Annotated in this window: 756 protein-coding genes, 6 tRNA genes, 10 rRNA genes, 14 pseudogenes and 3 riboswitches (2 of these 789 running past the window's edge); of the genes and pseudogenes, 396 read left to right on the top strand and 390 right to left on the bottom strand. The window is 41.5% G+C overall.

What is annotated here, in order from left to right; genetic code table 11:
• Nucleotides 1-345: the 5' end (the start) of a BamA/TamA family outer membrane protein gene (locus AC0L4E_RS18275; protein WP_473680837.1), read on the bottom strand. 867 nt of this gene lie to the left of the window's left edge; the window shows 345 of its 1,212 coding nt (coding positions 1-345); the start codon lies at nt 343-345; its stop codon lies off the left edge, out of view.
• A gap of 555 nt (nt 346-900) precedes the next feature.
• Between AC0L4E_RS18275 and AC0L4E_RS18270 the strand changes: the two genes are divergently transcribed.
• The 3 genes and pseudogenes from AC0L4E_RS18270 (at nt 901) to AC0L4E_RS18260 (ending at nt 4,826) form a co-directional block, all read left to right on the top strand.
• Nucleotides 901-1,755, top strand: a complete 855-nt coding sequence (locus AC0L4E_RS18270) for an HAD-IIB family hydrolase (RefSeq protein WP_473680835.1) — start codon at nt 901-903, stop codon at nt 1,753-1,755.
• A gap of 1 nt (nt 1,756) precedes the next feature.
• Nucleotides 1,757-2,976, top strand: a pseudogene (locus AC0L4E_RS18265) (glycosyltransferase family protein).
• A 107-nt stretch (nt 2,977-3,083) separates the two neighbouring features.
• Nucleotides 3,084-4,826, top strand: coding sequence for a sugar phosphorylase (locus tag AC0L4E_RS18260; protein ID WP_473680833.1), 1,743 nt, complete (start codon nt 3,084-3,086; stop codon nt 4,824-4,826).
• Nucleotides 4,827-4,904: 78 nt separating this feature from the next.
• Here the strand turns inward: AC0L4E_RS18260 and AC0L4E_RS18255 are convergent, their stop codons facing one another.
• Both AC0L4E_RS18255 and AC0L4E_RS18250 read right to left on the bottom strand, forming a co-directional pair.
• Nucleotides 4,905-6,359: a methyl-accepting chemotaxis protein gene (locus AC0L4E_RS18255; protein WP_473680831.1), complete on the bottom strand. Its 1,455-nt coding sequence runs from the start codon at nt 6,357-6,359 to the stop codon at nt 4,905-4,907.
• A 424-nt stretch (nt 6,360-6,783) separates the two neighbouring features.
• Nucleotides 6,784-8,751, bottom strand: coding sequence for a sensor domain-containing diguanylate cyclase (locus tag AC0L4E_RS18250; RefSeq protein ID WP_473680829.1), 1,968 nt, complete (start codon nt 8,749-8,751; stop codon nt 6,784-6,786).
• Between the two features lie 496 nt (nt 8,752-9,247).
• Between AC0L4E_RS18250 and AC0L4E_RS18245 the strand changes: the two genes are divergently transcribed.
• The 3 genes from AC0L4E_RS18245 to AC0L4E_RS18235 all read left to right on the top strand — a co-directional run bounded on the left by AC0L4E_RS18245 (nt 9,248) and on the right by AC0L4E_RS18235 (nt 10,985).
• On the top strand, nt 9,248-9,598 hold the full coding sequence (locus AC0L4E_RS18245; RefSeq protein WP_473680827.1) for a DUF4870 domain-containing protein: 351 nt from the start codon (nt 9,248-9,250) through the stop codon (nt 9,596-9,598).
• Nucleotides 9,599-9,697: 99 nt separating this feature from the next.
• Nucleotides 9,698-10,354, top strand: coding sequence for a Bax inhibitor-1 family protein (locus AC0L4E_RS18240; protein ID WP_473680825.1), 657 nt, complete (start codon nt 9,698-9,700; stop codon nt 10,352-10,354).
• Nucleotides 10,355-10,442: 88 nt separating this feature from the next.
• Nucleotides 10,443-10,985, top strand: a complete 543-nt coding sequence (locus AC0L4E_RS18235; protein WP_473680823.1) for a GNAT family N-acetyltransferase — start codon at nt 10,443-10,445, stop codon at nt 10,983-10,985.
• 28 nt (nt 10,986-11,013) lie between these two features.
• Here AC0L4E_RS18235 and AC0L4E_RS18230 read toward each other — a convergent pair whose 3' ends face one another.
• Both AC0L4E_RS18230 and AC0L4E_RS18225 read right to left on the bottom strand, forming a co-directional pair.
• On the bottom strand, nt 11,014-11,553 hold the full coding sequence (locus AC0L4E_RS18230; protein ID WP_473680821.1) for an NADPH-dependent FMN reductase: 540 nt from the start codon (nt 11,551-11,553) through the stop codon (nt 11,014-11,016).
• A gap of 107 nt (nt 11,554-11,660) precedes the next feature.
• On the bottom strand, nt 11,661-12,065 hold the full coding sequence (locus tag AC0L4E_RS18225; protein ID WP_473680819.1) for a VOC family protein: 405 nt from the start codon (nt 12,063-12,065) through the stop codon (nt 11,661-11,663).
• Nucleotides 12,066-12,315: 250 nt separating this feature from the next.
• Here AC0L4E_RS18225 and AC0L4E_RS18220 point away from each other — a divergent pair, with 250 nt between their 5' ends.
• Nucleotides 12,316-13,245, top strand: coding sequence for a LysR family transcriptional regulator (locus tag AC0L4E_RS18220; protein WP_473680817.1), 930 nt, complete (start codon nt 12,316-12,318; stop codon nt 13,243-13,245).
• Between the two features lie 78 nt (nt 13,246-13,323).
• Here the strand turns inward: AC0L4E_RS18220 and hutW are convergent, their stop codons facing one another.
• From hutW to AC0L4E_RS18175, 9 genes are all read right to left on the bottom strand, one after another.
• Nucleotides 13,324-14,712 (bottom strand): heme anaerobic degradation radical SAM methyltransferase ChuW/HutW, encoded by a 1,389-nt coding sequence (hutW, locus tag AC0L4E_RS18215; RefSeq protein WP_473680815.1) that lies wholly within the window; start codon nt 14,710-14,712, stop codon nt 13,324-13,326.
• A gap of 248 nt (nt 14,713-14,960) precedes the next feature.
• The gene (locus AC0L4E_RS18210; protein WP_473680812.1) at nt 14,961-16,832 is read right to left on the bottom strand and encodes a methyl-accepting chemotaxis protein; all 1,872 of its coding nucleotides are present in this window, start codon (nt 16,830-16,832) and stop codon (nt 14,961-14,963) included.
• Nucleotides 16,833-17,220: 388 nt separating this feature from the next.
• Complete coding sequence (locus tag AC0L4E_RS18205; RefSeq protein ID WP_473680810.1) at nt 17,221-19,080, bottom strand: ABC transporter ATP-binding protein; 1,860 nt, start codon at nt 19,078-19,080, stop codon at nt 17,221-17,223.
• Nucleotides 19,081-19,206: 126 nt separating this feature from the next.
• Nucleotides 19,207-20,133, bottom strand: a complete 927-nt coding sequence (locus AC0L4E_RS18200) for a heme ABC transporter ATP-binding protein (RefSeq protein WP_473680808.1) — start codon at nt 20,131-20,133, stop codon at nt 19,207-19,209.
• 28 nt (nt 20,134-20,161) lie between these two features.
• Nucleotides 20,162-21,178 (bottom strand): FecCD family ABC transporter permease, encoded by a 1,017-nt coding sequence (locus AC0L4E_RS18195; protein WP_473680806.1) that lies wholly within the window; start codon nt 21,176-21,178, stop codon nt 20,162-20,164.
• A gap of 48 nt (nt 21,179-21,226) precedes the next feature.
• A complete protein-coding gene (locus AC0L4E_RS18190) occupies nt 21,227-22,129 on the bottom strand; it encodes a heme/hemin ABC transporter substrate-binding protein (RefSeq protein ID WP_473680804.1) in 903 nt (300 codons plus the stop codon).
• A 108-nt stretch (nt 22,130-22,237) separates the two neighbouring features.
• A complete protein-coding gene (locus tag AC0L4E_RS18185; protein ID WP_473680802.1) occupies nt 22,238-22,660 on the bottom strand; it encodes an ExbD/TolR family protein in 423 nt (140 codons plus the stop codon).
• Nucleotides 22,660-23,433 (bottom strand): MotA/TolQ/ExbB proton channel family protein, encoded by a 774-nt coding sequence (locus tag AC0L4E_RS18180; RefSeq protein ID WP_473680800.1) that lies wholly within the window; start codon nt 23,431-23,433, stop codon nt 22,660-22,662. Before AC0L4E_RS18180 ends, AC0L4E_RS18185 begins: the two co-directional genes overlap by 1 nt.
• Nucleotides 23,434-23,453: 20 nt before the next feature.
• Nucleotides 23,454-24,227 (bottom strand): energy transducer TonB, encoded by a 774-nt coding sequence (locus tag AC0L4E_RS18175; protein ID WP_473680798.1) that lies wholly within the window; start codon nt 24,225-24,227, stop codon nt 23,454-23,456.
• Between the two features lie 356 nt (nt 24,228-24,583).
• On the opposite strand from AC0L4E_RS18175, the gene AC0L4E_RS18170 reads away from it, so the two are divergent.
• From AC0L4E_RS18170 to AC0L4E_RS18155, 4 genes are all read left to right on the top strand, one after another.
• Nucleotides 24,584-26,620, top strand: a complete 2,037-nt coding sequence (locus AC0L4E_RS18170) for a TonB-dependent hemoglobin/transferrin/lactoferrin family receptor (RefSeq protein ID WP_473680796.1) — start codon at nt 24,584-24,586, stop codon at nt 26,618-26,620.
• 175 nt (nt 26,621-26,795) lie between these two features.
• Nucleotides 26,796-27,305, top strand: a complete 510-nt coding sequence (gene hutX / locus AC0L4E_RS18165; protein WP_473680794.1) for a heme utilization cystosolic carrier protein HutX — start codon at nt 26,796-26,798, stop codon at nt 27,303-27,305.
• A 71-nt stretch (nt 27,306-27,376) separates the two neighbouring features.
• Nucleotides 27,377-27,919 carry a heme utilization protein HutZ gene (gene hutZ, locus AC0L4E_RS18160; RefSeq protein WP_473680792.1) on the top strand — a complete coding sequence of 181 codons (543 nt, stop codon included), beginning with the start codon at nt 27,377-27,379 and terminating at the stop codon, nt 27,917-27,919.
• 183 nt (nt 27,920-28,102) lie between these two features.
• Complete coding sequence (locus AC0L4E_RS18155) at nt 28,103-28,642, top strand: dihydrofolate reductase family protein (protein ID WP_473680790.1); 540 nt, start codon at nt 28,103-28,105, stop codon at nt 28,640-28,642.
• A gap of 15 nt (nt 28,643-28,657) precedes the next feature.
• On the opposite strand, the gene AC0L4E_RS18150 is transcribed toward AC0L4E_RS18155, so the two are convergent.
• Both AC0L4E_RS18150 and AC0L4E_RS18145 read right to left on the bottom strand, forming a co-directional pair.
• On the bottom strand, nt 28,658-29,524 hold the full coding sequence (locus tag AC0L4E_RS18150; protein ID WP_473680788.1) for a helix-turn-helix domain-containing protein: 867 nt from the start codon (nt 29,522-29,524) through the stop codon (nt 28,658-28,660).
• The gene (locus AC0L4E_RS18145; RefSeq protein WP_473680786.1) at nt 29,521-29,832 is read right to left on the bottom strand and encodes an ArsR/SmtB family transcription factor; all 312 of its coding nucleotides are present in this window, start codon (nt 29,830-29,832) and stop codon (nt 29,521-29,523) included. Before AC0L4E_RS18145 ends, AC0L4E_RS18150 begins: the two co-directional genes overlap by 4 nt.
• A 113-nt stretch (nt 29,833-29,945) precedes the next feature.
• Here AC0L4E_RS18145 and AC0L4E_RS18140 point away from each other — a divergent pair, with 113 nt between their 5' ends.
• Nucleotides 29,946-30,872 carry a permease gene (locus tag AC0L4E_RS18140; protein WP_285163704.1) on the top strand — a complete coding sequence of 309 codons (927 nt, stop codon included), beginning with the start codon at nt 29,946-29,948 and terminating at the stop codon, nt 30,870-30,872.
• A gap of 64 nt (nt 30,873-30,936) precedes the next feature.
• Here AC0L4E_RS18140 and AC0L4E_RS18135 read toward each other — a convergent pair whose 3' ends face one another.
• Nucleotides 30,937-31,272: a hypothetical protein gene (locus tag AC0L4E_RS18135; RefSeq protein WP_473680784.1), complete on the bottom strand. Its 336-nt coding sequence runs from the start codon at nt 31,270-31,272 to the stop codon at nt 30,937-30,939.
• 157 nt (nt 31,273-31,429) lie between these two features.
• Here AC0L4E_RS18135 and AC0L4E_RS18130 point away from each other — a divergent pair, with 157 nt between their 5' ends.
• A complete protein-coding gene (locus tag AC0L4E_RS18130; protein WP_473680782.1) occupies nt 31,430-31,969 on the top strand; it encodes a DUF2937 family protein in 540 nt (179 codons plus the stop codon).
• Between the two features lie 155 nt (nt 31,970-32,124).
• Nucleotides 32,125-32,598, top strand: a complete 474-nt coding sequence (locus AC0L4E_RS18125; RefSeq protein WP_473680780.1) for a redoxin family protein — start codon at nt 32,125-32,127, stop codon at nt 32,596-32,598.
• 109 nt (nt 32,599-32,707) lie between these two features.
• Here the strand turns inward: AC0L4E_RS18125 and AC0L4E_RS18120 are convergent, their stop codons facing one another.
• Entirely contained in the window at nt 32,708-34,696 is a 1,989-nt protein-coding gene (locus AC0L4E_RS18120; RefSeq protein ID WP_473680778.1) for a methyl-accepting chemotaxis protein, read from the bottom strand.
• A 378-nt stretch (nt 34,697-35,074) separates the two neighbouring features.
• Here AC0L4E_RS18120 and hmpA point away from each other — a divergent pair, with 378 nt between their 5' ends.
• Entirely contained in the window at nt 35,075-36,268 is a 1,194-nt protein-coding gene (gene hmpA, locus AC0L4E_RS18115; protein ID WP_473680776.1) for an NO-inducible flavohemoprotein, read from the top strand.
• An 88-nt stretch (nt 36,269-36,356) separates the two neighbouring features.
• Here the strand turns inward: hmpA and envZ are convergent, their stop codons facing one another.
• The 10 genes from envZ to AC0L4E_RS18065 form a co-directional block, all read right to left on the bottom strand.
• Entirely contained in the window at nt 36,357-37,679 is a 1,323-nt protein-coding gene (envZ, locus tag AC0L4E_RS18110) for a two-component system sensor histidine kinase EnvZ (protein ID WP_473681746.1), read from the bottom strand.
• 24 nt (nt 37,680-37,703) lie between these two features.
• Nucleotides 37,704-38,429 carry an osmolarity response regulator transcription factor OmpR gene (gene ompR, locus AC0L4E_RS18105; RefSeq protein WP_220752501.1) on the bottom strand — a complete coding sequence of 242 codons (726 nt, stop codon included), beginning with the start codon at nt 38,427-38,429 and terminating at the stop codon, nt 37,704-37,706.
• Nucleotides 38,430-38,625: 196 nt separating this feature from the next.
• Nucleotides 38,626-39,411, bottom strand: a complete 786-nt coding sequence (locus tag AC0L4E_RS18100) for a hypothetical protein (protein ID WP_473680774.1) — start codon at nt 39,409-39,411, stop codon at nt 38,626-38,628.
• Nucleotides 39,412-39,578: 167 nt separating this feature from the next.
• Nucleotides 39,579-40,058 carry a transcription elongation factor GreB gene (gene greB, locus AC0L4E_RS18095; protein WP_473680772.1) on the bottom strand — a complete coding sequence of 160 codons (480 nt, stop codon included), beginning with the start codon at nt 40,056-40,058 and terminating at the stop codon, nt 39,579-39,581.
• A 179-nt stretch (nt 40,059-40,237) separates the two neighbouring features.
• The gene (locus AC0L4E_RS18090; protein ID WP_473680770.1) at nt 40,238-40,717 is read right to left on the bottom strand and encodes a hypothetical protein; all 480 of its coding nucleotides are present in this window, start codon (nt 40,715-40,717) and stop codon (nt 40,238-40,240) included.
• A 162-nt stretch (nt 40,718-40,879) separates the two neighbouring features.
• Complete coding sequence (locus AC0L4E_RS18085) at nt 40,880-41,566, bottom strand: TorD/DmsD family molecular chaperone (RefSeq protein ID WP_473680768.1); 687 nt, start codon at nt 41,564-41,566, stop codon at nt 40,880-40,882.
• A gap of 47 nt (nt 41,567-41,613) precedes the next feature.
• Nucleotides 41,614-42,294 (bottom strand): DMSO/selenate family reductase complex B subunit, encoded by a 681-nt coding sequence (locus AC0L4E_RS18080; protein WP_473680766.1) that lies wholly within the window; start codon nt 42,292-42,294, stop codon nt 41,614-41,616.
• Nucleotides 42,295-42,306: 12 nt separating this feature from the next.
• Nucleotides 42,307-44,820, bottom strand: coding sequence for a DMSO/selenate family reductase complex A subunit (locus AC0L4E_RS18075; RefSeq protein WP_473680764.1), 2,514 nt, complete (start codon nt 44,818-44,820; stop codon nt 42,307-42,309).
• Between the two features lie 46 nt (nt 44,821-44,866).
• Nucleotides 44,867-46,855, bottom strand: coding sequence for an MtrB/PioB family decaheme-associated outer membrane protein (locus AC0L4E_RS18070; protein WP_473680762.1), 1,989 nt, complete (start codon nt 46,853-46,855; stop codon nt 44,867-44,869).
• Nucleotides 46,856-46,869: 14 nt separating this feature from the next.
• Nucleotides 46,870-47,820, bottom strand: coding sequence for a DmsE family decaheme c-type cytochrome (locus AC0L4E_RS18065; RefSeq protein WP_473680760.1), 951 nt, complete (start codon nt 47,818-47,820; stop codon nt 46,870-46,872).
• Nucleotides 47,821-48,013: 193 nt separating this feature from the next.
• Here AC0L4E_RS18065 and AC0L4E_RS18060 point away from each other — a divergent pair, with 193 nt between their 5' ends.
• Together AC0L4E_RS18060 and AC0L4E_RS18055 are read left to right on the top strand one after the other, a co-directional pair.
• Nucleotides 48,014-48,952, top strand: a complete 939-nt coding sequence (locus AC0L4E_RS18060) for a helix-turn-helix domain-containing protein (protein WP_473680758.1) — start codon at nt 48,014-48,016, stop codon at nt 48,950-48,952.
• Between the two features lie 316 nt (nt 48,953-49,268).
• Nucleotides 49,269-51,614, top strand: coding sequence for a Tex family protein (locus tag AC0L4E_RS18055; RefSeq protein WP_473680756.1), 2,346 nt, complete (start codon nt 49,269-49,271; stop codon nt 51,612-51,614).
• Between the two features lie 143 nt (nt 51,615-51,757).
• Here AC0L4E_RS18055 and AC0L4E_RS18050 read toward each other — a convergent pair whose 3' ends face one another.
• The 5 genes and pseudogenes from AC0L4E_RS18050 to bioH all read right to left on the bottom strand — a co-directional run bounded on the left by AC0L4E_RS18050 (nt 51,758) and on the right by bioH (nt 55,525).
• Complete coding sequence (locus AC0L4E_RS18050; RefSeq protein WP_473680754.1) at nt 51,758-52,684, bottom strand: hypothetical protein; 927 nt, start codon at nt 52,682-52,684, stop codon at nt 51,758-51,760.
• Nucleotides 52,685-52,832: 148 nt separating this feature from the next.
• Nucleotides 52,833-53,123, bottom strand: a complete 291-nt coding sequence (locus AC0L4E_RS18045) for a putative quinol monooxygenase (protein WP_473680752.1) — start codon at nt 53,121-53,123, stop codon at nt 52,833-52,835.
• Nucleotides 53,124-53,390: 267 nt separating this feature from the next.
• On the bottom strand, nt 53,391-53,834 hold the full coding sequence (locus AC0L4E_RS18040; protein ID WP_473680750.1) for a PaaI family thioesterase: 444 nt from the start codon (nt 53,832-53,834) through the stop codon (nt 53,391-53,393).
• A 294-nt stretch (nt 53,835-54,128) separates the two neighbouring features.
• The gene (locus AC0L4E_RS18035; protein WP_473680748.1) at nt 54,129-54,659 is read right to left on the bottom strand and encodes a hypothetical protein; all 531 of its coding nucleotides are present in this window, start codon (nt 54,657-54,659) and stop codon (nt 54,129-54,131) included.
• Nucleotides 54,660-54,725: 66 nt separating this feature from the next.
• A pseudogene (bioH, locus tag AC0L4E_RS18030) lies at nt 54,726-55,525 on the bottom strand (pimeloyl-ACP methyl ester esterase BioH).
• 56 nt (nt 55,526-55,581) lie between these two features.
• On the opposite strand from bioH, the gene AC0L4E_RS18025 reads away from it, so the two are divergent.
• Complete coding sequence (locus AC0L4E_RS18025) at nt 55,582-56,376, top strand: ComF family protein (protein ID WP_473680746.1); 795 nt, start codon at nt 55,582-55,584, stop codon at nt 56,374-56,376.
• A gap of 45 nt (nt 56,377-56,421) precedes the next feature.
• On the opposite strand, the gene AC0L4E_RS18020 is transcribed toward AC0L4E_RS18025, so the two are convergent.
• Entirely contained in the window at nt 56,422-58,998 is a 2,577-nt protein-coding gene (locus AC0L4E_RS18020) for a M14 family metallopeptidase (RefSeq protein ID WP_473680744.1), read from the bottom strand.
• Nucleotides 58,999-59,301: 303 nt separating this feature from the next.
• On the opposite strand from AC0L4E_RS18020, the gene nfuA reads away from it, so the two are divergent.
• Nucleotides 59,302-59,880, top strand: coding sequence for a Fe-S biogenesis protein NfuA (nfuA, locus tag AC0L4E_RS18015; RefSeq protein WP_473680742.1), 579 nt, complete (start codon nt 59,302-59,304; stop codon nt 59,878-59,880).
• A 207-nt stretch (nt 59,881-60,087) separates the two neighbouring features.
• Nucleotides 60,088-60,678: a prepilin-type N-terminal cleavage/methylation domain-containing protein gene (locus AC0L4E_RS18010; protein WP_473680740.1), complete on the top strand. Its 591-nt coding sequence runs from the start codon at nt 60,088-60,090 to the stop codon at nt 60,676-60,678.
• 109 nt (nt 60,679-60,787) lie between these two features.
• On the opposite strand, the gene AC0L4E_RS18005 is transcribed toward AC0L4E_RS18010, so the two are convergent.
• Entirely contained in the window at nt 60,788-61,912 is a 1,125-nt protein-coding gene (locus tag AC0L4E_RS18005; RefSeq protein ID WP_473680738.1) for a PepSY-associated TM helix domain-containing protein, read from the bottom strand.
• A 531-nt stretch (nt 61,913-62,443) separates the two neighbouring features.
• Here AC0L4E_RS18005 and AC0L4E_RS18000 point away from each other — a divergent pair.
• Nucleotides 62,444-64,582: a TonB-dependent siderophore receptor gene (locus tag AC0L4E_RS18000; RefSeq protein ID WP_473680736.1), complete on the top strand. Its 2,139-nt coding sequence runs from the start codon at nt 62,444-62,446 to the stop codon at nt 64,580-64,582.
• Between the two features lie 154 nt (nt 64,583-64,736).
• Here AC0L4E_RS18000 and AC0L4E_RS17995 read toward each other — a convergent pair whose 3' ends face one another.
• Entirely contained in the window at nt 64,737-66,671 is a 1,935-nt protein-coding gene (locus tag AC0L4E_RS17995) for an alpha/beta hydrolase family protein (protein WP_473680734.1), read from the bottom strand.
• Nucleotides 66,672-66,767: 96 nt separating this feature from the next.
• Entirely contained in the window at nt 66,768-68,105 is a 1,338-nt protein-coding gene (locus tag AC0L4E_RS17990; protein WP_473680732.1) for an MATE family efflux transporter, read from the bottom strand.
• Between the two features lie 9 nt (nt 68,106-68,114).
• Here AC0L4E_RS17990 and AC0L4E_RS17985 point away from each other — a divergent pair, with 9 nt between their 5' ends.
• From AC0L4E_RS17985 to AC0L4E_RS17975, 3 genes are all read left to right on the top strand, one after another.
• On the top strand, nt 68,115-69,161 hold the full coding sequence (locus AC0L4E_RS17985; protein WP_473680730.1) for a polysaccharide deacetylase family protein: 1,047 nt from the start codon (nt 68,115-68,117) through the stop codon (nt 69,159-69,161).
• Nucleotides 69,162-70,154: 993 nt separating this feature from the next.
• The gene (locus AC0L4E_RS17980) at nt 70,155-70,547 is read left to right on the top strand and encodes a hypothetical protein (protein WP_473680728.1); all 393 of its coding nucleotides are present in this window, start codon (nt 70,155-70,157) and stop codon (nt 70,545-70,547) included.
• A 30-nt stretch (nt 70,548-70,577) separates the two neighbouring features.
• Nucleotides 70,578-71,060: a hypothetical protein gene (locus AC0L4E_RS17975; protein ID WP_473680726.1), complete on the top strand. Its 483-nt coding sequence runs from the start codon at nt 70,578-70,580 to the stop codon at nt 71,058-71,060.
• Between the two features lie 153 nt (nt 71,061-71,213).
• Here AC0L4E_RS17975 and AC0L4E_RS17970 read toward each other — a convergent pair whose 3' ends face one another.
• The 6 genes from AC0L4E_RS17970 to AC0L4E_RS17945 form a co-directional block, all read right to left on the bottom strand.
• Nucleotides 71,214-71,732, bottom strand: coding sequence for an SCO family protein (locus tag AC0L4E_RS17970; protein ID WP_473680724.1), 519 nt, complete (start codon nt 71,730-71,732; stop codon nt 71,214-71,216).
• Between the two features lie 179 nt (nt 71,733-71,911).
• A complete protein-coding gene (locus AC0L4E_RS17965) occupies nt 71,912-72,505 on the bottom strand; it encodes an SCO family protein (RefSeq protein ID WP_473681744.1) in 594 nt (197 codons plus the stop codon).
• A 97-nt stretch (nt 72,506-72,602) separates the two neighbouring features.
• Entirely contained in the window at nt 72,603-73,547 is a 945-nt protein-coding gene (gene cyoE, locus AC0L4E_RS17960) for a heme o synthase (protein ID WP_473680722.1), read from the bottom strand.
• A 14-nt stretch (nt 73,548-73,561) separates the two neighbouring features.
• A complete protein-coding gene (locus AC0L4E_RS17955; protein ID WP_473680720.1) occupies nt 73,562-74,542 on the bottom strand; it encodes a COX15/CtaA family protein in 981 nt (326 codons plus the stop codon).
• Nucleotides 74,542-75,096 carry a hypothetical protein gene (locus AC0L4E_RS17950; RefSeq protein ID WP_473680718.1) on the bottom strand — a complete coding sequence of 185 codons (555 nt, stop codon included), beginning with the start codon at nt 75,094-75,096 and terminating at the stop codon, nt 74,542-74,544. Before AC0L4E_RS17950 ends, AC0L4E_RS17955 begins: the two co-directional genes overlap by 1 nt.
• Nucleotides 75,097-75,136: 40 nt before the next feature.
• Complete coding sequence (locus AC0L4E_RS17945) at nt 75,137-75,958, bottom strand: SURF1 family protein (RefSeq protein WP_473680716.1); 822 nt, start codon at nt 75,956-75,958, stop codon at nt 75,137-75,139.
• Between AC0L4E_RS17945 and AC0L4E_RS17940 the strand changes: the two genes are divergently transcribed.
• Nucleotides 75,957-76,175 (top strand): DUF2909 family protein, encoded by a 219-nt coding sequence (locus AC0L4E_RS17940; RefSeq protein WP_102526718.1) that lies wholly within the window; start codon nt 75,957-75,959, stop codon nt 76,173-76,175. The genes AC0L4E_RS17945 and AC0L4E_RS17940 overlap by 2 nt on opposite strands.
• A gap of 10 nt (nt 76,176-76,185) precedes the next feature.
• Here AC0L4E_RS17940 and AC0L4E_RS17935 read toward each other — a convergent pair whose 3' ends face one another.
• From AC0L4E_RS17935 to lexA, 6 genes are all read right to left on the bottom strand, one after another.
• Nucleotides 76,186-77,061 carry a cytochrome c oxidase subunit 3 gene (locus AC0L4E_RS17935; RefSeq protein ID WP_153913047.1) on the bottom strand — a complete coding sequence of 292 codons (876 nt, stop codon included), beginning with the start codon at nt 77,059-77,061 and terminating at the stop codon, nt 76,186-76,188.
• A complete protein-coding gene (locus AC0L4E_RS17930; RefSeq protein WP_473680713.1) occupies nt 77,058-77,621 on the bottom strand; it encodes a cytochrome c oxidase assembly protein in 564 nt (187 codons plus the stop codon). The genes AC0L4E_RS17935 and AC0L4E_RS17930 overlap by 4 nt, the downstream gene beginning before the upstream one ends.
• 1 nt (nt 77,622) lies before the next feature.
• The gene (gene ctaD / locus AC0L4E_RS17925; protein WP_473680711.1) at nt 77,623-79,245 is read right to left on the bottom strand and encodes a cytochrome c oxidase subunit I; all 1,623 of its coding nucleotides are present in this window, start codon (nt 79,243-79,245) and stop codon (nt 77,623-77,625) included.
• Nucleotides 79,246-79,254: 9 nt separating this feature from the next.
• Entirely contained in the window at nt 79,255-80,835 is a 1,581-nt protein-coding gene (gene coxB / locus AC0L4E_RS17920) for a cytochrome c oxidase subunit II (protein WP_473680709.1), read from the bottom strand.
• A gap of 442 nt (nt 80,836-81,277) precedes the next feature.
• Entirely contained in the window at nt 81,278-81,784 is a 507-nt protein-coding gene (locus tag AC0L4E_RS17915; protein WP_473680707.1) for a cell division inhibitor SulA, read from the bottom strand.
• Nucleotides 81,781-82,398 (bottom strand): transcriptional repressor LexA, encoded by a 618-nt coding sequence (gene lexA / locus AC0L4E_RS17910; RefSeq protein ID WP_220753247.1) that lies wholly within the window; start codon nt 82,396-82,398, stop codon nt 81,781-81,783. The genes AC0L4E_RS17915 and lexA overlap by 4 nt, the downstream gene beginning before the upstream one ends.
• 417 nt (nt 82,399-82,815) lie before the next feature.
• Between lexA and plsB the strand changes: the two genes are divergently transcribed.
• Together plsB and mtr are read left to right on the top strand one after the other, a co-directional pair.
• Nucleotides 82,816-85,236, top strand: coding sequence for a glycerol-3-phosphate 1-O-acyltransferase PlsB (gene plsB, locus AC0L4E_RS17905; RefSeq protein ID WP_473680704.1), 2,421 nt, complete (start codon nt 82,816-82,818; stop codon nt 85,234-85,236).
• An 11-nt stretch (nt 85,237-85,247) separates the two neighbouring features.
• Entirely contained in the window at nt 85,248-86,492 is a 1,245-nt protein-coding gene (gene mtr, locus AC0L4E_RS17900) for a tryptophan permease (RefSeq protein ID WP_473680703.1), read from the top strand.
• A gap of 24 nt (nt 86,493-86,516) precedes the next feature.
• Here the strand turns inward: mtr and AC0L4E_RS17895 are convergent, their stop codons facing one another.
• Nucleotides 86,517-87,569 carry a helix-turn-helix domain-containing protein gene (locus tag AC0L4E_RS17895; protein WP_473680701.1) on the bottom strand — a complete coding sequence of 351 codons (1,053 nt, stop codon included), beginning with the start codon at nt 87,567-87,569 and terminating at the stop codon, nt 86,517-86,519.
• 158 nt (nt 87,570-87,727) lie between these two features.
• Between AC0L4E_RS17895 and AC0L4E_RS17890 the strand changes: the two genes are divergently transcribed.
• The 4 genes from AC0L4E_RS17890 (at nt 87,728) to AC0L4E_RS17875 (ending at nt 90,736) form a co-directional block, all read left to right on the top strand.
• Nucleotides 87,728-88,072 carry an MFS transporter gene (locus AC0L4E_RS17890; protein WP_473680699.1) on the top strand — a complete coding sequence of 115 codons (345 nt, stop codon included), beginning with the start codon at nt 87,728-87,730 and terminating at the stop codon, nt 88,070-88,072.
• On the top strand, nt 88,069-89,292 hold the full coding sequence (locus AC0L4E_RS17885; protein WP_473680697.1) for an HlyD family secretion protein: 1,224 nt from the start codon (nt 88,069-88,071) through the stop codon (nt 89,290-89,292). Before AC0L4E_RS17890 ends, AC0L4E_RS17885 begins: the two co-directional genes overlap by 4 nt.
• Before the next feature lie 255 nt (nt 89,293-89,547).
• Nucleotides 89,548-90,336, top strand: coding sequence for a VOC family protein (locus tag AC0L4E_RS17880; RefSeq protein ID WP_473680695.1), 789 nt, complete (start codon nt 89,548-89,550; stop codon nt 90,334-90,336).
• Nucleotides 90,337-90,469: 133 nt separating this feature from the next.
• Nucleotides 90,470-90,736, top strand: a complete 267-nt coding sequence (locus AC0L4E_RS17875; protein WP_473680693.1) for a hypothetical protein — start codon at nt 90,470-90,472, stop codon at nt 90,734-90,736.
• Between the two features lie 113 nt (nt 90,737-90,849).
• On the opposite strand, the gene AC0L4E_RS17870 is transcribed toward AC0L4E_RS17875, so the two are convergent.
• The 4 genes from AC0L4E_RS17870 to AC0L4E_RS17855 all read right to left on the bottom strand — a co-directional run bounded on the left by AC0L4E_RS17870 (nt 90,850) and on the right by AC0L4E_RS17855 (nt 96,901).
• Complete coding sequence (locus AC0L4E_RS17870; RefSeq protein ID WP_473680691.1) at nt 90,850-93,993, bottom strand: efflux RND transporter permease subunit; 3,144 nt, start codon at nt 93,991-93,993, stop codon at nt 90,850-90,852.
• A gap of 12 nt (nt 93,994-94,005) precedes the next feature.
• Entirely contained in the window at nt 94,006-95,847 is a 1,842-nt protein-coding gene (locus tag AC0L4E_RS17865; protein WP_473680689.1) for an efflux RND transporter periplasmic adaptor subunit, read from the bottom strand.
• A 23-nt stretch (nt 95,848-95,870) separates the two neighbouring features.
• Nucleotides 95,871-96,461: a heavy metal-binding domain-containing protein gene (locus AC0L4E_RS17860; protein ID WP_473680687.1), complete on the bottom strand. Its 591-nt coding sequence runs from the start codon at nt 96,459-96,461 to the stop codon at nt 95,871-95,873.
• 113 nt (nt 96,462-96,574) lie between these two features.
• A complete protein-coding gene (locus tag AC0L4E_RS17855) occupies nt 96,575-96,901 on the bottom strand; it encodes a hypothetical protein (RefSeq protein ID WP_473680685.1) in 327 nt (108 codons plus the stop codon).
• Nucleotides 96,902-97,510: 609 nt separating this feature from the next.
• Here AC0L4E_RS17855 and AC0L4E_RS17850 point away from each other — a divergent pair.
• The 3 genes and pseudogenes from AC0L4E_RS17850 to AC0L4E_RS17840 all read left to right on the top strand — a co-directional run.
• Complete coding sequence (locus AC0L4E_RS17850) at nt 97,511-98,074, top strand: NapC/NirT family cytochrome c (RefSeq protein WP_473680683.1); 564 nt, start codon at nt 97,511-97,513, stop codon at nt 98,072-98,074.
• Between the two features lie 98 nt (nt 98,075-98,172).
• Nucleotides 98,173-98,271: a NapC/NirT family cytochrome c gene (locus AC0L4E_RS17845; protein WP_473681742.1), complete on the top strand. Its 99-nt coding sequence runs from the start codon at nt 98,173-98,175 to the stop codon at nt 98,269-98,271.
• A gap of 124 nt (nt 98,272-98,395) precedes the next feature.
• A pseudogene (locus AC0L4E_RS17840) lies at nt 98,396-98,467 on the top strand (NapC/NirT family cytochrome c); the annotation flags it as partial.
• Nucleotides 98,468-98,698: 231 nt separating this feature from the next.
• On the opposite strand, the gene AC0L4E_RS17835 reads toward AC0L4E_RS17840, so the two are convergent.
• Together AC0L4E_RS17835 and rsmD are read right to left on the bottom strand one after the other, a co-directional pair.
• The gene (locus tag AC0L4E_RS17835; protein WP_473680681.1) at nt 98,699-98,992 is read right to left on the bottom strand and encodes a DUF1145 domain-containing protein; all 294 of its coding nucleotides are present in this window, start codon (nt 98,990-98,992) and stop codon (nt 98,699-98,701) included.
• Between the two features lie 9 nt (nt 98,993-99,001).
• A complete protein-coding gene (gene rsmD / locus AC0L4E_RS17830; protein ID WP_473680679.1) occupies nt 99,002-99,583 on the bottom strand; it encodes a 16S rRNA (guanine(966)-N(2))-methyltransferase RsmD in 582 nt (193 codons plus the stop codon).
• A gap of 178 nt (nt 99,584-99,761) precedes the next feature.
• Here rsmD and ftsY point away from each other — a divergent pair, with 178 nt between their 5' ends.
• The 4 genes from ftsY to rpoH all read left to right on the top strand — a co-directional run bounded on the left by ftsY (nt 99,762) and on the right by rpoH (nt 104,248).
• Nucleotides 99,762-101,480 carry a signal recognition particle-docking protein FtsY gene (ftsY, locus tag AC0L4E_RS17825; protein ID WP_473680677.1) on the top strand — a complete coding sequence of 573 codons (1,719 nt, stop codon included), beginning with the start codon at nt 99,762-99,764 and terminating at the stop codon, nt 101,478-101,480.
• Nucleotides 101,481-101,486: 6 nt separating this feature from the next.
• Complete coding sequence (ftsE, locus tag AC0L4E_RS17820; protein ID WP_473680675.1) at nt 101,487-102,179, top strand: cell division ATP-binding protein FtsE; 693 nt, start codon at nt 101,487-101,489, stop codon at nt 102,177-102,179.
• Entirely contained in the window at nt 102,179-103,144 is a 966-nt protein-coding gene (gene ftsX / locus AC0L4E_RS17815) for a permease-like cell division protein FtsX (protein WP_473680673.1), read from the top strand. The genes ftsE and ftsX overlap by 1 nt, the downstream gene beginning before the upstream one ends.
• Before the next feature lie 240 nt (nt 103,145-103,384).
• On the top strand, nt 103,385-104,248 hold the full coding sequence (gene rpoH, locus AC0L4E_RS17810) for an RNA polymerase sigma factor RpoH (RefSeq protein ID WP_220753268.1): 864 nt from the start codon (nt 103,385-103,387) through the stop codon (nt 104,246-104,248).
• 169 nt (nt 104,249-104,417) lie between these two features.
• Here rpoH and AC0L4E_RS17805 read toward each other — a convergent pair whose 3' ends face one another.
• The 5 genes from AC0L4E_RS17805 to AC0L4E_RS17785 form a co-directional block, all read right to left on the bottom strand.
• Nucleotides 104,418-105,926 (bottom strand): AMP-binding protein, encoded by a 1,509-nt coding sequence (locus tag AC0L4E_RS17805; RefSeq protein WP_473680671.1) that lies wholly within the window; start codon nt 105,924-105,926, stop codon nt 104,418-104,420.
• A gap of 34 nt (nt 105,927-105,960) precedes the next feature.
• Nucleotides 105,961-107,094, bottom strand: a complete 1,134-nt coding sequence (menC, locus tag AC0L4E_RS17800; protein WP_473680669.1) for an o-succinylbenzoate synthase — start codon at nt 107,092-107,094, stop codon at nt 105,961-105,963.
• A 52-nt stretch (nt 107,095-107,146) separates the two neighbouring features.
• On the bottom strand, nt 107,147-107,917 hold the full coding sequence (menH, locus tag AC0L4E_RS17795; protein WP_473680667.1) for a 2-succinyl-6-hydroxy-2,4-cyclohexadiene-1-carboxylate synthase: 771 nt from the start codon (nt 107,915-107,917) through the stop codon (nt 107,147-107,149).
• Entirely contained in the window at nt 107,917-109,647 is a 1,731-nt protein-coding gene (gene menD, locus AC0L4E_RS17790; protein WP_473680665.1) for a 2-succinyl-5-enolpyruvyl-6-hydroxy-3-cyclohexene-1-carboxylic-acid synthase, read from the bottom strand. The genes menH and menD overlap by 1 nt, the downstream gene beginning before the upstream one ends.
• Nucleotides 109,648-109,799: 152 nt before the next feature.
• Nucleotides 109,800-110,228: an Lrp/AsnC family transcriptional regulator gene (locus AC0L4E_RS17785; RefSeq protein WP_473680663.1), complete on the bottom strand. Its 429-nt coding sequence runs from the start codon at nt 110,226-110,228 to the stop codon at nt 109,800-109,802.
• 250 nt (nt 110,229-110,478) lie between these two features.
• Between AC0L4E_RS17785 and yjeH the strand changes: the two genes are divergently transcribed.
• Entirely contained in the window at nt 110,479-111,747 is a 1,269-nt protein-coding gene (gene yjeH, locus AC0L4E_RS17780) for an L-methionine/branched-chain amino acid transporter (RefSeq protein ID WP_473680661.1), read from the top strand.
• An 88-nt stretch (nt 111,748-111,835) separates the two neighbouring features.
• On the opposite strand, the gene AC0L4E_RS17775 is transcribed toward yjeH, so the two are convergent.
• Nucleotides 111,836-112,285 carry a tellurite resistance TerB family protein gene (locus AC0L4E_RS17775; protein WP_473680659.1) on the bottom strand — a complete coding sequence of 150 codons (450 nt, stop codon included), beginning with the start codon at nt 112,283-112,285 and terminating at the stop codon, nt 111,836-111,838.
• A 139-nt stretch (nt 112,286-112,424) separates the two neighbouring features.
• Nucleotides 112,425-112,955 (bottom strand): DUF2780 domain-containing protein, encoded by a 531-nt coding sequence (locus AC0L4E_RS17770; protein WP_473680657.1) that lies wholly within the window; start codon nt 112,953-112,955, stop codon nt 112,425-112,427.
• A 194-nt stretch (nt 112,956-113,149) separates the two neighbouring features.
• On the opposite strand from AC0L4E_RS17770, the gene AC0L4E_RS17765 reads away from it, so the two are divergent.
• The 3 genes from AC0L4E_RS17765 (at nt 113,150) to AC0L4E_RS17755 (ending at nt 116,856) form a co-directional block, all read left to right on the top strand.
• The gene (locus AC0L4E_RS17765) at nt 113,150-113,881 is read left to right on the top strand and encodes a hypothetical protein (protein ID WP_473680655.1); all 732 of its coding nucleotides are present in this window, start codon (nt 113,150-113,152) and stop codon (nt 113,879-113,881) included.
• Nucleotides 113,882-113,916: 35 nt separating this feature from the next.
• The gene (locus AC0L4E_RS17760) at nt 113,917-115,320 is read left to right on the top strand and encodes a tetratricopeptide repeat protein (RefSeq protein ID WP_473680653.1); all 1,404 of its coding nucleotides are present in this window, start codon (nt 113,917-113,919) and stop codon (nt 115,318-115,320) included.
• A 783-nt stretch (nt 115,321-116,103) separates the two neighbouring features.
• Entirely contained in the window at nt 116,104-116,856 is a 753-nt protein-coding gene (locus tag AC0L4E_RS17755) for a helix-hairpin-helix domain-containing protein (protein WP_473680651.1), read from the top strand.
• Nucleotides 116,857-117,055: 199 nt separating this feature from the next.
• Here the strand turns inward: AC0L4E_RS17755 and AC0L4E_RS17750 are convergent, their stop codons facing one another.
• Together AC0L4E_RS17750 and AC0L4E_RS17745 are read right to left on the bottom strand one after the other, a co-directional pair.
• Complete coding sequence (locus AC0L4E_RS17750) at nt 117,056-117,400, bottom strand: hypothetical protein (RefSeq protein ID WP_473680649.1); 345 nt, start codon at nt 117,398-117,400, stop codon at nt 117,056-117,058.
• A 215-nt stretch (nt 117,401-117,615) separates the two neighbouring features.
• The gene (locus tag AC0L4E_RS17745; RefSeq protein ID WP_473680647.1) at nt 117,616-118,596 is read right to left on the bottom strand and encodes a LysR family transcriptional regulator; all 981 of its coding nucleotides are present in this window, start codon (nt 118,594-118,596) and stop codon (nt 117,616-117,618) included.
• A 129-nt stretch (nt 118,597-118,725) separates the two neighbouring features.
• Between AC0L4E_RS17745 and AC0L4E_RS17740 the strand changes: the two genes are divergently transcribed.
• From AC0L4E_RS17740 to AC0L4E_RS17730, 3 genes are all read left to right on the top strand, one after another.
• A complete protein-coding gene (locus AC0L4E_RS17740) occupies nt 118,726-119,934 on the top strand; it encodes a multidrug effflux MFS transporter (protein WP_473680645.1) in 1,209 nt (402 codons plus the stop codon).
• A 158-nt stretch (nt 119,935-120,092) separates the two neighbouring features.
• On the top strand, nt 120,093-120,692 hold the full coding sequence (locus tag AC0L4E_RS17735; RefSeq protein ID WP_473681740.1) for a tRNA-uridine aminocarboxypropyltransferase: 600 nt from the start codon (nt 120,093-120,095) through the stop codon (nt 120,690-120,692).
• Nucleotides 120,693-120,720: 28 nt separating this feature from the next.
• Nucleotides 120,721-121,083: a hypothetical protein gene (locus AC0L4E_RS17730; protein ID WP_473681738.1), complete on the top strand. Its 363-nt coding sequence runs from the start codon at nt 120,721-120,723 to the stop codon at nt 121,081-121,083.
• Nucleotides 121,084-121,143: 60 nt separating this feature from the next.
• On the opposite strand, the gene AC0L4E_RS17725 is transcribed toward AC0L4E_RS17730, so the two are convergent.
• A complete protein-coding gene (locus tag AC0L4E_RS17725; protein ID WP_473680643.1) occupies nt 121,144-122,613 on the bottom strand; it encodes an ATP-binding cassette domain-containing protein in 1,470 nt (489 codons plus the stop codon).
• Nucleotides 122,614-122,929: 316 nt separating this feature from the next.
• On the opposite strand from AC0L4E_RS17725, the gene AC0L4E_RS17720 reads away from it, so the two are divergent.
• The 4 genes from AC0L4E_RS17720 to AC0L4E_RS17705 all read left to right on the top strand — a co-directional run bounded on the left by AC0L4E_RS17720 (nt 122,930) and on the right by AC0L4E_RS17705 (nt 127,773).
• Nucleotides 122,930-124,168, top strand: a complete 1,239-nt coding sequence (locus tag AC0L4E_RS17720; RefSeq protein WP_473681736.1) for an amidohydrolase — start codon at nt 122,930-122,932, stop codon at nt 124,166-124,168.
• A gap of 55 nt (nt 124,169-124,223) precedes the next feature.
• Complete coding sequence (locus AC0L4E_RS17715; RefSeq protein ID WP_473680641.1) at nt 124,224-125,552, top strand: M16 family metallopeptidase; 1,329 nt, start codon at nt 124,224-124,226, stop codon at nt 125,550-125,552.
• Nucleotides 125,549-126,991, top strand: coding sequence for a M16 family metallopeptidase (locus AC0L4E_RS17710; RefSeq protein WP_473680639.1), 1,443 nt, complete (start codon nt 125,549-125,551; stop codon nt 126,989-126,991). The genes AC0L4E_RS17715 and AC0L4E_RS17710 overlap by 4 nt, the downstream gene beginning before the upstream one ends.
• A 191-nt stretch (nt 126,992-127,182) precedes the next feature.
• Nucleotides 127,183-127,773 (top strand): hypothetical protein, encoded by a 591-nt coding sequence (locus AC0L4E_RS17705; RefSeq protein WP_473680637.1) that lies wholly within the window; start codon nt 127,183-127,185, stop codon nt 127,771-127,773.
• A gap of 3 nt (nt 127,774-127,776) precedes the next feature.
• On the opposite strand, the gene trmL is transcribed toward AC0L4E_RS17705, so the two are convergent.
• From trmL to AC0L4E_RS17690, 3 genes are all read right to left on the bottom strand, one after another.
• Nucleotides 127,777-128,241 carry a tRNA (uridine(34)/cytosine(34)/5-carboxymethylaminomethyluridine(34)-2'-O)-methyltransferase TrmL gene (gene trmL / locus AC0L4E_RS17700; RefSeq protein ID WP_473680635.1) on the bottom strand — a complete coding sequence of 155 codons (465 nt, stop codon included), beginning with the start codon at nt 128,239-128,241 and terminating at the stop codon, nt 127,777-127,779.
• Between the two features lie 130 nt (nt 128,242-128,371).
• Nucleotides 128,372-129,751, bottom strand: a complete 1,380-nt coding sequence (locus AC0L4E_RS17695) for an ATP-binding protein (RefSeq protein ID WP_473680633.1) — start codon at nt 129,749-129,751, stop codon at nt 128,372-128,374.
• Complete coding sequence (locus tag AC0L4E_RS17690; protein WP_473680631.1) at nt 129,751-130,437, bottom strand: response regulator; 687 nt, start codon at nt 130,435-130,437, stop codon at nt 129,751-129,753. Before AC0L4E_RS17690 ends, AC0L4E_RS17695 begins: the two co-directional genes overlap by 1 nt.
• 281 nt (nt 130,438-130,718) lie before the next feature.
• On the opposite strand from AC0L4E_RS17690, the gene AC0L4E_RS17685 reads away from it, so the two are divergent.
• Nucleotides 130,719-131,228: a lactoylglutathione lyase family protein gene (locus AC0L4E_RS17685; RefSeq protein WP_473680629.1), complete on the top strand. Its 510-nt coding sequence runs from the start codon at nt 130,719-130,721 to the stop codon at nt 131,226-131,228.
• 253 nt (nt 131,229-131,481) lie between these two features.
• Entirely contained in the window at nt 131,482-131,979 is a 498-nt protein-coding gene (locus AC0L4E_RS17680; RefSeq protein ID WP_473681734.1) for a lactoylglutathione lyase family protein, read from the top strand.
• 123 nt (nt 131,980-132,102) lie between these two features.
• Here AC0L4E_RS17680 and AC0L4E_RS17675 read toward each other — a convergent pair whose 3' ends face one another.
• Both AC0L4E_RS17675 and AC0L4E_RS17670 read right to left on the bottom strand, forming a co-directional pair.
• On the bottom strand, nt 132,103-132,966 hold the full coding sequence (locus tag AC0L4E_RS17675) for a DUF4437 domain-containing protein (RefSeq protein ID WP_473680627.1): 864 nt from the start codon (nt 132,964-132,966) through the stop codon (nt 132,103-132,105).
• A 200-nt stretch (nt 132,967-133,166) separates the two neighbouring features.
• A complete protein-coding gene (locus AC0L4E_RS17670; RefSeq protein WP_473680625.1) occupies nt 133,167-134,582 on the bottom strand; it encodes a cytochrome C biosynthesis protein in 1,416 nt (471 codons plus the stop codon).
• Between the two features lie 408 nt (nt 134,583-134,990).
• Between AC0L4E_RS17670 and AC0L4E_RS17665 the strand changes: the two genes are divergently transcribed.
• Both AC0L4E_RS17665 and fieF read left to right on the top strand, forming a co-directional pair.
• Complete coding sequence (locus tag AC0L4E_RS17665; RefSeq protein ID WP_473680623.1) at nt 134,991-135,497, top strand: Spy/CpxP family protein refolding chaperone; 507 nt, start codon at nt 134,991-134,993, stop codon at nt 135,495-135,497.
• Between the two features lie 66 nt (nt 135,498-135,563).
• Nucleotides 135,564-136,436 carry a cation efflux pump FieF gene (gene fieF, locus AC0L4E_RS17660; protein ID WP_473680621.1) on the top strand — a complete coding sequence of 291 codons (873 nt, stop codon included), beginning with the start codon at nt 135,564-135,566 and terminating at the stop codon, nt 136,434-136,436.
• Between the two features lie 167 nt (nt 136,437-136,603).
• Here the strand turns inward: fieF and AC0L4E_RS17655 are convergent, their stop codons facing one another.
• Nucleotides 136,604-137,116: a gluconokinase gene (locus AC0L4E_RS17655; protein WP_473680619.1), complete on the bottom strand. Its 513-nt coding sequence runs from the start codon at nt 137,114-137,116 to the stop codon at nt 136,604-136,606.
• 144 nt (nt 137,117-137,260) lie between these two features.
• On the opposite strand from AC0L4E_RS17655, the pseudogene AC0L4E_RS17650 reads away from it, so the two are divergent.
• A pseudogene (locus tag AC0L4E_RS17650) lies at nt 137,261-138,648 on the top strand (GntP family permease).
• Nucleotides 138,649-138,840: 192 nt separating this feature from the next.
• The gene (locus tag AC0L4E_RS17645; RefSeq protein ID WP_473680617.1) at nt 138,841-139,419 is read left to right on the top strand and encodes a porin family protein; all 579 of its coding nucleotides are present in this window, start codon (nt 138,841-138,843) and stop codon (nt 139,417-139,419) included.
• Nucleotides 139,420-139,526: 107 nt separating this feature from the next.
• Here the strand turns inward: AC0L4E_RS17645 and glnG are convergent, their stop codons facing one another.
• The 5 genes from glnG to typA form a co-directional block, all read right to left on the bottom strand.
• A complete protein-coding gene (glnG, locus tag AC0L4E_RS17640; RefSeq protein WP_473680615.1) occupies nt 139,527-140,942 on the bottom strand; it encodes a nitrogen regulation protein NR(I) in 1,416 nt (471 codons plus the stop codon).
• A gap of 30 nt (nt 140,943-140,972) precedes the next feature.
• A complete protein-coding gene (gene glnL, locus AC0L4E_RS17635) occupies nt 140,973-142,010 on the bottom strand; it encodes a nitrogen regulation protein NR(II) (RefSeq protein ID WP_473680613.1) in 1,038 nt (345 codons plus the stop codon).
• A 126-nt stretch (nt 142,011-142,136) separates the two neighbouring features.
• Entirely contained in the window at nt 142,137-142,709 is a 573-nt protein-coding gene (locus AC0L4E_RS17630; protein WP_473680611.1) for a DUF4124 domain-containing protein, read from the bottom strand.
• Between the two features lie 114 nt (nt 142,710-142,823).
• Entirely contained in the window at nt 142,824-143,135 is a 312-nt protein-coding gene (ppnP, locus tag AC0L4E_RS17625; protein ID WP_473680609.1) for a pyrimidine/purine nucleoside phosphorylase, read from the bottom strand.
• Nucleotides 143,136-143,354: 219 nt separating this feature from the next.
• Entirely contained in the window at nt 143,355-145,169 is a 1,815-nt protein-coding gene (gene typA / locus AC0L4E_RS17620) for a translational GTPase TypA (RefSeq protein ID WP_473680607.1), read from the bottom strand.
• 468 nt (nt 145,170-145,637) lie between these two features.
• Here typA and glnA point away from each other — a divergent pair, with 468 nt between their 5' ends.
• The 3 genes from glnA (at nt 145,638) to AC0L4E_RS17605 (ending at nt 149,348) form a co-directional block, all read left to right on the top strand.
• A complete protein-coding gene (gene glnA, locus AC0L4E_RS17615; RefSeq protein WP_473680605.1) occupies nt 145,638-147,047 on the top strand; it encodes a glutamate--ammonia ligase in 1,410 nt (469 codons plus the stop codon).
• A 296-nt stretch (nt 147,048-147,343) separates the two neighbouring features.
• Complete coding sequence (locus AC0L4E_RS17610; RefSeq protein WP_473680603.1) at nt 147,344-148,612, top strand: hypothetical protein; 1,269 nt, start codon at nt 147,344-147,346, stop codon at nt 148,610-148,612.
• A 58-nt stretch (nt 148,613-148,670) separates the two neighbouring features.
• The gene (locus AC0L4E_RS17605) at nt 148,671-149,348 is read left to right on the top strand and encodes a hypothetical protein (protein ID WP_473680601.1); all 678 of its coding nucleotides are present in this window, start codon (nt 148,671-148,673) and stop codon (nt 149,346-149,348) included.
• Nucleotides 149,349-149,414: 66 nt separating this feature from the next.
• Here the strand turns inward: AC0L4E_RS17605 and AC0L4E_RS17600 are convergent, their stop codons facing one another.
• Nucleotides 149,415-150,359 (bottom strand): LysR substrate-binding domain-containing protein, encoded by a 945-nt coding sequence (locus AC0L4E_RS17600; RefSeq protein ID WP_473680599.1) that lies wholly within the window; start codon nt 150,357-150,359, stop codon nt 149,415-149,417.
• Between the two features lie 220 nt (nt 150,360-150,579).
• Between AC0L4E_RS17600 and AC0L4E_RS17595 the strand changes: the two genes are divergently transcribed.
• The 4 genes from AC0L4E_RS17595 (at nt 150,580) to AC0L4E_RS17580 (ending at nt 157,100) form a co-directional block, all read left to right on the top strand.
• Entirely contained in the window at nt 150,580-152,850 is a 2,271-nt protein-coding gene (locus AC0L4E_RS17595; protein WP_473680597.1) for a carbohydrate-binding family V/XII, read from the top strand.
• A gap of 111 nt (nt 152,851-152,961) precedes the next feature.
• Complete coding sequence (locus AC0L4E_RS17590; protein ID WP_473680595.1) at nt 152,962-154,179, top strand: dicarboxylate/amino acid:cation symporter; 1,218 nt, start codon at nt 152,962-152,964, stop codon at nt 154,177-154,179.
• Nucleotides 154,180-154,508: 329 nt separating this feature from the next.
• Nucleotides 154,509-156,104 (top strand): PDC sensor domain-containing protein, encoded by a 1,596-nt coding sequence (locus tag AC0L4E_RS17585; protein WP_473680593.1) that lies wholly within the window; start codon nt 154,509-154,511, stop codon nt 156,102-156,104.
• Nucleotides 156,105-156,203: 99 nt separating this feature from the next.
• Nucleotides 156,204-157,100, top strand: a complete 897-nt coding sequence (locus AC0L4E_RS17580) for a hypothetical protein (RefSeq protein WP_473680591.1) — start codon at nt 156,204-156,206, stop codon at nt 157,098-157,100.
• A 52-nt stretch (nt 157,101-157,152) separates the two neighbouring features.
• Here the strand turns inward: AC0L4E_RS17580 and AC0L4E_RS17575 are convergent, their stop codons facing one another.
• From AC0L4E_RS17575 to AC0L4E_RS17450, 26 genes are all read right to left on the bottom strand, one after another.
• Nucleotides 157,153-157,434, bottom strand: a complete 282-nt coding sequence (locus AC0L4E_RS17575; RefSeq protein ID WP_220753306.1) for a hypothetical protein — start codon at nt 157,432-157,434, stop codon at nt 157,153-157,155.
• A 79-nt stretch (nt 157,435-157,513) separates the two neighbouring features.
• Nucleotides 157,514-157,912 carry a hypothetical protein gene (locus tag AC0L4E_RS17570; RefSeq protein WP_473680589.1) on the bottom strand — a complete coding sequence of 133 codons (399 nt, stop codon included), beginning with the start codon at nt 157,910-157,912 and terminating at the stop codon, nt 157,514-157,516.
• Nucleotides 157,912-158,913, bottom strand: coding sequence for a flagellar motor protein MotB (locus AC0L4E_RS17565; protein WP_473680587.1), 1,002 nt, complete (start codon nt 158,911-158,913; stop codon nt 157,912-157,914). Before AC0L4E_RS17565 ends, AC0L4E_RS17570 begins: the two co-directional genes overlap by 1 nt.
• Nucleotides 158,913-159,770, bottom strand: coding sequence for a flagellar motor stator protein MotA (motA, locus tag AC0L4E_RS17560; RefSeq protein WP_473680585.1), 858 nt, complete (start codon nt 159,768-159,770; stop codon nt 158,913-158,915). Before motA ends, AC0L4E_RS17565 begins: the two co-directional genes overlap by 1 nt.
• Nucleotides 159,771-159,785: 15 nt before the next feature.
• Nucleotides 159,786-160,508, bottom strand: coding sequence for an RNA polymerase sigma factor FliA (locus AC0L4E_RS17555; protein WP_473680583.1), 723 nt, complete (start codon nt 160,506-160,508; stop codon nt 159,786-159,788).
• A 14-nt stretch (nt 160,509-160,522) separates the two neighbouring features.
• Nucleotides 160,523-160,981 (bottom strand): flagellar basal body-associated FliL family protein, encoded by a 459-nt coding sequence (locus AC0L4E_RS17550; protein WP_473680581.1) that lies wholly within the window; start codon nt 160,979-160,981, stop codon nt 160,523-160,525.
• A gap of 13 nt (nt 160,982-160,994) precedes the next feature.
• Nucleotides 160,995-162,116: a flagellar hook-length control protein FliK gene (locus AC0L4E_RS17545; RefSeq protein ID WP_473680579.1), complete on the bottom strand. Its 1,122-nt coding sequence runs from the start codon at nt 162,114-162,116 to the stop codon at nt 160,995-160,997.
• Nucleotides 162,109-162,432, bottom strand: coding sequence for a hypothetical protein (locus AC0L4E_RS17540; RefSeq protein WP_473680577.1), 324 nt, complete (start codon nt 162,430-162,432; stop codon nt 162,109-162,111). Before AC0L4E_RS17540 ends, AC0L4E_RS17545 begins: the two co-directional genes overlap by 8 nt.
• On the bottom strand, nt 162,401-162,781 hold the full coding sequence (fliS, locus tag AC0L4E_RS17535) for a flagellar export chaperone FliS (RefSeq protein WP_473680575.1): 381 nt from the start codon (nt 162,779-162,781) through the stop codon (nt 162,401-162,403). Before fliS ends, AC0L4E_RS17540 begins: the two co-directional genes overlap by 32 nt.
• Before the next feature lie 17 nt (nt 162,782-162,798).
• Nucleotides 162,799-164,157 carry a flagellar filament capping protein FliD gene (fliD, locus tag AC0L4E_RS17530; RefSeq protein WP_473680573.1) on the bottom strand — a complete coding sequence of 453 codons (1,359 nt, stop codon included), beginning with the start codon at nt 164,155-164,157 and terminating at the stop codon, nt 162,799-162,801.
• 368 nt (nt 164,158-164,525) lie between these two features.
• A complete protein-coding gene (locus AC0L4E_RS17525; RefSeq protein WP_473680571.1) occupies nt 164,526-165,332 on the bottom strand; it encodes a flagellin N-terminal helical domain-containing protein in 807 nt (268 codons plus the stop codon).
• 398 nt (nt 165,333-165,730) lie between these two features.
• Nucleotides 165,731-166,423, bottom strand: a complete 693-nt coding sequence (locus AC0L4E_RS17520; protein ID WP_473680569.1) for a hypothetical protein — start codon at nt 166,421-166,423, stop codon at nt 165,731-165,733.
• A gap of 50 nt (nt 166,424-166,473) precedes the next feature.
• Nucleotides 166,474-168,141 (bottom strand): alkaline phosphatase, encoded by a 1,668-nt coding sequence (locus tag AC0L4E_RS17515; RefSeq protein ID WP_473680567.1) that lies wholly within the window; start codon nt 168,139-168,141, stop codon nt 166,474-166,476.
• Nucleotides 168,141-169,715 (bottom strand): alkaline phosphatase, encoded by a 1,575-nt coding sequence (locus tag AC0L4E_RS17510; RefSeq protein ID WP_473680565.1) that lies wholly within the window; start codon nt 169,713-169,715, stop codon nt 168,141-168,143. Before AC0L4E_RS17510 ends, AC0L4E_RS17515 begins: the two co-directional genes overlap by 1 nt.
• Before the next feature lie 433 nt (nt 169,716-170,148).
• A complete protein-coding gene (locus AC0L4E_RS17505) occupies nt 170,149-171,174 on the bottom strand; it encodes a hypothetical protein (protein WP_473680563.1) in 1,026 nt (341 codons plus the stop codon).
• Nucleotides 171,175-171,191: 17 nt separating this feature from the next.
• The gene (gene flgL / locus AC0L4E_RS17500) at nt 171,192-172,109 is read right to left on the bottom strand and encodes a flagellar hook-associated protein FlgL (protein WP_473680561.1); all 918 of its coding nucleotides are present in this window, start codon (nt 172,107-172,109) and stop codon (nt 171,192-171,194) included.
• Nucleotides 172,110-172,125: 16 nt separating this feature from the next.
• The gene (flgK, locus tag AC0L4E_RS17495) at nt 172,126-173,493 is read right to left on the bottom strand and encodes a flagellar hook-associated protein FlgK (protein WP_473680559.1); all 1,368 of its coding nucleotides are present in this window, start codon (nt 173,491-173,493) and stop codon (nt 172,126-172,128) included.
• Between the two features lie 39 nt (nt 173,494-173,532).
• On the bottom strand, nt 173,533-174,009 hold the full coding sequence (locus AC0L4E_RS17490) for a rod-binding protein (RefSeq protein ID WP_473680557.1): 477 nt from the start codon (nt 174,007-174,009) through the stop codon (nt 173,533-173,535).
• Nucleotides 174,009-175,118 carry a flagellar basal body P-ring protein FlgI gene (locus tag AC0L4E_RS17485; RefSeq protein WP_473681732.1) on the bottom strand — a complete coding sequence of 370 codons (1,110 nt, stop codon included), beginning with the start codon at nt 175,116-175,118 and terminating at the stop codon, nt 174,009-174,011. Before AC0L4E_RS17485 ends, AC0L4E_RS17490 begins: the two co-directional genes overlap by 1 nt.
• A gap of 115 nt (nt 175,119-175,233) precedes the next feature.
• On the bottom strand, nt 175,234-175,917 hold the full coding sequence (flgH, locus tag AC0L4E_RS17480; RefSeq protein WP_473681730.1) for a flagellar basal body L-ring protein FlgH: 684 nt from the start codon (nt 175,915-175,917) through the stop codon (nt 175,234-175,236).
• A gap of 121 nt (nt 175,918-176,038) precedes the next feature.
• Nucleotides 176,039-176,824, bottom strand: coding sequence for a flagellar basal-body rod protein FlgG (gene flgG / locus AC0L4E_RS17475; protein WP_473680556.1), 786 nt, complete (start codon nt 176,822-176,824; stop codon nt 176,039-176,041).
• Between the two features lie 112 nt (nt 176,825-176,936).
• Entirely contained in the window at nt 176,937-177,671 is a 735-nt protein-coding gene (locus tag AC0L4E_RS17470) for a flagellar basal body rod protein FlgF (RefSeq protein ID WP_473680554.1), read from the bottom strand.
• A 9-nt stretch (nt 177,672-177,680) separates the two neighbouring features.
• Nucleotides 177,681-178,886, bottom strand: a complete 1,206-nt coding sequence (gene flgE / locus AC0L4E_RS17465; RefSeq protein ID WP_473680552.1) for a flagellar hook protein FlgE — start codon at nt 178,884-178,886, stop codon at nt 177,681-177,683.
• Between the two features lie 22 nt (nt 178,887-178,908).
• Nucleotides 178,909-179,577: a flagellar hook capping FlgD N-terminal domain-containing protein gene (locus AC0L4E_RS17460; RefSeq protein WP_220753324.1), complete on the bottom strand. Its 669-nt coding sequence runs from the start codon at nt 179,575-179,577 to the stop codon at nt 178,909-178,911.
• On the bottom strand, nt 179,577-179,996 hold the full coding sequence (gene flgC / locus AC0L4E_RS17455) for a flagellar basal body rod protein FlgC (protein ID WP_285163610.1): 420 nt from the start codon (nt 179,994-179,996) through the stop codon (nt 179,577-179,579). The genes AC0L4E_RS17460 and flgC overlap by 1 nt, the downstream gene beginning before the upstream one ends.
• A 37-nt stretch (nt 179,997-180,033) precedes the next feature.
• Nucleotides 180,034-180,384, bottom strand: coding sequence for a flagellar basal body rod protein FlgB (locus AC0L4E_RS17450; RefSeq protein WP_220753326.1), 351 nt, complete (start codon nt 180,382-180,384; stop codon nt 180,034-180,036).
• A gap of 155 nt (nt 180,385-180,539) precedes the next feature.
• Here AC0L4E_RS17450 and flgA point away from each other — a divergent pair, with 155 nt between their 5' ends.
• The 3 genes from flgA to flgN all read left to right on the top strand — a co-directional run bounded on the left by flgA (nt 180,540) and on the right by flgN (nt 182,132).
• Nucleotides 180,540-181,217 (top strand): flagellar basal body P-ring formation chaperone FlgA, encoded by a 678-nt coding sequence (gene flgA, locus AC0L4E_RS17445; protein ID WP_473680549.1) that lies wholly within the window; start codon nt 180,540-180,542, stop codon nt 181,215-181,217.
• 143 nt (nt 181,218-181,360) lie between these two features.
• Entirely contained in the window at nt 181,361-181,651 is a 291-nt protein-coding gene (gene flgM / locus AC0L4E_RS17440) for a flagellar biosynthesis anti-sigma factor FlgM (protein WP_473680547.1), read from the top strand.
• Nucleotides 181,644-182,132: a flagellar export chaperone FlgN gene (gene flgN, locus AC0L4E_RS17435; protein ID WP_473680545.1), complete on the top strand. Its 489-nt coding sequence runs from the start codon at nt 181,644-181,646 to the stop codon at nt 182,130-182,132. Before flgM ends, flgN begins: the two co-directional genes overlap by 8 nt.
• An 87-nt stretch (nt 182,133-182,219) precedes the next feature.
• On the opposite strand, the gene AC0L4E_RS17430 is transcribed toward flgN, so the two are convergent.
• The 10 genes from AC0L4E_RS17430 to AC0L4E_RS17385 all read right to left on the bottom strand — a co-directional run bounded on the left by AC0L4E_RS17430 (nt 182,220) and on the right by AC0L4E_RS17385 (nt 191,930).
• On the bottom strand, nt 182,220-182,402 hold the full coding sequence (locus AC0L4E_RS17430) for a hypothetical protein (RefSeq protein ID WP_473680543.1): 183 nt from the start codon (nt 182,400-182,402) through the stop codon (nt 182,220-182,222).
• A gap of 27 nt (nt 182,403-182,429) precedes the next feature.
• On the bottom strand, nt 182,430-182,804 hold the full coding sequence (locus tag AC0L4E_RS17425) for a hypothetical protein (RefSeq protein WP_473680542.1): 375 nt from the start codon (nt 182,802-182,804) through the stop codon (nt 182,430-182,432).
• 1,121 nt (nt 182,805-183,925) lie between these two features.
• Entirely contained in the window at nt 183,926-184,339 is a 414-nt protein-coding gene (locus AC0L4E_RS17420) for a hypothetical protein (protein WP_473680540.1), read from the bottom strand.
• A 78-nt stretch (nt 184,340-184,417) separates the two neighbouring features.
• Nucleotides 184,418-185,818, bottom strand: a complete 1,401-nt coding sequence (locus AC0L4E_RS17415; protein ID WP_473680538.1) for a FliI/YscN family ATPase — start codon at nt 185,816-185,818, stop codon at nt 184,418-184,420.
• Nucleotides 185,763-186,569 carry a flagellar assembly protein FliH gene (gene fliH, locus AC0L4E_RS17410; protein ID WP_473680536.1) on the bottom strand — a complete coding sequence of 269 codons (807 nt, stop codon included), beginning with the start codon at nt 186,567-186,569 and terminating at the stop codon, nt 185,763-185,765. The genes AC0L4E_RS17415 and fliH overlap by 56 nt, the downstream gene beginning before the upstream one ends.
• 35 nt (nt 186,570-186,604) lie before the next feature.
• Nucleotides 186,605-187,615, bottom strand: a complete 1,011-nt coding sequence (locus AC0L4E_RS17405; protein WP_473680534.1) for a flagellar motor switch protein FliG — start codon at nt 187,613-187,615, stop codon at nt 186,605-186,607.
• A gap of 22 nt (nt 187,616-187,637) precedes the next feature.
• Complete coding sequence (gene fliF, locus AC0L4E_RS17400) at nt 187,638-189,353, bottom strand: flagellar basal-body MS-ring/collar protein FliF (protein WP_473680532.1); 1,716 nt, start codon at nt 189,351-189,353, stop codon at nt 187,638-187,640.
• A 79-nt stretch (nt 189,354-189,432) separates the two neighbouring features.
• Nucleotides 189,433-189,771 carry a flagellar hook-basal body complex protein FliE gene (gene fliE / locus AC0L4E_RS17395; protein ID WP_473681728.1) on the bottom strand — a complete coding sequence of 113 codons (339 nt, stop codon included), beginning with the start codon at nt 189,769-189,771 and terminating at the stop codon, nt 189,433-189,435.
• A 60-nt stretch (nt 189,772-189,831) separates the two neighbouring features.
• Nucleotides 189,832-191,127, bottom strand: a complete 1,296-nt coding sequence (locus AC0L4E_RS17390) for a sigma-54 interaction domain-containing protein (RefSeq protein ID WP_473680530.1) — start codon at nt 191,125-191,127, stop codon at nt 189,832-189,834.
• A complete protein-coding gene (locus AC0L4E_RS17385) occupies nt 191,124-191,930 on the bottom strand; it encodes an OmpA family protein (protein WP_473680528.1) in 807 nt (268 codons plus the stop codon). The genes AC0L4E_RS17390 and AC0L4E_RS17385 overlap by 4 nt, the downstream gene beginning before the upstream one ends.
• A 701-nt stretch (nt 191,931-192,631) precedes the next feature.
• Between AC0L4E_RS17385 and AC0L4E_RS17380 the strand changes: the two genes are divergently transcribed.
• The 7 genes from AC0L4E_RS17380 to flhA all read left to right on the top strand — a co-directional run bounded on the left by AC0L4E_RS17380 (nt 192,632) and on the right by flhA (nt 199,035).
• A complete protein-coding gene (locus AC0L4E_RS17380) occupies nt 192,632-193,513 on the top strand; it encodes a FliM/FliN family flagellar motor switch protein (protein ID WP_473680526.1) in 882 nt (293 codons plus the stop codon).
• A complete protein-coding gene (fliN, locus tag AC0L4E_RS17375; RefSeq protein WP_220753697.1) occupies nt 193,506-193,868 on the top strand; it encodes a flagellar motor switch protein FliN in 363 nt (120 codons plus the stop codon). The genes AC0L4E_RS17380 and fliN overlap by 8 nt, the downstream gene beginning before the upstream one ends.
• A 1-nt stretch (nt 193,869) precedes the next feature.
• Entirely contained in the window at nt 193,870-194,601 is a 732-nt protein-coding gene (fliP, locus tag AC0L4E_RS17370; RefSeq protein WP_220753696.1) for a flagellar type III secretion system pore protein FliP, read from the top strand.
• 90 nt (nt 194,602-194,691) lie between these two features.
• The gene (locus AC0L4E_RS17365; RefSeq protein ID WP_473680524.1) at nt 194,692-194,961 is read left to right on the top strand and encodes a flagellar biosynthetic protein FliQ; all 270 of its coding nucleotides are present in this window, start codon (nt 194,692-194,694) and stop codon (nt 194,959-194,961) included.
• Nucleotides 194,962-195,027: 66 nt separating this feature from the next.
• Nucleotides 195,028-195,801 carry a flagellar biosynthetic protein FliR gene (fliR, locus tag AC0L4E_RS17360; protein ID WP_473680522.1) on the top strand — a complete coding sequence of 258 codons (774 nt, stop codon included), beginning with the start codon at nt 195,028-195,030 and terminating at the stop codon, nt 195,799-195,801.
• Nucleotides 195,802-195,804: 3 nt separating this feature from the next.
• Nucleotides 195,805-196,938, top strand: a complete 1,134-nt coding sequence (flhB, locus tag AC0L4E_RS17355; RefSeq protein WP_473680520.1) for a flagellar biosynthesis protein FlhB — start codon at nt 195,805-195,807, stop codon at nt 196,936-196,938.
• A 15-nt stretch (nt 196,939-196,953) separates the two neighbouring features.
• The gene (gene flhA / locus AC0L4E_RS17350; protein ID WP_473680518.1) at nt 196,954-199,035 is read left to right on the top strand and encodes a flagellar biosynthesis protein FlhA; all 2,082 of its coding nucleotides are present in this window, start codon (nt 196,954-196,956) and stop codon (nt 199,033-199,035) included.
• A gap of 212 nt (nt 199,036-199,247) precedes the next feature.
• Here flhA and AC0L4E_RS17345 read toward each other — a convergent pair whose 3' ends face one another.
• The 3 genes from AC0L4E_RS17345 to AC0L4E_RS17335 form a co-directional block, all read right to left on the bottom strand.
• Complete coding sequence (locus AC0L4E_RS17345) at nt 199,248-200,438, bottom strand: GGDEF domain-containing protein (protein ID WP_473680516.1); 1,191 nt, start codon at nt 200,436-200,438, stop codon at nt 199,248-199,250.
• A gap of 308 nt (nt 200,439-200,746) precedes the next feature.
• Nucleotides 200,747-201,394, bottom strand: coding sequence for a DUF2959 domain-containing protein (locus AC0L4E_RS17340; RefSeq protein ID WP_473680515.1), 648 nt, complete (start codon nt 201,392-201,394; stop codon nt 200,747-200,749).
• Between the two features lie 29 nt (nt 201,395-201,423).
• A complete protein-coding gene (locus tag AC0L4E_RS17335) occupies nt 201,424-201,645 on the bottom strand; it encodes a hypothetical protein (RefSeq protein WP_153912424.1) in 222 nt (73 codons plus the stop codon).
• 87 nt (nt 201,646-201,732) lie between these two features.
• Between AC0L4E_RS17335 and AC0L4E_RS17330 the strand changes: the two genes are divergently transcribed.
• The 4 genes from AC0L4E_RS17330 to AC0L4E_RS17315 all read left to right on the top strand — a co-directional run bounded on the left by AC0L4E_RS17330 (nt 201,733) and on the right by AC0L4E_RS17315 (nt 204,451).
• On the top strand, nt 201,733-202,677 hold the full coding sequence (locus tag AC0L4E_RS17330) for a virulence factor BrkB family protein (RefSeq protein ID WP_473680513.1): 945 nt from the start codon (nt 201,733-201,735) through the stop codon (nt 202,675-202,677).
• 190 nt (nt 202,678-202,867) lie between these two features.
• Entirely contained in the window at nt 202,868-203,437 is a 570-nt protein-coding gene (locus AC0L4E_RS17325) for a hypothetical protein (RefSeq protein WP_473680511.1), read from the top strand.
• 65 nt (nt 203,438-203,502) lie between these two features.
• A complete protein-coding gene (gene dtd, locus AC0L4E_RS17320) occupies nt 203,503-203,952 on the top strand; it encodes a D-aminoacyl-tRNA deacylase (protein ID WP_473680509.1) in 450 nt (149 codons plus the stop codon).
• 10 nt (nt 203,953-203,962) lie between these two features.
• On the top strand, nt 203,963-204,451 hold the full coding sequence (locus AC0L4E_RS17315; protein WP_473680507.1) for a thioesterase domain-containing protein: 489 nt from the start codon (nt 203,963-203,965) through the stop codon (nt 204,449-204,451).
• 31 nt (nt 204,452-204,482) lie between these two features.
• On the opposite strand, the gene AC0L4E_RS17310 is transcribed toward AC0L4E_RS17315, so the two are convergent.
• On the bottom strand, nt 204,483-204,848 hold the full coding sequence (locus AC0L4E_RS17310) for a rhodanese-like domain-containing protein (protein ID WP_473680505.1): 366 nt from the start codon (nt 204,846-204,848) through the stop codon (nt 204,483-204,485).
• A gap of 438 nt (nt 204,849-205,286) precedes the next feature.
• On the opposite strand from AC0L4E_RS17310, the gene AC0L4E_RS17305 reads away from it, so the two are divergent.
• A complete protein-coding gene (locus AC0L4E_RS17305; RefSeq protein ID WP_473680503.1) occupies nt 205,287-206,408 on the top strand; it encodes a 2OG-Fe(II) oxygenase in 1,122 nt (373 codons plus the stop codon).
• Nucleotides 206,409-206,460: 52 nt separating this feature from the next.
• On the opposite strand, the gene AC0L4E_RS17300 is transcribed toward AC0L4E_RS17305, so the two are convergent.
• The 29 genes and pseudogenes from AC0L4E_RS17300 to gmk form a co-directional block, all read right to left on the bottom strand.
• Complete coding sequence (locus AC0L4E_RS17300) at nt 206,461-207,693, bottom strand: beta-ketoacyl-ACP synthase (protein WP_473680501.1); 1,233 nt, start codon at nt 207,691-207,693, stop codon at nt 206,461-206,463.
• Nucleotides 207,690-208,421 (bottom strand): 3-ketoacyl-ACP reductase FabG2, encoded by a 732-nt coding sequence (locus AC0L4E_RS17295; protein WP_473680499.1) that lies wholly within the window; start codon nt 208,419-208,421, stop codon nt 207,690-207,692. Before AC0L4E_RS17295 ends, AC0L4E_RS17300 begins: the two co-directional genes overlap by 4 nt.
• A gap of 72 nt (nt 208,422-208,493) precedes the next feature.
• Nucleotides 208,494-208,979 carry a hotdog family protein gene (locus AC0L4E_RS17290; RefSeq protein ID WP_473680497.1) on the bottom strand — a complete coding sequence of 162 codons (486 nt, stop codon included), beginning with the start codon at nt 208,977-208,979 and terminating at the stop codon, nt 208,494-208,496.
• Nucleotides 208,972-210,249, bottom strand: coding sequence for a beta-ketoacyl-[acyl-carrier-protein] synthase family protein (locus AC0L4E_RS17285; RefSeq protein WP_473680496.1), 1,278 nt, complete (start codon nt 210,247-210,249; stop codon nt 208,972-208,974). The genes AC0L4E_RS17290 and AC0L4E_RS17285 overlap by 8 nt, the downstream gene beginning before the upstream one ends.
• A 110-nt stretch (nt 210,250-210,359) precedes the next feature.
• Complete coding sequence (locus AC0L4E_RS17280) at nt 210,360-210,944, bottom strand: DUF3261 domain-containing protein (protein WP_473680494.1); 585 nt, start codon at nt 210,942-210,944, stop codon at nt 210,360-210,362.
• Entirely contained in the window at nt 210,944-212,302 is a 1,359-nt protein-coding gene (locus AC0L4E_RS17275; protein WP_473680492.1) for an NAD(P)/FAD-dependent oxidoreductase, read from the bottom strand. Before AC0L4E_RS17275 ends, AC0L4E_RS17280 begins: the two co-directional genes overlap by 1 nt.
• Nucleotides 212,292-214,787: an MMPL family transporter gene (locus AC0L4E_RS17270; protein WP_473680490.1), complete on the bottom strand. Its 2,496-nt coding sequence runs from the start codon at nt 214,785-214,787 to the stop codon at nt 212,292-212,294. The genes AC0L4E_RS17275 and AC0L4E_RS17270 overlap by 11 nt, the downstream gene beginning before the upstream one ends.
• Complete coding sequence (locus tag AC0L4E_RS17265; RefSeq protein ID WP_473680488.1) at nt 214,787-215,716, bottom strand: outer membrane lipoprotein carrier protein LolA; 930 nt, start codon at nt 215,714-215,716, stop codon at nt 214,787-214,789. The genes AC0L4E_RS17270 and AC0L4E_RS17265 overlap by 1 nt, the downstream gene beginning before the upstream one ends.
• Complete coding sequence (locus AC0L4E_RS17260) at nt 215,713-216,177, bottom strand: acyl-CoA thioesterase (protein WP_473680486.1); 465 nt, start codon at nt 216,175-216,177, stop codon at nt 215,713-215,715. Before AC0L4E_RS17260 ends, AC0L4E_RS17265 begins: the two co-directional genes overlap by 4 nt.
• Nucleotide 216,178: 1 nt before the next feature.
• The gene (locus AC0L4E_RS17255; protein WP_473680484.1) at nt 216,179-217,744 is read right to left on the bottom strand and encodes an HAL/PAL/TAL family ammonia-lyase; all 1,566 of its coding nucleotides are present in this window, start codon (nt 217,742-217,744) and stop codon (nt 216,179-216,181) included.
• Between the two features lie 4 nt (nt 217,745-217,748).
• Nucleotides 217,749-219,532: pseudogene (locus AC0L4E_RS17250) on the bottom strand (glycosyltransferase family 2 protein).
• Nucleotides 219,529-219,903: an ApeI family dehydratase gene (locus AC0L4E_RS17245; protein WP_220753714.1), complete on the bottom strand. Its 375-nt coding sequence runs from the start codon at nt 219,901-219,903 to the stop codon at nt 219,529-219,531. The pseudogene AC0L4E_RS17250 and the gene AC0L4E_RS17245 overlap by 4 nt, the downstream one beginning before the upstream one ends.
• Nucleotides 219,896-221,263, bottom strand: a complete 1,368-nt coding sequence (locus tag AC0L4E_RS17240; protein ID WP_473680482.1) for an AMP-binding protein — start codon at nt 221,261-221,263, stop codon at nt 219,896-219,898. Before AC0L4E_RS17240 ends, AC0L4E_RS17245 begins: the two co-directional genes overlap by 8 nt.
• A complete protein-coding gene (locus AC0L4E_RS17235) occupies nt 221,256-221,807 on the bottom strand; it encodes a COG4648 family protein (RefSeq protein ID WP_473680480.1) in 552 nt (183 codons plus the stop codon). Before AC0L4E_RS17235 ends, AC0L4E_RS17240 begins: the two co-directional genes overlap by 8 nt.
• On the bottom strand, nt 221,807-222,055 hold the full coding sequence (locus AC0L4E_RS17230) for an acyl carrier protein (RefSeq protein ID WP_220753672.1): 249 nt from the start codon (nt 222,053-222,055) through the stop codon (nt 221,807-221,809). Before AC0L4E_RS17230 ends, AC0L4E_RS17235 begins: the two co-directional genes overlap by 1 nt.
• A gap of 8 nt (nt 222,056-222,063) precedes the next feature.
• Nucleotides 222,064-222,318: a phosphopantetheine-binding protein gene (locus AC0L4E_RS17225; RefSeq protein WP_153912387.1), complete on the bottom strand. Its 255-nt coding sequence runs from the start codon at nt 222,316-222,318 to the stop codon at nt 222,064-222,066.
• Nucleotides 222,319-222,346: 28 nt separating this feature from the next.
• Complete coding sequence (locus tag AC0L4E_RS17220; protein ID WP_473680478.1) at nt 222,347-223,192, bottom strand: lysophospholipid acyltransferase family protein; 846 nt, start codon at nt 223,190-223,192, stop codon at nt 222,347-222,349.
• A 3-nt stretch (nt 223,193-223,195) separates the two neighbouring features.
• A complete protein-coding gene (locus AC0L4E_RS17215) occupies nt 223,196-223,987 on the bottom strand; it encodes a beta-ketoacyl synthase chain length factor (protein ID WP_473680476.1) in 792 nt (263 codons plus the stop codon).
• A 248-nt stretch (nt 223,988-224,235) separates the two neighbouring features.
• Nucleotides 224,236-225,099 carry a DUF3014 domain-containing protein gene (locus AC0L4E_RS17210; protein WP_473680474.1) on the bottom strand — a complete coding sequence of 288 codons (864 nt, stop codon included), beginning with the start codon at nt 225,097-225,099 and terminating at the stop codon, nt 224,236-224,238.
• Between the two features lie 132 nt (nt 225,100-225,231).
• Nucleotides 225,232-227,307 carry an ATP-dependent DNA helicase RecG gene (gene recG / locus AC0L4E_RS17205; protein ID WP_473680472.1) on the bottom strand — a complete coding sequence of 692 codons (2,076 nt, stop codon included), beginning with the start codon at nt 227,305-227,307 and terminating at the stop codon, nt 225,232-225,234.
• Between the two features lie 222 nt (nt 227,308-227,529).
• Nucleotides 227,530-228,153: a response regulator transcription factor gene (locus tag AC0L4E_RS17200; protein WP_473680470.1), complete on the bottom strand. Its 624-nt coding sequence runs from the start codon at nt 228,151-228,153 to the stop codon at nt 227,530-227,532.
• Nucleotides 228,153-229,337, bottom strand: a complete 1,185-nt coding sequence (locus tag AC0L4E_RS17195; protein WP_473680468.1) for a sensor histidine kinase — start codon at nt 229,335-229,337, stop codon at nt 228,153-228,155. Before AC0L4E_RS17195 ends, AC0L4E_RS17200 begins: the two co-directional genes overlap by 1 nt.
• Before the next feature lie 131 nt (nt 229,338-229,468).
• A complete protein-coding gene (locus tag AC0L4E_RS17190; RefSeq protein WP_473680466.1) occupies nt 229,469-230,158 on the bottom strand; it encodes a tetratricopeptide repeat protein in 690 nt (229 codons plus the stop codon).
• 214 nt (nt 230,159-230,372) lie between these two features.
• On the bottom strand, nt 230,373-231,299 hold the full coding sequence (locus AC0L4E_RS17185; protein WP_473680464.1) for a calcium/sodium antiporter: 927 nt from the start codon (nt 231,297-231,299) through the stop codon (nt 230,373-230,375).
• Nucleotides 231,300-231,544: 245 nt separating this feature from the next.
• On the bottom strand, nt 231,545-233,200 hold the full coding sequence (locus AC0L4E_RS17180; protein ID WP_473680462.1) for an AMP-binding protein: 1,656 nt from the start codon (nt 233,198-233,200) through the stop codon (nt 231,545-231,547).
• A 397-nt stretch (nt 233,201-233,597) separates the two neighbouring features.
• Nucleotides 233,598-233,981, bottom strand: a complete 384-nt coding sequence (locus AC0L4E_RS17175) for a RidA family protein (protein WP_473680460.1) — start codon at nt 233,979-233,981, stop codon at nt 233,598-233,600.
• A gap of 119 nt (nt 233,982-234,100) precedes the next feature.
• Nucleotides 234,101-236,215, bottom strand: a complete 2,115-nt coding sequence (gene spoT / locus AC0L4E_RS17170) for a bifunctional GTP diphosphokinase/guanosine-3',5'-bis pyrophosphate 3'-pyrophosphohydrolase (RefSeq protein ID WP_473680458.1) — start codon at nt 236,213-236,215, stop codon at nt 234,101-234,103.
• 13 nt (nt 236,216-236,228) lie between these two features.
• Nucleotides 236,229-236,507, bottom strand: a complete 279-nt coding sequence (rpoZ, locus tag AC0L4E_RS17165) for a DNA-directed RNA polymerase subunit omega (protein ID WP_102531199.1) — start codon at nt 236,505-236,507, stop codon at nt 236,229-236,231.
• A 60-nt stretch (nt 236,508-236,567) separates the two neighbouring features.
• On the bottom strand, nt 236,568-237,191 hold the full coding sequence (gene gmk, locus AC0L4E_RS17160) for a guanylate kinase (RefSeq protein WP_473680456.1): 624 nt from the start codon (nt 237,189-237,191) through the stop codon (nt 236,568-236,570).
• 342 nt (nt 237,192-237,533) lie between these two features.
• Here gmk and AC0L4E_RS17155 point away from each other — a divergent pair, with 342 nt between their 5' ends.
• The 3 genes from AC0L4E_RS17155 to yjjG all read left to right on the top strand — a co-directional run bounded on the left by AC0L4E_RS17155 (nt 237,534) and on the right by yjjG (nt 240,686).
• Nucleotides 237,534-238,775 carry a hypothetical protein gene (locus AC0L4E_RS17155; RefSeq protein WP_473680454.1) on the top strand — a complete coding sequence of 414 codons (1,242 nt, stop codon included), beginning with the start codon at nt 237,534-237,536 and terminating at the stop codon, nt 238,773-238,775.
• Between the two features lie 122 nt (nt 238,776-238,897).
• Nucleotides 238,898-239,965, top strand: coding sequence for a phosphotransferase enzyme family protein (locus tag AC0L4E_RS17150; RefSeq protein ID WP_473680452.1), 1,068 nt, complete (start codon nt 238,898-238,900; stop codon nt 239,963-239,965).
• A 40-nt stretch (nt 239,966-240,005) separates the two neighbouring features.
• A complete protein-coding gene (gene yjjG / locus AC0L4E_RS17145) occupies nt 240,006-240,686 on the top strand; it encodes a pyrimidine 5'-nucleotidase (protein ID WP_473680450.1) in 681 nt (226 codons plus the stop codon).
• Between the two features lie 109 nt (nt 240,687-240,795).
• Here yjjG and AC0L4E_RS17140 read toward each other — a convergent pair whose 3' ends face one another.
• On the bottom strand, nt 240,796-241,644 hold the full coding sequence (locus AC0L4E_RS17140) for a mechanosensitive ion channel family protein (RefSeq protein WP_473680448.1): 849 nt from the start codon (nt 241,642-241,644) through the stop codon (nt 240,796-240,798).
• A 335-nt stretch (nt 241,645-241,979) separates the two neighbouring features.
• Between AC0L4E_RS17140 and AC0L4E_RS17135 the strand changes: the two genes are divergently transcribed.
• The 6 genes from AC0L4E_RS17135 to AC0L4E_RS17110 all read left to right on the top strand — a co-directional run bounded on the left by AC0L4E_RS17135 (nt 241,980) and on the right by AC0L4E_RS17110 (nt 250,037).
• The gene (locus tag AC0L4E_RS17135) at nt 241,980-242,183 is read left to right on the top strand and encodes a helix-turn-helix domain-containing protein (RefSeq protein ID WP_473680446.1); all 204 of its coding nucleotides are present in this window, start codon (nt 241,980-241,982) and stop codon (nt 242,181-242,183) included.
• Nucleotides 242,184-242,631: 448 nt separating this feature from the next.
• The gene (locus AC0L4E_RS17130; RefSeq protein WP_473680444.1) at nt 242,632-243,177 is read left to right on the top strand and encodes an HNH endonuclease; all 546 of its coding nucleotides are present in this window, start codon (nt 242,632-242,634) and stop codon (nt 243,175-243,177) included.
• 83 nt (nt 243,178-243,260) lie between these two features.
• Nucleotides 243,261-243,761, top strand: a complete 501-nt coding sequence (locus tag AC0L4E_RS17125) for a hypothetical protein (RefSeq protein ID WP_473680442.1) — start codon at nt 243,261-243,263, stop codon at nt 243,759-243,761.
• 96 nt (nt 243,762-243,857) lie between these two features.
• Nucleotides 243,858-245,030, top strand: a complete 1,173-nt coding sequence (locus AC0L4E_RS17120; protein ID WP_473680440.1) for a DNA cytosine methyltransferase — start codon at nt 243,858-243,860, stop codon at nt 245,028-245,030.
• A gap of 49 nt (nt 245,031-245,079) precedes the next feature.
• Nucleotides 245,080-248,097: an ATP-binding protein gene (locus tag AC0L4E_RS17115; protein WP_473680438.1), complete on the top strand. Its 3,018-nt coding sequence runs from the start codon at nt 245,080-245,082 to the stop codon at nt 248,095-248,097.
• Nucleotides 248,097-250,037 carry a response regulator receiver domain gene (locus AC0L4E_RS17110; RefSeq protein WP_473680436.1) on the top strand — a complete coding sequence of 647 codons (1,941 nt, stop codon included), beginning with the start codon at nt 248,097-248,099 and terminating at the stop codon, nt 250,035-250,037. The genes AC0L4E_RS17115 and AC0L4E_RS17110 overlap by 1 nt, the downstream gene beginning before the upstream one ends.
• A gap of 147 nt (nt 250,038-250,184) precedes the next feature.
• Here AC0L4E_RS17110 and AC0L4E_RS17105 read toward each other — a convergent pair whose 3' ends face one another.
• A complete protein-coding gene (locus AC0L4E_RS17105; RefSeq protein ID WP_473680434.1) occupies nt 250,185-251,048 on the bottom strand; it encodes a YicC/YloC family endoribonuclease in 864 nt (287 codons plus the stop codon).
• Nucleotides 251,049-251,333: 285 nt separating this feature from the next.
• On the opposite strand from AC0L4E_RS17105, the gene lgt reads away from it, so the two are divergent.
• Nucleotides 251,334-252,116, top strand: a complete 783-nt coding sequence (gene lgt / locus AC0L4E_RS17100) for a prolipoprotein diacylglyceryl transferase (protein ID WP_473680432.1) — start codon at nt 251,334-251,336, stop codon at nt 252,114-252,116.
• A 77-nt stretch (nt 252,117-252,193) separates the two neighbouring features.
• On the opposite strand, the gene AC0L4E_RS17095 is transcribed toward lgt, so the two are convergent.
• Nucleotides 252,194-253,198 carry a 2-dehydropantoate 2-reductase gene (locus AC0L4E_RS17095; RefSeq protein ID WP_473680430.1) on the bottom strand — a complete coding sequence of 335 codons (1,005 nt, stop codon included), beginning with the start codon at nt 253,196-253,198 and terminating at the stop codon, nt 252,194-252,196.
• A gap of 246 nt (nt 253,199-253,444) precedes the next feature.
• Here AC0L4E_RS17095 and rph point away from each other — a divergent pair, with 246 nt between their 5' ends.
• Nucleotides 253,445-254,158, top strand: coding sequence for a ribonuclease PH (gene rph / locus AC0L4E_RS17090; protein ID WP_055025233.1), 714 nt, complete (start codon nt 253,445-253,447; stop codon nt 254,156-254,158).
• Nucleotides 254,159-254,265: 107 nt separating this feature from the next.
• Nucleotides 254,266-254,907 carry an orotate phosphoribosyltransferase gene (gene pyrE / locus AC0L4E_RS17085; protein ID WP_248983747.1) on the top strand — a complete coding sequence of 214 codons (642 nt, stop codon included), beginning with the start codon at nt 254,266-254,268 and terminating at the stop codon, nt 254,905-254,907.
• Nucleotides 254,908-255,027: 120 nt separating this feature from the next.
• Here pyrE and folE read toward each other — a convergent pair whose 3' ends face one another.
• The 4 genes from folE to coaBC form a co-directional block, all read right to left on the bottom strand.
• Nucleotides 255,028-255,681: a GTP cyclohydrolase I FolE gene (folE, locus tag AC0L4E_RS17080; protein ID WP_473680427.1), complete on the bottom strand. Its 654-nt coding sequence runs from the start codon at nt 255,679-255,681 to the stop codon at nt 255,028-255,030.
• 292 nt (nt 255,682-255,973) lie between these two features.
• Nucleotides 255,974-256,567 carry a nucleoid occlusion factor SlmA gene (gene slmA / locus AC0L4E_RS17075; RefSeq protein WP_153914492.1) on the bottom strand — a complete coding sequence of 198 codons (594 nt, stop codon included), beginning with the start codon at nt 256,565-256,567 and terminating at the stop codon, nt 255,974-255,976.
• Between the two features lie 34 nt (nt 256,568-256,601).
• Nucleotides 256,602-257,060 carry a dUTP diphosphatase gene (gene dut / locus AC0L4E_RS17070; protein ID WP_220753643.1) on the bottom strand — a complete coding sequence of 153 codons (459 nt, stop codon included), beginning with the start codon at nt 257,058-257,060 and terminating at the stop codon, nt 256,602-256,604.
• On the bottom strand, nt 257,057-258,250 hold the full coding sequence (coaBC, locus tag AC0L4E_RS17065) for a bifunctional phosphopantothenoylcysteine decarboxylase/phosphopantothenate--cysteine ligase CoaBC (RefSeq protein WP_473680424.1): 1,194 nt from the start codon (nt 258,248-258,250) through the stop codon (nt 257,057-257,059). The genes dut and coaBC overlap by 4 nt, the downstream gene beginning before the upstream one ends.
• Nucleotides 258,251-258,422: 172 nt before the next feature.
• On the opposite strand from coaBC, the pseudogene radC reads away from it, so the two are divergent.
• The 5 genes and pseudogenes from radC (at nt 258,423) to AC0L4E_RS17040 (ending at nt 262,176) form a co-directional block, all read left to right on the top strand.
• Nucleotides 258,423-259,099 (top strand): annotated as a pseudogene (gene radC, locus AC0L4E_RS17060) (RadC family protein).
• 122 nt (nt 259,100-259,221) lie between these two features.
• Nucleotides 259,222-259,458, top strand: coding sequence for a 50S ribosomal protein L28 (gene rpmB, locus AC0L4E_RS17055; RefSeq protein WP_055025225.1), 237 nt, complete (start codon nt 259,222-259,224; stop codon nt 259,456-259,458).
• 6 nt (nt 259,459-259,464) lie between these two features.
• Complete coding sequence (rpmG, locus tag AC0L4E_RS17050) at nt 259,465-259,638, top strand: 50S ribosomal protein L33 (RefSeq protein ID WP_011494790.1); 174 nt, start codon at nt 259,465-259,467, stop codon at nt 259,636-259,638.
• A gap of 574 nt (nt 259,639-260,212) precedes the next feature.
• Nucleotides 260,213-261,538, top strand: coding sequence for an amino-acid N-acetyltransferase (gene argA, locus AC0L4E_RS17045; RefSeq protein WP_473680420.1), 1,326 nt, complete (start codon nt 260,213-260,215; stop codon nt 261,536-261,538).
• Between the two features lie 116 nt (nt 261,539-261,654).
• Nucleotides 261,655-262,176 carry a PH domain-containing protein gene (locus tag AC0L4E_RS17040; RefSeq protein ID WP_473680418.1) on the top strand — a complete coding sequence of 174 codons (522 nt, stop codon included), beginning with the start codon at nt 261,655-261,657 and terminating at the stop codon, nt 262,174-262,176.
• Nucleotides 262,177-262,194: 18 nt separating this feature from the next.
• Here AC0L4E_RS17040 and rarD read toward each other — a convergent pair whose 3' ends face one another.
• Both rarD and AC0L4E_RS17030 read right to left on the bottom strand, forming a co-directional pair.
• Entirely contained in the window at nt 262,195-263,091 is an 897-nt protein-coding gene (gene rarD, locus AC0L4E_RS17035) for an EamA family transporter RarD (RefSeq protein ID WP_473680416.1), read from the bottom strand.
• Between the two features lie 180 nt (nt 263,092-263,271).
• The gene (locus AC0L4E_RS17030; RefSeq protein WP_473680414.1) at nt 263,272-263,736 is read right to left on the bottom strand and encodes a thioesterase family protein; all 465 of its coding nucleotides are present in this window, start codon (nt 263,734-263,736) and stop codon (nt 263,272-263,274) included.
• Between the two features lie 191 nt (nt 263,737-263,927).
• Here AC0L4E_RS17030 and recQ point away from each other — a divergent pair, with 191 nt between their 5' ends.
• The 7 genes from recQ (at nt 263,928) to glpK (ending at nt 275,110) form a co-directional block, all read left to right on the top strand.
• Nucleotides 263,928-265,808: a DNA helicase RecQ gene (recQ, locus tag AC0L4E_RS17025; protein ID WP_473680413.1), complete on the top strand. Its 1,881-nt coding sequence runs from the start codon at nt 263,928-263,930 to the stop codon at nt 265,806-265,808.
• Nucleotides 265,809-266,777: 969 nt separating this feature from the next.
• Complete coding sequence (leuA, locus tag AC0L4E_RS17020; RefSeq protein WP_473680411.1) at nt 266,778-268,346, top strand: 2-isopropylmalate synthase; 1,569 nt, start codon at nt 266,778-266,780, stop codon at nt 268,344-268,346.
• Nucleotides 268,343-269,437 carry a 3-isopropylmalate dehydrogenase gene (leuB, locus tag AC0L4E_RS17015; protein WP_473680409.1) on the top strand — a complete coding sequence of 365 codons (1,095 nt, stop codon included), beginning with the start codon at nt 268,343-268,345 and terminating at the stop codon, nt 269,435-269,437. Before leuA ends, leuB begins: the two co-directional genes overlap by 4 nt.
• The gene (gene leuC, locus AC0L4E_RS17010; protein WP_473680407.1) at nt 269,437-270,855 is read left to right on the top strand and encodes a 3-isopropylmalate dehydratase large subunit; all 1,419 of its coding nucleotides are present in this window, start codon (nt 269,437-269,439) and stop codon (nt 270,853-270,855) included. The genes leuB and leuC overlap by 1 nt, the downstream gene beginning before the upstream one ends.
• Nucleotides 270,856-270,879: 24 nt before the next feature.
• Complete coding sequence (gene leuD, locus AC0L4E_RS17005) at nt 270,880-271,485, top strand: 3-isopropylmalate dehydratase small subunit (RefSeq protein ID WP_473680405.1); 606 nt, start codon at nt 270,880-270,882, stop codon at nt 271,483-271,485.
• 591 nt (nt 271,486-272,076) lie between these two features.
• Complete coding sequence (locus AC0L4E_RS17000; protein ID WP_473680403.1) at nt 272,077-273,420, top strand: outer membrane protein transport protein; 1,344 nt, start codon at nt 272,077-272,079, stop codon at nt 273,418-273,420.
• Nucleotides 273,421-273,625: 205 nt separating this feature from the next.
• Nucleotides 273,626-275,110, top strand: a complete 1,485-nt coding sequence (gene glpK / locus AC0L4E_RS16995) for a glycerol kinase GlpK (protein ID WP_473680401.1) — start codon at nt 273,626-273,628, stop codon at nt 275,108-275,110.
• Nucleotides 275,111-275,224: 114 nt separating this feature from the next.
• Here glpK and AC0L4E_RS16990 read toward each other — a convergent pair whose 3' ends face one another.
• Nucleotides 275,225-275,461: a hypothetical protein gene (locus tag AC0L4E_RS16990; protein WP_473680399.1), complete on the bottom strand. Its 237-nt coding sequence runs from the start codon at nt 275,459-275,461 to the stop codon at nt 275,225-275,227.
• Between the two features lie 633 nt (nt 275,462-276,094).
• On the opposite strand from AC0L4E_RS16990, the gene mraZ reads away from it, so the two are divergent.
• The 15 genes from mraZ (at nt 276,095) to lpxC (ending at nt 293,270) form a co-directional block, all read left to right on the top strand.
• Entirely contained in the window at nt 276,095-276,553 is a 459-nt protein-coding gene (mraZ, locus tag AC0L4E_RS16985; protein ID WP_473680397.1) for a division/cell wall cluster transcriptional repressor MraZ, read from the top strand.
• 22 nt (nt 276,554-276,575) lie between these two features.
• Nucleotides 276,576-277,517: a 16S rRNA (cytosine(1402)-N(4))-methyltransferase RsmH gene (rsmH, locus tag AC0L4E_RS16980; RefSeq protein ID WP_473680395.1), complete on the top strand. Its 942-nt coding sequence runs from the start codon at nt 276,576-276,578 to the stop codon at nt 277,515-277,517.
• A 68-nt stretch (nt 277,518-277,585) separates the two neighbouring features.
• The gene (gene ftsL / locus AC0L4E_RS16975) at nt 277,586-277,900 is read left to right on the top strand and encodes a cell division protein FtsL (protein ID WP_473680394.1); all 315 of its coding nucleotides are present in this window, start codon (nt 277,586-277,588) and stop codon (nt 277,898-277,900) included.
• Between the two features lie 58 nt (nt 277,901-277,958).
• Complete coding sequence (locus AC0L4E_RS16970) at nt 277,959-279,695, top strand: peptidoglycan D,D-transpeptidase FtsI family protein (RefSeq protein WP_473680392.1); 1,737 nt, start codon at nt 277,959-277,961, stop codon at nt 279,693-279,695.
• Nucleotides 279,692-281,254 (top strand): UDP-N-acetylmuramoyl-L-alanyl-D-glutamate--2,6-diaminopimelate ligase, encoded by a 1,563-nt coding sequence (gene murE / locus AC0L4E_RS16965; protein ID WP_473681726.1) that lies wholly within the window; start codon nt 279,692-279,694, stop codon nt 281,252-281,254. The genes AC0L4E_RS16970 and murE overlap by 4 nt, the downstream gene beginning before the upstream one ends.
• The gene (locus AC0L4E_RS16960) at nt 281,254-282,627 is read left to right on the top strand and encodes a UDP-N-acetylmuramoyl-tripeptide--D-alanyl-D-alanine ligase (protein ID WP_473680390.1); all 1,374 of its coding nucleotides are present in this window, start codon (nt 281,254-281,256) and stop codon (nt 282,625-282,627) included. Before murE ends, AC0L4E_RS16960 begins: the two co-directional genes overlap by 1 nt.
• The gene (mraY, locus tag AC0L4E_RS16955; protein WP_220753625.1) at nt 282,628-283,710 is read left to right on the top strand and encodes a phospho-N-acetylmuramoyl-pentapeptide-transferase; all 1,083 of its coding nucleotides are present in this window, start codon (nt 282,628-282,630) and stop codon (nt 283,708-283,710) included. It abuts the gene before it with no gap.
• Nucleotides 283,711-283,716: 6 nt separating this feature from the next.
• Entirely contained in the window at nt 283,717-285,042 is a 1,326-nt protein-coding gene (gene murD / locus AC0L4E_RS16950) for a UDP-N-acetylmuramoyl-L-alanine--D-glutamate ligase (protein WP_473680388.1), read from the top strand.
• Complete coding sequence (gene ftsW, locus AC0L4E_RS16945; RefSeq protein ID WP_473681724.1) at nt 285,029-286,243, top strand: cell division protein FtsW; 1,215 nt, start codon at nt 285,029-285,031, stop codon at nt 286,241-286,243. Before murD ends, ftsW begins: the two co-directional genes overlap by 14 nt.
• A gap of 8 nt (nt 286,244-286,251) precedes the next feature.
• The gene (murG, locus tag AC0L4E_RS16940) at nt 286,252-287,340 is read left to right on the top strand and encodes an undecaprenyldiphospho-muramoylpentapeptide beta-N-acetylglucosaminyltransferase (RefSeq protein ID WP_473681722.1); all 1,089 of its coding nucleotides are present in this window, start codon (nt 286,252-286,254) and stop codon (nt 287,338-287,340) included.
• A 1-nt stretch (nt 287,341) separates the two neighbouring features.
• Entirely contained in the window at nt 287,342-288,784 is a 1,443-nt protein-coding gene (gene murC / locus AC0L4E_RS16935) for a UDP-N-acetylmuramate--L-alanine ligase (protein WP_473680386.1), read from the top strand.
• A 103-nt stretch (nt 288,785-288,887) separates the two neighbouring features.
• Nucleotides 288,888-289,700: a cell division protein FtsQ/DivIB gene (locus tag AC0L4E_RS16930; RefSeq protein ID WP_473680384.1), complete on the top strand. Its 813-nt coding sequence runs from the start codon at nt 288,888-288,890 to the stop codon at nt 289,698-289,700.
• Nucleotides 289,701-290,936, top strand: coding sequence for a cell division protein FtsA (ftsA, locus tag AC0L4E_RS16925; RefSeq protein ID WP_473680382.1), 1,236 nt, complete (start codon nt 289,701-289,703; stop codon nt 290,934-290,936).
• Between the two features lie 26 nt (nt 290,937-290,962).
• Nucleotides 290,963-292,144: a cell division protein FtsZ gene (gene ftsZ, locus AC0L4E_RS16920; RefSeq protein ID WP_473680380.1), complete on the top strand. Its 1,182-nt coding sequence runs from the start codon at nt 290,963-290,965 to the stop codon at nt 292,142-292,144.
• A 205-nt stretch (nt 292,145-292,349) separates the two neighbouring features.
• The gene (gene lpxC / locus AC0L4E_RS16915) at nt 292,350-293,270 is read left to right on the top strand and encodes a UDP-3-O-acyl-N-acetylglucosamine deacetylase (RefSeq protein WP_473680378.1); all 921 of its coding nucleotides are present in this window, start codon (nt 292,350-292,352) and stop codon (nt 293,268-293,270) included.
• Between the two features lie 5 nt (nt 293,271-293,275).
• On the opposite strand, the gene AC0L4E_RS16910 is transcribed toward lpxC, so the two are convergent.
• Complete coding sequence (locus AC0L4E_RS16910; RefSeq protein ID WP_220753620.1) at nt 293,276-293,728, bottom strand: DUF721 domain-containing protein; 453 nt, start codon at nt 293,726-293,728, stop codon at nt 293,276-293,278.
• 27 nt (nt 293,729-293,755) lie between these two features.
• Here AC0L4E_RS16910 and AC0L4E_RS16905 point away from each other — a divergent pair, with 27 nt between their 5' ends.
• The 12 genes from AC0L4E_RS16905 (at nt 293,756) to rrf (AC0L4E_RS16850) (ending at nt 310,240) form a co-directional block, all read left to right on the top strand.
• Nucleotides 293,756-294,655 carry a M23 family metallopeptidase gene (locus tag AC0L4E_RS16905; protein WP_220753619.1) on the top strand — a complete coding sequence of 300 codons (900 nt, stop codon included), beginning with the start codon at nt 293,756-293,758 and terminating at the stop codon, nt 294,653-294,655.
• A 58-nt stretch (nt 294,656-294,713) separates the two neighbouring features.
• On the top strand, nt 294,714-297,434 hold the full coding sequence (gene secA / locus AC0L4E_RS16900; RefSeq protein ID WP_473680375.1) for a preprotein translocase subunit SecA: 2,721 nt from the start codon (nt 294,714-294,716) through the stop codon (nt 297,432-297,434).
• Between the two features lie 604 nt (nt 297,435-298,038).
• A 16S ribosomal RNA gene (locus AC0L4E_RS16895) occupies nt 298,039-299,580 on the top strand.
• A gap of 74 nt (nt 299,581-299,654) precedes the next feature.
• Nucleotides 299,655-299,731 (top strand) — tRNA-Ile (locus AC0L4E_RS16890).
• Nucleotides 299,732-299,796: 65 nt separating this feature from the next.
• Nucleotides 299,797-299,872, top strand: a tRNA-Ala gene (locus AC0L4E_RS16885).
• Between the two features lie 370 nt (nt 299,873-300,242).
• Nucleotides 300,243-303,134 (top strand): 23S ribosomal RNA (locus tag AC0L4E_RS16880).
• Between the two features lie 207 nt (nt 303,135-303,341).
• Nucleotides 303,342-303,457 (top strand): 5S ribosomal RNA (gene rrf, locus AC0L4E_RS16875).
• A gap of 49 nt (nt 303,458-303,506) precedes the next feature.
• A tRNA-Thr gene (locus tag AC0L4E_RS16870) sits at nt 303,507-303,582 on the top strand.
• 18 nt (nt 303,583-303,600) lie between these two features.
• Nucleotides 303,601-303,716 (top strand): 5S ribosomal RNA (gene rrf / locus AC0L4E_RS16865).
• A gap of 1,413 nt (nt 303,717-305,129) precedes the next feature.
• A 16S ribosomal RNA gene (locus AC0L4E_RS16860) occupies nt 305,130-306,673 on the top strand.
• A gap of 352 nt (nt 306,674-307,025) precedes the next feature.
• Nucleotides 307,026-309,917, top strand: a 23S ribosomal RNA gene (locus tag AC0L4E_RS16855).
• Between the two features lie 207 nt (nt 309,918-310,124).
• Nucleotides 310,125-310,240, top strand: a 5S ribosomal RNA gene (gene rrf / locus AC0L4E_RS16850).
• The 16S, 23S and 5S rRNA genes sit together here with 3 tRNA genes alongside, the layout of an rRNA operon.
• Here the strand turns inward: rrf (AC0L4E_RS16850) and AC0L4E_RS16845 are convergent.
• The 8 genes from AC0L4E_RS16845 to pilB form a co-directional block, all read right to left on the bottom strand.
• Nucleotides 310,229-310,351, bottom strand: a complete 123-nt coding sequence (locus AC0L4E_RS16845) for a hypothetical protein (RefSeq protein ID WP_473680373.1) — start codon at nt 310,349-310,351, stop codon at nt 310,229-310,231. The two genes, rrf (AC0L4E_RS16850) and AC0L4E_RS16845, sit on opposite strands and share 12 nt — an antisense overlap.
• Nucleotides 310,352-310,793: 442 nt before the next feature.
• Nucleotides 310,794-311,189 (bottom strand): 8-oxo-dGTP diphosphatase MutT, encoded by a 396-nt coding sequence (mutT, locus tag AC0L4E_RS16840; RefSeq protein WP_473680371.1) that lies wholly within the window; start codon nt 311,187-311,189, stop codon nt 310,794-310,796.
• A gap of 14 nt (nt 311,190-311,203) precedes the next feature.
• Entirely contained in the window at nt 311,204-311,413 is a 210-nt protein-coding gene (gene yacG / locus AC0L4E_RS16835) for a DNA gyrase inhibitor YacG (protein WP_473680369.1), read from the bottom strand.
• A gap of 40 nt (nt 311,414-311,453) precedes the next feature.
• On the bottom strand, nt 311,454-312,191 hold the full coding sequence (zapD, locus tag AC0L4E_RS16830) for a cell division protein ZapD (RefSeq protein WP_473680367.1): 738 nt from the start codon (nt 312,189-312,191) through the stop codon (nt 311,454-311,456).
• Between the two features lie 9 nt (nt 312,192-312,200).
• The gene (gene coaE / locus AC0L4E_RS16825; RefSeq protein ID WP_473680365.1) at nt 312,201-312,806 is read right to left on the bottom strand and encodes a dephospho-CoA kinase; all 606 of its coding nucleotides are present in this window, start codon (nt 312,804-312,806) and stop codon (nt 312,201-312,203) included.
• Nucleotide 312,807: 1 nt separating this feature from the next.
• A complete protein-coding gene (locus AC0L4E_RS16820; protein ID WP_473680363.1) occupies nt 312,808-313,737 on the bottom strand; it encodes a prepilin peptidase in 930 nt (309 codons plus the stop codon).
• Between the two features lie 36 nt (nt 313,738-313,773).
• A complete protein-coding gene (locus tag AC0L4E_RS16815; RefSeq protein WP_473680361.1) occupies nt 313,774-315,051 on the bottom strand; it encodes a type II secretion system F family protein in 1,278 nt (425 codons plus the stop codon).
• A 76-nt stretch (nt 315,052-315,127) separates the two neighbouring features.
• On the bottom strand, nt 315,128-316,837 hold the full coding sequence (gene pilB / locus AC0L4E_RS16810) for a type IV-A pilus assembly ATPase PilB (RefSeq protein ID WP_473680359.1): 1,710 nt from the start codon (nt 316,835-316,837) through the stop codon (nt 315,128-315,130).
• Nucleotides 316,838-317,747: 910 nt separating this feature from the next.
• Between pilB and AC0L4E_RS16805 the strand changes: the two genes are divergently transcribed.
• On the top strand, nt 317,748-318,899 hold the full coding sequence (locus AC0L4E_RS16805; protein WP_473680357.1) for an O-antigen ligase family protein: 1,152 nt from the start codon (nt 317,748-317,750) through the stop codon (nt 318,897-318,899).
• Between the two features lie 128 nt (nt 318,900-319,027).
• Here AC0L4E_RS16805 and AC0L4E_RS16800 read toward each other — a convergent pair whose 3' ends face one another.
• Both AC0L4E_RS16800 and nadC read right to left on the bottom strand, forming a co-directional pair.
• On the bottom strand, nt 319,028-319,396 hold the full coding sequence (locus AC0L4E_RS16800) for a prepilin-type N-terminal cleavage/methylation domain-containing protein (protein ID WP_473680355.1): 369 nt from the start codon (nt 319,394-319,396) through the stop codon (nt 319,028-319,030).
• Nucleotides 319,397-320,432: 1,036 nt separating this feature from the next.
• The gene (nadC, locus tag AC0L4E_RS16795) at nt 320,433-321,311 is read right to left on the bottom strand and encodes a carboxylating nicotinate-nucleotide diphosphorylase (RefSeq protein WP_473680353.1); all 879 of its coding nucleotides are present in this window, start codon (nt 321,309-321,311) and stop codon (nt 320,433-320,435) included.
• Nucleotides 321,312-321,568: 257 nt separating this feature from the next.
• Between nadC and ampD the strand changes: the two genes are divergently transcribed.
• The 8 genes and pseudogenes from ampD to AC0L4E_RS16755 all read left to right on the top strand — a co-directional run bounded on the left by ampD (nt 321,569) and on the right by AC0L4E_RS16755 (nt 337,601).
• A complete protein-coding gene (ampD, locus tag AC0L4E_RS16790; protein WP_473681720.1) occupies nt 321,569-322,108 on the top strand; it encodes a 1,6-anhydro-N-acetylmuramyl-L-alanine amidase AmpD in 540 nt (179 codons plus the stop codon).
• A 150-nt stretch (nt 322,109-322,258) separates the two neighbouring features.
• Nucleotides 322,259-323,110, top strand: a complete 852-nt coding sequence (gene ampE / locus AC0L4E_RS16785; protein WP_473680351.1) for a beta-lactamase regulator AmpE — start codon at nt 322,259-322,261, stop codon at nt 323,108-323,110.
• 462 nt (nt 323,111-323,572) lie between these two features.
• Complete coding sequence (gene pdhR, locus AC0L4E_RS16780) at nt 323,573-324,325, top strand: pyruvate dehydrogenase complex transcriptional repressor PdhR (protein ID WP_102527414.1); 753 nt, start codon at nt 323,573-323,575, stop codon at nt 324,323-324,325.
• A gap of 75 nt (nt 324,326-324,400) precedes the next feature.
• Complete coding sequence (aceE, locus tag AC0L4E_RS16775) at nt 324,401-327,064, top strand: pyruvate dehydrogenase (acetyl-transferring), homodimeric type (protein WP_220755050.1); 2,664 nt, start codon at nt 324,401-324,403, stop codon at nt 327,062-327,064.
• A gap of 11 nt (nt 327,065-327,075) precedes the next feature.
• The gene (aceF, locus tag AC0L4E_RS16770; protein WP_473680349.1) at nt 327,076-329,049 is read left to right on the top strand and encodes a dihydrolipoyllysine-residue acetyltransferase; all 1,974 of its coding nucleotides are present in this window, start codon (nt 327,076-327,078) and stop codon (nt 329,047-329,049) included.
• A 156-nt stretch (nt 329,050-329,205) separates the two neighbouring features.
• Nucleotides 329,206-330,633: a dihydrolipoyl dehydrogenase gene (gene lpdA / locus AC0L4E_RS16765; protein ID WP_153913826.1), complete on the top strand. Its 1,428-nt coding sequence runs from the start codon at nt 329,206-329,208 to the stop codon at nt 330,631-330,633.
• Between the two features lie 288 nt (nt 330,634-330,921).
• A complete protein-coding gene (locus AC0L4E_RS16760) occupies nt 330,922-335,286 on the top strand; it encodes an EAL domain-containing protein (protein ID WP_473680347.1) in 4,365 nt (1,454 codons plus the stop codon).
• Between the two features lie 102 nt (nt 335,287-335,388).
• Nucleotides 335,389-337,601, top strand: a pseudogene (locus AC0L4E_RS16755) (patatin-like phospholipase family protein).
• Between the two features lie 94 nt (nt 337,602-337,695).
• On the opposite strand, the gene hxpB reads toward AC0L4E_RS16755, so the two are convergent.
• Nucleotides 337,696-338,355, bottom strand: a complete 660-nt coding sequence (gene hxpB, locus AC0L4E_RS16750) for a hexitol phosphatase HxpB (RefSeq protein WP_473680345.1) — start codon at nt 338,353-338,355, stop codon at nt 337,696-337,698.
• Nucleotides 338,356-338,812: 457 nt separating this feature from the next.
• Here hxpB and acnB point away from each other — a divergent pair, with 457 nt between their 5' ends.
• A complete protein-coding gene (acnB, locus tag AC0L4E_RS16745) occupies nt 338,813-341,410 on the top strand; it encodes a bifunctional aconitate hydratase 2/2-methylisocitrate dehydratase (RefSeq protein WP_473680343.1) in 2,598 nt (865 codons plus the stop codon).
• A 168-nt stretch (nt 341,411-341,578) separates the two neighbouring features.
• Here acnB and AC0L4E_RS16740 read toward each other — a convergent pair whose 3' ends face one another.
• The 8 genes from AC0L4E_RS16740 to priA all read right to left on the bottom strand — a co-directional run bounded on the left by AC0L4E_RS16740 (nt 341,579) and on the right by priA (nt 351,888).
• Nucleotides 341,579-341,968 (bottom strand): MerC domain-containing protein, encoded by a 390-nt coding sequence (locus AC0L4E_RS16740; protein WP_473680341.1) that lies wholly within the window; start codon nt 341,966-341,968, stop codon nt 341,579-341,581.
• A 385-nt stretch (nt 341,969-342,353) separates the two neighbouring features.
• Nucleotides 342,354-343,982 carry a gamma-glutamyltransferase gene (ggt, locus tag AC0L4E_RS16735; RefSeq protein ID WP_473680339.1) on the bottom strand — a complete coding sequence of 543 codons (1,629 nt, stop codon included), beginning with the start codon at nt 343,980-343,982 and terminating at the stop codon, nt 342,354-342,356.
• 548 nt (nt 343,983-344,530) lie between these two features.
• Nucleotides 344,531-344,911 (bottom strand): gamma-butyrobetaine hydroxylase family protein, encoded by a 381-nt coding sequence (locus AC0L4E_RS16730; protein ID WP_473680337.1) that lies wholly within the window; start codon nt 344,909-344,911, stop codon nt 344,531-344,533.
• 259 nt (nt 344,912-345,170) lie between these two features.
• Nucleotides 345,171-346,496, bottom strand: a complete 1,326-nt coding sequence (hslU, locus tag AC0L4E_RS16725; RefSeq protein ID WP_220755041.1) for an ATP-dependent protease ATPase subunit HslU — start codon at nt 346,494-346,496, stop codon at nt 345,171-345,173.
• A gap of 22 nt (nt 346,497-346,518) precedes the next feature.
• Nucleotides 346,519-347,043: an ATP-dependent protease subunit HslV gene (hslV, locus tag AC0L4E_RS16720; protein WP_220755040.1), complete on the bottom strand. Its 525-nt coding sequence runs from the start codon at nt 347,041-347,043 to the stop codon at nt 346,519-346,521.
• A 166-nt stretch (nt 347,044-347,209) separates the two neighbouring features.
• A complete protein-coding gene (locus AC0L4E_RS16715) occupies nt 347,210-347,791 on the bottom strand; it encodes an SPOR domain-containing protein (RefSeq protein WP_473680335.1) in 582 nt (193 codons plus the stop codon).
• Nucleotide 347,792: 1 nt separating this feature from the next.
• Nucleotides 347,793-349,538, bottom strand: coding sequence for an arginine--tRNA ligase (gene argS, locus AC0L4E_RS16710; protein WP_473680333.1), 1,746 nt, complete (start codon nt 349,536-349,538; stop codon nt 347,793-347,795).
• A 154-nt stretch (nt 349,539-349,692) separates the two neighbouring features.
• Complete coding sequence (priA, locus tag AC0L4E_RS16705; RefSeq protein ID WP_473680331.1) at nt 349,693-351,888, bottom strand: primosomal protein N'; 2,196 nt, start codon at nt 351,886-351,888, stop codon at nt 349,693-349,695.
• Between the two features lie 77 nt (nt 351,889-351,965).
• On the opposite strand from priA, the gene AC0L4E_RS16700 reads away from it, so the two are divergent.
• From AC0L4E_RS16700 to AC0L4E_RS16530, 35 genes and pseudogenes are all read left to right on the top strand, one after another.
• Nucleotides 351,966-352,793 carry a FimV/HubP family polar landmark protein gene (locus AC0L4E_RS16700; RefSeq protein WP_473680329.1) on the top strand — a complete coding sequence of 276 codons (828 nt, stop codon included), beginning with the start codon at nt 351,966-351,968 and terminating at the stop codon, nt 352,791-352,793.
• 125 nt (nt 352,794-352,918) lie between these two features.
• Nucleotides 352,919-353,131, top strand: coding sequence for a 50S ribosomal protein L31 (rpmE, locus tag AC0L4E_RS16695; protein ID WP_102527427.1), 213 nt, complete (start codon nt 352,919-352,921; stop codon nt 353,129-353,131).
• A gap of 430 nt (nt 353,132-353,561) precedes the next feature.
• Entirely contained in the window at nt 353,562-354,809 is a 1,248-nt protein-coding gene (locus tag AC0L4E_RS16690) for a malic enzyme-like NAD(P)-binding protein (RefSeq protein WP_473680327.1), read from the top strand.
• Between the two features lie 201 nt (nt 354,810-355,010).
• Nucleotides 355,011-356,897 carry an RNase E specificity factor CsrD gene (gene csrD / locus AC0L4E_RS16685; protein WP_473680325.1) on the top strand — a complete coding sequence of 629 codons (1,887 nt, stop codon included), beginning with the start codon at nt 355,011-355,013 and terminating at the stop codon, nt 356,895-356,897.
• 410 nt (nt 356,898-357,307) lie between these two features.
• Nucleotides 357,308-358,236: pseudogene (locus AC0L4E_RS16680) on the top strand (biogenesis protein MshI).
• Complete coding sequence (locus AC0L4E_RS16675; protein WP_473680323.1) at nt 358,233-358,835, top strand: fimbrial assembly protein; 603 nt, start codon at nt 358,233-358,235, stop codon at nt 358,833-358,835. The pseudogene AC0L4E_RS16680 and the gene AC0L4E_RS16675 overlap by 4 nt, the downstream one beginning before the upstream one ends.
• A complete protein-coding gene (locus AC0L4E_RS16670) occupies nt 358,832-359,482 on the top strand; it encodes an MSHA biogenesis protein MshJ (protein ID WP_473680321.1) in 651 nt (216 codons plus the stop codon). The genes AC0L4E_RS16675 and AC0L4E_RS16670 overlap by 4 nt, the downstream gene beginning before the upstream one ends.
• A complete protein-coding gene (locus AC0L4E_RS16665; RefSeq protein ID WP_473680319.1) occupies nt 359,469-359,789 on the top strand; it encodes an MSHA biogenesis protein MshK in 321 nt (106 codons plus the stop codon). Before AC0L4E_RS16670 ends, AC0L4E_RS16665 begins: the two co-directional genes overlap by 14 nt.
• Before the next feature lie 13 nt (nt 359,790-359,802).
• Nucleotides 359,803-361,478: pseudogene (mshL, locus tag AC0L4E_RS16660) on the top strand (pilus (MSHA type) biogenesis protein MshL).
• Nucleotides 361,479-361,502: 24 nt separating this feature from the next.
• Nucleotides 361,503-362,435, top strand: a complete 933-nt coding sequence (locus AC0L4E_RS16655) for an ExeA family protein (protein WP_473680317.1) — start codon at nt 361,503-361,505, stop codon at nt 362,433-362,435.
• On the top strand, nt 362,432-363,868 hold the full coding sequence (locus tag AC0L4E_RS16650; protein ID WP_473680315.1) for a tetratricopeptide repeat protein: 1,437 nt from the start codon (nt 362,432-362,434) through the stop codon (nt 363,866-363,868). The genes AC0L4E_RS16655 and AC0L4E_RS16650 overlap by 4 nt, the downstream gene beginning before the upstream one ends.
• Entirely contained in the window at nt 363,865-365,619 is a 1,755-nt protein-coding gene (locus AC0L4E_RS16645; protein WP_473680313.1) for a GspE/PulE family protein, read from the top strand. The genes AC0L4E_RS16650 and AC0L4E_RS16645 overlap by 4 nt, the downstream gene beginning before the upstream one ends.
• Before the next feature lie 2 nt (nt 365,620-365,621).
• On the top strand, nt 365,622-366,836 hold the full coding sequence (locus AC0L4E_RS16640; protein ID WP_473680311.1) for a type II secretion system F family protein: 1,215 nt from the start codon (nt 365,622-365,624) through the stop codon (nt 366,834-366,836).
• A 78-nt stretch (nt 366,837-366,914) separates the two neighbouring features.
• The gene (locus AC0L4E_RS16635; protein WP_473680309.1) at nt 366,915-367,439 is read left to right on the top strand and encodes an MSHA biogenesis protein MshF; all 525 of its coding nucleotides are present in this window, start codon (nt 366,915-366,917) and stop codon (nt 367,437-367,439) included.
• A 136-nt stretch (nt 367,440-367,575) separates the two neighbouring features.
• The gene (locus tag AC0L4E_RS16630) at nt 367,576-368,181 is read left to right on the top strand and encodes a pilin (protein WP_473680308.1); all 606 of its coding nucleotides are present in this window, start codon (nt 367,576-367,578) and stop codon (nt 368,179-368,181) included.
• Nucleotides 368,182-368,337: 156 nt separating this feature from the next.
• On the top strand, nt 368,338-368,835 hold the full coding sequence (locus tag AC0L4E_RS16625) for a type II secretion system protein (protein ID WP_473680306.1): 498 nt from the start codon (nt 368,338-368,340) through the stop codon (nt 368,833-368,835).
• A 191-nt stretch (nt 368,836-369,026) separates the two neighbouring features.
• Nucleotides 369,027-369,515: a prepilin-type N-terminal cleavage/methylation domain-containing protein gene (locus tag AC0L4E_RS16620; protein WP_473680304.1), complete on the top strand. Its 489-nt coding sequence runs from the start codon at nt 369,027-369,029 to the stop codon at nt 369,513-369,515.
• A 193-nt stretch (nt 369,516-369,708) separates the two neighbouring features.
• Nucleotides 369,709-370,206, top strand: coding sequence for a type II secretion system protein (locus AC0L4E_RS16615; protein ID WP_473680302.1), 498 nt, complete (start codon nt 369,709-369,711; stop codon nt 370,204-370,206).
• Nucleotides 370,196-370,753 carry a type IV pilus modification PilV family protein gene (locus AC0L4E_RS16610; RefSeq protein WP_473680300.1) on the top strand — a complete coding sequence of 186 codons (558 nt, stop codon included), beginning with the start codon at nt 370,196-370,198 and terminating at the stop codon, nt 370,751-370,753. Before AC0L4E_RS16615 ends, AC0L4E_RS16610 begins: the two co-directional genes overlap by 11 nt.
• Entirely contained in the window at nt 370,753-371,619 is an 867-nt protein-coding gene (locus AC0L4E_RS16605) for a PilW family protein (protein WP_473680298.1), read from the top strand. The genes AC0L4E_RS16610 and AC0L4E_RS16605 overlap by 1 nt, the downstream gene beginning before the upstream one ends.
• Nucleotides 371,609-372,085, top strand: coding sequence for a tumor necrosis factor receptor family protein (locus AC0L4E_RS16600; RefSeq protein ID WP_473680297.1), 477 nt, complete (start codon nt 371,609-371,611; stop codon nt 372,083-372,085). Before AC0L4E_RS16605 ends, AC0L4E_RS16600 begins: the two co-directional genes overlap by 11 nt.
• Nucleotides 372,075-376,247, top strand: coding sequence for a DUF6701 domain-containing protein (locus AC0L4E_RS16595; protein ID WP_473680295.1), 4,173 nt, complete (start codon nt 372,075-372,077; stop codon nt 376,245-376,247). The genes AC0L4E_RS16600 and AC0L4E_RS16595 overlap by 11 nt, the downstream gene beginning before the upstream one ends.
• On the top strand, nt 376,247-376,699 hold the full coding sequence (locus tag AC0L4E_RS16590) for a DUF6701 domain-containing protein (RefSeq protein WP_473680293.1): 453 nt from the start codon (nt 376,247-376,249) through the stop codon (nt 376,697-376,699). The genes AC0L4E_RS16595 and AC0L4E_RS16590 overlap by 1 nt, the downstream gene beginning before the upstream one ends.
• A gap of 289 nt (nt 376,700-376,988) precedes the next feature.
• Entirely contained in the window at nt 376,989-378,038 is a 1,050-nt protein-coding gene (locus AC0L4E_RS16585) for a rod shape-determining protein (RefSeq protein ID WP_055022908.1), read from the top strand.
• An 81-nt stretch (nt 378,039-378,119) separates the two neighbouring features.
• Nucleotides 378,120-379,028, top strand: a complete 909-nt coding sequence (gene mreC / locus AC0L4E_RS16580; protein ID WP_473680291.1) for a rod shape-determining protein MreC — start codon at nt 378,120-378,122, stop codon at nt 379,026-379,028.
• Nucleotides 379,025-379,513: a rod shape-determining protein MreD gene (mreD, locus tag AC0L4E_RS16575; protein ID WP_473680289.1), complete on the top strand. Its 489-nt coding sequence runs from the start codon at nt 379,025-379,027 to the stop codon at nt 379,511-379,513. Before mreC ends, mreD begins: the two co-directional genes overlap by 4 nt.
• Nucleotides 379,514-379,515: 2 nt before the next feature.
• Nucleotides 379,516-380,109 (top strand): Maf family protein, encoded by a 594-nt coding sequence (locus tag AC0L4E_RS16570; protein WP_473680287.1) that lies wholly within the window; start codon nt 379,516-379,518, stop codon nt 380,107-380,109.
• A 99-nt stretch (nt 380,110-380,208) separates the two neighbouring features.
• On the top strand, nt 380,209-381,699 hold the full coding sequence (gene rng, locus AC0L4E_RS16565) for a ribonuclease G (RefSeq protein WP_473680285.1): 1,491 nt from the start codon (nt 380,209-380,211) through the stop codon (nt 381,697-381,699).
• Nucleotides 381,699-386,333, top strand: a complete 4,635-nt coding sequence (locus tag AC0L4E_RS16560; protein ID WP_473680283.1) for a YhdP family protein — start codon at nt 381,699-381,701, stop codon at nt 386,331-386,333. Before rng ends, AC0L4E_RS16560 begins: the two co-directional genes overlap by 1 nt.
• Nucleotides 386,257-387,090 carry a carbon-nitrogen hydrolase family protein gene (locus tag AC0L4E_RS16555; RefSeq protein ID WP_473680281.1) on the top strand — a complete coding sequence of 278 codons (834 nt, stop codon included), beginning with the start codon at nt 386,257-386,259 and terminating at the stop codon, nt 387,088-387,090. The genes AC0L4E_RS16560 and AC0L4E_RS16555 overlap by 77 nt, the downstream gene beginning before the upstream one ends.
• 138 nt (nt 387,091-387,228) lie before the next feature.
• Complete coding sequence (gene tldD / locus AC0L4E_RS16550; RefSeq protein WP_473680279.1) at nt 387,229-388,677, top strand: metalloprotease TldD; 1,449 nt, start codon at nt 387,229-387,231, stop codon at nt 388,675-388,677.
• A gap of 143 nt (nt 388,678-388,820) precedes the next feature.
• Nucleotides 388,821-390,320, top strand: a complete 1,500-nt coding sequence (locus AC0L4E_RS16545) for a TolC family protein (protein ID WP_473680277.1) — start codon at nt 388,821-388,823, stop codon at nt 390,318-390,320.
• The gene (locus AC0L4E_RS16540) at nt 390,310-391,284 is read left to right on the top strand and encodes an HlyD family secretion protein (protein WP_473680275.1); all 975 of its coding nucleotides are present in this window, start codon (nt 390,310-390,312) and stop codon (nt 391,282-391,284) included. The genes AC0L4E_RS16545 and AC0L4E_RS16540 overlap by 11 nt, the downstream gene beginning before the upstream one ends.
• 34 nt (nt 391,285-391,318) lie before the next feature.
• The gene (locus AC0L4E_RS16535) at nt 391,319-392,536 is read left to right on the top strand and encodes an ABC transporter permease (protein WP_473680273.1); all 1,218 of its coding nucleotides are present in this window, start codon (nt 391,319-391,321) and stop codon (nt 392,534-392,536) included.
• The gene (locus AC0L4E_RS16530; RefSeq protein ID WP_473680272.1) at nt 392,533-393,669 is read left to right on the top strand and encodes an ABC transporter permease; all 1,137 of its coding nucleotides are present in this window, start codon (nt 392,533-392,535) and stop codon (nt 393,667-393,669) included. The genes AC0L4E_RS16535 and AC0L4E_RS16530 overlap by 4 nt, the downstream gene beginning before the upstream one ends.
• Nucleotides 393,670-393,844: 175 nt before the next feature.
• Here AC0L4E_RS16530 and AC0L4E_RS16525 read toward each other — a convergent pair whose 3' ends face one another.
• Nucleotides 393,845-396,373, bottom strand: a complete 2,529-nt coding sequence (locus tag AC0L4E_RS16525; protein ID WP_473680270.1) for an Ig-like domain-containing protein — start codon at nt 396,371-396,373, stop codon at nt 393,845-393,847.
• A 25-nt stretch (nt 396,374-396,398) separates the two neighbouring features.
• Entirely contained in the window at nt 396,399-396,932 is a 534-nt protein-coding gene (yjgA, locus tag AC0L4E_RS16520) for a ribosome biogenesis factor YjgA (protein ID WP_473680268.1), read from the bottom strand.
• Nucleotides 396,933-397,180: 248 nt separating this feature from the next.
• On the opposite strand from yjgA, the gene pmbA reads away from it, so the two are divergent.
• Entirely contained in the window at nt 397,181-398,524 is a 1,344-nt protein-coding gene (gene pmbA, locus AC0L4E_RS16515; protein WP_473680266.1) for a metalloprotease PmbA, read from the top strand.
• A 176-nt stretch (nt 398,525-398,700) separates the two neighbouring features.
• Nucleotides 398,701-400,065: a hypothetical protein gene (locus tag AC0L4E_RS16510; protein ID WP_473680264.1), complete on the top strand. Its 1,365-nt coding sequence runs from the start codon at nt 398,701-398,703 to the stop codon at nt 400,063-400,065.
• 126 nt (nt 400,066-400,191) lie between these two features.
• On the opposite strand, the gene AC0L4E_RS16505 is transcribed toward AC0L4E_RS16510, so the two are convergent.
• The 3 genes from AC0L4E_RS16505 to AC0L4E_RS16495 all read right to left on the bottom strand — a co-directional run bounded on the left by AC0L4E_RS16505 (nt 400,192) and on the right by AC0L4E_RS16495 (nt 402,840).
• Nucleotides 400,192-401,631: a methyl-accepting chemotaxis protein gene (locus tag AC0L4E_RS16505; RefSeq protein ID WP_473680262.1), complete on the bottom strand. Its 1,440-nt coding sequence runs from the start codon at nt 401,629-401,631 to the stop codon at nt 400,192-400,194.
• Between the two features lie 190 nt (nt 401,632-401,821).
• A complete protein-coding gene (locus tag AC0L4E_RS16500) occupies nt 401,822-402,058 on the bottom strand; it encodes a hypothetical protein (RefSeq protein WP_473680260.1) in 237 nt (78 codons plus the stop codon).
• Nucleotides 402,055-402,840, bottom strand: a complete 786-nt coding sequence (locus AC0L4E_RS16495) for a hypothetical protein (RefSeq protein ID WP_473680258.1) — start codon at nt 402,838-402,840, stop codon at nt 402,055-402,057. Before AC0L4E_RS16495 ends, AC0L4E_RS16500 begins: the two co-directional genes overlap by 4 nt.
• Nucleotides 402,841-403,081: 241 nt before the next feature.
• Here AC0L4E_RS16495 and AC0L4E_RS16490 point away from each other — a divergent pair, with 241 nt between their 5' ends.
• Together AC0L4E_RS16490 and AC0L4E_RS16485 are read left to right on the top strand one after the other, a co-directional pair.
• Nucleotides 403,082-404,641: a S10 family peptidase gene (locus AC0L4E_RS16490; RefSeq protein WP_473680256.1), complete on the top strand. Its 1,560-nt coding sequence runs from the start codon at nt 403,082-403,084 to the stop codon at nt 404,639-404,641.
• A 233-nt stretch (nt 404,642-404,874) separates the two neighbouring features.
• Entirely contained in the window at nt 404,875-406,965 is a 2,091-nt protein-coding gene (locus AC0L4E_RS16485) for an ExeM/NucH family extracellular endonuclease (protein WP_473681718.1), read from the top strand.
• 119 nt (nt 406,966-407,084) lie between these two features.
• Here the strand turns inward: AC0L4E_RS16485 and AC0L4E_RS16480 are convergent, their stop codons facing one another.
• Together AC0L4E_RS16480 and AC0L4E_RS16475 are read right to left on the bottom strand one after the other, a co-directional pair.
• Nucleotides 407,085-408,203, bottom strand: a complete 1,119-nt coding sequence (locus tag AC0L4E_RS16480) for a PepSY-associated TM helix domain-containing protein (protein ID WP_473680254.1) — start codon at nt 408,201-408,203, stop codon at nt 407,085-407,087.
• A 61-nt stretch (nt 408,204-408,264) separates the two neighbouring features.
• A complete protein-coding gene (locus AC0L4E_RS16475) occupies nt 408,265-410,412 on the bottom strand; it encodes a TonB-dependent siderophore receptor (protein ID WP_473680253.1) in 2,148 nt (715 codons plus the stop codon).
• Between the two features lie 301 nt (nt 410,413-410,713).
• On the opposite strand from AC0L4E_RS16475, the gene AC0L4E_RS16470 reads away from it, so the two are divergent.
• Nucleotides 410,714-411,868 carry an acetyltransferase domain-containing protein gene (locus tag AC0L4E_RS16470; RefSeq protein WP_473680251.1) on the top strand — a complete coding sequence of 385 codons (1,155 nt, stop codon included), beginning with the start codon at nt 410,714-410,716 and terminating at the stop codon, nt 411,866-411,868.
• Nucleotides 411,869-411,976: 108 nt separating this feature from the next.
• On the opposite strand, the gene AC0L4E_RS16465 is transcribed toward AC0L4E_RS16470, so the two are convergent.
• Nucleotides 411,977-413,080, bottom strand: coding sequence for a phosphoribosylaminoimidazolesuccinocarboxamide synthase (locus AC0L4E_RS16465; protein WP_473680249.1), 1,104 nt, complete (start codon nt 413,078-413,080; stop codon nt 411,977-411,979).
• Between the two features lie 245 nt (nt 413,081-413,325).
• Between AC0L4E_RS16465 and AC0L4E_RS16460 the strand changes: the two genes are divergently transcribed.
• Entirely contained in the window at nt 413,326-414,276 is a 951-nt protein-coding gene (locus tag AC0L4E_RS16460) for a DMT family transporter (protein WP_473680247.1), read from the top strand.
• Here the strand turns inward: AC0L4E_RS16460 and AC0L4E_RS16455 are convergent.
• The 4 genes from AC0L4E_RS16455 to uvrA form a co-directional block, all read right to left on the bottom strand.
• On the bottom strand, nt 414,273-415,361 hold the full coding sequence (locus tag AC0L4E_RS16455) for a lipid A deacylase LpxR family protein (protein ID WP_473680245.1): 1,089 nt from the start codon (nt 415,359-415,361) through the stop codon (nt 414,273-414,275). The two genes, AC0L4E_RS16460 and AC0L4E_RS16455, sit on opposite strands and share 4 nt — an antisense overlap.
• 127 nt (nt 415,362-415,488) lie before the next feature.
• Complete coding sequence (locus tag AC0L4E_RS16450) at nt 415,489-417,324, bottom strand: DEAD/DEAH box helicase (protein ID WP_473680243.1); 1,836 nt, start codon at nt 417,322-417,324, stop codon at nt 415,489-415,491.
• Between the two features lie 166 nt (nt 417,325-417,490).
• Nucleotides 417,491-418,624, bottom strand: coding sequence for a M20/M25/M40 family metallo-hydrolase (locus AC0L4E_RS16445; protein ID WP_473680241.1), 1,134 nt, complete (start codon nt 418,622-418,624; stop codon nt 417,491-417,493).
• Nucleotides 418,625-418,688: 64 nt separating this feature from the next.
• The gene (gene uvrA / locus AC0L4E_RS16440; RefSeq protein WP_473680239.1) at nt 418,689-421,610 is read right to left on the bottom strand and encodes an excinuclease ABC subunit UvrA; all 2,922 of its coding nucleotides are present in this window, start codon (nt 421,608-421,610) and stop codon (nt 418,689-418,691) included.
• 371 nt (nt 421,611-421,981) lie between these two features.
• Between uvrA and AC0L4E_RS16435 the strand changes: the two genes are divergently transcribed.
• From AC0L4E_RS16435 to rfaD, 4 genes are all read left to right on the top strand, one after another.
• Nucleotides 421,982-423,349: an MFS transporter gene (locus AC0L4E_RS16435; RefSeq protein WP_473680237.1), complete on the top strand. Its 1,368-nt coding sequence runs from the start codon at nt 421,982-421,984 to the stop codon at nt 423,347-423,349.
• A 121-nt stretch (nt 423,350-423,470) separates the two neighbouring features.
• Nucleotides 423,471-424,217 carry a single-stranded DNA-binding protein gene (locus AC0L4E_RS16430; protein WP_473680235.1) on the top strand — a complete coding sequence of 249 codons (747 nt, stop codon included), beginning with the start codon at nt 423,471-423,473 and terminating at the stop codon, nt 424,215-424,217.
• A gap of 184 nt (nt 424,218-424,401) precedes the next feature.
• A complete protein-coding gene (locus AC0L4E_RS16425) occupies nt 424,402-425,427 on the top strand; it encodes a glycosyltransferase family 9 protein (RefSeq protein ID WP_473680233.1) in 1,026 nt (341 codons plus the stop codon).
• Between the two features lie 84 nt (nt 425,428-425,511).
• Nucleotides 425,512-426,465 (top strand): ADP-glyceromanno-heptose 6-epimerase, encoded by a 954-nt coding sequence (gene rfaD, locus AC0L4E_RS16420; protein ID WP_473680231.1) that lies wholly within the window; start codon nt 425,512-425,514, stop codon nt 426,463-426,465.
• 122 nt (nt 426,466-426,587) lie between these two features.
• On the opposite strand, the gene AC0L4E_RS16415 is transcribed toward rfaD, so the two are convergent.
• The 7 genes from AC0L4E_RS16415 to AC0L4E_RS16385 all read right to left on the bottom strand — a co-directional run bounded on the left by AC0L4E_RS16415 (nt 426,588) and on the right by AC0L4E_RS16385 (nt 433,551).
• Nucleotides 426,588-426,989 (bottom strand): CBS domain-containing protein, encoded by a 402-nt coding sequence (locus tag AC0L4E_RS16415; RefSeq protein WP_220754113.1) that lies wholly within the window; start codon nt 426,987-426,989, stop codon nt 426,588-426,590.
• Nucleotides 426,986-427,336, bottom strand: a complete 351-nt coding sequence (locus tag AC0L4E_RS16410; RefSeq protein WP_473680228.1) for a P-II family nitrogen regulator — start codon at nt 427,334-427,336, stop codon at nt 426,986-426,988. The genes AC0L4E_RS16415 and AC0L4E_RS16410 overlap by 4 nt, the downstream gene beginning before the upstream one ends.
• A gap of 22 nt (nt 427,337-427,358) precedes the next feature.
• Nucleotides 427,359-428,216 carry a DUF1538 domain-containing protein gene (locus AC0L4E_RS16405; protein ID WP_473680226.1) on the bottom strand — a complete coding sequence of 286 codons (858 nt, stop codon included), beginning with the start codon at nt 428,214-428,216 and terminating at the stop codon, nt 427,359-427,361.
• 93 nt (nt 428,217-428,309) lie between these two features.
• Complete coding sequence (locus AC0L4E_RS16400; protein ID WP_473680224.1) at nt 428,310-429,041, bottom strand: DUF1538 family protein; 732 nt, start codon at nt 429,039-429,041, stop codon at nt 428,310-428,312.
• Nucleotides 429,042-429,374: 333 nt separating this feature from the next.
• Nucleotides 429,375-429,890 carry a DUF6702 family protein gene (locus AC0L4E_RS16395; protein ID WP_473680222.1) on the bottom strand — a complete coding sequence of 172 codons (516 nt, stop codon included), beginning with the start codon at nt 429,888-429,890 and terminating at the stop codon, nt 429,375-429,377.
• Nucleotides 429,890-432,346 (bottom strand): M1 family metallopeptidase, encoded by a 2,457-nt coding sequence (locus tag AC0L4E_RS16390; protein ID WP_473680220.1) that lies wholly within the window; start codon nt 432,344-432,346, stop codon nt 429,890-429,892. Before AC0L4E_RS16390 ends, AC0L4E_RS16395 begins: the two co-directional genes overlap by 1 nt.
• A 419-nt stretch (nt 432,347-432,765) precedes the next feature.
• The gene (locus AC0L4E_RS16385; RefSeq protein WP_473681716.1) at nt 432,766-433,551 is read right to left on the bottom strand and encodes a substrate-binding periplasmic protein; all 786 of its coding nucleotides are present in this window, start codon (nt 433,549-433,551) and stop codon (nt 432,766-432,768) included.
• 344 nt (nt 433,552-433,895) lie between these two features.
• On the opposite strand from AC0L4E_RS16385, the gene AC0L4E_RS16380 reads away from it, so the two are divergent.
• Nucleotides 433,896-434,876 carry an NAD(P)H-quinone oxidoreductase gene (locus AC0L4E_RS16380; RefSeq protein WP_473680218.1) on the top strand — a complete coding sequence of 327 codons (981 nt, stop codon included), beginning with the start codon at nt 433,896-433,898 and terminating at the stop codon, nt 434,874-434,876.
• Nucleotides 434,877-435,430: 554 nt separating this feature from the next.
• The gene (locus AC0L4E_RS16375) at nt 435,431-435,865 is read left to right on the top strand and encodes a hypothetical protein (protein WP_473680216.1); all 435 of its coding nucleotides are present in this window, start codon (nt 435,431-435,433) and stop codon (nt 435,863-435,865) included.
• Nucleotides 435,866-436,043: 178 nt separating this feature from the next.
• On the opposite strand, the gene AC0L4E_RS16370 is transcribed toward AC0L4E_RS16375, so the two are convergent.
• The 4 genes from AC0L4E_RS16370 to AC0L4E_RS16355 all read right to left on the bottom strand — a co-directional run bounded on the left by AC0L4E_RS16370 (nt 436,044) and on the right by AC0L4E_RS16355 (nt 442,047).
• A complete protein-coding gene (locus AC0L4E_RS16370; RefSeq protein ID WP_473680214.1) occupies nt 436,044-437,078 on the bottom strand; it encodes an aldose epimerase family protein in 1,035 nt (344 codons plus the stop codon).
• Nucleotides 437,079-437,142: 64 nt separating this feature from the next.
• Nucleotides 437,143-438,285: a galactokinase gene (gene galK, locus AC0L4E_RS16365; protein WP_473680212.1), complete on the bottom strand. Its 1,143-nt coding sequence runs from the start codon at nt 438,283-438,285 to the stop codon at nt 437,143-437,145.
• 388 nt (nt 438,286-438,673) lie between these two features.
• Nucleotides 438,674-440,047: a sigma-54-dependent transcriptional regulator gene (locus AC0L4E_RS16360; RefSeq protein WP_473680210.1), complete on the bottom strand. Its 1,374-nt coding sequence runs from the start codon at nt 440,045-440,047 to the stop codon at nt 438,674-438,676.
• Between the two features lie 14 nt (nt 440,048-440,061).
• The gene (locus tag AC0L4E_RS16355) at nt 440,062-442,047 is read right to left on the bottom strand and encodes an ATP-binding protein (RefSeq protein WP_473680208.1); all 1,986 of its coding nucleotides are present in this window, start codon (nt 442,045-442,047) and stop codon (nt 440,062-440,064) included.
• Between the two features lie 405 nt (nt 442,048-442,452).
• Here AC0L4E_RS16355 and AC0L4E_RS16350 point away from each other — a divergent pair, with 405 nt between their 5' ends.
• On the top strand, nt 442,453-444,240 hold the full coding sequence (locus AC0L4E_RS16350; RefSeq protein ID WP_473680207.1) for a flavocytochrome c: 1,788 nt from the start codon (nt 442,453-442,455) through the stop codon (nt 444,238-444,240).
• Between the two features lie 124 nt (nt 444,241-444,364).
• On the opposite strand, the gene AC0L4E_RS16345 is transcribed toward AC0L4E_RS16350, so the two are convergent.
• From AC0L4E_RS16345 to cutA, 4 genes are all read right to left on the bottom strand, one after another.
• Nucleotides 444,365-445,144, bottom strand: a complete 780-nt coding sequence (locus tag AC0L4E_RS16345) for an ABC transporter permease (RefSeq protein ID WP_473680205.1) — start codon at nt 445,142-445,144, stop codon at nt 444,365-444,367.
• Nucleotides 445,145-445,257: 113 nt separating this feature from the next.
• Nucleotides 445,258-446,910 (bottom strand): cation:proton antiporter domain-containing protein, encoded by a 1,653-nt coding sequence (locus tag AC0L4E_RS16340; protein WP_473680203.1) that lies wholly within the window; start codon nt 446,908-446,910, stop codon nt 445,258-445,260.
• Between the two features lie 152 nt (nt 446,911-447,062).
• On the bottom strand, nt 447,063-448,937 hold the full coding sequence (locus tag AC0L4E_RS16335) for a protein-disulfide reductase DsbD (protein WP_473680201.1): 1,875 nt from the start codon (nt 448,935-448,937) through the stop codon (nt 447,063-447,065).
• Nucleotides 448,934-449,257, bottom strand: coding sequence for a divalent-cation tolerance protein CutA (cutA, locus tag AC0L4E_RS16330; protein ID WP_473680199.1), 324 nt, complete (start codon nt 449,255-449,257; stop codon nt 448,934-448,936). Before cutA ends, AC0L4E_RS16335 begins: the two co-directional genes overlap by 4 nt.
• Before the next feature lie 254 nt (nt 449,258-449,511).
• Between cutA and AC0L4E_RS16325 the strand changes: the two genes are divergently transcribed.
• Nucleotides 449,512-450,162 (top strand): FxsA family protein, encoded by a 651-nt coding sequence (locus AC0L4E_RS16325; RefSeq protein WP_473680197.1) that lies wholly within the window; start codon nt 449,512-449,514, stop codon nt 450,160-450,162.
• A 115-nt stretch (nt 450,163-450,277) separates the two neighbouring features.
• Here AC0L4E_RS16325 and AC0L4E_RS16320 read toward each other — a convergent pair whose 3' ends face one another.
• Both AC0L4E_RS16320 and AC0L4E_RS16315 read right to left on the bottom strand, forming a co-directional pair.
• A complete protein-coding gene (locus tag AC0L4E_RS16320) occupies nt 450,278-450,631 on the bottom strand; it encodes a hypothetical protein (RefSeq protein WP_473680195.1) in 354 nt (117 codons plus the stop codon).
• A gap of 210 nt (nt 450,632-450,841) precedes the next feature.
• Nucleotides 450,842-452,233, bottom strand: a complete 1,392-nt coding sequence (locus AC0L4E_RS16315) for an MATE family efflux transporter (protein ID WP_473680193.1) — start codon at nt 452,231-452,233, stop codon at nt 450,842-450,844.
• Between the two features lie 223 nt (nt 452,234-452,456).
• On the opposite strand from AC0L4E_RS16315, the gene AC0L4E_RS16310 reads away from it, so the two are divergent.
• From AC0L4E_RS16310 to AC0L4E_RS16300, 3 genes are all read left to right on the top strand, one after another.
• Entirely contained in the window at nt 452,457-452,747 is a 291-nt protein-coding gene (locus AC0L4E_RS16310; protein ID WP_220754134.1) for a co-chaperone GroES, read from the top strand.
• Nucleotides 452,748-452,799: 52 nt separating this feature from the next.
• Nucleotides 452,800-454,443 carry a chaperonin GroEL gene (gene groL / locus AC0L4E_RS16305; RefSeq protein ID WP_473680191.1) on the top strand — a complete coding sequence of 548 codons (1,644 nt, stop codon included), beginning with the start codon at nt 452,800-452,802 and terminating at the stop codon, nt 454,441-454,443.
• Between the two features lie 361 nt (nt 454,444-454,804).
• Nucleotides 454,805-456,160: a biosynthetic peptidoglycan transglycosylase gene (locus tag AC0L4E_RS16300; protein WP_473680189.1), complete on the top strand. Its 1,356-nt coding sequence runs from the start codon at nt 454,805-454,807 to the stop codon at nt 456,158-456,160.
• Between the two features lie 108 nt (nt 456,161-456,268).
• On the opposite strand, the gene AC0L4E_RS16295 is transcribed toward AC0L4E_RS16300, so the two are convergent.
• Complete coding sequence (locus tag AC0L4E_RS16295) at nt 456,269-457,192, bottom strand: hypothetical protein (protein WP_473680187.1); 924 nt, start codon at nt 457,190-457,192, stop codon at nt 456,269-456,271.
• 8 nt (nt 457,193-457,200) lie between these two features.
• Complete coding sequence (locus AC0L4E_RS16290; protein ID WP_473680185.1) at nt 457,201-457,767, bottom strand: recombinase family protein; 567 nt, start codon at nt 457,765-457,767, stop codon at nt 457,201-457,203.
• Nucleotides 457,768-458,020: 253 nt separating this feature from the next.
• On the opposite strand from AC0L4E_RS16290, the gene AC0L4E_RS16285 reads away from it, so the two are divergent.
• Nucleotides 458,021-458,212 carry a YodC family protein gene (locus AC0L4E_RS16285; RefSeq protein WP_473680183.1) on the top strand — a complete coding sequence of 64 codons (192 nt, stop codon included), beginning with the start codon at nt 458,021-458,023 and terminating at the stop codon, nt 458,210-458,212.
• Nucleotides 458,213-458,247: 35 nt separating this feature from the next.
• On the opposite strand, the gene AC0L4E_RS16280 is transcribed toward AC0L4E_RS16285, so the two are convergent.
• Both AC0L4E_RS16280 and AC0L4E_RS16275 read right to left on the bottom strand, forming a co-directional pair.
• Nucleotides 458,248-459,057, bottom strand: coding sequence for a hypothetical protein (locus AC0L4E_RS16280; protein ID WP_473680181.1), 810 nt, complete (start codon nt 459,055-459,057; stop codon nt 458,248-458,250).
• Nucleotides 459,058-459,090: 33 nt separating this feature from the next.
• Nucleotides 459,091-460,371, bottom strand: coding sequence for a tyrosine-type recombinase/integrase (locus AC0L4E_RS16275; RefSeq protein WP_473681714.1), 1,281 nt, complete (start codon nt 460,369-460,371; stop codon nt 459,091-459,093).
• 407 nt (nt 460,372-460,778) lie between these two features.
• Here AC0L4E_RS16275 and AC0L4E_RS16270 point away from each other — a divergent pair, with 407 nt between their 5' ends.
• Nucleotides 460,779-461,168: a hypothetical protein gene (locus AC0L4E_RS16270; RefSeq protein WP_473680179.1), complete on the top strand. Its 390-nt coding sequence runs from the start codon at nt 460,779-460,781 to the stop codon at nt 461,166-461,168.
• Between the two features lie 313 nt (nt 461,169-461,481).
• On the opposite strand, the gene AC0L4E_RS16265 is transcribed toward AC0L4E_RS16270, so the two are convergent.
• The 3 genes from AC0L4E_RS16265 to AC0L4E_RS16255 all read right to left on the bottom strand — a co-directional run bounded on the left by AC0L4E_RS16265 (nt 461,482) and on the right by AC0L4E_RS16255 (nt 464,625).
• Nucleotides 461,482-462,966, bottom strand: a complete 1,485-nt coding sequence (locus AC0L4E_RS16265; RefSeq protein WP_473680177.1) for a hypothetical protein — start codon at nt 462,964-462,966, stop codon at nt 461,482-461,484.
• Between the two features lie 86 nt (nt 462,967-463,052).
• The gene (locus tag AC0L4E_RS16260; protein WP_473681712.1) at nt 463,053-463,628 is read right to left on the bottom strand and encodes an excalibur calcium-binding domain-containing protein; all 576 of its coding nucleotides are present in this window, start codon (nt 463,626-463,628) and stop codon (nt 463,053-463,055) included.
• Between the two features lie 19 nt (nt 463,629-463,647).
• Nucleotides 463,648-464,625, bottom strand: coding sequence for a nuclease-related domain-containing protein (locus tag AC0L4E_RS16255; RefSeq protein WP_473680175.1), 978 nt, complete (start codon nt 464,623-464,625; stop codon nt 463,648-463,650).
• A 609-nt stretch (nt 464,626-465,234) separates the two neighbouring features.
• On the opposite strand from AC0L4E_RS16255, the gene AC0L4E_RS16250 reads away from it, so the two are divergent.
• The 4 genes from AC0L4E_RS16250 to AC0L4E_RS16235 all read left to right on the top strand — a co-directional run bounded on the left by AC0L4E_RS16250 (nt 465,235) and on the right by AC0L4E_RS16235 (nt 471,699).
• Nucleotides 465,235-465,975 (top strand): zinc metallopeptidase, encoded by a 741-nt coding sequence (locus AC0L4E_RS16250; RefSeq protein ID WP_473680173.1) that lies wholly within the window; start codon nt 465,235-465,237, stop codon nt 465,973-465,975.
• A 331-nt stretch (nt 465,976-466,306) separates the two neighbouring features.
• A complete protein-coding gene (locus AC0L4E_RS16245; RefSeq protein ID WP_473680171.1) occupies nt 466,307-467,467 on the top strand; it encodes an efflux RND transporter periplasmic adaptor subunit in 1,161 nt (386 codons plus the stop codon).
• Between the two features lie 9 nt (nt 467,468-467,476).
• Nucleotides 467,477-470,599 (top strand): efflux RND transporter permease subunit, encoded by a 3,123-nt coding sequence (locus tag AC0L4E_RS16240; RefSeq protein WP_473680169.1) that lies wholly within the window; start codon nt 467,477-467,479, stop codon nt 470,597-470,599.
• Nucleotides 470,600-470,868: 269 nt separating this feature from the next.
• Complete coding sequence (locus AC0L4E_RS16235) at nt 470,869-471,699, top strand: sulfite exporter TauE/SafE family protein (protein WP_473680167.1); 831 nt, start codon at nt 470,869-470,871, stop codon at nt 471,697-471,699.
• A gap of 220 nt (nt 471,700-471,919) precedes the next feature.
• Here AC0L4E_RS16235 and AC0L4E_RS16230 read toward each other — a convergent pair whose 3' ends face one another.
• Both AC0L4E_RS16230 and AC0L4E_RS16225 read right to left on the bottom strand, forming a co-directional pair.
• Nucleotides 471,920-472,963: a methionine synthase gene (locus tag AC0L4E_RS16230; RefSeq protein WP_473681710.1), complete on the bottom strand. Its 1,044-nt coding sequence runs from the start codon at nt 472,961-472,963 to the stop codon at nt 471,920-471,922.
• 109 nt (nt 472,964-473,072) lie between these two features.
• Nucleotides 473,073-474,050 (bottom strand): DUF1852 domain-containing protein, encoded by a 978-nt coding sequence (locus AC0L4E_RS16225; RefSeq protein WP_473680165.1) that lies wholly within the window; start codon nt 474,048-474,050, stop codon nt 473,073-473,075.
• A 581-nt stretch (nt 474,051-474,631) separates the two neighbouring features.
• Here AC0L4E_RS16225 and AC0L4E_RS16220 point away from each other — a divergent pair.
• From AC0L4E_RS16220 to AC0L4E_RS16205, 4 genes are all read left to right on the top strand, one after another.
• Entirely contained in the window at nt 474,632-475,078 is a 447-nt protein-coding gene (locus tag AC0L4E_RS16220) for a MerR family transcriptional regulator (protein ID WP_473680163.1), read from the top strand.
• 466 nt (nt 475,079-475,544) lie between these two features.
• Complete coding sequence (locus AC0L4E_RS16215) at nt 475,545-477,836, top strand: heavy metal translocating P-type ATPase (RefSeq protein ID WP_473681708.1); 2,292 nt, start codon at nt 475,545-475,547, stop codon at nt 477,834-477,836.
• Nucleotides 477,837-478,063: 227 nt separating this feature from the next.
• On the top strand, nt 478,064-480,424 hold the full coding sequence (locus AC0L4E_RS16210; protein ID WP_473680161.1) for an Ig-like domain-containing protein: 2,361 nt from the start codon (nt 478,064-478,066) through the stop codon (nt 480,422-480,424).
• Between the two features lie 122 nt (nt 480,425-480,546).
• Entirely contained in the window at nt 480,547-480,993 is a 447-nt protein-coding gene (locus AC0L4E_RS16205) for a hypothetical protein (protein ID WP_473680159.1), read from the top strand.
• A gap of 226 nt (nt 480,994-481,219) precedes the next feature.
• On the opposite strand, the gene AC0L4E_RS16200 is transcribed toward AC0L4E_RS16205, so the two are convergent.
• Both AC0L4E_RS16200 and nhaD read right to left on the bottom strand, forming a co-directional pair.
• The gene (locus AC0L4E_RS16200; RefSeq protein WP_473680157.1) at nt 481,220-481,669 is read right to left on the bottom strand and encodes a YHS domain-containing (seleno)protein; all 450 of its coding nucleotides are present in this window, start codon (nt 481,667-481,669) and stop codon (nt 481,220-481,222) included.
• A 235-nt stretch (nt 481,670-481,904) separates the two neighbouring features.
• Nucleotides 481,905-483,152 (bottom strand): sodium:proton antiporter NhaD, encoded by a 1,248-nt coding sequence (gene nhaD, locus AC0L4E_RS16195; protein ID WP_473680155.1) that lies wholly within the window; start codon nt 483,150-483,152, stop codon nt 481,905-481,907.
• 506 nt (nt 483,153-483,658) lie between these two features.
• Between nhaD and AC0L4E_RS16190 the strand changes: the two genes are divergently transcribed.
• From AC0L4E_RS16190 to AC0L4E_RS16175, 4 genes are all read left to right on the top strand, one after another.
• Nucleotides 483,659-485,365: a sensor domain-containing diguanylate cyclase gene (locus AC0L4E_RS16190; RefSeq protein WP_473680153.1), complete on the top strand. Its 1,707-nt coding sequence runs from the start codon at nt 483,659-483,661 to the stop codon at nt 485,363-485,365.
• Between the two features lie 187 nt (nt 485,366-485,552).
• Nucleotides 485,553-486,719, top strand: a complete 1,167-nt coding sequence (locus tag AC0L4E_RS16185) for a BamA/TamA family outer membrane protein (protein WP_473680151.1) — start codon at nt 485,553-485,555, stop codon at nt 486,717-486,719.
• Between the two features lie 59 nt (nt 486,720-486,778).
• Nucleotides 486,779-487,588, top strand: coding sequence for a hypothetical protein (locus AC0L4E_RS16180; protein ID WP_473680149.1), 810 nt, complete (start codon nt 486,779-486,781; stop codon nt 487,586-487,588).
• 424 nt (nt 487,589-488,012) lie between these two features.
• Entirely contained in the window at nt 488,013-489,182 is a 1,170-nt protein-coding gene (locus AC0L4E_RS16175) for an MFS transporter (protein WP_473680147.1), read from the top strand.
• A gap of 95 nt (nt 489,183-489,277) precedes the next feature.
• Here the strand turns inward: AC0L4E_RS16175 and AC0L4E_RS16170 are convergent, their stop codons facing one another.
• The 6 genes from AC0L4E_RS16170 to AC0L4E_RS16145 form a co-directional block, all read right to left on the bottom strand.
• Nucleotides 489,278-491,101, bottom strand: a complete 1,824-nt coding sequence (locus tag AC0L4E_RS16170; protein WP_473680145.1) for a S8 family serine peptidase — start codon at nt 491,099-491,101, stop codon at nt 489,278-489,280.
• A 412-nt stretch (nt 491,102-491,513) separates the two neighbouring features.
• Nucleotides 491,514-492,554, bottom strand: coding sequence for a polysaccharide lyase family 7 protein (locus AC0L4E_RS16165; RefSeq protein ID WP_473680143.1), 1,041 nt, complete (start codon nt 492,552-492,554; stop codon nt 491,514-491,516).
• A gap of 323 nt (nt 492,555-492,877) precedes the next feature.
• Nucleotides 492,878-493,954, bottom strand: coding sequence for an alpha/beta hydrolase (locus AC0L4E_RS16160; protein ID WP_473680141.1), 1,077 nt, complete (start codon nt 493,952-493,954; stop codon nt 492,878-492,880).
• A gap of 41 nt (nt 493,955-493,995) precedes the next feature.
• A complete protein-coding gene (locus AC0L4E_RS16155) occupies nt 493,996-494,205 on the bottom strand; it encodes a hypothetical protein (RefSeq protein ID WP_473680139.1) in 210 nt (69 codons plus the stop codon).
• The gene (locus AC0L4E_RS16150; RefSeq protein WP_473680137.1) at nt 494,169-494,765 is read right to left on the bottom strand and encodes an SDR family NAD(P)-dependent oxidoreductase; all 597 of its coding nucleotides are present in this window, start codon (nt 494,763-494,765) and stop codon (nt 494,169-494,171) included. Before AC0L4E_RS16150 ends, AC0L4E_RS16155 begins: the two co-directional genes overlap by 37 nt.
• A gap of 21 nt (nt 494,766-494,786) precedes the next feature.
• Entirely contained in the window at nt 494,787-496,328 is a 1,542-nt protein-coding gene (locus tag AC0L4E_RS16145) for a flavin-containing monooxygenase (RefSeq protein ID WP_473680135.1), read from the bottom strand.
• Between the two features lie 278 nt (nt 496,329-496,606).
• Between AC0L4E_RS16145 and AC0L4E_RS16140 the strand changes: the two genes are divergently transcribed.
• Nucleotides 496,607-497,626, top strand: coding sequence for an AraC family transcriptional regulator (locus AC0L4E_RS16140; protein ID WP_473680133.1), 1,020 nt, complete (start codon nt 496,607-496,609; stop codon nt 497,624-497,626).
• 6 nt (nt 497,627-497,632) lie between these two features.
• Here the strand turns inward: AC0L4E_RS16140 and AC0L4E_RS16135 are convergent, their stop codons facing one another.
• Nucleotides 497,633-498,541, bottom strand: a complete 909-nt coding sequence (locus AC0L4E_RS16135; RefSeq protein ID WP_473680131.1) for an AraC family transcriptional regulator — start codon at nt 498,539-498,541, stop codon at nt 497,633-497,635.
• Nucleotides 498,542-498,725: 184 nt separating this feature from the next.
• Here AC0L4E_RS16135 and exaC point away from each other — a divergent pair, with 184 nt between their 5' ends.
• On the top strand, nt 498,726-500,246 hold the full coding sequence (gene exaC / locus AC0L4E_RS16130; RefSeq protein WP_473680129.1) for an acetaldehyde dehydrogenase ExaC: 1,521 nt from the start codon (nt 498,726-498,728) through the stop codon (nt 500,244-500,246).
• Between the two features lie 142 nt (nt 500,247-500,388).
• On the opposite strand, the gene AC0L4E_RS16125 is transcribed toward exaC, so the two are convergent.
• The 6 genes from AC0L4E_RS16125 to AC0L4E_RS16100 form a co-directional block, all read right to left on the bottom strand.
• Nucleotides 500,389-500,640 carry a DUF2999 family protein gene (locus AC0L4E_RS16125; protein WP_220753014.1) on the bottom strand — a complete coding sequence of 84 codons (252 nt, stop codon included), beginning with the start codon at nt 500,638-500,640 and terminating at the stop codon, nt 500,389-500,391.
• 100 nt (nt 500,641-500,740) lie between these two features.
• A complete protein-coding gene (locus AC0L4E_RS16120; protein WP_473680127.1) occupies nt 500,741-501,754 on the bottom strand; it encodes a permease in 1,014 nt (337 codons plus the stop codon).
• A 3-nt stretch (nt 501,755-501,757) separates the two neighbouring features.
• Entirely contained in the window at nt 501,758-502,450 is a 693-nt protein-coding gene (locus tag AC0L4E_RS16115; protein ID WP_473680125.1) for an aromatic aminobenezylarsenical efflux permease ArsG family transporter, read from the bottom strand.
• Nucleotides 502,443-502,967, bottom strand: a complete 525-nt coding sequence (locus tag AC0L4E_RS16110; protein WP_473680123.1) for a nitrophenyl compound nitroreductase subunit ArsF family protein — start codon at nt 502,965-502,967, stop codon at nt 502,443-502,445. The genes AC0L4E_RS16115 and AC0L4E_RS16110 overlap by 8 nt, the downstream gene beginning before the upstream one ends.
• An 18-nt stretch (nt 502,968-502,985) precedes the next feature.
• Nucleotides 502,986-503,225 carry a thioredoxin family protein gene (locus tag AC0L4E_RS16105; protein ID WP_473680121.1) on the bottom strand — a complete coding sequence of 80 codons (240 nt, stop codon included), beginning with the start codon at nt 503,223-503,225 and terminating at the stop codon, nt 502,986-502,988.
• A gap of 185 nt (nt 503,226-503,410) precedes the next feature.
• Nucleotides 503,411-503,662, bottom strand: a complete 252-nt coding sequence (locus AC0L4E_RS16100; RefSeq protein ID WP_473680119.1) for an ArsR/SmtB family transcription factor — start codon at nt 503,660-503,662, stop codon at nt 503,411-503,413.
• A 377-nt stretch (nt 503,663-504,039) separates the two neighbouring features.
• Between AC0L4E_RS16100 and AC0L4E_RS16095 the strand changes: the two genes are divergently transcribed.
• Nucleotides 504,040-506,109 (top strand): S9 family peptidase, encoded by a 2,070-nt coding sequence (locus tag AC0L4E_RS16095; protein ID WP_473680117.1) that lies wholly within the window; start codon nt 504,040-504,042, stop codon nt 506,107-506,109.
• Between the two features lie 100 nt (nt 506,110-506,209).
• Here AC0L4E_RS16095 and AC0L4E_RS16090 read toward each other — a convergent pair whose 3' ends face one another.
• Entirely contained in the window at nt 506,210-506,575 is a 366-nt protein-coding gene (locus AC0L4E_RS16090) for a response regulator (RefSeq protein WP_473680115.1), read from the bottom strand.
• Nucleotides 506,576-506,779: 204 nt separating this feature from the next.
• Nucleotides 506,780-507,079 (bottom strand): hypothetical protein, encoded by a 300-nt coding sequence (locus AC0L4E_RS16085; RefSeq protein ID WP_473680113.1) that lies wholly within the window; start codon nt 507,077-507,079, stop codon nt 506,780-506,782.
• 642 nt (nt 507,080-507,721) lie between these two features.
• Between AC0L4E_RS16085 and AC0L4E_RS16080 the strand changes: the two genes are divergently transcribed.
• Both AC0L4E_RS16080 and AC0L4E_RS16075 read left to right on the top strand, forming a co-directional pair.
• Complete coding sequence (locus AC0L4E_RS16080) at nt 507,722-508,600, top strand: LysR family transcriptional regulator (protein WP_473680111.1); 879 nt, start codon at nt 507,722-507,724, stop codon at nt 508,598-508,600.
• A 189-nt stretch (nt 508,601-508,789) separates the two neighbouring features.
• Nucleotides 508,790-509,692: a cation efflux transmembrane domain-containing protein gene (locus AC0L4E_RS16075; protein ID WP_473680109.1), complete on the top strand. Its 903-nt coding sequence runs from the start codon at nt 508,790-508,792 to the stop codon at nt 509,690-509,692.
• Nucleotides 509,693-509,767: 75 nt separating this feature from the next.
• Here AC0L4E_RS16075 and AC0L4E_RS16070 read toward each other — a convergent pair whose 3' ends face one another.
• Entirely contained in the window at nt 509,768-511,279 is a 1,512-nt protein-coding gene (locus AC0L4E_RS16070) for a BCCT family transporter (protein WP_473680107.1), read from the bottom strand.
• Between the two features lie 350 nt (nt 511,280-511,629).
• On the opposite strand from AC0L4E_RS16070, the gene AC0L4E_RS16065 reads away from it, so the two are divergent.
• A complete protein-coding gene (locus AC0L4E_RS16065; protein ID WP_473681706.1) occupies nt 511,630-512,334 on the top strand; it encodes a substrate-binding periplasmic protein in 705 nt (234 codons plus the stop codon).
• Between the two features lie 123 nt (nt 512,335-512,457).
• Here the strand turns inward: AC0L4E_RS16065 and AC0L4E_RS16060 are convergent, their stop codons facing one another.
• Both AC0L4E_RS16060 and AC0L4E_RS16055 read right to left on the bottom strand, forming a co-directional pair.
• Complete coding sequence (locus AC0L4E_RS16060; protein WP_473680105.1) at nt 512,458-513,837, bottom strand: alanine/glycine:cation symporter family protein; 1,380 nt, start codon at nt 513,835-513,837, stop codon at nt 512,458-512,460.
• Nucleotides 513,838-514,005: 168 nt separating this feature from the next.
• Nucleotides 514,006-514,134, bottom strand: a riboswitch (glycine riboswitch).
• Between the two features lie 374 nt (nt 514,135-514,508).
• Entirely contained in the window at nt 514,509-514,886 is a 378-nt protein-coding gene (locus AC0L4E_RS16055) for a DUF805 domain-containing protein (RefSeq protein ID WP_473680103.1), read from the bottom strand.
• A gap of 225 nt (nt 514,887-515,111) precedes the next feature.
• On the opposite strand from AC0L4E_RS16055, the gene AC0L4E_RS16050 reads away from it, so the two are divergent.
• The gene (locus AC0L4E_RS16050; protein ID WP_473680101.1) at nt 515,112-515,381 is read left to right on the top strand and encodes a DUF6482 family protein; all 270 of its coding nucleotides are present in this window, start codon (nt 515,112-515,114) and stop codon (nt 515,379-515,381) included.
• A 114-nt stretch (nt 515,382-515,495) separates the two neighbouring features.
• Here the strand turns inward: AC0L4E_RS16050 and AC0L4E_RS16045 are convergent, their stop codons facing one another.
• The 4 genes from AC0L4E_RS16045 to AC0L4E_RS16030 form a co-directional block, all read right to left on the bottom strand.
• Nucleotides 515,496-516,698, bottom strand: a complete 1,203-nt coding sequence (locus AC0L4E_RS16045; protein ID WP_473680100.1) for a GGDEF domain-containing protein — start codon at nt 516,696-516,698, stop codon at nt 515,496-515,498.
• 142 nt (nt 516,699-516,840) lie between these two features.
• Nucleotides 516,841-517,221, bottom strand: a complete 381-nt coding sequence (locus tag AC0L4E_RS16040; RefSeq protein WP_473680098.1) for a DP-EP family protein — start codon at nt 517,219-517,221, stop codon at nt 516,841-516,843.
• Nucleotides 517,222-517,236: 15 nt separating this feature from the next.
• Nucleotides 517,237-520,395 (bottom strand): nSTAND1 domain-containing NTPase, encoded by a 3,159-nt coding sequence (locus tag AC0L4E_RS16035; protein WP_473680096.1) that lies wholly within the window; start codon nt 520,393-520,395, stop codon nt 517,237-517,239.
• Nucleotides 520,396-520,720: 325 nt separating this feature from the next.
• Nucleotides 520,721-521,869, bottom strand: a complete 1,149-nt coding sequence (locus AC0L4E_RS16030) for an aminoglycoside phosphotransferase family protein (protein WP_473680094.1) — start codon at nt 521,867-521,869, stop codon at nt 520,721-520,723.
• A gap of 449 nt (nt 521,870-522,318) precedes the next feature.
• On the opposite strand from AC0L4E_RS16030, the gene AC0L4E_RS16025 reads away from it, so the two are divergent.
• Nucleotides 522,319-522,579 carry a DUF5062 family protein gene (locus AC0L4E_RS16025; protein ID WP_299568956.1) on the top strand — a complete coding sequence of 87 codons (261 nt, stop codon included), beginning with the start codon at nt 522,319-522,321 and terminating at the stop codon, nt 522,577-522,579.
• A gap of 88 nt (nt 522,580-522,667) precedes the next feature.
• Here AC0L4E_RS16025 and AC0L4E_RS16020 read toward each other — a convergent pair whose 3' ends face one another.
• Complete coding sequence (locus tag AC0L4E_RS16020; protein WP_473680092.1) at nt 522,668-524,497, bottom strand: mechanosensitive ion channel family protein; 1,830 nt, start codon at nt 524,495-524,497, stop codon at nt 522,668-522,670.
• 405 nt (nt 524,498-524,902) lie between these two features.
• Between AC0L4E_RS16020 and AC0L4E_RS16015 the strand changes: the two genes are divergently transcribed.
• Nucleotides 524,903-525,715, top strand: coding sequence for a hypothetical protein (locus AC0L4E_RS16015; RefSeq protein ID WP_473680090.1), 813 nt, complete (start codon nt 524,903-524,905; stop codon nt 525,713-525,715).
• A 114-nt stretch (nt 525,716-525,829) separates the two neighbouring features.
• Here AC0L4E_RS16015 and AC0L4E_RS16010 read toward each other — a convergent pair whose 3' ends face one another.
• The gene (locus AC0L4E_RS16010) at nt 525,830-526,360 is read right to left on the bottom strand and encodes a GNAT family N-acetyltransferase (RefSeq protein ID WP_473680088.1); all 531 of its coding nucleotides are present in this window, start codon (nt 526,358-526,360) and stop codon (nt 525,830-525,832) included.
• A 75-nt stretch (nt 526,361-526,435) separates the two neighbouring features.
• Nucleotides 526,436-526,882, bottom strand: coding sequence for a cold shock domain-containing protein (locus AC0L4E_RS16005; RefSeq protein ID WP_473681704.1), 447 nt, complete (start codon nt 526,880-526,882; stop codon nt 526,436-526,438).
• Between the two features lie 152 nt (nt 526,883-527,034).
• Here AC0L4E_RS16005 and AC0L4E_RS16000 point away from each other — a divergent pair, with 152 nt between their 5' ends.
• The 6 genes from AC0L4E_RS16000 to AC0L4E_RS15975 all read left to right on the top strand — a co-directional run bounded on the left by AC0L4E_RS16000 (nt 527,035) and on the right by AC0L4E_RS15975 (nt 535,162).
• The gene (locus AC0L4E_RS16000) at nt 527,035-528,381 is read left to right on the top strand and encodes a M20 metallopeptidase family protein (RefSeq protein ID WP_473680086.1); all 1,347 of its coding nucleotides are present in this window, start codon (nt 527,035-527,037) and stop codon (nt 528,379-528,381) included.
• Nucleotides 528,382-528,513: 132 nt separating this feature from the next.
• Nucleotides 528,514-529,005, top strand: coding sequence for a peptidylprolyl isomerase (locus tag AC0L4E_RS15995; protein ID WP_473680084.1), 492 nt, complete (start codon nt 528,514-528,516; stop codon nt 529,003-529,005).
• 64 nt (nt 529,006-529,069) lie between these two features.
• Nucleotides 529,070-529,861 (top strand): EcsC family protein, encoded by a 792-nt coding sequence (locus tag AC0L4E_RS15990; protein WP_473680082.1) that lies wholly within the window; start codon nt 529,070-529,072, stop codon nt 529,859-529,861.
• Between the two features lie 208 nt (nt 529,862-530,069).
• Nucleotides 530,070-531,722 carry an FG-GAP repeat domain-containing protein gene (locus AC0L4E_RS15985; RefSeq protein WP_473680080.1) on the top strand — a complete coding sequence of 551 codons (1,653 nt, stop codon included), beginning with the start codon at nt 530,070-530,072 and terminating at the stop codon, nt 531,720-531,722.
• 314 nt (nt 531,723-532,036) lie between these two features.
• Entirely contained in the window at nt 532,037-533,695 is a 1,659-nt protein-coding gene (gene hcp, locus AC0L4E_RS15980) for a hydroxylamine reductase (RefSeq protein WP_473680078.1), read from the top strand.
• 99 nt (nt 533,696-533,794) lie between these two features.
• Nucleotides 533,795-535,162: a hybrid-cluster NAD(P)-dependent oxidoreductase gene (locus AC0L4E_RS15975; RefSeq protein ID WP_473680076.1), complete on the top strand. Its 1,368-nt coding sequence runs from the start codon at nt 533,795-533,797 to the stop codon at nt 535,160-535,162.
• Nucleotides 535,163-535,254: 92 nt separating this feature from the next.
• On the opposite strand, the gene AC0L4E_RS15970 is transcribed toward AC0L4E_RS15975, so the two are convergent.
• Nucleotides 535,255-535,581 carry a DUF2956 domain-containing protein gene (locus AC0L4E_RS15970; RefSeq protein WP_473680074.1) on the bottom strand — a complete coding sequence of 109 codons (327 nt, stop codon included), beginning with the start codon at nt 535,579-535,581 and terminating at the stop codon, nt 535,255-535,257.
• Nucleotides 535,582-535,739: 158 nt separating this feature from the next.
• Here AC0L4E_RS15970 and AC0L4E_RS15965 point away from each other — a divergent pair, with 158 nt between their 5' ends.
• On the top strand, nt 535,740-536,015 hold the full coding sequence (locus AC0L4E_RS15965) for a YecH family metal-binding protein (protein ID WP_473680072.1): 276 nt from the start codon (nt 535,740-535,742) through the stop codon (nt 536,013-536,015).
• Between the two features lie 127 nt (nt 536,016-536,142).
• On the opposite strand, the gene gltS is transcribed toward AC0L4E_RS15965, so the two are convergent.
• Nucleotides 536,143-537,366 (bottom strand): sodium/glutamate symporter, encoded by a 1,224-nt coding sequence (gltS, locus tag AC0L4E_RS15960; RefSeq protein WP_473680070.1) that lies wholly within the window; start codon nt 537,364-537,366, stop codon nt 536,143-536,145.
• Nucleotides 537,367-537,859: 493 nt separating this feature from the next.
• Nucleotides 537,860-538,069 (bottom strand): TOBE domain-containing protein, encoded by a 210-nt coding sequence (locus tag AC0L4E_RS15955; RefSeq protein ID WP_102528454.1) that lies wholly within the window; start codon nt 538,067-538,069, stop codon nt 537,860-537,862.
• 540 nt (nt 538,070-538,609) lie between these two features.
• Between AC0L4E_RS15955 and AC0L4E_RS15950 the strand changes: the two genes are divergently transcribed.
• Together AC0L4E_RS15950 and AC0L4E_RS15945 are read left to right on the top strand one after the other, a co-directional pair.
• Complete coding sequence (locus AC0L4E_RS15950) at nt 538,610-539,818, top strand: tetratricopeptide repeat protein (protein WP_473680068.1); 1,209 nt, start codon at nt 538,610-538,612, stop codon at nt 539,816-539,818.
• An 81-nt stretch (nt 539,819-539,899) separates the two neighbouring features.
• Nucleotides 539,900-540,067: a hypothetical protein gene (locus tag AC0L4E_RS15945; RefSeq protein WP_473680066.1), complete on the top strand. Its 168-nt coding sequence runs from the start codon at nt 539,900-539,902 to the stop codon at nt 540,065-540,067.
• A 105-nt stretch (nt 540,068-540,172) separates the two neighbouring features.
• Here the strand turns inward: AC0L4E_RS15945 and AC0L4E_RS15940 are convergent, their stop codons facing one another.
• From AC0L4E_RS15940 to arfB, 4 genes are all read right to left on the bottom strand, one after another.
• Nucleotides 540,173-541,180, bottom strand: a complete 1,008-nt coding sequence (locus AC0L4E_RS15940; protein ID WP_473680064.1) for a class I SAM-dependent rRNA methyltransferase — start codon at nt 541,178-541,180, stop codon at nt 540,173-540,175.
• 206 nt (nt 541,181-541,386) lie between these two features.
• A complete protein-coding gene (locus AC0L4E_RS15935; protein WP_473680062.1) occupies nt 541,387-541,776 on the bottom strand; it encodes a DUF3859 domain-containing protein in 390 nt (129 codons plus the stop codon).
• 35 nt (nt 541,777-541,811) lie between these two features.
• Nucleotides 541,812-542,258, bottom strand: coding sequence for a type II 3-dehydroquinate dehydratase (aroQ, locus tag AC0L4E_RS15930; RefSeq protein ID WP_473680060.1), 447 nt, complete (start codon nt 542,256-542,258; stop codon nt 541,812-541,814).
• A gap of 215 nt (nt 542,259-542,473) precedes the next feature.
• Complete coding sequence (gene arfB / locus AC0L4E_RS15925) at nt 542,474-542,890, bottom strand: alternative ribosome rescue aminoacyl-tRNA hydrolase ArfB (RefSeq protein ID WP_473680058.1); 417 nt, start codon at nt 542,888-542,890, stop codon at nt 542,474-542,476.
• 156 nt (nt 542,891-543,046) lie between these two features.
• Here arfB and AC0L4E_RS15920 point away from each other — a divergent pair, with 156 nt between their 5' ends.
• From AC0L4E_RS15920 to AC0L4E_RS15885, 8 genes are all read left to right on the top strand, one after another.
• Nucleotides 543,047-543,400 carry a SpoIIAA family protein gene (locus AC0L4E_RS15920; protein ID WP_220752980.1) on the top strand — a complete coding sequence of 118 codons (354 nt, stop codon included), beginning with the start codon at nt 543,047-543,049 and terminating at the stop codon, nt 543,398-543,400.
• A gap of 46 nt (nt 543,401-543,446) precedes the next feature.
• A complete protein-coding gene (locus AC0L4E_RS15915) occupies nt 543,447-543,644 on the top strand; it encodes a DUF3012 domain-containing protein (RefSeq protein ID WP_473680056.1) in 198 nt (65 codons plus the stop codon).
• Nucleotides 543,645-543,819: 175 nt separating this feature from the next.
• Nucleotides 543,820-544,248 (top strand): hypothetical protein, encoded by a 429-nt coding sequence (locus AC0L4E_RS15910; protein WP_473680054.1) that lies wholly within the window; start codon nt 543,820-543,822, stop codon nt 544,246-544,248.
• Nucleotides 544,249-544,521: 273 nt separating this feature from the next.
• On the top strand, nt 544,522-545,922 hold the full coding sequence (locus AC0L4E_RS15905) for a TolC family protein (protein ID WP_473680052.1): 1,401 nt from the start codon (nt 544,522-544,524) through the stop codon (nt 545,920-545,922).
• A gap of 90 nt (nt 545,923-546,012) precedes the next feature.
• A complete protein-coding gene (locus tag AC0L4E_RS15900) occupies nt 546,013-547,203 on the top strand; it encodes an efflux RND transporter periplasmic adaptor subunit (RefSeq protein ID WP_473681702.1) in 1,191 nt (396 codons plus the stop codon).
• Between the two features lie 9 nt (nt 547,204-547,212).
• Entirely contained in the window at nt 547,213-550,371 is a 3,159-nt protein-coding gene (locus AC0L4E_RS15895; RefSeq protein ID WP_473680050.1) for an efflux RND transporter permease subunit, read from the top strand.
• 531 nt (nt 550,372-550,902) lie between these two features.
• The gene (locus AC0L4E_RS15890) at nt 550,903-551,841 is read left to right on the top strand and encodes a TAXI family TRAP transporter solute-binding subunit (RefSeq protein ID WP_473680048.1); all 939 of its coding nucleotides are present in this window, start codon (nt 550,903-550,905) and stop codon (nt 551,839-551,841) included.
• A gap of 135 nt (nt 551,842-551,976) precedes the next feature.
• Nucleotides 551,977-553,917: a TRAP transporter permease gene (locus tag AC0L4E_RS15885; protein WP_473680046.1), complete on the top strand. Its 1,941-nt coding sequence runs from the start codon at nt 551,977-551,979 to the stop codon at nt 553,915-553,917.
• A gap of 75 nt (nt 553,918-553,992) precedes the next feature.
• On the opposite strand, the gene AC0L4E_RS15880 is transcribed toward AC0L4E_RS15885, so the two are convergent.
• Entirely contained in the window at nt 553,993-554,538 is a 546-nt protein-coding gene (locus AC0L4E_RS15880; RefSeq protein ID WP_473680044.1) for a prepilin-type N-terminal cleavage/methylation domain-containing protein, read from the bottom strand.
• Nucleotides 554,539-555,104: 566 nt separating this feature from the next.
• On the opposite strand from AC0L4E_RS15880, the gene AC0L4E_RS15875 reads away from it, so the two are divergent.
• Nucleotides 555,105-557,936, top strand: coding sequence for a hypothetical protein (locus AC0L4E_RS15875; protein WP_473680042.1), 2,832 nt, complete (start codon nt 555,105-555,107; stop codon nt 557,934-557,936).
• A 209-nt stretch (nt 557,937-558,145) separates the two neighbouring features.
• Nucleotides 558,146-560,818, top strand: coding sequence for a TonB-dependent receptor domain-containing protein (locus tag AC0L4E_RS15870; protein WP_473680040.1), 2,673 nt, complete (start codon nt 558,146-558,148; stop codon nt 560,816-560,818).
• Between the two features lie 713 nt (nt 560,819-561,531).
• Here AC0L4E_RS15870 and AC0L4E_RS15865 read toward each other — a convergent pair.
• From AC0L4E_RS15865 to AC0L4E_RS15845, 5 genes are all read right to left on the bottom strand, one after another.
• On the bottom strand, nt 561,532-562,272 hold the full coding sequence (locus tag AC0L4E_RS15865; protein ID WP_473680038.1) for a cupin domain-containing protein: 741 nt from the start codon (nt 562,270-562,272) through the stop codon (nt 561,532-561,534).
• A 292-nt stretch (nt 562,273-562,564) separates the two neighbouring features.
• On the bottom strand, nt 562,565-563,665 hold the full coding sequence (locus AC0L4E_RS15860; protein ID WP_473680036.1) for a hypothetical protein: 1,101 nt from the start codon (nt 563,663-563,665) through the stop codon (nt 562,565-562,567).
• 222 nt (nt 563,666-563,887) lie between these two features.
• Nucleotides 563,888-565,018: a porin family protein gene (locus AC0L4E_RS15855; protein ID WP_473680034.1), complete on the bottom strand. Its 1,131-nt coding sequence runs from the start codon at nt 565,016-565,018 to the stop codon at nt 563,888-563,890.
• A gap of 44 nt (nt 565,019-565,062) precedes the next feature.
• Nucleotides 565,063-565,431, bottom strand: coding sequence for a cytochrome c3 family protein (locus tag AC0L4E_RS15850; protein WP_473680032.1), 369 nt, complete (start codon nt 565,429-565,431; stop codon nt 565,063-565,065).
• A gap of 11 nt (nt 565,432-565,442) precedes the next feature.
• The gene (locus AC0L4E_RS15845) at nt 565,443-566,954 is read right to left on the bottom strand and encodes a flavocytochrome c (RefSeq protein ID WP_473680030.1); all 1,512 of its coding nucleotides are present in this window, start codon (nt 566,952-566,954) and stop codon (nt 565,443-565,445) included.
• 314 nt (nt 566,955-567,268) lie between these two features.
• Between AC0L4E_RS15845 and AC0L4E_RS15840 the strand changes: the two genes are divergently transcribed.
• Nucleotides 567,269-568,057 (top strand): TetR/AcrR family transcriptional regulator, encoded by a 789-nt coding sequence (locus tag AC0L4E_RS15840; protein WP_473680028.1) that lies wholly within the window; start codon nt 567,269-567,271, stop codon nt 568,055-568,057.
• Between the two features lie 44 nt (nt 568,058-568,101).
• Here AC0L4E_RS15840 and AC0L4E_RS15835 read toward each other — a convergent pair whose 3' ends face one another.
• From AC0L4E_RS15835 to AC0L4E_RS15825, 3 genes are read right to left on the bottom strand one after another with little or no spacing between them, the layout of a single operon-like run.
• On the bottom strand, nt 568,102-568,722 hold the full coding sequence (locus tag AC0L4E_RS15835) for a protein tyrosine phosphatase family protein (protein WP_473680026.1): 621 nt from the start codon (nt 568,720-568,722) through the stop codon (nt 568,102-568,104).
• 10 nt (nt 568,723-568,732) lie between these two features.
• Nucleotides 568,733-569,749 (bottom strand): L-glyceraldehyde 3-phosphate reductase, encoded by a 1,017-nt coding sequence (gene mgrA, locus AC0L4E_RS15830; protein WP_473680024.1) that lies wholly within the window; start codon nt 569,747-569,749, stop codon nt 568,733-568,735.
• A gap of 59 nt (nt 569,750-569,808) precedes the next feature.
• Nucleotides 569,809-570,153 carry a DUF4156 domain-containing protein gene (locus AC0L4E_RS15825; protein ID WP_473680022.1) on the bottom strand — a complete coding sequence of 115 codons (345 nt, stop codon included), beginning with the start codon at nt 570,151-570,153 and terminating at the stop codon, nt 569,809-569,811.
• Nucleotides 570,154-570,415: 262 nt separating this feature from the next.
• On the opposite strand from AC0L4E_RS15825, the gene AC0L4E_RS15820 reads away from it, so the two are divergent.
• Entirely contained in the window at nt 570,416-570,736 is a 321-nt protein-coding gene (locus tag AC0L4E_RS15820) for a GRAM domain-containing protein (protein ID WP_473680020.1), read from the top strand.
• 131 nt (nt 570,737-570,867) lie between these two features.
• Here the strand turns inward: AC0L4E_RS15820 and AC0L4E_RS15815 are convergent, their stop codons facing one another.
• Nucleotides 570,868-571,788 (bottom strand): manganese-dependent inorganic pyrophosphatase, encoded by a 921-nt coding sequence (locus AC0L4E_RS15815; protein WP_473680018.1) that lies wholly within the window; start codon nt 571,786-571,788, stop codon nt 570,868-570,870.
• 221 nt (nt 571,789-572,009) lie between these two features.
• The gene (locus AC0L4E_RS15810; protein ID WP_473680016.1) at nt 572,010-573,185 is read right to left on the bottom strand and encodes an MFS transporter; all 1,176 of its coding nucleotides are present in this window, start codon (nt 573,183-573,185) and stop codon (nt 572,010-572,012) included.
• Nucleotides 573,186-573,279: 94 nt separating this feature from the next.
• Between AC0L4E_RS15810 and AC0L4E_RS15805 the strand changes: the two genes are divergently transcribed.
• Nucleotides 573,280-574,152: a LysR family transcriptional regulator gene (locus AC0L4E_RS15805; protein WP_473680014.1), complete on the top strand. Its 873-nt coding sequence runs from the start codon at nt 573,280-573,282 to the stop codon at nt 574,150-574,152.
• 663 nt (nt 574,153-574,815) lie between these two features.
• Here AC0L4E_RS15805 and AC0L4E_RS15800 read toward each other — a convergent pair.
• The gene (locus tag AC0L4E_RS15800) at nt 574,816-575,994 is read right to left on the bottom strand and encodes a BamA/TamA family outer membrane protein (protein ID WP_473680012.1); all 1,179 of its coding nucleotides are present in this window, start codon (nt 575,992-575,994) and stop codon (nt 574,816-574,818) included.
• 139 nt (nt 575,995-576,133) lie between these two features.
• Nucleotides 576,134-577,243, bottom strand: coding sequence for a PQQ-dependent sugar dehydrogenase (locus AC0L4E_RS15795; RefSeq protein WP_473681700.1), 1,110 nt, complete (start codon nt 577,241-577,243; stop codon nt 576,134-576,136).
• Nucleotides 577,244-577,555: 312 nt separating this feature from the next.
• On the opposite strand from AC0L4E_RS15795, the gene pyrC reads away from it, so the two are divergent.
• The 3 genes from pyrC (at nt 577,556) to AC0L4E_RS15780 (ending at nt 580,540) form a co-directional block, all read left to right on the top strand.
• On the top strand, nt 577,556-578,593 hold the full coding sequence (pyrC, locus tag AC0L4E_RS15790; protein WP_473680010.1) for a dihydroorotase: 1,038 nt from the start codon (nt 577,556-577,558) through the stop codon (nt 578,591-578,593).
• 199 nt (nt 578,594-578,792) lie between these two features.
• Nucleotides 578,793-579,302, top strand: a complete 510-nt coding sequence (locus AC0L4E_RS15785) for a hypothetical protein (protein WP_473680008.1) — start codon at nt 578,793-578,795, stop codon at nt 579,300-579,302.
• Between the two features lie 194 nt (nt 579,303-579,496).
• The gene (locus tag AC0L4E_RS15780; RefSeq protein WP_473680006.1) at nt 579,497-580,540 is read left to right on the top strand and encodes an alpha/beta hydrolase; all 1,044 of its coding nucleotides are present in this window, start codon (nt 579,497-579,499) and stop codon (nt 580,538-580,540) included.
• A 76-nt stretch (nt 580,541-580,616) separates the two neighbouring features.
• Here AC0L4E_RS15780 and rluF read toward each other — a convergent pair whose 3' ends face one another.
• Together rluF and AC0L4E_RS15770 are read right to left on the bottom strand one after the other, a co-directional pair.
• The gene (gene rluF, locus AC0L4E_RS15775; protein ID WP_473680004.1) at nt 580,617-581,567 is read right to left on the bottom strand and encodes a 23S rRNA pseudouridine(2604) synthase RluF; all 951 of its coding nucleotides are present in this window, start codon (nt 581,565-581,567) and stop codon (nt 580,617-580,619) included.
• Between the two features lie 102 nt (nt 581,568-581,669).
• Nucleotides 581,670-582,212, bottom strand: coding sequence for a DUF4287 domain-containing protein (locus AC0L4E_RS15770; RefSeq protein WP_473680002.1), 543 nt, complete (start codon nt 582,210-582,212; stop codon nt 581,670-581,672).
• A 303-nt stretch (nt 582,213-582,515) separates the two neighbouring features.
• Here AC0L4E_RS15770 and AC0L4E_RS15765 point away from each other — a divergent pair, with 303 nt between their 5' ends.
• From AC0L4E_RS15765 to gloA2, 4 genes are all read left to right on the top strand, one after another.
• Nucleotides 582,516-583,031: a GNAT family N-acetyltransferase gene (locus tag AC0L4E_RS15765; protein ID WP_473680000.1), complete on the top strand. Its 516-nt coding sequence runs from the start codon at nt 582,516-582,518 to the stop codon at nt 583,029-583,031.
• Between the two features lie 80 nt (nt 583,032-583,111).
• The gene (locus tag AC0L4E_RS15760) at nt 583,112-584,404 is read left to right on the top strand and encodes a DEAD/DEAH box helicase (RefSeq protein ID WP_473679998.1); all 1,293 of its coding nucleotides are present in this window, start codon (nt 583,112-583,114) and stop codon (nt 584,402-584,404) included.
• Nucleotides 584,405-584,651: 247 nt separating this feature from the next.
• On the top strand, nt 584,652-586,715 hold the full coding sequence (locus AC0L4E_RS15755; protein WP_473679996.1) for a PhoX family protein: 2,064 nt from the start codon (nt 584,652-584,654) through the stop codon (nt 586,713-586,715).
• 204 nt (nt 586,716-586,919) lie between these two features.
• Complete coding sequence (gloA2, locus tag AC0L4E_RS15750) at nt 586,920-587,309, top strand: SMU1112c/YaeR family gloxylase I-like metalloprotein (RefSeq protein WP_473679994.1); 390 nt, start codon at nt 586,920-586,922, stop codon at nt 587,307-587,309.
• Here gloA2 and AC0L4E_RS15745 read toward each other — a convergent pair.
• Entirely contained in the window at nt 587,306-587,719 is a 414-nt protein-coding gene (locus AC0L4E_RS15745; RefSeq protein ID WP_473679992.1) for a MarR family winged helix-turn-helix transcriptional regulator, read from the bottom strand. The genes gloA2 and AC0L4E_RS15745 overlap by 4 nt on opposite strands.
• A 243-nt stretch (nt 587,720-587,962) precedes the next feature.
• Here AC0L4E_RS15745 and AC0L4E_RS15740 point away from each other — a divergent pair, with 243 nt between their 5' ends.
• The 3 genes from AC0L4E_RS15740 to AC0L4E_RS15730 all read left to right on the top strand — a co-directional run bounded on the left by AC0L4E_RS15740 (nt 587,963) and on the right by AC0L4E_RS15730 (nt 591,454).
• Nucleotides 587,963-589,084: a helix-turn-helix transcriptional regulator gene (locus tag AC0L4E_RS15740; protein ID WP_473679990.1), complete on the top strand. Its 1,122-nt coding sequence runs from the start codon at nt 587,963-587,965 to the stop codon at nt 589,082-589,084.
• A 31-nt stretch (nt 589,085-589,115) separates the two neighbouring features.
• Complete coding sequence (gene ftsZ / locus AC0L4E_RS15735; protein WP_473679988.1) at nt 589,116-590,357, top strand: cell division protein FtsZ; 1,242 nt, start codon at nt 589,116-589,118, stop codon at nt 590,355-590,357.
• Between the two features lie 263 nt (nt 590,358-590,620).
• Nucleotides 590,621-591,454 carry an ion transporter gene (locus AC0L4E_RS15730; protein WP_473679986.1) on the top strand — a complete coding sequence of 278 codons (834 nt, stop codon included), beginning with the start codon at nt 590,621-590,623 and terminating at the stop codon, nt 591,452-591,454.
• A 59-nt stretch (nt 591,455-591,513) separates the two neighbouring features.
• Here the strand turns inward: AC0L4E_RS15730 and AC0L4E_RS15725 are convergent, their stop codons facing one another.
• The gene (locus AC0L4E_RS15725; RefSeq protein WP_473679984.1) at nt 591,514-593,376 is read right to left on the bottom strand and encodes a hypothetical protein; all 1,863 of its coding nucleotides are present in this window, start codon (nt 593,374-593,376) and stop codon (nt 591,514-591,516) included.
• A 179-nt stretch (nt 593,377-593,555) separates the two neighbouring features.
• Between AC0L4E_RS15725 and AC0L4E_RS15720 the strand changes: the two genes are divergently transcribed.
• From AC0L4E_RS15720 to AC0L4E_RS15710, 3 genes are all read left to right on the top strand, one after another.
• A complete protein-coding gene (locus AC0L4E_RS15720) occupies nt 593,556-594,014 on the top strand; it encodes a hypothetical protein (protein WP_473679982.1) in 459 nt (152 codons plus the stop codon).
• Between the two features lie 277 nt (nt 594,015-594,291).
• Complete coding sequence (locus tag AC0L4E_RS15715) at nt 594,292-595,194, top strand: AzlC family ABC transporter permease (protein WP_473679980.1); 903 nt, start codon at nt 594,292-594,294, stop codon at nt 595,192-595,194.
• Nucleotides 595,191-595,493: an AzlD domain-containing protein gene (locus AC0L4E_RS15710; RefSeq protein WP_220752946.1), complete on the top strand. Its 303-nt coding sequence runs from the start codon at nt 595,191-595,193 to the stop codon at nt 595,491-595,493. Before AC0L4E_RS15715 ends, AC0L4E_RS15710 begins: the two co-directional genes overlap by 4 nt.
• A gap of 56 nt (nt 595,494-595,549) precedes the next feature.
• Here the strand turns inward: AC0L4E_RS15710 and AC0L4E_RS15705 are convergent, their stop codons facing one another.
• Nucleotides 595,550-597,355, bottom strand: coding sequence for a glycoside hydrolase family 9 protein (locus tag AC0L4E_RS15705; protein WP_473679978.1), 1,806 nt, complete (start codon nt 597,353-597,355; stop codon nt 595,550-595,552).
• Nucleotides 597,356-597,641: 286 nt separating this feature from the next.
• Here AC0L4E_RS15705 and mpl point away from each other — a divergent pair, with 286 nt between their 5' ends.
• The 7 genes from mpl (at nt 597,642) to dbpA (ending at nt 604,792) form a co-directional block, all read left to right on the top strand.
• Complete coding sequence (gene mpl / locus AC0L4E_RS15700; RefSeq protein WP_473679976.1) at nt 597,642-599,042, top strand: UDP-N-acetylmuramate:L-alanyl-gamma-D-glutamyl-meso-diaminopimelate ligase; 1,401 nt, start codon at nt 597,642-597,644, stop codon at nt 599,040-599,042.
• Between the two features lie 91 nt (nt 599,043-599,133).
• The gene (locus AC0L4E_RS15695; RefSeq protein WP_473679974.1) at nt 599,134-599,805 is read left to right on the top strand and encodes a flavin prenyltransferase UbiX; all 672 of its coding nucleotides are present in this window, start codon (nt 599,134-599,136) and stop codon (nt 599,803-599,805) included.
• 39 nt (nt 599,806-599,844) lie between these two features.
• A complete protein-coding gene (hpt, locus tag AC0L4E_RS15690; RefSeq protein ID WP_102526467.1) occupies nt 599,845-600,375 on the top strand; it encodes a hypoxanthine phosphoribosyltransferase in 531 nt (176 codons plus the stop codon).
• A 69-nt stretch (nt 600,376-600,444) separates the two neighbouring features.
• Nucleotides 600,445-601,383 (top strand): ABC transporter ATP-binding protein, encoded by a 939-nt coding sequence (locus AC0L4E_RS15685; RefSeq protein ID WP_299570078.1) that lies wholly within the window; start codon nt 600,445-600,447, stop codon nt 601,381-601,383.
• Complete coding sequence (locus AC0L4E_RS15680; protein ID WP_473679972.1) at nt 601,380-602,150, top strand: ABC transporter permease; 771 nt, start codon at nt 601,380-601,382, stop codon at nt 602,148-602,150. The genes AC0L4E_RS15685 and AC0L4E_RS15680 overlap by 4 nt, the downstream gene beginning before the upstream one ends.
• 209 nt (nt 602,151-602,359) lie before the next feature.
• The gene (locus AC0L4E_RS15675) at nt 602,360-603,226 is read left to right on the top strand and encodes a pirin family protein (protein WP_473679970.1); all 867 of its coding nucleotides are present in this window, start codon (nt 602,360-602,362) and stop codon (nt 603,224-603,226) included.
• Nucleotides 603,227-603,388: 162 nt separating this feature from the next.
• A complete protein-coding gene (gene dbpA, locus AC0L4E_RS15670) occupies nt 603,389-604,792 on the top strand; it encodes an ATP-dependent RNA helicase DbpA (protein ID WP_473679968.1) in 1,404 nt (467 codons plus the stop codon).
• 73 nt (nt 604,793-604,865) lie between these two features.
• Here the strand turns inward: dbpA and AC0L4E_RS15665 are convergent, their stop codons facing one another.
• The 3 genes from AC0L4E_RS15665 to AC0L4E_RS15655 all read right to left on the bottom strand — a co-directional run bounded on the left by AC0L4E_RS15665 (nt 604,866) and on the right by AC0L4E_RS15655 (nt 608,421).
• A complete protein-coding gene (locus AC0L4E_RS15665) occupies nt 604,866-605,591 on the bottom strand; it encodes a DUF6445 family protein (RefSeq protein WP_473679966.1) in 726 nt (241 codons plus the stop codon).
• A gap of 329 nt (nt 605,592-605,920) precedes the next feature.
• A complete protein-coding gene (locus tag AC0L4E_RS15660; protein ID WP_473679964.1) occupies nt 605,921-606,706 on the bottom strand; it encodes a hypothetical protein in 786 nt (261 codons plus the stop codon).
• 266 nt (nt 606,707-606,972) lie between these two features.
• The gene (locus AC0L4E_RS15655; protein WP_473679962.1) at nt 606,973-608,421 is read right to left on the bottom strand and encodes a DEAD/DEAH box helicase; all 1,449 of its coding nucleotides are present in this window, start codon (nt 608,419-608,421) and stop codon (nt 606,973-606,975) included.
• 458 nt (nt 608,422-608,879) lie between these two features.
• Between AC0L4E_RS15655 and AC0L4E_RS15650 the strand changes: the two genes are divergently transcribed.
• Nucleotides 608,880-609,932, top strand: a complete 1,053-nt coding sequence (locus tag AC0L4E_RS15650) for a DUF3626 domain-containing protein (RefSeq protein ID WP_473681698.1) — start codon at nt 608,880-608,882, stop codon at nt 609,930-609,932.
• Nucleotides 609,933-609,971: 39 nt separating this feature from the next.
• On the opposite strand, the gene AC0L4E_RS15645 is transcribed toward AC0L4E_RS15650, so the two are convergent.
• Nucleotides 609,972-610,853 carry a diguanylate cyclase domain-containing protein gene (locus AC0L4E_RS15645; protein ID WP_473679960.1) on the bottom strand — a complete coding sequence of 294 codons (882 nt, stop codon included), beginning with the start codon at nt 610,851-610,853 and terminating at the stop codon, nt 609,972-609,974.
• A 405-nt stretch (nt 610,854-611,258) separates the two neighbouring features.
• Between AC0L4E_RS15645 and cydD the strand changes: the two genes are divergently transcribed.
• Together cydD and cydC are read left to right on the top strand one after the other, a co-directional pair.
• Nucleotides 611,259-613,112 carry a heme ABC transporter permease/ATP-binding protein CydD gene (cydD, locus tag AC0L4E_RS15640; RefSeq protein WP_473679958.1) on the top strand — a complete coding sequence of 618 codons (1,854 nt, stop codon included), beginning with the start codon at nt 611,259-611,261 and terminating at the stop codon, nt 613,110-613,112.
• Entirely contained in the window at nt 613,112-614,890 is a 1,779-nt protein-coding gene (gene cydC, locus AC0L4E_RS15635; protein WP_473679956.1) for a heme ABC transporter ATP-binding protein/permease CydC, read from the top strand. Before cydD ends, cydC begins: the two co-directional genes overlap by 1 nt.
• Nucleotides 614,891-615,087: 197 nt before the next feature.
• Here the strand turns inward: cydC and AC0L4E_RS15630 are convergent, their stop codons facing one another.
• The 3 genes from AC0L4E_RS15630 to AC0L4E_RS15620 form a co-directional block, all read right to left on the bottom strand.
• Complete coding sequence (locus tag AC0L4E_RS15630; RefSeq protein WP_473679955.1) at nt 615,088-615,855, bottom strand: hypothetical protein; 768 nt, start codon at nt 615,853-615,855, stop codon at nt 615,088-615,090.
• A 581-nt stretch (nt 615,856-616,436) separates the two neighbouring features.
• A complete protein-coding gene (locus tag AC0L4E_RS15625; RefSeq protein ID WP_473679954.1) occupies nt 616,437-616,628 on the bottom strand; it encodes a hypothetical protein in 192 nt (63 codons plus the stop codon).
• Between the two features lie 1,212 nt (nt 616,629-617,840).
• Nucleotides 617,841-618,551, bottom strand: coding sequence for a Rossmann-fold NAD(P)-binding domain-containing protein (locus AC0L4E_RS15620; protein ID WP_473679953.1), 711 nt, complete (start codon nt 618,549-618,551; stop codon nt 617,841-617,843).
• A 138-nt stretch (nt 618,552-618,689) separates the two neighbouring features.
• Here AC0L4E_RS15620 and AC0L4E_RS15615 point away from each other — a divergent pair, with 138 nt between their 5' ends.
• The 5 genes from AC0L4E_RS15615 to AC0L4E_RS15595 all read left to right on the top strand — a co-directional run bounded on the left by AC0L4E_RS15615 (nt 618,690) and on the right by AC0L4E_RS15595 (nt 621,523).
• The gene (locus AC0L4E_RS15615) at nt 618,690-619,064 is read left to right on the top strand and encodes a PH domain-containing protein (RefSeq protein WP_248983520.1); all 375 of its coding nucleotides are present in this window, start codon (nt 618,690-618,692) and stop codon (nt 619,062-619,064) included.
• A gap of 66 nt (nt 619,065-619,130) precedes the next feature.
• Nucleotides 619,131-619,301, top strand: coding sequence for a YbaM family protein (locus AC0L4E_RS15610; protein WP_473679952.1), 171 nt, complete (start codon nt 619,131-619,133; stop codon nt 619,299-619,301).
• A 31-nt stretch (nt 619,302-619,332) separates the two neighbouring features.
• On the top strand, nt 619,333-620,004 hold the full coding sequence (locus AC0L4E_RS15605) for a nitroreductase family protein (RefSeq protein ID WP_473679951.1): 672 nt from the start codon (nt 619,333-619,335) through the stop codon (nt 620,002-620,004).
• Between the two features lie 54 nt (nt 620,005-620,058).
• The gene (locus AC0L4E_RS15600) at nt 620,059-620,361 is read left to right on the top strand and encodes a DUF1330 domain-containing protein (RefSeq protein ID WP_473679950.1); all 303 of its coding nucleotides are present in this window, start codon (nt 620,059-620,061) and stop codon (nt 620,359-620,361) included.
• Between the two features lie 292 nt (nt 620,362-620,653).
• The gene (locus AC0L4E_RS15595; protein ID WP_473679949.1) at nt 620,654-621,523 is read left to right on the top strand and encodes a DnaJ domain-containing protein; all 870 of its coding nucleotides are present in this window, start codon (nt 620,654-620,656) and stop codon (nt 621,521-621,523) included.
• Nucleotides 621,524-621,620: 97 nt separating this feature from the next.
• On the opposite strand, the gene AC0L4E_RS15590 is transcribed toward AC0L4E_RS15595, so the two are convergent.
• The 4 genes from AC0L4E_RS15590 to AC0L4E_RS15575 all read right to left on the bottom strand — a co-directional run bounded on the left by AC0L4E_RS15590 (nt 621,621) and on the right by AC0L4E_RS15575 (nt 624,964).
• Nucleotides 621,621-621,836: a TIGR02450 family Trp-rich protein gene (locus tag AC0L4E_RS15590; protein WP_473679948.1), complete on the bottom strand. Its 216-nt coding sequence runs from the start codon at nt 621,834-621,836 to the stop codon at nt 621,621-621,623.
• 231 nt (nt 621,837-622,067) lie between these two features.
• Nucleotides 622,068-622,670, bottom strand: a complete 603-nt coding sequence (locus AC0L4E_RS15585; RefSeq protein ID WP_473679947.1) for an HAD family hydrolase — start codon at nt 622,668-622,670, stop codon at nt 622,068-622,070.
• A gap of 37 nt (nt 622,671-622,707) precedes the next feature.
• The gene (locus AC0L4E_RS15580) at nt 622,708-623,382 is read right to left on the bottom strand and encodes a CIA30 family protein (protein ID WP_473679946.1); all 675 of its coding nucleotides are present in this window, start codon (nt 623,380-623,382) and stop codon (nt 622,708-622,710) included.
• Between the two features lie 202 nt (nt 623,383-623,584).
• Nucleotides 623,585-624,964 carry a DUF4397 domain-containing protein gene (locus tag AC0L4E_RS15575; protein WP_473679945.1) on the bottom strand — a complete coding sequence of 460 codons (1,380 nt, stop codon included), beginning with the start codon at nt 624,962-624,964 and terminating at the stop codon, nt 623,585-623,587.
• A 239-nt stretch (nt 624,965-625,203) separates the two neighbouring features.
• Here AC0L4E_RS15575 and AC0L4E_RS15570 point away from each other — a divergent pair, with 239 nt between their 5' ends.
• Nucleotides 625,204-626,388 (top strand): endonuclease/exonuclease/phosphatase family protein, encoded by a 1,185-nt coding sequence (locus AC0L4E_RS15570; RefSeq protein WP_473679944.1) that lies wholly within the window; start codon nt 625,204-625,206, stop codon nt 626,386-626,388.
• Between the two features lie 115 nt (nt 626,389-626,503).
• Here the strand turns inward: AC0L4E_RS15570 and AC0L4E_RS15565 are convergent, their stop codons facing one another.
• The 8 genes and pseudogenes from AC0L4E_RS15565 to AC0L4E_RS15530 all read right to left on the bottom strand — a co-directional run bounded on the left by AC0L4E_RS15565 (nt 626,504) and on the right by AC0L4E_RS15530 (nt 635,626).
• A complete protein-coding gene (locus AC0L4E_RS15565) occupies nt 626,504-627,310 on the bottom strand; it encodes a hypothetical protein (protein WP_473679943.1) in 807 nt (268 codons plus the stop codon).
• Between the two features lie 242 nt (nt 627,311-627,552).
• On the bottom strand, nt 627,553-628,785 hold the full coding sequence (locus AC0L4E_RS15560; RefSeq protein ID WP_473679942.1) for a MalY/PatB family protein: 1,233 nt from the start codon (nt 628,783-628,785) through the stop codon (nt 627,553-627,555).
• Between the two features lie 199 nt (nt 628,786-628,984).
• Complete coding sequence (pepN, locus tag AC0L4E_RS15555; RefSeq protein WP_473679941.1) at nt 628,985-631,621, bottom strand: aminopeptidase N; 2,637 nt, start codon at nt 631,619-631,621, stop codon at nt 628,985-628,987.
• Between the two features lie 116 nt (nt 631,622-631,737).
• The gene (gene lpoB, locus AC0L4E_RS15550) at nt 631,738-632,331 is read right to left on the bottom strand and encodes a penicillin-binding protein activator LpoB (RefSeq protein WP_473679940.1); all 594 of its coding nucleotides are present in this window, start codon (nt 632,329-632,331) and stop codon (nt 631,738-631,740) included.
• A 39-nt stretch (nt 632,332-632,370) separates the two neighbouring features.
• Complete coding sequence (locus AC0L4E_RS15545) at nt 632,371-633,738, bottom strand: COG3014 family protein (protein WP_473681696.1); 1,368 nt, start codon at nt 633,736-633,738, stop codon at nt 632,371-632,373.
• 87 nt (nt 633,739-633,825) lie between these two features.
• Nucleotides 633,826-634,323, bottom strand: a pseudogene (gene def / locus AC0L4E_RS15540) (peptide deformylase); the annotation flags it as partial.
• Nucleotides 634,324-634,411: 88 nt separating this feature from the next.
• Nucleotides 634,412-634,624 (bottom strand): SlyX family protein, encoded by a 213-nt coding sequence (locus AC0L4E_RS15535; RefSeq protein WP_153915038.1) that lies wholly within the window; start codon nt 634,622-634,624, stop codon nt 634,412-634,414.
• A gap of 36 nt (nt 634,625-634,660) precedes the next feature.
• Complete coding sequence (locus AC0L4E_RS15530) at nt 634,661-635,626, bottom strand: WD40 repeat domain-containing protein (RefSeq protein WP_473679939.1); 966 nt, start codon at nt 635,624-635,626, stop codon at nt 634,661-634,663.
• Nucleotides 635,627-635,775: 149 nt separating this feature from the next.
• Here AC0L4E_RS15530 and fkpA point away from each other — a divergent pair, with 149 nt between their 5' ends.
• The gene (gene fkpA, locus AC0L4E_RS15525) at nt 635,776-636,534 is read left to right on the top strand and encodes an FKBP-type peptidyl-prolyl cis-trans isomerase (RefSeq protein WP_473679938.1); all 759 of its coding nucleotides are present in this window, start codon (nt 635,776-635,778) and stop codon (nt 636,532-636,534) included.
• 132 nt (nt 636,535-636,666) lie between these two features.
• On the opposite strand, the gene AC0L4E_RS15520 is transcribed toward fkpA, so the two are convergent.
• A complete protein-coding gene (locus tag AC0L4E_RS15520; protein WP_473679937.1) occupies nt 636,667-637,635 on the bottom strand; it encodes a zinc transporter ZntB in 969 nt (322 codons plus the stop codon).
• A gap of 269 nt (nt 637,636-637,904) precedes the next feature.
• Here AC0L4E_RS15520 and AC0L4E_RS15515 point away from each other — a divergent pair, with 269 nt between their 5' ends.
• Nucleotides 637,905-638,276, top strand: a complete 372-nt coding sequence (locus tag AC0L4E_RS15515) for a YacL family protein (protein ID WP_473681694.1) — start codon at nt 637,905-637,907, stop codon at nt 638,274-638,276.
• A 159-nt stretch (nt 638,277-638,435) separates the two neighbouring features.
• On the opposite strand, the gene AC0L4E_RS15510 is transcribed toward AC0L4E_RS15515, so the two are convergent.
• Together AC0L4E_RS15510 and narQ are read right to left on the bottom strand one after the other, a co-directional pair.
• Nucleotides 638,436-639,065, bottom strand: a complete 630-nt coding sequence (locus AC0L4E_RS15510; RefSeq protein WP_473679936.1) for a response regulator — start codon at nt 639,063-639,065, stop codon at nt 638,436-638,438.
• Complete coding sequence (gene narQ / locus AC0L4E_RS15505; protein WP_473679935.1) at nt 639,058-640,797, bottom strand: nitrate/nitrite two-component system sensor histidine kinase NarQ; 1,740 nt, start codon at nt 640,795-640,797, stop codon at nt 639,058-639,060. Before narQ ends, AC0L4E_RS15510 begins: the two co-directional genes overlap by 8 nt.
• A gap of 243 nt (nt 640,798-641,040) precedes the next feature.
• Here narQ and nrfA point away from each other — a divergent pair, with 243 nt between their 5' ends.
• Together nrfA and AC0L4E_RS15495 are read left to right on the top strand one after the other, a co-directional pair.
• Nucleotides 641,041-642,441 carry an ammonia-forming nitrite reductase cytochrome c552 subunit gene (gene nrfA / locus AC0L4E_RS15500; RefSeq protein ID WP_473679934.1) on the top strand — a complete coding sequence of 467 codons (1,401 nt, stop codon included), beginning with the start codon at nt 641,041-641,043 and terminating at the stop codon, nt 642,439-642,441.
• A gap of 119 nt (nt 642,442-642,560) precedes the next feature.
• A complete protein-coding gene (locus AC0L4E_RS15495; RefSeq protein ID WP_473679933.1) occupies nt 642,561-642,992 on the top strand; it encodes a GFA family protein in 432 nt (143 codons plus the stop codon).
• Nucleotides 642,993-643,086: 94 nt separating this feature from the next.
• Here AC0L4E_RS15495 and AC0L4E_RS15490 read toward each other — a convergent pair whose 3' ends face one another.
• The 4 genes from AC0L4E_RS15490 to lpxL all read right to left on the bottom strand — a co-directional run bounded on the left by AC0L4E_RS15490 (nt 643,087) and on the right by lpxL (nt 648,781).
• Nucleotides 643,087-644,787 (bottom strand): M16 family metallopeptidase, encoded by a 1,701-nt coding sequence (locus AC0L4E_RS15490; RefSeq protein WP_473679932.1) that lies wholly within the window; start codon nt 644,785-644,787, stop codon nt 643,087-643,089.
• Nucleotides 644,787-646,262 carry a M16 family metallopeptidase gene (locus tag AC0L4E_RS15485; RefSeq protein ID WP_473679931.1) on the bottom strand — a complete coding sequence of 492 codons (1,476 nt, stop codon included), beginning with the start codon at nt 646,260-646,262 and terminating at the stop codon, nt 644,787-644,789. The genes AC0L4E_RS15490 and AC0L4E_RS15485 overlap by 1 nt, the downstream gene beginning before the upstream one ends.
• A gap of 168 nt (nt 646,263-646,430) precedes the next feature.
• On the bottom strand, nt 646,431-647,396 hold the full coding sequence (locus tag AC0L4E_RS15480) for a L,D-transpeptidase family protein (protein WP_473679930.1): 966 nt from the start codon (nt 647,394-647,396) through the stop codon (nt 646,431-646,433).
• Between the two features lie 458 nt (nt 647,397-647,854).
• Nucleotides 647,855-648,781, bottom strand: coding sequence for an LpxL/LpxP family Kdo(2)-lipid IV(A) lauroyl/palmitoleoyl acyltransferase (lpxL, locus tag AC0L4E_RS15475; RefSeq protein ID WP_473679929.1), 927 nt, complete (start codon nt 648,779-648,781; stop codon nt 647,855-647,857).
• Between the two features lie 103 nt (nt 648,782-648,884).
• Between lpxL and hldE the strand changes: the two genes are divergently transcribed.
• Nucleotides 648,885-650,315: a bifunctional D-glycero-beta-D-manno-heptose-7-phosphate kinase/D-glycero-beta-D-manno-heptose 1-phosphate adenylyltransferase HldE gene (hldE, locus tag AC0L4E_RS15470; RefSeq protein WP_473679928.1), complete on the top strand. Its 1,431-nt coding sequence runs from the start codon at nt 648,885-648,887 to the stop codon at nt 650,313-650,315.
• Nucleotides 650,315-651,451 (top strand): hypothetical protein, encoded by a 1,137-nt coding sequence (locus tag AC0L4E_RS15465; protein WP_473679927.1) that lies wholly within the window; start codon nt 650,315-650,317, stop codon nt 651,449-651,451. The genes hldE and AC0L4E_RS15465 overlap by 1 nt, the downstream gene beginning before the upstream one ends.
• A 110-nt stretch (nt 651,452-651,561) precedes the next feature.
• Here the strand turns inward: AC0L4E_RS15465 and AC0L4E_RS15460 are convergent, their stop codons facing one another.
• The 3 genes from AC0L4E_RS15460 to arcA all read right to left on the bottom strand — a co-directional run bounded on the left by AC0L4E_RS15460 (nt 651,562) and on the right by arcA (nt 655,078).
• Complete coding sequence (locus tag AC0L4E_RS15460; protein ID WP_473679926.1) at nt 651,562-652,932, bottom strand: MipA/OmpV family protein; 1,371 nt, start codon at nt 652,930-652,932, stop codon at nt 651,562-651,564.
• Nucleotides 652,933-653,114: 182 nt separating this feature from the next.
• The gene (locus tag AC0L4E_RS15455) at nt 653,115-654,128 is read right to left on the bottom strand and encodes a sensor domain-containing diguanylate cyclase (protein WP_473679925.1); all 1,014 of its coding nucleotides are present in this window, start codon (nt 654,126-654,128) and stop codon (nt 653,115-653,117) included.
• A 233-nt stretch (nt 654,129-654,361) separates the two neighbouring features.
• A complete protein-coding gene (gene arcA / locus AC0L4E_RS15450) occupies nt 654,362-655,078 on the bottom strand; it encodes a two-component system response regulator ArcA (RefSeq protein ID WP_102526580.1) in 717 nt (238 codons plus the stop codon).
• A 684-nt stretch (nt 655,079-655,762) separates the two neighbouring features.
• Between arcA and AC0L4E_RS15445 the strand changes: the two genes are divergently transcribed.
• From AC0L4E_RS15445 to AC0L4E_RS15435, 3 genes are all read left to right on the top strand, one after another.
• Nucleotides 655,763-656,197, top strand: coding sequence for a DUF3293 domain-containing protein (locus tag AC0L4E_RS15445; RefSeq protein ID WP_473681692.1), 435 nt, complete (start codon nt 655,763-655,765; stop codon nt 656,195-656,197).
• Between the two features lie 433 nt (nt 656,198-656,630).
• Nucleotides 656,631-656,807: riboswitch (Lysine riboswitch) on the top strand.
• Between the two features lie 140 nt (nt 656,808-656,947).
• A complete protein-coding gene (lysC, locus tag AC0L4E_RS15440) occupies nt 656,948-658,297 on the top strand; it encodes a lysine-sensitive aspartokinase 3 (protein WP_473679924.1) in 1,350 nt (449 codons plus the stop codon).
• A gap of 40 nt (nt 658,298-658,337) precedes the next feature.
• Entirely contained in the window at nt 658,338-659,474 is a 1,137-nt protein-coding gene (locus AC0L4E_RS15435; protein WP_473681690.1) for a succinylglutamate desuccinylase/aspartoacylase family protein, read from the top strand.
• 119 nt (nt 659,475-659,593) lie between these two features.
• Here AC0L4E_RS15435 and AC0L4E_RS15430 read toward each other — a convergent pair whose 3' ends face one another.
• From AC0L4E_RS15430 to AC0L4E_RS15380, 11 genes and pseudogenes are all read right to left on the bottom strand, one after another.
• The gene (locus tag AC0L4E_RS15430; RefSeq protein ID WP_473679923.1) at nt 659,594-660,724 is read right to left on the bottom strand and encodes a site-2 protease family protein; all 1,131 of its coding nucleotides are present in this window, start codon (nt 660,722-660,724) and stop codon (nt 659,594-659,596) included.
• 169 nt (nt 660,725-660,893) lie between these two features.
• A complete protein-coding gene (locus tag AC0L4E_RS15425; RefSeq protein WP_473679922.1) occupies nt 660,894-661,271 on the bottom strand; it encodes a DUF4144 family protein in 378 nt (125 codons plus the stop codon).
• 53 nt (nt 661,272-661,324) lie between these two features.
• Nucleotides 661,325-662,991 (bottom strand): annotated as a pseudogene (locus AC0L4E_RS15420) (DUF342 domain-containing protein).
• Nucleotides 662,992-663,166: 175 nt separating this feature from the next.
• Nucleotides 663,167-664,201 (bottom strand): methyltransferase, encoded by a 1,035-nt coding sequence (locus tag AC0L4E_RS15415; protein ID WP_473679921.1) that lies wholly within the window; start codon nt 664,199-664,201, stop codon nt 663,167-663,169.
• 189 nt (nt 664,202-664,390) lie between these two features.
• Nucleotides 664,391-665,926, bottom strand: a complete 1,536-nt coding sequence (locus AC0L4E_RS15410) for an alkaline phosphatase (RefSeq protein ID WP_473679920.1) — start codon at nt 665,924-665,926, stop codon at nt 664,391-664,393.
• A 79-nt stretch (nt 665,927-666,005) separates the two neighbouring features.
• Nucleotides 666,006-666,959: a glutathione synthase gene (gene gshB / locus AC0L4E_RS15405; RefSeq protein ID WP_473679919.1), complete on the bottom strand. Its 954-nt coding sequence runs from the start codon at nt 666,957-666,959 to the stop codon at nt 666,006-666,008.
• 37 nt (nt 666,960-666,996) lie between these two features.
• Complete coding sequence (gene rsmE / locus AC0L4E_RS15400) at nt 666,997-667,731, bottom strand: 16S rRNA (uracil(1498)-N(3))-methyltransferase (protein WP_473679918.1); 735 nt, start codon at nt 667,729-667,731, stop codon at nt 666,997-666,999.
• A 9-nt stretch (nt 667,732-667,740) separates the two neighbouring features.
• Complete coding sequence (locus tag AC0L4E_RS15395) at nt 667,741-668,442, bottom strand: endonuclease (protein ID WP_473681688.1); 702 nt, start codon at nt 668,440-668,442, stop codon at nt 667,741-667,743.
• Between the two features lie 242 nt (nt 668,443-668,684).
• Entirely contained in the window at nt 668,685-669,272 is a 588-nt protein-coding gene (locus AC0L4E_RS15390; protein ID WP_473679917.1) for a SprT family zinc-dependent metalloprotease, read from the bottom strand.
• Nucleotides 669,273-669,426: 154 nt separating this feature from the next.
• Nucleotides 669,427-670,596 carry a pyroglutamyl-peptidase I family protein gene (locus AC0L4E_RS15385; protein WP_473679916.1) on the bottom strand — a complete coding sequence of 390 codons (1,170 nt, stop codon included), beginning with the start codon at nt 670,594-670,596 and terminating at the stop codon, nt 669,427-669,429.
• 58 nt (nt 670,597-670,654) lie between these two features.
• Nucleotides 670,655-671,566 carry a LysR family transcriptional regulator gene (locus AC0L4E_RS15380; RefSeq protein ID WP_220753889.1) on the bottom strand — a complete coding sequence of 304 codons (912 nt, stop codon included), beginning with the start codon at nt 671,564-671,566 and terminating at the stop codon, nt 670,655-670,657.
• A 124-nt stretch (nt 671,567-671,690) separates the two neighbouring features.
• Here AC0L4E_RS15380 and AC0L4E_RS15375 point away from each other — a divergent pair, with 124 nt between their 5' ends.
• From AC0L4E_RS15375 to AC0L4E_RS15365, 3 genes are all read left to right on the top strand, one after another.
• A complete protein-coding gene (locus AC0L4E_RS15375; RefSeq protein ID WP_473679915.1) occupies nt 671,691-676,247 on the top strand; it encodes an ATP-binding protein in 4,557 nt (1,518 codons plus the stop codon).
• Nucleotides 676,248-676,701: 454 nt separating this feature from the next.
• The gene (fusA, locus tag AC0L4E_RS15370; protein WP_473679914.1) at nt 676,702-678,786 is read left to right on the top strand and encodes an elongation factor G; all 2,085 of its coding nucleotides are present in this window, start codon (nt 676,702-676,704) and stop codon (nt 678,784-678,786) included.
• A 201-nt stretch (nt 678,787-678,987) separates the two neighbouring features.
• Nucleotides 678,988-679,452, top strand: a complete 465-nt coding sequence (locus tag AC0L4E_RS15365) for a GNAT family N-acetyltransferase (RefSeq protein ID WP_473679913.1) — start codon at nt 678,988-678,990, stop codon at nt 679,450-679,452.
• Nucleotides 679,453-679,563: 111 nt separating this feature from the next.
• Here the strand turns inward: AC0L4E_RS15365 and AC0L4E_RS15360 are convergent, their stop codons facing one another.
• The 5 genes from AC0L4E_RS15360 to AC0L4E_RS15340 form a co-directional block, all read right to left on the bottom strand.
• On the bottom strand, nt 679,564-679,989 hold the full coding sequence (locus AC0L4E_RS15360; RefSeq protein ID WP_285163287.1) for a nitrate reductase cytochrome c-type subunit: 426 nt from the start codon (nt 679,987-679,989) through the stop codon (nt 679,564-679,566).
• 101 nt (nt 679,990-680,090) lie between these two features.
• Nucleotides 680,091-682,574: a nitrate reductase catalytic subunit NapA gene (gene napA, locus AC0L4E_RS15355; protein ID WP_473679912.1), complete on the bottom strand. Its 2,484-nt coding sequence runs from the start codon at nt 682,572-682,574 to the stop codon at nt 680,091-680,093.
• A 430-nt stretch (nt 682,575-683,004) separates the two neighbouring features.
• A complete protein-coding gene (locus tag AC0L4E_RS15350) occupies nt 683,005-684,168 on the bottom strand; it encodes a lipocalin-like domain-containing protein (protein ID WP_473679911.1) in 1,164 nt (387 codons plus the stop codon).
• Nucleotides 684,165-686,801 carry an ABC transporter permease gene (locus AC0L4E_RS15345; protein ID WP_473679910.1) on the bottom strand — a complete coding sequence of 879 codons (2,637 nt, stop codon included), beginning with the start codon at nt 686,799-686,801 and terminating at the stop codon, nt 684,165-684,167. The genes AC0L4E_RS15350 and AC0L4E_RS15345 overlap by 4 nt, the downstream gene beginning before the upstream one ends.
• Nucleotides 686,794-687,474 carry an ABC transporter ATP-binding protein gene (locus tag AC0L4E_RS15340; RefSeq protein ID WP_473679909.1) on the bottom strand — a complete coding sequence of 227 codons (681 nt, stop codon included), beginning with the start codon at nt 687,472-687,474 and terminating at the stop codon, nt 686,794-686,796. Before AC0L4E_RS15340 ends, AC0L4E_RS15345 begins: the two co-directional genes overlap by 8 nt.
• Before the next feature lie 390 nt (nt 687,475-687,864).
• Here AC0L4E_RS15340 and AC0L4E_RS15335 point away from each other — a divergent pair, with 390 nt between their 5' ends.
• Entirely contained in the window at nt 687,865-693,156 is a 5,292-nt protein-coding gene (locus AC0L4E_RS15335; RefSeq protein WP_473679908.1) for a PAS domain S-box protein, read from the top strand.
• 27 nt (nt 693,157-693,183) lie between these two features.
• Entirely contained in the window at nt 693,184-694,203 is a 1,020-nt protein-coding gene (locus tag AC0L4E_RS15330; protein ID WP_473679907.1) for a response regulator, read from the top strand.
• Nucleotides 694,204-694,325: 122 nt separating this feature from the next.
• Here AC0L4E_RS15330 and ygfZ read toward each other — a convergent pair whose 3' ends face one another.
• Together ygfZ and serA are read right to left on the bottom strand one after the other, a co-directional pair.
• Entirely contained in the window at nt 694,326-695,285 is a 960-nt protein-coding gene (gene ygfZ, locus AC0L4E_RS15325; protein ID WP_473679906.1) for a tRNA-modifying protein YgfZ, read from the bottom strand.
• A 152-nt stretch (nt 695,286-695,437) separates the two neighbouring features.
• The gene (gene serA / locus AC0L4E_RS15320; protein ID WP_473679905.1) at nt 695,438-696,667 is read right to left on the bottom strand and encodes a phosphoglycerate dehydrogenase; all 1,230 of its coding nucleotides are present in this window, start codon (nt 696,665-696,667) and stop codon (nt 695,438-695,440) included.
• A 151-nt stretch (nt 696,668-696,818) separates the two neighbouring features.
• Between serA and AC0L4E_RS15315 the strand changes: the two genes are divergently transcribed.
• Together AC0L4E_RS15315 and AC0L4E_RS15310 are read left to right on the top strand one after the other, a co-directional pair.
• Nucleotides 696,819-697,424 (top strand): DUF2238 domain-containing protein, encoded by a 606-nt coding sequence (locus AC0L4E_RS15315; protein WP_473679904.1) that lies wholly within the window; start codon nt 696,819-696,821, stop codon nt 697,422-697,424.
• A 228-nt stretch (nt 697,425-697,652) separates the two neighbouring features.
• Nucleotides 697,653-698,318 (top strand): helix-turn-helix transcriptional regulator, encoded by a 666-nt coding sequence (locus AC0L4E_RS15310; RefSeq protein WP_473679903.1) that lies wholly within the window; start codon nt 697,653-697,655, stop codon nt 698,316-698,318.
• An 88-nt stretch (nt 698,319-698,406) separates the two neighbouring features.
• Here AC0L4E_RS15310 and AC0L4E_RS15305 read toward each other — a convergent pair whose 3' ends face one another.
• Nucleotides 698,407-699,945: a curlin gene (locus AC0L4E_RS15305; protein WP_473679902.1), complete on the bottom strand. Its 1,539-nt coding sequence runs from the start codon at nt 699,943-699,945 to the stop codon at nt 698,407-698,409.
• A 661-nt stretch (nt 699,946-700,606) separates the two neighbouring features.
• Here AC0L4E_RS15305 and AC0L4E_RS15300 point away from each other — a divergent pair.
• The 4 genes from AC0L4E_RS15300 to katB all read left to right on the top strand — a co-directional run bounded on the left by AC0L4E_RS15300 (nt 700,607) and on the right by katB (nt 705,874).
• The gene (locus tag AC0L4E_RS15300) at nt 700,607-703,108 is read left to right on the top strand and encodes a S8 family serine peptidase (RefSeq protein ID WP_473679901.1); all 2,502 of its coding nucleotides are present in this window, start codon (nt 700,607-700,609) and stop codon (nt 703,106-703,108) included.
• 137 nt (nt 703,109-703,245) lie between these two features.
• Nucleotides 703,246-703,695: a PaaI family thioesterase gene (locus AC0L4E_RS15295; RefSeq protein WP_473679900.1), complete on the top strand. Its 450-nt coding sequence runs from the start codon at nt 703,246-703,248 to the stop codon at nt 703,693-703,695.
• Nucleotides 703,696-703,780: 85 nt separating this feature from the next.
• On the top strand, nt 703,781-704,023 hold the full coding sequence (locus tag AC0L4E_RS15290; protein WP_473679899.1) for a YgjV family protein: 243 nt from the start codon (nt 703,781-703,783) through the stop codon (nt 704,021-704,023).
• Between the two features lie 387 nt (nt 704,024-704,410).
• Nucleotides 704,411-705,874: a catalase KatB gene (katB, locus tag AC0L4E_RS15285; protein WP_473679898.1), complete on the top strand. Its 1,464-nt coding sequence runs from the start codon at nt 704,411-704,413 to the stop codon at nt 705,872-705,874.
• A gap of 151 nt (nt 705,875-706,025) precedes the next feature.
• On the opposite strand, the gene AC0L4E_RS15280 is transcribed toward katB, so the two are convergent.
• The 7 genes from AC0L4E_RS15280 to yjjX all read right to left on the bottom strand — a co-directional run bounded on the left by AC0L4E_RS15280 (nt 706,026) and on the right by yjjX (nt 713,911).
• Nucleotides 706,026-707,216: a hypothetical protein gene (locus AC0L4E_RS15280; RefSeq protein WP_473679897.1), complete on the bottom strand. Its 1,191-nt coding sequence runs from the start codon at nt 707,214-707,216 to the stop codon at nt 706,026-706,028.
• Between the two features lie 30 nt (nt 707,217-707,246).
• Entirely contained in the window at nt 707,247-708,164 is a 918-nt protein-coding gene (locus AC0L4E_RS15275; RefSeq protein WP_473679896.1) for an FAD:protein FMN transferase, read from the bottom strand.
• 832 nt (nt 708,165-708,996) lie between these two features.
• Nucleotides 708,997-710,187, bottom strand: a complete 1,191-nt coding sequence (locus AC0L4E_RS15270) for a membrane dipeptidase (RefSeq protein ID WP_473679895.1) — start codon at nt 710,185-710,187, stop codon at nt 708,997-708,999.
• A gap of 40 nt (nt 710,188-710,227) precedes the next feature.
• Nucleotides 710,228-710,692, bottom strand: a complete 465-nt coding sequence (locus AC0L4E_RS15265) for a SufE family protein (RefSeq protein WP_473679894.1) — start codon at nt 710,690-710,692, stop codon at nt 710,228-710,230.
• A gap of 159 nt (nt 710,693-710,851) precedes the next feature.
• The gene (locus AC0L4E_RS15260) at nt 710,852-712,075 is read right to left on the bottom strand and encodes a cysteine desulfurase (RefSeq protein WP_473679893.1); all 1,224 of its coding nucleotides are present in this window, start codon (nt 712,073-712,075) and stop codon (nt 710,852-710,854) included.
• A 163-nt stretch (nt 712,076-712,238) separates the two neighbouring features.
• Nucleotides 712,239-713,279: an NADP(H)-dependent aldo-keto reductase gene (locus AC0L4E_RS15255; RefSeq protein WP_473679892.1), complete on the bottom strand. Its 1,041-nt coding sequence runs from the start codon at nt 713,277-713,279 to the stop codon at nt 712,239-712,241.
• A gap of 80 nt (nt 713,280-713,359) precedes the next feature.
• The gene (yjjX, locus tag AC0L4E_RS15250) at nt 713,360-713,911 is read right to left on the bottom strand and encodes an inosine/xanthosine triphosphatase (protein WP_473679891.1); all 552 of its coding nucleotides are present in this window, start codon (nt 713,909-713,911) and stop codon (nt 713,360-713,362) included.
• 139 nt (nt 713,912-714,050) lie between these two features.
• Between yjjX and AC0L4E_RS15245 the strand changes: the two genes are divergently transcribed.
• From AC0L4E_RS15245 to AC0L4E_RS15235, 3 genes are all read left to right on the top strand, one after another.
• Entirely contained in the window at nt 714,051-714,839 is a 789-nt protein-coding gene (locus AC0L4E_RS15245) for a ribonuclease H1 domain-containing protein (RefSeq protein WP_473679890.1), read from the top strand.
• Between the two features lie 323 nt (nt 714,840-715,162).
• Complete coding sequence (locus AC0L4E_RS15240) at nt 715,163-716,455, top strand: serine/threonine transporter (protein ID WP_473679889.1); 1,293 nt, start codon at nt 715,163-715,165, stop codon at nt 716,453-716,455.
• Between the two features lie 130 nt (nt 716,456-716,585).
• Nucleotides 716,586-717,953 (top strand): L-serine ammonia-lyase, encoded by a 1,368-nt coding sequence (locus AC0L4E_RS15235; protein ID WP_473679888.1) that lies wholly within the window; start codon nt 716,586-716,588, stop codon nt 717,951-717,953.
• Between the two features lie 100 nt (nt 717,954-718,053).
• Here the strand turns inward: AC0L4E_RS15235 and AC0L4E_RS15230 are convergent, their stop codons facing one another.
• Complete coding sequence (locus tag AC0L4E_RS15230) at nt 718,054-718,515, bottom strand: GNAT family N-acetyltransferase (protein WP_473679887.1); 462 nt, start codon at nt 718,513-718,515, stop codon at nt 718,054-718,056.
• A gap of 107 nt (nt 718,516-718,622) precedes the next feature.
• Between AC0L4E_RS15230 and AC0L4E_RS15225 the strand changes: the two genes are divergently transcribed.
• Together AC0L4E_RS15225 and AC0L4E_RS15220 are read left to right on the top strand one after the other, a co-directional pair.
• Nucleotides 718,623-718,973: a hypothetical protein gene (locus tag AC0L4E_RS15225; protein ID WP_473679886.1), complete on the top strand. Its 351-nt coding sequence runs from the start codon at nt 718,623-718,625 to the stop codon at nt 718,971-718,973.
• Nucleotides 718,974-719,147: 174 nt separating this feature from the next.
• Entirely contained in the window at nt 719,148-720,488 is a 1,341-nt protein-coding gene (locus tag AC0L4E_RS15220) for a dicarboxylate/amino acid:cation symporter (RefSeq protein WP_473679885.1), read from the top strand.
• 104 nt (nt 720,489-720,592) lie between these two features.
• Here the strand turns inward: AC0L4E_RS15220 and AC0L4E_RS15215 are convergent, their stop codons facing one another.
• Nucleotides 720,593-721,012, bottom strand: coding sequence for an META domain-containing protein (locus AC0L4E_RS15215; RefSeq protein WP_473679884.1), 420 nt, complete (start codon nt 721,010-721,012; stop codon nt 720,593-720,595).
• 193 nt (nt 721,013-721,205) lie between these two features.
• On the opposite strand from AC0L4E_RS15215, the gene AC0L4E_RS15210 reads away from it, so the two are divergent.
• The 3 genes from AC0L4E_RS15210 to AC0L4E_RS15200 are packed head-to-tail and all read left to right on the top strand — an operon-like array spanning nt 721,206 to nt 722,467.
• Nucleotides 721,206-721,457, top strand: a complete 252-nt coding sequence (locus AC0L4E_RS15210; RefSeq protein ID WP_473679883.1) for a hypothetical protein — start codon at nt 721,206-721,208, stop codon at nt 721,455-721,457.
• Nucleotides 721,454-722,026 (top strand): GNAT family N-acetyltransferase, encoded by a 573-nt coding sequence (locus AC0L4E_RS15205; RefSeq protein WP_473679882.1) that lies wholly within the window; start codon nt 721,454-721,456, stop codon nt 722,024-722,026. The genes AC0L4E_RS15210 and AC0L4E_RS15205 overlap by 4 nt, the downstream gene beginning before the upstream one ends.
• Before the next feature lie 48 nt (nt 722,027-722,074).
• The gene (locus AC0L4E_RS15200) at nt 722,075-722,467 is read left to right on the top strand and encodes a hypothetical protein (RefSeq protein WP_473679881.1); all 393 of its coding nucleotides are present in this window, start codon (nt 722,075-722,077) and stop codon (nt 722,465-722,467) included.
• A gap of 1 nt (nt 722,468) precedes the next feature.
• Here AC0L4E_RS15200 and AC0L4E_RS15195 read toward each other — a convergent pair whose 3' ends face one another.
• Complete coding sequence (locus AC0L4E_RS15195; RefSeq protein WP_473679880.1) at nt 722,469-723,071, bottom strand: GNAT family N-acetyltransferase; 603 nt, start codon at nt 723,069-723,071, stop codon at nt 722,469-722,471.
• A 266-nt stretch (nt 723,072-723,337) separates the two neighbouring features.
• Here AC0L4E_RS15195 and AC0L4E_RS15190 point away from each other — a divergent pair, with 266 nt between their 5' ends.
• The 3 genes from AC0L4E_RS15190 (at nt 723,338) to AC0L4E_RS15180 (ending at nt 724,738) form a co-directional block, all read left to right on the top strand.
• Complete coding sequence (locus AC0L4E_RS15190; RefSeq protein ID WP_473679879.1) at nt 723,338-723,637, top strand: hypothetical protein; 300 nt, start codon at nt 723,338-723,340, stop codon at nt 723,635-723,637.
• Entirely contained in the window at nt 723,634-724,053 is a 420-nt protein-coding gene (locus AC0L4E_RS15185) for a flavin reductase family protein (protein WP_473679878.1), read from the top strand. Before AC0L4E_RS15190 ends, AC0L4E_RS15185 begins: the two co-directional genes overlap by 4 nt.
• 115 nt (nt 724,054-724,168) lie before the next feature.
• Complete coding sequence (locus AC0L4E_RS15180) at nt 724,169-724,738, top strand: MAPEG family protein (RefSeq protein ID WP_473679877.1); 570 nt, start codon at nt 724,169-724,171, stop codon at nt 724,736-724,738.
• Between the two features lie 103 nt (nt 724,739-724,841).
• Here the strand turns inward: AC0L4E_RS15180 and metK are convergent, their stop codons facing one another.
• Nucleotides 724,842-725,993 carry a methionine adenosyltransferase gene (metK, locus tag AC0L4E_RS15175; protein WP_473679876.1) on the bottom strand — a complete coding sequence of 384 codons (1,152 nt, stop codon included), beginning with the start codon at nt 725,991-725,993 and terminating at the stop codon, nt 724,842-724,844.
• 574 nt (nt 725,994-726,567) lie between these two features.
• On the opposite strand from metK, the gene tkt reads away from it, so the two are divergent.
• The 9 genes from tkt (at nt 726,568) to AC0L4E_RS15130 (ending at nt 737,995) form a co-directional block, all read left to right on the top strand.
• Nucleotides 726,568-728,562 carry a transketolase gene (gene tkt, locus AC0L4E_RS15170; RefSeq protein ID WP_473679875.1) on the top strand — a complete coding sequence of 665 codons (1,995 nt, stop codon included), beginning with the start codon at nt 726,568-726,570 and terminating at the stop codon, nt 728,560-728,562.
• 131 nt (nt 728,563-728,693) lie between these two features.
• Nucleotides 728,694-729,716, top strand: a complete 1,023-nt coding sequence (epd, locus tag AC0L4E_RS15165; RefSeq protein ID WP_473679874.1) for an erythrose-4-phosphate dehydrogenase — start codon at nt 728,694-728,696, stop codon at nt 729,714-729,716.
• 87 nt (nt 729,717-729,803) lie between these two features.
• Entirely contained in the window at nt 729,804-730,979 is a 1,176-nt protein-coding gene (locus AC0L4E_RS15160) for a phosphoglycerate kinase (protein ID WP_473679873.1), read from the top strand.
• A gap of 260 nt (nt 730,980-731,239) precedes the next feature.
• Nucleotides 731,240-732,304, top strand: coding sequence for a class II fructose-bisphosphate aldolase (fba, locus tag AC0L4E_RS15155; RefSeq protein WP_220753927.1), 1,065 nt, complete (start codon nt 731,240-731,242; stop codon nt 732,302-732,304).
• Between the two features lie 274 nt (nt 732,305-732,578).
• Nucleotides 732,579-733,922, top strand: a complete 1,344-nt coding sequence (locus tag AC0L4E_RS15150; protein WP_473679872.1) for an MATE family efflux transporter — start codon at nt 732,579-732,581, stop codon at nt 733,920-733,922.
• A 127-nt stretch (nt 733,923-734,049) separates the two neighbouring features.
• Nucleotides 734,050-734,790, top strand: coding sequence for a DUF481 domain-containing protein (locus AC0L4E_RS15145; RefSeq protein WP_473679871.1), 741 nt, complete (start codon nt 734,050-734,052; stop codon nt 734,788-734,790).
• A gap of 438 nt (nt 734,791-735,228) precedes the next feature.
• Nucleotides 735,229-735,987 (top strand): hypothetical protein, encoded by a 759-nt coding sequence (locus AC0L4E_RS15140; RefSeq protein ID WP_473679870.1) that lies wholly within the window; start codon nt 735,229-735,231, stop codon nt 735,985-735,987.
• Nucleotides 735,977-736,531 carry a hypothetical protein gene (locus AC0L4E_RS15135; protein ID WP_473679869.1) on the top strand — a complete coding sequence of 185 codons (555 nt, stop codon included), beginning with the start codon at nt 735,977-735,979 and terminating at the stop codon, nt 736,529-736,531. The genes AC0L4E_RS15140 and AC0L4E_RS15135 overlap by 11 nt, the downstream gene beginning before the upstream one ends.
• A gap of 72 nt (nt 736,532-736,603) precedes the next feature.
• The gene (locus tag AC0L4E_RS15130) at nt 736,604-737,995 is read left to right on the top strand and encodes a hypothetical protein (protein WP_473679868.1); all 1,392 of its coding nucleotides are present in this window, start codon (nt 736,604-736,606) and stop codon (nt 737,993-737,995) included.
• Between the two features lie 28 nt (nt 737,996-738,023).
• Here the strand turns inward: AC0L4E_RS15130 and AC0L4E_RS15125 are convergent, their stop codons facing one another.
• The 6 genes from AC0L4E_RS15125 to AC0L4E_RS15100 form a co-directional block, all read right to left on the bottom strand.
• Complete coding sequence (locus AC0L4E_RS15125) at nt 738,024-740,255, bottom strand: PAS domain-containing protein (RefSeq protein ID WP_473679867.1); 2,232 nt, start codon at nt 740,253-740,255, stop codon at nt 738,024-738,026.
• Nucleotides 740,256-740,365: 110 nt separating this feature from the next.
• A complete protein-coding gene (locus AC0L4E_RS15120; protein WP_473679866.1) occupies nt 740,366-741,031 on the bottom strand; it encodes a TatD family nuclease-associated radical SAM protein in 666 nt (221 codons plus the stop codon).
• Nucleotides 741,032-741,239: 208 nt separating this feature from the next.
• Complete coding sequence (locus AC0L4E_RS15115; RefSeq protein ID WP_473679865.1) at nt 741,240-744,380, bottom strand: efflux RND transporter permease subunit; 3,141 nt, start codon at nt 744,378-744,380, stop codon at nt 741,240-741,242.
• The gene (locus tag AC0L4E_RS15110; RefSeq protein ID WP_473679864.1) at nt 744,380-745,585 is read right to left on the bottom strand and encodes an efflux RND transporter periplasmic adaptor subunit; all 1,206 of its coding nucleotides are present in this window, start codon (nt 745,583-745,585) and stop codon (nt 744,380-744,382) included. The genes AC0L4E_RS15115 and AC0L4E_RS15110 overlap by 1 nt, the downstream gene beginning before the upstream one ends.
• Nucleotides 745,586-745,876: 291 nt before the next feature.
• On the bottom strand, nt 745,877-747,100 hold the full coding sequence (srmB, locus tag AC0L4E_RS15105; protein ID WP_220753940.1) for an ATP-dependent RNA helicase SrmB: 1,224 nt from the start codon (nt 747,098-747,100) through the stop codon (nt 745,877-745,879).
• Nucleotides 747,101-747,191: 91 nt separating this feature from the next.
• Nucleotides 747,192-747,956, bottom strand: a complete 765-nt coding sequence (locus AC0L4E_RS15100; RefSeq protein WP_473681686.1) for a tRNA1(Val) (adenine(37)-N6)-methyltransferase — start codon at nt 747,954-747,956, stop codon at nt 747,192-747,194.
• A 450-nt stretch (nt 747,957-748,406) separates the two neighbouring features.
• Between AC0L4E_RS15100 and brnQ the strand changes: the two genes are divergently transcribed.
• The 4 genes from brnQ (at nt 748,407) to recJ (ending at nt 753,509) form a co-directional block, all read left to right on the top strand.
• The gene (gene brnQ / locus AC0L4E_RS15095; RefSeq protein WP_473679863.1) at nt 748,407-749,750 is read left to right on the top strand and encodes a branched-chain amino acid transport system II carrier protein; all 1,344 of its coding nucleotides are present in this window, start codon (nt 748,407-748,409) and stop codon (nt 749,748-749,750) included.
• Nucleotides 749,751-749,851: 101 nt separating this feature from the next.
• Complete coding sequence (gene xerD, locus AC0L4E_RS15090; RefSeq protein WP_473679862.1) at nt 749,852-750,754, top strand: site-specific tyrosine recombinase XerD; 903 nt, start codon at nt 749,852-749,854, stop codon at nt 750,752-750,754.
• A 165-nt stretch (nt 750,755-750,919) separates the two neighbouring features.
• Nucleotides 750,920-751,648 (top strand): bifunctional protein-disulfide isomerase/oxidoreductase DsbC, encoded by a 729-nt coding sequence (gene dsbC, locus AC0L4E_RS15085; RefSeq protein ID WP_473679861.1) that lies wholly within the window; start codon nt 750,920-750,922, stop codon nt 751,646-751,648.
• 136 nt (nt 751,649-751,784) lie between these two features.
• Nucleotides 751,785-753,509, top strand: a complete 1,725-nt coding sequence (gene recJ, locus AC0L4E_RS15080; protein ID WP_473679860.1) for a single-stranded-DNA-specific exonuclease RecJ — start codon at nt 751,785-751,787, stop codon at nt 753,507-753,509.
• A gap of 151 nt (nt 753,510-753,660) precedes the next feature.
• Here the strand turns inward: recJ and AC0L4E_RS15075 are convergent.
• Nucleotides 753,661-753,736: transfer RNA gene (locus tag AC0L4E_RS15075), tRNA-Phe, on the bottom strand.
• Between the two features lie 273 nt (nt 753,737-754,009).
• Here AC0L4E_RS15075 and AC0L4E_RS15070 point away from each other — a divergent pair.
• Genes AC0L4E_RS15070 through AC0L4E_RS15060 form a run of 3 tightly spaced genes read left to right on the top strand, consistent with a single transcriptional unit; the run spans nt 754,010 to nt 758,125 of the window.
• A complete protein-coding gene (locus AC0L4E_RS15070) occupies nt 754,010-756,340 on the top strand; it encodes an efflux RND transporter permease subunit (protein ID WP_473679859.1) in 2,331 nt (776 codons plus the stop codon).
• A complete protein-coding gene (locus tag AC0L4E_RS15065) occupies nt 756,327-757,076 on the top strand; it encodes a hypothetical protein (protein ID WP_473679858.1) in 750 nt (249 codons plus the stop codon). Before AC0L4E_RS15070 ends, AC0L4E_RS15065 begins: the two co-directional genes overlap by 14 nt.
• On the top strand, nt 757,067-758,125 hold the full coding sequence (locus AC0L4E_RS15060; RefSeq protein ID WP_473679857.1) for a 3-oxoacyl-ACP synthase III family protein: 1,059 nt from the start codon (nt 757,067-757,069) through the stop codon (nt 758,123-758,125). The genes AC0L4E_RS15065 and AC0L4E_RS15060 overlap by 10 nt, the downstream gene beginning before the upstream one ends.
• 125 nt (nt 758,126-758,250) lie before the next feature.
• On the opposite strand, the gene AC0L4E_RS15055 is transcribed toward AC0L4E_RS15060, so the two are convergent.
• Complete coding sequence (locus tag AC0L4E_RS15055) at nt 758,251-759,015, bottom strand: outer membrane protein assembly factor BamD (protein ID WP_473679856.1); 765 nt, start codon at nt 759,013-759,015, stop codon at nt 758,251-758,253.
• 125 nt (nt 759,016-759,140) lie between these two features.
• On the opposite strand from AC0L4E_RS15055, the gene rluD reads away from it, so the two are divergent.
• The 4 genes from rluD to AC0L4E_RS15035 all read left to right on the top strand — a co-directional run bounded on the left by rluD (nt 759,141) and on the right by AC0L4E_RS15035 (nt 764,139).
• Complete coding sequence (gene rluD, locus AC0L4E_RS15050) at nt 759,141-760,115, top strand: 23S rRNA pseudouridine(1911/1915/1917) synthase RluD (RefSeq protein ID WP_473679855.1); 975 nt, start codon at nt 759,141-759,143, stop codon at nt 760,113-760,115.
• Nucleotides 760,116-760,139: 24 nt separating this feature from the next.
• Nucleotides 760,140-760,904 carry a peptidoglycan editing factor PgeF gene (gene pgeF / locus AC0L4E_RS15045; RefSeq protein ID WP_473679854.1) on the top strand — a complete coding sequence of 255 codons (765 nt, stop codon included), beginning with the start codon at nt 760,140-760,142 and terminating at the stop codon, nt 760,902-760,904.
• Nucleotides 760,905-761,045: 141 nt separating this feature from the next.
• Nucleotides 761,046-763,619: an ATP-dependent chaperone ClpB gene (clpB, locus tag AC0L4E_RS15040; RefSeq protein ID WP_473679853.1), complete on the top strand. Its 2,574-nt coding sequence runs from the start codon at nt 761,046-761,048 to the stop codon at nt 763,617-763,619.
• A gap of 205 nt (nt 763,620-763,824) precedes the next feature.
• Nucleotides 763,825-764,139 (top strand): hypothetical protein, encoded by a 315-nt coding sequence (locus tag AC0L4E_RS15035; protein ID WP_473679852.1) that lies wholly within the window; start codon nt 763,825-763,827, stop codon nt 764,137-764,139.
• 132 nt (nt 764,140-764,271) lie between these two features.
• Here the strand turns inward: AC0L4E_RS15035 and AC0L4E_RS15030 are convergent, their stop codons facing one another.
• Nucleotides 764,272-764,721, bottom strand: coding sequence for a DUF4124 domain-containing protein (locus AC0L4E_RS15030; RefSeq protein WP_473679851.1), 450 nt, complete (start codon nt 764,719-764,721; stop codon nt 764,272-764,274).
• A 671-nt stretch (nt 764,722-765,392) separates the two neighbouring features.
• Between AC0L4E_RS15030 and AC0L4E_RS15025 the strand changes: the two genes are divergently transcribed.
• From AC0L4E_RS15025 to AC0L4E_RS14995, 7 genes are all read left to right on the top strand, one after another.
• Nucleotides 765,393-766,937 (top strand): 16S ribosomal RNA (locus AC0L4E_RS15025).
• A 375-nt stretch (nt 766,938-767,312) separates the two neighbouring features.
• A 23S ribosomal RNA gene (locus AC0L4E_RS15020) occupies nt 767,313-770,204 on the top strand.
• Nucleotides 770,205-770,410: 206 nt separating this feature from the next.
• A 5S ribosomal RNA gene (gene rrf, locus AC0L4E_RS15015) occupies nt 770,411-770,526 on the top strand.
• Nucleotides 770,527-770,635: 109 nt separating this feature from the next.
• A tRNA-Asp gene (locus AC0L4E_RS15010) sits at nt 770,636-770,712 on the top strand.
• Nucleotides 770,713-771,432: 720 nt separating this feature from the next.
• Nucleotides 771,433-772,368, top strand: a complete 936-nt coding sequence (locus AC0L4E_RS15005; protein ID WP_473679850.1) for a glycoside hydrolase family 16 protein — start codon at nt 771,433-771,435, stop codon at nt 772,366-772,368.
• A gap of 144 nt (nt 772,369-772,512) precedes the next feature.
• Nucleotides 772,513-772,589, top strand: a tRNA-Trp gene (locus AC0L4E_RS15000).
• A 168-nt stretch (nt 772,590-772,757) separates the two neighbouring features.
• Nucleotides 772,758-773,282 (top strand): DUF3087 domain-containing protein, encoded by a 525-nt coding sequence (locus AC0L4E_RS14995; RefSeq protein WP_473679849.1) that lies wholly within the window; start codon nt 772,758-772,760, stop codon nt 773,280-773,282.
• 117 nt (nt 773,283-773,399) lie between these two features.
• On the opposite strand, the gene AC0L4E_RS14990 is transcribed toward AC0L4E_RS14995, so the two are convergent.
• Nucleotides 773,400-773,822 (bottom strand): organic hydroperoxide resistance protein, encoded by a 423-nt coding sequence (locus AC0L4E_RS14990; protein WP_473679848.1) that lies wholly within the window; start codon nt 773,820-773,822, stop codon nt 773,400-773,402.
• Nucleotides 773,823-774,292: 470 nt separating this feature from the next.
• Between AC0L4E_RS14990 and AC0L4E_RS14985 the strand changes: the two genes are divergently transcribed.
• Complete coding sequence (locus AC0L4E_RS14985) at nt 774,293-774,946, top strand: hypothetical protein (protein WP_473679847.1); 654 nt, start codon at nt 774,293-774,295, stop codon at nt 774,944-774,946.
• A gap of 207 nt (nt 774,947-775,153) precedes the next feature.
• Here AC0L4E_RS14985 and AC0L4E_RS14980 read toward each other — a convergent pair whose 3' ends face one another.
• Complete coding sequence (locus tag AC0L4E_RS14980; RefSeq protein ID WP_473679846.1) at nt 775,154-775,987, bottom strand: TIGR03899 family protein; 834 nt, start codon at nt 775,985-775,987, stop codon at nt 775,154-775,156.
• A 39-nt stretch (nt 775,988-776,026) separates the two neighbouring features.
• Nucleotides 776,027-777,223, bottom strand: coding sequence for an MFS transporter (locus AC0L4E_RS14975; RefSeq protein WP_473679845.1), 1,197 nt, complete (start codon nt 777,221-777,223; stop codon nt 776,027-776,029).
• A gap of 183 nt (nt 777,224-777,406) precedes the next feature.
• On the opposite strand from AC0L4E_RS14975, the gene AC0L4E_RS14970 reads away from it, so the two are divergent.
• From AC0L4E_RS14970 to AC0L4E_RS14950, 5 genes are all read left to right on the top strand, one after another.
• Nucleotides 777,407-778,831 (top strand): porin family protein, encoded by a 1,425-nt coding sequence (locus tag AC0L4E_RS14970; protein ID WP_473679844.1) that lies wholly within the window; start codon nt 777,407-777,409, stop codon nt 778,829-778,831.
• A gap of 81 nt (nt 778,832-778,912) precedes the next feature.
• Nucleotides 778,913-780,082, top strand: a complete 1,170-nt coding sequence (locus tag AC0L4E_RS14965) for an imelysin family protein (RefSeq protein WP_473679843.1) — start codon at nt 778,913-778,915, stop codon at nt 780,080-780,082.
• A gap of 255 nt (nt 780,083-780,337) precedes the next feature.
• A complete protein-coding gene (locus AC0L4E_RS14960) occupies nt 780,338-781,999 on the top strand; it encodes a di-heme oxidoredictase family protein (RefSeq protein WP_473679842.1) in 1,662 nt (553 codons plus the stop codon).
• Between the two features lie 318 nt (nt 782,000-782,317).
• On the top strand, nt 782,318-782,839 hold the full coding sequence (gene hemG / locus AC0L4E_RS14955; protein WP_473679841.1) for a menaquinone-dependent protoporphyrinogen IX dehydrogenase: 522 nt from the start codon (nt 782,318-782,320) through the stop codon (nt 782,837-782,839).
• A gap of 95 nt (nt 782,840-782,934) precedes the next feature.
• Complete coding sequence (locus AC0L4E_RS14950; protein WP_473679840.1) at nt 782,935-783,465, top strand: cytochrome b/b6 domain-containing protein; 531 nt, start codon at nt 782,935-782,937, stop codon at nt 783,463-783,465.
• A 176-nt stretch (nt 783,466-783,641) separates the two neighbouring features.
• On the opposite strand, the gene AC0L4E_RS14945 is transcribed toward AC0L4E_RS14950, so the two are convergent.
• Nucleotides 783,642-784,388, bottom strand: a complete 747-nt coding sequence (locus tag AC0L4E_RS14945) for a thiol:disulfide interchange protein DsbA/DsbL (protein ID WP_473679839.1) — start codon at nt 784,386-784,388, stop codon at nt 783,642-783,644.
• A gap of 190 nt (nt 784,389-784,578) precedes the next feature.
• Nucleotides 784,579-785,226 (bottom strand): DNA-J related domain-containing protein, encoded by a 648-nt coding sequence (locus tag AC0L4E_RS14940; protein WP_473681684.1) that lies wholly within the window; start codon nt 785,224-785,226, stop codon nt 784,579-784,581.
• Nucleotides 785,227-785,431: 205 nt separating this feature from the next.
• Between AC0L4E_RS14940 and AC0L4E_RS14935 the strand changes: the two genes are divergently transcribed.
• The 6 genes from AC0L4E_RS14935 to AC0L4E_RS14910 all read left to right on the top strand — a co-directional run bounded on the left by AC0L4E_RS14935 (nt 785,432) and on the right by AC0L4E_RS14910 (nt 792,758).
• Nucleotides 785,432-785,998 (top strand): phosphoribosyltransferase, encoded by a 567-nt coding sequence (locus AC0L4E_RS14935; protein ID WP_473679838.1) that lies wholly within the window; start codon nt 785,432-785,434, stop codon nt 785,996-785,998.
• A gap of 141 nt (nt 785,999-786,139) precedes the next feature.
• The gene (locus AC0L4E_RS14930) at nt 786,140-788,068 is read left to right on the top strand and encodes a peptidase U32 family protein (protein ID WP_473679837.1); all 1,929 of its coding nucleotides are present in this window, start codon (nt 786,140-786,142) and stop codon (nt 788,066-788,068) included.
• A 108-nt stretch (nt 788,069-788,176) separates the two neighbouring features.
• Nucleotides 788,177-788,494, top strand: coding sequence for a DUF3622 domain-containing protein (locus AC0L4E_RS14925; protein ID WP_473679836.1), 318 nt, complete (start codon nt 788,177-788,179; stop codon nt 788,492-788,494).
• A gap of 108 nt (nt 788,495-788,602) precedes the next feature.
• Nucleotides 788,603-789,259 carry a hypothetical protein gene (locus tag AC0L4E_RS14920; RefSeq protein ID WP_473679835.1) on the top strand — a complete coding sequence of 219 codons (657 nt, stop codon included), beginning with the start codon at nt 788,603-788,605 and terminating at the stop codon, nt 789,257-789,259.
• Nucleotides 789,260-789,436: 177 nt separating this feature from the next.
• Nucleotides 789,437-789,691, top strand: a riboswitch (cobalamin riboswitch).
• 147 nt (nt 789,692-789,838) lie between these two features.
• Nucleotides 789,839-791,833 carry a TonB-dependent receptor gene (locus AC0L4E_RS14915; RefSeq protein WP_473679834.1) on the top strand — a complete coding sequence of 665 codons (1,995 nt, stop codon included), beginning with the start codon at nt 789,839-789,841 and terminating at the stop codon, nt 791,831-791,833.
• Between the two features lie 181 nt (nt 791,834-792,014).
• Nucleotides 792,015-792,758, top strand: a complete 744-nt coding sequence (locus AC0L4E_RS14910) for an HDOD domain-containing protein (protein ID WP_473679833.1) — start codon at nt 792,015-792,017, stop codon at nt 792,756-792,758.
• A gap of 135 nt (nt 792,759-792,893) precedes the next feature.
• Here the strand turns inward: AC0L4E_RS14910 and AC0L4E_RS14905 are convergent, their stop codons facing one another.
• Entirely contained in the window at nt 792,894-793,805 is a 912-nt protein-coding gene (locus tag AC0L4E_RS14905) for a LysR family transcriptional regulator (protein WP_473679832.1), read from the bottom strand.
• A 685-nt stretch (nt 793,806-794,490) separates the two neighbouring features.
• Between AC0L4E_RS14905 and AC0L4E_RS14900 the strand changes: the two genes are divergently transcribed.
• On the top strand, nt 794,491-794,700 hold the full coding sequence (locus AC0L4E_RS14900) for a dodecin (RefSeq protein WP_473679831.1): 210 nt from the start codon (nt 794,491-794,493) through the stop codon (nt 794,698-794,700).
• A gap of 103 nt (nt 794,701-794,803) precedes the next feature.
• On the opposite strand, the gene queG is transcribed toward AC0L4E_RS14900, so the two are convergent.
• The gene (gene queG, locus AC0L4E_RS14895) at nt 794,804-795,952 is read right to left on the bottom strand and encodes a tRNA epoxyqueuosine(34) reductase QueG (RefSeq protein ID WP_473681682.1); all 1,149 of its coding nucleotides are present in this window, start codon (nt 795,950-795,952) and stop codon (nt 794,804-794,806) included.
• A gap of 115 nt (nt 795,953-796,067) precedes the next feature.
• Nucleotides 796,068-796,319: a GGDEF domain-containing protein gene (locus AC0L4E_RS14890; RefSeq protein WP_473679830.1), complete on the bottom strand. Its 252-nt coding sequence runs from the start codon at nt 796,317-796,319 to the stop codon at nt 796,068-796,070.
• Between AC0L4E_RS14890 and AC0L4E_RS14885 the strand changes: the two genes are divergently transcribed.
• Nucleotides 796,318-797,181, top strand: a complete 864-nt coding sequence (locus AC0L4E_RS14885) for an Ig-like domain-containing protein (protein WP_473679829.1) — start codon at nt 796,318-796,320, stop codon at nt 797,179-797,181. The two genes, AC0L4E_RS14890 and AC0L4E_RS14885, sit on opposite strands and share 2 nt — an antisense overlap.
• A gap of 543 nt (nt 797,182-797,724) precedes the next feature.
• Here the strand turns inward: AC0L4E_RS14885 and AC0L4E_RS14880 are convergent.
• From AC0L4E_RS14880 to AC0L4E_RS14870, 3 genes are read right to left on the bottom strand one after another with little or no spacing between them, the layout of a single operon-like run.
• A complete protein-coding gene (locus tag AC0L4E_RS14880) occupies nt 797,725-799,668 on the bottom strand; it encodes a tetratricopeptide repeat-containing diguanylate cyclase (RefSeq protein ID WP_473679828.1) in 1,944 nt (647 codons plus the stop codon).
• On the bottom strand, nt 799,665-801,623 hold the full coding sequence (locus AC0L4E_RS14875; protein WP_473679827.1) for a diguanylate cyclase: 1,959 nt from the start codon (nt 801,621-801,623) through the stop codon (nt 799,665-799,667). The genes AC0L4E_RS14880 and AC0L4E_RS14875 overlap by 4 nt, the downstream gene beginning before the upstream one ends.
• A 6-nt stretch (nt 801,624-801,629) precedes the next feature.
• Nucleotides 801,630-803,486, bottom strand: a complete 1,857-nt coding sequence (locus tag AC0L4E_RS14870; RefSeq protein WP_473679826.1) for a tetratricopeptide repeat-containing diguanylate cyclase — start codon at nt 803,484-803,486, stop codon at nt 801,630-801,632.
• Nucleotides 803,487-804,122: 636 nt separating this feature from the next.
• Here AC0L4E_RS14870 and AC0L4E_RS14865 point away from each other — a divergent pair.
• Entirely contained in the window at nt 804,123-804,557 is a 435-nt protein-coding gene (locus AC0L4E_RS14865) for a DUF3069 domain-containing protein (protein WP_473679825.1), read from the top strand.
• A 28-nt stretch (nt 804,558-804,585) separates the two neighbouring features.
• Entirely contained in the window at nt 804,586-805,269 is a 684-nt protein-coding gene (locus tag AC0L4E_RS14860) for a Crp/Fnr family transcriptional regulator (RefSeq protein ID WP_473679824.1), read from the top strand.
• A gap of 133 nt (nt 805,270-805,402) precedes the next feature.
• On the opposite strand, the gene AC0L4E_RS14855 is transcribed toward AC0L4E_RS14860, so the two are convergent.
• The 3 genes and pseudogenes from AC0L4E_RS14855 to AC0L4E_RS14845 form a co-directional block, all read right to left on the bottom strand.
• The gene (locus AC0L4E_RS14855) at nt 805,403-807,091 is read right to left on the bottom strand and encodes an NAD-dependent malic enzyme (RefSeq protein ID WP_473679823.1); all 1,689 of its coding nucleotides are present in this window, start codon (nt 807,089-807,091) and stop codon (nt 805,403-805,405) included.
• Nucleotides 807,092-807,377: 286 nt separating this feature from the next.
• A complete protein-coding gene (locus AC0L4E_RS14850; protein WP_473679822.1) occupies nt 807,378-807,848 on the bottom strand; it encodes a YehS family protein in 471 nt (156 codons plus the stop codon).
• 164 nt (nt 807,849-808,012) lie between these two features.
• A pseudogene (locus tag AC0L4E_RS14845) lies at nt 808,013-809,274 on the bottom strand (NRAMP family divalent metal transporter).
• A gap of 314 nt (nt 809,275-809,588) precedes the next feature.
• Between AC0L4E_RS14845 and AC0L4E_RS14840 the strand changes: the two are divergent.
• Both AC0L4E_RS14840 and AC0L4E_RS14835 read left to right on the top strand, forming a co-directional pair.
• Nucleotides 809,589-812,183 carry a TonB-dependent receptor plug domain-containing protein gene (locus tag AC0L4E_RS14840; RefSeq protein ID WP_473679821.1) on the top strand — a complete coding sequence of 865 codons (2,595 nt, stop codon included), beginning with the start codon at nt 809,589-809,591 and terminating at the stop codon, nt 812,181-812,183.
• A gap of 157 nt (nt 812,184-812,340) precedes the next feature.
• Nucleotides 812,341-813,000, top strand: a complete 660-nt coding sequence (locus AC0L4E_RS14835; RefSeq protein WP_473679820.1) for a glutathione S-transferase family protein — start codon at nt 812,341-812,343, stop codon at nt 812,998-813,000.
• Between the two features lie 71 nt (nt 813,001-813,071).
• Here the strand turns inward: AC0L4E_RS14835 and AC0L4E_RS14830 are convergent, their stop codons facing one another.
• The 4 genes from AC0L4E_RS14830 to AC0L4E_RS14815 all read right to left on the bottom strand — a co-directional run bounded on the left by AC0L4E_RS14830 (nt 813,072) and on the right by AC0L4E_RS14815 (nt 817,370).
• Nucleotides 813,072-813,572, bottom strand: a complete 501-nt coding sequence (locus tag AC0L4E_RS14830) for a DUF4447 family protein (RefSeq protein WP_473679819.1) — start codon at nt 813,570-813,572, stop codon at nt 813,072-813,074.
• 89 nt (nt 813,573-813,661) lie between these two features.
• A complete protein-coding gene (locus AC0L4E_RS14825) occupies nt 813,662-814,066 on the bottom strand; it encodes an SMI1/KNR4 family protein (RefSeq protein ID WP_473679818.1) in 405 nt (134 codons plus the stop codon).
• A 152-nt stretch (nt 814,067-814,218) separates the two neighbouring features.
• Nucleotides 814,219-815,013 carry a RelA/SpoT domain-containing protein gene (locus AC0L4E_RS14820; protein WP_473679817.1) on the bottom strand — a complete coding sequence of 265 codons (795 nt, stop codon included), beginning with the start codon at nt 815,011-815,013 and terminating at the stop codon, nt 814,219-814,221.
• Nucleotides 815,014-815,297: 284 nt separating this feature from the next.
• Nucleotides 815,298-817,370: a M13 family metallopeptidase gene (locus AC0L4E_RS14815; protein WP_473679816.1), complete on the bottom strand. Its 2,073-nt coding sequence runs from the start codon at nt 817,368-817,370 to the stop codon at nt 815,298-815,300.
• 322 nt (nt 817,371-817,692) lie between these two features.
• On the opposite strand from AC0L4E_RS14815, the gene rsuA reads away from it, so the two are divergent.
• Nucleotides 817,693-818,382: a 16S rRNA pseudouridine(516) synthase RsuA gene (gene rsuA, locus AC0L4E_RS14810; RefSeq protein WP_473679815.1), complete on the top strand. Its 690-nt coding sequence runs from the start codon at nt 817,693-817,695 to the stop codon at nt 818,380-818,382.
• 118 nt (nt 818,383-818,500) lie between these two features.
• Here the strand turns inward: rsuA and AC0L4E_RS14805 are convergent, their stop codons facing one another.
• Nucleotides 818,501-823,477 carry a S8 family serine peptidase gene (locus AC0L4E_RS14805; protein WP_473679814.1) on the bottom strand — a complete coding sequence of 1,659 codons (4,977 nt, stop codon included), beginning with the start codon at nt 823,475-823,477 and terminating at the stop codon, nt 818,501-818,503.
• Nucleotides 823,478-823,919: 442 nt separating this feature from the next.
• Between AC0L4E_RS14805 and AC0L4E_RS14800 the strand changes: the two genes are divergently transcribed.
• Together AC0L4E_RS14800 and AC0L4E_RS14795 are read left to right on the top strand one after the other, a co-directional pair.
• The gene (locus tag AC0L4E_RS14800) at nt 823,920-824,426 is read left to right on the top strand and encodes a LysR family transcriptional regulator (protein ID WP_473679813.1); all 507 of its coding nucleotides are present in this window, start codon (nt 823,920-823,922) and stop codon (nt 824,424-824,426) included.
• 44 nt (nt 824,427-824,470) lie between these two features.
• Nucleotides 824,471-824,875, top strand: a complete 405-nt coding sequence (locus AC0L4E_RS14795; protein WP_473679812.1) for a LysR substrate-binding domain-containing protein — start codon at nt 824,471-824,473, stop codon at nt 824,873-824,875.
• 111 nt (nt 824,876-824,986) lie between these two features.
• Here the strand turns inward: AC0L4E_RS14795 and AC0L4E_RS14790 are convergent, their stop codons facing one another.
• A complete protein-coding gene (locus tag AC0L4E_RS14790; RefSeq protein ID WP_473679811.1) occupies nt 824,987-829,990 on the bottom strand; it encodes a S8 family serine peptidase in 5,004 nt (1,667 codons plus the stop codon).
• Nucleotides 829,991-830,441: 451 nt separating this feature from the next.
• On the opposite strand from AC0L4E_RS14790, the gene AC0L4E_RS14785 reads away from it, so the two are divergent.
• On the top strand, nt 830,442-831,338 hold the full coding sequence (locus AC0L4E_RS14785; protein WP_473679810.1) for a LysR family transcriptional regulator: 897 nt from the start codon (nt 830,442-830,444) through the stop codon (nt 831,336-831,338).
• On the opposite strand, the gene AC0L4E_RS14780 is transcribed toward AC0L4E_RS14785, so the two are convergent.
• The 4 genes from AC0L4E_RS14780 to AC0L4E_RS14765 all read right to left on the bottom strand — a co-directional run bounded on the left by AC0L4E_RS14780 (nt 831,325) and on the right by AC0L4E_RS14765 (nt 834,560).
• Nucleotides 831,325-832,251 (bottom strand): LysR family transcriptional regulator, encoded by a 927-nt coding sequence (locus tag AC0L4E_RS14780; protein ID WP_473679809.1) that lies wholly within the window; start codon nt 832,249-832,251, stop codon nt 831,325-831,327. The genes AC0L4E_RS14785 and AC0L4E_RS14780 overlap by 14 nt on opposite strands.
• A gap of 220 nt (nt 832,252-832,471) precedes the next feature.
• Nucleotides 832,472-833,431, bottom strand: a complete 960-nt coding sequence (locus tag AC0L4E_RS14775; RefSeq protein ID WP_473679808.1) for a DUF4097 family beta strand repeat-containing protein — start codon at nt 833,429-833,431, stop codon at nt 832,472-832,474.
• Complete coding sequence (locus AC0L4E_RS14770) at nt 833,428-834,048, bottom strand: hypothetical protein (protein ID WP_473679807.1); 621 nt, start codon at nt 834,046-834,048, stop codon at nt 833,428-833,430. Before AC0L4E_RS14770 ends, AC0L4E_RS14775 begins: the two co-directional genes overlap by 4 nt.
• On the bottom strand, nt 834,045-834,560 hold the full coding sequence (locus AC0L4E_RS14765; protein ID WP_473681680.1) for an RNA polymerase sigma factor: 516 nt from the start codon (nt 834,558-834,560) through the stop codon (nt 834,045-834,047). The genes AC0L4E_RS14770 and AC0L4E_RS14765 overlap by 4 nt, the downstream gene beginning before the upstream one ends.
• 337 nt (nt 834,561-834,897) lie before the next feature.
• Here AC0L4E_RS14765 and AC0L4E_RS14760 point away from each other — a divergent pair, with 337 nt between their 5' ends.
• The gene (locus AC0L4E_RS14760) at nt 834,898-836,763 is read left to right on the top strand and encodes a methyl-accepting chemotaxis protein (protein WP_473679806.1); all 1,866 of its coding nucleotides are present in this window, start codon (nt 834,898-834,900) and stop codon (nt 836,761-836,763) included.
• 98 nt (nt 836,764-836,861) lie between these two features.
• Here AC0L4E_RS14760 and rpiA read toward each other — a convergent pair whose 3' ends face one another.
• The 3 genes from rpiA to AC0L4E_RS14745 form a co-directional block, all read right to left on the bottom strand.
• Complete coding sequence (rpiA, locus tag AC0L4E_RS14755; RefSeq protein WP_220751898.1) at nt 836,862-837,524, bottom strand: ribose-5-phosphate isomerase RpiA; 663 nt, start codon at nt 837,522-837,524, stop codon at nt 836,862-836,864.
• Nucleotides 837,525-837,616: 92 nt separating this feature from the next.
• Nucleotides 837,617-838,441, bottom strand: coding sequence for a mechanosensitive ion channel family protein (locus AC0L4E_RS14750; protein ID WP_473679805.1), 825 nt, complete (start codon nt 838,439-838,441; stop codon nt 837,617-837,619).
• Between the two features lie 12 nt (nt 838,442-838,453).
• Nucleotides 838,454-839,848, bottom strand: coding sequence for a hypothetical protein (locus tag AC0L4E_RS14745; protein WP_473679804.1), 1,395 nt, complete (start codon nt 839,846-839,848; stop codon nt 838,454-838,456).
• A 491-nt stretch (nt 839,849-840,339) separates the two neighbouring features.
• Here AC0L4E_RS14745 and AC0L4E_RS14740 point away from each other — a divergent pair, with 491 nt between their 5' ends.
• The 3 genes from AC0L4E_RS14740 (at nt 840,340) to AC0L4E_RS14730 (ending at nt 842,765) form a co-directional block, all read left to right on the top strand.
• The gene (locus AC0L4E_RS14740; RefSeq protein ID WP_473679803.1) at nt 840,340-841,329 is read left to right on the top strand and encodes a cytochrome-c peroxidase; all 990 of its coding nucleotides are present in this window, start codon (nt 840,340-840,342) and stop codon (nt 841,327-841,329) included.
• A 271-nt stretch (nt 841,330-841,600) separates the two neighbouring features.
• Nucleotides 841,601-842,263 carry a cupin domain-containing protein gene (locus AC0L4E_RS14735; protein ID WP_473679802.1) on the top strand — a complete coding sequence of 221 codons (663 nt, stop codon included), beginning with the start codon at nt 841,601-841,603 and terminating at the stop codon, nt 842,261-842,263.
• Nucleotides 842,264-842,414: 151 nt separating this feature from the next.
• Nucleotides 842,415-842,765: a HopJ type III effector protein gene (locus tag AC0L4E_RS14730; protein WP_473679801.1), complete on the top strand. Its 351-nt coding sequence runs from the start codon at nt 842,415-842,417 to the stop codon at nt 842,763-842,765.
• 60 nt (nt 842,766-842,825) lie between these two features.
• On the opposite strand, the gene AC0L4E_RS14725 is transcribed toward AC0L4E_RS14730, so the two are convergent.
• Nucleotides 842,826-843,413, bottom strand: coding sequence for a NapC/NirT family cytochrome c (locus AC0L4E_RS14725; protein WP_473679800.1), 588 nt, complete (start codon nt 843,411-843,413; stop codon nt 842,826-842,828).
• Between the two features lie 380 nt (nt 843,414-843,793).
• Nucleotides 843,794-844,690, bottom strand: coding sequence for a TolB family protein (locus tag AC0L4E_RS14720; protein ID WP_473679799.1), 897 nt, complete (start codon nt 844,688-844,690; stop codon nt 843,794-843,796).
• Between the two features lie 544 nt (nt 844,691-845,234).
• Between AC0L4E_RS14720 and AC0L4E_RS14715 the strand changes: the two genes are divergently transcribed.
• From AC0L4E_RS14715 to AC0L4E_RS14705, 3 genes are all read left to right on the top strand, one after another.
• Nucleotides 845,235-846,044, top strand: a complete 810-nt coding sequence (locus AC0L4E_RS14715) for a helix-turn-helix domain-containing protein (RefSeq protein ID WP_473679798.1) — start codon at nt 845,235-845,237, stop codon at nt 846,042-846,044.
• Nucleotides 846,045-846,114: 70 nt separating this feature from the next.
• Nucleotides 846,115-846,576: a DUF1090 domain-containing protein gene (locus AC0L4E_RS14710; RefSeq protein ID WP_473679797.1), complete on the top strand. Its 462-nt coding sequence runs from the start codon at nt 846,115-846,117 to the stop codon at nt 846,574-846,576.
• Between the two features lie 498 nt (nt 846,577-847,074).
• Nucleotides 847,075-847,845: a DUF5020 family protein gene (locus tag AC0L4E_RS14705; RefSeq protein WP_473679796.1), complete on the top strand. Its 771-nt coding sequence runs from the start codon at nt 847,075-847,077 to the stop codon at nt 847,843-847,845.
• Between the two features lie 148 nt (nt 847,846-847,993).
• On the opposite strand, the gene AC0L4E_RS14700 is transcribed toward AC0L4E_RS14705, so the two are convergent.
• From AC0L4E_RS14700 to metH, 4 genes are all read right to left on the bottom strand, one after another.
• On the bottom strand, nt 847,994-848,422 hold the full coding sequence (locus tag AC0L4E_RS14700) for a hypothetical protein (RefSeq protein WP_473679795.1): 429 nt from the start codon (nt 848,420-848,422) through the stop codon (nt 847,994-847,996).
• A 189-nt stretch (nt 848,423-848,611) separates the two neighbouring features.
• Nucleotides 848,612-849,013: a hypothetical protein gene (locus AC0L4E_RS14695; protein WP_473679794.1), complete on the bottom strand. Its 402-nt coding sequence runs from the start codon at nt 849,011-849,013 to the stop codon at nt 848,612-848,614.
• A 92-nt stretch (nt 849,014-849,105) separates the two neighbouring features.
• Complete coding sequence (locus AC0L4E_RS14690; protein ID WP_473679793.1) at nt 849,106-849,633, bottom strand: hypothetical protein; 528 nt, start codon at nt 849,631-849,633, stop codon at nt 849,106-849,108.
• 848 nt (nt 849,634-850,481) lie between these two features.
• Nucleotides 850,482-854,198 (bottom strand): methionine synthase, encoded by a 3,717-nt coding sequence (gene metH, locus AC0L4E_RS14685; RefSeq protein WP_473679792.1) that lies wholly within the window; start codon nt 854,196-854,198, stop codon nt 850,482-850,484.
• Nucleotides 854,199-854,857: 659 nt separating this feature from the next.
• Here metH and AC0L4E_RS14680 point away from each other — a divergent pair.
• From AC0L4E_RS14680 to AC0L4E_RS14625, 12 genes and pseudogenes are all read left to right on the top strand, one after another.
• Nucleotides 854,858-855,670 carry a histidine phosphatase family protein gene (locus AC0L4E_RS14680; protein ID WP_473679791.1) on the top strand — a complete coding sequence of 271 codons (813 nt, stop codon included), beginning with the start codon at nt 854,858-854,860 and terminating at the stop codon, nt 855,668-855,670.
• A 396-nt stretch (nt 855,671-856,066) separates the two neighbouring features.
• A pseudogene (locus AC0L4E_RS14675) lies at nt 856,067-856,887 on the top strand (ABC transporter ATP-binding protein).
• Entirely contained in the window at nt 856,884-858,005 is a 1,122-nt protein-coding gene (locus AC0L4E_RS14670) for a FecCD family ABC transporter permease (RefSeq protein ID WP_473679790.1), read from the top strand. Before AC0L4E_RS14675 ends, AC0L4E_RS14670 begins: the two are co-directional and overlap by 4 nt.
• A pseudogene (cobT, locus tag AC0L4E_RS14665) lies at nt 857,899-859,076 on the top strand (nicotinate-nucleotide--dimethylbenzimidazole phosphoribosyltransferase). Before AC0L4E_RS14670 ends, cobT begins: the two are co-directional and overlap by 107 nt.
• Before the next feature lie 57 nt (nt 859,077-859,133).
• The gene (locus AC0L4E_RS14660) at nt 859,134-859,946 is read left to right on the top strand and encodes an adenosylcobinamide-GDP ribazoletransferase (protein WP_473679789.1); all 813 of its coding nucleotides are present in this window, start codon (nt 859,134-859,136) and stop codon (nt 859,944-859,946) included.
• Nucleotides 859,946-860,497: a bifunctional adenosylcobinamide kinase/adenosylcobinamide-phosphate guanylyltransferase gene (cobU, locus tag AC0L4E_RS14655; RefSeq protein ID WP_473679788.1), complete on the top strand. Its 552-nt coding sequence runs from the start codon at nt 859,946-859,948 to the stop codon at nt 860,495-860,497. The genes AC0L4E_RS14660 and cobU overlap by 1 nt, the downstream gene beginning before the upstream one ends.
• 178 nt (nt 860,498-860,675) lie before the next feature.
• Nucleotides 860,676-862,253: a cobyric acid synthase gene (locus AC0L4E_RS14650; protein WP_473681678.1), complete on the top strand. Its 1,578-nt coding sequence runs from the start codon at nt 860,676-860,678 to the stop codon at nt 862,251-862,253.
• The gene (gene cobO / locus AC0L4E_RS14645; protein WP_473679787.1) at nt 862,250-862,867 is read left to right on the top strand and encodes a cob(I)yrinic acid a,c-diamide adenosyltransferase; all 618 of its coding nucleotides are present in this window, start codon (nt 862,250-862,252) and stop codon (nt 862,865-862,867) included. The genes AC0L4E_RS14650 and cobO overlap by 4 nt, the downstream gene beginning before the upstream one ends.
• A gap of 1,026 nt (nt 862,868-863,893) precedes the next feature.
• Nucleotides 863,894-864,619, top strand: a complete 726-nt coding sequence (locus tag AC0L4E_RS14640; protein WP_473679786.1) for a helix-turn-helix domain-containing protein — start codon at nt 863,894-863,896, stop codon at nt 864,617-864,619.
• A 76-nt stretch (nt 864,620-864,695) separates the two neighbouring features.
• Nucleotides 864,696-865,151, top strand: a complete 456-nt coding sequence (locus tag AC0L4E_RS14635) for a GNAT family N-acetyltransferase (protein ID WP_473679785.1) — start codon at nt 864,696-864,698, stop codon at nt 865,149-865,151.
• Nucleotides 865,152-865,297: 146 nt separating this feature from the next.
• Nucleotides 865,298-865,534 (top strand): hypothetical protein, encoded by a 237-nt coding sequence (locus tag AC0L4E_RS14630; RefSeq protein ID WP_473679784.1) that lies wholly within the window; start codon nt 865,298-865,300, stop codon nt 865,532-865,534.
• 36 nt (nt 865,535-865,570) lie between these two features.
• Entirely contained in the window at nt 865,571-866,218 is a 648-nt protein-coding gene (locus tag AC0L4E_RS14625; protein WP_473679783.1) for a Type 1 glutamine amidotransferase-like domain-containing protein, read from the top strand.
• Between the two features lie 216 nt (nt 866,219-866,434).
• On the opposite strand, the gene AC0L4E_RS14620 is transcribed toward AC0L4E_RS14625, so the two are convergent.
• Together AC0L4E_RS14620 and AC0L4E_RS14615 are read right to left on the bottom strand one after the other, a co-directional pair.
• Nucleotides 866,435-867,004, bottom strand: coding sequence for a LemA family protein (locus tag AC0L4E_RS14620; RefSeq protein WP_473679782.1), 570 nt, complete (start codon nt 867,002-867,004; stop codon nt 866,435-866,437).
• Between the two features lie 58 nt (nt 867,005-867,062).
• A complete protein-coding gene (locus tag AC0L4E_RS14615; protein WP_473679781.1) occupies nt 867,063-868,124 on the bottom strand; it encodes a hypothetical protein in 1,062 nt (353 codons plus the stop codon).
• A 173-nt stretch (nt 868,125-868,297) separates the two neighbouring features.
• Between AC0L4E_RS14615 and AC0L4E_RS14610 the strand changes: the two genes are divergently transcribed.
• From AC0L4E_RS14610 to AC0L4E_RS14600, 3 genes are all read left to right on the top strand, one after another.
• Entirely contained in the window at nt 868,298-868,696 is a 399-nt protein-coding gene (locus AC0L4E_RS14610; RefSeq protein ID WP_473679780.1) for a VOC family protein, read from the top strand.
• A gap of 41 nt (nt 868,697-868,737) precedes the next feature.
• Nucleotides 868,738-869,205 (top strand): Cys-tRNA(Pro) deacylase, encoded by a 468-nt coding sequence (gene ybaK, locus AC0L4E_RS14605; protein WP_473679779.1) that lies wholly within the window; start codon nt 868,738-868,740, stop codon nt 869,203-869,205.
• Nucleotides 869,206-869,468: 263 nt separating this feature from the next.
• On the top strand, nt 869,469-869,750 hold the full coding sequence (locus AC0L4E_RS14600; protein ID WP_473679778.1) for a hypothetical protein: 282 nt from the start codon (nt 869,469-869,471) through the stop codon (nt 869,748-869,750).
• A gap of 205 nt (nt 869,751-869,955) precedes the next feature.
• Here AC0L4E_RS14600 and AC0L4E_RS14595 read toward each other — a convergent pair whose 3' ends face one another.
• From AC0L4E_RS14595 to AC0L4E_RS14545, 11 genes are all read right to left on the bottom strand, one after another.
• A complete protein-coding gene (locus tag AC0L4E_RS14595) occupies nt 869,956-871,002 on the bottom strand; it encodes a DUF4339 domain-containing protein (protein WP_473679777.1) in 1,047 nt (348 codons plus the stop codon).
• A gap of 81 nt (nt 871,003-871,083) precedes the next feature.
• A complete protein-coding gene (locus tag AC0L4E_RS14590) occupies nt 871,084-871,503 on the bottom strand; it encodes a GYF domain-containing protein (protein ID WP_473679776.1) in 420 nt (139 codons plus the stop codon).
• 262 nt (nt 871,504-871,765) lie between these two features.
• On the bottom strand, nt 871,766-873,472 hold the full coding sequence (locus AC0L4E_RS14585) for an RluA family pseudouridine synthase (RefSeq protein ID WP_473679775.1): 1,707 nt from the start codon (nt 873,470-873,472) through the stop codon (nt 871,766-871,768).
• A 267-nt stretch (nt 873,473-873,739) separates the two neighbouring features.
• Nucleotides 873,740-874,120, bottom strand: a complete 381-nt coding sequence (locus tag AC0L4E_RS14580; protein ID WP_473679774.1) for a VOC family protein — start codon at nt 874,118-874,120, stop codon at nt 873,740-873,742.
• A gap of 132 nt (nt 874,121-874,252) precedes the next feature.
• Complete coding sequence (bla, locus tag AC0L4E_RS14575; protein WP_473679773.1) at nt 874,253-875,074, bottom strand: subclass B1 metallo-beta-lactamase; 822 nt, start codon at nt 875,072-875,074, stop codon at nt 874,253-874,255.
• A 152-nt stretch (nt 875,075-875,226) separates the two neighbouring features.
• Complete coding sequence (locus AC0L4E_RS14570) at nt 875,227-876,534, bottom strand: ABC1 kinase family protein (protein WP_473679772.1); 1,308 nt, start codon at nt 876,532-876,534, stop codon at nt 875,227-875,229.
• 243 nt (nt 876,535-876,777) lie between these two features.
• Nucleotides 876,778-877,677: a cold adaptation protein AtcC gene (atcC, locus tag AC0L4E_RS14565; RefSeq protein WP_473679771.1), complete on the bottom strand. Its 900-nt coding sequence runs from the start codon at nt 877,675-877,677 to the stop codon at nt 876,778-876,780.
• A gap of 12 nt (nt 877,678-877,689) precedes the next feature.
• Nucleotides 877,690-878,448 carry a cold adaptation protein AtcB gene (gene atcB / locus AC0L4E_RS14560; protein ID WP_473679770.1) on the bottom strand — a complete coding sequence of 253 codons (759 nt, stop codon included), beginning with the start codon at nt 878,446-878,448 and terminating at the stop codon, nt 877,690-877,692.
• Nucleotides 878,448-878,981, bottom strand: coding sequence for a cold adaptation protein AtcA (gene atcA / locus AC0L4E_RS14555; protein ID WP_473679769.1), 534 nt, complete (start codon nt 878,979-878,981; stop codon nt 878,448-878,450). Before atcA ends, atcB begins: the two co-directional genes overlap by 1 nt.
• Nucleotides 878,982-878,988: 7 nt before the next feature.
• Entirely contained in the window at nt 878,989-879,273 is a 285-nt protein-coding gene (gene atcJ / locus AC0L4E_RS14550; protein WP_220751824.1) for a cold adaptation protein ActJcold adaptation protein ActJ, read from the bottom strand.
• Nucleotides 879,274-879,625: 352 nt separating this feature from the next.
• On the bottom strand, nt 879,626-880,168 hold the full coding sequence (locus AC0L4E_RS14545; protein ID WP_473679768.1) for a hydrolase: 543 nt from the start codon (nt 880,166-880,168) through the stop codon (nt 879,626-879,628).
• Between the two features lie 204 nt (nt 880,169-880,372).
• Between AC0L4E_RS14545 and AC0L4E_RS14540 the strand changes: the two genes are divergently transcribed.
• The 10 genes from AC0L4E_RS14540 (at nt 880,373) to AC0L4E_RS14495 (ending at nt 891,219) form a co-directional block, all read left to right on the top strand.
• Nucleotides 880,373-881,410, top strand: a complete 1,038-nt coding sequence (locus tag AC0L4E_RS14540) for a DUF2235 domain-containing protein (RefSeq protein WP_473679767.1) — start codon at nt 880,373-880,375, stop codon at nt 881,408-881,410.
• Nucleotides 881,411-881,528: 118 nt separating this feature from the next.
• The gene (locus tag AC0L4E_RS14535) at nt 881,529-882,341 is read left to right on the top strand and encodes a cobalamin-binding protein (RefSeq protein WP_473681676.1); all 813 of its coding nucleotides are present in this window, start codon (nt 881,529-881,531) and stop codon (nt 882,339-882,341) included.
• 425 nt (nt 882,342-882,766) lie between these two features.
• Nucleotides 882,767-884,026: an efflux RND transporter periplasmic adaptor subunit gene (locus AC0L4E_RS14530; protein ID WP_473679766.1), complete on the top strand. Its 1,260-nt coding sequence runs from the start codon at nt 882,767-882,769 to the stop codon at nt 884,024-884,026.
• 45 nt (nt 884,027-884,071) lie between these two features.
• Nucleotides 884,072-884,305, top strand: coding sequence for a hypothetical protein (locus tag AC0L4E_RS14525; protein WP_473679765.1), 234 nt, complete (start codon nt 884,072-884,074; stop codon nt 884,303-884,305).
• Between the two features lie 101 nt (nt 884,306-884,406).
• Nucleotides 884,407-885,156 (top strand): ABC transporter ATP-binding protein, encoded by a 750-nt coding sequence (locus AC0L4E_RS14520; RefSeq protein ID WP_473679764.1) that lies wholly within the window; start codon nt 884,407-884,409, stop codon nt 885,154-885,156.
• A gap of 20 nt (nt 885,157-885,176) precedes the next feature.
• Nucleotides 885,177-886,490 carry an ABC transporter permease gene (locus tag AC0L4E_RS14515; RefSeq protein ID WP_473679763.1) on the top strand — a complete coding sequence of 438 codons (1,314 nt, stop codon included), beginning with the start codon at nt 885,177-885,179 and terminating at the stop codon, nt 886,488-886,490.
• 22 nt (nt 886,491-886,512) lie between these two features.
• On the top strand, nt 886,513-887,721 hold the full coding sequence (locus tag AC0L4E_RS14510) for an FtsX-like permease family protein (protein ID WP_473679762.1): 1,209 nt from the start codon (nt 886,513-886,515) through the stop codon (nt 887,719-887,721).
• A gap of 210 nt (nt 887,722-887,931) precedes the next feature.
• The gene (locus AC0L4E_RS14505) at nt 887,932-889,350 is read left to right on the top strand and encodes a sigma-54-dependent transcriptional regulator (RefSeq protein WP_473679761.1); all 1,419 of its coding nucleotides are present in this window, start codon (nt 887,932-887,934) and stop codon (nt 889,348-889,350) included.
• A gap of 49 nt (nt 889,351-889,399) precedes the next feature.
• Nucleotides 889,400-890,764, top strand: coding sequence for a sensor histidine kinase (locus tag AC0L4E_RS14500; RefSeq protein ID WP_473679760.1), 1,365 nt, complete (start codon nt 889,400-889,402; stop codon nt 890,762-890,764).
• A gap of 8 nt (nt 890,765-890,772) precedes the next feature.
• Complete coding sequence (locus tag AC0L4E_RS14495) at nt 890,773-891,219, top strand: DUF3291 domain-containing protein (RefSeq protein WP_473679759.1); 447 nt, start codon at nt 890,773-890,775, stop codon at nt 891,217-891,219.
• A gap of 122 nt (nt 891,220-891,341) precedes the next feature.
• Here the strand turns inward: AC0L4E_RS14495 and AC0L4E_RS14490 are convergent, their stop codons facing one another.
• The 3 genes from AC0L4E_RS14490 to bufA2 form a co-directional block, all read right to left on the bottom strand.
• Complete coding sequence (locus AC0L4E_RS14490; RefSeq protein ID WP_473679758.1) at nt 891,342-892,193, bottom strand: HvfC/BufC family peptide modification chaperone; 852 nt, start codon at nt 892,191-892,193, stop codon at nt 891,342-891,344.
• The gene (gene bufB, locus AC0L4E_RS14485) at nt 892,190-893,218 is read right to left on the bottom strand and encodes an MNIO family bufferin maturase (protein WP_473679757.1); all 1,029 of its coding nucleotides are present in this window, start codon (nt 893,216-893,218) and stop codon (nt 892,190-892,192) included. Before bufB ends, AC0L4E_RS14490 begins: the two co-directional genes overlap by 4 nt.
• 231 nt (nt 893,219-893,449) lie before the next feature.
• Complete coding sequence (gene bufA2, locus AC0L4E_RS14480; protein WP_473679756.1) at nt 893,450-893,908, bottom strand: BufA2 family periplasmic bufferin-type metallophore; 459 nt, start codon at nt 893,906-893,908, stop codon at nt 893,450-893,452.
• A 520-nt stretch (nt 893,909-894,428) separates the two neighbouring features.
• On the opposite strand from bufA2, the gene AC0L4E_RS14475 reads away from it, so the two are divergent.
• Nucleotides 894,429-894,812, top strand: coding sequence for an MAPEG family protein (locus tag AC0L4E_RS14475; RefSeq protein ID WP_473679755.1), 384 nt, complete (start codon nt 894,429-894,431; stop codon nt 894,810-894,812).
• A 100-nt stretch (nt 894,813-894,912) separates the two neighbouring features.
• On the opposite strand, the gene AC0L4E_RS14470 is transcribed toward AC0L4E_RS14475, so the two are convergent.
• The gene (locus AC0L4E_RS14470) at nt 894,913-895,605 is read right to left on the bottom strand and encodes a TetR/AcrR family transcriptional regulator (RefSeq protein ID WP_473679754.1); all 693 of its coding nucleotides are present in this window, start codon (nt 895,603-895,605) and stop codon (nt 894,913-894,915) included.
• 188 nt (nt 895,606-895,793) lie between these two features.
• Nucleotides 895,794-897,218 carry a coniferyl aldehyde dehydrogenase gene (locus tag AC0L4E_RS14465; protein ID WP_473679753.1) on the bottom strand — a complete coding sequence of 475 codons (1,425 nt, stop codon included), beginning with the start codon at nt 897,216-897,218 and terminating at the stop codon, nt 895,794-895,796.
• Between the two features lie 581 nt (nt 897,219-897,799).
• Here AC0L4E_RS14465 and AC0L4E_RS14460 point away from each other — a divergent pair.
• The gene (locus AC0L4E_RS14460) at nt 897,800-898,231 is read left to right on the top strand and encodes a universal stress protein (RefSeq protein ID WP_473679752.1); all 432 of its coding nucleotides are present in this window, start codon (nt 897,800-897,802) and stop codon (nt 898,229-898,231) included.
• A gap of 351 nt (nt 898,232-898,582) precedes the next feature.
• Here AC0L4E_RS14460 and AC0L4E_RS14455 read toward each other — a convergent pair whose 3' ends face one another.
• Together AC0L4E_RS14455 and AC0L4E_RS14450 are read right to left on the bottom strand one after the other, a co-directional pair.
• The gene (locus AC0L4E_RS14455) at nt 898,583-900,190 is read right to left on the bottom strand and encodes a PH domain-containing protein (protein ID WP_473679751.1); all 1,608 of its coding nucleotides are present in this window, start codon (nt 900,188-900,190) and stop codon (nt 898,583-898,585) included.
• Complete coding sequence (locus AC0L4E_RS14450) at nt 900,183-900,875, bottom strand: PH domain-containing protein (RefSeq protein WP_473679750.1); 693 nt, start codon at nt 900,873-900,875, stop codon at nt 900,183-900,185. Before AC0L4E_RS14450 ends, AC0L4E_RS14455 begins: the two co-directional genes overlap by 8 nt.
• Nucleotides 900,876-901,058: 183 nt before the next feature.
• On the opposite strand from AC0L4E_RS14450, the gene AC0L4E_RS14445 reads away from it, so the two are divergent.
• The gene (locus AC0L4E_RS14445; RefSeq protein ID WP_473679749.1) at nt 901,059-901,400 is read left to right on the top strand and encodes a helix-turn-helix domain-containing protein; all 342 of its coding nucleotides are present in this window, start codon (nt 901,059-901,061) and stop codon (nt 901,398-901,400) included.
• 10 nt (nt 901,401-901,410) lie between these two features.
• Here the strand turns inward: AC0L4E_RS14445 and AC0L4E_RS14440 are convergent, their stop codons facing one another.
• Nucleotides 901,411-903,126: a sensor domain-containing diguanylate cyclase gene (locus AC0L4E_RS14440; protein WP_473679748.1), complete on the bottom strand. Its 1,716-nt coding sequence runs from the start codon at nt 903,124-903,126 to the stop codon at nt 901,411-901,413.
• Nucleotides 903,127-903,386: 260 nt separating this feature from the next.
• Between AC0L4E_RS14440 and AC0L4E_RS14435 the strand changes: the two genes are divergently transcribed.
• The 15 genes from AC0L4E_RS14435 (at nt 903,387) to dinB (ending at nt 918,121) form a co-directional block, all read left to right on the top strand.
• Nucleotides 903,387-904,025, top strand: a complete 639-nt coding sequence (locus tag AC0L4E_RS14435) for an alpha-ketoglutarate-dependent dioxygenase AlkB family protein (protein ID WP_473679747.1) — start codon at nt 903,387-903,389, stop codon at nt 904,023-904,025.
• Nucleotides 904,026-904,177: 152 nt separating this feature from the next.
• The gene (locus AC0L4E_RS14430; protein WP_473679746.1) at nt 904,178-904,477 is read left to right on the top strand and encodes a BolA family protein; all 300 of its coding nucleotides are present in this window, start codon (nt 904,178-904,180) and stop codon (nt 904,475-904,477) included.
• Nucleotides 904,478-904,782: 305 nt separating this feature from the next.
• The gene (luxS, locus tag AC0L4E_RS14425; protein WP_473679745.1) at nt 904,783-905,292 is read left to right on the top strand and encodes an S-ribosylhomocysteine lyase; all 510 of its coding nucleotides are present in this window, start codon (nt 904,783-904,785) and stop codon (nt 905,290-905,292) included.
• Between the two features lie 219 nt (nt 905,293-905,511).
• Nucleotides 905,512-907,587, top strand: coding sequence for a TonB-dependent receptor domain-containing protein (locus AC0L4E_RS14420; protein ID WP_473679744.1), 2,076 nt, complete (start codon nt 905,512-905,514; stop codon nt 907,585-907,587).
• A gap of 430 nt (nt 907,588-908,017) precedes the next feature.
• Complete coding sequence (locus AC0L4E_RS14415; RefSeq protein WP_473679743.1) at nt 908,018-909,352, top strand: Na(+)-translocating NADH-quinone reductase subunit A; 1,335 nt, start codon at nt 908,018-908,020, stop codon at nt 909,350-909,352.
• Entirely contained in the window at nt 909,352-910,554 is a 1,203-nt protein-coding gene (locus tag AC0L4E_RS14410; RefSeq protein ID WP_473679742.1) for an NADH:ubiquinone reductase (Na(+)-transporting) subunit B, read from the top strand. Before AC0L4E_RS14415 ends, AC0L4E_RS14410 begins: the two co-directional genes overlap by 1 nt.
• Entirely contained in the window at nt 910,544-911,338 is a 795-nt protein-coding gene (locus AC0L4E_RS14405; RefSeq protein ID WP_473679741.1) for a Na(+)-translocating NADH-quinone reductase subunit C, read from the top strand. Before AC0L4E_RS14410 ends, AC0L4E_RS14405 begins: the two co-directional genes overlap by 11 nt.
• Nucleotides 911,338-911,970, top strand: a complete 633-nt coding sequence (locus AC0L4E_RS14400) for an NADH:ubiquinone reductase (Na(+)-transporting) subunit D (RefSeq protein ID WP_055023682.1) — start codon at nt 911,338-911,340, stop codon at nt 911,968-911,970. Before AC0L4E_RS14405 ends, AC0L4E_RS14400 begins: the two co-directional genes overlap by 1 nt.
• 5 nt (nt 911,971-911,975) lie before the next feature.
• Complete coding sequence (nqrE, locus tag AC0L4E_RS14395) at nt 911,976-912,584, top strand: NADH:ubiquinone reductase (Na(+)-transporting) subunit E (RefSeq protein WP_153916808.1); 609 nt, start codon at nt 911,976-911,978, stop codon at nt 912,582-912,584.
• A gap of 46 nt (nt 912,585-912,630) precedes the next feature.
• Entirely contained in the window at nt 912,631-913,878 is a 1,248-nt protein-coding gene (gene nqrF / locus AC0L4E_RS14390; protein WP_220751764.1) for an NADH:ubiquinone reductase (Na(+)-transporting) subunit F, read from the top strand.
• Nucleotides 913,879-914,012: 134 nt separating this feature from the next.
• A complete protein-coding gene (locus AC0L4E_RS14385; protein ID WP_473679740.1) occupies nt 914,013-915,026 on the top strand; it encodes an FAD:protein FMN transferase in 1,014 nt (337 codons plus the stop codon).
• Nucleotides 915,027-915,098: 72 nt separating this feature from the next.
• On the top strand, nt 915,099-915,320 hold the full coding sequence (gene nqrM, locus AC0L4E_RS14380; protein ID WP_055023787.1) for a (Na+)-NQR maturation NqrM: 222 nt from the start codon (nt 915,099-915,101) through the stop codon (nt 915,318-915,320).
• A gap of 426 nt (nt 915,321-915,746) precedes the next feature.
• Complete coding sequence (bfr, locus tag AC0L4E_RS14375) at nt 915,747-916,217, top strand: bacterioferritin (RefSeq protein WP_220751761.1); 471 nt, start codon at nt 915,747-915,749, stop codon at nt 916,215-916,217.
• Nucleotides 916,218-916,229: 12 nt separating this feature from the next.
• On the top strand, nt 916,230-916,697 hold the full coding sequence (gene bfr / locus AC0L4E_RS14370) for a bacterioferritin (protein ID WP_473679739.1): 468 nt from the start codon (nt 916,230-916,232) through the stop codon (nt 916,695-916,697).
• A 347-nt stretch (nt 916,698-917,044) separates the two neighbouring features.
• Nucleotides 917,045-918,121 (top strand): DNA polymerase IV, encoded by a 1,077-nt coding sequence (gene dinB / locus AC0L4E_RS14365; protein ID WP_473679738.1) that lies wholly within the window; start codon nt 917,045-917,047, stop codon nt 918,119-918,121.
• Nucleotides 918,122-918,196: 75 nt separating this feature from the next.
• On the opposite strand, the gene AC0L4E_RS14360 is transcribed toward dinB, so the two are convergent.
• The gene (locus AC0L4E_RS14360; RefSeq protein WP_473679737.1) at nt 918,197-919,657 is read right to left on the bottom strand and encodes an aminoacyl-histidine dipeptidase; all 1,461 of its coding nucleotides are present in this window, start codon (nt 919,655-919,657) and stop codon (nt 918,197-918,199) included.
• Between the two features lie 239 nt (nt 919,658-919,896).
• Here AC0L4E_RS14360 and AC0L4E_RS14355 point away from each other — a divergent pair, with 239 nt between their 5' ends.
• Both AC0L4E_RS14355 and AC0L4E_RS14350 read left to right on the top strand, forming a co-directional pair.
• Nucleotides 919,897-921,429, top strand: a complete 1,533-nt coding sequence (locus AC0L4E_RS14355) for a M17 family metallopeptidase (protein WP_473679736.1) — start codon at nt 919,897-919,899, stop codon at nt 921,427-921,429.
• Between the two features lie 843 nt (nt 921,430-922,272).
• Nucleotides 922,273-922,746, top strand: the start of a protein-coding gene (locus tag AC0L4E_RS14350; protein ID WP_473679735.1) for an NCS2 family permease. Its footprint extends 816 nt past the window's final position; the window shows 474 of its 1,290 coding nt (coding positions 1-474); it begins with the start codon at nt 922,273-922,275; its stop codon lies off the right edge, out of view.

Below are 922,746 nucleotides of genomic sequence, written 5' to 3'. Positions count from 1 at the left end.
AAAAGCAAACCAAGATCCATTTTCAGTGGCTAATGCGCCTACTGCGGTCATGGCTGGAGGGATTAATTGCGCCCCACCGTCTAATGAGGCCATGGCCTTTTCTTGTCTAAGGGCCTTTTCTTCCTCAGATTCATGCAAAAATAATCCGGCAATACCGCCACCGAAACCGACAGCTGGCTCGGTAATAATTACCGGTACAGGTAGAAAACCATGCGCATTTTCAGCTAGGTAATTACCCATATCAAATTTGCCATCAATAGGATCATAGAAACTGCTATTGGCGTCTGCATCTGCAAAGGCTGAACTACTCAGCATCAATGATGATAAGACTATTTTTTTGAACATGAATGAGTACCTGAAAGCGATGAGTTGTCAGAGCTGTGAGCAATATAAATGACGAAGTCTCTCACAATAAAAAAGCGGCAACGGGAACCCTTGGAGTGGTGAAGTGTACTTATATTGGCGATAAGTACTCCCGTTGCCGACTAATGCCCTAAGGCGAGATAGAATTTACTCGATGAATGTTATTTAGCTAACTCACTTTTGAAGGATCAAACCCTCTAACTCGATCAAAGCAGTGAAAATCGAGCAGTGTTGTATTGGTTTCTATTACAGTTATTCAATCGGGGTAGGGAAAGCAATTCAGTTTATTTTAACAACATGTTTTGCTGTTTTTTGCACCTAATTGGTGCGGGTTATGAGTTAAAAGTCAGCAGGTCAGTGTTTGAATTGCTATTTCAAGTATACAAAAAACGCCATCGGTATAATTATTTTAGTATTTAAAATCAATACCTAACATTAAGTATTGAACCATTGTAGTGCAAGCTTAGTTAAGCTGGCATGTTCCCTGTAACGTTTAAGTTCATCAGCAAGTGATGCGTGAAACGGAAGGGAAAGCTCATGATGACAAAACCGCTTATTTTTACCGATATGGATGGCACTTTACTGGACCATTATGATTACAGTTTCTCCAGTGCGATTGGCGTGATTGAAGCGCTAACAGAAAAGCAAATTCCCATTATTCCTAATACCAGTAAAACCTTTGCTGAAATGGAGAAAATTCAACAAACCATTGGTTTTAATTCACCGTTTATTTCTGAAAATGGGGCAGTGGTATATATCCCTATCGGCTATTTTGACAGCCAACCTGCAGATACTTTTACGCAAGGTTACTACTGGGTGAAAGAGTTTTGCGAACCCCGCGAGCACTGGTTACAGCTACTCGAAGCCAAAGCTGATGATTTTGCCAGCGACTATATTGGTTTTTCGACACTCACAGCCCAAGAGTTATGTGAGTTGACTGATTTATCGGAAGAGAAAGCCACTTTAGCGCTCGTGAGACATTACTCAGAACCATTGTTGTGGACGGCAGGTATCGACCGTAAGCAAGCCTTCATTAAACATATGAACAGCCTCGGTGCCAATATGTTGCAAGGCGGGCGCTTTTTACATGTTGGTGGCCATACCGATAAAGGTCGCGCTATGGATTGGCTTGCACAAGTTTATGCCGACAAATACCAAACGCGAGTGCAAACCATTGCTTTAGGTGACAGTGGTAATGATAGCGCCATGCTAGAAGCTGCTGATGTGGCAATTCAAATCAAATCTCCTACGCATACATTCCCGAAAATCATCACAGACAATAAAACCATGCAAAGTCAGCATTATGGCCCTAGAGGCTGGGCTGAATGTCTGCAAGCACTGTTATTAGAGTCATCAACACCAACACCATCATTTACGCTTGAGGAGGCATAACATGGCTGATTTCTATCAAAATGGCATTGTTACTACGCTACATAATTTAACTCAACGCACCCATGATGAAATGGAAAAGGACTTGTTGAAGTTCTCTAAAACGCGTCCTTTAGGCTTGATTTTACCTTCATTATTTTCAGAATTAGAAGGCGAAGCGCTGCCGAACATTGTCGATAAGCTGAAACAAGTGCCTTACCTTAATGAGATTGTGATTGGTCTTGATAGAGCCGATAAAGCGCAATATCAACAAGCATTAGGCTTCTTTAACCAATTGCCACAGCATCACCGTGTATTGTGGAATGATGGCCCAAGATTACAGGCATTAGATGCCAAATTAAGCAAGCTAGGTCTTGCACCAAAAGAGCTCGGTAAAGGACGAAATGTTTGGTATTGCATGGGTTATACCTTAGCGTCAGGTAAAACAGAATCTGTGGCGTTGCATGATTGCGATATTGTCACTTACGAAAAGTCTTTATTAGCCCGTTTACTCTACCCAGTGGCGAATCCACAGTTTAACTACGAATTTAGCAAAGGCTTTTATGCGCGAATGTCTGATGGAAAAATCAATGGCCGCGTTTCTCGTTTGCTGGTTACTCCGTTAATTAAAGCCTTGCAAAGAGTGTTAGGGCATAACGAATATTTAGAATATATGGATAGTTTTCGCTATCCATTAGCTGGTGAATTTTCGTTTCGCCGTGACGTACTAAATGACTTACGTATACCAAGTGACTGGGGCCTTGAAATTGGGGTACTCAGCGAAATGCACCGTAACTATGCCCATAATCGTATTTGTCAGGTTGATATTGCAGATAATTATGACCACAAGCATCAAGACTTGTCGCTTGATAATGCCGAAGAAGGCTTATCAAAAATGTCGATTGATATCACCAAAGCATTTTTAGGAAGTTGGCAACTCAAGGGGAAACCTTCAACACTGAAGCCTTTAGAACATTAAAAGCGACCTATTACCGCATCGCGCTCGATTACGTTGAAACCTACCACAATGACGCCTTAATGAATGGGTTAACCACTGACATCCATACTGAAGAAAAAGCCGTTGAAATGTTTACCCAAAACATTGTCACCGCAGGGCAACGATTTTTAGATAATCCAATGGAAACACCATTTATGCCGACATGGAGCAGAGTGATAAGCGCCATGCCTGATGTGCTTGAGCAGTTAAAAGCCGCGGTCGAAGCGGATAATGCCGAGTTTATGTAAAGCGAAGGAATGGGGTTTTCAGATCTATCGTTTTGCTGTGAGGGCTTAAACCAAGTCGGTTCAAGCAATTTACAGATTAAACAAGACTAACGTTAGAAGAAAGACTTATGACAGAAATAGAAAGTTTAAAGCACAAGCTTATACAGCAACTTAATTGCATCTATAAAGACGTTGAACTAGCGCTTAATAGTGATGAACTTGCAGATACCTTAATCGATGCTATGCGCATTGAGCAAGGCGGCTACACGCCCAAACCATATACTAACCATTGGTCTGAACAGGATGTGGTGATGATTACGTATGGTGACAGCATCATGAGCCCAGCTCAAAAGCCATTAGCCACTTTGGCGGAATTTATGGATACGCACCTTGAGTGCATTAACTCGGTGCATATTTTGCCATTTTTTCCGTTCAGTTCAGATGATGGTTTTGCGGTGATTGATTACTCCAGTGTCAATGACGGTTTAGGGGATTGGTCAGATATTAAAGAGATTGCCAACAAGCGACGGTTAATGTCTGATTTAGTCATTAACCACTGCTCTAGTCGTAGCGCATGGTTTCAAAACTTTATTAAAGGTGAAGGTGTCGGTCACGACTACTTTTTTACTGCCGATATCGATGACGATTTATCTCAAGTGGTTCGCCCAAGAACCTCTGATTTATTAAAACCGACCCACACCAGTAAAGGTTGGCAGCACGTATGGTGCACCTTTAGTCATGATCAAGTAGATTTCGACTTCCGAAACCCGCAAGTCATGCTGGAGTTTGTACGAATTATTCGTCAATACCTCGATGCTGGGGTGAATATTTTCCGTTTAGATGCGGTGGCTTTTTTGTGGAAAGTGATCGGCACTAAATCGATCAACTTACCGCAAACCCATGAAGTAATTCGTTTGCTGCGTACGCTGATTGAACATGCGCAGCATGACGCGGTGGTGATAACAGAAACCAATATTCCTAATACCCAAAACTTGACCTATTTTGGTAATGCCAATGAAGCTCATTGTATCTACAACTTTTCATTGCCTCCGTTACTGATCAACACCTTAATCACAGGCAGTTGTTTGTATTTGAAACGTTGGCAAATGAGCATGCCGCCAGCCCAAGACGGCACCACATACTTTAACTTTATCGCATCCCATGATGGGGTGGGCTTAAGACCTGTCGAAGGCATATTGGAAGATGAGGAAATCAATACGCTAGTCGACACCATGGCTTTATTTGGTGGACAGATTTCCAGTCGAACCAGCGAAGATGGTCAGAAAAAGCCTTATGAAATGAATATTGCCCTTATTGATGCTTTGCAAGGCACCACTAAGGGTAAAGATCAGTTTGGATTAGCAAGATTTACTTGTGCCCACGCCATTATGCTGGGTCTTGAAGGCATTCCTGGGATTTATATTCATAGTCTATTAGGCACTGAAAATGATTATGAAAAGCTGGCAAATACTTCCCATAACCGATCGATTAATCGCCACCGCTGGGATTACCAAGCGCTCAACGGTTTGTTAGCTGATGAGCGAAATACTCACAGTAAGGTGTTAGCTGCATTAACCAAACTTATTAGTATTCGTACGAATCAAAAGGCATTTAATCCTAATGCTACCCAATTTACCTTGCATTTAGGTTTGCAGTTGTTTGGATTTTGGCGTCAAAGTCGTGACCGCAGACAAAGCATATTTTGCATCAGTAATATTTCCGACCAACCGATGGACTTACCTTTAGCTGAGCTAAATTTGATTGGTACTGAAACCTGGTTTGACTTAATCGATGGTGAAGTGATTAGCGATATTACTGCGGTGCAGTTACTAGAGCCTTATCAAACCGTATGGATAAGCAATGTGGCTTAAGGTCAATTTAAAAATAAAAAAACCAGCATTTATGCTGGTTTTTTTATGACTTTCAGCCGAGATTATTTAGCTTAAAGGTTATTTTTCTGCAAGAGTATATTGCTTCAAAATATCTTCAAGATCTGCTGATGATTGTGATAGATTTGCCGCGAGAGATACCGAGCGGTGGGCTGTTTCTCGAATGGTTTCTGCCTGACCACGAATATCGTTTAACTGTCCCGCAATATCACGTGAAGCTGCGCTTTGTTCTTCTGATGAGGCGGCAATTTGCGAACTCATATCAAATACATGGCTAATTGAATCCACCATGTTATCTACATCTTGGCCTACAGATTCAATGGCGGTTCTGCCTTGATCGGCTTGAGAAACAATATCAGTCGTAATGTGCGATAAGGTATTGGTGTCTTTCTGCAATCCTTCAATCATGGTTTGAATTTCTACCGTGGCTTGCTGAGTGCGACTCGCAAGGGTGCGAACTTCATCGGCAACGACCGCAAAACCTCGACCTTGTTCACCAGCGCGGGCAGCCTCAATGGCGGCATTTAACGCCAGTAAGTTTGTCTGCTCAGAAATACTATTAATTGTCGTTACAACCGCACCAATATTGGCTGCAGCTTGGGATAATTCGCCTACTGAGGTTGAAGCTTCTGAAATACGGCTAGTGAGAGTGCCAATGCGGTTTATCGCTTCGACAATTTGCGCTTGACTGTTATTGGCTTGAGCTGAGTTTTGTTGACTTTGTTCTGAGGTGCCGCTGGCATTATGAGAGACTTCTTCGATAGCTGCGGTCATTTGCGTCATTGCGACCGACACAGTATCTAAAAACTCATGTTGGTACTGAGTCAGCTCTTCGCTTTGATTGGCTTGTTGATTAAATTCATTGGCGGCTTCTGACAAGGTGTGTGCATTGGCGGCAATGGCTGTGACCATTTCACTCATGTTATCAGCACTGCGATCAATCTCGCGGGCGATTAAACTGAAATCATCGGTACCAAAAAAGTTAAGTCTACATGTAAGGTCGCCATCAGCTAGACGTTTAATCGCCACATACATATCCCATAAACCGCCACCTAATGAGGTAGAAGTCCAATAGCAGACTAAATACAAGGGTAGCAGACTGAGAAAAGCGTATATTAATAAGTTATTTGCACTTGAAAGTGGTACATCTTCCATCTTGGCGACATTAATAGTGCTGACGAGGTGTTGGTTACCGAGAGGATAACTAACAGTAACGTTATGGCCACTACGACTGTTTTCAGCGGCTGTGGAGAGGCGAGCCCCGATTTGCTGAGCAAACTCATTTAAATCTTGGCCGGATAGGTTTTGAGCCTTTGCGCTTTGAGCAAAAGCATCAATACGAGTTTGAGCAAATTGCTGAGAAGATTGCTCAATTTGTGCAGTGGTATTTAGGTAGTTGGAGGTGGCGATAATCGCGGTTAGCGCAGTGACAAGCGAACAAATCACCCAGAATTTGCCGTTTAAACTGAGCTTGATGAGTATGGCGTCTACTTTGCGAAAATTAATCTGTTTCATTTCAGTAATTCCTTGGCCACAGCTGAATGCTTGGTTGCATGTCAGTTTGTTGTGCTTTGCCGTATTGATATATGAGTATATGTTTATTCGGGTTAAATACTTTTAAAAGCCGTAATTTTAGCGCTGATATTTAATTTAAAGTCGAATACATCCCATTAGAATCGCATGGTAACGAGAATTCAGAGCGATTAATTGGAGACAGATCGCAGTCTGAGTTTTCATGATTTTTTTTATATTTTTTGGACTTTTTGACCTAATAAGTTATCGGCGTGAAGTAAGATAAGTTTAATCTAGGGCATCTCTTGTTCTAGGTACTTTTCTATTAATTTAATAAAGCTCAGTTTCATTTTTGTCGCCTCTTCCATGAGGCAAAGATTCATCAATCTGAAGTAAACCCACATAACAGTAAGAAATATAGTCTTGGTTATTGGCCTTGGCTAATCACCATATCATCGTTCGCATGCTGATAACTCTGATGGCTAACTATAGTTAATTTAGCTTTATGTTCAGAGGCGTTTGTATCAAATAGCTTAATCAAGTTACGACCCGATTTTTTGGCGTCATAAAGCGCGATATCTGCATGCTTATAAGCCAGTGCGGCATCATCTGTGATTTTAGCTATGCCACCACTAATGGTGAATGGCAATGCATCACTAGCCTCAATGACACCTTTAATCCTCTTAAGTACCGCTTGCGCTTGCTCTATGTTGGTTTGCGGCATCAATATGGCAAACTCTTCGCCGCCAACTCTGGCAATTAAGTCTGTCTCACGACATTGAACAGTTAATAGTTCGGCTAAGTTCGTAAGGGTTAAGTCACCAGTATCATGGCCCAAAGTGTCGTTTATGTTTTTGAAGTGATCAATATCGATGATCCCTAAACAGGCTTGAGAATTCGGGTATCGCTTAGCAAAGGCGCTAAGATTGTTCAGTTCACTATCAAACTTTCTGCGATTCCATAAGCCGGTTAGTGGATCTGACTCGCTTTGATTTCTTAGCTTTTCTTCAAGTTGTTTACGGTGGGTGATATCGGTAAAGGTAATCACGTACTGTTTAACAGCGCCTAGACCACTTCGCAAAACTTGAATACGAGCCATTAGCGCATAGTCATCGCCCAATTTGTTTTGCCCCATTATTTCACCTTGCCAACAGCCTTGATGTAAATGATCTTTAATTTGGGTCATTTCAGCCTGTGAAAGCTGGAAGTTAAGCTTATTGAGTGGTTCACCCATTAACTCATTTTGAGAAAAACCTGAAATCCGCACAAATTGCTGGTTAGTTTTGATTAATTTGTAGTGCTTGTCAGCAATAATAACGCCTGCTACACCATTAAAAGCCGCTTCCATTAGCTGTTCACTCATCAGGTTATTTTCATGATTGTTATACAGTTTAAAAATGTAGCCACTGACGCCTAAAAGTAATAAAAGAAGTAAACTGGCGATGGTGAGTAGATGGTTTTTTTGCTCGGCCACATAGGCTGAACTGGTTGGCGTGGTAATAACAACGTATTTGCCTATATGGGCATAAACATCATTTAAGCCTAATTCAGTATATGAAAAGGTTATATCATCAGTGGTTAATCGACCTTCATCCGATGACAAAATTTGTTGCCATAGAATTGGAAACGTATTCGCAAGATTATATTGATCAGCTCCTGTGATTAAATGACCTAATACTTCAGATGGATTGTCACTGGCGAGTATATTGCCATTTTCATCAATAACTCGCGTAATAAAGTTATCACTTTGCATTTCATCAAAGGCGTTAAGAATATTGGTAACGCTAAGGTTAATCACGATATAACCTTGACGCACAGATTGATGATAGACAGGCGTCATGATTCTTAAACTGGTTTGAATAGGCTTAGTGATTTGACCATTTTTAACGTCAATATCTACAGGCCAAGTGCCAATTTCACCTTTTTCAAGCTGCTGCGCATATAAAAAATATGGACGTTTTGATTTGTTTTCTAACTGAGTTAATGCTACTCGCTCAATGCTATGTTGGGTGTTATTAACCCTTATTTGCTCAATTCCTTCCGCATTCAAGTAGCGCATTTGTGAGTAGACATTTTCATTCTTCATAATGAAATAAAACATATTTTCTAAAGCAGTACGATTACGCGAATTAATCGTTTCGGTGAATAGCTCGACCTGTGGGCTGGTGGATATTTTTTTAATGATGTCATCGACTTCTTCAACCTCTCTTGATAATTGCTCTGAGGCAAAAGCAAGACGCTGATTATGACTATCATTAATGCGAGTTAATTGATCAGCCTCGATCCGCTGGTATTGATTAAAAACATACAGACCTAAGCTGACCCCAAAGATCAGTACGATGCTAAAAATAAGTTTGAATACACGGATATTCTTATTTCGCAGGGTATTATGCATAGGTTTTTATTACTCACTTAAACGGAAATGAGATTAATGGAGTCAATCTCTTCAGCAGCTACTGTAAATGAGTGGATTAATTGATAGTTACCTTTGTGTGCCAATCTTCATGAGTAAGTGCTAATTAATAAATTATTGAGTTAGGGAGTTTGTGCTAGCGTTAGACGTTTAAAACTAAACTGACTAACTATTCGACTAATAAAAGACTTCTAAACTAATGTTTTTAAATGTTTAATATAAAATCGTGAAATTCAAATTAAAGCGTAAAAACTATTGCGCAACTTAAATCAGCTGGTTAATCTATCAGCAGAAACATATTGCGTGTCGAATAGTGAAGGATTGCTATTGAGTAAGTGAAAAGGAGCTTTCGAGTTATTGATATTTCTCTCTTTCTTTGCATTTTCCTGTAACAAACTATCCCTAATATGCCTTCAGTAACAATTAGTTATTAATGTTTAATAATGCCTACTAGATAGTGGGTTTAATGAGGTTAACAATGAGCGAAGAAACAAGTTTACAAGTAGAAGAGATCAATCAAGACTCAAAAAATCTGGCGTTATTATGCTGGATAGGCACCATCTTTTTTGGTTTTATCCCTGGATTGATTTTATACCTGGTTAAAACTGACGATAGTTATGTTCGTGAGCAAGCAAAAGAAGCCTTAAATTTTTCGATCACGGTTTTTATTGGTTATTTTATTTCAAGCATTTTAATGTTTATCGCGATAGGTATATTGATGGTGTTTGTTGTTTGGGTTGTCAGCTTAGTATTTTGCATCATGGGCGCTATTGCGACTGCAAAAGGCGACAATTTCAAAGTGCCATTTACCTTACGTTTAATTAAGTAAGCGATTTGGTGGGATTCAGCAAGGCGATGCCGATTAGTCGGCGATATTTATTGACTGATCGTCTTGCTGGGTCAGCGAAAAGCTTAAAAGGAATATTAAGTGGAATCGAACGTTTTTGATCGTAGGCACACCACAGATAACATTATCAGTGGCCCTTTATATAATTTAGTCATTGGCCTAACCCTATGTTGGGGCTTTGGCGTTAATTGGTGGATGGTCACAAACATCTCCCCAGAAGCCATTGCTTCTGTTAATTCATGGGTTTTCTTTATTGGCTACTTTGCCTCATGTTTTTTGGGTGTTTACCTATTTTCATCATCAGATAAACCCATTGTCAGTTTTATTGGCTATAACTTTGTCGTGGTGCCATTTGGCTTCATTATTAATTTAGTGGTGAGTCAATACGATGCGGCGTTGGTGTCAGAGGCAATTCGAATAACTGGCTTGGTCACTATTGGGATGATGTGTTTAGGCACTTTATTTCCAGCCTTTTTCAGTAAAATTGCCGGCGCGCTAACCATTGCTTTAGTGTTGGTGATCATTGTTGAATTGATTGAAATATTTGTATTTGGTATTCATCACGGCATATTAGATTGGATAGTGGTGCTGATATTTTGTGGTTACATTGGTTACGACTGGGGCCGTGCTAATCAAATCCCTAAAACCGTTGATAATGCGATTGACAGTGCAGCAGCACTTTACATGGATATTATTAATCTATTCCTCAGGATTTTACGTATTCTGGGTCGTAAATAGATATCAAGCTGGCTGTAAACGAAAGAGCCGCAAGGCTCTTTTTTGTTTTATAAAATTGTTCATGTAACGCGATTCCTAGGGAGTTTTAATGCAATTAGTTAAGCCAAGTTTGCAATACCGCCAAAGCTATTTGCATTACATTGCAGAGCTGGGCGATGAAGAGCGTTACCCCTTTCCACTTGATTTTGACTGCGAAGATTTTGAAGCCATGCTGCAAAAAAATCAGGACTTTGCTGACGGGATAAATTTGCCTCAAGGCTATGTGGCTAGCGAAACCTATTGGTTTGTATCAGGCAAAGAACTTGTTGGTGTATCTAATTTGCGCTTGAGTTTAAATGACACTATTCGCCATTGTGGCGGCCACATAGGTTTAGGTATTCGTCCAAGCTATAGAGGTAAAGGTTTAGGCGCTGAACTGATGGCACAAACCATCGCTATGGCAAAACGTAAAGGTATCAACGAGCTGCATATTCATTGTTATAAGCAAAACGTCGCATCTGCCAAAATGATTATGGTTAACGGTGGGGTGTTACATTCTGAAATCGAATTAGTTGATCAAGATAAGGCTGACAACAAAAATCAACACGATAACGCTGCGGCAATAATACAACGTTACCGTGTCAGTTTATAAGCAGGATTAGTTCCTGGCTGGCAACTCCTTAACCGACTAGCAGGGCGGCAACTTGGGCAAGTTGAGCTGCAAGTTCTGGATTATTAATTTCACCTGTTTCAGCATCAAAGTTTTGATAAAAACTAGGTACAGATATTGAGCCTTTTACATCAGCGGCAAAGTAAGGCGCAGAACCTGTTGCAGCTGCTAAAACGCTAGCCGCACCGCCAGGGCCAGGTGATGTAGCCAGTAATAATGTTGGCTTGCCTTGAAACACTTTTTGATCAATACGCGATGTCCAATCAAACAAGTTTTTATAAGCTGCAGTGTATGAACCATTGTGCTCCGCAAATGAAATCACTATGGCATCAGCGCTGCCAATTTTGTCGAAAAATGCTGTAGCTAAAGCAGGCTTACCGAGTTCTTTTTCACGGTCTTCGCTGAATAATGGAATTTCGTAATCGTTGATATCAAGTAGTTCAACCTCTGCATTTTCAACTAATTTGGCTGCCTGATTAGCCGCATAGTTTGCTAGTTGCTTGTTAATTGATTGACGACTGCTGCTTGCTGCGAATGCTAAAATTTTCATATTATTGCCTTAGGTTCTATTAACCGTTTTAAGATGGTTCTATTAACCGTTTTAAGATGATTCTATTAACCGTTTTAAGATGATTCTGTAATAAGAACTAAATTGCTTTATAGCTGATTTAATCCCTTATATTCAATAAATTCAACCACATTTCTATCGGGGTCTCTGATAAAAAATGAGGTTCCTGTTACATGGGTCATTGGCTCGCCACTGAGTGGAATATTCAATTCAGCCAATGTTGCCATGACAGCCTTTGCATCAGTTACTTCCAGTGCTACATGGGTGTATCCCGTATGTTTAGTTGGAATATCCATTAACACATTGGTATCTGCGTCTGCAGCATTCAAAATGAAATTGATATTAATTCCACTTGGATGTTCAACAATGGCTACGGGTTCGGGCCCTATTGGGCCTGCGATATATTTAAATCCCAATTGAGCATAAAACGCTTTTGATATTTCAAAATTTTTCACACGTAATCCGTAATGATTGATGCGAGTGATATGTTCCATGTTCTAGCTCCTTTGTTAAGACTGCTGCTAACCGATGAAGCTACTTTACTGAAATATGATCGGCTGATTAAGTGACTAAAAGGGAAATTATTGTTTCCATATGACTTGGAATTAAATTGATATTTGTTTATTTGGTTATAATTGGAATATATTAGTTGAGGTATCAATTAGGCTAGATATTCACCTGATGAGCCATTGGGATGGACGATAAAGCTGCTCAGAGTATTAAAGAAAATGAAAGGGATGACATATGAATTTGGATACTAAGTTGTTTGATGGGGTGGTTATCTTTACTCAGGTAATCGAGTTAGGCAGTTTTTCTGAAGCGGCAGATAAAACCGGTCATTCAACGTCCTACATCAGTAAAGCAATCACCAAATTAGAGCAAAGGTTAAATACCCGCTTACTGCATCGCACCACTCGTTCATTAAGCTTAACCCCAGAAGGAAAGTTGTTTCATCAACAATGCGTGCAAATGGTCACCGATGCTGAGCAAGCGGTAGGCATGTTAGATAGCAACCTGCAAACACCATCAGGAACATTAAAAATAAGCTGCCCTGTGACTTTTGGTTTGCAGTATTTGCAGCCTATTTTGTCTTTGTATATGCGTTTATACCCTCAAGTTAAACTGGATATTGATTTTAGCGATCGCCGTGTTGATTTAGTGCAAGATGGTTATGATTTAGCGATACGTGCGACTCATCAACTTGAAGATTCCAGTTTGATTTGTAAGCGTATTGGCCAGTTCCATGCCTACACAATTGCCACGCCAACATATTTAGCCAAGCATGGTATACCGCAATCCCCAGAAGATTTGATTACTCACCAATGCATTTGCTACAGCAATTTGAAGCAGCCTAACCGTTGGGTGTTCGAGCATCCGCAGCAGGACACGGTCACGATTGATGTGCCACAAGTGATTAGTTGCAATAATTCAGACATGGAGTTAGCGATGGTATTAGATCACCACGGTATTTGCCGTTTACCGTCTTTTTATCTCACTCAGGCATTAGCTGATAATACGATCACTGTGTTGTTTGAGGATTATCATCAACCTGAAGTCGATATTTATGCGATTTATCCGAGCCGTAAACACCTTACGCCTAAAGTAAGGTGCTTGATTGATTTGCTGGTGGAGCACATGCCGTCGCAAACACCGTATGCTCCGCTTAATAACTAGATAAATTTCTAGCAGGAACCTAGCTAGATTCCTCGCTAAATTCCTAGTGAAACTCCTAGTGAAACGGTGAGTTAACTTTTAACTCGCCAGTCGAGTTTGATCTACTGGCGTGGTCGACTTATTGAGTGGGTTTTTAGATAAATACTCAAATAAGCCCGTTTGCATATTCACATTCCAGAATCGACCAGCAAGAGTAAGACTAAGCGCATTATCGTCTACAGTGGCAAGCCCATTTTGTTGCCAAGCTTGAAATAATGGCTGCAAATGAGCGAGTACCGTTGCTTCTATATTGCCGAATGCCAGCTTTCCAGAGTCTAAGCCACGTTTAAATACAGCATCAAATGCTGCAGATGGATTAGGACTTAATGCCATTCCTGGTACTTGTGCAGGTGCTAGCTCTGACAGCTTTTCAGGTGTTTGTGCTTGATGCCATTCTTTTAAATCTCGGGCATTCATGATGCCATGACCATGGATACTGCCACCGCCTCCAGCGCCAAAGGGTAAAATTTCGATGCCACTTTTGGCGAGGGAGTTATAAATGCTGCGCTCACGATCATCACGACGCCAATGGCAGCTAGATAAACGTTGCCATTGCTGGGCTTCTAACTGGTTAGCGCCATAGGCATACATATTGGCGCGGGTTTGACTGTCGGCTTGAAATTCGCTGGTGTCAGTACCCAGAACTTTGCCTTTTTCACTGGCTTTATCTATTCGATTACCCGCCAAACCAATGAGTTGGTATAAGTCGACGCCGTGGGCACCGCTTTCCATTGCCGCTTGAATATCTTGTTGCCAAATCTCCATGGTTTGACCCGGTAAACCAAAGATTAAATCGATAACAATGCTAGCCGTAGGATGTTTGCTTAAATGCTGCAGCCTCTCAATTAAAGTTTGCTTATCATCAAATCGACCTGCAGCTTTACGCACTTCGGTATCAAAACTTTGTACCCCAAATGAAAATCGATTGAAGCCATTATCAAGGGCGCTATGCCACTTATCGTCATCAAATCCGTTAAGGCGCCCTTCAAGGGTTATTTCGGTATCTGCCCTTAAAGGAAATTGCTGAATAGCCTTACCCAGTGCGGCGATTTCTTCAGCTTTAATATCGGTTGGTGTACCACCGCCAACATACACGGTATCAAAAGGCTGACTCTGCGCTAGTGGTGTTTTTGCTGCAATGGTCAGTTGTTGACACAAGTTAGTCATGTAATCGCTGATACGTTCAGGTTTAGCACCATTTTCAAAGAAGTTACAAAAACTGCAGCGTTTACGACAAAAGGGAATATGGATATACAAAGCTCTTTTATCAGCCCCTGTCGGTTGCTGCCACCACTGAACCCACAAGTCACTGCTGACCTGTAGTGGTCTACTGCCGCTACGACCCGCATGGGGTGCGCTTTTTACTTTAAAGGCATGTTGTAATGGATCAGGGCTAGCAATACCCGTCATGGTCGGAGTTAGTATCATGATGACTCTCAGCAAATTGAAAAACTATTACTGTAATGATAATCGTTATCATTTGATCTTTTGTAGGGATAGATCAAGTTTGCTGGCTTTGCATTGTAAATCTTGTCATTGAAAGGCATAAAAAAGCCCAATAACATCAGTAATTGTTATTGGGCGTTTTATTAATAACTTAAGCTGTCTTCAGTACTTACTATTGCGCTCGCTATGATACAGCTCAGTTCAGCCGTCATATGTGCAGAATAAATTCACTACAGAATAAACGTCGCCACTAAATCGTTTAATGATTTGGCCTGCACTTTTAAGTCTTTTGCCTTTTGAACGCTTACTTCAGCCCCTTTGGTAATGTCATCTGTGACATCTTTAATGGCCACAGTGTTTTGAGTGATCTCACTGGTCACTTGGGTCTGCTCTTCTGCTGCGGTAGCAATTTGACTGGCCATATCTGAAATCAAAGCAACCGCTTGGGTTATTTCTTCAATGGCGACAGTCGCTTCATTGGCATCATTAACACTGTTGCCAGCTAAAGCTTGGCTGCTTTGCATTAATGTGACAGCACTCGATGTGGTTTGTTGCAAGGTTTCAATGGTTTCATAGATTTCTTGAGCAGAATCTTGCGTGCGTCGAGATAACACCCGCACTTCATCTGCTACCACGGCAAATCCACGACCTTGTTCACCAGCACGAGCCGCTTCAATTGCAGCGTTCAATGCCAGTAGGTTGGTTTGTTCTGCAATGCCTTGAATGGTTGAAAGGATGCTAGAAATTGCATTGGCATGTCGGCTTAATTCACCAATGACATCAGTTGCCTGAGTCACTTCATCGGCTAATAAGTTGATTGATTGACGGGTATTATCCACCAGACTTTGACCTTGAATACTGCTATTACTCGATTGCTGCGCAGCAGTAGCAGTGCTTTCTGCATTGGCTGCAATTTCTTGAGTAGCACTGGCCATTTCGGTTACCGCAGTAGCAACCATGGTGACTTCTTGCTGCTGAATTTGCAGCTCTTTCTCAGCCAAATGAGTATTGTTTAGGCTTTCATCCGCTTCTTTATCCAGCTTGCTGGCTAATTCTCTAATTTGAGTGATCAGTTGATGCTGGCTGCCCACAAAGCGATTAAAGCTAGCAGCTAAGGTGCCCACTTCATCTTGAGAGTCGACTTCAATACGCTGGGTTAAATCACCATTACCGTCGGCGATACGAGCTAGCGCTTGTGATACTCGTGCTAGCGGCGCTAAAAGTTGGCCAATTAACCATGAAATAACAGCCATACTCACTAACAAGACCAGTATTGAGATAGCTAGTTGAGTAAATAATAAAGAGCTTAATGGTGCTTCTAGAGTCTGTTGATCGAGTACTAATACTAATTCCCAATCTGTGTGAGGAATATCTTCTGCCCAGACTAATTTGTCACGACCTTCAGGGTCGAAGTGAATTGGGATCAGTTGGTTAGATTGACGGTTTTTATTTAGTAAGCTGTAATCTAGATCTGAATCAATTGCACTAATGTGTCCCATTGCTTTGTTAGCATCTTTATAGGCGATAACAGTGCCGTCTTTATGCATCATGATAGCGAAACCATTTGAAGGTAACTTCATTCTATTGACGTCATCTACCAGTGCATCAATTGATAGATCACCGCCTACCACGCCATTTTGTGTTTGCTGAGCGATGGTAACCACTAAGATATTGTAAGCAACATCAAGATAGGGCTTAGTTAAAATTAACTCTCTTTCGCTAGTGGCTTGCTGATACCAAGGGCGTGAACGAGGGTCGTATCCTGTACGGTCAATGCTTGGATCTGAATCAATCATCTCACCAGAGGCTTTACCAAAATAAGTCAGTTCAAACCGACCTGAAGCTTGAGCTTGTTGCAAGGCGTCTAAGGTATTGTTGTTAGCCTTAGTCCCTAAAGCGTTGATGACATCCTTACGGGTTGCAAGCCATTCGCTAATCCGTTCAGCCTGTTGGGTACTCAAACGTTGAACCTGTTCAAGGTTCGATTGAATGAGCATGTCCTTTTGATTCGAATAGCTCTGCCAAGAAAGCAAAGCAATAACCATTGAAAGCGCAACCAGTACAGGAACAAGAATTTTTTGCTTTAACGAATAGGATTTCATAGCAACCGGTAATGTTAGTAAATAGTGGAATCGGAGTCATGAAGCCGTTCTATGGAATCACAACTGCGTTAATTGGGGCGGCGGATAATGGCATAGTTCCGTATGTTTTAATAGCAAGCAGGCTATTAAATGAGCCAATAAAACAACTTGATAACCAATGCTCTACGAGAAGGATACAAGTGGGATTTTTTGCATAAAGCTATGGGTAAAATCATTATCCGATTTAAGACTTATAGCGACTTGGATGGGGGGATTCTTTAATTCTTCGTGAAATATGGGCTTGGCAGTAGGGAGCCGCAGTAGAGAGTTAGCTTTAGTGCTTAACAAAAAGCTATCAGCGACTGGTTATGTCACTGACAGCTTATTGTTGTTTGAAAAAGAGGATTAGCTAGTTCGCATCCACATAAAGTTGCTTAAACAGTCCGGGTTGAGCTTGCAGACTTTGCTCAGTTCCTGATTGACTGATTTTACCGTCATCAAGCACCAAAATACGGTCAGCCAAGCGCAGGTTATTCAGTCTATGAGCAATAATTATAGACGTACGCTGCTGTAAAAACTCGCTAAGATTAGCAAGCACTTTAGCTTCGGTTACCGCATCTAATGCCGAGGTGGCTTCATCTAATATCACTACTTGGGGCTGGCTTATCCACATTCTGGCAATCGCCAAGCGTTGCATTTGACCACCTGAAAGCCGAGTGGTTGAGCGGCCTAAATCGGTATCAAGCTTATCCTGCCATTGGGAAACCGTGTCACTCAGTTCTGCATGGGCTAACGCTTGCCACAATTTGTCATCATCAACCTCAACTCCAAAGGTTAGGTTATCGCGTAAAGTGCCTGCAATTAACTTGGGGTGCTGAGGTACATAGCCCACTTGTTGACGGAATCGATTGATACCATATTCCGTCATGCTTTGGCCGTTAATACAAATACTGCCCGATTGCGGCGAATAAAACCCTAACAACAAATTGATTAACGTCGACTTTCCGCCGCCGCTCATAGCCAGCAATGCGACAGACTCTTTTGGCGCCAGTTGCAGGGATAATTGTTTGAATAAATGCGGCTCTTGCTCAAATCCAAAGCTGACATTATTAAAGTCTATGCTGATTTCCGATGTGGCCGAACCTTGCGGTGCCGTTTTGGTTAAATCTGCACTTTCCTCAGCTGCTTCAATGTCTAAATCCAGTAAATTATTGAGCCTTTTCATCGATGCCTGAGCGCCAAAACGTGCGTATTGAATATTCAGCAGTTCTTGTATCGGCCCCATTAAATACCAAAGGTAACTGAATACAGCGAATATCTGTCCGACGGTTAAGTCTGATACCAACACCATGAATATCGCCATGGCGCGAAAGCATTCAAACCCAAGCAAGAAGGTAGTGAAACTGAGCTTGTTTAATGCATCTGTTTTCCATTGGTTAGCAATAGCGTGGTGACTAAGGCTAGACGCGAGTCCAAATACCCTTTGATAGTAGTGTTTTTCTTGTTGAGCTAAACGTAACTCTCGAGTGGCATCGACTGTATCAACAAGGGCTTGCTGAAAAGCTTCTGTGGCGGCATTTTCTTTACGGCGCAACGTTTTTACATGCTCTGCAAAACGTGATGAAAAATAAATAACCAATGGATTAAGCAAGATGATCATTAAACCGAGTTGCCAATTTAGCCATAGTAAAACGCTGGCAATGGCGACGATGGTGAGAACGCTGATGATTAATCGTGACAGGGTGTCACTGACAAACCGCTCGACAGTGTCGACATCGGTAATGCATCTTGAGGCTAATCCTGCACTGCCATATTTGTCGAAGGCGCTAATTTGCATCTTAGGTAATTGCATCAACATTCGTTGACGCACATCTAAACTGATCCGTTTAGCTATTTTGGTAAACTCGCGCGCCTGAACCACTTGAGTCACCATGGTTAGTAAGCGCAGCAGAATAACGGCGACTAATACGGTGGCAATGTAAACGCTAGGTTTATGCCAAGCTTCGGGCAATATTGGCTGTAAATTATTGAGTAACCAACCTGTTTGCCCCAATAAGACTTCATCCACCAATAAGGGCATTAGCATTGGGATAGGTAAGCTTAATAAGGTTGCTAATACAGCAATGAGGTTGGCTTGTATCAGTTGGCGTTTATGGGCAATGATTTTTTGTTTTAGCCACGCCCAATTGAGCCTGGAGTGATCTTGTAAGCTTGTTTGAGCGGGTTGTCTGCCTGCTTGAGGGTTTTGCTGAGGAATATGTTGAGCCAAAACTAATGTCCTTAATCGGAACGTTACTGCACAAATGCTTGAGCTAGCAAGTGCTAGCTCAATATCTAAGGAATATATCTCAGTTGAAATGAGTGGTTATTTGAATGCATACACCAGTGATAATCGTTAAAAAATCAGTGGAACATTGCTTTTAGGGTCGACAACCAAAGTCGGTTTGTAATGCCACACCTTCTCGATAATGTCTGCTGTCAGCGCTTCGTGCGGCTCGCCATCGCTGACGACTTCACCTTGCTCTAACACCACTAATCTATCGGCATAGCGACAAGCTTGGTTTAAGTCGTGTAACACCACAACTACACAGTAGTTATGCTCGTGAGCCAAGGTGTGTGCTAACTCGAGCACTCTATGTTGCTGGGCTAAATCTAGTGCTGAAGTGGGTTCATCTAACAGCAGTACAGGGCTAGTTTCAGCTTGGGCGAGTTGAGTCAGGACTCGGGCTAATTGCACCCGCTGTTTTTCGCCGCCAGATAAAGTAGGGTAGCTGCGATATTTAAGAGCCGATAAGGCCACTTGTTCCAGTTGTTTATCCACTAACTCCTTGCCTTGCTGCTGGCCAATGGTTAATGGATAGAGCCCCATTTGTACCACTTCGTGGACTTTAAATGGAAAGGTCAGTGACGCATGTTGTGGCAATACAGCTAACGACTTAGCTAACTCAGCTCTGTTCCATTCAAGCAACGGCTTGCCGAACATGGAGATATCACCAGAAGATAGTTCGGTTTCTTGGCATAAGCTTTTGAGTAAGGTTGATTTACCTGCACCATTAGGACCTAACAAAGCCGTGACTTGCCCTGGCATTATTTCAAGGTTAATGTCGTTTAAGACTGGCTTTTTACCTATGTGAACCGACAAGTTGTTGATGCTGACAACAGACTTTCTAAGTGTGCTGGCAGATTCAGCTTGCTGATCTGATTGTAAATGATGAGGGGTGAATATCACGCTGTTTTGACTGGTGCGCGGCACACTGGAGCGCTCTAACCCTGCCTGTTCTAAACCGGATAGCTCGGGAGCTGATTTGTGTGTTTTTAGCATTGATTTCAATTCTAGATTTCTCAACATATTACACCAACTTATTGCGCTGCTTGAGTAATAAAATAATGAAGAAAGGCGCACCTAATAAAGCTGTCACTAAGCCAACAGGTAATTCAGACGGCGCAACAATTGAGCGCGCGCCAATATCTGCAACCACCAATATTGCCGCACCTAACATGGCGCTTAATGGCAGTAATAAACGATGATCGGGTCCAATCATCATTCTGACCAAGTGCGGTACCACTAAGCCGATAAAGCCAATAATGCCAGTTGCCGCAACAGCGATACCAACGCCAATGGCGCAAAGCACAATGAGTTTAAGTTTTAGCTTGTCGACATCAAGGCCGAGGTGACGGGCTTCTGATTCACCCAATAACAGGGCGTTTAATGCTTTGGCACTTTGATTAAACTGCCAACTAATAACCGCAAGCGCCACTAAACTGAGTACAACATAATGCCATTGTGCACCTGCTACTGAGCCCATTTGCCATAGGGTCAAATCCCTTAGTGCCATGTCATCAGCCATATAGGTGAGTACACCGATACCTGCACCAGCAAGGGCAGCAACAGCAACACCAGAAAGCAGTAACAACACCACAGAAGTACCTGTAGGGCTCGCAGCTAATCGGTATACGATTAACGTGGTTGCAAGGCCTGCGACAAAGGCACTAAACGCCACTAAATATTCGCCACCAAAAGGGAATAATACGATACAGATTGCAGCCCCTAATGCCGCGCCAGATGATACCCCGATAATGCCAGGATCAGCTAAAGGGTTACGGAATAACCCCTGCATCACAGCACCACATTGTGCCAGCGTTGCACCTACCGCCAGCGCTAATAAAGTGCGAGGTAAGCGAACATTGTTAATGACCAATTGCTCATGGGGAGCAACCGATGCCAGCTCTTGGCCTGTGGCCCAATTCACCATGGCATTAAAGCTGGTGGTCGGGCTAATTTGTAATGGTCCGATGCTGACAGACAACAGGCTTGTAATCACCAAAGCGGTGAGTAAACAAGGCCAAAGCCAACGTTGATTTTCCATAATGTGTCCTAGTAAGACTGATTAATTCTGTAAAAGAAACCTATATCACTACAGCTTTTTGATACTGATAAAGTCGCTGGCTAAGTCATCTGCAGCGGCAACAGCACTTAAACCGAGGCCACCGATTAATGCTTGAGACGGTAAGCTTTTAATGTGTTTGTGCTCACCTGCTGGTGTGTGCTCAAGTAATGGCATTGCTTTCAGTAACTCGCTTATTGGATCGATAGAGTCAACTTCGCTGCGGTTTGAAATCAAAATTACATCAGGCTGTAGGGCTAAAATACCCTCTTGAGAGACACTTTTGTAACCATCAAACCCAGCGATGTTTTGGCCGCCAGCAAGATTGATAATGATGTCTGCTGCTGTGTTATTACCGCCGACGCGGGCAGGTCTATCTTGTTGAAGTAACAGGAACAACACTTTTGGTGCATCACCATGTTGGCTGATTTTTTGTTGCTTAGTTGCTAGCTGGTTAAATGATAAATCGAGTTTCTGTTTAAGTTCATTGGCTTGTGATTCGCGGTTGAGCAATTTACCCATTTGCTCCACATTACTGACAAGTTCATCTTTGGTATTTGCGCTTGGGAATGTGACCACTTCAACATTGGCATTAGATAAAATGTCTAAAGTGTTTTTTGGCCCCATAGCTTCAGAACCTAATAATATGCTCGGTGAAAGGGCTAAAATGCCTTCTGCTGATAACATGCGGTGATAGCCAAGTTTAGCGACCGAATCTAACTCATCAGGGATCAGACTGGTCGAGTCAACACCCACTAATTCATCGCTTGCATCGAGAGCTAATACTAATTCTGTGATGCCAGCGCCAGCACTAACAACACGATTTTCAGCGGTTGCCATTTGGCTAAACAAGGCTGCAGAAAGTAGCATGGTTGCTGTCATCATGCTGGTGAGTGATACATTGTTAAGCTTGAAATTTTGTAGCTTGAGCATAATTTATTAAACTCCGAATAAATAAAATAAGTTGGATATTTCCTAATGAAAAGCGCTGACAACTATCTCTAAAAGACAAGCATCTTTAATAGATAAGTGACCGCAGCATTAGGGCTCCATTAAAATTTGGGTATTAGTAATTTGCTGTCGTTGCAGTAATGCCAGCACAGTCATCAGTGGCTGCACAGGTGCATTTTTATCTGCGGCGACAACAACATTGATATCAGGTGTCTCAGTGAACGCCTGAATAAAGGCTGCTTCAAATTGATCGAAATCTTCAAATTGCTGACTATCTAAAGCCCAGTGCGGCGCTTCAGTCAGAATATTGATTGAGATATGTTGTTCCTGAGACAAGCCAACGAGTTCAGAGTCGGCTTCCGTTGGAACATCCACAGGCAATGTCAGCAGCTGGGTATTAGCGGTCAGCAGCAAGAACACCAACACAATAAAAATAATGTCGATGAGTGGGGTTAAATCAATCCCGACATTGGCTTGAGCTGAAGAGCCAGCGCTAGGGTCTGCGCTGATCATCAGTTTGACTCCGATAGCGTTGAATTCATTGGTGCAGTCATACCGGCAGCTGAAGACTGTTGTTGATTGGTGTTGCTATTACCCGCTTTAAGGCAAGGCGCATTGGCTCCGCATGGTGCTTCACAACCAATGTTTAATGCTTGATCAAAACCTTCTAACCATAGGTTTAGTTGATTTAAAGCATGAGCTATTTTATTGCAGCGTTTTTCAGCCCATAGACTCAGTAAGTGAGACATGGTGATGGCTGGTACCGCAATAATTAACCCCGCAGCAGTGGTATTCATCGCAAGTCCAAGACCCGTTGCGAGTTGCGATGGAGTGACTGGACCGTCAGAAATCCCCAGCTGACTGAACATTTCAATCAAACCTAATACTGTGCCCAATAGGCCAAGTAAAGGAGTAATCACGCCGATAATCTGCAGGACTTTTAAGCCTGATTGCAGCTTTTCTTTTTGCTTTATTAGCCAAAGGTTTAAAATTTCTTCTCGCATGGCGCGTGGATGATCGCCATGGGATAACAACAGGCCTGTTCCCTTAGCCAACATAGTGCGGCCTTTACTTAATTGGGTTAGCAGTTGTTGTCTTTGTTCTGGAGTCGCACTTCGAGTTTGTTTTCTCAATTCGGTGAGCCATGCATCTCGCTTTAAAAGCTCGTTGGCCATTAACGCTACGCGCTCTAATATGATGAGAATGGCTAAGAATGCACAAATAAATAACGGCCAAGTTAAGTAGCCTAATTGTTCAGACAGTTGCAAATATAATGGTTGAGACATGTTGGTTTCCTATCTTCAGATTAATTTAGCGCAAACTTCACCGGTACTCTTACTGTGTAAGCAAAAGCGGTTTGTGGTGATGGTGCGGCAAATTGCCACTTTTCAACGGCATCGATAGCTGCTGCATCAAGTAGGCTATAACCTGAACTATTAACTAAAGTGAGCGAGAGTTGCTCACCAATTTGATTAAACATGACTTCCACTGTCGCGGTGCCCTCAAAGCCTCTTTTACGGGCTTTTCTTGGGTAATTAGGTTGAGATGGTGGTGCTGAAAATGTCGGTTGTTGCAGTGCAACGGTGTCTTGGGTTATCCCTTGCTTAGCGTCAACTTGCTGTTGATTGTGAGCTGCACTTGCATCTGTGCTCGCTAGCTCTGTTATTTCTGCTGGTGGCTGCTCAGTTGTTTCTGGCTCAACAACTTTAGCTTCAACTATTTCTGTCTTAGGAGCTTCAGGTTTAGCTGTTTCAGGTTTAGTAAGCGGAGGCTTAACCTCTTCAACCTTGGCGATGACTTTTTCTGGAGCTGGCTTTTTAGGATCGGTTTTAATTTCTGGCTTAGGCTTAACTACTGGCTCAGTAACGGGCTTTGGTTGTTTCACTTCTGCCACAGTGTTTTCAATACTTGATGCCTGTGCGCTGGCTTGCATTGCAATCATGACGCTGACAGCTTGATTTGATCCCATTGCTGCGCCTTCAGATAACTGAATAGTAGGCTCATTATTTTGAGAGGCCAGTACCCCTCCTTGGATTAAAATCGTTAAACATCCGAAAGCAAAATATCGTTTAGGTGTCATCTGCAATATTCTTCTACAACATCAATATGGTTAAAGGTTGAACAATTTCAATTGAAGTAATTAGTTAGCTTATAATCTTTACATTCTTTACAAAGCTTTTAATAACAACAGTTTATATTCAGTCATTGTCAGTATTTAATTGAATGTACATTAAACGTAATGAGATCGCAAATGATAATGATTTTCATTTGATCTATGTTTTGTTCTCAGGTAAAGTGCGGCAATTAGTCAGGCAGTAATAATACTTTGTGATTAGTTTTTCTGAGTGATTCATTAACTTTTTCATGAGCACAAAGTTGTTATTTCTGCGTGTTAACTAAGCCGAATTTCGTATTTTATACTTTGAGGATAAAACAATGACCAAGAAGCCACTCGTTGTAGCAATGGCAATGGTTTTCAGTACCACCGCATATGCACAAGAAAGCAAAACCGTTACTGAATTTGATGAAGTACTGGTTACTGCCACTCGAATTAGCGAAAAAGTGTCAGACACTAGTCGCAGCGTGACTGTAATTAGCGAAGAAAAAATGCAAGAATCACAGCCATCTTCTGTTGCAGACGCACTAAAAAATGAAGCCAATATCAGTGTGACAAACGGCCCACGTGCTTCTTCTCAAGGCGTTGAAATTCGTGGTTTAAGTGGTCAACGAGTATTACAAACCATTGATGGTGCTCGCCAGAATACTAATTCAGGTCATCGTGGTACTTACTTCATGGATCCTGAACTACTTAGCTCAATCGAAGTCGTTCGTGGCCCTGCAAGTAGCTTATGGGGTAGTGGTGCAATTGGTGGTGTTGTCGCGCAAAACACTAAATCGGCCCAAGACTTCCTAGATGAAGGCGATACCTTTGGTGGTTATATCAAGCAAGGTTTTGAAACTAATGGCGATAAAATCAAAACCAGCGGTACGCTATATGGCTTAGCTGACAATATTGATTGGTTATTAAGTGGTAGCTATCACGATAGCAATAATATCAAGATTGGTAATGAGCAAACCCTTGAAAACAGTGCTTCTGAAGCAACTAGCGGTTTAGCAAAAATTGGTTGGGAACCTACTGATGACCAACGTTTACAGTTATCTGCGCGATTTTCTGATACCGATGAATTAGTGCCAAGCAACCCATCAACCCACGTTGGTAGTTCAGTACCGTTAGTACAACGTAATACTGAAGATCAGAATGTGACGTTAGATTACAGCTTAAACCCAACTGATAACCCATTATTGGATTTAAATGCGACCGTATATTGGAACAGCACCAATTACGACGAAGATCGTGTCACTAAAGACCAATTCGATAGCACTGAATTTGAAACCATTGGTTTTAGCATTAATAACAGCTCAACTTTCGGCAATACTGTGCTGACTTATGGTGTTGATGGTTATAAAGACACGATTAACACAGTACGTGACGATAATGGTCAAGTAGGTGAGCGACCAGAAGATATTGATGGTGAAACCACAGTTTGGGGCGCATTCACTAAAGCCGATATTAAGTTAACTGAAACAGTCGCTTTAGACGTTGGTGTACGTTACGACACGTTCGAAAACGAGAGTAATAACTTAGACTTGTCATCTGATGATAACGCCTTTACACCTTCAGTGGGCTTAGTGTGGAACACCACTGAATGGTTAACCTTAAGTGCTCGATATGATGAAGCTTTCCGTGCTCCAAGCATGGAAGAAATGTATTCAACAGGTACTCATTACTGTATTCCTTCAATTCCTGGTTTCTTACCAGATGGCCTGTGTAATACCTTCGAAATCAACCCAGATTTAGAAGCTGAAAAAGCGCAAAACAAAGAAATTAAAGCTGACATGCGCTTTGCTGATTTAGCTGGTGACGATGAATTAGCGATTACCCTAAGCGTATTCAGAAATGATGTTGATGACTTCATCGAACAGTCTGTATCTAATCCACTTTATGGCATTCCAGGACTTGAGCAAACAACGTCTTGGGATAATGTTGATGAAGCCAAATTAACAGGTTTTGAATTCAATACTCGTTACCGTTACAAGCAGACCCGTGTGACATTTAACTACGGTCAGACCGAAGGTAAAGACAAGAATACCAATGAGTATTTATCAAATATCCCAGCTAAGAAAATGGGCATAGATTTATCGCAGTCAATTATGGAAGGCGATATGAAGTTTGGTACACGTTTCACTTACGTCGCTGAGCAAGACGATTTACCAACAGATAACCTTGAGCAATATGACTCATACAAATTGTGGGATGTATACGTAGCTTGGGAACCAGCAATGGGAACGTTTGAAGGGTTACGTGTTGATTTTGCAGTAGAAAATATCGGTGATGAGGAATATCGCCAAGCGTGGCAAACCTTGTACGAACAAGGCAGGAATTTCAAATTGTCAGCGCGTTACTCGTTTTAATCTTTTATCCACAAGCGGATATAAATCATAAGTCAGCATTATGCGGTGAAATATTCGTTTAATGCTGACTGAAATAAGCTTCTCAAGCACTCAAGCTTGAGCGGCTTTTTCAAGATTTTAGTTTTGTAAAAATTAGCATCCGCGAAGTGGCTTTATAAATAATTGGAGATATTCCATGGCTGTATCAGTAGAACAAATTAAGCAGTATTTAGCAGATAACCCAGCAGCAATGCCTGGACAAGTTGCTGCTGAATTAGCAATTACAGAACTTGAAGTGGTTAACGCTTTACCAGCCGAGCAGCTGGCATTACTGCCGTTATCTGAAAAAGATAACTTACTGGCATCGCTACCTGAGTGGGGCAACATGACCACAATCGTATCGGCCTCAGGCAGTATCTTTGAATTTAAAGGGTCTTTTCCTAAAGGCAAATATGCCCATGGTTATTACAACTTAATCACCAAAGGTGAAGGATTACATGGTCATTTAAAATTAGATGATATTAGTGCTATTGCTTTGATCAGTAAGCCGTTTAGAGGCACAGAAAGCCACTCAATTAACTTCTTTGGCGCACAGGGCGAAGTCGTCTTTAAAGTGTATTTAGGTCGCGATAAAAAACGCGTGCTATTAAGCGATCAAGTTGAGCGCTTCCAAGCCTTGAAAGACAGTGTGCTCGCAGCGGCTTGATGATCGCAGCAACCAACTAATGCTTAATAAAATAGAGCGCTAAATAGAATATATAGAAAGAGGAAATCGTGATGTCGACAGAAAAAGAGCAACGTTTACGAGAAAAGCTACTCCCAGAAATTGAAGAATTTAAAGCCCAGCGTTCAACATTACAGCTTGCTACCCAAGATGCTAACGGCATACCTAATGCCAGTTACGCGCCTTTTGCTCTTGCTGATGACGGCTTTTATATTCTAGTGAGTGAGCTGGCTCGCCATGGCACCAACTTAAAAGCCTCTGACAAGCTATCTGTTATGTTAGTTGAAGATGAGTCTGAGTCGAAAAGCGTGTTTGCCCGTAAACGATTAACTTTTGATGCGACAGCCGAAATAGTTGCAAGAGATACCGATACATTTACCAAAGGCGTAGCGGCATTATCAACTCGTTTTGGTGAAATGATTGATAACTTAGCAGCGTTAAAAGACTTCAATCTATTTAAACTTAATCCACATCACGGTTTATACGTTAAAGGCTTCGGACAAGCATTTAGTTTATCTGGCGCAGAGTTGTTAGATGTTGATTGGAAGCGCGATGGCCACCACGGCACCCCTAAGCAAGTGGCAGTCGAAGCGTAACGACTTAGTGAAAAGTTAACCCCATTATCTAGATCTAAATAGTTAAAAGCCCACTGAATTCAGTGGGCTTTTTTATGCCCAGTTAATAGAGCATGATTCAAATTAACTCCCACTTTTTACCTAAGCTGTTAAAATAAAATCTTGGCTTCCTATCCCAAATAAACACTAAAAGGCGTTAATCTTATGAGTAATATTGTGTTCATTGCTACTAGTCTTGATGGCTATATCGCGGACAAAAACAATAACATTGATTGGCTTCACGAAACGCCAAACCCAGAAGGTTCTGATATGGGGTTCAGCGCTTTTATGAGCCGAATCGATGCATTAGTTATGGGTCGAAACACCTATGAAAAGGTGATGAGTTTTGACTGTGACTGGCCCTATAACAAACCTGTATTCGTACTTAGCAATACCTTGACAGCAGTAGCTCCAGAAGTGGCGGATAAAGTGTTTATTGTAAACGGTGAGCTTGAGCAAGTAGTGAACGAGCTTAATCAAAAAGGGTTTAACGAACTCTATATTGATGGCGGCGCGACGATTCAAAACTTTTTAAAGCAAGATATGATTGATGAGCTCATTATCACTACCATTCCGACTTTACTCGGTGGCGGTATTTCTTTGTTTGGTGAGTTAGCTGCACCGTTAAAATTTAAACATATCAGCAGTCAGCAGCATCTAGGTTGTTTAGTGACAAATAGCTTTATTCGAGTACGCGAAGACTAAACTGACGGCAACGAGTTACTCAAAATTGCCATATATATCAATCACGAACTCTCTTGATTTGGCGTACTCTCTAGGAGTATTGCCAATGGCATTTTTTAAATAGCGAATTAAATGCGGCTGATCGCTAAAACCAAATTGCAGCGCAACATCGCTCCAATCAATATCATTATTTTCATGTTTTGATAAGTAGGTCAGTAGATTATCGAGCTTATTGATTGACTGGCATTGCTTTAATGTCATCCCTGTCACCCGTAAAAAGCTGCGCTCTAAGGTTCGCTGGGAGCAATGTAAATGCTGTCCCATTTGCGAAATGACCACTTCAGGTGGAAGCGCGATGGCTTTTCTGACTAATTCACTGTGTTTATCTTCTTTTGCGGTGCTCAACCAAGGCTGGAGTAATTGGTCGAGCAGTGCTACGCAGACCGTTTGATCCTGTTGGCCAGCTTGTAGCAATGATTCTAAAGATAGGTTTAATTGCGCTGCTAAATTGCTATCTAGCTTTGGAGGAAATTGCTGTAATAGTTGCTCCACATCAACTTGAACGATGCGGTTTACCTCAACAGTATTGGGTTCAAGATTTAATGAGTACAGTGCACCAGTATGGAATTTTATTCCAAGTAAAGTCATAGGTTCACTATGATCCATAGTGTAGGTTTTATTATAAGGAAATAACCAATGACTGCCTTTCCCTTGAGTGGAGTTGACCTCAGATTGATAGTCATAAGCTTGAGACTTAGGCGTGAGAATTAAATGTCCGCAAGTATCAGGGTTAAGCTTGGGGTGATCGATTCCATCGTCATCTTTGACTGTATTAATAAACCAATAGCATTCGACATAACGAGCTACAAGGCTATTAATTGGCGGGATCACCCAGCCTTTCATGATGCAGCCTTTGGAGTACATTCCTCGTCGGCGCAGCATTCATTCTGTAAAAAGCCAATCACAGATTCAAGTTGTTCAAACTCAGCTACGCAATATAAGGTGCGGCCTTCACGACGCTGAGAAATAAGCCCAGCAGACGCCAAACTTGATATGTGATGAGATAACGTCGAACCAGGAATCGCTAAACTTTCTTGTAGACCACCGACCGCCACTCCCTGATAACCAGCACGTACCACTTTATTATAAATGGTTAATCTAGTCGGATGTCCGAGTTCTTTCAATGCCTTAGCGATAGTTTCAATTTCCATGACGATTCCTCTTTAAAATTATATTTCGATAATACTAGAAATATCTTGATCTATCCAGTTTAAAGGTTTATATTTCGATCATTCTAGAAATATGGTTAAATTAGGTAATAATTATGTTTGATTCCAACTTCATTAATATGGATATGCTCAAAGAAACCCTCGACATGTTTATGTTCTTAGCAGTTGAGCTGACCATCTTATTTTTGGCGATTAGTTATTTTGTGGGAGTATTACAGCTATACATTCCACCGGCAAAAATTCAAAGTATTTTGAGCAGTAAAGGTGGCCGTGGTTACATTGTTGCTGGTTTCTTAGGCGCAATAACCCCATTCTGTTCTTGCTCGACCATCCCTTTTTTAAAAGGGCTATTAAGAGCAAAAGCAGGCTTTGGCACCATGATGGTGTTCTTGTTTGCGAGTCCTTTGCTAAACCCAATCATCATTGGTTTATTTGCAGTGACATTCGGTCTTAAAGTGACATTATTTTATTTTGTCATGGCAATGGGCGTATCAGTTATTGCTGGCTACACTCTTGAAAAACTTGGCTTTGAAAAATATGTAAAACCTGAAGCCTATATCGCCCCTGAGTCAAAAGGTTGTGGTAGTGGCTGTGGCGGTAAAGCTAAAGAAGTCAGCAAATGGCGCAAAGTGTGGAACAGCACATGGGCTGATTTTAAAACGGTTTTACCTTACTTATTAGGCGGTATTGCGATTGGTTCATTAATTTACGGCTTTATGCCAACAGAGTTTGTGGCCAGTTTTGCTAGCGAAGATAACCCATTAGCTATTCCAGTTGCTGCGGTTATTGGTATTCCTTTGTATATCCGAGCTGAAGCGGTGATCCCATTAAGCGCGGCATTAGCAGCAAAAGGGATGGGACTAGGTGCGGTAATGGCGCTGATTATTGGTAGTGCAGGAGCCAGTTTAACTGAAGTCATCTTGCTTAAATCGATATTTAAAAATCAAATGATTGCGGCGTTTTTAGTGGTCATTATATCAATGGCAATTGCTGCAGGTTTCTTATACCAATTTATTTTCTAACGGTATAAGAACCAAAGATTAAGCACTCATCACTTGTGGTGAGTGCTTTTTGTTTGCTGATTCGCTAACTTTCTTCAGTGCAAGCGGTAAATGTCTCTGCTGAAATCCCCAATTTATCCGAAAAGTTAGATACTAAACAGGCTGTGGTTTTCTCATCATTTTCATCTAGCATGTGTCTCTCAACACAAGTGCGCATAACGGTGCGAAACACCGACTCAACTTTGGCTTCAGATTGATTGGTACAGGTGGCCATCTTGGCAAACTCGCCTTCAGTTTTCATTTGATTGACCGACATTTGAATCACCATATCCAATTGTTCTGGGGTGAGTTCTTCAGCATAGGCTGATGTTGTCATGACAAATGATGACAGCAGTAATGGTAAAATAATCGCAGCTTTCATGTATTAATCCTTTAATGTAATGTCCATATTGATGGTGAACTTGTCGCGCTATCCAGCGGTTTAATTGCATCATCAGGTTTAAGATAGCAGTATTCGAACTGTGAATGAATACCACCAAATAATGGAACGCCTAAGGGACTAGTATCTAAGGAGCAACATGAAGTCGATAGTGGATTACCTAAGATTAATACTCTTTGTTAGTGGCGTATTGCTGGGTGTACAAGTGCCTGCATTTGTAGATCAATACGGTCAGCGACTTCAAGCGCACACTCAAGAAGCCAAACTCAGTTTAGCTGAATTTCAACGTGACGCTGACCGCTTCTTTGGTGGTGATATTCAACAGTTAATTGCCCATTATCAGCAAAACCCTGATCAAGTTATTAATGCTGGCGGTGACAGTATTCAAGCTATTCACCAACGTTATCAATTACTCAGTGGTGCGCTGACGCAGTTTAATCAAACTGATCTTAGTGGTTTTGAGCAAGTGGCATTTGAGCCCATGGAAGATATTCGCCAAGAGGTTTGGCACAACTTTAGTCATACCATCATGCTTGATACGCGGGCGATCACCATAGGGTTAATATTGGGCTTTTTATTGTCACTCGTGTGCGAACTGTGCCTGGTTGGCTGCGGCAAAAGCTGCAAGCACGCTTATCGAGCCATTAAACCTAAAGCGAATCCAGAATCTAAAGCCTAAAGCCCAAAGCCTCAAATTGAAGGCTAAAGACGAGTCAATAAATTAACCATACAAAGCATCGGTGTTTGTGAAGATGATTTCGTTTTATGCTTAGCTTACTTGACTTCAATTTAGTCTAGCTAATTCTAGCTAACTTCAAATAATAAGGACTTACCATGATTCAACAAGGACAAACCTTACCAGCTGGCACACTATCTGAACTCACGCCTGACGGCATGCTAAATCACGATGTGAGTGAATTATTTGCCACTAAGAAGGTGGTGTTATTTGCAGTACCGGGCGCCTTTACGCCAACTTGTTCAGAGTCGCATTTACCGGGCTTTGTGGTATTCGCTGATCAACTTAAAGCCAAAGGTGTGGATTTAATTGCCTGTGTTTCAGTCAATGATGCCTTTGTCATGAAAGCATGGGGCGCGGCGCAAAATGCATCTGAGCTGACTATGCTTGCTGATGGCGATGCGAGTTTCACTAAGGCATTAGGCTTAGATATGGATACCGCTGGGTTTGGCGGCGTTCGCTCGCAACGTTATGCCATGGTTGTTGATAACGGCGTAGTGACTACGCTCAATGTTGAAGCGCCAAAATCTTTTGAAGTCAGTACTGCTGAAGCGATCTTAGCAGTGTTATAAAGCACTGGCTGGATTAACTCTTGAAAAAGCGACTAACCAAAGTCGCTTTTTTGTTGGTGTTTAATCGACTAACCAAAGTCGCTTTTTTGTTGGTGTTTAATCGACTTACTTAACAAGCACTTTTGCTTGCTGTTATAGAAACAGCGGAATCAGTTTCTATCCCTAAGCTTTGTTCAATTGAATTAACAGATTCAGCCACTTCAGATGCAATATGATGGCTTTGATCTGATGCATTTTGGGCATGGTGTTTTAAGCTGTCCATGGCGGCGCCAAATTCATCGAGGTAGTTCACTTGTTGATTAGCAAAGTCAGTTCCTTGTTTGGCGGTGCTGACCATCTCTTGCGCTTGATCTTGCACTGTTTTCGCCACTTCTAACAAATTGGTTGCCCGCGCTTGCTGGCTTTGGGTGGCTTCACCAATACCTTGGACACTGTCGGTTAAGGCTTTATTTGAGATAGTTAACTGCTCCAAAATATTGAGAATGTCTTTTAGCGAACTTTGAGTGCGATGGGATAAATTACGCACTTCATCTGCAACAACCGCAAAGCCTCGCCCTTGCTCACCTGCACGGGCAGCTTCAATGGCTGCGTTTAATGCTAACAAGTTCGTTTGCTCAGCAATGTTGCCAATGACATCAATAATTTGTGATACGTCAGTCACCGAAGTGGATAGTTGATCTAAGGATTGATTACAGTGGCTCACTGCTTGATGCGAGATTTTGGTGGCATCTAATACTGCCTCAGCTTGTTTCTGGCTTGCTTGCATATGTTCCATTGTCAGTGTCGCTTTTTGCTCAACCACTGATGAGTTTTGTTTTACCTGATCGGCAAGTTCACGTATTTGCCCAGTTTGCGTTTGGGCAATATCTACCACTTGTTGAGTTTGCTCAGTACCATTGGATAACTGTTTAATACGCTCAATCAATAAACTCAATGATTGCGAAACTTTACTGACCTGCTGTCGCTGTTGTTCATCTTCTTGCTCGAACTGATGCAATAACTGATTAAAATGACCTGCAATTTGACCTGTTTCGCAGCGGCTATCTATGCGTAATTGCTCACGGTGATTTGTTTCACTTAGCTGCAAAAAAGCGGCATTAAGTTGCTTTAGCGGTTTAACCACTCGGCGTTGTTGAAGCCATAAATAGATCACAGCAAATAATCCAATAACGATCACCATCGAATACAGAATAGTTTGTAACTGTTTTTTCAAATTTTGGTCGTATTTACTGTGGACGTCACCTAAGCGTAATAGTTGCAGCTCTACCTGATTAGTATCTGCGGTGAGTTGCGACTGAACAGCTAAGTTATCAGTCAACATTTGGTAAGTATTGGCCACTTCTTTATCGTAGCGTAGGCTTAAACTTAATAGTTCGTTACGGTAAGTTTCACCAATTTCAAATTGTTCTGGCTCATCGGCCCCTAGGGCAAACTCATCGACTTCTTCGAGCTCATAAATACCAATAAGCGCTAGTTTTTTTAGTTGCTTATGCCATTGATTGAGCTCATCAATGGTGCGCTGCAAACTGGCTTCTAAGCGGGTGTCTTTGTTAATTAAATAGCCATCGGTGAGCTGCGATAACCTAAATACCAGTGGCGGTAGTTCGCGGCTTAAATGTAAAAAGTTTTGGGCTAAATCAGCATTGATGGCTAAACCTTGTTCTGCATATGCCGCTAGCCGCATATTGTTGTCGAGCATTTCAGATTCGGAATGTGCGAGTAACTGTCTTGGGTTGCCTGCAAGCTTTCCTGCTGCGCGGTAGCGATTATCTAGGTTATCAACAAAATTATGCAGAAATTGCTGTAGGGACTGAATGTCATTTGTCGCTGAAGATAAGTTAATTCGATCAATGCTCACTGAAATGTCAGTGAGTTGCTGTCTTGCTTGATTTAATGTGCCACTGTCACCGCCTTGAAGGTAAGCGTTAATATTGGGACGGACTTCTAGCAAGAAGGTTTGCTGGATTTGTTGTAGTTCAGAGGCTTGTAATTCCAGTTGCTGACGTTTGTCAGTGCTCCAAAGTACGGTGGCCGCTAATAGGGCTGCGAGCAGCAACAAAATCGCTGAAGCTGTTAGGGAAAGAGTGGAAATCTTCATTGATATGTTAATTTTTTGCAGATTAAGTGTTGAGCATTTTATGAATTAAATATGACAGTAAGATTACACCATTTGTATTAACTTGTATCCAAAAGTGTGGGTAAACCCTTGTTTTATTTGTGGTTAAACTTTTAAGAGGCTAGGCTAGTTATATAGAATTTGAGGGTTAACACCTTATGCCTAATCAAAGTAGAGTTATTACTCTATCCTTGATTAGATATCAGGCGTTAGTCGCTTATGAACGAGCTAATTTATTAGATTAATTGTTAAATGAGCACGAGATGAGATGAAATTAATTTAAAATATATTGATCTAAATCAAATGCATGTTTATTATCTTGTCAAAACATGCATTTAAAATACATATTAGAGGTTGTTTATGTTAGATCAACATACTAAAGACGTTGTTAAGAGCACTATTCCATTATTAGAAGCGGCAGGTCCTGCGCTTACCACTCACTTTTATCAACGTATGTTCGAACATAACCCTGAGTTAAAAGATGTATTTAACTTGGCCCATCAACATACTGGCGGCCAGCCAGTTGCGTTATTTAATGCCGTAGCCGCTTACGCAAAAAACATTGATAACTTAGAAGCCCTTGGTGCTGCCGTTGAGCGTATTGCCCATAAACACACTGGCTTTTTAATTAAACCTGAGCAGTATGCCATCGTTGGTGGCCACCTATTAGCGACATTAAAAGAGCTTGGTGGCGACGCGGTGACCGAAGAAGTCCTGACCGCTTGGGGCAATGCTTATGGCTTTTTAGCCGACATCTTTATTAATCGCGAAGCGCAGTTATATCAACAAACAGCGGCTAAAACGGGTGGCTGGGAAGGCACTCGTCGTTTTGTGGTTAAAGCTAAAACTGCCGAGTCTTCAGTGATCACTTCGTTCTTATTAGTGCCAGAAGATGGTGGTTCAGTTGTCGACTTTACTCCAGGGCAGTACTTAAGCGTGTCGCTTGAGCATGAACAATTAGAGTTTAAAGAAATTCGCCAGTACTCATTATCGGATGCGCCAAATAGCAGCAGTTACCGCATTAGTGTTAAACGTGAACAGGGCGGTAAGGTCTCTAATCTTTTGCATGATCATTACCAAGAGGGCGACGTGATTGAAGTCATTGCTCCTGCAGGTGACTTTGTTTTAGACACCAAAGCAGAAACACCAGTGGTGTTATTGTCGGCAGGTGTTGGCCTTACGCCAATGAAGAGCATGCTAAACCAATTATTGTCGCAGCAGCATACTGGCAGTATTACTTGGGTACATGCTTGTGAAGACGGCGCACAACATGGTTTTAAAGACGCAGTTAAAGCCAAGCGAAACGCCAATACTCATTTAGAAAGCTACGTGTGGTATCGCAAACCTTTAGCCACTGATTTACCTGCTGAAGACTTTGATTTTGAAGGGACAGTTGAGCTAGTAAATATTGCTGAGCGAATTGTGCCAAACGCACAATATTACTTCTGCGGCCCTATCGGCTTTATGAAAGCCATTAAGCAGCAATTACTTGCGCTTAATGTGCCAGAGTCGCAAATAAACTACGAAGTCTTTGGCCCACATTCAGATTTATAATTTCGATTTAAATTGATTGTGACGATTAAAAAAGCGACTCAACTATATACGCTATAGCAGTCGCTTTTTTATTGGAGAAAAATGCCTCTTAGTTGTTATCTATTGGCAACCAAACTTGAGCTCGTAGTCCGCCTTCAGGGCGATTACTCAGCTCAATTTTTCCGTGGTGACGGTCAATAATCCGTTTCACAATGGCTAAGCCAAGGCCTGAGCCTACTGAGCCACGGGCACTATCGCCTTGGGTGAAAGGTTGGAATAACTCATCTATCTTAGCTTCGTTAATGCCTGGGCCATTGTCTTCAACGATAAAACTGACGTATTTCGGCTTATGTTTCGAACTGATTTTTATCCAGCCACCACCATATCTAAATCCATTTTCAACTAAGTTACTCAATACCCGTTTAATCGCCACACTTTGAAAAGGCACTAAGGGGCATTCTTGTAAATCCAGTTCAATTTCACCTGCGCGGTTACTTTCTTGTTGGCTAATCTCTTGAATTAATCGATTGATTTGATTCGGTTCGCGCACGCTTTCTTGGTCGTGACGTACATAGGCAATAAATTGCTTAATAATGTCATCCATATCTTCAATATCATTAATAATGCCTTCTTGAAGATATTTGTCTTCATCAACCATCATTTCAGATGCCAAGCGAATACGGGTCAGCGGGGTGCGAAGATCGTGAGAAATCCCCGCCATTAATAGGGCGCGGTCTTGCTCAAGCTGTTTCATGCTATGGGACATTTGATTAAAAGCATGGGTTACTTCGACAATCTCAGACGAACCACTCAATGGCAATGGCTTAGGAAATTCGCCTTTTGAAACAGTCACAGCTGCACGCTGTAAACGTTTAAGCGGTCTGTTGAGTCTGCGAGCAAACCACCATCCACCGGCAACACTGAGCGCGCCAATGACTAATAGGTAAAGTGTCAGCGGCGATAAGTCATTTTCATTTAAGCCAGTAAGCGGGACTTTTATCCATAATGTTGGCGCTTGGGGAGGTCTTATCCAAACTTGTAACTGGGTGCCTTGGGAAAAGCGCACTTCAGCTTCACCGCCAAGATATTCTGACATTTGCTCTGACAAAAAGCCGTAATAGGTGGCCGATTCAAGTCCTGCTGCAACGGCATTTTGCTGATTATAGACTTTCATCTCATCGTCACGCACTTTAGCGTTTAGCGCATCAACAATGGTGAGGTGATCTCGGGAGAGCTCAACCCCATCAATAAACAACAGGTTTATTTGACGGGCAATGAGTTGGTTTATTTGTTCGTAGCTAGGTTTAATAAAATAAACCGTCACTGAAAGATAAGAAACCAGTTGGTTAATCAGCAACAAACTACCAATGAGTAATACGGTTTGACTGAAAGAATTGCGTGGCAGAAAACGCTGCCACCACTTCAGTTTGATTGCTTTTGACTGGCTGATAGGAAATTAACCTCGAGCAGTGCCATCTGGCACAAACACATAACCTAAACCCCATACTGTTTGGATATAGCGAGGGTTGGCGGCGTCCACTTCTATTAAACGGCGTAAGCGAGAGACTTGTACGTCAATAGAACGCTCCAGCGCTGAGTAGTCACGACCACGAGCAAGGTTCATCAGTTTATCGCGCGATAATGGCTCTCTTGGATGAGACACCAATACTTTAAGCACCGCAAATTCACCTGAGGTAAGGGCAATGCTCTTATCTTCATGGAACATTTCACGGGTGGCCAAATTAAGTGAAAAATCACCAAAGCTGATGACTTCTTCTTGCTGGGCTGGTGCACCTGGTACTTCCGTGGTTTGACGACGCATAACCGCTTTAATTCGTGCCAATAGCTCACGTGGATTAAATGGTTTTGGTAAATAATCATCAGCACCTAACTCTAAACCAATAATGCGGTCGACTTCATCGCCTTTGGCTGTCAACATCACAATCGGGATTGGGTTTTCTTGTTGGCGTAAGCGGCGACAAATAGACAAACCATCTTCACCTGGCAGCATTAAGTCTAATACCAATAAATGAAAGTTTTCGCGCTCTAATAAGCGATCCATTTGTTCAGCATTGGCAGCACTGCGGACTTGATAACCTTGTTCAAGTAAGTAGCGTTCCAATAATGATCTGAGTCGCATGTCATCATCGACAACGAGAATTTTAGATGTTTCCTGGCCCATGAAATATCCTTTTGTCTAAATTTCGGCGCTAAATACAGTTATTAAGCTAAATATAGCGACTTTATTAGAGTGCAAACAAGAGGTGTAACAGTTGTTTATGACTGTGCAGGAACAATATGACGAAGTTATGTCATTAAGTCTATGAAATTAATTGAATTTAATGAGGTTGATTAGAATATTAGAAATTGTAACTAAATCAGTTTTTTCGCATCAGTCGAGAAAAAGTATCTATTACGCCATCTTCATTGTTATCTAGCAGAAAGATCAACTGATCATCATGAAGTTTGACATTAAATGCTGCAGAGGCAATTTCACCATAGCGGCTGAATCCTGTTTGATTATTGTCGTCAAATTGCGCTTGAAAATACACTTCATCGGATTCTGATTGATGCTGGTATTGTCCCCATTCCATGCCCGTTAACTCATCGTCATGTTCAAAGTTTATTTGCAGCTGCACGTATAAGCCATTGTCGAGCATCAATACAGCGTATAGATCATCAAATTCTTGGCTGTACCAATAACCTTCAATATCCTGCGAGCGCAACTGCTCATATTCGACAACGTTGTCGATGGAATTATCGCCCATCCTATCCATGTTTAATTGTAGCCGTGAGGCATCATTATTGAGATATACGTTACTGCGATTGCGCTCGGTGAGCAGGGTAATAAACCCTTTAGCAGGATTGTTACTAAAGGTGGGATTGAAGGAAATGGATAAAGGCATATCGGTAAATGTATCGGTAGCGGATAAAGCAAAACTGCCCCATTCAGCAAAACTATTACTGGGCTCTTTTAAGTCTAAGCCAATTTGTAGGTAGCTTTTATCTTCATTGATTTGTAGCAGTTCAATATGGCCAGTTTGCTGACTTAACCAGTTACCTATGATGTGCGCGGGTAGGTGGCTACTTGGCATCGCCTTGAAGCTGACTAGCAATAATATTACTGCACCAATTAACACCATCCAGAACACTCTACTGCACATAAAAGTTCCTTTTTTATGTTATTTACGCAAAACAAGGAAAATAAAAATGGGATCTCAAGTTTAGTAAAGAAACATCATAGGGCAAGAATCTTCAGAATAAATCGCCATAAAGTTGACGTTTAATCGACGTATGCACTTTTATTGGGCGGTTGATAGGTTTTTTGTACCTATAAAGCAGTATAGGAAATTTTGTTGATATACCAATCTTGTGGGCCATTGGGTGTAGGAACAACCGCATCGTCGTCGACTTCTTTTTTTAGTAAGGCCCGCGCCATTGGAGAGTCGATAGAGATATAACCTTTGGCATCGCCATAAATCTCATCAGGACCTACGATGCGAAACTGTAAAATATCTCCTGCATCGTTCTCGATTTCAACCCAAGCGCCAAAGAAGATTTTGCCTTCTTGCTCAGTGGCATATTCGACCACTTTTAGGTTTTCGATACGCTTTCTTAGAAAGCGGACTCGGCCGTCGATTTGACGTAATAAACGTTTATTTTCTTTGTAGTCAGCATTTTCTGATCGATCGCCAAGACTCGCCGCCCAAGTCACTTTTTTAGTGATTTCAGGTCGGTATTCGCGCCATAGATAATTTAACTCAGTTTTTAGTTTGGTCATCCCTTCCGGGGTGATGAGATTGGTCTTCACTTGGGTTTCTACTCAATGCTGATGATGGTGTGGAGCTTAAGAGAGAAATTACCTAAAAGGAGTGGGATTGTCGATGAATTTAAGGTGTAGGTGCCAATATTTCGGCTCTTGTTACCTCTACAGCGTTGCTTGATTTTAAATTGGCGTTTGGATTTAGTGTTTTGATTTAGTGTTTTAATTTAGCTGCCCATATTTCGGCTTTGGCTACGGCGTTGTTGGCGTAATTGTGCCAGTTGATTCATGGCTGTAATGACTTTCTGACTTTGATTACAAATAACGGCTTGGCGAGCCTCAGTGCCTTGCTCGATATCAGTTTGTTCATCGACTTGCTTTAAACATTGTTTGGCATAGTGCTCAGTCATTTGCACGATTAATGCTTCGGCTTGGCTGAGATCATTACTGTTGATCTCTTTAACGAATAACAGCAAAAAGCAGTCGAATAATGCGCTAAACACATCGGCATTATCAAATTCAGACAATATACAAGCTTGGCGTTTAGATTCATCAATCAGTGCTGCAACTAAATTGGCTGTAGTTGTAGCATTGGTTGCACCAGAAAAAAGGCTGTTTACGTAGGTGTCTTGCTGCCAAAATGATACCAACTGGTGAGACCATTCGGCCTTATCCCATTGCTCGCCTACGGCATGTATCACTGACATAACAACTCCTACGAAAACAACTTAATTAACCAGAAACTCTTTTCACTAGGAACACTGTTCACTAGAAACTTTTTTCACAAGAAAGTATGGCTTATGGTTAATGAGTATAAAACGGCTTTAAGTGACTTATTATAAGAAACTCATATGAGTCTCTTTAATAACTTATCTAAACAACTTTCTTGGCATTGGCAATACGTTAAACGCATCTGCTAGCTCAGTTAAGTAATCGTTAGCCAGTAATGAAATACCGAGATAAAAATCAGTTTCAGCATTCACTTTTGCAAGCTCTAAACAACGACCAGCCCAAGGCAGCATATGCTGTTGCAGTAATACCTGAATAAACTGGGTTAACTGCTGTGCATCTGTATCTGAGTCTGGATTTGTTGTGGCTTCTTGCAACTTGGCAAAGCTTGAATCAAGTACACTGAAAAACAAGCCAATATGATCTACTGGTTGCGGCATTTCGAGCTCAAAGCTCACACCATGCTGCTTATAAAAATCAATTAAGGCAATGGTTGATGCATCGAAATGCACTTGATCTTCACCTAGGTAAGCTGATCCTTGCGGAATTGCTTTAGGCTCGCCAGGGCCAAAAAATAGCTGGCCATAATCAACTTTTAAATCCATTAACTGTTCAGCTTCATCCCAATGCTTGAGATAGGCCGTTAGAGCGTCACGTCCTTGTTGATTATCACTGCGACTTGCAAATGTTGGCCAAGTAGCAGCAACGTCATTTTCTTTAAAGCTGGCGATAAGCTCGGCTTCTGGATAATGACAAAATAGGTTATGCAGAATACGCGCTATTGCTTGGTATTCGCCTAATTGTTCAACTGACTGTTTAGTACTCATTTCTTTTCCTCAAAAAGGGCAGTGGTTAAACCCACTGCCAGATCTGATTATACTTCGTTCGGGTTCAAGATATTGCCCGCACCGCCACCTGCTGGTTGACCATTGCGATTTGCTTTAATGATCAAGTTAGGGCTAGTGATTGATGGGTTTGGTAATGGCGCAATATGTCCGTCACCTGTGCCATATTTCTTTTCAATGTTCTCAGTGGTATCAAAGTCTAGTGCACGCATTGGGCAAGACTCAACACAAATTGGCTTACGACCTTCTGCCAATCTGTCATAACAACCATCACATTTGGTCATTACTTTACGTTCTTGATCCAATTGCGGTGCATCATATGGACATGCACGTGAACAGCTTTCACAGGCAATACATAACTCTTCAGCCACTAAGACTAAACCATCTTCACGACGTTTGTGCATTGCGCCTGTTGGACAAGCTTTAACACAAACAGGCTCGCTACAGTGGTTACAACCTACAGACATGTAGTAAGCAAAAACGTCTTGCTCAAAAGTACCTGTTGCTGGGTCCACTGCCCATGTTCCGCCACCGTACTCATATACACGACGCCAGTTAACGCCGTTTAAGCTCGGTACACCGTTTTCAACTGGCTTAGTTGCGTTACGGATTTGTTCGCCTTGTCTGTCTTTACAAGAGATATGGCAGGCTTTACAGCCAGTACATTTAGTCGAATCGACATAAAAACTATATTGGATAGCATCGCTCATTGTAGCGCTCCCTTATAAAACTTTACGAATTTGAACACGGTTAGTGTGTTGTGGATTACCTTTAGCCACTGGGCTAGGCATGTATTTCGTCAGCGAGTTAATTGCGCCGCCAATATCAACCACTTTACCTGTTGCGCCAGTACGGCCATTTGGATCTGCTAAGAACCAAGCGCCTTGACCTAGGGCTACAACACCCGGAACAACGCGTGGGGTGATACGCACAACGACTTCAATCGAACCACGGTCGTTATACATTTCAACCGTGTCACCAGAGGCAACACCGTATTGCTGTGCATCAATTGCGTTAATCCATACTGCATCTTCAACTGCTTCACGTAACCAAGGTACGTTGTGGTAGCTAGAGTGAGTACGACCTTTAGTGTGATAGCCCGCTAATTGCAGTGGGTAATCTTCTTTAGTGTCTTCATCTTCGTAGCCGTCCCAAGTTACTGTGTACTGTGGGATTGCTGTGATAGTGTCGCCTTTAACTTTGTTTTGTTTCCAGTTAGCGGCGCGCCATGCAAGCTCTGCTGAATGGATTTCAATTTTTCCTGAAGGTGTTGCTAGTGCATCACCGCCATTCACAAAGCCTTGAAGTGCAACGTTGCGGTTTTCCATGTTTTTACGGAAGAAACCAATTTCTTGTGCTTCTTTGTAAGTTGAAGGGAATGCAGGTGTTACACCTAAGTTTTTGCTGTTATCACGCGTTTTCTGGTACAACTCTTCAAGCCATTCTTCTTCAGTTTTACCTTCCGTGAATGCAGCGCCTACGCCCATTGCTTCAGCAATCATTGCTGATACTTGGTACATAGACTTACAGTCCCAGATAGGGTCTACAGCAGCTTTCATAGCAGTGATGTAACCCATAGCGCCAGAAGCGTAAGAGTCATCTACTAAGTCGTTAGACTCTAACCAAGAAGTATCTGGAATGATGATATCGGCAAATTTAGCGCCTGGAGTCATCCAACAATCACACGATACGATTAGCTCAACACCGCTTTCATCTTTTAAGATTTCAGCTGTGCCGTTAATGTCAGCATGTTGGTTCAGTAGTGAACTATCTGAAGCTGAAATGATCACTTTGATGTTAGTGCCAAGTGGCGTGTCTAAATCATCAGTACCTGTAATACCATGGGTACGAGCCGTCATGGTTTCGCCGTGGTGAATCGCTTCTGACCAAGTGAAGAAAGAGATTTTTTCTTTCACTGGGTTAGTCCCTGTAGGGATTGAAGCACGGTACATGTTAGTCATGTTTGGCAGCTCACCGTTAGATGAACCTTCACGACCTAACTTACCTGCTAATACACCTAGCATGTAAATAGCACGGACGGTTTGCTCGCCGTTTGCTTGGCGGTTAACACCTGCGCCAGCAATGATGTAAGGCTTTTCAGATGCCATTAAGTCATCAGCAACTTTCTGGATATTAGTTTCTGAAATACCAGTGATCTTAGCAGCCCACTCTGGAGTGCGTGCTTCACGGTCTGAGTATTTACCTTGGCCCATGATGTAATCATGGTAGTTTTCAGCAGGATCCATTGCTGCAGCGTATTCGATTTTCTTGGCGTCGCCGCTTGCTTCAAATTCAGCAATTTGTGCTTCAATAGAAGCCGCGTCATAACCAACACTGTTTTGATTGATGAAACCGATAGAGTTCGCGTCAACCCAACCTGAGCTGATCATCAAGTATGCGATGGCTTCTGCTAAAGCTGCATCAGTACCAGGACGGATTGGTAACCAAGACGATTCTTTACCTGTCATAGAGTCAGTGTAACGAGGGTCAATCATGGTCACTTTAAGGCCGTTAGCGCGTTGCAGAGCCTGTAAGTAATCGTAACCTTCGCCAGAACCTGACTGACGGATTTCGCTTGGGTTGTAAGCAAAACCTAATAAGAAGTCACTGCTTTCTAAGGTCACAGTTGCAGAACCAGAAGTACTGCCAGTACCGAAGGTATGCTTAGCAGCTTCAGTTTGTTGTGCCCAAGAGTAGTTACCGAAGTATTGTAAGCAACCGCCAACTAAGTTGAATAAACGGTTGAAACAGCCGTTAGATGCGAAACCATAGTAAGCACCAGAACCGTAACTTCTGAAAATAGCTTTGTTGCCATGTTCAGCGATAACTGAAGTCAGCTTGCCACCAATAGTGTTAGCAGCTTCTTCCCAAGTGATAGGGACAAATTTGCCTTCACCACGCTCACCAACTCGTTTCATTGGTGATTTTAAACGGTCAAACGCGTAAGTGCGTTGACGTAATGAACGACCACGAGCACAAGCTCGAACTTGGTGCATACCATACTCATCTTGCACGTCATGGTGTGTCTCAACGCGGGTAATCATCCCGTCGCGGCTGTAAACTTTAACTGGGCAGTTAGAGCCACAGTTTACAAGACATGCCGACCAAGTTAGCGCTTCATCAACTGGTGGTTGTGGCTCTACTGGCTCAGCATCTTTTGAACTGGTGTTACAACCAGTGACTGTAGCAGCACAACCCAATGCAGCACTCATTTTTAAGAAACTTCTGCGTTCCATTATTATTTCCTCTTACTAAAATAAATTCAGCGCGTTTGTTAAACGACTACAGCACATAGCTGAAATTCAGCATGATTTGATGGGCGTTATAATTGTGATTTAGCTCGCCCAGGGTAACCATGCCTGGCACTTGGTCAGGGGTCATTTGAGCGTCATCGGTGTCGTAATAGCGTTCGTAGCGGTAAGTGAGCTTCAATGCCATGTCATCACTCAAGGCATAGTTAGCGTATAGGCTAGCGCTATGGTTATAGGAGAAGTAATCTCCGTATGGACTCGTACCATCAGCAGTCACATAAGTGTCACTGCTTGAATTACTGAATAAGTAATCTGCACCTAAGGTCAGCTTGTCTTCCATTAGACCGCCGTAGCTTACGCCTGCGCCAAGGTTGATAAACTCATCTTCAATATCAGCGTACCAATCAGGGCTACTGTATGTTTGGCTGCCAGCTTGAGCAGAGTTAATCCACTGCTGACCTGCAAAACCGTAAGCAGAGAACTGCTTAGTCAGTTGCATGTTGACGTTCACGTCGTAGCTGTAATCTTCTGACTCAGTTAAGCCAATCACAGTGTCGTCGTAATCGTCTTTGGCATAACGACCAGTGAAGTCGATGCTTAACCAATCTAGCGGCGTGTGGCTCACACGTAGCTCAACTTCGTTACGCTCTCTGTCGGCTAAGTAGTACTTGCGCATCAGCGAGTTGTCTTCGCTAGAGGTTAACTCTGTTGCTTGATACTCAGAGCCGCCACGGTTGCTGTGACCCGCTTTAACGTCGATGGTGAAATTGTCGATGGCGCGAATAGACAGTTTTGCCCATAAGCTATCTTCGTTGGTTTCTTCACGTTCGCTGTAGCTGCGTTCGATATCTTTACGGTCATATCCCGCTTGTAAGCGATAACCACTAGCAATGCGGTAGCTGGCGTTCACTTTGAAAGTTGAGCGTTCAATATCAGTAGCAACGTTTTCTTTGAAAGTGCCGCTGACGCTATTGAAGTTGTACTGTTGGAATTCATACACTGAGCTGTTGTTTTCACGGTTGCTGTAGTCGTAACTACCGCCAACGCGTAAACGGTTGCTGAGCATTGAAGTGATGCGGAAGTTCGCATCTGTGGTGTCGACTTCGCCATCCCAGTTTTGAATTGGGTTGCCAGCCACTTGGATTAAGTCATCATCTTGAATCATGCGACCTAAAATGAAGCGACCTGACATCACGGTGCGGTCAAGCTGGTATTGACCAGACAACGACACTTGATGTGCTTCATTATCAGGTGTGGCTGAGTACACATCGTAATAGGTTGGCAGGCTTAAGTTTTCAGTGTTGTTTTTGTACTGACTGCCAAAGTAGCTCAGTTCAGTTAACCAGTTGTCACCGGTTAATGCTGCGCCTGCTGAAAATGAGTCAGTGGTTGAATCAACACGTTGGCCAAAGTTAGTTGGACTTGGGCTGACTAAGCTACTGCTTTTATATCCGGTTTTGTCTTCACTATCGAAGCGCACATAACCTTGGTAAAAGTCTTGTTTGAAATCTGCGCCAATGCCGACTTTTTCACGTTGCTGTGACAGCTCGAAAACATAGGTTTCGCCAGAGGTCATCATGCCATCGTCGTAATACAGATTACTTTGTGCATCACCGGACTGGTATGTGGTTAATAATGAATAATCAGCATCGACATTAAATAAGCCTTTTTGGCCTACACTAATGCTAGCGCTGCTGTTTTCAAATCCCAGTTGATGGGCTTGAGCACGTGCTTGGTAACCGTTTTCATCTTGGTATTCAATATCGCCGCTCAGTGCGGTAACAAAACCATCTTGGTCTGTTCCGAATGCATTGGCAGCATGGACATCATCACTGTCGATGTAGCCTGCAGAAATATCGACACTACCGCTATAACCCATTGAGCTAGTACAACGCTTACACTCATACTTTTCTTGATTAAGATTTTCAGTATTGGCATTACCGACGGCAAAGTTTGCCGCCATTGCAGGTGCTGAAGCGACTAATAAAGAAGCAGTAATTAAATTTAGTTTAAAGTTCATGTTATGGCTCCTAATTAGCGCTGCAGTAAGCTGCCGGCTGGGTGGTTAGAACCATGGATTTGGCTATGACAGTTCAAACAGCTTTTTCCGCCGCCAAAGGCATCCATTCCAGGTTGAAGTACAACGCGACTTGCGTGACCGTCGTCAGCGTGACATTGCTGACATAACTGAGGGGCACGGTTATTTAGCATGCCTTCGTTAACACTTCCGTGTGGGTTATGACATGTAACGCAGTTTTCAGTCACAGGTGCATGTTCCCATAGCATTGGGCCACGTTTTTCAGCATGACAGCTATAACAGGTGTCATTAATAGTCGGTTTGTTCAGTGCGCTTTCAGACATAGAGCCATGTGGCGAGTGACAATCAATACAGGTCATCTGGTCCCATTTCATTGGGTGAGCAGAACGTTTGTTCATGTCCGCTTTTTCACGGGTGTGACAGCTAGTACAAGTGTCATTGACGGTGAGTTTGTCTAAGGCTGGATCTTTAGCAGCGTGCACCACGTGACAATCAGCACAGGCAATCTCTTCTAGATTGTGGGTGCTGCTATGCCATGCCATTTGTTCTGGGTCGTTATGACAGCCTTGGCAAACGGTATTTTGGGTTGGTGCATCTAGCTTGCTGTTTTTGCCAAATTGAATCATTGGCTCTTTGCCGCCACGATTGTGACTGCCTTGAGGGCCATGACAGGCTTCACATTGCAGACCCGCCATTGGCGAATCTTTACTGGTTAAGTCACCATGTGCGCCTTTAAAGATGTCAGCAACACCTTCAGTGCGTTGGTGACACATTAAGCAGCTGTCTGCTCCTTTAGGGGAATACTTACCTTCAGCGAACTTCTCAACCAGTTTTTGAGAAAGCTCTTCACCTGTCATGTCATCCCATGGCGCTGCTGCGGCATTAAATGAGCATAAGTAAAGGATTACACTGATAGAAGCTATGAAGTTTCGACACCAGTTCATCATGTCACCTGACCTTATTAAATCAATTTATAAAAAAGAATAATCAATAAGAGGTATTTTAAAGGTGTGTGAATTTCAAATCTAAGAATTGCGATTGTCATATAACGACATTTGTGATCTGGATCTATATCATAGGTAGCAAAAAAAATTAAAATACTTTCCGTCAAGACATTTGTCTAAATATAAAGTTCCCAAAATGATCAAATATAAATGCAGGCCAGCAATTCATACTAAAATAGTATGTGAATATTGCGAAAAAATTAATTTTCTACTTCCAAGTGAATATTCTCATTTTAAATATTTGGACGATAATGATTTAATTAGTTTTAATACAATTACTAACTTATTAAATTTTATTGAAAAGAATACAACTAACCCTTTTTTCTTTGTTGATTTGGTTGAGTTCTTTACTTTAAGGCTTGAAGCTTTTACTAAAATTGACCTATCAGATGACGTCAGCAACGCCAGAAAACTGCTGGCTTTTACCAAATTCTATAACCAAGTGTCAGATCTTAACTGGAGCAGTATAGAGACTGAGGATAGTGTAGGCTTGGTCGCCAATAGAGCTAAACAATCGTTAGCATCAAAATACGATGATTTATTTGTATATGCATCTGTAATGCATGTTTTAAAATTTAAAAATGAAACAAAATCCAATGTAATTATAGAGTTACCTTTTGAGCGCGCTTTCTACGGCAGTAATGTCGATTTGCTTGATAATGTGAAGTTTAACTGTGAAAAACTATCCGTGTTTGTCAAAAAAGACGAGCGAGATATGGGGAGTTCCTCCTCACTACAGCAACAAAATATCTCTAAATTAGAAAGGATTAGCGCAGCTGCAAACAGTATTTCACCAGCGCAATTAAGTCTGCCTGCTTTAGCAAATATGTTGGGTATGTCGACAAGAAGTTTACAGCGTGAAGTCAAGACTGAAGAATGCTGTGTTAAAGATATTATTAAAAAAACCAAAGCAAATTCTATTATTTCAATATTGAATAAGAATAATAGAAATATAAAGGTAACTGCATATGAATGTGGTTTTGATAATTTGGCAACGTTTAGTCGTCACTTCTCAAATACAATTGGTTGCTGTCCAACACAATATGTTAATAACCTAAAAATTAATTCCATTTAAATATTAAGTGGTTAATATTAATTAAATGTATCAATTGTTACATGTGAGAATAGTTATTAATTAGGATTGGGTTTATATTGATATTTATCACATTTAACTATATTTAAACTTATGCCTATATCTCAAATTGAGTATCAATTTGATTGTTGAACTCTAAATCAAGGCCATTCAAGCCTATTTCTGAATAATTTTTTGCTCTATTCCTGCCGTTTAAAACCACAAAAAACGATGAAAAACTGCATTCTCAATAAACGTTTTTAGCTGATTATGCTATCTTTGGGCGATATTTGTTATTCAACGCCGAATAAGACCTTTTATGCTTAGTATTGCTCAAATTATCGCTCAGGAGCTAAATGTTCGTGAGCAACAGGTATCTGCGACTATCGCACTACTTGATGATGGTTCAACCGTTCCTTTTGTTGCTCGTTACCGTAAAGAAGCAACGGGGGGCTTGGATGATGCACAGTTACGTACCTTAGATAGCCGTTTAGGTTATTTACGTGAACTGGCTGAAAGAAGACAAGTGATTCTTTCTAGCATTGATACCCAAGGTAAACTGACCCCAGAATTACAGCGGGCGATTAATAGCGCCGACAGTAAAACCCGTCTTGAAGATCTTTACCTCCCTTACAAGCCAAAGCGTCGCACTAAAGGCCAAATTGCTATTGAAGCGGGCTTATTGGCCTTAGCAGACTTTTTATTAGTTAATCGCCAAGCAGCTCTAGACGCTAAAGCAAGCGAGTTTATTAATGTAGAAGCAGGTTTTGCTGACACCAAAGCAGTGTTAGACGGCGCACGTTTCATCTTAATGGAACGATTTGCTGAAAATGCCGACCTTTTGCAAAAGGTACGTAAGCATCTTAGCCAACAAGCTGTGCTTGAAAGTCGTATGGTAAAAGGAAAAGAAAAAGAAGGCGCTAAATTCCGCGACTACTTTGAGCACACTGAAGCGATCACTAAAGTGCCATCTCATCGTGCTTTAGCCATGCTCCGCGGTCGTAACGAAGGCGTATTGAGTTTATCAATGAACGCCGATCCAAAAGCGGAAGTGGCGCAAAGCAGTTATTGCGTAGTGATTATTGCTGATCACTTTAATCTTAAATTGACCGATTCAGGTGTCGATCAATGGTTAAAAACCGTTGTGACTGCAACATGGCGTATTAAAATTGCGCTGCAAATGGAAACTGAATTTATTAGCCAAATGCGTGAACGCGCTGAAGCTGAGGCAATTAACGTGTTTGCCCGCAACTTAGGCGACTTGTTAATGGCAGCCCCTGCAGGTGCTAAAGCCACCATGGGACTCGACCCTGGTTTGCGCACCGGCGTGAAAGTGGCGATTGTGGATAACACAGGTAAATTTGTCACTCATACCACTATCTTCCCTCATGCACCGCAAAATGTGTGGGACAAATCGATTCGGACCTTATCTAATCTAGTGAAAATGCATAAGGTGGAATTGATTGCGATTGGTAATGGTACCGCTTCTCGTGAAACCGATAAGTTGGCTGCTGAAGTTATTAGCTTTATGAAAGAAACTCATCCAAGTTTGACTAAGATTATGGTCAGCGAAGCGGGTGCGTCGGTTTACTCAGCATCAGAACTGGCTTCAGACGAGTTTCCAAATCTTGATGTATCTATTCGTGGTGCGGTTTCAATTGCACGTCGTTTACAAGATCCGCTAGCAGAGCTTGTGAAGATTGAGCCTAAATCAATTGGTGTCGGACAATATCAGCATGATGTTAGTCAAAGCCAGTTATCAAGCTCACTTGAAGCTGTGGTTGAAGACTGTGTAAACGGTGTTGGTGTCGATTTGAACATGGCGTCTGCGCCATTACTGGCACAAGTCGCTGGTTTGAATAAAACCTTGGCCAAAAACGTGGTCAGTTACCGTGATGAAAACGGTCAGTTCGAATCACGTAAACAGCTACTTAAAGTGGCCCGTTTAGGCCCTAAAGCCTATGAACAGGCAGCAGGTTTCTTGCGTATTCACCAAGCTAAGAATCCGTTAGATGGATCATCTGTTCACCCTGAAGCTTATAAGTTAGTTGAGTCGATTGCTAAAGCGAAACAACAAACAGTTGAGCAGCTCATGGGTAATAGCGATCTGTTAACCCAGCTTAATGCTGCTGAGTTTGTGACAGAAGAATTTGGTCTACCGACGATTACCGATATTTTGGCTGAGCTTGATAAACCCGGACGCGACCCTCGTGGTGAGTTTAAAACCGCCAGCTTTAAAGAGGGCGTTGAAGAGCTAAAAGACCTTAAGCTTGAAATGATCCTCGAAGGCGTAGTGACTAATGTGACTAACTTTGGTGCCTTCGTTGATGTTGGTGTTCACCAAGACGGTTTAGTTCATATTTCTTCACTGACTGACAAGTTTGTTAGCGATCCGCACACGATTGTGAAAGCTGGTGATGTGGTTAAAGTAAAAGTCATGGAAGTGGATGTTGAACGCCGCCGTATTGCATTAAGCATGCGTTTAGATGAGCCATTGCAAGCTAAATCGAGCAGTAACAAGCCTGTTTCATCAAAAGGCCAGTCGAGTAAGTCAGCAGGTAATAAGCCAGTAGCTAAGAGCGGTCAACGTAAACAAACTAAAGCCCCTGCCAATGCGGCAATGGGTGATGCGTTTGCTAATGCGTTCGCCAAGCTTAAGAAGTAACGCGTGAATTGCAGCAAGTAACTGCAAAGTCTGCAAAATAAAAAGCCCAGCAACTGAGTCGCTGGGCTTTTTATTTAATTTAGAAACAATGACCTAGGTTAATGGGTCATAACTTAAATAGCTCATAAATTATGGGCTGTGAATTATTGGCTGTGAATTTGGCAAACTTCATCAAAATTCATCTTTGGCGACAGCAATAAGCCTTGTTGTTGCATCTGAATAAATTCTTCTTTTCCCATCAATGGATTATCGATATTAAAAATAATTCGCGAGTCTAAATTGATGTTTTCAAGCGCATGGCAATATTGCTGATAAAAAGCATGATCGAATTGACCATTGGCGATTATCCTTTCCATGCCGATTTGAATTCGCTCAGCTAATTTAGGGTTATTGGGCGAAACATAAAAAATGGTGATCAGCGGAATATGCAGCAGTACATTATCGTCTAACACGAGCTCAGGAAACGACTGAGAATAGATAGCAAGTTCATCTGACACTTCATTAATACCGCGGCCAAAACTAGTGAACCTGCCTCGTTCAAGCATATGAAATAAGCCTTCATAACTTGAACCAACAATAACGTCAAAGCCAGCTTGTTCTAAGGCATTTCTTGTCGACCAAAAAATACCAGAACCAGTGGGGTGACTTTTCAGTTGAGCTAAGGTTTGAATCTGTTGAAATGCTTCATAGTTTTCTTGTTTTATGATGAAAACTCTAAAGCCTTGAATACCTTTGCGAAGGGGGAGCTTGATTGGAATAAGTGACTCATTCCAACCCACTTTCGGTGCTTCGGCCATTACGTTGATTAATGTACCGCTGATTAATTCGTTTAGCACTCTATCGCGGGTCATAAACACTTCCGAATGCGATATTTCCCAGTCGCCGAAGTCATTCTCTGTTTGCTCTAAAATGAGCTTCATTAATTCAAAGCTATATTGGTATCGAGAGTCTTGGCTTGATGCGGGTTGGTTGAAAATAACGACATCTTTAGCAAATGTTGTTTTTATCAAGAATAGGTTACTGCAGAAAAAACAGATAATGGTGGCAAGGATATACTTGTTGAGTGTCATCTTCGCCTCCACTTAATGTCATAGTTAATTTACGGTTCCAATATAATTAATTAGTTCTTAATACTCAATAACATTAGCGTGATAAAAAAAGCGCTAATCCAATAATGGCTTAGCGCATAAATTACAACTGGGGATGATGAAGCCGAACTTAAGCGATTTGGGTCATTTCATTTAAAATGAATTGCTCAACAGCGCCTTCGGTTGCTGCCATGTATTCAGCTAAGTGAGTGTTACCCATATGTGTTTGCCATAATTCACGAGTATTCCAGTTTTCGTAAAACATGAAGTGCGCTGGATTTTCGTTGTCTTGATGTAAGTCGTAGTTGATACAGCCTGCTTCCGCACGAGTGACTTCAATCAGTTTAAGCAGCTCTGCTTTAACGAGTTCTACTTTGTCGGCTTTAGCAATAATGTTGGCTACGATAGTTAATTTAGTCATGTTGGATGTCCTATAGCTTGTGAGTTTAAAACAGAAACGGCTTATTAATGTGAGCGTGTTTCCGTTTGATGTAGCTATATTAGGCTTTTCAATAGCCCCAATAAACAGGGTAAATTTTGAAATATTATCAAATTAAAATTGATAATTAAGAAGGCTACCGAATCAAGCGCACAAGCTAGAGTGTAGCTTTAGCTAGCCACTAAGTGATGAGCTAGCTAGTAAAAATTACCAGTGGCTAGCTGAATGATTATATTTCTAAGTGAATCATCAACTGACTTTCGGATAAATAAGGCTACAGGTTGCTGTGCCATGGGCAAAGATTTTTCCGTTAGCGTCCTTGATCGTGCCTTCAGAAATACCAAAATTTTTCGATATATTAATCACTTTTCCTTCAGCGATAAGCTCAACACCTAAAGGAATAGGGCGGATCATTTTGACATTCAAATCGACAGTGCCATAACCCACGCCAGCCTCAAGCATCGTATGTACCGCGCAACCAGTAATGGAGTCGATAACTGTGGCGGCAAAACCACCGTGTACGCCACCAAGCGGATTTAAATGGCGCTTATCAGCTTCAACCTTAAACACAATTGAGCCTTTCGTTAAACTGCCAAGTCGCATTGGCATTGTGTCGGCAATAGAAGGGTGAGGTAATTTTCCTTCAGCCATTGCCGATAGCAACTCAAAGCCAGTCATTTTAAATGGGTTCATATGTTTGCCTTTTAATATCGTATTTACAGCTAACTTATTGTTAATGATGACTAACCTATCATTAAGCCTGAGTGAGTTATATGGTTTTTATGAGGCAAAACTAGTGAAAGTGTCAGTTAAATGAGCAAGGTTCGCTACGCTATTAATATAGTTAATAAAAAGACACCGATTTAAACGATGATTGGCTAACTCTTTTTATGTGTAATAGAAGTGAAAAGGTTCAAGTACGCTAAATGAGAAAAATCTAGCTTTGCTGAACTGCAATGAGGTGTGCTTGAGTATTTAGCTTAATGGCTAAACGAGGGCAAATAATTGGTTTTGATCTGAAGGGGTAGTTTGTTGCTGATAAAACTGGCCAACACGCTCGCCAAGCTGCTGATAAAACGCTTCTGACTGTTCTGCAGAGGCTTCATTTAACAATAAGCTTTGAATCGCTCGGTTATTATTGTTGCTTGCTGTTTTTTCAGCTTCAACATTGTTTGAATTAGCTTTTTGCTGAATTTCTCGACGTTGAATCGTTGGATTACTGTTAGCCGCAACTCGCAATAACTGGGGGAATATGCCTTTTGGACCCAAAGCTTGTTGCTGAGTTTGTTGTTGGGTTAACTGTTGTTCGTTCGATTGCTTTTGCTGCTGTTTTTGCTCGATCAACTCATGACGGGTTAGTCGCTCATTTTGTTGATTGTAAGCACGCTCTTGATGCGCTTTAGACAATTCTTGTGGCGGCAATATCGGTTTAGCTTGCTGGTTATCCGCGCGCGCAAGATCGGTTGCAACATTACTTGTCGCAATCGGTACTTGGGGATAATTGGTGACAACCAGCATAAAACTCACTTAAGCAATGACTAATAACGTTTAAATTATAGTCAATTAGCAAGTGGTTTTATAGGGTTAAGTTGCTTGTTTTTTGATCCATGGTAGTAATTCATCCAAAAACGCTTGAGGGTGTGAAATGAACGGTGCGTGGGATGCTTTATTGTGAATAACGTCTTTTATACTTGTTGCTTTAGGTAAAAGAGTTGGGATCTTTTTTGGTACTAAACTGTCACATTTACCCCAAATTCTTAACCATGGCTGCTGAATATTATTTAGTTGAGTGCGTAAATCAACGTTCCGTAGCATACCTAACCCTTGGTCGAGTACTGTCTGACTCGGTAATGGTTTGGCTAACACTAACTTTTTAATCGCGACAATATCAGCTTTAGCTGAATCACTGCCCATAGCTTGTATTGCTAAAAATCGCTCGACCGTTTTGGCTAGGTTCACATTAAGTTGATCGGAAAACTGGGCTAAAACTTTGGGAGCGATACCTGGCCAGGTCACATGCTCTGAGCCTGTTTGCGCCTCTTGTGCCATAAAGCATGGCGATGATGCGACAGTGATTAATGCTTTGACAGATTCTGGATGATTAATGGCAATTTGGCTGGCAACCAATCCGCCTAATGACCAACCGAGCCAAATAGCATTTTTAGGTAATTGTTCGGCAAGTTGTGCAGCCCAAGCACTAATATCTCCGCTATTTTCTTCGCTGCCACCAAATCCCGGCAGATCCACATAATGCACTCTATACTCACTAAGCGCCGTTTGTAATGGATGAAAAACGGCAGAATTTACCCCCAACCATGCAGCAGAATAAGGTCTTGGCCTTCACCAATAGTATGAACATCTAGCTTTGGTAAATTGGACTGCACAGGATTCTCTTTGGGTTGATTAATGGGGTAATTGCCATACAGGATAAGGATATTATATGGATTGGCAACTCCCACAAGCCTGCTATGCAGGCTTACGCGCCATTAAATACACTATTTTACGCAACCTGCCGAACCGCTGTTTGTTGTGTCGCCAAGATATTCCTCATTACAGGTCGCTTCAAAACAATCTGCAACGATTTGAGCAACCAAAGCCGCAAACAGGTATCTGCCAATATTGTCTTATCGCTGGCTTATATCAGCATGAAGTGTGCTTAGGTTGCGGTAAAGGTATTCAAATACTGCAGCGATATTGCGGTCAATGTCAGCGGCGTGAGCCGATAATGGTGATCGCCCCTTGCAGTTATCATCAAGGCTTAGGTGAGTTAATCTCAGCGATAAAGTATCAGCAACAGTGCGCCCCATTGCATGCGTTAGTGCAGGTGTTGGCTATTCGGGTGATGGATTTGGTTGCAAGGGATATTATCCAATTACCACAGGTGATCATTCCTGTGCCATTACATGTTAATCGTTTAAAATCCCGCGGATTTAATCAAGCATGGTTGATTGCTAATGCGCTGAGTCAACAATTAGGAATTAAGCTGGATGATACTTTACTCAGACGACATCTTGATACCCAAGCGCAAGCGGGTTTAGATGGTAAAGCAAGGCGCTTAAACTGCGCAGATGCCTTTAAGTTAACCCAGAAAATACCTTATCAGCGAGTCGCGTTAATTGATGACGTTGTAACTACAGGCACCACGATTAATGAAATCAGTAAACTGTTTGCTGCTGAATATGTACATGTTCAATGCTGGTGCTTAGCCAGAGCAGAAGCACCAGGACTGTTATAATCATTAGGACTGTTATAAGCATTAGTCTTAATCATTAAGTATGGCTTAGATCGTTGGTACAAAGTACAGTGCGTTAGCGTAGACCTTTTCTGAACCCAGCCAAATATTTCTAAATAACAAATTGTCAGTTAACGCGACGATTTTGCCTTTGCCTTTAGATTCAACAATCATAGCTGGCGTATTAGCAAACGAGCGTTGGTATTCTTTAGCAAGGAAGCCACTCACTAACAGATCATTCTCGTATTCAGCTGCCACAATAAATGGCGTCGAAGTGAGGTTAAAACTAATTTCGCGATTTTTCATTACCTGCAGCGGGTTTGGTAAACCAAAGGCCACAGGGTGAGTAGTATCAAGTTTTAACGATACAATTGCCCCGCCGATTGATTGACGTGCTTTCAGTTTTGATTGGTCGCCAAAATCCATTCCCGTAGTGCTAAACAGTTTAGCTAACTCACGTTTTGTTTTCGGTTCAGAATTTAAAATATTACGCTTATTAAGCCAAATTAATGCCCTTTTTTGCGCCACGATGGTGCCGCCTTCAGTGACATATTTGCCTAACTTTCTTGAGGTCGCATCACTGATCAAATGATAAGGGCCATCTGCCATAAAAATATGGCTATAAGCGGATAAATCTAGCGAGACTAAACGCTCTGTATTAACCATGGTTGTGGGAATACCCAAGGTTTTATCAAGGTAGTACCAGATTTGACCGGTTTCTGAGGCATTGGTGTCAGCACCGGTTATCACCAATGGGGTGACGGGGTTAATCTTGATAAAATCATCGCTGCCTAAGTCCATCCCTGTTGCGGTATGTGAGCTTGCAGAAGCGATGACATTAACTTGGTGTTTTTGTGCGGCGTTAGCAACAATATCAGCAAGTTCAGTCGCGCTAAAGTTTTGTTGTTTTAACGGAATTTGTAAGCTGCCTGCCACAAGTTTAGTCGGCTGTTTTTTATTATCTATTTTATTCGAGGCTGCAGTTTTATGAGGATAAAGGCTAAACGGCTTTTGAGCGTATTTTACCAGTACACCTTGGTTTAATAGCTGTTGTAGCATTGGTCCTGCTGCAGCTTGCTGCCAATCGATTATCAACGCGACACTGTCTGCTGGGTAAGCTGATTTAGCGACGCTAAATGTGGGCTTGTCAGATAAAGACTTGGCACTAGGCTTGGCTTTGTTGACGACGCTCAATCCTAATGCTGATTCAAAATTCCATGTGGAAATGTCATAAAAGGTTTCATCTTTAAATTCTGTACGTTTATCAAATAAAGCTTGCAGTAAATCATGCTGTGGCTGGCTGTTAGGAATAAATAAGCTGTCTTGAGGAGTAAAATTAATGCCATCATCTTCAATTAATTTACTGACATATTTAAAACTAATCTTATGTTGCTCAAGAATACTGACAAGCTCATTAATGTGTGCTGAACCATTATGGGCTTTTACTAGTCGACCAGACTGTTTGCCATCACGGAATCGCTTAACATTGCTAGAGAAAAAGTTAGTTTGATAAGCCATTAACTTTTTACGCAGTGCGTGAGCGCCTTTGAGGCTAGACAGTGAAGTCGCAAATTGATTATCAATACTGTCTGCTAAAGTCACCACTCCGTTTGGAGAATCCTGTGCTTGACCGCGAGAACTGGCTTGTTCAAACAAAATTCCGATAGCACCGTTAATATCGGGATAAGTTGATCCTTTGCCATAGAAGAAATCATCAAACATTTGGCCGCTGAAATAGACTTGTTTGACTTCATCTAATGCCTTGCGATGAAAGTCTGCCAATTCATTAGATAAATGCTGATTTTCAGGCTGGGTTAACGGGTTGACTCTGTCTGGTACACCGGGCTGGAAGAAGTAAGATTGTTGATGCCACATTTCGTGGAAATCGCCCACATAGTGGGGCTGCCATTTATGGAAAAAAGCAACGCGGCCTTGTGATGCTGGATGACGCAAGAATAGCCAGTCGCGATTTAAATCTGCTAAATAATGATTAAAACGTCCACCTGGCCAATCTTGGTTGTGCTCGCGATGGTTATTGTCAGTGACAATAACTTTGCCTTTATTATTGTTAGCCCAGTTTGAAAAGCGATCAAAACCATCAGGATTTTGAGTCGGTGTGAGTAAAATTACGGTATTGTCGAGTAACTCTTTTACCCAAGGCTCATTGGCTGCGGCAAGGTAATGGCTTAATGCAATGGCGGCGTGAGCGCCACTGGCCTCATCACCATGGATTGAATAAGCGAGCCACACCACTAATGGATTGCTATTGGTGCGTTTGGTTTGCATGGTGCCATATTTGATGTTGCTGCGGTATTCGATTATTTCAGCAAGGTTTCGTTGGTTTTCTTCTGACGTTATTACTGCAGTTAATTGCTCTCGGCGCTCTTCACTGAATCCTGCAGAATCCAAGGATACACGACTACTTTCGCTCGCGAGCTGTTGTAAATAATGGTTAATTTGATCATGTCGCAAATGCCACTCGCCTAAAGGATAGCCGAGGTATTGGGCGGGCTGAGTCAAGCTGGCATCAATATCTTCAGCTTGTAAACGTTGTTCAATACGTGTTTCTAGGCGTGAAAAATCGCTAGCAGAGGCCAAAGCAGGCATACAGATAAAAAAAGTCATCAGTGTTCTAACTGACAAACGAGCAAGTAAGGCATGTAAGCTAATCATATGAGAAACAAGATCATAAAAAGAAAACCGTGCAATAACAATAAAGTGATTAGCTTTAAATCTCCATTAAAAACCGTCCTAAATAGACTATTTTTTGTCACAGTTGCTTCATGCAGGACTATAAAGCCGAGGCAACTAAGAGTATCATGTCGCTAAACCTACTAAATTACTCAAGTACTCAAGTACTAGCTTAATTTAAGGTAATTCTTAATTAAGTTGGTCCTTACTCAAGTACTACCCAACGGAGCAGTTTTTATGATCAACATTACTGATACGGCTCAGGCTCATTTTGTAAAATTACTGGCCGATCAACCTGAAGGCACTCATATCCGTGTGTTTGTCATCAGTCCAGGTACCGCTCAGGCTGAATGTGGTGTGTCTTACTGTCCACCTGATGCTGTTGAAGCTGATGATACTGAATTACCATTCACTGGTTTCAGTGCCATGGTTGACGAAAAGAGCGCACCATTTTTAGAAGAAGCCAGCATTGATTTTGTTACCGATCAACTTGGCTCACAGTTAACACTGAAAGCACCTAACGCTAAAATGCGTAAAGTCGCTGCCGATGCGCCGTTAAAAGAGCGCATTGAGTACGTGATTCAATCAGAAATCAACCCACAGCTTGCAAGCCACGGTGGTAACATCATGCTAGTTGAAATCACTGAAGAAGGTATTGCGGTACTTCAGTTTGGTGGTGGTTGTAATGGCTGTTCTCAAGTTGATATCACATTAAAAGATGGTATCGAGAAGCAATTATTAGACATGTTCCCTGGTGAACTATCTGGCGTTAAAGACGTGACAGATCATCAACATGGTTCTCACTCTTACCAGTAATCACTAAGGTGATTTCTAATTACTAAGATTGGGAATAAAAACGTAGCTCATAAGCTGCGTTTTTTTATGCCTAGAGGAAATAGAATGGGCCGCATAATAGTCAGAAATCATTCCATTTAGATAATAAATATAGCACTTTGGGTTGAGAGAATTGCTCGTCAGTGTCAAGCTTGTGTTAAATCTAAAGAGATAACACAGGAGTGATATGTGGTTATTTCAATAAAAAATAACAATGTATTGGCACGTTCAGCAGGCTTTACCTTAATTGAGCTGGTAGTCGTCATTATCGTACTCGCTATTTTGGCTGTGGTGGCTGTTAGTAAGTTTATTGATCTTAAACGAGATGCCGAAATCAGTCGGGTACAGGCAATCGCGGCATCATTTCAGCAATCAGTGACTTTTTCCCATACTCGTTGGCAAGTGATTGGTGCAAATGGCGCCATGAATGATTTACCTGATTTTGCTGATGATGACTTAGACATGAATGCCTTCGGTTATCCATTAGGAACCGGGAAAGGCAACCCAATGGGTAATCCTGTTAATATCGGGCAAGGCCAGGCAGGTTGCGTTGATTTGTGGAATGCATTGATTGAAGACCCACCCTCAGTTGCTATCAGAAATACAGCAGATAATGTGGATTTCGAGTCATATCGCCATAGTGCTGATGGCGGCACTGGTGCGACGCAATGTACATATGTATTGCGTACTTTGGGAGATACTCGGGGTAGAAACCGAGCAGAAATAAAAATTGTTTATGACTCAGTAGCAGGCACTGTCAACGAATTCATTGACGATTGATATGATCGTAAATAAGGCGTAAACAAATAAAAACGGCTTACTGATTCAGTAAGCCGCTTTTTTACGTTTACATATTAGCCCCAATTAAAGGGAGTAGCCCAACAGTTGGTTACTTACGTTTCTTTTTAAAGATTCGGCGATAAAAAGTCACGGCGCTGAATAATAGAATCGCAGTACCAATAAACGCGATGGCAGTAATAAATGCGACATACTTAAATGGCATGTTGAGTGCGTCGTGAAGCGGTCTAACAAACGTCGCGACTTTTCCAGCAAATGATCTGTCACTATGTAATAAGGCTGACTGAATCTTACCTTGCTCATAATTCATTGTGATGCTGTCAGCTTGGCGTAACCAAACATCGCTATGGGTATCAAAACGAATACTGTAGTTCAGCTCTTGTGGTCCTTTAGGTTTTTCAGCGCCTGGCTCAGGTTTTCTCTGTCTAGGTTTGCTTATTGCAACTAATAAAGACTCAGGCCACATATCTTGGGCAGTTTGCAGTTGGCTTTGCCAATCACTTTTTTGGCTGACAGGGTATTGTATTTCAGCTACTGGCGTATGCTTTAATGCGCCTGTCCACAAACCTTTATAAGTGATTAAAAAGCCTGTGATACACAGTAGGAATAATGGCACAGATATAAATAGACCTAACTGAATATGGCTTTTTACTAAACTACTAGAACGAGTATCAGTCGGGATACTGTGTTTAAGTCTGAAGCTTTTACGTACACGCCACCATAAGTAAATTCCCACTAAGGTAACCAGGCCGCCGAGCATAGAGGCCCATGCATTGAGGTATTTCCCAAAATCCCCCAGTAAAAAGTTTCTGTGTAGCCAAAACATAGTGGTCCAAAGTGGGATTTCTGAGACCTTGTGATGATGAATTTCATTGAAGTCATTATCAAAAGCGATAGATTCTCCTCGGGTTGCCGCTTCAAGGTAAGGGGTGTGTTCTGTTGGAAAGCGCACGCTGCCCATCTTAGGGTAGTTTTCAAAAATATATTCAGTTGCCTTGGCTTTTTGCTCAATGGTTAACGGAACATATTGCTGCCCTTTGTCATCCATTCTTTTCAGCATATCCATACCACCAAGATAAACGCCTGTGGTAAGCACAATCAGCATCGAAATACTGATCACGAAACCAACCCAGTTATGAAACCATTTTAAAGCAGGGACTACATTCATGTTGATGTTCTCAGGTGTACCTTGGCTAATGCCAATAGATGTGTGCAATCGTCAGCACTGTTTATTGACAAAATTGACGATGGCTTAAAATTTCGCAAATGATAATCAATCTCATTTCTTTGTTCAATTAAAGAAGTGTAAAGACAGGAGGTAATCGAAGTTATTGCTATTGATGTCACAATTTATGATGTTAATGAGTAAAGGTAGGAATTAACAAGTGAATAATTATTCATCACTTTTTAGTTTGCTAACTAGTTTTTCGAAGGAAAAAGACAGCTTGGTGAGCTTGGATTGTAAAGTCAGGTTCTTGTTATTCAGTTGTTAAATAGTGTTTTTTAATCATACAGCGAAATGTGACAGATCTTTGTTAGCCTTGCTATTAAGCCTGATGCTAAAAATGATTAACATTAATTTGAGTTAATATGCAATATTTATTCAACATGCGTAATGAGATTTACTCTCATTAGTGCGTTTGTTCACACTTCTATACTCTTGTTAAATAAATTGCTTCACAAACACCTGAACGCAAATGATAATCCATCTCATTAACGATTACTGCCAAATTAAGGGCTACTTTGTATGAGAATTTCACCAATTGCGTTTGCTGTCGTAGCAGGCTTAGCATCAGCTTCATTAGCGGCTGAAGAAGCACAAAATGACACTGAAACGAGTCAGGGCTTTGTTGCAAATATTGAACGCATTCAGGTTACTGGGATGAACTTCAACAACTATAAAGTCGGTTCTTCGTCTGGCGCGATGCGTGGTGATATTGACCTAATGGATACACCACAGTCAGTGAATGTTATTCCTGACTTTGTTACTGACGAGCAATTAGCGACCAACCTTTCTGAAGTATTAGTCAATGATTCGAGTGTGACTGGCGGTAGTGAAAAGTGGAATCGTCAAGTGTTCAACATCCGTGGTTTTGAACTGGATTCTGGTAGCGGCTTCTTGATTAATGGTCAGCAGCAGTGGTCTCACTATGTACAACCAATTGAAACGCTGCAACAAGTTGAAGTATTAAAGGGCCCATCAAGCATGCTTTATGGACAATCAGGTCCTGGCGGTTTGATTAACATGGTCACTAAAAAGCCAACTTATGACACTATGTTTGATTTTGCATTCGACACTGATGAGAACGGTTCAACTCGTTTCCAGTTAGATGCTGGTGGTGCACTGAACGAAGCTGAAAGCATTCGTTACCGCACTGTGCTGGTTAAGCAAGACACAAAATACTGGCGTGAATATCAAGACGGTAATGGTGATGAAAACCAAGAACGTGATCGCTTTTTAGGCTATTTGAACCTTGAGTTTGACTTACATGAAGACGTTATGTTGTCGGTTAAATACGACTACACCGATGATAAAACTGGCATCGATAGAGGTGGTTGGTTAGATGATAGCGGTGAGTTAGTAGGTGATCGCGAAGATATCTGGGATATGTCTTGGGCATTTACTGATAATAACGTTGAAAACTTAGGTGCTGATTTAACTTGGTACATTTCTGATGATTGGAAATTAACCACAGGTTATAACCATCAATCATTTACTCGTCAGCGTTTAGATTCATCGCCGACTATGGTGTCGGGTATGGACCCAACCACTGATGGCTACCAAATTAAAGCGTTCGATCGTTATGATGATTGGCAGCATAAAACTGGTTACATGGACTTCACTGGTATCGTGAATGCCTTTGGTATGGAGCACCAAGTATTAATTGGCGCCAATATTCTTGATTATTACTATGGTCAATATAAAGACAGCGGAGATGCACAGATAGTAAAACCAGGCGACAACGTACCTCGCCCTGATTTAGATTACAACAATGATACAACTAAGTATGAGTCAAGCTATAAGCATTATGGTTTCTATGTTCAGGACTTAATGACCATCAATGATGAATGGCAAGTTCTAGCTGGCGTTCGTTATGATGAACAGAAAAAAGATGGTGAAGGCGAAAATAGCTATGCAGTATCACCTAAACTTGGTGTGATTTACTCGCCAAGCCATAACGGTAGTATTTATGCTAACTACTCGAAAAGCTTTACACCTCAGTCAATCGTTAACAGTGATAATGATGTAAATGACGGTATGGATTTAGACCCTGAATACGGTGAATTGTACGAAATCGGTACTAAATGGGAGCTTTTTGACGGTGGTTTATTACTAACGGGTGCCGTGTTCGATACAACAGTGACTAACGTGACAGTGCGTGAACAACTTGACCAACCAATTGGTGACCATGAATATATTACCACTCAAAGTGGTAAGCAACATCACCGCGGTTTTGAAATGGGCGCACAAGGTCAAGTCAGTGATAATGTATTCGTGACCAGCTCAATGATGTACTTAGATGCGCAATACAAAACAAGCGCAGAAGACACAGAACAACTTGATGGTAAAACGCCAGTTGATGCGCCTGAATGGTCAGCAAACATTTGGACTCGTTACGAAGTAAACGATGACATAGCGTTAAACTTTGGTGCAATCTATGTGGGCGAGCGTTTTGCTAATACTCAAAACACCATCGTAAAAGATGATTATGTTCGTTTTGATTTTGGTGCAGCATATAAGTTTGCAGTTATGAGTACCGACATGAGTGTTCGTTTCAACATTAAGAACTTATTCGACACTGAATACTTAGGTGGCGGTACAAACACTGATGTGACCGTAGGTGATGGCAGACATTTCAGCTTAGCATTTGAAACTAAATTCTAATCGCTAACCCTATGATTAATAGATAACTGGTTAATAGATGATTGGTTACACCCTAGTGGATTAAGCACTAGGGAATACAGAGTTATAGTGAAAGGCCCTAGCGTATTGTGATTACGTTAGGGCCTTTTTTATTGTTTAACGTATCACTGGAGGGTTATAAATTTTTAGATAAAAACGCCTCAATGGCCATAAAGGTTTTTATTCGATGATCATTGTTACTAAGGTAGTGGTCGCCATTTTCAAGCTCGATATATTCAACTGGTTTTTTAAGATCTTCGAGTTCTTCAAACATATCTTCACTGTGTTGAACCCTAACAACCCGGTCTTTATCGCCATGAATAAGCAACACTGGCACATTGATATCTTTGGCCTTGCTTAAAGGAGACCGTTCGTAAAGCGCATCATAGTCATCGCCAACCTGTTTTTTTACGATATCGAAATTGCTATAACGTCGAGATGATTTAACCAGATACTCCACATCGGTGACACCAGCCACGCTGATCGCGCATTGATATAAATCTTTAGTCGTGGCGACTCCCATTAGGGCGGCATAACCGCCATAACTGGCGCCAACAATGCATACTTTATCGGGATCGGCGATGCCTTCCTCGATTAACCATCGAGTGCCATCTTCAACATCATTTTGCATATCAAGGCCCCAATTTTGTAAGCCTGCTTTCATGAAGTCGTAACCATATCCTGCAGAGCCTCGAAAGTTCATTCTAAGGACTGCATAGCCTCTATTGGCTAAAAACTGAGTCCAGTAGTCAAAGCTATTGGAGTCATAGCTAATAGGACCACCATGGGGGAAGATAATGGTTGGTAGCTTTTTAGCTTCTTTATCTAACGGTGTGGTTAAGAAAGCTTGGATTTCTAAACCATCTCTAGCTTTGTACGATAAAGTTTGGGTGTTAGCCAATAAATCAGGTGTTAGATTTTTATATCGATAAGCAATCGGAAATAGCTCTCCAGCATCACGGTCACCAAATAAATAAGTGCCTGCTTCTTTTGAGTTGGTTGAATACACAATGTATCGACGCTCATTATCACTAAACTGGGTTATATAATTGCGGTATTCAGGCAGAGCTTTGTTTAGGCCATTAACGAGGCCGATATATTCTTCATCCCAAAAGGTATATTCAGACTCATTGCCATCATCAATACCAATAACCTTTTGCTTGAGTTTTGAATAAATTAGTGAGCCTTCGACATCATTAAACTCTTTACTGAATACTAATTCTTTAGCAAGCTCAGGGTCGCGTAAATCAACCTTGAAGATTGCTTCAAAACCTTCGTGATAAGCTTGAACATAGAGGATATTTTTATCCTGAGCAAAGCCCATTGGCCAAACCTGATCTTCCTCGAAAGCTTCAAACTCCCATAAAATCCTTCTATCTTTGTGGGCATCTTCTTGCTCATAAATGCGGTATTTGGTTTCTTTACGGTATATGCCGATTCGAATTCTATTTTGCCTATCCGTTATCCAGTCAGTAACGTTTGCTTCAGCAGGTTGCTCAAAACGAATATTACCGTTATTTAAATTAACTTGGATGACCGATTCAAATTGAGCTTTATTACCAATGCCATTCGTACCCAGTAACAAGTATTTGTCGTCATCGGGAAGGTAATCGATAATATTTGATTGGATTTGTGGCATCCATTTAAACTTTTTAAGTCCAAAACGACTTAGTAAGTTAGAAGTCTTTTTCTTACTCAAAGAATACTTAATGATGCGAGTTTCTGTGGTTGGAGTGCCGAAACGAACAGCGGGAAACTTAGCTTTTATGAGTAGTAAATCATCATTTGCCCAGCTCATGGATAAAATAACAAATTTTTCATTGTCCGTTTGAATGGGGTAAGAAGATTCACGAGTATCAATATCTAGAATATTGACTAATGTGCCTTCCATTCCTTTAGCTTCAGAACGGACTAAAGAGGCAATTTTAGTCCCATTAGGAGACATAGTGACATGACTGACATCAGGAATACTGGCAAACGCTTCAATGGGGAGTTGCTGATTTTCTGCAAATGATGTCAGTGAAGATAACAGCAAGATTGATGCTGTTAGTATAAGTAAAATCCTTTTCATTCAAACTTTCCGTGTTGAACATAAATATGTTACACACATGTTATCAGTAAAAAGATGGACAAAGCCAGTTTTACTCACCCTAAACCTATGTAATGATTATATTTGCTTAAAAGCCTGACTGTACTTGTAATGGAGTCCAAGTGAGGCGCTGCGGCACAGCATAAAGGCGCTCATCGCGGCCCATAAACCGTGGTTGCCATAATCTTGTAGTAGATACCAGCAAGGGAAAAACACCACGAAAGTGGCGATAATCATGCTGTTTCGCATCGCTCGGCCTTGGGCTGCACCAATGTAAACCCCATCAAATAAGTAAGATCCAAATGCCAGTAGTGGCATGAACACCAACCAAATGAGATAAATATTGGCTTGCTGCTGCACAATCTCAATACTGGTGAGTAGGCTGATAATGCCACTGCCGCCGAAGTAGAATAGTAAACAAAACCCAAACGAGAACAGTGCTGACCAGTAGCCTGCAAGTAATACGGAATCATGCAGTAAAGGCAGGTTTTTTTGACCTACAGCTCGGCCAACTTCCGCTTCAGCGTAATAGGCAATGCCATCTAACGCATAGGAAATCAGCATTAAAAGATTTAAAAGCACAGCATTGGCAGCAATGATGTCATCACCTAAGCCTGCGCCGTAAAAGGTCATAAAGGTAAAGCTGGCTTGCAGACATAAACTGCGGATAAAAATATCTCGATTAAGCTTGAGTAATTGCGAGTAACCTTTAAAGCTTAGGTGGACGAATAGCTTGCCTAAATTGAAATCACTTTGTTTATACAGAGCGCGTTTAACAATGACCGCAGCAACAGTAAAAGCACAAATATCAGCGATGACCGATGCTAATGCCGCGCCTTTTACGTTCCATTCGAAACCGATAACAAACACCACATCGAGCACGATATTAACGATGTTGGCGATAATGAGTTGCCACATGGCGGCTTTGGGCGCTTGTCTGCCTAATAGCCAGCCGAGTAAAACTAAGTTCAATAGTGCGAAAGGGATCGACCAAATACGAATATTGACGTATTCACTGCAGAAGTGCTTTACCTCTTCACTGGCTTGGCTTAGCGACATGGCAAACTCAAGCAAGGGTTGCTGCAAAATGATCGCACTCAAACCAAATATCAGTGCTAGGCTACAACCTTGTACCAGCAATTTTTGCTGAGTTACGTTATCATTAGCACCATATGCTTGGGCGACTAGACCCGTTGTCGACATCCTTAAAAAGCCCAATAGCCAGACAATTAAGGTAATAATTGTACTGCCTAGTGCCACACCGCCTAAATAATAGGCTTCAGATAAATGACCAATGACAGCTGTATCGACTAAACCTAACAGAGGAATAGTGATATTGGATAAAATCATCGGCAATGCTAATGCAAAGAGCTGACGGTTTTTTTGGCTGTTAAATAATAATTTTTTTATGGACATAGGAATCTTATGTTAAAACAAAGTCTCTTGGGATTAATGTGGTTATTCTCATTTAATGCCAGCGCAGTGGTGATTTTGCAATATCATCATGTATCAGAAACTACGCCAGCAAGTACTAGTGTGACGCCGGCGCAATTTGAAGAGCAAATGCAGTACCTTGCAGATAATGAGTTTACCATCATTAGTCTGACAGAGGCGGTAGATGCCATAAAACAAAATAAGCCCATTGCTGAAAAAAGCATTGTGATTACCTTTGATGACGGTTATGACAGTATTGCTAAAGCTGCTGCGCCGATTCTAGCCAAGCATGATTTCTCCTATACCTTATTTGTCTCGGTAGAGCCGATTGAAAAAGGCTATGCAGGGATGATGAGCTGGGATGATATCAATCAACTTGCGCAAAACGGCGCGACGATTGCTAACCACACTTGGGCCCACGAACATTTAAACCGCAAGCTTGATGGTGAAGGTCATCAGCAATGGTTAGACCGCATCGAAAAGAATTTATTAGACACCGAAGCTGAAATTAAAAAGCATACCGGCCAAAGCGTTAGAATGCTGGCTTACCCGTATGGTGAGTACAACGCTGACGTTGAAAACATTCTTAAGAAAAATGACTTTATTGGCTTAGGTCAACAATCAGGTGCGGCAGGTAAATACTCGATTTTAACCGCGTTACCTCGTTTTCCTGTAGCTGGGCCTTACGCTGACCTTGATAGCTTAAAGGTTAAATTCACTAGCTTGAATATGCCTGTGGTTAAGCAAAATGTCACAGACCCATTATTAACCTCTGGTAACTGGCGACCTGAGTTAAAAGTTGAGTTAGATATCACTGATATTTACCCACATCAGGTGATGTGTTTTGTTCAAGGGCAAGGTGCTAAAAAGCCAACATGGTTGACTGAAACTGAGTTTAGTATTCAAGCACCAGCGAATTTACCAGCTGGACGCAGTCGTTATAACTGCACTGCACCGAGTAAAACCCAAAAAGGCTATTATTGGTTTTCCCAAGCTTGGGTGAGACCCAATAATGATGGAAGTTGGCCAAAAGAATAGCCTTTTGGTTTGATGTTTGATGTTTGATGTTTGATGTTTGATGTTTGATGTTTGATGTTTGATGTTTGATGTTTGATTAGTCTAATTATGTGTTGATTTGTTTTACTCTCTGGAAAGTAAAACAAATCAAGGTCGTGTCGCTTCGCCCCTTCTTTTACAAAGAGTGACGAAAGGGAAACATCAGCATTTCCCTTTTCGTTGATTTTTATAAAAATTTTGCTGCTGCGGCTATGTTTTATTCATCATTTGAAATCCAAATCCAAATCCAAATCCAAATCCAAATCAAGGTCGTGGCGCTTCGCCCACACCAGAGCAAGAGGGGAAACAACAGCAATCCCCCTCTTGCATCACCCTTGCCGCTCCCACGAAATAATCTGAAAAACGATTATTTCAATGGAGAACCATCCAGCTTTAAACTTTTTATTTAGCCAGCTTCGGCAAGCTACAAAAATCACTAACGCTTCCGATGGGGCGTCCCTTCCCCTCGAAAGCTAGCCAGACATCCATGTCTGGACTCACGTAATTTTCTTGCTTGCCTCAATTCAAATTTAACATTCAAAACCTTCAAAGATTTTTATTCGTGCTTAACTAGGTCAAACGAACCTGCGGATACAACAATTCCCCATTGAAATTGCTGAAATGCGTTGAAGAAAATGGCGTAAGCCTGACAGGACGTCAGGCTAGCTTTAGTTGGCCAAGGATGGCCTATCTAAAGCGTTAGCTATTTTCGAATAAGCATGAGGCTTGCTCGCTTTTAAGAGCAATTTCGTAGGGGCGGCAAGGGATATCGAAAAGGGAAATGCTGTTGTTTCCCTTTCGTCTGGTGTGGGCGAAGCGCCACGACCTTGATTCAAAAGAAGTATGGCAATAACAACCAACTTTCAGCATAAAAAATGCCAGATTTCCTGCACTCGTTTATTGCAGATAACTCTGATAGAGTGCTTAATAATCAATATCTTTGCTTATGCGATGTATTAATAATAGGTTCAGTAAATGAATAAGATCGATCTTTTTAATATTATTTGTTTTGATATTTTTAATCGAGCAACGGAGTCCTTTCCGTTGGAAGCAACATTTGGATTTAAAGATGTTACCGAATCAATAGATGTATTCTTTGATGAAAATGAACTTCAAAATATACAGGTAGATGAAGTAATTTGGAGTAGTATTGATTGGTTAAGTCGTGAAGGTTTTCTTAGAAAAGAAGTTGATGATTCTCAGATTTCAATAGTTTTAACTAGTAAAGGTTTGAATGCCACCAATACTACTTTATCGATTTTAGGTGAAAATAAGCCATTTAAAGAATTGATAAAAGAAAAAGTATTAATCGCTTCAATTAATAGTGTGTGTATTTTAATGACTGACTTTTTTAAATCCAATAGCTAACTAGCTGTTGAAGAGGGAGTTAGATAGTCAATGGATTTAAAGGTATCGTTTCTAGATTCACTCGATAGTGAAGATGAACTAGGGGTAGTAATAAGGTCACATATCCATGTTGAGCAATATCTCAACAAATTGATCGTGGAACTTAATGTTAGTGCAACCTATTTAGATAAAATGAAGCTTACATATCATCAGACAGTGCAGCTTGCTGTTGGCTTAGGATTAGATCCACGATTTGAAAGTGCACTTTATAAATTAGGAAAACTTAGGAATGATTTTGCTCATAACATTCGTGGAAATCTAAACGAAAACGATGCTAAAAGTTTATATCAGTGCTTATCTGGTTCTGAAAAGAGTATGCTACAAAGCTTAGTTAAGAAAACTCATAAAGAGTTAGATCACGATTTTAAAGATTACAATCGAAGCGAAGCAAAATATAAATATATCTACGCTGTAACGATGTTATGTGCAGCATTAGAAACTGCCTGTAAAGAAGCTACTGAAAAACAAGTTTAATAAGTGGAACCTTTCAAATTAGCAATGACATTTAAACAAAATTATTCTAACTTATTGAGCTTTAAACCTTGTAACTTCTAGCCTTCACCCAACAAAAAGCCTCAATATTTTCATATTGAGGCTTTGTTATATTTCCAATACCTATATAAAAACTTAAGCACTTTCAATAATTTGTTTCAGATCCGCAACCAGCTCTTTATTCAAAATCTGTGGAATCTTCCCTGGTTGTTGTTTGGGTTTAAACACCGCGTATTTTTCCCCTTGGGGTGACACTAAAACATAGCTGGCGCTGTGGTCTACTTGATAATCCGCACCATCTCCAACCATGGCGTAGGCAAAGCCTAAGTCTCGGGTGAACGGAAATAACTGTGCATGTTCAGCGGTCACTGCCTTAAAGTCTTTATTAAAAAAGTTAATGTAATCTAAGCGCTTTGTTTGCGAGTCCCGATCTGGGTCTACCGACACAAACACCACCTGAATATCTTCTGATACCGATTGCAGTTCAGTATAAGCAGCGTTGAGCTTATTTAACGTTGTTGGGCACACGTCTGGGCAAGAGGTAAACCCAACAAATACCAAGCTCCATTTGCCGAGTAATTGTTGATTAGTGAACTCATTGCCCAGTTGGTCATGCAAAGTAAATGGTGCTAATGCTCTTGGTTGGTCAAACATATAAAACAAGTGGGGTCAGAGTAAACTTAATTATTTCTATCAAATGGCTCATGAGCCAAGGCTAATTACAAACTGATTTCTGTCCAAATATAAGTTAGTTCTCAGTATCAACCTTCTAAAAAAGCCTCAATACTTTCATATTGAGGCTTTGTTATATTTCCAATACTTATATAAAAAACTTAAGCACTTTCAATAATCTGTTTCAGATCCGCTACTAGCTCTTTATTCAAAATCTGTGGAATCTTCCCTGGTTGTTGTTTGGGTTTAAACACTGCGTATTTTTCCCCTTGGGGTGACACTAAAACATAGCTGGCACTGTGGTCTACTTGATAATCCGCTCCGTCCCCAACCATGGCGTAGGCAAAGCCTAAGTCTCGGGTGAACGGAAATAACTGTGCATGTTCAGCGGTCACTGCCTTAAAGTCTTTATTAAAAAAGTTAATGTAATCTAAGCGCTTTGTTTGCGAGTCTCTGTCCGGGTCTACCGACACAAACACCACCTGAATATCTTCTGATACCGATTGCAGTTCAGCATAAGCGGCGTTGAGCTTATTTAACGTTGTTGGGCACACATCGGGACACGAAGTAAACCCAACAAACACCAAGCTCCATTTGCCCAGTAATTGTTGATTAGTGAACTCATTGCCCAGTTGGTCATGCAAAGTAAATGGCGCTAATGCTCTTGGTTGGTCGAACATATAACTGCTAGCGAGTTCGAGTGGCTTAGGCTGTGAAAAATTAACAGCCACCGCCACGCCTAAACCTAACATCATCACAGCCAGTGCGATTATCTTTTTCAAATTGCTTCCTCTCTACTGCTGACTTGCTCTTTATTGCTGATTTGCCCTTAATTGTTGATAGGCAGAGGCATTAATTAACCCAAATGTAGTGGTCGACGAGTAATACCAGAAACAAAATCATTAAGTGGTAGATAGAGAACTTGAATACATCCATTGCCAGACCTTGCTTGTCATGAAACTTAAGCTGCCATGCTTTGTAGATAAAGCCGCAACTTAGAATAGTTGAACCCACTAAGTAAACTGGGCCGCACATGCCAACAAGCACTGGTAAAATACAGGCGACAGCTAACAAGAAAGTGTAAAGCAAGATACAGGTTTTGGTAAATTCAACGCCGTGGGTTACAGGCAGCATTGGAATATCGACCTTGGCATATTCTTTTTTACGATGAATCGCTAATGCCCAAAAGTGTGGCGGCGTCCAAGCGAAAATAATAATAACCAATAACAGCGCATTACCATGAAACTCATTGGTAACTGCAGTCCAACCCAGTAATGGCGGCATGGCCCCTGCTAAACCACCAATAACGATATTCTGCGGTGTGGCACGTTTTAAATAAGCGGTATACACCACGGCATAACCAATTAAGCTGGCAAAGGTAAGCCAAGCGGTGAGTGGGTTGACTAGAGCATACAAAATAACAAAGCCTGCTAAGCCTAATGTGGTGGCAAAGGTGACAGCTTTAACTGCAGATAATTTGCCTTTCGGAAGCGGGCGGTTATAAGTTCGTGCCATTAAGCCATCGATGCGGCGATCGATTAAATGGTTATAGGCTGCGGCAGAACCTGCCATCATCCCAATACCTATCATGCCGAAAATCAGTGGTTGTAGTGGAACTGCGCCTGGTAGCGCCAAGCACATGCCCACTAATACTGTAAGTAACATTAAGGCGACGACTTTAGGTTTGGTCATCTCAAAGTAAGCACGCCACTGTAGAGTGTCACTGTTAGCGCTAGACATTGAACTGGTGTCAGCCGTCTTGGTTGCATTTGCGGGTAAAGATAGTGATTTAGCCATAATTGAATCCTTGCTTATGCTTTACGCCACAGCGCATAGTTAATAAAAATAACGGTTAACAACAGTAACGCTGCGCCGCCGTTGTGTGAGACTGCAATACCAAGAGGTAGGTGCATTACAATATTGCTAATACCTAAACCCACTTGTAACACCACAAGGGCAAATAAAACCCATGCACTTTGTCGCATGATTGACGATTGAGCTTTTAGTAATTTAAACGCTAACCAACATAAACTTATGGCGGTAATCACGCCCCAAATTCGGTGGGTAACATGTATGGTCATTCGAGCAGGGTATTCAAGGACACCATATTCAAAGCTCGGATGATCGCCTTGAAATGGCGAGAAGGCTTTAGCAAACTGCAAATTATCCATCCAGTTGCCCTCACATATTGGCAAGGTGGTACAAGCCAGCGCTGCGTAGTTTGATGATGTCCAGCCGCCTAAAATAATCTGTATGACTAACACCACTAAACTCACCATAGCCAATGGCCCTAACTTTCTGGCGTAGTGATCGCCACCCGGGATCCGTAATGGTTTGGTGCGCAGATAAAGTAACAGCAGTAAAGCAAACAAGCTAAAGCCGCCAATTAAATGCCCCATCACCACAATGGGCATCAGTTTCATGGTGACCGTCCACATGCCTAATGCCGCTTGAAATAAGATCAGTGCGGAAATAAATATAGGCAGTTTTTTCGGTGCATCAGCACGCTTTAAGCAAATGATTAAAATCGTTAATACCAATAAGCCTAATGTGCCAGCGATATAACGGTGGATCATTTCAAGCCAAGCTTTTTCTGGCTCGACGGTGAGATCTGGAAAGTTTGTTTCTACTTTGGCTAAATCGGCTGCGTCACTGGGTACACCAATATGGCCATAACAACCCGGCCAATCAGGACAGCCTAAACCTGCATCAGACAGGCGGGTATAAGCACCCATCAATATCACTGCAAAGGTAAATACTAAGGTAAATTTGAGGAGGTTTTTTATATCCATTAACCAACCCTCGATAGCTTAAGTAGCTTTCTTAGATCCGCAATCATCGATTTACCTTGAGCCATATTTTCTTGCTCGCCGATGATGCCAGGATATTCCATTACCAAGCTGCCGAGTGGATCGACAATAATCATTTGCTGTTCAGTCATCATTGCAATGATGGCTTGGCTCGCATTGGCGGTTTCAAATGGCACTTGGAGCTTTTCAAGAATTGCGATGTCACTGTCTGGTTGCAGCATAATAATCGGGCTGACGCGATCTTGATGTTTCCCTAAAGCAACATGACTTTGATGCAGTACGTATAAGCGTTGCTGACATTGTTCTAAGCATTGTTCTGGTAATAGGTATAACAGTTGCCAAGATTGTGGATGCGGGTTTTCCATTGATAAGCTTTGATAGCTCACCTCTGGTGGAATGAGTTGGCCTTTATTGGTTGCAGCGCCATTATATAAGTCCATGCTTAATACCAGCTTTGCGACGGCCACTGGTAAGATAAATACCAGTACTAGGGCAAACAGTGCCTTGTTATTTTTAGGTTTTGCTGGGGAGTTCATACTTGCTCCTCTTGTTACGGCTTAATTTATTAGTTTGGTTTTATTCGTTTTCAGTTCTTGTTTCATTTTCTAGGGTGTTACTAGTGTCAATTGCGTTGCTAGTGGTGCTTTCAGGTGTTGTTTTAATCAAATATTTCCATCCAATCCATAGCATTAACGATAAAAATACCGCCGCCATAGTGAACCACTGCAGTGCGTAGCCTTGGTGCTTTTGGGCAGACAATGGAATGGGTGTCCAAGGCTTAGGTAATGCAATATTAGGGATTGAATCTGGCTGCAGTACGACAGGTGCCAGTGGGTGGCCTATTTTCTCAGCTAAGGCCGGTAAATTAAGGTTTTGAAAACGCATCACATTGCCGTCTTCTGCATGGAGCTGGTGGCTTAAAGGGTTAATCTGTTTTTGATAAACACGGCCATTTAAGTCAACGGCTGATAACGGCGCGGGTGTGAGTTCAGGTAAAATTCGTCGTTCGATATTGGCTGCAACAAACCCTAACTCAACCAATAACCATGGTAGGTCTTGCGTATTAGAGCTTGAAACTTGAAATACTTGATAGGCTAGGTAACCCACTCGACCCTCAAACACTTGGTTATCCAGTAGCAATATTTGCTGGTTAACAGGCGTAGCGTTGACGTTTAGACGGTATCCACTGAGTTTGTCATCTGCGCCAAAAGCCAGTAGTTCATCAAAGCTTAATTCACTGGCGGCTTGTCTTGCTGATAACGTCGCTTGCCAAGTGGTTTTTTGCTCCGCTCTATCAAGCTGCCAAACTCCTAACTTGACCAAAATACAAAACACACTCACAGTAACAAGCAGCAATAACCCAGTAGATAGTCGCCAGACTCGCGAAGGAGAGCCCATGGATACCTTAGTTATTTTCAAGCTTGTATTAGTACTGCTGCTTGTATTCATATTATTTAATCTAGCTAGAGCCCTGTTTATTATGGTGAAAGCTGAAAATAAACAACCAATGAGTCAATTTTTAGGACGTAGAGTTATCTTTTCTGCCTTAGTCATGGTGCTGTTATTACTGGCCTTAGGGCTAGGTTGGGTAACCCCCAACCCTAGGCCGTACTAGTTAGGTTTATTTAAATCACGTAGACAAAAATAAACAAACATAGCCAAACCACATCGACAAAATGCCAATACCAACTACCCGATTGGAAAGCAAAATGACTTTCTGGGGTGAAGTGGCCTTTGAGTACCCTAAAAAATAGGATAATCAGAAAAACCGTACCCAGTGTCACGTGCATGCCGTGAAAACCAGTAAGCAAAAAGAAGGTATTACCGTAAATGCCTGATGATAGGGTTAAGCCCATTTCTTGGTATGCATGAACATATTCTTCTACCTGCAAGAATAAGAACCCAATACCTAATAAAATGGTAAGTCCTAACCACACCTTTAATGCGCCGCGTTTTGATTTCTCTAAAGACACATGAGCAAAGTGTAATGTGACCGAAGAAGCTAAAAGGATTAGGGTGTTATAAAGCGGTAACCCTGTCCAAGGCATAGCTTCTGTAGTGGTGCCATCAGGCGTTTTGATTAGTGGCCACATGGCTTCAAAGGTTGGCCATAATACTTCGTGAGTCATGGCGTTGTTTGAGCTACCACCAAGCCAAGGGATTGCGACCATTCTGGCGTAGAACAAGGCGCCAAAAAATGCGCCGAAGAACATAATTTCAGAGAAAATAAACCAGCTCATTCCTTGACGAAATGAACGATCCATTTGCGCTGAATATAAGCCTGACATTGATTCATCAATGACATTTTTAAACCAGCCAAACAGCATAAAGATAATGACTGCAATACCAGCCACTAAGATATAACCACCTGAAGTATCTTCAGTGGCTAATTGTTGAACGTAAGAACCTGCGCCAAAAGCAATGAGGAATAATCCAATTGCGCCGGTAATGGGCCAAACGCTTTGCGCTGGCACGTAGTAGTTTTCATGTTTTGTTGTCATCTTGCTGCTCCTTGCTCTATGGCCGCAGTTTGTTTGTCTGTGATGTCATAGAGGGTATAAGAGAGAGTCAAAGTTTTAATGGAATCTGGTAAGTCTGGATCCACATAAAAGATTAATGGCAGTTCAGCATCAGCCTTTGCAGCTAGAGGTTGTTGATTAAAACAAAAGCACTCGGTTTTATTGAAATATGCCGCGCCTTGGCCAGGTGATACCGAAGGTATAGCTTGGCCAACAAGAGGATTAGCAGATAAGTTTTTTGCTAAAAAGGCAGTACGAGTGAGTTCGCCTGGGTGAACCTGCATAGTGTTCACCTTAGGGCCAAATTCCCACGGCATGCTGCCTTGTACTTGGGCAATAAATTCAATGGTAATGGTGCGATCTTTATCAACCACGACCGCTTCATATTGGCTGGCAGTACCTTGGGGTTTTCCGTTAATCCCCAAGGTATCGCACAGCACGTCATAAAGCGGCACTAGCGCAAAACCAAAGCCGAACATACCGATAGAACCCAGTACGAGACCTATTAATAATTTACGGTTTGATTTTGTTGGCTGGCTCATATCACTTTACCTCTGGTGGTGTAGTGAATGAGTGATAAGGTGCTGGACTTGGGATGGTCCATTCTAGTCCTTCGGCGCCTTCCCAAGGTTTATCCGCAGCTTTCTCTCCACCTCGAACACACTTAATGACTACAGCAAGGAAGATTAGTTGTGATAAACCAAATGCAAACCCACCAATTGAGACAATTTGGTTAACATCAGCAAATTGAATCGCATAATCAGGAATACGACGCGGCATACCCGCAAGACCTAAGAAGTGCATTGGGAAAAACAGCACGTTGACTGAAATGGTGCTACACCAGAAATGCCAGCGACCTAAGGTTTCGCTATACATGTGACCAGTCCACTTCGGCAGCCAGTAATAAGCCGCAGCCATAATGGAGTACACTGCACCCGTTACGAGTACGTAGTGGAAATGCGCCACAACAAAGTAAGTATCATGGTATTGGAAATCCGCAGGTGTAATCGCCAGCATCAATCCAGAAAACCCACCAATCGTGAATAGAATAATAAAGGCCACTGCAAACAACATTGGGGTTTCAAAGGTAATTGAACCACGCCACATGGTTGCAACCCAGTTAAACACTTTCACCCCTGTGGGCACCGCAATCAGCATGGTGCAATACATGAAGAATAGCTCAGCGAATACTGGCATACCCGTAGTAAACATGTGATGCGCCCAAACCAAGAAAGACAGAATCGCAATACTTGAGGTGGCGTAAACCATCGAGGAGTAACCGAATAGCTTTTTACGGCTAAAGGTTGGCACAATGGCGGAGATAATACCGAATGAGGGTAAAATCATAATGTAAACTTCAGGGTGACCGAAGAACCAGAAAATGTGCTGGAACATGACTGGGTCACCACCACCTGCAGCATCGAAGAAGCTGGTACCAAAGTATTTATCAGTTAAGACCATGGTGACCGCACCTGCGAGTACGGGCATCACCGCAATCAACAGGAATGCAGTAATTAACCAAGTCCATACGAACAGTGGCAACTTCATCCAAGTCATACCTGGTGCACGCATATTCACAATTGTCACGACCACGTTGATCGCGCCCATAATTGAGCTTATTCCCATAATGTGTACTGAAAATACAAATAGTGCAGTGGTATCAGGGCTGTAGGTAGTTGATAGTGGTGCGTAGAATGTCCAACCAAAGTTGGGGCCACCGCCTTCCATAAATAACGAACTTAATAGAATGGCAAACGCGAATGGTAGGATCCAAAAACTCCAGTTATTCATCCGAGGTAGTGCCATATCCGGCGCACCAATCATCATAGGAATAAGCCAGTTAGCCAAGCCGGTAAAGGCTGGCATAACGGCACCAAATACCATGATAAGTCCGTGAACTGTGGTCATTTGGTTGAAAAAGTTTGGATCAACTAATTGTAAACCTGGTTGGAACAATTCGGCGCGGATAACCATCGCCATTGCACCGCCAGTGAGAAACATTAAAAAACTAAACCACAAATATAATGAACCAATGTCTTTATGGTTAGTGGTTAAAATCCAGCGCATGATGCCTTTCGGCGCGCCATGATGGTGATCATCATGGCCATGGTCATCGTGAGACTGACCATCATGAGCTTCGGTTGTATCTTGTGTAATAGTGCTCATTTTAATCCCTTACTTTCCATGACCATCAACGTCAGAAGCCTGTACAGCATCTCCGGAGTCATTACCCCAAGCGTTACGCTCATAAGTAATTACTGCTGCGAGTTGTTGCGGTGTGAGTAGAGAACCAAATGCCTGCATTGCAGTACCAGCCTTACCATTGACGACAACTTCAATGTGTCCTTCAACTGGCCCTGTAATGGCTGGGCTACCGATTAGTGAAGGGAAAGCACCCGGTAATCCAGTGCCTGCAGCTTGATGACATGCGGCGCAATTGGTCATATAGACTTGCTCGCCCATGGTCATAAGTTCATCCATGGTCAGATCATCTAGTACGACTTCTGCTTTAACTTCTTCCACAACTTCTGCAGCGGCTTCGGTTACGGCTTGTTCAACATTTGCCGGATTAATTTCAGCAGGTAAGGTTACAGGCGTTGCGGTTTGGTCAGTTGCGGAATCCGCTGAACTTGCCGCAGAACCGCCACCATTGATATCAGCGGCTTGCACTACATCGCCAGAGTTATTACCCCAAGCATTTCGCTCGTAAGTCACAACAGCAGCAATTTCAGTCGCAGTAAGCTGTTTAGCAAATGCTTGCATCGCAGTACCTGCTTTACCGTTAACCACAATATCAACATGATCGCTAACAGGACCTTTAATCAAAGGGCTACCAATAAGAGATGGGAATACACCAGGAAGACCAGCACCATTAGGTTGGTGACATGCGGCACAAACGCCCATATAGACTTTCTCACCTTGAGTCATTAACTCATCATATGTGAGTGTTTGCGTAAGCGAGGCTTCTGCTGCAGCTTTAGCATCAACAGCTAGCTGCTTTTGGTCAATTAACCACTGGTCATAATCGGCTTCAGAAAGTGCTTCAACCACGATAGGCATAAAGCCGTGATCTTTTCCGCACAATTCAGCACATTGGCCGCGATAGGTGCCGACTTTATCGATTTTTGTCCATGCTTCATTAATGAAGCCTGGATTAGCGTCTTTTTTAACCGCGAATGCAGGTACCCACCATGAGTGAATAACATCATCACTGGTCATCAAGAAACGCACTTTACGATTAATAGGTAATACGAGTGGCTTATCGACTTCCAGTAAGTATGTTTCAGTTTTTTCAGCTGAACCTTGGATTTGCTCTGCTGGCGTTGAAAGTAAACTGAAGAACTCGACATCTTCGTTGAAATAGCTGTAATGCCATTTCCACTGAGAGCCGGTAACTTTAATGGTTAAATCTGCATCACTAGGGTCTTCCATAGCTATCAGAGTTTTAGTGGCAGGAATTGCCATACCAATAAGGATGATAAATGGCACGACAGTCCATGCTATTTCAACCTTGGTACTGTCATGAAAATCGGCAGGTTTAGCGCCTTTAGATTTTCTGTGATAGATCATCGAGTAAATCATGATCCCAAAGACCACAACACCAATCGCACAACAGATATATAGAATAATCATATGGAGGTCATAAACCTTACCACTGATTTCTGTCACACCTTGTGTCATGTTAAGCGGCATATCAGCCGCAGCAAGCGGTACTGCAAATAACAGCACCATTAATCCATACAACAATCGCTTCACAAGACCACTCCTCTGCCAATTGCGATTTGCAATAACAACAAGGAAAAGTCACACAGTAATACTCTGCTCTATGCAAACTTCTCTAATTCCCGAAAAAGTTTGATCACTTCAAAGTACACGGTGGCTGCGAGTATCAATACTCGATTATTTTATTGGGTTATGGTGGCCACACTTGTACCTAATACTGAACTTTTCAATTCTTAAATTGACGCTTTTTATTCAAGGCTTTCTATACCGCATGGTACCAGCACAATTTTTACAGCGTTTTGTAGCTTCTTATCGTTTTATTAACTCAAGAGTGATAACAATTTGTTAGCCTCTTGTTAACTACATTACTTGGAGATTAAATATTGATCAAGATCACTTTATCATCTAATTTGCTGAAAAAAGGCGTAAAAAAAGCCCTTCACAGTAATGAAGGGCTTTTTCAAGAGAGATTCGGTTAGTGGAAAGCAGATAAATTTAACCTTGATGGTGCTGCTGAAGTATTGTCACTCATATGTTCATCATGTAAGTGAGTATTTACATCTTCAATGATCACACCTTGTGCCAAAGCGCTTTTAGCGACTAACTGAATGCGACGATTATCACGAGCATCTAATGGTGTTGTCCATGTAATAACCGCACTGGAAGTACCACTTGTTAATGCTTTTTCCATTGCCCAAAGCGTTTCAACTTCATCTTTGGTATGAACAAGTAATACTCGATCCATACGAACATTGGCATTGGCCAATATTTGCTTATAGCCAATATGTGGTGGATTAATCAATACAATCCAACGGCCTTGTTGACTTAATACTGCTAACTGGCTGCATAACTGGGTTAGCTCAGTGATGCCTTGATTAGCACTTTGTTTGGTTTCAATACCTTGCTTAACAGGCGCTGTGGCTGAGGTCATATCTACCCATAAACCTGGGTGACGCGGAGCATTACCTAATAATGTGTTCATAACCAACCTCCATTTCGGATAACGCCAACAGCAAGTCCTTCAATGGTGAGACTCTGGCATGTTAAATCAACTTTTATCGGCGAATATTGTTCATTTTCTGCGTGCAGATAAACAACATTGCCTTTCTTTTCAAAACGTTTAACGGTGACATCATCATCAACACGGGCAACGACAACTTGGCCGTTTTTGGCTTGTTGCATCTTGTGCACAGCCAGTAAGTCACCTTCGATAATGCCAATATCTTTCATACTGTCGCCACGAACGCGTAGTAAGAAATTAGCATTAGGTTTGAACATTTCAGGATCAACTTGGAAGTATTGCTCAACATGCTCCATTGCGAGGATAGGTTCACCAGCGGCAACTTGACCGATTAGTGGTAAGCCTTCTTCGACTTCCTCTTCTTCCTGAATCATGCGGATACCGCGTGAAGTACCAGGAATAATTTCGATACAACCTTTTTTAGCAAGTGCTTTTAAATGCTCTTCAGCAGCATTAGCACTTTTAAAGCCTAATCTAGTGGCAATTTCTGCACGAGTAGGCGGCATACCTGTCTCGGCAATATTACATTTAATTAGTTCTAGAATTTCAGCTTGTCGTGGCGTTAAAGGTCTCATGTTGATTCCTGTTTTTTTATACAGTGACTGTCATTATATACAGTATCCTTGGTCGCGCAAGTATTAACCAATGAATTTTAAGAATGAGGCCGATTAAAATTCATCTATAACTGGTTGGTTTAACTTAAATATATTTAAAATCAATAGTTTAAGTTATTTTGGTTGAAAAGGTTTTTATTTTGATTAAATTATCATTGATGTACAAATGATGCGGTTTTTAGTCGATACAGTATATTTATACAGTACTGTGGTTTATTTTTGATAAGCATAAATAAGCGAGTTATTTGCTTATCTAATTAGCCGTAAGGGGATTCAGTTTGATGCTTAATTGTTAACTACATATAAGCAGGTTAGTGAATCCCACCAAGATTCTGGTATCCTATGCGCAATAAATCGTTGTTGATAATGCGAATACTCATGTTAAAACCAGATTCTATCATTGCTAAATCGTTGCGTTGGATTCAGAAACTAATGGTGCACAGTGTTGTTGTACCTGAAGATCCGTTCGCTGACTTAAACCTAGATCCTGAAAAACCAGTGGTCTATGTCATGAAGACAGAGTCGCTGAGTGATATCGCGGCGCTAAATGAAATTACTGCAAAGTACAATCTACCTAGTCCTTATGAGCGTTTGGATATTGATGGGCTGAACACACCAAGAATTGTGTGTGTTGAAGGCCGTAAACCTTTATTTGGCAAACGCCATAGTGGCGAGAAGTTTGTTGCCAACTTCACCAAATTACTCGACTTACACCAAAAGAATAAACAGTTAGATATTCAATTGGTGCCAGTTAGCCTTTATTGGGGACGTATTCCTGGTAAAGAAGATGACACCATGACCGCTGCCGTATTCGAGCGTGAAAACCCGACTTGGCTTCGCAAGTGGCTAATGATTTTATTCTTAGGTCGTCATAACTTTATTCAATTCTCAAACGCGATGTCTTTGCGTTATATGGCTGATGAGCACGGCACTGATGTCAGCATTGCTCACAAGTTAATTCGTGTTGCACGAGTGCATTTCCGACGTCAGCGGAAAGTGATGACGGGGCCACAATTGCCAAACCGTCAAGCGATGTTTAATTCGTTACTTAAATCTGAGTCGATCACTAAAGCGATTCAAGAGGAAGCGGCGAACAAGAAGATTTCTGAAGAAAAGGCGCGTGAAAAGGCCATTGAATATCTAGATGAAATTGCTGCCGATTACTCTGATAACCTGATTCGTATTGCAGAGCGCTTTTTAACTTGGCTATGGAACAAGTTATACAGCGGCATTAGCATTAAGAGTGCTGAGCAAGTTCGTAAGCTGCATCATGATGGTCACGAAATTGTTTATGTACCATGTCATCGTAGCCACATGGATTACTTATTACTCTCTTATATTCTCTATTATCAAGGTATGGTTCCACCGCACATTGCTGCTGGAATTAACTTGAACTTCTGGCCAGCAGGACCGATGTTCCGCCGTGGTGGCGCCTTCTTTATTCGTCGTAGCTTTAACGGTAATAAGCTTTACACCGCAGTATTCAGAGAATATTTAGACCAATTATTTGCTAAAGGCTATTCAGTTGAGTACTTCACTGAAGGTGGACGTTCACGTACAGGTCGTTTACTCGCGCCAAAAACTGGCATGTTAGCAATGACAGTGAACAGTGTGCTGCGCGGTATCGAGCGTCCAGTAACACTAGTGCCAGTGTACTTAGGCTACGATCACGTGATGGAAGTATCGACTTACCACAAAGAATTAAGCGGTAAGAAAAAGCAAAAAGAATCGGTATGGCAGGTATTTGGTGCGTTACGTAAATTAGGTAACTTCGGCCAAGGCTATGTGAACTTTGGTGAGCCAATTAACGTGCAGCAATTCTTAAACCAACAAGCACCTGATTGGCGCGAAGAAATTGCACAAGATCCTGAGCAAAAACCAACTTGGTTAACCCCAGCGGTAAATACACTTGCCAATAAAGTGATGACTAACATTAATAGCGCCGCAGCGGCCAGCTCAGTCACATTAACCAGTATGGTGTTATTGGCTTCTGAGCAAAATGCGCTAGAGCGCGGCGAGCTTGAAAGACAGTTAGATTTATATCTTAAGCTATTAAAAGAGGTGCCTTATACCGGCTATACCTCAGTAGCGGAAGGTAATCCTACTGAAGTGGTTGAGCAATGTTTGTCACTTAAAAAGTTCACTTCAACTAGCGATAAGCTTGGTGAAATTATTGCGATTGAAGAGCATGCTGTTATTGCAATGAGCTACTACCGAAATAACATTATTCACTTGATGGCTGTACCTTCGTTAATTGCTAGTTGTTTAGTGCAATACGAAGAACATAGCCGTGAGAAGATCCATAGCATCGTCAATGATTTCTACCCATTACTAAAAGCAGAATTGTTTATGGGGATTGAAGACTTACCTGCATATGTCGACCATGTCTTGGACTTGTTTGTTGAGCAAGGTTTGATTACTGGTACAACTGAGTTTGAAGTCAATCAAGGTAATATTACCCAGTTAATGCTATTGTCTGAAACTGTCAGTGAGACATTACAACGTTACGCGATTATCTTTAATTTACTGGCTTACAAACCGGATATTGAACGTTCAGATCTAGAAAGCGCGAGCCACATGCTAGCTCAGCGTTTAGGTGCTTTACACGGAATTACTGCGCCAGAGTTTTACGATAAAAAACTCTACAATAATTTGAGTGTAAAATTAAAAGAATTAGGGCACTTATCGGGTAGTGACAATCAATTTGCTGTCATCCGAATCCGCGATCATGCCAATGGTATGTTGCGACTATCTGTTCGTAAAACCATAGTCGACAGTGTGACTATGGAACATGGGTAACGAATAACTTTATGAGTTCAACACAAACGCAGCCGAAAAATAAATCTTTGTTAGGCGGCGCAATGATTATTGCTGGTACCACTGTTGGTGCTGGCATGTTCTCCCTTCCAGTTGTTAGTGCTGGCATGTGGTTTGGCTATTCAATCGCAATGTTAGTCGGCATTTGGTTTTGTATGTTGGTGTCAGGCTTAATGCTGCTAGAGACTAACTTGCACTTTAAACCAGGTGACAGTTTTGACACCTTAACCAAAGTCACTTTAGGCCAGTTCTGGCGTATTGTTAACGGCCTATCGATTACCTTCGTATTATATATTCTGACTTACGCATACATTAGTGGCGGTGGATCCATCGTGAACCACACTTTGTCGGGGATGGGGATCCATTTACCGCAAAGCATTGCAGGCTTAGTGTTCGCTCTTGTACTTGCTGCTATTGTGATGATCAGTACTAAAGTAGTTGATCGTATAACCACAGTGATGCTGGGCGGAATGATCATTACCTTCTTTTTAGCAGTCGGTAATCTCCTCATTGATGTTGATAGCGTTAAGCTATTAGTGCCAGATGGTGAAGCAAGTTTTGCGCCTTATATTTTAGCTGCCATTCCATTTGGTTTAACCAGTTTTGGTTACCATGGCAATGTGCCAAGTTTAGTGAAATATTACGGCAAGCAGCCTAGCTTAATTATTAAAGCCATCTGTATTGGTACTTTCATCGCGTTAGTGATTTACAGCTGCTGGTTAGTGGCAACCATGGGTAATATTCCTCGCAGCCAGTTCAACGATATTATTGCTCAAGGCGGTAATATGGGCGTATTGGTGGGTGCATTATCGGATGTCATGTCTAATGCTTGGCTAAACACCATGCTGACTCTATTTGCTAATTTGGCTGTCGCTTCTTCATTCTTAGGTGTCACCTTAGGTTTATTCGATTACCTTGCTGATCTGTTTGGCTTTGATGAGTCGGTTAATGGACGAATTAAAACAGCGGCTGTAACCTTTATTCCTCCTACGGTTTTAGGCTTGTTATTCCCAAATGGCTTTTTGATTGCCATTGGTTTTGCAGCATTAGCGGCAACCATTTGGGCTGCTATTGTGCCTGCAATGATGGCCTACAAGTCGCGTAAAATGTTCCCTGACGAGAATAGCTTCCGAGTACCGGGCGGCACGCCTTTAGTTGTGGTTGTTATCTTGTTTGGTGTATTAACTGCAGCATGCCATTTATTAGCAATGGCTGATTTGTTGCCTGTATATCGATAATTAGTCTGTAATATTATCGCTTTATTAAGCCCTCTTGTGAGGGCTTTTTTGATGCAGTTTTTCAATGTATTGGGTCGGTGTTTGGCGGTGTAATCGCTGAAAGCTTTTACTGAAACTGCGAACACTGGCATAACCCAATAATGCTGAAATCTCATTAACCTCCTTGCCTTCCAGCATGTATTTGATGGATAAGCTGCCTAAGATGTAGCGCATCAGTTCGGTAAAGCTAAAGCCATTTTTTTGCAATCGCCTTTGCAATTGTTGCCTTGAAAATCCACATAAATCTGCCAATGAATCCACCGTTGGTAAGCCATAAAAACGAATATAGTTTACTAATTCATAGAGCACTTTGGGCGTGTCATGAGGCTGCGGCATATTTAAATACGAGTCGAGTTGATTGAGCGAAATACTACTGCTGTTATTCTTTTTGATTTGATCTGTGGTTGAAAGCGAAGATAAGAAGCTTTCTTCAGAACTTATTAATGAATCAATATCTAACCAAATTTCCGTTAACGGAGCATTCCAAGTGACTTGGCAGCCGAAAGCTTGTTCAACCCCCAATTGCCCTAATGAAGGCCCACTTAGCATCACTTTTTTAGGTTGATAATCTTTACCAAGGAAGTGTTTACAGGTGTTTAATAACGTTAGCGCTACTCGCAGCGAGTCATGAGACTTTGCCTTCTTACTCAAGTAATCGTTGCGATAACACCATTTAATAATTCTGTTTGATTGAGCGCCATAATAACTAGCACCTGAATGAAAACAGGCCATGGCGTAGTTAATGCGCCTAAAGGTAATCGCTAGATCTGGCGTGGCGAGAAACCAATTATTGGGCATATTAAATCGGCTAATATCCAAATAGTTTTGGATTTTGAGCATGTAATCACTATCACCGGTTAACAATTCAATTTTGTTTAACCACATAGCCACTTCAGAGAAAGGGATCAGGGTCATTGGCTCTTTGATCAAGTTATCGGGAATAGAAAGGTCAGAGTGAGTGATCTGATAATGTTTCTCAATCCCTTGAAGTACGGGGATGACACAACAAACTCGGATAAAAGAAACGTTAAAAGCCATCGCTATTTCTCATAAGTCATTTGAGCAGAATGATTATATTAAAGTATCTGATTGAGTCAAAAAGTGATGTTAATTGATACGAATGGATACTTCTTGTTGTGATTTTAAGTGGTAGAGGCACACTACGCAACATCTAAGTTTACCGAGGTGAGATCAATATGAGTTTATTCAGTATGCCATTCGTCGATACAGGTGTTGATGCTGCACTTCACGGGGTAGCCTTGGTGGTATTGGTGGGTGTAGTTGCCGCCGCAGGCATTGGCTTTTGGAAAGTTCACGAACTGCCAATTGATAAGGCGCACAAAGAAAACCATCAGCAAATAGGATTAATTACAGCGCTCACCTGGATAGGGTTTCTCTGGCACTGGGTGTGGGTTTTAGCTGTGATGGTTGCCTTCATTGATAGCGGGAAAGCGCTAAGACGTATAAGAGATATTTGGCGAGAGAATGAACGGGATATCCCTGTTACCGCCACTCCCGAAAAAGAGGAGACTAGCTCATGATTGAAGGTTTAGCCGTTTGGGCACTGTTTATTTATATTCTGCGAATGATTGGCATGCCGTGGAATAAAGGTACCAAAGCGTTTGCCTATTTAGGTGGAACGGGTTGGTTGATGTTTGTTTGGGTTGGCTTATTAAATTATGCACCTATGGATATAACAGGTGGCTCGGTGGTGCAATCGCCCCATATTCAGTTACGTCCAGCATCAACAAAAATCAAAGGAAATGTAACCGGTATTTATGTTGAGCCTAATGAAAGAGTCGTAGCAGGGCAGTTGATATATGAACTGGATGACGAGCCGTACCAAATAGCGCTAAATAAGGCTGTTGTTGGTAAGCAAACCGCGACAGTGGCCTTATCTTTAGCGAAAGAAGATATCAATATCGCAGAGAAAGAACTGCAAGCAGCGGACTCTGACGAAGCGATCAGTAAAAATCAGTTACATGCAGCCAAGAAAGATTTAGCGTGGAAACAAACAACCCTTGCTCGTTACGTAGAGCAAAATAGTAAAGTGCCAGACACTATTACTGAAAGTCAGTTGGATGAGCAACAAACCAGTGTGGATTTAGCTCAAGCCAAAGTGGACTCATACATCACTCAGATAGCCAAGGCTATAACTGAAGTACAAAAAGCTAAGCTTGATATTCAAAAGGCGCACTTAACAGTTGAAAGCCGTCAATCGGACTTAGAAAGTGAAATTGAAAATGTAGCTCAAGCGCAGTGGAATCTTGATAATACTAAGGTTTACGCACCCGCTGATGGTTATTTGACTAACTTCATTATGCGCGAAGGCCAGTATGTTGGTGTGGCACCGCGGATTCAAATGTATACCGATGAAAAGTATGTGTTGATGCGAGTGAATCATCAAGCCATTCGTAATGTCGAAGTAGGGCAAATGGCCGAGTTTGCTTCGGCGGTTTACCCAAGCAAGATTTTCAACGCTGAAGTTGAAGGTATTATTGAAGCGACAGGTGAAGCACAAGGCAGTTTATTAGCCCGTGATGACAATGTTAGGCAAACGACCGGGCAGAACATTAACAATAAGCATCACTTTGTCCGCCTTAAACTGCAAGAGTCAGACAATTATGATATCCCTGTAGGCTCGGTAGGTTTAGCTTGGGTATCAGGTACTAAACCTGCTGAGTTCATGAGCTTTTTAGATGTGATACGCGGCATTATTATTCGAATGAAATCTCAGATTTACTATATCTGGTCTATCTAGTTAAGGCTGCAGATATTAATTAATCATCGTTAGTTAGGTGAGAGTTTGTTTAGCATTGAGATTTAGCGCTTTATAAAAACGTCCTCTTATGAGGACGTTTTTTTATGGGGTAAATAGTTACCAGAGTCACTCGACAGCAGGCTTAAAACGGTCTTAACTATAGTACTCATCCTCACTCTTTCTTATCCATGGACAGGTTGCCATTGGCAATACTGCAGCGGATTACGATGATTAATAGTTCAAGGACGGCTCATTATGAACGTGACTCAATACGCACAAGGGCAACCATGCTGGGTTGAACTGGCAAGCCATGACTGGTTTTCTGCCAAAGGTTTCTATCAGAATTTATTTCAATGGCACGCTGACGATATGCCGATGCCTGAAGGGCATTACACCATGCTGCAAATCGACGGTGATGATATTGGTGCTATGTATCAAATGCCAAAAGAAATGGCGTCACAACCGACTCATTGGGAGTTATATTTTGCCGTTGATAATGTCGATGAAACGGTAAAAGCCATTAAACATGCAGGCGGTGAAATTATTGCAGGCCCGCATGAGGTTGGCGACTCCGGTCGAATGGCAGTGTGTCATGATCCTGAAGGTGCGCGTTTCTCAATTTGGCAAGCCATAGAGCATATCGGCATTAAACGTACTTTTGAGCCTAATACCCTGTGTTGGGTCGAATACATGTGCCGAAACGCTGCGGTATCTAAAAGCTTTTATTGCCAAGTATTGGGTTTTGATACTGAAACGGTGGATATGTCAGAAATGGGTATTGGAGATTACGTGCAATGGATGGTTGCCAAGCAAGCCGTTGGTGGCATGATGGAAATGACCGAAGAATTTGGCGACATGCCATCTCACTGGATGCTGTATTTTAGCGTTGATGATTGTGATGCGATGGCGGCTAAAGCAGATGAATTGGGTGGTAAGATTTGTGTGCCACCGACTGATATACCTGATGTGGGGCGTTTTGCTGTGATAGATGATCCTCAAGGTGGGACATTTTCAATCATTAAACTGAATGCTACTGAGTGCTAAAAGAGAATTTGCTTTAACCAAGGCGAAGGGTTTGTTAGTTTAAGTATGCTTTGTTTATCAATTTTGTTGATCACTTTGGGTTATCAAGAAAGCAAAGCTTTACCTCTAATCAACCAAAGCTCAGGGAAGCAGCATGCAGCAGACAAAACAACAAAAACTCGCTGATATACAAAAGAAAATGACCATGGTGGCAGTGATTGATTTTCCTGGTACCTTGTTAGTGGCCGCGGGCTTATATGGCATATTTTCAGGCTTTGGCATCGAGACTATGCCGATGTTAGATAATTCAAATGTCCATTTTGCCATGTTAGGTGTAGGCGGGGTGATTATGTTGTGGGGATTGACGAAAATGTTCCAATTAGCCAAGCTGAAACAGCAAGTTGAGAATGATGAATCATAGTGATTAGTCAGCTATGGTGAGAGTATCAGTAAAAAAAGGCGCCTAGGGCGCCTTTTTAGTATGTGCTATTCGCTAATTGTTATCAGTTAACGTTATTGTTTAGCTGTTATCGATTAACTCTGGGACTTTGGCAGCTTTCTGCCATATATCAGTAAGTAAATAGCCGGAATGACAAACAATGATAGTAACGGCGCTGTGACCATACCGCCCACCATCGGCGCAGCAATCTTCTGCATCACTTCATTACCCGTACCACTTCCCCACATAATAGGTAGTAAGCCGAAAAATATCGTCGCTACAGTCATGGCTTTGGGCCGTATTCGCATCACGGCGCCGTGAATTAATGCTTCACTTAAATCGCTACGTTGGTTGTATTGCCCTTTGGCTTGTCTGTCATTAATGCTGTTATTTAAATACACTTGCATAACCACACCAAACTCAGCGGCAACGCCAGCTAACGCAATCATCCCAACCGACACTGCTACCGAGAAATTAAAGTCCAACAAGTATAATAGCCATGCGCTGCCTACTAACGAAAACGGTAGGCTCAGCATGATCACCGATGCTTGAATAAATGAGCTAAAGGTCATCATCAATAGCATGAAAATCACCGCCAGCATGAGCGGGATCACCAGCTCCATTTTGGCTTCAACTCGTTGCATGTACTCATATTGACCCGCAAAGCTGTAGCTGTATCGAGCAGGAAGCTGGATTTGCTCATTTAAGGCTTCTTTCGCCGTGGTGATGTACTCACCAATGGATATGTTATCTAAATCGACAAATACCCAGCTGATCAATCGACCATTTTCACTGGCCAGCATAGGTGCGCCGTCGCTGATAGTGATGGTGGCCAAATTGCCCAGTGGTAGATATTTACCAGTTTTAGTCATCACAGGTAAGTCACGCAATTTTTCGATACTGTCACGTAATTCTCGTGGGTAGCGAATATTAATCGGGTAGCGCTCTTGCCCTTGAATGGATTGACCGACTTGCATACCGCCAATGGCCATTTGCACCACATCTTGGATGTCTTTGAGGGTCATGCCATATCGAGCTGCATTTTTAAGGTTGGGCTCAATATCAATATAGCGTCCACCACTGGTACGCTGCGCAAAGGCTGACTTGGTCCCAGGTAACTGACTTACTACCGCTTCAATCTCGGTGCCAATACGTTGTAACTCATCAATATCTGCGCCGGAAATCTTAATTCCTACCGGTGTTCGCACCCCAGTCGATAACATATCGATACGGGTTTTAATCGGTTGCACCCATGCGTTGGTCATGCCCGGTACTTTGACAGTTTTTTGCAACTCAGCAATGATTCCTTCCAGTGTCATCCCTTCACGCCATGTATCACGAGGATTAAGCATTATCGTGGTTTCGAGCATAGTTAACGGCGCAGGATCGGTGGCTGTCATAGCTCGGCCAACCTTACCAAATACCCGCTTAACTTCAGGTACGGTCTTAATGAGTCGGTCGGTTTGCTGCAAAATTTCAGCGGCTTTACCTGCACTAACACTTGGTAGAGTGGTCGGCATATAAAGCAAATCGCCTTCTTCAAGTTCAGGCATAAATTCGCTGCCCATTTTTGTCATTGGATACACGGCACTGCCAAGGGCAATGATGGCCAATAAGATGGTGAACTTTGGAAAGCGCAGCACTAAGCGAAGCAATGGCTCGTAGATGGCAATTAACAACCTACTAAGAGGGTTTTTCTTCTCATCAGGGATTTTGCCACGGACAAAGTAGCCCATTAATACCGGAATCAAGGTAATAGCGAGAATTGCACTGGCAGCCATTGCAAAGGTTTTAGTAAACGCCAGAGGGTGGAATAATCGACCTTCTTGAGCTTCTAGGGCAAATACGGGCACAAAGCTTAAGGTGATTATCAATAAGCTGAAAAACAGTGCGGGCCCCACTTCCACAGAGGCTTGACGAACTAACTCCCAATGAGTTTCACCAGTGGGCGTTTGGCCATTATGTTTTTCCCGATATTGTTCTAAATGTTTATGAACGTTTTCGACCATCACAATGGCGGCATCCACCACCGCTCCAATGGCAATGGCTATCCCCCCTAAACTCATGATGTTGGCGTTGACCCCAATAATATTCATTACAATAAAGCTGATTAATATTGAGATTGGTAACGAGATAATGGCTACGAGTGTTGAGCGAGCATGGAGTAAGAAAATCAGGCAGATAATGCCGACGACCATCATTTCTTCGAGTACTTTGTTTTTGAGGTTATCCACTGAATTGAGGATAAGCTCAGAGCGATCGTAAGTGATAACTAACTCAACGCCGTCAGGTAAACCGTTTTCAATTTCTTTGAGTTTGTCTTTAACGTTATTGATGGTGGCGAGGGCATTTTCGCCGTAACGCATTACGACAATGCCGCCGACGACTTCACCTTTGCCATCAAGCTCAGCAATGCCTCGTCTTGCCGCTGGACCTGTGCGCAATTGCGCCACATCTTTCATTAATACAGGTGTGCCAGATTCAGATACTATGCCTAATGGGATTTCCCTAAAGTCGGCCAGAGTTTGTCGATAACCTGTTGAAGTTATCATGTATTCGGCTTCTGCCATTTCAATGACCGAGCCGCCTGTTGAGCTATTGGAGTTGTCTAAGGCACTTTTTACTGTCATCAAATCAATTTGATATAAAGCCAACTTATGTGGGTCGACAATGATTTGGTAAGACTGCTCCATGCCGCCAATGGTGGCGACTTCTGATACGCCGCTGACGCTTTGCAATTCAAGTTTTAAAAACCAATCTTGTAATGAGCGTAATTGGGCTAAATCATGCTGGCCTTTTCGATCAACTAACGCGTACTGAAATACCCAGCCAACCCCAGATGCATCAGGTCCCAGAGTTGGCGTGACATTGTCGGGTAGTTGGCCTTGAGTTTGCGATAAATACTCTAATACTCTTGATCGAGCCCAATATATGTCTGTGCCGTCTTCAAAAATAATGTAGACGTAAGAGTCGCCAAACATGGAAAAGCCGCGCACGGTTTTAGCCCCAGGTACCGCGAGCATGGCGGTTGATAACGGGTAAGTTATCTGATCTTCAACTAATTGTGGTGCTTGCCCTGGATAAGAGGTTTTTACAATCACTTGCACATCAGACAAGTCTGGCAGTGCATCGAGTGGCGTCATGCGCATTGCCTGATAACCAATTAAGGCAATCACCGCAGTAAGCACTAACACCATCGCCCTTTGTCTAATCGAGGCGCTGATAATTTTTTCTAACATAAGAGCCTCCGATTAATGATGTGCGTGGGCATCAGATGTAGATTCAGCTTTGGTGTTGCCACCACTTAAGCGCTGCAAGCTACCTTGAATACTGGCTTCTGAATCAAGTAAGAATTGCCCTGAGACAATTACTTTTTCGCCGGCTTGCAGTCCTTCGATAATCTCTGCTTTGCCTTGGGCGATCATGCCAACCTTTACGGCGACAGAAGCAAAGCTATTATCGTCACGCTGAACGACAACTCGGTTTTCGCGACCTGTTTGGATTAATGCTTCAGTAGGAATGGATAACACGCCGCGTTTCGGGCCGCCAAACAGTTTTACATCGACTAAACTGCCTGGCTTTAAACGCTTTTCTGGGTTGTCTAGTTTGATACGAACACGCATGGCACGTGATACGGGGTCGAGTTCTGGATAAATGTAATCAATGGTAGATTCTAAATCAAACAAGCCTTGGGCAGATGAAGTGACTTCAACAGGGCGGCCTTGCTCTAGCCAGCTTTGTTCGTTCTCAAAAACGTCCGCAATAATCCACACACTCCTCAAATCAACAATTTCAAATAGTGTTGTTCCAGGTTCAACATACATGCCATGACGAACACTTAACTGACTGATAAAGCCATCTTGCTCAGCATAATAAGGAACGCGGTAGATGGTTTCACCTGTACGTTCTAGCTGCTCGATAGTTGACGAACTCACCCCGAGAAGCTCAAGGCGCAAGCGGGCTTTTTTCAAAAGGCTAGAACCACGTTTAGGATCTTGTTTTAGATAATCCTTAGCCTGCATGTAATCATCTTGCGCATTGATGAGTTCTGGCGAATAAAGCTCGTAAACCAGCTGTCCTTTTTTGACCCGCTGACCGACATTGTGAACCATTAAGCTTTCAAGCCACCCGCTGACACGCGTATGAGCATGGCCAATGGTGTTTTCATTGTATTCGACAGTACCAATGGTTTTGACCAGCTTCCATAAGGTCCCTTCAGTGACTTGTTCACTGCGCATGCCTAATGCTTGTTGCATTCCGCCGGAAACATCAACTGTGATCTCTTCACCTGCTGAGCCGCCCATGGTGACTTTCTCTAAATCCATTCCACATATTGGGCAAGTGCCTTGTTCATCTGAAATGACATGGGGATGCATCGGACAAACGTATTTTATATTAGCTTCACCATTTGACTCAGCTGCTTGTAATGTAGGCTTTGGCTGACTGAGTAGCGTGTCTGCTTTGGTTTGAGTTGCAGTCGGTTGTTGCTCTGATGCAGATTGATGTGCGTGACCAGCATGTTCGTCTACGCTTGATTCTTCTTCCTCTTCTTTGACTAAAAACATATTACATTGCGAGCATCGTCCTGCCTCATGGCTAGTTTCTTCAGGGTGCATCGGGCAGTAATAATTGTCTTGTTGGTTCTGTGATGCTATTTGCGCTGAACTATGCGCATGCTCAGCATGTTCATCTTTAATTGCAGCCTCATCTTTTACTAAAAACATATTACATTGCGAGCATCGTCCAGCCTCATGACTGGTTTCTTCAGGGTGCATTGGGCAGTAATAATCGTTTTGCTGGTTATGTGATGATGCTTGCGTAGAGTGATGTGCGTGCTCTGCATGTTCATCTTTAATTGCAGCCTCATCTTTTACTAAAAACATATTACATTGCGAGCATCGTCCTGCCTCATGGCTAGTTTCTTCGGGGTGCATCGGGCAGTAATAATTGTCTTGTTGGTTCTGTAATGATGTAGCTTGGCTTGCCGTTGACAGTGCCTCTTGGGCTAGTCCTATTTGTGGCGTTGCTATTAATATCAAACTTAAAGCACCAACAGCATACTTTCTGAATGCTGATAATATGGATGTACTCATAATGCCTATCTCCACTTTATTTCTTAGTGATGCTGGTGATCTGTTGTTTGCTTAGCGATTGGCTCTAGGTTCATGCCACACTTTGGACATGTGTCTCCAGCTTTCCCTGTAATAGCAGGGTTCATTGGGCACGCATGTGTGTGAGCAGACTCAGCTTTGTTCGGGCAATTATCACAAGATTTGCCTTTTGACTCAGCTTTGTTCGGGCAGTTATCACAAGATTTGCCTTTTGACTCAGCTTTGTTCGGGCAGTTATCACAGCACTTGCCTTTTGATTCTGCCTTGTTTGGGCAGTTATCACAGCACTTGCCTTTTGATTCTGCCTTGTTCGGGCAGTTATCACAGCACTTGCCTTTTGATTCAGCCTTGTTTGGGCATTTATCACAGCATTTAGCTGGGGCTTTGATTTGCTCTAAATACATACCACACTGAGGGCAAGTGTCGCCTTTTTTACCTGTGACATCTTTGTGCATTGGGCAGACATATTCAGCATGAGTTTGAGTTGATGAACTCTGATGCATGGCATGATCATGTTTATGCTCGTGTGCAGAAATCGCAGGGGACAATGTAAAAAACAGAAAGGTAGTTAATACCATACTAATAAAGGTTTTCATAACGTAACTCCATCATAGAGATGGCCGGAACTGTTGCGTATCAGCGCAATAGCAAGGCGGCACAAATATTTTGCGTAATTAAAAAGATTAAAATAGGGCTAAAACGATGCGAATTAGGCTATTGGAGGTCTTAGATCTTGCAGCAAAGAGATAGAGTGGAAATGAGGCATTGGAGTAGCCATTGCAATGTCGGATATGTTGTTACCTGGCCAAGGTGCAAAGCTTAACAACGTACCAGTTACTGTTATCACCAAACAATGATTACAATCGAGTTCACAGCTCATCTTACCTTCACAACAGTGCGTTGATTCAATAGCTTGCTGTGTAATCTGCGCTGTTTCACAACAGTCAGTATCTGCGGCTTGATTGGTTTGCTGGTGATGTGTTTCGACTTGCATACTTTGCATTGGAGTTTCATGGGCTTGGGCATTACTTATCATCAAAGATCCATTAGTTAGCATCACCTGGCTCAACATGGTGAGCAGTGTAAAAACTATAAATGAATGACGAAGTTTTTTAAGCATGAATATTCCAATAAAAAAGCAGTGTTAAGTTTAGCAATAGTTCTCACATCATGTGTTGATAAAGTTCACGTTTTTACTTTGTACGGACTCTGTTGTTAAAACAGTTATAACATCATGAGTGCGTCGAATATCCAATCAAGTAAAGAGGTTTTGTTAACACTTTCAAACTTTAACAATTGCCTAAAGCCCTGAACATATAATGTAGAGTCATTAAGTTGATGATAGTTCATTACTTTTGTCATGAATGTCACTTGTATGAATCTTACTAAGAATGTTAAAGAATCTTTGCCAATACGCTTGGCTTGTATTAGGTTTAAGTAAGCTGGATTGTATCACTAATATTGTGGTTTATTAGATCTAGCTCTCATTTTGAGCATAATATGGCAACTTATTAATTAAAACATGTCCTTAAATCGTTTTTTTAAGGCTAAAACAACCTAGAATACAATTACTATTTTTAGAATTTAAAAATTATATTTTAGAGTTTAAGAATTATAAATTAAAAATTTTTACTGGAGATGACCGATGAACTGGCGTGCACTTTTTAAACCAAGCGCAAAATATTCAATTATCGCACTGATTATAGTCGGTGTGGTTATGGGCGTAGTGGGTTACTTCGCTACCCAACAGACTTTACATGCAACAAGTACAGATGAGTTCTGTATGAGCTGTCACAGTAACCATTCATTGAAAGATGAAGTATTAGCTTCAGCACATGGCGGCGGTCGCGCTGGTGTAACTGTTCAATGTCAAGACTGTCACCTTCCGCACGGACCTGTTGACTACTTGATCAAGAAAATCATCGTATCTAAAGATCTATATGGTTTCGTAACTATCAAAGACTTCAACACGCAGGCTTGGTTAGATGAAAACCGTAAAGAACAAGCTGATTTAGCACTTAAATACTTCCAAGCTAATGATTCTGCTAACTGTCAGCATTGTCATACTCGTATCTATGAAAACCAACCAGAAGATATGAAGAAAATGGCTAAAAGAATGCATGAACGCAATGCTAAGCAAGAAGGCGACAAGAGAAAGACTTGTGTAGATTGTCATAAAGGTGTTGCTCACCCTTACCCTAAAAAGTAAGTCGACACTCACAATAGAGAGTGAATTGGGAGTGATGACCCAATGATGTAAAAAAACCTCGCTTCGGTGAGGTTTTTTTATGGTTGCGATTTAGTGTTGTGGCTTCAAAGGCAAAGCAAGAAGGCACAATTATTCCAAGCAGAAAGACTTGTGTAGATTGTCATAAAGGTGTTGCTCACCCTTACCCTAAAAAGTAAGTCGACACTCACAATAGAGAGTGAATCGGGAGTGATGACCCGAAGATGTAAGAAAACCTCGCACTAGCGAGGTTTTTTTATGGCTGGAATTTAGCTTTGGTTTAGCTTTCAAAAAGCAAGAAGGCACAATTATCCAAGCAGAAAGACTTGTGTAGATTGTCATAAAGGTGTTGCTCACCCTTACCCTAAAAAGTAAGTCGACACTCACAATAGAGAGTGATGACCCAATGATGTAAAAAAACCTCGCACTAGCGAGGTTTTTTATGGTTGTGGTTTGTCCTTGCTTGATAGCTAGTTTTGCATATAAGCATGATTATGAAGATGGTACTCGTCCGTTAATGCAGCTGGTAAAAAGCATTTTGTGGATATAAAAAAGCCCCACAAATGTGAGGCGAGTTGTGTCGAATCGAATGACTTGATTGCGGTATTAGGCTTTACCGTCTTCCGGTTTAGGTAAGTCGATAACTTTCTGACGATACTCAAGCAAGCCGAATACCCCTGTGAAATAGACTTTAATGAAATCTACAAACTTGAGTTTTAGTAGCGTGCTGAACATAGTGTGGAAAATTAGCAATTGGAAAAAGTGCATAAAGGCGGTAATTAACAATAAAATGTTGAGTACAACACTGACATTACCTTCAAACGGCATGAACAGATTGTAAAACATCACCAACCACGTCAGCAGGGTAAAGCTTTTACCTGCCAGAATAAAAAATTTCATTGTTAGCCTTTAATCGATTTGATATTGGAATAAACGGTAGGTGACTTGTCCTGCCGATTTTTGTTTAAGTTCAACCCAACTGCTGGGCACTTCTAGATGAGCTAAGTCGGATTCCGTTTCGACATAAATTTGTGCATTTTCATTCAGCCATTGTTTTTCATCTAACAAGGCGATGGTCTTGTTAGCGAGATCCTTGCGAAAGGGAGGATCAACAAAGACGATATCAAAGCCGCTATCTGGATTACCTTTGGCAAGTAACGCCAAGCTATCACCATTGATGACATCAGCGGTTTCACATTTTAATGTTTGTAAGTTTTGTTGTAGCTGCTTAGCTGCACTGGTTTGCAGTTCAAAAATACGTGCATAATTAGCATAACGTGATAAAGCCTCTAAGCTAAGCGCACCACTACCTGCAAAACAGTCTAATACTCTTGCCCCGCTAATATCGCCAGATAACCAATTGAATAAGGTTTCGCGCACGCGATCAGTTGTTGGACGAAGACCTTCAAGATCATGAATAGGAAGTTTTCGTGAGCGCCATTGCCCTGAAATAATCCTGACTTGGCCGCTAGCGGACTTATTTTTGGACATTTTGCCCTCGTGATTTTGCCTGAACAAAGAAAGTGGTAGACTATGCAACCAATTAGAATACTCGATATTTTATACCAAACTGATGCGTAAAGGTGAGCAATCCTTATGACATTATAAGTAATAGGTTATCGAGAGTATTTTTCCGAATTTTTTAGCTCAATAAGCACTGGTAGTAGACATGGCAAAGAAAGGTTTTTTTTCGTGGTTTCGTAAAGACAAAACCAAAGAACAAGAGAAAGTTACAACCGATAACGCACAAGAGCAAATTGATACCAGTAACACTGAGCAAACTGAAGCTGAGCTTGTTGCAGCGCAGCAATTAGCTGATACCAAAGCTGCTGAACAAGAAGCTGCAGAGCAAGAAACAGCACGTTTAGAAGTTGAAAAGCTCGAAATAGAACGTTTAGAAGATGAGAGAGTCGCAGCTGAGCGACTTGCTTCGGATCAAGAAGCTGCAGATCAAGCCGCGTTAGCACAAGCTGCTGAAGATAAAGCTATAGCTATAGCAGAGAAAGCTGAGGCTGAGCGTTTAGAAGCAGCACGTCTAGAAGCAGAAAAGCTCGAAGTAGAACGCTTAGAAGCTGAAAGAGTTGCAGCTGAGCGACTTGCTTCAGAACAAAAAGCTGCAGAGCAAGCGGCGTTAGAACTTGCTGCCCAAGAAAAAGCCGCAGCCGAAAAGGCTGAAGCGGAGCGTGTTGCTGCTGAACAAAAAGCAGCAGAACAAGCCGCTTTAGAACAGGCAGCTCAAGAAAAAGCGGAAGCCGATAGGTTAGCTGAGCAACAACGTGTGGCAGAGCAAACACGTCTTGCTGAAGAACAGTTGGCACTAGAACAGTTAGAGCAAGAAAAATTAGAAAGAGAACAGCTAGAAAAAGAGCAAGCTGAAGAAGCTCAACGTCTTGAAGATGAATCCGCTCAAGCCGCTGAATCAACAGAAGTGGTTGCAGAGCCTCAAGCTAAACCTGTAAAAGAAGGTCTTTTTGCCCGCCTTAAACGTGGCCTTAAGCGCACCAGTGAAAACATTGGTAGTGGCTTTATGGGGATTTTCAGCGGCAAGAAAATCGATGACGATTTATTTGAAGAGCTAGAAGAGCAGCTATTAATTGCTGATGTTGGCGTTGAAACCACGACGCGCTTGATTGATAGCTTAACCGACAGTGCATCACGTAAGCAGCTTAAAGATGCCGAAGCGCTTTATGATTTAATGCGCGATGAAATGCAGACCATTCTCGACCCCGTTGCTATTCCTTTAGTGCCTGAAAATAACGACGGCCCATTTGTTATTTTAATGGTTGGTGTTAACGGTGTTGGTAAAACGACGACCATTGGTAAATTAGCAAAACAGTATCAAAAACAAGGCAAATCTGTCATGTTAGCTGCGGGTGATACCTTCCGTGCAGCCGCAGTTGAGCAATTACAAGTTTGGGGGCAGCGCAATGAAATCCCTGTTGTTGCTCAGCATACTGGTGCTGACAGTGCATCAGTATTGTTTGATGCACTTCAAGCGGCTAAAGCGCGTAATGTTGACGTATTAATTGCTGATACAGCAGGGCGTTTGCAAAACAAAGGTCACTTGATGGAAGAGCTTAAGAAAGTGGTTCGCGTCATGAAGAAACTTGACCCAGATGCACCGCACGAAGTCATGCTAACCCTTGATGCAAGCACGGGGCAAAATGCCATTAGCCAAGCGCAGTTATTCCAAGAAGCGGTAGGCGTTACAGGTATCACGATTAGTAAGTTAGATGGCACGGCAAAAGGCGGGGTCATTTTCGCCATTGCAGATAAGTTTAATATCCCTATTCGCCACATTGGTGTGGGTGAGCAGATTGATGACTTACGTACCTTTAATTCAAACGATTTTATCGAAGCATTATTTAGTCAGGATAAGGCAGAATAGTCACATATGATCCATTTTGAGCAAGTCAGTAAGATATATCCGGGTGGCCAAAAAGCACTATCTGAAGTGAACTTTCATCTTCAACAAGGTGAAATGGCCTTTTTAACCGGACACTCTGGCGCAGGTAAAAGTACCTTGCTCAAATTGATCACCGTGATTGAGCGTGCCAGTGCAGGTAAGGTCTCTATTAACGGTCATGACACTGCCAAGCTTGGTAAGAAACATGTGCCGTACCTACGTCGTAATATTGGAATGATTTTTCAAAACCATCACCTATTAATGGATAAGAGCGTGTTCGATAACGTGGCATTACCATTAGTGATTGAAGGCTTTTCCCACGGCGAAATCCGTAAACGTGTGGCTGGCGCATTAGATATGGTCGGCCTCTACGGTAAAGAACGTCATTTACCGGTGATGTTATCTGGCGGTGAACAACAACGTGTAGGTATTGCTCGCGCGATTGTGAATAAGCCTCCTTTGCTACTAGCCGATGAGCCAACAGGTAACTTAGACCCTAAGTTATCGATGGATATCCTACGTTTATTTGAAACCTTCCATGATGCAGGGACGAGCGTCCTAATCGCGACCCATGATTTGGGTTTAATTGCACGAATGAAGTACCGCACCTTAACTTTACGCCAGGGCAAAATGCTTGGTGGTGATGAAATCTATTCAGCTGAAACGCAGGGGCAGATTTAATGACTAAAAAAGTTAAGATCACGGCCAGCAAACTGCCTTTTACTGGACGCTTGGTGATGTTTTTTGTGCGTCATATTCAACAAGCTATGGCGAGTATTGGCGAGTTATGGCGTAACCCTGTGTCATCCATTATGACCATGGCGGTACTTGGGGTGAGCTTAAGCTTACCTGCTGCACTACAAGTGTTGGTTAAGAATGCCGAAAATATCACTCAGTCTTGGAATAACGCCGCTGAGATTTCATTATTTATTAATGAAGGTCGTAGTGAACAATCGATACAAAGCCTGATTTCGCGGATCAATGTCTATTCTGAAGTCGATGTGGTGGATTATATCAATCGCGATCAAGCACTCGAAGAGTTCCAGCGTCTTTCAGGTTTCGGTGAAGCGTTATCTTATTTAGACAGTAATCCACTGCCTGCAGTTGTGGTGGTTACACCGTTGGCTCGTCACTCAAGCCCAGAAGGTGCCAGAAAGCTACTGGATAAACTTGAGCGAGAGCCTGAAGTGAGTTTTGGCCGTTTAGATATTGAATGGTTAGAGCGTCTACAAGCCATGGTGAGATTAATTGAACGCACTGTGCTGGCTATTGCCGCCTTATTAGTCTTGGCTGTGGTATTGGTAATAGGTAACACGATTCGATTAGCGATTATGAATCGCCGCACCGAAATCGAAGTGATGAAGTTAGTGGGTGCAACTGAGGCCTTTATTCAAAGGCCCTTCTTATATACCGGTATTTGGTATGGAGTGATAGGCGGCGTGCTCGCATGGATCATCATTAACCTTTTAGTCTGGTATCTTGATTCTGCTTTAGCTGAACTGTTGGGCTTATATGGCAGCCAACTACAAATTCAAGCTTTGAGTCTTGCTGAGTTAGCTAAGTTAGTTTTACTGGCTTCTTTCTTAGGTTGGTTAGGCTCATATTTGTCGGTTAGACAGCATTTACGTGCGATTGAACCATCTTAATATTACTGTCGTACAAAGTGAGTAAAATACGCTGGTAAGATTATTTTGGACTAAAAATGAACATTTGTTCACTTGCAATTGCTTTGATTTCAGCAGAGTATAATCCAGCGCTCGTTTTGTGCGCAGCCTTGTGTTGAACCACTGTTGACATATGTTGTCCGATAATAGATAGTTCACCACTTGACTTAAAATATTTAAGTTACATAAGTGTTAAAAACGCAGTAAATAGTAGGAGCTTTAATGGCCTTTCAATCGCAATCTATGTCACTCACTGTCCCTAGAGGAAGTAGCAGCTTAGAAGCTTATATGCAATCAGTCACAGGCATCGAGATGCTTGGGGCTGAAGAAGAGCATGAGCTAGCCAAGCGCTTGCAAGAGACTGGCGACCTACAAGCTGCAAAGAAATTGATTATGTCTCACCTGCGCTTTGTTGTGCATGTGGCGAAAGGTTATTCTGGATATGGTTTGCCACAAGCAGATCTTATCCAAGAAGGTAACATCGGCTTGATGAAAGCGGTAAAACGTTTTGATCCTGGTGTTGGCGTACGCTTAGTGTCTTTTGCTGTGCATTGGATTAAAGCTGAAATTCATGAATACGTGCTTAAAAACTGGCGTATCGTGAAAGTCGCAACCACTAAAGCGCAACGTAAATTATTCTTCAATATTCGTAAAACTAAAAAGCGTTTAGGCTGGTTTAGCGATGAAGAAGTCGGCATGGTTGCAGAGAATCTAGGGGTGTCTAAAAAAGACGTCACCGAAATGGAGTCGCGTATGGCGGCGCAGGATCCTGCATTTGATTTAGCCAGCGACAATGACGATGACAGCAGTGTTGATTTTGCACCGGTTCATTATTTAGAAGATCATTCATCTGATGTGGCTGTTGAAGTCGAAAACGAAAACTGGGAATCTGATTCTCAAGCACGTTTATTCTCAGCAATTAAAACATTAGACGAGCGCAGTCAGCACATTTTACGTGCCCGCTGGTTAGATGATGATAAAACCACTTTGCAAGAATTAGCATCAACTTACCAAGTGTCTGCTGAGCGTATCAGACAGCTTGAAAAGAATGCGATGAACAAGCTTAAGTCTTGTATGGAAATCTAGTTTCCTTCCGTTTCAATGAAACGACATCACTAAAACCTGCTACGGCAGGTTTTTTTATGGCTAAAATTTATGTTCAAGCGGGATAGATGGTTGGTTTTAGCGGTGTAGTTGCATTGGCTGTTCCAATGAAAGCTTACTCGAATTAAAAGCTTGTTTAAGTCGAAATATCCTAAACAGCTTGCTTTGTAACTGCTGCAATGATCGCTTTGCGAGGGACTTTAAGGCTGGTAGTGACCACATCATTTGGCCAAGGGTAATAATGACGAGGTCGTTTAAAGCGAGCAATCTGATTCAGCACATGCTGCTCTAATGAATCACGCATTGCAGGTGATAATGTTTGCTCTGGCTGAGTAAACTGAATAATCGCCGCAGGTAATAAACTAAATTTGGCATCTGGCTGCGCAAATACAATGGCATTGTCGATTTGAGGATGAGATTTGAGTGCCGCTTCAATTTCTTCTGGATGGATGTTTTCGCCACCACAAATAAACATATTATCAGCGCGGCCAAGCAGTTTTAGGTTACCATCGTTATCAAGCTCGCCTAAATCTTGGGTGTTAAACCAGCCCTGTTCATCCGTTGGCTTTAATAGTGGTTTTGATAGCGATAGTGGCTTATGTGATTCTGAGCTTTCGCCGTTTGAGTCACTGTTTAAATCATTGGTTAAATAGCCCAAAAATAAGCATTTACCTTTCACCCAAATCGTACCATCTCGAATTTCTAGCTGCCTATTGGTTAATGGCTTGCCTAAATGCCCTTGAGGGTTAATCAAAGCTGTAGTGATTTGCGAACTCATCTCAGACATGCCATAACTGCAATAAGCATTAATATGCCTGTCAGCGAGCGCTGAGACTAAATGAGGTTCAATGGCTCCGCCACCTAACAGCAGTGCTTCGACTTTATCTAAGGCTTGCGGATGTTGGATTAGAATTTGGCTTAACTGCGCGGCCACTAACGACACATGGCTGATTTCAGCCGTTATTATTTGTTGCCATAAAGCTTGTTCAGTACTTAACACCACACAGGCACCAGCAAGGGTGCAGCGATTCACTATGGCCAAGCCGCCAATATGAAATAACGGTAGGGATAATAACCAGCTGTTATTTTCTTTAAGTACAATGTTTTCAGCAGATCCAACAGCGCTTGCAATGTGATTGGCTAGGCAATGCACCACGCCTTTAGGTGCGCCGCTAGAACCTGAAGTGAGAATGATATTAAGGGGATGATGCTCATCAATATTTGGCGTGTTGATAGGCTTGATACTTAAATTGTTGTCATTCAACTCAATAATAATGGGTTGTGCTAATTCACTGCTGCTGTCCGTGGACTCTACAGATTCAGACCAATAAAAGTCGACCTTAAAGCGCTGACATAACTGAGTAATTTGTACCGCTGGGAAACGTGGGGATATTGGTAAAAAGATTGCCCCTAAATCCACGCAGGCCCAATAGAGGCAGATCATTTCTAGGTTATTACGGCTGATACAAGCAATGCGGCTATTTCGGCCTACGCCTTGGGTATGCAGTGATTCAACCAGATTGGTGACGATGATACTCAGCTGCGCATAACTGATTGCCCCATTTTGATTCAGACCAATGTTATTAGCACCACTTTCAGTAAGCTTTATCGCTATTGCATTGGGTGCATTAAGGGCTGTTTGGTGCAGTGGAGAAATCATCACAAAACCTTGTTAATCGGGTTGAGTATCGTGCTTATTGGTCACAAGTATAGCGATGAATAAGCTGGATCACCTTTGAGTTTACTTGATTGTTTTCGAGGATTAATGGCGCGGTAAAGCTTGCTAAAGTATCGAGCCCTGGGATTTCATCAGGGGTTAAAATCGCCGCAAGCGTCGCTAAATCATTAATACCTAAATTGGCTTCTAAGCTAGAGCTTAAAATACCGCGAACGCCATACTCTTTTGCGGTTTCAATCAATTGAGTCAACTTGTCGATGCTACCAATAATCATCGGCTTAATGATGAGCGCGGCTAAACCATCAAGCATGGTAAATTGGTAGTTGGCATCGTTTAAGGTTTCGTCCAGCGCAAAAGGAATGTTGAGTGCTTGATAAACCAGTTGGCTCTCTTTTAGAGTTTTACACGGCTCTTCAATATATTCGATGCTGGCTTTAGGCAAACAAGCCAGAAACTCAATGGCTTGCTCAGCGCTAAAACCTTGATTGGCATCAAGGCGTAATTTGAGTTTCGGGTTTATCGATAGTATCTGATGGATAAACTGAATTTCTTGCTCAATGCTAGCTTGGGCCACTTTAACTTTTATCGCATAAGTGCGTTTAGGTAGTGCTTGTACTTTTGTGGTCAGTTCATCGTCTGTCATAGTTGGCTGATAATAAAATAAACTTACTTTTCGGTCGTCAACATGAGCATATTGAAACGAAGGTGCAAACTTAAGCGCGAGTAAACTGAGCCCGAACGCTGCTGAAGGTAAGCTGATTTTATTGGCCACTAAGTTGAGTTCTGTTAGCGGTTTACCAATTAGCCTTGGTAGTTGTTGCTCTAATTCATTAATAACCTGCTCAAGTGTCTCTAAGCTAAAACCTGTTAATGGTTTAGCGTCGATATCGAGTCCTGACAGTGGGCTAATTTCCACTCTATTACTTACACCTGAATCTAATTTAGCACTGAGCATGAGGCCAAAACGTTGATCGATTCGCTGAGTTGCCACTGGTAATGTTGGCGACAGGGCGATGTTATAACGATGCAGTGTAAGCTCACTGATGACGGCAACTTGGGTCTGTTTAGTATTTGAAGAATCTATACTAGCTCGTAAATTATCGCCTAGATTAGATTCAATCCCGCCAGAGGAATGGTCATCAGTGTGCATGAAGCGTACATCCTTTTAAATCAGGTACTGACAGCTAAATGTTTGCCAGAATTTAAGGGTAAAGCAGCTGAATTATTCTTGCTGCAAACATCTGTGGTTGAGCTTTATGGGTGTTATGGCCGCAGTTAGGAATAGAAATAACCGATAAATCGATTTTTTGCTGCCACTTTTCCGCCAGCTTTGAAAACTTATTATCTTGCTCGCCCACCAAGAAGTATGTCGGGCAGTGTAATTGTTTCAGTACTTTTTGGCCATTATCTTGTAAGCCGAGTGAGGTACTTTGAAAACAATGTAACAAGGCTTGGGGGTTATTTTTACTGCGAATACTGATGAGTTGCTCACGTGCATCAGTCTCTAAATCTGCGAATACTGGTTGTTTATACCACTCGGATAAAAACATACTTATTGGCATGTTGTTAAGCTTGTCCGCCCATTTTTGATCGTGCTTGAGGCGCGCTTGTTTATCGCGAGTTGAACATAAACCTAAATGCGCCGATTCCAGCATTAAACTTAATAATGCTTGAGGGTGATATTTGGCAATGTGTAGGGCAACTCGGCCACCTAGTGAGTACCCCAACAGATGAAATTGCGGGTAGCCTAGATTAATCACTTTTTCGGTGATGGTATTGGCTAGTGCTTCAAATCCCGGTGTTGGCAGTAGTTGCTCGTTTTCGCCATGGCCGGGTAAATCGATACAAATACAATGAAAATACTGGCTTAAAACCGGCAAGCTTGCCTGCCAATCTTCTTTAGAACCTAAAAAACCATGTAATAAAACCAGTGCAGGTAAAGCGGTGTCACCGTAACGTTTAATGGTTGGCATTAGTGTTGTTTCACCCATTGTGCAATGAGCTTTATTTGATCGCTTGCCTGATTTGGGCTGACATTCACTTCAATTACTGAAGTACCTGCATAAGCCATTGCATCAGCATAAGCTTCATTAAAGCTCGTTAAACAGTCCACTTGGTTATACGGCAAGCCAAACATGGCAGCTGCATAGCCAAACTCCAGTCCGTGACTCAAGCGGTAATATTCATCTCTTACTGCTTCATTAGGCACAGGTAATAAATTGAAAATATTGCCGCCATCATTATTTAAAATAACAATCACTAATGGACTGTTAATATGCTTAGTGATGGCTAACGAATTAAGGTCATGCAAGCTTGATATATCACCAATAAGTAAGGTGCTTGGCTGTTTGGCCGCCAGTGCCATACCACTGGCTGTGGCGATTAGGCCGTCGATGCCTGAAGCGCCGCGATTGGTATAGATATTTGGCGTATCGCAGGTAATTGGCGAGTACATATCGTATAAACGAACAGGCAAACTATTACCGATAAACCATTGATGATTCGACGTTTGAACTTTGGCTATTTGGCGCACTACTTGAGGCTCGCCAAAACTGCTTTGATCTATGTGTTGAGTAAGCAAAGCTTCCAGCTGTTGGTTCATTTCAATTAATGGCAAAGCCCAATGTGCCGAAGACGAACGAGGCCATGATGCACTGCATATTGATGCAACACTGGCCTGCCAAATGCGCTTTGATTGATGATTAGGGTCGAGGCGTTGTTGCGTTGGCAGCACTTGCCAGTAACTGTGCCATTGCTGCTGGGCAATAAAGCTAATCAACCTTTTCGAGATAAAACGCCCACCAAAGACTAATACTCTGTCGGCTTGTTCAACAAATTTAGCTGCTTTTGGGTTTAGCATTAATTGGTCAATATGACCGATAACACTTGGGTGTTGTCTTAATTGTGACTGAGCGTCAACCACAATTGGCCAGCCAAGCTTCTGCGCTAATTCAATAATCTGTTGTGGTTTATCTTGTGGCGATAAGGTGCCGACAACAATGATCCCTTTGCCATGGGCAAAACGCATCATGGTGTCTTCACTAGGGATATTACAAGCTGAGACTTGGCCGTAATCAGTATAAGGGTAACTATGGGTTAACCAGTCAGCTATTGGATTGACGTAACCTGATAAAGCAGATTTAGCCAGTTGCGCTAAAGTTTCTAATTCTGTTGGGTATAAGGGTTCACGATACATGCAGTTAAAATGTACCGGCTGAGTTTGATTGGCGACGACTTCATCAATGGTTGTTAGCAAAGTATTGGGGCTAATGGCCAAGTCAGGTGTCGGCAGATTTACTTGCTTAGCATAGTCGGCGAAAATTGCCGGCTGAATAATAGCTTGGTTTGCGCCGCAACCAATAAGTTCAGGGGGTCTGTCACCGCTTAATACAATTAACGGAACTTGGGTCAGCCAAGCTTCGACGATCGCAGGATAAAGATTTGCAACTGCGGTTCCTGAAGTAGTGACAATGGCAACGGGACTATTGCTAGCCTTTGCTAATCCCAAGGCCATAAAGCCTAGCCCACGTTCATCAAAGTGCAGATGACGTTCAAGTTTATCCTGAGCTGCTGCAGCTAAGGTGAGCGGGGTTGAGCGTGAACCTGGCGCCATACAAACGTGTTTTACGCCAAGACGGGCAAGCTCTTCAAGGATTAACGCACCCCAAAGTAAATTGATGTCAGAAGTTGGCTGTGTTTGCATAATCTTAAATACCCAATTGTAAATTGATGTTGAAACTGAATCGTATAAACCACGTAGAGTAGGCTCAAATAGAGCTGGAAACTACACCTTATCTTAGCCGTATTTCAGTATATATATGGCTATTTTCATTATAATTAATTCGAAAATGTGCGTTACGCTTGATTGTTAATCCATTCGCTCATGACCACGTGGGTTTTAATTTTGATGATGTCTGCTTGGGCATCAATAAATTCGCGAATTTCGTGGAGTCGTTTCATCGAAGCTGCATTAACGTAAACCAGTAAATCCATTTCACCGGTAATGCCTTGGCAGGTTATCACCTCAGGAATAGCATGAAATACATGTACGACATCGGCACAACTTGCTCGCTCATGTTGAATTTCAAAGTAGGCTGATACACCTTCTTTTTGCGACTCACTTAATAGTACTTGGTAGCCACGAATTATCCCTGACTGCTCCAGCTTTTTAATCCGTTCGGTCACGGCGCTACGTGATAAGCTGACTGTATCAGCGATGTGAGAAATACTTTGGCGAGCGTTAGCTCTTAACGCATTAATAATGAGTTGATCAAATTTATCCATGCTACTTCCTCATAGTTTGTTAAGGCTCATTGCTGATTACTGAAGGTTATGCCTAAATTTAGATAGATAAACAATCTATACAGCACGCAGTCTATTTACTTATTATCATCATGCGGCCAGCATATAGTCGGTAATGTTTGTTAATGCCGTCATATTGTCGGTTTTATAGGTGAACTTGCGGGTTATTAACGGCAGTTTGTTTAGTAAAATCAATTTATAATTCTTTCAAACTTCACCATAGAATAAGCCAATGAATCAAATTACAGGAACGATAGGGCGCTGGCAAGGTGCTGGGTTGATGGCCACCACTTTGCTCGGTACAGGAGTATTTATATTACCGCAAATGACCATTGCAGTGGCCAATAGTGGTGCTTTATTGGCATGGGTTATTCTCACCGTCGCCATTTTGCCTGTGGCTGTGGTGTTTGGTTTATTAGCTAGCCGTTTCCCCCATGCGGCAGGGCCTGCGTTTTTCATTGAGAAAGCATTTGGCACTACAGCAGGGAGAACCATTGGGTTAATTTTCTTGTTTGTGATTCCTATTGGAGCCCCAGCGGCCATTTTAATGACCTTCCAGTTTATGGATGCTTTGGTATCTATTACGGGCTGGGGGCAACTGGCTGCTGAACTTGCCATTGTGGTGGTGCTTTTGCTGCTAAATTACCGCGGTATTCAGGTTTCTGCCAAGCTGCAGTTTGCGCTGACTTTAGCGATTGTCGCTGTAGTTGCGGTGTTGTTTGGCGCCAGTGGTACCAATGTTAGTGAAGTTGAAACTTTAACGAGCATGGCAACGCCTGAAGTTTCTACCGTGATGCTGGCAATGGGGATTGGCTTTTGGAGCTTTTTAGGGATCGAAGCCATGACACACTTGGCGAATGATTTTAAAAATCCTAAAAAAGACATGTTGCCTGCAATGATGATTGGCACAGTACTGGTGGGGATCATTTATCTTATTTGTACTTTACTGCTGCTAATGGTGCCAAGTGATAAACAAGGCTTAGCGATGATCCATGCCTTTGATGCTTTATTGGGTAGCTTTGTATGGCAAGGCATGGGCGCACAAGTCATTGGTATTTTAGGTATCGCCAGCGGTATTGCTACCGTTAATGTGTATTGCGCCAGTGCAGCCCGTTTGCTGTGGAGCTTTAGTAAAGAAGGTGTGTTGCCAAGTTACTTTAGCAAGCTTAATCAATTCGGCGTGCCTTTACGCGCCTTAATAACCATTTTAGTCACCATGGTAGTGGTGATTACGTTTACTTTTGTCACTGAACAAAAGCTAGAGGATTTGATTGCATGGAGTAATGGCGTATTTGTGATTATCTACTTATTGACCATGCTATCGGCGGCTAAATTACTCAGTAAACGCTTTTTACCTTTAGTAGTGGGGGGCTGTCTTTTTTGTATCGGAGTCGGTATCGCGCTGGCTGAAAACATGCTGTATTCGTTTATTCTGGTGTTGGTGGTAGCGCCATTTATGTATTGGCAAAAGCAGCATCAGTTACGAAAACAGATCGTTTAACGAAAACGTTTGCCAAATAAAAACAGCGCTACTTTCGATTAAAGTGGCGCTGCAGTTAATACCGTTATGGAGTGACTCAGAAGATAAACTAACGTTGCTCCATGGCAATATTACGCATTTGAATAACCTCACTGTGTTTTAAATACAGTAAATCTGCGGTACGGCGAATGATTTGATCTTCATTTCGGCATAACTTGCCATCCGAGTAGGCCAACTTCCACATACATAGTAGTAATTTTTGCTTTTGCTCAATAGAGCACTGAGCATTAATTTCAGCGGTAAACTCAAACAATGAAATAGAGTTGCCTTGAACTAACTTAGCCTCGTCAATTAATGCATTGGCTTCTGCTGCACTGATATTTAAGTTGCCACTTATCATACTTGGTAACATCGCCACTTCCTGCTCGTCTAAGGTTTCATCGGCATACATGACTTCAAGCAGTAAACTCACCGCCGCAAGTTTCAGCTGCTGTGCTTGATCTTCTGGGGTGGTTGCTTGGGCGTGCGACTGTAAAAACTGTTTTAATTTCGCGATCATAATGCCTCCTAAACGACTGCAAATTTGCTGCAGCAATAGCGAGTGTTGAAAATGTAGATTAGATTAAGCTTAACAGAGACAATAATGCCGAGCGAATGGCTCGGCATTAAATAAAATTAATCCTCAATCTGCGCTAGGTTTACAGCAGTGAGTTTACGCCTTTCATTAACAAATCAACGGTACCTTCGCTGCCGTTAGTTTCTAAATATGATTTAGCGATATCTACCATTGGTGCAACGTATTCTTTTTTAATGCCTAACTCTTCAAACGCATCATATACCATGGCTGCACCTTCAAAAGATGTACCTAAATCGCCTGCTTGAGACAATAAACCTGACATGCCATCGTCAGCGGATAGGGCTGGAACAGCCGATAAAAGTGCGTCAGCACCAGGAATGCTATTTGATAATTGACTGAAATCAGAGTCACCTAAGTTAGACTGGGCAAGGCTTAGCAATGTTCCTAAACCACCTTCTGCTTGATCTTTACTGAGTCCAAGCTGTGACATCACGTTACCGACCAAATCAGCAGATTGGACATCAGTAGCAGTTTCTACCTTTTCTACTGTCTTTTCTTCTGAGCCAAAAATACTGTCCAACCAACCCGCTTGCGCTGGTGAAGTAACTGCAAAAATTGTAATTAAAAGACTGACTGCTGGGGTTAATTTCATCGTGGCCATCCTGTGGTTCATCTGGAATGTTTAAAGGTTAGTTTTCCTTATCCTGTGACCATTTTAACGTTATTCACAAAAATGTGACAAATGATTTCATTAACTTTACGCTCTCTTGATATCAATTGTGCAAAAACGCAGTTTTTTCGGTATCCTTAGCAGCATATTTGTCTATTTAGATTATTGGAAATCCCATGTCATTGTCTGCAATTTTGGCTGAAGCATATAATTTCTTTCGTAACCATATCGCTCAGCTTGCCTCATTAACTGTGCCATTACTGATCATTCAAGTGATGATCCAGATATGGTTAGGTAGTGAATTGGCGGCTCAAAGTGAAGTTGAAATACCACAGTTTGGTGCCATTCATGGTGCCGCAATGATGGTGCTGTTATTAATATTTTCATTGCTTATCGCAGCACTAACCTTATATCTGGAAGTGCGTTCACGTGGCCATGAAGTTACCCCGGGTATGGTACTGAAAAACAGCTTTACCTTTGTACCGCCATTACTACTTGCTGGTGTATTCTCTGGCTTAGCGATTTTAGCGCCAGTGATGCTATTTGCAGTATTTGGCCCGTTTTGGGTGATTGGTTTAAGTATCAGCTTTTACTTGTTTGCTCGTCTTGCATACGTCAACTTTATGGTGATTGTAGAACGTGTAACACCATTAGAAGCGATTAAAAGTAGCTTTAAGTTTTCATCACCAATCGTGCTGAAAACCATGATGATTTTAATGCTGTATCTGCCACTTTCATTAGTGGGTGGAATCGTTTTACAGTTAACTGAATTTGGTGGATTCCCGTTACGAGTGATTATTGATACCTTGTTCGCATTTTTAGGACTTTTCGTTAACGTAGCGCTATTCAGATTGTATATGGTTAACCGTAATACTGATGATAAAGAATCAGAGACCACTGAAATCTAAGTGAAAAGCGAATAACAGCAGAGGAGTAACCGCCAGTGTTAAATGATATTGAGTTTATTGGCGGCTTCTCAGCTGAAATAGTGGATGATTACACCAAAGCGAAAAGTTATGTCAGGGATATTCCAACCCAAGCTTTGGTGTTTGTCCGCAGCTTTACCCATCAAGTGACTTCATTACTGGCAGAAAAGCAGTCAGTCAAATTTAATAGCCCCAATCTATATGATCGCATCGAGCAGTTAAATCGCATGCGTTTAATTGATGTACCTACGACTAGAGCATTGCATCGACTGCGTAGTGACGGTAACCGTGGCGCACATCCTGAAAAATACCATTTAACTCAAGAGCAATTAGTCTCGTTGGCTGAAAAGACCATCAAGAATATCTTGTCGTTAATTACGCTGCTTTACCCTAAAGTCCATCGTAAAAAAGCGCCTGAATATCAATTTGAAGCTTTTGACTCGTTTGTTGGTCGTGAACTGTGCTATCAAGCCGTTATGCATAACGATCATCAAGCGCAGTATTTAGTGGGTATGTCGCTTAAGTCAAAAGCATTAATGCAGCAAGAACAAGAGCAATCTCTTGATCAAGAAGCAGCTGAGCATGCTGAATCAGTCAGTACCTTCAAACAAGCAGCTAATTGGTTTGAATTGGCATCAGATAAGCACCAACAAGCTTTGTTTGAGCATGGGGTTGCATTACTTCATGGATACAACGGTAGTAAAAATGCTGTAGCAGGCGAGCTTGCTATTGAACGCGCCGCTAAAGAAGGTGTGGTTGAAGCCAAAGCGTTATTGGGATTCTTCTATTTAGTTGGCAGTGAAAACTTCAGTGTTGATTTAACCGTAGCAGCAACATGGCTTGAAAAAGCGGCATTAGCTGAAAATACCGAAGCCATGTCTAACCTTGGCGTACTGTATTATCAGCAGCAACAGTTAGACAAAGCTTTTGAGTGGATCAATAAAGCTGCCCAAGCGGGCTACCCACATGCTCAATACCATTTAGCGTTAATGCTGTTTAACGGTGAAGGCTGTGAAGCCAACGCTAATACCAGTGAACATTGGTTAGCCGAAGCGGCGGAGCAAGGGCAACTAGATGCCATGTTTACCCGCGCGCAGCATATGCTTAACGATGATTCGGGTCTAGGTGCAGATGTGTGTCTAGCAGAGAGTTATTTACGTGATGTGATTAACTACGGCCGCAGTGTGCCTGCAATGATAGAGCTCAGTGTAGCGCTGGCAGATGGCGTGTTTAAGCGCATTGATGTGGTGGAGTCAGCGTCACTGCTTAAGCTTGCAAAACAATATGCAAATGATGAACAAGCCGAGATTATCGAACCGATTTGGCAATCGCTTCAAATTCAAATTGATAATGTGATCGCGCTTAAACCTAGTGATGAAGAGCTTAAATCTTTGATTCATGCACAAGGGATCTTGGCTTAATTTTATCTTTGGGTAGTTAAGTTTAGATGTCTGGATTACCTTTTTAATTAATTTCTTCTACATAAAACAGATCAAGGTCGTGGCGCTTCGCCCACACCAGACGAAAGGGAAACAACAGCTTTTCCCTTTTCGATATCCCTAGCCGTTCCGGCGAAATTTATAAAGCAAAATTTCCAACGGAAGTTTATCTAGCCTGAAAACACATTTGAGTGTTCTTGCCCATCTACGAAAATCGCTATCGCTTCCGATGGGGCGTCCCTTCCCCTCGAAAGCTAGCTGGCCATCCATGGCCAGACTCACGCGATTTTCTTGATAAGCTCAATATCTATGAATACTTAGGCTTAATTAAGAAAGCGATAACTTATTGATAATAATAACTTAGTTTACCTAGGGGTAAGAGTTGAACTTGCAGGTTAAATGTTCTCCGTTTGAAGTGTCCGAGAGCGTTAAGTTTATTTTCGTGAGCTCGGCATGGATGCCGAGATAGCCTTAGATTGAGCCATGGAAGGCGAATCTGAGGCGTTAGAAAATTCACTTATAAGATTGAGGGAGTAACACTTCAATGGAGCGGGTGGGTTGTACTTATCAATAAGAATAAGAGGGAGTTGCTGTTCACTCCCTTTCGGTCTGGTGTGGGCGAAGCGCCACGACTTTAGGTTATGTGGTTAAAGCATAAAATGATTTTGCATCAGTTAGATAACAGAAGTAAGATTATTTAATTAATAAAGGACGTAATTATTCGTTATTTTTATAGTGGATAACTAGAGGAGTTGGGGAGGAATTGTGTTTAAGAAAATTTTCAATTATTTAAGTGGTGCGACAAATGATGCACAAACTATGAATGCAAGCTCTAGTAAGTCTAGTGATTTTAATAATAGTTCTGAACTCAACGATATTATTGATGGCTTAACGTTTTCCCCAACATTTTTGTTAAGAACACCTACTGAAATTCTTCGTGCAGATGGTAAATGTGTGAAGAGTGAAGAGGATATACCTGATTTTTTAAAGGAAGAACAGCATGGAGTTTGGCTTCCAAAGGTAAAATGTGAATTTTCCTTATTTGAGAACGATGAGGTTGGCGCGTCAGATGCCTACGGTGTAAAACGTGATGATTACATTAAATTTGTTTGCGATATAAAAGATATATACTTTCGAAATGATAGTATTTTTGAACGTGTGAATTTAATAGAACAATATATAGATAAGAATCAAGAACTACGATATGTAGAGAATAAATTACTCAATTATTACAATAACTATGAGTCAATAATTGATGTTTTGATGTTTACTATTAATTTTTCCTTTGAAGATTTAGTAAGATATCACTATCAAAATAATGGATACTTAAAACAAATTTTTAATATAAATATTAGAGTAGAAAATTCATTAATAAGTGCAGGCTATAAAACAGCTAGAGATGTTATCTCCCTTTCAAAAGAGCAGTTAATTAAACTTGATGGCATTGGTAGCAAAAGTGCAGATAAGATTTTAGTAAAGATAGCAGAAGTTAAATCTTTGACCGATATAGTGATTTAGTTTCAAAAATGGAATTTAAGTTTAAGAATAAAATTAAGACATAATAAGCTTATTTATAAAAATTCCTTTCAATAATTTCCTAATAAAAACACCGCCATTTGGCGGTGTTTTAGTTTGAGCTATAAATATTCAAAATCCTTAATAAACATCATGACCGATCAACCTCGGGGGGATCAAGGTTGACTGACCATATGAATGTTTAGTCTGCTTGATGCTCGAAAGTGCGTCCGCCTGATGATGGGTTAGAACGCTTAAACATCTCTGATTTATATAAAGACTGTTCGCGCTGTACATTCGGGTTACCTCGGTACACTTCATCTTGTTGCGGACGTTTACCGAATATTGGCTGCATTTTAGGTGCTAGGTATTTACGGCTTAATAGATTGAGCCCAATAAAGCTCACTAGCGCAAATACCAATAAAAATGGTAGCAGTACAATCGATGTAATACCGATGGCAACAATCGACAGTAGTGCAATAAATGGATGCATAGTGCCAACGCGTTGCTTGACCTGTGCTTGATTTACAAACTGATTAAAATTCATTGATGTTCCTCAATATATGGATAGAACGAGTATCAAAATGGCGATGGATACTGTTTTAACCTTTCATAAAATTATTTTTTATAGTGATGACATCTTCAGTGTGCAATAAAAGCACTATTAACGTCACGTTAATCCTGATTAATGTTTGATCATGATTGCTACCCATATTGAGGGTGGAATAGCACAAGTGTATAAATAGATTGAGCTTATGAGTGTTATTTCAGCATTTCGATTTGAGTTTGTTTCACTGCTGTAGCGACACTTTCACAAATGATGTTTCTTAGCCACAAATGCCCAGGTGCTTGGCTATTGCGTTCATGCCATAACAACACATAGGCCATTGGCATAAATTCAAATGGTAAGGGTATTTCTTCTAGCGGATATAATTTTACTGCGTGACGAGCAAAGCTCGATGGCAGGGTAAATATCAAATCGCTATGGGCGCAAATGCTTGCCGCTCCATAAAAGTCGGGCACCGTGGTACTTATCCGACGTCGTAAGTTCAAATCAGCTAAATGGTAATCCAATGCCCACCAATCATTACCTTCACAACGAACTTGCACATGCGACATGCTTAAATAGGTATCTAAGTCCCATTTTTTATTTTGGATCAGGTCTAGCATTGGGTGATCTTTGCGGACTAAGCACACTTGCTTATCTTTAAATAAGGTTTGATATTCAATGCCATCAGGCAGTTGCTCAATTTTAAGATCTGCTTGCGGATGAGTATCACGACCTGCAATACCAAAATCAATTTGGCCCAACTGTAAGTCTTGCATCGACTTTTCTGTCCACACATAAGAGTCGAGTTTGACGTTAGGTGCATCATGTAAAATTCTACCAATAAAATACGGCAGTAATGTTTCATAGGCGCTCTCGACCATAGAAAATGAGAAATCCTGATGACTGCTAGCGGGGATAAAGGTGGGTGGCTGAGTCAGTTGATGCAAAGTTTGTAGTATTTGCGGCAATTGATGCCCTAACTGAACAGCGTGAGCAGTCGGCTTTAAACCGTGAGCCGTTCGCTGAAATAAAGGATCATCAAGGGTTACCCGTAAACGATTAAGGCTTTTACTTAGCGCTGACTGACTTAAATGCAAACGGCTCGCTGCACGGGTGACACTTTGCTCTTCAAGCAGGACTTGCAAGATGACCAGCAGGTTTAAGTCAATCTTGGCAAGATTATCAATATTCATGTGATATTCCTTTACTGATATTCCTCTAGGGAAATTTACTTAGGAAATCATACCATTTCTATTCATACCATGAGTAGTCTAGAATGCGCGCCAGAATCAACATTTGAATTAAAGAAAGAGAATAGAACAATGAGACGTAATTTGCTGCCAACGCTGATGTTTATGGTGCTACTAAGCCCATTAGCCATCGATATTTACTTGCCATCAATGCCAACCATGGCATTAGAGTATGGCGTAAGTGGCAGTCAGGTGCAGTCGACGTTGGTGTTGTTCTTATTTTCTATGGGTCTTGGGCAGATTTTAATTGGTCCTTTGGCCGATCGCTTTGGCCGTCGACCTATCGCGCTATTTGGTATTGTATTTTACGGTATCAGTAGTTTGATTGGGGCAATGGCGCAAGAGTTTGAAGTGCTGCAAATAGCTCGTGTACTGCAAGGTTTAGCTGCTTGTTCAACGTCTATTGTGGTATTCAGTGCGGTGCGTGATTGCTACAGCAGCAAAGAAAGCGTCAAAATGTATAGCTACTTAAATGGTGCTATTTGCGTGATCCCTGCTTTGGCACCGACGTTAGGCGGCTTATTGGCATTGCAGTTCGGCTGGCGTTCAACCTTCATCTTTATGGCGCTTTACGCGATTGTGGTTCTCGCTATCGTGTTAATAAAATTCCCTGAAACACGTCCTGAGAATACAGATACAAGCGGCGCCCTTTATCGCTGGGCACGCTATAAACCTGTGTTAGGTGACGCACACTTCTTGTTTTATGCCAGCGCTTGTATGGTGGCGATGGCGTCAATTATCACTTACGTATCATATTCACCAATGTGGTTGATTGGTCATCTAGGTGTCAGTGAGCTTGCTTTTAGTGGCTTGTTTGGCTTAAACGCTGCAGTAAATATTGCCGCTTGTTTTGCTGCGCCTGTATTAGTTAAGCATATTGGTAATCGTCCCGCTGTAGTGGTAGCACTAGGTATGATGTTATTGGCTGCAGCACTTGAAGTGGTGGTGCAACTAGTAGGGCCACAATCAGGTTTAGCGGCAGGCTTTGGCTTTATGTTGCCTATGATGCTGCTATGTATTGGCTTTGCTATTTTACTTGGCCCTGCAACCTCAATGGCGTTGTCGGCTTTTGGTGAGCGAGCTGGTACTGCCGCTGCCATGTTAGGTTGTATTCAAATGAGCGGCGCATCTGTGTTAGCGGCTTTAGTGCAAATGACCGACATTAGCGCGCCATATGCAGTTGCCTTATTGATGGGCGGTTTATCTTTATTATTACTGGTGATGATGTCGCTTAAAAGCTTAAACCATTTGCATATGGAACAAGTTCACCCAGAGCATTAATTCCTTAGCTAGAAATTGATTTAAGGCAATGCCGCTGAATAATACTCAGCGGCATTGTTGTTTCTGGTACAGCACAGCTAATTAGCGCTAAAATAGTCTCTCAAGATGTAAATATGTAATGGCTGAATAAAGTATAAAAATGTTCATCGAGGTGATGTATTAGAGTTATCTGTGACGGTTGCGGTTACCCGACGACAACCTGTATTTGCGATAGTGTGTCTCCTATGTCGATTAAGACAGAGGTGATTGTGTTGCAGCACCCATCAGAAGTTGAGCATGCTAAAAATACGGTGAAGTTATTGTGCTTAACCTTACCTGCGACGAAGGTGGTGGTGGGTGAAAGGGCGGATGACTTTGCTGAGCTGCAAGTTTATTTACAGGAAGCAGGTAAACCGGTTTATTTAGTTTATCCGAGTGAAACCAGTCAAAGCGCTGCTGAGTCAGGTGCACCTGAAGAGTGTATTATTTTATTGATTGATGGCACTTGGCGTAAAGCCTTTAAAATGCTCCAGCTGAATCCGTGGTTATTGGATTTACCTGCGCTGCATATTGAGTTTGAAGGGGTATCGCAATATCGAATTCGCAAGGCAAAGCGTAGTGATAGCTTATCGACCCTAGAAGCGACAGCGTATATGCTGCAAGCTATAAGTCCATCATTGGACATTGCACCTATGTTTGCAGCCTTTGATGCAATGGTGCAACATAAGCTAGATGCCATGCCTGCAGCCGTGCGTGCACGCTATGCTCAAGAGAACTAGTAGCAACAAAACAAGGAAGATAATGAGTATGTTGAACCGTATCACAGCAATGGCTTTTATGAGTTTGATGCTAGCAGCCTCTTTTACTGTAACTGTTGCAGCAACAGCCAGTGATAAACCGCGTCTGACCTTATCCCAGCAAGCTGAACAAGGCCGAATTGATTCTAAAAAGACTGAGCAAAGTCAGTTAGAAAAAGCCCGTAAAGCCGCCAGTGACACCCAGTCTCGCGAGCAAGAAATCTTAGAGCGTCAAGAGTCGGGTGAATGGGAAAAAGAGCAGATAGAGAAGTCGCAAGCTCAATTTAAAGAGCGAGAGTCCCGCGCCGATAAATACCTCAGAGAAGCAAAAGAAGCCGCGGCCAAAGAACGTAAAATTGAAGAGCAAGATTAACAGATTCAATTTCGTCGTTCATCGGTTCTGATAAATTGGGTTCGGGAAAGTTAACTCAACTCAACTCAACACGGCTTTATAGCCATTGGTGTTTTGGTCAAAAACAAATTCTAGATAATTATTGATGCTGTCTAAACTGTCTTCATGGTAATGAGACACATACAAAAGCTGGCTGAGATTTTCTCGAGCAATTAATTCAAGCGTATTTCTGACTAAGCGGATCCCCAAGTAATCTAATCCTTGATAGGGCTCATCTAATATTAATAACGTAGGTTGTTTTACCAGCGCTCGGGCGATTAACAATAATCGTTGCTGACTATAATCGAGTTGCTTGATAGGTGTGTTAGCCAATTCTTCCATGTGCAAAATCGTTAACCAGTCTTTAGCTATTTCTAACTGAGGTGCAGTGGCTTTTTGGTAAAGGCCTATTGAGTCATAAAAACCCGATAAAATGACATCGATGGCACTGCAATTCACGCGATATTGAAGGTGTAATGCTGATGACACCATGCCGATATGTTGCTTAATTTCCCAAATCGTTTCGCCACTGCCACGCTGCTTGCCAAAGATTTGTATATCGTTGCTATAACACTGAGGGTGATCGCCAAATATTAGTCCTAACAAGGTACTTTTACCGCAGCCGTTTGGGCCTTTAACTTGCCAATGTTGGCCTTTATCAATGCGCCAATTAACATCAGTGAAAATAGTTTTATCACTGTATGCCACTTTGCCATTGCTCAATTCAAATATTGGGTTTTCAAATTGACTTTGGTGGCGATGGCGCTGCATCAAAGCCAGCATTAACTCACTTTGGACTTTAGATTGTGACTTAATTTGCCCGATAACGGGGTGACTATTCCAGCTGGTTTTGTCCATTATGCTATCGAGTTTACCGTGACTAAATATCGCCACTTGTTCAATCCATTGCGGCATATCCTCTTCACGAGAAAATATCACCATCATGGGAATGAATAATTGGTTTAAATAAGTTGTAAGTGATGCTCTGTGGTCGATATCTAATCCTGCAAAAGGGTTATCTAGCACTAAGAAATCTGGCTGAGAGGCAATGGCGCGAGCCAACATGACACGACGGGTTTCACCGGTTGATAGCTCTCGAAAACCGCAATCTTTAAGGTGCTGTAAATCTAGCTGAGTAAGTAATGTTTCAAGTAACCCGCTTTGCGCCTGCAACGGTATCTGTTGGCTGATAAGTTGAGTAACCGTGCTGCCAGTATCAACGATATTGAGAAAGTCGGTATCATCATTTTCAATTTCTAAAGCCAATAACCTTTGCTGCTCTGCTAATGAAACTTGGGCAATGTTATTAGATGATTTTTGTAAACTACCTGAGGTGACTTCAATGGTTTGTTGAAGAGGATTATTGCTTGTACACAGTAAGTCACCAATGACAGAACCAATGTCGCTATGGGCGCAAAAAACAGCCCATGACTGATTTTGAATATGCCAATCTGGGATATCAAGGCTAACATTGCCGCTTTTAGCTATAAACTGATTAAACTTAACTTCCATTCACTCAACCCTTAACCCTCAACTTCCACTCACTCGACCCTTAATTATCACTCGCTCGAGCTTTATTTTCCGCTCAATCAAGCTTGGCTTGCCGGTTTCGATTCATTTTCATGGTTATTTATAAAGTGAACGGTTCACTAAGTAAACAAATCGAAACAATTTCTTAGGCTCTGCAATAACAAAATATTTAACAACTTCGGCTAGACCCTGTAGATTAAATCGCAACAAAAATGATAATAACCATGGATGATTTATGCGCCTCACTACACTCGCCTTGTGTCTTGCGACACTTTCAGGCTCTTTTGCTCCTTCAATAATGGCTAAAACCCCCGATGCAGCTCAGCTCGCTGCAGATGTCGAACAAAAAGTAATTGAGTGGCGTAGAGATTTACACCAACATCCTGAATTATCTAATCGTGAATTTAGAACCAGCAAAGTGATTGCTAAGCACCTTGAATCTTTAGGTTTAGAGGTGCAAACCGGTGTCGCTCATACTGGGGTTGTGGCGATATTAAAAGGTGCTAAGCCCGGGCCGCTTATCGGTATTCGCGCTGACATGGATGCCTTGCCTGTCACTGAAGAAGTTGATTTACCTTTTGCATCTAAAGCCACTGATACCTATCGCGGTCAAACTGTTGGTGTGATGCATGCCTGTGGCCATGATACTCATGTTGCTATGTTAATGGGCGTTGCCGAAAACCTTGTTAACTCCACGGACAGTCTTGCAGGTGATGTGATGTTTATCTTCCAGCCTGCTGAAGAGGGAGCGCCTGCTGGCGAAGAAGGCGGTGCTGAACTCATGCTAAAAGAAGGCTTATTTGCTAAACGTAAACCAGATCAAGTGTTTGGTATGCATGTCACTTCAAGCCTACCTACTGGTGTGATTGGCTTACGTTCAGGCCCAGCAATGGCCTCGGAAGATTCGTTTACGATTACCGTTAAAGGCCGTCAGACTCATGGCTCACGTCCGTGGGGCGGAGTGGATCCGATAGTGGCATCTGCGCAGATTATTACTAGCGTGCAAACTATTATTAGTCGTCAAGTTGATGTTACTAAAGCGCCTGCAGTTGTCAGCTTTGGCGCCATTAACGGCGGTATTCGCTCAAACATTATTCCTGATGAAGTCGAACTGATTGGTACTATTCGTACCTTTGACCAAGACATGCGCGCCGAGATTAAAGTTAAGCTTGCTGAAATTGCCGAGTTATCTGCTAAAACATTGGGTGCAACAGCGATTACTGAGATTGATGCAGGTTATCCGGTAACGGTTAATAATCCGCAGTTAGTGGCGGATATGCGCCCTGTGATCCGTGGTGTCGTCGGTGATGACAATCTAATTGAGCCAGGACTGATTACCGGTGCAGAAGACTTTTCATATTACGCTCTGGAAACTCCAGGCCTGTTCTATTTTCTTGGGGTAACGCCAGAGGGTAAAGATCCAGCTACAGTAGCAAGTAACCATTCACCATCATTTTATGTGGATGAAAGCGCGCTAAAAGTTGGCGTACAAACCATGACTCAAATTGCCTTAACGGCGTTAGGTGCAACTAAGTAACTCGAATTCAGGTTAATTAATCGTCGTATTTTACGATTTAAAAAAGGAAACAATCATGACACGCAGAATAACCGCGTTAGTGGTATTACTGACATCTTGGATGAGCATTGCAGCACATGCCACGACTCAAGAAGATGTGAATACGTTTACGTTAGACAATGGCATGAAGATCATGGTGTTAGAAGACAGCAGTATTCCTAACGCCAACATGTACTTATTTTGGAAGGTCGGTTCTCGTAATGAAGTACCTGGCATCACTGGGATTTCGCATTTTTTCGAACACATGATGTTTAATGGTTCAAAAAAGTTTGGTCCTAAAATGTTTGACCGCACGATGGAAGCTGCTGGTGGCGCTAATAACGCTTACACCACTGAAGATATCACGGTGTACACCGATTGGTTTCCAGCCAATGCGTTAGAAACCATCTTTGATTTAGAAGCAGACCGTATCGCAAATTTGGATATTAATCCTGAAATGGTTGAAAGCGAACGCGGCGTGGTGCAATCAGAGCGCACTACCGGGCTTGAAAATTCAAACTGGCGCACCATTCAAGAAGAAGTGAAAAGTGCTGCATTTAGAGCACATCCTTACAGTTGGTCAGTGATTGGCCATGAGTCTGATATTGCCGCTTGGAGTTTAGAAGATTTACAGCAATATCATAAAACTTACTATGCCCCGAATAATGCCGTGGTAGTAATTGCTGGCGATGTCAAAGTGGCTGAAGTGAAAAAACTTGCAAAGCAGTACTTTGGTGTCATTCCTGCACAAACGCCACCTAAAGCTGTACGCACAGTAGAGCCGCTGCAAAAAGGTGAGCGCCGCGTATTTGTCGAAAAAGCGTCAGTGAGCACGCCCAATGTGATGTTGGCTTACCATGTGCCTTCAACAAAGCATGAAGATTACTACGCGTTAGATTTACTGAATACCATTTTCAGTGAAGGTAATAGCTCGCGCCTTTATCAAGGATTAGTCGACAAGCAAGTCGCTTCCAACGTGATGTCGTATTTACCCATGTCGTTTGACCCTAACTTATTTTACTTTATGGGCGTTGCCAATTCAGGTATTGATGCTGTGCAACTTGAAGCCAATATGATTGCTGAAATCAATCGCATTAGCTTAGAAGGCGTAAGCCAAAACGAGCTTGAAAAAGTTAAGAATATTAAGCTAATGGACTTTTACCGCACTATGCAAACCATTAATGGCCGCGCTAATACATTAGGTCGTTATGAGTTGTATTTTGGTAGTTATGAAAAGCTATTTACGGCTCCTGAAGCTTATAACAAGGTGACAGTTGAAGATATTCAGCGTGTAGCGCAAACCTATTTACGTAAAGCCAATCGCACAGTGGGCGTGTTAGCTGCAACAGAAGGAGCTGACCAATGATTTCACTTTCAAGATTTAGCAATAACACCACAGTATCGGCGATTGCGCTGGCTTGCACTCTAGCTCTGACGGGCTGTGCTAGTACTAGTGAAAGTGCTAAAACGGTAGATACAGGCAGCTTTAGCATGCCGCAATACGAGTCGATGACTTTAGACAATGGCCTTAAAGTGAACTTTATGGTGCAGTCGGAAGTGCCGATCATTAATGTGAATGCTGTGGTGCGTGCAGGCGCAGTCAATGATACCACTTCAGGTGTGTCGTATATGACCGCTAAAAGCTTAATGCTAGGTGCGGGTGGCAAAACCAAAGCTGAGATAGAGCAGACGGTTGATTTTCTTGGTGCTAGTTTAAATACCGCATCAGGTCGCGAAAGCACATTAATTACTGCTGACTTTATGAGTAAAGACGTTGATACGGTTCTAGCTATTATGCAAGACGTACTGATGTCGCCTGACTTTGATAGCACTGAATTTGAGAAGCTAAGACAGCGTGAAATTGTCGGCTTATCTCAAGCAAAAGAAAGCCCTCGTGCTGTGATTGGTCGATACTACTCTAAAATGGTCTTTGGCCAGCACCCTTACGCTAACCCAACAACGGGCAATAGCACTTCGTTAGCCGAGATCAATATTGCTCAACTGCGCGCATTCCACAAAAGTTATTATCAGCCGAGTAACATGGCGATTAATGTCGTGGGTGATTTCGATGCCGCTGAGATGAAGGCTAAACTAACCCAAGCCTTTGGTGATTGGCAAGGCACTGAAAAAGCGGTGCAGCCGGATTTAAGTCAAGGTTTACCTAGCTTGTCATCTAGCCGAGTGCTGCTAGTAGATAAGCCTGATGCCATTGAAACGACCTTTATTTTTGGTGGTTTAGGTATCAGCCGCGATAACCCAGATTATGTAGGGTTAACTGTGGTCAATACTATTTTAGGCGGCCGTTTTACTTCGTGGCTTAACGATGAACTACGTGTAAATGCAGGCTTAACCTATGGGGCGCGCTCTGGTTTTAATGCGTTTTCTGATTCAGGTACTTTCCATATTAGTACCTTTACCAAAACCAGCACCACTAAAGAAGCGATGGATTTAGCCTTAAAAACTTATGCTCGCTTATGGGAGCAAGGCATCGATCAGCAAACTCTAGACTCAGCTAAAGCTTATGTAAAAGGCCAGTACCCGCCTAAATTTGAAACCGGTGGTCAACTAGCTGACTTGATGGCAGATATGTATATCTACCAGTTTGATGACTCATTTATTAATGAGTTCCAAGCTAAAGTAGATGGATTGACCCTTGAGGAAACCAAGCGCTTAATTAGCACTTACTTCCCACAAGATAACTTACAGTTTGTGTTAATTGGTAATGCAGCTAAAGTCGCTGATATCGCGAAAGAGTATGGCGAAGTGACCCAGATTAATATGACAGATGTGGGTTTTGGTCAATAAGCTGAACTGAGTTGATACAGCGCTAAGTAAGCAATATTGCTGAATGCGTTAAACAGTGCCTTTTACCTATGGTGAAAGGCATTTTTATTGTTTGATTCTTATGGTTCGATACGAAGTTCTAATTGAAAAAATAACCGCAATAAAATAGTGTTCTTGCTAGTGAATCATTTAAACCAAGGGTGTCTTTGTTGATGTGGTATCAAGCAGGCTTATCAAAGGGTAAATATCTCATCATCTTAATGATGGTGATTTTAGTGATGATGATTGCCCCTAGAGCGTTTGCGGCAAAAGTCGATTTGAGTCAATTTTGCCCGGTACTTGATGGCGACTGGCAGGGATCAGCTGCTAAAAATGGTGTCGCGCCCAGACAAGTCACAACCTCTGCTATTTGCTCATCTGATAAACGTAATTTGATGCTGACTGTGAGCCGTGGTGACAGTAACCCTAACAGTGAAGTGTGGTGGTTTAGAGCACAAGGGAATGATGTTTTGCTGACGTATACTGATGGCGTGGGTGAAGATAGAGAGCAATTATTTAGCTTATATCAACGAGGTGATAGCTTTACTTTTTTAGGGAAAGGACAGTTGAATCAGCGCCCTGCGCTTATTAGATTACGCTTTGAACCTAAATCTTCAACGGCTGCAGTGCAGGGCAGTGATAGCCGTACAGAAAATGGTTCAGAAACTTGGCTTTGGCGCCAAAGCGCTCACTACCTTGATGATGATAGCGAGCAATACCAACTTATTCGTGCGATTGAGCTAAGCCCAATCAACTTGCGGTAAACCTTATTCGGCACCTGCGTAATCAAGCTGACGCCATGCTTCATAACTGATAATCGCCACAGAATTTGACAGGTTTAGGCTGCGGTTACTGGCCGCCATTGGAATGCGTAAACGCTGGCTGGTTGGAATAGATTCAATGATTTCCATTGGCAAACCACGGGTTTCTGGGCCAAATAACAACACATCATCTTTAGCAAAGGCGAGCTCACTATGGGGGCGACTACCTTTGGTGGTACAAGCCATAATGCGCTTGCCTGCCATTGCTTCTAAAAAAGCATCAAAGTTTTTATGGCGGGTGATATTGGTTAAATCGGAATAATCTAACCCTGCTCGACGTAACTTCTTTTCTTCTAAGTCGAACCCTAATGGTTCAATCAAATGGAGTTTGGCGCCATTGTTAGCGCATAAGCGGATAATATTGCCGGTGTTTGGAGCGATTTCTGGTTCGTAAAGAGCAATATTAAACATGGGCGTTACCTTGATTGAGTGAGCTCGGAATTATACGCCAACATTCTAGGGTGTAAAACAAATGATGGATTAAGTCGGTTAATAGACTTAATCCATCATTGATATTTGAGCAGCCGTACTAAAATGAAACTTAACTTTTCATTTTTACTGGAAGAGTAATGCTGACCTGCAGGCCTTGTGGATTAACATTACTGGCCCTGATACTTCCTTGGTTTAACTTAATGGCCGCTTGTGTAATCGCCAGCCCTAAGCCCCAGCCACCAGATTCTCGATCGCGTGCGCTATCTGGTCGGTAGAAAGGTTTAAATATGTCTTCAAGTTCAGTTTCATCAATACCAGGTCCGTTATCACTGATAGTAACCAGCACTTCATTGCCTTGCTGCAGAGCTTTGATGCTGACTTTGCTATCGGCATAACGAATAGCATTTCGCAGCACATTTTCAATGGCACGAGATAGTGACTTTGGATAGTGATCTAAACTAATAGATTCAGGGATTTCAATATCCAACTGCTTTTGCTGTTGTTCGGCTTCAAAGTCAGCATCATCAAGGATCTGGCTTAATGATTCCGCTAGCTCAAGGTGAACTTTATTCTCGCTGTTACTGATCGTCACTCGTGAAAGAGTGAGTAACTCTGATATTAAGTCTTCTAGTTGTTCGGCTTCATAGCCAATCCGCTCGATTTCAACACTGCCTTGCTCTTTTTTACGGGCTAAGGCTAAGGATAACTGTAGGCGAGTCAATGGCGTTCTTAACTCATGGGAGATATCGCCCATTAGCCGTTGCTGATTGTTTATCATGGTTTCAATTGCATCAGCCATACTATTAAATGCCTGAGCAAGCTCACCAATTTCATCGCCACGAGCGGCAACTTTTTTATCAACCCGGCTGGATAAGTCTCCGCTAGCGAGTGCATTAGAACTTTGTTTAAGGGAGCGTAAAGGCTTACCTAAATTCCATGCCAGTAAACCACAAAGGGCACCAGACATAAGCATGGCAATCAATGCAGTGAGTAATTTGTTGTCACTGAAAAAGAAAAACCAAGGTCTTGGATGATTATCTGGAACACGGCAATATATGCGATATTGCTGTTCTCCGGCGATGAAAGTGTAAGGCCCAAAAATCAATTCACTACGAAATTGGTGGCTGATCGGCGTTTCGTGTTCTTCACTGATAAGTAAAAATTCACGAAATGTTCGTGGAACTTTATTGTGATTTAATACTCGGCTTTGTTCATCAAGAATATAAAACTTGAGGTATTTTCCATCGGGGCTACGGTGACGATTAAGGCGCTTTATGGCTCTGGGATTATCCAATAACTCGGGGTCTTCAATGAAGTGTTTTGCCGTTCTTTTTAAAACGTGTTTTTGTTTATCATTCAACGGAAGTTGGTCGTGACTGTGCTGCAGAAACGGCAAAATTGCCATAAAAGCAATGATTAATGAACTACATAACCAAAAGCCCAGCAGCAATTTAACAAATAAACGGTTTATCGTAGAAGGTGCTTTCATTACGGGATCCAGATATAGCCTTTACCACGAATGGTTTTCACTCTTGGGCGACCATCACTGCGTTCAGGTAATTTTTTACGTAAGTTAGATAAATGCATATCTAAACTACGATCAAATGGCATGAGCTTTTTACCTAAAACTGTTTCACTCAACTGTTCTTTAGTGACTAAATCACCCGCTTGAGTAATTAAGCTGTGCAGCAAAGAAAACTCAGTACCGGTTAAGATAATTAGCTGCTCATTGCAGTAAAGTTCTTGTCTTGCTTGGTCTAAACTTAGGTCACCAAACGAGATGGTATCTTGCTCGCCATTTTCGGTTTGAGTTAAAGCTGAGCGACGTAATATCGCACGCATACGCGCGATAAGTTCACGGTCATTGAAAGGCTTAGGGAGGTAGTCGTCCGCACCAATTTCGAGGCCAACAACACGGTCAATTTCGTCACCACGAGCGGTCAGCATTAACACTGGAGTTTGTTTTTGAGTTCTGAGTGCACGCAGGACTTCAAACCCATTGAGCTTAGGTAGCATGACGTCGAGTAGAATTAAATCAAAGTCTTGATTTTGTGCATAATCTAGACCTTGTTGGCCGTCAAATGCTTGGGTTAAATCAAAACCTTCTAATTCTAGAAGTTGGGCTAATAATTCTGATAAGCCTGCGTCATCATCAACTAATAAAATTCGACTCATTTGGATCCTCACTCGTTAATTAATCACACTATATAACGAATGCAGATCCAAGTTTAGTAACATTGCACTCTTTTACACTGAGGTTAATCGCTCACTAGGGGAGAGTTTCTTTCTTATTTGCTGTCATCTCAGTGGTATTGGTATTTTTTCACTAAAATGATTATCACAAAAAATTATTAAAATTATAAAAATTGATAATTTATTATTTCAACTAGTCTCTACTACACTTCATCTATCGAAAATAAACCCCTACTTTATATTCAATAATTGGAGTGATAACTATGTCTACGCCTATGCCTTACCCAAGAACGTTTTCGCATATTGGTATTTCAGTTCCTGATTTAGAGGCTGCTGTTAAGTTTTATACCGAAGTACTCGGTTGGTACTTAATTATGGAGCCAACCAATATTACTGAAGATGATTCAGCGATTGGCGAAATGTGTACTGATGTATTCGGTGCAGGTTGGGAGCGCTTTAAGATTGCTCATTTGTCTACTGGTGATCGTGTAGGTGTTGAGTTGTTTGAATTCAAAAACCAACAAAATCCTGAAGATAATTTTGAATACTGGAAAACTGGTGTGTTCCATTTCTGTGTTCAAGATCCTGATGTTGAAGGTTTAGCTGAAAAGATTGTTGCTGCTGGTGGTAAAAAACGTATGAAAGCGCCTCGTTACTATTACCCAGGTGAGAAACCATACCGCATGATTTACATGGAAGATCCATTCGGCAATATCCTTGAAATCTATAGTCATAGTTATGAGTTGCACTATGCAAGTGGCGCGTATAAGTAAGCGATTCATTTAGATTAAGGTGCTCGAAATTGAGTGCCTTCATTACTTTTCTCATTGTTTTAAGTCTATTTACTGTTAGCCGTTTAAGGAACGCAATATGTTTATCAATCATCCTAGTCGAAGAGAGTTCATGAAGTTACTGGGAGTAAGTTTAGGTGCCGCAGCTTTGCCAATAGCATTAACTGGCTGCGCTTCTGCAACCTCACAAAGCACAGCAGTGGCTGGCGCTGTGACAGGTTTACCTGATGCTGAAATGCCGTACCCACGAACCTTTTCTCATATTGGTATTTCTGTTCCTGATTTAGAAGCGGCAGTGAAGTTTTATACCGAAGTGTTGGGCTGGTATTTAATCATGGAGCCGACGGAGATTATCGAAGATGACTCTGCGATAGGTGAGATGTGTACCGATGTGTTTGGTCCCGGTTGGGAGCGATTTAAAATTGCGCATCTATCAACGGGTGATCGTATTGGTGTTGAGCTATTTGAATTTAAGAATCAACAAAACCCTGAAGATAACTTTGAATATTGGAAAACAGGCATTTTTCATTTCTGTGTCCAAGATCCTGATGTTGAAGGCTTAGCTGACAAAATTGTTGCTGCTGGTGGTAAGAAACGCATGAAAGCACCACGCTATTATTACCCGGGTGAAAAACCTTACCGCATGATCTACATGGAAGATCCATTTGGTAATATTTTAGAGATTTATAGCCATAGCTATGAGTTAACGTATTCTGCAGGCGCCTACCAATAATGTTGGTTGAGGCAGCCTTATGTACTGACATTAGGCTGCTAACGTTATAGTCAGTTTAGCTGGATTCATTTCCAGCTAAACTTTAATGGCAGCAGATTTGTATATCATTGATTAGCTATTATATTAGTTACTTACAATAATAGTGGCTAATTGATTAGCAATGTTATATTTACCATCAGTGCGGATATAGATAGTCGCGCCACTTTTTGACGCAGTAATATCATGCTCAAATTGACCTGTTGAACCAAAGTAACTGCCAGCGGCTAAATCTTTACTGTTAGTGGTTTCTTTTGATTGATATTCAAGATCACCTTTTATCACTATCGCGCGAAACTCTTCAGCATTAACGATAATCTTTCCTTGGTAACCCGCGGGCAGTTTAACCATCGCGCCGCCAAGTTGACCAAGCTTATTGCTACCCCATAGCGAAGTGATTTCCGCATCCTTGCCGTTAATGAGCTTTACATCCGTTTGGTCGAGCCAAACTAGATTAGATTCATGCAAATTTATTGGTTTTTCATCGCTTTCAAATTGTTGATCTGATGGCTTAACTAAGTAAGGGCCGCTATCAATTTCCAAGAAAATCAAATTGTCTTCACCATTGGCGGCAGTGATATGGTTCTCACCTGCTGGCTGCGTCCAAAATGAACCTGATGGCATCCACATTGTTGCAGCAGCAGGATCATCATTATGCATCTGACCCTCAATGACTACGCCGCGGTAGGTAATGTTGTGAATATGCGGAGGTGATGAAAAGCCTTTATCAAATTTTACCAACATTCCCGTTGGCACATTTTTAGTGCGGTCGCCCCAAAGGTTAGCAGCGCCAGGGCTTTCATCTCCACGAAGTGGGTTTAAGTATCCCCATTGGATCTCACTTGTGGTAATCACCTCAGACTGAAGTTGTGTTGTTTTGGCAAATACTTGGCTGGCAGTCAAACTGCTAAAAAGTGCAATGGTAATAGCGACTTTGGGAAAACTTTTCATTGGGTATCTCGCTGAAGAAGTCAAAGGGATATTTATGGAGGAATTATAGTGCTTAGTGGTAAAACAAAAAGGCGTAATAACAAGAAAGACTTTCAAGTTATTGTTGATAATCAATCGAGCTAAGCTAAAAAAAGCGAGCACTTTAAAGTGCTCGCTTGTTTATCTAAACTGTTATCTAAACAGTGGAATCAGTAAAATGCTTACTGAGACTTTTGTTTAAAACGTTTAATTTTCACAATGACGAAGGTCAATAAAATTGAACCTAAAATTAACCCTACTGAGAACACCACATTTTGTAGTGCCATAGGATCAATGACTAACATGCTACCTAGTCCTAGCATCATGATGCCTGACATCAGTTTAAGTACTTCGCCTTCTTTTTCAGTCAGTTTACGTTTACCTAATGTGGCCGAGAATACGATGACAATCGTTGCCAGCGGGATAACATAAATCACGTTATAAGCAATCAAGTACATGTAACGTTCAACAGCATCTAAACCAGAAATCGACAGGACAGAGGTGTAAATCATTGGGAAGCCAGCGGTGCAAAGCAATTCATAGGCATTAGCTAAGATAGCGAGTACTGCGGAACCGAATATCAGTGTCGGCAGTGAGCTGGTTTTAGACAATTTACCCATACGTTTAATTAAGCTGCCACGGTTTTCAACCGACATGGATAAACTGACATCGCCTTTACCAAAGAAGAAGTCTTTTATGTTCACCAAGGCGGCCACCAGTGCGATTAATCCCGCTCCAGTAATAATCCAACCGCCATCACTGCCACCAAGCAGTTGGAATAGGTTGAGCCATGCGCTCATGAAGATGAAGTAAATAAAGCCTGAGAAGAATACAAAGATACCGCCAACAAGCAGCATACGACCTCGGCTGCCTGCATTGACCATTATGCTAAGTAAAAACAGTAAGACAAAGAAAGCACATGGGTTAAATGCATCGACACCAGCAAGCACTAGCGTTAATACAGGAAGCGACATTTTTTCAGGTTGTACTGCGCCAATTAAAGGAATATCTACAGGCTGAACGTGGGGCTTTGAGTCTAGGCTTGAATGTTCGCCATTACTTGCTTCAAAGTCCATTCCGCATGTTCCTGCGTCAGGATCGGCGCTGTCTGAACATGTTTCAAATAAAGGCGCATCAGCTGTGGTTTTATCTTCATAAAAATCAGCCATTAGGTCTTTAAGATTCCCCGAACCGCCGTTTCTTTGATAACAAGCTTCAAGTCGCTCAAGTATATAGCGTCCAGTTACGTCGTGACTGTTATAACCAGTTATCGCTTCACCACAAACGGCAAAGTAAGGCACCGACTTAGGCTCTACACCTGTTTGCTCGCCTATTGCCATTAACTTATCGACATTACCTGGCTCGCTGATTAAGTAGTCTTCGAGATTAATCCAATTGTATCGCTCAGCTAAAGCATCGATAAAGGGATGTGCCTCACGACAATGGGGACAAGTCTGCGACCAGAAAAAATGTAAATTTACCGAGGGTTCAGCCGCGGTTTTGTTGACCCATATATCGGAATCGTTTGCTTGTGCTAGGCCTGATACTGAAACTAACAGACTAAATAAAATCATTATGCGGGTGAAAAACTTGCTCATCCATAACCTCAACTATAAACACCAAAAGAGTTAACTAGAATCACTGCGTCGCCATTGGAAATGTTAAGGCAGACTGAGGACTCTAGTGTTATCTCAGATACATAACTTATGCTTTTGTTCAGTATGGAAATGATTAGCTTTTATATACGTGAACTGGCTCCCATTCTGCTTTATAGAATTACTTTTATGTTCAAAATGGGATCTTTACATAGCTTTACCGACTCATAACCCTAACTGACATTGCATTGGCTAAACTAGCTTCATACCAAAAACGACTTCAAAGGATTTGCAGTTAGTGAGCTTGGTATAACAACACCAAATTCTGTTAGCAGTGCTATTTAATCAAATTGATAAAGTGCTGGTAGCCATTCTTCAAATGATGAATTAAGCAAATATATAGGTGAGATTATGAAATCACGTTTAACAGTAAAAAGCAGTTTATTAGCCCTTGTTGCTTCTTCAGCGTTATTAGCAGGTCAAGTATATGCGGCTGATACTGTAACAAGTGTCCAGTCTGAGCAAACCCAACAAAAAGGTGAGCGTGCACATGGTGGCAAACATCACGGTAAAAGCATGCACAAAAGTGTTCGTAAAATGCTACGTTCACTCGATTTAACTGAAGCTCAAAGAACTGATGTTAAGGCGGTAATTGAGAAGTACAAAGCAGAGAAAGGCGAACGTCCTTCAGCTGAAGAGCGCACTGCTCATAAAGCTGAAATGCTAGCGCTAATCAGTAATGCTAACTTTGACGATGCTCAAGCAGATGCCATTATCGATGCTAAGCAACTGAAGCAAAAAGAAGGCATGAAAAACTTCATGAAAATGCAAAATGAAATCTATCAGTTGCTAACTGAAGAACAAAAAGCGAAGTTTGACTCACGTTTTACCAAAGCTAAAGGTAAAGGTCGTGGTTAATCTATAACTGACTCCGCTATAATAGAGAGACATTATTCAGCTTAAATATGCGCGATTACCTCTATTATGACAAAAGATTCAGAATACGATTTTTGGGTGAAACTGGCTAGCCGCGCTGCGGTAGCCACAGCTTTATTCCTTATCGTGATTAAGTTACTCGCTTGGCTCTACTCAGGGTCAGCGAGTATGCTTGCATCGTTAACCGACTCCTTTGCTGATGCACTTGCCTCTATTGTTAACTTCATTGCTATTCGTTACGCCATTTTACCTGCTGATGACGATCATCGTTATGGTCACGGTAAAGCTGAGCCTTTAGCTTCTTTAGCCCAATCTGCGTTTATTCTTGGCTCAGCCTTCTTGCTGATGTTTTATGGCGGCGAACGATTAATCAACCCTGTTGAGGTTACCCATGCTGGCTTAGGTGTTGCGGTATCGATCATTGCGCTTATTATGACCTTTGCATTAGTTATGCTGCAAAAGAAAGCGTTAGCGAAAACCAACAGCACCGTGGTTGAAGCAGACTCCTTACACTACAAATCTGATTTATTCTTAAACGGCGCAGTATTGTTAGCCTTAGTGTTAGCACAATATGGCTGGTGGTGGGCTGATGGTTTATTTGCAGTATTAATTGCACTCTATATTGGCCATCAGGCGGTTGATTTAGGTTATCGTTCAATTCAGTCATTGCTTGACCGTGAATTAGATGAAGAAACCCGCGATCAGATTGTTGAAATCGTAAAGCAAGATCCAAGGGTGAATGGTCTGCATGAGCTCCGTACACGCCAAGCAGGTAAAACCACATTTATTCAATTTCATATTGAGCTTAAAGGTTCGTTGTTACTGCGTGAAGCTCATGAAATTACCGATAAAACCGAACAGCGATTGCGAGATACATTTGAGAGTGCGGAAGTGATAATTCACCAAGACCCAATAGACTAAAGGCATATCAAACAGCTCTTTACACCTCTATTCCTTTGGGCAGCGTTTGTTGGCCATTTTTACTGTGTTATCGACTTTTTATGTAGAATAACTACACCACAAAGTCTCTGCCTTGTATAAATGGCCAACAACTCGCTGCAAAAACAACCTTGAAAGATCAACAGATCCTAATAACCAAGCTTAATAAATTGCTCTGTCGCCTCGGTAACAATGTTGTCGATAGTGTTATCGACATTAACAGTGACGACTAATGGCTCTTGGCTGGGATCTTCTAAAGTTGCAAATTGGCTATCTACCATGTTTTGCTTCATAAAATGACCACTTCTTGCCTGCATTCTCGCCAAAATTAACTCGTAACTACCTTCTAAATAAAGAAAAGCCACTTGCTGATTACCATCACGAATCGTGTCTCGGTATTGTTTTTTTAATGCTGAGCAAACAATTATCGCAGTTTCATTTTTAGACTCAATACTATAAGCCGCATCCCTGACACGCACTAACCACGGGGCTCGATCGTTATCATTAAGAGGTTCGCCTCGGGCCATTTTTTGAATGTTTTCACGTGGATGTAAGTCGTCGCCATCGATAAACTTAGCGTTTAATTGGTTTGCTAACTTTTCGCCAACGGTGCTTTTACCGCAGGCACACACACCCATCACAATAATGGTTTTACCGGTCATTTACGTACCTCAAATCAGGGTTGATCTATATACTTTCGACGTTTCGAAAGTATATCTCGAAGCTGTGTGATAGTACCGCGTTGAGTTGATTTTATTTGGTTAGATTAGATTTAATCATCTTAATTAAGAATACATAAAAGAACGATGGAATATACCATGGACCCTTTAGCACAACCTGCTGATCCTACCTATCTACTGATGGTCGCTGGCGCGGCCATTACCGCACTACTCGTACTGATTATAAAATTAAAAATGCACGCATTTGTGGCGTTAACCTTAGTCAGTTTATCGACTGCGTTGGCAACAGGTATCGCAACGGAACAAGTTGTACCGACGATGATGTCAGGCTTCGGTGGCACGCTGGCTGCCGTTGCGCTTTTAGTTGGCTTAGGCGCCATGATTGGTAAAATTTTAGAGGTCACAGGCGGAGCGCAAGTATTGGCGGACAGCCTTATTGGCCGCTTTGGTGCAGAAAAAGCGCCTTTTGCATTAGGTATTGCTTCACTCCTGTTTGGTTTTCCCATCTTCTTTGATGCGGGCTTAATCGTGATGATGCCGATTATCTTTAGTGTGGCCAAACGCTTTGGCGGCTCCCCCTTAAGTACGCGTTACCCTCTGCTGGTGCCTTTGCGGTAATGCATGCGTTTGTTCCGCCGCATCCTGGCCCTGTTGCCGCAGCTGATTTACTGGGAGCCAACATTGGCATGTTGCTGATGATAGGTATGTTAGTGGCGATTCCTACTTGGTACTTTGGCGCTTACCTTTTTGGATTATATGCAGGCAAAAAATTTGATATTCCATTATCGAAAGTCTTTTTAAGCTCAGGTACTGTGATTGACCCAGCCAAGTTGCCAAAATTCACGACCGTATTAATGATTTTACTCTTACCAGTAATGCTGATTTTTTTAGATACAGGCTTAAATACCTTAAGTGTTGCTGGAGTGATTGATGGCAATACTACTTGGGTTGAAAGCTTGCGAATGTTGGGCAAAACCCCGGTTGCGCTGCTGATAACCTTATTAGTTTGTTTAGCCGTTTTTGCCAAAGACTACGGCATGAAACACCTTGAAAAACTTTGTGGTGACTCGTTAGCGCCTATTTGTGGCGCGATATTAGTGACAGGTGCTGGTGGCATGTTTGGTGGTGTTTTACGTGCTAGTGGCATTGGTGAAGCATTAGCAGACGCATTAAATGACACTGGTATGCCTATTATTGTGGCAGCCTTTGTTATTGCCACTTGTTTACGTGTTGCTCAAGGTTCTGCAACGGTTGCACTAACCACTACTGCTGCGTTAATTGCGCCTATGGTTGCTGCTACTTCGGGCTTAAGTCAGTTTGATTTATGTTTCATTGTTATTGCCATTGCAGGTGGCTCGACAGTGTTGTCGCACTTTAATGATTCAGGCTTTTGGCTAGTGGGTCGTTTAATGGAAATGGATGAGAAAACCACCTTAAAAACCTGGACCGTTATGGAAACCTTACTAGGTACTATTGCGTTTTTCATCGTGGCGATACTGAGCATGATTATCTAACGCTAAAATGGTATTAAGCGTAATAATCTTGATTGCAAGGAGCAGAGATGCTCCTTTTTATTGGATATTTACCTAACGGCAAAAGTCCGTTGTCTGAAATATTTTCGAACACATTTGCTAGATTACATTTGATTGTTTAACAAGCATTTTCTGCTATGCTGCCCGCGCTGATAAAATTATTAAGGAATGATGATGAAACGTTTATCTGTTATAGCAAGTGCATTATTAATGGCTGGTTTATCTTTTAACGCCACAGCCGAAGAGCAAAAAGCCCGCGATACGGGGTGGTATGTGGGTGGTGAGCTGAGTAGTGTGCAACTGGAAGTCGGTAGTTTTGACGATTCTGGTTCTGGCTTTGGCGCCTATGGTGGTTATAACTTTAATCATTGGTTTGGTCTTGAAGGGAAGTGGATGCTGACAAATGATCTGCAACAAGGTCGTGTCGATCTTGGTTTAGCTGTTTTTTCGGTAGCACCAAAATTTACTTGGGCCATTAATGATACTTTTTCAGTTTTCGGTAAAGTTGGCTTAGCTATTCGAGCGCTTGAAGTTGACCCTGATTACGATTATGACGAAGGCTTTGATACTGCCGATTGGAGCGGTGTTAATGTGGTTTACGGTGTGGGTGTGACTGCCGCGGTTTCTAAGTCACTGCGTTTACGTTTAAGTTATGATTATGTCACTGGTGATTTAGATGCCGATCGTTCTGATACGTTAGATATTGATGCCGATACTTCGCAATTAGCGTTAGGCTTGCATTATCAGTTCTAAGCTTTAGCATTTTATCTAAAGCGATATTTGAGATAAAAACACAGTGATAGTAAATAAAAAAGGATAGCCGTCGCTATCCTTTTTCTGTTCTGGCAATAGTGAGAACATTAATCCATTTCTAACTCTTTAAGCTTACGAGTGAGGGTGTTACGTCCCCAGCCTAAGCGTTTAGCCGCTTCTTGTTTGTGACCTTGAGTATGTTTGAGCGCCGTTTTAAGTAAAATCCGCTCAAATGCTGGTTGAACTTCGGTGAGTAAATCACTTTCGCCCGCAGCCAGCTTTTCATCTATCCATTGGGTTAAAGCCATTTGCCAATCTGATACACCATTGACTCTTTCGCCTGCACTAACTGGATCTTTAAGTAACTCAGTGGGTAAATCTTGCGGCAAAATCTCTTGGCCTGACGCCATCACAGTTAACCAGCGGCAGGTATTTTCAAGTTGTCTGACGTTACCAGGCCATGGTAGTTGCTCAAGCTTAGTGGCTGTTTCTTTAGTGAGAATTTTCGGTTCAACCCCAATTTCTTTCGCTGCTGAAATAAGGAAGTGAGTCGCCAGTTGAGCAATATCTTCACGGCGCTGTGACAGTGGAGGTAAGTGGACTCGAATCACGTTTAAGCGGTGAAATAAATCTTCACGAAAGTCGCCTTTTTGCACCAGTAATTCTAAGTCTTGGTGTGTGGCAGCAATAATTCGCACATCCACTTGCACTGCAATATGGCCACCGACGCGATAGAACTGACCATCTGCCAGCACACGTAATAAACGGGTTTGTACATCAAGTGGCATATCGCCAATTTCATCTAGAAATAAAGTGCCGCCGTTAGCTTGTTCAAAGCGTCCTTGGCGCACGTTGGCTGCACCAGTAAAAGCGCCTTTTTCGTGGCCAAATAATTCTGATTCAATTAAGTCCTTTGGAATTGCGGCCATGTTAAGGGCAATGAAAGGGCTGTCTTTTCGTGGGCTATGCTTATGCAGAGCACCTGCGACCAGTTCTTTACCTGTACCAGATTGTCCATTGATCAACACACTGATTGAAGAACGTGAAAGGCGGCCGATGGCTCTGAATACTTCCTGCATTGAGGGAGCCTCGCCAATGATTTCAGGCGTTTTGACGACTTCAGGCTCGGCACTCGGAGCTGGTACCTGCTCTGTTGCATGGGTGAGTGCGCGTTCTACTAATGCAATGGCTTCATCAATATCAAAGGGTTTAGGTAAGTATTCAAATGCCCCTGCTTGATAGGCACTGACTGCACTATCTAAATCTGAGTGGGCAGTCATGATGATCACAGGAATATGCGGGTAATGCATTTGTAAGCGATCAAGCAAGGTCAGTCCGTCTGTGCCAGGCATACGAATATCTGACACAATCACAATGGGTTGTGAGATCTCTAATGCTTGCCACAATGACTCTGCAGCAGCAAAACTGGCTGTGGATATTTTGGCCCCGAGTAGGGCTCTTTCTAATACCCAGCGAATAGAGCTGTCATCGTCGAGGATCCAAACTTGTTCGCTTATACTCATGTTACTTCCTCTATAGCCATCAATGGCATGTTATTGTAATGGCAGGATAATAGTAAATTCTGTGTGTCCTGGCGCCGAGACACAATCGATTCGACCTCCGTGTAATCTAGCGATATTGTGCGCAATAGATAGACCTAAACCTGACCCTTCCTCACGACCTGTCACCATGGGATAAAACAAGGTATCTAATAGTCCTGCTGGGATCCCTGGACCGTTATCAATAATTGACAATGCCAGTACTAATTTAAACCTTTGGGTACCAATCGTGACCTGATGCTGAGTTCGAGATCGGATTAAGATTTCTCCCCCTTGCTCCTCTAAGGCTTGAATGGCGTTTTGCACTATATTAAGCACGGCTTGTTGCAATTGGTCGGGATCCATATTCATGTCTGGAATAGAAGGATCATAATCTCGAGACAGAGTGACCTTTTCGGGTAAGGTTAGCTCAATCAGTTTTAAGACTTTTTGCACGACTTGGTGAATATTATGCTCAGTGTGCTGAGTTGGGCGTTGTGGCCCTAATAATTTATCGACCAAATTGCGCAGTCTGTCAGCTTGCTCAATGATGAGGTCGGTAAATTCTTTTAACTCTGGTTCAGCTAATTCACGTGACAATAACTGGGCTGCACCTCGAAGGCCACCTAACGGGTTTTTTATTTCATGGGCAAGATTTCGAACCAAGAACTGCGCCGCTTGTTGTTGGGCATCTAGGTTCAGTTGTTGATGAATTCGGTGTTGCTGATCGACCTGACGTAGCTCTAGTAAGCTGAGGTTATCTTCGCTTTCCATCGGGCTTAGAGTGATATCGATGATGTGGTGAACGCCATCTAAGGTAATCAGTGCAGCAGTATTGACGGTAATGCCTTGGTTGGCTTTAACTGAATCAATAAGTAGCTGATTCTCAACCCCCATAAATTGATATAGCTCTGGGAGTTGTTGTTCAAGTAGTTTATTTGCACCAACACCTAGCAGCTGTTCTGCCGCAGCATTGGCATAATGAGGCCGTAATTCGCTATCAATAACGAAAACGGCGGTAACTAAATGATTCAGCAGATTATTTGTGTCCATCAATTGTCCTGCATAATGAAGTTGCACCATCATGTTGCACCGATTTGGTGCATTGTGCAACTTATTCTACATCGACAATCAACAATAAATAATTTTTACAGCATGATCTTATCTATTTGATATATATCAATTTTTTGCTGGCATTGGCGTAGGTTTTGCCTTTAATGCAATTGATGCCTGATGTAGAAATATCTTTCTAGCAGAACTAGATGCAAGGACTTTGCCGTTTTGGGTCAAAATCTTAACCACTAAGTTATGTTCACCTCGATTTACTTCGGTGACACTAAAAATAGCGCCAGATTGTGGTTGGCCGTAAAGGATATCGTCAATATATAAGGCGAGGAGGTAACCATTAGGTAATTCTGGTGCGGCACTGGCAACGACAGTGAAATTCCCTTGGTTATTGCGGATTGTCTCTTCTTCAGTTGGATTAACTATGCGCACTCGATAGGTGATTGGTTCAGCAGCTTTTTTATTGGGTTCTATTGCGGCTGGAATAGCTACCGAAATATTATTTTGAGTGTTTTGATTAAGCTCAACTGCTTCAGCATTGCCTTTTGGTTCGTCACTATAATGGACTTTACCGTTTTCATCGACCCAGCGATAAACCGTTGCGTGGCTGTTCGAGATAGCGATACTGCACAACATCAGGCTGATAATTAGGCTAGTTATTAAACTGGTCATTAGAGTCGAGCGCATTGGAGGTTCCTTCACCTTGGGCTTTAATCACCTTAATACTAGCCTCTTTTTAACAAAAAATCAGCAATTACTGATGTACAGCTTTAGTTTATTACTGGTAGAAAATTTGGCTAATTACTTGTACTGACAGCGATATTCGCTCACTTCTGAAGTACGGATTTTAAAGTTAACATTGGCATCTAACTCAAAAAGATCACCTGCGGCAATGGTTTTCCATTCAGTGGCTTCGGGTAGTAAAACATCAAACTTACCCGAGGTAATATTCATCACTTCAGCTTGTGTTGTGTCAAAATCATATTCTCCAGGCAGCACTACACCTAAGGTTTGGTGGCTGCCATTGTCAAAATGGATGGTGCGGCTGATGACTTTGCCGTCAAAGTAAACATTAGCTTGTGTTGCGACATCGACCTGTGAAATTACGCTCATAACTGCTCTCCTGATGGATAAACTTAAAGTGAAATAGTGTTATATAGCGTTGAATATAAATTCATTTAACATGAATATAAAGTAATTAATCGTTATAGGTTAGATAGAAAAATAAATTCGGTCAATATGGTGCTTTAATACGGTAAATGAGTAAGTTACAGGCAATAAAAAACCCGCTTAAGCGGGTTTTTTTGAATCATATAAAATGATTAATAACGATTAAGAACCACGGTTGTGACGCTTACGCTCGTTTTCAGTTAAGTAACGCTTACGAACACGGATGTTCTCAGGTGTTACTTCTACTAATTCATCATCATCGATGAACTCAAGTGCTTGCTCAAGTGTCATTTCGATGTGTGGAGTCAGTACTTGTGCTTCATCAGTACCTGATGCACGCATGTTAGTAAGTTGCTTACCTTTCAGACAGTTAACTGTTAAGTCATTTGCACGAGCGTGTAAACCAACTACTTGACCTTCGTAAACTTCAGCAGCGTGACCAATAAATAGGCGACCACGTTCTTGAAGGTTAAATAATGCGAATGTCAGTGCTTTACCAGTTGCATTTGAAATCAATACGCCACGAGCACGTTGACCAATATCACCGCCTTTCACTGGACCGTAATGGTCGAATGAATGGTAGATAAGACCTGTACCAGAAGTCGCAGTCATGAATTCAGTTTGGAAACCGATTAAGCCACGGCTAGGGATAACGAAATCGATACGTACACGACCCTTACCATCTAACTGCATGTCGCGCATGTCACCCTTACGAGTACCTAATTTTTCAATTACAGCACCTTGATGTTCTTCTTCAACATCGACAGTTAATGTTTCGTATGGCTCACACATTTCGCCATCGATTTCTTTTTCGATAACTTCTGGACGAGATACTGCTAACTCGTAACCTTCACGACGCATGTTTTCAATCAAGATACCTAAGTGTAATTCACCACGGCCTGATACACGGAAACGATCTGGAGATTCAGTTTCTTCAACACGTAATGCAACGTTATGAATTAACTCTTGTTCTAGACGTTCAAGGATATTACGTGAAGTTACGTACTTACCTTCTTTACCAGCAAACGGAGAAGTGTTTACTTGGAAAGTCATGGTTAGTGTTGGCTCATCAACAGAAAGTGCAGGCAATGCTTCAACAGCAGTTGGTGCACAAATAGTGTCAGAAATCTTAAGTTCACCTAAACCAGTGATAGCTACGATGTCACCAGCGTTAGCTTCTTCTACTTCGTGACGCTCTAGACCCATGTAACCTAATACTTGGCCCATTTTACCGTTACGTTTCTTACCATCAGCACCAATAATGGTTACTTGTTGGTTAGTTTTAACGCTACCACGTTTAATACGACCAATACCGATAACACCTACATATGAGTTGTAATCGATTTGAGAAATTTGCATTTGGAACTCACCTTCAGCATCAGCGTCAGGAGAAGAAACCTTCTCAACGATAGCTTGGAAAAGTGGAGTCATGTCTTCGCTTGTTTCATCAGGATCTAATGTTGCGAAACCATTTAATGCAGAAGCATATACGATAGGGAAGTCTAACTGTTCGTCAGTTGCACCTAAGTTGTCGAATAAGTCGAATACTTGGTCAATAACCCAATCAGGACGAGCACCAGGACGGTCAATCTTGTTGATAACAACGATTGGCTTAAGGCCCTGTGCGAATGCTTTTTTAGTTACGAAGCGAGTTTGTGGCATTGGGCCATCAACTGCATCTACTAATAATAAAACAGAATCTACCATAGATAGAACACGTTCTACTTCACCACCGAAATCGGCGTGACCAGGAGTGTCTACGATGTTAATACGGTAGTCGTTCCATTTGATGGCAGTATTCTTAGCCAGAATGGTGATACCACGTTCTTTTTCAAGATCGTTAGAATCCATTACACGTTCTGCGGCTTCACCTCGACTTTCAAGGGTGCCTGACTGAGCCAATAGCTTGTCTACCAAGGTCGTTTTGCCATGGTCAACGTGAGCAATAATGGCGATGTTACGTAAATTCTCTAACACGGATAAAACCTCTATACCATCAAATAAAAATAGGATTTATAGGGACTACTTATTATAGCCGCTATAAAAAAGCGTGCCATTCTACTCCACGTAGGCTTGAGTAGATAGGATTATTTTTGAACACTTAGTTTTTTATAAAAAATAAGCCTTAAAGATAGAAGATAAAAATCAAAAAGGATCATAATGCCGCAATAAAGTGACGCTTTAATGAACTAGATCAATTATGCCGTTGAAACCGACGCACCGAAATGGACTTTTGCACCATTAGTGCGCATAGTGGTGCACTGAAGTTGTGCGTTATAGGTGTTTTCGGTAATGCGGATATTTTTATTGTTTTCTAAATCAGTAGTTTATCTTTCTGGCACGAAAGTCGCTTATAACAGAACAAATTCGAACAACAGATATTATGTCTGGCGAATAACAAGATTACATTAAGGGACCACCCTTTACCCTACCGGAGGCTTAAGAATGTCAGTTGAATCAATCCTAAAACAAATTGAAGAACTAGAAGTTAAGTTCGTAGATTTACGTTTTACAGACACTAAAGGTAAAGAGCAGCACGTCTCTATTCCTTCTCACCAAGTGAACGAAGACTTTTTTGAAGATGGCAAAATGTTCGATGGCTCATCTATCAACGGTTGGAAAGGCATCAATGAATCTGACATGGTATTAATGCCAGATCCTTCTTCTTTCTTATTAGATCCTTTCACTGAAGAAGTTACTGGTCTTATTCGTTGTGACATTTTAGAGCCAGCTACAATGACTGGTTACGAACGTGACCCTCGTTCAATTGCTAAAAAAGCTGAAGAGTACCTAAAGTCTACTGGTATTGCTGACACAGTATTAATTGGTCCAGAGCCAGAGTTCTTCTTATTTGACGACGTTAAGTTTGGTACTGACATGTCAGGTACTTTCGTTAAAGTTGACGCGAAAGAAGCTGCATGGAACTCAGGTACTAGCTACGAAGACGGCAACACAGGTCACCGTCCATTCGTTAAAGGTGGTTACTTCCCAGTTGCACCAGTTGATTCATCACAAGACATTCGTAGTGCAATGTGTCTAATTCTTGAAGAATTAGGTCAAGTTGTTGAAGCACATCACCACGAAGTTGCTACAGCGGGTCAAAACGAAATTGCTACACGTTTCAACACGCTTTCAAACAAAGCGGATGAAATTCAAATCATGAAGTATGTTGTTCATAACACTGCTCATGCATACGGTAAAACAGCGACATTCATGCCTAAGCCAATCGTTGGTGATAATGGTAGTGGTATGCACGTTCACCAATCTTTAGCTAAAGACGGTGTTAACTTATTCTCTGGCGACAAGTACGCTGGTTTAAGTGAACTAGCGCTTTACTACATCGGTGGAATCATCAAGCACGCTCGTGCATTGAACGCATTCACTAACCCAAGCACTAACTCATACAAGCGTCTAGTTCCACATTTCGAAGCGCCTGTAATGTTAGCTTACTCAGCTCGTAACCGTAGTGCTTCAATCCGTATCCCAGTGGTACCAAGCCCGAAAGCGCGTCGTATCGAAACACGTTTCCCAGATCCAACCGCTAACCCATACTTAGCATTCGCAGCGCTACTTATGGCTGGTCTTGACGGTATCCAAAACAAGATTCACCCAGGTGAAGCAATGGATAAAGATCTGTATGACCTACCTGCTGAAGAAGCGGCTGAGATCCCACAAGTTGCAACTTCTTTAGAGAATGCACTTGAGAACTTAGCAGCTGACCACGAATTCTTAACTAAAGGTGATGTATTCACTAAAGACTTTATTGAATCTTACATCACGCTTAAAGAAGAAGAGTGTGAGCAAGTATCACGTACTACTCACCCAATGGAATTCCAACTTTACTACAGCCTATAAGCCTTAGCTTAACGCTCATGTAAATTGGCCATAGGCTGAAGATTGAAAGCCCTTGATGATTATCATCAAGGGCTTTTTATTGTCTGAATTTTACTCTTGTCATTCCTGATTTAATTGTATCAACTTGTATCTGATAACTTTTGGTTATGTTGCAAATAAGTATATGTCATTATCGCTAATCATCTTCCCTCAATAGAATACGCCCCATAACAAGAGCTTGCTGACCTACCTCAGTTATAAAAGCTGCTAACGATGGATTAACCATCTTTAATAATTAAAACTATTGAGAGAAACAAATGAAAGTTAAATTAATCGCGACACTCGTTACAGCAGCTTTGATGACTGCATGTTCTTCAACTGGTTCTAGTGGTAATAATGTTGCACCAGAGCTTCCAACATTACCGACAGCTGCAAATCCAATTGAAGGTGAACCAACAACTCCTGATCTTCCTGTAAACCCAAACCGTCCTGAAATCGATAAGCCAGCAGGTATTCATCCAACTAAGCCTGGTAACGAAATCGATAAGCCATCAGGTATTCATCCAACTAAGCCTGGTAACGAAATCGATAAGCCATCAGGTATTCATCCAACTAAGCCAGGTAACGAAATCGATAAGCCATCAGGCATTCATCCTACTAAGCCTGGTAATGAAATCGATAAGCCATCAGGCATTCATCCAGATAAGCCTGGTTATGACGGTGTAACTTTTGTACCTCGTGAAGGGGATGGCTATGTGGGCGATATTTACAAAAATGGCGTGCTAATTGGGTCGGTTGTAAACACTGGAGAAGCTTTAATTTTTAATGGTGCAGATGGCCAGCAAGTTGAAATCACTAAAGGCATGCTAAATGGCAAGATAGTGAATAAACCTGAAGCAGATAAGCCAGGCTATGACGGTGTGACGTTTGAACCTCGTGAAGGCGATGGCTATGTCGGTGACATCTATAAAAATGGCGTGTTAATTGGTTCAGTTGTTAATACTGGTGATGCATTAATCTTTAATGGTGCGAATGGTCAGCAAGTTGAAATCACTAAAGGCATGCTAAATGGCAAGATAGTGAATAAACCAGAAGCTGAGAAACCAGGCTATGACGGTGTGACATTTGAGCCTCGTGAAGGGGATGGCTATGTGGGCGATATTTACAAAAATGGCGTGCTAATTGGGTCGGTTGTAAACACTGGAGAAGCTTTAATTTTTAATGGTGCAGATGGCCAGCAAGTTGAAATCACCAAAGGCATGCTAAATGGCAAAATAGTGAATAAACCTGAAGCAGATAAGCCAGGCTATGACGGTGTGACGTTTGAACCTCGTGAAGGTGATGGCTATGTCGGTGACATCTATAAAAATGGCGTATTAATTGGTTCAGTTGTTAATACAGGAGATGCATTAATCTTTAATGGTGCGAATGGTCAGCAAGTTGAAATAACTAAAGATCTTGTAAACGGCAAAGCAGTTGAGAAATTAAGTGGTGCAAATGCTGCTATGACTGCAGAACAAAAGTCTCAAATTCGTAGCAAAGGTCGCCAGTTAAGAGATGCCATCAAATCTCGTCTAAATCGTTAATTTAGAAGGTGAATATAACTAGGAGGCTGATTCAGCCTCCTCTTTGTTTGAGGAATTAATGATGAGAACGAGAACATTATTAAGAGCAATTGTATTAGTCGGACTATTGTCGACTTTCTTTGTTGTGCAGGCTGAGTCAACAGGTAGCTTACAGGTCTTTCAGTATGATGATGAAGTGATTGCGGTTGCTTCTGGCACAATTCAAGTCAGTGATGAATTGAATTTTAGTGCGGAAGTCGATAGTACTGGCTATCTTGAAGTCGGCGCAGGTTATGGCATGGTGTTTGGCTATTTTTATACTGAGTTGGGTGTGAGTTATGGCCGCGCTGATAGTGTCGATATTTATGATGTCAGCCTATTTACAGGTGTTCCACTTGGGGAAATGTGGATGGCCTTTGCGAGAACAGCTCATGAATGGCGTGACTCTAATCGTGTGATCGGTAGCGCAATGGATTTATTTGACCAACGAGAATGGCGTAATAGTGCTGGAGTGAGTTATAGCCCTGCAAAATGGGTCGAAATAGGTTACACCTATAATTATGATAAATTATTATCAGGCAGTCGCTTTCTAGCTGTAGAGAATGACAATATCTCAAGCCATGATGTCATGATTACGTTTAAACCCAAGTATGTATCGCCCTATGTGAAATATACCTATGGTGATTATCGTGTTCGCCCAGGAGAGCCTGTGTCATCAGAAAGCAATGTCGAAATTGGGATTAATTTTAACTTTTAATTTTTACAATAAAATTGTCAAATCGCTTTACCTAAACTTAACCATTTGGTTGCTCACGCCCATGACTCATTTGAGTTTTGGGCTTTTTTTGGCTTCAGCCTCAAAGGTGTCAACAATCAACTTAATAAGCCACTTTGTCAGAGGGTTCTGGCGGTTTTTATAGTGAGAATAGGTCGCAATTTTATAATTTAATATGTTATCAGGAACGTTGACTTTTATTGCTCGTAACTGAGGGTAATGGCTAATGTCAATAAATCCAGATAATGGTGCAATCATGTCAGTCTCACTAACAACATCAAGTACTGTTGAAGGAAGTTCTGAGCGAAATTTTATTCGATAATCTAATTCATACTTCTTAAATGTCTGTTGCGCCAAAGATCGTTGATAATTCCAATCGGCTGCAATAATTGTCGCAAATTCAAACTGTGCAGCTTCAGCGAGTGTAATTTCGTCTTTTTTACAAGGGTGGTCGTTGCGTACATAACATAAGAAATTATCTTCAGATATTTGAGTTTCCGAGATCTCGGCTGGCACATCATTAATCGTGTAAGTAATTCCTAAGTGAATTTGATCTTGCTGGATATGTGAGATGGTTTCATTCGACCATTTATACATTTGAATGTTGCAGTTAGGTGCAGCATTTGAAATTGCTTCAAATAGTTTACTGCCCATACTGTTTAGTAAAAAAGAGGAGATTGAAATATTAATGGTCTCCTCCAATGCTAAAGGTTCAAAGTCATTAATGTTATTTACCGCAATTTCAAGATTTTGATAAATTGGGTGTATCGCTTGGAATAAGTTTACTGAAAAAGCAGTCGGTTCAAGTCCTGATGGTATTTTTACAAATAACTCATCACCAAAATGATGACGAAGCTTTTGAAGAGACTTGCTAATTGCTGGCTGGGTCACAAATAAACGACTAGCGGTCAAACGCATATTGCGCTCTTGATAAAGAATGAAAAACACATTCAATAAATTCAAATCAAGATTATGAAACAGGTTCTTTGCCATCTTGCACTCATTCGTCCTTCCACTCGATAAGTTAATTTAACAGTTATTCGCTAATCGCCTCAATCTATTGTGATATTTTGTAAAGATAATTCCCCTTTTTGAACCTTTGTCGGTATATTAATTAAACAATGTATCGGACTGAAATGAAACAAATCAGCATAGTGAAGATTTGAGAGGCCGCTATACTCAGCAATAGCCAACTGGATACCAAGGATCTGTAATGAAAAAATACATGAATAGTAAATGGTGCCGAAGGATCGGTCTGTGGCTGTCTTTATGGCTGTGTTCTTTCTCAGTAATGGCACTTGAATGGCCTCAAGAAGTTGATACTAAGCTTGGCACTCTAGTGGTTTATCAGCCTCAGCCAGAATCCTTGAATGGCAATGTATTGTTAAGTCGCGCGGCGATGTCATTTGAAGTGAAAGATCAAGATGATCCTGTATTTGGTGCTTTTTGGTTTAGTGCCAGAATTGATACCAATGACGACGTGGCTATAGTAAGAAATATTCAAGTGACCGAAGTCCGTTGGCCTTCTTCAACAGAGGAAGATCAACAAACCTTTACCGATACAGTGTCTGAAGCATTGGCAGCGACGCGATTTGAAATCTCGATGGAACGCTTATCTGCCAGTTTAGAAACGGCTGAGCAAGTAAAGCGTAGTCTAGATAACATCAAAAATGACGCTCCTGATATCCTTTTTAGTACTAAACTCAGTGTGTTGCTGTCCTATGATGGTGAGCCACAATTCAGAGAAATTGAAAATAGCCCTTATGAGCGAGTGCTAAATACGCCATTTGCGGTTGCCCGCGATACTCAATCTAAAAAAATGTACCTAAGTAGTGGGACTTATTGGTATGTGGCTGACGAGCCAATGGGACCTTGGCAAGTGACTCTTTACCCGCCAGAAGACTTGGTCAGTATGGTGAATACAGATGAAGATGAACCTGCAAAAAGCACAGCTAATGCGCCGCATATTATTACCGCAGATAAACCTACTGAACTTGTTGCTACTGATGGTTCACCTAATTGGCAGAGCTTGATTGACGGTAAATTACTTTATGTAGCCAACACTGAAACAGCATGGATCCGCGAAACGACATCGGGTGATATGTATGTATTGCTCTCAGGGCGTTGGTTTAAGTCTAAGAAACAGGCCGGCCCTTGGGAATTTGTCCGAGGCGATAAACTACCAGACAGTTTTAAAGATATTCCTCCAGAGTCTGATATTGGCGGTTTGAGAGTCTCTGTTGCTGGCACTGATGAAGCAAATCAAGCAATGTTAGATGCGCAAATTCCACAAACTGCCGCCATTAAACGCGATGAGGCTAAGCTTGAAGTTGAATATGATGGCGAACCTAAATTTGAAGCCGTAACAGGCACTTCAGTCTCCTATGCAGTTAACACGTCAACCCAAGTGCTATTAATTAACAAAGCCTATTACGCAGTCGATAATGGCGTTTGGTTTACTTCAGCAACTGCAAAAGGCCCGTGGATTGTGGCTGATGATATTCCTAACGAAGAAATTGCTCAAATACCAGCGAGTTCACCAGTATATAACACCACCTATGTGCAAGTTTATGACTCGACTCCTGAGGTCGTGTATGTCGGTTATACCCCTGGTTATATGTGGTCGTATCCTTATTATGGTGTGCCTATTTATGGCACAGGTTGGTATTACCCGCCATATTGGGGACGTTATTATTATCCACGCCCGCCGACTTGGGGATTACATGTTGGTTATAACCCATGGACAGGTTGGAATGTCGGTGTAAGTTGGAGTAATGGTTTCTTCCGCGCTGGTGTAGTGTGGGGCGGTGGGTATGGATACCATAGACCTTATCGTTGTTGTGGCGGTTATTATGGTGGTGGCTATCGCCGACCTGTAGTGATTAACACTGGCGATATCAACATTGGTAACAGTATTAGTGTGGGTAATCGCACCAATATTTCTAATCGCATGAACTCAGCTAACCTTAATGGAAACCGAATTGGTAAGCAGGATAATTTATATAATCGTCCAGCCACTCGGGACCGTTTAGCCAGCCCAGCTGTCGCCAACAAGAATCTTAAAAAAGCCACTTACAACAAAGACAGAAGTAACGATGTTTTTGCTGACAAGCATGGCAACATTGCTAGAGATAATCAGGGTAAATGGGAAAATCGTAGTGACGGCAAGTGGAATACAGCACCAGCGACGCGCGATGTTAGTAAGCCAAATGTTAGTAAACCAAATGTGAGTAAGCCAAACATTAGTAACCCTAACGTGAGTAATCCTAGTACTCGCCCGTCAACGTTACCGGCAAGTCGACCTTCCTCGTCATTCCCGTCGAATATGCCTTCTACGCGACCATCGACAAGGCCTTCGAATATGAATAACTCGATAAACCGTAGTCGTCCAAGTGGGGGCTTTGATCACCAAAGCTTGAACCGTTCTCGCCAAGCCCGTCAGTCGGGAATGGCAAGAGAAGGGCGAGGTCGTGTACATCGTTAACGTGTGTTTTAATTAGCGTATGGTTAAATAAGCCTGCAACTTGCAGGCTTTTTTATTATTCTGACTATTAAGTACAACATTTAGCTGCACAATATTATATGGAACATATTTATGTGGAACACCCTTAGCGCTTATCGCTCGTCAATCATCTTATTATCAGCACTGATGCTCGGCGGATTATTGGGTTTTACGCTACCAGAGCAGGCGATAAAGCTTAAACCTGTTGGGCAAATATTTTTAAATTTATTGTTCATGATTATTGTGCCGCTAGTGGCTGTAAGCGTGATGTCGTCGATTGCGAAAATGACCGACTTAAAAAAACTTGGTTCTATTCTAGCTTCGATAATGGGAGTGTCGGTGGTCATGGCAACGGTGCCCGCGATTGGCATTGTATTATTAGCGTTAGCCTACGATCCTGCTCAAGGGGTGACGCTAGAGCTTAAAGATTCCGTTGAAGCCACTGGCAGTATGGATTTTGTTAGCTTACTGACAACGAATGATTTTGTCGGTTTACTATCAAAATCAAACATTTTGGCATTGATCATTATGTCAGTGATAAGTGGTATAGCGATTGGTCAGTCAGGTGAAGATGGTCGTAAGGTTTCCGCGTTACTTGATAGTCTGAACACAGTCATCATGAAGATTATTTCAATATTAATGTATGTCGCTCCAATCGGTTTAGGGGCTTATTTTGCAGCCACTATGGCGAGCCAAGATGCAGAGCTAATGGGAACATTTGCTAGAGCTGTTGGACTATTTCTAGTGGCAACCTTAGTCTATCTCAGTTTAGGTTCAACCGTTTATGCTTGGCTTGGTGGTGGTGTTTCTGGTGTTAAGCGGTTTTGGCAAAACATGCTTGAACCTGCTGTAACAGCGTTAGGCACAAGCTCATCCCTTGCAACTCTACCTGTCAATTTAAGAAGCGCTGGTAAAATGGGGCTGAATGAACAGATCGCCGAAATTAGTTTGCCTTTATTAGTGAATCTTAATAAAGGCGGCGCTGCGATGATTACTGCGCTTAAAATCGTATTTATTTATTCGTTACTGGGCATGGAGTTCACCAGTGATGTATTTATGCTAACTATATTAATTTCTGTATTGTCAGCATTTATTATCGGCGGTGTGCCAGGTGGCGCTTTTCTTGGAGAGATATTTATTGTCACCACATTAGGTTTACCGTTAGAAGTGATCCCAATTCTTGTGGTTTTAGGTGCGATTACTGACGCTGCGTCCACCGTGATAAATGTAGTGCACGATCTGACAGCCACTCAAATTATTGAGCGGATTAATGGTAAACACTATCAAACAGCTGATTTACCAGAAGAGTAACTCGCTGTTAGCTTATCGGGACTGGCTATTTGCTCAAGTCATAATATCAACACCGCTGCCTTTGGCTACGGTGTTTTTATTTAAGTCGCTATGTACCTTTTATTTTCATACTTAAACAATTTCAAAAAATACCTTTTAGAGTAACTATTCTGTTTCGAAAGCTAATAGTTGAACAGTCTTTGAGCGTATGTAACAATGCGCCCCTTGTTTTGTAACAATTGTTTTCAAATTGAAACGAGCGACTTAGCAAGTGTTTGTTTCACTCGTTTAGATAATTAAAAACGTCACGATAAAACGTATTGGTATGATAACCCGAGCATGGAATCTCAATGAAATTACCGTTTCGCCATTTGTTATTTTTGGTGATGATATTAACGTCACTCATCCCTATTACTGCAATTTCATTTTGGTCCGCGAACTCTGCTCTAGAAAACGAATACAACATGGTGCATGACAAGCATTTGTTGCTTGCCCAAAACATTACTAAAGCATTGAACCGTTATGCCATGGATGCATTGGCAATTTTCACCTCTGTCACTAGTATTAATCATCAACAAATTAATCAAGAGCAGGGTATTGCTGAGGAGATGTTTAGCTTATTAAGCACCATTGATGTGGTATCTATTGGGGTTTTTGATCAGCATGGTCAACGCGAAACGGTGGTGTATGGCTCCGATCAATCCCAACCTCTAAGTTTAACCGATTCGGTTAATCCATTCGATTTATCTGATTTATCACAAGCTCATTTTACGCCTATTCATAAGAATGGGGTTAAACAGCCAACCTTATATATGATCCGCCAAACTGCAGATATGCGTATATGGTTGGCCACGATGAATGCGACGTATATTGAGCAATTACAATCTGCGGTTATTTTTGGCCAAAAAGGCCATGCTGCCATTGTTGATAAACAAGGCAATGTTTTGGCTCATCCTAATGGTCAGTGGCAGGCCGAGGCTAAAAACATTAGCAAGCTGAGCATCGTGCAGCAAATGATGAATGGTGAAAGCGGGGTTAGTCAGTTTTATTCTCCTGCGGTAAAAGCTGACATGATTGCTGGCTTTGATGTTGTGCCAATTACGGGGTGGGGAGTCATGATCCCACAACCGTTAGTGGAGCTCGATCAACGGGCGTTTGTCGTAATTAAATTTACCTTATTAGTAGCGTTAGTTTCACTGCTTGTTTGCAGTATTTTTAGTTGGTGGATTGTCGGATTGATTACTCGACCAATTGATATTTTAACGGCTAAAACTCGTGGTATTACCGATGAAGTAAAGGACATTCATCGTCATCCTCGGGGCTTTCATACTGCTGAATTTGCAAAGCTATTTGATAGCTTTAGGCAAATGTCTTTAGAGATTAAAAATGGCCGTGAAGAGTTAGAAGTTAGAGTGGCAGATCGCACCGCTGATTTAGCTGAAGCGCAAGCCAAAGCTTTGCACCTTGCGAATCATGATGCCGTTACAGGGTTAGCAAATAGAGTGGCAATTAGAGGTGAAATTGCATCGCTATTGCAGCAGAAAAAGCACTTTTCATTATTATTTATTGATTTAGACGGCTTTAAAGGTGTTAACGATAGACATGGTCATCGAGTCGGTGATGAGTTACTCAAAACATTAGCGGATAAAGTGAATAAACATCTATTTATTCACGACATTCTTGCTCGGTATGGTGGCGATGAATTTGTTGTATTACTGCCGAATATGGATTCAATTACCGCAGCACAATGCGCAGCTGAAAAGTTACTGCAGCTTTTCTCTGAACCAGTGATTATTGAAGACAAAGTGATTGCGATTAGTGCTTGTATTGGCTTGGCACTGTCGACGGGTCTAGATAAAGATACTGATAGTTTGATCCATCGTGCAGACACTGCGATGTATCTCGCTAAACATCAAGGTAAAAACCAAGTGATGGTTGCGAGTTGATTTAGGTTATTGTATTAGCTGTTTTAGGGGCTAATTCTGTATAAATAATGATTACTTTAGCCAACTTATATTAACGTGTGAAAATGGATTTTTTACTCAATGAACCGCCTATTTTTAGCCTTACTCTTTTTATTCACATTACACCTTAGCCCTCAGGTAGTGGCCAACGTATTCAATACCTTGGTGAATATTCAATGTAATCATTGCGCTACTAATCAACAATATCGCACCGCCGCATTATCAGCCCTTAATGATAGAGAGCACAAAGTCGTTAATGTGATAAATTTTAATCAATTCGATGTGCGTAAATTTGATGTAAAAAAGCTTCAAATTGAAGTGTGTAGTGATTATGGTAAATCGGCCACAAAAGGCTATTGCAAGATGGAAGATGGCTCTTCAGTAGAGGCATTGAAAATCACTAATATTGCGCGCGAGAAAGTCATTTTACTGTCTGAGCAGCTGTATCAGTTAGACTTTTTTCAACGCCAATATATACCGGCTGATCCACAAATTGCTATCACGGCTTGGGAGTTGGTTAAGCGCAGTTATGCTGCCAGCAAGGTGATGTCTAATTGGCAAGAGCAATACCAATATGAATATTCAGCATTGCTAGCTAGATGGCAACAAGGTGAATTCGCAAGTCATCAAGCGAGCTTGCCGTTGAAAAACTTATCACCACCTATTGACGTAACTTTTGCTGATGGCTCGGAAATCTACGTTGAGGTTGATTTTATTGACTCGGAAAGTCAATTACATTTTAGGTTTACGGATCTTAAAGATGCTAACGGTAATTATCTTGATTTAACACGAGAAAACTTATTTACATTAGGTGATACGTTTCAGTTTGAATCGCAAAAAAGTAATGATTTTGTCAAGATGAAAGAGCTAGCTGAACTGAGTGGATTTATGGTTGAAACCCAAGAAACACTGACTGGGGTCAGTGCCTTTGTTGTGCCATGTTCGTCGAGTGAAAATATATGCCAGTTTGGTTATTAATCTTATTTGATAGACAATATTATGTCCTTCATTAGGCGCTGGTTTACAGCGCTTAAAATATGAAATAAACCAGCAGTAGGAAAGATAATAATCCGCCGCAGATGACTGGATAAATAATGTAACCGTCGGTAGTTCTTTTGGCTCGTTTAGTACACAACTTACCCAATATTAAATTAAACCCGAGTAATAATGCTAAGGTCAATAACCCCTGTCTAAAGGTCATTCTGCTGATGGTTGTTGTGGTATAAATCAGTAAAAACCATTCAAGTAATATCAAATACAGAAAGATTTTTTGCAGGCCATCAGGTCCTTTTCTTTTTTCTCTGGTCCGCATAATACCTCCCTATTTTTATGTCGGAAAAACATTACAGAATACCGCAATTTTTTCTAAGGTTTTAAGTTGTTGATCTCGACTAATAGCTTGTTAATTTTTTTTGGTAATTCGAATTCCACTTACCACCAATAAAATTTAATCTTTGATTTATTGGGTACTGTCGCATAATGGTGAAGGCAAAAAAGGACTGTTGAATTTCTACCCAAACCTCTTGCTTTAACTCAAGTGTCAATGGGGTGATTAACCCAACGCCACTTAAGCTCATGTCTTTGATATTGGCTATGCCTATCTCTTCCATGAGAAACCAACCTTTTTTGTGTAGCTTTACACTGATGCCGTCACACGCTTGAGATAGCTCTTCTGTGGAGTCTCTGAGGCTTAACCTGACATGGTCTCGGTTATCTTCAGTGATTGGCTCGGCGGACTCTTCTCGGCGAGCTCTTTCAATAAATTCTATTGGTTTATGTTCGTCAGTCATTAGTTTGGATACCGCATTCTTGGCATATTATCTTCAGCGGCTTGAATGGCCTCGTCGACTTTTCCGCTGATATTACGGTTAGCTTCTGTGTGTCTGCTTTGTAATCCCGTCATCATTCTTAGATTGTCTTCCGCTTCTTGGGTTAATACCAATAACTCAATTCTGCGGTTTGCTGCCGCTGCGGGATCATCCAATACATAAGGTGATTGATCTGCCATTCCAGTCACCTGAACCACTTGTTTATAGTCAACGCCACCCGCTTCGAGTATGCGTCTTGCAAGTAAAGCTCGCTGGCTGGAAAGCTCCCAATTGGTAAACGTATTGCCTGCAAATGGCAGTGAATCTGTATGGCCTGAAATGCTTAGTCCATTGTTGATTTGTCCGAGTAATTCACCCAGTGCGAGGAGTAAATCTTCAAAATAATGCTGAATCTCAGCACTGCCACGGGTAAACATAAACTGCTCAACATTATCGTGTACTAGGATTCGAATGCCTTGAGGCACTATTTGTAAATCCACATTAGCGTTCATATTGACGCTAGATATTATGTAATCTAGCTCACGGGCTAAAATCTCAAGTTGCGCTTGGGTTTCAAACTCGCCAGGTAATATCGAATTAAGCTCTACTCCATCACCAGAAGGAGATGATTGTTCACCTAATGCGTGACGCTTGCTAATCGCTATCTCGCTCTTGCCTTGGCCTGGTGTGGGTACAATTGACGTTTCAATGCTCATACCGCCACTCAAATCAATAATTGAAGATGAGTTACTCAAGTCAAATGGATTAATAGGCCCTGAAGAATACATGTCACCTTTAAGGTATTGAACAATCAAGGTTCGCTCGCGTTGGTCGGCCACTTGCATGATCCACAACACCATAAATAAGGCCATCATGGCTAAGGTAAAGTCTGCAAACGCGACTTTCCAAGCTCCACCGTGGGCTGCTGATTTCTTTTTACGCTTTTTCCGGCTGATAATGACCGGTTCTTGTCGAATCGCCATTAGCCACGTTGCTCCTCAATCCAGCGTTCCAGTTCAATGAATGAAGGGCGGTTTTCTGATTGAATTTGTTTACGTCCAGCATCTAACGCCAGCATAGGAGGTTTTCCTTTAGCAAACGCACAAAGTGCGGCAGCGACACAGCGTAGTTGAGCTGTATTACGTTCAACTAAATGTTCGAGGGATTTTGAAAGTGGGTCAAAGAAACAATAACAAGCGAAAATACCGATAAAAGTACCGACCAATGCAGCTGCGACCTTGACACCAATCATGGTAATTGGACCGTCGATATTAGACATGGTGATAATGATGCCCATCACTGCAGCTAAGATACCAAAACCCGGCATGGCTTCAGCTATTTTGGATAATGCGTGAGAAGGGCGCATGCTATCGTCTTCGATGCGCTCAATTTCTTCAGCAAGCATGTGTTCTAAATCATGAGGAGATAGCTTGCCAATTGATTGTAAACGAAGGTTGTCGATAAGGAACTGCAGTACATGAGGGTGTTCAAGTACTGCTGGATACATTAAGAACAGCGAGCTTTCGTTTGGTTTATCGATGTGCTCATCAAGGACTTTAAGACCTTGAGATTGGATTTGGCTCATTAACATCCCCATTAAGCCAAATAATTGCGGGTAAAGTTCAGGGTCTTCCTTTTCTTTAGAAAAAACGGTTTTAACTTGCTCTACCATTTCATCGAGTACTGCACGAGGAGAGGCAATAATTAGCGCACCTAATCCAGCTCCAAAGATAATTAAAATTTCAGCAGGTTGCCATAATGAGGTTAGGCTGCCTCCAGCCCATACATATCCACCAAATACTGAAAAGATAATGATCGATATCCCAATTAGCTTGCTCATATTTCCTGCCTGGTATTATCGCTCCCACTGTTGATATATTTGCTGAAGATTCGTAATCGTTTGCTTATGCAGTTGACATATTCGAGTTTCAGTTAATCCAAGAGTCGCAGCGATTTCTTTTAAATTAAGTTCATGTTGATAGTAAAGCGACAGAATCACTTGCTCTCTTTTGTTTAATTTCGAAATTGCTTTAAATAATGTGTCTTTATTGGTTATTTGCTCAATAAAGCAGCTTTTATCCTTAAAGTTAATGCCATCGGTTAATAGCTCATCAAGGCTCTTCATTGACTCTGATTGGGTGGCAAAAAGACGGTCTCGATACTGTTCTTTATTTAAGCCTAAGCACTCAGCAACTTCGACATCAGTCGGTTCTCGTCCCAGTTCACGAATAAGTCTTCTTACGGTGTCATTGAGTTCATGGGCTTGTTGCCTGACTGGGCGAGGACGCCAGTCTTGACGACGTAATTCATCCAAAATTGCGCCGCGGATCCGTTGCCCTGCAAATGAAATAAAGCCATTGTCATACTCACCAGGATAACGCCTTGCAGACTCTAGCAAGGCCATCATGCCAATTTGCTCCATATCCTCCATGGCCAATGCTGCGCCGCAATGCGTCCTTAAGTTCGAAACTGACTTTTTAACTAAAGGTAAGTATTGTTTCATGACTTGCGCTTCAGATAGCCGATGAACATTCTTTTCATCGAATGCCTCTTGATACGCTAATTGACCGGTTTGCATATGACAGTCTCTCTTTATTGGACAACCATTCTGGTAAACAGAACGTCGTCTAATTCAATGGCAAAATTATTTTCATTCAGTACTGTTGCTAGTAAAACTTGTGCTTCTTTTTGCAATAGTTGTAGATGGTTATTGGCTTGAAGCTGTTCATAGTCTTTATCTGCAAACATCACCATTAATGCATTTTTGATTAATGGGTCAGCTTCACGAATGGTTCTTTCTGCGTTTTCAGAGCGACTTTTTAATGCCATCTCTAGCAATAGATAATGAGAAGTGTCTTTACCTGGAACGGAAAAAATAAACTTTTCTAATGGATAGAATTTAGCGACCTTAGGTGCTGGCTCAAAAGCACCAAATGGTTCACCGATGATTTCTGGCGATTTCCAGCCGACATAGAACATGCCTGCAGACCATGAGAGAAAAACCAGTGTTAACACACTTAATTTACCGACTTTTTTATTACCAATAGCCATTGTTGTTTCCTTTTTAGGCGAGTAAATCAACCTGATCTTGTTTCGTTAATTCAGTGGCTTGGTGCTGCTCACTTGATTGAAATGCAATATTGTTTTCTTGACTGGGAATGACTTGCTGACGTTGCGTGTGTTGCTCAGATTGAGGCTGACCCATATCTAGGTCAATTTGACCGCCATGATCCATGGCGAGCTCCATTCGTAAACGATCTAACCCCATGAGTAAGGCATCGCGAACAGCTGGATTCGCTGCGTGCATTTGTACATGTAATCGATCGCCGTCTAAACGAATATTCAGCTCAACTTTGCCTAGTTCCGGTGGATCTAGTCTTAATTCAGCAGATTTTATTTGTTGATCAATCTGGAATCTGAGCTGATCCCTAAGCGGTGACATCATTTCATTCGCTTGTTGCAGCATAGGAGCGGATTGAGTTACAGAAACTGGACCCCATTGGCTTACAGTTTGGCTTTTACTATTCGTTTGTGTGAGTTGGTTAATCACTTGATTAATACTGTCTAGCTCAGCGTTAGCCGCATCGGCTGCATTGATGCTATTAACCAAAGCGGGCTGGAAATGAGTTTGACCAGAGACTGTGGTTGCAAATGACATTGGAGTTTGCGAGCCTGCTTGAAAGTCTGATGTTGGCATGCTGTTTTGCATCAAGCTATTTGAAGCCAAGCCATTGGCGGAGTTTCCATGCAGAGAAGATGGCGATGATTGAGTAGCTTGCATCGACAAAGATGTGTGCGAATTTGTCTTGCCAGCTTGCTGGTTTAAGTTTGCAAGCAATGCTGAAAGTTCAGCGCTAAGCGGCTTAGATTGTGCCGATATTAGACTTGATAAATCTGCCATGCCGTTCTCTGATTTCGCCGCTAGAGAAGCTTGTTCAGACAAAGCACTAAAAAGTTGAGGGTGCTGCTTTAACTCAGGCATAAGATGTTCTGGAATAGATGATATTACGGCTGATTGCGATGAAGCCGATTTTGCTAAACCCGATTGGGGTGCTTGAGATTCAGGCATCACAAATCCCATTACGCCAAGTTCACTATTTTCTGAATCGAATGGACGAAAAGCTTGTTGTGATGAGCTTGTTCCCGAGTTTGAGAACGATGCTAAATTGGGCATGTTATTAATCATAAATTTCACCACATAAACTGGTTAGCTTGTATGCTGAAATGCCGTCTTTAGTTGCCTGAAATTGTTTCATGTCAGAACTAATAGACTCTTTCTCAGCTATCGCTTGTGCAATAACACTTTGATGCACTTTAGCTAAAGATTGCCTTGCCAATAATTGCGATCGGGTTTTGGGTTTGCCTTGAACGGTGAGCGCCATCATCATTAACTCGTTCACCTTTTCTACTTTTTGCCAATCTTTTAAATTGGCGTATTTCACAAGGGCAACTTCAAATTGTTGCCATTGGTTAGTTGAGGTTTGCCCAGCCGGCTCTGACATCTGTAATGACCTTAATTACGGGGGTAAGCTCAGTGATGCTATTTTCAACACTAGCTGTCACCAATTGACGACTGCAGTAGTCGTATAAGCGGTTTAGTGAGGTGGCAACTTCGCCACCATTTTCAAGATCCAACATGGAATCTAAACCATGAACAATGTTGAGACATTTATTGATACTTTTACCTTTATCTTCATAGCTCTTACGTTCCATAAAGCCACTGGTTCGCTCTATTTCTTCTAATAAACCATCAAGCAGCATCCGCACCATTTCATGTGGGTTCGCTGAGGCAACTCTAGCGTCTAATGTGGTTTGCTTATAAGCATTAAAAGGATCATATTCGTTCAACATTGTTCATTTATTCCTAATTAAAATAGGCCACTAGCCGTATTTAACTTGTTAATGGTGTTTTCCATGGCGGTAAATTGAGTCAGCAAAATTTGGTAGCGTTGGCTCATGCGTTTATCGTGAGTAGACATGTTGTCTTCGATTTGAGCCACTTGAGAGTCAAGGTTCTTCTGTTTTAAATCGATGTAACCGTTGTTTTTGGTAAACGGGTCAATAATCGAATCGATTCTTTCAATGTAACCGCCGTCGGCAGTAAACATTTCTTTAATAGCATCAGAGTCACTAGAAATTGCTTGTGATAGCTTGTCTTCATCAATTGAAAGCATGCCGTCACGGCCCATTTCAATGCCGATATCAGATAGGCGCATGCCATTAGGTGATTCATCGAAAACGGCGTTACGAACACTGTTTTGCAGCATGCGTAGGCTTGAATCGCCTTTTAAAATCCCGAGTTGATCTTCGGTGACCGATGAGTTTTCATCATCATCATCATCATCGTCATCATCATCTTTATCTTTGTCGTCATTGATATCATCTAATACTGAGCTACCCATTGAGCGCGTCAGCTGATTGAGTTGAGTCATTAATTCATTAAAAGAGTCAACAAAATCGCTAACGGCTTTTTCAGTACCTTCGGTGTCAGAAGCGATAGTGATAGTGGCACTTTCACCGACAGCGTGAGTTTTTTTAAGCTCAATGTTAACGCCATCAATCACGTTATCGAGGTAATTACTGCTGCTGGTAATATCGATTCCGTTAAGCGTGAACTGGGCATCTTGCGCTGCAATGCGTTCCTGTGTTCCCCAGTCAACTCCACCCATTTCCATGGTAACTGTGCTATTTTCGCCGGTTTCTTCTGAGGTGAGCATTAGCTCAACTTGGCCACCCGTACGCACTAAAGAGGCTTGAACACCTGGATTGTCAGGGTGGTTATTAATGGCATCACGTAAATCACCAACTTTTGCGTTACCTGAAGAGTTAAGTTCAGCAAAATCAATATCAATGGTATTGCCACCAACATCGATGCTGACCACACCTGTTGTAGGTAGAATTTCGTCTTCGCTTGCGAACGACTTAGTGATTTGATGAGCTTGAGCCAGTTGTTTTACATATAAATCGTACACACCAGCGGGCGCATCACTGTCTACCGTGATGGTGGCACTATCATCACTAATCTCAGAACTCTTACCTTCAAACCCATCACCACCTAATTTGTCCAGATTACTGGTCATTTTATTTAAGGTGCTTTCTAAAATTTTATACGCGTCAATCTGCGCTTTGCTGTTGGTTAAATTGGTTTTATACAACGCATCTTTACTCATTCGCTCTGCAGCAACTAATTGCTCAGCAAATGAGGCGGCACTCATACCAGAAATCATGGCAACTCCTATTGTCTAACTGACCTAAATGGCAATCTTTATGCCAATGATTAAGTTATTGTTTAATAGCTGTTTTTTGTTTTTTCGATTGTCATGTCGGTTAGGCAACTTCCGTTTTGTTGAACCTAATGGAAGCTGGGCTTCCGTAAGATTCACCGAGTGTCGAAAAAGAATTTATATCAGTGATTAAAGGCGACAGGGATAATAGGTGGCTGAAGTCTAGGTGATATTTTTATTAATAAAATTAATGTGTTGTGGCTTTTCTTGATGTTAATTTTAAATTGGTGGGGATTGTGCTGAAGGTTCTAAAATACAAAAGGGCCTTTCGGCCCTATATAAATTTACGTTATTTCTCGTTTAAAGAAATATTATAGTAAACCCATCACTAAACCAGTGTTTTGGTTTGCATTAGCTAGTACAGAAGTACCTGCTTGCACTAGTAACTGGTTTTTAGTCATGTTAGCTGATTCAACAGCGAAATCTGCATCCATAATACGACCAGCAGCCGCTTTAGTGTTTTCAGTTACGTTCGCTAAGTTTGATTCTGTGTGGCCTAAACGGTTGATGTTAGCACCAAGTGTAGAACGCTCAGTACCAACATTCGTGATGAAATCATCAAGGTTATCAATTGCAGTTCTTGCTGCATCGCCGTCAGTTAGGGCATCAGTAACACCAGCTAAGTTAGCTTTATCCACTGCTACATCTAATGTTTCTGCTGAACCAGCACCAATTTGGAAAGTAACACCAGCACCATCTAAAGCATCAAAAAGTGTATTACCTGAGTATTCAGTTTCATCAACAATACGGGTAATTTCTGCAGTTAGCTCTTGGAATTCTGCATCAAGTGCTGCTAAATCTTCAGCTGAGTTCACGCCGTTAGCAGCTTGTGTAGCAAGTTCTTTTTGACGCATAGCAATTGTCGTTAACTCTTCAAGTGCGCCATCAGCAGTTTGTAGCATAGACGTTGCATCGTTAACGTTACGGCTAGCTTGCTCCATGCCCGTTACGTTTGCGTTTAAACGAGTAGCAATTTGTAGACCAGCAGCATCGTCAGCTGAGCTGTTGATGCGAAGACCTGTAGATAAACGCTCCATTGCGTTAGTCATTAGATCGTTGCTTTTAGTTACTGAGTTTTGAGCGATGTTCGAAGCAGTATTAGTATGAACAGATAACATAATGTCTTCCTATAGGATTAAAGTTATTGGTGTTACCACTAATTAAAACGACACTGGAAAACGAAACTTAATCCTAGATCGAAAAAAATGATTATTTTTTAAAATAAAAAACTCTATTAATTTCAGAGGGCTTAGGTTTTCAGGTTTTAGGTAGGGCTTAGTCTTTAAGGCTTAGGCTTTAAGGAGAAGGTTATATGGATTCGTGGGTTATCAAAGGGCTAAAAGCAATTGAAGCAAGGTAATGAAGGCAAGTAACGAAAGCTGAGGTGAATATTACCTTGATTATTGCTGTGTTTATGACACTAGCTGTTCTAACTATAGTGGTCAGCATCCTTTGACCACATGTATTCTTGAGCGGGTATATTTAGATCTAAAAATCTATTTTTACCGCAATCAGATTAATGGTGGGTGTGTTCAATAAAACCTTGGTTAATTATTTTTGATATAAAAGGGTCATTTTCCATATCGCCAATGTCAGCATAATCGACACTATAGTAACTGTCCCATTCACTTAGTAAAGCAGTGTATCGTTTGGCATTGTTAAGTTGAGTCATATGCATTTCAGTGCGGTGTTTACCTTGGATTATTACCACACTTGCAGGCTGATTAATCGCAGGTATCCAACTTAATTCAATGTGATATTCACCTATCTCGCCTTGGTATTGATTGACCTTAAAGCCTTCAAACTCACTCTCAGTCGACTTTGTTAATGTTTCAAGCCACTGTGACGGAAGCATTTCTGTTACTTGCTGCCATGTTTTACGTGCTTGAAGTGCACCTAAGTCACTAAAACTATAGTGTATGCTTCTGTTAGCCTCGGTAAAGTGGCGAAACATTTCAGGGCGATCAGCTTGACGTACAAGCCAGTGCTCAATGACGTTGGTATTCGGATCGTCATTAAGTACCGTTTTTATCGCGTGTTGTTGATATCGACCGAATTCGACTTGTTGAGTATGTGGGTGGCCATGGTCATTTTTAGTGATGCTGTAATTGGCACTAAAACAGGTTTCAGTTATTTCTTCATCATTACAGGCGAAAGCACCAAATGATGTGGCTGATAGCAATAGTGAGCTTAATAATAGTTTTTTCATGATGAATCTCTAATTGCGGCCTTTACTAAGCAAAGGCCGCTTTTTTAGGGTTAATTTAATGCGTTTTCGGCATTTTCAAGTAGGTTGCCAGCATGTTCCATGATGTGGAAAAGCGTATTTTGCTCCATCACGCCACGAACCAGTTCAGCTCCTGGACCTGTTGCAAAAATACCAACATCTTCACCTGCATGAGTTTCAACTAACATCGGAACTAGTGCCTGTTGGTAATAACCATCACTAGCAGAATCACTAACAGAAGGGTCAAGACGGCCTTCACTGTCAAATGAGCCGTCAGTTGGGCCACCTAATCCTGGGATGAAGATTGGAAAGCCTGTGCCGCCATTAATACTATTGGCATAGCCTAATGTTGTGTAAGGTTTACCATCGTCGGCTAATACGACTTGATCATTACCGTCTACGACTAAGCCTAGAATATCGTTACCACGTTTTGGATAGCCCGCCATAGTGAAGGTGTGCGAGTGATCCGCAGTCACAATAATCAAGGTTTCATTTTGAGTTTCCTTAGTCATTTCAATGGCTGCCTCAATTGCGCGGTTAAATGCCATAAAATCGTATAAGGCATTTTTAGCTAAACCAAAGTGATGACCGTGATCAATACGACCCGCTTCAACCATTAGGAAGTAGCCTTGATCATTTTGCTGAAGCACGTTTAGTGCTGCAGTAGTCATATCTGCAAGTGAAGGTTGATCGGTTTCTTCTTCTCGAACCAATTCGAAATCAAGATGACTGTCGTTAAATAAACCTAGTAATGGCTTTTCTTGCCCTGTTAGCATCGCTAACTCGTCACCATTGCTGACATATGCGCCGGTGTCACCATAAGCCTCTTGCCATTGCTCGATTAAGTCTCCCTCATCGCGCTTGCCACCACCAAAAATACCAGTCTTTGGTAAAAAGTAATCTCGGCCACCACCCAAAATCACATCCATGCCAGAATCTAATGTGGTAGTTAAACCTGCGTAGCTGTTATCAAACTTATGTTGGTACTCAATGAGTTGCTTGGCTAAGTCAGGCACACACATAGTGTCATTGTCGCCAATGTCTGCCGCATCATATTCCCAGTTACGGTTTGGGCTATAGCCATAGGTACCAGCTGGAGTGGCGTGAGTTACCCCAGTTGTTGTAACAACACCCGTAGATTTACCGGCTATTTTGGCTAAATCCAGTGCGGTAATTAACTGATGAGATTGAATATCATCACAATTGTTGTAATGGACATTTTCATCTAAACCTAGAACAGCTTGACGGTTTTTAACCCCTGTCATCATTGCTGTCATTGTGGCAGCAGAATCGGCTGTCTGAGCATCGGTATTGTAGGTTTTAGAGAGTGCGGTATAGGGGAATTGTTCAAACACCACTTGATGCTCTTCGCCTAATTTACCTTGCATTTGTCCTTCTAAAATACGACCCGCTGTGATGGTAGAGATCCCCATACCATCGCCGACAAATAAAATGATATTTTTGGCTTTGCCTTTACTATCGACCTGTTCGCCAGCGGTTGATTTAATAGAAGCAATATAAGCGTCACCGTCATCAAACCATGGGTTTACCACATCTGGATTATTGATTTCAGGATCTGAAATTGACCAGCCCCAGTTAGGATCTTGCTCTGGTTCTTTATCAGAGGAGCTGGAATTACAGCCACTTATTAATAAACTGGTACTGATTGCTGTGATAAGTAGTTTTTTATTAAAGTTCATTAGTTCTGTTCCGCTGATTGATAACGTTGTCCGTCAAGCTCTGCAGCTTGATTGATGATATGAAATACAACGCTCTGTTCGACGTTGCCGCGGGTTAGGTAGGCGCCGGGGCCGGTGGCATAAATACCCACATCTTCACCGGCATGTGTTTCTGATGATAATGGGACTAAGGCTTGTTGCAGGTAGTTTACGTGGGTAGGGTCAATGCCATCTTCACCTTGCACACTTGGGTCTACTCGCTTTCCATCTACCCATGAAAGTGCAGCGCCTGGGCCATTGGCATATGCCAGTGTGGTGTATCCGTAGTCATCTAAAGTGTCAACGATTCCATCTAAACCTTGGCCATCGTATGATTCTGAAATACCTAAAATCGGGTTGCCACGTTGTGGGTAACCAGCCATTGTCATTACGTGAGAATGGTCAGCAGTAACAACAATTAATGTATCTTCAGCAATGCCCATATCGTTTAAGTATGCTTGCGTATTGGCTATGGCATCAGAAAAAGCGATAGTGTCATGTAATGCACGAGCTGCATTACCTGCATGGTGACCATGGTCAATACGACCCGCTTCTACCATTAAGAAGAAACCGTTTTCTTGCCCCTTAGCATTGTTGGCTAACAGCTCAACTGCGGCTGTGGACATTGCAGATAGCGATGGTTCAGGATCTTCAACTGGAGTGCCATTGTTATCACCGTAGTAATTAACTTCACGGTCAATGTCGTAATCCATATGGCTCATGTTAAATAGACCCATGACACGTTCAGCGTTACTGAAGTCAATCTCGCTGAACTCACTGCCTTTTGATATAAACTGGGCACCTTCGCCAAAACGTTCTTGCCACTCAGCGGTAAGATCGCGCTCATCATTTCGGTTCCCCCCATCAGCACTAGGGATAAATTCACGATGCCCACCACCTAATATCACATCCATAGGGGCAGCATCTTCAACCAGTTGCAACGCTATATCTTTGACTAAACCTTCACATTCCTCAGCAACATTGGCTTCCCAATCTCGGTGACCAATATGAGCGTATGCTCCGGCAGGTGTTGCGTGGGTAACGCGTGCGGTTGTAACGACACCAGAAGCCTTACCTTGGGCGACAGATAGCTCTAATGCTGTGTTGAGTTTTTCGCCTTCAAAAGCACAGCTACCGAATTCAATATTGTCCGATAGGTTGATTACGCCAGCTTTGGTTTTTACACCTGTCATCATGGCTGTCACTGTGCCTGCTGAATCAGGTGTTTGTTGATCTGTGTTGTATGTTTTAGCTAAACCGCTATATGGAAACTTTTCGAAGCTAAGTGCATTTTCTTCACCTGTTTCACCACGAAGTTGCCCTTCAAGAATTCGGGCTGCAGTTTGAGTGGTAATACCCATACCGTCACCAATAAATAGAATGACATTTTTGGCTTTTTGCGTATTCGGCTCATGTTCACTATTAGTCGTTACGAGTTCACTCGCTTCAGTAAACCAAGCACTACTAGATTGATTATCAGGTAACAACGTAGCCTGTGCCACAGAGCCATATAAACTAGCGGTAATGAATAGCGCTAGGTGACGGGGTCTTAACATACAAATTAATCCTCGATTGATTACTTTATCTATAGATGGGGATGGTTGTTTTTTGAACTCGCAGGGATGATAAGAGAAGCAGGTGACAATTAGGTGTCAAAAATATTTATAAAAAATTATTTAAAATCAACACTTTGATACATCTGTTGTTGGCTTGGTTTGAGGAGCAAGGTAGGTGAAGAATTGATTAATGATAAAAATACTTTTCGGTTGTTGTGACTATCAGTTAGCAGTGCTAAAGCAATTATAGAAAATTTTTGAGGATGATAACTATGATGGAGAATTTATGGCTTAACAATATTGTGTAAAGTCATTTGCGGCTAGCTAGACTAGCTAGCCGCTATAATATTGTTGAATAAGTATATGCTGTATTGACGTTTAGTGAGGCATTTAGAAGAGTTAATTTGAAGTACGCCAGATTTGGCACTTAAGGCTATTTTTTTAGCAACGACGAAACATGATCGCGGCTGACATTTGCTTGTGCCATTAATGAGGTCACTTGGGATGAAAATGGATTTGGCTGCATAACTTCTTTTAGCTTTGCCAAATTCATATCAAGGTTGCCGTGAAGCTGCTCTTGATGATTGGCTCGTTTTAATTGCTGCTGCACTTTTTGCTTACTGGTACGAAGTTCAACCAGTTGCTGGTTGACCTTTTGCAAGCTTTTAACCACTTTAACTTGGGTTTGTTTAATATCTTCAGCTTTGTCAAAACGCCATTCTTTCGGATCTTGCCATGACAGTATTTCAACCACTTTGACTGTGCGTGCTTCACCTGCAGGTAAGCGCTGGCCTTGACCTGACATTAATAAGCCCGCTTGAATCTGAAGCCAGTCGGCATGATCTGAGCTGAGCATCGCGGCATTACGAGCAGGCGCCTGTACAGTAATCCCTATGTCTTTAAACGCATTTGTCAGTTGTTTAGCCAAAAATTGGCTATTTTGATGTGCAGGTAAAAAAGCGCGAGCATTATTTTCACCATACTGAATTGTGATTCGCTCATCGCGAGATTTAACGCCAATTAAATCGACAGATTTTAACTGGAAAAAATGTTTAGCCGCTGGGCGCTTAGCGTTAATCAGATTAAGCTGATGATCCACTAAAGGCTGTTGCAGATAGCTAATATCGAGTGCCACAAGTTGCTGCTGAATTTGCTTGGCAGTATCTGTTTGCTGCTCGGTTAAACCAGATTGTGGGCTGGCATTATTTAGCGGTACTTGAAGCTCTTTTAATAATTGCGAAACTTGTAATAACCCTTGCTCAGCCACTTGGTTTGCTGAGATAGCATGTTGACCTTGGGTCACTTTAGCCCACTTTTGATAACTGGCAAGTCGGTGGGTCGGAATGGATGGTACTGCTTTAGTCGCAGCGGGTTTTGTGTCGTGCACAGCAGTAGGTGCAGGCGCAACCGTTTGGTTGCGCTGCAGTACATTTAAACTTTCCGATATACCTTTAAGCATGGGTTTTACTGACTAACTTACATGTGATTGAACAATGATAACTGACTCACTTGTACAAAAGATTGCTGGGTCACCTGTAATGTGGTCAACTTCAAATTAAACTCGGCGGTGGCTTGAGCGTAATCTAAGCCTTCGGTCTCTCCGATGACTTCTTCACTGAATAAGATGCGTTCAGTGTGGCTGGTTTGCATTAGGCTTAATGCATTTTGCTTACCACCAATATCGGTAATTGCGCCACTAATAGAGGCCAGTGAATCATCAAGTGCAGCAATCATATCGTTGGCGGCTTGTGCAAAAGCGTCATCACCTGGCGATAAATCAGGATTATTCAATACATCAATAAACTGTTTGGTTTGGTTGAGAATATCCGTGCCGCCGCCAGAGAATAAAAACTCTTGTGCAGTCACGTTACCTGTCATCCAAGCTGAACCTGATATTTGTACTTCACGGTGGCCATCATCGCCTTGATAGAAATAGTTACCATCGGCATCAATTCCAACTGGCGGTGTGCCCGTTTCATTACCTGAAAAAAGATAATTACCGCCATCATCTTTAGCATTAACGACGTCAACAAAAGACTCTAATAACTCGCTGAGTTCTGCAGCGTATGCAGCTCTGTCTTCAGGAGAAAGTGCACCGTTGTTCGCGCCAATGGTAATTTCACGCATCCGAGCTTGCAGGTTGGTCATGCTAGAAAGGTAAGTTTCTGAGCGATCTAAACTTGTGCTTAATGATTCGGTATTCTTTAAATACTGTGAAGTCGAGGCCAAATCTCGTTGAGTGGTAATGACTTTAGCCATGCCAATAGGGTCATCTGAAGGACGTAAGATAGACTTACCAGTCGCCATTTGTTGGTTAACCTTAGCAACATCACTGGTTAAGTGTTGCATGCTCAATAGATTTTGGCTGTACATATTCATCGTGCTAACGCGCATTACAGAATTCCTTCAATTAGACTGACAGTAAAAGGGTTTGGAACAGTTGGTCAGCAGTTGAGATGACCTTGGCATTGGCTTGATATGACTGTTGATAAATAATCAAGTTAACGCCTTCTTCATCCATGCTGACACCACTGGTGCTGGCCCATTGTGATTGGGCTTCCATTTGCAGCTTAACGGCAGTGTCTTGCGCCATTTGTGCCTGACGAGAAGCCGAACCCAATTGTCCCACTTTACTGGCAAATACATCGCCCATAGTGGTGGTCACGCCCATAGAATCAAAGGTGAATTCAGTATTTGCAAGCTCAACTAAATTCTTTAAGTTTTCGTTATCACCAGGCGTACCATCTTTACCAAATGCGAGCATTTCAGCGGTAAAACCATCGCTGATTTTAATAGTGCCTGCTGGATTTGATGGGTCGTATGTGAATAGGTCGATGGTGGGTGTCTCACCATTTAAATCAGTACCTTCACGTAAGATTTTATTAAATTCGTCAGCAACGGTTTGGGCTAATTCATTGATAAATTCCATTGACTCTGCAAGGCTAGTATCGCGGTAATCTAACAAGGCGCCAAAGCTGCCGCCTGCCGATGCATCAATCGGAAAAGTAGAGTTACCAAACTGAAGACTGACTTGCGATAACTGTGGGTTATTCGGGTCTGGTTGAGTTGAAAGCGTCGACGATTTTGTACCTGATACTAGAGGTTGTCCTTGGCTTAACGAGATGTTCTTCATCCCTTGAGAGTCTTCAACAACGCGAATATCAACGATCACTGCTAAGTCATCAATGGCGGCGTCACGGGCGTCAAGTAATGCCATCGGAGGATTGCTACCACTAGACTGAATTTCTGCATTAAAGCTGGCGATAGTTTCCAGTAAAGCGTTAACTTCTTTAGCGGATGCACCCAATTGACCATCAATTTGTTTTAACTGCGAGTCGATACCATCGTTAATAGAGTTAAAGCGCTGGGTAAGAGCACGAGATTCATTGAGTACACTTTGACGATGAGCAATTTCATTGGGTTGCTCCATGGCTGAATTCAATGAGGCAAACAGTAAATCAAGACCTGCAGAAATGCTGTTACCTTCAGAGCCAAAAATCTGTTCTGCTTGGGTGTAATAACTGGCTTGAACACTGGTAAAGCCGACGTCACTGGTGGTATTCCAAAGTTGAGCCACTTCATATTGATCTGATATCCGGCGCACGCCATCAACCATTACACCCATGCCACCGCCATAGGTATTACTGCCTACTGAGCTCATTAATACAGACTGGCGTGAGTAACCTGGCACCATCGCATTGGCAATGTTATTTGATGTGGCATTGAGCGCCGCCATACTGGCATTAATGCCCGACATACCAATATTTAGCATGCTCATATCTAATCCTCATTTCACAACGGCAAATCACTGCCGTGGTTATTTATTCGGGGTGGCCATTAGTGGAATATTGAGCGCTGGCTGCATGGCGGTGGTATTCACCGGCAACACTGGTTGTTGCTCTGTGCTTGCAGACGTTGTGGCTAGCGTATTCTTTACTTGTGTGGCGTGTTCGGTTTGGTTATTAGAAGCGACACTATCAGGTGTCGACTTAAGCGCTGCCGACAATTGTTTTGTCATGACGCTAGCAAGTCCGGTGCTTTGCAGTTGACTTAAACGTCCTGCTAATTCAGCGTCATGCCAATCTCGGTACATGCCGTCGTTTTGCGATGATAGCGGGCTGTCTTTATCGGCCATCACATCAGAGGCCGAACGCATTTGTTTTAGCACTGTTTGCAAAAACTGCGCTTCAAACTGTTGGCTCACAAGTTCCAGTGCGCCATGTTCGCCATTGGCTTCAATTAAGTCTTTGGCATTGAGGTTATTTAAATAACCGTGGTTGTTATCTAATTTCATTAAATCACCACCAATTCAGCTTCTAGGGCGCCAGCTTCATCCAGCGCCTGCAAAATGGCCATTAAGTCCATTGGCGAAGCGCCGAGACTATTTACAGCCCGCACCACATCATTTAATGCGATGCCCTCTGGCCAAACAAACATATGGCCGTCACCAGTATCTATGTCAATTTCACTATCACTACCCACAACAGTTTGCCCCTGGCCTTGCCCGATAAAGGGAGCATTAGGTTGACTGACAAATTCTTGTTCAACAATCGACACCACTAAATTGCCATGGCTCACCGCGGCTTTACGGACCACGACATTACCGCCCATAACCACGGTGCCTGTTCGACTATTAAAGACCACGCGGGGGGATTTTCGACCTTGGGCAATTTGCAGTTCTTCTAAAATCGACATAAAGGTGACGCGCTCGCGATTTGACTGTGGAGCACGTACCAATACTTTTGCACTGCTGTCAGCTTCAGCGACATCAGGGCCAAATAAATCATTCACAGCGCGCTCAATATTGCGCGCGGTTTTAAAACTAGGGTCGCGCAGGTTTAACACAATATGTTCACTTTCGTTGAAGTTACTGTGTATTTCCGCTTCCAGTAAACCACCGTTGGGAATTCTGCCGACAGTGGGAACATTAATAGTCAGTGATGTGCCATTTCGGCCTTGAGCCGAAACGCCGCCAACTACTAAGTTACCTTGAGCAACAGCGTAAACTTCGCCATCTACCGCGCGAAGCGGGGTCATTAACAATGTACCGCCACGTAGACTTTTGGCATCACCTAGTGATGACACCGTGACATCAATAGTTTGCCCAGGACTTGCTAGTGGGGGAATGTTGGCGTGCACTGCTACGGCGGCAACGTTTTTCAATTTAGGGTCGGTTCTATCATCGATTTGAACGCCGAATTGCTTCAACATATTCACGATTGATTGGCTGGTGAAACGCACTTGGGTTCGATCCCCTGTGCCATCTAAACCCACAACCAAACCGTAGCCCACCAGTTGGTTATCACGGATACCTTGTACATCAACAATATCCATTAAATAACGGTTTTGAACAGCCTGTTCACCTTGTGGTGCAGCGGCGGCTTGAAATGACATGAGAGTCATTAATACGCTCGCAAAAAACGCGATAGCTTGTTTCATTTCACGCTCCATGCCAGTGCTACAACAGGGGCACTAACAACATTAAATATAAAGACGTTCATTGGTAATTTTACGTTCATTACAGTGGAAACCACGGGCTATTAAAGTAACGTGATGCCCAGCCCATTTGATTGCTATCTGAAATTGCGCCTTGGCCACCATAGATGATCCGTGCATCAGCAATTCTCTGTGATGAAATCGTATTATCGTTGCCAATATCATCGGTGCGGATAAGGCCCAATAAGCGTAGGTATTCGTCACCTTGGTTTAGTCTTAGCCATTTTTCACCGCGAATAAGCAGGGCACCGTTGGGTAACACTTTGGCTACCGTGACAGTAATTGAACCAGTTAACTGATTTTGCTGGGTGCTGGAGCCTGTGCCATTAAATGATCGCCCCGTATCAGCGCCGCCACTGCCGCCAAAGCTACTGTTGCCTGATGACCCTTGTGCACCTATCGACATCGAGCTTTCTTTGTTGGTTTTGGTATCTGCTTTTTTACTTGAATAAGTTTTTTCATCCAGTGACACTGTTAAAATGTCGCCTTCACGAAATGCACGTTTATCCTTGAATAAAGTCAACATATACCCCTGACGGTACAAGCTACCGTTACTGGCTTCAGGTAAGCTGTAGTCAATTTCAGGAGGTGCCCATTCCGGCTTTCCTGGAGCAGTTTCAGGCTCTGGAAGGTGTGATGCACAACCTGCAAGTAGCAGTGCAATCGCAATCCAACTATGTCGTATCAAGCTCTTTGTTCTGTGCATCATAACGGTCAGTGTTAGCCTATTAATCAGAGCTAGCGATGTACATTTCGCTAGCGTTAACATTGCAATCCCTTGTTAAAGCCTTAAGTCAGTACTTGTTAGTTAAAGCTTTAAGCCAGTGCTACAGCGCTTGGTTTAAGAACTTCAGCATGTCATCTGACGAAGACACAACTTTGGCATTCATTTCATAGGCGCGTTGGGTAGAAATCATTTCAACCATTTCTTCAACCACGTTAACGTTGGCGCCTTCAAGAGAGCCTTGGCGGATTTGACCAATGGCTTGATCGCCTGCTATTCCTTCAATGGCAGCGCCAGATGCACCAGTTTCACGGTATAAGTTGTCGCCGCGTGCTTCGAGACCCGCTGGATTGGTAAAGTTAACTAGGGTGATTTGGCCTAATTCCTGTGCTTCTGCTTGCCCCGCCATTTGCGCAGACACTTGACCGTCTGAGGCGATAGTGACTGTTAATGCATCTTCAGGAATTTCGATGTTTGGCACTAATGGTAAACCTTGTGAAGTCACCATTAAGCCATCGCTGCTACGAAAAAACTGGCCGTCACGGGTATAGCCTAAGTCGCCGTTTGCTTCTTCAATTTGGAAAAAACCTTGGCCTTGAATGGCCATATCGAGCTGCTGACCTGTGGTGAGAATGTCACCAGTGGTAAAGACTTTTTGAGTACCAGCAACACGGGTACCTGTACCTAACTGAAGGCCAGACGGTAATTCGTTTTGCTCATCAACTTGGCCACCAGGCTGGCGCTGTACTTGATAAAACAAGTCATTAAAGGCCACTCGGTCACGTTTAAAACCTGTGGTGTTCACGTTTGCCAAGTTGTTGGCAATGGTGGTCATTTTGGTATCTTGTGCGCTTAAACCTGTTTTACTTACCCATAATGCAGACTGCATGATGTTATTCCTTCAAATTCTTTTTTGTCGTTTGCGCTGGCAATGTTTTATAAGTGACCAGCGCAAGTTTCTGAATGCTTTGTTAAATCAGCTGTTTTGAACAATAGCGAGCTTAGGCATCTCGAAGTAAGCGGTTGCCTGCTTCTGATAGCTTTTCTGCGCTTTGCATTAGCTTCACTTGCACTTCAAATTGACGGCTTAAGTCCATCGAGGCAATTAATTCACTGACGGCTTGGACATTGCTTGATTCAAGGAAGCCACTACGAACTTGGACTTCCTCATCTGCTTCTAAAGGCAAACCATTGTTGCTATAAAACAAGCCATCTTGGCCTTTGGTCATTTGCTGTAATTCAGGATTAACTAACTTAAGTTGACCAATTTCTTCAGTGATATTGCCCATGTCAGCGACAATGCTAATTCGGCCATCATCACCGATAAATAATTCACGGTATTCAGGGACCACAATGGGTCCTTCGATACCTGCCACAGGGCGACCATCAATGGTAAGTTGCCCCTGTGCATCAGGAACCACCACGCCAGAACGTGTATATGCTTCACCGTCAGCCGTCATCACACTGAATAACCCTTGGTCACTAATGGCAAGATCTAAGGTGCGTCCAGTTGGGTTTAGCGTGCCAGCTTGCTGGCTAAAGCCGCTGCTCTCAGTCTGGGCTAATACACGGGTGTGTAAGCTGTTACCAGTCGGCGTAATCGTTTTGGCATTCACGCGTTCAAGATCAGCTTTAAACCCTGTGGTATCAGCATTGGCCAAGTTGTTGGCTCTGATAGCTTGCGCTTCCATGACTCGGGTTGCGCCGCTGGCTGCGGTGTATAGCATTTTATCCATGGTTTACCCTTAAATAACGTTCAGCAATGCTTGCTGCATTGTTGAGTTAGCATCCAACACTTTCGCATTTGACTGGTAATTACGCTGCGCAGTCATCAAGTTAACCATTTCAGCGGTGTTATCGACATTTGAGCTTTCAAGGTAACCCGCATTAACTGAGCCTAAAGTGCCCGTTGTAGGGGTGCCAATCATTGGCTGACCGGCTGAGTTGGTGGCAACCCAAGCATTTTGACCCACAGGACTTAAGCCATTTGGATTGTTAAAGTCAGCTAGTACCACTTGGCCTTGTAACTGCTCTTCACCATTGGTATATGTGCCGTATAAGTTGCCGCCATCATCTAAACGAATGCCGTTAAGTTCACCAGAGGTGTAACCGTTTTGGCTTAGGCTTGAGTTGTTGTAGTCAGAGGCATATTGAGTGCTTTTATCGAAACTTAAGGCAAGCACCATCGCTGCAGCGCCACCTGTAATATCTCTTGGAATATCTAATTCAAAATCGGCACCCGCAGTCAGCAAGCCATTTTCATCGAATGACATTTGGTGACCGCCAGCAGGAGTAATATCGTCGTCGCCCATTACGTAATGTACCGACCACTCGTTATCTGCGGTTTTTACAAAGTATTGTGTTAGTGCATGCTCATTACCCTGTGAGTCGTAGGTCGTCACAGTGCTTGAAGAGTGGTAAGTCGATGCATCGTCTTTATCAAATGGGGTTTCAGCTTGATCGATTTCATCAACACGAGAGTCAAGATTTGACACTAAACCAATGGTGCTGGTGGCTGAAGCAGGAAGAGAGCCTGCCTGTACTTGAAGGTCTGTTACGTTACCATTTTGCAATTGTCCACCAGGACCGACACTGTAACCTTGTAAACGATTGCCCGCTGGGTCTGTCACATAACCGTTAGCATCTTGGTTAAACATACCAGCACGTGAGTACATTGTGCTGCCGTCTTGACCGCTTAATACGAAGAAACCGTCGCCTTGGATACCCATATCAAGTTGGCGACCTGTGTAAGCTAAGCTGCCCGCCATCGAGAAGTTTTGGCTGGTTGACATAGTGTTAACACCGCCTGGTTGGCCACCATTGTACACCGCGGCAAATTCACTGCGACCGCTACGGAAGCCCACAGTTGAGCCGTTAGCAATGTTATTACTGATAGTGTTGAGGTCTTGAGTTGTTGCTTGTAAACCACTTAATGCGATATTGAACGACATGGTGTAATCCTTTTAATTCGAGTTATGAGACTTCAGAGATTTCGAGTACTGAAACCGTACCGAGTCCGTTACCTAATTCGGCCATCATCACGCCAGAAGCGCTGACAAAATGTACTTTTTCAATGGTTGCTGCAATGAATGTATCGGCGGTTTCTGTGACGTCATCTGCAGTCATGTTAGCTTCGATACTGTATTCACCTGGCGGCAGATCGAGGGCTTCTGGGTCAATGGTAAAAGCCACATCGCCAGGCTCTTGTGAGCCAAGCTCTAAGGTGTGCACCACATCGCCATGTTCATCTAAAATATCAATGCTGAGTTCTTCGACGGCATTGCCTAAGTAAACTTTGCCTTCAACTGGGTCGGTATCTAACTCAAGTTCAGAGGCTGGAACCATGGCCGTTTTACCCACAAGCTGTGCTGATTGAACGATGGCTAAGTTTTCCATCATCACCATGCTGGTAGCTTGGTTTGCGCGCATATGTTCAAGACTTTCTACTTGTGAAAACTGTGCTAATTGAGTGACATATTCAGTGCCATCAATAGGGTTAGTTGGATCTTGATTCTGAATTTGCGCAATCATCAGTGTTAAGAATTCATTGCGAATAGATGAGGCATCATTACCCGGTGAATTCATCACTTCGGTGGCAGTCGCAGCTGGATCGCTACTTGTGGTACTTGGGGTCACGTTCATTATTTATTTCCTAGCTGTAATAGCCCTTGTTGCATTGAGCGAGCACGGTTCATTACTTCAACATTGGTTTCAAATGAACGACTCGCTGCCATCATGTCAGCCATTTCTTCAACGGTATTAACGTTGGAGTAGGCTACATAACCTTGCTCATCAGAAAAGGGATGGTCAGGCTCATAACGCATATCAAGTGGCGCATCAGTTTCGACAACTGCAGCTACTTCAACATGGGCTCCAGCAGCTTTACCTTCGTTGGTTTGGTTGTAAATAGTCGAAAAAACCGGTTTTAATGCGCGATAAGCATCGTCAGGGTTTTCTGCCGCAGCGCCTGCATTAGCAAGGTTACTTGCAACGGTATTTAAGCGAATTGTCTGTGCATGCATACCTGCGCCAGCAATGTTATAAATTTCACCAAATGACATATCAGTTCCTATTGTCCTTTATGTATTGAGCTTTGATTTATTGCCCTTCGATGGCTGAGCGTAAGCCGGAAATCTTCATGTTTAAAAATGTCAGGCTGGTTTGATAGTCCATGGCATTTTGCGAGTATCTAGCTTGCTCTTTACCAAGCTCTACTGTGTTTTGATCTGCTGAGGTTTGATAAGGCACACGATATGCAGTTTGATAATCGCGACCCACTTCCATACCTGCATTGATTTGAGTCATAACCGCTTTAAAATCCAAATCTTGAGCTTTATAACCGGGAGTTTCAGCATTGGCTAAATTACCTGCAAGCATCTTGCTACGCTCGACTCGAAAATCTAACGTTTGTGCGTGAATGCCTAAGGCGGTGTCGAGGTTGATAGCCATTAAAACTCCTAGTATGGTATGAACAATTTCAATATATGCCACGTCTATCCAATTAGTGTGCCAAAAGTTTAAAGCGAGTTTTATCAATGGTTTGTGGCTATTTAAGAGATAAGATCGGAACTGCTGTTTCCTATGTGGCACTCATGTGTTCCTGTTTGTTTCCGCTGACAAGCAGTGCCGAAGATCACATTGCGGCCACAAGGCAACTTGAGCAGACATTGACTCAAGTATTGGAAGCAGAATTACAACATTGGCAACGCCAAGCAGGGCTTGAATCGATTAAGCAAACCATTCAAGTTAACTTGCCATCAGGGGCAGCAAATCTACAAAAATGTCCCAATGGTGTGTCAATCGCTACTGGCTCAAGATTACCTTTTGGTAATGTGCAGCGCCGAGCGACTTGTGCAGAATTGGGTTGGAGTTTGTTTATTCGGGCAAGAGTGGATGTCACAGCAAATGTGCCTGTTGCAAATAGACCGCTAGCGCGAGGCGAGCAAATTTCAGCAGCGGATATTGAATTACAATGGCTCAAATTATCAGCGTCTGATAGAGATCTTATTACTAAAAAATCGCAACTTGTTGGCCATCAGGTCAGCCATAAAGTAAGGCGTTTTCGTGCCATTAAAGCTAGCCAAGTAACTAATCCACAATGGATTAATATTGGTGACTGGGTGGTGATAGAAGCGAGAATGAATGGTTTTTATGCCAATATGCCCGGTGAAGCGCTAGAGTCGGGCGGCCAAGGCTCGACGATTCGGGTACGTAACTTAAGTTCTGGCAAAGTGATTCATGTTTATCCCACAGAAAAAGGCCGAGTTAGAACCTTGTTTTAAGCCTATTCCTTCCAATTAACTTCGTTTAACCAATTTCTCATTGGATCAGTTGAAACAATGGGTTTTTCTGATGATTTTATTTTAGTTTTTTGTGACTTCTGCCGCCTATATATAGATATCGACGACATACATGGTGAACCATTATGGATATCAACAAAATATCGAGTCCAGTGACAGCGGACATGGGGACGACTAAGAGCAAATCTAATACTTCGCAACAACCTGAAGTAGCAGAAATAAAGTCACGTAAAATACCTGTGCAAAGCACCGTCAGCGATGATTGGAAACTCATTGAAAAAACACAGCCTGAACTGGCAAATATCAGTGACTTCAATGCTGAAAAGGTGGCTGAATTACGCCAAGCATTACAAACAGGTACGTTCAGTTTAGATGTGATAAAAATTGCAGAGGCGATGAAGCAAAATCATGGTTAACAGTGCAGACGTAGCGCCAAAAAAGAAGTTACAACCTGAAAAAGTATCCAAGCGTGAACAAGTACAAGGTTTACTGCGCGGAGTACGAGTTGATATCGACGGATACAAGCAACTCCATGCTTTATTAATCCGCCAACGTGAGTTAATGCAGCGCCGTGATAACGCTGGTTTAGCCGTTCACAATGAAGAGCAAACTAAGTTGTGTGAAGTGCTAATGGAACGCGCTAAGAAGCGTTCAATTACCTTGGTCGCGTTAGGTTTTACTGGCAACAGTAAAGGTATGGAAGACTTGATTGCAAGACTGCCACAAGCCAGTCAAAAACAAGTACTATTGTTGTGGAAAAACTTGGTTGAATTAGTGCGAGAAAGCCAACAATTCAACGAGCAAAACGGCAAGTTGTTAGTCAGCCAACAGGAAGTGATTAACTCTTTGTTGAACAAGCAACCAGAAAGTCAAAATGACTATGGGCATGCTAGGTAAAGACTTTTTGAAAAGGGTTAAAGTATTCCTGTAAATAAACAAAGCAGAGAGAGTGTAAAAGTCTGTTTTTTGGAAGTTTAAACTTTGCTACTCGTCTTTCTCTTTGTTTTTCTGCAAAGAGAGAGCTGCCCCAATAGCTATACCAACTCCAATACCCAAGCCTACATTCCCCAGCGCAACACCGATACCAGAGCCAATAGCTATCCCTACGCCAATATAAAATACTTTGGGATTATTAGTTGAATTGCCATTCTTGTTCCAATTACTCATTGAAGCTCCTGAGAATCTAATGCTTTGCTAGATTTTGCTATCTACTCCAGGAAAAACAACTGGAATAGTAAACTTTATACGCGATTCAGAGCGGTCTGAGTTATTTGATTGACCTCCAGCATTTAGCCCTATTGATGCTACAGATAATTTAATGCCAGCTTTAGTTTGTTCGCCTTGCTCTGCAACTACAGCTACATCAAACTCAACTTTTTCTACAACTCGAGTTTCATCACCTTCATTAATTGATGAACCAGTTCTTCCATAGGCTTGTGATTTATCTGTATTTACTCGAACATGTAGAGGGTTAATCAACGCGCCTGAGCCTCTTAATTCTTCATTTGCTTCATTTATTCCTTGAGAAATTTGTACTAGTGATTCTTTTACGAAATCTTTGAGAACCACGACTACCTCTAATGCATATAACACCGCAAATATGAAATTTATTTCTGTATTTACTATGTAAGTTATTGATTAATAATATCCTACTTTTCTTAATTGCTAGATGCAAATAAAGCTTTTTAGGTTTCAGCGGAATCTAAATCAAAGTCGTGGCGCTTCGCCCACACCCGACGAAAGGGAAACAACAGCATTTCCCTTTTCGATATCCCTTGCCGCTCCGACGAAGTGTTGTTCCTCATGCTATAGAGCGAATTTGCTAGCGCCTCAGATTCGCCATCCCTGGCACAATCTGAGGCTATGTCGGCGTCGATAGGCAGGATGCCTGAATGTCATGAAGTGCATGGATGCACGAGAATGACCTGCCTCCATCACGCAAATTAGCTCAACGCATTTGGACACTTCCAACGGAGACCATTGAGTCTGCAAACTCATTTGTTATTGCTAGTTTTAACTTAATTAATTCAGTGTGAATTAAAGATGCTTTTGACCTCCTTTGAATGTTCCATTTGAATTGAGGTAAGCAAGAAAATCGCGTGAGTCCAGACAAGGATGTCTGGCTAGCTTTCGAGGGGAAGGGACGCCCCATCGTAAGCGTTAGTGATTTTTGCAGCTTGCCTAAGAAGACTGCAAAAGAAGGTTAACGCTAGATGATTCTCCGTTGGAAATTTTGCTGTTTAAATTTCGCCGGAGCTGCGGGGTGTTCTAAGAGGGAGTCGCAGTTCACTCCCTTTTAGTCTGGTGTGGGCGAAGCGCCACGACGTTGACCTTAATCCAAACGAAGTTTGGAAATACAAAGAATCCTTACACCATAAAAGCTAGCAATTTTTGCTTCTAAAGTAAGTTCTGTGATTTCTTGATAAATAAGCTAGCCCAAAGCTCATTACTATAATGGGTATTGAGTAATACGATACCTTTACTCCAACGTAAGTTAAGTTCACCACTAGAAAAAGATACAACAGAGTTGTTCCAATACAGGTGATTGCCGACCATTTGTGAAGATTGCCCAAAATGACATTCTTATTTATATTCAAAATAACCTCTGAGATTCAATGAAGTAGGTAGATGGGGAAACAAAACGTTAATCCAAACGAAGTTTGGCAATAAAGAACATCATTTAAGTATGTTTACTTAAGCTGATACCTGCAGGCCAAATCATCCAATTGCTTTTGCTCTTGTTTATCCATATGAGCTTGTCGTTGTTTCAGGCGATCTTGATAGAACCAATTAATCCCTTGTTGGCGTCCTAACTGGCTGCGCCAGATTTTATCCACTCTTTGGTGTTCTTGTTCCATTAAAATCTTTTGGCGGGTGAGCTTCTTTTGTAGTGGCTTAATCGCGTTAATCATTTGCACGCTATTTTGCATCAACAATGGATTCGCGCATTGTTGTGGGTAAGCATGATACTGACTCACCATACTGGAAAGCTGCTGTTGCTGATGGCCTATTTCAAGCAAGCGCTGTTGGCTGGCACTTTTTTGCTGACTCAGCTTATGCAGTTTCTTTTCTTCTTGCTGACATAACTGTAAAAGCTGTTTCATGTTAATTCTCTAAACGATAGTCAGTTAATCATTAGCTAAGGCTGAGCTCTAGCCCTAGTTCTAGCTCTAATTTTAGCTTTACTTTGTGCCTGTTGGTGTTTGATAACCTAAGCCTTCAATCAATTGCTGTAACTGGCTAGTGCTGTGTTGATGATCTGCTTGGCTATGGGTTGCTTGCTGTAAAAATGCCGCCATTTGTGGGTAAGCTTGTACGGCAATATCCAGCTCTTTATCTTGGCCTGGTTGGTAACCACCTAATGGCAGTAGCTCTTTGACCTGTTGATATTTGCTGTTTAAATGCCTAAAAACTTGTCCATGGGATAAGCTATCTGGGCTTGCCACTTGCGCGGCGAGTCGGCTCACTGATGCGCCGATATCAATGGCGGGGTAGTGACCTTGTTCAGCCAGTTTTCTGTCTAATACTATGTGGCCATCAAGGATGGCTCGCGCGGCGTCAGCAATGGGATCTTGTTGGTCGTCGCCTTCGGTTAATACCGTATAAAATGCGGTTAATGTACCTGTTGGGTGCTGGCCGTTACCTGCCATTTCAACCAAGCTTGGCAGTTGGGCAAATGCTGAAGGCGGATAACCTTTGGTGGCTGGTGGCTCACCTAAACTCAGGGCGATTTCACGTTGTGCTTGGGCGTAACGGGTGAGCGAGTCAACCAGCAAGAGTACGCGCTTACCTTGGTCGCGGTAGGCGCAAGCAATGTGATGACATAAACGCATGGCACGCATGCGCATTAATGGTGTGGTGTCGGCGGGGGCGGCAATCACCACTGAGCGCTGTCGACCTTCTTCACCTAAAGATTGTTCGATAAACTCGCGCACTTCACGGCCACGTTCGCCAATCAAACCCACGATGACAATGTCGGCTTCAGTAAAGCGGGTCATCATGCCAAGTAGTACACTTTTACCTACGCCTGAACCTGCAAATAGCCCTAAGCGTTGACCGCGGCCAACTGGCAGCAGGGCATTGATGGCTCTGATCCCAACATCCAGAGGTTCGGTGATGGGCTTGCGTTTAAGCGGGTTGGTGCTCATCGGCACCATAGGAATATGCTGAACTTGGGTTAGTGGCCCTAAATCATCAAGTGGCTGACCTAAACCATTTAATACTCTGCCAAGTAGGCCGCTGCCGATTGGAATTTGGCAACGTTCTGCTATAGGCATAACTCTTGCGCCAGGCATTAAACCTGAGGTTTGCTCAATGGGCATTAAGCACACGGTATCTTTATAAAAACCGACCACTTCAGCTTCAACGAGGCGACCATCGCGGCACTCAATATGACAACGATCGCCTGTGCCAAGTTGGCAGCCAACAGCCTCAAGTAGCAGGCCGTTAACACGGGTCAATTTACCGTAAACTTGCGCCACTGGCACAGCCGGCCAGTCAATAATGGTGGCACCAGCGTAGTTCGTGCTAGGTTTCACCTTGGCTTCGTTCCATATCTGCTGGTTCATCTTTTGCTTGTTCAAGTATTGGCTCTTGCGCCGCTGATTGAGCCAGTTTTTGCTCAATATCGGTGCGCTTTAAATGGTTTTCGACTTGGTCTAAACAGGCATTCAAACGGGTTTCCATTGAGGCATCGGCATCTGATTTTTCACTCACAATGCGACAACCGCCAGCGCTGATGCTGCTGTCAGGCACTAATGTCCAGTGCTGAATCTTATCTGCTGCCAGCTCTTTGAGTTTATTCACGGCCGTTGGTTCTAAGTGAATTTTAACTTCGGTTGGATCGTCAGGAATAGCGGCTAATGTCTCTTCTACGAGTGCAAGAATTTGCTGTGGTTGTAAGGTGAGTTCACAGCGGATCACTTGAATTGATACACGGCGGACTAAATCCAATATCAGCTCTTGTTGTTGCATGATTTGATGGCTGTGGCCTTCTTCCAGCAAGGATTTGACTGCAGACAGTGGTGCAATAAGCTGATTTAGCTGTTCATCAATCGAGTCTTTGCCTTTTTGTTGGCCTTCAATACGACCTTGATTAAACCCTGCGGCGTAACCTGATTGTTGACCTTCTTCATGACCAGACACTAAGCCTGCTTCATGGCCTTTTACCACGCCTTCATCATAACCTTTATCAAAGGCTTGCTGATAATCCTGCCACGAAGGTTCACCTTGCGCTGGATCTGCTTCATTGGCATGTAGTGGACTAAATTGATGACGACGAATGCGCTCTCCATTGAGGCGAAATCGAATATCGGAGCCGCGTGACTTGTTCATAAGGGCACTCTGTTGTTCGCTCAAAAATTTACTCATTATTCAACAACCTGCTCTTCGAACAATTGAAGTTCAATTTGGCCTTCATCCATCATTTGCTTAGCGAGCTCCATAATGTCTTTACGGGCTGCAGTTGCTTGGCTTAATGGTACGGTGCCGATGGCTTCAATTTGGGTTTCAATGGCTGACGACATACGTTTTGGCAGCGCGCGCAGTAAGGTCTTTTTCAGCTCTGGCTCAATGCCCTTTAGTGCTAATGCTAAGGTATCAGCTGGAACCAGCGCCATAATGTCTTGTAAGGTTTCCGCTTTTTGGCGACCCAAAATAATAAAGTCGAACATGTTGTCAGCGACTTCACCAGCAAGCTTCTTATCATGGAGTTTAATCATTTCCATCAACTGCTCACGGTTACCTTCAAAGCGGTTTAAGATGTCAGCCACTTGGCGAATACCCGATACTTGAGTGTGACTTTTTTCCATTGCAATTAGCATGCAGCGTTCAACTAAATGACGTAACTCTTCCACCACGCCACGTTCTAATTCGCCTAATTGAGCAATACGGACCAATAATTCATCTTGGCCTACTTCTGGTAATCCAGATAACACCTGCGCGGCGCTTTCTGGTGGCAGTAAACCTAATAAAACAGCTTGTAATTGGCTGTGCTCATTGGTGATTTCTCTTGCTAGTAGTTTTGGGTCTACCCATTCTAGGCGTTTAACTAGCGTCTTAATTTCATCGCCATAAATATTGTCGATCAAGCTTTTAGCCACGCGATCGCCTAAGGCTAGATCTAAGGTTTTTTGTAAGTATGAACGCGAAGCTCTGGCGATGCCTGATTGCTCTTGGTAGCGTTTAAAAAAGCGTCCGATAACAAAATCAGCTTCGTTTTGGGTAATGCTCGATAGCCTTGCCATCTTATGACTGAGGTGCTGCACATCATTGCGGTCTAAATGTGCCATTACCTGTGCAGCGCCTTTTTCACCCATACTGAGCAGGATCATGGCGGCTTGATCTAGGTTATCTAAGTTGATATCAAGTTCATTCATCATTGTATTTATTCCTGTTCAGCCATTACTGTTGTTTAGCGTCTTTATCGCTGATCCAGTGAGCGATGACTTCAGCAACACGTGCCGGTTCTTTTTCTGCTAGCACGCTAAGATGTTCCATTTTCACTTTCAGTGGTGAGCTGGTTTCTGGTAACCCAATACTCATCAAGTCATCATTTGCTTGCGGTTGACCTAGACCCATCAGTTCATCTGCAAGGGATTGGGCATCATCACTGCTGTTGGCCAATTTCGCTGTACTGGTTTCTTGGTACTGGTAATTTTCTTTTTCTTCTTCCACGTCTTTAAGCGCACTTAAATCAACGGTCTTGGTTAAGTGACGTACCAGTGGACGTAAGACAAAGAAGATTAAGCCGATACCCAGTAATAGTCCGATAAAGTAGCGAAGGTAAGATTCATACCCTTCAGTTTGCCACCAAGGCATTGGCTGGAATTCAGCTATTCTTACTGGAGCAAAATCAAAGCTATTGATACTGAATTGATCGCCACGAACTGCCGCAAAGCCAATAGCGTCTTGCACCATGGAACTCATCGAATCTAGCTGCGCCTGAGTCCAACCATTTTCGCCTGCAGCTTGGTTGTTAAGCAGTACTGAAACCGAAATATTCTCTAACTGCATTTGCTGGAAACGAGTATGCGTGACAGTGCGACCAACATCGAAATTACGGTTGGTTTGCTGGGTTAAATTACGACGTTGGTTATTGTCTTCACCTTCAGCAGCTGGGGCTGGTGGTTGGTTAGCTAACGCACCTGGAATACCCATGGCCATATCACCGTTAACTTCATTAGAGCTTTGCTGTTCAGTACGCATCACAGATTGTGGGTCTAATGACTCGTTGGTTTCTTCAACTTGGTTAAAGTTAACTTGAGCTGCAACTTGTACTTGGAAGTTTTCTTGACCCAAAATAGGCATTAACATGCTTGATGCGCGGTTAATTAAGTTTTGTTCAAGTTCGTGAGTATATTTAAGCTGACGATCGCGGGCTTGGGTGATGTCATTATTTAGGGTTAATGCAGAGCTTAAATGGTTACCCTGCTGGTCGACAACTTGTACTTGCTCGGCAGTCATGCCCGTGACGCTACCCGCGACTAAGTTAACAATCGATTCGACTTGCTCTGTTTGAATATTGCTACCTGCATAAAGGTCCAACATGACTGATGCTGATGGTAGTTCAGGCTGCTGGCGAATAAATAAGGTTTTCTTTGGAATAGCAAGATGAACTCGTGCAGTACGTACTGAGCGTAATGCCATAATGGTGCGAGATAACTCACCTTCTAGACTATAACGATATTTTGCCTGCTCCATAAATTGGCTAGTACCAATACCAGAATCACCCAGTGACTCCATGCCCATTGGCATTTGAGCTTTTACGCCGCGAGCTGCCAAAATCATCCGCGCTTTACCTAATCTATCTTCAGGCACCAGTACTAAGCCTGAGTTAGTATCAAGGCGGTAGCTGATCCCTTCAGTTTCCAACACTTCAATGATTTGCGCAGTTTCGACCTTTTCTTGACTGCCATATAACGGGCGATAGCCTTGGCTAGCAGTCCATAGCATTAATACGATGACACAGGCCACGACAATGGCAAATACAGCTAATACTGCAACTTGTTTATCGCCTTGGTTAAAGCTCGTCCATTTCTCTTTTATCGTCTTAAAGGGCGATGCTTTCTCACCAACATCAGTAACAGGTTGGCTAGGCTGAGTAAGAGTTGTAGGCATTGTTTCTAATATCCTTGGGCTGAGATGCTTTTTTATCTATAGGGATTTATCGTTAATGAGCTAATTAAAAACTCTACATTTAAATTGGCATTTTCATTACTTCATCAAAGGCTTGCACTAAGCGGTTACGAATTTGGATCATGGTTGAAAAAGATAAACTGGCTTTTTGAGAGGCCACCATCGCGCCAACCAAATCATCACTTTCACCGCTGTCTACGGCGCGCATTAAAGCTGAAGATGTGTTTTGGTCGGTGTTAACAGCCGCGACTTTTTGTTCCATTAACTCTGTAAAAGAGGGCGTTTGCGTGCCAACATCGCGCGGGTTTGCGGCTACTTTAATAGCACCCTTGGCCATTTCTGAATGCACATTCATCTGATCCATCAAAGATTGAACATTCACCATAGGTGCGTTCACCATAGTTGCATTAGACATCTATTTTCCTATCTATTACTAAGATACTAAGAGTAAGAGGGTTATTTAAGCCACTTTTCCAAGGGCAAGCTCAATATCAATTCCTTGTTCTCGCATTTGAGCTAACTTGTAGCGCAGTGCTCGGGTTGTCATACCTAAAGAGTCAGCAGTGAGGTTTCGTTGACCGTTAAACCGCTTTAAGGTATCGAGAATATATTGGAACTCTGCTTGGCGTTTTGAGCCTTTAAGGCCAGATTCTTGGGTAGCTAATTGGGGCAATTGTGCTTGTTCAATACCGAGCTCGGCAACTTGTATTGCTTGGCCACGGCGCATGACTAGTGCACGTTGAATCGTGTTTTCTAATTCTCTGACATTACCGCTCCAGTCATGGCTCAGTAATAAGTTTCGCGCTTGATCGCTGAAGTAACAAGCCTGCTCGGTATTGTTATTGTGGTAAATCGCTAAGAAGTGTTCAGCAATGGGTAATATATCTTCGCGGCGCTGTCGTAGTGGGGTGATTTTTAATGGCAACACATCAAGGCGATAGAATAGATCTTGTCTAAATTCTCCGTTATCTACCGCTAGTCGCAAATCTTTATTGGTTGAGGCAATCACGCGAATATCCAAAGAAATAGATTTATGGCTACCTAAACGTTCCACTTCTCTCTCTTGTAGTACGCGTAGTAATTTTGCTTGCAGCAATATCGGCATTTCGCCTATTTCATCGAGTAATAGGGTGCCGCCGTTAGCTTGTTCGAATTTGCCTGGTTGATCGTTGACTGCACCAGTAAAGGCGCCTTTAACATGGCCAAATAAAATCGACTCTAAAATGCTTTCTGGGATCGCGGCGCAATTGATTGAAATAAACGGTGCATCAACGCGACTAGAGTGACGATGTATATATCGAGCTAAGGGTTCTTTACCTGTACCACTCTCGCCAGTGAGCAATACGGTGGCATTAGTGACTGCTGCGCGTTGAGCTAGCATCAATAATTGGCGGCTCACCGCTGATGAAGCAATAATCTCAGAATCTGTTTTATCTAAGGTTTTTAGACGATTCAGTAAAGAAATAAGCTGCAGATTATCAATAGGTAATAATAAATAGTCTTGCACACCTGACTGCATAGCAACCCCTGCGAGTTCAGTTTGCTCAGGATCTAGTAAGGCAATTTGGTTATTGCTTGGGTACATGGCTAATCGTTGAGCGACATGTTCAGGCTCACAATCAGACAAGTTAACCAAGTTTAGCCAAGGCTGAGTTTGCGGCGTATTCCAAAGCTGAAATCCGTGTTCAAGCAGTAATGTGGCGCCGTCTTCAGATATCTGGGTATCAACTAATTGAATTGAATATTGCTGCTTCATCGAACGACCTTATGCGACTGAACTGCAGCGAGCGTATTGCCTTTCACTAATCTCACCATTACGCGACGATTTAATTCGCGACCTTGAGCGCTGTTATTACTGGCAACAGGATTTCGTGAACCATGGTTTCGAACTTGAATCATGTTTGCCGGCACGCCTAGCTCAACCAATCTTGATTGAATCTCGAAGGCACGCTCTTTACTAAGCTGTAAATTGACCAAGCGTTCGCCAGTTGCATCAGCATGTCCATCTATCAATACTTCTGTGATATTGGCATCGGCTTCAATGTAGCGCGCAATTGCCACAAGGTCAGATTCGAAATGGTTTTCTAAACGACTAGAATTACTGTGGAAATGTAAGTCAACGCGACGTACATAGGAAAAGGGTTTTGGCAGTAAATCTTGTTTGCATAAACGAAATTGCTTCACGACACTACGGGTCGCTACAGGCGTTGATCTCACCTGATATTTTACATTGCTGTTTGGGTCAATATTAACTTGCCACGTGAGCCCTTGTTCAAGAGCTTCTAAAAATGCAGCGCTGTTGCGACTCGTGTGAGCAAAGTGTCCTTGCCAGTTCAATTCAGACATTGCGAAAGGCTTATTGCGCTGCTGTTGCCAAGTAGAACTTTCAATCACGATTTCACTGGATTGATTCTGAAGTTTTAACCAATCAGCTTGCAAACTTATGATGAGTTCATCACCTGGACTTGCCGTGAGTTTAAATTTCCCGAACCCTTCAACGTCATGGCTAATATCACACTGAAAGATATTGCCTGAGAATTGCCAAGAAGATTTCTCCATAGGTGTCTTATAAATATTCTCTATGGTTTCGGCACGGGAATGTAATGAAAAAATAAGAAATATAATTGTAATTGGTATTAATTTTTTCAACTATCAATATCCTATATTAATTTCTATTTGAATGACTTAATAAAGTTTCGCAGTATTAAACACTAAATAAAAAACTATTCAAATGAATTTTTTGTAAAAGTTATAAATAGAACAAACTTTGTGAACTAATAATGATATTGGCGTTGTTATTGATTTAATAAATGATGTAGTATCTTGCCGAAATACTGGTTTTGCTGAGATATCTTAAAGGGGATAGTAGATATTTACCATTTAAATATCTGATTTTAATCATTAAAAATATTTATTAATTTATTTTTAAATATAGTTTTAGTTTTTGTTTGATTAGGTCGCCTTGTATAAAGATTTTATTATTTAATTAAGCTTGTATTAATTTATTTTGTTATTTTGTTGTTTTGTTTTTTTGATTTTATTGTCGCCATTATTAATTGCTTTATATCTTGTTAATAACTGCGACATGTCAAAATGTATTATTTAGTCAAAATAATGTCGATTTAGTTTTTAATTGGTGAGTTTGATTGGTTTTAGTTCGATTAGCTTCTTTGTAAGGTCAAGTGGGGCGATACAAATTATTACCAGTATTGATTATTCATTAATGAATGTATTTATGTTGAAGTGAGTTTTAAATTAAAATGAAAACCACAGCCAAAGCAAGTTTAATAAAAAAACAGCAACTTCAGAAAGTCAGAACTGTCGCGCTAGTCCAAGAGAAATTAGCTCGTAGTCGCCTAGTGCTTCAATTAGAGCGCTGTCATCGCTCGTTGCTAGATAATATTAATGACTTACTCGGCCCAATTATTGGTCAAGGTCATCATGCGCTATCAAGAGTTGAGCTATCTACAGAGCTTAGCCCTGTCACACCTAACTTGAGTCATGCTTGGTTTTTAATGAGCTATAGACGTACACCATTAGCATGGTGGCGAATAGATAAATGCACTTTAGATCAACTAGCTAGTGGCTATTACGGTAGTTTCTCAAGTCCACTGCAGTCACCGCTGCGAGCACCAAGCTTGTCTGAGTTTCGTTTAGTAAAACGACTAATGCGTTCTGCATTAGATGTTTTACCTGTAACTGAATTGGATGAGGATGGTTTAGATCTCGAATTGGTGGTGAATACGACTCCTATGGACGTGCCATTGGCATGGACCTTAAGTTTTCCTGCAGAACATGTTGGTCCGCCAATGATGTTATGCATGACGGAGTTTGCTCTTGGACTTATGGCTGAGCAGCCAAGCGAATTTCAAGCTGCGACAGATCTAAGCGCTAAATTGAGCCAACGATTAAGACAAATCCCGATTAAAGCGACATTAGAGCTCGGTCATCAACTGGTGCCCGTAACGTCTCTTGAAGGATTGAAAGTAGGCGATATTTTACCGATGAATTTACATTCTCGGTGCCCCGTTACTATCGGTCGCAGACCATTATTTTACGCCACTGTTCATAATGATGATGGACAAATGGTTGCCAAACTTACCCAGGAAGCGTTTCGCTCAGAGGACACTGCCCATGCCTGAAAATATACTTTTACAAGATGATGATTTCTTACTTGATGACGACTTATTGTTAGAAGATACCTTGGTAGAGTCTCAACCAGCGCCAAAAGCAAAAACGTTAAAAGATATGTCGTTTTTTCATCAACTGCCTGTGCAAGTGACGCTTGAGTTAGCCAGTACAGAAATGTCACTGGGTGAATTAACCCAAATGGGTGAAGGCGATGTTGTTGCCCTTGACCGCATGGTAGGTGAACCATTGGATATTCGTGTTAATGGTGCTTTACTCGGTCGCGGTGAAGTGGTTGAAGTAAATGGCCGCTATGGCGTGAGATTGTTAGAAGTGGAAGCTATTAGTTTAACTGGAGCGAACGACTAATATGGTTCGTGTCATCCTGCTACTGTTGTGCCTATTTTTAGCTCCCAATGTTTATGCTAATGATGGCCTAACGTTATTCACTTTAGCGGATGGCGACCAGTCGCAAACCGTCAACGTCAAGTTAGAAATCTTAGCCATGATGACCATGCTAAGTTTCATTCCTGCGATGTTGATGATGATGACCAGCTTTACCCGGATCATTATCGTACTAGCGATTTTAAGGCAGGCTTTAGGTCTGCAGCAAAGCCCGCCTAATAAGGTGCTTATTGGTATCGCCTTAGTGTTGTCGGTATTTATCATGCGCCCAGTTGGTGAGGTCATTTACGACGATGCTTTTTTGCCTTATGACCAAGGTGAAATTGAATTAACGGAACTGATAGTTCGTGCTGAAGTGCCTATTAGGCAGTTTATGTTGGCGCAAACTCGTGAAACTGATTTAGAGCAGATGCTAAAAATCGCGAATGAGCCGGTCACATTAACTGCTGATGAAATCCCGTTTTTTGTGTTGATGCCTGCGTTTGTATTAAGTGAGCTAAAAACAGCTTTCCAAATCGGCTTCTTACTTTATATTCCTTTTCTGGTGATTGATTTGGTGGTCGCAAGTGTCTTGATGTCGATGGGTATGATGATGTTGTCACCCTTGATTATTTCTCTGCCCTTTAAATTAATGGTGTTTGTACTCGTTGATGGTTGGGCGATGACGGTTGGCACCTTAACAGCGAGTTTTGGTTAGCTGTGTTCATTCAAAGAATTCAAATCATTAACAGCAATCATGTTGCATTGAGTAAACATGTAAACCTCATCTGCCTGCAGGAGCAATCTAATGGATGTGAATGAGTTAACGTCATTCTTTGCTGAAGCCATTTTTCTCGTGGTGACTATGGTTGCAGTGTTGGTTGTGCCTGGTTTACTGGTGGGTTTGTGTGTCGCGGTTTTTCAGGCTGCAACCCAAGTAAATGAGCAAACTTTAAGTTTCTTACCTCGTTTAGTGCTGACATTATTGATGGTGTTGTTTGCAGGCGAATGGTTACTGATGAAAATCAGTGATTTATTCGAACGTCTGTTCTTTAGCATTCCACATGTGATTGGCTAGGTTAGTGTTAATGAATATAACTCTTCCGGCTTATAAATTCTTCGTTTTGTTAAGTTCAGCCATAACATGCTGTCGCTAACATCAATTCAAATCAGTTCATTTATCGGTACCTTTTGGTGGCCGTTTTGTCGTTTTATGGGGGCATTTATTGTGATGCCTTTTTTAAGCAGTAATTATATTCCAGCGAAGATTCGCATTTTATTTGCGGTATTGCTTAGCGCTCTAGTGGCTCCATTATTGCCGCCAGTGCCTGCAGTCGATGCTTTGTCATTTGGTGCATTACTACTGGCGATTGAACAGCTGCTAGTGGGCTTTATGTTGGCTCTGTTTTTATTGTTGCTTATTAGTGTGATGACAAAAATGGGCGCAATGATGTCGATGCAAATGGGACTAGCCATGGCGATCATGAATGACCCAGCTAATGGCAACTCTAATCCGATATTGGGTCAATGGTTCTTGCTGTACGGCACACTATTATTTTTAGCCTTAGATGGTCACTTAGTGGCCATTGGGGTGATTGTCGATAGCTTCTATCTATGGCCAATTGGTAGGGGCATATTCGAATTACCATTAATGGGGCTTGTTGAACGAGTCGGTTGGTTATTTGCGGCTGCATTTATGCTGGCTTTGCCTGCTATTGTTGCCATGCTGATGGTGAATCTGACCTTTGGTGTACTCAGTAAGTCGGCGCCATCACTAAACGTTTTTGCTCTTGGTTTTCCCATGTCGATGTTGATGGGACTGTTTTGCGTGTTCTTTTCATTTAGTGGTTTAGCAAGCCGTTATAGTGATATTTGCCTCGATGCTTTGTCTGCAATGCATCAGTTTATCGGGGGGTAATGCATGAGTAATAAAGACACAGGCCAAAGCAAAACAGAAGATGCGACACCGCAGAAGTTAAAAAAAGCCCGCGAGCAAGGTCAAGTTCCTCGTTCAAAAGATTTAGCAGCATCAGCATTGATTATTGGCTGTGCGGTAATGCTTACCAGCAGCGCCGATTGGATTGCTAGTGAAATGGCTGAAATCACTCGCTTTAATATGAATATCACTAGAGAGCAGCTCGACGAACCCAAAATGCTAGAGATGCATATGGGGGCTGCTTTGATGGGGATTCTACATATTCTTGGGCCACTGTTTATTTTAGTTGGTGCTATCGCAATGATTGCCGGCGCTATGCCCGGTGGGCCACTTTTTAGTATCAAAAATGCTTCATTTAAATATAGCCGAATTGACCCTATAGCTGGGTTAGGGAGGATGGTATCGATAAAGTCACTAGTTGAACTCGTTAAGTCGATACTCAAAATTACCTTGCTGATTGGCATCATGCTGTATTTTTTAAGAAGTAATATGCTTGGGATTATGGCCAGTAATCAATTGCCTGTTGATGAAGCGGTGCGATACAGCATTGATACGGTTTCTGCTGGGATATTTTATCTTGGTGTGGGCTTATTGATCATTACCTTTATCGACGTGCCTTACCAGTATTGGCACCATCACAAAGAGCTAAAAATGTCGCATCAAGAAGTGAAAGATGAGCATAAACAGCAAGATGGCAAGCCAGAAATTAAAGCTAAAATTCGTCAGATGCAGCAAAAAATTAGCCGATCTCGCGCTGACAATGCGGTGCCTCAAGCAGATGTATTACTGGTTAACCCAACACATTATTCAGTAGCACTTCGCTATGATGCAGGTAAAGCTGACGCGCCTTATGTGATTTCTAAAGGGGTGGATGAGCTGGCGTTATATATGCGTGAAGTAGCCCAGCGACATGATGTTGAGATTATCGAAATCCCAGCGCTAGCTCGCGCAATATATTACTCCACCAAAATTGAACAACAAATTCCGGCGGCATTATTTGTCGCCATTGCGCATGTATTAAGTTACGTGCTGCAAATTAAAGCCGCAAGAACGGGGACTCAGGATAAGCCTGAACCGTTACCGCATTTTTATATTCCTCCACATTTACGACATGATTAAAGGAAGCATTAAGCCATGAATTGGTTTGCGCAAGTATTTACTGGCAATCGAAGCTATATCGGTATTCCGATAATGTTATTAGCCATTTTGGCAATGGTGATTTTACCTTTGCCGCCTTGGTTATTGGATATTCTTTTCACCTTTAACATTGTCTTAGCTGTGATGGTGTTACTGGTTAGTGTGTCTATTCGTAGACCGCTCGAGTTTTCGGTGTTTCCGACAATTTTGCTCATCGCGACCTTAATGCGTTTAACCCTAAACGTGGCCTCTACTCGTGTGGTATTGATCGAAGGCCATAATGGTGGAGATTCAGCGGGTAAAGTGATTCAAGCCTTTGGTGAAGTGGTTATTGGCGGTAACTATGTTGTTGGTGCGGTCATCTTCCTAATCTTAATGATCATTAACTTTGTGGTGATCACCAAAGGTGGTGAGCGTATTTCAGAAGTATCAGCTCGCTTTACACTAGATGCCTTACCTGGCAAGCAAATGGCGATTGATGCTGACTTAAATGCTGGCGTTCTTACCCAAGAGCAGGCACGAATTCGTCGCCAAGAAGTCGCCCGCGAAGCTGACTTTTATGGCTCGATGGATGGTGCCTCTAAGTTTGTTCGTGGTGACGCCATTGCTGGTATTTTGATTCTGATGATTAACATCATCGGCGGTATCTCCATTGGTGTATTCATGCACGATATGGGCGCATCTGATGCCTTTAAAACCTTTGTGCTTTTAGCCATTGGTGATGGCCTAGTTGCGCAAATTCCGTCGTTATTATTGGCAACTGCTGCTGCAATTATTGTTACTCGTGTTTCAGATGCTGAAGAAATGCCAGAGCAGCTGCAAAAGCAGTTACTTGCTAATCCTAAAACCTTAGCGACCGCCTCTATAGTGATGCTGATACTTGGTGTGGTGCCGGGTATGCCAGCGATGGTATTTATTTCGTTTGCAGCGATACTCGCATTTGCATCGTGGAAACAGAGTCAGAATAAGCCCGAGGTGGTGGAATCCAAGCTTGAACAAAAGCTGGAAACCAACACCGCAGAACCTTCTCCACCCAGTTGGGATGCGCTGCCTTATACCGACTTAATTGAAGTTAGATTAGGTTATCAATTAGTGCATTTAGTTGAGCGCACAAAAGGCGCAGAGCTACAAAAGCGTCTAACTGGTATTCGCCGCACCTTGTCAGAACAAGCTGGATTTTTATTAGCTGAAGTAAGGGTGAGAGATAATTTGTCATTAGCGCCCAATGCTTATCAAATTAATATGATGGGTAATCCTGCTGTGACTGCAGAGCTGCAATCTGAAAAGTTAATGGCCATTCAAAGTGGCCCTGTTTTTGGTGATATTGATGGCATTATTACTAAAGAACCTGCATATAACATGGATGCGATTTGGATTGAGCAGGACCTAAAAGCCCGCGCACTTAATTTAGGCTATTCAGTGGTGGATAACGCCACCGTGATAGCCACGCACGTGAGTAAACTTATCCGCGAAAACTTGCCTGATATGCTGCAACATGATGACGTATTAGCGTTAAGCGACCGCTTAGCTAAACAGTCGCCTAAACTGGCAGAAGCTTTAAATAATGCGTTAACGCCGATTGTGCAGTTAAAGGTGTATCGTTTATTACTTAAAGAGCAGGTGTCGCTAAAAGATATCCGAACTATCGCCACGACATTATTGGATTGCAGTGAAAACAGTAAAGACCCGGTGTTGTTGGCCGCTGATGTGCGTTGTGCCCTTCGAAACAACATTGTTCACAGCATTGCGGGAGCCGAGCCTAAACTTAATGTGTTAACTCTTGCACCTGAGCTTGAGCAAACATTGATGAATGCGCTCACTCAATCGCAGCAACAAGGGCAAGTGGCTTTAGATAGCTTCCCAGTTGATCCGACATTACTGGCACAACTGCAACAAGGCATGCCACAAATTTTAGCTGATGCGAAAGAGCAAGGTCATAGCCCAATGTTATTAGTGGCGCCTCAATTAAGACCGATCCTTGCACGTTATGCGTTAGCGTTTGCCAGAGGCTTACATGTACTGTCTTACAATGAAATCCCTGAAAACCGTGAGCTAATGGTAGCGGGTCAGTTAGGCTAGTTTTGATAGTTAACAGAATAAGCCTTAAGCCCTTTAAAGCGCTTTTATCATGATCTAAGCATAACTCATGCGTAAACTAAAAAGCCCAAATCAAGTTGATTTGGGCTTTTTGTTATCTGTTTTAATGTGGGAGAATTCGGTCGTTTACTTAGCTTCTTATTCCTATTTAGAACTTGAGTCTTAACTCTTTAATTTTAAATCTGAATTAGTAATTAAAACCTAACTTGGTTACGACCACGATCTTTGGCGCGATATAAGGCTTTATCCGCTTGCTTCATGCTTTGTTCAAAGCTTTGATCTGACTTATGTTCAGCGCAGCCAATCGATACCGTGACATTGACGGTTTTCTTTTTCACAGGGGCTTTACTGCGGTTTTTCTTAGAGCTCGTTTTACGACTCTCATCACGTAGCACAATGTCATAATCTTCAATGCTTTGTCTGACATCATCAAGGTGTGAGTAAACTTGGTCTATGTCTTTGCGTGGGAACACGATAGTGAATTCTTCACCACCATAGCGAAAGGTTTTACCACCGCCTGTCACTTTAGCTAGTTTTACTGCTACCAGCTTTAATACGTCATCACCTACATCATGGCCATAAGTGTCGTTGAAGCTTTTAAAATGGTCGATATCGACCATAGCCACAGTGTATTTACGGCCTAAAGCCAGACTTAAATTAAACAATGCACGTCTTGAAGGCAGGCCGGTTAATTCGTCTCGATAAGCTAAAAAGTAGGAATCAAATAACACAGTGACTAAGAAGCTCACTGCAATACAACAAAATAAAATAGATAGAGGTAGATTGGTTGGCACTAAAAAATAGCAAAGCCACAATAGTAAACAAATACCTAAGCTAGTTTGGGCTAGATTGCTATTCCAACTGAGCTTGGCAAATAACACGATTGCCAGCGGATAAATGGGTAATAAGTGTAAAGGAGAACCTTCGGTGCTTAGGCCAAAGCTCTGCTGAAATTGGCTTATAGCAATAGGATGCTGCATGGTGAGATAGACCCAAAGGTAAGCAATAATACCGCAAATAACCACCCCACCAATACGGAAGAAGCTATGCACACTCAGTACACCACGGTCTTTAATAAAACAGAACATGCAAATCACTAAGGTACCAAACAGAGGTAAAAATTGATGAATAATGGGTGAGAGAAATAATCGATTATTTTGTAATGTGTAAAAAACGAGCAGTAATAAGCCAATATAAAACAATCTACTGCGATTAAACTGTAGGCAGATTAATGAGGAAGCTGCGAGTAACCAATAAGGCGCAAAATGTAAGGTGTCTTGCCAGTCTATCCAATGACTTTGGAAATGTTCTAATAAGCCTAATGATAAAAAAGTGATAAAGATAGGCAGTATAAAAAAGCGCATGGTATGCATTAAGCTGCTCATTGAATCCACCGTAATAAAGCTAACGTTAGCGAGTTGAAAAGAAAATATTCACGGCGGCATTGCTGAATGAACCGTTTTAAACTGACAAGTTACATTTTTAAGAAATTAAAAACTCCTCTATCAAAGCGACCTTGTCATCACTAAACTGAAATATAAATCAAATGGATTGATTGCTAAAGCGATTTGCAGATAATTTATGCAGTGTCAGCATATTCTGTTAATGCGTTATAGCAGGTAATAAAAAAGCGCAACGGGTTAGGTTGCGCCTTTAGACTAATGATTTAGAAAGTCAGTAATGAGGAAAAGGCTTAACCTTTCTCCATCGCTTCGATGAATTTATTTGATTCAGCAATCGACTTATTCATTTCTGTTATCAAGCTTGAGATATCAGACTGTAAGCTATTAAACTCGCCTTTAATGGCGCCAATTGCTTGGGCATTAAGGTTATGTTTTAAGTACAGCATGTTATCTTTCATTGCTGTCAAAATCGGTGGCATTTTCGCTTCAGCGCGGCGCATTCCTTTCACTAATGAGTTATAAGATCGCTGAGTTTCGTTTAACTTATTAGTGCTGTTGCGGCGAAGGCTCGCTTTGCTGATTTCTTGAATCTCGGTTTCCCATTCGTCAAATAAAGCTTCGGCAACATCTTCAACTTTATCGATACGGTTACCGACTTCATCAGCAGCGGACTGGGCAGATTCATATTCATCTTTAGCTTTGTTGTAAGCGTCTTCTAAATCTCCACCATCAAACGCGAGCAAAGCTTGCATTTCTTCTAGTGCTGAACTGAATTGCTCTTGAGCTTCTTCTTGAGATTCTTTCGCTTCTTGTACGCGATCGACCATGATGTCACGCTTGTGATAACCGACTTTTTCCATTGCGCCATAATAGGCACTTTGACAGCCACTTAATAATAAACTGACGCTGAGGAATACGAGTGATATCCATTTCTTCATCTTGTGTTCTCTTTATTGTTGTCGTTGAACTAGTCTGCTTTAAATGTGGCAGCGTCGATCACGCTCCAAAGGTGAAAAACAGCCCCAATAATTGCTGGGATAATTAATACCCAAAAGAAGTAACCTACTGCTGTAATACAGAAAAATAGAATTGCAGCTATAATGCGTCCTTGAACCAGTTGGCCTAAACCAGGAAAAAAGAAACTGGCAATCGCGGCAATGACATTGCCCGCAGAACCTTGTTGAGACATTAAATTGCTCCCTAGGAGTGTAACTATCGTGTTATAACATTGTACGAAGTTAAACGCGTAATTGAAATTAATAAATCAGAGAATATTGTGACAAATAAGATAGATGTAGCGTATTTCAAAAATATGAGTGTCAGTATTTGGCAATTTTTAGTTCATCTAAAGTGCAGGCTGCAGGAAGATCAAATTAACGTTAAAGCAGGGCATTTAGCTTATGTGACCTTATTATCATTGGTGCCGATGGTGGCAGTGATGATGTCGATGTTATCCGCCTTTCCTGGGTTTGAGGGGATCCGCGGCAAAATAGAAAGCTTCATTTACAGTAATTTCATGCCAGCGTCGGGCGATACCGTGCAAATTTATATTAATGAATTTGTCGATAATGCTTCAAAAGCCACCTTTGTTGGGGTCATGGCATTAGTGGTCGTTGCACTAATGCTGATATCAGCCATTGATAAAGCATTAAACAATATTTGGCGAACAACTGATAAACGATCTTACGTGGTGTCGTTTTCAATGTACTGGATGGTACTGACGTTAGGGCCGGTATTAATTGGTGCTAGCTTAGTGGCAACGTCTTATGTGGTTTCACTTAAAGTCTTTGAAATGTCGGAAATATCGGTATTGATGACTTGGCTGGTTGAACGTTTACCTATGCTATTTTCTGTCGCCTCAATTTTACTGCTGTATATGGTGGTACCGAATAAAAAAGTCCATTTTTGGCATGCGTTAATCGGTGCGATAGTTGCGGCAATATTATTTGAAGCGGGCAAAAAGGGTTTTGCTTTTTATGTTACCCAGTTTCCGAGCTATGAGGCGATTTATGGCGCATTAGCGACGATTCCTATTTTATTTGTTTGGGTGTATTTATCTTGGGTGATTGTCCTTTTAGGCGCTGAAATAACCGCAGCGTTACCTGAGTATTTAGATTCTGGCATTTTTTCGCTTAAAAAAACCAAACAACCAATTAAACCTAATACGGTGGTTGAACAGGTCGCTGAAACGAATGTAGACAGTGATAACAAACCTACATAGTTAAAAATAAGACTTATTAAGAGAACGAGTGAGGAGAATAGCGATAAAATAAAGTGTCTTAGATGAATAATTTAGTTGTACTTAAATTGTCTCTACACGGTATATTGCTATGTAAGTGTTAAATAATAAAATCTAAGTTGTTTTCACTCTAACCAAGAGTTTATGCAGCTGTACTCAACAAGGATAGCAAATGAAAAAATTGATTATTGCAGCATGTGTATTAGGTTTATCAGCTTGTGCTGCAACCGACAATTCATCAGAAATCAGCGAAACGAACGCTGCGCCTAAAATGATTAATATGGCTGGCATGACAGATCAGCAAGCGACTGATGAGCTTTATAACGCCTTATTAAAGTCGAGCTATTTAGCCACTAAACTTAGCCCTAATAGTGTTGCAGTGCAATTTGGTGATAACCAGTTTGTGTTACAGCCAAGCATGAGCGAGCAAGGCGTAGATAGAATTTTAACTAACCGCTTGTTTGCTGTTCATCCTCAACTACATGGTAGTAAAGAACTTTTGGTATTGATTGGTTCACTAAACCAAAAACTTAACTTTGCTAAGTTTGTTATTCGTGAAAATGGTGGCGTGATTCAGGTACAAGGTGCAGCTACTTTTGTTGATTCTATTGAGTTAGAAGAGTTGCGTCGTTTCATGCTGTGGACTGATGAGGGGTTGAAGCAAGTAGGCAAATCATTCCCTAAAGGTTCAGAAGAGTTGATTAAACCAATTCCTGTAATTAAGCCTGACGCTGGGGCGTAATAGGGGCGTAATATTGTAGAATGTGTTCATCAACCATATGGTGAACACAACAATAGGAAATAACATTGATTGGGTTAATCCAAAGAGTGGCACATGCAAGTGTCACTATCGATTCTGCTGAAGGCAAGCAGGTCACCGGCAGTATCAATAAAGGCTTATTAGTTTTGTTAGGTGTCGAGAAAGATGACGACATTGAAAAAATGCGTAAGCTTGCAAAGAAGGTAATTGGTTACCGAATTTTTAATGATGAAAACGGCAAAATGAACCTAAATTTGCAGCAAGCAGGTGGTGAACTTTTAGTGGTTTCGCAATTCACTTTAGCTGCAGATACAGGCAGAGGTTTACGCCCAAGCTTTTCGTGTGCAGCAACACCAGATCAAGCCAATGACCTCTATGAAGCCTTTGTGGCATTTTGCCGCGAACAAGGCGTAAATACACAAACGGGTTCATTTGGTGCAGATATGAAAGTCGAATTGCTCAATGATGGCCCTGTCACGTTTAACCTGCAGGTATAATTTACTTCTGATGAATACTGACTCAACTCAAACTCATCCATGTTTGTCGCTACCAGAGCTGCATAAGTATGAGGTGTGGTTAACTGAGTTAAAGCAAACTTGGTATCAGACCATTCCGGTGAGTCAGTTTATGCAAATCTCACCACAGGCCTTTGATGGGCAATACTTCATTGTGTCGGCGCCCATGGCACCTAATATCAACCTTCATCAAACCATGTTTGCTGGCAGCATTTACACCTTAATGACCCTAACAGGTTGGGGGATGATGTGGTTGCAGCAAAGGTTGTTAGGTATAGAAGGTAATATTGTGTTAGCCGATGCGCATATTCGTTACCATTCGCCGATCAATCAAGATCCTATCATCAATGTTGTTTGGCCAGAAACAGCCTCACTTATGCCTCTTAAAACAGGTGGTAAAGCGAAAGTGAAACTTGAAGTACAACTACATTGTGCAGATAAACTGTGCGCAACGTTTAGTGGCTTGTACTTTAGTTATTAAGCTTCAACAGAGATTAAGTGCTCAATAGAGATTAATCGTTCAATGATTCACAACACAGTAAGTCTTTCATCGCACCCGCATTAACGGCGCAACTAAACCCTTTAGCTTCAAAAATATCACAGCCTTTTTGAGCTCTAATACCTGCACCACAATACACAACAAATTGCTGTAATTTATCATGTTCAGATAGCCAACTATCTAATTCAGTCAGTGGTACATTAATCGCTTCAGGTAAGTGGCCTGAGGCAAATTCATCTGGATTTCTGACATCTATTAACGGTGCACCTTGCTTAACCAGTTTCCAGCAAATGTCCGTTTCCTGTTTACCTGAAAGCTTCATTGCTGTGCTAGATTCAGTATTATTATCAGTCATCCTTTCTAAACTTACATCTTTCATTATTAGCCCACCTGTTTAGTTAAAATTCACTAGCTATATTGTTTAAGAACATAAGAAATATTAGATTTGTTTCAATAAGATTATTCTAATGCATAATTTAAAGCAAGTAAAAACAGGGAGCCTCTGTATTGATAGGCTCTCATTTTTTATAAGTGTCAGCGGAATCGTGAGGGTAAGATCCTGATATTGTATTGAAATATTGATAGGTTTTAATTAAAACCCTTGAGCATTCAATAGTGTAGATACAGGTGTTAAAACGTCAATGATCTTATTGATAATACGAGTTTAAAGATTTATCGCAATCTTGTTCAATCCAGGTGGCAACACTTATCCTTGGCTGAGTTTATTAAACCAACTTAATAACCATTAGTACATGGCATTAGGTTCTATAGTATTATAAATGTTAAATATTCTAACTATAAATAAAAAAGTATGCATGTGACTAAAGAGGCTGAAATTCAATTAGAGCAAGCGAAGAAATTGCTTATTCGTGGAAGCATTACCGGTGCTGAAGCGATAATTAAACCGCTAGCAAGCTCACAAAATTCTGAAGCGCAGTTGTTATATGTAGATTTACTTATTCGTAAGCAGCCTTCATTGGGTTTAGATTATTTATTCGATTTGACGAAACAAAAAGTAAAGGGGGCAAATTATAAAGCTGCATTTTTACTCTATTTCCACTCTGAAATAGGGGTTGAGTTTCAATCTTTCTTGTTTCAGGCGGTTGAGGAAGAAGACTTGTCGGCAATTTTGGTTGCAGCAAACTTATATTACCAACAAAGCTATCCGCAAAAGGCTCATAGTATTCTAAGTTCTTTTGCCCATATACCCGCTGTAAAACAAGTATTATTTCAACTTAATAGCCAATCAGAGAAAATTAGTGTTTCAGATTTTAGTGATTTAAAAAGGCCTGATCTATCAAAGTTGTCATATGAATTAATTGCTCAAGAAATCAATCTATACACAGTTGATAACTTTGTTTCTGACTTTGAATGTCTTTGGCTAATGAATAATGCGCAAGCATCCATTAAGCGTTCAAAGGTTGTTGATGGTGAAACTGGTGCAACTCGAGTTAGTAAAGTGAGGACGGGCTCGGTTGCTCAGCTAAAGCCCACTATTCAAGATTGGATTCTGCTTAATATCGAGAAAAAAATTGCTGCCTATTTTAATCTTGCTATAGAAAATGGTGAGCTCAGTAATGTATTAAAGTACTTACCAGGAGAGGAATACAAAGAACACTATGATTTTTTTCACCCTAATGATTCAGGCTCAGAAGTCGCTTTGCAAGATGGTGGTCAAAGGTTCAAAACAGTCTTAATTTATTTGAATGAAGTTGAGCAAGGTGGAGAGACTCGATTTCCAAGATTAGATAAATCAATAAGGCCGAAAGCGAAGCAACTGATCGTTTTTAACAATACCGATAACAGCTATTCACCATTACCACTTTCGTTGCATCAAGGTATGCCAGTTATATCTGGTGAGAAGTGGCTATTTTCTAAGTGGTTAAGAGCCAAACCCACGTCTTATAAAAGTATTCTCAATTCGATAAACGTGCTTTAACGATATTGTTTTGATTTCAAGGAAGGCATTTAGCTTCCTTGAAATCACAGTTTTAAGCCTGCCAACGTTTAAAAATCAATGAGGTATTAATGCCGCCAAAGGCGAAATTATTACTCATGACATAATCGGTACTAAGCTGTCTTATATCGTCTTTAATATAATCAAGTTGGGCGCATTCAGGGTCGACCTCTTCGAGGTTAAGACTAGGTGCAAACCATCCAGCATTCATCATTTCAATACTTACCCAAGCTTCTAAAGCGCCACAAGCTCCTAGAGTGTGGCCGGTGTAACTCTTGAGTGATGAAATAGGTGTTTGCTCACCAAAGACGGCATAAGTCGCTTTAGTTTCAGCGATATCACCGCGATCGGTCGCTGTGCCATGGGCATTGATATAGCCAATCTGACTAGCATCAATATCAGCGTTACTCAGGGCTTGTCTAATGGCTACTTCCATCGTGTCGGCATTCGGTTGAGTGATATGCAAACCATCAGAATTAGTGCCAAAACCGACAAGTTCCGCATAAATCGTCGCTCCGCGGGACTTGGCATGTTCGAGTTCTTCGAGCACTAAAGTACAAGCGCCTTCGCCAATCACTAAGCCGTCGCGCTGGCTATCAAAAGGTCTTGGTGTGGTGTGTGGTTTATCGTTTTTAGTGCTGGTGGCGAATAAGGTATCAAAAACTACCGCTTCAGTTGGGCATAGCTCTTCACCGCCGCCTGCGAGCATCAGTGTTTGCTGGCCAAATTTAATCGCTTCATAGGCATAACCAATCGCTTGACTGCCAGATGTGCATGCGCTGCTGGTGGTATGTACGCGACCTTTAAGGCCGAAGAAAACCCCAACATTAACCGCAGTCGTATGGGCCATCATTCGAATATAACTAGTGGCATTGATACCCGACATATCACCGTTTTTTAGCATATCGCCAAAGCCAATAATGGGTTCAGTACTGCCAGTTGATGAGCCGTAAGCAATGCCCATTGCTCCCGATGACACGATAGGCTCACCTAACAGGCCCGCATCTTCTAAAGCCACTTCGCTGGCGCGAGTAGCCATAATAGAAACTCGCCCCATTGAGCGGATTTTTTTGCGCGAATAATGTTTAGGTTGCTCAAAATCAGTAATCGGTGCCGCAAGACGTGTATTAAGAGAAGGGTACTTATCCCATTCATCCATAGTGATGACACAATTATGTTTTTGTTGTAATCGCTTAGCGATCGTCGGCCAGTCGTGACCTAAAGCGGACACTCCACCTATGCCTGTAATAACCACCCTGCGGCTCATATCATGCCTCCATTAACAGAGATCACTTGGCGAGTGATATAAGCTGCGTCGTCGGACATTAAAAAGTTAGCCAGTCCGGCGATTTCATTAACTTTGCCCATGCGGCGCATTGGCACGATTTGATTGACCATATCTTTAGGAAAATCACTGACCATATCGGTTTCAATTAAACCTGGTGCAATACAGTTAACGGTAATTTTTCGTTTGGCGAGCTCTAAAGACAGCGCTTTGGTTGCGCCGATTAGTCCAGCTTTTGAGGCGCTGTAATTTACTTGTCCGCGATTACCCGCAATACCAGAGACTGAAGCCATCGTTATAATCCGACCACCATTTCTGGCTTGGATCATCGGCATAATGGTGGGCTGTATGACGTTATAAAAGCCATCGAGGTTGGTATGAATCACACTATCCCATTCCTCTTCGGTCATGGCAGGAAAGGCGGTATCTTTGGTGATCCCAGCGTTTAAGATAACCCCATAATAGGCGCCATGTTGCTCAATATCTTGTTCAATCTGTGCTTTAGCAGCTTGTCTGTCTGCAACATCAAATGCAATTAAACTGGCGCTGACACCTAGAGCTTGGATTTCAGCTTGGGTTTGCTGGGCAGCGGTAATATTGCTGTGGTAGTGAACCGCGATATCAAAGCCTTGGGATGCGAGTTTTAGTGCTATCGCTTTACCAATACCACGGCTAGAACCTGTGACTAAAACTCTATTATTTGTTGTCATCTTTTATAAATACCTTTTAATCTCCGTAAAGTGCAGCGTCAGCTTGTTATTGTGTTGAACTGACATGATTGGCTACACCGAACTTTCCTGTATATATGCTTGGGTATCTTGGGGCTGAAATACGTTCACATTGGCTGAGGCAATAACGGTTTCATCAGCTAAAATTTGGCAGTCAAAAACTGCTAAACCAGAGTCTTCTTGATATAACCTTGCTACGCTAATTTGATATTTATGACCCAATTGATAAAGGGGCTGATGCATTAGCAATTTACGCGTGCCCAATAAAAATCCAACACGAATTTTATCATTTCTAAGGTGCGCTTCAACACCGGCTAAAGCGGCAATACTTTGCGCCATATATTCGATGCCGACGTAATTGGGTACGCCATTGATAGCGTCATTAAAATAAGCGCTTTGTTCCGTAATCTCAACTTGTGTAATAAGGCTGTCTTGCTGATGTTTGATGACTCTATCTATCAAAATCATCGGTGCTCTGTGGGGCACAAACTCAGCAATATCCTTGGCTAGTAACGCCATAGTTGCAATCTTTTCAGACATCTTGTTTTCCTGCTTTCGCGAAAATGATACTGGCATTGCTGCCACCAAAAGCAAATGAGTTACTCATAATATAATTAAGTGGTTTTGACTGCACACCATTTAAAGGTGCTGATTCCACAAGAGGCAATACAGGATTATTGGGATCTTGTTGCTTATCCCATATGTGCGGAGGCAGTAATTGATCTTGATTGTATGAGCTTAATAATAAATAGCAAAATGCAGCTTCAATGGCGCCAGCCGCGCCTAAACAGTGGCCCGTTAAAGGCTTGGTTGAACTACATAATGGGATAGCATAGGAAGTAGCTGTATTTGCACTCGCTATTTCGCCTGCAAACACTTGATGCATAGCAACTGACTCCATCGCATCATTTTTAGGGGTCGCTGTGCCATGTAAATTGACGTATGAAACTTGGCTTGCATTGATATCAGCATCATTAAGTGCAGCTTTCATTGCGGCTATAGCACCTAAACCTTGCGGATGGGGCGCCGAAATATGGTGGGCATCAGATGACTCGCCGATACCCGCCAATAACACTTCAGTGGCTGATTGATCTTGAGTATTTTCAACTTCAGTAAGCTGCAACATAAATAATGCAGCACCTTCGCCAATATTAATACCATCACGATTTTCACTGAATGGATTACATAAACCTGTAGATACTGACTCGAGCGCATTGAATCCATTTAACGTTAACTGGCATAAACTATCGACCCCACCAACGATGACTACATCGCACATGTTTGCCCTGAGTAATCTCTGCGCGCTGGCAAATACTTTGGTACTTGATGAACAAGCGGTCGAAACGGTATAGCAAGGGCCATCTAAGTCATAAAGCTTGCGCAAGAAGTCACTGGTGCTGCCAAGCTCTTGTTGAGCGTAGTGGTAACTGGGTGGAAATTTACCGTGTTGCTGATGATATTCAAGCGCCGCTTCGCCCTTTGAAATGCCTGAAGTACTCGTGCCTAAGACCACGCCAACTCTAGTTTTACCAAACAGGTTTTTGGCTTGTTCAATACTGTGTTTTAGCTGCTGTGCCGCGGTATACAACAAGCGGTTATTGCGACAATTAAATTGCTCTAGCGCATCAGGAATCGCTAATAAGTCGGTGTCATTGATGGCGCCAACTCGCGTTTCAGCAGCAAACATTAAGTCATCTCGCATCACCATCGCATCAGTATTGCCAGCAAGTAAATTTGCCAGTACTGACTCAGGCGTATGACCTAATGGGGTACATAGTCCAATGTGTGTAATTGCTATGGAACGGCGCATAGTGATTGACATAGTTATTGGTACTTATCTTAATGATGATTTACATCAGTGTAGTTACAGGCTTTTATTTAATGCTATTTATTTAATGCTATTTATTTAACGCTATCGGGTTAAAGCAATGGCGAAATTAATAAGGTGATATTCGCTGCCGGAAAATGCAATATCACCTCAGCAATCCATGGATTCTTATCTGAGTAATCAATGGTAATTGCAGGTTCGTTATTGACGAACAAAGCGCTACAACGCTGCTGGTCACAATCTACATCGCGCATTTCACCTTGGCTAAAGTATGGGTTAACTTGCTCATGAGGCCAATATATCAACTGCATGATTGCCATTAAATACTCAGCTTTAAAATCCTCACCCATTAATACATTTTGTTGACTAATAACGTCATCGCCATCAAAGGTGACAGTAAATAAAGCTTGGCCAATGGGCGCAAGGCCTACCATGGTCATTTTAGTTGTTGTCAGCTCAAGCTGAGTCAGTAATTCATGATGTTTTTCGCCATGGGTGAAACTGATTTTTTGACTCAGAAATTGCTCGTCATTGGCCTGTGCTTGTAACATAGGAGCAAGGCAATAATTGACTTCTGGCGTCAGTTTAACGCAGGTTTGTCGCAGTAATTGTTGGCTACAACCTGAAACTAACAAGGCTATAATTACAATCGAAAATTGAATGAATCGATGCATCATTAACTCGCTTTAGTGTGGTCGCGACATAAGTCGACAATCATATTCAGACGACGCTCTGAATCTTTCACAAATGGGTTATTAGTATCCCAAGCATAACCCGCCAAGATAGAACAAATCATTTGTTTTATGATTGGGTTTGGATCTTCGTAAAAAATCACATCCTGAAAACGGCCATCGTACCAAGCTTGAACGTAAGTTCGGAAGGTATTTACCCCTTGCATTAATGGCTGAGCGTAGTCTTGTTGCCAGTCTACTTCTTCGCCATCAAGTTGTTTGATTAAGGTCTCAACAGCCATTGCGGCAGATTGCATAGCGATAGTCACCCCTGATGAGAAAACAGGGTCTAAAAACTCACCAGCATTGCCGAGTAAAGCAAATTGCGATGTGGCTAAGGTTGATACATTGGCAGAGTAGCCCTTTAAACTTGCACAAGGCTGTAAAACTGTCGCGTTGGCAAGTAATGCTTTTAGGCCGGGCTCTTCATTGATTAGCTTCCAGAGTTGTTGCTCTAGTTCGTCTTTGCTGCGGTCTTTGTTTTCAGCTTTAGCGCTACTTTCAACCCCAGAACGACAATGTTCAATTAAATGTGGCTCAGCCACTACCCCCACCGAGCAGCGGCCATCACTGAAAGGAATTAACCAATACCAAATATCTTTTTGGGTTGGGTGAACGCTAATTAAGATCTTCTCACGATCAAAATCAGGATCGGTAATATTGTCTTTGATATGGGTAAAAATGGCGCTACGAGCAGGTAAGTCAGATGGCTTTTCTAAATCTAATAATCTCGGTAGCACTCGGCCAAAACCACTGGCATCAAGGACATATTTAGCGGTGATTTGATATGGGGTATTTTGCTCATCTGTGACGCTTAGTTTAGGTGATGATGACAGGTTATCTCCCAAGTCGATATCGTTAACGCTATGCCCATGACGGATCTCAACGCCTTGGGATGCTGCTGTATCCGCTAACAATTTATCAAATTGACCACGCTGAACCTGAAAAGTGGTACCTGGGCCTTGAGTGAATTTATCAGTAAAGTTAAACGTGGTGTATGTACCATCATGGCGAAAAGCTGCGCCATTTTTAAACTGAAATCCAGCCTGCTTAACCGCGTCTAACATGCCCGCTTGCTCAATAAACTGCATGCAATAAGGCAGTAAGCTTTCACCAATTGAAAAACGAGGGAAATGTTGTTTTTCAATTACCAAAACTTGCTTGCCTTGCTGGTGTAATAAGCTTGCGGCAATCGCTCCAGAAGGCCCTGCGCCTATAATGACCACATCGACATCAGCATTATTACCACTGACAGTGGTATTTTGTTGTGCATCCTTGCGCGAACTTACTGGGTTATTTTCCATAATGTGCTACTTCTCTTGTTGTATTTTCAACATTCATGCTTATGAGTGGTGCGAGTAAAAATGTAAATCCGATACCAAATAATAATGTGAGGCCAAAGTAATGAATAGCGTTTGTTTGGCTTAAAGCGAGTAAACCAAAAGCCAGTAAGGTTGAGCAAGCTGACATCAATACTGCCATCATGACTCCACTAGCAGAAGCTGCTGAGTTTGATTTAACGGAGGCGAAAAACAAACTGTAATCAATACCAATACCTAAAACGAGGATAAGTGCTAATGCGTGGAATAAACTCAGTGGCGAGCCGACTAAACCAATGCAAGCTAAAGTCAGTAGGATTGAACTCGCTGGGATCATTACAATGCGAACAGCAAGTTTAACTCCAAATTTGAAGCTAAAGATGCCAATGGCAATCACGCAGACCAAGACTAACAACTGCAAAGTGAGTTGTTTAAATTTAGCCATTAACTGGGAAATCTCACCCACTTTATCAATCACCTGCATTGATAATCCGCTTTGCTTAACCCGAAGAGTAAGCGCCGATAAATCGTTAATGCCACCTAATAAAATGATGCTGCCAAACTGTGTTGATTGAGCGCCGGTATCAGTATTTATCTCTGCATCAGCATTAATATCAGTTCCAACATCAGGGCTTAGCCAAAGACCCGCTAAATCTTTACCAGCAATATCAAGAACCGCATCAGGTGTTATAAAATCATTTTTGCTGTGGGCAAGACTATTAAGTAAATCAGGCTTGATAGATTCATCTAACCCAAGTGCATCAATGATTTCATCTAAATGCTGTTGATATAACTGCCGGTAAGCGAGGTAATTATCTCGTTGTGTTTGCTCACTAGGTAAATAGCGACTCAAGCTAACAAAACTACTGATTTCATTAGCATCAACCGCCGCAGATAACACTTTTGCGGAGAGTGTTAACTCGGCCAATAAGCCTTGCTCAGTAGCAGCGCTGACGAGGATAAATTGATTATCTGTGCCGCCGCTTAATACCTGTCTTAACTTATTTTCCTCGGCGGTAATATTCGCAGGGCTTTGCTGTAGATTCCGAATATCGTCATTACTGGTGAGCTGGCTAAAGCCTACTGTCAAAAAGGCTGCCGTTGCTAGCACTAGTAATGCCATTTTTACGGGTTTATTAGCAGATTGCTGAGCCGTGAAGCTATTCGTAACCTTTGTTAGCCATAGCAAATATTTTTCTGACCACACCAGCAAGTAAGATGATGTGGGCAGTTTATGATTAGCCAGTAACGGATAAGCAAATACCAAAGTCAGATACGCGCCTAAAAGGCCAGCTGCGCAGAATATAGCAACCTGTTGCATCCCCGGAAACGGCGTAAAGCCAATTGCAATAAACGCGATTGCACTGGTCAACAAAGCTAATGTCATTGCAGGTATAATTCGTTGAATAATATCAGTTGCGCTTGGGGTTTTAAGTCGCAGTTTTTCGCAGTAAAAATGAAAGCTGTAGTCGATAGCAACGCCAATCAAGCTAGTGCCAAATACTAATGTGAGAAGGTGTAACTCGCCAAAAACGGTCAATGTGGCCACGGTGGCAAACAAAAAACCACTGGATAAGGTCAACATCGCTAATGACAGTGGCATAATACTTCTAAAGCCAAACCAGACTAATAGCATCACGCCCAATAATGAAAGACTGCCGATAGTGGATACTTCGAACTTGGCGGTTTGCGTTGCCGCCTGAGCATGGAACAGGGTGCCTGCCTTAATCACCTCAATATCAGGGTATTGAAGGGTTAACTCTGAAAAGGCATCGGTTAACGTTGCAATTTGTTGTTGCTGGCCATCAGGGTTAAACGCACTTTTGACCCCTTTAGCAATGATGATCGCGACGGTTTTGGTCCCTGATTGACCCAAGAGAATATCTTGCTCGCTGGTTAGTCGCTTAGATGGCGCCAGAGCCATGATGTTGTCAGGGAACAATAGTAATGGGTCTTGAGTTAACAGTGCGCTACTGGCGTAACCAAAACTGCTATATAACTGCTGCTGTGCCGCCTGTAATAATTGTCGCCACTGGTTCGAGCCTTCATCGTCACTTAGATGTTTTTGTTGTTCATCAGTCAGTAACATAAAACGTTTATCAAAGTAATATTGGCTCAACGCCTGCATCTGTTTGCTTTCACCACTTTGAATGTCAGTAAAGACATCAGGTGATTGCTGTAACTGTCCAATAAACTGGGTTGCCGCGCTAATCGCTTGCTGCTTATTCTCTGCCGCTAAGCCAATATAAACTTGATCGGCAAGGCGAAATTCAACTTTGTCTAACGCCTTTTGAGTCAAAGGTGCTTCACTGAGTTTTGGCAGCATAGCCAATATATTACTTTGAATTTTTGCGCCTGATTGCCATAAGCTGGCTCCATAAACGCAGACCGAAATAACCAGTAAACACCAGATAATAAAACGCGAATAGGCTTGTTTGGGTGAGTTAAACCAACTAACCAGTTTTGCCATTAGTTGGTTTCGCTATCAGAGTTGTTCGAACGAGTGACTTGTTGTTTAGATTCTGGCTCTCTGGCTTTTGAGTCTTTAGTTGTTGAAAGCTCAAAGCTTTGTATATCTGCTGGAGTCAGCTTTTGGACCACATTGGAAAAGTTAATGATGGTTCTATCGCCAGTATTAGTAACATGGCTAGTATCAGTGCCAGATACAGCTGATGTTGAGTGTGGAAGTGCAGATAGCATAGTTAGGCGGTTAATTTGCTGTTTACCGTCAACAACGCCTCCTTCTAGCACCATTGCGCCAATGGCTTTTTGCATTAATGGGTCTTTTGCCACTAAACCTAATTGCCAATTTATTATTTGCGCCGAGTCACTGTGAGTCGCCATATTCTCGGGCATAAATAATTCAAAGTCTTGGGCTAAAGCGTCAAGATCACCTGTTAACAATGCCTGCATCAATTGTGGTAATTGCTCAGCCATTGCTGAGCTAGTTTGATTAGCTTGGCTATGGGTAATATTGCCAAAACTATCTTGTTGAATCAGGGTATTTTGCTGTAACACTATGGTGCTGGCAAAAGGTGTTGTTTGCTTCCATAGCAAGCCAATGTCTTGGCTGAAGATAAATTCACCAGCACTTTTTAGCGGTCTTTTAAGTGCAGCGAGGTAACGGGTTTGCTGGAACTCCCCCTTGGCTTGCGCCCCAAGTTGCAGTTGCTGCGCCAATAGACTGAGCTGTTGATTGTTAACTTGCACAGCGCTTCCCGAGTTAGAAGCTGAGCTAGACGTTGACTTGGAAGTGGCGCTAGAAGTCGAGTGAGCAGCTGAATTCGCATTAGTGCTAAATAAGCTAGCGAGTTGCTCGTTAGTTAATTCAGCTTGCTCAGCTTTTGCTGTGCCTAAGCATAAAGTGAGGCTGAGTATCGCAGTTAGCAGCAGTCTCATTGATTACCAAGCTCCGCAGCTAGCTCTTGTTTTAGTTGACCTTCTTCAAGTAATGGCAGGATTTTTTGTCTAAATACTGCTGGGGTGACGAAACAAAGCTCTTCTGTTTCTATCTCAACAGCCGCTTGAATAGTATAGCCTTTAGTTATCCGTTGGCCTGTTTCGGCATCTCGAATATGATAGTTAATCTTAAGGCGGTTTTCCCACTCAACTATAGCAGCATGCACGATAAGGTGTTGATCAAAGGTGCTGCTTTTTACATATTTAAGTTGCGTGTCCACAATGGGCCAAGCGTAGCCAGAGTGCATCATTTGGCGGTAGTTATAGCCCAGTTCATCGAGCAATTTACAGCGCGCGACTTCAAAGTAACGTAAGTAGTTACCGTGCCAAGTGATACCCATTGAATCGACATCATGAAATGGTACCATCATAGTAAGTTCGGTGCTGAAAATGGCCTTCATATCAGCAAACCTCCCACTGACCCAATTGAATCTTCTCGACCGTTTGACGTAAAACGGCTTCCAGTGGGCGATCTTCGGTAAGTAGTTCAAAGTCTTCGCTAACTTGGGTTACGGTTTTAGATAATGACGGCGTTAACGAATCCTGAGCCAACTCGTTTTGAGCAATACGTAAATGAATACCTTGAGTCATGGCAAGTAAGGCTGCTGCAGCAACTTGTTCAGTAAGTTGTAATACTCGCATGCAATCTCGAGCTGCAATGGTGCCCATGCTGACTTTATCTTGGTTATGACACTCTGTTGAGCGAGAAAACACACTGGCAGGCATAGTGTTTTTTAATGCTTCAGCAGTCCAAGCTGATACGCCAATTTGCACCGCTTTAAAACCGTGATTAATGGCTTGGCGTGCGCCAACTGAGGCCGATAAGTTAGCTGGTAAGCCGTTATTAAACTTAGGATCCATCACTAACGCCATTTGGCGATCAATTAAGTCTGCTAAGTTGGCAACGGTGTTTTTCATCGAATCCATTACAAAGGCAATATGACCACCGTAGAAATGGCCGCCATGTAGGATATGTTCACCTTCACCATCAACAATAGGATTGTCATTGGCGCTGTTTAATTCGGTTTCAATGAATTGGCGCATGAACGGTAATGCATCCTGCAATACCCCGATAATGTGCGGCGCGCAGCGAATTGAATATCGGTCTTGTAAACGGTCAGAGTTTCTTGGGTGAGTGTGATGATTTAAATCTTCACGGATCCAAGTAGCAATTTGGTTTTGACCAGGATGGGGTTTGGCATCAAATAAGATGTCATCAAAATGGTTGGAATTACCTTTAAGGGTGAGCGACGCCATTGCGGTAATACGACTCGATAAGCGAGCAAGGTATTGAGCGCGATCATAAGCTAAACAGGCTAAAGCGGTCATCACTGCGGTGCCATTCATTAACGCCAAACCTTCTTTAGGGCGCAATGTTAATGGCACTATGTTGAGCTCAGCATAAACCTCTTTTGTTGGGCGGCGTTTGCCTTGATAAACCACATCTCGCTCGCCAATTAATACCGCTGCTAAGTACGAAAGCGGGGTTAAGTCACCGCTGGCACCTACAGAACCCTCTTCCGGGATCACTGGGGTGATATCAAGGTTCAATAGCAATTCAATACGCTGTAATAGCTCGTAGGTCACCCCAGACTTACCCACTGCGAGTGAGTTTAATCGACAGGCCATAATGGCTCTAGATTGCATCGGCGAGAAGATATCACCTAAGCCACAACCGTGAAAACGAGATAAATGCAGTGGTAATTCATGAACTAAATCGAGCCCAACAGTGACAGTACAAGAATCACCGTAGCCAGTGGTGACGCCATATACCACGCCTTCTTCACTGAGTAGGCTATCGATAAAGCGTGCGCCTTTTTGAATATATTCTTGGTATTGGGCTGTTTCATTTAACTTCACAGGTGCGCCCTTAGCCACACTTACTACTTGCTCAAGGCTAATAGATCGTTGACCAAAGTTTACCGTTGCCAAGGTCGATGCTGATGAAGATGAAGTAGATTGGCTCATGGTATTACTGTTCCTGCTTAGTATTAGGTTGGTTTTGCTGTGACTGACGAGGCTCGTTTTTGGCTTCGTTTTGAGTCTCATTGCTAGTCTTATTCAGAGGTTGCGCTGATTCAGATTGCGCTCTTTGTGAGTGCTCGTCACGACGCCAAAAATCATAAAAGTTAAACCACTGCAGCGGTTGGCTGGTGGCAAAATGTTCTAGGCGGCGGCTATATTCAGTTGCGGCTTGAGCTAAACGCTCTGTGCGGCCTTTGCGAGAGCCTTTTAAACTATCTGATAAGTGCTCCACATGAACACGATAACGACCTTGTTCTTGTAAACAGAACATGGTGTAAACAGGGCAATCTAGCAAGCCAGCAAGGATAAATGGACCTTGAGGAAATGCCGCTTGTTGATTGATAAAATCATTGTAAAAAACCCGTCCAGCAGTATCTGATGAGGTGCGATCTGCAGCAATAACCACCAGTTCCCCTGCGGCTATTTTATCTTGCAGTAGCATTGCTGTGCTTGGCCCAAGCTCATTGACTTGAATAAGGTTTAAGCCGCTGTTTGGGTTTAATTGCTTTAGCACATTATTAAAGTTTGCCGCATGGCTGGTGAGCACCATGACATTGACTTTAACTTGTTGCTGGTGGATTGAAATTGCGCGGCAAAGTTCGAGGTTGCCTAAATGAGACACTAACAATACAGCGCCTTGGCCTGACGCCACTTGGTCAGCTAAAACGTGTCTATCTGGAAAATCGACTTGAGCAAGTTTAATCCTGTCACACCAAGCATCGATTCTATCTAAAGCGGCATTACCAAAAGCAAAAAAGTGCTTAAGACTGTCGCGCCAAGTGATAGGATCAGGCAGTTGTTCGTGCTCAGGATGCTTGAGTTTGACGCGACGTAAAAAATCCATCGAGGCATTTCTTGCGGTAACGCCAGTGAGGAAGAAATAGCAAATCACAGGGTACATAATGGCTCGGCATAACCAATGGCCACCTAAACGGTAACTGTCGGCAATAAGTTTAATGCCCCAATAACTGCCACGTTCACCCATGGCTGACCAATGTTTATTGGCGTTTTTTTTGACAATATTTGCGGTAAACGCTTTAACATGCCGAAAAATAACCCCGTGTGCATTGCCGAGATGCGAATGTTGTCTTTTACGCCCTGAAAGTGACTAATGCCGTCTTCTGGGTAAATCACTTTGGTAGGAATATGAGTGACTGACACACCTTGCCAATGGAGTTTCACCATAATTTCAATATCGAAATCCATGTGCTCACCTAACGCTTGCTCACGAAATAGCTGCTCAGTTGCGGCTAACGGGTAAACCCTAAAGCCACACATAGAATCCTGAATATCAAAACTTAAGGTTTCAACCCACACCCAAAAATGGGTGATATAACGGCCGTATAAACGACCTTTAGGTACCGATTCATCATATTGTGGTTTACCTGAAATCAGCGCAAGCGGCTCGGCTTCACTGGCTTCTATCATGGTCGGTATATCGTCTAAGCAGTGCTGACCATCAGCATCGACTTGTAATGCATGAGTAAAACCATCGGCAAATGCTGCACGCAGGCCTGTGGTTACCGCTGCGCCTTTACCGCGGTTAAATGGGTGAGTTAACAGTGTCACCCAGTCATATTGGTCCGCTAACGATTGTAATAAATAACGCGTTTCGTCATTACTGCCGTCATTAATCAAATAACAAGGAAGGCCAAATGGCTCCAAAGCGACTAAGGTGTCTGCAATGGCTTGTTGATGATTGTAGTTGGGAATAATAAGAGCCAGCTTCATGATTGGCTTTCCTTATTTTGAGTCGGCGCTAATGCAATCCGTCCTGAAGCGTAACGCTTATCGCCATCACGATAACTAAACGTCAGCTTTGATTTAGCAGAGTTATGGCTAATCAATAATTCCACTTGGCTATCTGGCAACATAAGTTGTTGAAACTTTAGCACTTCAAGGCTTGCGACTTCAGGCTTATATCCAAAAGCCTGACAACCTAGTTGAATAGCCCAATCAAGTTGAGTGACTCCAGGTAATACGGCCTGCTCTTCAAAGTGGCCTTTAAAATAGTCGAGCTCTGCTGCGACAAATATTTGCCAACAGATCCCATCGTCAGTGGTTTGCTGACTGATTATTTGGGGTAAAGCTGATTTAATCATCATTGAATACTGTTAATAAATCCGTTTGTACACGCTTACCCTGTGAATTGACGGGTAAGGTTTCTGGGTAGCGCCAACGACGAGGTAATGTCACTCGCTCGAACTCGCTAAGTAAATGTTTTTTAAGATGGTTATTTACGCTTAGCTTACCCGACTCATCAAGTTGAGCCAGGCCTTCATCGGTCAGTGTAATTGCAGCGCCCAGCATCATTCTAGGCTCAGTTAATTGAACTACTGCCGCTTCATTAACAAATGGGTGGGTACATAACAGACTTTCCATTTGCGCCAATGATAAGCGTTTTTCTTCCACTTTAACGATACGGTCTAAACGATGTAATAGGCTAAAGCGACCATCCGCAGCCAGTTCAATTTTGTCATCACATTTTAGCCACTCAGCATTAGAGGCTAAGTAAGGTGACTTGATCATCAAGGCACCATCTTCAGGATCTGCCGCGATATCGATTTTGCTAAATGGTAGCCAAGTTCTGTTAGGTGACATTTGGCGGCGATACGCAATACCGCCCGTTTCAGTGCTACCAAAGACTTCGATTGGGAATTGGCCGTAACAAGTATGAATATGTTGCGACGCTTCGTAGCTTAACGGACCACCAGAACTAAAAATAAGACTTGGCGCCAGTTGTTGCTGCTCAAATTCTAGCGCTTCAGGTAAGCGCGATAATTGAGCTGGACTGCTGACTAAGCATAAGTTCGGCATCAAGGCGATGTAGTAGCTTAAGGTTTCTGGGTACTCAATTAAGTCACTCAAAAATGGGCGACTTGCAGCTAATGGCCACAGGATTTTAAACAGTAAGCCGTATATATGCTGATGAGAAACCGTTGAGACAACACTACATTGGGGTAATCTTGATGCAAATGTGCTTTCAAGTACGCTGACTTCGGCATCCAGTTGTTCAATCGACTTTTCAACGGCTTTAGGCTCGCCGCTGCTGCCTGATGTAAACAGTACTAGGTCGCCAATTTGCGATGATTGTGGCCAAGGCTTATTGGCTAAGCCCATTTCTTTTTTCAATAAAATAAAGTGCTTAACTTCAGACAATGGCTGATCGGCAATAATGCCATCGTAAGCATGGTTTAATTCATTTAATGTGCCGCCTTGGGTGTTAGACGGTAATACCACTTGTTTGCCAGCAAGTAGCGCAGCGCAAATGCCAGCGGCAAATAAATCACTGGTCTCGGCTGCCAATAACCAGCGTTTAATAGGGCTGGCATTGAGTTGCTCGAATAGATGGGCAACATGAGCTGTAAACAGGGAACCTGTCACGATGTCATGATGATTGAAACTAATCAGTTGTTGCGTTTTAGGGCCAGTATTGAGCCAATTTATCAGCAAGTTATTCATGTTTTTTCAACCAAAAGTTGCGGTATATCCATTCTCCACCGAGCAATAAACCCATGAAGATATAGGCAATTAATCCATTATAAAGAGTCCACAATTCCAATGTGGCGAACTCTGCAGTGTAAAGCGCAGCTGAGCCATTCATGATAAATAATCCGCACCAAAGTCGGGTGACATTATTTAAATATGGAATTGCTGAATCTGGTAAATCAGGCTCTTTTAATTTAGCCAAGCGTTCTATCATGCTTGGGCCATTTTTAAGCGAGTAACTAAATAAACCAAGCATGGTTAAGTTAATCACCACTGGGTAATACAGCAGCCAATCATTTCGTTTGGCAATAAAACTAGCAGCGGTTAAACCAATACCCACCAATATAGGCAGTGCCATGGTTTTTAACTGCTGTTTATTTAGCACTAACCGAGCGATTAATATGCCACAAAGTAGTAGTGCTATGGTGCCTGGTGGAAGATACTGCAAGCCAAAGTAAACTGCTAACGGGTAACAGATAATGACGATGGCAGTGACGATTTGCAGTAGCAGCACCATTAATCTTTCATTAAGCCTTCGATGGCATTAACAACATCTTCAACCGTGCGTACGGTTTTGAACTGCTCAGGCTGAATTTTTTTGCCAGTCATTTGCTGTAGTTTAATGACTAAATCAACCGCATCAATGCTATCTAAATCTAACGATTCATAAAGTGAAGCATCTAGACTGATATCATCAGCATCAATTTCAAATTCATCGACTAGAATTTGCGTTAGCATCTCAAGGATTTGATCACGATTTTGCATGATGACTCCTAAGAACGCTGAGATTCAATAAAGCTGGCTAAACTAGCCACACTGAAAAAGTGCGCTTTGGTGGCATCTGAGTTTGCTTCGATTTTAATGTCGAATTGTTTTTTAATTGCCAAGCCTAATTCGAGCGCATCAATCGAGTCTAACCCCAGACCTTCACCAAAAAGTGGTGCATCGGTTTCAATATCATCAATACTGACATCTTCTAAGTCGAGACAGTCGATAATGAGTTGTTTAATTTCGTTATGTAGATTCATATTAATATTCTAATTTATTTGATTGTAATTATTTGTTGTTCGTTTCAGTTAACGGCGGAAGAGCGGTTATCTGTTGCGAATAAAGCTGCTCTAACTCTCTGGTTAGTACTCGAGCCATTTTAGCGTCACTACTTTGACTTGTATCATACCTCAGGTGGTCAAAAGCTGCGCCGATTTCTACTGACATATTTACAGTTTGCCTCGGCGGTTCGTACCAAGGTTGCTGCTTTGTCAGCCCGGCCACATCCACATGCAGCATCACTGGCACAATATCAGTGCGAGTGCGAATGGCTATGTTAGCTGCGCCGCGGGCAAAAGGATTAATCTTAGTACCAACGATTGTACGTGTGCCTTCTGGGAAAATGATCAAGTTTGTATGGCTATCTAGCACTTTTTGGCAGTCACTTAGCAGTAAATCAGCGCCGCGGTTAGGGATATAACCCGCCGATGATAATACGCCACGCATAAATGGATTACGCCAAAGCGCTTGTTTTACAATGCAGCCAGCATTAGGTATCAAGCTAATTAAGACCACCACATCGATTAGAGTGGGGTGGTTAGCTATCACAATCACGCCTTTGGCATGACTTAACGCTTGGGTGTTTTGGCTATGTACTTTTATTAAGCCTGTGAAGGTTAGCATCCACACAAAGCCTTTAAACATAATATGAACGGCTTTTTGCACTCTAGCGATACGTTGCTGTTTCGTGCCAGGCCAAAAACGTATTACTGGTAAAACAGTGAGTGAACTTAATAACCCACCAAGACCAAATACTACGTAACACATGACTCCGCCTATCCAGCGTGGGATATAGGCCAAACCTGTTAAATAAGGAAATGGTTTTGGTTTAATTAGGCTATTGTTTTGGCTCATTGATTACAGCCGTTCGTCTAGTTCAGGTGGCAAGGATAACTGCCAATGCCAATGACACAAATGGCCTGATAATGCTTTTTGACAAGCAATAGCGTTAATTAATTCTGCAAAACTCAGTGCTTTTGCTGTGTCATCGCTATCTGGTTTACTGGCTATTTTGGGCAAGGCTGTTTGGGTCAAGGCTGTTTGGCTTAAGTTCAACTGCGCAATAGCAGGCTGCTTATCATTATTGGCAGGCGCTAAATACAAGCCTAATGCTAACGGCAATTCAAATTCTTGGGTGTATTGGTTGTAAACAGGCGGTACAGGATCATCACCAAACACCAGTAATACAGGCGCAGGGTTTTCTGCGAGTTGCGCGTAAGCTTCAATGACTGCTTGAGATAAAGTTTCTTCACCCGCAGCAATAGAAGTTGATGGAGCAGTATTGCCACTGACAATGCCGTAAATGCCGCTGGCAGTATTGTGTACTGATTGACTAAAGGCGAGTGGGGATAGGGCTTCTTTAGCGACAATATCTTGCAATAAGCCAAGAGTTCGGGTGAGCTCGCCATGTCTTGATGCAAAAACACTACGGCAATCGTTCGCGGGCTGGCAATCATGGGCAGCAGTAAGCATCATTTTAGTTAAACGACTAAAACGGCGGCGCTGCATCGCTGGAACGTGCGCTAATGCAGGGGAAGTTTTATTGTCTGATGACGAGGTTGCGTTTCGCTCCCATTGGTGCCAACTTTCTTTATCTTGAAAGTCGACAGACCATGCACCCCACGACAGAATATCAAATACTAATTGCACTACATTGCCTCAGATACGGCTCAGTGATCCCTCGCTGAGCTAAATTTTCGTGCTTTTGATAGTTAGAAATCTTATTAACTAGCTGTTTTAAAATAGCTATCAGATTGTACCGTAATATTTGCAATTTAATGAGTTTTTTTACTATAAGCACAAATAAAAATAGCGACACGAATGTCACTATTTTAAAACGATTTAAAGCGTAAACGAATATCTCGATAGGAGATAATCTTAAACGACTACGGTAGCAGTTATTTCAGTTGCTGTTGTAGCTTTCTCACCGCGGCTTTTATCTTACGGGTGTTTTCAGGGCCCATTCTGACCATGAATTTTTGCACATTAGGTAAGGCTTCAAGTTTAGTGTCGACGAACTGATAATTCACACTGATTGAAGAGAGCTCAATCGGATCTTCAATGATTGGCGCAGCTAAGATCATTTTGAAGGCATCTTGCATTCTGTCTTCAAAGCTCATGTCGCCGTAACCTAGTTCATCAAATGCTTGATTGAACAGTGGCGATAGCTCTTTAAAGGTACCAACCAGTTGTTCGTCATTCATGCCTGCAATCATGTCTGCATACAAGTCATAACGATGGTAACTGTCAGGATTTAAATAAGTTTTATCGGTAATCTCACTGACACTAAAGCTATCTTTTGGACCTTTTAACGGGCTAGCTTTACGAATAACTTCGCCTTGAGCCATATTGTCGACAAATACCACAAACTGACGCGCGATATCCTTTTTAAGGATTATCGAATCGATCTTCATCCCATCAGCCATTTCAATGGTTTTTTGTTCAACAAAATCATCACTTTCAGTCAGTGCCGGCAATGGCTCAACCACGACTTCTGGCTCTGCAGGAATGACTTCAGGCTCAATGACTTCAGGTTCTACAATCACTTCTTCAATCGGCTCTTGCTCGATTGGCTGTTCTGGCACAGGCTCAGGTAATTGAACTGGAATTGGTGCTACTACTTCAGGTTCTTTCTCTGAAGTGAAATAGAAATAACCCGCAGCAGCTAATAATACGGCAACAGTGATTCCGATGACGCCTGCATTGCTACCACTTGCTTTGTCTGATTGTGGTGTCGCTCTGTCTTCTTGATTGACTTGCATTTCTATTCCTTAGCTTTAAACATCGAAAGTAGAACTGAACATGGGATAATTAGATTAAACCTTAAGCTCAAATCTCATTCTGCAATATTCCTAAGACTTGTCTAGTGATAACAGACTTAGGTTAACAATAATTTATGCTTGTACGTATTGTTGGCGATCACCTAACCAGCGGTGAATGATGCCATCAACATTATCAGGTACTTGTTGCATCACATGTACCGCTAATTTTTGGGTATTCTCAATTAAATACTGGTCACGAACCAAGTCAGCAATTTTCATTTCTGCCAGGCCGGTTTGACGGGTACCTAGTACTTCACCTGGGCCGCGAATTTCTAAATCTTTTTGGGCAATCACAAAGCCGTCGCTGCTTTCTCGTAATACCCCTAAACGCTTGGTCGCAGTTTGCGATAAAGGCGCTTTATAGAGCAGAACACAATGGCTGGCAATTGAGCCTCGCCCAACTCGACCACGTAACTGATGCAGTTGCGCTAGGCCCAAGCGTTCAGGATTTTCAATAATCATTAAACTGGCATTTGGCACATCAACGCCCACTTCAATCACAGTGGTTGCCACTAATAAATGTAGCTCACCCGCCTTAAATTGGGCCATTATTTGCTGCTTTTCGGCGCTTTTCATCCGCCCATGTACTAGACCAATTTTAAGTTCTGGCAGCAAGCGACTGAGCTCTTCTGCTGTATCTTCAGCAGCTTGGCATTCTAAGACTTCAGATTCTTCAATTAAGGTACAAACCCAATAAATTTGTCGGTTATCGTTAAGTGCAGCTTGTTTTACCCGCTCTATCACCTGATCTCGGCGATTGTCACTGATTGCCACGGTCGATACGGGCGTTCGCCCAGGTGGTAACTCATCAATTACAGAGGTTTCTAAATCAGCGTAAGCTGTCATCGCAAGGGTGCGTGGTATTGGAGTGGCCGTCATGATCAATTGATGCGGATGAAAACCTTGGCTAACGCCTTTTTCACGTAAGCCTAAACGCTGGTGCACCCCAAAACGGTGTTGCTCATCTATGATAATTAATGCCAGTTTATTAAAACTAACTTGCTCCTGAAATATTGCGTGAGTGCCAATCACCATTTGGGCGCTACCATCAGCAATATCAGCTAGAGACTGTGTTCTTGCTTTGCCTTTTAACTTACCTGCAAGCCAGCCGACTTTAAGGCCCAGTGGTTCAAACCACGCGGCAAAATTTATAGCGTGTTGTTCGGCCAATAATTCAGTGGGCGCCATCATGGCAACTTGATAGCCGTTTTCAATCGCTTGCAGCGCGGCAAGTGCAGCAACAAGCGTTTTACCTGAACCCACATCACCTTGCACTAAGCGCATCATCGGAGTTGGCTTTTCAATATCTCGGGATATATCACTGCCCACTCGCTGTTGAGCGCCAGTTGGCTTAAAGGGTAAGGCTTTTAAAAACGGATTAAGTAATTGACCAGTAGCAGGCAAGGTCACTGCTTTATCAAGGTTATTACGTTGGCGAAGCTTTAGCATACTCAGGTTATGGGCTAGTAGCTCTTCTTGCACTAACCGCTGCTGGGCTGGGTGCATGCCCAGCTCTAAATCCGCTTGTTCAATATCGTGAGGCGGGCGGTGGATCAGATGAAGTGCACGGCCAATACTCATGTTATTAGGCTGCAATTCATTAGGTAGCAGCTCGGTGAGGCCGCCTTGGGTTAGTTTACTCAAGGCTTGTTCGGTTAGCTTGATCCAGCTGGCTTGCTTTAGGCCTTCAGTGGATGGATAAATAGGCGTAAGCGAGTCGCTCAAAGCAGGGTTTTCACCTTCTTTGATGATTTTGTATTCTGGATGGATGATCTCGAAATGGCGCTTGCCACGCTTAATTTCGCCATAGGCACGAATAATAGCGCCGTTTTGCATGCCGTTACGTTGGGCGACGGAAAAATTGAAAAAACGTAACGTTAGCATACCGCTGTCATCAGCAATGGTGCAGGTCAGCATGCGTCTGCGCCCGGGGACGATTTGGGTCGAAATGATTTCTGCTTCAACAGTGCCGTACATAGCAGGGTATAAACCAGCGATAGGGTAGATTTGGGTGCGGTCTTCATAGCGCATAGGCAAATGAAACAGTACATCTTGCACTGTTTTAATACCCAGCTTTTCGAGCTTTTCGGCGACTTTTTTAGCGACGCCTTTTAAGTCGGTTATAGGAACCTGATCCAATGGTTGCAAATCCACAATGCCTTTATATTGTCGTTGACGCTTTTATGTACTGTTTAGCTAAATCCGTATTTGAATAGCTAAATAGAGTTATCCAAAGAGTTATACAACTCACTATTCAGCGTTAATGGCTGCTAGGGACAATAGTACTGTAAATATATACAGATGTACGGCTTATCTTAGCAGAGTTTTAAAACAAGGCAATAATATTACCGTTTTGTCTGCTAAGCGACTCTATAACCAACCTTTTTGCTTAGCAATGCGGGCAGCATCGATACGATTGGTGGCATTTAGCTTACTGATGGCTTCTGACAGATAATTACGCAGGGTGCCTTCAGCAATAAAAAGCTGAGCGGCAATATCACTGGTGGATAAACCTTCGCTGGCAAGTCTTAGGGCTTTGCGCTCTTTATCATTTAGCGGGTCGATATCACCAATGGCGCTTATGGCAAGTTCAGGGTCGATGACTTTCTTACCCGACATTACTAGTTTGATGGCCGATAATAAGCTTTCGGTTGGCGCATCTTTCAATAAAAAGCCTTCAACCCCAGCGCTAAGTGCTCGCTTGATATAACCTGCACGTCCGAAGGTGGTTAGGATAATAATTTTAGTTTTATTATTCGATTCCGCTTGATGCTCTTGCAGCCACTGCGCCAGCTCAAGACCTGTATGTTGGGGCATTTCAATGTCACTCAGCAGTAAATCAAATGATTGCTGTTTTAATAAAGTCATGGCTTGTGCGCCATCTTCGGCTTCAGTGACTTCTACTTGTCCAAGCTCAGCGTCGTCTGTGAGGGTTAATAATGCTGAAAGTGCGCCGCGCACCATAGCTTGATCTTCAGCCAGCAAAATTTTCATTAATTTACGTCCTTGTTGGGTGTGACTTGCTCGTGCCTTATCTCGTTTGTGGTCACTGGCAGCGAAATCATAAACCGATAGCCATCGGCAATATCATAGTTAAATTCACCAGATAACAATTCCACTCGCTCCCGAATGCCTTTAAGGCCATTACCTTCAATGATTTCTTTAGTGGCGGCATTGTCGCTAAAGTTTATGGTTAATTGTTCATTGTTAGTTTCAAACTGCCACAAACATTGGGTCGCGTTGCCATGTTTAATCGTGTTATTGACCAATTCAGTGAGCATTAATCCTAGTTGGGATTCTACTAGAGTAGGCAAATTGGGCAGGGAGCCATTCACTTGCACTTCAATGCTTTGCTCTCGAAGTAACTCGGTTAATTGCTGAAGCGTATCGGCCAGTCCTTTATGTTTGTAGTCTGAGACCGTTTGGCGAATTTGACTTAGGCTTTCTCGGGCTATGTCGGCTAGCTGGCTAAGGTGCTCTTGAGCCAAGGCTAAGTTGCCAGTTTCAACTAACTTTTCTGCCAGCTGCGCTTTAAGGGCAATTGAGGACAAGTTGTGACCCATAATATCGTGTAAATCACGGGCAATACGTTCGCGTTCTAATGCGGTGGCTAGACTGGCTATTTCATCTTTTGATTGACGCTGCTGACGTCTAAAGCGTTCACTATTATGTTCGATGACACCAAAAACACCGACAATGAATACGATTAACATTCCATATAGCGGGAAGTAATAGCCCTGAAAACCAACCAGATAATCTAGCGTCCATAGCCAAACTGAGATGATGATAAAGCTTAATACCGCAGTGCGAAGCGAATAGAAAAAGCCAATAAAAAAGGCGGCAAAACTGAAAAATGAAATTGCGCCAGCAGTAAATGGTGCAGCAACGCTGGCAGTCAGTAGCATCAATCCAATAGGGTATATGCCTTTTGCTGATGAGCTTTTATATGCCCAAAAGTAGCTGTAAAGAAAAGGAATTAACAGCAACAAACTCACGCCGACACGCAATAGATCTTCTTTCATAAACCACAGCGGGATGAAATAGAAAATCAGGTTAAACAAATATACCCATGCGGTTTTTTGTTTATATTCCCGTTCAGGGTGGATGGTATTGTTGCTAGTCATTATTTGTTGAACCTTTCCTTGCTCATTTTGACGGGTTAATCCTTGATTATTCATAACCTCTCCTTGCCAAGTTAGCATACTGTAACAGTAGCACTATTCAAGAGGCTGACTTTACCGTCAGCCAATTGCTGGGTTGGTTTCGTTACAAAACCGATAGGGATAAATGCATTAGCTCATTCGCTAGGCTAATCCGTGCTGCTAGTCGTTGCTGCAGGGTTTAGTAAAAAGCTTGCCCATGCGTAATCAGGATTGAGGTCGATAGCCTGTTGCCAGTCTTGCTCAGCACCTTGTTGATTACCTAACTCTTGCTGAGCAAGTCCTCGCCACGTATATGCTTCGCTGTGTCCCCAGCAAATCTCATCACAAGGATTTTGATAACGTTCAATGGCAATGGATGCATATTGCTTAGCTTTTTCAAAACCGCCACCATACTGAGTGGGAGTGTAAAAAGCGCTCATGGCTTTAACTAAGGCAATGCGTGGGTTTTCAGGTTCAAGTTGCTCTGCTTGCTCAAGTAAAATTCCAGATTTCATGCCTAAGGTTCTTCCTTTGCTTGGATCCGCTGATATTTGCATGCCATAAACCGAGGCAAGTAACGCCATAGACTCGACGTCATCTTCACGAGTCAGGATACTTTCTAAGGTGGATTGCGCTTCATCTAATGCACGTTTTGATACACCACGTTGACCGACAATGTTGGCAGTAATGGCTGTGCGGTATTGAGCGTATGCATGCTCATAGTCAACGCTTTGTTGACTCAATAGCTTTAGCTCATTGATGTTCATGGTGTTGGCTGCTGCATCAATTGCGTTGATATCTGCCATGCTGCTATGGCTGACTAATGACAAGGTAACTGCGATAAATAATGTTTTCATGAGTAACTCCGTTTATTCAATGGATTGATGTGTTTGGGTACAGAGCTAGTATTCAAGATTCGGCTAAATTAATGCAGGCACAAACGTCATCAGTTTGATATGACAAATGTCATCAATGTATTTTCAATGGTGTGAAATGCAAAACGCCAGTCTATTGCATCAATGGACTGGCGTTTGAAAAAGACTGGCGTTTGAAGCAGAGAGAAATGAGGGGTTACGCTTGCAAGACTAAATAACCGATATAGGCCAAGTAACTCAATACTAAAAAGCTCGCTTCACGGCGGCCAATGCGCAGTCCAGTATAAGCAAAAGGCAGCAATACCATCGCAAGGGCAATCATAGTGAACCAATCAAGCGAGCTAATTTCACTGTTCAAAATGGGGTGAATTAGCGCAGTAACACCTAAAATTCCTAATATATTAAATAGGTTTGAGCCAATAACGTTACCAATAGCGATATCACTTTCACCTTTCATTGCGGCAACAATGGAGGTGACCAATTCAGGCATACTAGTACCAATCGCGACGATGGTTAAACCAATAATCACTTCGCTAATTCCAAATGATTTAGCCATGGCTACCGCGCCATCAACAAATAATATTCCGCCACCTACAAGCATTGAAATACCAATAATAATCAAGACTATCGATAACCAGTTACTTTGCGCATTCACTGCTAACCCGTCTTCATTACTTTGTTTATCTGCGGTGATATAGCTAAAAGATAAGTAACCGACTAATAACGTGGTAAGCAACATGCCATCCCAAATGCTTAAGCCACCGTCTAGCAGCAAACTCCAAAATAATACAGATGCGGCAATCATGATGGGAATATCGCGGCGCACCATTTGCGACTCAATTTTAATCGGACGGATTAATGCCGTAATACCTAAAATAAGGCCAATGTTGGCAATGTTGGAACCAATCACATTGCCTAAAGCAATACCACTATTGCCTGCCATAGCCGACTTTACACTCACGGCTAACTCAGGTGCACTGGTACCAAAAGCCACAATCGTCAGACCGATTATTAACGGAGTTAGGCCTAACTTGAGTGCTATCTGACTCGCACCTCGTACTAGGGCTTCAGCCCCTATGGTTAGGATTAAAAAACCGCCAATAATCGATAATAGAATTAACATGATCAACGCTCACAAATGGGTTAAATCGAAAAGGATGGCAAGCATAGAGACTTTTTATTTTTGCGCAATTTAAATTTGCTTGTTGATGGTTAATTTTTATTTAGTCATCGCTAGGGCCTGTTGATCTTCGCTACAAAAATAACCGTGAAAGCTCAACAGGCCCTAGTGTTGAGACATTAAGCCCAATAAAAAGCACACCCGAAAGTGTGCTTTAAACTGATTAGCTTTTTTGTTCTACGAGCAAATTAAAGTTCATCTTCCCAGACAACTTTAGCACCGCGAACGCCATCAACTTTGGCACTAAACTGCTTTTCAAGCACATGACGTTTAATTTTTAAAGTCGGCGTTAGCGCATCGTTTTCAACAGTCCATGGCTCTGTAACAACCAAAACTGCATCCACATGTTCGTGTGACTCAAGGTTAGGGTTAATGCTATCAAGCGTTGCCTTGAGCGACGAGCGCACTTCTTCGCGAGGTTGAAGGGTAGAACCTTCTGATAACTGCACTAAGGCTACTGGGTGTGGTAAACCTGAACCAATGACACACAATAATTCAATATGAGAATCTTGTGCTAACTTACGTTCAATTGGCACGGGTGCAACGTACTTACCTTTTGAGGTTTTAAAGTTGTCTTTAACACGGCCAGTAATTGAAATGTAGCCATCTTCATCGATTTCACATAAATCACCAGTGTGGAAAAAACCATCTTCATCAAAACAGGCTTTAGTGGCTTCTTCTTGCTTATAGTAACCCGTCATTAAACCTGGGCTTTTCACCATTAACTCACCGTCGTCAGTACGTCGTACTTGGCAACCTTCTACAGGGCGACCAACTGTGCCGATTTTGCTGGCATCGAACGGGAAGTTAATAATCGAATAAGCACAGTTTTCGGTCATGCCCCAAGCTTCAGAGATGTTCATGCCAATTCTGTTGTACCACTCTAATTGAGTTGGTGGAATTGGCGCAGAACCTGAACCCAATAAGCGGCAATGTTCAAGGCCCAAGCCTTTTTGGATTTTACGTTTAACTAGGCTGCTAATAATTGGGACTTTAAGTAAGAAATCCAGCTTGGCTTCGCCCGCTTTATTAATAATGTTGAGCTGGAATAGCGTCCATAAGCGCGGCACTGAGAAAAATACCGTCGGTCGGCAGCGCTGAACATCAGCAACAAACGAGTCGAGGCTTTCAACAAACGCAACCGAAGAACCTGAATAGAATGAAGAACCTTGAATCGCAACACGTTCAGTAATGTGTGCTAAAGGCAGGTATGAAATTAATCTATCTGAGGTGGTTGTTTTCAAGTCGCGTACCACAGCTTCACACGTCCAGCCATAGCTGCCAAAAGTTTGCATTGCACCTTTTGGTTTGCCTGTTGAGCCAGAGGTATAAATGAGGGTCATCATTTGTTCAGCGGTTGGCGTTGGGGCTTCAACGAGCGGTGTACCAAGTTCAATGAACTTTTCCCAATGATATTGAGAAGGCATGGTTTCATAAGGCATCGAAATACGTAAGATTTCGCCGCCAACACCGGCTTCTTGATCTGCCCAGTAATCGAGTTTACCCGTAAAAATAGCTTTCGCACCGCTATGTTCTAGCACATAACGAATCGTTTCAGCGTTAGCGGTTGGGTAAATTGGCACGCTGATGTAGCCACCATGCATTAAGGCTAAGTCGGTAATAAACCACTCAGCGCAGTTTTTTGAGAGTACAGCGATTTTATCGCCAGGTTCTAAGCCTAGGTGGCGTAATGCACCGGCTACTTGCTGTACTTTTTGTTGTACTTCACGCCATGTAAAGTCAACGTACTGACCATTAATAGGTTGGCGTAAGTATACTTCGTCGCCTTGAGTCTCAACCCAGTGCGACAACATTTCTACTGGTGTTTTCATTAGATTTTCCATCGACAATTCCGTGTTCGTTTTTGTTTTAATGTAGGACGTACATATTTCAATGTCATTAACGCAATAATCTATTGTAATCGTATTGAATATCTAATCAGTTCAGACCAGTCTAAATACGGTATAAATTAGTTTTATGCAGTAAAAGCGAATGGCTATTACTGAGTGTCAAAACTAAAAAGCGTATCTTCAACAGTCCCCAATGAATGATAAGATATTGAATACGATCGGTATCAGTATGGCTTTATAAAGATACCTGCGCAAACGATAACCTATAAAATTTAGGCAATTACGACTAATAAACTAGCAGGTTTTGCTGAAAAGTGAACCGATATCGAGTAATAACTCTAATAAAAAGGGCGCCAATCGGCGCCCTGTAGTGGAAAAGTCGGTTTGTGACCTAGATCTCCATTATTCCATCCATTTCGACTAAAGAGTCTTTTGGCAGCTGTTTTACGCCAATTGCAGCACGTGCTGGGTAAGGTTGAGTGAAATAACGAGCCATAATTTCATTCACTGTGGCAAAGTGCGATAAATCAGTCAGGAAGATATTAAGCTTAACGATATCAGCCATTGTGCCGCCAGCAGCTTCAGTAACAGCAGTTAAGTTTTCAAAAACTTGAACCACTTGCTCTGAAAAGTCATCGCTAACCATTTGCATGGTGCTAGGTACGAGTGGGATTTGGCCCGATAGGTAAACAGTGCTACCTACTTTTACAGCTTGAGAATATGTGCCAATTGCTTGTGGAGCTTTATCGGTTGCGATAATGATTTTTTCTGCCATGACGCCCTCTGCGAAATTAAAACCTACGAAATAAAATAAGATGCAAGCAAACCTAAGCTGTCTCATCAAATTTGAGTGATTCAGCTTAGGAAAGTCAGATATTTAGATTAGCAATCTTACTAGCGATTACGTGAGGTACGCAAGACTTCCGGTAATACGCGAATTCGGCGCATCACATTGGCGAGGTGAACACGGTCGTCGACCGAAATTCTAAGGTTGATTAAGTACACGCGGCCATCACGCTCTTCAGTGCTCAAGTTATGAATATTTGAGCCTGCAGCTGCGATGATATTGGTGATTTTAGCTAATGCGCCTTGATGATTCACAATCTCAACACGCAGGTTAGCTTGATAAGTTTCGCCTTCAACATTATCCCAATGCACAGGAATATACTTGTCTGGCTCACCTTGATAACCACGGATGTTGGCACAGTTTTCCATATGGACCACTAAGCCTTTACCTGGACTCACATGGGCAACAACCGCATCACCTGGAATAGGGCGACAACAATTAGCAAAGGTGACTAACATGCCTTCAGCGCCACGAATTGGCATCAAGTGCTCTTCAGAATCGTTTTCTGTGTCGGTTGTTGTCAGCTTTTGACCTAACAAACGCTGCGCAATCACAATACTCATGGCGTTGCCTAAACCGATATCAGCCAGCAGTGACGTTAAGTCATCATGCTTGGTTTCTGAAATCACTTTATTTAGCTGTTCAGGATCTATGCTATCAAGCTTGGTTTCGCCCAAGGCATGATTTAATAAGCGTTTACCTAGTGCTACAGCATCGTCACTGGTTAAGCTTTTTAATACTTGGCGTATTTTGCCACGCGCTTTACCTGTAACCACAAAGTTCAACCACGCCGCGTTAGGGCGAGCGCCTTTAGCAGTAATAATCTCAACGGTTTGACCGGAAATTAACGGCTGACTTAATGGATAAGCTTGGCGGTTTACTCTAGCGCCCACACAAGTGTTACCGACATCGGTATGCACTTCGTAAGCAAAATCGACGGCAGTTGAGTTAACCGGTAACTCTAAAATGCGGCCTTCAGGAGTAAACACGTATATTTCTTCAGGGAATAGTTCGGTTTTAACGTTTTCCACAAACTCAAATGAGCTACTAGCACTTTGTTGAAGTTCAAGCAGGCTTTGCATCCATTTATGGGCACGAATTTGAGTGGTACTTTGTTGCGAACTATTAGTGCCGCTCTTATACATCCAATGAGCAGCAACCCCTTTGTCCGCCATCAGATCCATTTCTTCAGTACGAATTTGTACTTCAACTGGAACCGCATGAGGGCCAAATAATGAGGTATGCAATGATTGATAACCATTGGCTTTAGGTATCGCGATATAGTCTTTAAAGCGGCCTGGATGTGGCTTATAAAGGCCATGCATGGCACCTAGTACGCGGTAACAAGTATCAATGGTATCGACCATGACTCTGAACGCATAGATATCCATGACTTCTTGAAACTGCAGTTCTTTATTACTCATCTTACGATAGATGGAATAAAGGTTTTTCTCACGACCTTTGACAGTGCCTTTGATACCGGCATCTTCAAGACGAGTCGTAATAGCAGCTTCAATACTATTGATTAGTTCTTTTCGATTACCACGGGCTGCTTTAACGACTTCTTTAAGCACACGGTAACGCATTGGATAATAGGCTTGGAAACCTAAATCCTCTAACTCGCTTTTGATATTGTGAATACCAAGACGGTTGGCGATCGGAGCATAAATTTCTAAGGTTTCGCGAGCAATACGACGACGCTTGTCAGGACGTAATGCACCCAAAGTACGCATGTTGTGCGTTCTATCTGCAAGCTTGATAAGAATAACGCGGATATCCTGCGTCATTGCCATCATCATCTTGCGGAAGTTTTCAGCTTGGGCTTCTTTTTTATCGCGGAACTTAATTTTGTCGAGTTTTGACACGCCTTCAACGAGTTCAGCCACAGTCACGCCGAATAACTCAGTGAGTTCTTCTTTGGTAACAGGGGTATCTTCGATGGTGTCATGAAGCAGGGCTGCCATTAATGTCTCGTGATCAAGACGCATGTCAGCCACGATGCGGGCTACCGCAACGGGATGGGTAATATAAGGTTCGCCACTTGTGCGCATTTGCCCTTCATGGGCATCACGCGCAACAATGTACGCCTGCTTGAGTAACTCTACTTGCGCGGGTTCTAAATAACCTGACGCAGACTCCTTAAGACCTTCAAACAGATACAAGTGGCGCTACTCCTTAAAGTGAACGGCCTTCAGCAATTGCTGCAACAGCGGCAATTTCAGCGGCTTCGCGTTCACGAACAGTTTGACGCTCATCAGCGTCTAAAGTGTTAGAGGTGACTAAGCCTAATTCGATTTCGCGTAAAGCGATAACCGTTGGCTTATCATTCATCTCTTCAACCATTGGGTCTTTACCTTGCACAGCGATTTGGCGTGCACGACGCGCTGCAACCAGGATCATATCAAAACGGTTGCCGATTTGTTCTACGGCGTCTTCTACAGTTACGCGAGCCATGTGGTGAAACTCCAGTGTTATATATGGGAAAAAATGACGCAAAATTGTACACTATGACAATTAATCTGCCAACAGATCGTTAATCATATCATTGTGAGTATGGATCTGACTAGCACAGGTTGATCTTTGACTGCGAATGATCGCGCAAAGATCGCCTAAAGCGACATCAAAATCGTCATTTACAATAATATAATCTGCATCTTTATAGTGTGACATTTCTGATACGGCCTCAGCCATACGTCCGTCAATGACTTCTTGGCTGTCTTGACCACGACCCGTTAGGCGGCGTTCAAGCTCAGCTTTCGATGGAGGTAAAATAAATACCCCAATAGCTTCTGGCATGACTTTTTTGACTTGCTCGGCGCCTTGCCAATCAATATCTAAAAATACATCAATACCATTTGCCAATGTTTGTTCAATAACCGTGCGGGATGTGCCGTAATAGTTGCCAAACACTTCAGCCCATTCAAAAAACGCTTCATCAGCGATTAACCCTTTGAACTCTTCAACCGACACAAAGTGATAATGCTGACCATTAACTTCACCTGGACGTGGCTGACGGGTGGTGTGTGACACAGACACTTGCATGTCGCTAGGCTTATCTTTTAATAGTTCAGAGATAAGTGAAGATTTACCGGCGCCACTTGGGGCAGACACAATAAATAGATTTCCACGAGCGCTCATAGTGCAATTTCCAACCAGATTATTTATCAGGGCGAGTATTATACTCAAAGCGATGCAATTTGCGAGATTTGTGATGGATAAAAGTGCACAAATCTACGCTTGAACACTTAGCCGATTATTGTGGCTAATTACTATCAAAGGCCTTTGCAGCGTTAGCTTAACGGCGCTGTAGGCTGAAATTAACCTTAATTGAAAAGCTGACTGGCTGCGCTTTCGAGGTAATTTCGCGCCAAATTGATATTTTTAGAATTATTTTAGGCCATTTTTACTTGGTTTCACTGACTTTAGCGGTGAAATTGTTTAGTCTGCCAACAGATCATTTTTTAGATATTAGGATTTCTCGTGTCATTCGCATCCTTATTTTGTCGTCAAGGTCGAGATAACGGCCTAAGAGCTTTAGCCATTCAATTAAGCTGCTTAGCTTTTGTGTTGATATTCGCGCTATTATTTTCAAACACAGTCGTGACCTTAATTGCGGCTGCCATTGCTTTGCCAATTTGTGGCTTAAGTAGCTTGCGCCGTGTTAAAGACGCTGCCAAACCCAACTCGATAATTGCGATTCCGTTAACCTTATTGTTGCTGTTCAGTTTATCCCTTAGCTTAAGTTTTCCTGCTGTTGTCACTAGCATCTTATTTATTCTTGCTGCGATAGTGAGTGCCGGTTTTGCGTGGTTTCCTGCGCCAAAGAGTAATCAACGTAAAATTACTTATGTGATGGGTTATAACGGGCCGCATATAAAAGCAGGTGAAGGTTCAGGACAAACGCGCCGCAGACGAGAGCCAACCATTGGTGAGTCAGGGCATAGTCATCAACATTTTGATGCCGCATTTGATGACGAACAAGCATACGAGCAAGATTTTGAACCAGGTTATCAGCAAGAAACCGTTTATAAAGATGAATCTGACAACTCAGCTAATCACTCAGGCGTTAACCATTTAGGTCAGCAAGATGGTGACCCTAATTACGCCGCCGATGACAAACCTACTTATCGGGTCGATCGCGGCGCATTAGAGTCAGGTTCATTATCTGAATTATTAAAGTCTTGGCTGATTTGGGCTCAAAGTAATCAAAAAGTATTGCTGATGGTGGCCAAAGGGTTAGGCGTCGTATTAGCGATTACCTTGGTTATTTACCTTATTAGTCTGTTATTTACAGGCGGTGAAGTAGAGCAGGAACCTGTTGAAATCACGCCGATAGAGCAACCTGAAAACATCAGTGAAACCGCAAGGGTTAAACTGCCAGACGGTTTTTGGCTAATATTCCAGCAAGATGTATTGGTGCTTCGTTGGCTAGGTGATGAAGGTGATGCCCAGTCTATTTGGCGCTTAGATACAGCCGAAGGCGACAAACGCTGCTCAGAATTGACCTTTAACGATGGCAGTAAATTCCGCCCAATGCAGGTTGATTTAATGGCTGACAGTGGCACAGAGGCGAGGTTCTCTCCACTAGATAACAATCGAATTATTAATAGTGTGGCCATGCGCGGCAGCTTCAAGTTATGTGGTTATAACTTTAGCTTAAAAGGTAGCCAAGCAACGTTATCAAGTCAGCCTGCTTTTGCAAAATACATCAAAGGATTATGATGTTCACGACTGAGTATTACGCAAAACTGGGCTGATACTCAGTAAATTAGCGCTGTAAGTGTTGTGGTTTATATCAATCGTATTAAACTGTCCCGCTTGCAACAAAAGTTATGGAGACTTGGGTGGTTGAGTTTATTAGGCAAACAATTTTGCCTTTGTATGGAATTATTGATGAAAATGCGAGTGTTTCGCCGTTAGGCAATGGTCATATTAACCAAACTTACTTAGTAAGGTGGGCAACAGGCCAAATAGTGCTACAAAAAATTAATACGACGGTGTTTACCAAGCCTGAAGTGTTAATCGACAATGCCGCAAAAGTCAGCCATCACCTCATTCAAAAAGCCAACAATGGCGAATACCAGCTCGACGTGATTTCCCCTGTGGTGCTAAAAAACGGCCGTTTGTCTGTCGATTTAGGTGACAAAGGCTTTTGGCGTGCAATTAGTTATTTGGCTAACAGTCACACCATTGAAGTGGTCACTAATCAAGATGAAGCTAAAATGGCAGGCAGCGCCTTTGGTCACTTTGCGCACGCATTAAGTGACTTAGATGCCAACAGCCTTGAAGATGTCATCCCGAATTTTTTAAACCTTCCTCAGCGTATCGAACAGCTTAAGCAAGCTGTTGCCGATGACAAATCTGGCAGACTGGCTGATTGTCGCGAGTGGGCTGAATTAGCCTTGTCGCAACAAAGCTTGTTTGATGAGCTTGCAAACGTAGAAAGCCAATTACCCCTACGTATTTGCCATAACGACACTAAAATCAACAATATGCTGTTTGATAAACGTGACATGTCGAGCATGGCGGTGATTGACATCGACACCTGCATGAAAGGTTACTTAATGTATGACTTTGGTGACATGGTTCGCGCCTTTTGTTCACCAGAGGAAGAAGACTCAACCGCGCTTGATAAAGTCATTGCACGGCCTGAAATTATCGCCGCAGCGTGTGAAGCTTACACCGAGCAACTGGCCGATATTTTAACGCCAATTGAAAAACGCAGTTTATGGTTAGGGCTTAAAGTCATGGCACTTATGCTGGGCTCGCGATTTTTAACCGATCACTTAAACGGTGATGTGTATTTTGGTATCCATCGCGAAGGCCATAACCTTGACCGCGCAGCTAATCAGCTTACGGTATTCAAGAGTTTACTAGCGCAAGAATCAAGCCTTAAAGCCCTGTTTGAATAATGCTTTATCGCATCTCGAAATAACCCCATAAGGGCTAACAATGAAGTACCAATGGATATTGTTTGACGCCGACGAAACCTTGTTTGATTTCGATATTTTTGCAGGGTTAAAGCTGATGTTTTCCCGCTTTGATATCGACTTTGATACCACTGATTACGCCTTTTATCAGTCGGTCAACAAACAGCTGTGGGTCGATTATCAGCAAGGCTTAATTGACGCTGCAGAGCTGCAACATACTCGATTTTTACATTGGGCTGGCAAGCTTGGGGTAACTACTCAGCGTCTTAACAGTGACTTTTTAGCGGCAATGGCCGATATTTGTCAGCCATTGCCGGGCGCTAAACAATTAGTCTCAAGCCTTGAAGGTAAAGCGAGTCTTGGCATCATCACCAATGGCCTGACTGAACTGCAAAATGTTCGCTTAGAGCGCACAGGCTTTAAGTCATCATTTGAACATGTGGTGATTTCAGAGCAATTTGGTAAAGCCAAACCCGATGTCAGTATTTTTGAGCACACCTTCGAGTTAATGGGTAACCCAGATAAAAATACCGTATTGATGGTGGGTGATAACCTGCATTCAGATATCCTCGGTGGTGTTAACGCCGGTATCGATACCTGTTGGCTTAACCATCACGACAAAGACGTGGTTGATGGCATTAAGCCAACCTTTGAAGTCAAAGACCTGCATCAATTGCATGATGTACTGCATTCAGCTAAATAACGCTTCGTATGTTTTAAGTAAATAGCCCAAGTTGTTTGATCAAAAAAGCCACTCGATTGAGTGGCTTTTTGTTAGCTCTTATTTAGTTTAATTAAATACAGCTAACACATTAGCCCTTATCAGATTTTGGAAATGCCTCGTGATAGGCTTCCATAAAGTCTTTTCTAATCTCTTGTTCTAAATGGGTTGCACGCTCTGTTGGGCAGAAAATCATAATATGCACCACTTGTTCGCCATTTGGGCCGCTATTGATATGAATGTGCGGCTCAGGCCCTGGTAAATCGACCCCAGCATGTTTTTCAATAATACTATTATAACGTGTCGCAACTTCATTAAAGTCTTCACAGTGCGCTTCAATTTTACTTTGTAACTCAGGAAATAGCGGATACAGATTATCAAACTCAACCACAGTGATATTGAAATTATGATAAACATAACGCTTCATAAAGTTGAGGTTCTTCACCGCATAACTAAAGAACATACTGTTAGGGAAGGTAACCGTCTTCCCTGTGAAGTGATATTGACCATGGTGTAAGTCAATCTCTTGGATCACCGTCGCCATTAAGTTGTGCTCAATGACCTCACCACACAACTTACCCACTTCAATCCAATCGCCAATCACAAACGAGCGAGAACTTGCCCGTTGAATCGAGCCTGTAAAACACAAAATGATTTCTTTTGAAGCCACGACAAACGCAATCGCAATCGCCGTTACCGACAGGGCAAACTTATTAATCTCAGTTTGCCACAGCACAAACAAAATCATCACAATGATAATAAAAGTGCCATTCTTGGTTCGCGACATCCACTTGCGCTGAACTTCAGAAATAAACGCCACATCGCCACGAATCTTCGAGACAACTAAGCGCTTCATAAATGAAATTAGCATGATGATAATGACGGTCAGTAATAGTTTATGGGTCGTAAAAAAATCTATCACTATGTTTAGCTTATCCACAAAACCTTCTTAAATATTGATAACTTGGTAGTAATTTGGCAAGAACGCTCACTCTATCATTCACTGTAGCATAGACAAGAATTAACTCAGCTTTGACCAGTGGTAAAGCGACAAATAAATCATCCTTCTTAAAGTGTGTATATCAGCTTACCTGCTATAGCGTATAGAACTATATTTAACGGTTATAGCGTGTAAAGCTTGGTTCACCTGTTGTAGCGTGTAGGGTGAGCAATATATAAGCGTTATAGGTACAAAATATGAAGGTGACAAGCTCAAAGCAGCTTAGCGCATACCTTAAAGATGCACGATAGAATATGAAGCTGCCTTAAAGCAAAGTGGCAAGTAAAGTGGGTATTCTTCAAGATACCTTTTCAAGCTTTGAGCAAAGCCCTGATTCAACCAAAGTAGAAACCTTATATAAAATCTTATCTGCATTAAACCTCGAACTCGACATTAAGGTGAGAGGTACTGAGCCCGAAAACCAGGAAGTCAGTGATGATAACAAAGTTACTGAACCACACTGGAAAGAGGAATGGTAATGGCCACGCTTGATGTTTTTATATGAATGGCTTAATTGATGGCAACCCACTAACAGATTTGTCGTTGCTGACTAACCCAGAAGATAACTTCAGCGTCATCATGAAAGACGGCAAGGTATACAAAAATACCACAGAGCAATAATGCTTTAGGCGTTAAAGTTAAAATGGTATTGAGTTAGTTCAATGAACAATAAACCCAGCGAAAGCTGGGTTTATTTGTTTGGGGAGAAGCTTTAGGCAAATATTGGAGATTAACCGTGTAGCTGTTAACTACTCCTTTGCAGAATTAACGTATTGGTCAACAGTTAGATAGTAACTTTGGATATGCAGTTAGGAGAAATGTGAATCGACAGAGTAAAGTACTAGATTGTTAGTGGTTGTAACTAATGTCACTATATACAAGTAGTAAGGTGGCATTAGAGATTACAATTTAAAAGGGCAATAAAATATGGCCGTATATAATACTGCATCTGATTCAGCTAACACAGCTGTAAGAGCTTTTCTTACAAAAGTTGGCGAGTATTACCTTGGCCATTCTTTCAATACAGGCAGCGGCAAAGGAAAAGCTCTTTGGCTTTCGATTCGTGATATCGACTTCAACGGTTGCTGCGCCTATTGCGGAGAGAAAAACTCTAAACTTCAAATTGAGCATGTATTGATGTTCAATCGAACAGAATTTGGATTGCATCATCCCGGGAATATTATCCCATGCTGTAAAGAGTGCAATAAGCGTGAACGCTTAGAGGACAAGTCTTATTGTAACTGGGAACAGCATCTAATTAGAGTGTGTGAAATCCGTAGCGAAGCGACCGAATTCGAGCCAAGAAAACAGAAAATCATGGATAATTTTAGAAAACATGAATATCCAGACCTTAATATGAACGAGCAACATGCTATTCGAGTTATTGCCTGCAGCTTGTACGAGAATATAAAGACGGAGTCAGAGAAGTCCTTGGATTTGTATAAACAGCTAGATGAGGCATTTGTAAAGTGATACCTTGCAATCAGTTAATCAAGTAAGACTCCTTAAGTGGAAGCGCTTTCTTAATGGATTATATTGGGAGTATTTATTGAGTTATGGATATTAGTGTTAAAGGTATAGTTGACTACATCATTCAAAATAAAGAGCTTTTTCCTGAGTGGGGAGTTAGCCTGGTCATTTACCTGATTTTAGTTTTGGCTGTCATTATTATCCTCAAGAATATAGCCAAGTCTGTTCTGGACCCGGATCTAGTAAAAGCGGCGTTATTTATAGGTTCAAAAACAAAAGATGCCAGTAAGACTATCCTGAGAAGTGCAGCTGAAGCAATTGAATCTCCGATTAAGAGGCCTAGAGCTAACTTTTCTGTAACTGTGCTAAGTGTGGTTTACTGTTATGTGATGGCAGTCATTTTCCTATGTTTCTCTATTGGTTTGGCCTATATTTATTACGTTATCAGTGGCTTGCTCTGGTACCAATCTATACTGATTGCATCTCTTATTGTTATCTTTTTTTGGTTTGCTCTTTATTTTAGAGCACAGGGTGATAAAGAATTCATTACTGCAAAAGAACAATGGAGTCACCGTGCTGAATGGTAAAAATAATGAGCTTTACCTGGCATTATTTCTAAATTCGCTTTCTCCAATGAAATCGGTAAAATGCGCCAGTCAGATTATTGTTAGGTTTCGTGGTATATGAGTGCAATTGATTTATTCGCAGGGGCAGGTGGCTTTAGTTTAGCTGCTCATCAAGCTGGTCTTGATGTGTTAGCGGCTATAGAGCTAGATGCATCAGCGGCTCAAACATATCAAAAGAACATAATCGATAGATTGGGACAAAACACCAAATTAATTAATGGTGATATCCTAAAAATTGAGCCTGCTAAATTAAGAATGGAGTTAGAGTTAGAAGTTGGTGAGTTGGGACTCATTTTAGGTGGCCCCCCATGCCAAGGGTTTTCTAGCCATCGTATTAATGATGCCGGAGTAGACGACCCTCGAAATCAACTTTTATTGCGTTACTATGATTTTGTTGAAGAGTTTCAGCCTAAAGCTTTCTTAGTTGAAAACGTTGCAGGCCTATTTTGGAAAAAGCATGCTTCTTACTTAGAGAAGTTTAAACAGCTTGCACAAGATAACGGTTACATCATTCATTTTTGCGATACATTAAATGCTAAAGACTACGGTACACCACAAAACCGTAAGCGTGCATTTATTTTAGGTGTTCGCAGAGACGTAAAAAATGATGATTTAGTTTTCCCACCAGTACCGGGCTATTTTTCGCCTACCTCAAAAGAAGCTCTGCAAGGTTTACCTGTTTGGAAAACCGCTTCTACTGTATTTGAGCCTCTAACCCCCAAGTTAATCGAAGATTATATCGATAATCATTTTCGGCCGTACACAGAAATGTCGGATGAGGCCGCAAGAACATTACTACAGGGCTTGGAGTCCGGCACTCCAGTAGATGAAAAAGATCCTTGTAATGTGCATATGAAACCGAATGAAAAAATGCAGCGTCGCTTCAAGTCGACTCGTTTGAATGGAAGTAGAATGGATGCAGATCCAGAATTTGAATTAAAGTGTCATGCTAATGGCTACGTGGGGCACAAGGATGTTTACGGAAGGGTGATTATTCATACACCCTCTAATACGATGACAACAGGCTGCAATAACCCATCAAAAGGGCGATTCGTTCATCCTTGGAAAAATCACGGCTTCACGTTAAGACATGCTGCTCGTTTACAGACATTTCCAGATGACTATATTTTTACTGGTAGCACGACTCATCAAGCTAAGCAAATTGGTAACGCGGTACCCACTATTCTGGGTTATAAATTGATATCTGCGATTATTAATGGATTGAACTAGAAAAAGCCCCTAGAATGCTAGGTACTTTTTTTATTCGTAACCATTTGATATGAACCCTAAATCAACAAGAAAATCGGTTTCGTTTAAAGCTCAAGCCCGTACTGTTGATCACCTCGGTAAAGGGCAGATTGCAGATGCACCTACTGCGGTCAGTGAGCTTTGGAAGAACTCTTACGATGCCTATGCTAGAGATGTTGCACTGCACTTATTCGATGATGATATAAAGTGTGGTGCTATTATTGATAATGGTTGCGGTATGACATACGAGCAGTTAAGTAATAGCTGGCTTACTATTGGCACCTCATCAAAAACGAAAAAAAATATCCTACCAGAAGAAGACCGTTTTGGTTTAAAAGATAGATATACCCAAGGTGAAAAAGGTATTGGCCGGCTTTCTACCGCATTTTTAGCACCAGTAACACTTATCGTTACTAAAAAGGTTAATACGCAATACTCCGCAGCACTTATTGACTGGCGTTTATTTGAAAATACTTATCTTGGCTTACATGATATTAAAGTGCCAATGCAGCAGTTTGATAACCTAAGTGAATTACCTGAGATATGTTCTGGTCTACAGCAAGATATGCTGAATAACCTTGCCCTATCACCTAAAACTGAAGATGAAAAAATACTTCGTCGTATGTGGGAGCGTTTTAGTGAAGATGAGCAAGAGGCGTTCGATTTACGACATAACATCAAAGATGATGAAGTATTTATATCGACGGAGCAAAAAGTCAGGCTGCTAAGCGAAAGCTTTAATTTCAAACTTAATCACATTGATAGTTGGACCACCTTTTTAAGTAAAGTCGCAGATCTAGATGGATCGGAGCATGGCACAGCTCTTTTTCTTTTAGACCTCAATCGTGATTTAGCTTTACTGACTAATAGGGGGGACATGAATCGTGAGGCTGATGAATACAAAGCTATTAAACGTGATTTAGTCGATACATTACGCGCATTTGTTGACCCATTTAATCGTGAATCGGATGAGAGCAATGAATTCCACTACGAAATAATGGCATTTGATAGAGCTGGTTATTTATCTGGCGAACAAACTGAAATTCTCAATTATCAAGATGTATTTGGTTATTCTGAGTTCGAAACATTAGAACATAAAATTTCTGGCCAAGTTGATGAAAAAGGTTGGTTTAGAGGTCATGTGACAGCTTTTGGAAAGGAGTATCCTAATGTAGTAATTCCCTGCCGAACACCAGGCATGGATGCTTTGACGAAAACGGGTGCCTTTGATTTTAAATTGGGTACTTTTGAGCAAATGTTTAGTAAATCCACTCACGAACCAGAACATCATTCACATTTATTGGAACAAGCGGAAAAGTATTCTGGCTTTATGATTTTTCGTGATGGTTTACGTGTTCTTCCATATGGCCGTATTGATAACGATTTTTTTGATATAGAAGAAAACCGTTCAAAAAGCGCAGGCCGTTATTATTGGTCTTCTCGCCGGTCTTTTGGCCAAATTTTATTAGATCAAAAAAGTAACCAATTGCTAAAAGATAAAGCAGGCAGAGAAGGGTTTGTAAAAAATCAAGCTGCCCGAGAGCTAAAGTCCTTGGTAAAGGTACTTCTGCTGAAATTGGCTGACACTTATTTTGGTAGTCAGTCCGAAGAAAGGCAAGTCATGCTTGAGCAGTTATCTAAAGATAAACAAAAGCAACTTAAAGCTCGTAATTCATCTGCCCGACTCTCTAAAAAAGCCTTTACGAGTGCCCTGACTATTAATCTACCTAAATTAAATCTTCATGTAGAATCAGCACGAATAGTTCATAGAGAATTAGAGGAAAGCGTAGCTATATCTATCCATCATTTGGATGCTCTGGCTAAAGGTATTGATAAGTTAGAAGCGCTAAGGCCTGAACTAAAAGCACCCAATAAGCCCGCTAAAATGGATGAGTACCTTGAAGATCAATATCGTAGCTATCGTGATTTATTTGGTGAACTAAGTGAGCTGTTACAGACTTGTCGGGAACGGCTAAATAACCTAGAAGCACATAGCCAGCAACGTTCTCCCATGGAAAGTGCGCAGAATAAATATAACTCGATTGACTCAGCTCTGACTAAACTGGTGAGTGGGTATGCGAGTGATATTGATAAAACCCTAGAGCGTTTATTGAGTGTTTGGAAAAAATCAGCTCGCACGGATAAAGAAGCATTTGAGCTGCAAGCCTTACCGATACTTGATACTGTTACTGACACTAGTGATACAACCCTGGTGCTTAATTCATTAGATAGAATTTATCGTAATTTAGCAGATGATATTGCTACTAAGTACGAAGGGTTTCTACAAGCGATGGATAAGTTAGAGCAGGGTGTAGATCTTGAGTCAGCATTTACATTGGCGGAAGATGATCGTGTAAAAGCGGAACAAGAAATTACCCAAATGAGAAGCCTTGCACAGTTAGGTATAAGTTTTGAAATTTTGGCCCATGAACTTAGTGCACAAGATAAGGCTGTAACTCGGTCACTTAATTCTATGAGTATCAATGCAAAAACTGAGCTTGGTTTTAAAAATGCCATGAAAGCGCATAAACAGTTTACCGAATACCTCAGGTTTTTATCACCACTTAAGCTTTCTGGTTATCAAACCCGCGATGATATTACAGGGCAAGATATAGTCAAAAATGTAAGGCTATTCTTTCAAGAACAGTTCGAGCAACAAAACATTCACCTCGAGTTTAGTGATACCTTCATGCGTATGAAGGTTGTTGATGTAAAGTCACGGATTATCCCAGTGTTTATCAATTTACTAAACAATGCGCTGTATTGGGCAGCTTTAGCCGATCAAGAGCGTGAGATAAAGGTAGGTATCATTAATGACTTAGTTGTAATTGCTAATAATGGACCAGCAATTGACCCTGACGATATTGGCAATCTATTCCAGTTGTTTTATAGCCGCAGGCCAACAGGCAATGGTGTCGGTTTATACCTTTCAAAACAAAACCTTGCGATAGCTCGCCACAAAATTTGGTATGCTGAAAAGCCAGAAGAAAAGCTTATCCAAGGTGGTACTAATTTTGTAATTCAATTTCGCGGAATGGAAGTAAGATAATGCCAGAGTTGTATAGAAATAAAATTGTAAGTGCATTTCGCGATAATGCGATTAAATCAGTATTGTTAATTGATGACCATTATCTTCCATATGAAGGCATGGGAGACAGTTTCGTAAATTCAAATAAAGAACTCAGTCAGTTCACTCTTGAGGTGCCTGTAGATGCACCGAATGCAATTGAACAGTTTAGAGAAAAATTAGCTAGTATTCGTAACATTGTTGATAGATCTACCACTAAATTTATGTCTTCTAAAACTGCTGGGGAATTTGTTGATTTTTTTCATACTAAAAAACTTATTTGCGATGTTGAAAACCAAACGAACAATTTAGACAAGGATAAAATTCGTAAAAGTGATTTAATTGTTCTCGATTACCACTTGAAAGCTACAGGTGAACCGAATCCAGCTGAGCACTCTCTCAATTTAATATCTGATCTTAGTAGTAGCAAACATATGAATGTAGTGGTTGTTTTTACTGCAGAAGATTTAAATGATGTTTGGCGAGAAGTTGCAGCTACTTTGAGAGGAACTCATATAGGTAATGTTGATGAATTCTTAGAAAATGAGGCACTGCTGGCTCAATGGAATGACTTTAATGATGACTGGAAAAGGGAGTGGGTCCTGTTTTTTAACGCGAGTATTGAAGCCGAGTACTTAAAGTCTGAACTAGACATAGAAGCTATCGTTAAGTCATTTCAGGAAGAATGTGAGAACAATAATATAGAAAAAGCTAAAACTGAACATGTTAAATGGCTATTAGAAAATAGTGCTATTCAATTCAACAAAAATTTAAAACCTCTATCAAATGTTGATGTTCATGGTAAAAGGAATTTATGGATTCAAGCAGGTGATGTGTTTATTGTTCTTTGTGAGAAAGAGAGGAAAAGCGAAGGTGAAGATGAGCTTCGTGATACCACCCCTGATGAAGTTTGGGAACAGATAAAAATAGCACTTGAAGATTGGTACCCTAGTTTTTATCGAGTCGTTACATCTGAGTTTCAGAACCAAATAGAGGATGCTAATCTATCAATGGAGAAAGTTCTCTCAAAAGGTAATATTGCTCAAGTAGCAGAATTGTGGGGAATTTTGCGTTTACCTGTACCGGAAAAAAAGTTAGCGGCCCAAGAACTATTAAAGAGTTTGCTTGATGACATGCTTGGAAATTTATGTAGGAACTCGGGTGTATTAGAGGAAGTTATAAGTACTGCTAATTGTATTTCTGATGATATACTTGAATATGTTGACAGAAAAACAAGTGTTGAAGAGAATAAGGCATTTTTAAAAAATATCATTACCTTAGCTAATTATAATGTCACCCGAACTACAGAAGAACTAACCGAGCAACAACATTACGAAGTCGCGCATGCGTATAATGAACGACTATCTACTATACCCCACCATTTGCAATATTTTACTACTGGAAGTGTTTTAAAAGATGAAAATGGTTCATGGTATTTATGTGTCACGCCAAGTTGTAATACTATCCCCGGGCAAATGACAGATCGAGGAATTAGGGATCTTGCTCCACATAGACAGTTGACGTTAGCTAAATTAAAGAAAGAGCCTTCTATTATTACCGCTTTACAAACTGCACACCAATCGTCACATATTTTTATTACTGACACAAATGGTGAACAGTTAGCTTTTGGTGTAATCAATACAAATACGAAGCTACCAGATTTACAAAAAGTAATAGTAATGAATCATGATGAAAATTGCTTTGATAATGGCTGTAAACAAGTTACGTTCCACAAAACAAAAATACAACGAGACACCGGAATACCTGAAATAAAATCTAATACGCGTAATTTAACAGCAATAGCTCTTCTCCGGCCTGCTTATGCAGCAAGATATCAAAATATTCAAAGTCATTATGAAGGTCGAATAGGAGTCGATTTTGCCACATTAGATTTAAGTCTACCTGATATTATAGATCACTAGCTACTGTCATTATGGACATGGAAAACTGATTTAGCGAAATAAGTGTAATAAGTTGGGTCAGAGTAAACTTTATCACTTGGAGTTATTTCTTCACAAAAAAACCAGCAATTAGCTGGTTTTTTAGTTTCAGAACACAGAGAAAACGAATTACTCAACGTTTTGAATTTGCTCACGCATTTGCTCAATCAATACTTTAAGCTCTACCGCTGCGGCAGTGACTTCTGCGCTGATTGATTTAGACGCTAGGGTGTTAGATTCGCGGTTGAATTCTTGCATCATGAAGTCTAATCGGCGGCCTTGTGCGCCACCTTTTTTAAGGATTAAGCGCGTTTCAGCAACGTGTGCGTCAAGGCGATCCATTTCTTCTGCAACATCCATCTTTTGAGCAAGCAACACCATTTCTTGTTCCATACGCGCTGGATCAAGTTCGCCAGTGATTTCGGCTAAACGGTTGGTTAGCTTGTCACGTTGCCATTGCATAACTGCTGGCATGTGCTCACGCACTACTGCAACCTGCTCAACGATTTGGTCTAAGCGAGTTTGTAGCATGGTGTTAATGGCTTCACCTTCACGGCCACGGGCTTCGATGAATTGTGCTACTGCACCGTCGAATGCGCCGAGTAAATCTTTATTGATTTCGCCCATGTCTTGCTCTGCACCAGCCATAACACCAGGCCAGCGTAGAATATCAACTAGGTTCAGTTCGCCTTGGTTGGCTTCTTTTTTAAGCCACTCTGCTGCGTTTAATAACTGCTTAGCTAAATCTTGGTTTAGGCGCATTTCGCTGCTGCCAGATTCAGACAGTTCGTAACGTAAGTTGACCTCAACTTTACCGCGGTTTAAGCGTTTACGAAGGCGATCACGTAATACTGGCTCAAGGCTACGCATTTGCTCTGGTAAACGTAGGTAAGTTTCCAAGTAGCGTTGATTGACTGAGCGGATTTCCCAAGAGGCAGTGCCCCATTCGGCTTTATGCTCAATGCGAGCGTAGGCGGTCATACTTTGGATCATGTTTGAACCCTGAATAGTTAGCAGCAAGTGTGTGTTGTCGATTATAGTCTGCTGGCATTGAAGGTCAAAGCGAACAGGCATAAATTGACTGTAATTATCGAAACTTAAGGTGTTTTATACAGTCATAGCTGTGAACGGTTTAGCCACATTAGGTTAACCTTGTTGGTTAAATGCTGTAATCGGTGGGTTTTGCCATCGAATTCATTAGGTGAATTGTTTATAGTAGGCTCAATCACCGACTTAGACCTGTGGGTTTAAGGTGTTATCAAATTTTGGAGTAGGCAATTGGACCATTTTGTGTGGAATCTCGACCCTGTATTAATTTCGTTTATGGGTCTAAAAGTACATTGGTACGGGGCGTTATTTGCATTGGCGATTGCCAGTGGTTTTCAGGTAATGAAGCGCATGTACAAGCAAGAAGGCTTGGACGTTGAGTCGCTAGATAATTTACTGATGTATTGTGTGGTCGGGATTATTGTGGGCGCACGTTTAGCTCATTGCTTCTTTTATGACCCGAGTTACTACTTTGCCAATCCGATGAAGATTTTGGCGATTTGGGAAGGCGGTTTAGCCAGCCATGGCGGCGGATTAGGGGCGATTTTAGCGCTGTACTATTACAAGCGTAAAACCGATATGCCGTTTTTATTCTTACTGGATAGATTAGCGATTGCGACCGCGATATTTGGCTTCTTTGTGCGTATGGCTAACTTTGCTAACTCTGAGATTTTAGGTCTGCAGACCACTAAACCTTGGGGCATTATCTTTGAACGTGTGGATGCATTGCCACGCCACCCAGCGCAGTTGTACGAAGCGATTAGTTACTTAGTTATCTTTATCGCTCTATATGCAGTGTACAAGTTTACCAACTTGAAAGAGAAGCACGGCGTCATATTCGGCTTGTTCTTATGCAGTGTATTCAGTGCCCGCTGGGCGATTGAAATGGTGAAAGTGAAGCAAGCGGCTTATGCCACTGAGTGGACCATGAGTGCAGGGCAGTTACTGAGTATTCCGTTTTTAGTCGTGGGCGTTGCCTTACTGATTTTGCCATTTGTAAAAAAGCAGAAGTAAGGCTTTACGATAACGTTCTGCCAAAAGAGAACTGACAAAATAAAACAGGCCGTGACTTAATTAAGTCGCGGCCTTTTTTATGCTGATCCACCAAGTGATTTAATATCGACTTTTTTCCCTTGTTCAAGCTGCTTAATGGCGCTGACGATGGCGGCATTAACGGGCGTAGCAACCTGATGTTGTTGCCCAAGTTTGACCACGGCTTGGTTTAAATATTCTATTTCGGTTTTACGATTAGCTTGTATGTCTTCCCACATGGATGAGCGCGCCTCGGGGTCGATATCGAGCATTTGCTTGGCCAGTAAGGTAAACAGGAAGTCGGGCAGAGATAATATTAGCGGCAACCATTGCGGCTTAACTTTGGTGAATTGGGCTAAAGGTAAATGGGCTTTTTTACACACGCTTAGCCACTCTTTCATCGCGAGGCTTAATAGTTTGCGAGTCGGTGCTTGGCTAAGCTGCTGCTTAATGGGCACGTCAGTAATCGCATTTAGTGCGTTATTGAGGTTCAGCAGTAGTTTGCCATAAATGATTGGCGCCATATCATCGGCCAAGGTGCAGCTTAAACCGTTAGAATGCATTGCTTGTTTGATAACTTGCGTATGGGTCGTGTTGGCAAAAGTGAATTCGCCTTCGGTGCCTTTATGAAAGGTGGCATGTTCTTTTTGCAGCACGTTAAACGGCGTTATGCCTTGGATAAGCAGTCTTGGCTGCGCTGAGGAGTTAGCGAATGCTTGCTTAACCTCATCAAAACTGCCTAAGCCATTTTGCATTAATACTATGGTGCTTTGCTTGTGAGTTAGTTGCAGTAATTGCTCGGTTATATCACTTAGCTGGTGGCATTTTAAGGTGACAAAAATCAAATCGAATGTGGGTGTGTTGGCTTCAACTTCGGTAATAAGCGATGTAGGCATCACTCTTTGATGCAAGCCTTGGTAGCTGGTGAGGGTTATGCCTTGGTTGTAGGTAATGCTGCTTTTTATCCGCTCGCGACAAATTAAGCTGACATCGAGCTTTGCCATGAGTAGCTCACCCGCTAAGTAACATCCTGTTGAGCCTGCACCAAAGATGGCTATTTTCATCATTTTCCTTAAAGCATGAGTCACATTCCGCTTACAGTGTGCCGTTTTGTTAATAAAAATCCAATAAGGGTTTTGTTTGACGTGGCATCAAGGCTAACAAGTCACTATAATGCTGTTCAATTATGAGCGTTGATTGCTGGTTTATCTTTTATTGCTTTGATTGAGATATCAAATGAACGATAAATTTCAGCCAATTCAGGCTTAAAACCCAATTTAGTCACTGATTCCACACAATAGGAAATGCATATGCGTCCAAGCGACAGAACACCTGCACAATCTCGTCCAGTTACGATTACTCGTCAATTTACAGCTCATGCTGAAGGTTCGGTGTTGGTTGAATTTGGTGACACTAAAGTTTTATGTACGGCAAGCTTTGAAGAAGGCGTACCGCGTTTTCTTAAAGGCCAAGGCCAAGGTTGGGTAACTGCTGAATACGGTATGCTTCCTCGTTCGACTCACAGCCGTATGCAACGTGAAGCTGCCCGTGGCAAACAGTCTGGTCGTACTCAAGAAATTCAACGTTTAATCGGCCGTTCATTACGTGCTGCAGTAGACATGAAAGCCTTAGGCGAAAACACGATTGTTATCGATTGTGACGTTATCCAAGCAGATGGCGGTACTCGTACTGCTGCTATTACTGGTGCATGTGTTGCATTAGTAGACGCATTAAACTGGGCGCGCGGTAAAGGCATTTTAAAAACTAACCCACTTAAGTTCTTAATTGCTGCAGTGAGTGTTGGTATTTACAAAGGTGAGCCAATCTGCGATTTAGAATACATCGAAGATAGCGCTGCTGAGACAGACATGAACGTAGTCATGACTGAAACTGGCAAGATGATTGAAATCCAAGGCACTGCCGAAGGTGAGCCGTTCAGCCACGAAGAGTTATTAAGCTTACTTGAGCTTGCTAAGCACGGTATCCGCGAGATTGTCGATACTCAAAAAGCAGCATTAAGCTAAAACGTATTTGATTAAGGGGCTCTGTTAATAAGAGCCCCTTTTTTTAAGCTTTATTTAGGCTTAGTCGTCATTAGATAAAAAACAGATAACAGTGTTAAGGAGATAATGTGAAAGCATATCAACGTGAGTTTATTGAATTCGCTCTTGAGCGTCAGGTTTTACGCTTTGGTGAGTTCACCTTAAAATCAGGCCGTACTAGCCCTTACTTTTTCAATGCGGGTTTATTTAACACAGGTCGTGATTTAGCACGTTTAGGTCGTTTTTATGCTGCTGCATTAGTTGATTCAGGTATCGACTACGATTTAGTGTTTGGTCCTGCTTACAAAGGCATTCCAATTGCGACGACAACAGTAGTTGCTTTGTGTGATCATCACGATGTTGATGTGCCATATTGTTTTAACCGTAAAGAGAAAAAACAGCACGGCGAAGGCGGCTCATTAGTGGGTAGCGAGCTTGCGGGTAAAGTGATGTTAGTGGATGATGTGATCACAGCTGGTACTGCTATTCGTGAGTCGATGGAAATCATCGCAGCCCATGATGCAAGCTTAGCGGGTGTGTTAATCGCACTTGATAGACAAGAAAAAGGCAAAGGCGAGTTGTCAGCGATTCAAGAAGTTGAGCGCGACTTTGGCTGTGATATCGTGTCTATCGTTAAGTTATCTGATTTGATTAGCTACTTATCTGAAAAACCAGGTATGGAAAAAGAGCTAGCGTCAGTGAGTGCTTACCGCGAGCAATACGGTATTTAATCACTCTTTGCTAAAAGCTAAAAGCCAGACTTGATGTCTGGCTTTTTTGATTCTTGTTTCTCACTTTCTAAAAATCGCGTTCAAAAATATGCTTAATTTAATTCGCTTTAAAACTCAACCCTAGCATTTGGATTGATGTAAGAATTCGGCGCGAGTGGCTGGGTTAGATTTAAAAACGCCACCTAATGCTGTTGTCGTGGTGGAGCTGGTGGAGTCCATGACGCCGCGAGATTTAACGCAGTAATGCACCGCATCCATTTTTACTGCCACATCTTTAGTTTCAAGTAATGCTTGCAGAGCGACCAGCACTTGCTGTGTCAGTCTTTCTTGCACTTGAGGACGCTGAGCAAAGAAGCGCACAATGCGGTTAATCTTCGACAGACCAATAATCTTAGTGCGTGGCAAGTAAGCTACGGTCGCATAACCATCAATGGTCACTAAGTGATGCTCACAGGTGCTGGTTAAGCTGATATCTTGCACTCGCACCATTTCATCAACGCCCATCTTATTATCGATGACAGTGATTTTAGGGAAGTTTTGGTAATCAAGACCAGAGAAAATCTCATCAACATACATTTTGGCAATACGGCGAGGTGTATCCATTAAGCTGTCGTCTGATAAGTCTAACGCCATTAACGTCAGTACTTCTTTCATGTGATGCTCAATTTTCTCTTTACGTTCTTCTGGAGTACGAGTTTGCGGCAGCATTGGGGTTTCAAGCCCTTGCTCAGCTAGTGCTGCTTTAACTTTTATTGCGGCTTCACTTAATGCCATCTTATCCTCCAACCACTGGGGTAGCGTATTACTGAGTGTATGTTAAAAATCGCCTTGTTGCTGACGCAGCAAATTTACTTGTGCTTCATGCGGCGCAATCATAAGGGACGGGGATAATAGCGTGATTTGAGTCAAATTAATATTATTGAAATAAAAAAAGCCGACCTTTTTAGTCAAGTATTTGTTTTATGTTTAATTTGGCAGGTGTGGCGACGAATGAGATATTTGTTTTGAGCATAAAAAAGCACTCTGTTGAGTGCTTTAAATTATTGCGGTTTAGTTCAGATATTTACTAGCTTCGCAGTAATTGCTGCTGTACAAATTGCCATTGCTCATCAAAATGCTCAGTAGGCTTTTGCTTAAACTCACTACGAACAAATTGGGCTATTCTGCCTTCTGCGATGGCGAGTAATAGGTTGGCTAAGATAGCTTCATCTAAGCTAAAACCATGGCCTTCACGTAAGGTCTTTTCACGCAATATTTGCTTTATTTGAGTTTCAATTTTAGCGAACAGTCCGCTGATGCGGCTACGTAAACGCTCATTTTCACCTAATAACGCATCGCCATTTAATACGCGCGATATGCCTGGGTTACGTTCAGAAAAGACCAATAGTAACTGCAATACCAGTTCACAGCGTTTCATGGTGTCTTTTTCTTCATCCATGATGATGTTTAATCTAGATAAAATCGCATCTTCGATGAATTCGATTAAGCCTTCGAACATTCTTGCTTTACTTGGGAAGTGACGATAAAGCGCCGCTTCAGAAACACCAACTTCCGCTGCCAATTTAGCAGTGGTGATACGTTGGCCAGGGCTGGTTTCCAGCATGTGCGCAAGGCATTGTAAAATATGCTCACGACGATTTATTTTGGGGCTAGCCGCCATTTGTTATTCCTAGGCTTGTGACTACTTGTAAAGGTTATTTGGTACCTGAGTGACCAAATCCGCCTTCACCACGATCTGAGGTATCAAACTCATCGACTAAGGTAAATTGTGCTTGTACAACAGGGACAAATACCAGCTGAGCTAATCTGTCACCGATTTCTAATGTGAATGGTTTATCACTGCGATTCCAACAAGACACCATTAACGGTCCTTGATAGTCAGAATCAATCAATCCAACTAAGTTACCTAATACAATACCGTGCTTATGGCCTAAGCCTGAACGCGGCAAAATCACGGCTGCAAGACTTGGGTCAGCAACGTGCACTGCAATCCCTGTAGGGATTAATACAGTTTTACCTGGCTCAATGACCATAGTGGTGTCGATCATTGCGCGAAGGTCCATTCCTGCACTGCCTGGTGTGGCATAGCTTGGTAATGGGAACTCAGCGCCAATGCGAGAGTCGAGTAACTTCAGTTCTACAGGTGTTTTCATGATGTTTTTATTTTGGTCGCTATTAGAGTAAGTAATTGTTTTGCAAGCGTCAGTTTATCGGTTGCAGGCAGTTGTTGACTACCATCTTGCCAAAAAACATGTAATGCGTTGGCATCGGCATTAAAACCAAGGCCGGCAATTGATACGTCGTTAGCGGCAATTAAGTCCAACTTTTTACGTTCAAGCTTACCGCGAGCATATTCTTCTACGTTATCGGTCTCAGCGGCAAAACCTACAGTAAAAGGTCGTTTAGTCAGGGCAGAAACGCTGGCTAAGATATCAGGGTTACGTACAAGCGCAAGCTGCATATTTTCAGACGACTTTTTAATTTTTGATTCTGCCACTTCGGCAATTCGATAATCCGCAACAGCGGCGCAGCCAATGAAGATATCTTGGTTATCGACATTATCCATTACCGCATTCAGCATGTCTTGTGCTGATTCCACATCAACTCTGTTTACGCCTAGTGGCGTCGCTAAATTAACAGGGCCAGTGACTAAGGTGACTTCGGCGCCCATTTGGGTTGCCGCCGCCGCTAATGCAAAGCCCATTTTGCCTGAGCTATGGTTTGAGATATAACGCACAGGATCAATTGCTTCGCGCGTTGGGCCTGCAGTTAACAGCAGTTTTTGGCCTGTTAACGGTTTAGGACCAAAGAATTGCACCAGCTGCTCAGCAATGACTAATGGCTCCTGCATGCGACCTGGGCCAACTTCACCACAGGCTTGGTCGCCACTTGCAGGCCCCCATACCGTGATGCCTTTACGGGCAACATTGGCGAGGTTTTCTTGGGTAGCTTGATTACGGTACATCTGCTGGTTCATGGCAGGGCAAATAATCACAGGCGCTTCAGTGGCTAAACAGGTAGTGGTTAATAGCTCATCTGCCATGCCTGCATTAATGCGTGCAATAAGGTTGGCGGTGGCAGGTGCCACGATAACCACATCAGCCCATCTGGCAAGCTCGATGTGTCCCATTGCAGCTTCTGCTGCTGGATCAAGTAAATCGGAGGCTACAGGGTGGCCTGACAAGGCTTGAATGGTCAGGGGAGTAATAAACTCCATGGCGCTTTGGCTCATGACCACGCGGACATCTGCGCCGCGCTCTTTAAGACGACGAATTAAATCAGCGCTTTTATACGCTGCAATACCGCCACCAATTCCTAAAAGGACTTTTTTATTTGTCAGCATGTTTGGCTCAATCCTGCTATTCGCTTTATTGCCGCTACGATATCACAATCCACTTAAATGGTGATGATCCGAAATTAAAAATTTAGACCATACTCTGTAGTTGCAAATGGCCATATCAGGTCACAAGGATGTATGAATTACCAATATATAGGCAATAAACAAGGGAGTGTTTATGGCAATTAAGGACTGGCCTGACGGCGAAGGACCAAGAGATAAATTATTAAAGCATGGCGCTGGGCATTTATCTGATGCAGAACTCTTGGCGGTTTTATTACGCAATGGATTAGCAGGGCACAATGCGGTTGATTTAGCCCGTGGGATGATTAGCCAATTGGCGGATTAAGACCATTATTTGCAGCGCCCAAGTCTCAGGTGTGCCAATTGGCAGGAGTGGGGCCGGTAAAATATGCCCAATTACAGGCTGCATCGGAGATTTCTAAGCGAATTTTCGAAGAAAATATGCATCGAGGACAAATTTTAATAAATCCTGATTTAACTCGAGACTATTTAATGAGACAATTAGCAGACCGATCCTATGAAGTGTTCGCATTATTATTGTTGGATAGCCAACATAGAGTGATTCAGTTTGTAGAATTATTCCGCGGAACGATTAATTCGGCATCAGTTTATCCACGTGAAGTGGTGACCCTAGTGCTGGAGAAAAAGGCTGCGGCAGTCATAGTGTGTCACAATCACCCGTCTGGCATTGCAGAGCCAAGTCAGGCAGATCGGCAAATTACTGACAGATTAAAAAAAGCCCTCTCAACTATCGATGTTTCCCTTTTGGATCATATGGTTGTAGGCGATCAAGAGATAGTTTCCTTCGCAGAGCGCGGATGGTTATTATAAACAATACTTGATCTTAGTTTTGTTATCGTGTATAAAATGCGCCCTCTTTGTGCCTCGGGCGACGGCCACACGAGGCACATAAATGCTCGAGCGTTTTAAAATTGTTTTTGGAGAAGATTGACATGTCAAGAGTATGCCAAGTTACTGGCAAGAAGCCTATGGTTGGTAACAACCGTTCGCACGCTAAAAATTCGACTCGTCGTCGTTTTTTACCTAACCTACAAAACCACCGTTTTTGGTTAGAAGAAGAAAAACGCTTCGTGCAACTACGTGTATCTACTAAAGGTATCCGTATCATCGACAAAAAAGGTATTGAAGTTGTAGTTAAAGAACTTCGTGCCCGCGGCGAGAAGGTATAATAGAAAATGGCTAAATCTAAAGGTAATCGTGAGAAGATCAAATTAGTATCTAGTGCTAAAACTGGTCACTTCTACACTACTGAAAAAAATAAGCGTAACATGCCTGAAAAAATGGAAATCAAGAAATTTGATCCAGTTATTCGTCAGCACGTTATGTACAAAGAAGCTAAAATCAAGTAATTGATTTTGTTCTTTTGAAAAGCCCCTTAATTGGGGCTTTTTTTGGCTTTTTTTAGGATTTCTTTAATGGCTTGGTTCAGTTAAAACCCTCCAGTATTCACCTATTCTCTCTATTTCTTCGATTTATCAGAAGTTTACTCACGATCACTGAAACCCACTTTCAAATCTAGCAAGATATCTTTACAGCGTTGCGCTGAGTAAAACGGGTTCTCGTCGTCATTCTGTCATCTTGCGCCTCTAGGCTGCCGATTTGTAAGTCATTAATGCTATAAAAGGACTTAAAGCAGCTACTTTTCTGTTTATGTGTCTAAATATATGCAAAGAGGGTCGCTTTATACATTTGTCACGGGTTTAGTATTTACGCATTGATAATGCGATGCGTGTGCATGAGCTTGCTTATATAACTGGTTAACAGTTAGTCAGATTTAATAAATATTCACCAGTTAAAGAACAAAAAGTCATTATCAATGCAATATAATGCTTTTAAAGTGAATTTAAATGCAATAATATTGATTAATTATATTTATTGGTGGTTTGCCAATATAACCGATTAGTTTACTTGTTAGGGGTTAATGTGCCTTTAAGAACCACAGAGCTTGTTGATGGTTTTCGTCATTCAGCGCCGTATGTCAATGTACATAGGGGTAAGACCTTCGTTGTCATGTTGGGCGGCGAAGCATTATTGCATAATCAGTTTCGCGGCATTTTAAATGATGTTGCCTTGTTGCATTCGCTTGGTATCAAAGTGGTGCTGGTATATGGCGCGAGGCCGCAGATTGATGCTGCACTTCATGACGCAAACATTGAACCTAGTTATCACAACGGCGTGCGTATTACTGATGAAGACTCGCTAAAGGTGATTAAACAAGTCGCGGGTGCTGTCCAGTTTGATATTACCGCACGCTTGTCGATGAGCCTTGGCAATACACCGATGCAAAATGCTCAAATCAACTTAGTCAGCGGCAACTTTGTCATCGCACAGCCGCTTGGTATTGATGATGGTGTAGATTTTTGTCTCACGGGTAAAGTGCGTCGTATTGATACTCAAGGTCTTGAACGTCAGTTAAACAACAACTGTATTGTGTTGATGGGGCCTATGGCTGTCTCAGTGACTGGTGAGTGCTTTAACTTAACGGCTGAAGAAGTTGCCACCAAGGTTGCTATAAAACTGAAAGCAGACAAGATTATTGGCTTCAGTAGTACCCACGGTATTTTAGATCAAGCGGGTGAAGTGATTGCTGAGCTTATGCCGAATGATGCGCAAACCATTTGGGATGAAATGAACCAAGCTGACCAACCTTGTGTTGGGACGATGGCATTTTTAAAAGCCAGTATCGATGCTTGCCGAAATGGAGTACCTCGTTGTCACTTAGTGAGTTATTTAGAAGATGGCACCTTGCTTCAAGAACTATTCTCCCGTGAAGGTATTGGTACTCAAATCGTTACCGAAAGCGCCGAACGTTTAAGACGCGCAAATATTGGTGATATTGGTGGGGTGCTAGATTTAATCCGCCCACTAGAGGAGCAAGGTATTTTAGTACGTCGCTCGCGTGAACAGCTTGAAATGGAAATTGAGCAATTCATGCTGATTGAACGCGATAGCTTAGTGATTGGTTGTGCCGCGTTGTATCCGTTTGAAGAAGATAACGCCGGTGAGTTTGCTTGTTTAGTGGTACACCCTGATTATCGCGATGCGGATCGTGGCAGTGTGCTGCTCAATAACATTATTGGTCAGGCTCGAGTGCGTGGGTATTCTCGCTTATTTGCGTTAACCACACGTAGCATTCATTGGTTCTTAGAGCATGGCTTTAATATCGTTGAAGTGGATGCGCTGCCGAATGTGAAAAAGCAGCTTTATAATTTCCAACGTAAATCTAAAATTCTTGCATTAGATTTATAGCCCTAAAAATTTAGCGTAATAAAATGCCACTTCATGGTCATACATGGGTGGCATTTTTGTTATGCTCGACAAATCTATCAGCTCGCTATTAGCACTTATAAGCCTTTGGAAAAATAATGAATATTGAACTTGCAGGACTCTCTAGTAATGCCATGGCGAATTTTATTGGCTTGTTAATTGGCTTAGTGCTGTTAACGATACTGCTGAAAGTGAAAAAATTACCAAGTGCGGCGTTTTATTCAAGCTTAGGGATCATTATTGCGGTATTCGCTTTGTTTTCGCTGACCATGTATCAATCGAGCCAATCAAGGGTATCTATGAGTCAGTCGGGCGCTGTTGAGGTGAATATTCCATTATATGGTCAACACTTTGAGGCTGGTGAGGTCGATTGGCAGCAAGCTAAGGTGATAAACCTATCACAGACGCCTCAATACACGCCTAGCAGACGAACTAATGGATTGGGCCTAACAGGATACTCTTTAGGTTGGTTTACGCTTAAAAATGGCGACAAAGCCTTAGTGTCGGTCACAACGAATGAAGCGGTATTGCTTGTGCCAACAGAGAAAGGTTATACATTGCTGTTATCGCTGGAAAACCCGCAAGCAACAATGAGTAAAATTGCCGCTTTGCAGGAATAATCGACTTGGATTAGGAGTTTATGTTTGCTTGATGCGGCGTCTGCGTTGCAGCGCCATATCTGCGGTAAAAATAACGAGCGCACTCCAAATAAAGCCAAAGGTAATGCCTTTTTCAATATCGAAGGGTTCGTTATATAAAAATATCGCCAGTATGAACATGATACTTGGGCCAATATATTGGAAAAAACCTAGCATCGACAACGGAATACGCATTGCCGCTCCCGCAAAACATAATAGCGGCACTGTAGTAACAATACCTGCTGCAATAAGGGTTAAGTTCATCGTCATATCGTTGGTGAAGATGTTTGCTGTTGCGGTATCTAATGTCAGCATTAAGTAACCTAACGCCACTGGTAATAAAATCGCGGTTTCAACCAATAGACCCGTTTTTGCATCAATGTTGACCTTCTTGCGCAATAAACCGTAAAAACCAAAAGAGCAGGCTAAAGCCAGCGACACCAGCGGGATTGAACCAAACGAGATAAGCTGAACTAACACCCCGATACTGGCAAGTGCCACTGCCACCCACTGCAGTTTCCGCAAGCGCTCAGATAGAAACACCATCCCCAGTAACACATTGAATAATGGGTTAATAAAATAACCTAAACTGGCATCTAACATATGGTCGTTATTAATCGCCCAAATGAAAATAAGCCAGTTAACGGCAATCAGCACAGAGGTAACCGTTAACACTAACAGTTGTTTGGGCTTTTTCAGCACCACTTTTAGGCGAGAAAATCCACCTATAAACTGCATTAAAATAATGATAAAGAAAAATGACCACAGCACACGGTGAGCCAAGGTTTCAAACGCCGAGACATCGCTGAGTAATTTAAAATAAAGAGGCGCAATTCCCCAAAGGAAATAGGCACAAATGGCAAGGGCGATGCCTTTACGGTGTTCAAGATCTTGCATGGGAACCAACTGCACAGCAATAAAGAAAGGGCGATTGTAGGTTGCTGGTGATGATCACTCAAGTTATTAGCGTAATCATTTGTTTCATTCTGTTTAACTGATAAGGATTTATCAGGTAAGGGTTTCAAAGGCATCTGATGAACTAGTGCAATTTATCCTAGTTCATCATATGAGCTCATATTAGCCGACCATGTAAGTACCAGTACCAAAGGCTAGGTGGGTTCCTTCTTCATTATGCAACTCCATCCGACAAACTGACACACGATTGCCTGAGCGAATAACACAACCTGTGCCAGTAAACACTTCACCACGGCCTGGGCGTAAAAAGTCTACACGCATGTCGATAGTGCCTAAGGTGGTTAAGCGTTTTTCTAATTGTTCGATGGTCCAATCTTCACGACTTGAGACTAATCCTGAAAATGCGGTTAAACCTCCAACCACATCCAATAAAGTAGCCGTTACGCCGCCATGAAGAATGTTTTGGTGAATATTACCGATAAGCTCGGGTTTCATGCGAATGACAACTTCCACGCCTTCAGTATCATAGCGTTTAATTTCTAATCCCAATAGATTATGAAATGGAACATGTTTATCAAATATTTCAGCCACTTGCTTTAGCGCGTTTAATTGAATTTCTGTTGTCATGAATGGCCTTTTTATTGTTATTAAATATTGAGAAGCATGCTTTCTACCTGCTAGAGCATTTAATCTAACTTAATTAGCTTTATAAAATCAACGCTGCATATTTGAGCAGTTAAAGATGGCTTAATGACATTGGGTCGAGACATATGGGTGGCAGTGCTTTAAAATGACGCTTCTTATCTTCAGCCCAAAAGATGGACAGTCCTATTTCCAGTTCAAGCTCAAGCCAAGCGATAGATCAAATCGACATTGCACCCGCCGATTCTCTGAATGAGTCGCAGGATGTGCTTGGGCATCAGTTACAGCAAATTTTTGGTTACCGTGACTTTCGTGAAGGCCAGCGGGAGATCATTGAGCAGACGCTGAATGGGCAAGATACCTTAGTGATTATGCCTACAGGTGGCGGCAAGAGTATGTGCTACCAACTGCCTGCGTTAATTTTACCAGGGCTAACCGTGGTGGTATCACCGCTGATTTCGTTAATGAAAGATCAGGTCGATAGCTTGACTCAATCTGGTGTCGCAGCGGCTTATTTAAATTCATCATTACCCCGTGACGAGACAGTATCGATTTTGCGCCGACTGCATCAAGGCGAGATTAAACTACTTTATGTTTCACCTGAGCGATTACTAAGACCTGATTTTATTGAGCGATTGCAAGAGCTTCATGTGTCGTTGTTTGCCATTGATGAAGCGCACTGCATCAGTCAGTGGGGGCATGACTTTAGGCCTGAATATGCAGCGCTTGGTCAATTGAAAGAAATATTCCCTTATATTCCGCTAATGGCGCTAACGGCAACGGCCGATCAGGCTACGCGAGATAGTATTTGCCAGCGTTTGCGTATTAATCCATTTTGCTTATTATCCAGCTTTGATCGACCTAATATTCGCTATACCGTGGTAGAAAAACTCAATGCTGCGAATCAATTAAAGCAGTTTTTACAACTTCAAAAAGGCAGTAATGGCATTATTTACTGCAGTAGTCGCCGCCGGGTTGATGAGGTGGCTGATCGCCTGAAGCTACAAGGTTTCAGTGCTGCGGCGTATCATGCAGGTATGACCCAAGAAGAACGTATTGATATTCAGGATAAGTTTTTAAAAGACAAAATCGATATTGTGGTGGCGACGGTTGCTTTTGGTATGGGGATTAACAAGTCCAATGTACGCTTTGTGGTGCATTACGATATTCCTAAAAGTGTCGAGTCTTATTATCAAGAAACGGGTCGTGCCGGTCGTGATGGGTTAGATGCTGAAGCTTACATGTTGTTTGACCCTGCTGATATCGGTCGTGTGAAGCACTTAATTGAGCAGTCAGAACCTGGGCCGCAACAAGATGTAGAGTTTCACAAAATGAATACCATGGCAGCTTTTGCAGAAGCGCAAACTTGCCGCCGCCAAGTATTACTACATTATTTTGACGAAAGCGCTGATAAGCCATGCGGTAACTGCGATGTGTGTATTGACCCACCTAAAAAGTATGATGGCACTGAAGATGCTAAAAAGGTGCTTTCTTGCATCTTTAGGCTTAAACAATATTTTGGTGTGAATCAGGTCATTGACGTATTACGTGGCTCAAAAGCCGCTAACGTGATGGATCGTGGCCATAATAAGTTATCCACTTGGGGCATTGGCAAAGATCAGAGTCATGAGTATTGGTTATCGGTCACTCGTCAGCTGATCCATTTAGGTTTAGCAAGCCAAGACATAACCCGTGGCTCGTCAGTTAAGTTAAATGAATCCGCCAGACCAGTTTTACGTGGTGAGGTTAAGCTAAAACTTGCAGAACCTCGAATTCAGTTAGTGACCACCAAGCGCCGCACCAGTTCATCTCGTGCGCCGCAGCAATATGACCGCAAACTGTTTGCTCGCCTTAAACTACTGCGCCGTGAGTTGGCTGAAGAACACGACGTACCTCCGTATTTGGTATTCAATGATGCAACCTTAGCCGAAATGTCAGCCATGGTACCGACTAGTGCGGGTGAGATGTTGGCAGTGAATGGTGTTGGTGAGCGTAAGTTGAGTCGCTTTGGTAATGCATTTTTAGATGAAATCAGCCAATACTTGATTGAAAACTAAATTGCTCTAGCTGTTGTAAATCAATGTCATCACAGCTCTTGTTGCCAAGAATCTAATGGGAGTAACTAACCTGAGCTCGGGATAACAACTTGCTTTCTAGAGGTTATTTTTACTGATAACGGCGTTAAATTTGTGTGCAATAGGCCAGCTATTGACGCACAAATTTGCCTTGTTCTAAGCAAAAATATCTCTCTAGAATAAGATTGAAAGCAAACATATAGTAATTCAACAGTTTAACTAACTTCTTATCCCGAGTTCAGGTTAACTAAGTTCAGTATTCACTGAGTGCTATGTCTCTAATTTCGAACAATCATCATTTCTAAATAATTCCTCTCTTTCGTTTGCAGATACTGCAATCACATTAAGCTTATTTCATATTTGATATAACAATTTTTGTTTAGTCGTTTTCAATTTTTTTATGCAAGTTCTATCCATTGATGTGACTATTTTTAACCACGGTAAAATTGAGTGAAAATAAATGCTTAAATCAGTGTATATCAAGCTTTACGGCACGATACATAGCTCAAATGAATTGGTTTAACTCAATTTGTGATGAACAAACCTGCAGCATTATGTTTGCTAATGGCTAAAAGATGAATAAATTGGGGTTGACACAGCAGGCTGGTCACGTTAAAAAGTGGGTATAGAAAATTTTAATTTAAGAATAATTAGTTAACTTTAATGAATATTTATAGTGGTAACATTCTCCTAGGTCTCCTTCTTCTCTTACGCAATATTTGCGCGGAGTCCTTTGTGTTACTTGCTAAATAAGTTTACTGGCATTCACAAACCCCGCGCTAACAGCCGCGGGGTTTTTTGTTTCTACAACCGATTAAATTTTTGAACAAACAAATTAAACGAACAAATACAGCTAACGAAATGGATTTAAGCGGTACCAAAATACAGCAGTAAATCGTTAGTTAGGCGAGCAAACTTTTACGTGAACAATAGGTTCGATGGAGAAAACTGATGTCCAATAGAGTCATAATATTTGATACCACATTGAGAGACGGCGAACAGGCGTTAGCGGCAAGTTTAACTGTGAAAGAAAAACTTCAAATCGCACTGGCGCTTGAACGCTTGGGTGTCGATGTTATGGAAGTCGGTTTTCCTGTGTCTTCACCAGGTGATTTCCAGTCGGTACAAACCATTGCTAAAATGATTAAAAATAGCCGTGTGTGTGCCTTATCTCGTGCATTAGAAAAAGACATTGATGCTGCGGCGCAAGCCATGGCAGTTGCTGACCAGTTCCGTATCCATACGTTTATTTCAACCTCGACCATTCATGTTGAAAGTAAATTAAAGCGCTCTTTTGACGATGTATTAGAAATGGCCGTAAGCGCAGTTAAATATGCGCGTCGCTTTACGGATGATGTTGAGTTTTCTTGTGAAGATGCTGGACGAACGCCAATAGATAACTTGTGCCGTATGGTGGAAGAAGCCATTAAAGCCGGCGCACGTACCATTAATATTCCTGACACTGTGGGTTATACCGTACCAAGCGAATTTGGTGGCATCATCCAAACCTTGTTTAATCGCGTACCTAATATCGATCAAGCTGTGATCTCGGTGCATTGTCACGATGACTTAGGTTTGTCAGTGGCTAACTCCATTACCGCGGTTGAGCACGGTGCGCGTCAGATTGAATGTACTATGAATGGCATTGGTGAGCGTGCAGGTAATTGTTCACTAGAAGAAATCGCCATGATCCTTGCAACTCGCAAGAATTTATTAGGGCTTGAAAGTAATATTAATGCTAAAGAAATTCACCGAACTTCATCGCTTGTGAGCCAGCTATGTAACATGCCTATTCAGGCTAACAAAGCTGTGGTGGGAACCAATGCATTTTCTCATTCATCAGGTATTCACCAAGATGGCATGCTAAAAGCCAAAAATACCTATGAAATTATGACCCCAGAAAGCATTGGTTTGAATCGTAATAATTTAAATATGACCTCTCGTTCAGGCCGCCATGTGATTAAACATCGTATGGAAGAAATGGGCTACAAAGAAACCGATTATGATATGGATACTTTGTACGAGCAGTTTTTGAATTTAGCTGACAAGAAAGGCCAAGTATTTGATTACGACCTTGAAGCTTTAGTGTTTATGGAAGCGCAAACTCAAGATGATGATAACTATTCGCTGCAGCACTTAATGGTGCATTCAGATTCAACTGAAGGTGTGGCAACAGCAACCGTGCGTATTGTGGTCGACGGTAAAGAGATTACTGAAGCGGCTACAGGTAATGGTCCTGTCGATGCAGCGTATAACGCCATTGCACGTGCAACGGGTCGTACCATCAATATTACTAATTACAAATTAGGTGCTAAAGGCGAAGGCCAAAATGCACTAGGTCAGGTGGATATTACTGCTGAATACAATAAGCAGACATTCCACGGGGTCGGATTAGCCACAGATGTGGTTGAGTCATCAGCACAAGCTTTAGTGCATGTGATGAACTTGACCTACCGCGCCGATAAGGTCGCTGATTTTAAACAACAGATTCATAAAGATAGGGAGTTAGGTGGAGTATGAGTTATCAAGTAGCAGTATTAGCAGGTGATGGTATTGGTCCAGAAGTCATGGCTGAAGCACGTAAGGTGCTAAAAGAAGTAGAAGCCAGATTTGAACTAGATATTGAATATGCTGAGTACGATGTCGGTGGTATTGCCATTGATAACCATGGTTGTCCACTGCCAGATTCTACCTTAAAAGGGTGTGAAGCATCTGACGCAGTATTATTCGGTAGTGTTGGCGGCCCTAAATGGGAACATTTAGCGCCTAATGATCAACCTGAACGTGGGGCATTATTGCCACTTCGTGGTCACTTCGATTTGTTCTGTAATTTACGTCCTGCCAAGTTACACACTGGGCTTGAACATATGTCGCCGCTGCGTAGTGATATCTCGTCACGTGGTTTTGATGTGTTATGTGTACGTGAGTTAACAGGTGGTATTTACTTTGGCAAGCCAAAAGGGCGTCAAGGTGAAGGACCAGATGAAGAAGCGTTCGACACTATGCGATATAGCCGCCGTGAAATCGAACGTATCGCCCGCATTGCATTTGAAGCAGCCCAAGGCCGCAGCAAAAAAGTCACGTCAGTTGATAAAGCTAATGTTTTAGCGTGTTCAGTACTGTGGCGTGAAGTGGTTGAAGGTGTTGCCAAAGATTTCCCAGATGTCGAGCTTGAGCATATCTATATTGATAACGCGACTATGCAGCTGTTACGTCGTCCAAATGAATTTGATGTGATGTTATGTTCAAACTTATTTGGTGACATTATTTCTGATGAAATTGCCATGCTAACGGGGTCGATGGGCTTATTGTCTTCAGCTAGCTTAAATAGCTCTGGTTTTGGTATGTATGAGCCTGCTGGTGGCAGTGCGCCAGATATTGCTGGGCAAGGTATCGCAAACCCTGTGGCACAAATCTTATCTGCGGCGTTATTACTGCGTCATAGTTTAAAGCTTGAAGATGCGGCTAGCGCGATTGAACGCGCAGTGACAAAAGCACTTTCACAAGGTTATTTAACCGGTGAACTATTGGGTGCAGATGAACGTCATAATGCCAAATCAACCAGCCAAATGGGTGACTTTATCGCTAACGCTGTTAAGGAAGGTGTCTAATGGCAACTCAAGTAAGTGCTGCTCAAACCCTCTATGAAAAAGTATGGGATGCGCACGTATTAGCATCACCAGAAGCGGAGGCGCCGATTATTTATGTCGATCGTCACCTTGTTCATGAAGTGACATCGCCACAAGCATTCAGTGGTTTAAAAACCGCAGGCAGAAAACTACGAGCGCCGCAAAAAACCTTTGCTACTATGGATCATAATATCTCTACATTGAGCGCAAGCCTCGATGCAATGAGCCCAATGGCACGTATTCAGGTAGAAACCTTAGCGCAAAACTGTAAAGAGTTTGGCGTGAAGCTATACGATATCCATCATCCAAACCAAGGTATTGTCCATGTAATGGGCCCTGAGCTTGGAATTACTTTACCGGGTACAGTGATTGTTTGTGGTGATTCACATACCGCGACTCATGGTGCATTTGGTGCGTTAGCATTTGGTATTGGTACTTCTGAAGTTGAGCACGTTTTAGCTACCCAAACCTTACGTCAGTTAAAAGCCAAAACCATGAAAGTGGAAGTTCGTGGCAATGTCGCCGAAGGCATTACCGCAAAAGATATCGTACTGGCGATTATTGGCCGTTTAGGTATGGATGGCGGTACAGGTTACGTGGTTGAGTTTTGTGGCGAAGCCATTGAAGCGTTATCAATGGAAGGCCGTATGACCTTATGTAACATGGCCATCGAAATGGGCGCCAAAGCAGGTATGGTTGCGCCAGATCAGACTACATTTGATTACTTAGAAGGTCGTGAGTTTTCTCCTAAAGGTGATGACTGGCTACAGGCTGTAAAAGATTGGACTGCACTTAAAACAGATGCGGGTGCCACGTTTGATGCAGAAGTTATCCTTGAAGCCGCTGATATTGCGCCGCAATTAACTTGGGGCACTAACCCAGGTCAAGTGGTATCGATTGATGCAGAGGTGCCAAACCCTGCCACAGAACCTAACGCGACTGTGCGTGGCAGCATGGAAAAAGCACTTGAATATATTGGCCTGACGTCAGGCACTAAAATGGTCGATATTCCGATCAATAAAGTGTTTATTGGCTCGTGTACTAACTCTCGTATCGAAGATTTACGTGCTGCTGCGCATCATGCTAAAGACCGTAAAGTTGCTGACGGCGTGGTGGCTATTGTGGTTCCTGGCTCTGGCCAAGTAAAACTGCAAGCAGAGGCCGAAGGGTTAGATAAAGTCTTTTTAGAGGCGGGTTTTGAGTGGCGTTTACCGGGTTGTTCTATGTGTTTGGCAATGAACGATGACCGTTTAGAAGCGGGCGATCGCTGCGCATCAACAAGTAACCGTAACTTTGAAGGTAGACAAGGCCGCGGCAGTCGTACTCACTTAGTGAGCCCAGCGATGGCTGCAGCTGCTGCGATTGCAGGCCACTTTGTTGATATTCGTAAGCCTTATTAACTCGACAACCAAAAGGAAAATCAGATGCAAGCTTTTACAAAACATACTGGTCTAGCGGTTGCGATTGACAGCGCGAATATCGATACTGACCAAATTATTCCTAAGCAGTTTTTATCTAAAGTCACCCGTGATGGGTTTGGGGTTCACTTATTCCATGACTGGCGCTACCTAGATGAAGCTGGCGAGCAAGATAACCCAACGTTTTCTTTAAACTTACCTCGTTATAAAGGTGCTTCAATTTTGTTGGCGCAAGAAAACTTTGGCTGTGGCTCTAGCCGCGAACATGCACCGTGGGCATTAGCTGATTTTGGTTTACGGGTAGTGATTGCCCCAACGTTTGCCGATATCTTTTATGGCAACTCGATCAATAACGGTTTATTGCCAGTAAAACTAACCCATGAGCAAGTTAACCAGCTTATGACGGAGGTTGAAGCAAGTGAAGGCGCTAACATTACTGTCGATTTAGAGTCGCTTACAGTGACGTCTCCATCAGGTAGTGTATTTAATTTTACTATCGCTGAATCAGCAAGACATAAGCTACTAAACGGTTTAGATGCTATTGGATTAACGCTTGAGTATGCGGCGGCCATTAGCGACTATGAAACAAGCATTCCTGCTTGGCGAGCTTAAAAGCGAATAGTAGATAGTAAATGGAGTGTCATTTATTAGCTTACTCAGTGTATCGAGTTAACCTATTTTTGATTCGCAAATGCGCCGTTATTTAAGTTATAAGGTTTAAGCGTACACCTGTACCAAGTTTATATTAGTTAAAGCCTCTACTGGTTTCAGTAGAGGCTTTTTTATTGCATTTAAAAAATGATGTCGTAATAAGGTTCTGAATTTAAATGATAAATTTATTATTAGTTTCTGTTTGATAAAAAATTAGATTAAATCACTATCAATTTTAGCGCACTAGTGTTTAACATTTTTAACCTTATATCTATATGATAAATATGTATTTAATCTTTTTTCAGCTAGTGAGTAACACAAGTCTTAGCGAATAAATTCTAGAAAAAACGCATATTTGGATGGTTTTGATGTGACCTGGGTCACTTAAAATGTTTGGTATTAGCCTTTTGCTAGTTATTTACTCTGATTTAAGTCTTTTAGTTGTAAATTTATTCTGCATCAGTAAACTTGCCGCGATTTCAAATTGAGCAATTGCTCTAATGATGTAAGAGATTAGGCAAACATAAGATTTGCTATAAACAGAGACTAATAATGAAAAAGACAATATTGACTGTGGCAGTTAGTGCCATGCTTTTCGGGGCAACGACTCAAGTGAATGCGGCTGGTTTCCAGTTAGCTGAATATTCTTCGACTGGTTTAGGTCGTGCTTTCGCTGGTGAAGCTGCCATGGCAGATAACGCAGCAGCTCAAGCTAGAAACCCAGCAATGCTAACTTACCTTGAAGGCCGTCAGCTTTCTGGTGGTGCTATTTATGTCATGCCAAATGTTGATGTTGTTGGTGATGTTAGCATTAGTTCTCCATTGTTAGGCCCAGATCCTATTTCAATGCCTGCTGATGCTATCGACTTTGCTGATAGCGCAATTGTGCCTAATTTCTATTATTCAAATCAGCTTAATGAGCAATGGACTTGGGGTTTAGCCGTAAACTCTAACTATGGTCTAGCAACCGAGCTTGATGCGACTCATCCCGCTGCACTTTTTGGTGATGAAACTGGTATCACAACTGTAGAGTTCAATCCGAATATTGCATACAAAATCAATGATGCATTTAGTGTGGGTGCTGGTCTTCGTATTGTTTATGGTGAAGGCCATGTCGGCGCATCAATGCCAGGTTGGATTGACGGTGTAAAACAAGCGGTACCAGATTTAGCGCCAATGCTTCCTGAAGCTGGTGCAAGTCTTAAGTACATGGAAGGTGATGATATTGCTTTCGGTTGGCAGTTAGGTACGAGCTGGCAAATCAATGAGACTCACCGTTTAGGTTTTGCTTATCATAGTGGTGTTGAATTAGAGCTTGATGGTCATGCTTCTGGTTTACTTTATGATGGCGGCCAAGATGTTTACATCGAAGGTTACTTACCTATCGAATTGCCTGCATTTGCAGAGCTTGCGTCGCATCATCAGTTCACTGACAACTGGGCAATGCACGCAAGTGTTAATTGGACTCAGTGGAGTGTATTTGAAGAGTTGGTTGCTCATTTCCCTGGCGAGAATAAACCTGTAGGCGATCTAGAGTCTGACTTAGTAAAAGAAGAGAATTTTAAAGATAACTGGCGCTTTGCATTAGGCACCACTTACCAGTTGAATGACAAGTGGTTAGTACGTGGTGGTATGGCATTAGATAAAGGTGCTGCACAGGACGAATACCGTTCAACTACCATTCCAGATTCTGACCGTTTATGGTTTAGTGCGGGTGCTGGTTACCAAGCAACTCAAAACCTAACCGTTGATTTTGCCGTTACCTACATTAAAGGTGTTGGTGATGCACCGATTGACGAAACTCAAGACTTATTGGGTTTAGCGTCGGTTAATTACAGCGGTGATGTTGAAGCTGACGTATGGTTAGTTGGTGTTCAACTTAGCTACAAGATGTAGTTTGTTGGCGTAAATTGCCGATTTAGATTTAAGCCTCGCAGATGCGGGGCTTTTTTATGCTTGTTATATACATTTTATTTCAATTACTTGCATTACATCTGCTATCAGGCTTGTGATTGAGCAGTATCCGTCTTAACTTATTATGATAAGGCAATTAAGGTGCAGAGATATTTATTACAGCACCACCTGCATTGATAGGCTAATCATGAATTCAAAGAAATATGTTATCGCGCTCGACCAAGGCACAACCAGTTCAAGAGCTATTGTTTTTGATCATAAAGCCAATATGGTGGCTGTATCCCAGCGCGAGTTTACCCAAATATATCCTCAAGCTGGCTGGGTTGAGCATGATCCGATGGAGATTTGGTCATCTCAAAGCTCGTCGTTAATCGAGGTGTTAGCAAGAGCGGGAATTAGTTGTGATGATGTCGCTGCAATGGGTATCACTAACCAGCGTGAGACAACTGTTGTATGGGATAAACATACAGGTAAACCGATTCATAATGCGATTGTATGGCAGTGCCGCCGCAGCCAAGCTATCTGCCAGCAATTTAAAGCTGACGGATTAGAAGATTATATAAAATCGACCACAGGCTTAGTGTTAGATCCTTATTTTTCAGCGAGTAAAATTAAGTGGTTATTGGATAATATTGAAGGTGCCCGTGAGAAAGCGGAGGCGGGTGACTTACTATTTGGCACCATTGATACTTGGTTGGTGTGGAAACTCACACAAGGCAAAGTGCATGTCACTGAACCCACAAATGCATCCCGCACCATGTTGTTTAATATTCATCAGCAACAATGGGATGAAAAGCTACTACAGGCGTTTGATATTCCTCGGTCTATGCTTCCTGAAGTTAAGCCTTCTTGTGCGGTTTATGGCACAACCAGTATTGCAGGAGGTGAGATTGCCGTAGCAGGGATGGCGGGCGATCAGCAGTCGGCGCTATTTGGTCAACTATGCTTTGAACCCGGTATGGCTAAAAATACCTATGGCACAGGTTGCTTCTTACTGATGAACACAGGTGATAAAGCTGTTTCATCGACCCATGGCTTGTTAACCACCATAGGCATAGGTAGCGATTTATCAGTTAACTATGCCTTGGAAGGCGCGGTATTTATGGGCGGCGCAGTGATCCAGTGGTTACGTGATGAAATGGGTTTAATTCAGGACGCCCAAGATACTGAATATTTTGCCAATAAGGTTTCAGACACTAATGGTGTCTATTTGGTGCCCGCTTTTGTCGGCTTAGGCGCGCCTTATTGGGATGCTGATGCAAGAGGTGCGATTGTTGGTTTAACCAGAGGAGTTAACCGAAGCCATATTATTCGTGCAGCATTGGAAGCAATCGCATATCAAAGTAAAGATTTGCTTGAGGCCATGAGCCAAGATTCGGGTGTTGCGCTTAAACAGATTAGAGTGGACGGCGGCGCAGTTGCCAATGATTTTTTGATGCAGTTCCAAGCAGATATCAGTGATGTTGATGTCATTCGTCCTCAAGTCACTGAAACTACAGCAATGGGTGCTGCTTATTTAGCTGGATTGGCGGTGGGATTTTGGCAATCCACAGACGAGCTTAAAAATATTGCTGCGACAGATAAGAAGTTTACTGCGCAAATGGACAATTCGGTCAGAACTGATTTGTATGCTGGCTGGAAAAAGGCGGTGCAGCAGACTGCTTCAAAGTAATAGTTTATTTCAAAGTGGCAATTTATTTCAAAATAACAATCTAATTCAAAGTAACTATTTCAAAGTGACTATTTCAAAGTGACTATTTCAAAGTAACTAAGCAAGTCGCAGTGATTAAACTTCTATGTCGATGTGTTTTATCTTTGAATTGTCATCTGAGTGTTGGGAAGCTTTGCTAGCGCTAGAGTCTTTTGGCGTTAGCTTGGTTTCTGGTGGTAATTGAGATTGAGGCGCTTCATGGCTATCAGCAGAGATAGAGTCACTGTCGCTGACTTTTTTGACATTTCTTTTGACACCATCAACTTGCCTAGGCGGTCTGGCTACAATGGCGTAAATACTGTCTAAACTCATTTTGACCTCCTTAATCACATTGAACGATACTTTTAATTGTTAAACTGTAGCTATTCAGAATTAATCAGATCTCGGCAATGATCATCTTATCGATTTATATCCCGTCGTCTTTGCATTAATAGCCTGGTTAATTATTATATCGGCAATGGATGATTAATATTTAATCTAATTTATTATATGTAGTCCAACCTTTAATCACAATTATCTAGTCTACGATTGAACAGCTTACTTGTTTCACTTTGAATTCGATTTCTGAAATTCATGGTACTAATTATTTCCATAAAGAGACCCATCACACATTGGATGGATATTTCTGAATAAATAATTAAGCTCAGATCGAACGTTATTGTTATTTTTATATGAAAATAGTCACAATTTAGATCAAATTCCCCACATTTATTACTGTTATTAACCGTGTTATGTCTATGGTTTCGTTCATTTACCCGCCTATAAACCACTTTTCTCCACCTCGAACAGCTTAATTATAATTTGCTGCTAACCCGCTTCAGAACTGGATTTAATTAATCTTTTCATCCCTTGACAATACTTGTGTTGTATCCCTAAACTTAAGGGTTGTGGGGAATTGTGGATATTTGTGGGAATTTTAATAACAATTAAAAGGGATCGATAACTGTGTTTCGGGGTGCTAGTGCGATAAATATGGATGCAAAAGGACGGATCGCTATTCCAATGCGATACCGAGAATCCTTACGCGCCGAGCACGATGGCATTGTCGTTATCACCGTAGACATCCAATCACATTGTTTATTGATCTATCCGATCCACGAGTGGGAATTGATAGAAGCTAAATTGTTGCAACTATCAGACACCGACAAAGTTGAACGTTCCATGAAACGAAGATTATTAGGCCACGCTCATGAATGTGAGTTAGATGGTAATGGACGCGCGCTAGTTCCTCCAGCATTAAGACAGTATGCAGGGTTACAAAAGAAAACCATGCTGGTGGGCTTATTGAACAAGTTTGAATTGTGGGATGAAGCTGCTTGGCAGACACAAATGGATGAAAGCCATGAGTTGATCCAAGCTGAAGATCTCGCTAGCCATGAAAGATTAGCTAATTTTTCATTATAAATAACCAATTAAGAAGAGTCTGATGAGCCAAGAATTTGCCCATTTATCTGTACTACTAAAAGAAACCGTTGATGGTTTAAACATCCATGAAGATGGCATCTATATCGATGGCACTTTTGGACGTGGTGGTCATTCTAGGCATGTGCTGAGTCAACTCGGTGAAAATGGTCGCTTGATTGCTATCGATCGCGATCCTCAGGCTATTGAAGCGGCAAAGCAGTTTGCAGATGATCCGCGTTTTCAGATTGTTCACGGTGGCTTCGGTCAGATAGAACAATATGTGACTGAGCTTGGCCTTAAAGGCAAGGTCGATGGGGTGTTATTGGATTTAGGTGTGTCTTCACCACAGTTAGATGATGCTGAACGCGGATTTAGTTTCCTGCGTGATGGTCCTTTGGACATGCGGATGGATAACAGCCAAGGTCAAACAGCTGCGCAGTGGATTGCTAAAGCTGAAATTGAAGATATGGCGTGGGTATTTAAAACCTATGGTGAAGAGAAGAATTCTCGGCACATTGCCCGTTGTATTGCCGCAGACCGTGATGAAAAGCCATTTTTAAGAACCAAAGATTTAGCCGATTTAATTGCACGTATTACTAAGAATAAAGAACGTAACAAGCATCCTGCTACGCGTGTGTTCCAAGCTATTCGTATTTATATCAATAGCGAGCTGGAGCAAATAGAACAAGCATTAGAAGGTGCTGTTGAAGTACTAGCGCCAGAAGGGCGTTTATCAGTGATCAGTTTCCATTCGTTAGAAGACCGAATGGTGAAACGCTTTATTCGTAAATACAGCCAAGGTGCGAGCGTACCGCATGGTTTGCCTATTACCGAAGCTGAAATCAATAAATCAAAAAAATTAAAAGCAATGGGTAAGGCAATGAAGCCTTCTGATATTGAAATTGAACAAAACCCTCGTGCACGCAGTTCAGTACTTCGTGTTGCGCAGCGTCTTGATTATTAAGTAACGAAATTTAAGGTCTCATTGAAAGACCTTAATATGGCAATGATAGAAGAATAAATGAGGTTAGCTTGGGGCAATCATCAATAAAATTATCACGTATTGTGCTTGCCGATATCTGGCGACATAAGTGGATTTTATTAATGTCGGTGGTCGTACTCGTCAATGCAGTAGGCGTGGTTTATACCAGTCATGCTACGCGAAAGTTAACTTCGCAAATGGACCATTTATTACAAGAGCGCGATCGATTGGACATTGAATGGCGCAATTTGTTGTTAGAAGAGCAATCTAAGTCAGAACATAGCCGAGTGACACGGATTGCAACGCAAGATTTAAAAATGATGCGTCCATTACCGAAAGAAGAAGTGGTCATTCGGTTACAGTAAAATTATATAAGCGCTTAAATTAATAAGGATTGTTGAGTCACTAACTCAAGTTTAAATAATGAGCAGACAAGCCAAACGTAAGTTAAACCCAGAGCTGATCCCATGGCGATTATTCGTTGTGGTTGGTTTTGTGTTGCTTTTATTTACGGCTTTGATTGCACGTGCCGCTTATATTCAAATTATAGAACCCGACAAATTACGTCACGAAAGTGATATGCGTACTTTACGCACCAGCAGTAATCAGGTGCAACGTGGCTTGATCACCGACCGTAATGGCGAAATGCTCGCAGTAAGTGTGCCTGTTCGTGCTGTTTGGGCAGACCCTAAAATCTCCCATGATAAAGATGCCTTTAAAGACATGCGCCGCTGGAAAGCACTTGCGGATGTATTACATGAACCTGTCGATAAAATTGTCGATAAAGTGCAGCGCGACCCTAAACGTCGCTTTATCTATTTAAAACGCCAAGTCACTCCTGCTGTTGCTGAATATATTAAACAATTAAAGATTTCGGGTATTTATTTGAAATCTGAATCTCGTCGATATTACCCTGCAGGTGAAACCGCTGCGCAGCTAGTGGGATTAACCAACATTGATGATGTCGGTATTGAAGGTATCGAAAATGCTTATGACAGCTGGCTAACAGGAACACCTTCAAAGCAAAAAGTGCGTAAATCTCGTGATGGTAAAGTGGTGCAGCGCTTAGATATTGTTGAAGAAGGCGAAAGTTCAAACGACTTGGTGCTCAGCATCGATCAACGTATCCAGCAATTAGCCTATCGTGAGTTAAAACGTACTACCGAAATCAACCAAGCGACGTCAGGCTCCGTTGTGGTGCTAGACGTGAAAACCGGTGAAGTACTGGCGATGGTTAATACGCCATCTTATAACCCCAATTCTCGTGAAAACTTGCAATCCTATCGCATGCGAAATCGCGCTTTAACCGATACCTTTGAGCCGGGCTCAACGGTCAAGCCGTTTGTGGTTGCTGCGGCTTTAGAAGCTGGTACGGTTGAGCGAAATGACTTAATTAATACTTCTCCAGGTTGGATGCGAGTGGGTGGACGCCAAGTGCGTGACACTATCAACTACGGCAATATGACCCTAGACAAGATTTTGGTGAAATCCAGTAACGTTGGCATCAGTAAAGTGTCTTTATCGATGCCAGTGCAAGAGTTATTGGGGACTTATCAATCGATGGGTTTGGGTAATTACTCTGGCATCAACTTAGCGGGTGAAAGTGCAGGTCTTATTCACGACCGTCGCCGTTGGTCTGATTTTGAACGTGCGACATTGTCTTATGGTTACGGCCTAACTGCGACGCCGCTGCAATTAGCGAGAATGTACGCAACATTGGGCAGTGGCGGAATTCTTTATCCGGTTTCGATTCTAAAGTTAAAGCAAGCGCCTCGAGGCGAACAAGTTATCTCCGAACAAACGGCCAAAGACGTGATGGAAATGATGTTAGGTGTAACCGAAAGAGGTGGCACTGCGACTAAAGCACATATCGATGGCTACCCTATTGCAGGCAAAACAGGTACTAGCCGTAAGTCCATTGCAGGGGGTTACGGTGATGATTATGTTTCACTGTTTGCGGGTGTCGCACCAGTCCATAAGCCACGCTTAGCGATTTCAATTGTGGTTAATGAGCCAAAAGGCGATAGATACCATGGTGGCGATGTGGCAGGTCCTGCTTTTGCAAAAATTATGTCTGGAGCATTACAGATGCTCAATGTAGAGCCATTAAATGAGAAAGAGAAAGTTGAATTGGCAGCAATCGCTAGGAGGGCAGAATAATGCTTCTTAGTGATTTATTAGCGCCTTGGTTTCATTATGCTGGCCGTGAGTCAGTCTCTTCAATGACGTTAGATAGCCGTGAAGTCAGCCAAGGGTGTTTGTTTGTTGCTTTACCAGGCCATCAAGTTGATGGTCGACAATTTATTAATAAAGCCGTTGAAGCGGGCGCCTTAGGTGCGTTAATTCATACCGATAACCCTGATGAGCATGGGCAAGTTAATTATCATGAATCTGGCGGGGTGTTGGTTTCGTTTTTCCAGCTCAGCCGCCAGTTATCAGCCGTTGCAGCGCAGTTATATCCTTTGCTCAACGCCAGTATGGCCATTATTGGAGTAACAGGGACTAACGGTAAAACCTCTGTCAGTCAGTTGATTGCTCAGCTTGTGACCCTTAAACAGCAAAAAGCTGCTGTTATGGGCACGTTAGGTAATGGTGTTTGGGGCAATCTAATCGATAGCGGCAATACAACCGCTGATGCCATAACGCTTGTCCGTCAGTTACACGAGTTTCAGCAGCAAAATGTTAATACTTGCGCGATAGAAGTCTCAAGCCATGGTTTAGTTCAAGGTCGAGTAGAAGCTGTACCTTTTAACACGGCAGTGTTTACCAATTTAAGTCGTGATCACCTTGATTACCATGGCGACATGGATGCTTATGGCGCGGCTAAGAAACGTTTATTTACTTTTTCTTGCATCAAAAATGGCTTGTTAAACCTTGATGATGCAGTAGGTGAGCGGTGGTTTAATGATCTTGAATCGACGGGTATGTTCGGGTTTAGCCTTAACAAGCATCCTTTAGCGCGCTTTTACACTGATAACATGCATTTTAATGATGCAGGGGTCACGTGTGATTTCTATTACCCTGCTGATATTAATAATCAAGATTCAACTTTATTGAAAGGTCAGTTGTCATCACCGCTTTTAGGTGATTTTAATTTATCGAATCTTGTTGCTGCGCTAGGTGCACTGTATTTGCAAGGTTCGTTAACGGCAGATGAAAGCGGCGAAAACCTAATGGGTGAGTTGCTTACGTTAGTACCTCATTTAACCCCAGTTGCCGGTCGTATGGAGCGATTTAACCAAGCTAATGGCCCAACCTTAGTCGTTGATTATGCCCATACGCCTGATGCCATTGAGCATGCTTTAAAAGCGCTGCGAATTCATTGCCAAGGTACTTTATGGTGTGTGTTTGGTTGTGGTGGCGACCGTGATACAGGTAAGCGACCTTTAATGGCGCAAGCTGCAGAGCAATTTGCAGATAAAGTTATGGTGACCAGCGATAATGCTCGCAGCGAAGAGCCGATGAGTATTATCAATGATGTGGTTGCAGGATTAACTCACCCTGAGTTGGCATTGACTAAAATTGACCGAATTGAAGCGATTAAAGCCGTGACTAAACTTGCCAAAGCGGGTGATATTGTCTTACTCGCGGGTAAGGGACATGAAACCTACCAAGAAGTCGCAGGTAGCAAAATTGATTATGATGAACGTGCGCTAGCCATGCAACTAACCGGCGCAGACACTCCGCGAGAGCCTCTTGTAAAAACGGAGGACTTTTGATGATAGACATATCATTATCAACATTAGCGGTTGAGCTGGACGCACAATTAATCGGTGCAGATATTGTCATAAACGATGTGACCAGCGACAGCCGAAAAATGCAGTCTAGTAGCTTATTTGTTGCTTTAAAAGGCTTGCGTTTTGACGGTCATAGTTTTGCTGAAACTGCGGTAGAAAATGGTGCAAAGGCATTATTGGTTGAGCGTCAACTTGATGTCGATATTCCGCAGCTTGTTGTAAAAAATAGCCAAAAAGCGATGGGGGCTATTGGTGCTTATATTCGTCAGCAAGTTAACCCACTTTCAATAGCACTGACTGGTTCAAATGGTAAAACCACGGTGAAAGAAATCGTGGCGACAATTCTATCTCAGCATCATAGCGTGCTCTTTACCGCGGGTAATTTTAATAATGAAATTGGTGTTCCGCTAACGCTGTTAAGGTTAGAGCAGGGACATGAGATTGGTGTATTTGAGTTAGGCGCAAACCATCAGGGTGAAATTAATTATACTTCATCTTTAGTGACGCCTCAGGTGGCATTGGTGAATAATGTCGGCCGTGCTCATCTTGAAGGTTTTGGATCTATTGAAGGCGTTGCTGAGGCAAAGTCTGAAATCTTCAATCACCTGAGTAAAGACGGCACTGCGATTATAAATGCTGATGATGACTTTGCTGATTTTATGGCAAATAAAGCTGCAGCTTTTAAACAGCTAACCTTTTCAATTACTGAAAACGTCGATGCTGACATTAAAGCAGTAGATATTGTTGCTAACGATAGCGGTTGCTATCAATTTAATTTAGTCATTTTAGGTCAGTCTTACCCAGTACAACTTCCATTAGCTGGCTTGCATCAAGTGAGTAATGCATTAGCTGCTAGCGCCATTTGTATCGCTTTGAATATCCCTGTTGCAGGTATTGTAACGGGGCTAAGTGCGTTAACGCCTGTTAAGGGGCGAATGGTGCCGCATAAGCTAGGACGAATTTTATTGGTTGATGACAGCTATAACGCTAACCCGACTTCTGTCGATGCTGCAATTAGCTGGTTAAAACAAACTCGCGGTTTTCGGTGTTTAGTGCTGGGAGATTTAGGCGAATTAGGTGACAATAGCGCCCTTTTGCATTTTGAGGTTGGCCAACAAGCCAAACTTGCTGGGATTGACGATTTGTTTTGTTGCGGTCAACTAACTGAATCTACTAGTAAAGCGTTTGGTTCTGAGCACTTTAGTGACTCAGGTTTACTTGCTCAAGCATTAATGAAAAAGATAAATCTGTTACCGGATGATGTAACTATTTTAGTAAAAGGCTCTCGAAGCGCAGCGATGGAAACTGTGGTCGAAGAGTTATTAAGTGCCAACAGGCGCGGGGAGTTTGTTTAGATGCTGGCTTATTTAGCTGAGTATTTAACCCAGTTTTACAGTGGGTTTAATGTATTTTCATATCTGACCTTAAGAGCCATTTTAGGGCTTATGACAGGTCTGATTTTTAGCTTATGGTTTGGTCCTAAGTTAATTGAGCGTTTGCAATTACTTCAAATTGGACAAGTCGTTCGTAATGATGGCCCAGAATCGCATTTCAGTAAGCGTGGCACGCCGACAATGGGCGGTTTGCTGATCCTTGCAGGCATTTTTGTCAGCGTTTTATTATGGGGTGACTTATCAAATAGATATGTCCTCGTGATGCTATTTGTACTGGGTACATTTGGTGGTATTGGTTTCCTCGATGATTACCTAAAAGTAGTCAAAAAAGACTCTAAAGGTCTGATTGCCCGTTGGAAGTATGCTTCGCAATCTATTGCCGCTTTAGCCGTTGCCTTTTACTTATATAGCTCAGCGACAATTCCGGGTGAGACTCAGTTAGTCGTGCCATTTTTTAAAGATGTGATGCCGCAACTAGGTTTGCTTTATATCGTGTTGGCTTACTTCACAATTGTGGGTGCCAGTAACGCTGTGAACTTAACCGATGGCTTAGATGGTTTAGCAATCATGCCTACAGTCATGGTTGCAGCAGCATTTGCACTGATTGCCTATTTATCGGGTCATGCTCAGTTTGCGAGTTATCTGCACATTCCGCACCTGCCAGATGCAGGTGAATTGGTGATTGTGTGTACCGCGATAGTTGGCGCAGGTTTAGGGTTTTTATGGTTTAACACCTACCCAGCACAAGTGTTTATGGGTGATGTTGGATCGTTAGCACTTGGCGCGGGACTAGGTGCGATTGCCGTATTAGTTCGCCAAGAAGTGTTATTAGTGATTATGGGCGGCGTTTTCGTGATGGAAACGGTGTCGGTGATTCTACAAGTGGGTTCTTATAAATTACGTGGACAACGTATTTTTAGAATGGCACCGATTCACCACCATTACGAATTGAAAGGTTGGCCAGAGCCAAGAGTGATTGTTCGCTTTTGGATTATTTCGTTATTCCTAGTGATGCTAGGACTGGCAACCCTTAAGTTAAGGTAGTAAGCAATGCAATCAAGCTATTCACATATTGTTTTGGGGTTAGGTGCAACAGGTTTATCTGTTGTGCGTTATCTGATGTCCCAAGGTATTACACCATTGGTGATGGATAGCAGACGAGCGCCACCTGGACAAGAAACGTTAGCGCAGGATTTTCCTGATGTTGAGTTACTTACAGGTGGGTTTGTATGTCGTTACTTAGTGCAAGCGAAGCAAATTATTGTAAGCCCGGGCATAGCGGTTGATACACCAGAAATTCGCGCTGCGATTGATATGGGTATTGAAGTTATTGGGGATGTGGAGCTGTTTGCACAAGCGGTGGCAGATAGAGCGCCTTGTGTGGTTGCAATTACCGGTTCAAACGGCAAAACCACGGTTACTACGCTTGTTTATGACATATTGAAAGCTGCAGGTAAAAAAGTGGCTGTCGGCGGCAATATTGGTATTCCAGTATTGGATTTACTAACGACTGACGCAGAATACTTTGTCTTGGAACTGTCGAGCTTTCAATTAGAAACGACCCATAGCCTGAACTGTATCGCTGCTACTTGCTTGAATGTAAGTGAAGATCATATGGATAGGTACCACGATATCCATTCGTACCGCGCTGCTAAATTACGTTTGTATCAGCAAAGCCGCTTTGTCATGTTCAACCGTGACGATCAGCTGACTTTTCCTGATGAACCAACAAACCAAAACACTTTTGGTTTAGGCGTTCCTGAAGGAGATGAGTGGGGCATTGCTGACGGTAAGATATTGCATGGTGAAAGCGAAATCATGAATTTACATGAAGTCAGCTTAATCGGCAGCCATAACCAAGCCAACTTGTTAGCGGCTATGGCATTAACAGATGCTTGTGGCATTGATAAGAGCTTCATGATTGAGCTTGCATCAAACTTTGCTGGTTTAGAGCACCGATGTGAAATGGTGGGCCTTAAGCAAGGTGTCACTTATATCAATGATTCGAAAGCCACCAATGTTGGTGCCACCGTTGCAGCATTGAATGGTTTAAGTGATCACTTAGGAGATTTGATTTTAATCGCCGGTGGTGAAGGTAAAGGTGCAGACTTTAAAGAGCTAGAGTCTTCATTAAGTAATGTCACGCAAGTTATTACCTTTGGTAAAGACGGCCCTAAAATCGCAGCGTTAAAAGCAGATAGTATATCAGTTAGCAGCCTTGAAGAAGCGGTAGCGAAAGCGGTTGAAATCACCTTTTCAGGCGATATCGTTTTATTATCTCCAGCTTGTGCCAGTACAGATATGTACAAGAACTTCATGGAAAGAGGTCATCACTTTAAACAATTAGTGGAGCAGATTGAAGATGGCGAGGGGTGAGCAGCAACTTAGCTTATTCCAACAAGTCCTAAAGAGGTCTTGGCCAGATATATTATCTGAAACTTCCCCAGGCGATCAGTTGTATGACCGCAGTTTGTTTGTAGCAGTTGTAGGGCTTATTGCCTTTGGTTTTGTGATGGTGATGTCGGCTTCTATGCCAGAAGCTCAAAAGCTGACAGAGAACCCGTTTCATTTTATTTATCGCCATGTGGCATATCTAATGGGATGCGGGGTTATTGCTTACGCAGTACTGAACATAGAGTTGAAGTTTTGGGAGCGTTACAGCGCCTATTTAGTGTTGCTGGTATTGCTCATGTTGGTTGCTGTGTTAGTGGTCGGCACAACGGTAAACGGTGCAACACGTTGGCTGTCTATTGGACCCGTTAGGATCCAAGTGGCTGAAATAGCCAAGTTTGTTTTTATTATTTATATGTCCGGTTATTTAGTTCGCCGACATGGTGAGCTTAGAGAAAATAGCAGGGGTTTTATTAAACCCATTATTGTCTTTACGCTGTTTGCTTTATTGATTTTGGCACAGCCAGACTTGGGAACAGTCGTTGTATTGTTTGTGTGTACAGTCAGCTTGTTGTTCCTTGCTGGCGCAAGAATTTTAGACTTTTTGGTCTTGATGATTTTTGGTGTTGGCTCTTTTATATTCTTAGTGGTGTTTGAGCCTTACCGTATGCGACGGGTCACGTCATTTTTAGACCCGTGGGAAGATCCATTTGGCAGTGGTTATCAGTTAACGCAGTCTCTTATGGCTTATGGACGCGGTGATATATTTGGTCAAGGTTTGGGGAACAGTATTCAAAAACTGTCTTACCTGCCTGAGGCTCACACTGATTTTATCTTTGCTGTAATAGGCGAAGAGTTAGGTTTTGTAGGCATTGTTTGTGTATTAACCGTGCTGTTTTTTGTGTCGTTTAGAGCGATTCGATTGGGCAATTTATGTTTGAGTATTCAGCGTCCATTTGAAAGTTATTTAGCTTACGGTATCGGGATTTGGATTTGTTTTCAGACCGTTGTAAACGTCGGCGCAAGTATTGGTATGTTACCGACAAAGGGACTGACTTTGCCCTTTATTAGTTATGGCGGCAGTAGTTTGTGGGTTATGACAGCAGCAGTAATGCTGTTGATACGCATTGATTATGAAAGGCGGTTAAGTTTGACACAAGCGGTGCAAGGGAGAGTAAAAAAATGAGCCCTAATATGACAGATGCACCTAAATTATTGGTGATGGCTGGCGGCACGGGGGGACATGTATTCCCGGCGCTAGCTGTAGCAAAAGCGCTAGCTAAAAAAGGCTGGCAAGTACGCTGGCTAGGTACAGCAGATAGAATGGAGGCGCGTTTAGTGCCTCAACACGGTTTTGATATTGAGTTCATTGATATTAAAGGTGTGCGCGGCAATGGCATCATTAGAAAGCTTGCTGCACCATTTAAAATTTTACGCTCAATCATGCAAGCTAAGGCTTTTATCAATGAATATAAGCCTGACGTGATTTTAGGTATGGGTGGCTTTGCTAGTGGTCCTGGTGGAGTCGCGGCAAGAATTTCAGGCATTCCATTAGTATTGCATGAGCAAAATGCGATACCGGGAATGACCAATAAGTTGTTATCAAGAATCGCCAGCAAAGTGCTATGTGCGTTTCCAAATACCTTCTTGCCAGCAATGAATGCTGAGGTAGTGGGTAATCCTATTCGACAAGAGTTAATCGAGTTAGGGCAAACTGCAAAGGTATGCGACGACACCGCATTAAAAGTATTAGTGGTGGGTGGCAGCTTAGGTGCCAAGATATTTAACGATGTGATGCCAGATGTTGTAGGGCAACTTAGCCAACAACACTCGATTACCGTATGGCATCAGGTAGGTAAAGGAAATGAGCCTACCGTGAAAAGTCACTATCAAGACAAGGGTCAAGCGGCCAGTGTCAATGTGGCAGAATTTATAGATGACATGGAAGCCGCTTATCGCTGGGCTGATGTTGTGGTTTGTCGCTCAGGAGCATTAACCGTTTCTGAATTAGCTGCAGTGGGTAGAGCCAGTATTTTGGTGCCATATCCTCATGCGGTTGACGACCATCAAACAAAAAACGCTTCAGTATTAGTAGAAGCCGGTGCGGCATTTTTATTACCGCAAACCATATTAAACGCAGATAATTTAGCCGAGAAGTTAACCCTTTTTGCTGAAGAAAGACACGTTGTTTTAGAGATGGCGCAACAAGCCAGAAGTGTTGCAGTGTTAGATGCAACCCAACGTGTAGAGAGTATTTGTGCTGAATTAGCACGAAAGGATTGAAATGACTAAAACAGAAAAGTATGCCCAATTACGCACCATGATCCCTGAGATGAGAAGGATAAAGAAAATCCATTTCGTCGGCATAGGCGGAGCAGGTATGGGCGGGATAGCCGAAGTACTAGTTAACGAAGGTTATCAGATCAGTGGCTCAGATATCGCTGTTAACAGTGTTACTGAAAGATTAGAAAGTTTAGGTGCAAAGATCATTATTGGCCATCAGGCTGAAAGTGTCGCAGACGTTGATGTTGTCGTGGTTTCGACCGCAATCGATAAACAAAACCCTGAAATTATTGCAGCTAAAGAGCGTCGAATTCCGATTGTACGCCGTGCTGAGATGTTAGCTGAATTAATGCGTTATCGTCATGGTGTAGCGATTGCTGGCACCCACGGAAAAACAACCACAACGAGCTTAATTGCTAGCGTTTATGGTCAGGCTGAACGCGACCCTACTTTTGTGATTGGTGGTTTGCTAAATAGTGCTGGTACTAATGCACGATTAGGTACCAGTCGTTATTTGATTGCAGAAGCTGACGAAAGTGATGCCAGCTTTTTACACCTACAGCCAATGGTCAGTGTTATTACTAACATCGAAGCTGATCATATGGACACGTACGGTGGCGATTTTGAAAAGCTGAAAACCACTTTTGTGGACTTTTTACATAACTTGCCTTTTTACGGCGTTGCAGTGATGTGTATTGATGATGAAGTCATTCAAGAAATCATGCCAAGAGTGGGCAGACAAGTTGTAACTTATGGCTTTAGTGATATTGCAGATGTCCAAGCACTTAACTTTAAACAAGTGGGACATCAGAGTCAGTTTAGTGTTCGCCGTAAAAATCGTGAAGATTTAGATATTGTATTAAATCTTCCTGGTGAGCATAACGTGTTAAATGCATTAGCGGCCATTGCCGTTGCTAGTGAAGATGATATTGATGATGACGCTATCGTTGCTGCATTAGCAGAGTTTGAAGGTATTGGTAGACGTTTCCAACATCTTGGTGAGTTTGATACTCCGAATGGCAAGGTGATGTTGGTTGATGATTATGGCCATCACCCTAGCGAAGTATTAGCAACGATTAAAGCGGCTAGAGCTGGTTGGCCTGATAAACGCTTAGTTATGGCATATCAGCCACATCGTTTTAGTAGAACGCGTGACTTATACGAAGACTTTGTTGAAGTGTTATCGCAAGTGGACGGCCTATTGTTGCTAGATGTTTATGCTGCAGGTGAAAGCGTTATACCTGGCGCAGATGGTCGAGCCTTGTGTCGCTCAATTAGATTACGTGGACAGGTCGATCCGATTTTTGTGGCATCACCTGAACTATTGGCTGATGTATTGCCAGATGTGCTGCAAGAGGGTGACTTATTGCTGACCCAAGGTGCTGGTAATATCGGTGCATTATCGAAGTTATTGTCATCGAGTAATTTAGGCTTCGATAAGTGATTGTCAAACTGGCGGATACTAATAATTGATGAATGAATTTTATATTATAACTGTTTGTAAATATAAGCTTTAATACCGTCAGTATGCTAGATATAATGGTGAATTGCCCAATGAAAGTGACAGTGTACAGTTTGGAGTTGCATTAACTGTGGCGTGGAGTGATAAAGCTCGCCAACTGAAAGGCCATTTGAGTGAAGTCAATTGGTACTTGTATACAGGTTTGCTGTTTTTATTGACAGTATTGCTCACCATAGTTTGGGCAGGTTTGAAGTTAAATGTGCTGCTTAATGATGCGGATGCACTGCCAATAGATGCTGTCGCGATAAAAGGTGAACGAGTTTATACCTCAGATGCCGAAATACAAGCGGCTTTGCAGGCATTGATGGAACGTAGTTTTTTTAGTGCCGATGTAGGTGAAGTGCAGCAAGCATTAGAGGCGTTACCTTGGGTTTATCACGCATCTGTAAGACGAGAGTGGCCTGCAAAGCTTAAGGTTACCTTGCAAGAGCAACATGCAGTAGCCCATTGGAATGGCGATGATTGGTTAAACATTAATGGTGAAGTCTTTGTGGCGCAATCTCATGAAAGTATCGAGCGTTTGCCACTACTTTCAGGCCCAGAAGAAATGTCTTCTGAAGTGTTAACTAGTTATCAGCAATTGTCTGATTTATTGAGTATTAATGGGTTTAAGCTTGCAAGTTTAAGTTTGAGCCCAAGGCATGCATGGCATGCAACGTTAGATAACGGCATTCTGCTTGAATTAGGTAGAGAAGACAAAATGTCGAGAATACAAAGATTTATTAATGTTTACCCTGAAATAACACGCAATCAAAAGCCAATAGCAACGATCGATTTACGCTATGACACCGGAGTCGCCGTTGGCTGGGACGATACTAAAACAGAGAGTCGACACTAAATGACCAAAAATCAGGAAAGAAATCTTATCGTAGGCCTAGATATAGGCACGTCAAAGGTCGCAGTGATCATTGGTGAAGTGCTACCTGACGGTGAGATTAGCGTGGTCGGTTTAGGCAATCACCCTTCACGTGGCATGGACAAAGGTGGCGTGAATGATTTGGACTCTATCGTTAAAAGTGTGCAACGAGCCTTAGATCAAGCCGAGTTAATGGCCGATTGCCAAGTCTCATCAGTGTATTTAAGTATTTCAGGTAAGCATATCGCATGTCAGAACGAAAATGGCATGGTGTCAATTAACGATGAAGAAGTGACACAAGAAGACGTTGATAATGTCATTCATACAGCGCGGTCGGTAAAAATTCCGACAGAAAGACGGATTTTACATGTACTGCCGCAAGAATATTCAATAGACGTTCAAGATGGCATTAAAAGCCCAATCGGTATGTCTGGTATGCGAATGGAAGCAAAAGCTCACATCGTGACTTGTGCCAATGACATGGCAAAAAATATCACTAAAAGTGTGGAGCGTTGCGGGCTAACTGTAGACGACTTAGTCTTTTCTGGGATTGCTTCTGCAGACTCAGTGTTAACCAATGACGAAAAAGACTTAGGTGTGTGTATTGTTGATATTGGTGGCGGAACCACTGATATAGCCGTTTATACCAATGGTGCATTGAGACATTGTGCAGTGATATCGGTTGCTGGTAATCAAGTAACCAGTGATATCGCTAAGATATTCAGAACGCCACTAACGCATGCTGAACAAATCAAAGTGCAATTTGCCAGTGCAAGAAGCTCAATGGTAAGCCGTGAAGACAGCATTGAAGTGCCTTCAGTAGGTGGTCGACCTTCACGCAGCATGTCTCGTCATACATTAGCGGAAGTGGTTGAGCCAAGGTATCAGGAGTTATTTGAACTGGTATTAAAAGAATTAACTGACTGTGGCTTAGAAGATCAAATTGCTGCAGGTATTGTATTAACAGGCGGTACAGCATCAATTACAGGTGCTGTTGATATTGCTGAAGCGACTTTTGGCATGCCAGTTAGGGTAGCTTCACCGCTACCAGTAAAAGGGTTAAATGAATATGTGGATCAGCCAGTCTATTCAACAGGAATAGGGCTGCTTCATTATGGCGCCAGACGCGTTATCGAACGTAAGTTCGAACGTCCTGAACGTCAAGGGGTTACCAGTCTTTTGAATCGGGTCAAAAGCTGGTTTAAGGGTGAATTTTAATAACGCAGACAAACGGAGATCAGACAATGTTTGAGATCATGGACACACATAATGACGAGGCGGTGATCAAGGTCATCGGCGTCGGTGGTGGTGGCGGTAACGCTGTCGAACATATGGTTAAACACAGCATCGAAGGTGTTGAGTTTATCGTAACGAATACGGATGCTCAGGCATTACGCAAGTCAGGTGCAGGCTCTACAATTCAATTAGGACGTGATGTCACTAAAGGTCTAGGTGCTGGAGCAAACCCTGATGTGGGTCGCCAAGCTGCTGTTGAAGATAAAGAAAATATCCGCGCTGCAATTAAAGGATCGGATATGGTCTTTATCGCTGCTGGCATGGGCGGTGGTACTGGTACTGGTGCTGCACCTGTCGTTGCTGAGATTGCTCGCGAAGAAGGTATTCTAACCGTTGCTGTTGTAACTAAGCCTTTTCCTTTTGAAGGCAAGAAGCGCATGACATTTGCCGATCAAGGTATTGCAGAACTTGCAAAGCATGTTGATTCGCTTATCACTATCCCAAATGAAAAGTTATTAAAAGTATTGGGTCGTGGCACTTCATTGCTGGACGCATTCGCTGCAGCCAACAATGTTTTATTGGGCGCTGTGCAAGGTATTGCAGAGTTAATTACTCGCCCTGGTCTAATTAACGTGGATTTCGCCGACGTTAAAACGGTTATGTCAGAAATGGGTAATGCCATGATGGGCACAGGCGTTGCTACTGGTGATGACCGTGCGGAAGAAGCTGCTGAAGCGGCTGTTGCAAGTCCATTACTTGAAGATATTGATCTAGCTGGTGCGCGCGGCGTATTAGTTAACATCACAGCAGGTATGGATATCAGTATTGAAGAGCTAGAAACAGTGGGTAATCACGTTAAAGCTTATGCATCTGATAATGCGACAGTGGTTGTTGGTGCTGTGATTGATCCAGAAATGAGTGAAGAGCTTCGTGTAACTGTTGTTGCTACTGGTATTGGCGCTGAGAAAAAGCCTGATATCCAATTAGTGACTAAGCCTGTTTCACGTCCTGAGCCTGCTCCAGTTGTTGAGACAAAAGTTGAGCCAGTTGAAGAGCAAAATGTAGCAGCAAGCTACGTTGCACCGACAGGCAACGCTGTTCCTGCACCTCAGCAAGCAGCACAACCTGCAGCACGAGTTGACGGTGATTACTTAGATATTCCAGCATTTTTACGTAAGCAAGCTGATTAGTTGCTGATAGTAAAATGAAAATCTAGAAAGTCTAAGATGTTGATAAAATGTTGCTTATGTAAGTAGAGGCGGATAAAAAGACTGTAAAGGGTGTTTTTTTGTGAAAAGACAATTTTATGGTAGTATACCGCCTCAGCTTACTGGGTTTACTCAGTATATATAGCTCAAGAATGTTTATTTAAAAGTGATTAAAACGGGTAACTGAATGATTTTTCAAAGAACTGTTCAAAAAATGGTGAAGAGTACTGGTGTCGGATTGCATTCCGGCAACAAGGTAACTCTGTGCATTATGCCCGCACCTGTCAACACTGGTATCGTACTTAGACGCACAGATTTAAGCCCAGCAGTGGAAATTCCTGCAAAGGCGCATCTTGTTCGTGAAACAACTATGTGTACGGCATTAGTTAATGATGAAGGTGTTCGCATTTCAACTATCGAACATTTATTTGCAGCACTTGCAGGCCTTGGCATAGATAACGCTGTTATCGAAGTTGATGCTCCTGAAATCCCGATTATGGATGGCAGTGCAAGTCCGTTTGTTTTTTTACTGCAAAGTGCAGGAATTAAAGAGCAATCGGTAGCTAAAAAATATATCAAAATCAATCAAACCATTCGCGTTGAAGACGGCGATAAATGGGCTGAATTAAAGCCATTCAAAGGCTTTAGAGTTGATTTCAAAATCGACTTTAATCACCCTGAAATTTCACGTAGTCAGCAACATATGGTGATGGATTTTTCAACATCTGCTTTTGTTAAAGATATTAGCCGCGCTAGAACGTTCGGCTTTATGCAAGATATTGAATACCTTCGTGCTAACAATTTAGCATTAGGTGGCAGCATGGAAAATGCTGTTGTGCTTGATGAATATCGTGTCCTTAACCCTGATGGTCTGCGATATGAGGACGAATTTGTTAAGCATAAGATTCTTGACGCATTTGGTGATTTATATGTAGCAGGACATGCCATTGTTGGTGAGTTCTGTGCTTATAAAACAGGTCATGCTTTAAATAACCAATTGGTTAGAGCATTACTTGCACATCAGGAAGCTTGGGAGTTAGTCAGCTTTGAAAATGAAGTTGATGTACCACTTAGCTTTATGGTGCCAGGCGCTGTATCTTTAGCGTAAAAATATTAAGATTGCCTATTACGGCTGGCTAATGCAGCCAGCCGTTTTAGTTTTTCGCCAAGAGAACCTTCTACGTGATCAGCCAATGACTGCAGGTGTTGTGCAGCTGCAGGGCTGATTTTTGCATAATTAGTTGGTGCTTTACTTGGCGTAATTGCTATCCCTGGGTTGACTTTAACCTCTATAGCGGTAAGCATTGGAAGCGTTTCTTCCTGAAGTTGTTGCAGTAGTTTGGTCTTTTGGAAATTTATTCTAGCAGCCCATGCAGCCGAAGTAGTTTCAATAACAAGAACACCCTGACGAAGATTAGCGACTTTTAGCTGTTCACTAACAGGACCATTTAAGCACTGCTTAACGTAGTTATTCAGTTGGTTTAACAGTTCTGCTTTCTCAGCGAGTTCCGGTAATGTTCCCGATTGATGTAGTAATCTACTGAGATCTTGAGGGGGCTTTTTCATATGATAATAAGATGGCTGAGTTAGGCTATGAGTGTAACAGTTTTTATTCAAGGTCGAAATGGAGTAACGCGTTGGCATCCTAGCAAACGTTGGTTACTTCTACCTATCCTTTTAGTGGCGGCAGGAACTGGTCTTTACCAGCAGAGTGCTGATCGTTTTGCTGCGCAGCAAACCAAAGTTGATGAAAATCAGAAATTGCGCGAACAGCAAAAACAACAAGTCATTAATCTCAAAAAAGCGACAGAAACACAATTAAGCACCTTAGTTGCCCACGTCGCGCGTATGCAAGCTAACGTTACTCGTCTAGAGGCGTTAGGTCAGCAAGTTGCCGAAAATAATTTACTTGAAGATCAATTCGATTTTTCTACCGAAGTGGGTGTCGGTGGGTTAAGTGAAATAGGCGCAGGTGTTGAATTAAACCAACTGTTAGATGACATGTCACAGTTGGCCTCCAGAATTGATAATAATAATGTTCAGTTATCACTACTTGAAACAGTGGCAACTAATCTCCATATAGATAAAGAACGTTATATATCAGGGCGACCAATCGTTAAAGGTTGGTTATCTTCGCCCTACGGTTTACGAAATGACCCTTTTAATGGTCGTAGAACATTGCATAAAGGCATTGATTTTGCGGGCAAGGAAGGCGGCGATGTGATTGCTACTGCTGCAGGCGTAGTTACATGGTCAGGAAATATGCTTGGTTATGGCGGGCTTGTGGAAATTGATCATGGAAATGGTCTTCGCACTCGTTATGGACACAATAAATCTATGTCAGTAAACCTAGGTGACGTCGTTGCCAAAGGCGATAAAATTGCCAGTATGGGTAGCACAGGCCGGTCGACCGGTCCCCACGTGCATTACGAAGTGTTGCGAAACGGACAGCAAATAGATCCAAGAAAGTTCGTGTATCGCAAGGCTAGTTAATAACATTTTCGGTTAAGTCGCTCATTTGAGCTCAACCTACAAGAGATAAGTGATTAAGATGTTAGGCAAATTACTGACAAAAGTATTCGGCAGTCGTAACGACCGTACCTTGAAAGGCCTTGGTAAAGTTGTAACTAAGATTAACGCATTAGAAGCTGAATATGAAAAGCTGACTGATGACGAACTAAAAGCAAAAACAGAAGAGTTTCGTCAGCGCATAGAAAATGGTGAAACATTAGAAGCTATTATGGCTGAAGCATTTGCTACAGTTCGTGAAGCATCAAAGCGTGTATTCGAAATGCGTCATTTCGACGTCCAATTATTAGGTGGTATGGTACTCGATAGTAACCGTATCGCTGAAATGAGAACGGGTGAAGGTAAAACTCTTACCGCAACACTGCCAGCATATCTAAACGGTTTAACAGGGAAAGGTGTTCACGTTATTACAGTGAATGACTATCTTGCTGGCCGTGATGCTGAAAATAACCGTCCTCTTTTTGAATTCCTAGGTTTAACTGTCGGCATTAACGTCGCAGGTCTTGGCCAAGTAGAAAAGAAAGAAGCTTATAACTCAGATATTACCTATGGTACTAACAACGAGTTTGGTTTTGATTACCTTCGTGACAACATGGCGTTTTCGCCACAAGAGCGTGTTCAGCGTCCACTTCACTATGCACTAATTGATGAAGTCGATTCAATTCTGATTGATGAAGCACGTACACCATTGATTATTTCTGGCGCTGCTGAAAACAGTTCTGAGCTATACATCAAAGTAAACACGCTAATCCCAAATCTTATTGTCCAAGATAAAGAAGATACCGAAGATGAGATTGGTGAAGGTGATTTCAGCATTGATGAAAAAGCAAAACAAGTTCATTTCACTGAACGTGGTCAAGAAAAAGTAGAACAACTGCTTATCGAACTTGGCGTATTAGGTGAAGGTGATTCACTTTACTCTGCTGCTAACATCTCTTTATTGCATCACGTTAATGCAGCACTTCGTGCACATACGTTATTTGAGCGTGATGTTGACTACATTGTTCAAGATGGCGAAGTGATTATTGTTGACGAGCATACTGGTCGTACAATGCCTGGTCGTCGTTGGTCTGAAGGTTTACATCAAGCTGTAGAAGCTAAAGAAGGTGTAAACATTCAAAACGAAAACCAAACCTTAGCGTCTATCACATTCCAAAACTACTTCCGCCAATACGAGAAGTTAGCAGGTATGACAGGTACCGCCGATACTGAAGCATTTGAGTTCCAGCATATTTACGGACTTGATACTGTAGTAGTACCAACTAATAAGCCAATGGTTCGTAATGATATGGCGGATTTGGTTTATCTAACTGCAACTGAAAAATACAACGCGATTATTACCGATATTAAAGGTTGTCGTGAGCGTGGCCAGCCAGTACTTGTGGGTACGGTATCAATTGAGCAATCTGAGTTATTAGCGACGCTATTAAAGCAAGCAAAAATCCCTCATTCAGTATTGAATGCAAAGTTCCATGAGAAAGAAGCGCAAATTGTTGCCGATGCGGGTAGCGCAGGTACAGTGACAATTGCTACAAACATGGCAGGTCGTGGTACGGATATCGTATTAGGCGGCAACTGGAAAGTTGAAGTTGAAGCGCTGAAGAATCCTACCGAAGATCAAATTGCTAAAATTAAAGCTGAGTGGCAAGTGCGTCATGATGCAGTTATTGCTTCTGGTGGCCTGCATATTCTTGGTACTGAACGTCATGAATCTCGTCGTATTGATAACCAGTTACGTGGTCGTTCTGGTCGTCAAGGTGATGCGGGTTCTTCACGCTTCTATTTATCTATGGAAGATAGCTTAATGCGCATCTTCGCTTCAGATAAAGTGACCGGCATGATGAAGAAACTGGGTATGGAAGAAGGTGAAGCCATCGAGCATCCTTGGGTTTCACGTGCTATTGAAAATGCTCAACGTAAAGTAGAAGCTCGTAACTTTGATATTCGTAAGCAATTACTTGAATATGATGATGTTGCAAATGACCAACGCCAAGTTGTTTACTCACAACGTAATGAGTTGATGGATGCTGAAAGTATCGAAGATACTATTTCGAACATCGAACAAGATGTGGTTAGTACCGTTATCGATCAATATATTCCTCAGCAATCAGTTGAAGAGTTGTGGGACGTTCCAGGATTAGAGCAACGTCTCGAACAAGAGTATGGTTTAAAACTGACGATTCAACAGTGGTTAGATACTGAAGATGACTTACACGAAGAAACGCTACGTGAAAGAATCGTAACCAGTTGGAGTGATGCATATAAAGCTAAGGAAGAAATGGTCGGTGCTCAAGTACTTCGCCAGTTCGAAAAAGCGGTTATGCTGCAAACTCTAGATGGTTTATGGAAAGAACATCTGGCTGCAATGGATCATTTACGTCAAGGTATCCACTTACGTGGCTATGCTCAAAAGAATCCAAAGCAAGAGTATAAGCGCGAATCATTTGAGTTATTCCAGCAAATGCTAGAGTCACTTAAATTGGATGTCATCAGTGTCCTATCTAAAGTTCAAGTACAGGCTCAGTCAGATGTAGATGAAATGGAACAGCGTCGTCGTGACGAAGAAGCCAAAATCCAACGCGATTATCAGCACGCAGCATCCGAAGCATTAACTGATAACTCAGAAGCTGAAGCCGCAATACCAAGAACAGTCATCCGCGATGGTGAGAAAGTAGGTCGAAATGATCCTTGTCCATGTGGTTCTGGTAAAAAGTACAAGCAGTGCCATGGTAAGTTAACCTAATTTAGGCTCTCTTGAAGGCATTGATTAAAAGCAGCTATTATTAGCTGCTTTTTTTATACCTGTAAAATAGTATAAGAAACAGGCACAAATGTCGGGTTTGTGGATAAGTTTGTGGATTAATAGTGATTAGCTTGTGGCTAAATAAAAAGTTTTAAAATAAGTGAAATTAATTGAAAAAAGCCCTTGCGGTGTTTCAGAATCTGCCTATAATGCGCATCCACTGACACGGCAAACCACGCAATAGCATGGTGTACACGCCAAATCAGTTCACTGTAAAGTGACGCTGAAAAGAGTTTTTAAATTAGTTTAAAAATGACTTGACGCGAAACGGGAATTGCGTAAAATACGCATCCCTAGCCACTCGGGCTTACCGAGATGCGCTAACGCTCTTTAACAATTTATCAAGTAATCTGTGTGGACACTCACAGGTGTTGAGTTAATCGAAATTGCTGACTTCTTTCTTGTAAAGAATGCAGCAATCAAAATTATTATCAATGTAACGATGAGTGTTCATAGCAATATGTAACAAACAGGATGTAGATTCTTCCGAGTCTGCATAATGTAATCAGAATTCATTGAGCCGAGACTTAGTCTCAAAAAACTTTAATTGAAGAGTTTGATCATGGCTCAGATTGAACGCTGGCGGCAGGCCTAACACATGCAAGTCGAGCGGTAACAGAAAGAAGCTTGCTTCTTTGCTGACGAGCGGCGGACGGGTGAGTAATGCCTAGGGATCTGCCCAGTCGAGGGGGATAACAGTTGGAAACGACTGCTAATACCGCATACGCCCTACGGGGGAAAGGAGGGGACCTTCGGGCCTTTCGCGATTGGATGAACCTAGGTGGGATTAGCTAGTTGGTAAGGTAATGGCTTACCAAGGCGACGATCCCTAGCTGTTCTGAGAGGATGATCAGCCACACTGGGACTGAGACACGGCCCAGACTCCTACGGGAGGCAGCAGTGGGGAATATTGCACAATGGGGGAAACCCTGATGCAGCCATGCCGCGTGTGTGAAGAAGGCCCTAGGGTTGTAAAGCACTTTCAGTAGGGAGGAAAGGTAGCAGCTTAATACGTTGTTGCTGTGACGTTACCTACAGAAGAAGGACCGGCTAACTTCGTGCCAGCAGCCGCGGTAATACGAGGGGTCCAAGCGTTAATCGGAATTACTGGGCGTAAAGCGTACGCAGGCGGTTCATTAAGCCAGATGTGAAATCCCCGGGCTCAACCTGGGAATTGCATTTGGAACTGGTGAACTAGAGTCTTGTAGAGGGGGTAGAATTTCAGGTGTAGCGGTGAAATGCGTAGAGATCTGAAGGAATACCGGTGGCGAAGGCGGCCCCCTGGACAAAGACTGACGCTCATGTACGAAAGCGTGGGGAGCAAACAGGATTAGATACCCTGGTAGTCCACGCCGTAAACGATGTCTACTCGGAGTTTGGTGCCTTGAGCACTGGGCTCCCAAGCTAACGCATTAAGTAGACCGCCTGGGGAGTACGGCCGCAAGGTTAAAACTCAAATGAATTGACGGGGGCCCGCACAAGCGGTGGAGCATGTGGTTTAATTCGATGCAACGCGAAGAACCTTACCTACTCTTGACATCCAGAGAATTCGCTAGAGATAGCTTAGTGCCTTCGGGAACTCTGAGACAGGTGCTGCATGGCTGTCGTCAGCTCGTGTTGTGAAATGTTGGGTTAAGTCCCGCAACGAGCGCAACCCCTATCCTTATTTGCCAGCACGTTATGGTGGGAACTCTAGGGAGACTGCCGGTGATAAACCGGAGGAAGGTGGGGACGACGTCAAGTCATCATGGCCCTTACGAGTAGGGCTACACACGTGCTACAATGGCGTATACAGAGGGTTGCAAAGCCGCAAGGTCTAGCTAATCTCACAAAGTACGTCGTAGTCCGGATTGGAGTCTGCAACTCGACTCCATGAAGTCGGAATCGCTAGTAATCGTAGATCAGAATGCTACGGTGAATACGTTCCCGGGCCTTGTACACACCGCCCGTCACACCATGGGAGTGGGCTGCACCAGAAGTAGATAGTCTAACCTTCGGGGGGACGTTTACCACGGTGTGGTTCATGACTGGGGTGAAGTCGTAACAAGGTAGCCCTAGGGGAACCTGGGGCTGGATCACCTCCTTACCTATACGACTAACTTAATGTTTGTTGAGTGTTCACACAGATTACTTGATAGAAAGAAAGAGCAAAATTACGTTGGGTCTGTAGCTCAGCTGGTTAGAGCGCACCCCTGATAAGGGTGAGGTCGGTGGTTCAAGTCCACTCTGACCCACCAAAATCTTTATTTTCTCCTAAAGAAAGATTTTGTATTAACGTAAATTTGTTTGACTGCATGTAAATGGGGCTATAGCTCAGCTGGGAGAGCGCCTGCCTTGCACGCAGGAGGTCTGCGGTTCGATCCCGCATAGCTCCACCATTTACTTACTTATAAATAATCGTAAGTCATGCATATTTGGATAGAGACGCCAAAGATAAAGCGACAGCTTTATCTTTGGCTTTTTTAAGCCCGTTCTTTAACAATTTGGAAAGCTGATAGTATTTAATTACATGAGTCTGTCATGTTAATTAATTACAAATCGTATTATTGGGAAGTTAATCCCTTTTCGATAATACATTGAGTTCTCAAAACACTTTATTAAGTGTCTTGAATATTCTAAAAACTAAGGCGAATTTGTGTACTCGTAAGAGATGCAAATTAGTAATAAACCAGCTAGTTACGATACGACTGTTAAGGCTATGGGCTTTAACAACAGTTTGTTTCTTTTAGAAACTTATTTGGGTTGTATGGTTAAGTGACTAAGCGTATACGGTGGATGCCTTGGCAGTCAGAGGCGATGAAGGACGTAGTAACTTGCGAAAAGCGTTGGCGAGCTAGTAACAAGCATTTGAGCTAACGATGTCCGAATGGGGAAACCCGGCCACATAAGTGGTCATCATAACGTGAATACATAGCGTTATGAGGCGAACCTGGGGAACTGAAACATCTAAGTACCCAGAGGAAAAGAAATCAACCGAGATTCCCCTAGTAGCGGCGAGCGAACGGGGATTAGCCCTTAAGTCTATGGGGTGTTAGTGGAATGTGTTGGAAAGCACAGCGGCACAGGGTGATAGCCCCGTACATGAAAACTAACCATAGATGAAATCGAGTAAGGCGGGACACGTGACATCCTGTTTGAATATGGGGGGACCATCCTCCAAGGCTAAATACTCCTGACTGACCGATAGTGAACCAGTACCGTGAGGGAAAGGCGAAAAGAACCCCTGTGAGGGGAGTGAAATAGAACCTGAAACCGTGTACGTACAAGCAGTGGGAGCGGTTCTTGAGACCGTGACTGCGTACCTTTTGTATAATGGGTCAGCGACTTACATTTTGTAGCGAGGTTAAGCGAATAGCGGAGCCGTAGGGAAACCGAGTGTTAACTGCGCGTTTAGTTGCAAGGTGTAGACCCGAAACCGAGTGATCTAGCCATGGGCAGGTTGAAGGTTGAGTAACATCAACTGGAGGACCGAACCGACTAATGTTGAAAAATTAGCGGATGACTTGTGGCTGGGGGTGAAAGGCCAATCAAACTCGGAGATATCTGGTTCTCCTCGAAAGCTATTTAGGTAGCGCCTCGAGCGAATACCACTGGGGGTAGAGCACTGTTAAGGCTAGGGGGTCATCCCGACTTACCAACCCTTTGCAAACTCCGAATACCAGTGAGTACTACTCGGGAGACAGACGGCGGGTGCTAACGTCCGTCGTCAAAAGGGAAACAACCCAGACCATCAGCTAAGGTCCCAAAGTTATTGCTAAGTGGGAAACGATGTGGGAAGGCTTAGACAGCTAGGATGTTGGCTTAGAAGCAGCCATCATTTAAAGAAAGCGTAATAGCTCACTAGTCGAGTCGGCCTGCGCGGAAGATTTAACGGGGCTAAGCAATACACCGAAGCTATGGGTTTGCTCTTAGGAGCAAGCGGTAGAGGAGCGTTCTGTAAGCGGTTGAAGGTGAAGGGGTAACCCACACTGGACGTATCAGAAGTGCGAATGCTGACATGAGTAACGATAATGGGGGTGAAAAACCCCCACGCCGAAAGACCAAGGGTTCCTGTCCAACGTTAATCGGGGCAGGGTGAGTCGACCCCTAAGGCGAGGCCGAAAGGCGTAGTCGATGGGAAACGGGTCAATATTCCCGTACTTCTGCTAACTGCGATGGAGAGACGGAGAAGGCTAGGCTAGCGCGGCGTTGGTTGTCCGCGTTTAAGACTGTAGGCTGTTCACTTAGGCAAATCCGGGTGAACACTAGGCTGAGAGTTGATGACGAGTCCCCAAGGGGATGAAGTAGTTGATGCCATGCTTCCAGGAAAATCTTCTAAGCTTCAGGTTAGTAGGAATCGTACCCCAAACCGACACAGGTGGTCGGGTAGAGAATACCAAGGCGCTTGAGAGAACTCGGCTGAAGGAACTAGGCAAAATGGTACCGTAACTTCGGGAGAAGGTACGCTGCTGGCGGTGATGAGACTTGCTCTCTAAGCTGCTGGCAGTCGCAGATACCAGGTGGCTGCAACTGTTTATCAAAAACACAGTACTGTGCAAAATCGCAAGATGACGTATACGGTATGACGCCTGCCCGGTGCTTGAAGGTTAATTGATTGGGTTATCTTCGGAGAAGCTCATGATCGAAGCCCAAGTAAACGGCGGCCGTAACTATAACGGTCCTAAGGTAGCGAAATTCCTTGTCGGGTAAGTTCCGACCTGCACGAATGGCGTAATGATGGCCACGCTGTCTCCAGCCGAGACTCAGTGAAGTTGAAATTGCGGTGAAGATGCCGTATACCCGCGGCTAGACGGAAAGACCCCGTGAACCTTTACTATAGCTTGGCACTGAACATTGAACCTACATGTGTAGGATAGGTGGGAGACTTTGAAGCTTCGTCGCTAGATGGAGTGGAGTCAATCTTGAAATACCACCCTTGTAGTTTTGATGTTCTAACCGCGGCCCCTTATCGGGGTTCGGGACAGTGCCTGGTGGGTAGTTTGACTGGGGCGGTCTCCTCCCAAAGAGTAACGGAGGAGCACGAAGGTTGGCTAAGTACGGTCGGACATCGTACGGTTAGTGCAATGGCATAAGCCAGCTTAACTGCGAGACATACACGTCGAGCAGGTACGAAAGTAGGTCATAGTGATCCGGTGGTTCTGTATGGAAGGGCCATCGCTCAACGGATAAAAGGTACTCCGGGGATAACAGGCTGATACCGCCCAAGAGTTCATATCGACGGCGGTGTTTGGCACCTCGATGTCGGCTCATCACATCCTGGGGCTGAAGTCGGTCCCAAGGGTATGGCTGTTCGCCATTTAAAGTGGTACGCGAGCTGGGTTCAGAACGTCGTGAGACAGTTCGGTCCCTATCTGCCGTGGGCGTTGGATGATTGAAGGAAGCTGCTCCTAGTACGAGAGGACCGGAGTGGACGAACCGCTGGTGTTCGGGTTGTTATGCCAATAGCATTGCCCGGTAGCTACGTTCGGAATCGATAACCGCTGAAAGCATCTAAGCGGGAAGCGAGTCCTAAGATGAGTCATCCCTAGGAATTTAATTCCTCTAAAGAGCCGTTCGAGACTAGGACGTTGATAGGCAGGGTGTGTAAGCGTTGTGAGGCGTTGAGCTAACCTGTACTAATGACTCGTGAGGCTTAACCATACAACCCAGATAAGTTTTACCAGAAATGAGTCCAATCATTTCTTGGCACTGCCTACATCCATGTAGGTGTATCTGAGTTGATGGTAACTAGATTTATTACAAAAGACTTAGTGAAGAATATAAAGCACTTAATGAAGTCGAAAACTCAAAGAAACAAACAGCTTTCCGAATTTAGTTAATTGCGACAGCGATTAACACCCGAATTTGCTTGGTGACAATAGCATTGTGGTCCCACCTGATCCCATCCCGAACTCAGTAGTGAAACGCAATAGCGCCGATGATAGTGTGGGGTCTCCCCATGTGAAAGTAGGTCATTGCCAAGCGCCTAATTTAAGTCTTAAATTACTGAAAAGTAATATTGAGCAAGATCATGCTGATATGGCTCAGTCGGTAGAGCGCATCCTTGGTAAGGATGAGGTCCCCAGTTCGATTCTGGGTATCAGCACCATCTTTAAAACCAGATTTGTCTGGGGACAATAGCATTGTGGTCCCACCTGATCCCATCCCGAACTCAGTAGTGAAACGCAATAGCGCCGATGATAGTGTGGGGTCTCCCCATGTGAAAGTAGGTCATTCCCAGACGCTAATTATCTCTCTATGAGAGCAGATAGCCCGCTATTAATATAGCGGGCTTTTTTGTGTCTATAATTTAGGGTTTTAAGGATAATATTATTCACGTTATTCATTGGTTGTATTTTTTAAAAGCAAATTAATGGTCAATCATCAATCATCAATCATCAATCATCAATCATCAATCATCAATCATCAATCATCTCTAGTCTCTAGTCTCTAGTCTCTAGTCTCTAATCTCTAATCTCTAATCCTTGAATCTGCTTCTAGCTTGTTAACTAAGATCCAAATGACCACAGGCCATGCTAGGGTGCCACTACTTATCTACAAAAATTGATTGATTATGTTGTTAGTATTATCTGTTAAATAGAGGTTTATTCCTCTACTAAACGAGTAAGTCAGTGGAGGTAAAAGAGAGAACTAAGATTAAAAATTGAGTGAATAAAACTTGTTAATAATTTGTTCAAGCAAAACTATGTAACGTCAATGACGTTAGTATCCATTGATACTTAATGAAATAAATCATTTCCTTTCCCTGGCCACTCTACTTAAGTGAGTTGATTGCTAACGGATAGAGCTGAATGCTTTTTTACTGCAACTTGAATTACTGTTTGTCGTAGTTGGAAGGTTATTTAGATAGATATAGAGAGCTCAAGTTTACTAAAAGTTGTTCTAACGAAATTAACAAAATAAACGTGGGGTCATTTCGGCTTTTTGTTCCAGTATTACAAATTATTTTTATTTAAAATTATCATACAGCCTCTACTTTCTAGTCTTTGAAAGTAAATTCGGTTTAACAGATGCTTATATTTAAAGCTTCCAGAGGTAAGGTTGTGCAGTATGTTTAGCTTATTGAGTTTAAGTTAATTCAAAGAGTGACCTAATGAAGTTGAACAGTAATTCTAATAGTTAATGATACAACAACATTAATGTGGATAACTATGGGGTTAACTTCTGAGTATCTTGTTGCTAAATGCTTAAGTTTAATAAAACTGAAATTAATTGAAAAAAGCCCTTGCGGTGTTTCATAATCTCCCTATAATGCGCATCCACTGACACGGCAGAGCGCAACAGCGAAACACTGAGTCAGGTTGATTTGAGAAGGTTTTAACCACTTCAAATTAACGGCAAAAAGAAGTTTGAAAAAACACTTGACGCCAACGAGGGAAAGCGTAGAATACGCATCCCTGACCAACACGGTCAACGCTCTTTAACAATCAAACAAGTAAATCTGTGTGGACACTCACAGGTGTTGAGTTAATCGAAATTGCTGACTTCTTTCTTGTAAAGAATGCAGCAATCAAAATTATTATCAATGTAACGATGAGTGTTCATAGCAATATGTAACAAACAGGATGTAGATTCTTCCGAGTCTGCATAATGTAATCAGAATTCATTGAGCCGAGACTTAGTCTCAAAAAACTTTAATTGAAGAGTTTGATCATGGCTCAGATTGAACGCTGGCGGCAGGCCTAACACATGCAAGTCGAGCGGTAACAGGAAGAAAGCTTGCTTTCTTTGCTGACGAGCGGCGGACGGGTGAGTAATGCCTAGGGATCTGCCCAGTCGAGGGGGATAACAGTTGGAAACGACTGCTAATACCGCATACGCCCTACGGGGGAAAGGAGGGGACCTTCGGGCCTTTCGCGATTGGATGAACCTAGGTGGGATTAGCTAGTTGGTAAGGTAATGGCTTACCAAGGCGACGATCCCTAGCTGTTCTGAGAGGATGATCAGCCACACTGGGACTGAGACACGGCCCAGACTCCTACGGGAGGCAGCAGTGGGGAATATTGCACAATGGGGGAAACCCTGATGCAGCCATGCCGCGTGTGTGAAGAAGGCCCTAGGGTTGTAAAGCACTTTCAGTAGGGAGGAAAGGTAGTGGTTTAATACGCCATTACTGTGACGTTACCTACAGAAGAAGGACCGGCTAACTTCGTGCCAGCAGCCGCGGTAATACGAGGGGTCCAAGCGTTAATCGGAATTACTGGGCGTAAAGCGTACGCAGGCGGTTCATTAAGCCAGATGTGAAATCCCCGGGCTCAACCTGGGAATTGCATTTGGAACTGGTGAACTAGAGTCTTGTAGAGGGGGTAGAATTTCAGGTGTAGCGGTGAAATGCGTAGAGATCTGAAGGAATACCGGTGGCGAAGGCGGCCCCCTGGACAAAGACTGACGCTCATGTACGAAAGCGTGGGGAGCAAACAGGATTAGATACCCTGGTAGTCCACGCCGTAAACGATGTCTACTCGGAGTTTGGTGCCTTGAGCACTGGGCTCCCAAGCTAACGCATTAAGTAGACCGCCTGGGGAGTACGGCCGCAAGGTTAAAACTCAAATGAATTGACGGGGGCCCGCACAAGCGGTGGAGCATGTGGTTTAATTCGATGCAACGCGAAGAACCTTACCTACTCTTGACATCCAGAGAATTCGCTAGAGATAGCTTAGTGCCTTCGGGAACTCTGAGACAGGTGCTGCATGGCTGTCGTCAGCTCGTGTTGTGAAATGTTGGGTTAAGTCCCGCAACGAGCGCAACCCCTATCCTTATTTGCCAGCACGTTATGGTGGGAACTCTAGGGAGACTGCCGGTGATAAACCGGAGGAAGGTGGGGACGACGTCAAGTCATCATGGCCCTTACGAGTAGGGCTACACACGTGCTACAATGGCGTATACAGAGGGTTGCAAAGCCGCAAGGTCTAGCTAATCTCACAAAGTACGTCGTAGTCCGGATTGGAGTCTGCAACTCGACTCCATGAAGTCGGAATCGCTAGTAATCGTAGATCAGAATGCTACGGTGAATACGTTCCCGGGCCTTGTACACACCGCCCGTCACACCATGGGAGTGGGCTGCACCAGAAGTAGATAGTCTAACCTTCGGGGGGACGTTTACCACGGTGTGGTTCATGACTGGGGTGAAGTCGTAACAAGGTAGCCCTAGGGGAACCTGGGGCTGGATCACCTCCTTACCTATACGACTAACTTAATGTTTGTTGAGTGTTCACACAGATTGCTTGTTACTCCTTGATGGAGTTGAGCGAAATGCGCCGCCAGCCGGTTAGCATTGTTCTTTAACAATTTGGAAAGCTGATAGTATTTAATTACATGAGTCTGTCATGTTAATTAATTACAAATCGTATTATTGGGAAGTTAATCCCTTTTCAGTAATACATTGAGTTCTCAAAACACTTTATTAAGTGTCTTGAATATTCTAAAAACTAAGGCGAATTTGTGTACTCGTAAGAGATGCAAATTAGTAATAAACCAGCTAGTTACGGTACATCTTGATTACAGGTTCTTAGAAACTTATTTGGGTTGTATGGTTAAGTGACTAAGCGTATACGGTGGATGCCTTGGCAGTCAGAGGCGATGAAGGACGTAGTAACTTGCGAAAAGCGTTGGCGAGCTAGTAACAAGCATTTGAGCTAACGATGTCCGAATGGGGAAACCCGGCCACATAAGTGGTCATCATAACGTGAATACATAGCGTTATGAGGCGAACCTGGGGAACTGAAACATCTAAGTACCCAGAGGAAAAGAAATCAACCGAGATTCCCCTAGTAGCGGCGAGCGAACGGGGATTAGCCCTTAAGTCTATGGGGTGTTAGTGGAATGTGTTGGAAAGCACAGCGGCACAGGGTGATAGCCCCGTACATGAAAACTAACCATAGATGAAATCGAGTAAGGCGGGACACGTGACATCCTGTTTGAATATGGGGGGACCATCCTCCAAGGCTAAATACTCCTGACTGACCGATAGTGAACCAGTACCGTGAGGGAAAGGCGAAAAGAACCCCTGTGAGGGGAGTGAAATAGAACCTGAAACCGTGTACGTACAAGCAGTGGGAGCGGTTCTTGAGACCGTGACTGCGTACCTTTTGTATAATGGGTCAGCGACTTACATTTTGTAGCGAGGTTAAGCGAATAGCGGAGCCGTAGGGAAACCGAGTGTTAACTGCGCGTTTAGTTGCAAGGTGTAGACCCGAAACCGAGTGATCTAGCCATGGGCAGGTTGAAGGTTGAGTAACATCAACTGGAGGACCGAACCGACTAATGTTGAAAAATTAGCGGATGACTTGTGGCTGGGGGTGAAAGGCCAATCAAACTCGGAGATATCTGGTTCTCCTCGAAAGCTATTTAGGTAGCGCCTCGAGCGAATACCACTGGGGGTAGAGCACTGTTAAGGCTAGGGGGTCATCCCGACTTACCAACCCTTTGCAAACTCCGAATACCAGTGAGTACTACTCGGGAGACAGACGGCGGGTGCTAACGTCCGTCGTCAAAAGGGAAACAACCCAGACCATCAGCTAAGGTCCCAAAGTTATTGCTAAGTGGGAAACGATGTGGGAAGGCTTAGACAGCTAGGATGTTGGCTTAGAAGCAGCCATCATTTAAAGAAAGCGTAATAGCTCACTAGTCGAGTCGGCCTGCGCGGAAGATTTAACGGGGCTAAGCAATACACCGAAGCTATGGGTTTGCTCTTATGAGCAAGCGGTAGAGGAGCGTTCTGTAAGCGGTTGAAGGTGAAGGGGTAACCCACACTGGACGTATCAGAAGTGCGAATGCTGACATGAGTAACGATAATGGGGGTGAAAAACCCCCACGCCGAAAGACCAAGGGTTCCTGTCCAACGTTAATCGGGGCAGGGTGAGTCGACCCCTAAGGCGAGGCCGAAAGGCGTAGTCGATGGGAAACGGGTCAATATTCCCGTACTTCTGCTAACTGCGATGGAGAGACGGAGAAGGCTAGGCTAGCGCGGCGTTGGTTGTCCGCGTTTAAGACTGTAGGCTGTTCACTTAGGCAAATCCGGGTGAACACTAGGCTGAGAGTTGATGACGAGTCCCCAAGGGGATGAAGTAGTTGATGCCATGCTTCCAGGAAAATCTTCTAAGCTTCAGGTTAGTAGGAATCGTACCCCAAACCGACACAGGTGGTCGGGTAGAGAATACCAAGGCGCTTGAGAGAACTCGGCTGAAGGAACTAGGCAAAATGGTACCGTAACTTCGGGAGAAGGTACGCTGCTGGCGGTGATGAGACTTGCTCTCTAAGCTGCTGGCAGTCGCAGATACCAGGTGGCTGCAACTGTTTATCAAAAACACAGTACTGTGCAAAATCGCAAGATGACGTATACGGTATGACGCCTGCCCGGTGCTTGAAGGTTAATTGATTGGGTTATCTTCGGAGAAGCTCATGATCGAAGCCCAAGTAAACGGCGGCCGTAACTATAACGGTCCTAAGGTAGCGAAATTCCTTGTCGGGTAAGTTCCGACCTGCACGAATGGCGTAATGATGGCCACGCTGTCTCCAGCCGAGACTCAGTGAAGTTGAAATTGCGGTGAAGATGCCGTATACCCGCGGCTAGACGGAAAGACCCCGTGAACCTTTACTATAGCTTGGCACTGAACATTGAACCTACATGTGTAGGATAGGTGGGAGACTTTGAAGCTTCGTCGCTAGATGGAGTGGAGTCAATCTTGAAATACCACCCTTGTAGTTTTGATGTTCTAACCGCGGCCCCTTATCGGGGTTCGGGACAGTGCCTGGTGGGTAGTTTGACTGGGGCGGTCTCCTCCCAAAGAGTAACGGAGGAGCACGAAGGTTGGCTAAGTACGGTCGGACATCGTACGGTTAGTGCAATGGCATAAGCCAGCTTAACTGCGAGACATACACGTCGAGCAGGTACGAAAGTAGGTCATAGTGATCCGGTGGTTCTGTATGGAAGGGCCATCGCTCAACGGATAAAAGGTACTCCGGGGATAACAGGCTGATACCGCCCAAGAGTTCATATCGACGGCGGTGTTTGGCACCTCGATGTCGGCTCATCACATCCTGGGGCTGAAGTCGGTCCCAAGGGTATGGCTGTTCGCCATTTAAAGTGGTACGCGAGCTGGGTTCAGAACGTCGTGAGACAGTTCGGTCCCTATCTGCCGTGGGCGTTGGATGATTGAAGGAAGCTGCTCCTAGTACGAGAGGACCGGAGTGGACGAACCGCTGGTGTTCGGGTTGTTATGCCAATAGCATTGCCCGGTAGCTACGTTCGGAATCGATAACCGCTGAAAGCATCTAAGCGGGAAGCGAGTCCTAAGATGAGTCATCCCTAGGAATTTAATTCCTCTAAAGAGCCGTTCGAGACTAGGACGTTGATAGGCAGGGTGTGTAAGCGTTGTGAGGCGTTGAGCTAACCTGTACTAATGACTCGTGAGGCTTAACCATACAACCCAGATAAGTTTTACCAGAAATGAGTCCAATCATTTCTTGGCACTGCCTACAGCCATGTAGGTGTATCTGAGTTGATGGTAACTAGATTTATTACGAAAGACTTAGTGAAGAATATAAAGCACTTAATGAAGTCGAAAACTCAAAGAAACAAACAGCTTTCCGAATTTAGTTAATTGCGACAGCAGTTAACAGCCAAATTTGCTTGGTGACAATAGCATTGTGGTCCCACCTGATCCCATCCCGAACTCAGTAGTGAAACGCAATAGCGCCGATGATAGTGTGGGGTCTCCCCATGTGAAAGTAGGTCATTGCCAAGCGCCTAATACGACGAACCCCGCTACGATGTAGCGGGGTTTTTCTTTGCCTGAAGAAAAGTAAACTGCAGGCTTAGACACATCAACTGCTGATAGTGTGGTCGATATGCCCATGTGTCCTTACAAGGATTATAAAAGTAGGTCATTACCAAGCACCTAATTTCTCTTAATTGAGAGCAGATAGCCCGATACTCACGTATCGGGCTTTTTTGTGTAATGAATTAGAGAGTTATGCGTAAGAGATAGTTTTTTAGCAAGGATGACAATACATAGCTAGGCTAGCGCCAAGGCACTGATTTATATAATAGAAAGAGGGTAACCAGATTCAGGCATAGAGCTTTTAGCTACTGGATTGTTGTCGAAGTGATTTTATTTTGCTAGTTAGCTTAGCGGGGTAAGAAAGCGCTTCAATTGATCAATCTATATTGTGTCTCAAATAAAACAGCAGACCAGCTGTTGAGTAGCTTTCCATCATTTCAATATTAAAGATGAGTCGTTAGAGGACTCATCTCAATAGTGATGATGTGTACTTATGTGGAGTATTCTCTAAATTTATTTAGAGGTTAAGCAGTTTAATTTTATCTAGAATAGGTAAATTGGCTTCAGGAAACTCAAAATTATGTAAGTCCACTTTATTAACCCACTGTATTTCTTGACCTTCTACACCTTCTCCCGAACCACTAAATTGTCTCACTAGGTGAATATCAAGTAATACATGTTTATCTGGGTAATTATGTGAGATATCCATGAATGATTCTGTAGATTCTACGTCTAAGTTAACTTCTTCCTTAAGCTCTCTTATGAGCGCTTGTGAAACCGTTTCACCTAATTCCACCTTACCACCAGGAAATTCCCATTTACCCCCTTGGTGCAGGTGTTCATGGCGCTTAGCTAACAGTATTTGTTGTTCATTATTTATAATAATGCCAACAGCGACATGTATTCTTTTCATTTAATTTGCTCAACCTATTGTTTAAAAAAGTCACCTTCATCAAAACCTTCTGTATCTAAGGTTTCATGATCAAATTCTGGTTTTACTGGAATGGCGTGTTTCTCACTTGCCCAATCGCCAAGATCAATCATTTTACAGCGCTCACTGCAAAAAGGTTTAAATTTTGATTGTGGTTCCCAAAGAACATCAATTTGGCATATAGGACATTTAACAGAAATAGGCATAAGTCATCTCGCTAATTAATATAGTGAGATCCTAAAGAATTTAGTTACAAGTAGCTAGTTTGAATTTAACTAATTTATCAGTATGTTTTTGGTTTTCGAAATCGACGAAGTGGATAGCATATCTGTTTTTATGACCGCTAATAGTCGGGTAACAGTCTTGGGTGTTATCGATTTGAACTCTAATCAAAGATAACGTTTGTGGGCTGTTACCTTGAAAAAAACCTTGCTGTGCTTCGGCTGTTATAAATTCTGCGGTACTTCTTGTCAGTTCAAGTAGTAATTGTATTGGCTTTAGGATAGGTAAAAAATTCTCGATCCAGTTATTGAGGTCTAACTGTCTTTCTTGCCATGGTTTAGCAAGCCAATAATGCAGCTGCGGCAAATCAAAATTACAACACGCTCCAGGCATACCAAATCGTTGCTTAAGTGCGGCAATAAAACGATCCTGCTTTAGGTGGCAGCCTATGCGCTCATTTGTTTGTAATGGGGCTTTTGATGCGTTGAGTTGATCGATTATGTTTTGTATTTGCGATTTATCTACATGGGGTAAAGCATGCCATTTAGCTAAGATGACTAATTGTTTGTCAATATCTTTTAGGATATCAGTTCGGTAATCACATCTGTCCGTCAATTCAGCTAATGAAAAAAGTGGGTAGAAACAGTGATGTTGATAATCGGTATCAAGATGGAGATTTAATTGATCAGCTAAATATTCGAGTCGCAGATAACTTCTGGTTTTTTCATTTAACGGCTGTTCATATATTAAATCGTTATTCATTGTTTTTATCTATGCTGATGATGCTTGAGCTAAATACTTCAAATGTAATAACTGAACAGTTTTTCGTAATTCTTCTGGAGGTAAGGTATTGTCTAAGACAGTATCAGACTTAGTAAGTCTCAATTCTCTACTTATCTGACGATTTAGAATTTTCTTAACTTCTGTTGAAGTTACCCCATCTCGTTTCGCTGTTCTAGCTATTTGTTCATGTGGTGGAATATCCACCACTAAAGTCGTATTGACCAAACTATCTAACCCATTCTCAAAAAGCAAGGGAACAATCATAATAACATAAGGAGAATTCGCATTTTCAACTGCTTCGAGCATACGATTGCGGATTAAGGGGTGTAGTAAGTTATTTAGCCATTGCCTTTCTTGTTCATTGTCAAACACTCTTGTACGTAACTTTACTCTATCAAGTAAACCATTAGAGTCTATTACTTCAGAGCCAAAGTGTTCTTTAATCTGACTTAGCCCCTGAGTGCCTTTCTCGACAACTTCTCGGGCAATGATATCAGCATCAACGAGTTCGATTCCGAATTCTGAGAATTGATTTGCTACAGTGGTTTTTCCCGAACCAATACCACCTGTAAGTCCAACAATGAAATCAGCCATGCTAAATGAAATTACCTAGGTACCAGTTGATAATATCCTGACCCCATACAAGCGCAACCCAGCCTGCAATGGCAATATATGGACCGAATGGAATTGGGTTTTCTCTGGTGATTTTCTTGCTTATCATCATTGAAATACCAATAACAGCACCTACCAATGAAGAAATTAAAATAATCAAAGGCAGGAATTGCCAGCCTAACCATGCACCAAATACTGCGAGTAATTTAAAGTCGCCATAGCCCATGCCTTCTTTGCCTGTCACTAGTTTAAACAGCCAAAAAACAGACCAAAGGCTTAAATAGCCTGCAGCAGCACCAATAACAGCATCTGTTGGGCTAGCATAAATACCTTTAAGGTTAATAATGATGCCTAGCCATAAAATAGGCAGCGTTAATTGATCTGGCAATAGCATTTCATCTAAATCAATACCAGTTAGTGCAACTAACACAAAAGTAAGAATAGATGCGTATAAAAATTGCCAAGTCGGACCAAAGTGCCAAGCTAAAGTTGCTATTAATAGACCAGTAATTAATTCAAATATTGGGTATCTGGTACTAATTGATGTTTTACAACTTGCGCACTTCCCGCCAATCATTAACCAGCCAATGATGGGTAAGTTGTGCCAAGGTTTGATATTTGTTTTGCATTTCGGGCAAGCTGATCCTGGTACCACTAAATTATATTTCTCAGGATAATCATCAATACGTTTGTTCAGTCGCTTTTCACCGACTTCTTTGACAATGTCGGGGTGGTATTCTGACAAATAATAATTACATTCACTTTGCCATTCACGCTTCATCATCACAGGAAAGCGGTGAATGACGACGTTTAAAAAGCTGCCAATGGTAGCGGCAAAAATAAAGCTAATTGAAATAAAGAGCCAAGGTGATTGGCTTATAGACTCTATAAAAGTATTCATAAACTCATTCATGTTATTATTCTTTTAATTTCTTATCTTAGCGGTTTGTTATCCACCAACAATATTACCCATTTGGAAAATAGGTAAATACATTGCAACGATTAACCCGCCGACAAGAGTACCAATAACTACCATCATGATCGGTTCTATTAAACTTGATAATCCATCAACCGCATCATCAACTTGCATCTCATAAATATTGGCTACTTTGTTTAGCATGTCATCTAGTCCACCTGACTCCTCACCAATCATTACCATTTGAATAAGCATGTCAGGGAAAAGACCTGTGGTTCGCATAGCTACGTTCATTTGCATGCCTGACATCACTTCTTGGCGGACTTTTAATAGTGCTTTACGATAAACCGCATTACCGGAGGCGCCAGCAGCGGATTCAAGTCCATCAATTAATGGTACACCTGCTGAAAACGTCGTAGCTAGAGTGCGGGCAAAGCGAGCCATAGCAGCTTTATGTAAGATATCACCAACTACAGGGGTTTTTAAAACTAGTTCATCTACTCTATCTCTGAAGTTTTGAGATTTTAAATGTGCACGCCTAAATGCCCATACTATAAGAATAATGGCGAGTACAAAATAGTACCAAGAAACTTGCAACCAACGAGAGAGATTAACTACTATCTGCGTAAAGGCTGGCAGTTCGGCACCAAAGCCAGCGAAAATACTCTCAAACTGAGGTACAACAAAAAGTAATAAAAGCACAGTAACTGCAATGGCAACTATCACGACGGCAGCAGGATAAAACATAGCCTTTTTAATTTTAGATTTTAATGCTTCAGCTTTTTCTCTATAAGTGGCAATCCGATCAAATACAGCGTCAAGTGAGCCTGAGTGCTCACCTGCAGCCACTAAATCGACATAGAGGTCATCAAAGTACTGTCTATGTGGCCTTAAAGCATCAGACAATGGAATACCTGATTGTATATCAGTAAGAATAATAGCTAATAATTCTCTTACTTTTGCTTTATCATGGCCGCGGCCTAAAAGTTCAATAGTTGTTACTAGAGGAACACCTGCAGCTAACATAGTAGCAATTTGGCGGGTGATCATCGCAATATCCATAGCGGTGATTTTTTTATCAGATTTGAACAGTGAAACTGCTTTCTTTTTAACTGTTTTCGGAGTGACCCCTTGAGCTTTTAAGGCGCTGCGAACTTCAGCAACGGACAAACCACGGAGCTCTCCGGAGGTTTTTTGACCATCTCTATTTGTACCTTTCCATTCAAAAGTGAACACTTTAGGTTGAAGTTTGGTCTTATCTTTGCTGGTTCTTTTCACTGAGGGCTTTCTTCTCGCCGATGCAGTTGCCATAAAGCAAATCCTTTTTTATTTATTATGTGCAATAAAGCAATGTTCTAGATGTGTTTATTCGAAATTATAGCTGAAGTTAGCCAAAGCTGGTAACTCGGTTAACTTCAGCAATACTGGTAATGCCTTGGCTAACTTTTAATAAGCCAGATAAGCGTAAATCTCGCATACCACTAGTTTTAGCCTGCTTGGCTATTTGTAATGAATTACCACCTTCCATAATGGTTCGGGCAATTTCGTCGGTCATTCTCATCACTTCGTAAATACCCACACGACCTTTGTATCCACCCGAGCAGTGTTCACAACCTACAGGTTTAAATACGGTAAAACCTGTACTAATAATCTTTTCAGTAAAGCCTAGACGTTGTAGTTCTGCTATAGGGACATCTTCAGGCTGTTTACACTCTGGGCATAACCTACGAGCAAGACGTTGGGCAATAATTAAATTGACTGAACTGGCAATATTATACCCAGGGACGCCCATGTTAATTAAGCGGGTTAGAGTTTCAGCAGCTGAATTTGTATGTAAAGTCGATAGCACCAAATGACCTGTTTGCGCCGCCTTAATGGCGATCTCGGCGGTTTCTAAATCTCGAATTTCACCGACCATTACCACATCAGGATCTTGGCGTAGAAAAGAGCGCAATGCAGACGCAAAGGTTAAACCTGCTTTTAAGTTAATATGAACTTGGTTGACGCCTTCTAAATTAATTTCCACCGGATCTTCGGCTGTTGAAATATTACGTTCTTCGGTATTGAGAATATTTAAACCCGTATACAAGGAAACTGTTTTACCAGAGCCTGTAGGGCCAGTTACTAGAATCATACCTTGGGGTTTAGCAAGCATTTCTTCGTAAAGTAATCGTTGGTCGTCGTCATAGCCTAACTTTTCGATGCCAAGCTGGGCTGATGATGAGTCTAAAATACGCATTACTATCTTTTCCCCCCAAATCGTGGGGAGAGTACTGACACGAAAATCGATTGATTTAGTGCGTGATAGCTTCATTTTGATTCGGCCATCCTGGGGAACACGCCGTTCGGCAATGTCGAGTTTTGACATAACTTTTAAGCGAGCCGATATTCGATTTGATAAGTTGACAGGAGGCTCTGATACTTCATGTAAAATACCATCTATTCGGAAACGAATACGGTAGCGTTTTTCATAGGGCTCGAAATGTAAATCAGAGGCTCCTTTGCGAATTGCATCTGTCAGTATTTTATTAATATAGATAACAATGGGTGCATCATCACTGCTTTCACCTGCTGGTTCATCATGACGCTCTGTATCAGCAACTTCCATATTTGCAAGAGCTTCTTCATCGACCCCCGCAAGGTCTAATCCGGAAATATCATCTTCAGCAAGTTTTTCTAATACTGCTTGTAACTTATCATCTTCTACTAAAATAGCTTCAGCATGTAAACCTAAACTAAACTGAAAATCTTCTAATGCGGTAATATTGCTAGGATCAGAAATTGCAATATACAGTCTGTTACCACGTTTAAATAAAGGCAAACAATTATGTTTATTGATGAGTTTTTTATTCAAAATATCTTCAGGAATATTTTGAATGTCATATCCGCTTAAATCGAGAAGTGGGGTGCCGTACTCTTCGTAACATAACTCCGCAATCTCACGAGCCGAAATTAATCTTTCGGATACAAGGGTACTAACTAGCGGTAATTTATCCTTGCGAGATTTAGATATTGCTTTAGCCAACAACTCTTCTGTCAGTAAACCTTTCTTTATGAATAGGCCTGATAACCCTAAGTTAAGAGAAGTTGATGACATGAAACAGATCCTTGAGTTTACGTATTAATATTCACTTAATAGTAACAATACTAAAGGTATATGCCAATCAAAACTAAGGTTATGTTTTTATTATTAAAAAGCTTAAAACGCTCCAAAAGTGAAAATACAATAGTTTTCTTTATTTTAAATATGATTGTTTTTATATTTTTTAACTATTCAAGTACTCGAAGACTTTCAAAATGAACTAGTTGCAGGCTAATTGCTAACTTCGTGAAGCACTGAAATGTCACCGACAATGAACTAAAAAGTAATTATATCACCTGAATTCAACTTCGAAGTGCAACATTAATTATATTAAGCTGCTACATTATTTTGTTCAGAGCTCTTATCCTTGCTCATCAAAACCGTAACAGAGTATGCTGTTTCGTTTTGTTATTCTTAGCTACATATCGTTGCTTCAATACAAAACTTAAGTGCTATCTAAGTTGAACAATAAGGTATATCGCTACTATTATATTCTCGACAAATCTTTGTAATAGAACATCTAATCATAATTACAAATTCTAAGATTAAAATCTCCCGTTTCAAAAGGACTGAAACCTGATATCTTCCCTCAGACAGTTATTGATAACTTATAATGATATTTTTTTGGAACATAAAAATCAATCACTTCCAGTTTATGGCTTCTTCTGCATCTGAAAAGAGTATTGCAGTTATTATCCGAATTCTGGAGTTAAGGAAACATCGTGGAGTTAAAAGCATATTCGAAAGTGGTGTTAGCAACTTGTGGAGGCGGATTCTTAATTGGAACAATTTTTTCTAATAAGTTTATGCATCTATTCGGTATTAGTAATGAATATGATCTTAAGCGCCTAATCGTAATTTGTTGTGTATGTTTTTTTCAATGTTATTAATTTTTGTGAAAAACATTGAATTTAAGACACTTCCAATGCAAGTAAAATTAGCAGGAATAATCATTTTTACAACAGCTTTTTTTTCCACTTTGATTAGTAAGTATCCATTTTTTGGGGGAATTGAGCTTATAAACTATTGCTTGTTATTTGTACTGTTTATGATTTTTGTGACTTGTATGAGAGGGATTAAAAAAGACAGGCTTTATTATTGTATCTATCTATATTTCTTAGTTTTTTCTGTTTTTACACTAGTTAAATACCTATTATTTCTGTGTTTCTTCTATTTTGACGCTAAGAGTTTTGATATTCACGGGTTAATCTATGGTTATGTTAATGTTCGTTTTTTTAACCAGCTGCAGGTAATGATAATTCCTATACTATTTTGGCCTTTTTTTCATCCGCAATATAAAAAATATAGCCTAGTAACGATTGTCATAATAGCATTGCATTGGGTTGTGCTACTCCAAACAGAAGCTCGAGGGGCGATCCTATCTCTAGTTATTTCTACTTGTTTGATATATAGCTTTTTGTCTTCAGTAAATCGAATAAAATTTCTCTATGCAAGTTTAAAGGCGCTACTTATTGGGTTCGGTCTTTGGCTTATTTTGATTGTTATTATTCCAAGCTGGTTAATGGGGGAAACTAGTCTACAAGTAAGAACGGGGAGTTCTGGGCGTATAGATTTATGGCTCTACAGTCTTAGAAGTGTACTCGATAGCATTTGGTTTGGCTTTGGTCCAATGAGTTTTGCTTGGGGGGAAGGTAAGCCACTATATAATGCTCACCCTCACAGTTCAGTTATTCAACTAGTATATGAATATGGTTTCCCAACATGCTTAACTTTAGTGTTTGGTGTTATATATTACCTTAGTAAGCAATTGAAAAAATTAAATAGTAATACAGAACAGGACATTGCGCCTATTGTATTTTCTATTGTATCAGGATTAGTTTACTCCTTATTTAGTGGAGTCATTGTGATGCCATTTTCGCAAATGTTATTGATGTTTTTGGTAGCAATAATTTTTCAGGATAAAGATTCGGGATACTACAAAGTAGGGGTATATACTCCATTTGTGCTTTTTATTTTAATTTTGGCTGGATGTAGTTTGATAATCGGCACTCTTCAGCATGAACAATTGTTACCGGCTTTATTTCCTAGAATTTGGTTAAATGGGCTGATTGGCTGATTGGCTGATTGGCTGATTGGCTGATTGGCTGATTGGCTAAAATTAAGCGGTTATTGATAAGACCGATAATTATGAACAGAAGCAAAATAAAACGAACACCGAAGTGGTGTTCGTTTTACAGAAGTATATTAACTACCTGCAGCACAAGTAGTTGTGTCCCAATTACAAGTAATGGTTGTTGAATCTTGATCTGGAGCTGTGAATGTTCCGGTGCCAGTTAATGTAGCTGTGGTAGTTGGGAATGTTGGTCCGCTAGTACAAGCTTTAGGAGTATATGCAGGTATATCAGCAGCATCCAATTCAGCCCAGATTGCCGCTGCATGTGCTTTTGTTGCCGCAGAAGCTTCACCAAGGCAAGAGTTAATATTACCCTTGTTTACATAGTCTTTATAAGCAGGCAATGCGATTGCTGCAAGAATACCGATGATCGCTACTACGATCATTAATTCAATAAGAGTAAAACCCTTAGCGTTTTTGATTTGGTTAATGCTTTTCATTTTTTATCTCTCTATGTGTTGCTTCAGGGTTGTTCTAATCCGTGAAATTCAACATAACTAAAGGCCCTTAGGTATGTTGATTGGTGTCCTATCACCGCAATCCTTCTAGCATTAATAAACTAGTGTATTTTTTATTACTTTTAAAACTTGAACATATGACTCGTCTGGTACTACTTAACTGAACAGCTATATAACTGACGTTACTTAACTGCTATGTAAGTAAATTAGTGAGCCCATGCATTACTTCATTCTTACAAGTTAATTCTTACAGCTTCGTTGTTAAAGGATAGAGTAGAGATTAAATATTCGCCACTTTACCTATAACGGCAACAAACAATATAACTTTATCGGAATGTTGTTAACGGAGTGTTTCATTCAACGTTGCTTTTATAAATAACTATTCAAAGTTTTCGAAAGTTACCTTCGTAACGCTTTGAAAATTAATTTGTAAAAAGTTGAGTTTGAAATCTGACTCACCTGTAGTGAACGTTAGTATAAAGTTATCAACAATGGAATAGCTTATCGCACAAAAGTGCAAAAAAAGCGTAAAAAGTGTAATTGAACACATTGTTGCTACTGGTTTAGCAACAAAATAGTGACATATTTAGCTGGTATAGATGATTTATTGACTGGACTTGTTATAAGTCAATTTTATGGCTTAGCAGCTTTGCTGGAATATATAGAAATATGTACTATTTAATCAGAAGCTAAATAATGGTAAGCAATTTTGAGGGAATTACGATTAGGTATCATTAGAGCCTTTTACATTAAGCGATTTATATTATTCCTTTCACAATAGAAGATGTAGAGTTGGATACTATTTGAGGCAAATATCTATTACGAAATGACTTTTGATAGTTGGAACTATTAAAAGTCATTTTTATAGAGGAGACATAAAAAAGCACTCTGATTAGAGTGCTTAAATTACGTTATCTAGTTTTAGTTGGCCTACAGATTGAAGATGACATAAACATTCAATGATGTCGTCTACAAAAGACTGTAATCGGCCTAAGTTTATGATGTTTAAATGAGTTGGTTATGACTTCAACCTCAAAGATAAATCCAATGCTTTAACGTGCTTAGTTAGTGCGCCCACTGAAATGTAATCGACGCCCGTTTTAGCAAAGTCTGCAATAGTATCAATGGTGACATTACCCGACACTTCCAACTTAGCGCCTTTGCCTTGATCTTTAAATTGATTATTTAAGCTTACGGCTTCAATCATCATGGTGACATCAAAGTTGTCTAGCATAATAATGTCAGAACCGGCCTCAAGTGCTTCAGTTAGCTCTGCAATCGATTCTACTTCTACTTCTACAGGCTTTTCATTATCAAGTTTTCTGGCCGCTTTTATCGCTAAATCAATATTGCCGCAGGCCATGATATGGTTTTCTTTGATCAAAAAGGCATCAAATAAGCCAATGCGATGATTTTTACCACCACCACAAGTGACGGCATATTTTTGAGCCGTTCTTAGTCCCGGAATCGTTTTACGGGTATCAAGTAAACGAGTGTGAGTGCCTGCAAGCTTATCGACGTAAAGTTTAGTTAAACTTGCGACGCCAGATAAAGTTTGGATGAAGTTCATCGCGGTGCGCTCACCAGTCAGTATGGCTCGCGCTGGTCCTGATAATTCACATAACACTTGGTTAGGCACGAGCAAGTCTCCGTCATCTACATGCCAATGGAGGGCTACTGTACCACCAAGTTGATTGAACACTTGCTCTGCCCAGGCTTTACCGCAAAAAACACCTTCTTCGCGAGTAATTAATACAGCTTCAGCATATTTATCAGCAGGGATAAGTTGCGCTGTAATGTCAGCGGCTAAAATATCTTGTGGTGTATGAGAAGGGGTATGACCTAAGTCTTCATCAAGAGCGGTTTTTACGGCTTGACGGATGTCATTTTCAATCATGTGCATAATCCTTGCTATTACAGCGACATCAGTTAGAAGAGCAGTATAGTGCTAACTGATTATAAAACAGGTATGTGGCAACTTTACCACAGTTGCTAAATTAAAATATAGCGCTGAACTTTTTCATTTTACTGGTACATTTAACGGGTACATTAAGCTTGTTAAGATAGATAGAATATCCCGTATTATTCTCTTTAACTATCTTTCTACCTTCTTACACTGAAATAGTTAGGCTACAGATTAATATTATGAAAAACATGATTGAAGCTGGCTGGCATCAAAGCGCACGAATATGTAAATCACCGCATTTTAACCAACGACCTTTGAGTGAAGTTAGTGGCTTGGTGATCCACAATATAAGCCTACCTGCTGGTTGTTATGGTTTGCCTCATATCGATGGCTTATTTCAAGGCTGTATTGATGAAGCAGCTGATCCCAGTTTTAGTGAATTAGTGGGACTTGAAGTATCGGCTCATTTTCTGATCCGCCGTGACGGTGAAGTGGTGCAATATGTGAGTTGTGATGATAGAGCTTGGCATGCTGGTGTATCCAATTTAAATGGTCGTGAAAACTGTAATGATTTTACTATTGGCATAGAGCTAGAAGGCACCGATACTGAACCGTATGCCAATGAGCAATATCAAGTTTTAGCTCAATTAACCTTGGAGTTATTTGATGAATATCCTATGCTTAACCAAAATCAAATTGTAGGGCATTGTGATATCGCTCCTGGGCGGAAAACTGACCCTGGCCAGAGCTTCGATTGGCAACGTTACTATCGTTTATTGTCGATATAGTTTAGGCTGCAATCAAGTTCATAAACTGAGCTTTGCAATTTTGCCTAACAGATATGATGAGCGTTTTGTTAAAGGGTTAATGAGCGCTTAGCTAGATACAAGTACAGATAATTTTTAGCTTCCACCTCTTTGGCTGTAAACAGGAGTCACATGGCATTATTTTCTTTATTAATTGCGATAATGGTTGAGCGACTGAAACTATTGCCAGCGAGTTGGCAATTTGACTCTATGCTAGCCAAATATCAGCATTTATTCTGGAAAGACAAAAAGTTAGATTCTGCAATCGCAGTGTCTGCCGTTGTACTCATTCCTGCCATTATTGTTTTTCTAATATTATTTCTTATCGACGGCGTTTTTTACGATTTAATAACGCTATTGTTTTGGGTGGCTATTTCTATCCTTTGTTTAAGTCATCAGTCTCTACGCGCCAGTTTTAAAAAATATATGCTGGCCGCATGTCGTGGCGACGTTCAGGCTTGTTATCACTATGCTGAAAACTTAGATTGCACTGAATGTTTAGACGCTATTGACGAAAAAGATTTAGGCCGTCAAATCGGTAAAACCGTAGCTTGGGTCAATTACCGATATTATGGTGCTGTTGCCTTATTTTTGATTTGTTTTGGTCCTGTTGGCGCAGTGCTGTATTGCTCGGTGCGTTTTTATGAACAGTACAATCAACAAAATAAATTAGAGATGCCGTTTATAGGTAAACTATTATTCTTACTTGATTGGCTACCTAGTCGAGTGTTCAGCTTTGGGTTTGTATTAAGCGGACATTTTGCATCTGGGGTTACGGAGTGGCGCAAGCAAGTCTTTAACGCTAAAAACTCAGCTAAAAATATTGTCTCTTATACTGCGTTGGCTGCAGAAACCATTCCTGAGTCAACTTCGGCGCCTGTATGTGTCCAACCGACATTAGCTTTACTGGCACTGAGTAAACGTAACTTTATATTGTTGCTGACAGTGTTATCTGTGCTGACTATTTTTGGCTTAGTTAGTTAATGCTTGAGGGCTTTAAGACTTTAGTTGGGCTTTAGCTCGCTAACTAAAATAACTTGGCTTTAATTTATTGGAGCTTTAGTTACAGCTACAGTTAGATTCAGAATGATTAATATTAATTAATGTATAACTAATATTAATTTGAAATAGAAAAACAGTTTTTATTTTTTAGCCTTTTAACTGCACGATTTACTGCTACTGTTTAACAGAAAATATGGCATATAGTGTCACTACAGGTAGCTTTATTTGATTCGCAACCCTTCAGTGGTAGCGTTTAGTAAATGGTCAGACCCCTTTGAAGGTTTTTTTCGTTATGCTCTTATTCGTTCAAGAGTCGTTGCGTTTGAAATCTTCAGTTAACATCCATTCAACACTAGCCTAACTAGACATCAAATGTTTGATTTGATAAAGTGCGCTATCTCATATAAATTGGTAAGACCAATTGACAACGGAGCTGAGGGCCAAATGGCTTATAGCAAAATAACCCAGCCAAAAATTTCAGATGTGATCATGGAGCAGTTAGAGCGCATGATCCTTGAAGGTAGTTTACAGCCTGGGCAGAAGTTACCGCCAGAGCGTGAACTTGCTTTGCAGTTTGAAGTGTCTCGTCCTTCATTGCGCGAAGCTATTCAGAAGTTAGAAGCTAAAGGGCTTTTAATGCGTCGCCAAGGTGGTGGCACCTATGTAAAAGAACAACTATGGCAGAGCCTAGCCGATCCTATTGTTGAATTGATGCATAACGATTCAGAAAGTCAGTACGACTTACTGGAGTTCCGTCATGCAACAGAAGGAATGATGGCTTACTTTGCTGCACTTCGTGGTAATGACGCTGATATGCAAAGCATTAAGCGTTCAATCAATGAAGTGGAAGCCGCAGCGAATGTTGAAGCGCAAGCGGATGCGATTGTACGTTTTTATCGTGCAGTAGCTGAAGCATCACACAATGTGGCGATGTTACACCTAGTACTTAGTTTAACCCCTGTGTTGCACAAAAACGTAGCACAAAACTTAGAGCTTCTAAGCCGACGCGAAGAAGCATCTACAATGGCGAATGAGCACAGACGAGCATTACTCGCTGCAATCGTTCGCCGCGACCCTGACGCGGCACGTGAAGCTTCGAATGAACATTTAAGTTACATCGAAGAAGTTATGTTGTCAGTGAGGGAAGAAGACAGTCGGTTGCAGCGTAGCTTGCGCCGTTTAAAGAGCGGTGTTTGATACAAATTATAGTGAAAAATCATTATAAATTGACCGAAACACATTAATTATCAGTATCTAGAGAAGGACAGCGACATGTCTGAAGATATGCTACAAGACTTAGATCCATTAGAAACTCAAGAGTGGGTAGATTCACTGCAAGCGGTATTAGAGCAAGAAGGCCCTGAACGCGCGCATTTTCTACTTGAACAATTAATCGATAAAGCTCGCCGCAATGGTACCCATCTACCATACAAAGCGACTACCGCTTACTTGAATACGATTCCTTCAGGCCAAGAACCACATATGCCTGGCGATCAGGAAATGGAACGCCGCATTCGTGCTATCGTTCGCTGGAATGCCCTTGCAATGGTATTACGTGGTTCTAAGAAAGATTTAGAGCTAGGTGGTCACATTTCTAGTTTTGCCTCTAGTGCGACTATTTATGATGTGTGTTTTAACCACTTCTTCCGTGCACCGAACGAAAAAGACGGCGGCGATTTAGTTTATTATCAGGGTCATATCGCACCGGGTATTTATTCTCGTTCGTTCCTTGAAGGCCGCATTAGCGAAGATCAAATGAATGGTTTCCGTCAAGAAGTTGATGGCAAAGGTTTATCTTCATACCCGCATCCTAAATTAATGCCTGATTACTGGCAGTTCCCGACAGTATCGATGGGTCTTGGTCCGATTCAAGCAATCTATCAAGCACGCTTCCTTAAGTACTTAACTGACCGTGGCTTAAAAGATTGTTCTGAGCAAACTGTTTATTGTTTCCTTGGTGATGGTGAGTGTGACGAGCCTGAAACATTAGGTGCAATCGGTCTTGCTGCCCGTGAAGAATTAGATAACTTGGTCTTTATCGTTAACTGTAACTTACAGCGCCTTGATGGCCCTGTTCGTGGTAACGGTAAGATTATTCAAGAGCTAGAAGGTGAGTTCCGCGGCGCAGGCTGGGAAGCAGTTAAAGTGATTTGGGGTCGCTACTGGGATCCATTACTTGCACGCGATACTAGCGGTAAATTATTGCAGTTAATGGAAGAAACCGTAGATGGTGAATACCAAAACTGTAAAGCTAAAGGCGGCGCTTATACTCGTGAGCACTTCTTTGGTAAATACCCTGAAACTGCCGAAATGGTTGCCAACATGTCAGATGATGACATTTGGCGCTTGAACCGTGGTGGTCATGATCCAGTTAAGATTTACGCAGCATTACAACATGCTAAAAACACCAAAGGTCGTCCTACAGTAATCCTTGCTAAAACAGTTAAAGGTTACGGTATGGGTGATGCGGGTGAAGGTAAAAACATCGCGCATAACGTGAAGAAAATGGGCGTTGAGTCGCTTAAATACTTCCGCGATCGTTTCAATATCCCAATTAGCGATGATCAGTTAGAAGATATTCCTTACTATCATCCTGGTGCTGATTCAGAAGAAGTTAAATACCTTAAAGCACGCCGTGAAACTTTACATGGTGCTATGCCTAAGCGTCTTGAGAAATTCTCACAAGATATCGAAGTGCCATCATTAAAGATTTTCGACTCAGTATTGAAAGGTTCTAACGGTCGTCAAATCTCTAGCACAATGTCATTTGTTCGTATTTTGACTGCGCTACTAAAAGACAAGAAAATCGGTAAGCAAATTGTACCGATCATTCCTGATGAAGCGCGTACCTTTGGTATGGAAGGCTTATTCCGTCAAGTGGGTATTTACGCTCACGAAGGCCAAAAGTACGAGCCACAGGATTCTGATCAAGTTGCTTACTACCGTGAAGATAAAACCGGTCAAGTATTGCAAGAAGGTATTAATGAGTTAGGTGCAATGTCATCTTGGGTTGCTGCGGCAACAAGTTACTCAGTTAACGATACCCCAATGATCCCGTTCTACATCTACTACTCGATGTTTGGTTTTCAACGTATTGGCGACATGGCATGGGCAGCGGGTGATATGCGAGCTCGTGGCTTCATGGTTGGTGGTACATCAGGTCGTACGACATTGAATGGTGAAGGTCTACAGCATCAAGATGGTCACAGCCATGTATTAGCTAACACAATTCCTAACTGTATTTCTTATGACCCAACTTACGGTTATGAGATTGCAGTGATTGTTCAAGACGGTATTCGTCGTATGTATGGTGAGCAGGAAGATGTTTTCTACTACCTAACAACGATGAACGAAAACTACGAACAACTTGCTATGCCTGAAGGCAGCGAAGAAGGCATTGTTAAAGGTATCTACAAGTTAGAAACCCTTCAAGGTAGTGGTAAAGGCTCTGTCCAGTTAATGGGTAGCGGTACTATCTTAGAGCAAGTTCGCAAAGCGGCTGTAGCATTGTCGAAAGATTTCGGTATCACTGCTGACGTATTCAGTGTTACTAGCTTTAACGAGCTAACTCGTGATGGTCAAGCTGTTGAGCGTTATAACATGCTGCACCCAACTGAAGCGCCAAAGGTGCCATATATTGCTGAAGTGTTATCTAAAGATGCACCTGCCATTGTAGCAACAGATTATATGAAGATTTACGGCGAGCAATTACGTGCTTACATCCCAACTGACTACAAAGTACTTGGTACTGACGGTTTCGGCCGCAGTGATAGCCGTGACAACTTACGTCACCACTTTGAAGTTGATGCTAAGTTCATTGTTATTGCTTCACTTAAAGCCCTTGTTGACCGTAACGAAATACCAGTTGATGTGCTTACTAAAGCCATCAAAGAATATGGTATCGACGTTGATAAGATCAATCCACAGTTCGCATAGAGAGAAACAAAATGGCTGAATTAAAAGAAGTTTTGGTTCCTGATATCGGTGGTGATGAAGTTCAGGTTATTGAAGTCTGTGTTGCAGTGGGTGATGAAATCGCTGCAGAAGATTCGATTGTTACGGTTGAAAGCGATAAAGCCACAATGGATATTCCAGCGCCGTTTGCTGGCACTGTTGCTGAACTTAAAGTCGCTGTAGGTGACACTATTTCAGAAGGTAAGCTGATTGCTATGCTTAACGCTGGTGCAGCATCTGCTCCTGCTGAAGCGGCTCAACCTGCACCTGTTGCTGCGCCAGCTCCTAAACCGGAAGTTGCTCCAGTTGCACCTGTTAGTGAAGCTCCAGCATCAACTGCTGGTATTGAAGTTATTGAAGTGACTGTGCCTGATATCGGTGATGCTGAAAATGTCGATATTATTGAAGTATTGGTCAGCATTGGTGAAACCATTGAAGCTGATACAGGTTTAATTACGCTTGAAACTGACAAAGCTACCATGGAGGTGCCAGCACCTTCAGCTGGTGTGGTTAAAGAGCTTAAAGTTGTGGTTGGAGATAAAGTGTCTCAAGGCTCTTTAGTGCTCATGCTAGAAGTAGGCGCTGCGGCGCCAGGTACAAATGATGCTTCTGTTGCAAGTGCAGCTACAAGTGCTCCAGCACCAGCGGCTCCTGCAGCTAGTACAGTTGAAGTTAAAGAAGTTGCTGTACCAGATATTGGTGATGCTTCTGATGTTGACGTCATTGAAGTGCTTGTTGCGGTCGGTGACGTACTTGAAGTTGATACAGGCTTAATTACCCTTGAAACTGATAAAGCGACAATGGAAGTGCCAGCACCATTTGCAGGTAAGCTGATTAGTTTAACTGTTAATGTGGGCGACAAAGTTTCTCAAGGCAGCATTATTGCTACTGTAGAAACTGTATCTTCTGCTCCAGTCGCTGCGCCAGCCTCGGCTCCTGCTCCTGTTGCGAGTGCGCCAGCACCTGTTGCAGCTCCGACTCCAACTAAAGCAGCGCCAGTACCGCATCATCCAAGTGCGGGCAGCCAACCTAAAACCGGTGCTGTGCATGCATCACCTGCCGTTCGCCGCTTAGCGCGTGAATTTGGTGCTGACCTGACTTTAGTTAAAGGTACAGGCCGTAAAGGACGTATTCTTAAAGAAGATGTTCAAGCATTTATTAAGTATGAACTTAGCCGCCCTAAAGCGTCTGCTGCAACGGCTGTTGCTGGTGGCGCGGGTGGTCTAAATGTGATTGCTGCTCCTAAAGTTGATTTCAGCAAGTTCGGTGAAGTGGAAGAGATTCCATTAAGCCGTATCCAGAAAATCTCTGGACCAAACTTACACCGCAACTGGGTCACGATTCCACATGTGACGCAATTTGATGAAGCTGATATAACTGAGTTAGAAGCATTCCGTAAAGAGCAGAATACACTTGCAGCGAAAAAGAAAGCTGATTACAAGATCACTCCGCTAGTCTTTATGATGAAAGCAGTAGCAAAAACATTGGCTGAATTCCCAGTGTTTAACTCAAGCTTAAGTGCTGATGGTGAGTCATTAATCCAGAAGAAATACTTCCACATTGGTGTTGCAGTAGATACGCCAAATGGCTTGATGGTTCCTGTTGTACGTGACGTTGATAAGAAAGGCATTGTTGAGCTATCTCGCGAGCTAATGGACATTTCTGTTCGTGCTCGTGATGGCAAGCTTAAGTCTGCTGATATGCAAGGTAGCTGTTTTACTATCTCAAGTTTAGGTGGCATTGGTGGTACAGCGTTTACCCCAATCGTTAACTATCCTGATGTGGCTATTTTAGGTGTGTCTAAGTCTGAAATGAAGCCTAAATGGAACGGTAGTGACTTTGAGCCTAAGCTCATGTTGCCACTGTCGTTATCATACGATCATCGTGTAATTGATGGTGCAATGGCAGCGCGCTTCAGCGTGACATTATCTAGCATTCTTAGCGACATCCGTACGTTAATTTTGTAAAGAAAAAGGCTGCTCACTGTGAGCAGCCTTTTTTATCTCGTCACAGGATTGTGATCAGTATCAAACAAAGGGTAAAATGCGGCCACCTTACAAGATTTGCCCACATTTTGCAGTTTGGACGGTTTTTCCGCCAACAAGAGAAAAATAGAGGAAAACATGAGTAACGAAATCAAAACTCAGGTAGTAGTACTTGGTTCAGGCCCTGCAGGCTATTCAGCAGCATTCCGAGCTGCAGATTTAGGTTTAGAAACGGTTATTGTTGAACGTTTTAGTACGTTAGGCGGTGTTTGTTTGAATGTGGGTTGTATCCCATCAAAAGCACTTTTACATGTCGCTAAAGTAATCGAAGAAGCGAAAGAAGTTGCGCATCACGGTGTTGTATTTGGTGAGCCAACGATTGATTTAGAAAAACTTCGCGGCTTTAAAGAAAAAGTTGTTGGTCAGTTAACTGGCGGTTTAGGCGGAATGTCTAAAATGCGTAAAGTTGATGTGGTTAACGGCTACGGTAAATTCACTTCACCAAACACTATCGAAGTACAAGGTGAAGACGGCGTTAAAGTGATCAACTTTGAACACGCTATTATTGCTGCGGGTTCTCGTCCAATCGAATTACCGTTTATTCCACATGAAGACCCACGTATTTGGGATTCTACTGACGCACTAGAACTTAAAGAAGTTCCAGGTAAATTGTTAGTTATGGGTGGCGGTATTATTGGCCTAGAAATGGGTACAGTTTACTCTTCAATCGGCAGTGAAATTGACGTGGTTGAAATGTTCGACCAAGTTATTCCTGCAGCAGATAAAGATATCGTTCGTATCTTCACTAAGAAGATCAAGAAGAAGTTCAACTTGATGCTTGAAACGAAAGTGACAGCAGTTGAAGCGAAAGAAGACGGTATTTACGTCACAATGGAAGGCAAAAAAGCACCAGCTGAGCCTATCCGATACGATGCAGTACTTGTGGCTATTGGCCGTACACCAAACGGTAAATCAATTGACGCTGAGAAAGCGGGTGTCAATGTTGATGAGCGTGGCTTCATCAATGTTGATAAGCAGTTACGTACTAACGTACCTAACATCTTCGCTATCGGTGATATCGTTGGTCAACCAATGTTGGCTCATAAAGGTGTGCATGAAGGTCATGTTGCTGCTGAAGTTATTTCAGGCCTTAAGCATTTCTTCGACCCTAAAGTTATTCCTTCAATCGCTTACACTGACCCAGAAGTTGCGTGGGTAGGTTTAACTGAGAAAGAAGCAAAAGAGCAAGGCGTTGCATACGAAACAGCAAGCTTCCCTTGGGCAGCAAGTGGCCGTGCAATTGCTTCAGACGCTAGCGATGGTATGACTAAGTTAATCTTCGACAAAGAAACTCACCGCGTAATTGGTGGTGCAGTTGTTGGTGTTAACGGTGGCGAATTACTAGGTGAAATTGGCCTAGCAATTGAAATGGGTTGTGATGCTGAAGATTTAGCATTAACTATCCATGCTCACCCAACATTACATGAATCAGTAGGTCTTGCTGCTGAAGTTTACGAAGGTTCAATTACTGATTTGCCAAACCCAAAAGCAAAGAAGAAAAAGTAACTTGTAAATAATTGTATTAAAGCACCTTTCGGGGTGCTTTTTTTTGGTCTAAATTTACATGTAAGTGATGTATTTAAAATCTGTATCAATAATGATATTTTAAATACTGGTTTGTTGCAGGCATGAAGCCAACGTTATTTTTGCATGGAAACTCACAACGAAATTTTTCATCGTGTTTTTAAGAGTGCCTACCTAATAATGATAAAAAGCGTTCAACGGTTTTTTACAGTCATATGCGTCACAATCATTTTTTGCACTCAAGCTTATGCTGTTAATGTGGTTCAGCGGTTGTTCAATGTTCAAGATGGCTTAGCTAATTACACCATTAATGATATTGAGTTCGATGACTATGGTTATGTTTGGCTTGGCACTGAACAAGGGCTTTTTAGGGTCAGTAGTTCGGTCGTTCGCCGAATTGACCAGCCTAATACGGCTAATGCACTAACTGATGAAAACATTAACTTCCTCGCTAAAGTTGATAAAACGCACTTACTCATAGGTACACTTACCTCGCTTGTCCTCTACGATATACAAAAGAATCAATTTTCAGACTTACTAGGTCCAACAAATACTTTTTTAGATGACTATATCAATGCATATACTCAACTGAATAATGGCAACTTAGCATTATTGACCTTATCTGGAGGAATGTTTGAGCTTGATGCAAACAGCTTACAACTCAAATTAATTCATCAATATAAGCTCGACGATAGGCTGACTTGGAATAGTGTTAGTCAACTCACTGCTAACAAATTTATCTATTCTTCTCGTTATCAAATCGAAGTCAGAGATTATCAAGGTGAATTAATCAAGCAACTCGATTGGGGAGATGATATTTCTGTACGAGGAACTTACGTTGATTCAGTAGGCAATGTGTGGGTATATACCAGTAAAGGGCTATTTAAAGCTGATATTGCCAATAACTCATTTGAACCTATATCTGCAGCGCCATATAACATTCGCCAACTTGTAGAGGATAGCCGCGGTTTGTTATGGATGACTACTACATCAGGGCTATTTTCATTTAATCCTGCAGATGGCAGCATCGAGTCCTATAAAGATCAATTGAAGCTCCATACCGATATTGATTACGTCGACTATATCGCAGTGGATTCACATGATTTGATTTGGGTTGGTGGTTCTGGTGAGGGATTAGCCCTACTAGCGGTAAAACCTGATTTTCTAATTGATTACTTTAATAAAGCTTCAAAATACCGCCTACAAGATGAAATGATTTGGAGCATTTTTGCCGAGCCTGAAAAAGTTTGGCTTGGCGGCGATGGTGGATTATTGATTGTTGATAAGCAAAACGTTAGTTCTAGTTTGCACCTACCTGCTGGGTTTGAAGCCAGTGACTCAGTTTATGGGATCACAGAGTTAGGTGACAAACATATTGCCATTGCTACGACTAACGGTGTTTTTGTTTATAACAAGCAATCAGATGAACAAGTGGCCTTTGAACAGTTTGCAGCATTAAGTGATGGCCTTAGGGGAGAAGCTTTATTCACGGCTTATCAAGATCCCTATATAGAAGGCAGAATTTGGTGGGGAGCGTTTAATAATCTTTATTATTGGGAACCAGAACTTAATGACATCGTTTCGATTCCCTTATTTGATGATAATAATAGCCAGCGTACAGTTAATATCAGTAGTGTGTATCGGGATAAAGCACATCGACTGTGGGTGGGAGGTGAAAAATTTTTTGGATATTTTGATCAATATAACCAGTTCAATTCACTTGCCGATATATTAATCAGCCAATTCAGTAATATTTCTATTAATAACATCATTAATATCGATGAAGAACATTTATGGCTTGGTACCTATCAAGATGGGTTAATCCAATTTAATACCAGAACAAATAGCGTCGTGTCGGTCAATGAAATGTGGAACGCTGAGTGCTCGACAATTTATTTCATTCAACAACTTGCTAAGTACAATGTGGTGGGATGTTCGTCGAGCGTTATTCGTCAAAACCGAGCGACCAAGGAAATTGAAGTATTTGCCGCCAATGACGGTTTTATTTCCTCAGAGTTTAATGAATCAGCAGCTTTTTATGATGAGAATTTAGGGCTTTACTTAGGCAGTCCAGATGGTGCAATGCTGATAGATGTGGACAAACTGACTCAGCGTGTGGAAGAGGATGATATTTTCCTTGAATCTATATCAGTCTTTTATGAAGGGCATACAGAGCTCAATTTACTGCCAAGCTCATTCGATAAAGTTCGCCCTGATGCCAAGCTAATCAGTTTTCAAATGACAACATTTGATTACGTCAACACTGCATCAATGAGTCTTAAGTATCGTTTAGTGTCACAAGACTCTGCTGAAATTCCACGCTATATCTCTCTAGTAGGTCAAACACAAATTAACATTGCCGACCTCAAAGCGGGAGTTTACACCTTAGAACTACTTCATCAACGTCACGGTGTTTGGGCAAATGAGCCTTTCCAATTCGAGTTTGAAGTTGAGCAGTATTGGTGGGCATCTCAATGGTTTAAAGCCGTTGTACTATTTATTATTTTGTTCATCGCTTTTTCATCGGTGTGGTTACGCCAAAAACAAGTCCAGCGCGTTATTGGGATTAACTCGGCGCTAAGAGAGAGTGAAGATAAGTTACGTCAATCATTGCGCGGTAGTGACTCAGATTTATGGGAGTGGGATAGTGAATCAAACCAAATTCATTTTGAAAATAAATCTGGGATCTTAGGCGAGCGAAGACAGTTTTCATATTATTTACCCGATTTGCCTATTATTGAAGAAGATAAAGACGCGGTTCATCAGCAATGGTTGGCACTGTTGAAAGGTAATCAAAATGCTGTCGATATCGAGTTTCGTTATCATAGAGCTCCCGGTGTGATTGGGTGGCTGCGGATCCGTGGACGAATGGTTTCTCGTAATTCAGAAACCGCCCAATTAGAGCGCGTAGCAGGCATCTATACTGAAATTTCTGAGCAAAGAGAATTACAAAACGAAATTGATTTATTGGCAAAAGCATTTGAAAACACCTCAGAAGGCATGTTGATTCTTGATAGCGAAAAGTGCATCAAAGTCGTTAATGCTGCGGCCAATACCTTATTACATTGCATGCAAGACAAGCTCATTGGCCAATCTTTTGAATCACTCATGCACTCAAGTAATCAGTCTTATAATATAGATGATTTGTTGGTTACTGAGCGCTCTTGGAATGGCGAACTCACTTTTATCAGAGAGCATAATCAGTCCTTCCCTGTGTGGATAAATATTTCGGTGATGCTGGATAAACAAGGGGTTGCGCAGCATTACGTGGTGGTATTTTCTGATATTACCAGCCGTAAAGAAAACGAATCAAATTTACGAAACCTTGCCAATTATGATGTGCTCACAGGACTGGCTAATCGTTCGATGTTCAATCGTAAACTGACCAACATTACTGATAATGCCAACCAGTTTGGTGAAAAACTCGCGTTACTATTTTTAGATTTAGATCGTTTTAAGCATGTGAATGACTCCTACGGACATAGCATGGGTGATGCCTTGCTGGTGGAGGCAGCTAAACGCTTGCAAAATAGTGTGGGAGAACAACACTTAGTATGTCGTTTTGGCGGCGATGAGTTTGTTATTTTACTGAGAAATGCAAACGATGTTGATCAAGTCAACTTGGTCGCTGAAACCATACTGCAGGAAATCTGCGCACCATTTAGGTTGTTCGGTCGTGAGTTCTTTGTTTCCACCAGTATTGGTATCAGTATTTGGCCAGAAGATACCCTAGATCCCGAAACCTTGATTAAAAATGCTGACTTGGCAATGTACCATGCTAAAGAAGAAGGCCGCGGTAATTTTCAATATTACTCAGCAGAGAGAAACGCTGAGGCTCAGTATCACCTGAGAATAGAATCAGAACTTCGTAAAGCGCTAGAGAACAATGATCTTGAGCTATTTTATCAGCCACAAATTGATATTTTACATGGCGATAGATTTATCGGCATGGAGGCGCTTATTCGTTGGCGACATCCACAAGATGGCTTTATTCGCCCTGATATTTTCATCAAAGTGGCAGAGTCCTGTGGACTGATTATTGATATAGATCGCTGGGTGCTCAGACAAGCTTGCGTGGATGGGGCTCGTTGGAATGAATTGTACGACGAACCATTTCAGCTTTCGGTCAACGTCTCGGCAGTGCAGTTTAGGCAAACTGATTTTATTGATAGTTTAAAAACTATTTTAGCTGATACGGGGATACCGCCGAAATGTTTGGCCATTGAAATCACTGAAGGGGTTTTGATGAAGGAAATGCAAATTGCTAACTCTCACTTAACTCAGCTTAAGCAGCTGGGCATTGAAGTGGCGATTGATGATTTTGGTACAGGTTATTCATCTCTAGCTTACTTGCGACATTTTGAAGTTAATACCTTAAAAATTGATCGTTCATTTTTGATCGATATTGCTACCAATGAAGCTGACCAAGCGATTGTAAGCAGTATTATTGAACTTGCTAGAAACCTTAAATTGCACGTAGTTGCTGAAGGTGTTGAGTCCTATGAACAGATGGAACAAGTATTTAGTCGTGGTTGTTACATTATTCAAGGCTATTACTTCGCTAAGCCAATGCCAAGAAACCAGCTAGATCGCTTTATCGGTTTATCATCAAATCTTACTGGTAAGAATGATTAATATAGCTTGGGTTGTTAATTCTTGGTTTGAAAGGTTTTATTAATGTTGGTTTTTCTTTGTTAGAATGGCGCCGAGAATAATTTAGAGATAGGGATGTTTTATATGGGTCGCAAGATCGCACTGTTGATTTTACTGAGCTTAGTAACAAGTTTTGTTCAAGCCAAAGAGCGACCTTCTGTCGGTATTGTATTAAGTGGCGGGGGGCAAAAGGCACTGCCCACATCGGTGTGCTTAAAGTATTAGAGCAGCACCGGATTCCTATCGATTATGTCACAGGTACCAGTATTGGTTCTTATGTTGGTGGCATGTATGCATTAGGCTACACAGCTACTGAAATAGAAAACATTATGCTCAATTCGCCTTGGGCCGAAGGCTATTCAGATACCATCCCACGAGAAGATCTTACCTACCGCGATAAACAACACCGCGATAAATATAATATTCCTATTAATGTAGGTTATAAAGATGGTGGTCTTGCCGCGCCAAGTGGTTTATTGCGTGGTCAGACAATGTCACAACTGCTGCGTCATTCAACCGATTTAGTCGAGCAATTTGGCGACTTTGATGATTTAGCTATTCCTTACCGTGCGGTAGCAACGGACTTGGCAACGAGCCACGCAGTCGTATTAGAAAATGGCAGTATCGTTAAAGCGATGCAAGCCTCCGCCACCGTTCCAGGTGCACTGCAACCTGCCCAGATTGATGGCAAGTTATTGGTTGACGGTGGGATCTCCAACAACATGCCTATCGACGTGATTAAAGCGATGGGAGCAGATGTCGTCATCGCTATTGATATTGGCTCTCCGTTAGCATCGAAAGAGGAGCTGGATAGCACTATCGCTGTGCTTGAACAGCTTTCTACTATTTTGACTATGGCGACCACTGAGTACCAAAAAACGTTATTGGCTGAAGGGGATGTGCTTATTCGTCCAGCGATTGATGGCATGAGCACCACTGATTTTGCAATTATGCCGCAAGCATTAGAGGCAGGACGTATTGCCGGTGAGGCAGCTTTACCTATGCTGGCGCATCTAAGTGTGAGTGAACAAGAATACCAGCAGTACCAAGCAGACAAGAAACAAGTGAAAACCTTGTTAGTTAATCAGTTAAATCGCCCTTCAACTAAAATTGTTTTTGATAACGACTCAAAGGTTAGCGAAAAATTATTGCGAGAAACTTTAGACCTTGATGAAGGAGAGGTGATCACCAAAGAGTCTTTAGAAGAGGGGATTAAGCGCCTCTACTCATTGAATAAGTTTGAGCGGGTAGATGCCGAATTTGAAGACACAGAAGAGGGGCGTATTTTAACGGTAAACACTCGAGCCAAATCTTGGGGGCCGAATTACTTTGATATTGGATTTAACTGGGAAGATGACTTTACTTTAGATTCTGCTATCACCTTAAGTTTAGCCTATACCATGGGTGAGCTGACTGAAAATGGGGGAGAGTGGCGCAATGAAATCGATTTGGGTTATGAAAAAAGGATCAGTACAGAGTTTTATCAACCCCTAAGCCGTGACCAAGATTTTTATAGTCGAGTATCTTACGAGTATGAAATCAAAGATTGGGATTTTTATGATGGCAACGACCGACTCTACGAGCTTAAAAACACTCTCAACCAAGTTCAAATTGGCATAGGGTACAACTATTCACACGCAGGATTAATAGAAATTGGCGCTGTAGGTGAAATAGGGGATTTATCTAACAGGGCTGTATCTTCTATTGATTTAGATTACGAATCTCTAGGTGGTTATTTTGCATTTTCGTTCGATACGTTAAACAGTATTAGTTTCCCAACGGAGGGGCAAAGACTGACCTTTAAGGCATCAATTCGAGACGAACGTTACAAAGGTGCTATAGAGGAAAACTCTGATGAGCTATCGTGGCAATATGAGGCTGATTGGAAAGGGGCATTAAAACTGGGTAATCATGCGATTGTGGGTAAGGTGGCTTTAGCCACAGTAGATGTTGATAGACAGTTTACTTTGCATGTTTCTGAGCTCGGTGGCTTTTTAAACTTATCAGGTTATCACAAAGGCGCATTAGCGGGAGCGCATAAAGTATTTGGTGCGCTTATCTATCAATATGATTTAGGCAGAGATGTATTGTTATCCGATGTACCACTATATCTTGGGACAAGCATTGAAACTGGTAACGTTTGGATCACTAAAGATGATATTGATTTAGATGATCTTATCTACGCGGGGAGTGTTTACTTAGGTACAGATACCAGCTGGGGACCTGCAGCCTTAGGGTTTGGCTTTACCGATACTGGTGAGCAAGCATTTTATTTATTCGTAGGTAAGAATTTTTAATTGCTTTAACTATTGCCCATTAACAAAAAAGGCTGTCATTAGTGACAGCCTTTTTTGTTAATCAATTTTCCCTAACCATAACGTTAAGTATCGGTTACTTCAGAACCGTATCTAACAAGTCTAAATGTGCTATTTGCTGGTGGGCAATATGCTGCCAGCGTTCTTGGTGTGCTACGTTTTCAGCAGGTATTGCGATAGTTTGCATCGATGCAGCTCTTGCGGCAACTAACCCGTTAAAAGAGTCCTCAATGGCTAAACAAAGTGATGGGTGCACTCCTAGTGCATCGGCGCAGTTAATGTAAACCTCTGGGTGGGGCTTACCATATTTAAGGTTTTCAGCTGACTCAATAGCCATAAAGTACTCTTTAATCCCCAACTTACCCATTACGGCTGCAATTAAATCCGAAGATGATGATGTGGCTAAACCAATTTTTAGCTGCTGTTGCTGACAAAGGTTTAATGCGTTAATCACTCCACGCATCGGCTTACCTTGAGTTTCAATAAAGGTGATGACTTTATCAATAATCTGCTGCGCAACTTGCTGATTATCATAATTAGGCCAAGGGTGGCGTTGATACCAATAGCTCACTAAAAAATCGATCCTTAACCCTGTGGTGATCTCGGCATCTTCGACAGTAATGGGTACCCCGAGTTGATTGAGTACTTCAACTTCAGCTTGCTGCCAAGCGGGTTCGGTATCGATGATAATGCCGTCCATATCAAATATGACCGCTTCTAAAGTGGTAAAACTCATAATGACCCCTTTACTAAAATGAATCGTTAATAGTGAATAGCTAATCAAAAAAGTTGTATAAGTATGCTTTGTACTGTTTGCCGCCTAGAACTGTTCAAAGACTATGCAGAAAAGATAAAAAAATTGCAAAAATTCATCTAAGTTATTCAATTGCTTTCTAGGATTGATTTAAAATTTATGTGCAACTTAACGAGCTGAATTTAATGGCTTTTTATGTTGTTTTAAACTATTGTCTAATTTTATTTGTTTAAAGTGACAGGTAAATTACGCTGCGAGCTAAAAATTAGCATCGATTTCGTCTCCATTAGAGTGTGATCTAATTCATACTTTTGCAAACCTGTAGTATACTACGGGTCGGATTTCAAGCCCGAACCTGTGGAATGGTCATTTTTTAGAAATTTCATATCAAATGACGTTCAGTTTCGCTGTTAGGCGCAAAACAAAGAGGAATGTTGCCGTGCTAGAAGCATATCGTAAACACGTCGCAGAACGTGCTGCAGAGGGTGTTGTCCCTAAGCCATTAGATGCACAACAAGTGGCTGAATTAGTAAAGTTAGTTGAGACTCCGCCTGCTGGTGAAGAGGCTGTAATTCTTGACCTATTAGAGAATCGTATTCCCCCTGGTGTTGATGAAGCTGCGTACGTAAAAGCGGCATTCTTAGATGCAGTAGCAAAAGGCACTGTATCGTCACCAATCCTATCTACTGAGCGTGCGACCGAACTACTTGGTACTATGCAAGGTGGTTACAACATTGAGCCGCTTATCGCTCAATTAGATAATGATGCACTTGCGCCAATCGCAGTAACAGCATTATCAAATACCTTATTAATGTTTGATGCATACCACGATGTGGTAGAAAAAATGCAAGCGGGTAATGATTTTGCTAAGCAAATCGTTACTTCTTGGGCAGAAGCTGAGTGGTTCCTAAACCGCCCTAAACTTGCTGACAAGATTTCGCTAACGGTATTTAAAGTATCAGGCGAAACTAACACTGATGACTTGTCACCTGCACCAGATGCATGGTCACGTCCAGATATCCCATTACACGCTTTAGCCATGCTAAAAAATGCGCGTGACGGTATCGTACCTGATGTAGCAGGCACAGTGGGTCCAATTAAAGAAATCGAAGCACTAAAAGCCAAAGGTAACCCGTTAGTTTACGTGGGTGACGTTGTTGGTACAGGTTCTTCGCGTAAATCAGCAACTAACTCAGTGCTTTGGTTCATGGGCGATGATATCCCTTATGTACCTAACAAGCGTGCTGGTGGTTTCTGTTTAGGTGGCAAAATCGCCCCAATCTTCTTCAACACAATGGAAGATGCTGGCGCACTACCAATTGAGCTTGACGTTAGCAAAATGGAAATGGGCGATGTTATCGACATTTATCCATACGAAGGCGTTGTTAAACGTGGTGGCACTGAAGAAGTCATCTCTACTTTCGAGCTAAAAACAGAAGTACTGCTTGATGAAGTACGTGCTGGTGGTCGTATTCCATTAATCATTGGCCGTGGTCTTACTGACCGTGCTCGTGAGACATTGGGCTTAGCGGTTTCTGACGTATTTGTGCGTCCACAAGACGTTGCTGCATCTAACAAGGGTTATACCCTTGCACAGAAGATGGTTGGTAAAGCTTGTGGCGTAACAGGTGTTCGTCCTGGCCAATACTGTGAGCCTAAGATGACCTCTGTTGGTTCGCAAGATACTACCGGTCCTATGACTCGTGATGAACTTAAAGATTTAGCATGTTTAGGCTTCAGCGCCGATTTAACCATGCAGTCTTTCTGTCACACAGCAGCATATCCAAAACCAATTGATGTGAACACGCATCAAACACTGCCTGATTTCATCATGAATCGTGGCGGCGTTGCACTTCGTCCTGGTGACGGGGTTATTCACTCTTGGTTAAACCGTATGTTACTACCTGATACTGTTGGTACTGGTGGTGATTCACATACGCGTTTCCCAATTGGTATTTCATTCCCAGCGGGTTCTGGTTTAGTGGCATTTGCTGCAGCAACAGGTGTTATGCCTCTTGATATGCCAGAGTCAATTTTGGTTCGCTTTAAAGGTGAAATGCAACCAGGCATCACGTTACGTGACCTTGTTCATTCAATCCCATTAAAAGCAATTGAAATGGGTCTGTTAACGGTTGAGAAGAAAGGCAAAATCAATGCATTCTCAGGTCGTGTATTAGAAATTGAAGGTCTTGAGCAACTTAAAGTTGAGCAGGCGTTCGAATTATCTGATGCTTCTGCAGAGCGAAGTGCTGCAGGTTGTACGATTAAGCTAGATAAAGAGCCAATCATTGAATACCTAACTTCAAACATCGTGATGTTGAAGTGGATGATCTCTGAAGGTTATGGCGACCGTCGTACGATTGAACGTCGTATTAAAGGCATGGAAGAGTGGATTGCTAATCCAGATCTTATGGATGCTGATAGCGATGCAGAATACGCAGAAGTTATCGAAATCGATTTAGCTGACATCAAAGAGCCAATTCTTTGTGCACCGAACGATCCAGATGATGCGGTTTTATTATCATCAGTTGTTGATACTAAAATTGACGAAGTATTCGTTGGTTCTTGCATGACTAACATCGGTCACTTCCGTGCAACCGGTAAGATGCTAGATAAGTTCGCTACGACTTTACCAACACGTTTGTGGATTGCTCCACCAACGAAGATGGATAAAGATCAGCTGACTGAAGAAGGCTACTACGCAATCTTTGGCCGTGTTGGTGCACGTATCGAGATCCCTGGTTGTTCACTATGTATGGGTAACCAAGCACGTGTTGCTGAGAACTCAACTGTAGTATCAACTTCGACTCGTAACTTCCCGAACCGTTTAGGTACAGGCGCAAACGTTTACTTAGCTTCTGCTGAGTTAGCTGCGGTAGCTGCACTGTTAGGTCGACTGCCGTCTCCTGCTGAGTACCAAGAATACGCGAAAGAGTTAGATGCAACTGCAGCTGATACTTACCGTTACTTGAACTTTGATGAGATTGAGTCTTACACGAAAAAAGCTGATAGCGTGATTTTCCAAGCTGCGGTTTAAGACACATTTTTTAAAACAAATAATTTAATGTGTTGAGTGTAAAACCTTAATGAAAAATGCCAGCTAATTAGCTGGCATTTTTGTATCTGGGATTTGATTTGATGAGGTTGATCTTTGTTGGTGTTCCAAAACAAATTGGAAATAAAAGTTACCTTAATTATGCCCATGTTAGCATGAGTCTTTACGACAAAGGGAGTAATTACGCCAGTGCGCCGAGGCTAAAATTAAGGTAGCTGCGAGTGTTGCCAGTTTTTCTCCTGTATGACCCAACCAGTCGTGTCCATAAATAGCAGCTACTGTAAGGACCCCCATTCCTACCAAAGCTAACCCTAATACAACAGAGTCTTTGTGCCGACTAAAGCCAAGAAATACTGCAATACTACTTGTTGGGATAATAAACCAAAGCATGAGTACATGATAAAAATGATCGCTGACTGAAAGCGAAGACATCGCAGGGAAAAGAACTAATAACATTGGCCCCGCAAGACAGTGAAGCACACATAACCCTGAGGCTGAAATAGCGAGACGATCTAATAATATTTGCGCGGGTTTGTTCATGTTAAAACTCAAGTGATAAATGTGCCAAGCCCTTAATGATATATTGTATCATTAAGGGCGGGTAATCTATCATTGAGGTGTTTAGGATTCAATAAGTAATCTAATGTATAAGTAAATTAGATGTTTTGAGTTTTAATTAAGGGCTTAATTAAGAGGCTGGTTGAGGTGACTTTATTTGAGAGCCTTTAAATAACAGATTAGTGATAGTGCGTATTGGTGTAGATAAGTAGCGTTCAGAAATAATGACCCAATTTGTTAATAATTGAATTAACAGGGGTATTAGGCAGTGTTAATTAAATTGAAGTGTGAAAATGCTAGTGAAATCCAAATTGCAGATAAAGGCAAAATGGACTTTTTATCTAGTTTACACCAAGTGAGATAAGCTTTATTTACCCATGGCAGTCGATGCTCTTCGGCGATCACTCGCACCGATAATTTGGCCATTTCTAATTTCGATGGCATTAAGTCCACTGGCCATTGGCAATACATGAACAGGGTAACCATAATCGATAAATTCCGGTACAAGCATTTCTGCAAAGGTTTTCTTTTCTACCAGTAAACCTGTTGAGTATTGTGATTTAGTGCGGTCGACTTTGGTGCCGTATTGGATGTTAGGTAAATCGATAGCGTCTTGGGCTGATAAATTCCAGTCAAGGATCCCCACTAATGATTTTAAAACGTATCCAGGAATTTGACCGCTACCCGGTGAGCCAATCACTACTCGGAGCTGTTCTTGGCTATCTAGCACCATTAATGGTGTAGTCGCTGAACGTGGCCTTTTTCCTGGTGCAATGGCATTTTGAGCCAGCTTTCCATCAACTTTAGGGTTATGGGTAAAGTTATCCATTTGTGCGTTAAGTATCATGCCATCAACCATGACACCCGATCCCATACCTGTTCCAACAGTACTGGTCATTGCAATCGCATTCCCTTGACTATCGACAATTGAAATATGGCCAGTATCTTGCCCTTCTAATGAGTTGTCATTAGGAGGAATATCAGCGATTAATTTGCCTGCTGATGGTTGCTCAACCATGACACCCGTTTTAGGAATAAGCTTTCTACGGCTGTCTAAATAAGCCTTATTCAGTAGTTGAATGTTGGGCACATCGACATAGTCTGGATCGCCAGCGTAAGCAACCCGGTCAGCTTGAGTAATACGCATCGCTTCGGTCATTAACCGCCATGGTTCTGCGTCAGTGGGCTTCATTTTTTCAAGCTGGTAAGGCTCAAGTAACTCAAGTGTTTGTGCCACCATGGTGCCTCCAGAAGAAGGGTAGCCAAATGAAACGATTTGATTGTCGTTATACTGGGATTTCACAATGTCACGGTGCTTGATTTGATAATGTTTAAAATCGTCCATCGACAGCTTTGGTTGGTTATCATCAAGTCGTTGATTGACAGTTTTAACAATTTTCTGGCCTAACTCGCCCTGATACATATAGTCATCGCCGTGCTTGGCAATTTTTTTCAGGGTACGAGCAAGCGCTGGGTTTTTCATTAAACTGCCGGTTGGTTTAATGGCTCCAGCCTGCCAGTATAGTGCTTTTATCTCAGGATCTTGCTGTAAGCGGCTTTGTTCCCTGACGACAATATCATAGGTATAACTGTTCATGGCGTAGCCATGGGTTGCTAGCTCAATGGCGGGCTGTATCAGCTCACTCCAGGGCAGTTTTCCTTGCTGTTGATGCACTTGATAAAGCAATTTTAGGGTACCGGGTATCGCCACTGAGCGCGGACCTAAGACCTCACTGTTATCAATCGCGCCATTTTGAGACATAAACATATCGGCATAGGCACTGGCTGGTGCGGTTTCACGACCATCAAAGGCATGAAACTGTTTTGCTTGGTTATCAAAATACAATGCAAATGTACCGCCACCTAACCCGGTCATATCAGGCTCTACCACTGTCATCACCATTTGCATTGCCACCATGGCGTCAATAGCATTACCTTGTTGTTCAAGGATTTGATAACCCGTTTTAGATACATATGGATTAGTGGCGCTAACCATAAAAGATTTGCCCTCAGCGGTAGACTGAGTGGGAAGGGAATTGGCTTTAGCACTCATGCTAGAAATGCATAAAAAGCTCAGGATAATAAATGATAAACGCATAGTCTGACTTATGTTCAAAATGAATCAACATTATTTCATAACAGTCTGATGAATTGTGCCCAAATTCAGTTTGGTTCAGCAAGCATTCAGCTTGGATGTAAAGCCGTTATACTGATGTTATTAATGGTTTTATCATTGCTATCAACTCGTACTATTCGCCTAAGGTTAGGTATTTATATGGTTTTGTATTGGTTAAATTAAAACGTAAAATTTAGGCTTGAATATAGATATAATAGAATAAGTTTAAGCGTAGAAAAGTAGCTTGTGGTGAACATTAGCATAGTAGCGAAAGAAGTATAGCTTTACAGCTAAGCACTGTAGATAAGTCAGTAGATAAGCGCAGTAGATAAGTGCAGTAGATAAGTTTGGCGGTGAAATGGGTAAGCCCTACATCAAACATTGAATTAAGGCTTACACACTTAAACTCTTATATAGCGTTTTTAAACTTAAGAGTATTTGATATTCATATCAATTAACGGCTCGCGCGAGCCTTTTTCAGCACGTAAGCGGGCTAAGTATCTTTCCCAAATTTCGACTTGATGTGCGCCAAACTCATGTAACAATTTCCATGAGAACAAACCCGTGTCATGGCCATCATCAAAAACGATTTTTACTGCATAGTTACCTACTGGTTCAATCGCTTTAATATTTACCGCTTTTTTGTGGGTCACTAAGATTGGATTGCCATGGCGCTGCACTTCAGCAGATGGAGAGTTAACACGCAGCATTTCACAAGTGATGTTAAAGACGTCGCCGTTATCAAAAGTCACTTCAAGTAACTTTGATTTACGCTTTAACTTTAGGTTAGTCACATTAGGTGAACTCATAACGGATACTCTCTTATTACAATGCTGTCGATTAAAAAGTTAATCGCTAAATAATGATCTGAGGTTAGAGCCTGTTGATCTTTCATTTCGAACAAAACTTGACCAGCAAAGAGCAACAGGCCCTAGATAATAAAAAAGGTGGTCACTCAATGAGTTCACCACCTTTTAAAGCAGTCATTCTATATATTAGCTAATGTTAACTAAAAATAGGATGACTAAGTTAGTGATAAGTCACAATTGGCACATATCACTGGCGCAATTACAGAATAAAGCGGCTTAAGTCTTCATCTTCTACCAAGGTATCAAGATGATCTGTTACATAAGCTTCGTCAATTACAAATGTGCTGCCAGATTTTTCTGAAGCATCATATGAAATCTCTTCCATCAGCTTTTCCATCACAGTATGTAGGCGACGGGCACCGATGTTTTCTGTAGTCTCGTTGACCTGCCAAGCAGCTTGAGCAATCTTTTCGATACCAGATTCGGCAAACTCAATTTTAACGCCTTCTGTACCCATTAACGCGATGTATTGCTCGGTTAATGATGCATGGGGCTCTGTTAAGATGCGCTTAAAGTCATCAGCACTTAATGCGCTAAGCTCAACACGAATTGGCAAGCGGCCTTGAAGCTCAGGGATTAAGTCAGATGGTTTTGACATCTGGAATGCGCCTGAAGCAATAAACAAGATATGGTCGGTTTTAACCATGCCGTGTTTAGTGGTGACTGTGCAACCTTCAATTAATGGCAGTAAATCACGTTGCACACCTTCGCGAGATACATCTGGGCCAGAGCTTTCGCCGCGCTTACAGATTTTGTCGATTTCATCTAAAAACACGATTCCGTTTTGCTCAACCAAATCGATAGCTTGTTCTTTCATGTCTTCTTGATTAACTAGCTTGGCAGCTTCTTCTTCAATTAACAGCTTGAAAGCTTCTTTAATCTTAACCTTCTTGCGGTTCTCTTTGGTTTGCCCCAAGTTTTGGAACATACTTTGAAGTTGGTTAGTCATTTCTTCCATGCCTGGTGGGGCCATGATTTCAGCGCTAACTTGTGGTGCAGCTAAATCGATATCGATTTCTTTATCATCAAGCTGGCCTTCACGTAGTTTTTTACGGAAGATTTGACGAGTGTTTGAGTCGTCTTTTTGCTCGGTGTTCCAATCATCTTTTGGCTTAGGCAAAAGCACATCAAGGATACGTTCTTCTGCTAATTCTTCAGCGCGATGACGGCCTTTCTTCATTTGCTGTTCGCGAGTCATTTTGATGGCTGAGTCAGTTAAATCACGAATGATTTGTTCAACTTCTTTGCCGACATAACCAACTTCAGTGAACTTAGTCGCTTCAACTTTGATGAATGGCGCATTAGCAAGCTTAGCTAAACGGCGGGCAATTTCAGTTTTACCTACACCTGTTGGGCCAATCATTAAGATATTCTTTGGCGTCACTTCTTGACGAAATGATGGCTCAAGTTGCATACGGCGCCAGCGGTTACGAAGCGCAACTGCCACAGAACGTTTAGCATTTTTTTGACCAATGATGTGCGAGTCTAATTCGTGGACAATCTCGCGAGGGGTCATTTCAGACATAAATAATTCCTTACGTTCAAATTTAGTAGTCGATTTGCTCAACCGTTTTATGTTGGTTGGTGTATACGCAAATATCACCGGCGATGGTTAGCGATTTTTCAGCTATGTCACGAGCGCTTAAATCAGTATTTTGCAATAGTGCTAATGCCGAAGCATGGGCAAAGTTGCCGCCTGAACCGATGGCAATTAAGTCATGTTCTGGCTGAACTACATCACCGTTACCTGTGATGATTAATGATTCTTTGGTATCAGCAACAATGAGCATGGCTTCAAGGTTGCGCAGCATTTTGTCGGTGCGCCAGTCTTTAGCCAGTTCGACAGCTGATTTTAATAAGTGGCCTTGGTGCATCTCGAGCTTAGTTTCGAAACGCTCAAAAAGAGTAAATGCATCAGCGGTGCCGCCAGCGAAACCAGCGATCACTTTGTTTTGATATAAGCGACGCACTTTACGCGCATTGCCTTTCATGACGGTATTGCCGAGGGAAACTTGGCCATCACCTGCGATGACGACTTGATTATTGCGGCGAACGGATACGATAGTAGTCACGGTAAATCCTCTTAACGACGGCAGCAGTAAAAATGAGGCTGCTGCTTGTTGATAAAACAGATATGGGGATGCTTGATAGGAATTCAAGGGACAAAAAAGGCGCTTACTAGCCGTAAGCGCCTTTTTATAGCAAACAATGCTTAATTAGCCATTATCTAAATAATAATTAATATTGCCACAGCCAAATTTGGCAACCATTCACACCTGCGCGTTGCAGTTTATGGCGGGTACGCTCGGCGGCGCGTTTAGACTCAAATGGGCCCAAGACTACCTTGTGCCATGTCCCCGTGGTGCCTTTGGTCGCATGAACTTGTGCTTCAAGTCCCTGAAAAGCAATCATGGCTTTCATTTCTTCAGCCTGATCTTGTCTTCTGAATGAGGCACATTGCATTTGATAAGGACCTTGAGACTTTAATGCGTCTTCAGGTACTTCGATATCAATGCTTTTGTTTTGTAACTCTTCTAAGTAAGTCCACTCTTCCGTTGGTTTTGGCGGAAGAGCATTAGGATCTTTCTTAACAGGTTGCGCTTTTGGCTTAGTTTCAGTTTTTACAGCAGGCGTTGATTGCTCAACTGCATCATCAGAGCTACCACTGATAAACCATAAGAAATAGCCGAAACCTGCAACTAGCAGAATTATTACAAACGTCGACAAATAGCGGCTAGCAGGCTTAGGTTGTGCCTTTTTGCCTCTCGATGACTGACGCTTCTTTGGACTAGGCTTTTTGTTAGCGTAATCTCGACTCATGTTACATACGCTCTAATGTTTCGATACCTAACAGAGATAAACCTGTTTTCAGTGTCTTAGCGGTTAGATGTGATAACAATAGGCGGCTGTGCTTTTGCTCTTCTGTTTCAGCGGCAAGTACAGGACATGCTTCGTAAAAGCTTGAGAACTCACTCGCTAGCTCGTATACATAAGCACACATAACATGTGGTAAGCCTTTTTCAGTCATACGGGTCAAGACTTCACCAAACTGAGCAAGCTTAGTGCCTAGCTCTTTTTCTTTATCGTGTTCAAGGACGATTTTAGCTTGGCTTAAATCGACATCTTCAGCACGTTTGAAAATACCGGCAATACGGGTGTAAGCGTATAATAAGTAAGGAGCGGTGTTACCTTCAAAGCTCAGCATTTGCTCAAAGCTAAAGATGTAATCGCTGCTGCGGTTTTTTGATAAGTCAGCGTATTTAACTGAGCTAATACCAACAACACGGGCAATTTCAATTAAGGTCGCTTCATCCATGTCTGGATTTTTGCTGCGCACTAATTCAATTGCACGGGTGTTTGCTTCATCTAATAAATCAACCAGCTTAACGACGCCGCCGCTACGGGTTTTAAATGGACGACCATCAGGGCCGTTCATGGTGCCAAATCCTGTGTGCTCTAGCGACAACTCTTCACGAACAAAACCTGCTGTTTTGGCAAGACTAAATACTTGCTGGAAGTGCAGTGCTTGGCGTAAATCTACGAAGTATAAAGCGCGGTCAGCTTTAAGTACGTTTGAGCGGTAACGCATGGCCGCTAAATCAGAAGTGGCATATAAGTAGCCGCCATCTGCTTTTTGAATAATGACAGGTAATGGCTCGCCTTCTTTAGTGCGGAATTCTTCTTGGAAAACCACTTTAGCGCCATTACTTTCGCTTAATAGCCCTTTAGCATCTAAGTCTTTAACCACTTGTGCTAAGTCAGCGTTATAAGCGCTTTCGCCGTGGACGTCTGCGCGGGTTAAGCTCACACCTAAACGTTCGTAAACGTCATGACAGTGATGTAGCGAAATATCGTTAAATTCTTGCCATAATTTATTGCAGTATTCGTCACCAGATTGCAGCGATACCACTAAATTACGTGCACGAGTTGCGAACTCTTCTGATTCATCAAAGCGAACTTTAGCGGCGCGATAGAAGGTTTCTAAATCTGATAATTCAAGATCTGCTTTTTCGCCATTTGCTGCACGTAGCTCTTCCATATAAGCCAGTAACATGCCGAACTGGGTGCCCCAATCGCCAACATGGTTTTGACGAATAACGTCATGACCTAAAAATTCAAGGGCGCGGACCACACTGTCACCAATAATGGTTGAGCGTAAGTGACCCACATGCATTTCTTTTGCAAGGTTTGGAGAAGAGTAATCAACAACGATGGTTTGCTTAGTCGGTAATGTCACGCCTAAGGTGTCGTCGTTTAATGCATCTTGTAATTGGTTTGCTAGGGCATTTTCATCAATAAAAAAGTTGATGAAACCTGGGCCTGCAATTTCAACTTTAGCTACATGGCTAGAAGCTGGTAGGTTATCAATTATCAGCTGGGCAATATCACGAGGATTCTTTTTAGCCACTTTAGTCAGCATCATTGCTAAGTTAGTTGCAAGATCACCATGGCTTTTATCTTTAGTTCGCTCCACCTGAATTCGCGCCTGAAAATCAGCTGGGACAATGCCTTGTTGCTTAAAAGAGTCGACGGTTTGTTCTAGTAAAGATGCAATATGTGATTTCATGGGCGTTAATTAGCACTGACTTAAAGTAAAAGAATGGGGTAACCGTCTATTTTAGCCGCTATTGCTATGCAAATGCTATCTCGACAGGTCAATTAATCGAGATTTTTTTGATTTGAAATAAATAGCAGCATAAACCTCATATGCTGCAATAGCATTACATCAGATCTTGGGGATCTCTATCAATGCTCCAACGACAACGTTTACTTTCATTGAGCGCTTCTATTTGCGGTAAAACTTGCTCAAATTCTTGTTGCAGGCGTTGACGGTTTTTAGCTTGGAATAATAACTGGCGGCGGTATTTACCTGCTTTACGGTCAAGCGGTGCAGGCATGGGGCCAATAACTTCAAAGTCTTTGTCTTGGGGTAATAAGTTGGCGACTTGCTGCAAAAAGTTATCTGCATCTTCAGCTAAGTGGGCATCAGCTCGTAATAACACCATATGCCATGCGGGTGGCAGTAATGCTTGTTGGCGCTCTTCAAGTTGCGCTCGGGCAAATTTTCCATAGCCGTTTTTTAATAGGTCGTGAAGAATTGGGTTTTCGCTCTGGTGAGTCTGCAGTAGCACTTTTCCGGGCTTGTCAGCACGACCTGCACGGCCAGATACTTGGGTATAAAGCTGAGCAAAACGCTCCGGCGCTCTAAAGTCGGCACTAAATAATGCGCCATCAACATCCATTAAACCCACTAAGGTGACATCAGGGAAGTGATGCCCTTTTGCTAGCATTTGGGTGCCAACTAAGATTTTGTACTCGCCCTTTAAGATGCTATTGAGCTGTTTTTCCAGTGAGCCTTTTTTACGTGTAGTGTCGCGATCGATTCGCACTACAGGATATTGAGGAAACTCTTGCTCAAGCGCTTGGGCAAGCTGTTCAGTGCCAGTGCCGTGGCCCATTAACATGGTGCTGCCACATTCATGACATTGATGTGGAATCGCATATTGATTACCACAATGATGGCAACAGATTTCGTTCAAACCTTGATGCACGGTAAAGAATGCATCGCAGCGATCGCACTCGTGTAAATGACCACATTCATGACATAACAGCGCAGGGGAAAAGCCTCGGCGATTGAGAAATAGTAATACTTGATTGCCTGCATCAAGGTGCATGCGCATTTCGTTAATCATCGAGGCTGACATGCCAGACTTTAGCGGCTGTGAGCGGATATCAATGATACCTTGCTTAACCTTTTGAGCGGCGCCTGCGCGCTCTGCAAGTTCAAGGTGAGTGTAACGACCTGAAATGGCATTTTGTAAGGTTTCTAATGATGGTGTTGCTGAACCCAATATCACTTGTACTTTTTCAAGGTGGCCGCGCATCACCGCTAAATCTCGGGCGTGATAACGCACCCCTTCTTGTTGCTTAAAACTGCTGTCATGTTCTTCATCAAGAATAATCAAACCAGGATAAGCCATTGGGGTGAATAATGCTGAGCGAGTGCCAATGATGATGGCTGCTTCACCGCACCTAGCTTGTCGCCATGCTTCTAACCTTTGGTTATCGGTAAGGGCAGAGTGAATGACAGCAATATTGACATCAAAGCGGCGTTTGAAGCGGTTAATGGTTTGTGGTGTTAAGCCGATTTCAGGCACTAAAATCAGCGCCTGTTTACCTTGTTTTAGAATGGTTTCTAAAATTGATAAATAGACTTCTGTTTTACCTGAGCCAGTGATACCTTCAAGTAAGCTGCAATGAAAGCCTTGTTGTTGATTTAACACCGAAACAGCAACAGCTTGTTGCTTATTGAGCTTTAATGGCGTTTCAGTCATATTAAGTTGTTCACGCCAACTTAAGTCTGTGTCATTAACAACGAGTTGGCGTTCGATCCAGCCTTTATCATCAAGGGCTTTAAGGGCAACCTTGCTGAGCTCTTGGGTGGTAAAGTCATCTTGGCTAATAGAAGACTGTTGTAATAGCTCGAATAATTTTTTTTGTGCTGGAGCGCGTTTAAGCACACTGACATCCACTTGTTTACCGGCATCATTTAAGGCAAAAAAGGTCACGGTTTGTGGTTGTGCACTAAGACCTTTACGCAGGGCAACGGGAAGCGCCTGACTGAGCATTTGGCCTTGACTGGCAAAGTAATAGCGAGCGGCCCACAAGGTGAGTTTGTAAAGTGAATCAGGTAATAATGGCTTAGTGTCCAGCAGTTCTGAAAATGGTTTTATTTTATTGGCTGGAACGTCGCATTCATTTTTTATCGCTGTGATTAAGCCTACAAGTTGTTGTCTACCAAAAGGAACTTTTACCCGCAATCCAAGCTGTATTTGTGATACGTTGGATTCAGGAACTTGGTAACTAAAGGTTTGCCGCATAGGAACGGGCAGAGCAACCTCAACAAAAACAGGCATAATTCATCATCATTAAGAATTGAGAAGGTCTAGTTTACTAGAGCCAGAACATAAAGAAATAGGATAAGAGAAAATTGATGTCAAAAGGAATAATCAACAGAGCTGTATTGGCACTATCACTTTTTTTATTTTCATTTGTGGCACAAGCTGCACTGAGTCATATCAGTATTAACAGTCGTCAATTTGATGTTGGGCAGCATCCCAAGATTAAGCTGAATATTGTGGCAGGTAAAAATGATTTATCTCGTATTAGTCTTCATCTTCGTCAGAAAAATGGTTCTGAAGAGGCAATAGAAGAGTTAATGGTGCAATCTATCAGTGGTTATATGTTATTTGCCATTGGTGTAGATGATGTCATCGATCCTAATGCTGAATTAATTGTGAATGAATATAAAGGGAATAGCTGGCGTCAGTATGCTGTGCTGTCAGTATTCGATGCACCTTTTATTAAGATAACAGACAAAACTGAAGTTAAAATAGATTCGCTAAATCAACTTAAGAAAGTGGCGCCAGTGCGTGATAAAGGGAATAAGGTTGAACAAGCTAAACCAGTCACGAAAGCTTCGCCTTCAAATTCAATATCTGAGAGTCCTGCTTCTTTTCTCTCAACTTCAGAACTTTCAACGCCAACAGTCAATGCGGATTGCACCATTGAACGTGATAGCTCAGATACTTTATGGCGTATTGCTTCTCGTTATCATAAGCAGTGGCAAACCAATGTTTATGGAGCTATGTTGGCAATTTATGATGCAAACCCTAAAGCTTTTTCAAAGCAAAAAATCCATTTAATTAGACAAGATGTAACCTTAGTATGTCCTTCACAAAGTCAATTAAATCAATATGTAAACAAGATTGAAGATAAGGCGAGATTTGAAGGTTTAGAGCAACGACATAGCGCCAATTAATTTTTGCTTGTTTGAGTTGGACAGATACTGTACTATTGCGCGCCTTAACGCTATTGTTATGAACGCATGTGGTGCTCAACTTCGGGTTGGGAGAGCGACATGGCCTGCTATTGAAGGTAATCCAAATGAAATCAGGTATCCACCCAGACTACGCTGAAGTAACTGCAACTTGTACTTGTGGTAACGTAATTAAAGTAAACTCTACTGTAGGTAAAAACTTACATTTAGACGTATGTGGTGCATGTCACCCATTCTACACTGGTACTCAGAAAGTTGTTGACACTGGTGGTCGTATCGACAAATTCAACAAGCGCTTTGGTGCACTTGGTAAGAAGTAATTGCGACTGCAATTATTTTAAGAAAAAGACGCCTTCGGCGTCTTTTTTTGTTTTAGGTCTAATTTCCCTCAAAAATATTTATTTTTTTAGTTATAAATTATGTAGTACTGCTTAAGTTATTAATATTGTTATTTAGGCAAACTATTTGTAACTTTATGAAGCAATTTCCGCTTTTTTATGTCAAATCTTGTTATTTTTCTACAGTTTTAAGTCTTTGATTATTATTGTGATGATTTATTTAAGCGCGACAAACTGTAACTTGATCAAATTCTGATGATTAAAGATAACTTTTGTTAAATTTTCATTTATACTGCCTGCCAAAGCGCATAACAGCTCACTCTGACATTTGTTCAGCAATTTGAATTATTGTGTGTTTTGACTGAATTTAACTTTATTTCGCCGTATAAATCGCCTCATTCAGGAACATAAAATGTCTGATTTCCGCCAGCAAGCTCTCGATTATCATGAATTTCCAATTGCAGGTAAAACTGCAGTTAGCCTTACTAAACCTGCTCAAACGAGTCATGACTTGTCGCTGGCCTATAGCCCAGGTGTTGCTGAGCCAGTAAGAGAGATCGCGGCCAATCCAGACGATGCTTACCGTTATACTAATAAAGGTAATACGGTTGCGGTTATATCAAATGGTACTGCTATTTTAGGTTTAGGTAACTTAGGCCCGTTAGCATCAAAACCTGTGATGGAAGGTAAGGCATTATTGTTCAAGCGTTTCGCTAATATCGATTCAACTGATATTGAAGTGAAGCACAGAACCACAGCTGATTTCATTAATACGGTTGAATCTATCGCTGATACGTTTGGCGGTATTAACCTTGAAGATATTAAAGCGCCTGAATGTTTTGAAATCGAACGTGAGCTTATTGCTCGCTGTAACGTACCGGTATTTCATGATGATCAGCATGGTACTGCGATTGTAACAACGGCAGGCATGATCAACGCTTTAGAAATCCAAGGTAAGAAAATTGAAGATGCTGTCTTCGTTTGTCTTGGCGCGGGTGCAGCGGCTATTGCTTGTATGACTATGATGGTTAAGTGTGGCGCGCAGCGTGAAAATGTATACATGCTAGATAGACAAGGGGTTATTCATACTCGTCGTGAAGACATTAATGAATATAAAGCTTTGTTTGCTAACAATACTGATAAGCGTACATTACAAGATGTGATTAAAGATGCTGATGCATTCTTAGGTTTATCGGGCGCTGACTTACTAACGGCTGAAGACATTGCATTAATGGCGCCAAACCCAGTTATTTTTGCGTGTTCAAACCCAGATCCAGAAATTAAGCCAGAGCTTGCTCATGCAACTCGTAGTGATTTGATCATGGGTACAGGTCGCAGTGACTACCCTAACCAAGTTAATAACGTACTTTGTTTCCCATTTATCTTTAGAGGTGCATTAGATGTACGCGCTTCTGAAATCAACGATGAAATGAAAATTGCAGCGGTTAACGCATTAGCGGCAATTGCAAAAGAGCCCGTTCCTGCAGATGTATTAGCAGCGTACCCTGACGTTAAATCAATGAGTTTTGGCCCTGAATACGTATTACCTAAACCAATGGACCCACGTTTATTGAAAAATATCGCCAGTGCGGTATCTCAAGCGGCCATTGATTCTGGTGTTGCTTTACTTAAGACAGTGCCGACAGAATATAAGCTATAAACATTATTTAAGCTAAGTAGCTTGATGTTGTTGAAAGAAAAGGGCGTTAGCCCTTTTTTTGTATCTACAATAACAACAGCGCAGATAGGGTTTGCGTTTTATTGTCTGCTACTGAATAATCGAGTTCAGTTAAGTGGATGTTATCGCTAATCAATCGTTTAAAAATGATAAGTCGCATTGTGTTTTAGCAGGACGCTGATAATGAAATTAACCAAAATTTTGACAAAAAAATTGACCAGTTTTTGGTTACTGTCGCTGACAGCGGTTGGTGCCATCTTTTTTATCGGTGCTTTGGTGAGTTTTGTACAACTGACATACAAATTTCAGCAGCAAAAAGTCACTCAGTTAGAGTCAATGCTGGTGGAACATTATCAATCGGATAGCCATTGGGATTTACACGCTTGGTTGCCGCCAATCTTAATCGCTTACAATGCTAATTCTTTCAAGCTAACCCAAGGCGATGAAATAGTATTTGAATATTATTCCCCCACACCACAAAGCAATCCCACCCTATATAAACACACCATAGATAGCAAAACAGATATTGCAATTGAGCTTAAGTTGCCGCAGCCCTATTTATTGCATCAATTGGGTTGGTATGAATATTTGATTTTGTTGGTATCTCTTATAGCGATAGTGCTATTTGTTCGCTATGGCTTGCGCTGGTTTACCCAGGAACTTGATGGAATCGAACAAATTGCCCAACGGAGTAAACTGGTACTCGAAGGTGAGCATACTGAAGCATTGAACTCCCCTGGTTCTGGTAGGCCGCGGTTGATTAATCGCGCCATGACAAGATTGTTAGAGCAGTTGCAAGATGCGCAAAAGGAACGAGGCCGTTTCGATCAGTTTATTCGTTCAAAAACTTTTTTAGATCCCAGTACTCGTATTGGTAATCGCATCTTCTTTGAGAACAGATTGGAAGCGTTAACTCACGATCGCAGCATGATTGCCCATGGCGCCGTTATGTTAATTAATTTTGATGATTTAGACCTATTGCAACAGCAGGAGGGCGATGAAGTTATCAATGAGCAATTAAATGATTTAGTGCAAGCCATCACTAAGTTACTGCAACCCTATGAGGATGCGGTTTTTGCGCGTTACGACTTTAATCAATTCGCGATTGTTGTGCCGCAATCATCACTTGCTGAGGCAGATAGTTTAGCCAACAAATTGCTCAAGCTCGGCATTAGCCAATTAAAGAATCAATCAGATACTCAAGATAACTATGTGCATCTTGGCGCAGCCTTTTACAAGGCAGGCGATATGCAGGAACAAGTGCTCGAAGAAGTTGAAATGGCACTAAAAGCCGCGCAGTTGCAGCGAACCAATAATTGGTTCATGTACGACAAAGGTGCGGTAGATAAAGAAATAGCTAAAGGCTCAGTGCGCTGGCGAAGCTTTTTAGAAAACACTTTAGTTAATCGCCGTTTTGTAGCGATTACAGAAAATGTCATCGACAGTGATGGACATGCTTGTCATAAAGAAGCCTTTAGCCGAGCCATTGATAATCAAGGCAATGAAATCAGGGCGACTTTATTTATTCCCATGGCAAACAAATGTGGCTTAATGCCTCAAGTTGAAAGACAACTCATTGAGACGGTGTTATTTGAGTTGATGGCGAACAATCAAGAAAGCTTTAGCATCAATTTAAGTTATGACTCACTGACCAGTCGCGCCTTTATGCGCTGGCTTAAAACGACTCTAATGGAGCAACGCCCGCTTGCACCGAGGCTCATATTTGAAGTCTCTGAAGATATTGTAGTTAAACACCAACAAGATTTGGTTGAGAATTTGAATGTGCTTCGCAAAATAGGAGCGAGGTTATGTGTCGATCATGTTGGGCTGCAAGTCGTTGGAACTCATTATATACAAGAATGCCATTTTGATTTGGTAAAACTACATCGTTCAATCATTCATCAAATCCACCTTAAATCCGAGAATCAGTTGTTTATTCGAAGTTTGATTGGCGGACTATACCGCGCTGAAGTACAAGTGTTTGCTGAAGGCGTGACGAGTTTTGAAGAATGGCAAACCCTGAAAATTTTAGGGGTGAGCGCAGCTCAAGGTGATTATTTTAATCAATAGTAACTCCCTTTCATTTCATCTTTAAATACAACTCAGATTTTAATTTGGTACGAGTTTTGTATTAACCCTCTAACGCGTCAAGCTTGTACAAATTAATAACGAAGGATGTTGAATAATTACAAGCTTGTTATGAGTGTGAGTCTTGAGAATAAAGAAATAACAATCTATCTTAAGTGTATACACATTTTTAGCTGTTATTTTTCTATAAAATTAAGTGATTAGCGGTTAATATGTCATACGATAGTTTTTTGACATACTTTTTAATGTTAACTGTTCCTTATGTTACGTGTTTGTTGGGGTTGGCTGTTTTATCATAGATTGTATTGTTAAGGGCTTAACACCTAATTCTGTCATTTATATTGTCTTATATGTATCGTTTCTTCGCTGATTATCAAGGTGCAGGTTTTTGAATGAATAATGGTTTTTTAAGTAAGTTAGCATTCTGGCGCCAAACTCAAGCATCTTGTGAACTTGGGTTATATATCAGTGCCGATTCGATTTATGTATATCAAGGCGAAATACAAGATAGCAGTCAACAAGGTTCTGATTCTGCACACCAAAGCCAAGTAAAGTCTGAGTTTTCAGGGGTAATAAAAAAATTGCCTTTAACGGTGTGGATTGGCTAGAAGCATTTGCTGAGATAAAAGATATTTTTGGTAATGCAAAATTACAGATTGTATTGGGTGAGTCTTTTTATCAATTGATTGTTGCTGATAAACCTAATGTCGAAGCAAACGAGCTTAACCAAGCATTGTTATGGTCAGTGAAAGATTTAGCAACTGAACCTGTCACTAATATTCAATTAGATTACTTTGAGTCATCGCTAACGAATACTGGAAAAATCAATGTGGTGGTTGCCAATAAAATGCAGCTCTCAACTGTAGCTCAAGCTTGCGAGCAACACGGGTTTACCATTGAAGGGATCAGTGTTGAAGAGTTAGCTATGCCGTTGTTATTCGATGATGGTGCTACGCACATGGTTGTGAGTCATGTGCCAGAGCAAGATTTACTACTGACAGTGGTGAAGCAAGGTGAATTGCTGATGCAACGCCGAGTGAGAGGCTTTGCTCAAATCGATAAAGCAACAGCTGCAGATCTTCAATATGGAATCGCGGATAACTTGAGTTTAGAAATTCAGAGATCGATGGATTATTTCGAAAGCCAATTACGACAAGCGCCCGTTGGCTCGATTGACCTGTTTTTAGACGGAGAATCACAAGCTTTAGTCCCGTTAGTTTCGCAAAATTTTAATCAAAAAGTCATTACCACAGAACATGATTCAGTGACTGCACATCTAGCATTTATGGCTTTCAAACAATTAACTGTAGGTGAAGCATGATAAAAACCACAGTTAACCTCTTTAGCGATGACTTATTACCTGCAAAGCTGCGCCTGTCATTTCAAACAATGATGTTGATGGTTGGAGGATTAGTATTAATCTGTATTTTGAGCTGGTCGATTGGCTATTGGTTAGTTTCCAGTCTAGAAGCGGATATGGCAAAAGTCTCTGCAAAAAAATCGCAGCTTGATGATCAGAAACAACAGTTAGAGTTGCAAATAGCTAATCGTGCACCCGATCCTGAGCTGGTTGCTAGGGTTGAGCTAGAGCAGCAACGTTTAGAGTTAAAGAAGCTGTTATCAACGGAATTAAACCAACGGGATAATGTGATTAGTCGCGGTTATTCAAATTTATTAACTGATTTAGCCAGCGTGTCAGATGGCTCAGTTTGGCTTAGCCGAATTGCTGTTAACGAACAACGTTTTGAGTTTGAAGGTTTTGGCGCGAAACCGCAGAGTATTCCTAAGTGGGTTGAAGCGTTAAAGCACACTGACACATTGAAAGGTTATGCTTTTGCGACGATGACGATGGATCGCGGTGAATCTCAACCGCTGGCTTTTAAGCTATCGAGCGCTCCAGAAGTGGAGGCTAAGCAATGAAGCAGTTTTGGCAACAGTTAGAATCCAAATTTAATGTGTTAAGCCAGCGAGAGCGGGTATTAATTTGTGTGGCTGCATTAGTGGTTATCGGCATGGTGGTTTACCTACCTGTTGAAAGTGTTTTCAAAGAGAGGCAGAAACTGTCAAGACAGCTGGTTCAAGTTGAAAATGAAAATAATGTATCAAGCCAACAAATTGATCTTTATCAGCAGCGCTTAGCAATGGATCCTAATACGGACTACCGAAATCGTTTGACCCATATCGAGCAACAAACTCAATTAATTGATGCTGACTTAGATGCGCAGATGGTGTCTATGGTGCCTGCCAGTTATATGCCGACAGTGCTGACTAATTTACTCGGTAATGTGCAAGGGGTTAAGTTGCTTTCTTTTGGTTCTATCGCCCCGACTCCACTCTTGCAGGTCGGTGAAGAACATAAAATGAACCTATACAGCCATGGGATTAAATTGACCCTTGAAGGTAGCTACTTTTCCATTCTTAAATTTGTTGAGTCAATAGAAGCGATGCCGGATAAATTATACTGGAAACGGCTTAATTATCATGTTGATAAACACCCTAATGCGACGGTTGAGTTAGAGCTTTATACCTTGAGTATTAATAAGGAGTTTATCAGTGTTGCAGAATAAACCGATTTTTATACTCATATCAATGAGCTTGCTAGGGGCGAGCTTCTTTAGCCATGGCAAAGTATTAAGAGATCCAACTTTGCCAGGTCAGGGCTATGTCACGGTGTCAGGCAACGCTGAGCGAGCCGACTCTTTGGTACTTAATAGTATTGTAAACAGTGCTAAACCACATGCTGTCATTAATAACAAAATCTTATTCGTTGGCGACCGCATTGATGGGATAAGAATTGAATATATCGGAAAAAGCTATGTTAATTTGTCGGACGGGCGAAAACTTAAGCTATTTCAATCGATAACAGAGCGATAGGACAAAAATAATAATGAATTTAATAAAATATATGACCCCTCTGCTATCTCTTTGTTTGCTTGGTTGTCAAACCACAGATAGACCAGATCCTACGACATCAAAAACTGAATTGACTCAGTCTTTAGCAGAAGCGCAAACCGCTCAAAACGTAATACCGCCTCCAGCGCAAATGCCGGAAGAAGTGCAGCGCGAATTAAATGGTTCAAGCTTATTGGGCACTGCAAGCCCAGTGTTACCAAAAGAGCGTCGTTTTGATGTGTCAGCAAATGATGTCGAAGCAAAAGTCTTTTTTCCAAGTTTAGTCCAAGGTACACCGTTAAGTGTGGCAGTACATCCCGATGTAACGGGCACAATTTCAATTTCTTTGAATGGGGTAACGCTCTCGGAAGTGATTAAAGTTGTAGAAGATATTTATGGTTATGAAGTGAGCCGAGAAGGACGTATTTTACGTATTTTCCCATCGGGCATGCGCACCGAAACTTACCCGCTGAATTATTTATATATGGAGCGTGAAGGCTTGTCGCTTACCTCTGTCAGTTCAGGTCGTATTTCTGACGGTAACGATAATTCTAATTCGAATTCAAATAACAACTCTTCAAGTAATAGCAGCTCTAATAGCAATAATAATTCCAGTAACAGCAATAATAGCGATAACACCGATAATACCAATGGCACATTTATCCGCTCAACAACCAAAACCAATTTTTGGGGGAGTTGGAAAAAACCTTAGTGTCCATTATTGGTAATACTGGCGGAGGTCGCCAAGTGGTTATTACACCGCAAGCTGGTTTGGTCACCGTACGAGCTTATCCTGATGAATTACGCCAAGTCAGTACTTTTTTGACTAAAGCGGAAACTCACTTGCAGCGCCAAGTTATTTTAGAAGCTAAGATTCTTGAAGTGACACTTTCTGACGGTTATCAGCAGGGTATTCAGTGGGATAATGTGTTAGGTCATGCAGGCAGCACAGACATTAACTTTGGTACATCCCCAGGTTCAGGACTAAGTGATCCAATTACTAATGTGATTGGCGGGGTGACTTCAATCAGCTTAACAGGTACCGACTTTAGTACCATGATTAGCTTATTGGATACTCAAGGCGACGTGGACGTTCTTTCTAGCCCGCGTGTTACAGCATCAAATAACCAAAAAGCAGTGATTAAAGTGGGTAATGATGAGTACTTTGTTACTGATGTGTCTTCGACAACTGTTGCAGGTACAACGCCGGTAACCACACCACAAGTAGAACTAACGCCATTTTTCTCTGGTATTGCATTGGATGTGACGCCACAAATTGATGCTGAAGGTAATGTGTTATTGCACGTACACCCTTCAGTTATTGATGTTTCAGAGCAAGTGAAAGAAATCAAAGTCAGTGGCTCTAGCCTCGAATTGCCATTAGCCCAGAGTGAAATTCGCGAATCAGATACAGTCATTAAAGCGTCTTCAGGAGACGTTGTGGTGATTGGTGGACTGATGAAGAGTGAAAATATTGAAGCTATTTCAAAGGTGCCATTACTGGGCGATATTCCTTTCTTAGGAGAAGCATTTACTAACCGCAGCAAATCGACGGTTAAGACTGAGCTTATCATTATGTTAAAACCTACTGTAGTAGGCGCAGATACTTGGACGAATGAACTGCAACGTTCTAAAGACTTATTAGATCGTTGGTACCCAGAGCAGGAGTAACGGTTTACACCGTTAATTAATGCCATGTATCAGCAACATTTTGGGCTAGAGCAATTACCCTTTACGTTAACTCCAAATACGAAATTCTTTTTTGGGTTAACCCCTCATGTTGAGGCGCTTCAGGTATTGCAAACTGCCATCGAAAATGGCGAAGGCTTCATTAAGGTTACTGGTGAAGTCGGGACTGGCAAGACGCTTATTTGTCGTAAATTATTAAACGAGTTACCTGATAATTACCAATGCGCTTATGTTCCCAACCCGTATCTTACTCCTGAAGAGTTACGATGGGCATTAGCTACAGAGTTAGGTCTAGCATTAGAAGATGAACTTAATCAGCAACAGTTGACAGGGCTGATTCAAAATCGCTTGTTGGAACTCAATAGCCAAGGATTAAAAGTCATTCTAGTACTGGATGAGGCGCAAGCTTTACCGAATGAGAGCTTAGAAACATTAAGACTATTTACTAATTTAGAAACTGAAAGCACTAAATTAATTCAAGTGGTGTTATTTGGTCAGCCAGAACTTGATAACCGATTAAAAGATAGAAAATTAAGGCAATTAAAGCAGCGGATAACTTTTAGCTACAGTTTACGTCCTTTATTGTGGGATGAAATTCAAGCCTATATTGATTATCGCTTGGGTATTGCTGGTTACCAAGGTGAGTCCTTGTTTAGTGATAAAGACATTCAGTTAGTATCAAAAGCGGCCAGAGGTATCCCTCGTTTGGTTAATGTTATTGCCAATAAAGCCCTTTTATTATGTTTTGCTGAAGGTGGTAAGAAAGTACTCACTAAACATTGTAAAGCGGCCATCGTCGATACCGAAGATGCCGACCAAATACAAATTAAAGATCAAAACATAGGATGGATAACTGTTTTATTTATCATCGGCGCTTCACTGATAATGCTATTGGTTATCGATGTTGACTGGTTATTGAAGTTAAGAGAGTCAATATGAGCGTGATTAATAAAGTATTAAAAGACCTTGATAAGCAGAAGAGCGCGACGGTGCAAAATAGCGGATCAGCTTCAGAAGTTAATACCACTTCACCTGCTAAAACTGGGTTTGTTAAGCCTGAAGTGCAGTTTACCAGCCAAGGGCAGTCGGATTCTTCTGATGAGCGATCTCGTAAAGGTATTTATATCTCTATTGCTATGCTTATCGCGGTTGTTCTTTTTGCGGTAATGTTTTATCGCCAAGGCTTACAGCTTAAGAAGCTACAACCTTTAGCGGAAGCTAAGCAAAATCAAGCCGTCAACGTTGAAGCTATTGACACAAATGCTGTTCAAACTAGTAATGCTAATTTTAGTCTAGATAACAGTGCAGAACCTATGCAGGTTGAAGCTAATGCAGAGAGTCCTGAAACTGTGACGTTTATTGATTCAGATATTAATTCAAACAATAGTTCAAAAAGTGAATCTATTAGCGATGTAACGAGTCATGAGTCGAGCAACATAGCTCTCACTGATAAGCGATTAAGTAAGCAAAATGAACCGGAACAGGTATTCGAGAATAAAGAAATAGAGCTAACTGCAGCAGAACCCAAAGCTCAGTCACAATCACAAGCCGTTATAGTTGACTCAAAAATGGCTGCAATTACTGAATCGACGGCTTTGAAACCTTCAAAAGTAAGTAATGATCCATCTAAGGTACAAGTTAGGTTCTCACAAAATACGGGCACATCAACGATTGTGGATGACGTCAAGTCGGAAGTGAAAACACAATCGCAAAACAACCTAGTAAATGGTTCCGGCTCAAACGTCATGAAAAGCACAAAAGGTGCCATGGCAGTGAAAGAAGTCGTTTTGAGTGATGCTGAGCTTGCCCAAAAGAAATTCGAAATTGCTGAGGTTGCTGAGCAACAACAGAAAATTGATAGAGCGGTGAAATATTACTATGAAGCGCTAATGCTCGAGCCTGCAATGCATAAAGCGCGAAAGCAATTAGCCTCTTTATATTATGCTTTGAACAATTTAGGTAGAGCAGAGCAAATATTAGCCCAAGGAGTGGCTCAATTTCCTGAAGAGGTTGAATTAGCCATTTTAAAAGCCAAAGTTGAGAATGCATCATTTAGTCCGAATAAAGCCCTGACGACTCTTGATGGAGTCAGTGATAGCAGTGATTGGGCAAGAGATAAATGGATATTGCAAAGTGATATTGCACAAAAGAATGGTCGCTTCGAACTTGCAGTGTCAGCTTATCGTTCGCTAATCGTCCTAGAGCCATCGCAAGCGCGTTGGTGGATGGGCTTAGCTTATGCACTCGATTCACAACAACAATATTCACAAGCAGCAGATGCGTATCGTAAAGCTTTGTCTTATCGGGGATTATCAACTGGCGCTATGACTTATATAGAACAACGATTGATTCAACTTGGAGGTAGCCAATGAAACCAAAATTGAAAATGCGTTTAGGCGATCTTCTCGTTCAAGAACACATTATTACTGACGACCAATTAACCCAAGCATTATCTGAACAGCGAAACTCAGGTAAAAAACTGGGGCGTACGTTAATTGATTTACATTGTATTACTGAAGATCAGTTACTTAAGTTTTTATCTCAGCAGCTTAATTTACCTTATTTAGATATTAGCCGTTTGTCGATCCCATCAGAAGTGGTTAATTTAATTCCCGAGGTTCAGGCTAGACGTTATCGTGCCCTTGTCGTAGAGGCAACCGCTGATACTGTTACTTTAGCAATGAGCGACCCTGCTGATTTACAAGCCATCGATAACTTAGAAGTCTTTATCGCACCTAAAAAAATCACCATTGCGGTAACACCTGAGCAGCAGTTATTAGATGCGTTCGATAATTTGTATCGACGTACTGGCGAAATAGCCAAAATTGCAGGGGAGTTAGAGGAAGAATACGCCGCTGATGATATGTTTGATTTGGCGAGTATTACCGATAGTGATAGCGATAATGAAACAACGGTTGTTAAGTTACTTCAATCTATTTTTGAAGATGCTGTGCAAATGCGGGCATCGGATATTCACATTGAGCCGGGTGAAAAAGTATTAAGGATCCGTCAGCGTATTGATGGTCAGTTACATGAAAATACCCTTGATGAAGTGAACATTGCCTCGGCGTTAGTATTACGTTTAAAGCTAATGGCTGGACTCGATATTTCTGAAAAACGTATGCCTCAAGATGGCCGTTTTCATATTGAAATTAAAGGTCATAAGATTGATATCCGTATGTCGACCATGCCAATTTATCATGGTGAGTCAGTGGTAATGCGTTTGCTGGATCAGTCAGCGGGTTTGTTAACGCTAAATGAAACCGGCATGCCTGATCATATCTTGCAGCGTATTCGTAAACAGATTAAACGACCTCACGGTATGCTGTTGGTGACAGGACCAACAGGTAGCGGTAAAACCACAACTCTGTATGGTATTTTAAGTGAGCTTAATAAAGCTGATACTAAAATTATTACCGTAGAAGATCCGGTTGAATATCAATTACCACGCATTAACCAAGTACAAGTTAATCATAAGATTGGTTTGAATTTCTCTAATGTACTGCGAACCACATTACGTCAAGATCCCGATATCATCATGGTTGGTGAGATGCGTGACCAAGAAACCGTTGAAATCGGTCTTCGAGGTGCATTAACGGGTCACTTTGTTTTATCTACACTGCATACCAATGATGCCATTACCAGCGCGTTGCGTTTACTTGATATGGGCGCTGCAAGTTACCTTGTCGCCAGTGCGCTAAGGGTTATTATTGCTCAGCGACTCGTGCGTCGCGTATGCCCAAATTGCATGACGAATCATCAACCTACTGCATTTGAATTAGCATGGATTAATTCTATCGCCAAAAAAGATTTTGCTGCAGCAACTTATAAAATTGGTACGGGTTGTCAAAGTTGTAATGGCTCGGGGTACCGTGGTCGTATTGGTATTTTCGAAATTTTAGAGCTGGACGATGCCATGGTTGATGCCATGCGAACCGGCAATCCGCAAGATTTTGCTCATGCAGCGAAAAAGAGTCCAACATTTGTTCCATTGGCCGATTCAGCATTTGAGTATTTATATAACGGAATGACCACGATCGAGGAAGTGGCTAAATTAGTTGAAGATGTGAGTGAGCTGCCGAGCGCTGAAGTTATGTCTACTGATATAGCGACTGGGGTGTAATTATGCCGACTTACCAGTATCGAGGTCGAAATAATCAAGGCGCTGCGGTTGAAGCGTTTATTGAATCTGCTAATGAAAGCAGCGCAGCTGATGCGTTGATGTCTCGCGGCATAATTCCTCTCGAACTGCGTGAAGTGAAGCAATCGCAACCTTTTAATTTGGGCAGTATTTTCGTAAGTAAAGTATCACTAGAAGAGTTACAAATTTTCACTCGGCAAATGTATTCGTTAACACGCTCAGGTATTCCGATTTTAAGAGCGATTGCTGGGCTGGCTGAAACGACGCATTCTCAACGAATGAAAGATGCATTGAATGATATTTCGGAGCAATTGACTTCAGGTCGACCGCTTTCTTCGGCGATGAATCAACATCAAGATGTATTTGATTCGCTGTTTATTTCTATGATCCATGTAGGTGAAAATACTGGTAAATTAGAAGATGCTTTTATTCAGCTCTCTGGCTATATAGAACGTGAACAAGAAACTCGCCGCCGTATTAAGTCTGCCATGCGCTATCCAATTTTTGTCCTTATTGCGATCACTATTGCGATGGTAATACTGAATATCATGGTGATTCCAAAGTTTGCTGATATGTTTTCCCGTTTTGGCGCTGACTTGCCATGGGCTACAAAAATATTGATGGCGACTTCTAGTTTATTTGTGAACTATTGGCATGTGATGTTGGTTTCGCTAGTTGCTGCAATTGTTGGTATTCGTTATTGGCATCACACCGAAAAGGGTGAGCGGCAATGGGATAAGTGGAAACTAAAGATCCCTGCGGTTGGTTCTATAATCGAGCGTTCAACATTGTCTCGCTATTGCCGTAGTTTTTCTATGATGCTTGGTGCAGGTGTCCCCATGACTCAAGCATTAAGTTTGGTTGCTGATGCTGTTGATAATAGCTATATGCATGATCGCATTGTCGCCATGAGGCGCGGGATTGAATCGGGAGAGTCGATGCTTAGGGTATCGAATCAAAGTACTTTATTCACGCCATTAGTGTTGCAAATGGTCGCGGTTGGTGAAGAAACGGGCCAAATCGATCAATTACTCAATGACGCAGCAGACTTTTATGAAGGTGAAGTTGATTACGATTTAAAAAACTTAACCGCTAAGTTAGAGCCTATTTTAATTGGTTTTGTTGCTTGTATTGTTCTCATCTTAGCATTAGGTATTTATTTACCTATGTGGGACATGCTCAATGTTGTTAAAGGCTAAGGGGTACGGGTTGAAAAGGTTAATCATGTTATTGCCCAAGCTGTATTTAGCAGTGACTAGTGATGAGTTGATTGCATAATGCGAAAGCAACAGAAGTCAGACAGCGATCTACTCAAGACCTATGCGCGTATTATTACTTTGATACTCGTATCAGTGATCATGGCGATAATTGGGACGAAGCATTTTTCAAGTGTTGATAATATCGGCACTAAAAGCTTAGAGCTAGAACATAGTCGATTGTTGTATGTGTTAGCTATGGTAAAAAGTCAGTGGCTTAGCCAGGGGCAGCCTGGTTCACTCAAGTTAAATTGGGAAGATACAGGGCACGGTTCAGCAAATAAACAACGTGAAGTTGATAATATCCGAGCCAGTAAGAATATCGTTAAAATGTCAGATGAAGGTTGGCCGCTGTTAAATAAGGACTCGGTCGAAGGTTGTAAAGAGTTATGGCACCAGCTGATGGCAAGTGATTTGCATGATATTAAAGCTGAGGTTATATACCAAACTAAGACAAAAATTTGTCGTTTTGCAACTGAGCAAAGTGGCAGCATTAGCTATCAAACATCATCGGGTAGAGTGATATTTTTTGATAACAATAGCTAATATTTAATCAATACAAATGTTTAAATGTTTAAATGGTGCTAAAATTTATTTACACGATAGCTTTGGCTGAGTAACAATAGTCATACAGCTGCAATCAAAGTCGGACAAGTGTAAGTCGCAATATAGGTAATTTATTATGAAATTAAAACAACAGGGCTTTTCGTTAATCGAACTAGTGATTGTTATCGTTATTCTTGGTTTATTAGCTGCGACAGCAATACCACGTTTTTTGAATGTCACAGAAGATGCACAAAATGCCAGTGTTGATGGCGTCGCAGGTGGGCTTGCTACTGCTGTAGGCTTCGTGCGAGCGCAATGGGAAGTGGATGGCCGTCGTAACACATCAGTTATTCTAGATGGCACTCAAGTGTCACTAGATACACGTTTTGGCTTTCCTACCGGTAGCTCAAACAGCGATGCAACTTCAATGACAAATCAATCGTGTCAGCAGGTATTTGATAACGTACTTCAAAGCGCACCAAGAAATGTATTGTTTAATGAAGATGCAAGAGATCAAAGATATACCGTCAGAATGTTAGAAGGTGTTGGTGGTGATACGACTGCCATTGACGGGACAGAAGTCACAGGTATTGATTTGTGTGTTTATCATCAAGTGGCATCGTTAACATTAAATCAGAGCACAGGTGTTCCATCTCCATCTCCAGATTTATCAACAGCTGGCGCTAAAGGTGTGACATACAATCCTGGTACAGGACAAGTGCTTAGTTTTAGTAACGACTAAGCACGAGTAATAAGTGAAAGCTGCATTATAGCAGTGACTTAAGCGTTAAAAGAATCACCACAAAATATGGAATGTTGAGTGGGAATTGTAATAAACAACTAAATAAAATAGATGTACAAAATTCACATATTTTGTTTTCAATAAAGGGTCGACATTATGCATATCAAACAACAGCAACAAGGTTTTACATTAATTGAGTTAGTGGTGGTTATCATCATTTTAGGTATTCTTGCTGTGACTGCAGCACCTAAATTTATCAACCTTCAAGGTGATGCTCGTGTATCTGCATTAGCGGGCATGAAAGCAGCTATTCAAGGCGGAAATACGCTTGTTTACTCTAAAGCTGCTCTTGCAGGTAAAGAAGGTGATGCTGCTGAGACTTTAGATATAGGCTCTGGAAGCGAAGATTTGAATATTGTTTATGGTTATATCCAGGCTAAACAAGCAGATTTAGAAGAAGCTCTTGATGTTACTTTCGATGCAGTTGCAGATGTTGATACTGGCACTAATGATTGGATAATCGACGATACTACAGATGGTGAAGCTGTTATTTACCAACGAGGTGCTCCAGATACTTGTATTTTGACATATGAAGAAGCTGGAGATGGAGTTTTACCTGCTTACACAGCAATAACAGATCCGTCTACTTGTTAATAATTATTTGAGAAAAAGCCTGCTTAACGCAGGTTTTTTTATGTATAAATATCAGTTATTAACGTGTTTTTGTGCCTTTGGTAACACTCCGTGATTATGTGTTAGTGATAAAATTGGAGATATAAAGGAATAAATTCATCAGCAGCTTGCTCATGAATTGAAGTAATTCAATATAGAACAAGGTTTTCAACATGCAAAAGCAACAAGGTTTTACTTTAATCGAATTAGTGGTTGTTATCATTATTCTAGGAATTTTAGCGGTAACCGCAGCGCCTAAGTTTATTAATCTTCAAGGTGATGCTCGCGTATCGACATTGCAAGGTGCAAAAGCTGCAATTCAAAGTGCTAATAGCTTAGTATATTCAAAAGCTGCACTTGCCGGCGAAGAAAAGAAAGACCCAGGCTCTGTAGATATTGGTGCTAGTTCAAACTTGGCGACAGTTTTTGGCTATGCACAGGGTGACGCAACTGAGTTGTTAAAAGCAATTGATATGTCGACAGATGATTGGAATATTACTGGAACGGGTGGTTCTGTAACGATTCAGCAAGTAGGTGCGCCAGATGGCTGCAATATTATTTACACAGAATCTCAGTCAGATGGTGCATTGCCGATATTTACCAGTGATGCTGAAGATAGTGATGGCAACTCTTTAACAATGCCAACTGCTTCGGAATGCTAATTTATTTTAGCTTATTTAAAAGGTCTGTTTGCAGGCCTTTTTTATTGCTTATAAATTACAAATATAACTACAAAAATTTAACCATTATTGATGTATACCCGTTTGCATTTTTAATAAAGGATATCAAGACGTTTGTGTTATATTTTGCCATACTATGTATAGGTAAATGTAACAAAAGGCGCTCATCATTCAAATGTCTCAAACTCGGCTTGCACGGCATTGTTCAGGTTTTTCATTAATCGAACTGGTCACTACGATTCTAATCGTAGGAATTATTGCTGTGTTTGTACTGCCTAAGCTGTTACCTGAATCGAGTTATAGCGCTTATACTCTCAGAAACGAATTCATTAGCGAATTAAGACAAGTGCAAACTAAAGCACTTAATAACAGTGACCGCTGTTATCGGATTAGTGTTGTGTCTGATGGTTATCAGCTGACGACCTATAGTCATGATGTTAACAGTGCATTTTCTGGTTGTATTAATACTCAGTTAATTCGAACAGAACCAAAACAAGCATTTAGTGGCGGAGCTATTATTGAATTAGCCAGTAATGGCAGCAACAATTTTAGTATGGATTTTGATAATTTAGGTCGTACAACTTTGGGTTGCAGTGGTAATTGTTTTGTCGTCATTGCGGATGAAACACTTAATATCGCTATGGAGTCTGAGGGGTACGTTCATGCTTTATAGCGCTCAATTACCGCATTGTAGACTCAACAAGCTAACGGTTAAATCATCGCAATTCGGTTTTACATTAATCGAGCTTGTTATTGGCATGCTGGTGTTAAGTATTGCCATTGTCATGCTCACTTCTATGTTATTACCCCAAGCAGATCGCGCAGTAGAAACCTTATCTCGGGTTAGATCTGCAGAGTTGGCTCACTCTGTAATGAATGAAATTTGGGGTAAGCGCTTTGATGAAAACACTAATTCTAACGGTGGTATTCCAGCTTGTAATTCAACAGCGCCTAGTAACCCCGGAATAAACTGCTCAACGGTCTTAGGACACAATGGTGAAGGGCGAAACGATTTTAATGATGTTGATGATTATCATGGTCTTAATATCAACAGCAACATGCTTGATTCAACTCAAACCTATGCCGATGTGTATTTAGGCTATCAAATGCAGGTAGCTGTTGAATACCGAAACGGCCAAGCCGAAAAAGTAATCACTGTGGATGTTACAACACCTTCGGGTGAAGTTATTACTTACCAAGCGGTAAGGAGTAACTATTAATGAAAGCTAAATATTGTTTGCTACAACCTAAAAATCGTTTGAGGCAAGTCGGGTTTACCTTAGTAGAGATGGTAACCGTTATTCTAATACTGGGTATTCTAGTGGTGGGCGTGAGTAGTTTTGTTATTTTCGGTACCCGTATCTTCGTTGAGTCTAGTTCAATTGATCAAGTACTTGGTCAAAGTCGATTTGCCGTGGAGCGTATGACGCGCGATATTCGTAACTCTGTGCCTAATAGTGTTCGCATTCGTACTGACAATAGTGGCAGTTTTCAATGTATTGAAATGCTACCTATTGAAGCCAGCAGTAGTTATTTAACGCTGCCAATTTATCCTAATGCTTCCGCATTAACTGGCACAATTGTAGATAACAATATTAGCGTAGGTAATGGGTTATTTGCCATTGTGTATCCCTTAGCTAATGAAAGCATCACAGGTGTAAATGATGTTTATCAAGCTTCGCGAAATAAACGTTTTGAAGTGCAGTCTGCTTCTTCATCAGCAGATATCATTACACTCACTTTTGGCGGCTCTGTTCAGTTTGCGGAGCAGTCGCCTATTAAGAGAATATATTTTGCGGCGCAGCCGGTGAGTTATTGTTTTGAGACCATAGCAGGCACAGCTGAAGTTAATTTAAATCGATATTCAAACTATGGCTATATTGTCAGCCAGCCCGTGCCATTAACTATGGGGACTGGCGTATTGATGGCTGAAAATATTACTAACAATTTATTATTGGAACCTGCGATTAAAGTGACAGAGCAAAACTTGATGACGAATTCTATCGTACATCTGGAGCCTCGGTTTAGCGTTAATGGTGAAACATTTAAATATCAGCATCAAGTGCAGGTGACCAATGTTCCTTAATCATCAGCCGTCTCAAATTACCCAAATGAAAGTTGTGGGGCGACATAAGCAACAAGGCAGCGCGCTTGTCATTGCAGTGTTTGTGTTAATTGTCATGTTTCTGTTGGCTGGTACCTTAATTCGTATGCTCGAAGATGGAGATGAGTCCGTCAATGTCGAAGTGTGGGGGGCAAGAGCTTTGTTTAGTGCCAACAGTGCTGCGGATGCAGAGTTAGCAAAATTATTTCCGTTATCTGGCGCTGTGGGTGTATGCAGCGCTAATTCAACTTGGACCCCGCCAAGTTCTGTCGGCTTTCATGGTTGTAGTGTTGCGGTGACATGCAACGCTATAACTGTTGCAGGCATTACTCAGTATCAAATCACCAGTAATGCGGTATGTGAAACAGGTGATTGCGCAGGTAATGCTGCGACAACTAGTTGTTTAAGAGTGAATCGCCAAGTGGAGGTAGAAGCCCGTGGGGATTAAGGATTCTATTAAATATATTCTCATTCTTTTGCTATCTATGATGGCAACAGCGGCTTACGCATTTGAAGATATAGATGTCGATACTATTTGGCCTGCAGTTGCTCAAGGGCATAATGGGAGTAATAGTGGAAATTGTAATAGTGTACCTAGTCCTCATCTTTCTATTTTGTCGGGGGCTATAATTAATGGAACAAAGAACCTCCCTTTAGATTTTTGCTCTACGAATAATAATATACCCGCTGATAGCTGCGACGATGAAAATGGCAATAGTAGAACCTGCACGATTTCAACATCAAAAATTGTCGGTATAAATATGGGGGGAGGAAACAAATTTGAAACCAGTAATGGCAGTGGAGGCAACTATTCTTGCAATAACCAGCAGCAAATTACGCTAGGGGATACAGGTGAAAATCAGTTTACTGATGTTAAATCTGATGATTGTACTATTACTATAACGAATGATTTTTCTGAATATCGATTTAATAGCTTAGAGGTAACCAATAGAGGGAAATTGATCTTATCGGGCGGTGATTATTGGGTTGATGATCTTATAATAAATAGTGATTCTGAAGTTGAGCTATTGGGTGATACAAGGTTATTTGTAAATCAAGATGTCACTTTTAAAGATCGCGTAACGGTAAATAATAACAATAGCTTTGAATTACAGTTAATCACTTATAATTCATTATATTTAGAAAGTGGAAATGAAATTAATGCATTGATATTTGTAGATGAAACTTTAGCAATGACGAACCAATCCGTTATTAATGGAAATGTTACAGCAAGAAAACTACAGATGGATAATAACTCAATCATTAATGTAGGCAGCCTACCTGAACAATTCCATATTCAATATGGTAAAGCGACTTCAGGCAGCGTGGTATTTGACACTGCATTCCCAGATGGGGTTACGCCACTTGTTTTCTTAATGCCAACCATTGAGCAAACCAATACCAATAATGATGGGCCTGCGTCAGTATTTTTATCTGGAACGCCAACAACAAATGGATTTAATTGGACACAGCAAGAGCCTGAATCACAAGGAAACCGTTATGTTCAGTCAGAAGACATGACGGAAGTGCACTGGATCGCTGTGACTGAAGGTACCCATGAACTACCTAATGGTACAGAGCTTATTGCAGGAACAGTTGAACTAGATAACGCATTAATTGGCTCGAATAGTCAGTATGTCAATGTTGCCCTGCCAAGTACGCAAAATGTAGTGCTCAATCAATTACAGACCCAAGTTAATGATTGCTGGTTTACCAGCCTTTCTCAATTCAATAATGCAGGTATTCGTTTAGCAATGGATACCTCGGAAGTGAGATCAAACAACACTAGATGCCAGCCTGGTAACTTAAATAATAACCAAGTACAGGGTGAAACAGTCGCTTACCTTAGTGTGGAGTCAGGCACTGGGACAATGGCATTAAATGGTGAAAACTTTAAATATCATTTTGGTGAAGCACAAACATTCACCAATGGTAGTGTTCAAGATTTAGCATATCAATGTAATTACACTTCAGATCTTGAAGGGTTTACTAACCCTCCTATTTTTGTAGCCGGGAAAAATAGCCGACGTGGCGGCGATGGCGGCTGGTTAAGGCGCTGTCAATTAACTAACTCACTCGTTAGTATGGCGGTTGATGAAGATACCTATCGAGATACCGATCGACGTCATATTTGGGAAAACTATAGCTTCATTGCACTTGAGAAAGAAGAGCAGGTTTTAACTTGTTTTAATGATGACTTTCAACGCAGCGATGTAGGTGATGATTGGGTTGTTTCTGAAAGTCGTGGCGGTTTTATACCTTCCATTGTCAATAGTCGTCTACGGATAACACAAGCTGCCGGAAATCAGGCTACATCGTCCACATATCAGCGACTTTTCCCTGCGGCAGATAACTTGGTGGTTATTGAGTTTGATCATTACGCCTACGGCGGTAGCGGGGCTGACGGTATCGCTTTCGTTTTATCAGATGCCTCAATCACTCCTCAACCCGGCTCTTATGGTGGGCCGCTTGGATATGGAGCTCGTTCAAACGATGATGGTTTTGCTGGTGGTTGGTTAGGTTTTGGTATTGATGAGTACGGTAACTTTTCTACCGAAGGTGGCCCCGGAGGACCAGGTAGAAGACAGCAGTCTGTTGCAGTTCGTGGTTCAGGTTCAGGTACAGATGGATATAATTATTTACGAGGTACTTGTGATAATGGAACAACGAATCCTAATGGAGATTGTTTATCACCAACGGTAGATAATAATGAAAATGCAAATCATCGTTACCGTATTACCGTTGACTCTCAAATTGCAGGGCAATCAATGGTAAGTGTCGAGCGTGACACTGGCTCAGGCTCAGGCTTTGTAACCTTAATTGCTCCTTTCGATGCGGCTGCCGAAGCTAATCAGTCTGATGTTCCAGCAGATTTCTTACTTTCACTTACTGGCTCTACCGGTGGTGCTACAAATAATCATGAAATAGATAACGTTGAAATCTGTGCGCTTGAGTCCAACCCCATTGGCGTTGTCATAGATCATTTTGAATTTACTCATACCGGTTCAGCGTTAACTTGTAATGCTGAACCAATGACGTTAAAAGCCTGTGCCAATGCTGATTGTAGCCAAACTGTCCCAGATTTTGTGACGGCGACATTAAGCCCTGCCACAATTGCTACTGGCGGTGGTTGGGTCGGCGGTAATGTGGTCAGTTTTAGTGGCGGAAGTACTAGCTTAGAACTAAGAAATAATACAGCTGGGCCGGTAACTGTTGATGTCACAGGCTCTACACCTGGAGCAAAACCATTCAGTACGACTTTGTGTAGTGTTGCTGGAAACACGCCTACCGCGGCGCAGTGTACCTTTAACTTTTCTGATAGCGGTTTTATTTTTGATGTACCAGACAAGTTAGCCAATAAACCCACCGGTGTTATTAATATATCTGCAGTAGAAAAAGATAGTGAAACTCTCGAGTGTGTTCCTCAATTTACCGATGTCACTAAGAGTGTTGGTTTTTGGAGTGATTATGTATCTCCTGATGAGAGTACTGTGATTTCGGGGCAGAGTGTATCTGTCACTGGTGCGGGGGCTGCTACCAATATCGGTACGACTCAAACAGCAAGAACACCAATTAATTTGGACTTTAACAGCAGCGGTATCGCAGAAATTGAAGTGAATTATCCCGATGCTGGACAAGTGCAACTTAATGCACAATACGATGGTACAGGGGATGAAGCTGGATTAGTGATGGTTGGCGCAGATCTTTTCGTCAGCTTTCCTGTTGGACTATGTGTGGAACCTGTAGATGCTAATGCTAGCTGCTCAGCTGGCAATAGTACTTGTCCTGTTTATATAAAAGCGGGCGAAGAGTTTGATCTGGTTATTAAAGGGGTGGCTTGGGAATCGGATACTGATACAGATTTTTGTGACAATTCCAGCACACCAAACTACGCTCATGCTGATATCACTTTAGGTAGTAACTTAGTTGCGCCTTCGGGCGGAGTTGAGGGAGTTCTAGGTCTCTCGACTTACGATCATGTTGCTGCTAATGATAATAGTAATACAGTGACCCAGACCATCAGTGAGGTGGGTGTTTTTGAGTTTACCGCGAAGGCGCCTTCAAGCTATTTAGGCTCTATTTTTTACGATATTCCACTGGCCAGCTCAGGTAATATAGGTCGTTTTATTCCTGATCGATTCGTTATTAGTGGCGTCAGTGTTTTACCAGCCTGTGGCATTTTTAATTATATGGATCAGCCTTTTTCTATGGCGATGAATATTAGTGCCTTTAATATTGGTTCTGAAATCACTAAAAACTATCAAGACAGCTTTGCTTATGCCACGGCTTTATTGGTTGGGGAAAATGCCGATGACGGTGATGATAAGCGTAATCGAATGAGCGCATTACCTGTCTCTGCTGGTTCCTGGTCTGCAGGTGTAGCCACTATCGATAGCAGCTATATGGCAAGCTTAAGCCGTACTGTTGCACCCAGCCAAGATGGACCCTTTGAAGATTTTGATATTGGTGTCATCGTTGTCGATAACGATGGCGATAATAGTTTTGTGGCTGACCCAGACATGAATGCGGCAACAACTGGAGCATGTAGCAGTAGTAATTGCGATGCAAAAAAATATCCAATCAACGTTTTCGTCATGGTCGAGTGTTAATGGATAACACCTATGGTGCTGAAAACGATACCCTGCAAATGCCAACTCGAGCTGAGTATTGGAATGGTTCTAGTTGGATAACTAACATTGATGATAGTTGCTCTATTGTTACCCCAGCACTTGCTAGCCAAGTGAATGATGCTGCTTTAGGTTACCAATTTGAACCTGCATTGGTTTCAGGACAACAAATTACTCGCGCTAATGATTTAATCCAGTATCCAAGTGGAAAGTTTGCAAACGGTGAGTTCACCTTGTTATGGGATGCCGTGATTACAGGTTCCAACGACTACCGAGGTCAGGTTACAGCACCTCTAATTGTCCCTGATTGGCTGCAATGGTATTGGAATTGGGATAATACCTCGTCAACCACCTTGTATGATCCAAGAGCGAGTGCTTATTTTGGGCGCTATCGTGGTCACGACCGAATAATCTATTGGCGCGAAAAACGATAATATAAGCTAAAAGGGAAGAATATTATTTGCAGATGGAATGATTCATTCATTTCAAATCGTCAAATTATGTTCATGCAGCAATTTTTTGACAGTTTTTTTTGCCAAATGGTGCTGTTTTTATATTCGATTTATTGTTGTTTTTATGCGCTGGTGATTTAAATGATTAATAATGTAAAAAAATCGTCAAGATTAGCGATTGTTAACCCGTTCGGTCTTGTAGAAACTGAGCTGCGTTGATAAAGTTACCTGATTTTTCTTTCTTCTGACGTTACAGAATACAGGCTAGAACATGTTCAAAAAGCTGCGTGGAGTTTTTTCAAACGACCTATCGATCGATTTAGGTACGGCAAATACATTAATTTATGTTCGTGACGAAGGTATCGTGCTTAACGAACCATCAGTTGTAGCTATTCGTGGCGAACGTGGCAGCAGCGGACAAAAATCAGTAGCTGCTGTGGGTACAGACGCCAAGCAAATGCTGGGTCGTACTCCTGGTAATATTCAAGCGATCCGCCCGATGAAAGACGGCGTTATTGCCGACTTCTATGTGACCGAAAAAATGCTACAGCATTTCATTAAGCAAGTGCATAACAATAGCTTTTTCCGTCCAAGCCCACGAGTTTTAGTGTGTGTACCAGTTGGTGCAACACAAGTAGAACGTCGTGCTATTCGCGAATCTGCCATGGGCGCAGGTGCTCGCGAAGTTTACCTAATTGAAGAGCCTATGGCTGCGGCGATTGGTGCAGGTTTACCTGTGTCAGAAGCAACCGGTTCTATGGTTGTTGATATCGGTGGTGGTACTACTGAAGTCGCTATTATTTCATTGAATGGCGTGGTGTATTCATCATCTGTGCGTATCGGTGGTGATAAGTTTGACGACGCGATCATTAACTACGTACGCCGTAACTACGGTAGCTTAATTGGTGAAGCAACTGCTGAACGTATCAAGCATACGATTGGTACAGCTTATCCTGGCGACGAAGTACTTGAAATTGAGGTACGTGGTCGTAACCTTGCTGAAGGTGTTCCAAGAAGCTTTACACTTAACAGCAATGAAATTCTTGAAGCCTTACAAGAGCCGCTATCTGGCATTGTAAGTGCTGTGATGGTTGCGTTAGAGCAATCTCCACCTGAGCTTGCTTCTGATATTTCTGAGCGTGGCATGGTATTAACTGGTGGTGGTGCGTTACTTCGCGATTTAGATCGTTTATTAATGCAAGAAACCGGTATTCCAGTCATGGTTGCAGATGACCCATTAACATGTGTTGCTCGAGGTGGCGGTAAAGCCCTTGAGATGATAGACATGCATGGTGGCGACTTATTCTCTGAAGAGAACTAAAGAGCGAAACAATGGCGGTGTTTATTCTGAATACTATATTTATTCTGAATAGGGTGTTTAGAGTGTCACCGCCTATAAATTATGAAGCCCATTTTTGTTCGTGGTATATCGCAACAGTTTAGATTAACACTGGCAATTTTTTTGTCGGTGGTATTACTTATCGCTAATGATCGCCTCGATCCTATTCGTCAGTCTATTTCCTCTGTTTTAAGTCCCCTACAATATTTAGCTAATGTGCCAGGTTTATTGCTGGATTGGTCTGCTGACTCTATTGCTACCCGCAACATGCTGGCTATGCAAAATAAAGAATTGCTGCGCCAACAGTTAATGATGTCAGAAAGGTTGCAACGTTTTGAGCACTTAAGGCAAGAGAATGAACGCTTAAGAGCATTATTAGGCTCACCTGTTCATATGGATGCCCGCAAAGTCGTTGCTGAAGTCATGGAAGTAGCAAGTGATCCGTTTAGGCATTATGTGGTTCTTAACCACGGTGCACGAACAGGTGTGTTTGTTGGTCAGTCCGTTGTGGATGCACAAGGGGTGGTTGGTCAAGTTGTTGAAGTGAGTGAGCTCACCAGTCGCGTCCTACTGGTTACCGATCCAACTCATGGTATTCCTGTCCGTATTACTCGAAATGATGTTCGCGCAATGGCGCAGGGCACGGGTGATATTGACGAAATTGAATTGCGTCACGTGGCTAAAAGTACCGACATTGTTGTAGGTGATTTACTAGTTACCTCTGGTTTAGGTCAACGCTTCCCTGAAGGCTACCCCGTTGCTCGCGTAATGAAAATATCTCGCGATGCAGGACAGAGCTACTCGGTCATTTCTGCTCAGCCTTTAGCGGCATTAGATCGTATTCGCTATGTATTGCTTATTTGGCCTGATGACAGCTTAGATGAAGTATCAGCGCCATTATTAGCACCAGAGTCATCAGAACCTGGCGATGAAAATAGTGATACAGAAACACAAGATGAGGTGAGCCAATGAGTGCGCATATCGCAAATGGCCGCTTTGTTGTGTTAGTAACCATTTTTATTGGCATGATGTTTCAAATCATGCCGCTACCTAAAATCGTTGAAGCTTGGCGACCGGACTGGTTGTTAATGGTGATGATTTACTGGGCGATGGCATTACCTCATCGTTATAGTATTTTAACTGCTTGGATTTTAGGGGTGCTGTTAGATGTATTACTGGGGGCAACCTTGGGAATACGTTCCTTGGCATTTTCGATTGTGATTTATGTGATAGTGATGCAATCGCAGCGATTGCGTAACTTTACTCGTTGGCAGCAGTCCATTTTAGTGGCCATATTTGTTTGCTTTTACCACTTTATTATTTATTGGGTGGAGTTTGTAGTAAACGGTGTAGCCTTTGATTGGTCCATGTTTTTACCTGCAATATCCAGTATTTTTATGTGGTGGTGGGTATTCTGGGTGCTTAGAAATATTCGCCGAAGCTATAAGGTACGTTAACTATGGGTTGGGTTCTCGCTTCTACTTCTCCAAGACGCAAAGAGTTATTTGCTCAAGTGGGATTCTCCGAAGCCAATTTCTCATTTAAGCAGGTTGCACCTGATATTGATGAGTCGCATCAATTAGGTGAATCAGCTGCTGATTTTGTCGTTCGTTTAGCCATAGAAAAAGCCCAAGTCGGTCTCAGCTTGTGCACTGATGAAGCTGAACCTAAGGTGCTTGGTTCAGACACTATTGTCGTGTTGGGCGAGCAGATTTTAGGTAAGCCAACAGATAAACAAGATGCGCAGAGAATTTTATCTGATTTATCTGGTCAAACTCATCAGGTGATGACAGCAGTGGCCGTAACAAATGGCAACACAACGCTCACCAGATTGTGTCAGACAGAAGTGACATTTTGCCATATGACACTAGAAACAATTAATGCCTATATTGATACACAAGAGCCAATGGATAAAGCCGGAGCCTATGGCATTCAGGGTTTAGGTGGCTGCTTTGTAAAATCGATAAAGGGTAGTTATTCAGCGGTAGTCGGATTACCTCTTGTTGAGACGCGCGAATTACTACATGAAATGAATCATATTGAATTAACTTAATCTTTCGTTCGCAAGCATGTGAATTTTACTGCGCTGAGTATAAAAATATAGGCGTTAGTAATGCATTATCCTTGCAGCGGGGCGTTAAACAGGTGGCTTATGCAAACTAAAGCACAGCGTAAAAAAGGATCTGAATTACTGATTAACGTCACGCCAACTGAAGCAAGGGTCGCACTTGTTGAACATGGTGTGTTACAAGAAGTCCATATTGAACGCCGCATGAAACGTGGTCTTGTAGGCAATATCTATAAAGGAAAAATTAGCCGTGTGCTTCCGGGCATGCAAGCAGCATTTGTCGATATTGGTTTAGAAAAAGCCGCATTTTTACATGCATCAGACATTGTGCCTCACACTGAATGTGTCGCAGATGTCGAGAAAGGCAACTTTGTTGTTCGCGATATTGCTGAGCTTGTTCGACAGGGGCAAGACATTATGGTGCAAGTGGTTAAAGACCCACTTGGAACCAAAGGCGCCCGCTTAACCACGGATATCACTTTACCTTCCCGTTATCTTGTATTCATGCCCGGTTCGAGCCATGTGGGCGTATCCCAGCGTATTGAAGAAGAGTCAGAACGAAGCCGTTTAAAGAAAATTACCGAACCTTATGTTGATGAAGATGGCGGTTTTATTATCCGCACCGCCGCTGAAGGTGTTGGTGATGATGAACTAGCCCAAGATGCAGCATTTTTACGACGAGTATGGGCTAAAGTGAGCGAACGCAGAAAGCGTAAAGGTGCGACCTTGCTGTATCAAGACTTGGCACTGCAAGTACGCATTATTCGTGATTTTGTTGGTACTGAACTTGATCATATCCAAGTGGACTCGCGCCGCACGTTTGATGAAATTGAAGGCTTTGCTCAAGAATTTATGCCTGAGATTGCTGAAAAAATTGAGCACTATGCCGGCCCATCACCTATTTTTGAACTTTACGATGTAGAGAATGAAATACAGCGTGCGTTAGGTCGTAAGGTAGAGCTTAAGTCTGGTGGCTATCTGATCATCGATCAGACTGAAGCCATGACAACCGTTGATATTAATACTGGGGCTTTTGTCGGCCATCGTAATCTAGCCGAGACTATCTTTAATACCAACTTGGAAGCGACTCAAGCTATTGCCAGACAACTTAGATTGCGCAACTTAGGCGGTATTATCATTATCGACTTTATCGATATGATGAATGAAGAGCATAAGAAACGGGTTTTAGATAGCTTAACATCCGCTTTAGCCACCGACAGAGTTAAAACCAGTGTTAGTGGTTTTTCAGGCTTAGGCTTAGTTGAAATGACCCGTAAACGCACCCGTGAAAGCCTTGAACATGTTGTGTGTGGAGAGTGTCCAGCGTGTAATGGCACCGGCTCAATGAAAACCGTAGAGACGGTTTCATATGAGATATTTAGAGAAATTATTCGCTTAAACCGTGCCTATGCAGCAGATGAGTTTTTACTGTATTGCTCACCTGCAGTTTATAAGAGTTTAAGCACTGAAGAAGGCCATTTATTGGCAGAGTTAGAGGTTTATATCGGTAAGCAAATTCGCCTACAAAACGAAACTTTATATACTCAAAATAAGTATGATGTGGTGATGGTGTAGTGCCCAAAAGTAAAACCGTTAAAGCTTGTCGTTTTCTGTTCCAAACCATAGCCGTAGTATTAGTACTATTTGCGCTAGCGGTCAGTCTCATCCGTGGTTTGTTGCCACAACTACCCGAGGCTCGCTATGAAGTTATCAATTACTTGCACGACCAATACCAAATTGAAGTTCAAATTGGCAAATTGTCTGCCGAGTGGCAGGCTTTTGGGCCAGCATTAACAGTTAATAACCTAGTTATTCCTCCTCAACCAAGCTTGCCTGTCACGTTAATCGCCAGCAAGGTACATTTTAAACTCGATTTTTGGCAAACCTTGCTAACACTATCGCCGAAAATTGAAACGGTGAATTTTGATGGCATTCATGTAGCGCTTAACGTCGATGAGTTGTCTAGAGGAAGTTCGCAACCCGTCAGTAATACCAGTTTAGATTGGCTATATGCACTATTGTTAGAGCAGTTAGAGTACTTTTCTATCAGTGACGGTACACTACAGCTGTTAAGTCATCATCACGATTACCGACCGATTTTCATCAGTAATTTTATCTGGCATAACCGCCCTAGTTTGCATCAAGGTAAAGGTTTTATGCACCTTGACCCTGAAGCTTCTGAGAAAGAGCTATTGGCTTTACGGGTGGATTTAAATGGCAGCGGGTATAACCCTGACGAACTGGTTGGACAAATTTATCTGTCAGCTGAATCGTTAGACCTTGGGGAATGGGCGTCAAGACAGCATGATCCATTACTCAAACTGGATAATATTGAGTTCGAAGGTGTGGTCAATCTTAAAGCTTGGCTAGGTATTGAATATCGGACAATCAACACAGGTTTATTGACGTTTGAGTCGAGTTGGTTGCAATGGGTTAGTGCTGAAAAGCAGGAAAAGTTCGCGATAAATGGCGGCGCACTAAAGTGGCAGCCCAAGGATAATGGTTGGCAAGTTACAAGCCATGATTTAGATTTCTCCACCAATGGAGAGCCTTGGCCTGAACTCAACTTATCACTTCAAACAAATTACAGTGATTTATCGGTAAGCATAAATGAGATAGCACCAGAAGTATTAACTCCTTTATTACCGCTCATTCCTAAAATGGGCGAGAAGGGAGTACAAAAGTGGCGTGCACTATCTCCTCAGGGGCTTATTGGACCATTGCAGCTTTTAAAAGAACCGGGTAAGCCGATTTTATTAAAAACTGAAGTGACACAACTTGAGTGGCTCGCATCTGACAGTATTCCAGGCACTAGCCCAATTGATTTCAATCTCTCGTGGGCTAATGGTTTATTAAATGCTGAATTTCCTGAGCAAGATTACATACTCGATTTTAAAGGTGGCTTTGAGGCTCCTTTAGCACTTAAAGGTGATGAATTTCAGGTTCAATATAATGTTGAACAATCTCGTTTAACCATGCCTAAGGTGCACTTTGCAAACCCAGATATTGATATTGCAGCATCAATGCAGCTGGATATGGCGCAAGATGCGCATTTAGCCTTAAGTGCCAATGTGGCAATTACAGATGTAGATAATGCTGGGCGCTATTTTCCGCTGCATACCATGAGTGACAACTTAGTCGATTATTTAAATAATTCCTTGCTGGCAGGGGAAATTCCTGACGCTAAAATTATATGGCATGGGCAACTCAATCAGTTCCCATATCAAGATAATTCAGGGATTTTTCAAGCTGGATTTAACCTCAACGATGGTGCGTTTTTATTTCAGCCAGATTGGCCAGCTGTTGATGAGTTAAGTTTATATGCCTTATTTGAAAATGCGGCGATGGACATCATTGTTAATCAGGGTAATTTACTAGAAGTTCCTGCTGATGGCGCCCATGTTTATATTCCAAATATGGGTGACAAAACGACCTTAAGGGTAGAAGCAAAAGTTGGCGCTGATGCCGATGTAGCCAAAGCAGTTATTGATAATTCACCCTTAAAAAATTCAATTAGCCCTACGCTAAATGTGGTGCAAATATCTGGTGATATCGTCAGTGAGTTGGATTTAACTATCCCGCTTTATGATGGCGCTAAAGCTGACAATAAAGGTGTGATTAAATTTAATGACAACACTGTTTATGTTACCACTCCAGGCTTAACTCTTGAACAAGTGACGGGCAATGTTGAATTTAATAATGCTGAAGTGAGCGGTCAGCAAATTAGTGCCAACTTGTTTGAACAACCCTTGATGTTCGACTTTGCCACAGAGCAAACCAATACAGGCGATCTCGCATTAACTGTTGATATAGGTGGTGAATGGAATTTAGATACCTTACCTGACTATATTGATAATCCATTAAGTGAATACTACTCAGGAACTATGGCTTGGGATGGCGCAGTCACAATGATATTCGACCCTATTGGATATCGATTACAAGTTCAGGTTAACTCAGACTTAGTGGGCACTGCGTTGTCATTACCTGCGCCATTTAATAAAAACGCCCAGCTAGCAAAATCACTACGCGCAGAGTTAGTAGGTGATAACAAACAATCATCGTTAAGCATTAAGTTGGATAAAGATGCTGAGTTTTGGGGCGGCTTTAACGAACAAAGTGGTGACTATCTTGCTCATTACGATTTGCTATTAGGTCGTCATTTTAAGTTGGGTGACAAACTCGAAAAAAGTGATGGGCATATTCAAATCGACTTACCTGAAGCCGAACTAACGCAATGGTTACCGATTATTAGTAAGTTCACCGAGAAGGTTAATTCATCTATTGATGCGCTTCCTGAAAAATCAATCTCTGATGAAATAATCTCTGATGAAATAATCTCTGATGTAATAACTTCTGATAAAACTATCACAGCATTGGCTGACACGATTGTTCACACTCAATCAATTGCGCCGACAGAAATCATCCTAGCCTCAGGACAGCAAGCATCAAGTGCGAATGGTTCATCAGTTAATGAACCAGAAAATGAGAATGAAACAAACTCGGTTGTTGATAAGACGATTGATAATAATCAATTAGCTAGCGCTTCAAAATCAGGTAACCAATTGTCAGAAACTCAAGTAAGCAACTCTGACACTGAGTCTGACACTGACAAGGGGTTAGTTATTGATGATGTCGAAGGTCAAAATGATAGAGTAAGCTTTTTCCCGCCATTAACCCTGATTGATGCGCGTATCGGCAGTTTGAATATTTTAAGCCAAAAGTTCGATAATTTAACTTTTGCAGCAAAACCATTAAAGCATGTATGGCGTTTTGATATTCAGTCAGAGCAACTTGATGGTCATATTGATTTTTATCCAAGCTGGCGCGAACAAGGGCTTAAAATTGTTGCCAGTAAATTGCATTTATCACTAGAGGTAAAACCTCCAGAAGAGGCGGAATATACACCGGACAACTTGCTGGATAACTTACCGCCGCTAGCGGTCGATGTGGATGATTTTGGGTTATATAACGCAAAACTTGGTCATCTAGTGCTGCAAGGTATTCCTTACGAAAATGGTTATCGCTTTCAGACCTTAACCTTAACTCGTCCAATCGTCAGTATGCAGGCTTCTGGTGACTGGACCTTCGCTGATGGTAAAAGTCTGACCAAATTTGATGTTGATATAAAGGCTAGTAAGTTTGATGCCTTATCAGAGGCACTTGGCATTAATCCTGGGCTTAAAGATGCGCCAGTGGATATGGTGGGTGAGTTTTCTTGGGAAGGCGCGCCTTACGCTTTTTCACTTGAAACCTTGAACGGTAAGTTAAGATTTGATTTAGGTAAAGGTTACCTTTCAGAAATCAGTGATAAAGGCGCACGTATATTTTCATTGTTTAGTTTAGATTCGCTGGTGAGAAAACTGTCGTTAGATTTCTCAGATGTGTTTGGTAAAGGGCTCTATTTTGACTCTTTTAGCGGCTCATTAGATATTGATAATGGCGTTGTTAAAACCACTGATACTGAAATGGATGCGATCGCAGGCAACATGAAAGTGCGTGGTTATACTGATTTAACGACTCAAAGTTTAAACTACGATATTCGTTTTATTCCGCAATTGGCATCTAGTGTACCGACAGTGGTATTACTGAGTACCAGTGCGTGGACACTGGGGTTAGGTGCATTTGCATTAACAAAAGTGTTGGAACCTGTGATTGAGGTAATCTCTGAAATTCGTTTCCGTTTAGGCGGTACTATGACAGACCCACAATTAGATGAATTAGAACGTAAGAGTAAAGAGATTGAAATTCCTGAGTCAATTTTTCCACGCAGTACGCAGCCAACCGATGGTGAAGAGCTAAAGCCAGAAGCCGATGCTGCAATAGATCCTTCCGTGATTTCTAAAGTTACCGAGTCTCCTGAAGTCACCGAATCGTCAGTGAGTACGGGCTCGCAATCTAGTGTTGAAGGAAGCTCCGACACTAATATTGAAACAAGTACAGAAGTAATTACTGAATCAAGTACAGAAGTAATTACTGAATCAGGTACAGAAGCAATTACCGAAGGAAGTGACAAAGTAAGTGACGAAGACATCTCTGAAACTGATACCAATGTCAGTACCGATAGCAATACGCTATCTTTTATAGATTATAAACGACGCGTGTGCGCACAAAAGGCAAGCCAAGGAGGCAAGGATGCAAATCAGTTTACTGCAATGTCAGAGCAGCAAAGATGTAGCAGCCAATCTGGCGTTTATCGACTCGCAGCTTAAGGTTCTTCCTCGAGTGAAAGCAGAACCACAGTTAGTGGTTTTACCTGAATGTAGCTTAATGTTTGGTGGTCGAGAGCAACAGCAGTTAGCGATTGCGGGGGATGACCAAACTAGTGAGCTTAAAAAGTCCTTAGCGGGTCTAGCCAAGCGGCATCATGTTTATATGGTGGCGGGTACCATACCTATTTCAGCTGAAGATGGACGCGTCTATAGCCGCAGTTATCTATTTGATGATTCGGGTGATACCTTAGGTAGCTATGATAAGTTACACTTATTTGATGTTGAAGTTGCCGACAATACCAAGTCATATCGAGAAAGTGATACTTTTTGCCCCGGTGAGCGTATTACAGTAGTTAAGACCCCATTTGGCAATATCGGCTTAGCCATTTGTTACGATATTCGCTTTCCTGATTTGTTTCGGGCGTTAAGACTTGCTGGAGCTGATTTTATAGCCTTACCGTCAGCATTTACCAAGGTAACAGGTGAAGCACATTGGCAAACCTTAGTTCAGGCACGAGCGATTGAAAGTCAGTGCTATTTGTTAGCTGCCGATCAGTGGGGGCAACATAATCAAGGTAGCCGGGAAACATGGGGCCAAAGCATGATTGTTGACCCTTGGGGGCGCATTGTTGCCCAGCGGAAAACAGGTTTGGGCTGGGTTCAAAGTAAAGTCGATTTATCAGAGCTTGATAAAATCAGGCAACAAATCCCAGTGGCTCAACATAACCGATTTGATATACCTAAGCTGTTAAGTTGAGATAACTTAGAATACTCAATTAAACAAATCTAACTTCACGCTGAACCGTTATAAATACAGATTATCGACAATTGCAGCATTAAGCATGTGATTGATTAGCATCATTTTAGAAGCCAAAAAGGCTTAAAGAGAGAATTAATGCCATTTCTAGCTCAAGTAGAACAAAGTTTATTACAAGATGGGTTAACCCTAGATGGTCTACAAGATTATCTGAAGGTTATTCACCAACATAATATCGATTTTTCAGACTTGTACTTTCAAGGAAGCCGTCACGAAACTTGGGCGCTTGAAGATGGCATTATCAAAGAGGGTAGTTTCCACATCGAGCGTGGTGTGGGTGTAAGAGCTATCACTGGTGAAAAAACCGGTTTCGCTTACGCTGATGAAATTACTCCTGCTGCGCTGCAATCAGCTGCTGAAGCGGCCAGAGGTATTGCACTAGCTGGCCAGCAACATAAGGTTCATGCCTTTAAACGCCATCAGACTAACAGCTTATATAATAGTGCAGACCCGATTGCTGCAATGGAAGAAGCGCCAAAAATTAACTTGTTAAAACAAACTGATGCTTACATACGAAGTCTTGATAGCCGTATTATTCAGGTAGTGGTTAGCCTTTCTGGGGTTCACGAAGAGATTTTAGTTGCCGCGAGTGATGGCACATTGGCTGCTGATATTCGTCCTTTAGTGCGTTTTAACTGTAGCGTGATTTTAGAAGATAACGGTAAACGTGAACGTGGTAGTGCAGGTGGCGGCGGCCGTCATGACTACAGTGTATTTCTTGCTACTGATGATGCCGGATTACCTGTGTGTTTTGAATTTGCCCGTGAAGCAGTTCGCCAAGCTCAGGTTAATGTGAACGCGATTGATGCTCCAGCAGGTGAAATGCCAGTGGTGCTAGGCAATGGTTGGCCTGGTGTATTACTCCATGAAGCGGTTGGTCATGGTTTAGAAGGTGACTTTAACCGTAAAGGCAGCAGTGCATTTAGCGGAAAAGTTGGCCAGCAAGTGGCATCAGAGTTAGTTACAGTGGTAGATGACGGCACGATTGCAGATCGTCGTGGCTCACTGAGCATTGATGATGAAGGTGTACCAACTCAAAAAACCACCTTGATTGAAAACGGTATTTTGAAAGGTTACATGCAGGATAAGCTAAATGCCCGCTTGATGGGTGAAGCGACAACAGGTAACGGTCGTCGTGAGTCTTATGCTCATTTACCTATGCCACGTATGACTAATACGTACATGGAAGCGGGGTCTTCAACACCTGAAGAGATGATCAAATCTGTTAAAAAAGGCATTTATGCACCAAACTTTGGTGGCGGCCAAGTTGATATCACCTCAGGTAAGTTTGTGTTCTCAGCATCAGAAGCGTATTTAATTGAAAACGGTGAAGTGACTGACGCTATTAAAGGAGCAACATTGATTGGTAATGGCCCTGAAGCCATGAGCCAGATTTCAATGGTGGGTAATGATTTAGCCCTTGATAAAGGCGTTGGCGTATGTGGTAAAGATGGTCAAAGTGTCCCTGTTGGGGTTGGTCAACCTACTTTAAAACTCGATAGTTTAACAGTAGGCGGAACAGCTTAATCGAATGTCGAATGCAAAAGGTGTCGTTATGACACCTTTTTTAGTTATGTGATACAGGTAAATCACTGTTGTAGATGTGAAAAGTAAAACTAGTTATAATTCGCCATCAATAGAGTAATTGCTCTACTTAAAGGATGAGGTTAATGAGGCATTTAGCAGTTTTCAGTTCGAGTTTATTGAGCTCAAGCTATTCGGTTACCAGAGCTTATGGTTCAATAGCTTATGATTCGACAGTTTACAAAAAGCGTAAATGGTTGCTGCCGTCCTTGCTGGCGTTATGTTCGTTCGTCCTTCCGGCTCACGCAGAGCCCTTAGCCTTTAACAGCGCTTGGCAACAATTATTAACTGTTAGCGATAAGCTTAAAGCTCAATCCCAAGAAGTTAGCCGTGCTGAAGCTGAAGAGCGTGCAGGCGAAGATATGAATTTACCTTCGTTAAATCTTGCGGGTAGTTATACTCGTTTAGAAAAACCAATTGAACTCGATTTACGCGACCTTAATCCGTTAGCGGCAATTGACCCATCTGGTTTACCTCCTGCATTAGGCGAAGCGTTAGCGGCCATTCCTGGTTCCATGTTTGTTACTCCATTTACCGAGCAAGATATTTTTCGCGCAAGCTTACAAGCTATGTGGCCAATCTATACGGGGGGTAAAATTACTGCTGCCCAAGGAATTCATGCCGCTCATGTTGAAGAGAAAAAACACGAATACTCACTGACCACTCGTGACTTATTTACTCAATTAGTCGATCGTTATTTTGCTGTGGCCGTGACCCAAACCTTAGTGAATACCAATCAACAATTGGTTGATTCTTTGGCTGAGCATGAGTCCCATGCGCAAAAGTTAGAACGTGAAGGTCAGATAGCCAAAGTTGAACGCTTGAATGCTCAAGTGGCATTAGAAAACGCCAAAGTAAACTTAGGCAGTTCAAAGCGTCAGAATGAAATGGCACAAATTGCGCTATCTAGAATGTTGCAACTTACCGATGTGAGTCCAACGTCAGGGCTATTCAGCCTACCTCAATCGCCATCTTTACCGCGTTTAAGCCAATTAACGTTAACCCAGCATCCTGCGCTTAAATTGCTTGAAGCAAAAGAAGCGCAAGCCAATGGCCTTATTCAGTTAGAGAAAGGCCGCTACCATCCGACGGTGTATTTATACGGTAATTACACCTTGTATGAAGATGACAGTTTGTTCTCACAAATAGAGCCTGATTGGATGGTTGGCGTTGGGGTAAATGTCCCGCTTTTTGCCCGAGATGGTCGTAGTGGCAAGGTAGAGGCGGCTCAAAGTGCATTGCTTCAAGCTAAATACACCAAAGCCCAAACTCAACAAGATTTAAGCTTATTGGTTGATCAAAGCTATCGTCAATTACAACAAGCTGACGAAGAGGTAAAAGCGCTGAATACCTCACTTGCCCTAGCGACAGAGAATCTACGTTTACGCGAACTGGCATTCAATCAAGGGCTGTCAACATCAATTGATAGAGTGGATGCAGAGCTAAAACTGAGCGCAGTTAAAACACAGCAACTCGGCGCGCAATATCGTTATGTACAAGCTTACGCAAGATTAATGGCTATTAGTGGCCAAGTGGACGAATTTATTGGTCGAACCCAATTACAGGAGCAGCAACATGCGGGCTAATCGAATTATTGCCGTAATCGCAATTATTTTTCTGCTAGGAATATTAGCCTACGGACTAAAGTTAGCGTTTGAGCCGAAACAGACCATTTTACAGGGGCAAATAGAAGCTCGTGAATATAACATCTCATCTAAGGTGCCGGGTCGAGTAGAGCAAGTTATGGTTCGCCGTGGTGATAAGGTCGAAGTAGGTGATTTATTATTTGCGATTAACAGCCCTGAGTTAGATGCAAAACTGATGCAAGCTGAGGGCGGTCGAGATGCCGCCAAAGCCATGCAGCAAGAGGCCGATAATGGTGCGCGCCAACAGCAAGTCACCGCCTCAAAAGAGCAATGGTTAAAAGCTAAAGCCGCTACAGACTTAATGGAGACGACGTATCAAAGAGTGGAAAACTTATTTGATGAAGGCGTAGTAGCCAGACAAAAGCGCGACGAAGCATTCACCCAATGGAAAGCGGCGCAATATACCGAACAAGCGGCATTAGCTATGTATCAAATGGCTGATGAAGGTGCACGAGTGGAAACCAAAGCTGCTGCTGCCGGTAATGCCCGTATGGCAGAAGGTGCAGTAAAAGAAGTTAACGCTATTTTAGCCGACAGCCAAATGCGCTCGCCTAAGGTAGCTGAAGTTAGCGAAGTATTACTTCAAGCTGGCGAGTTAGCACCAAGCGGTTTCCCTGTTGTTAGCTTGATTGATATTTCAGATGCTTGGGCTGTGATGCAACTGCGTGAAGATCAATTAGCTGATTATAAGCAAGGTCAAACAGTATCGCTAACCATCCCAGCTTTAAAGCTAACCGAAGAGTTTACCATTGCTCACATTAGTGTGATGGGCAGTTTTGCAACTTGGCGTTCTACCGAAAGCGGTCACGACTTTGATATGCGAACCTTTGAAGTAGAACTCCGTCCAAATCGACCTATTGCTGATTTAAGAGTGGGTATGTCAGTGCTACTGAGCGCCGATTAACGTAATGAGTTTTCTCAAAGGTTAAGGTGCGAAAATGCGGGCTTTGCTAAAACAAGAACTTAAGCGCTTATGGAACTCTCCTTGGCAGCTTGCCTTGGTGACTTACATTCCGCTTATCAGTATTTTGTGCCTCTGGTGGTTATTTAGTGCAGGGCTGCCAAGGCAACTGCCTGTAGCAGTGGTTGATCAAGACAATAGTCAATTAACCCGTACGCTAACTCGTAACTTAACAGCTAACTCGGTAATCAAACCGATAGCCTATGCCCAATTAGCCGATGCAGAAGCGGCGATGAAACAAGCTGAAGTTTATGCCATTGTTTTGTTTCCCTATGAATTTAAAAAGTCACTATTAACCAGTGGCACTCCTACTGTAGATATTCGTTATAACAGCCAGTTTTTATTGGTTGGTAAGCTGTTATCTAGCCAGTTACAACTGAGTTTAGGTGCAGGCTTGATGGAGGTAGCTGGGTTAAAGCAACTGCTTAATGGAGTGAATAGTGCCTCGGTGGCGGTAAATTTAAGTCCTGTCACTAGTCAAACTACGGCATTGTTTAATCGCAACAACAACTATGTTGGTTTTTTAGTGCCGCCCGTGCTGATTGCGCTGCTGCAATTACTCGCGATGATGACGTTCATTAATTCACTTAATGATTCGTTAATCAGCAAAGATGATACCTACCTTTTACCCGATGACTTCTGGCGTCAAGCTGGCTGCAAAGTGCTTTTCTACACGCCTATTATGGCGCTTCATGGCAGCTTTATTCTGGTGTGGTTATACGGTTATTTAAGTTTGCCAATTGCAGGCTCTATGAGTTTATTAGTCGTGGCATTGGTCATGATGCTACTGGCATTATGGACCTTAGTGATTTTAGTATTTTTACTGATGCGAGAGCCTGCACGTAGTGTTAGCTTTTGTACCGCGTTATTTGCTCCAGCATTTGCGTTTATGGGAGTGACATTTCCTGTTAATGATATGCCGCAACTAGCCCAGTGGTGGCGCTTAATAATGCCTTCAAGCCACTATATCGACTCTCATATCAGTGTGATCAGTTATGGTGCTGGTTTCCAACAGGTACTAACGCAATTTTTATCCTATTGGTATTTTTTGATTGTGCTTGCTTTGGCGTGGGGTTTATACAGAGTCATCTATGGTAAGCAGAGTACGGCTCAACAAGCTGACTCGCTAATTTCTGGACGAGTGAATAAAGGGCAATCTAATAAAGAGCAAGCCAATAAAGAGGCGAGCATATGAGTTGGTTACAATTATTGCTTGCTGAACTAAAGGCTATTTTAGCTGATAAAGCCATCGTGGTGACCATGTTTGGCGGAGTGCTATTTTATTCAGTTTTGTACCCATTGCCTTATTTAAATCAAGTACCGACAGAGCAAATGGTGGTAGTGGTAGATCACGATAATTCCTCATTAAGTCGGCAGTTACTCAGGCATGCCGATGCGAGCCCCAAAATTAATATTGTGGCGCAACTTGGCAGTATAAATGAAGCACAGCAATGGATTTCTGAGTCTAAAGCTCATGGTTTGTTGGTGATACCCGAGGGATTTAGACGCAACTTGTTACTGGGTAAAGGTGCTACCTTAAGCTACGGCGGCGATGCGAGTTACTTCCTCATATACTCTGCTATCGCAGAGGGGTTAATCAGCGCAGGGATGGATGCAGGTAAACAAATTCAAATGGTGGGCTTATTAGCGCGAGGGCAAAACCCTAAGCAGGCTCAGCAAAGCTTAAACTCAGTTAATATTAATAGTGTTCCAGCATTTAACCCAAGCTTAGGTTACACCCCTTATGTTGTACCGGGATTATTCTTACTTATATTGCATCAAACTTTGCTGATTGGTACAGGGATATTAGGCGCGGGACAATGGCGTAAAAAGGGCTATTGGAATCAAGTGTCACCTATCGCATTAATAGGGGCTCGACTGACTGTTTTTGGCCTTATCTATGCGTTGTTCTCTAGCTTTTATTTAGGCTATTGCTTCTATTGGTACGATGTCAGCGTTCAGGCGACATTGGGGCAAGTCAGTTTATTCATGTTGCCATTTTTATTATCAACAGCAGCTTGCGGAATTGCATTGAGTAGTTTGTTCGTTAAACGAGAGCTACCTACTCAAGTGTTATTGTTAGTGTCTATGCCAATACTCTTTGTATCGGGGTTTGTGTGGCCGTTGGCCTTGATCCCAGACTTATTAGTGCAAGTCTCTCAGGTTATCCCTGCTGTGCCAGCTATTTTAGGTATGTTGGAGTTAAACCAAATGGGAGCTGATTGGGTAACTGTTCTTCCGCAGTGGCTACAAATGTGGGCATTGTTTGCTTTATTTATGTTGCTGGCCTTTATAGGCGTTAAGCGACGCTTATCGGTGGACTCGTAATAAGCCTATTAGCATTCTAGTTGCACTTAACATTCTATTTTAGCTTGTCATTATGACTCTTGAAGTTGTGAGTGGAGATAAAAAGAAGCTTACTTTCAACAAACAAAAGCTCGCCGAAGCGAGCTTTAAATTGAATCTAATGTATTTCTACTATTTAAAGTCGATTAAATGTTGCCTATTGAACTGTGACACTGATGTCTGAATTAGTGATTAATCCAGAAGGGGTTGTCACTGTGAAGGTAATAATATCTTCACCAGCCTCATTTGCAGCAGTATAAATAAACTTAGTCGCCACCTGATCACAGGCATGGGTTAAGTCCCCATCTGAGTATGTGAAGCAAGTAGCATTTGGCACAGTATAACCATTAAAGTTAACAGCGCCGTTAATGGCGGTGATAGTTAGCGTAGAACCTGAAGGCATTACTTGTCGTGCACTATCATATAGTTCAATTAATACCGTGGTCATTTCTTCTGGTGCTAATGTTAGGCTAGTTAATAAGCCGCCATCAACATCTGTGGGAATGATGCTGGCAACTGACCCAGCCATGGTAAGTACTGTGGCTGAACGAATATAGATTTTATTAGCTTGGTCTTCACCACATAAACTACCTTCACACTGCGGGCCATTAAATTTGCCATCAGGACCTGAGTAGCTGCTATTACCTTGTGCGCTGAAGAATGGTTTACCTGGAACATAAACTCCTACTTCGTCATCATCTCTAAAGGCATCACCTATGTCACTGAAGCCACCTTGATGATAGGTTTCTCGATCCATGCCGTTACCCGTACAGGCAATGGCATTATCTGCACTGTCTAAACATGCATTTACAATCACACCGCCGTCGGCATCATCAAATATGTTGTTACCGTTAGTATCGAAAAAGGTTTCATGACCTAATGCATAGGCGAGTACAGTCACGCGGTGATCAGTAGGGCGAGGATCTGCAGATGTCCAAATCACTGAACATGTTCCGTTTACAGTAGAACAAGACGGTTGTATTTGGCCACCTTCAGACGTGAAATTCACCGTTGTGTCATCAGGTGCGGGGTTGCCAAAGCTATCAGAGGCAAACACTGTCATTACCACTTCTGTACCATCAATATTTCCTGCTTCAGGATTAAATAATGAAGGTGAGAGGCTAAAGCCTAGTTGTTGCGGCAAACCGGTATTCACGGTTAACTGCTCTGACTGTGTAGTAATAGTATCGCCAGAATCTGAGTCTGTTGCAGAGGCAAGCACTCGAACTGGAGTTGGAATGGTGCCAGATTGAACGGTCACTGTGACTAAGCCTTCAGAATTACTGGTAGCTTCGCTGGTGGTTTCGCCATTGGCAAAACTTAAGCCGCCAACGATAGTATCTAAGCTAAAGTCTACCGCTTGCTGAGCTGCTGGTTGGCCGCTGGCACTGCTAACTAAAAAGGTCACCAATGACGTTTCTGTTGACCCTGTTCCACCTGCGCCTTTAATGCGAATTTGCGTTGGCTCTGCAGAGATGAAGCTTAAGCTACCTAATGTTTGACGTTCTAAGGAGAAGTCAAAGGTGGCACTGAATGTTTCACTGCCAACAACAGCGGATGCTACGATTTGCTCACTGCGGACACTGTTACCGCTACAACTGGTATCTTGGTACGTTGAGCGTGCTTGGCCTGCTGATGACGTCACTGGTGAGTCAATGCTGGCATCAGCATTAACGACACAATCGGAAGTGAACGAAACACTCGTCGGTGTTTGTAGTGGGGTGAAACTACCATCATCGGCTTCGACGATGATGTCAGCAATAACGCCAAAGCTAGCACCTGCTCCAATAACGTATTCACCATCAGTATTTTCCACTAAGGTTGAACCAAGTTCATTTTCATGGAAAGTGTTGTTACTGTCGATATAACCAAATTTGAGTGTGCCATCAGGGATGACCTCATCACTGGCTAAGACTTGATATGCACTGGTGCCCGTAATCGTTGTTCCATTATAGTCAGTGCTGGTCACTAAAGTGTATGCACCAAGATCGCTACTGGCTGCGGTATAACTGACCGTCGCAATACCATCTGCAGAAGTCAGCGCCGTATTTGGCGATAAGCTGGCATTACCTGCTTGGAAAGTAACTAGCTGATCCGCAATTGGCTGGTTTGTGCCATCGAGAATATTGGCAGTCAGTAGTACAGGTTGATCAATTTTAAAACTGGTAACCGTTTGGCCTGATTGGGTAATACTAGCAGTTACTGAGATTGAGTCAGGAGTGGGAATGGTATTGCTATCTTCAAATTGATAGTTTTTGCTGGCACTGACACTATCAGCGTCATCAGGATTGTATGTCACCGTGAGGGTGCCTGCACCAACTGCGCTGTCAGTTGAGCTGATGAAGACGCTGGCCAGGCCATCACTGTCAGTTAATTTACTGTCAGCACTAGCGTCGCCAAAATCAGGAACAAAATTGACAATGGCGCCGCTAACATTGCTATTTGATAGCTTTAGCTGAGCAACAGCACAAAAGCTTTCGTTAATATCAAATGTCAGTGAGTCTGTATCAGCATCACATTGACCATCAACAACAGTTTGATAGCTCACGCTGATACTATAACTACCATCTTCGCCTCCACCATTGTCATTGTCATCAGACGGGCCATTACAACCAGTAAGTAACCCGAGTAATCCAAGTGAAGCAATTGATAAAGGCAGTGCGTATATTATTTTTTTTAGTAGCATCAGCAACATCCTTGTAAAGTAAATTCTATTCAGCTAATCCAGCGCGTAAGTATTTGAATAATTCTTTATGAGATTTTGATTCAGGGCCTTTGGCTAATTCTTTATTTGATTGGCGAATAAGCTGGCGCAGTTTTTGACGATCAAATGCTTCATGTTGAGCAAGTAAAGTTTCAACTTCTTCATTTGGGTTTTCGAGTAAACGAGCACGAAGTTTTTCAATAATCTGCACTTGAGCAGTTTCATTATTGTTTTTATTCAGCACATTATTTAGGGCTGTAATAATCGGTTCGTGTTCAAAACCACGCATCAATTTACCTATATACTGAAGGTGGCGACGGTACGCCTCAGTTTTAGGTTTAATGCTTTTTGTTTTTAGTACAGCATCATACAAGAATTCATCTAAGCCAATTTTGTCTAGTTGTGACTTACTCAACGCAATTAGGCGCATGCCTAGTTCTTGCGCATCTTCGCTTTCTTTTTTGAATTCTGTTCTGCTGACGTAATCATCGTCATTGTCATATGGCTGGTGGAAGTGATCTGAATCGCCGACAATTTTCATAGTAAATAACCTCTAATAAATATCGGCGAATAATAACACTTCAGAGGCTATTGCGGCCACTGAATATACGTTAAGTCGACGATTTACTTTAAAACTAATTCACATGCATTAAGTGATAATTCAACATGATAACTATAGGTTAGTTTATTTAAGCCTATTTGTGCGCCTAAATCCTTGTTTTGATGGTTATCAATACAGTTTTGAATTTGATATGCTAGGCGCAACAATGGAAACTAAAGAGTAAGTTTGTGTCTACCCAAAATATTGATACTGAATTAGCGGCGTTAAAAAATGCCGTTGCTGTAGCATTAGAACATGCAAAAAAACTAGGCACGAGCGCTGCTGAAGTCGCCATTAGTAAACAACAAGGATTATCGGTTTCAACCCGTGAAAAAGAAGTTGAAACCGTTGAATTTAATAAAGACGGCGCATTAGGCATTACCGTATATCGTGACGGCTGCAAAGGTAGCTCATCAACTTCAGATTTGAGCCCTGTAGCTATTGCCGTTGCAGTAAAAGCAGCTGATGACATTGCAAAATACACGTCGTCAGACCCTTTTAGTGGGTTAGCGGATAAAGAGCTGATGGCGCAAACCATTCGTGATTTAGATTTATATCACCCGCAAGATGTTACGCCTGATGAGTTAGCTCAGTTAGCCATCCGTGCTGAAGAAGCGAGTTTGTCAGTGGATAAGCGCGTGCAGCATTCAGATGGCGCGACCGCCAATGCTCACACAGCTGCCAAAGTTTACGGTAACAGCCACGGCTTTTTAAACGGTTACTGCAGTTCTCGTTACAGCTTAAGTTGCGTTGTGATTGGCGAAGAAGCTGATGGCAACATGCAACGTGACTATGATTACACGATTGCGCGTAAATATAATGAGTTAATGACGCCTGAGTCAGTCGGACTATTAGCAGCTAATAAGACCTTAAACCGTCTTGATGCTCGTAAAATTCCGACCTCGAATTTACCGGTTTTGTTTTCGCCTGAAATTGCTACAGGTTTGATTGGTCACTTGATTGGCGCAATTAGCGGTAGCAGTTTGTACCGTAAATCGAGTTTTTTACAAGACTCGATTCATACTCAGCTTTTCCCTGAGTGGTTCAGTATTGAAGAAAACCCACATCTTATCGGCGCACTGGCAAGTGCAAACTACGACAGTGAAGGCGTAGCGACTCAACAACGTCAAATCATTGAACGTGGCCAATTAGAAACTTATCTACTAACCAGTTATTCAGCCCGTAAGCTAGAGCTACCGAATACCGGTCATGCTGGTGGCATTTATAATTGGACCTTAAGCAATACAGGGCAAACCTTTGACGAGTTAGTTAAAGAGATGGGTACTGGCCTTATTGTTACAGAAGTTATGGGGCAAGGCGTGAATATGGTCACAGGTGATTATTCTCGCGGGGCTGCTGGTTTTTACGTTGAAAATGGCGTGATCCAGTATCCAGTTGAAGAAATTACCATTGCAGGTAATTTAAAAGACATGTTTATGGGGATCCAAGGGGTCGCTAAAGATCAAGACTTGCGTTCATCAATTCGCACAGGTGGTATTTTACTGAGCGAGATGAAAATCGCGGGTAGTTAATTTTTAATCCCTTTTGCTATTTAAAGCACTGCATTCGCAGTGCTTTTTTGTGTCTATTTTTTGTAATCAAAAAGTATTTACGCTCGCTTTCCTATCTTTACACTTCTTTACGGTCACTTACACCCGTGCCTTGTCCTATCTCTTGAGAATGTAATTAAATAGTTAACGGAGTAGATATGTTTAATAAAAATGTGTTCAGCTTGATGATGTTTTGCGCAGGAAGTGTAGCGCTTGTTGGATGCGACTCAAGTGATGACAGTGACGAGAGCTCAGATAGTTCGGCCTATATTCAGTATTACAATGCCTCTGTAAATAGTACTGCCACTTCTCTAGTTTTAGACGACTATGAATACAGTGATATAGAGTTTGGGGATTCAATGCCACGTTATAGCTACGATACAGGTAGTGTTGAAATGGAGATTTATGGTCAGGACGAAAATGAAGACACTGTGACGATTTATAGTGAGGATATGAGCTTCAGCAATGAAGAAAATCATTTATTTGTGCTCTATGGCGACTACCATTCTCCTGAGTTATTAGACATCAGCTACGATCGCAGCGACATGGATGATATGAATGATGACGACGATGAAGATTACAGCAAAATGCAGGTGTTGGTTGCAAATGTGACTTCAGAAGACATGGCATATGATGCTTATATTTCGTTAGATAGTGATGAATATCAAGACGCGACTATGCTGGGCAGCATCAATTATCGTGGTTACACCACCGAGTTAATGTTAGACACCGACGAGTATGTTATTTACTTGACTGAGCAAGGTACTGACAATGTGGTATATACCACTAACAGCATGAGCTTAACCACTGAAACTGTATATAAATTTGTACTTCGTAATAGCTTTGGTTCTGGGGATTTAAAGATTACCTTAGACAGCGTTGACTCTACTTCTACACCAGTGTCATATACCAATATTGACTCAACAGCTGACTTTAGAATCTTTAACGGCCTTGAAGACATCACCTTAGATGTGGATGTGGTCAGTAAATTAGAATCTCATTACCTTCACGATATTACACCGTTTAGCGCGAGTGATTTTCAGCAAACGGGCTTTAATGACTACGGGGTGACAGTGACAAACGTCGAGAGCTCTGAGGTTATTCTAGACAATGTATTAGTGACCTTTAATCAGGATGACATTCGTACTCTATTGCTATACCAAGATGACAGCATTAAAGGGATGGTTATTGAGCATGATATGCGTCCAAGAGCTTTTGAATACACAGTCGATGTAGCGAACTTATCGCAAGATTACGATGACTTAACCGTGTATTTTGTTAATAGCTCTGAAACTATTGAGTCTGCTGAATACACCATTGAAGATATTGATTTTGCCGAACAAGAAAGCCTAGTCATGCCACAAGATGATTATGAAATTAATGTGGTTTATGAGTCTGATAACGGCACTCAAACGTTGCTTTACCAATCTGAATTAATCAGCTTTGACGGTGATACCAACTACAGCTTTGTATTAACCAAAGATAGCCAAAGCCAGTTTGGTTATACCCTTCATCAGCTATAAAACTACTCACAATAGTTGTAGCGAGAATGATTAATAAATTAGCGGATAACCCCTATTAGCTAAGTTCAAAGACAAAAATGCCGATAATGAATATCGGCATTTTTTAGCTTTTTATCTGCGTCTCAATTACGCCGTTTGGTAGTTACTTAAAATTCGGCCTAAGTTAGCAGAAGCTTCAGATAAATCAACGACACCATTTGAAGATTGATTAGCAAGATCACGGATGGTATTCGATTTAACTCTAATTTCCGTTAGCTCTTTAGCAATGTCATTGGCTACAGCGCTTTGCTCTTCAGATGATGTTGAGATATGGAAACTCATATCCATGATAGAGCGAGAAGACTCAGCAATGGCATTAACATCAGTGCCAATATTGGTAATAAGGTCGCTACTGCTTTGCGCTTGCTTAACAGTGTCTTGGGTAATGCTATCGATGTTTTGAGTTTCTGATTGTAGCTGCTCTATCATGGTCTGAATTTCAACTGTCGCAGATTGAGTTCGACTGGCAAGAGTACGAACCTCATCAGCAACCACGGCAAATCCACGTCCCATTTCACCCGCTCTTGCAGCTTCGATAGCGGCGTTTAATGCCAGCAAGTTTGTTTGCTCAGAAATGGCATTAATAGTGGTGATAACTTCATTAATTTTGGTGGCATTTTCTTTTAAGCTGCCAACTGAGTCTGAAGTTTTTTCGATGTAAGTTGATAACTGCTGAATTTCTTCAATAGCACGTTTCACACGGTTGTAGCTTTGCTTGGTGTATTCAGAATCTTGCTCAACCTGTTGGGTAGTATTTTTGGCAATATTGGAGACTTCTAAAGATGAAGCAGTCATTTCTTCCATTGCCGTAGCAACAGAGTCCAATGAAATATACTGTTGATCGATTTGTTCAGCGCTTTGCTGAGTTTCATCGGCAAATGAGCTTGATGTGGTGTGTAAGGTGTCAGCACTCTTTTTAACCGTCACAACCAACTCGGTTAAAGTATCCATTGCTTGGTCTAATGCGCAGCCTATGGTGCCAAACTCATCACGCCCTGGGTGAAACCCTAAGCGAGAAGTTAAATCACCTTTACCGATTTTAGCTGTGGTGTCCCAAAGTACCCACAATGCCCCGCCTATAAAGGTTGCATTCCAGTAGATCACTAAAGCAAAAGGCAGTACCCATAAAAAAGACAGTAATAAGCTATATAATGCCGCTTGTTTGGCATCACTTTCAGCATTACGAACTGATTCAGTTAATGAAAAATATTGTCCATTAGCTTGAACTACCGCTGTAACGTTATGGCCATTACGATCGCTTTGTTGATTAAAGTCAGATACGGATAACCCAGCAGCATTTGCTTGCTCAAGCTGTCCAGTTGCTTCAAGCGTATTAACTGTAGCTGTCACCTTCTCAGTGAGCACTGTCATTGAGCTTTGCTCTATTTGATTTATGCTGTTGAAGTAACTGTTGATCGAGATACTGCTAACAATCAGTAAAAATAGTCCGAAAATCGCCCAAAACTTATCGTTAATAGACATTTTAATAAATAGCTTATCAATATTACGAAATTCAACTTGTTTCATATTGTCGATGCTTCAGTGATGAAAATTAATCGAATTTTAGAGCAGGTAAACAGGATTTGATACGGTTTTTTACAAAATAATGGCTTTTTTACGTGGTTTGTTACATCAGTTACATGCTGGCAAAATTAATAACCAAGAACGTATTGTGTTGCCATGTAAACAAGCCTTTATTAAGCAGTTTAAATCATCTTTAATTCATTGCTTTATTTAAAAACCGCCTAAAGGCATTTTCAAAAGCGATGACTAAATCTGGTGTTTGTTCCTGAGTCAAAATGTGCAGCATCCCTGCATAAGAAACAGCTTGATGGGCGTAACAAATAAATTCAGCGAGCTGCCAAGCTTGTAATAGCTCATCGCGAGATCCATATTCTCGCCATTGAGATAGATAAGTATCAATAACATATTGCTTATCTTCACTGTCATTCATTCTAAATAAATAGGTACCGTCAATGAAAGGGTGGCTAATGCAGCCATCGCTCCAATCAAAAAAACAAATCCTTCGTCTTTTGGAGCATCACCATAGTTAAGTTTTTGAGGGCGAGATTTCGCAGCTGCAATATTTTCTATATGTAAATCGCTGTGAACCAATGTATTGGGTATCTTAAATGCAGATAAAGCTGCAACGGCACTTATTAAGCGTTCGATGACGTGGTTTAGTTTATCTGCAGACAGGTTAAGTTCTTTGGGTAAGCGAGAGGTGATGGCTTCATTTTGAAATATGTTTCTAAGCTGCTTAGGAAGGTTTGTGATATCACGGCGAATACATCCAGCACTTTCGAGTTCAGTAATATGCTTAACCGAAGTAATTTGCAGTTTAGCAAAGGCTGCGAATGGCTCAGCCCAATCAGATAAGGGCACAGTATCAACAAATGCTTCCCCAAAACTTGCTGTTAGCATCCATTGTTGGCTGGCATCAAATGCGATGACCTCTGCACTATATTGTGGAAAGAGTTCGTATAATTTGGCACATAGACTGGCTTCGTTTGAGAATAGAGGAAGGAAAGCTGTAGCTTTAAAGAATACGTCGCCAGAATAAGTTGTCTGTCTTAAAACATACCCTAACGTCCAACCTTTAACTTGTTGCTGTTCTCCAATTAAGCGAAAGTGCTTTTTATTGAGTTCAAACTCTGTCCAATGTTTAGCATTTTGTGGCCAATTAGGTTGCTGCCAGCTTTGTATTTTTGGACTTAATGTGCCGTTAAAATTCATGAATGCTTCTTCCCTAAGCCTTTCCTTTGTATGTATTTTTTACAGCATCATTTTGTAAAAATGTGAATGTACGTTTGCTTACGATTAATGTTATACCTAAAAAGTTTTTTAAATCAGTACCTTATCGTTATTTGTTAACGTGTTGCTGTACTTAGGATAACACTTTGATTGCACTATTAGACATTTGAACATTTAATATACCCACACAAGTACCCAAGATTGATAAAAAAAGAGAACAGGTATGAAGGTTATTACCCTTGCAGCAACGCTGCTTTGCATTTCTCCAATGCTAATTTCAGCTACGGCGTATGCCGAAGATACAGCTAAAAACAAATCAAATTCTACATCGATGGCTGAATACAGCCGTAAAATCGCGGTTGATGAAACCGTTGTCACTGAACATAAAACTAAAGTCAATGGTAATAGTTTTTCCTACACAGCCACTGTGGGAACTCAGCCAGTTTGGAATGACAATGGCGATGCGGTAGCAACCCTTAGTTATACCTATTATCAACGTGAAAATGTCCGCAGCACAGCTAAAAGACCGTTATTGATTTCATTTAATGGTGGGCCAGGTTCTGCTTCAGTATGGATGGATATTGGTTATACAGGCCCAAGAGCAATCAATGTGGATGATGAAGGTTATCCGTTGCAGCCATACGGGGTTAAAGCGAATCCTCATTCAATTTTGGATATTGCAGATATAGTTTATGTAAACCCAGTTAATACTGGATATTCAAGAGTGCTGCCAAACGCAGATGGTCAGATGCCAAGTAAAGATAAGCAACAAGAGATGTTTTTTGGCGTGAACGCCGACATTAAATACCTTGCTGAGTGGCTAAATACTTTTGTGACCCGCAACGAACGCTGGCGTTCACCTAAGTATTTAATTGGTGAAAGTTACGGTACTACACGAGTATCTGGTTTAGCATTAGAACTACAAAACCGTCAGTGGATGTACCTTAATGGCGTAGTGTTAGTGTCACCAACTGATATCGGTATAGAACGTAAAGGCCCAGTTAAGTCAGCTAATCGCTTACCGTACTTTGCCGCAGCGGCTTGGTTTCACAAGGCATTAGCTGATGATTTACAACAGACCGATTTGACCGAGTTTTTACCAGAAGTTGAAGCCTTTACCATTAATGAATATATTCCGGCATTGGCGATGGGCGGATTTATCGCACCGGATCATAAACAGAAAATTGCAGAAAAAGTGGCTCATTTTTCAGGTTTGAGTGTCGATGCAGTACTTAAATCAAATCTTGATGTATCAACGCGGTTTTTTTGGAAAGAGTTATTGCGTGAACGTGGACAAACCATTGGTCGTTTAGACTCTCGCTATCTTGGTATTGATAAGCAAGATGTCGGTGATAGCCCTGATTACAATGCAGAGTTAACCTCATGGCTGCATTCATTCACACCGGCGATTAATGCTTACATGCGTGAAGAACTCAATTATAAAACGGACATCAAGTATTTCATGCTGGGTAATGTGCACCCTTGGGATCGCACTAACAACAAAACCGGTGAAAACCTGCGTCAGGCAATGGCACAAAATCCGTACTTAAATGTCATGGTACAAGCGGGTTATTATGATGGCGCAACTAATTACTTTGATGCTAAGTACAGCATGTGGCAATTGGATCCAAGCAGCAAAATGAAAGACCGCTTAAGCTTTAAAGGTTACCGTAGTGGTCATATGATGTACTTGCGTTCAGAAGATCTAAAGCAGTCTAATCAAGATTTACGTGAGTTTATTGAAGCGACGATGCCAAAAGAAAATGAGGCTGCAAAATATTAATTGCTAACGTGTGTTATTAGAATTCAGTAGTAATTCAATAGTAATTCAATAGTAATTGAATGATAAATTAAAAAGGAGCTTCGGCTCCTTTTTAATGTAATAACTCAATGAATTAGTGCTTAAAAAGTCAGTTAATAAATTGCTTCAATAAGCATAAAAATAATAAATTGGAATGAAAAATGAGAGTGAGCATATTATCTGCGATGTCGTTGGCTACTATTTTGGCTATGCCAATGCAGGTACAAGCCAAAGTTGTTACAACAAATGCGCCAATTGCTGCTGAGGTTTTGTGTGAAGGCAAAACCATTACGCCGATTTATAAAATCCAAGGTGCGAGCTCTGCTAGTCCATTAGTTGTAAAGGGTGACAATGAGTCGATTAACGAAGTCACCACCACGGGTGTGGTTACTGCTCGAGCCGATAGGTTATATAAAGGCTTCTTTATCCAAGACCCACAAGGCGATGGCTCACCTCTAACATCTGATGGTATTTTTGTGCATTGGGGCGCGTCTGCTCCAGCAGAAATTGTCCCAGGGATGGAAATTTGCGTCACTGGAAAAGTACAAGAACATGCTGGTTTTACTCAAATTAATATTGAAGAGCAGCAAAAGTTCTCAATTGGTAAGCATGTCGGTGAGTTGGCTGCCACGCCGCTACAGATAAAAGAAAATCAAAGCTTAGCCCAAGCACTTGAACAATTTGAAGGCATGAAAGTTGTCTTAACAGCTGCAAGTGATATGCAAGTGACTCGTTCATTTAGTCTTGATTATGATTCATACCGCAACAACATGGTGTTATCGCATCAAGCGCCATTGATGAAAGCCACTCAGGTTTACGCGCCATTATCGGCAGAGGCTATAGCGTTGAACCACGCTAATATAGCGAACCAAATTGTTGTTGAATCTGACTATAAAGCTGAGCATGGCAAAGTGCCGTACTTTCCAAATTTTAATGCTGAAAATGGTTATATTCGCATTGGTGATACCTTGACCAATATTGAAGGGGTAATTGGCTATAGCTATGACAAATATCGCTTTATGCCAACCAATGAGATTAGCGCTAGCGATTTTATTCGCAATCACGATCGCAGCGAGGTGCCAGCGATCGCTAATCAAGGTGACTTACGTGTAGCCAGTTTTAATGTACTGAACTTCTTTAATAGTGAATTTGGCGGTGATGCTAATCCATTAGGTCACAACCGAGGAGCAAAGATTGAGTCAGAAATGCTGTTGCAGCGAACTAAAATCGTTAACGCCATGGCAGCAATGAATGCAGACATTATTGGCATAATGGAAGTTGAAAATAATGGCTTTGGCGAGTTAAGTGCAATACAGAACTTAGTTGATGCACTTAATGCAAAGCAGGCTGCTGAACTTACTTATAAATTCGTTGAAGTAGATGACAATAATGGCTTGATCGGGACTGATGCCATTGCTGTCGGTATTTTATATCGTCCTGCAGTTGTTATTTTAGATGGTAAAGCAAAGGTTATCGCTACGCCTGAACAACACATCGAAGAGGGAGTGGTGACACGTATCAATGACGGCGTGAAAGAAACCAATCCTGCTTATCATAAGTACCAACGTCACAGCCTAATGCAAGGCTTTATGATTAATGATCAAAAGCTGACAATTGTGGTAAATCACTTTAAATCTAAAGGCTCAGGCTGCTTAGAAGATTGGTTAAGTTTTAATGAAGATTCTGAACCCGAGGATTTACAGGGCAAGTGTAATGCGTTTCGTGTCTCTGCTGCCAAGGTTATCGGTGAGTCGATAACAGATCTAGACGGTGATGTGCTGGTTATCGGTGATTTGAATGCCTATGGCAAAGAAGATCCTTTAGCAGTGCTAACAGATTATGATGCAAATCTTAACGAGCGTGTCATTAAAACTGCCTCACACACCCGCTTAAATGGACTTGATCATGAAGTTAAAGAGCTGGTGGTTGATAAAGGGTATGGACTCATTAATTTAAATACTCAAGCCCATGGACCTGCGACTTACTCATATAGCTATAATGGTGAGTTAGGCAACTTAGATCATGCCTTAGGTAATAGCAGCTTAGCAGCGCGTGTTGTGGCAATTGAGGATTGGCATATTAATGCTGTTGAATCGAGCTTGTTTGAATACAGCAGTAAATATACTGGAGAGTTAGCTAAGTCTGAAAATGCTTACTCTTCATCAGATCATGATCCGCTGATAATAGCATTGGCATACCCCGATACTAAAGCTTCAGCAGCAAGCTTAAGCTTTTTAGGCTTATTGCTGTTATCTGCATTAGGGTTTAGACGGAAAGCTGGAGTTAATAACAAAAGTGGATTTTAAGTCATAACCTTGAACATCAGGTCAGATAAATATGAGTTTAGACTCATACTTATTATGGTTAAATCGTGTTTGATGGTTTAATACCAAAAAGGAGCCAATAGGCTCCTTTTTTACTATTACTAAGTTGCGGATTGAGTCTCAATGGCAGATCTTGTGCGTTTAGCTGTGACTTTTTGTTGGCGACGACTCCAATATAAATAAAGGCCAGTGAAGCCTAAAATAACGGGCATTAGGCCTACAAAACACCAGATTATGCGAGTAATGAGCCCGCCAAAGTAACCAAAATGCAGTTTACGAAAGCTATCTAGAAATACCATCAGAAAACCCGCTTCACGTATATCTTGTTTTTGGATTAATTCACCACTGGTTTTATCAAAGCTGACAATACTTGAGTATTCGCTATTGAGAGGGTTGCTGGTCTCTACAGCACCATAGAAAGTAATATCTCGGTCAGGCTCATGGGGCATTGCAAGATACCCTGCTTGATAGGTGGGGATCTCTTTTGAGCTTTGTAGTCTTAAGGTTTCAAACGAAATATCTGGACTATGGAGTGGGGCGGTAATATAGACGTGTCCGCCGTCGCCATGCTCATTGATTTCATGCAATATGCCAGCGATGTTCCAATAACCACCAGTGAACGCCATGATAAGTAAAATTGGCGAGCTTAAAATACCGATAAACTTATGGATATCACTAAATAAAATACGCCTCACAGCTTTGAGGCGCATGGTGAATAATTTAGCCCAAAAGCGGCGATATAAAATAATCCCACTAACACCTAAAAACAGCATAATTAACGCTGCAGCAAAACCAACCCAAGCTCCTTTAACTTCAAGCAAAAACGTATAATGCAGCTCTAATAACCAATCGGTGATGTAATGTCCCATAGGCTGAGATTGAGACAATAGCTCCCCTGTGTATTGGTTAATGTAAATCTTTTCCCAATCTTCAGTACCGCGCTTTATTAAATAACCCGCATCAGAGCGCTGCTTATCATCAAATAGTTCCCAACCTCCCAGTTCGTACTCTGGGTTAGCATCGAGTGTGGTTTGCATCAGTGTATCTAGACTGACACGTTCGCTTGTATTGTCTGCCTCAACCACCATGTGGGCAGGACGCAACAGGCTATCTATTTCGACTTTAAAAACCAAAATGCTGCCGGTTATTGAAATGATCAATAACGGCAGCATAGCAATGAGCGCTCCATAGGAGTGCCACTTAAATAATGTTTTTCTCATAATTGACTCTAATTAATACAAAAAGGCTTCTTGCCTTGAGACAAGAAGCCTTTAATGAAACTTAAAGTTTCCAGGTTAATGTTGCACTGTAATTTGCTGGGGCGCCATAAAACCCTTGAGCCCAATACAAGCTGGTGATGTATTTTTCATCGGTTATATTGTTGGCGTTAACAGTTAATTGAATATCATCAGTGAATTGATACTTAGCCATTAAATCAACGATGGCATAGGCTTCTTGTTCAGTGACAATTTCTTGCCCTGCATTATCGAAACCATCTGCGACGATACCTTGTTTACGAGAAGTATCATCTTGCCAGCGCATGTTCACACCAAAGAATAATCCTTCGATATTTTGGAATTCGTAAGTTGCCGCTAGTTTTAATAGTTTTTCTGGGGTGTAATCAGCAACAACGTCATCGCCTTTAATTTCAAAATCAGTATAACCAATACTAGCTTGAAGCCCTGTGTAGAGCTCACCTGCAAACTCGATTTCGAAGCCTTTACTGTTAATTCCGTCGGCTCCGACATAGCGGTGTTGATCAGGTGGCAGTAAAATTGTTGATTCATCTAGTGTGGCTAAGTTAGTTTGTTCCACATCGAAATAAGCAAGGCTGGCTATCAAATTGCCATCAAATAACTCACTCTTGATGCCTATTTCTTTGCTTTCACCTGTGACCGGATCTAGCATCTGATCGTTAATATCCAGCTCTTTTTGCGCTAAGAAAGTTTCGGTGTAGCTAGCGTAGGCAATGACTTCAGGTCTAAAGCGATACACCATACCTAAGTAAGGAATAAACTCACTGGCATCAGTTTCTTGGTCAACACTGTAGGCTTCGCCGTTCGCTTCCCAAGTGTTATAACGCCCACCTGCAATTAAGTGCATATCTTCAAATAGGTTGAATCGACCAGTGAAGTAAGCGGCTTGTTGCTTGGTGCGAACATCACTGCCAGTTAACCCATCGTTAAATGTAGGCTTAGGTGTATTACCATCCCAATCATTTAAATCTGGCATAGCAGGGAAACCATTACCTGTGGTGTAGTCGTATAGCGAGGTGTCGTGGTACGTTAATTCAGCATGGTTAATACCGACAACAAGTTGGTGATTACGACCAAATAAATCAAAGTTACCATCAACATATAAGTCAGCTAAATCAGTTGTCTCATCTAAGTCGTATTCACTGCCGTAACCCGTAAGGCCCAAGCCTGTTGTTTTATCTGGGGTGCCATAAACATAGAATAGTTCGGTATCTTCGTCAGTGACTTTATGTGAATAAGTTCCACGTAAACGCCAGTCATTATTGAAGTAGTGGCTTATTTCAAATACGGTATTATTTTTCTCGACTTGCCAGTTTGACCAATCAGCAGAAGTGTTGGTTGAGCGGTCATAATTGGTTGCACTACCATCTGTATAATAAAGGGGTAAAGCGCCCCAGTTATTACCTGTTGCATCGTTATCAATGTAACTGTGGCTCAATGAGATAGTCGTGTTATCAGTAATTTCAGCTTCGATAAACGCATATAAGACATTTTTATCTTGCTCGTAACGGTCAAGGTAAGAATCTTGTTGGTGCTTAACGGCAACTGCACGGGCTGATACTTTATCTGTAATAGCAATTGAGCCATCAAGTTCAAGGCGGGCATTGTTATCACTGCCGTAAGTACCTGATATTAATAATTGATCTTCGACGGTTGGACGTTTACGAATAAAGTTAACTGTTGCCGATGGATTACCGACACCTGTCATTAGTCCATTTGCACCACGAATAACTTCAATTCGATCATAAATTGCGGTGTCTTCGTCGGCATGGTTATTACCCGAGGTGAGCGGTAAACCAATACCATCGATTTGGAAGTTAGTTACGTCAAAACCGCGAGCTGTATAATATGTTCTATCAGTTTCAATTCGTTCAACATTGATGCCTGTCGCGGTATCTAGCACTGAATTAATATCGGTTAGTTGAAAATCTTTCATCTGCGCTTCAGTGATCACCGAAACAGATTGAGGAATATCTGTAATTGCTAGATCGAGACGTGATGCGCCGCTTGCAGAGTGAGCATTGTAGCCTTGGATATAGCGCCCTTTAACTTCAATGACTTCTAAGTTCGTTGTTTCATCGGGTGTATCTTTAACATCGTTTTCAGCCGCTGAAGCAAACTGAATGACACTAAAAGTACATAGTATGGACAAGCAAATTGGACTAAGTTTCATATTTTTTTCATCTTAACTGCTATGTAAGCCCTGTGCTTACAATTAGAATTTGGGGGTTCTGGCTTGAGTTACTTTCGCAACAGATGATAAATAAAAGTTAATCAAATATAAATGAAAATCATTATCATTTACATATTGTGGGTTTTGTAAATTTTATGAAAATATTTCATTGCAGCTTCTTTGGGGTTTTTAAGCTATTTACTATAAAGAACAATGATTACGTCAACTGATTGATATAGTGATAAGTCGTACAGGTATTGTTGCTTATCTTGATTTTTAAGTTTTTAAAGAGAATTCCTAAATGAATACTATGAGCCCGTCGATGCTAAAAAAGCGTATTGATAGCATTGATATCATGCGTGGCATCGTCATGTTGATTATGTTGTTAGATCATGTGAGAGAACGTTTCTTTTTCCATGAGCAGATCAGCGATCCCATGATGCTAGACAGTACTAGTACAGGGTTGTTTTTAAGTCGTTTTGCAGCGCATTTTTGTGCGCCGACCTTTGTATTTTTAACGGGTGTTTCAGCATGGCTTTATAGTCACCCTCAACATGGACCGCAGCGAAATGGGCGCGAATTCTTAATTAAACGCGGCCTATTTATCATCGCCCTAGAATGTACGGTCATTACCTTTCAGTGGATGGGTAATTACGACATGATTTGGTTACAGGTCATGTGGGCTATTGGTATTAGCATGCTAGCGCTAGCGGCATTAATTGGTTTGCCAAGAGTATGGTTGGCAATTATTGGGTTAGTGATTGTATTTGGCCATAACGCATTGACACCAATTAACTTTGAGCCAGGCGAGTGGGGCTATACGATTTGGGCAATACTGCATGATCGCGGTAATATTTTATCAAACGATTTTGTAGGTATTCGTGCAAGTTATCCGGTCTTGCCTTGGATTGGGGTGATTTTATTAGGCTATGTGATGGCGCCAATTTACAGCGCGAGTTTTGATGATGCTAAACGCCACAAAATTCTCATAGGGCTGGGGTTGGGGTGTTTTGCTATTTTTGCCATTTTACGTGGTTTTAATATTTATGGTGAAACCTTAGATTGGCAGCAAGGTGAAAGCTTATTGATGACATTAAAGTCGGTGTTTAATGTGACCAAGTATCCACCGTCGTTAGCGTTTCTGTTAGTAACGATAGGTGGCACTCTATTGTGCTTACGTGCACTGGAAAAAGTTGACCCTAAGTACGGTAAAATATTATCGACCTTTGGCTCAGCACCGATGTTTTTCTATATAGTGCATTTATATCTATTACTGTTCATGTATCAGTTCGCCATCAATGTCATAGGGCCTAATTATGGTGACTTGTATGGCTTTACCCATATAGGTTGGGTATGGACGGTGACTGTGATTTTGGCGGTGTTACTGTACTTTCCAACTAAATGGTTTAGCCAGTATAAACATCAGAGTAAACAGGCTTGGATTAAATACTTATAGGCCTTATCTCAAAGTCAAAGATATAACCCATACAAAAAAAGGCGCCTTAGGCGCCTTTTGAGTAATCAGACTATTTGCTCACACATGGTAAGTAAATGTCTGGTTTGACTAAACGATTAAATCGTAATTTTCACGTAATACCTTAATGATATCCGCTTTTGGATTTTCAGGAAGCTTGATACTGCTACCAGTAACTTTTTCAGCAACACCAGTATAGGTACGAGATACATTCATCATCGCTTCAAGTGGTAAGTCGTTATCACGTGCTAAAGCTTCACGCTCAGGCATTCTGTCTTTATTTAATAGAATGTCAGCATCGTCAAAATGGTTAAGTAAGAATTGACGGAAACCTTCTTTAGAATTTTCCACAATCTTACCATCACGGTAAGCTGCGCCATCCCAAATACGTGATGAATCAGGAGTGCCAACTTCATCCATGTAAATCAGTTTTGAGTTACCGTCTTTGTCATCCACATAACCAAATTCAAATTTAGTATCGACAAACATCTGATCGTGGCTACTCAAAGCATCAGAAATAACCTTAAAGCCTTGCTTAAGCAGCTTTTCGTATAAGTCGATATCTGAAGCCTGCTCGAACCCAAATGCTTCAACATTCGCTTCTATGTCAGCACGGCTGATATTAACATCATCTTGCTCTGGCACACCTGGGATCCCAGTTAAAATCCCTTTAGTTGAAGGCGTAATCAGTAGCTCAGGTAATTTTTGATCTTTCTTTAGTCCTTCAGGTAGTGTTATTCCGCAAAATTCACGCTCACCTTTAGCGTATGCACGCCACATTGAACCTGTTATGTATTGACGGCAAATCGCTTCAACTTTGATTGGACGTGCTTTTTGAACAATCCATACAAACGGGTGTGGGATATCTAAGATGTGGCTGTCAGCTAAGCCGTTTTCAGCAAAAAGCTTAAACCAATGGTTTGAAATTGCATTCAGTGCAGCGCCTTTGCCAGGAATACCTTGCAGGTTACCTTCACCGTGAAAAATACAATCAAACGCAGAGATACGGTCACTGATAACCATGATAGCTAATGGCGTATCAGCAGGGACATCGTAGCCTTTGTCGCTAATTAGGCGACGGCTATCAGCATCTGTTAGCCAATAAACACTGCGGACTTTACCGCTATGAACCGGTTTATCGGTGCGGATAGGCAAATCATTGTTAATTGCGAGAACTGAATCAGCAAGACTCATGACCAGTGTTCCTTAGATGTTAGGTGTAGGGATTATCCATGATGGAGCAGGATATATAGCTATTTTAATGGCGGCTATTTTACCTTTATTAAGCAAGATTTCCATGGTTATCAGGCGGCTAAACTCTTAATCCTGTATAGCGAATACTGAAGATGATAATCCGCGTTTTTAGCGGTTTATTAGTCGGCAAGATTCAGGCAGTATGTTGCAAAATATGAGTTCATTTCAGTAGAGTTGCCAATTTCGTGAGTCATACCCGTTTAGGACTAATCTTTGTTTCAGTTGCCGTTATTTTTTGGGGCATTTTACCCATAGCGCTTAAGCTATCAGGTGGGTTTATTGATCCGGTTTCGCTGACTTGGTTTCGGTTTTTAGTCGCTTTTGTGGTGACGTATTTTTTACAGTGGCGCTTTGGTGCACTTAGGCAGTTTGTTGATTTATCTCAACGGGATTGGCTGCGGTTATCGGCTGCTGGCATTTTGTTAATGTGTAATTACACTTCCTTTGTGTATTCATTAGATTATTTATCGCCGGGGACTGCACAACTTAATTTTCAAACCGCACCGTTTTATTTGGCATTTGGCGGCGCGTTATTTTTTAAAGAGCGTTTAACAGCGTTGCAGTTAACCTGTTTTGCAACCTTAGCATTAGGTGTTTTATTGTTTTTCCATCCAAGCTTAGATGTGTCGGCTTCCAATGCCAGTCAAATAGGCTTTGGTGTGTTAATCGTGCAATTTTCAGTACTATCTTGGACCAGCTATGCACTGCTGCAAAAGTCATTAATCACTAAATTATCGCCAAATAATGTGTTGTTATTTATTTATGGTTTAGGTGTTTTATTGATGGCGCCATTAAGTGACTTTAGTCAATTCAAGTTGATGACTCATCATCAATGGTTGGTCATTGTTTTTTGCGCTGCGAATACGCTTATAGCTTATGGATGTTTTGGGCAAGCGATGAAGTATTGGCCAACAGCTCAGGTCAGTGCCATGTTAGCTCTGACGCCAGTGCTAAGTTTTACCGCTAACGCTGTGGTGGTTGAACTAGGATTGTGGCCAAATACCTTTAGCGCTGATGCTATTGATATATGGTCGTTGTTGGGCATTATTTTAATTGTTGGCTCAGTATTTACAGTTCAAATCTGGCCTTTGTACCAACAAAAACGTCTTAAAAGCAGCAAGGTGCTTAAAGGTTAAAAGCGATAGTTAATGTTCACTGCCGCGAAATTCGCTTTGTTGGGCTGGTCTTGATACTGCTCTGTGCCGCGAATAGCTGAAAAGCTTAAACCCCAGTTTTGCCAGTTAAGCATAAAGCCCATGTTAACCATTGCTTGCTGGTGGGTTAACTCTACTGAGTGGCTGTCTGTAAAGGTGTTGCCGTCGATAGTGATATCGTTAAATACATAACGGCCGTAGAAGGTAACAAATACCTGCCAGCTTAGCTCATCAGCCGACTTAACAATGTAGCCATTATTGCTTCTTGATGCCGCCTGAGAAACAAAGGCGTAGCTATGAGTTAGAATATTCCCCAATCGAAATGTCATGCCTGCACCTACATCACTCATTAAATTACCTATTCCAGCTTTACCGTGGAAAACGGTATCAAATTCAAGGTTATCAGAAATAGGTGTGTACGCTAATTGGTAAAGGCGCTGCGCTTCAACCTTAAACACAGGCTCGTTGCTTAATTGGTTGTCCCAGCCCATTGGCTCTTTAGCATCAATGATTTCGTGAACTTGTTTTTGTGTTTGCTCAGCAAAAGATGCCGGGCCCACCACTCCCAATGTGAGGCTTAAGTTATCTGCAACACCTTCACCATAGCTTCGTAATGTGGTGCCCCATAGCAAAGTTCCAGAATAGGGGCGATCGGATTCAATCAATGCTGCTTGCTGTAAGTCATCCGGTGTATACATGCGCTGAGAAACGCTATAACTAATTTGATATTGTCTATTATCGCCATGATTTAAATAACTATAGCCATATAAACCTTGAAGCCATTTAGGTAATACAAGCTCGTCAAAGTCATTGACAACAGCTTTTCCCCAGCTCCATTCTATGCCGTTACTATAGTCATCATCACTGGTGTTAATCAGTCCAAATGCATCATTTTCAAAGGTAAATTGAACCCAATCTCCATTTGAGGTACCTGCATGGAGCTGCTGGCTCTCTTTAGCAGCAGCGCTTTTTGCTGCGCCCTGTGCCAACGTTGGCGAAGAAAGCAATGTGATGATCAGCGAGATAGCACCAATAGAATATTGAAATAGAGGCTTATTTAGTAACATTAAATTAAAGCTTGTATTAATAGGTATCAAAATAGGCGAGAGATTATACAGCAATAAGCATAAAAAAATGGAGCCGAAGCTCCATTTTTATATTAGCGATTCAACATAATGTTGATTCTGTGATCGATTACTCGCTATCGCGAGGCTTACGTGGACGATCGCCGCGAGGACGGTCACCGCGTGGACGATCATTACGATCTCCACGAGGTCTGTCACCACGAGGGCGGTCATTACGTGGACGGCGTGGACGGTCGCTTTGCTCAGGGAAAGCGGTATCGCTAGCTTCTTTAATGTTTAGAGGCTTGCCACATACACGTACTTTACGTAAATGAGTCAGAACATCTTTTGGCATACCGTCTGGCAAGTCAATTGAAGTTACTTGATCAAATAATTGAATTTGACCAATGAACTGGCTGTCGATGTTTGCTTCGTTAGCAATAGCGCCAACGATGTTACCTACACCAACACCATTATCACGACCTACTTCGATTACGTAGCGGCACATCTTAACATCTGGCTTATCTTTTAAGCCTTCAGCACTACCAAAGCTTGTTGGTTGTGGACGACCACCACGTGAATCACGACGTGGACGCTCACGGCCATTGTCACGATCTCTGCTATCTCGAGAGTCACGTTGACGCTCTTGAATCGCAGGAAGTTGTAATGGACGCTCAGCTTGAACTTGTTGTAATAATGCAGCAGCCAATAAATCAGTATCGATTTCTAGTTGTTGACATAATTCTGCAACAGCGTTCTTCATGAAATCTAAGTCACCGTTAATGGTTTCTTGAATTTGCTCGCCTAAACGAGATAAACGACGCTCTGCAACAGTTTCAGGGCTTGGTACTTTCATTGGCGAAATGCGGCTTGAAGTCGCACGCTCAATGGTACGTAACATACGCATTTCGCGGTTTGTTACGAAAAGAATCGCCATACCTGTACGACCAGCACGACCTGTACGGCCAATACGGTGTACGTATGCTTCTGAATCATATGGGATATCGTAGTTTACTACGTGTCCGATACGTTCAACGTCAAGACCACGGGCCGCAACGTCAGTAGCAATAAGGATATCTAGCTTGCCACGCTTAAGCTGTTCAACAGCACGCTCACGTGCTTGTTGGTTCATGTCACCATGTAATGGCGATGAAGCGTAACCACGGGCTTCTAGTTTCTCAGCTAATTCAACACAGCTGTTACGAGTACGAACGAAGATGATAATACCTTCAGTATTTTCAACTTCTAATACACGAACTAAAGCTTCAAGCTTGTTGTGTTGAGACACTTGAACAAAACGTTGGTCAATAGACTTAACAGTTGAGTTAGTGGTTGAGATGCTGATATGAACAGGATCTGATAAATGCTTGTTAGCAACGCGCTTAATTTGCTCTGGCATGGTCGCAGAGAAAAGTGCAAGTTGGCTGTTTTCAGGCTTATGTTCTAATACCCATTCGATATCGTCGATAAAGCCCATTTTTAACATTTCATCAGCTTCATCAAGCACTAATGCTTTTAATGAATCTAATTTTAAAGTACCGCGACGCATGTGGTCCATAACACGACCAGGCGTACCAACAACAACTTGTGGGCCACGACGTAGCGCACTTAATTGTTGATGCATGCTTTGACCACCGTAAATAGGTAGTACATGGAAGCCTTTCATGTGTTTAGCGTAGCTACCAAATGCTTCAGCAACCTGAACGGCAAGTTCACGAGTTGGTGCAAGCACTAGGATTTGAGGAGCGTTCAGCTTTTGGTCAACACTGTTTAGTAAAGGCAGTGCGAATGCACCTGTTTTACCAGTACCAGTTTGAGCTTGACCTAAAATATCTTTACCAGCCATTAGCGGGTCGATACTTGCAGACTGAATTGGAGTTGGTTTTTCGTAACCTAGATCGTCAAGGGCACGAAGCAAATTCTCGGATAAACCAAGTTCGCGGAAAGTTCTTTCATCGGATGACATTGAGTTGTAGCCTTGTGGGTATGCACGAATTTAGTGGCATTCGCGCTAAAGTTTCACAGACAGAAAATCAACCCCGTGTCGATTTCCCGCGTCAAAGGGGCGATATTATAGCAAGCTTTCACCCATATGACTATATATTTTCAATAACTTTTTAAAATTGGCCTGATTATTGAAAAGCAATTTGTTGCTTATTCACTGAGACTAATTCAAATGCGGTTTCTGTTACTGCCGCTAAAAAGCCAATATCTATTGTATCTATTGTATCGTCGATGGTGTGATATTGTTTATGTGTTGGAACCCCTAAGTACAACCAAGGGATGCCAACTTTGTGGAACGGATAATGGTCCGAAGCACGCAACCAATCTATCTTTACCATGCTGCCGTTTTTCATTCGCGAACGGCTCTCTCGAATACATAATTGATTATAGTCTTGGAGTTGAGTTTTTAGCTGATTAAATTCAGTTAAATTTTTCTCACCTTCTATATATATGGCTTTAGGGCGGGAAGGATTCCCAATCATGTCGAGATTTAACGACATTTCGACTTGCATGTTAGCTGCCGCCGTTAACTGTTCAACTAGGGCGTACGAACCGAACAATCCTGTCTCTTCAGCGTCGGTTGCGACGAGCATCAAGTTTACGTTTTGATTGCCTTGCTTGTGCCAATGCTCTGCTATCGCGAGCATAGCGGCGACGCCAGAAGCATTATCATCAGCGCCAGCAAAGACTTTGTTGCCCTTTTTACCTAAGTGATCGTAATGGGCGGTGATTACACGCCAGCGATCGGTTTCATTTTGAGCCTTGATGGTGGCAATGACATTAATGCCTTGTTTATTGGAAAAATTAAATCGATAAGTGAAGGGCACGTCGAAGTCATATTGCCAAGGAGTGAGATTGAGCTCGCTAAACCGTTGTTTGATATATTCTCGGCTAAGTTCAGCGCCATGAGTTGCAGTTTTCCTACCTTCGTATTTTTTACTGCTTAAAATGCGGATATCATCGAGTAATTGACTTTGATTACTCCAATGATTGACAGGATTGTTACCACAATTTTGCGTAGCGCAGCCAGTTATGGCGAAAGTAAAAAGTAGCGGTAATAATGCAGGTGGTTTTAAAAGGGAGATATTTGCTTTGAGCAAGATTGGTGTACTGCACGCTATTTCAGCTGATGTAAGGCGGATAAACTCAACTTTTTGAGCTAAATAGCGTACAAAAAGTTGAGTCATCACTAATGCTAACATTACCGACAGAGCAAATGTGGCGGCTAGAACTAACACCAGAGCCGCTAATTGAAAATCCATTTCATATCCTCTGGCTAATCATCCCATAAGATTAAGCCGACTTGAGTTAACTAGATTAGCATCTTTATTTATCCGTTTTTGCAGCAACCTTTTTAACTGTTTTCTTGGCTGCCGCTTTTTTCGCCGGTGCTTTTTTAACTTTAGCTTGTGTAACTGCAGGCATTTTATCTAATAATGGTTTCAAGAAATGTGCAGTATGTGATTCGGTATTTTTGGCGACATCTTCCGGTGTGCCACTGACTAAAATCATACCGCCACCAGAACCACCTTCAGGGCCTAAATCGACAATCCAGTCTGCGGTTTTAATCACATCTAAATTGTGTTCAATCACCACAATAGTATTACCCTTGGCTTTCAATCTATGCAATACATCTAATAGCAATTGAATATCGGCAAAGTGCAAACCTGTGGTGGGCTCATCGAGAATATACAGGGTTTTACCGGTATCACGTTTGGATAACTCTTTAGACAGCTTTACTCGCTGAGCTTCACCACCTGACAATGTCGTGGCGCTTTGACCTAGGCAAATATAGGATAAACCAACATCAACTAGGGTTTGTAGTTTGCGCGCGATAGCAGGAATCGGATCAAAGAATACGCGAGCTTCTTCAATGGTCATCTGCAGCACTTCATGAATGTTTTTACCTTTGTATTTCACATCCAAGGTTTCGCGGTTGTAACGCTTCCCTTTACATGAATCACATGGCACATAGACATCGGGTAAGAAATGCATCTCTACTTTAATCAGGCCATCACCCTGACAAGCTTCGCAGCGTCCGCCTTTTACGTTGAATGAGAAACGCCCTGGCAAATAACCGCGGCTTCTCGACTCTTGGGTTGCTGCAAATAGCTCACGAATTGGGGTGAATATGCCGGTATAAGTAGCCGGATTTGAACGTGGTGTTCGGCCAATTGGGCTTTGATCAATATCGACCACCTTGTCACATTGATCCATACCTTTAATGCTTTTATGCGCTGCAGGCTCGTCAATGGTTGCCCCGTTTAACATACGGTGAGCAATTTTATAGAAGGTGTCATTAATCAGAGTCGACTTACCTGAACCTGATACACCGGTGACACAGGTGAACAAACCAATAGGGATAGTTAAATCGACATTTTTTAAGTTGTTGCCTGTAGCGCCGCAAAGTTCAATGACCTTTTTCGGATCCATCGGCGTGCGCTGCTCGCTCACATGAATTTGTTTCTTACCTGAAATGTATTGACCAGTAATTGACTCTTCACACTCAATAATGTCTTTTAAACCACCAGAACAAATCACTTCGCCGCCGTGAACACCAGCACCTGGGCCGATATCAATCACGTGATCCGCCATGCGGATAGCATCTTCATCATGCTCAACCACGATAACCGTGTTACCTAAATCACGCAGGTGGATCAGGGTTTTGAGTAAGCGCTCATTATCACGTTGATGCAGACCAATAGAAGGTTCATCGAGCACGTACATCACACCCACAAGCCCAGCGCCAATTTGGCTTGCTAATCGAATACGCTGAGCTTCACCACCTGAAAGGGTATCTGCTGAGCGGTCTAAACTAAGGTAGTTAAGGCCAACATTGACTAAGAATCCAAGTCTGTCTCCGACTTCTTTTAAAATCTTTTCAGCAATTTGTGCTTTTTGACCTGTGAAATTAATGTCTTTGAAGTAGCCCATGGCTTCGCCAATTGACCACTCAGTTAATTGCGGCAAAGTTAGATCGCCGATAAATACATTACGTGCTTCTTCGCGAAGACGTGAGCCGCCACAACTTTTACACGATTGGGTATTAATGAATTTAGATAGCTCATCGCGCACTGAATTACTTTCAGTTTCGCGGTATCGGCGATCCATATTATTCAAAATCCCTTCAAAGGGATGATTACGGATCACTACATCGCCGCGATCGTTAATGTATTTGAATGCAATGCTTTGCTTACCCGAACCATGAAGGACAATTTTTTGGACTTTGTCTGTGAGTTGCTGAAATGGTGTTTCAACATCAAACTTATAATGCTCGGCTAATGAGCTGAGCATTTGGAAGTAGTAAAAGTTACGTTTATCCCAGCCACGAATCGCGCCGCCTGCTAACGATAATTCACCATTGGTGATCACTCTGTCTGCATCAAAGTACTGTTGTACCCCTAAACCATCACAGGTTTGACAGGCACCTGCTGGGTTATTGAATGAGAAAATACGTGGCTCAAGTTCAGCCATTGAATAGCCACAATGTGGGCAAGCAAAATTAGCCGAGAAAACGGTTTCTTCTGCTTCACCTGCCATATCTGCCACAACAGCAATGCCGCCAGACATCTCTAGCGTGGTTTCAAATGACTCAGCTAAACGCTGCTTTAAATCATCACGCACTTTGAAACGGTCAACTACCACTTCGATGGTGTGCTTAACATGTAAATCAAGCGTTGGTGGGTCGGATAAATCACACACATCACCATCGATCCGAGCACGAACGTAGCCCTGCGCCGCTAAACTTTCGAGTAGCTTAACGTGTTCACCTTTACGGGCTTTAACCACTGGGGCTAATAACATTTGGCGACTGCCTTCTGGCAGTTCCAATACTTTATCGACCATTTGACTGACAGTTTGCGCTGCTAATGCTTGTCCGTGAGTTGGGCAGCGAGGCTCGCCAACTCGGGCAAACAAGAGTCGCAAATAATCATAAATCTCGGTGATGGTACCCACGGTTGAACGTGGGTTATGTGAAGTGGACTTTTGTTCAATTGAAATCGCAGGACTTAAGCCTTCGATATGATCAACATCAGGCTTCTCCATTAAACTTAAAAATTGGCGCGCATAGGCAGATAGTGATTCAACGTAGCGGCGCTGACCTTCGGCATATAAGGTATCAAAGGCTAATGATGATTTTCCTGACCCTGATAAACCTGTGATGACAATCAATTTGTCACGTGGAATCTTTAGGTCAAAGTTTTTTAAGTTGTGGGTTCGTGCACCGCGGATTTCAATGGTATCCATTCTTCACTCTGATGTTGTACTCGATAGCCATGGCTCAAGACGGAGGCGAGTGCTATCGAGTTAAAAATGGGTTTAACGCTATTTTTATCTAAGTACATTTGTTAATGTCTAGATTTTACACTGTATTTATACAGTATTTCATACAGTGTTGTATAGGGTTAAATTTATCCTTGTTTAAGGTGTTTTTTAACCTAAATGGAATAAAAACGAACTGGGACATGAAACACATTATAACCTGTTTGTTTAACTTCATTAGCAAATACGATAAACAGTTGTACCTTGGTTCATTATTCCTTTTGAGCTAAATTAGGACGCTGTGATAATATGCGCAACTCAAAATTTTTTATCGATACAGTATTAAGGGCAATTGAATGGCCAAAAATGGACTATCCGGCATTGAAAAGAAAGTCGCATTTTCGTTAGCTAGCGTGTTTGGCTTACGAATGATGGGCTTATTTATGATCATGCCCGTGTTTGCGCTTTACGGCCAACATTTGGAAGGATTCTCGCCATTATGGGTCGGGATTGCCATTGGTGCTTATGGATTAACTCAAGCCTGTTTACAAATCCCAATGGGCATGTTGTCTGATAAATATGGTCGCAAGCCGATCATTCTAGGCGGCTTAGTCATTTTTGCTATCGGTAGTATTGTCGCTGCAATGTCGGATCATATTTACGGCGTGGTGTTCGGCCGAGCACTGCAAGGTATGGGTGCGATTGCCGCTGCAGTTTTAGCATTGGCAGCTGATTTAACTCGTGACGAGCAGCGCACCAAAGTGATGGCGATTATTGGAATGTGTATCGGTTTCTCTTTCGCGTTATCGCTACTTGCTGGGCCCATCGTTGCTCAGTATGCAGGTCTTGAAGGACTGTTTTTCTTAACCGCAATACTTGCTGTGCTTGGCATGGTCATTGTGCAAGTTTTAGTGCCAAACCCAGTTTCTCAAGCGCCTAAAGGCGATACCGTTGCAACGCCTACCAAGCTAAAACGCATGTTAATGGATCCGCAGCTGTTCCGCTTAGATGCGGGTATCTTTATTCTTCATTTAGTATTAACTGCTGTGTTTGTTGCATTGCCACTAGATTTAGTCGACGCGGGTCTAGTGAAAGAGAAACACTGGATGTTGTATTTCCCCGCTTTTGTGGGCGCGTTCTTTTTAATGGTGCCTTTGATCATCATCGGGGTTAAGCGCAACAATACCAAAACTATGTTCCAAATATCGCTAATGATTATGATGCTAGCGTTAGCCGCCATGGGATTCTACGCCGATAATTTATGGGTACTGAGTGGTGCCGTTGTATTGTTTTTTACAGGTTTTAATTATTTAGAAGCCTCGCTACCTAGCCTTATAGCCAAATTCTGTCCTATGGGTGATAAAGGTTCTGCCATGGGCGTCTATTCTACAAGCCAGTTCTTAGGTGCATTTTGTGGTGGTATGTTAGGCGGTGGTGCCTATCAATTAGTTGGCGCTTCAGGGGTATTTTTTGTGGCATTAGCGCTGATGTTTGTTTGGCTGTTATTAACCATCGGTATGGAAAAACCTGTACTGCTAAAAAGCTATACACTTGAAGCAGAAGCGAAAGATAGAAATCATGCTCAAGATATGGCGACCCAGCTATCACAGCTTGCAGGCGTAGCTGAAGCGATTGTGGTGATAGAAGAGAAAGCAGCTTATTTAAAAGTAGATGATCAATTCGATTTAAGAGAAGCCCGAGCTGTGTTAGGCTCTGTCAGCTAAGAATTAATTTGGTCTTTTTTGTGGGGTAGCTGATGTTTCAGTAACCATAAAATGGCATAATTGATTCAACAAAATTTGAACGTAATTAAATTTAGAACATGGTAAATCGCAGGAGATTTCAATGGCCAGTCGTGGTGTGAATAAAGTAATTTTGGTCGGTAACCTAGGAAAGGACCCAGAGGTTCGTTACATGCCAAATGGTAACGCCGTCGCTAACTTTACTGTGGCAACGAGTGAGTCTTGGAAAGACCAACAAGGTCAGCAGCAAGAACGTACTGAATGGCATAACATTGTTATGTACCGTCGTTTAGCTGAAGTAGCTGGTGAATACCTGAAAAAAGGTTCTAAAGTTTACTTAGAAGGTAAATTGCAAACCAGCAAGTGGCAAGATCAGACTACTGGTCAAGATCGCTACAAGACTGAAATCAATGCGATGGAAATGCAAATGCTTGATAGCCGTGGTCAAGGCGGTCAACAAGGCGGCATGAACCAAGGTCAAAACTTTGGTGGTAATGCTCCGCAGCAAAGTGCTCCTCAGCAGGGCGGTGGTTACGGCCAACAGCAACAGTCTCAAGGCGGTTACCAACAACCAGCTCAACAGCAAGCGGCTCAAAAACCTGCTTACACGCCTAAGCCACAAGCGCCAGCTCAACAGCAGCAAAGTGGTGGTTACGGTCAGCAGCAGTCTGCACCAGCACAGCGCCCTGCGCCAGCTCAACAGCAGCAAGGTGGATTCCAACAACCTGCACAACAGCAAGGTGGTTTCCAGCAGCAGTCAGCTCCTGCACAGCGTCCAGCACCAACACCTCAGCCACAAAATACTACACCTGATTTAGGTGGAGACTGGGATGACGATATCCCGTTTTAATTCACAGTGAGAATCATCACTTAAGTTATAATTAATCCCTGTTATGCAGGGATTTTTTTATTTTAAGCCGACAAGTTTTGCTGCGCTAACGTGTTTACTACTCTTACTTGGTATAAAATGACTCAATGCAACCCATGTTGTGCAGTCGCTAAGTTATAGAAAAGTGTATTAAAGGCCCAAATTAATGAAAAAAATCCTGTATGTTCGACATGATAAAATTGGTGACTTCACCACGAAGTGGCCGGCACTTAGCATGTTAAAACAGGCAATACCTAGTGTGAAAATTGACGTATTTGTCGCCCCAGTAGTCAAGAGCTTTGCAGAGGCATGTCCGCATGTGGATAACGTTTTAATCGATACAGGTGATGATGACGCTATTGCCCAGCTGATAAAAGAACAAGGCTATGATGCTGCTATTGTTTCCTTGTCACAGTACCGTGTTTATAAGCTATTAAAACCAGCCAATATTCCTTATAAGTTAGTACCTACGCTGAATTGGTATCAATATCTTTATAAACACAGAACCAACGCCCAATACCAAAAAGGTATTTCAGTATGGCGAAGAGCTTGCAATGTCGTTGAGTACTTTCTCAAACAGCACAATTACGATATCCCTGAAGTGAAACGACCTTTTTGGGATATGAGCAGTAAAAAAGCGCATTGGCAGGATTATTATAATAAGCAAGGTGATGAAAAGCTGATTTTCGCTCATCCTGGGACTGGCGGTTCTTCAGGCGGTGTGCCAGTTGAGTCTTTTTCTAATTTGCTGATTGATATCAATGACCGCACTAAATTAGATTGCCGCTTTGTGATCACATACAGCGGTGAAGAAGAAGTGTTGGCACAAGAGATGGTCGAACTTTTATCGAAAAAAGGCATCAAAGTTGAAAAAGCCAAACCATTGCCTAGCTTGAGTGAATTTGCCGAATCCTTAGTTGCTGCTGATATGTTTATTGCAGGTTCTACTGGACCATTACATTTGGCTGGCCTTCATAATGTGCCAACTGTTGGCTTTTATGCGGGGAGACGCTCGGCGCCGCATATTCGCTGGCAATCACTATCCGCTGATGACCGCCGTTTAGCTTATACGCCGCCAGTTGGAAAAAGAACTGGCCGCAATATGGCGTTAATTGATTTTGAAAAAGTTGCGACGGAATCGGCGCAGTTTTTAGATACATTTTATTCAAAGGATAATCAGTCAGCGAGTTAGTGCTGATTAACCGATTAAATTGAGTTTATGCGTGATGTTATATGAACGACTTATGCATTTCGCCATTACACAGGAATTAATTTTATGATCGTTGTTACAGGTGCCGCAGGGTTTATCGGTAGTAATTTAGTCAAAGCGCTAAACGAGTTAGGTCGTACAGATATCATCGCGGTTGATGATTTAACTGATGGCACTCAAATGTTTAATTTAGCAGATTGCGAAATTGCTGATTACCTAGATAAAGATGCCTTTTTAACCAGCATTAAAGCGGGTGAGTTTGATGGGAAATTAGAAGTGATTTTCCATCAGGGAGCTTGTTCATCAACCACAGAGTGGGATGGCAAATTTATGATGCAAAACAACTACGAATACTCAAAAGTATTACTGCATTATAGCCAAGCAAATGATGTGCAATTTATCTATGCGTCTTCAGCGTCAGTATATGGTGGCAGTGACACCTTTGTTGAAAAGCGTGAAGTTGAAAAACCGCTAAACGTTTATGCTTATTCTAAGTTCTTATTTGACCAATATGTGCGTCAGCAAGACACCAATGCTCAGGTAGCAGGCCTACGTTACTTCAATGTTTACGGCCCAAGAGAGCAACATAAAGGCGGCATGGCTAGTGTGGCTTTCCACTTTAATAATCAAATTAAAGCCAATGGCGTATGTCGTTTATTCGCGGGTGTTGATGGCTATGAAGATGGTCAACAATTACGTGACTTCGTGTTTGTTGAAGATGTCGTAAAAGTGAATATTTGGCTATGGCAAAACAAGTCAGTATCAGGTGTATTTAACTGTGGTACGGGTGAAGCCCAAAGCTTTAATGATGTGGCTAATGCAGTGGTTAAGTATCATGGCAAAGGTGAGATTGAATACATTCCTTTCCCTGACAAGCTAAAAGGTGCTTACCAAAGCTACACGCAAGCAGATTTAACCTTACTGCGTTCAATAGGTTGCGATCATGTATTTAAAACCGTTGAGCAAGCGGTACCTGAATATTTAGATTGGCTTAAAGACCAGCATTTCATCGGTCAGTAATGACAGGTTAAATACTTAACCGTTGATAAATTAAAGCCTTGATTGCAAATGCATCAAGGCTTTTTTATTGGCGCTTTGGCTGACAGGTCTTGCTTATCGCTTGCAGTGATAGCCAAACTAATTTACTGGCTTACCATGCCTTTTATCACGATATCATCGTAGGTCACAAAACCAATGATGTTGCTATTTTCGACCACAGGGGCTTTATTGATTTGGAATTGATCGAATAACCTCGCCGTATAACGGATGTCCATATCAGCACTCACTGACATCACCGGTTTTATCATAATTTCATACACATTCACTCGTTCAGGTGATTTGTTGGTTGCCAGTACTTTTCTGGCGATATCACTGAGTAATAACATGCCGTATTCATCATGATCATGACGCTTATTGACCACTAGAATAGATACGTCTTTTTCAACGGCTATCGCAATGGCTTCGCTGATCGTTAACATGCCGTCAATCATGGCATATTGATTCATTAAAACATCACGGTTTTTAATGGGCGTCGACGGCTTCATATTTGATCCTTAATCTCATTGGTGAGCTTTTCAACTTGGTGGGCAACACCAACGGCATCTTCAACATCAATTTGAATGGCAATACCCTGACCTGGGTTGGTATTAAAACCGCCCACTTGGCAAATGGTTTCTAAAATATGGCGGCTCATATGTTCTTCTACCAGCCATAAAATCACATCTCTTTGTACATCTAACCCTAAGCCCATGAAGGTTTTCTTTTTCTTTAGCCCTTCGCCTCTGGCGTGGTTAATAACGGTTGCGCCAGTCGCACCTGCTTCTCTGGCAGCATCCAGTATTGTGTCTGTGGTTACATCATCTACAAACGCGATAATTAGCTTAAATCGCATGGTTTACTCCTTAACGGATCGATTAGTTTCTATTTTTTGAGATAGATTCAAGGTTTGATACTGGGTTTTGTTCATTAATCATTGATGGCTCAATTGCCGCTTCTTCCTCGCTAACTTGATCGCTTCGTTTCTCTAACCACGCCACTATTTGGGCGTAAGTCATTACAGCGATAATTGGGAATAAACTGGCAAAGGCAATCAGGCCAAAGCCATCTATTAATGGGTTTCGTCCTTCCACATTGGAAGCTAAGCCAAGGCCTAAAGCGGCAACTAACGGCACGGTAACTGTTGATGTGGTTACCCCGCCAGAATCATAGGCAAGTGGGATAATTGATTTAGGTGCAAAGAAGGTTTGGATCACTACCACTACATAACCTGCCATGATGTAATAATGAATTGGGTCACCGACCACAATTCGAAAGCAGCCTAGTGAGATACCAAATGCGACACCAATGGCCACCGAAATTCGCAGGCCTTGTGTGCTAATAGTGCCACCTGACACTTCGTTAGCTTTGATTGCTACTGCAATTAAGGAAGGTTCAGCAATGGTGGTACTAAAACCAATGGCTGCAGCAAATACATAAACCCATAAATAGTCATGCCACAGGTAAGGACCTGCAGAACCATCAGGATGCAAAATACTGGGTGAGGTCAGCTGGTTAGCGAGGTTTTCACCAATAGGAAACAGCGCTAACTCTAGACCGACTAAGAAAAAACTTAAGCCTAAAATCACGTATACAAAACCTAGCACTACCGTTTTCCAGTTAGCGATAGGGCGTTTTAGTACGCCTAATTGAAAACCAAATAAGATGGTCGCAATAGGGATAACATCACGCATAGTGAGCAACAAAGTGTCGAATAACTGACTAAGCCAGACCATTGATTTCCCCCATTGAGATAAATGTAGAATGAGTGAAAAAATCTTGATGATTCATATCTATTCCAGTCATATTCAAATCTATTTCAGTCATATTCATAGCAGCATGCCGTAGAGTAAGACGAAAATGACCGGAGTCAGACTGGCAAAGGCAATGAGCCCAAAGCCATCAAGCATAGGGTTTCGGCCTTTAATGACGGTAGCTAAACCTACACCCAGTGCTGTCACTAAAGGAACGGTAATGGTTGAGGTGGTAACACCACCAGAATCATAGGCGATACCGATAATGTTCTCAGGGGCAAAGCTTGTTAATACCATCACAATCACATAGCCGCCAATGATCAAATAATGAATTGGCCAACCTTTAACGATGCGGATAACCCCGAGCAATATGGCCAGCCCTACAGACACTGCAACAGTTAGTCGTAGTCCCATGGCATAACTGTCCATGGCTTGCTCCGTTGCCGCGATAGCACCACCTTCGGCAGCCACTTCAGCGGCTTCGGCTGCGACCGCAGTTAAAGCAGGCTCGGCTAATGTGGTGCCAAAGCCTAAAGCAAACGAGAAAACCACTAACCAGAAGGTACTACCTTTACGGGCTAGTGCATGAGCCAATGATTCGCCAATAGGGAAAAGGCCCATCTCTAAGCCGAATACAAAAAAGGTCAACCCTAAGACAATAAAAACGACGCCGACAAGAATAGAAAACAGGTTAGCAGGGGCCTGTTGGAGGATAAAAATCTCAAAGAAACTGACCACCAAGATGATGGGTACTAAATCTCGAAAACTGCCGAGCATTGATTGTAGCAACTTGACTAATCCGCTCATTCCACCTCCTGTGAACATGAATAATGACAATGACTTAGATAAATAAAGCTCTTATCCAAGCATAGGCATCATCAAGGTTGGTTTCTGTTTGTTACACTATTCAGTGTGCCAACCTGACAACGTAAAACAACAAAAATTTAACAGAAGTTGCATGGTTTTTGAGCTAGATCAAATTGTGAAAGTAAATGTGCGCTAGGTAAGAGGAGGCATTTAATTGTTAAAGCAAAAAAGAGACCCAAAGGTCTCTTTTTTTATTTTGAATAACGTCATTAACAGCGCTTTAGCTGAGTTCTATTAACAAACAACTTGGTGGTAGCTCACTAAAAATAGTGCTTACTCACCGAGCGTTAAATGTTGCCAAGCATCACCTGCACTAAGCCTTAATGACTTGACCTGTTTTTCGCGCTCAACATTAATGTAGTTAAGCTGACTTGGCCACAGGTCTTGCAAGCTTTCCATTTTGATGTAAAAACTGCTCATGGTTTGATGATTAATTTGTGTCTCCTGATACACCCATAAATACTTACCTTCTACCTCAGTGCCAACAAAGTTAAGCTCAATCACTTGTTGGTTATCATCAGCGATATGGAATTTATCCTGCACATAATAGGCAAAAGCTTCACGGCTCACCGGCTCTTTTAGTAAATCTGCATGGCTATCGAAAAGACGTTTAGCTGCATGCTCAGCATCGTGTAAGTAAAATCGGTGTTGCACTTCTAAGTTACCAGTGCGCTCATTAAACAGCACATTGCTATAACTTTCTTTTTGCTGATGTGCCCAACTATTATCACTCATGCATACGGCGGCAATAACTAACAAAAAAGTAATTACTATGGATAGTCGCGACATTATTTTTTATATTCCTTAGCTTCAGGTTCTTTCACTTCAGTGTTGATGTCATGCATGACATCACGGCGATGTTTACCTTTACGTTTTTCGCTCTTATAAGCTTCAATACGTGATGGAATGATACGACGTGGGTAATGGTTATTTTCGATATCTACGTCAGCAGTTTCCCAGCTTGGATCGATTTCAACAGATACCAGCTGCTGTGACTTTTCAGTGACAATCAATTTACTCACGGCCTTTGGCGAACGGCGCCAGATTTCAGCAGGTAACGTCAGCTTTTCAGTCGTGCCATCAGCAAAAGTCATTTCCAGTAATATTGGCATCACTAGGCCGCCAATATTTGAGAAGTTCATAACATAATAGTTCTTGTCTTCTTCTAATGCTCTGGCTAACGCTTTACGTTCCCATGGCTTAAGTTTGGCTAGGGTTGAGTGGTATTTATTACGCTCTTTATTGGTGACCGTAAAGCGATCGTTTTCATCATGAAAATCGGCTAGATCACCATTTAAATCAACCCAAGGTTTCATGCCAGCTTGTTGATTTTTCTCAACGAATAAGGAAGTTGGCTTATCGGCTTCTTCTTGGCGTAAGCGCTCAAAGTCGATGTCAGGATCTTTGGTGTCTAAACGGAGTTGGTACACTTTATCTATGCTGATATCAACATGATCTGTGGTGTAAAACCAGCCACGGAAGAACCAATCTAAATCCACGCCTGAGGCTTCTTCCATGGTGCGGAAAAAGTCATAAGGCGTCGGGCGTTTGTTTTCCCAGCGACGAGAATACTCTTGAAAAGCAAAGTCGAATAGCTCACGACCTAATACAACTTCCCGTAGAATATTAAGTGCTGCGGCAGGTTTAGTGTAGGCGTTAGGGCCGTACTTCAGAATGCTATCTGATTGGGTCATGATAGGGACTTGTACGTTAGACTTCATGTACTCGATGATGTCACTTGGTTCACGTCCCCAAGCTAAATCAGGATCCCATTCTTTACTGGCAACCCCGTCTAAAAAGCTGTTAAGACCTTCATCCATCCACGCCCACTGACGTTCATCCGAGTTCACAATCATTGGGAAGTAGTTATGACCCACTTCGTGAATGACCACTCCAATTAAGAATTGTTTCTCAGATAATGTATAACTACGTGTGCCGTCTTCATGCAAAATGGTACGTGGGCCATTAAAGCTTATCATGGGGTATTCCATGCCACCCACAGGGCCATTTACACTGATGGCTGATGGATATGGATAGTCAAAGGTAAAGCGTGAATAGACTTCCATGGTATGGATAACAGATTCAGTGGAGTATTTTTCCCATAGTTCGCCACCTTCTTTGGGATAAAAAGACATTGCCATGACTTCTGGCATAGTGTCGCCACCTTGCTGATAACCTTTAGCATCCCAAATAAATTTGCGCGATGAAGCCCAAGCAAAGTCACGTACATTTTCGGCTTTAAAATGCCAGGTTTTTTGGCCTGACTTTGTGCTTGATTCGTTAGTTAATGCCTCGTCAGCCGAGACAATGAATACTGGACGTTTGGCGTCTTTTGCGTCTTCTAAGCGGTTACGCTGAGTTTTAGTTAACACCTTTTTAGGATTTTGCAGTACACCTGTCGCAGCCACAATATGGTCTGTCGGTACGGTCATTTTTACATCGTAATTACCAAATTCTAAGGTAAATTCACCGCGACCTAAAAACTCCTTATTATGCCAAGCTTCATAATCTGAATAGGAAGATACTCGAGGGAACCACTGGGCTAGCAGGAAGATATCGTTGCCGCCTTTACGTTTATCATCAGGAAAATGCTCATAACCTGACCGTGCGCCTACAGCGTCTTCTTCTAAAATATTAAAAGCGAAATCAATGTTCACTTTAGTGCTTTGATTTGGCTTTAGTGGCTTAGGTAAGTCCACACGCATTTGCGCACCATTAATAACGTATTTAAGTGCTTTACCCTTAGCATCAGTGATATTTGAAAGCTGGTAGCCTAACTCTACATCTTGCATAAATTGCTGACGACGTAGGGTGGATAAATTGATTTTAGCAGGGGCTTTGTCTTGGGCTTTTGCTGAGGCGCTGGCGTTATTGCCAAGTCCTGAAAAGGTACTGCTGCGCTCGGCAATTGAATCTGGACTAAAACGGTTTTGTTCTAGCTGCAGCCACAAGTATTTGAGGGTATACGGTGAATTATTGTGATAAGTAATCGTTTGGCTAGCATCAAGTCGACGCTTAGTTTCATCCAATTTGACGTTAATCTTGTAATCGACTTGCTGTTGCCAGTAATCCTTGCCGGGCTCACCAGCCGCGTTACGATAATCATTGGGCGTCGGATGGCTTTCTTCTAGCTGACGAAACTTATCTTCGAAGTCACCTTTAGTCTGCTCAATTGGTGATGCATTTACCCAAGGTAAACAAAATAGGCTGAATACTAGCGTGATAGCCTGAGGATAAAATTTCATGCTTGCTCCAAAGTGGTCACTTGATTTACACCATGAGTGCCACATGTTTTTATATTTTTATTAAAGCGATGGGCAAATAGCTGTGTACGATGGGGTTAATCGCAACGTTTAACTTTAACGAAAGACTATTATGCTTAGTTATTTATGTGTAGTGAATTAGAGGCTTTAGGCCGAAATGGGATTGTACACCTAGGGATAACAAATGTGTCAAAAGTACACATTTTGTAACTTATTTTGATGGGGTAGGTTAAATCTGTAGTTAATATCAGCGAAAGCTAAATTTAACAGCTAGATTTTCTGAGGGCTACTATAATTAAATTGATAATAAACATTGGTTTATATTTGATTGTTGAGGCTGGTAAGCTTATTCGACTATTTGTGCTTGAGTGTTACTTCTGCACTAAAAATCCATCATGTTGTCATAATGGTGTGTCGTCGGTTTGTTCTATGTTGTATTTATCTAAAATCTGTTGAAATTCGCCGGTCTGCTTTAGCTTTTGTAAGCCGTTAGCGAACATTTTTGCCGCTTGGGTCTTTGTTTGGCTAAAGCCAACGTATAAAGGCAGTGGTTTACCAAAGCTACCCGCATATTTAATTTGGTCATCAATTTCTAACTTTTTAGCCGTGTCTTCAATAACAATCTTATTGCCTATCATGACATGAAAACGACCTTTAATAAGACGTTTCAGGTTCATCAATAGCGGTTGGTTGCCAGTAGCAGAATAGAAGCGGTTTGAATGAGCAATTTTTTCATTTAATTGCTCACCATAGTCATAGCCTCGAATTATTCCCACTTGAACCGTGTCTAAATCTTCAAGTTGATTAAATTTCCAAGCAAAACCTGGGGTTGTGTAAAAATCTTTGCTGGCGTAACCAATAATAATGTCATCGGTGAATAGGTCATATTGCGAAACATGCTCTGGAGTAATCGCTAATATTGCATCAATATTATGTTGTTGAACCTCTTTCAATGCACGATTAAAAGGGACTGAGATAAAGTGAACAGGTTGATCCATTTCGGCAAACGCGCGTTGGGTCAACTCAGTGACATAGCCAGTTTGACCTTCGCAGACATAAGGACACCAAATGTCCGAAGCGATGAGTAAAGGCTTGGCAGAAATAGAAGTCGATAATAGGGTGCTAAGGCACAACAATAATGCAGTGCGATAGGATAGAACTTTGGCTAATGCTGTTTTTAGTGTCATTTTCACAATGATATTAATTCCAGTTAGTCTTAGTCGTTTGGTAAAAGCGCTAATCAAGGCGTTAATTTCTGGCCATGCTTTAAATGCGCTATTAAAAGTATTCGTTGGTAAAGACTTTGATTAAGATAAAGTCGGTAACGTTAATCGTAATGATACATATAGTACCTTATATCGACACCCTATAAGATAAAGTTTAATAACTATTACCTTTATATGCCAAATCGATACAAATTGTCGGCTAGTTTAATGGGTTTGTATCCTAGTTAATCATTACTTTGATGGTGTGTATTGTGTAATTGCTTACCGAGCTCAAGAGTAAATAACACCTCCAAAAGGATTTTTATATGAAACACGTGACATTCGAAACAACAGGAAGTCCCGAGGTGATGTCTTTTAGTCATAGCGAACTTGGGCCATTGATCCAAGGTCAGGTGTTGATAAAGGTGCATGCTGCTGGGGTAAATGGCCCAGATCTTAAACAGCGAGAAGGGGCTTACCCAGCACCTAAGGGCGCAAGTAGAATCCTAGGCTTAGAGGTCGCAGGTGAAGTCATCGCGGTGGCTGATGGAGTAACTGAATGGCGCATTGGCGATAAGGTGTGTGCGTTAGTGCCGGGTGGCGGTTATGCCGAACAAGTTGTGACAGATGCGAGTCATTGCTTGCCAATCCCCAATGGTTACAGTTTTGAACAAGCGGCAGCTTTACCTGAGACCTGTTTTACCGTTTGGGGCAATATGGTGGTGAGAGCTGAACTAGTTGCCGGTGAAAGCGTGCTTATTCATGGTGGCTCTGGTGGTATTGGCACAACAGCGATTCAAATGGCCAGTGCACTAGGCGCAAAAGTGTTTGTGACTTCAGGCTCCGATGAAAAATGTCAGTATTGCCTTGAGCAAGGAGCAACTCTTGCCGTTAATTATCATCAACACGATTTTGTAGAGCCAATACTTGATGCTACAGAAGGTAAAGGAGTCAATGTCGTTTTTGATATAGCTGGTGGCGATTTCGTTAACCGTAATCTTAAAGTCGTCGCAATGGATGGCCGCATGGTGTCGGTCGCGATGCAGCGCGGGATGAAAGCCGAGGTGGATATATTTAGATTAATGGCCAAGCGTATTCGCTGGACGGGTTCAACATTAAGGCCACAAAGTATTGAAGCCAAAGCGGAAATCGCCAAAGGGCTGAAACAACATATATGGCCTTTATTGAATAGCGGCAAAATGAATATTAAAGTCGATAAGGTTTTTGATTTTGATGATGTAATTGCTGCTCATCAATATATGGAATCAGGACAGCACCAAGGTAAAATCGTATTAAAACTAATTTAGGGCTAATGCAGCCTTAGTGCTAGTGCTTAGTTCTATTCTGGTTCTAGCGGGTTAGCCCTAATCCGCTAAGCTATTCTCAGATGCTCTATTTACTCAGTTATCAAGTGCTCTAATTAGTTAGCAGTTCAAACTGCGCTGTTAACTCATCATCAAGTAGCCTATTCATTTGGACATCATTTAATCCAATATAATGATTTTTCATGATTATCTTTTCTGTACTCTTTACTCTTCAATCAATTGACGATTTATGAAACAGTATTTTTTGAATTATTGACTTGAAGGCTGAAGTTTTTCAACTAAATTTGAATTTGAAATGTCTGGTTGTTTTTTAAACGATAGAGTTTTTAATCGCGAGATTGATAAGCTCGATTTTAAAAAGGTATATCGAGTTCAAAATATCAAAAAGTTCATAAAACAATGATTGATTTTTTGAGAACTTTTTGATTAATTATCCCCATTAATCATGCGCGAGCAGTATGGTTTATATATTAAACGGTGTGCTTAAAAATAGCGCATTATCAAAGGTATGTGTTGATTTAAGGGCGTTAGCATATATGTATAACACAGCAAAAAAACAAGTTTGGTTTGGTGAGCTTCGCACATCGAGAGGCACTTCTATCGTTATTCATGATAATGAGCTGCCAGAGGCATCACCTGGACGAATATATTTATTCAATGTAAATAGAAACACCATTGGTGAATACGTTGAAGATATCGTTAAAGTTAACCTTCACGAACTTGATTCTGCACAACTAGAAACGGCAAAAGCTGAGCATGATGTTGCATGGCTTGCTGCAAGAGCTGAGTTTATGGCAAAGCATGAAGCGCATATTGAGCTGTCTTCAGTGCCGGACTCAGCGCCAGTGACAAAGAGTAAAGCACCAGTGGTGGCTGATGAACCCATGGATGATGTCCTGGACGCAGATGACGATATGGAATTTGAAGATACTGGCTTTGAAGCGAGTATGAATGACGATAATGACGACTAAGATCATTATTGAGAATCAACAATGAGTGACTTGCCGATAAGGCAGTAACAAAATGGCGCTAACCTATTCGGTAGCGCCATTTTTATTGAAAATAGACCTTGTTTATAAGCCTATATTTATAAGCTTATGTTTATAAGCTTATGTTTATAAGCCTATCAATTCTAAAGCTTCGCTAATTCTATAACGTGCCAAACTCATAGCGACTAGCGTGACGATATGTCCCGCCTGCAGGTATCCAAGCGTCGCCCAGTAAAGCTGGCTGATTAGGCGAGTCCGGTAGCATTTGTGGTTCAATACACACTGCTTGATGTGATTGATATACCTCGCCATTAAAACCTACAGCACCTTCAAGAAAGTTAGCGCCGTAAACTTGTACGCCAGGTTGGTTGGTATAAATGGTCATGGTACGACCGCTTAACGGGCTTGAAATACAACCAAATCGCACGAGTTTGTCAGGGGTATTTTGCAATACATAGCAATGATCAAAACCATTAGTCGCGGTTAATGCGCCGCGCTCAGTTTGCACAGCAAATGAGGTTGATTGGGATAAATCTAAATCACTGTCTGTCACTGAATTAATGGCAACAGGTACGCCGACATCATTCATTGGTAAATACTGCTGCGCATCGACTTGGATCTGATGCTGAGTATTGGTTTTGCTGCTTGGGCCTTCTAAATTGAAGTAGCTATGCTGGGTTAAGCTAATCGGACAGGCTTTATCCACTGTGGCTTCTATATCAATCAGTAAGTTATTCCCCTCTAATCGATAATCAAGCTGCACTGTACAGTTTCCCGGAAAGCCCATTTCACCGTCAGGGCTAGTCACCGTTAATCGCACCCCATCTTCAAGTGGCTGCATTTGCCACTGCTTTAAATGAAAGCCATCAGCACCGCCGTGTAAGCAGTTAGTCGCTTGGTTTACATCTAATTGGTATTCAGTGCCTTGATAACTCATTTTACCGTTGGCGATACGGTTAGAATATCGACCTGCAATAGCGCCTAAATAAGCCTGCTGGCCGAGGTAGTCTGCAACGCTATCACAGCCTAAAACGATATTTTGATGCTCACCGTGTTTATCTGCGGTGGATAATTCGCGGATAATGCCGCCAAGACTTAATACTTCAACAGCCACTTTGCCGTTATCTAATCGAATCCGTTCAATTTGACCACCGCGTGGATCTGGCCATGGCTTAAGGGCTGTGATTTGAATCATTAAAGTCTCTTCCTGATGAGATAAGTTAATTCTATTGAGTATTAAAAGCCGGAACTCTCAAAGCTCAGTCTATTCTTCCTGCGCCGTTACTGGCTGAGCATAAGTAAATAATCGCTTCAATTGCCGTTGCTTTAAGGTATTTATCCTCAATGGCATTAACCACGGCATCGGTTAGTTCATGATCGATCAATGCCACCACACAGCCATCACTCATACGTACGCCGCCACGGGTACCAATGACCTGATTGATAATGCTGACTAAGGTATCGATTTCTGGGGTCGAAATATCAAAATCAGTTCTCATCGACTCGTGAGATTGCGCCATTAATTGGCTAAAACGAGCCATGTCGTTCTGGCCGAGTGCTCTTGCTGCATTCACTGTGCGTTGGTTTTCACTTAACACATGTCTTGCGCGCGCAAATAGTTCGTCACCTAATGAATCTTTCTCGCGGTTGAGTTGCACTAGGCTAACTTCACGTAAAGATTCGACTGCCAATAAGTCATTAATTTCAGCACATTGCTGCTTACGTTTATCAAAACGTTCAATCAGGCTTTGGCGATCAATATTAGGATCTACGATTAATAAACTGAGATTTTCAGGGATCGAAACAGGCTCACTATCGAGCTCTAAACAGTCAATCAATAAAGCGTGATCGGCTTCGGCCAAGGCGCTAATGATTTGATCCATTATCCCAGATTCAGTTTTGACGAAACGATGTTCGCCGCGTTGGGCAATTTGAGCAATTGCCAGTGGAGACAAGTGCAGTTGACTGGCATAGCTGATAGCGGTGCCAAATGCGACTTCTAATGCAGCAGAAGATGACATGCCAGCGCCTAAGGGCACATTGCCAACAATAGCGAGATCAAGGCCTTTAGCTTTAAGACCTGATTGAAACATTGACGCGGTAAATCCTTTTAAATACTTGCCCCAGCTGCTTTGATCTTGGGTTGATCCTTCTTCACCAAACTTCCACTGTTCAATTTGACCTGGAAAAGCATCAGTAACAGCTCTGAAAGTATTATCGCTACGTTCCTTAACCGCGATAACAGTGTGAAAATTGATTGCAGCGGGTAAAACGAATCCTTCGTTATAATCCGTGTGTTCGCCAATAATATTGACGCGACCTGGTGCTTGATACAGGTCGTCAGCCGTAGTGCCAAATGTTTGCACGAACAACTTCATGGCTTTTTGAGCAGGATTAGACATACAGTTACAGTTCCAAAGAATGCCGAGTTACGTAAAGCTACGCACTAAGTTACGAATCTAAGTTACTTATATAAGTGAGCTACTAAGATACTTATATCGTGTTGACTTACTTAACCTTAAATTTAGTTGAAAGTGAGTTAATTGCGCGATAGATATGTGATTTATATCACGATTGGTCGGAGGTGTAACTAGGATTAACTATTTTGATTTCATTTGAGCATTAATGTGAGTATTTTTTGAGTTAATTCATGTTGTTTCAGTCATGAATTGCCTCGAAAGAGGTATTGGTAGAGGGGGACTATTCTGTTTGTCGAACAATATTAGTTGATACTGATGTGAGCTGACATATCCATACTTTGCATATGCCAGCTTGGTTACCTTAATAAATTTAGTCTTTTTTGGTGATACGTCGGCTCAATGCTGATTGACTGATCCCCAGCATTTGCGCGGCAGCGGTTTGGTTATTTGCCGTGCGGCTCATGGCTTCATCAATCAGTGCTTGGCTCATATCAGCCAATGTCGGCAATACTTGCGGGAAGATAATCCCAGTGCCTAAATGAGACGAAGTTGATTTAAGCTCGTTGATGGCCTCCATAAAAGGCGAGATATTCAGTTGTATGCCATCACTGCGACTAACCGCATCAAACACCATTCCTTTCAATTCATGTAAATTCCCGGGGAAGTCATAGTCTTGCAGCTGCATCGCTAAATCGCTAGGTTGCTGGGGCGGCGTTAAATTCATCTCTTCAGCGGCCAGCGAGATAAAGTGATTAATCAACATCGCGATATCCAATTTACGTTGTCTTAACGGTGGTAAATGGATTTTGTGAGCACGTAATCGATAAAGTAGGTCACGCCTGAATTGCCCGTTTTTATTCAGTTCGAGCAAATCGTGCTGGGTTGATGTAATGATGCGGCAATTAACAGGATAAGGGCGATCGCTGCCAATTGGGTAGTATTGTTTTTGCTGCAGAACATCCAATAACTTGGCTTGAGAAGATAAAGGTAAATCGCCTATTTCGTTTAAATATAGCAAGCCTTTACCCACGGTATGCAAGGCGCCAGCTTGGGATTTCCCTGGCTCTTGGCTTAATCTGCCAAACAACTGCAATTCAAAGGCGCTTTCACTGATACCTGCTAAATTCACATTCACAAAAGGGGCGTCTGCGGAGCATAGCTGGTGGCAACTTTTGGCAAACTCATCTTTACCTGTGCCGCTTTCACCATAGATTAGTATTGGTTCAGGACTAAACGCGACAGCTTCTAAATAACGGAATTGATCCAGTAAATTGGGCTCGCAGGTGAGGATATTATTAAATGCGCTCGGTTGAGCCAGAGTTTTACTTAAAAAGCTTTCTTTGATGCGGTGATAGTTACGCTCAAGCCCAACGACTTCTAATGCGCGGCGAACTGTTAAGGCTAAATCGGCTACGTCATCGGTTTTAATAAAGTAGTTGTAAGCACCGTTTTTAATGCAACGAACGGCGGTATCGACTTCATTTACGCCGGTAACAATAATCACTCGAGTATTTGGATACTCAAGACGAATTTGCGCTAACAGATCTTCACCCGAATGAAACGGCATGGTTAAGTCTAATAGCACTAGCGCATAATCCGTTCCCTCTAAGCGGTTCATTACTTGGCGGCTATCAACGCAAGTATCTATCACCGCTTCTGGCACAAGACGGTTTAAGGTTACTGCTAATGTTCTTAGCCAAGGCGCTTCATCATCAACTAATAAAATATTACGGGCGAGTTTCACGATTTAGCTCCTTGCTACTTTTTAATATCAATGGGTTGGTTTGGCGTTAGTAAGCTAAACACTAAGGTGAAGCAACTGCCTTCATTGATGGTTGAGGTGACCTTCATATGGCCATGGTGCTCTTTTAAGATTCTGCTGCAAACCGATAAGCCTAAGCCACTGCCACCATGGGATCGCCTCGTGGTAAAAAATGGCTCAGTTATTCGCTTTAAGGTTTCTTTGTTCATTCCGCTACCGTTATCTTCGACACTAATGTATCCAGCTGACTTACTCGAATAAGTTTTAATGGTTATCTGACCATCGCCGGGTTGAGTCGCATGGCAGGCATTTTGGATCAGATTAATCATCACTTGATGTAATTGCTGGGCATCACCGTTAATCATCGGGCTTGGTTCTGCTAGTTCCATACCCACTTGGTAACGCTTTAGCTGGTTTGATGTTAGGCGCTGAGCGACTTGCACCACTTCATTTAAACTAATCGCTTGATGATTGGAGGCAAGATTGGGCAAGGCATAGCGTTTTAAATCATTCACAATCCGTGAAATACGTTTGGCGCTTTCTTCAACCACTTCAGTACTGTGACTAATTTCATCAAATGCAGCTTGAGGCTCAAGTCCAGCCACTAGCCAAAATGGGTTTTGCTGTTGGTAATAATCTGCTGCAGGGCGCAAATCTTTCATCGCTTCGGAAAACAGGGCAATTGAATGAATGATTATCCCAGTTGGGTTGTTAATCTCGTGGGCAACCCCAGCAGAAAGTTCTCCTAACGAAGCAAGACGACTAGCCTCATCGTTCGCTTGGCGAAGGTGTTGCTGTTCAGTATTTTCTTCGAGCAACACAACGACTTGATCTTCTGCAATGGGGTGAATTTGTACTTGCCAATATTGAGCCAAATACCTCATATCAGCGATAAAAGACTTTTTAGATTCAATCACCGATTTCACACCAGCGGCTAGAACAAAGGGAGTGCCATCGACATAATGGAACTGACTGTGGGTTAGCAGTTGGTTGTTGTCATTGCTCCACAGGCACTGCATTTTCTTGTCAAAAATGGTCATGCCGTGGGGAATACCGTCAAGTACTGCCTGAAATTGCTGGGATAAAGAGCGAATTTTTTGCTCGGCAATTTCACGTTGCTGCAGTTCAAGAGCTAGAGCTTCAGAGCGAAACTTTAAGCGGCGGCTGACTGAAAAGGTATACAACATGCCTATGGCTGAAATTATCGAAATCACGATAGACAGGGTAAGCATTTTCCTTTGGGTCGAAGTAATATCGAATTTTTCACGACCCATGCCAAACCATTTGTTGACTAACCTATCGTATTCGCCCGAGATTTTAAGTTGTCTTAAAGCATCGTTTATTTCATGCAGTAAAGCGGCATTAGCTGGGTTACTGACAAATGTGAAAGCGCCGAAAATTAATGCATCACTCGAGCTTCTTACCAAAGGGTATTTGGGCTGTAATCGCCTGGCGACAAAGTTTTCTGCCAGCACCACATCCACTTCATTGGTCATTAATTTTTGAAAGCCTGTTTCATATAAATCGACTTTTACTTGGGTGAAATTTTGCGGTTGATTAGTTAAAAACACATCGACAAAAGCACCACTTTTAATCGCGACCCTTTTACCTACTAAATCAGACCAATTGTCGATGTAATCTTTGCCTTGCAGGGTATACGCTTTGGCATGAGTGGCATAAATAGGATCGGATTGGCTTAACTCACGTCTTACATTAGTTGGGCTAACCACGGCAACAACATCAATCGGGCTGTTGATATCGTGCATGTCGGTCATCAGTTGCTGGAAGGTTTTACGGCGTACCATTATCGGCCTATCTAGCATTTGGCCGATGCGATCCATAAGTTCCACATGAAAGCCTTGATCAACGCCGTTATCTCGCCACTCTAAAGGTGCGGTTGTCGAATGCACCCCAAAGACGATAGTTTCCTTCGCGGCTAAAGGAAAACTGAGTAATAGCAATATGCAGAGACAATATTTCATCAAGATAAATTCAATGGCTAACAGATAGATATAGTTTGCACTTTAGCAAATCATAATCTTCATAACTGTGGCATTGAGCGTAAATTTGATAGAAAGCGAATCCCAGTAAGAAAGCTAAAGTGACCAATATGATAGGCGCCATTAATCAAACTGAGATTGTGAAGATGATCACCCACCGCTATGCAAAATTGCATAGCGGTCAATTGGACTATGCACTTTTGCATAGCCTTAAAAGCCAGATGTGATCCGCTGTTAACTTTGGAAATGAGTCTGAAAAGTTTGATTGAGCCAAGCACCATTGAGCGTGACAATTAAGTTAAATCAGGTTCAGTAGCAAATGTGATGACCAATAAGGCATGACTGAGAGTGACGAATTAGCGTCATGGCTACATTAAAGGAGTTACCATGAAATTAACACGATGCGCAGCGCTATTAGCTGCATTACTCGGTTCTGCAGGATTAGTTGGCGGCGCAATTGCAGCTGATAACCTTGCTGATTTTCACTCAGAAAATCAAGAGTGTGAAAGTTGCCATTTACCAAGTGGCGAGCTATCAAACGACAGCCTGACATTTGAAAATGAGCAATGTGTTTCATGTCATGGCACCTTAGCTGAAGTGGCTGAAAGCAATACTCGTGAAAACTACAATGCCCATGAATCTCATTTCCCTGGCGATGTTGCGTGTACGACTTGTCATAGCGGTCATGATAAATCAGTAGTTTATTGTGATTCTTGCCATAGCTTTGATTTCGATATGCCATTTGGTAGCAAATGGGAGCGTTACGAGCCTTCAATTGCTGAACTTGCTAAAGACTCTGCAGACCGTAAAGCGGCATTAGCTGCAGCGCCTAGTGACTCAGTGAATGTTGTGGTTGTCGGTTCAGGCGGGGCAGGTTTCTCTGCAGCAGTAGCTGCAAGCGATAAAGGCGCTAAAGTCATTTTAGTTGAGAAAGAACCAGTGATTGGCGGTAACGCAAAACTTGCAGCCGGCGGCATGAATGCAGCTTGGACTGATCAACAAAAAGCCAAAGATATTAAAGATAGCGTTGAGTCTATGTACAAAGACACCATGAAAGGTGGCCGTGACTTAAACGACCCTAAATTGGTTGAAGTACTGACATCTCACTCTAAAGGCTCTGTTGACTGGATGACAGCAATGGGCGCTGATTTAAATGATGTTGGTCGTATGGGCGGCGCATCTGCTAACCGTTCACATCGCCCAACAGGTGGCGCAGGTGTGGGTGCTCACGTGATTCAAGTGCTTTACGACAATGCTCTTGAGCGTAAAGTCGACATGCGCATGAATACCCGTGGTGTTGAAATCATCAAAGATGATGCTGGTAAAGTTGAAGGTTTACTGGTTAAAGGTCAATACACAGGTTACTACTGGATTAAAGCGGATGCTGTTGTCATGGCAACGGGTGGCTTTGGTCGCAATAACGAACGTGTTTCTCAGTACGATCCTAAGTTAAAAGGCTTTATTTCAACTAACCAACCTGGTGCAACTGGTGATGGTCTTGATGTTGCAGGTAATGCTGGTGCTGGTATGACTGACGTTAAGTACATTCAAGCTCACCCAACCTTATCGGTTAAAGGCGGCGTGATGGTAACTGAAGCGGTACGTGGTAACGGTGCAATTTTGGTTAACAAAGAAGGTAAACGCTTCGTCAACGAAATCACTACTCGTGATAAAGCGGCGGCAGCGATTCTTAATCAAACGGGTAAAGTGGCTTACTTAATCTTTGATGACTCAGTGCGTAAATCACTGAAGAAAATTGATAAGTATATCCAACTTGGTGTGGTGCCATCAGCTGACTCGCCTGAAAATCTAGGTAAAGTAGCTGGTATTGATGGTAAAGCATTAACGGCATCGATTGCTCAGTACAACAAACTAGTGGCTTCTGGTAAAGATACTGACTTTGAACGTCCTAACTTACCGCGTGCATTGAATGAAGGTAACTACTACGCCATAGAAGTGACCCCTGGTGTTCACCATACAATGGGTGGAGTATCGATTGATGATAAAGCTGAAATCCTATCTGAAGATAAGAAAGTGATTCCAGGTTTATACGGCGCAGGTGAAGTCACTGGTGGTGTTCATGGTGCTAACCGCTTAGGTGGTAACGCAATCTCTGACATCATTACGTTCGGTAGACTAGCGGGTGAACAAGCCGCTGCTTACTCTAAAAAATAGTCTTATATTTAGATACCGATAGCATTACTCCCCTGATGCTATCAAACTTAAAAGTGAGCCATTTGGCTCACTTTTTTTATCTTCTTTTTCTTACTTGCAATGTGAATGTTCAGTCGAACCAGTATCAGTTGGTGACAGCGTTAAAGCGCAACTTTCCGCTGTGATTAAGCAATTGATTAATAGTTAACTGAATTGCGCTGGCAACTGAAATCGTTAAGGTGGCAAAGATAGCGATTAAGATAATGATTTGATATTTGACGGCAATAATAGGATCTACGCCACCTAATATTTGACCAGTCATCATCCCAGGCAAACTCACCAGTCCTGTGGTGGTCATTGACGCAAGAATAGGCGCAAAAGATTGCTGCATTGCATGTTGAACAAACGGCTCTGACGCTTGTTTGGGACTCGCACCTAAAGCCAATGCGCCGTGATATTGCGGCTGCTTTTCTTCAAAGGCTGAAAATAAACGCTGCAGCGCAATAATGTTGCCACTGAGGCTATTACCCAGCAGCATGCCCGCAGTCGGGATTAAAAATTGGGTGCTATAAACTGGTGTAGGCTGGAACAAAAACAACATCATTATCAGTAATATTGGCACAAGCCCTAGCAATAAGCCTCCGATAACCGGCAGCATCATTACCCGTTTTGGGAGTTTCGCTTTACTAATAATTGCGCTGGCGCCGACCAGTAACATCACCAACAACCAGATCAAGTTTACCCAAAGATTTTCGAGGTGGAATAGGAATTTAAGGTAAAGGCCAATTAATACCATTTGCACCGTCATGCGCAGTACGGCAATAGCAATGTCTTTACCAAGGTGTAAATGAAAGTAGCGGTTAATTGCCAGTGGCGCGATAAGCACCAACATGAATACACTCATTGCGAGCCAGCTAATATCCATAATTCCTCATCTAATTTTGCGCTTAAGATAAATACAGTGCTGCTGACATGATTCAAGCATAAAAAAGCGCCTTATGAAATCATAAGACGCTGATTGAATGGTTTACTAAGCTGTTAAGGCTTACTCAATGTCTGAGTTATTTCAGGTGATGCACTGGCTTTATCGGCCTCAGTATCACTATCCGGTGTGGGCTCAAGTAACTCATGAATCACGTTATCAACAAAACCCGCACCCGCTGCTTCATACAAGTTGTAAACACTGTCTACACCTTGCTCTTTTAGTGATTGTGCATCTTCAGAGTACTGTACAATTGCGCTGATTTTGCCTTTATATTCGAGCTTTTGTAATTGCTCTACCGCAAACATATTACCGACATGATGCGGCATGGCCAGTAGTACTAACTCAAGGCTTGGTGCACGTTCAAGCTTTTCCCAAAAGTCGGTATCGCTAGCATCGCCTTGTACGACATTACGGCCTTCTTGGCGGTGAAAGTCGACTAAATCTTGTTTATGCTCAATCCCTAAAATCTCACCACTGTATTTACCACGAAGCTCGTCATAGGCCCCCGAACCAATTCGTCCCATTCCTAAAATTAAGAAACGTGGGTTACCCACGGGTATTTGTCTATCTTCAGGGTGAAGTGGATGCCTTTCTATTGTGGTGAAGGTGTCGTGGAATTTTTGATATAAGCGATTCACGCTGGCATTTAATGGCGCAGCGATTAAGAAACTGATACTTAATGCGACCGCTAAGATAATGAGCCACTCAGCAGGTAACCAGCCTTTTTGTGCGGCAACGGCGGCGACAATCAAGCCAAACTCACTGTAATTACCTAAGTTAAACGAGGCGAATAACGAGGTACGCGCACGCAATTTAAAGCGGGTCAAAATGAAGAAGAATAATAATACTTTAAATGGCATTAACAGCACTAATAGGCCTGCTAAACCTACGTCTTCAATCGTCGGTAAACCATTTAACCCAATGGTGAGGAAGAAGGCGACTAAGAACAATTCTTTAAAGTAATAAATCGACTTGGCAAGCTCTGATGATTTAGCGTGACCTGCAAGTAAAATACCCATGATCAACGCGCCTAAATCAGGTTTTAGGCCGACAGCTTCAAATACCCAAGCGCCCATAACCAGTGCCATAGCAAGACCAAACAAAATCAGCATTTCGCCATGGCCTACTCGATCAAACACTTTATAAATGACAGGTTTTAGCAGTGGCAGTAGTAATAAACCTAAGGCATAAACAGAAGGGAATTCACCTTTAGAAATGGTTAAGAACAGCACTGCGAAGATATCTTGCATAATCAAGATACCAATAGCGATGCGACCATAAAGTGCCTGACCATCACCGTTCTCATCCAAGACTTTAACGGCAAATACGGTACTGGAGAAACTGAGCGCAAAACTCAGCAGCAGTAGCTGGTTCATTTCAAGATCAACCAGTCTATCTAACCCTATTAAACCCAATAGTTTGAGTATGGGTAAAAAGAATAAAATAGAACCGACTAAGTGAAGACTGGAACTGGCCCAGACTTCCGATTTAAGCAGGCTTTTCACATCGAGCTTTAAGCCAATAGCGAATAGCAATAGCATGACGCCTAAGTCAGCTAGCTCTTGCAGTAATGGAACGCTTTCATCTTGCACGCCAAAGATAAACAGTAAGAAGCCGGCCGCTAAATATCCGATAAGCGGAGGAAGTCCTACTCGGCTAACGAGCATGCCGCAGACTAGGGTGATAATGAAAATTGCTGGTTCCATAATGCCTTAATTCTATTTGTTGAAAACAGGTTGTAGGTAAGTAGATTGTATAAGAAATAAATTAACTTGGTATTAAAAAGTCATTATAAAATAAAAAAAGACCAATTAAAAATTTAATTGGTCTTTTTTCAGTGTGTTATGTTTTTATAGTTTTACTTTTCGAGTAATAAATCCAAGTGCTCAGCAAAAGGTTTAGGCTTCATAAAGCCAGTTACTCGCATATCTTCACGTTGAACCCCGTTTTTATCGAACATGATAAGCGCAGGTAAGCCTAAAACACTGAAATGTTCCATCAACTCAATATCAATTGCGTCGGTTTTAGTTAAGTCAGCTTTAAGTAAAATCATTTGATCTAAACGTTCAACCACCGCTGGGTCTTTAAAGGTGATGTGCTCAAACTCTTTACAAGCTACGCACCAGTCAGCATATAAATCCAGCATGACATTTTTACCACTCACGCTGGCTTTATCTAACTCAAGTTCCAAATCTTCCACCGACTTAATCAGCTTAAATTCTACCTTTTTAACTTGGGTAGTTTGCGCAACTTCGTTGCTTATTGATGGCGCTTGTAGCCCCATAGCCGACATCACAGCTTGAAAACCATAAGAGAAACTAGCCAGTAAGGTTAGCAATAGCAGCACGCCACGAGTGGTTTGCTTCCAGTTAAACTCAGACAGTTTATTCTGGTGCATTAAGTAACCTGTTAAACTGATGCCCCAAATTGACCATAATACGTCAGAGACAACCCCAGGCCAGATCCGATCGATCATCACGATAGACACAGAAATCAGTAAGAAGCCGAAGATGGTTTTAATGATATCCATCCAAGCGCCTGCTCGTGGTAATAATTTACCGCCAGATGTACCAATAACAAGTAGTGGTACGCCCATGCCCATGCTTAATACGTAAAGTGCTAAGAAGCCTTGCAATAAGTCACCGCTTTGCGCCACGTAAATCAATGCACCAGACAAAGGAGCTGTTGTACAAGGTGAAGCAACTAAACCTGAAATCACCCCCATGAAGAACACGCCAATCAGGTTGCCACCTTTTTGGTTATTCGACAGGTTGTTCATTTTATCTTGCCATTTACCCGGCAGACGTAACTCGTACAGGCCGAACATCGACAAGCTTAATAGGACAAACATCACAGCTAAGAAAATCAAAATTGCAGGATGCTGCAGTGCAGCTTGGAACTTAAGTCCTGCCGATGCGACCACTAAGCCTAATAGCGAATAGGTAATGGCCATACCTTGAACATAAGCCATCGATAAAGTGAATGCTTTGGCAGTGGATAACTGCTTGCCTTGGCCGACAATAATGCCTGACAAGATTGGATACATTGGGAATACACAAGGCGTTAGTGCTAAACCAATACCTAAACCAAAGAAAATGATTAAGGTCCACATTAGGCTATCGTTAGCCAGCATTTGGCTTAAGCTGTCTTGTTGGGTAATTGGAGCTTGTGCGTTAGCTTGGCTACTGGCCTCTGAATCACCCTGTGAGCCGGTGTCAGCTTTTTTAGGTGCATCGCCAATAATGGCTTTCTTTTTAGCGAGTTTGCCATCGTTAGCTGCAACCGCTTCAAGGTCTACGTCACGCTTGGTTGGCGGATAACATAGTTTACCTTCAGCACAGCCCATAAAAGTGACTTGCACTTTTGAGCCTGCAGCAGCCTCTTTTAGGGCTAATGGCAGTTCAACAAACGAGTAATAAACTTCTTGTTCGCCAAAGTACTCATCGTCGTGCATCTTACCTTTTGGCAGCGCGATATCACCAATAACGGCACCATCAGCACTAAAGGTGAGTTTGTCACGGTACAGGTAATAGCCTTCAGCGATAACAAAGTTAATTGCCACTCGATTACCGTCTTGCTTGTAATCAAAAACAAACGCTTGCTCAACAGGCATTAATTCAGGTTCATCCTGAAGGAAGCTGAACTTCTTGTTGTTGCTAAAAATGTCTTCACTGTGTGCTAACGGGGATAGCAGAAGTAAACTGGTCAATAAAAACGTAAATATTTTTTTCATGATTGAGAGGTTTCTTTTATCCAATGTAAATAATTTGGCAAGCCTTGAGTAATAGGCGTAGCGATTAATTCTGGTACTTCATAGGGATGCAAATCGATCACTATTTTTTCTATCACATCATAATTATCTGCCATGCATTTTATGTGCATCGCGACTTCACTACTATGACAAACCTCACCTTCCCAAATATAAACTGACTCAACTTGCGGATACAGTTGCACACAGGCGGCAACTTTAGCTGCGACTAATGCCGTGGCGAGCTGTTTAGCACTGGCGATATCTGGGCAAGTTGTTATAACTAATAAATAGCTTGCTGACATAGGGAGTCTATCATCCTTGGTTTATCTTAAAGTTAGCTTAAGCTTAATAACCTAAAATGGGTTAATGCCAGTGCTTTTTGAATTTAATCATAATTCGCTAATGTATCTCACTTTTGTTCAGTACAATAGCAAATTACATTAGCGTTGTGAGTCACGTAATTCAGTTGCGATTAACGATAATCTCGATGCGTCTTGAATTAAGACCCGATTACCCCCATATATTGTTCATACCCAATGAAATAATTGAGGCCAACATGCTGTTAGTTTTGTTTTTAGTTTTTATTCTTGTTCCTGCTATTGAGTTATCGGTATTGATCTCAGTAGGGGATGTGTTTGGCGCATTGAATACAGTAGCGCTGGTTTTTCTAACCGCAATTGTGGGTGTTTCACTGGTTCGTAGCCAAGGGCTGAGTACCTTAATGTCGGTGCAATCTAAGCTTGAGCGTGGTGAAGCGCCGGGTAAAGAAATTGTCGAAGGCATGATGTTAGCGGCGGCGGGTTTATTGTTATTGTTCCCAGGCTTTGTGACTGACTTTATTGGGTTATTGCTTTTAACTCCATTCACTCGTTCACCGATCGCTAGCTATATATTCAAACGTATGCAAATGCGTGTGGTTGCTGGTGGCGGATTTAAAGGCGGTTTCCAAGGTCAAGCAGGTCAAAGCCCTTTTGGTCATCAAGGTCCATTTGGTGGCCAAAGCCCGTTTGGGCAAGACGGCAATACCTTTGACGGTGATTTTGAGCGCAAATTCGACCCTAATGATTTAACCCCAGAAACGCATCAAGTCGAAATAAAAGATATTACGCCTGCTAACGATAATGGTTCTGAGGCGGATACCCAATCTGATGTTAAACCTGAGAATTCAGATAACAGTAAAGATGCGGATAAAACCGATAAACCTTAAGCTGTAATTGAATATTAAAAAGCCGCTTGAGCATTAAACTCAAGCGGCTTTTTTGTAGAAGTTTTGGCAAAGCTATGGTTTAAAAAATCATTAAGCGACTGCTGTATCTAAGTACCTATTGCTTAGCGGCGTCATCCATTTTTTTACCCATCCAGAATGCGCTAATCGTGCCGCCAATCCAGCAAGCTAATAAAATCCACAGGGCAAAGTTTAACGATTGGGGTAAGTTGTTGGTGACACTGTCGTGAACGGCAGCGTAAATACTATAAAAATCCAGCGGAATATTACCTGCAACAATCTCATCGGCAATGGCTTGAGCACGTTTCATGATTACAGTCATCATTACGCATAGGCTGACGAAACAGGCCGCAATAATGCCCCAACCAATGGCTTTTTTACCTAAATATAAATGCCCCGTTCCTGGACATACAAAAGCGTTTAACAGTGCTGCATTGACTGATTTACTCATGAACTTTCCTTGGGATGTTAGTCCCTAGTTGTATATGTCGAATTAGCTTACTCTTCAAAAGAGCCTTTAACTCAATACATCATTAATTGTGCAATGCTGCAATAGCTGATGAATTAAGCTTAATCATGACCTCGATGAAAGCATCTTCACAAAGCTATTTCGTAAAACTAGCTTCATAAAAGCAATCTAGGTCAAATTATATTGCTAAAACTATAGCGTAGAGTCAGGAGAGTTATTGATTTCGTCACTGTTGTAATGCAAATGGGCTGAGTCGGGTTCAGTGATTTTGCTGGCCATAACATAGCAAGCTATACCCATAATTGTATTAGTCACAGGCAGTGCAATCAGTAAGCCCTTAACGCCACCTAAATATAAGCCTACTGCCGCTAAAGGCAGCATCAAAGCAAATAAACGCACAAGGTTAATCACTAATGACTTCATTGGGCGGTGGTAAGCATTTAAGCAAGTCGCAAACATAATCACGATGGCTAAAGGGCCATATGCGGCGGGTAAAACTTGAATATAAAAACTGAGATAATCAATGACCGCAGGATCCTGACTGAATAGCTCTGCAATAGCATGACCGCTGAAGAAAATTGGAATATACAGCAAGGTTTGAAGCACTAACGCAAAGCGAAAAGCCAGCATCATGCCATCTTTGGCCCGCTGAGATTGGCCAGCTCCAAGGTTTTGACCAACAAAGGGCATCAAGCTTGAAGTGAGCGCCATAATCACCACTAGAAATAATGTTTCTAGGCGAATACCGGCGCCAAAAGCGGCAACAGCAGCTTGGTCTGCACGGGCGAGCATCGCTAAAATCACGCCATTGGCGATAGGGTTTAGCATATTCATTAATGCAGCAGGGCGAGCAATATGACCGAGCTTTTTCCAATTTGCACTAATACGGACTCGGCAAAGCGTCATTAGCTCTAAGATGCGCTTTTTATAAATGAGGATGTAGCCTGAAACGGTAAAAGCGACTATCCACGACACTAACGTCGCAATTGCAGCACCTTGAATCTCAAGGCGGGGAAATGGCCCTAAACCAAAAATTAATAACGGATCGAGTATTAAGTTAATAATCGCCGCGACCGCCATGATTATTGCTGGTGAGCGAGTATCGCCCGTGGCGCGAATGCCTTGGTTACCCACCATCAGCAGTACTAATAACGGTGCACTGTAAAACCATATCAACATATAGTCGTGAATAAGCGGCAAGCTTTTTTCGTTTGCACCCATCAAGGTAAACAATGGGTCGATAGCCATAATGCCAATAGCAACCAATACACTGATTAATACAAAGGTCAGTAGCATGGCATCAAATAAGAAGCTTTTGGCTTTGGAGGTATTGCCCGCACCGATAAGTCGAGAAAGGTTTGTCGACGTGGCAGCGCCAATACCAATGGCAATGCTGGCAAATACAATGGCGACAGGGAAAGTAAAACTGACAGCCGCCAGCGCATCAGTACCTAATTGGCTGATGAAGAATGTATCTATGAGGCTGCCACCATAAATGGTGAGGATACCGATAAGGTTTGGGAGGCTCATATTAAATAGCACGCGGCCAATCGGCGCACTTAGCAACCCATGTTTATCATTCATCAATTTGGACTTAACACGACAACGGGAGACAAATTCTACCAGTATTTATTATGGTTTAATAAATACTAGCTACAATTTTACAAAAAAAATCGCAGTTTTTTTATTAAACCCCTTGGAACTGTGAGCATCGACCCCCATATATCAAACATCAAAGGGAGTATTGCCCTTATCATTTGTTTTAATCGCCTCGTTTGTGGGCAGCAATCATTAGGAGAGTCCGTAGATGAATATTCGTCCATTACATGACCGCGTAATCGTTAAGCGTTTAGAAGTAGAATCAACTTCAGCTGGTGGCATCGTATTAACAGGTAGTGCTGCAGAAGTTTCTACACGTGGTGAAATCCTTGCTGTGGGCAATGGTCGTATTTTAGAGAACGGTACTGTTAAAGCACTTGACGTACAAGTTGGCGACGTAGTGATTTTCAATGAAGGTTACGGCGTGAAGAAAGAAAAGATTGATGGTGAAGAAGTACTTATCCTATCTGAATCAGACTTAATGGCAGTTGTAGGTTAATCCTAGTTATTAACTCGCTTTCAAGAATCAACAAATTTTAAGGAACAGACAAATGTCAGCAAAAGAAGTTAAATTTGGCAGTGACGCTCGCGTTAAAATGCTAGACGGCGTAAACATTCTCGCTAACGCAGTTAAAGTAACTTTAGGCCCTAAAGGTCGTAACGTTGTTTTAGACAAAAGCTTTGGCGCACCACTAATCACTAAAGATGGTGTTTCAGTTGCCAAAGAAATCGAACTAGAAGATAAGTTCGAAAACATGGGCGCTCAAATGGTGAAAGAAGTTGCTTCTAAAGCCAATGACGCTGCTGGTGACGGTACCACTACTGCTACTGTTCTTGCACAATCAATCGTGACTGAAGGTCTTAAAGCGGTTGCAGCTGGCATGAACCCAATGGATCTTAAGCGCGGTATCGATAAAGCTGTTATTGCAGCGGTTGCTGAGCTTAAAGCACTTTCTCAAGAGTGTTCAGATTCAAAAGCGATTGCACAGGTTGGTACTATTTCAGCTAACTCTGACGAATCAATCGGCGAAATCATTGCAACAGCAATGGAGCGTGTTGGTAAAGAAGGCGTTATCACCGTTGAAGAAGGCCAAGCACTAGAAAACGAATTAGACGTTGTTGAAGGTATGCAGTTTGACCGTGGTTACCTATCACCATACTTCATCAACAAGCCAGAAACTGGCAGCGTTGAGTTAGATTCTCCTTTCATCTTATTAGTTGATAAGAAAATCTCTAACATCCGCGAATTATTACCAATCCTAGAAGCGTTAGCGAAAACAGGTAAGCCATTGCTTATCGTTGCAGAAGACGTTGAAGGCGAAGCATTAGCAACATTAGTTGTGAACAACATGCGCGGTATCGTTAAAGTCGCTGCTGTTAAAGCACCTGGCTTTGGTGACCGTCGTAAAGCAATGCTACAAGACATCGCTATCTTAACTGGCGGTACTGTTATCGCTGAAGAAATCGGTCTAGAAATTGAAAAAGCAACCCTAGAAGATTTAGGTACAGCTAAGCGCGTAGTTATCACTAAAGATAACGCGACCATCATCGATGGTAACGGCGAGCAAGCTCAAATCTCTGGTCGTGTTTCTCAAATCAAAATTCAAGTTGAAGAGTCAACTTCTGACTACGACAAAGAAAAACTTCAAGAGCGTATGGCTAAACTTGCTGGCGGCGTAGCTGTTATCAAAGTTGGCGCAGCCACTGAAGTTGAAATGAAAGAGAAAAAAGCACGCGTTGAAGATGCATTACACGCAACTCGCGCAGCAGTTGAAGAAGGCGTTGTTCCTGGAGGTGGGGTTGCACTAGTACGTGTTGCTTCTAAAATCTCTGAAGTTGAAGTAATCAACGAAGACCAAAAACACGGTGTGATCATCGCTCTACGTTCAATGGAAGCACCTCTTCGCCAAATCGCAACTAACGCTGGTGAAGAAGCGTCAGTTGTAGCTAACACAGTTAAAAACGGCACAGGTAACTTCGGTTACAATGCTGGTAACGACACATACGGCGACATGCTAGAGATGGGTATTCTTGACCCAACTAAAGTAACCCGTAGTGCACTACAGTTTGCCGCTTCTATTGCTGGTCTAATGATCACAACTGAAGCAATGGTAGCTGAAATTCCACAAGACGCATCTGCTCCAGATATGGGCGGTATGGGCGGTGGTATGGGCGGAATGGGCGGCATGATGTAATTATTGCCCATGACTTAACTGTCATATAAAACAATAACTTAAGGCTACCGTGTTGACTCTATTGTTGACCCCTACGGTAGCCTTTTTGTTTGTGGGTGGCAAGTAATTCAGACCCAAATGACTTTTTCGTTGTCTTAAAGAAGATAGGGGGGCTATGCGGGGGTATAGAGATACCTTAGCGATTGCTACGTTCCCTTATGTACACACAAAACGTAGGTTTGATACTTTCATTTTCTGTTTGGGCTAATTCAGTTAAATTTTCCGATTCAAAAAAGTCATACTTCATTTAGTGTTAAGCTCATGCTATAACCAGAACACCATACTTAGCTTGTAATACAACAGTTTAAACGGAATTATTATTTTGATTGAAGAAGATTATAAGAATGGTTTTAAACAACACTTTCCTACATATATTTTTAAAGAAAGGGATATTGCACTAGAGGAATACAAGGTAGCGGCTAAGAGTCTTGAGTCTGAAGAACGGGTTTTTTTAAATGCCTCAAATGTTACTCTTGTAGCCTCTGCAGCTATGGGGTCATTGTTAGTTAGCTATTCTGAGAAGATTTTTTCTGCTTTTGACAAAATAATCCCATCTTATATGCTTTCGTGTGTATTACTTACACTCATTTTTAGCTTCTCATTTATTTCTCTTAAGTACTTTTCTGACAGACAGCGTGCGATTGTATTTGCTGGTAGGAAAATTATTATTCTTAGGCGAATGTTGGGACTGAATTATGGTCACATCCAATTAATTTTACCTAATTGGAGAGTAGAAGGAGCTGATCAACCCCTAGCACTGAAATTATTCTCTGGCTGGTTAACTTATGCGGCATACCCCTTTTGGATTATTTCAATAGTGTCAACTTCAGTTATTTTATTTCTGAGCGCATTATTTTTAAGGGATAACCCTAGTGTTATGGCAACTGATTTAAAGCCTTTTTTTCTTTTATTTACAGGAACATCATGGCTCATCTTACTGATGTTTATTTTTAGAGCATCCTTATTAGATACACATGAGAGGATGAGGTTAGTATTTTATAAAATAGCATCCAAAGTGATTGGTGTTTCAATAGCTAGTAACACAGAATATATTATCTATAGAGCAAAGCTTGCTTGTCATGAAGTTGACAGATTAAAAGTAAACACTGCTGAATTGAAAAGGTTTTTAGTATTTATCGAAGATAGGGATTTTTATAAACACTCTGGGGTTAGTTACAAATCTCTACTAAGAAGTATATTGAGCCTATTCGGATTCATGCCTAAATCAGGAGGGTCAACAATAGCCCAACAATTGATTAGAACTTTATTTATTCAAGATTTACACAAGACTAAAAGACGGAAGGTACTTGAGCTTGGTCTTGCTCCTTGGTTGACTAATGTTTTTAGTAGAAACCTCATTCTTGATATTTATATTGTTGCTGTGCGTTATGAGAAAGGTTGTTTTGGTGTTATTGAAGCTATGGAACATTTTTGGGGGAAAATTATTATCTCACCAAGTAAGGCGGAGGCATTCTTTCTAATCGAAAGAGTTAGCAATATCAGATCTAAATTATTGGTTGATAGGATAATAGATACTGTTCGTTCGGCAAAGAAGCAAGGGTTGCTAAATGATTCAGATGTAATAAAGCTAATAGACATCTATAAGCAAGCCGTTAAAACTGAGAAAATATTTGCAACTAAAGATGCTTTAAAAAAGTTAAAAGGTGGGCTTTTATAATCTGTTGTGTACACCCTAAGACTCCCTCAAGGTGTACACACGTGTACAGTTTACAATGATTACCCTGTAGACCTTATTGTGTAAGGGTTACGGGTTCACAATGTGATTCTAAAAGTAGTCATCTCCATGACTATTAACATCATAATCAGTATCACTACCTTGCACAGAACCTGCTTGTTCTAGCCACTTTCCTCGTTGTGATATCGAGATACCTAAACCAGTTCCTCTAATGAATTTCCTTAAGCCCTCTCTGAAAATATCTGGATCATATCTCTCAAGCATGCGGCTGATATCTTTAGAAGCTGCTGTAATTAGCTCTTGTTCCCTGTTTTCGTCATCTGGCATGAACTCATTACCAGTAATAGCATCTGAAAGTCGTCTAATCTTAGGGAATCCTTTAGAGTCCCAAGCACTCTTGGGCAAGTAGTAAGTAGAGTTAATTCCATTCTGTAAGTGCTCTGTTAATCCGTCTAAACTAATCAACTCTTTATTAGTGTAATCAGTTAAAGTTTTCTTACAGGCCTTAAGTCCTCTAGCTATATGGTTTGCTTGACCACGGCTACAACCAACTTTTGTAATTACTTGAGATATACTTAATTCAAAATCACCAGCAACGATCAAAGCCCTAAACTTAGCCTGCATTGCTTCGTCTGAAGTCACACCAACACCGTGGCCTTGATTAGCTTCTTGCGCTGCTGTAAATGCTTCTTGGTAGGTTCGATTCTTAATGACTAATGCCTTAATCATTAAGTCTGCTTCGGGGTTCTCTTTAAGGTATTTTAAACAAGCCCCTGTTCTATGGAAACCATCGACTACATAGTAAATATCATTAACCACAAATACGGTAATAGCCTGCTTTATTGGTACACCATTATGGAGGTCATCAAGAATACTTTTATCTTGTGCTTCTTGCTTAATTTCTTGTGCAGCCCTCAAGCGTTTATCTTTTATTAGCTCAACATCACGAGCCTGCATTGATGGGTCTAAGGTTAAACTCTTAGGGTCTAAATTAGTGTATATGCTGTCTGACATATATTCGTTCATTTACTTATCTCTAAGGCTGCTAAAGCCCTTTGTACAGTTGATAATGATACGCCTACTTCCTTGGCAATCTTCCTTAATGAAACACCTTGAGAACGTAGCTCAGAGATCCGCTGGTGGTTCATTTCATTCGTTGGTCTACCTTTGTACTTGCCAGCACTTTTTGCCTTCTCAATGCCTTCCTGACGCCTCTCCTGAATCATTGATAACTCGAACTGAGCAACAGCACCAAGCATGTTAAGCATTAGCTCTGACATATGGTCATTGCCACCAGCATTAAAGATAAGACCTTCTTTGTGGAACTTAACGGTTATACCTTGGCTATTCCAATCATTAATAAGCTGCTTCAAATCAACCAAGTTACGAGCTAGGCGGTCGATACTGTGCACATGGATAGTGTCACCATTCCTAACGTAGTCTTTAAGCTCAATAAGGGCAGGACGTTTAGTTGAACCACCACTACATTTATCAGTGAAAGTTTTATCAAAGGAGATGCTTGAATCATTAAGCTGGCGGTCAGTGTTCTGTTCTACTGTAGAGACTCGTAAATAAGCTATATGTGCCACAAGGTGTACCCGTTAGGTTCTTAGGAGTGGCTAATAGTATTGTACCCATTATTGTATTTCAAGCCTAGTGGGTACTGTTCGATCACAGTTTGACCATACCTGTATGGGTATACCTAGTGGGTACTATGAAGTTCTATTCAATATGTGATGTAGTTCATCCTATTTTTACTTCTACATCTACTAAGAGCTTGATTAAATATTGAATAAGTAAGATATTAGAGTCTAAATAATAAACTATAAGGACATATTTGAAATGGCATTTAAAGAAGGCGATGTTGTTGTGTTGAAGTCTGGCGGGCCTCGTATGACTGTGATTGAAGTGGATGGGGAAGATTGTCAATGCCAATGGTTCAATGATAAAAACACCCTCGATATGGGGTGCTTTCCTGCAAGTGCCCTAGAATTGCCTTCGGAGGCTATAGCGTTCAGTGTTGGTCGTAGGTAATTGATTCGCGGCTGACTTTCATTAAGTAAGCCGTTTTAACCTAATCTGACTATAACTTCATTCATCGTATAGTGAACAAACTCCTGTCCTAACTCCGTAAGTTCATATGCTTTGGTACGCTCAAAAGCAGATTCTAAAGTGTTTGAACTTGTTCTTTGTCGTGTATTTTCTTTAATAAACTGGCCTTGAAAATTCTTCTTTCTGGTTTGTCTTATTACACCACCAGTACTGAGATCTCGCATTACCAGTTTAAACAAATCAGCATCAGAGCTATCTTCTCTAGGGATGTTGTCTGAGAATGATAGCCAGATATCCCTTCTATTTATACCGTTCGTATTTACAACAGCCCTGATTACCAAAAAATGAATTTCGTGGTATTTATCAATCCATTCATTAAAAAGACGAACTTGATCATCTTGGCAAATGGAGGTGGTTGCTGCATTTGTTATTAGGTTAATAATGTATTTGCGCTTTTCTTTTGTTTCAGCTTGATCCCATGAACGAAAGGACTTCCTTACTAACGATAGATATTCTTCGGAATCGATTCTACTAGTGAGGTCACTTTCTATCTTATTAATACACTCAGTGAGTGAAGACAAGTCTTGATAAAGTGAGTCCATTTTAACTTTATGGGTATATAGCCATTCTTGCAGAAGTTGATTAATTTTACCTTGTTCTTTCTCACTGTGAATAGTGTTACCAGCTGCAATAACACTTCCAACCCATGGAATAACACTCATTGCATTTGCTGCAACTTTTAATAAGCCTTTATATTTACTTCCAGTTATTAACTGTAAATCATAAGCTATGAACTCTTCTGTTCTTAGTTGTTTACTATCGGGCATACAACCTCCTTGTTTTTTGTAGCTAACAAAAGGTTAGCTTGTTAACCAATCACGCTTTATTATTTTCACTGCGTTTTCAATAGAGTCCTTTAATCTATACAATTCGTCAGCCTTTGCATAGTAACCATACGTCATGGTCTCACCACCTTTGTGACCAACAATAAAGGCTGCTGTGCGTTCTCTAATACCTGCTCTATCGAATGCTGTACTCATGTGTACCCTAAAGCTATGAAAACGCTTAGTCTTGTCTGTCGTGATCTCAGCTACTTTAAATCGACTAAAGTCACGGCTAGCTTTCTTGCCTTCAATCCCAAACAAAAGGGTTTCAGGTTCAACCTTCGTTAAACGCCTTTTAATGATAGGAATTAGTTCATTGCATACAGGCACAGTGCGTTGGGCTGCGTTAGTTTTACCCTTACGAATAAAGAAGGCCATTACGTCACCTTCAATGTGTACATCTTCAGCTTTAAGGTTACAAATCTCACCAATGCGCATTCCTGTAAATAGACCTACTTTGGTTATGTCACCCAGTGTGTTCTGCTGTGCATCAGCCCATAGCATTATCTTTTGTATTTCTTCAGCACTGAACATTTGAGTTTTCTGTGTGGTGCTTTCTTTATAGTATGCAAGGTCATGCTCTGAGAAAGGGCAAGGACGCTGTTCTATTAGGCCTATTTGCCAAGCGTGCTTATAGAGTGTTCTGAGTCGACTTAAGTTACCTGATACCGTACTAACGCTGTAGCTTTCAATAGTTTGCTCAATATAGTTAAGAACGTCTTTACGGTGAATAGATTCAAGCTCAATATCAAATTGACCACAGTGTTTTAAAAACTTATCGGTAGTGGTTTTAATCTTTGATAATGTGTCTACATTTCTTCGAGTGTTACGCTCAAGCCATGAATGTAATGCTTCTCGTAATGTTGGTCGATACCCTTCAGGAATGTTACCTGTTTCAACTGAGTGTGAGGCTGCTAATTGAGCCTTGGGGAAGGTTTCAGTATCAAGGATATCTTGAGTTGATAATTGGTAATATGCTTCACCACGGTTGCCTCTGGCTTCATGTTTAGCTTCAGTAAGCGTATCAACAAAAGCTAAGAATGCAGTTCTTTCATTACTGTAAGCAGACTCTTTCTGTGCAGCTATTTCACCAACGATTCTATCTCTACGGATTCGAGCCGTCTTAATGCAAGCAGTACCAAGCGTGCGGGTGATGAATGGCTTGTGGGGATAGAGGTGCATCAATGCTTTAGGTACTCTCATATTAAACTGATATGTGTCTTTACCCTTCTTTTTGACTATGTACTTGTTTGGCAATGTATACCTCTTTGTTGACCGCAATGTTGACCCCGATGTTACCTGAAAGCCTTTGTCATAGGCGTGTCGTGGGTCACAGAACGATTTAGGCGGCATGATGTAATTTACTGGTCTAAATCGGTGATTACTGCGTTGCTTCACCACTCGTTTATGAAAAACTAAACGTCGTGGTAAAGCGCCTTGTACTAACACGATTTATCCTGCGTAAATGCTCTGTTGGTCTCTAGCCTAAAAGCTTAGAACCGAACTTCTTGTAAAATAAATTGAAAGCCCCGATACCTAACGGTATCGGGGCTTTTGTTTATATGTCATAACATTACTTAGGGTAATTTTGTTTTAATTGAAGTTAGTTTATTCTGATTTCACTAATTTCTTACCCAAGTTTGTCATAATCAAGGTCTTCAGATATGAAACGTTATTTTCTTATGTTTTTATTATGTATAAATTGGAGTTTAATTGCTGAAGAGAAGAGCCAACTTGGTTTTGACGAATTGATGAGTGAAGGTTTTAATAATCTTTTAGTGAAAGACTTTAAACAGGCTGAAACAGATTATTTAGAAGTAATAAATAGATACTGTCCTATTGTTGATAAGAAATGTTCAATGGCCTATTCAATGATGAGGGATATAAACCTTTATCAAGGTGATGCGCAAGGAACATTAAAGTATGCGGTAATAGTTGATTCACTTTACGACCAAGAGGAAGTTGCCTCTAAAACCAATTTTCATCAGATATGTAAAAGTGATTATTTCGAAAAGTATAAGACCGATTTTACTGTATTCTGTCTAAATAAGTGAAGAAGTAGGATTAGATTCTGAGCCAGCGCCTGATATGGGCGGCATGATGTAATTTACTGGTTTAAATGGTTTAAATGGTTTAAATGGTTTAAATGGTTTAAATGGGTTATAGCAGCGTTACTTTGCAGCTCGTGTAGAAAAACACTACACGTCGCTACAAAAAGCCTTGCTCTAAGCCCATTTATCCTGCGTAAATGCTCTGTTGGTCTGTAGCCTAAAAGCTTAGAACCGAACTTCTTGTAAAAGAAATTGAAAGCCCCGATACCTAACGGTATCGGGGCTTTTTTATTTTATTCATAATAATGACATTATTCTAATTCTTAGCTGTTCCAATTGAATCTAATGCAGCAGTTGCTTTTGTATCAGCCTCGTTTAGCTTAGATGCTGCTTCACCTTCTAATTTTGCAGTTAATTTTGAAAAACCTGGTATATTTTTCAACTTTTCTACTGCATCTCCAAGCTGTACACTTTTATCCAACGCATCCATTAATGGATGATCTGTTGTTTTATAGTTTGATATTAATTTCCCTGGATTCTCTGAATTAACATGTAAAAGGTTAAATAACAGTTTAACTTTTAACTCATTAGATGTTTCATTATCACCTAACTCTTCAATTTGAGTTGAAAGCCCTTCGAAAGTTTTACTAAGAACACCTTTGTGTGTGTACTCTTCAATTAGCCTTTTTGATAAATTAATTTTCTTATTTGCAGAGTATGCAAACCAAAGAATAGGAAAATATAGTGGCAATATAGATAAAATTAACTTGGGTGTTTCTGAGATCACGGTAAGCAGATCTTGTTTTAAAAATATCAATAAATATAAGTCGACTAAAAAAGGGATTGTTGAAATTATTACCAACCATTTTATTGACTTGGCGAAATTAGTTTTGTGCTTTTCTAACTCTTCACTTTCAGTATCTACTTTCTCACTATATGCGGCACTTAATCCTGTAGTTAGTGCGGCAGGTAAAAGAGTCACAATTTTTTGGTAAACGTCATCAAATTGAGACGTTTGCTTTTCAATGGAACTATTAAACTTTTCATTTGATAGCTCCATAAAACTTGAGTAGCTATCTTCAGTTTGTGTCTTTAAATTTAAAATATTGTCTTCGAGATTGTTTAAATTGATTTTCAAGTCTAAATAAGATGATTCTAATTCATCCTTTATGCCTTCAATTCTTTCTTGTTCACCTAAATCATTTTCAGAATCATAACCTAATATTTCATCTCTTAACTCTCTTACTTTAGAATGGTAGCTTGTTATATTTTTTAATATGCCAGTAGCTTTGGAGTCTATTTCTTTTATGCTATCTAATTGTTCGTTAGCGTTTTCTAATTGGCTTTCAAGATCTTCATTTTTATTTAATAAATCCATTGTTTCTGAAATCTTAGATATTACTTCTTCATGCTTTAATGACACATCATTAAAGAGCTGCTCTCCTTCTTCAAATGTAGAATGAAAAGCAGCAGTAGCTTTGTTAGCTTCATCAAATTGAAGTTGACTTTTTTCTAAAATATGCCGATTCTCTTGCTGTATTAGCTGTAAGTCATTCAGAGTGATTTCAGCTTCTTCTTTAATTTTCTTAATTTTAGATTTATATTGAGCTGCAGACCTCGCAGCCGTTTGAGCTACCTCTTTACTTTCACTTGGTTGTTTTATTTTTTCTTCAAGGTCTTTAATTTTATTTGATTGGCTTTCAATTAACTTATCTTGCTTAACGATCAATTCTTCTAGTGGGACAAGCCGTTGCCATAGGCGGCCTATTTCATCAGCATTATTTTTATCAGAACCAAACATGTATTTACCTTATTTAGTGAAAGTTAAACTATTGACTATTCTTAGAATAAGTGGCGCAGAATAAACTTTATTCTGCCCCTTAAATATCAGTTACACCACTGGCTTTCGCAGGGGATGCCGTCTCTATCACCGTCCATTTTTGTGCCAGGGCAGTTGTTGTTATAAAAAGTCGCTTCTTCACATGAGCTCATTTGACGGCAATGGATTTTGCCAACTTCGCACCTAAATGTTTGCTGGCGAGTGATTGGGTTATTGCTTTGTACCGAGGGCTGCCATTCCATCTGTTCAATGTCTTGGTTAGTCAGTACTGGCGTTGCGGTCATTTCTTTATATTTCTGAAAGCCAAATATGCCTAGGGCTAATATGACTAAAAGAGGGATAAGCATGCCGCTTGTTGATTTATTATTGTCGTGTCGGCGATTATTATTGGACTTGCGGGTAGAGGTGACTGCGACACCTTCGATATTGGCTTTTATCGCTTTGACTTTTCCATCGCTTTGAGTCTCTGAAAAGTAGTTGATTTGGTCGCCAACGACTGGTTTTCTTGCCATGTGTTTGAGTATTGATATATGAATGAATATATCTTTATTACCTGCTGAATCAGGTTTGATAAAACCAAAGCCTTTGTCGGCATTCCAACGTACAAGTTTGCCTCTTTCCATGTTGTTCAATTTCTATTCCTTAGACTATTTGCGGGCTATGACTGCAATCTTGGCAATTCAAGGTGTAAGTGTCTTTTCGTTTTTGTACTTTGGTATTTTTGCTGTGGCACATGGGGCAAGCTTGCTTCATGGGCGTATTTTTAGAGCATTGAATACAATTAATGTAGTAACCAAACTTACCGTACATTGGGGTGTAGTTTGTTGATTCACCACAATGTTTACAGCTTAGTTTTACATGAGGAATGGGTTGAGCTTCTTGATAAACATTTTGAACTTGAGGCTTTGCTATTGGGGTGACGAGTTCAGCTGTTGGGCTTACTGCTTGTTTACGGCTATCAATTAGATTACTGCTATCAATATGCTGACTGAGAATGAAGTGTCCAATTGAGTCGAGCTCTTGCTGGTTGAAGTAAGGTCTGGTGTCATATACATTCACTTTGCGTAAAAGCTTATTTCCGAGCTTCATTATTGTATGAAGCTTATCGACTAAGAACTCGGATTTTACTAATTGTTCTGATACGACTTTTGGCATGCTGTTTCTATCAATAACCGCATCACTTGATACCACACAGAGGTGATCCCAACAACGTCCTTTAATACCTTGTTGAATACCAAACATTTTCCCGAGTATTTCAATTTTATGGTGGTTGAGTAGTTCTTTAAATAAGATCTGTTGCAGTTCTACCTGCTTAATTGGCGATGGTATCCCTGACCATTTTTGATTAAAGCTTCGAGTCCATTCACCTTGCTTATTTACCTTCACATTGCCTTTAATGCTTTTAGATTCAATCAGCACAAAGCCATAGGGGTAAACGATGAGGTGATCGATTTGGGCGGTTTCACCATTGAAGGTGAATTTGAAGTCATTGATGACCAGTATTTCGGGGTTATCTTTGAATGCGCGGCGCAGAAAGAATGCCACATTTTGCTCTTGCTTTTGACCCGCTACAGCTTGTGGGCTTTGAACATTTTGAAGTGTTTTAGTTTTTAGAATCATTTATCAACAGCATCCATTCATAACTTGATAATAATCAGTACCATAATACTCATAAACAGGCTTTGAAAGCTATAGCATGATTTCCTATTAATAAGGTAAAACTTCACCACTTAACAATGCTCTGTTGGTCTCTAGTCTAAAAGCTAAAGCTAAGTTTCTTGTAAAAGAACTCTTGGTATATAAGAAAGCCCAGATACCTAACGGTTTCGGGGCTTTTTATTTTGAATGATCAAAGGAAGTTAAAGATTAAAAGGCTTTCTATTTAAACCATTTAACTTGCGGATCCCATAGATTCCGTTGGAAGTTGCTGAGGTCGTTGAAGAAAATAACGTAAGCCTGACAGGACGTCAGGTTAGCTTCCGCTTGGCCATGGATGGCCTATCGGAAGCGTTAGTTATTTTTGAGTAAGATCGAGGATGACAACTTCGTCGGAACGGCAAGGGATGTCGAGAAGGGAAATGCTGTAGTTTCCCTTTCGTCATTCCCTATAACAGATAAGGGGCGAAGCACCACGACTTTTTCTTTCGTGCCATAAAATCGAGTAAGTGGGGCAGTCTCTGATCTTACGTATTTTTTGCAGGCAACTACACACATCCACGGTTAATGGCTTTGAGTAAAAGCCGTGAGAGTTATATGAACGTTTATGGCATACTTGTTTTCATGCTATGGATCATTCTAATTATTGTCATTGCGGCCTGCGTGTTCTTGCCTGGCTTGTGGGTCAAGCACATCATGGACAAGTTTCAGCAACCTGCTGATCGCTACCGTCAGCAAGGTAGCGGTGGTGAACTTGCTCGTCATCTTCTGGACCGTTTTGGCCTTGAAAACGTCAAGGTTGAGGAGACTCCCAACGGCGATCATTATGATCCTGCCGACAAGGTTGTTCGCCTGACGCCGGATAACTATTCCGGTTACTCCCTAACTGCTGTTACTGTTGCCGCCCACGAAGTAGGCCATGCTCTACAGGACTCTCGCGGCGAGACTATGTTTATCACACGGCAAAAGCTCGCTAGAGCCGCAATGGTCGGCGAGCGTCTTGCCGGCATAATGATGTTCGCGGCGCCAGTGGTCTTTATGCTCACCCGTATACCGCAGGCTGGCGCGTTGACCATTTTGATTGGCGTCCTGTCGATGGGCTTGAGCACTATTGTGCATCTGGTGACCTTGCCAGTGGAATTCGACGCCAGTTATGGCAAGGCGCTGCCCATACTAAAAGAGGGCAATTACCTGCACGACGGTGACCTAAAACATGCGGAGAAGATCCTTAAGGCAGCGGCGTTGACCTATGTGGCTGGTTCGCTAGCAAGTTTGCTCAATCTTGGCCGCTGGATAGCGGTGCTGCGTCGCTAAGAATAAGTGGGGTCAGGGTAAACTTTCCTTTTAATCAACTAATGATTAGCTATTGAAATTAGTAAGCTTGCTGACTTTAAAGCTCTGTTATAACAGAGTTACTCTTCATATTTCTTAAATGATATCAGTGCCAATAAACTTGTTCTAACTCACTCTATTTCCTCTAGTTAATTCTTGGCTCGTGAGTTTTAAATTGCGTTAAGCATAGAGTGGTAATGAAACTTTTGTAATAACAATGAAATGAATATGTAAAAAGGTTTATAAGCTGGCACTATGTGATTATAATTTAAAGATAAAAATAATTCCTAGTATGACCCTTCAGGAGGCTTAAATGGCCTGTTCAACAGCTTCAAGAATAAAACTGCTTACCTTTGCGTGGATTTGTATCGTTGTTACTGGCTGTGGTGAAGCCCCTGCGCCTCAAGCTCCCATGTTGCCGAGTGTGATTGTTAGCACTGCACATGTTCAAGAAATTCAATCAAAAAGTGAAATTGTTGGCCGAACCCGTGCATCAGAAGATGTGATGATCAAGTCTCAAATTCAAGGGCAGTTACTCAAGCGAACTTTTGTTGAAGGCGATGATGTCAATCAAGGGGATCTACTGTTTGAAATCGATCCAGCTACCTATGTTGCAGAATTAGCTCAGCAAAAAGCAGTCTTAAAACAAGCTGTAGCTTCCAGAGATGTCGCGGTAATGAATTGGGAGCGAGGCAGTCGCTTGTTACCTGATGGGATGATCAGTGCGCAAGATATGGATGAGCTGACTTCACGCAAACTCACAACTGCAGCAGGGGTTGTACAAGCTGAGGCGGCGGTGAGTGCAGCAGAATTGCAACTTAGCTACACCAAAATTTACGCGCCAATTTCAGGACGAATTAGTAATTCGAAAGTAAGTACCGGCGATATTATTAGCCCACAATCAGATATGGCGAACTTGGTTCAATTACAGCCAATGTGGGTAAATTTCCAAGTTGCAGAAAGAGCACTGATCACTGCCCAGCAAAATTTCTCTAAAGCGTTATCTAGAGATATTAAAATTCAAGATATTGTGATTAATCTGCGCTTACCTAACGCTACCATGCATAAAGAAACCGGCTATATCGACTTTGTGAGTAACAAGGTCGACCCAACCACAGGTACTTTACCTTTGCGTGCAACATTTGAAAACGCTGGTAATTTCATGCTGCCGGGAATGTTCGTTACCTTAATCATTGAATCTCCTGTTAAAGAACAAGCGTTGTTGATCCCTCAAGCCTCGGTGCAAGAAGATCAACAGGGTCGCTTTGTGATGGTGCTAAATGAGAAAAACCAAGTTGAGAAACGCATTGTGGAACTTGGTGAGAGATTTGGGGTTGAGTGGCGGGTGTTAAGTGGTCTCGATGGCGGAGATCGCATTGTTGTCGATGGTCTGCAAAAAATTAGGCCCGGTATTGAAGTGAACGCTGTTGAGCAAGAGATTGTGCCTTTTCAAGAAGCTAACCAAACAAAGTAGGGGCTTATTATGATTAGTCAGTTTTTCATTAATAGGCCTAAGTTTGCCTTTGTGATCTCCACTGTGTTGACCTTAGTTGGGCTAATTTCTATCCCTATATTGTCAGTAGCAGAGTTCCCAGAAATTGCGCCGCCGCAAGTCAGTGTATCGACCAGTTATTCTGGTGCTAGTGCCGATATTGTTAAAGATACCATTGCTCAGCCTTTAGAGGCGGAAGTGAATGGCGTTGAAGGTATGTTGTACATGGAGTCAAAGAGCGCGAATGACGGTAGTTATTCGCTCAATGTGACTTTTGAAGTGGGCACTGACCCTGATATGGCACAGGTGAAAGTGCAAAACCGTGTCCAACAAGCTATGCCAAGATTACCGGAAGAGGTTAAAAGACAGGGCGTAAAAGTTGAAAAGCAAAGCCCGAATATCTTGATGGTGGTCAACTTAGTTTCTCCTAACGAAACCTTTGATTCACTCTTTATTACAAACTACGCCGGGCTAAACGTAAAAGATGCGTTAGCACGTCAAAACGGGGTATCAAAAGTACAAATCATCGGTGCGCTCGATTACGCAATGCGTATTTGGCTCGACCCCGATAAAATGGCCAGTTTTTCGATCACTGCAACCGACGTTATCGGTGCTTTGCAGGAGCAAAATATTCAAGTAGCGGCTGGGCGAATTGGTGCAGCACCAGTTGACCCCGACCAGCAGTTTCAATATACCTTGCAGACTAAAGGGCGTTTAAAGAATCCAAAAGAGTTTGCCAATGTTGTGGTACGTGCTAACGACGATGGCTCTAAAGTTATCGTTGGTGATGTCGCCCGAGTAGAGCTAGGTTCGCAAACTTATGATGCTCAAGGTAAGTTAAATAATAAACCTTCAGCGATTATTTCTATCTATCAATCACCTGACGCTAATGCGCTAGACGTAGCAAAAGGTATTCGTGCGCAGATGGAAACATTGGCTGCAAACTTCCCTAAAGACTTAGAGTACGAAGTGCTCTACGACACCACAGAGTTTGTTGAAACTTCGATTAAAGAAGTGGTGCAAACCCTGTTTATTTCGGTTGCTCTAGTTATCTTTGTGGTGTTTATCTTCCTGCAAGATGTGCGCTCAACATTAATCCCAGGCATCGCAATTCCGGTCTCCTTGATTGGTACTTTTGCCTTCTTACTCCTGTCAGGGATGAGCATCAACACTGTATCCTTATTCGCGCTTATCTTAGCTATTGGTATTGTGGTTGATGATGCAATTGTGGTGGTCGAAAACGTCACACGCCTAATGCAAGATGAAGGCTTGTCTCCTAAAGAGGCGACCTCTAAAGCAATGCAAGAGGTCACCGGGCCAATTATTGCAACGACTTTGGTATTGCTTGCGGTATTTGCACCAACGGCGGTGATGCCAGGTATTACCGGACAGATGTATGCCCAGTTCTCTGTGACCATCTGTATCTCTGTACTTATTTCATCGGTTAACGCATTAACGTTAAGTCCAGCATTATGTGCCTCAGTATTGCGCCCACCTAAAGAGCATACCGAAGGCTTTCATGCCAAATTCAATAAACACTTTAATGTATTTACCGGCAAATATACCAAGTTAGTGCATGTGCTAACTCGTAAGTTAGCACTGGTTCTGGTGGTGTTTATTGCCTTGTTAGCGGCAACGGGCGGCTTAGCTAAAATCTTGCCTTCAGGTTTTGTGCCTATGGAAGATAAAAAAGCCTTTATGGTTGATATCCAGCTACCCGATGGCGCGTCACTGAACCGAACAGAAGATGTGATGCGAGATTTGGTTGAGCTGACATTGGCTGAACCAGGAGTCGAAAATGTTATTCATGCTAGTGGTTTTAGTATTTTAACTGGCTCTGTGGCATCAAATGGTGGCTTGATGATTGTTACGCTATCTACTTGGTCTGAGCGAGAGTCGCCTGATATGGCCGAACATGCAATTGTGGCTAAACTTCAGGCTAAGTACGCAGCTAATCCTTCGGTGAAAGCGATGGCATTCTCTTTGCCTCCAATTCCTGGGGTGGGTAGTGTAGGCGGCTTTGAATTTGTGTTGCAAGATACTCAGGGGCGGAGTCCGCAAGAGTTAGCATCGGTAATGCGAGCGCTGATTATGAAAGCTAATGAGCAGCCTGAAATCGCGATGTCGTTCAGTAATTTCCGCGCCGATGTGCCGCAGATGTTTGTTGATGTGGACCGTGACAAAGCGAAGGCGTTGGGTATTCCACTCAATGAAATATTCACCACCATGCAGACTATGCTTGGTTCAATGTATGTTAATGACTTTAACCGCTTTGGTAAGGTCTTTAGGGTGATATTGCAGGCAGAAGCTGATTTCCGTAATTCAGATATGGATATTGCTCGTTTCTATGTGCGCTCCTCATCGGGTGAAATGGTGCCATTGAGTACCTTAGTGACAGTAACGCCGATTCTGGGGCCAGACGTGATGAACTCATACAATATGTTTAGTTCAACCACCATTAACGGTTTCCCAGCGCCAGGCTTTAGCTCTGGTGACGCCATTAAGGCGATGGAACGTGCTGCAGCACAAACATTGCCAACGGGTTACAGTTATGAGTGGACGGGTCAAACTTACCAAGAGATCAAAGCCGGTAACTTAGCGCCGTTAATCTTTGCTTTAGCACTGGTATTTACCTACTTATTCTTGGTGGCACAATATGAGAGTTGGACTATACCGTTTGCGGTAATGCTGGCGGTACCTATTGCGATACTTGGAGCTTTCCTCAATATTTGGTTAGTGGGCGCAGAGCTCAACTTATATGCCCAAATTGGTCTGGTACTCTTGATTGGTCTTGCTTGTAAGAATGCCATTTTGATTGTGGAATTTGCCAAGCAATTGAGAGAAGAGGGCAAGAGTATCCTCGATGCTGGTGAAACTGCGGCTAGATTACGTTTTCGTGCAGTATTGATGACCGCTTTCTCATTTTTACTTGGGGTGTTGCCGCTGGTTGTCGCCACAGGTGCGGGGGCGGGTAGCCGTCGTGCACTAGGGTATTCGGTATTTGGCGGTATGTTAGCAGCCACCATTGTTGGTACCTTACTGGTACCGGTATTCTATGTGATGATGCAGACGTTACGTGAAAAATTCAAAGGTGAAGCTAAAGTGGAAAGTTAATGTGGAGAGGTAGCTTTCCCGATAGCGAAAAAGTGAGTTTAAGGCCTGCAAATTAGCAGGCCTTTTTATTGGCGGTCTCTTTTTTAAAAGTGAGAGCAGAGAAAGCGAAAAGGAGGGGGCTGAATCAACTTTTTTAAGTTATTTAAAATCACCTCTATGATCAGATGAAATGCATTCATGTTGTGTTGAAATTTAATCAATTCATCAATCAAGTTTGTTTATTTACAATTAATTGAATTGGAATAATAAACAAATAGAAGTAGCAGTGAATGAACATCATCGAATTTTTAACCAGTAATATCTCTACCATTTTGGCCTTGGTAGCCACCGGCGTTTTTGCAGGTATTTTAGCGGGCTTGTTAGGTGTAGGCGGCGGTATTGTTATTGTGCCTGTGCTTTTTTTCTTGTTTCAAGGATTTGGCGTTTCAGCTGAATCTGCCATGCTGGTAGCAACAGCGACGTCGCTTGCGACCATAGTGCCAACCTCTGTTAGCTCAATACGTTCCCACAATCAAAAAGGTAATGTTGATTTTGAGCTGCTCAAACATTGGTCGATATTTATCTTGTTTGGCGTATTGGCTGGCAGTTGGTTAGTGACTCGTGTCGATGGCACTTATCTGACGATGTTGTTTGGGGTTATTGCGACGTTATCAGCATTAAACATGTTATTGAGGACGGGTAAGTCTGCGCTCTATCAACAATTACCCGGTAGAGTTGGGCAAACTGTGATGGGTTCTTCGATTGGCTTTTTCAGTTCAATGGTAGGCATTGGCGGCGGCACTATTTCGGTGCCATTACTGACGCTTTATAATTATCCAGCTCACAAGGCGGTTGGCACAGCGGCGGCAATTGGTCTGATTATTTCACTGCCAGCAGCGCTGACTATGCTGATGTTGGGTAGCACACCCAGCGATGCGCCAGCGGGCACATTTGGCTTAGTTAACTTGTTTGGCTTTATCTGTATTGTGCCGTTAACGGTATTATTTGCACCAGTTGGTGCGTCATTAGCGGCAAAACTCGATGCAGCAAAACTTAAAAAGATTTTTGCTTTGGTATTACTTGTGACTGGCTTAAGAATGTTGGCGCAGCTATTTATATAAGCTGTTTATATAAGCTTATATATAAGTTGTTTATATAAGCTTTTCTATTAGCTGCTTTAGAGACTTTCGATATGTTTTGCTAGTGTTCTTGTTGAACACTAGCTAATTTCGCAGATGACAGGGGTGTTATATTACCTAGTGACTTAGTGACTTAGTGACTTAGTGACTTAGTGACTTTGTGTCGTCACTTGTGTCGTCACTTGTGTCGTCACTTGCTTCATTAACTTGCCTCAATATTAGCTGCTAGCTCTTGGCGAACGATTGCAGCCCCAGCACTTAATGCCGTTAACTTTCCTCTTGCTACATCACGAGATAGAGGCGCCATGCCGCAGTTAGTGCAGGGATAAAGCTTGTCTGCATCCACATATTTGAGGGCTTCACGTAGGGTGTTAGCGACTTCTTCTGGAGTTTCGATGGTATCGGTGGCGACATCAATCGCACCTACCATGACCTTTTTACCGCGAACCAGTTCTAGTAATTCGATGGGCACATGGGAGTTATGACACTCTAGCGAGATAATATCGATATTAGACTGCTGCAACTTAGGAAAAGCTTGCTCGTATTGGCGCCATTCTGTGCCTAAGGTTTTTTTCCAATCCGTGTTGGCTTTAATGCCATAACCATAACAAATATGCACTGCGGTTTCGCACTTTAACCCTTCAATAGCCCGCTCTAAGCAAGCGATGCCCCATTGATTCACTTCATCGAAAAATACATTAAATGCGGGCTCATCAAATTGGATAATATCAACACCAGCAGCTTCTAACTCTTTAGCTTCTTGATTTAGGATTTTGGCAAATTCCCAAGCCAGTTTTTCACGGCTATGATAGTGGTCATCATAAAGGGTATCTATCATGGTCATTGGGCCGGGTAGTGCCCATTTTATCGGTTGCTTGGTTTGCTTACGCAGTATTTTAGCGTCTTCTACAAACACCGACTTTGGACGAGAAACCGCACTCACGACAGTAGGCACGCTCGCATCATAACGATCTCGAATTTTAATGGTTTTGCGTTTTTCAAAATCAACGCCAGTTAAGTGCTCAATAAAGGTGGTCACGAAATGTTGGCGAGTTTGCTCGCCATCGCTGACAATATCAATATCAGCTTGTTGTTGCTCGTGAAGCGACAGTCGCAGCGCATCATGTTTGCCGTCAATTAATTCTTCACCTTGTAACTTCCAAGGTGACCATAGGGCTTCTGGTTGTGCCAGCCACGAGGGCTTGGGTAAGCTGCCAGCCGTTGATGTAGGTAGTAGTCGTTTAATCGTTGCTGTATTCATAGTATGTGCTGCAATCCAGATCCGTTATTGATTAGTTTTCGATATAAGAATTAATTGAAAGTCACTGTTTTTAATGGGTGCTTAAAGCGAGCACTTAAACTGCATAGCTTTCAGACCATTGCTCGAGCAATGCTTGGTAAGGTTTGATGAAATGCTCTTCTGCAAACCTTCCTTGCTTGATGGCTAATTTACTGCGCTCTTCTCGGTCATAAACAATTTGCGTTAATGAATGGTCTTGATTGTTCAAATTGGGCTGATAGCAATTTCCTGCCACAGCATTGGCATTATAAATTTCAGGTCGGTAAATTTTTTGAAAGGTTTCCATGGTGCTAATCGTGCTGATTAGTTCGAGATTACTGTAATCATTGAGCAAATCACCGAAGAAATAGAACGCTAGTGGCGCCACGCTTTTAGGCGGCATAAAGTAACGCACTTGCAGGCCCATTTTCTTGAAATATTGCTCAGTTAACGATGACTCATTAGGGGTATATTCATAACCCAATAAAGGGTGTTGATTACCCGTTCGCTGGTAGGTTTTGTTATCTGAAACGCTCAGGCATATCACCGGAGTCTTGTTAAAATTCTGCTTATAAGTATCTGAGTTAACAAAATACTTAAACAGTTTCCCATGTAGATCGCCAAAGGTATCTGGAATGCTGAATTGGTTTTGGTCTTTATTATACTCAGACAGTAAGACGCTAAAATCATAATCTCGCACATACGATGAGAAGTTATTGCCGACTATGCCTTCGATTCGCTCCTTGGTTTGATGGTCAATAATATGGGTTTTCAATACTTCAATAGATGGGAAAGTTTGGCCGCTGTTCTCGACATCCATATTCACTGAAACGATTTCAAGTTCGACAGAGTAACGGTCACCTTTCGGGTTATCCCAATAGGCTAACGCATTAAAGCTATTGTCGATCATTTTTAAGGTATTACGTAGATTCTGTTGGCGGTTCTCACCTCTAGCCAAATTCGCGAAATTGGTGGTGATACGCGTATTGTCTGCTGGATGATAGTTCTCATCGAGGCCGACGTTTTTAATGGTAAAAGTGAAATCGTTTTTCATGATCTAGTATCCCTTATTTGTAATAAGCCTATTCGCATCGAAACCTATTTGTATGAAACCTTTTTTACAAAACATGAGTGTATTGCTAACGCTTTGAAGGTTTTCAAAATCCTTTTGAATGTGTCCAATCATTAGTCTTCACAGTTTTGTAAGCTGAGTTTGTTTTATACGTGTTTCAGCAGATGATGAAAATTGATTAAATTTAAGCTGCAACATGAGCAAAGCTCATGTTGGTTTTTCGCGTCATTTTCACAGACAAGTTAATCGTTAAATTAGTAGTTAAATTAACAGTCAAATTCGACCTAGATACCGATGAGATATTCTTTAAAACAATAATGGAAGTAAGCTGAAGGTGTTTATTTTTAACGCTTCTGTTAGCCGCTCATTAGTGGCGTCTTCATGAAGAAAAGAGCTCCATAAAAGTGTTTTTCTGGCATAAATCAAAAAAATAATTTGACCTATGTGCTACACATAGGTTTTAAGATGAAGTTAGATTTAAAATTTTGATGGCAATATGTGTCGTGTTATGCGGCGCGGTCATAATCATTTCGTAGAGACTTAAGCGGGTAGGAGAGGTAAACATGTTGACCACAGAAATTGCCAATTTAGTTGGTGTGACTCCTGAAACAGTACGTTTTTATAGCCGCAAAGGACTGATTATCGCGAGCCGCGATCCAAATAACGGCTACAAGATTTATGACCAAGCGGCGGCTGATAAGCTGATGTTTATTACTCACGCTCGCAATATCGGCTTTAGCCTGAAGCAGATTGAGGAAATCATTGATTCTTCGCTGAATGGCCAATCACCTTGTCCTACCGTCCGAGAAATGTTGAATAACAAAATTATTGAGACTAAAGATAAAATCGAGCAATACCAAAAGCACTTAGTGTTAATGGAGAATACTTATGCTGAGTGGCAGCTTGAACCCGATATGACACCTAACGGCAAGTCTATTTGTTGTCTTATTGAGGACTGGTCCGATAAACACCAAGTTAACTTCACTAAGGAGAAACCTAATGATAACTAATCAATTTTCTCTGCAGCTTAATGGATTATCTTGCGGTAAATGTGTTGCCAAAATGACGGCTGCATTAAAAAACCATGATGCCAATATCGTGGTCAATGTGAATCAAGCTAAAGACAAGGCTGAACTCACGACAATATTGACAGCTGAGCATGCCATTGAATTGATAACTCAAGCTGGATATGAAGCTGCTTTACCTGTGGCTAAAACATATCAAACAGCCACTGCGAATGTGTCTTGCCAAAAGTGTGTTAAAAAAATTACCGAGGCAATAGTCGCACTTGATAGTCAGGCTGAGGTTGCAGTCGATATTGGCTTACAGCAAATATCAGTCAATTCAGTATTGAAGTTGAGTGACATAGAATCGGTACTTGTATCCCTAGGTTATAGCGGCGCAGCTAAGTTAAACGAGCAAGTTGAAGTACCAACAGCAGTTACAGCTTCAGAGCTTAGCCCTGAACCGTCTCACATGGCTGAAAAAAATAAGTCCCCCGAAGCTGGAGCATCATCGCAAACCGTTTCCCTAGCGCTGATTGGAGTGACGTGTGCAAGTTGTGTCAATTCGATTGAAACGGCGCTGAAAACTTTGGTCAGTCGTGAGTCGATTAATATCAACTTTGCAAATCGAACTGCGACGATACACAGCCAGCAATCAGCACCCAAGCTAATTAAAGCGATTCAAAATGCGGGTTACGATGCCACTGAAATCGTCAATCAAGATAACGCTCAGGATGAGAAAACACAGCGGGAACTAAAAGAATATAAACGTAAAATTAACCAAAGTATTGTCGGACTTGGCTTAGGTGTTCCGCTAATGATTTATGGCCTGTTAGGTGGGCCGATGCATGTGAATACCACATTCGAGCAAATCGTTTGGCTTGGCGTTGGTTTAGTCACTTTCCTTATTCTTTGGTTAGCAGGCAGGCACTTTTTTACTGGTGCTTGGAAAGCATTTGTTCACCGTAATGCCAATATGGATACGCTAATTGCAATCGGTACGGGGACAGCTTGGCTATATTCGATGGTGGTTGTTTTAGGCCATCAATGGCTTCCTGATAGCGCAAAGCATTTATATTTTGAAGCTACCGCCATGATTATTGGTTTGATTAACCTTGGCCAAGCGTTGGAGTTAAAAGCGCGGGGCAGAACTTCGGAAGCAATTAAAAGGTTGTTGGATTTAAAAGTCAAAACGGCGGTGGTGATCAGAGGTGATAACGAGCTTTCTATTCCTGTTGAACAAGTGGTGGTTGGCGATCGTATTCGAGTGCGAGCAGGAGAAAAAATCCCGGTAGATGGCATTGTCATTGAAGGGCAAACCACCATCGATGAGTCGATGCTTACAGGCGAGCCTGTGTCTGTAAAAAAACAAGCGGGCGATACTGTGTCTGCAGGCACGATTAATGGTCAAGGCAGCTTTAGTTTTACGGCGCAAAAAGTGGGCGCTGATACTGTGCTGTCGCAGATAATTAGTATGGTGTCTAATGCCCAAAGCTCTAAGCCTCCAATCAGTCATTTAGCCGATAAGGTGTCGGCGGTATTTGTACCGACCGTGATGATATTATCAATTGTGACCGCTCTTGCTTGGTATAACTTTGGTCCACAGCCAACACTTATTCATATGATAGTGGCGGCAACTTCGGTGCTGATTATTGCGTGTCCTTGCGCCTTGGGGTTAGCTACACCAATCTCAACCATGATAGGAGTTGGTAAAGCGGCTGAATTTGGTGGTCTGATAAGAAACGGCGAAGCGCTGCAGCGTGCCAGTGAAATCGATACCGTGGTACTAGATAAAACTGGCACTATTACCGAAGGTAAACCGCAAGTGACTCATTATCATGCTTTCTCGAATGAGCAAGATATGCTCACTATCGTGGAAGCGATTGAAAAGGGCGCTAACCACCCCTTGGCACAAGCATTGATGGATTACGCCCAACAGCATTCAACAGATTCGACTCAAAGTTTAACTAGTAAGCTAGAAGTGACTGAGTTTGAGTCAATAACAGGTATGGGCGTAAAGGCTCAACGGGCTGATAAAACGATATTGCTCGGTAATGCAAAGTTACTGCTGCAATTTGGCGTTGTGATAGATCAAGCCAATGAACTTGCTATGGAGTGGGAAACATCGGCCAATACGGTTGTGTATTTGGCAGTGGATAATCAGTTAAAAGCAATATTTGGTATCAGCGATCCTATACGTGAAGATACTGTCGATGCGATTCAGCGTTTTCATCGTCAAGGGATACGAGTCGTGATGCTAACTGGCGATAATAAACATACAGCCAAAGCGGTGGCTGACAAATCTCAGGTTGATGAATATTACGCAGAGCTAATGCCGGACGCTAAACTCGATTGGATTAAGCAATTACAGGCACAAGGCAAGGTGGTTGCTATGGTTGGTGATGGCATTAATGATGCACCCGCTTTGGCGCAATCTGATGTCGGCTTTGCCATTGGCGGTGGGACAGACGTGGCTATCGAAAGCGCGGATATCACTTTAATGCGAAACTCATTACATGGGATTTCAGATGTGATTGAAATCAGCCATGCAACGATTAAAAACATAAAACAAAACCTGTGGGGCGCATTTATTTATAACTCCATAGGTATCCCGATTGCGGCAGGGGTGTTATTCCCAATAACCGGTTGGTTACTCAGTCCAATAATTGCGGGTGCAGCGATGTCATTATCATCGATCACCGTTGTCACCAATGCTAATCGCTTACGTTTATATACACCGAATTCAGCAACTCAAGGTCATTAGGAGGTTAATATGTGGGTAAATTTAATTGGCATTACATTAATCATATTGATCATATGGTGGTTTTGGGGAAAGAAAAGTCGATGATTCTAATCAGTAAAAAGTGTTTTGATGGTTTAGTCGTTTAAACCACTTTACGCTTATTACTGAGAGGTTGTTGCGATCTTGTTAAATTTTAGCGCTAATGTATTATGCACCTACACGGAAGTTAAACTTAAGTAGGATGCTGAATGCCATTTTCTCGTATACAAAATTTAACCTTTTTGAGCTCAATATTACTATTATCAGCATGTGGCGGTGGTAGTAGCGGTGGTGAGACAAATAATAACGAAATAGCACCACAAGAAAAAACGACATACCTTGTTTCAACTTTGGCAAATGAAGGTGGGAAAATAGAACCGATTAGCTTCACTGTTGAAAGCGGTTCTACAGCTACTTTTACTGTTGTGGCCGATGAAAACTATATGATTAGTAGTGTATCGGGCTGCGGTGGTAACTTAACGGACAGTACCTATCTGACCGATGCAGTGACGAATACATGCGAAGTTTCTGCCACGTTTAGCTTAATCCCTTCAACTGATGATGAAGCTCCTACTGTAAATGTGTTATTTCCAGCCAAAAATTCCAGAGCGAACGGCTCACAAATTACTGTTAGAGGCACTGCCAGTGATGAGGGAGGGGTTAAAGCTGTGCGGGTAAATGGAGAGTTAGCTAATATTGCAACTCAACAAGAAAGCGGATCAATTGGACAACTTGATGACGTAGTCAATGCTAAAGTCGATTGGCAAATAGAGGTTCAGTCGGACATCGATGAAGATTTGGTTATCACCACTGAAGATGAAGTGGGTAATATTGATGACATTGCTGAATCAATTAAAGTATTTAATGCGATAATCCCATCTAATTTTATTGTAGATAAAACCAATAATCGTTTAATCGGCCATTTAAATCCCACTCAATTTGCCATAGTTGATTTACCTACAAAATTCATGCATGTCATTAATGTGCAATCCATTGGCGAGTCTAACCCCTTCACCTATTACGAAAATCAAAATAGTCTTATTCATTCAGAGTTAATAGAGCAACAGCTTACATTATCGAGAATTGACGTAGCTTCTGGTGATGTTGAAGTTATTCTAAATCATGATTTACAACTCGACTCATCTAAGTGGTCATTTGCGCATGTTAAATCACTCGTTATTGGCCCTGAAGAAGATGAATTATTCATGTTGCTGACTTATTTTCCTGTGGGGAGTGTGAACCAAGCACAATCAGTTGTCATGAAACTAGATTTAAATACGAGTTCTTTATCTACGATAATTGAAGGGCAAACCTTGTCTGGAAATCTGATTTCAACAGATGATATGGCTTACACTTCAGATGGTTTACTTGTTTTTAATAGCGCTTTTGGTGGTAATGACGACGGATTATCTATTGTTAATTTTGATGGCTCCGACAGTAAAGTACTCACTGAAAGTTTGGGGATAATGTCATCCAGAGTAGATGTGGACCATCAAAATAATATTGCTTATGTTGCCGGATTTAATGGGTTCAGCCGAATAGATTTAGCGACTGGTGAGCACAACGAATTCTCATTTGATGCTGATCAAGATGAATTGGCTATTTCTCAAATTCGTTCAACAGGGCTCGATTTATTAAATGATCAATATTTGGTGAGGGATAGTGATTTAGATGTAATTATGGCTGTTAATTTAACCTCAGGAACAAGAACTACATTTGCTAGTAATGGGGTAGGAACAGGCCGTGTCATGATTGCTCCGAGGGAGTTATCTTTAGATAGTGCGAATAATATCGCCTATATCGCCGATGACGGTGGAAACTCGCCTGGGTTTATTTTAGCAATCGATATGGAAACTGGGGATAGAGAAACCGTATACAGGTTTGAAAATGAATATAACTATATGATGAGTGGCTTATCATTCGATCCAGCGACGAAGATTTTGTATACATCGATTAATAATCAAGTCTTAGCGATTAATATCGAAGATAAAACTAGTGAAGTGATTAGCAGCTCCTCAGTAGGTGGCGGTGTTTCTTTCAATGGTATTACTGATGCAGTTTTAGATAAGACTAACGAGCGAGTTTTAGTTGTTGATTACCATGGACAAGCAATACTAGCTGTTAACGTAACTGATGGTTCTAGAACGATTATTTCTTCATCTAAATCGGATAACCTTGTCGGTGAAGGCATTAGTATTGATGGGATAAGTTCAATTGCTTTAGATGAAGCGAACCAGTTGGTGTATGCCGCTAGCCAAGTTAACAAAAATATTATTAGCATCGATCTTGCTACAGGCAATAGAAGCTTATTATTAGACTCTTGTGAAGGAGTGTATTTGGTTGATGACGGCTTGAATCATATTTCATTCAATAAATATGAGAACTCACTTCTATTCTCTAATCGTGTTATTAGCCAATTTAATATTGATGATAATTCATGCAAAAATTCATCGCTTAGTTTGCCCTTTGATCTCGAGCAAAATGAAAGGGGACAAACTTTTGCTAATGACTTTAATAAGTTATATCAGATTGATTTAGTGACTAATGAAAAAGTAATACTGTCAAAGTAGAACACTTACCTCGCTTTGAGAAACACTTATGAATGAGTGTTTCTTTTAAAGCTAAAAGTAATAAAAGACTGACACAGCTTTTAAGTTAATTCTCAGATACGTTTATTACAATTACCGTCTTATTGTGTATTTCACTCGTTAAAGAGGGACTTGTTATCAAGGATACAACTCATTCAACCACACCAACTAAGTCTCGTAAGCCTTTGGTTGTTGTCGGTGTTATTGCCGCCATTGTGATTTTAATTGCTGTGGTATTCAGTGTATTGCCGAAAGGCTTTAAAACCAGCCATGAAGATATTGGCTCTGGTAAACCTGTATTAGTGTTTGTTTACGACCCTAATCTTGCGGTGAGTAACAGTCAGACCGAACAAATGAATACAGCACGTGCGACTTTGGGCGATGATGTGTCGTTTCTTATTGCGCGAATTGGTACGCCAGAAGGCGATCAGTTTATTGCTAAGTATCAAGCACGACCTGCTGAACTGTTAATGTTTGAACCTGCCGGCAGCTTGACCAAAAGGCAGTACGCTTTAATGCAAGCCAACGAAATAATGCGCTGGGTTAAGTAATCAAAGTTCAGGTTAAGTCGCTATTTTAGGCTGTTTACTATTAGGTGAATTAGGCTGTTTACCATTAGATGAATTAAGCTGTTTACTAATAGACGAACAATGACTTTACGCTGCAAGAGATAGCTAAAGTGTAGATATGTTAAAGGGACAGAATGATATCATTCTGCCCCTTTTTATATTGGTAATTACTAGATACTTACTAGGCTTAGCTATAACTGGTTTCGGGTTATTTTGCAGTTTTCTTTAGCCAATATTCGTCGGCTTCTTTAATAAATTGGTCTCTATTTTCTAGCCAATTTTCTCGCACGCTCAAGCTGTAGTTCAAATACAGTTTGTCTTCAAAAACGGTAAAGGCTTGCGGGTCACTGCTGACCACAAAACCGCTGCTCATGGCGTAGGCGCAGTAACCACCATATTGCGGCAAGTATCGCTCAGGTGACTGTTCAAATTGCTGTTGATGTTGCTTAGTGGCAAATAACCATTGCGATCCTTGGTATTCGGTTTGAAACTTTGTGCTGCCTTTAACCGCTTTATTTTCAGTAAAGTAAGCAACCACATCATAACCAGTGACCGCATAACCTTGGTCGTTATAAATTGGTTTGTCACTTAAACTAGTGCAGCCGATCATAGTGAGTGACAGTAATAGCGGCAGCATTAAGTTGATTAGTTTTCTCATTTCATTTCCTTTGAAGCTAACATACTTTTAAGTGCAATTTGTCGTTAGTCAGCATTGCAAACGGTTGACTAAAATGTGTTAGCTATAATTCTGTGGTTACTGAATGAGACCTAATGAATGAGCAAAACCTTTCAAGCAATATCATATATTGACGTTATTAGTTCATAGAATCGAAAGTTTAGTAAGGCGCATATAGCGCCTTTTTAGGTTTTGGATATTGCGCAATAGCTTACTGCTAATTGTGTAAGTGGTTTGCTAAAAATAGGGTTAACCCATAGCCAACGCTATAACACAACAGCAAAGCTGGAACGAATTTAAGGTATGCCACAAAAGTCAGGTCTTGCACCTTGCTCATGGCAATAATTCCCGCCGCAGAGCCAATCACTAATAAGGAACCACCCACACCGACAGAGTAAGTCAGTCCTAACCATTGGGCTGTACTTAAGGTTGGGTCTGCTTTTAACAGTGCAGCTGTTAGCGGTACGTTATCTAATACTGCAGAGCCAACCCCTGCAAAAAAGTTTGAAATACTTGGGTCATACATTGAATAAACTTGAGTTAGCAAATCTAAGGTGCCAATTTCTTTTAGCATGCCGACTAGTAGTAGGATCCCTAAGAAAAACAGCAAGGTGTCATACTCGACTTGGCGAATATATTCTAAAATCTGCACTTCCTCATCTTTGGTTTTACTGCTTCTACCCACTAAAAACATAACCGATAATCCAGCTAAAAAGGTTAATACCGGTGGAATGGAAAACAACACATTAAGCACCATTGTTAGGCATATCGTCACTAGGAAAATAATGCCAATAACAATATCTATTGAATTGAATGATTGTTTGATAGGCGTAGTGCTGACAGTGCCTTTAGCATTTAAAGAGAATATGACTGAAAGCAAAAAAACGCTGATGGTTGCTGGGATAAACAAGACTAATAACTCTGAAATATGAACCTTCCCTGCTAAGAAAATCATCAAGGTGGTCACATCTCCTGTTATTAATGCTACTCCGCCGGAGTTCACCGCAAAAATGATCAACACTGCCATACGGCAACGCATCTGATTATCAAGATTAAAGGTGGTTAATAAGCCGAGGGAGACTAACGTCGCGGTGACATTGTCACAAAATGTTGAAAGTATGAGCGCGAATACCCCCACTTGAAGCATCAACATTCTGACAGAGACCTGCTGTGGAAATATCTTTTGTACTAGTACTTGAATCATGCCTTTGGCATTGAGGTAAGCTACAAAAGTCATTGTTGACATTAAAAACAGCCATAGCGTGGCTATTTCCAATAGATTTTCATTTAATTCTTCTGAGATTATCGCAGTCTGTTCGGGCGTTTGTGCTGCAATAAATAGCGTAATCCAAGACACACAGCCTAAAAACAGTGTGGTTTTAGCCTTATTTATATGGGTAACTTCTTCAAAAATAATACTGAGCAAAGCGACAACGGCAAGGGTGAGCAGAAAGGTTTCTAGCATAACGGCAATTCCAACGAGTTGTTAATGACATAACGGTTTGTCACGAATTTAAGCTGGCTCAACTTTAAGGTTCAATTAAGCTTTCTTGTGTGGGCGGATCACATCACATAATCGCCAGTTCTGCAATCTAGCTCACTCATTTAGGGTGATTTAGGAAATAAAAAGTGCTGTTATCAAATTGAGCTTCGTCAATCATTGTTTGCAGCAGTTTATGCTGCCTTTTGTTACTCAGGATTTTAACGCTTTGATTGGTCGGATAATTTGTTGATGTACTCTACTGGATGACAGTTTAAGGGACGTAATTCTATAAATTTAAAACAGTGATTTTCTCTTTTGGTTTTAGAGATTGTCTATGGCGTGTATCGAAGATTTTTTTGTTCAGTGATACTATAAATCATAACAATAATTTTACATCGGCCTATATGCCCAAGCTTAGTGACTTAAATAACAAAAATAATACAGCGCTCCGCAGTAAAAGCTTACAGTCTCTATTGATGGGGTTGGTATTGGCTTTTGTTGTGTTAATTAGCCTATTAAGTTTTTCAGCGAATGCTGACACTGTCGATATACCAGGCTTCCAGCAAGGCAGCTTAGGTAAACATACCCAATACTTCAGAGAGCGTGATGGAATCATTTCAGTAGATGATGCCATTAAACGTTTTGAGTCTACTAGGCTTTCTCATGGTTCTAGTAATTCAATTTCCTTAGGTATTGATGTTGCTCCCGTATGGATGTCATTTAACATCAACAATACCTCAAACGCGTCAGTTTCCTACCGCTTATCAGTTGAAACCCCTTGGATTGATTATATTGATACTTGGTTGATCAAAGATGGTGTTGTGGTTAAGCATATTGCTGGTGGTGATGCTTATCCTTTTGAGTCTCGACCAATGCAGTATCGCTTTTATGCCTTTGAACATGGTTTTTTACCTGGTCCAACAAAGGTGATTATGCGAGTTGAAACCAAAGGGCCGATGGCATTACCTGTGCAATTTAGTTCAGTTGAACAAGCGATACAAAGAGATATTACCAGCGGTTATCAATATGGCGCACTGTACGGCATTATGGGGGCTTTAGCGCTGTATAATTTGGTTTTATTTGGGTTTATTCGTCAAAGAGAATACGGCTTATACGGTGTGTATTTATTGGGGTTTGTATTCAATAGCCTTTCATATACCGGCCAATTGCATACCATTATTACTTACGATTTTGGTGCTTACTTCCAAGATTGGTTAGACATATTTTTGATGATCACCTATAGCGTAGCAGGCCTTCATTTTGCTCGTTCTTTGTTGGAAACCAAACAGTATGCACCAAGGCTAGACCGATTTGTCCTGCGTACTACGCTTTATATTCCTTTTGGTATGCTTGTCGGCTTTATCTTTAACCAGCTATTTTTCTCGATGGTATTAGCCTTTATTTTAAATACCTGTTTTGTCGTGCTATTTATCGCAATGGGCGTAAAAGCCCTACAAGCGCAAAAGCCGTTTGCAGTCATTTTCATCCTATCTTCTGTCACAGCTGCACTATGTATCACCATTTCTACCTTAGCTGTAGCCGGTGTTTTAGTGCCTTATAATGACTACACTTTTAAAGCAATTGAAGTGGGTATGGCGTTTGAGGCAATTTTATTAGCCTCTATTTTGGCGCGGCAATTTAGGGTTGCTCAGATTGATAAATTAATCGCTGAAAAATATGCCCGAACAGATCCGTTAACGGGGTTGAATAATCGCCGAGGTTTTCAGGAGTTAACTCAACCTATTTGGCAGCAAATTGTGTTTGAAAAACATAATGCTTCACTAGTACTCATTGATATCGATCTCTTTAAAAAGGTGAACGATACTCACGGTCACAGCGTTGGAGATGAAGTGCTAAAAGTGGTTGCTAAAGCGGTGGCTGATACGTGTCGTGATGGCGACATTGCAGCCCGTTGGGGCGGTGAAGAGTTTATCGTTTTTTTACCAGAAACCTCACGTGATAGCGCCATCATGCAAGCTGAAAAAATTAGAGAGGCGATAGAAAGCGTTGAGTTTTCACTTCTTGAGCTTTCATTAAACTTAACTGCCAGTATTGGAGTTGCAGGTTCAGTAGCCAGCCAGTTTGAACATCAGCCACTTCATGTCGATATTTTTGAACCTATGATACAAAATGCCGACAGAGCACTTTATATAGCTAAGTATGAGGGTAAAAATCAAGTGAGAGTAGTGAGTTAGACTCGTAAACTGGGATTAAGAGGTGCCTTACATTTTATTTGATATTCCGCATAGATGACCTATCTGTAAAACATTAATACCTAAGTTAAAAGAAAATTAATTGTTGAAAATTTTTGTAGTGGTAGAATGCGCTTCACGAGCCGTATGGCTATTTCCCTATTATTTTTCATTTCACATTAGAGTCATTATGAAACGGATTTTATTACTCACTTTATTCGCTTTTTCAAGTGCAGCCGTCGCTGTTGAGCCACTTTTTGAAACACCAGAAGACATGGAACCGACTTGGGTTGATGATATTCTGTCGGTGTTTGGCGCTGACGGTGAGTTTGATGACAGTAAAGCCATTGATATGAGCTACTTGCCAACCGCTTATTACACGCCAGAGAAAAAGTTTGGTGTGGGGTTATTAATGGTGGGTTTGTATAAAACTGATGGTGCGACAGCCGAGGAGCAACCTTCCTCATTAGTGCTTAACTCATTTGTGTCTATGAATAACTCTTACGGCATTGAAGCTGAAAACATGACGTTTTTTAATGGCGGTAAGCAACGCTTATTACTTGATGTCGAGTTATACAATGAAGCTGCAGTTTACTACGGTAAAGGGATCGACGACGGTAATCTAGACAGTAATCATCACGAGTTTGAAGAGCAACTTTATAGCTTTAAACCGCGCTGGATGACAGAGTTTGCCGATAATTACTTTATTGGGATTGGTGCTGACTTTATCTACTCAAGCGCAGACAAGCTTGAATTAGTGGAAACTGAAAAGTCTATTGAAACCGAAGGCGTATTACCGAGTAACTTCAGTTCAGGTGTAGTAGTGACCAGTATTTACGACTCACGTGATTATCGTTTAAATGCAACTGAGGGTTGGTTGTTTCAAATTGATGCAGGCCTATATCAAAACAGTGAGTATTCGACGTTTTCAACTTACAATGTCGAAGTTGCCAATTATATTGATTTAAGCTCAACGTCAATCTTAAGTAATGCACCAGGTTTAATCGCGTGGCAAGTACAAGGTCATTTTACCAGTGGCGATGTGCCTTGGAATTTATTGCCTGATTTAGGCGGCTCAAGTGCGATGCGCGGCTTTATTAAAGGCCGTTACCGTGATGAGCAAATGATGATGGGCCAAGTTGAATATCGTTTACCCATATTCCAGCGTTATGGCATGGTATTTTGGGGCGCAGTTGGCAGCGTTGCACCAACGGTAAGTGATTTAACCGATGAGCTTTTAGCATCATACGGCACTGGTTTTCGCTTTAAAATCAAAGATAATATTAACTTACGCTTCGATGTGGGCGTCGGTGAAAACGAAACAAACTTCTATTTAAATGTGAACGAAGTTTTTTAACCAAAAATTGTTTATGGCCTAATAAGGTATAAGCATTTAACAGTAATGGCAGTGTAGTAATGGCTTTATCTTGGCTGGCAACAGCGGCAATCATTGGACTCGTTCTTGGCTTTATGCCAAATACGGTTAAGGCTTCAGATAATGAAGCATTAACGGTGTCAGCAGAGCACGTTGCTAATCAAGAAACGAGTCAAGTTACTGGCCAAGTTTATAGCCAAGTCAGCGGTAAGACTAAGCTGTGCAATCGAGTATCGGAATACGATATTTACCTTAGTGGTATCCACACTGGCACCATGAAAAGAACCGAGTCATGGCAAGGTCAATCTGCTGTCGTGACCTCAACAAGCAAGGCCAGCATTTTAGGTATTGGCACCCAATATGATCAGCGAGCAGAGCTATCATGGTCAAATACTCGAGACGAGTGGATAACCGATAACTTTCATCAGTTAGTCACTGGGTTTCGGGCCCGCGATATGAAGGTGTCATTCAGTCAAAACGGCCTTGAGTCTGAAGTGGATATTGATGGTGAAAAAGACCGATACACTTCAACCGAAATCCCCCTTCGCGATGTAGATACTTTAGCCATTCAAATGCGCCAATTATTGCTACAAGGACGAACTCAATTTGCGCTAATTAGACAAGCTTCTGATGCGATAGAGCCTTATCAGCTTTATGTTAAAGAAGCTGTAAAATCAGAAGTTGCGCCTTGGGGTGAAATCACCTTAATCCCTGTAGAGCAAGCAGGTGCGGAAGAAGTAACGTATTACTTTGCCCCTGAGATGGACTATCAACTGGTTAAAGCCCGTTATCACGGCATTATTCTAAAAGGGCTGATTGAGCTCAACGATTACAGTTCCACTTGCGAATAAGCGCAACGTAAACTCATTTTATTTTGCATTACTTTGATATTTGCTTCTTTCGCCCTGTAATAATGTCTAGTACTTATATTTATAGCTTAAGTATAGTTTCATGTATAATTATCGATGTGTAAGCATGTAATTATAACGCTTAATTTTATCGCTTTACATCATCACTTCCCCCATAGTGCTAATATCATTATTTGAGCCTTCACCTTCCTTTTTTGTTTATTTTTAGCGTGTTTTTTATACCGTAACATGATCTTTATAGCATTTATGACTCAATATTTAATCATTTTGGGTTTTGTTAACAAATAATGCTTTACTTATTTTAGCTTCAGGAATACATTCGCCGAAAATAGTCTTAGGGAATTTTACCCCTTTAGCCGCCAAGCATGCTGTAACCCTTCAAAATTTTGCATTAAGTAGTACGAAATTGACAATAATCACGCATAACAATGTTGAAAATAACATTGTCACCCCTGTAGTTGGTTTAACTTTTTTCGCTGTTGCATCAGGCTTTTTAATGAGCCTTATTCCGTTATCACTGCCTTATTTCGGTATCGAGCAATCGTTAACTCCGTGGCTAGCGAGTGTGTTTTATTTTGGCTTGCTGTTGGGGGCGACCTGTATTCAACGGGTGATTAAACGGCTCGGCCATAGACGTTCGTTTATTGCGTTTTTATCCTTAGTCGCATTGACGGTTGTGCTAATGCTTTTAGTACCACATGGCATAACTTGGCTCGCTGCGCGCTTTGTGGCGGGTATGGCCGTGGCAGGGGTATTTGTTGTTGTAGAGTCATGGCTATTAATGGCCAATTGCCCTAAACAACGCGCGAAACGCTTGGGTTTATATATGGCGGCATTGTATGGCGGTAGTGCTGTAGGACAACTGGCTATTTCAGTGTTTGGCACTGACGGAATACAGCCTTATTTGTGTGTATTGCTACTCTTGTTTATGGCGACACTAGCGCCGATTCTGATACGTTCTGGTCAGCCAACAAGTCATGATCAACAAAGTATTAGCCGTAAAGAAATTCGTCATATTAATCGCCCAGCGATTATTGGCTGCATGGTATCAGGGCTGCTGTTAGGGCCTATTTATGGCTTAATGCCGTCGTATTTAACCCATACGAGTACATTTGCAGATCACACAGGGCTGTTAATGGCGAGCATCATTATGGGCGGAATGTTAGTGCAGCCCATTGCCAGTGCAATGTCGACCCGCATGAGCAAAAGCTTATTAATGGCAATATTTTGCATGCTAGGTTGTTTAGCGGTTATGGGCGTACTTGAGTCTTCGACGTTAGCAATGATGGGGTTTAGTTTATTGCTACTAGGCGCCAGCAGCTTTGCACTGTATCCCATTGCGATTACGCTTGCATGTGACAGTTTGCCAGTGGAAAAAATGGTGTCGGCCACTGAAATGATGTTGCTGTGTTATAGCGTAGGCTCAGTATTAGGGCCACTATTAGCGACGACATTTACTGAGGCGGGTAATGGCTTAATTATTTATTTAGGTGTTTGCCTAATCACCACATGTATTTATATGTTGATGAAAAGCGCTGAAACCATTTCGTCAGGTCAAAAGCCGATTGTGGGGTAGTGAGAGTATTAAAATCAGTTATAAGAAGACTAGAGTGACCGCGTTTCATTCACTCTAGTCTTACGTTTAACAAGCTATGTTATATTGTGAGTCGCTTAAAAAGAGACCGTGACATCATCACTACAAGTTGCAGTTGAGGCTTCACATACTTTGTACGTATAGCTTCCTCCACCTTTTGATGTAATCGTGTCAGTGTAACTGCCATTATTAGCCGAAGTACTCACTACTGCATTATCACGATAGATATCGACATTTGTACTGGTTGCACCGCTATAGGTTAAATCTACTTTTTTAACCCCTTTTGATTTATATCCATTAAGCGTGAGGTTGATATCACTTCCTGTTGGCGGTGGAGTCACTCCTCCTCCACAACCGAATTCGCTAAGGTATGCATCTGCAGCAGCAGCTTGGACAATACCATAACCAAAGTATTCATCTTTTCCTGCGCTACCTGCATCAAGTGCGGTTGATTTAAGGGCTTGTCTAATTTCGCTACCCGTACATTCTGAATGGTTTGACCAAACAAGCGCTGCAATACCAGATACAGCAGGTGTTGCCATTGAAGTACCGCTCATAAAGCCAAAGTCAGAGGTACCTATATTAATATTGGCGGAAGTAGCATTAACCAGTGAATCTCTATCTTCAAAAGCTGCACCAACAGCTGGAATAGTCGTAGTGTTAGTATCGCCTAATGTGCCATAAAGCATGCCAGGTTCATTGTTAATAATGACTGCGCCTAAACCGCCAGAGGCTTCACAGTTTGCGACTTTGTCATGGAATGAAATTACGCCTCTATCGATAATACAGATATTACCATTGGCGCCAGCATTTGTGCTTTCAGCTGTACCCATGTAAAAAGTAGAACCTGAAATAGAACCTGAATTTTCCATCGCGGAAGACGCGAAATCAACCCCATCAGCTGATAAGTTTGACGCCGTTGCAAGACCTGCTGGATAGGTTGATAAAGTATCGACACCACCTGCTGTTACTTCTACACAAATGGTTTCATCAGTAGTAGCACGTCTGCCGCGCCCTGAAGTACATGACGGGAATTGCGAAAAGTCTGCAATAATATTATTGGCATCATTAGCACCAATCATCATGACAGAAGTGTAGCCCGCTGGATATGAACGGACATTATTACCATCGTTACCTGCTGCAGCAACAACTAAGCCGCCAGCATCAGTGAAGCTTTGAAAAGCATTAGACTCTGTATTATTTGAGCCACCGCCACCAAGGCTCATGCTAATGATGTTAGCGCCTGCTTGAGAACATAAGTCAGCTGCGTGAGCTAAGTCAGATGAGTATCCCCAACCGTCATCATTGAATACTTTGATAATGTGCATATCAACACCTGGCGCCATACCAATAACACCAAATCCATTATCTGCAGCGCCTACTGTCCCTGCTACGTGAGTACCGTGTGGGCCACCATGGTCATCCCAATTACCTGTACCACTGTCATTGTCACCAGTAATATTATTCCAGTTAAAATCATTGTTGCTTCGGTCTAAGCCTGAATCTATGACACACACTTTGATACCGGCATTTGGATCAAATGTAACCTGATCAGCTTGAGATTGATAAACTGCATATGGGGTCACTTGTGTTGTCATTGGGTTGCCAGCATCATCAGAAAATCCCATAAGATGACGCTTTTGATCGACTTCCACTAAGGTTATATGCGGATTATTAAGTAAACCTTTTACTTGCTCTAAATCTTTACCACTAAAGGTAGCAGCGATGAAACCATCGCCTTCTACATGAACTTCTGCACCAACTTGTTTAGCTAGTGCTTTAACTACACCCTGTTGTTGCGGGTTCACCTGAATCACATAGCGATCATCACTCGCTTGTGCATAATTACTAACAGTTAAACCTAGTGCAATGAGAGACATTGAGATTGTTGAAAGTTTCATAAAATACTTTACTCTTTTTTTTATGTTTAAGTATTCACCAGCATATCTAAGCATTTTGCTTACTGCGTTGTGATAGCTGGCAGGATGAAGTACAACTCTTTCCTTCCATTTTGTTTTAGCACAAGAATATTCTATTTAACAGTTTTGCAACAAAAGAAACTTTTTGTATCAAGTGTTGCTTGAGGTAAATAGCTGTTAAGTGATTAATAAGTAGTGTAATGTTCTGTAAAGTAAATCTTACTGGATGGATTTTGGAGTGAAATGCTGTTTGGTTGGGAATGAGCGAGTGATTTTTCTCAAATGAATACAGATTGAACTTGATAACGGCCAACGAATATTGGCCGTTTTTTACTAAGCAGTTAATTGAATTAAGCTGTTTATTGGATATTGATCCGTGCCTATTGATTCGAGCCTATTGATTAAGCTCTAACTGGTAAAAAGTCGCTTGGGTGTAATCACCCGCTTCCATGCCACGCCACTGACAGCCTGAACTGTCTTTCTTAGTATTACATTGGTTATATGCGCCAGCCTTGTAATACATCCAATCTTGGCCATAACCTTGATCCACTTTATGGTCTTGGTAATTGCCTTTGGCAAGATCAACACTGAAGGTTTTAACAACTTCATCTTTAGTGCCAGGATTTTTAGTGAAGCTTAGGTGCATAGTGTCACCTTTCACATCTACTTGATAAGCAAATATTTCACCTAATTTAATGCCATCTTTAGGCTCTGCGCTACCTTCACGAAGGTTGTATTGACCAAACACATTATGGCGAATATCTTGACGCAGCTTTTTACCATTTTCATCTTTCGCATCTTGCAGCTCAGGAATGGGGTTTAACTCATAGTTCCATGATAAAGAACCATATTCATGATCGGGTAATTTACGGTACGAGATTTTTAGCGGCTCGTTATCAGAACCATGAATTTGGCCGATGACCACTGCAAAAGCGCCATTCTTTTTAAAGTTACCACTGGTACTGACTTGGTCTACCGACAGCGTTGCCTTTAGCTGACCACCGATAGCGCCGTATTCTTTGGCATCAGGATGGGAAGCAACAACAAAGTTGTTTTTTGGCTCACCATAATGGTCGGCCAACATTGCGCGTAGTTCACTACGAGTATTTTTACTATTTGGCGTAGTAGGGGCTTCGTTTGGTGCAACAAAAACCAGCGCACCAGTGTCTTTGTTGGTGTAAAACCACTCTGAATGCTCATAAGGAGTTTTAGTATTACCTAACTGATATTTATCAATCTCTAGGGCTTTGCCTTTGCGCTTTCCTGTTTCGGTTAACTCTGGAAGGGTAATTTTCCAATTAGTTAAATCAAAGTTCTGGGCGGGTGCTTTTGCTGGATCGAGATTAAATTGCTTAGCAGTATCAGTTTCGACTGCAATGGCAGCAGAGCTGGCAATGATGGTAGCAGTCAATAAACTAAGTTGGAGTTTTTTCATTGAGCTTTCCTTATGGAACATGTCATTAGTACCTACCTCAAGATACTACAATATTATTGTATTACAATAGTGTGATCGAGTTGGATGATTTGATCAGTGGCGTAAAAAATTAATGAGATATTTTTTACGCTGGTTTTTTCTTGATAAAAACTCACTACTAGTCTGAGGGGGAAGTTTGCTTAACTCGTTGTTAGTCAGGCTGTTTGTTATACCCAGATTGGCTAATTTTAATTGAACTGACTTTATTGGGCTCGTTTATAGTGACTGAAAAATGAGTTTAACAAAGGCGATAACTTCAAAAATTACTATTGCTTCCAAAATTACTATTCATCATTAAATTGGTTTAATGCCATCGCAATTTGGTGACATGCTTGTTCTGCACGGGCGCTGGTTTTGGAGATTGAGATAAACCCATGCATACAGTCGTCAAAATGCTGATGATGGGTATCCACTCCAGCATCTTTTAAGCGCGCTGCATAAGTCATCCCGTCGTCTCTTAATGGATCGTAACCTAAGGTGAGTAGATAAGTTTTAGGAGACTGGCTGATGTCTTTTATGAGGAGTGGGCTCGCTAGTGGTTGTGAGATTTCATCCAGTGAGTTTAGGTAATGGCCTCTAAAATAATCCATTAAAGTGCGTGTCAGAATTAATTGTTTATCAAACTTTCGGTAAGACTCTGTTAAACCTTGAAGATCAAGCATCGGGTAGATTAAAAACTGAAACTCAGGCTGAGTTTTCGCTATGACTGGTAACGCATTTTGCACGTGAGTTAAGCCAATAATGCAGGCAAGGTATGCGCCAGCGCTATCTCCACCAACGCCAATATGATTTGGATTAATGTGCAATTGTTGATGATGATCGTTTATGTGATTCCACGCCTCAATAGCATCGCAAATCTGAGTTGGGAACTTATGCTCTGGTGCAAGGCGATAATCGACTGAAATAACGTTCATCTTGCCATGTTTAGCTAGAAGTCGACAAAACCTGTCATGGGTGTCGATACTGCCAATGACGCAGCCACCACCATGAAAATACACTAAGGTCTTTTGAGCTGTTATGACCTTATTGGTGCCATCTTCTTGCTGAAAAACAGGGTAGTATGCACGAAGCTTAATGGTTTTAGCGCTCGTCTCATGAGGTTGTGTGGTAACTGCAATGCTTGAATCGATCACCTTGGCCATCTCAATCTTGCTTAAACCCAGTAATCGATCCATGGTGCTATAAATGGGTCTGAATAACTTCGTTGGCAGTTTATGGAGCGGAGTTAAGGTGAGCAACTTAGCCGCAAGGCGTTGTTTAGATTCTAACTCAGGTGCTTGTAACCTTATTGATAAAGCTTGAGCATCATCCGTTTTTGTTGAAGCAGTGCTAGTTGAATCCGTGCTAGTTAAGCTACCCATTCACTCATACCTTTTTATATTTAATACTTATTATTAACAGATTACCGACTCAGCATCTTCATGAATAATCGATTAATAAAAGCGGGTGAAATGTTGCTTAACAAGTGTAATACACCATAAAGCGCACCTACTGTTCGATGTGTTTTAGGTTGGCTGACTTGTTTATCAATCACTTCAACGACTTCTTCTACTGCTAAATGACGACCTAATTTAGTTAATACCTTTGCTGTATTTTTCTGGGTGCTGAGCATGTTCGTCGCGATAAAAGGGGTAATACATCGCATACTTTAATGCCATATGGTGCAAGCTCTATCTCAAGTGCTTCAGTCAGCCCTTTTACGGCAAACTTACTGGCTGAGTAACTGGCTAATTCAGGTACACCGTAATCACTACTCGCGGATGACATATTAACAATAGTGCTTGTTTGGGTGTTTTTTAAGTAGGGCAAAGCGGCTTGGCAGGTATTAATTATCCCATTCACATTGACGTTAATCGTACGATGATGTTGCTCATTACTCATATTTTCGAATGCGCCAATAGTTAGTATGCCAGCACTATTTAATAAAACACTTAAGCGGTTATTATTTTGAGCGCAAAAATCATCCATGACTTGCGTCACTTGCTCAAAACGACAAACATCTAATTGGTAGAGTGAGATATTGTCACTATTCCAATTGGCGGTCACTTCTCTGAGTGATGACAAGTTGAGATCTGCCATACCGACGCAATAACCTTGCTGCACAAAGTGCTTGGCAGCAGCTAAACCAATCCCTGAAGCTGCGCCAGTTATAAATATGCTTTTTGCCATCATATAAACCCGTAATCCGTTAGATTAAAATGAAGTGGTATTAATATGTTCCATCTGGGGTTCTTTCATTTCATCTACCCACCTTTGCCATGTATAAGGCCATAAAATGGGGTCGCCATCGGGATCTAAATACCAGCTTTGGCAGCCTCCTACCCAGCTTGTTCCCTTAAGCCCTGCTTTTACATAAGCATTAAAATCATCAATGGCTTGTTGTTTAGGTTCAAACTCGTCGAATGCGTTATAGCGCCATTTATCAATCATCTTAATCACGTATTCAGTTTGAACTTCGCTCATGGCGATCACTGAAAAGTTACCGATAGGTGTATTGGGGCCTAGCATTAAAAAGAAGTTGGGATAATTGGCTAAAAGCATTGAGCGATAAGCTTTAATCTTATGCTGCCAAGCTTCATCAATGTGGAGATTATTGCGACCGGTTAAGTTCATCGGGCGCATAAAATTAAAGGCATTAAAACCCGTTGAGAGCACTAATACGTCGAGTTCATGATGTTTACCATCTTTAGTCAAAATGCCGGATTCAGTGATGCGTTCAATATTGTCCGTGACTAGATTTGCATTGGGCTTTTGAATGCCTTTATAGAAACTAGTGTTAATGATCACGCGCTTGCAGCCTACTTGATAATCTGGCCTGAGTTTTTCACGTAATATTTGGTCTTTTATGCTGAACCTTAGGGTTGCTTTGCACATAAAGTTGAGAATATGTTTTTGGACAAAATGGCCTGTCACCGCCTTGGTAAATAAGTGTTCTAGAATGAACTTCCCCACATTGCGGTGCATAGTGGTAATAAGCGGAAAGCGGGTCATCAGCTTTTTCATGGTGCTTGAAAAGGTAAAATCAGGTAAGTGCATGATCCATTGCGGCGTACGCTGAAATACCGATACTTTCGCGCCTGTTTTAATAAGCTCTGGGATAAATTGCGCCGCCGTTGAACCTGTACCAATTACACCGACACGACTGCTTTCATTGATATCCACTGAATGATCCCACTCAGCCGTATGAAACATTTTGCCTTTAAAATCTGCTATCCCAGGAATGTCAGGGAATTTGGGGTGATGCAAAATCCCTGTGGCGCACACAATGAAATCAGCTTCGTAAGTTTTATTACTGCTTGTGTCTGCATTGTCTGTGTTCACACTGCCTGTGTTCACTTTAGTGGTGTTAGCTGGATCCTTGTTATTGGCTCGAGTGGTAATCAACCATTTTCCTTTATTGTAGGATGCATCAGTAACCATCTCATTAAAATGAATGTCTTTATTCACCTCATACTTAGTGGCAACTGACTCAAAATATTGTTTTATTTCTGGCCCTTTAGCAAAAAAGTGGCTCCAATTAGGGTTGGGTTCAAATGAGTAGGTATACATGTGCGAGGGAACATCACACGCCGCTCCTGGGTAGGTATTTTCTCGCCAAGTTCCGCCAACTGAGGCTTTCTTTTCCAGAATAACTATGTCAGTAATGCCCGCTTGGCGAAGTTTAATTGTCATTAAAATGCCTGTCATACCAGCGCCAATGATGACCACTTTAGGGTTTCTTTTTATTTGGGTCATAGCTTCCTCTGTTGAGTATTTTATCCAAGAAACATGATTTTAAGCGCTTAATGAATACTCGCTTTAAATTGTTATCAATTTGTTTATTTGTCTAGCATAGAAAATTCATTTACGTTGATCTAGGCTGAAAATGGACTTATATTTGTGATTTTAAGACATTTGTTCTTAAGACATTTGTTCTTAAGACATTTGTTCTTAAGACATTTGTTCTTAAGGCATTAGCTCTTAAGAGATTGGGTTTTAACAAATGGGGTTTAACAGATCGTGAGTGGTGGCAAATGACTGTAAGAGACATTACTAGTGTGCAAATTCTGGTTGCCTACGGCATCGAGCAAGGCATTTCTCAGGAAGACTTGCTGCAAGGCACTGATCTTGTCAGTTCTCAGTTAAATGATCACCATCATCAAGTTGAAGCAAGCCAAGAATTGACTGTGTTAAACAACTTATTGAAGCATCACTCCTGCGCTTTTGAACTGGGTGTTGAGTTAGGTTGTCGTTACCAATTAACCAGTTACGGTATTATGGGATATGCTTTGCTAGCGAGCAGTACGGCAAGAAAAGCGATTGAGCTGGCGCTGCAATATATCGATTTAACCTATGCTTTTTCAACTATTGCGCTAACTGAGATAAAGGGCGAACTTGCACTGACCTTTAATTGCCATATACCGGGTAAATTGGGTGAACTCACACTAGTAAGGGACATGATTGGCGCGGCAATGATCCAACAAACGGTTTTTGATCAGGTTTTTGAACAAGGCGAAACGCCGATTACCTTGCAGTTTACCGCCCCTCAACCTGCCGGTTTTTGTACTGACATCATTAAGCGAAGATTTGGCGTTGAGGTGAAATTTAATGCCGACTTTAATGGCTTTGTTGGCCTAGCACATTTGTTAGATACTCCCTTACTGAAAGCCAATGAGGCAACAGTCAAAATTTGTGAAGCTCAATGCAATGAGTTACTACAGCAAAAACAAGATTGGAAGCCTACAGAAAAGTTGGTTAAAGAGACGCTAATTCATCTTGGTTTAAAGGCTTCAATGGCAGACATTGCCGATTATTTATCTAGAACCACTCGCACCCTGCATCGCCAGCTTAAATCTGAGCAAACCAGTTGGCGTCAAGTGCGAGATAATGTTCGATTTGGTATTGCCGAAGAGCTGTTATTGAAACCGATACCGCTTGAGGAAATCGCGCAGCAGCTAGGTTTTAGTGATGGTGCGAATTTTAGCCATAGCTTTAAGCGCAGTAGAAATATGACCCCTAATCAATATCGACAGCAGGCTAAAAAACAAAACTAAAAATGGTTAGCTGTCTAAATGGCGCTGTTTATAAGCAGAAGGACATAGGCCAAAAAAGGCTTTAAATAGCCGGCTGAAATGACTTGCGCTGCTGTAACCGAGTGAAAAACACACTTGGGTAATTTGTTGCCCTTGCTCTATAAGGCTCGCAGCTTTTCGTAAACGAACTTGCTGCTGAAAAGCCGCTGGGCTGCAGCCTAAATGAGCTTTAAATTGTTGGAAAAATTTACTGCGGCTCATGCAAGCTCGGCGGCATAGTTCATTAATATTCAATGGCTCGTTAAGGTGCAGGCTGATGTATTGCAGCGCTGCATTAAGGCCATTAAATTCAGGATTATTATCACTGTGCTGCAATAAGAAATCACGAGTTTGGTGTCTGAGTAAGCGCACAATTAATTCAGATACTGCCAAATCAATTAAACAACTGCGATCTTGCTCATTCTCGGTATATATCCCCACCATTCTATCGAGCAAGGCTTGCGTTTGCTGAGTATGGTGGGTGTGGACTAACGCCTGTTGATACTGCCAATGACCGTAATCTTGTTGGATCGGGGAGTCGATATTAAGCCGATCTGCAACTTGTTGGATACGATCTGTTGAGATCTCTATTGCTAAGCAAGTAGTGGGTTTATGAATTTGGGCTTCGGGGAAGTCGATTTCAACGGCTTGGTTAGGCGCCATGATGAAAGACTCATGGGGATAAAACGCAGCTTCAAAGTCTTGCTCTGAATGCATGACTTTTTTACCTGTCACCATTCCGCAAAACAATAATTGATCGGACTTTAAAGCCACCCTAGATGCTTGTTCAAAAGTGTCGTAAATGCTTAGTTCTGACTCTGGGCCCGCAAAGCTATTTTTGTTTTCTACCAGTAAGTTGGGCTGGCTGCGTTTACGCTGCAAATTGCCTCTAATCATATTGTCACCTATGTCTCATCCGTTGGACTACAACAATCCTTGCTATTGGCGCAATGCGTCAGACACAGGCTACACAATCATTTGTACTGTGGGTCAACAGCTGTGGATTCTCAGAATACTCATTTCTGCTTTAACTGATTTAGCTTAATTAGGTTTCCAACAAATACAATTAGAGGAAAGTATTATGATTTATGCAGCACCCGGTGAAGCAGGCTCTGAAATGTCCTATAAGTCTGTTTATCAAAATTACATAGGTGGCCAATGGGTTGAGCCAATCAATGGCCAGTACTTTGATAATGTTAGCCCAGTTAATGGCCAAGTATTTTGTAAAATTCCACGTTCAGATGCGCAGGATATTGAGTTTGCACTCGATGCTGCTCATAAAGCTAAAGATGCTTGGGGAGCAACTTCAGCAGCAGAACGTTCAAATATTTTATTAAAAATAGCCGATAGAATTGAAGCAAACCTCATTCCATTGGCAGTTGCCGAAACATGGGATAACGGCAAGGCGATTCGTGAAACAATTAATGCCGATATCCCTTTGGCTGTGGATCACTTTCGTTATTTTGCAGGTTGCCTGCGTGCCCAAGAGGGCAGTGCTGCTGAAATTGATGCCAATACGTTGTCGTATCATATTCATGAACCATTGGGCGTAGTTGGCCAAATTATTCCGTGGAATTTCCCAATATTAATGGCAGCTTGGAAGTTAGGCCCAGCATTAGCTGCCGGTAATTGCGTGATTTTAAAGCCTGCCGAACAAACGCCTGCATCGATATTGTTTTTAATGGAGCTGGTTGGGGATTTACTGCCTGCTGGGGTGTTAAATATTGTCAATGGTATTGGTGAAGAGGCTGGGCAAGCATTAGCGACGAGTAAACGGATTGATAAAATAGCCTTTACTGGCTCGACGCCAGTAGGCTCACATATATTGAAGTGTGCGGCTGAGAATATCATTCCTTCAACGGTAGAGCTTGGTGGTAAATCGCCAAATATCATCTTTGGTGATGTGGTGAACTTTGAAGATGAATATTTAAGTAAATGTGTTGAAGGGGCGGTGCTGGCATTCTTTAACCAAGGCGAGGTGTGCACTTGTCCATCAAGGCTGCTAATTCAAGAAGACATCTATCCTTTATTCATGGAAAAAGTGCTGGAGCGCTCAAAAGCGATTAAACGTGGTAACCCGCTAGATACCGATACTATGGTGGGTGCACAGGCTTCAAAAGAGCAGTTTGATAAGATCCTTAGCTACATTGATATTGGCAAAGATGAAGGCGCTGAAGTGTTATTAGGCGGAGAAGTGGAAGCCCTAGATAATGATTTAGGTACAGGGTATTACATTCAGCCTACCTTACTTAAAGGCACTAATGACATGCGGGTGTTCCAAGAAGAAATTTTTGGTCCAGTGATTTCGTTAACCACCTTTAAAGATGAAGCAGAAGCCCTTGAAATGGCCAATAATTCTGACTTTGGTTTAGGTGCAGGGGTGTGGACGCGTGACACCAATTTAGCTTATCGAATGGGGCGTAAGATCCAAGCGGGTCGAGTTTGGACTAATTGTTATCATATGTACCCAGCCCATGCGGCATTTGGCGGTTATAAAAAGTCGGGTGTCGGACGTGAAACCCACAAAATGGCATTAAATCATTACCAACAAACTAAAAACTTGTTGGTGAGCTATGACGTTAATCCATTAGGTTTTTTCTAAATAGCAGATTAAAAGGTAAATATATTTAAGCTAAGTACTTTTAGTTAAGTAGTTTGAACTCAGTATTAGCTTATAGAAAACAAAACGGCCAATCACTGATTGGCCGTTTTTATATTTCATGCAGTATATTAACGCTTTAGGTTTACTGCTGCATTTGGGCTTTAGCTGCTTCCACTTTCGAGAAGTCTAATCCTAACTCTAATACTGCTTCTTTAATCAGCCCAGGGTTTTGCATAACCATTGCCATTAACTGCTGTAGCTTCTCGGCTGGAATACCCAGTTGACCGATAATGTTCATCGCCATCATTGGGTTTTGAGTTAATGCTTGGAACACTTCATTGATTTTTTCATCGCTGACATTGTGCTCTTTTAACAGGGCAATAATAGGGTTCATTGCAATACCTTATGTTCATATTAAGTTAACTACTAGGGCTATTTTATCATTGAAACCCGATAGGGAGCGAATGAAAAGTATTTGCTAATATTTACAGCCACTAAACCATGTTTAACATCCAACCCATTAGGGTAAAGGACAGTAATAATATTGAAAAAATGAGAGCGAGCAAACGCCACTGCATGACTTGTTTTAGCATAATGAATTCAGGGAAACTGGCTGCCACTGTACTCATGCAAAAAGCCAGTGTTGTGCCTAAAGGCACGCCTTGAATTAATAAGCTTTCAAGTACAGGTATTACTCCTGTCGCATTAGCGTATAGCGGAATTCCCATTATTACAGCGGCAGGTACTGACCACCACTGGCCATCACCTAGATTTGCCTCAAGCCAACCTGCTGGGACAAACCCGTGTAATGCTGCGCCTAAACTGACACCAATAATCACCCATTTCCAAACACGGCCAAAAATCTCACTGGTTTCAGATTTTGCAAATTGATGCCGCTGCTGCCAAGTGACTTTTTGTTCTTTTTCAGCATTAGTATTACTTGCTGCAGCCGTGATGGCATCAGCCTGTTGCTCAGATGCGACTTGGCCCATGGCATAGGCTTTTGCTGCTAAGGGTTGCAACCAACGCTCAGCCTTTAGTAAATCCAGTAAGGCGCCGCCTAAAATACCAATCGCGATGCCAGTAACCGCGTAAATTAAGGTGACTTTTAAGCCCAGTAAACTGAACAACAATAAGATGGCGACTTCATTGATTAAAGGCGATGTCAGTAAAAAAGCCATGGTGATCCCAATAGGGATCCCCGCAGAGGTAAAACCTAAAAACACTGGAATACTCGAACAAGAGCAAAAAGGCGTGATGGCGCCGAAACCAGCGCCCAGCCCATAACCTACAACTTTAGGTTTTCCTGCTAAGTAACCTCTAACACGCTCAACATCAAGGGATGCTCTAAGCCAACCGATGGCATAAATCATCACGATCAGTAAGGCAAAAATCTTAGTGGTATCTTCCACAAAAAAGTGGACGGCTTGGCCAAGCTGAGTTTGATTTGATAAAGCTAAAATATCGTATACAAACCAGTCGGCAAATACTGAGAACCAAGCAAACATTGGCTACCTCATTAATGGAATTAAGTAATACCAGCAGTAATAACACCCTGCTGCGATAAAAATGGCACCAGACAGTCGCCGGGTGATTTTTTCGATGAGAGTCACTTGTTTGAACAGCGTCGCCACTTTTACTGTGCCTAGTTGCAGTAACAAGGCAAAAATAAGTACAGGTAGCGCAGTGCCTACGCCATAGGCTGCAGGTAACCAAAAACTGGATTGCTGCGCCATAGCTAAAGGTAGAAGCGATGCAAAAAATAGTGCAGCAGATGTCGGGCAAAATGATAAAGCAAATATACTGCCTAAACTGAATGCACCGATTTGACCACGCTTGGCTAAGCGCTGCTGTAATTGATTGGATATAGACCAATTGGATGTCGGCAGATTAATCCAACCAAACAAGCAGGCACCGACAAATAGCAGTACAGGCCCCAGTATCATGTTCATTTGGGTCTGCAAAAAGTTTGAAATTTGCGGCGCAGACATCGCACTGTGTAACAGTAAAGCTGCTAACACTATGTAGCTCAGCATACGTCCAGCACTGTATGATGCTCCCATCAGCATTGACTGCGTGGGTTTCTCTACTTGCTTACTCAAAAATGACACTGCGGCAATATTTGAGGCCAGTGGACACGGTGAGATTGAGGTAAGTACCCCAAACCAAAGTGCGCTGGTTAATACCAACAGCCATTCAACCATGGGCTAAAGTCTCTGAACTGTTGATACTTAGATCATGGGCTTGGCGAGTGTCGGTAAGTTCACCGATTTGTTGATACAGATAATCGGTGAAACTTTGCTGATCTTTAATTAACTCCCATACGCGATCTAAGCGGCGGTATTGTAATGTTTCACCGTCTTTTTCGATTGCAATGACCACTGAGCGAGTGATCAATTGGAAGTCTTCAATGAAGTGTTCATTGCCCTTTGTTTCAAGGTTAATCGTCGAGAGCGCCACATCGCCTTGCTTAATTTGCGCCGTAAAACCTGAGTTAATAGCTTGATTAGTATATTTCTCAATTAGCTTGCAAGAAGTGCAGCGCACATTGCCGTGGAAGTAGTAAACATTAAGCTTTTGGTTGTTTGTCATTTCCACTGCTGGTGGGGCGATTGCTATTTCCGTTGCTGCTTGAGCTTGAACATGGAGCTGCATTGCAGCAAAGCTACAAATAACTGCAAGTGGCAGTAGCCATTTAGACACAGTTGTTCGAATATTCATGACGTATCCTTTTAATGACTAGTGAGATTGCTTGAGAATGTTTTCAATCTCATCAGAGGATGGCACTGTGCCTGCCGTAATGACTTTGTGATTAATCACAATCGCAGGAGTCGACATCACCCCATAATCTAAAATCTTTGCCATATCGGTGACTTTCTCAATGTCAGCTTTGACACCCAAACGCTCAGCAACTGCTGATACGTCGATGGCTAAATTAGTGCATTTTTTACAACCACTTCCGAGTATTTCAATTTTCATTTGTTATTCCTCTACTTCTTTTCTTAGGAACGGGCTAATCAGCGACAAGGACAATTAACCAGAGTTATATTCATTGCTTATGGTCGTGAAGGACTAAGCTTTAAGGCTTAAGCTTTATGGTTTAAGTAATGCAGCTTGTTTTTTTGCGTTCTTTTCAATAACGGTTTCTACGCAATCGAACATTTTCAGCAAACATGGGGTCTCAAGGCGGTAAAAGATTTTTTCCCCTCTCGTCGGCTGCTGATAATGCCCGCTTGTTTTAGTACTGAAAGGTGTTTGGATACCGTCGAAATATCAGCATTAACGCCATCGGTTAAATCACACACACAGCGTTCATTTTGTTGCAGTTGTTCTAGTAACCATAGGCGGGTGGGGTGTGCTAATGCCTTAAGAACAGCTGATCGTGCATCCAGCCTTAATTGCTCTTGTTCTGTCATTGCAAAGTCCTTGCAGGTTGAAATGTGATAAAACGTTTTGTCATTTGGTAAAATAGCCAAATGTTTGGGTTGAGGCAAACATATTGATGATGTTTAGTACTAATTTTTGATCAATGTATCAATTTGATGCCGAGATGGTGTGTGAGTAAAAAATAAACAGCAGTTTGCTAATGCGATTGATTTTAAGTGGAATAGTGCGCTTTAAGCTTTATTTAATTGTTAAGCATGACAATGGATTTATGCTGATGTAACAAGGGTGATGGTTATCCCGTTCTCTCGTTGTTAATTCGATTAACATTCATCACTAGCTGTACTGACTGGCGTTACTATAAAATGCTAGCAATGAAGAAAATAACAATAAATCAAGGAGTCCTCTCGTGAAGAAAGTTGGGATAGTGCTCATGTGCTTGTTGATGCCTGCGGCATCAATAGCGGCAGAGCCAACAAAATCAACGCATTCAGTGCAAAATAAAGCGGAACAAGACACTACCTTATCGGTTGATGTGCTTTGGCAATTAAGCCGTATTGGTAATCCAATTATTTCACCCAATGGCGAATATATTATCGCCCCTGTGACTCAGTACGATGTGCCTGAAGATAAAGGTGCAACTCAGTTATGGTTATTTGATAAAGACGGTAAAGGTCAACGTGCGTTGACCGCAGAAGGGCAACGTGCAAGTGAAGCAACGTTTTCTCCTGATGGTAAAACACTCGCGTTTATCAGCAAGCGTAATAAAGATGATGCTGGCCAAGTGTATTTATTACCAATGGACAAAGCGGGTGAAGCCCAGCGCTTAACCAATGTTCCAGGTGGCGTTAAAGGCCTTAAATGGGTCGGCGAAAATGTTTACTTCATTAGTCGTATCTTCCCAGGTAAAAACTGGGAAGAAATGGCAACTCAGTTAGCAGCTAACAAAGACAATAAAGTCTCTGCGCACCAATGGAATGCACTGCCGTTTTCAAGTTTTGATCACTGGATAGACGAAGACCGTGAAGCTCATGTATTTCGTATTCCAGCTACAGGTGGCGAAGTAGAAGCGATTACTCAGCCATTGAATAAGCAACTACCGCGTTCATCGCAAAGCAGTGGCAACTACGATATTTCACCAGACGAGCAACTAATTGCATTTAACAGTAATGGTTGGGCTAATCAGGTTGACCCAAAAATTGATATTTTCATGGCGAAAATTGGCAGTGGTAAAGTTGTTAACTTAACCCCTAAAAATGAAGCGCCAGACTCAAGCCCAACGTTCAGCCCAGATGGAAAAACGTTAGCCTTTACTCGCCAGCTGATCCACGGTTTTTATGCTGACACAGCTAACCTTGTGTTATTGGATGTGAAAAAGCGCACAGAACGTGTGATCACCACTGACTGGGATCGCTCAATTGCCCGCTTTAGCTGGACTGCTGATAACAAAGGTTTTTACGCAGCGATTGATGATGCCGCGACGCGCCGCATTTTCCATATCAATGCTAAAAATGGCAAAGTAAAACCGATTACTAAGCAAACTAACTTCGGTGCGCCATCTATAGCTAACGACGGCACTATCGTCGCCGCTAACGATAGCTTTTTGTACCCAGCTCGCTTAGTTAAAATTAACCCAAGCAATGGCAAAACAACTCGTTTAGACAGCTTTAACGATGACATTTTAGCTGATGTTGATATGGGTACCTACGAGTCAGTGACCTACAAAGGTTATAACGACCAAGACGTACAAATGTGGGTTCATTACCCTCCAGGTTTTGATAAAAGCAAAAAGTACCCGTTAATGATGCTGATCCACGGTGGCCCTCATAGTGCTATTTCTGATGGTTTCCATTACCGCTGGAATGCACAAACATTTGCTTCTTGGGGTTACGTAACGGCATGGCCTAACTTCCACGGCTCTAACAGTTTTGGTCAAGACTACACTGACAGCATCAACCCTGACTGGAAAAACAAGTCGTTGGAAGATGTGTTCAAAGCGACTGATTGGTTTAAAGCGAAAGATTGGATCGATAACGATCGTTTAGTGGCTGGTGGCGCAAGCTACGGTGGTTACTTATCATCGATTATTTTAGGTCAAAAAGATCAGCCGTTTAATGCATTATTTATCCATGCTGCGGTATATAACATGTACTCGCAAATGGCAGCTGATTTCTCGGTTCATAGCACTCGCTTTGGCGATTATTGGGATAACCCTGAGATCTACAAATCAATTTCGCCACATTACGGCGCTGAAAACTTTGATACGCCAACGCTAGTGGTACATGGCCAATTAGATTACCGCGTGCCTGTAGGGCAAGGTTTCGAGCTGTTCCGTACCTTGCAAACCAAAGGTATCGAGTCGCGAATGATTTACTTCCCAGATGAAAACCACTGGATCATGAAGCCAAATAACTCAATTTACTGGTACAACGAAGTTGAGAAATGGATGAATCAGCACGCAGAACCTGGCGCTAAATAACCACTGATTTCATACGCTAAAATATGAAAAAAAGCCGCAATAGATAAACTATAGCGGCGTTTTTTATAACTGATTCTTTCAGTCGAATAAGGGAAAGTGTTTACGCTAGATATTTATCTACCATCCCTTGCACCGCATTCGGCAAGATAGGTTTAGTAAGGTAATCATTTGCCCCCAGTTTTAATGCAAAATCTTGATCTGACTCTTCAACTAATGAACTAACGACTACAATTGGCACGTCTGCATTAGGTGTTTGTTCTTTTACATATTTCAATACTTGATAGCCATTGATATCGGGCATGGTGATATCAAGGAAGATTAAATCAGGTTTTACCGATGACAATAGTTCAATGGCGCCATCTCCTGAATTAGCCGTCAATACAAGGTAATCATCCCCTAGAATGGCAAGCAACATGCTAGTACATACTGGATCATCATCAATAACGACTATTTTGGATTTTTCCATTCTTGCCTCACTTGGGTACATTTTTATTATGTCGATTATATGACCATTGTATTGAAGTTATTATTAATTACTAGGCCGTAATTAAGCATAGAACATTGGCTAACTTGATGAAAGGTTTAAGGTAAGGGCTTTAAAAAAACACTTCGAACGCCTAAAGAGCTTACGTGGCTGGGCATGCTTATTCGGTTGGTTTGCGCTTTTGATTTATTCTTTTTGTAGATAGCCGCGATATTTATCAATAACTCCATTTCTATCTAATCCACGTTTGACGTTTTTACACAGTTTGCCGAAACGACTTATATCGCCAAGTTGTGGGGTGTCACCATTACTGATTGCAGCTTCCCAGTAACTGATTTCACTATCGACCAACTCTAGTAACTTTTTCGGGCAACCTTGGCAGTTCCCCTCTGGGCCGCACACGAAGGTCTCGGGCTCCGTCAAAGGAAACTCGGCTTTAACTTGAGATATGATATTTTGCATTGCCGTGGTGCGATCTGGTTTCATGCCAAACTCTACTCAGTAACAATATAAGCTGATGGAACAATATAGCCCCATTAATGTATTAGTCTCGATGTGGAGGCCAAAGTTCACAGCTCACTACCTAAATGCTGAACAAGTAAAAATAAGTGATATTCAGCAGACGAGAAAATATAACAATAATAAATACTCTCATGGGAGTATGCTGACTATGTTCAACCTAGGACCTGTTGATCTTTCAAGGTTGTATAGTCGAATTTGCGGGGCTGAAGCAATTAACAGGCTTGGGCTTTAGAGATTGTTTAACCTTGCTTAATGGATATGCAGCCTTTCAATATGTCATTGGTCATTGGTCATTGGTCATTGGTCATTGGTTATTGCTCAGCTGATTGATTGGCAAGCGCATATGATTAATATGATCACGTTTGCTAGTCAATACGATAACCAAGGCCAGTTAAAAATTGATTTACAAACCTTGGCCGCGCAAACTATGTTTGAATAAGCTAAGCCTCTAGCAACTAAATCTATAAAAAATGAGGCATTACAGAATGGCTCGCAAACAAATAACCAGCTGAGCTTATTGGAACAATTTAATCAATTAGCTCAAACACAATACCAACTTCGTCAGCAGTAACTATCGAAGTTTAATCGGCATCATTCGGTCAAACTATGAATCTTAAGCAGTTAGAAATATTTTGCGCCATTGCAGATGCTGGGTCAGTGACCGCAGCAGCTAAGCAACTGAATAGCAATCGCACCCAATTGAGCATGGCGATTAAAGCGCTTGAGTCCAGTTTAGAAGCTAAGTTGTTTACCCGTTCTGGCAATAGTTTAGTGTTGTCTGAAGTGGGTAAATCTATCTATAAAGATTGCGAAAGCGTGGTGTCGACATGTGAACGAATCAAACAGACCTGCGAGCAAACCATCGATAAGTTTCGCTCTGAAATCTGGCTTGCTAGAGATGACTCTTTCCCTGATGAAGTCTGGCAAACGTTCATTTTAGCCCTCAATAACCACTTTGATGCCACCACAGTGAACACCGTTTTAGCATCTAGCGGTGATTTAGCCAATCTGGTTAATACCGGGCAGGTGGACTTTGCCTTTGGGGTGGATTTTGAACGAGTAGATGATGCCAATACAGACTACTTACCACTGGGTAAGATTCGAATGATGTCAGTATGCGAAAGTCATCACCCCTTGGCCAGTTTAAAGCGAGTGTCAGATAGCCAACTACGGGAATCGATGCAAGCTGTGATGGTGTATTTAAATGACAAAGATAACCCTGAGCTACAGCCTTTTTCCTTAAGGCATATTGGCTTTTCGAGTTTTGAATACATGCTCAATACCATAGTGTCTGAAAAAGCCTGGGGTGTGTTACCTGAACCGCTTATTCGTCCTCACTTACGTAGTGAAAAGTTGGCCGTTATTAAGCACACTTATGGTTTGACCCATGAAGACTATTGCATGTTTTCAATGCCAGGCAGCGCGATCCCAGAGCCAGTATCTTGGCTGTGCGATCAGATCAGTGATTACCTGTTTAAGTTCTGATTTAACCGACTAAAATGTTACTAACTCACTCAGTGTCAATATTGTTGACGCTGAAGGTGTCTGCAAGTAATTGATTATAAATCACTTAATTGATTTGTGATGCATGGTGTGGCTTATCAACTTGATGAGCTGTTGAGAAAATAGCCTTGTACAGCAATAATTATCACAGGTTTTTACTGGTGATAATGAATGTGTGAAAAAAATAAAATAGAAGATAAACAATTACTTATTATCTCTGCTTTAGCAGCGTTATCGTTTGCTGTTATGGGTGTAGTCGTGGGATTAATGAGTGGTTCTATTGTCATATTATTTGACGGTGGCTATTCTTTAATTGGATTATTGCTCACGATGTTATCGCTTGCTGCTTCTGGTTATATGCGTGGTTCTTCTCGTTCACAATTCGCGTTTGGTAAAGCCATAATTGAACCTATTGTTGTCGCCATTAAAGGGGCGGTGATTTTGATGTTATTAGGCTTCAGTTTGTCATCAGCACTCAATGTATTTCTAAGTGGTGGTAGAGAAATTGATATGTCATTCGTTGCCGTATTTGGTTTTGTTAACTTGTTTGGTTGTCTCGCCGTATGGTGGTTTTTAGTTAAGCAAAACGAACCTAAACGTTCTGGGTTATTTATTGCTGAAATCAAACTATGGAAAATGGACGCCGTTGTGAGTGGGGCAGTGTGTGCAGGTTTGATTGTTGGGTTAATTCTAACGTATACGCCTTGGTATGCTTATGCAGTGTATGCTGACTCAGTCATGATGCTGCTTATCGGTGCGTACTTTATTAAAGTGCCATTAATGATGTTAATTGGCGCATTTAGAGAGCTTCTGATGATGAAACCCAGCAAAGAAATCTGTTCATTAGTTCACGAAAGTGTATCAGAGGCAAATGGTTCAAGCCCGCAGGAGTTAATGCTGACAGGTATTGCTAAAGTTGGGCCTGAATTAATGGTAAATATTAACGTTAACCCTAAAAAGTCTCACCAGTTATTGCCTGATTTACATAAGGTTCGGTTAATATTAAATAACAAGCTTGCTCGTCTGTCATTGGATGTGAAACTGAATTTAGACATAGTAACCGAAGCGAAATAACAGTCCTGTATTTGTAAACATATTTAAAGACATATCTGTTATCAATGAAAAGCCTGATGCTCTCGTCAGGCTTTTTTAGTTCAACTCTTTGTTAGTAATTAACACATCCTTTAACCAAAATACGATTTGAGCGCACATCACTAAGGTGAATGGAATAGCGCCAACAATGGCAATTTGTTTATTTAAATCAACATCGTTAATGGTCACAAGTGCAATCGTGATTGCGATTAACACAATACTCCAAAGCATTTTAGCTGTGTGGCTTTCGCTGCCAGTGAGCATGCTGGTGATGTATATCGATGAATCAGCACTGGTGATAAGGAAAGTGACTAATAACAATATCGCCGCCACAGATAAAATGCTGCCTAACGGAAAAGCATCGCTGCTTAAATGGCTAAAAAAGCTAAATAAACCCAAGGTATATTCTTGATTCACTGCTGCCATCACTTCAGCTGCGAAAGGTTGTGTCAGCACGCTACCTGCAAAGCCTGAGAACCATATAATAGATGTCAAAGTGGGTAATAAAATCGTGCAAGCCAAAAACTGTCTTATGCTCCGGCCTTTACTTATTCTAGCGATAAAAGGGCCAACAAAAGGCGCCCAAGCAATCCACCAAACTAGGTAAATTACAGTCCAACCTTGGCTCCATTTAGCCGGCTCGCCAACGCTAAAAGACACTTTAGGCAGTAGTTGCAAGTAACTCACCGTTGATTCCAGCATTAATTTCATACTGTTAAACGGGTCAACTAAGGCAATCACTACCACTAAAATAGCCACCATAAATAAGGTATTAAACTGGCTCAAACGTTTAATGCCTTGGCTGAGTCCTGCAATCGATGACAAGGTAAAAAGCACAGCAATAAACAGTATTAAACCAATCCTGAAACTAGCACTGCCCACATTGATTCCAATGGCTTGCTCAAGCCCGGTTTGAATTAATGCTACGGTATTGGCGAATGTGCCCGCCATGCCAAATATGATCGCAACTACCGCGAGTAAATCTAATATGCTCAGCCACTTTGGTTTTTGATCGCTAAAGCTTGCACTGATCCGTAAGCTGCGATTTCGATTATAGGCAAACCATGCCATCACTAAACCTGCCATGGCGTATATGGCCCAAGCGTGTAATCCCCAATGAAAATAGGTAATGGCCAATGCGCCTGAGGCTGATGAGAAGTCATCTTGCAAAAAAGCAGGGGGATTCACAAAGTGATATACAGGTTCTGCCACACCCCAAAAAATCAGCCCCGAGCCCATTCCCGCGGTAAATAGCATGGCTATCCAACTAGCAAAACTAAACTCTGTTCTGGCTTGGTCGCCGCCAATACGTATTTTCCCTATTGGGCTAAAACAGATAACGGTGGCAATAATTAACAATAAACTGGAAAGTTGAATGAATTGAGAATCAAAGTTTTCAAGGAAGAATTGGGTGAACAAACCAAAGATTGCGAGTGTTTTGTGAGGAAACGTTAACAATAACCCCGCAATAATAATGACGGGTAAATAAAAGCCTAATTTGGGTGCGTTTAAAAGGGGAATTGTGGGCTTTTCTATTGATTCAGCTTGATTTTTATTCGACGGCTTCAATCTAATCGATATCCATTATTCGAGTCTAAATTTAGATTTTTCACTATGACTTATATTGTCATCAGTTTAAAGTGAAATTAACAGTTTAGCTTTTACTTATGTATTTGCTGACTAAGCCTAATAAGCTTTAGATGAATAAAAGGCTAAAATAAAAGAGTGAAATGGATGCATTTGCCATAATAAAGGATGATGTTTTTACGTTACTAGATGAAAAATTACTTAACTATGTTAACAAATTGTTTTACTTTAAATTGTTGATACTACGAAATTTGATGGTAATTTTTTATTGCTTGTACTGTGTGGGGGATAATTATTTGAAAAAAATCATCCAGATTACTGTGACTGCTATTATGTGTTTTTTCTCAATGAATAGTGCTGCGACAATCCTCAAATACAATGTAAATGGTTCTAGCTCATGGGTACCTTATTACATTCCTGAACAAGCAGAAAACTCCGGAATTCTAGGTGAGCTTGTACCGCAAATATTGTCTGTGGCTGAGATTAAAGTCGAAAAACATAACTTTCCCCCTAGGCGCACTAATCAAGCATTAGAAAAGGGTCTATTAGATTTTGATTTTGTCAGCCCAAGCTGGTTTCCCAAAGGTGATATGGGCGAGCTATTCATACAATCTGAGCCAATCCTCAATATTCAAGAAAACATCATTACCTTAGAGCAAAATAAATCCCAATGGGCTGATATTAGTAAGATTGAAGGTGAGTCTATCGGCACAGTGGGAGGATATCTTTATCATGATGATGATATCTTTAAACGGGTTGATTTTGGTTCTGAAAAACAGCTAATTAAAGCCTTACATAAACAGCGTGTCCAAGCGGCAATATCAGGGGATTTACCTGCATTATATTGGGCCAAAAAATTAAACATGCCCATTGCGTTAGCGTCAGTGCATTCAAGAGGAGTGTTAGTGATGCGCCTTCGCAAAGAGCACAGTGAAATGATGCCGCAAATTAATCGTGCTATTGCTCAACTGAAGACTGATGGCACTATTCAAGCGTTAGTGGATAAATACACTAACGCAGAACAATATCAGCAGTAATAAACTGATATTGCTCGACTGGTGTTATCTAAATAATGCCAAAGGTTTATCTATTTAATAGCTTATATATTTAATGGCTTATCTATTTAACGACTTAGCAATTCAGTGATTGAGCAAGTCACACTAGTTGCTTTTTGCTGGAACAGGTTGAGATATTTGGCGCTTTTTCTTTTCAAAATAATGATTGGTTTCAGTCAAGATTACATGTCTTAAACCAATTAACGCAATTAGGTTAGGGATTGCCATTAAGCCATTAACGGTATCCGCCAGCATCCAAATTAAATCTAATTGAATGAAAGCTCCCACTGCAATTAAGCTTAAAAATGTCAGTTGATATACCTTAATCCCTTTGTCACCTAAACGCTTGCTCGTCAGGTAGTTCCAGCAACGTTCGCCGTAATAATGCCAGCCTAAAATAGTAGTAAAGGCAAAACAAACCAACGCAATTGTCACAATATACTGACCGACAATAACCGAGCCACCTGATGCAAATGCCGCGCTGGTCATAGCCGCGCCCGCAGTATCACCATTCCACACACCAGTGATAATCAATACTAAGCCTGTCATGGTGCAAATCAGAATGGTATCGAAAAAGGTACCAGTCATGCTCACTAATCCTTGTTCAACGGGTTCATTGGTTTTAGCTGCTGCGGCGGCAATGGGCGCACTGCCTAAGCCCGATTCATTTGAAAATACCCCGCGAGCAATACCAATTTGAATGGCTTGAGCAACAGTTGCACCTAAAAATCCACCCGCAGCTGAAATTGGCGTAAAGGCTGAATGAATCACTAACTCTAATGCTGGAATAATTTGCTCAGAGAAGCTAAATAGGATCCAAATACAGGCAAGTACATAACCTAAAGCCATCGTTGGAACGAGTTTTTGCGCGACGTTAGCAATGCGTTTAACACCACCTAAAGTGACTGCGGCAACCATAGTCGTGAGCACTAATGCCGTTACCCATGTTGGCACGTTAAAGGCAATGGTCATGGCATCGCTAATGGCGTTCACTTGGGCAAAAGTACCAATGCCAAAAAACGCCACACCAACACCAAATACCGCAAAGATTTTTGCTAACCATTTAAGGCCTAAACCGCGTTCAATGTAATACATTGGCCCGCCTGCAACGTTTCCTTTAGCGTCAGTGGTGCGATACTTTACCGCCAGCATACACTCTGCATATTTAGTGGCCATACCGAAAAAAGCGGCTAACCACATCCAAAATAATGCACCTGGTCCACCAATTTTAATTGCAGTGGCAACACCAACAATATTACCAGTACCGATAGTTGCAGATAGTGCGGTACAAAGCGCGGCAAATGATGATAAGTCACCTTTACCGGTTGCAGGTTTAAATAACAAACTCAGGGCAAATGGCAGCTGAAATACTTGCAGAAGTTTAAGGCGGATAGTGAGATAAAGACCGGTACCAACCAGCAAGCACAGGGTAATAGGGCCCCAAACAATGGCATTGATATCAGCTAAAAGCGCGTGAAAATTCATGGTGTTCCTCGAATATTAAACAACTAAATTAATATGGAGGAGGAAAAGATATGGCTGATCAGTGGTACTGAGGCAAAAGAGGGCACAGGATTTAAGCTTACTGAGTGAGTACAGTTAGGCAAAAGTCAGGCACAGCAAAAACGACAGTGACCATATATGAATACAGTCATCCTCTCCTCTGTCCTTTTGCCTGAGCGTTTCGCGTGACTGATGAATCAGTCGCACTTTCGCCTTCGGCGCTGTAATGACAATCGCTAACGTACCGCTTTTGCTTACAGTCTCTCCAGAGGCTCGTCCAGTAACAGTCCTCACCACTAAGTGGCACCTGAAAGAGTGCTTTATTAACTCACCACTGCTGGTGGCCAATAAAGTTGCCTCGTCGGTGTGGGGTTACTCCCCACTCTCCTGCTACCTTCATCCGAACGGATCTTTTTGAAAATGCGTGTTAGTTAACATCGTTCATTTGTCAAAAAGGCCGAACAGAATGGGGCATATTCAATAATGACTCAAGAGAAGTGGATCACAGTTTTATTGCGGGGGAATTGGTTGAGTTAAATTTAGTCAGTATGTGTAGGAAGGTTAAATATCTCGTGGCTTGATAAGTCAATCAAACCACGAGTGATATGGCGTATCTATTATCTCGAAAATAATATGAGTAAACAGAATTTGAATTAAATCTCGACTTCACTTCCTTTTGGGTTAGGGCCAAAGCGATTGGTTTCTTCTTGGCTGTCAGAGACGAAGAAGTAAAGTAGCACTAGTGCACCAATGAGCGGAATGAATGCGATAAGTATCCACCACCCCGTTCTATCTGTGTCATGGAGACGTCGAACACTGACTCCAAGTGCAGGCAAGAATACCAATAACGAATATATACCACTTAATAATCCGTACCCTGTTTCTGGGTTTAACGTGCCGGTCATGTTATCCACTATCCCTAAGACAATCCCAGCAATTACATTGAATAAAACGAAAAACCAATACTCTTTACGGCGGGCGCGATCTTTAAAGTTAATGTAGTTTTTTAATGCCTTAATATACCAATCCATGACTATTCCTTGTTATTTGATTTATTAATCACCTAATTTATATCATTAATGCGACTCATTTTAGGTATTTATCTACTCATTTTTATCTTTAAAGAATCGATTGGCTGCTTTACTGCGTTAAAGGCTTCAGTTGCCGAATTATCGAAGTTCAATTATTGGAGCTATGAACTGTTTATCGACTTGGTTCGTAGTGCAATATATAACCAATTAATTAGGTGTTTTGTAATGGATAATATGAACACGTCTGGAAATATGGCAACGATCATTGGGGTTGCTGATGCGACCCATTACTTAGTTGGCTTGACTGACTGCAATAACAATTTCGCAGGACTTAATGGTGAAAGAGTTGGTGAGTGTGTGCATTCAATTGTTGAGGCTAAAGAATTGCTTAAAAGCTATGACTACTCAGTGGCCAATTTAGAGTATCAAACAGCGTATGATGAAATGTGTGGTTTGGAGCAGGGCGGAAAGTATCAGCAGGTGATTTCACTGTAATGTATTTATTAAAAGATTCCATGGGCTAAACGGATAAGTTTTGTTTAACCCATGGTTGAAGTAAGCATAGTTAAAGGCTGAAGCTTAACGTCGTTTTACGATTTTTTAGCTCAATTAGCAGCATGCATTAATTCGGTTTCTGCCGTCAGCTTTAGCGCGATAAAGCGCAGTATCAGCGGCGCAAAGTAGAGCATTAGCGGTTCTAAACTGTCCATTAACTTCGCTCGCATGGCCTTGGCTCACGCTGACCGCAACTGAAATATCTAGGCCAATATCCATATAGGTGAGGGCATTAATATTTTTTTGAATCAATTGCGCTGTTTGTTGGACTTCTGAGGTATCACAATTTGGCATCACTAGTGCAAACTCTTCTCCTCCGTACCTTGCAGCAGTGCACTCCTCATTAGGCAGTGATGCTTTAATTGCCGCGGCAATCTTTTGTAGGCAGCGATCACCCATCACATGACCATGGCTGTCATTAAAAGCTTTAAAATGATCGATATCGATAATTAACACACTGATAGGATCACCTTGTTCTAGGCAGGTTTTCCAATGGTGTTTTAAGTCTGCATCAAATACACGACGATTAGATAAGTTAGTTAAGCAGTCAGTGGACGCCCATTTATATAGTTGCTGATATTCAGCGCGATACTTACTTAAATCTCTTATCACTATGGCAAATAAAGGCTCAGACATCGGGAAGTGAGTCACAGACATTTCAACATCAATGGTTTGGCCATTAGACATATTCAGTGTGGTTTCATTTGGGAGATGATTAAGTGGTCTAGGTTCTATTTGTGATTCAAGGATCATCTGTTGATAATGCGACTTTTGCGGCTCGCACAAGTAAGACTGCCAGCGTTGACCAATTAACGAGTTTGTCGAGCTTCTATCGCAGTCGAGTAATAAAGACACCGCATGACGATTCGCCATTTGAATGTTGCCAAACTCATCAACCACAATCATTGCTTCCATCATGTATTCAACCAAAGTTGATAATGAATTGAGTGCATTGCCACCCAATTTGGTTACACCATTTTGTTGTGAAGAGTTTTGGCTAAAGTTCGATGCTAGATTGGTAACAAGCCCCGAAGTGGGTTGTGATGCATCCGCATTTTTTTTAGCGCTTGTATGATGGGCTAAATTATTGGATAAAAATTGAGGTTCAATCGTTAATGGGTTAGTACTCGGAGGCTGCTCATTGACGCCAAATTTGCAATGGTAATTACTACCTAACGTGTCGCCAATGAACATGTCCATTTTCACTTGAGAAATCTGGGTTAACTGATTCTCAGCAGTGGAAGTGAGTTCTAACATAACGAGTATCCTTACTAGAAAGTTAATTTTATATGCAGTGACTGCGTTTTCTAGTTAATACTCTATCGAACTCTGCTAACTATAACCTTTCGCTAACCTTCCGAGTTAAGGTGCTGAAAGTGATGGTTTTTTGTTTAAAGTTTTAGCATTCTTGTACGCTACCCTGTCCTCGATTTATTACTTGTGGGTCTTCGCTTAGGAGTAGTAAAGAGTTATCTGTGTTGGTTAGCACAAATTGAAACTTGGTTGTACCAATCACGTTGTCTAAGTCCATCAATTGGATTATTTTTCCATCACTGCTCGTGGTTACAGCATCAACTATTCCATCAAAAGGGGTTTCAAAGGCGGCGCCTATAAATTTTAATCCTTTATCTGTCAAATCATCTAATAAATAGGTAATGGTGCTTTCCCCTGACACTTCTACTGAACCAGTTTCATTACTGTATGAAAAAGTCGGTACTTCATTTTTATCAATTGTGACGGTTACAGTGATAAAAGTGGCCTTGCCTGTGATATTTAACATGATGACTCCATTCGATTAGTGAACATTTTTAAAGTTTATTCCAGCTTGAACAACAATATCAATTAGCTGGGATTCTGAGGGTAGCTCCCCTAGACATCGCAATGCTTTAAGGTAGGGGATTGTTATTAAAGGGGTTCTGTTTGTGTCAGTTAAAGTTTGTAATCTAGATTTTGTCTCAGTACAGAGAGAAATTTTAGCTATATTTGGGTTAACAGAAGCTGAAGTTGAATAAATGAGTAATTGGCTAGAGGACAGTAATGCTTTATAAGTTACATTTTGAGTATGTTTGATTGATATATCATAGAATAAATTTTCAGCAATTACTGCATACTCATTACTTTTACTATATTGATTGTTATGAAGATAATATCTTGCTGTCGCAAGGTGATATTTAGCCCATAATAATTGTTTTTGGGCCTCGTTTTTCAATGATTCATTTTCAGTTAATGAATAACCTAATGTTGTTATATCAAAGTCTAAAGCGTGTATATTTTGCTCATTAGTGACTTCCAGTAATCTGAACATTGAATTAAATTTTGCTATTTGCCATTGCTCATTTTTCGGGTCTTGTATTAACGCTTTATTAATCGCAGCGAGCCCTAATTGAGTTACTTCAAAGGCATGTTGTTTTTGATTTTGAAAACGCAATAAGTTTGAATGAATGTGGTAACTCGAGAATAATCGGTCTAGTGCATAGGGGGTGAGTTCAATATTTGAATTTATTAATTCCTCTTGTAATTGTTTGTGCAAGTTAATGGCTTTATTCACGTCGCCTTGAGATATAACAGCAGTTGCCAGCCAAGAACGTGTATCTGCAATATCCGCAATAAGTTGGGTACTTTGTGGTTGTTTAATCAACGCTTTTTGTTTTAATGCTAATGATTGTTGAAAGTATTCATTAGCAATATCAAAATTTTGCTGATTTATTGAAATAGAACCCAATGAATTATGCGCATATGACAATTCCATTATTGCTTCATTACTTTCAGGAGCTAAATCATACATAATTTGACTGTAAGCTAAATACTGCTCAAACCAAGCTTTAGCGGCTTGCCAATCACTTTGATCGTAATCTAATTGCCCTAACCAAAACGCATTAGCCCCTAGGGTTTTAAGTAACTCAAAATGTTCAGGTTGTTCAATTAACAATGCGGTGAGTTTTTCTCTTGCAGCTAATAGCGCCTCTTTGGCTTCGGTGGTTTTTCCTCGTGAATAGGCTACTTCACCCATGGCCTCTAGAGTTTGACCATGTTGAAAGCGCGACTCAAAGCTTAAGCTGGTATCGCTTGGGGTTGATGCATCACTGAAGTATTCCAGCGCTTTATTATTAATACCATCAAGTAAATCCATGCGGCCAATACCGCGCATTTTGTCGGCGAAATCGCCCACCATAAAGCCGAGAAGGTTTTCGGCAGCTTGCCTTTTTTGCTGGGCCATTCTTTCAGCTTCAAAGCTTTTCACACTGGCTAGAATAGAGGTAATCGTGAGTAAAAAGAGTAGCGAGACGGTGAAGGTTTTTTGCCAGCGTTTTACTTTTTCGTGTTTGCTCGATGCGGTGATTAACTCTATCTCTTCAGGCTCGAGTTCAAATAGAGGATTATTTTTTAGTGATTGAGCTTCTCGCAGCGGTTTGCCATCAGCCAGCAGATAAGCTTGGTTTTTGTTTTCTTGCAGCCAGCGCGTGGATAAGTGATGAAGCCGGCTTTTAATTCGTAAGCTTTGATTGTGCTCTGCTATCCATGAGGTTGCCCTTGGCCAACGGCGCAGTAGCGCTTCATGGGCAATGCTAAAACACGGCTCACCGTTTTGCAGGTTGGATACAAACAGGCGGCTGTTAATCATGGCCTGTGTCAGGGTTCTTTCTTCTTTGGTGTGCAGTTGTGCCCAGCGAGCAGTGCGGCTGGTGATAGATGACTCGTCTTCTCGCAGAGTTACCAGCAATGAAAGCACATGAGGCAAGCTGGCTTTTTGCTGCTGTGTCAGCTCTGCAATGGCATCCTCGGCGTTTTTACCAATCGCGCCTTCAATTCCCCCTAATTCTTGATAAACGCTAAATAGTAACTGGTTATCTTTGCTGCGTTTTAAGTAAAGCGCTTGCAACATGTACTGCAGCATGGGCAATACATCGGGGTTACTGGCCGCTTCTGCACAGAGGATTTCATCTAAAGGTGTTGCTGTGTCAGGGTCGCTTGTCCAGGTTAAATTAGCGGCAACGGCTGGCAAGCGGATCATTTGCAGTAACTCGCTACGGGTCGGTGGCGATAAGTCAAAATGCGCCCCTTGGCCTTTGCCTGTCATTAAGCTGGGGTAGCCAACCAGTAGTGGGTAAAACTCATTACGACAGGCACTTAGCACAATAATACAGCCAGAATTAGCAAGCTGCTCAAGTATGCCAATGAAGGCTTTACGCTGCTCATGGGAAAATAGCGGCGAAGATAATAACACCTCAAGGCGATCAATAAATAAAGCAAAATGAGTATGTTGCTTGCGATTAGCTTTAATGGCTTGCTTGCATTGACTGACAATGACTTGTGGTTCAGTGATCAGGCGATGGGAGAGCGAGTCGGCACTGTCTCCATCAAATACTGGCAGATCGTTGACTTCCCAATCTAGCATGACCCCTGCAAGTTCAATAAAGAGTTGTGATTTAGCCACATCAGCAAAGTCGAGACTGCCGTATGCCGCTACATGCACTCCGTTATAGCCTGATCCAACGGTGAGGTTAGGGATTATCCCTGCGTTAATTAACGAAGATTTACCGCTGCCACTGGGGCCAAGCAATAAACAAAAGCCACGACCAAATTTGACCTGTTGGCTGATACGTTCAAGTAGTACGCTGATTTGTTTACTGCGGCCAAAAAAGACTTCATAGAAGTTTTCTGAATAGGCCTGAAGGCCTGGGAAAGGTGAGCCAGAATGCCATTGCTGATGGTCGGCAACGGTTTCATGACCTATTGGGAAATTGACATCGGCTAGGGTGCGATAGCCTCGTTTACGAATGGTTTCTATGTAACGTGGTGCAGTTGCTTTGTCTTCCAGTGCTCGGCGTAATTGGTTAATGATTTTGTGGAGTGGGTTATCGCCAATATCTGAGTCAGGCCAGCAATGCTCTACGATATCGTCACTGCTTAGCACCTCACCGCTACGTTGGCATAGCAAGATCAGCACATCCATGGCTTTTGGTTCAAGCTGTTTGTTTTTTTGCCAAGGTTTACGCTATTACTATTGGGATCAACTTGCCATTCACCAAAGAAAAAAACGTCTTTTTGCATTATCACATTCCATTGAAAAACTAACTGACTGCATCATGCACTCGGTACCGACTAACCGCGATTGCGTTTCATTAGCATTTACTTATACCAACTTATGGTTAGATTGTAACCACTTAAAGTGTAAAAGAGACTAAAAAACAAACTAAGTGAGGATTGGCAGCTTGAATCAATTGGTTTTGTTATGTGATGTTGAGTTCTGCAGAGAACTAGCTTGACACTTTTCAGGTTTAAGACATTTTTGAATAATATTCGCCCTTGAGTTGCTCTAATGCTTTGACTGTCAGCGCTTCAGTGTAAGGGTTAATTTTAAAGTGATTGGGACTCCAACCTTTTACGAATCGCTGAAAATCAGCCCATGCGATGGCGTAAAGCGGTCGCCATGCGCTTTCTAATGTGTCGGTGCAGATTTCTGGGTGATGCAGGGCTGCGCTTTGGCGTAACTCGCTAAAGTAATCATCAAGCCATGCGCTAATCTGGGCTTCGGTTTCGGTAAATGCCATCACGCTGCTGAGCAATAACGCCACATCTTTCATGCCACAACCTTTACCTACATATTGAAAATCTACCGCTGCCGCTTGTTGGTGATTTTCGCTAAAGCAAAAGTTAGCGAGCTTGGCATCGCCATGGACTAAGGTTTGAAATGGACTATTACTGAGCGCTGCATCAATTTGCTGGGCAGCGGCTTTTAAGCGTAAATCGGTTAAGGCCGCTAATTCGTCTGGGCGAGTATCAAGATGCCAATAAGTGCCTTGTTGCCAGAGTTTAGTATGTAAGTGGTTACTTACTAAACTGCTATTTTTACTGCAGGGGTCACTGCTCTTATTAGTGCTCTGGTTTATGGTGTCGCTATGCTGCTGTAGAGGTTTTGTAGCAGAATTTTGGAATAAGAATTGCCCATGAAACTGCCCCAGCCATTTAAGGCAGGCTTTAATAGCGACATCATCAGCACAAGAGAGCACTTTGCTAAAGCCAACAGTGCTTAAGTCTTCAAGGATTAATAAGCAGTCATCACCGTTTTGTTCTAGATATAAACACGCTGGCACCCGATTATCATGACTGCATTGGTTGGCGTAATCTTGATACCAATTAAACTCTACTTGATACGAGCTTATTTTGCGTTGGTGAGAAAGTGCTGTGTTCCAACCTTTAGGGTGTGATTGAGCAGTAGTATTATCGTTTGAATCCATCACAGGTAAGCTGATGTGTTTAACAATGACGCTGTCATAGGTTGAACCTGATAAGTGAGCCCTGAATAACTCTCCGTAACCGCTCCAAAGTGATTGGATTAGTTCAACGTGAGTAATGCCAGTGGCACGAGTTTGCCGTTTAATTTGCTCAAGCAGTTGCGGGTTAACTTCAAAGGCATCAATTTTCATTGGAATCAGTTATCTCAATTTCATTTTTAACATGCTGTTGAAGGTACAGCACTGGGTAAATTGTATGGCTAACTTAGGGCCTGTTGCTCTTTTAAGGCTATTTTTGCAGCGAATTGTTGGCCATTTATACAAGGCAGAGACTTTGTGGTGTAGTTATTCTACATAAAAAGTCGATAATGCAGTAAAAATGGCTAACAAACGCTGCCCAAAGGGTTCGACTAAAAGCGTTTTACTCTTTGTTGGATGCATCTTTTTATAAAGGAGTGCTTAGATGACTAGGCATCAATCCATCCGCCTCAATTAAAACGCTTTTATTTCGAACAAAACTTAACCAGCAAAGATCAACAGGCCCTAAATAAGTGAAATAGTTCTCAAGCCTGAAGGAAAAGCCATTGAGTTTTAAATCAATTAGCGTAATTTGAAAACATTGAACCCCGTTGGAGCTCAGAATGAAACCAGGAAAAAATGATACAAAGTTGCTAAAACTGGCCATGGAAATTGGTGAAGCTTATGCAAGAAAAAGAGGTTTTAAGAATTTTGGCGAAGGTATTTCTCCAAAGGATAAAGTGGAATGTATTTATCGTTTACTGGTACAAGACGGCCTGATCCAAGGATTAGCGGAAGATAAAGATGATGGTCCAAACCGTAAACATAAGTTAGTGCTGTGGATTTCAAAACAGTTACCACCTGAGCATGCGTTATTGAATTGATTGCTATCGACAGAATATAAAAAGGCCAAGCATTGCTTGGCCTTTTTAGTTATTCAGTGTGCTCTTTTGGACTTTGCGTAAGCTTAGCTTATGACTTCACTTCTGCTTCTGTCTCCATTACGAGCTCTTCAGGTGATTTAAGCACATCCTTTGGTTTAGTTACGCTGCCAATGGGTGGGTACGATACGCTGTCTTTAAAGGTTTCGCGGGTATCTTCACTGTAATTCGGGAACGGTAGTTCTTCTTCATCAATAAGCTGGCGTATGGTTTGCTGCGCTCTTTGCTGCACTTCCATATCAGGGGGCGTGGCATTTTGCAGCACAACACTTTGGCCGACTGGAGCAATGTGAATATCCAGCTGCTTCATAATATTGAGTAAGTGGAAGTTTAAGTCTTCTGCAATGCCAAAATATTCGTTGATATCACCGGTATCAATATAGGCATTCACGTTAACAACAAACGCATCACGCTCAATGGCCAAAAAGCGAGCTCGCTGGGCGATCTCTAATACTCTTGGGTGCGATAGCAGTAGTTTACGCAGTTCCATTAGTAGCATTTGTAGTTGTTCTTTACTGGTGTCTAGGCTAATACGTAAATCATGTTTATAGCGGCGACGATCGATTACCGAGAAGTTCTCTAATTCTTGAGAGGAAAAGACCGAGTTAGGGATATGCACTACGGTGCGATCGAGTTTACGAATACGAGTTGATCGCAAGCCTATTTCTTCAACGACACCTAAGGTTGTGCCAAAGCGGCAAAAGTCACCGGGTTTAATCGGTCTGGCTGCATATAGGGTTAATGCACCAAAGACGTTTTCTAATGGCTTTTGCGCGGCTAATGCAATGGCCAAACTGCCAACCCCTAAGCCTGTCAGAATCGTCGCCATGTTGTAGCCAGAACTTTCAAACCACATTAATGCAATGATCACCACGATGACCATTTTAAGAATGGCGACCATAGGCCTTAAAAGCGCAACACTGTAGCTTTTGTCTTGATCATGTAACTGCTTAGATTTGTAAGCCGAATACAACTCAACTAAGCCGAGTATTAAAATCGTATTAGCAAGGTAAAGTAAGGTGCTGTTATCAAACCATACACGAGCACGGACAGACAAACCGAGCGCAAGAGCGACGTATTGCAGCATGGATAAGTATAAAAACCAGCGGAAACTGCGACCACAAAAGCGGGTTATACCAGCGATTTTAGCTTCGAAGTGTTTGGCAATGCTCATGGCGGCAATACTAATAAGGCCGGTACCAATCCAACCGAACAGAATACTTAAACTGAAAATCAGCAGTTGCCAATTTTCCATGTGAAAGGCTTTAAATTCAGGTAAGAAGTTTGCAAGGGCTTCAATTTCAGGACTGTAACCGTATTCGTCCCAGAGTTCAGGAATTTTGGCGACGGTGGCGTTAGATATTTTCCAAATTTTTCCGCCTTTACCATCTGGAACATGCTGCATGTAAACTGGTACTGGACCTGTGCTGGTTTCTAATACTCCGAGAAGATCGCGGTAACTTGGCAGTTTATCGTTGATATGACCTGTTGGTTGATCGCTTATTTGCGACAAGTCGATGATGTTTTGTTTGTTCCATAAAATGACCAGTTTACGGAGTAATTCAGGGCCATCTTCAGCGTTAATGCCTTTAGGTAGGTAACGTAAATCAACAAATTCAGCGGCAGCTTGCCAGTCACTTTCTTCTATGGCTTGGCCAATGGCAATTAATGCTGATAGGGGCGTTTCACCATCGCGGGCAAGTAAGAGTCCGCCTTGGGCTTCAGCAATAGCTTCACTGCGCTTTTCTGCTTCGGCGAGTTTTTTAACGTTAATATCATCAGCGGCAATAGCTGCAAAAGACGCACAGTGGAGGGTAATGAGTAATATAAACGAGAATAGCCAACGCCAAGAGTGCTGCATAATGAATTTGTCCCTAAAAGAAGTCCTAAAACACTATCAAATATATGTGTTTTAGCAGCAGACTGCTAGCGCGATTTATCATAAATTTCACAAAGTTAGTTTAAATGGTTTACATCATGGAGTGATTATTTTTCTTGTTATAAAAATCGTATTTGTATTTTTGCTCCGTAATGACGAGTAAACCTTAAACTGAACGCTTATTTATTAGGATTGGTTAGATTATTAATTGCTCCATTAAAGGCATGATGATTGGAAGATAGTGATTAAAAATCATCAAGATGGCTGGTTAAGTTTGTTGAGTGTCCTACACTGTTTTTAATGAAAATATTTTATACAGATGTGTTTGGCTTATTTAAGGCTAACTTATGCGGCTCAATAACACTTATGGATCAACAAGGAGGTTGTATGTTCAGTAAGAGTGTAAATCGTTTAAAGCATGCCAAATCAGCTTATATGTGTGTAGTAGGGGGAGGGATAATCATTACCTCCCTTGTTATGCCTAACCTGGTTACAGCAAAAGATGAAACGAGCCAGTGGAACAATAGTTTTGAACTGTATGCGATGGCGCTCAATATTCGTGGCGATACAACGCTTAACGATCAAAACCTTGAAGTTAATGTCGACCCTGCATTTATTTTAGATACCCTTGAGATGACTGCCATGGTTCGCTTTGAGAGTATCTATGATAACCAATGGGGATATTACCTCGACTATAGTTTTATGAAGCTTAATGGTCAGTCTGGCAACATTCTTGATAACACTAATAATTTGGTGTTAACCGGCGATATTGATATTCGCCAAGGCGTATTAGAGGCGAAAGGATTTAAGCGTTATGACTATGGCGACAGCACCTTAGATTACATGGCTGGGGTTCGATGGTGGGATAATGACATCGATATGCAACTTTACCGCAAGGATAATGATGCCATTTTCAGTGATATTAATTTTGAAGATGATTGGATTGATTTTGTCATTGGTGTGCGCTGGATAAAACCGGTTAATCAAGATTGGTTGTTTTATATTAGTGCTGATGCGGGGATGGGCAGTGATACTGATTTTACTACCGCTATTCAAGCTGGTGGAAGATATCAAATTAACAATTGGTCTGATTTAAATATCGCTTATAAATCCACTTGGGTTGATTACGATAATGAAGACAATTTTGCTTATGATACTGCCTCGCAGGGCTTTTTAATTGGTTGGGCGGCTTATTTTTAAGTTAGTGAGAAAAGTTAGTGAGAAAAGTTATTGAGTAATAATAGGCGTGTGGCTTTATGAGCTACACGTCTATTTTTATTAGATGGGTGAATACGCTTTGCTTCCAATTAACTATTACGCACTTGGCAAAGCATTACCTTTTAATGAAATGGCGTAGCGTAAAAGTGTAAACCCTTCATCCTGATACTCTCTAATAAAACTCATGCCGAGCTTTTCAATAATCTTGATAGAACCCAAATTGAGGTTGACCACTTCGCCATAAACAATGTCTAAATCCATATGCTTTTTAGCATACTCAATGCAGGCAAGGTTTGCTTCTGTGGCATAACCCTTTCCCCAAAAATCTTGATGTAAACGGTAGCCGATATCGACAGCATTTATTCTAGAGTCATTTTTAAAGCCACAAAACCCAATCACTTGGTTAGTGACTTTTAGTTCCACAGCCCAGCGAGCAAAACCGAACTTTTTATATTCCGCTAACCATATCTCTTGGATAATATCTTCAGCATCGTTAATGTTATTGCATGAGCCAGCATCGCCTGTGTAGCGGTTGACCTCTTCTGAATTAAACTCAAGCACAGCTTTTGCATCGCGATGATCAAATTCACGAATAATCAGGCGCTCTGTTTCGGTGATGACTTTCATTATTCTTCCTTGATTAAATTGGCGAGCGTTTTTCTGTTCTAATGATTACAGTTTTAATATTTACATTTCTAAAGGTTACAAGCGGCCAACTTCAGTGCTAGATCCTGCCGCATTACTTATGTCGTAATAAGCCTGATAAGCAAAACGGCCGATTGCGATGACAATTAAAATGATAATAATCCGACTCATGGTGCCTGAAGCCGTGGTTGCCTTGTGCATTTTTATCGGGCCTTTCTTTTTAGCGGTTCTTTGTTGGGATGATTTTTGCTTGTCATTAGCTCGGTTGGTTTTTTCTGACTGAACTTTAATATCCACGCCTACAATATTCGCATTGATAGCTTTTACTTTGCCGTCAGTTTGCTGTTCTACAACATATTCAATTTGATCGCCAGTAATGGGCTTTCTAGCCATATGTTTAAGGGTTGATATATGAATAAACACGTCTTTGCCACCGGCGGAAGGCTCAATAAACCCGAATCCTTTACTGCTGTTCCAGCGAACTAATCGACCTGTTTCCATCATCACTTATATTTTTCCTCTTATTATTTCTTAATGTTGTTAGGTGTTTTAAAACACATTATAAATTTGACTGCCCTATGCTAGGTTATTAACAGAACATAATAAATGGTTTTTATCAGCGGCTTAGATATTTAGCTGTTCACAAGGAAGATAACATGAAATTACCAGCACGCTTTGCTGCTATACCCGCATCATTATCACTAACACTGGCTTTAGCTGCAGCAATAAGCAACACTTCAGTTTATGCTGAAAATTTTGATGCTTCAGTGATGAAGTCTATGCCCAAACTTGAAGCGCTTTATACTCACTTACACCAATTTCCAGAGTTGTCTTATCAAGAGAAAAATACCAGTGCGCGAATGGCAAAAGAATTAACTCAACTAGGTTTCGATGTAACTGACAATTTTGGTGGTTATGGTGTTGTTGGAATTTACAAAAATGGTGCTGGCCCAGTTGTGATGATCCGAGCTGATATCGACGGACTACCGATTATTGAACAAACTGGTAAATCTTACGCCTCAAAAGTCACTACAGTTGATGAACATAACAATACTGTGGGCATTATGCATGGCTGCGGACATGACATTCACATGACCAGCTTTATTGGCGCAGCCGAGCAATTAATTAACCATAAATCAGATTGGAAAGGCACTTTAATGATGGTAGCGCAACCTGCTGAAGAAGTCGGTGGCGGCGCCAAAGCAATGTTGAAACAAGGGCTATTTAGCAAGTTCCCAACCCCTGATAATGTCATCGGCTTACATGTGAGTGCTGGTATTCCTGCGGGTAAAGTGGGCGTAGTCAGTGGTTATGCCTTAGCAAATGTGGATTCGGTGGATATTACCATTAAAGGCAAAGGCGGGCATGGCGCTTATCCTCATCTTACGATCGATCCTGTAGTGATCGCAGCAAGAACCGTTTTGGCACTGCAAACGATCCCAAGTCGTGAAGTGTCCCCCCTTGAGCCTAATGTTGTCACGGTTGGTTCTATTCATGGTGGCTCTAAGCACAATATTATTTCTAATGAAGTGAAGTTACAGCTTACGTTACGTTCATATAATCCTGAGGTAAGGCTACAGCAGATTGAAGCGATTAAACGTATTACCAAAGGGATTGCGATAAGCGCTGGATTACCTGATTCGCTAATGCCAGTCGTGTATGTGCATGAAGATGAAACCATTCCTTCAACTTACAATGAGCCACAATTGGCTGCTAAAGTTCAAGCCAGTATTGAAGCGGAAATAGGAAAAGATAACGTAGTGATTGCGCCGCCAGTGATGGCAGGGGAAGATTTTGGATTATATGGCCGTACAGAGCAAAATGTACCGATTACTTTATTCTGGTTAGGGGCTGTAGAGCCGAAGAAGTACCAAGCAAGTCTTGATTCAGGGGATGCTCTGCCTTCATTACACTCAAGTCAATTTGCGCCTGATTACCCATTAACCATCAGAACAGGGGTAAGATCAATGACCCGCACTGCAATGGACTTATTTAATCAATAGTCATTGTGATTTATTACTATCGATGCGTCACTTTAGACGGACTGAACAGGTATAATGGCGCATTAAATTGGACTGCTGGCTCTGTAATAGCTTAAGCCGTTCATTAAGCATTAAAACTCAGGTATTTAAATTATGATCACTTTTACCACCAATGTTGGCGACATTTGCATTGAACTTGATATGGAAAAAGCGCCAGTCAGTTCAAAGAACTTTTTGCAGTACTGCGAAGAGGGTTTTTATGAGCACACAATTTTCCACCGTGTTATTAAAGGTTTTATGATCCAAGGTGGTGGCTTTACTGCCAAAATGAAAGAAAAGCCGACTCGCGATCCGATCGTTAATGAAGCGAACCGTGGTTTAAGTAATGTATTAGGCACTATTGCGATGGCGAGAACCGATGCACCGCACTCAGCTACTGGGCAGTTTTTTATTAACGTCGGTGACAATACCTTTTTAGATCATACTGCAACGACTAATAATGGTTGGGGTTATGCGGTATTTGGAAAAGTAGTGGCGGGTATTGAAGTGGTAAAAGCAATTGAGAAAGTGAAAACAGCAACGATTGCAGGTCATGACGATGTACCGAAAGATGCCATTGTGATTGAAAAAGTGACTATTTCTTAAGGCCCTAAAGCCAATAAGTGATTAAGAGTTTAATTAACGCGAGCTAAGCCACTAGGGAGTATATGTGAGCCTTTCAGAATCGGATATTTTGCAACTGACCCAAGCTAAGACATTACTTGAAAACCCTGGATTAGCAGCAAAAATAACAGACTTTATTGGTACGCCAATCGAGAAAGGTTTTTCGTTACTGCCTAAAAGTGTCAGTGGCGGAATTGGCAAAGTGACTCAAGCGGCATTGATGAAAGCATCAGATGCCGCTTTATTTACCATGAAAGAAGCGCCTGGTGAGGAGTCATCTGACCGTTGGCATAAGCTTGGCGTAGCGGTAAGTGGCGGAGTTGGTGGATTTTTTGGCTTATCAGCTTTAGCCATTGAATTGCCTATTTCAACCACCATCATGCTACGTTCAATTGCCGATGTTGCTCGAAGTGAAGGTGAGCAACTCAATGACATTGAAACTAAAATGGCGTGTCTTGAAGTCTTTGCTTTAGGTGGTGAATCATCATCGGATGATCAAGCGGAAAAGGGCTACTTTGCCGTTCGCACTGTTTTGGCAAACTCTATTGCTGAAACCGCTGAATACATTGCAGCCAAAGGGTTTAGTAAAGAAGCTGGACCTGTGATGGTTAAGTTTATCACTGTTATAGCTGAACGCTTTGGCGTACAGGTTACTCAAAAAATGGCGGCGCAGGCTGTACCAGCAATTGGCGCTGCTGGTGGCGCGATTATCAACACCTTATTTATCGATCATTTCCAAGACATGGCGAGAGGCCATTTTATTGTTCGCCGCCTTGAACGTTCGTATGGTGAGGAGCAAGTGAGATTAGCTTATGACAGTTTACTGATTGAAGGTTAAAGCCCTTTAGAGACAATTTCAGCATTAACTTCTGTAATAACCAGTAGCATTAACCTCTGTAATAACCAACAGCTTTGAACTCACTCCTTTCTCAAGTCCATAATTAACTCGTAACAATTAAATTGTATGAACTTTCATCGTTCCTCGTTATCTTAATAATTAAGCAAATAATTATATAAATGCAAAATTCTAAGGATATGCTTTCAGGATGAATGTTTTTAATCGAGTGAATTTAAATAAGTTATTACTTGGCTGCAGCAGCTTATTCTTGGTTGCAAACCACAGTGCTATAGCCGCAGAAGTGCAATTTACCCCTCAATTTACCACTTATCATATCGATGCTGATTTTGAGCTGACCCAAGCTGTAGTGAGCGCCAACATATTAGCCAATAGCGGTAATGAACTGATTGCATTAGGTGTTGATGATAATCATCAACGCTGGTTGGCTATTTATGGCTTTAGTGAAAATAAGTTAGTGATGTTAGATAAAGTATTACTAACGAAAGATATTTACAGCTTTGATATTAATGAGCTGGAGTCGAGTAAGCGTAGTGATAGTGCCTCGAGCGGTTCTGACGAATTGCTGCAACAATTATACTTTGTCACTGCCGACTCATTACTACGATACAGCGGAGTCGATACTAAAGACGATACGCTTGTTGAAACACAGCATGAAGGAATGAGCTCAGCTGCAACTCATTCATCTTCTACTAACGCTTCTTTAAAGACGTCATTGGAAAAAGTGGCTGACATAAAGTCGATTGCGGTAACGACTCAAGCAGATTTTATCTCCCGTGGTAATTTTGTTTTCGACATTAATAATGACGATATTGCCGATATTATGATGAGTGACTTTAGAGACACTCAAGTCCTGCTAGGCACTGCAGATGGTGAGTTTATTAAACAATCACTACCGTTACTTCCGATAGTTGAGCTTAAAAACAACGGCGCAGAATACAGCCATGCCAAGCTATACCATAGTGATATGAACTTTGATGGTCGAGACGATATTATTAAGGTCGGTGAGGGTTCGTTAGAGGTTTATCATCAGCAAGACAATGGTCAGTTCTCATCAATTGCGGAGTATATTTCTGTTAGCCAACCGATAAGTGGTGTTGACTGGTGGAACAAGCGTGATGCTTATGGCGAGAATTTAGATCAAAGTGATTTACTCTATCGTAAAGTTGAGCGTATCGGTGATGTAAACGGCGACGGTATTAGCGATCTGGTTGTGCGCTATACCAAGAGTTCAGGTGTGTTAGACAGGGTCAATGACTACGAGATTTACCTTGGCAGCAATGAAAATGGCCAGTTAAGTTTTCCACGCGAGGCAAACACCATCATTAAAGCCGATGGCACCTTAACAGGTTTACGTTTTGAAGATCTTGACAGTGACGATGTGGATGAGGTCATTGTGGCAGGCTTTGATATCGGGCTGACACAAATCGTCAGTGCATTGCTTTCAGGCAGTATTGATCAAGACGTGCATATTTTTAAGATGAATGATGCCAGTGTATTTGCTGACAAAGCCAATGTCAGCAAGGAAGTTGAATTAAGCTTTAGTTTAACCTCTGGCCAAAGTGGTCAGCCAGTGGTTGCCCTAGCCGATATTAATGGTGACGGTTTTAAAGAGCTATTGTTATCCGATGATAATGAAGAGCTGGATATTTATTACGGACAAGCTGGGCAAGTGCCATTTCGAAAACGCGCTGAAGAATGGCCAGTGACGATTCCAGTTGAAGGGGCAATGTTGTCAGCGACTGACATTAATGCTGACGGTAAAGATGACTTATTACTTAAATTTGGCAGGCAAGACCCTGAAAACTTACAACGACGTTTTAGCGTGTTAATCGCCAATTGATAAACAAAAAAGCTAATACCTCTATTAGCATTAGTAAGGCCAGCATTAGTTAAGCCAGCATTGATGCTGGCTTTTTTATTGCCTATTCAAAAAACGACCAATTACCCTAAGTAATGAAAGGTTATTATTTAAGCATATGAATAAGCGTCGATTTATCAAAAAAACTTAATATATTAGATATTGCTGAAGGTGATCAACCTCAAATAAATAGATAAAGATCGTAAAAATCGGTTTTGATTTTGAATGATGAGCGTAAACTAATCTTAAACATGTAAATTAAATGCATGATTAAAGTCATCATCAGGAGAAAGGCAATGTTCTGTATTCAATGTGAGCAAACAGTTCGAACCCCAGCAGGCAATGGTTGTAGTTATTCACAAGGTATGTGCGGCAAGCTAGCATCAACGTCGGACCTTCAAGATCTGCTTATCTATATGCTACAAGGCGTATCGGCATATGCTGTAAAAGCGCGTGAATTTAATATTATCAATGCTGAAATTGATACCTTTGTTCCTAAAGCATTCTTTGCCACGTTAACTAACGTGAACTTTGATGATGAACGTTTAATGGATTACGCCTATCAGGCGCAAGACTACCGTAACGAATTAAAAGCGGCTTACGAGCAAGCGTGTGCCGACAAAGGCGTAGAGCCTGAAGCTGTTATTGCACAAGGTTCACTAAACCTTGCTGCTTCAAAACCTGAAATGTTAGATCAAGCACCATTAGCACTACCTAACCGTGGTGATGTGCATGAAGATATTCTTGGTCTTCGTTTACTTTGTTTATACGGCCTTAAAGGCGCAGCAGCTTATATGGAGCATGCGCGCGTATTAGAGCAAACAGATGCTGACGTTGCTGGTGAGTTCCACCAAATCATGTCATTCCTTGGTGAAGATTCAGTTGATGGCGACAAATTATTTGGCACCGCAATGGAAATTGGTCAACTTAACTATCGCGTTATGGCGATGCTTGATGAAGGTGAAACCAGTGCATTCGGTCATCCAGAACCGACTGAAGTCAATACTAAGTCTGTTAAAGGTAAAGCGATTTTAGTGTCTGGTCATGACATGAAAGATCTTGAGCTTATCTTGCAACAAACTGAAGGCAAGGGCATTAACGTGTTTACTCACGGCGAAATGTTACCTGCTTTAGCTTATCCAGAATTTAAAAAATATCCGCATCTTGTGGGCAACTACGGTAGTGCATGGCAAAACCAGCAGCGTGAATTCGGTACTTTCCCAGGCGCTGTTGTGATGACATCTAACTGTATTATCGACCCTAACGTGGGCGAGTATTCAGACCGAATTTTCACTCGTAGCATCGTTGGTTGGCCTGGTGTGACGCACGTTGAAGGTGAAGACTTCAGCGAAGTGATTGATAAAGCATTAGAGCTTGAAGGATTCACTTATGATGAAATCCCTCACAAGATCACTATTGGTTTTGCTCGTAATGCTCTAATGGAAGCTGCACCTACAGTGGTTGAAAATGTGAAAAATGGTTCAATTAAGCATTTCTTCTTAATCGGTGGTTGTGACGGTGACAAATCGGAGCGTAGTTACTTTACAGACCTTGCTAAATCAGTGCCTGACGACACCATTATCCTGACGCTTGGTTGTGGTAAGTACAAATTCAACAAACTTGAGTTTGGCGACATTAATGGGATTCCACGCTTGTTAGATGTGGGTCAGTGTAACGATGCTTACTCTGCTATTCAGTTAGCATTAGCACTGAAAGATATCTTTGAGTGTGACATCAACGAACTACCATTAAGCCTTGTTTTATCTTGGTTTGAGCAAAAAGCGATTGTGGTATTACTGACGTTACTATCACTTGGTGTTAAAAACATCCGCACAGGTCCTACACCGCCTGCTTTCTTAACGGAAAACTTGGCAAAAGTGTTAGAGGATCAATTTGGTTTACGTAACACCACTGATGTTGCATCAGATCTTCAAGCGATGATTAAGGCCGCTTAATCTGCTGTATACGGTGATATAGGCTATCAGCTTATATCACCGATTATTTCTTAGTTTACATCTTCAGTTATTTATCATTGACCCAGTGAAAGGTGCCCTATGAGCTCATCAGGATTTTCATTTTCAGCAGCGCTCTCCTCAGTACAATCAGCTTCTGCTCAATCTGCTTCTAAAGATGAAAAGGCAGAGACGATAGCGAAAACTCTAGATAAGCCCATAGGTAAACCTAAAGCGGTAGCTAAACCAGCGAAACCTAGTATGGGATTTTCAATGTCAGGGGCTTTGGCAAGTGCAGCTAAAAAATCTGAAAAACCGGAAATAACCACTGAAGTAAAAACTGATGTAAAAGCAGCAACCAAGCTTATTTCAAATGGTGAAGACCAAGCATTATTAAGTGCAGATGATTGGCAGCGTGGAGATATCAAGCTTCGCTGTGTTGAGAAATGGCATGAAACCCATGATGTGATTAGTTTTCGCTTTCAAGGCTTAACGCCTGTTAAATTCAATTACAAGCCGGGCCAATTCATTACTTTTAAATTAGAAATTGATGGTGAATTAGTCTATCGCAGTTACACCATGTCATCTTCACCTTCTAGACCTTTCTCAATCGTGGTGACGGTGAAACGTATTGTAGGCGGCAAAGTATCTAACTTTGTAGCAGACAAGGTGAATGAAGGCGATGTAGTCACGGTAATGGGCCCAGATGGCGCATTTAATCTTGTGGATATTACTGCAGATAAGTACTTATTTTTAAGTGCTGGCAGTGGTATTACCCCTATGTATTCTATGTCTCGTTGGTTATTGGATGCCAGAGTCGGCAGTGATATCGGCTTTGTGCACAGTGCGCGCAGTAATGACGATATTATTTTTGCTGATGGATTAAGTTCAATGGCGCATCGTAGCGCTAAGTTTAATTTAAATTACTTATTGGAGTCGGCGCCTGAGCTTGAACAAGGTGTTAACCATACAAGCTGCGATAGCAGAATGTTGGGTCGTTTCGATATTGAAAAGCTTGGCTTGTTAATCCCTGATTTTAAGCAAAGAACCATTTTTGTATGTGGGCCTGAACCTTATATGGCTGCAGTTAAATCTTTGCTTGAAACAAGCGGTTTTAACATGGAAAATTTCCATCAAGAAAGCTTTGGCGGCGCTGCGAAACCTAGCGCGGTTATGAGTGATGCAAGTAGTGATACGAGTGGTGGAGAAAGCGCTCAGTTTATGCTTAAAATCGCTGATAAAAACATCCCATTATCGGCTGAGCAAACCTTATTAGATGGTATTGAGTCTGAAGGATTACCCATTATTGCGGCATGTCGAAGCGGTGTATGTGGTGCATGTAAGTGCCAAGTGACTTCGGGAACGACCGAGTCTACAAGTACGATGACATTGACTGAAGATGAAATCGCCGCGGGTTATGTACTTGCTTGCTCAACTAAAATCACTTCAGACGTGACGTTAAAAATGTAGTGTTTAATACGTAACTTGTTGATAAGCAGATAAACAAAAAAGTCAGCGACAGCTGACTTTTTTATTGGCTAATGCAAATGAAAAACCTGGCATCATGAGCCGTTTAATAAGGCATAGATTAAAAATCCCACCCAGCTCGCTACCAGCAATATCCACGGGAATTTAGGCGATGAGGTCGGCGCTTCAGCATTGAATTCTATTTCACTCGTTTCTTGGCGTGTCTTGGCTTTCAAATCTTGTTTACGCTGTTTATCACGGCCACGGGCTTTTGCCTTTTGTTGCTTTTTATACTCCGCAATGCCTTTTTCAATACCTTGGGCAATCAGTTTAGTTTGCTCTTTGGTTTGCGAAGGTTTTTGAGTGGCTTTAGCGACTTTCATTGCTTCATTTTGGGTTTCTTGGGAAATATTTTTCGCCATTACTGCCTTCTGTCACGGTGTTAAATTCTAACTACACTATACCGAATCTTACCGATGAAGATAAATTGTAGATTAATTTTTGTTAAACCATGAGCTATCGCACGAGTGGGCACGCCGCTTTATCGTAAAATGGATTTTTCAATATAAGGAATCGTTAAATGTCTGACTCTATTCATGGTCGTAATGTTATTAAGTTGATGAAAGCGCAGAATACGCCTCAACCACATCAGCAATGGCTTGCTCTTATGGCGCAGGAATTTGGCGAGAATGCACAATTTCATACTTGTCGTGCAAGCGATATGACAAGTGCACAACTGGTAGATTTATTTATCAGCAATGGCCGTTTAACTGAAACAGAAGCAGGCTTTCAAATTAATCAGTGTGGTCACTGTGCAGGTAAAGAGCACGGTGAAGAAGGCCATTCACACGATTAATGGCTGAATAAAGCCAGTTAATCTTGCGGTGGCTATTCTTACTAGAGTTAGCACCGTTAAATAATAAAAATGCCAGTCGATGACTGGCATTTTTGTATTCATAATTTGAAAGTCACTTTATAGCGTTTTAACCAATCACGCTTAAATAGCCCTGCAAGATAATGGCATTAACGATATCAATGAAGAATGCGCCAACAATTGGTACCACCATAAAGGCCTGTGGTGACGGGCCTGTGCGTGACACTAATGCTCCCATGTTCATAACCGCAGTCGGGGTTGCCCCCATACCGAAGCCACAATGACCGCCAGCCATTACCGCAGCATCATAATTACTGCCCATCAACCTGAAAGTGATAAAGTAAGCAAAAAATGCCAGTACAATACCTTGAGTCAATAAGATGATTAATAGCGGTACTGCGAGGTCAAAAATTTCCCAAAGTTTTAAGTTCATTAACGCCATTGATAAGAATAAGGCTAATGAAACAGTACCGAGAATATCTACACACTCGCTATTAATCTTAAACCCACGAGTCATCTCTGTTGCATTGGTAATAACCACACCGATGAATAATGCGTAAACAAATTCAGGCATTTTTAGCCAGCCAATGTCCATCACCGAGACGAACTTACCGAACCATTTAGCACCAGCAACACACAGTAGTAGTACAAATAAGACTTCTAAAATCTTCTTAGCAGTGACTCTATCTTCTTCTAACTGATCGTATGTGACGAGATCAGGGTGGTCTTTGTGGTGATTGCCACCAATGCCGTAAGAAGAAACTAAGTTGTTTTTATTGATCAATCTCTGGGCTACAGGGCCACCAATAATACCGCCCATGACTAAACCGAAGGTGGCAGCTGCCATAGCAAATTCAAGGGTGTTGATGCCATAATTTTCTTGGAAGGTTTGTGCCCAAGCTGCGCCTGTACCGTGTCCACCAGATAGTGTAATAGATCCAGCTATCAAGCCCATAATAGGCTCTAGTCCTAGTGCTGTGGCTAAACTGACCCCTACAGCATTCTGGATAATGATATAAAGCGAGGCAATACCGAGAAAAAGGAAGACTTTACTGCCGCCTTTTAAAAGTAACTTATAACTTGCGGCTAAACCGACGGTACTGAAAAACATCAACATTAGGGTATTTTGCATAGATAAAGAGAACTCTATGCTGATGTTATTGAAGTGCAAAACTGTGATAAAGCCAGCGACAATAAGTCCACCGACAATGGGTTCAGGGATATTATATTTTCTGAAAGCGGCTAAGTGCCGATTGACCGAGTGGCCGATAAATAAAACTAAAATCGCGATGAGAAACGATTCGAGTTCTCCAATAGAATAGACTGTATTCATGAAACTCCTATGGGGTAGCAATAAAAATGTTACGCACTGCTACAGCGCATCACCATATGGTATGCCTTTATTTATGACTTAATTGATTAGTTATGCTGATTATAGATTAAGAGAAGGCTAAATATAATGATAACGAAGTTAAATGGAGGATTAACAAGCTGAATCAGGCTTAAATTAACATGACATTAATGTCATTGGGGTGGATGTTAAGCTCGCGGATACAAATGTAGAACACTTGACCGTTGCTTGTTACGGGTTTGATAGACGTAGATTCTGCATAAAAATGGATTTGGTGAGTTGTCTTGTGTGTTCAGGTTGTTGGTTTTATCTTTATAAAAATAGATAGTTATTAAGGTGCTCGTGGTTTCGAATCATGAGTTTAATACTGACTATTTAAGGCATAAAAAAAGTGGAATCGGATAATGATCCGAGTTCCACTTCATATTTATCTGTAGCATGCTTTGTAAACCTGCTACTGATAAAGACAGTAAAATTAGTCTACTGCTACCATCACATTGCTTGCTTTGATAATTGCGTAAGCATTGCCGCCAACAACTAATCCTAGTTGCTCACAAGATTTTTTTGTCACAACTGAAGTGATTTCTACACCTTGAGCAAGCTCGATGACCACTTCGTTGTTTACTGAACCTTCTTCAATAGAAAGAATTTTGCCAACAAGTGAGTTGCGTGCACTGATTTTCATAAATTGTAATCTCCAGTTAATAAACGTATACATAACATTGATGTATGTTGCTAATTTATATTATAAACAATCATTTGCAATGGTATTGAGCCTAAATTACTACTGGTTTAGTGATCATTTTAAAGATTTGAGCACTGTATCTCAATTTGAGTCACAAAAGCATAGTTTATCTTGCACATTTAAAGTCATTAATAAGTAGTAAATTTAAATTAAATTAATCATTTAAGAATGAATAATCTTACAGCTTTGAGTGTTTGAAATACCTCATTGGCTGTATCTGTAGTGAGTTAAAGCAAGCTGGGACTTTGAGAGCTCTAAATGAGTATTTGCGTTTATGGGGAATAATGATAAAGCTATCAGAATAGTCATTGAAATGATAATTTATGTATTAAAATCAGTCTATTAACTGCATTTATTTGTTGTGACGGGGAACATTCATTTTCAGTAGATTTATAAATAAAGAACATGCTAGTTTAATGATTGTGCTTGTCTGATAACCAAATTAATGGACAGAGTCGGTCTTCATACGTAGGGAATGTTATGCCAAGGATGTTGCAAAATACTGGATTGAGTCAGTTTTTAGAAAAGAAAATTACCCCGAATATTTTAATGTTACTAACAGGGTTGTGCCTTGTTGTTAGTGGTTGTAGTTCAACTCAAAAACATACCGCATCTGAAATCCCACTGCCGGAAACGGGTTCGTACTTTATCAGCGCTAAAGAGTCTGTAGATATTCCCTCTATTGCAAGTTTATCAAGTTTGCTGCCGGAGCAAAAAGATGAGCTCAATGCGTTTATTGCCAGAGATAATATTAAAAACTTACCGAAACGAAATCAGGTCGCAGAGTTTATCCAATACAAAATGGTTAATTTTAATTATGAAGGCTTAAATTATAACACCTCACAAGCGTGGCAAAATAAGTCTGGAAACTGTATGGCACTGGCGATGTTGACCTATGGTGTTGCCAAGTATTTAGATGTAAGAGCTGTGTTTCAAGTGGTTCACTCTGCGCCGTTATTGACTCATATTTCTAATGATTTAGTGGTGTCATCTGATCATGTACGTACTTTTTTATATGAAACCGATGCGGGCGGTGTTTATGTGAATAACAGTGACTTTATCGTGATTGATTACTTCCCTGATAGAAATGACAGAACCGGTGGTGTGGTTTCAGATAATGAGTTTTTAGCCATGTTTTATCGTAATTTAGCTGCAGATGCATTGTTAAATGAAGATTTGTTATTGTCATATGCCCTGCTTGAGAAAGGCCTTTCACTCGCGCCAAAGTACACCCCATTAATTAATATGATGGCGATTGTTCATCGACGAGTGGGGGATTTTAAAACGGCAGAAAATTTCTATTTATACGGATTAAACTTCGAAAGTAACTCGCTGACATTGCTAAGTAATTATAGTTATTCTCTCATGAAAAATGACCGGATTAATGAGGCTACAGCGATTAACCAGCAGTTATTAGGCCTTGAAAATGAAAGTCCTTACGGCTGGTATTCGATGGGAATTGAGGCGTTAAGGCTACAAGAGTACTCAACAGCTGAGGTCTACTTTAAAAAGTTTATTAAAAACACGCCTTATTATCATCAAGCTTATTACGAGTTGGCTAAAGCGCAAAGTGCACAAGGCAAGTTTTTAAGCGCTAAAAATACCCTAAAACAAGCTCTAGATTTGACCTCAATGGATGAGAATCAGCAAAAGTATTTGGCTAAACTTAATTGGTTAAAGCAAGGTTGATAATGGCTTTTATGGATTGATATTTTTGATAGATAAGTACATTTAAACTTATCTAAGACTTGTTAAATAAGGATGTTTACTATGTTCAGTCAATTATTTGTTTTTATCATTGGTGTTTTAAGTTTAGTTCTCGGCCTCAAAGAAGGGGATTATCTTTGGGCTTTTTGTGGATTAATAATGACTTTTTCTGGGATTAACCTTATATATAACCTGAAAACAGGCAAAAATATATGGGATAAATCTAACTGATAAAAAGCGATTCTCAATAGTAAACACTCAATAAAAAAGCCACATAGCGTGGCTTTATTCTCTTGAGGGTAAGGCTCAGCCTATGGTTCAGGCTCAGGTTCAGGTCTAGGCTAACGTTAACGCCACCATTTTAAGTGGGTGGTTATCATCGAAAGAAGGGAAGTCTTCATGACAATGAATCCACTCTAATGACGATACTTTACGCCCTTGTTTTTCGACACAGCGCACTAGGCTATTTAACCAAGCTTCACGTTCAACCTTTGCCACGTTATTACAGCAAACGATAGTACCGCCATCCTTAGTTGCTAACATCGCAGGTTTAAATAACCCTTGGTAATCATTGATTAAGTCAACAGTGCCAAAAGGGCTTTTAGCAAAGCGTGGAGGATCTAAGAAAACTAAATCAAATTGTGTTGCTGCAAGTTTTGGGTACTTAGGTAGTTTTTGACCGCGGCGACCACCCACTTTAAGCCCTGCTAACTGTCTGAGTGCAGGAAAGGCGTCACTTTGAATAAACTCGCATACTTCAGCAACATCATTTAGTTCGGCATTCTTTATACCTGCTGCCAATGCAAATGATGAAAAATCAACATTAACGACTCGACTTGCACCGCCCATGGCTGCTGCTGTACCAATGCCACAAGTGTACGAAAACAAATTCAATACAGTCTTATCTTGGCTATTGGCGCGAACAAATTCACGACCGATGCGCATGTCTAGAAACAGTAATGGATCTTGGCCTTCATGACGCAATTTAGAAGTAAATTTAATACCATTTTCTTGGATGACTTGTTCTGAGCAAGCAAACTCGTGATGTTCGCTGTGAAGGTTATTTTCGATGCGAGAGTTACGTTTAGCGCGATCGTTATAAATAACCGGTAAGTCATTGAGCTTAGTTAATACAGAGCTGACTTCTTCAAGCTGATCTTCAGTTAACGTTTGATGAAATGTCTGAATAAGCCAAGCATTGCCATATCTATCAATGTTTAACCCATTTTCGCCTTCAACCGTGCCGTGGAAAATACGGAAACAATCGGTGTTATTGAGTTCAGCATTAGCCAGAAACTCCGCCCGTTGAGTGATAGCTAGGGTGAGTGAAGACTGCAAAGACATAGATAAGTGCTCAAAGAAGAAAAGAATCAATCGCTAATTATATCAAGCTTAATGGCCGCTGTGGGTAAAAGCGTGATAAAAAGCTCAGGTTAATGCTATTTGCACTACTGATGAGTAATGACTTAATCAGTGAGCTTGAAATGACTGCCTTAGATAATGATGGAAATTGAAGAATTAATTCAGCAATTCTTGTGGGTAATGTCCTGTTAAGGCAAGTAAACTTTATAGGTTTTATCTGCAATAATTTTACCATTAAGCTCAAGTGTCATACGCCAGTTACCCACTTTGTTACTGACAGGTGACCAGATACAGTCGCCTAAATAAAACTTCCAATCGTTTTCTTTTATATACACTTCACCATCGAAGGGCTCGCGAATATTACCATCTGCATCAGGTATATCTGGGTGATAAATACAGTACCGGAGTACTTGGTTTTTAGCTTTTTTAATGCGGGTTACAAAGCCAAATTCCATATCTAATACAGCAGGTACATGTACAGTGGCTTTTAAAAACCGCGGCAGTTCATCGCTATCAGAATCCCATTGGCTGAAAATACCTGACTGGATAATGCTGACATCGGCTTTTAATTTACTCATAACTGATTACTTTAAATGTATTTTATGTAGAGCGGCTATTTAGCTTCAGTTAACTGTTTAATCGCAGCTTGCATGGCAAACTCATACCCTTGAATGCCTAAACCGCAAATTACACCGACCGCTTTATCTGAAAGGTAAGAGTGATGTCTAAAAGGCTCGCGCGCATGCACATTTGAAATATGCACTTCAATAAAAGGAATATTGACCCCTAATAGCGCATCACGTAATGCCACGCTGGTATGAGTAAACGCCGCAGGATTAATCACAATAAACTGCGCATCGGTTGCGTGTATTGCATCGATAAGCTCAAACTCTGCGTTAGATTGAATATGGTCAAAGGCAATATTAGCAGTATCAGCTTGCTCTTTAGCATTGGCGACGATGGTTTCTAAATTATCACTGCCGTATAAACCTGGCTCACGACGACCTAATAAATTTAAATTAGGGCCATTTACTAACAATATTTTGGCTTGAGTCGTCATTGAGTTTCCTTGCTAAATAGTTGGGACATTGCTTATACGAAGCTTTAATCTAGGTATGTTTAAACTATTTTAAAGTCGATTATGTCAGTGTAATTTATCACGTTAACGATTGCCAAGCGGGGAATTATTTTCATGATTCAAATTCACAAAATGTGAGCTTATGATTGTTAAATCAGACTGGTTTTCTATCAAGTACTCGCATTTATCATCATAGATTAATAATCTGATTTGCCGCTGCGCAAAGCTTTAGTGGCGCCACGTTTCTTTTTCGAATCGACTCGGCGGCGCTGACTGCCTTTGGTAGCTTTGGTTGGAATCCGAGCTTTTTGCACTATTCCAACACCTTTTACTAATTCTATAAACTGCTCTAAGGCTAGCTGGCGGTTAAAGTCTTGGCTGCGACTCTGCTGACATTTGATGATGATTTTGCCGCTTTTAGTAATTCGATGATCGGCTTTTGCTAGTAGTTTTTGCTGATAGAATTCTGGCAGTGAAGACTGTCTAATATCAAAAATAATCTGCGCTGCGGTGGAGACTTTATTAATATGCTGGCCGCCCGCACCACTTGAACGGATAAATTGCCATTCAATTTCATTGTCTTCAATGCTGACGCGGTTGGTAATCTTTATCATTTATTGAGTTAACTTAACTATTTTTTACGCATTTGTGTGTTGAGTTTAACAAACTTTTCTATAGTACTGCTGATAAGATTTGTTACTATCAGCAAGAATATAGGCAGCAATCTGATAAATTCATATTGTCAGCCGCATTACCGTTGGAGTTGCTTTATGTTGTGCCAAATCCCAGATATTGCCGAAGGTGTTATTAGTTTGTTTGTCAGTGGTCGTTTATCTACCCAAGATTATCAAACTCATCTGCAACCACTCATCACTCAGTATCGCGAACAAAGCGGCAAAGTTCGTTTATATATCGAAGCCGATGTGCTGCTTGAAGGCTGGGATGTTAGTTCGTTATCGGGTGGCGATAAAGTCCAACTTCCACACTTTGATGCATTAGTATTTGTCGGTGGCCCTGACTGGGTCGGTAATTCAGTAAATTTATTAGGGCCATTTATGCAAGGCGAAGTGGCTTGGTATCCGTTAGAACAAAAGCAGCAAGCGATCGCTTGGTTGTTAGATTAAATTTAATTGTTTATTTAGGTTATTAATTCAAGGAAGTTATTACATTATGTCTATTAAATCGTCAGTATCTAAAGTTTCAGTAAAAGTTGCAGCGTTAATATCAGCGGGTGTACTTGTTTTAGGTTTAACTGCTTGTGCTCCAGAAGTCGGTAGTGAAGCTTGGTGTAAGCAAATGAAGGAAAAACCAAGCGGCGACTGGAGCTCTAACGAAGCTGCAGATTACGCAAAACATTGTGTATTTTAGACTTTTTTAGATGTAAATTGTGATCTAGCTGATTATTATTACATTTGAAGCTAGCCAGATGAGAACTTTTGGCTAGACTCATAGTCCTATTATTTACAGCTATTTAGTCGACTATATTAGTCGGATATATTAGTCGAATATTTTAGTCAGCTATCTCATTTATAGGGTTCATTTGTTGTCACTATCAACGTTTAGACAATTTGCTAAAGTTATGCTCGCCGTTATGTTGTTGCAATTTATCAGCACCAACTTAGGTGAGCATCAGTTGCATCTTGGTGATGGTGAAAACGAGCAAGTGAACCATGCTCATTTGGTGATTTCAGCGCCTGCTGATATCTGTAATAAGGCTGATGATCTTACCCATCTGTTTAATGCCACCTCGAGCCAATCTGAGTTGCATAGCCATGTGACATTAAGCGACATTGAAAACTATGAATTGTGTTTAGATTGTCAGTGCCATGGCGGTTATTCCGCCACTATTGATGTGATTGCGCAGCTATTGCCAACCGCGGTTATATCAGAGGCTCCTCAAACCTTTATCCAAGCGTACATTCCACCAGAGGCTCGTTTAAGTTACCGCCCGCCAATTTCATTAATCAGTTAACCCTTAACTGATTAATTTTGCATACTTAAAGATTTGTTTGGCTGATTCAGTTCAAAGCACCACTGCTTTGTTTACTGCTCATTATTGGCTGTAACTTCTTTTATCTAGTGATTCGTTTTTGAGCGCTCATATTTTGTAATCGTTAACTTGTCGCAGCTATCTGGCATTAGCTATCTGGCTTAAAACGAAACATCTCGATGAAGGGATAACAATTCCTGCACGGTTAATCATCAATTAATTTTATGGTTTTGACTTAGGTCGAATCGAGAATAAATGATGAAGAAATCTATTATTTCCTCAGCGCTTGCAGTGCACCTTTGTGCGATGGCTGCGAGTGCTATTTCAATACCTGCAGTTTACGCAGTAGATACGTTTTATGTATCAAACACGCCCAATGAAAAAGGGACTTATTATAAAACACAACCAACCTCTAGCGAGTTAGCTATAGGTCATTCGGCAGAGAAAGTGCCGAGTACTTCAGCAATAGCGCAATGGTTGCCAGAATTAATGCAATCATTTGAAAAACTACCTGAGGTGCAGTCTCAAATCGCACTTAAACGCCAAGCTTTAATCAAGGTATCAGCTGCTGATAACGCAGTGTATAACCCTGAACTTGGGCTTGATTATCAATATGCTCCCGATGATGACACTTATACCGTTGCGGTAAGCCAAACCATTGATTGGAGTGATAAACGCGGTGCAGCCATTCGAGTCGCTCAGCTTGAATCTGAAATTGTGTTAACCCAAATTTCAACAAGTCGCAGCCAGTTATTGTCACAGCAATTACTGGTATTAGTGACGTTACAGCAACAGCAAAAGCTTCTGTCATTTAATCAACAGCAATTTGACTTGGCAAGGGCGCAACTCGCCTTAGCCGAGCAACGCGTTGAAGCGGGTGATATTGCACTTGTTGAGTTGCAGTTGATGCGCCTTGATGTTGCCAATAACGCCGCAGAGCTTGCTATTGCAGAGCAAGCGCTTATTAACGCTGAAACAGCAGCTTATAGCTTATATGGCAGTGAATCCCTACCTCATATTGAGCTAATGAGTTTAATCGATACTAACTTAAGCCAAGAGGTTGATTCTCGCCTTCCTGCCCTTAAAAGTCTTTATCAGCAAGTCATGCTATCAAAACTCAGTGTGGGGCAATTAAAAGCTGAGTTAGCTCAAGACCCCAGTATTAGCTTAAGCGCCGAGCGTGAAGGAAGTGACAACAAGTTTGGCGTTGGCATTTCTATTCCGTTATCTATTCGAAATGATTATAGCGATACCTTAAACAGTGCTAATGAAGGCATCGCCATTGCAGAACAAAATTACTTGGCATCTGAAAGATCGCTGCATCAACAATGGCGACAGTTTAATCGTGGCCTGCCACGGTTATTGGCTCGCTATCAAGACTGGATAGCGTTAGTGGAATTGTCTGGTCAAGAGGCTGCAGCGTCATTATCTGTGCAGTGGCAAAGCGGTGATATTGGTACCAGTGAATATCTTCAAAGTCAGCGTCAAATGAGCAGCAGTGTCATTGCCGGTTTGAGCCTAGAAGCCAGTTTGTACCAACAGTGGCTGAGTTGGATGGGCGACAGTGGTCAGTTAGAAAAAGTGTTGTTAGAGCAACTTTCTGGCCAACAAAACCAAGCGCAATTTAATCCTGATAACAGCCAAATTAAAGGTTAACAAATGAATATTCACTCGAATCAAGAACAGCTAAAAAACAATAAGTTAAATGACAGTCAATTAACAAGAAACCAATCGGCGAATTTCAAAATGGCTAATGTGTTAAATGTTTCAGCTCTTTCGATAGCGCTAATGGTTTCAATGGGGTTAATGGCTAACAACGTATGGGCAGGCCCAGGGCATGACCATGGAGTAACAAGTTCAGTATCTAATCAACCTGCACCTAATCAAGTACAGGCTGATTTGGAAATTTCAGAATCACATTCAGATGATTTACATGTAGATGCGTTAGTGCTTTCACCACGACAACAACAACTTGCAGGAATACAGGTGGTTAATTTATCCAATAGCCGTTTTGACTTAAATGCTGTCGCAACGGCAACCATTGTGGTGGATAGAGATCGCACTATGACATTAGCGCCGCAATTAGATGTCAGGGTATTAAAGCGTCATGTGGTGCCAGGGCAAAAAGTGACTCAAGGACAAGCACTATTAACTTTAGGTGGCGTTGCTGTCGCTCAAGCTCAAGCTGATTACATTACCGCTGCAGCAGAGCTAAATAGAGTGAAGAGAATGAATGCCAGTACAGTGAGTGCGAGTCGTCGTTTAACTGCAGAAGTACAAGCTGAGTTGGCTCGGGCAAATCTTGAAGCACTGAATATGACAACGGCGCAGATTACAGCACTTGCTAGTCAGCCTGCTAGCATTGGCCAGTTTCAGTTATTGGCTCCGATTAATGGCAGAGTGCAGCAAGATGTGGCCATGTTAGGCCAAGTATCAACTGGCGGTAGCACGCTGATGCAATTGACCGATGAGTCACACCTATGGGTTGAAGCTCAACTCTCAGCCGCGCAAGCTGAAGGGATAACCAATGGCGATACAGCGTTAGTTAAAGTGGGTGAGGCTTCTGTACAAGGGACTATTATTGGTCGTTCACATGAACTCGACAGCATCACGCGCACTGAGCAGGTATTGGTGAGTATTAACAATAAAGGCGTCGGCTTACATGCGGGTCAATTTGCTGAATTGTATTTACCAAGTGGTATCGATGGAGGAGTGGTGTTGCCTGATGCGGCTTTAACGCGAAGTGCTGATGGTCACTGGCAAGTATTCATTGAAGATGAAGACGGTTTTGAAGCTATTGAAGTTGAAGTGACTGAGCGTCAACGGGGCATGAATATGGTTAAAGGCTTGGCTTCTAGCAGTAATATTGTCATTAGCGGCGCCTTTTTATTGGCATCTGAACTAGCAAAAGCTGGTTTTGATATCCATAACCACTAGGAGCCTGTGATGCTAAATAAACTCATTGAATCAGCCGTACGTCATCGGCTATTGGTATTGCTTGCTCTAGTTTCGATAACGATTGCCAGCGTTTTCATATTACCAAAATTAAATCTCGATGCTTTCCCTGATGTCACCAATGTGCAGGTGACCGTAAATACTGCCGCTGAAGGATTAGCTGCCGAAGAAGTGGAAAAACTCATCAGTTATCCTGTTGAATCAGCCATGTATGCCCTACCTGAAGTGACTGAAGTGAGGTCATTATCACGTACAGGTTTGTCGATAGTGACTGTGGTTTTTGCAGAAGGTACCGATATTTATTTCGCTCGCCAGCAAGTGTTTGAGCAACTACAAGCCGCGAGAGAAATGATCCCTGATGGCGTTGGCGTACCAGAAATTGGCCCGAACACTTCAGGTTTGGGGCAAATATATCAATATATTTTACGGGCGACACCAGAGTCAGGCGTTGACGCCGCTGAGCTTCGTAGCCTAAATGACTATCTGGTCAAATTGATATTGATGCCAGTAGGTGGTGTCACAGAAGTATTGTCATTTGGCGGCGATGTACGTCAATACCAAGTGAATGTCGATCCCAATAAGCTACTCAGTTACGGCTTGAGTATGGCGCAAGTGACAGAGGCATTAGAGAGTAATAATCGCAATGCTGGTGGCTGGTTTATGGACCAAGGCCAAGAGCAATTAGTAGTACGAGGTTACGGTTTGCTGCCATCTGGAGATGCAGGATTAACGGCAATAGCACAAATTCCGCTAACCGAAGTGGGCGGGACACCTGTGCGAGTTGCTGATATTGCTAAGGTTGAATATGGCCGTGAAATTCGCGTTGGCGCGGTCACTTTTACCCGTAAAGAGCAAAACCCAGTAAATGGCAAAACCGAAGTTAATGCCATGGGCGAAGTCGTTGCTGGTGTAGTGCTAAAACGCATGGGTGCAAATACCAAAGCCACTATTGATGATATCAATACTCGGGCAGAGCTTATCGAGCAAGCATTGCCTGAAGGTGTGTCGTTTGAGGTGTTTTACGACCAAGCAGACCTAGTGAAACAAGCGGTAACAACAGTTGTCGATGCTCTGCTGATGGCCTTTGTGTTTATTGTGATCATTCTGGCGCTATTTTTGGTTAACTTACGTGCCATCAGTTTAGTGTTATTGTCGATCCCGATATCGATCGGTATCGCGCTAATGGTAATGGCCTACTTTGGTATGTCCGCTAATTTAATGTCATTAGGAGGACTTGCCGTCGCAATAGGTATGTTGGTTGATGGGTCGGTGGTGATGGTTGAAAACATCTTTAAGCACCTGACTCGAGAGCAAAACCAGGTTAATACAAAAGGCAGTCAAACATCGTTATCAATAACGACTCAAGTGGTCACAGCCGCAAAAGAAGTCTGTAGTCCTATCTTCTTTGCAACTGCGATCATTATTGTGGTCTTTGCACCATTATTTGCATTAGAAGGCGTTGAGGGTAAATTATTCCAGCCAATGGCGGTGAGTATCATTCTGGCGATGCTATCTGCATTAGTTGTGGCGTTATTGGTTGTTCCCGCCGCTGCGGTATATTTATTTCGCCGTGGTGTATCGCTCAAGCAAAGTCCTATATTAGTGCCGATTGAAAAGGCATATAAGAAACTGCTTTCAACCACCATCAACAAGCCTGTAGTGGTAATGAGTTCCGCACTTGTGATGTTTACCGCCAGTATGCTACTGCTGCCGCGTTTAGGTACCGAGTTTGTCCCCGAGTTAGAAGAAGGCACCATAAACCTGCGGGTGACTTTAGCACCTACCGCAAGCTTGCAAACCTCCTTAGATATAGCGCCAAAAATTGAAGCGATATTAATGGATTTCCCCGAGGTGGAATATGCATTAAGCCGCATTGGCGCACCTGAACTTGGCGGCGATCCTGAACCTGTCAGTAATATTGAAATCTACATTGGTTTAAAACCTGTTGATGAATGGCAAAGCGCTGATAATCGATTTGAGCTGCAGCACTTAATGGAAGACGAACTGAGCGTTTTTCCAGGTTTGCTGTTTACCTTTTCACAGCCTATTGCAACCCGTGTTGATGAACTGCTATCGGGTGTTAAAGCGCAGTTGGCGATCAAAATATTTGGCCCAGATCTAGCGATATTATCTGCAAAAGGCGAGCAATTGACGCAATTGGTTAGCGGTATTGACGGGGCGGTTGATGTTTCTCTTGAGCAAGTCAGCGGTGAAGCGCAATTGGTTATCCGGCCAATTCGCGATCAATTGGCGCGTTACGGCTTAAGTGTTGATCAAATAATGAGTCTAGTCAGCCAAGGTATTGGTGGTGCAAGTGCTGGGCAAGTGATTGATGGCAATGCTCGTTATGATATTAACGTGCGCTTAGCGGCGCAATATCGTAATTCACCTGATGTGTTGCGAGACTTGATACTACGCGGTGCTAATGGGGCACAAGTCCGTTTAGGTGATGTTGCTAAAGTCGGTATTGAAATGGCGCCACCTAATATTCGCCGTGATGATGTGCAGCGCCGTGTGGTGGTGCAAGCCAATGTGTCAGGGCGTGATATGGGCTCAGTGGTTGAGGATATTTATGCCATCGTGCCAAAGGCTGAGTTACCTGCGGGTTATACCGTGGTTGTCGGTGGCCAGTATGAGAATCAGCAACGTGCGCAACAAAAGCTGATGTTAGTTGTGCCGGTATCTATCGTGTTAATCGCGCTATTACTTTATTTCTCATTTGGCAGTATTAAGCAAGTCGGCTTAATTATGGCAAATGTGCCATTAGCATTAATCGGTGGTGTTGTAGCGCTTTACGTTACTGGGACATACTTGTCAGTGCCAAGCTCTATTGGCTTTATCACCTTATTTGGTGTGGCGGTGCTTAACGGTGTGGTGCTGGTGGATGCCATTAATCAGCGGCGTAGACAGAATAAATCAGAATCACTGCAAACCAGCGTGTTTGAAGGCACTGTTGGTCGTTTGCGCCCAGTGTTGATGACGGCATTAACCTCGGCACTAGGATTGATCCCGATATTACTGTCATCGGGTGTGGGCAGTGAAATCCAACAACCATTAGCAGTGGTGATTATCGGCGGCTTGTTTAGTTCGACAGCCCTTACGTTACTGGTATTGCCGACCATGTATTTATGGTTGTATCGAGACAAGTAATTTAATGAAGATATAAATAGCGCATATATAAGCCCAATCAATTGATTGGGCTTTAGTGGATTTGGCGCCCATAAAGAGAAAGTTGTTGTTATTTTTGAACCGAATGGCGACTTTTATGCTGAATTCGACATAAATAACCCTGATTGTAGGGAGTAGTAAATAGACCCAAAAGTAACACTTAAACGGCAGAGGTAGGAATGATTCGGAGTCTTAAACACCTATAGCAACGCGAGAAACCACCCTTAAATGGCGATAAATAGCGCACTTAGCCATGATGTTCCATTTAATATATTTGACTTGTATTTGATGTTTTTAACTTACTCATAAACCACATTAACAGTTAACCACTTCCTTTTTTCACTTGGTAATCGAGCTATCACCCTTCCTCATATCTTCTAGTACCGTCACACTCTGATTTCTACGACTATCCGATATCTTGACTTTATCTACCCCTTTAGAGACTATCGAGTCGAAAAAAATGTATAAATATTTAAAGGCTTTGTTAGATGAAGCTTAATAAGTTTAATAAAAATGAGGGGAATGGCTATGTTTTATCGTGCGTTGATACTGTCTTTGTTATTAGTGTTGCCAACTGCGGTTAAAGCCGAAAATTATTCAATTGGTACCGGTGGTCAAAGCGGTATTTATTATCCATTTGGCGGTGCGTTAGCAAAAGTTTGGTCGGATGAAGTCCCACAAGTAAACGTTAAAGCTGAAGTGACTGCAGCGTCGGTTGAAAATACTATTAAAGTAGTACGTGGAGACATGATCGCTGGTATCGCGATGGGCAATGTTGTGCTTGATGCGTATAAAGGCGAAGGTAAGTTTAGAAGTGCCATGCCTGTGAATACCCTGTTTGCACTGTATCCAAATCTTGTACATGCCATTAGTCTTGAGAAATCTGGTATTACTTCGCTTGCAGATCTTAAAGGTAAGCGTATTTCATTAGGTGCACCAGCCAGTGGCACAGCGGTAACTTCTGCTGCATTACTTGAGTCTATTGGTATTGATGTAAAAAAAGACATCACTGCTGTTTACCTGAATTATTCAGAAACCACCAATGCATTGGCTAATGGCCAAATTGATGCTGGCTTTATTGTTGGCGGTCAGGGTGTTGGCGCGGTAACACAAGTAGCGTTAACCCATAAAGTGAGCATTATTCCTGTATCTGCAGAAGAAAGTGCTGCTTTCATCAGTAAAAATCCTGCTTACAGCAACTACACAATCCCTGCAGACGTATACAACAATGTGGGAGCTGTGCCGACATTAAGTGTGTGGAACGTAATTGTAGTTAGCGCCAAAATGAGTGACGAAATGGCGTTTAACTTAACTAAAGCTGCATTTGAAAATATGTCAGAAGTACAAAAAGTGGTTAAGGTTGCTGAAGCGACTACCCCTGAAAATGCTGACCGCTTACAAGGTGTGCCATTACATCCTGGCGCGCAAAAGTATTTAGATAGTATTAAGTAAAAAATAACTTAGTTTTCTAGGTCGTTTTAACACCTTTAGGTGAACGTGAAAAAGACAAAGGCAACGTAATGTTGCCTTTGTATATTTAGGCGATTGATTGGGCGTTATGACAATCATTAGCAGAGAGGAAAAAGTATGACCCAAGAACAAGGCAACCAAGCCGAGCAGTATGTGAGTACCGACGAAGGTACAGGGGTTGATTACGCTCTTCCATATGAAAAAATCATAAAAATCATAGGCTACACTACGTTAATCATCGCAGTGTTATTGTCTTCATTTCAAATTTGGCAAGGTATTACGTCAACGATATCGGCCACTTATTTTCGTCCAGTGCATTTGTGCTGGGTATTAGTCTTAATTTTTTTACATTATCCACTGATTAAAAACCGCCGTAAAAAAGGCTATTTGGTAGGTCGTGTATTTGACCTCGCCTTGTGTGGATTAACCGTGTTTGCGGGTTATCGAATGTCGATTTTCGACTACAACGATATTGACCATTTGCTTTATGGTTTGGGCACAGTTGATTTGGTCGCGGGCAGTGCATTATTACTCTTATTACTGGAAGGTTGTCGACGTACAGTGGGTTGGGTAATGGTACTGATTGCAGGTATGTTCCTCGCTTACAGTGCCTTTGGTGACTTGTTACCGGGCGCGATGGCTACCAAAGCTTATTCGCTACAAGAGTTGATTCAATTCCAAATCTATTCTGCTAATGGTGTCTTTGGCTCTGCCTTGGGCATCGCAGCGACCACAGTGTTTATTTTCGTATTATTTGGCGCATTTTTAGAAGTCACTGGCGCAGGTAAGTTCTTTATTGATCTCGCTTTTTCTATCGCGGGTAAATACCGCGGCGGCCCTGCCAAAGCAGCGGTATTGGCATCTGCTGGGTTAGGTTCAATTTCAGGGTCGGCAATTGCAAACACAGTGACCACAGGTGCTGTTACGATTCCAATGATGAAGAAGTTGGGCTATACACCTGAGCAGTCTGCAGGGATTGAAGCGTCGGCTTCAACGGGCGGGCAAATTATGCCGCCGATTATGGGTGCGGGTGCGTTTGTGATGGCGCAGTTTACTGGCGTGCCTTACAGCGAAATCATGTTGGCATCGATTGCACCTGCCATTTTGTATTTCTTCTGTACCTTACTTTACGTGCATTTAATGGCGTGTAAGTTAAACCTTCAAGCGGCAAGCCGCACAGAAGCCGTTATTGAAGTCATGAAACACGGCGCTCATCATCTTATTCCGCTCGCTATTATCACCGCCTTACTGATGATGGCCTATTCACCATTGTTAGTTGGGGTTGCAGGCTGCGCGGCAATTTTAGTCACAGCAGCTATGCGAAAACACAGCCGAATAGGTCTTAAAAAGTTTATTGAAGGCATGAAAAACGGTGCGTTATTAGCGTTACCTATTTCAGTTGCCTGTGGCGCTGCTGGCATCATTGTTGGTGTTGTCGGGCAGACGGGTATTGGCTTACAGTTTACCCAGTTCGTGATGGATTTCTCCGGCGGTTATATGTTGGTGGCACTGGGATTAATCAGCATCGTGGCATTAGTGTTAGGCATGGGCTTACCGGTTACCGCAGCTTATATTGTACTGGCAGTCATGGCTGTGCCTATGTTGGGTGACTTTGGTTTGCCATTATTAACTGCGCACTTAATTGTGTTCTGGTTATCGCAAACTTCAAATGTAACCCCACCAATCGCGCTTGCGGCATTTGCGGGAGCAGGGGTGGCCAATGCCAACCCAATGAAGTCTTCGGTTGAGGCATTTAAGCTAGCTGGTGGCTTGTTCATTATCCCAATTATGATGGCCTATACCGATTTGCTTAATCCTGATGCAGGCATTATGGCATTTACCTTCGCGATTATTCAGACCGCTAGCATTATCGTAGCTATTGCGATATCGATTGAAGGTTATTTGTTACGTTCGCTTTCAACGGTAGAGCGAGTAGTAGCAATTTCGACCGTGCCTTGGGTGTTATTTAATCCATTTGGCACAGGCTTTATAGGCGTGGCTGTTGTACTGGGGTTATTGGCAGTGCAATGGAAAACACAAGATAAAGTAGCGGTTTAGTAGAATGCACTAATAAAAAATAGGTTTAGCTTAAACGGCTAAACCTATTTTTTTATCTAATAACCACATTGATGGTTAACAGCCAGTGATATCGACCGTTAATGTGTAGGTAGTTGCTGAGCCACCTGTGCCAGTCGGTTCAATATAACGTACATGGCAGTTAATTGTTTCATCATCTAGATCATAGCCGTAGCGCACATTTGACGAGCCTACTTCTACGTTTGGTGCACAAGTTCCACTACCAAAACAAAAGTCTATCTCAGAGCCGACTTCGAGCATTTGCGGTAATCCACCGCCAGCATTTTCGCCAAACGCTTCTGGGTAGCCTAACTTCATTTCAATCACTTCACCGTTGTAATCAATCACGCTGCGATCGTCTTTCTCTACCCCATCAATAGCTGCGCGTGAATAGGCTAAATCAAGTGAAGATTGAATTGCTGCTTTTACGCCTTGCACTGTTGATATTTTGGCATCGCTTTGTAAGTTAATAAATTTTGGCGCGGCTAGGACAGCTAATATACCCAGAATTATGATCACAACGACTAACTCTATGAGGGTGAAACCTTGCTGGGTGTTAGAGTTTGTTAGACTAATTTTCTGTGGCTTTTTCGGGGTAAACATCCTATTTCCTTTATTAAGCTTGCTGTCATCTTGAGTTGTTACAGAGCTTTTTACGCTATATATCAATGAATAATGTCGTTTATAGTAAATTATTGCAACCTGAAGTTAACATTGGGCGTTGGTGCATTGTTCACTGTTACAAACTCTAAAGATTACTTAGTATTTTGAAATATAACTCAAAAGAAAGCTGTGTTCGCTCATTTGATTTAATCTGGTTGTTTTTAAAGGTTTTGTTGTGCGATGGACTATAGGATGGATTGTCACTTTAAGTAAACAATTCTTGCAGGATTTACTGGTTATTGCGTAATTAATACCTTTTGAAAGTCAGTTTTTTACACCTGAAAGTAGTATTAAAAGCTACTTTGGTAAAATAATTGTTAATTTTATGGCAAATAAAACCCAAGTGTATCTTGGTGTAAAGCGTTGTTATTTATCGTTATTAACATTTTGATCATATTTGTGAAACTTTGTTGTCATTTCTGCGCAGTCTTTTTGTCATTTAAGCGAGTTAATTTGTCGACCAGCCAAATTACTTAACACGCTTACATCCGTCCTCGGAGATGACAATGGAACTGAAAAACATTTTTAAACTTAACGCAGTATCTGCTGCACTTTCTGCAACCTTACTTCTTGCTGGTTGTGGTGGTGATATCAATATCGATACTGGTTCTGACACGGAAACGCCAACAACTCCAGATACGCCAACGACTCCTGACGTATCAGATCAGGAAGCAGCTTACGGTGGTTTTGCTGAGAAGAGTGCAACAATTGCTGCGATCGACGGTAAAGAAGTTTGGGTGTTATCAGGCACACTTGCTCCTTCAACTGCAGCTTCAACTGTTGATGTTGGTGGCCAAGATGGTGACAAAATCATTCTAGGTAATGATGTTGTTTGGATGCTTGATGGCGCTGTTATCGCGGGTGGTGATAAAGCGGATTCAGTTGAATTGTCAGTTATGGCAGGCACTAAAATAGTGGGTGGTAGCGAGTCTTATTTAGTGATTAGTCGTGACTCAAAAATCATGGCTGAAGGTACTGCTGAAGCGCCTATCGTATTTACTTCACTGGAATCAGCGCTTGGCCAAGAAGGTGAAGCAGGTCAGTGGGGCGGTTTAGTGCTTTTAGGCAATGCACCAGTTAACTCATGTCCTGATTTAACCAGTTGTGATGCCGCTTTTGAAGTCGGCAGCCACAGTTATGGTGGTGATGACACTGAAGATAATTCAGGTGTTATTCAATACGTCCGTGTTGAGTTTGGTGGTTTTAAAATCAACGATACTCAAGAAATGAACGGTATCTCATTTGCTGCAGTCGGCGCTGGCACTACGGTTGACCATATTCAAATTCATAAAAATAACGATGACGGCGTTGAATTCTGGGGCGGTAACGTTTCACTTTCACATGTCGTGTTAACTGAAAACTTTGATGATTCATTAGATTGGACTAACGGTTGGCAGGGTAGCGCGCAACACGTTTACATCCGCCAAGAAGATAACGGTTCAAACCGTGGTATTGAAGCTGACAGCAATAGTAGCGCAGATGCCGAACCACAATCTCGTCCAACTCTAGCTAACTTTACCATTCAAGTAGCCAATGGCACCAATAGTGGCGGTGACGACGCGGAAGGTATTTTATTTCGTAAAGGCACTGCAGTTGATGCTTACAACATGCTAGTTAAAGGCGATGTTGATTCTGGCGAGTGTTTAGAAGTCAATGACGATAACACTGTTACTACCGCTGAAGCTGGCAACTTAAACATGCAAAACAGCTTGATCGATTGTATTGAGCCGTTTAAAGATGCAAAACCAGATGCTGCAGAAGGCCGCGAACTCGCACTTGATGTTGAGCAATGGTTCCTTGAGCAAGAAGGCAATTTGGTTGGCGCATCAGACTTAACTGATTACATCCCTAACTCATCTTCAGTTGCCTTAACAGGCGGCGCGGCTGATTTAGCCAATATGGATGACCGTTTAGTTGATGCTGAGTATATCGGTGCATTTGACGGTACAACAGATTGGACGACAGGTTGGACGACTGCGATTCATGAAGAGGCAGCTCCTGCACCAACTGAGCTGCCAGTATTAACATCTTGTCCTGTTGGTACAACGTCTGAAGAAGTGGTTGCGGGTCTTTATAAAGATGACAGCGTAACACTTGTGTGTTCAATCCAAGGCAACATCACCACGAATACCACACTGCTTGCTGGTCAAAACGTGATGTATAAAGTGGATGGCGGCGCGGTTGTTGTAGGTGGTGATAACACTGACTCTGCAACACTGGCTATTCAAGCTGGCACACAAATGTTTGCTACTGATAACAGCTACATTGCAGTAAGTCGTGGTTCAAAAATCATGGCTCAAGGTAGTGCTGAGCACCCAATCGTAATGACATCGCAACAAGATGTGATTGCTGGCGCAGAAGGTGAGCGCGGCCAATGGGGTGGTTTAGTGCTACTTGGTAACGGTGAAACCAATACTTGTCCTGATAAAAACGCTTGTGATGCATCATTTGAAGTCGGCGATTTCCCATACGGCGGTAATGACAATGCAGATAACAGCGGTCAAATCAGCTATGTGGTAGTTAAGTATGCAGGCTTTAAGGTTAACGACACCCAAGAAATGAACGGTATCTCGTTTGCGGCTGTCGGTAGCGGAACCCAAGTTGACCATATCCAAGTGCATGCCAACGGCGATGATGGTGTTGAGTTCTGGGGCGGCGCGGTCAATCTTAAATACGTTTATCTAACTGATAACTTCGATGACAGCCTAGATTGGACTAACGGCTGGCAGGGTAAAGCACAATATGTGTATATCACTCACGAAGATGGTCAAGCTAACCGTGGTTTCGAAGGTGACAGCCATAAAGGTACTGACGATACGCCTGTATCAAATCCTACTATTTCAAACGTAACAATCCTTCCGGGTGTTGATATTGAAAACGCCAGTGGCGACAAAGGCGAAGGGATTATTCTTCGTGTTGCAACAGCAGCTTCAATCCACAACTTATTGATTCAAGGTCGTAAAGGGTCAACGTCTGATACTGAATCAGGTGAGTGTTTAGAGCTTGATGGCACTTATGCAGGTCTTGTAGACAATGTTAACGATGGGTCATTAATGATTTCTCACTCAGTTATCGATTGTAACGAGCCTTTCAAGTATAGCTCTGACAATGCTGCAACCACTGATGCGGTTGACACTGAAGCATGGTTCTTGGCGCAAACGGGTAACTCTGCGCAAGCAGTGACATTAACCGATGGCATGCCAGCGGGAACTGACACTGTGTTACTGGGTACAGGTCTTGATATGAGCACAACTGATACCTTCTTCGAATCAACTGATTATATCGGTGCATTCGATGGCCAGACTGACTGGCGTGAAGGTTGGGCTTTTATTAAGTAACTGGCTAAGTCTCAACCATCAGGGCTATTCCTGATGGTTGATAAAGCGCTCAGTCAGACTCAATCACTGAGCGCTTTTAATAGCCTGATGAACCAAAGTAAACAAACGAAATAACCAAGTTTCTTATTTGCCATAGATGCCTAAGACACCACAGTCAAATCTGCATCAAGATGGCGCTACCTGAACTGTGTACAGGATTGAAAAACGCTATGAAAACCAAGCCGAGTTTTATCGCTAACAAGCTAAGCCTAGCTGTTGTCACTGCCATTTCTGCAGCCTCACTTTTTACAACGCTACCCGCTTACTCGGAAGAAACACCTGCGGTTGATCCAGGTGAAGATTTCCCAATTGAAGTAATTGCTGTAACAGGTCGTTTGCGTACTTCAGCATCTGCGGCAGTTGAAGAACGCCGCGAGCAACCTACCGTGGTAGATATCATGGGTGCTGACCAAATTTCTCGTACTGGTGACAGTGACGCCGCTGCTGCACTTCGCCGTGTGACAGGTTTAACCCTAAAAGATGGCAAGTTTATTTATGTGCGTGGTTTAGGTGAACGTTATTCTAGTACTTCTTTAAATGGCGCCGTTGTGCCATCACCAGACCCTACTCGTAACGTGGTTCCGCTGGATATGTTCCCAGCATCTATTATTGAATCTCTTTCTGTGCAAAAAGCAAGTACTGCCAGTACGCCAGCCGCATTTGGTGGTGGTCACGTTGATATTCGTACTAAATCCATTCCTGCAGATTTCTTTTTTAAAGTTTCATTAGGTGGTCGTTATAACACCAATGACTCAGACGATACCTACACTTATAACGGTGGCGGTGACGACTGGATGGGACAAGATGATGGTACTCGCGCCATGCCTAATAGCATTAATGATGTCACGAACATGTATGGCGGAATAAGCCCGATTGATATCGTTACTGGCTCAAACGGTACAATTGATTTTGCCCAGGCGCAGGAAATTAACCGTGGCTTAGCCAGCGATATGTATCGCGATATGACGGTTTTTACTGAAAGCACTGACCCTGGTATTCGTGGCAACATCGCTATTGGCGATCGCTGGGATATCACTGACGATATTATCTTTGGTGCAATGACGGCGGTGTCTTATAAAGAGCAAGCTGAAAACTACACTAAAACGGAAGTTGAATTAGCCGGTGACGCTGACAACGTACAAATTGAAAACTCAAAAGATGTCGTGGGCACGGATTCAATCGTGCAAATGTCTGGCATGCTCAATCTAGGTTTAGAGATTGGTTACGATCATAAAATTCAAACTTTCTCGACTTATTTACGTGATACATCAGATGATGTGTCAGTGGCCATTGAAGAAACTATTGATACCATTTCTGAGCCAAATGCATTGCAAGTTTATGATGTATCTTACGAAGAGCGTAACCTGATTAGTAACCAAATTCAGGGTAATCACTTTTTCGAATACCTATGGGATTTAGAAGCGAATTGGATGTACTCGAATGCGAGCTCTAAGCGTTACGCACCTAACGAGCTTTCATACACTTATAACGTGTTATTTGACGATGCAAATAACATGACCAGCCGTAACTTAAATACTCAAGATGCACCTAAATACGTTTATAGTCGTCTTGATGATAATACCGAAAACTACAAGTTTGACTTAACGTTGCCGTTTGAATTTGGCATGAACGTGCTAAAAATTAGCGGTGGTTATGAGTACTTTGAGCGTACCCGTGAAAGTTACGCTACCCGACTCGGTTTTGATGTTGGCTTAAGCCCAACCGATCCTAATGGCGACATTTTATCGGGTGATTTCGATAATATATTTTCAGATGAAAACATTGCTAACGACAATCTTGATTTAGAACTTAAAGACGCCTCAACCGATACCGAAGATTACATTGCAGCGGAAATGATTGATGCTGGCTTTGTGAATCTTGATATCGATTTTGATGATGTGTGGCGCTTTGTTGCAGGCGTGCGCTATGAAGATTTTCGCCGCGTGACATTACCACTCACACCAGATGGTGAGGTATCGGATGAAGGTGGTCGTTATGACATGGAAGATTACGCTATCGCTGAAGATGGCTGGTTTCCGTCATTATCATTGACTTGGAAATCATCAGATATGAGTCAATGGCGTCTAGGCGCTAGTAAAACCTTAGTACGTCCTGACTTACGTGAAGTTGCGCCTGTGCGATTCCAAGACCCTATAACGGGTTTTGATTTCTTCGGTAATCCAGAGCTTGAAAGCTCAGATATTTATAACTTAGATTTACGCTGGGAATACTACTCAGAAGATGGCGCTAACTTAAGTGTGGGTGGCTTCTATAAAGATGTTGATGCTCCGATTGAAGCGATTCAACGTATCTCTGAAGCTGGCCGTCAGCTTAAGTTCTATAACGCAGAATCTGGGGTGATTTACGGTATTGAAACTGAGTTTTTACATGATCTTGGTTTTATTGGTACTGAAGGCGGTTTCTGGGAAGACTTCTTTGTTGCGGGCAACTTAACCTTGAGTGACTCAGAAATTGAAATCGCTGGCAACGGTGAGATTGACCCAACTAACAATAAACGCCGCATGACAGGTCATTCAGAATGGGTTGCTAACATGCAATTTAGCTATGACTCAGCTAATGAATCTCATAGTGCCACACTGGTATATAACGTTTTTGGTGAACGTATTGCTTATGGTGGACGTGGTGGTTTAGATGACGTTTATGAGCAACCTTTCCATAGTTTAGATTTCACTTATAGCTTCTTACCAACAGAAAGCTTTGGAGTGAAGTTTAAAGTGAAGAATATCCTTGGCGAAACGACTGAATACGACCAACAAGATGTGGTGGTATACGCAAAAGAGCCAGGTACAGAATTCACTCTGCAGTTTGATTACCAATACTAAAATAGTCAGTGGGTAATCTAGAGTGCCAAAGGTACTGATTTTTAGCATTATTACTTCATCCTTTTAATGCTAAAAATCCAGTACATAGTGATGGTTTAATATGGGATCTGGAACATTTCATTTTAGACATTACACGCTTCTTTATTAATAAGACGTTATTTAAGACAGGCGTTTTTAAACAAAGAAGTTATCTGTAAAAATAGCAAGATCAGTGCTCAATTTTAGCGATAATACCTCATCCTTTTATCGCTAAATTAAAGCACTAGGCCACTTTCTTTTGGAACAAGAAAGTGGCCGTTTTGTTTATGGGGTTCAGTCGTTTTTCATATAAACACAGAGTATTAAACAAAGACTAGGCCAGCTAGTTTAAAGCTTTTGGAACAAAAAAGTGGTCGTTTTTTATGGAACTCAGTCGTTTTCTAATAAAAACAGAGTATTAAACAAAGACTAGGCCAGCTAATTTAAAGCTTTTGGAACAAGAAAGTGGCCGTTTTGTTTATGTCACTGAGGCTATTTCGTTGTTAGTGACCAGTGGTTGAGTCACATAACTGCTTGGGTAGTCAGTCGTAGAGCGTTAAAAACAGTTAATTAACTATTTAAAATAAAAAAGCCACTTTATATTTATAAAATGGCTTTTAATTAAGTGATGATAATTAACTTGGGGGAAGGTTAATTTTTTAATTTAACTTATATTCGGGTTTAAGTTAATTCAGTTACTTCTTGAAAAACTCTTCGTTAGTGCCGTAAGGGCCTAAGTTCAAATCTCTTTTACGTATTTCATCAACACGATCAAAAGCATCTTCAGCCACTTTTAGGTTTTTAACATCGTTACGCCAGTAATATTTAAAACCATCGAAATTAGCATTATTAGGGTACCAGTACATTACTCCTAATCCTTCATCTTCTAAAATTGGAGTATTATGAATAGCATTGCCAGGAATATAGAAGTATTGGCCTTTTTCTAGCGGCTGAAATTTGTTTTCTGATAATGTTTTACTATTACCATTAACTACGTAATAACACTCAGGCTGACCATGGAAGTGTGGTGCGTGATCTGATTTACCGCCGTTAGTAATACCAATAACTACTGGAGAGTCAGCTAAGTCTTTCCAAATGTATCCCACTGGAGAGTTTTTGATTTCACAGTTTTTGGCTTCAAGAACGTTGCCATCATCATCTAATGTTTTACAAAAACGTTGATCTTTAGCGATACTGTCGTTGGCTTGGATAGTATTGAAATCAATGTTACCCGCTTCCCACTCTGCGATATAAGCTTCTACTTCAGGGTTGCTACACTGAACAGGCATGGTGTTTTGCGGCGCATGTACACTGCTGTCAAAAGGAATTGGCGTTGCTTGCTGATAAGGAAGTTGCGCATGGTTACATTGTGGACCTTGTGCAAAAGCGGCAGTAGATGCTAGCGCTGCAATACCAAAAATCATCTTAAGTTTCATTGTTAATCCTATTTTAGAACTGTGAGATATAAATTTAAAATTCGTTTTTAATTAATATGGTTTTACTATAATTACAAAAGGAGTAATTTAAGGTGAAATAGATCACGTACCCTTTTGAGTGACAATTTTATTCGTGACTCTTATCTCGCTTTCTTATTAATTGAGAATACCTTCAAATGTTTGAGGTAATTAGCGATAGCTGAGTCGAAATAATTAATTCAGATACCCATGTAAATATGCTGAATAAATAACTCTTTAATAAATTAGTTAATTATATTGTAGTTGTTATTGTTCATTTTTCAGTATCGTCCTCGTTAATGGAAAAAAACTGCATACTGAATTGCAAATATTGTGACTGGCCATTTTCCACCGGCACACTCATATCTGGTCTGTTTTTATCATTGATTGCATATTGACCCACTTCAAAACCCACGGTCAGTTGAGGGGTTAAGTTGGTAAATAGGTTTATGCCAACGTGGCTACGACGAGTTTGCTCTACTTCTGTAGCGGTATGGCCGAAAAATACCGTGCTACGTAAGCGTTGATTCCAAAAATGACGATAGGCCACCATAGCGGATAGCGTCGTTTCTAATTCGCCTTCAATGATGTCTTTGGCCGCATCAGTACCAACATATCGGCCTAAATTGCCATAGTGTAGTTGCATCCGCAGATCATCTTTGCCGAAAGTGTGGAACTTACCCGCCAACGAAATTCCCGTACTGACTTGTTGAGTGTCGTCAGGGTCTAAATAGCGAATAATCCCAGAGGCTGAGACATTACCCCAATCGCCTTTCGTGTTATAACGCACAATAAAATCAGGTACATAATCGTTGCGAGTATCAATCCATTCTGACTCATTATTAAGTGATGGATCTTCGGTAGTGCCATAGGTATAAGGGTTTTCAAGTGCAAATTGCCAATCGTTATAGGTGTAACGCATTAAGGTTTGTCTGACCATGGCTTGACCAACTAATGGCCCGCCTAAATCAGCGGTTTCTGCAAAGGCAGAGGTATTGACTAAGGTTGACCAAGTTTGGCCAGCTATGACATCTTGATATTCAATAAATGCATGCCTTAATCGCGGACTATAAGAGTTTGAAATTATCGCATTCCCTTGTGATGAGCCGACAAAATCGACTTCCACAAATCCACTCACATCACCGGAAGACACTTTGGCGTTGAGCCGTGTTTCTTGTGCGCTAAATTGAGTACGTTTAGTAGGCTCAGATACCGAGCCTCCGCCAGTCCAACTATCTTGAAATGCCACATCACCATTAACATGACGAGCATTCATTTTTAAAAAACCACCCAGTTCAACATCCATGGCGTGTGAAAAAGGCACACCCAAAGATAAACAGGCACACAAAGGTGTGACTATATTCCGTATATTCATAGTTAGTGTAAAAGTTCGACGTGAGCCCAATTAAGCGGTGATGACAACGAGTGTTGCCCACTCAAAATTGATGATTGTTAATAAGGAGTTCCAGCAGAAACATGGGAGTATGAATGTGTTTCTGCTGGCACTCAGTTCTTATCGCTGCAAGTGTTATTTGATGCTTGCAGCTATTTCCTTTCTCTAAGTAGTCTTACTTCTAAGCCTTTATATGGCTAGGGTTTAGAAATAGTAACCGAAGTTAATATTGATACGTTTGTCCCAGTCATTTCCGATTTCTGGCAAACCAACGTGGTCATTATTAGCGGTAGAGAAAGTCATGTTTTTACCAAGAATGAAGTCAACCATGGTGTAGGTGGCTCCAGCTGATATTGCACAACCTGTTACGTTTTGCATACTGTTGTCGTAGCTATCGTCAGCAACGTCTGGGGTCATTAAACCAAAGTCGTTGTAACATTTAACGCTACCAAAATCAGTGGCAAATGTTTTAGCGATGTTTGCGCTGTATGCTTGGCCTTTTGAGGCAATTTCATACTGCCAGCTAACCACTGCGATACCAATTTTATTGTCGTCTGCAGAATCTGCTGCATCGTACTCATATTGCATCGCTTGTAACTGCAGGTTCCAGCCTTTGTAGGTGCTGTCTAAATGCAGTGCTACGGCGTAACGGTCACCCATGTTGCCTGTGTCACTGTTATAGATTTGACCATATTGAGCTGAACCGCCAAATGTTGTCGAGCCACCCTCATACTCTGCGGTATAGGTTTGTCTGAAGTTAAAGCCGTTAGTTTCTTCGTTGTGGTATTCAGTGCCGTTGATTTCGCCACTGAATAACGAAGCTGAATAACGTTTGTTTTCAGTTGCGCTATAAACCGGGTTTTTGTAGAACGCGACGTCTGTATTCCAGCCATTATTATCATAAGAAGCTTTAATACCTACATCGTGGTTATCTTCAAAACCTAGGTAGTAAGGTAAACCAAACCACCAACTGTTAGAGATGAACTCAGGGTTACCGAATGGGACTTTGTTAATACCAAACTGTAGTTCCCACTCAGGGCTGATATCGTAGGTGCCGTAACCTGATTTTATATAGTTGCTACCAGCGGTAAAACGGTATTCCGCATTTAGCCCCCAGTCTCCCTTTTTGCCATCAAACTTAATGGCAGCCATATCAAAATCAAGTTCGCCTAACTTATCTTTATTAGACTCATCGTAGTCTCTGTAAGCGTAATTTACGCGAACAGCGCCTCCGATATTAATGCCATCTTCTTGTTCTTCTGCCATCACATTCACAGAAGACATTGCAACAGCTGTAGCCACCATCGACAACACAAACTTGGCGGATTTTTTCATTCTCATTTCCCTTTATATTTCGTAATTTTTTATATTTTTGTAATTTACATTTCTTCAAACCAGGTGCGATGGCAATCGGCACAAATAGGTGCTTTCTTGGTGTGTTCGCTATGGCAGGCTAAACAGCTTGCCCCTTCGTTGTAATGTATAGATTTATGCGGGTGTGCTTCAGGTACTGCCAAAATTGATTCATCAATTTCAATTGTTTCGACAGTGCCATGACAATCCACACAGGCTGCATCGGTTGTATTGGCTTTTGGTGAACCCTGATGGCAGGTATTACAGCCATCTTGATAAAGCATTTCGTGGTTCACTCGGCCTTGTGTTTTACCTTTTACGGTATATAACTCGCCTGCATTAGCTGTCGCCATAAACGCAGATGATACAAAAGCGATTAGTAATAATTTTTTCATGGTGATTCAGCCTACAGATCAGATTTAATGGTTTCAGAAACGATGATGCCCATTGATAAGCATTCAAGACACGCGGTAGAACTTAGGCGTGCTTCACCATGAATACCGCCAGTTGCTTCACCGATGGCATACATTTTTCTGATTGGTTTCATTGTGCGGCCATCAATGACGCGGCCACCTAAATCTGTTTTTAATCCGCCCATGCAGTAATGCACTTTCGGCCAAATACGTGAAACAACAAACGGTCCAGTTAATACTTCAGCGGTGTCCATTTTTCTATTGAATAATGGATCCGTTCTGTCAGTAACGTGTTGGTTGTATTCTTTTATTGTCTTTTTTAATTCCGCTGCTGGAATATTGAACTGCTTAGCAACTTCATCAAGTGTGTCGATTTTCCATGCCATTTTGTCGCGCAAAGAGCGCACTACACGGTCATCTTCGGCGTAGTTTTCGTAGTTAAACAATACAATCGGGTAAGCAGGACTGTTGTCTTCATAGCGATTTTTCATAATGGCTTCAGAACAGGTCTTACGGTCAGCGCGCTCATCCATAAAGCGTTTACCGTTAAGCACACTGATTGCTGCGCCTTGATGCCAACCAATCGAAAGCAAAGCATTCGACCAGCCGAATCCGCCTTCATCAGGAGAACCCCAATGACCGGTTTGAATCAAATTCATATGAACTGGCAGCGCACCTTTAGCCATCGCTGTTAAGGTGACTTCACCTGTCGCGCCATGAGCATTGGTACAATCTAGTGTTGGATCGAGTGAAGGATCGACTGCTTCTCGCAGTTGCATGTTCTGGGCAAATCCACCGTGCGCGAGGATAACGGCTTTGTTAGCTTTGATATAGATTGTTTTGCCAGTATTGAGATCTGGAAAGCGATAATTTTGTATCACCTTCACACCTACAATCTCTTGACCATCCATGATGAAGTCTTCGATGTAGTGTTGTAAGCGATATTCCACACCTTCTTTTTTACCGGCTTCAAACAATTTAGTGGTGATATCACCACCTGTGCCGTGCTGAGTTCTGATTGCACGAGCTTTGTTGTGGCCACCAACTTGAATGTTAAAGCCTTCGCGGAATTTAACCCCAGTTTCAATACAGAGATCGTAAGAGTCTAATGCGCGATCGGCGATCACTTTTAGCATTTCAACATTTTGCATACCGCGACCAGAAATTATTTGGTCTTTGACTAGCTCTTCTGGCGAGTCATCGTTAATACCTTGTGCTAACTGAATTGGGTTTTTAGGGATAGCTAACCAGCCACCATTAATGGCTGAGTTGCCACCAATTACTTGCATTTTCTCTAATACCAGTACGCTACCTACTTGCTGTCTTTTTGTATTAATTGCTGCAGATAAACCTGCAAAACCAGAGCCGACGACAAGTACATCAACTGATTCATCCCAGTTAATTTCATTACATTGACTTTGTTGTGCACTTGCTGGCATTGCTGCTGTCAGGCCGCCGATTGCTGCGCCTGCGCTTAATTTCAAAAAGTTACGTCTGTTGTGCATTTATCTTTCCTCGCATTTGGATGCAGCTAAGATAAACAAATTACACAGAGCCAAATTTGAACAACATCACGCTTTATTTGGGGGGCAATTTTATTCGTGAAGTCGATCTCGAACATTGTTCACGACACGTAAACGCCGAGATACTTGGAATACAGTTGTAAACAGGACTAATGAAATTGAAGATATGAAGTAACTCACAAACCCCATTAAAAAAGGCCCTTGAACGTGATTCAATCCAGATTATTAAACGGTTTTATACCTATTAAGAGGTGGTAAGGCGCATAATTAAGGAAATTAGGTATTAGGTATTTGTAATGAAGTGTCCGTCTGACGCGTTAACACATCTTAGGTGTGATCAAATTTTAGATGTTGCTGAACTTTTAATTGAATCTCAGGGAATTGTGTCATTTAAATTTTCACAGATTGCGAAGGATGTCGGCTGTTCGACTGGTACTTTGTATAAACTCTTTGAACGTAAAGAAGATGTATTAGTGTGCTTGTTTCTTCGAAGTGCAACGTCTAATTACATGCCAATATTTGTTGATAAAAATCCTGATTTAACCGCTCAAGAAAGGCTACTACTGCCAATTTTATTTACCTTTGAAACGATTAAGCGCAGTAGAAGCTTTTTTACTCTGCGTTCGGTTTCAGTTAATGCGATGATTTGGAAATTGGCCAGCGATGAAAAGGTGAAATTATTCAAACGTCGTATCCATTCTTTTTGGCAATGGCTAACGGATTCAGTCAACCTTGCGATTGCCAATGGCGAACTTGAAGCGACCCCGTTGCAAGCTAAAGAATTGGTTCAGGGGATTACCTTTTATCTAACGGGTTCGTTAACTCAGTTCGAAAGTAAGCTCATTTCACCAGAGTTTTTATCAGATGAGCGTAATACCTATTATCGCCATCTTTCAAGGCTTATGGCGCAGTACAACTGGAAGAAGCCATTAACTCAAGAGCTTTATTTCAGCCTTGAAGAGCGAACGAACGGATTTTTTGAGCGTAACTATAAGAAGCATCTTACCTGTAAAGCTTGCAAAGATTTATCAGAAGCACTCAAAGAGAAAGATAGTGCTTGTTTGGGTTGCCCAAGCAAAGCCTAATTTGAGCTCAGACAAGCTACTGAGCTCACCGTCTAAAATGTTAGTTACTGGCTAGAATACTTAAGCTTTACTTCTTCAATAAGTGCTTGCCATTGCGGGTACTTCTCAAAGCTTTGTTGTAAGTCTCCCCAAGGCGATAGTGTATCTTCTAATACTTCGCCTGAGACATCTATCCCTTGGGTGGCAAGGTATAAATAATAAAAGGCCGATGCGCGATAGTTGGCTGCACAATGTACTAAAATCGACTTGTCATTGTTTTGTTCCATCACACTAAAAAACTGCTCAACATTTTCTATTGTTGGTTGCTGCCAATCGACTTCGATATTTTCATATTTCATCCCAGAGTCGGTCACTAATGCGGGCTCTTCAGACAAGTAGTTCGGGTTATTGGTCGGGATAAGGTTAATCACCACTTCAACACCAGCTTGCTGGAGCGTTTCAAACTCAGCGCTTGTTGGTAAGCCTGCAGTTATCACTTGGCTGCTATTAATTTTTATCGCTTTAATATCATTCAGTTGCGCAGGGTTTATCTGCGCTGCTGCTGGATTAATCAAGGCTAAAGCACTAACCATTGTTGTCATTGCCATCATTCCATTGATCCATTTTTGTAGTTGCTTAAAGCGCGAAATATTAAACGTCTTACTGTGAGTTATTTGCTTGTTCATGGTTTAGGTCCTATTCCTTTAGGATGTTATTGATGGCTAGTAATTCTTGCTCGCTAAAATCAAGCTTATTGAGCGTATTCACCGAGTCGAGGATTTGTGCAGGGCGGCTAGCACCGATTAAGCAGGTCGTGACTGCATCATTATTTAATGTCCACGCAATAGCCATTTGCGCTAAAGACTGTCCGCGTTGCTTAGCAATGTCATTTAGGGCTTGAACTTTAGCGAGTCTTGCAGGGGTAATATCTTTATCTGCGAGGTAGATTTGATGTTGCTGCGCAGCGCGAGAATCATCGGGGATGCCATTAAGATATTTGTCAGTTAATACGCCTTGAGCCAGAGGTGAAAACACAATAGAGCCTACCCCTTCAGCCTTAAGTACATCAGTGAGGCCATCTTCAATCCAACGATCAAACATATTGTAGCGTGGCTGGTGGATCAGTAATGGCGTACCTAATTGACGTAAAATCGCCACAGCTTGTTGAGTCTGCTGTGGTTGATAGTTTGAAATCCCCACATACAAGGCTCGCCCCGAACGGACAATATAATCCAGCGCTTGCATGGTTTCTTCAAGTGGGGTGTCTGGATCCATACAATGATGATAAAAAATATCGAAATATTCGAGTCCTGTGCGTTTAAGACTTTGATCGCAACTTGAGACTAAATACTTACGCGAACCGCCCATTCCATAAGGCCCAGGCCACATATCGTAGCCTGCTTTACTTGAGATAATTAACTCATCACGATATGGCGTAAAGTCTTGTTGATAGATTGAGCCAAAAGTAGATTCTGCAGCGCCATAATGAGGGCCGTAATTGTTAGCTAAATCAAAATGAGTGATGCCATTATCAAAAGCCGTTTGCAGCATATTACGTGCATTGGAACGAGGATCATCTGCGCCAAAGTTTTGCCATAATCCTAATGATAATTTGGGCAATTGAATACCGCTGCGACCACAACGTTCATAAGCCATATTTTTATATCTTTCAGGGTTGGCAACATAATGTGAAGTGGGTTCGTGAGTAATCATTTATCATCCTAAAAATGAAGTGTATAAAAATGGGTTAGTGTAAATTGGCTGGTATTAACTTAAGGGCATACATAAGCATTAGCAACAAAAGTCACCGAGGTGGCAAAGGCTTTAGGTTTGTATAAAAAAATCGTATTGGCGCCTAGGGTACTGGCTTCATTACGCAACTGGTTAATCGCACCTTGGCTTAGGTCTTTATTGGTGATGAACAAGTAATCATACCAATGCCCTTGCGAGCCAATAAGGGTGCCTTTTAGTTCGCAAACATCCATATCACCTTGCTCTGACCATAGTACTGCAATTTCTTCTGTTTGCGGCGCGGCTAAGGTGATACAGCCACTTAAGCTCGTTATGATGGCTAACACCAAGCTCAATGTTAAAAGTCTACATTTACTTTGCTGCATAATTTCCCTATTAAAATTTAATCTGTTCATTTTTAACTAGTTCAATGGCTGTTCAGCTTGTGCTATCTATACTTGTATTAGTTATAGCAAAGATGGCATTGGATTCATCAAGGTGAATCGGGCAAAACTAATGCTATTCATTAGTGCTGTGGCTAATACAGTCGCTAATACAATGGCTATGAATTAAGACAGCTTAACGTATGTTCAGTAGTAATTGAGAATAAATTAAGAATGGTGTCAAAGACATAATAAGGAAATATCCATGAGCACGATAGATTTTGGTCATGAGACAGTGATTAAATCCACTTTTGCCACAGCGCAGAATGGGGCTTTTAGTGGTGATGGCAAATTATCATTAACAGAGAGTCGCTTATGCTTTGAAGCCTCAAATAAAATATTTGAAATGGGCCCATATGAAATTGCCCTGAATGAAATTGAAAAGGTCGAAAAATGCTGGGGAACTGGTGGTGGCGTATTACCGGTAACTGCAGATGCGATTAAAGTTGAGCTGAATAACCATAAAAGTTATAAATTCATGGTTGCTGACTCAGAAGCCTGGATTGAGTTACTGACACATTCATAGTTAATTCTGGCGAGAACTAAACGAGCTAAAATTGAATACAAAAAAGCTGAATCAAATGATTCAGCTTTTTTAGTGCTAGCGAGTAAAGATCGTTAATCTTAAGCTAACGTTTTACTCAATAGAAGAACAGCTTATGCGAACACGTCTTGCAGTGCTGGCACAACTTGTTTCTTACGGCTTAATACGCCATCTAACCAAACACGACCATCAACAGTTGCTTTACCGTAAGCCTGCTCAGTTAAGTCAGCATTGTCTGAAACCACTAACATTTCAGAGCCTTCTTTCATGATGTCGGTCAGTAATAACAATACACTGTGACGATTACCTTCTGCTTTTAGTGCTGCAATGTCAGCCTCTAAGTCAGCTTTGATGTCATCAAAAACAGATAGGTCGATAACTTCTAACTGGCCAATACCGACAAGGTTACCGTTCATGTTGAAGTCTTTAAAATCACGCATAACTAGGTCACGTGCCGGAGTACCTTCAACAGCAGATTTCACTTTGAACATTTCCATGCCCACAGCTTTAAAGTCTTCGATACCTGCGATTTCAGCTAATGCTTCAACACAACGAATATCAGCAGTGGTGCATGTCGGTGACTTGAAGATAACGGTGTCACTTAAAATTGCACACATCATGATGCCAGCGATGTTGGCTGGAATTTCTACTTGGTAGAAATCGTACATCATCTTAATGACAGTGTTTGAACAGCCAACAGGGCGGATCCAACACTCAAGCGGTGTTGAAGTCGTTAAGTCACCCAGTTTGTGGTGATCAACAATACCCACAATTGTCGCTTCAGCAATATCATCAGGCGCTTGCGTTAGCTCAGAGTGGTCGACGATGTAAACTTCTTCACCAGCGTAGCTTTCTTTGAATTCTGGTGCTTCAAAACCGAATCTATCTAGGATGTAGGCTGTCTCAGGTGAAAGTTCACCTAAACGCGCTGCGATTGCAGGCTCATCGATTTGATTTTTTAAGTAAGCTAGTGCGATAGCACCGCAGATTGAATCTGAATCTGGGATCTTGTGACCCACTACATACATTGCCATTTGAAACGCTCCTATAAATTTGCAGCGATTTTAACAAGAAATAAGCGAGTGACCAATAACTAAAAAGCACCATGCATGAAGCTTTTTAGTTATTGAAGTATGATTGGGAAGGTTTATTGCCTCGTAATGTTCCTTAAAGAAAGAAGAATCCGAGCTGTATCAACTTGCTTCAATAACCTCTGCAAGGAGTTTACGGGGGATAGTAGTAGGTGTTCTCGTCATTATGTTTCATTGTGTTTTAATAACTGAGCCGTTAACAGTGAATAAACTGGCAACACAGCTAGTAGTATGAAAGCCACTTTTAAAGTGAATAAATGACCAATCAGCCCTATTGCAACAGGTCCAAAAAGCATGCCGCCATAAGCAAATATAGCTACAAATGCGATTGCTGAGGCTGATCGATGAGGACAGGTTTGTGCAGCTTTCGAGAACACTATTGGTACAATCACAGAGTAACCAATACCAAGCAGTGCAAAGCCGAACAAGGCTAAATAAGGTGATGTGACAGTAATGATAGTGACTGCTCCTGTAATACTGAACAGTGCACAACCCCTAGCAGTGTTAATCGTTCCGAGTCGCTCGATGACGAAATGACCTAACAACCTTGATAACACCATAAATAAAGAAAACACTGCATAAGCCCAACCTGAAAAGCTCATATCAGTACCAAACTCTTGACGCATAACTACAGCGCTCCAGTCTGCAACTGCCCCTTCACCGAGTGCACTGCTAAAAGCAATAAATCCTATTAACGTTAATAATATCCAAGGTAATTTGTTGGTGTTGGTGTTGGTGTTGGTGTTGGTGCTGATGTCTTGTGACGCTGTGTTGGCTATTGATGTGCTTGCCAAGGGGGCAGCTTTCTTAAGAAGGTAATACATAGGAATAAATAGCATACTAATAGACAAGAAATGGACTAGCGTAGTGATATTCAATCGAATGAAAAACACGCTTAAAATGGCTCCAGCACCAGCTCCCAAACTGAACATTGCGTGAAAAAAAGGCATGAGTTTTTTGGTTGTTAACGCTTCGGTTTTAGCTGCCCAGCTATTCATGCCGACATCCATTGCACCATGTAAAAAACCAAATAAAAATAAGCTAATAGTTAGTGTCGTCATAGAGCCACTGAGCGCTAAACCTATAAAAGGTAGGGGATATAACAAGTAAGCTATTTTAGATAGGACTTGTATACCGTACTTATCTGCAATGCGTCCAGCTAAGGGAAATGATATGACTGCACCTAAGGCTAGCACTAAGAGTAAGCCTGATAATGATTGCTCATCTAGTGAAAATTGTTGTTTGAAAAAAGGTACTTTTGCTGCCCAAGTGCCAAATAAGCAGCCATTAAAAATAAACAATAAAGAGACTGCGTAAACTTGAATTTTATGAAGTTGCATAGGTCACTCGAACAATATTAAAGAAGCGATAGTTTGCCTTATTGGTTGGTGGTTAATAAAATAGATTAATTTGAAGATAATATTGGATTTTTAGATGTTTAAGCGATTAGCCAATCATTTACCTTATTTTGCAGCCGTTGCGAAGCATTTGAGCTTTTCGCAAGCAGCGATAGAGCTAGCTGTATCTCAATCTTCAATTAGTTATCAGATTAAATCTTTAGAGGACAAGCTTGGGTATAAAGTGTTTATTCGTGGGCAAGGGTCTGGAGTTCAAATAACAGAAAAAGGAAGTGTGCTATTTGAAGAGTTTATTGTGTTAGAGCGCAACTTTAATCAAGTGGTGTTAGATACTCAAATAAATCAAAGCATGACATTTTTAGACATGACTGCGCCAATTGATATTGGGGTAAAAATTGTCACACCTGCTATTTCAAACTTAGTACATGCGGGTGTCACAGTGAACTTGGACTTAAGTGATAAGGTCGTTGAGTTTAAAAAGAGTGCTTTTGATTTTTCAATTCGCAATAACACCAATGAAGAAGGCTTAGAATATTTACCATTATTTACTGCTAAGAATGTACTGGTTTGCAGTAAAATTTATGCTGAACAATACAAGTTATCATCGGCACTGCAAATAAATGAGCAACACCGTTTAATTGTTCGTCATGCACAAAGAAGTAAAAGTTGGAATGGCTTGCTAGCAAGTGCAGGTAAAGCTTTAGAACAACATCAGAACAAGTTAGTGATTAGCAACAGTCATGGTATTTATCAAGCGATGAGTGACCACATAGGCATCGCCATTCTTCCTGAGTATTTTATTGAAACAAGTAAGTTCGATGACTTGTTTATTTTTTCGGACCCAATAATTGAAACTCAATATTTTCTGGCTTTTCAGCCCTCTTATATAGCCTCGAGGTGGGCTGGTAAACTCAAAGACTCTATCCATAAATATTTTGAGTTGCATTAAAAAATGCATCGTGTCGAGGTTTGTAGCTGAATGATTAGTCACTTATTATATTTCTATTAATATGCTTTATTTTACTATCCTGCTGAAAATATTATCCAAATGTTGGAGCGCTACCACTACTCTATTATATAGCTTCTGAACTTCAATTGATTCAAAACTTGCTATGGCTTCGGTTTACTTGTTAAGGCATAACTGAGCTTTATTGGATACCCGCGTAATCACGCGCAACCGTCTTCTAATTCTGTAATGTTATCAAAGTTTAATTATTATATGGCTTGTACTGCAATTAGCGATAAATTGCCTCTGTGGAAAACTAGTCATAATATGCCGACCGTCATCGTTAAAAGGCATGCAAACATGGTGAAGGAATACTGCAAAAAGTAAAATAACCTCGAGTAAAACAGTTCTGATAACATTGGAGTGTAATTAAGATTTAGTTGTCCAAAATTGTGACCCTATTTTTATCAACCCAACCCAACCCAACCCAACCCAACCCAACCCAACCCAACCCAACCCAACCCAACCCAACCCAACCCAATTCAATTCAACTCAATTCATTACCCCTTGAAGAAAAAATATTGAGCCTTCCTTTATAGCTAACACCGTAAATCACTTTTTGAACAGTTTGCTTAAGTTCTAGTGCAAAGCAAGTTTCACTGAAGGTTAAAACCCTGTACCGACATTGATGTACCAAGCGGTATCTTCGGGGCCTTTTGCTACATCAACACCCATGTGTAGGCCATATCGGCGGGCGATGGTGTAACGAAAACCTGCTCCATAGGCGGTTTGCTCGTCGCTTTCCCACATGTCGCTATGACTGTCGCCAGCAAGACCGCTGCCAACAAACGACAGTACCATCCAACGTGGTGTTATTCGCCACATTAATTCAACTTCACCAGTTGATACCGCTTCGCCTTGATAGCGATTGCGGGGAATGCCGCGCATTTCAATGTAGGGATAGGTAAATACCGGTAAGCGAGTGTCGCTGCTGATGGTTTGGTAGTTCAGCTTAACCCCAAGAGTGATACTTTTACTCATTGGCCAGTAATTAATGCCTGTGGCTTTAACGGTTTGGTAGTCGTAATCACTGCCAATAGCAGTATTAAACCAGTCGTATTCGAGGGTGTAATCATACCCTTGGGTAGGCATAAAAAAATTGTTCAAACTGTCGTATTGCAGTACCGCGCCAAGAGATGAAACAGTAGGTGATGGATCTATGATGTCGGTGAGTCTGTCGACTAATTCGGGTGGCAATAAACTCGTGTCATTATTGCTGGCTAAATCTACTTTGGCGTATTTCTGAGTGACACCTAAAAAAAGCGGGCTATCAAATAGTCTAAACTGTACTTTCTGCATAAAGCCGTAGCCTTGCATATTCAAATCTAAGGCTAAGTCTTCGGCAAAATCTGACTGGCTGTAAAAGTTCATGTTTACGTCTCCATAACCGCCGCCAACCACGTAACGAATATGATCTTGTTGCCAAGTTTCTCTGTGCCCTAAAAAGCCAAACTTTGAGCCGTTGTCTGTTGCACCAATACCTGCAGCTGAAATCCCTGGGGTAAGCAACTGGGCGCCGCCGTCAACTGAGTCTTTAGCCACTTGTTGACGCTTGGCAGTTTGCTCAGGACTCTCATGGAGGAAAATCCCCATCAGCAGTAACCCTGCGCCTACTGAAGGCTCGGTGATAATACTGGGTACTGGTAAGAAGCCGTAGGCGTTCTCGGCCAAGTACTCGCCAGCATCGAAATAGCCATCAATGGGATCGATAAAGCTGGTGCTGGCAGATGCTAAGTTACTGAGTAACAAGGAGCTTGCGATGGCGAATGGTAAACTTGATTTCATTGTCGTGATTTCCGTATAGCACAACGATATTAATAACTTTTGGGTTGTTTACTCAATTTCGGTACTCGTTTGTTCTAAAGCAGTTAACTAAAACTACTAACTAAAGCTAGTAACTAAAATTAGCAATTAAAACTGAGCACTATAATTGATTGCTATAACTGATGCGGTAAATCGCATCAGCGGCATCGTCTGAGACGAGTAGAGAACCATCCGGCATAGTAAGCACGGCAACAGGTCTTCCCCAACTTTGCTCACCTTGGAGCCAGCCTGTGGCAAATGGTTGGTAGTCTTTGACTTTATTACCATCGAGGGTAACTTGCATGACACGGTAACCTACCTTACTACTGCGATTCCAAGAGCCGTGTTGGGCGATAAAAATACTGCCTTGATACTCAGCAGGGAACAGCTTTCCAAGGTAAAACTCCATTCCCAATGCGGCTACATGAGCGCCAAGATTGAGCTCTGGCGGTGTATTGAGTTTGGCTTTTTCAGCATCATAAAATTCAGGGTCTTTAATGTCAGCGTTATGAACGTAAGGGAAACCAAAATGCTGACCTTTTTTACTAACACGGTTTAGTTCATCATCAGGTAAATCATCACCCATCATGTCGCGGCCATTATCAGTAAACCATAGCTCCCCTGTGTCGGGGTGAAAGTCAAAGCCGACACTGTTGCGCACGCCCTGAGCGACTGTGACGGTTTGCTTGGTATCGACATTAAGTTTTAAAATTGATGAGTAGGGCAGTGGATCATCACACACATTACAAGGCGCGCCGATAGGGACATATAGCTTACCGTCTGGGCCAAATTTGATGTTCTTCCAACCGTGATGCGCTTTGTTAGGCAGTTTATCGTAAACCAATTCAGGCTCTGGGATCTTAGGTAAGCTGTTTTCGATATTGTTGTAGCGCCATATCTTATCTACTTCGGCGACATATAAATCACCATTATGAAAGGCAAGGCCTGATGGCAAGAATAAGTCTTTAGCGATGATAATTTGCTGGTCGGCTTGATTGTCTTTATTGCTATCAATAAGGGCATAAACATTACCTGCACGGCGACTGCCAACAAACAAGGTGCCATTATCGCCGAGTGCCATTTGGCGGGCGTTTTTAACATTCTCCGCATAGAGTTCAATGCTAAACCCTTCTGGTAGCTTAATTTTATCTAGCGGTAGGGCATGGGCTGTAATTGACATGCTAAGGTTAAGCCCTAAGCCGCAGATAAGTGATTTAACCAAAACGGACATATTGTTCATGTTATTCATCCCTGTGCTGAAAAAGCCAATTCAATCTATTCAATACAATACAATTCAATCCAAGCCAAACTATTCAATTCAATTTATTCAGTTCAATATTAGTAGCGCTGTTATTATTTCTATTTTAATAAAATGATTAAAAATCAGACTCCATACTAGCTGATTTCGTTAGATAAGGAAGTGAAATAAGGGGCTTTTTTGTCTCTGTAAAACTCAGCGTTTAAGGATTGCACCTATTAAGAAAACGGCTTTTCAGGCACAATAGCGCCCAATTATCGGTAATCGACTTTTTAGGGGATCTAAATGACGCAAATCACTATTACTACGCCGGACGATTGGCACCTTCATTTTCGTGATGGAGACATGCTAAAAGAAACCGTACCAGCAACAGCGCGTTTATTTAAGCGTGCGATTGTGATGCCAAATTTAGTACCTCCTGTGACTGACGCAGCGATGGTGTCAGCCTACCGTGAACGCATTTTAGCGGCGCGTCCTGCTGGCAGTTCATTCGAGCCATTAATGACATTGTTCTTAACCAACAACACCACAGCGCAAGATATCATTGATGCCAAAGCGGCGGGTGTGGTTGCAGCAAAGCTATATCCAGCGGGTGCTACCACTAACTCTGATGCAGCAGTTAAAGCATTAGATGCATTATTTCCAATCTTTGAAGTGATGGCTGAACAGGGTATGTTATTGCTGGTTCACGGTGAAGTGACTGAGTCACACATTGATATCTTTGATCGCGAAAAAGTGTTTATCGATCGCTACATGGCGCGTATTGTTGCGGCTATGCCAAACCTTAAAATCGTGTTCGAGCACATCACCACTAAAGATGCGGCAGAGTTTGTAGCAGATGCCCCAAGTAACATAGCAGCGACGATTACCCCGCAGCATTTATTGCTAAACCGTAACGACTTATTGGTTGGCGGTGTGCGTCCACATAACTTCTGCTTACCTGTACTTAAGCGCAATATTCATCAGCAAGCATTGCAAGCTGCAGTGGCAACTGGCTCAAGCAAGTTTTTCCTAGGTACAGATTCTGCGCCACATGAAAAACACCGCAAAGAATCAGCTTGTGGCTGTGCAGGCTGTTACAGCGCATGGAGTGCACTAGAGCTTTACGCACAAGTATTTGATGACTTAGGTGCACTAGATAAATTAGAAGGATTTGCCAGCTTACACGGCGCCGATTTTTACGGCCTACCGCGTAACACAGGTACAGTGACCTTAGTGAAAGAAAGCTGGACAGTGCCTGAGCAAATCATCTTGCCAAATGACAACCCAATCGTGCCATTCTTTGCGGGCGAAACGGTTAACTGGAAAGTCAAAACAGCTTAAGGTCTTTTACTTATTCATTAAAAACCAGCAGATATGCTGGTTTTTTATTGCCTGTATTAAACCGTGATTATTAGATTGAGTTGGAATTAAGTAGTTATAAAAGGTGTTTTTGTTGATTTTGATGAGTTGTATATATTCTTTTTGATAATTGCTAAGACACTAAATATAAGGAGAATATGCAGTTAATATTGTGATTTTAATGGTCACTGCAGCACCTGATGTCGTAGCTAATATATTAATTAAAATAGAGAAACGCATTCCAATGAAAATACCTTTCAACTTCAAATTCACTTTAGTGATTGTCTCACTATTTTTTTGTGCTCAAAGTATAGCGGCTGAAGCACCAAAGCCGTGGCATTTTGACAGCAATATTTATCGTGAACTAATACAGAGCAGTGACGATGAAATGCTGTTAAATAAAAAAATACAATGGGATGAATGTTCGACAATGGCGCCAGCTACAGATCGAATGGCTTTAGGAGTGCAAAATAATCCTGATGATCCTGATTTTGTGCGTGAGATGATCTTAGATCTTTATCCTGTGGATAATGATAGTTTTTCTGATGTGATTAATCAGAAAATAATGGATTTGGCTTTTGAAATGGCTGATGTAGCAGACGGCGACAAAAGCAGTGATGATTCTGTTGTTACTCAAGCCGCTTGGGATTGGTGTATAGCTCAAGACCCACAAAACTTTGCAGATCTTTAACTTCATGTGGGCTAAGTAGCAATTGTCAGAGTCAGTCATTGAATTTAAAAAGCCAGCTTAATGCTGGCTTTTTTGTGGCAGAAGATTCTTTAAGACCACTATAGTTTTTCGTTGTTCTTTTAAATTTATAAGTATTGCTGTAGTAATAATTTGCTATAGCAGCTTGTAGAAAACAGTATTGAAAGGAAGGTGAAATGAGGTTTGATGGAATAAAAGTAACAGATAATAACAACACGCAGATTAGTGCTGTTGACCGGATGTTGACCATGCTTGTCAAGATACTTCCTTTGACTGTAATACTGACTCTACTATCGATATTGCTATTAATGATACCTACCCAATTTGCTGCAGAAGAGATAACTAACACATTACTGCCTCATGTCAGCCAAGGGACATTGCAACGCCTTGATGAAACAGCTATCGACTTTGCGTTGATAAAATCACGTCCCATTGATGTGTGGTTACCTGAAGATTACCCTGCTAACGCACCTTATGCCGTGGTGTATATGCATGACGGTAAAGTGTTATATGACGCTACTCAGTCATGGAATGGTACGGCATGGGAAGTGGATGAAACTGCAGCAGTTCTGAATAAAAGTGAGGACATAAAGCCATTTATTGTGGTGGGCATTCATAATGCGGAGCAGTCTCGCCATAGTGAATACTTTCCGCAAAAACCTTTTGAATCCTTAACTGCTGATACACAAACCAGTTTGTATCAAACCCAGCGTAATGAAACTGAAAAGCTATTAGCTCAAGCTGTGTATTCAGATAAGTATGCTGAGTTTATCGTTACTGAGCTAAAACCCTATATAGATACTCATTTCAAGGTCGCAACAGATAAGCAAAATACCTTCATTATGGGTTCAAGTATGGGAGGGTTAATCTCTTGGTATACGGCGTTAGAGTATCCACAAGTCTTTGGTGGTGCGGCGTGTTTATCGACCCATTGGCCAGGATCATTTGCTCAAGACAATAACCCTATCCCACAGGTATTTAACCAGTATTTAGCTAAGCAAATTGCCACTAAGCCTCAAGTGAAATTGTATTTTGATTATGGCGATCAAACCCTTGATGCTATGTATCCGCCGCTTCAAGCTGATGTGGATAAACTGTTTGAGGCTGCTGAGTATGATAAAGCGCTATGGCAAAGCCACTTTTTTAAAGGTAAAGCCCATAACGAGAGCGACTGGGCTGAAAGGTTAAGTATTCCAATGACATTTTTACTAAGCAAATAATCCAGTAATAACTTGTTAAAAAACAGGGCGTCAGTATTGCTACTGACGCCCTGTTTATATCTGCTTTTAATCGCAATTATCGAGCTCGATTAGGCTTGCGACCACCACTTGGTTTACCTTTGCCGCCTTTACCCGCTCCCTTAGCTTGACCTTTAGTTTGGCCTTTGCAGCCACCTTTTGCTTGGCCTTTATGTTTGGTGCTGCGGTTATGCTGCATAAAGTGTTCTGGGCCTTCAATCTTGCTGCGCTCAGAAGCTGTTTTTGGCTTAGGTTTAGGCTTTTTCTTTGGCGCTGACTTTTTATCTTCAGATGAAGAGTCTTTGATCATGTCAAACAACACATCTAATTCTTGTTTATCTAAGTCACGCCACTCACCAATAGGTAAACCTTTAAGGCTGACATTCATAATCTGTTGGCGTTCAAGCTTGGTTACTTCAAAGTTGAAGTATTCACACATTCGGCGAATTTGACGATTAAGTCCTTGGACTAAAACGATTTTAAATGCATAAGGCGATACTTGTTCAACCTTACACTTTTTAGTCACCACACCTAAAATCGGTACGCCTGCGCCCATGCCTTTGATGAAGTCATCGGTAATCGGTTTGTTCACTGTGACCACGTATTCTTTATCGTGGTTGTTGCCTGCACGGAGAATTTTATTGACCAAATCGCCGTTATTAGTCAGAAATATCAAACCTTGCGAGTCTTTATCTAAACGACCAATGGGAAAAATACGAGTGGAGTGATTAACAAAATCGACGATGTTATCGCGCTCGGTGCCTTCTGTGGTACTGACAATACCAACGGGTTTGTTGAGGGCGATAAATACTAAGTCTTCTGCGTCTCTTGGCTCAATATCTTGGCCATTCACTTTCACTTTATCGCCAAAGGAAACTTGGTCACCCACTTGCGCACGTTTACCATTGATAAATACATTGCCTTGCTCAATAAAACGGTCGGCATCACGGCGTGAACATATGCCACTTTCACTGATGTATTTATTAAGACGCATGGCTGAATCAGTCACTTTGGGTTTCCTTGAAAGCTAAAATTGTCGATAGTCGATAAGCGCGTAGTTTACCATAAGGCGCTGCACGCATTAATTGTTATTTTCTGTTTGATATAGACACTAAACCGATTGTTTATATGCTGCTAGCAGCCATTGTTTAACTTCGGCATTAACGTCGCCGACTTCTTTTAGCTGTATTCGATGGCTACACATGGCGCCGAAGGGGCCAGAACCTTCAAGGCAGCCTTGAATATCGGTATCTTTAAGCTTTAAACCAAGATCAATTCGACTTTTAGTGGCAGGTTTTATCAGGGCAAATTGCTTTTTGCGGATAATACTCACGCTGGCTTTTTTGGGCGTAATAACCACATCATCACCAAAATCTTTAACCGTTGAAATGAGTAAGTCATAAATGGGTGTGAGCAGGTCTTTGCCTTGATATTGCTGAGAAACTAAATCATCGGCTGATTCATCTTTTTGCTTTGATAAAGTGACAATGGTGTTGGCAAAACCATGGGTAACACCGTGATGCTCTTTTAGGTACTTAACAGCTTGGCCGTGTTTTTCGATGTTTTGCTCAGATAATATGACTAACCATTGTGCCAGTGACTTACCCGTTTTTTCAGGCATGTTATCAATCATTGTTTGAAGTGCTTTATCCATTTTGCTCTCCTTAAGCTAAACCCTGTTGTTGATATACAAAGATAGCTTCAAGCATAAACATATTGCCAGTAAATTTGTTGGTTAACTTACTCGATATCGATGTTTTATTGGCTTTGATTGTAAGGTGAGGGGGTGAAATAAATCTAATTTTTTTCATTACATGGTGCGTATCGAGTATGCTCAGATTGATATCAGTTAATGAGTCATTTGCTCAATAAATAATATGTGATTATTGTTAGCCAGACACATGATATGAGAATCAAGAATCTACCAGAATAATCAATTAAAGGAGTTAACTGATTAATGAGTGCAGCCCGAGATAATAACTTAATTTTACAGCCCATCACGTCGGCTGACTTATCGATACTATTTGAGTTTCAAAATGATCCGCTTGCCAATGATATGGCAGATTTTCCTGCGCGCAGGAAAGCCGATTTTATCGCCCATTGGCAACAAAATATTTTGGCCAGTGATACTGCAATAGCTGAAGGCATTTGGCTTAAAGATAGCGCAGGTACTTTGGAGTTAGTGGGCAGTATTGTTTGTTGGTCGATGACTGCTGAAAGCACTGATGCACCACTTCAGACAGAACATTACCTAGGTTATTGGATCGGGCGAGCTTACTGGGGCAAGGGCATTGCCACTCATGCCGTGTCACAATTTATGAGCCGCTGTCATAGACGACCATTATTGGCAAATGTAGTAGAGCACAACATAGGCTCAATAAAAGTGCTGAAAAATAATGGTTTTATGAATATTAATCCTGAGAAATTTAGCTTACCCACTGAAGCCAATATGCAGTTGTTTTGCCTAGACTAAGCGCTTGATGATTAGCTGAGGTATGCTTTTGTGTATATTGGCTGCGTGGTAAACTGTAGCGATATTATCATGGAGTATTTATGTCTGCCTCAGTGTTATCTTTTTCTTCTTTAGGTTTACATCCTACATTAACTCAGCGTTTAACTGATTTAGGCTACGAGCAGCCAACTGACATTCAAGCTGCCGCTATACCTTTACTGTTAGCGGGTGAAGATGTCATGGCTGGGGCGCAGACAGGCACAGGTAAAACGGCTGCATTTGCCTTGCCGATATTACAGGGCATATTGAATGCAAACGCTAGTGCCGTTTCGGATCAAAGTTCAGCTTCAGACTCCGTATTAGATAATCAAAAGCGAATTAAAGCGCTTATTTTAGTGCCCACTCGAGAGCTTGCTCAGCAAGTTCATCAGAGCGTTACTGATTATGCTAATGGTACTGACATAAAAGCAGTTGTGGTTTATGGCGGTGTGAGTATTAAAGCCCAAGTGAATGCGATTCAAGCGGACTGTGATATTTTGATCGCAACGCCCGGCAGGTTACTGGATCATTTGCGCAATCAAGTGATGTCACTAGCCTCATTGGAATACTTTGTATTAGATGAAGCCGATCGCATGTTAGATATGGGCTTTAAAGAAGAAATTGTTGAAGTATTAAAACGTTTGCCTAAACAGCGCCAAACTGCCTTGTTTTCTGCCACCTTAGATGACCAAATATTTAAGTTCAGCCAGCGTTTATTACACAGTCCAAAAATAGTCGAAACCGCTAAAAGAAACAGCACCGCTGCTAAAATTATTGAGAAGGTTTATAACCTCGATAGTGAGCGTAAATCTGCTTTACTCAGTCACGTTATTAACAAGGAATCTTGGTCTCAAGTGTTAGTGTTTAGCCGCACGAAACAAGGCGCTGATAAGATTTCCGAACAATTAAAATTGAGCAAGATTAACGCTGCTCCATTTCATGCCGACTTATCTCAGTTTGTGCGAGAGTCGACTTTAGCTGATTTTAAAACGGGTAAAGTAAGCGTGCTGGTGGCCACTGATGTGGCAGCACGTGGACTCGATATAGCGCAACTTGATGCAGTGATTAACTTTGAGCTGCCATTTAAAGCTGAAGATTATGTTCACCGTATTGGGCGTACTGGTAGAGCAGGTAAAGAAGGCATTGCGGTGACGTTATTGAGCCAAGATGATGAAGGTTTGCTAGTGGCGTTAGAGCGAAAGCTTGATAGACGCTTACCGCAGCAATGGTATTCAGGTTTTGAACCAGACTTAACTAAAGAGCCTGTGGCCATTCCTCGTAAAGCTAAAAAAGGCTCACTGAAACAACAAGCACGTCAAAAGGCATTAGCTGCATCAGCTAAAAAACGCAAATAGCTTCAGCTTTGATAGGGGAATCGCATTATTCCCCTTCACATTATTTCCTTTCTGCTTACTTCCTTTTAGCTTCGTTCTTTTTAAATCGCTTAGAAACGAACTTATTACATTAGTATCGTTAATTTCGTCCTGCGTCATACAGTTGTTTTATTTTTGTCATATCAGTTAAGTTCGTTTGTCATATTTAATTCTTACTCTGATCGAAAAATACAACAACGTTTGCAACTTTTGATCGCAAGGATATTTTATGAGCAAGGCTACATTTGATCCAACTCGTTTTAATAAAAGCAATAACACGCCATTTAACGAAGTATTAGATAAACATCTTTCAAGACGTAACTTTGTAAAAAGTGGTCTTGGGTTAAGTGCTATGACCGCATTCAGCGGTTTTGGTATTGCTGGTTGTAGTTCTGATAGCGACTCAACGCCTCCGCCAACGACAACACCTCCTACAACGCCTGAAGTACCGAATGTGAGTCAGGCAACACTAGGCTTTGAATCTATTCCTGGTTCTAAAACCGATGCGGTAACAGTCGCAGCTGGTTACTCTGCCTATGTGCTTGCGCCATGGGGCGAGCCGCTTAATGATAAAGCGAATGAATTTAAAGCAGATGGTTCAAATACAGCTGAAGATCAAGCTAACTCAATGGGGATGCATCATGATGGCATGCACTTTTTCCCATTAACTGAAGCGGGTGATGATGGCCTATTGTGTGTTAACCATGAATACATTGATCAAGCGGCATTGCACCCAATGGGACCAACAGTTGATACAGATGGTAACCGCACTGTACTTGATGAAATCCGTAAAGAAATCAATGCCCATGGTATTTCTGTTGTTCGTATTAAGCTTAACAACGGCATGTGGGAAACGGTTAAAAATGATGCGCATAACCGCCGCTTTACTGGTGCGACAGTGATGGATATTGCTGGCCCGCTTGCGTACAGCTCATACCTTGAAACACGTTATTCTCCAGATGGTAGCCAAGCCCGCGGCACACTTAATAACTGTGGTAATGGTTACACGCCTTGGGGCACTTACTTAACATGTGAAGAGAACTGGCCAGGTTACTTTGTTAATCGTGGTGAGTTGACTGAAGAACAACAGCGTATTGGTTTATCAACTTCAGGCACACGTTATGGCTGGGATCACCTTGCTGGTAATGATGATGAGCGTTTAGATGAATTTGCACGTTTTGATGTGACGCCTTCAGGTTCAAGTGCGGCAAATGATTACCGAAATGAAGCCAACGGTCATGGCTATATTGTTGAGATTGACCCATATAACTCGAATTCTCGCGCTGTAAAACGTACAGCACTTGGGCGTTTTCGCCATGAAGGTTGTACCTTTGGTAAATTAACTGCCGGTAAGCCAGTGGTATTTTATTCAGGTCATGACTCTCGTTTTGAGTATCTTTATAAGTATGAATCTACTGCTATGTGGGATGAAGCGGATGCTGATTCAACTAACCGCATCGCCACTGGTGATAAGTACATGAACGACGGCACTTTATATGTCGCCAAGTTCAGTGAAGACGGTGTAGGCGAGTGGCTGCCTCTGACACTAGACAGTGTCACCACTGATGGCAAAACCTTAGCCGACAGTTTTGATTCGGTTGCTGCAATTATTTTGAATACGGCAGGCGCGGCTGATTTAGTTGGCGCAACTCCGATGGATCGCCCGGAGTGGGCAAGTGTTGATCCATTTACCGGCACGGTTTACTTAACGCTGACCAATAACACTAAACGCGTTGATAGCACTAACCCTGCTAACCCACGTTTAAATAACAGCTTTGGCCATATTATTCGTTGGGACGAGGGTAGTAATGCTACTGAGTTCACTTGGGATATTTTCGTATTTGGCTCGCCAGCTGATGGCGATGAAGACACTAACCGTTCAGGCTTAACTGACCTTAACCAATTTGCTAGCCCAGATGGATTGGCCTTTGATAAGCGCGGTATTTTATGGGTGCAAACTGATAATGGTGCTGATGAAGTTGAGGAGTACACTAACGATCAAATGCTCGCGATCGTGCCTTCACCTATGACAGATGACAATGGTCAGCAGCAAGTGGTTAGTGCTGATAACCAAGCTGAGTTAAAGCGCTTCTTTGTTGGTCCTAATGGCTGTGAAGTCACTGGCTTTGCTATTACGCCTGATTACACCACGGTATTTGCTAATATCCAACATCCAGGTAATTGGCCGTATTCAGCAGTTGCTACTGAAGAAACACCAGCTGGCATGACTGTACGAGCTCGCGCTGCTACTGTGGTTATCCGTAAAGATGACGGCGCTGAAGTAGGTGTTTAACCGCCTGACATTGCACTGAAATTGAACTTAGATTGAACTGATATGCTTGGACAAACATTGTTGAGCTGATTTAAACAGTGAGTTTCAATAGTGAGCTTTCGCAGCAAGGTTCAACAGTAAGCCCAAGCAGTGAGGTTTACAACAAACCCTGATAGAGTCATCTATCAGGGTTTGTTTTTTTAGGCTTATCAATAAAGGATTATTATGTTCAACGGAATCCATCATGTGGCGATCATTTGTAATGACTATTCAGTGTCGAAACGGTTTTATACTGAAGTGTTAGGCTTTAAGGTGATTGCAGAAAATTACCGTGCAGCAAGAGACTCCTATAAGCTTGATTTACAGTTGCCTGATGGTAGTCAAATTGAACTGTTTTCTATTCCTAATTCGCCTAAACGACCCAGCTACCCTGAAGCGCAAGGGTTACGTCACCTTGCTTTCAAGGTTGATGATATTGACGTGACAGTGACCCATCTAGGCCGCCAAAATATTAAGGTTGAGCCGGTAAGAGTGGATGAATACACGGGCAAAAAGTTTACTTTTTTTAGCGACCCAGACGATTTGCCATTAGAAATTTATGAGACTGACAGTTAACTTAATTTGCTCAAAAGCAGCTGTAATTGCGCCACTTGTTTCTCGGTTAATTGCTTTGTGGTGCTCTCGCTAAAATTTTGACTTGTTACCGATGCGTCCTGATAGACCTCTTTTCCTGCCATTGTTAATTTGACTAAGCTGACTCTCGCATCTCTGCTGTTCTTTTCTTTATCGATTAAATGAATCTTCTCCATTGGCAGTAATAAGCGAGTGATCCCTGAAGCGGTGAGGTTGGTGGCTTCGGCCAGTTCAACACGGCTCATCACTTGATTAGGTGATTGTGCCAATTGCTCGAGTACTTGAAACTCAGTAAAGCTAATGCCATGGACGCTCAAGGCACGATCTATTTTCTTGTTAAAGCGGCCAAAGGCACTTGAAAGAGCCATTAATGCTGATAGTGATTCTGACATGAAATCCTCATATTTTTGTGTGGTCAATACTTGAGCTATCAAGTATTGATCAACTTATTTAAGACTTCAAGAAATTTGTTTTTATTTTTTAAAGTTTGATAAATGTGCATATTATTTAATAAGTTCCTTTGTGCGACAGAAACTGACGCAGCTTGAGTGTATGCTAGGACCAGTTGACCTTTGCTGCAAAAACAAACTTAAAAGGTCAACAGGCCCTAATTATTCAAGAAATGGTGATGGTTAATGCAAACGAATATTCAGCGTCAGTTAGCAATGCTTGAACAAATCCCCAGACATCCACGAAAGATCACTGCAAATGTGCTGACTAAGCGATTACAAGACAGGGATTTTGATGTCGGTTTACGTACTGTGCAGCGTGAGCTGAAATCAATGTGTGATATGGGGCTTTTTGGCCTAGAGCTTGATGACCGATGTAAACCCTTTGGTTGGTCTATTTCTGCATGCTGGCGTGGTCTTAATTTAACCTTGATGGATCAGCACATGGCGTTAGCCTTTCATACCCTTAAACATAGCGCAGCACAGTTATTACCTCCACAAAGCGTTAAGCAACTAACACCTTATTTTGAACGAGCAGATCAAGTACTTGCAAGCGATCCTGATAACCCATGGCTGTATTGGGCTTGTCGGGTGGCGCAGTTACCTGAACCTTCACCATTAATTTACTCAGAGCAAGATTCAGCCGCATTTAAACTAGTGCAATATGCTTTGCTGCATAAGCGTCAGATTGCTTGTCAATTGCAAAAAGTGATTAAAGGCCAATGCTATTGGGTTGAATATAGCCCTATTAATCCAGAGGGAATTACCATTTCAGAAGGGGTGGCGCTTTTAGCGTTTACTGTCGGTAGCGTGCATACCAAACGTTATGTGCAGTCCATTGATTTACTAAATGATATTCGTGTGCTTGATACTCCTGCTGTCACCAGAGATGATTTTGATATCAATTTAAGCGGTGCAGAAACTCAATCAAACATTATTGATATCGAGCTATTAGTATCGGCGTCAGCTAGCTTTATTTTGCGTAAAGCTAAGTTAAGTGAAAATCAAACTATTCAATTACTTAAAGATGGGCGCTACCAAGTTAAAGCAACGGTGAACGACAGTAAAAGGCTGAGAGCTTTTTTGTGGGAGATGGCAGATAACATCGAAGTGGCAGCACCTGAAAAGTTAAGAGCACATTTTACTCGCCTGATTGCAAAAATGAGTACGCAATATCAAAGTAGCCATGTTGATTCAAATGACGTTCATTCAAACGATATTGATTCAAATGACATTGATTCAAACGACATAGATTCAAACGACATAGATTCAAACGCTACGTCAGGGGTTGTCGCTATCGCAGGATAAGTTACAGGGGTCGATTAAAGGAGAGTGCCCCATGTACGATTTAATTCCAAACACCAGTAAAGCGCCGTGTATTACCGTATTTGGTGTCGGAGGTTGCGGCTGTAATACGATTAACCAACTCAGTCAGTCAGCATTAAATGACAATATCAAACTGATTGCAGTGAATACGGATGCCCAGTCGCTGGCTATTTCACAGTGTGACACCCAACTCCAAATAGGCACTGAAACCACCAAAGGGTTAGGCGCAGGTGCAGACCCTGAAAAAGGTTTTGAGGCAGCCCAAGAGTCCGAGCAACAAATTAAACAAATCATTGAATTCGCAGATGTGATTTTTATAACGGGTGGTATGGGCGGCGGCACGGGCACAGGAGCCATTCCATTTATTGCATCGATTGCCGCACAATTAAACAAACCGTTAGTGGCAGTAGTGACAACCCCTTTCGAGTTTGAAGGTCATCAAAGAAATCTACTCGCCCAAGCTGGCGTCGAAAAGTTAATGCTGCAAGCAAGCTCTGTCATTGTGCTGCCTAATGATAAGTTGGCTAAAACACTGGATAAGAAAATCACGCTTGTGAATGCATTTTTTGAAAGTAATCGTATTTTACAAGACGTATTGCAAGGATTAACCACGACAATAAGCCAATCAGGTTTAATCAATATCGACCTTAATGATTTTATTGCCGTGGTGAGTCACCAAGGTCGGGCTGCTATGGGAGTGGCAAGGCAAACTGAAGGGCAAGATTTAACCCATACCATCAATAGTGCGCTTAACAATCCTTTGCTAGAAGAAGTGGACTTTAGTCTCGCTAAAGGTGCGATTGTCAGTGTCATGGCAACAGAAGATATTGAGTTAAGCCAATACAATGCAATAGGCGAGATATTGCAGCAACAATTAGATCCAAGCGCCATGGTGATTATCGGGTTAACGATACTGCCTGAATTAGCGTGCGAACTTGAGTTAATGATTATCGCAACAGGGATTCGCTGTGATTCTACTGAAGAAAGCAAAACAGCTAAAAAAGGTCGCTCAACTGAAGAAGGCTCAACAAAGGCTGTAATCAAGAACTCAGGCTCAAGTGCTAATACCTTAGTTAACCCAAACAATAGCGGGATTGCTCCCAATGCAAGCAATGATCGCTTTGATACTTCAGAGCTATTTTGCTTACAGGATTTTTTAGTAGAGAAATCCCAAAAGGAAGAACAAAAGCAAATTGCTGACTTAGATCTGGATTCTCCAACTTGTATCAGATGGGGAGCTAAGGTGATTGGCTGACCAAGTCTGAGCGACTACAGCTTATTCAACAAAGTCGTATTGTGTAGTGTATTGAAAAGTCTATAAATGGTAGCTGAAAATATATCTTTAATATTAGTTAATTAGCGTAAAAGATAACAAGCTTGTATATTAGCGCCTCTCAAATTAACTGCGACATAAGCCAAAGCTTATAGGATCGCATTTTAAGACTATTTTAATCTTGGTTAAGTAGTCTCATCCATCCTCAAAATTGAGGGGGTATTTACAGGAGCCAATAAGCCAGCATGCAAGCCTCAGCCGTTCTCAATACACTCAAAAAAGTTGACCAAAGTAAAACCTTCCAAGGGTTTGTTATCTTTGTGATTATCGTATCAGCATTGTCGATCGGTGCGCATACCTATCAACTACCACCGCTGCTTGAAAACAGCCTATATGTATTGGATATCGCTATTACGGCGTTTTTCTTGATTGAGTTAATTATTCGCTTTATGGCGAGCGATAATACCAAATCATTTTTCTCCAAAGGCTGGAATATCTTCGACACCATTATTGTGATTGGCAGCTTAATTCCATTAGGCGGATCGACGATTCTATTGGCGCGATTACTACGAATATTCCGCGTGCTCAGATTGGTGTCTATGGTGCCTGAGCTGCGAATGCTGATTAATGCTTTGCTTAAAGCAATCCCTAGAATGGGTTATATTGCGCTGTTAATGTTCGTGATTTTCTATATTTATGGCGCCATCGGCAGCATGTTTTTTGCCAATGTGAATGACTTCTTATGGGGCGATGTGTCGATTGCCATGTTGACCTTATTCCGTATCTCTACGTTCGAGTCGTGGACGTCAATCATGTACGAAACCATGGAAGTGTATCCATTAAGCTGGCTGTATTATTTAAGCTTTATCTTCTTAACCACCTTTGTTTTCCTCAATATGATGGTTGGTGCCGTGCTAGATGTGATGGGTGAAGAAACCAAAATCATGCGTGAAGAGCAGGGTGAAAAAGAAGCTGAGTCTGTAGCTGAAAATAGTGCCGAAGTGGCGACTGCAGATGATATTAAACAGCTTAATGCTAAGATAGACAGGTTGACTGAGTTGTTGGCTAAGAAAAGCTAACCGTGATTTAGAAATAAAAAAGGCTTCCAATTAGAAGCCTTTTATTTTTATATTTTAATTTATGGATTAACTGTGAAACGATTTACTGTAATAACTTCGTCTTTAATTGCCGCTGAATTACGCAGGAAAAAATTACCAACTAATAACCCATTCATGTATTTTCGAACTTTATAATCACCATATTCGTTAACTAATTCTTCGAAGCTACTATAGCTTTCGGATTCACCAGTTGGACAAGGGTAATTACCAGAGTTATCACAAATAAACTTTCCTGCATAACTGCCTGACATATGGTAGTCAAAACGAAAATTCACTTTTTTACCTGCTTCGTCAGTTGTTTGAAGATAAATATTCACCCAACCATTTTCAAAACCCGTTACATCAATATCAAAAGAGTGTTCTTTTAAAGTTGTGCTACCAGTGGTTTTTGCAAAAACATATGCGTTACCATCTTTTTTTACCGTAGCTTTTACAGCTCCAGAGTCATTGTTGGTTTCTACGATATCTAAATTACTTAGATTTTCTTCGTTCACAACTCCAGTGATTGGTTCAATAGGGTATAAATCAACTGTTTCTACTGTGTAATCAAGAACTGTAAATTTAAACTCTTCTGTATTGTCATCTGCTACCCTTACGATGAAGTTGGTATGGGTTTTTAATCCATCAATTCTGGACTCTAAAGTATAATCGCCATAGGCAGATATAAAGCTAGCGGTTGCTCCTTCACCTTCGAATCTGTCTTGTTCTTTATAGCTACCTCCAATTTTTTTCTTAACGATAACCTCGCCATTTGGATAGAGAACTGCATTTAATGATTCACCATTATTATCAAGTAAATAGATATTCATATACATAGCAGCTTGATCAAGTGTTGTTTCTATTTTGAAACTAAAATCATACTGGTTTAGTGTGAACTCCTCTGGAGAAATCTTAATGCTCGGATATATCCAAGGCTCAGCTTTTCCTCTAGCAGGTACAGCTGTAAAAGTTCCAGATCCTGTTTCTGAATCGTAGGAATCTAATTCCGCACCATCAACTTGGTTTGGCAAGATAACCGCATTTTCAGGCACTGGCGAGATTACAATTGGCTTACCAAAATCTGGTTCTTTAATAATGATATCGCCGGTGTTTGGATCAAGTTTTAGTTCTCCATATTCATAATGCTTGCGTGGCAAAAAGTCGATCCAAGATTTAGCTTGCATCTGGTTACGCGCTGTAAACAAAATATCGGCGTCTTGTTTAATATATCTATAAGCATTAATTAAGATAGTTTCGTTATCACTGTTTTCGCTGCCAGTAATACCAAAATGAAATTCATCAGAAGTAGTTACGGTTGTATCTTCAAAAAGTATGTCATCACTGTGGGCTTTAAAAGTAATGTAACTATAACTTTCGTTATCGAGTTCAATAGTTATTTCGGTTTCATCTCTACCTACTTTCTTACCTTGTAATGGGGTTTCAACAGTGTAGTAAGAATAAGCTTCATCATGGCTGCCTTCTAAAGAACCTACAAAGTCGACATGAATTTCTGCATCGCCAATGACGTCAAATTCAAACTCGAAATTGGTAATATCTTCAATTGTTTCAGTATATTTAATTCCACTTTGGTCTGTTACGGTAATCTCATAATCATTGGTTCTTATAAAGTGAGGTTTACCTTCTGAATCATTAATTTTACAAACTGGGTGATCAATACCTGGAAGTTCAACATCATCTTGAGGCACTGGAATATTTACAGGTAAGCAACCAGAACTAAGAGCATTCATTTCTGAGACATTCTTCAAAGCAGTACTAACTTCAATAGTACGCATTTCTGGGCTTGGCTCAGGAGTCGGTTCTGGCGAACTACTATCATCATCTGAACTACAACCTGCAAGAAATAATGCAGAAATGACTGATAACGCTAATACTGATTTTTTCATGTTTCTCTCTCTCAATGACAAAACTATAACGGTACTTGGTACGAATTGTGCGTAGGTTATTCGTATTAAATACGCAATGCAAGTCTTTTTTCGTATTTAATACCTAATATTGCTTTTATGTGAGATTAGTGCACAATGATTAGCAGTTGAAAGGGCACTTAATTAAAGAGTTAAAAGCAATGGCGAAGATTTCTAAAGAAGAGAAAGAAGCTAACTTTAAGAAGTATAACCAAATTATTTTGGATATCTTTTTTGAAAGTGGCTGGCATTGTGTGACTTATGACAACATTGCCAAAGTAGCAGGGGTGCGTAAAAGTACCTTACAAGGCTATTACGAATCGAATAAAGAGTTTGCCCATGCATTAAGAGGGAAAGTATTTCCAATCTTTGCTGAGCAATTAGATTTTAGTTCAAAAGAGACATTAACTGAGAGCTGGCATAAAGCGCTTTCGGTTAAGCACTTTCGCTATATTTTGAATATGTTAGTGGCGAATTCAACTCTGCCGGAACCATCGGATATGACGGTAAATGGCATGACCAACTTAATCAAAATGGTCGATGGACATTTCCCTGGTGAAGGGCGAGAGGTCGTAGAAACTTTGCTAGGTAAAACAATACTGACTTTGCTTGATATTTAGAATGGGTTCTCAGGTAAGGATTGTCATTTAAAAGTAGTCATTTAAAGAGAGTCAGTTAAAAAAATCCAGTTAAAGAGCGTCAGAAATATAGTGATTTATTCAGCTGCCTACGGGCAGCTTTTTTATGTTTATAAGAAAATTTAACTACATTTCGTTTATTCGAATATGCTAATTTTTGATTGTTTGCTAGTTTAGTCTTTTAGTTGATGCTTTGTGGCAACAAGGATGTGACTTTTCACGATAACTTGCCGTCCCTCTTTCAAGGAAGCGCTATAACATGCCCGAATATGATATTACTGACGAGCGAGAACCCAAGTTAAAACGCCAATCTTTTTTGAAAGGCTTACTGGCTGTTATGCCGCTCACTATTGCAGTGATCCCTTGGGGGATTTTAGCGGGTTCACTTGCGTTAGAAATTGGCTTAACTGCGAGCCAAAGCCAAGCGATGTCGGCGATAATTTTTGCGGGTAGTGCGCAATTAGTGGCACTAGGTATGATTAAAGCGGGTGTGGGCTTAGGCAGTATTTTAATTACCACGCTATTAATTACCTCAAGGCATTTGCTCTACGCCATGGCGATGAGATCTCAAATTAGCCCTTTGCCACTAAAATGGCGTCTCGGGTTAGGCTTTTTACTCACTGATGAATTATTCGCTATATCTAATCACAGTCAGCACACTGCTAAAGCCAATAATGACAGTGCCGAACTGCAAAATAATCAGAGTGATAAACCGCCTGATGACACTTCCCATTCACCAAAGCAGCCATTGTCATCATCAAAATCGCCATCATCGCCATTAGCAAGACATAAGTTTGATCGCTGGTACGCCCTTGGTGGGGGGTTAACGTTTTATATTGGTTGGAATATTGCCACCCTTTTAGGGATTATCGCTGGTCAATCGATTGATAACCTTGATGAGCTGGGGTTAGATTTTGCCATTGCGGCCACGTTTATTGCGTTGGTTGTTCCGACAGTTAAAAAACCATCGATACTTATTTGTGTGTTGGTGTCATTAACCCTAGCTGTGGTGTGCGCTGTTTTTGATATTCAAGCTGGGTTATTAATTGCGTCATTGTCGGGGATGTTTGCTGGGGTGACTTATGCAAAGCTCACCGGTGAACATAAACGTTCAGAGCCCGTTAAGTCAGTTGATGCCGATTCTGCAGGAGAACAGTCATGATTTGGATCATTATATTATCGATGGCTGCGTTGGTCTTCATCAGCCGTTATTTACTGTTAGAGCCTAAACTGCCACTAAAACTCAGCGATAAAACCCTGACGTTTTTAAGCTATTCGGCGCCAGCAGTATTAACCGCTATTTTGGCGCCAATTGTATTTGCTCCCGAAGGTCATTTAGATATTAGCTTTAACAATAGCTATTTAGTCTGCGGTGTTGTGGCGACCCTATTAGCGTACTTTACCCGTAATACCCTATTGACCACTGTGCTCAGCATCGGGTTGTTTTTCATCATTTTTTAATACAGAACTGCTTGAACTTATTGGGCTTCATAAAGCGCGGCTAACTCCTAATGAATTTATTTTGTTTCAGATAGCGCGGCTAACATATAAACCAGCGGTGCGTTCCAATTAATCGCCACTTCGTTACTGGCATAGCTACAGCCGTGATCAATATAAGACAAGGCTGCATGGGGCGATGGGTAAATACCGCCTTGTTTTTTACAGTCGCCCGCATCTTGCTGACCTGGTTGTGGACCGCCAGCTAAAAAACCTGGAATTGGTGCTTTAATGCCATCAGCCATCGAGGCGCGATGATGAACATTCATTGGCGACATAAGCCCTACACCTGTCACAAAAGAAATCCCTAGCGGGTTGCGACCAAAAATGTAATCGACAATGGCCTCTGCGTGTTTGGTATATAAACTTTCTTGTTGTTCTGTGGTGGATAATAGCTGACTAACTCGAACTAAAGTCACAGCTTTATTAAGCATGTTGGAGTTACTGCCCCAAACAAAGTCTTGCTCACTAATCGCTAGGCCATAAGCTGAATTTTCGCCCACCTTTATCCAACTATCTGTCAGCTGTAATAATTGTGACTGGGCTTGCAGCTTTAATTTTTTGGGTGACTTGTCAGTGGTTGCTATGGTGATTAAGGCTAAGGTTTCGACTTTATCCCATTCAGGAATTCGCAGTTGTTTGGGTAACTCAATTGCATTGAGGTACTCATCTTCGCCAGTTGCTGCAAATAACTCAGTAGCAGCCCATAACCATTCATCTTTTAAATCGTCCCCAGCTGTCGCGTAAGCACCTGTGTGAATATCAGCGGGTTGTTGATAATGAATGTCGGGGTTTTTAATCGCCCATTGCCATGCATATTTGGCCGCGCGAAGTAATTGCTGGCTGTAGCTGGTGTTATCAAATGAGGTTACTGGCAAGTTCGCATCATACTGAGCCAATATTTGGCTAGCTTTAGCCATAGTTGCTGCAAAACCCAGAGTGGCTGCGGTAGATTTAGCGATGACATAACGGGGCTGGTCCATCATGTGCGGCATTTCATCTTCGCCAGTAAAACGTTTGGTGGTGAGCTTATGGTACAAACCGCCATCAGCGGGATCTTGCATAGTGAGCATCCAATCCATATTCCACAGGATTTCATCAAGGGTGTCGGGCAAGTTATTGTTTGATTCTGGAATATTAAGCTTGAGGCTTGATAGCGCATCAGCTTGTTCTGCCAATGCGCTTAATAAGGTATAAACCGTGATATTAGAATTAACGATATATTTATTATAATCGCCGGCATCGTACCAGCCTTTTGGCGATGAAATCACTGTGCCTTCGGGTATAGTTTTTGAAGCTGCAGATTGATGAACATAAACAATGGTATCTGGGTGCGCCGCAGGGCGGGCATATATACCTGCATATTCTTGTTGGATAACAGCGCCGCTGCGATTATAAAAGTAAGCACGCATGACCGTTTTTAATGGCTGATTATAACGAGATTCAGAGATTGAAAAAGGATGGGAAACCTTAAGGGAGTCAACTTTTAGCTGGTATTCACCCGCTTGAGTAAAATCATCAAATCGAGCGAGTTTTACGGTTTCTGCTGAAGGTGACCACGCTTTAGCGGCGCTTAGCTTACCTTGATAAACCGTTTTACCTGATATTTGTTCAATGAGACTAAAACTCTCAGACTCAGTATTACTAACCACGGCCGTTTTTGCTGCACTCACTCCAAACCCAAGTTGATTAAAACGAATATCCTGTTCATCGGCAACACTGCTATGACTGACCAGTGCAGTGATACTCATACATGCCAACAAGCTTGCTGAGCGTTTAAAAGGTGATATCCACTGCTTGGTCTTATTGGTGGTGAGGTTATTCATTTTCAGTCCTTGTTGAAAATCGGCTAAGCCATTATTACGGCTTTTTTATCAATAAAGAAACATGACCAGTTAGAATTGATTATGCAGGATAACTAACAATCCTAATGTTCAGTTATCAAGGACTATACCGCAGGGAATTGTTGGCAAGGGTTACTTAGTCCTAGCTAAGTCGTGCGTGAGTTATATCTGACTAATGGCTAAACATTAAAGCTTGTTATTGTGACCTGACAATCTATGTCGCAATGCTTTAGAATAAGCCACAAATCATTCTCAATAGAGCAATTGCATGCACGTACATATTCTTGGGATCTGTGGCACTTTTATGGGTGGCCTCGCATTACTAGCCCGTGCGATGGGACACAAAGTGACAGGCAGTGATGCCAATGTTTATCCTCCAATGAGCACTCAGCTTGAAGAGCAAGGTATTGAACTCATCCAAGGGTTTGACCCAAGCCAATTAGGTAAAGAGGGCGAAAGTCAGCCTGATATTGTGGTGATTGGTAATGCAATGAGCCGAGGTAATGCGTGCGTTGAAGCGGTACTTAATCGCGGCATTAAATACACTTCAGGCCCGCAGTTTTTATCAGAATATATTTTGCCTGAACGCTGGGTGCTTGCGGTTTCTGGTACCCATGGAAAAACATCGACCTCGAGTATGCTGGCGTGGGTATTAGAAGATTGCGGCTATGAACCCGGATTTTTAATTGGTGGTGTTCCACAAAACTTTGGCGTTTCAGCGCGCTTAGGTAATTCGCCCTTTTTTGTGGTTGAAGCTGATGAATATGACAGTGCTTTTTTCGATAAACGCTCTAAATTTGTCCATTATCGTCCACGCACTCTAGTCATCAATAATCTTGAGTTTGACCATGCCGATATTTTTGCCGATTTAGCCGCGATTCAAAAACAGTTTAATCATGTTATTCGCACCGTACCGGGCGAAGGAAAAGTGATTTGGCCTGCTGAAAATAACGCAGTACAAGAAGTGATTGAGCTTGGGTGCTGGAGCGAGCAAGAGCAGTTCCACGCGACTACTAGTAGTCAAAATAGCAGCCAAAAAGGTTGGTACGCCAATTCGATAGCCGCTGACGGTCATGAGTTTGAGGTGATGTTTAATGGCGAGTCTCAAGGCATATTAAGCTGGAGCTTAATCGGTCAGCATAATATTGAAAATGCAGTAATGGCCATTGCAGCAGCGCGTCATGTGGGTGTGGCGCCAGCGCTTGCCATTGAAGCATTAACCAAGTTTGCGCCACCTAAGCGCCGCTTAGAATTGCTTGATACTGTCAATGGTATTGCGGTGTATGATGATTTTGCTCATCACCCAACAGCGATTGAAACTACCTTGCAGGGCTTACGAGCTAAAGTTGGCGAAGGTCAAGCTGCTACAGGCAAACTGATTGTGGTGCTCGAACCACGCTCAAACACCATGAAAAGTGGTGTACACAAAGACACCTTAGCCGCATCAATGGCATTGGCGGATTGCGCCTTTTTGTACCAAGCTGACAATATTGGTTGGGATATTAAAACCAATATGGCGAGTGCGAACTTGCCGGTAACGGTATCAACAGACATTAATGAGATTATCGCTTTAGTCATTGCTGAGGCTAGCGCTGGAGATACCATCGTCATTATGAGTAATGGCGGCTTTAATGGTATTCATCAAAAACTCATTAATGCTTTAAACTAGTGGGTAAGATCTTTTAACAATATTGTGCCTGTCGCAGTATGTTGAACGTATAACAAGTTAACTTAATCCGTTAGCTGTATTTAGAGAGTTTATGAGTAATACAACGCAGTACAACAAACGCGCTAAAGCGATCAGTCTTGCATGGACTGGCGCTTCTGGTGCGCCTTATGGTTTAAAGCTATTACAGTGTTTATTAGCCGCCGATTATCAGGTATTTTTAATGATATCGAGTGCAGCGCGAGTTGTACTGGCTACCGAAGAAGGTTTGCAGCTCAGTGCTAATTCTGAAAAAGCCCATGAGCAATTATTAACTCATTTTGAAATGACTGATTCATCTGTCGGTGAACTGGTGGTTTTAGGAAAAGATGAATGGTTCTCGCCGCCGGCATCAGGTAGCGCTGCGCCAAAGCAAATGGTGATTTGCCCTTGTTCAACTGGCACTTTAGCTGCTGTGGCAATGGGAATGAGTAACAATTTGTTAGAAAGAGCGGCTGATGTCGTAATAAAAGAGCGTGGTCAATTAATCCTAGTACCGCGAGAAACTCCTTTTAGCGCCATACACTTAGAGCATATGTTGAGTCTGACACGTAACGGTGCGACCATCATGCCCGCAGCACCAGGCTTTTATCACCATCCCCAATCGATAGAAGATCTGGTAAACTTCATGGTTTCCCGAATTCTAGATCATTTGGGTATTGAACATGGGCTAACAAATCGCTGGGGTTATGCTTCACAAAAGTCTCGCGACGACACCGCAATTTAAATTACGTTAAGCCCGAAAATCACGACAACTGAGAGTAATATGAAACACACAACCGAAGTGATGATTTCTGCAGAAGAAATCAACGAAAAACTGGATATATTAGCTGAAAGGATTAATGCCCATTACGCAGACAGCGAGCGTTTGTTAATGGTCGGCTTATTGAAAGGGTCTGTGGTTTTTATGGCTGACTTATGTCGCCGTATTAAGGGCCATGTTGAAATCGACTTTATGTCTGTTTCTAGCTATGGCAATGCAATGACAAGCACACGTGATGTGAAAATCTTAAAAGATGTTTCTTCTGAGATCATTGATCGTGACGTATTGATCGTTGAAGATTTAATTGATTCAGGCAATACCTTAAATAAAGTACGCGAAATGCTATTACTGCGTGAGCCAAAAAGCTTAGCGCTGTGTACTTTATTAGATAAGCCTGAGCGCCGTGAAGTAGACGTACCTGTCGACTTTATCGGTTTTACCATTCCTGACGAGTTCATCGTAGGTTATGGTATCGACTATGCTGAGCAGTATCGTAACCTGCCTTACATCGCTAAAGTTGTGCCATTAGATTAATGTCACCTTTGGTATGTAAACTCCCGCTATAGGCGGGAGTTTTTGTTTATTGAGTAGAGGGAATTCATCATGGGCGAAAGCGCCAATGCATTAGTTATCGAAAACCTTAAAAAGACCTATAAGGGTGGAGTTGAAGCGGTTAAGACCCTCAACCTCACTGTTAAGCAAGGTGACTTTTTTGCTTTGTTAGGCCCAAATGGTGCGGGTAAGTCCACCACCATTGGTGTGATCAGTTCGCTGGTGCAAAAGACACAAGGACAAGTGAAGGTTTTTGATTACGATATTGATAAGCAGCTTGAGCAAGCGAAGTTGTGCATTGGTTTAGTACCGCAAGAATTCAACTTTAATCAGTTTGAAACAGTGCAGCAAATTGTTGTAAACCAAGCGGGTTACTACGGCGTTAAACGCGATATCGCATTACAACGCGCTGAGAAATACCTGTCACAACTGGATTTATGGGAAAAGCGTCATGCCCAAGCTCGCCAGTTATCAGGCGGTATGAAACGACGTTTAATGATTGCCCGTGCATTAATGCATGAGCCAAAACTGCTGATATTGGACGAACCAACCGCGGGTGTAGATATTGAACTTCGTCGTTCAATGTGGGATTTTTTAAAGCAAATTAATGCCCAAGGTGTCACGATTATTCTCACCACCCATTACCTTGAAGAAGCTGAAATGCTTTGCCGTAATATCGGTATTATTGACCAAGGCATGCTGGTGGAATGCACCACAATGAAGTCCTTACTTAGCAAGCTGAATATGGAAACCTTCATTTTAGATTTACGTCATGATATTGAAGCCGCCCCTGACCTTGGTAAATTTAAATGTCGTTTAACTGATGCGCACACCCTTGAGGTCGATGTTGTTAAAGATGACAACCTTAACGAGGTATTTATTCAGTTATCTGCCGACGGTATCGAAGTGACCTCAATGCGAAATAAAGCCAACCGTCTTGAAGAGTTGTTTGTTGAATTGGTCGAAAAAGCCAAGGAGGCAAAAAAATGAACCAGTTATATTTAATCGCATTCAAAAGTATTCTGACCAAAGAGATTAATCGCTTTACCCGTATTTGGGTGCAAACCATCGTGCCGCCAGCGATTACCATGACATTATATTTCTTAATCTTCGGTAATCTTGTAGGGAGCCGCATTGGCCAAATGGGTGGCGTGAGCTACATGGAGTTTATTGCGCCAGGTCTTATCATGATGTCGGTAATTACCAACTCATTCTCGAATGTGGGTTCGTCATTTTACAGTGCTAAATTTCAGCGAAACCTCGAAGAAATCATGGTCGCGCCTGTGCCACATTATGTGCTGATTGCAGGTTACGTCGGCGGTGGTGTTGCCCGAGGTTTATTAGTGGGTTGTATTGTGACCTTAGTGGCCATGTTCTTTGTTGATATCAGTGTCCATCATTTAGGTTATGTGGTGCTAACGGCATTTTTAACCTCAGTCATGTTTGCGCTAGCCGGTCTTATAAACGCGGTATTTGCTAAAAGCTACGATGACATCAGTATCATCCCGACGTTTGTATTAACGCCACTTACATACTTAGGTGGGGTGTTTTACTCGTTATCTCTCTTGCCTGATTTCTGGCAAGGGGTGTCAGCGCTTAACCCAGTGGTTTATGTGATTAACGTATTCCGTTATGGTTTCCTTGGTTTTGCTGATATGAGCGTGCCGTTATCAATCGGGATAATGGTGAGCTTCTGTGCTGGACTATGGTTTGTAGCTTATTACTTAATTTCACGCGGTATTGGCCTGCGTAGTTAGCTTTCACTGAGGGTGTAGCTAGCTTTTATTGATAGGCTGCGAATATAAAGCTTAAAAGGACTCAATTGAGTCCTTTTTTATTGAAAAATTCTACTCACGAATATCTGTTTGTTCTATTAAATCGAATAATACTGGCGGTTAATTGCAATATTCATTCGACTATCTGATTGCTAAAGTGAATCTATTAAAGGTTAACAGAGAGTCTCAAGATGATTGTTTTAAGCAAATTTACTGCAAGACCAGCTATGGATGGTGATGGGGTTAATATCAAGCGAGTGGCTGATTTTATGAATACCCGCTTCGATCCTTACTTGATGATTGATGAGATAAAATCAACCGATCAACAAGACTTTATTGGTGGTTTCCCGCCGCATCCCCATCGCGGTATTGAAACCTTTACCTATATTTTAAAAGGCGGCTTTGAGCACCGTGACCAACTCGGTAATGTCAAAGCCATTCGCACGGGTGATGTGCAGTGGATGAGTACTGGCAGCGGCGTTGTTCATTCTGAAATGCCGTTAGCTGATGCCAGTGAAGGTCTGCATGGGTTTCAAATCTGGCTCAATATGCCAGCTAAAGACAAAATGCGCCCAGCTATTTATCAAGACACTACAGAAAACCCAAACCCAATAGTAAGTAATGCAAGCGGCGCTAAACTTAAAGCATTAGCCGGAGACTGGCAGTTTTCAGCTAGTACGCAATTGATAGAAGCCAGTATTCAAGGCTTAGCGGGTCAAGGCGCCATTGCTGATATCATGCTAAATGAAAACGGCGAAGCGGATATCGACTTATCAGCTCATCAAAGCGTAAGCGCTTATATTTATCAAGGTGAGCTTGAATATACTGATGCCAAAGGAGAGTTGGTTGTTGCAACGGAAGGCCAGCTATTGGTGATAAAGCCTGAGCAAAATACCCATATTAAAGCTGGCAACAAAGACACAGGATTGTTGCTGTTAGCAGGCAGTCCGATAAATGAAAAGATTGTCCACATGGGGCCGTTTGTGATGAATACTCAAGCTGAAATTAATCAGGCCATTGATGATTATCAACAGGGGCGTTTTGGTGAGATAGCCTAATAGCTGGTTTATGTTAATTGCAGCACCATAATTCAAATAAATGTCAGCGACTAACGGATAAAATTGCTACAATAGACATTCAAACATTTGGCCAAGGTATTTTATCCTTGGCCGAGTTGTTTCTACTATCCAACTTTGCTTTGATATCAGAGGATATTCACCTTGAGTCAGTCTACTGAACAGGCCGCTAATACGGCTTTCGCATCACTTAACCTTAAACCAGGTTTGTTTGATAACCTTAAAACATTGGGATACGAGTCAATGACTCAAATCCAAGCTGAAAGCTTACCAGCTATTCTGGCGGGTGATGATGTGATTGGCCAAGGAAAAACCGGTTCAGGTAAAACTGCTGCGTTCGGTTTAGGGCTGTTAAATAAGTTAGATGTGAAACGTTTTCGCATTCAAACTATGGTGCTATGTCCAACCCGTGAACTTGCCGATCAAGTTGCTAAAGACATCCGTACTTTAGCTCGTGGCATTCATAACATCAAAGTATTGACCTTGTGTGGCGGCGTTCCAATGGGCCCACAAATTGGCTCACTTGAGCATGGCGCACATATCATTGTGGGGACACCTGGTCGTATCGTTGATCATTTAGATCGCAACCGTTTAGATTTAAGCAACGTTAACATGTTGGTATTAGATGAAGCGGATCGCATGCTTGAAATGGGCTTCCAAGATCATATTGATCAAATCATTGCTGAAACACCACATGAGCGTCAAACGCTTTTGTTCAGTGCGACATTCCCTGAGCAAATTCAGCAGATTGTTGATCAAATCATGTATAAGCCGTTAATGGTTAAAGTTGAAGCAACTCATGATAACCACACCATCGAGCAGCATTTTTATCATACTGAAGATAATGAAGCCCGCTTAGAAGCATTGCGTTTGTTGTTACTTGAAAAGCAGCCTGAAAGCGCAGTGGTATTTTGTAATACCAAGCGTGAAACTCAAAAAGTAGCAGATACCTTAGCTGATCAAGGCTTTAGTGTATTGGCTCTGCATGGTGATTTAGAGCAGCGCGATCGCGATCAAATGCTACTGCGTTTTGCTAACCGCAGTGCCCGCATTTTAGTGGCAACTGATGTTGCCTCTCGTGGTTTAGATATCGAAGATTTAGAAGCAGTATTTAACTACCACATTGCTTACGATACTGAAGTGCACATTCACCGTATTGGCCGTACAGGTCGTGCTGGCAGTAAAGGCGCAGCTTATACTTTCTTTAGTCATTCAGATGGCCACAGAATGGTAGAAATTGAAGAGCTTATCGGCAAAGAAATTGATGGTGAAACACTGCCTTCAATGAACGTGCTTAACAAGCAGCCGCAAGAAGCGGAAATGATCACCATTCAAATTGATGCAGGTAAAAAGCATAAAATTCGCCCTGGTGATATCGTGGGTGGTTTAACCGGTGAGAACGGCATTAATGGTGCTGATATTGGTAAGATTAAAGTCACTGATATCCGTTCGTTCGTAGCTGTTAAACGTGATGCATCGAAAAAAGCATTGAACAAAATTACCAAAGGCCGTTTGAAAGGTAAGACTTACCGCGCTTGGTTTTTGTAATATTTGATAAGTAAGTAACTGAAAGCGAGCTTAGTGCAGACTAAGCTCGCTTTTTTTTATATATAAATAGTCGTTAAGCCACACTAAAAAATGAGTTAATTGATGTGCGGTTATTCAGTGCTTTTTTATCAAATTCAACATCATCAGTAATATTGGCACTATGTAATATATTGCCCGAGTAAATGACTAAGCGATTTGGTTTGGCGTCAATACTAAATACTTTTTCGAATAGCTCATCTGAATCATTAATATAGCCATTTCGATTGGCGGCAGTTTGTTTGACCTCATCAACCATTTTTAAAATGATGTCTTTGTCATCATGGGACAACTCCAGTTTATCTGCGCCTTTATAGCGGTAAAAACTGGTACCACCAAGATTGTTATCATTAAGATAATGCACTGCCGCCATATCGTGGCAGGCTAGGGAATCAAAGTGTGGCATGGTTTGATGCGCATTCAGTTGTAATGGAGTTAACGTGACCTTTGATAGCCAGCATTTAGCTATTTGATGTTGTTTAAACATTTCACCATTTGGTTGCATTGCCAGTAATTCAAATAACGATGACAAGGTTTGGTAATAGGGTTTGGGCATTTCATCACGCAAACCCGGAAACAAGGTTCCATCGGCGCCAGCGGCATTAAAATAAGCTTTGGTATTGCTGTATTTCACCAGTGCATCAAAGTCAGCGATAAAGTCATCGATAACCCAGATTAAATGTTCACTATTGGGAATTTGTGTGACTTGAATATGTAATGCTTTATTCATTGAACTTGCGGATATATTTGAATGCTCAGTCATGGCAGTAATGTATTCCTTTACATCAATGTCGAATAGTACTATTCGAGGATAAATAGTCATGAAAATAACGAGTGCTATTTATAAATCGGGACATTGATAAACTAATAGATGCAGAGTGTACGATTGATTAGCGCCTTTAGATCCATCTCATTGCGCTAACTTTCTAAGTACGGCGTCAAACCCATTCACATTAAGTGATGAATTGAGTGCAGCTTATTGTTTATGTTGTGTTTTTAGTATCGGACTTTAGTCTTAAAGGGACTTATTAACGATATAAAGGAATCACAATTATTGTGGGTTAGCCTCATCAACCTCTGACAACATATAAATCAAGGTGTCGCCATTTTCATCACTGGCGAGATATGACCAAGTACTGACATTTTTACCAAGGTTTCCCCCTGAATTTGTTGACTCACTTGCATCCATGCATTGGGTGATAACTCTGTGCCACGAATTTCACAGGTGGTTGTTTTGCAATTGATCGACTCTATGTCGACCTCTGATGAAAACTCACTGATATTGATGGCATCACGTAATGATTGCTCACGATTAACTGCCCAATCATGGTTGATTTCGTCTTGGTGGTGACGTTTGAATAGATCCACCATATCCCCTTGTTGGTTGGCTAGGATATTAGCAAAGGCTTGCGGTACCCACTGTTTAGCTTGTTCGGCAGTGATACTTGATGGCTCAGGATGAAATGGGGAGTTGCTGCTTTGCTCTACGGCCTCATCTATTTCGGTATAGGCAATTTCAACTTGCTGTTCTAATAAGCCCATTGAAGAGTTCATAGCATCAATTAAGCTGTTCTTTTCTGCGAGTTGTTGTTTGAGTTGCTGCACTTCTTTTTTCAGTTCGGCGACCAATTGAGCTGATTCTTGCTTAAGCGCTGATTCTAGATTAACTGCTGATGGCTGTTTATTCGCTGATGGCTGTTTACTAGACGCTGAAGGCTGTTTATACGCTGATGGCTCTTGCTCAGATGATGACTGGGATTGTTGCGTGTTTGCTTGCGCAATATCATTAATATCTATGGTTTTTCCTATTTGTAAGCCTACAAATAAGCTACCTAAAGCCAGCAATAAAACGAGAGTGAAAAAGCCTAAATATTTCATAATTCTTCCATGATGAAATTGTCATAATGATGATTTAATAATCATGAACGATGTCATTCAATCTGGCAACTTTTAGCGTTTAGATAAGGGCTGATAAGAGTGTTTAGGGAAGGGCTTATAAGAAGGTTTAGATAAATGGCGAGTATAAAAAAAGCATGAAAGCGGTGGGCTTTCATGCTTTTGAGACAACAGGTTACTCTATTTATACATTAGCTTTAACGCTGACAATTAAGTCGAACACTAATGCGGTAAAGAGTGCGCTGTTATTAGCGTCTTGCATTGGCATATGGGTCAACTTTGCCTGACGACGTTGGCGATTTTGCGTTATCAGTGCGGCCTTGACGACGTTGAGGCTTTTTAGCGCCATCTGACTGTGCAGCTTCTGCTTCAGCACGAGCTCGTGCGCGTTGACGCTGGCTTGGCTTATCTGAATTACCTTTTGGCGCAGGACGCTGACCTTGCTTTTGGTTCTGACCTTGTCTCTGGCTATCAGCTTGGTTTGCATGCTTACGGCGATTCGGGTTCGGCTTTTTATGGTTAGCCGCGCGATGTCCGCCTTTTAAGTTGGCTTCAGGTAAATCATGACAAGCTTCATAGCCTTCGATTACTTTACGTTCAATCGTACGTTTAATTAGTCTTTCGATGTCATGTAGCAACTTAACTTCTTCATCACTCACTAAAGATACGGCTAAACCTGTTGCACCCGCGCGGCCGGTACGGCCAATACGATGAACATAATCTTCAGGGACATTAGGTAGGTCAAAGTTAACCACAAATGGCAGTTGGTCAATATCAATACCACGGGCAGCAATATCAGTTGCTACCATCACTTGTGCTTTGCCAGCTTTAAAGTCAGCAAGGGCTTTAGTACGTGCGCCTTGGCTTTTATTACCGTGAATAGCAACAGCATTAATACCATCAGCATCTAAGTTTTTCGCTAAGCGGTTAGCACCATGTTTAGTGCGAGAAAACACCAGCACTTGATGCCAGTTATTTTCTTTAATTAGCTTAGTTAAGATGCGCGCTTTACGGCTTTTATCCACCGCATAAACGCTTTGCTCAACTGTGTTGGCAGTCGCGTTACGTGGGGTAACGGAAATCTCAACTGGGTTATTCACTAAGCCTTTTGCTAAATCACGAATTTCATCTGAAAACGTCGCTGAAAACATTAAGTTCTGACGCTGTTTTGGCAACATGGCCAATACTTTTTTAATGTCACGGATAAAGCCCATGTCTAACATGCGATCGGCTTCATCAAGGATCAATACTTCAAGTTGGCTAAAGCTTAAGGCTTTTTGCTGGCATAAATCTAATAAGCGCCCAGGGGTCGCCACTAGAATATCAACGCCATTTCTTAAGGTGGTGATTTGCGGGTTAATTGATACGCCGCCAAAAACTACCGCTGATTTTAGCGGTAAGTTAGTGCCATAAGTCGATACGCTTTCGGCCACTTGGGCAGCAAGTTCACGAGTAGGTGTCAGTACTAATGCACGCACTTGGCCACGCTTAGCGCGTTGACCTTTTGAGAGTAATTCTAATAGTGGCAGGGTAAAACCTGCTGTTTTGCCGGTACCCGTTTGGGCTGCGGCCATTACGTCTTTGCCTTCTAGGACGGCAGGAATAGCTTGTTCTTGGATTGCTGATGGGGTGTCATACCCTTGTTTTTCAACAGCTTTTAAAATTGCTGCGCTTAAGCCTAGTGAGGCAAAACTCATAGAATGATCTCTTTGGGCAACGTATACGTTGCTATGACTGAATAGGGGGCCACGAAATGGCGGCCGTGAAGCTTACCTGAAACACTGCTAGAGCGCCATCTAATCGCTTAAATATTCCTCTTTAATCCAAGTCTGTAGCTGAATATAGCGGATATAGCAGTTCATATATTTGATTGGATTTGAGAGTGAGTTAAAAGGCATCCAGCTTTGCTAATTGGTTTTATTTGAGCTTTATATACTCAAATGATGAATTAGTTTTAATCTTTTGTGCTAATGACGATTATTTTACATACAATGAAATACAAGCACTTAGCAGGGCACTTGGCTTAGTATTTAGTTCAGCACTTGGCTTAGCATTTAGTACAGCATTTAATACAGGACTGTGCACAGCAGTTAATAAAGTGAACTTGAAAGAATGCGCTGACATCGTCAAACAAAGAGCACAGGGAGGGCAAGTGATGAATCGAAAGTCTGCAGCGCAGTTACATATCGAACATACTGTTGCCTGTTTACGTGAGCATTCCAGCTCTGTGATTAAAAATGTGCTGCTAATGTCCAATATTCCAAGCTTTAATGTCCAGCAAGCGATGCAATCCTTGCATCAGCATGGCCGCGTCGCATTACACTTTCATCCAGATCGCATTGATAGCCGTGGCTTATCAGTGGCTGCTGGATTATTGAAAGATGGGTGTTATAAAAGTCAGTTTGAAACTCATATTTCCAATGGGCAGTTATCGCCTGAATTAGGCGGACCAAGAGATCATTGGGAAAACCAGCTTTTTGGCAATAGCTATTCGGGTGTAAAGCTGCGCCCCAAGTACGGTGCGTTAGATATTGGTTTATGTCCGATGGGGCCAGCGCCTCGATTTGGTAGCTGTTATTTTTTGACTCACACTCAAGTGCTGTCTCGTTGCACATTCAGTTACATGGACTCATACCGCTTGCCCAAAGAAAAAGGCACCTTAAATTGCTTTGAAGTGATTTTGGCGGCGTTATTGAGTGAATGTTTTGAGCGCCAATATGCATTAGGCGTTAAGGACATCAAGCCTGCAGGGATTGTTGAGCATGTGGCTAATCAACTGCCAAAAGGAGTGAGTGCTCGGTTTGAGCGTGGTGCGCTGTCTAACCTTGACCATTATATTGAAGCGCAAATTCATGGAGAGGTGTCATTAGATAATGATATTGGTTATTTGGTTGCCGACCCTAGCTTTAAAGACACTGATATCGGTGAGGTGATGCAAACCTTGTGCATTGAGTACGATATTGAGCTTTTATGGCATCAGGGCTATCAGCTAGAGGTTGCGCAAGTGCCTGATGATTTTCGCGGCGCCGCGATGCCAGATTTAGCCAAGGTCATCGCTCGAGATAATATCATTACAGCTGAGGTCATTGGCCGCGCAGCGCAAGTATTGTCAGAAAGCCCAGTGTCATGGAGCGAGCGGAGCAAGCAAGCCCAGGAAATTCAGCAGCTCAAGCTAATGTGGCATGTGTTAGTTAAGTTTGGCGCTTAATCAGTTTGATTAAGTCGCTTAATCAAATCGATAAGTCGCTTAACCAAACCGATAAGTCGCGCCACCTTGGCGTTTTGACTTATACATGGCAAAGTCGGCCGCTTTAATTAAGGTATCAAAGTCATCACCTGAGTCTGGAAAGGTCGCGATACCAACACTGCAATTGAGCAATACAGACTCATTTGCAACTATAAATGGCTTATCAAGCGCGCCAATTAATAGGTCTGCCATATGCGAGATATCATTATTATCCTTGATATCTTCAAGCAGTAACACAAACTCGTCGCCGCCAATTCTCGCTAAAGTATCAGACTCCCTAATGACTTTATTTAACCTTGCTACTGTTTCAATAAGCACTTTGTCGCCATGACAATGACCATAGGTGTCATTGATCTTTTTAAAGTCATCTAAATCTAAATAAAACAGGCTGAACATAGTGCTTAGGCGCTTACAGCGTTCAATGGAGTGTTTTACTCTGTCCATTAATAAGTGACGGTTAGGGATTTGAGTTAGTTGGTCGTAGCAAGCTAAATTCAATAATTGCTGTGCATCTTCAATTCGTTTAGTGATATCACGATTAATGCCTAAGGCGCCGATAAATTGTTGGTTGTCATCAAATAGCGGCACGCACATGGACTCAATCCAACCGACAGAACCATCTTTATGCAAGAAGCGGATTTCACCGGTCCATTTGCCGTATTCTTCCACTGAAGATATGACTAAATCTGTGATGGAGGCACAGTCTTCAGGGACGTGAAGTCGGCTAACGGGTTGGCCAATAATTTCGTCTTTACTGTATCCGTAAAGTTGTTGTGAGCCACTGTTCCAGTCAATGACTGTGCCTGTAGCGTCAGTGACGACCACGGCGTCAAATAAGTAGTTAAATGCTTGCGCTCTTAAGGCTGTAATATCAACGTCCATTTAATGTTACCTTCTTCATCCTGTTAGAAAGTGTCATGCTAAATTCTATGGTGATAGTCCTACTAAGCTAAAATCAAACTAAACTAAAAATCAAACTAAGCTAAAGTCATAATCAGTTTATTGTATTTATATTAATCAACAATTATAAACCTACAATCAATTATAATTCTGTACTCAAAGTAACGTAAAAGCAGAGTTTCTCGCTAGATGATGAACAAAGATTTACCTTTCTTTTACTGTTCTAGCAATGACTATCGCGTAGAATTATAGTTCATCATTAACACAGTGTTTATTAGCAATGTGTGAATCAGTTAACACTTCTCTATAAGCGGCTGTTATCTAACCTCTTAGCTTGCGATACTGCGGCAATTTTCCTCATTTAGCGCTGTCATTTTCAGGAATGTAATGGATAAAACCTTAGAAAAATCTCTCGGCCAGTGGCTTAAGCAACAAAAGTCTTCTTGTGGCATATTCTTGAAACTCACCATTTTTACCGGTGCACTGAATGGTGTCGCGATTGTGGTGCAAGCTTATTTGTTGGCGCATATTTTACATGGCGTGATTATGCTTGAATCACCTATGGCGAGCTTTACCAATCATTTTGTCGCCTTAATTTCATTAATCATAGTGCGTGCAGGCCTTGCGTATGCTCGCGAGCGATTAAGCTTTGAAGCGGGCAAGCGACTTCGTAGTGATATTCGTGAAGCTGTGCTGAATAAATTAACCGATTTAGGGCCTGCGTTTATTAAAGGTAAACCTGCAGGAGCTTGGGCGAGTATCGTGCTCGAACAGGTTGAAGATTTACACGACTTTTATGCCAAATATTTACCGCAAATGATGTTGGCAGGGTTTATTCCGTTAATTATTTTAGTGTCGGTGTTCCCGCTTAACTGGGCCGCAGGGCTGATTTTATTTGCCACTGCGCCGCTTATTCCAATGTTTATGATTCTGGTTGGCATGGGCGCTGCTGATGCTAACCGTAAAAACTTCAGTGCATTGTCACGCTTAAGTGGCCACTTTATGGATCGCTTAAAAGGCTTAAGCACGCTTAAGCTGTTCCACCGCGGCGAAACTGAAGTGAATAAAATTGAGACGGCATCAGAAGACTTTAGACAAAGAACCATGTCGGTACTGCGAATGGCGTTTTTAAGCTCGGCAGTATTAGAGTTTTTTGCTGCGCTTTCGATTGCGGTATTGGCGGTATATTTTGGCTTTAGCTATTTAGACCACCTTAACTTTGGTCACTATGGCGCAGGGATAACCTTATTTACTGGCCTGTTTATTCTGATACTCGCCCCTGAGTTTTTTCAGCCGCTGCGTGATTTAGGCACTCATTACCATGCTAAAGCGCAAGCCATTGGCGCAGCAGAAGCCTTGGTCGAATTACTTGAACATCCAAATCCACTCAAACAAGTGGACGGTAATTTTAGTGAGCAAACAGCGCAGCATCATAATGTGTCATTAGATAATATTGCTATTTCAGCTGCTGATTTAGAAGTGCTGACCTTAGAAGGTACATCACTGTTAGGCCCAATTTCATTTGAGGTGGCAGCAGGGCAAAAAGTCGCTATTGTTGGCCCAAGCGGCGCGGGTAAAACTAGCCTACTTAATGCTTTGCTAGGCTTTCTTCCTTATAAAGGCTCACTTAAAGTTAACGGCGTTGAGTTAAGCGTATTGGATAAGCAGCAATGGCGAGCTCATCTCGCATGGCTTGGGCAAGACCCGCAGCTATTTCATGGCAGCATCCGCGAAAATGTTTGCTTAGCCAATCCAGATTTAACTGACCCTCAAGTCATGGCATTACTGGAAAAAGCCAGTATTGCTGAGTTTGTTCATCAGCACCCGCAAGGTTTAGATGCCGTGATCAGTGACCAAGCAGCAGGGGTGTCAGTTGGCCAAGCGCAACGTATTGCCCTTGCGCGTGCGTTAGCACAACCTGCCAGTTTATTTTTACTTGATGAACCCACAGCAAGCCTTGATAGCCACAGTGAAAAACTGGTATCAGATTCTCTTAAACAAGCCATGTCGCAGCAAACCTGCGTGATGGTGACTCATCGACTTGATCAGTTACAAAGCATGGATAACATTCTCGTGGTTGATCATGGGCAAATTGTGCAGCAAGGGGATTATGCTTTGCTGAGCGCTCAAGCGGGTTTGTTTAAAAACATGCAGCAACAAGATGATGATGGTTTGTCACTGTATGTTGATGAGCAAGAGCCAACCCTGACCGATGAGCAAACTAAAAGGGAGGATGTGTAATGAAGCTATTACTGCCTTTCATTAAGTTATTTAAGCGTCAGTGGTTAATGATGTCGGTTGGTTTATTGCTAACTTGCACCACGATCATTGCTGGTATTGGTTTATTGTCGCTTTCTGGCTGGTTTTTATCTGCCACAGCCATCGCTGGTCTTACTGCAGCCTCAGCGTTAGCGTTTAACTTTTTTACTCCTGCTGGTGGCGTGCGCTTTTTATCAATAGCACGAACAGCAAGTCGATATGGCGAGCGTTTAGCGACACATGAAGCCACGTTTAAACTGCTCACTGAACTTCGCGTTTGGTCGTGGAAAAAGTTACTGCCATTAAGTGCCAGTAACCTAAAAGGCTTGCGACAAGGGGATATGCTTAATCGGTTAGTGGCCGATATCGACACCCTTGATCATCTTTATTTACGCCTATTAGTGCCAATGGCCGCTTCATTACTGACGGTGGTTGCACTTTATGCCTTCTTATCTTGGTTTGATGCTTCGTTAGCCATTAGCTTATGTGCATTGTTAATCGCTGCTTGGGTGATTCTACCTTTGGTGTTTTATCGTCTGGGTAGAGAACCTGGTGAAGCCGTTGTTGATAGTAAACGCAGCTTCCGAGTATTGATATTAGATGTGATTCAAGGCCAAGCAGAGCTAACTTTGTTTTCGGCAAATGACCGTTACCGTCAAAAGCTGCGTGAAGCTGAGTTATCCTTATTTACCAGCCAAACCGCAATGGCGCACATAACGGGCTTAAGCCAAGCATTATTGATTATGGTCAATGGCGCAGCGGTCGTCATGATGATGTATTTAGCAGGGCACGGCGTAGGTGAAAGTGTTCCACCAGGGCCATTAATGGCAATGATGGTATTTGCTACCATGGCCACCATTGAAATGATGATGCCAATCTCTGGTGCCTTCCAGCATTTATCTGGTTGTGTATTGGCGGCTAAACGTATTTCGGAAGTGACCGAGCAAACCCCAGATGTGGTGTTTGGTGAGGTTAATCAGCTTGAACAGAGCGAGATAAAGCTCAGCAATATTCACTTTGGTTATCAAGCCGACGCGAAAGTATTATCTGGCTTGAATTTAGATTTACCCCAAGGCAGTAAGGTTGCACTGTTAGGCGCAACAGGTTGTGGTAAATCAAGCCTACTCAGCTTAATCACCCGCGAATGGCAACCGCAGCAAGGTCAAATAAGCTTGGGTGGTCGTGATATTAGTGAATTTGATGAAGCGACATTGCGCAGCTCAATGACGGTTGTCAGCCAGCGTATTCATTTGTTCGCAGGCACAGTGCGCGATAACTTAGCCATCGCTTTACCTTATGTTGAAGGTCAAAAAAGACGAGCCAATGATGAGCGTTTAACCGCAGTGCTTAAGCAAGTGGGTTTAGAGACGTTATTGAGTTCAAAAACCACCACAGATCGCGGCGAAGAAGTCGGCCTAGACAGTTGGATTGGTGAAGGTGGTCGTCAGCTCTCAGGCGGCGAACAGCGCCGTATCGGTGTTGCCAGAGCCTTATTACGTGACGCGCCGATTCTATTATTAGATGAGCCAACAGAAGGACTTGATAAGCGAACTGAATGTGAAATCTTACGTTTACTATTTACCTTAGCTAAAGGCAAAACCATGTTGATGATAAGCCATCGTTTAACCGCCATGGCTGAAATGAATTGTATTCATATGATCCAAAACGGACAAATAACCGATAGTGGTAACCATCAGCAATTAATGGCAACCAGTGCTGATTACCAAAGCTTATATAAGCATTTAGGTAAAGAAGCTTAATAGGACTATTCTCGTTTTTGTTATCCTGTGAAAGCTGTTGGACAGCACTTTTTGAAACGTTAATGACAACAAAAAAACGCTAATCGACTTGGGTAATAACCAAGCGGTTAGCGTTTTTAGTTTTAGCTCAAATTCGAGCTGTTATTTTGTTATTTAATGCCGCTAAAGCACCAGAGTTCAATTTGCTTATAAGAAGTTTAAACTTCTGTTATTAAACAAGATGCATTACCTGATGTACTCTTTGAGAAAATAATCAACGACTGCTTTTCAGCGAAGCTTTCGCTGCTTAAATCACAAAATACAAGCTCAGTTCCATCTAGTTGCTGAAGAGTAATGTTGGATAAAGGGGATGTTAGGTCTACATCATACTTATCTGAAAGCTCGATAGTTTCTAGTTCACCTTGAAATTGCACATTATCAATAATGACATTCACATCATCATTACCGAGTAAATTTATGACATATAAAGGGGCAGATGTGGCTGTAGATTGTTCCTTTGGCCTATCAAAAACTTCTAGCTTGTATTCCACTGGTGATAAGGTTTCATCTGCTACTGCAAAAACAAGTTTATCTAAATAGTCATTATCGTCATTATCATCATAGTCGTATTCATAGCTTTCTTGTTTATCTGCTAATAAGACATTGGTATTTGCATCTCTTAGCTCAAAGTTGACATCTATTTCTTCAGAACCGTCTTTAATCGCTTTTTCTAGTACGTTAGCATCACTACTGCCATAAATGGCATTACTGTGTAATACAGTCGTCTTTGTTCCTGATTGATAACTTTCATAAGTGGCATCAACTATGACATCAGAGTCATAAGCACCTTGAAAAACAAAGTTGTATGTATGAATGTAGATCCCTACACCAGTATCTACATCTATAGTGGTTACTGAATCTCCATCCCCTCCACCACAAGCGACCAGGAAACTAGACAGCAGTAACGTTGTGATTTTTTTAGTCATCAGAAACTCCTTTTCAACATCAACCAATTATTAAAGCATTATAAAATGTAAAACAACTAACTATAGATATTCAGCCTCATGCTAGTTTGTTATTTAATTAGTATTGAAAATCCTCAACTTTTAATAACCTGATGATAAAAAATCAGGCTAATCATTGAGAAGTGCATAAAGGTAAGGCAACTGGCTTTACCCCAAGATATATAAATCTTTAACCCATATTAGAGGCAAAGCTCAGCGATATCTACCTTCATTTATATGTAAAAAATTCAATCGTTAATACTTTTTTGAAAGGGTTGCTAAATGCAAAAGCATGTTGACGATAATCGATCGTTAAATAAGGCGTTGGGAAAGCACTTTTGAAATGTTAATGGCAATAAAAAACGCTAATCGACTTGGGATTAAACCCAGCGGTTAGCGTTTTAGTTTTAAATTGGGCTGCAAATTTCAATCTGACAATAAAGATAGAAACTCCTTTATAGACAAAATTTTGTTAGATAATTCACTTTTTAGTACTGATTTCGGATTAGCAAAAATATGGGAAATCAAAATTAATACCCAAAGCAGCGATTTATACGCCGCCTTTAGTAGTTATATATTTCTTTAGAAGCTACATATTCATTTATATTTGTTCTAGCAGCTTGGATTGACTTCTGATGCCCAAACCGTGATTCAAGAACATCCAGCCCCTGAAGTAAAAATGGAGCAGTCATTTCCTTGATATCGTCAACACCAGCGCCTTCTTGCTCCATAAGTGCGAGGCTTTGAATATACATTGGTAATGACTGCTCTAGACTTGTAAAAAACAAGTTTGGTTTCATATCAAAGGAACGGGCTACCTTTTCCCCAATCTTCTTGCATCAAGTCTATTTGTTATATACCCAGAAGAAAGTCCTATTGAGATCAATACAGCTACAGTTCCTTTAATCATTCCTAACCAAGTCAAAGTCAGAATACTGCACACTAGAATCCAAATTATTTTTCTCTCAGGCTTACTTTTTCGAACAGTTAAAGTAAACAAAAAGATAGTTACCAAGAAAGAGGCAACAAAAACTAAGAATACTCTTGGGTCATTCTGCATATTTGGTTCTCAATATATATTTAAGAATTTAGTTCGGTCAGAGTAAACTTTACCAATAACAACGGTCTTAATAAGAACAGAAAGTCAGTACTCTAATAGCACAAGATTAACAGTAAACTATTTTATCAACAATGAGTTACATCATAAAAATAATTCATTTCCAAACTTTGTTTGTATTAAGGTCAACGTCGTGGCGCTTCGCCCACACCCGACGAAAGGGAAACAACAGCATTTCCCTTTTCGATATCCCTTGCCGCTCCGGCGAAGTGTTTTTCCTCATGCTACAGAGCGAATTTACTACCGCCTCAGATTCGCCATCCTTGGCTCAATCTGAGGCTATGTCGGCGTCCTGCCTCCATCACGTAAATTAGCTCAACGCACTCGGACACTTCCAGCGGAGAATAATGAGCCCGCAGGTTCATTTGTTAATTCAGAGAGTATTTCTAAATTAGTAGCTCAAGTTGTATAGGTTTTTCATACTCTTTGAATGCTTAATATGAATTGAGATAAGCAAGAAAATCGCGTGAGTCCAGACATGGCCTTTCTCACACATCCTTGTGCTTTAAGGCATTTAGTGCATCCTGCACTTAAGATTCTGGCTAGCTTTCGAGGGGAAGGGACGCGCCATCGTAAGCGTTAGTGATTTTGTAGCTTGCCGAAGCGGACTAAAAATGAAGTTTAAAGCTGGATGATTCTCCGTTGGAAATTTTGCTGTTTAAATTTCGCCGGAGCTGCGGGGCGAAGCTCTTAGCAAAAAGTAAGAGGGAGTCGCAGTTCACTCCCTTTTAGTCTGGTGTGGGCGAAGCACCACGACGTTGGCTCTTTTCAAAATGATAACTTCAAAATAGTAACGTCAAAATGGTAACCAAAACTTGGGACAAAACTCAGTTTATAAAGTACAAAAGATTCAGTTAACCAGTCGATGCATCTGCTTATTATCAATAATCCTAACAGCTTTTGTCTCTAACAATGGAGCACTGACTAACTCAGTATTTTCTTTAACAGCAACAGCCAACATGTTGTTGGCAACAAGCTTGCCTGTAATGGGTTTATATTTGGCTAATGGGCCGATAAATATCCCTGATGCAATAGTAAAAAACTTTTGGCCAATATCTTCTAAGGTGCGCTGATGTGCACGTTCACCTAATAATAAACTTGGTTGGAAAAAGGTTAACTGCTTCAGTGGTAATAAGCGCAAATCCCGCTGCACTTCACCCTTAACACGATTGTAAAAAAGTGATGATTTTTCATTGGCATCTAAGGCTGTTACTACCAATAATTCAACCCCAGTTTGTGATTGATGCTGCATGACCAGTTTGGCAAAGTCGATAACCGCAGTGTGGTCGACTTTGATAAAGTTTTCCTGACTGCCAGCTTGTTTGATGGTGGTGCCAAGACAGCAAAATGCTTGGTCGATACTTGTAGGTAAGCTTAACTCGGTTAGCTGATGTAACTGAGTTTCGACAAAGATAAGCTTTTCAATTCCTGCGGTTTCAGGAGCCAGTTCAGGTGATCTTCTACCTATAGCCACCACCGTTTGATATCGGGCATCAGCCAATAAATTTAATAATAAATAATGGCCGATTAAGCCGGTGGCTCCAATGATAGCTGCGTTCATAATGCGCCTTGGTGATCTGGTTTACAGTGTCGGAAGAATACTTTAACAGCTTTTTGCTTGTTTATTATCGGCAGATACCGCACTATTTTATTCACATTTTGACTCAAGAATTTTAAAGCCATATTTAAGGAGAAAACAATGGGACTTTTTGATGCGATTTTAGGTAACTCGTCGGAAATGGATTTAGGTGAGTTACAACAAGAGTTATCGCCAATTATGGCTGACAATGAGTCAGTGCAAATGGGCTATAAACTTATCCGCGATATGTTTGTGTTTACCGATAAACGCCTTATTTTGATTGATAAACAAGGAATGACAGGTAAGAAGGTTAGCTACCATTCAATTGCTTACAAATCGATGACTCACTTTATTGTTGAAACTGCAGGCACTTTTGATATGGATGCTGAGCTTAAAATCTATATCTCGGGCACTGAGCAGCCTATCGTTAAAGAGTTGAAGAAAGGCACTGATGTAGTTGGCATTCAAAAAGCGATTGCAAACTTCTCGCTTTAACATCAACTATCAAAAGTTTGTATTAGATGATTTTTATCATAAAAAATGTATTGGATTACCTCGTAGATGAGCAAAGAAAACCAACCTCAATCATTAACTGATGCACCGAAATCTGTCCAACTAGCGGTCGATTTAATCCAGTTGCTTGAAGAAAATAACATAGATACAGATACCGCTATTGAAGCATTACAAATCACCTTAGATGATTTTAAAAGAAAGCAGCAACAAACGGATTAACTAAAGCTAATAAAAATAAAAAGGAAAACACATGACCGAAGCTCACTTGCCATTAACTGATTTTATTGAATATCCTCAAGCTGAAATGCTTGAACGTGCTAAGCAAAATTATCAGCATGTGAAACGACGTCATTCAATTCGTAAGTTCTCAGATAGAGCGGTGCCGCAAGCAATTATCGAGCAATGTATTCTTGCTGCAGGAACAGCGCCTAATGGTGCGAATCATCAGCCTTGGCATTTTGTGGCGATAAGCGATGCTGATGTAAAAGCGCAAATACGTGAGCAAGCAGAAGCCATTGAACAAGCTTTTTATGCAGGCCGTGGCGGTGAAGAATGGTTAGATAACTTAAAGCCACTTGGTACTAATGCCAGCAAGCCTTACCTTGAAACAGCGCCTTGGTTAATTGCGGTATTTACTAAAAAGCGTAGTGAAGATAATGGCGAGCAAAAGCAGAATTACTATGTGCATGAGTCTGTGGGTATTGCGACAGGCTTTTTGTTGCAAGCGCTGCATAATGCAGGCCTTGGCACTTTGACTCACACGCCCAAACCTATGTCTTTTTTATGTAAAGTATGTGGCCGAGATAGTGATAACGAACGCCCATATATGTTGATTGTGGCAGGTTATCCAGATGAAAAAGCAACAGTGCCTGAGCATGCTCTACAGAAAAAATTATTAGCTGAAATCAGTGATTTTATTTAGCAGATAAGTTGGTTTAACAAGTGACGGCATGCTCGTCAAAAAAGTGAGGTAGCAATGGGGTTTCAACGAATAATGGCTTTGCATGTTCATGATGAATCTGAATATCAAGCTTATCGCGATGCCATGCTACCTATTTTGCATTTTTACGGTGGTGACTTTGGTTATGATTTTGCGGTATCTGAGGTACTAAAATCTAAAACCAGCATGCAGATTAATCGCGTGTTCACCATCGACTTTCCTTCAGAAGATGTCATGCAGGCTTTTTTTAATGATGAGGCCTATTTGTCTGTAAAGCAGCGCCACTTTACTGCATCAGTGTCCAGCTCAACGGTAATTGGTTTACACCAAACTGAGTAACTCACCTCTAGCCTGTATGATTAATTCAAACAGGCTATTTCATTTAAAACTTGTTACTCAATTTACGAAAGTTTAGTTATCATTAACTTTTGTTAATCTGCTGTTTTTAATCGTTATTTATCGATCTCATATCAAGTATTTATTTCAACGCCTCGTTATAATCCATTAATAGAATAATCGCTGTTCCATAAATCAATATTGAAGATATAACGTTTAGCTAGTTAATGGCAGCTGCTTGCATCGAACCAAGCTTAAAAGTAAGTCGTTGCAATAGGAAGTAAGAGGACGTTTGATGGAAAATTTATACCTTACCTTAGGTGTTTCGCAAGGTGCAGATGATGAAGAGATAATGACAGCGTATGAAAGTCTGTACTTGTTTTATCATTCAGATGAATACCAAAGTACTTATGCTGATATTGATATAAAACTTGCCAATATCGCGGTGTCTTATGAAATATTAAAATGTGCAACTAAGCGCAAGTCATATGATGAAATGTGGCAACATTATCAGGCTGAAAAGTCGTTAGATGCGATAGTTGATATTCCCCAAATGGACTATGAATTTGAAGTTGATATAACCACGTTAGAGCAATGGAGTGAAGCGGTTAAGTTACATCCACAATTAAACGAACTTTATGACAATCTAGCAGCGTTATCGAATGTACTGGCTTTTTCATTTAAAGCTTATATTTTGGAAAGCCAGCGGTTTGAAGAAAGCGAACGACTGGCCTACATTATGTGCGCCCAATATATACAGCGTTTTTTTGATGAAGAGCAAAGTATTAAGCCATTAGCAAAAGGGCTGTTGGTCACCAATTCTCCATCAAAGTTAGTGACCGTGGATGAATTATTCATTGCCCAAGGCATCGAGGTTGGCACGCAAGTCGATGTAGAAAATAAAGCTATCGCCAAAGTTGAAGCGAAATTTAAACAAGTTACTGAACGAGATAAAGTCTCTGATAAAAATGGCTCAGCTATCCAATTGCCAGAGCCTTCACCTGCAAACATTGAAGGCATACACCAACCCATTGATAAAATTGCTGTGATCCAACGTTTGTTATCTAAAGAGGCTCGAGCTGAGCGGCTTTCATCTAAAAAGGCGACGGCGAAAGGAAGTCTTATTTTGTTAGGCTTGTTTTTAGCGTCTAACTTAGCGGCTTAATTTAGCGTCTAGCTAAGCGAATCAACTGCGGAATCAATTGTAGCGGTGAGCTGGAAATGGCTCGCCGCTAGTTGTTTTTAATTGGCTTTATGTTTAGTTATTTCCAGCCTTGGCGCCATAATTGAACGTCTTTTAAATCGCGCCAATTAATAACAAATTCCTCGGCGTTCATTTCTGCACGAATAATACATTCAATAACATTACTGTCTTCATCATAAGTGACTTTGACTACCGAAAAGTGTTTTAGCTTTTGGGTCACATGCACTTTGGTCCATTTACTGTGTAATAACTTCTTTGGGTGTAATGGATTCATAAACCCCTTTATCCTAATTAACCTTAATTCTGGCTAGTTAATAAATAACATCGTCTTGTGAAATAAGGGATACGAAGCGCTAAACGGATAAGTTCAATCTGTTCAATGAATGTTTGGGTTTAATAACTGCTTTTGTCATACTGATAAGACTGTTGAGCTCCGCTAATCCTTAGCACCACTAATTCTGAGTCCCACTGATGCTGAGTGCAGATGACCTTCACTGATGGTTTTTTACCCCTGACGGCTTGTTTCGATCGCGATTTGCAGTTCTTTTAAATCTCTGACAATGATGTCTGCTTGATGTTGATATTCTGGCTGCTTGTGATGATTGATAAACACCGACATCATGCCAGCATTCTTGGCCGCTTGAATATCGTAAAGGTAATCACCCACGTAAATCAGTTCTGCTGCCGATATTTGCCATTGCTCTGCGATAGCAAGTAATGCGTCGGGAGCAGGTTTGGCTGGGTAACATTCACGGGTTAATACCAGTGCGATATTGATGTCATTTTGGCTTAACTTGGTTACGGTAGCGGCTTTACTATTTCGAGTGACGATAGCCGCTGGTAAAGCTAATGTTTGCAAGCTTGTAAGTAGCGAGTGCATGTGGGGTAGCGCTTTGGCATTCTCGGCATCGAATGTTTCATGCTCGATAATAATCTGGTGGGCGCGTTGTTGCTCGTCAATGGATACCATAGCATCAATGTAATCGAGAATGTCAGTATCAATGGGGCAGTTTAATTGCTGCTTTATTTTTCGAAAGTCCAATTCTGATTCAACTAAGGTGCCGTCTAAATCAAAGATAACACCTCTAATATTTGCCAGTTTTTTCATTTCTAATCCGTTATGTTCACGCTACTGATTGAAGAGTTTACTGCTGAAAATCGATACTGCCGAGTGTCAGTGAAAAATTGCCCGCTTGTTTATCGGCAATAAGCAGTCCGACTCTATCCACATCTGCAAATACTAACGCTGGCGCATTGACGCTTCTGCCGCGAAATTGCGAATTAAAATCAGCAGGGGCAAATGTGTGTTCAGTTTGCTCGCCAGCAGTGGTATCAAAGTTGGCAACATACGCCTCGCCAAAAGACAGTTTAGGGGTTTTAAGGCGTAACTGATAGCGTTTACCATCACCCATCACGGTTAATTTTACAGTGTTAGATATAGGAACTGATTCGCCCAAACGGTATTCAATGGATGCAAAACCACCATTGTTTTCTAAGGAAACATGACCACTAAAAATAGATTCGCTTGCTGTAGATTCATTTCCTGAACCATTGTGATTAGATTGGTCTGTCATGACTTGGCTTGAAGACATGCCGCCCATGACTGTGTCATTACTGATTTTGACATTGCTCAGCTGCTGTGGATTATTGAATTGTAATATCATGGCATTCACCGCATAAGAATGTAGTAACAAGCTTGGGGATATAAACATAATGATTTTAACTATGTACCTCATAAACTTGCCAGTTAATAGTACGCCTTTTGCTGCTGGAGTATAGTACTGAGTTAAGTGGTTGATTATCTTTTTAGAGCTTGTCATATTATGCCCTTATTGAAGGTTTTAACCTTGTTATAGTCGATGTTTAATGCGATTAGCTTCAGGATTAACTTTAGGATTAACATTCAAAACTAATGTTGAAATTAGCAAGAATTAGGATAAAAAAGCGACTTATCTCGGGTGGAGGATAAGCCGCGAAAGGGTCGGACGGAGATAAAACAAGAGATTATTTAGTTTGGTTCAATCATTCTTCAGCGACAAAATCATCCATCAAAATCACTGAGAACATTGAGGTGTCATTTTCAGCATCAACGGCTGCAACACTGTATAAACCGCTAGCAGCTAATGAGACAGCTAATGGACCAATTGCCACGGTTTTAGTACCTGTAACAGTTACGCTGACGGTGTAATCGCCCGGTGCAATACTTAAGCTACCTGATGCTGCTTGAAATGGTACGTCTGTTAACGCAGGCTCTGCATCGCTAATATCTGCGGTTGGCGTAAGGTATACATCGACATTACCAGCTGAGTAAGAGGCGTGAATAACATTCAGTCTTGCTTCTGTTGCAATGCGGCGAGTGTGCTCAGCGAATGCCCATGGCGAGATGTCATCGTCAGCTAACGAGCCGACAGCAAGGACTGAATAGCTGTAACCTAACATCAGATCCACTTCTGCATCTTTGATAACTTCTACTGAGTTATCAGCATCGGCCGCTACCGTGACAGTGTGCATTCCTTCAGCAATATTGACGTAACCTGCAAATTCGCCGAACGAGAGCATATCGATTGCAGGCGTATCGCTACCATCAAGGAATACATCCACAGCAGGGGCATCTGCTACTGCATGCACAACACGTATGTCACTGCCGCTGCTTACATCATTTAATAAGACTTGGCCTTCAGGTAATGCTACCAATAATGCTACTGGTGAGTCGCCAGACCATGTGTTTGGAATAGCTGAAATGAAGTAATCCATTTCACCTGCAAGGTTAACGGTACCTGAGTCAAAGACGACAGTTTTGTCACCATTTGGGGTGATTCTGATTTGATAATCAGCCGTTGGTACTTCAAGTTGATCGCTGTTATCCATGTAGTTTGCTGATAACGTTGGTTCAATAGCGGTAATATCAGCCATTGGCTCGGTCACGTATATATCAACTAAGCCGACAGCTGGAGATGCATGTAATACTTGAACGCGAGCATTACCTGCCGTGATTGCCGCTTCTTCATTGGCAATGAGCTTGAGCATTAGATTGTCGTCGGCTACTTTACCAAGGGCAACTGCGGTGTACTCCATATCTTCGGCAACCGCTAAATCGGCTTCGAGTACAGTGAGCGTTGTGCCATCGGCAAGTTTGGCTTCAACATCAATTGCGTAGGTTGCGGTGGGGACTTCTAGTAGACCACTAGACATAGCGTAGTCAACATCGGTTAATAGCGACGCGCCGTCAGCGGTAATGTTGACCATTGGGGCATCACTACCAGCATGGATAACGCGAATATCAGCGTAAGTGACTACGGGAGTTTCAACATCTGCAACAGTAATCGTGTCATCGTCATCATCTGAACAAGCGGTTAAACCAAGTGCTGTAAAAATTAGGGCCAGAGAGTAGATCCTTTTCATCGTTCTTTCCTCGAATTCATTTCTTGTAAGTACGGATTTATCAATCCATTTGATGTTGTGATTTCAGGCGCTGAGTTCGAGGGGTAATACGGCACTTGCTAAATTAGGATCATTTTTAACGAGTGAAATTTTACAGTGGGGATCGCTGGGATCATTTTTACCTGATGAGGATTTAACGTCGACAGACGAGAGGTTTGTCTTTAATCTGTAGACAGAATAGAGCTTTGAAGGCAGTTGTAGTGATTCATAAAAACGGTAGTAATTCGGATAATCAATCGAGTAAAAAACAGCAAAATTTTAAAGTTGTGTCGTTTAATTTATTTAATTTTATCGAACCGCCAGCGGCTTATTATGACTTCGAAAATATTTATTCTCGCCAGCAATGGCAAAAAAAATGTACTTGGTTAACTGAGTATATTAATCAACACCAACCTGACATTATTGGCTTTCAAGAAGTGTTCAGTCCTGAAGCATTAGAAGCACTATTAGCCCCTTTGGGTTATGAGTATTTCGCCGCGCTAGATGAGCCAACATTGATCAGTGACTATGTCTATCAAAGCCCTGTGGTCGCCATAGCATCAAAGTTTCCTATTACAGAATCAGCACTCGTCACTCCAGATGAAAATTTGTTTCCACTCATGGGCATAGCAAATGATTTCAGCTTTAGTCGTCAGCCTTTACGGGTAAAAATTGCCTTGGCAGAATTTGGTGAATGCGAGTGTTATGTGGTGCATTTAAAATCAAAACGCAGTGGCATGGGCGTGGATACATTGGCTGATTCTGGCATGACTGGCGGCGCAGACTTAATGGCAAGACAAGCCCTTGGCAGCTGGGCATCGAACATGCAACGCGGCAGTGAAGCGGCGTTGCTGTTTAATGAAATAGCTAAACAACGAACCAAAACTCAATTGCCAGTTTTGCTTATGGGCGATTTTAATGACACTTTGCAAAGCACTGCACTTGAGGCTTTTCGGGCTAACGGTAAAAGGGTATTTAGAAGCGATATTATCGACCCACACCTTAAAATTATGAACGATAAAACCTTAGCTGATGAATTTGCTCAGTTCAGTTTGTTTGACAGTTATGAGCTTTTTCAAACTGGGCAAAAGCTTAACGCAACCCTTGCGCAAGATGAGTATGAGTCTGGTTTGCATGATGAAGATTCTGATATTGTGGAGGATGTCATGCCACCTGTCGACCCACTTAAATATGCTCGCCAAGCGACTCATTACTTTGGCAATACCGGTTCAGTGCTAGATTATATTTTGGCATCCTGTGAGTTTGATGCATCGCACCCAAGGAACTTAGCTGAAGTCAGTGACTATCAAACCCATGATAGGCACCTCGTTAGACCTGAATATGAACGAGACAGTGACAGTACAGATCATGCGCCAGTGATGATGACGTTTACTTTACGCAGTTAAGCCCTTAAGAAGTTCCAGACCAGGTAAAATTCCAAATAAAAAGTCCAAGTAAAAAGTCCAAATAAAAATGCCACCCAATAAGGTGGCATGGTGACTTTAGAGCATAGCTATCAACTTATTTTTCAATATATAGTGAGTCGAATGGCTGACCTGGTGGGTTTTGGTCGCTATACATAGTGCGTAATACACGCTCTGCATTGCGATCAAATGCAGCACCATCGCCAAAGCCTTCAAAATGATTATTCATACCTAAAGCGTGGCCTAACTCGTGTAAGCTCACTTCATTGCTGGCGATCGTTGTGCAATTAGGATCTGGGTTTGCGCTATCTAAACTTATCCAAGAAAAGGGGACACCTGTCGGACGATTAACGCCAAAGTCTTGTCCAACAGCATGACCGACTATGTTGTTAGTTGCAGGTCCTTGAGATACCGTTCCGGAACTACAGCTCCCAATGACTGTACCTTGGCTCCAAATGAATCCCCAATCTGTCGGGATATTAGAGTAATCAATATTGTGAGGATCGCTAATGTCTAAGGTAATGATGCCTTTGCGATCAAACAACTTAAAACCTATTATGCTTTCGGCTTGATCCATCGCATAGGTAAATCGCGAATCTGATTCATTGAGGAAATACACTGGAATTAACTGATTGGCGTCTTCACGGTAACGAGTCAGCCCAGGGTTAGTCGGTTTAGGTGAGTAATCTTCAAAACAATAAATACCTGTACAAAAAGGACTATTTGTTATCATTTCTCCCCACGCGTAAGGCACATTAGCTGAGCAAGGGCTACTTCCTGTAATATTCGAGCATTCAATTGTTTGAGCAATTGCCTCATCAGATAGTGTGTTGTCATCGTCACTATCACTAGTACAACCCATTAAGGCTGTACCCACGAATATTAATGGCAGTATAGATTTCATTTTATTCTTCCTTATTATTATGTGACTACCGCGTAAAATTCAAATGGCATAGAAGCGGCGGTGAATATTAAGTACTGATTATTAATACAAAATTAATATTATTTATTATTTTGTATCCTTCAGAAGGAAGAGGGAGTGGAATTGAAATTGCCTCTAAAAGAAATGCCGCTTATATAATATAGGCGGCATTTTTATTACTAGATTCGCACTCTATGGGAGCGGCGTGTTGAGCTAGTCGCCGATTAACAGCAGCCATTTGTTGAACTTGAAGCGGAGCAAATATCAGATTCACATTGCTCAGTATCAAAGCTATTGATTGCTGTTTTGAGTAATTCAAACGAAGCGCTGATGTTGTCTATTGAAGTCGCAATATTCATTCGCATAAATTGCGGACTTTGGGCGCCAAACCAATTCCCGGGAGTTAAGCCCATTTTAGCTTGTTTAAATACCACTTCTTTTAAGCGCTGTTCTGATAAACCAAGCTGTGAAAAATCAAGCCAAATCTGATAGGTACCTTCTGGCTGGTAAACCTTTAATTGCGGAATATGTTGCGCGGCAAACTCGGTAATCCAAGTGACCGTTTGCTGCAAGTAATCCAGCATGCCGTCTACCCACTCTGAGCCTTTCTCGTAGGCCGCAATAGTGGCAAAAGTGGTGAGAGCATTGCCGTGGTCAAGATAAAGTGCGCCAACGAGTTTCTTTATATTTGTCAGCATGGCGACATTATTTGTATAGATATAACCGTTGGAGATACTGTGCATACCAAAGGTTTTTGCAGGTGAGCCAATCAAAGTGACGACATTGTCATAATCAAAGCGGGTTAAGCTAGTGAATTGGTGACCTGAAAATATAATATCAGAATGGATTTCATCACTGATCACCGTGACATTATGTCGTTGGGCGATTGCTATGACTTTAGACAGTTCAGCTTGTGTCCAGACTCGACCTGTAGGGTTATGGGGGTTACAAAAAATCATCGCTTTGACATTGTCATGCAGTATTTGCGCTTCAAAGGCATCAAAATCTATTTGATATTTATCATCAGCAATCACGAGTTCATTTTTAACCACTTTACGGTCCGCTTTAGTTATCAAGTTAGCAAACTGATGGTAAGCAGGTGTATGAATTAATACCGCATCCCCTTCATTGGTTAGTTCTCGAAGCAATAATGCAATACCTGATAGTACCCCTGGAACTTGGACAAAGTTTTCAGGATTAAGTGACACATCATGTCGTTTGGCATGCCAATTTGAAATAGCGCTAAATACCGCTTGTTCATTAAATTCGTAGGAGTAAACACCGCGCTCGGCTAAGCGATTAATCTCTTGGGTGATGGGGGCGGCGACCTTAAAGTCCATGTCAGCAACCCAATATGGAAACACATCAGTGGTGCCATAAAAGTTGTTCAGCATTTGAGGCTGACTCTTGATAAAACGATTGTCGCCGTAATTTGATTGGCTATTAAAATGGCTCATGGACTCTCCGATACGTTAACTAACTTTTTAAAACAGGTTTAAGTGTAGATAAGACGAAAGGGATTCTTAAAAGACGAGAAAAGACAAAAAAAGCCACTTAAATTAAGTGGCTTATGGTTAACGTTTGATTTTTATAGTTACTTTAATTTAATTATCAGTAGTTTAAGTTGATAATTAAAAACACTAGTTATCAAAATTACTAGCGATTCAGCATTTCACTGATATTGACGCATCGCTGTTCTTTTTGGCGTGTCTCTAATAAGGCGCGACGGGTCATTTGTGATAAGCCTGTTTCTGTATTTAATACTTCATTTATCGCCTCAACACTGGCATTACTGCATGCTGTTGGGATTAATCTGCGATTATATGCGCGCATAAACACAGGTCCTTTCTTATCTATTTCCGCGATATTTGCTAAGCGTTGCTCGGCTGTGGCTGCGCTAAGTAGCTTCTGCTCGCTGGGGTATAAGTAGTTCATCGCGACTCTTAACTTAGAAAAAGGCATGCTAGTGTCGTGCTCAATGGTATGCAGCCATTGGCGTTTTAGCTGTGCTTGAGGGCGGATGACTTCAGCTGCAATGGCAGACTTTTGGCCGCTATCGCTTACATCTAATTGTTTTTCATTAGCTAATAATTTTGCGCTATTTGGGTAGTCATGGCGATTCAGTTGGATAATGATTTTCCAGCGTAAATCTTGGCTGATATTCAAGCCTCGAATATTACTAGTGCCAGCCAATAGCTCAGCTAAATGATTAAGGGCATCCTTGCTACTTGCCATGCTGACATAGGCATCAAACCAGCGACGCTGAAAATCGGCATTGTCATGATGTTGCATTGCCATGCGCAAGCTCATTTGGGTTAACCCTTTGCTGACTTTAGTGGCATACGCCTTATGATTTGGTGCCATGCTATTCAAGTATTGTTGTGCTTGTTTTAGGTTACCAATCACTTGCCCTAGAATGGTGTAGTCTTGTTCAGTTGGCGCATTAAGTAGTGCCACGTTAATGTATTGCTCAAGCGAAATTTTACCGTCACTGGCACTGTCCCACATACTTTGCCATAGCATTGAACGCAGTAGCGGATCGCTGACCTTACTGAGCTGTTCTTTGGCTGTGGTAAAGGATTGTTCGTCTAGTTGAACCTTAACGTATCCCCAATCTTCAAAGTTTGGATAAACCAAGTTAGGGCAATGCTCACCAATGAGTTCAGGAACCTCAGTTTTCTCACCTTTATAGGTTACTGCGACAATAGGGCCGCTATGAATTGAGTAATTTGTAGCACGGAATAATGCCACTTGCACACGTTGCTCGCGTAAGGTCGGCAGTTCACTACTCGGTGCCGTTTGAAGCAATGAGAACTGGCTTATTCTGCCGTTTTCACAATGAAAATCCGCTTTTAAAGTATTAACTCCTGCTTGGTAGAGCCAATCTTGTGTCCATTGAGATAAATCGCGATTGCTTGCTTGGGCTAGACTACCGATAAAGTCATCTAAGGTGGCATTCTGATAACTGTACTTAGTTAGGTATTGTTGCACTCCTAGTTGGAAAGTATCTTCACCTAATAAGTGTCTGAGTTGTTTTAAGGTTGATGCGCCTTTCGAGTAGGTAATGGCATCAATATTATCAAAGGCGTTCATGCTGGTGGGCACAGGCACTTCAATGGGGTGGGTTGTCACAAGGCTGTCTTGACGGTAAGCGCTTTGTTTACCAGTGGCGTAAAATGTGCGCCATGCATGTTTGAACTCGGTGGCTTCACTGGTGGCAAGTGTGCCCATAAACGAGGCAAAGCTTTCATTAAGCCATAAACCGTTCCACCATTTCATTGTGACTAAATCACCAAACCACTGGTGCGCCATTTCATGCATGATCACACTGGCTAAGCGCTGTCTTTGTGCTGCTGTCATGGTGTCTTTATACATGAAACGATTTTCTGCAAAAGTAACGGCACCAGCATTTTCCATCGCACCATAGAGGAAGTCAGGTACTAATAGTTGGTCGTATTTTTTAAATGGGTAGTCAATACCAAAATAGTTATCGAAGAATGTTAGACCTTGCTTGGTATAAGTGAACCAGTCTTCAGCTGTGACTTGCTCGGCAACGGATTGACGGGCAAATAATCGCATTGGGTATTTGCCACTGTTATCTTCCCAAACATGATAAGGACCAGCATGCATAGAAAAGTTATATGGGCTTAATTTAGGGGTAACTGGGAAGGTCCAAATATTTTGATCTGCTTGTTCATCAATGCTGCTTTCGCGCATGGTGCTAATGACGCTCCAATCCTTTGGCGCAGAAACGGTGATTTCATAAGTGGCTTTTAAATCCGGTTGATCAAATACGGCAAACATTTGCTGCGCTGCAGCAGGCTCAAAGTGGGAGTATAAATAGACTTTATTATCAACAGGATCGACAAAACGATGTAAGCCTTCTCCATTAGTGCTGTGTTCACGGCTATATTCAATTTCTATGGTATTTTTGCCGCTGCTCAGTAGCTGCGGATTAACGGTGATATAGGCATCGTTATAATTGGGATAAATGCGCTTGCCGTTAATAGCAAATTTGCTGATGAGGGCCTTGTTTAAGTCCAGCGTTAGGGGCTCTTTAGTGCTGCTTAGATTAAATTCCACTTTGGTCGTGGCATTAAAGCGACTATCACCAGTGAGGTCAAAACTCAGTTGGTAGTTGACCTCTGAGACAACGCTTGAACGAGCCATTGCTTGGTATTCGCTAATGTTAGCGCTGCCGTCACGTTGTGTTGGTGATTGACTCGGTGTGCTATTACAAGCTAATAAGCCTATGCAAGCTAGAGCAACTAAAGAGGACTTAAACAGATTCACAATTACTTCCCTAAAAATTTATTATTGTTTTTGGTACAGGTATTTCATTCAATGATGATTGTTTACAGTTATAAAAAAGCCGACTCGAGGTCGGCTAATTAAAGTTTATCAGAGGCTTATAGGCCTAAGAAAGACTTAGATTTAACTTTGCGGATTTCTTTTTCGTCAGACCATTCGATTAAGCCTGTTTCTAAATCCATAAGACGCATAGTCATTTTGTAGTAAACGTCTTTAGTACTGCCATCTTGTTTCACAATACTAGAAAGGTTGCCGTAAAGCATGTACTGAGCACCAACTTGGCGACCAAATTTGATAGCTGTTGAAGGGTCAACCATACCAGCATTGTTTTGGTAGTCTAGTTGCTTACGTACTGAGTCAACTTTTGTCATATCGATAAAGCGGAATTTACCTGAACGCAGTAACTTGTTGCTAATAGAGTCAGTGACTGATTCTGTATCAATATGTTCTGAGGTTTTGTTTTTGATTTTATCAACAAAGATAATAGGACGATCGTTCTGCGTCATTACGATCACAGGTGGGAAGGTCAGCATGCTGTCGACCATTTTAGCGGCGATGGCTTGTAAGTCACTTGAACCAAAGTTTTCGTTGACGGTTTCTACTTCAGTTGCATCGCCATACTCAACCTTAGATTGACAAGCTGATAGCCCGATAACAGCGGCTAAAACAAAAATCAGTTTAAAATGTTTCATAGTAAGTTCCATGTTGAATATGACTTATAAATAGTCGAGTTAAATAATTATTGAATAAAAACGGGTTTGATTGCCAGTCTCTATCACCCAAATTAATGTTGCACGGTTAGGTTTTACATCAATCTTGGCAGCAGGACTGTTGCCTAAACGGATTTGATACTCGCCAGGTTCAATATATTGTCGGGCAATTTGTGCCTGTCTTGGTAATGTGAGCCAGCTGCGTCTATCTGCTTGCTCTGTCACTACATTAAAAATTTGCATCAAAATAGCAGCAGCATCGGTTTCGTTATTTCGACGCTTACTGCCACTTTCTACACTGCGAGTCATTTCAGACTTAGTATAGACTCGTGCTGCTTGGCGCACCAAGGCTGCGGGTAAATCTTCTTTTAATGCATTAATAGCTAAGGCATCAATATTGGCAATTGGTTCCGCTTTTAATACGGTTCCCAGACCTTGAATAGTTGAAGGTTGGATAACTTGGCGGTGTGGCTGATATGTTGCCAGTGAAACAGTCTGCCAATTACCATCAATGGTAAAAGGTACAGTTAAACTTTGTTTCTCAGGAACAAAGCCTTTTTCGACCACCATAACCACTTGGCCTTGGCCTTTTTTAGGTAATATCGCATCACCCCAACGACGCTTAAACTCATCGTATTGTGGCATTGATAACTGCTTAGCAAGGCGGACTAAGTCTTGTTGTAGGTATTTGTTATTTGGTGTTATCTGCGCGGCTTTGCGGTAATCAATATAAGCATCATTAGGTTCGCCTAAAAGCTCATGCAGTAAGCCTGTCGTGTAATAACTGTATGCATTTAAAAATGAGCTGGTGACAGTGCCCGTCGCTTGATCGAGTTTATTGATTTCGGCATCAATCGTGCCGTTTGCCATGGCGCGAACTGATTTTTGAGACTTCTGGTAGCGGGCTTGTTCGCTGCTTTGCAGTTGATTACTGCGGCGAACTTCAACTAATGCGCCTTGGGCGTCACCAGAAAATAAATAGTTAAAGGCTTGGTACTGATGCACCATAATCCGTTCGTAGCCTGGGCCGCGATAAGGGATAGCATTGTCATTCAATACTAAACTGCTGGCGGTTGCCGTTAAATCTGAAGCACTGATAGTGGCTCTATCATCAAAGTCTTTATAGGCACGTATAGCTTGTTGATAATAGGTTTTACTGGTTTCAAAATCACCTGACACTTGTGCGACTCGCCCCGCTTCTTGAGCGTAGAGTAAACCGTCATTAGTATCGATTTGATCTGCTAATTCAGAAAGCTTGGCAGTTGGTGTTGGGCTTGCTAATTGCTGTTTAATCGGCGCAATTTGCGATGGGTAATTAATTAATACGCTGTTATAAGCACAGCCCGATAGACTGAAACAAAGTAAGCCAATACTAAGCAATTTATTCATCGGCCAATACCTTGCTGACTTGGGTGCACTTGGGTGCACTTGGGTGCACTTGGGTATAAACCCGTGCGGAGTGGCTATTTGATCGGCAGATGGCGATTGATTTGCCATGTGTATCCTTTCGAGCAAAGTAATTCCCTGTAAGTGATCAAATTCATGTTGAAAAATACGGCCAACAAAATCGGTCAGTTGCTGCTGGATTATTTCGCCATGGATGTTTTGATATTGCACGTTAACCGTTTTGTGTCTGAGCACTTCAACTCGTTTGTCAGCGATAGACAGACAGCCTTCCATGCCAAGTTCCATTTCTTCAGAATAAGCAATAATTTGTGGATTTATGACTACTGTAGCTGATGTCTCAGGAGCAGTTGGATAACGTTCATTAGGTCTTGAATGCATAATAAATATGGCTAAATCACTGAAAACTTGGGGAGCAGCGATCCCAACACCATTTGCAACTGTCATAGTCGCTATCATATTGTCGGTAAGCTGAACCAGAGCTTGATCAAATGTAATGACTGCTTGTGTCTGGCGATTTAAAATCGCTTCACCAGATTGGGCGATTGTCATTATGTCACTTGCAGGCATAGGGTTCCTTAAATGCTTAACGGCTAATAATCTATCTATAAGACTATTTATTATTGAATAATGTAGCAAATATTACTTAACCGAACATTTAATAATGTGGCGGTGGCGTTTCTTCGGACTGTGTCGCCATGTTACTTGGCTCGATAGCCTGTAGCTTATTGACGATTAATGACATTTGGTGCTGCTGAAAAGCCACTAAGTCATTTAATTTAATCACTTCTTGGTTTAGATCTTCAAGGGTACTTTCTTGAAATGCCACTTTCATTTCTAAATCATCAATCTTTTGTTGCATGTCTTGCATTATTTCCTCTCACAGTCATGGAATCATTGATGACACCTAAGGTAATCGCCCCCATGACTCTACTAAACCTTGATTACTGATGCTCACAAGCTGTTGTTGGGCATCACTTGCAATAGAGTATACAACGGCACCTCTATTTTGACTGTTTTTAGTTAACTGAATTTGCCTATTAGCCAGCTTTTTACCTGTTTGGGTTTGCCATAAGATGATTTCTTTTGATGGAGAGCCCGTTACGAGAATTTTATCTTGCTCTATAAAGCGGGCACTGCTGAAGGTCATTTGGCGACGGTTAATGGCTAATGTCGATAATGTTTCACCAGTATCGCTGTAATAAATTGCCCCATTACCAGTGATATCACTGGCAAAACTGAGTTTACCGTTTTGGCTTAAATTGACTTTACCAATGCGAGACTCAAGTTGCCATTGGTGAACCGGTTGGCCTGTTTGGGCTTGCCAGAGGATTACGGAACCATCATTAGAACCGCTCAATGCAAGTTGGCCATTTGCCGAAATAGACACGCTGGAAACCCGCTCTTGGTGGCCTAAAAACTTAATTAAGCTTTTTTGTGGTGAAAATGACATGACAGAGCCATCGACGAGTCCCACTAAGGTTTGGGCGTTATTGGCAATGGCGACAGATTGCGCAGATGCAGGTAGTGACCACCAACCGACAGATTGACCTGTGGCGACATCCCAAATCGCTAATGAGTCCGTCGTTAATGTTGCGGCGTATTGTGCATTTGCAGAGAGCGCTGTATCGAACACATTATTGTCAGTGGTATTTGTATTATTGCCATGTTGCCAACGGTATTTTAATACTGCTTGGCTGAGATCCCACAGTTGAACGCCGTTACTTGCTGTGCTGACCAAAGCCAGTTGGCCGTCTTCAGACAAGCTTGCGCTGTAGCTTGAATCGTTAGTGACACGGAATACTTTTTCGGCTGCAGGCTGGCAAGCGCTAAGGCAGCAAATGCACAATATCAGCGTAATTAGTCGAAACATGAACTTGCTCCTATAAAAGTTGTCTGAAAGCCAGAGTTATTATTCGGACCATTGCAAGAAACACTTTAATTAGTATAAAGTGGCCAAATATATACAAATTTTTTACCTACAGGTTATTGTAACCGCTATAGGACGCTGAGGAAGCTTTAATGAAATCTATTTACAAATTATCGTTAGTTGCACTGGCTGTTGTTGGTCTTACTGCATGTAACCAAGAACAAGAAGTCGTGGCAAAGAAAGTTGAACTAACAACTGACGCGCAAAAAGAAGCTTACAGTGTTGGTGGCTCTATTGGCCGTTATATGGCTGGTCATATTACCGAACAAGAAGACTTAGGTTTTGCTGTTGACCGTACTTTAGTTATCCAAGGATTCAGCGATGGTTTAGCTGATACTTTAGATTTAACAGAAGAAGAAATGCAAACTGTTCTTCAAGGTTTAGACGTTAAATTAAGTGAAAAACGTGCAGAGCAAGCTGAGTTATTAGCAAGCCAAGCTGTTGAAGAAGGTAAGAAATTCCTTGAAACCAACAAAGCTAAAGAAGGCGTTGTAACAACTGAGTCTGGTTTACAGTATGAAGTTTTAGAAGCTGGTGCAGGCGATATGCCAGTTGCAGAAGATACTGTTGAAGTTCATTACAAAGGAACACTCATCGACGGGACTGAGTTTGATAGCTCTTACAGCCGTGGTGAGCCAGCTAAGTTCCCATTAAACCGCGTTATTCCTGGTTGGACTGAAGGTGTTCAATTAATGCCTATCGGTGCTAAGTACAAGTTCGTTATCCCGTCTGAGCTTGCATACGGTGAACGTGATACTGGTACTATCCCAGCTAACTCAACGTTAGTATTTGAAGTTGAATTACTGTCTATTGAGAAAGCACAAGTTGCAGAAGCACCTGCTGCTCAATAATATATTGAGTTATCCCTTGAAGGGATAATAGATGAAAAGGACGCGAAAGCGTCCTTTTTTGTGGCTGAAGATAAAGTGTAAATAAAATTTAATAAAAAATTTTATTTGAGAGTTTAAATCAAAAATACCTTTTTATAGCCACTTTAAGCGATAAAAGAACCACATTTGAATGCCAACGAGTAGGGTTAATCCACCGCTGAAGATGGCAAAAGCCCAGCTGTTTTCTGTGCCAGGAATACCGCCAATGTTGACCCCAAGCAAGCCGGTTAAAAAACCTAGCGGTAAGAAAATAGCTGAAATCAGCGACAGGAAATATAAGCGTTTGTTGAGTTGTTCAGATTGCTGTGATTGCAGCTGTTCTTGGGTTACGCTTGCTCTATCTCGCACCGCATCTAAATCTTCAATGACTCGGATTAAGGTTTCGTTTATTTCACGGATCCGCAATTTATGTTCAGCGTTAAATAACACATGTCCGTCATTCAATAGCCTTGATAATGCATCCCGCTGCGGCGAAAAGTAGCGCCTTAAGGTGACAGTTTGTTTTCTTAATTCGGCTATATCCAAGCGTAATGATGAACTGATTGGTGCGGTAATTTGATCGTCCAAATCATCTAGCTGATCTTCGAGGTTATGGATCAATTCCATTTTTCGATGGGTTAGGCGCTCGCACAGAGAAACCAAAAAGTCGGCACTGGAGTCAATACTATTTGGCTTAGCCATAATTTGTTCAGCAATGTCTTTAACTGATTGTAGCTGGCGCTCACATGTGGAAATGATTCGATGTTGCTGGGCAAAAATACGCATCGATACCATGTCTTCTGGTGCGGAGTTAGGGTTCAGATTAATCCCGCGCAAGGCCATTAATACCCCATCTTGCGAGCTTAGTGTGCGTGGCCTGGTATGTTCTGCCAGTAAGGTATCGGTTTCTGTTGGCGGTAATTGGGCGTCAATCACCCATTGCCTTGCTTCTTCATTGCTGTAGCGCAAATGAACCCATAATAATCCATCTTCAGGTTGCCACTGTTCAAGTTCAGAGTGTGGAATGCTTTGACCTGCGTTAGGCCCAGACAATAGTAAGCAATAAATAAAACCTGTATCCATATAAGTCCTGACTTGCAATTGATGTGGTGAGCTATATTTGTTACTCGAAAATTTTAATCACTGCGTTAGGTAAGCTCTATTAAGTCATCCTTGTAAACTTAACCCAGAGACGAGGCCGCGATAAGCGGGGCTTTGACAACAGCAATACTGAAGATATTATTGTCGGTTATTTTATGCTTATGCAAGATTTTCATTATTTACGTGGTGTAACTGCGCAGTTTTAGCTAACTTCGGTTAAAATAAGTAAAAGCCTAATGTTGAGTTTTATCATGGAATACGAGTTTCGCCGTAACAGCTTAGACGGCACCTTATTTGCTGAGTTTAGTATGGAACATGCTATTTTAGGGCGATTTTTTGCCGAGCGCTTGGGAAATAATATTGAGCAATGTAATCATATTATTCAGCAAATTGAGATAATTAGATCCAATAAACAAAACGACTGGTTAATGCAAAGTCATGATTTGGCAATATCGATAGATAGTGAGCAGGTCAGAGTATTTGCCATCGCTATCGATTTTGATGAAGACTTTGACTTAGAAGAGTCGATGAGTATGTATGATGCTGAGTCTGAAGCATTTTGCGGTTTAGAAGATTTTGAGACAGCACTTAAAAGCTGGGTGGAGTTTATAGCTAAGCGATAATCATCTAGCGTTAACAGCCAGCTTTCAAAATTTAAGTCTTCAAAACTTAAGTCTTAAACTCATAAGCATCACGATATCAGCCCATAAACTAAAAAGGCGCCTCTTAATGAGTCGCCTTTTTTGAACTGCGTGTCTTGTCCTGAAATGTGTTTAAACTGATTAGTGGTTTAAATACCTTACAGCCATTTCAGTTCGTGATTTTGCGTTGGCTTTACGAAGTAAGTTTTTCACGTGAACCTTTACGGTTCCTTCACTGATGTGCAGCGCTTCTGCGACAACACGGTTACTCTTACCTTCAGCTAACTCTTTCAAAATCTGTAACTCGCGCGGCGTTAATGACGCAATCCAAGTTTCATCATTATCAGCATTTTTAAGCTCATAGATGTACTCTTCAACTTCATCACTAATCACTCGATGGCCAAGCATGGCCTTTTTAAGTTGTTCTAGTAATAAATCTGGCTCAGTGTCTTTTAAAAGGTAACCATCAGCGCCAGCGCGTAATAGACGGATTACGTCTTGCTTAGCATCAGATACCGTTAAAATGACGATTCGTGCAGTGACACCTTCTTGCCGCATGGCATTCAAGGTGTCTAAACCTGACATACCCTTCATGTTTAAATCGAGCAAGATAATATCTGGCTCATCTTCGCCAATTGCAGTTAGTGCGTCTAAACCAGTTCCTGCTTCACCAAATAGCTTAAAGTCACCATCTGAGGTTATTAACTGACAAATACCACGTCTAAGAAGCGGGTGGTCATCTACTACTAATACTGAATAAGGTTTACCCATTTAGAGGCTCCTGCTGGGGTGGAAATACGAGAGAGACAGTTGTGCCGCCCTGCGGATTATTATCAAACTTGACTGTGCCATGCAGTTTGGTCGCACGTTCATACATGATCCCGATACCAAAGTGCTGGTCTCGCTCTTTCAAATGCGACACGCCAATTCCATCATCCTTGATATTAATATGTATCATATCAGAATCTGCCAAAAAACAATCAATTTCTATTCGTGAAGGTTTTGCATGCTTAATTGCATTAATAGTTGCTTCGCGAGTGAGTTGTAAAACATGAATGTGCTGCTTTGCTGCAAGTAAGTGTGGCGATAATTGATAATTAAGCTCAATGGTTATCCCTGACTGTTTACGCAGTTGGGTTAACATCACTTCAATTGCCTGACCTAAATTGGGATCTTTAATGGTTAACCTGAAGGTGGAAAGTAGTTCACGTAGCTGACCGTATGCGGTGCTCACGCCATCATTAATATCAATTAGTTGTGTTTCTACATCTTGGGTCATGCAGTCAGGTTCGATTTTTTTACGCAGTAGGCTGACTTGGATTTTTAAATAAGATAACAGCTGACCTAGTGAGTCATGTAGTTCTCTGGCAATCACAGCTCGCTCTTCCATTAGCGCCAGTTGTTGCCTTTCTTCTGTTGCGTTGTGAATAACAATAGAGCGAGTCAACATCATTGCGAAGTTAACAAATAACATATTGTTAAGTGGTTTAAGTGAGATGACTTCAACATATCCAAGATTTTTATCTTCGAGCTGCAAATTAAACTTAACTGGGTTAACTGCTGCGTGTTGCTCTGAATTTAAAGCGCTTGGGTCTAACCAACCGTTATCAGCTTCAATACTGTCTATGGTTCCATCGCCGTGTTCGATGACCAATCGGACATAATCTAAGTCTTCAAACTGCTGAATTTGAGTTAATGCTGAGCTTAAGGCTTTATAGTCGAGACTGTCTGCATGTAATTTGATGAGATTGTCATATAAAAAACTCAGTTCATTATTAGCGCGGGTGAGGGCAATGGTTTTTTCATTCACTTGGCCTTCTAAATCTTGATAAAGCGTATCTAATTCGGAGGCAGTTTTTTTGAAGGCCTCACCCAATGCATGGAGCTCAATATATTCTGTTTGTGGTACATCAACCTTAAATTTACCTTTCGAAATAGAGTTTGCCACATCCATCAATTGGAGTATGGGTTCGACCATTCTTTTACGGGTATAGCGTGTTGCTGCTGTTGCGACAATTAACATTAAGAATAAGCCGATGATTTGACCTATCACCAATATCCTAAGTTTTAAGGAAGCAAAACGTTCCATTTCTAAAACTAATAAATCGATGGTATCGACAAAGTCTTTTAAAGAGGCTGAATATGCGGGGCCTTGATCCGTTTCTATGAAGGTTCGCATTTGGCCCCACTTTTCTACTACCAATAAATATTGCTGGCTCAAATCTTGTGGGCTATACCAGGTTAGCGAACGCTCTAAAGCCTCTGAATGTAAGGTAGTTTCAAATTGATTTATTTTTTCATTCAGTAACTGTTCGTCGCGCTCTAAATATAATTTTAAGCGATAACTCTGCATACGTAATGAGCCCGATGCATTGATCGCTCTAGCGTCACCGATACTAAATGTCAGATTGATAATTGAATAAACAGCTAAGCTGGAAGAAATGAAAATTAAGACTAACATTAGTCTTAGAATAGTGGAGGTAAGGCTGCCTCTTTTAGTCATTTTAGATCCTACTAAAGTCTGTTTTATTGGAAATGATGAGCAATATTTTACATTAGTGAATACTGTACTATGTTAACAGTTATTCAAAAATGTGATGTACAACATATTAACATATTGATCTAGCGCAAGCTTATTGCCTAATACTCATAAAGGGGTATTCTTAAATTAACCTTAAATGGATAAGTTTGTTCATGGAGATGTCGTGAATATTTAAAATAAAATGTAACACGGAGATGAACGGTGATGAAAATGAAAGCAAAGGTTGTTGCGCTTAGCGCGTTGATGGCAACAAGTTTTATGATGACTAGTGCGATGGCTAGTGATAAAACTGAACCACGAAATGAAGTATATAAAGATAAGTATAAACTCCAATATGAAACTTGGCATGCGACATCAGAAAGCGACGAAATCGTTGATGTGTTAGCAGAAGACCCAAACCTAGTTGTGTTATGGGCAGGTTACGGGTTTGCTAAAGATTACAATAAAGCTCGTGGTCATCATTATACCGTGACTGACTTACGTAACACTTTACGTACTGGCGCACCAACTGGTCCAGACGACGGCCCTATGCCTATGGCATGTTGGAGCTGTAAAAGCCCTGATGTACCTCGTATGATTGAAGAGCAAGGCGAAGATGGCTACTTTAAAGGTAAGTGGTCTAAAGGCGGTGCTGAAATCGTCAATTCTTTAGGTTGTGGCGATTGTCATGAAAAAGGTTCACCAAAACTACGTATTTCTCGTCCATATGTTGATCGCGCATTAGAAGCAATCGATAAGCCATTTGATAAAGCATCTCGTAAAGACAAGCAGTCAATGGTTTGTGGTCAATGTCACGTTGAGTACTACTTCGAGAAAACTGAAGATCGTAAAGGCTACGTTAAATTCCCATGGGACAACGGTACAACTGTTGAAGAAATGGAAGTTTACTATGATGCGATTAACTTCTCTGATTGGACTCACGCAATTTCTAAAACGCCTATGCTAAAAGCACAACACCCAGGTTATGAAACTTGGATGTTAGGTATGCACGGTAAAAACAACGTAAGTTGTACTGACTGTCACATGCCACGTGTTGCTAAAGCAAATGGTAAAGGTAAGTTCACTGACCATAAAGTAGGTAACCCTTTCGATCGCTTCGACGAAACTTGTGCAACTTGTCATGAAGGTAAAACTAAAGAATTCATGATGGAAGTAACTCACGAGAATCAAAAGAACGTGACTGAAATTAAGCTAAGAGCTGAAACTCAACTTGTACACGCTCACTTCGAAGCTGGCGCAGCTTGGGAAGCTGGTGCAACTGAAACTGAAATGAAGCCAATCCTAACGGATATTCGTCACAGTCAGTGGCGCTGGGATTACGCTACAGCATCTCACGGTGTTGCAGCACATGCTCCAGCTGAAGCATTACGTATTTTAGGTGGCGCAGTTGATAAAGCCGCTAATGCACGTATTCAACTAGCTCAACTTCTTGCAGCTAAAGGCGTGAAAATGCCAATCGCTATCCCTGATATCTCTACTAAAGAGAAAGCACAGGAAGCATTAGGTATGGACATGGATAAGATGAATGCTGATAAGCAAAGATTCTTAAAAGAACTTGCTCCTAAATGGGATGCTGAAGCTAAAAAGCGCGAAGCAACTTACTAAATAAAGTTGTTACTTCGATAAGCATACTCCACGTAAAAGCCCTCTTTTGAGGGCTTTTTTTTGCCTATTATTTATGTATAGAATGATACCTGTTTGATTTTAATAGCGAAGGAATTGACATGGATAAACCAGCGGCTAATACACAGGACTTATTACTGATTGAAGGTGGTTGTTTATGTGGTGCAGTGAGATATCAAGTATCAGCTGAACCATTTGACGCTGATTACTGTCATTGCAAGCAGTGTCAAAAGTCATCTGGGGCGGTATTTCAAGCTTGGATGGATTTTAAAATTGAGCAAGTTACCTGGGTAAAAGGCGAGGTGACAGAATACAAATCATCTGGTCATGTTCGACGTGGGTTTTGTAATCAATGTGGTTGCAGTTTGAGTTTTCGAGATACCCGCTACCCAGACTATTTTACCCTCACGATTGGATCATTAGATGAGCCTAGCTTAATAAAACCTAACTATCATATTTATACCGCAAACCAAGTATCGTGGCTAACCATTACTGATAACTGCAATCGCTACGAGCAAGAAAGAACCACTTAGTTTTAATCTCGAGCCTGCAACCGTGTTTTCAATAGTTTTTGGAATGCAGACTCAAACTCAGCTAAATGGAAACTGAGTATAAGGATATGATCCGCTAGTTTGCTGAAATACGTTTTATTGTCCAATTCGGTAACTTTTCATTAATGTCCTTGGTGATTTTATCTGCATCACCTCGAAGCACAATCGTTGGAACTCTCGATAAGGTTTCGATAGAGAGTTGCCTTAATTGCTCAGGGGTTAATGAGTTTATCGCATTGACTTGCTGCTGTGCTTGCAGGACTGTTTTACCTGATAACAAATTACGTATGTAATCGCTTTCCCTGCCAAAGGTGTTATCTATTGACAGCTGACGTTGACCCATTAAATATGTGGCAACGGCATCAATTTCGGTCTGACTAACAGTTTGTTGAGTTATTAATTGAGTGTGATCCACTATCCCTTTTATAAATGCTCCCGAATTTTCTAATGCTGTGCTGCCATAAAAATATAGATATTGGCTTAATGGTGCATCAATACAACGACCGTAAATACCATAGGTTAATCCACGTGTTTCTCGTAAATCATAAAACAATCTTCCTGTGTAACTTCTACCAAGTAAAGGCGCAATAGTTTTACAACCTAAGCTGCTATCAAGTGTGGTTGTTGTCGGTGAATTAAGGTTTCGTGATTGCTGTTTGTTATCTGTTACAAAGCCTAATCGAACTTGAGTTTGCACGGTATCAGGTGCATCGATGAGATAGATGGTTTGCTTTTGAGCAAGCTTTGAGCCTGAGTCTGAACCACCCCCTGAACTAGAGTCTGAGTCAACGTTAGGGTTTACGTTGAATGTTAAATTTTCGCCGGATACCCCTTGGCCATTTTGAGCACTGTGGTGACTGTTATTTTGCATCAACCAACTAGGCCATGTTATTTCACTGGACATAGTGTCATTAAAGTTATGGGTGCCATTAAGGTTATGGGTGCCACTAAGGTTATGGGTGCCACTAAGGTTATGGGTGCCACTAAGGTTATGAGTGCCAATATAGTCATGATTGCCAGAAGTGGAGCTAAATAAGTGCCACTGCATTTTGTCACGTGTTGAGCGATGTAATTGCGATAAACGTATAGACTCATCTAACGCTTTTACTAACTCTTGATTAGCAATATTAAGATTATATGGGTGCTGTTCGCCGAGTAATTGATTGCGAAATACTTTATCTATTTCAGAGCCTGTAAATGCACCAATATGCTTATTAAGGTTTAAATTTCGTTGGACAGTTTCGACATTGATATGAGTAAGTGATTCATCATTCCAGAAACCCAAGATGAGTGGCAGCATCTCTTCAATAGGTTGCGAACACTGCATAGTGGTGGCAATACTGTGGAGGCTTGCTCTAAATCGAATACTGTTATAACACGCTGAGATCTCTGGTGAGTGTTGTTGATTAGCAAGTTCACTAAGGCGCTGAGAAAACGCTTCAATAAGCACATCTGGGTTTTCAAGAGAAGAGGTTGCTGAGAGACCAATAAAGTAAATACGATTTAGGTTGTGGCTGTTTGTCGCAGTCTCTTCTATAGGCCATGTGTAAGTGGTAAAAATCTCACTAACCTTTACGCTTGTGGGTTCAATATGATGCTTTGGTGAAATGGATGCAGGTAACGCTTGTAAGCTAGGCGCCTGCTTAAGGGGAGTGAACTTAGGTAAGTTAGGAGGCTCTGCATCAGTAAACTTAATCGGCGAGTGCTGACAGCCTAGTAATACAAGACTACAGCTCAACAATATGCTGATTTGATATTTTCTCATCACAATATTCACTATAGCGCCCACCTTTCTAATGAGTCAGCAAACCCTTGAGGCATGATTTCTAACAAGGTTTTACCCCAACGGATGTACCAAGGAGGAAGTAGGTCAACTCTAACGGCTTTATCGATGAAGTATTGCTTTGTAACTCGCTGAATATCAGCTGAGGTGACAGCTTTGGTTCGTTGCCAAGGCTGTGTTATCGGATGGTACTTATCTCGAACTGAGGTATTTGAGAGAAATTTGGCTAAGGACTGACTATTGGTATAGTGCAGCTGAGCTTTATTCATGGCGATAGCTTTTAAACCGCACAAAGCCTGTTCATCAATACCTGCCTGCAGGACTTCATTAAACAAGGATTCTACCAAGTCTTGTAATTCATCTAATGACGTATTTGCTCTGGGCACCAATACAAGGTTGGTCACACCATGATTTTCCATGGTCAAGGGAATGGAGTAGCTGAGCATTTGCGGTGGATTTTCTAATGTGTTGGCTGAAAGTGCACTCTTGAGGTTCTGAAATAAGTAGCTTTGTAACAGGTTAATGGCTTCAAAGTCAGGATGGTTTCTGCCTACGGTGTGCCAAGCCATGAGTAATGCAGGCCATGGACCTCGCTCATCCACTATTTCAGTTTTAATTGCCATTGGGGTTACTGAAATAGCTGTGAACGTATCTTGAGGATGATTAGGGGCTTGCCAATCGGCAAAATACTGCCTAACGCTTTGAAGTGAATTATCTTCTAGTTTGCCCACTAATGACAATTGCATTGCGTCGGGGCGATAGTAGTGCAGATGAAACTGCTCAAGCTCGGCCGGTGTCGCACTCATAACATCTGCTTTACTGCCAATAATGGCATGGGCATAAGGGCTATCAGCTACTTGGGACAATAAAAACTCCATCGCAGGGCGAAGGTAGGGCTGGTTATCTATGCTAGTGGCTATTTCCTCAAGTACTGCGCCTTGCTGGTTTTTAACTGTGTCTTGAGATAAAACAGGGCGAATAAATCTGTCTGATTCAAGAAATAAGCTGAGCTCCAATGCCTGCGCAGGGATGGTTAAATAATAATTGGTATAGTCAAAGTGAGTGCTGGCATTAAAGCGGGCACCAATAGCGCTCATCTGTTGAGGGTAGCTATCCTTGGGCGCATTCTCGCTGCCTTTGAATAAGAGGTGCTCAAATAAATGGGCGTAACCTGTTTGACCTTCAGTTTCATTGCGAGAACCTACATTAAATTGACTGGCAATTGCTACTGTAGATTGTTGAGGGCGATTAACTTGCCTGACAACTAAGCCGTTTTCGAATTCATTGAGGTTTATTTGTTGTTCAATTTGTTGAAGTTGCTCAAATTGAGGCTTTAGATCGCATTGAAATGCATGTGAGTTAAATGGAAGTAAGCTCACTGCTAATACAAATATACAGTTTAAAAACAAAACTGAGACTAGGCTGTCATGCTTGAAATCAATGTTTAGGCAAGCTGTGCTTTTATCCATAACCGTTTTCAAACTTCCTCATTAATAAGACCAGCATTGAGATTTAGACTACTGGCTTAATGAGTGCGACTCAAGTGATAACTCTCTACTTAGAAAACAAAAAACGCTAAACAGTGATTAAACTATTTAGCGTTTTTAATTAAGTAAATACTTTTAATATGTGAGCCGTTATTCTGACTCGACAGGTGAGGCGTCTTCATCTAATTGAGCGTGCTGTATGCTATTAATCCGTGTCGGGATACCGGTGCGTTGCTCTAACAAGCGCTTTAACGTGAAAGAGTCCGTTTCAGCATGGGCAACAACAGAAGTGATTTTATTATCTAACGTTAGTGGTAACTGCTCAGTAGACTCAAACTGTTCAATCGTTTCAGATAAAGGTTGATGGACTTCTAAATAGCGATTTCCGTCTGGCTCAACGGTTGCTTTTATCGGTTGATTAATAAACTCAACGCGAGTACCGACAGGAACCGAACTGAATAAGTGCTCAATGTCTTCATCACGCAGTCTTACACAGCCCTGACTAACACGTAGCCCGATCCCGAAAGAGGCATTGGTGCCGTGTACAGCAAAGTAGTTACCGACATAAAGTGCAAATAATCCCATTGGATTATCTGGGCCAGCAGGCCAAACCGCTGGCAATTCTATGCCTTTAGCTTCATAAATTTTGCGGGTGTTTTGCGTCGGAGTCCAAGTTGGATTAGCACGTTTACGGTAGACTTGAGTCACCCAGTTCTCTGGGGTGTCACGGCCAACTTGGCCAATACCGATAGGCAATACCTCAACCGTATTTTTACCTTTTGGGTAATAATATAAGCGCATTTCGGCGCTATTAATGACAATCCCTTTGCGAGGCGTGTCTGGCAAAATTAGTTGATGAGGGATAACTAAGGTGCTTCCTGGTTTCGGAAGATACGGATCAACACCAGGATTTGCTTCCATCATGTTGCTTAAGCCTAATTGAAACTCAGCAGCTATCGCTTCTAGAGTGAGCTTTCCCTCAGGGACAACATAATATTGGTTTTCACCAATTAGGCGGCTGTCTTTGGCTGGCAAACGATATTCTATCGCGGCAGCATTCATGCTGGCTAAAAGGGTAGAAACAGCAATCACTGTAGCGCAAAACGACTTTAACATAAGGGCGACTTGTTCCTAATTTATGATGTATTCGGTTCAATATGCTAACTGAAATAAGTTGCCGAATCGTTAGCAAAAATGGTTATTGATAACTACCTAGCACGTTATTTTGAACTCTAAATAATACTTAGTCATTAGTTTGATGGTGTTAGGCATGGCATCGTTGATCATTTCTTAACTGATTTCAAGCTGGCCAGAAACTTTATTAGCATTTTCTCATTTGAGTCATGTAAAAGGTGACCGGATTTATTCACCTTTTGTTGCTGCTAATTGTCTAATCTACTTTGTTAGCCTTGTTTAAAGCTTAATTGAATTACGCTAAAGGTATTCATATTTCGCTTAGGGCTATTAATATTCGCTTAGGGCTACTTATATAGCTTAAGGCTATTAATATTCGCTTAAGGCTATTATTGCGCTTAACGCTATTATTTCGCTTAGGGCTATTATTGCGCTTAAGGCTACTTGTATAACGAAGGCGTTTCTTTAGTTGGACGAGTCTTAAATCGTCTATGAAGCCACATATATTGACTACGGTTCTTATCAATTATGTTCTCAATAATTTTATTACCACGAATCGCATCAGCCAATTCGTCTTCACCAGGGAAGTTATCAAGCGGCTGCATTATCTCCATATGATAGCCTTTATCGTCACTATTACGTTCGACAAAAAACGGTAATACTTTAGCGCGGCCGAGCTTGGCAAGCGTGGTTGCTCCGGTAATCGTGGCAGCTTCAGGCACGGCGTACAGTGGAATAAATACCGCACTTGAACGACCAAAATCTTGGTCTGCTGTATACCAAATAACATCTGGATTACGAAGGCTTCTGACCATATTGCGTAAGTCACGCTTTGGTACTAAGCCTTTATTAGAGCGCAGGCGACCGCTAACTTGCAGGTATTCCATAACAGGGTTATCGTGCGGACGATAAACTCCAATCCCCGGTTGGAATTGACCAAACATTCTTGCGCCCATTTCTAGCGGCAAACAATGAACGGCAAATAAAATAACTCCGTGGCCACTATCGAGGGTATCAGTGACATGCTGATCGCCTTTCATTGTCATGTGACGCTGTATTTTATCGTTTGACCACCACCAAGCATTGATCGTATCAAAAATGGCTTTGCCGGTTTCTTCAAAGTTTCGTTTAAGCAGTTGTTCTCTTTCTTGCTCAGGCATATTAGGGAAGCAAAGCTGTAAGTTTCGCTCAGCTGTATGCTTGCGACTCTTGGCAAATTTAAGGACTAATCTACCTAAACCAGCACCCATAACCATTTGCCAACGTAACGGTAATAGTTGGGTAAGTCTCATAAAACCAACACCTAACCATAAAGGCCAGTGTTTAGGATGTAATAAATGAGAACCAAATTGTGCTTTTTCTACCACGAATAACTCATCCAAATTTCAAAATTAGTTTCTATTCTAACTTAATTTTATAGCAAAATTAGGTACAATCACGGTTTAAGTCAGCAAAAAGAAAAAGTTTACTATGAAGGTATCTCTCCCTGCATTCGAAAAAGCCCGTGTTTTAGTCGTCGGTGATGTCATGCTTGACCGCTATTGGGTTGGTCCCACAGGCCGAATTTCACCAGAAGCACCTGTACCTGTAGTAAATATTAAAGAAATTGAAGACCGTCCAGGCGGCGCTGCAAACGTTGCATTAAACATTGCAGCGTTAGGTGGGCAAATCCAACTTGCTGGCATTGTGGGCGCTGATGAAACCGCGCAAGCATTGACCGTGGGCGTTCAAGCGCAAGGTGTTGAGCCTCGCTGGTTAACGGTTGCTGAAAAACCAACGATTACTAAGTTACGAGTCTTTTCTCGTAATCAGCAGTTAATCAGGTTAGATTTTGAAGAAAAATACGCTAAAGCAGACAGCGAAAACCTGTTTGCCAGCAGTGAAGCTCTTTTAGATGACGTTGATGTATTAGTGCTGTCAGATTATGCCAAAGGTGCAATTGATTCACCGGTTGAATTTATTGCCAAAGCACGTGCGAAAGGTGTGACTGTTTTAGTTGATCCGAAAGGAACTGATTTTGGCAGATATCGCGGCGCATCACTACTGACTCCGAACATGAGTGAGTTTGAAGCGGTTGTAGGAACAGTAACCGATGAAGCTGATTTAATTGCAAAAGCAAAGCAGCTTATTAAAGAACATAAATTTGATGCCATGTTAGTGACTCGCTCTGAAAAGGGCATGACGCTAATTAGCCAAGATGAAGCTGAATTACATATCCCTACTGTTGCCCGTGAGGTTTATGATGTAACGGGTGCTGGCGATACGGTTATTTCAGCATTAGCCACGTCACTTGCTGCGGGCAGCACGATGGCGCAAGCATGTTCTATTGCAAACATTGCTGCTGGTGTAGTTGTTGCCAAACTCGGTACGGCGACAGTGAGCCGCATTGAGTTAATTGAAGCATTAGCCTTGAATCAAGGTGAGTCTGGTTTTGGTGTAGTGAGTGAAGATCAACTTGCTTACGCACTTGAACAAGCACGCTTACGTGGCGAAAAAGTGGTAATGACCAATGGTTGTTTTGATATTTTACATGCTGGGCATGTGAGTTACTTACAACAAGCCAAAGCGTTAGGCGATCGCCTTATTGTCGCGGTGAATGACGATGCATCAGTGAAGCGTTTAAAAGGTGAAGGTCGACCGGTTAACCAAGAAGATCGCCGTATGGCAGTGCTTGCTGGCTTAGCATCGGTTGATTGGGTTATTCCTTTCAGTGAAGATACGCCGCAGCGTGTAATCAGCCGTTTGTTACCTGACTCGTTAGTAAAAGGTGGCGATTACAAAGTTGAAGAAGTTGCTGGCGGCGCTGAAGTGATGGCAGCGGGTGGCAAAGTTGAAATTCTTGGTTTTGAAGATGGCGTTTCAACCACTGCGATAATTGAAAATATTATGGCGAAAAAGTAATGCAGATATCGGCACTGTATTTTCTAATCAGTGCCGTTAGCGTTAGCGTTAGCGTTAGCGTTAGTGCTATGGATATGGCTAACGCTGACTTTGATTCAAGTTTACCTATTACTTCGACAGCTAACAGTCCAAATTTAGCTGTCAGCTTAGATACTGACCTCCTTCCTAATTTAAAACATAGCACTGATTATGCACTTCAGTCAGAGCTTGAGCCAGAACCAGAACTAAAGCCAGAGCTTGATTTAGTCGAACAAGACAGTTATTCCCAAGTCTCATCAAAAACTCTTGCTGAATCATTTAAGTCTACTAAATTGCACTCTGTTAGAAGTGAATCAGTTGCAGGTAAAACAGCACTGTTATGCCCAATTGACGAATACGAGCAATGCCTTTGGCAACTTCCAAATACTGTGGTTCGTCAGTTACCAAGTGATGATGCAATTATTTTAACTTTGGGTTTAAGAAGCGCTGTGGTAATGCCTGTTATTGATAGTGAAATCGCAGGCGTTATTGTGCTGAATAATTTGTTGCCTGTATTGTCTCAAAGTGTGGTGGTAGATGGAGATATATACCAATTAGATTTAGCCAAACAAAGTCAATTAACTTTGTGGCATGAGATCGGTCATTTGGAAAATATTGCTCAGCAAGGAAGAGGACTTCCAATTCGATTAAGTCACTATGAGCATGAATGGTTAGCAGATATTTATCTGACATGGCGTGTAGCGCATCAAACCCAGAATCTAACTCTTGCATGGCAACAGTTTCATCGTCGCAATATGGCTGTTATCAATAATAATGACAATATGAGCCATTGGAGTTCTCCGCAATTATTGTGGCTACTGACTCACTATAAACAAGAAGATATAATTCAATATGATGAATATAGCGACTTTGTCACTGAGGTGTATCCGCAATTTTTGTCGATTGAAAACACCGAAATGATGGAGATATCTAGCTTAATTCAGCGTACTTTTACTTCTGGCACTTCGCAACCTTTACCTAGGTATATGTTTTGGCGTCAGGCTCGTTTAATTGAGGTGTTACAACCTACGCTTGTGATGTTGATGGGGAGCTCATCGGCTGATCAATGGTTGATTGAGCAGTTTTCGGAAGCGACTAAATTGATTAATGCAGAATAAAAAAACCTGCAACTTAAATAAAGAGCAGGCTTTTTTGTACGAATTAGTGATAATTTACTAATACTTCAAATGATCAATGTTGCAAGTTATTAATGCTTCAGGCTCGTCATTTAAAAATGCCATTGGACGTACACAGTGTTGTAATTACTGCCACCTTTAATGCGGCCAAAGGCTGAGCTCGTTTCAAAAATACCCGAGCGATGGTGGATACTATAACCAAGCCATGCATTGCTAAGTGGAGCATGATTAAAGACATCTCCAATATTCACATCGAATGAGAAATCTAGATAGTTGAGTAGCTTAGACGGTCGATAATCTTTTTCATCCAGCTCACTTCCTTCTATGTAGGTGACTTCTGAAACATATGAAAGCCCTTCAGCGACACCAATCCGAAAACGCCAGCCTAAATCAAGGGTGTAAAAAGCTTTAACGCCGATAACACCTTCGGCTAAGTTATCTTGGACTTCAGAGTCATGGTGCCATACACCACCGGCAGTAAAATATAGGTCAATTGGTAGAGTAAATAGGCTGTCGGAAAGTGGGATACCATAGAACAATGAGGTTAGTTGGTTATTATAGCGATCGCCTTTTGCATTACCCGTTAGAATATCATTGAGATTTGAAGGGGTTGCCCAGCCATGAGCGACTCGTAAAAACTCGCCGCTTTCTTTTGGTACAGGATTATTATTTGGTCGCTTAGCGTCAGGATAAAAGCCAAAACCAAAGAAGGATTCAAATTGATATTGATTTTCAATGGTTGGTAATTCGTAAATGTCATCTTCAAGACGTGTGACCCCGAAATTGGCGAGTAAATATAAGTTACTCGCCAAATGGTATTTAGCATTAACCCCCGCTGAAAAAGCTAAACCCGCTCCAGGATCTATTTGATCTAAGCCATAATAATGCTCGTTAAATGAGTCGCTTTTCCATTGGAATTCAGCGTAAGGGTTAAGCTGCCAATCGCCACCAGTCCAATGATATTGGGTGCGCGTATAACCGTAGTAACGTTTGTCGCCATCACTCATAAAGGCGGCATCAGCTTCTAAACCATCTTTTTGAAATCGATATTGGAAACCAAAATCAAACGCATCAGATTGAGTTTCATTTTGATATTCTTTGGGAATATCTACAAAGCGAAATCGACTGTAAATATTTACTTGATGCTCATCATTTTTCCATAAGTGAACACCACCTTCTAATCCATCTAAAAAGAAGTAATCATTTTCAAACTCAATAAGCGGCATGACATCGGAAACAACATCATCCTCTGTTGCATAAGGAATGTCTGCGCGGCGTGCACCAATTCCCACACCCCACTTTTGGGGGAAATAGTCTACATTTTCACTACTTTTGGATTCCGACTCCGCTTTTGATTCAGATTGAGTGGTAGCTAATGGTTCTACTTCGATATTCTCACTGGCAAAAACCGTTAGCGGGCTTATACATAAAAAGAGGGGGATATAATGCGAATAACGGGACATAGTCATAGCTACCAGTAATGAATTTGAATAAAAAGTTAACAATTAAGAGGAAAGTTAAAACCTAAAACTATTAGGGTTTACAGCAACTTTGAAAGGATTATAGCATGGAGGGTCTTCAAAATAGTCAAATACGGTGCTTTTTATAGCAAGTTGTTAACTTTTTAAACGAAAACAGAATTAGCTTAGCCGATGACTTGAGAAATGGTTTTAGGTTGTTGCCAAAAAGAGTAGTTATGTTTTCCAGCTTGTTTTATCCCGTACATAGCATTATCAGCTTGCTCACAGACTTTAGTAAATTTATCGTCTCTTCCAAAACAGCTTATGCCAATGCTTAACCCTAAAGATACAGGTTTATCATTGATAGATTGGTGTTGCTTAAAGTGGCTTATTAGAGCCCCGGCAAGAATACTGATTAATTGATATTCTGAAATTGAAGTAATGATGACAAATTCATCGCCACCAATTCTGGCTATTTTAGCTTTAGCCTCAGGTAACAATGTCTCGCAATAATGCTGCAGAGTACCGCTGATTTCTATTAAAGCTAAATCACCAAAACGATGACCATGACGATCGTTTATATGCTTAAAGTTATCAACATCAATAAACAACAGCGTACCAGAGTTGAACTCTCTTTCTACCTGCATGCTTTTATAGACTTTCTCTGCAGCGGCGCGGTTGAGTAAATCTGTGAGAGGATCGCGGTGGGCTAGCCGAGCTAAATCTAGTTGATAGCGTTTCTCTTGAGTGATGTCGATATGGGTTCCGAGAATTTTAAGCGGACTGCCATCTGCTGCGTACTCAACGATTCTTCCTCTATCTGATACCCAACGTTCACTACCATCTTTGTGGATCATACGATGTACTGCTTGGTAAATGTCTTCTTTTCCTTGTATATGGTCGTCGAAGGCTTTTATTACCCAATCTTTATCTTCAGGGTGGAGACTACCTTTCCAGCTTTCCATGTTGGCGGCGTATTCTTCACGGGTATAACCCAGCAATGAGCCCCATTCTTGATTATATATCCGTAAATCACCCGTTGGCACATGTTGCTCCCACAAGCACAGGCCAGTGCCATCTAGCGTAGCTGATAGCTGTTGTTGTATCTGGTTTCGCTGCAGTTTTAAAGCTTCGTTTTCACGTTCAAGCTTTGCAATTTGTGCTGTTAATGCTTCAATTTTTGAAGCTTGGGTATCCATTTTGCTATTCATCCATGCTTTAGGTGAATTGATATTTGTACGATTATTAGGCTCATTAGTCAATTGTGTAAATTAATTTGCTGAACTCTTTTTATTTAGCGTAAACCATCACTATTCTTCGGTTTCAAAAATAGTGAGAGGTTTAGTTGGGGCTGACATTAGCTTTGGAAAAGGATAGATAATAAAAAAGCCAAGTCATGGACTTGGCTTTTTTGTTTTCACTTAATGTGAAATTAGTCTTCTAAGTTACCGCAAAAACGATAGCCTTCACCGTGAATAGTCGCGATGATTTCTGGCGTATCAGGTAAGCTTTCGAAGTGCTTACGGATGCGACGAATCGTTACGTCAACAGTACGGTCATGTGGCTTAAGTTCACGGCCTGTCATCTTCATTAACAGGTCAGCACGAGTTAAGATTTTGCCTGGGTTCTCAACAAAGTGAAGCATCGCACGGAATTCACTGCGTGGAAGCTTGTAAGATTCACCTTGTGGGCTAACTAAAGAACGGCTGTTGATCTCTAAGCTCCAACCGTTGAAACGGTAGAACTCTACAGAGCCTTTTTCTTCGATTTCTGCACCAGCACTGTTAACGCGAGTTAATAGGTTGCGAGCACGGATAGTTAATTCACGTGGGTTGAATGGCTTAGTGATGTAATCATCAGCGCCAATTTCAAGACCAAGAATTTTGTCAACTTCATTATCACGGCCAGTAAGGAAGATAAGGCCGATGTTGTTAATTTCGCGAAGTTCACGAGCTAACAATAAACCGTTTTTACCAGGAAGATTGATATCCATAACAACAAGATTAATCTTATTATCCTGCATGGCTTTGTGCATTTCAGCGCCATCGTTTGCTTCAGTTACTACATACCCTTCTGCTTCAAAAATACTACGCAGTGTATTACGGGTTACAGCTTCATCTTCAACAATAAGAATGTGTGGGTTTTGCATGTTATTTACCTAAATTAAAAACAATTCGATTCTAGTCATGTTGCACTAGGGCGGTGGCGCTACTTAAATAATGAAAGCGCCGATAATTTATACATTTCACGATAGGTGTTTATCTATGTCTGCCCTGAACAAAACACGCTTCATGACTAGCTACATTATATACACTCAGCTTAATACATTATTAAAAAGAAACATTCGTGACATAAATGTGATCATAAAAAATCAATATTCCGATTGTATGATGAGTTCTAACTCACTCACAATCAGTCGAAAGATCTATTAAAACAAAGATTCATTACACTATGAGATTAAATTGCTCATAAAAGTTCCTTGGCAATTTAATATTGTCCTATATTTGTATCATCTAAAATGTAGAACAAAATGTTCAAGCTTGAATAATTAATGGCTAAATAGTGTACCGATTAATGTAACAGCTTGTATCACAACTTATAGTTATGTAGCAAAATCTAGCTAGTGGTGATTATTGTACTCGTTTTAGGCATTTGTTAACAAATGAAATGTTAACAAATTTACTCTCCATAATTGTTACAAAATTGGTTTTTTAGATAAGTTATTGATTTTATGTGATAATATAATTATTGTTCTTGTGACTTGAGTCACATGGGTATTGTCGCGACATAGGGTTTGCTACACTTAACTGGGTTCAATAGAGAATATTAAATGATGGATAATTTAATCGATAGCCTTTGGCACAAGTATCAAGGAACACAATTTTTACTAACACAAGGCCTATCTAACGATATTCCTTTCGCAATTGTCACAGCTCATAACCCTTTGGGAAATGTTTTGACTCCCTGTCAAAACCGCTTATTAGATCGTCGCTTACAGCGGAAGATTGAACAATACAACAGCCCTTATCGTTCTTTAATTGGTGCCGCTCCTGATTTATCCCATATGGAGAAAAGTTGGGCTGTGTTTATTGATAAGCAACAAGCACTGGAGTTAGGTCGAGAATTTAAACAGCATGCAATTTATTATGTTAACCAAGGTTTATTGTCATTGGTAGCATGCGGCGAAGCCCCTGATGCAGAAGTGATGATTGGTGATTTCTTTGCTCGCTCGCAAGTGGTGAATGAGTTACCTGATTTACATGAGTAATTTGCGCAGTTACTCAATACCTTTAATTGAGTGGCCAAAATAGCAAATGTAACGACTCTCAAGCTGTATTTGTTGTTTAACTGAAATCGGGAATTGAATTGTTGCTCTATAATTTTTATTGGATTTGATGAATTTTAGTCAATTAAACACCTATAAACGCTTTATTGTGAACCGATAAATGATTTCTGGTTATGGTTTATGGGCTTCAAATCGATTCATTCCCGCTTAAAACATCCGATAAACTGTTTTTTACCGTCTTCTTTGTTACTGTATTTAAAGTGTTTTAGCTTTTATTTTTAGTAAATCACCACCTTTACGTTTTTAAGTAAATAAGTGTCCTGTTTTTAATATTCTGTTATTTGGTAAATTTATTACACATCTGAATTGACTTGGATGTGTATTTATTGGTATTTTTCATTTTCTTCCTTAGGGAAGAAACAGAAGAGGAGCGTTTGCTAGGTAGTAAGTTTGAGGAAAACCAATTCCGATGACGACTTATGAGGGAGATTAGCGCCGAGATATTGCAAGTGATTGGTTTCACTTCATGTCGGTCGATTAGGCTGAATCCTAACGATTGTCACCTATTAATTGGTGGAGAGCTTCTGGTGAAAGATTGCTGTTTCCCTTCTTTAAGGGTGCGTTATCACTGCACCAGGCTCTTCGAACGAAGTAAGTTCGGAGTGTAATCATGTTTTTAAATCTTGTTTTTCAATCTGTATGTTTTAATCAGTTTGCCGCAGAGGTGTTGTCATGAGTTTAGTCGTTGCTAAATTTGGAGGCACATCAGTTGCTGATTTTGCAGCGATGAATCGCTGCGCAGATATCATTCTTGCAAATCCCAATACCCGTGTTGTTGTCGTAAGCGCTTCAAGTGGTGTGACTAACTTGTTAGTCGAGCTGACTCAAGCGAACGTCAATGATCAGCGCCGCATGACCTTGTTGACTCAAATAGCACAAGTACAATATGACATTGTAGATAAGTTAGAACGTCCTCAAGATGTGGCCGCAACCATTGATAAACTCTTAAGTCGTATGTCATCACTCAGCGATGCATTAGTGCTTGATAGAAGTAAAGCCATTATTGATGAGCTTTTATCAATGGGTGAGCAATGTTCATCGTTATTATTTTCTGCTGTAATTCGTCAAAAGGGCACACCGTCAAGCGCGTTTGATGTCAGACAGGTATTGAGAACTGATAGCCACTTTGGTCGTGCGGAACCACAAATCGAGCAGATTGCTGAGTTGGGGGCTGCGCATTTAGCGCCGCTTTTAGCTGAGCAGGTTATAGTGACTCAAGGGTTTATTGGTGCCGACAGCGAAGGTCGTACGACGACATTAGGTCGCGGTGGTAGTGATTACTCTGCAGCATTACTCGCTGAAGCATTAAAGGCGGATGCGGTTGAAATTTGGACTGACGTCGCTGGGATTTACACTACTGATCCACGTTTAGCGCCTAATGCTCGACCTATCCCAGAAATTAGCTTTAACGAAGCCGCTGAAATGGCTACTTTCGGCGCAAAAGTATTGCACCCAGCGACTATTCTTCCGGCTGTTCGTCAAAAGATTCAAGTGTTTGTCGGTTCAAGTAAAGCACCAGAGCAAGGAGGAACTTGGATCCGCCATCAAGTTGAAGAAGTCCCAGTGTTTCGCGCAGTAGCGCTAAGACGAGATCAAACACTATTGAACTTACATAGCCTACAAATGTTACATGCACAGGGCTTTTTAGCTGAAACGTTTGCAACGCTCGCTAAACATAAAATTTCGGTCGACTTGATTACGACCTCAGAAGTGAATGTATCACTGACTTTGGATAAAACTGGTTCTGATTCAAGTGGCCAAGGCTTATTAAGTGAGTCACTACTACAAGAGCTATCGCAGCATTGCCGTGTTCGAGTCGAAGACAAGTTGGCATTAGTAGCAATTATTGGTAATAAAATTGCGTCAACTGCGGGTATCTGTAGCCGCGTGTTCTCTGTGCTTGAAAACCATAATGTACGGATGATTTGTCAGGGCGCTAGCCCGCATAATTTATGTGTTTTAGTGGCAGAGTCAGAAGCAGCTGATGTGGTAAATTCACTGCATCAGAATTTATTCGAATAATGTAAATCACTATTTCTCATGAATGTCGGTGGCTAATAATATGACTGCAGCAAGTTTTACTTCCAAAGCATTGGTATCAAGTGTGGCGTTAGGTGAGTTGGCAACAGGCCAAACACTGACTGCGCCGATTTATACTTATAAGGGAAGCGATGCAAATGCTGCGTCAGTTTATATTCAAGCCAATGTCCATGGAGCAGAAGTACAGGGTAATGCAGTCATACATCAGTTAATGACAATGCTTGAAGGCTACACTGTGCTTGGTGATATTCATTGTGTTCCATTAGCGAATCCTTTGGGGATAAACCAAAAAAGCGGTGAGTTTACTTTAGGTCGATTTGATCCTATCACTGGGGTTAATTGGAATCGTGAGTATTATGAACATGCCGCCATCGTTGCTGATATCCCTCGTTGGTTTGAAGCAAATAAACAGCTGAATGATGTAGAGTTATTTAGTGCATTTAGACAATTGTTACTAAGCAGCTGTCAAACTCGGTTAAATAATGGCTGGGGAATTAGCACGGGTCATCGTTTAGCGGTGACTTTGCAGTCGATGGCTCATGATGCCGATATTGTGTTGGATTTACATACGGGCCCCAAATCTGCGAAACATCTCTATTGCCCTGAATATGATATGGGATCTGCTGCGCTATTTTCGATTCCATTTTCATTGATTATCCCTAATGAGTTTGGCGGTGCCATGGATGAAGCGGCGTTTTATCCGTGGTGGCAATTGCAGCAACACTGCGCATCTTTAGGTCGTGAGTTTGCTGTACCTGTTGCAGCGTTTACTATGGAGCTTGCAAGCCAAGAACGGATTGATATGGCTGATGCTAAAGAAGATGCGTTGGGAATTTTGGCTTATTTGAGCCATCGCGGGGTGATAAAAGAGCAGGTTAAGCCAGCTGAAATGCCTCGCTGGGGTTGTTATTTAGCTAATTATAGAAAGTTCCACGCACCTAAAGCTGGCTTAGTTGAGTATTGTGCTGAACTTGGTAAACCATTAGCAGCAGGTGAGCCTTTAGTTAACTTATTAAGGTTAGATCAATACGGCACTGAACAAGCGTTACTACCTGTAAGTTTACCTTGTGATTGTGTTCCTGTTTTACACTTTGCATCTGCATCGGTGCATCAAGGCACCGAGCTTTATAAAGTGATGACAGAGGTATTTGAGCTTTAAAAAATCTATTATTTTAAAGCCTAGTTCTTTCTAAGCTTAGTGCTTTTTAAGTCTAGTCTTCAAAGTTCAACGGCTCAGAGTTTTCATTTAACAACTTATACTTAGATTTAGAGTTAGGCTTAGCTTTTCAAAATCTCAAGTGGCATTGCGAGCATTTCATCACCAGAGCCTGCAAAGTACCAGATTATGGCAATCAAAATACCCACAGTTAAAAAGTACCAAATGGTTGAGAAGATCTGGCCGTATCTATCTAATGGTAATAGATGGCTTTGATGACGGGTTTTCCATTCAAAGACTATTTCTAAGCTACCAATGAGTAGTAAGAACCCCAGTAGTGCTAATCCTAAGCTGTAGCTGATAAACACGCCAACTGCCGCACCCGCGATACAGGCGATAAGCCCGACCATGCTGTTCATGGAGAAGGTGATACTTTTAAGAATATGCCCACCATCTAAGGGTAAAATAGGCAGTAAGTTAAACAGATTTAATAGGGCATTAAAACTGGCGAGTCCTGCAAAAAAGATATTGCCAGTTACCCAATATGCCACCATACAGCCTATGGACATCAACAAACCGAATGTCGGCCCCATGATGGAAATAACAACGTTTTGCCAGCGGGTATTGATTCTCTCATCACTGACCGCTAAGCCGCCCATAAATGGAATAAGGTAAATCCCTTTGGTTTTCATACCAAAGTGTTTCATTGCTTTAATGTGGCCGTATTCATGGATAACTAAACAGGCAATTAAAGCTAAGGCAAATTCGATAGAAAACAACCACGAATAAGCGGCGACACTTGCAGCAGCTAACATAGCTTTGATTACTTTGGCACTTTTAAGTAGTTTAAAGCCTAAAGAAGCAAGGCCAATCATACTGAACTTTTGAGTTTTTACCGGAGCGACTTCAGGGACTTGTTGCTCAATGTCTTTAGTATTCCTTTGCCCTTCAGCAATGGTTTCGTTATCAACAAGAACCACATAGTTAATTAAAAATGGTTGCCACTGAACATCGGTTTCAAGGCGAACTTTGATAATGGTTTTGCTGACTTCAGTGATCACACCATCGGTAGTTGGTGTTTGCATGGAAGCGGGGCGAGACAGCTCAAATTCATGAATATTAAAAGCTTGATTATCCACTGAGGCAGATTTTTGAGAAACAATTTGATTGTCCCAGTAAAGTTGTTGCCAACCCGCCATAGAGCCTTCTAATCGCAAACGTTTGCCAAGGCATTCTATATTCAGCAGTTCCATAAATTTAGCTGTTCCATTGTTGTGTTTGATTAAAGTGAAAGTTGCTTGTTTTGATTTTTTTAGTGACTTACTAAAGATGAATCTATTATTCAAAACGTTAGGCATTTTGCCTGATAGGAGGAGGTGACTCAAGCGAATTAAAATACAGCCCTAACTAAGTCGACTTCTGTTAATTAGACTCAAGGTATGCGACGGTTTCGATCCCTTGTTTTATATCGCTGAAAACTAACTTAGCACTACAGCAATGACCATTTAGCACGGCATGTTCACGAACATAATGAATAAAGCTGACTAAATCGATAGGGCGTTGACTAATAATGAGTTGCGGTAAATCAGCAGTCGCCGGTGACAACGTTGAATAAGGCTTCTGCTGTGGTTGGATAACAATATCAAATGTCACCTCAGCACTATCTAACAGTTTATCTTGGCTATCATCTACATGAGGTTGTAAACAGCAAAACTCTAGCCAGTCTCTTTCGCTGGCTAGGTATATGAGTTCTTCACTGTGTTGCTGCTTTATGATTGCAGGCCAATAAATCGTATCCATAAGACCCATCACTATCTGTTGACTGCCTAAGGTTAACTTATTACAGCGAGGGCTTAGTGACTACCGTAATCAAAACTTATTTCATTGTGAAGGTTTTTAATATGGCATGGGCCGTGTTCTCGTTGGGTGCGGTTTTTAGCTGGACCAATATGAATTTCGACATTAGCAAAAATATGCTTTTCTGCTTGGATAAAGTTTTTGCTGTAATATCCTTCGGTCTCTTGCTGCAGCTGCTTACATTCTGATTCTGCCTTGGCGCGGTTACTCGCAACCTGTTTTTTCTCATCGAGCATCATTTTGACTTGCTCAATCATGCCTGCATCAGTTTGCCATTCAGTTTTTGGAGGCAGCTTTCTTAATCTAGCTTCAATATCGAGCCCTGCAACCACCAACTGTTTAGCTTTTGCATCACAGTTTTTTACTTCGGCTCTAAGTTCAGCTTGGTGCATAGCACAAAATAGTTCAGTTTTCGTGCCTGCTGTAGCGCCAAAAGCTACGGCTTTGATGCCTTTTTTGGCTGTTGCTATACCGCCAACAAGATCGCCTCGTTTGGCATTGGGATCGCTGACAATAATGGCATTGTCTGATTGCGAATGGCTATGTAGCAGTTGTTTAGTAACTAGAATGTCACCGTGAGCCGTTAAATTTGAATACTGCACGAACTGGGCGCAAATCTGTCCTTGAGCTGTGATATTGTTACTTAGTTCATGTTCTTTAATTTGTCTTCCAATAATGCCTTTACTGACAATGACATCGCCAGCAGCTTCTAAAGTCGCCGATTCAACAAAACCCATAACTGTAATATCACCGGTGCTTTTAACCTGCATGCCTTCGTGAACGTCACCTGTGATTAGAATGCTTCCTTCAAAATCAACATGGCCATATTTTACATCCACATCTTTTATTTGCAGGACATCGTCAACCTGCATACCTTTACGGTTTTCGACAGGTTGGCCAGCTACATTGGCAATCAGTTGATAGGGATCTTCAGCTGATAGTTCTGTACCCGTTCCTGGCTGCATTGATAGATCTTTTCCTTCAACTTGCAGTATGGCATCACCATGAACGTTATAACCAGCAGTCCCTGGTGTTGCAGGCGTTTTAACCATAAGTACATCACCAGGTTTTACCATGATCATGGCGCCCAAGTTTCGCATGTCGACCGAGCCGTCTTCGCGCTCTTGGGGCTGTAATAATCGCTCGCGCGCAAGAGGAACTTTTCTGTCTAGCGTGGCATTTACACCGTTGATTGCAAGTTTGCCTATAGCGATGGGGCTTTCGCAAGTTTCCCCTGGAGGTAAGATGGATAGTTGTTGGATTAAAGACTGAATTTTTGGCTTGCTTAAGCCCATTTTAACTTTGTGAGATTTGAGGGCGTTGAGGATCATAGGAAGTGAAGGGTCTTTTCCCCCCAAGCTGCTTCTAATGTCATTGAGGCAGACATTTTATCTTCACTGATTTCAATAGTGACTTTGCCATCAGCACGTTCAGCGATAACAAAATATAATTCATGCTGACCATTGTCTTGGCCACTTAGTGCATTAATTTCTGCCACGGCTTTATGAATGTTGTGCTGCATAGGGCGCAACATGGCAAACTCTGGCTGCGTTAGCAGTTGGTTGACATCGTCTTCTGACACTGGACCATGAGTGTTAGGAATAACACGAAACTCAACCTGAGTTTGGTTTTCATTTAAAACCGCTAAGCTCCAATCCAGCATAAAACCTCTTATTATCTGGCCGTTTTAAAATACGGGCCACGCGCCTTTTTGGCGATTTTTTATTATTAATTAATAAAATGTAGCGGTTTTTTGTGATAAAAACTAGTCAATTATTTGATGATTTCAGACTATTTGACAGATTACGTGATGAAGAACACTAAGTGTTAATTCTTTGTTACTTATGGAAAAAGTATAATTTATATTTATTGTTTTCAGCCGGAACATTTACTTGACCAAATTCAGCCGCAATTGTGTCGGCATAAGGCAGGTTTCTATTTGCAACGATTTGCCATACCCCATTGTTAGATAAACTGTTTGCGCTCGACTTAACGAAGTCTTTAGCTATTTGTGTCGTAGCGGCTAAACCGTCATGAAATGGTGGGTTTGAGATGATGCCATCAAATTGTCCTGATATTTGCTTAAACCCATCTGATGGATAAACCTTGGCTATCATATTATTTGCTGCAAGGGTTAATTCACATGCCTTCAATGCCATGGCGTTAATGTCAATGCACTCTACGTTAAGACTTGAATTAGCTTTGAGCATCGCAGCACTGATGACACCTGCTCCACAGCCGAAATCAAGCACTCGACCAGAAAGATTTGGTAAGTGTGATAACAATAGCTCAGTACCTTGATCGAGCTTTTTCTCGCTAAAGACGCCAACTAAATTACAAATTGTAATCTCGCCTTGTGGCGTAGCAAGTTGGTACTTGCTTACCCAGTCGTTAATGTTCAACTGAGGTGCATCTTGATTTAATTCAGCGACGAAGAGTAAGCAATGACGTGCATTGTCACGCTTTAAGGCCGTTGAGTAGTAATTAGGTAATAGCTTTGCAAGCGATTTAACTCCGCCTTTATTTTCACCGATGACAATTAAGGTGCCGCCAATGCTCAGGTGCTTTGCTGCAAGTTGGAAAAGATAAGGCGCGAGGGCTTTGGCTTTCGGGAAGTAAATGACCACGGCATCGAACGTCTGCAATTTTGCATCTGCAGGCAGTTCATGACCAAAGTGGGCATGAAAATTAGGTTTATTGTGCTTGGCTAATAGTTGGTGGTGATTAAAGTCTAACGCTAAAGCGGTAACAGAAGCGGCGGCATCTAATAGTTCAACGGCTAATGCATCTGCTTCATGATTTAAAATCAATACATTCTGGTTTTCGATAAATTGAATGTTACGTAGCAGAACTTGAGAAGTGTTGGTGAGCACAGAATCGACCTTAATAGTTTAACGCATTAGATAACGGCGGATTATAGCAAAGAAGTAGTCAACTGTTCAGTTTGTCGTAGCACTATGGCGCTGTAAGCAAAAAGAGCAACGCAAACTACATATAGTGATTAGGTTGCTCTTAATATGAAGCTGTTTGGTGCTTATCTAAGGTAAAAAAATCGACTCTGATTAATTGATTGCTTTAGGTAATAAACTCATCATTTTAGTTGCGATTTCAGTATTGTCTTGATGACCACTAAATAATAACGCACCAGGCCCTGCTGCAAATACTTGCACATCATCAGCTGTGTGACCTACAGATGTCCATCCGGTATTAGTGCGGGTATCGATGATTTGCAGTATTGATTTATATAACTGCTTTTGACCCTGCATTCTTGCAGAATTAAGGCTGGAAATTTCTTCGGCTGTAGCTTCAAAGCCAATGAGTTGGTTAAAACGTTGTTGCCAGTCATCTACCGCGATTAATTCTTCAGAGATCGTTTGTGGTGAAGCTTTAATATCATGCAGCATTGCAGGGTTCCACTCATATTCACCATTAGCACCTATAGACAGTCCTCCTGTGTTGTGGTCTGCGGTAACAATCATAAGTGTGTCTTGACGTTCACGTACAAACTGCTCGACCACTTCAATGGCGTTGGCAAACTCCTGCATTTCACCCATGGCTGTGGCAATATCATTTGAATGTCCTGCCCAGTCAATTAAGCTGCCTTCAACCATCAATATAAACCCTTGCTCATTCTGTGATAGTAACTCGAGTGATTTCTTCGTTAGGGTACTGAGTTTATAAGCTTCTTGCTCGTCTATTACCCAAGGAAGTTGCACGTCAGCGAATAAGCCTAAAACCTTTGGCTTGGTGATGCTATCGAGTTGCTCAAATTCCGTAATATGCTGATAGCCTTTAGCTTTAAACTCATCTAATAAGTCATCAGAAAAGTATTTTTGCCCACCACCCAAGATCACATCAGCATCAGACTTTAAGTACCCTTCGGCAATCTGTACATAGTTGCGGCGATGCTCATTGTGGGCAAGAAAGGCGGCTGGAGTTGCATGATTAACTTGACTACTAACAGCTACACCAGTTGATAGTCCAACCTTTTTAGCCATTTCCATAATGGTGGTCAGCGGACGTTTATCTACATCGATTGAAATGGCGCCATTATAGGTTTTAAACCCAGTGGCCAAAGCCGTTGCAGATGCTGCTGAATCAGTAACATAGCCGCTTACTGGCGCGGGAAAAGTACTCGCCATACCGACGAGTAAACGGTCGAATACGGTTTGTTCCATTTCTTCGGTATCAGGATTATCTTTAAAGTAACGATAAGCCGTTGTATAGGCTGGGCCCATACCGTCGCCAATCATGATGATCATATTTTTTGGCTTTGAAGGTGCTGATGACTTAACTTTTTTACTCGCTACATTGGTGATTGGGGCGACAATGTTCGCTGGTAATTTTGCGGGGTCGGTATTTGCTAACTCAGCTGCTTTTGATGCACTGGCTTTTGATGTATTGGTAATTGAAGCGTCAGACACACTAGATACTTGAACTTGGATCTGTGAGGCTGTTTGTTTTGCTTGTGATTGAGCCGTTTCAGTTGTTGCAGTATCGGTTAATGGCGTATTTGCTAATGGTGCATTGGCAAATGTGCTAGTTGAAAAACACAGGAACATCCCGAGTATTAAGCTCAGTGTTGTTTTTATTGGCATTGTTAGTCCTGAAAATACAAAGGGGTTAAAGGCTTAATTTGTCTGCCTATCAAGATTGGATGATAGGCAGAACCGTAGATTAAGCTTGTTTATTAATCCGTACTTCAATGGCATCCATCAGCATGCCAGTAATATCCACATCAAATGCGGCTTCAATTTCTTTAATACACGTTGGGCTGGTAACGTTAATTTCAGTTAGCTTGTCACCGATAACATCTAATCCCACAAAAATCAGTCCACGCTTTTTAAGCTCTGGGCCTAAAGTGCGCGCGATATGAAAATCACTTTCAGATAAAGGTTGAGGAACACCACTACCGCCAGCTGCTAAATTACCGCGTGTTTCGCCTTTCATTGGGATACGTGCCAATGAATAAGGAACAGGTTCACCATCTACCACCAAAATACGTTTATCACCTTGCTTGATTGCTGGGATAAAACCTTGAGCCATAGCGTAACGGGTACCGTGCTCGGTTAAGGTTTCTAAAATCACCCCAATATTAGGATCATCTTGTTTTACGCGGAAAATCGATGCACCGCCCATACCATCAAGTGGTTTTAGAATGATATCGCCTTTCTCTGCTAAGAAAGCGCGAATACGCTTTGCGTCACGAGTGACCACGGCTTCTGGCGTAAATTCAGGGAACCAAGCTGTAAACAGCTTTTCATTAGCATCACGTAAGCTTTGCGGCTTATTGACGATCAATACACCTTCTTCTTCAGCGCGTTCAAGCATGTAAGTTGCGTATATGAATTCAGTATCAAATGGCGGGTCTTTTCGCATTAAGATGACGTCAAGATCGGCAAGTGGGGTGTCAACGCTTTCACCTAGTTCAAACCATTTGCTGGCATTATCTTCAACAGTTAACGAACGCATGTTTGCCATAGCCTTGCCATTGACCATAGCAAGATCTTGCATTTCCATGTAATACAGTTCGTAGCCGCGTGATTGAGCAGCCATTAACATTGCAAAACTAGAGTCTTTCTTAATGTTAATTTCGCTGATTGGATCCATTACTATGCCGAGCTTTATCATACCTTTATCCTTATTTTCTCAATGCTTATATCATTGATTAACCGATATCACCGAATCGTAATTGCAAAGCGGTAATCGCGGTTAGTGAAGCTGTTTCTGTACGTAATACTCGTGGACCAAGTAATACGTCGGTAAAGAGGTGCGTTTCTGTCATCGCTATCTCTTCTTCTGATAGACCGCCTTCAGGGCCAATTAATAACCGTACTTTGGTATTTTCTAATGCTAAACCATTAATGCCGTGCGCAGCGCGAGGGTGTAGGTTTAACTTTAATGCATCTGTTTGTTCAGCGCACCATTGGCTTAAAGTCATTGCTGGTCTAACTGTTGGCACAAAACTGCGACCTGATTGCTCACAGGCACTGATAACAATTTTTTGCCATTGGTTAATTTTCTTCTCTAAACGTTCGCCATTAAGTTTTACACCGCACCGATCAGAAAATAACGGTGTAATGGTGGTAACACCTAATTCAACCGATTTTTGAATGGTGAAGTCCATTCTGTCACCGCGAGAAATAACTTGGCCTAGGTGTAAATTGAGTGGCGACTCTGAGTTATTCTCTGTTTTATCGATAATCTCAACAGTGACGTTCTTTTTATTAGCACTCACGATCGTGGCAAGGTAATCAAAGCCATCGCCAGTGAACAGGCTAATATTTTCACCTTCGCTCATACGTAAAACACGACCAATATGTGCAGCGCCATCTTCATCTAATTTTACTTGCTGATTAACAGTAAGTTCATTGATAGGTTGGTAAATTCTTGGGACACGCATAGTAAATCCTTAATCAATGAGGCCGAGATTCTGACATTGTTTTAAGACAAAATTATTATGATTGCCTTGGTTTTTTGCAATTAGTTTATCTCGTAAACATTCTACGCTATCAACTGGGTAAGTTTTGTTCCATGCCTCGAATAATCGTCTCTGGCTAGAAGAAATAGACAACCCATAAGTTTGTTGCATGTAAAAGTAGGTACGAGAAATTGCGCCGCGGCTTTGTTTAGGAGGCTGCGCTTTTCGTCCTTTAAAGTCGACTACCATAGCACATTGGCCGTATTGGGTAGCTTGTCCGTTCCATTCGCTAAAACGATAGTTGCTTCTATCACCGTTTACTTCACCTACTGCTGGGGTGAGGTTGTGTAAATCGGATTCCATTTTTTTAAATTCAGGGCTGGTTCTACCACAATTTTTGCGACCACCGTCTTGCCAGCATTGTAGTTGATGACCGAATTCCCAAGCGGATACCACATGTTCCCATTCGATTCTGTTGGCGCGTGGAATTTGTTTTCGAACTTGATAACCACAGCTTTCTAAATCAGGCTTCCATTGTTTACCAACGACATTGATATCACAACCACAATAGAAACTGCTCATAGGTAAAGCATTGCTATATATTTTTTGGGCGACTTTTTTAGCACTTCTAAAGCTGGTTGGGTGCTTTGCTGCCTCTGCGCTATAACTGGTTATGACGGCGATGATAGCGATGACTAATACAGCGATAAATTGGTGATTTTTACTTAGGTGTTGATACGACAAAATAAACCCTAACTTCATTCAATACGGCACAGGGGATACGGGTTGGTATCACCTGATATTTGTGAAGGATGGTAAGGGATTGAAACTGCGGATGCAATGGGGTTTAACAATCGAATATGCTATTTATTATGCTTTCAATTAACTTGTTATGTATTAAATAAATCCTTATGCATTTTTAGCTTACATTATAGCTATTTAGATTCAGATGAGAGCACTTGCGCGCAGGTTTTACAGCGGTACTGAGTTTGATTACGCACGACTTTATTGTGGCGCCGAATAGATAGCATGACTGGCCCGCAAGCGCAGAAGTACTCAAATTGCTTACCAGCAACCGATTGAGTATTCAGTTGGTGAGTTGTATCTGCAGAAACATTGAAAACATGATGCATTATGCGTTGCCATTCAAGTCCGTGAGGTTTTACTCGGCCATATAATTGAAAGCTCAATAAATGGCTGATTTCGTGGGGCACAACTTGTTCAATGAATTCGGCGCTGTTTTCTTCCAGTAATACAGGATTAAAACGTAGTTTATTCACTTGTAAATGAGCGGTTCCGGCACTTTTCCCTCTCAATGTAAATTGCACAACGGGTCTTGGAAATTGACGCTTTAATATTAGCTCTGCTTGCTGATAGTCAGTTTCTATTTTTTGCAGTACTTGCTGTTGTGCTTCAGTTTTAGGAAGACAGCTTTGGGCGGGAACGAGTGATTTGGCTGGGCGTAAACCTGTCGCCTTAGTGGTTTTGGTTTGTGAATTACGACTAAACAGTGATTTAAACATAAGAGATGATTGTTAGGGCTGTAAATGATAGTGATGAGTATTTGGCTATAAGGCTCTCATCAAGGGTAGATAAACGCATTTGAGTGTATCGTGCTGAACAGGTTTACCGCAATCTTAATTAACCGCTATAAGGCAAACCTGTTCCTGGTAAAACTTATTCTTGCGCTGCGGCAAGCTTCACCATATCGACAATTTGCTCCACAATGGCCCATTCAGTATCGGCATCATAACCACTGACTCTTGGGGTATGGATGTGTCCAACTGGGATGTCACGTTTAAATTGCTCTTTTAGTAATATGCTACGGTAGGAAATTTCATTAGATAAATACCCACCACCTGAGCCCTCAACTGAAGTTTCATTAACTAACTCATAAAGCGACTTAGCGTCAAACTGACCACGACTAACGGTAGTGACTTGGTGGTTATCATTGACCTGCCATTGACCTTCAGCTTGTTGCATTGCTTTTACAGGGAGAGAGAATTCAACGAACTCTGGCCCATTTAAGGTGCCGCCATTAAATAACGGTGCTTTAGGTGTTGTTTTGCTGGCTCCAGTGTAAACGTTTAAGTTATCTGGCGCTGCAGCGCTTCGTCCACGAGCAGGGAAGCGTTCAATATCAAAATCATCACGGCCCATGCTAACAGTGAAAATCATATCAATACTGTTGTCTCGATACATAGGTGTGAGCAGTGATTCGATAATGCCATTATCAAAATCTGCAAATCTAACTGGGATCATCACGGTTTCAATTTGTGCTTGCTTACCGTCAACATCGAAGATCATGCCATCGAGAGCTAAGGCGGTTAACCCAGATGGATTACTTTGGGTGATATCTTTGTCTAAAAAGAATGGATCAAAACCCGTAAGCAAAATTTTGATGCGAGTTTCTGGCTTAAAATGAATATCGCTTAAACCGCGAGAAGACTTTTCAAATGCTTTAACAAGAATGTCTCGTTGCCAAGGTACAATATTATAACCAGCATCAGCAGTTTTTAAGGTTTTTCGCATGGCTAAACGGCTCCAATACAGAGCGCGATCATCATAGTTACCTGCTTTGACATCTGCAACCGCTTGCTGCCACAACTTGGTGCCTTGCGATGCTACCATTTGAGTAATGGCTAATTCATCAGTGGAAGCACTCAGTTGGTTATCTAGCTGAGTGTTGAGGTTATCAAAACGATTAGCCACATCAGCCATAACATCCATCACTTGCGGTAGGCGCAACTCTTCTACGTCTAGTTTGCTTGAGTCTTGAGCATAAGTGGAATGGGTACATAGAAGTACCGCAGCAATTAAAGTGCTGGTGATTAGGGGCTTGAACATGGCTATTCCTTTAGGATGTCTTTTCGTTGTTATGGTTTAATTTACCACGGCTTTGATACTAATTCATTATTGATTGCAAAGACTCTTGGCTACTGTATCGTTTGGCAAAAAAATCTAGAAAAGCGCTGATATTATTGGCTAATTGTTTACGGCTTGAATACACACCATAAACTTTAAATGATTCCATTGGCCACTCTTGTAAAATCGGAACTAAGCTTCCCGCAGCAAGTTCTTGCTTACAGCTGTTATTGGATAGCATAGCAATACCAAAATCATCTTGCGCTAGCCGCTTAACCATACTGGCACTATTCACTCTGACTTTACGCTTAAAGCTAGCCATGGTTTTTCGACTTCCTTTACCCACAGGCCAAATTGGCGCGGATAAACTCGTGCCTAATAATATACCACTGTGCTGGGCTAACTCTTGTGGTGTTGCAGGTGTGCCCGATTTTTTGAGATATCCGGGACTTGCGACTAAAATAGGTTGGCGTTCAAATAGCAATTTCGCGACTAAATCAGAAGATTCTAGCGGACCATACTTAATGGCAATATCGTAGCCTTCGCCCACTAAGCCAACATTACTGTCGGTAAATTGAACGTCCAGTTCGATATTAGGATAAAGGCGCATGAAGCTACTGCATAAGTTAGCGATCACTTCTTGGGAGAATGAGACTGGTATGGCCACTCGCAGTGAACCAGAAATATCACTGTGGGTATTTTCAATAATGGCTTTGGCCGCATCGATTTCTTGACTGATAGAGTCACAATGCTGAAAGAATAACGAACCGACTTGAGTGAGACTTAAATTACGGGTGTCACGTTGCAGTAGCCGCACGCCTAGCTGCTCTTCTAGCTGAGCAACCTTGCGACTAATGGTTGATTTTGGTTGTCCGATGTCTCGGGCTGCTTGTGAAAAACCTTTTGCTCTAACTACTGCTGCAAACAGCATCATACCGTTTAAATCAGGCACCTTAGCCTCACTGTCTCAAAAATGGAACAAAGCGTCTCCGATAGTTTAATGGTAATTTGACAGGGAACAAAGTTATATTTACCGTCTAAAAATTTTAGAGGCTATATAAGCAGAGGATCTTTTGATGACTAGCAAAAAGCAGCCCGTAAACAAGACAACAGCTCAAGCGGCTGATCCGCTATTTTTACAAGCGGAACATTTAGCTAAAGATTTTTCATTATTTCCTGCTCATAGCAAGCAATCTTTGGCTGAAGAAATCAAAGGATTGTTATCTGAAGATGCAATCCAATCAAACTTAAAAGAGTTAGCGACACTCGATGTCGATACCTACGTAACGAAAGTTATTCAACCGACTCAAGATAAAAACCGCCCAAGTGCAAAGCGTGTTATTGCTGATTTAAAAGGTAAGTTAATTGCCGAAAATCATCTTGGCTCGTTTTACAGTGCTGAAATCGAATTAAACTTTGGTTCTCGTACTCGCCGTGTTGGTTTTATTGCCCAAGAAAGAACCACTGGTAATGGCGCGTGGATGCCTGAGCATCACTTAGCTGCATGTAAAGCGATTCGTCACTTTTCAGAACTATCAATGCCAATCGTTTACTTAATTGATACTCCAGGTGCCGATGCGGGTGAAGTGGCTAACAGCCAAAACCAAGCTCACACCATTTCTAAAGCGATTGCTGAAAGTGCCAACGTTGACGTACCGACTGTCGGTATCGTTATCGGTGCTGGTTACTCTGGTGGTGCAATTCCATTAGCAGCAGCCAACATTTTATTGTCACTACGTGATGGTATTTTCAATACGATTCAGCCACAAGGTCTGCAATCTATTGCACGTAAGTACAACTTATCTTGGCAGGAATGTGCTAAGTCAGTGGGTGTTTCTCCTGAAGAGTTACTGACTGCAGGTTGTATCGACGGTATTGTTGATTTCTCTCCATATGATAAAGATGAGCGCCAACATAATTTACGCCGCGCGATTATCAGCAGTATCGAAGCTGTTGAAACTGCAGCGATTAACTTTGTTCGTGAATCAGAAGATTTACGTGAGCATTACGATCGCAGTCTGACTCGTTACTTAGACCCATCTAAGAACTTAGTAGCGTTAGAGAATAACCAAGGTTTGGCCGTTGCTAGCAGCCCAACCATGCACCACAACTTATTTGGTAGTGCATACCGTTATTTACGCTACTTAACACTGCGTAGCCGTATTCATTCAATCTCGGTTGAGCAGTACGGTCGTTTATCAAAAGTGAGTGTGCCAGAAGGTGACTTACTTGAGCGTATCCAACAAGAGCAAGACAGTGTCTTCCAAGCTTGGTTATCAACTCCTGATAAGCTTGTTTATGACGAAGAGCTGAATAAGCTTTGGGGTACGTTTGATAGCAAGCGTAATGAGATCTCAACTGAACGTAACGTGATCACACGTTTCATTTTAGGTGAGCCAAAAGAGAACTATAAGAAAGCTCGTAAAGCGTTATTGTTCAATATTGGTTGGTCTTTATATCACCGTTGGAAGAGCAATGCGGCTAACAACTTCAAAGGCTTAATTAAGCATCTTGAATCATTGCCAGCATCAAAAACTCAAGCGCCTTGGCCTGAATTAAATCAATTAACTGTTCTTGATATTGTGGTTAATGACGAGCTACGTGAAGACTTCATTTGGCAATGTCATAACGTATTAATCTTTAATGCGTTATACGACAATGTTGTTCAAAACTTAGCATCGATTTCGAAAGAAGCGATGATGTCTAAGAGTCTGTCTCGCGAATCGGTTGATAAGTTACTGCATACGTCTATCGATATCGCGCTTTCAAAAAATGACGACGCTAACGATAAGAACAAGTTCTACAAATGGCTTAAGTTCTTCATGGAACAGTCTAACCGTGCTGAATTGCTAACACGTGTTGAACAATGGAAGAGTGTAGGTAACCCACAGCTGAATGACAGCTTATTCGTTATCTTGACCTACTTCTTTGAGCGTTTACTGCCTGAATACTTTGACAGTGAAGAAGACCAAAGCAAATACACAGGTGCTATTAACCCTGTACGTATTGGTCGTCGTAAAGATTTCTGGAACCGTCTAACCATGGGTTACCAAGATCTGCTTATCCAAAAAGTACTTCGCGATGAAAAGCGCCAAGGAAAAATGGGTTGGGAGAATGTTATTGGTAAGTTCTTCAGCGAATTTGAAGAGTTAAATGGCGACAAGATGTCAGCTAACTTACTTAACTTTCCTGGTTTCCGTTTATCGATTGAAGATGCATTAGATAAAGGTATTCGCCCTTGTGGTTTGATTACTGGTGTTGCTGATTTTGAACATGGTGACAGTAAACATCGCGTTGGTGTTGCAGTGTCTAACATTGCATTCCAAGCAGGTGCGTTCGATATGGCAAGTGCTGAAAAATTCAGTGCGCTATTGATTGAATGTGCTAAACGTAAGTTACCAGTGGTATGTTTCATCAGTTCTGGTGGTATGCAAACCAAAGAAGGTGCTGCTGCACTATTCTCAATGGCGGTAGTCAATGACCGTATCACGCGTTTTGTCCGTGATAACGAATTACCAGTATTGATGTTTGGTTTTGGTGATTGTACTGGTGGCGCGCAAGCAAGCTTCGTGACACATCCGTTAGTGCAAACTTACTACCTATCGGGTACTAACATGCCATTTGCTGGCCAAATGGTTGTACCTGCGTACTTACCATCAACAGCGACGTTATCGAACTACTTGTCGAAAGTCCCTGGTGCAATGACGGGCTTAGTACACAACCCGTTCAGCGATACTTTAGATAGCCATTTATCAAGTATTGATCCATTAATGCCGCTACCAACGCTGCATGCTAATGAGATTATTGCTAAAGCATTATCAAGCCTAGTGCCTGAAGTTAAAGCCATTGAAGAGAAGATTGTTCAAGACGACCCTCGTGAGCTAATGAAGCCTATCGATAAAGTCTTAGTACATGCTCGTGGCTGTACAGCGGTGAAATTGATCCGTAAAGCACACGATAACAAGATTAACGTTGTACTTGTGGCATCAGATCCTGATATGACTTCTGTACCTGCAGACATGCTTAAGGTGAACGATAAGCTTGTTTGTATTGGTGGTAATACATCTGACGAAAGTTACTTGAATGCATACTCTGTATTGAAAGTAGCTGACTACGAAAATGTTGATGCACTTCACCCTGGTATTGGTTTCTTATCTGAAAGCCCACAATTCGCTGCATTATGTGTCAACAATGGGGTTAACTTTGTTGGCCCAAGCGTGCACTCAATGACAACTATGGGTAACAAGTCGAATGCGATTAAGACTTCACAAGACCAAAACGTCCCTGTAGTACCTGGTTCGCATGGTATTTTGACTAATGCTGAACAAGCTGTGAATGTTGCACTTGAAATTGGCTACCCAGTATTGCTTAAAGCGGTACAAGGCGGTGGCGGTAAAGGTATTCAAGTTGTAACTAAACCTGAAGATATGATTGGATTATTCCAAAAGACATCTACTGAAGCTGCAGCAGCATTTGGTAATGGCGATTTGTACTTAGAGAAGTACGTAACCTCTCTACGTCACATCGAAGTTCAGTTACTACGTGATAAATTTGGAAACACCAAAGTACTGGGTATTCGTGACTGTTCAGTGCAACGTAACAACCAGAAAGTGATTGAAGAATCTGGTTCGACAATGTTGCCAGAAGAGCTTAAGCAACGCGTGCTTGAATACACTCGTGACTTAGGTGATGCGACTGATTACATGGGCGCTGGTACCGTTGAGTTTATTTACAATCTTGATGCTAACGAAGTGTACTTCATGGAAATGAACACACGTCTTCAAGTTGAGCATCCTGTTACTGAAGCAACTTCAGGTATTGATATTGTTAGCGCGCAGTTTGATATTGCGGCTGGTCGTTCAATTGAAGATTTAGAGCCAGTTGATCAAGGTTACGCGATGGAAGTTCGTGTGACTGCTGAAAAAGCGGCACTTGATAGTGACGGTATTCTTCAGTTATTACCAAACCCCGGAATGATCACTGAGTGCATCATGCCAGAAGGTGAAGGTATTGAAATCATCTCTATTGCTGAAACTGGTAAAGAAGTATCGCCTTACTACGATAGCTTGATTGCACAAATCATTATTCGTGGTGAATCACGTGAAGATGTTGTGACTAAGATGTCAGCTTACCTTGATAACGTAGTGATTAAAGGTATCGCAACTAACATTCCATTATTGAAGCTTATCCTCAAGGATGCGACGTTTAATGAAGGTGTTTACGATACTAACTACTTACCACGCTTAATGGCTGAGTTAGATGTGCCTGCGCTTGTTGCTGAAATGGAAGCCGCTGCTGAGACAGTAGGTTTAGACACTGAATCACTGCGTGTTGCTGAAAGTAATGAGCTTAAAGTATTGGCACAAGGTGCTGGTATCTTCTATACCTCACCAGCCCCAGGTGAGCCAGACTTCGTTAAAGAAGGTGACATTGTTACTGTGGATCAGAATTTAGCGCTTACAGAAGCGATGAAGATGTTCTCGCAAGTAACTCTAGCTGGATTTAACCGTCAAAACGCTGTGCTTTACCCTGAAAATCAGAAATACCGTATTGAACGTATTTTGAATGGTAATGGCCAACAGGTTTCTCAAGGCGATTTACTGTTTGTTATTTTACCTATCGATGGTGAGTAATAATCAATTAGCGTGATAGCAAGGCTATTACGTTAACTAAATTGCTTGTATAAATCCTCAGTTGAAAAACTGGGGATTTTTTATCGCTACGCAAGATTGAACTCGTCACAAATTAACGTAATCAAGATTGAATGAATTGATACAAATTCGCTTTTTTGTTGCCGATTGCAGAAAAAATGTCTTACTCAGCCTATTCGTCATAAAAAATACACGATTTGGGTCTGAAAAATTAAGTTGTTTGAAAAATAAACAATAACTTTTATTTTATTGTTTTATTTAGGAATAATGAAATTAAAGGCAATTTTTTTTTGCAAAATGTGATAAATTTTGCAAGTCCTATTTGCGCATTTGAAGGTTCCCACTTACAATATGCGCCTTAAATAACCAGATGTGCGGTGTGTCTAGCTTTTTTACATACTCCGTTTACCTCTTAACTAATCATTAAAGTTGAATCATGACCGAATTATCCAAATACAGAAACATTGGTATCTTCGCTCACGTTGACGCGGGTAAAACCACGACCACCGAGCGTATCCTTAAGCTAACCGGTAAGATCCACAAGATCGGTGAAGTACATGATGGTGAATCTACTACTGACTTCATGGAACAGGAAGCTGAGCGCGGTATTACTATTCAGTCAGCAGCAGTAAGCTGTTTCTGGAATGACCACCGTTTTAACGTTATCGACACTCCAGGCCACGTTGACTTCACAGTTGAAGTATATCGTTCGCTTAAAGTTCTTGATGGCGGTGTAGGTGTATTCTGTGGTTCTGGTGGTGTTGAGCCTCAGTCAGAAACTAACTGGCGTTATGCTAACGAATCAGAAGTTGCTCGTATCATCTTCGTAAACAAATTAGACCGTATGGGTGCTGATTTCTTACGCGTTGTTAAGCAAACTCAAGACGTTCTAGCTGCTAACCCATTGGTTATGGTTTTACCGATTGGTATCGAAGACGAATTCTCTGGTGTAGTTGATCTACTTACTCGTAAAGCATGGGTATGGGATGAAACTGGACAAGCAGAAAACTACAAGATCGAAGACGTTCCAGCTGATATGGTTGACATGGTAGAAGAATACCGTGAAATGCTAATCGAAACTGCTGTTGAGCAAGACGACGATCTAATGGAAGCTTACATGGAAGGCGAAGAGCCATCTATGGAAGACATTAAGCGTTGTATCCGTAAGGGTACTCGTACAATGGCATTCTTCCCAACTTACTGTGGTTCTGCGTTTAAGAACAAAGGTATGCAGCTTCTTCTTGATGCTGTTGTTGACTACCTACCTGATCCAGTTGAAGTTGATCCTCAGCCTCTTACTGATGAAGAAGGTAACGAAACAGGCGAGCACGCTTTAGTTTCAGTTGACGAGCCATTCAAAGCTTTAGCATTCAAAATCATGGATGACCGTTTTGGTGCACTAACTTTCGTACGTATCTACTCAGGTAAGATCAAGAAAGGTGACACCATCCTTAACTCTGCTACAGGTAAAACTGAGCGTGTTGGTCGTATGGTTGAAATGCAAGCTGATGAGCGTAACGAATTAGATTCAGCTCAAGCTGGTGACATTATCGCTATCGTTGGTATGAAGAATGTTCAAACTGGTCACACTTTATGTGATGTTAAACATCCTTGTACTCTTGAAGCAATGGTATTCCCAGAGCCAGTTATCTCTATCGCTGTAGCACCTAAAGATAAAGGTGGTTCAGAGAAAATGGGTATCGCTATCGGTAAAATGATTGCAGAAGATCCATCTTTCCGCGTAGAAACTGACGAAGATTCAGGCGAAACCATCCTTAAAGGTATGGGTGAGCTTCACTTAGACATTAAAGTAGACATCCTTAAGCGTACTTACGGTGTAGACTTAATTGTTGGTGAGCCTCAAGTTGCTTACCGTGAAACTATCACTAAGGTAACTGAAGATAGCTACACGCATAAGAAACAGTCTGGTGGTTCTGGTCAGTTTGGTAAAATTGACTACATCATCAAGCCTGGTGAGCAAAACACTGGTTTCACTTTCAGCTCTTCAGTTGTTGGTGGTAACGTACCTAAAGAATTCTGGCCTGCAGTTGAGAAAGGTTTCGCTAGCATGATGAACACCGGTACTGTTGCTGGTTTCCCTGTGTTAGACGTTGAACTAGAACTTACTGATGGTGCTTTCCACGCAGTTGATTCGTCAGCTATCGCGTTCGAAATCGCTGCTAAAGGCGCATTCCGTCAGTCTATGCCTAAAGCCGGTGCACAACTTCTTGAGCCTATCATGAACGTTGACGTATTCAGCCCAGAAGACAACGTAGGTGACGTAATTGGTGACCTTAACCGTCGTCGTGGTATGATCAAAGACCAAATGGCTGGTGTTACTGGTGTTCGTATTAAAGCTGACGTACCGTTATCAGAAATGTTCGGTTACATCGGTTCACTACGTACTATGACATCTGGTCGTGGCCAATTCTCTATGGAATTCGCTCACTACGCACCATGTCCAAACAGTGTTGCTGAAAAAGTAATTGCTGAAGTTAAAGAGCGTGAAGCTAAGAAGTAATTCTTAACTAAACTCTTTAATTAAAAACCGCTGCCTTTGCAGCGGTTTTTTTATACTTAAAATTCAATACTGACAGTATATCTACTTGGTTTTTAATAAGAGAAAATAAAAACGCCTTTCCGAGTTTGAGGTGTCTTTAGCGCCTTGCAGCTTATATATCAAGATGTAAAGTGTAGGCAAAAATAGTATCAAGGAAGAGTCATGATTAAAGTAAGGCGCTTTACCACAAGCGACATAAAGCCTTTATGGCAGCTAAAGCTTAATACCATTCATAATGTTAACCGTCAGCACTATTCGTTAGCTGAGGTGACCGCATGGGCACCTCTTGAGTACAATGAAAGCGCTTGGGTGGAAAGAGTGACAAAAATGGATCCTTTTGTGGCTGAGGTTAATCATCTCATAGCTGGTTTTGCGGATGTTCAAGATGATGGTTATATCGATCATTTCTACTGCAGCGCCGACTTTCAGAGGCAAGGTGTGGGTGATGCATTAATGCAAGCTATCTTCAACAAGGCGATAAAGTTAAAGCTTAATAGTTTGTATGCTGAGGTGAGTATTACCGCAAAACCATTTTTCAGTCGATATGGCTTTGTGGAAGAAGAGGCCCAAAGTGTGGAAGTAAGAGGCCAGAAGATTAATAACTTTGTAATGCGTAAACAGCTATAAAAGTACTATACAAGTGCTTTGCAAGTGTTATGGAAGAGTAAAGCAATAAAAAATGCCACTGTCCTTGGACGGTGGCATTTTATTGTTTGCAATATACAGACTCAATAAAGCTTAGTTAGTGTGAGTATTACCGACAATTGCTTCTTTGTTGTCAGCTTGAGCAACGTGACACTGAACACAGAAGTAGTACTTATCGTCAAACTCGCCGTCAGCTTTCACGTGAGATGCATCAACTGGCGTAGCTTTCATTCGGGCCGCTTTCTCAGTGCTGTGACACGATAAACAACCATTTTTCTTCATGGTAATTTTATAAGAGTCTTTGTGCGGGATGAGTGGCGGCATATGCACAAATGTTCTTTCTAATGATTTACCACGGCTTGGGTAAGTCGCTTTAGCATCTGCTGGCATTGTTGCTGTAATAGCGACATCGCCAGCTAGTGATTTAACAGTCACTGGCGCAGCAGTTTCTGGTGTTTGTTGACCTGAGCATGCGCTAAGACTGAGCACTATCGCAGCAAGGCTGAGTATTTTCTTCATGGTTTACACTCCGTCATATCCATTATCATTGTAAATGGATAGAGAAAATTAGTGATGAGCGATGCCTATATTCCGTTTGATCAGACATCGCTTCAGTCAAGTTAGGCTTTAACAATCTTCACAGGACACTTCTTGAAATCCGTTTCTTTCGATAATGGATCCGTTGCATCAAGTAATAGTTTGTTTACCAGCTGTCTAGCATCAAAGAATGGCATAAATACCACGCCGACAGGTGGCTTGTTACGGCCTTTGGTTTCAACACGAGTTTTAACTTCACCACGTGGAGAAATCACTTTCACTTCATCACCATTTTTAAGACCGCGACTGCTCGCATCTTTAGGGTGCATGAATACTTGTGCATCAGGGTAAGACTTATGCAGTTCTGGTACACGGGCTGTCATACTAGCGGTATGCCAATGTTCAAGTACGCGACCCGTTGACATCCATAGGTCAAACTCTTCATTTGGCTCTTCAGCTGCAGGCTCAAATGGCAGAGCAAAAATCACTGCGCGACCATCAGGCTTGCCGTAGAAGTTATAACCTTCACCAGCTTTAACGTATGGATCACTACCTTCAACAAAACGGCGAACCGTTTCGGTACCATTAACTACAGGCCAACGTTTACCGCGGTTTTCATGATAGTTGTCAAATGCATCTAAATCGTGACCGTGCCCACGACCAAACTGAGCATATTCTTCAAACAGACCTTTTTGAAGGTAGAATCCGAATGCTTCATTTTCGTCGTTGTATTCGCCTTTACACTCAGAAGTAGGGAATTTGTCCACTACGCCGTTAGCAAACAAGATGTCATATAAAGTCTTTTCAGCATATTCAGGTTTTTTAGCAATTAACTCTGCAGGCCATACTTCAGATACTTTAAAGCGTTTAGAGAACTCAACAAGCTGCCATAAGTCAGACTTAGCACCTTCAGGAGTTGGAACTTGCTGGTGCCACATATGAGTACGACGCTCTGCGTTACCATATGCACCTTCTTTCTCAACCCACATTGCAGTAGGAAGAATCAAGTCAGCAGCTGTTGCCGTCACTGTTGGGTATGGATCTGATACCACAATAAAGTTTTCAGGGTTACGGAAACCTGGGTAAATTTCATCGTTAATGTTTGGACCCGCTTGCATGTTATTGGTACACATAGTCCAGTAACAGTTTAGTTTGCCATCTTTAAGCATACGGCTTTGAAGAACAGCATGGTAACCAGGTTTAGGCGGAATAGTGCCTTCTGGTAATTGCCATAACTCTTCAGTCATGGCACGATGCTTAGGATTTGCCACTACCATATCTGCAGGTAGACGGTGAGCGAATGTACCAACTTCACGAGCTGTACCACAAGCTGATGGTTGACCAGTTAATGAGAATGGGCTGTTACCAGGAGTAGCGATTTTGCCTGTTAACAAGTGAATGTTATAAAGCATGTTGTTTGCCCAAACACCACGAGTATGTTGGTTAATACCCATAGTCCATAAGCTCATGATCTTGATGTTAGGATCAGCATACGCTTTTGCCATTTCTTCAAGATTTTCAACTGGCACGCCACTCATTTCAGATGCGTATTCAGCAGTATAAGTACTAACGAATTTTGCGTATTCTTCAAAAGAGATAGGCTTAGACTTACCATTACCTGGGTTCTTTGCTTTCTGCTCTAGAGGATGCTCAGGGCGAAGACCGTAACCGATATCAGTCACACCTTCTGCAAAGTTAGTATGCTTGCTAACGAAGTCTTTATTAACCGCATCGTTTTGGATGATGTAGTTAGCAATGTAGTTCAAGATAACTAAGTCAGTTTGCGGCTTAAACACCATTGCGTTGTCGGCAAGCTCGAAGCTGCGGTTTTCAAACGTCGATAAAACGTGAACCTTGCTGCCAGCGTGGCTTAAACGACGGTCTGTTAAGCGTGACCATAGAATTGGATGCATTTCTGCCATGTTCGCGCCCCAAAGCACGAAGTGATCAGCTGCTTCGAAATCGTCATAGCTGCCCATTGGCTCATCGATGCCGAAGGTACGCATGAAACCACCTACCGCAGATGCCATACAATGACGAGCGTTAGGGTCGATATTGTTAGTTAAGAAACCAGCTTTGTGTAATTTAGATGCAGCATAGCCTTCCCAAATCGTCCATTGGCCTGAACCAAACATACCGACTGAAGTAGGGCCTTTTTTAGCGATGCTTTCTTTCCACTTGTCAGCCATAGTATCTAGAGCAACATCCCAACTAACAGGAGTGAAATCACCTTCTTTATCATACTTGCCATCTTTCATTCTCAATAATGGCGAAGTTAGACGGTCTTTACCGTACATGATTTTAGAAAGGAAGTAGCCTTTAACACAGTTAAGACCTTTGTTTACAGGGCTTTCTGGGTCACCTTGAGTCGCAACAACTTTACCGCCTTTTGTCCCGACTAAAACGCTACAACCTACACCACAGAAACGACATGGGGCTTTGTCCCATTTAATTTCTGCAGACTTCTCTTCTGCTTGAACCATTTTGATTGGTAAGGCAAGCCCAACAGCCGACGCGGCTGCAGTAGCGGCATTGGCTTTTAGAAACTCGCGACGGCTTATGCTCATGGTGTTTCCTCACTCTTTGCTGTTAGTTGTTAGCCTTAAATAGGCTAATCATCGTTTTTTATGCCAAATAATGGCTTTTTTCATCTCTATGTAATCGAGTTTAAACCTCACATTTTTCATGGGTATACCTCGCAATGAGTATACTGAGGATTTATTGTCGTAGATCACATTTTATCATGTGATCTATAACACATTTTAGAAGTTACTCAGTCACTTATTTAGCTATTGTTAATTTAATCGATACATTGATTCTAGGTGAAGATGGAAGAAAATGAAGGGGAAGTCGTGGATTTATCACATTTTATTTATTGTTCTAATTTCATCCATAAATTGATTTTAATTTAACCCATCCACTCTTTATTTTCTCACCATTTATCTAAGTACCTCTATGCGTATTATCTAGTGTGTATAAGATAGGGAGTAATGCAAACTAGTATCCAGTTAATTCCATATAACCATTGCCACTATGGCTACCGCTAACGTTAATGGGGCCTTCCCAATAAGCAATGGATAATGGCATATTGCTATCAGGGTTAAGAGCACTGATCGAGACGTCGATTTGCTCACTAATAATTGTTAGCTGCCAACTCGTAGGGTAGTTACCACTGTCGGTTTGCTGCCAACTAATAGGCATCATGGAAATATCATCAGGTGATTGTGCACTACTGATATTTCGGCCCGAACCGTCAACAAACATTCGTCTAGCACTGTAAAAATCGGGCGTATCTTCATTTGCGCCGCGAAGTTGAAATACCATTAATGCAGAGTCATCATCTAACCTGATGGAAAACCAGTCCCAACCTTGTTGGGCTTTGGTGAGAAATTGCGAACTCCACTCTCTATCTAACCAAGCTTTACCAGAAACCATTTCTTGTTTTCCGTTGCGTGTTATCGTGCCAGTTAAATCTATAAATGGTTGGCTATAGTAATAAGAAGCGACGGCAGCATCTGCACTTTTAATGCTGTAACCCTTGTCACCTTGCAGTTGCATTGGAGCGTGACTTGTTAAAGACAGCTGATAACTAAAATCGTTGGTTGCTACGGATAATGTCGCAGGAAAAAGCCCATTCGATTCACTAATCCATTGCCAGTCATCTAATTTTGCCCTGAATGGCTGGGCACTAATACTGGCAAGGTTAGGATGGCCTCGGGACCATTTTTCGGCTGCTTGATGATTACTTTTTGAGGTTAACGCGGCATGAGCCATATACATCTGTGAAGTTGCCCAATCAGATTTTTTATCAACATTTGAGTTATTAGCTGCAAGTGCAATTCTAAATTGAGTCCACTGAATACCAAGTTGCTCACCTGCTTGTGTTTGCATGTTGGCGGTTAAGTACCACCACTCTTGACGGAAATTGTCATGACTTTGGTGGTCGGCAGGAAAAGAAAATTGATAACCAGGTGTGACACTGTCGTAATCTTCCATTTGTGAAGATGGCTCACCCAATAAACCGCCCATACTAATAGTTGCAGTAGGCTCTGGCTGACAAGCCACTAACATCAGTAAAGCTGGCAACAGTAGCCATGAAATGGCTTTTTTCCGCTTAGTTTTACTTAATACAGCAAATGATGGACAGATTATCGGCTTCATAAGGCCTCCTGCTGCAAACTATTAATCAGCGGCTTTCTTGTTTGCCAGTAAAGTGGAATCGCAATGGCAACAGCGCTAGTGGTTAATGCGATAACCACCACTCGAATATAAGCTTGCCAGTCCCATAACATGGCGATACTCCAGCCGAAGGCTTGCAAGGTCACCTTGTTAATTAATAAGTATCCTAAAATAGCGCCAGTAGGTAATGCTACCAAGCATGTGACCAGAACAATGAGCTGCATCTGCACAAATGTCATGACTCTTAATTGACCTTTACTTATACCTAAAGCATAAAGCTTAGCCAGTGGAGCTTGCCTAGCTTGGGTTAACATCAAGCAAGCACTGAACAAGCCAATGGCCGCAACCATCAAGGTTAAGCTGTTGAGCACCATGGTAATAGAAAACGTTTGTTTGAACATGGCAATGGCTTGTTGTTTAATTTTTGCTTGGTTGTACATTTGCGCGTTAGAGATGAGCTTACTATCGACTAACAATTGCTCCAGTTCGCTGATGTCTCCTTGGTAACTGGCTGCAATGCTTTTGGGTTTTTCAGGTAAACCGACTTTTTTCCAAAGTTCTTGGTCAATGACGACTTGGCCTTTAGGGTTACCGTAATCAAAAAATATTCCGCCAATTATAGGCAATGGGTCACTAGAGCTTGAGGTATTGCTGGATAATTGTGAGCTCGAGGTTTGTGTAAAGGCATCTATTTCGAAAGTGTCGCCAAGGTTTAAAGCGTACTTTATGGCAATAGGCTCACTGATAAGGATTTGATTACCTAGTTGAAACTCTTGCCATAAGTCACTGGTTTGAGATTTTAATGAACTGGTGACTTTGGTTGAATATAAGTCCCTAGTAACCAGCTCGACTGGCATATTTTGGTAATGTGACTGAACAGTCCATTGGGTATAGACACCACTGACCTTTTCTTTATCGCTTAAAAAGTCTTGTATATCGAGAATTTTATCGCTTGCAGGGCGCATATATAAGTCAGCATGTAGACGGCTTTCGAGCCATGTTTTTAAGGTGACTTCAAAGCTCCCCACTAAGGTATTCATAGAGATATTGGCCGTTAATGCTAATAGCATCGCCATCATGGCAAGTGATAAAGGGCCGATTAACTCTTTGGTTTCAGCAATCATATAATGCCAAATACCCGCTGGGAAGATATGTGCGAGCCATTGGCTTATTTTGTATATGGTGAGCGGCAGCAAGAGTGGGATTGCAACAATCACCACTCCCATTAACCCTAAACTGACTTGATACTGTTCGGCGAAAGGGAAGGCAATTGCACAAGCAATTAAACTCACTGAGGCAACCGCAAATTGAACCCTATGAGTTCGAACGAGGTGGCGTACCTGGTTAGTTTTAGTACTTATTCGCGCAAGGGGTTGATTGGTGAGTTGTCTATATAGCGGTAAGCAAGCTAATAGCCCGGCAAATAAAGTTAGACCAATTGCTTGTACCAACCATTGCCATTGCCATGAACCCGGCATAAGTCTAGCGCCGTAGAGTTGTTCTAAGGTCATTGCCACCATAGGTTGTAGCCACAAACTTAGTTGCAGCCCAAGAATAAAACCGACAACTGAGCCAACTATCACCAGTAGCATTAGTTCGCAGATTAATGCCAGCATTAAGCGATTCTTTTGAATTCCCAACTGAAGTAATTGCACCAGTAATTTTTGCCGCTTCATTAAACTGTAGCGCACCCCGTTGTAGGCGATGAAAAGTCCAACTACAAATGCCAACATACTCATGGCATTGAGATTTAGATGAAAACTGCGGGTGAGTTCCTGTAGAGCTTGGCCTTGATCCTGTTCAGTAATATTGGCTTGTTGTTGCAGTAGGTTTTGCTGATTAATACGTTTAATCAATGCCTCGGGATTATCAAATAACGCAATGTAAGAAAGCTGCTTTGGCTGATGCAATAATTTTTGAGCCAGTGAAATATCAGCCACTATGGCATTACCGAGTCCAAAATCATCATCTAAGCCGACAACCTCTAGTTTGATGATGGCAGCATTATCTTTGCTGGGATCTTGCAAATAAAACTCACCATTAGGGGCGACGTTTTCTGCTAATGACTGACTCATTAATAGAATGTTTTCTGCTGCGAGTAATCTGGCTAAAGGAATATTAGGGTTAACAAAGCCGTTGTTTTGACTTGCGTGCTCATCTGAATTTTCATCACTTGATGCTGTCTGGCTAGCTTGTAGATTAATTGCAGCAAATAAATCGCTGCCTTGAATTTGCCAGCGCCTTCCTTGTGAGTCCACCACAAGGCCATTCACTATAGCTAAGGCGTTGCTTATGCCTGATTGACGTAATCTAAAATAAACTTGCTCATCAAGATAACGGTCACCGGCAGCCGGTGTAATAAGTAAACGGGCTCTTTGGCTTAATAGCTCAGTTGCTTCACTATAACTTCGAACAGCATTCTCGTTAGTGGATTTAACCCCAATAAGTAAAGTCACAGCTAGGATTATGCCAAGTAATATAGCGCCAGCTTGCAAAGGTGCATGTCGATAATGGGCAAAGAATAAACGCAAACTAAACCCTATCTCAGATAATGCACTTATCTTGGGAAAAGTTGCTTTGCTTGCATTGTTAGTTTGAGCTTGCACATTACTCATGGATTTTACCTTGCTCTAAATGCCAACGTCTGTGCATGTAATTGGCGCAAGTATTACTATGAGTCACCATTAAAACCGTTGTATTAGCCGCTTGTGCTAACTCACATAGCAATTGCATGACTTGTTGACCGGCTTTTTCATCAAGGTTACCGGTGGGTTCATCTGCGAGCAGTAATGCTGGTTGATGTACGAGTGCTCTGGCAATGGCAACACGTTGTTGTTGACCACCAGATAAGGTTTCGACGGGCCTTGATAACACTTCAGTAAGTGCGAGCTTATCAATTAGCTCATCGCACCAAGGGCTCCATTTGAGTTTATTGAGTTGTAATGGAAAGCGAATGTTATCAAGAACATTTAATGGAGTGAGTAAATTAAATTGCTGAAATACAATACCGAGTTGCTGACGACGAAAGTCACTCCAATGATTGTCCTGCCATTGCTCAGCTTGTTGTCCTAATAGCTGCAGTTCACCAGAGTCGATTCTTTCAAATCCTGCAATAATATTAAGCAGGGTGCTTTTCCCTGTTCCACTTGGCCCCGTTAGTGCGATGGTGTCGCCGATGTTCAATGTTAAATCGACGCAATCGAGTACTTGATGGTATTGGTCGCCATCAGTAAATCCTTTTGATACCTGCGTTAGTTGGCTGACAACTTGGCTCACATCGGTTTGCATAACAAGATCCAGTAACTCTATTAATTACATCATCATACGATAGTTTCGAACATAAGGATCGATCTTAAAGGGTAATTTCATGTTGATAAAAAACAGTTAAGAAAATTTATTGCGACTTTAGTTGTATCCAATGTCAGCACTGACTAGGGTTTAAAGAGATAAACTTACTTTAAGTGCGGATTTTTTTAGATGTATTTGTAATTGCAATCATAGGCTTAAGGTTTATAGTGGTAAGGGTGTTTTTTAAGCAGTTCAATCCTTCTTATGATGTATTGGTAATTATCAAACCATAACGTAATGTGAATGTTGCTTTAGTAAGCCAAGTTATGGATAACATCAGGGTTAATTTGACGACAACCAAATTTCGACTTGTTAATGAGACTTGTATTTATGGATAAAAATAAGCAAAAGTTACACAGTTTTCGAAGTCGAATCTTGGCTTATATTGCCTTGCCATTAATTTTGATTATGGCATTGGTATATGGATTTAATGGCTGGATTAATTACCAAGAACATGAAAATGATGTCTATGATCGTCTAGAGCAACAAGCTGTTCTTTCAGCCAATCATCTTAATTTTGTTCTGGACTCAGTTCAGAATACCACTCGTGGCTTATCTGATTACTTAACTTATATTGATAGTGACGATTTATATGATGATATCGATAAAGTTGAAAACTTACTCATCAATCGACTCGAACGTAATCCTAGTATTTTTGGTAGCGCAATTGCTTATCGTCCCAACTTTTTAACTCAAAAACTGCGTTATGCTCCGTTTGCTTACCGTGAAGGTAGCCAGATAAATATCATGGATATTGGGGCCGAAGCTTATGACTACACTGATGGAAGTTGGAGCTGGTGGACTGACGCGATGGCAAGTAAAACCGGAGTGTGGTCAGAGCCTTACTTTGATGAAGGTGCTGGTAACATCTTAATGATGACTTACTCTAAAGCCTTTGGTGATGTTGATGACCGATATGGTGTTGTTACCGCAGATCTGGCTTTAAACAACTTACCTGGTTTGATGAAAATCCCCAGTAAAAACCTCGTGATTCTCGACAGTAATGACCAGATCATTTTTTACGATGAAAGGAACAGTGATTTAAAAGGTAGCAGTGATAAGTGGCTGTCTGACAACCCTCAAAATGATCAATTAAAAGCACTTTTAACCAATAATATAGCGGGGCAAACAGAGGCTGTAACCGTTTCTGGAGACCGCTTTTTGGTTAGTGTTGCCAATGTCTCGTCGTTAAATTGGCAAGTTGTTATTGCTACCAGTGACAGTGAGCTCAGACAATACTTTTTGTCTAACTTTTCACGATTAGCATTCATATTGTTACTATTATCTATTGCACTGTTATTAACCAGTATTCTTGCTTCTAAGCGTTTAAGTCGGCCCTTAGAAAATCTCGAAAATGGCATTATGGATTTTGGGGAAGGAAAGATTGATCGCTTAACTGCCGATCGCTCTAATATTTCCGAGGTATCAACACTAACCCAAAAATTTAACCAATTAGCAGCTTTACTTGAAGAAAGAGAGTTGGCATTAAAAGATTCTACCGGTAGCCGTTTCGCAAGTTTAATTGATGGTATGAGTGATAAATCATTCTATTGTTCATTAAACCCTCAAGGGCAATTAGCTCAAGTGAGTGATGGGGTTAAAAAGGTATTAAAAGTCGATGCAGACACCCTAAAGCGCAAGTACCAACGCATGTTCACCAGTGAACCAATTAATGAAGCTAATTGGAATTACATGGAGCAAGCACTTGAAGGTAAAACGGTGCCAGCCCATCAAGTTGAAATGCTCGCTGGTGATGGTCAAATAAGACGCTTAGATGTTTTCATGCAACCTTTGGTTGCGGACTCTGGTGAACTGATTTCTGTAGAAATGTTATTCACCGATGTCACCGAGCAATTCTCTGCTGCATTATGGTCAAATGCAGTCATCGAATCATCACCACAAGCGATGTTAATTGTTGATGAGCAGGGCGGGATTATTTTCACAAATACTCGCTGCCAAGAGCTATTCGGATATTCTGCTGATGAACTATTAAAAATTAATGTGGAGTTGTTATTTCCAGAGCGATATAGAACCAAACATGATGCAGTAAGATCAGTGTTTTTAGAACAAGGGTTAACGCGATTTACTACACCTAAAGAAGGCTGGGTTGCATTAAAGTCTGATACATCTGAAATGCAGGTGGAAATTAACTTAGCCTTATTACCCATTCCACATGACGGCAAAAAGCAAATAGCAGCAACCATCCGTGATTTAACTAATCAGATGGCAATTGAGCGCAAGATCAAAGATAGCGAAAGCCGCTTTAGAGGCTTGGTGGCAAACATTCCTGGAGCAATATACCGAACTCGAATTGGTGACCATTGGATTATGGAGTATGTCAGTAACAATATTGCTGATATTACGGGTTATCCAGCTTCTGACATTATTGAAAGTAATAAGCTGCAATTTAATACCATTATTCATCCAGATGATGACGCTGCTTGTTTTACTGCGATATCAGAGGCTATTAATACTCAACAGAGTTTCGATGTTGAGTACCGTATTTATCACCGCGACGGTAGTATCAAATGGATACAAGAAAAAGGAAAAGCCAGCTATGACGAGCAGGGGACACCTTTATGGTTTGACGGCAGTATTAACGATGTTACTGAAAGAAAAAGTGCCCTTGAAACCATTCAAAACTCACAAAAACAACTTGAGAACATCACAGAGTCTTTACCTAATTTAGTTTACCAAATGATATGGCACTCAGAGACTGAACGAGAGTTTAGCTTTTTATCAGAAGCCTGTATTAGCATCATTGGATTCCCACGTGACATGTTGATGCAAGATTTTGATTTACTGGTAGGTCGAATCATAGATAGCGAAAGACAAACTATTATTGATGATTTGTCTGGGAGAAGTGCACAGGGACTTCATTGGGTTACTGAATTCAGGTATCAACATCCATCAGGTGAAATCATTTGGCTGCAAGCTGGAGCGAAAGGTCAGGTATTAGCGAATGATGCTGTGCTATGGAATGGCTACTTAATGGATGTCACTGATAGGAAAAATGCCGAAAACCGCTTAGCTGACAGAGAAAAGCATTTACGCACCCTACTTAACACCGCAGAAATGGGCATTGTGAATATCGATATTCATGGTGTGATCATGAATTGTAATGAACACTTTGGTCGCAACATTGGCATTAATTCAAATGATTTAGAAGGTAAGCTCTTTTTCGAGTTTATGGCAGTCGAGGATAAAAAACTTGCTAGAGAAAGGTTTGAACTGTTAATCAGTGGAGCTTTTGAGAACTTTAACATTGAACCAAGAGTCCTCAGCCAAAACGGTGAGATTATTTGGATGGACATGACCTTTGCAGCAATTAAGGACGATCAAGGAGAAGTGACTTCTTCTGTGGTTTCAATGGCTGATATTACCAGTCTAATGACTGTCTCTAATGAATTAAAACAAGCAAAAGATGATGCGGATGCGGCGAGTAAAGCTAAAAGTGATTTTTTAGCAAATATGTCTCACGAAATTAGAACACCTATGAATGCGATCATTGGTATGTCTCATTTGTGTTTGCAAACTGACTTAGACAAAAAACAACATAATTTCGTAGAAAAAATTGAGCGTGCATCAAAATCCTTGCTTGGGATCATTAACGATATCCTGGACTTTTCCAAAATTGAAGCTGGCAAAATGGAAATTGAGATAGTGCCGTTTCAGCTCGACACCATGCTGGAAGATCTCAGTGATATGTTTGCCGCAAAAGCTGCTGATAAACAACTGGAGTTGCTATTCTCTGTTGCGCCTAATATTCCTAGCCACTTAATGGGCGATCCATTGAGGTTAAGCCAAGTGCTGATTAATTTGATGAATAATGCAATCAAGTTTACTGAGCGCGGTGAAGTGATCCTTGCTATTGAATCTATCACGCAAAAAGGTGATGAACTCGAACTTAAGTTTAGCGTTAGAGATAGCGGTATTGGCCTCACTCCAGAGCAGTGCAATAAACTGTTTAAGTCATTTAGCCAAGCTGATAGTTCAACCACAAGAAAATACGGTGGTACCGGCTTAGGCTTAGCGATTTGTAAGCAACTAGTTGAACTCATGGGCGGTGAAATTGGTGTTGAAAGTAAGCGTGGTATAGGTAGTACATTCTACTTCACCGCGAATGTGAGTCAGGCTGACGACTTACAACTGAAAGTCACTCAAGAGTTGGAAGGCATGGAGATATTGGTTGTTGATGACAACCAAACCGCCCGAGATATTTTGCAAACCATGCTTAACAGTATGGGCTTTAATGTAGCACTAGCCAAAGATGGTACAGAGGCGATATCCATGTGCCATTCTAACGATTATCAACTAGCCTTAATAGATTGGAAAATGCCGGGTCTTGATGGCTTAAAAACTGCTGAGACGATTATTAGTCAAAGCGCTAATCCGCCACTGACGATTATGGTATCGGCTCATGCAACTGCAGAGTTCACTGATTCAATTAATAGCATGGGAATTAACGGCTACATAACCAAACCTGTAAGTGCTTCACGTTTGCTTGATGCCATTATGTCAGCTCTAGGCAAACAAGGACATATGCCAGTGAGAGCGAGAGCAACCGAGCTTAATGAAGCTTTGTTAGCGCAGCTGAAAGGCAAGAAAATATTGTTAGTTGAAGATAACGATATGAACCAAGAAGTTGCCACTGAGTTTTTAGAGCAAGTGGGGATAGAACTTACCATTGCTGTTAATGGCCAGATAGCATTAGACAAACTTAATCAGCAAGACTTTGACTTAGTATTGATGGATTGCCAGATGCCAGTGATGGATGGCTACACAGCAACAGAGCATATTCGAAAGAATGCGGCATACGAGTCTTTACCTATTATAGCCATGACAGCAAATGCGATGGCTGGTGATAAAGAAAAGTGTTTAAGCGTTGGTATGAATGATCATGTGGCAAAACCAATAGAGGTCTCTTTACTGTATCAAACCTTAATTAAGTATTTGGGCGAAAATGATGCCAATATTGAGTTGGTCAGCCCACAAAATACATCAGTAGAACAAGTGGAAACATGGCCACAGCATCCTGATATCGATGTCGATCGCGGGCTACAGTTAGTACAAAACTCAGCGAGATTATATCGAAAGATTCTGACCCGATTTGTCGAAGGAAAGCGCAATATTGCAGCGCAAATATCCGCCGCTGTCGATGCGAATAATCGAGATGATGCCATTCGTTTTGCTCATACTTTAAAAGGGTTATCTGGCAATTTAGCGAGCAATAAACTGTCTGAACTTGCTAAGGAACTTGAAAAGAACTTGATTGACGAAGTTGAGTTTTCAGTTGAACTTAACGCCACAGATGAGTTGGTTCAATCATTATGTGAAGCGATAGACTTGTGGTTGAATAACAATGAGCTAATGGAAAGTGTTGAATCGGTTGAACTCATTAGCAATGACGCCTTTGTTGAGTTATTAGATAAGCTTTTAGAGTTACTAGATGAAGGCGATGCTAGTGCAACAGATATGATTGATAGCTTGCAACAACAAGTGAGCCAGCAAACTTGGCAACAGTTAAAACCGGTTGGGTTAATGATTAAAGGTTATCAGTTTGAAGATGCGTTGGAGCAGATAAAGCAATTACGGCAGAATTTTAATTCATCGACAAATTAATATAAACAAGGAATATAGGTAATTAACATGGAAAAAGCGACCGTGCTGATAGTTGATGATACTCCTGAGAATATTGATATCTTAGTGGGAATTCTGGGAGCCGATTACAAAATTAAAGTCGCTATTGATGGGCCTAAAGCCCTTGCATTGGCACAAAAATCCTCTCCTGATTTGATATTGCTAGATGTAATGATGCCAGGAATGAATGGTTACGAAGTCTGTCAAAAATTGAAAAGTGAGCCATTAACCTGTCACATTCCCGTGATTTTTGTTACCGCCCTTGCAGATACTGAGGATGAGACCCAAGGTTTCGCTCTTGGTGCTGTTGATTATATTACTAAACCTGTGAGTCCAGCAGTTGTTAAGGCAAGGGTAAAAACTCATTTAAGTCTGTATGATCAAAAGCGGCTCTTAGAGTCAGAAGTTGAGCTTAGAACTAAAGAGCTCAGAGAAACACGGTTTGAGATTATTCGAAGACTAGGGCGAGCTGCAGAATATAAAGATAATGAAACAGGTTTGCATGTAATACGTATGAGCCATTATGCGAGATTACTTGCTATTGCTGCAGGGCATTCTTCGCGCTTTTGTGAGTTGTTATATAACGCTGCGCCTATGCATGATATTGGCAAAATAGGTACTCCTGATGCCATTTTAAAGAAGCCGGGGAAGCTTGATGCGGATGAGTGGAAAGAAATGCAAGCCCATGCCGCTATTGGTGCTGAGATTATTGGCGAACATGACGACCCGTTACTGCAAATGGCAAAACGTATTGCTCTAAGTCATCATGAGAAGTGGGATGGCAGTGGTTATCCCAATGGGCTCTGCGGAGAGGAAATCCCCATTGAAGGGAGAATCATTGCCATTGCGGATGTATTTGATGCGTTAACATCAGCGCGTCCTTACAAAAAAGCGTGGACGGTTGAAGATACTATCGGTTTAATCGAAAAAGAGTCCGGTAAACATTTTGATCCAGAGCTGGTGGAGAAGTTTAAGTCGGTATTAGATGATGTGAAAACGATTAAAGCACAACACGAAGAAACATTTTAATTTGGTTCAAATAAACTATTACGTGATTTAAAGATTGAAAAAGGATAAATACTTAAGGTATTTATCCTTTTTTGCTAAGGCGCCTAACTAACACTTAACTAAATAAGCGACCTAGATAACCATTAGTCTTCTAAAGAGTATGGTAATGGAATAACACTTAGCTCGCTTGCTGCATCTTCTTTTATACGCAGCTTGGCATTATTTTCGGTGTCGTTGGCAAGCACTGCTGCCAGCAACACTTTGCCATCTTGCTGCACGGATTCAATCACTTTACCTGCACGTCTAAATCCATCTTCATCAGCGATTTCTATCTGAGATTCACTGGTGACACTCTCTGAAGTGGTGCCAGTAAGAATGTATAACGCGCGTTTGTTACCGCCACGGTATTTCATTCTTGCGATCGTTTCTTGGCCCATGTAGCAGCCTTTTTCAAAGCTAATGCCATTAACCGCTTGTAGATTACACATTTGAGGCACAAACTCACCACTGTGGTTGGCATCAATATTGGCGTAGCCTGACTTTATCTCAAGAGCTTGCCAAGTCGATGAGTTTTGTAATGTTTGCTTTGAAGCTGCAATCAGTTCAATAGCTGTTTCATTGCTAGTCATGACGATAAAGCGTTCATTATCTTTAACGATAATCGCATTCTCAAATCTGCTTAATTCAGCGGTAACATCACCGAATTGTTGAGTGATAAATGCTTCTGCATTTGCTCCAGCAAAGCCAAGAATGACTTTTTCTGCACTGACATCTGTTAATTCAGCTTTACTGAAAACCGCATATTTTTGCCACTGGGCAAGGCTTAGAGGCAGTACAGAAAGAGGCAGCAGTACCATGAGTTGATCTTCATTGGCAAAAGTTCTAAAGCTTGAAAGCATTTTACCTTTAGCATCACAATGTGCGCCCCAGCGCCATTGATCATCTTTTAATGACACTATGTCAGTTGTCACTTGACCGTGAATAAAAGTTTTACCTTGTTCACCAGTAATTTCAATTAAGCCTAAATGAGTGAGATTAGCGACTAATAAGTCAGGGGAAGTATTTAAAAAATCCCAATCAGGCTGCGCAGTTGCAAGTGTCATAAACTAATTCCTAAGATGACCAACAAAGATATGGCTTGAGTGTAACGGAATTCAGTTACGCTCAAAAGAAAAAGCTACCTTCAATTGAATGAAGATAGCTTTATTTCACACTTTATATGCTTAGTTAAATGGCAATTTTTCAATGCTCTATTTTAAAATAAAACACGAGTTCGAATAGTGCCTTCAATCTCTTTTAATTCGCCAAGTGCTTGTTCTGCTTGATTAGAATCAACCTCCATAACAACATAACCAATTTCTGCAGTTGTTTGCAGGTATTGAGCGGCGATGTTGATGCCTTTTTCTGAAAAGGCTTGGTTAATCTTAATTAGTACACCAGGACGGTTATGGTGAATATGCAGTAAACGCGATGCGCCTTTGTGCTGAGGTAAAGAGACTTCTGGGAAGTTAACCGCAGACACTGTAGAACCGTTATCTGAATATTTAGCTAGTTTCCCAGCAACTTCAATCCCGATATTCTCTTGGGCTTCAGCGGTGCTACCACCAATATGCGGTGTAATAATGACGTTGTCTTGACCACGTAATGGGCTAATAAACTCATCATCATTTGATTTTGGCTCAACTGGGAATACATCAATTGCTGCGCCAGCAAGGTGCCCAGACTTTAATGCGTTTGAAAGCGCATCAATATCAACAACGGTGCCACGAGAAGCATTAATGAAAATACTTTTCTCACGCATTTGAGCAAATTCTTTCTCACCAAACATATCTTTAGTTTGCGGGGTTTCTGGAACATGCAGGCTGATAACATCTGCTTCACCCAGCAAGTTTTCTAAAGAATGAATTTGGCTTGCATTACCTAAAGGTAACTTATCTTCGATATCGTAAAATACGACACGCATACCTAAGGTTTCAGCAAGAATGCCTAACTGAGTTCCGATATGGCCATAGCCGATAACACCAAGGGTTTTGCCTCGGACTTCATAACTGCCACTGGCACTTTTCAGCCAGCCACCACGATGCGCATGGGCATTTCGTTGCGGGATCCCACGCATAAGCATGATGATCTCACCTAAAACGAGTTCAGCGACAGAGCGAGTATTTGAAAATGGCGCGTTAAATACAGGTACGCCGAGCTTTTCTGCTGCAGCAATATCGACTTGGTTAGTACCAATACAAAAACAGCCAATAGCGACTAATTTCTCAGCATGATTTAACACGTCTGCAGTTAATTGAGTGCGGGAACGTAAACCGACAAAGTGTGCATCTTTAATGGATTGCAGTAGCTCATCTTCTGGTAAAGATGCTTTGTGGTATTCAATATTTGTGTAACCTGCACGCTCAAGTACATCGACCGCAGTTTGGTGGACGCCCTCCAACAGCAGGATTTTTATTTTATCCTTGTCAAGCGAGTGTTTCGCCATGATATGGGTACCCTCTTATCAATAGTTATGCTTATGTTATGCTGATATAAACGCTCGACCAAAATAGCACTTTTTTTAACACTTGTAGAGGGCTAGATGGCTAAAGTTAATATTCTAATTCTAGAACAATATCATCTAAGAGGGATTTAGTTTGAATAAGAAAGTTATATGGATAGTGATTTATTGTGCAGTGTTAATTTGGTCGGTGATTTCGCCCAAAGATATGTTCACTTGGTGGCTAGAAGCACTACCTGCTTTATTAGCTATTCCTATTTTATTTTTCACTCGTAAGCGATTTCCCTTAACGTCACTTTCATATGTATTAATTCTGGTTCATTGCTGTGTGTTACTTGTGGGGGCTAAATATACTTATGCTGAAGTGCCTTTGTTTGATTGGATTGCTGAGTTGATGGGAAGTGATAGAAATAATTACGATAAAATTGGCCACTTAGCTCAAGGCTTTATTCCTGCTATTTTGGCGCGAGAAGTTTTCTTAAGAAACCGAGTATTACAACCTGGTTATTGGTGCCAATTTTTATCCGTGTGTTTTGTGTTGGCTTTTTCTGCTTTTTACGAGCTAATCGAGTGGTGGGTCGCTATCGGTACGGGCGAAAATGCAGAGGCCTTCTTAGGGACTCAAGGTTATGTTTGGGATACCCAGTCAGATATGTTTATGGCCTTGTTAGGAGGTATTAGTGCATTAGTACTGCTGACTAATTGGCATAATAAACAGTTAGCATCACTCTTTAATAAGTAAAAAATAGTGAGTAATACTCATTTATGCAAAATGACATGGACTTCTATGCTATTAATGTAAGGCTTTATAACAATTTATATTCTCATTTAATGCTTTAGCATGATAAAAATATCTTATGAACTAGGTAAAATATACTATTATAGAGTATTGTTGTGGTTTTGTTATCAACATTTCAGGACGAAACTCGTTAAGTCGAGATGTTAGGTGTGCTTTTCAGGGAGAAAAGTGATGAGCTCAAATATTGATGAATTAGTTTTCCTACACCAAGTTGCCGCCCCATGTAATCTGGCAATTCTTGCGGAGTCAATAGGTCTTAAAACCAGAATTGTTAAACATGCAAGTGACTTGGAAGTCGACAAAAATACCAACAGTTTCTATCTAGTTGCCCAAAAAGGTGCTGCATTAGACAGTAAAGGGATCCCTCTACTTGTTTCACGTTTAGTTAATCACGTTCCAGTAGCACTATATCAAGTGGAGCGAGGTTCTTTGGATCAAGAGTCAGCGCTATTACTTGGTGTTAGAGGTTTATTGTACGCGGATCAACGTATGGATTTAATGCTAACAGGTTTGCGTAAAATGGTTGCAGATGAACTATGGTACGACAGGCCATTGATCAGCAAAATATTCCGCAGGTTAGTACAAAAGCTAGATGCAAATACTGACATTCCACCAGATACAGTGGCTATGTTGCAGATGCTGACAAGCCGTGAAAGAACCATTATTCAATTAGTGTCTAGTGGGGCAAGAAATAAAGAAATTGCTCATCGTTTATGTATCAGTGAACATACTGTAAAAGCGCATATATCTTCAATTTTCCGTAAAACTCAATCTAGAAATCGAGTTGAGTTATTACGTTGGGCACAAACTTATCAAGCTCATTTTGAATTTGCTTAAAATAAGTACCTGCTTTAGTTTATTATTTTTAGATAAAGAAAAGGGAGCCTTTAAATAAGGCTCCCTTTTAAGTATATATTACGATTTATTAGTTTTGGTAAACAGTAGCAGTATTAAAGTTGCCTGTTTGCGACACATTAATCATGCCGTTATCGCCAATTTGCGAACCAATGACTAAGTTATCGTTACCCATTTGCGATATGGTGAGATTATTACTGTAACCATCGACTAAGAAGTACCCATCATCACCACCAATCCAGTTTCCAGAACCTTCTTGAGCAATATCGATGACATGCTCATCACCAAAAGAAACTACATCAGTAAGGTTAAATTCACCGTCTTGAGCAATATCGATTACTTGAGCAATACCTACGTTAGTTAAGGTTGCTTCATTGTCTGAACCGATTTGCTCCATAGATACTTCATTTTCAAAACCGACAGTTTCAACATAAGCTAAATTTGTCTCGCCAGTTTGCTCTACAGTGACAATATTCTGCTCAAGCTCGACAAAAACCGCAGCTTCGTTATTCATGCCTTCAGAGCTAATACTCACTTCATTATCAAAACCATATGTACCCGATGCCACGTAGTTAGATTCACCATCTTGCACCACTGAAATCGAGTTTCCATCTCCAATAGTTTCGAATTCAGTTAGGTTTGAGGTTCCAGATTGGTCAATATCGATAATATTGTCATTACCCGAGATTACAGCAATGTTAGTATCACCGACTTGGTTATCAGTGCCATCTTGGTAAATAAATACTAGGTTATTGTCGCCAGTTGCAAATTCAATCACTGCCCCGTTCAAATCGCCGCTCTGATCAATAACAATATCGTTGTTAGAACCTGTAAGGCTTGCTACAACACCAGTGTTGGCAAAACCATTTTGGTTAATTTCAAAACTATTGTCATTACCGTTTACACCGATGACTGCACCAAAATTATCATCGCCTAATTGATCTACGAATAAACTATTACCATCACCAACATTTGGAGTGCCACCTGGGGCCACAAGTCCAGCTTGGTTATTATTACCATCTTGAGTAATGATACCTTCATTTTCATTACCTTCAACACGGAACACAGCCAAGTTAGCTGCGCCATATTGGGTTGTTTGAGTTAGGTTATCATCACCAACATGTTGGATAATGCTATTGTTCTGAGCACCATCTTGAAGGGTATCTGCGATATTGTTATTACCAACAGCTGTGGTTTCGCTAGTATTCCAAAAACCAGATTGATCAACAGTAACTTGGTTATCGTTACCATTAATACCGACATTCGAAATATGCCAGTCATCTACTTGGTTGGTCGTTACAAAGTTTCCATCACCCTCTGAAGTAATGTATGACTCTTGCCAATCACCTAATTGAGTGACTTCGGCAATTTGATCATTACCCGTTTGAGTGACTTCAGCTATATGGCGTGTGCCTGACTGAGAAACAAGTGCATCTTGTCCTACACCAGTTTGTTCAACCGTTGTTTGGTTATTAACTGCAGCGATTACCGCAGCTGACTTTTCAGTTGATGCAGCTTCAGGAAGTGAAAACCCTGTAGCTGAAACGGGTAAGGCTAGACTGGCTGTTATGGCAAGAGAAATTAACGATAATTTTGTTTGCGACTTCATTTGACGCTCCCTGTTTAGATAATGAGTGACTTGATAGCTCTTCCGGTCATCTCTTCAATGATTAAATTCACTTTCAGTAAACATTCATCAATTTGGCTGAAAGATATCAACCAATAATTAACGAGTGGAATAAGCGAACATTAAGTAATCTTGCCACTAACTTTTTACTAATAAGACATAGCTAGGGTATTAATCATCAAGAAGTAAACCTAAGTAAGCTAAAGGCTGATGCTTTGGTTAGGTTTAAGTGTTAATCGATATTCTTGATCTTATTAAACCGCATCCTTTAGCTTATTTAGGCAAGTTACAGGGTTAACTTACGGATTGAGCTCTTATAGCTCAATCGGAAGAATGTCTACTTTTAAGAGGCATGAAAACAACAGAACTTTCGTATTAGTCTTATTTAACTTATTGATTGTAATGATTTTAATTGTATGGTTAGGGGCGGGTGGTTAATCGCCTACACTAATAGGATTAGTAGTTTATTACTATTTAACTTCTGGCCACTATTATTCTGCTTTGAATATGACAACAATCAAATGGCTACAACATTTCCGGATTTCACTTTGTGGAAAACCAGATCGCTTTCAAGCAAATGGAAAAGCTACCAGTGTTGAGGTACCGGTTCTGGAATTAATAATGGAATATAGGAAGCCAGAAAATGATCAAGAAAATGTCTCCGATTGCAATTGCAATTGCCTCTGTAATGGCGATAAATGTCGCTCCTGCTATCGCGAAAAACAAAGTAGAGTACAAGCAAGATCAACTGCTTGTCGTATATAAAGATAATGTGACTAAGTTTGAAAGGCTATCAGCTCAGCGTTTAGTGAGCGGTACCTTATCTGATAATAACTTAGATGGTATTGATGACAAATTTCAGCATTTAATGTCAGGTCGATTAGCAAAATTACAGTTAAAGAATGGCAGTGATTTACAGGCTGCTATTAAAATGATCAGTAAACATCCAGCTGTAAAATATGCTGAGCCTAACTATACCTACAGAGCTTTAGGTATGCCTGATGACCCTAGTTTTGTTGAACTATGGGGCTTACATAATACCGGTCAATCATCTGGCACGTCAGGTGCGGATATTGATGCTGTCACAGCTTGGGATATTACGACTGGTAGTGACAATGTTGTGATTGGTGTTATCGATACAGGTGTTGATTATAACCACCCAGATCTCGCAGATAATATGTGGGTTAACCCTGGTGAGATTGCAGGCAATGGCATTGATGATGATGGAAATGGTGTTATTGATGATATCCACGGTTATAACCCGATAACTGGCACCGGTGATCCTATGGATGGTAATGGTCATGGTACCCATGTCGCGGGAACAATAGGCGCTACAGGTAATAATGGCGTTGGTGTTGTTGGGGTCAACTGGGACGTTACTATGATTGGCTGTAAGTTCTTGTCTGATAGTGGCACAGGTACAACTGAAGATGCTATTGCCTGTATTGATTACTTCACTAATCTTAAAATCAACCATGGCGTAGATGTTAAAGCGACAAACAACTCTTGGGGCGGCGGTGGTTTTAGTCAAGCTTTAAAAGACTCAATAGATTCAGCTGGTGATCAAGGCATTTTATTTGTTGCGGCAGCTGGTAATGATGCAATTGATAATGATGTTAATCCACACTATCCATCAAGTTATGAATCTGATGTTGTTCTTTCTATAGCGAGTACCGATAGAAACGATAATATGTCTAGTTTCTCTCAATGGGGCCTAACGAGTGTTGATATGGGCGCACCTGGTTCAGCCATTTTATCAACCTTCCCTAATGATAGTTATGGCACTATTTCTGGCACATCAATGGCTACACCACATGTCACAGGAGCAGCTGCGTTAGTATGGTCTGTAGCCCCTGACATTGGCGCAGTTGAAATGAAGCAACTTCTTATGGATTCTGGCGAGGCAAATCCAGATTTAACTGGTTTAACTGTTGCAGGTACCAGACTGAATGTGAAAAATGCTTTAGATGCTTCAGATCCAGAACCATCATTTACTCTTTCAGCTACACCGAGCTCTCAATCTGTAGAAGCGGGTAATGTAGTCAGCTATGACTTCTCTGTGGGCAGTATTGCAGGGTGGAGTGATCAAGTTAGTCTTTCTGTCGCAGTATCTCCAGCACTAGATGGCGTCAGTTTGTCTACATCTACAGCAATGGCTGGTGACAACTTTACCCTGGACGTTGCAACCTTAGATTCAGCGACGTGGGGAGATTATGTTATTACTGTTTCTGCTGATGATGGCATATCAGTGAAAGATAAAGCCGTTTTATTAAATGTATTCCCTGCAGGTCTAAATGACTTTAGTTACGGAAATGACACTCCAGTAGATATTACTGACAACGCTTCATTTACGAGTACTATTGAAGTATTTGATCCTGTGCAAATATTCGATCTATCTGTCAATGTCGATATTTCTCATACTTGGATTGGTGATTTATTTGTTAGCTTAACCTCACCAAGTGGCACTGAAGTGATTCTTCATAACGGAGAAGGTGGTAGCACTGATGATATCGTTAAGACATGGGATCTTTCCGACTTTGATGGCGAAATTGCTGCAGGGTTATGGACCCTCTCAGTTAGCGATAATGCATCAGGTGATACTGGTACATTAAATAGCTGGGGCTTGACGGTTTCTGCATTAGGTGAAGCCGCACCAGCCGCGCCTGTAGCTGACTTTGAATTTGCTGTTAATGGCTTAACGGTTGATTTCACTAATACAAGTACAGACATTAATGATGACATTGTCAGTTATGCTTGGGACTTTGGTGATGGCAGTGTGTCTAGTGAGACAAACCCTACTTATGTTTATGCCATGGGCGGTGCATATACTGTTTCACTGGTGACAACAGATAGTGAAGGGCAGTCTGATACTCAATCTATGACAGTTGAAGTATTTGATTATAGTATTGATGCTGAAGTTACTCGTACTATGAAGTCACGTCGAGGTAGTGCTCTAGTTGATTTAACTTGGAGTGGTGCTGTTGGCGATAACGTTGCGATATATCGTGATGATGTAATGATATCGACAACTGCGAATGATGGTCGATATCGCGATCGTTTTACTAATGCGCCTGCAGAAGTGACTTATAAAATATGCGAGACAGAGTCGAGCTTATGTTCTGATCCAATTGTTGCGACTTTTTAAAGTTAACTTTATCCAATTGCTTAGGTAGTGGATAACTAAGAAGGGATGGCTTGCCGTCCCTTTTTTATGTCTAAATACTTTGATATTAAAAGGCTAATCAGTAGACTAAAGATAATTTTTTATCTTGGATGGATATCATGAGTATTTGGTTTAGAGAAGTGACATTAGAAGATTGCGCCAAAATGGATGTTGGAATGCATGGAAAAGGCACCTTGATGAAAACATTAGGGATAAAAGTCACTGAAATTGGTGATGATTACATGGTGGCGACAATGCCTGCCGATCCTTCAGTCCATAATCCTCTAGGGATTGTCCATGGGGGAGCTAATGTTGCTTTAGCTGAAACGGTTGCGAGCTACGCCGCTAATTTTGTGGTCGATTTTGAAAATTTTTATTGCGTCGGCCAGGAGATTAACGCTAATCATTTAAAAGCTTCGCGTAAAGGTGAGTTAATTGCTACAACAAAACCAGTTCACATTGGTAAGCGAAGCTCTGTTTGGGAAGTCCTTATTACTAACAGTGCTGGCGAGCTATGTTGTATTTCAAGAATGACAGCAGCTGTGGTTGCACGTAAAGCTGTTTCTTAACTCTATCAATTCGAGTATCAATCAGTTTGAACGGTTAAAATTAGCTACACTAATTGTATAACGATCTTTAAAGAAGGAATGTTGAATGGAAGCAGCAACGATTTGGGAGTGGGTTGGTTATCTGGCCTCGGTAGTAGTAGCTATTTCATTAATGATGTCCAATATTAAAAAGTTACGCTGGTGGAATCTAATTGGTGCAGCTTTATTTGTTGCCTATGGTCTTGCTATTGGCGCTATTCCTGTCGCTTTAGTTAACTTTTTTATTGTACTCATCGATATATATTATCTTATTAAGCTATATCGAGAACCAGAGTCCAAACCAAGTTAAGCTTTCTGCTTGCTTAATTTCCAACCCTATATATGTAGTTAAATTCTATTTCTCGTTTAAAGAACCAGCAATTGATGCATCGCTTAAGCGTTGACATCGGTTACTGTTCTTTAATCCTGAATAGGACTTATTATTTTTTAAACCTTCCTTTTTACAATAAAGTTTGCTTGATTTATAGTCTATTTGCAGTTTTTTACGTTTAAATTCAATAGTAAAGGTGTAATCGTTTTTTTCTTTTGGTGTTATCTGTTTTAATCGTTTTTATGTTTTTGTGTAATTGGCTATTATTGATCTATCGCAATATCTATCGAGCCAAGAGAGAGCATTATGGCAACCGTCCACGATTTAATTGAAATGTGGTTACAGGATCACTAAAAGGAATAAATTATGAATCAGTCACAATATCTAACTAGCCAGAATGGTGCCCCGATTGCTGATGATCAAAACTCATTATCAGCAGGTGAGAGAGGTCCTTTACTACTTCAAGATTGGCATTTAATTGAAAAACTTGCTCATTTTAATCGCGAAAGAATACCTGAGCGTATCGTACATGCTAAAGGTACTGGCGTTTACGGTAAGTTCACGTTAACTAAAGATCTTAGCGATTATACCATTGCAGAGCACTTTAATGGTGTTGGTAAGGAAACTGAAACCTTTATTCGTTTCTCGACAGTTGGTGGCGAAATGGGGTCGGCTGATGCTGAGCGTGATCCACGAGGGTTTGGTTTACGTTTTTATACTAAGCAAGGTAATCACGATATTGTAGGTAACAATACCCCAACTTTCTTTTTAAGAGACGGTATTAAGTTCCCAGATTTTATCCATACTCAAAAGCGTAATCCGCAAACCAATTTAAAAGATCCTCAAGCAATGTGGGATTTCTGGTCACTAAACCCAGAAGCAATGCATCAAGTGACAATTTTAATGTCAGATCGTGGTATTCCAGCTAACTATCGTCAAATGCATGGTTATGGTTCGCACACTTTCTCTTTCTGGAATGCAAAAGGTGAGCGTTTTTGGGTTAAGTTCCACTTTAAATCACAGCAAGGTGTAGTGAACTTAACTGGCGAGCAAGCTGATGTGCTAAAAGGGATTGATCCTGATTCATCACAGCGTGATATGGTCGCAGCTATTGCTGATAAAAACTTCCCGAAATGGACTGTAAATGTTCAAATTATGCCGGAAGCAGAAGCTAACACTTATGCTATCAACCCATTTGATTTAACCAAAGTTTGGCCTCACTCAGATTACCCACTGATTGAAATTGGTGAACTTGAATTAAACCGTATGCCAGAAAACTACTTTGCCGAAGTTGAGCAGGTTGCATTAGCACCAAGTAACTTTGTACCAGGTGTTGGTGCATCGCCAGACAAAATGCTGCAAGCACGTTTGTTCTCATATGCAGATGCTCAGCGTTACCGTATTGGCACCAATTACAATCAACTGCCAGTTAACTGCCCACATGCAGCTAAAGCTAACCATCATCAACGTGCTGGAGCAATGGCAGGTACTCAATGTCCATACAATGGCAGTCAAACAGGTGCTGATTCAAGTGCAAACTACGGTCCAAATACTGTCGATGGCGGACTTAAAGATACTAGCCAATTTGCAGAGCCACCACTAAGACTAGACGGTGAAGCAGATAGATATAGCCGTTATGACCAAGATGACTATACTCAAGCGGGTAATTTGTACCGCATATTCAGCGAAGAAGAGAAACAACGTTTAGTTGAAACAATTGCAGGTACACTTAGCCAAGTGACTGCTGATGTTCAACAAAAAATGCTTGCTCACTTCAGCCAAGCTGATGTTGACTACGGTCAAAGAATTAAAGCGCTTTTAGAGGCTTAAATATAAATAGCGTATTAGAAACTCGTTAAGGTTGATGAAAGCGATGTGAAGCAAGTTTAGCTCGCTTGAGCAATCTAAAAGTTAACAATACGATAAAATAAAAGGAAGGCAGATGCCTTCCTTTTTTGTTTTTGCTAATTAGGTTGTTGAATTATCCTAATGGAATAATGCCATCCACTTTAATCACTAATGAACATGCACCAACAGCAGTCCAATCGACATCAGCAGGTGTAAAGTCTTCCCCGGCGCCAAGGCCTGGAATTTCTGTCACCCAATCAGCGGCTTTTAAGGCGGTTCGTTTGAAGTCAACATTACCTAGAATACGGGCACCCATGTTACGTTCAAACTTAGCTGAAAGCATTGGAGAGTACTCGTAGTAAGTCAGACGAGCTTCACCTTCGTTAATCACGTTGTAACAGGTGTTATTCTTACCAATGCTCATTGAAACATAGTAGTTTCCATCTTCTTCTTGTTTCATGCCGTAGCCGAAGATAGCAATGTTTGGCGTTTCAACTTGCTCTAAAGTTTCGTCATCAGTAAATTTATTGACCGTTGAAATGAGCTTAGAGCCCATTTGATTTTTAATTGCGCTTAACTGATATTCTTTACCATCGTTCGGGAACATGTCTGCCATGTACTCACGATTTTGTAGACCACAAGCTGATTTCAGTGTTTTAGCTCCACTGCCGTCAGATACTTCCTTCCACTCATAATTATAAATACTGCCATTTAAGCGCTGGGCTAGGTAATCAGCATTTAAGAATGAACCTGTTGTGTAGTAGAAAGAACCTGAAGCACCAGTTTTACCATCAACTAACGAGTCATCAGGTTCTGGTTGTGGGAATGTTGGATCTTGTGGATCGCCCGGATCTACAGGAGGCGTTTCGTCATGTGGGTTTTCATGACAGTTTGCACAATTACCGTAGTCACCATGAGGCACGTTTGCTGGATCGCTACCTTCGTAGTTATGACAACTCATGCAGTCTTCAGATGCCATTGCCGAAGTTAAAGCTGCGACTTGTGTTTGTTCATCAGCAGGTGCATTAGGGTCGATATAATCGAACATGACATTTTCTTCAGCGCACTGGTGACTGAATGTAGAGATATAACCTAGGGCTTTTGTTTGCAATTCTTCAGTTTTATTAGTGAGATTTGCATTGTCTTCTTCTAAAGAGGCATTAGCTGATGTTAGCTCTGAATTTTGAGTATTTAATTCAGCGTTCTGAGATTCAAGTTGTTTGATTTGACTCTCAAGACCTGAGGTATCAGTGTCATCATCATTACAAGCAGTTAGTCCTAGTAAAGCGATACAAACAACGCTTAATTTAAATTTGTTTTTCATTGTAGATTCCCCTATTTAATAGTTTTTAAACTATTCTTTTATATATTTTTTAAAGCTTTCAGAATGGTGAGTAATCAACTTGCCAAACTTATCCTCAATTATCATGATTGGGATTTGGTGTTCATTGGCGATAGCCAACGATTCTTTTACAGAGAGCACCATAAAGGCCGTAGCCAATGCATCTGCTGTCATAGAATATTTTGCGATTACTGTGGCAGATACCACGGTATGAGAAACGGGTCTTCCTGAGCGAGGGTCAATTAAATGAGAGAAGTGCTGGCCATTTTTTTCGAAGTATTTTCGGTAATCACCAGATGTTGCTACGGCTGAGTCACCAGGGGTAATAATTTCCATTTGACCGCTAGAGTATGCAAAAGGTTTATCAATCCCCACTTTCCAAGCTTGGTTATTGGCGCTCACTCCTTTGATGCGTAACTCGCCACCAATATCAACAAGGTAATTATCAACGCCATTGCGCTCCATGACTTCAGCTAACACATCGACACCATAGCCTTTAGCAATGGATGATAAGTCGATAGTTAATCCATCAATGCTCTTGCTGATGGTGTTACTTTTTAATTGAAGATGTTCTATTCCAATTAGCGTTTTGGCATGGCTTATAGCCTTATCTGAGGGGAGGTCTGTAACGCGGCCATCAGGTCCAAAACCCCAAAGGTTTACTAAAGGGCCTACAGTAATATCAAGGGTTTGATCGGTAATGTGAGCGATGCGTATCGCTTCGGTAATAACACGACTGAAATCGTGATTTATGGTTACCTGTGTGTTTTTAGCAGCTTGATTAAATTGGCTGATCTCTGAATCACTGCGCCAAGTTGACATTGACTGATTGACATCTTCCAAACGAGATTCTATTTGCTCTCTAATATCAGCCATTTTTGCAGGGGTTATCTTTTCTGCAGTCCACGTCACTTTATAGCTATTGCCCATGGTCTTTCCATACACAGTCCTCGTGTCTTGGCTATTTGCATGACTGGCATTAATGCATAAAAAAAGAGTGGAATATAAAATTTAATCAGTGAAAAATTCATAGTACTAACAAGTTGGAATTCAAATTAACGTTTGTGTTTTTAGAATATTCCTGGAGATGTTTTATGTAAATTTGAACCTAAAAAACGTCTGTGTTTGTATTGTTAATTGTGTAGCTAGTCATTGTTTTAAATTAATTTTTGAAGGCGATCTCGTTTAATAACTAATTTATTAGCAAGAAACGATATGTATTAAAGAGGCTGTAGGTGAGTGTTTTTTGATTGAGATATTGTGAGGTTGATACTTATTATTTTATTGATGCTTGATTATTTTGTGAGTGACATGTGATTTTTATGCTTTTTAATCTTTTTGGGTAAACATTAACTTTACTTTGTAAATTTCTTTAAATGTGGAATTTGCAATTCTAAAAGGTGAAAGTGCTGGTGTGTGTCACTCATGAAAGTGCGGACTGATTTCGTGCGATTAGTGAAAGAGTCTTTTAAATGGTCATTTTTCATAGGCCGTGATTAAAAAGATGATGACTAAAAAGACTAAGTGAAAAGAGACTTAAACTGATGCAAAGATGGAGTTTGTAAGTGACTTGTACTTTACCTCGGATTTGTACTTTACCTCGGATATCAATAATTGATTTTATGAATCAGTAAATAATTTTATAGTTACTTAATCAGAACTCTAGTTAAGAGATTTATTAAATCATTAATCATTTTGATTGATTATGCGGCCACTCAGTTTATACAGAGACTTCCGTATAAACTGAGGTTAACTCAACAATTTATACCAAGACTTGGTTTAACACTCTTTGCCAGTTGCCACCCAAGAAGCGGTCACGATCGCTCGATTTATAGCGCGCTTTTGCTAAAGCATCATCAATACGGCTCATTCTATCGATATTGTTGAGCTCAGGAATAACCACATGTTGCGGTAGACTTTCAAAACCTAATACATTCTTTGCTGCTAGGCTTTGCCACCACTCATGGTACTGCTTCACGCCTTCGGCATTATTATTGTCTAAGGCTAACAGGTTTTCTTGCCCTCTTAGGGGGTAATCGTTGGCAATTGCTACGGCGTTAACGCCACCAATTCTTGCTACTCTATCAAGCTGACGCACATAGTCCTCTATCGTCGGAACTGGTTCATTAGTGAGCCAAAAGCTCATCATGAATACGCCAAACACACCGCCAGTATCGGCAATCGCACGAATGACTTCATCAGGTGAGCAGCGAGCATTATTCACAATAGAGCGGACAGCGCCATGGCTTTGCACTATAGGCATGTTGCTAGCTTTAGCTGTATCAAGTGCCGTTTGCGGACTTGAGTGGCTAACATCAATCAAAATGTTGCGTTGATTGAGGGCATTGATAAGTTGATGGCCGTCGGCGGTAAGTGGCTTGTTTAACCCTTGAGTTCCGTCATTATCTAATGCGCCGCCAGCAAAACGGTTACCGTAATGATGGGTAAGTTGCAGTACTCGAAGCCCGTGCTGATGGAATTCATTTAGATGTTGCCAATGTTCCCCTTCGCCTTTTAGGCTATCGCCTTCAAAAGTATCTTCTTCAACACAATCAGCGCCTTGGATTTGAAAGTAAACGGCAGTACGCTGCTCTTCGCGAGCTATGGCAATATCGCGACCACTTAAGCCTTGCATTAAAATCGTTGGGTTATCACTAACGATCTTTTGTGCCTTTTTAATGCTGGCGATACAAGCTTTGTAACTACGTTTGTAATTGGTTGTGCCATCTGCTTGGGTAATGGCTTCAATATCGGAGATATCGCAAATGTAGGCATCAAGTTTTGATGCGCGAACATCTGCGAGGTTTTCTGGTAAGAAACTTAACCCATCAATATAGAGACGTGATTTAGGTTTTGCCATGGCTGATGAGGCGTATAGCGGGCAAAGAAGACTGGCAGCGGCAATGCCTTTTAATAATTGTCGGCGGCTTTGGTTACAAGCGCTAGGTGTCATATGGTTTCCTTTTTAGACGCTTGTAATCAATGTTGCATGATTATGCTGCGGCAAATTGCTTTATAGCATTGGCTAGTGCGGTTAATCCATTGGTACGAGATGGACTGAGTTGACCACTTAATCCTAATTGCTGGAAATAATGATCTAAATCGAAATTGGCAATCTCAGTCGTGGTCTTTCCATGGGTTGCATTTAGCAGTATAGCAATAAGACCCTTAACTATACGTGAATCGCTGTCGGCACAAAAAAAGTGCAGAGACTCAACTTGATGGTGATATAGCCAGGCTTGGCTTTCACAACCTTTTACTTGAGCCGTTTCTACTTTATAGGCTTCAGCTAAGGGTGCAAGCACTTTACCTATCAACATGATCTGACGGTATTTATCTTGCCAGTTTTTAGCTTGTTCAATGGCGGTAACGGCGTCTGATATTTTTTCACTTAATGGTGAAAAGTAACTATTGTCAGGTTGCAGTGTTTCAGATTGAGACGTGGTGTTTTGACTCAAGAATCACCTCTAAAAAATGGGCTAATGATATTGACGAATCATTCAATGTTTTAGAATGACTGTTCACTTACTATAAATGGGCTTTAGTTATAGCTAGTTTGCTAAACAGCATACAGTTCTAGCTGTAACTCTTATAAAAACTATTCTTATAAAAGGCGCTTATAACAGTAACTCTTTCACATTACGTAGTGCAGTTATAAATTGGTCAATATCCTGCTTATTATTGTAAATGCCGATGGATGCGCGGCAGCAGCCTTTAATCGCAAGTTGTTGCATTAATGGCATTGCGCAGTGATGCCCGCATCTAACAGCAATACCTTGCTGATCGAGCAAAATACCGACGTCTTGATGATGCTCACTGCTGACGTTAAATGCTACTGCGCCGCAATTATGTTTATTGGCACCATAAAGCCTAATGTCACCTAACTGGATGAGCTGCTGCTGTAAATAAGTTAGCAATGATTGTTCGTGTTGCCTGAGTTGCTCTTTTGGCAAAGTATTGATGAAACTGATGGCAGCACCTAAGCCAATAACAGCTGAAATTGCAGGCGTTCCTGCTTCTAACTTATTCGGTAAAACGCCAAATTCAGTGCCAGAAAAGCTGACTGTTTTGATCATCTCACCGCCAGTCATCATAGGTTCAAGTTTATCTAATTGTGCAAAGCGGCCGTAAAGAATACCTACGCCAGTTGGGCCATACATCTTGTGGCCTGAAAATACGTAAAAGTCGCAATCAATTGCTTGGACATCAATATCAAAGTGAGCGATCGCTTGAGCGCCATCAACAAGGGTAATCGCCCCAGCAGCTTTTGCTTTTTGTACCAGTATTTCAACGTCATTTACTGTGCCCAATGCATTAGTTACGTGACTAATAGCAACTAACTTAGGGGTTAATTTTAGTAATTCATCAAATGCAGCATGATCGATAGTTAACCCATCATTGAGCGGGATCGGCTTGATAATAGCGCCAGTCTTTTTAGCGAGTTGCTGCCAAGGAACGATGTTGGCATGATGCGCCGCACTGTCGACTAAAATGATGTCATTGGCGTTAACTTGCTGACTAATACCATAAGCCACCATATTGATGGACTCGGTGGTGCCGTGAGTAAAAATGACTTCTTCAGTTTGTTTGCTGTTGATAAAGGTTTTTACTTGTTCACGGACACTTTCATAGTTTCGAGTGGCACGAGCTGATAGTTGATGAGCTGCGCGGTGAACATTGGCATTATCAAGTTGATAATAGTGGTTCATGGCATCAATGACTGATTGCGGTTTTTGACTGGTTGCGGCGGTATCTAAATAACACAGAGGTTGGTCGTCCAACTGCTGGGCTAATGTAGGAAACTGGGCTCTTATCGCATCATGTTCAAAAGCTATGGTCATTGAAGGCTCATTATTGACGAAGTGTTATATTGATTTAGTCAGGCATTACTCAAGTCTAATTGATCGCTTTCTTGCTTGAGGTATTAGTCTAAAAAGAAAGCGCCACGATCTTCATAGAAAGTGACGCTTAATGCAAGTATACATTTGCTTTTACTTGTCTGCCTTATGGGCAAGGCATGCGATAAAGATTGGAGAGTTGATTTATTCGCTCAAGTAACTCTGGTGATAAGCTGACATCTAAGCTATCGATATTCTCTTTTAGTTGCTCAAGGTTGGTGGCGCCTATGATATTTGAAGCCACAAAGCCTCTTGAGTTAACAAAAGCTAACGACATTTGCGCAGGGCTTAAATTAAATTCACGAGCTAAATCGACGTAAGCTTGAGTGGCTTCAAGCGCCATTGGCGTTGAGTTATAACGTGCAAAGCGTTTAAACAGCGTTAATCGGGCCGCTTCTGGCCATTGACCGTTTTCATATTTACCAGTAAGAGCACCAAATGCCAGTGGCGAATAGGCCAGTAATGGCAACTCTTCACGGTGACTGATTTCAGACATGCCTAATTCATAGCTACGGTTAAGTAAGTTATAGGGATTTTGCACACTGACGATTCGAGGTAAATCGTGTTTCTCTGCTAATCGCAGATATTGCATTAAGCCCCATGGGGTTTCGTTTGAAACGCCAATATAACGGACTTTGCCTTGGCGAATGACTTCCGCGAGTGCTTCTAGGGTTTCTAAAATAGGCGTCTGGTGTTCATCCTCTATATGATCATAAAGAAACTCACCAAAATAATTGCAGTTTCTGTCAGGCCAATGTAATTGATATAAGTCGATAGTATCGACTTGCAAGCGCGCTAATGAGGCATCGACAGCTTGATGAATATTAACCCAATCTAGTGCCATGTTGGGGCGAATGAAATCACTTTTAGGCCCGGCAGCTGAGACTTTGGTGGCGATAACTAAATTGTCACGGTTATCACGTTGAGAAAGGTAATTACCAAGAATACGTTCAGTTTCACCCTGTTTTTCAGCATTAGGTGGCACGGGATACATTTCAGCGGTATCGATAAAATTAACACCGCGACTGATGGCGTAATCCATTTGCTCAAATGCTTCACGCTGGGAGTTTTGTTCTCCCCATGTCATGGTACCTAAGCAAATCTTACTAACGTCGAGGCTAGAATGGGGTATGCGTTGATATTCCATTTATTTCTCCTATGGAATGCAGTTACTTCGACGTTAGCAATGTTTAGCGATAAACAAAAGTGAGTAATTATCCCAAATGCTTAATTGCTGAATATATGAGCATTAATAAATGGCGCCATGGCTAAAATAATGGCTTGGGTATAGATACTCTCACGAGTGGCAAGTCCTTGGGTTAGTAAGCCAATTGCACCGCCTTTTTGCTTAATATTGTCGGTATTAAATAGTCGGTCCATCACATGGCCTAACTCTTCGCCTTGCTCAAGTGCTTGATATACCTTTAAAGGCAATGGCAGTAGAGCGCTACGACCGACAGATAGCTGCTGATTATGAATAATTGCCATATAAGCAAAAGTCGCAGGGCCGTGATCAAAACAATCTACGCCGCCTTCCATAGCAATATAAAAGTCGGCTTGATGTTGCGACTGACAATATTCAGCGCGATTGATTGCGCCTTGTTTGGTTTCGGCTTCAGTCATAGGCTGCTCAGCAACGAGTGAAGGAGCATGAATACCATGACAATTGATTTGCTGCTGCGGAAAATATTGACTAAAAGCGACTTTGGCAGCATTCACTTTAACGGGATTTTTTGAGCCGACGATAACGGTTATTGGTTTCATGTTTATTGATTTCATGGTTATTGGCTTTATGGTCATTGGTATATTACTGAGTAGGTTCAGACATAGTTTTTGTAGTGAGCGAGTTATTTTTAGTTGCGTCATAAGTTACACTGATGCGCATTGAGTATCTTACGCTATTTTATAGAGAGTCATCATGGCAAAGAAGTTTTATGTTGTATGGTCAGGTCGAGAAACCGGAATTTTTACTAGCTGGGATTACACCAAAAAGCTGGTGGATAAGTTTCCACAAGCCAAATACAAATCTTTTCCAACGGAAGCAGCGGCTAAAGCTGCATTTGCGGGGTCACCTGCTAGCAGCATTGGCAAGAGTGTTACTAAATCAGCCTCTTCATCAGGCAGCAAGAAATCGAAAAATAGCAGTGGTATTGAGTCGATCAAAACCAAAAATGTGGATCTGAGTACTCACGAATTTATCGTCTTTACTGATGGTGGCTGTGAACCAAATCCTGGCAAAGCAGGATCTGGGATGGCGGTTTACCATAAAGGTGAAATCAGTGAACTTTGGTATGGCTTATTTAATCCTAATGGCACCAATAATAGCGCAGAGTTAAATGCCTTGTATCAAGCGTTATTAGTGGCTGAAAAAGCGATAAAAGCCAATCAAACTACCAAGATCATGAGCGATTCACAATACTCGATTAACTGCATTACCAATTGGGCTTATGGTTGGAAAACCAAAGGTTGGAAGCGCAAAGTGGCTGGAGATATTGCTAACTTGGAAGTGATTCAACAAGCCCATGAGTTATACGATGCAATGAAAGATAAGCTGGATATCGCTCATGTTGCAGCTCATATTGGTATCGAGGGCAATGAACTCGCTGATCGCATGTCTATTTATGCTATTGATCAAAAGACTGTTGAATTTGCCCGTTACGATAAAACTATCGATCTACAAGCTATTTTAGCCCTTCGTACTGGTTAACCTCGCATCCTTTACAAAAGTCCCTATTTGGTGATTATTCTAGATAAAGTGGTAGTTGTATTAGCACCTGATACTACCACTTCAAATCCACTCATACTGTGTGCTATCGGTTTATTAGGTGTTGCTTTATTAGTGTGATTGTTAACCGTGATGTGTAAGTCTGTTAACCATTTGAATAACTCATCGTACCAGCTGTGTGCGCCGCTCTCATATTGATTCGATTTTTTAAAAGTCGGAAATAAAAATGATCTAGATCATATTTTGCTATTTAGAATTCTATATTCTTCGCCGTGAAATTAGTTACCTCATTTAAGGTCATTTTTATGCAAAGAGATTCAATCAGTGCGCAGGATGTTGCAATTTCAGCTCAAGAAGAGCAAACCTCAGTAAAAGGCTGGTCACGCCAAGATACCACTTGGATGCTTAGCTTATTCGGTACTGCTGTTGGTGCAGGTATTTTGTTTTTACCTATCAATGCAGGTATGGGTGGATTTTGGCCGTTAGTATTAATGGCAATCATTATTGGCCCTATGACTTATCTTGCTCACCGTGGTCTATCTCGTTTTGTTTGTTCTTCTAAAAATCCTGGTAGTGACATCACTCAAGTGGTTGAAGAGCATTTTGGCGTTAGTGCGGGTAAAGCAATCACTGTTTTATATTTCTTTGCTATTTTCCCTATTGTGCTTATTTATGGTGTTGGTATTACTAACACGGTAGACAGCTTCATTGTTAACCAACTTGGTTTTGCTTCTCCTCCACGTATTCTTTTATCTGCAGTTCTTATTATTGGCATGATGTCAGTGATGGTGGCGGGTGAAAAATTCATGCTGAAAGTAACTCAGTTCTTGGTATACCCACTAGTAGCAATCCTTGCATTTATGTCTTTCTATTTAATTCCAGATTGGAAGATGGATGCATTACAAGTGGTTCCTTCAACGGGTGAATTCTTAGGTACTGTATGGTTAACCATTCCGGTATTAGTGTTCGCATTTAACCATTCTCCTGCTATTTCGCAGTTCTCTGTGTCACTTAAGCGTGAACATGGCAACAATGCTGCTAAGAAAGCGGATGTGATTTTACGTAATACATCGATGATGCTAGTTGGCTTCGTGATGTTATTCGTTTTCTCTTGTGTTTTGTCTTTAAGCCCTGCGCAACTTGCTGAAGCAAAGAGCGAAAACTTAGCGATTTTATCTTACTTAGCTAACGTACATTCAAGCGGATTTGTGAGCTATTTTGGTCCGATCATTGCGTTTATTGCGATTATCTCTTCTTTCTTTGGTCACTACTTAGGTGCAACTGAAGGCTTAAAAGGCATGATCACTAAGCAATTACGCAGCAGCAACAAAGAAGTCTCTGATGCTAAATTGAACAAGTTCATCTTAGCCTTCATGTTCTTCAGCATCTGGATTGTTGCGGTAATTAACCCAAGCATTCTAGGTATGATTGAAGCGTTAGGCGGTCCAATTATCGCAGCAATTCTTTACCTAATGCCTATGTACGCAATCCATAAAGTGCCTGCTTTAAAAGCTTACCGCGGTCGTATCAGCAACGTATTTGTTGTGATTGCAGGTTTGTTAGCAATGACTGCAATTCTATTTGGTTTAATGAGCTAAGTGCTGATTAAACTTGATTGAGTTAAACCACTCATTTAAGTGAGTGGTGATTCGAGGAGTGCAGTGAGTGCTCCTCTTTTTCTTGTTTTTAGCTTTGTTGTTTTGAGCAGTAAAGCATTGAGGTTTATTTATGTTTAGTGCATTTGAAATCTTTAAGATTGGTATTGGTCCTTCTAGTTCTCATACCGTTGGGCCGATGAAAGCGGCAAATTGTTTTATTAATGATTTAATTGAGCAAGGTCAACTAACACAAATCACTAAGTTTACCGTCGACGTATACGGTTCACTGTCCTTGACGGGTAAAGGTCACCATACTGATATCGCGATTATTATGGGCCTTGCTGGTAACGAGCCAGAAACCGTTGAAATCGAAGCTATTGAACCTTTTATTGCTCAGGTTGAGAAAACTCAGGAAATTATAATCGGCGATGCAATTCACCACGTTGATTTCCCACGTGATGCGCTTATTTTCCATAGCGATACGTTACCTTTGCATGAAAACGGCATGAAGTTACACGCTTGGATTGGTGACAAATGCGTTTATAGCAACACTTATTATTCTATCGGCGGTGGTTTTATCGTTGAAGAAAGTGAGTTTAACCAAAGCCACGTTAATGGTGTTGAAGTGCCTTATCACTTTAATTTTGCAGACGAATTAGTCGCTCATTGTAAAGTTTCTGGTTTAAGCATTAGCGGCTTGATGAAGCAAAATGAGTTATGTTTTCGCTCAGAAGAAGACATGTATTCTAGCTTCAGTTTAGTCTGGAAAACAATGCAAAATGCCATTGAAAAAGGCTGTAATACCGAAGGTGTTTTAGCTGGTCCGTTAAAGGTATCTCGCCGTGCTCCAGCATTACACCGTGAATTGATGCGCAGTGAAAAGCTAAGTAATGATCCAATGGAAATCATCGATTGGGTTAACTTATTTGCGTTAGCGGTGAGTGAAGAAAATGCGGCTGGTGGCCGTGTGGTGACATCGCCTACCAATGGCGCTGCAGGGATCATTCCTGCAGTGCTAGCTTACTACAATAAGTTTATTCAAAAAGTAGGCCCTAAAGAATGTAGTCGCTTCTTTTTAGCTGCAGCTGCGGTGGGTTCGCTTTATAAACGTAATGCATCCATTTCGGGCGCCGAAGTGGGTTGTCAGGGCGAAGTGGGCGTGGCGTGTTCAATGGCCGCTGCGGGCTTAGCTGAGCTTATGGGCGGTTCACCTGCGCAAGTGTGTATGGCCGCAGAAATTGGTATGGAACACAATTTAGGGTTAACGTGCGATCCTGTTGCTGGCCAAGTTCAGGTACCGTGTATTGAACGTAATGCGATTGCGTCAGTTAAGGCGATTAACTCTTCTCGTATGGCATTGCGTCGTAACTCAGAGCCACGAGTTAGTTTAGATAAAGTGATTGCGACTATGTACGAAACGGGCAAAGACATGCACTCTAAATATCGTGAAACTAGCCAAGGTGGGTTAGCGATTAAAGTCACTAATTTGTGTGCATAAACGTGCGCCACTTAATCTACTTAGTGTTCTAAACAATAAAAAGGCTTTCAAATGAAAGCCTTTTTTGTTTTTTACTTGTCACGCTATTTAGTATTTAGCGTTACTCCTTTGAGTCTTCTGCAAGCTCTTCATACATCAGGTAGTGGCTTTGCTCCATCCCTAATGATTCATAGGTTTTTTGAGCGCGTAAATTATCGTGTTCTACATACAGTCTGAAACTCGCCGCGCCACCAATATCGGCAGCCATTGATTTGACCGTTTGATAAAGTTTGGCATATATCCCTTGGCGACGATTTTGCGGGCGAATATACACACTTTGGATCCAACAATAGTTTGTTGCGCGCCAATCACTCCATTCAAGTGTGACCATTAATGAACCTGCAATCTCACCCTCTATTTCGGCCACTAAATAAAAGCCTTTTTCAGGACTGTTAAGCATAGTGCTAACGCCTTTGGTGAGCAGTTCATTGTCTAAAGACAAGTTTTCTGTCTCCATTGCCATGGCTTGATTGAATTCAACTAATGCTGGTAAATCTGATAGCTGGCCTTTTCTTATTTTCATTGTGGCTCCTTGAGGCGAAAAATAAGTAAATTTTCACCACATTTTTATTCGACTAAAGTCTAAGCTGCTATGCTTAATATTCATCTTGTATGGTTTGAGAGAATGCTATGAATAAATCAAAATATCAATTCAGAGTATACCGTTACTTTGCCCGTTCAAATCGCATTGGCTGTGCTGCGAGCAACCCCATACAGGTGCCACATCCTACTACAGCCTACGCTAATGCACAGCCTGCAATTAACCATGTATTGCACTTTATTTTGACCTTATTCACTTTTGGATTATGGGCGATGGTGTGGTGGTGGCTAATTTTAAAGTCTCGTGGCGAGCAAAAAAATCTGTTTGCTGGATTTGATGATGACTATTGGAGCTACTTGATTGAGAGGGAAAGACCGCCAGCCGCGTTATATCCAACCAAAGTAGGAAAAGACAAGGTTGAGAGTGTTTTTGAGGCCTAATATCATTTATTAGCTACTAGACCAGCGTAAGATGATATAGATCATCCAATCAATCATGATTGTCGTGCTAGTATGCCGCGCCGATTTTATTGATTATTGCCATCTTCTAATTTAATAAGCCGTTCGGCAGCGAATTACGCACTACTTATTTACTCAATCAGCAAGGTTTACATCATGTCAAAACATGCTCCGTCTTTTCCACGTCGAGTTTGGTCGCGTTGGATGTCAGTTCCGTTATGGTTACAAATCCTTATCGGGATGGTGCTAGGTATTATCGCCGGGGTCAGCTTAGGCGAAGATGCAAGTTACCTTAAGCCTATTGGTACCTTGTTTGTTAACACCATTAAAATGTTAATTGTGCCGCTCGTGTTTTGTTCATTAATTGTGGGTGTGACTTCAATGCAAGACACGGCCAAAATGGGGCGAATTGGCTTTAAGTCATTTGCGTTCTATTTAGGTACAACGTCTATCGCAATTAGTATCGGTTTGCTTGTGGGCAACATCATGATGCCGGGCGCTGGTCTTGGCTTACAGAGCAGCGAAATTATCAATGAGGTGAAAGAAGTGCCGACATTGATGGACACTTTGATCAATATCGTGCCGACCAATCCAGTAGCCGCTTTAGCGAGTGGTCAAATATTACAAGTGATTGTATTTGCTGTCGCATTGGGTATTTCCTTGGTGTTAATTGGCGATCACGGTAAACCTGCTATTCGTGTATTTGAGAGCTTAGCTGAAGCGATGTTCAAACTAACAGACTTAGTGATGAAGCTTGCGCCTTATGGTGTATTTGGCTTGATGGCATGGGTTGCTGGCGAGTATGGACTCGACATGTTATTGCCATTGATTAAGGTTATTGTGGCAGTTTACGTGGGCTGTGCATTACATATCTTAGGCTTCTACAGCCTAGTGTTAAGCGTGTTCGGTAAACTTAATCCAATGCAGTTTTTCAAAGGCATTGGTAATGCAATGGCGGTGGCATTTACCACTTCTAGTTCTGCGGGTACCTTACCTGCGAGTATGAAATGTGCCAGTGAAAACTTAGGCATCAATAAGAAGATATCAAGCTTTGTACTGCCACTGGGCACGACAATCAACATGGATGGTACTGCGCTTTATCAAGGTGTAACGGCGTTATTCGTCGCTCAAGCATTTGGTATTGATTTAACTTGGGTTGATTACATCACCATTATATTAACCGCAACGCTTGCGTCTATTGGTACTGCTGGCGTACCTGGTGCGGGGCTTGTGATGTTAACGTTAGTATTAACCACAGTTGGTTTACCGTTAGAAGGTGTGGCCATTATTGCGGGTATTGACCGCGTGCTTGATATGGCGCGTACCGTGGTTAACGTATCAGGTGATTTAGTGGCAACGACCATTATTGCCCGTTCAGAAGATGAATTAGATGTTGAACACTACAATGCGGACATGGAGCAATCGGCGATTATTGCTCAGCATGCTGAAGTTGATTTAGCGCAAAAGGTTGAAGATAACGTCAAAACAAGCAGTTAACCTAAATAATTGACGTAAAACGAATAAAAAAGAGTGAAGCCATGGCTTCACTCTTTTTTTGTTCATTTCTTATGATTGTTAACTATTCAAATCAATTAAGGCTCTTATTCATCAAGTTGACTTAATACTAGTAGGTTGGCGCCAGCGTCTGACTTTAATAACAGCTTGCCAGATTTTGAACGCTTAACATTGGTCACCATTGGCATAGCCTTCATAATACGTTGTTCTTGTTGCATCAGCACATCTACACAAGCCATCATACTTGCTCCAGCTGGTTGTAAGCTCAGCTGGTTTTGGTCTTGTTCATATTCACCAAAAAACTGATTACAGCTGTTATTGCCAGATAACTTGCCATCAGCGGCAAAGCTGATTTGAGCAGGACTGTGATTAATGACAGCTTCAGATAAAGCTGATTCTACATACCAATTACCGATTAAGTTAATTTCTTCAGCCGGGTGGCTGTTGCTTTGACAAGCACTAAGACCGAAAATAACCACACAAGCGGTGAAAATGGGTTTTATCATGATGGATTTGTTCCAATGGGGACGCTAATTCCCATAGTATATACTGTGTTTTAGGGTTATTTTCACCCTAAAGTAGAATTAATCTAATATTTGTCACTGACACCGTGCATTGTGCTGTTTTTAAACTAATTTGATGTTCATATGCAAACCTAAGTCCCTTAAACCAATATTTAACTGCAAAAGAGTCGGTCACATGAGTAAAATTTTTAAAGCCCTACATATGGTTGGATTATTATGTGTAGGCATAGGCGCAGGGTTGTACTTACTCACTGATGTCGCTAATGAGATAACTGGAATGTTGATTATTGCCAGCTTGATAGGCGTCGGCTTACTTATTATGGCGCCTTATCCTGTAGCACTTGTTTTTGACTGGGAGCAAAAGCAGCATGTTAATCAAGATAATGAGGCTAATAAAATTGATAAAAGTGACGAACACAATAAATGAGCATTGAATATCGTTTAGCCACAGAGGTTGATGCCGTAAATATTGCTCATCTAGAACAGCAGTACATGAATGATGAGTTATCTTCTTCAGCCGATGTAATGTCTGGCCAGTGCTTTTCAAAAGTACAAATTAGCGAGCTAATAAAACAAGGCTGGATAATGTTGGCTGAATTAAACACGGATACAGCTTCAGCAGAAGCTAGCGTTAAATCGATTATTGGTTACGTGATTGCTGGGCCATGGTCTTGGTTTCAAGCTTGGGGTATTTATGCGCAGGTATTACGAAAACTCAGTGATATCGAGATAGGCTTTTGCCGAGTGACAGCGCAGAATAGTTGCCAATATGGCCCGATTTGGATCCATCCGTCCCATCGAGGGCAAGGAATTTTTGAGCAGTTAGTAAAAGGTATTCAACGCAAAGCTGCGATGAAATACAGTTTTATGGTCACATTTATCGCAGAAGATAATGCGGTTTCTTTTGCTGCCCATACTAAAAAATCAACGATGGAAGTGGTGGATTATTTTAGCTTTCAACAACGTGATTATTATTTGTTGGTCATGAAGAATTAAATAACTGTTAGCAGCAAACGACTGTAAAAAATCAAATGAATTTATTTAATGGTGAGTAGTAATTATATGGAACAAAACCAGCAAGGTAATCAGCAACAGTTTGAACAAGTATTTCAGCCTTATTTGCATTTAAGGTTAGGGGCGTTTGAGAACTTAAAAATTGTCGTTGGGGTACTGGCATCATTGGATAAAAGCTATTCAACATATGAGCTTGAATTAAGTGCCGCTAGTGATTCGAAGTCAAGGCCATCTTATATTGTCGACACTGAGTTTGGGGTTATCGATTGCGGACGCACTAATGGTTATGAAGAAGCAATAACTTTACTAGATGAAGATAAAACTGTGGATTTGTCAGCGGCTAAGACCGTCAATGTGCCAGTGCTTAGCTTGCAGCAAATTTCGTTTATGTGTGTAGAAACATCTCATTTTGATCACTGTTAATTTAGGCTTTATCTTCTGTAGTTTTCTTCATCAGTAGTAGAGGCCTTTCGGGACTATGATATTTATTAAACTGTTGAAGGATATCATGATCAACACAATTATTTTGACTAACGCTTATGGCTTGATGAAAGTCATAAGCTTGATAAAAACTCTCTAGCTCTGGAATGGCAAAAACGTAACTGTGTGTTTTCAGCAGTTGAGGGCTAATAAAGTTCATTAACCGGTGAGCTAAGCCTTTTCCTCTCGCATGTTCTGCGACAACAAGCCCTGTGATTAACTGACTCTTTCCTATTGTTTTTATTCTAATAGCAGCAGCTATCTTTTCTTGCTCATTAAGTAAGTTTTCATTAATTACACTAGTTTGTTGCAAGTCGGTGTCAGGTTTTACTTTTATCGAACCTAGCTGATGGTTTGACTGACTCAACTGAGTGGCTAACCTTATGAATGCTATTTGATCATTAATATTGGGTTTAGAATAGGCTAAATGTTGACGATAAAACTGCTTTAGCTCAGACCACTCCCTTTGATCGCTAGATATCTGGCCATTCTTCGTTTCACTCTTTAAGTTAAGTTTTGAAGGATAAAACCACTTTACAGTGTGCATTATGTGCCCTTATTTAATATTGAAGATATACCTTTAATGTCACTAATGTTCATAGTAACAAATCATGACTTGGAAGGTTTTCAATTAAGCTGCGAGGTTATAAATACAGACAAGCTGATTTAAATAAAAGAGGCAAAGTATCGCTTATTTGTGGTTAATTGCGTTTTAATGCTGGTGATTTTGAGAGATATTTATACAAAATTTAATAAAAATGACTGATAAGTTATGTTAATAGCTTGTTTCATTTAGAGTTGGTCTTTTGGGGCTTGTTTGAACATTTATTGGGTGGTAGCTTAGTAAGTAACTTATTTAATTTATTATTTTTAACAAATAACCCGTGTTTGAATATAGTGAATTATTGTTTAAAACAGCTTGAGATTAAAATGGAATTTTTGCCGCAGGCGTTAACAGCGCAACAGGTTTATAAATTATTAATTGGTGGTGTAAGCCCAAGACCTATTGCTTGGGTTTCAACGGTATCAAAAAATGGGGTGAGTAACTTAGCACCATTTTCATTCTTTACTGTTGCAAGTGCTAACCCCCAGTGCTGTGCTTTAACCCAATGAGCACAGATAAAGGATTAGAAAAAGATACCTTGGCTAATATTCGTGAACAGCAAGAGTTTGTGATCAATAGTGTTAGTTATCAAGATTTAGCGGTGATGAATCAAACTTGCCATCAATTACCTGCCGATGAAGATGAGTTCGAATATGCGAGCGTTGAAAAGCAGGCATCATCAATTGTGGCTCCTCCTAGAGTCAAACAAGCTTTAGTAAGTTTTGAATGTCGGTTAAATCAGATAGTCGATTTAGGTCATGAGCCTATGTCTGGTCACCTTGTATTGGGTGATGTGGTTGCTATTCATGTGCGTGATGATGCGGTAACCGATTTTAAAATAGACAGCGAAAAGTTAGATGCCATCGGCAGAATGGCTGGCAATGACTATAGTTTAACTAGGCAGAAGGTTCAGTTAAATCGATAGTCAATTAGTAAGCACTACTTGCTCATTAGAGTGAGCTTTGGAAGTGACCGAGTCAATGAAGGATCATCTAGGTCATTATTTTAAGATAGTTGAGCATTAATTACAGGGAGAGGTAATGCCAATTTCAAGAGTAAATCCAAGCCAAACAAAATTTGCTAATAAACAACGTGATGTCACCAAAGGGATAGTTGTGGGCATGATTGTTTCCTTTGCTTTTGTTATCTATGGCGCGTTAGCTAATCCATTTGAGTTTAGTGAACCACAGTCCTTAATTGAAAGGTTGATCATTTATGCCTATGGCATGATTTTACCTACATTAAGCTTAATTATTGCAGTTGCCCGAGTGGCTAAACATCGATTTTTTAACTCTGAAGATATTGATGGCCGCAGTTTTTATAAAGAGTCGGAGCGAGTTAGACGTTTACAAAACGTGCTGCAAAATACCTTAGAGCAATTTTGTATTGTAATGAGTGTTTACTTCTTATGGGCTTTTATCATGCCAGCTGAATATATGTCGTTAATTGCATTGATTTCGGTCTTATTCTTTATTGGTCGAATTTTGTTTATGCGTGGATATGATAAAGGTGCAGGAGCGAGGTCGATTGGCTTTGCCTTAACGTTTTATCCGTCAGTATTGACTGTGGGTGCGATTATTATTTATCTATTTTATCGAGTCTTAGTTTAATTCATTTGAGTTGAACTCACTTTTTAAAGATACAAAAAAACCGTCAGTTGACGGTTTTTTTATTTCCAAGACGTTGAGCTTAATCGTCAATAAGTATTAAAACTTATAGACCAGCATCAGCGCGAAGGATTTCAGCTTTATCAGTCGCTTCCCAAGGGAATTCATTACGTCCGAAGTGACCATATGCCGCAGTACCTTGATAGATAGGACGTGCAAGGTCTAGCATTGCAGTTAAGCCGTATGGACGAAGCTCAAAGTGCTGACGCACAAGCTTAATCAATACCTCTTCAGATACTTTACCAGTACCAAAAGTTTCAATGCTGATTGAAGTTGGCTCTGCAACTCCGATTGCGTAAGACACTTGAATCTCACAGCGTTCAGCAAGGCCAGCAGCAACGATGTTTTTAGCAACGTAACGTGCAGCGTAAGCAGCACTGCGGTCAACTTTTGAAGGGTCTTTACCTGAGAAAGCACCGCCACCGTGACGCGCCATACCACCATATGTATCTACGATGATTTTACGACCCGTTAAACCACAGTCACCTACAGGTCCGCCGATAACAAAGCGGCCAGTTGGGTTAATGAAGTACTTAGTGTCTTTGTTTAACCATTGTGATGGTAAAACTGGCTTAATGATGGTTTCCATCACACCTTCAATCAAGTCTTCTTGAGTCACATCTTCACGATGTTGAGTCGATAACACGATGGCATCGATACCCTTGATTTTGCCATTTTCGTAGGCAAAAGTGACTTGGCTTTTGGCATCTGGACGTAACCACGGTAATGTACCGTCTTTACGAACTTCAGATTGACGCTTCACTAATTTGTGAGCATAGGTAATTGGTGCAGGCATTAATACGTCGGTTTCGTTACTTGCGTAACCGAACATTAATCCTTGGTCACCAGCGCCTTGTTCTGCAGGGTCGCTACGGTCAACACCTTGGTTAATGTCTGGAGACTGTTTACCAATGGCATTTAAAATCGCACAAGAATCAGCATCAAAACCCATATCTGAATGAGTGTAACCAATTTCACGTACTGTCTTACGTGTGATTTCTTCGATATCAACCCAAGCTGAAGTTGTGACTTCACCGCCGACTAAAACCATACCGGTCTTAACGTAAGTTTCACAAGCAACACGTGCTTTAGGGTCTTGCTCTAAAATTGCGTCTAATACCGCATCAGAAATCTGATCGGCGATTTTATCTGGATGACCTTCTGAGACTGACTCAGAGGTGAACAAGTGGTTTGCCATAGTTGGTAAATCTCGTCTTTTGGAATTTGAACGTGTAGAAGCATCTACATCTAGACGTCTATAATAATTCAAATCAGGTTGGATAACACCCCTTAGAACTAATATAAGTTAATAATTGTGCAATCATTCAAAGATTTAGAAAAATTGAAAATGACCTGTTTCAGTTTTTTAATAAATTAATCTTATGAATTTTATGCTAATTATTCTATTTATAGCGTAACGATTAAGGGCTTTAAGGTTAAAAATAAAACAATAACTTTAGTCGATGTTTATCACTTTGTTGGTTTTTTTATTGCCCACTGGCAACAAATATTCACGCACCTTTTTACGGATTATTACCGCTTTGGATCAATATCAGCGATATAAAGTAATTAGCTAATATAAAAAGTTATATAAATGTTATCGGTAACATGGTATAAATCAGCCTAAATAATCGCTTTGTTTAGTTCGCATTAGTCTGTTAGACGTAAAAAATGGGTAATAGATCCAATAAAAATTTGCGTCACACCGCCTAGTAGGGGAAAATATGCCCCACAATTGCCCGCTAGACCTCATATAACAAGCAGGAGAGAGCATGTCATCTCGTAAAGAACTCGCTAACGCAATCCGTGCATTAACCATGGATGCTGTTCAAAAAGCCAATTCTGGCCACCCAGGTGCACCAATGGGGATGGCTGACATCGCTGAAGTGCTATGGAATGACTTCCTTAAGCACAACCCAAACAACCCTGAATGGGTTGATCGTGACCGTTTTGTTTTATCAAATGGCCACGGTTCAATGCTTATTTACTCTTTACTGCATTTAACAGGTTATGCATTACCTATTGAAGAGTTGAAGAACTTCCGCCAGCTTCACTCAAAAACCCCTGGTCATCCTGAATATGGTTACACACCGGGTGTTGAAACAACCACTGGCCCGTTAGGCGCTGGTATCAGTAACGCTGTAGGTATGGCGATTGCTGAAAAAACCTTAGCTGCACAATTCAACCAACCTGGTCACGACATTGTTGATCACTTCACTTACTGTTTCTTAGGTGATGGTTGTTTGATGGAAGGTATCTCTCATGAAGCATGTTCATTAGCGGGTACGCTTGGTCTTGGTAAGCTTGTGGCTTTCTGGGATGACAATGGTATTTCTATTGATGGCCATGTTGAAGGTTGGTTTACAGACGATACGCCTAAGCGTTTCGAATCTTACGGCTGGCATGTCATTGCTAATGTAGATGGTCATGATAGCGATGCTATTCGCGCGGCAATCGAAGAAGCTAAGTCTGTAACAGACAAGCCAACAATGATTTGTTGTAAAACCACGATTGGTTTTGGTTCGCCAAACAAATCTGGTAGCCATGACTGTCATGGTGCACCGCTAGGTAACGATGAAATCGCTGCTGCACGTGAGTTCCTTGGCTGGGATCACGCTGCATTCGAAATTCCTGAAACCGTGTATGAAGGTTGGGATGCTAAAGAAGCTGGTGCTTCAAATGAAACAAGCTGGAATGAGAAGTTTGCGGCTTATACTGCTGCTTTCCCTGAACTTGCTGCAGAGTACAAACGTCGTGTTATTACTGGCGAACTTCCTGCTGAGTTTGAAGAGAAAGCCAATGCATTTATTCAAGAGTGCCAAGATAAAGCTGAAGGTATTGCAAGTCGTAAAGCTTCGCAAAATGCCATTGGTTTCTTCGGCGAAATGTTACCAGAGTTATTAGGTGGCAGTGCCGATTTAGCCGGTTCTAACTTAACGCTTTGGTCTGGTTCAAAAGGTATTCAAGACGATCCTGCTGGTAACTACATCTTCTACGGTGTACGTGAATTCGGCATGAGCGGTATTATGAATGGTGCCTCTTTACACGGTGGTTTCATTAACTACGGTGCAACTTTTATGATGTTCATGGAATATGCACGTAATGCTGTACGTATGTCTGCATTAATGGGCATTCAAAACGTATTCGTTTATACCCACGATTCAATTGGTCAAGGTGAAGATGGTCCTACTCACCAACCTGTAGAGCAACTTGCTAACTTGCGCATGACACCAAATATGACTGTATGGCGTCCATGTGATGCGGCTGAAACAGCAGTGTCTTGGAAGTCTGCCATTGAAAACCGTAACGCACCGACTTCACTTATCTTCAGTCGTCAAGGTCTTAAAGCCCAAGCACGTAGCGCTGAGCAATTAGCTAACGTCGCTAAAGGTGGTTATGTACTGTCTGATTGTGAAGGTACTGCTGATGTGATTCTTATCGCAACGGGTTCAGAAGTTCAACTTGCACTTGATTCTGCTGCAGCATTGACTGAAAAAGGTCAAAAAGTTCGCGTAGTATCTATGCCTTCTACTAACGTATTTGATAAGCAAGATGCTGCTTACAAAGAGTCAGTATTACCTGCCGCTGTAACTAAGCGTGTAGCGATTGAAGCTGCTCATGTAGATTACTGGTACAAGTATGTTGGCTTTAACGGCGCTGTTGTTGGTATGACTACCTTTGGTGAGTCTGCTCCAGGCGGCGACTTATTGAAGCACTTTGGCTTTACCGTTGAAAATGTGGTTAACACAGTAAACTCACTGGTTTAACCAAAATACAGTTCAATAATAAGGGTAAACTTTTACCCTTTAAGTCTGTATAATGACGGCCTGCAAACACTTGCAGGCCGTTTTTTTATCTGCTTTTTACTGAGTACTGTTAAGAGGAAGCTTAACCCTCAATGATCCGAGTCGCTATTAATGGTTATGGCCGTATAGGTCGTTCTATCCTCCGTGCACTATACGAGTCGGGTAAACGTCAAGAAATCCAGATCGTGGCAATCAATGAACTTGCCAAGCCTGCAGCCATCAGTCATCTCACTCAATATGATACGACTCATGGTCGTTTCCAAAATACAGTTAAGTTAAAAGACGAACAGCTCGTTATTGGCGATGATGTCATTCAGTTATTCCATCAACCTGATGCCAGTTTACTGCCTTGGTCTGAGCTCGATATTGATATCGTTTATGAATGCAGTGGTAGCTTAGGCGATCGGTCTGAATGTGAAGCGCATATTAAAGCTGGTGCTAAACAAGTCCTCATTAGTCATCCTTCTTCAGCAGATGTTGACGCCACGATTGTATTTGGTGTCAATGATGATTTACTTAAAGCAGGCCATACAGTGGTATCAAATGCATCATGCACTACCAACTGTATTGTGCCTGTCATCGATGTGCTAGATAATCATTTCGGTGTTAAAAGTGGTGCCATTACTACGATTCATTCGTCGATGAATGATCAACAAGTGATTGATGCATATCATGATGATTTACGTCGAACCCGCGCCGCTGGTCAGTCAATTATTCCAGTTGATACTAAGCTTGCTCGTGGTATCGAGCGAATTTTGCCACACATGAAAGATAAATTTGAAGCTATTTCAGTCCGAGTTCCGACCATTAATGTTACCGCAATAGACTTATCGGTAACCTTAAATGAACGAGTGGATATTGAAAAAATTAATAACGTTTTAGAGCATGCCGCAAGCGGATTATTCAATGCAGTGTTAGGCTATACTGATGCACCATTAGTGTCGTGTGATTTTAACCACGACCCACGTTCCAGTATTGTGGATGGTACCCAGACTCGGGTGAGTGACGGCCATTTGGTCAAGTTATTACTTTGGTGTGATAACGAATGGGGCTTTGCAAATCGAATGCTTGATACCAGTCTAGCAATGATCCTGGCAAAGAATACTGAACACTAATTTTATGCTATTGAGCGCTTTATCTAATTTAGGTAAAGCGCTCATTAGCAAAAGCAGTTTTGTTTTTAAATTAAAAGGAAAGTCTCAATGGCTATTATCAATATGAGTGAGTTAGATTTAACCAATAAGCGTGTGCTTATTCGTGAAGATCTAAACGTGCCTGTTAGTGAAGGTGTTGTTACTAGTGATGCACGCCTTAGAGCGTCATTGCCAACGATTAAGCTAGCGCTTGAAAAAGGTGCAGCAGTGATGGTGATGTCACATTTAGGTCGTCCAACTGAAGGCGAGTTTAATGCTGAGTTTTCAATGCAACCAGTGGTTAACTACTTAAATGAAGCACTTGATTGCTCAGTAACCTTAGCATCTGATTATCTTGACGGTGTTGATGCGAAAGTCGGTGAAGTCGTTGTATTTGAAAACGTACGCTTTAACGTCGGCGAAAAGAAAAATGATGAAGCATTAGCTAAAAAATTAGCAGCGCTTTGTGATGTTTACGTGATGGACGCTTTTGGTACGGCGCATCGCGCGCAAGCATCAACTCATGGCGTTGGAATGCACGCACCTGTGGCATGTGCTGGTCCATTATTAGCAGGTGAACTATCTGCACTGGGTAAAGCGTTAGATAACCCAGCACGCCCAATGGTGGCGATTGTTGGTGGTTCAAAAGTATCAACTAAGCTCACTGTACTTGAAAGCTTATCAACTAAAGTTGATCAACTTGTTGTTGGCGGCGGAATTGCAAACACGTTTGTAGCCGCAGCGGGTCATCAAGTCGGTAAGTCATTATTCGAAGCTGATTTAGTGGATGAAGCTAAACGTTTAGTGGCGAACGCCCAAAGTCGTGGCGGTGATATTCCTGTACCAACAGATGTGGTTGTCGCTGGTGAGTTTAGCCCAACAGCAGAAGCAACATTGAAATCTGTTAGTGAAGTATCTGACACCGATATGATTTTTGATATTGGCCCTGATAGTGCAGAAGCGTTAGCTAAAATCATTGAAGCAGCTGGCACCGTTGTGTGGAACGGTCCTGTTGGCGTATTTGAATTTGATCAATTCGGTGAAGGTACTAAACGTATTGCTCAAGCGATTGCCGACTCAAATGCATTCTCAATTGCAGGTGGTGGCGATACGTTAGCGGCTGTAGATAAGTATGATATCGCTGATAAGGTATCTTATATCTCTACTGGTGGTGGCGCTTTCCTTGAATTTCTTGAAGGCAAAGAGCTACCTGCAGTTGCTATGTTAGAAAAGCGTGGCGCGTAACTAGAAAAGATTTAAATGGTTAAGTTGAATATGCAGCATGACAGTTTATCAAAGAGTAAGCGTCATGCTGTCAACTTAACTGAGCAAGATTTCTATTTAGAAAAATATAATTATTAGAAAAAAACCGCCCATGTTTTTCAATGAATTGTTGGTTATCTCTACTAGGTAAACAACAATGCAGAGAAGATGCATAGGGTATAAAAATCAATCCAAAGCGATAGCGACCTAGGTGAGACATCACCCTATTTTTGGAGTAAAAAATGGCCTTAATATCTCTACGTCAAATGTTAGACCATGCTGCAGAACACAATTACGGTGTTCCAGCATTCAACGTAAACAACCTTGAGCAAATGCGTGCAATTATGCAAGCAGCTGAAGCGACTGACAGCCCTGTCATTGTTCAGGCTTCAGCGGGTGCTCGTAAGTATGCTCGTCCTCAGTTCCTTAAGTACTTGATGGCTGCTGCTCTTGAGCAATACCCAGATATTCCAGTATGTATTCACCAAGACCATGGTACTGATCCTGATATTTGTCAGCGTTCTATCCAGTTAGGTATGTCTTCAGTTATGATGGACGGTTCTTTGATGGCTGATGGTAAAACACCAGCATCATACGAATATAACGTTGATGTGACTCGTCGCACAGTGGCATTTGCACACGCTTGTGGTGTATCAGTTGAAGGTGAAATCGGTTGTTTAGGTAGCTTAGAAACAGGCGAAGCTGGCGAAGAAGATGGTATTGGCGCAGCTGGTATCCTAACAATGGATCAAATGCTAACAACACCAGAAGAAGCGGCACGTTTTGTAGCTGATACTCATGTTGATGCACTTGCAATTGCAATTGGTACTAGCCATGGCGCATACAAGTTTAGCCGTAAACCTACCGGTGACGTATTACGTATTGACCGTATAAAAGAGATCCACGCACGTATTCCCAACACTCACTTAGTGATGCACGGTTCTTCTTCAGTACCACAAGAGTGGTTAGAAGTGATTAACCAATACGGCGGCGAAATCCCTGAAACTTACGGTGTGCCGTTAGAAGAGATCGTTGAAGGTATTAAACACGGTGTTCGTAAAGTTAACATCGATACAGATTTACGTTTAGCATCAACAGGTGCAGTACGTAAGTTCCTTGCTGAAAACCCATCAGAATTTGATCCACGTAAATTCTTAAAGGCGTCAATGGAAGCGATGGCTGACATTTGTACGACTCGTTATGAAGCATTTGGTTGTGCTGGCATGGGCTCTAAAATTAAGCCTAAGTCGTTACAAGCAATGTACAAAGCTTACCAATCAGGTGAATTGAACCCACAAATCAACTAATAGTTGATGGGTAGTTACATGAAGTTTACTCACTTTTAAATACGTAACTAACTGATTAATAAAGCTTCAAAAAAACCAGCGACCTTCGCTGGTTTTTTAATGTCTAAACTTGAATGAAACAGCTTGTATCAAAGCGTTTTATAGCGCATTATCCCCGCCCTTTAAAATGGAATACCCCCAGACTCTATGGCGTAAATGATCAATGAACTGTCATTTATGCTTGTTATTCTTGTAATGGAATATGTTCACCTTTAACCGTTATTGAAGTGTCAAAATGCATGTAAAATCCAACCCGCCACTATCGCTATTTGCGCTAACTTGGCCATTATTTTTCGACTTCGCGCTGCACTTTCTAACTGCGGCTTTAAATACTTTAATGATTAGCCGCGTCTCTTATCAAGGCGTGGCAGCATTGTCTGTCGGCAATATGGTGTTCGAATTATCAATTACCTTATTCAGCTTTGTCAGTATTGGTGCCAGCGTGGTCATAACTCAATACTTAGGGGCTAAGAATAGAGCAACAGCAAGTGATGTAGTGTACTCATCCATTGGCTTTAATTTAATGGTGGGTGTTGCCGCTGCATTGGGTGTATTTATGGGGGCAGGGCTTATATTGCACCTGATGAACCTACCAGTAGATTTAATTCCTGACGCTAAACTGTATTTACAAATCGTGGGAATTTGTTTAATCCCAGAAGCCATGGCGATGTGCTTAGCTGCTGGTATGCGTGCTCATGGTTTTACCCAGCAAGCTATGTGGGTGACGCTGCTGATGAATGTAATAACCTTTGGCGGCAATTTATTACTGCTTTACGGATGGTTTGGTATTCCGCAAATGGGCGTTGCAGGTGTGGCAATAAGCACCGTCGCTGGCCGTTTAGTGGGTATGTCGTTAATGGCGTATTTATTTATTAAATATACCAAAATCCCACTTAAAATATCCGAAATTATTAAACCTAAAAAGCATCTGCTAGCCAAAGTATTTCATATTGGTTTGCCTGCGGCAGGTGAGAATATCTCTTGGATGCTGCAATTTATGGTAGTGACGGCTTTTGTCGGCTTGATGGGAGAGAAAGCACTGGCTGCTCAGGCTTTGTACTTTCAAATTTGCATGTTCATTTTACTGTTTGGTTTATCTATCGGGATCGGTAACGAAATCATGATTGGTCACATGATTGGGGCTAAACAGTATAAATCGGCAGAAACCCAAATGTATCGTGCTCTAAAAATTGGTTTAGTACTGACTACTGCAGTAGCTGCATTGGCAGCACTATTTGGTAAAAATTTAGTGGCCTTTTTCACTGATGACCAAGATATTCTGACTATGGTCGGGCAGTTGTTTTTATTAACCTTGTTTATGGAACCTGGTAGAACCTTTAACCTTATTGTGATTAATGCACTACGTGCCAGCGGTGATGCAAGGTTTCCCTTTATGGCAGGTATCCTCTCAATGTGGTGTATAGCGGTGCCTTTAGCCTATTTCTTCGGAATTTACCTTGATATGGGGCTAGTTGGTATTTGGTGCGCCCTTGCTATTGATGAGTGGACCCGTGGATTAATCATGTTGTGGCGTTGGCGTAGCGGTCGTTGGCAGTCAAAAAGCTTAGTACTGGCGTAAACACAGTATTTGCCTACATTAAGCATTAAAAAAGCAGTAGTTTTTTCATTTTTGATACCAAAGTGTTAGTATGCGGTTCAATTTCTGGGGTGAATTTAGATTATTTGTAAATAAAGGATTTAATGACATGAAAAAACTGCTACTTGCTGGAGCTGTAACGCTTGCCATGCCATTTGCTGCCAATGCTGGCGCTGACTTTGTAGAAGGCGATAAAACTTTTGCTGGTGAAGCCGAGTTAGGGGCAACATTAACAACAGGTAACACTGATACATCTTCTTTTAAAGCGCGCCTAGGGTTAAAGCAAGAACTTGGTAATTGGGAAAATGCTTATTTATTAGAAGCTCTATATAGCGAAGATACAGGAACTAATACAGCTGAAAGGTATTACGCTGGTGCTCAAGGTGATTATAATTTCAACGAAAAGCATTACATGTATATCACCGCAAACTATGAAGCTGATCCTTTTACCGGTTTTGACTACAAAGCCATTAGTTCTACGGGTTATGGTTATAAGTTTATTGATAATGAAAAAGTATTTTTGAGTGCTGAAATCGGTCCGGGCTATATATACAAACAACTAGACAATGAGCAATCAGCTCTCCTTGGTTACGATACAGAAGACAGTGTTGTTGCTCATGGAGCGATGAACTTCTCATATCAAATTACAGATAGTTCGACTTTCACTCAGCTTTTTGTAGCGGATTATGGTGATTTTCTTGAAGGGCGATCTGAATCGGCATTAACAGCTAACATCATTGGTGCACTAGCAATGAAGTTTGCCGTTATTGTGCGTTATAACAGTGACCCTTTAGAAGACTTTAAAAGCACTGATACAGAAACCAATATGACATTACTATACGCATTCTAATTTTTAGCGTTACTAGCGTACATTTTAAAGCCGAGCATGACTCGGCTTTTTTGTGCCTTTATGGTTATTTCAGCCCTTTAGTACGAACAAAAGTTAAACCTTATCAAGGTTTATATTATTTGTTACGAGTGTTACTAATGTTACATTTCTGCAGGTGGAACATTCGGATATTCAAGCTTGCATTTAAAGTTATGGTTAGATAGGTCAGTATGTTTGCTTGTTTTTTATTCTGCCAACATGCTGATATAACGGTTGCAAATGTTAAGCTTGTTAACACTTGTATCCTTTGGTTTAGGTTTATTAAAGATCTGGTTCGAAATTACGAGGTCTACTTCACGAAATTTAAGCTTGAAGGATTATCAGTTGTTTTGATCACAAATTACCTCATTTTGCTGGCGTATAATATTTTCTCATATTGACTATAGAGAAAATTAAGGCATGCAAATCGGTTGTTGTTGGTTTGATGATGAGCAAAAAGAGCTTATCAACCAATCCAATGCTACTAAGTGGCAACTCAATAATAATGAGTTCTGGGTGTTAAGCGTTCTAGCTAAGCATCGGGGCCATGTTGTGCCTATAGAATTGTTATCCTTTCCTGAAGATCTTGATGGGCATCAGCAAAAATTATCCTTAGAGGATATGGAGCAAATCGTTGAAAACTTCCAAGATTATTTTGGCAGTGAACATCGCGGTTTAGTTGAGTTAATTAATGAGCAAGGGGCGATTTTATATAATAAAGTTGCTGTTAACCATTCGAGTTTATTAGATACCCCAGTCAAGGTTATATCTAATGCACATTATATTCTTATTATTTTAATGACATTACTTGCTTCCTATTTTGTCTATTCTAATTTGAATGATCCTGACTATATTGTGCCCGATTTTAATGAACAGTTTCTAACTCAACAAGGAAATTTAGCTACTCTAAAAATGTATTCATCAGGTGAAATTAATCTTGATGAGCACTTTACTGAAAGAGCTCATTCGGCACTTAGAGAACTTAAAAATTGCCCTGTTATGCAATGGGACACTATTACAGCAACAACAGCCAGCGATCGCAAAACTGTGAGTATTGTGCTTAAAAAGAGAACCGCAGACGGCTGGAAATTTCACAATGTCAAGTTAATAAGAGGAGCTGTCGAGTACTCAGTGGTGAAGCCAGCTTGGTTAAAAGAGGTTAATATCTGTGCTGACTAGACTTGCTAAATTCTTACTCACTAAACTTGGTCGTGTGGTGTTTTTACTAACAAGCATTAGCATATTTTGTTTCACCATATTGCTGCTTGAATATTTTGCCGACTCTCGAAGTGTTTGGGCGTTTGATTGTAATAGCAATATGTATCAATTTAGAAATGAAAATAATGTTGTGGTGAATCATCAGCAAGAGCCACTTTATCTTTCATTAACGGTGCAAAATAAACAAATTCATTTGGACTACTACACTGCCGAAAAAGAATCTGAACGTGAGTTAGTTTCTTTAAAAGGGAAGCTGAAAGAGCTGGAGATTGGTAAGTTAATGTATCAATTGGATTTAAAGATTACAGAAGCAAAGTATCAACTTGAAGCTCCACAGTTACAAGATTATTTGGTTAATGAACTAAGCGAAACCAAAGACAAACTTGTACTAGGTAGCGATATTAGTGTCGCTTTACAAGTGTTGGAAATGGATGTTAAGAATGACTTTATATTGATTAAATTTAGTCCATACAACACGCTTTGGGCCTGCCGTTTACACGATTAATTCATATCTCTTTTCTCATTTTTAGTTAAATTCGCTATAGTAGCTATATTCTCCGTTATTGAGTCTACCTCAGTGGCAAAAATCAAAGTAAAACAAGAAGAAGCATTATCTATTAAGTTCAGCCACCAAATGGAGGTTGGGCATCAGCGTGCGCTGGATTTGTATTTTTATCTGCCTACGGAAATGGGTATCGGTGATAAAACTCTAGATGAAGAAGAGTATTATCATAGCGCGATAGTTGGCCGCCGCTCATATTATTCTAAAGGGTTGCACCTACCGCTAGTTCAAAATCGTTTTGTCAGTATCAATAAACGGACTAAAGAAGAGTTCCGTTTTTATCTAAACTTGTTTGCCTATCAATTTGCTGTTGCTATTGAAACTGATGCTAAAGAGCTAAGACAAATTACTGAGGCTGAAGAGTTTTATCCTGCTTTGGATGAGCTTGGAAAGTCGGTCACTCAATTACTAAAAAAGTTTCGTCGTAACGAGCCAAGCGAAGAGCGGTTACAGTCTTATTTTGCTAATGCTGACAATTACCTGTCTTGGTTCTGTGAGCAGCAGTTACTTAAAACTCTAGCGTATCGTCCACGCAATGCTGATTACAGTGATATTAAAGAGCAGATAGTTAATTTGTGTCGTGCTGAAAATCATTATCGCGAAGAAGAGAAAAAGTATAACTCTGCAGGCACTAAGCAAGACGCTAATCGTATTTCTAATAAGATGTTGCTACTGCGGCGTTTGATCCAACAGGGCGTGGTACTCAAAGAGGAACTGAAAACCCTTGGTATCGGCCTTAAAAAGTTTGTCACAGGCTTAGCGACAACCTTGGTGATGTTGGTGGTCTCGGCATTGATTATTAAAGCTCAGGGCGTCTTTAGCGGCTTAACCATGAGTTTAATTGTTACTTTAGCGATTATTTACGGCTTTAGGGAGATTTTTAAAGAAGACGTGCGTAATGCGCTATGGCGTTTTATTCAACGTGGCCGCCCTCGCTGGAGTCGTATTCTTCGAGATACCACCACCAAAACTGTGGTAGCAAAACAGCTTGTCTGGCTTGATTTTACACGTCCACAGGACATTCCTGCTGAAGTCGCTGAAATTATGAAACAGCGTCATAGCCAAAATAAGGTTGATGCAGAAGTATTGCATTATCGAATTGCCACTAAAGTCACTAACAAAGACTTTGAAGCGGGCTATTCGCAAATACAGGAACAAGTGAATTTCAGCTTAGTGCCTTTTGCGAGGCATCTAGAGCGGGGTAAGGCAAAAATATATAAAGAACAAGATGGTAAAGTCAGCAATGAATCAGTTGAACGGCGTTACCAAGTTAATTTAGTGGCAGTATTAAAGGATGGAAAAGGACCTTTAGAATACGCCCGCTATAAAGTGGTCATGAGCCGCTCAAATATTATTGAAATTACCCGTAGCAAGTTACCTGCTAACTTATTAGAAATGGGCGAATAAGCAATTAAACGATAAGCTCAGTTACAGGTTAAACTTTACGGGTAAAGGCTTGGCATATATTTTGGTCGCCGGTTTGTTTTGCACGCTTAAGTGCTACCTCTGCATTAGCTAAGTAATCTTCAAAGCTTTGCTGTTCAGGGTAGCCAGCAATACCAATATTAATCCCTTCATTTAAGTCATTTTGCTCTAATCTATCCATAGTGCTCATGGCATATTTATGTGCCTGAATAGAATCGCTCAGAGGTAGTAAAATGACTAATGAGCCCAAACGCCAATGAGCAATTTGGTACCCAGTGGGCAAATCAATGAGCAATTGGATCTCAATGTCTTTTTGACGTTTTTCGAGATGGTCGATATCGCTGATATGGCTGATTAATCCCTCAGGGTTAATGTCCATTATCATTAAACACGTTTGTTCACGATTAGGTTCTGTTAAGGTGCTAAAGTGAACTTCAAGCTCTGATAATGGCAAAACCATTGAACTTAAAGGAGACTGCTGAGAAGGCAACTGTTTTATCGATGTTTGCTGCTTTAAAACTTGCAGTGTTATTACTAAGTATTCGATATCACCATCAATGGAATGTTCGGCTTGAATACTTGCTTTAAGGCTATTAGCAAATCGTGTGCCCGTATTAGCAATAATTTGTCCTTTCCATTTGCCTTGTAAGCTTAAACGACTAGAAATATCGGCCCATTGCTGAGTCACCTCTTCACCGAGTAACTCAACAATACTAGCGTTGCTGTTGTCTTCTACATCTAACAGTTTTTTGAACTTATGGTTGAACTTGATGAGTTCACCATTTACGTCGGTCAAAGCGGTAGCAACGTCACTTTCTGAAAGTAATCGATAACTGTAAGCTTGCTGTTTTACTGCAGATAATTCAGTGATATTTTCAAAGGTGACGACCCAATAACTTTCGCTGGTTAAGTTTGTTTTACCGGGTTGGACGCATAAATTAATCGTGCAAGGCTGATCGTTAAAGCTAATGGTTTCAGTCCAACGCTTATTATCATTCATTGACTGAACTAACATTTGATAAGTGTGATCTTCTAATTGCAGTATGCGCTGTAATCTTCTCTCTAACAGTTCATCAATCTCTAAAGATAAGGTTTCAGCAGCCTTTTTATTTGCTTTAATAATTCGTCCGCTATTATTTACTAATAAACAGCTTTGGTGAACATTAAACAAGTTACTTGATAAATTGATGCTGTTAGCGTTTGCGGTTCTCTCAAGTTGAAAACGGTGGCGAGTGTATAATAAGCCTGTTGCGAGTAAGCCGATGAGTATTCCGAAAAAGATCAAGATATAACGCCATTGCTCAAATCTTGCGGCAATATCTTCATGGCGAATATATGAAAGCAAAAAGTACTCTCTAATGAGGGTATCGTGCGCAGCAAGTTCTAATTTAAGAAAAACAAATGTTCCAACATCATTATGATATTGGCCAAAATTGGTATTAGCCATTTGTTGCCATAGGCTTGGGTAACTTTGCTGTAAGCTATCGCCTAAGGTATTAGGCATTTTCTTGAGAGGATTTTGTTGTCCTTCACCTGAATAGAGCTTTCCTTGTTCCCCTAGTAATAGTAACGGTGTGTCGTGGTTAAAAAAGGCAGGCTTAATCGATTGCAGAACTTCAGTTATCGAATTGTAAGTCACTAAGTAGCCACGAATACTTTGATCTGGGTTTTCAATCCAAGCGAGTTGATAGACAAAAGGCACCAGTTTGCCATTAATCGGTACAAATTTTATTTGTGATGAAAAAACGTCATTTCCGCCCATGGTTTTGTCACCATTAAGGACGACATCTGGTAGTGACACGCTATCAAAAGCATCAGTGCTAGCAATGCGTTTATTACCTTGAGGGTCAAATAACGTTAACCCTAAAAGCTCAGGAATATGGTTCAGTAACCCATTCCAATTATTGACTAGTCTTTGTTTTTGCTCTTCAGAAGGTGTTTTTAAGTACTGATTCATTAACTCAGCTTTGGCGAAAGCTTGTGTGCGAAATTTTAAGAAGTTAACTTTATCTGAAGCTAGGGTGCCAACCGTTTGTAATTCACTGTAACGCTTATCTGCCCAATCTTCTTGCAGGCGACGTTCGCCTAGATTGAGTAGCATTGTGGTGAAAATAATGATGCTGATAACCATCACAGAGACTTGGCTTGCTAAAGCTAAGATCTGTTGACGACTCCAGTGGATATCTTGTGCTGAAATGAGTAGAAACTTTGAGACGTTTTTATTGGTTTGTCTTTTAAACATTCACTTACTTATATTAACAGTCCCGATAAAAGCAATGTTATCACGAAAGCTTTACTAGGTTGACCTTAGTAAAGCTTTTTTAACTAAATTTTTACCATACATGTTTCAGGTTAACCCACAATATCGAGTTCACGTTGTTTAAACTCAGCTCCTCTTTGCTCGACAATCTTGCGGCATTGATCAATATCAACTTGATCTAACCCATTAATTGCAGAGACTTGTACTTGGGAGATATATTTAGGGGCTAACTCGATAAAATCTAGCAGTGCTTCATAAGCCCCTTTTAGCTTTGGTCTGCAATGTTGGATATACAGGGCTTCGGTATCTGCATTAAGTGAAATAGATAAACTATCTATACAAGATGCCAGTTCTGGCAGGATATTACGGCGATGAAATAAATTACCTAAACCATCGGTATTTAGCCGTGTTTTACCGCCTTGCGTTTTGATATGAGTTGCAACGGTCAATAGTGTTTCTAAGTTAAGTGTAGGCTCGCCATAACCGCAAAAAACATATTCATCAAATTCTGCAATATTACCCAGTAACGGGATAATATCAGTCGGTTTTACTTGCTTATCAAGCGACAATTCATATTGATGTACTTGTTTAGAGCCGTTGTGTTTAGGGCAGAATTGGCATCGTAATGTGCAGCGACCAGTGATGTTAAGGTAACGGCTTTGGCGGATATCATAAACCAAGGTCGATTCCAGATGCGCCTCTGGCAGAGTGGCTTCAGTAGTATTAATAATGCCTTTCGAGTTGAGCTCATTCGTCATAATAGCGCCTAGTTAAAGCCTAGTTAAAGCCTAGTTTCGATATCAGAATTGTAGCGCCAATTGGATGTGATAACTGTTTTATAACTCGCATAAATGACTTTGAAATAAGTTTAAAGTTAGGGTGAGTCATGATTGATATATATGAAAAAGGAGCAGCGATTGCTGCTCCTTTTAAATGTGTGTCGCTTTGACTTCTTATCAGTTAAAACTAATTATAAGCTTCATCATCGTCGTTTTTAGGTTGCCACCACCAGTTAAATAACCTGCGTAAAAAGCGTTTTACATCATCTAAAATAATGTATAGCACAGGTACTAAAATCAGTGTCACTACTGTTGAGAACAAAATACCGAATGCCAAAGATGTGGCCATTGGAATGACAATTTTGGCCTGTAGACTTTTTTCTAGCAATATCGGTACTAAACCAACAAAGGTCGTCATTGAGGTTAAAATGATTGCTCTGAAACGGTAGCAACCAGAATTAATCGCAGACTCCAAAATTGAATGGCCTTCTTTGCGGGCTCGGTTTACAAAGTCGACTAAAATCAATGAGTCATTTACTACAACCCCCGCTAGTGCCACGATGCCGCACAGACTCAATACACTCATTGATAACCCAAGAATATAGTGGCCGAACAGCGCGCCAATCATGCCGAATGGGATCACTGACATGATGATCATGGGCTGAGTATAAGATTTAAGCGGTATAGCCATTAATGCGTAAATGGTAAACATGGCAAAGAAGAAACCTTGCAGCAAGCCTAACATTGCATCTTGTTCATCCTGACTTCCGCCATCTAAAGAAGCGTTCACTTCTTTGTAAGTGTCAGTAAGCTCAGGTAAAAAATCTTGTTGAATTTCGTTTACCACTTTTGATGGCTCAACAGTATTCTTGTTGACGTTTGCCGAGATGGTAATCGCGCGGCGACCATCAACACGTGTTATCGATGCAAAAGATTCACCCAACTCAATATCAGCCACTGTTGAGAAGGGAACTGCAACGCCTTGAGGTGTGCGAATTAGCATGTTTTCAAGGTGGCCTATGGTGCGGCGCTGTTCAAGTGGGTAACGTACCATCACTTTCACTTCTTCTTTATTACGAAGAATACGCTGAGCTTCATAGCCGTAAAAACCATATCGAACCTGGCGCGCTAAATCTGATAATGTCAGTCCTTGCGCTTCAGCCTCTGGGCGGATATTGAGGCGAATCTCTTGGCTGCCAGATGAGAAATTATCTGACACATCGTAAACTCCTTCATAGGAAGCGAGCTTCTTTTTAAGATCTTTTGAGGCTTCAGAGAGTTGGCTTAAGTTACTTGAGGTTAATCTAAAGGAGATATCACCACCGGTATCATTAGTACTGGCAGCGATGTTGAGTTTTTTAACCGACAATAACTCAGGTAGCTGTTTACGCCATTCTTCTGCAATCGTCACCCCGTCTATCTCACGATCTTCGCCCTTTGACAGTTCGGCAAAAATGAACGCAGAACTTCTTGAACTCATATTGATAAAGCTATGTTTCACCACGTCTGAGCCAATTTCATTCGCAAACTTATCATTCATGGCATACAAGGCTTCTTCAACTTTTTGTACCACATCTAAGGTGTTGAGTTCAGAGCTACCTTCTTCCATTTCAAGCTGAACTTGAATGAAGTCTGAGGGGATATCAGGGAAGAATACCCAGCGCACTTTTCCGCTAGCAACTAATGCTAACGACAAGATTAATACCCCAATGAATATGGCCACAACGCTGTAGCGAATTTCAATGCATTTACCCAAAAAAGTGCGGTATTGATTATGAATAAAGTATTGCAATTTCTCATTGAGCCTCACTTTAAATTTCGAAAAAATATTGGTTGGCGGGCGCTTTTTCTTCACTTTCATGTGAGCTAAATGCGCAGGCAAAATTAACTTTGACTCAATGAGCGAGAAAGCTAATGCGAGGATAACGACCATGCCGATAGACTTCCAAATGATCCCCATTGGTCCTGAAACCATGATCATCGGTATAAATGCTGCAATGGTTGTTAGTACCCCAAAGGTTGCAGGCATGGCAACTTTTTGTACGCCAGTAATTACGTTAGTGAGTGATTGGCCATTCTTTTCAATTTCACTATAGGCACTCTCACCTATGACAATGGCGTCGTCCACCACTATCCCCAGCACTAGAATAAAGGCGAACAGGGTTAGCATATTGATTGATAAGTTAAATGGCTCCATTGGCATCAGTAATATGGTGCCAAGGAAACACACTGGTAATCCCACCATCACCCAAAACGCTAATTTAAGATCTAGGAATAGAGCAAGAATAATAAACACCAATAAAGCCCCGTAAAACATGTTCGACAACATCATGTTTAAACGACCTTCGAGGTAGTGAGTTAAGTCGCCCCAAGTATCAAGCTGGATATTGGCGGGTAAAGTGGTTTTACGCTCAGCAATATAGGCTTTGACTTGTTCTGAAATATTGAGCGCATTTTGATCGTCAATACTGGTGATTTCGATAATTGCCGCAGGTTTACCATTAAAGCGGGTGTACTCTAATCTTTCTTCAAAATCATCTTTAATGGTGGCCACTTCAGGTAGCATTATGCGACTACCGTCAGGGCGAGTTGTGACTACAATGCGAGAAAAGTCTTCCCCTGTATAAGCCTGACCTTTGGTGCGCAGTAAGATGTCGCCATCTTGGGCGCGAATTGAGCCACCAGGTAAATCTATCGATGAGTTTTGTACGGCTTGGGCTACTTGAGAAAAGGTTAGGTCGTACTCACGTAATTTATCTTCAGAAAGCTCAATACCAATTTCGTAGTCTCGTACTCCAGTGACTTGCGCACGAGTAACAGCGGGTAAGTCGGTAATGTCATCACGAATGGTCTTAGCCATTTCTTTCATTTCATGGAGGCTTAAATCGCCATAAACAGACACCCAAATAACATTGTTCTCAGGTTTTATCTGAAAAATATTGGGTTTTTCAATGTTATCAGGGAAAGTAGAAATGGCATCGATACGCAGCTTAGCTTCATCTAATACTTGCTGAACTTCGTAACCATCTTCAACTTCAATCGTGACGGAACCAACGCCATCACTGGCTACAGAAGTGACTTTTTTAATGCCATTAATATCTTGAATCGACTCTTCGATTTTAATATTAATCCCTTCCTCAATCTCTTGAGGCGCTGCGCCTGGGTAGGCAACTGAAATATTGAGTAAGTTAAGCTCAAAAGTAGGGAAGACTTCTTTATTGATTAATAATGAGCTAAATAAACCGCCGATTAGCAGCGCAAACATGAGTAAATTTGCCGCGACATTATTACGGGCAAACCAAGCAATTATGCCTTTATTATTGTCCATTACTGCTCACCTGCTAGCGAAATTTGTTCAGCGCTATCAGGCTCTGACTCAATTTCAGCCTCTTGTTGCTCGCCTAGCAGTTTCACTTTTTGGCCTGACACCATGTTGTTAATATCGGTAATTGAAATGCGCTCACCGGTTTTTAAGCTGTCTTTGATGAATACATTTTCAATATCGGTGCGCACGATATTCACTTTACGTATCTCAATGGTATTGTCGGCGGTGATGATTGCGACTTGATCTTGGCGTACGACATAGCGAGGGAGTTTAACAATCCCGTCTACCGTTCGGCCTTTAATTATTGCCGTGACAAAGCTGCCGTATTTAAGTGGTAATTCACCTTCTTGGCGTTGATTGCGCAGGTACGGGTCTTTCACTTCCGCAACCAAGTACACCATGCGGTTTTGCTCATCAATGACATTTTCACTTCTGACAATATTGCCGTTCCAAGTAAATGATTTACCGGCAAGGGAAGCGCTTAAGATGACAGAGGTATCTGGGTTGTCCACAGACTCTAAATAGGCGAGGTCATTATTGGTTAGCGGTAAGCGAACTTCTGCGATACTAATATCGTATAGCTCGCCTAAGTTAGTCCCTAATGACACGTACTGACCTAAATCGACATTACGGGCTTTGATAATCCCATCGAATGGAGCGCGAATGACTGTGCGTTCTAGATTTCGCTGAGCTCTAGCTAATGCGGCTTTTGCATATTTTACATTAGCTTGTTCTTTCTTTAACTGAGGAATACGTAAACCTAGCTCTGGCGGTAAACCATTATCAAAATCTTTAAATTCAATCTTAGCGACTTCGCCACGGGCTATTTCTTCGTTGAGTGCGGCATTAGCTTGGGCAAGTGTTGCTTCAGCCTGAATAAAGTCTGCTTGATAATCAGAAGGTTCAATTTGAGCCAAAGCTTGCCCTTGCTGAACGATTCCGCCCGCAACAAAACTAGGGTCTAAGCTAACCAATCTACCTTGTACTTCGGTCACCAATTGAGTTTTATACTTCGGGCTAACCACACCGTAAGAAGGAAGGTTTAAGGAAACTGTTTGCTGCTCCACTGTTAGCACATCGACAATGGCGATTTTTTCTTGTTCTTCTTTTTGCTCAGGTGCTTGCTGGGTACTGACAAGTAAGCCTGCCAGTGCAATAAACACGATAAGAATAAGGAAAGGAGAGAGGATTCTTAAAATTCTTTTCATTGATATACGTATCCATACTAAAACAACAATGTTAACTCTAAAGGGTGGCTCTGCTGAAATTCAGCTCAAACTTAGTTTTCTTATTAAAATATTAACAACTTAGAGCACTATAGGCTCTAAATTAACAGACAACCAATTGAAGCAAAAGCGTTAGTTGTAAAATAAATGTTTCAGGAAATTTATTTTTTTACTTGAGTAGTTGATTACGCTACAAATTCGAATTTAGACCATAAAAAAGCCCTGAACTGTGTTTACAATTCAGGGCTTTATTAAAATGTTTATCAAGAAATATTATTTCTTCTTTTTGTTCTTCTTAGATTTCTTGGCAGCAATCTTGTTTTTGTCTTTTTTCTTACCCGGTACCTTCGCTTCTTTGTGCGTAGGTCTTAAGCCATCGATATAACGACGCTTCAAAGGCTGTTCAATGTAGCGCTCAATCTTACTGACGATACGCATATCATGAGCTTCAACTAATGAGATTGCAGTCCCTTTGGCGCCAGCACGTGCAGTACGACCAATACGATGGACATAAGCATCAGCTGAGCGTGGCATGTCATAGTTAATGACATGGGTAATGCCGTCAATATCGATACCACGTGCAGCAACATCAGTTGCGAGCAAAATGTTCACTTCACCTTTACTGAACTTACTTAAAGCTTGGAAACGTTTCTTTTGCTCCATGTCGCCACGTAAGAAAGCGCAAGGAATACCAGCTTTCAGTAATAAGCCTTCAAGGCTAGCAACCACTTCACGAGTTTTAACGAAAACAATGGTGCGTTTAACCGATTCTTGCTGAAGGATGTTGCACAGCAATGCAAATTTATGTGCATTATTATCAGCTAAGTGAGCCCATTGGTGGATTTTAGCTTTTTCGCTGCGTGGAGATTCAACATCAATCGTAACAGGATCTTCTAACAATACGTGAGCAAAACGGGCAACACCGCTACCTTCTAAGGTGGCAGAGAAAAGCATGTTTTGTTTACGGCCTTGAGCTTCAATCGCAATAGTTTCAACAACTGATGAAAAGCCCATATCTAGCATGCGGTCAGCTTCATCAATAATCAGCATTTCGACTTCAGTCGCTTCAAATTGACCTTTATCTAGGTATTCCATTAAACGACCTGGTGTGGCGATTAATAGATCGATATTTTCTTCAAGTTGTTCTTCCTGCGGCCCGTAAGGCACACCACCTGTGATGATCCCAACATCTAGTTCAAGATCTGTGGCTAAATGACAAGCATAACGATGGATTTGACTGGCAAGTTCACGAGTCGGTGTCAGAATTAATATTCTGGCTTGACCGTTAAAGCGGCGTGGGAAGTCAATCAAGTGTTGTAAAGCGGGTAGCAAGAAGCTAGCAGTTTTACCGGTACCTGTAGGCGCTTTAGCTAAAATGTCCCGTTGTTCCATAGCCATTGGCAATGTTTGTTGTTGAACGGTAGTCGGGCTTAAATGTCCCATGGCCTTTAGAGAATCTAATAGGCGTGGATCTAGGTCAAAATCTTCAAATAGCATGCGCTTTGGGTCTCACTGATTGATAGCCGGACATTATAACCTAAGTTGTTAATCTCAGCGAGAGACTAATCAGTTAAAAGCAGATTAAACCCTAAAGTTTCAAATAAAACTCACGGCAAAGCTGGCTCATGGCCTCCGTATACTGACCTTTACCATTGGCGATAATTAAATTTGAATCTTGCGGCGCTAATTTTTCATCTGAGCAAGGTTGGTGTTTAAGGGCTAACAGCAGCCTATTTGGTGTTTTTGTTTCAACACTGCAAATGGTGGTTCTATTTGATATCCCCAATTGAGTCAGCGTCAGGGCTTTTAAAAAACCTACTTCACTTTGTACCGGAATAATCAGGCTTGCTGCGCCGTCTAAAGATAGTAATTGCTGGATATGAGTAAGCAGTGTTTCAAAGCTCAGACTATCAGTATGTCTTGCTGTTGCACGTTGCTTAGCATCAGATTGTGGACCATTTTCAAAGTAAGGAGGGTTACAAATAATGGCATCAAATAATGCAGAATCAGAGCGTGCAATTTCATCAGCAAATTGCTGAATACTCTGGTGCTGAACTTTCAACTGTGAATTCCATGGGCTTTGCTCAAAGTTGAAATGGCAGTCTTGGGCTGCACCCTCATCGAGTTCAACGGCAATGACATCAGCGTCAAGGTTATTGATTCGCTGGGCTGCCATTAATGACAGTAAACCACTGCCCGCACCAATATCGAGAATACGATAGCGACGACTAGGTTTATTTCCATCAGTCGTTATAGGCAGTTTTGCCCAAGCGCCTAATATAACGCCGTCAGTACTGACAGGCATGCCGCAATGGCTATCATCAATGTGGAACTGCTTAAAGGTAAATGGCATGGTTTTATTCTGATATTGACTATGGTGCTTTAGAGGACACATGGTAACTGCTTTTAGTTTATTCCCCAAAATAATTAGCGTTGCGTAGATGTTGCTAAATGCGCGCGATGTGGTTGCCCTGTAGCAGGAATGTTTTGTGAGTTTTAACCTTGTTTTCAGATAAAGGCTAATTTTGCATTGTGCTGGTTTTGCGCTTGTTTATCTAAACGCTATTTGATATTAGTTCCTACCCGTTTAAAGGCGTTTCGCGCAATTAAATGGCTAAAAATGAAATACGACTCACAAATGAGTATTGTAAAAGCGAGAAAATGGCTTTTTTATAACCATTTGTGAGTAGTTTTTAATATGACTAAGTGTAATTTTAAGTTTACATTCTTACAGGCTGGTTTTGATTAGCGGTAGCTAATTATCAATGAATCACTTAAGTTTGTTAAAAAACAAAACAACAAGATGGGGCATTTTGTGCAAAACAGTAATATGAGTATCGGCGATACATTAGGCTTAGGCTTTATGACTTTCGCATTTTTCTTAGGTGCGGGTAACCTAATTTTCCCTCCTTTTGCGGGTATGTTAGCTGGCGAGAATATGACTCTCGCAATGTTGGGCTTTCTTGTTACTGCCGTGGGTTTGCCTCTTGCTGGTCTGATTGCGGTTGCTAAGGCAAATGGTAAGGTCATGGCAATGTTGCCAGCGTTTGCTGCAACAGCACTGGCTGTTTCTATCTATATTATTATTGGCCCTGCATTTGCGGCGCCTCGTACAGGTTTAGTAGCGTTTGAAATTGGCGCTCGTCCATTTTTAGATAATGCAGAAGCTGTCATTCAAATTGGTGCTCTAGCACTTAATCAAGCACAGCTATTTTATACCATTGCATTCTTTGCTCTTGCCATGGTGTTGTCTTTATACCCAGGTAAATTGCTTGATAGCGTGGGTAAAGTATTAACCCCAATTTTGATTTTCTTATTAGTGGGTTTAGCGATTTCAGTCATTGTGACGCCTAGCGCTGCAGTTGGTGCTGCAACAGGTGATTATATTACTAGCCCACTTTCTAAAGGTATTTTAGAAGGTTACAACACTATGGATACACTGGCTTCAGTGATCTTTGGTATGTTGATTATTGATATTTTACGTAAGAAAGGCATCACTGAGTCAAAAGCGCAAACTCGCTACCTTGTTCGCGCCGCAATTATTGCAGCGTCTGGTTTAGCATTTGTTTATATCTCATTATTCTATTTAGGTGCGACTGCAGGTGAGATTGCAGCTGGCGCTGAAAATGGTGGTCAAATTCTAACAAACTATGTCACCCACGAGTTCGGCACTATGGGTACAGTGTTATTGGCCGCTGTTGTGAGCATCGCATGTCTGACAACCGCTGTGGGTTTAATCACTGCTTGTTCTGAATACTTTAATGAATTACTGCCAAAGATTTCTTATAAAGCATTTGTTATCTTTTTCAGCTTAGTGTGTGCAACCGTTGCTAACGTTGGTTTAACTCAGTTAATTAATATCAGTATTCCTGTATTGATGACCATTTACCCAGTTGCGATTGCATTAGTGGCAATTACTTTCTTAACTGAACGTTTTGCGCGCCCTGAATTTTCACACCGTTTAGTGTTATCAGTAGCCTTGTTCTTCGGTGTGTTTGATGGCTTGAAAGCTGCAGGTTTCGAAATTAACTTCTTAAGCTTTATGCCTCTTCACAGTGAAGGTATGGCTTGGTTACTACCTGTCGGTATCGCAATCGTGGCATGTTTATTTGTGCCAGCTAAAAACCAAACGGTTGCAGCAAGCTAATCAATAATCTACCTATGGCAAATTTTGTCAAAGTAAACTAATTTTGGTTACACTAACGGCGTTACTTCATGTGAAGTAACGCCGTTTTTTTAGGATGAAAAGTGACTGATAAGTATCAAGCTGACCCCATCATAGATGCCTTTTTAGATGACCTTTGGTCAACCAAAGGCCTAAGTGATAATACCCTCGCATCCTACCGCACCGATTTACGTCATTTTGAACGTTTTGTGCTGAGCCAAGGTATGCACTTGACTGAGGTCGAGCAGCTAACCATTCGTGATTACTTAGCCTATCGAGTTGAACATAAATTTGCTAAAACCAGTACCGCGAGGCTGCTGAGTAGTCTGCGTCGTTTTTATGGCTATTTGATTGTTAAGCAAACGATTGAAATTGACCCTACCAGTTTAATTGAGTCACCTAAGCTTGCACGCCAACTGCCCGATGCACTAAGCGAGAGTCAAATCGACGCCTTGTTAGACGAGCCAAATGTTGAAGATGCTATTGAGTGTCGCGACAAAGCGATGTTGGAGTTGCTATACGCAACTGGGCTGCGTGTTACTGAATTAGTGAGCCTGACGCTTGAGCAAGTCAGTCTGCGCCAAGGTTTAGTGAGAATTGTAGGTAAGGGCGGTAAAGAGCGCTTAGTGCCTTTAGGTGAACTCGCTGTGACCGAAATTGAGCAATATTTATTAGCGGCCCGTGCAGAGTTACTGAGTAACAAACAAAGTGATGTGTTGTTTCCGTCTAAACGCGGCCAAATGATGACTCGGCAAACTTTTTGGCATCGAATAAAGCTGTATGCAATTCGGGCTGGTATTAATTGCCATTTATCGCCGCACACATTGCGCCATGCCTTTGCTACTCATTTATTGAATCACGGTGCAGATTTGCGCGTGGTGCAGTTGTTATTGGGACACAGCGATTTATCAACAACTCAAATTTATACCCATGTTGCGAAAGCAAGATTGCAGCAATTGCATAGTGAACATCACCCAAGAGGCTAGTGATCTGCAACACTCAATAATGAATTGTTACTTAAAATTTGGTGGTGGTAGTCACCAATAAAAGAGTTAAGGTTGATTTAGTAAAATATTCTCTGTAACTTTTGCCGACAATATCAGGTCTATGTATTAGCTGAGACATTCAGTTTTACCCAATAGGATTAATTAATGAAGTTAACCAAAGCATTCTCTTTTGCGATTACGCTAGCTGTTGCGCCACTGCTACAGGCAGCTTCAGCAACAGATATCCCCAATGAAACTGAATTGAAAAAACAAGTATCAGATGTACTTGGTGTCAATGTTTTGAAAATTCAGTCATCACCTATTGATGGTCTGTATCAAGCATTTACTGACCGTGGTGTATTATATGTTTCGCCTGATGGCACTAAGCTAATTCACGGTAACATGTACGATCTTAAAAATGGCATGCAAAACTTAACCGAAGCTGCACTTGCTGGCCCACGTGTTGATATGCTTAAACCGTTTGAAGAAGATATGTTGGTCTACAAGGCTAAGAACGAAAAACACGTAGTGACTATTTTTACCGATGTAGATTGTGGCTATTGCCGTAAACTACACCAAGAAATGGACGGTTATAATGACCTAGGCATTACCGTACGTTACTTAGCTTACCCTCGTGCGGGGATCCCATCTGCAAACGCGCAGGAAATGGAAGCGGTTTGGTGTGCTAAAGATCCATTGAAAGCTATGACAGATGCTAAAACTGGCGGTAACGTTAAAGCGGCAAGTTGTGATGCTAACATTGAAGGCCAATATCGTTTAGGCCAAGCATTTGGTATTAATGGCACGCCAGCTATCGTGTTAGAAAATGGTGTTTTAGTACCGGGTTACCAACCACCAGAAGCATTATTAAACACCATTAAAACTAACATTTAATTTGTAGAGTTTGATGATGGTTGTCGATTACTCATTCATATGAGTAAATCGTGCTATTTTAATAAAAGGTGAGCACTTAGCTCGCCTTTTTTGTTATCTTGCTTTTGATCTTTTTTTCTATCGATAAGGTTTATTTGTGGCTCACAAAATTGTTCGCCGTGCTGATGTAGATGATAGCCATTTACCCGCAACTATCCATCCTTTGTTAAAACAACTTTATGCTCGTCGAAATGTTGATTTAACAGGGTGTGAATTAAGCCTATCTAAGCTTCTGAGACCAGATACTATGTTGGGTTTGCCTGAAGCTGCAATAATCATTGCCGATGCGATTGCTGCGCAGAAATCGATATTGATTGTTGGTGATTTTGACGCCGATGGCGCCACATCCACCAGTGTGTGCTTGCTTGCACTTCGAATGATGGGGGCGAGTAAAGTTGATTACCTTATTCCGAATCGATTTGATTATGGTTATGGCTTAAGCCCTGAGATTGTCGCCGTGGCACAATCAAAAGGCGCTGAGTTATTAATTACCGTTGATAACGGTATCTCATCCATCGATGGGGTAGCCGCAGCTAAACAACTAGGCATGCAAGTGGTGGTAACAGATCACCATCTACCCGGTAAAAGCTTGCCAGATGCCGATGCTATTGTTAACCCGAATCAAGATGGCTGTCAGTTTGCCAGTAAATCCATTGCGGGAGTCGGCGTGGCTTTTTATTTGATGTCAGCCTTAAGGGCAGAGCTTAAAAGCCGAGACTGGTTTCAAAATAATCATATCGCAGAACCTAATCTGGGTAGCCTTTTAGATATTGTGGCCTTGGGTACGGTTGCAGATGTGGTGTCTCTTGATAGTAATAACCGCATTTTAGTTCAGGCTGGATTACAGCGAGTTAAAAGTGGTCGCTGTCGTGTAGGCATAACCGCATTGTTAGAAGTGGCCAAACGCAGCCCACAGCGCATTGTGGCATCTGATTTTGGTTTTGCAGTAGGGCCAAGACTTAATGCGGCTGGTCGACTTGATGAAATGGCGTTAGGCGTTGAAACCTTATTATGTGAAGACATGATGCTAGCGCGCAGAATGGCTGATGAACTCGATGGCCTTAACGGTGAACGCCGCGAACTTGAAGCAGGTATGCAGCAAGAAGCCCTTAAAAGTTTGCAAAAGCTCACTCTAGATGAATCTCAACTACCTTGGGGTCTAGCCATATTCCAAGATGATTGGCATCAAGGAGTTATTGGTATTTTAGCATCAAGGATCAAAGATAAATATCATCGACCGGTTATTGCTTTTGCTGATGCAGGCGATGGGGAAATAAAAGGTTCTGCTCGGTCAATCAAAGGTCTGCATATGCGTGACTTACTTGAACTGATTAATAGCCGTCATCCGGGGATGATTATCAAATTTGGTGGCCATGCAATGGCTGCAGGTTTATCCCTTAAAGCGGATGCTTTTACTGAGTTTGAAGCAGCGTATGATAAAGCCGTTCGTGAAATACTAAAGCCTGAACAACTAACGGGTGAAGTTTTATCAGATGGCGAGTTACCTGCTCAGTTAATGAATCTTGAAACAGCATTTTTATTACGGGAGTCAGGTCCGTGGGGACAGTCGTTTGAAGAGCCTCTTTTTGATGGCTACTTTAGCGTGATCCAACAAAGAATTGTGGGTGAGAAACACCTTAAGTTAGTACTTGAAACCGATTGTGGTTCAGTGATGATGGATGCGATAGCGTTTAATGTCGATTTAGCCACTTGGCCTGACGCGACGATTAAGCATGCCAGAGTGGCTTATAAGCTTGATGTGAATGAGTTTAGAGGCAATCAAACGGTACAGATGATGGTAGATTATATAGAACCTGCCTAGCTTTTTGGGATAGCAGCAACTGTTGATTAAAGCAGGATTGGGTTTATCAGAGTGAAGATGAGATAATTATTTTATAAATGACAGATACAAAAAAGCCTCGCAATGCGAGGCTTTTTTGTTATTTGGTCGCGTTAGCCACCAAATCTAAATATGGTGCCCGAACCCGGAATCGAACCAGGGACACGAGGATTTTCAATCCTCTGCTCTACCGACTGAGCTATTCGGGCGACGGACGCAATTAAACGTTTTTTGCGGTCTATAGTCAACTTTTTTTAGTTATAAGGTTATTTTTAGGTTTGTTTGACTAAGAATTCCGCAAAAGGCTCAAATGTTCAGCTAAAGCTTATGGATTAAACAAACAGCTTGAAAGGTCATCAGCAAAGCTTGTGCAGACGTTTCTCAAATATTTTCAGCTATGTTTGAATAGAAAACCACCGCAACAAGGTCTTATTGATTGAATACTATGGATATCATTTCATTTTCACATTAGGAACAGGCTATTGAGCTGGCAATTGACCGTGATTAACCGATCGAAAAAACATCCTTTTTGGGTATGTTTAGTCGTGTCGATGTTAATTATTTTCAGTGCCCTTGGCGTGCTTAGAATAAACCTTGATGTGAACTTTAATGATTACTTTGCCCATGACGATGCTGGATTTCTGGGGCTTGAGCGAATTACCCATAAATTTGAACAGCGAAACAATTTACTCTTGCTATTGGAAAACCAACAAGATTGGCGTCAACCTAAACAGCAATTGTTGTTAAGCCACTTTATTCAACAGTTAGCGCAAGATAGTAGGATTTCACAAGTGGGCGGTTATGCCTTGTTTATCGATGTTTCTAGTATAGACGATTCAATACTCCATCTTGTGCAAGGGGTCGATGCAAATAAACGCGCCCAGTTATTAAGCTATAAACAAAATCCACGATTGCCGCTGGTTATATCGGAAGATGGTCAAGCCATACTACTTAACATTAGCTTCAATGATGTAGGTAAACAAAATTTCGCCAATGAGACCTTATGGCGTGAGCACAATATAGATAGTTTATTGAATAGCGCTAACGGATATTGGGATTCAAATGAAAACACATCTGTGAATGTTTACCTAAGTGGTGAGCAAGCACTTAATTGGCAATATGCAAAAGTGCTACGTCATGATTTAGCTTGGTTTGCACCGTGTTTGTTATTGATAATCACCTTAATGGCATTTTTATTTATCCGAGCGCGATTATGGTTGCTGGCGATTGGATTAAATTGTTTGGTTACCTTATTGCTAACCTTGGGAATTGCAGGTTGGTTTAAACTAACCATCGCCGCCATTAGTGCATTTATTCCCGTCATTATTATCACTTTGTCGCTAGCTTATTCCGCGCATTTATATTTGGCATGGCAACTGGCGCTTAAACAGCAAAATGACGATCCACTTCAGTTTAGTTTTCTGCATAATAAGCTGCCATTATTTTATGCGACGCTAACAACCATGTTAGGTTTTGGGTTATTGAGTTTTAGCCCGTCACCACCCATTCAAACTTTCGGTATCTTGGTGGCGATAGCCGTTTTATGTCATTACCTGCTTTGTCATAGTTTAATGGTCGTCATTGTTAGCTCGCTTGGCAAAATATCGGAGAGAAAACAAGCTGAACTTCCTAGTCGAAAAGACCTGAGTCAAATGGCTCACCTGTCCATCGAGTCTATGGCGAAAAAAGGAATTAAACACCCTAAAGTCATACTCGCTAGCGTGGCATTAATCTCAACTTTGGCGATTTTCAGCGCATCCAAACTTGAACTCAATGATGATCCATTTAGTTACTTCCCAATCGAAAACTCCTTTAGTCAATCTAAGCAGAAGATGCAGCAATACTTTGATGGGGTAAATTTAATTAATTATGAAATCAGCGTAAATGCAGCCAACTCTGATGACGTTAGTGGAGATGATGTTAGAGAAGATGATGTTTCAAATGATGCCAGTCAAACTTCACACCATATTTATGACAAACAATACTTGAGCTTTCTCTATCAATTCGCACGTTTTTTAAAACAACAACCTGAAGTAAATAGAGTGACACATATTGGTGATTGGGTGAAAAGTGCTGGATTAACACAAAGCCAGTTTAAGCGAGTTGTCAGTGAAAACTCAGTAAATACCCTTGGACTTGGTGCTGAAATATCTACAGATTATCAATCTAGTTTATTCACTATTTACTTGACCCCTTTAACCGCTAAACAAATGATAGTGTTTGAGAAGCAGGTGGATGATTGGCTAGGGAAGAATAAACCTGATTTTACCGTTAGCCCCGCATTAGGAAGCAGTTTGTTATTTGCTCATTTATCAGTAGAGAATGCCAATAATATGCTGTGGTCTTTCGCTATCGCATTGTTGATGCTCAGTATCATTTTAGGTGTTATTAAACGCAGTTTGATATTTGCGTTCATTGGCCTAATGGTGAATTTTTTGCCGTTACTATGGGTATTTGGCGCATGGCAGTTAATGGGAGACTATATCAGTATTGGTAGTGCTGTCGTGTTAGGGATCATGTTAGGCATAATTGTCGACGATACTTTGCATCTTCTATTAAAACTTCCAGAGCCTAACAAGGCTTTGGCGTTTGATCTTTTCTGGCCTAAATATTCAGCCATCATACCTGTGATTAGTTTTACCAGCTTAACCTTAGTATTGGGTTTCGGAATTGGTTTAGCATCCGACTTTGCCCCTATTGCGCAGCTTAGTCTGTTGTCTTGTATGGTGATTGCATTAGCTTGGTTGTTTGATGTTTTGGTCTTACCGGTTATTTATCATCAATGGAGGCGCTATCAATATGGGCAGCAGTAAGAGCGTTAAACGTTGTTTTGGTAAGCAAGCCTCACCTCAAGTGCAGCATGGGAAAAATGCACTTCGGCTTCAAAGCTGGATAAATCACTTTGGTCACTCACCCTTGTCATTTAATGATGGTCAAACCGAGGCTATGGCGTATTTATTACCACTTCTTTTGTGTGGTGAACAATCGGCGCAACTGGTGTTTAACCAAGAAATAATTAGATTACGCGATAACTCAATCAAGCATCACTCTATTATATCTGCGCATTCTGAAAAGCTGATTTCATCCTTGATGGAAGTTGAGTCTGACGAGTGTCGACATGATATTGCTTTGCAAAGTGTGGCGGATAATTTACCTGAAGTTGATTCAGTTGCGAAAGTGCAACGGCTTGCTAAACGTTTTTATACAAGCCTTGGCCGAGTAGATAATTACAGTCAGCATTTTGTCCGCATTGCAGTGTTAGATACCTGTGTCACTCAAATTATGCAGGCTTTTGAACATAGCCATTTAGGAGCCAACCATCCATTAAGTCAACTTTGTGGCTTAATTAAAAAAGATGAAGCCAAACATGTTTACATCAGTCGTCACCATGCAATGGAGTTAGGCGCGGATAATGTTGAGTTTAACCAACAACAAGAGTCAATCACCCAAAACCTGTTTCAATTATTGCGTAGCCAAGACAGGGCATTTGAACATATGGGAATTTGCTTAGATTCCTTACAAGATAAACTGGAGGAAAAATGGCAGTAAAATTTGCTCAACATGATTTGTCATTGTATTCAATTGCCCATCAATTGCCGGGTATAAATATTGATAATGAAATGCTTTTGGCATGTTTATCTCAACAATGTGGTCGTTTAAATGCGCGTAAAGCTAAAAGTATCGCTAAACGGCTGGGTATTGAAGGTCGTCACTTGGTGAGAGATTTAACTCAAGCGACAAGTTCAGCTTCGCCTACCAGTATTGAGTTAAGTCAGCAGGTTTTGACTCAAGCATTACATAGCGCCGCTATAGACAGTAATGATTTGGATTACTTACTCACCCATACTTGTACTCCCCACACCCAAGTGCCACCTAATGCCGCATGGCTTGCTGATGTTATGGCGTATCACGGGTCTTATTTAGAGCTAAGGCAAGCATGTACAGGCTTTGCTAACGGTTTACAGATAGCTTCGGCTTTTTGCGCGGTGAATCAAAAGCCGGTAGCCATTGTTGGGGTAGAAACAGGTTCTGTGTATTTTGATATGGATAAGGCATTTATAGACACCGAACAATTAGTGAATTATGTGCAAATGGGAGATGGCGCTGCTGCGACAGTATTAGGTCCAGTAACCGAGGGGAAGGCCAAAGTCTCAGATATCTATTTAGGACAAATAGGTCACCAAAAACAACCAGGGTTTTATTTAGATAGCGGTTCTAAAGATGTCGGTGAAAAACGAATGGCACGTTTTCACCATAATATCCATGCGGTCAGAGAGCAGGGCAGCCAGTTATTTGAACTTGGCTGGCAAGCGCTACAAAGCCGTGGCTACCAGTTAGATGACTTCGCTTATATTTTACCTCATCAAGCGAATGGTCATATTGATGTGCTAATGGCTGAAGCGTTAGGGGTAACGCCGGATAGAATTATTAATGACGCGAAACAGTTTGGTAATTTAGGTTCTGCTGCTATTTGGGTGAGTTTATCTAATTTGATTCACTCAGGTAAATTACAAGATGGTGACAAGGTTGCAGTGTTAGGTGCTGAGGCGACTAAATATCTTTATGGCGGCTTCGTTTATCAGCATTGCGCAAGCTGAAGGTTAAGCAATAGCTGAAGATTAAGTTTAAGCAATAAAAAGCCCGCAATATGATTGCGGGCTTTTCTGTTTTTACTCGTAATTGATTTAGTCTTCTGGCTAATAATCGGGCGAGTAATTGTTAGTTAGTTACTTAACTCTTTATTATCAGGGAAGTTAGCTGCCATAACAGTTAATACATTCTGTTTTAGCTGATCTTGGCCTAACTCACCGTAAGCTTCTGACATGATTTCAAGTGCGCGTTCAATGGCAGGTGTACCAGGGAATTGCTCCATCACTGATTGAGCGCGAACTGCAGCGGCACTCCATGCTTCCATTTTGATATAATACTCGGCTACTTTAATTGAGTATTGTGCTAAACGGTTTTTAAGATACTGCATACGCTGTTGTGCATCAGCAGAATATTTACTGTTAGGGTAACTTTTGATTAAACGATCGAAATCTTTAAATGCATCTTGAGCATTTTTAGGATCGCGATCGGTACGGTCGATATTCATCATGTCATGGAAAAGATAATTATCAGCCTGCATATTTGTTAAACCACGCATATAATACACGTAATCAATATCTGGATGCGTTGGGTTTAAACGTAAGAAACGATCGATATTGGCAATGCCAGATGCGACGTCATCCATTTTGTAATACGCAAAAATCATATCAAGTTGTACTTGAGTTTTATGCGGTCCAAATGGGTAGCGAGAGTCTAAAGCTTCAAGGGTTCTTACTGCTTTAGAATAGTTTCCAAGCTCCATTGAGGTCCTTGCTTGGCTATAAAGGCCCTCTGGAGACTTACCATTTAGGTCTTCATCTTCAAAACCTTTTGAGGTACTACAAGCTGATAAAGCTAATGAAAACAATACTAGGGCGGCGCCTTTGGCAAATTTAGACATATGTAAATTCAATTCTTTTATAAGTTGTTGTTAAGAATTTTTCCATTTCACTGTAAAATAGAAAACAATCCGATTGTAACAGATAGCACATTCACTTTGGACCCCAAAAAAGGGGTACGGTTCCTATGACACAAGAGATTAACCTAAAAAGCGAGATCACAGCAAATCAAACGGGTCTTCGTTTAGACCAAGCTTTGGCTGAATTGTTCCCTGATTATTCCCGTACACGCATCAAAGAATGGATCCTATCTGGTGCAGTTTCAGTCGATGGCGCTGTTGTCGATATACCTCGTGAGAAGGTATTAGAGTCGCAGTTAATTGCGGTAGAAGCAACGCTTGAAGAAGAAGTAAAAGATAAAGCACAAAATATTGAGCTTAATATTGTCTATGAAGATGACCATATTATTGTCGTCAATAAGCAAGCTGGCCTAGTGGTTCACCCTGGTGCTGGTAATGCCGATGGCACATTATTAAATGCGTTATTACACCATTGCCCTGATATTGAGCACGTCCCTCGTGCAGGTATCGTTCATCGTTTGGATAAAGACACCACAGGTTTAATGGTTGTGGCTAAAACCGTTGAAGCGCAAACGCATCTAGTGACTGCATTGCAGGCACGTGACATCGTTCGTGAATATGAAGCGATTGTTATTGGTACTATGACTGCTGGTGGCACTGTTGATGAGCCGATTGAGCGTCATGAGACTCGTCGTACCCAAATGGCTGTCATTATGGGCGGGCGTCCTTCAGTTACCCATTACCGCGTTGCTGAAAAATTCCGAGCGCATACACGTTTGAGATTACGTCTAGAAACAGGTCGTACTCACCAAATTCGTGTTCACATGGATTATATTGGTCACGTACTTGTAGGCGATCCAGTTTATGGCGGTCGTCCTCGTCCACCTAAAAAAGCCAGCCCTGAGTTTTTTGATATTTTGAAAAACTTCAATCGTCAGGCTTTGCACGCTGTACGTTTAGAATTAGCGCATCCTTTCACGCATGAAATTATGTCGTGGCAGGCTCCTATTCCAGAAGACATGCAAATGCTTGCTAAAGCAATGCGTAAAGATACTGAAGAAAACCCAATCGAGTATCTGTAACTTCTGCTAAGAAAAGGGCAAAACGTGTATAAAGCCAGTTGGCCGATCCCTGAAAATGTTGGCATCGCTATGACAAATCGTCATGGCGGTGAAAGCAAGCCTCCCTTCGATAGCCTTAATTTAGGTTTACACGTCGGTGATGAGGCGTCAGATGTATTGGCTAACCGTGCTTTAATTCAGCAAAGGTTATCTATCACTGCTCCTTTGCTGTGGCTTGAACAAATACATGGCACTGAGATTGTGGATTGTACTCACTTGTCTGCAACAGCGTTAGTCAATGAAGTCCCACCTAAAGCTGATGGCAGCTATTCATCATCCCCTCATGTTTCATTAGCGATTATGACGGCTGATTGTTTGCCGGTATTACTGTGTAATAAAGCAGGAACACAAATTGCTGCGGTGCATGCTGGTTGGCGTGGTTTGTGCGATGGCATTATCGAAGCTGCAGTTAACAAGTTCAGCTGTGACCGTTCTGAGTTAATTGCTTATTTAGGCCCTGCGATTGGACCTGAAATATTTGAAGTCGGCGCTGAAGTGAAACAACAGTTTGTCGCGGTAAATAAACATTCTGCGCAATACTTTAAGCCCGTTGTTAATGACTCATGTGATAAGCCATCTGATAAATACCTTGCCGATTTAAATGCGCTAGCAAAAATGCGTTTAACATCGTTAGGTATTGAGCAAGTATTTAGTGCTGATACCTGCACCTATTCAGATAAAGATTACTTTTCTTATCGCCGCGATCAACAAACAGGCCGTATGGCTTCCTTTATTTGGTTAAAGTCTTAATCTGTTTTTTCGATTTGATCTGAATCAATTAATCTAACACTAATGTACTGATTTTCTCTTCCAAGATTGAAATTTTCATAAACATCCCCATATTTTAATAATCAAAACATTCCGTTTTTATTAAATTGTGTAGGAGGCCGTATGAGACTCGATCGTATGACCAACAAATTTCAAATCGCTATTTCAGATGCCCAATCTTTGGCATTAGGGCGTGACCATCAGTTTATTGAACCTATTCATTTGATGATGGCGTTATTAAATCAAGATTCAGGCTCAATTCATCCATTACTGACCCAAGCTGGGATCAATGTGAGCGGCTTACGTTCATCGCTTAGCCAAGAATTAGAGCGTCAGCCACAAGTTGAAGGTGCTGGTGGTGATATTCAATTATCCCAAAGCCTGATCCGTTTATTAAACTTGTGCGATAAGTTAGCTCAAAAGCGTAAAGACAAATATATCTCTTCAGAGCTTTTTGTTATGGCTGCACTTGAAGGTACAGATCCATTAAGTAAATGCTTGAAAGACGCTGGTGCCAGTAAAGAGTTACTCGAAAAAACCATCGAGCAAATTCGTGGTGGCCAAAAGGTTGATGATCCCAATGCTGAAGATCAACGCCAAGCACTAAACAAGTTTACAGTCGATCTCACCGAACGTGCAGAGCAAGGCAAGCTTGATCCGGTTATCGGCCGTGATGAAGAAATTCGTCGCACTATTCAAGTATTACAACGTCGTAGTAAAAATAACCCAGTATTAATTGGTGAGCCAGGTGTGGGTAAAACCGCTATTGTTGAAGGCTTAGCTCAGCGTATTGTTAATGGCGAAGTGCCTGAAGGGATCAAAAATAAACGCGTATTGTCTTTAGATATGGGCGCGTTAATTGCTGGAGCTAAGTACCGTGGTGAATTCGAAGAGCGTTTAAAAGCTGTGCTAAATGAACTTGCTCAAGAAGAAGGCCAAGTGATTTTATTCATCGATGAACTTCATACTATGGTCGGCGCTGGTAAAGGTGAAGGCGCAATGGATGCAGGGAATATGCTTAAACCTGCTTTAGCTCGCGGAGATTTGCATTGTGTTGGCGCGACAACCCTAGATGAGTATCGCCAATACATCGAAAAAGATGCAGCGCTTGAGCGTCGTTTTCAAAAAGTGCTAGTCGAAGAGCCAAATGTAGAAGATACCATTGCGATTTTACGTGGCTTGAAAGAGCGTTATGAATTACACCACCATGTAGAAATTACAGATCCAGCTATTGTTGCGGCTGCAAGCATGTCGCATCGCTATATCTCAGACAGAAAGTTACCCGATAAAGCTATCGACTTAATTGATGAAGCGGCATCGAGTATTCGTATGCAAATCGATTCTAAACCTGAAGCGCTTGATCGTTTAGATCGCCGTGCTATTCAACTTAAGCTTGAAGAACAAGCATTGGCGAAAGAAGAAGATGAAGCGAGTCGTAAGCGTTTAAATCATTTGCAAGCTGAGCTTAAGCAAGTCGAAGAGAAAGCAGGCGAGTTAAATGAAATTTGGCATACAGAAAAAGCAGCTCTTGCTGGTACTCAGCATATTAAAGCGGATTTAGAACAATCACGCATGGATATGGAAGTGGCAAAACGTGCAGGTGATTTGACCCGTATGTCTGAGCTTCAATATGGTCGAATTCCAGAGTTAGAAAAACAACTGGATTTAGCCTCGCAAGCAGAAATGCAAGATATGACTTTATTGCGTAATAAAGTAACTGATACTGAAATTGCTGAAGTGCTATCTAAAGCGACGGGGATCCCTGTTTCTAAAATGCTCGAAGGCGAGCGCGATAAGTTATTGCAAATGGAAGGTGCGCTTCATCAACGCGTCATTGGGCAAAACGAAGCGGTCGAAGCGGTATCAAATGCAATTAGACGTAGCCGAGCAGGCCTTGCCGATCCTAACCGTCCTATTGGTTCATTCCTATTCTTAGGGCCTACAGGTGTAGGTAAAACCGAGCTATGTAAATCTCTGGCGAATTTTTTGTTTGATACTGAATCTGCAATGGTACGTATCGATATGTCTGAGTTTATGGAGAAACATACAGTATCGAGATTAGTCGGCGCACCTCCTGGTTATGTTGGCTATGAAGAAGGCGGTTACTTAACTGAAGCTGTTCGTCGTAAACCTTATTCAGTCATTTTGTTAGATGAAGTAGAGAAAGCACATCCGGATGTGTTTAATATTTTACTGCAAGTATTAGATGATGGCCGCTTAACTGATGGCCAAGGAAGAACTGTTGATTTTAGAAACACCGTGATCATTATGACTTCCAACTTGGGCTCTGACATTATTCAAGATGGCTTTGCCTCTCAAGACTATGCACAAATGAAGTCAGCTGTTATGAGTGTAGTGACCCAAAGCTTTAGGCCTGAATTTTTAAATCGAATTGATGAAACCGTGGTTTTCCATCCTCTAGCTGCCGAGCATATTGCTCATATTGCTGAAATACAGTTAGGTAACTTAAAAGAACGCTTAGCTGAAAAAGACTTCACTATGGATATTTCTAAAAATGCACTGGCACTAATTGCTGAAGCAGGCTTTGATCCGACTTATGGTGCTCGCCCACTGAAAAGGGCGTTGCAACAAGAAATTGAAAATCCATTAGCGCATCATTTATTAAAAGGTGAACTCCTACCAGGTAAACCGATCCTGATAGATGTTGAAGACGGCTTATTAACGTTTAAGCAGTAATCTAAATCGAAATACTTAGCGTCAATTAATAGAGGGAACCATACTTAAATATGGTTCCTTTTTTCTTGTTAGTTTATGTGAGTCAAGTTAACCAAGTCTGTATTTAGATAAACTATTTTCTCACTTGATTGTGGACTATATTTAAACTAATTTGGTTAAAGACTCTTTATTGGCCTACATCTAAATTTTAGTAAAAGGATATAACATGAAGAAAACTGTCGTTTTAGGTATCGCATTACTCTCTATTGCTGCAACAGGTTGTAGTAGCTCACCAGAAAATAGTGATGGTTCAGAAGTTATTGGTGTAGGTAATGTTGAATATAATAGTTTGTATCATTTTGGATATAACAGAGGCTGCAGTAGCGCAATAGCTGTGAAAGGCTCAAATGAATCTTTAGAAGAAATGAAAGATAAAGTAGTCGATGGTATTGATGCTTATGATGATGGTTGGCAATCGGGTACACAGACTTGCGCCAACGGTGAGTTCAAATCAATGTATACAGTGGGTAAAGCCGAGTAATGAGTAATAAACCTAATGCTGTTTTGTAGATTGATATAAATAAAAAAGGAGCCTGGGGCTCCTTTTTTAATTTATTCGATTTCTGAGTAATCTTCTATCAGGCCGACATTTCGATTTAGATTATAAAGAGGGCTACTTACAAAATAGTTTAATTCTTTCTTCATTCTTTTCTATTTGCTCTAAACGCTCTTCTTCTGTTACCACAATTTCTTCACCTGTTGTCTTATCGGTGCGATGAAGATTCTGGTAGCTATTAAGCACATTCAAACTGTGCTTTGCACTTTCACATATAGAAGCAGCTTGTTCAGCATCTTTCTCTTTTATAATTTCTGCTTGTTGGGCTAAATCAGATTTTGAATTTGCTTTAGTTGAAGTCGTTGTATTTGGGAGAACGGGAACATATCCGACTTGAGCGGGTTCAATATCTTCACTATACACTTTCTTTGAGTCTACATTTGCTGGTGGTTGCTGACTGTAATGGGACACACCATCTTTATCTACCCATGTATAAATGACAGTGGCAAAACTGATATGACTAACACAACAACAAAGTAAAAAAGCAAGCAGACGTAAACTGAACATAGATATTCCTAACAATATGGTGAAGCATAATTTTCCCTAATAAAATTAAAATAGGCTAAATAGCACATAAAACCAATAGCTAAATGAATATTGTTACTAGTCGATGTCGCTATTTATGGCAATTAAGCACAACACAGTCCCTATTTTAATACTTCCTCACAGACGCATGTTTCGAGCGAATACACTAAAAACAGGCTAATTAGCGCAAAAAGGCTACATTGTGATTAACTATTGTTCAGTTGGTGCGTGTTTGTCATAAATATTTAAAATACCCCTTGCGGTGTTTCAGGATTTGCCTATAATGCGCATCCACTGACACGGCAGACCGCAACAGCGAAACACTGAGTCAGGTTGATTTGAGACGGTTTTAATCACTTCAAATTAACGGCAAAAAGAAGTTTGAAAAAACACTTGACGCCAACGAGGGAAAGCGTAGAATACGCATCCCTGACCAACACGGTCAACGCTCTTTAACAATTAAACAAGTAAATCTGTGTGGACACTCACAGGTGTTGAGTTAATCGAAATTGCTTCTTAGGAAGCAATCAAAATTATTATCAATGTAACGATGAGTGTTCATAGCAATATGTAACAAACAGGATGTAGATTCTTCCGAGTCTGCATAATGTAATCAGAATTCATTGAGCCGATTCTTCGGAATCAAAAAACTTTAATTGAAGAGTTTGATCATGGCTCAGATTGAACGCTGGCGGCAGGCCTAACACATGCAAGTCGAGCGGTAACAGAAAGAAAGCTTGCTTTCTTTGCTGACGAGCGGCGGACGGGTGAGTAATGCCTAGGGATCTGCCCAGTCGAGGGGGATAACAGTTGGAAACGACTGCTAATACCGCATACGCCCTACGGGGGAAAGGAGGGGACCTTCGGGCCTTTCGCGATTGGATGAACCTAGGTGGGATTAGCTAGTTGGTAAGGTAATGGCTTACCAAGGCGACGATCCCTAGCTGTTCTGAGAGGATGATCAGCCACACTGGGACTGAGACACGGCCCAGACTCCTACGGGAGGCAGCAGTGGGGAATATTGCACAATGGGGGAAACCCTGATGCAGCCATGCCGCGTGTGTGAAGAAGGCCCTAGGGTTGTAAAGCACTTTCAGTAGGGAGGAAAGGTAGCAGCTTAATACGTTGTTACTGTGACGTTACCTACAGAAGAAGGACCGGCTAACTTCGTGCCAGCAGCCGCGGTAATACGAGGGGTCCAAGCGTTAATCGGAATTACTGGGCGTAAAGCGTACGCAGGCGGTTCATTAAGCCAGATGTGAAATCCCCGGGCTCAACCTGGGAATTGCATTTGGAACTGGTGAACTAGAGTCTTGTAGAGGGGGGTAGAATTTCAGGTGTAGCGGTGAAATGCGTAGAGATCTGAAGGAATACCGGTGGCGAAGGCGGCCCCCTGGACAAAGACTGACGCTCATGTACGAAAGCGTGGGGAGCAAACAGGATTAGATACCCTGGTAGTCCACGCCGTAAACGATGTCTACTCGGAGTTTGGTGCCTTGAGCACTGGGCTCCCAAGCTAACGCATTAAGTAGACCGCCTGGGGAGTACGGCCGCAAGGTTAAAACTCAAATGAATTGACGGGGGCCCGCACAAGCGGTGGAGCATGTGGTTTAATTCGATGCAACGCGAAGAACCTTACCTACTCTTGACATCCAGAGAATTCGCTAGAGATAGCTTAGTGCCTTCGGGAACTCTGAGACAGGTGCTGCATGGCTGTCGTCAGCTCGTGTTGTGAAATGTTGGGTTAAGTCCCGCAACGAGCGCAACCCCTATCCTTATTTGCCAGCGCGTAATGGCGGGAACTCTAGGGAGACTGCCGGTGATAAACCGGAGGAAGGTGGGGACGACGTCAAGTCATCATGGCCCTTACGAGTAGGGCTACACACGTGCTACAATGGCGTATACAGAGGGTTGCAAAGCCGCAAGGTCTAGCTAATCTCACAAAGTACGTCGTAGTCCGGATTGGAGTCTGCAACTCGACTCCATGAAGTCGGAATCGCTAGTAATCGTAGATCAGAATGCTACGGTGAATACGTTCCCGGGCCTTGTACACACCGCCCGTCACACCATGGGAGTGGGCTGCACCAGAAGTAGATAGTCTAACCTTCGGGGGGACGTTTACCACGGTGTGGTTCATGACTGGGGTGAAGTCGTAACAAGGTAGCCCTAGGGGAACCTGGGGCTGGATCACCTCCTTACCTATACGACTAACTTGATGTTTGTTGAGTGTTCACACAGATTGCTTGTTACTCCTTTATGGAGTTGAGCGAAATGCGCCGCCAGCCGGTTAGCATTGTTCTTTAACAATTTGGAAAGCTGATAGTATTTAATTGCATGAGTCTGTCATGTTAATTAATTACAAATCGTATTATTGGGAAGTTAATCCCTTTTCGATAATACATTGAGTTCTCAAAACACTTTATTAAGTGTCTTGAATATTCTAAAAACTAAGGCGAATTTGTGTACTCGTAAGAGATGCAAATTAGTAATAAACCAGCTAGTTACGATACGACTGTTAAGGCTATGGGCTTTAACAACAGTTTGTTTCTTTTAGAAACTTATTTGGGTTGTATGGTTAAGTGACTAAGCGTATACGGTGGATGCCTTGGCAGTCAGAGGCGATGAAGGACGTAGTAACTTGCGAAAAGCGTTGGCAAGCTAGTAACAAGCATTTGAGCTAACGATGTCCGAATGGGGAAACCCGGCCACATAAGTGGTCATCATAACGTGAATACATAGCGTTATGAGGCGAACCTGGGGAACTGAAACATCTAAGTACCCAGAGGAAAAGAAATCAACCGAGATTCCCCTAGTAGCGGCGAGCGAACGGGGATTAGCCCTTAAGTCTATGGGGTGTTAGTGGAATGTGTTGGAAAGCACAGCGGCACAGGGTGATAGCCCCGTACATGAAAACTAACCATAGATGAAATCGAGTAAGGCGGGACACGTGACATCCTGTTTGAATATGGGGGGACCATCCTCCAAGGCTAAATACTCCTGACTGACCGATAGTGAACCAGTACCGTGAGGGAAAGGCGAAAAGAACCCCTGTGAGGGGAGTGAAATAGAACCTGAAACCGTGTACGTACAAGCAGTGGGAGCGGTTCTTGAGACCGTGACTGCGTACCTTTTGTATAATGGGTCAGCGACTTACATTTTGTAGCGAGGTTAAGCGAATAGCGGAGCCGTAGGGAAACCGAGTGTTAACTGCGCGTTTAGTTGCAAGGTGTAGACCCGAAACCGAGTGATCTAGCCATGGGCAGGTTGAAGGTTGAGTAACATCAACTGGAGGACCGAACCGACTAATGTTGAAAAATTAGCGGATGACTTGTGGCTGGGGGTGAAAGGCCAATCAAACTCGGAGATATCTGGTTCTCCTCGAAAGCTATTTAGGTAGCGCCTCGAGCGAATACCACTGGGGGTAGAGCACTGTTAAGGCTAGGGGGTCATCCCGACTTACCAACCCTTTGCAAACTCCGAATACCAGTGAGTACTACTCGGGAGACAGACGGCGGGTGCTAACGTCCGTCGTCAAAAGGGAAACAACCCAGACCATCAGCTAAGGTCCCAAAGTTATTGCTAAGTGGGAAACGATGTGGGAAGGCTTAGACAGCTAGGATGTTGGCTTAGAAGCAGCCATCATTTAAAGAAAGCGTAATAGCTCACTAGTCGAGTCGGCCTGCGCGGAAGATTTAACGGGGCTAAGCAATACACCGAAGCTATGGGTTTGCTCTTATGAGCAAGCGGTAGAGGAGCGTTCTGTAAGCGGTTGAAGGTGAAGGGGTAACCCACACTGGACGTATCAGAAGTGCGAATGCTGACATGAGTAACGATAATGGGGGTGAAAAACCCCCACGCCGAAAGACCAAGGGTTCCTGTCCAACGTTAATCGGGGCAGGGTGAGTCGACCCCTAAGGCGAGGCCGAAAGGCGTAGTCGATGGGAAACGGGTCAATATTCCCGTACTTCTGCTAACTGCGATGGAGAGACGGAGAAGGCTAGGCTAGCGCGGCGTTGGTTGTCCGCGTTTAAGACTGTAGGCTGTTCACTTAGGCAAATCCGGGTGAACACTAGGCTGAGAGTTGATGACGAGTCCCCAAGGGGATGAAGTAGTTGATGCCATGCTTCCAGGAAAATCTTCTAAGCTTCAGGTTAGTAGGAATCGTACCCCAAACCGACACAGGTGGTCGGGTAGAGAATACCAAGGCGCTTGAGAGAACTCGGCTGAAGGAACTAGGCAAAATGGTACCGTAACTTCGGGAGAAGGTACGCTGCTGGCGGTGATGGGACTTGCTCCCTAAGCTGCTGGCAGTCGCAGATACCAGGTGGCTGCAACTGTTTATCAAAAACACAGTACTGTGCAAAATCGCAAGATGACGTATACGGTATGACGCCTGCCCGGTGCTTGAAGGTTAATTGATTGGGTTATCTTCGGAGAAGCTCATGATCGAAGCCCAAGTAAACGGCGGCCGTAACTATAACGGTCCTAAGGTAGCGAAATTCCTTGTCGGGTAAGTTCCGACCTGCACGAATGGCGTAATGATGGCCACGCTGTCTCCAGCCGAGACTCAGTGAAGTTGAAATTGCGGTGAAGATGCCGTATACCCGCGGCTAGACGGAAAGACCCCGTGAACCTTTACTATAGCTTGGCACTGAACATTGAACCTACATGTGTAGGATAGGTGGGAGACTTTGAAGCTTCGTCGCTAGATGGAGTGGAGTCAATCTTGAAATACCACCCTTGTAGTTTTGATGTTCTAACCGTGGCCCCTTATCGGGGTTCGGGACAGTGCCTGGTGGGTAGTTTGACTGGGGCGGTCTCCTCCCAAAGAGTAACGGAGGAGCACGAAGGTTGGCTAAGTACGGTCGGACATCGTACGGTTAGTGCAATGGCATAAGCCAGCTTAACTGCGAGACATACACGTCGAGCAGGTACGAAAGTAGGTCATAGTGATCCGGTGGTTCTGTATGGAAGGGCCATCGCTCAACGGATAAAAGGTACTCCGGGGATAACAGGCTGATACCGCCCAAGAGTTCATATCGACGGCGGTGTTTGGCACCTCGATGTCGGCTCATCACATCCTGGGGCTGAAGTCGGTCCCAAGGGTATGGCTGTTCGCCATTTAAAGTGGTACGCGAGCTGGGTTCAGAACGTCGTGAGACAGTTCGGTCCCTATCTGCCGTGGGCGTTGGATGATTGAAGGAAGCTGCTCCTAGTACGAGAGGACCGGAGTGGACGAACCGCTGGTGTTCGGGTTGTTATGCCAATAGCATTGCCCGGTAGCTACGTTCGGAATCGATAACCGCTGAAAGCATCTAAGCGGGAAGCGAGTCCTAAGATGAGTCATCCCTAGGAATTTAATTCCTCTAAAGAGCCGTTCGAGACTAGGACGTTGATAGGCAGGGTGTGTAAGCGTTGTGAGGCGTTGAGCTAACCTGTACTAATGACTCGTGAGGCTTAACCATACAACCCAGATGAGTTTTACCAGAAATGAGTCCAATCATTTCTTGGCACTGCCTACATCCATGTAGGTGTATCTGAGTTGATGGTAACTAGATTTATTACGTAAGACTTAGTGAAGAATATAAAGCACTTAATGAAGTCGATAACTCAAAGAAACAAACAGCTTTCCGAATTTAGTTAATTGCGACAGCGATTAACACCAAATTTGCTTGGTGACAATAGCATTGTGGTCCCACCTGATCCCATCCCGAACTCAGTAGTGAAACGCAATAGCGCCGATGATAGTGTGGGGTCTCCCCATGTGAAAGTAGGTCATTGCCAAGCGCCTAATTGACTCGAAAGAGTAGCTTTATTACGATAAAGCAAGTCTCCTAACCCTGACAAGTTAGCGACTTAAAAAGCATTTAGCATTATGCGTAAACATTTTGCTAAAGGAGCGGTAGTTCAGTTGGTTAGAATACCGGCCTGTCACGCCGGGGGTCGCGGGTTCGAGTCCCGTCCGCTCCGCCAACATTACGATAAGCCCTAACACTATGTGTTAGGGCTTTTTCGTGTCTGAAACATTATAATTTGTTGTGGCGTCGCGGCCTTTTACGACAAATAGTCCGCACCAGCTTCGCGTTCGTAAGCTCACGGATATCGCTGTACTCACCCACAAACACAAAGACGAAAGCCTCATCGAAAGATGAGGTTTTTTTCGTTTCAGCTTTTGGATAAAGCCCTATCACTTCTTGATTATACAGAGTGATAGGGCTTTTTCGTGTCTGGAACATTAAAATTTGTTGTGACGTCGCGGACTTTTACAAAGAATAGCCCGCCCCAACTTCGCGTTTGAAAGCTTACGACTGTCGTCGTACTCACCCACAAACATAAAGATGAAAGCCTCTACAGCAATGTAGAGGCTTTTTTCGTTCTATAACTTAATTATTTCTGTTTATGATAGAAGCAAGTCCGCTCCGCCAACATATAGTCGAGAGCCTTATAGAAAGATGAAACTTTTTGGTTTCGGTGAATAAAAAATCCTAATGCTAAATGGATCAAGCCAAAGCAAATGTCTTGTAATTGGGTTTAATTACTCTAACTGGTTCACATAAGTAAATTTCTTAAACCTGTTTTATTCCTTAATGTTCTAGCTTTATTTCTATTATTAGAATAAATACTAGTAACAATTCATAGTTGCTAATGATAGTTTGACAGCGCTGTCATTAACTTTGAAGGAGTATATTTATTATGATGAAGGACAAATACTGTTCAGCGACGACATTGATTTTAGCTATGGGCTTTATAGGCAGTGCATTTGCGGACGGAAAAGGTATCTTTTTCGATGACTTTGCTTATGAAAGTATCACAGATTTTAATAATAATGGTTGGAAAGCACGTACAGAGACTGGTCATCCAGGAATTAGCGGGGCAACTTGGTCTGCGAAAGGCTTGAGTTTCCATCCTGAACACACCGAAGCGCATAACGGCGCGATACGTATGAGCTCAATTACGGCCGGTGAAGGAGAAAATACCCGTCATACTCAATTTTGTCATAAGCGTAAATATCTTGAAGGCACCTATGCTTCAAGAGTCTTTTTTCGTGACAAACCAACTTATGGACCGGATGGTGATGAAGTCATCCAGACTTTTTATACTATTAGTCCTTTGGAATATCCTTTAGACCCTAATTATAGTGAAGTCGATTTTGAGTACTTGCCAAATGGCGGTTGGGGAAGTGATAGTCCCCCAGCTATGTGGACTACAACATGGGAGACTTTTCAATTAACCCCATGGACCAAGGTTAATGAATATACTCGTAAAGAGGGGAGTTACGCTGGTTGGCATATTTTGGTAATGACTGTTGAGAAGGATGCAGTCAATTACTACGTTGATGGAGTACTGATTTCTACTCATTCAGAGGCAGTAGCACCAGAAGTGCCAATGTCCATTAACTTTAACCTTTGGTTTATGCCCAAAGGTGCAGATGGTTCTATTGGTCCTGTGGACTCTGACGACTTGAGAGAGTATCAACAAGACATAGACTGGGTATATCATAGCGCTAACCAAATAATGTCGACTGAGGACGTATTAGCAAATGTCTCAAAACTACAGAATCAGCAAAAATATTATCTGGATACGGTCAAGCCAATGGTACCAGCTTTAGCTTCCCCTTGTGGCTTATAAGGCTGAATAAGACTATTACTTACAAACTGGCTAATATTTGTGTTTTTAAAAGATGTCTTGATTGAAAAAGCCGCAGTTAGTGGCTTTAGAGCTAAAAAGTACTTTACCTTTTAGCTCTGTTTAAGCATAATGCTCCACATCAACAGGGGTATAGTTCCAATTGGTAGAACAGCGGTCTCCAAAACCGATGGTTGCGAGTTCGAGTCTTGCTACCCCTGCCAAATTTAGAAAAAGCCGAGCAATAGCTCGGCTTTTTTGTATCTAAAATTTAGCTTTGTTATTCATACTGAATTTAGTTAGATCTGTTTTAGATAACTAAAGCTCGAATCGGTATGTCGATTTTCTTTGTTAGGTGTAAAATAGCTTAATATTCTTTATAAGGGCGCAACATGCAATTTATCACTATCGACAAGCCACAATACCGTAAACGACTTAACGTGTTGCTGATAACTTTAGTCGCCAGTTTAACCATACTCTCACTTGGCTTTGGCGCCTTGCTTATTGAATTATTCGGTAACGATTCAGTGGTAAGTGGCGAGTCTACTGGTCACTTTCATCTTAACTTGATGGGGGTTGTTTTAGCGGTTATTAGCTGCAGTTTAGTGATGAATGCGATTAAAACTAAAGCCTACATGAAAGAGATTTATTGGGTGTGGCAGGTCAAGCAATTACAAAACCGCATTTATCGAAAGCTTAAAAAAGTGGTTGCAGCAGCAAAAGATAATGACATTAATGCGCTGACGATTTTGCTTTATTACTATCACAGCCAAAAGAAAGTATATGAGTTAGACAATAACACCTTAACTATTGCCACAGTTGAAGCTGATATTAAACGCATTGAATCCCAAATAACTGAGTTAAATTTAGCGATTACACTGGATGATTTCTCCAGTGATTTGATTGATAAGATATAAACCTTATGTGATTTTTTTGCTCAATTGAACGCACTAAAAAGCTGGCTAGCAGTTACCTGCTAGCCAGCTTTGTCGTTTAAATTGTTATCACTCAACGAGTCATATAAAAGTGAGAGTTTACAAAACAATAAGTTCAACACGGATGTTACCGCGAGTTGCATTTGAATATGGACATACTTGATGCGCTTTTTCTACCAGTGCTTCAGCATCAGCTTTTGACATACCAGGTAGCGTGATGCGTAATTCAACATCAATGGCAAAACCCACACCAGCGGTGTTTGCACCAATACCGACAGTTGCCTCAACAGAAAGATCTGGGCTAAGTATTTTCTTATCTTGACCTGCTACAAACTTCATCGCGCCAATAAAACAAGCAGAGTAGCCTGCGGCAAATAGTTGTTCTGGGTTGGTGCCTTCATCACCTGCGCCACCAAGCTCTTTTGGGGTACTCAAACTAACAGAAAGCTTGTTGTCAGACGAAACTGATTTACCGTCACGGCCGCCTGTTGTAGTTGCTGTAGCTGAATAAATGATATCCATTGAAAACTCCTAATCGTCATTAATATAAGTTGAAAATGAGTGACTCAATAAGATACTGCACATCATTCACTCAATGATGAGTACAATACTCTTAAATTAAATTGCGCACAACTTAATTTGGTTAAGTTTATAGATTAGTTTTTATGGTCAATAAAAACAGACGCTTATAAAAAGGTTAGTGAGATTTTTTTAAATGAACCAAAAGACGAACTAAATCGTAGAATAATTTATCCATTTAGGCGGTCTTATTTAGGCGGTCTTATTTAGGTGTTAGTCATTAGTTTGAAACTTTCCTACAAAAGTGTGGTCATATATTGAGCAGTAAAGATATGGATTATAGCGATAAAGTTTAGAAACTATCTCTTTTTATTAGAGTTTTATAATTTTCACTGTAGAGCAATAATTGTACGCGTTACATTCGCATGTTAGAATTGTTACAAATCACAACAATTAAGTGTCAAGGGTAAAGAATGAAAGACAATTTAACAAAAGAGGAATTAGCTTGTTTTAGTGAATTATTCGCTAATAAATCTTCTGCTGTTAAAACGTCGGCAGATGACCAGAAAGAAACGGTTTCGGTCACCACAGAAATACCTTCGACTTTGGCAAGTTTGCTTGGTAAAACGCGGTTAACCCTATTAGCAGAAATTAGCCATTATCGATTATGGTTTCCACTCAATATTGCTATGGATGAACTAGGCCAATTTACCCCTAAGCTTGGTATACCAGAGGTTGTTGATACTCGAGGTGCTGAACGTAGCTGGCGGATGAAAGAGCTTGATGATGTTCGCATTATTGATTTCGATACCAATATCGCAATCGAAGTTTTGTCGCTTTCAAGTACAGGTTTAACCCTATACGCTCCCAATATTTCAGACAAAAACCATTCACGACGTGCCAAGTTGATCTTAACCAATGAGATAAACTTTGAGATAGAGTATCAAATCGTTCGTTCTGAAAATGGTGTGATAGCAGCTACAATAGTAGTTAGCGATGAGTCGCGAGAAACCCTAAGACAATTTTTATTTTCTATGCACAAAGCAAAACATTCAAATTTATATGAGCATGAAATAAATAATACTGATAAAAGTGATAGTAGTTTGCTGAAATTAAAAACGAAATAGAACAGGTAGATGTAACGAAAATTAAATTTTTTTGAGTTCCCTTATTTGATTACTATTCGTCTGGGAATATTGATAAAAGCTCAATATCTGGTTACTTTATTTCTGCTATTCCCTTCAACTAGTGGCATATTGCCTAATAATCATTTTTTAACCTAATCTGCATCATTGATGTAAACGTCAATTAATTATTATTCAAATATTGGGCTATTAACCTACTGTAAAGTCTGCCTTTAAAACCTGAGTTAACGCTCGAGAAAACGCGTTATCTGCTTTGGCTTGAACAAGTAAACATAGCTCTTCCCCAACAGGTGTAAATCGGTAATAACTGAATAAAAGGTTATTACTTTTAGGGGTTATTTTGATTTGAGAATCAGTCATGCTTAGTAAAATAGGCGCATTTTTTTCCAATACTCCAGTTTCAAACTCACTGCTATGCAAAATGCCCGCATCCATTAACGTTAATATACTTGAATAGGGGAGGCCGAACTTTGAAAGGCCGACATTAACGCTGGAGGTTTTTCTAAAATATTGCTGCAAGCCCCCCTGAATACGATAACCATTTAACAGTTTATATCGGGTTTCGGTATTCAGTTTTACTGACATGCCTAATGCTTTTTCCAGCACTTGCGCTTCCCTTTGGGTTAGCTGTTTTAAAATGGCTAATGTTCTAAGGCTAAACTTACCCGGTTTCACGATTTCACTGGCAAGGATCCGCGCCCATAAATCCTGCATTCTGCGAGAACTGATTTGCTCAGCCATTTGAAAAAACTGATAACTCCAATCTGGATCAAGGTCTTCGCCAGTCACGTCTGAGGGGGTGTAGTTTAAGGCCAAAGAAAAAATGGTTTCTAAATTAAGTTGATGTAAAATTTGGTTTTTTTGCAATCTAAATTGAGAGCGTTCGCCAATGGATGCTTGAGATGGACGATAATCTTCTTCACTTGCAAGTCCAAGCATCTTACCTAACAGTAGGGCTTTTTTACGTGCAGAAACTCCTGCATTTGAGGCATTTTCAGTTTGCTTTGGATGATTATCTGTCATTGTTATTATTACTCTTGTAAGCCCTGCACTAGGTATAAGCTACATCGTACCATTATTCATTTTAGTTGATTTGCCCCAGTTTGTTTCGTGTCCGGGTTCGGGTTTTGATGGAATATTTAATGAAAGTATTAATGAGCATAAGGCGAACAGTACGCCAATCATAAATACCCATTGAGGAGAGCTTAACCATAAAATGCCCAATAGAGCAGGAATGATTACCGCGGCAATATGATTAATGGTAAAGCTGACTGACATGCTGGCCGCGATATCTTTTGGGTCCGCAATTTTTTGGAAATAGGTTTTCATTGCGATAGCCATAGCAAACAGCAAATGGTCGATGACATACAGTGCAGCAGCTAACTGGGCATGTTCAACCACGGCGTAGCTTGCAAAAACGATGATCAGCCCAACGTACTCAATCACTAAGGCATTTCGCTCGCCAATACGACCAATAAAACGTCCAATAGCGGGGGCGAAAAACAAATTAACGATATAGTTAATTAAGAATAAAGCGGTGATTTCTGATACTGAATAACCAAACTTTTCGACCATCATAAAACCAGCAAATACCATAAATATTTGACGTCGTGCACCAGACAAAAACGTTAAAGCATAGTAGAGCCAGTATCGTTTTCTGAAGATAAGCTTTTTGTGTTGCGGCTCAGCGATTTCAAATCTGGGGTAGTAAACCGCCATAATCAATACTGCGACTAATCCTAACGAACCAATAATGCCGTACATCCAAACATAGTCGAGTTTAAGCCAGCTCATAATAAGCCAAATACTGCCATAACCCATTAGAGCTGCAGCTGAGCGCCATGCTAAAGCTTTGCCTAAAAATCCTGCGGTATCCTTTTTATCTACCCACTGCAAAGTCAGCGATTGATTGATGGTTTCGAAGTAATGAAACCCAATCGACATCAATACTGTTGTTAAATATAACCCCAACACACTGGGGAAAAAGCCTGTAATAGCAATGCCGATAGATAAAACGGCCAATGAGATTAATGCAAAGGATTGCTCACGTATAAGGAGTAATACAAATATTGCGGTGAACGCTAAAAACCCAGGGACTTCACGCAAGCTTTGCAGCATGCCAATTTCTGCACCACTAAATGCGGCTCTTTCAATCACAAAATTATTCAGTAGCGCCTGCCATACCGCAAAAACCATCGACATAACGAAGGTCATCCACAATAAAAGCTGTTGAGGATTCTTGCTGGAACTGACTGACATAAGGCACTTTTCCTGATTTTTAACTCAATAGACACATGGTTACATGAATTGCATTTATACGCTAAGTGTAAATTTAATGTAAATGAGGTTGTAAAAATAAATGTAAATTTTAATGCAAATGATTATCATTTGGTATATTGTGTCGCCGTATTAACAAAACGCACAAATATTGTGGAGAATGAGATGAGCAAAAAGTTAACGCTGTTGGCAGTATCTATAGCTAGTGTGATTGGTTTGGGTGCGACGAATACAGCATATGCTGCCGTTTCTGCAGATGAGTTAGCAAACGCGATTGCTAAGCAAGAAGCTGAAATCGCGGCATTAAAAGAGCAATTACAACAACTAGCTCAGCAGCAATCTCTGCAACATGAATCCCAAAAACAGATTGAAGTTGCTCAACATGAGCAACAAGTCGCAGTAAAAGAAGTGACTGAAACTGTTACAGCTTCACAGGACCGTTTAAGTAAGTTCTCATTTAAATCATATGGTAGCGCGAACTACACCAGTGATGAATATTTCGATAATGTGCAAGACACCACGCCAGAAAGAAGAAGCCGTTTTGATTTAGAGCGTATTGTTACCGAGTTTGGCTACCAGTTCACAGATGAATGGAGCATGGAAGTTGAAATTGAGTATGAGCATGGCGGAACGGGCGCAGCTCTAGAATATGACGGCTTTGATGAATTTGGTGAGTTTGAAACTGAAACCGAAGCGGGTGGTGAAGTCGTTGTTGAAAAAGCTGAGATTCGTTATCGCCCAAGCGATGCCTTCGGGGTTAAGTTCGGTAATATTCATTTGCCAATCGGTTTAACGAGTTCACTGCATAAGCCAAACCAATACCTGACCGTTTTACGTCACAAAAGTGAAGCGGCAATGATCCCAGCGGTTTGGAATGAAAACGGTATCGGTGTTTATGGTGAAATTTCAGAATTCCATTACCAAGCACAAATTGTTAGCGGATTGAATTCGGAATACTTCAGAACCTACGACTGGGTTGCATCAGGTCATCAAACTCGTTTTGAACATGTGAATGCTGACGACTTAGCATTTGCTGGCCGATTAGATTACGGCAACTTTAAGACTGGCAGCGCCATTGGTGTGTCTTACTATTACGGCAATACATCAGGTAACCGCAATAAAAGCAATAAGCTGGATGTCGATGGCACCCTAAGCATTGTCACAGCTGCAGCGGCATTTGTTGAAGGTCCATGGGTGCTTCGTGGCCAATACATGTATGGCACGTTAAGCGATTCAGATGCTATCACTCAGGCAAACAAAACAACTCCTGGTCTTCGTCCTGGTAACTTTGCTCAGCTCGGTTCTAAGTCTCAAGCTTTCTTTATTGAAGCAGGTTTTAAGCTTGACGACTATTTCGATATTCCAATGACCGTGTTCGCCAACATTGATTACTCAAACCCACTAATGGAAGTGGAAAGCGGCACTGCCACAAAGCGCTATGAAAACACATGGAGCAGTGTGGGGGTTAACTATTTCCCAATTCCTGAAATTGTCATCAAAGTAGAAGGCGGATTACAGCAAGTCGCTGTTGCCAGCATTCCTGACACTAACTTCTTTGCTTTAGGCGTGGGTTATCAATTCTCGCTGTAATGGTTGGCAGCGAGTGATCTAATTTTGAAATGAAAGTGCTGAATTAAATCAGCAAATAATATTGATTAAATGGAGTTTTACATGAATTTTAAGTATACAGCGATAGCATTAACGTTAGTGGGTACCTTAGCAGCTTGTGGTGGTTCAGGTTCTGATTCTGATGATTCGAGCACAATTGATCCGGTAGTACCTGAAACTGGCTTTACTTTCGCTGCAACTGAAATGATTACTAACTTAACTGACGATGTGATTGTTGTCGGTTACGCTGATTTAGCTGCTCAAGGTGATGCATTATTACTGGCAACCCAGAAGCTATTAAATTCAACTTCGCAAGCTGATTTAGTTGCTGCACAAGAAGCGTGGAAAGATGCTCGTAAACCTTGGGAGCAAGGTGAATCACACATTTTTGGCCCTGTTGATTCATTAAGTATTGATCCGCATTTAGATAGCTGGCCGCTAAATACAACGGACCTACAAACTCAATTAGACAACAACACTGGCTTTGATGCTGAAACCATTAAAAGCTGGAATGATGATGTGCAAGGTTTCCATACTATCGAATACCTACTGTTTGGTGATGGGGTTACTGATAACACTAAATTAATTACTGAGCTAACCACTGCTGAGCGCGAATACGTCATCGCTCTTGCAGAAGTTTTCCGTGACTATGCAGTTCAACTTGATGATGCATGGCAAGTGTCTCATAACCCACAAGATACTAATGCATTGCCATATGCTGATTTATTAAAAACACCTGGCAGTGATAGCAATACTATTTACTCATCAGAACTTGCTGTAATTGAAGAATTAATCAATGGCATGATCGGAATTGTAGATGAAGTGGGTAACGGTAAAATCGCTGATCCTTTCGGTGATTCACTTGCAAACGCTGACACTTCAAAAGTGGAGTCACAATACTCTTGGAACTCATTGACTGATTTTGCTGACAACATTCAAGGTGTGCGCAATGTATACCATGGTGAGTTTACTGGTAATGCAGACAAGCAGGGCATTATCGACTTCGTAGCAGCAGCAGACAGCACGCTTTCAGTACGTATTTCTAGCGAAATAGATGATGCTATCTTGAAAATTCAAGCTATTGCAGGCAACGACGATATGCCATTCCGTCAAGCTATCCTTGATGAGGCGGGTCGTACTCGAGTTGAAACTGCAGTAACGGCACTTACTACTTTACAAACGTCATTAGAGTCAGATGTTATCCCACTTTTATCTGAGTGGAACGCTCAGTAAATCGGATGAGATAACAATAGCTCTACCATCACACTTTAAGTGAGGTAGAGCTATTTAATGACATTGATGAAGCCCGCCATAAAGAGCAAGGCAAATCAATTTAGCTATTTACCATTTTCGGCTGTAACGCTAAATCGCCAGTAATACTAAGTCACCAGGAATACTAAGTCGCCAGGAATTGTAAGTCGGCAGTAATGCTGAACGACGGTAATACTGATATTAGCAACGTTGATTGTGATACAAGAGTGCAAAGAGATGAACAATAATCCTAAAAGCGTAAAGTCTTCTAAATTCATTCATTTTCATAAAAGCATAGTGCTGACTTCTGTTGTTAGTGTTTTATTCTTATCAGCATGTGGTGGAAGTGGTGATGAAACGCCAACAGTAACAGAACCACCCGTTGTTATTTATCCTGATTTTACCGATATCACTGCTAGTGGCGGTGATACCACAACCTATGATGCAGGTAATTCCGGTCATGGTTTCTCAACGCCTTCACCTAATTTAACTAATGCAGATTTAGCGTTGCACCTTGAAGGTGATGCTAATTTTGAAATATCGTTTACTACCGCGCCTAATATTGAACATCCAGAGCAAGATGGTTTAGGGCCTGTATTTAACAATGCAGACTGTAATTCTTGTCACCAGCGTGATGGTCGTAACTCAACGCCATTTTTAGCGGCAGATGAAACACGAGTGAAGTTAGGTTCTGATGCGGGGATTTTCTTGCGTATCAGTAAAGCCGCTGCAGAAGAGTGTGTTACGCCGACTGCTGACAATAACTATTGTGCACCTATTGCCGTCCCTGATTTTGGCGGCCAGTTATTTCATCGAGGTGTACTTAAAGCCCGTGCTGATTGGCAAGATAATGCATTTGGTGGTCAAGCCGATGTATACCTTTCCTACGAGCGCAGCACAGTCACCTATGCGGATGGCACCACTGTTGAGCTGAAAAAGCCAATTTTTGAAGTCGAAAACCCATACGATGCACCGGGCGAAACTAAACAAAGTGCTAATGTCACCTCAAACTTACTGCAAGACGATGTGTTAATGGGCTGGCGAAATGGTATGCCCGTCTTTGGTTTAGGATTATTGGAAGCCATTCCTGAAGCCGATATTTTAGCGTTAGCCGATGAAAATGATGCTAATGATGATGAAATTTCTGGTCGACCTAATTGGGTGTTTGATGCCATTAAAGACCGTAACGGTGATGAAAACCCTGTATCACTTGGTCGTTTTGGCTGGAAAGCAAATACGCCAAGTGTCAGAGTGCAATCTTTAGGTGCGCTTCGAGGTGATATTGGTATTACAAACCCGTTATTTCCAGATGAAAGTGTTGCTGGCACCAGCTTGCATGACTCTTACTTAACCCGAACTGGTTTTGTTGATACTGGTAGCGATGAAAATGGTGACCCAGAAGCAGATCAGGCCTTTAGTGATGCTGTAGTATTTTATGCTGAAACATTAGCCGTGCCAGCAAGACGTAATGTCGATGATAGTGATGTTCGTGAAGGTGCGCGTTTATTTGCTCAAGTTAATTGTAGTGGTTGTCATACACCAAGCTTTATCACTAAAACTACAGGCGATATTGGTGGTATTGAGATCATCGACTCACTCAAGGGGCAGGTTATTTACCCATTCACTGACATGTTATTGCATGACATGGGTGAGGATTTAGCCGATGGTCGTCCTGACTTTTTAGCGAATGGCAATGAGTGGCGTACTCGTCCTTTATGGGGCTTAGGCTTAACACAAACTGTTAATCCACAAGCTGGCTTTTTACATGATGGCCGCGCGGCAAATGTTGAAGAAGCGATTTTATGGCATGGCGGCGAAGCTAAAAATAGTAAAGATGCCTTTATGGCATTAACTAAAGCTGAACGAGATCGGTTAGTGTCATTTTTAATGTCGTTATAATTGTATTTGACTCGATAGATACATTAGTCGTTTCAGTTGCATTAGCACTTAATTGATAGTGTCAAAATCAGCAATTTTAAATTGCTGATTAACCAAAACTAAGTGGGTAACTCATCAGGGTTATCCACTTTTTTGTGAGCAACTCAAAAGTCTTAACTTTTAATAGTCGCTGTTGCTAATTTGCCGTGATCTGACCCATGTAATTATATTTCGCTTTCTATTAAGATTAGATGTAATAGCATGGTTGAATAAAATCTTCCTGAGTGTTTCAAGGTTTAAATAATCGTATCAGCTTTTTTTATTATCATCGAGGTGTACGTGAGTAACATTTTAATTATCTATTCAACTGTCCACGGTCAAACCCGTAAGATTTGCGATTACATGGAAGAGAAACTTACAGCAGCAGGTGAAACCGTCACGTTAGCGCCGCTGCAAGATAAACCTGATATCAGTGGTTTTGATAAAGTGTTTATTGGTGCCAGTATTCGTCATGGTAAACATCGCCCTGAGCTTTATCAGTTTGTAGCTGATAACAAAGCTGCACTTGATACTAAAGCTAATGGTTTTTTCTCTGTGAGTTTAGTAGCAAGAAAACCAGGTAAAAATACTCCTGATACTAATATGTATATGCAGGCATTTTTAAAACAAAGTGAATGGCAACCAAAGGTACTAGAAGTATTTGGCGGTAACTTAGATTATCAATACTATGGACCAATGGACCGCAATATCATCCGCTTTATCATGTGGATCACTAAAGGGCCAACCGATCCAAATACCAAAGTGGAATACACTGATTGGGCGAAGGTTGATAACTACGTTACTCAAATTCAATCAGCGTAAAAAAGCTTAAAGCCAACAATTAACTTGTTGGCTTTATTGATTTAATGAGCCATTTTTCGTTTTCCTAACGCGCTCAACGTAAAGTAAGGAGCATCATGAGCCAAAATTCATCCAAGTTAATTCAGCTGATATCAGAGAAACTCCATGTCATTGTTGTGGCCTTGAGTGTGTTTTTAGTGGTGACTAGCCCATGGATATTAATTGGTAGTCGATTACGTGCTAAAGCCAGTATTTGGGATAGTTTGCACGTTTATTTAGGGTTAGTCGCTGCAGTATTTGGTTTACTGTTTTTATTGAAAAACTTACTAAATGGCCATTGGCGTCAGTTTTTTCCATGGCTTAAGTTAGATTTTTCGCAATGTGTTGATGAAGTAAAGCAATTAAAACAGGGCAAGTTGCCTAGCTCCGGTGGTAAAGGGATTTTCAGCATTGTTGAAGGTATCGGCTTACTGTTAATGGCGCTAGTCAGTATTACGGGGATTGCTTGGTTTATCTTTCAAGGAAGCAGTGATGCGCTAATGTGGCGTAAATACCACATCATGTTTGCTCAAGGATTTGTTGGCTTCTTAGCAATTCATATTGTGTTTGCTGCGTTTCATATTATCGATATGGTGCGAAACTCTTAAATTGTTCAACTACTTGTTTTGTGTACATAGAACAAGTAATAACCTTAAAAGAATGATTAAAAAGCCCGATAGAAAAAGAACGATAGAAAAAGCCCGACTTTATAGCTATAAAGTCGGGCTTTTTAGTGTCTTTATCTACGCTTCAATTTATATTGGCGCGCAGATGACTTCATGATTTACTTCTTTTCTAAAGCTAAGTAGTTCATTACGTCAATTAGGTCGCCTAACGTGCGCATTTCGTTCATGTTAATCGCATACTTATCATTAACGATAAATGTTGGAACACTCTGCACTTGGAACATCACTTGCTGTTGACGCCATAGTGCTAGCTTCGCATCAGTAGCTTCGCTGTCTGCAATTTTGTCATAAGTTTCAGCATCAACACCATTTGCTGCAAATACTTTTTTGATGTCGTCACGGTTGTTGATTTCTGGCTCGTCATGGGTATGACCTGGAGCGCTATGGTCGTGATGACCGCCTTCGCCTTGAATCGCTTGGAACATTGCAGTGTTTAATGCTTTTTCATTACCAACTTCATGAATTACAGCTAATGCGCGCATCACTTCAGTACCAATCTCGCTGTTCATAAAGTCAACGTGCTTAGTTTCAAAGCCAATCTCTTTGTTCAAGTTACCTTTGATTTCTGGCAGGTACTTGGTTTCCATGTTGTAACAGTTATGGCAGTAAAAAGAGAAGTACTCAGAAATCTTAGGTTCGCTAGATGCTGGGCCATCAGAAATTTGAGTGTAATGCTGACCTTCAACAAACTTTGATGGAATGACAGCAGCTGTTTCAACAGTTTTCTCAGGAGTGACTTCAACAGCTTTTTCAGCAGTGACTTCAGCAGGTTTACCACAGCCAGTAAGAGCGATTGTGAATGCCGCAAGTGCCACAGTAAATGCAATAGGTTTAATCTTAATCATTTCAGCCTCAATAAAAGTGTCGCGTTACCCGCTGGTAGTTGCGAGAAATCTTAAAATAGTCTTAATTAAGCCAATACTTAATTGCCTTAATGTTAACAAGAATTATGACCTAAACGATGATTTATTTCAGGGTTAAATATGTGATGTGATGCGGCTTTCTTATAAAAATAACTTCTTACAAAGTTAGCCGCTATCCAGCTTTAGAGCGTAAAGTTTGCCATGCTTCACAAACTTGTCGAAACTGCTGCGCATCTCCGCCTGGGCGATCGGGATGAAGTTTTAGTGCCAGCTTACGCCATTGTTTACGAATATCTTTGTTGGTGGCACTTGCATCCAACTCAAAAATACTCAGAGCATGACTGTCATGCATTAATACTTGATTGACGCCAATATACTCTTGATAACTCGACCAAAAGGACTCTAACATTTCTTTGACTGCGTTTGCGCACGTATCGTATTGCTGCCAATCGAGGTAATACTCTTTTAATGGTGCGTTATGGTTTTGTTGTACGGCAATATCATGGGGGAAAATTCTGAAAATTCGAATATCCATAGCTTGAACTTGTAGCCATTGATTAGGAAGTAACAAGCTCTGCAGTTCAAAAAGGGCGTTCATTAACAAGAAGTTTCGTTTGAAGAGGTCTTTTTCAGGCTCAGGGTCTAAGTCATGCATTAACCCTTTGCTTTGTAATTCGCTGGCTAAATGGTGGACTTTCCAACTTTGACAAGAACTTTGCAGCAGGGTGAGAAGAGGCCATATCAGCGGATTATCACTTCTTGACGATAATCTGTCGGAGTCGGCTTGTTGTCGAAGTAGAGCATCATTAGCTGCAAGCATAGTGTTGGTTTCGCTATGAATTGGCATTAAATTTACTATGCCACAGAACAATGTGGAGTCAATGATGTTTTTTTGTTCAATCGTTTATAGCGTCCTTTAGTTCATTTTGTTTAACAAATATGACGATTAAACGTATTCCTCACAGACAAACTATCCTAATTTGGTATAAAATTCGCCGCAATAAAAATGATAGGGGCCAAAACCAATGACAGATAAACTTTACATCAGTGCACAACAGCTACTGGAAGATTCTTTTAAACTTGCAGCGCAGGTTTATGATAGTGGCTTTAGACCACAATTTATTGTTGGTATCTGGCGTGGTGGTGCTCCAATCGGTATTGCTGTGCAAGAGTTCTATGATTTCAAAAATGTTGAAACGGATCATATCGCAGTAAGAACGTCTTCTTATTACGGAATTGGTACCGACAAGCAAAGCAAAAAAATCAAAGTACATGGCTTACATTACATCATTGAAAATGCCAATGCTGATGATGGCTTATTGATTGTTGATGATGTATTTGACTCTGGTCGTAGTGTTGATGCGTTAATCGACAAGCTGCAAAAGTTTATGCGTAAGAACATCCCAACAGATATTCGTGTGGCATGTCCTTACTATAAGCCAAAGAACACAGCGGTAGATTTAAAGCCTGATTACTTTATTCATGAGTCAGAAGAGTGGTTAGTGTTCCCCCATGAAGTATCGGGATTAACCCCGCAGGAAATCGCTGAAGGTAAAAGTGATTTTAAGAATATTCAGCATTTGTTTAAGTAAAAGCAACGAAACTGGTTATTTTTTGCTAAACTAGCAAGCTGAACAGTGCGTCAATGATAGTGACATACACGTGGTTTTAGTCCGTGTTTAGCTACTATCTTGATGCATTTTTTATTACCTAGAAAAAGATAAACATTCATTATGAGTTCTGTAGAAATATTTTCGCCGACATCAACGCCAACTAAGCCTACTGAAAAGAAACAGTTAGAGCTTCTTGCTCCAGCAAAAAACGCTGACTATGGTATTGAAGCCATTCGTCACGGAGCTGATGCGGTTTACATTGGTGGCCCAGCTTTTGGCGCACGCCATAATGCGGGTAACAGCGTAGAAGATATTACTCGGTTAGCAGAATTTGCTCACCGCTATCATGCCCAAGTCTTTGTCGCCTTAAATACCATTTTGATGGATGACGAAATTGAGCAGGCGCAAAGCTTAATCTGGGAATTATATGAAGCAGGTGTCGATGCGTTAATTATCCAAGATATGGGTTTGCTGCAATTGGATTTACCGCCAATTGCCATGCATGCCAGTACGCAAATGGATAATCGCACCCCTGAAAAAGCAGTATTTTTAGAGCAAGTGGGATTCTCGCAAGTGGTATTAGCCCGCGAGTTAAACTTGCCGCAAATTAAGCAAATTGCTGACACCACCAAACTTAAATTGGAATACTTTGTCCATGGCGCACTATGTGTAAGTTACAGCGGCTTATGTAACATTAGTCATGCGTTTTCAAACCGTAGTGCTAACCGTGGTGAGTGCTCGCAAATGTGTCGCCTTCCTTGCGACTTGTCGACCCGTGATGGTGAAGTATTAGCTGAAAACGAACATTTATTATCACTTAAAGACAATAACCAAACTGAAAATCTCGAAGCGTTGATTGATGCGGGCGTGACCTCTTTTAAAATTGAAGGCCGTTTAAAAGACATCAGTTACCTTAAAAATGTCACCGCACATTATCGCCAGCAACTTGATGCGATTATCGACCGTCGTAGTGATCTAGAATCTATGTCTCATGGCCGTAGTGAGTTTACTTTCACGCCTGATCCTGAAAAAAGCTTCAATCGTGGTAAAACCGATTATTTTATCAATCAACGTACCGCTTTGATTGAGCATTTTAGTTCACCTAAATACATTGGTGAAAAGGTCGGCACCATTGTTGGTGTTGGCCGTGACTTTATTAAAGTCGATAGCGCTAAAGCGGGTAAAACCATCGAGTTTAATAATGGTGATGGTCTGTGCTTTTTCATCGACGGTTACCAAAAGCAGCGTTTATCAGACAATAAAACCAAAGGTTTGCGGGTTAATCGCGCCGATGGAAATACCTTATTTTTAACCGATGTCAGCAAAGACTTGAAAGTGGGTGTCGAGCTTTTCAGAAACTTTGACCACCAATTTGATGCCTTGTTATCAAAAGATTCAGCGACCCGTAAAATCATGGTCGATATGGTGTTAGATGACACTGAGACTGGTATTGCATTAACAGTTTCAGATAAGCATCAACATTCAGTCACGGTTGAACTTGAATGGGCTAAAGAGCCTGCAAAAGATTACGCCAAAGCTGACGCGAATTTACGTACTCAGTTAGCTAAACTGGGTAACAGTGACTACACCTTGCAGCAGTTACAGGTTAATTGTGCCAATCGTTGGTTTTTACCAGCCTCAGTGATTAATGGTCTACGCCGCGATGCGATAGCCGCTTTTGATCAAGCTCGTGTCAATGGTTATCAGCGTCCACTGCGTGGCGAACATGATAAAGAAGCGCGTTTCCCGCAAAAGTATTTAAGCTTTTTATCTAACGTTGCCAATGATAAGTCTCGTGAATTTTACGAGCAGCATGGCGTTATTCAAATGGAAGATACTTACGAGAAGAACCAAGTATTAACTGATGCGCCATTAATGGTGACCAAACACTGTTTACGCTACAGCTTCAACTTATGCCCTAAAGAAGTTGAAGGGATTAAAGCCGATCCTATGGTGTTAGATATTGGTAAAGATAGATTGAAGTTAGTCTTTGATTGTCAGAAGTGTGAAATGATGATTGTGGGCTCAAACCAACTTGTAAAGCAGTAGCTTTACCTTTTAATTTTAAAAGTACTCAAAATGAGTGCTAAATAGACAATGTTCGCGTACACTGCGCGACCTTAATTTAAGCTGAGTTTAGCTAGGAAAAACCGAATAATGAGCAAAAGTAAGAAGTACGATTTTAGAGTGTTAACCGTTGGCGATACTTTTAAGACTGAAATCACTCGTCGTATGAGTGCAACCAAAACTATCGTGTCAAAGAGCCACGACGGTTTTACAACAGAAGATGAAGCTGTTGCATGGGGTCAAAAAGAGCTAACAGCATTTATGAGCACTCAAGTTGAACGTAATAAACGTAAAACTGAAAAGAAAATTAAAGCTAAATCTATCGCTGATGCCATTGCCGCTGAAGCGTTAACTGATGAAGCAAGTGAAATAGATCTAACTGATTCAACGGATGAGCTTGAAGATTAATGGTTAAGATAATACAGTAATGCAACATTTTGGTGACATAGTTGTTGTATTTCTGTTTGATTTAACTAGGTTTCACCTTTCAGCACCAATACCAAGGATGATTTCGGTATGAAAGCTAGCATTACCCTAATAATATCTGCGGGGCTATTTTTATTGAGCCCTTCATATAATGCATTGGCCAAAGAGCCAGCCCCTCACATTAACGCGATTACAGCGTATTCAGATGCTGATGGCGGTTCAGAACAAAAACAACTTTCAATCTTTGCTAATAAAGTATCATTTGATCTGCCTGTTGGCTGGAAAATGGCTTTTAATTCTGAAAAAGGCAACATGTACAAAGCAGAGTTTGTTCCTGCCGGTGAAACCCTCAACGATTGGTCTGCGCTATATTGTATTCAAGGCTTTAAAGGCTTAGCTGCCAGTATCGATAGCACTCAATTTCTAGATAGATTTGCAGATACGTACCAAGATGCCTGCCAAGGTACTGTGACCTATGAGCAACTAGGTATGACCCAAATTGGTGGCAAAGAGGCTTATCACGGTATTATTGGCTGTACTAACATGAAAAACGTATATGGCGGTGCAGCATCTAGAACGCGTCAAGGTGAAATTGGTTATTATGCTGTGCTTAAAGATACTGAAGATATGTATTTAATTCATAAGTCGATGAGAGGCGAAGTGTTTAACGAGTCTAATCCACCGCTTAATGGTTCAAATCATCGCGATTTCATTTCCAAAATGCTGCAAGTTAAATTTCAGCGCTAGCCTTATTTAGCAAGACTTCATCCATTTCATATGTACTCATATTATTCAATCTGTATAACTCAGTATTGAATAATATGAATGATCCTCATTCTTTATACCAAAAAGTAACTTTAACAAGTTATAATGCGCCTAGTTGTTATATGGACTTGTTTAACGACAATCGTAACAATGACAAATTTATCGTCAATCTTATGTGGTGCCTGTGAGTACTTCATCTTTGTGATGTAGTGACACGGGATAATCGGGAAACTAGTGAGAGTCTAGTGCTGCCCCCGCAACGGTAATGGTGAGAACTGAGTGCGTTTGCTTATGTTTGCTGTTAATTGAATTAAAATTAATTACAGAAAATGAAAACGTTTAAAACTCAGCTTCGTGAGTCATTTTAATGGCTTTATCCTAAGTCCGGAGACCGGCCCCAAAAAGATGATTTTGAGATTTCGGTGGGCAGATCTCGAAATGTAGCTTTACTAGTTGTTGGCAAGAGTGAGTTGATCTAATCGATCCTATTCTCTAGCTTAGCACTAGCACTATTCGCTGCGGCAAATATGCCCCATTTTTCCTTTCAGGAGTTAAAGGTAAATGGGTACTAATCCAACTAAAATCGCAACTGCGCTTAGCCTAATATTAAGCGTTTCTGCTGCATCATTTGTTTCAAGCGCAACAGCTGAAACTGCTAACACTTCATCTGCTACAAGTACTTCTGCTACTAATAGCACTGAAACCATTGTGGTTATCGGTCGTAGTGACGCTAATCCGTTAAACATTGCAGCCAACGTTAACGTTATCGATCAAGTCGATATCGAAATGAGCGGCGCGGTGAGCTTAACTGACTTACTTCGTAGCCAAGCAGGTATTCAAGTTTCTGATAATAATTCAGGAACCACCTTTGCGATGCGTGGTTTTACCGCGTCGCAAGCTGCCAGCAATACCTTAATTTTGATTGATGGTCGCCGCTTAAATAATATCGATATTTCTGCGCCTAGTATCAATGCTGTGCCGTTAAACCAGGTTGAGCGTGTAGAAGTATTATATGGCTCTGCTGGTGTGCTTTACGGCGACCAAGCCGTAGGTGGTGTGATTAATATCATCACTAAGGCGCCTAATGGCACTGGTGGTGGCTTTGAACTCAGTGGTGGCAGCTTTGATACTTATGAAGCTAAAGGGGATATCTCTGGAGCGATTAATGACGCGTGGCGTTACTACTTAGCGGCGAGTTATAACCAAAGTGACAACTACCGTGACAATAATGAAAGCGAAACTGGCTCTGTGTTAGGTCGTTTACAGTATCAATCAGATAAACAGCAGTTCTTTGTTGAAGCAAACTACTTTGATGATAACCGCCAAGCACCAGGTGCATTAACACTTGAACAGTTTGAGCAAGACCCAACCCAAGCTGCTCCGTTTACTGATGGTGAATACACTCATGAAATGACTACAGCGCTTCGTAGCGGCTATGAATATCAGTTAAACCAAGAGTGGGCATTAGTTGCTGATTTAACCTATTCAGACACGTTAACCACCAACTTTTTATATGGTAGTGCTGGTCGTATAGAGCGTAATTTATTAAGTTTCTCACCAAAAGCCACCGCTAACTATCAGCTTGAACAAGGTGATTTAGATATTGTTGCTGGTGTTGATTTAAGTATTGGTGAAGCTGACTTTGACTTGGCTTATACCCAAAGAAACAATGAGCAAAAGATGGCCAGTGTTTATGCTCAAGCGTCAGTGCCATTAACTAAGACCTTATCTTATGTTGTTGGTGGTCGTTACAGTGAAGTCACTGATGACTTAACAGATCAAACACTGTATCCAAGTGGTGTAGAGCTTGATAACGATGCCCATGCATTCGAGTTAGGTCTTAACTACCGTCCAAGTATTGAAAACCGTTTTTATATCCGCGCCAATGATAACTTCCGCTTCGCTAAAGTGGATGAGCAAGCGTATACCCCTGTGACTACTATTGGACTCGATCCACAAACTGGTCGCTCATATGAAGCGGGTTGGGATTGGACCACAACAACACAAGCATTTAAGTTAAATGCTTACCGCCTCGATTTAGAAGATGAGATTGTTTACGACGCAGGTCGTACAGACGGTCCTCAGGGCGGCGGGGCTAACGTTAATGCCGATGCATCACGTCGATACGGTATCAATACCAGTTACGATATTCAGATATCTGCTGATTGGTTGCTAGGTGCATCTTATGACTACATTGATGCTGAGTTCACCGAAGGCGAAAACGAAGGTAAAGCACTTTCTTGGGTTGCAAAGCATAACGGCCGCGCGCACTTAAGTTACGATATCGCATCTGAGTGGCAGCTATTTGTAGAAGGTATTTATACAGGTGAGCGCTTTATTGAAGGTGATAATGGCAACGTTGATCCTAAGCTATCGAGTTATGTGCTAGCTAACTTAGCGCTTAACTACACCCGTGATAACTGGTCTGCGAGTTTGCGCGCTGATAACTTATTAGATGAAGAATACGTCAGTGCGGGTTACTACTCTGCTTGGGGCAATGGATATTACTCAGGTAATGGTCGCTCAATTCGCTTAACCGCTGGTTATCGTTTCTAAGCCACTATTTTATGTGCAGTTATACACTAGTTTATCTGCTTAATTGACATAGAATCTAAAGCCGACAAGCTGCTTGTCGGCTTTTTGTTTGATTATGGATTAATTACTTGACCTTAGTGCTGCTTATGTGGATAAATTCCCTAATAGAGATCTAAAAAATATTAAAGGGAAGCAGTACAATATGACCTATCTTGAGCAACAGGTGCTAACTCAAGTCAAAGCTATTATCGGAAACGAAGAGCAAGTGATTGGTCGACGTGGTATTTTGATTCCTTTAAAGAAAGCACTGATAAATGAAGCTGATATTCGAATTTTAATCGATATTGTTTCAAGTGATCCTGCCTTAGCTGCCCACCTATTATGGCGCAGTAATACCGCCCAGGCTGGTGGTATTATTTCTACCAAAAATCGCAGTATTAAAGATGCACTTATCCGCCTAGGCCAAGTGAATATTTACCGCTATGCGTTTTCTTTCTACCTAAAAGAGCGTTTGGACGAGTTAAAAGAGCCTTACAGCAAGCTAGTTAAAGGTTATTGGACACTGACCGAGAATATCGCAGTTGATGCGGTTCAGCATCTTCGTGATATTGAAGAGAGCGACCAGCCTATTGATATCGATGCTGACGAAGTGCAAACCCTGGCTTTATTCAGTGTATTTGGCCAAGTGATTACTTTGAGTGCTTTTGCATTTTTAAATGCGGCGTCCGAGAAAGCGATTGCGCTGCAAGTGATTAAGAACTTAATTGATACACAGCAGCAAAGCTTATCTATTGAAGCCTTTGAAGCGTTAGGCTTAGATGATGACTTACGCAATGAGTTTATGGTGGCCCATAATATTAATCAAACTGACAACCCTAACTCAGCTGGTATGGTGCTAAGACATGTACTCGCAAAGCGTAATGTATTGATCAATCCGCTTGTATGAGATGAGTAACTGCTAACTTATAAGTTAACTCATGGTTTTATTTAAATAGTTTCAGATACAAAAATGCCACTCAATGAGTGGCATTTTTTATGGTTAAAGCAACCTAATAGCAGTGTATCTTAAACGACACTTAGATTAGTGCTGCTGACTTAAGCGTTGTAATTTTAAGCCTTCTGCAGCCACTAGCGTTAACCACTTTTGAATTAAACTCGTATTAGATGCATTACGGCGATAGGCTGCAAACAATGGTCGCTTTAATCCTTCTGCGCCAAGTTTTACAGAAGAAAGATTCAGCCCATGGCTTTCATTAATTGACCAGCTCGGCAATGCCGCTATGCCATCATTACATGCGACGCGCTGTAATAACATCGCGGTTAAGTCGCACTGTTTTTGCTCACCGGCTTCAACACCTGCAGGCTCTAAAAAGTGTTTGAAAATATCTAGACGCTGCAGTGGTACAGGGTAGGTAATTAATGTTTGTTTAGCTAATTGCTCCGGCTTGATAAAAGCTTCTTTTGCTAATGGATTTTCATTAGCGACAACTAGTTTAACTTCAAAATCGAATAAATGCTGATAAGCCAAGGCGTGACCAGGTACAGGATCTGAGGTCAGTACTATGTCTAACTCACCCATTTCTAATGCGTTCAATGAATCAAACAAATGTCGACTTGAAAGGTCAATTCGTCCGTCTGGAGCAATATGCTTAAAAGCTTCTGTCACTGGCATTAACCAGCGGAAACAGCTGTGACATTCAATGCCCAGTTTTAGTGATTGGGACTCTGCATCTAGACCTTTTTTAAGATCTGATTCGGTTACCATCACTTTAGGCAAAATCTCTTCAGCGAGATTCAATAATCTAGCGCCTTCTTGTGTGAATGATAGCGGTTTGCTTTTTCGAATAAAAATAGCCGAGTTAATTCGGGTTTCTAATTCTTTAATCTGATGTGATAACGCTGATTGAGTTACGAAACGTTTTTTCGCGGCACCAGCTAGGCTACCACTCTCTTTGAGCGCCATTAGAGTACGAAGGTGTCTCAGCTCTATCATATTATCCTCACATGAATTTTGTTCAACTTCGGGTGAAATCTATTCGATTGCTTAGGTGCAGAGTACCACAGTAAACTTCTAGACGTCCAGACGCCTGTGTAATTAATTTACATAAATGTACTGCTTTTGTTAATTGTTTGCGTTTTTTGATTTGAAAATTACAAACTTACGGCTTCCTTTTGTTAGTCACCCATAAAGCTAAAACTTGTATTATTGATTCCTTTGCGGATAAAACTCACAGTGTTCTATTGAATAAACCAATGGTCCGATTGAGCTTATGATCGAGTAGTAAAGCGACCTAAGCCTTATAGAATAAGGCTTTTATGATATCCAATCACCAAATATCCATACTGTTTATGCAATAACCTGTTTAACACCTAAAGCGGCTAATAAAATGTCAAAGGTTCAATTATGCTTCAGTTTTGACAGTGGTTGTAAGTTGAATGTGGCAGTGGTTGTAAGTTGAATATGAAAGTAGAGGTAAGTGACTTTTAGTGACTTGTTTGACTCATTTATTGGTGAGAAAGCTTTACGTGAAAAGCTTTAGAATAAACATATCAAGACTCAGCTACTTACCCTTTAAAGAGCTTTTTTATATGAGTAGTATTCATTGTGTTGAAGTTACGCAGATTTTTATAGGTTATCTATACTCAGTTAATGTCCTTTAAATACTGATGGAGTAACAATGAGTCATACCTATAAACTGATTGAACTGACAGGATCATCACCAATTAGCTCGGATGATGCGATCAAAAATGCGATCGCGGCGGCCAATAAATCAATAAAGCATATGCGCTGGTTTCAAGTGGTAGAGACAAGAGGGCATTTGGAGGAAGGTTTGATTGCACATTGGCAAGTGACCGTTAAAGTTGGATTTACTTTAGATCAAAGTTAGCCACTCCAAGTGACATTTCTACCATTTAAACAAAATGCAGTTGAAGGTGGCTTCAGCTGCATTTTAGTTTTTATCACTTGGCTGAGAATATAGTAAAAGAGCACTAGGCGTCTCGAGGTAAGCCTTTTTCAATAGCTCTGACAACACGTTGAGTTTTGCGGCTGAGTATTTCTGTATGAGCTTGGTTTTGCTCTTCGATGGCCCAATCAATATGTTCAATGACCATATCGTTTACTTCACCAGAATCCTTACGAGCATGCAGCGCCGCTAAAATATCTTCATTAAACGGAGCGTTACCTAATGCAATAGCGATGTTTCTGAGCCAATATTTATGGCCAATACGCCTTATTGGACTTCCTTCAGTAAGTGAAAGAAACTGCTTTTCTGTCCACGCAAATAAGGTGAGCAAATTAGGTTGCATTAATGGCTCACGAATATGAAAATCAGCTTGCTTGGTTAAGGGGGCTTTAGCATTAACAGGACAGACTAGCTGGCAGTCATCGCAACCATAAATGCGGTTACCAATGGCACGTCGAAACTCTACAGGGATAGCACCTTGAAGCTCTATGGTTAAATAAGAAATACAGCGGCGACCATCTACTACATTATCTTCAAGTATGGCATTGGTGGGGCATGATTTTATGCAAGCTACACAGGTATTACAGCTTTGGATAATTGGAATATCAATTGGCAGCGGAATGTTAATTAATACTTCACCTAAAAAGAACCAACTGCCAGCCTCTGGATTTAATAATAGGGAGTGTTTTCCTGTCCAGCCTAAACCCGCTTTTTCTGCTAATGGTCTTTCAAGTACTGGGGCTGAATCGACAAAAGGTCGAAAATCAACACCTGTGACACCTAAGTCATCGCAGTGTGCGACAATTTTATCACCTAGCTTTTTAAGCTGTTTACGAATTAATTTATGGTAATCACGCCCGCCAGCATAACGAGAAATATATCCAAGGTTAGGATCGGCGAGATTAGTCGCAAAACCTGCCTGTGGCGGCAAATAATCCATTCTTGCACTCAACACTCGCACTGTACCAGGATGAAGCTCATGGGGGCGGGCACGCATCATGCCGTGATTTGCCATGTAACTCATTTCGCCGTGATAACCCTTATCCAGCCATTGCTGTAACTTAGGCTCTTCGGCTTTGAGATCGGTATCAGTTATCCCTAACTCGGCAAAGCCTAACTCTTGCGCCCATGATTTTATCTGGCGTGATAAATCTGACATTTCTTGAGATGTCATTTCACGACTTAAGCTTGAGTCAGCTTGAATGTCTGCATTTGATTTTGAGTCAGGCATGAAAGGCTATTACAGTTATTGATGATTACTAAATTTGATTATACTCGCTAACGGCAGGCTAAGCATCATCACGAAAGTAAACCACTTGATTGCGGCCTTGGTTCTTAGCTCGATATAAAACCAAGTCGGTTTTTTTAATGATTTCAGTAAGGTTAGCTTCGTCTTTATAGGTCGCGACGCCTGCACTTACTGTTACTGATAAGTTTTCACTAAAATTACTAAACTTGTAAAAACTGCCTTCATCTACGACAGATTGTGCCGCTTTTATTGAATTGTAAATTACATAATTCAATAAAAGGTAAATTAACATGAAGAAAAAACTATCTATTATCGCTATAACTTGTGCTGCTACATTCAGCTTGTCTAGTGTTGCTAAGACAAATGAAACCATTAAAGAACTAATCGTTACTCCACTGGTAAGTACAGTTGAGGTTGGTGAATCATTCTCTGCTTATTCAACTGCAATTTTCTACGGAGGACGCCCAGAAGTTGTAACTCAGCAAGTAAGCTGGGCATCATCAAATGAGAGCGTTGCGATAGTTGATGACGCAGGTATTGTTTATACTCTTGGTGGTGGTACAGCAACAATTTCGGCTGAGTTCAACGGTCAAGCTTCAGAACAATATTCAGCTGTTGTCAACGTTGATGAAGCCGAGGGAATTTACGAAAGTATCGAAGTAAAACCTGCTTCACAAACTGTTAAGTTAGGTGGTGCGCCTATTTCAGTATCCGCATTTGGTATTACTCAAGGTGGAGAAGAAGTTGATATCACGGACTCTGTAACGTGGTCGCATACAACACATATTACTGTTGCTAATAACGAAATGACAGGCCACACACTGGGCATTGACAAGCTAACGGCCCAGTTTGAAAATGTATTAAGTGGTGAGAAGCTGATAAGTGTATCTGATGCAACTTTTGATATGCTTGTTCCTATGCCAGAAGAAGTGACCTATAAAATCGGCTCTGGCTATATCACACCATCTTTGGCTTATATTGAAGGCGGATTACATCAAGTTACAGAAGGTATTACTTGGGAAATCTTAAGTGGTAGTTCAGTTATCGTTAATGACGGTCGGTTATATGCAGCTGGAGTTGGTGTAACTGAGGTGGTTGGTATTTATCAAGGTGTCGTAGCATTGGCACCACTAAAAATTACTATATCTCAATAAATACTTAAACGGATACAGGTATCTAATTTACCGAATCTCCTTCCAGTATTATAGTGTGGCGGTGATAAATTTTTATGTTTGTCCCCCCACTCTTACTACCTAGCTATACATTAGATTACTGTAATAAAACTAAATAATTCCAACCCGAATTTACAACACTTACGATGTGATGAATAAAAGGTTTTAGATACTATCTATCAGACAGAAGTGGACACAAACTTAATTTAGAAGTAATTCAGACTTATATTTTGTTTGGTTTTATCAAACCATTACAAGCCTGAAATTTAGTTTATTTTAACAACTAACCTTTGAACGTTAAAAAGTCTACTTTCCGATTTTAAAACTCCCCTAAATTTACAACCGTTTATAAAATTGACGTGATAAATATGACATTTCTTTGGGGGTATATTACGACTTATACTAGAGTTTGAATCGGTTATAGAGCTTTTACTGGGAACTTGAATATTAGATTTAGAGCCTAGAATGTATAGTAGTTATAGTTATTTAGAATTTCCAAGCATAATTATACTCGCTAACGGCAGGCTAAGCATCATCACGAAAGTAAACCACTTGATTACGGCCTTGGTTTTTAGCTCGATATAAAGCTAAGTCGGCTTTTTTAATGATTTCGGTAAGGTTAGCTTCGTCTTTATAGGTCGCGACTCCTGCACTTACTGTTACCGATAAGTTTTCACTAAAATTGCTAAACTCGACAAAATTTACTTCATCAACAATGGCTTGAGCTGCTTTAATCGCAGCTTGGGAGCGAGTATCAGGTAGTAATATTAAAAATTCTTCACCGCCTACACGCCCCATAACACTTGTTTGTGATAACTTACGGCGGAATATTTGTGCAATGGTTTTTAGCACTATATCGCCGATGCTGTGGCCATGTTGATCATTAACCTGTTTAAAATGATCGATATCTATAGAGATTATCGAAAAGGGCTGTTGATGCTGTGACAATCGATTAAACGCATCCTGAGCATCTCGATAAAAACAGAGTCGATTGGGTAATTGAGTTAATAAATCAGTTAACGCAAGTTCCTTAAGTTGTTTAGATTTTTTATTGAAATAGAGACTGAATAAAATTAACAATAATATCGATGCAAAACCCAGTGCAAGAGTGATAATTTGCAATTTCTCGTTGTCTTGTTCAATAGTCAGTTGGTGATCTTTTAACTGATGAAACGCCACTAACTCGGCATTTTCAGCTTCAATTTTTTCGCTATCAAACTTTATACGCATTTCTGTGCTAGCTTGATTTTCAAGCGCTTTATCTAGAATGAGGTGAATGTCATAAAGCTCAAGTTGTGCCTCGTAAGCCTGTTGCCACAGTTCTAAGGATTCATAAATTTCCACTTTGAGTTCTAGTAGCATTTCATGACCACGCTTATTGTGGTTTTTATTAAAGCCTGCTGTGGATTTTTCAAGATGAGGTATGGCTTGCTCAGATAAGCCTAAACCATGTTTCGCTTGGGCTTTATAAAGATGTAAAAAGCTGTAATGGGTATCAACTGATGGGCTGATCACCGCTTCAAACTTGTCGAGATAATCCAATGCTTGCTGATACTGGCCTAGACGGATTAAAGCCGATGACATATCGACTGCAACACGAGCTGTAAAAGTAGGATCTGAATGCACCTTCTCATAGTATTTAAAAATAGCTAAATAATAATCAGCGGCCATTTGATATTCATTGATATCTTCATAGGCATAAGCCATGTCATTTTTCACTAACATAACTAAGGCAATTTGATTGCTGTCGCTAAAAGCTTGTTCAAGTTCTGAGTAATACTTCAGCGCAGTTTCTGTTTCACCAAGACGGCGATAAGTGATGGCTAAATCCAGCAAACCTAAGCGTTCAAGAGTGATTAATTCTAATTGCTGATAACGCTCATAAGCTTCTAGTAGGTTTTTAAGTGCAAAAGCAAAATCTCCTGTGTAGGAGGCGATTTGACCTAGCATCGAATAAGCATCGGCAATGAGTCGCTCATCTTCTATTTGCTGAGCGTCTTTCAGGGCAGCTTTCACCATTACGTTAGCTTCAGTAATCTCGCCTTTGTAGCGCAACAAGGTCGCTTCGCAGAGTTTCAGGCTAATTCTAATCGCTGGTGGTATGTCTGGATAATTCTTATAGATGTAGCTAAGAAACTCGTGAGCATTCTGATTTTGCTGTTCTTCTAAAAAATTATAGGCCATACACTGTTTGGGCATTAGGCGGTAAGTACGCTCAATGTCACCTTCAGCGATTAGCTGTGCCATTTCATCAATTAAAACGGGGTAACTGGCATCATTGATATCGCCGTCATCAACTTGTTCAAATATTTCTTCAAACCTTGGGTTGTCGAATGTTTTCTTCTCGCTTGCAGTTATTTGAGTTTTATCAGCGCCCAATGCAAAGGCTTGCGAAGAAACCGTGAAAAATGCTGTTAACCATATCGACATGGTAAGGGTGTACATGACAGCGATCAGATGGCGGATCATTGGCTGTGCTCCTGCTCTGATGATTGCAGGTTTTGTGGTAAACCTTCTTCATCTTCAAGAGCTGATTGATAATTCACGTAGCCATCTCGGCCAGCATTTTTTGCTTGATATAATGCGATATCTGCTTTTTTAAGTAATGGCGAGATTGTCTTTTCATTAGTGACTGTTGCAATGCCTATACTGACAGTAAATGGGGTTGGCATCGACAGCTCTTGGGTATCAATGAGTTTAACGTGTTGGTTAATTCTACTGGCTAGACTGATAGCATCGGTGTCGTCAGCATTGGGCATAATAACCAGAAACTCTTCACCGCCAATACGCGCTAAGGTGTCTTCTTTACGGCAGATTTTATTAATTTTATGAGCGATTAATTGCAATGCTGTATCACCAATATCATGGCCAAAGTTATCATTTACAGCTTTAAAGTGGTCAACATCAATGAGTAGAATCGAGAACTTATATTTTTGGGAATATAAACGGTTTACTACCTTATAAGCAAACAGTCGATTAGGGATTTCCGTCAGTGGATCAGTTAAAGCAAGTTGCTTATATTGGATGGATTTTAATATGAGTTTGACGAAGAAAATAGCCAATATCACAATGAAAATAAAGGTGAGCACTATAGCGACATATTGTAACTGTTGCTTGGTTGATAAGGCTTCAAGTTGGCTTTCTTTTAACTCTTGATATTCAATTAACTGACTTTGTTGTTCTTCAAGCTCTTTTGAGTCAAATCGAATACGCATTTCAGAATTGAAAGTGGCCTGTGCAATTTCATCCATTTGATTGTGAATGGTTAAAAATTCATGATGCCAATGATTAGCTGACTTAAAGTCTCCCTGTTGAGCATACAACTCTGCAACCACAGGATAAGCAATGGCTAGGCCTTTCTTGTTATTGTATTTATCAAAGCTCTTCTTGGCTTCAATAAAATGCACTAATGCTTGCTCGTATTGCCCTTGGCGTAATCGCAATTCAAGGTAGTAAGTGTGCATATAGCCAAAGTGAGAATAATTATTAGCTTTAATAAAAGGTTGAGCCTGATCTAACCACTTCTCTGCTTCATCTAAGCGGTTAAGTTTAATCAAAGGTGCTGACATATCGACAGCGATTTCAGCCACGTACAAGTCACTTCTAGATTTTACTGCGACCTGATATATCTTCTCAAAGTAATTCAGTGACTCTTGGTAGTCACCGCTATCGAGTTTAATATAAGCCATAGCTTGCTCTACAGTGGCCAATAAATTGGGCTTATTGTTCTCGATAAAATGTTGTTCAACAATATTATAATAATAGAGGGCTTTTTTGTTATCTCCCAAACGACGGTAAGCACTGGCTAAGGAGATAATATTAATATTGGCAGTGTTCCAATAGCCCAGCTTTTGATAAAGCTCAAAAGATATCGACATATTGTCGATAGAGCTTAAAAACTGGGATTTAAATAAGCTTAATTGGCCTATTGTAAAATATGCATCGGCAATTAATTTGGTGTCTCCTAATGCCTCTGCTTTGGCTAGCATTTGTTGATTTATCTGCTCAGATTGTTGCAACTCACCTAAGTACATTAGCGCAATAGAGCGGCACAAATTAAGTAATATGGGCGAAGATTGATAATAAAAACTCTGTTGTTCAAGGTTTGAATATTGAGTAACAAAAGCCTGTAGTTTTTCTTTTGAACCAGATGGGATACGAGTACAGCTTAAGGTAGAAAGTTTTTCTAATCTTGGTTTATCTTCTTCATCTATTAGAGCTTCAAGCTCAAGTAGTTTTTCATCAAAATATAGCGTTCCCGTCAGTTGATCACTTTCAAACTGACTTATTAACTTATCTGCCGCCTTATTCTCTATTGTGTTGGCTGAGGCTGAAAATGAAATGTGCCCGAACAACACGATAATAGTGATAAAAATACGGATGAGATATCTATGATAATCGTTACATCGAATATGTTTTTGCAAGGTTATTTATACCGTCTTAACACAGTTTCTTCCTGCAGACTTTGCTTGATAAAGAGCATTGTCGACACGTAACAATAGCGCTTCTAAGTTACTATCATTGTCAAACTGACTCACGCCCGCACTAATAGTTTGCTTAAGCTCTGGAGCAATACTCTGCCAATTAGCATTGGCGATTTTACTCACTAACCTCTCGGCGACCTCTTGAGCTTGTTGCTCATTGGTGCCTGGTAATAAAATCAAAAACTCTTCACCACCAACACGGCCTACAGTGTCTGACTTACGCATTAAATTACGTGAAACCTCAGCTAGTAGCATTAACACTTTATCGCCAATATCATGGCCAAGCGTATCGTTTACTTTCTTAAAATGATCGGCATCGAATGATATTAGCGAAAAATGAGTATTCTCTTTACGTGCTTGTTCAATATAACTCTTTGCCAAGTTATATGTGTGGCGACGATTGGCTAATTGCGTTAACTCGTCAGTAAGTGCTAGGCTCTTGAATAACTGCTTTCGTTTAACCTGTTTTATCGCATATAGGGTCATTATGATTAGAATAATGGCCACTAAAAAAATGATAATTTGCTGTAACTCTTTATTCTTCTCTAATACTTTGAGTTCTTGTTCTTTGATCCTCTGTATTTGTTGTAATGTCTGATTTTCAGATTCGATTTTATCGGTATTAAATCGTGCCCGCATTTCACTATTACGACTGCTGAGACTCTTTTTATCGAGCTTATGGTGCAACAACAAATAATCACTTAAAGCGTGGTGGGCAGATTGATAGTCTTCTAAAAATAAGTAAATTTTATTTCTTAAGGTGTAAACTTGGCTTAGGCCTCGTTCATTTTTACTGACATCGAATCCCATTTCGGCTTCGATCGCATAGTCTAATGCTTCTTCTGGTTGCTGCTTTATTAATGCAGCTTGAGCCCTAAATAGCTTCATAAAACTAAATAAGCCATCAAGCTCTATGGTAATTGTCTTTTCTGCGAGCTCTAAAGTCTCGATAGCTAAATCAACTTGACCCAGTTTTAACTGAATACCTGCAATATCAACCGCAGCACCCGCTGCGGGGATTGGTTGGTCTCTATTCACCCAGAATTGATAACTTGTCTCGAATCGCTCAAGTGCTAGTTCATTTTTGCCGAGTTCTTCGTAGGAATAAGCTATTTGGGTATTCACATTGATAGCTTCTACATCTTGATTATTTTCAAGGTAAACTTTTTCTAGCTTTTGTTGATATTTAAGCGCCATTTGTGGATCGCCGAAACGGCGATAACTATTGGCTATCTCGCTTAAGTTGACTCGTGCCCAATAATCTAATTTAAGTTGTTCATACATTGATTGCGCGGGGATGAGGTCTTCAAGTGCGCCAGTGTAGTCTCCTTCATAGGACAACATGGCACCGCGCATGCTTCTGCCATCGGCAATTAAGCGTAGGTCTTCAATTTGATAAGCTTCTTGAATCGCAGCGTCGTAATCTAGTTTGGCCTGTTGAGGCTTGCCTGAATATTGATAATGGGATGCGCGACAAAGTAATAAGTCTGCGTGAAGGGCTGATGGATAACTTTTCTGATGACGCTCCATTAATTCTTCAGCGTGTTTTATAGCGTGTTTAAATTCTTCTGACGTTTCTGAAGGGTGGTACCAGCATTGAAGAGGAATGAGTTTTTCTTGCTGCTTTATATCATCTTGAGGAATGAGAATTTCAAGCTCGGCTAAGTAAGCAGCTAGTTTTTCAAGATCGCCTTCTTCGCCCTCATTGAATATATCAAATAAATGATCGATTCTTTGTTGGCTTGTCTGATCATTATTATTGTCGTTAGCTGTAGCTTGAGTTGTGAAAATCGAGACACACAAGAATATAGCTAATACAAAGTGCAGCAGGATTTTAATCGAATATGTCTCATGTGAGTTGAAATGTCTGACTTTATTATGACATATAATCCGGTTTGTTCAATTAAAGCTTTAAAGTGGTTTTTATGTAATTGATTGTTGTTTTATTTGAGGCGAATTAGCGGGTTATTGTTATTTAAATAACAACTTTTATTGATACAAACGTTAAGTTTAAATGAATGAAAGTTAATCTACTAGTCATCTGTCTACCCACTTTGTTAGTCTTCTATTTCACTTACTTTTTCTAAATTTAATTTGAAATGAATTCATCGTATTCACTAAACAAATGCGTTGATATTTTGAGAATTTTTGTTTTTTTAAATATACCAAATAATTATATTTTCTCTTAAGCGTCGTTTGGCATTGGGCCAGTTAAATAATTAATTGTTTTTGATCTAATCTTGATTAGGCAACTATTTTTAAAGCCTACGAAAGACGTAAGTTCGTGAATATCTCAAAGATGCAGCTTACTTGGACTATGTTGCTTTACTGGAATTACTCAAGGCATTAAGGTAAGCGCCTTTGCTGGGTGTACTTTATTGAGTTACTTGATAGTGATTGAAATCCAGCAGTACTTTTAAATTAAGAGAGAAATATAAAATGAGTCATGTGACTGAAGAGTATAAAGCAGTAGCTAAGCAAGTGTCTTTCAACGTAGCCAACAAAGTACTGCCGATGGACAAATTACCAGAGACATTGCTTGAAGCTTATGAAGGCTTATTTAAAGAGTTAATTGAAGATAATGCCGGCTTATTCGCCAAAAGCTGGGATGCAATGCCTGCGAGTGCGCAGAAATTGATGCCGCAAGCTGAGTTTCATGGTTTCTATATTGCCAATGCGTGGATGCAATTAAGCCGTGTCGCTCAAGAAATTGCTGATGACGCTGATTCAGATGAAGCCATTGATGAAAAAGAGTATGACGGTGTTTTTGGTCGCTTAGCTGAGCAATCACTGAAAGAAAGTATTAGAAAATTGAAGAAAGCCCGAACGGATCGTTCGATGTTTAATAGTTTTAAACAAGTTATGTCTGCATAACTTGTAATAGCAAATGTTTGGAAATCCAATGACGTCAATATTAACAAATCAAATCATCTGGCCTTGCGAATTAAGCGAGCGAACAAAAGCTGACATTCTAGATGTCGCAATTGAGATAGATGGTGTTGATAAATATTCAACTCTTATTGATGGCGATCAGCAGCGTGGTTTGTTGTATTGCGTACAAGGCCTCGGAACATTTGCAACCACCAGTCTTGACAATCGCCCACTTGCCAGCTTTATTTTTGGCAAACAAATGTGGGTTGGCGCTGTTGCGATTGAAATTTATCCAAGAATCAACTTGTACACGTGTGAGCTTGAACCGCTAAAAAGTTTGTTTTTTCCTAAAAAGGACTTAAACACACTGGCGGAAACAAACGGTGAAGTATATAAGCTACTTTATAGCATTATGCGAACTAATAGTCCTAAGCTTGTACAAGGGATGCATTTATCTTTTTACGGTATTGAAGAGCGGATTAATTTCTTCTTATTGGAACTTGCTCGCAGTAAAAAGAACACTGATGCGCCAAGAATTGAAATCAAAATTACTCAACAACAGTTGAGTGAAATAGCAAATGTTAGTCGCCCTCGAGTCAATGAAGTACTAAATAAGTTTGCCCAGCAAGGTTTCATTGAATTGGTTAGAGGCAAAATGATCATTACCAATTATGTGGGTATGTGTAAGGCGTTAGAAGATAAAGTCGTTATGTAATTCAACCCTATATGGCTTATTTAATAGTGCGTGATTTGTTATTAAAGTAATCATGACCAAATGCCCAATAAAAAGCCTAGCAATTGCTAGGCTTTTTTTGTGCTCAATATTTGATGGCTTTAGCCCTCAAATATTAGAACGAAGTACGTCTATAACGGCGGTACTCAGGCTCCCAGAAGTTGCTATCAATCTTCTGAGTTAACAGCTCGTCAGGACAGGGTAAGGCCAGCTCTTGTTCAATGGCTTTTTTCGCCACGGCAAAGGCAATGTACTTACTCACTTCCTGAATGTCTTCAAGGGCAGGCAGTAGTGAACCTGAGCCATTTTTACCCAAAGGCGAACATTCAGATAGTGCAAGGCTTGATGCCATTAGCATTTCATCTGACACGCGCGTTGCACCGCTAGCTAATACACCTAGACCGATACCTGGGAAGATAAAGCTGTTGTTACACTGAGCTATTTCGAAGGTTTCGCCATCAATGACCACTGGTTCAAACGGACTACCTGTTGCGACTAATGCTTGTCCTGAAGTCCAATGCAGCACATCTTTTGGTGTCGCTTCAACACGGCTAGTTGGGTTTGATAATGGGAACACTATCGGGCGCTTGCAATGGCTGTGCATAGCGCGGATGATTTCTTCTGTGAATAAACCAGGCGCGCCTGATACACCAATTAATACTGTTGGTTTGGCATTATTGACGACATCAAGTAATGAAATATGATCGCTAAAACCATCCCACTGCTCAACATTCACTGTTTTTTGTGCCAGTTTCTTTTGGAAGTCGAGTAAGGTTGGCATGTTATCAAGCAATAAACCCCAGCGATCAACCATGAATACTTGTGAGCGAGCTTGCTCATCAGAAATCCCTTCAGCAACCATTTGCGCCACAATGGCTTCGGCTATACCACAACCGGCGCTACCCGCACCTAGGAAGGCAACACGTTGCTTACATAGCTGAGTGTCAGCAGCTTTACATGCCGCTAATAATGAGCCAACTGTCACAGCTGCAGTACCTTGAATGTCGTCATTAAAAGTACAGAATCTGTCTTTATAACGCTCAAGCAATGGCATGGCATTTTTCTGAGCGAAATCTTCAAATTGAATTAACGCTTCAGGCCAGCGGCGACTCACCGCTTGCATGAATTCCTCGATAAAGTCTGCGTACTCTTCGCCGCCAATACGTGGATGACGTGATCCCATATACATAGGGTCGTCTAATAAGTTTGGATTATCAGTACCCACATCTAAGGTAATCGCTAGGCAATAAGCAGGGCTGATCCCGCCACAACTGGTATATAAAGATAACTTACCGATTGGGATCCCCATACCACCAATACCTTGGTCGCCAAGACCTAAGATACGTTCGCCATCAGTTACAACGATGACTTTAACTTTATGGCGAGTAGAGTTATTTAAAATATCGTCAATACGGTCTTTGTTATCGTAAGAGATAAACAGGCCACGGTTTCGACGATAGTTTTTCGAAAAGCGCTCACAGGCTAAGCCGACTGTTGGGGTATAGATGATAGGCATCATTTCACTGATGTGGTTACGCACTAAACGATAAAATAAGGTTTCGTTAGTATCTTGAATATTACGCAGATAAATATGCTTATCGAGATCGTTACTGAAACTCTTATATTGTTCGTAAGCACGAGAAGCTTGCTCTTCAATGGTTTCAATAACCCAAGGAATTAGCCCTTCAAGATTAAAGTAAATACGCTCTTCTTCGCTGAAGGCTGTGCCTTTATTTAGCAAAGGAGACTCAAGAATGGCTGGACCTGCGAAAGGAAGATAGAGAGGGCGTTTATTATCGTCCATTGGAAACCTTATTATCAGTGTCGAATTACTGTTATTTCTAGCTAAGATTAGACGCTTGCGACTGTCTAATAGTAGACGTTTTTTGTTATCGGTGAAGGTTAACACAAGTTATATTTTTTGTGGTCTGTTAAGTGAGCTATTTCACACTTTTTTTAGAACTGATCGAACCTGAGTTTGACGTTGTGGTTTATAGGGTGTGTTTGAATTTGATGTTGAAGTAGGGACTAGATACAAAAATGCACAGCCTAAGCTGTGCATTTATCGGTATTTCCTCAAACAGTGGCGTTTATAATTCAACGCCACGGTGTTTGATTGATAAGCCGTGTAAGAAGTTACGTAAAATCTGATCGCCACAAGTTTTGTAGTTCTTGTGCTCAGGATTACGGAACAATGCGCCTAGCTCTGACTTGCCAATAACAAAGTCTGCTAAACCACAAATTTCAATAATGTCATCTTCACGAAGTTCAAGCGCAATGCGTAGCTTCTTAAAGATTAGGTTGTTGGTGAGGTTTTTAACTGGTGCTGGCACTTCACTGCCTTCACGTAAACCACGTTTTTCGATAATTAGTCCGTCTAGGAACTGACACATAACTTTGTCATTACAGGCTTTATAGCCTTCTTCCGCTTCTTTTTTTAGTAAGCTGATGATTTCATCAGTGCTGACTTCAACATTGGCTTGAGCGAAAACTTTAATCATTTTGGCATTCGAATAATCAAATACAAAACGTAGACGGCGAATAATATCGTTGTTAATCATATAAGTCTCTGGGCGCGGCTGCGCAGTTTTTTAATAGCAGGATTAAAATACCCGTTATTAAATAAAAATCGGACGCGGATTATACCTGAAAATAGCCTAATAGTTCAGATTATCTGCAATTAAACAGTTAAAAGCCTAAAGGTAAATGGCAATAATTGCTGGATTTACTGAATGGCTAACTTCCAATAAATAAATAAGCCAGAAAATCCAACCAGATAGGCGAGCCCTGTCCATGCTAATAGTTTCATTTTTGTACCATAACGGTGTTTTTCCGGTAGGGCATCACTGGTCATTAATCTAAGGTTTAACCATGCAAAAATCACTGTGGTTAAAAACGCTAGGGTCATGACAAACTCAAGTAGTGGCAGTAGTGCGCCTTTGAAAAACCAAATTAATGCTAAGCCCAGTGCCGACACAATTAACATGACTCGGGTTAGCCTTTTTGAGCAGTCTTGCTTGTTGTTTAATAATTGCCAGCCAATATCTAAAGTACGGCTATAACCATCAATGACAGTCACTGTGGTACTGAAAATACACAAGAAAGCCACAAGGCCAATTAAATAACGGGTTTGTTCACCCATTACATCGCTATATAAATCAACTAACTGACCTGCGAAAACAGCGCCAGAGTTTGAGAATGTTTCGCCGCTTCCATGCATTACTAAAGCGCCAAGTGCAAGAAACACTATGGCTAAAATAGCTGTGACGATAAAACCTAGGTTGAAATCGAAAATAGCTTGTTTACTGGTGATTGTTTGTGTTTTTTTCTTTTCGATTAACCATAACGAATTCCACGCGCTGACTTCAATCGGCGCGGGCATCCAGCCCATCATTGCCACTAAAAATCCAACATAAGCCCATTGCCAAGGGCTAGTCGAAGTATCTGCAATAGCGGGTGCTTGATAATGTTGCCAAGCGAGGGCTACGGCGATAAGGGTGGTTAAGGTTAATGCCAGCATGATGACTTTGGTCATTTTATCTAGCAGTTGATAATGACCTAAAATCAACACAGCTAAAGAGCTGATTAACACTAAAAAGGCTAACACATCGATGGGTAAGGGAATGAATTGAGTCAGCATCGCGGCGGTTAACATGCAGACACCCGCAGTGCTAGCAATGGCCGCAATGGTGTTTAAGCAAGTAAACATTAACAAATAGCCGCGGCCTTGTTTTAAATAGCCGTGCAATAAACTTTCATTGCTTGCTGCGGTATAACGAGCGCCAGCGGCAAAAAAGGATATTTAAGAAAATTAACCAATAGCACCACCCACACGAGTTGCCATCCAAACTCTGCGCCAGCGCGGGTGGAAGATACCAAATGAGATGCGCCAATAGCGGCAGCGGCCATCAAAATCCCTGGACCAAGACTGGCAAATAATGTGGTGGCTGAGTAATTACTGCTGGTGGCTTTTTGTGTCGTCGGCATCATGTTCTTATTGTTTAAGGTGAAATTGCTATTCAGTTTCAAGCTGATGTATGACTATGTCATATTTTGCTGAATGCGCAAAATAACAAATTGTTTACAAAATGTAAGTAATAAAGCGTTCTGTTACAAGTGATTAAAAACTAGCCATTGACATCTGGTGTGGATTATTTATGTTAGAAAAACATGATGCACTAATATAGTGCTTGTGGAATTGGCTCTGATAAGGAATATCGTAAGTCATTCTTATTGGAGGCATAAAGGCTTAAAAATGATGTTGAGCCTATTCAAAATAATAATTCATATTAGGGACAATTATGAAACGACCTCAATTCTGGCAGAGCGCTTGTGCCGCTGCCGTATCACTCATCCTCACTCCTACTACTTTTGCTGCCGAACCCGAAGTCGAACGCATCGAAGTCACAGGAACCCATATTAAACGAACTGATTTAGAAGGTGCTTCACCGATGACGGTGTTAAGTGCTGAAGATATTGCTCGCTCAGGCGCGCAAGATATTTCGCAGTTATTGAGTAAATTACCCGTGTCAGGGAGCGGCACATTTTCAACTCAAGGTAATAACTCAGATGACACGGCGAATGGCGGCGCTGCGGTATCGCTACGCGGCCTAGGCGCCGATGCAACTTTGGTATTGTTGAACGGCCGCCGTATTGCGGTTTCATCATTTGCCAAGTCTATTGATACTGCATTTGTTGATATCAATTCAATTCCTATTTCGGCGGTGAAACGCATCGATATTGTCAAAGATGGCGCATCAGCGACATATGGCTCTGATGCGATTGCTGGTGTCATTAACATCATTATGAAAAAGGATTTCGAAGGATTTGAAGTCAATGGCAAACTTGCTGAAACCGTTGAAGATGGTGGCGGTCAGCAAGCGGGATCAATACTGTGGGGCACAGAAGCGGCCGACGGTAAGTCACATACCACAGTTATATTTGATTACTTTAAAGAGCGCGAAACCCTTTTTGCCGACCGCGATTATTCAAGCTCTGCTGATCAAACCCCAAATGGTGGTGATGATTTTCGATCATCTGCAGGTAACCCAGGCTCTTATATTCCAGCAACCATTGGCGCAGATGGCTCAATTACGCCCAAGTCTGACTTATTCAGTTGGACACCTGATGTCAATTGTCCAGCCGATAGCGTTAAAGGGAATTACTGCCGCTATGATTACGCCCCGCTGATGACATCAGTGCCAGAATCAACCCGTATGGGCTTATCGGTATTTCAAGATTACGAGTTTAATGATGAACTGAGTTTATTCGCTGAATTGATGTATCAGCACAATGAAAGTGTGGTCAAAGGAGCTGCAAGTCCTTCATTTGGCGAGTTTTATATGCGAAATGACAACCCATTGTTTACCAGCGGTGCGGCTACGAATCCATTCCCTGGTGAAGACTTAACTATGCGCCGCAGGTTAACTGAAACAGGGCCTCGTCAAAAGTCATCAGAGTCTGACAGTGCTCGAATTGTATTAGGTCTAAATGGCATGTTGTCAGATTGGGAGTGGGAGCTAGCTTACACTTATTCCTACAACCGAAACCATGAATACGGTGAGCAAGGCTTTGTGTGGACACCACGCTTACAAGAAGCAATTGATTCAGGTGCCTTTAATCCACTTGCGACAACACAGCAAGGTGATGTGATTGACGATATCAGCGTCAATACCACACGTAACGGTAAGTCCACCACTAATGCATTTGACGGTAAAATTACTGGCGATTTATTTGATATGCCAGCGGGTAGTGTAGCGATGGCGGTGGGCTTTGAATATCGCGAAGAAGAGTTATCTGATAACCCTGATGAGTTATTTAAGCGCGGCGAAATATTCGGTACCGAAGCCACAGAAGCTTATGGAGAGCGTGACCAAACCTCTCTATTTATTGAGTTAGCGGTTCCTGTATTTGAGAAACTCGAAGCCCAGTTAGCACTTAGATACGAAGACTATAGCGACTTTGGTGATACCACTAACCCTAAAATTGCTCTGCGCTACACCCCGTTAGATAATCTTACCTTCCGTGCAAGTTGGGGTGAAGCCTTTAGAGCACCATCTTTAGTGCAGTTAGGTTTAGGCCCATCACAGGAATCTCCAGGCTTAGTTGATGCGGTGCGTTGTCCATTAACTGGGCTTGAAGAAGACTGTACCGCGCAAGAGCGTACGGTTATTTTTTCGGGTAACCCTGACTTGCAACCTGAAGAGTCAACCTCTTACAACTTCGGTGGTATCTGGGAAATTACAGATGGTTTAAGTGTTGGAGTGGATTACTGGAACTATGATCAAGAGGGACTCATCACATCCGATACCCAATACTTGGTGAATACTCAAGGTGACGATCCGAGTGTCGTTAAACGTGAGCCGACAGATGCGAATGGCGTACCGGGACGTATTATTGAAATCTACGACCAATTTGCCAATTTAGGTAGTCAAACTACTGATGGCGTTGATTTTGACGTCAAATACATGATGAATACCCAAAGTGCTGGCGAGTTTGGCTTTAGCTATAACCTGACTTGGGTTAATAGTTTTGATCAGGTACGTGAAGACGGCTCGACTCGTGAACTTGCTGGAGAATATCAACACCCTGAGTATCGCTGGACGGGTGGCATGGATTGGGGCTACACCGACTGGCAAACCAGTGCACGCTTAAATTATATCGGCGAATACGCAGATAACATTGATGCAGGTGCGACGGGTACGATTGACTCAATGATGACGTTAGACTTGAACGTGACTTACATCGGTTTCGACCATTGGTCACTCACCCTAGGTGGCAATAACGTACTGAATGAAGAACCTTCATTCAGCGCAGCCGACTTTATGGGATACGATCAAGCCACTCATTCTGCCATTGGCGCATTATGGTACGGTAAAGTCAGTTATCAGTTTTAATTAACTGAACATATGTTAGGTTAACTCCTAGCTTAAGACAGAAGGCGAGCTTTAGGCTCGTCTTTTTATTGAACTCATTTTCGGTGATGTTCGTTTAAAATAGGTTTGATTTTACTAAGTCTGGTTCAGTTGTTAATTAGCCAAAGGAAGTTAAAGCATGGAAATAGAAGCAAGCACAGGTATTACCTTATATGGCACACCGCGTAGTCGAGCGTTACGTGTTTCATGGTTATTGGAAGAACTTGGAGTTGACTGGCAGTTTAGATTCCTTAATTTTGCCAAAGGCGATAATCGTTCTGAATCATTTTTAGCGTTGAATCCAAGCGGAAAAATGCCTGTGATAACGGACGGTGAATTAGTGCTAACCGAGTCGGCAGCAATTTTACAATACCTAGCTGAAAAGTACGGTAAGGGTCAGTTTTTACCTGCCGCTGGAACGGCTCAAGCTGCTATTCATCATCAGTGGGTTAGCTTTGTTATTTGTGAATTAGAGCAGCCGCTTTGGAGTATGGGTAAACACCGATTTGCATTACCAGATGATCAACGCTTAGATGCTATGCTGCCAGTGGCAAAATTTGAATTTGATAAAGCAGCTGCTATTGCTGAAAAATGGGTGCCAGAGTCGGGTTATGTGTGCGGTGATGAGTTAACTATCGCAGATATTTTACTGACTCAAACCTTACTGTGGGGCACGGTATTTGAACAAACGATACCCCCTAAACTCGCAGCCTATAGAGATCGCGTAAAGCAGCGACCTGCAATGACTAGGGCGTTAGAGAAATCTGAAGCGATTGCTAAAGCAGCTCAAGAAGAATAATGATTAAATCGTGAATTTTAGACATAAAAAAAGGAAGCTGATGCTTCCTTTTTTATTTATCGAATAAGATATTAAAGCTGAGTCGCTGCCCACTTTGCACGGCTTTCACGAGACTCACTCATACCGTTATCAGCGCGGAAGCTTTTGTAAGCTTCAACTTCAAGTGGGATTAAACTAACTTCCACTTCTAATACAATTTGGCACTCTTTTTTGATTCGCCATGCCGCAGTATTATAAAGCTCAGTAAAAGGTAGTGAGCTTAAAAATTCAGGGTTGTACTGAGTGTAAATGGCTTGAGTTGGGTAAACCACAAACGCTAAACGACGCTTAGGCTCAGTTTTAAATAACGCTTCGATGCCGTCAGTGGTATTAAGCACTTGCATCTCAATGGTATCTTCAATTTCAAGCAACTTCTTTTGCGCAACTTCAGGTGCATCGGCTTCGCCAGCTTCCCAAGCTGTCACGGCTTCAGCTGTGCTTTTAGTTAGCTCAGCAATTTGCTCAACACTTAACCCTAATGATAAGCGTAAACACTTCATTTCGATTGCGTTTAGGGCGTTTGATTTAGCCATGATAGTTCCTATAAATGTAATGTATTTCGAGTGCAAATTGGTTGTCGCGTATCGATTGCGATGTATCGGTTTTGCTTATTAACTAATGGCTATTTACGTTTCAGCCAAATGTCTTGGATCCAATCCCACAACGATTCCCACATGATGTCTGCCATGCGACCATTTTTAAAGAAGCGCACATTGCCTTCTTGATCGATACAGTAAAAGTTATCCCCTTGCTGACAGATGGCAATATATTCTCTTGGCATACCCACTGACCAAGCATAGCTGGTCACTTCCGGTAAAAAGGTATGCGAATATGGATCTGATGCGGTGACCATTTCAATGGAACCGTAAATCACATCGCTGCCAAAAAGCAGGTATTCTTTTAGATCATTAGGTAGCGAAATTAAGATTTGTTCTTCAACTTCTACCAGTTGCTCGAATGTCGGTAATTCAAGTGGTACAGGTACCGTTTCGCTTAAATCTTGAAGCATTTCAATGATGTCATTCATCAGTGTTTCCAGTTATCGGCAATAATGGCGGGAGTATAGCTTGAATAACGCCTATAACCAATTATCTCATCGGCAAAAAGACAAAAAAAAGCACCTTAAATTAAGGTGCGAAAGGAAGGGGTCTAACGATAAATAGATGAAACTTAATGGGGTTATGCAGCTTGTGTTTGGTCTCCTATTTGAGTGTTGTCAAATTGAGCTAGGCTTTGGCGTTTATAGCTAAGCCAAACTTTGTGGTAAAGCTTATGAGATGATTGACGAAGCTTAACGATGTGCATCAATTCTAAATCAGTCAGTGCACGGTGTTCGGTTTGTGCGATAGCTTCGATTTGTTGAATTTGCTCATATACTTGATGTTCAGGGCCGCTTTTAATATCGGCAATCTTGGTTAGGTGCAGCTGTACTTCAACAATCATCTTTGATTGTGGCAGTTTTACTAGCAAGTTTAGGTCGCGATAACCTGAAGCTTTGGGCTCCGCAAAGCGGTTTTTGACTTGCACAACTTCAGTGGTTTCAGCTAATGCGTGATAACTACGCATCAGTGTTTGTACGTCATCAGCGACCAAGGTTGCTCTGGCTATATCAGTAATGTAACTGGCATCACCATTAAATTTACGGTCAATTTTTTGTTGAGCTCGTTGATAACTTTTGATGTCAGGGATTAGCGTGTGTGTATGTGTATCTTGGCTGATGTTATTCAGTAAATCGGTTAGCTCGTTTTGTGCTAGTGGCGCTCGTTCAAATAACTGATTCAAATCATCAGTGTATTGCTTTGGCATAGCACCTGAGGTGCTAGCTAAATTAAACAGGCTTTCTAAATCATCTACAAGAGTGTGGTTAACACCATAAACAGGCTTTACTGGGCTGGTGTCAACGGTGACAGCCACAGCATTGCGGGTAGTGAGTAAAAATATAAAGATAAAAAAGGTACGAAAAATTCTGTTCATTTGCGTTACCACTGACTCTTTAAGTAATGAATGCACGAGTAATAAAAACTTTTTATAACCCTTTTGGGATATGTGATTACTTTAGCTGACTGAAGCTGAATCAATGCTGAATATTTTATCGAGTTTGGGTCGGTTTACGCTTCTTTACAAAGTCAGTTCGAATAGTGTGATACGGGATGTAGGGCTTGGTTTGATTTGCAATTTTTAGAAAAGAAAAAAGGACATCGAAATGATGTCCTTTTAATAAGGCTTATTCCTTTTGGAATAGCTATTATTTTAACTTTTTACCAAATTTTTACGCGCTTAGCAGGCTCGATATACATCTTGTCGCCTTCTTGCACATCGTAAGTGCTGTAAAACTCAGGCATGTTTGATAACGCACCTAAAGCGCGGAAGTGACCTGGCGAATGCGGGTCTGTAGCAACACGGTTACGCAGTGCTTCTTCCTTCATTTTTACGCGCCAAATTTGAGTGAAGCCCATAAAGAAACGCTCGTCACCCGTTAAGCCATCAATCACAGGCGCTTCTTTGCCATCAAGTGACATTCTGTAAGCTTTATAAGCAATGGTAACACCCGATAAATCACCGATGTTTTCACCGAGGGTTAGCTTACCGTTGACATGTAAATCATCAAACACCTGATAGCCATCGTATTGAGCGATTAGCGCGTTACCTTTAGCGGTAAAGGCTTCTAAGTCAGACTCGGTCCACCAGTCACGCATGTTACCTTCGCCATCAAACTTAGCACCTTGGTCATCAAAACCATGGCCCATTTCATGGCCGATTACAGCGCCGATACCACCGTAGTTAACAGCGTCATCTGCTTGCATGTTGAAAAATGGTGGCTGCAAGATAGCTGCTGGGAATACAATCTCATTCATGGTTGGATTGTAATAAGCGTTAACAGTTTGCGGTGTCATGTGCCACTCGCCCTTATCGATTGGTCCGCCCAATTTAGCAATATCTTTATTATGGCTTTCAACACTTGCACGCTTAGCGTTACCTGCTAAATCATCACCCTTGATGGTTAGCTTGCTGTAGTCTTTCCACTTATCAGGGTAACCAATTTTAGGGTTGAACTTAGCTAACTTATCTTTAGCTGCAACTTTAGTGTCTGCGCTCATCCAATCTAAAGAATCAATACTAGTACCGTAGGCGCCGCGTAAGTTTTCAACTAAGACACTCATGCGATCTTTAGCTGCTGAAGTAAAGTGACGCTTAACGTACACTTTGCCTACAACTTCACCTAAAGTGCCGCTGACTGTGTTTACACCGCGCTTCCAGCGAGACTCTTGTTCTTCTTGGCCGTTTAAGGTTTTAGCAAAGAAATCAAAGTTTTCAGCATCAATGGCTTCAGACAAGTTACTGGCTGAGTGAGTTAACACATTCCAAGTCATGTAAGTTTTTAAGGTGTCTAAATCGGTCGCGCCAATTACTTCACTTAAACCGCTTACATAGCTAGGTTGATTGATAATGATATCTTTTTGGTCTGCAACACCCATAGTGGCAAGGTATTGAGTCCAATCGATGTTGGGTGCAAGTTCAGCAAGCTCTGACACCATCATCTTGTTGTAAGTCTTAGTGCTGTCACGGGTTTCAACCACATCCCAATGTTTTTCTGCAATGGCAGTTTCAAGGGCTAAAATAGATTCGGCAGCCGCTTTGCCATCAGCAAGGCCTGCTAAGTTATACATTTTTTCAATGTGCTCAACATAGGCTTTGCGAATATTAACGAAACGCTCTTCTTCATTAAAGTAGTAATCTTTCTCTGGAAGGCTTAGACCGTATTGCCAAATATGTGTGGCGTAACGTGTAGAGTCTTTAGCATCAACGTTAATGTAAAACGCGAGTGGTGTGCCGTAACCGTTTACTTGGCTGTAAGCAAAAAAGTTAGTTAAATCAGCTTTTGAATCAATCGCAGCGATTTTATCAAACTCAGCTTGAATAGGTGTCACACCTAGCTTATTTAGTGTCTCAACATCCATGAACGCACGGTATAAGTCAGCAACTTTTTGCTCATCGCTGCCAGCTTTGAGGTTCGGCATTGCTGCCACTTCTTCAATAATGGCTTTTACGTCTTCACGGGCATTTTCACGTAAGTCATAAAAGGCACCAATATTGGTGCGATCGCCTGGGATCTCAGCTGTTTTTAACCAAGTACCATTAACGTATTCATAAAAGTCGTCCTGCGGACGGACAGATTTATCGATGTTTTGGAAATCGATACCTGAGGTTAGGGCTGTTTGCACCGCTTCTGCTGTGGCTGTTTTTGATGTGGTTTGAACTTCATTGTTGCTACAAGCACTTAGGCCTGCGATAAGAGAGGCACAAAGACCTCCAATAACCAACTTTTTCATGTTGTTTCCCTTTGCATTGTTTTAATAAGCCCTTCTATGAGCTTTAGATGCTAATTTTTCATTTACTCTTGCTCGCTAAAGCGCTTTCTAACGAGAAATAGTAAATAAAAAATGAGTCTTTATAGTTGTGAATCCTATGTTAAGTGCTGAAAAGGTCATTTAACAAGGGGATAGCTGGCTTTTGTTGATAAAATGTGAGCTTTTAATAGGAAGATATGTAACTAAAAATTACCGTTTTACAGCTATAGCAGAATATTTGATGTTCATTTAATTATTGAAAGCTCATAATAGCGCTTAATTAGGCACTCAATTGGTTGTAATAATGCGTTTAGATAAGTTTATCTGTGAAAGTACTGAGCTGACTCGCTCACTGGCAAAAAGAGTTTTAAAGTCTGGTGAAGTGACTTGTGATGGTGTGGTGGTAAAAGACGCCGGCTTTAAAGTGGCTCAAGACACACAAGTGTGTATCGAAGGTCGTCAGATAAATATTATTGGCGAGCGTTACATTATGATGAATAAACCTGCCGATATCATCTGCTCAACCATTGATGAAGAGTATCAGTCGGTGTTGAGTTTAATGGATATTGAGAAGGTCGACACTTTACATATCGCTGGACGTCTCGATGTTGATACCACCGGGCTTGTGCTGATCACTAGTGACGGTTTATGGTCGCATAAAATCACCTCACCTAAAAAAGACTGTGGCAAACGTTACTATGTCGAAGTCGCCGACCCATTAAATGAGGACTTAGTTGAAACCTTTAAAGAAGGGATACAACTGCGCAGCGAAGATGGGTTAACCAAACCTGCTGTGCTTGAAATTATTGATGCGACTCATGCACGTTTAACCATCAGTGAAGGTAAATATCATCAAGTGAAGCGGATGTTTGCAGCCGTCGGTAATAAAGTGGTTAATCTTCATCGTGAAGCCATTGGTAGCATCGAGATGGAAGATGATTTATTGGAAGGCGAGTGGCGTTATCTTACCGATGAAGAAGTCAAATCAGTTTAATTTCATCTAGCTTATTTTTCTGTTTTAAACACTGCTGCTAACTTTGATTTAGAGTTTACTATCCAAAAAAAGGGCCTTCTTTGCAGAAGGCCCAATACACTAGTTTTGGAACGTTATTCTAGTGTAGCTTACGACGGCGACTTGCGCCTAATAACCCAACTAAAATCAAACTAAAGATCCCTAAGCTACCACCGTCAGATGAAGCTGATTCCTCTTCAGGAGCTTCTTCTGCTGGTGGAACTGGTGCAGGGTCTACGCCATCAGAATTAACCGTTAGCATGAAGCTAGTAGATGCGCTATCTGAAGGGTAAGCCATGTCATGAATGGTAACAGTGACTTCTGTTGTCCCGTGCCAATCAGCATCTGGGGTAATCGAGAAGGTTTCACCCGTTACTTCAGCAGTGATGTTCTCACCTGATACCATCATGCCGTTGACAGTGCCTTTAACATCGTTATACATAACGGTTAAGCCTTCAGCAGTCGTGTTCTCTTCCATTGTCATATCAGCCATATCAGCAACAGTGATGTTACTTGGCGTTGAAATGGTATGAGATACAGATACTAATTCAGAATCTGAGTACTGAGTTTCAACCGACAGCATACTGTCAGCGCCAATCGCATTAGCAGATACACGAGCTGAGAACTTCAATGACACTGCAGTTTGCTCTGGACCGCGATAATCAGCACAAATGACCATACCTTCACTGACTTTGTCGTCGACATCGTTATAGGCAAATCCATCATTTAAGTAACCTAATGAAGGTCCAAATGCAGTTCTTTCACCCCAGTAACCATGTAAACCGATAGAGCCAATATTGTCATTTGCAGACTCTAAAGTGTGGTAAGCAAAAATCATTTCAGGAGTTTCAGCATCAAAACTGATTCCCGTTGAAATAATCGTCTGAATGTTGAACTTTGCGTCAGGATCAGGATTTAAGTTACCTGTTAAGAAGCTATTCCATTCTTGACCACCATCCCACTGGAAGATGTAGTGATCATTCGTTACTACACCATAAACAGCGTTATTGTAGCGGAAGGTTGCCCAATCAATTGTGGCTTGAGGCATTTCTACATCGCCACGCCATAAAGGTGCAATAATGGTATCAGGGAACGACTGGAAATCATCATTAAATGGGATATGAGCATTCCAAAAGTCTGGATTACTATCTAGCTGAATATATCCAAACGGTGAGATCCCCAAAACATTTTGACTAAATTCATCTGGGTTAGCATACAATGGAATGGTTGGCAGACCACTTTCTTCCATTGGAATATAGAATACTTGATTAGCAGTACCCAGTATATTCATATGCTGATGACCTTGAGATGGTAAGTCGAAGAACGATGGATCTTCACCGTAAGGCACCTTACACGTTGCATCTTCAAGGTTGGTAGTAAATTCGTAATGACGTGGCATATCACTTGATGAAGGTTGAGCTGCGCTAATAGATACAGTATTCCCTTCAATTGTCATCCCTTCGGCATAGTTACCAATTCCACCAACAGCCACTGAATCCTCAATGAGTTGCATACCTTCTGAAAGGTTGGCGTTTATTGTGAATTCACGTTCTCCGCCTAATAAATTAGGGGCAAGTTCTACAATAAAGTCGATAGTATCGCCGACTTTTGCAGCTGTTTGTGAAGCTTCAATTTTGGTATCCATTCCCATATGAGTCAACTTGACAGGGAAACTGCCTAGGTTTGAATCGTTATAGTCATCGCTACCTAAATTAACAACACCATAGTAAGTATCGCCTTCAACAGCATCTGGTAAGTCGTAGTTTAATGCTAGCTGATATGGAGTCACTCCATCAGTGGAAGCTTCACCCTCAACGGTCATGTTTGATTCGTCAGATGCACTGACAATACCAAGACTTAGGACAAACTCATCAGAAGTTTGTTTTGGATCTTCATAATCGAACTTCCAGTTAGCGGCGATTGCCCAGTAACGACCTGGAGCTGGATTATTGACTGCACAGTAATCACCGTTATCTGTGTATGAATAACAAAGAGCTTCATCTAACCATTGAATTTCACCATCTTGGTTGATATCCATGCCTAAATCGATTGATGAATAAGCGAGTTTATCAACAGATAATACTTCCCAAACGATACGTTGAGTGCCTTCAGGTACATCAAAGAAAATAACTTTAGCGCCGCCAGTTTCAATTTCTTCAACTGTTAGGCCTTCGTCATAAGTTCTTTTTAATGCAATTGGCAATTCATAATTGAATTTCTGGCCTTTAGTTAACCCTGTTACTTTACTATTTAGCGATTGTACTTCATCGGTTGTTAGCATAGGTGTCAGAGTATGACCTTGGGCACGGTGAATAATACCTGAGACTTCTTGAGGTAGAGAATCTCCTTTAAATCGAACGCCTACAGGCATTTTTTGTACAGGTTTTGCAGTATTGGAATTAGTGAGATTCACTGAACCCGTTAACTGAAGTGATGAAGAATCAGCGCCAATGGCTTCGATTTCAAGCACTTTAGCTGTAAGGCTAATGGCTTGAGTTTCACCCGCTTTCAAAGTGAATGTTTTCGGTGACACTTCTAGCTCTAACATCGGTGCACCATCGATAGTCTCTGGTAGAGCCTCGACAGTCCAAGTTCCGTCTTCAGTCGCCGTTACTGTACGCATCCAGCTACAGGTACCTGCACAGCTATCATTATAGAAATATGGCAAGTTCAATGTGTGGATATTGCCGCCATTACGCGGATTTGCTGCACGATAGTTATCGGATGTTTCGTCAAGCAATAGTGTTGCATTGTTAGCTCGAGATACATTTATTACACCGCTACCCGCATCGCTGTAACCAGCAGGAACAGGATCATAAGGTGAAGCGTCACGTGCGCGAGTTGCATCTTCAATCGAAGCCGTTGTCATTAGGGCTGATTGAATTTGTGCCGCTGTCCAATCTGGGTGAGCTTGGGTTAATAATGCCATAGCGCCTGCAACATGAGGTGCAGCCATTGAAGTACCACTAATTGAAGCCCAGTCAGCAGGCATACCTTGTAGACTAAATGGCATTTCGTCTGCATATGCCGCGTACACATCAACACCCGGCGCCGCTAAGCTTGGCGACATCACATCTGGCGCTTCGAAGTTTGGACCACGAGATGAGAAATCAGCAACATAATCTGGAGTACGTTCACTTGCTAATACTTCAGATGCAGTAATGGTCAGCATATGATCGCTGCCAGAAGCTAACCATTTTTGTAAGCCGTAGTATCCGTTTTGGTTACTTCCATAGTAGCTGCCGTAATCAATATTAATGCCTGGGATTGAATAAGCATCGTTGTTAGTGGTTTCTGAGTAACCAGAGTTCCATAAAATAAGTCCGCCAGCACCACCAGCTTCAATATTCGTTGCTTTGGTTACGCGAGGAATATCTCCTCGTTTACAAACAACGATTGGTGCTGTGGTAAAGGCATTACCGTCTGGATCAACATCAAAGAAACCAGCAGGGAAAGGCTCGTTACATTTCTCAAATTCATAGCCATAGTCTTTAGCGAGTATTACAGGGCCGGTATAAGCGTCAGTAATACCACCACCAATAAGATCATCTAATGACTGGTCACCACCCATTGAGTCAGTAAGCATTTTACCTTCAACGGTTATTTCTCGAGTATGAGTGGTTGCTGCGACAGAGGTTAACCAAGGAGAAAAATGATCAATTGCCCCGCGTGCTTGGCTAGCATACTCAGGGTCGTAAGAGTTACCAGCAGAAGCTGATACTGAAATTCCAGCTTCTCGAGCGGCTAAAAAGCCAAGCTCCATTGGATCGTCCCAAGGGAATGTGCCGTATGTTGTACCAATAGAGTAGTTGATAACATCAACACCGTCGGCAATAGCATCTTCAATTGCTGATAGTAGTGCAGAGCCTGGACAGCCTTGGTATGTGTCGCCATAGCTTCCATCACTAGCGAAACAAACCTGATACATGATGATATTTGCACGGGGAGCAACCCCTGAAACTTTCTCAAACTGTAATCCAGTTGGCAAGCCGTCAGCCATCTCTCCTGGTTCGCCGACTACGTGGTCGACGTTGAATAATTCGTTACCCGCTGAAGTTGATGCAGTGTGAGAACCATGGCCATTATAATCTTCACCATTTTGAGGGCGTTTTGGATTTGTAATATTCCAAGAAGGTTCATCTGGTTGGAATAATGGATCCATATAGCTGTCAGTAATGCTCTCATATGAACGAACTCCAATAAGTTTGTCGTTACACATACTGGCAAATTCAGCTTTTTCACAGTCACCTAAATAGCTATCGTAACGTGCGGGCATTGAGTGAACGTAGCCATCTCCAGCTGTTGCAGCAAAAGAAGGGTGGTCGGAGTTAATACCGGTATCTAGTACCCCAATGACAATGCCTTCACCTTTGTATTTATCATCAGCCGCACTGCCTGTCCATAATCCTTCCGCACCAATGTGTTGAGGGCCATTATCCGTATGGAGTTCATAAATTTTTTCAATACTAACATTGCGTACACCAGGTAATTCAGCAACTCGTGCAGCTTGCTCTTGAGTCATCTTAAGAGACATACCATTGAAAGCTAAGGTATAGCGACTTTTGACATCTAATTGTCCACCAACATTTGCTGAAATCTGTGATAGAACTTGATCTTGCTTGTTCGTCAGGAATTGGCTGTAACTTTTGACCGCACTGCTATTAATATCAAGTTTGTTGTAGCCGCGAGGGTTAAGCATGGTTGGAACGGTACTTAACTGTGGCGATGTGGCTTGAAACTGTGAGTTATCTCCACGATATAGAGACACAGGTTTATCACTTAGTTCGATAATATAAGTTTGCTCACCTTGAAGGTTTGCTTGGTATTGAAAAGGCACTTTACTGTTTTCGGTTGTTGCAATTGCCCTATGAACATTTTTTCCGTTACTGGTTGGACGTGAAAGGCTGTTACCAGCTCTATTTTTGCCACTTCTTAGATCTTCATTATATTTTATGATGGCATCTGTTATTTCGATACTGCGGAATTGATTATCTGCAGAACTTGAAGCAGCAACAGATCCTGCTCCTGCAGCGTATATCGCTGCAATCGTCATTAGACTTATTTTTTTTAGTTGCATTGAAATCTTCCCTATTATTGTTGTCTGAACAGGTCAAGCAAAATCCTGCCTTCACCTTTTTATCTTTCAGAGCAGCTCACATCCAATGTCTTTGGGCTATGCATAAATGCGCGAAGGGAATGCATAAAAGGGTATTTTGATACAAGTTGTGCGACGTTAACTAAATGTTAATTAAGTTGATTGGTGTTTAACATGTTGTTTTCTTGGGAGATGCTTATGTTGATTCAATAAGGATTGCGGGTGTTACATTTAAGTTGCTGATGTTGCTTGCTAGTTAAAAGTGTTCTTTAGGATACAAATGGTCACAGTTTGAAAAGGGGTTTGCGATTGATTAGTTATTTTCATTTGTTAAGGTCGTACGACCAATAAATGATGAAACTGAATAGACATTGAAGGTCGGTATGATCGATATATCGTCGAGCAATGTTGGAGAAAGTAAAATATGGAGCTAAGGCATATTAAGCATTTTGTGTTGCTTGCAGAGGTGAAACATTTCAATAAAGCGGCTGAAATACTCAATATTACCCAACCTTCATTATCAAAAAGCATTCAGCGCCTTGAAATGCTGATTGGTGGGCAATTATTAAATCGTGATTCTAAATCAGTGTCTGTTACGGCATTAGGGCAAGTTTTGCTTAAGCATGGACAGAAAATCCTTAAAGAGTTCGAGCAAATGGAGCAAGAGGTTACCTTGTTTCAGGGCTTCGATGACAAAGAGTTACGCATAGGTGCTAGTCCAATTCCATCCAATAGTTTAGTCGGCCCAATTGTAGGTCAGTTTTTACGAGACTTTGCTGATATCAGTGTTGAGCTGAAAGTGGCTGCATGGGAAGAGCTATATCAGCAGTTAATTTATGGTGATATTGATTTTTTTGTTGCTGAAACTAAAGTCACTGAACTTGAGAAAAGTGAGTTGTTAACGGTGACTGAATTACCCCCTTTAAAGTGATTTTTTGCTGCCGACCAGAGCATCCATTAACTCAATTACCAAGATTGTTTTTACCCTCATTTCGAGATTACCCCTTAGCGATTCCGCGCCATTTACCACAATCAATTGGCGATGCGTTTGAAGACTTATTCAAGCAGCAACGTGAAGATTTTTCTGGCATGGTTCGTTTCGATCAGTTCCATCCGATTAAAGAGTCGATTATCAACGGTGATTTAATTGCATTAACCCCAGAAATTTCGGTGAGAAGTCAGATCGAAAAAGGCACACTAGTAGAGCTATCTCCCTATGTTATGCCACTGATTTACGCTCGTTTCAGTGTGGTGTCATTGAAGGAAAAATCTCACTCTAAAGCCGCTGATGGCTTTATTAAGTTTTTAGTTAATCGTGCTGAAGCTGTGCAGTTACAAACGCCTGACAAAGAAGAGGTTGACCAAGCTATACCAGCCTAGAACATAAGTTCGATAATGAGTTCAGCTATCTTGCAAAATAAAAAAGGTCTTCAAATGAAGACCTTTTTGATGAGTTAATTTAACTCAATTTGAGTAATTTTTCGCAAAATACTAGTGCAGTTTACGGCGACGATTTGCAGCTAAACCTGCCACCATCAACAAACTTAATATACCTAAGCTACCACCTGAACTTGATTTTGGTTCTTCAACTTCAGGTTCAACTGGGTTTTCTTCTGCTGGTGGTGTTGGTTCAATACCGTCAGAGCTAACCGTTAGCATAAAGGTGGTTGAGGTCATATCGGTTGGGAACACATTATCTGCAACTGAAACAGTCACTAAGGTTTCTCCCCAGAAGTCAGTATCTGGTGTGATATCAAAGCTAGAACCAGATGTATGACCATTCACTGTGGCAGTAAAGTTATCACCCGTTACAGTAATAGTGTTGGCTGATTGTCCGCCATCATTATCAATATAATGAACAGTGATACCGGTTAGCGTGCCATTTTCATCAACCATATGATCACTGATTGGTTGCATTGAAATATTGGCTGCAACATTGATAGTTTGTACAGTATTAGCATCAGCAATACCGTCGACAGTGCCTGTCACTTCAACCATTTGCTCTTGACCAAGGGCTGCATGCATCACTTCAGCTTGGAAGCTGACTTCAACTCGACTCGATTGCGGTCCATCGATGTTATAACAAACGACTAATTCGTCCTGTAGTTTGTCGTTTAGATCGTTGTAGGCGTAAGACGCACCTTGGTGACCATTCAGTGGCCAGAAGCCAGCTCGAGGACCATTATACCCACGTACACCAATTGAGCCTGAACCATTTTGAGTGCCCGCATCGATGTTAGTGTATGCCATGATGTATTCATACTCACCTGCTTTATGGCTGGTATATTCACGCATAAATACTTGGAAGTCATAGCTATCATCACGAGGGATGATAGTTTGGTTCCAGTTATCATCGTAACCAAAGTCGTGGGTTGAAGCTTTATCCCATTCAACTAATGTGTAACCTTCAAAGTAAGCAACTGAGACACCTTGTTGCAGGTTTGAATCCCAGCTAGGCTCATACATTGCTAAGGTCGTTTTTTGGTTCCAGTTGATATCTTGTTCAGCATTCCATAACGGCGCGACAATAAAGTCTGGTGGCGTAGAGTAAGTGGTAGCCGGTAACTCTAAATGCACTTGCTGAGGCATGATATCCCATGGATTGAATTGCACGTAATCAAGTTGCAACCAACCACGTGAACTCAGTACGACTTGGTCGGTGACAAAGTAATCAGCATTATCAAATGGTTGCATATCGCTGTAAATGGTTGGAATGGTGATTTCGTGAGTCCAGCTTCCGCCGCCCCATTCATTTGTCTCATAGAAGCTTCCCCATGTAGGCTGAATATCAAACTTCGACAGATCAACATACTTACCATCAATGGGTGTACCGTCGATATAGTCAATATTCCACGGTGTACGACACATAGGATCTGTTTCGTTAGTGGTGACAATATAGTTGGTTTCTTTGTCTGAAGTATTCATTTGACTCGTGTTAAGGGTAAAGCCAGTCTCAGTTGCTTCAACACCTTCTAGCTCAATGAGTGAGCCTGGTACAATGCTTAACCCTTCAGATAACACTGCCGTTAATTCAACATTACGGTCTGTACCTGTTTGGTTAGCTTGAACCAATAAACTCATATCAATGATATCGCCAACGCGTGCTGCATCTTGTGAGCTATTCACTGACACAGTATTAACGCCACGTTCAATCATCAATGGAACTAACGCCAGTGAACCTTCTTCATTATTGCCAGCTTGTATTGCTGCTGCGGAATAATAGGTTTTACCTTCTTCCATCATCATATTCCAATCAATATTTACTGATGAGTTAAGGTCTTCTGAGTCGCTAAAGGTGAGGCTAATGTCATTGCTTTGATCTTTGGCAACAATTGCGTATGCCATTTCATAGGTATCAACATTTTCCCATGGGTACATTAAGTAGTTCTGTACCATGATGATGTATTCACCCGCGGCTGGATTTTCCAGTGCACAAAATTCGCCAATTGAAGTTTGTGGCAGTTGAGAGCCACAGATTGCCTCTGAGTAATGTAACTTTCCATCATTGTTATAATCTTGGAAAATCATAATGTCAGCGTCGGCAAAAACATCATAAGCCGTGTTAAGTGAAGACTTAATGCGGTCAGTTATTTCTGCTCTAAACACCGCAGTATCGGCTGGCACATTAACATTGAAGGTCTTGATATTAGCTAGGCTAGTATCCCAGAAACCATCAGCATCAACCATTTGGTCGCTAAACTGTTGTCTTGGAACATCAAACTCAGTCACGATGGCTTCAACTGGGGTATAAGCAACACCCGATAAAGTACTGGCAGGCACCCCAAATGGGACATTCTCAATGGTATGAGATGCGGCATCATCGTGGGCTTTTACGTTGATGGTATTAGGGAGAGTTGTGCCGAGGAACTTAGCCGAATATGGCCAATGTGAAGTTGGAATGGTTTCGTCAGAAGCAATAAACTGAATCTCGCCATGAGCTTCAGCAATGGTGCCGTCATACCATGCCATATCTGACTCTTCAAATGAGCCATTGATGGTTAAGGTAATAGATTCACCTTTTTTCAAGCTGAACTCAGACGGAGTCACAGTCACTTTTGAACTTGGATCAAGTGAATAGTCCCAATACATAGGGCCTTCTTGAGCGTGGTTCACTTCAACTTGCCAAGTGCCATCTTTCGTTGCTGTTACAGTACGTAGCCAAGTACAGTTACGGCCACAATCATTATTAATTAATTGAGGTAAGTTTAGGTCGCGTACTAAGCCGCCATTTTGTGGATTAGCGCGGCGGAAGTTATCTGCGGTTTCATCCATTAACAAACCCGCATTAATTGCACGTTCAACGTTAGCTAGGCCGTGACCTGCACGGTAAACTCCAGCGACTTTTGTTTCTTGTGAAGTTGGGTGAGGTGTTTTAATTGCCATACTATCAGCAGTCATTTGAATTGCTGATTGAATCTCACTTGCGCTCCAATCAGGATTAGCTTGGCGAATTAATGCCATCATGCCGGCAATATGCGGTGAAGCCATCGATGTACCACTGATGCTATTGTAATCTCTAGTATCACCTTGTGGGTTGAATGGGCTTTCATCATTCCAAGCTGCAAAAATATTAACCCCTGGCGCAGCAATGCCTGGCGAAAACAGTTCATCAACAGTGCTTGATGGGCCTCTTGAAGAGAAATCAGCTAACCAATCAGCATCATCAGGATTGATATCACGGGTTGCACGCGATGCGGTGATCGTGCCAGACAGTGTCTCGCCATTAGCAGACATCAGCCAAGGCTGCAGACCTTTAACATTCCAGCTTCCAAAGTACTGATTAGCAGTTAAATGAATACCTGGAATAACGTAAGCATCATCAGCAACATCATCGCCTTCTGACCAAGTGTTATAAAGTACAAATCCGCCAGCGCCGCCAGCTTGAACATTCATTGCCTTTTCAACGCGAGCAATATCACCTCGCTCACAAATCACAATGTCACTAGCTTGGAATGTATCTGCGGCAAAAGGAGTGTTACAACGGGCATCACCGTGATCGCCAGCAATCACAAAGTCACCAGTGAACTCTGCTGAAATACCTGCACCATCTAGCTGCTCAGGGGTTAAGCCTGCATCTCCACCACTGAAATCTTTAATTGCTTTATCATGGATATTGATGCTTCGAGCGTGAGTGGTTGCAGCAACATTTAACACCCAAGGTGAAGTATGATCTACCGTGTATAAGCTATCTGCGCCATAAGCCGCGCCAGAGTTACCAGCAGAAAGCGCTACTGCGATACCTGCTTCACGGGCAGATAAAAATGCCATTTCAAATGCATCATCCCAAGGGAAGCTTTCACCGCCACCAATTGACATGTTAATCGCATCAACACCATCAAGTATTGCTTGTTCGATACCGAATAAAATCGCATCACCAGGACAGCCATCAGAATCACAGACTTGATAAGAGATAATGTTTGCGTGAGGTGCAACACCTGAAATCATTGGCATGGTGACGCCAACTGGGTTACCCGCACCACCACCAAGTTCAGTTGTTACTACATCGACATCATATAAAATGTTACCAGCAACCGTACTTGCTACGTGGCTACCGTGGCCTTCATAATCTTCGCCAAACTGCATGTCAGTCGGATAAGTACCAGTAATGCTCTCATGGGTATAAACACCAATCAGTTTGTCATTACATTTATCGGCAAACTCAGCTTCAGCACAGCCGCCTAAATAGTTACCACTGCCTAGCGGGTTAGTATGAGCGTAGCCATCACCGCCGATAGCAGCAAAAGAAGGGTGATCTGTGTTCACGCCAGTATCAATAATACCAACGACCATGCCTTCGCCTTTAAACTTCATACCATTAGCTGTTGCACTGCCGTCCCAAATTCCGCTTGCGCCAATATGTTCAGGGCCAACATCTGTATGTACTTGTAATTTAGTTGAACGCTGAATAAAGGCAACTTCAGATTGCTCTGCAATACGCATCGCTTGCTGTTGGGTCATTTTTACCGTGAAAGCATTGATGGCGGTGGTGAATTGTTTATCCGCCTGAACACCAGTCGATGCAATGACTTGCTGCTGCTTGTTCAATAAGTGAGTTTTATAACCATCGATGGCTTGTTGATGTTGTGGCTGAGCATTAAAACTGTTGATGTTGCTGCGTTTACGCTGCAGTGCTTTCTTGGTTGAAAGCAACCCAGGAATATTGCCATCGTAGGTAGCAATCGGTTTGTCATTTAATCGAACAATATAAGTATGTTCACCACTAAGGCCTTGTTCTAAATTAATCTTTTGCTGAGCAGACTTACGTTCATAATGTATATTTGTTGAATTTCTTTGACGTAGCGGAGTTGAAACTGAATTAGTTTTAGATTGAATTGCTAATTGTTTTTGTTTGTGCAATTCCATCATATCAATGGTGGAAGGTATTTGCGGTAAAATATCCAGTGTAGATTGCTGATTTATATCAGCAGCTACACTGCCGACACCACCTGCATAAATAGCAGCGAGTGTCATCAATGTCAGTTTTTTTATTCTCATGATGCTTCCCTATTAATTATTATTTTATTAACCGCAAACAATTAAATTTGGCAGTTAAATAGATATTGCAAAATTGTTAATTGATAATCCAATGCGAAATTAATCATTAAACAATGCATAGAAACTATTAATTAAAAAGTGAAGGCTTTTTTGATTGATGCGTTTTATGAATCGGCTTGATACTTATTATTAATTGATAGGTAAAATTCTTATTGATACATTTTGATACGACTCGCAGTGCGTTAAAGTTTATGTTTTTCAGGGTTTTACATTAGTGTGTCGCAGCTGGTTTTATTTTTGTTTTTATGGTTAACTTAATAATTAATATTCAGTTAATTATTGGTTTTTGTTATTTTTAATTGAAGTTTGCTGTATTTGTTCTTAGTGGGTAAGTTGACGTAATTGTTATTAATCTATGATTTTTGTCTGTTTTTATATATTTGGGATTGTTATGGAATTGCGTCATTTAAAACATTTTTTAGTCGTTGCCGATTTAAAGCATTTTCATAGGGCAGCGCTAGAATTAAATTTGGCTCAACCTTCCTTATCAAGAAGTATTCAAAAAATGGAAGATTTACTTGGAGCAAAATTATTAGAAAGAACATCACGTTCCGTCACATTAACGCCTTTTGGCGAAGTGGTTGTTGAACATGGAAGCCGAATTATTCGAGATGTCGATTTTTTAAAACGTGAAATAAAAGCAATTCAAGGTTTAGACACCGGGGAATTAGTTGTTGGCGCAAGTGCTATTCCGTTAAACAGTATTGTTGGCCCAACTATTGGCCAGTTTATTCATTCTTTCCCTAATGTGAATGTTGAATTAAAAGTGGGTAATTGGCTTTCTTTATATCAGCAGTTATGTAAAGCAGAATTATCGTTATTTATTGCCGAAACCAAAGCAACTGAATTGGATCATCGTGAAGATATTGAAGTGATCCCGTTACCGAGTTTTCAGGCTATATTTTGTTGTCGAGCGGAGCATCCTTTAGCGCAATATACGGCACTGACCCTAGAAGACATTAAAAGCTATCCTATTGCGATTCCTTCGGCGCTGCCAAAGCCTTTATTTGATCAATTTGGCGACTTGTTCTCGAGATATCGTGATGACTTTTCCGGATTAGTAAAATTTGAACAATTTCAGGCGATTAAAGAGTCATTAACCGAGTGCGATTTAGTCGCATTAGCACCAGATGTTTCGGTAAAAAAGGAGATTAAGTCAGGGAGTTTAGTGGCGTTATCTGTGGTGGATATGCCAAATATTCAAGCGTCTTTTAGCATTGTGCATTTAAAAAACCGCCGTTTAACACCAGCGGCAAATGCATTTATAGATTTCATCAACCCGGATTAAAGGGTTTATTTAAGGTTTTTTCTGCATGATGTTGCTCGGTAATAATCTGGTTTATGGTGTCAAATAACCATTGAAATAAGGGCTTGTTTCGATGGCGATAATGGTGGCAAAAGTAACTATGAAACTTGACTGCTTTTTGCTCGATATAGATGGGCTTACTTAGCACCTTACTATTATCAACACCATGATATTGAGCGCCTGCTGCATGGAGTAAATCTGTTTTAGCAATGACGTTTAAAATCGAGTCTGGATGTGGGCTACGATATGCATTTGTCGGTGTTAACCCCATTTGTTCAAGGTACTTTTCAACATAAGTCGTGTTTTCATTCCAACCTGGTACATGCAGTACCGCCAGCGGGTACTGTGTGAATGCCCGCTCATCAATGGTTCGACTTGCTAATGGATGCTGCTTATTTAGGTAGACTCTGGCATGAAGAGTCGGCATTGATTTAATTGTCATTTCTTTCGACAATTTTGGCGATAGCATCGTCACGGCCACATCTTGCTTACCAGCTAATAAATCTTGTTCTGTATCGTTATTCCAAACAGAGATGACTAATTCAACATTTGGGGCGACTTGGTGCAGTGCTAAAAATAATTTATCGCTGATTAAACCGATCAAGGCTGGATGTAAAGTGACATTAAGTCTGCCTGTTACCTCGCTAAGTTCAAACTTCTCTACGTGATTAATAATATCTGTCAGTTCTTGCCAAGTATTAGGCAGACGCTGAGCTAAGAAGTGGGCTTTATCGGTGGCGGTAAGGCCGTGTCGGGTTTTGACAAAAATTGGGTCATTAAAGCTATCACGCAGCTTTTGTAAGGCGCGACTTACCGCAGGTTGGCTCATATTGAGTCGCTCTGCAGCCTTATGAGTATTTAGCTCTTCATACAAGATGAAAAAAACTGTGATCAAATTAAGATCCAACATTTCAAACGGCGTTTTATTCATTGTATTTAAAGGTAATAGCTTATTGGTTTTTACAGTGTATTGTGGAATGAATGAAATGTCGAAATAGTGTGGTTATTGAAAGGTTAGGGGGCTTTATTAATCATATAAAAAAGCCCTTAATTGATCTTTATTAAGGGCTGTTTATTAAGGGCAGTTTGTAATTTAGTCGTTAATGTCGATTAAATTACTTCTCTAAACTGACTTTTCCGCTAATGGTGCTGGCATTAAAGCTACCGTCACCTTGTTGGGTTTTAAACTGAATAGATTGTCTTGATGAGTATTTTGTTTTCATCGGTTTATCGTTTGTTAAGCGGTTTTCAATTTTGCCACCTGGGCCGCCATCAATTTCAAATGATAAATTTGGCATATTGGTAAACTTTACTTCAATGTCACCACTGACTGTATCTAATAACACTTTAGATACTGCGTCACTAAGCTTAACTTCAATATCACCGCTAACTGTGACGACTTTGACTTTTTCTGCAGCAATAAAACTGCCTTCGACATCACCAGAAACTTGATCAATGCTTAAGTCAGTGACTAAATTATTTTCAGACTCAAGTTCGCCACTGACCAGACGGTACTTTGCTTTACCTTGCACGTCTTTGTCTTTGATATCGCCAGATACAGTTTCTAATTCAATTTTACCTGTTAACTGCTCAGCTTCAATGCTGCCAGATACCGTATTAAGTTTGATTTCACCATCAAGTTGTTCCACTTTCATATCACCACTGACTAATGAAAGTTCGATTTTGCCACTGAGTTTTTCTATTTCATAATCAGCCGAAACGCCTTCAGCTTCGAGCATCAATTTAGTTGGTATACGGATGACGATATTTGAACCTTGTTTGTTATTACCTCGGTAACTACTTGGTAGTTTATCTTCGATAATGACTTCATCGCCTTTTTGTTCAAAAATAAACCCTTCAGATAACTCATCTAAGTGGCCTTTAACACTGATGATATCTTTGTCCCAACCAACGATTTCAACTTTTCCTCGTTGAATTTTTAACTCAACTTGAGGGTTAGAAGAGACCGTTATCTCGCGGTCAATTTTCTCTGCAGCTTGGGAGATTAATGGCGTTAATAATACGCTGCAGCCGATGATGATACGGCCAAGTAGCTGGCTAAATTTAGGGTTCATATTACATTTCCTTGAGTCGTTGGAGTCGTATTAATTGGAGTACGTTGTTGCTGTTGTAACAATTCAATTTCGCGCTTCATGATCCATAACCATAAATCCCACATTTGATTGTTATTAGGATCATTTTTTAATGCTTGCTGAATCTCTTTTGATGCTAGCTCTAGCTCTGAAAAACCTTTATTAAATGGGTTAGCTTGATTATCAAGCTGCATGCCGACAGTAAACTTATTATCTTCAAATGAAGCCACTTGCTGCTGATGTGTCAGGGCTATTTGCTCAACTAATGCAACTAAATCCTCAGTAGATTGGTTTGAGAGTGCATTATTTACCGTGACGGTTTCTTGTACTGAATTAACTCCTGGAGTTGAGAGTTTCCAGCCCAATACCATTACAAACGCTAAACTCGCTGCCATGGCAAGCATCTTCCAATGCTGCTGATCACTAGCGTTATTTGAATGGCTGACGTTATGAGTTGTTTTAGCACTGATTTTCTCATCTATGTTTTGCCATAAATCGCTAGGGGGTGCTATCTCTTTTGGCAAACTCGCAATAAGCTCATCAAGTTGACTGTTATTATGATCTTGCTGCTCTAGAAGCTTAGAGTGTGTTCTTTTCATGACAGCATCTCCTGTAACATCTGTTTTGCTCTGTGGTACTGAGCTTTGCTGGTACCCACAGCAATATTTAATATCTCTGCAATTTCCTGATGCTGATAGCCTTCAATGGCGCTTAATACAAAAACTACTCTGGTTCTTTCTGGTAATTTCATGATCAATTTATCTAAACGGTGGTACTCGTATTGCTGACTTGTGTTTTGCTCATTCTCTTCAACAATATTGCTATCAGGTAAAAAACGATGCCAAAAACGTTGTTTGGCTTTCATGCTGTTGATGGCTTGATGAACCGATAATTTATGCAGCCAAGTCGTAAACTGGCTTTCACCGTTAAATTGATCCAACTTTTGCCATAATCTGACGAAGCAGTCTTGGCAAATTTCGTCAGCATGATCATGACTGCCACTTAAGCGAAAACTAATCGCATACACCCGACCTTGGTGACGCTGATATAGGGCTTTAAATGCCGACTTATTCCCAGATTTTGCTTGGTTCACTAATGCCTCGTCAGACATAGGTCCGTCGATGTGATCATGGCTAATTTCAGTTGCAAGTGTTTGCTGCTGAAGTGGCTGATCATGTTCAGTGATGTTGCTGGAATTCAGGTTCACCGTTTTATCCGTTTGGGTGCGAGTTACTAGATTAGACATTAGCAAGTACTTAAAAGGTTTACTCGTATTTTAAAAATATATGAAGATTATCGTTACTTGGTCGATAAATATACAGGGTTAAGGTTGTACTAATAAAGTAATAGCTTGTATTACCAGAACAAATTTAGTTTGCTTAAAAATTGTCTAATACTGAGTTAAGCATCTATATTTTTAATGTACCTGAAGGATATTAGGGATTTATATGTTAATTCGTACCAAATTAATACTTAGCGTAGCCGTGTCTCTGGTGGCTTTTACAGCCATGTTTGGTTTGCAGTTATATACCAGTGATGTGAAATCGAACTTAGCTAATGCGGCTAACCACGTGACCGAAATTGAGCGCGAAGTATTACAGCTCAGGGTGATTGAAAAAGATTTCTTTGCTCGTTTAGATACTAAATATATAACAGCGCATGACAGTACTTTTAGTGAAATTAATAATATTATACAGGTGCTCGATGAAGCATTGACTGAACGAGGCTTGCCCACGCAAAGTTTGATGAGTTTTAGTCAAAGCTTACGAACGTATAAAACGCTATTTACTGAATTAATAACTCTGCAAACAGAAATAGGCTTAACCCCAAAATCAGGTTTGTATGGTGATTTACGTCAATCGGTGCATAACGTTGAATCTATCCTTAAGCAGCAAAATCAAAACTTACTATCGGTGACTATGCTACAACTGCGCCGAAACGAGAAAGATTTTATGTTGCGCCGCACTCAAAGTTATTTAGACAGGTTTGATAAAAATATCGACTTGTTTAAATCTCAGTTAAGTGCCTCAACACTCGACTATCAAGTTAAAAAACAATTGAACTCTCTGGTAGATGCTTATCAAACAAGCTTTGGTTTACTGACAAGTAAAGAAAAAGAGTTCGGTTTAAGTGCTTACGATGGCGATATGCTCAAATTAAGAGAAGCCATTAAAAAAACTGATATTGATTTAACCACCTTACAGCAACAAACCCATGAAGAAATTAGCGAGGCTGAAAATAACGCCCTGATCTTAGGTGCCAGTATATTTATATTAATCACTTTCATTTTATGTGTTTTCGCTTACATGATTTTGCGCAGTATTGTGGTGCCAATTAATGATATTAATAAAGTGATTTCTGAAGTCGAAAAAAACAAAGATCTGACCCTTAGGTGTGACGAAACTAGAAATGATGAACTCGCTAGAATAGCTAAACATTTTAATGCCATGGTGGTTAGCTTTCAGACCTTGATTGAGCAAGTAAATGAATCTGTTGATGCGATGAATATCTCTTGCGAAGAGTTAACCCAAAATGCTGTCGTGGCCTCAGAAGGGGTATCGAGACAACTGAGTGAAACCGACATGGTCGCCACAGCTATTACTGAGATGGGCGCGACAATTGAAGAGATTGCCAGTAATACAGAGCAAGCTGCGCTTAAAGCTAATGAAACAAATGATCATGCTCAGCAAGGTTTGGTGAGTGTTGAGCAAACCATTGAGAAAATTCAAACCTTAGCTAGTCAGTTAAGTGATTCATCAGCAGTCGTTGGCGATTTAGAGCGCGACAGCGAAACCATAGGTAGTGTGTTAGATGTTATTAGAGGCATTGCCGAGCAAACTAATCTACTGGCATTAAATGCCGCCATTGAAGCGGCAAGAGCAGGCGAGCAAGGGCGGGGTTTTGCGGTAGTGGCCGATGAAGTGAGAAGCCTTGCTATGCGTACTCAAGAGTCCACTGAGGAAATATCCAAAATTATTACTACATTGCAGTCGAGAACCCACTCAATAGTGCAATTAATGGATGCGAGTCAGCAACAAGGCAGTGACAGTGTCGAGCAAGCTGCTGGAGCTGGGGATTTATTGCAATCTATCACCCAAGATGTGCAAACTATTTCTGATATGAGCACTCAAATCGCAACAGCCATTGAAGAGCAAAGCATGGTAGCAGCTGAAGTGAATAAGAATGTAGTGATTATTCGAGATATTGCTGATGAGACAGCCAATGCCACCGAAGAGAACTCTGCAGCCACCCAAGATGTAAGACAGAGAGCTGAGACGCTACACGAAGCAGTGAGCTTATTTAAAGTGAGTTAATTCCGCTTATTAAAGCCAATAAAAAAAGCCCAATCAATGATTGGGCTTTTTTAGTGTTTAATAAACGCATTTGTTTAAACAGTTTGCTTTCAGACTACTTATTCTGGCAAAACAGTTTTAACACCATCTGGTGAACCAACAAGCAATACATCTGCCCCACGGTTTGCAAACAAGCCGTTAGTCACTACACCTACAATAGCGTTTAGCTGAGTTTCAAGAGCCTTAGGGTCAAGAATTTTGTAGTTGTACATATCTAGAATAACGTTGCCGTTATCTGTCACTACACCTTCACGGTAAACAGGATCACCGCCAAGTTTAACCAATTCACGGGCAACATAAGAACGTGCCATTGGGATCACTTCAATTGGAAGAGGGAACTCGCCTAACACGTCAACTTGCTTGGTATTATCAACGATACAAACAAATTTCTTTGCTACTGCAGCAACAATTTTTTCGCGAGTTAATGCCGCGCCGCCGCCTTTAATCATATCCATGTGAGCATTGATTTCGTCAGCGCCATCAACATACACTGATAAGTCTGCAACACTGTTCATGTCGAACACTTCAATACCTAATTGCTTCAGCTTTTCAGTCGATGCTTCAGAGCTTGAAACTGCCCCTTGAATGTCATGCTTCATGGTTGCTAATGCATCAATAAAGTGATTTACCGTTGAACCCGTGCCAACGCCAACAATACTGTTTTCTTCAACGTATTTAAGCGCAGCCCAGCCGGCAGCTTTTTTCATTTCATCTTGGGTCATATCAACATCCTAAGGTGGCAAATTTGCAATGGTAAGTATTAAATTTGGCAAGAGTATAGCAAATGCCGGGCTGTTCAAGATATGGCAGTAATTTAATTAATTGCCTCAGCGGTCTCAGAAGTTGACATAGAATAAAGTTCTGCCTGTTTAAAGGCATTTAAAACACGAAAATTAATGTCGCTGGCAAATTTTCGCTCTAGCCTGATATCCATCACATAGGCCTTTATCGTTAACTGAATAAGATGTTCGCCATACTGGTAATCGGTAGCAATATTGACAGTAATGGGTTTATCTAAAAAAGTATAAGGCGAGCATTGAGTTGCCTCTTTTGCCAGTTGTATTGCTTTTAAGTGATCAGCTTCAATGGGGAGATGAAATGTTACCACCACCATTTCATCTAATGCACCACTGTTAGCATTCGACACCGCAGTTTTAAGCGCCTCAGCGTTAGGTATCATTACAGTATTATCATCAAAAGTACGCAGCCAAGTGACACTCCAATCAAGTTGAATTACTTCACCGTAGTGACCTGACAGCGTCACCATATCGCCCACTCGATAAGGTGGGGTAATCATAATAATAAGGCCAGCAATCATGTTTTTGGCTGGCTCTTGTGTGGCCAAACCAAGCACAATACCGATTGAACCAATAACGGCTAAAATCAGATTTTCATGAGGGTTTATGATTTCAGTGATGGTGTAAATTATCACTGTCGCCCAAACCAATAGGCGTACGAAAGGGTATAACCGACTCCAGAGTAATCGGTATTTGGGTAACTTTATGGTTAGCTGCTTCAGTGAGAATTGTACAATAACCATGATTATCCAAGCGAAAAAGCACACTAAGGCGAAGGCAAATAGTTTATCAAATGAGATGATATCTAATATGGCTTGTAAGGCTTTACGAGAATCTTCCATGACTGAGTACTCCTACAAATAAAGCTTGTTGTGATTGACTAAATGGGTCGCAATAAGTCGAGTTAACGTGGGGGTGATAACATAATTATGCTGGGCAAAATCTTGTTTCGAGTAATGTGCCTTTAGCAATCCTTGCCGTGATAGGTACTCAAGCTTTAATGAGCTTTGCTCTACGCTAGTAGCAAATATCTCGGCGTGTTGGAATATACGTAAGCCGCCATGGACATACAATTCGGCAAGACTGAATAAATCTTCATCTGAACATTGTTTGAGTGTGGTGGTATCAGGCGTGCAGATAGGCTCAATGCTTAAAGGGTGATTGGGATCTTCCGTTAATGCATTAAACAGTAAAACACAGGCTAATTTGCTATGGCCACCACTGACTTGGTGCAGCTGTTTAGTGAGTTGATCAAAGGCTGTTTTTTCAGCATCTTCATTGGCTTCATGGATTAATCTAAGGCCAATATTAGTGGTTTTACACTGGATTACATCCCTAAGTTCTAGCAAAGAAAAGTAGTCTAATCTGACTATCGTTTTGACAAAGTTAGTAATGGAGTATTGTGACGATAAACGATGCCATACGTAAGTTTCGCAACCTAATATCCAGCAATGCTGTTGCCTCGTTTCCATAATCACAGTGGCGAACGTTACTAAGGCTTGGTAATTTCCCATCATTCTCAACATTAGTTTGTGAAGGTCATCAATAATAATGATGTGTGAGTCTTGCTGGTTAATCAGTGAAATAGCCGCAGTGATTGATTTAGGTTCATCGGTAATGTTGAAGCAATAGCACAGATTTGCGATGGCCTCTTTAGTGGATAGTGCTGCATGATAAAAACTTAAATAAGTGACCGGCTCTTTTAAATGATACTGGTAATGAAACTGGTTCAAAAAAGAACTGATACCAGAGCCAAATGGGCCAATTACAGCGGTTAACTCTCCTTTATTGTTTTTCCAGCGAGTTATCGCATCAATGACTTTTTGTCGTTGGATATCTCGACCAATAAAAAGGCTGTCATATGTCAATGATGTAGCGGTAACCAAATTCTGGTTCGTCTGTTGTGAGTTTTTTTGAGGGTGTTGAACTGAGCCTAGTTTTGAGCTTAGTACTGAGCTTGGCTCAGAGCTTAGTACTGAGCTTAATTCTGAACTTAGTTCTGCAGTTGGCTCAGTGGATGTGAAAGTAGTGTCTGTTTGAGGCTGGCGATCGGGTCTTATTGGATTATAAAGCAGACTTTTCTCTACTTCTGATGCTATCGGCTTATTACGAGGATAAAGTTGAGTGATTTCTTTGAGGGATAGCTTTCCTTCAATACTATCCCTATCTGGGCTAATGTGAGCTTGCCCTGATAATAAGGTTTTGATTGTTTGCCATGCTTTAGAAACGAGAGGGAGTTGAACATCCATTTAGTGGCAGCCTTCATTTCGGCCTCCTGACGACTAATGTCTTCAAAAAGCTCATTATTCCATTGGTATCACTTAACTCTAGCATAGTTATTCGCATAGTTATTCGCATAGTTACTGGCATAGCTACTCGCATAGTTAATTGTGGTTAAATTAATCGCTTGATTCAATTAGAGTGCGGACAACACGAATAATTTCTGCTTGTTTAGATAGGAATAGGGCATTTATAGGGGGGATGTAACTGGAAATGACGCATTTTTGATACAAAATAATGTGATCTATCTTGGTTGTAATCGGTATTTTTTGATGTGGCCTAAGTGGCTAATCTATTATGTGGTTAACCTATCCTATTTGTAATAATTTTCAGTGATTTAGGTCTCGTTTTTATTATCCAAATTCGCGATAGACTCAATCGGATTTAGTCGTTTTAACTAATAAAAAGTGGTGGATATGATAGCTGCAATTAAACCACATACCCTATAAGGTTATTAGTTATGACAAAGCTAACCTCAGTTGCAATTTTAATTGCCTCAATTTTTTCAATCTCTACTTCACAAGCCAGTGAGCCAATCGAAGTGATTAAACCTGCTGTGATCACTGAGCCTGAAAAAGTAGAATTAGGTAAAATGTTGTTCTTTGAGCCACGTTTATCTATGTCAGGTTTTATCTCTTGTAACTCTTGTCATAACCTATCATTAGGTGGTGTAGATGCTCTACCAACTTCTATTGGTCATGAGTGGCAAGAAGGCCCTATTAACTCACCAACAGTATTGAATGCTGATTATATGTTGGCGCAGTTCTGGGATGGCCGAGCTGCAAACTTGAAAGAACAAGCTGCTGGTCCTATCGATAACCCTAAAGAAATGGGTTACACCCACGACTTAGCTGTAGGCACAATTGCTTCAATGCCAGCTTATGTTGCACGTTTTAAAGAAATCTATGGTTCGGAAGAAGTGAATATTGACCGAATTACTGATGCAATTGCGGTATTTGAAAAGACGCTAGTTACACCGAACAGCCCATTTGATCAGTACCTAGAAGGCGATAAGAAAGCCATAACAGCTGACGCTCAAGCTGGTTACCAGTTGTTTAAAGATAAAGGCTGCGTAGCTTGTCATAACGGTCCAGCTGTTGGTGGCACTATGTACATGAAGATGGGATTAATTAAACCATTTCATACCGATAACCCAGCTGTTGGCCGTAAAGGCGTAACCGGTAAAGAAGCGGATAAATTCGTCTTTAAAGTACCAACACTACGTAATATTGAGCTTACCTACCCGTACTTCCACGACGGTAGTGTATGGACGCTTGAAGAAGCAGTTAACACAATGGCAGACATCCAGTTAGGTCAGGAAATGAGCGAAACTGAGACTAAGCAAATGGTTGATTTCTTAAAGAGCTTAACCGGTGACCAGCCGCAAATTATGTTACCAATTTTGCCGCCGTCAAATGCCAATACACCTCGTCCAGTGCCTTTTAAATAACAGCTATTATTTAAAAAGGCATATTCAGTAAGCTGCTTCATTGTTGTTGAAGCAGTGGAATATTTTCAATTAGTTTCATCACCTAATTGAAGTTCGTTGTAAACTCTCCCTCCCAAAGCCTGTTCAATTTATTGAGCAGGCTTTTTATTTTATTGTTATTAATCAATAAAAAGCACCAATATGTACCTATCACACTTTTAGGTGCCGACTAGGCTTTAAAGGTGTTTCAGCCTATGATATTGCCATTAAGTCATAATAAGAGTCTGGTGTAATGGATACTATCAATATGGATTTCAGTCAGCGGGTGGTAATAAACACTCAGCAACTGATGTGGGATAAAAGCCCAGCAAAAGGTGTTTGGAGAAAAAGGCTTGCCCGTGAAGAAGCGGAGCGCGGCCATGCTACCAGTATTGTTAAATATGATGCGGGCGCGAGTTTCTCATCGCATCCTCATCCATTAGGCGAAGAGATTTTGGTTTTATCTGGGATATTTTCCGATGAAACAGGTGACTACCCTGCGGGCACTTATATTCGTAACCCTGAAGGTTTTAGCCATGCGCCCTTTAGTGAGCAAGGCTGTGAGTTATTAGTTAAGTTACACCAATTTTTACCCAGCGATACAGAGCAAGTTAGAGTTGATACTCGTAATACTGATTGGTTACCAGGCCAAGGCGATTTACAGGTTATGCCATTGCATCAGCATTTAACTGAATCTACCGCTTTAGTATTTTGGCCTGCAGGTTGTCAATTTCAGCCACATCGTCACTTTGGCGGAGAAGAAATTTATGTCATTAGTGGAGAGTTTATTGATGAGCTAGGAAGATATCCTGCTGGCAGTTGGATCCGCAGCCCGCATTTAAGTCAGCATAATCCCTATGTGGAGCAAGATACAGTGATATTGGTTAAGGTGGGTCATTTGATGCCTGCTGAGTAGCTTAAACATCAGTGTTAGCTTGTGATTAAATAAGACAATAAGAATTTGTTTCAATTGACCTTGCTTGCAGTTCTCTTTAAGTTAATTAACTCAATAAGATAAGTTTATTTCTCAGTGAGTTAATATTGCATAAGAGGTTTTAAAATAGTTTATGGCACAACAGACACTTAGCCAGTTTATCGCATCCTTAGCACAACCAGATCAGCTAAAATTTGAACAAACAATGGCTGTGATTGAAGCGAATTATCAATTTACCCCTAGTGCATTTAGTAATGGCGCGCAGCAAAACGCAGCGGGTGAAAATGCCGGTTCATGCAAAGTGTTTGCGTTTGGTATCTTACACCAGTTAAACGAGCAACAAACCTTGAGTTTATTTGGTCAACATTATCGAGATGTAGTGGCCACTCCAGAAGGGAATGACCACCAAAATATCCGTCAATTTATGCAAAATGGTTGGAGTGGCATTACTTTTTCACAAACGGCATTAACGCCGAAAAGTTAGCAGAAGCACTAAAGTTAGTACTAGCTTTAGCGCTAGTGTTAGTTGAGGGAGACGACATTGTTAGTAACCCTCAACCCCTGCCATATCAGGTAATTGGTGAGCAATCCCTTTATGACAATCAATACAGGTTTTCTCGCCACTTTCTAGATAGGTCGAATGCATCTCTGCTGCTCGAGATGATTGTCGGGTAAAGTCCATATAATCAAATTCATGACAATTTCGGCATTCCAGTGAGTTGTTCGCTTTTAAGCGGCGCCATTCATGTTCGGCTAACTCACGACGTTTGGCTTCGAACTTTTCAGGGGTATTTATCGAGCCAACTAGATGTGCCCATATTTCTTTAGATGCCTGCATTTTACGGGCAATTTTATCCGTCCACTTGTGTGGAACATGACAATCATGGCAGGTTGCTCGCACACCACTGCGGTTAGTGAAATGTATGGTTGGTTGCATTTCTTCATAGACATTTTGATGACAACTACTGCAAAACTCTTCGGTACTCGACATTTCAAGAGCGGTATTAAATGCACCCCAAAATATGATCCCCGCAATAAAACCACCAATGACCAAGAAACCTAAGCTGTAATGCACACTGGGCTTTTTGATTACTTGCCAAACTGTATTTAATAATGCTTTTAATTTTTCCATTGTTTGTCCGTAATCTAGGTTAATGGAGTGACTGTTTGAATCTTTGTGTTCGGTTGATGAATTAAATAACTAGCTGCAGTTCTGCTAAAAAGCGTATTGATGTAATGAGTATAAGAGCTATTTAAATCATTGCTTAAATAATGATAAGCGTGAGCGTGAGCGTGAGCATGAGCTTTTAGCATCAACTAACTTCACTACATGGTTGAGTCGGCTTGAGCACTCTTTTGAATAAACCGCTTAATTACAATAGTGTTATTCAGCCCAAATAGATCACTTTTGGGTGGAAGTGGAAGTGGAAGTGGAAGTGAAGGTATAGGTAAAATGAAAGGGAACCGCTATTTGAAAACAGCAAGGGCAGCCCCCTTGCTGATTATTATTGCTTAAATGTCTAATGCACTTAACTTAATTTGGTATAAATTACCTTTGCCATTTTCAATTCGTGTAAAGAATAAATACTCGCCATTAGGTGAAATGATTGGCGTGAATTCATGATCTGCAGTATTCACTTTGTCCCCTAAGCTTTTGGCTACAGTCCAATTACCGTTAATACGATTTGATATGTATAAATCGCCTTTACCTTTGCTGTCTTTACGGTCTTTAATACTGAAAATAATCGTGTTGCCATCACGGGAAACTGCAGAATCGCCAATGTTGCCATTGACGCCATAGATATGGCTTGGCAATGGTTTGGGCTTACTAAAACTGTTTCCTTTTGGCTGAGCAACATACATATGGCGGCCATTATCTCTAAAGGAAGGGAAGTAGAGCTCGCCTTTATCTGTTAATGAAGGGTATAAATCTGCCGCATCTGAGTTCACATCAACTAAGTATTCAGGTGTTTGCCACTGACCATCAAGTTTGCTTGAGCGCCATAAATTGACCTCTGCAGCCTCATCTTCCCCTTTTGCAATCGGGCGCTTTGAGACAAAATATAACTGCGAATAATCAGCACTGTAAAAAGGGTCTGCATCTAAATAGTCACCTGATATTGCAAGTGCAGTTGGTTGCTGCCATTCACCCGATACAAACGATGATTGCATCATAGTGCAGTGGCTAAAGTCATCTTTACAGCGTGCAAAAATCACTTCATTTCCAGCTTTATTAAATACGGTGTTAATTTCAAAATGATCGGGTGTTGAAATAATCCCTGGGGCAAACTCTACTGCTTGGTGGGCTGCTTGTTGATTATGGTAAGCCGGGGCTGCTAATGAAGGATTAGAGACAGTAGCTGTAAAGCAAATAGTTAAACAAGTTGAGGCTATTATTGGTTTTATCATGACTCGCCTTTGCAAATAATTTAAACGTGTTGTGTGGGATGTTCTATGTTGTTTATAAGCAATTCATTTCACCCAAATGGATTGAATCAGCCTAGCTTTAGGGCGGATTCAAGCTTTGTTAATTAGATTGTGGGTGGTTTTGCGAATTACTTGGGGTGAGAGAATACAAGGGTTTGATTCAATAATCTACAGTTATGTGAATTGGTGTTCGCATAATTGCATTTTTAGTTCGAATAAAAAATGTCTTAGGTTCGAGTAAAAATATTTTAAGTTTGAATAAGAAACATCTTGAGTTCGCAAAGTGAATATCTTGAGTTACGCTGAATAACACCTATCGAATATCCGCAGTGGTTTGCAGGTTTCAAATGGCTATAACAGCTTAATGATAACAATGGCCTCTTAATTGGCTTATGGCGCTGATATAGGTTTATGGCGCAAAATTAGGTTAAGATAAATTAAGCTAGAATGGTTATGCTGCTATTGGGTAAAACCTCATAAAGACAGTAATTTAGTTAATATCATTTATGGAATAATAGGTATTGAAATGAATCGAGATAAGTTTGCCCAAGAGCTGAAAACCCTGCGAGAGCAACATGGCTTATCTCAAGAAGAGTTAGCGACGTTACTGGCTAATTCCCACCGCGCTTTTGAAGGGGTTAATCAAGTCACTTTGAGTAAATGGGAAAGAAATGAATCGACTACCAGTTTATTAAGGCGCTTAGGCATCGCAAATTATTTTGGCCAAGAATATGAGTTCGATGCTAAGGAAATGGAGGTCATTACGCCATCCATGAGGTTAAGTGAAATACCGGTAAATCAAGATATTTCATATCACTATGCTATCGACAATGTTGCTTCATACTCGATGGAATCTATCCCTAAATCACTGTGGGATGACATTCTTGCCATTCATAATAAATTGTATGGGTTAGATTTTTTGCGTTTTTATCAAGCAGACCATTTAAATATTGATGACATCATTATCCTTGCATATTACTGTAAGGGAATGATTGTTGGTCATATTGTTTACGATGATAAAACAGATATGCTGCTCAGTGTTGGCTCCATAAGTTTGTCGATCAGAAAACAAGTCCTTGAATATTTAGCCAATGAAATGATGAAAAAGTCATTGGTTATTCCGGTTCAAGATCCTGCTATGACGCAGTTTTTATATGATTTATACCTCACGCCCAAACGGGCTTTGTTTGGCTTATTCTTGTTTAAAGTTGATTCAGTCTCTTTAATTAATAATCCTTTTTACCAGCAGCAACCAGAAAAAAATGGGCAGATATTTAAATACTTAAGGTATTACAGCCAGAAGGTTAAAAAGAAAAGTATTGAGTTCATTTTGTAACTATTACCCAAACATCTCCTATATCATTTGTATTTAATTACCTATAAAACAATATAGTGATAGTTGAGTAATGCCTGTAAATTTCAGTTCTAAACTCGCAGACCTAATTACGCAGGCTATTTCTATGTTGCAAACTTACCTTAAGATGATGTTGTCTTTACCGCTATTTTTACTCCCTCTGTCAGTGCAGGCATCTGAATGTGCACAACAAACGGGATGTGAAAGAAAAGCCTGTGAAATTGAACGTAAAATGGATATTGCGCAACAAAATGGACGCAGCTATCAATATAAAGGGCTAAGTGAAGCCTTGTCAGAAGTTATTGAACATTGCACAGAAGCGGGCATACGCGATGATTTATCGGCAAAAATTGAAAAGTCGAGCGCTGAATTGACTGAGTACCGCGAAGAACTCGATGAAGCTAAAGCCGAAAATGACCAAGAAAAAGTGCATAAATACCAACGTAAAATACTGCAAGAACAAGCTGAGATTAGCGAGTATCAAACCGAGTTGTCGATGCTTACATCGCACTAATCTTAGCTAGTAAATAGAGCCTTATTAACTCATTTACTTGCTAGCAATCAATCTCCCTTCATTAATGAAAGCCATCAATCGTTTGATGGTTTTTTTGAATTTATTACTCGGTCAAAGCTTATCCTTAATCGGTTATCTATTACTTCTAGCGTCATCAATAACTCCTTATCTTTATGATCTGAAAATGAACTATATGCGCTTTTGTTTGCAGCTGTTGATTGATGCTATTCGTTCTGCAGGATAATAACGACTCGCTATCATAATGAACCCTATTTAAAGTAAACCATAGGAAAGTACTTTGGTTGATAAGGGGGAAAGCAAAATTAAAGTCATCATTTGTCTTACTGTCGCTATCTAATACTTAATTATGTGTAAACAAACTGTCATAATACGCCGCACTGTTTTGTTAAGAGGATAATGGCGTCGCAACAATTATTCGCCACTGATGAAACATTTCCGATGATGACCATTGAAAAATAATACTTACAAGGACTGAATATGAAACGCTTGCTCGCCCTGATACTGCTTTGTCAGGCACCATTTGTTGCAGTAAATGACGCTAACTCAAGTGAGATAGTCCATTGGCAAGACAACAGCCTGTCTTATCTTTATGGTGATAACTTTAAAGTTAACCCTGAAATTCAACAAACCATTACTTTTGAGCATGTCAGTGGTTGGAACATTGGTGACTTGTTCATGTTTGTCGACTTTACCAAATACAATGGTGAAGAAGATTTTATAAATGGTAAAACGGCCTATTATGGCGAATTTGCGCCACGTTTTAGTTTTAGCAAAATGTTAGATAAACCTGTAGAAGCAGGGTTTGTAAAAGACGTATTAATTGCCACGACAGTTGAATTTGGTGAAGGCGATGTAGAATCTTTTCTTGTTGGTGCAGGCTTTGATTTAGCCATTCCTGGTTTCGATTTTTTCCAATTAAATATGTATAAACGTCTACCCGATGGCCGCGATGGTGACACATGGCAAATCACCCCAGTTTGGAAGATGAGCTGGCCAGTAGGCGAATCGACAATTGTGTTTGACGGCTTTATTGATTGGGTGGTTGACTCTGATGGCAGCTACGAGAAAAACTTCCATTTTAACCCGCAGCTTAAATATGATTTAGGCAAGCAAGTCGGCATGCGAGATAGCGCGTTATATGTAGGTATTGAATACGACTACTGGAAGAATAAATACGGTATTAAAAGTAGCTCAGGCTTTGATACTGATCAAAGCGTGACAAACTTATTGGTGAAATATCACTTTTAATGGCTAACGTTGCTTTTGGTGGCTAAGTACAGCTTTGATGGGTAAGGGCTACAGTGATGAGAAAAGACATCTGAGTTGAATAATGAATATCGTTTATGTGCTACTACAGCTAAGAACTGCATAAACGATATTCACTTTAGTACTTATCTTATTTGGGATCGCGTAAATAGGTTTTACGATGGGCAAATTGCTGATTAAGTTTGCTCACATCCGCTCGAGTTGGATCTAATACCTTGACTGAACCTTCCTCAGAAACCATATATTTATCGACGGTTTTATTGACAAAATCCACCACAAAAACCGAACCTGTATCTTGTTGAGCGATTGAAGATACTCGCTGCTCTGCAGAACAATCATTACATTCGATAACCGCAGCAGAAGCGCTTGTTGCCATGAAAAACGAAGCAGCTAAAACACATGTAGCAAAAGATAAGTTCATCACGACTTTTTTATTGATAGGCAGGTTATTGATAGAAAGATTATTAGTCGCAACCTGACTGGCAGCACTCTGATGAATAGCCCCCTGACTATTAGCCCCTTTACTATTAGCCCCCTGACTATAAGAAAAACTCTTCATAAAAACTCCTATCATCGATTTTTTGTAAACTGATTGACATTAAATAAAGTGTGATCAATATCACACTTTAATCCTATTGGATAATCTTTGAACTGTCTAGAGTTAACAGAAAATTAACGATTAATGGTTCAACTGATTTTGGGGTAGGAGAGGGGGTAATGATTTGGCTTTTTCTGTTGGCTTATCTTGTTAGGTGCCAGATACTCTAGAGGCATAAAACTTGTGAAAACTTACCCCTAAATAAGTGCCTAAAAAAATTGATAAAGAGCTTAGTAATAAATCAAAAATTATCAGCTCATATGTATAACCAAAGACATCAAAAGAGAAGTAAAAAGTTAGTAGCACTAAGAGGTTCATAAGCCATGAACCAGCACAAATCCAAAGGGACTTAAGATATGGTTGCAGTTGTTCTGTTAAGCCTATAATGAAGAAAACAGCCAAACTGATAGTAAAACTCACGGCATAATTCAACACATAGAACTTTGGGTTAGAAATAGTAGCCGCTTTATCAAAGTAGGCAAGAAGTGTACTGGCTAATAATTGCAATCCAGCAAGAAGGAGTGCATAACCAAGTATTTTCCAGTGCTTCATTTGACCTCCATGTCATCTAGCGCCTATTAGGTGCAGATAATGCTTGGTTATTAATTAGCATTAAAGGTCACTCATGGCGTTTTTGTTAGTTGCTACTTTTTATATCTTAAATGTACATCTCCACCAAAAGACTTTGACCCATTAATGAACTGTTCCCAAGCGGATTTCGCTGTGTATTGTGGGTTTAAATCAGAAATATAATGTATGTGGCTCCCGCCAAACTTCCAGTGATTGTCTTCAGTTGCCATATCTTTGAGATCAAAGTAAAAGAAATGCCAGAATTTAAAATCTAGTGTGTAAAACATATGACCAACAGTCCACTTTCTCTCTTTGAACATTTGGTTTATTTTTGACATTGCTTTTGTTGCATCAACATCGTTATTTACAATGCCTTTTAAATCTTTATCTGTTAAATGAAGGTGTTTCGGTTGATGCTCTCTGCAATGAATTTGATATAAGTATGGAAAAGTATCAAGCTTTTCAGCTTGTGCTAACAAGATAAGTTTAGTGAAACTATCGTTAGATATTTCAATTTTGTTAGCTAGCTTTTTTACTTCCTTGAGTTTTCTGCATTGCATTAATTCTAACAGTGGTTTTAAGCTTGGCGAGTTATCAATCATCGGCTTCCTAGCTCATAGCACCTAAGGTTTGATAGTGCGTATGCAGATTTAATAAACCTATTATTGAAACTTTGCTATCACAAAGTTATTGATTAATAAGCACTCTACCAGACTTCTGTTTGATAAACGAGCATCGGTATTGGGAAAGTTAACATCAGTGATGGGGGAGTTATTTCATTTCCAAACTTTGTTTAGATAGAATCAAAAGTCGTGGCGCTTCGCCCACACCAGACTAAAAGGGAGTGAACTGCGACTCCCTCTTAGAACACCCCGCAGCTCCGGCGAAATTTAAACAGCAAAATTTCCAACGGAGAATCATCCAGCTTTAGCCTATATTTTGAGTCCGCTTCACTAAGCTACAAAAATCACTAACGCTTCCGATGGGGCGTCCCTTCCCCTCGAAAGCTAGCTGGCCATCCATGGCCAGACTCACGTAATTTTCTTGCTTACCTCAATTCAAATTGTGCACTTAAAGAAGGTCAAAAGAGTCATTAATCAAGGTTTCATTGCACTTATAGTGAGATTATGGAATTACAAACGAAGTTGTAGACTAGATAACCCCATTGAAATTGCTGAAATACGTTGAAGAAAATAGCGTAAGCCTGACAGGACGTCAGGCTAGCTTTAGTTGGCCATGGATGGCCTGTCTAAAGCGTTAGCTATATTCGAATAAGTATGAGGCTTGCTCGCTTTTAAGAGCAATTTCGTAGGGGCGGCAAGGGATATCGAAAAGGGAAATGCTGTTGTTTCCCTTTCGTCTGGTGTGGGCGAAGCGCCACGACTTTTCCCTAATTCAAACGAAGTTTGAAAACCCAAAGAGTAACCTTATGATTACTCAGGATCACTCCTTACTCAGGGTCATAGTCCAACACCGGCGCCAACCAACGCTCTGTTTCTTCAAGACTCATGCCTTTACGTTTAGCATAATCTTCGACCTGATCTTTACCCACATTAGTCACGCCAAAGTAGCGTGATTTAGGATGAGCGAAGTACCAACCTGATACTGCAGCGGTTGGGAACATCGCATAACTTTCTGTGATGTTAAGGCCGATGGTTTCATCTGGCTTGAGCAAGTCCCACAATAAGCCTTTTTCAGTGTGATCAGGACACGCTGGGTAACCAGGCGCTGGTCGAATTCCTTTGTATTTTTCACGAATAAGCGCTTCGTTATCTAATACTTCGTCTGCTGCATAACCCCAAAATTCTTTACGAACGCGTTCATGCATGCGCTCGGCAAACGCTTCAGCTAATCGGTCAGCAAGGCATTTGAGCATAATGGCGTTGTAGTCATCATGGTTGGCTTCAAAGCGCTCGACATGTTCATCAATGCCATGACCTGCAGTGACTGCGAATCCGCCCATGTAATCGGCGACTCCTGAGTCTTTAGGCGCAACAAAGTCAGATAAACAGAAGTTGTCATTGCCTACACGCTCTAACTGCATGCGCAGATGGTGAGTGGTCATTTCAACGCTGCTGCGACTTTCATCGGTGTAAATCTCAATGTCATCATGGTTAACGGTATTCGCTGGGAATAATCCCATTACCGCTTTTGCCGTGAGCCATTTTTCACTGATGATAGTTTCAAGCATCGCTTTACCGTCAGCGTAGAGTTTACGGGCTTCTTCACCGACGACTTCGTCTTCTAAAATGTCAGGAAAACGACCGTGTAGCTCCCAGCTTCTGAAAAACGGTGTCCAGTCGATACGATCCACTAGGTCTTCTAATGGATAATCATCAAACACTTGGCGGCCAAGTACATTCGGTTTAAATGGGGTGTGATTGTCCCAATCATGTTTACAGCGGTTTTCTCGAGCAGCTTCAATAGGCACGATAGTTTTACGTTTGGTTTGCGATAAACGTTTTTCACGCATCACATCGTATTCGGCATAAGCTTCATCGATAGTGGCTTGGCGGGTGTTGTTATTAATTAACTTCGATACCATAGGCACTGCGCGTGAGGCGTCAGCAATATAGATAGCACCATGTGGATAATGAGGCGCAATTTTAACTGCTGTGTGAATTTTTGAACAAGTTGCACCGCCAATAATGGCTGGAATGGTTAAACCTTCACGGTGGAAAGTTTTCACGTTATGTACCATTTCATCAAGGCTTGGAGTAATGAGCCCTGACATGCCGATAATATCGATATTGTGCTCTTTTACGGCTTCAAGGATTTTATCAACGGCGACCATTACGCCTAAATCAACCACTTCATAACCGTTACAGGCGAGTACCACGCCGACAATGTTTTTGCCGATATCATGCACATCGCCTTTTACGGTGACCATTAGGATTCGGCCATTAGACTGGCCTTCAACTTTTTCGGCTTCAATGTACGGATTGAGGTAAGCCACGGCTTTTTTCATCACGCGGGCAGACTTAACCACTTGTGGCAGGAACATTTTGCCTGCGCCAAATAAGTCACCCACCACGTTCATGCCATTCATTAATGGCCCTTCAATGACATCTAATGGGCGAGTGGCTTGCTGTCTTGCTTCTTCGGTATCGTCATCAATAAATTCAGTAATACCTTTTACCAGTGCGTGGGATAAACGCTCTTCTACTGGCCAGCTGCGCCATGCTAAATCTTCTTTTTTAGCGGCTTGCTTGCCGTCGCCGCGGAATTTTTCAGCAACATCAAGCAACTGCTCGGTATTGGTGGAATCGGCAATAGGACATGGCAGGTTTTGAACTACGTTCTCAACTTTTTCTTTAAGCTCTGGGTCGATATCGTCATAAATCGCCAATTGACCTGCGTTAACAATACCCATGTCCATACCTGCTTGAATCGCATGATATAAGAACACAGCATGGATCGCTTCACGCACTGGGTTGTTGCCACGGAACGAGAACGAGACATTAGACACACCACCTGAAATCATCGCATAAGGCAAGGTGGCTTTAATGTCTTTAATCGACTCAATAAAGTCGACGGCGTAGTTATCATGCTCATCAATACCGGTGGCAATGGCAAAGATATTCGGGTCGAAAATAATGTCTTCTGGTGGAAAGCCAACTACATCAACAAGTACTCGATATGCGCGAGTACAAATCTCGGTTTTACGGGCGCGGGTGTCAGCTTGACCGTCTTCATCAAACGCCATCACAATCGCTGCAGCGCCATAACGCTTAACGAGTGTGGCTTGTTTGATAAAGGCTTCTTCACCTTCTTTCATCGAAATAGAGTTAACGATGGACTTGCCTTGTACGCACTTAAGGCCTGCTTCGATCACGTCCCATTTTGATGAATCAATCATGATAGGTACGCGGGAAATATCCGGCTCAGAGGCGATTAAGTTTAAGAACTTTTTCATCGACTCGGCGCCATCTAGCATGCCTTCATCCATGTTGACGTCGATGATTTGCGCGCCGTTTTCTACTTGCTCACGCACCACATCTAAGGCTTCTTCAAACTTTTCTTCTTTGATTAGACGCAGGAATTTAGCTGAGCCGGTTACGTTAGCGCGCTCGCCGACGTTAACAAACAGCGAGTCGCCATCAATGGTTAATGGCTCTAATCCTGAAAGGCGACAAGCCACTGGAATTTCGGGTAATTGACGAGGGGCGTGATTAATCACGGATTCGCGAATGGTATTAATATGATCTGGAGTACTACCACAACAACCACCGACGATATTGAGCATGCCTTCACGTGCCCAGTCACTAATGACCTCAGCCATTTCTTCTGGGGTTTCATCATAGCCGCCAAACTCATTTGGCAGACCAGCATTAGGGTGAGCAGAAACAAAACACTCTGAGATGCGAGATAATTCTTCAACGTATGGGCGCAGCTCTTTTGGGCCTAACGCACAGTTAAGACCAATCGACAGCGGTTTAATGTGGCGCAGCGAATTGTAAAACCCTTCGGTAGTTTGTCCGGTAAGAGTGCGGCCAGAGGCATCAGTAATCGTGCCTGAAATCATCACAGGTAAGCGGTCACCTAAGTCATCAAAAACTTTCTCGATGGCAAATAGTGCCGCTTTGGCATTTAAGGTATCAAAGATGGTTTCAACCATAATGATATCTGCGCCGCCTTCAATTAAGGCGTTGGTAGACTCAACATAGGCATCGACCAGTTCATCAAAACTTACATTACGAAAACTAGGGTCGTTAACATCTGGGCTGATTGAACAGGTTCGGTTGGTTGGACCTAAAACACCAGCAACATAGCGTGGGCTGCCAGTTTGTGCGGCAACCTCGTCGGCAGCTTCACGGGCAACGCGAGCACCCTCAAGGTTAATTTCGGCTGATAACGACTGCATGTCGTAATCGGCCATAGCAATAGTGGTGGCGTTAAATGTATTGGTTTCAATGATGTCTGCGCCAGACAGCATGTACTTGGTATGAATGTCTTTGATAATTTGACGTTGGCTTAACACCAACATGTCGTTGTTACCTTTTACGTCACAATGCCAATCTTTAAAACGTTCACCGCGGTAATCTGCTTCTTCCAATTTGTAGTCTTGGATCATGGTGCCCATGGCGCCATCAAGAATCACAATACGTTCATTTAGCGTATTGGTAAGTTGTTCTAGAACCTGACTGTAGGAAGTCGACTTCGTCATATCGGATTACCTTTATTGCAATATTTAATTGGTGCTATTGGCCAATCAATTGAGTGATGAAGCAGTGCGATTAATAAAAATAGCATACCTTTATTTGGTAAATAAAAGGCGGCTTATATTGAAAATCCCTGCAGAAATATTCAGCCTCAATCTCATCTTTAATCCTACCTTTAAGGTGGATTAGATATTTGTTTGGACATTTAAACGTATAGACGTCCATAATACGTTTAAATAGATTGTAAGAGCAAGGGCATAACAGAAGTAAGCGGGCTACAAATTTGAATTCTGTGTCTTTGAAATCTTTATAATCGCTAATTTTACCAAGTAGACAGTATTGTTATGAAGATGGGGTATCGGTAAGTTGCTGATGATATTGGCGAATTTTCTTGCTAGTTTGAAGGTAATAGTTATTAGTGTTAGCTGCTAACTAATGTAGTGAGAAGAGTGCAGCGAGCTAATATTTACAGCTATTACTTATAGCTAATGTTTGGGTTAGCGCTTAGGGCTAATGTTTAGAACTAATGCTTAGGGCTAATGTTTAGAACTAGCGCTTAGGACTAATGTTTAAAGCTAATACCTAGAGCTAATACCAACAACAAATAGCTAACTTTTAAGGTTAAGTGTTTCCAAAAGAATGTTTGAGAAGGTGAATCGTTGATATGAAACAGGCCAAAATAATATTACTGCGTCATGGTCAGTGCGAGGGCGGTAATATTCTACGGGGAAAAACTGATGTTTCTTTATCGCCGCTAGGTTGGGCCAATATGGAAACTGCCATTAAAAAGCTGGAATTGGTTCGCCAAGCCCGGTCTGTTTCAATCTATAGCTCACCTTTGCTGCGTTGTCGTCAATTTGCCGAAGATACGGTCGCTGATATTAATCAGTCATGTTTGTTCGCTAATCACTTACCTGAGCAAGATGCTCAAACATCGACAGTCACCCCGCTGAAAATACAGCTCATGCCAGAGTTTCAAGAAATTGATTTTGGTGATTGGGATGGGCAAACCTTTGATGCTTTATATCAAGCAGATCCGCAGGCGTTAGATTTGTACTGGGACAATCCATGGGAAAATACACCGCCTAATGGCGAGCTTATGACGGAATTTGAAGCCAGAGTTACAGGTGGACTTAATGAGGTGACGCAGCAGCTTGAGTCGCAACTGAAACAAAAGCAGCAAGAGGTTTTTGAACCCTCGCAAGAGAACACCGTCACAGCACTAATTGTCACCCATGGTGGCGTGATAAGACATATTATTAGCCTGATACTTGGGCTTGAACGCTGCAAAGGCTTATATGCGCAATTAGCCATTGATTATGCTGCTAGTGTCGTTATTGATGTGTATTGGCCTGAAGCTCAATCATCAAGTCATCACAGCGTTGATGGCAACATTGATGGTAATAGTGTTAATACGGATAAAAATGTAAATAGCGACAAGGTTAAGCCTGTGTATCGCCTGAATTGGCCAAGTTAAAAAATTACTTAAAAGGTCATTAACTCAGTGAGATATGTCGTACAATAGTGCGATAAGATTGTTAGCCTGAAATCAGGTTGTTTTTACAAACAAAATCGCGTTAATTTGTTGCTAGAGTTAATCTGTATTAACTGGCTGCAAATGAATAGGGAATCATGGTTCTCGTAAGTTCACTTACGATGATTAGCATGAACTGTACCCGCAACTGTAATGTGAAATACACTTAGCTTAGACAGGCTGTTATTTCATAAAGTCAGATACCTAGCGCTATTTTTCAAGCTGTTATCAGCGTTATACAACCTGTGCGGGTGACTCAGGCGGAGTGTGAATGTTTTTAATAAGTAAGTGCCCCTTATTGGGCAGAGCTGCATATTTAATGGCTAAGGCGATTAATCTATGAGTTCAAACCTTTCTTCAGCGTTAAGCGTTGAACACCTCAGCTGGTCTGTTGATGATAATCAGATCCTCTCACAAGTTAATTTTGCCTTACAACAAGGTGAAATGCTCGGGCTTATTGGCCCCAATGGCGCAGGTAAATCTAGCTTACTGCGTTGCCTTTATCGTTATATCACCCCAGACCAAGGGCAAGTTAAGCTGTTTGGGCAAAATATTAGCGACTTTAGCCAAAAGCAATTGGCTACCAAAGTCGCCGTGGTGCAGCAAGAAACCCCACATTATTTCGAAATGACCACTGATCAAATTGTCGCGATGGGGTTAACGCCCCATAAAGGCTTGTTTGAATCTGACTCCCAAGCAGACAAACGTCATATTGCCGAAGCACTTGAAAAAGTGGGTTTGCAACTTAAAGCTAAACAGCAATATGAACAGTTATCGGGGGGGAAAAACAACGGGCGTTAATTGCGCGCGCCATTGTGCAACAGCCGCAGCTATTGATCCTTGATGAGCCGACAAATCATTTGGATATTCGTTATCAAATTCAAATATTAGAGTTAGTCAGACAGCTAGGTATTAGCGTTATTGCCTCGATTCATGATTTGAATTTGGCTAGTGCGGTATGCGACCGTTTGTTGCTATTGGATAAAGGCCAATGTATGGCGCAGGGTTTACCTGATGAGGTGTTAACAGAAGCGATAATCGGTGATGTCTTTGGCGTTTGCTGTCAGGTATCTAAACATCCTCAACATGGTAAACCTTTGATTACTTATTTTTATGGCTATCAAAGCGATCATTCCCATGGCATGGAGAATGATTCATGACATTGGCAGCCTCATCTATGAAATATAAAGCGTTAATAGTGGCGACGGCTTTATTAACCCTGATAACCCCTATAGCTGCAGCGAGTTTTGGTGCCGCTAATATCAGTTTTGAGCAAGTGCTCAGCTTGTTTACGTCATCTATTTTTGGCGCAGACCCGATAAGCTCTGATGGTACGAGTGCGATAACCCAGCGAATTGTGTTTGAACTGCGCTTACCTCGCATAATGCTGGCCTTTATCGCTGGTGCAGGTTTAGCGTTAGCGGGCAGCGTGTTGCAAACTGTCACCCGAAACCCATTAGCAGATCCCTATTTATTTGGTATAAGTTCTGGTGCCTCTTTTGGCGCTGTTTTAGTGTTGAGCTTTTTTGGTAGCCAAGGATTAGTACAGCAGTGGCTTGCTGAATCTGGCAGTCATTTGGCCGATGCCATTTTGCGTTCTGGCTGGTTTAATAACGATGCTTGGTGGTCTTGGTCATCCCTAAGTTTGCCTATTGGCGCCTTTATCGGGGCATGCTTCTCGGTATTACTGGTTTTGTCATTATCGGGCTTTGGCCGTGCAAGCCAAGTCGAGAGAATGCTGTTATCGGGTGTGGCAACCTCATTTATGTTTGGTGCGCTCACCAGTTTAGTCTTGTATTTTTCGAGTCCCCAAGCGGCGGCATCAGTACTGTTTTGGAGTCTAGGCAGTTTTGCGAAAGCGAGCTGGCAAGGTCTGGTTATACCTGCTGTCGTTGTAAGCAGTAGTATATTGATTATTCTGGCATTTAAGCGTCAAGTTATCGCCATACAAGCAGGGGATGAAACCGCACACTCCTTAGGGGTAAACGTCTCGAAATTACGTTTATATATGTTGATTTTGTGCTCGTTAATTACTGCTGTATTAGTCGCAAGTTGTGGCGGTATTGGTTTTGTAGGGCTAATGATTCCCCATACCGTGAGGTTACTGTTTCCTGGGCAGCAACCCATTTTAACTACCGCACTCGTTGGCGGATTATTCATGGTTTGGATTGATGTACTTGCCCGCTGTTTACTTGCCAATCAAGAGTTACCAGTGGGGATCATCACTGCTGCGATTGGTAGTGTGTTCTTCTTATTTGTTTTACGCCATCGTCGATAAGACGCTGTTTTGGAGTATAAAAATGTTTGCAGTAGATCCTATTAACCATCATATCGATGAACAGATCCAACATAAAATAAACCAAAAAACTAAGCCTCTAGGGGCTTTAGGCCTATTAGAAACACTGGCAACGCAAATTGCTAAAGTGCAGTTTGCTAAACAATTTAATGGCAGACACAAATTATTTATTAAGCAGCCAGCCATGTTGGTGTTTGCAGGTGATCATGGTATTGCGGCCCACGGGGTGTCTATTGCGCCAAGTGAAGTGACTAAACAAATGGTGGCAAATTTTGCATCAGGCGGTGCGGCAATTAATGTTTTTTGCCGCCAAATGGGCTTAAACCTTGAAGTGATTGACTGTGGAATGCTAACTCCAAGCGATCATCCAAGTGTCACTAATCATCGATTGGGTTCAGGTACACAAGCGATTCATCAAAAGCCAGCCATGAGTTTATTGTCGGTTAAAGATGGCTTTAGTTATGCCAATGAAGTGGTGCAGCGTCATTATGACTCTGGTTGTAATTTAATTGCCCTTGGTGAGATGGGCATTGGTAATACATCATCAGCCGCTGCAGTTATGGCTGCATTATTGAAGCTTGATGTGAAAGACTGCGTTGGCCGCGGCACTGGCATTAACGATGAAGCCTTTGCGTTAAAAACTGAATTATTAACTGTAGCGATGAACTTACACCGCAATAAGCTCAACGACCCTGTAAATATTTTGGCGTGTTTGGGGGCTTTGAAATTGTGCAAATGACCGGAGCGATTTTAGCTGCTGCTGAAAAAAGAATGTTAGTGGTGATTGATGGCTTTATTGCAACAGCTGCGGCCTTAGCTGCTGTAGCGCTGCATCCAGATGCCCGTGGATATTTGATTTTTGCCCATCAATCAGATGAGCAAGGCCATGTGAAAATGCTTGAAGCACTAGATGCAAAGCCTGTTCTATCATTGGGTTTACGATTAGGTGAGGGCACAGGCGCAGCGCTTGCACTGCCGATTATTGAAGCTTCGGTAAATTTTTACAATGAAATGGCCAGCTTTGAAAATGCTGGTGTGAGCAATGTGGTTTAAAAATAACATTTTTAAACTTAACCGCTAGCGATAAGCAAACTCATCAAGGATTAAAAAATGTCTCATGATCCGCAAACTGGCTCTTTGGTTAATCTGGGCTGGCTTAGAAAACAGCTAAACCTGCTGTTAATCGCGGTTAGTTTTTTTACTCGGATCCCAATTCCTGCTTGGGTTGAATTTGATAGCGATAAACTTAATAAAGCCAGCCGCTATTTTGGCGTGGTTGGAATTATTGTTGGCGCCGTTAGTGCGGTGGTGTTTTGGTTAACTCAGCTTATTTTACCCAACAGTGTGGCGGTGATCTTAGCGATTATCACAGGCGTATTAATAACTGGTGGCTTTCATGAAGATGGTTTAGCTGACACTGCCGACGGTTTTGGTGGTGGTTGGAAAGTCGCAGATAAACTGAAAATCATGAAAGACTCTCGCATTGGTACTTATGGCACCTTAGCGGTGGGATTAACCTTACTATTAAAGTGGCAACTATTGGTTGAAATTGCACTTTATAGTCCATTAAAAGCAGCAATTGCGCTGATTGTGGCACATCCTTTAAGTCGAGTGGTTGCCGCGAGCATGATTTTCTCTGAGCAATATGTCACTGAAGATGACGGCAGTAAATCTAAGCCTTTAGCTCAGCACCAACATATCAATGACTTATTGATCTTATGCTTGAGTGGCTTTGCTGTATTAGCTTGTTTAAATGGCCTTGTGGCATTTGTGTTGTTGCTGGCATTAGTTGCGGTTCGACAACTATTGATTTGGGGGTTCAACCGTCAAATTGGTGGTTATACAGGTGACACCTTAGGGGCTGCGCAACAAATTAGTGAACTGATGTGTTATTGCATCATTTTAACCATAGGTTTGAATTAATGATCCATCTTGTTTTAGGCGGGGCTCGTTCTGGTAAAAGCCGTTATGGCGAGTCACTTGCTCAGGAATATGCTGAGCAAGGTGATACTTGTGTTTATATCGCTACCGCAACCGCCTTAGATGACGAAATGCTGCAACGTATCGCAAGACACAAACAAGACCGTGCTGATGCAAATATGGATTGGGGATTAATCGAAACCCCTTTAGCACTGGCGTCCACTTTAGTTGATCAAAGCGGTGAAGGTAAGGTGATTTTGGTCGATTGCTTAACCTTATATTTAACCAATCATTTAATCGCGAGCGAAGAAACTCACCGTAATGGTGTTGATGATTTATGGCAGCAACAGAAAAAAGCGTTACTTGCATGCTTACCCAAGCTTAAAGGCAAAATCATTTTTATCAGTAACGAAGTGGGCTCAGGTATCGTGCCTTTAGGTGAGCTCACTCGTCGTTTTGCCGATGAAGCAGGTTGGCTTAATCAAGCCATCGCAGCCAAAGCTGATAAGGTGAGTTTAGTGGTCGCAGGCATTCCGTTATCGTTAAAAGGTTAATCTTTTACTCATCATTTGAACACTTCATTATTTCACTGATATAGATACAGAAACATTTTAAGGACGATTGGCATTAATGAGCAATCAAGATAGACCTGATGATATTAATAGTGAGCTTGACTCTGTGTTGGCATTTGCAGAGCAACATCATTATCAAGCAGGTACAGCCAAAACCTTGATGGTTCAGGGCACAACATCAGATGCGGGCAAAAGCACCTTAGTGGCAGGTTTGTGTCGACTATTTGCCAGAAAAGCAATCAAGGTTGCGCCATTTAAACCGCAAAATATGGCGCTCAATAGTGCAGTGACCAGCGATGGCGGTGAAATTGGCCGTGCCCAAGCCTTGCAAGCAGTTGGCTGTATGCTTGAACCTCATACTGACTTTAACCCTGTTTTATTAAAGCCAAGCTCAGATACTGGATCGCAAGTTATTATTCATGGCAAAGCGTTAACCACACTTGAGGCGCAAGCTTTTTTTGGACCAGAAAGCCGCAACTACAAGTCCGTTGCTATGAATGCAGTACTGCAATCTTTTGAGCGCTTAACTGCGCAATATGAAATGGTCATTGTTGAAGGCGCTGGCAGTCCTGCTGAGATAAACCTACGTGAAGGTGATATCGCCAATATGGGCTTTGCTGAAGCGGTAGATTGCCCTGTGATCATCATTGCTGACATTGATAAAGGCGGCGTGTTTGCACACCTTGTTGGTACACTTGCTTTATTGAGTTTATCGGAGCAGCAGCGAGTGAAAGGGTTTGTGATAAACCGTTTTCGAGGGGATATCAGTTTATTGCAGTCGGGCATCGACTGGCTTGAAAGCTATACCAATAAACCTGTATTAGGGGTGTTGCCTTACTTACATGATTTACACCTTGATGCTGAAGATGCGCTGGTGGACAGTCCGCAAACAGTAGCTCAAAGCGCAGAACAAAACTTAGACCAAACTAAGACAAAAAAACTAAAAGTATTAGTATTGGTATTTCCGCGTATCAGCAATCACACTGACTTTGACCCATTAAGGCTTAACCCTAATGTGGAGTTCAATTATGTCAGTATGCAAACTCAGGCCGCGAATGCCGCGTTCCCTCAAGCTGATGTCATTATTTTACCAGGCAGTAAAAATGTCAGGGCTGATTTAGCATTTATGCGCGAGCAAGGCTGGGATAGTGAACTGGGTCGACATCTTCGCTATGGCGGTAAAGTGATTGGTATTTGTGGCGGTTATCAAATGCTAGGCAAAGCCATACATGATCCTAACGGAATTGAAGATAACGCAGGTTCATCCCAAGGCTTAGGCTTGATTGATAGCGAAACATTGCTAACTGATGATAAGCGGCTTCAACAAGTGCAAGGGGTGATAACTCTCAACAATCAGCAAGCTCAAGTAGCAGGATATGAAATCCATTGTGGTGAAACACAACTTAATTGCCCTGAAACACTCTTATCTCAGCCTTTGGCGCTTCGTCATCAGGTCGTAAGTCGTGGTGACAATGTTGAACAAACGATTACTGAAAGTGACCAAGCCACTATTGAATTTGCCGAAGGGGTGATCACTGCCGACAATCAGATTCTAGGTACTTATGTTCACGGCCTATTTGATAGCCCACAAGCTTGCCAGTTAATATTGAGCTGGGCAGGTTTACAACATGTTGATGTCATCGATATTAATCAAATTAGAGAGCAACAACTTGAACGATTAGCCGATGTGCTTGAGGCGCATTTAGATATGGAAAAACTAACAGGAAGTCTTGCATGACACAGTCAAATCCAGTGAATGATACAAAAGCTGAGCGTCATAAAGCGCGCCAACAAAAAGTAAAAGAAGGCGTTGATGCGAAAATTGCAGCGGCTCAAGAAGAGAAAGGCATTTTATTGGTGCTGACAGGCAATGGTAAGGGGAAATCAACTTCAGGGTTTGGCGCAGTAACTCGCTGTGTAGGTCATGGCCAAAAAGCGGCGGTTGTGCAGTTTATCAAAGGCGGCTGGGAATGTGGTGAACGTAACCTACTTGAAAAAGTCGGCGTTGATTTTTATGTCATGGGTACAGGCTTTACTTGGGAAACTCAAGACCGAGAAAAGGACGTTGCAGCAGCAGAGTCAGCTTGGCAAGACGCTGAAAAGTTACTAAAAGATGAGTCACTTAACTTAGTGTTATTAGATGAGCTAACTTACATGGTGACTTATAAGTACATTGAGCTTGAACGTGTAATCGAAGCCCTTAAAAACCGTCCGCCAATGCAGCATGTCATTATTACTGGCCGTGCTTGTCATCGAGAAATAGTAGAGCTTGCTGATACTGTGAGTGAAGTTCAACCTATCAAACATGCATTCAATGATGGCGTGAAAGCGCAAATTGGGTTTGATTACTAATATAATGATTGCGCTTAGAGTTTGTGCTTAGAGCTTGTACTTAGAGTTTTTTTAAGCCTAATTAAGCTTTAGCCAATTTCTAGCAAAGGAATATTAGACTTCGAGTCAGCGATTTCAACGCTGACTCATTTTTGCTCCAAAACTTGTTTTATTATTTCGAAAAATCAAAGTCGTGGCGCTTAGCTCACGCCAGACCAAAGGGGCAAAACGCTTGCGCCCCTTTGGAAACCCTCAGCGCCCCAGACGAAAAATGCTGAAAAACGCATAATTTTCGATGGGGATAGATCCAGCTTTAAACTTCACTTGTAGCTTGCTTCGGCCATTGCCGAAAAGGCCTAACGCTTCCGATGGGCCATCCGTGGCCTAACAAAAGCTAACTTGGCATCCATGCCAAGCTCACGACCTTTTCTTGATGACCTCAATTCAAATTAAGTCTGTAAGATTTTTTTGTGTCTATTAGTGATGAATATAGTCAAATCGAAGAGACAATAATCCCAGTGTAGATGCAGCAGCGAGCTTCGAAAACAAGGCGAAGTTTCACAGTGTGAAATGTTTTGAGCGAGAGGCATGGATGCTGAACTGGTCGTTTAACATGGATGTTATTTGTTTTCGCAGAGCCCACATGGATGCTTACTTTTAAATCAAGAGCTTGCGTCTCGCAGTTGTATTTGCACATAAGGTCAATCTTTCACATCTGAACCATAGGGATATGGTAAATGTCAGTATGATGTATGGAACATCATTGACCATGTGATCGCGACATTCCGTTCATCCTGAACATTCCAGCGGCAGGCAATGGATTAAGTTGAAGTGTTGGCCTTCTGTAACAGTGCCAATATAAATGAGTTAGGAGGTTTGTGATCGTAACTCGTTTTTGCCCCATTGTGCGTTAACTAAGGGAGTTTAATCTTTTGAACATCGTTTGCTTCACCTTAGTTGTATTCATAGTATTATTTATGAATGAATACATGGAAAATTAAGCCTACATCAAATCTTCTCGCCCAATATGTTGAGTATATCTGGGGATTGCACGTCACAGAGCCGAGTCAACAGTCTGCTTTGCTGCTTCCCAATCCTTCTGCTAACGCCATTCTCTCTCCCTCGTTAGACAAGCATGTTTACCGAAAGAACGGGTTTAAACTAGATATTCAAGGTGGGTATTGGTTGTCTGCTTACACTGAGGCGCTGTATGTTGATGATGTTTACCCACGCCAACTGCTAGGCGTGAAGTTTTTTCCTGATGGTGCATTTGGCTTAGGATTGGTGCAAGCAGAGAAGTCTAGCCAGAAGATCATTCAATCTTTACCTTCTTGCTTTAGATGGTCAGATGAAATTGATATCAATTGTCCGAAAATAGCAGCTCAAGTTGTAGAGTCACAGTTACTCTCTCTCCCTCCAACTAGCGACAAGCGAGTATGGGAAAATGTTCGTAAGGCTCGTTTACACATCAACGAAGGAAAAAGCCTCGACTTGTTGCCAATGTCTAGACGAACACTTGAGCGGCAGTTTTCATTAGTGACAGGCTTATCGCTCAAACAATATGAACAAATGGTAAGAATGGATCGCCTTATATGGGCCATCTACCAAGAGCAAGCCGAGAGCATCGATTGGAGCGACCTTGCCTATAGATTTGGTTTTAGCGACCAGCCCCATCTTATACGTCAATTAAAGAAAGCGATTGGCGTTACTCCTAAACGGTATTTAATCGAAAAACATCTTTCTATTGATCTGTTTGGTGACTTCAATAATTGATCTTGTCGCATTTGTTCAATTTTCCCAAAACCACAAAGGGTAGATTAGTCTTGTTGTTACTAACAGGTCATAAAAAATGAAAATTAGACAGGCAAATTTGAGTGACACTCACTCTCTGAAAGAGCTATCCAAGCATGTAATTAGCGTGTGTTACACAGGTTTTATGGGTGAAGAAATGGTCAACGGCTATTTATCTAGTGGTGCTAGCGACGATGAAGTTGACAAGCACATTAGCAATACCTTTGTAGCTGTTGACGATAGCGAGGTTGTCATGGGATATGTTGTGGTTATTGATGACTTAGTCCATATCATGATGGTATCGCCTGAACAGCAACGAAAGGGTATCGGTGCAAGGTTGTTGTCGTTTGCTGAGAATAAAATCCATAATGACAACTTGAAGCCAACACTTGAAACCTTTGAAACCAACACTCAAGCGATGAACTTTTACCTCAAAAATGGATGGTCTATTTCTCGTAAAGAGTCTGATCCTGATTTTGGTTTTGTTCGAGTATTTTTTGATAAAGAAAACTAATTACTGCACATACAGTTAGAGTCCCTGTTCTAACTGGTTTCTGTCCAAACATAATCTAGATAAGAGCTCGCAAGCCACCTTTTATTCAGTTGATGCTAAGCTGAGTAGTCAGAATAAGTGACGGTTTTGTCGTTAAGGAGTGACAGATGAAAACAATGACCTGTAAACAACTTGGTGGTGCTTGCGACGAGGTGTTTAAGGCTGATACATTTGAAGAAATGGCGCAGTTAAGTAAACAGCATGGTATGGCGATGTTTCAGCAACAAGAGCCTGCTCATATGAAGGTGATGGCGGAGATGTCGCAGTTAATGCAAGAACCCGGAGCCATGCAAGCTTACATGGATAAAAAGCGTAAGCAGTTTGATGCGTTGCCCGATGACTAAAGACTTTTTAAACAATGATAAGGAAATCAGGATTCAATGAACCTCGTTTTACTCAGTGATACAGACTCACTTGCTTCTCAAGAGGCGATATCTTTCCTCGTTGATAATATGCCGTCTGATTTCAAAAAGCTGCCAGTGGTCTATATCGCTTCTGAGCCAGATGTTGAACGGCAGTACTTTTTACCCATTAAACAAATGTACCAAGACTTGGGCTTTGAGCAGATTGATTATGTTGAACTTGAGCAAGGGTTTAAATCTAATACTCAGAAACTATTGAAACAGAGTGGTCTAGTACATTTATCTGGTGGTGACACTTACCGCTTTTTATATTGGCTGAAACAGCGTGGTATAGATAAAACCCTGCGATGCCTTGCCGATGAAGGCAAGCCTATTATTGGTGTAAGTGCAGGCGCGATGATAATGACACCAAGCATTGATTCTGCAGTGTTGTGCGGCGATGAAAATAATGTGGGATTAATCGATACTCGAGGTTTGAACTTAGTCAGTTATTGCATAGTACCTCATGTGGCCAAACCTACAGTGACAGCCCCCGTAAAAGACATGGAAAAATTTGAACGGTTTCAGCTTCGCAGTGACCATGAACTGTTATTGTTGAGCGACAATGATGCTGTAACGGTACTAGGTAACAAGCAGCAGTTTTTTGGTGACCCCCAGTTATTGTAGGGCTAACTCTAATACCATGAGCTAATATCATGAGCTAATAGCGATAAACAAAAAACGGGGCATAATGCCCCGTTTAATTATGTAAAGATATTCGTATCAGAACTGATATCAGAACTGATATCAGAACTTATATCAGAACTTATATTAGAACTTATATTAGAACTTATATTAGAACTTATATTAGAACTTATATTAGAACTTATATTAGAACTTATATTAGAACTTTGGCGTGTATTCAAAAGCGGCCTGTGCTTTGCTATCAGTGAATACTTCAATCACTTGTTTCTTGTTGAACATTGAATTAACGATGTTGTTCGGAAAAGATTGAATGCACGAGTTAAAGTTAGCCACATTTTGGTTAAAAATACGCACAGCTGCACCGACATTTTCCTCTTGCTCGGTAATCTCACTCATAAACTTTGAAAACGATTCAGAGGCTTTAAGCTCTGGGTAAGCTTCTACAGCAACGTTAATGCCCTTAATCAAATCTTGTGAAGCTCTATCTACATCACTTTGCAGTTTGGTATCAATATTATTGTCTTGCAGTGCATTAATCCCTTGGCGCAGCGCAGTGATTTTAGGGAGCAAATCTTTCTCATAATCTTTGTGCTCTTGCAGGACTCTATCAAGCTCAGGAATAATTCGACTGCGCTGTCTTTCTTGGGTTAACACATCCGCCCAACCACGCTGAACTGCGTTGTGTTCTTTGACAATTGCGTTGTAAATCATGAATCCTGCAATAGCAGCGATGACAACGATTGCGAGTATAATATAAGACATTTCCATGGTGCTTCCTTGAGTGTGACTATCTGTAATTATCAGAGAATATAGTTAAAAAGCTAGCTTAATTTGTATGGCGAATAATTTGATTCACGAAGCCAAAAATGCTGTTTACGGTAAACAATGAGGTGTCATTGAGTAACTCTTCTTTAAACGCGGCTGGGTTGGTGATGTCGTGATCCATTGCTGGATTCAATAAATTAGTATTATGCTGATTGATCAATAAACTGCCATCGTGGGCAAATTCGATAGTCAGATTTTTAAGTTTATTACCCAGCTGTTCACACGCTATCACCACTGCAGGTTCAAGAAACTTTGCAGCATCAAACTGTGAGTTTGCTTGGACTCTAAAGTTTTTTTCGAACTCTCTAGATGCTGGCATAAAGCTCTGGGACCATTGTTTTGATAACCGCGACTCACTGATGACTAGATGGGTGGTTTTATTCAGCGGTGGCAGTATGACGCCCTGGCGGTAATAATGATCGTATACGGTACGAGTACGGGTACGTGTTCCACCTTTACCGTCTGACTCAGTATAGGTTTCGGTTCTTCTATCAACGTAATGGTGATACACCACGCTGGCACGAATTAACCCTGAGTCGGAATGAAAATCGATTTCTTTACCCCACTCAAGATCTTGAGAGTAATTACCACGTTTAAAGTCGACAAATTTATTTTCAGCATTATTTAAGAACTGTTGCTGACAATCGGTCATATTATAAAGGTGTTTGAGAGTTTCATCGCGAAGCAGCCGTGAGACTTTATCAACTTTTTTACGCCGCGTTAAAAACATGGCGATAGCGACCACTAGGCCAATGATACAGACGATGAACACACCAAAATCTATATCAGAGTATCTATAATAACGGCCTTGTTGCTCGAGATAGAGCCAGTAGCCAATTGCTGCAAATATGGCAGCTGCCATACCAATATATAAATTAGTATTGTTGTACCGTAATTGATTTGGGTAATCGATGGCTTTATCTAACGCTGACTTCACCACATCAATTGACTCTGAATGAGACACTTGTGACTTAAGCTGAGTGAGAAATTGGCTCAGGGCTTTATTATTTGCTGGTTTGTCGGTTGCGACGAGTTCAGGCTCTGGCGATTGAACTTGAGACATTTTTATCCTTGTCTACATCCTTACCTTAATGAGTAGTGATATTTTACAAGGCGAATAAAAAGTGTAAAGCATTGTTTTTAATGTATTTGAGATACAATATGAAACGAATAATACTTTAGGGTATTCAGCGAAAGAACGCTGTTCAAACATTTGAACTGTATTAAGGGAATTTTATGGCAAAGTTAGCGCGTTTTGATCATATCCATATTTATGTAAAAGACAGGAAGGCGGCTGAGGTTTGGTATCGTGAAGTGCTTGGGTTTAATGCTGTTGAATCATTAGCATTTTGGGCTGTAGGTAATGGTCCATTAGTAGTGAGTCATCAAGATTTGCATCTCGCATTATTTGAGTCTCAGGCCGACAAGCGAACGACGGTAGCATTTGGTGTTGATGCGACTAATTTCTTTTTATGGCAACAAAAGTTAACTGAGCACAGGGTAAGCTTTACCATGAGTGACCATGATATTACTTGGTCGATTTACTTTTGCGACCCCGATGGTAACCCTTTTGAGATCACCAGCCTTGATTATGATGCTATTAGTGAATTAGCGAAAAACAGAACAAAAAGCTAAGTAAAAAACTGAACAAAAAACTGAACAAAAAAGAGTACTATATGACCCCTGCGATTAATCTTGCCAAAAAGCATCGAATAGAACATGAAGTACTTGCTTACGAGCATGATGCTAATGCCGAGTCTTTTGGTGATGAGGCTGTGGCAAAACTGGGCTTACCTGCAGAGCAAGTTTTTAAAACATTAGTGGTTATGTTGGACACTAAAGAGCTGGTTGTCGCTGTGATACCTGTAAATAAAAAACTAAACCTTAAGCTGATGGCAAAAGCCGCTTCTGCGAAAAAGGCTGTTATGGCTGACAAGCTTTTAGTCGAAAAAACCACAGGTTATGTTTTGGGCGGCGTGAGTCCATTGGGTCAAAAGAAGCGTTTACGGACAATAATTGATACCTCTGCTAAAGTATTTGAGATTATTTATGTGAGTGCTGGGAAACGAGGCCTAGATATCGGCTTATCGCCATTAGAGCTTGGTTCACTGACTCAAGGTTGCTTTGCTGAGGTTGCTGTTTAATCGTCATATATGACGTTTATATTCTCACTAAAGGCAAGTGACCGCATAATGCGCTCAAGTTTGTCTGTTATATGGCTTACCTATCAAGCTTGATGACGATATAAGTATAATTATCTCACAATGCCCTCACGGCGGTATCTCATTGAGGCTAAACCCGATAAGATGCTTCTGAGCCTTCATTGGTGATTAAAATATAATGCGCCTTTTAGTTTCTCGCGCCGAACAATGTAAACCACATTAAAGCTGTATCTCAGGAATGAAAAATGAATCTAGATAAATCTAAGAAGAGAATTGCTAAGAAAGTGAAAGCTGGTTTTAAAGGCTACCCACTGATCAATATTATGTATCAAGGCTCAACAGCTGATATTGCAGAAGAAGTCGTGGTTGAGTTTGTATTGGAAGAGGGTGGAGAAGCTCAGCAACAAAAATTTAAAAGCACAGCGGATGCCCGCACTGATGAGGTGATTCAAACAACCTTGATTAAAGTGATTGATAGAGCTGATGCGAAAACCGTGACAGAGTCAGAATCTGTGATCGTTGTTTAGACTTGGTTTTCACCTGTTATATTGACGGGTTTGTCAGATAATGCTGACAAGTGTTAAGTATAAAAAAAGGCTTATCGCAAGATAAGCCTTTTTATTTAATCTATACATCAGTTTGACTTTCAAACACAGATTTCTGCACGAGTACGATTATTAGAACGTCTTAGAAAGCGTTCTATTAAGAAGCGATCTATTAAGAAACGTTCTATTAAGAAGCAATGTAATGAGTGCGTCTTCTACGACGTCTCATACGACCTTCTTTCTCTTCTTCACTTTCCTCTGCATTACCATCATTTGCTGAATCTGCAGATTGCTCAGTTTTTGCTTTAGCTGTTTCTTCGGTACTCGCCGCCAGTTGATCTACATCATCCGGCGTTTCGGACTTTTTTTCATTTCTCTTAGTGTCCCCCTTGAAGACGGACTTGATGATGCTAGTAACACCCGTTACGCCAGTTTCATCAGCTTGCTTGTCTTCAGAGATATCTTCAGAGAATTCAATTTTATCAATCTTTGGCTTAGGCTTTTTAGGCGCTACGGCCACAGGGTCAAGGCTTTTAGTCGCGCTGACTGTTTTCGTCGCTGTTAACTCTGCAACTGCGCTGTCTTCTTCAGCTGATTTAAGCATGCTTTCAGCAAGTGCTTTTTGGATCTGGTTGCTGATTTCTGACACGTTATCCGGCGAAATATTGCCACTTTCTGCTTTTGCAGCAGGAGCAGCTACAGGGGCAACCGTTGGCGCACTGATGCTATTTGTATTTTCAGCAACTTGCTTGGCAACACGTTGATTGAAGTCTGTTGTGACTTCATTCACTTCTGTTTTTGCAATTGATAACGCTGAAATTAACTCATCGAATGAGCCTTTGAAAGAGTTGTATTTGCTCTCAAAAGGATCAATGTTTGATTTAACTTCATCAGTTAAATTGATGGTGAGCTTTTTGTATTGATTAATTTCTTGTTCAAACTCAACCAGCACGTTTTTAGTCGTTGAGACGCTTTCTTCCATGCTAGCGACTTTAACTTGTAGTGCTTTTTCTTTAGCTGCAAATTCTTCAATTAATGCTTGAGGGATCAGCGCTGGCGGAACCATTGCAGGCACAATATGAGCGAACTCTTTAATGCAACTTACTGGTTTCCATTGCGTAAATGAAGGATGCCAACCGTAACAGTCGCCATCTTTTAATAGAAATTCCTTTGCTTCAACTTCGTTTAACGGCCCTGTTACTTGACCATTTTTCGAAAAATACCATTTTTTCATAGTCGTATTCTTTTTTATTTAGTTAACAACAATTGTTATATGCTACTCAGAGTATTTAGTTTTAACTCGGGTAAAACTTAATTAACCTACACCTGAAAGTGTTTTTTGCAGTGCAGCATATTGTTCATTAACGCTACGAAGCGTCGCTTCAACTTTTTCGTTCAATTCTTTTGTCGTTACTTTGTAACGGCTAGAATCTCGTCCGATATCTGACATTGAAGAATTAATTGTCTTTAGGGTGTTATCAATTCGACCTAACGCAGAATTGAGTTCACGCTCTTTAGCAGTAAAACGTTCGATTAACTGCTGTGGTATCTCCGCAGGAGGCGGTGGCGGAGATACATTGATGTCAAATTCTTCAACATGACTTACTGGTACCCACTGTGCATAAGACGGGTGCCAAGCATAGACATCGGGATTTGATGCAATAAATTTGTTGGAATCAGCTAAGCCCAAAGGTCCACTGATTTCACCATTATTTGAGAAATACCACTCTTTCATAGTCCACTCTTATCCTTAATAGTGTAGTAAGCTAATGTTTTTATTAATACAATCAACAGCTTTTAGTGATTTCAAAAATACAACGAAGGAAAACGTCAGCTCGCAGGGTTACTGTTTATAAAACCATATGTCATACGAACTGGTTACATTAACTCATATTGGTTAACATATCCACTTCGAAATAGGTAATTTTATAAGTTTTTACAGAGCCGTAGACTAGCCATTTTTTTGACTATTTAAATGATTGTTTCAAACGAGTGTTTCATTCGAAGTCAGCATTCACTTCGAATGTCATAGGCTGGTTGGTGTGAGGGTGGTGCAGTGATAAAAGTTGCGCGTGTAAATGTAAGCGCTTTTCTGTTTTACCATACAAATCATCACCTAAAATTGGCATATGTAATCCATCGTGATGTGCACAGTGAACTCTTAATTGATGAGTTCGCCCTGTTTTTGGGTAAAGGTGTATTAAACTATTGCCATTTTTTACTGCAACTTTCTGCCAAAAAGTCTCTGCATGTTTACCGTATTCATAGCATACAAGCTGCTTAGGTCTATCATCTAGATCTACCCTAAGAGGTAAGCTGATAGTGCCACTCTCAGAACTCAGTTCACCGTCTATTTTGGCTATATAGCGCTTGGTAACAGTTCGATTGATAAACTGCTGTACTAGATGTTTATTCACTTCTTTTGAAAGTGCTATCACCATTAACCCTGATGTCGACATATCTAATCTATGTACAATTAACGGTCCTGTCGCATTAGGGAATTTTTGCTTCATGCGGCTGAATACTGAGTCGGTAATGTTTTTTCCTGGCACGGATAAAAACTCTGCAGGTTTATTAACGATAACGATGTAATCGTCTTGATAAACAATAGGTAACTCGACTCCTTCTGCTGGATTAGTCAGTAAAGGGTTTTCATCTACCTTCATGCCATCAAGCATATGGCCTAAAATAGGGCGGCACTTACCGTGACAGGCAGGGTAGAAATTTTGATGTTGTTTTATCTCTGATTTTGGCGATTCGCCCCACCAAAATTCAGCCATAACAACTGGAGTTAACTCATTTTTAAATGCGTACTGCAGTAACTTAGGTGCTGCGCATTCGCCTGCTGCTGCAGGAGGTTGATGATTAGGCGCATCATGGAAAATATCACTAAGATCTCGAGATTCACCTTTGATATTTAAAAAGTTGTACTGGGCAAATAGCTTTTGTTGCAGCGCATTAGAAAGCTGTTTTCTGGCTTGCTTAACTTCATCTATTTGGTCGGTAATGCTATCAAGTCGCTGCTGAGCTTGTTCAACCTGAGCATCCCAGTCTCGTTTTAATGCGTTTAACTGATGCTTGTCTTCAACGCTTTGTCTACTCATCTCAATAGAGACGGCTTTTTGCTCGGACTCCGATAAATCCGCTAAGTTATTACGCTTGGCTTTACGGTTTTTTCTGTTCTCAATCATTTGCTGGCGATGCTCGGCAATAGCTTGTTCGGCTGCTTGGGTAATCGCATTCAAATTTTGTTCGTATTCAGTGAGTCTAGGGTCTGATTCAAGTTGTTTCAGTTGATGACTTAACTGATTTATTTGCTCATATTCTGATTTGAAAAAGCTGTCTTTACTGAGCATGTCAAACACCGGCGGTACAAAGTGTGGCAGGATGTTTTGGTCGGCAATTTTACCTGAGAAAGCCGCTAAATATCCTAATTCACCCTGTACATTTTTTACCACTAATACCCCAAACATTTTGCCTATGGGTTTAAGTTTTTGTGCTTGCTGGCAAGGATTGGTTTTATCTTCTAAACCAAAGTTATGCTGCCAGTCAGTTTGTTGCAGCAGATGCTGCTGCAGTTGCTCTGCGGCAATAACGGCTAAAGGGTGAGGCTGATAATAAAATGGGAAAGTAAAATTTTCAGGTAAGCTTATGTCTGCAATCGACTCATTGAATTGATTAAAAAGGGGATCGAATTGTGACATGAAGGAAAGCCTTAAACGTTTAGCTGAAATCGGAACTGAAAATACACATTGGCGTTAATTTAAAATGCTTACTGAAAGTGATTCATGAGTAAGCAAACTTATTAGGTATCGACTTTGTTTTCATCATAAATATTTGCTGGCTAAGTTTACCTTGATTGCTGATAAAAGCCATGTGCTTGAATTAAAAAAGCTGAGCGAACTCAGCTTATGTTGAATAGCTTTATTTACCGATTACTCATGATTTACCGATTAATCATTATTTACTAGTTACTTTGGACGGTAAAGTACACAAATTTTGTTACCAGCAGGGTCACGTAAATAGCCTAAAAATAATGGTCCCATTGGTGACTCGCGGTATCCCGGTAACTCTTCACAAGTGACTCCACCATTAGCAAGTCCTGCGGCATGCCAAGCCAAAGCTTGCTCTTCACTTGATGCTGCAAAACCTACTGTAGTGCCGTTACCATGACTTGATTCTTCACCATTAATTGGCTTTGTTAATGCAAACACGCCAGTGTCGGTCATATAAAAGCAGCGACCTTTAGGGTCGATATTGCCTGGAGCATGTCCTAAAGCGGCTAAGGTGGCATCGTAAAAGGTTTTTGATGTATCGATGTCATTCGCACCAATCATAATGTGGCTGAACATAGCTAACTCTCCTTGAGTGTATTTATATCTGAATCATTTAGCGCTTATTCAGATAAGTATGTGATCCGTTAAGTTGATATATCGCTTTAGTAAGACAGCGACTGATAGGTTTTTATTACATTTATGTCTCTGCTATTTTTCTGCGCTAGTTAATGCATGTTGCTTGAGCAGCGAAATAGTGTGGGTTAATAACTGCTTATCGCCCATGCTTCCATGTCCCGGAAGCACTTGTTTACTGTGAGCGAATTGGCTTTGTAAATTAGCGATTGATTGAGGCCAAGCGTTTAAATCTGCTTCACCGTAATAACCTAGGCTTTTGCTCCCTAAGCTTTTGACTAAGCAGCCACCATAAAGCAATTTGGATTGCGGAAACCAGACGACAAGGTTATCTACTGTATGGCCGGCACCGACAAAATGGACTTCGATTTTCGATTCAACAAAGTCAAATTGGCTCTCTTTAAAGCTATGACTTGTGGTGGGTTTACCTGCTTGTTGCAATAACTTGTTGGTATGGTCTGATGCGTAAGTCGCTACGCCAATGCGGTTTAAATAATCGACGCCAGCAGTGCGATCATCATGGGAGTGGGTCGATACGCTTGCAACGAGTTTATAGCCTTGGCTTGATATCCATTCGGCTAATTTTATCGTGTCAGCCTCACTCCATGGGGTATCAACTAGGTATGCATTTTTGCCATCGATTAAAATAAGACCGTTAGATCCAACAAAGCCATATTGCTGAGTTTGCATAAATGATTCATGCACAAACAAGGTTTCTGATAAAGGAGTAATGGTTAATTCTCCTTTAACTGGCTGTTCCTGTGTTTGGATTAACTTTGAATCTGAACTTGAATCAGAAGCCGCTTGAGCAGGCATAAAAGAAGCGACTGTCGCGATGCTAATACAAAATAACTTAGCTAATAACTGGGTAGGCTTATTATTGAAAAATGTCGACATTTAAGAGTCTCGAATGATTAATCGCTGCTGAATATGAGTATTCGTATTAGCTTGTTTAAATGAAACTCTATACTGCCATAACTTAGGAGGATATAAACAATTACTGATATTCATACAGATTAATAATTGTTGATATAGAAAAGGTTGCACCTTTATTGATGGCTTAAAAATAGCTTTTTAACATCGACCTTGGCTTTAATTCGCGAGGCTAACAGGTATATTCCAGCCAGTTTACGATGAACAAAAATGGCATCGGTTGGAGGTGTATGCCATTCGTCAGGTTTGGTGCTCATTGATTTGGCGGCATCGGTAATACGTTTGGCGAGGTTACTACTGGCAAAGTCGTATTCAGCTTCACTTCGAAGCGGTTCACAAGCTTGGTAGAAAATATCGACAATTAACTGTTGCTGTTCAATAGTGATGTCTTTTTGAAAGAAACCAATCTCTGATGCTGCTTGGGTCATCAAGGCTTTATCGCTAGTCATCGCACCTTGCATCAGTTTGCGGTAGCCCGCCGAAAGTTGCTCAGAAATCTGACGAGTGGCACCGAAGTCCAATAATACAATTTTGTCACTACTGGCTTGGTACATAAAATTGGCAAAGTTGGGATCGGTTTGTACCAATTTAAATTCGAACAGTTCATCAAGAAACAGTGCTAACAAGTTTGTGGCAATATTGTCTCGGGTTTGTTGGTCAAGGCGAGCCACATTTTCAATTGCCTCTCCTTCAATAAATTCCATCACTAAAATACTGTCGGTGCTAAGGGATTCATATACTTTAGGTACGATAAACCTTTCGTCGTCAGCGACCCACTGTTGATATTGCTTTAAAAGATTGGCTTCGTACTCATAATCGGCTTCATGGTGAAGCTGGGCTTTTGCCTCGGTGAGTAACTTATCAAACTGGACATGATCAGGGACTAATTGAGCCACTTTTAATAATGTGGCAACGTTATCAATATCACTATCAATACTGTCTTTAATACCTGGGTATTGGATTTTAACCGCGAGCTTTTCGCCAGAATCTAAATAAGCAAGATGAACTTGGCCAATGGATGCCGCGGCAAATGGACGTAGCTCAAACTGCGCAAAAGGCGTTAGCCAGTCGTTTCCCCATTGATGTTTGAGTATCTCGACTAATTGTTTGTGAGGCATGGCTTTAGCGTCATCACGCAGCCTTGCCATGATTTCACTTAATTCTGCGGGTAATAGATCTCCAGTATCCATTGATATCATCTGGCCGACTTTCATTGCTGCGCCGCGAAGTTGGGCGAGCTTTTCAGCCACTTGGGAGATATTTCTAGGAGTAAGCACTAACTCTTGAAGTTTAGGTGATTGACCTTTACTCAGCTGTTTAGCGCCTTCGACCAGTACATTGCCAGCCAAACGAGAGGCGAGGCCACCGATTTTACTCAGCCTCGATAAGCGACTACTTGGAACTTTGGCAATGTCTTTAGTCATATTGAAAACTCATTTAATGAAGGAAGTCAGGTACTGCTGAAGGATAGTTCGCCATCAATCTGCTTCAATAATACGGTCTATTAAGAATACGTGTTTAATCAAATTTAGATCAATCAGTTAATTGAACATTATAAATATATCTGTCGATGTAGCCTTGTGTTGGAGTGATAGGTCGATAGGCATAAAAAAGGACAACAAAGTCAGCCTTTGTTGTCCTTAGTCATTATTGAGTTCTGCTTAAGGCTAGAATTCAATCGTATCTTGCCAGCCTAACAGTACGCTTTGTAGACCATGTTTTTGCTCATAACGTTCAAGCTTTTCAGGGCTCGCATCATCAAGAGCCAGTTCGCGATATTTCTTGGCGAACTTAAGGGTACGCAATAGCTCTTGATAAAAATGCTTACCTAAATCTTCACGAATGGTGTCAGCAAGTGTTGCTGGCAAATGGCTCAATGCGCGTTCAGTATGAATGGTTATCGCATCAATGCTGAACCACTTTTCATTAAGCTCAATTTTGCGTAAGCGCTTTTTCATGTCTTCACGCACTCTAGCGTCGTCAAACATGATGCGATACAACACTGCCTCTGCTAATACACTTTCAAGCCCAAGACTAAATAATGGATCGAGTTCGACTTTAGCGTAAAAGGTTTCAAGCAAGACTTTAGTGGCTTCTTGATTGTGGTGATCTTTTAGCGCTGTTTGATAATCTTGCCAACCTAGCCAAATTTCGCTGTCCGGTGGCGTTGAGATTTTTTCTAACAGTAGCTGGTTAATATCACCATAAAGCGAGTTTTCATTGCCGTGCATATGCTTGCTGACAATGGTCAACATGTTCCAGCCTTTCTGGAAACACTTAAGCACACCATCTGGTGTTTGCAATAAAGCAACTGAGCCTGCTGGCTCCTCACCTGTGAGTGCCACCAGTCCTAAACTCACTACGCCAATAACATCGTGAGCAGCATGCTCAAGCAAATGCATTTTGTGTTTGTTATAAAACTTATCAGCTAGCTTTAAACTCATTAAAATCGCTTTGGATTTTATCTGAGCGACATGTTCGTCGGTTAATAGTTCTTCTGTGCGTCCATATTCAAGTACACGACTAAAATATGGACCTTGGTTATTATCACGTAATGCTAATTGCATTAAGTCGATTCCTTAATCAAGAAAAGTAAACATGTCATCGACTTCAGCATATTCATCAGCCACTTCGTTTTTCTCTTTAGCTTGCAGTACAAGCTCGTTAACGAATTTACCAATGATTTGCTCCCAGCCAGAACTTTCATTACGCAGCAAATTCTTAATCGATGAAGCCACATCAGGTGTCAGTTGCTTAATTAACGCGTATAAACTGCGTGGGTCATCCATAGCTAAACTGTGAGATTCTTCATCGGCTTGCCAGTTACTATAACCCACTGTTTCGCCATCATCTTCGTCATCGAAACTTTCGTAGATGGTGTTACCATCTTGCTCGCCTGAAGGGGCTAGAATGAGTTCAATAAACGGAATTGATAGGTAAAATAAGCCCGCTGGATCTTCAGCGATACACTCTAAAATAGCCGCCTGCTTTTCTTCGGTTCCTTGAATACGAATAAGGTAAGTTAGGAACTCAAAAGTATGATGCATTAACTCATCAGCATTGGTTTTGATTTGCTCTTCCCAATACAGAGGTTGCTGGCAGACGATGTCACGGATTTGCTCTGGTGACATCAATTCAGACATGATTGATGGACATGAAATATCGTGATGACTGTTAATTTGCGTCAGGGTCACAATATCCATATGTTCAATGACATCAACGAGTTGATCGTCAGACATGGTATTAGCAATAATTTCGAAGCGCTTACTGGCTTGTTGCGGCTCTACATCTGCAAGATCTTTTATCTCTGCAGCGGTGAGTTCAATAAGGTTGTTCATTATCGCTCCTCGTCATCATATTGATCGTAATAGCCTTCTTCATCACTTTCGTCATAGTCTCCATCATCATTGTATGGATCATAGCCGTCATCACTGGCATCAGAGTCAGAAGCATTGAATGATTTACTTGGCGCCACCACGTTATCTTGCGTGTTGAGCAAGTAAACGACCGCGCAGCTTTCGATGAGTAATTCTTCAGAGTACTTACGTACAGCAAGCACTAAAGGGACATCATCATTATTAAATTGAATCGTAACTTTAAACTCATCCCACGACGGCAAGGTCGCAGTATCAATCCATGTTGCCCACTTGGTTTTAGCGGCATCTGAAAAGCGAACTCGATTGAATAGTGCCACTGGCAAATATTCTGGCACTGCTGCCAACATCGAAGGATCGGCTAACAAAATCGCTTTCATTGAGTCAGTAAATTTGGCTAATGCTTCAGGGCTATCTGGGTCGTTATACGACTCGATATTGTCATAGGCATTATTTTTTAACTCATTAATACGTGAGATATTAAGTGGTTTGCTCATGGGTTTCTCAAGAATAAAATTGATCCCACAGTTCGGTCATTGCCGCTGTAGGATTGGTTACGATGACATTATTAAAATCTTTAATAAACGCAGTTCTTAACTTTTTATCAGACAAAACATCGTAGGCATCTTTAACCCGTTGCAGCTGCTGAGCTGCGAGATGTTTTTCTTCTTCTGAAGCATTAATCAGTTTATCGGGGTGAAACTTATTTGATAAACGTTTATAGGCTTTTTTTATTTCGTCTTCTTTGGCACTGGCTTTAACACCGAGGACTGTGAAGTGGTTAATCATATTTTTACCTATGGCATATGAACTTGGATAGACTGCTGCTAATCCATTAAATTATGATTATTTGGTTGTAAATAATAACAGAAATACAATCATTTCCATAAAACTATCAACTAGTTTAGCTTATTACCAAATTCAGATGTTCAAATTGAATAAAAATAATACAAATTTAATAATCTGATTGTCCACTTTGGCTGACACTTGCTTTTATTGAATGGGATTTCTCAGCGCTAAAACCCAAAAAAGAGCACTTAAGGTGCTCTTTAGTTTTAGGTTCCAGCTCAATATTACTCAAGTATCATTTGCGAAAGATATCAGCTTTTGTCCTTTTCGATTAACGCTAAAATCACCGGCACTATTTGATTAACTTAAGCAGTGATTTGAATCGCTCGCCAGTGGCTTGATGCTGTAATTCAAACAAACAGGATTCGGTATTGGTGGTTCGGGCGCCAAGCTGTGTCATCATCTCTATACCAAGTTGTTTATTTTCTTTGGTGCGTGATGATACGGCGTCGGCAACAAGATGAACGTTATAGCGGTTAGCAAGTAAGTCTTGGCAAGTTTGATAGACACAAACATGGGTTTCAATGCCTGCAAGGATAATATCGGTGCGATTGAGCCTAGCCAGCTGTTGTTGGAATTCAGAGCTCTGCCAAGCACTAAAATATGATTTGGGAATAACCTGCGTAGTTTTACTGAGTAGGGCTGCTAATTCCTCACTGGTTCCGCCGAGTTTATCGGGCAGCTGCTCAACCCATAAAATTGGAATATCAAACAATTGCGCACCTTGGATTAAAATGCCGAGTTGTTTATGTAATTCAGGAGATTGCTGCATCACTTGAGCAAGCTTACCTTGGACATCAATGATCACCAACACGGACTGTTGAGTCGTTAACATAGGGATTCCTTTACTGCTAGAAGTAAGTCGTTAATGAGTAAACGATACTTTTGCAGGAATGACTATTGTCTAAAAGTCGAACAAGATATGATTTATGACGGGTTAATTGTGCCAATAGTGTCTATTTTGCTGTGCAGTAACTTAATCAGACCCACAAGCTGACTCGTAACCAGATTGATAGCTATAAGCTGATAAGGAAGAGTGATGAATAAACGGATTGTTATTTGTGCTGACGGTACTTGGAATCGCCCCGAGGAAGATATTAATCAAGATCAGGCGACCAATGTACTTAGGCTTGCCAGAGCCATTAGTCCTGTTGCGCAAGATGGCAAACCTCAACAAGTATTTTATGACTGGGGAGTAGGCTCTTACTACGACAATATCATTGGTGGATCGACAGGAAGAGGTTTGCATAAAAACATTCTTGATGGCTATCGCTACATTGTGCAGAACTACCAAGCAGGTGATGAGATTTACTTATTTGGCTTTAGCCGTGGTTCATACACTATGCGCAGCCTTTGTGGCTTGATAAACAATTGCGGCATTGTAAAGCGCCCAGACGCCAAGCTTATTCAACAAGCCTTTGAACATTATAAAACCCAAGCGAAAGCTTATGCTCCTGAAGGTGAAAAATCACTGGCTTTTAGGCAACAGCATTCTCATCCTTCACGGGAAATTGAATTTGTAGGTGTATGGGATACCGTTGGCGCTATGGGGATCCCCAGCTCATTTTTAGGTTTATTTGAAGATAAAGATGAGTTCTATGACACTAAAATTGGTAGTAATGTCAAAGTCGCTCGTCATGCTTTAGGGATTGATGAGCATCGTCAGGATTTTGAACCCACCATTTGGCAACCAAGAGACACGATGGATATGAAGCAAGTTTGGTTTGCTGGTGCTCACAGTAATATTGGTGGTAGCTATCTACCTGACAAACAAGGATTAATGCTGTCAGATAATGCCTTACTCTGGATGCTGGAAGAGGCTCAAGCTCATCAGTTATCAGTTGAGTCGCATTTAATTAATCAGGTTTCACCTGTGCCTATGGCTAAACTACATAATTCTCGTCGTAATTTCTATCGAGTTAAACGTAAGCTATATAGAGACATGGCACCGATGGGCGAGCCAATGCTTATTCATCAATCTGTTAAACAGCGTTGGGGTAATGATGTAGATTATCGTCCTAAAAACCTTCAAGCTTTAATCGATAAGTTTGGTTGGCCAACTGAACTAGTGTTATAACTCGCTAAATTAATTATAATAAATTTATATTGATATGCTTACTAAGGCGCTATTTATTAAAGGTAATACATTGACTCACTCAGTAAACCGAAGCTTTATATTTGCAAGCTTATTTGCTTTGCTACTTTCATCCTCTTGCTTTCAAGCACTTGCTGAACCTGTCACTCCTGCAAAGCGAGTCATTGCTTTATCGCCTCATGCCGTTGAGATGCTCTATGCCATTGGTGCAGGCGAAACCATTGTTGCCACCACAGATCATGCTGACTTTCCTGAACAAGCTAAAACTATCCCAAGTATTGGCGGCTATTATGGTATTCAGATGGAGCGGGTTATTGAGTTAAACCCTGATCTGATTGTGGTGTGGCAAAGCGGTAATAAAATGGAAGATATTAGCCAGCTAACTCAGTTGGGATTTAAGGTTTTTAATAGCGATCCAAAAAGTTTAGATGATGTGGCCAAAGAGCTTGAGCAATTAGGCGAGCTAACAGGTCACGAACAACAAGCTGAGCAAGTTGCTAACGATTATCGCCAGCAATTAGACAGTATTCGCAGTCAGAACCAACAAAAGTCTGCAGTAAAAGTTTTTTATCAATTGTGGTCTACACCATTAATGACGGTTTCTAAAGGCAGTTGGATTGAGCATATCATCAGCGCTTGCCATGGTGATAATGTGTTTATTGATGCAGCAAGTGAATACCCACAAATCAGTGTTGAAAATGTCTTACTAACTGGGGCAGAAGTGATATTGCAGAGCCAAGACGAAGGTAATGTTATTGGTGTTGATTGGTCGAAATGGCCAGAGTTACCAGCGGTTAAGAATAATCATATTTATCAGCTTAATGCTGATTTGCTACACAGAGCTTCGCCAAGAGCAATATTAGGTGTACAAGCTTTGTGTGAGTCGCTAGATAAAGTTAGATCTACACAGTAACTGTCTCGGAGTAACTATCTCGGAGTAACTATCTCGGAGTATCTGTCTCGGAGTAACAGACTCGCAGTAAAAGCTTCGCAGTAACAGTAGCAGCGTACATATTTTTATCTCCACACCAATCAAAGTGTCCATTCGGACACTTTTTTATTGTTCGGACACTTTTTTATTGTTCGGACACTTTTCTTTTTTACGGACACATCTAAGCAGTGTCCGCGGACACATTCGCTTATCCTAATAAATGCAGCCTTTGCCTATCTGTTTGATATTAATGCTTTTGTTATTGTTGGCATAGCCTGTGCTATATCAAGTGAACAATATCGAAATAGCACACTAGGTTTTCTGAAGCGGTCACTATTTGTCAACGACCACATCAGTAAATAAAAGGCGCTGTAAAAAAAGCCCCTAGTGAGTGTCAAGGAACTGAGATGATTAAAGATACCAGCGGACAAGATACGGTCATTAAAGCAAGCGCTTCTCAAAAGCTACGTATGCCAATCATTATTGGCACAATCGGTGTGTTAATGAGTGCGTTAGTGTGGGCAAGCATTGGTCATGATTCTTCTATTCGTTCCATCGAAGGTAAAGACCTACGTTTAGCCACAATCACTCGAGGCACTTTAGTACGTGATATCGCCACGACAGGTAAAATTGTGGCAGCCAATGCGCCCATTTTATACAGCACTGAACAAGGTGTGGTGACGTTACTTAGCCAACCGGGTGATGAAGTCGAACAAGACCAAGTAGTTGCCCAAATCGATAGTCCTAAATTACGCAGTAGCTTTCAACAAGAGCAATCAGTCTTTGCCGCAATGGAAAGTGATTTAGAGCGCGCCAAGTTAGATGCACGCCGTGAACAATTACGAGTGAGTCAAGTACTGGATATGGCCAAGGTTGATTTAGAAGCTGCTGATAGAGAAAGCCGTCGTGGCGATCAATTGATTCAAAATAGCCTCATTAGCCGCATCGATTATGAAAAAAGCAAAGACGATTTACACAAAGCCAAGCTGTTGCACAAACATGCTATTCAAGAAGTGGAATTGATGCGCGATACCTTAACATTCGAACTAAAAAACCGTGCTCTAGAAGTCGATAGACAAGCATTGGTTGTCACCGAGTTAGCTCGTCAAATTGCTGCATTAGATGTTAAGGCGCCAGTAAAAGGGATTATTGGTAATTGGTTAGTGGAACAAAAAGCCCGTATCGGAGCTAGTCAGCCAATACTTACCGTTGTGGATTTAAGCGCCTTTGAAGCTGAGCTTGCAGTGCCTGAATCTTATGCTGATGACTTAGGTATAGGCATGGATGTAGAGCTCAGTTTTGGCAGCCTTAAAGTGATGGGGCATTTATCTTCTATTTCACCAGAAGTAAGAAACCGTGAAGTAACAGCACGAGTGCGTTTTAACGCTGAAACCAGTTTATCGCTTCGTCAGAATCAACGTTTATCAGCACGAGTATTACTCGAAAACCGCCCGAATGTATTAATGGTAAAACGCGGTGACTTTTTAAATCGTGGCGGCTCTACAGCATTTGTCATGAACGATGATATGGCCGTTAAAACTCCTGTGACACTTGGCGCTAGGAGCATGAGTCAAGTCGAAGTCGTTGACGGCGGTAAAGAAGGCGATGTGTGGGTGGTTTCAGGCACTGAAGCGTTTAAAAACGATGAACAAATTCAAATTAGATAAACAAATTAAACCGATTGGATTGCGACAATAAGTAAGGACACCAAAATGAAATTATCTCAAACCAAACCGATGACAGGCTTTTTTGCATTGATGCTATTGAGCTTAGCGGTGAGTTACCGAATTGACGAAAGCTTTAACTGGTTGTCATTTAGCTTTCAAATTATTGACCTAACAGATCAACTCGCAGATCAGGTTAGTTATGGCTTAAGTAGCGATATGGTGCAGGTGTTATTTGAATTAGATTTTGCCACCGCACTGCAAATTGTTGTTCAGTTTTAGATTAGTAACCACATTGAATCTTGGCTGTTATTAGCCAATTTATAGAATAAATAATGATAACTAGCGTTAGAGTATTAGCTAGTTAAACAAGGAATGAACACATGTTATCAATGAAAAATATTAGCAAAGTATTTAAAACGGATTTAGTAGAAACTCATGCGCTACGTGATTTTAACCTTGAAGTTGAAGAGGGTGAATTTGTAGCTGTAACTGGACCGTCAGGTTCAGGTAAAACGACCTTTTTGAACATTGCCGGCTTACTTGAAGGCTTTACCTCAGGTGAGTTTAGTCTTGATGGGGTGAATGTTTCAAACCTTAGTGATAACCATAGCGCGAAAGTTAGAAATGAAAAAATAGGTTTCATTTTTCAGGGATTTAATCTTATTCCAGATTTGAATCTTGCTGAGAATGTTGAAGTGCCATTACGTTATCGCGGCTTTAATCGAGCAGAGCGTAATCGCCGTGTGGAGTCAGCATTAGAGCAGGTAGGTTTAGCTGCAAGGATGAAGCATTTACCGTCACAATTATCAGGTGGTCAACAGCAGCGCGTTGCAATTGCTAGAGCCTTAGCAGGTGAGCCGCGCTTTTTATTAGCCGATGAGCCTACAGGTAACTTAGACAGTTTAATGGCGCGCCAAGTCATGGAGTTATTAGAGAACATTAACCAGAAGGGAACCACCATCATCATGGTAACCCATGATGCTGAACTTGCCCGTCGTGCTCAACGCAATATTCAAATCGTTGATGGTCAAGTGTGTGACTTTTCGATGTACCAGAAGGCTGACCAATCGATCGTATCTGACTTAACACAAGCAGCTGATTTACAGAAAGTTGCCGGCAGCAACGGATAACCCAAGTAGGAGATAAGCTTATGTTTTTATATTATTGCGATCTTGCTTGGCGCAGCATCAAGAAAACCCCCATGTTATCCATGCTAATGGTATTAGCGATTTCAATTGGTATTGGCATTACCATTACCACTTTGAATGTCTATAAAACCATGTCTTATAACCCCGCTGGGGAGCGAAGTGACCAGGTCAATTCAATCCAGTTGTGGAGCCAAGGTTTAGATACTTGGGATGAATACCAGTCAAATATTACCTACAAGGATGTGGTGAATCTTCGTAATAACAATGAATTGTCGGTGAAAGCAGCTTCATATCGTACTGGGCTTGCAATGCAATCTGATAATCAGGACATCGATCCTGTTTTAGAAAGCGTACGTGTTACAGATAGAGATTTTTTCACCATTTTTGAAGTGCCATTTTTATATGGTGATCGCTGGGGGAAAAGCGTTGATAGTCACCCAGCATATCAGGTGGTGATTGGTGAGAAGCTTAATCAAACCTTTTTTGATGGTCAAAATAGTGTGGGTAAAACCATTTATCTCAACCGCAAGCCTTATCAGGTGGTTGGCGTGATTAAAGACTGGAATCCGCAGCCTAAATACTACGACCCGCTTAATGGCGCATTTAATGATGCAGAAGAAATTTTTATTCCTTTTTCGCTGACTGAACAAGAAGAATTTGATGTATGGGGCAATACCAGTGGTTGGAAATTTGAGCCGATGCTGACGCATCAGGATCGCTTAAATTCGGAAAAGACCTGGATTCAGTTTTGGACTTTCCTTGAAACACCAGAGCAAAAATCACAATTACAAAGCTGGTTAGGTCGTTATGTAGAAGAGCAAAGAAACTTTGGTCGCTACACCGATACGGCTAAGTCACCACAAGAATCTGCTCAAATTAGTGATGTTGCCCAGTGGCTTGAAAATAACAATGTGGTACCAAGAGATAACAAAATCTTAGTCGGCCTCAGTGTGCTGTTCTTGAGTGTATGTTTGGTGAATATTCTCGGTTTACTGCTGACTAAGTTCTTAAAACGTGCTCCAGAAGTCGGTGTTCGCCGCGCCATTGGTGCAAGTCGTGCACAAATATTCAGCCAATATATGGTCGAAGTGGGGATTATCGGCTTTATTGGAGGCATTGTTGGACTACTGTGGGCTTGGGGAGCGCTATCGATATTGCATGCAGAATTTAGTATGAAGCAAAGCGTGACTGGACTTGATGCAAGTATGTGGTTTATTACGCCGTTAATTGCTATTTCGACGGCCATTATTGCGGGTATTTATCCTGCTTGGGTCGTGTGCCGCACTAAACCTAGTGTGTATCTAAAAGCGCAATAACGACAAAAGAAAGGAATTCGACATGTTACATATCAAACCTATTTTATCGAGCTTAATGCGCAGCAAAAGTGCCCCAATATTATTGCTACTGCAGATTATTTTATCGGTTGCCATCGTAGCGAATGCCAGCTTTATTATTCATGAGCGTTTAACCATGATGCAGCGCAGTTCGGGCTTAATGGAAGAGCAGATATTGAGCTTTAATGTTTATAACTTTGACCCTGCTATTGATAATGTTCAGCAAAATGTCATCGACCAACAGATACTTCGCGGGTTACCGAACGTGATCCACGCCAGTTCGACTAATATGATGCCACTGAGCGGCAGCGGTTGGATGGACCGTTATGTTGATAGCGCAGATGAAGAGATAGCTGAGAGCATGCCTGGTTTTGCATTGTATTTAGGTAATGAGCATTTACTAAATGTGATGGGCGCAAAGTTAATAGAAGGGCGCAACTTTCGCCCTGAAGAAATTAATACCCAGCTAGATCAAAGCGGCATGGTGGCTATGGTGTCACAACCCTTAGCGAAAGCGTTTTGGGGCGATGAATCACCCGTGGGTAAAACCATGTACCAAGGCAAGCAAACCATTGAAATTATTGGCGTGATAGAAAAACTTCAAGGAGCTTGGGTTAATCATGAAAATTTTGAATACAGTGTGATTCAAAATATTGATTTTGGTGGTGGCTTTAAAAATAAAACCTACATGGTTCGCGCTTTACCTGAGCATATTCCGGCATTGGAAGAAGCGATTGTGAAGGCGTTCCACGCAGAAAACCCGAATCGGGTGATTGATGGGTTCTCGTCATTGCTTGATATGAAGAAAGAGTCTTACAGTAATCATCGTTTAATGGCGACATTATTAAGCATGATGGTGATTTTATTACTGTTAATTACCGCATTAGGATTGACTGGTATGGTGATGTTTAATATTCAACGCCGCACTAAACAGATTGGTACTCGCCGTGCTTTAGGGGCTAAAAAGCGTGATATCGTTAATTACTTTATGGTAGAAAACTATCTCATTTGTATCGCTGGTGGACTGATTGGTGGCTTACTGTCATTGCAATTAGGTCAACAATTGATGAGTTTATATAGCCTACCTATGTTGCCAATAACCTATCCGATAGCAGCTATTGTTGGTTTGTTAGTGGTGACTACGCTAGCGGTGATTATGCCAGCGATGAAAGCAGCAAAAATATCACCTGCGATGGCAACACGTAGCGTGTAGGTGCTGTAAATGCAGGATGTAGCTAAACATTGAAGCTCTGTGTAAAGGTAGTGCTAATAGGTAGTGTTATAAGTCATTAACTCTAACTAGCACTATCTATTGCGGCTTAATATCAGTAACGTTACATAGATAACAAAGGCTCAGAGTGTAAGTTACTAATACAAAAGCTGAACACAAGCCCAAAACATAAAGAGAGAACGAATAAGTCACATGGATAGTATTTTAGTGGTTGATGACAACCATGCTATATGTAGCGCACTGACGCTGATGTTAGACATCCATGGCTATCACGCATTGAGCTGTGAAACGCCAGAACAAGCATTAGATATTGTCGCAAAACAAGATATTAGCCTTGTTATTCAAGATATGAACTTCACTCGTGATACGACGTCAGGTGAAGAGGGTAAGCAACTATTTTATACCTTACGTCAGCAGCAGCCGAATTTACCAATCATTCTTATGACGGCATGGACCCAATTAGAAACGGCAGTAGAGTTAGTTAAAGCTGGTGCTGCTGATTACATGGGTAAGCCATGGGATGATGCTAAGTTACTTACCAGCATCAATAATCTGCTGTCGATTTATCACCTTTCTAAGCACAATAATCAACTGACCCGAGTAGACTCCGATCGCATGAGTGCGATTAATGATGCCGATTTATGCGGTATGGTATTTGGTAGCGGCGCAATGCAGCGCTGTATTGATTTAGCCCTGCAAGTCGCCAAATCAGATGTATCAGTCATGATCACCGGCCCTAATGGTGCCGGTAAAGATAAAATTGCTGATATCGTCCAAGCTAACTCGCTATTGAGTAATAAACCGTTTATTAAAGTGAATATTGGCGCATTGCCAATGGACTTACTGGAAGCCGAATTATTTGGCGCTGAAGCTGGCGCGTTCACTGGCGCAAACAAAGTGCGCATAGGCCGTTTTGAAGCTGCTGATGGTGGCACACTATTTTTGGATGAAATTGGTAACTTGCCATTATCAGGGCAAGTAAAGTTACTGCGCGTGTTGCAAACCGGCGAGTTTGAGCGACTTGGGAGTCACCAAACCCGTAAAGTGAATGTGCGAGTTATTAGCGCAACTAATGCAGATTTAGCCGATGATATTGCCAATGGTCATTTTAGGGAAGATTTGTTTTACCGCTTAAACGTGATTGAATTGCCATTAGCGCCACTTAATCAACGTGTTGATGACATTTTACCTTTGGCGCAGCACTTTGTCGGCAAAGACTTTAGTTTTGATAAGCCAGCACAACAAGCGCTGCTGACTCATGCTTGGTCAGGTAATGTTCGAGAGCTTGAAAACGTCTGCAAAAGAGCTGTGTTATTAACAACGAATGCCACTTTGACCGTGACAGATTTGGGCTTACTACAGACTGCAGAGCAAGGACTGAATTCTGTGGGGACAGTCGCTCCTTCTCCCAATTTTGCAGGAGCACCAAAAGCCGATAAATCAAAAGCGACTGAAATGAATAAAGCCGCCACGGTTGAGCCTGATAAACAGGATATTGAGCAAGCATTAGTGACTTATAATGGGGTCATTGCCAGAGTGGCGAAGTCATTAGGCTTAAGCCGCCAAGCATTGTATCGCCGTATGGATAAATATGGCATTTCGACCAAATAGCACGCTAAATAAACGTCGACTCAAATAACACCGATAAAAGTGAATATGAATGATGAGAAAAACGCTTCTACTACGTAGTAAGTTAGTGCTTGGTAATCTTTTAAGCCTTGCTGTCAGCGGACTATGTGGTTGGAGTATTTGGCTGTCATTTGGGCCAGAGCAATTATGGCTCGCCATTGTGGTCAGTGCGGGTATTTGTTTCTTAATCAGTATGCGACTGACTAGCACTTTAAGTGACAGTTTAAGTGCATTAGAAGTAGGCTTGCTCAACTTTAAAGATAATGAATTTAGTGTGTCTTTGCATGGCTATGGTGAGCCACAACTAGATTCAATTGCTGACTTGTATAACCAAGCATCCGAAAAACTACGTAATGAACGACAGTTCATTTATCAGCGTGAGTTGATGTTAGATAAAGTCATTCAAAACTCGCCAAACATCATGTTGCTGGTGGATGATCAGCAACGAATTATTTATGCCAATGACGCTGCAAGACACTTATTTAACCAAGGTGTCCGAATTGAAGGCATGTTGCTAGCGGAGTTAATTGCAGAATTACCTCGTGCACTCAGACAAGCTTTAGACAGTGAGCATGAAGGACTGTTTTCAATTAATGCTGACACAGCTTCTGAGACGTCTGACGATAGTAATAATGATGATATCAATAATGACGATATTGAAACCTGGCATATTTCGCGGGGGAAATTCAGTCAGAACAATCAGCAACATCATTTAATTTTACTCAAGCAACTGACTAAAGAACTTAATCGCCAAGAAGTGGCAGTATGGAAAAAGGTCATTCGCATTATCAGCCATGAGTTAAACAACTCAGTGGCGCCAATTGCATCTATGGTGAATTCAGGAAGAGTATTAACCAAAAATGTAGAGAACGATAAGTTGGCGTTGATATTCGATACCATTGAAAATCGCACCGCGCATTTAAGCCAATTTATCTCTCATTATGCCGAATTTGCCAAACTGCCTTTACCTCGCAAAGCATTAATAAATTGGGATAATTTTATTGAGCAATTAGCTGCGCAATATCCTTTTGAGTTGTTGTCTGAGTTACCGACATTGGCGATTGAATTAGACTGTGTTCAGCTAGAACAAGTATTAATTAATCTTTTGAAAAATGCCCATGAGTCAGGTGCTGATAAAGATAAGGTCAGTTTACTGATACAAGAGATAAAACACCCTGCAGAGGGGATTATTATTACTGTTGAAGATAACGGCAGCGGTATGTCTAGTGAAGTGCTGTCTCAAGCATTACTGCCGTTTTACTCGACGAAGCAATCTGGCACCGGAATTGGTTTACCTTTGTGCCGAGAAATTGTTGAAGCGCATGGGGGTCATATCACCATGCAAAACCGAACGGAAGGCGGACTTAGCGTTAAGCTATGGTTACCGAAGGAATAGGAAACTAAATGCAACTGGCACAACTGAATATCGCAAAGTGTAAATTCTCTTTGGATGCTCCAGAAATGAAAGACTTTGTTGAGAATCTCGATGACGTTAATGGAATCGCTGAAACCAGTACTGGCTTTGTTTGGCGCCTAATGGATGAGTCAGGTGACGCCACACAAATTCAAGCATTTGATGATTCAAGTCTAATTGTGAATATGTCAGTTTGGGATAATGTTGAAGCTTTAAAAAATTTTATGTTTCGTACCCATCATCGTGATTTTATGCGCCGAAAAACCGAGTGGTTTGAGCGCTTATCAGAAGACAGCTATGTTTTGTGGTGGGTCGAAGAAGGGCATATTCCAGACATTAAAGAAGCAAAAGAGAGGTTAATACACTTAAGAGAAAATAGTGACTCGGCGTACGCTTTTACATTTAAAAGTAACTTTACCGAAAACGATTTAACCTAATTGTTAGCGCTCAAGTACAAGGCAACCCCAGTTTTTACATTGAGCACTAAGTACAAGCACTAAGCGTTAGTCACTAAGCACTAAACATTAGTCACTAAACACTAAACACTAAGCACTAGTTACTAAGAAACAACTAACTCGCGGATAATGCCTTTATCAAACCAAGATTGTAATGTTTGCAGCACCATCATAGGCGCGCTTTGTTCATCATACCATTCCAGCATTAACTCACATTGCTCGGCAAAGTTATTACCTTCAATAAACCCGGTTAACAGCACATATTGACTGTGGTTTAAAGATTCGAATTGGGTGAGTCTTTCTTCATTGCGCCATAGCATCCAATACTTTTGCTGCTGATAAAAAGGTGCATCAGGCGATGTATCAGCCTTTAACGCTTGCCAGCTTTCAACCGCATTACTTTTACAACTAAATAATTGCAGACTTGGATGGAAGCGTAAACAGCAGTTAGGCCAATGCTCAGGTGGTAAATTTTGCAATGTACTGAACTCAGCTCGTGATGACTCAGCAGCATCAAATGCGGCTAATAAAAGTCGCTCAAACTGCGCTAAATCAGCCAATATTGGATATTGACTAAAGAACTCATCGTTACGCAAAAAAAACGCTAAATTATCGCAAAATCTTCGTAGAGATTTTGCCGATGAAGGATGGGCATCAAGGTACTCAGCTGCTAATTTATCGAATAATTCATCGCCTAAATATAAGCCGAGAATTTGATGGTCTGTTTCCATGGTTTCTTTAAGGCGAATTCGATAGGCATTGGCATAAATCTGTAAACGATGATCAGCTGAGATGCCACTTTGTTCAGACACGCGGGCTCTGATATCTACGAAGCGACTGCTTTTAGAATTAGAATCAGCATTTGCTATTGCACTAGATTCTGCACCTGTATTGGCATTTGCGCCAACTAAAAGATATTCCATGAATTCTTGTTGAATTTGCTTCAGTTGACTCATACCGCAACCTTTTTTGTCGGTAACTGATGATGAGTCTGAATAACTGATCCATTATTCAAAGCAGATGCGCTAGTAACTGGTTGAGCTACAGACTGATTAAGAGACTGAGCTTGTGGCTGCGTCATAGGTGCCAAAATTGAGCGTTCAAGGTCGGGATGGCCAGGTAAGGTTAATTGTGCAATTTTTTGCGCTTCTAATAACTCTTGATATAACACAGGAAAGTCAGGAATGTTGGCATCTCGTTCAATCATAGTGCTTACAGGACCAAAGCGTTCTAGGGCTGCTTGATATAAGGTCCACACACTAGGCGGCACATCATGGTCGTGAGTATCAATGACGTACTCGCCATAATCTGAGTGACCTGCTAAGTGAAACTGCTGTACGCGACGTGGATCAATCTTGTTTAGGTAATCCAGCGGATTAAAAAAGTGGTTGCGGGCACTGACATAAATATTATTAATATCTAGCAAGATGAGGCAATCAGCCTCTTCGGCAACTTGCGATAAAAAATCCCATTCATCCATGGTGGAGTCTTTGTATGAAAGGTAACTAGATACATTTTCCAGTAACAGTCTTCTACCTAAAACATCTTGGGCTATTTTTACCCGCTCAGCGACATGTTTAACGGTTTCTTCTGTATAGGGTAGCGGTAATAAATCGTGGCTGTTAACCCCGTGTATAGAAGTCCAGCAAATATGATCTGAAATCCATTTAGGGTTAATGTCATTACTGAGTGTTTTAAGTGACTTTAAGTAATCCATGTCTAACGGATCTGTACTGCCAATCGACATTGAAACCCCATGCATCACAACTGGGTATTGCTCAGCAATGGCTTCGAGGTAATAACGGGGTTTACCGCCTGCAACTAAGTAGTTTTCAGAAAGCACTTCAAACCAGTCAATAGCAGGTTGGTTTTGTAAGATATATTCGAAATGATCGGTGCGTAGCCCTAATCCAAAACCAATGAAGTCTTGAGTGATTTTTGAATCTGACTTTTTCAAATCAAGCTGGTTCGAATTTGGCATCGCGGACTTCCTCGAATTGAACGCTAGTGTTCATTTAGTACTGCATATTTAGTACATCACTTGGGAGTAAAGCACATTAACTGCTTATAACTGATCGCTTGGTAACTAAATTTTTAAGCTGGTTTTTTAAACTAATAGCTTGGCAACTTTTTACGACAGGGGGATGACAGCTACCAAGCCATTAATGAAAAGAAGCGAGTACACTATTTGGTATTATTCGCTGTTTTACTATTAGCCTGCTTTACCGCCGATATCAGCACAAGATTTTGCTGTAGTATTGACGAAACCTGAGCCTTTACAGCTAGCCATTCCACCACAAGCATGGTCAGCACCTTTACAATCGTTATGACCTTTACATACGTTAACGCCATAACAATGGACCAAATCAGCTTTGGTTATTTTACCGACCCAATCATCTTTTACTTTACCACCCACGTCGCCACATGCTTTTGAAGGCATAGCAACAAAGCCAGTGCCTTCACAACTTGCTTGACCCTTACAGGCATTATCAGCGGTACCGCAATCATTGTGACCTTTACACACATTGACGTCATAACAATGGACTAAGTCAGTTTCGCCTGCGGCTAAAGGTGCAGTATTAGATTCTCCAGCCATTGCTTGACCTGATAACCCCGCCATTGCCATTGCAAGTGCTGCACCTGAAAGTGCCGTTTGTGCTTTAGTATTCATGTTAATTCCTTGAAGATTCTTTGATAATAGTTACTTTTTTACTTGCTCAGATTTGAAAGCTTTGATTAGACCGAAGCATTCAAATGAGTTGTAAGTTCAATTAGTGAGAAAGTAGACACTTCCATGCCATTTTTACTTGCTCCTACTGATTAATAGATACTATCCGCGGTTATCTGTCTTAATAGCAGGTATCTATATTGACCGTGAGGTTTGGAGAGATATTTCAAAATAGTTATTAAAAGTTAGTGAGATGTTAACTGGCTTGTTGTGAAAGTCTGTGTTTAATATCTGATTTAAAGCAGATTTTTGGTTAATTAAATTAACTAAAATATATTTTAATATTGGTGTGGAATTCTCAGCTTAAACGCTATTTATTGAGTGGTTATAGGGTTGAGTTTGTTGAGATATGAGCTCGATAATAATTCAATGAGTAAAAGGTTGAGCGACAAAAGTGCTTTTTAATATCATTAAAAGATGATTTACTGTCGGCTAATTGTCCTCTGCAAGCTGGGAAGCATTAATGCAAACTCTACTCATCTGTTTATTCGTCGCAATGTTATTACCTTATTTAGCTAAAGGGCCAGTGGCCGTTGCCATGGCTAAGCTAGGCGGCTATGACAATGCCCATCCTCGAACACAGCAAGCGCAATTAACTGGCTTTGGTGCAAGAGCATTAGCGGGGCATCAAAATGCGTTCGAATCATTGATTATTTTTGGCATTAGCTGTTTGGTTGTAATCGCCACTGACAAGGTTTCTCCATTAGTTTCTACCTTGGCGATTGTGCATGTTATTGCCAGAGTAAGTTATCACTTACTTTACCTAAAAGGAGTCGCGACTATGCGTTCACTTGCTTGGTTTGTGGGGATTTTTAGCGCCTTGGGTATTTTCTTCCAAGCTTTTTAAATTAGTTGTTTAGATGTAAAAAGCGCTTATGTTTCAAGTGAAACGTAAGCGCTTTTTTATTTTGTTGGGTTATATTGAAATCTAGTGCAACAGTTAAGCTTTATTGTTTCATTGAACGCCAGAACATTTCAAAGCTTGCATCACGATGGGTTTTATCATGACCCCATTGCGGGTTGTCTGTGAAATATCGAATAGCCGCAAGGTATTGACCATGGCAATTTTCTAACATCAAGGCTAACGGGAAGTTGGCAATAATATTAAGTTGCTGGCCTTTAGCAATAAGCTCAATAATAAAATGTAAAATGCTGCTCATGGCTTGAGAGCGGATTTCAGCGTCGATCTCAGATGACAGTGAAAATTGTAAGAAAAATCGCTGCTTTATAGGGTGAAGTAATGCCCAATCAATGGCATGTTGCCATAAACGATTAGCGCTATGTCTAAGCGTTGCAGCATTCTCTACATGAAAAGAGTTGACGTCAGCAGACAGTGACTGAGTTGGGTGTAACTCTGTAGAGCCTGTAATGGTGTCATCATTTAGCTGAACAGCTACTTCGTCAGCGGATAATTGCGCCATAGATGCTGTAATTGAGTCAGCAAATTCTTGCTTAACGGCGACGAATAGGTGGTTTAACAGAGCTTCTTTAGTCGGAAAGTGATGAAATAAAGTCCCTGTGGCTACGCCAGACTTTTTAGCGATAGATGCAGTTGAAGTTCCATGGAAACCTTGTTCAACAAAAAGAATCAACGCGGCATCTAAAATCGCCTGTTTTTTGTCAGTTTTGGCCAACTTCACTGTATTTTCCATTAGTTACCTATTTTTTATTTGAAATACTCAAGAGTATGTACAAGCCTAGTTAGGATAGTATTTTCCATACTTTCAACGATTGAGCCAGATATCAAAGGATTAAATGGCTCATCTCGTCTGATAAGAGCTTATATAAGAGCTTATATAAGGGCTTGTATAAGGACTTATATAACGGCTTAGCGCAAAAACATCTTCATTAATAATGCCTGGATTTTTGTGCCATATGGCGGGTGTACAAATATGCCAGAATTAAACTTTCCGCTTTTTAGTACTGTTTTAGCATGACTAAAGGTTAAGAAGCCTTCTTTGCCGTGATAATGCCCCATGCCAGAAGGACCAATACCACCAAATGGTGCATCATCAGCAGCAACATGGAATACGGTTTCGTTAATACAAACGCCGCCAGAGTGAGTATGCTGAATAATGCGCTGCTGAGTAGCACTGTCGAAACTCATGATATAAAGCGCTAAAGGACGTTCATTTTCATTAATGTAACCAATGGCTTTGTCGATATTTTGATAACTAATAATAGGCAACAGTGGCCCAAATATCTCTTCTTGCATAACTGTCATATCATCGCTTGTTGCGGTGATAAGTTGAGTCGGTAATTTACGAATATTAGCGTCAATTTCGTAATCAGCGGCTGGCTGAATGTTAGCGCCTTTTTGTTTTGCATCTTCTAGTACGGCCAGTAAACGGGAGTACTGACGTTCATTGATGACATTACCGTAATCTGGATTGCTGGCGAAGTCAGGGTACATTTTGTTGAATCGTTTTTTATATTCACTAATGAATTCATCGACTTTATCTTCAGGACATAAAATGTAATCTGGTGCGACACAGATTTGACCTGCATTTAAACACTTACCATAAATTAGCCGCTCAACAGCGGTTGGAATATCAATATCTGGGGCGATAACTACCGGCGACTTACCACCAAGTTCTAAAGTGACAGGAGTGAGATTGTCAGCGGCAGAGCGCATCACATGACGGCCCACTGTGGTAGAGCCAGTAAATAATAAATGGTCAAACGGCAGGGCAGAAAATTGAGCTGCAATATCTGCTTCGCCTTCAACTACCGCTACTTCGTTTTGATCAAATATTCCAGCCAATAAAGAAATTAATACTTGGTTAGTGGCAGGGGTAAATTCTGACATTTTCAGCATTGCGCGGTTACCTGCTGCAATGGCGGTAATCAATGGCCCCACAGCCAACATTACTGGGAAGTTCCACGGCACAATAATACCGACGACACCTAGAGGCTGATAGTGAACCGTCACTGAAGAGGGGGCGAGTAACAATCCTGCATGACGCTTATTTGGCTTCATCCAAGACTTAAGGTTTTTTAGCGAATAATTAATATTGTTAATGCACGGCATTATATCGGAAATCATGGTGTCATTACTTGAGCGGTGGCCGTAATCAGTGGCTAAGGCTGTAACAAACTGGTCACTGTGATCCAGTAAAGCTTGTTTAAGCTTTTTCAATTTATCGATACGAGTTTGATAGCTAGGAGCGGGCATAGAAAGGTAGGCACTGCGTTGCAACTCAAGTAACTGCTGCAAAGGTGTTAGCTGATTGTCATTGACTGCCATATTCATAAATACTCCTAGCATTATTGTGAGTGGGTAATCTTAATAGATAAATGCAAGTGGATTCGTTTCGCAAATGGCGGTATATAATTCACTCGACTGATTAGTCGGTTTACTATGGCTTAGTATTAATCAAATGGCAAGTAGTTTGAAAGTTTGCGCTGTATCAAGGAGGACTTTTTCTATCTGCACTACACTTTTTATTAGGGGCTATAAGGGAACTATAAAGTAAATATTAGGGGCATATTAGGGAAATTCGAGTGAACTAAAAGTGAGTTTTTAGTGGGGCTATAGTGGGTTTGTTGTGAGGTGTTTGAGTATAAGCTCACCAAATCAGCACAATAGTTTTATCCTGTTATCAGTGCAATTATTAAGCATAAATTAAAAAAAGCTTGGTATATTAACTCTTAGGATATGCAAACCTTGGTATGTACAAACGTTAGTACATTCAATAGTGGGTGCATTCAATAGTTAGTAAATTTAATAAGAGTATCGTTAACCTGATAAAGGTTAAGCAGTATCGGTAGCAACGAGTTATCTGAATAAAATAGATGAATCATTTGTTTTTCAATCTGCAGGAGGGAATCACTATGCGTACACGTAATATTTTATGGCCGACAGACTTTTCTGAAACAGCTTCTCACGCCTTACGCTATGCCATCGAAATGGCCAATTTATATCAAGTTGGGATCCGCATCTTACATGTCGTCGATCAGCCTTTGGGTGATGAGAACTACATGATTCTAGCCATCACTCCAGAAGAGCTGGCTAAAAGTATGGAAGATGCTGCTGCAGATAAAATGCGCAGTTTATTAGCTGAGCTGAACACAGAACTTCCAATCGAAACCTTGATTAGACGCGGCGATGCAATTGAAGAGATTGTTGCAGAAGCGAACAGCGGTGATATTGGTATGGTGGTAATTGCCAGCCATGGAAGGACTGGGCTGGCTCACTTTTTACATGATAATGTTGCAGAAGAAGTAGCTAACCAAGCTGACTGTCCAGTCTTAGTGGTTAAATAACTTATATAGCAGTAATGCATGCTTAACTGGATTGAGCTATCAACAGTGACGATAACGATAGCTCAGTAGCCACTCTTTTACGCTTGCTCATTGCATGAGCTTATGACGTTAACTTATGACGTTAGCTTATGGGCTATCAAATTTGAATACTTCCTCTGAACGCATCTTGTGAAGAGCTTTTTTAAAGACTTTTTTGAATCTCTCTTTTAAAGAACTTTCTTAAAGAACTTTCTTAAAGAACTTTCTTAAAGAACTTTCTTAAAGAACTTCCTTAAAGTTAATTGTTCACGGACTCAGTTTATAGCTGTCATCTTGTTGATATCAGTTTTACAAATTGTGTGAATACCGTTGTTAAATCCAATTGTTTGAATCAGTTTTAGTGCGAGCCATAGCTTGTTCAGCAATGAAGTGGGCATCTTGTTGCTTTATGTAGGGTAAAGTTAAGCTACCACTTGCAAGCCCCAGCGTTATATATGCATAGCCTTTTTTATTTTGGGCTTGTGTTTGAGTTATAGCGACATGCTGTACTTTATTAAATGGGATTCTTTTCCAGTTACGACTAAACAATCCGCTGTGTTGCCACACAACATCATCTTCGATGACATAACCCCATTGCTTATATCTTAAAAAAGTTAATCCCATAATAACCAAGGCAAGCAACCATGCAATTTCAGTTATAACGGTAATACCTTCAATTGTTGTTAATATCGCTGCTGGTAGGAAAGCAATAAACCCACGTCGAGTAAACCAAGTAAAAGCAATACCTTGGTAACGTTTCGGTATGCTAGTGCTGCCACCTGCGAGTTCGGATATCTTACCTAAAGCAGGCACTATTTCAGCTGTTTTTATACTGGGTATTAGCATATGTTGCGCCGCTTTTTGTTCGACTTCCTGACCTTTTACTTGTTTAAGGTAAAGTGTCCAAACGCCAAAAAGTCTAGCAAGTACAGGTTGGCTAAAATGTAATAGTTGCACGCGTTTAATTGCTAATGCATCTTGCTGGTGGGATATAACCCCACCACTTCGTTGCAAGGTTTGCTGCCTTTTATCTAAGCGGTAAGGGTAATACTTTAGTACTGCAGCTAAAATGGATATCAGTGAAAACAAGCAATAAATAGCGAGGAATATGAGTACTCCACTGGCAACTTGCAGTGCAACGCTTTCTCCACTAAAGCTAACTACCGAGCTCCAAAACTGTTGAATAAAAGGAATTTCAGCAATATCTTCCCAGTTAACTTGCCCTAAAATAGGCCCTGCAATAACAGCTAACCATATTAAATTGTTTTGGTAAAAACCAAATTGAATTAACTGCTTTAAATTACGCTTAACCACAAGGGTGATGGCGGGCGAAGTTTGCTGCTTGTCGATGCTTAACTCAGTACTTAACTCAGTACTTAACTCAGCACTATGATCAACCTTGGTTGTATCGGTTTGGCTTGTGTTCTGCAGCGGCTCTGCAGTGAGTTGTAATAACTGTTGTTTGATTAGGTTAGCATCATCTGCATTTAGTGCTGCTAAGTGGGCTTCATCATCTTTTGAACCTGCGGTTTCAATGACCAGAGTGCCTAACTTTAAGGGTTTAAAATAAAAAGGTTGTTCAAAACGAATATTTTGGATTTTGTTAAATGGGATTTCGTCTTTGCGGGTAAACAGTAAACCTCGTTTAATATTAAGCTGCTGATCATTGAGCTTAAATCGATATTTTCGCCATTGAATAAATGCAAACACACTCAACAAGGTCACCATGATTAAGGCTGCAATTAAACCTAGTTGTAGATTAAAACCATTCTTCCAACCCGCAAATACTATCGGAATAATGGCGTAGCCATTGGATAAAATCGCTTTTGCTGTACCAAAGCTAAAGCTAAGCATTGACCATGGGGAAAGTGACTGCCATTGACAGAAATTTTGCTGCTTTTCTAACCCTTCAGAATCTTGAGTCTCATTATGCTCAATCATTATGTGTATCACCGCTAACGCCGTTATCGGCAACTTGCTTTGCTTGATGTGAAGTCGCTTTATTCAACAAGTGTTGCCTTAGGTGTTCAGCGGTAGTGAACAATAAACCGGGGAGATAAATCTCTGCGGCGCCGCTGCCAGCACTAAAACACTTTAATGTTGCCAATGAAAACCTTCTTTGTAGCGGGTTCTGCGACAAACTTACATGCTGCAGTCGAGTAAAAGGCAAGGTTGTCGTTGTAACCCACCATAGGCCTTTTCGTACGATTAATTCATGCTCAAGCACACCGTAGCTAAGGTTCTTTGCTGCTTTAAACTGAATATATATGGTAATAAAACCAAGCAACCCCATCACTGAAGCTACTTTTAATGAAACGGATAAACCTGCTTCTTCTTTAATGTTCATGATAAACATCACTGCGGCAATAATGATGCACACTAAGCCAGCGGTTTGTAAGGCTATTTGCTTGGGATAGTTTTTATCGACAGGTATTAATGATAACTCTGTGTAAGGTGTCCATTGTGGCTCCATTAACAAGGTTTTATCAGTAGGCATAACAATGTGTTCAGCGAGCATGTCTTCATCTTTTTCAGATGGAACCTGTTCAGATATAAAATCCGCTGACTCATTGTATTGTGAATCATCAGGCTTTGAAGATGTTGGCATATCAGACTTTGAAGTCATTAATTATCCTTATTACGATATTGAGCTATTAAACTTAATTTCTTGCATGAGAGAAAAGCCGTTAATAGAAGCCATTAAGTTCAAAAGTGCTTTCTAATCAATGCTCAATCTATTACTTTGTTTATATCTAAGCATGGAAAGTATAAAAATGGAAAATGTAACTATAAAATGGAAAGTGTAACTATGGAATCTTCAAATCATTCAGCCGTTAAAGATACTGCGATATCACAACCTATCACCAAAGCGCATAAAGCTTTTTTACGTAAGCTGCTTCTATGTTTTTTAATCCATCAACAGCAACATAATTTATTATCGTTACATCAATTGACTAAAATGCCGCGAAGAACCATTCAAGATACGTTAGCTGCCATGTTAGATATCGGCGTTCAGATCAAGTTTGTACAAGACGGTGAACGACACAATGCTGGCTATTATCAATTGCAAGATTGGGGACCCATTGATCATCAGTGGATTGAATCCAACCTAAATGACATTTATCACAATCTCGACATTGACTTGGGATAGCATTAATAAATTAGCCCACTACTCTATTGGTATCTGGCGATAGACCGCCACAAATTTGATTACGCCCTGAGCGTTTAGCTTGATATAAATGTTTGTCAGCGACTTCGATAAGTGTGGGCAGTTGGTTAATGGCACTACAGCTGGTCACAATGCCGATACTGGCGGTAACAGTAACTTTGTGCTGCATTTGGGTGAATTGTAACTTGCCAATATTTTCGCACAGTCTTGCAGCTAGGATGTTAGCTTCTTGCTCTTGTGTATGGGGTAAGAAAATAATGAACTCCTCACCGCCCCAGCGGGCTAATACATCATCTTTTCGAAGTGTGTCTCTAATTAATGCCGCCACTTTAACCAATACCTCATCGCCAAAGTTATGTCCGTAAGTATCGTTAATGCCTTTAAAGCGATCTATGTCGATCATTAAAATTGAAGCTGACTTTTGAATCTGCTCTTCAGTAAACATAGGTTCAACTAATTGATAAAAGGCACGGCGATTGTTGAGGCGAGTAAGCGGATCCATGTTAGCCATTTTTTCTGCAATGGTTTTTTCGTTCTCAACACGTCTGAATCGTTCGGTCAAAGCCAGAGCCAGCAATAACACATCAATAAATACGCCCACTTCAGCAGCCCGATAAGTGAATTGGTTGAATGGAATATAATTCCACACGGCTAAACAAGTTATTGCGACACCTACCATTGATGAGATAGAAGCAATTAAGAAAAACCTTGCAGAAATATTGCCAAAGTTAAGCGACAGTATGCCTAGAACAATCATTAACCCGCTAAATAGCAGCATAAGATCGAAGGCTAATATTAATCCTAATACTCTATCTTGTAGCAGCACAGCCATTAGCATTAAAGCAGGGAAGATGACACACAAGCTTTTTAAAATGCGATTGAGGGTTGGCAGCTGATATTTGAGTCGTAAAAAATGGCAGGCGAATAAGATACCACTGGTACAAAAGGTCACCATAAGCAATGGGATCGACCATTGTTGCCATAATGGCGAGTTAGGCCATAACCATGAAGAGCCGTGACCACTGTAGGCAAAGTTTACTAATAAGAAGTTGAATAAGTATAGGCAGTAAAATAAATAACTTTTGATTCTTAACCCCAAGAAAAGAATGAAATTATAAATCAGCAATGCGGTTATCGCGCCATAAAGAAACCCATAGCTATAATGATTAAACGCACTTTTTTGCGCCATTTCAGTCTGATCAAACAAGTAAACAGGAATAACCATCGGGTCTGGTGTCTGCACTCTGATGAGCACGTGGGTTTTACCGGGTGGATAAAGGTAATTGAAATTAAAACTCGGTTGCATTGAGGGTTGTTGGTAGAAAAGAGATAAGTCGCCTTGGTGTTCAAAGTGGACTATTTTGCCTTCTTCTAGCCAGAATGCGCTGATTTCATCGAGCCAAAAGTTATCAACATGCAGAATTCTAGTAACGGGGGCTAAGGTGTCGTTGTCTATAATTAGACTAAGCCAAACGGGACTAGCATTGATTCCGTAATTACTAGTGCTTTGGTTGACGGGGGTAAATTGGCCATTTTTAAAGAGTTCGTATGCTTGCGAAGCATTAAGCCTATCTTGTTCTACAAAATGCGAGAGGGAATATCCAATGGGATCGGGATGTTTTTCAGAAACGTACAACACTTCTGCTTGAACTGGATTACAGCTCAACCAAAAAAGTAAACTAACAGCGAGTGTTAATATCCATTTCATAAGTTCGATAAAATACCGTTATTTATCTTGTTAAGGCTGTAAATCCATACTCTAGCAAAAGCAACTTTTTGAAGCTGAAGCTAGAGGAGGTGTGTTAGCACTCGAGCGGATAAGTGCTTTAACTGATTTTAGATTCTCATACTATAACGAGGCTGAATATTATAAATATGTAAAAATATTTATTTATACAGTAAAGAATTAGCCACAAAGATGAGGTTGTCAAAGATTAAAGGCATTATAAATCAAAGGGTAAATATTTAATGAAGCAATTAGGCTTGGGGTTAATGATAGAAGAAGAGGGAATAAATGTCAGTCGTAAGGCTGAACAGAACAGCGCGCCAGTGACTTTGATTAAAGGCTTTTTAAATCATGATGAGCAAGCGCGACTAGTAAAAGAATCATTAACGTATCCATTCGAAAAACCAGTCATTACCGTATTTGGAAAGCAATATCCTATCCCTAGAAGCCAAGTTTGGTTTGCAGATTGTGGTTGTGCTTATAAATATTCATCATTACTGGTTACGCCCACAGCTTGGCCTCAAGGTTTGATGGATTTAAGAGTGCGGTTAGGTAAGGAATTAAATATAGAATCTAATGGGGTATTGGTTAATCACTACCTAAATGGCTTTGACAGCATGGGCTGGCATAGTGATGATGAGCCTGAAATTGAACCTAACAGTGATATTATATCGATCAGTTTAGGGGCAACACGTACTTTTATGCTTAGGAATAAACAGACACATGCAAAGCAAGCATTTGAATTAGAGTCTGGAGACTTGCTAATCATGCATGGTGATATGCAGCAAAATTGGCAGCACAGCGTACCAAAAAGAATGAAAGTGTTAGAGCCTAGAATCAATTTGACCTTCCGAAAGTTAATTGTTGGTTTTCATGAATAATTTTCAACTTGATTAAATGGGGTGAAAAGCGAGCAAGTTTGCACTGTAACAATTTTTTGCCAAACAGATCTTATTGGCTAAAAGTCGGTTTGATTTTTAAAAAATTAAACAGTAGTCTTCAGACTTTCAGATGTCGATAAAAAGAGTTCGTTATGTCAGTTGAACAAGTGATAACCCAAAAACTGAACCAGTCTTTTAGCCCCATCCATCTTGACGTGCTTAATGAAAGCAATCGTCACCATGTGCCACCAAACTCAGAGACTCATTTTAAAGTCGTAGTCGTCAGTAACGAGTTTGAATCACAGCGTCTAATCTCACGTCACCGCGCTGTTAACGGTGTTTTGGCTGAAGAATTGGCTAATGGTGTTCACGCATTATCGATTAATGCTTACACTCAAGAAGAGTGGAAAGCGCTTGATGCAGTGCCTAAAACGCCAAACTGTAAAGGTTAATGTTTTATCTGTTAAAGGCAGAAAAAACATTAACTTTAATAGCTTAACCCTTATCTAAAACCTCATGTCTCAATGGGGTTTTTTATTGTCTAAAATTCGTATCAATGTCTATTTTACTTTGAGTCTAAATACATTTTATTGTGTAGAGTAAAGCGGCAACTTCTCCTATTAATTTGCTTATGTCATCGACTTGTCATTTTGTGCTGATAATCATGAACTTCCTCAGTCTTGGTGCTTAGCTGTCCACAGTTAATTTTGATGCTATGATGCCAAGCAGATTATTTACCAACTTTAAGGAATGAGTAATGCCTTTACTTGATAGTTTTACCGTTGACCATACACGCATGGACGCACCAGCAGTTCGTGTCGCTAAGCATATGAGTACGCCAAAAGGTGACACCATCACAGTATTTGACTTACGTTTTTGTGCACCTAATAAAGACATTTTAAGTGAACGTGGCATTCATACATTAGAACATTTGTTTGCGGGCTTCATGCGCGATCATTTAAATGGTGACAGTGTTGAGATTATTGATATCTCGCCAATGGGTTGTCGTACTGGCTTTTACATGAGCTTGATTGGTGTTCCGTCTGAGCGCACTGTCGCTGACGCTTGGTTAGCTGCAATGGAAGATGTGCTTAATGTTGTTGAGCAAACTGAGATCCCTGAGCTAAATGAATACCAATGTGGCACCTTTGAAATGCACTCGCTTGAACAAGCGCAAGATATTGCTCGCGCGATAATTGCAGCAGGCGTTAGCGTTAATCGTAATGACGACTTGAAGCTGAGTGATGACATATTAGGTACACTCTAAGCGTCATTTTTTGATATTAATTTAGATTGTATTTTTTACGGTGAAATTGATTTATCAAAAGCGGCTTCTGCCGCTTTGTTTTTAAGTGGTTAATTTTTTATTAAAATACTGTTCTTATTTGTGTGAAGACGTTATTGTTATCAGTTGATAATAGGATGTTATTCATAACAATAAAGCATCGAAAGATACGATGCTGGTGATGTATTTTGGGAGTTAATCATGTCTAAAAGCCAATTCAGCTTGTCTGTAATTGCTTCTGCTGTGCTTTTTGTTTGCCATTCAGGTTCGAGCTTTGCTGCAACATCTGTTACTGCTTCAATGGATGAGTCAAATAATACTGTTGTACTAAACCAGCCGCAGACGGCTCCGTTACATTATCGAGATAGTACGATCCCATTAGCGTTTTCAGGCATGACAGTTTTACCAAATAGTCATGGTCAAGCGACCGAAGTGACCCATCGCGGCGCAATGAATGGGGTTGCTATCACCCAAGACCGTGTAAGCTTTTCTCCTTCTCCATATGCCGCGCCTCACTTAGTGCTTCAGCCCAATTTAGCGTTGCAAAGTAAAATATCGACCTTGAGTTTAAGCGACGTCACTAAAGGTGGTATGGGCGCGTTTGGTCATGTGAATTACACCAGTGCGCAAATTAGTTCGGAAGAGCTCGGCGGCCGAGCGAATATCGAAATCAATGAAAATGGCGATGGCCATGTGGGTGCTATTGCCAGCGGTTTAAATAAAGAATATGGCATGATGCTAGCGGTGGATTATCAAAACACTGCTCAAGAAACTGGCTTCGTCAGTGGCTTTGATGACGAACAAACCCAAACTGACATCATGTTTAAGATTAATGCTGACAGTTTAGTTGGGGCCCGTAATCCACAACAAACTGAGTTCATGTATCAGTATACTAATTCAGATAGTGGTTTCTCAAATATTGGCCTAACGGCACAGGACTGGGCGACAAATCCTGGCACTCGTTATTCTGCAACTCAAAACGATAAACAAGAAGGCCAGCGTCATAAATATCAAGTCAGTCATATCGTTGATTTAAAAGGCGGCACCCAAATGGTGTCAGACTTCTACTATCAATCTTATGATGAGCAAAAGTCTCAACTTAATTCATTGGATGGCACCTTTATTGGTCTTAGTGAATTACAAACCATTGCTGATTTTGATATGAACCCTGTTGGCAGTAATAACCTTGCTTCAATGTTAGAAGATAACCACTATGCTGGCTATGGTCTGCAAACTGAAGGCACTAGCCAATACGGTGAGCATCAAGTGACTTATGGCGCGCTTTATCATTCCGATAAAGCTGAGATGAAATTTGGTCAGCAAGATTGGTTGTGGAGTGACGATAGAAGCCTAGACAGTGTCAACGTTGATAAAGCTGTACTTGCATATGTTGATGACGTCAACGTATTCACTACCACTGCGGATGCAAAATTAAATTACGGCGCCTTGTCATTTAACCTAGGTTTAGCCTTTGAAAATGTCAGCACCACTCGTGAAGTGAGTACTGAAGCTTACGGAATTGAAGCGGCTGATTTTTCTGATGATGGCTGGATCCCATCAATTGAAATTGCCTACACCACAGGGGCTTGGAAAGCTGCAATTGCTGCGAAACAAGCTTGGAGCGCAGCAGCAGCTGGTAATGTTACTCAACAAGCTCAAGAGTCATTGCAGTATCAATTCGGGCTGACTTATCAAACGGACACGCTTAATCTTGGCGTAAACGTTTATATGCAAGATTTTGATAATCAACATATTAGCTGTATGTGGAGTATGGCGTGTGATTATTCGCAGCGCTATGTCCAAGAGAACATTGAGGACGTTAGTGTTAACGGTGTTGATGTATCCGCTGACTATCAGTTTGCATTCGACAGCTTTGCCATTCCAATTTCAATTCAGTATCAATACAGTCAAGCTGAGTTTGGTGAGTCAGGGGCTAATGACTTAATTGGGCTTTATGTGGAAGGCGAGCAATTACCTTGGGTGCCTGAGCAGCAATTAGCGTTAAGTAGTGGCATTATCGTCGGTAAATTTAGTTTAATGGCGCAAGGTCTTTATCAGTCAGAGCTAGGTTATGGGACAGCCTTTAATGGTGGTCAGCAAATAGATGAGCAATGGAAAGTCGATATTGCTGCCAATTATCATATCTCAGAAGTGCATGAAATTTATTTACGTGTAGAAAATGTACTGGATGAAGATTTAGTGAGCCAACAATCTTCCCTAGGGATAAGTTCTCAAGGTGAAATGTTGAGTTACTTAGGCTATCAAGCGCGTTTCTAAAAAAATACAATCTCCTCAAAATTACCTACCTGACTGTTTTAAAAGTGCTTTAGTATGGGCGGTTTAAGCCCATACTAACTGCTACATTTGTTAAAAAAACGATAAACCACTTCTTGTATTAATTCTTTTAAAATTAATGCTATAGTGCTCTTGTTACTGAATTATTGCATCGGATCGCTTGATATCAGTCTTTTCCACACCCTAAATAGGTGTAATTGTTTAAAAATGAACAATCATAAATTTCAATCACCTATTATTTTCGTGGCGATAGCGCACATTTTGGGGTAAAATGCGCGCGACCAGCGTGATTGCGATCGCATTTCCGTGATAAATCTGCGCTAGCTCAACACTGAAGTGTTTGTTAACACTTTGTTTTTTTTGGGTAGGAACGCGGCGCATTGTCTTTCCTTCAAACGTAGTGCTTGTGGATATGATTACAATAAAGAAAGGATTGGAACTACCTCTAGCAGGTGGCCCAGAGCAAGTTATCCATAATGGCCCAGCCATTAAGAATGTCGCCACTTTGGGTGAAGAGTATATTGGCTTACGTCCAACGATGAAAATCAAGGTTGGCGAAAAAGTTAAGAAAGGCCAGGTTATTTTTGAAGATAAAAAAAACCTAGGCGTAAAATATACTGCTTTAGCTAGTGGGACTGTATTAGAAATTAACCGGGGTGCGAAACGTGTACTTCAGTCAGTTGTAATTGAAGTGGAAGGTGACGATAAAGTCAGCTTTACTCAATACAGTGCTGACGCTTTAAACACGTTAGATGCAGCTGTTGTCAAAGAGAACTTGATTGAATCAGGTCTATGGACAGCTTTGCGTACTCGCCCTTTCAGTAAAGTACCTGCAGTCGACTCTGTCGCCGCTGGTATTTTCGTCACCGCAATAGATACCCAACCACTAGCTGCAGATCCTGCAATTGTGATTGCTGAGCATAAAGAAGATTTTGCAAATGGTTTAACCCTGCTTGCTAAATTAACTGAAGGCAAAGTATTCCTTGCTAAAGCACCTGGTGCTGATATTCCTTCTGGGAATGCTCAAGTTGAAGAGTTCGCTGGTATACATCCAGCTGGCTTAGTGGGTACTCATATTCATCACTTACTTCCTGCATCTGCAACACGCACTGTGTGGCATGTTGGCTATCAAGATGTGATTGCAATCGGTCAGCTATTTACTCAAGGCGAACTTAACACTCAACGTGTTATCGCTATTGGTGGCCCAGAAGCTAAGAACCCACGTTTAATTCGTACGGTTCTAGGTGCAAGCACTACTGAAATCACTGCTGGTGAAGTTGAAGGTAATACAGTTCGTGTTATCTCAGGTTCGGTTTTAAGTGGTCGTCAAGCTGCAGGTCCTCACGCTTTCCTTGGTCGTTATCATCAACAAATTAGTTTGTTGCTTGAAGGGACTGAAAAAGAATTATTCGGTTGGGCTATGCCTGGCAGCGATAAGTTCTCTATCACTCGTGCTTTCTTAGGTCATTTAAATCGTACTGGTCTGTTCAATATGACCACCAGTACCGGTGGTTCTGACCGTGCAATGGTACCGATTGGTAACTATGAACGTGTTGTTCCGTTAGACATCTTACCGACAATGTTACTTCGCGATTTAGTTTCTGGTGATTATGACGGTGCTGCTGCACTGGGCGCATTAGAACTAGACGAAGAAGACTTGGCATTATGTACCTTCGTATGTCCAGGCAAGTATGACTACGGTACGTACCTGCGTGATTGTTTAGATACGATCGAGAGGGAAGGCTAATGAGCTTGAAAGATTTTATCGAGCGTATTGAACCGCAATTTGAAAAAGGCGGTAAGTACGAAAAGTGGTATGCCCTTTATGAAGCGGCAGCTACTGTGTTTTATACTCCAGGTAAAGTAAACAAAGGTAGCACTCACGTACGTGATAACCTTGACCTTAAGCGTATGATGATTACGGTTTGGGCGTGTACTTTCCCTGCGATGTTCTTTGGTATGTACAACGTTGGCTTACAAGCTCAAGATGCGCTTATTGCTGGTTTTGCTACTCCTGATGTATGGCAAGTCAGCCTATTTAGCTTATTCGGTACTGAGCTAACAGCTGACTCTGGCATAGCGGCCTTGATGTGGTACGGCGCCTGTTGGTTCTTACCTATCTATGCTGTGACCTTTGCAGTTGGTGGTTTCTGGGAAGTATTATTTGCTTCTGTACGTGGCCATGAAGTTAACGAAGGTTTCTTCGTTACATCGATTCTTTTTGCACTGACATTACCTGCGACAATTCCTTTATGGATGGTTGCACTAGGTATTACCTTTGGTGTCGTTGTTGCTAAAGAAGTCTTCGGTGGTACAGGTCGTAACTTCTTAAACCCTGCACTAGCTGGTCGTGCTTTCCTCTTCTTTGCATACCCACTAAACATGTCTGGTGACACGTCTTGGGTTGTGGCTGACGGTTTCTCTGGTGCAACTGCACTGAGCCAAGCTGCACAAGGCACATTAGAATACGGTATCACTCAAGACTGGTGGGATGCGTTCTTTGGTTTCATTCCAGGTTCTGTCGGTGAAGTATCTACTTTCGCGATTCTTTTAGGCGGCGCGGTTATCGTTTATACCCGTATTGCTTCTTGGCGCATTATTGCTGGTGTCTTACTGGGTATGATTGCAGTTTCAACTCTGCTTAATCTTATCGGTAGTGATACTAATGCAATGTTTGCTACGCCTTGGTATTGGCACCTTGTTTTAGGTGGCTTTGCATTCGGTATGATGTTTATGGCAACTGACCCAGTGTCAGCGTCATTTACAAATAATGCGAAATGGGCTTACGGCTTACTGATTGGTGCTATGGCGGTATTTATCCGTGTTATTAACCCAGCATTCCCAGAAGGCATGATGTTAGCAATTCTATTCGCTAACTTATTCGCACCTTTATTTGACCATTTTGTGGTTCAAGCAAATGTTAAGCGGAGGATTTCACGTGGCCAGTAATAAAGAATCAATCGGCAAAACATTATTTGTGGTAGTGGGTCTGTGCTTTGTTTGCTCAATGTTTGTGTCGACAGCAGCAGTATTATTAAAGCCGACTCAACAGCAAAACAAATTGCTGGATAAGCAAAAGTACATTCTTGAAGCTGCAGGCTTAGTGGATACTAAAGCTGGCAAAGTAGAGAAAGACGTCATCATCGAAACATACAACAAGTATGTTGAAGCGCGCCTAGTTGATTTAAAATCAGGTGACTTCGTAGAAGGTGATGCTGATACTTTTGATGTCGAAAAAGCAGCACGTACTCCAGCAACATCTTTCAAGCCTGAAAACGATATTGCATCAGTGAAGCGCGTAGCAAATCAAGGTGTTGTTTATCTTGTTAAAGATGATAGCAATGAACTGCAAACCGTTATTATTCCTGTTAAAGGATACGGTTTATGGTCAACCATGTTTGCATTCTTAGCCGTTGAACCTGATATGAATACTATTCGTAGCTTAGTGTATTACGACTTCACAGGTTCTGGTGAAACTCCAGGTCTTGGTGGTGAAGTTCAAAATCCACAATGGGTTGCTAAGTGGCAAGGTAAGAAACTTTATGATGACAATGGCGAGTTAGCTATTCAAGTCACTAAGATCCCAACTGTTGCTTCTTCAGTTCATGGCGTAGATGCTTTATCTGGCGCGACACTAACAAGTAATGGTGTTCAGCATTCACTAACGTTCTGGTTAGGTGAAGAAGGTTTTGCACGCTTTATCGAAAAAGCACGCAATGGAGGACTGAGCTAATGGCTGATGCTAAAGAGCTTAAACAGGTTCTAACTGGACCTATCATTAACAACAACCCAATTGCTCTGCAAATTTTGGGTGTATGTAGTGCGCTAGCTGTAACCGCTAAAATGGAAACAGCCATCGTAATGACATTAGCATTGACTGCGGTTACGGCATTTTCGAACTTATTTATTTCGATTTTACGTAATCACATTCCAAGTAGTGTTCGTATTATTGTGCAAATGACCATTATTGCTTCATTAGTAATCGTGGTAGACCAAGTACTGCAAGCATACGCCTATGACGTCGCTAAGCAGTTATCAGTATTTGTTGGTTTGATTATTACTAACTGTATTGTAATGGGTCGTGCAGAAGCCTATGCGATGAAAACTCCTCCTTTAATGAGCTTCATGGACGGTATCGGTAACGGCTTAGGCTACGGTGCAATCCTATTATCAGTTGGCTTCTTCCGTGAGCTATTTGGTAACGGTTCATTATTTGGCGTTGAAATCCTAAGCAAAGTCTCTGACGGTGGTTGGTACCAGCCAAATGGTTTGTTACTTCTTCCTCCTAGTGCGTTCTTCTTGATCGGTATGTTGATCTGGATTATCCGTACTTATAAGCCAGAGCAAGTAGAAGCAAAAGGGTAAGCGCAATGGAACATTATATTAGTCTGTTAATTCGTTCGATATTCATTGAGAACATGGCATTAGCCTTCTTCTTGGGTATGTGTACTTTCTTAGCTGTGTCTAAGAAAGTCACCACAGCGATGGGCCTTGGTGTAGCAGTAATTGTGGTTCTTGCCATTGCTGTACCAGTTAACCAAATCATCTACCAAGGATTATTAGCACCAGGCGCGCTTGCTTGGGCTGGTGTTCCTGATGCAGATTTGAGCTTCTTGAAGTTCATTACCTTCATCGGTGTTATCGCTGCTTTAGTGCAAATTTTGGAAATGGCGTTAGATAAGTATTTCCCACCTTTGTATAACGCGTTAGGTATTTTCTTACCATTGATCACCGTAAACTGTGCGATTTTTGGTGCAGTTTCATTCATGGTTGAGCGTGATTACAACCTTGGCGAGAGTTTAGTATTCGGTATTGGCTCTGGTATTGGTTGGGCTTTAGCAATCGTATTGCTAGCTGGTCTTCGCGAGAAAATGAAGTATTCTGATGTTCCAAAAGGCTTACGTGGTTTAGGTATTACCTTCATCACTTCTGGCTTGATGGCGCTAGGTTTCATGTCGTTCTCAGGTGTATCTCTTTAAGAGAGACCTTACGACGTATTAATTTGAACCTTAAAGGATAAAGTTAATGGATATTCTTAACGCTACTCCAATAGATGTTTATCTAGGTGTGAGTATGTTTACCGCCATCGTACTGATTTTAGTTTTAGTGATTTTATTCGCTAAATCTAAGTTAGTCGCTAGCGGTGATATCACTATCTCAATCAATGATGATAGCGATAAAGCAATTAAAACAGGTGCGGGTAATAAACTATTAGGTGCGTTAGCAGATAATGGTATTTTCGTATCAAGTGCCTGTGGTGGCGGTGGCTCATGTGGTCAGTGTCGCGTTAACATTAAGTCTGGTGGTGGTGATATTCTACCTACCGAACTTGATCATATTAGCAAAGGTGAAGCTCGTCAGGGTTGTCGTTTAGCCTGTCAGGTTAACGTTAAAACTGATATGGACATTGAACTTGATGAAGAAATTTTCGGCATCAAGAAATGGGAATGTGAAGTTATCTCAAACGATAACAAAGCAACGTTCATTAAAGAACTTAAGCTGCAAATTCCTGGTGATGAATCTGTACCTTTCCGCGCCGGTGGTTACATTCAGATTGAAGCACCAGCTCACCATGTTAAATATGCAGATTTTGATGTACCTGCAGAATACCGTGGCGACTGGGAGCACTTTGGCTTCTTCAACTTAGAATCAAAAGTTGATGAAGAAACAATTCGTGCATATTCAATGGCAAACTATCCAGAAGAATTTGGTATCATTATGTTGAACGTGCGTATTGCTACGCCACCGCCACGTAATTTGACCTTACCTTGTGGTAAAATGTCATCGTACATCTGGAGCCTAAAAGAAGGTGACAAAGTCACTATCTCTGGTCCATTTGGTGAGTTCTTCGCTAAAGAAACTGATGCTGAAATGGTATTCGTTGGTGGTGGTGCTGGTATGGCGCCGATGCGTTCGCACATCTTCGATCAACTTAAGCGTCTTAACTCTAAGCGTAAGATGAGTTTCTGGTATGGTGCTCGTTCTAAGCGTGAAATGTTCTATGTTGAAGATTTTGACGGTTTAGCATCAACCAATGAAAACTTTGAGTGGCATGTTGCATTATCTGATCCGCAAGAAGAAGATAACTGGGATGGCTACACTGGTTTCATTCATAACGTATTGTACGAAAACTACTTACGTGACCATGATGCACCAGAAGATTGTGAGTTCTACATGTGTGGACCTCCGATGATGAATGCTGCCGTAATCGGTATGCTTAAAGACTTAGGTGTTGAAGATGAAAACATCTTACTCGATGACTTTGGTGGCTAATGCGTTAATCCTTAAAGATTAGCAATTACCCAAAAGACATTGAACGTCATAAATTGCAGCTCGCTGACACGGAGGTCACTCTAGTTAGTAAGCTGCAATTTTTTATTTTAGATATTACTAATTTGAAGTTTGAAATGATAAAGATTGCTATAAAATCGATTGCTGTATCCCTTGTTTTATTATTCCTAACAGCTTGTGGAACTGAAGATAAAATTGTGTCACTTGCTGGAAAAACGATGGGCACTACTTACCATATTAAAGTGGTACGTAATGACCGTTTACCAACGACACAATTACTGCAAGCAGAAATCGATATTGCGCTTGAGTTGGTGAATGATCAAATGTCGACTTATAGGCCGAGATCTGAATTATCAAAATTTAATCAGCTTGGAATTAATCAAAGTATTACCGTTTCAGAAGATACGATAGAAGTCTTCAAAGAAGGGTTACGACTCTATGATGTTACTGATGGCGCACTTGATATTACCCTAGGTCCATTAGTCAATTTATGGGGGTTTGGGCCAGATAAACGCCCAACTGAAATACCAAGCGCAGAAACCATTGAAAGAGTGAAAGCCAAAGCCGATATTAATGGTTTTACTATTAATGGGTTAAAACTGACTAAAACTAACCCTGATTTATATGTCGATTTATCATCATTAGCCAAAGGCTATGGTGTCGATAAAATAGCGAACTTATTAGATAAGTACCAAGTAGAAGGTTACTTAGTCGAAATCGGTGGTGAAATCAGCGTTAAAGGCGTTAAAGATGATGGTGCGCCTTGGCGTATCGCTGTTGAAAAACCTTCAACAGAAGGGGCGTCGATTCAACAAGTTGTTGAACCAGGAAACATGGCGCTGGCAACATCGGGTGACTATCGAATTTATTACGAAGAAAATGGCGAACGCTTTTCGCATTTAATTGATCCTCGCACCGGGTACCCAATTAAGCATAAGCTTGCTTCTGTTACTGTCTTACACCCTAGCAGTATGACTGCTGATGCATATGCGACTGCTATGATGGTATTAGGTACTGAAGCTTCATTAGCTTTGGCACACGATCAGCACTTACCAGTGATGCTGATTGAAAAAGATGGCGAAGATTACGATGTGTTTTACAGTGAAGCATTTGCACCATACATTCAATAAATGCGACATGATTGAGACGATGAATTTCATTAAGCGATATTTCCAGATTAGAAGAAAAAGTTGGAGAACATTATGAGTACCTTTATTGCAGCGTTCGTTGTGTTGTTATTATTTTTTCTATTGATGTCTGTTGGCTATATCATCAAGAGAAAAGCAGTTGAAGGCAGCTGTGGTGGTTTAGGTGTATTAGGTATTGAAAAAGCCTGTGATTGTGATGACCCATGTGATAAACGTAAACGCCGTATGGCTGAGTCTGAGCGAGAAGCTAAGCTAAATCAAAATCGCATCATTTAATCACTTTTAGCCATGTTATTGGCATGGTGAACTAGCGAAAAAATCTATAAGGACTTTCTTTAACAAGAGGGTGTCAAAATGAAGTCCAGATGAGCATTTGCTTATCTGGATTTTTTGTTTCAGCAAATAACTATGCAGTGAGATACAAAATTTACAAAACTATTTTGAGGTGTTTTTAATTAACAATTTCACTGATTTTTGTGATTTAAAGCATGTTTGATTATTGACGTTTTTCCATAGAGGCGTGATTCTATTGAAAATAGTTAGCAATGCGAATTTATGAACCTAGTTAATAACCTAAGTTATAATGATAATGATTATCAATAAATAAGTTTATGATTTTAAAGGGTATTTGTGTTTCGTAAGCGTATGTACTATTCTGTTGGAAATTGATCCAGATCAATCTTGCATTTAAAGGACAAAATCATGAAAGGCCATCCAAAAGTAATTAGTCAGCTAAACCGTGTGCTGACTTGTGAGTTAACTGCAATTAACCAATATTTCTTACATGCGCGCATGTTTAAGCATTGGGGTTTAGAAAACCTTAATGAAAAAGAATACAAAAAGTCGATTCAAGACATGAAACATGCTGACAAGTTAATTGAGCGTGTATTGTTTTTGGAAGGCCTGCCTAACCTTCAACAGTTAGACAAATTGCGTATTGGTGAGCACTGTGAAGAAATGCTTGATTGTGATGAGCAAGCGCTAACTGAACAGTTAGTGGTATTGCGTGAAACTATCAAACTGTGTGAAGCAGAGCGCGATTATGTCAGCCGCGACTTATTAGAAGATTTACTCGAAGATGAAGAAGAGCACCTAGATTGGATTGAGTCTCAAAAAGAGTTAATCAATCAAACAGGTATTCAAAACTACCTTCAATCACAAATTAAAGATTAATAGGAAATTAACATGAAAGGTAATCCAGAAGTTATTGCAGCGCTTAACGCACTATTAACCGGTGAATTGTCGGCTATGGACCAGTATTTTGTACATGCTCACATGTATGAAGATTGGGGATTTGACGAACTATACACGCGTATTCTTCATGAGTCTGACGATGAAAAAGCCCACGCAGCTAAACTTGTCCAACGTATTTTGTTCCTTGAAGGAACGCCTGATGTTGCTAGCCGTGAAGCATTAAACATCGGTAAAGATGTTGAAGAAATGATGAAGAATGACTTGAACTACGAATATGCAGTTGCAGATCATCTTCGTGAAGTGATTGCACTTTGTGAAGCCAAAGAAGACTTCCAAACTCGCGAAATCTTAGAAGTACTACTTGATGATACCGAATCAGACCACATGTACTGGTTAGAAAAACAAATTCGCTTAATTGACCGTGTAGGCTTACAAAACTACCTACAAACTAAAATGTAATTTGTTTTACACATTTTAATGCCAAAGCCCAACTGTTTATAACAGCTTGGGTTTTTTTATTTTTAGTCATTTTGCTTTCTCAGCGTTCAGCCTATTGATTGGCTTTAATAAATAGACAACAGCTTAAAAGGCTGTTGCTCATGTTTAAACTTTTCTCAAAGATCAGAGCAAACGTTAGTACTGTTTTTATATACAGTGTTTGTGTACATGGTTTTCTGTTTTAGTTATTATTTAAAAATAAGCTCCTAACTTAAACTGCAACAGATGTTAGTGATGCCTTTTGTAATCATGTTGTCTGGACTGAACAACTCACTCACCTTTGAAGTTGATTAACAATGACCTCTACTATGCGAAAAATCATTCATATTGATATGGATTGTTATTTTGCCGCAGTTGAAATGCGGGATTTTCCTGAACTGCGTGGCAAGCCTTTGGCCGTGGGTGGGAGAAGCGATCGCAGAGGTGTCATCAGTACCTGTAATTATGAAGCGCGTGAATTTGGAGTGCGCTCTGCCATGTCGAGTTATCATGCACTTAAGTTGTGTCCAAATCTTACTTTAGTGCCCGGTCGGATGGATGTATACAAGTCTGTCTCTGTGCAAATTCGTGAAATTTTTCATCGCTATACTGACTTAGTTGAACCACTGTCTTTAGATGAGGCTTATCTTGATGTCACCGACTGTGAAGCATGTAAGGGCAGTGCAACATTAATTGCAGAGGCGATTCGTAAAGAGATATTTGAACTGACAGGCTTAACTGCATCGGCGGGAGTCGCTTCGATAAAGTTCTTAGCTAAGATAGCGTCTGATTTAAATAAACCTAACGGCCAGTATGTTATCCCGCCTGATGCCATCGCAGATTTTGTAAAGCCTCTGACATTAAACAAAATTCCAGGTGTAGGCAAAGTGACCTCGGCTAAGTTAGCTGCTTTAGGACTGAATACATGTGCCGATGTGCAGCAGTACCCAAATGATAAGTTAATTACAGCATTTGGTAAGTTTGGCCGTGTTTTAATAGAGCGTTCACAAGGTATTGATAATCGATTGATTAGTCCAAATAGAATTCGTAAATCAGTGGGTGTTGAAACCACACTTGCACAAGACATTTTCACCCTCGAGCAATGTAATAATGTCATGCCACAACTTATTCAAGAATTGATTGCTAGGGTGCACCGAAGTGCTAAAGACAGACAGATCCATAAACAAGTGGTGAAGCTTAAGTTTAATGATTTTAAACAAACTACAATTGAGCATCGCAGTGATGAGATTTCGGTTAACCTATTTCAAGAACTGCTGACACAAGCATTAGAGCGAGCTAATGGCAGGGGGATTCGTTTGGTAGGTGTTTCTGTAGGGCTTGCTGATATTGTGGCTCAAAATGATGAGCAGTCACGCAGTAGTGAGCAATTAGACTTAAACTTTTAAGGTGAAGATTACTGATAGTTTACTGATAAAAAAGGCTGCCCATTGGCAGCCTTTTATTTGAGTGCTAATTGGTAACTAGCCTTTTGCTGGGATACGTTCAAGTACAGCTAATAGTAGCTCCCAGTATTGACCAACAGTGGTGATGTTAACCATTTCATCAGGGCTGTGTGGGTAACGAATAGTTGGACCAATAGAAACCATGTCCATTGTTGGATATGGCTCTTTAAACAATCCACACTCAAGACCTGCGTGAATAACCATGATAGTTGGGTCTTTCTTATAAATATCATTATAAGTATCACGAACAATAGCCATGACAGGTGAGTTATTGTCAGGTTTCCAACCAGGGTAGGCGCCCGATAATTCGATACTTGCACCTGAAAGGTTAGCAAGTGCGGTCAGTTGGGTTTCAATCTCAACCCGTCCTGAGTCGATTAACGAACGAATTAGACATAAGACTTCAACTGATTCATTTTCAGTGCTGATAACACCAACATTTAACGATGTTTCAGTTACGCCTTCAACTTCATCACTCATGCGCATTACGCCATTAGGGCATGCGTGGAGCAAATCAACTAAGGTGTTTTGCGCATCTTCACTCATGACTTTTTCTGGCGCATCTACTGCTGCAAGTGTGAGCAGCATATCTGGATCGGCAATCGATAATTCTGCGCGTACAATTGCTTGGAACTCACTTATCGCTTGCTCAAGCTTTGCTTGGTTGTCACTTGGTAACATAAAGCTAATGCTGGCTTCACGCGGAATGGCATTACGTAGTGAACCGCCAGTGAAATTAACCAGCTCTAGAGCAAGGTCGTCAGCGTAGCTAAATAAGAAGCGGGCAAGTAACTTATTGGCATTACCGCGACCTAAATGGATGTTCACGCCAGAGTGACCACCTTTAAGCCCTGATAAGGTCAAGCTAAAGCTTGCATTGGTTTGCTCAGGTGCTTGCCAAGACATCGGCACGCTCAACTGAGCGTCAACACCGCCAGCACAACCCATGTAGATTTCGCCTTCTTGTTCTGAATCGGTATTAATCAAAATATCCGCATCCAACATGCCAGCTTCAAGACCGAAAGCTCCAGTCATACCGGCTTCTTCATCAATGGTCAGTAGCACTTCTAATGGGCCATGTTTGATATCATCTGCACCAAGCACAGCTAAGGCTGATGCCATACCAATACCATTATCAGAGCCTAAGGTTGTGCCATTGGCTTTAACCCATTCGCCATCAACGTATGCTTCAATGGGATCTTTCTCAAAATCATGTTCTTTGTCAGCGTTTTTTTGCGGCACCATATCAATGTGCGCTTGAAGTACCACAACCTTACGATCTTCCATGCCTGGAAAAGCAGGCTTTTTAATGATCAGGTTACCCACTTTGTCTTCGACAATACTTAAGTTTTTTGACTTAGCCCATTGTTGAATATGTTCACTTAAAGCTTGTTCGAATTTCGAAGGATGCGGAATTGAACAAATCTGTTCAAACCATTGCCATAGAGGCTGAGGATATAATTGATTGATCGCTGTCACGAAGACTCCCTTATTTGTTTTTGAGGTGGGAATAGATGGTCAACAGTCTAGCATATCAGGCAAGTTTGACTGTGATCTGTGGCCATTTGATTGTTTGCTCTTTATCAAATATATGTAAATAAATATTAACCCTCATAGGGTTTTAAATTTATATACTTTGATGATGGTTAGTCGCTATTATTTATTGTTCAAATGCAGACTGTTCATACCTTAATAAAAAATACTAAAAAGGAAGGCTCATGTTTCAAGTGGATCTAGTAGACGTTCAAAATGATGAAGCAATTTTTGAAGGACATGGCTGGGATGCCGTGATTGTTGTAGCTTCTGATTTAGACAATGTAGCGCAGAATGAAATTAAGCTACTCGCCAATCATGCTAAACAAATTGACCAACGCATTGGACGCAGTGCGACATTATTATTAGCCCCAGGACTAGCTGGCGGTCGTTTAATTGTATCGCCAGTGATCAATGCTGAAAACGAATATAGTGATGTGACCGTATTTGCTAAAGCCGCTCGAGAAGGTATCGCTATAGCCAAAGCCGCTGGTGCAGTTAAACCTTTACTTGTAGTCAGTGAGCATAGTGATGCTCGTTATCAATATGCCAAACAAGTCTCTGCATTAGCTTGTGGCCAAGAACTTTGGCAATCACTTGAGTATCGTGAAGCTGAGCAAACGAAACCCGCAATGGTTAATATTGGTTTATTGGTGACTGAATCTTGTAGTGAGCTACTCAATGCAGTCGAAAGCGGTAAAGTACTTGCGCGTGACTTATGTGGGACTGAGCCTGAAAGAATGGCTGCACCAGCATTTGCTGATTATTGCGTTGATGCTTTTGAAGGCAGCGGTTTGAGTGTCTCTGTTATTGAAGAGCAAGAAGAGCTTGAGCGTGACTATCCTCTATTGTGCGCAGTGGGACGGGCATCATTTTGTGTTCCAAGGCATCAACCTCGAGTCGTTAAAATTGAATATGCATCAGAAGGTGAAATTGAAAAAACCTTCTTATTTGCAGGAAAAGGTGTGATCTACGATACAGGCGGTGCAGATATTAAGGTTGCTGGCGGTATGGCAGGCATGAGCCGAGATAAAGGCGGTGCAGCCGCTGTTGCTGGACTAATGAAAACCTTATCTATTTTAAAGCCTAAAGGTATCCGCGTTATTGCTGAGCTTGGTTTGGTTAGAAACAGTATTGGTAGTGATGCATTCGTACCTGATGAAATTATTAATAGTCATGCAGGTGTTCGCGTCAGAATTGGTAACACTGATGCTGAAGGGCGTTTAGTGTTAGCGGACTTATTATCGCATTTAAGATTAAAGGCGATATCAGCTGTGAATCCGCAACTGTTTTCTGTTGCTACATTAACAGGTCATGTAGTGCGCTGTTATGGCGGTTATACAGCAGTAGTTGAAAATGCGGTGTCAAAGCAGATGGGGATTGGTGAAGGCATTGCGGCAATTGCAGATCAATGGGGGGAGTCGGTTGAGCTTTCTCGCCTGCGTCATGATGACTTTGCTAAAGTAAACAATATATCTGGACTAGGTGAGTTATTGTCATCGAATAACGGACCATCAGCTATTACTGCCCGAGGACATCAATATCCTGCTGCATTTTTGATTAATGCATCGGGTTTAGCTGAGCATGGCACTCAATCGCAAACACCTCTCCCTTTTGCGCATATTGATATTGCAGGTAGTGCCACAGAAGGTCATCCTTTATACGGTAAACCTACCGCATCACCATTGGTAACTTTATTACAAAATGCAATAATCTAATTTGTAGTAGCTTAAAGTTTAACCTAGCACCATATATAGTGGCTTTGTTGCGTAAGTAACAAAGCCGCTTGTATTTTTATAGTCATACAAATGTAATTTAGTTTCTTTTTTGGCTGTTTTAAAATTATTTTTAAATAATACTTGTAATAAAATTACATTTTGGTATTATTAATCTCGTTGAAGAGCACGGTGCTTTTCAATTCTAGTTCATCCAGGAAGGATAAAGTCTCCAAGGAATCGAGTAAGTAAGTTGTCTCAATGGATTGAGAAAAGTAAGTTCCAAGGAACCGAGCCCAGCAAGACTAGGTTTTAAACAACTTTATTTGGAGTATTTACTATGTCTTATACAGGCAATCAATATATTTATTGGCAAAACACTTGGTTAAGTTCTGATGCTTTATCTGGTGGTTTATATGCCATGACCTTCAAGGGCTAACCCATCCTTGATTGTAGTTTTACCCGTATCAACCCTTTTTTCTGTCGCCTCACGGCGATCTTAGACAACAGTAAGCTAGTTCTCTATTGCTAGTTTATTATGAAGTTTTATCACTTTATTGTGATTCAGTTTTCCCATCCCCATACCGGAAAACTTGTTAACTTGTCAGCCTACTCATTGAGTAGGCTTTTTTTTGCCTCTCTATCACGAACTCAAGCGAATCAAACGATTAAATTGTCTTGCTAGCGAATATGAGTGTTTATATTGTGAATATGGCTATACGCCATATAAATACCTATAATCCTCGTCATAAAAATGTCATCTTTTTCATTCTTCTGCACTTTTGAAGAGGCTAAATAAGATTGACCCACATTCGTTCAATTCCCTTTTTCAAGGATTTAAGTTTCATGTTAGAGAAACTGTTCAAACTCAAAGAAAACCAGTCAAATTTAAAACAAGAAGTGATTGCGGGTATTACGACTTTTTTAACCATGGCATATATCATTTTTGTGAATCCGATGATGCTAGCGGATGCAGGCATGGATCAAGGTGCAGTATTTGTTGCGACTTGTTTAGCTGCGGCGGTGGGTTGTTTAGTCATGGGGTTTGTGGCTAATTATCCAATTGCATTAGCACCAGGTATGGGATTAAACGCATTCTTTACCTATACCGTTGTTGGTGAAATGGGTTATAGCTGGGAAACCGCACTGGGTGCGGTATTCATGTCTGGTATTTGTTTTTTAATCTTATCTTTAGTCAAAATTAGAGAATGGATCGTCAATAGTATTCCAATGAGTTTACGTTTGGGAATTGCTGCGGGTATTGGTTTATTTCTTGCTTTTATCGGCTTAAAAGCTGCGGGTATTGTTGTTGCTAGCCCT

The sequence above is a fragment of the Shewanella sp. GJ50-10 genome (genome assembly GCF_055808815.1).
The sequence above is the reverse complement of the archived record's forward strand: the minus strand, read 5'-3'. Positions and strand labels throughout refer to the sequence as shown.

Coding starts and splice junctions, on each gene's coding strand:
- AC0L4E_RS18270 (WP_473680835.1), top strand. CDS start 901: ATGATGACAAAACCGCTTATTTTTACCGATATGGATGGCACTTTACTG.
- AC0L4E_RS18260 (WP_473680833.1), top strand. CDS start 3,084: ATGACAGAAATAGAAAGTTTAAAGCACAAGCTTATACAGCAACTTAAT.
- AC0L4E_RS18255 (WP_473680831.1), bottom strand. CDS start 6,359: ATGAAACAGATTAATTTTCGCAAAGTAGACGCCATACTCATCAAGCTC.
- AC0L4E_RS18250 (WP_473680829.1), bottom strand. CDS start 8,751: ATGCATAATACCCTGCGAAATAAGAATATCCGTGTATTCAAACTTATT.
- AC0L4E_RS18245 (WP_473680827.1), top strand. CDS start 9,248: ATGAGCGAAGAAACAAGTTTACAAGTAGAAGAGATCAATCAAGACTCA.
- AC0L4E_RS18235 (WP_473680823.1), top strand. CDS start 10,443: ATGCAATTAGTTAAGCCAAGTTTGCAATACCGCCAAAGCTATTTGCAT.
- AC0L4E_RS18230 (WP_473680821.1), bottom strand. CDS start 11,553: ATGAAAATTTTAGCATTCGCAGCAAGCAGCAGTCGTCAATCAATTAAC.
- AC0L4E_RS18225 (WP_473680819.1), bottom strand. CDS start 12,065: ATGGAACATATCACTCGCATCAATCATTACGGATTACGTGTGAAAAAT.
- AC0L4E_RS18220 (WP_473680817.1), top strand. CDS start 12,316: ATGAATTTGGATACTAAGTTGTTTGATGGGGTGGTTATCTTTACTCAG.
- hutW (WP_473680815.1), bottom strand. CDS start 14,712: ATGATACTAACTCCGACCATGACGGGTATTGCTAGCCCTGATCCATTA.
- AC0L4E_RS18210 (WP_473680812.1), bottom strand. CDS start 16,832: ATGAAATCCTATTCGTTAAAGCAAAAAATTCTTGTTCCTGTACTGGTT.
- AC0L4E_RS18200 (WP_473680808.1), bottom strand. CDS start 20,133: ATGCTAAAAACACACAAATCAGCTCCCGAGCTATCCGGTTTAGAACAG.
- AC0L4E_RS18195 (WP_473680806.1), bottom strand. CDS start 21,178: ATGGAAAATCAACGTTGGCTTTGGCCTTGTTTACTCACCGCTTTGGTG.
- AC0L4E_RS18190 (WP_473680804.1), bottom strand. CDS start 22,129: ATGCTCAAGCTACAAAATTTCAAGCTTAACAATGTATCACTCACCAGC.
- AC0L4E_RS18185 (WP_473680802.1), bottom strand. CDS start 22,660: ATGATCAGCGCAGACCCTAGCGCTGGCTCTTCAGCTCAAGCCAATGTC.
- AC0L4E_RS18180 (WP_473680800.1), bottom strand. CDS start 23,433: ATGTCTCAACCATTATATTTGCAACTGTCTGAACAATTAGGCTACTTA.
- AC0L4E_RS18175 (WP_473680798.1), bottom strand. CDS start 24,227: ATGACACCTAAACGATATTTTGCTTTCGGATGTTTAACGATTTTAATC.
- AC0L4E_RS18170 (WP_473680796.1), top strand. CDS start 24,584: ATGACCAAGAAGCCACTCGTTGTAGCAATGGCAATGGTTTTCAGTACC.
- hutX (WP_473680794.1), top strand. CDS start 26,796: ATGGCTGTATCAGTAGAACAAATTAAGCAGTATTTAGCAGATAACCCA.
- hutZ (WP_473680792.1), top strand. CDS start 27,377: ATGTCGACAGAAAAAGAGCAACGTTTACGAGAAAAGCTACTCCCAGAA.
- AC0L4E_RS18155 (WP_473680790.1), top strand. CDS start 28,103: ATGAGTAATATTGTGTTCATTGCTACTAGTCTTGATGGCTATATCGCG.
- AC0L4E_RS18150 (WP_473680788.1), bottom strand. CDS start 29,524: ATGAAAGGCTGGGTGATCCCGCCAATTAATAGCCTTGTAGCTCGTTAT.
- AC0L4E_RS18145 (WP_473680786.1), bottom strand. CDS start 29,832: ATGGAAATTGAAACTATCGCTAAGGCATTGAAAGAACTCGGACATCCG.
- AC0L4E_RS18140 (WP_285163704.1), top strand. CDS start 29,946: ATGTTTGATTCCAACTTCATTAATATGGATATGCTCAAAGAAACCCTC.
- AC0L4E_RS18135 (WP_473680784.1), bottom strand. CDS start 31,272: ATGAAAGCTGCGATTATTTTACCATTACTGCTGTCATCATTTGTCATG.
- AC0L4E_RS18130 (WP_473680782.1), top strand. CDS start 31,430: ATGAAGTCGATAGTGGATTACCTAAGATTAATACTCTTTGTTAGTGGC.
- AC0L4E_RS18125 (WP_473680780.1), top strand. CDS start 32,125: ATGATTCAACAAGGACAAACCTTACCAGCTGGCACACTATCTGAACTC.
- AC0L4E_RS18120 (WP_473680778.1), bottom strand. CDS start 34,696: ATGAAGATTTCCACTCTTTCCCTAACAGCTTCAGCGATTTTGTTGCTG.
- hmpA (WP_473680776.1), top strand. CDS start 35,075: ATGTTAGATCAACATACTAAAGACGTTGTTAAGAGCACTATTCCATTA.
- ompR (WP_220752501.1), bottom strand. CDS start 38,429: ATGGGCCAGGAAACATCTAAAATTCTCGTTGTCGATGATGACATGCGA.
- AC0L4E_RS18100 (WP_473680774.1), bottom strand. CDS start 39,411: ATGTGCAGTAGAGTGTTCTGGATGGTGTTAATTGGTGCAGTAATATTA.
- AC0L4E_RS18090 (WP_473680770.1), bottom strand. CDS start 40,717: ATGTCAGTGATACATGCCGTAGGCGAGCAATGGGATAAGGCCGAATGG.
- AC0L4E_RS18085 (WP_473680768.1), bottom strand. CDS start 41,566: ATGAGTACTAAACAGTCAGTTGAACAATTAGGCGAATACCAAGCAATA.
- AC0L4E_RS18080 (WP_473680766.1), bottom strand. CDS start 42,294: ATGAGCGATGCTATCCAATATAGTTTTTATGTCGATTCGACTAAATGT.
- AC0L4E_RS18075 (WP_473680764.1), bottom strand. CDS start 44,820: ATGGAACGCAGAAGTTTCTTAAAAATGAGTGCTGCATTGGGTTGTGCT.
- AC0L4E_RS18070 (WP_473680762.1), bottom strand. CDS start 46,855: ATGAACTTTAAACTAAATTTAATTACTGCTTCTTTATTAGTCGCTTCA.
- AC0L4E_RS18065 (WP_473680760.1), bottom strand. CDS start 47,820: ATGATGAACTGGTGTCGAAACTTCATAGCTTCTATCAGTGTAATCCTT.
- AC0L4E_RS18060 (WP_473680758.1), top strand. CDS start 48,014: ATGATCAAATATAAATGCAGGCCAGCAATTCATACTAAAATAGTATGT.
- AC0L4E_RS18055 (WP_473680756.1), top strand. CDS start 49,269: ATGCTTAGTATTGCTCAAATTATCGCTCAGGAGCTAAATGTTCGTGAG.
- AC0L4E_RS18050 (WP_473680754.1), bottom strand. CDS start 52,684: ATGACACTCAACAAGTATATCCTTGCCACCATTATCTGTTTTTTCTGC.
- AC0L4E_RS18045 (WP_473680752.1), bottom strand. CDS start 53,123: ATGACTAAATTAACTATCGTAGCCAACATTATTGCTAAAGCCGACAAA.
- AC0L4E_RS18040 (WP_473680750.1), bottom strand. CDS start 53,834: ATGAACCCATTTAAAATGACTGGCTTTGAGTTGCTATCGGCAATGGCT.
- AC0L4E_RS18035 (WP_473680748.1), bottom strand. CDS start 54,659: ATGCTGGTTGTCACCAATTATCCCCAAGTACCGATTGCGACAAGTAAT.
- AC0L4E_RS18025 (WP_473680746.1), top strand. CDS start 55,582: ATGGATTGGCAACTCCCACAAGCCTGCTATGCAGGCTTACGCGCCATT.
- AC0L4E_RS18020 (WP_473680744.1), bottom strand. CDS start 58,998: ATGACTTTTTTTATCTGTATGCCTGCTTTGGCCTCTGCTAGCGATTTT.
- nfuA (WP_473680742.1), top strand. CDS start 59,302: ATGATCAACATTACTGATACGGCTCAGGCTCATTTTGTAAAATTACTG.
- AC0L4E_RS18000 (WP_473680736.1), top strand. CDS start 62,444: ATGAGAATTTCACCAATTGCGTTTGCTGTCGTAGCAGGCTTAGCATCA.
- AC0L4E_RS17995 (WP_473680734.1), bottom strand. CDS start 66,671: ATGAAAAGGATTTTACTTATACTAACAGCATCAATCTTGCTGTTATCT.
- AC0L4E_RS17990 (WP_473680732.1), bottom strand. CDS start 68,105: ATGTCCATAAAAAAATTATTATTTAACAGCCAAAAAAACCGTCAGCTC.
- AC0L4E_RS17985 (WP_473680730.1), top strand. CDS start 68,115: ATGTTAAAACAAAGTCTCTTGGGATTAATGTGGTTATTCTCATTTAAT.
- AC0L4E_RS17980 (WP_473680728.1), top strand. CDS start 70,155: ATGAATAAGATCGATCTTTTTAATATTATTTGTTTTGATATTTTTAAT.
- AC0L4E_RS17975 (WP_473680726.1), top strand. CDS start 70,578: ATGGATTTAAAGGTATCGTTTCTAGATTCACTCGATAGTGAAGATGAA.
- AC0L4E_RS17970 (WP_473680724.1), bottom strand. CDS start 71,732: ATGTTTGACCAACCAAGAGCATTAGCACCATTTACTTTGCATGACCAA.
- AC0L4E_RS17965 (WP_473681744.1), bottom strand. CDS start 72,505: ATGATGTTAGGTTTAGGCGTGGCGGTGGCTGTTAATTTTTCACAGCCT.
- cyoE (WP_473680722.1), bottom strand. CDS start 73,547: ATGGCTAAATCACTATCTTTACCCGCAAATGCAACCAAGACGGCTGAC.
- AC0L4E_RS17955 (WP_473680720.1), bottom strand. CDS start 74,542: ATGGATATAAAAAACCTCCTCAAATTTACCTTAGTATTTACCTTTGCA.
- AC0L4E_RS17950 (WP_473680718.1), bottom strand. CDS start 75,096: ATGAACTCCCCAGCAAAACCTAAAAATAACAAGGCACTGTTTGCCCTA.
- AC0L4E_RS17940 (WP_102526718.1), top strand. CDS start 75,957: ATGGATACCTTAGTTATTTTCAAGCTTGTATTAGTACTGCTGCTTGTA.
- AC0L4E_RS17945 (WP_473680716.1), bottom strand. CDS start 75,958: ATGGGCTCTCCTTCGCGAGTCTGGCGACTATCTACTGGGTTATTGCTG.
- AC0L4E_RS17935 (WP_153913047.1), bottom strand. CDS start 77,061: ATGACAACAAAACATGAAAACTACTACGTGCCAGCGCAAAGCGTTTGG.
- AC0L4E_RS17930 (WP_473680713.1), bottom strand. CDS start 77,621: ATGAGCCAGCCAACAAAATCAAACCGTAAATTATTAATAGGTCTCGTA.
- ctaD (WP_473680711.1), bottom strand. CDS start 79,245: ATGAGCACTATTACACAAGATACAACCGAAGCTCATGATGGTCAGTCT.
- AC0L4E_RS17915 (WP_473680707.1), bottom strand. CDS start 81,784: ATGAACACATTATTAGGTAATGCTCCGCGTCACCCAGGTTTATGGGTA.
- lexA (WP_220753247.1), bottom strand. CDS start 82,398: ATGAGACCTTTAACGCCACGACAAGCTGAAATTCTAGAACTAATTAAA.
- plsB (WP_473680704.1), top strand. CDS start 82,816: ATGTTAAAACCAGATTCTATCATTGCTAAATCGTTGCGTTGGATTCAG.
- mtr (WP_473680703.1), top strand. CDS start 85,248: ATGAGTTCAACACAAACGCAGCCGAAAAATAAATCTTTGTTAGGCGGC.
- AC0L4E_RS17895 (WP_473680701.1), bottom strand. CDS start 87,569: ATGGCTTTTAACGTTTCTTTTATCCGAGTTTGTTGTGTCATCCCCGTA.
- AC0L4E_RS17890 (WP_473680699.1), top strand. CDS start 87,728: ATGAGTTTATTCAGTATGCCATTCGTCGATACAGGTGTTGATGCTGCA.
- AC0L4E_RS17885 (WP_473680697.1), top strand. CDS start 88,069: ATGATTGAAGGTTTAGCCGTTTGGGCACTGTTTATTTATATTCTGCGA.
- AC0L4E_RS17880 (WP_473680695.1), top strand. CDS start 89,548: ATGAACGTGACTCAATACGCACAAGGGCAACCATGCTGGGTTGAACTG.
- AC0L4E_RS17875 (WP_473680693.1), top strand. CDS start 90,470: ATGCAGCAGACAAAACAACAAAAACTCGCTGATATACAAAAGAAAATG.
- AC0L4E_RS17870 (WP_473680691.1), bottom strand. CDS start 93,993: ATGTTAGAAAAAATTATCAGCGCCTCGATTAGACAAAGGGCGATGGTG.
- AC0L4E_RS17865 (WP_473680689.1), bottom strand. CDS start 95,847: ATGAGTACATCCATATTATCAGCATTCAGAAAGTATGCTGTTGGTGCT.
- AC0L4E_RS17860 (WP_473680687.1), bottom strand. CDS start 96,461: ATGAAAACCTTTATTAGTATGGTATTAACTACCTTTCTGTTTTTTACA.
- AC0L4E_RS17855 (WP_473680685.1), bottom strand. CDS start 96,901: ATGATAAGTAATGCCCAAGCCCATGAAACTCCAATGCAAAGTATGCAA.
- AC0L4E_RS17850 (WP_473680683.1), top strand. CDS start 97,511: ATGAACTGGCGTGCACTTTTTAAACCAAGCGCAAAATATTCAATTATC.
- AC0L4E_RS17835 (WP_473680681.1), bottom strand. CDS start 98,992: ATGAAATTTTTTATTCTGGCAGGTAAAAGCTTTACCCTGCTGACGTGG.
- rsmD (WP_473680679.1), bottom strand. CDS start 99,583: ATGTCCAAAAATAAGTCCGCTAGCGGCCAAGTCAGGATTATTTCAGGG.
- ftsY (WP_473680677.1), top strand. CDS start 99,762: ATGGCAAAGAAAGGTTTTTTTTCGTGGTTTCGTAAAGACAAAACCAAA.
- ftsE (WP_473680675.1), top strand. CDS start 101,487: ATGATCCATTTTGAGCAAGTCAGTAAGATATATCCGGGTGGCCAAAAA.
- ftsX (WP_473680673.1), top strand. CDS start 102,179: ATGACTAAAAAAGTTAAGATCACGGCCAGCAAACTGCCTTTTACTGGA.
- rpoH (WP_220753268.1), top strand. CDS start 103,385: ATGGCCTTTCAATCGCAATCTATGTCACTCACTGTCCCTAGAGGAAGT.
- AC0L4E_RS17805 (WP_473680671.1), bottom strand. CDS start 105,926: ATGATTTCTCCACTGCACCAAACAGCCCTTAATGCACCCAATGCAATA.
- menC (WP_473680669.1), bottom strand. CDS start 107,094: ATGCACACTGATGACCATTCCTCTGGCGGGATTGAATCTAATCTAGGC.
- menH (WP_473680667.1), bottom strand. CDS start 107,917: ATGCCAACCATTAAACGTTACGGTGACACCGCTTTACCTGCACTGGTT.
- menD (WP_473680665.1), bottom strand. CDS start 109,647: ATGCAAACACAGCCAACTTCTGACATCAATTTACTTTGGGGTGCGTTA.
- AC0L4E_RS17785 (WP_473680663.1), bottom strand. CDS start 110,228: ATGGATAAATTTGATCAACTCATTATTAATGCGTTAAGAGCTAACGCT.
- yjeH (WP_473680661.1), top strand. CDS start 110,479: ATGAATCAAATTACAGGAACGATAGGGCGCTGGCAAGGTGCTGGGTTG.
- AC0L4E_RS17775 (WP_473680659.1), bottom strand. CDS start 112,285: ATGATCGCGAAATTAAAACAGTTTTTACAGTCGCACGCCCAAGCAACC.
- AC0L4E_RS17770 (WP_473680657.1), bottom strand. CDS start 112,955: ATGAAATTAACCCCAGCAGTCAGTCTTTTAATTACAATTTTTGCAGTT.
- AC0L4E_RS17765 (WP_473680655.1), top strand. CDS start 113,150: ATGTCATTGTCTGCAATTTTGGCTGAAGCATATAATTTCTTTCGTAAC.
- AC0L4E_RS17750 (WP_473680649.1), bottom strand. CDS start 117,400: ATGAATTTTAATCAGTTTGTAAATCAAGCACAGGTCAAGCAACGCGTT.
- AC0L4E_RS17745 (WP_473680647.1), bottom strand. CDS start 118,596: ATGAATATTGATAATCTTGCCAAGATTGACTTAAACCTGCTGGTCATC.
- AC0L4E_RS17740 (WP_473680645.1), top strand. CDS start 118,726: ATGAGACGTAATTTGCTGCCAACGCTGATGTTTATGGTGCTACTAAGC.
- AC0L4E_RS17730 (WP_473681738.1), top strand. CDS start 120,721: ATGTTGAACCGTATCACAGCAATGGCTTTTATGAGTTTGATGCTAGCA.
- AC0L4E_RS17725 (WP_473680643.1), bottom strand. CDS start 122,613: ATGGAAGTTAAGTTTAATCAGTTTATAGCTAAAAGCGGCAATGTTAGC.
- AC0L4E_RS17720 (WP_473681736.1), top strand. CDS start 122,930: ATGGCTAAAACCCCCGATGCAGCTCAGCTCGCTGCAGATGTCGAACAA.
- AC0L4E_RS17715 (WP_473680641.1), top strand. CDS start 124,224: ATGACACGCAGAATAACCGCGTTAGTGGTATTACTGACATCTTGGATG.
- AC0L4E_RS17710 (WP_473680639.1), top strand. CDS start 125,549: ATGATTTCACTTTCAAGATTTAGCAATAACACCACAGTATCGGCGATT.
- AC0L4E_RS17705 (WP_473680637.1), top strand. CDS start 127,183: ATGTGGTATCAAGCAGGCTTATCAAAGGGTAAATATCTCATCATCTTA.
- trmL (WP_473680635.1), bottom strand. CDS start 128,241: ATGTTTAATATTGCTCTTTACGAACCAGAAATCGCTCCAAACACCGGC.
- AC0L4E_RS17695 (WP_473680633.1), bottom strand. CDS start 129,751: ATGAAAGCACCTTCTACGATAAACCGTTTATTTGTTAAATTGCTGCTG.
- AC0L4E_RS17690 (WP_473680631.1), bottom strand. CDS start 130,437: ATGAGTCGAATTTTATTAGTTGATGATGACGCAGGCTTATCAGAATTA.
- AC0L4E_RS17685 (WP_473680629.1), top strand. CDS start 130,719: ATGTCTACGCCTATGCCTTACCCAAGAACGTTTTCGCATATTGGTATT.
- AC0L4E_RS17680 (WP_473681734.1), top strand. CDS start 131,482: ATGCCGTACCCACGAACCTTTTCTCATATTGGTATTTCTGTTCCTGAT.
- AC0L4E_RS17675 (WP_473680627.1), bottom strand. CDS start 132,966: ATGAAAAGTTTTCCCAAAGTCGCTATTACCATTGCACTTTTTAGCAGT.
- AC0L4E_RS17670 (WP_473680625.1), bottom strand. CDS start 134,582: ATGAGCAAGTTTTTCACCCGCATAATGATTTTATTTAGTCTGTTAGTT.
- AC0L4E_RS17665 (WP_473680623.1), top strand. CDS start 134,991: ATGAAATCACGTTTAACAGTAAAAAGCAGTTTATTAGCCCTTGTTGCT.
- fieF (WP_473680621.1), top strand. CDS start 135,564: ATGACAAAAGATTCAGAATACGATTTTTGGGTGAAACTGGCTAGCCGC.
- AC0L4E_RS17655 (WP_473680619.1), bottom strand. CDS start 137,116: ATGACCGGTAAAACCATTATTGTGATGGGTGTGTGTGCCTGCGGTAAA.
- AC0L4E_RS17645 (WP_473680617.1), top strand. CDS start 138,841: ATGAAACGTTTATCTGTTATAGCAAGTGCATTATTAATGGCTGGTTTA.
- glnG (WP_473680615.1), bottom strand. CDS start 140,942: ATGAGTATAAGCGAACAAGTTTGGATCCTCGACGATGACAGCTCTATT.
- glnL (WP_473680613.1), bottom strand. CDS start 142,010: ATGGACACAAATAATCTGCTGAATCATTTAGTTACCGCCGTTTTCGTT.
- AC0L4E_RS17630 (WP_473680611.1), bottom strand. CDS start 142,709: ATGCGCTCGACTCTAATGACCAGTTTAATAACTAGCCTAATTATCAGC.
- ppnP (WP_473680609.1), bottom strand. CDS start 143,135: ATGAGCGTAATTTCACAGGTCGATGTCGCAACACAAGCTAATGTTTAC.
- glnA (WP_473680605.1), top strand. CDS start 145,638: ATGTCAGTTGAATCAATCCTAAAACAAATTGAAGAACTAGAAGTTAAG.
- AC0L4E_RS17610 (WP_473680603.1), top strand. CDS start 147,344: ATGAAAGTTAAATTAATCGCGACACTCGTTACAGCAGCTTTGATGACT.
- AC0L4E_RS17605 (WP_473680601.1), top strand. CDS start 148,671: ATGATGAGAACGAGAACATTATTAAGAGCAATTGTATTAGTCGGACTA.
- AC0L4E_RS17600 (WP_473680599.1), bottom strand. CDS start 150,359: ATGGCAAAGAACCTGTTTCATAATCTTGATTTGAATTTATTGAATGTG.
- AC0L4E_RS17595 (WP_473680597.1), top strand. CDS start 150,580: ATGAAAAAATACATGAATAGTAAATGGTGCCGAAGGATCGGTCTGTGG.
- AC0L4E_RS17590 (WP_473680595.1), top strand. CDS start 152,962: ATGTGGAACACCCTTAGCGCTTATCGCTCGTCAATCATCTTATTATCA.
- AC0L4E_RS17585 (WP_473680593.1), top strand. CDS start 154,509: ATGAAATTACCGTTTCGCCATTTGTTATTTTTGGTGATGATATTAACG.
- AC0L4E_RS17580 (WP_473680591.1), top strand. CDS start 156,204: ATGAACCGCCTATTTTTAGCCTTACTCTTTTTATTCACATTACACCTT.
- AC0L4E_RS17575 (WP_220753306.1), bottom strand. CDS start 157,434: ATGCGGACCAGAGAAAAAAGAAAAGGACCTGATGGCCTGCAAAAAATC.
- AC0L4E_RS17570 (WP_473680589.1), bottom strand. CDS start 157,912: ATGACTGACGAACATAAACCAATAGAATTTATTGAAAGAGCTCGCCGA.
- AC0L4E_RS17565 (WP_473680587.1), bottom strand. CDS start 158,913: ATGGCGATTCGACAAGAACCGGTCATTATCAGCCGGAAAAAGCGTAAA.
- motA (WP_473680585.1), bottom strand. CDS start 159,770: ATGAGCAAGCTAATTGGGATATCGATCATTATCTTTTCAGTATTTGGT.
- AC0L4E_RS17555 (WP_473680583.1), bottom strand. CDS start 160,508: ATGCAAACCGGTCAATTAGCGTATCAAGAGGCATTCGATGAAAAGAAT.
- AC0L4E_RS17550 (WP_473680581.1), bottom strand. CDS start 160,981: ATGGCTATTGGTAATAAAAAAGTCGGTAAATTAAGTGTGTTAACACTG.
- AC0L4E_RS17545 (WP_473680579.1), bottom strand. CDS start 162,116: ATGATTAATAACATGCCCAATTTAGCATCGTTCTCAAACTCGGGAACA.
- AC0L4E_RS17540 (WP_473680577.1), bottom strand. CDS start 162,432: ATGTCAGAGCCGGCTGGGCAAACCTCAACTAACCAATGGCAACAATTT.
- fliS (WP_473680575.1), bottom strand. CDS start 162,781: ATGTTGAACGAATATGATCCTTTTAATGCTTATAAGCAAACCACATTA.
- fliD (WP_473680573.1), bottom strand. CDS start 164,157: ATGATTTCTGGTATGAGTGCCGCCTCATTTGCTGAGCAATTAGTTGCT.
- AC0L4E_RS17525 (WP_473680571.1), bottom strand. CDS start 165,332: ATGTTATCTGTTCATACTAATACTGCTTCGAACATCGCTCAAAACTCA.
- AC0L4E_RS17520 (WP_473680569.1), bottom strand. CDS start 166,423: ATGAAAAAACTATTATTAAGCTCACTATTGCTATCAGCCACATCATTT.
- AC0L4E_RS17515 (WP_473680567.1), bottom strand. CDS start 168,141: ATGAACTTTAATAAAAAACTACTTATCACAGCAATCAGTACCAGTTTA.
- AC0L4E_RS17510 (WP_473680565.1), bottom strand. CDS start 169,715: ATGTTAAGACCCCGTCACCTAGCGCTATTCATTACCGCTAGTTTATAT.
- AC0L4E_RS17505 (WP_473680563.1), bottom strand. CDS start 171,174: ATGCTTAAAGGTATATCGGAAAGTTTAAATGTACTGCAGCGCAACCAA.
- flgL (WP_473680561.1), bottom strand. CDS start 172,109: ATGCGCGTTAGCACGATGAATATGTACAGCCAAAATCTATTGAGCATG.
- flgK (WP_473680559.1), bottom strand. CDS start 173,493: ATGAGCATGCTAAATATTGGTATGTCGGGCATTAATGCCAGTATGGCG.
- AC0L4E_RS17490 (WP_473680557.1), bottom strand. CDS start 174,009: ATGAAATTAGATAACAACCACGGTTATTTAAATAACCTCAATGCCAAA.
- AC0L4E_RS17485 (WP_473681732.1), bottom strand. CDS start 175,118: ATGACTCTCATGTCATTTCAAGCCGCCGCTGCACCACAAGGTGAACAG.
- flgH (WP_473681730.1), bottom strand. CDS start 175,917: ATGCACAGAACAAAGAGCTTGATACGACATAGTTGGATTGCGATTGCA.
- flgG (WP_473680556.1), bottom strand. CDS start 176,824: ATGCAGTCTGCATTATGGGTAAGTAAAACAGGTTTAAGCGCACAAGAT.
- AC0L4E_RS17470 (WP_473680554.1), bottom strand. CDS start 177,671: ATGGATAAAATGCTATACACCGCAGCCAGCGGCGCAACCCGAGTCATG.
- flgE (WP_473680552.1), bottom strand. CDS start 178,886: ATGTCGTTCAATATCGCATTAAGTGGTTTACAAGCAACAACTCAAGAC.
- AC0L4E_RS17460 (WP_220753324.1), bottom strand. CDS start 179,577: ATGAACGTGACCCCAAGTACCACAAGTAGCGATCCAGCTGCGACTGCC.
- flgC (WP_285163610.1), bottom strand. CDS start 179,996: ATGTCATTTGGTGAAATTTATAACATTGCTGGCGCAGGTATGCATGCA.
- AC0L4E_RS17450 (WP_220753326.1), bottom strand. CDS start 180,384: ATGGCTATCAACCTCGACACCGCCTTAGGCATTCACGCACAAACGTTA.
- flgM (WP_473680547.1), top strand. CDS start 181,361: ATGGATATCAACAAAATATCGAGTCCAGTGACAGCGGACATGGGGACG.
- flgN (WP_473680545.1), top strand. CDS start 181,644: ATGGTTAACAGTGCAGACGTAGCGCCAAAAAAGAAGTTACAACCTGAA.
- AC0L4E_RS17430 (WP_473680543.1), bottom strand. CDS start 182,402: ATGAGTAATTGGAACAAGAATGGCAATTCAACTAATAATCCCAAAGTA.
- AC0L4E_RS17420 (WP_473680540.1), bottom strand. CDS start 184,339: ATGAAACAGCTTTTACAGTTATGTCAGCAAGAAGAAAAGAAACTGCAT.
- fliH (WP_473680536.1), bottom strand. CDS start 186,569: ATGAACAAGTCACGCGGCTCCGATATTCGATTTCGCCTCAATGGAGAG.
- AC0L4E_RS17405 (WP_473680534.1), bottom strand. CDS start 187,615: ATGATGAATGAACTTGATATCAACTTAGATAACCTAGATCAAGCCGCC.
- fliF (WP_473680532.1), bottom strand. CDS start 189,353: ATGCCTACAACTCTTACTCAGCCTAGCCAACCTGTTACTGATGTTGGT.
- fliE (WP_473681728.1), bottom strand. CDS start 189,771: ATGGTGAACGCACCTATGGTGAATGTTCAATCTTTGATGGATCAGATG.
- AC0L4E_RS17390 (WP_473680530.1), bottom strand. CDS start 191,127: ATGAAGCAGCAATATTCAATTCAATTAGTTGATACCCAGATATCTGAA.
- AC0L4E_RS17385 (WP_473680528.1), bottom strand. CDS start 191,930: ATGGAGAAATCTTCTTGGCAATTCTCAGGCAATATCTTTCAGTGTGAT.
- AC0L4E_RS17380 (WP_473680526.1), top strand. CDS start 192,632: ATGAAAACCACAGCCAAAGCAAGTTTAATAAAAAAACAGCAACTTCAG.
- fliN (WP_220753697.1), top strand. CDS start 193,506: ATGCCTGAAAATATACTTTTACAAGATGATGATTTCTTACTTGATGAC.
- fliP (WP_220753696.1), top strand. CDS start 193,870: ATGGTTCGTGTCATCCTGCTACTGTTGTGCCTATTTTTAGCTCCCAAT.
- AC0L4E_RS17365 (WP_473680524.1), top strand. CDS start 194,692: ATGGATGTGAATGAGTTAACGTCATTCTTTGCTGAAGCCATTTTTCTC.
- fliR (WP_473680522.1), top strand. CDS start 195,028: ATGCTGTCGCTAACATCAATTCAAATCAGTTCATTTATCGGTACCTTT.
- flhB (WP_473680520.1), top strand. CDS start 195,805: ATGAGTAATAAAGACACAGGCCAAAGCAAAACAGAAGATGCGACACCG.
- flhA (WP_473680518.1), top strand. CDS start 196,954: ATGAATTGGTTTGCGCAAGTATTTACTGGCAATCGAAGCTATATCGGT.
- AC0L4E_RS17345 (WP_473680516.1), bottom strand. CDS start 200,438: ATGAGCAGCTTAATGCATACCATGCGCTTTTTTATACTGCCTATCTTT.
- AC0L4E_RS17340 (WP_473680515.1), bottom strand. CDS start 201,394: ATGAAGAAATGGATATCACTCGTATTCCTCAGCGTCAGTTTATTATTA.
- AC0L4E_RS17335 (WP_153912424.1), bottom strand. CDS start 201,645: ATGTCTCAACAAGGTTCTGCGGGCAATGTCATTGCCGCGATTGCCAGT.
- AC0L4E_RS17325 (WP_473680511.1), top strand. CDS start 202,868: ATGAAAAAATTGATTATTGCAGCATGTGTATTAGGTTTATCAGCTTGT.
- AC0L4E_RS17315 (WP_473680507.1), top strand. CDS start 203,963: ATGAATACTGACTCAACTCAAACTCATCCATGTTTGTCGCTACCAGAG.
- AC0L4E_RS17310 (WP_473680505.1), bottom strand. CDS start 204,848: ATGAAAGATGTAAGTTTAGAAAGGATGACTGATAATAATACTGAATCT.
- AC0L4E_RS17300 (WP_473680501.1), bottom strand. CDS start 207,693: ATGAGCCGCAGGGTGGTTATTACAGGCATAGGTGGAGTGTCCGCTTTA.
- AC0L4E_RS17295 (WP_473680499.1), bottom strand. CDS start 208,421: ATGACAACAAATAATAGAGTTTTAGTCACAGGTTCTAGCCGTGGTATT.
- AC0L4E_RS17290 (WP_473680497.1), bottom strand. CDS start 208,979: ATGTCTGAAAAGATTGCAACTATGGCGTTACTAGCCAAGGATATTGCT.
- AC0L4E_RS17285 (WP_473680496.1), bottom strand. CDS start 210,249: ATGCGCCGTTCCATAGCAATTACACACATTGGACTATGTACCCCATTA.
- AC0L4E_RS17280 (WP_473680494.1), bottom strand. CDS start 210,944: ATGATGCATCGATTCATTCAATTTTCGATTGTAATTATAGCCTTGTTA.
- AC0L4E_RS17275 (WP_473680492.1), bottom strand. CDS start 212,302: ATGGAAAATAACCCAGTAAGTTCGCGCAAGGATGCACAACAAAATACC.
- AC0L4E_RS17270 (WP_473680490.1), bottom strand. CDS start 214,787: ATGGCAAAACTGGTTAGTTGGTTTAACTCACCCAAACAAGCCTATTCG.
- AC0L4E_RS17265 (WP_473680488.1), bottom strand. CDS start 215,716: ATGAGACTGCTGCTAACTGCGATACTCAGCCTCACTTTATGCTTAGGC.
- AC0L4E_RS17260 (WP_473680486.1), bottom strand. CDS start 216,177: ATGAAGGCCATTTTCAGCACCGAACTTACTATGATGGTACCATTTCAT.
- AC0L4E_RS17255 (WP_473680484.1), bottom strand. CDS start 217,744: ATGAGCCAATCTACTTCATCTTCATCAGCATCGACCTTGGCAACGGTA.
- AC0L4E_RS17245 (WP_220753714.1), bottom strand. CDS start 219,903: ATGATTAAATCAGCTTTACCCCAAATAATCAGTCAGCAAACCACTGAC.
- AC0L4E_RS17240 (WP_473680482.1), bottom strand. CDS start 221,263: ATGAATAACTTGCTGATAAATTGGCTCAATACTGGCCCTAAAACGCAA.
- AC0L4E_RS17235 (WP_473680480.1), bottom strand. CDS start 221,807: ATGGTGCTGCTACTGCAAATCGTCACTGCCATCGTCATTATCTGTTAC.
- AC0L4E_RS17230 (WP_220753672.1), bottom strand. CDS start 222,055: ATGCAAAATCGTGATCAAATCCTTGAGATGCTAACGCAAATTCTAGTC.
- AC0L4E_RS17225 (WP_153912387.1), bottom strand. CDS start 222,318: ATGAATCTACATAACGAAATTAAACAACTCATTATCGACTGTCTCGAC.
- AC0L4E_RS17220 (WP_473680478.1), bottom strand. CDS start 223,192: ATGAGCCAAAACAATAGCCTAATTAAACCAAAACCATTTCCTTATTTA.
- AC0L4E_RS17210 (WP_473680474.1), bottom strand. CDS start 225,099: ATGCAAGTCAATCAAGAAGACAGAGCGACACCACAATCAGACAAAGCA.
- AC0L4E_RS17200 (WP_473680470.1), bottom strand. CDS start 228,153: ATGAAAATTTTGCTGGCTGAAGATCAAGCTATGGTGCGCGGCGCACTT.
- AC0L4E_RS17195 (WP_473680468.1), bottom strand. CDS start 229,337: ATGAATAATCAAGGATTAACCCGTCAAAATGAGCAAGGAAAGGTTCAA.
- AC0L4E_RS17190 (WP_473680466.1), bottom strand. CDS start 230,158: ATGAAAACATTATTTATCGCAGTTACCTTGTCATTAGTCAGCCATAGC.
- AC0L4E_RS17185 (WP_473680464.1), bottom strand. CDS start 231,299: ATGTTAATTCTATTATCGATTATTGGCGGTTTTTTAATCCTAACCATA.
- AC0L4E_RS17180 (WP_473680462.1), bottom strand. CDS start 233,200: ATGGAAAATCTAATGAAAACACCAGTAGAAATGTTGTCGCACTGGGTT.
- AC0L4E_RS17175 (WP_473680460.1), bottom strand. CDS start 233,981: ATGGCAGAAAAAATCATTATCGCAACCGATAAAGCTCCACAAGCAATT.
- rpoZ (WP_102531199.1), bottom strand. CDS start 236,507: ATGGCTCGCGTAACTGTAGAAGACGCCGTAGAACAAATCGGCAACCGT.
- gmk (WP_473680456.1), bottom strand. CDS start 237,191: ATGAGCGCTCGTGGAAATCTATTTATTGTGTCTGCCCCAAGTGGCGCC.
- yjjG (WP_473680450.1), top strand. CDS start 240,006: ATGAAGTACCAATGGATATTGTTTGACGCCGACGAAACCTTGTTTGAT.
- AC0L4E_RS17130 (WP_473680444.1), top strand. CDS start 242,632: ATGGCCGTATATAATACTGCATCTGATTCAGCTAACACAGCTGTAAGA.
- AC0L4E_RS17125 (WP_473680442.1), top strand. CDS start 243,261: ATGGATATTAGTGTTAAAGGTATAGTTGACTACATCATTCAAAATAAA.
- AC0L4E_RS17120 (WP_473680440.1), top strand. CDS start 243,858: ATGAGTGCAATTGATTTATTCGCAGGGGCAGGTGGCTTTAGTTTAGCT.
- AC0L4E_RS17115 (WP_473680438.1), top strand. CDS start 245,080: ATGAACCCTAAATCAACAAGAAAATCGGTTTCGTTTAAAGCTCAAGCC.
- AC0L4E_RS17110 (WP_473680436.1), top strand. CDS start 248,097: ATGCCAGAGTTGTATAGAAATAAAATTGTAAGTGCATTTCGCGATAAT.
- AC0L4E_RS17105 (WP_473680434.1), bottom strand. CDS start 251,048: ATGATCCAAAGTATGACCGCCTACGCTCGCATTGAGCATAAAGCCGAA.
- AC0L4E_RS17095 (WP_473680430.1), bottom strand. CDS start 253,198: ATGAAAATAGCCATCTTTGGTGCAGGCTCAACAGGATGTTACTTAGCG.
- rph (WP_055025233.1), top strand. CDS start 253,445: ATGCGTCCAAGCGACAGAACACCTGCACAATCTCGTCCAGTTACGATT.
- folE (WP_473680427.1), bottom strand. CDS start 255,681: ATGGCATTAAGTGAAGCCGCAATAAAAGTTAAAGCAGCACTAGCTGAG.
- slmA (WP_153914492.1), bottom strand. CDS start 256,567: ATGGCGGCTAGCCCCAAAATAAATCGTCGTGAGCATATTTTACAATGC.
- dut (WP_220753643.1), bottom strand. CDS start 257,060: ATGAAAACACCTGTAGAACTGAAGTTACTCGACTCTCGCATTGGCGCT.
- coaBC (WP_473680424.1), bottom strand. CDS start 258,250: ATGCTGACAAATAAAAAAGTCCTTTTAGGAATTGGTGGCGGTATTGCA.
- rpmB (WP_055025225.1), top strand. CDS start 259,222: ATGTCAAGAGTATGCCAAGTTACTGGCAAGAAGCCTATGGTTGGTAAC.
- rpmG (WP_011494790.1), top strand. CDS start 259,465: ATGGCTAAATCTAAAGGTAATCGTGAGAAGATCAAATTAGTATCTAGT.
- AC0L4E_RS17040 (WP_473680418.1), top strand. CDS start 261,655: ATGAATATTGAACTTGCAGGACTCTCTAGTAATGCCATGGCGAATTTT.
- rarD (WP_473680416.1), bottom strand. CDS start 263,091: ATGCAAGATCTTGAACACCGTAAAGGCATCGCCCTTGCCATTTGTGCC.
- AC0L4E_RS17030 (WP_473680414.1), bottom strand. CDS start 263,736: ATGACAACAGAAATTCAATTAAACGCGCTAAAGCAAGTGGCTGAAATA.
- recQ (WP_473680413.1), top strand. CDS start 263,928: ATGGACAGTCCTATTTCCAGTTCAAGCTCAAGCCAAGCGATAGATCAA.
- leuA (WP_473680411.1), top strand. CDS start 266,778: ATGTCCAATAGAGTCATAATATTTGATACCACATTGAGAGACGGCGAA.
- leuB (WP_473680409.1), top strand. CDS start 268,343: ATGAGTTATCAAGTAGCAGTATTAGCAGGTGATGGTATTGGTCCAGAA.
- leuC (WP_473680407.1), top strand. CDS start 269,437: ATGGCAACTCAAGTAAGTGCTGCTCAAACCCTCTATGAAAAAGTATGG.
- leuD (WP_473680405.1), top strand. CDS start 270,880: ATGCAAGCTTTTACAAAACATACTGGTCTAGCGGTTGCGATTGACAGC.
- AC0L4E_RS17000 (WP_473680403.1), top strand. CDS start 272,077: ATGAAAAAGACAATATTGACTGTGGCAGTTAGTGCCATGCTTTTCGGG.
- glpK (WP_473680401.1), top strand. CDS start 273,626: ATGAATTCAAAGAAATATGTTATCGCGCTCGACCAAGGCACAACCAGT.
- AC0L4E_RS16990 (WP_473680399.1), bottom strand. CDS start 275,461: ATGAGTTTAGACAGTATTTACGCCATTGTAGCCAGACCGCCTAGGCAA.
- rsmH (WP_473680395.1), top strand. CDS start 276,576: ATGAGCCAAGAATTTGCCCATTTATCTGTACTACTAAAAGAAACCGTT.
- AC0L4E_RS16970 (WP_473680392.1), top strand. CDS start 277,959: ATGAGCAGACAAGCCAAACGTAAGTTAAACCCAGAGCTGATCCCATGG.
- AC0L4E_RS16960 (WP_473680390.1), top strand. CDS start 281,254: ATGATAGACATATCATTATCAACATTAGCGGTTGAGCTGGACGCACAA.
- mraY (WP_220753625.1), top strand. CDS start 282,628: ATGCTGGCTTATTTAGCTGAGTATTTAACCCAGTTTTACAGTGGGTTT.
- murD (WP_473680388.1), top strand. CDS start 283,717: ATGCAATCAAGCTATTCACATATTGTTTTGGGGTTAGGTGCAACAGGT.
- ftsW (WP_473681724.1), top strand. CDS start 285,029: ATGGCGAGGGGTGAGCAGCAACTTAGCTTATTCCAACAAGTCCTAAAG.
- murG (WP_473681722.1), top strand. CDS start 286,252: ATGACAGATGCACCTAAATTATTGGTGATGGCTGGCGGCACGGGGGGA.
- murC (WP_473680386.1), top strand. CDS start 287,342: ATGACTAAAACAGAAAAGTATGCCCAATTACGCACCATGATCCCTGAG.
- ftsA (WP_473680382.1), top strand. CDS start 289,701: ATGACCAAAAATCAGGAAAGAAATCTTATCGTAGGCCTAGATATAGGC.
- ftsZ (WP_473680380.1), top strand. CDS start 290,963: ATGTTTGAGATCATGGACACACATAATGACGAGGCGGTGATCAAGGTC.
- lpxC (WP_473680378.1), top strand. CDS start 292,350: ATGATTTTTCAAAGAACTGTTCAAAAAATGGTGAAGAGTACTGGTGTC.
- AC0L4E_RS16910 (WP_220753620.1), bottom strand. CDS start 293,728: ATGAAAAAGCCCCCTCAAGATCTCAGTAGATTACTACATCAATCGGGA.
- AC0L4E_RS16905 (WP_220753619.1), top strand. CDS start 293,756: ATGAGTGTAACAGTTTTTATTCAAGGTCGAAATGGAGTAACGCGTTGG.
- secA (WP_473680375.1), top strand. CDS start 294,714: ATGTTAGGCAAATTACTGACAAAAGTATTCGGCAGTCGTAACGACCGT.
- AC0L4E_RS16845 (WP_473680373.1), bottom strand. CDS start 310,351: ATGGGCATATCGACCACACTATCAGCAGTTGATGTGTCTAAGCCTGCA.
- mutT (WP_473680371.1), bottom strand. CDS start 311,189: ATGAAAAGAATACATGTCGCTGTTGGCATTATTATAAATAATGAACAA.
- yacG (WP_473680369.1), bottom strand. CDS start 311,413: ATGCCTATTTCTGTTAAATGTCCTATATGCCAAATTGATGTTCTTTGG.
- zapD (WP_473680367.1), bottom strand. CDS start 312,191: ATGAATAACGATTTAATATATGAACAGCCGTTAAATGAAAAAACCAGA.
- coaE (WP_473680365.1), bottom strand. CDS start 312,806: ATGGCTGATTTCATTGTTGGACTTACAGGTGGTATTGGTTCGGGAAAA.
- AC0L4E_RS16820 (WP_473680363.1), bottom strand. CDS start 313,737: ATGAATGAGTTTATGAATACTTTTATAGAGTCTATAAGCCAATCACCT.
- AC0L4E_RS16815 (WP_473680361.1), bottom strand. CDS start 315,051: ATGGCAACTGCATCGGCGAGAAGAAAGCCCTCAGTGAAAAGAACCAGC.
- pilB (WP_473680359.1), bottom strand. CDS start 316,837: ATGTCATCAACTTCTCTTAACTTAGGGTTATCAGGCCTATTCATAAAG.
- AC0L4E_RS16805 (WP_473680357.1), top strand. CDS start 317,748: ATGCAAGTAAAATTAGCAGGAATAATCATTTTTACAACAGCTTTTTTT.
- AC0L4E_RS16800 (WP_473680355.1), bottom strand. CDS start 319,396: ATGAAAAGCATTAACCAAATCAAAAACGCTAAGGGTTTTACTCTTATT.
- nadC (WP_473680353.1), bottom strand. CDS start 321,311: ATGATTGAAAATGACATCCGTCAAGCCGTAAAAACCGCTCTTGATGAA.
- ampD (WP_473681720.1), top strand. CDS start 321,569: ATGATTGAAGCTGGCTGGCATCAAAGCGCACGAATATGTAAATCACCG.
- ampE (WP_473680351.1), top strand. CDS start 322,259: ATGGCATTATTTTCTTTATTAATTGCGATAATGGTTGAGCGACTGAAA.
- pdhR (WP_102527414.1), top strand. CDS start 323,573: ATGGCTTATAGCAAAATAACCCAGCCAAAAATTTCAGATGTGATCATG.
- aceE (WP_220755050.1), top strand. CDS start 324,401: ATGTCTGAAGATATGCTACAAGACTTAGATCCATTAGAAACTCAAGAG.
- aceF (WP_473680349.1), top strand. CDS start 327,076: ATGGCTGAATTAAAAGAAGTTTTGGTTCCTGATATCGGTGGTGATGAA.
- lpdA (WP_153913826.1), top strand. CDS start 329,206: ATGAGTAACGAAATCAAAACTCAGGTAGTAGTACTTGGTTCAGGCCCT.
- hxpB (WP_473680345.1), bottom strand. CDS start 338,355: ATGAGTTTTACCACTTTAGAAGCGGTCATATTTGATATGGACGGCATT.
- AC0L4E_RS16740 (WP_473680341.1), bottom strand. CDS start 341,968: ATGAACAAACCCGCGCAAATATTATTAGATCGTCTCGCTATTTCAGCC.
- ggt (WP_473680339.1), bottom strand. CDS start 343,982: ATGGTTAGCGCCACTAATCCATATGTATCTAAAACGGGTTATCAAATC.
- AC0L4E_RS16730 (WP_473680337.1), bottom strand. CDS start 344,911: ATGAGTTCACCTAATGTGACTAACCTAAAGTTAAAGCGTAAATCAAAG.
- hslU (WP_220755041.1), bottom strand. CDS start 346,496: ATGTCTGAAATGACCCCTCGCGAGATTGTCCACGAATTAGACTCGCAC.
- AC0L4E_RS16715 (WP_473680335.1), bottom strand. CDS start 347,791: ATGAGTCGAGATTACGCTAACAAAAAGCCTAGTCCAAAGAAGCGTCAG.
- argS (WP_473680333.1), bottom strand. CDS start 349,538: ATGAAATCACATATTGCATCTTTACTAGAACAAACCGTCGACTCTTTT.
- priA (WP_473680331.1), bottom strand. CDS start 351,888: ATGCCTGTTTTTGTTGAGGTTGCTCTGCCCGTTCCTATGCGGCAAACC.
- AC0L4E_RS16700 (WP_473680329.1), top strand. CDS start 351,966: ATGTCAAAAGGAATAATCAACAGAGCTGTATTGGCACTATCACTTTTT.
- rpmE (WP_102527427.1), top strand. CDS start 352,919: ATGAAATCAGGTATCCACCCAGACTACGCTGAAGTAACTGCAACTTGT.
- AC0L4E_RS16690 (WP_473680327.1), top strand. CDS start 353,562: ATGTCTGATTTCCGCCAGCAAGCTCTCGATTATCATGAATTTCCAATT.
- csrD (WP_473680325.1), top strand. CDS start 355,011: ATGAAATTAACCAAAATTTTGACAAAAAAATTGACCAGTTTTTGGTTA.
- AC0L4E_RS16675 (WP_473680323.1), top strand. CDS start 358,233: ATGATAAAAACCACAGTTAACCTCTTTAGCGATGACTTATTACCTGCA.
- AC0L4E_RS16670 (WP_473680321.1), top strand. CDS start 358,832: ATGAAGCAGTTTTGGCAACAGTTAGAATCCAAATTTAATGTGTTAAGC.
- AC0L4E_RS16655 (WP_473680317.1), top strand. CDS start 361,503: ATGTATCAGCAACATTTTGGGCTAGAGCAATTACCCTTTACGTTAACT.
- AC0L4E_RS16650 (WP_473680315.1), top strand. CDS start 362,432: ATGAGCGTGATTAATAAAGTATTAAAAGACCTTGATAAGCAGAAGAGC.
- AC0L4E_RS16645 (WP_473680313.1), top strand. CDS start 363,865: ATGAAACCAAAATTGAAAATGCGTTTAGGCGATCTTCTCGTTCAAGAA.
- AC0L4E_RS16640 (WP_473680311.1), top strand. CDS start 365,622: ATGCCGACTTACCAGTATCGAGGTCGAAATAATCAAGGCGCTGCGGTT.
- AC0L4E_RS16635 (WP_473680309.1), top strand. CDS start 366,915: ATGCGAAAGCAACAGAAGTCAGACAGCGATCTACTCAAGACCTATGCG.
- AC0L4E_RS16630 (WP_473680308.1), top strand. CDS start 367,576: ATGAAATTAAAACAACAGGGCTTTTCGTTAATCGAACTAGTGATTGTT.
- AC0L4E_RS16625 (WP_473680306.1), top strand. CDS start 368,338: ATGCATATCAAACAACAGCAACAAGGTTTTACATTAATTGAGTTAGTG.
- AC0L4E_RS16620 (WP_473680304.1), top strand. CDS start 369,027: ATGCAAAAGCAACAAGGTTTTACTTTAATCGAATTAGTGGTTGTTATC.
- AC0L4E_RS16615 (WP_473680302.1), top strand. CDS start 369,709: ATGTCTCAAACTCGGCTTGCACGGCATTGTTCAGGTTTTTCATTAATC.
- AC0L4E_RS16610 (WP_473680300.1), top strand. CDS start 370,196: ATGCTTTATAGCGCTCAATTACCGCATTGTAGACTCAACAAGCTAACG.
- AC0L4E_RS16605 (WP_473680298.1), top strand. CDS start 370,753: ATGAAAGCTAAATATTGTTTGCTACAACCTAAAAATCGTTTGAGGCAA.
- AC0L4E_RS16600 (WP_473680297.1), top strand. CDS start 371,609: ATGTTCCTTAATCATCAGCCGTCTCAAATTACCCAAATGAAAGTTGTG.
- AC0L4E_RS16590 (WP_473680293.1), top strand. CDS start 376,247: ATGGATAACACCTATGGTGCTGAAAACGATACCCTGCAAATGCCAACT.
- AC0L4E_RS16585 (WP_055022908.1), top strand. CDS start 376,989: ATGTTCAAAAAGCTGCGTGGAGTTTTTTCAAACGACCTATCGATCGAT.
- mreC (WP_473680291.1), top strand. CDS start 378,120: ATGAAGCCCATTTTTGTTCGTGGTATATCGCAACAGTTTAGATTAACA.
- mreD (WP_473680289.1), top strand. CDS start 379,025: ATGAGTGCGCATATCGCAAATGGCCGCTTTGTTGTGTTAGTAACCATT.
- AC0L4E_RS16570 (WP_473680287.1), top strand. CDS start 379,516: ATGGGTTGGGTTCTCGCTTCTACTTCTCCAAGACGCAAAGAGTTATTT.
- rng (WP_473680285.1), top strand. CDS start 380,209: ATGCAAACTAAAGCACAGCGTAAAAAAGGATCTGAATTACTGATTAAC.
- AC0L4E_RS16555 (WP_473680281.1), top strand. CDS start 386,257: ATGCAAATCAGTTTACTGCAATGTCAGAGCAGCAAAGATGTAGCAGCC.
- tldD (WP_473680279.1), top strand. CDS start 387,229: ATGCCATTTCTAGCTCAAGTAGAACAAAGTTTATTACAAGATGGGTTA.
- AC0L4E_RS16545 (WP_473680277.1), top strand. CDS start 388,821: ATGAGGCATTTAGCAGTTTTCAGTTCGAGTTTATTGAGCTCAAGCTAT.
- AC0L4E_RS16540 (WP_473680275.1), top strand. CDS start 390,310: ATGCGGGCTAATCGAATTATTGCCGTAATCGCAATTATTTTTCTGCTA.
- AC0L4E_RS16535 (WP_473680273.1), top strand. CDS start 391,319: ATGCGGGCTTTGCTAAAACAAGAACTTAAGCGCTTATGGAACTCTCCT.
- AC0L4E_RS16530 (WP_473680272.1), top strand. CDS start 392,533: ATGAGTTGGTTACAATTATTGCTTGCTGAACTAAAGGCTATTTTAGCT.
- AC0L4E_RS16525 (WP_473680270.1), bottom strand. CDS start 396,373: ATGCTACTAAAAAAAATAATATACGCACTGCCTTTATCAATTGCTTCA.
- yjgA (WP_473680268.1), bottom strand. CDS start 396,932: ATGAAAATTGTCGGCGATTCAGATCACTTCCACCAGCCATATGACAAT.
- AC0L4E_RS16510 (WP_473680264.1), top strand. CDS start 398,701: ATGTTTAATAAAAATGTGTTCAGCTTGATGATGTTTTGCGCAGGAAGT.
- AC0L4E_RS16505 (WP_473680262.1), bottom strand. CDS start 401,631: ATGAAACAAGTTGAATTTCGTAATATTGATAAGCTATTTATTAAAATG.
- AC0L4E_RS16500 (WP_473680260.1), bottom strand. CDS start 402,058: ATGAATGACAGTGAAGATAAGCAATATGTTATTGATACTTATCTATCT.
- AC0L4E_RS16495 (WP_473680258.1), bottom strand. CDS start 402,840: ATGAATTTTAACGGCACATTAAGTCCAAAAATACAAAGCTGGCAGCAA.
- AC0L4E_RS16490 (WP_473680256.1), top strand. CDS start 403,082: ATGAAGGTTATTACCCTTGCAGCAACGCTGCTTTGCATTTCTCCAATG.
- AC0L4E_RS16485 (WP_473681718.1), top strand. CDS start 404,875: ATGCAGGTACAAGCCAAAGTTGTTACAACAAATGCGCCAATTGCTGCT.
- AC0L4E_RS16480 (WP_473680254.1), bottom strand. CDS start 408,203: ATGAGAAAAACATTATTTAAGTGGCACTCCTATGGAGCGCTCATTGCT.
- AC0L4E_RS16475 (WP_473680253.1), bottom strand. CDS start 410,412: ATGAAACTTAGTCCAATTTGCTTGTCCATACTATGTACTTTTAGTGTC.
- AC0L4E_RS16470 (WP_473680251.1), top strand. CDS start 410,714: ATGAATACTATGAGCCCGTCGATGCTAAAAAAGCGTATTGATAGCATT.
- AC0L4E_RS16465 (WP_473680249.1), bottom strand. CDS start 413,080: ATGAGTCTTGCTGATTCAGTTCTCGCAATTAACAATGATTTGCCTATC.
- AC0L4E_RS16455 (WP_473680245.1), bottom strand. CDS start 415,361: ATGTTACTAAATAAGCCTCTATTTCAATATTCTATTGGTGCTATCTCG.
- AC0L4E_RS16450 (WP_473680243.1), bottom strand. CDS start 417,324: ATGTCATCCGATGAAAGAACTTTCCGCGAACTTGGTTTATCCGAGAAT.
- AC0L4E_RS16445 (WP_473680241.1), bottom strand. CDS start 418,624: ATGGATTTTCAATTAGCGGCTCTGGTGTTAGTTCTAGCCGCCACATTT.
- uvrA (WP_473680239.1), bottom strand. CDS start 421,610: ATGGATACCATTGAAATCCGCGGTGCACGAACCCACAACTTAAAAAAC.
- AC0L4E_RS16435 (WP_473680237.1), top strand. CDS start 421,982: ATGGCCAAAAATGGACTATCCGGCATTGAAAAGAAAGTCGCATTTTCG.
- AC0L4E_RS16430 (WP_473680235.1), top strand. CDS start 423,471: ATGGCCAGTCGTGGTGTGAATAAAGTAATTTTGGTCGGTAACCTAGGA.
- AC0L4E_RS16425 (WP_473680233.1), top strand. CDS start 424,402: ATGAAAAAAATCCTGTATGTTCGACATGATAAAATTGGTGACTTCACC.
- rfaD (WP_473680231.1), top strand. CDS start 425,512: ATGATCGTTGTTACAGGTGCCGCAGGGTTTATCGGTAGTAATTTAGTC.
- AC0L4E_RS16415 (WP_220754113.1), bottom strand. CDS start 426,989: ATGAAGCCGTCGACGCCCATTAAAAACCGTGATGTTTTAATGAATCAA.
- AC0L4E_RS16410 (WP_473680228.1), bottom strand. CDS start 427,336: ATGCGATTTAAGCTAATTATCGCGTTTGTAGATGATGTAACCACAGAC.
- AC0L4E_RS16405 (WP_473680226.1), bottom strand. CDS start 428,216: ATGGTCTGGCTTAGTCAGTTATTCGACACTTTGTTGCTCACTATGCGT.
- AC0L4E_RS16400 (WP_473680224.1), bottom strand. CDS start 429,041: ATGAGCGGATTAGTCAAGTTGCTACAATCAATGCTCGGCAGTTTTCGA.
- AC0L4E_RS16395 (WP_473680222.1), bottom strand. CDS start 429,890: ATGTCGCGACTATCCATAGTAATTACTTTTTTGTTAGTTATTGCCGCC.
- AC0L4E_RS16390 (WP_473680220.1), bottom strand. CDS start 432,346: ATGAAATTTTATCCTCAGGCTATCACGCTAGTATTCAGCCTATTTTGT.
- AC0L4E_RS16385 (WP_473681716.1), bottom strand. CDS start 433,551: ATGACACTAAAAACAGCATTAGCCAAAGTTCTATCCTATCGCACTGCA.
- AC0L4E_RS16380 (WP_473680218.1), top strand. CDS start 433,896: ATGAAACACGTGACATTCGAAACAACAGGAAGTCCCGAGGTGATGTCT.
- AC0L4E_RS16375 (WP_473680216.1), top strand. CDS start 435,431: ATGTATAACACAGCAAAAAAACAAGTTTGGTTTGGTGAGCTTCGCACA.
- AC0L4E_RS16370 (WP_473680214.1), bottom strand. CDS start 437,078: ATGATTCAAATCACAGCCCTTAAGCCATGGCCAGATCCACGCGGTGGT.
- galK (WP_473680212.1), bottom strand. CDS start 438,285: ATGTCTAATCCTGCTCAAAAAGCCATGAAGTTGTTCGTGCAAACATTT.
- AC0L4E_RS16355 (WP_473680208.1), bottom strand. CDS start 442,047: ATGAAATATTGTCTCTGCATATTGCTATTACTCAGTTTTCCTTTAGCC.
- AC0L4E_RS16350 (WP_473680207.1), top strand. CDS start 442,453: ATGAAATTAACACGATGCGCAGCGCTATTAGCTGCATTACTCGGTTCT.
- AC0L4E_RS16345 (WP_473680205.1), bottom strand. CDS start 445,144: ATGGATATTAGCTGGCTCGCAATGAGTGTATTCATGTTGGTGCTTATC.
- AC0L4E_RS16340 (WP_473680203.1), bottom strand. CDS start 446,910: ATGGAACCAGCAATTTTCATTATCACCCTAGTCTGCGGCATGCTCGTT.
- AC0L4E_RS16335 (WP_473680201.1), bottom strand. CDS start 448,937: ATGAAAAAAATATTTACGTTTTTATTGACCAGTTTACTTCTGCTATCC.
- cutA (WP_473680199.1), bottom strand. CDS start 449,257: ATGTCAGCAAGCTATTTATTAGTTATAACAACTTGCCCAGATATCGCC.
- AC0L4E_RS16325 (WP_473680197.1), top strand. CDS start 449,512: ATGCTGTTAGTTTTGTTTTTAGTTTTTATTCTTGTTCCTGCTATTGAG.
- AC0L4E_RS16320 (WP_473680195.1), bottom strand. CDS start 450,631: ATGAGTAAATCAGTCAATGCAGCACTGTTAAACGCTTTTGTATGTCCA.
- AC0L4E_RS16315 (WP_473680193.1), bottom strand. CDS start 452,233: ATGAATGATAAACATGGGTTGCTAAGTGCGCCGATTGGCCGCGTGCTA.
- AC0L4E_RS16310 (WP_220754134.1), top strand. CDS start 452,457: ATGAATATTCGTCCATTACATGACCGCGTAATCGTTAAGCGTTTAGAA.
- groL (WP_473680191.1), top strand. CDS start 452,800: ATGTCAGCAAAAGAAGTTAAATTTGGCAGTGACGCTCGCGTTAAAATG.
- AC0L4E_RS16295 (WP_473680187.1), bottom strand. CDS start 457,192: ATGTCAGACAGCATATACACTAATTTAGACCCTAAGAGTTTAACCTTA.
- AC0L4E_RS16285 (WP_473680183.1), top strand. CDS start 458,021: ATGGCATTTAAAGAAGGCGATGTTGTTGTGTTGAAGTCTGGCGGGCCT.
- AC0L4E_RS16280 (WP_473680181.1), bottom strand. CDS start 459,057: ATGCCCGATAGTAAACAACTAAGAACAGAAGAGTTCATAGCTTATGAT.
- AC0L4E_RS16270 (WP_473680179.1), top strand. CDS start 460,779: ATGAAACGTTATTTTCTTATGTTTTTATTATGTATAAATTGGAGTTTA.
- AC0L4E_RS16265 (WP_473680177.1), bottom strand. CDS start 462,966: ATGTTTGGTTCTGATAAAAATAATGCTGATGAAATAGGCCGCCTATGG.
- AC0L4E_RS16260 (WP_473681712.1), bottom strand. CDS start 463,628: ATGGAAAGAGGCAAACTTGTACGTTGGAATGCCGACAAAGGCTTTGGT.
- AC0L4E_RS16255 (WP_473680175.1), bottom strand. CDS start 464,625: ATGATTCTAAAAACTAAAACACTTCAAAATGTTCAAAGCCCACAAGCT.
- AC0L4E_RS16245 (WP_473680171.1), top strand. CDS start 466,307: ATGGCCTGTTCAACAGCTTCAAGAATAAAACTGCTTACCTTTGCGTGG.
- AC0L4E_RS16240 (WP_473680169.1), top strand. CDS start 467,477: ATGATTAGTCAGTTTTTCATTAATAGGCCTAAGTTTGCCTTTGTGATC.
- AC0L4E_RS16235 (WP_473680167.1), top strand. CDS start 470,869: ATGAACATCATCGAATTTTTAACCAGTAATATCTCTACCATTTTGGCC.
- AC0L4E_RS16225 (WP_473680165.1), bottom strand. CDS start 474,050: ATGAAAAACGATTTCACTTTTACCATTAAAAACGTCGGCCTCGATGAG.
- AC0L4E_RS16220 (WP_473680163.1), top strand. CDS start 474,632: ATGTTGACCACAGAAATTGCCAATTTAGTTGGTGTGACTCCTGAAACA.
- AC0L4E_RS16215 (WP_473681708.1), top strand. CDS start 475,545: ATGGCTGAAAAAAATAAGTCCCCCGAAGCTGGAGCATCATCGCAAACC.
- AC0L4E_RS16210 (WP_473680161.1), top strand. CDS start 478,064: ATGCCATTTTCTCGTATACAAAATTTAACCTTTTTGAGCTCAATATTA.
- AC0L4E_RS16200 (WP_473680157.1), bottom strand. CDS start 481,669: ATGAGAAAACTAATCAACTTAATGCTGCCGCTATTACTGTCACTCACT.
- nhaD (WP_473680155.1), bottom strand. CDS start 483,152: ATGCTAGAAACCTTTCTGCTCACCCTTGCCGTTGTCGCTTTGCTCAGT.
- AC0L4E_RS16185 (WP_473680151.1), top strand. CDS start 485,553: ATGAAACGGATTTTATTACTCACTTTATTCGCTTTTTCAAGTGCAGCC.
- AC0L4E_RS16180 (WP_473680149.1), top strand. CDS start 486,779: ATGGCTTTATCTTGGCTGGCAACAGCGGCAATCATTGGACTCGTTCTT.
- AC0L4E_RS16170 (WP_473680145.1), bottom strand. CDS start 491,101: ATGAAACTTTCAACAATCTCAATGTCTCTCATTGCACTAGGTTTAACT.
- AC0L4E_RS16165 (WP_473680143.1), bottom strand. CDS start 492,554: ATGAAAAAACTCCAACTTAGTTTATTGACTGCTACCATCATTGCCAGC.
- AC0L4E_RS16160 (WP_473680141.1), bottom strand. CDS start 493,954: ATGGGTAGCTTAACTAGCACGGATTCAACTAGCACTGCTTCAACAAAA.
- AC0L4E_RS16155 (WP_473680139.1), bottom strand. CDS start 494,205: ATGCTCAGCACCCAGAAAAATACAGCAAAGGTATTAACTAAATTAGGT.
- AC0L4E_RS16150 (WP_473680137.1), bottom strand. CDS start 494,765: ATGATGGCAAAAAGCATATTTATAACTGGCGCAGCTTCAGGGATTGGT.
- AC0L4E_RS16145 (WP_473680135.1), bottom strand. CDS start 496,328: ATGACCCAAATAAAAAGAAACCCTAAAGTGGTCATCATTGGCGCTGGT.
- AC0L4E_RS16140 (WP_473680133.1), top strand. CDS start 496,607: ATGACTGTAAGAGACATTACTAGTGTGCAAATTCTGGTTGCCTACGGC.
- AC0L4E_RS16135 (WP_473680131.1), bottom strand. CDS start 498,541: ATGATTAGAGGCAATTTGCAGCGTAAACGCAGCCAGCCCAACTTACTG.
- exaC (WP_473680129.1), top strand. CDS start 498,726: ATGATTTATGCAGCACCCGGTGAAGCAGGCTCTGAAATGTCCTATAAG.
- AC0L4E_RS16125 (WP_220753014.1), bottom strand. CDS start 500,640: ATGAACCCTATTATTGCCCTGTTAAAAGAGCACAATGTCAGCGATGAA.
- AC0L4E_RS16120 (WP_473680127.1), bottom strand. CDS start 501,754: ATGTTTGCTTGGTTCTCAGTATTTGCCGACTGGTTTGTATACGATATT.
- AC0L4E_RS16115 (WP_473680125.1), bottom strand. CDS start 502,450: ATGGTTGAATGGCTGTTGGTATTAACCAGCGCACTTTGGTTTGGGGTA.
- AC0L4E_RS16110 (WP_473680123.1), bottom strand. CDS start 502,967: ATGAATATTCGAACAACTGTGTCTAAATGGCTACTGCCACTTGCAGTT.
- AC0L4E_RS16105 (WP_473680121.1), bottom strand. CDS start 503,225: ATGAAAATTGAAATACTCGGAAGTGGTTGTAAAAAATGCACTAATTTA.
- AC0L4E_RS16100 (WP_473680119.1), bottom strand. CDS start 503,662: ATGACAGAACAAGAGCAATTAAGGCTGGATGCACGATCAGCTGTTCTT.
- AC0L4E_RS16090 (WP_473680115.1), bottom strand. CDS start 506,575: ATGGAAAAATCCAAAATAGTCGTTATTGATGATGATCCAGTATGTACT.
- AC0L4E_RS16085 (WP_473680113.1), bottom strand. CDS start 507,079: ATGAAACCAGATCGCACCACGGCAATGCAAAATATCATATCTCAAGTT.
- AC0L4E_RS16080 (WP_473680111.1), top strand. CDS start 507,722: ATGAATCTTAAGCAGTTAGAAATATTTTGCGCCATTGCAGATGCTGGG.
- AC0L4E_RS16075 (WP_473680109.1), top strand. CDS start 508,790: ATGTGTGAAAAAAATAAAATAGAAGATAAACAATTACTTATTATCTCT.
- AC0L4E_RS16065 (WP_473681706.1), top strand. CDS start 511,630: ATGTGTTTTTTCTCAATGAATAGTGCTGCGACAATCCTCAAATACAAT.
- AC0L4E_RS16060 (WP_473680105.1), bottom strand. CDS start 513,837: ATGAATTTTCACGCGCTTTTAGCTGATATCAATGCCATTGTTTGGGGC.
- AC0L4E_RS16055 (WP_473680103.1), bottom strand. CDS start 514,886: ATGGATTGGTATATTAAGGCATTAAAAAACTACATTAACTTTAAAGAT.
- AC0L4E_RS16050 (WP_473680101.1), top strand. CDS start 515,112: ATGGATAATATGAACACGTCTGGAAATATGGCAACGATCATTGGGGTT.
- AC0L4E_RS16045 (WP_473680100.1), bottom strand. CDS start 516,698: ATGTTAGAACTCACTTCCACTGCTGAGAATCAGTTAACCCAGATTTCT.
- AC0L4E_RS16040 (WP_473680098.1), bottom strand. CDS start 517,221: ATGTTAAATATCACAGGCAAGGCCACTTTTATCACTGTAACCGTCACA.
- AC0L4E_RS16035 (WP_473680096.1), bottom strand. CDS start 520,395: ATGGATGTGCTGATCTTGCTATGCCAACGTAGCGGTGAGGTGCTAAGC.
- AC0L4E_RS16030 (WP_473680094.1), bottom strand. CDS start 521,869: ATGAAAATTGATGCCTTTGAAGTTAACCCGCAACTGCTTGAGCAAATT.
- AC0L4E_RS16025 (WP_299568956.1), top strand. CDS start 522,319: ATGAAACCAGGAAAAAATGATACAAAGTTGCTAAAACTGGCCATGGAA.
- AC0L4E_RS16020 (WP_473680092.1), bottom strand. CDS start 524,497: ATGCAGCACTCTTGGCGTTGGCTATTCTCGTTTATATTACTCATTACC.
- AC0L4E_RS16015 (WP_473680090.1), top strand. CDS start 524,903: ATGTTCAGTAAGAGTGTAAATCGTTTAAAGCATGCCAAATCAGCTTAT.
- AC0L4E_RS16010 (WP_473680088.1), bottom strand. CDS start 526,360: ATGAAAGTCATCACCGAAACAGAGCGCCTGATTATTCGTGAATTTGAT.
- AC0L4E_RS16005 (WP_473681704.1), bottom strand. CDS start 526,882: ATGATGGAAACAGGTCGATTAGTTCGCTGGAACAGCAGTAAAGGATTC.
- AC0L4E_RS16000 (WP_473680086.1), top strand. CDS start 527,035: ATGAAATTACCAGCACGCTTTGCTGCTATACCCGCATCATTATCACTA.
- AC0L4E_RS15995 (WP_473680084.1), top strand. CDS start 528,514: ATGATCACTTTTACCACCAATGTTGGCGACATTTGCATTGAACTTGAT.
- AC0L4E_RS15985 (WP_473680080.1), top strand. CDS start 530,070: ATGAATGTTTTTAATCGAGTGAATTTAAATAAGTTATTACTTGGCTGC.
- hcp (WP_473680078.1), top strand. CDS start 532,037: ATGTTCTGTATTCAATGTGAGCAAACAGTTCGAACCCCAGCAGGCAAT.
- AC0L4E_RS15975 (WP_473680076.1), top strand. CDS start 533,795: ATGAGCTCATCAGGATTTTCATTTTCAGCAGCGCTCTCCTCAGTACAA.
- AC0L4E_RS15970 (WP_473680074.1), bottom strand. CDS start 535,581: ATGGCGAAAAATATTTCCCAAGAAACCCAAAATGAAGCAATGAAAGTC.
- AC0L4E_RS15965 (WP_473680072.1), top strand. CDS start 535,740: ATGTCTGACTCTATTCATGGTCGTAATGTTATTAAGTTGATGAAAGCG.
- gltS (WP_473680070.1), bottom strand. CDS start 537,366: ATGAATACAGTCTATTCTATTGGAGAACTCGAATCGTTTCTCATCGCG.
- AC0L4E_RS15955 (WP_102528454.1), bottom strand. CDS start 538,069: ATGAAAATCAGTGCACGCAACTCACTTGTTGGCAAAATTCTTTCTATT.
- AC0L4E_RS15950 (WP_473680068.1), top strand. CDS start 538,610: ATGCCAAGGATGTTGCAAAATACTGGATTGAGTCAGTTTTTAGAAAAG.
- AC0L4E_RS15945 (WP_473680066.1), top strand. CDS start 539,900: ATGTTCAGTCAATTATTTGTTTTTATCATTGGTGTTTTAAGTTTAGTT.
- AC0L4E_RS15940 (WP_473680064.1), bottom strand. CDS start 541,180: ATGTCTTTGCAGTCTTCACTCACCCTAGCTATCACTCAACGGGCGGAG.
- AC0L4E_RS15935 (WP_473680062.1), bottom strand. CDS start 541,776: ATGAGTAAATTAAAAGCCGATGTCAGCATTATCCAGTCAGGTATTTTC.
- aroQ (WP_473680060.1), bottom strand. CDS start 542,258: ATGACGACTCAAGCCAAAATATTGTTAGTAAATGGCCCTAATTTAAAT.
- arfB (WP_473680058.1), bottom strand. CDS start 542,890: ATGATAAAGATTACCAACCGCGTCAGCATTGAAGACAATGAAATTGAA.
- AC0L4E_RS15920 (WP_220752980.1), top strand. CDS start 543,047: ATGTTGTGCCAAATCCCAGATATTGCCGAAGGTGTTATTAGTTTGTTT.
- AC0L4E_RS15915 (WP_473680056.1), top strand. CDS start 543,447: ATGTCTATTAAATCGTCAGTATCTAAAGTTTCAGTAAAAGTTGCAGCG.
- AC0L4E_RS15905 (WP_473680052.1), top strand. CDS start 544,522: ATGATGAAGAAATCTATTATTTCCTCAGCGCTTGCAGTGCACCTTTGT.
- AC0L4E_RS15900 (WP_473681702.1), top strand. CDS start 546,013: ATGGCTAATGTGTTAAATGTTTCAGCTCTTTCGATAGCGCTAATGGTT.
- AC0L4E_RS15895 (WP_473680050.1), top strand. CDS start 547,213: ATGCTAAATAAACTCATTGAATCAGCCGTACGTCATCGGCTATTGGTA.
- AC0L4E_RS15890 (WP_473680048.1), top strand. CDS start 550,903: ATGAGGGGAATGGCTATGTTTTATCGTGCGTTGATACTGTCTTTGTTA.
- AC0L4E_RS15885 (WP_473680046.1), top strand. CDS start 551,977: ATGACCCAAGAACAAGGCAACCAAGCCGAGCAGTATGTGAGTACCGAC.
- AC0L4E_RS15880 (WP_473680044.1), bottom strand. CDS start 554,538: ATGTTTACCCCGAAAAAGCCACAGAAAATTAGTCTAACAAACTCTAAC.
- AC0L4E_RS15875 (WP_473680042.1), top strand. CDS start 555,105: ATGGAACTGAAAAACATTTTTAAACTTAACGCAGTATCTGCTGCACTT.
- AC0L4E_RS15870 (WP_473680040.1), top strand. CDS start 558,146: ATGAAAACCAAGCCGAGTTTTATCGCTAACAAGCTAAGCCTAGCTGTT.
- AC0L4E_RS15865 (WP_473680038.1), bottom strand. CDS start 562,272: ATGAAACTTAAGATGATTTTTGGTATTGCAGCGCTAGCATCTACTGCC.
- AC0L4E_RS15860 (WP_473680036.1), bottom strand. CDS start 563,665: ATGAATATACGGAATATAGTCACACCTTTGTGTGCCTGTTTATCTTTG.
- AC0L4E_RS15855 (WP_473680034.1), bottom strand. CDS start 565,018: ATGAAAAAATCCGCCAAGTTTGTGTTGTCGATGGTGGCTACAGCTGTT.
- AC0L4E_RS15850 (WP_473680032.1), bottom strand. CDS start 565,431: ATGAAAAAATTATTACTAATCGCTTTTGTATCATCTGCGTTTATGGCG.
- AC0L4E_RS15845 (WP_473680030.1), bottom strand. CDS start 566,954: ATGCACAACAGACGTAACTTTTTGAAATTAAGCGCAGGCGCAGCAATC.
- AC0L4E_RS15840 (WP_473680028.1), top strand. CDS start 567,269: ATGAAGTGTCCGTCTGACGCGTTAACACATCTTAGGTGTGATCAAATT.
- AC0L4E_RS15835 (WP_473680026.1), bottom strand. CDS start 568,722: ATGAACAAGCAAATAACTCACAGTAAGACGTTTAATATTTCGCGCTTT.
- mgrA (WP_473680024.1), bottom strand. CDS start 569,749: ATGATTACTCACGAACCCACTTCACATTATGTTGCCAACCCTGAAAGA.
- AC0L4E_RS15825 (WP_473680022.1), bottom strand. CDS start 570,153: ATGCAGCAAAGTAAATGTAGACTTTTAACATTGAGCTTGGTGTTAGCC.
- AC0L4E_RS15820 (WP_473680020.1), top strand. CDS start 570,416: ATGAGCACGATAGATTTTGGTCATGAGACAGTGATTAAATCCACTTTT.
- AC0L4E_RS15815 (WP_473680018.1), bottom strand. CDS start 571,788: ATGGCAATGTATGTAGTGGGTCACAAGATCCCAGATTCAGATTCAATC.
- AC0L4E_RS15810 (WP_473680016.1), bottom strand. CDS start 573,185: ATGCAACTTCATAAAATTCAAGTTTACGCAGTCTCTTTATTGTTTATT.
- AC0L4E_RS15805 (WP_473680014.1), top strand. CDS start 573,280: ATGTTTAAGCGATTAGCCAATCATTTACCTTATTTTGCAGCCGTTGCG.
- AC0L4E_RS15800 (WP_473680012.1), bottom strand. CDS start 575,994: ATGAAATCAAGTTTACCATTCGCCATCGCAAGCTCCTTGTTACTCAGT.
- AC0L4E_RS15795 (WP_473681700.1), bottom strand. CDS start 577,243: ATGTCCGTTTTGGTTAAATCACTTATCTGCGGCTTAGGGCTTAACCTT.
- pyrC (WP_473680010.1), top strand. CDS start 577,556: ATGACGCAAATCACTATTACTACGCCGGACGATTGGCACCTTCATTTT.
- AC0L4E_RS15785 (WP_473680008.1), top strand. CDS start 578,793: ATGGTCACTGCAGCACCTGATGTCGTAGCTAATATATTAATTAAAATA.
- AC0L4E_RS15780 (WP_473680006.1), top strand. CDS start 579,497: ATGAGGTTTGATGGAATAAAAGTAACAGATAATAACAACACGCAGATT.
- AC0L4E_RS15770 (WP_473680002.1), bottom strand. CDS start 582,212: ATGGATAAAGCACTTCAAACAATGATTGATAACATGCCTGAAAAAACG.
- AC0L4E_RS15765 (WP_473680000.1), top strand. CDS start 582,516: ATGAGTGCAGCCCGAGATAATAACTTAATTTTACAGCCCATCACGTCG.
- AC0L4E_RS15760 (WP_473679998.1), top strand. CDS start 583,112: ATGTCTGCCTCAGTGTTATCTTTTTCTTCTTTAGGTTTACATCCTACA.
- AC0L4E_RS15755 (WP_473679996.1), top strand. CDS start 584,652: ATGAGCAAGGCTACATTTGATCCAACTCGTTTTAATAAAAGCAATAAC.
- gloA2 (WP_473679994.1), top strand. CDS start 586,920: ATGTTCAACGGAATCCATCATGTGGCGATCATTTGTAATGACTATTCA.
- AC0L4E_RS15745 (WP_473679992.1), bottom strand. CDS start 587,719: ATGTCAGAATCACTATCAGCATTAATGGCTCTTTCAAGTGCCTTTGGC.
- AC0L4E_RS15740 (WP_473679990.1), top strand. CDS start 587,963: ATGCAAACGAATATTCAGCGTCAGTTAGCAATGCTTGAACAAATCCCC.
- ftsZ (WP_473679988.1), top strand. CDS start 589,116: ATGTACGATTTAATTCCAAACACCAGTAAAGCGCCGTGTATTACCGTA.
- AC0L4E_RS15730 (WP_473679986.1), top strand. CDS start 590,621: ATGCAAGCCTCAGCCGTTCTCAATACACTCAAAAAAGTTGACCAAAGT.
- AC0L4E_RS15725 (WP_473679984.1), bottom strand. CDS start 593,376: ATGAAAAAATCAGTATTAGCGTTATCAGTCATTTCTGCATTATTTCTT.
- AC0L4E_RS15720 (WP_473679982.1), top strand. CDS start 593,556: ATGGCGAAGATTTCTAAAGAAGAGAAAGAAGCTAACTTTAAGAAGTAT.
- AC0L4E_RS15715 (WP_473679980.1), top strand. CDS start 594,292: ATGCCCGAATATGATATTACTGACGAGCGAGAACCCAAGTTAAAACGC.
- AC0L4E_RS15710 (WP_220752946.1), top strand. CDS start 595,191: ATGATTTGGATCATTATATTATCGATGGCTGCGTTGGTCTTCATCAGC.
- AC0L4E_RS15705 (WP_473679978.1), bottom strand. CDS start 597,355: ATGAATAACCTCACCACCAATAAGACCAAGCAGTGGATATCACCTTTT.
- mpl (WP_473679976.1), top strand. CDS start 597,642: ATGCACGTACATATTCTTGGGATCTGTGGCACTTTTATGGGTGGCCTC.
- AC0L4E_RS15695 (WP_473679974.1), top strand. CDS start 599,134: ATGAGTAATACAACGCAGTACAACAAACGCGCTAAAGCGATCAGTCTT.
- hpt (WP_102526467.1), top strand. CDS start 599,845: ATGAAACACACAACCGAAGTGATGATTTCTGCAGAAGAAATCAACGAA.
- AC0L4E_RS15685 (WP_299570078.1), top strand. CDS start 600,445: ATGGGCGAAAGCGCCAATGCATTAGTTATCGAAAACCTTAAAAAGACC.
- AC0L4E_RS15680 (WP_473679972.1), top strand. CDS start 601,380: ATGAACCAGTTATATTTAATCGCATTCAAAAGTATTCTGACCAAAGAG.
- AC0L4E_RS15675 (WP_473679970.1), top strand. CDS start 602,360: ATGATTGTTTTAAGCAAATTTACTGCAAGACCAGCTATGGATGGTGAT.
- AC0L4E_RS15665 (WP_473679966.1), bottom strand. CDS start 605,591: ATGACTGAGCATTCAAATATATCCGCAAGTTCAATGAATAAAGCATTA.
- AC0L4E_RS15660 (WP_473679964.1), bottom strand. CDS start 606,706: ATGAAATATTTAGGCTTTTTCACTCTCGTTTTATTGCTGGCTTTAGGT.
- AC0L4E_RS15655 (WP_473679962.1), bottom strand. CDS start 608,421: ATGAGTTTTGCCTCACTAGGCTTAAGCGCAGCAATTTTAAAAGCTGTT.
- AC0L4E_RS15650 (WP_473681698.1), top strand. CDS start 608,880: ATGAATCGAAAGTCTGCAGCGCAGTTACATATCGAACATACTGTTGCC.
- AC0L4E_RS15645 (WP_473679960.1), bottom strand. CDS start 610,853: ATGGACGTTGATATTACAGCCTTAAGAGCGCAAGCATTTAACTACTTA.
- cydD (WP_473679958.1), top strand. CDS start 611,259: ATGGATAAAACCTTAGAAAAATCTCTCGGCCAGTGGCTTAAGCAACAA.
- cydC (WP_473679956.1), top strand. CDS start 613,112: ATGAAGCTATTACTGCCTTTCATTAAGTTATTTAAGCGTCAGTGGTTA.
- AC0L4E_RS15630 (WP_473679955.1), bottom strand. CDS start 615,855: ATGACTAAAAAAATCACAACGTTACTGCTGTCTAGTTTCCTGGTCGCT.
- AC0L4E_RS15625 (WP_473679954.1), bottom strand. CDS start 616,628: ATGTATATTCAAAGCCTCGCACTTATGGAGCAAGAAGGCGCTGGTGTT.
- AC0L4E_RS15620 (WP_473679953.1), bottom strand. CDS start 618,551: ATGAACGCAGCTATCATTGGAGCCACCGGCTTAATCGGCCATTATTTA.
- AC0L4E_RS15615 (WP_248983520.1), top strand. CDS start 618,690: ATGGGACTTTTTGATGCGATTTTAGGTAACTCGTCGGAAATGGATTTA.
- AC0L4E_RS15610 (WP_473679952.1), top strand. CDS start 619,131: ATGAGCAAAGAAAACCAACCTCAATCATTAACTGATGCACCGAAATCT.
- AC0L4E_RS15605 (WP_473679951.1), top strand. CDS start 619,333: ATGACCGAAGCTCACTTGCCATTAACTGATTTTATTGAATATCCTCAA.
- AC0L4E_RS15600 (WP_473679950.1), top strand. CDS start 620,059: ATGGGGTTTCAACGAATAATGGCTTTGCATGTTCATGATGAATCTGAA.
- AC0L4E_RS15595 (WP_473679949.1), top strand. CDS start 620,654: ATGGAAAATTTATACCTTACCTTAGGTGTTTCGCAAGGTGCAGATGAT.
- AC0L4E_RS15590 (WP_473679948.1), bottom strand. CDS start 621,836: ATGAATCCATTACACCCAAAGAAGTTATTACACAGTAAATGGACCAAA.
- AC0L4E_RS15585 (WP_473679947.1), bottom strand. CDS start 622,670: ATGAAAAAACTGGCAAATATTAGAGGTGTTATCTTTGATTTAGACGGC.
- AC0L4E_RS15580 (WP_473679946.1), bottom strand. CDS start 623,382: ATGACAAGCTCTAAAAAGATAATCAACCACTTAACTCAGTACTATACT.
- AC0L4E_RS15575 (WP_473679945.1), bottom strand. CDS start 624,964: ATGAAAAGGATCTACTCTCTGGCCCTAATTTTTACAGCACTTGGTTTA.
- AC0L4E_RS15565 (WP_473679943.1), bottom strand. CDS start 627,310: ATGAAATCTATACTGCCATTAATATTCGTGGGTACAGCCTTAATGGGT.
- AC0L4E_RS15560 (WP_473679942.1), bottom strand. CDS start 628,785: ATGAGCCATTTTAATAGCCAATCAAATTACGGCGACAATCGTTTTATC.
- lpoB (WP_473679940.1), bottom strand. CDS start 632,331: ATGAAACATTTTAAACTGATTTTTGTTTTAGCCGCTGTTATCGGGCTA.
- AC0L4E_RS15545 (WP_473681696.1), bottom strand. CDS start 633,738: ATGAATAAATTGCTTAGTATTGGCTTACTTTGTTTCAGTCTATCGGGC.
- AC0L4E_RS15535 (WP_153915038.1), bottom strand. CDS start 634,624: ATGCAAGACATGCAACAAAAGATTGATGATTTAGAAATGAAAGTGGCA.
- AC0L4E_RS15530 (WP_473679939.1), bottom strand. CDS start 635,626: ATGTTTCGACTAATTACGCTGATATTGTGCATTTGCTGCCTTAGCGCT.
- fkpA (WP_473679938.1), top strand. CDS start 635,776: ATGAAATCTATTTACAAATTATCGTTAGTTGCACTGGCTGTTGTTGGT.
- AC0L4E_RS15520 (WP_473679937.1), bottom strand. CDS start 637,635: ATGGATACAGGTTTTATTTATTGCTTACTATTGTCTGGGCCTAACGCA.
- AC0L4E_RS15515 (WP_473681694.1), top strand. CDS start 637,905: ATGGAATACGAGTTTCGCCGTAACAGCTTAGACGGCACCTTATTTGCT.
- AC0L4E_RS15510 (WP_473679936.1), bottom strand. CDS start 639,065: ATGGGTAAACCTTATTCAGTATTAGTAGTAGATGACCACCCGCTTCTT.
- narQ (WP_473679935.1), bottom strand. CDS start 640,797: ATGACTAAAAGAGGCAGCCTTACCTCCACTATTCTAAGACTAATGTTA.
- nrfA (WP_473679934.1), top strand. CDS start 641,041: ATGAAAATGAAAGCAAAGGTTGTTGCGCTTAGCGCGTTGATGGCAACA.
- AC0L4E_RS15495 (WP_473679933.1), top strand. CDS start 642,561: ATGGATAAACCAGCGGCTAATACACAGGACTTATTACTGATTGAAGGT.
- AC0L4E_RS15485 (WP_473679931.1), bottom strand. CDS start 646,262: ATGGATAAAAGCACAGCTTGCCTAAACATTGATTTCAAGCATGACAGC.
- AC0L4E_RS15480 (WP_473679930.1), bottom strand. CDS start 647,396: ATGTTAAAGTCGTTTTGCGCTACAGTGATTGCTGTTTCTACCCTTTTA.
- hldE (WP_473679928.1), top strand. CDS start 648,885: ATGAAGGTATCTCTCCCTGCATTCGAAAAAGCCCGTGTTTTAGTCGTC.
- AC0L4E_RS15465 (WP_473679927.1), top strand. CDS start 650,315: ATGCAGATATCGGCACTGTATTTTCTAATCAGTGCCGTTAGCGTTAGC.
- AC0L4E_RS15460 (WP_473679926.1), bottom strand. CDS start 652,932: ATGTCCCGTTATTCGCATTATATCCCCCTCTTTTTATGTATAAGCCCG.
- AC0L4E_RS15455 (WP_473679925.1), bottom strand. CDS start 654,128: ATGGATACCCAAGCTTCAAAAATTGAAGCATTAACAGCACAAATTGCA.
- arcA (WP_102526580.1), bottom strand. CDS start 655,078: ATGCAAAACCCACACATTCTTATTGTTGAAGATGAAGCTGTAACCCGT.
- AC0L4E_RS15445 (WP_473681692.1), top strand. CDS start 655,763: ATGGATAATTTAATCGATAGCCTTTGGCACAAGTATCAAGGAACACAA.
- lysC (WP_473679924.1), top strand. CDS start 656,948: ATGAGTTTAGTCGTTGCTAAATTTGGAGGCACATCAGTTGCTGATTTT.
- AC0L4E_RS15435 (WP_473681690.1), top strand. CDS start 658,338: ATGACTGCAGCAAGTTTTACTTCCAAAGCATTGGTATCAAGTGTGGCG.
- AC0L4E_RS15430 (WP_473679923.1), bottom strand. CDS start 660,724: ATGGAACTGCTGAATATAGAATGCCTTGGCAAACGTTTGCGATTAGAA.
- AC0L4E_RS15425 (WP_473679922.1), bottom strand. CDS start 661,271: ATGGATACGATTTATTGGCCTGCAATCATAAAGCAGCAACACAGTGAA.
- AC0L4E_RS15410 (WP_473679920.1), bottom strand. CDS start 665,926: ATGCCAATAAAAACAACACTGAGCTTAATACTCGGGATGTTCCTGTGT.
- gshB (WP_473679919.1), bottom strand. CDS start 666,959: ATGATAAAGCTCGGCATAGTAATGGATCCAATCAGCGAAATTAACATT.
- rsmE (WP_473679918.1), bottom strand. CDS start 667,731: ATGCGTGTCCCAAGAATTTACCAACCTATCAATGAACTTACTGTTAAT.
- AC0L4E_RS15390 (WP_473679917.1), bottom strand. CDS start 669,272: ATGTTTAAATCACTGTTTAGTCGTAATTCACAAACCAAAACCACTAAG.
- AC0L4E_RS15385 (WP_473679916.1), bottom strand. CDS start 670,596: ATGTTCAAGCCCCTAATCACCAGCACTTTAATTGCTGCGGTACTTCTA.
- AC0L4E_RS15375 (WP_473679915.1), top strand. CDS start 671,691: ATGACTAGCAAAAAGCAGCCCGTAAACAAGACAACAGCTCAAGCGGCT.
- fusA (WP_473679914.1), top strand. CDS start 676,702: ATGACCGAATTATCCAAATACAGAAACATTGGTATCTTCGCTCACGTT.
- AC0L4E_RS15365 (WP_473679913.1), top strand. CDS start 678,988: ATGATTAAAGTAAGGCGCTTTACCACAAGCGACATAAAGCCTTTATGG.
- AC0L4E_RS15360 (WP_285163287.1), bottom strand. CDS start 679,989: ATGAAGAAAATACTCAGCCTTGCTGCGATAGTGCTCAGTCTTAGCGCA.
- napA (WP_473679912.1), bottom strand. CDS start 682,574: ATGAGCATAAGCCGTCGCGAGTTTCTAAAAGCCAATGCCGCTACTGCA.
- AC0L4E_RS15350 (WP_473679911.1), bottom strand. CDS start 684,168: ATGAAGCCGATAATCTGTCCATCATTTGCTGTATTAAGTAAAACTAAG.
- AC0L4E_RS15345 (WP_473679910.1), bottom strand. CDS start 686,801: ATGAGTAATGTGCAAGCTCAAACTAACAATGCAAGCAAAGCAACTTTT.
- AC0L4E_RS15340 (WP_473679909.1), bottom strand. CDS start 687,474: ATGCAAACCGATGTGAGCCAAGTTGTCAGCCAACTAACGCAGGTATCA.
- AC0L4E_RS15335 (WP_473679908.1), top strand. CDS start 687,865: ATGGATAAAAATAAGCAAAAGTTACACAGTTTTCGAAGTCGAATCTTG.
- AC0L4E_RS15330 (WP_473679907.1), top strand. CDS start 693,184: ATGGAAAAAGCGACCGTGCTGATAGTTGATGATACTCCTGAGAATATT.
- ygfZ (WP_473679906.1), bottom strand. CDS start 695,285: ATGACACTTGCAACTGCGCAGCCTGATTGGGATTTTTTAAATACTTCC.
- serA (WP_473679905.1), bottom strand. CDS start 696,667: ATGGCGAAACACTCGCTTGACAAGGATAAAATAAAAATCCTGCTGTTG.
- AC0L4E_RS15310 (WP_473679903.1), top strand. CDS start 697,653: ATGAGCTCAAATATTGATGAATTAGTTTTCCTACACCAAGTTGCCGCC.
- AC0L4E_RS15305 (WP_473679902.1), bottom strand. CDS start 699,945: ATGAAGTCGCAAACAAAATTATCGTTAATTTCTCTTGCCATAACAGCC.
- AC0L4E_RS15300 (WP_473679901.1), top strand. CDS start 700,607: ATGATCAAGAAAATGTCTCCGATTGCAATTGCAATTGCCTCTGTAATG.
- AC0L4E_RS15295 (WP_473679900.1), top strand. CDS start 703,246: ATGAGTATTTGGTTTAGAGAAGTGACATTAGAAGATTGCGCCAAAATG.
- AC0L4E_RS15290 (WP_473679899.1), top strand. CDS start 703,781: ATGGAAGCAGCAACGATTTGGGAGTGGGTTGGTTATCTGGCCTCGGTA.
- katB (WP_473679898.1), top strand. CDS start 704,411: ATGAATCAGTCACAATATCTAACTAGCCAGAATGGTGCCCCGATTGCT.
- AC0L4E_RS15280 (WP_473679897.1), bottom strand. CDS start 707,216: ATGAAAAACAAATTTAAATTAAGCGTTGTTTGTATCGCTTTACTAGGA.
- AC0L4E_RS15275 (WP_473679896.1), bottom strand. CDS start 708,164: ATGGGCAATAGCTATAAAGTGACGTGGACTGCAGAAAAGATAACCCCT.
- AC0L4E_RS15270 (WP_473679895.1), bottom strand. CDS start 710,187: ATGACACCTAGCGCTTGTAACCAAAGCCGCCGACAATTATTAAAAGGC.
- AC0L4E_RS15260 (WP_473679893.1), bottom strand. CDS start 712,075: ATGACCATAGCTTTTGAACATGATGCGATAAGAGCCCAGTTTCCTACA.
- AC0L4E_RS15255 (WP_473679892.1), bottom strand. CDS start 713,279: ATGGAATATCAACGCATACCCCATTCTAGCCTCGACGTTAGTAAGATT.
- yjjX (WP_473679891.1), bottom strand. CDS start 713,911: ATGAAATCAATAAACATGAAACCAATAACCGTTATCGTCGGCTCAAAA.
- AC0L4E_RS15245 (WP_473679890.1), top strand. CDS start 714,051: ATGGCAAAGAAGTTTTATGTTGTATGGTCAGGTCGAGAAACCGGAATT.
- AC0L4E_RS15240 (WP_473679889.1), top strand. CDS start 715,163: ATGCAAAGAGATTCAATCAGTGCGCAGGATGTTGCAATTTCAGCTCAA.
- AC0L4E_RS15235 (WP_473679888.1), top strand. CDS start 716,586: ATGTTTAGTGCATTTGAAATCTTTAAGATTGGTATTGGTCCTTCTAGT.
- AC0L4E_RS15230 (WP_473679887.1), bottom strand. CDS start 718,515: ATGAAAATAAGAAAAGGCCAGCTATCAGATTTACCAGCATTAGTTGAA.
- AC0L4E_RS15225 (WP_473679886.1), top strand. CDS start 718,623: ATGAATAAATCAAAATATCAATTCAGAGTATACCGTTACTTTGCCCGT.
- AC0L4E_RS15220 (WP_473679885.1), top strand. CDS start 719,148: ATGTCAAAACATGCTCCGTCTTTTCCACGTCGAGTTTGGTCGCGTTGG.
- AC0L4E_RS15215 (WP_473679884.1), bottom strand. CDS start 721,012: ATGATAAAACCCATTTTCACCGCTTGTGTGGTTATTTTCGGTCTTAGT.
- AC0L4E_RS15210 (WP_473679883.1), top strand. CDS start 721,206: ATGAGTAAAATTTTTAAAGCCCTACATATGGTTGGATTATTATGTGTA.
- AC0L4E_RS15205 (WP_473679882.1), top strand. CDS start 721,454: ATGAGCATTGAATATCGTTTAGCCACAGAGGTTGATGCCGTAAATATT.
- AC0L4E_RS15200 (WP_473679881.1), top strand. CDS start 722,075: ATGGTGAGTAGTAATTATATGGAACAAAACCAGCAAGGTAATCAGCAA.
- AC0L4E_RS15195 (WP_473679880.1), bottom strand. CDS start 723,071: ATGCACACTGTAAAGTGGTTTTATCCTTCAAAACTTAACTTAAAGAGT.
- AC0L4E_RS15185 (WP_473679878.1), top strand. CDS start 723,634: ATGAGCACAGATAAAGGATTAGAAAAAGATACCTTGGCTAATATTCGT.
- AC0L4E_RS15180 (WP_473679877.1), top strand. CDS start 724,169: ATGCCAATTTCAAGAGTAAATCCAAGCCAAACAAAATTTGCTAATAAA.
- metK (WP_473679876.1), bottom strand. CDS start 725,993: ATGGCAAACCACTTGTTCACCTCTGAGTCAGTCTCAGAAGGTCATCCA.
- tkt (WP_473679875.1), top strand. CDS start 726,568: ATGTCATCTCGTAAAGAACTCGCTAACGCAATCCGTGCATTAACCATG.
- epd (WP_473679874.1), top strand. CDS start 728,694: ATGATCCGAGTCGCTATTAATGGTTATGGCCGTATAGGTCGTTCTATC.
- AC0L4E_RS15160 (WP_473679873.1), top strand. CDS start 729,804: ATGGCTATTATCAATATGAGTGAGTTAGATTTAACCAATAAGCGTGTG.
- fba (WP_220753927.1), top strand. CDS start 731,240: ATGGCCTTAATATCTCTACGTCAAATGTTAGACCATGCTGCAGAACAC.
- AC0L4E_RS15150 (WP_473679872.1), top strand. CDS start 732,579: ATGCATGTAAAATCCAACCCGCCACTATCGCTATTTGCGCTAACTTGG.
- AC0L4E_RS15145 (WP_473679871.1), top strand. CDS start 734,050: ATGAAAAAACTGCTACTTGCTGGAGCTGTAACGCTTGCCATGCCATTT.
- AC0L4E_RS15140 (WP_473679870.1), top strand. CDS start 735,229: ATGCAAATCGGTTGTTGTTGGTTTGATGATGAGCAAAAAGAGCTTATC.
- AC0L4E_RS15125 (WP_473679867.1), bottom strand. CDS start 740,255: ATGTTTAAAAGACAAACCAATAAAAACGTCTCAAAGTTTCTACTCATT.
- AC0L4E_RS15120 (WP_473679866.1), bottom strand. CDS start 741,031: ATGACGAATGAGCTCAACTCGAAAGGCATTATTAATACTACTGAAGCC.
- AC0L4E_RS15115 (WP_473679865.1), bottom strand. CDS start 744,380: ATGGACAATAATAAAGGCATAATTGCTTGGTTTGCCCGTAATAATGTC.
- AC0L4E_RS15110 (WP_473679864.1), bottom strand. CDS start 745,585: ATGAAAAGAATTTTAAGAATCCTCTCTCCTTTCCTTATTCTTATCGTG.
- srmB (WP_220753940.1), bottom strand. CDS start 747,100: ATGCTATTTGAAGATTTTGACCTAGATCCACGCCTATTAGATTCTCTA.
- AC0L4E_RS15100 (WP_473681686.1), bottom strand. CDS start 747,956: ATGCCATTTACCTTTAAGCAGTTCCACATTGATGATAGCCATTGCGGC.
- brnQ (WP_473679863.1), top strand. CDS start 748,407: ATGGGGCATTTTGTGCAAAACAGTAATATGAGTATCGGCGATACATTA.
- dsbC (WP_473679861.1), top strand. CDS start 750,920: ATGAAGTTAACCAAAGCATTCTCTTTTGCGATTACGCTAGCTGTTGCG.
- AC0L4E_RS15065 (WP_473679858.1), top strand. CDS start 756,327: ATGGGCAGCAGTAAGAGCGTTAAACGTTGTTTTGGTAAGCAAGCCTCA.
- AC0L4E_RS15060 (WP_473679857.1), top strand. CDS start 757,067: ATGGCAGTAAAATTTGCTCAACATGATTTGTCATTGTATTCAATTGCC.
- AC0L4E_RS15055 (WP_473679856.1), bottom strand. CDS start 759,015: ATGTCTAAATTTGCCAAAGGCGCCGCCCTAGTATTGTTTTCATTAGCT.
- rluD (WP_473679855.1), top strand. CDS start 759,141: ATGACACAAGAGATTAACCTAAAAAGCGAGATCACAGCAAATCAAACG.
- clpB (WP_473679853.1), top strand. CDS start 761,046: ATGAGACTCGATCGTATGACCAACAAATTTCAAATCGCTATTTCAGAT.
- AC0L4E_RS15035 (WP_473679852.1), top strand. CDS start 763,825: ATGAAGAAAACTGTCGTTTTAGGTATCGCATTACTCTCTATTGCTGCA.
- AC0L4E_RS15030 (WP_473679851.1), bottom strand. CDS start 764,721: ATGTTCAGTTTACGTCTGCTTGCTTTTTTACTTTGTTGTTGTGTTAGT.
- AC0L4E_RS15005 (WP_473679850.1), top strand. CDS start 771,433: ATGATGAAGGACAAATACTGTTCAGCGACGACATTGATTTTAGCTATG.
- AC0L4E_RS14995 (WP_473679849.1), top strand. CDS start 772,758: ATGCAATTTATCACTATCGACAAGCCACAATACCGTAAACGACTTAAC.
- AC0L4E_RS14990 (WP_473679848.1), bottom strand. CDS start 773,822: ATGGATATCATTTATTCAGCTACAGCAACTACAACAGGCGGCCGTGAC.
- AC0L4E_RS14985 (WP_473679847.1), top strand. CDS start 774,293: ATGAAAGACAATTTAACAAAAGAGGAATTAGCTTGTTTTAGTGAATTA.
- AC0L4E_RS14980 (WP_473679846.1), bottom strand. CDS start 775,987: ATGACAGATAATCATCCAAAGCAAACTGAAAATGCCTCAAATGCAGGA.
- AC0L4E_RS14975 (WP_473679845.1), bottom strand. CDS start 777,223: ATGTCAGTCAGTTCCAGCAAGAATCCTCAACAGCTTTTATTGTGGATG.
- AC0L4E_RS14970 (WP_473679844.1), top strand. CDS start 777,407: ATGAGCAAAAAGTTAACGCTGTTGGCAGTATCTATAGCTAGTGTGATT.
- AC0L4E_RS14965 (WP_473679843.1), top strand. CDS start 778,913: ATGAATTTTAAGTATACAGCGATAGCATTAACGTTAGTGGGTACCTTA.
- AC0L4E_RS14960 (WP_473679842.1), top strand. CDS start 780,338: ATGAACAATAATCCTAAAAGCGTAAAGTCTTCTAAATTCATTCATTTT.
- AC0L4E_RS14950 (WP_473679840.1), top strand. CDS start 782,935: ATGAGCCAAAATTCATCCAAGTTAATTCAGCTGATATCAGAGAAACTC.
- AC0L4E_RS14945 (WP_473679839.1), bottom strand. CDS start 784,388: ATGATTAAGATTAAACCTATTGCATTTACTGTGGCACTTGCGGCATTC.
- AC0L4E_RS14940 (WP_473681684.1), bottom strand. CDS start 785,226: ATGCTTGCAGCTAATGATGCTCTACTTCGACAACAAGCCGACTCCGAC.
- AC0L4E_RS14935 (WP_473679838.1), top strand. CDS start 785,432: ATGACAGATAAACTTTACATCAGTGCACAACAGCTACTGGAAGATTCT.
- AC0L4E_RS14930 (WP_473679837.1), top strand. CDS start 786,140: ATGAGTTCTGTAGAAATATTTTCGCCGACATCAACGCCAACTAAGCCT.
- AC0L4E_RS14925 (WP_473679836.1), top strand. CDS start 788,177: ATGAGCAAAAGTAAGAAGTACGATTTTAGAGTGTTAACCGTTGGCGAT.
- AC0L4E_RS14920 (WP_473679835.1), top strand. CDS start 788,603: ATGAAAGCTAGCATTACCCTAATAATATCTGCGGGGCTATTTTTATTG.
- AC0L4E_RS14915 (WP_473679834.1), top strand. CDS start 789,839: ATGGGTACTAATCCAACTAAAATCGCAACTGCGCTTAGCCTAATATTA.
- AC0L4E_RS14910 (WP_473679833.1), top strand. CDS start 792,015: ATGACCTATCTTGAGCAACAGGTGCTAACTCAAGTCAAAGCTATTATC.
- AC0L4E_RS14905 (WP_473679832.1), bottom strand. CDS start 793,805: ATGATAGAGCTGAGACACCTTCGTACTCTAATGGCGCTCAAAGAGAGT.
- AC0L4E_RS14900 (WP_473679831.1), top strand. CDS start 794,491: ATGAGTCATACCTATAAACTGATTGAACTGACAGGATCATCACCAATT.
- queG (WP_473681682.1), bottom strand. CDS start 795,952: ATGACATCTCAAGAAATGTCAGATTTATCACGCCAGATAAAATCATGG.
- AC0L4E_RS14885 (WP_473679829.1), top strand. CDS start 796,318: ATGAAGAAAAAACTATCTATTATCGCTATAACTTGTGCTGCTACATTC.
- AC0L4E_RS14890 (WP_473679830.1), bottom strand. CDS start 796,319: ATGTTAATTTACCTTTTATTGAATTATGTAATTTACAATTCAATAAAA.
- AC0L4E_RS14880 (WP_473679828.1), bottom strand. CDS start 799,668: ATGATCCGCCATCTGATCGCTGTCATGTACACCCTTACCATGTCGATA.
- AC0L4E_RS14865 (WP_473679825.1), top strand. CDS start 804,123: ATGAGTCATGTGACTGAAGAGTATAAAGCAGTAGCTAAGCAAGTGTCT.
- AC0L4E_RS14860 (WP_473679824.1), top strand. CDS start 804,586: ATGACGTCAATATTAACAAATCAAATCATCTGGCCTTGCGAATTAAGC.
- AC0L4E_RS14855 (WP_473679823.1), bottom strand. CDS start 807,091: ATGGACGATAATAAACGCCCTCTCTATCTTCCTTTCGCAGGTCCAGCC.
- AC0L4E_RS14850 (WP_473679822.1), bottom strand. CDS start 807,848: ATGATTAACAACGATATTATTCGCCGTCTACGTTTTGTATTTGATTAT.
- AC0L4E_RS14840 (WP_473679821.1), top strand. CDS start 809,589: ATGAAACGACCTCAATTCTGGCAGAGCGCTTGTGCCGCTGCCGTATCA.
- AC0L4E_RS14835 (WP_473679820.1), top strand. CDS start 812,341: ATGGAAATAGAAGCAAGCACAGGTATTACCTTATATGGCACACCGCGT.
- AC0L4E_RS14830 (WP_473679819.1), bottom strand. CDS start 813,572: ATGGCTAAATCAAACGCCCTAAACGCAATCGAAATGAAGTGTTTACGC.
- AC0L4E_RS14825 (WP_473679818.1), bottom strand. CDS start 814,066: ATGAATGACATCATTGAAATGCTTCAAGATTTAAGCGAAACGGTACCT.
- AC0L4E_RS14820 (WP_473679817.1), bottom strand. CDS start 815,013: ATGAACAGAATTTTTCGTACCTTTTTTATCTTTATATTTTTACTCACT.
- AC0L4E_RS14815 (WP_473679816.1), bottom strand. CDS start 817,370: ATGAAAAAGTTGGTTATTGGAGGTCTTTGTGCCTCTCTTATCGCAGGC.
- rsuA (WP_473679815.1), top strand. CDS start 817,693: ATGCGTTTAGATAAGTTTATCTGTGAAAGTACTGAGCTGACTCGCTCA.
- AC0L4E_RS14805 (WP_473679814.1), bottom strand. CDS start 823,477: ATGCAACTAAAAAAAATAAGTCTAATGACGATTGCAGCGATATACGCT.
- AC0L4E_RS14800 (WP_473679813.1), top strand. CDS start 823,920: ATGGAGCTAAGGCATATTAAGCATTTTGTGTTGCTTGCAGAGGTGAAA.
- AC0L4E_RS14790 (WP_473679811.1), bottom strand. CDS start 829,990: ATGAGAATAAAAAAACTGACATTGATGACACTCGCTGCTATTTATGCA.
- AC0L4E_RS14785 (WP_473679810.1), top strand. CDS start 830,442: ATGGAATTGCGTCATTTAAAACATTTTTTAGTCGTTGCCGATTTAAAG.
- AC0L4E_RS14775 (WP_473679808.1), bottom strand. CDS start 833,431: ATGAACCCTAAATTTAGCCAGCTACTTGGCCGTATCATCATCGGCTGC.
- AC0L4E_RS14770 (WP_473679807.1), bottom strand. CDS start 834,048: ATGAAAAGAACACACTCTAAGCTTCTAGAGCAGCAAGATCATAATAAC.
- AC0L4E_RS14765 (WP_473681680.1), bottom strand. CDS start 834,560: ATGTCTGACGAGGCATTAGTGAACCAAGCAAAATCTGGGAATAAGTCG.
- AC0L4E_RS14760 (WP_473679806.1), top strand. CDS start 834,898: ATGTTAATTCGTACCAAATTAATACTTAGCGTAGCCGTGTCTCTGGTG.
- rpiA (WP_220751898.1), bottom strand. CDS start 837,524: ATGACCCAAGATGAAATGAAAAAAGCTGCCGGCTGGGCTGCGCTTAAA.
- AC0L4E_RS14750 (WP_473679805.1), bottom strand. CDS start 838,441: ATGGAAGATTCTCGTAAAGCCTTACAAGCCATATTAGATATCATCTCA.
- AC0L4E_RS14745 (WP_473679804.1), bottom strand. CDS start 839,848: ATGGATGTTCAACTCCCTCTCGTTTCTAAAGCATGGCAAACAATCAAA.
- AC0L4E_RS14740 (WP_473679803.1), top strand. CDS start 840,340: ATGACAAAGCTAACCTCAGTTGCAATTTTAATTGCCTCAATTTTTTCA.
- AC0L4E_RS14735 (WP_473679802.1), top strand. CDS start 841,601: ATGGATACTATCAATATGGATTTCAGTCAGCGGGTGGTAATAAACACT.
- AC0L4E_RS14730 (WP_473679801.1), top strand. CDS start 842,415: ATGGCACAACAGACACTTAGCCAGTTTATCGCATCCTTAGCACAACCA.
- AC0L4E_RS14725 (WP_473679800.1), bottom strand. CDS start 843,413: ATGGAAAAATTAAAAGCATTATTAAATACAGTTTGGCAAGTAATCAAA.
- AC0L4E_RS14720 (WP_473679799.1), bottom strand. CDS start 844,690: ATGATAAAACCAATAATAGCCTCAACTTGTTTAACTATTTGCTTTACA.
- AC0L4E_RS14715 (WP_473679798.1), top strand. CDS start 845,235: ATGAATCGAGATAAGTTTGCCCAAGAGCTGAAAACCCTGCGAGAGCAA.
- AC0L4E_RS14710 (WP_473679797.1), top strand. CDS start 846,115: ATGCCTGTAAATTTCAGTTCTAAACTCGCAGACCTAATTACGCAGGCT.
- AC0L4E_RS14705 (WP_473679796.1), top strand. CDS start 847,075: ATGAAACGCTTGCTCGCCCTGATACTGCTTTGTCAGGCACCATTTGTT.
- AC0L4E_RS14700 (WP_473679795.1), bottom strand. CDS start 848,422: ATGAAGAGTTTTTCTTATAGTCAGGGGGCTAATAGTAAAGGGGCTAAT.
- AC0L4E_RS14695 (WP_473679794.1), bottom strand. CDS start 849,013: ATGAAGCACTGGAAAATACTTGGTTATGCACTCCTTCTTGCTGGATTG.
- AC0L4E_RS14690 (WP_473679793.1), bottom strand. CDS start 849,633: ATGATTGATAACTCGCCAAGCTTAAAACCACTGTTAGAATTAATGCAA.
- metH (WP_473679792.1), bottom strand. CDS start 854,198: ATGACGAAGTCGACTTCCTACAGTCAGGTTCTAGAACAACTTACCAAT.
- AC0L4E_RS14680 (WP_473679791.1), top strand. CDS start 854,858: ATGAAACAGGCCAAAATAATATTACTGCGTCATGGTCAGTGCGAGGGC.
- AC0L4E_RS14670 (WP_473679790.1), top strand. CDS start 856,884: ATGACATTGGCAGCCTCATCTATGAAATATAAAGCGTTAATAGTGGCG.
- AC0L4E_RS14660 (WP_473679789.1), top strand. CDS start 859,134: ATGTCTCATGATCCGCAAACTGGCTCTTTGGTTAATCTGGGCTGGCTT.
- cobU (WP_473679788.1), top strand. CDS start 859,946: ATGATCCATCTTGTTTTAGGCGGGGCTCGTTCTGGTAAAAGCCGTTAT.
- AC0L4E_RS14650 (WP_473681678.1), top strand. CDS start 860,676: ATGGTTCAGGGCACAACATCAGATGCGGGCAAAAGCACCTTAGTGGCA.
- cobO (WP_473679787.1), top strand. CDS start 862,250: ATGACACAGTCAAATCCAGTGAATGATACAAAAGCTGAGCGTCATAAA.
- AC0L4E_RS14635 (WP_473679785.1), top strand. CDS start 864,696: ATGAAAATTAGACAGGCAAATTTGAGTGACACTCACTCTCTGAAAGAG.
- AC0L4E_RS14630 (WP_473679784.1), top strand. CDS start 865,298: ATGAAAACAATGACCTGTAAACAACTTGGTGGTGCTTGCGACGAGGTG.
- AC0L4E_RS14625 (WP_473679783.1), top strand. CDS start 865,571: ATGAACCTCGTTTTACTCAGTGATACAGACTCACTTGCTTCTCAAGAG.
- AC0L4E_RS14620 (WP_473679782.1), bottom strand. CDS start 867,004: ATGGAAATGTCTTATATTATACTCGCAATCGTTGTCATCGCTGCTATT.
- AC0L4E_RS14615 (WP_473679781.1), bottom strand. CDS start 868,124: ATGTCTCAAGTTCAATCGCCAGAGCCTGAACTCGTCGCAACCGACAAA.
- AC0L4E_RS14610 (WP_473679780.1), top strand. CDS start 868,298: ATGGCAAAGTTAGCGCGTTTTGATCATATCCATATTTATGTAAAAGAC.
- ybaK (WP_473679779.1), top strand. CDS start 868,738: ATGACCCCTGCGATTAATCTTGCCAAAAAGCATCGAATAGAACATGAA.
- AC0L4E_RS14600 (WP_473679778.1), top strand. CDS start 869,469: ATGAATCTAGATAAATCTAAGAAGAGAATTGCTAAGAAAGTGAAAGCT.
- AC0L4E_RS14595 (WP_473679777.1), bottom strand. CDS start 871,002: ATGAAAAAATGGTATTTTTCGAAAAATGGTCAAGTAACAGGGCCGTTA.
- AC0L4E_RS14590 (WP_473679776.1), bottom strand. CDS start 871,503: ATGAAAGAGTGGTATTTCTCAAATAATGGTGAAATCAGTGGACCTTTG.
- AC0L4E_RS14585 (WP_473679775.1), bottom strand. CDS start 873,472: ATGTCACAATTCGATCCCCTTTTTAATCAATTCAATGAGTCGATTGCA.
- AC0L4E_RS14580 (WP_473679774.1), bottom strand. CDS start 874,120: ATGTTCAGCCACATTATGATTGGTGCGAATGACATCGATACATCAAAA.
- bla (WP_473679773.1), bottom strand. CDS start 875,074: ATGTCGACATTTTTCAATAATAAGCCTACCCAGTTATTAGCTAAGTTA.
- AC0L4E_RS14570 (WP_473679772.1), bottom strand. CDS start 876,534: ATGACTAAAGACATTGCCAAAGTTCCAAGTAGTCGCTTATCGAGGCTG.
- atcC (WP_473679771.1), bottom strand. CDS start 877,677: ATGCAATTAGCATTACGTGATAATAACCAAGGTCCATATTTTAGTCGT.
- atcB (WP_473679770.1), bottom strand. CDS start 878,448: ATGAACAACCTTATTGAACTCACCGCTGCAGAGATAAAAGATCTTGCA.
- atcA (WP_473679769.1), bottom strand. CDS start 878,981: ATGAGCAAACCACTTAATATCTCACGTATTAATGAGTTAAAAAATAAT.
- atcJ (WP_220751824.1), bottom strand. CDS start 879,273: ATGATTAACCACTTCACAGTCCTCGGTGTTAAAGCCAGTGCCAAAGAA.
- AC0L4E_RS14545 (WP_473679768.1), bottom strand. CDS start 880,168: ATGTTAACGACTCAACAGTCCGTGTTGGTGATCATTGATGTCCAAGGT.
- AC0L4E_RS14540 (WP_473679767.1), top strand. CDS start 880,373: ATGAATAAACGGATTGTTATTTGTGCTGACGGTACTTGGAATCGCCCC.
- AC0L4E_RS14530 (WP_473679766.1), top strand. CDS start 882,767: ATGATTAAAGATACCAGCGGACAAGATACGGTCATTAAAGCAAGCGCT.
- AC0L4E_RS14525 (WP_473679765.1), top strand. CDS start 884,072: ATGAAATTATCTCAAACCAAACCGATGACAGGCTTTTTTGCATTGATG.
- AC0L4E_RS14520 (WP_473679764.1), top strand. CDS start 884,407: ATGTTATCAATGAAAAATATTAGCAAAGTATTTAAAACGGATTTAGTA.
- AC0L4E_RS14515 (WP_473679763.1), top strand. CDS start 885,177: ATGTTTTTATATTATTGCGATCTTGCTTGGCGCAGCATCAAGAAAACC.
- AC0L4E_RS14510 (WP_473679762.1), top strand. CDS start 886,513: ATGTTACATATCAAACCTATTTTATCGAGCTTAATGCGCAGCAAAAGT.
- AC0L4E_RS14505 (WP_473679761.1), top strand. CDS start 887,932: ATGGATAGTATTTTAGTGGTTGATGACAACCATGCTATATGTAGCGCA.
- AC0L4E_RS14500 (WP_473679760.1), top strand. CDS start 889,400: ATGATGAGAAAAACGCTTCTACTACGTAGTAAGTTAGTGCTTGGTAAT.
- AC0L4E_RS14495 (WP_473679759.1), top strand. CDS start 890,773: ATGCAACTGGCACAACTGAATATCGCAAAGTGTAAATTCTCTTTGGAT.
- AC0L4E_RS14490 (WP_473679758.1), bottom strand. CDS start 892,193: ATGAGTCAACTGAAGCAAATTCAACAAGAATTCATGGAATATCTTTTA.
- bufB (WP_473679757.1), bottom strand. CDS start 893,218: ATGCCAAATTCGAACCAGCTTGATTTGAAAAAGTCAGATTCAAAAATC.
- bufA2 (WP_473679756.1), bottom strand. CDS start 893,908: ATGAATACTAAAGCACAAACGGCACTTTCAGGTGCAGCACTTGCAATG.
- AC0L4E_RS14475 (WP_473679755.1), top strand. CDS start 894,429: ATGCAAACTCTACTCATCTGTTTATTCGTCGCAATGTTATTACCTTAT.
- AC0L4E_RS14465 (WP_473679753.1), bottom strand. CDS start 897,218: ATGAATATGGCAGTCAATGACAATCAGCTAACACCTTTGCAGCAGTTA.
- AC0L4E_RS14460 (WP_473679752.1), top strand. CDS start 897,800: ATGCGTACACGTAATATTTTATGGCCGACAGACTTTTCTGAAACAGCT.
- AC0L4E_RS14455 (WP_473679751.1), bottom strand. CDS start 900,190: ATGATTGAGCATAATGAGACTCAAGATTCTGAAGGGTTAGAAAAGCAG.
- AC0L4E_RS14450 (WP_473679750.1), bottom strand. CDS start 900,875: ATGACTTCAAAGTCTGATATGCCAACATCTTCAAAGCCTGATGATTCA.
- AC0L4E_RS14445 (WP_473679749.1), top strand. CDS start 901,059: ATGGAATCTTCAAATCATTCAGCCGTTAAAGATACTGCGATATCACAA.
- AC0L4E_RS14440 (WP_473679748.1), bottom strand. CDS start 903,126: ATGAAATGGATATTAACACTCGCTGTTAGTTTACTTTTTTGGTTGAGC.
- AC0L4E_RS14435 (WP_473679747.1), top strand. CDS start 903,387: ATGAAGCAATTAGGCTTGGGGTTAATGATAGAAGAAGAGGGAATAAAT.
- AC0L4E_RS14430 (WP_473679746.1), top strand. CDS start 904,178: ATGTCAGTTGAACAAGTGATAACCCAAAAACTGAACCAGTCTTTTAGC.
- luxS (WP_473679745.1), top strand. CDS start 904,783: ATGCCTTTACTTGATAGTTTTACCGTTGACCATACACGCATGGACGCA.
- AC0L4E_RS14420 (WP_473679744.1), top strand. CDS start 905,512: ATGTCTAAAAGCCAATTCAGCTTGTCTGTAATTGCTTCTGCTGTGCTT.
- AC0L4E_RS14415 (WP_473679743.1), top strand. CDS start 908,018: ATGATTACAATAAAGAAAGGATTGGAACTACCTCTAGCAGGTGGCCCA.
- AC0L4E_RS14410 (WP_473679742.1), top strand. CDS start 909,352: ATGAGCTTGAAAGATTTTATCGAGCGTATTGAACCGCAATTTGAAAAA.
- AC0L4E_RS14400 (WP_055023682.1), top strand. CDS start 911,338: ATGGCTGATGCTAAAGAGCTTAAACAGGTTCTAACTGGACCTATCATT.
- nqrE (WP_153916808.1), top strand. CDS start 911,976: ATGGAACATTATATTAGTCTGTTAATTCGTTCGATATTCATTGAGAAC.
- nqrF (WP_220751764.1), top strand. CDS start 912,631: ATGGATATTCTTAACGCTACTCCAATAGATGTTTATCTAGGTGTGAGT.
- AC0L4E_RS14385 (WP_473679740.1), top strand. CDS start 914,013: ATGATAAAGATTGCTATAAAATCGATTGCTGTATCCCTTGTTTTATTA.
- nqrM (WP_055023787.1), top strand. CDS start 915,099: ATGAGTACCTTTATTGCAGCGTTCGTTGTGTTGTTATTATTTTTTCTA.
- bfr (WP_220751761.1), top strand. CDS start 915,747: ATGAAAGGCCATCCAAAAGTAATTAGTCAGCTAAACCGTGTGCTGACT.
- bfr (WP_473679739.1), top strand. CDS start 916,230: ATGAAAGGTAATCCAGAAGTTATTGCAGCGCTTAACGCACTATTAACC.
- dinB (WP_473679738.1), top strand. CDS start 917,045: ATGCGAAAAATCATTCATATTGATATGGATTGTTATTTTGCCGCAGTT.
- AC0L4E_RS14355 (WP_473679736.1), top strand. CDS start 919,897: ATGTTTCAAGTGGATCTAGTAGACGTTCAAAATGATGAAGCAATTTTT.